Annotated in this window: 822 protein-coding genes, 11 tRNA genes and 3 rRNA genes (2 of these 836 running past the window's edge); 399 read left to right on the top strand and 437 right to left on the bottom strand. The window is 41.7% G+C overall.

Annotation, left to right across the window (positions count from 1 at the left end; all coding sequences use genetic code 11):
• Positions 1 to 1,274: the 5' portion of a PAS domain-containing sensor histidine kinase gene (locus CLV57_RS07975; protein WP_100340779.1), read on the bottom strand. The gene continues 1,006 nt to the left of window position 1, outside the view; only the first 1,274 of its 2,280 coding nucleotides appear in the window; its start codon is at positions 1,272 to 1,274; the stop codon falls past the left edge of the window.
• Positions 1,275 to 1,451: 177 nt separating this feature from the next.
• Between CLV57_RS07975 and CLV57_RS07970 the strand changes: the two genes are divergently transcribed.
• The 11 genes from CLV57_RS07970 (at position 1,452) to CLV57_RS07915 (ending at position 17,880) form a co-directional block, all read left to right on the top strand.
• A complete protein-coding gene (locus tag CLV57_RS07970; RefSeq protein WP_100340778.1) occupies positions 1,452 to 1,811 on the top strand; it encodes a response regulator in 360 nt (119 codons plus the stop codon).
• Between the two features lie 123 nt (positions 1,812 to 1,934).
• On the top strand, positions 1,935 to 2,393 hold the full coding sequence (locus CLV57_RS07965; protein WP_100340777.1) for an RNA recognition motif domain-containing protein: 459 nt from the start codon (positions 1,935 to 1,937) through the stop codon (positions 2,391 to 2,393).
• 107 nt (positions 2,394 to 2,500) lie between these two features.
• Positions 2,501 to 5,434: a M16 family metallopeptidase gene (locus tag CLV57_RS07960; protein ID WP_100340776.1), complete on the top strand. Its 2,934-nt coding sequence runs from the start codon at positions 2,501 to 2,503 to the stop codon at positions 5,432 to 5,434.
• Between the two features lie 196 nt (positions 5,435 to 5,630).
• Entirely contained in the window at positions 5,631 to 5,993 is a 363-nt protein-coding gene (locus CLV57_RS07955) for a response regulator transcription factor (protein WP_100340775.1), read from the top strand.
• Between the two features lie 363 nt (positions 5,994 to 6,356).
• The gene (locus tag CLV57_RS07950) at positions 6,357 to 9,428 is read left to right on the top strand and encodes a tetratricopeptide repeat protein (protein ID WP_100340774.1); all 3,072 of its coding nucleotides are present in this window, start codon (positions 6,357 to 6,359) and stop codon (positions 9,426 to 9,428) included.
• A 31-nt stretch (positions 9,429 to 9,459) separates the two neighbouring features.
• Positions 9,460 to 11,262, top strand: a complete 1,803-nt coding sequence (locus tag CLV57_RS07945) for a porin family protein (protein WP_100340773.1) — start codon at positions 9,460 to 9,462, stop codon at positions 11,260 to 11,262.
• 58 nt (positions 11,263 to 11,320) lie between these two features.
• Positions 11,321 to 12,427, top strand: coding sequence for an HU domain-containing protein (locus CLV57_RS07940; RefSeq protein WP_100340772.1), 1,107 nt, complete (start codon positions 11,321 to 11,323; stop codon positions 12,425 to 12,427).
• A gap of 26 nt (positions 12,428 to 12,453) precedes the next feature.
• Positions 12,454 to 13,155 (top strand): MotA/TolQ/ExbB proton channel family protein, encoded by a 702-nt coding sequence (locus CLV57_RS07935; RefSeq protein ID WP_100340771.1) that lies wholly within the window; start codon positions 12,454 to 12,456, stop codon positions 13,153 to 13,155.
• Positions 13,152 to 13,550 (top strand): ExbD/TolR family protein, encoded by a 399-nt coding sequence (locus CLV57_RS07930; protein ID WP_100340770.1) that lies wholly within the window; start codon positions 13,152 to 13,154, stop codon positions 13,548 to 13,550. The genes CLV57_RS07935 and CLV57_RS07930 overlap by 4 nt, the downstream gene beginning before the upstream one ends.
• Positions 13,551 to 13,641: 91 nt before the next feature.
• Entirely contained in the window at positions 13,642 to 14,481 is an 840-nt protein-coding gene (locus tag CLV57_RS07925; protein ID WP_245856899.1) for an energy transducer TonB, read from the top strand.
• A 411-nt stretch (positions 14,482 to 14,892) separates the two neighbouring features.
• Positions 14,893 to 17,880, top strand: a complete 2,988-nt coding sequence (locus CLV57_RS07915; protein ID WP_100341344.1) for a glycosyl hydrolase 115 family protein — start codon at positions 14,893 to 14,895, stop codon at positions 17,878 to 17,880.
• A gap of 261 nt (positions 17,881 to 18,141) precedes the next feature.
• Here the strand turns inward: CLV57_RS07915 and CLV57_RS07910 are convergent, their stop codons facing one another.
• Complete coding sequence (locus CLV57_RS07910; RefSeq protein ID WP_100340768.1) at positions 18,142 to 18,627, bottom strand: hypothetical protein; 486 nt, start codon at positions 18,625 to 18,627, stop codon at positions 18,142 to 18,144.
• Between the two features lie 119 nt (positions 18,628 to 18,746).
• Here CLV57_RS07910 and CLV57_RS07905 point away from each other — a divergent pair, with 119 nt between their 5' ends.
• Genes CLV57_RS07905 through CLV57_RS07895 form a run of 3 tightly spaced genes read left to right on the top strand, consistent with a single transcriptional unit; the run spans position 18,747 to position 21,626 of the window.
• Complete coding sequence (locus tag CLV57_RS07905) at positions 18,747 to 20,036, top strand: bifunctional folylpolyglutamate synthase/dihydrofolate synthase (protein ID WP_100340767.1); 1,290 nt, start codon at positions 18,747 to 18,749, stop codon at positions 20,034 to 20,036.
• 19 nt (positions 20,037 to 20,055) lie between these two features.
• The gene (locus CLV57_RS07900) at positions 20,056 to 21,042 is read left to right on the top strand and encodes a Gfo/Idh/MocA family protein (RefSeq protein WP_100340766.1); all 987 of its coding nucleotides are present in this window, start codon (positions 20,056 to 20,058) and stop codon (positions 21,040 to 21,042) included.
• A 59-nt stretch (positions 21,043 to 21,101) separates the two neighbouring features.
• Positions 21,102 to 21,626 carry a hypothetical protein gene (locus CLV57_RS07895; protein ID WP_157799099.1) on the top strand — a complete coding sequence of 175 codons (525 nt, stop codon included), beginning with the start codon at positions 21,102 to 21,104 and terminating at the stop codon, positions 21,624 to 21,626.
• A 25-nt stretch (positions 21,627 to 21,651) separates the two neighbouring features.
• Here CLV57_RS07895 and CLV57_RS18500 read toward each other — a convergent pair whose 3' ends face one another.
• Positions 21,652 to 21,828: a DUF6496 domain-containing protein gene (locus tag CLV57_RS18500; RefSeq protein ID WP_169927067.1), complete on the bottom strand. Its 177-nt coding sequence runs from the start codon at positions 21,826 to 21,828 to the stop codon at positions 21,652 to 21,654.
• Positions 21,829 to 21,973: 145 nt separating this feature from the next.
• On the opposite strand from CLV57_RS18500, the gene CLV57_RS07890 reads away from it, so the two are divergent.
• From CLV57_RS07890 to CLV57_RS07875, 4 genes are all read left to right on the top strand, one after another.
• Positions 21,974 to 23,068, top strand: coding sequence for an AI-2E family transporter (locus CLV57_RS07890; protein WP_100340764.1), 1,095 nt, complete (start codon positions 21,974 to 21,976; stop codon positions 23,066 to 23,068).
• Positions 23,069 to 23,168: 100 nt separating this feature from the next.
• Positions 23,169 to 24,221, top strand: coding sequence for a tetraacyldisaccharide 4'-kinase (gene lpxK, locus CLV57_RS07885; RefSeq protein ID WP_100340763.1), 1,053 nt, complete (start codon positions 23,169 to 23,171; stop codon positions 24,219 to 24,221).
• Entirely contained in the window at positions 24,193 to 25,014 is an 822-nt protein-coding gene (locus tag CLV57_RS07880; RefSeq protein WP_100340762.1) for a purine-nucleoside phosphorylase, read from the top strand. Before lpxK ends, CLV57_RS07880 begins: the two co-directional genes overlap by 29 nt.
• A 61-nt stretch (positions 25,015 to 25,075) precedes the next feature.
• Entirely contained in the window at positions 25,076 to 27,160 is a 2,085-nt protein-coding gene (locus CLV57_RS07875) for a putative porin (protein WP_157799098.1), read from the top strand.
• A gap of 99 nt (positions 27,161 to 27,259) precedes the next feature.
• On the opposite strand, the gene CLV57_RS07870 is transcribed toward CLV57_RS07875, so the two are convergent.
• Both CLV57_RS07870 and CLV57_RS07865 read right to left on the bottom strand, forming a co-directional pair.
• Entirely contained in the window at positions 27,260 to 28,522 is a 1,263-nt protein-coding gene (locus tag CLV57_RS07870; protein WP_100340760.1) for an asparagine synthetase B, read from the bottom strand.
• An 81-nt stretch (positions 28,523 to 28,603) separates the two neighbouring features.
• The gene (locus CLV57_RS07865) at positions 28,604 to 30,421 is read right to left on the bottom strand and encodes a MutS-related protein (RefSeq protein WP_100340759.1); all 1,818 of its coding nucleotides are present in this window, start codon (positions 30,419 to 30,421) and stop codon (positions 28,604 to 28,606) included.
• Positions 30,422 to 30,464: 43 nt separating this feature from the next.
• Between CLV57_RS07865 and rlmH the strand changes: the two genes are divergently transcribed.
• Positions 30,465 to 30,935 (top strand): 23S rRNA (pseudouridine(1915)-N(3))-methyltransferase RlmH, encoded by a 471-nt coding sequence (gene rlmH / locus CLV57_RS07860; protein WP_100340758.1) that lies wholly within the window; start codon positions 30,465 to 30,467, stop codon positions 30,933 to 30,935.
• Positions 30,936 to 30,939: 4 nt separating this feature from the next.
• Here rlmH and obgE read toward each other — a convergent pair whose 3' ends face one another.
• From obgE to CLV57_RS07845, 3 genes are all read right to left on the bottom strand, one after another.
• Positions 30,940 to 31,941, bottom strand: coding sequence for a GTPase ObgE (obgE, locus tag CLV57_RS07855; RefSeq protein WP_100340757.1), 1,002 nt, complete (start codon positions 31,939 to 31,941; stop codon positions 30,940 to 30,942).
• 128 nt (positions 31,942 to 32,069) lie between these two features.
• On the bottom strand, positions 32,070 to 32,642 hold the full coding sequence (locus CLV57_RS07850; RefSeq protein WP_100340756.1) for an adenylate kinase: 573 nt from the start codon (positions 32,640 to 32,642) through the stop codon (positions 32,070 to 32,072).
• 56 nt (positions 32,643 to 32,698) lie between these two features.
• Positions 32,699 to 32,772 (bottom strand) — tRNA-Arg (locus CLV57_RS07845).
• Between the two features lie 196 nt (positions 32,773 to 32,968).
• Between CLV57_RS07845 and CLV57_RS07840 the strand changes: the two genes are divergently transcribed.
• From CLV57_RS07840 to CLV57_RS07830, 3 genes are read left to right on the top strand one after another with little or no spacing between them, the layout of a single operon-like run.
• Entirely contained in the window at positions 32,969 to 33,370 is a 402-nt protein-coding gene (locus CLV57_RS07840; protein ID WP_100340755.1) for a ribosomal maturation YjgA family protein, read from the top strand.
• Positions 33,342 to 33,827: a hypothetical protein gene (locus CLV57_RS07835; protein WP_100340754.1), complete on the top strand. Its 486-nt coding sequence runs from the start codon at positions 33,342 to 33,344 to the stop codon at positions 33,825 to 33,827. Before CLV57_RS07840 ends, CLV57_RS07835 begins: the two co-directional genes overlap by 29 nt.
• Positions 33,824 to 34,624, top strand: a complete 801-nt coding sequence (locus CLV57_RS07830) for an oxygenase MpaB family protein (protein WP_100341343.1) — start codon at positions 33,824 to 33,826, stop codon at positions 34,622 to 34,624. The genes CLV57_RS07835 and CLV57_RS07830 overlap by 4 nt, the downstream gene beginning before the upstream one ends.
• On the opposite strand, the gene CLV57_RS07825 is transcribed toward CLV57_RS07830, so the two are convergent.
• From CLV57_RS07825 to CLV57_RS07805, 5 genes are all read right to left on the bottom strand, one after another.
• Positions 34,584 to 34,802, bottom strand: a complete 219-nt coding sequence (locus tag CLV57_RS07825; protein ID WP_211290035.1) for a helix-turn-helix domain-containing protein — start codon at positions 34,800 to 34,802, stop codon at positions 34,584 to 34,586. The genes CLV57_RS07830 and CLV57_RS07825 overlap by 41 nt on opposite strands.
• A 158-nt stretch (positions 34,803 to 34,960) precedes the next feature.
• Positions 34,961 to 37,255: a DUF7133 domain-containing protein gene (locus CLV57_RS07820; protein ID WP_100340752.1), complete on the bottom strand. Its 2,295-nt coding sequence runs from the start codon at positions 37,253 to 37,255 to the stop codon at positions 34,961 to 34,963.
• A 48-nt stretch (positions 37,256 to 37,303) separates the two neighbouring features.
• Positions 37,304 to 38,119 (bottom strand): ThuA domain-containing protein, encoded by an 816-nt coding sequence (locus CLV57_RS07815; RefSeq protein WP_100340751.1) that lies wholly within the window; start codon positions 38,117 to 38,119, stop codon positions 37,304 to 37,306.
• A gap of 106 nt (positions 38,120 to 38,225) precedes the next feature.
• Positions 38,226 to 38,627: a c-type cytochrome gene (locus CLV57_RS07810; RefSeq protein ID WP_100340750.1), complete on the bottom strand. Its 402-nt coding sequence runs from the start codon at positions 38,625 to 38,627 to the stop codon at positions 38,226 to 38,228.
• A gap of 342 nt (positions 38,628 to 38,969) precedes the next feature.
• Positions 38,970 to 40,334, bottom strand: coding sequence for an exonuclease domain-containing protein (locus CLV57_RS07805; RefSeq protein WP_100340749.1), 1,365 nt, complete (start codon positions 40,332 to 40,334; stop codon positions 38,970 to 38,972).
• A 131-nt stretch (positions 40,335 to 40,465) separates the two neighbouring features.
• Here CLV57_RS07805 and CLV57_RS07800 point away from each other — a divergent pair, with 131 nt between their 5' ends.
• Together CLV57_RS07800 and CLV57_RS07795 are read left to right on the top strand one after the other, a co-directional pair.
• Complete coding sequence (locus CLV57_RS07800; protein WP_211290034.1) at positions 40,466 to 40,963, top strand: hypothetical protein; 498 nt, start codon at positions 40,466 to 40,468, stop codon at positions 40,961 to 40,963.
• Between the two features lie 128 nt (positions 40,964 to 41,091).
• Positions 41,092 to 41,784, top strand: coding sequence for an OmpW/AlkL family protein (locus tag CLV57_RS07795; RefSeq protein WP_100340748.1), 693 nt, complete (start codon positions 41,092 to 41,094; stop codon positions 41,782 to 41,784).
• A 63-nt stretch (positions 41,785 to 41,847) separates the two neighbouring features.
• On the opposite strand, the gene CLV57_RS07790 is transcribed toward CLV57_RS07795, so the two are convergent.
• Positions 41,848 to 42,657: a PI-PLC domain-containing protein gene (locus tag CLV57_RS07790; protein WP_157799097.1), complete on the bottom strand. Its 810-nt coding sequence runs from the start codon at positions 42,655 to 42,657 to the stop codon at positions 41,848 to 41,850.
• Positions 42,658 to 42,809: 152 nt separating this feature from the next.
• Entirely contained in the window at positions 42,810 to 45,419 is a 2,610-nt protein-coding gene (gene clpB / locus CLV57_RS07785) for an ATP-dependent chaperone ClpB (RefSeq protein ID WP_100340746.1), read from the bottom strand.
• 227 nt (positions 45,420 to 45,646) lie between these two features.
• On the opposite strand from clpB, the gene CLV57_RS07780 reads away from it, so the two are divergent.
• On the top strand, positions 45,647 to 46,978 hold the full coding sequence (locus tag CLV57_RS07780) for a sensor histidine kinase (protein WP_100340745.1): 1,332 nt from the start codon (positions 45,647 to 45,649) through the stop codon (positions 46,976 to 46,978).
• A gap of 19 nt (positions 46,979 to 46,997) precedes the next feature.
• Here CLV57_RS07780 and CLV57_RS07775 read toward each other — a convergent pair whose 3' ends face one another.
• The 3 genes from CLV57_RS07775 to CLV57_RS07765 all read right to left on the bottom strand — a co-directional run bounded on the left by CLV57_RS07775 (position 46,998) and on the right by CLV57_RS07765 (position 54,229).
• Complete coding sequence (locus CLV57_RS07775) at positions 46,998 to 49,763, bottom strand: carboxypeptidase-like regulatory domain-containing protein (protein WP_157799096.1); 2,766 nt, start codon at positions 49,761 to 49,763, stop codon at positions 46,998 to 47,000.
• A 64-nt stretch (positions 49,764 to 49,827) separates the two neighbouring features.
• Positions 49,828 to 52,584 carry a Plug and carboxypeptidase regulatory-like domain-containing protein gene (locus CLV57_RS07770; protein WP_100340743.1) on the bottom strand — a complete coding sequence of 919 codons (2,757 nt, stop codon included), beginning with the start codon at positions 52,582 to 52,584 and terminating at the stop codon, positions 49,828 to 49,830.
• A gap of 220 nt (positions 52,585 to 52,804) precedes the next feature.
• On the bottom strand, positions 52,805 to 54,229 hold the full coding sequence (locus CLV57_RS07765) for an ATP-dependent DNA helicase (RefSeq protein ID WP_100340742.1): 1,425 nt from the start codon (positions 54,227 to 54,229) through the stop codon (positions 52,805 to 52,807).
• 64 nt (positions 54,230 to 54,293) lie between these two features.
• Here CLV57_RS07765 and CLV57_RS07760 point away from each other — a divergent pair, with 64 nt between their 5' ends.
• The 3 genes from CLV57_RS07760 to coaD are packed head-to-tail and all read left to right on the top strand — an operon-like array spanning position 54,294 to position 56,113.
• On the top strand, positions 54,294 to 55,106 hold the full coding sequence (locus CLV57_RS07760) for a DUF3822 family protein (protein WP_100340741.1): 813 nt from the start codon (positions 54,294 to 54,296) through the stop codon (positions 55,104 to 55,106).
• Positions 55,082 to 55,618: a 16S rRNA (guanine(966)-N(2))-methyltransferase RsmD gene (gene rsmD / locus CLV57_RS07755; protein ID WP_100340740.1), complete on the top strand. Its 537-nt coding sequence runs from the start codon at positions 55,082 to 55,084 to the stop codon at positions 55,616 to 55,618. The genes CLV57_RS07760 and rsmD overlap by 25 nt, the downstream gene beginning before the upstream one ends.
• 33 nt (positions 55,619 to 55,651) lie before the next feature.
• Positions 55,652 to 56,113: a pantetheine-phosphate adenylyltransferase gene (gene coaD / locus CLV57_RS07750; RefSeq protein ID WP_100340739.1), complete on the top strand. Its 462-nt coding sequence runs from the start codon at positions 55,652 to 55,654 to the stop codon at positions 56,111 to 56,113.
• Here coaD and CLV57_RS07745 read toward each other — a convergent pair.
• A complete protein-coding gene (locus CLV57_RS07745) occupies positions 56,088 to 56,720 on the bottom strand; it encodes an NUDIX hydrolase (protein ID WP_100340738.1) in 633 nt (210 codons plus the stop codon). The genes coaD and CLV57_RS07745 overlap by 26 nt on opposite strands.
• Between CLV57_RS07745 and pyrE the strand changes: the two genes are divergently transcribed.
• From pyrE to CLV57_RS07715, 6 genes are all read left to right on the top strand, one after another.
• Positions 56,719 to 57,366: an orotate phosphoribosyltransferase gene (pyrE, locus tag CLV57_RS07740; RefSeq protein ID WP_100340737.1), complete on the top strand. Its 648-nt coding sequence runs from the start codon at positions 56,719 to 56,721 to the stop codon at positions 57,364 to 57,366. The genes CLV57_RS07745 and pyrE overlap by 2 nt on opposite strands.
• Before the next feature lie 6 nt (positions 57,367 to 57,372).
• Complete coding sequence (locus CLV57_RS07735) at positions 57,373 to 57,768, top strand: SRPBCC family protein (RefSeq protein WP_100340736.1); 396 nt, start codon at positions 57,373 to 57,375, stop codon at positions 57,766 to 57,768.
• A gap of 351 nt (positions 57,769 to 58,119) precedes the next feature.
• Positions 58,120 to 59,748: an ABC-F family ATP-binding cassette domain-containing protein gene (locus CLV57_RS07730; RefSeq protein WP_100340735.1), complete on the top strand. Its 1,629-nt coding sequence runs from the start codon at positions 58,120 to 58,122 to the stop codon at positions 59,746 to 59,748.
• A gap of 5 nt (positions 59,749 to 59,753) precedes the next feature.
• Positions 59,754 to 60,572 (top strand): carboxypeptidase-like regulatory domain-containing protein, encoded by an 819-nt coding sequence (locus tag CLV57_RS07725; RefSeq protein WP_100340734.1) that lies wholly within the window; start codon positions 59,754 to 59,756, stop codon positions 60,570 to 60,572.
• Positions 60,573 to 60,639: 67 nt separating this feature from the next.
• Entirely contained in the window at positions 60,640 to 61,215 is a 576-nt protein-coding gene (locus CLV57_RS07720) for a C40 family peptidase (RefSeq protein ID WP_100340733.1), read from the top strand.
• 55 nt (positions 61,216 to 61,270) lie between these two features.
• The gene (locus CLV57_RS07715) at positions 61,271 to 61,909 is read left to right on the top strand and encodes a bifunctional 4-hydroxy-2-oxoglutarate aldolase/2-dehydro-3-deoxy-phosphogluconate aldolase (RefSeq protein ID WP_100340732.1); all 639 of its coding nucleotides are present in this window, start codon (positions 61,271 to 61,273) and stop codon (positions 61,907 to 61,909) included.
• A gap of 8 nt (positions 61,910 to 61,917) precedes the next feature.
• Here CLV57_RS07715 and CLV57_RS07710 read toward each other — a convergent pair whose 3' ends face one another.
• On the bottom strand, positions 61,918 to 63,165 hold the full coding sequence (locus CLV57_RS07710; RefSeq protein WP_100340731.1) for an ABC transporter permease: 1,248 nt from the start codon (positions 63,163 to 63,165) through the stop codon (positions 61,918 to 61,920).
• Positions 63,166 to 63,422: 257 nt separating this feature from the next.
• Between CLV57_RS07710 and queA the strand changes: the two genes are divergently transcribed.
• Together queA and CLV57_RS07700 are read left to right on the top strand one after the other, a co-directional pair.
• Positions 63,423 to 64,472 carry a tRNA preQ1(34) S-adenosylmethionine ribosyltransferase-isomerase QueA gene (gene queA, locus CLV57_RS07705; protein ID WP_100340730.1) on the top strand — a complete coding sequence of 350 codons (1,050 nt, stop codon included), beginning with the start codon at positions 63,423 to 63,425 and terminating at the stop codon, positions 64,470 to 64,472.
• Between the two features lie 101 nt (positions 64,473 to 64,573).
• Positions 64,574 to 65,263, top strand: coding sequence for a 2-C-methyl-D-erythritol 4-phosphate cytidylyltransferase (locus tag CLV57_RS07700; RefSeq protein ID WP_100340729.1), 690 nt, complete (start codon positions 64,574 to 64,576; stop codon positions 65,261 to 65,263).
• On the opposite strand, the gene CLV57_RS07695 is transcribed toward CLV57_RS07700, so the two are convergent.
• The 9 genes from CLV57_RS07695 to sppA all read right to left on the bottom strand — a co-directional run bounded on the left by CLV57_RS07695 (position 65,260) and on the right by sppA (position 73,679).
• Complete coding sequence (locus CLV57_RS07695; protein WP_100340728.1) at positions 65,260 to 65,739, bottom strand: SixA phosphatase family protein; 480 nt, start codon at positions 65,737 to 65,739, stop codon at positions 65,260 to 65,262. The two genes, CLV57_RS07700 and CLV57_RS07695, sit on opposite strands and share 4 nt — an antisense overlap.
• Before the next feature lie 8 nt (positions 65,740 to 65,747).
• The gene (locus tag CLV57_RS07690; RefSeq protein ID WP_100340727.1) at positions 65,748 to 66,380 is read right to left on the bottom strand and encodes a porin family protein; all 633 of its coding nucleotides are present in this window, start codon (positions 66,378 to 66,380) and stop codon (positions 65,748 to 65,750) included.
• Entirely contained in the window at positions 66,380 to 67,408 is a 1,029-nt protein-coding gene (locus CLV57_RS07685) for a glycosyltransferase family 9 protein (protein ID WP_100340726.1), read from the bottom strand. Before CLV57_RS07685 ends, CLV57_RS07690 begins: the two co-directional genes overlap by 1 nt.
• Positions 67,409 to 67,411: 3 nt before the next feature.
• Positions 67,412 to 68,029: a DUF4254 domain-containing protein gene (locus CLV57_RS07680; RefSeq protein WP_317044574.1), complete on the bottom strand. Its 618-nt coding sequence runs from the start codon at positions 68,027 to 68,029 to the stop codon at positions 67,412 to 67,414.
• 26 nt (positions 68,030 to 68,055) lie between these two features.
• Positions 68,056 to 68,559: a D-glycero-beta-D-manno-heptose 1-phosphate adenylyltransferase gene (gene rfaE2 / locus CLV57_RS07675; protein WP_100340725.1), complete on the bottom strand. Its 504-nt coding sequence runs from the start codon at positions 68,557 to 68,559 to the stop codon at positions 68,056 to 68,058.
• A gap of 14 nt (positions 68,560 to 68,573) precedes the next feature.
• Positions 68,574 to 69,128 carry a D-sedoheptulose 7-phosphate isomerase gene (locus CLV57_RS07670; protein ID WP_100340724.1) on the bottom strand — a complete coding sequence of 185 codons (555 nt, stop codon included), beginning with the start codon at positions 69,126 to 69,128 and terminating at the stop codon, positions 68,574 to 68,576.
• A 15-nt stretch (positions 69,129 to 69,143) separates the two neighbouring features.
• A complete protein-coding gene (gene rfaE1, locus CLV57_RS07665) occupies positions 69,144 to 70,121 on the bottom strand; it encodes a D-glycero-beta-D-manno-heptose-7-phosphate kinase (protein ID WP_100340723.1) in 978 nt (325 codons plus the stop codon).
• Positions 70,114 to 71,808 carry a DNA polymerase/3'-5' exonuclease PolX gene (locus tag CLV57_RS07660; RefSeq protein WP_100340722.1) on the bottom strand — a complete coding sequence of 565 codons (1,695 nt, stop codon included), beginning with the start codon at positions 71,806 to 71,808 and terminating at the stop codon, positions 70,114 to 70,116. Before CLV57_RS07660 ends, rfaE1 begins: the two co-directional genes overlap by 8 nt.
• A gap of 104 nt (positions 71,809 to 71,912) precedes the next feature.
• A complete protein-coding gene (gene sppA / locus CLV57_RS07655; protein ID WP_100340721.1) occupies positions 71,913 to 73,679 on the bottom strand; it encodes a signal peptide peptidase SppA in 1,767 nt (588 codons plus the stop codon).
• 90 nt (positions 73,680 to 73,769) lie between these two features.
• Here sppA and folK point away from each other — a divergent pair, with 90 nt between their 5' ends.
• Positions 73,770 to 74,249, top strand: coding sequence for a 2-amino-4-hydroxy-6-hydroxymethyldihydropteridine diphosphokinase (gene folK, locus CLV57_RS07650; RefSeq protein ID WP_100340720.1), 480 nt, complete (start codon positions 73,770 to 73,772; stop codon positions 74,247 to 74,249).
• Positions 74,250 to 74,271: 22 nt separating this feature from the next.
• Positions 74,272 to 74,643, top strand: a complete 372-nt coding sequence (locus CLV57_RS07645) for an Hpt domain-containing protein (protein ID WP_100340719.1) — start codon at positions 74,272 to 74,274, stop codon at positions 74,641 to 74,643.
• Here CLV57_RS07645 and purS read toward each other — a convergent pair.
• The 3 genes from purS to rho all read right to left on the bottom strand — a co-directional run bounded on the left by purS (position 74,640) and on the right by rho (position 77,429).
• Positions 74,640 to 74,894, bottom strand: coding sequence for a phosphoribosylformylglycinamidine synthase subunit PurS (gene purS, locus CLV57_RS07640; RefSeq protein ID WP_100340718.1), 255 nt, complete (start codon positions 74,892 to 74,894; stop codon positions 74,640 to 74,642). The two genes, CLV57_RS07645 and purS, sit on opposite strands and share 4 nt — an antisense overlap.
• A gap of 44 nt (positions 74,895 to 74,938) precedes the next feature.
• A complete protein-coding gene (pssA, locus tag CLV57_RS07635; RefSeq protein ID WP_100340717.1) occupies positions 74,939 to 75,670 on the bottom strand; it encodes a CDP-diacylglycerol--serine O-phosphatidyltransferase in 732 nt (243 codons plus the stop codon).
• A gap of 145 nt (positions 75,671 to 75,815) precedes the next feature.
• Complete coding sequence (gene rho, locus CLV57_RS07630; protein WP_100340716.1) at positions 75,816 to 77,429, bottom strand: transcription termination factor Rho; 1,614 nt, start codon at positions 77,427 to 77,429, stop codon at positions 75,816 to 75,818.
• Positions 77,430 to 77,806: 377 nt separating this feature from the next.
• Here rho and pyrF point away from each other — a divergent pair, with 377 nt between their 5' ends.
• The 3 genes from pyrF to CLV57_RS07615 all read left to right on the top strand — a co-directional run bounded on the left by pyrF (position 77,807) and on the right by CLV57_RS07615 (position 81,714).
• Positions 77,807 to 78,637, top strand: a complete 831-nt coding sequence (gene pyrF, locus CLV57_RS07625) for an orotidine-5'-phosphate decarboxylase (protein WP_169927080.1) — start codon at positions 77,807 to 77,809, stop codon at positions 78,635 to 78,637.
• Between the two features lie 373 nt (positions 78,638 to 79,010).
• Complete coding sequence (locus tag CLV57_RS07620) at positions 79,011 to 80,078, top strand: AAA family ATPase (RefSeq protein WP_211290033.1); 1,068 nt, start codon at positions 79,011 to 79,013, stop codon at positions 80,076 to 80,078.
• A gap of 709 nt (positions 80,079 to 80,787) precedes the next feature.
• Positions 80,788 to 81,714: a DUF6371 domain-containing protein gene (locus CLV57_RS07615; RefSeq protein WP_157799095.1), complete on the top strand. Its 927-nt coding sequence runs from the start codon at positions 80,788 to 80,790 to the stop codon at positions 81,712 to 81,714.
• A gap of 280 nt (positions 81,715 to 81,994) precedes the next feature.
• Here the strand turns inward: CLV57_RS07615 and CLV57_RS07605 are convergent, their stop codons facing one another.
• From CLV57_RS07605 to CLV57_RS07585, 5 genes are all read right to left on the bottom strand, one after another.
• Complete coding sequence (locus tag CLV57_RS07605) at positions 81,995 to 82,528, bottom strand: pyridoxamine 5'-phosphate oxidase family protein (protein ID WP_100340712.1); 534 nt, start codon at positions 82,526 to 82,528, stop codon at positions 81,995 to 81,997.
• A 94-nt stretch (positions 82,529 to 82,622) separates the two neighbouring features.
• Positions 82,623 to 84,029: a glucuronate isomerase gene (gene uxaC / locus CLV57_RS07600; protein ID WP_100341340.1), complete on the bottom strand. Its 1,407-nt coding sequence runs from the start codon at positions 84,027 to 84,029 to the stop codon at positions 82,623 to 82,625.
• A 146-nt stretch (positions 84,030 to 84,175) separates the two neighbouring features.
• Positions 84,176 to 85,549, bottom strand: a complete 1,374-nt coding sequence (locus CLV57_RS07595) for an aspartate kinase (protein WP_100340711.1) — start codon at positions 85,547 to 85,549, stop codon at positions 84,176 to 84,178.
• A 105-nt stretch (positions 85,550 to 85,654) separates the two neighbouring features.
• Entirely contained in the window at positions 85,655 to 86,191 is a 537-nt protein-coding gene (locus CLV57_RS07590; protein WP_100340710.1) for a lipocalin family protein, read from the bottom strand.
• Between the two features lie 11 nt (positions 86,192 to 86,202).
• On the bottom strand, positions 86,203 to 86,385 hold the full coding sequence (locus tag CLV57_RS07585; RefSeq protein WP_100340709.1) for a hypothetical protein: 183 nt from the start codon (positions 86,383 to 86,385) through the stop codon (positions 86,203 to 86,205).
• 280 nt (positions 86,386 to 86,665) lie between these two features.
• Between CLV57_RS07585 and CLV57_RS07580 the strand changes: the two genes are divergently transcribed.
• The 12 genes from CLV57_RS07580 (at position 86,666) to CLV57_RS07525 (ending at position 105,333) form a co-directional block, all read left to right on the top strand.
• Positions 86,666 to 87,049 carry a hypothetical protein gene (locus CLV57_RS07580; protein WP_100340708.1) on the top strand — a complete coding sequence of 128 codons (384 nt, stop codon included), beginning with the start codon at positions 86,666 to 86,668 and terminating at the stop codon, positions 87,047 to 87,049.
• A gap of 127 nt (positions 87,050 to 87,176) precedes the next feature.
• Positions 87,177 to 88,256 carry an efflux RND transporter periplasmic adaptor subunit gene (locus tag CLV57_RS07575; RefSeq protein WP_100340707.1) on the top strand — a complete coding sequence of 360 codons (1,080 nt, stop codon included), beginning with the start codon at positions 87,177 to 87,179 and terminating at the stop codon, positions 88,254 to 88,256.
• A 24-nt stretch (positions 88,257 to 88,280) separates the two neighbouring features.
• Positions 88,281 to 91,448 (top strand): efflux RND transporter permease subunit, encoded by a 3,168-nt coding sequence (locus CLV57_RS07570; protein WP_100340706.1) that lies wholly within the window; start codon positions 88,281 to 88,283, stop codon positions 91,446 to 91,448.
• Positions 91,441 to 92,871: a TolC family protein gene (locus tag CLV57_RS07565; RefSeq protein WP_100340705.1), complete on the top strand. Its 1,431-nt coding sequence runs from the start codon at positions 91,441 to 91,443 to the stop codon at positions 92,869 to 92,871. Before CLV57_RS07570 ends, CLV57_RS07565 begins: the two co-directional genes overlap by 8 nt.
• Positions 92,872 to 93,271: 400 nt before the next feature.
• Positions 93,272 to 95,419 (top strand): glycogen debranching protein GlgX, encoded by a 2,148-nt coding sequence (gene glgX, locus CLV57_RS07560; RefSeq protein WP_100340704.1) that lies wholly within the window; start codon positions 93,272 to 93,274, stop codon positions 95,417 to 95,419.
• Positions 95,400 to 97,217 carry a malto-oligosyltrehalose trehalohydrolase gene (treZ, locus tag CLV57_RS07555; protein ID WP_100340703.1) on the top strand — a complete coding sequence of 606 codons (1,818 nt, stop codon included), beginning with the start codon at positions 95,400 to 95,402 and terminating at the stop codon, positions 97,215 to 97,217. Before glgX ends, treZ begins: the two co-directional genes overlap by 20 nt.
• A 1-nt stretch (position 97,218) precedes the next feature.
• Positions 97,219 to 101,250 carry a malto-oligosyltrehalose synthase gene (gene treY / locus CLV57_RS07550; RefSeq protein WP_100340702.1) on the top strand — a complete coding sequence of 1,344 codons (4,032 nt, stop codon included), beginning with the start codon at positions 97,219 to 97,221 and terminating at the stop codon, positions 101,248 to 101,250.
• 2 nt (positions 101,251 to 101,252) lie between these two features.
• On the top strand, positions 101,253 to 101,600 hold the full coding sequence (locus CLV57_RS07545) for a nuclear transport factor 2 family protein (RefSeq protein WP_245856897.1): 348 nt from the start codon (positions 101,253 to 101,255) through the stop codon (positions 101,598 to 101,600).
• Between the two features lie 135 nt (positions 101,601 to 101,735).
• A complete protein-coding gene (locus CLV57_RS07540; RefSeq protein ID WP_100340701.1) occupies positions 101,736 to 102,422 on the top strand; it encodes a response regulator transcription factor in 687 nt (228 codons plus the stop codon).
• Between the two features lies 1 nt (position 102,423).
• Positions 102,424 to 103,791: a sensor histidine kinase gene (locus CLV57_RS07535; protein WP_100340700.1), complete on the top strand. Its 1,368-nt coding sequence runs from the start codon at positions 102,424 to 102,426 to the stop codon at positions 103,789 to 103,791.
• 84 nt (positions 103,792 to 103,875) lie between these two features.
• Complete coding sequence (locus CLV57_RS07530) at positions 103,876 to 104,388, top strand: hypothetical protein (protein ID WP_100340699.1); 513 nt, start codon at positions 103,876 to 103,878, stop codon at positions 104,386 to 104,388.
• 18 nt (positions 104,389 to 104,406) lie between these two features.
• A complete protein-coding gene (locus tag CLV57_RS07525; protein WP_100340698.1) occupies positions 104,407 to 105,333 on the top strand; it encodes a bestrophin family protein in 927 nt (308 codons plus the stop codon).
• A 92-nt stretch (positions 105,334 to 105,425) separates the two neighbouring features.
• Here the strand turns inward: CLV57_RS07525 and CLV57_RS07520 are convergent, their stop codons facing one another.
• Positions 105,426 to 105,872, bottom strand: coding sequence for an SRPBCC family protein (locus tag CLV57_RS07520; protein WP_100340697.1), 447 nt, complete (start codon positions 105,870 to 105,872; stop codon positions 105,426 to 105,428).
• Positions 105,873 to 105,892: 20 nt separating this feature from the next.
• Complete coding sequence (locus CLV57_RS07515; protein WP_100340696.1) at positions 105,893 to 106,420, bottom strand: DinB family protein; 528 nt, start codon at positions 106,418 to 106,420, stop codon at positions 105,893 to 105,895.
• Between the two features lie 117 nt (positions 106,421 to 106,537).
• On the opposite strand from CLV57_RS07515, the gene CLV57_RS07510 reads away from it, so the two are divergent.
• From CLV57_RS07510 to CLV57_RS07485, 6 genes are all read left to right on the top strand, one after another.
• The gene (locus CLV57_RS07510; RefSeq protein WP_100340695.1) at positions 106,538 to 107,533 is read left to right on the top strand and encodes a GlxA family transcriptional regulator; all 996 of its coding nucleotides are present in this window, start codon (positions 106,538 to 106,540) and stop codon (positions 107,531 to 107,533) included.
• A 62-nt stretch (positions 107,534 to 107,595) separates the two neighbouring features.
• On the top strand, positions 107,596 to 107,922 hold the full coding sequence (locus CLV57_RS07505) for an ArsR/SmtB family transcription factor (protein WP_100340694.1): 327 nt from the start codon (positions 107,596 to 107,598) through the stop codon (positions 107,920 to 107,922).
• A gap of 7 nt (positions 107,923 to 107,929) precedes the next feature.
• Positions 107,930 to 108,394 (top strand): SRPBCC family protein, encoded by a 465-nt coding sequence (locus tag CLV57_RS07500; protein WP_100340693.1) that lies wholly within the window; start codon positions 107,930 to 107,932, stop codon positions 108,392 to 108,394.
• A 6-nt stretch (positions 108,395 to 108,400) separates the two neighbouring features.
• Positions 108,401 to 108,793, top strand: a complete 393-nt coding sequence (locus CLV57_RS07495; RefSeq protein ID WP_100340692.1) for a DoxX family protein — start codon at positions 108,401 to 108,403, stop codon at positions 108,791 to 108,793.
• Positions 108,794 to 108,843: 50 nt separating this feature from the next.
• A complete protein-coding gene (locus CLV57_RS07490; RefSeq protein WP_100340691.1) occupies positions 108,844 to 110,505 on the top strand; it encodes a S8 family serine peptidase in 1,662 nt (553 codons plus the stop codon).
• Between the two features lie 6 nt (positions 110,506 to 110,511).
• Positions 110,512 to 111,075, top strand: a complete 564-nt coding sequence (locus CLV57_RS07485; RefSeq protein ID WP_100340690.1) for a DUF4256 domain-containing protein — start codon at positions 110,512 to 110,514, stop codon at positions 111,073 to 111,075.
• Between the two features lie 43 nt (positions 111,076 to 111,118).
• On the opposite strand, the gene katG is transcribed toward CLV57_RS07485, so the two are convergent.
• Positions 111,119 to 113,386 (bottom strand): catalase/peroxidase HPI, encoded by a 2,268-nt coding sequence (gene katG, locus CLV57_RS07480; RefSeq protein ID WP_100340689.1) that lies wholly within the window; start codon positions 113,384 to 113,386, stop codon positions 111,119 to 111,121.
• Between the two features lie 204 nt (positions 113,387 to 113,590).
• Between katG and CLV57_RS07475 the strand changes: the two genes are divergently transcribed.
• The 4 genes from CLV57_RS07475 (at position 113,591) to CLV57_RS07460 (ending at position 118,603) form a co-directional block, all read left to right on the top strand.
• A complete protein-coding gene (locus CLV57_RS07475) occupies positions 113,591 to 114,292 on the top strand; it encodes a hypothetical protein (protein ID WP_100340688.1) in 702 nt (233 codons plus the stop codon).
• 217 nt (positions 114,293 to 114,509) lie between these two features.
• Positions 114,510 to 115,334 (top strand): acetylxylan esterase, encoded by an 825-nt coding sequence (locus CLV57_RS18340; protein ID WP_157799094.1) that lies wholly within the window; start codon positions 114,510 to 114,512, stop codon positions 115,332 to 115,334.
• Positions 115,335 to 115,382: 48 nt separating this feature from the next.
• Complete coding sequence (locus CLV57_RS07465) at positions 115,383 to 116,840, top strand: family 43 glycosylhydrolase (protein WP_100340686.1); 1,458 nt, start codon at positions 115,383 to 115,385, stop codon at positions 116,838 to 116,840.
• Positions 116,841 to 117,169: 329 nt separating this feature from the next.
• Positions 117,170 to 118,603 (top strand): carboxylesterase/lipase family protein, encoded by a 1,434-nt coding sequence (locus CLV57_RS07460; RefSeq protein ID WP_100340685.1) that lies wholly within the window; start codon positions 117,170 to 117,172, stop codon positions 118,601 to 118,603.
• A gap of 592 nt (positions 118,604 to 119,195) precedes the next feature.
• Here the strand turns inward: CLV57_RS07460 and CLV57_RS07455 are convergent.
• Complete coding sequence (locus tag CLV57_RS07455; RefSeq protein ID WP_100340684.1) at positions 119,196 to 119,378, bottom strand: hypothetical protein; 183 nt, start codon at positions 119,376 to 119,378, stop codon at positions 119,196 to 119,198.
• A 107-nt stretch (positions 119,379 to 119,485) separates the two neighbouring features.
• Positions 119,486 to 121,009 carry a 2,3-bisphosphoglycerate-independent phosphoglycerate mutase gene (gpmI, locus tag CLV57_RS07450; protein WP_100340683.1) on the bottom strand — a complete coding sequence of 508 codons (1,524 nt, stop codon included), beginning with the start codon at positions 121,007 to 121,009 and terminating at the stop codon, positions 119,486 to 119,488.
• An 85-nt stretch (positions 121,010 to 121,094) separates the two neighbouring features.
• Between gpmI and CLV57_RS07445 the strand changes: the two genes are divergently transcribed.
• The 7 genes from CLV57_RS07445 to CLV57_RS07415 all read left to right on the top strand — a co-directional run bounded on the left by CLV57_RS07445 (position 121,095) and on the right by CLV57_RS07415 (position 126,761).
• Positions 121,095 to 121,484, top strand: coding sequence for a DUF4783 domain-containing protein (locus CLV57_RS07445; RefSeq protein WP_100340682.1), 390 nt, complete (start codon positions 121,095 to 121,097; stop codon positions 121,482 to 121,484).
• Positions 121,485 to 121,569: 85 nt separating this feature from the next.
• Entirely contained in the window at positions 121,570 to 122,256 is a 687-nt protein-coding gene (locus CLV57_RS07440) for a DUF4397 domain-containing protein (protein WP_100340681.1), read from the top strand.
• Positions 122,257 to 122,308: 52 nt separating this feature from the next.
• A complete protein-coding gene (locus CLV57_RS07435) occupies positions 122,309 to 122,881 on the top strand; it encodes an RNA polymerase sigma factor (RefSeq protein WP_157799093.1) in 573 nt (190 codons plus the stop codon).
• Entirely contained in the window at positions 122,878 to 124,197 is a 1,320-nt protein-coding gene (locus tag CLV57_RS07430; protein ID WP_100340679.1) for a hypothetical protein, read from the top strand. The genes CLV57_RS07435 and CLV57_RS07430 overlap by 4 nt, the downstream gene beginning before the upstream one ends.
• 83 nt (positions 124,198 to 124,280) lie before the next feature.
• On the top strand, positions 124,281 to 125,126 hold the full coding sequence (nadC, locus tag CLV57_RS07425) for a carboxylating nicotinate-nucleotide diphosphorylase (protein ID WP_100340678.1): 846 nt from the start codon (positions 124,281 to 124,283) through the stop codon (positions 125,124 to 125,126).
• Positions 125,127 to 125,243: 117 nt separating this feature from the next.
• A complete protein-coding gene (gene plsY / locus CLV57_RS07420) occupies positions 125,244 to 125,891 on the top strand; it encodes a glycerol-3-phosphate 1-O-acyltransferase PlsY (RefSeq protein ID WP_100340677.1) in 648 nt (215 codons plus the stop codon).
• Between the two features lie 75 nt (positions 125,892 to 125,966).
• Positions 125,967 to 126,761, top strand: a complete 795-nt coding sequence (locus CLV57_RS07415) for a M48 family metallopeptidase (RefSeq protein ID WP_100340676.1) — start codon at positions 125,967 to 125,969, stop codon at positions 126,759 to 126,761.
• An 88-nt stretch (positions 126,762 to 126,849) separates the two neighbouring features.
• Here CLV57_RS07415 and CLV57_RS07410 read toward each other — a convergent pair whose 3' ends face one another.
• The 25 genes from CLV57_RS07410 to CLV57_RS07290 form a co-directional block, all read right to left on the bottom strand.
• Positions 126,850 to 128,748 (bottom strand): amidophosphoribosyltransferase, encoded by a 1,899-nt coding sequence (locus CLV57_RS07410; protein WP_100340675.1) that lies wholly within the window; start codon positions 128,746 to 128,748, stop codon positions 126,850 to 126,852.
• Positions 128,749 to 129,008: 260 nt separating this feature from the next.
• Positions 129,009 to 130,316 (bottom strand): ammonium transporter, encoded by a 1,308-nt coding sequence (locus CLV57_RS07405; protein ID WP_100340674.1) that lies wholly within the window; start codon positions 130,314 to 130,316, stop codon positions 129,009 to 129,011.
• A gap of 110 nt (positions 130,317 to 130,426) precedes the next feature.
• Positions 130,427 to 131,920 (bottom strand): NADH-quinone oxidoreductase subunit N, encoded by a 1,494-nt coding sequence (locus CLV57_RS07400; RefSeq protein ID WP_100340673.1) that lies wholly within the window; start codon positions 131,918 to 131,920, stop codon positions 130,427 to 130,429.
• Between the two features lie 4 nt (positions 131,921 to 131,924).
• Entirely contained in the window at positions 131,925 to 133,529 is a 1,605-nt protein-coding gene (locus CLV57_RS07395) for a complex I subunit 4 family protein (protein WP_100340672.1), read from the bottom strand.
• Positions 133,530 to 133,682: 153 nt separating this feature from the next.
• A complete protein-coding gene (locus CLV57_RS07390; protein ID WP_245856895.1) occupies positions 133,683 to 135,749 on the bottom strand; it encodes an NADH-quinone oxidoreductase subunit 5 family protein in 2,067 nt (688 codons plus the stop codon).
• On the bottom strand, positions 135,746 to 136,285 hold the full coding sequence (locus CLV57_RS07385; protein ID WP_100340671.1) for a hypothetical protein: 540 nt from the start codon (positions 136,283 to 136,285) through the stop codon (positions 135,746 to 135,748). Before CLV57_RS07385 ends, CLV57_RS07390 begins: the two co-directional genes overlap by 4 nt.
• Before the next feature lies 1 nt (position 136,286).
• Positions 136,287 to 136,592, bottom strand: a complete 306-nt coding sequence (gene nuoK, locus CLV57_RS07380; protein ID WP_100340670.1) for an NADH-quinone oxidoreductase subunit NuoK — start codon at positions 136,590 to 136,592, stop codon at positions 136,287 to 136,289.
• Positions 136,589 to 137,137 (bottom strand): NADH-quinone oxidoreductase subunit J family protein, encoded by a 549-nt coding sequence (locus tag CLV57_RS07375; protein ID WP_100340669.1) that lies wholly within the window; start codon positions 137,135 to 137,137, stop codon positions 136,589 to 136,591. Before CLV57_RS07375 ends, nuoK begins: the two co-directional genes overlap by 4 nt.
• Complete coding sequence (locus CLV57_RS07370; RefSeq protein WP_100340668.1) at positions 137,134 to 137,721, bottom strand: 4Fe-4S dicluster domain-containing protein; 588 nt, start codon at positions 137,719 to 137,721, stop codon at positions 137,134 to 137,136. The genes CLV57_RS07375 and CLV57_RS07370 overlap by 4 nt, the downstream gene beginning before the upstream one ends.
• A gap of 120 nt (positions 137,722 to 137,841) precedes the next feature.
• On the bottom strand, positions 137,842 to 138,912 hold the full coding sequence (gene nuoH, locus CLV57_RS07365; RefSeq protein WP_100340667.1) for an NADH-quinone oxidoreductase subunit NuoH: 1,071 nt from the start codon (positions 138,910 to 138,912) through the stop codon (positions 137,842 to 137,844).
• 101 nt (positions 138,913 to 139,013) lie between these two features.
• Positions 139,014 to 139,844 carry a glutamate racemase gene (gene murI, locus CLV57_RS07360; protein WP_100340666.1) on the bottom strand — a complete coding sequence of 277 codons (831 nt, stop codon included), beginning with the start codon at positions 139,842 to 139,844 and terminating at the stop codon, positions 139,014 to 139,016.
• Positions 139,845 to 139,955: 111 nt separating this feature from the next.
• Positions 139,956 to 140,474 (bottom strand): OmpH family outer membrane protein, encoded by a 519-nt coding sequence (locus CLV57_RS07355; protein ID WP_100340665.1) that lies wholly within the window; start codon positions 140,472 to 140,474, stop codon positions 139,956 to 139,958.
• 51 nt (positions 140,475 to 140,525) lie between these two features.
• Complete coding sequence (locus CLV57_RS07350; protein ID WP_100340664.1) at positions 140,526 to 141,059, bottom strand: OmpH family outer membrane protein; 534 nt, start codon at positions 141,057 to 141,059, stop codon at positions 140,526 to 140,528.
• Between the two features lie 11 nt (positions 141,060 to 141,070).
• Positions 141,071 to 143,623 (bottom strand): outer membrane protein assembly factor BamA, encoded by a 2,553-nt coding sequence (gene bamA, locus CLV57_RS07345; protein WP_100340663.1) that lies wholly within the window; start codon positions 143,621 to 143,623, stop codon positions 141,071 to 141,073.
• 63 nt (positions 143,624 to 143,686) lie between these two features.
• Positions 143,687 to 144,427 carry an isoprenyl transferase gene (locus CLV57_RS07340; protein WP_100340662.1) on the bottom strand — a complete coding sequence of 247 codons (741 nt, stop codon included), beginning with the start codon at positions 144,425 to 144,427 and terminating at the stop codon, positions 143,687 to 143,689.
• Positions 144,428 to 144,610: 183 nt separating this feature from the next.
• Entirely contained in the window at positions 144,611 to 145,396 is a 786-nt protein-coding gene (gene porG / locus CLV57_RS07335) for a type IX secretion system protein PorG (protein ID WP_100340661.1), read from the bottom strand.
• 9 nt (positions 145,397 to 145,405) lie between these two features.
• Positions 145,406 to 146,287 carry an NAD kinase gene (locus CLV57_RS07330; RefSeq protein ID WP_100340660.1) on the bottom strand — a complete coding sequence of 294 codons (882 nt, stop codon included), beginning with the start codon at positions 146,285 to 146,287 and terminating at the stop codon, positions 145,406 to 145,408.
• A gap of 82 nt (positions 146,288 to 146,369) precedes the next feature.
• The gene (locus CLV57_RS07325) at positions 146,370 to 147,032 is read right to left on the bottom strand and encodes a CBS domain-containing protein (RefSeq protein WP_100340659.1); all 663 of its coding nucleotides are present in this window, start codon (positions 147,030 to 147,032) and stop codon (positions 146,370 to 146,372) included.
• Positions 147,033 to 147,042: 10 nt separating this feature from the next.
• A complete protein-coding gene (locus CLV57_RS07320) occupies positions 147,043 to 147,804 on the bottom strand; it encodes an alpha/beta fold hydrolase (RefSeq protein ID WP_100340658.1) in 762 nt (253 codons plus the stop codon).
• Between the two features lie 126 nt (positions 147,805 to 147,930).
• On the bottom strand, positions 147,931 to 148,380 hold the full coding sequence (locus tag CLV57_RS07315; protein WP_100340657.1) for a GatB/YqeY domain-containing protein: 450 nt from the start codon (positions 148,378 to 148,380) through the stop codon (positions 147,931 to 147,933).
• A gap of 83 nt (positions 148,381 to 148,463) precedes the next feature.
• On the bottom strand, positions 148,464 to 149,222 hold the full coding sequence (locus CLV57_RS07310; protein ID WP_100340656.1) for an SDR family oxidoreductase: 759 nt from the start codon (positions 149,220 to 149,222) through the stop codon (positions 148,464 to 148,466).
• A gap of 78 nt (positions 149,223 to 149,300) precedes the next feature.
• Positions 149,301 to 150,032, bottom strand: coding sequence for a type IX secretion/gliding motility protein PorT/SprT (gene porT / locus CLV57_RS07305; RefSeq protein WP_100340655.1), 732 nt, complete (start codon positions 150,030 to 150,032; stop codon positions 149,301 to 149,303).
• Positions 150,029 to 150,760 (bottom strand): bifunctional demethylmenaquinone methyltransferase/2-methoxy-6-polyprenyl-1,4-benzoquinol methylase UbiE, encoded by a 732-nt coding sequence (gene ubiE, locus CLV57_RS07300; protein ID WP_100340654.1) that lies wholly within the window; start codon positions 150,758 to 150,760, stop codon positions 150,029 to 150,031. Before ubiE ends, porT begins: the two co-directional genes overlap by 4 nt.
• A 90-nt stretch (positions 150,761 to 150,850) precedes the next feature.
• Positions 150,851 to 151,342: a GNAT family N-acetyltransferase gene (locus tag CLV57_RS07295; RefSeq protein ID WP_100340653.1), complete on the bottom strand. Its 492-nt coding sequence runs from the start codon at positions 151,340 to 151,342 to the stop codon at positions 150,851 to 150,853.
• An 18-nt stretch (positions 151,343 to 151,360) separates the two neighbouring features.
• On the bottom strand, positions 151,361 to 151,849 hold the full coding sequence (locus CLV57_RS07290) for a VOC family protein (RefSeq protein ID WP_100340652.1): 489 nt from the start codon (positions 151,847 to 151,849) through the stop codon (positions 151,361 to 151,363).
• A 161-nt stretch (positions 151,850 to 152,010) separates the two neighbouring features.
• On the opposite strand from CLV57_RS07290, the gene yihA reads away from it, so the two are divergent.
• From yihA to CLV57_RS07275, 3 genes are all read left to right on the top strand, one after another.
• Complete coding sequence (gene yihA / locus CLV57_RS07285; RefSeq protein ID WP_100340651.1) at positions 152,011 to 152,616, top strand: ribosome biogenesis GTP-binding protein YihA/YsxC; 606 nt, start codon at positions 152,011 to 152,013, stop codon at positions 152,614 to 152,616.
• An 82-nt stretch (positions 152,617 to 152,698) separates the two neighbouring features.
• Positions 152,699 to 152,890, top strand: a complete 192-nt coding sequence (locus tag CLV57_RS07280; RefSeq protein WP_100340650.1) for a cold-shock protein — start codon at positions 152,699 to 152,701, stop codon at positions 152,888 to 152,890.
• Between the two features lie 214 nt (positions 152,891 to 153,104).
• A complete protein-coding gene (locus CLV57_RS07275; protein ID WP_100340649.1) occupies positions 153,105 to 153,446 on the top strand; it encodes a YtxH domain-containing protein in 342 nt (113 codons plus the stop codon).
• A 118-nt stretch (positions 153,447 to 153,564) separates the two neighbouring features.
• Here the strand turns inward: CLV57_RS07275 and gap are convergent, their stop codons facing one another.
• From gap to pfkA, 3 genes are read right to left on the bottom strand one after another with little or no spacing between them, the layout of a single operon-like run.
• Entirely contained in the window at positions 153,565 to 154,560 is a 996-nt protein-coding gene (gap, locus tag CLV57_RS07270; RefSeq protein ID WP_100340648.1) for a type I glyceraldehyde-3-phosphate dehydrogenase, read from the bottom strand.
• A gap of 4 nt (positions 154,561 to 154,564) precedes the next feature.
• Positions 154,565 to 155,413 (bottom strand): hypothetical protein, encoded by an 849-nt coding sequence (locus CLV57_RS07265; protein WP_100340647.1) that lies wholly within the window; start codon positions 155,411 to 155,413, stop codon positions 154,565 to 154,567.
• Entirely contained in the window at positions 155,414 to 156,400 is a 987-nt protein-coding gene (pfkA, locus tag CLV57_RS07260; RefSeq protein WP_100340646.1) for a 6-phosphofructokinase, read from the bottom strand.
• A gap of 126 nt (positions 156,401 to 156,526) precedes the next feature.
• Between pfkA and CLV57_RS07255 the strand changes: the two genes are divergently transcribed.
• Positions 156,527 to 157,225 carry an NUDIX hydrolase gene (locus tag CLV57_RS07255; RefSeq protein ID WP_100340645.1) on the top strand — a complete coding sequence of 233 codons (699 nt, stop codon included), beginning with the start codon at positions 156,527 to 156,529 and terminating at the stop codon, positions 157,223 to 157,225.
• A 67-nt stretch (positions 157,226 to 157,292) separates the two neighbouring features.
• Here CLV57_RS07255 and CLV57_RS07250 read toward each other — a convergent pair whose 3' ends face one another.
• Positions 157,293 to 158,144 (bottom strand): N-acetylglucosamine kinase, encoded by an 852-nt coding sequence (locus tag CLV57_RS07250; protein WP_100340644.1) that lies wholly within the window; start codon positions 158,142 to 158,144, stop codon positions 157,293 to 157,295.
• 147 nt (positions 158,145 to 158,291) lie between these two features.
• Between CLV57_RS07250 and ggt the strand changes: the two genes are divergently transcribed.
• Positions 158,292 to 159,977, top strand: a complete 1,686-nt coding sequence (gene ggt / locus CLV57_RS07245; RefSeq protein ID WP_100340643.1) for a gamma-glutamyltransferase — start codon at positions 158,292 to 158,294, stop codon at positions 159,975 to 159,977.
• Positions 159,978 to 160,069: 92 nt separating this feature from the next.
• On the opposite strand, the gene CLV57_RS07240 is transcribed toward ggt, so the two are convergent.
• From CLV57_RS07240 to CLV57_RS07225, 4 genes are all read right to left on the bottom strand, one after another.
• Positions 160,070 to 160,143, bottom strand: a tRNA-Arg gene (locus tag CLV57_RS07240).
• 116 nt (positions 160,144 to 160,259) lie between these two features.
• Positions 160,260 to 160,472, bottom strand: a complete 213-nt coding sequence (locus tag CLV57_RS07235) for a hypothetical protein (protein ID WP_100340642.1) — start codon at positions 160,470 to 160,472, stop codon at positions 160,260 to 160,262.
• A 10-nt stretch (positions 160,473 to 160,482) separates the two neighbouring features.
• On the bottom strand, positions 160,483 to 161,070 hold the full coding sequence (locus tag CLV57_RS07230; RefSeq protein ID WP_100340641.1) for a hypothetical protein: 588 nt from the start codon (positions 161,068 to 161,070) through the stop codon (positions 160,483 to 160,485).
• Positions 161,054 to 161,533: an RNA polymerase sigma factor gene (locus CLV57_RS07225; RefSeq protein ID WP_100340640.1), complete on the bottom strand. Its 480-nt coding sequence runs from the start codon at positions 161,531 to 161,533 to the stop codon at positions 161,054 to 161,056. Before CLV57_RS07225 ends, CLV57_RS07230 begins: the two co-directional genes overlap by 17 nt.
• A gap of 197 nt (positions 161,534 to 161,730) precedes the next feature.
• On the opposite strand from CLV57_RS07225, the gene CLV57_RS07220 reads away from it, so the two are divergent.
• Positions 161,731 to 162,552, top strand: coding sequence for a helix-turn-helix domain-containing protein (locus CLV57_RS07220; RefSeq protein ID WP_100340639.1), 822 nt, complete (start codon positions 161,731 to 161,733; stop codon positions 162,550 to 162,552).
• Positions 162,553 to 162,587: 35 nt separating this feature from the next.
• Positions 162,588 to 163,709, top strand: a complete 1,122-nt coding sequence (locus tag CLV57_RS07215) for an FAD-dependent monooxygenase (RefSeq protein WP_100340638.1) — start codon at positions 162,588 to 162,590, stop codon at positions 163,707 to 163,709.
• 41 nt (positions 163,710 to 163,750) lie between these two features.
• On the opposite strand, the gene CLV57_RS07210 is transcribed toward CLV57_RS07215, so the two are convergent.
• The 14 genes from CLV57_RS07210 to CLV57_RS07150 all read right to left on the bottom strand — a co-directional run bounded on the left by CLV57_RS07210 (position 163,751) and on the right by CLV57_RS07150 (position 176,967).
• On the bottom strand, positions 163,751 to 164,827 hold the full coding sequence (locus tag CLV57_RS07210) for a galactosyltransferase-related protein (protein WP_169927065.1): 1,077 nt from the start codon (positions 164,825 to 164,827) through the stop codon (positions 163,751 to 163,753).
• A gap of 50 nt (positions 164,828 to 164,877) precedes the next feature.
• Positions 164,878 to 165,660 carry an HlyD family efflux transporter periplasmic adaptor subunit gene (locus tag CLV57_RS07205; protein ID WP_100340636.1) on the bottom strand — a complete coding sequence of 261 codons (783 nt, stop codon included), beginning with the start codon at positions 165,658 to 165,660 and terminating at the stop codon, positions 164,878 to 164,880.
• A gap of 31 nt (positions 165,661 to 165,691) precedes the next feature.
• Positions 165,692 to 166,525 carry a hypothetical protein gene (locus CLV57_RS07200; RefSeq protein WP_100340635.1) on the bottom strand — a complete coding sequence of 278 codons (834 nt, stop codon included), beginning with the start codon at positions 166,523 to 166,525 and terminating at the stop codon, positions 165,692 to 165,694.
• Complete coding sequence (locus tag CLV57_RS07195) at positions 166,522 to 168,699, bottom strand: peptidase domain-containing ABC transporter (protein ID WP_100340634.1); 2,178 nt, start codon at positions 168,697 to 168,699, stop codon at positions 166,522 to 166,524. The genes CLV57_RS07200 and CLV57_RS07195 overlap by 4 nt, the downstream gene beginning before the upstream one ends.
• Before the next feature lie 268 nt (positions 168,700 to 168,967).
• Positions 168,968 to 169,777: a hypothetical protein gene (locus tag CLV57_RS07190; RefSeq protein ID WP_100340633.1), complete on the bottom strand. Its 810-nt coding sequence runs from the start codon at positions 169,775 to 169,777 to the stop codon at positions 168,968 to 168,970.
• 69 nt (positions 169,778 to 169,846) lie between these two features.
• Positions 169,847 to 170,062: a hypothetical protein gene (locus CLV57_RS18335; protein WP_157799092.1), complete on the bottom strand. Its 216-nt coding sequence runs from the start codon at positions 170,060 to 170,062 to the stop codon at positions 169,847 to 169,849.
• Between the two features lie 106 nt (positions 170,063 to 170,168).
• Positions 170,169 to 171,746 (bottom strand): vitamin K epoxide reductase family protein, encoded by a 1,578-nt coding sequence (locus CLV57_RS07185; RefSeq protein ID WP_100340632.1) that lies wholly within the window; start codon positions 171,744 to 171,746, stop codon positions 170,169 to 170,171.
• A gap of 796 nt (positions 171,747 to 172,542) precedes the next feature.
• Positions 172,543 to 173,058, bottom strand: coding sequence for a hypothetical protein (locus CLV57_RS07180; protein WP_157799091.1), 516 nt, complete (start codon positions 173,056 to 173,058; stop codon positions 172,543 to 172,545).
• A 57-nt stretch (positions 173,059 to 173,115) separates the two neighbouring features.
• Positions 173,116 to 173,544 carry a hypothetical protein gene (locus CLV57_RS07175; RefSeq protein WP_100340630.1) on the bottom strand — a complete coding sequence of 143 codons (429 nt, stop codon included), beginning with the start codon at positions 173,542 to 173,544 and terminating at the stop codon, positions 173,116 to 173,118.
• A gap of 3 nt (positions 173,545 to 173,547) precedes the next feature.
• Positions 173,548 to 173,793 carry a hypothetical protein gene (locus tag CLV57_RS07170; protein WP_100340629.1) on the bottom strand — a complete coding sequence of 82 codons (246 nt, stop codon included), beginning with the start codon at positions 173,791 to 173,793 and terminating at the stop codon, positions 173,548 to 173,550.
• Positions 173,794 to 174,019: 226 nt separating this feature from the next.
• Entirely contained in the window at positions 174,020 to 174,652 is a 633-nt protein-coding gene (locus tag CLV57_RS07165; protein WP_100340628.1) for a TetR/AcrR family transcriptional regulator, read from the bottom strand.
• Positions 174,621 to 175,088 (bottom strand): hypothetical protein, encoded by a 468-nt coding sequence (locus CLV57_RS07160; protein ID WP_100340627.1) that lies wholly within the window; start codon positions 175,086 to 175,088, stop codon positions 174,621 to 174,623. The genes CLV57_RS07165 and CLV57_RS07160 overlap by 32 nt, the downstream gene beginning before the upstream one ends.
• Before the next feature lie 39 nt (positions 175,089 to 175,127).
• On the bottom strand, positions 175,128 to 175,856 hold the full coding sequence (locus CLV57_RS07155; RefSeq protein WP_100340626.1) for a hypothetical protein: 729 nt from the start codon (positions 175,854 to 175,856) through the stop codon (positions 175,128 to 175,130).
• Between the two features lie 13 nt (positions 175,857 to 175,869).
• Complete coding sequence (locus CLV57_RS07150) at positions 175,870 to 176,967, bottom strand: hypothetical protein (RefSeq protein ID WP_100340625.1); 1,098 nt, start codon at positions 176,965 to 176,967, stop codon at positions 175,870 to 175,872.
• 245 nt (positions 176,968 to 177,212) lie between these two features.
• Here CLV57_RS07150 and CLV57_RS07145 point away from each other — a divergent pair, with 245 nt between their 5' ends.
• From CLV57_RS07145 to CLV57_RS07110, 7 genes are all read left to right on the top strand, one after another.
• The gene (locus CLV57_RS07145) at positions 177,213 to 177,839 is read left to right on the top strand and encodes a hypothetical protein (protein WP_157799090.1); all 627 of its coding nucleotides are present in this window, start codon (positions 177,213 to 177,215) and stop codon (positions 177,837 to 177,839) included.
• A gap of 27 nt (positions 177,840 to 177,866) precedes the next feature.
• Complete coding sequence (locus CLV57_RS07140; RefSeq protein WP_100340623.1) at positions 177,867 to 178,712, top strand: XAC2610-related protein; 846 nt, start codon at positions 177,867 to 177,869, stop codon at positions 178,710 to 178,712.
• Positions 178,713 to 178,719: 7 nt separating this feature from the next.
• A complete protein-coding gene (locus CLV57_RS07135) occupies positions 178,720 to 179,640 on the top strand; it encodes a hypothetical protein (RefSeq protein WP_100340622.1) in 921 nt (306 codons plus the stop codon).
• Positions 179,641 to 179,744: 104 nt separating this feature from the next.
• On the top strand, positions 179,745 to 180,320 hold the full coding sequence (locus tag CLV57_RS07130; RefSeq protein ID WP_100340621.1) for a hypothetical protein: 576 nt from the start codon (positions 179,745 to 179,747) through the stop codon (positions 180,318 to 180,320).
• A 201-nt stretch (positions 180,321 to 180,521) separates the two neighbouring features.
• Positions 180,522 to 181,328, top strand: coding sequence for a hypothetical protein (locus CLV57_RS07125; RefSeq protein WP_169927064.1), 807 nt, complete (start codon positions 180,522 to 180,524; stop codon positions 181,326 to 181,328).
• 69 nt (positions 181,329 to 181,397) lie between these two features.
• A complete protein-coding gene (locus CLV57_RS07120; RefSeq protein ID WP_100340619.1) occupies positions 181,398 to 182,006 on the top strand; it encodes a hypothetical protein in 609 nt (202 codons plus the stop codon).
• Positions 182,007 to 182,583: 577 nt separating this feature from the next.
• Positions 182,584 to 183,192 carry a hypothetical protein gene (locus tag CLV57_RS07110; RefSeq protein WP_157799089.1) on the top strand — a complete coding sequence of 203 codons (609 nt, stop codon included), beginning with the start codon at positions 182,584 to 182,586 and terminating at the stop codon, positions 183,190 to 183,192.
• Positions 183,193 to 183,468: 276 nt separating this feature from the next.
• On the opposite strand, the gene CLV57_RS07105 is transcribed toward CLV57_RS07110, so the two are convergent.
• Positions 183,469 to 183,542, bottom strand: a tRNA-Ile gene (locus tag CLV57_RS07105).
• Positions 183,543 to 183,702: 160 nt separating this feature from the next.
• On the opposite strand from CLV57_RS07105, the gene CLV57_RS07100 reads away from it, so the two are divergent.
• Both CLV57_RS07100 and CLV57_RS07095 read left to right on the top strand, forming a co-directional pair.
• Positions 183,703 to 184,344 (top strand): HAD family hydrolase, encoded by a 642-nt coding sequence (locus CLV57_RS07100; protein ID WP_100340616.1) that lies wholly within the window; start codon positions 183,703 to 183,705, stop codon positions 184,342 to 184,344.
• A 65-nt stretch (positions 184,345 to 184,409) separates the two neighbouring features.
• Positions 184,410 to 184,817 (top strand): hypothetical protein, encoded by a 408-nt coding sequence (locus CLV57_RS07095; protein ID WP_100340615.1) that lies wholly within the window; start codon positions 184,410 to 184,412, stop codon positions 184,815 to 184,817.
• Here the strand turns inward: CLV57_RS07095 and CLV57_RS07090 are convergent, their stop codons facing one another.
• Positions 184,818 to 185,996, bottom strand: a complete 1,179-nt coding sequence (locus CLV57_RS07090) for a proline dehydrogenase family protein (RefSeq protein ID WP_100340614.1) — start codon at positions 185,994 to 185,996, stop codon at positions 184,818 to 184,820.
• Between the two features lie 122 nt (positions 185,997 to 186,118).
• Between CLV57_RS07090 and CLV57_RS07085 the strand changes: the two genes are divergently transcribed.
• The 3 genes from CLV57_RS07085 (at position 186,119) to CLV57_RS07075 (ending at position 188,630) form a co-directional block, all read left to right on the top strand.
• Complete coding sequence (locus tag CLV57_RS07085) at positions 186,119 to 186,325, top strand: RNA-binding S4 domain-containing protein (protein WP_100340613.1); 207 nt, start codon at positions 186,119 to 186,121, stop codon at positions 186,323 to 186,325.
• Between the two features lie 4 nt (positions 186,326 to 186,329).
• Positions 186,330 to 187,430, top strand: coding sequence for a 3-dehydroquinate synthase (gene aroB, locus CLV57_RS07080; RefSeq protein WP_245856893.1), 1,101 nt, complete (start codon positions 186,330 to 186,332; stop codon positions 187,428 to 187,430).
• A gap of 318 nt (positions 187,431 to 187,748) precedes the next feature.
• Positions 187,749 to 188,630, top strand: a complete 882-nt coding sequence (locus tag CLV57_RS07075; RefSeq protein ID WP_100340612.1) for a hypothetical protein — start codon at positions 187,749 to 187,751, stop codon at positions 188,628 to 188,630.
• A gap of 57 nt (positions 188,631 to 188,687) precedes the next feature.
• On the opposite strand, the gene CLV57_RS07070 is transcribed toward CLV57_RS07075, so the two are convergent.
• Entirely contained in the window at positions 188,688 to 189,635 is a 948-nt protein-coding gene (locus CLV57_RS07070) for an SMP-30/gluconolactonase/LRE family protein (RefSeq protein WP_100341336.1), read from the bottom strand.
• Between the two features lie 160 nt (positions 189,636 to 189,795).
• On the opposite strand from CLV57_RS07070, the gene CLV57_RS07065 reads away from it, so the two are divergent.
• A complete protein-coding gene (locus tag CLV57_RS07065; protein WP_100341335.1) occupies positions 189,796 to 190,998 on the top strand; it encodes a DUF763 domain-containing protein in 1,203 nt (400 codons plus the stop codon).
• On the opposite strand, the gene CLV57_RS07060 is transcribed toward CLV57_RS07065, so the two are convergent.
• Both CLV57_RS07060 and CLV57_RS07055 read right to left on the bottom strand, forming a co-directional pair.
• On the bottom strand, positions 190,990 to 191,514 hold the full coding sequence (locus CLV57_RS07060; protein WP_100340611.1) for a DUF4142 domain-containing protein: 525 nt from the start codon (positions 191,512 to 191,514) through the stop codon (positions 190,990 to 190,992). The genes CLV57_RS07065 and CLV57_RS07060 overlap by 9 nt on opposite strands.
• Before the next feature lie 83 nt (positions 191,515 to 191,597).
• Positions 191,598 to 194,180 (bottom strand): phosphoenolpyruvate carboxylase, encoded by a 2,583-nt coding sequence (locus CLV57_RS07055; protein WP_100340610.1) that lies wholly within the window; start codon positions 194,178 to 194,180, stop codon positions 191,598 to 191,600.
• 200 nt (positions 194,181 to 194,380) lie between these two features.
• Here CLV57_RS07055 and CLV57_RS07050 point away from each other — a divergent pair, with 200 nt between their 5' ends.
• Positions 194,381 to 196,525: an FUSC family protein gene (locus CLV57_RS07050; protein ID WP_100340609.1), complete on the top strand. Its 2,145-nt coding sequence runs from the start codon at positions 194,381 to 194,383 to the stop codon at positions 196,523 to 196,525.
• Between the two features lie 110 nt (positions 196,526 to 196,635).
• Here the strand turns inward: CLV57_RS07050 and CLV57_RS07045 are convergent, their stop codons facing one another.
• The 5 genes from CLV57_RS07045 to CLV57_RS07025 all read right to left on the bottom strand — a co-directional run bounded on the left by CLV57_RS07045 (position 196,636) and on the right by CLV57_RS07025 (position 202,249).
• A complete protein-coding gene (locus CLV57_RS07045; protein ID WP_157799088.1) occupies positions 196,636 to 196,920 on the bottom strand; it encodes a LapA family protein in 285 nt (94 codons plus the stop codon).
• Between the two features lie 819 nt (positions 196,921 to 197,739).
• Positions 197,740 to 198,645 (bottom strand): DMT family transporter, encoded by a 906-nt coding sequence (locus CLV57_RS07040; RefSeq protein WP_100340607.1) that lies wholly within the window; start codon positions 198,643 to 198,645, stop codon positions 197,740 to 197,742.
• Complete coding sequence (locus CLV57_RS07035) at positions 198,645 to 199,742, bottom strand: LptF/LptG family permease (RefSeq protein WP_100340606.1); 1,098 nt, start codon at positions 199,740 to 199,742, stop codon at positions 198,645 to 198,647. Before CLV57_RS07035 ends, CLV57_RS07040 begins: the two co-directional genes overlap by 1 nt.
• Positions 199,743 to 200,873, bottom strand: coding sequence for a tRNA guanosine(34) transglycosylase Tgt (gene tgt, locus CLV57_RS07030; RefSeq protein WP_100340605.1), 1,131 nt, complete (start codon positions 200,871 to 200,873; stop codon positions 199,743 to 199,745). It abuts the gene before it with no gap.
• A 191-nt stretch (positions 200,874 to 201,064) separates the two neighbouring features.
• Complete coding sequence (locus CLV57_RS07025; RefSeq protein WP_100340604.1) at positions 201,065 to 202,249, bottom strand: TlpA family protein disulfide reductase; 1,185 nt, start codon at positions 202,247 to 202,249, stop codon at positions 201,065 to 201,067.
• A 191-nt stretch (positions 202,250 to 202,440) separates the two neighbouring features.
• Here CLV57_RS07025 and CLV57_RS07020 point away from each other — a divergent pair, with 191 nt between their 5' ends.
• The 3 genes from CLV57_RS07020 to rsmG are packed head-to-tail and all read left to right on the top strand — an operon-like array spanning position 202,441 to position 204,774.
• Entirely contained in the window at positions 202,441 to 203,562 is a 1,122-nt protein-coding gene (locus CLV57_RS07020; protein ID WP_100340603.1) for a glycosyltransferase, read from the top strand.
• Entirely contained in the window at positions 203,553 to 204,158 is a 606-nt protein-coding gene (locus CLV57_RS07015) for an RNA polymerase sigma factor (protein ID WP_100340602.1), read from the top strand. Before CLV57_RS07020 ends, CLV57_RS07015 begins: the two co-directional genes overlap by 10 nt.
• Entirely contained in the window at positions 204,148 to 204,774 is a 627-nt protein-coding gene (rsmG, locus tag CLV57_RS07010; RefSeq protein WP_100340601.1) for a 16S rRNA (guanine(527)-N(7))-methyltransferase RsmG, read from the top strand. Before CLV57_RS07015 ends, rsmG begins: the two co-directional genes overlap by 11 nt.
• A gap of 106 nt (positions 204,775 to 204,880) precedes the next feature.
• Here rsmG and CLV57_RS18330 read toward each other — a convergent pair whose 3' ends face one another.
• The 3 genes from CLV57_RS18330 to CLV57_RS06995 form a co-directional block, all read right to left on the bottom strand.
• A complete protein-coding gene (locus CLV57_RS18330; RefSeq protein WP_157799087.1) occupies positions 204,881 to 205,063 on the bottom strand; it encodes a hypothetical protein in 183 nt (60 codons plus the stop codon).
• Between the two features lie 379 nt (positions 205,064 to 205,442).
• The gene (locus tag CLV57_RS07000; RefSeq protein WP_100340599.1) at positions 205,443 to 205,940 is read right to left on the bottom strand and encodes an FKBP-type peptidyl-prolyl cis-trans isomerase; all 498 of its coding nucleotides are present in this window, start codon (positions 205,938 to 205,940) and stop codon (positions 205,443 to 205,445) included.
• A gap of 97 nt (positions 205,941 to 206,037) precedes the next feature.
• Entirely contained in the window at positions 206,038 to 208,047 is a 2,010-nt protein-coding gene (locus CLV57_RS06995) for a thioredoxin domain-containing protein (RefSeq protein ID WP_100340598.1), read from the bottom strand.
• A gap of 188 nt (positions 208,048 to 208,235) precedes the next feature.
• Here CLV57_RS06995 and CLV57_RS06990 point away from each other — a divergent pair, with 188 nt between their 5' ends.
• Both CLV57_RS06990 and CLV57_RS06985 read left to right on the top strand, forming a co-directional pair.
• Complete coding sequence (locus tag CLV57_RS06990) at positions 208,236 to 208,484, top strand: hypothetical protein (protein ID WP_100340597.1); 249 nt, start codon at positions 208,236 to 208,238, stop codon at positions 208,482 to 208,484.
• Between the two features lie 133 nt (positions 208,485 to 208,617).
• On the top strand, positions 208,618 to 209,268 hold the full coding sequence (locus CLV57_RS06985) for a hypothetical protein (RefSeq protein ID WP_100340596.1): 651 nt from the start codon (positions 208,618 to 208,620) through the stop codon (positions 209,266 to 209,268).
• A 61-nt stretch (positions 209,269 to 209,329) separates the two neighbouring features.
• Here the strand turns inward: CLV57_RS06985 and CLV57_RS06980 are convergent, their stop codons facing one another.
• The 4 genes from CLV57_RS06980 to CLV57_RS06965 all read right to left on the bottom strand — a co-directional run bounded on the left by CLV57_RS06980 (position 209,330) and on the right by CLV57_RS06965 (position 214,714).
• Complete coding sequence (locus CLV57_RS06980) at positions 209,330 to 210,145, bottom strand: hypothetical protein (protein WP_100340595.1); 816 nt, start codon at positions 210,143 to 210,145, stop codon at positions 209,330 to 209,332.
• A gap of 10 nt (positions 210,146 to 210,155) precedes the next feature.
• Complete coding sequence (locus CLV57_RS06975; protein ID WP_100340594.1) at positions 210,156 to 210,968, bottom strand: hypothetical protein; 813 nt, start codon at positions 210,966 to 210,968, stop codon at positions 210,156 to 210,158.
• Positions 210,969 to 210,994: 26 nt separating this feature from the next.
• The gene (locus CLV57_RS06970; RefSeq protein ID WP_100340593.1) at positions 210,995 to 213,796 is read right to left on the bottom strand and encodes a TonB-dependent receptor; all 2,802 of its coding nucleotides are present in this window, start codon (positions 213,794 to 213,796) and stop codon (positions 210,995 to 210,997) included.
• Positions 213,797 to 213,910: 114 nt separating this feature from the next.
• Positions 213,911 to 214,714 carry a hypothetical protein gene (locus CLV57_RS06965; RefSeq protein ID WP_100340592.1) on the bottom strand — a complete coding sequence of 268 codons (804 nt, stop codon included), beginning with the start codon at positions 214,712 to 214,714 and terminating at the stop codon, positions 213,911 to 213,913.
• 261 nt (positions 214,715 to 214,975) lie between these two features.
• On the opposite strand from CLV57_RS06965, the gene mnmD reads away from it, so the two are divergent.
• Both mnmD and mazG read left to right on the top strand, forming a co-directional pair.
• Positions 214,976 to 215,656, top strand: a complete 681-nt coding sequence (mnmD, locus tag CLV57_RS06960) for a tRNA (5-methylaminomethyl-2-thiouridine)(34)-methyltransferase MnmD (RefSeq protein WP_100340591.1) — start codon at positions 214,976 to 214,978, stop codon at positions 215,654 to 215,656.
• Positions 215,657 to 215,770: 114 nt separating this feature from the next.
• Positions 215,771 to 216,574, top strand: coding sequence for a nucleoside triphosphate pyrophosphohydrolase (gene mazG, locus CLV57_RS06955; protein ID WP_100340590.1), 804 nt, complete (start codon positions 215,771 to 215,773; stop codon positions 216,572 to 216,574).
• Positions 216,575 to 216,580: 6 nt separating this feature from the next.
• On the opposite strand, the gene CLV57_RS06950 is transcribed toward mazG, so the two are convergent.
• Positions 216,581 to 217,798 carry an ABC transporter permease gene (locus tag CLV57_RS06950; RefSeq protein WP_100340589.1) on the bottom strand — a complete coding sequence of 406 codons (1,218 nt, stop codon included), beginning with the start codon at positions 217,796 to 217,798 and terminating at the stop codon, positions 216,581 to 216,583.
• 84 nt (positions 217,799 to 217,882) lie between these two features.
• On the opposite strand from CLV57_RS06950, the gene CLV57_RS06945 reads away from it, so the two are divergent.
• From CLV57_RS06945 to CLV57_RS06935, 3 genes are all read left to right on the top strand, one after another.
• Positions 217,883 to 219,115, top strand: a complete 1,233-nt coding sequence (locus CLV57_RS06945; protein WP_100340588.1) for an exo-beta-N-acetylmuramidase NamZ family protein — start codon at positions 217,883 to 217,885, stop codon at positions 219,113 to 219,115.
• 106 nt (positions 219,116 to 219,221) lie between these two features.
• Positions 219,222 to 220,142: a methionyl-tRNA formyltransferase gene (fmt, locus tag CLV57_RS06940; protein WP_100340587.1), complete on the top strand. Its 921-nt coding sequence runs from the start codon at positions 219,222 to 219,224 to the stop codon at positions 220,140 to 220,142.
• A gap of 109 nt (positions 220,143 to 220,251) precedes the next feature.
• Positions 220,252 to 221,040: a DUF3050 domain-containing protein gene (locus CLV57_RS06935; RefSeq protein WP_100340586.1), complete on the top strand. Its 789-nt coding sequence runs from the start codon at positions 220,252 to 220,254 to the stop codon at positions 221,038 to 221,040.
• On the opposite strand, the gene CLV57_RS06930 is transcribed toward CLV57_RS06935, so the two are convergent.
• Positions 221,035 to 221,865: an aminotransferase class IV gene (locus CLV57_RS06930; protein ID WP_100340585.1), complete on the bottom strand. Its 831-nt coding sequence runs from the start codon at positions 221,863 to 221,865 to the stop codon at positions 221,035 to 221,037. The two genes, CLV57_RS06935 and CLV57_RS06930, sit on opposite strands and share 6 nt — an antisense overlap.
• 101 nt (positions 221,866 to 221,966) lie before the next feature.
• Positions 221,967 to 223,007, bottom strand: coding sequence for an RluA family pseudouridine synthase (locus CLV57_RS06925; protein ID WP_100340584.1), 1,041 nt, complete (start codon positions 223,005 to 223,007; stop codon positions 221,967 to 221,969).
• Positions 223,008 to 223,139: 132 nt separating this feature from the next.
• Here CLV57_RS06925 and CLV57_RS06920 point away from each other — a divergent pair, with 132 nt between their 5' ends.
• The 4 genes from CLV57_RS06920 (at position 223,140) to CLV57_RS06905 (ending at position 227,193) form a co-directional block, all read left to right on the top strand.
• Positions 223,140 to 224,195: a DUF6588 family protein gene (locus CLV57_RS06920; RefSeq protein WP_100340583.1), complete on the top strand. Its 1,056-nt coding sequence runs from the start codon at positions 223,140 to 223,142 to the stop codon at positions 224,193 to 224,195.
• Positions 224,196 to 224,204: 9 nt separating this feature from the next.
• Positions 224,205 to 225,098: a 1-aminocyclopropane-1-carboxylate deaminase/D-cysteine desulfhydrase gene (locus tag CLV57_RS06915; RefSeq protein ID WP_100340582.1), complete on the top strand. Its 894-nt coding sequence runs from the start codon at positions 224,205 to 224,207 to the stop codon at positions 225,096 to 225,098.
• A 143-nt stretch (positions 225,099 to 225,241) separates the two neighbouring features.
• Complete coding sequence (gene lat, locus CLV57_RS06910) at positions 225,242 to 226,573, top strand: L-lysine 6-transaminase (RefSeq protein WP_100340581.1); 1,332 nt, start codon at positions 225,242 to 225,244, stop codon at positions 226,571 to 226,573.
• A 188-nt stretch (positions 226,574 to 226,761) separates the two neighbouring features.
• The gene (locus CLV57_RS06905; protein WP_100340580.1) at positions 226,762 to 227,193 is read left to right on the top strand and encodes a hypothetical protein; all 432 of its coding nucleotides are present in this window, start codon (positions 226,762 to 226,764) and stop codon (positions 227,191 to 227,193) included.
• A gap of 3 nt (positions 227,194 to 227,196) precedes the next feature.
• On the opposite strand, the gene bshB1 is transcribed toward CLV57_RS06905, so the two are convergent.
• From bshB1 to CLV57_RS06890, 3 genes are read right to left on the bottom strand one after another with little or no spacing between them, the layout of a single operon-like run.
• On the bottom strand, positions 227,197 to 227,916 hold the full coding sequence (gene bshB1 / locus CLV57_RS06900; RefSeq protein WP_100340579.1) for a bacillithiol biosynthesis deacetylase BshB1: 720 nt from the start codon (positions 227,914 to 227,916) through the stop codon (positions 227,197 to 227,199).
• Between the two features lie 12 nt (positions 227,917 to 227,928).
• Positions 227,929 to 228,426: a glutathione peroxidase gene (locus tag CLV57_RS06895; RefSeq protein WP_100340578.1), complete on the bottom strand. Its 498-nt coding sequence runs from the start codon at positions 228,424 to 228,426 to the stop codon at positions 227,929 to 227,931.
• Positions 228,427 to 228,429: 3 nt separating this feature from the next.
• On the bottom strand, positions 228,430 to 229,044 hold the full coding sequence (locus tag CLV57_RS06890; RefSeq protein WP_100340577.1) for a DUF4294 domain-containing protein: 615 nt from the start codon (positions 229,042 to 229,044) through the stop codon (positions 228,430 to 228,432).
• Between the two features lie 107 nt (positions 229,045 to 229,151).
• Between CLV57_RS06890 and CLV57_RS06885 the strand changes: the two genes are divergently transcribed.
• The 4 genes from CLV57_RS06885 to CLV57_RS06870 all read left to right on the top strand — a co-directional run bounded on the left by CLV57_RS06885 (position 229,152) and on the right by CLV57_RS06870 (position 234,590).
• A complete protein-coding gene (locus CLV57_RS06885) occupies positions 229,152 to 231,374 on the top strand; it encodes a RelA/SpoT family protein (protein ID WP_100340576.1) in 2,223 nt (740 codons plus the stop codon).
• A gap of 131 nt (positions 231,375 to 231,505) precedes the next feature.
• Positions 231,506 to 231,973: a Fur family transcriptional regulator gene (locus CLV57_RS06880; protein WP_100340575.1), complete on the top strand. Its 468-nt coding sequence runs from the start codon at positions 231,506 to 231,508 to the stop codon at positions 231,971 to 231,973.
• 35 nt (positions 231,974 to 232,008) lie between these two features.
• Positions 232,009 to 233,286 carry an adenylosuccinate synthase gene (locus CLV57_RS06875; protein ID WP_100340574.1) on the top strand — a complete coding sequence of 426 codons (1,278 nt, stop codon included), beginning with the start codon at positions 232,009 to 232,011 and terminating at the stop codon, positions 233,284 to 233,286.
• 41 nt (positions 233,287 to 233,327) lie between these two features.
• Positions 233,328 to 234,590: an anthranilate synthase component I family protein gene (locus CLV57_RS06870; RefSeq protein WP_245856891.1), complete on the top strand. Its 1,263-nt coding sequence runs from the start codon at positions 233,328 to 233,330 to the stop codon at positions 234,588 to 234,590.
• Between the two features lie 6 nt (positions 234,591 to 234,596).
• Here the strand turns inward: CLV57_RS06870 and CLV57_RS06865 are convergent, their stop codons facing one another.
• Together CLV57_RS06865 and CLV57_RS06860 are read right to left on the bottom strand one after the other, a co-directional pair.
• Positions 234,597 to 235,322: a YqjF family protein gene (locus tag CLV57_RS06865; RefSeq protein WP_100340573.1), complete on the bottom strand. Its 726-nt coding sequence runs from the start codon at positions 235,320 to 235,322 to the stop codon at positions 234,597 to 234,599.
• A 34-nt stretch (positions 235,323 to 235,356) separates the two neighbouring features.
• Positions 235,357 to 236,064, bottom strand: a complete 708-nt coding sequence (locus tag CLV57_RS06860) for a LysE family translocator (RefSeq protein WP_100340572.1) — start codon at positions 236,062 to 236,064, stop codon at positions 235,357 to 235,359.
• Positions 236,065 to 236,241: 177 nt separating this feature from the next.
• Here CLV57_RS06860 and CLV57_RS06855 point away from each other — a divergent pair, with 177 nt between their 5' ends.
• On the top strand, positions 236,242 to 237,876 hold the full coding sequence (locus CLV57_RS06855) for an MFS transporter (protein WP_100340571.1): 1,635 nt from the start codon (positions 236,242 to 236,244) through the stop codon (positions 237,874 to 237,876).
• Between the two features lie 24 nt (positions 237,877 to 237,900).
• Positions 237,901 to 238,374: a deoxycytidylate deaminase gene (locus CLV57_RS06850; protein WP_100340570.1), complete on the top strand. Its 474-nt coding sequence runs from the start codon at positions 237,901 to 237,903 to the stop codon at positions 238,372 to 238,374.
• A gap of 94 nt (positions 238,375 to 238,468) precedes the next feature.
• Here CLV57_RS06850 and alaS read toward each other — a convergent pair whose 3' ends face one another.
• Positions 238,469 to 241,162, bottom strand: a complete 2,694-nt coding sequence (gene alaS / locus CLV57_RS06845) for an alanine--tRNA ligase (protein WP_100340569.1) — start codon at positions 241,160 to 241,162, stop codon at positions 238,469 to 238,471.
• Positions 241,163 to 242,403: 1,241 nt separating this feature from the next.
• Between alaS and CLV57_RS06840 the strand changes: the two genes are divergently transcribed.
• The 10 genes from CLV57_RS06840 to CLV57_RS06795 all read left to right on the top strand — a co-directional run bounded on the left by CLV57_RS06840 (position 242,404) and on the right by CLV57_RS06795 (position 252,905).
• Positions 242,404 to 243,402: an NAD(P)H-quinone oxidoreductase gene (locus CLV57_RS06840; protein WP_245856889.1), complete on the top strand. Its 999-nt coding sequence runs from the start codon at positions 242,404 to 242,406 to the stop codon at positions 243,400 to 243,402.
• 165 nt (positions 243,403 to 243,567) lie between these two features.
• The gene (locus tag CLV57_RS06835; protein ID WP_100340567.1) at positions 243,568 to 244,377 is read left to right on the top strand and encodes an MlaE family ABC transporter permease; all 810 of its coding nucleotides are present in this window, start codon (positions 243,568 to 243,570) and stop codon (positions 244,375 to 244,377) included.
• 3 nt (positions 244,378 to 244,380) lie between these two features.
• On the top strand, positions 244,381 to 245,154 hold the full coding sequence (locus CLV57_RS06830) for an ABC transporter ATP-binding protein (protein ID WP_100340566.1): 774 nt from the start codon (positions 244,381 to 244,383) through the stop codon (positions 245,152 to 245,154).
• A gap of 18 nt (positions 245,155 to 245,172) precedes the next feature.
• Complete coding sequence (locus CLV57_RS06825) at positions 245,173 to 246,171, top strand: MlaD family protein (protein ID WP_100340565.1); 999 nt, start codon at positions 245,173 to 245,175, stop codon at positions 246,169 to 246,171.
• A 136-nt stretch (positions 246,172 to 246,307) separates the two neighbouring features.
• A complete protein-coding gene (gene fabG, locus CLV57_RS06820; RefSeq protein WP_100340564.1) occupies positions 246,308 to 247,051 on the top strand; it encodes a 3-oxoacyl-[acyl-carrier-protein] reductase in 744 nt (247 codons plus the stop codon).
• A 235-nt stretch (positions 247,052 to 247,286) separates the two neighbouring features.
• Positions 247,287 to 249,374 (top strand): vWA domain-containing protein, encoded by a 2,088-nt coding sequence (locus CLV57_RS06815; protein WP_100340563.1) that lies wholly within the window; start codon positions 247,287 to 247,289, stop codon positions 249,372 to 249,374.
• Between the two features lie 162 nt (positions 249,375 to 249,536).
• Positions 249,537 to 251,039, top strand: coding sequence for a F0F1 ATP synthase subunit beta (gene atpD, locus CLV57_RS06810; protein ID WP_100340562.1), 1,503 nt, complete (start codon positions 249,537 to 249,539; stop codon positions 251,037 to 251,039).
• Positions 251,040 to 251,128: 89 nt separating this feature from the next.
• Complete coding sequence (atpC, locus tag CLV57_RS06805; protein ID WP_100340561.1) at positions 251,129 to 251,380, top strand: ATP synthase F1 subunit epsilon; 252 nt, start codon at positions 251,129 to 251,131, stop codon at positions 251,378 to 251,380.
• 208 nt (positions 251,381 to 251,588) lie between these two features.
• Entirely contained in the window at positions 251,589 to 252,278 is a 690-nt protein-coding gene (locus CLV57_RS06800) for a peptidase associated/transthyretin-like domain-containing protein (protein ID WP_100340560.1), read from the top strand.
• A gap of 183 nt (positions 252,279 to 252,461) precedes the next feature.
• A complete protein-coding gene (locus CLV57_RS06795) occupies positions 252,462 to 252,905 on the top strand; it encodes an Hsp20/alpha crystallin family protein (RefSeq protein ID WP_100340559.1) in 444 nt (147 codons plus the stop codon).
• Between the two features lie 83 nt (positions 252,906 to 252,988).
• Here CLV57_RS06795 and CLV57_RS06790 read toward each other — a convergent pair whose 3' ends face one another.
• The 6 genes from CLV57_RS06790 to CLV57_RS06760 all read right to left on the bottom strand — a co-directional run bounded on the left by CLV57_RS06790 (position 252,989) and on the right by CLV57_RS06760 (position 261,804).
• A complete protein-coding gene (locus CLV57_RS06790; protein ID WP_100340558.1) occupies positions 252,989 to 253,285 on the bottom strand; it encodes a hypothetical protein in 297 nt (98 codons plus the stop codon).
• A gap of 106 nt (positions 253,286 to 253,391) precedes the next feature.
• Complete coding sequence (trxA, locus tag CLV57_RS06785) at positions 253,392 to 253,688, bottom strand: thioredoxin (RefSeq protein WP_100340557.1); 297 nt, start codon at positions 253,686 to 253,688, stop codon at positions 253,392 to 253,394.
• 98 nt (positions 253,689 to 253,786) lie between these two features.
• A complete protein-coding gene (locus CLV57_RS06780; protein WP_100340556.1) occupies positions 253,787 to 254,932 on the bottom strand; it encodes a Gfo/Idh/MocA family protein in 1,146 nt (381 codons plus the stop codon).
• A gap of 345 nt (positions 254,933 to 255,277) precedes the next feature.
• Complete coding sequence (locus CLV57_RS06770) at positions 255,278 to 255,643, bottom strand: response regulator transcription factor (RefSeq protein ID WP_100340554.1); 366 nt, start codon at positions 255,641 to 255,643, stop codon at positions 255,278 to 255,280.
• 11 nt (positions 255,644 to 255,654) lie between these two features.
• On the bottom strand, positions 255,655 to 258,657 hold the full coding sequence (locus CLV57_RS06765; protein ID WP_100340553.1) for a PAS domain S-box protein: 3,003 nt from the start codon (positions 258,655 to 258,657) through the stop codon (positions 255,655 to 255,657).
• A gap of 123 nt (positions 258,658 to 258,780) precedes the next feature.
• Entirely contained in the window at positions 258,781 to 261,804 is a 3,024-nt protein-coding gene (locus tag CLV57_RS06760) for a glycosyltransferase family 117 protein (RefSeq protein WP_100340552.1), read from the bottom strand.
• A 157-nt stretch (positions 261,805 to 261,961) separates the two neighbouring features.
• Between CLV57_RS06760 and CLV57_RS06755 the strand changes: the two genes are divergently transcribed.
• The 5 genes from CLV57_RS06755 to CLV57_RS06735 all read left to right on the top strand — a co-directional run bounded on the left by CLV57_RS06755 (position 261,962) and on the right by CLV57_RS06735 (position 268,397).
• Complete coding sequence (locus tag CLV57_RS06755) at positions 261,962 to 263,149, top strand: endo-1,4-beta-xylanase (RefSeq protein ID WP_100340551.1); 1,188 nt, start codon at positions 261,962 to 261,964, stop codon at positions 263,147 to 263,149.
• A 210-nt stretch (positions 263,150 to 263,359) separates the two neighbouring features.
• Complete coding sequence (locus CLV57_RS06750) at positions 263,360 to 264,520, top strand: esterase (RefSeq protein ID WP_100340550.1); 1,161 nt, start codon at positions 263,360 to 263,362, stop codon at positions 264,518 to 264,520.
• 19 nt (positions 264,521 to 264,539) lie between these two features.
• Positions 264,540 to 265,619 (top strand): esterase, encoded by a 1,080-nt coding sequence (locus CLV57_RS06745; RefSeq protein WP_100340549.1) that lies wholly within the window; start codon positions 264,540 to 264,542, stop codon positions 265,617 to 265,619.
• A gap of 27 nt (positions 265,620 to 265,646) precedes the next feature.
• Positions 265,647 to 266,582 (top strand): poly(ethylene terephthalate) hydrolase family protein, encoded by a 936-nt coding sequence (locus CLV57_RS06740; RefSeq protein ID WP_211290032.1) that lies wholly within the window; start codon positions 265,647 to 265,649, stop codon positions 266,580 to 266,582.
• Between the two features lie 291 nt (positions 266,583 to 266,873).
• Complete coding sequence (locus CLV57_RS06735) at positions 266,874 to 268,397, top strand: glycoside hydrolase (RefSeq protein WP_100340548.1); 1,524 nt, start codon at positions 266,874 to 266,876, stop codon at positions 268,395 to 268,397.
• A gap of 230 nt (positions 268,398 to 268,627) precedes the next feature.
• Here CLV57_RS06735 and CLV57_RS06730 read toward each other — a convergent pair whose 3' ends face one another.
• The 3 genes from CLV57_RS06730 to CLV57_RS06720 all read right to left on the bottom strand — a co-directional run bounded on the left by CLV57_RS06730 (position 268,628) and on the right by CLV57_RS06720 (position 271,487).
• Complete coding sequence (locus tag CLV57_RS06730) at positions 268,628 to 268,969, bottom strand: hypothetical protein (protein ID WP_157799086.1); 342 nt, start codon at positions 268,967 to 268,969, stop codon at positions 268,628 to 268,630.
• A 263-nt stretch (positions 268,970 to 269,232) separates the two neighbouring features.
• Positions 269,233 to 270,423 (bottom strand): NHL repeat-containing protein, encoded by a 1,191-nt coding sequence (locus CLV57_RS06725; protein WP_100340546.1) that lies wholly within the window; start codon positions 270,421 to 270,423, stop codon positions 269,233 to 269,235.
• Between the two features lie 29 nt (positions 270,424 to 270,452).
• Positions 270,453 to 271,487, bottom strand: coding sequence for a LacI family DNA-binding transcriptional regulator (locus tag CLV57_RS06720; protein ID WP_100340545.1), 1,035 nt, complete (start codon positions 271,485 to 271,487; stop codon positions 270,453 to 270,455).
• 133 nt (positions 271,488 to 271,620) lie between these two features.
• Between CLV57_RS06720 and CLV57_RS06715 the strand changes: the two genes are divergently transcribed.
• Together CLV57_RS06715 and xylA are read left to right on the top strand one after the other, a co-directional pair.
• Complete coding sequence (locus tag CLV57_RS06715; protein WP_100340544.1) at positions 271,621 to 273,126, top strand: xylulokinase; 1,506 nt, start codon at positions 271,621 to 271,623, stop codon at positions 273,124 to 273,126.
• Positions 273,127 to 273,166: 40 nt separating this feature from the next.
• The gene (gene xylA, locus CLV57_RS06710; protein ID WP_100340543.1) at positions 273,167 to 274,498 is read left to right on the top strand and encodes a xylose isomerase; all 1,332 of its coding nucleotides are present in this window, start codon (positions 273,167 to 273,169) and stop codon (positions 274,496 to 274,498) included.
• A gap of 103 nt (positions 274,499 to 274,601) precedes the next feature.
• On the opposite strand, the gene CLV57_RS06705 is transcribed toward xylA, so the two are convergent.
• Positions 274,602 to 275,159 (bottom strand): hypothetical protein, encoded by a 558-nt coding sequence (locus CLV57_RS06705; protein ID WP_100340542.1) that lies wholly within the window; start codon positions 275,157 to 275,159, stop codon positions 274,602 to 274,604.
• 138 nt (positions 275,160 to 275,297) lie between these two features.
• On the opposite strand from CLV57_RS06705, the gene CLV57_RS06700 reads away from it, so the two are divergent.
• The 4 genes from CLV57_RS06700 (at position 275,298) to CLV57_RS06685 (ending at position 279,605) form a co-directional block, all read left to right on the top strand.
• Positions 275,298 to 276,014: a hypothetical protein gene (locus CLV57_RS06700; protein WP_100340541.1), complete on the top strand. Its 717-nt coding sequence runs from the start codon at positions 275,298 to 275,300 to the stop codon at positions 276,012 to 276,014.
• Between the two features lie 237 nt (positions 276,015 to 276,251).
• The gene (locus CLV57_RS06695; protein ID WP_100340540.1) at positions 276,252 to 277,928 is read left to right on the top strand and encodes a sodium:solute symporter family transporter; all 1,677 of its coding nucleotides are present in this window, start codon (positions 276,252 to 276,254) and stop codon (positions 277,926 to 277,928) included.
• A gap of 118 nt (positions 277,929 to 278,046) precedes the next feature.
• Entirely contained in the window at positions 278,047 to 279,108 is a 1,062-nt protein-coding gene (locus tag CLV57_RS06690) for a type III polyketide synthase (protein WP_100340539.1), read from the top strand.
• A gap of 2 nt (positions 279,109 to 279,110) precedes the next feature.
• Positions 279,111 to 279,605 carry an isoprenylcysteine carboxyl methyltransferase family protein gene (locus CLV57_RS06685; RefSeq protein WP_100340538.1) on the top strand — a complete coding sequence of 165 codons (495 nt, stop codon included), beginning with the start codon at positions 279,111 to 279,113 and terminating at the stop codon, positions 279,603 to 279,605.
• A gap of 32 nt (positions 279,606 to 279,637) precedes the next feature.
• Here the strand turns inward: CLV57_RS06685 and CLV57_RS06680 are convergent, their stop codons facing one another.
• Positions 279,638 to 280,756 (bottom strand): WD40/YVTN/BNR-like repeat-containing protein, encoded by a 1,119-nt coding sequence (locus CLV57_RS06680; RefSeq protein ID WP_100340537.1) that lies wholly within the window; start codon positions 280,754 to 280,756, stop codon positions 279,638 to 279,640.
• A 104-nt stretch (positions 280,757 to 280,860) separates the two neighbouring features.
• Between CLV57_RS06680 and CLV57_RS06675 the strand changes: the two genes are divergently transcribed.
• Complete coding sequence (locus CLV57_RS06675; RefSeq protein ID WP_100340536.1) at positions 280,861 to 281,751, top strand: winged helix-turn-helix domain-containing protein; 891 nt, start codon at positions 280,861 to 280,863, stop codon at positions 281,749 to 281,751.
• 128 nt (positions 281,752 to 281,879) lie between these two features.
• Here CLV57_RS06675 and CLV57_RS06670 read toward each other — a convergent pair whose 3' ends face one another.
• From CLV57_RS06670 to fbaA, 3 genes are all read right to left on the bottom strand, one after another.
• Positions 281,880 to 282,317: a GNAT family N-acetyltransferase gene (locus CLV57_RS06670; protein ID WP_100340535.1), complete on the bottom strand. Its 438-nt coding sequence runs from the start codon at positions 282,315 to 282,317 to the stop codon at positions 281,880 to 281,882.
• Positions 282,277 to 282,783, bottom strand: coding sequence for a low affinity iron permease family protein (locus CLV57_RS06665; RefSeq protein WP_100340534.1), 507 nt, complete (start codon positions 282,781 to 282,783; stop codon positions 282,277 to 282,279). Before CLV57_RS06665 ends, CLV57_RS06670 begins: the two co-directional genes overlap by 41 nt.
• Before the next feature lie 92 nt (positions 282,784 to 282,875).
• On the bottom strand, positions 282,876 to 283,955 hold the full coding sequence (gene fbaA / locus CLV57_RS06660; protein WP_100340533.1) for a class II fructose-bisphosphate aldolase: 1,080 nt from the start codon (positions 283,953 to 283,955) through the stop codon (positions 282,876 to 282,878).
• 168 nt (positions 283,956 to 284,123) lie between these two features.
• Between fbaA and accD the strand changes: the two genes are divergently transcribed.
• Positions 284,124 to 284,969 (top strand): acetyl-CoA carboxylase, carboxyltransferase subunit beta, encoded by an 846-nt coding sequence (gene accD / locus CLV57_RS06655; protein WP_100340532.1) that lies wholly within the window; start codon positions 284,124 to 284,126, stop codon positions 284,967 to 284,969.
• A 59-nt stretch (positions 284,970 to 285,028) separates the two neighbouring features.
• Here accD and CLV57_RS18325 read toward each other — a convergent pair whose 3' ends face one another.
• The 4 genes from CLV57_RS18325 to glmM form a co-directional block, all read right to left on the bottom strand.
• Entirely contained in the window at positions 285,029 to 285,397 is a 369-nt protein-coding gene (locus tag CLV57_RS18325; RefSeq protein WP_157799085.1) for a hypothetical protein, read from the bottom strand.
• A gap of 33 nt (positions 285,398 to 285,430) precedes the next feature.
• A complete protein-coding gene (locus CLV57_RS06650; protein WP_100340531.1) occupies positions 285,431 to 285,712 on the bottom strand; it encodes a hypothetical protein in 282 nt (93 codons plus the stop codon).
• Positions 285,713 to 285,794: 82 nt separating this feature from the next.
• Positions 285,795 to 286,922, bottom strand: coding sequence for a cysteine desulfurase family protein (locus CLV57_RS06645; RefSeq protein WP_100340530.1), 1,128 nt, complete (start codon positions 286,920 to 286,922; stop codon positions 285,795 to 285,797).
• Positions 286,923 to 287,080: 158 nt separating this feature from the next.
• Positions 287,081 to 288,463: a phosphoglucosamine mutase gene (glmM, locus tag CLV57_RS06640; RefSeq protein ID WP_100340529.1), complete on the bottom strand. Its 1,383-nt coding sequence runs from the start codon at positions 288,461 to 288,463 to the stop codon at positions 287,081 to 287,083.
• Positions 288,464 to 288,633: 170 nt separating this feature from the next.
• Between glmM and CLV57_RS06635 the strand changes: the two genes are divergently transcribed.
• The 11 genes from CLV57_RS06635 (at position 288,634) to CLV57_RS06585 (ending at position 297,666) form a co-directional block, all read left to right on the top strand.
• Positions 288,634 to 289,203, top strand: coding sequence for a phosphatase PAP2 family protein (locus CLV57_RS06635; protein WP_100340528.1), 570 nt, complete (start codon positions 288,634 to 288,636; stop codon positions 289,201 to 289,203).
• A 90-nt stretch (positions 289,204 to 289,293) separates the two neighbouring features.
• On the top strand, positions 289,294 to 290,379 hold the full coding sequence (locus CLV57_RS06630; RefSeq protein ID WP_100340527.1) for a Glu/Leu/Phe/Val family dehydrogenase: 1,086 nt from the start codon (positions 289,294 to 289,296) through the stop codon (positions 290,377 to 290,379).
• Between the two features lie 46 nt (positions 290,380 to 290,425).
• Positions 290,426 to 291,373: a transcription antitermination factor NusB gene (gene nusB / locus CLV57_RS06625; protein ID WP_100340526.1), complete on the top strand. Its 948-nt coding sequence runs from the start codon at positions 290,426 to 290,428 to the stop codon at positions 291,371 to 291,373.
• A 1-nt stretch (position 291,374) separates the two neighbouring features.
• Positions 291,375 to 291,806 (top strand): DUF1573 domain-containing protein, encoded by a 432-nt coding sequence (locus tag CLV57_RS06620; RefSeq protein ID WP_100340525.1) that lies wholly within the window; start codon positions 291,375 to 291,377, stop codon positions 291,804 to 291,806.
• A gap of 10 nt (positions 291,807 to 291,816) precedes the next feature.
• The gene (yajC, locus tag CLV57_RS06615) at positions 291,817 to 292,128 is read left to right on the top strand and encodes a preprotein translocase subunit YajC (RefSeq protein ID WP_100340524.1); all 312 of its coding nucleotides are present in this window, start codon (positions 291,817 to 291,819) and stop codon (positions 292,126 to 292,128) included.
• Positions 292,129 to 292,249: 121 nt separating this feature from the next.
• Entirely contained in the window at positions 292,250 to 293,191 is a 942-nt protein-coding gene (locus CLV57_RS06610; RefSeq protein WP_100340523.1) for a YbbR-like domain-containing protein, read from the top strand.
• Complete coding sequence (gene coaE / locus CLV57_RS06605) at positions 293,191 to 293,787, top strand: dephospho-CoA kinase (RefSeq protein WP_100340522.1); 597 nt, start codon at positions 293,191 to 293,193, stop codon at positions 293,785 to 293,787. The genes CLV57_RS06610 and coaE overlap by 1 nt, the downstream gene beginning before the upstream one ends.
• A gap of 8 nt (positions 293,788 to 293,795) precedes the next feature.
• Positions 293,796 to 294,734 (top strand): MBL fold metallo-hydrolase, encoded by a 939-nt coding sequence (locus CLV57_RS06600; protein WP_100340521.1) that lies wholly within the window; start codon positions 293,796 to 293,798, stop codon positions 294,732 to 294,734.
• A gap of 110 nt (positions 294,735 to 294,844) precedes the next feature.
• On the top strand, positions 294,845 to 295,294 hold the full coding sequence (locus CLV57_RS06595) for a MarR family winged helix-turn-helix transcriptional regulator (RefSeq protein ID WP_100340520.1): 450 nt from the start codon (positions 294,845 to 294,847) through the stop codon (positions 295,292 to 295,294).
• A 119-nt stretch (positions 295,295 to 295,413) separates the two neighbouring features.
• Positions 295,414 to 297,210, top strand: coding sequence for an ABC transporter ATP-binding protein (locus CLV57_RS06590; RefSeq protein ID WP_100340519.1), 1,797 nt, complete (start codon positions 295,414 to 295,416; stop codon positions 297,208 to 297,210).
• 123 nt (positions 297,211 to 297,333) lie between these two features.
• Positions 297,334 to 297,666: a DUF3276 family protein gene (locus CLV57_RS06585; protein WP_100341333.1), complete on the top strand. Its 333-nt coding sequence runs from the start codon at positions 297,334 to 297,336 to the stop codon at positions 297,664 to 297,666.
• 102 nt (positions 297,667 to 297,768) lie between these two features.
• On the opposite strand, the gene mgtE is transcribed toward CLV57_RS06585, so the two are convergent.
• A complete protein-coding gene (gene mgtE, locus CLV57_RS06580; protein WP_100340518.1) occupies positions 297,769 to 299,145 on the bottom strand; it encodes a magnesium transporter in 1,377 nt (458 codons plus the stop codon).
• Between the two features lie 315 nt (positions 299,146 to 299,460).
• Between mgtE and ychF the strand changes: the two genes are divergently transcribed.
• On the top strand, positions 299,461 to 300,564 hold the full coding sequence (gene ychF, locus CLV57_RS06575; protein ID WP_100340517.1) for a redox-regulated ATPase YchF: 1,104 nt from the start codon (positions 299,461 to 299,463) through the stop codon (positions 300,562 to 300,564).
• Between the two features lie 107 nt (positions 300,565 to 300,671).
• On the opposite strand, the gene CLV57_RS06570 is transcribed toward ychF, so the two are convergent.
• Entirely contained in the window at positions 300,672 to 301,388 is a 717-nt protein-coding gene (locus tag CLV57_RS06570; RefSeq protein WP_100340516.1) for a carboxypeptidase-like regulatory domain-containing protein, read from the bottom strand.
• A gap of 119 nt (positions 301,389 to 301,507) precedes the next feature.
• Entirely contained in the window at positions 301,508 to 304,075 is a 2,568-nt protein-coding gene (locus tag CLV57_RS06565; RefSeq protein ID WP_100340515.1) for a glycosyl hydrolase 115 family protein, read from the bottom strand.
• A 407-nt stretch (positions 304,076 to 304,482) separates the two neighbouring features.
• Between CLV57_RS06565 and CLV57_RS06560 the strand changes: the two genes are divergently transcribed.
• Complete coding sequence (locus tag CLV57_RS06560; RefSeq protein ID WP_157799084.1) at positions 304,483 to 308,613, top strand: two-component regulator propeller domain-containing protein; 4,131 nt, start codon at positions 304,483 to 304,485, stop codon at positions 308,611 to 308,613.
• A 61-nt stretch (positions 308,614 to 308,674) separates the two neighbouring features.
• Here the strand turns inward: CLV57_RS06560 and araA are convergent, their stop codons facing one another.
• The 14 genes from araA to CLV57_RS06490 form a co-directional block, all read right to left on the bottom strand.
• Positions 308,675 to 310,165, bottom strand: coding sequence for an L-arabinose isomerase (gene araA / locus CLV57_RS06555; protein WP_100340513.1), 1,491 nt, complete (start codon positions 310,163 to 310,165; stop codon positions 308,675 to 308,677).
• A gap of 33 nt (positions 310,166 to 310,198) precedes the next feature.
• The gene (locus CLV57_RS06550; RefSeq protein WP_100340512.1) at positions 310,199 to 310,900 is read right to left on the bottom strand and encodes an L-ribulose-5-phosphate 4-epimerase; all 702 of its coding nucleotides are present in this window, start codon (positions 310,898 to 310,900) and stop codon (positions 310,199 to 310,201) included.
• The gene (locus tag CLV57_RS06545; protein ID WP_100340511.1) at positions 310,897 to 312,597 is read right to left on the bottom strand and encodes a ribulokinase; all 1,701 of its coding nucleotides are present in this window, start codon (positions 312,595 to 312,597) and stop codon (positions 310,897 to 310,899) included. Before CLV57_RS06545 ends, CLV57_RS06550 begins: the two co-directional genes overlap by 4 nt.
• Positions 312,598 to 312,677: 80 nt before the next feature.
• Positions 312,678 to 313,385, bottom strand: a complete 708-nt coding sequence (locus CLV57_RS06540) for an NUDIX hydrolase (protein WP_100340510.1) — start codon at positions 313,383 to 313,385, stop codon at positions 312,678 to 312,680.
• 139 nt (positions 313,386 to 313,524) lie between these two features.
• Positions 313,525 to 315,543 (bottom strand): RagB/SusD family nutrient uptake outer membrane protein, encoded by a 2,019-nt coding sequence (locus tag CLV57_RS06535; RefSeq protein WP_100340509.1) that lies wholly within the window; start codon positions 315,541 to 315,543, stop codon positions 313,525 to 313,527.
• 17 nt (positions 315,544 to 315,560) lie between these two features.
• Positions 315,561 to 318,707: a SusC/RagA family TonB-linked outer membrane protein gene (locus CLV57_RS06530; protein ID WP_157799083.1), complete on the bottom strand. Its 3,147-nt coding sequence runs from the start codon at positions 318,705 to 318,707 to the stop codon at positions 315,561 to 315,563.
• 527 nt (positions 318,708 to 319,234) lie between these two features.
• Positions 319,235 to 319,849 (bottom strand): HAD family hydrolase, encoded by a 615-nt coding sequence (locus tag CLV57_RS06525; protein ID WP_100340507.1) that lies wholly within the window; start codon positions 319,847 to 319,849, stop codon positions 319,235 to 319,237.
• A 100-nt stretch (positions 319,850 to 319,949) separates the two neighbouring features.
• Positions 319,950 to 321,134 (bottom strand): aldose epimerase family protein, encoded by a 1,185-nt coding sequence (locus CLV57_RS06520; protein ID WP_245856887.1) that lies wholly within the window; start codon positions 321,132 to 321,134, stop codon positions 319,950 to 319,952.
• Between the two features lie 20 nt (positions 321,135 to 321,154).
• Positions 321,155 to 322,705 (bottom strand): alpha-N-arabinofuranosidase, encoded by a 1,551-nt coding sequence (locus CLV57_RS06515; protein ID WP_100340505.1) that lies wholly within the window; start codon positions 322,703 to 322,705, stop codon positions 321,155 to 321,157.
• An 18-nt stretch (positions 322,706 to 322,723) separates the two neighbouring features.
• On the bottom strand, positions 322,724 to 324,445 hold the full coding sequence (locus CLV57_RS06510; RefSeq protein ID WP_100340504.1) for a family 43 glycosylhydrolase: 1,722 nt from the start codon (positions 324,443 to 324,445) through the stop codon (positions 322,724 to 322,726).
• Between the two features lie 242 nt (positions 324,446 to 324,687).
• A complete protein-coding gene (locus CLV57_RS06505; RefSeq protein WP_100340503.1) occupies positions 324,688 to 326,304 on the bottom strand; it encodes a SusD/RagB family nutrient-binding outer membrane lipoprotein in 1,617 nt (538 codons plus the stop codon).
• Positions 326,305 to 326,312: 8 nt separating this feature from the next.
• Positions 326,313 to 329,648 carry a SusC/RagA family TonB-linked outer membrane protein gene (locus CLV57_RS06500; RefSeq protein ID WP_100340502.1) on the bottom strand — a complete coding sequence of 1,112 codons (3,336 nt, stop codon included), beginning with the start codon at positions 329,646 to 329,648 and terminating at the stop codon, positions 326,313 to 326,315.
• Positions 329,649 to 330,287: 639 nt separating this feature from the next.
• Complete coding sequence (locus tag CLV57_RS06495; protein ID WP_100340501.1) at positions 330,288 to 331,808, bottom strand: gluconokinase; 1,521 nt, start codon at positions 331,806 to 331,808, stop codon at positions 330,288 to 330,290.
• Between the two features lies 1 nt (position 331,809).
• Positions 331,810 to 332,697 carry an AraC family transcriptional regulator gene (locus CLV57_RS06490; protein ID WP_100340500.1) on the bottom strand — a complete coding sequence of 296 codons (888 nt, stop codon included), beginning with the start codon at positions 332,695 to 332,697 and terminating at the stop codon, positions 331,810 to 331,812.
• A 279-nt stretch (positions 332,698 to 332,976) separates the two neighbouring features.
• On the opposite strand from CLV57_RS06490, the gene CLV57_RS06485 reads away from it, so the two are divergent.
• From CLV57_RS06485 to CLV57_RS06470, 4 genes are all read left to right on the top strand, one after another.
• Positions 332,977 to 333,981: an RraA family protein gene (locus CLV57_RS06485; RefSeq protein ID WP_100340499.1), complete on the top strand. Its 1,005-nt coding sequence runs from the start codon at positions 332,977 to 332,979 to the stop codon at positions 333,979 to 333,981.
• A 48-nt stretch (positions 333,982 to 334,029) separates the two neighbouring features.
• Positions 334,030 to 335,316, top strand: a complete 1,287-nt coding sequence (locus CLV57_RS06480; RefSeq protein ID WP_100340498.1) for a mandelate racemase/muconate lactonizing enzyme family protein — start codon at positions 334,030 to 334,032, stop codon at positions 335,314 to 335,316.
• Between the two features lie 155 nt (positions 335,317 to 335,471).
• Positions 335,472 to 336,602, top strand: coding sequence for a Gfo/Idh/MocA family protein (locus CLV57_RS06475; RefSeq protein WP_100340497.1), 1,131 nt, complete (start codon positions 335,472 to 335,474; stop codon positions 336,600 to 336,602).
• A gap of 84 nt (positions 336,603 to 336,686) precedes the next feature.
• Entirely contained in the window at positions 336,687 to 337,592 is a 906-nt protein-coding gene (locus tag CLV57_RS06470; protein ID WP_100340496.1) for a hypothetical protein, read from the top strand.
• 117 nt (positions 337,593 to 337,709) lie between these two features.
• On the opposite strand, the gene CLV57_RS06465 is transcribed toward CLV57_RS06470, so the two are convergent.
• The gene (locus CLV57_RS06465; RefSeq protein ID WP_100340495.1) at positions 337,710 to 338,759 is read right to left on the bottom strand and encodes a fatty acid desaturase; all 1,050 of its coding nucleotides are present in this window, start codon (positions 338,757 to 338,759) and stop codon (positions 337,710 to 337,712) included.
• Between the two features lie 374 nt (positions 338,760 to 339,133).
• Between CLV57_RS06465 and CLV57_RS06460 the strand changes: the two genes are divergently transcribed.
• Entirely contained in the window at positions 339,134 to 339,328 is a 195-nt protein-coding gene (locus tag CLV57_RS06460) for a cold-shock protein (RefSeq protein ID WP_100340494.1), read from the top strand.
• Between the two features lie 83 nt (positions 339,329 to 339,411).
• Positions 339,412 to 339,855, top strand: coding sequence for a cold shock domain-containing protein (locus tag CLV57_RS06455; RefSeq protein ID WP_100340493.1), 444 nt, complete (start codon positions 339,412 to 339,414; stop codon positions 339,853 to 339,855).
• Between the two features lie 230 nt (positions 339,856 to 340,085).
• Here the strand turns inward: CLV57_RS06455 and CLV57_RS06450 are convergent, their stop codons facing one another.
• The gene (locus CLV57_RS06450; protein ID WP_100340492.1) at positions 340,086 to 340,667 is read right to left on the bottom strand and encodes a Crp/Fnr family transcriptional regulator; all 582 of its coding nucleotides are present in this window, start codon (positions 340,665 to 340,667) and stop codon (positions 340,086 to 340,088) included.
• Between the two features lie 91 nt (positions 340,668 to 340,758).
• On the opposite strand from CLV57_RS06450, the gene CLV57_RS06445 reads away from it, so the two are divergent.
• Both CLV57_RS06445 and CLV57_RS06440 read left to right on the top strand, forming a co-directional pair.
• On the top strand, positions 340,759 to 341,490 hold the full coding sequence (locus CLV57_RS06445) for a helix-turn-helix transcriptional regulator (RefSeq protein ID WP_157799082.1): 732 nt from the start codon (positions 340,759 to 340,761) through the stop codon (positions 341,488 to 341,490).
• 95 nt (positions 341,491 to 341,585) lie between these two features.
• Positions 341,586 to 341,975: a DUF1398 domain-containing protein gene (locus tag CLV57_RS06440; protein ID WP_100340490.1), complete on the top strand. Its 390-nt coding sequence runs from the start codon at positions 341,586 to 341,588 to the stop codon at positions 341,973 to 341,975.
• 60 nt (positions 341,976 to 342,035) lie between these two features.
• On the opposite strand, the gene CLV57_RS06435 is transcribed toward CLV57_RS06440, so the two are convergent.
• Positions 342,036 to 343,601, bottom strand: coding sequence for a trypsin-like peptidase domain-containing protein (locus CLV57_RS06435; RefSeq protein ID WP_100340489.1), 1,566 nt, complete (start codon positions 343,599 to 343,601; stop codon positions 342,036 to 342,038).
• A 175-nt stretch (positions 343,602 to 343,776) separates the two neighbouring features.
• Here CLV57_RS06435 and dapF point away from each other — a divergent pair, with 175 nt between their 5' ends.
• The 6 genes from dapF (at position 343,777) to CLV57_RS06405 (ending at position 352,099) form a co-directional block, all read left to right on the top strand.
• Entirely contained in the window at positions 343,777 to 344,565 is a 789-nt protein-coding gene (gene dapF, locus CLV57_RS06430; protein WP_100340488.1) for a diaminopimelate epimerase, read from the top strand.
• A gap of 182 nt (positions 344,566 to 344,747) precedes the next feature.
• Positions 344,748 to 347,642 carry a DEAD/DEAH box helicase gene (locus CLV57_RS06425; RefSeq protein WP_100340487.1) on the top strand — a complete coding sequence of 965 codons (2,895 nt, stop codon included), beginning with the start codon at positions 344,748 to 344,750 and terminating at the stop codon, positions 347,640 to 347,642.
• A gap of 304 nt (positions 347,643 to 347,946) precedes the next feature.
• Complete coding sequence (locus CLV57_RS06420; RefSeq protein ID WP_100340486.1) at positions 347,947 to 348,276, top strand: hypothetical protein; 330 nt, start codon at positions 347,947 to 347,949, stop codon at positions 348,274 to 348,276.
• Positions 348,277 to 348,320: 44 nt separating this feature from the next.
• A complete protein-coding gene (locus CLV57_RS06415) occupies positions 348,321 to 349,769 on the top strand; it encodes an SDR family oxidoreductase (RefSeq protein WP_100340485.1) in 1,449 nt (482 codons plus the stop codon).
• Positions 349,766 to 350,674, top strand: coding sequence for a TIGR01777 family oxidoreductase (locus CLV57_RS06410; RefSeq protein WP_100340484.1), 909 nt, complete (start codon positions 349,766 to 349,768; stop codon positions 350,672 to 350,674). The genes CLV57_RS06415 and CLV57_RS06410 overlap by 4 nt, the downstream gene beginning before the upstream one ends.
• Positions 350,675 to 350,788: 114 nt before the next feature.
• On the top strand, positions 350,789 to 352,099 hold the full coding sequence (locus CLV57_RS06405) for a cryptochrome/photolyase family protein (RefSeq protein ID WP_100340483.1): 1,311 nt from the start codon (positions 350,789 to 350,791) through the stop codon (positions 352,097 to 352,099).
• Between the two features lie 2 nt (positions 352,100 to 352,101).
• On the opposite strand, the gene CLV57_RS06400 is transcribed toward CLV57_RS06405, so the two are convergent.
• From CLV57_RS06400 to CLV57_RS06390, 3 genes are all read right to left on the bottom strand, one after another.
• Entirely contained in the window at positions 352,102 to 353,031 is a 930-nt protein-coding gene (locus CLV57_RS06400; RefSeq protein ID WP_100340482.1) for an FKBP-type peptidyl-prolyl cis-trans isomerase, read from the bottom strand.
• Positions 353,032 to 353,086: 55 nt separating this feature from the next.
• Positions 353,087 to 353,602 (bottom strand): FKBP-type peptidyl-prolyl cis-trans isomerase, encoded by a 516-nt coding sequence (locus tag CLV57_RS06395; RefSeq protein ID WP_100340481.1) that lies wholly within the window; start codon positions 353,600 to 353,602, stop codon positions 353,087 to 353,089.
• A gap of 107 nt (positions 353,603 to 353,709) precedes the next feature.
• Complete coding sequence (locus CLV57_RS06390; RefSeq protein ID WP_100340480.1) at positions 353,710 to 354,165, bottom strand: MarR family winged helix-turn-helix transcriptional regulator; 456 nt, start codon at positions 354,163 to 354,165, stop codon at positions 353,710 to 353,712.
• Between the two features lie 151 nt (positions 354,166 to 354,316).
• On the opposite strand from CLV57_RS06390, the gene CLV57_RS06385 reads away from it, so the two are divergent.
• Positions 354,317 to 354,814, top strand: coding sequence for a hypothetical protein (locus CLV57_RS06385; RefSeq protein ID WP_100340479.1), 498 nt, complete (start codon positions 354,317 to 354,319; stop codon positions 354,812 to 354,814).
• 9 nt (positions 354,815 to 354,823) lie between these two features.
• Here CLV57_RS06385 and CLV57_RS06380 read toward each other — a convergent pair whose 3' ends face one another.
• Positions 354,824 to 358,561 (bottom strand): S8 family serine peptidase, encoded by a 3,738-nt coding sequence (locus CLV57_RS06380; protein WP_100340478.1) that lies wholly within the window; start codon positions 358,559 to 358,561, stop codon positions 354,824 to 354,826.
• Between the two features lie 357 nt (positions 358,562 to 358,918).
• Here CLV57_RS06380 and CLV57_RS06375 point away from each other — a divergent pair, with 357 nt between their 5' ends.
• Together CLV57_RS06375 and CLV57_RS06370 are read left to right on the top strand one after the other, a co-directional pair.
• Positions 358,919 to 362,611 (top strand): T9SS type A sorting domain-containing protein, encoded by a 3,693-nt coding sequence (locus CLV57_RS06375; RefSeq protein ID WP_157799081.1) that lies wholly within the window; start codon positions 358,919 to 358,921, stop codon positions 362,609 to 362,611.
• An 8-nt stretch (positions 362,612 to 362,619) separates the two neighbouring features.
• Positions 362,620 to 362,847: a hypothetical protein gene (locus tag CLV57_RS06370; RefSeq protein ID WP_100340476.1), complete on the top strand. Its 228-nt coding sequence runs from the start codon at positions 362,620 to 362,622 to the stop codon at positions 362,845 to 362,847.
• A gap of 13 nt (positions 362,848 to 362,860) precedes the next feature.
• Here the strand turns inward: CLV57_RS06370 and CLV57_RS06365 are convergent, their stop codons facing one another.
• The gene (locus tag CLV57_RS06365; RefSeq protein WP_100340475.1) at positions 362,861 to 363,541 is read right to left on the bottom strand and encodes a DUF4136 domain-containing protein; all 681 of its coding nucleotides are present in this window, start codon (positions 363,539 to 363,541) and stop codon (positions 362,861 to 362,863) included.
• 142 nt (positions 363,542 to 363,683) lie between these two features.
• Here CLV57_RS06365 and CLV57_RS06360 point away from each other — a divergent pair, with 142 nt between their 5' ends.
• Entirely contained in the window at positions 363,684 to 364,973 is a 1,290-nt protein-coding gene (locus tag CLV57_RS06360) for an HAD-IB family phosphatase (protein WP_100340474.1), read from the top strand.
• A 13-nt stretch (positions 364,974 to 364,986) separates the two neighbouring features.
• On the opposite strand, the gene CLV57_RS06355 is transcribed toward CLV57_RS06360, so the two are convergent.
• The 3 genes from CLV57_RS06355 to CLV57_RS06345 all read right to left on the bottom strand — a co-directional run bounded on the left by CLV57_RS06355 (position 364,987) and on the right by CLV57_RS06345 (position 367,142).
• Positions 364,987 to 365,466 carry a universal stress protein gene (locus CLV57_RS06355; RefSeq protein WP_100340473.1) on the bottom strand — a complete coding sequence of 160 codons (480 nt, stop codon included), beginning with the start codon at positions 365,464 to 365,466 and terminating at the stop codon, positions 364,987 to 364,989.
• A gap of 89 nt (positions 365,467 to 365,555) precedes the next feature.
• Positions 365,556 to 366,645, bottom strand: a protein-coding gene (gene prfB, locus CLV57_RS06350; RefSeq protein WP_157799080.1) for a peptide chain release factor 2 whose coding sequence is annotated in 2 segments (ribosomal slippage) — positions 365,556 to 366,584 and positions 366,586 to 366,645 — 1,089 coding nt in all. Because the reading frame shifts where the segments join, the coding sequence is not laid out codon by codon here.
• A 65-nt stretch (positions 366,646 to 366,710) separates the two neighbouring features.
• On the bottom strand, positions 366,711 to 367,142 hold the full coding sequence (locus CLV57_RS06345; RefSeq protein ID WP_100340471.1) for a hypothetical protein: 432 nt from the start codon (positions 367,140 to 367,142) through the stop codon (positions 366,711 to 366,713).
• A 257-nt stretch (positions 367,143 to 367,399) separates the two neighbouring features.
• Between CLV57_RS06345 and pgi the strand changes: the two genes are divergently transcribed.
• On the top strand, positions 367,400 to 369,046 hold the full coding sequence (gene pgi, locus CLV57_RS06340; protein ID WP_100340470.1) for a glucose-6-phosphate isomerase: 1,647 nt from the start codon (positions 367,400 to 367,402) through the stop codon (positions 369,044 to 369,046).
• 94 nt (positions 369,047 to 369,140) lie between these two features.
• Here pgi and CLV57_RS06335 read toward each other — a convergent pair whose 3' ends face one another.
• From CLV57_RS06335 to CLV57_RS06320, 4 genes are all read right to left on the bottom strand, one after another.
• The gene (locus tag CLV57_RS06335; RefSeq protein WP_100341332.1) at positions 369,141 to 370,217 is read right to left on the bottom strand and encodes a glutaminyl-peptide cyclotransferase; all 1,077 of its coding nucleotides are present in this window, start codon (positions 370,215 to 370,217) and stop codon (positions 369,141 to 369,143) included.
• 4 nt (positions 370,218 to 370,221) lie between these two features.
• Positions 370,222 to 370,590 (bottom strand): YraN family protein, encoded by a 369-nt coding sequence (locus CLV57_RS06330; protein WP_100340469.1) that lies wholly within the window; start codon positions 370,588 to 370,590, stop codon positions 370,222 to 370,224.
• Positions 370,590 to 372,518 carry a DNA primase gene (gene dnaG, locus CLV57_RS06325; protein WP_100340468.1) on the bottom strand — a complete coding sequence of 643 codons (1,929 nt, stop codon included), beginning with the start codon at positions 372,516 to 372,518 and terminating at the stop codon, positions 370,590 to 370,592. The genes CLV57_RS06330 and dnaG overlap by 1 nt, the downstream gene beginning before the upstream one ends.
• A 67-nt stretch (positions 372,519 to 372,585) precedes the next feature.
• Positions 372,586 to 373,440 (bottom strand): DMT family transporter, encoded by an 855-nt coding sequence (locus CLV57_RS06320; RefSeq protein WP_100340467.1) that lies wholly within the window; start codon positions 373,438 to 373,440, stop codon positions 372,586 to 372,588.
• A gap of 255 nt (positions 373,441 to 373,695) precedes the next feature.
• Between CLV57_RS06320 and asnS the strand changes: the two genes are divergently transcribed.
• The 3 genes from asnS to CLV57_RS18600 all read left to right on the top strand — a co-directional run bounded on the left by asnS (position 373,696) and on the right by CLV57_RS18600 (position 375,715).
• Positions 373,696 to 375,132 (top strand): asparagine--tRNA ligase, encoded by a 1,437-nt coding sequence (asnS, locus tag CLV57_RS06315; RefSeq protein WP_100340466.1) that lies wholly within the window; start codon positions 373,696 to 373,698, stop codon positions 375,130 to 375,132.
• 149 nt (positions 375,133 to 375,281) lie between these two features.
• Positions 375,282 to 375,509: an SRPBCC family protein gene (locus tag CLV57_RS18605; RefSeq protein WP_245856885.1), complete on the top strand. Its 228-nt coding sequence runs from the start codon at positions 375,282 to 375,284 to the stop codon at positions 375,507 to 375,509.
• The gene (locus tag CLV57_RS18600; protein ID WP_245856884.1) at positions 375,506 to 375,715 is read left to right on the top strand and encodes an SRPBCC family protein; all 210 of its coding nucleotides are present in this window, start codon (positions 375,506 to 375,508) and stop codon (positions 375,713 to 375,715) included. Before CLV57_RS18605 ends, CLV57_RS18600 begins: the two co-directional genes overlap by 4 nt.
• Positions 375,716 to 375,839: 124 nt before the next feature.
• Here CLV57_RS18600 and CLV57_RS06305 read toward each other — a convergent pair whose 3' ends face one another.
• Complete coding sequence (locus tag CLV57_RS06305) at positions 375,840 to 376,925, bottom strand: DNA topoisomerase IB (RefSeq protein WP_100340465.1); 1,086 nt, start codon at positions 376,923 to 376,925, stop codon at positions 375,840 to 375,842.
• Positions 376,926 to 377,035: 110 nt separating this feature from the next.
• On the opposite strand from CLV57_RS06305, the gene CLV57_RS06300 reads away from it, so the two are divergent.
• Positions 377,036 to 378,061: an aldo/keto reductase gene (locus CLV57_RS06300; RefSeq protein ID WP_100340464.1), complete on the top strand. Its 1,026-nt coding sequence runs from the start codon at positions 377,036 to 377,038 to the stop codon at positions 378,059 to 378,061.
• 122 nt (positions 378,062 to 378,183) lie between these two features.
• Here CLV57_RS06300 and CLV57_RS18685 read toward each other — a convergent pair whose 3' ends face one another.
• Positions 378,184 to 378,309 carry a hypothetical protein gene (locus CLV57_RS18685; protein ID WP_262497416.1) on the bottom strand — a complete coding sequence of 42 codons (126 nt, stop codon included), beginning with the start codon at positions 378,307 to 378,309 and terminating at the stop codon, positions 378,184 to 378,186.
• 189 nt (positions 378,310 to 378,498) lie between these two features.
• Between CLV57_RS18685 and CLV57_RS06295 the strand changes: the two genes are divergently transcribed.
• The 3 genes from CLV57_RS06295 (at position 378,499) to CLV57_RS06285 (ending at position 379,680) form a co-directional block, all read left to right on the top strand.
• Complete coding sequence (locus tag CLV57_RS06295) at positions 378,499 to 378,816, top strand: DUF6686 family protein (protein WP_169927063.1); 318 nt, start codon at positions 378,499 to 378,501, stop codon at positions 378,814 to 378,816.
• A gap of 266 nt (positions 378,817 to 379,082) precedes the next feature.
• Positions 379,083 to 379,466, top strand: a complete 384-nt coding sequence (locus CLV57_RS06290) for a VOC family protein (protein WP_100340462.1) — start codon at positions 379,083 to 379,085, stop codon at positions 379,464 to 379,466.
• Positions 379,467 to 379,479: 13 nt separating this feature from the next.
• Positions 379,480 to 379,680: a hypothetical protein gene (locus CLV57_RS06285; protein ID WP_100340461.1), complete on the top strand. Its 201-nt coding sequence runs from the start codon at positions 379,480 to 379,482 to the stop codon at positions 379,678 to 379,680.
• Between the two features lie 142 nt (positions 379,681 to 379,822).
• On the opposite strand, the gene CLV57_RS06280 is transcribed toward CLV57_RS06285, so the two are convergent.
• Positions 379,823 to 380,836, bottom strand: coding sequence for a threonine aldolase family protein (locus CLV57_RS06280; RefSeq protein WP_100340460.1), 1,014 nt, complete (start codon positions 380,834 to 380,836; stop codon positions 379,823 to 379,825).
• 44 nt (positions 380,837 to 380,880) lie between these two features.
• Here CLV57_RS06280 and CLV57_RS06275 point away from each other — a divergent pair, with 44 nt between their 5' ends.
• The gene (locus CLV57_RS06275) at positions 380,881 to 381,570 is read left to right on the top strand and encodes a hypothetical protein (protein ID WP_100340459.1); all 690 of its coding nucleotides are present in this window, start codon (positions 380,881 to 380,883) and stop codon (positions 381,568 to 381,570) included.
• On the opposite strand, the gene CLV57_RS06270 is transcribed toward CLV57_RS06275, so the two are convergent.
• Positions 381,567 to 382,781 carry a BaiN/RdsA family NAD(P)/FAD-dependent oxidoreductase gene (locus CLV57_RS06270; RefSeq protein WP_100340458.1) on the bottom strand — a complete coding sequence of 405 codons (1,215 nt, stop codon included), beginning with the start codon at positions 382,779 to 382,781 and terminating at the stop codon, positions 381,567 to 381,569. The two genes, CLV57_RS06275 and CLV57_RS06270, sit on opposite strands and share 4 nt — an antisense overlap.
• Between CLV57_RS06270 and CLV57_RS06265 the strand changes: the two genes are divergently transcribed.
• From CLV57_RS06265 to purE, 7 genes are read left to right on the top strand one after another with little or no spacing between them, the layout of a single operon-like run.
• A complete protein-coding gene (locus CLV57_RS06265) occupies positions 382,780 to 383,388 on the top strand; it encodes an NADH-quinone oxidoreductase subunit A (protein WP_100340457.1) in 609 nt (202 codons plus the stop codon). The two genes, CLV57_RS06270 and CLV57_RS06265, sit on opposite strands and share 2 nt — an antisense overlap.
• Position 383,389: 1 nt before the next feature.
• Positions 383,390 to 383,869, top strand: a complete 480-nt coding sequence (locus CLV57_RS06260; protein WP_100340456.1) for an NADH-quinone oxidoreductase subunit B — start codon at positions 383,390 to 383,392, stop codon at positions 383,867 to 383,869.
• Positions 383,869 to 384,342, top strand: a complete 474-nt coding sequence (locus CLV57_RS06255) for a hypothetical protein (protein WP_100340455.1) — start codon at positions 383,869 to 383,871, stop codon at positions 384,340 to 384,342. The genes CLV57_RS06260 and CLV57_RS06255 overlap by 1 nt, the downstream gene beginning before the upstream one ends.
• A 49-nt stretch (positions 384,343 to 384,391) precedes the next feature.
• Positions 384,392 to 385,531, top strand: coding sequence for a 5-(carboxyamino)imidazole ribonucleotide synthase (locus CLV57_RS06250; RefSeq protein WP_100340454.1), 1,140 nt, complete (start codon positions 384,392 to 384,394; stop codon positions 385,529 to 385,531).
• 21 nt (positions 385,532 to 385,552) lie between these two features.
• Positions 385,553 to 386,215 (top strand): hypothetical protein, encoded by a 663-nt coding sequence (locus CLV57_RS06245; RefSeq protein WP_100340453.1) that lies wholly within the window; start codon positions 385,553 to 385,555, stop codon positions 386,213 to 386,215.
• An 8-nt stretch (positions 386,216 to 386,223) separates the two neighbouring features.
• A complete protein-coding gene (locus CLV57_RS18320; RefSeq protein ID WP_157799079.1) occupies positions 386,224 to 386,763 on the top strand; it encodes an STM3941 family protein in 540 nt (179 codons plus the stop codon).
• Entirely contained in the window at positions 386,760 to 387,251 is a 492-nt protein-coding gene (gene purE / locus CLV57_RS06235) for a 5-(carboxyamino)imidazole ribonucleotide mutase (protein ID WP_100340451.1), read from the top strand. The genes CLV57_RS18320 and purE overlap by 4 nt, the downstream gene beginning before the upstream one ends.
• A gap of 3 nt (positions 387,252 to 387,254) precedes the next feature.
• On the opposite strand, the gene CLV57_RS06230 is transcribed toward purE, so the two are convergent.
• Together CLV57_RS06230 and CLV57_RS06225 are read right to left on the bottom strand one after the other, a co-directional pair.
• Positions 387,255 to 387,671: a hypothetical protein gene (locus CLV57_RS06230; RefSeq protein ID WP_100340450.1), complete on the bottom strand. Its 417-nt coding sequence runs from the start codon at positions 387,669 to 387,671 to the stop codon at positions 387,255 to 387,257.
• A gap of 88 nt (positions 387,672 to 387,759) precedes the next feature.
• Positions 387,760 to 388,323 (bottom strand): YqgE/AlgH family protein, encoded by a 564-nt coding sequence (locus tag CLV57_RS06225; RefSeq protein WP_100340449.1) that lies wholly within the window; start codon positions 388,321 to 388,323, stop codon positions 387,760 to 387,762.
• Between the two features lie 118 nt (positions 388,324 to 388,441).
• Between CLV57_RS06225 and pdxH the strand changes: the two genes are divergently transcribed.
• Genes pdxH through CLV57_RS06210 form a run of 3 tightly spaced genes read left to right on the top strand, consistent with a single transcriptional unit; the run spans position 388,442 to position 390,843 of the window.
• Positions 388,442 to 389,089, top strand: coding sequence for a pyridoxamine 5'-phosphate oxidase (gene pdxH / locus CLV57_RS06220; protein WP_100340448.1), 648 nt, complete (start codon positions 388,442 to 388,444; stop codon positions 389,087 to 389,089).
• On the top strand, positions 389,086 to 389,583 hold the full coding sequence (locus CLV57_RS06215; RefSeq protein WP_100340447.1) for an NADH-quinone oxidoreductase subunit C: 498 nt from the start codon (positions 389,086 to 389,088) through the stop codon (positions 389,581 to 389,583). Before pdxH ends, CLV57_RS06215 begins: the two co-directional genes overlap by 4 nt.
• Before the next feature lie 33 nt (positions 389,584 to 389,616).
• A complete protein-coding gene (locus tag CLV57_RS06210; protein ID WP_100340446.1) occupies positions 389,617 to 390,843 on the top strand; it encodes an NADH-quinone oxidoreductase subunit D in 1,227 nt (408 codons plus the stop codon).
• A gap of 54 nt (positions 390,844 to 390,897) precedes the next feature.
• Here the strand turns inward: CLV57_RS06210 and CLV57_RS06205 are convergent, their stop codons facing one another.
• Positions 390,898 to 391,992, bottom strand: coding sequence for a S1 family peptidase (locus CLV57_RS06205; RefSeq protein ID WP_100340445.1), 1,095 nt, complete (start codon positions 391,990 to 391,992; stop codon positions 390,898 to 390,900).
• Between the two features lie 15 nt (positions 391,993 to 392,007).
• Entirely contained in the window at positions 392,008 to 392,580 is a 573-nt protein-coding gene (locus tag CLV57_RS06200) for an RNA polymerase sigma factor (protein WP_100340444.1), read from the bottom strand.
• 205 nt (positions 392,581 to 392,785) lie between these two features.
• Between CLV57_RS06200 and CLV57_RS06195 the strand changes: the two genes are divergently transcribed.
• Complete coding sequence (locus tag CLV57_RS06195; RefSeq protein ID WP_100340443.1) at positions 392,786 to 392,974, top strand: hypothetical protein; 189 nt, start codon at positions 392,786 to 392,788, stop codon at positions 392,972 to 392,974.
• 131 nt (positions 392,975 to 393,105) lie between these two features.
• The gene (locus tag CLV57_RS06190) at positions 393,106 to 393,291 is read left to right on the top strand and encodes a hypothetical protein (protein WP_100340442.1); all 186 of its coding nucleotides are present in this window, start codon (positions 393,106 to 393,108) and stop codon (positions 393,289 to 393,291) included.
• Between the two features lie 66 nt (positions 393,292 to 393,357).
• Here the strand turns inward: CLV57_RS06190 and CLV57_RS06185 are convergent, their stop codons facing one another.
• Complete coding sequence (locus CLV57_RS06185) at positions 393,358 to 393,813, bottom strand: PA2169 family four-helix-bundle protein (protein WP_100340441.1); 456 nt, start codon at positions 393,811 to 393,813, stop codon at positions 393,358 to 393,360.
• A 78-nt stretch (positions 393,814 to 393,891) separates the two neighbouring features.
• Entirely contained in the window at positions 393,892 to 394,056 is a 165-nt protein-coding gene (locus CLV57_RS18495) for a hypothetical protein (RefSeq protein WP_169927062.1), read from the bottom strand.
• A gap of 146 nt (positions 394,057 to 394,202) precedes the next feature.
• Between CLV57_RS18495 and CLV57_RS06180 the strand changes: the two genes are divergently transcribed.
• Entirely contained in the window at positions 394,203 to 395,705 is a 1,503-nt protein-coding gene (locus CLV57_RS06180; protein ID WP_100340440.1) for an ATP-binding cassette domain-containing protein, read from the top strand.
• A gap of 150 nt (positions 395,706 to 395,855) precedes the next feature.
• On the top strand, positions 395,856 to 396,980 hold the full coding sequence (gene mqnC, locus CLV57_RS06175; protein ID WP_100340439.1) for a cyclic dehypoxanthinyl futalosine synthase: 1,125 nt from the start codon (positions 395,856 to 395,858) through the stop codon (positions 396,978 to 396,980).
• 57 nt (positions 396,981 to 397,037) lie between these two features.
• On the opposite strand, the gene CLV57_RS06170 is transcribed toward mqnC, so the two are convergent.
• Entirely contained in the window at positions 397,038 to 397,883 is an 846-nt protein-coding gene (locus CLV57_RS06170) for a ferritin-like domain-containing protein (RefSeq protein ID WP_100340438.1), read from the bottom strand.
• 13 nt (positions 397,884 to 397,896) lie between these two features.
• Positions 397,897 to 398,601, bottom strand: coding sequence for a ferritin-like domain-containing protein (locus CLV57_RS06165; RefSeq protein WP_100340437.1), 705 nt, complete (start codon positions 398,599 to 398,601; stop codon positions 397,897 to 397,899).
• A 223-nt stretch (positions 398,602 to 398,824) separates the two neighbouring features.
• On the opposite strand from CLV57_RS06165, the gene scpB reads away from it, so the two are divergent.
• The 3 genes from scpB (at position 398,825) to CLV57_RS06150 (ending at position 400,891) form a co-directional block, all read left to right on the top strand.
• The gene (scpB, locus tag CLV57_RS06160; protein WP_100340436.1) at positions 398,825 to 399,385 is read left to right on the top strand and encodes an SMC-Scp complex subunit ScpB; all 561 of its coding nucleotides are present in this window, start codon (positions 398,825 to 398,827) and stop codon (positions 399,383 to 399,385) included.
• Positions 399,386 to 399,494: 109 nt separating this feature from the next.
• Entirely contained in the window at positions 399,495 to 399,680 is a 186-nt protein-coding gene (locus CLV57_RS06155; RefSeq protein ID WP_100340435.1) for a hypothetical protein, read from the top strand.
• Positions 399,681 to 399,769: 89 nt separating this feature from the next.
• The gene (locus CLV57_RS06150) at positions 399,770 to 400,891 is read left to right on the top strand and encodes an N-acetyltransferase (protein ID WP_100340434.1); all 1,122 of its coding nucleotides are present in this window, start codon (positions 399,770 to 399,772) and stop codon (positions 400,889 to 400,891) included.
• Positions 400,892 to 400,913: 22 nt separating this feature from the next.
• On the opposite strand, the gene CLV57_RS06145 is transcribed toward CLV57_RS06150, so the two are convergent.
• The 11 genes from CLV57_RS06145 to mce form a co-directional block, all read right to left on the bottom strand.
• Entirely contained in the window at positions 400,914 to 401,255 is a 342-nt protein-coding gene (locus CLV57_RS06145) for a helix-turn-helix domain-containing protein (protein WP_100340433.1), read from the bottom strand.
• Positions 401,256 to 401,327: 72 nt separating this feature from the next.
• On the bottom strand, positions 401,328 to 402,680 hold the full coding sequence (locus tag CLV57_RS06140) for a UDP-N-acetylmuramate--L-alanine ligase (protein ID WP_100340432.1): 1,353 nt from the start codon (positions 402,678 to 402,680) through the stop codon (positions 401,328 to 401,330).
• 80 nt (positions 402,681 to 402,760) lie between these two features.
• On the bottom strand, positions 402,761 to 403,609 hold the full coding sequence (locus tag CLV57_RS06135) for a universal stress protein (RefSeq protein ID WP_100340431.1): 849 nt from the start codon (positions 403,607 to 403,609) through the stop codon (positions 402,761 to 402,763).
• A 49-nt stretch (positions 403,610 to 403,658) separates the two neighbouring features.
• Complete coding sequence (gene prmA / locus CLV57_RS06130) at positions 403,659 to 404,495, bottom strand: 50S ribosomal protein L11 methyltransferase (RefSeq protein ID WP_100340430.1); 837 nt, start codon at positions 404,493 to 404,495, stop codon at positions 403,659 to 403,661.
• A complete protein-coding gene (locus CLV57_RS06125; protein WP_100340429.1) occupies positions 404,492 to 404,950 on the bottom strand; it encodes a hypothetical protein in 459 nt (152 codons plus the stop codon). Before CLV57_RS06125 ends, prmA begins: the two co-directional genes overlap by 4 nt.
• 88 nt (positions 404,951 to 405,038) lie before the next feature.
• On the bottom strand, positions 405,039 to 405,803 hold the full coding sequence (tpiA, locus tag CLV57_RS06120) for a triose-phosphate isomerase (RefSeq protein WP_100340428.1): 765 nt from the start codon (positions 405,801 to 405,803) through the stop codon (positions 405,039 to 405,041).
• 93 nt (positions 405,804 to 405,896) lie between these two features.
• The gene (locus CLV57_RS06115; RefSeq protein ID WP_100340427.1) at positions 405,897 to 407,066 is read right to left on the bottom strand and encodes a GlmU family protein; all 1,170 of its coding nucleotides are present in this window, start codon (positions 407,064 to 407,066) and stop codon (positions 405,897 to 405,899) included.
• Positions 407,067 to 407,130: 64 nt separating this feature from the next.
• Positions 407,131 to 407,379 (bottom strand): type B 50S ribosomal protein L31, encoded by a 249-nt coding sequence (locus CLV57_RS06110; protein WP_100340426.1) that lies wholly within the window; start codon positions 407,377 to 407,379, stop codon positions 407,131 to 407,133.
• 95 nt (positions 407,380 to 407,474) lie between these two features.
• Positions 407,475 to 407,846, bottom strand: coding sequence for a type II toxin-antitoxin system VapC family toxin (locus CLV57_RS06105; protein ID WP_100340425.1), 372 nt, complete (start codon positions 407,844 to 407,846; stop codon positions 407,475 to 407,477).
• 6 nt (positions 407,847 to 407,852) lie between these two features.
• The gene (locus tag CLV57_RS06100) at positions 407,853 to 408,074 is read right to left on the bottom strand and encodes a hypothetical protein (RefSeq protein ID WP_157799078.1); all 222 of its coding nucleotides are present in this window, start codon (positions 408,072 to 408,074) and stop codon (positions 407,853 to 407,855) included.
• Between the two features lie 163 nt (positions 408,075 to 408,237).
• A complete protein-coding gene (mce, locus tag CLV57_RS06095; protein ID WP_245856882.1) occupies positions 408,238 to 408,678 on the bottom strand; it encodes a methylmalonyl-CoA epimerase in 441 nt (146 codons plus the stop codon).
• Positions 408,679 to 408,738: 60 nt separating this feature from the next.
• Between mce and CLV57_RS06090 the strand changes: the two genes are divergently transcribed.
• The 3 genes from CLV57_RS06090 to CLV57_RS06080 all read left to right on the top strand — a co-directional run bounded on the left by CLV57_RS06090 (position 408,739) and on the right by CLV57_RS06080 (position 410,957).
• Positions 408,739 to 409,950: an IscS subfamily cysteine desulfurase gene (locus tag CLV57_RS06090; RefSeq protein WP_100340423.1), complete on the top strand. Its 1,212-nt coding sequence runs from the start codon at positions 408,739 to 408,741 to the stop codon at positions 409,948 to 409,950.
• A 141-nt stretch (positions 409,951 to 410,091) separates the two neighbouring features.
• Positions 410,092 to 410,505 (top strand): Fe-S cluster assembly scaffold IscU, encoded by a 414-nt coding sequence (gene iscU / locus CLV57_RS06085; protein WP_100340422.1) that lies wholly within the window; start codon positions 410,092 to 410,094, stop codon positions 410,503 to 410,505.
• A 125-nt stretch (positions 410,506 to 410,630) separates the two neighbouring features.
• On the top strand, positions 410,631 to 410,957 hold the full coding sequence (locus CLV57_RS06080; RefSeq protein WP_100340421.1) for a HesB/IscA family protein: 327 nt from the start codon (positions 410,631 to 410,633) through the stop codon (positions 410,955 to 410,957).
• An 80-nt stretch (positions 410,958 to 411,037) separates the two neighbouring features.
• Here the strand turns inward: CLV57_RS06080 and CLV57_RS06075 are convergent, their stop codons facing one another.
• Complete coding sequence (locus tag CLV57_RS06075) at positions 411,038 to 411,658, bottom strand: nuclear transport factor 2 family protein (protein ID WP_100340420.1); 621 nt, start codon at positions 411,656 to 411,658, stop codon at positions 411,038 to 411,040.
• A 241-nt stretch (positions 411,659 to 411,899) separates the two neighbouring features.
• On the opposite strand from CLV57_RS06075, the gene CLV57_RS06070 reads away from it, so the two are divergent.
• On the top strand, positions 411,900 to 413,810 hold the full coding sequence (locus tag CLV57_RS06070; protein ID WP_100340419.1) for an AMP-dependent synthetase/ligase: 1,911 nt from the start codon (positions 411,900 to 411,902) through the stop codon (positions 413,808 to 413,810).
• 234 nt (positions 413,811 to 414,044) lie between these two features.
• On the opposite strand, the gene CLV57_RS06065 is transcribed toward CLV57_RS06070, so the two are convergent.
• From CLV57_RS06065 to CLV57_RS06055, 3 genes are all read right to left on the bottom strand, one after another.
• Positions 414,045 to 414,728 carry an HAD family hydrolase gene (locus CLV57_RS06065; protein ID WP_100340418.1) on the bottom strand — a complete coding sequence of 228 codons (684 nt, stop codon included), beginning with the start codon at positions 414,726 to 414,728 and terminating at the stop codon, positions 414,045 to 414,047.
• Positions 414,729 to 414,835: 107 nt separating this feature from the next.
• The gene (locus CLV57_RS06060; protein ID WP_100340417.1) at positions 414,836 to 415,561 is read right to left on the bottom strand and encodes an SDR family oxidoreductase; all 726 of its coding nucleotides are present in this window, start codon (positions 415,559 to 415,561) and stop codon (positions 414,836 to 414,838) included.
• 70 nt (positions 415,562 to 415,631) lie between these two features.
• Positions 415,632 to 416,525 (bottom strand): helix-turn-helix domain-containing protein, encoded by an 894-nt coding sequence (locus tag CLV57_RS06055; protein WP_100340416.1) that lies wholly within the window; start codon positions 416,523 to 416,525, stop codon positions 415,632 to 415,634.
• A gap of 245 nt (positions 416,526 to 416,770) precedes the next feature.
• Here CLV57_RS06055 and lysS point away from each other — a divergent pair, with 245 nt between their 5' ends.
• From lysS to CLV57_RS06040, 3 genes are all read left to right on the top strand, one after another.
• A complete protein-coding gene (gene lysS, locus CLV57_RS06050; protein ID WP_100340415.1) occupies positions 416,771 to 418,492 on the top strand; it encodes a lysine--tRNA ligase in 1,722 nt (573 codons plus the stop codon).
• Between the two features lie 12 nt (positions 418,493 to 418,504).
• A complete protein-coding gene (locus CLV57_RS06045) occupies positions 418,505 to 418,825 on the top strand; it encodes a hypothetical protein (protein WP_211290031.1) in 321 nt (106 codons plus the stop codon).
• A 165-nt stretch (positions 418,826 to 418,990) separates the two neighbouring features.
• Positions 418,991 to 419,200, top strand: coding sequence for a hypothetical protein (locus CLV57_RS06040; RefSeq protein ID WP_100340414.1), 210 nt, complete (start codon positions 418,991 to 418,993; stop codon positions 419,198 to 419,200).
• A gap of 53 nt (positions 419,201 to 419,253) precedes the next feature.
• On the opposite strand, the gene CLV57_RS06035 is transcribed toward CLV57_RS06040, so the two are convergent.
• A complete protein-coding gene (locus CLV57_RS06035) occupies positions 419,254 to 419,802 on the bottom strand; it encodes a tetratricopeptide repeat protein (protein WP_100340413.1) in 549 nt (182 codons plus the stop codon).
• 81 nt (positions 419,803 to 419,883) lie between these two features.
• Here CLV57_RS06035 and ung point away from each other — a divergent pair, with 81 nt between their 5' ends.
• Positions 419,884 to 420,555 carry a uracil-DNA glycosylase gene (gene ung / locus CLV57_RS06030; protein WP_100340412.1) on the top strand — a complete coding sequence of 224 codons (672 nt, stop codon included), beginning with the start codon at positions 419,884 to 419,886 and terminating at the stop codon, positions 420,553 to 420,555.
• A gap of 118 nt (positions 420,556 to 420,673) precedes the next feature.
• Here ung and CLV57_RS06025 read toward each other — a convergent pair whose 3' ends face one another.
• Positions 420,674 to 421,144: an Lrp/AsnC family transcriptional regulator gene (locus CLV57_RS06025; protein ID WP_100341329.1), complete on the bottom strand. Its 471-nt coding sequence runs from the start codon at positions 421,142 to 421,144 to the stop codon at positions 420,674 to 420,676.
• Positions 421,145 to 421,256: 112 nt separating this feature from the next.
• On the opposite strand from CLV57_RS06025, the gene CLV57_RS06020 reads away from it, so the two are divergent.
• The 3 genes from CLV57_RS06020 (at position 421,257) to smpB (ending at position 424,346) form a co-directional block, all read left to right on the top strand.
• Positions 421,257 to 421,907 (top strand): metal-dependent transcriptional regulator, encoded by a 651-nt coding sequence (locus CLV57_RS06020; protein ID WP_100340411.1) that lies wholly within the window; start codon positions 421,257 to 421,259, stop codon positions 421,905 to 421,907.
• Positions 421,904 to 423,781 (top strand): Nramp family divalent metal transporter, encoded by a 1,878-nt coding sequence (locus tag CLV57_RS06015; protein WP_100340410.1) that lies wholly within the window; start codon positions 421,904 to 421,906, stop codon positions 423,779 to 423,781. Before CLV57_RS06020 ends, CLV57_RS06015 begins: the two co-directional genes overlap by 4 nt.
• A 112-nt stretch (positions 423,782 to 423,893) precedes the next feature.
• Positions 423,894 to 424,346 (top strand): SsrA-binding protein SmpB, encoded by a 453-nt coding sequence (smpB, locus tag CLV57_RS06010; RefSeq protein WP_100340409.1) that lies wholly within the window; start codon positions 423,894 to 423,896, stop codon positions 424,344 to 424,346.
• A gap of 84 nt (positions 424,347 to 424,430) precedes the next feature.
• Here the strand turns inward: smpB and CLV57_RS06005 are convergent, their stop codons facing one another.
• Entirely contained in the window at positions 424,431 to 425,087 is a 657-nt protein-coding gene (locus CLV57_RS06005) for a protein-L-isoaspartate(D-aspartate) O-methyltransferase (RefSeq protein WP_100340408.1), read from the bottom strand.
• 254 nt (positions 425,088 to 425,341) lie between these two features.
• The gene (locus tag CLV57_RS06000) at positions 425,342 to 425,908 is read right to left on the bottom strand and encodes an NADPH-dependent FMN reductase (RefSeq protein ID WP_100340407.1); all 567 of its coding nucleotides are present in this window, start codon (positions 425,906 to 425,908) and stop codon (positions 425,342 to 425,344) included.
• 172 nt (positions 425,909 to 426,080) lie between these two features.
• On the opposite strand from CLV57_RS06000, the gene CLV57_RS05995 reads away from it, so the two are divergent.
• The 9 genes from CLV57_RS05995 (at position 426,081) to CLV57_RS05955 (ending at position 435,983) form a co-directional block, all read left to right on the top strand.
• Positions 426,081 to 427,220 carry a putative sensor domain DACNV-containing protein gene (locus CLV57_RS05995; RefSeq protein WP_100340406.1) on the top strand — a complete coding sequence of 380 codons (1,140 nt, stop codon included), beginning with the start codon at positions 426,081 to 426,083 and terminating at the stop codon, positions 427,218 to 427,220.
• A 188-nt stretch (positions 427,221 to 427,408) separates the two neighbouring features.
• On the top strand, positions 427,409 to 427,951 hold the full coding sequence (locus CLV57_RS05990; RefSeq protein WP_100341328.1) for an RNA polymerase sigma factor: 543 nt from the start codon (positions 427,409 to 427,411) through the stop codon (positions 427,949 to 427,951).
• Positions 427,941 to 428,753, top strand: a complete 813-nt coding sequence (locus CLV57_RS05985; RefSeq protein WP_100340405.1) for a HEAT repeat domain-containing protein — start codon at positions 427,941 to 427,943, stop codon at positions 428,751 to 428,753. The genes CLV57_RS05990 and CLV57_RS05985 overlap by 11 nt, the downstream gene beginning before the upstream one ends.
• A gap of 13 nt (positions 428,754 to 428,766) precedes the next feature.
• Positions 428,767 to 429,627: a DUF4097 family beta strand repeat-containing protein gene (locus CLV57_RS05980; protein ID WP_100340404.1), complete on the top strand. Its 861-nt coding sequence runs from the start codon at positions 428,767 to 428,769 to the stop codon at positions 429,625 to 429,627.
• A 36-nt stretch (positions 429,628 to 429,663) separates the two neighbouring features.
• Positions 429,664 to 430,482, top strand: coding sequence for a DUF4097 family beta strand repeat-containing protein (locus CLV57_RS05975; protein ID WP_100340403.1), 819 nt, complete (start codon positions 429,664 to 429,666; stop codon positions 430,480 to 430,482).
• A gap of 20 nt (positions 430,483 to 430,502) precedes the next feature.
• Complete coding sequence (locus tag CLV57_RS05970) at positions 430,503 to 432,959, top strand: outer membrane beta-barrel family protein (RefSeq protein WP_100340402.1); 2,457 nt, start codon at positions 430,503 to 430,505, stop codon at positions 432,957 to 432,959.
• Between the two features lie 159 nt (positions 432,960 to 433,118).
• Positions 433,119 to 433,847: a tRNA pseudouridine(55) synthase TruB gene (gene truB / locus CLV57_RS05965; protein ID WP_100340401.1), complete on the top strand. Its 729-nt coding sequence runs from the start codon at positions 433,119 to 433,121 to the stop codon at positions 433,845 to 433,847.
• Positions 433,848 to 433,892: 45 nt separating this feature from the next.
• Positions 433,893 to 434,825, top strand: coding sequence for a bifunctional riboflavin kinase/FAD synthetase (locus tag CLV57_RS05960; RefSeq protein ID WP_100340400.1), 933 nt, complete (start codon positions 433,893 to 433,895; stop codon positions 434,823 to 434,825).
• Between the two features lie 111 nt (positions 434,826 to 434,936).
• Positions 434,937 to 435,983: a DUF2157 domain-containing protein gene (locus tag CLV57_RS05955; RefSeq protein WP_100340399.1), complete on the top strand. Its 1,047-nt coding sequence runs from the start codon at positions 434,937 to 434,939 to the stop codon at positions 435,981 to 435,983.
• Here the strand turns inward: CLV57_RS05955 and CLV57_RS05950 are convergent.
• The gene (locus CLV57_RS05950; protein ID WP_100340398.1) at positions 435,980 to 436,633 is read right to left on the bottom strand and encodes a LysE family translocator; all 654 of its coding nucleotides are present in this window, start codon (positions 436,631 to 436,633) and stop codon (positions 435,980 to 435,982) included. The genes CLV57_RS05955 and CLV57_RS05950 overlap by 4 nt on opposite strands.
• A gap of 131 nt (positions 436,634 to 436,764) precedes the next feature.
• On the opposite strand from CLV57_RS05950, the gene CLV57_RS05945 reads away from it, so the two are divergent.
• The gene (locus CLV57_RS05945) at positions 436,765 to 437,238 is read left to right on the top strand and encodes an ABC transporter substrate-binding protein (RefSeq protein ID WP_100340397.1); all 474 of its coding nucleotides are present in this window, start codon (positions 436,765 to 436,767) and stop codon (positions 437,236 to 437,238) included.
• A gap of 56 nt (positions 437,239 to 437,294) precedes the next feature.
• Here CLV57_RS05945 and CLV57_RS05940 read toward each other — a convergent pair whose 3' ends face one another.
• From CLV57_RS05940 to CLV57_RS05925, 4 genes are all read right to left on the bottom strand, one after another.
• Positions 437,295 to 439,370 (bottom strand): TonB-dependent receptor, encoded by a 2,076-nt coding sequence (locus CLV57_RS05940; protein WP_100340396.1) that lies wholly within the window; start codon positions 439,368 to 439,370, stop codon positions 437,295 to 437,297.
• 113 nt (positions 439,371 to 439,483) lie between these two features.
• Complete coding sequence (locus CLV57_RS05935; RefSeq protein WP_100340395.1) at positions 439,484 to 440,800, bottom strand: PQQ-dependent sugar dehydrogenase; 1,317 nt, start codon at positions 440,798 to 440,800, stop codon at positions 439,484 to 439,486.
• 73 nt (positions 440,801 to 440,873) lie between these two features.
• Positions 440,874 to 442,178 carry a porin family protein gene (locus tag CLV57_RS05930; RefSeq protein WP_100340394.1) on the bottom strand — a complete coding sequence of 435 codons (1,305 nt, stop codon included), beginning with the start codon at positions 442,176 to 442,178 and terminating at the stop codon, positions 440,874 to 440,876.
• 52 nt (positions 442,179 to 442,230) lie between these two features.
• Positions 442,231 to 442,752, bottom strand: a complete 522-nt coding sequence (locus tag CLV57_RS05925; protein ID WP_100340393.1) for an NADPH-dependent FMN reductase — start codon at positions 442,750 to 442,752, stop codon at positions 442,231 to 442,233.
• A gap of 243 nt (positions 442,753 to 442,995) precedes the next feature.
• Here CLV57_RS05925 and CLV57_RS05920 point away from each other — a divergent pair, with 243 nt between their 5' ends.
• Genes CLV57_RS05920 through lepB form a run of 5 tightly spaced genes read left to right on the top strand, consistent with a single transcriptional unit; the run spans position 442,996 to position 447,385 of the window.
• Positions 442,996 to 443,805 carry a ParA family protein gene (locus tag CLV57_RS05920; protein ID WP_100340392.1) on the top strand — a complete coding sequence of 270 codons (810 nt, stop codon included), beginning with the start codon at positions 442,996 to 442,998 and terminating at the stop codon, positions 443,803 to 443,805.
• Positions 443,806 to 444,735 carry a ParB/RepB/Spo0J family partition protein gene (locus CLV57_RS05915; protein WP_100340391.1) on the top strand — a complete coding sequence of 310 codons (930 nt, stop codon included), beginning with the start codon at positions 443,806 to 443,808 and terminating at the stop codon, positions 444,733 to 444,735.
• Position 444,736: 1 nt separating this feature from the next.
• Entirely contained in the window at positions 444,737 to 445,420 is a 684-nt protein-coding gene (locus CLV57_RS05910; protein ID WP_100340390.1) for a DUF5683 domain-containing protein, read from the top strand.
• Between the two features lie 51 nt (positions 445,421 to 445,471).
• Entirely contained in the window at positions 445,472 to 446,230 is a 759-nt protein-coding gene (gene dapB / locus CLV57_RS05905) for a 4-hydroxy-tetrahydrodipicolinate reductase (protein ID WP_100340389.1), read from the top strand.
• A 21-nt stretch (positions 446,231 to 446,251) separates the two neighbouring features.
• Positions 446,252 to 447,385, top strand: coding sequence for a signal peptidase I (lepB, locus tag CLV57_RS05900; RefSeq protein ID WP_100340388.1), 1,134 nt, complete (start codon positions 446,252 to 446,254; stop codon positions 447,383 to 447,385).
• Positions 447,386 to 447,527: 142 nt separating this feature from the next.
• Here the strand turns inward: lepB and CLV57_RS05895 are convergent, their stop codons facing one another.
• Together CLV57_RS05895 and CLV57_RS05890 are read right to left on the bottom strand one after the other, a co-directional pair.
• On the bottom strand, positions 447,528 to 448,061 hold the full coding sequence (locus CLV57_RS05895) for a DUF4199 family protein (RefSeq protein ID WP_100340387.1): 534 nt from the start codon (positions 448,059 to 448,061) through the stop codon (positions 447,528 to 447,530).
• A 194-nt stretch (positions 448,062 to 448,255) separates the two neighbouring features.
• Entirely contained in the window at positions 448,256 to 449,335 is a 1,080-nt protein-coding gene (locus CLV57_RS05890; RefSeq protein WP_100340386.1) for an Ldh family oxidoreductase, read from the bottom strand.
• 150 nt (positions 449,336 to 449,485) lie between these two features.
• Here CLV57_RS05890 and CLV57_RS05885 point away from each other — a divergent pair, with 150 nt between their 5' ends.
• Positions 449,486 to 449,974 carry a cytidine deaminase gene (locus tag CLV57_RS05885; RefSeq protein ID WP_100340385.1) on the top strand — a complete coding sequence of 163 codons (489 nt, stop codon included), beginning with the start codon at positions 449,486 to 449,488 and terminating at the stop codon, positions 449,972 to 449,974.
• Between the two features lie 56 nt (positions 449,975 to 450,030).
• On the opposite strand, the gene CLV57_RS05880 is transcribed toward CLV57_RS05885, so the two are convergent.
• Positions 450,031 to 451,986, bottom strand: a complete 1,956-nt coding sequence (locus tag CLV57_RS05880; RefSeq protein ID WP_100340384.1) for a KUP/HAK/KT family potassium transporter — start codon at positions 451,984 to 451,986, stop codon at positions 450,031 to 450,033.
• Between the two features lie 200 nt (positions 451,987 to 452,186).
• Between CLV57_RS05880 and CLV57_RS05875 the strand changes: the two genes are divergently transcribed.
• From CLV57_RS05875 to CLV57_RS05830, 10 genes are all read left to right on the top strand, one after another.
• Positions 452,187 to 452,675, top strand: coding sequence for a T9SS type A sorting domain-containing protein (locus tag CLV57_RS05875; RefSeq protein ID WP_100340383.1), 489 nt, complete (start codon positions 452,187 to 452,189; stop codon positions 452,673 to 452,675).
• Positions 452,676 to 452,790: 115 nt separating this feature from the next.
• On the top strand, positions 452,791 to 453,402 hold the full coding sequence (locus CLV57_RS05870) for a fumarylacetoacetate hydrolase family protein (RefSeq protein WP_100340382.1): 612 nt from the start codon (positions 452,791 to 452,793) through the stop codon (positions 453,400 to 453,402).
• 86 nt (positions 453,403 to 453,488) lie between these two features.
• Complete coding sequence (locus CLV57_RS05865; protein WP_100341327.1) at positions 453,489 to 455,195, top strand: M23 family metallopeptidase; 1,707 nt, start codon at positions 453,489 to 453,491, stop codon at positions 455,193 to 455,195.
• A complete protein-coding gene (gene bcp / locus CLV57_RS05860) occupies positions 455,195 to 455,659 on the top strand; it encodes a thioredoxin-dependent thiol peroxidase (RefSeq protein ID WP_100340381.1) in 465 nt (154 codons plus the stop codon). Before CLV57_RS05865 ends, bcp begins: the two co-directional genes overlap by 1 nt.
• A gap of 145 nt (positions 455,660 to 455,804) precedes the next feature.
• A complete protein-coding gene (locus CLV57_RS05855; protein ID WP_100340380.1) occupies positions 455,805 to 456,359 on the top strand; it encodes an RNA polymerase sigma factor in 555 nt (184 codons plus the stop codon).
• A 50-nt stretch (positions 456,360 to 456,409) separates the two neighbouring features.
• Entirely contained in the window at positions 456,410 to 457,234 is an 825-nt protein-coding gene (locus tag CLV57_RS05850) for a hypothetical protein (protein WP_100340379.1), read from the top strand.
• A 9-nt stretch (positions 457,235 to 457,243) separates the two neighbouring features.
• Positions 457,244 to 457,726 carry a hypothetical protein gene (locus tag CLV57_RS05845; RefSeq protein WP_100340378.1) on the top strand — a complete coding sequence of 161 codons (483 nt, stop codon included), beginning with the start codon at positions 457,244 to 457,246 and terminating at the stop codon, positions 457,724 to 457,726.
• Between the two features lie 62 nt (positions 457,727 to 457,788).
• A complete protein-coding gene (locus tag CLV57_RS05840) occupies positions 457,789 to 458,976 on the top strand; it encodes an aspartate aminotransferase family protein (protein WP_100340377.1) in 1,188 nt (395 codons plus the stop codon).
• A gap of 253 nt (positions 458,977 to 459,229) precedes the next feature.
• Positions 459,230 to 461,512, top strand: coding sequence for a glycosyltransferase family 4 protein (locus tag CLV57_RS05835; protein WP_100341326.1), 2,283 nt, complete (start codon positions 459,230 to 459,232; stop codon positions 461,510 to 461,512).
• Positions 461,509 to 462,513, top strand: a complete 1,005-nt coding sequence (locus CLV57_RS05830) for a glycosyltransferase family 4 protein (protein WP_100340376.1) — start codon at positions 461,509 to 461,511, stop codon at positions 462,511 to 462,513. The genes CLV57_RS05835 and CLV57_RS05830 overlap by 4 nt, the downstream gene beginning before the upstream one ends.
• 101 nt (positions 462,514 to 462,614) lie before the next feature.
• Here the strand turns inward: CLV57_RS05830 and CLV57_RS05825 are convergent, their stop codons facing one another.
• Positions 462,615 to 464,084: a glycoside hydrolase family 130 protein gene (locus tag CLV57_RS05825; RefSeq protein WP_100340375.1), complete on the bottom strand. Its 1,470-nt coding sequence runs from the start codon at positions 464,082 to 464,084 to the stop codon at positions 462,615 to 462,617.
• 334 nt (positions 464,085 to 464,418) lie between these two features.
• Between CLV57_RS05825 and CLV57_RS05820 the strand changes: the two genes are divergently transcribed.
• On the top strand, positions 464,419 to 465,459 hold the full coding sequence (locus CLV57_RS05820; RefSeq protein ID WP_100340374.1) for an SMP-30/gluconolactonase/LRE family protein: 1,041 nt from the start codon (positions 464,419 to 464,421) through the stop codon (positions 465,457 to 465,459).
• A gap of 74 nt (positions 465,460 to 465,533) precedes the next feature.
• On the opposite strand, the gene rpoN is transcribed toward CLV57_RS05820, so the two are convergent.
• The gene (gene rpoN / locus CLV57_RS05815) at positions 465,534 to 467,009 is read right to left on the bottom strand and encodes an RNA polymerase factor sigma-54 (RefSeq protein ID WP_100340373.1); all 1,476 of its coding nucleotides are present in this window, start codon (positions 467,007 to 467,009) and stop codon (positions 465,534 to 465,536) included.
• A gap of 153 nt (positions 467,010 to 467,162) precedes the next feature.
• Here rpoN and mscL point away from each other — a divergent pair, with 153 nt between their 5' ends.
• Both mscL and CLV57_RS18315 read left to right on the top strand, forming a co-directional pair.
• Positions 467,163 to 467,552 carry a large-conductance mechanosensitive channel protein MscL gene (gene mscL, locus CLV57_RS05810; protein WP_100340372.1) on the top strand — a complete coding sequence of 130 codons (390 nt, stop codon included), beginning with the start codon at positions 467,163 to 467,165 and terminating at the stop codon, positions 467,550 to 467,552.
• A 27-nt stretch (positions 467,553 to 467,579) separates the two neighbouring features.
• Positions 467,580 to 468,077 (top strand): hypothetical protein, encoded by a 498-nt coding sequence (locus CLV57_RS18315; protein ID WP_157799076.1) that lies wholly within the window; start codon positions 467,580 to 467,582, stop codon positions 468,075 to 468,077.
• Positions 468,078 to 468,102: 25 nt separating this feature from the next.
• On the opposite strand, the gene CLV57_RS05800 is transcribed toward CLV57_RS18315, so the two are convergent.
• A complete protein-coding gene (locus CLV57_RS05800; protein ID WP_100340370.1) occupies positions 468,103 to 468,963 on the bottom strand; it encodes a ChaN family lipoprotein in 861 nt (286 codons plus the stop codon).
• 127 nt (positions 468,964 to 469,090) lie between these two features.
• On the opposite strand from CLV57_RS05800, the gene rpmH reads away from it, so the two are divergent.
• The 4 genes from rpmH (at position 469,091) to tsaB (ending at position 470,710) form a co-directional block, all read left to right on the top strand.
• Positions 469,091 to 469,249, top strand: coding sequence for a 50S ribosomal protein L34 (gene rpmH / locus CLV57_RS05795; protein WP_100340369.1), 159 nt, complete (start codon positions 469,091 to 469,093; stop codon positions 469,247 to 469,249).
• 75 nt (positions 469,250 to 469,324) lie between these two features.
• Positions 469,325 to 469,708: a ribonuclease P protein component gene (gene rnpA, locus CLV57_RS05790; RefSeq protein WP_100340368.1), complete on the top strand. Its 384-nt coding sequence runs from the start codon at positions 469,325 to 469,327 to the stop codon at positions 469,706 to 469,708.
• Complete coding sequence (gene yidD / locus CLV57_RS05785; RefSeq protein ID WP_100340367.1) at positions 469,705 to 469,947, top strand: membrane protein insertion efficiency factor YidD; 243 nt, start codon at positions 469,705 to 469,707, stop codon at positions 469,945 to 469,947. Before rnpA ends, yidD begins: the two co-directional genes overlap by 4 nt.
• A gap of 76 nt (positions 469,948 to 470,023) precedes the next feature.
• On the top strand, positions 470,024 to 470,710 hold the full coding sequence (tsaB, locus tag CLV57_RS05780; protein WP_211290029.1) for a tRNA (adenosine(37)-N6)-threonylcarbamoyltransferase complex dimerization subunit type 1 TsaB: 687 nt from the start codon (positions 470,024 to 470,026) through the stop codon (positions 470,708 to 470,710).
• Here the strand turns inward: tsaB and CLV57_RS05775 are convergent.
• Entirely contained in the window at positions 470,707 to 472,143 is a 1,437-nt protein-coding gene (locus tag CLV57_RS05775; RefSeq protein WP_100340366.1) for a DUF5723 family protein, read from the bottom strand. The two genes, tsaB and CLV57_RS05775, sit on opposite strands and share 4 nt — an antisense overlap.
• Before the next feature lie 40 nt (positions 472,144 to 472,183).
• Positions 472,184 to 473,773, bottom strand: a complete 1,590-nt coding sequence (locus tag CLV57_RS05770; protein WP_100340365.1) for a hypothetical protein — start codon at positions 473,771 to 473,773, stop codon at positions 472,184 to 472,186.
• Positions 473,774 to 473,862: 89 nt separating this feature from the next.
• On the opposite strand from CLV57_RS05770, the gene CLV57_RS05765 reads away from it, so the two are divergent.
• Together CLV57_RS05765 and priA are read left to right on the top strand one after the other, a co-directional pair.
• Positions 473,863 to 474,249 (top strand): DUF423 domain-containing protein, encoded by a 387-nt coding sequence (locus CLV57_RS05765; protein ID WP_100340364.1) that lies wholly within the window; start codon positions 473,863 to 473,865, stop codon positions 474,247 to 474,249.
• A gap of 1 nt (position 474,250) precedes the next feature.
• Positions 474,251 to 476,737, top strand: coding sequence for a replication restart helicase PriA (priA, locus tag CLV57_RS05760; RefSeq protein ID WP_100340363.1), 2,487 nt, complete (start codon positions 474,251 to 474,253; stop codon positions 476,735 to 476,737).
• 2 nt (positions 476,738 to 476,739) lie between these two features.
• On the opposite strand, the gene CLV57_RS05755 is transcribed toward priA, so the two are convergent.
• Positions 476,740 to 477,054: a hypothetical protein gene (locus CLV57_RS05755; RefSeq protein ID WP_100340362.1), complete on the bottom strand. Its 315-nt coding sequence runs from the start codon at positions 477,052 to 477,054 to the stop codon at positions 476,740 to 476,742.
• A 64-nt stretch (positions 477,055 to 477,118) separates the two neighbouring features.
• Positions 477,119 to 477,463, bottom strand: a complete 345-nt coding sequence (locus tag CLV57_RS05750) for a hypothetical protein (protein ID WP_100340361.1) — start codon at positions 477,461 to 477,463, stop codon at positions 477,119 to 477,121.
• A 121-nt stretch (positions 477,464 to 477,584) separates the two neighbouring features.
• Here CLV57_RS05750 and CLV57_RS05745 point away from each other — a divergent pair, with 121 nt between their 5' ends.
• Both CLV57_RS05745 and CLV57_RS05740 read left to right on the top strand, forming a co-directional pair.
• Positions 477,585 to 478,508, top strand: a complete 924-nt coding sequence (locus tag CLV57_RS05745; protein WP_100340360.1) for a metallophosphoesterase family protein — start codon at positions 477,585 to 477,587, stop codon at positions 478,506 to 478,508.
• Positions 478,509 to 478,582: 74 nt separating this feature from the next.
• Positions 478,583 to 479,758, top strand: coding sequence for a PepSY-associated TM helix domain-containing protein (locus CLV57_RS05740; RefSeq protein WP_100340359.1), 1,176 nt, complete (start codon positions 478,583 to 478,585; stop codon positions 479,756 to 479,758).
• Positions 479,759 to 480,421: 663 nt separating this feature from the next.
• Here CLV57_RS05740 and rrf read toward each other — a convergent pair.
• The 5 genes from rrf to CLV57_RS05715 all read right to left on the bottom strand — a co-directional run bounded on the left by rrf (position 480,422) and on the right by CLV57_RS05715 (position 485,799).
• Positions 480,422 to 480,533 (bottom strand): 5S ribosomal RNA (gene rrf, locus CLV57_RS05735).
• 243 nt (positions 480,534 to 480,776) lie between these two features.
• Positions 480,777 to 483,653 (bottom strand): 23S ribosomal RNA (locus tag CLV57_RS05730).
• Positions 483,654 to 483,875: 222 nt separating this feature from the next.
• Positions 483,876 to 483,952, bottom strand: a tRNA-Ala gene (locus CLV57_RS05725).
• A gap of 36 nt (positions 483,953 to 483,988) precedes the next feature.
• Positions 483,989 to 484,063, bottom strand: a tRNA-Ile gene (locus tag CLV57_RS05720).
• 214 nt (positions 484,064 to 484,277) lie between these two features.
• Positions 484,278 to 485,799, bottom strand: a 16S ribosomal RNA gene (locus tag CLV57_RS05715).
• Together the 16S, 23S and 5S rRNA genes with 2 tRNA genes alongside form the textbook arrangement of a ribosomal RNA operon.
• A gap of 743 nt (positions 485,800 to 486,542) precedes the next feature.
• On the opposite strand from CLV57_RS05715, the gene CLV57_RS05710 reads away from it, so the two are divergent.
• Together CLV57_RS05710 and CLV57_RS05705 are read left to right on the top strand one after the other, a co-directional pair.
• On the top strand, positions 486,543 to 487,925 hold the full coding sequence (locus CLV57_RS05710) for a methyltransferase RsmF C-terminal domain-like protein (protein WP_100340358.1): 1,383 nt from the start codon (positions 486,543 to 486,545) through the stop codon (positions 487,923 to 487,925).
• 156 nt (positions 487,926 to 488,081) lie between these two features.
• Positions 488,082 to 489,131 (top strand): glycoside hydrolase family 130 protein, encoded by a 1,050-nt coding sequence (locus CLV57_RS05705; protein ID WP_100340357.1) that lies wholly within the window; start codon positions 488,082 to 488,084, stop codon positions 489,129 to 489,131.
• 209 nt (positions 489,132 to 489,340) lie between these two features.
• Here CLV57_RS05705 and CLV57_RS05700 read toward each other — a convergent pair whose 3' ends face one another.
• Complete coding sequence (locus tag CLV57_RS05700) at positions 489,341 to 490,588, bottom strand: PepSY-associated TM helix domain-containing protein (protein WP_100340356.1); 1,248 nt, start codon at positions 490,586 to 490,588, stop codon at positions 489,341 to 489,343.
• Positions 490,589 to 490,648: 60 nt separating this feature from the next.
• The gene (locus CLV57_RS05695; RefSeq protein WP_100340355.1) at positions 490,649 to 493,036 is read right to left on the bottom strand and encodes a TonB-dependent receptor; all 2,388 of its coding nucleotides are present in this window, start codon (positions 493,034 to 493,036) and stop codon (positions 490,649 to 490,651) included.
• A 319-nt stretch (positions 493,037 to 493,355) separates the two neighbouring features.
• On the opposite strand from CLV57_RS05695, the gene CLV57_RS05690 reads away from it, so the two are divergent.
• From CLV57_RS05690 to CLV57_RS05680, 3 genes are all read left to right on the top strand, one after another.
• The gene (locus CLV57_RS05690) at positions 493,356 to 494,465 is read left to right on the top strand and encodes an SPFH domain-containing protein (protein ID WP_100340354.1); all 1,110 of its coding nucleotides are present in this window, start codon (positions 493,356 to 493,358) and stop codon (positions 494,463 to 494,465) included.
• A gap of 39 nt (positions 494,466 to 494,504) precedes the next feature.
• The gene (locus CLV57_RS05685) at positions 494,505 to 495,620 is read left to right on the top strand and encodes a hypothetical protein (protein WP_100340353.1); all 1,116 of its coding nucleotides are present in this window, start codon (positions 494,505 to 494,507) and stop codon (positions 495,618 to 495,620) included.
• Between the two features lie 573 nt (positions 495,621 to 496,193).
• Positions 496,194 to 498,665 carry a TonB-dependent receptor gene (locus CLV57_RS05680; protein ID WP_100340352.1) on the top strand — a complete coding sequence of 824 codons (2,472 nt, stop codon included), beginning with the start codon at positions 496,194 to 496,196 and terminating at the stop codon, positions 498,663 to 498,665.
• A 256-nt stretch (positions 498,666 to 498,921) separates the two neighbouring features.
• On the opposite strand, the gene CLV57_RS05675 is transcribed toward CLV57_RS05680, so the two are convergent.
• A complete protein-coding gene (locus tag CLV57_RS05675) occupies positions 498,922 to 503,169 on the bottom strand; it encodes a hybrid sensor histidine kinase/response regulator (RefSeq protein ID WP_100340351.1) in 4,248 nt (1,415 codons plus the stop codon).
• Positions 503,170 to 503,376: 207 nt separating this feature from the next.
• Positions 503,377 to 503,742, bottom strand: a complete 366-nt coding sequence (locus tag CLV57_RS05670; protein WP_100341324.1) for a CoA-binding protein — start codon at positions 503,740 to 503,742, stop codon at positions 503,377 to 503,379.
• A gap of 124 nt (positions 503,743 to 503,866) precedes the next feature.
• Between CLV57_RS05670 and CLV57_RS05665 the strand changes: the two genes are divergently transcribed.
• From CLV57_RS05665 to CLV57_RS05655, 3 genes are all read left to right on the top strand, one after another.
• Entirely contained in the window at positions 503,867 to 504,439 is a 573-nt protein-coding gene (locus tag CLV57_RS05665; protein WP_245856880.1) for an RNA polymerase sigma factor, read from the top strand.
• 4 nt (positions 504,440 to 504,443) lie between these two features.
• Complete coding sequence (locus tag CLV57_RS05660; protein ID WP_211290028.1) at positions 504,444 to 504,833, top strand: hypothetical protein; 390 nt, start codon at positions 504,444 to 504,446, stop codon at positions 504,831 to 504,833.
• Positions 504,834 to 504,959: 126 nt separating this feature from the next.
• Entirely contained in the window at positions 504,960 to 505,178 is a 219-nt protein-coding gene (locus CLV57_RS05655) for a hypothetical protein (RefSeq protein WP_100340349.1), read from the top strand.
• 14 nt (positions 505,179 to 505,192) lie between these two features.
• On the opposite strand, the gene CLV57_RS05650 is transcribed toward CLV57_RS05655, so the two are convergent.
• Together CLV57_RS05650 and CLV57_RS05645 are read right to left on the bottom strand one after the other, a co-directional pair.
• On the bottom strand, positions 505,193 to 505,669 hold the full coding sequence (locus tag CLV57_RS05650) for a DinB family protein (RefSeq protein WP_100340348.1): 477 nt from the start codon (positions 505,667 to 505,669) through the stop codon (positions 505,193 to 505,195).
• Positions 505,670 to 505,791: 122 nt separating this feature from the next.
• Positions 505,792 to 507,339, bottom strand: a complete 1,548-nt coding sequence (locus CLV57_RS05645; RefSeq protein ID WP_100340347.1) for an NAD(P)/FAD-dependent oxidoreductase — start codon at positions 507,337 to 507,339, stop codon at positions 505,792 to 505,794.
• 131 nt (positions 507,340 to 507,470) lie between these two features.
• Here CLV57_RS05645 and CLV57_RS05640 point away from each other — a divergent pair, with 131 nt between their 5' ends.
• From CLV57_RS05640 to CLV57_RS05630, 3 genes are read left to right on the top strand one after another with little or no spacing between them, the layout of a single operon-like run.
• On the top strand, positions 507,471 to 508,337 hold the full coding sequence (locus CLV57_RS05640) for an alpha/beta hydrolase (protein WP_100340346.1): 867 nt from the start codon (positions 507,471 to 507,473) through the stop codon (positions 508,335 to 508,337).
• Positions 508,334 to 509,422: a glycosyltransferase gene (locus tag CLV57_RS05635; protein WP_100340345.1), complete on the top strand. Its 1,089-nt coding sequence runs from the start codon at positions 508,334 to 508,336 to the stop codon at positions 509,420 to 509,422. Before CLV57_RS05640 ends, CLV57_RS05635 begins: the two co-directional genes overlap by 4 nt.
• A gap of 38 nt (positions 509,423 to 509,460) precedes the next feature.
• Positions 509,461 to 510,312, top strand: coding sequence for a 4-hydroxy-3-methylbut-2-enyl diphosphate reductase (locus CLV57_RS05630; protein ID WP_100340344.1), 852 nt, complete (start codon positions 509,461 to 509,463; stop codon positions 510,310 to 510,312).
• Between the two features lie 129 nt (positions 510,313 to 510,441).
• Here the strand turns inward: CLV57_RS05630 and CLV57_RS05625 are convergent, their stop codons facing one another.
• Positions 510,442 to 510,789 (bottom strand): HesB/IscA family protein, encoded by a 348-nt coding sequence (locus CLV57_RS05625; protein ID WP_100340343.1) that lies wholly within the window; start codon positions 510,787 to 510,789, stop codon positions 510,442 to 510,444.
• A gap of 94 nt (positions 510,790 to 510,883) precedes the next feature.
• Between CLV57_RS05625 and CLV57_RS05620 the strand changes: the two genes are divergently transcribed.
• From CLV57_RS05620 to CLV57_RS05605, 4 genes are all read left to right on the top strand, one after another.
• Positions 510,884 to 511,414 (top strand): DUF7935 family protein, encoded by a 531-nt coding sequence (locus CLV57_RS05620; protein WP_100340342.1) that lies wholly within the window; start codon positions 510,884 to 510,886, stop codon positions 511,412 to 511,414.
• A 401-nt stretch (positions 511,415 to 511,815) separates the two neighbouring features.
• Positions 511,816 to 513,243, top strand: a complete 1,428-nt coding sequence (dnaA, locus tag CLV57_RS05615; protein WP_100340341.1) for a chromosomal replication initiator protein DnaA — start codon at positions 511,816 to 511,818, stop codon at positions 513,241 to 513,243.
• A 239-nt stretch (positions 513,244 to 513,482) separates the two neighbouring features.
• Positions 513,483 to 514,058, top strand: coding sequence for a PAS domain-containing protein (locus CLV57_RS05610; protein WP_157799075.1), 576 nt, complete (start codon positions 513,483 to 513,485; stop codon positions 514,056 to 514,058).
• Positions 514,055 to 516,115, top strand: coding sequence for a PAS domain S-box protein (locus tag CLV57_RS05605; protein ID WP_262497425.1), 2,061 nt, complete (start codon positions 514,055 to 514,057; stop codon positions 516,113 to 516,115). The genes CLV57_RS05610 and CLV57_RS05605 overlap by 4 nt, the downstream gene beginning before the upstream one ends.
• Positions 516,116 to 516,119: 4 nt before the next feature.
• On the opposite strand, the gene CLV57_RS05600 is transcribed toward CLV57_RS05605, so the two are convergent.
• From CLV57_RS05600 to CLV57_RS05570, 7 genes are all read right to left on the bottom strand, one after another.
• On the bottom strand, positions 516,120 to 516,521 hold the full coding sequence (locus CLV57_RS05600) for a hypothetical protein (protein WP_157799074.1): 402 nt from the start codon (positions 516,519 to 516,521) through the stop codon (positions 516,120 to 516,122).
• An 8-nt stretch (positions 516,522 to 516,529) separates the two neighbouring features.
• Positions 516,530 to 517,327 carry a hypothetical protein gene (locus tag CLV57_RS05595; protein ID WP_100340337.1) on the bottom strand — a complete coding sequence of 266 codons (798 nt, stop codon included), beginning with the start codon at positions 517,325 to 517,327 and terminating at the stop codon, positions 516,530 to 516,532.
• A 16-nt stretch (positions 517,328 to 517,343) separates the two neighbouring features.
• A complete protein-coding gene (locus tag CLV57_RS05590; RefSeq protein ID WP_100340336.1) occupies positions 517,344 to 517,550 on the bottom strand; it encodes a cysteine-rich CWC family protein in 207 nt (68 codons plus the stop codon).
• 29 nt (positions 517,551 to 517,579) lie between these two features.
• Positions 517,580 to 518,329 carry a hypothetical protein gene (locus CLV57_RS05585; RefSeq protein ID WP_100340335.1) on the bottom strand — a complete coding sequence of 250 codons (750 nt, stop codon included), beginning with the start codon at positions 518,327 to 518,329 and terminating at the stop codon, positions 517,580 to 517,582.
• 158 nt (positions 518,330 to 518,487) lie between these two features.
• On the bottom strand, positions 518,488 to 520,866 hold the full coding sequence (locus tag CLV57_RS05580; RefSeq protein WP_100340334.1) for a ribonucleoside-diphosphate reductase subunit alpha: 2,379 nt from the start codon (positions 520,864 to 520,866) through the stop codon (positions 518,488 to 518,490).
• 80 nt (positions 520,867 to 520,946) lie between these two features.
• Positions 520,947 to 521,921 carry a ribonucleoside-diphosphate reductase small subunit gene (locus CLV57_RS05575; protein ID WP_100340333.1) on the bottom strand — a complete coding sequence of 325 codons (975 nt, stop codon included), beginning with the start codon at positions 521,919 to 521,921 and terminating at the stop codon, positions 520,947 to 520,949.
• A 396-nt stretch (positions 521,922 to 522,317) separates the two neighbouring features.
• Entirely contained in the window at positions 522,318 to 522,680 is a 363-nt protein-coding gene (locus CLV57_RS05570) for a methionine-R-sulfoxide reductase (RefSeq protein ID WP_100340332.1), read from the bottom strand.
• Positions 522,681 to 522,865: 185 nt separating this feature from the next.
• On the opposite strand from CLV57_RS05570, the gene CLV57_RS05565 reads away from it, so the two are divergent.
• Together CLV57_RS05565 and CLV57_RS05560 are read left to right on the top strand one after the other, a co-directional pair.
• On the top strand, positions 522,866 to 523,405 hold the full coding sequence (locus tag CLV57_RS05565) for a hypothetical protein (RefSeq protein ID WP_100340331.1): 540 nt from the start codon (positions 522,866 to 522,868) through the stop codon (positions 523,403 to 523,405).
• Between the two features lie 17 nt (positions 523,406 to 523,422).
• Positions 523,423 to 523,992, top strand: coding sequence for a GNAT family N-acetyltransferase (locus tag CLV57_RS05560; protein WP_100340330.1), 570 nt, complete (start codon positions 523,423 to 523,425; stop codon positions 523,990 to 523,992).
• Here CLV57_RS05560 and CLV57_RS05555 read toward each other — a convergent pair.
• Positions 523,989 to 525,743 carry a lysophospholipid acyltransferase family protein gene (locus CLV57_RS05555; protein WP_100340329.1) on the bottom strand — a complete coding sequence of 585 codons (1,755 nt, stop codon included), beginning with the start codon at positions 525,741 to 525,743 and terminating at the stop codon, positions 523,989 to 523,991. The genes CLV57_RS05560 and CLV57_RS05555 overlap by 4 nt on opposite strands.
• Before the next feature lie 38 nt (positions 525,744 to 525,781).
• Here CLV57_RS05555 and CLV57_RS05550 point away from each other — a divergent pair, with 38 nt between their 5' ends.
• The 3 genes from CLV57_RS05550 to CLV57_RS05540 are packed head-to-tail and all read left to right on the top strand — an operon-like array spanning position 525,782 to position 527,407.
• Entirely contained in the window at positions 525,782 to 526,441 is a 660-nt protein-coding gene (locus tag CLV57_RS05550) for a ComEA family DNA-binding protein (protein WP_100340328.1), read from the top strand.
• On the top strand, positions 526,438 to 526,965 hold the full coding sequence (locus tag CLV57_RS05545) for an adenine phosphoribosyltransferase (protein WP_100340327.1): 528 nt from the start codon (positions 526,438 to 526,440) through the stop codon (positions 526,963 to 526,965). Before CLV57_RS05550 ends, CLV57_RS05545 begins: the two co-directional genes overlap by 4 nt.
• 58 nt (positions 526,966 to 527,023) lie before the next feature.
• Positions 527,024 to 527,407: a hypothetical protein gene (locus CLV57_RS05540; RefSeq protein ID WP_100340326.1), complete on the top strand. Its 384-nt coding sequence runs from the start codon at positions 527,024 to 527,026 to the stop codon at positions 527,405 to 527,407.
• A 572-nt stretch (positions 527,408 to 527,979) separates the two neighbouring features.
• Here CLV57_RS05540 and CLV57_RS05535 read toward each other — a convergent pair.
• The 6 genes from CLV57_RS05535 to CLV57_RS05510 all read right to left on the bottom strand — a co-directional run bounded on the left by CLV57_RS05535 (position 527,980) and on the right by CLV57_RS05510 (position 532,753).
• Positions 527,980 to 529,428 carry a family 43 glycosylhydrolase gene (locus CLV57_RS05535; protein ID WP_100340325.1) on the bottom strand — a complete coding sequence of 483 codons (1,449 nt, stop codon included), beginning with the start codon at positions 529,426 to 529,428 and terminating at the stop codon, positions 527,980 to 527,982.
• A gap of 28 nt (positions 529,429 to 529,456) precedes the next feature.
• Complete coding sequence (locus CLV57_RS05530; protein ID WP_100340324.1) at positions 529,457 to 530,245, bottom strand: acetylxylan esterase; 789 nt, start codon at positions 530,243 to 530,245, stop codon at positions 529,457 to 529,459.
• Positions 530,246 to 530,386: 141 nt separating this feature from the next.
• Positions 530,387 to 530,740: a ribosome hibernation-promoting factor, HPF/YfiA family gene (gene hpf, locus CLV57_RS05525; protein ID WP_100340323.1), complete on the bottom strand. Its 354-nt coding sequence runs from the start codon at positions 530,738 to 530,740 to the stop codon at positions 530,387 to 530,389.
• A 12-nt stretch (positions 530,741 to 530,752) separates the two neighbouring features.
• Complete coding sequence (locus tag CLV57_RS05520) at positions 530,753 to 531,697, bottom strand: tyrosine-type recombinase/integrase (protein WP_317044569.1); 945 nt, start codon at positions 531,695 to 531,697, stop codon at positions 530,753 to 530,755.
• An 83-nt stretch (positions 531,698 to 531,780) separates the two neighbouring features.
• On the bottom strand, positions 531,781 to 531,975 hold the full coding sequence (gene rpsU / locus CLV57_RS05515; RefSeq protein WP_100340321.1) for a 30S ribosomal protein S21: 195 nt from the start codon (positions 531,973 to 531,975) through the stop codon (positions 531,781 to 531,783).
• A gap of 94 nt (positions 531,976 to 532,069) precedes the next feature.
• On the bottom strand, positions 532,070 to 532,753 hold the full coding sequence (locus CLV57_RS05510; protein WP_100340320.1) for a hypothetical protein: 684 nt from the start codon (positions 532,751 to 532,753) through the stop codon (positions 532,070 to 532,072).
• A 151-nt stretch (positions 532,754 to 532,904) separates the two neighbouring features.
• Between CLV57_RS05510 and CLV57_RS05505 the strand changes: the two genes are divergently transcribed.
• Both CLV57_RS05505 and CLV57_RS05500 read left to right on the top strand, forming a co-directional pair.
• Entirely contained in the window at positions 532,905 to 534,491 is a 1,587-nt protein-coding gene (locus tag CLV57_RS05505) for a sensor histidine kinase (RefSeq protein ID WP_100340319.1), read from the top strand.
• Between the two features lie 36 nt (positions 534,492 to 534,527).
• Entirely contained in the window at positions 534,528 to 535,148 is a 621-nt protein-coding gene (locus tag CLV57_RS05500; RefSeq protein WP_245856878.1) for an alpha-ketoglutarate-dependent dioxygenase AlkB family protein, read from the top strand.
• Between the two features lie 99 nt (positions 535,149 to 535,247).
• On the opposite strand, the gene CLV57_RS05495 is transcribed toward CLV57_RS05500, so the two are convergent.
• On the bottom strand, positions 535,248 to 535,667 hold the full coding sequence (locus tag CLV57_RS05495) for a hypothetical protein (RefSeq protein WP_100340318.1): 420 nt from the start codon (positions 535,665 to 535,667) through the stop codon (positions 535,248 to 535,250).
• A 218-nt stretch (positions 535,668 to 535,885) separates the two neighbouring features.
• Between CLV57_RS05495 and sucD the strand changes: the two genes are divergently transcribed.
• Both sucD and CLV57_RS05485 read left to right on the top strand, forming a co-directional pair.
• Entirely contained in the window at positions 535,886 to 536,764 is an 879-nt protein-coding gene (sucD, locus tag CLV57_RS05490) for a succinate--CoA ligase subunit alpha (protein WP_100340317.1), read from the top strand.
• Positions 536,765 to 536,914: 150 nt separating this feature from the next.
• Positions 536,915 to 538,774, top strand: coding sequence for a glycoside hydrolase family 2 protein (locus CLV57_RS05485; protein ID WP_100340316.1), 1,860 nt, complete (start codon positions 536,915 to 536,917; stop codon positions 538,772 to 538,774).
• Positions 538,775 to 539,231: 457 nt separating this feature from the next.
• On the opposite strand, the gene gltX is transcribed toward CLV57_RS05485, so the two are convergent.
• Positions 539,232 to 540,734 (bottom strand): glutamate--tRNA ligase, encoded by a 1,503-nt coding sequence (gene gltX, locus CLV57_RS05475; protein WP_100340314.1) that lies wholly within the window; start codon positions 540,732 to 540,734, stop codon positions 539,232 to 539,234.
• A 209-nt stretch (positions 540,735 to 540,943) separates the two neighbouring features.
• On the opposite strand from gltX, the gene CLV57_RS05470 reads away from it, so the two are divergent.
• Both CLV57_RS05470 and CLV57_RS05465 read left to right on the top strand, forming a co-directional pair.
• Complete coding sequence (locus CLV57_RS05470) at positions 540,944 to 542,185, top strand: sensor histidine kinase (RefSeq protein WP_100341321.1); 1,242 nt, start codon at positions 540,944 to 540,946, stop codon at positions 542,183 to 542,185.
• A complete protein-coding gene (locus CLV57_RS05465; RefSeq protein WP_100340313.1) occupies positions 542,166 to 542,681 on the top strand; it encodes a DinB family protein in 516 nt (171 codons plus the stop codon). The genes CLV57_RS05470 and CLV57_RS05465 overlap by 20 nt, the downstream gene beginning before the upstream one ends.
• Positions 542,682 to 542,899: 218 nt before the next feature.
• Here CLV57_RS05465 and CLV57_RS05455 read toward each other — a convergent pair whose 3' ends face one another.
• Complete coding sequence (locus CLV57_RS05455) at positions 542,900 to 543,241, bottom strand: DUF6249 domain-containing protein (RefSeq protein ID WP_100340312.1); 342 nt, start codon at positions 543,239 to 543,241, stop codon at positions 542,900 to 542,902.
• Positions 543,242 to 543,442: 201 nt separating this feature from the next.
• On the opposite strand from CLV57_RS05455, the gene CLV57_RS05450 reads away from it, so the two are divergent.
• Together CLV57_RS05450 and CLV57_RS05445 are read left to right on the top strand one after the other, a co-directional pair.
• Positions 543,443 to 544,024 carry an RNA polymerase sigma factor gene (locus tag CLV57_RS05450; protein ID WP_100340311.1) on the top strand — a complete coding sequence of 194 codons (582 nt, stop codon included), beginning with the start codon at positions 543,443 to 543,445 and terminating at the stop codon, positions 544,022 to 544,024.
• Positions 544,025 to 544,029: 5 nt separating this feature from the next.
• Positions 544,030 to 544,521 carry a hypothetical protein gene (locus CLV57_RS05445; RefSeq protein WP_169927061.1) on the top strand — a complete coding sequence of 164 codons (492 nt, stop codon included), beginning with the start codon at positions 544,030 to 544,032 and terminating at the stop codon, positions 544,519 to 544,521.
• 215 nt (positions 544,522 to 544,736) lie between these two features.
• Here the strand turns inward: CLV57_RS05445 and CLV57_RS05440 are convergent, their stop codons facing one another.
• The 8 genes from CLV57_RS05440 to CLV57_RS05405 form a co-directional block, all read right to left on the bottom strand.
• The gene (locus CLV57_RS05440) at positions 544,737 to 546,428 is read right to left on the bottom strand and encodes a sodium:solute symporter (RefSeq protein ID WP_100340309.1); all 1,692 of its coding nucleotides are present in this window, start codon (positions 546,426 to 546,428) and stop codon (positions 544,737 to 544,739) included.
• A 108-nt stretch (positions 546,429 to 546,536) separates the two neighbouring features.
• Positions 546,537 to 546,719, bottom strand: coding sequence for a hypothetical protein (locus CLV57_RS05435; RefSeq protein ID WP_100340308.1), 183 nt, complete (start codon positions 546,717 to 546,719; stop codon positions 546,537 to 546,539).
• 336 nt (positions 546,720 to 547,055) lie between these two features.
• Entirely contained in the window at positions 547,056 to 547,610 is a 555-nt protein-coding gene (locus CLV57_RS05430) for an AAA family ATPase (RefSeq protein WP_100340307.1), read from the bottom strand.
• Between the two features lie 111 nt (positions 547,611 to 547,721).
• Positions 547,722 to 548,312 carry a nicotinamide riboside transporter PnuC gene (gene pnuC / locus CLV57_RS05425; RefSeq protein WP_100340306.1) on the bottom strand — a complete coding sequence of 197 codons (591 nt, stop codon included), beginning with the start codon at positions 548,310 to 548,312 and terminating at the stop codon, positions 547,722 to 547,724.
• A gap of 293 nt (positions 548,313 to 548,605) precedes the next feature.
• The gene (locus tag CLV57_RS05420; protein WP_100340305.1) at positions 548,606 to 550,150 is read right to left on the bottom strand and encodes a DHA2 family efflux MFS transporter permease subunit; all 1,545 of its coding nucleotides are present in this window, start codon (positions 550,148 to 550,150) and stop codon (positions 548,606 to 548,608) included.
• 6 nt (positions 550,151 to 550,156) lie between these two features.
• Positions 550,157 to 551,221 carry an HlyD family secretion protein gene (locus CLV57_RS05415; protein WP_100340304.1) on the bottom strand — a complete coding sequence of 355 codons (1,065 nt, stop codon included), beginning with the start codon at positions 551,219 to 551,221 and terminating at the stop codon, positions 550,157 to 550,159.
• A gap of 11 nt (positions 551,222 to 551,232) precedes the next feature.
• A complete protein-coding gene (locus CLV57_RS05410; protein ID WP_100340303.1) occupies positions 551,233 to 552,591 on the bottom strand; it encodes a TolC family protein in 1,359 nt (452 codons plus the stop codon).
• Positions 552,588 to 553,223, bottom strand: coding sequence for a TetR/AcrR family transcriptional regulator (locus CLV57_RS05405; protein WP_100340302.1), 636 nt, complete (start codon positions 553,221 to 553,223; stop codon positions 552,588 to 552,590). The genes CLV57_RS05410 and CLV57_RS05405 overlap by 4 nt, the downstream gene beginning before the upstream one ends.
• A gap of 409 nt (positions 553,224 to 553,632) precedes the next feature.
• Between CLV57_RS05405 and CLV57_RS05400 the strand changes: the two genes are divergently transcribed.
• Entirely contained in the window at positions 553,633 to 556,146 is a 2,514-nt protein-coding gene (locus tag CLV57_RS05400; RefSeq protein WP_100340301.1) for a PIG-L family deacetylase, read from the top strand.
• 333 nt (positions 556,147 to 556,479) lie between these two features.
• Here CLV57_RS05400 and CLV57_RS05395 read toward each other — a convergent pair whose 3' ends face one another.
• Positions 556,480 to 557,664, bottom strand: a complete 1,185-nt coding sequence (locus CLV57_RS05395; RefSeq protein ID WP_100340300.1) for a class I SAM-dependent rRNA methyltransferase — start codon at positions 557,662 to 557,664, stop codon at positions 556,480 to 556,482.
• A 138-nt stretch (positions 557,665 to 557,802) separates the two neighbouring features.
• On the opposite strand from CLV57_RS05395, the gene CLV57_RS05390 reads away from it, so the two are divergent.
• The 3 genes from CLV57_RS05390 (at position 557,803) to miaA (ending at position 560,908) form a co-directional block, all read left to right on the top strand.
• Positions 557,803 to 559,221: a CCA tRNA nucleotidyltransferase gene (locus tag CLV57_RS05390; protein WP_100340299.1), complete on the top strand. Its 1,419-nt coding sequence runs from the start codon at positions 557,803 to 557,805 to the stop codon at positions 559,219 to 559,221.
• Between the two features lie 40 nt (positions 559,222 to 559,261).
• Positions 559,262 to 559,906, top strand: a complete 645-nt coding sequence (locus CLV57_RS05385; protein ID WP_100340298.1) for an IS1096 element passenger TnpR family protein — start codon at positions 559,262 to 559,264, stop codon at positions 559,904 to 559,906.
• Positions 559,907 to 559,996: 90 nt separating this feature from the next.
• Positions 559,997 to 560,908, top strand: a complete 912-nt coding sequence (gene miaA, locus CLV57_RS05380; protein ID WP_100340297.1) for a tRNA (adenosine(37)-N6)-dimethylallyltransferase MiaA — start codon at positions 559,997 to 559,999, stop codon at positions 560,906 to 560,908.
• A 75-nt stretch (positions 560,909 to 560,983) separates the two neighbouring features.
• Here miaA and rfbA read toward each other — a convergent pair whose 3' ends face one another.
• From rfbA to CLV57_RS05365, 3 genes are read right to left on the bottom strand one after another with little or no spacing between them, the layout of a single operon-like run.
• Positions 560,984 to 561,841, bottom strand: coding sequence for a glucose-1-phosphate thymidylyltransferase RfbA (gene rfbA, locus CLV57_RS05375; RefSeq protein WP_100340296.1), 858 nt, complete (start codon positions 561,839 to 561,841; stop codon positions 560,984 to 560,986).
• Positions 561,842 to 561,848: 7 nt separating this feature from the next.
• Entirely contained in the window at positions 561,849 to 562,697 is an 849-nt protein-coding gene (rfbD, locus tag CLV57_RS05370) for a dTDP-4-dehydrorhamnose reductase (protein ID WP_100340295.1), read from the bottom strand.
• Positions 562,694 to 563,524 (bottom strand): 2OG-Fe(II) oxygenase, encoded by an 831-nt coding sequence (locus CLV57_RS05365; RefSeq protein WP_211290027.1) that lies wholly within the window; start codon positions 563,522 to 563,524, stop codon positions 562,694 to 562,696. Before CLV57_RS05365 ends, rfbD begins: the two co-directional genes overlap by 4 nt.
• A gap of 178 nt (positions 563,525 to 563,702) precedes the next feature.
• Here CLV57_RS05365 and CLV57_RS05360 point away from each other — a divergent pair, with 178 nt between their 5' ends.
• From CLV57_RS05360 to CLV57_RS05335, 6 genes are read left to right on the top strand one after another with little or no spacing between them, the layout of a single operon-like run.
• Entirely contained in the window at positions 563,703 to 564,665 is a 963-nt protein-coding gene (locus CLV57_RS05360) for a class I SAM-dependent methyltransferase (RefSeq protein WP_100340294.1), read from the top strand.
• Positions 564,666 to 564,670: 5 nt separating this feature from the next.
• Positions 564,671 to 565,930, top strand: coding sequence for an oligosaccharide flippase family protein (locus CLV57_RS05355; protein ID WP_100340293.1), 1,260 nt, complete (start codon positions 564,671 to 564,673; stop codon positions 565,928 to 565,930).
• Complete coding sequence (locus CLV57_RS05350) at positions 565,923 to 566,843, top strand: glycosyltransferase family 2 protein (protein ID WP_100340292.1); 921 nt, start codon at positions 565,923 to 565,925, stop codon at positions 566,841 to 566,843. The genes CLV57_RS05355 and CLV57_RS05350 overlap by 8 nt, the downstream gene beginning before the upstream one ends.
• 12 nt (positions 566,844 to 566,855) lie before the next feature.
• The gene (locus CLV57_RS05345) at positions 566,856 to 568,250 is read left to right on the top strand and encodes an O-antigen ligase family protein (RefSeq protein WP_100340291.1); all 1,395 of its coding nucleotides are present in this window, start codon (positions 566,856 to 566,858) and stop codon (positions 568,248 to 568,250) included.
• Positions 568,247 to 568,942 (top strand): acyltransferase, encoded by a 696-nt coding sequence (locus CLV57_RS05340; protein WP_100340290.1) that lies wholly within the window; start codon positions 568,247 to 568,249, stop codon positions 568,940 to 568,942. The genes CLV57_RS05345 and CLV57_RS05340 overlap by 4 nt, the downstream gene beginning before the upstream one ends.
• Positions 568,943 to 568,945: 3 nt before the next feature.
• Complete coding sequence (locus CLV57_RS05335) at positions 568,946 to 570,076, top strand: glycosyltransferase family 4 protein (protein WP_100340289.1); 1,131 nt, start codon at positions 568,946 to 568,948, stop codon at positions 570,074 to 570,076.
• On the opposite strand, the gene CLV57_RS05330 is transcribed toward CLV57_RS05335, so the two are convergent.
• Both CLV57_RS05330 and CLV57_RS05325 read right to left on the bottom strand, forming a co-directional pair.
• Positions 570,063 to 571,166 (bottom strand): glycosyltransferase, encoded by a 1,104-nt coding sequence (locus tag CLV57_RS05330; RefSeq protein WP_100340288.1) that lies wholly within the window; start codon positions 571,164 to 571,166, stop codon positions 570,063 to 570,065. The genes CLV57_RS05335 and CLV57_RS05330 overlap by 14 nt on opposite strands.
• A 19-nt stretch (positions 571,167 to 571,185) precedes the next feature.
• On the bottom strand, positions 571,186 to 572,130 hold the full coding sequence (locus CLV57_RS05325) for an SDR family oxidoreductase (protein ID WP_100340287.1): 945 nt from the start codon (positions 572,128 to 572,130) through the stop codon (positions 571,186 to 571,188).
• Between the two features lie 547 nt (positions 572,131 to 572,677).
• On the opposite strand from CLV57_RS05325, the gene CLV57_RS05320 reads away from it, so the two are divergent.
• The 3 genes from CLV57_RS05320 (at position 572,678) to CLV57_RS05310 (ending at position 577,239) form a co-directional block, all read left to right on the top strand.
• Positions 572,678 to 573,751 (top strand): glycosyltransferase family 4 protein, encoded by a 1,074-nt coding sequence (locus CLV57_RS05320; protein ID WP_157799073.1) that lies wholly within the window; start codon positions 572,678 to 572,680, stop codon positions 573,749 to 573,751.
• A 69-nt stretch (positions 573,752 to 573,820) separates the two neighbouring features.
• Entirely contained in the window at positions 573,821 to 576,157 is a 2,337-nt protein-coding gene (locus tag CLV57_RS05315) for an SLBB domain-containing protein (RefSeq protein WP_100340285.1), read from the top strand.
• A 2-nt stretch (positions 576,158 to 576,159) separates the two neighbouring features.
• Positions 576,160 to 577,239, top strand: a complete 1,080-nt coding sequence (locus tag CLV57_RS05310) for a Wzz/FepE/Etk N-terminal domain-containing protein (protein WP_100340284.1) — start codon at positions 576,160 to 576,162, stop codon at positions 577,237 to 577,239.
• Between the two features lie 51 nt (positions 577,240 to 577,290).
• Here CLV57_RS05310 and CLV57_RS05305 read toward each other — a convergent pair whose 3' ends face one another.
• The 5 genes from CLV57_RS05305 to CLV57_RS05285 all read right to left on the bottom strand — a co-directional run bounded on the left by CLV57_RS05305 (position 577,291) and on the right by CLV57_RS05285 (position 583,148).
• Complete coding sequence (locus CLV57_RS05305) at positions 577,291 to 577,935, bottom strand: hypothetical protein (RefSeq protein WP_100340283.1); 645 nt, start codon at positions 577,933 to 577,935, stop codon at positions 577,291 to 577,293.
• Between the two features lie 140 nt (positions 577,936 to 578,075).
• Complete coding sequence (locus CLV57_RS05300; RefSeq protein ID WP_100340282.1) at positions 578,076 to 579,410, bottom strand: nucleotide sugar dehydrogenase; 1,335 nt, start codon at positions 579,408 to 579,410, stop codon at positions 578,076 to 578,078.
• Positions 579,411 to 579,569: 159 nt separating this feature from the next.
• On the bottom strand, positions 579,570 to 580,970 hold the full coding sequence (locus CLV57_RS05295) for an undecaprenyl-phosphate glucose phosphotransferase (RefSeq protein WP_100340281.1): 1,401 nt from the start codon (positions 580,968 to 580,970) through the stop codon (positions 579,570 to 579,572).
• A gap of 116 nt (positions 580,971 to 581,086) precedes the next feature.
• A complete protein-coding gene (locus CLV57_RS05290; RefSeq protein WP_100340280.1) occupies positions 581,087 to 582,487 on the bottom strand; it encodes a UDP-glucose 6-dehydrogenase in 1,401 nt (466 codons plus the stop codon).
• 232 nt (positions 582,488 to 582,719) lie between these two features.
• Positions 582,720 to 583,148, bottom strand: a complete 429-nt coding sequence (locus tag CLV57_RS05285) for an RrF2 family transcriptional regulator (RefSeq protein WP_100340279.1) — start codon at positions 583,146 to 583,148, stop codon at positions 582,720 to 582,722.
• Between the two features lie 168 nt (positions 583,149 to 583,316).
• On the opposite strand from CLV57_RS05285, the gene CLV57_RS05280 reads away from it, so the two are divergent.
• Complete coding sequence (locus CLV57_RS05280; RefSeq protein ID WP_100340278.1) at positions 583,317 to 584,630, top strand: cation:proton antiporter; 1,314 nt, start codon at positions 583,317 to 583,319, stop codon at positions 584,628 to 584,630.
• A gap of 43 nt (positions 584,631 to 584,673) precedes the next feature.
• On the opposite strand, the gene cysN is transcribed toward CLV57_RS05280, so the two are convergent.
• The 37 genes from cysN to CLV57_RS05095 all read right to left on the bottom strand — a co-directional run bounded on the left by cysN (position 584,674) and on the right by CLV57_RS05095 (position 626,830).
• On the bottom strand, positions 584,674 to 585,924 hold the full coding sequence (gene cysN, locus CLV57_RS05275; RefSeq protein WP_100341318.1) for a sulfate adenylyltransferase subunit CysN: 1,251 nt from the start codon (positions 585,922 to 585,924) through the stop codon (positions 584,674 to 584,676).
• A 58-nt stretch (positions 585,925 to 585,982) separates the two neighbouring features.
• On the bottom strand, positions 585,983 to 586,888 hold the full coding sequence (gene cysD / locus CLV57_RS05270; RefSeq protein WP_100340277.1) for a sulfate adenylyltransferase subunit CysD: 906 nt from the start codon (positions 586,886 to 586,888) through the stop codon (positions 585,983 to 585,985).
• 2 nt (positions 586,889 to 586,890) lie between these two features.
• A complete protein-coding gene (gene cysC / locus CLV57_RS05265) occupies positions 586,891 to 587,490 on the bottom strand; it encodes an adenylyl-sulfate kinase (RefSeq protein WP_100340276.1) in 600 nt (199 codons plus the stop codon).
• A gap of 142 nt (positions 587,491 to 587,632) precedes the next feature.
• On the bottom strand, positions 587,633 to 589,327 hold the full coding sequence (locus CLV57_RS05260; protein WP_100340275.1) for a capsule assembly Wzi family protein: 1,695 nt from the start codon (positions 589,325 to 589,327) through the stop codon (positions 587,633 to 587,635).
• Between the two features lie 9 nt (positions 589,328 to 589,336).
• On the bottom strand, positions 589,337 to 591,028 hold the full coding sequence (locus CLV57_RS05255; RefSeq protein ID WP_100340274.1) for a capsule assembly Wzi family protein: 1,692 nt from the start codon (positions 591,026 to 591,028) through the stop codon (positions 589,337 to 589,339).
• Positions 591,029 to 591,198: 170 nt separating this feature from the next.
• Positions 591,199 to 592,143 carry a GDP-L-fucose synthase family protein gene (locus CLV57_RS05250; protein WP_100340273.1) on the bottom strand — a complete coding sequence of 315 codons (945 nt, stop codon included), beginning with the start codon at positions 592,141 to 592,143 and terminating at the stop codon, positions 591,199 to 591,201.
• A 45-nt stretch (positions 592,144 to 592,188) separates the two neighbouring features.
• On the bottom strand, positions 592,189 to 593,301 hold the full coding sequence (gmd, locus tag CLV57_RS05245; protein WP_100340272.1) for a GDP-mannose 4,6-dehydratase: 1,113 nt from the start codon (positions 593,299 to 593,301) through the stop codon (positions 592,189 to 592,191).
• Positions 593,302 to 593,314: 13 nt separating this feature from the next.
• Entirely contained in the window at positions 593,315 to 594,067 is a 753-nt protein-coding gene (locus CLV57_RS05240) for a WecB/TagA/CpsF family glycosyltransferase (RefSeq protein WP_100340271.1), read from the bottom strand.
• Between the two features lie 208 nt (positions 594,068 to 594,275).
• Complete coding sequence (locus CLV57_RS05235) at positions 594,276 to 594,899, bottom strand: HAD family hydrolase (RefSeq protein ID WP_100340270.1); 624 nt, start codon at positions 594,897 to 594,899, stop codon at positions 594,276 to 594,278.
• Positions 594,900 to 594,903: 4 nt separating this feature from the next.
• Complete coding sequence (locus CLV57_RS05230) at positions 594,904 to 595,590, bottom strand: acylneuraminate cytidylyltransferase family protein (RefSeq protein WP_100340269.1); 687 nt, start codon at positions 595,588 to 595,590, stop codon at positions 594,904 to 594,906.
• A 2-nt stretch (positions 595,591 to 595,592) separates the two neighbouring features.
• Positions 595,593 to 597,143 (bottom strand): aldolase catalytic domain-containing protein, encoded by a 1,551-nt coding sequence (locus tag CLV57_RS05225; protein ID WP_100340268.1) that lies wholly within the window; start codon positions 597,141 to 597,143, stop codon positions 595,593 to 595,595.
• 414 nt (positions 597,144 to 597,557) lie between these two features.
• Positions 597,558 to 599,414 carry an exo-alpha-sialidase gene (locus CLV57_RS05220; RefSeq protein ID WP_100340267.1) on the bottom strand — a complete coding sequence of 619 codons (1,857 nt, stop codon included), beginning with the start codon at positions 599,412 to 599,414 and terminating at the stop codon, positions 597,558 to 597,560.
• A 614-nt stretch (positions 599,415 to 600,028) separates the two neighbouring features.
• Positions 600,029 to 601,108, bottom strand: a complete 1,080-nt coding sequence (locus CLV57_RS05215; protein WP_100340266.1) for a glycosyltransferase family 4 protein — start codon at positions 601,106 to 601,108, stop codon at positions 600,029 to 600,031.
• Between the two features lie 96 nt (positions 601,109 to 601,204).
• Complete coding sequence (locus tag CLV57_RS05210; RefSeq protein ID WP_100340265.1) at positions 601,205 to 602,134, bottom strand: glycosyltransferase family 2 protein; 930 nt, start codon at positions 602,132 to 602,134, stop codon at positions 601,205 to 601,207.
• Between the two features lie 123 nt (positions 602,135 to 602,257).
• Positions 602,258 to 603,019 carry a glycosyltransferase family 32 protein gene (locus CLV57_RS05205; RefSeq protein ID WP_100340264.1) on the bottom strand — a complete coding sequence of 254 codons (762 nt, stop codon included), beginning with the start codon at positions 603,017 to 603,019 and terminating at the stop codon, positions 602,258 to 602,260.
• Positions 602,979 to 603,806 (bottom strand): hypothetical protein, encoded by an 828-nt coding sequence (locus CLV57_RS05200; RefSeq protein ID WP_157799072.1) that lies wholly within the window; start codon positions 603,804 to 603,806, stop codon positions 602,979 to 602,981. The genes CLV57_RS05205 and CLV57_RS05200 overlap by 41 nt, the downstream gene beginning before the upstream one ends.
• Before the next feature lie 388 nt (positions 603,807 to 604,194).
• Positions 604,195 to 605,169, bottom strand: a complete 975-nt coding sequence (locus tag CLV57_RS05195; protein ID WP_100340262.1) for a glycosyltransferase family 2 protein — start codon at positions 605,167 to 605,169, stop codon at positions 604,195 to 604,197.
• A 1-nt stretch (position 605,170) separates the two neighbouring features.
• Positions 605,171 to 605,899 (bottom strand): glycosyltransferase family 29 protein, encoded by a 729-nt coding sequence (locus CLV57_RS05190; RefSeq protein ID WP_169927060.1) that lies wholly within the window; start codon positions 605,897 to 605,899, stop codon positions 605,171 to 605,173.
• Between the two features lie 40 nt (positions 605,900 to 605,939).
• Positions 605,940 to 607,397: an MATE family efflux transporter gene (locus CLV57_RS05185; protein WP_211290026.1), complete on the bottom strand. Its 1,458-nt coding sequence runs from the start codon at positions 607,395 to 607,397 to the stop codon at positions 605,940 to 605,942.
• Between the two features lie 62 nt (positions 607,398 to 607,459).
• Positions 607,460 to 609,304 carry an acyltransferase family protein gene (locus CLV57_RS05180; protein ID WP_100340259.1) on the bottom strand — a complete coding sequence of 615 codons (1,845 nt, stop codon included), beginning with the start codon at positions 609,302 to 609,304 and terminating at the stop codon, positions 607,460 to 607,462.
• Between the two features lie 292 nt (positions 609,305 to 609,596).
• Positions 609,597 to 612,029: a GumC family protein gene (locus CLV57_RS05175; RefSeq protein WP_100340258.1), complete on the bottom strand. Its 2,433-nt coding sequence runs from the start codon at positions 612,027 to 612,029 to the stop codon at positions 609,597 to 609,599.
• Positions 612,030 to 612,038: 9 nt separating this feature from the next.
• Positions 612,039 to 612,863 carry a polysaccharide biosynthesis/export family protein gene (locus tag CLV57_RS05170; protein WP_100340257.1) on the bottom strand — a complete coding sequence of 275 codons (825 nt, stop codon included), beginning with the start codon at positions 612,861 to 612,863 and terminating at the stop codon, positions 612,039 to 612,041.
• A 108-nt stretch (positions 612,864 to 612,971) separates the two neighbouring features.
• A complete protein-coding gene (locus CLV57_RS05165) occupies positions 612,972 to 613,283 on the bottom strand; it encodes a DUF3467 domain-containing protein (RefSeq protein WP_100340256.1) in 312 nt (103 codons plus the stop codon).
• Positions 613,284 to 613,350: 67 nt separating this feature from the next.
• Complete coding sequence (gene rpoC / locus CLV57_RS05160) at positions 613,351 to 617,637, bottom strand: DNA-directed RNA polymerase subunit beta' (protein ID WP_100340255.1); 4,287 nt, start codon at positions 617,635 to 617,637, stop codon at positions 613,351 to 613,353.
• 109 nt (positions 617,638 to 617,746) lie between these two features.
• Positions 617,747 to 621,550: a DNA-directed RNA polymerase subunit beta gene (rpoB, locus tag CLV57_RS05155; protein ID WP_100340254.1), complete on the bottom strand. Its 3,804-nt coding sequence runs from the start codon at positions 621,548 to 621,550 to the stop codon at positions 617,747 to 617,749.
• A gap of 181 nt (positions 621,551 to 621,731) precedes the next feature.
• Positions 621,732 to 622,115, bottom strand: coding sequence for a 50S ribosomal protein L7/L12 (gene rplL, locus CLV57_RS05150; protein WP_100340253.1), 384 nt, complete (start codon positions 622,113 to 622,115; stop codon positions 621,732 to 621,734).
• Between the two features lie 60 nt (positions 622,116 to 622,175).
• The gene (gene rplJ / locus CLV57_RS05145) at positions 622,176 to 622,697 is read right to left on the bottom strand and encodes a 50S ribosomal protein L10 (RefSeq protein ID WP_100340252.1); all 522 of its coding nucleotides are present in this window, start codon (positions 622,695 to 622,697) and stop codon (positions 622,176 to 622,178) included.
• Between the two features lie 4 nt (positions 622,698 to 622,701).
• A complete protein-coding gene (gene rplA, locus CLV57_RS05140) occupies positions 622,702 to 623,400 on the bottom strand; it encodes a 50S ribosomal protein L1 (protein ID WP_100340251.1) in 699 nt (232 codons plus the stop codon).
• 22 nt (positions 623,401 to 623,422) lie between these two features.
• Positions 623,423 to 623,869, bottom strand: a complete 447-nt coding sequence (gene rplK, locus CLV57_RS05135) for a 50S ribosomal protein L11 (RefSeq protein ID WP_100340250.1) — start codon at positions 623,867 to 623,869, stop codon at positions 623,423 to 623,425.
• Positions 623,870 to 624,057: 188 nt separating this feature from the next.
• Positions 624,058 to 624,600, bottom strand: a complete 543-nt coding sequence (gene nusG, locus CLV57_RS05130) for a transcription termination/antitermination protein NusG (RefSeq protein ID WP_100340249.1) — start codon at positions 624,598 to 624,600, stop codon at positions 624,058 to 624,060.
• A 15-nt stretch (positions 624,601 to 624,615) separates the two neighbouring features.
• Positions 624,616 to 624,810 (bottom strand): preprotein translocase subunit SecE, encoded by a 195-nt coding sequence (gene secE / locus CLV57_RS05125; RefSeq protein ID WP_100340248.1) that lies wholly within the window; start codon positions 624,808 to 624,810, stop codon positions 624,616 to 624,618.
• A 20-nt stretch (positions 624,811 to 624,830) separates the two neighbouring features.
• A tRNA-Trp gene (locus CLV57_RS05120) sits at positions 624,831 to 624,901 on the bottom strand.
• A 141-nt stretch (positions 624,902 to 625,042) separates the two neighbouring features.
• Positions 625,043 to 626,230, bottom strand: coding sequence for an elongation factor Tu (gene tuf / locus CLV57_RS05115; protein WP_100340247.1), 1,188 nt, complete (start codon positions 626,228 to 626,230; stop codon positions 625,043 to 625,045).
• 63 nt (positions 626,231 to 626,293) lie between these two features.
• Positions 626,294 to 626,365 (bottom strand) — tRNA-Thr (locus tag CLV57_RS05110).
• Positions 626,366 to 626,447: 82 nt separating this feature from the next.
• Positions 626,448 to 626,520: transfer RNA gene (locus CLV57_RS05105), tRNA-Gly, on the bottom strand.
• Positions 626,521 to 626,598: 78 nt separating this feature from the next.
• Positions 626,599 to 626,679, bottom strand: a tRNA-Tyr gene (locus CLV57_RS05100).
• A 78-nt stretch (positions 626,680 to 626,757) separates the two neighbouring features.
• Positions 626,758 to 626,830, bottom strand: a tRNA-Thr gene (locus tag CLV57_RS05095).
• Between the two features lie 597 nt (positions 626,831 to 627,427).
• Here CLV57_RS05095 and CLV57_RS05090 point away from each other — a divergent pair.
• On the top strand, positions 627,428 to 628,774 hold the full coding sequence (locus tag CLV57_RS05090; RefSeq protein ID WP_100340246.1) for an OmpA family protein: 1,347 nt from the start codon (positions 627,428 to 627,430) through the stop codon (positions 628,772 to 628,774).
• Positions 628,775 to 628,795: 21 nt separating this feature from the next.
• Positions 628,796 to 629,371 carry a hypothetical protein gene (locus CLV57_RS05085; protein WP_100340245.1) on the top strand — a complete coding sequence of 192 codons (576 nt, stop codon included), beginning with the start codon at positions 628,796 to 628,798 and terminating at the stop codon, positions 629,369 to 629,371.
• A gap of 107 nt (positions 629,372 to 629,478) precedes the next feature.
• Here the strand turns inward: CLV57_RS05085 and CLV57_RS05080 are convergent, their stop codons facing one another.
• Positions 629,479 to 629,706 carry a hypothetical protein gene (locus CLV57_RS05080; protein ID WP_100340244.1) on the bottom strand — a complete coding sequence of 76 codons (228 nt, stop codon included), beginning with the start codon at positions 629,704 to 629,706 and terminating at the stop codon, positions 629,479 to 629,481.
• Positions 629,707 to 630,123: 417 nt separating this feature from the next.
• The gene (locus CLV57_RS05075) at positions 630,124 to 630,324 is read right to left on the bottom strand and encodes a hypothetical protein (RefSeq protein ID WP_157799071.1); all 201 of its coding nucleotides are present in this window, start codon (positions 630,322 to 630,324) and stop codon (positions 630,124 to 630,126) included.
• 313 nt (positions 630,325 to 630,637) lie between these two features.
• Between CLV57_RS05075 and CLV57_RS05070 the strand changes: the two genes are divergently transcribed.
• Positions 630,638 to 632,059, top strand: coding sequence for an MAC/perforin domain-containing protein (locus CLV57_RS05070; protein WP_100340242.1), 1,422 nt, complete (start codon positions 630,638 to 630,640; stop codon positions 632,057 to 632,059).
• A gap of 110 nt (positions 632,060 to 632,169) precedes the next feature.
• Here CLV57_RS05070 and CLV57_RS05065 read toward each other — a convergent pair whose 3' ends face one another.
• Complete coding sequence (locus CLV57_RS05065; protein ID WP_100340241.1) at positions 632,170 to 632,511, bottom strand: winged helix-turn-helix transcriptional regulator; 342 nt, start codon at positions 632,509 to 632,511, stop codon at positions 632,170 to 632,172.
• Positions 632,512 to 632,620: 109 nt separating this feature from the next.
• Here CLV57_RS05065 and CLV57_RS05060 point away from each other — a divergent pair, with 109 nt between their 5' ends.
• Entirely contained in the window at positions 632,621 to 633,364 is a 744-nt protein-coding gene (locus CLV57_RS05060) for an SDR family oxidoreductase (RefSeq protein ID WP_100340240.1), read from the top strand.
• 54 nt (positions 633,365 to 633,418) lie between these two features.
• On the opposite strand, the gene CLV57_RS05055 is transcribed toward CLV57_RS05060, so the two are convergent.
• From CLV57_RS05055 to CLV57_RS05045, 3 genes are all read right to left on the bottom strand, one after another.
• The gene (locus CLV57_RS05055) at positions 633,419 to 633,988 is read right to left on the bottom strand and encodes an NUDIX hydrolase (protein ID WP_100340239.1); all 570 of its coding nucleotides are present in this window, start codon (positions 633,986 to 633,988) and stop codon (positions 633,419 to 633,421) included.
• Positions 633,989 to 634,240: 252 nt separating this feature from the next.
• Positions 634,241 to 634,801 (bottom strand): PPC domain-containing DNA-binding protein, encoded by a 561-nt coding sequence (locus CLV57_RS05050; protein WP_100340238.1) that lies wholly within the window; start codon positions 634,799 to 634,801, stop codon positions 634,241 to 634,243.
• Positions 634,802 to 634,814: 13 nt separating this feature from the next.
• Complete coding sequence (locus tag CLV57_RS05045; RefSeq protein WP_100341317.1) at positions 634,815 to 636,062, bottom strand: dicarboxylate/amino acid:cation symporter; 1,248 nt, start codon at positions 636,060 to 636,062, stop codon at positions 634,815 to 634,817.
• A 40-nt stretch (positions 636,063 to 636,102) separates the two neighbouring features.
• On the opposite strand from CLV57_RS05045, the gene ligA reads away from it, so the two are divergent.
• Complete coding sequence (gene ligA / locus CLV57_RS05040) at positions 636,103 to 638,115, top strand: NAD-dependent DNA ligase LigA (RefSeq protein ID WP_100340237.1); 2,013 nt, start codon at positions 636,103 to 636,105, stop codon at positions 638,113 to 638,115.
• 151 nt (positions 638,116 to 638,266) lie between these two features.
• Here the strand turns inward: ligA and CLV57_RS05035 are convergent, their stop codons facing one another.
• Positions 638,267 to 641,437 (bottom strand): ATP-dependent DNA helicase, encoded by a 3,171-nt coding sequence (locus tag CLV57_RS05035; protein ID WP_100340236.1) that lies wholly within the window; start codon positions 641,435 to 641,437, stop codon positions 638,267 to 638,269.
• 159 nt (positions 641,438 to 641,596) lie between these two features.
• A complete protein-coding gene (locus CLV57_RS05030; RefSeq protein WP_100340235.1) occupies positions 641,597 to 643,324 on the bottom strand; it encodes a glycoside hydrolase family 3 protein in 1,728 nt (575 codons plus the stop codon).
• A 134-nt stretch (positions 643,325 to 643,458) separates the two neighbouring features.
• Here CLV57_RS05030 and CLV57_RS05025 point away from each other — a divergent pair, with 134 nt between their 5' ends.
• The 3 genes from CLV57_RS05025 (at position 643,459) to CLV57_RS05015 (ending at position 647,313) form a co-directional block, all read left to right on the top strand.
• On the top strand, positions 643,459 to 644,094 hold the full coding sequence (locus CLV57_RS05025) for a porin family protein (RefSeq protein ID WP_100340234.1): 636 nt from the start codon (positions 643,459 to 643,461) through the stop codon (positions 644,092 to 644,094).
• A 159-nt stretch (positions 644,095 to 644,253) separates the two neighbouring features.
• Entirely contained in the window at positions 644,254 to 645,408 is a 1,155-nt protein-coding gene (locus tag CLV57_RS05020; protein WP_100340233.1) for a glycosyltransferase family 9 protein, read from the top strand.
• 66 nt (positions 645,409 to 645,474) lie between these two features.
• Complete coding sequence (locus CLV57_RS05015; RefSeq protein WP_100340232.1) at positions 645,475 to 647,313, top strand: ABC transporter ATP-binding protein; 1,839 nt, start codon at positions 645,475 to 645,477, stop codon at positions 647,311 to 647,313.
• Between the two features lie 6 nt (positions 647,314 to 647,319).
• Here the strand turns inward: CLV57_RS05015 and CLV57_RS05010 are convergent, their stop codons facing one another.
• From CLV57_RS05010 to CLV57_RS04980, 7 genes are all read right to left on the bottom strand, one after another.
• Complete coding sequence (locus CLV57_RS05010; protein WP_100340231.1) at positions 647,320 to 647,871, bottom strand: NUDIX hydrolase; 552 nt, start codon at positions 647,869 to 647,871, stop codon at positions 647,320 to 647,322.
• Positions 647,864 to 648,256: a hypothetical protein gene (locus CLV57_RS05005; protein WP_157799070.1), complete on the bottom strand. Its 393-nt coding sequence runs from the start codon at positions 648,254 to 648,256 to the stop codon at positions 647,864 to 647,866. The genes CLV57_RS05010 and CLV57_RS05005 overlap by 8 nt, the downstream gene beginning before the upstream one ends.
• Before the next feature lie 148 nt (positions 648,257 to 648,404).
• Entirely contained in the window at positions 648,405 to 649,202 is a 798-nt protein-coding gene (locus CLV57_RS05000) for a TPM domain-containing protein (RefSeq protein ID WP_100341316.1), read from the bottom strand.
• Positions 649,203 to 649,212: 10 nt separating this feature from the next.
• Complete coding sequence (locus tag CLV57_RS04995; protein ID WP_100340229.1) at positions 649,213 to 649,647, bottom strand: TPM domain-containing protein; 435 nt, start codon at positions 649,645 to 649,647, stop codon at positions 649,213 to 649,215.
• An 89-nt stretch (positions 649,648 to 649,736) separates the two neighbouring features.
• Positions 649,737 to 650,315, bottom strand: a complete 579-nt coding sequence (locus CLV57_RS04990; RefSeq protein ID WP_100340228.1) for a LemA family protein — start codon at positions 650,313 to 650,315, stop codon at positions 649,737 to 649,739.
• A 369-nt stretch (positions 650,316 to 650,684) separates the two neighbouring features.
• Complete coding sequence (locus tag CLV57_RS04985) at positions 650,685 to 652,454, bottom strand: cytochrome-c peroxidase (protein ID WP_100340227.1); 1,770 nt, start codon at positions 652,452 to 652,454, stop codon at positions 650,685 to 650,687.
• Positions 652,455 to 652,519: 65 nt separating this feature from the next.
• Positions 652,520 to 654,001, bottom strand: coding sequence for a PhoX family protein (locus tag CLV57_RS04980; RefSeq protein WP_100340226.1), 1,482 nt, complete (start codon positions 653,999 to 654,001; stop codon positions 652,520 to 652,522).
• A gap of 231 nt (positions 654,002 to 654,232) precedes the next feature.
• On the opposite strand from CLV57_RS04980, the gene CLV57_RS04975 reads away from it, so the two are divergent.
• Positions 654,233 to 656,509, top strand: a complete 2,277-nt coding sequence (locus CLV57_RS04975; protein WP_100340225.1) for a GH92 family glycosyl hydrolase — start codon at positions 654,233 to 654,235, stop codon at positions 656,507 to 656,509.
• Here the strand turns inward: CLV57_RS04975 and CLV57_RS04970 are convergent, their stop codons facing one another.
• The gene (locus tag CLV57_RS04970; RefSeq protein ID WP_245856875.1) at positions 656,510 to 657,082 is read right to left on the bottom strand and encodes an RNA polymerase sigma factor; all 573 of its coding nucleotides are present in this window, start codon (positions 657,080 to 657,082) and stop codon (positions 656,510 to 656,512) included.
• 172 nt (positions 657,083 to 657,254) lie between these two features.
• Entirely contained in the window at positions 657,255 to 658,484 is a 1,230-nt protein-coding gene (locus CLV57_RS04965; protein ID WP_100340224.1) for a 3-deoxy-D-manno-octulosonic acid transferase, read from the bottom strand.
• Positions 658,485 to 658,685: 201 nt separating this feature from the next.
• Between CLV57_RS04965 and CLV57_RS04960 the strand changes: the two genes are divergently transcribed.
• Genes CLV57_RS04960 through CLV57_RS04945 form a run of 4 tightly spaced genes read left to right on the top strand, consistent with a single transcriptional unit; the run spans position 658,686 to position 662,520 of the window.
• Complete coding sequence (locus tag CLV57_RS04960; RefSeq protein ID WP_100340223.1) at positions 658,686 to 659,675, top strand: UDP-glucuronic acid decarboxylase family protein; 990 nt, start codon at positions 658,686 to 658,688, stop codon at positions 659,673 to 659,675.
• 1 nt (position 659,676) lies between these two features.
• Positions 659,677 to 660,702: a UDP-glucose 4-epimerase GalE gene (gene galE / locus CLV57_RS04955; protein WP_100340222.1), complete on the top strand. Its 1,026-nt coding sequence runs from the start codon at positions 659,677 to 659,679 to the stop codon at positions 660,700 to 660,702.
• 16 nt (positions 660,703 to 660,718) lie between these two features.
• Positions 660,719 to 661,771 (top strand): dTDP-glucose 4,6-dehydratase, encoded by a 1,053-nt coding sequence (rfbB, locus tag CLV57_RS04950; RefSeq protein ID WP_100340221.1) that lies wholly within the window; start codon positions 660,719 to 660,721, stop codon positions 661,769 to 661,771.
• A complete protein-coding gene (locus CLV57_RS04945) occupies positions 661,771 to 662,520 on the top strand; it encodes a tyrosine-protein phosphatase (RefSeq protein ID WP_100340220.1) in 750 nt (249 codons plus the stop codon). The genes rfbB and CLV57_RS04945 overlap by 1 nt, the downstream gene beginning before the upstream one ends.
• A 111-nt stretch (positions 662,521 to 662,631) precedes the next feature.
• Here CLV57_RS04945 and CLV57_RS04940 read toward each other — a convergent pair whose 3' ends face one another.
• Positions 662,632 to 663,870, bottom strand: a complete 1,239-nt coding sequence (locus tag CLV57_RS04940; RefSeq protein ID WP_100340219.1) for an ABC transporter permease — start codon at positions 663,868 to 663,870, stop codon at positions 662,632 to 662,634.
• 149 nt (positions 663,871 to 664,019) lie between these two features.
• Between CLV57_RS04940 and hemH the strand changes: the two genes are divergently transcribed.
• Positions 664,020 to 665,036: a ferrochelatase gene (gene hemH / locus CLV57_RS04935; protein WP_100341314.1), complete on the top strand. Its 1,017-nt coding sequence runs from the start codon at positions 664,020 to 664,022 to the stop codon at positions 665,034 to 665,036.
• A gap of 95 nt (positions 665,037 to 665,131) precedes the next feature.
• Here the strand turns inward: hemH and CLV57_RS04930 are convergent, their stop codons facing one another.
• The 3 genes from CLV57_RS04930 to ftcD all read right to left on the bottom strand — a co-directional run bounded on the left by CLV57_RS04930 (position 665,132) and on the right by ftcD (position 668,907).
• The gene (locus CLV57_RS04930; RefSeq protein WP_100340218.1) at positions 665,132 to 667,021 is read right to left on the bottom strand and encodes a DNA topoisomerase IV subunit B; all 1,890 of its coding nucleotides are present in this window, start codon (positions 667,019 to 667,021) and stop codon (positions 665,132 to 665,134) included.
• A 94-nt stretch (positions 667,022 to 667,115) separates the two neighbouring features.
• Positions 667,116 to 667,709, bottom strand: a complete 594-nt coding sequence (locus tag CLV57_RS04925; RefSeq protein ID WP_157799069.1) for a hypothetical protein — start codon at positions 667,707 to 667,709, stop codon at positions 667,116 to 667,118.
• A gap of 175 nt (positions 667,710 to 667,884) precedes the next feature.
• Positions 667,885 to 668,907 (bottom strand): glutamate formimidoyltransferase, encoded by a 1,023-nt coding sequence (ftcD, locus tag CLV57_RS04920; RefSeq protein WP_100340216.1) that lies wholly within the window; start codon positions 668,905 to 668,907, stop codon positions 667,885 to 667,887.
• Between the two features lie 243 nt (positions 668,908 to 669,150).
• Here ftcD and CLV57_RS04915 point away from each other — a divergent pair, with 243 nt between their 5' ends.
• From CLV57_RS04915 to CLV57_RS04905, 3 genes are all read left to right on the top strand, one after another.
• Entirely contained in the window at positions 669,151 to 671,298 is a 2,148-nt protein-coding gene (locus tag CLV57_RS04915) for a carboxy terminal-processing peptidase (RefSeq protein ID WP_100340215.1), read from the top strand.
• Between the two features lie 163 nt (positions 671,299 to 671,461).
• Positions 671,462 to 672,517: a ligase-associated DNA damage response exonuclease gene (locus tag CLV57_RS04910; protein WP_100340214.1), complete on the top strand. Its 1,056-nt coding sequence runs from the start codon at positions 671,462 to 671,464 to the stop codon at positions 672,515 to 672,517.
• Positions 672,514 to 674,133 (top strand): ATP-dependent DNA ligase, encoded by a 1,620-nt coding sequence (locus CLV57_RS04905; RefSeq protein ID WP_100340213.1) that lies wholly within the window; start codon positions 672,514 to 672,516, stop codon positions 674,131 to 674,133. The genes CLV57_RS04910 and CLV57_RS04905 overlap by 4 nt, the downstream gene beginning before the upstream one ends.
• A gap of 56 nt (positions 674,134 to 674,189) precedes the next feature.
• On the opposite strand, the gene CLV57_RS04900 is transcribed toward CLV57_RS04905, so the two are convergent.
• On the bottom strand, positions 674,190 to 674,600 hold the full coding sequence (locus tag CLV57_RS04900; protein ID WP_211290025.1) for a hypothetical protein: 411 nt from the start codon (positions 674,598 to 674,600) through the stop codon (positions 674,190 to 674,192).
• Between the two features lie 202 nt (positions 674,601 to 674,802).
• Here CLV57_RS04900 and CLV57_RS18310 point away from each other — a divergent pair, with 202 nt between their 5' ends.
• The 4 genes from CLV57_RS18310 (at position 674,803) to CLV57_RS04885 (ending at position 678,345) form a co-directional block, all read left to right on the top strand.
• Complete coding sequence (locus CLV57_RS18310; protein ID WP_157799068.1) at positions 674,803 to 675,015, top strand: hypothetical protein; 213 nt, start codon at positions 674,803 to 674,805, stop codon at positions 675,013 to 675,015.
• Positions 675,016 to 675,197: 182 nt separating this feature from the next.
• Positions 675,198 to 676,430: a cystathionine gamma-synthase family protein gene (locus tag CLV57_RS04895; protein ID WP_100340212.1), complete on the top strand. Its 1,233-nt coding sequence runs from the start codon at positions 675,198 to 675,200 to the stop codon at positions 676,428 to 676,430.
• Between the two features lie 51 nt (positions 676,431 to 676,481).
• Complete coding sequence (locus CLV57_RS04890) at positions 676,482 to 677,834, top strand: sigma-54-dependent transcriptional regulator (protein ID WP_100341313.1); 1,353 nt, start codon at positions 676,482 to 676,484, stop codon at positions 677,832 to 677,834.
• Between the two features lie 55 nt (positions 677,835 to 677,889).
• On the top strand, positions 677,890 to 678,345 hold the full coding sequence (locus CLV57_RS04885; RefSeq protein ID WP_100340211.1) for a DUF1569 domain-containing protein: 456 nt from the start codon (positions 677,890 to 677,892) through the stop codon (positions 678,343 to 678,345).
• Between the two features lie 14 nt (positions 678,346 to 678,359).
• Here CLV57_RS04885 and CLV57_RS04880 read toward each other — a convergent pair whose 3' ends face one another.
• On the bottom strand, positions 678,360 to 679,112 hold the full coding sequence (locus CLV57_RS04880; protein WP_100340210.1) for a segregation and condensation protein A: 753 nt from the start codon (positions 679,110 to 679,112) through the stop codon (positions 678,360 to 678,362).
• 132 nt (positions 679,113 to 679,244) lie between these two features.
• Here CLV57_RS04880 and dxs point away from each other — a divergent pair, with 132 nt between their 5' ends.
• From dxs to CLV57_RS04865, 3 genes are all read left to right on the top strand, one after another.
• Positions 679,245 to 681,173 carry a 1-deoxy-D-xylulose-5-phosphate synthase gene (gene dxs / locus CLV57_RS04875; protein WP_100340209.1) on the top strand — a complete coding sequence of 643 codons (1,929 nt, stop codon included), beginning with the start codon at positions 679,245 to 679,247 and terminating at the stop codon, positions 681,171 to 681,173.
• Positions 681,174 to 681,237: 64 nt separating this feature from the next.
• Positions 681,238 to 681,837 (top strand): tRNA-(ms[2]io[6]A)-hydroxylase, encoded by a 600-nt coding sequence (miaE, locus tag CLV57_RS04870; RefSeq protein ID WP_100340208.1) that lies wholly within the window; start codon positions 681,238 to 681,240, stop codon positions 681,835 to 681,837.
• Positions 681,809 to 682,528, top strand: coding sequence for a YjjG family noncanonical pyrimidine nucleotidase (locus CLV57_RS04865; protein ID WP_245856873.1), 720 nt, complete (start codon positions 681,809 to 681,811; stop codon positions 682,526 to 682,528). Before miaE ends, CLV57_RS04865 begins: the two co-directional genes overlap by 29 nt.
• 7 nt (positions 682,529 to 682,535) lie before the next feature.
• Here the strand turns inward: CLV57_RS04865 and CLV57_RS04860 are convergent, their stop codons facing one another.
• The 3 genes from CLV57_RS04860 to CLV57_RS04850 all read right to left on the bottom strand — a co-directional run bounded on the left by CLV57_RS04860 (position 682,536) and on the right by CLV57_RS04850 (position 686,149).
• Entirely contained in the window at positions 682,536 to 683,828 is a 1,293-nt protein-coding gene (locus tag CLV57_RS04860) for a BamA/TamA family outer membrane protein (protein WP_100340207.1), read from the bottom strand.
• A 414-nt stretch (positions 683,829 to 684,242) separates the two neighbouring features.
• Positions 684,243 to 685,676, bottom strand: a complete 1,434-nt coding sequence (gene pyk, locus CLV57_RS04855) for a pyruvate kinase (RefSeq protein ID WP_100340206.1) — start codon at positions 685,674 to 685,676, stop codon at positions 684,243 to 684,245.
• A gap of 50 nt (positions 685,677 to 685,726) precedes the next feature.
• Positions 685,727 to 686,149 (bottom strand): IPExxxVDY family protein, encoded by a 423-nt coding sequence (locus tag CLV57_RS04850; protein ID WP_100340205.1) that lies wholly within the window; start codon positions 686,147 to 686,149, stop codon positions 685,727 to 685,729.
• 151 nt (positions 686,150 to 686,300) lie between these two features.
• Here CLV57_RS04850 and CLV57_RS04845 point away from each other — a divergent pair, with 151 nt between their 5' ends.
• Genes CLV57_RS04845 through rnc form a run of 3 tightly spaced genes read left to right on the top strand, consistent with a single transcriptional unit; the run spans position 686,301 to position 688,553 of the window.
• On the top strand, positions 686,301 to 686,537 hold the full coding sequence (locus CLV57_RS04845; protein WP_008508386.1) for an acyl carrier protein: 237 nt from the start codon (positions 686,301 to 686,303) through the stop codon (positions 686,535 to 686,537).
• A 25-nt stretch (positions 686,538 to 686,562) separates the two neighbouring features.
• On the top strand, positions 686,563 to 687,816 hold the full coding sequence (gene fabF / locus CLV57_RS04840) for a beta-ketoacyl-ACP synthase II (protein WP_100340204.1): 1,254 nt from the start codon (positions 686,563 to 686,565) through the stop codon (positions 687,814 to 687,816).
• 11 nt (positions 687,817 to 687,827) lie between these two features.
• The gene (rnc, locus tag CLV57_RS04835) at positions 687,828 to 688,553 is read left to right on the top strand and encodes a ribonuclease III (RefSeq protein WP_100340203.1); all 726 of its coding nucleotides are present in this window, start codon (positions 687,828 to 687,830) and stop codon (positions 688,551 to 688,553) included.
• Here the strand turns inward: rnc and CLV57_RS04830 are convergent.
• Positions 688,550 to 689,266 carry a hypothetical protein gene (locus tag CLV57_RS04830; protein WP_169927059.1) on the bottom strand — a complete coding sequence of 239 codons (717 nt, stop codon included), beginning with the start codon at positions 689,264 to 689,266 and terminating at the stop codon, positions 688,550 to 688,552. The two genes, rnc and CLV57_RS04830, sit on opposite strands and share 4 nt — an antisense overlap.
• Positions 689,267 to 689,422: 156 nt before the next feature.
• Between CLV57_RS04830 and CLV57_RS04825 the strand changes: the two genes are divergently transcribed.
• The 3 genes from CLV57_RS04825 to nadD all read left to right on the top strand — a co-directional run bounded on the left by CLV57_RS04825 (position 689,423) and on the right by nadD (position 691,585).
• A complete protein-coding gene (locus tag CLV57_RS04825; RefSeq protein ID WP_245856870.1) occupies positions 689,423 to 690,298 on the top strand; it encodes a YicC/YloC family endoribonuclease in 876 nt (291 codons plus the stop codon).
• Between the two features lie 81 nt (positions 690,299 to 690,379).
• Complete coding sequence (gene gmk / locus CLV57_RS04820) at positions 690,380 to 690,961, top strand: guanylate kinase (RefSeq protein WP_100340200.1); 582 nt, start codon at positions 690,380 to 690,382, stop codon at positions 690,959 to 690,961.
• Between the two features lie 48 nt (positions 690,962 to 691,009).
• Positions 691,010 to 691,585 carry a nicotinate (nicotinamide) nucleotide adenylyltransferase gene (nadD, locus tag CLV57_RS04815; RefSeq protein WP_100340199.1) on the top strand — a complete coding sequence of 192 codons (576 nt, stop codon included), beginning with the start codon at positions 691,010 to 691,012 and terminating at the stop codon, positions 691,583 to 691,585.
• 57 nt (positions 691,586 to 691,642) lie between these two features.
• Here the strand turns inward: nadD and CLV57_RS04810 are convergent, their stop codons facing one another.
• The 15 genes from CLV57_RS04810 to CLV57_RS04740 all read right to left on the bottom strand — a co-directional run bounded on the left by CLV57_RS04810 (position 691,643) and on the right by CLV57_RS04740 (position 706,240).
• The gene (locus CLV57_RS04810; protein WP_100340198.1) at positions 691,643 to 693,265 is read right to left on the bottom strand and encodes a gliding motility protein RemB; all 1,623 of its coding nucleotides are present in this window, start codon (positions 693,263 to 693,265) and stop codon (positions 691,643 to 691,645) included.
• A 21-nt stretch (positions 693,266 to 693,286) separates the two neighbouring features.
• Positions 693,287 to 694,423, bottom strand: a complete 1,137-nt coding sequence (gene gmd / locus CLV57_RS04805) for a GDP-mannose 4,6-dehydratase (protein ID WP_100340197.1) — start codon at positions 694,421 to 694,423, stop codon at positions 693,287 to 693,289.
• A 130-nt stretch (positions 694,424 to 694,553) separates the two neighbouring features.
• A complete protein-coding gene (locus CLV57_RS04800) occupies positions 694,554 to 695,132 on the bottom strand; it encodes a DUF3109 family protein (protein WP_100340196.1) in 579 nt (192 codons plus the stop codon).
• A gap of 7 nt (positions 695,133 to 695,139) precedes the next feature.
• Positions 695,140 to 695,919: a DUF3108 domain-containing protein gene (locus tag CLV57_RS04795; RefSeq protein WP_100340195.1), complete on the bottom strand. Its 780-nt coding sequence runs from the start codon at positions 695,917 to 695,919 to the stop codon at positions 695,140 to 695,142.
• 97 nt (positions 695,920 to 696,016) lie between these two features.
• Positions 696,017 to 696,532, bottom strand: a complete 516-nt coding sequence (locus tag CLV57_RS04790; RefSeq protein ID WP_100340194.1) for a DUF2480 family protein — start codon at positions 696,530 to 696,532, stop codon at positions 696,017 to 696,019.
• A 68-nt stretch (positions 696,533 to 696,600) separates the two neighbouring features.
• Entirely contained in the window at positions 696,601 to 698,697 is a 2,097-nt protein-coding gene (locus CLV57_RS04785; protein ID WP_100340193.1) for a peptidylprolyl isomerase, read from the bottom strand.
• A 102-nt stretch (positions 698,698 to 698,799) separates the two neighbouring features.
• A complete protein-coding gene (gene lptC / locus CLV57_RS04780) occupies positions 698,800 to 699,381 on the bottom strand; it encodes an LPS export ABC transporter periplasmic protein LptC (RefSeq protein ID WP_100340192.1) in 582 nt (193 codons plus the stop codon).
• 5 nt (positions 699,382 to 699,386) lie between these two features.
• A complete protein-coding gene (locus CLV57_RS04775; protein WP_100340191.1) occupies positions 699,387 to 700,736 on the bottom strand; it encodes a hypothetical protein in 1,350 nt (449 codons plus the stop codon).
• Positions 700,729 to 701,469, bottom strand: a complete 741-nt coding sequence (locus tag CLV57_RS04770) for a type III pantothenate kinase (RefSeq protein ID WP_100340190.1) — start codon at positions 701,467 to 701,469, stop codon at positions 700,729 to 700,731. The genes CLV57_RS04775 and CLV57_RS04770 overlap by 8 nt, the downstream gene beginning before the upstream one ends.
• Positions 701,469 to 702,161, bottom strand: coding sequence for a phosphoribosylformylglycinamidine synthase subunit PurQ (purQ, locus tag CLV57_RS04765; RefSeq protein WP_100340189.1), 693 nt, complete (start codon positions 702,159 to 702,161; stop codon positions 701,469 to 701,471). Before purQ ends, CLV57_RS04770 begins: the two co-directional genes overlap by 1 nt.
• Positions 702,162 to 702,206: 45 nt before the next feature.
• A complete protein-coding gene (locus CLV57_RS04760) occupies positions 702,207 to 703,193 on the bottom strand; it encodes a DUF6427 family protein (RefSeq protein WP_100340188.1) in 987 nt (328 codons plus the stop codon).
• A gap of 70 nt (positions 703,194 to 703,263) precedes the next feature.
• Complete coding sequence (locus CLV57_RS04755; protein ID WP_100340187.1) at positions 703,264 to 704,253, bottom strand: glycosyltransferase family protein; 990 nt, start codon at positions 704,251 to 704,253, stop codon at positions 703,264 to 703,266.
• Positions 704,254 to 704,352: 99 nt separating this feature from the next.
• Positions 704,353 to 705,207, bottom strand: coding sequence for a UDP-2,3-diacylglucosamine diphosphatase (locus tag CLV57_RS04750; protein WP_100340186.1), 855 nt, complete (start codon positions 705,205 to 705,207; stop codon positions 704,353 to 704,355).
• 420 nt (positions 705,208 to 705,627) lie between these two features.
• The gene (locus CLV57_RS04745) at positions 705,628 to 706,035 is read right to left on the bottom strand and encodes an SPW repeat domain-containing protein (RefSeq protein ID WP_100340185.1); all 408 of its coding nucleotides are present in this window, start codon (positions 706,033 to 706,035) and stop codon (positions 705,628 to 705,630) included.
• 131 nt (positions 706,036 to 706,166) lie between these two features.
• Positions 706,167 to 706,240 (bottom strand) — tRNA-Met (locus tag CLV57_RS04740).
• A gap of 121 nt (positions 706,241 to 706,361) precedes the next feature.
• Here CLV57_RS04740 and CLV57_RS04735 point away from each other — a divergent pair.
• The 4 genes from CLV57_RS04735 (at position 706,362) to CLV57_RS04720 (ending at position 711,228) form a co-directional block, all read left to right on the top strand.
• Positions 706,362 to 706,742, top strand: a complete 381-nt coding sequence (locus CLV57_RS04735; protein ID WP_100340184.1) for an START-like domain-containing protein — start codon at positions 706,362 to 706,364, stop codon at positions 706,740 to 706,742.
• A 26-nt stretch (positions 706,743 to 706,768) separates the two neighbouring features.
• Positions 706,769 to 708,223 carry an LptF/LptG family permease gene (locus tag CLV57_RS04730; RefSeq protein WP_100340183.1) on the top strand — a complete coding sequence of 485 codons (1,455 nt, stop codon included), beginning with the start codon at positions 706,769 to 706,771 and terminating at the stop codon, positions 708,221 to 708,223.
• 14 nt (positions 708,224 to 708,237) lie between these two features.
• Positions 708,238 to 709,929: an ArnT family glycosyltransferase gene (locus CLV57_RS04725; RefSeq protein WP_100340182.1), complete on the top strand. Its 1,692-nt coding sequence runs from the start codon at positions 708,238 to 708,240 to the stop codon at positions 709,927 to 709,929.
• Between the two features lie 96 nt (positions 709,930 to 710,025).
• Positions 710,026 to 711,228 (top strand): bifunctional 3,4-dihydroxy-2-butanone-4-phosphate synthase/GTP cyclohydrolase II, encoded by a 1,203-nt coding sequence (locus CLV57_RS04720; protein WP_100340181.1) that lies wholly within the window; start codon positions 710,026 to 710,028, stop codon positions 711,226 to 711,228.
• 3 nt (positions 711,229 to 711,231) lie between these two features.
• On the opposite strand, the gene CLV57_RS04715 is transcribed toward CLV57_RS04720, so the two are convergent.
• Positions 711,232 to 715,704 (bottom strand): translocation/assembly module TamB domain-containing protein, encoded by a 4,473-nt coding sequence (locus CLV57_RS04715; protein WP_100340180.1) that lies wholly within the window; start codon positions 715,702 to 715,704, stop codon positions 711,232 to 711,234.
• 182 nt (positions 715,705 to 715,886) lie between these two features.
• On the opposite strand from CLV57_RS04715, the gene tsaD reads away from it, so the two are divergent.
• The 4 genes from tsaD (at position 715,887) to CLV57_RS04705 (ending at position 717,932) form a co-directional block, all read left to right on the top strand.
• Complete coding sequence (tsaD, locus tag CLV57_RS04710) at positions 715,887 to 716,888, top strand: tRNA (adenosine(37)-N6)-threonylcarbamoyltransferase complex transferase subunit TsaD (protein WP_100340179.1); 1,002 nt, start codon at positions 715,887 to 715,889, stop codon at positions 716,886 to 716,888.
• A 92-nt stretch (positions 716,889 to 716,980) separates the two neighbouring features.
• Positions 716,981 to 717,154, top strand: a complete 174-nt coding sequence (locus CLV57_RS18305; RefSeq protein WP_157799067.1) for a hypothetical protein — start codon at positions 716,981 to 716,983, stop codon at positions 717,152 to 717,154.
• Positions 717,151 to 717,324: a hypothetical protein gene (locus CLV57_RS18595; RefSeq protein ID WP_245856943.1), complete on the top strand. Its 174-nt coding sequence runs from the start codon at positions 717,151 to 717,153 to the stop codon at positions 717,322 to 717,324. Before CLV57_RS18305 ends, CLV57_RS18595 begins: the two co-directional genes overlap by 4 nt.
• Positions 717,246 to 717,932, top strand: a complete 687-nt coding sequence (locus tag CLV57_RS04705) for a fatty acid desaturase (RefSeq protein ID WP_245856868.1) — start codon at positions 717,246 to 717,248, stop codon at positions 717,930 to 717,932. The genes CLV57_RS18595 and CLV57_RS04705 overlap by 79 nt, the downstream gene beginning before the upstream one ends.
• Positions 717,933 to 717,936: 4 nt before the next feature.
• On the opposite strand, the gene CLV57_RS04700 is transcribed toward CLV57_RS04705, so the two are convergent.
• The gene (locus CLV57_RS04700; RefSeq protein WP_100340178.1) at positions 717,937 to 718,557 is read right to left on the bottom strand and encodes a polysaccharide deacetylase family protein; all 621 of its coding nucleotides are present in this window, start codon (positions 718,555 to 718,557) and stop codon (positions 717,937 to 717,939) included.
• A 125-nt stretch (positions 718,558 to 718,682) separates the two neighbouring features.
• Here CLV57_RS04700 and CLV57_RS04695 point away from each other — a divergent pair, with 125 nt between their 5' ends.
• Both CLV57_RS04695 and CLV57_RS04690 read left to right on the top strand, forming a co-directional pair.
• Positions 718,683 to 720,128: a TolC family protein gene (locus tag CLV57_RS04695; protein ID WP_100340177.1), complete on the top strand. Its 1,446-nt coding sequence runs from the start codon at positions 718,683 to 718,685 to the stop codon at positions 720,126 to 720,128.
• Between the two features lie 23 nt (positions 720,129 to 720,151).
• Positions 720,152 to 721,492, top strand: a complete 1,341-nt coding sequence (locus CLV57_RS04690) for an efflux RND transporter periplasmic adaptor subunit (RefSeq protein WP_100340176.1) — start codon at positions 720,152 to 720,154, stop codon at positions 721,490 to 721,492.
• Between the two features lie 432 nt (positions 721,493 to 721,924).
• Here CLV57_RS04690 and CLV57_RS04685 read toward each other — a convergent pair whose 3' ends face one another.
• The 3 genes from CLV57_RS04685 to CLV57_RS04675 form a co-directional block, all read right to left on the bottom strand.
• Complete coding sequence (locus CLV57_RS04685; protein ID WP_100340175.1) at positions 721,925 to 722,728, bottom strand: undecaprenyl-diphosphate phosphatase; 804 nt, start codon at positions 722,726 to 722,728, stop codon at positions 721,925 to 721,927.
• Between the two features lie 48 nt (positions 722,729 to 722,776).
• A complete protein-coding gene (locus CLV57_RS04680; RefSeq protein WP_100341311.1) occupies positions 722,777 to 723,013 on the bottom strand; it encodes a DUF3098 domain-containing protein in 237 nt (78 codons plus the stop codon).
• Between the two features lie 78 nt (positions 723,014 to 723,091).
• Positions 723,092 to 723,970, bottom strand: a complete 879-nt coding sequence (locus CLV57_RS04675; protein WP_100340174.1) for a cell division protein FtsX — start codon at positions 723,968 to 723,970, stop codon at positions 723,092 to 723,094.
• A gap of 223 nt (positions 723,971 to 724,193) precedes the next feature.
• Between CLV57_RS04675 and CLV57_RS04670 the strand changes: the two genes are divergently transcribed.
• Positions 724,194 to 724,400 (top strand): hypothetical protein, encoded by a 207-nt coding sequence (locus CLV57_RS04670; RefSeq protein ID WP_100340173.1) that lies wholly within the window; start codon positions 724,194 to 724,196, stop codon positions 724,398 to 724,400.
• Between the two features lie 7 nt (positions 724,401 to 724,407).
• Here the strand turns inward: CLV57_RS04670 and CLV57_RS04665 are convergent, their stop codons facing one another.
• Positions 724,408 to 726,672, bottom strand: a complete 2,265-nt coding sequence (locus tag CLV57_RS04665; RefSeq protein ID WP_100340172.1) for a Tex family protein — start codon at positions 726,670 to 726,672, stop codon at positions 724,408 to 724,410.
• A gap of 361 nt (positions 726,673 to 727,033) precedes the next feature.
• Between CLV57_RS04665 and mutL the strand changes: the two genes are divergently transcribed.
• The 12 genes from mutL to CLV57_RS04605 all read left to right on the top strand — a co-directional run bounded on the left by mutL (position 727,034) and on the right by CLV57_RS04605 (position 741,515).
• A complete protein-coding gene (gene mutL, locus CLV57_RS04660) occupies positions 727,034 to 728,890 on the top strand; it encodes a DNA mismatch repair endonuclease MutL (protein WP_100340171.1) in 1,857 nt (618 codons plus the stop codon).
• Between the two features lie 15 nt (positions 728,891 to 728,905).
• Positions 728,906 to 729,607, top strand: a complete 702-nt coding sequence (locus CLV57_RS04655; protein WP_317044567.1) for a rhomboid family intramembrane serine protease — start codon at positions 728,906 to 728,908, stop codon at positions 729,605 to 729,607.
• 9 nt (positions 729,608 to 729,616) lie between these two features.
• Entirely contained in the window at positions 729,617 to 730,432 is an 816-nt protein-coding gene (locus tag CLV57_RS04650; RefSeq protein ID WP_100340170.1) for a rhomboid family protein, read from the top strand.
• Complete coding sequence (locus CLV57_RS04645) at positions 730,419 to 731,531, top strand: endonuclease/exonuclease/phosphatase family protein (protein ID WP_100340169.1); 1,113 nt, start codon at positions 730,419 to 730,421, stop codon at positions 731,529 to 731,531. The genes CLV57_RS04650 and CLV57_RS04645 overlap by 14 nt, the downstream gene beginning before the upstream one ends.
• 83 nt (positions 731,532 to 731,614) lie before the next feature.
• Positions 731,615 to 733,078: a cysteine--tRNA ligase gene (gene cysS, locus CLV57_RS04640; RefSeq protein ID WP_100340168.1), complete on the top strand. Its 1,464-nt coding sequence runs from the start codon at positions 731,615 to 731,617 to the stop codon at positions 733,076 to 733,078.
• 90 nt (positions 733,079 to 733,168) lie between these two features.
• A complete protein-coding gene (locus tag CLV57_RS04635) occupies positions 733,169 to 734,026 on the top strand; it encodes a DUF4440 domain-containing protein (RefSeq protein WP_100340167.1) in 858 nt (285 codons plus the stop codon).
• 120 nt (positions 734,027 to 734,146) lie between these two features.
• On the top strand, positions 734,147 to 734,509 hold the full coding sequence (locus tag CLV57_RS04630) for an iron chaperone (RefSeq protein ID WP_100340166.1): 363 nt from the start codon (positions 734,147 to 734,149) through the stop codon (positions 734,507 to 734,509).
• A 133-nt stretch (positions 734,510 to 734,642) separates the two neighbouring features.
• Positions 734,643 to 736,274, top strand: coding sequence for an amidohydrolase (locus CLV57_RS04625; RefSeq protein ID WP_100340165.1), 1,632 nt, complete (start codon positions 734,643 to 734,645; stop codon positions 736,272 to 736,274).
• Complete coding sequence (locus tag CLV57_RS04620; protein ID WP_100340164.1) at positions 736,261 to 738,072, top strand: serine hydrolase domain-containing protein; 1,812 nt, start codon at positions 736,261 to 736,263, stop codon at positions 738,070 to 738,072. Before CLV57_RS04625 ends, CLV57_RS04620 begins: the two co-directional genes overlap by 14 nt.
• 98 nt (positions 738,073 to 738,170) lie before the next feature.
• Entirely contained in the window at positions 738,171 to 739,313 is a 1,143-nt protein-coding gene (gene bshA / locus CLV57_RS04615; RefSeq protein ID WP_100340163.1) for an N-acetyl-alpha-D-glucosaminyl L-malate synthase BshA, read from the top strand.
• 14 nt (positions 739,314 to 739,327) lie between these two features.
• Entirely contained in the window at positions 739,328 to 739,966 is a 639-nt protein-coding gene (locus CLV57_RS04610) for a DNA-3-methyladenine glycosylase family protein (protein WP_100340162.1), read from the top strand.
• 61 nt (positions 739,967 to 740,027) lie between these two features.
• Positions 740,028 to 741,515: a PAS domain-containing protein gene (locus tag CLV57_RS04605; RefSeq protein WP_100340161.1), complete on the top strand. Its 1,488-nt coding sequence runs from the start codon at positions 740,028 to 740,030 to the stop codon at positions 741,513 to 741,515.
• Between the two features lie 6 nt (positions 741,516 to 741,521).
• On the opposite strand, the gene CLV57_RS04600 is transcribed toward CLV57_RS04605, so the two are convergent.
• Both CLV57_RS04600 and CLV57_RS04595 read right to left on the bottom strand, forming a co-directional pair.
• Positions 741,522 to 741,914, bottom strand: coding sequence for a hypothetical protein (locus CLV57_RS04600; RefSeq protein ID WP_100340160.1), 393 nt, complete (start codon positions 741,912 to 741,914; stop codon positions 741,522 to 741,524).
• 55 nt (positions 741,915 to 741,969) lie between these two features.
• Positions 741,970 to 743,052: a DUF922 domain-containing protein gene (locus CLV57_RS04595; RefSeq protein WP_100340159.1), complete on the bottom strand. Its 1,083-nt coding sequence runs from the start codon at positions 743,050 to 743,052 to the stop codon at positions 741,970 to 741,972.
• A 139-nt stretch (positions 743,053 to 743,191) separates the two neighbouring features.
• Here CLV57_RS04595 and CLV57_RS04590 point away from each other — a divergent pair, with 139 nt between their 5' ends.
• A complete protein-coding gene (locus CLV57_RS04590; protein ID WP_245856865.1) occupies positions 743,192 to 743,770 on the top strand; it encodes a CDP-alcohol phosphatidyltransferase family protein in 579 nt (192 codons plus the stop codon).
• Between the two features lie 3 nt (positions 743,771 to 743,773).
• Here the strand turns inward: CLV57_RS04590 and CLV57_RS04585 are convergent, their stop codons facing one another.
• Positions 743,774 to 746,371 (bottom strand): PAS domain S-box protein, encoded by a 2,598-nt coding sequence (locus CLV57_RS04585; protein ID WP_100340158.1) that lies wholly within the window; start codon positions 746,369 to 746,371, stop codon positions 743,774 to 743,776.
• A 200-nt stretch (positions 746,372 to 746,571) separates the two neighbouring features.
• Between CLV57_RS04585 and CLV57_RS04580 the strand changes: the two genes are divergently transcribed.
• Complete coding sequence (locus CLV57_RS04580) at positions 746,572 to 746,961, top strand: acyl-CoA thioesterase (RefSeq protein WP_100340157.1); 390 nt, start codon at positions 746,572 to 746,574, stop codon at positions 746,959 to 746,961.
• Between the two features lie 53 nt (positions 746,962 to 747,014).
• Here the strand turns inward: CLV57_RS04580 and CLV57_RS04575 are convergent, their stop codons facing one another.
• Positions 747,015 to 748,274, bottom strand: coding sequence for a prephenate dehydrogenase (locus tag CLV57_RS04575; protein WP_100340156.1), 1,260 nt, complete (start codon positions 748,272 to 748,274; stop codon positions 747,015 to 747,017).
• Positions 748,275 to 748,393: 119 nt separating this feature from the next.
• On the opposite strand from CLV57_RS04575, the gene CLV57_RS04570 reads away from it, so the two are divergent.
• From CLV57_RS04570 to CLV57_RS04555, 5 genes are all read left to right on the top strand, one after another.
• Complete coding sequence (locus CLV57_RS04570; RefSeq protein ID WP_157799066.1) at positions 748,394 to 749,179, top strand: hypothetical protein; 786 nt, start codon at positions 748,394 to 748,396, stop codon at positions 749,177 to 749,179.
• Positions 749,176 to 749,427, top strand: a complete 252-nt coding sequence (locus CLV57_RS04565; RefSeq protein WP_100340154.1) for a hypothetical protein — start codon at positions 749,176 to 749,178, stop codon at positions 749,425 to 749,427. Before CLV57_RS04570 ends, CLV57_RS04565 begins: the two co-directional genes overlap by 4 nt.
• A 17-nt stretch (positions 749,428 to 749,444) precedes the next feature.
• Complete coding sequence (locus CLV57_RS18490; protein ID WP_169927058.1) at positions 749,445 to 749,621, top strand: hypothetical protein; 177 nt, start codon at positions 749,445 to 749,447, stop codon at positions 749,619 to 749,621.
• 19 nt (positions 749,622 to 749,640) lie between these two features.
• Positions 749,641 to 750,348, top strand: coding sequence for a DUF92 domain-containing protein (locus CLV57_RS04560; protein ID WP_100340153.1), 708 nt, complete (start codon positions 749,641 to 749,643; stop codon positions 750,346 to 750,348).
• A gap of 80 nt (positions 750,349 to 750,428) precedes the next feature.
• The gene (locus CLV57_RS04555; protein WP_100340152.1) at positions 750,429 to 750,719 is read left to right on the top strand and encodes a hypothetical protein; all 291 of its coding nucleotides are present in this window, start codon (positions 750,429 to 750,431) and stop codon (positions 750,717 to 750,719) included.
• Positions 750,720 to 750,790: 71 nt separating this feature from the next.
• Here CLV57_RS04555 and rpsJ read toward each other — a convergent pair whose 3' ends face one another.
• From rpsJ to rpsL, 4 genes are all read right to left on the bottom strand, one after another.
• Positions 750,791 to 751,096, bottom strand: a complete 306-nt coding sequence (gene rpsJ, locus CLV57_RS04550; protein ID WP_022830652.1) for a 30S ribosomal protein S10 — start codon at positions 751,094 to 751,096, stop codon at positions 750,791 to 750,793.
• Positions 751,097 to 751,206: 110 nt separating this feature from the next.
• Positions 751,207 to 753,318, bottom strand: coding sequence for an elongation factor G (gene fusA / locus CLV57_RS04545; protein WP_100340151.1), 2,112 nt, complete (start codon positions 753,316 to 753,318; stop codon positions 751,207 to 751,209).
• Positions 753,319 to 753,420: 102 nt separating this feature from the next.
• On the bottom strand, positions 753,421 to 753,888 hold the full coding sequence (rpsG, locus tag CLV57_RS04540; protein ID WP_100340150.1) for a 30S ribosomal protein S7: 468 nt from the start codon (positions 753,886 to 753,888) through the stop codon (positions 753,421 to 753,423).
• A 19-nt stretch (positions 753,889 to 753,907) separates the two neighbouring features.
• Complete coding sequence (rpsL, locus tag CLV57_RS04535) at positions 753,908 to 754,321, bottom strand: 30S ribosomal protein S12 (RefSeq protein ID WP_100340149.1); 414 nt, start codon at positions 754,319 to 754,321, stop codon at positions 753,908 to 753,910.
• Between the two features lie 151 nt (positions 754,322 to 754,472).
• Here rpsL and CLV57_RS04530 point away from each other — a divergent pair, with 151 nt between their 5' ends.
• Complete coding sequence (locus CLV57_RS04530; RefSeq protein ID WP_100340148.1) at positions 754,473 to 754,913, top strand: hypothetical protein; 441 nt, start codon at positions 754,473 to 754,475, stop codon at positions 754,911 to 754,913.
• Positions 754,914 to 755,154: 241 nt separating this feature from the next.
• On the opposite strand, the gene CLV57_RS18680 is transcribed toward CLV57_RS04530, so the two are convergent.
• The 23 genes from CLV57_RS18680 to CLV57_RS04420 form a co-directional block, all read right to left on the bottom strand.
• Positions 755,155 to 755,283 (bottom strand): hypothetical protein, encoded by a 129-nt coding sequence (locus CLV57_RS18680; RefSeq protein WP_262497414.1) that lies wholly within the window; start codon positions 755,281 to 755,283, stop codon positions 755,155 to 755,157.
• A gap of 241 nt (positions 755,284 to 755,524) precedes the next feature.
• Complete coding sequence (locus CLV57_RS04525; RefSeq protein ID WP_100340147.1) at positions 755,525 to 755,863, bottom strand: type II toxin-antitoxin system RelE/ParE family toxin; 339 nt, start codon at positions 755,861 to 755,863, stop codon at positions 755,525 to 755,527.
• Positions 755,853 to 756,074 (bottom strand): hypothetical protein, encoded by a 222-nt coding sequence (locus CLV57_RS04520; protein WP_100340146.1) that lies wholly within the window; start codon positions 756,072 to 756,074, stop codon positions 755,853 to 755,855. Before CLV57_RS04520 ends, CLV57_RS04525 begins: the two co-directional genes overlap by 11 nt.
• Before the next feature lie 43 nt (positions 756,075 to 756,117).
• Complete coding sequence (locus tag CLV57_RS04515) at positions 756,118 to 757,119, bottom strand: ABC transporter ATP-binding protein (protein ID WP_100340145.1); 1,002 nt, start codon at positions 757,117 to 757,119, stop codon at positions 756,118 to 756,120.
• A gap of 129 nt (positions 757,120 to 757,248) precedes the next feature.
• Positions 757,249 to 758,070, bottom strand: a complete 822-nt coding sequence (locus CLV57_RS04510; protein WP_100340144.1) for an outer membrane beta-barrel protein — start codon at positions 758,068 to 758,070, stop codon at positions 757,249 to 757,251.
• A 30-nt stretch (positions 758,071 to 758,100) separates the two neighbouring features.
• A complete protein-coding gene (locus tag CLV57_RS04505; protein WP_100340143.1) occupies positions 758,101 to 758,880 on the bottom strand; it encodes a hypothetical protein in 780 nt (259 codons plus the stop codon).
• Positions 758,864 to 759,436 (bottom strand): RNA polymerase sigma factor, encoded by a 573-nt coding sequence (locus CLV57_RS04500; RefSeq protein WP_100340142.1) that lies wholly within the window; start codon positions 759,434 to 759,436, stop codon positions 758,864 to 758,866. Before CLV57_RS04500 ends, CLV57_RS04505 begins: the two co-directional genes overlap by 17 nt.
• Positions 759,437 to 759,571: 135 nt before the next feature.
• Complete coding sequence (locus CLV57_RS04495) at positions 759,572 to 760,147, bottom strand: DUF420 domain-containing protein (RefSeq protein WP_100340141.1); 576 nt, start codon at positions 760,145 to 760,147, stop codon at positions 759,572 to 759,574.
• 87 nt (positions 760,148 to 760,234) lie between these two features.
• A complete protein-coding gene (locus CLV57_RS04490) occupies positions 760,235 to 760,930 on the bottom strand; it encodes an SCO family protein (protein WP_100340140.1) in 696 nt (231 codons plus the stop codon).
• Positions 760,930 to 761,283 carry a cytochrome C oxidase subunit IV family protein gene (locus CLV57_RS04485; protein WP_100340139.1) on the bottom strand — a complete coding sequence of 118 codons (354 nt, stop codon included), beginning with the start codon at positions 761,281 to 761,283 and terminating at the stop codon, positions 760,930 to 760,932. Before CLV57_RS04485 ends, CLV57_RS04490 begins: the two co-directional genes overlap by 1 nt.
• Before the next feature lie 26 nt (positions 761,284 to 761,309).
• Complete coding sequence (locus CLV57_RS04480) at positions 761,310 to 762,041, bottom strand: cytochrome c oxidase subunit 3 (RefSeq protein WP_100340138.1); 732 nt, start codon at positions 762,039 to 762,041, stop codon at positions 761,310 to 761,312.
• A gap of 25 nt (positions 762,042 to 762,066) precedes the next feature.
• Positions 762,067 to 762,648, bottom strand: a complete 582-nt coding sequence (locus CLV57_RS04475) for a cytochrome c oxidase subunit 3 (protein WP_245856863.1) — start codon at positions 762,646 to 762,648, stop codon at positions 762,067 to 762,069.
• Between the two features lies 1 nt (position 762,649).
• Positions 762,650 to 763,540, bottom strand: a complete 891-nt coding sequence (gene cyoE / locus CLV57_RS04470; RefSeq protein ID WP_100340137.1) for a heme o synthase — start codon at positions 763,538 to 763,540, stop codon at positions 762,650 to 762,652.
• Positions 763,537 to 764,598, bottom strand: a complete 1,062-nt coding sequence (locus CLV57_RS04465; RefSeq protein WP_100340136.1) for a COX15/CtaA family protein — start codon at positions 764,596 to 764,598, stop codon at positions 763,537 to 763,539. Before CLV57_RS04465 ends, cyoE begins: the two co-directional genes overlap by 4 nt.
• An 80-nt stretch (positions 764,599 to 764,678) precedes the next feature.
• Positions 764,679 to 766,568: a cytochrome c oxidase subunit I gene (locus CLV57_RS04460; RefSeq protein WP_100340135.1), complete on the bottom strand. Its 1,890-nt coding sequence runs from the start codon at positions 766,566 to 766,568 to the stop codon at positions 764,679 to 764,681.
• A 9-nt stretch (positions 766,569 to 766,577) separates the two neighbouring features.
• Positions 766,578 to 767,759, bottom strand: a complete 1,182-nt coding sequence (locus tag CLV57_RS04455) for a cytochrome c oxidase subunit II transmembrane domain-containing protein (RefSeq protein ID WP_100340134.1) — start codon at positions 767,757 to 767,759, stop codon at positions 766,578 to 766,580.
• Between the two features lie 51 nt (positions 767,760 to 767,810).
• Positions 767,811 to 769,079, bottom strand: a complete 1,269-nt coding sequence (locus CLV57_RS04450) for a quinol:cytochrome C oxidoreductase (protein WP_100340133.1) — start codon at positions 769,077 to 769,079, stop codon at positions 767,811 to 767,813.
• Positions 769,080 to 769,092: 13 nt separating this feature from the next.
• The gene (locus CLV57_RS04445) at positions 769,093 to 769,668 is read right to left on the bottom strand and encodes a c-type cytochrome (RefSeq protein WP_317044566.1); all 576 of its coding nucleotides are present in this window, start codon (positions 769,666 to 769,668) and stop codon (positions 769,093 to 769,095) included.
• Entirely contained in the window at positions 769,661 to 770,197 is a 537-nt protein-coding gene (locus tag CLV57_RS04440; protein ID WP_100340131.1) for a DUF3341 domain-containing protein, read from the bottom strand. The genes CLV57_RS04445 and CLV57_RS04440 overlap by 8 nt, the downstream gene beginning before the upstream one ends.
• Positions 770,198 to 770,204: 7 nt before the next feature.
• Positions 770,205 to 771,674: an NrfD/PsrC family molybdoenzyme membrane anchor subunit gene (nrfD, locus tag CLV57_RS04435; RefSeq protein WP_100340130.1), complete on the bottom strand. Its 1,470-nt coding sequence runs from the start codon at positions 771,672 to 771,674 to the stop codon at positions 770,205 to 770,207.
• Between the two features lie 21 nt (positions 771,675 to 771,695).
• On the bottom strand, positions 771,696 to 774,737 hold the full coding sequence (locus CLV57_RS04430) for a TAT-variant-translocated molybdopterin oxidoreductase (RefSeq protein ID WP_100340129.1): 3,042 nt from the start codon (positions 774,735 to 774,737) through the stop codon (positions 771,696 to 771,698).
• 43 nt (positions 774,738 to 774,780) lie between these two features.
• Positions 774,781 to 776,043, bottom strand: coding sequence for a c-type cytochrome (locus CLV57_RS04425; protein WP_100340128.1), 1,263 nt, complete (start codon positions 776,041 to 776,043; stop codon positions 774,781 to 774,783).
• Between the two features lie 224 nt (positions 776,044 to 776,267).
• Positions 776,268 to 777,248 (bottom strand): deoxyhypusine synthase family protein, encoded by a 981-nt coding sequence (locus CLV57_RS04420; RefSeq protein WP_100340127.1) that lies wholly within the window; start codon positions 777,246 to 777,248, stop codon positions 776,268 to 776,270.
• Positions 777,249 to 777,512: 264 nt separating this feature from the next.
• Here CLV57_RS04420 and CLV57_RS04415 point away from each other — a divergent pair, with 264 nt between their 5' ends.
• Positions 777,513 to 778,655, top strand: a complete 1,143-nt coding sequence (locus CLV57_RS04415) for a BamA/TamA family outer membrane protein (protein ID WP_100340126.1) — start codon at positions 777,513 to 777,515, stop codon at positions 778,653 to 778,655.
• 119 nt (positions 778,656 to 778,774) lie between these two features.
• Here the strand turns inward: CLV57_RS04415 and CLV57_RS04410 are convergent, their stop codons facing one another.
• A complete protein-coding gene (locus CLV57_RS04410) occupies positions 778,775 to 779,560 on the bottom strand; it encodes an O-methyltransferase (RefSeq protein ID WP_100340125.1) in 786 nt (261 codons plus the stop codon).
• Positions 779,561 to 779,599: 39 nt separating this feature from the next.
• Between CLV57_RS04410 and CLV57_RS04405 the strand changes: the two genes are divergently transcribed.
• Both CLV57_RS04405 and CLV57_RS04400 read left to right on the top strand, forming a co-directional pair.
• Positions 779,600 to 780,457 (top strand): transglutaminase-like domain-containing protein, encoded by an 858-nt coding sequence (locus tag CLV57_RS04405; protein ID WP_100340124.1) that lies wholly within the window; start codon positions 779,600 to 779,602, stop codon positions 780,455 to 780,457.
• Positions 780,458 to 780,460: 3 nt separating this feature from the next.
• Complete coding sequence (locus CLV57_RS04400; RefSeq protein ID WP_100340123.1) at positions 780,461 to 780,985, top strand: hypothetical protein; 525 nt, start codon at positions 780,461 to 780,463, stop codon at positions 780,983 to 780,985.
• 42 nt (positions 780,986 to 781,027) lie between these two features.
• Here CLV57_RS04400 and sov read toward each other — a convergent pair whose 3' ends face one another.
• From sov to CLV57_RS04320, 16 genes are all read right to left on the bottom strand, one after another.
• Positions 781,028 to 788,092: a T9SS outer membrane translocon Sov/SprA gene (sov, locus tag CLV57_RS04395; RefSeq protein WP_245856859.1), complete on the bottom strand. Its 7,065-nt coding sequence runs from the start codon at positions 788,090 to 788,092 to the stop codon at positions 781,028 to 781,030.
• 24 nt (positions 788,093 to 788,116) lie between these two features.
• A complete protein-coding gene (gene ruvA, locus CLV57_RS04390; RefSeq protein WP_100340122.1) occupies positions 788,117 to 788,701 on the bottom strand; it encodes a Holliday junction branch migration protein RuvA in 585 nt (194 codons plus the stop codon).
• A gap of 69 nt (positions 788,702 to 788,770) precedes the next feature.
• On the bottom strand, positions 788,771 to 790,477 hold the full coding sequence (locus CLV57_RS04385) for a PAS domain-containing sensor histidine kinase (protein ID WP_100340121.1): 1,707 nt from the start codon (positions 790,475 to 790,477) through the stop codon (positions 788,771 to 788,773).
• 27 nt (positions 790,478 to 790,504) lie between these two features.
• A complete protein-coding gene (locus CLV57_RS04380; RefSeq protein WP_100340120.1) occupies positions 790,505 to 792,067 on the bottom strand; it encodes a hybrid sensor histidine kinase/response regulator in 1,563 nt (520 codons plus the stop codon).
• A 178-nt stretch (positions 792,068 to 792,245) separates the two neighbouring features.
• Positions 792,246 to 794,522: an NADP-dependent malic enzyme gene (locus CLV57_RS04375; protein ID WP_100340119.1), complete on the bottom strand. Its 2,277-nt coding sequence runs from the start codon at positions 794,520 to 794,522 to the stop codon at positions 792,246 to 792,248.
• Positions 794,523 to 794,632: 110 nt separating this feature from the next.
• The gene (locus tag CLV57_RS04370; RefSeq protein ID WP_157799064.1) at positions 794,633 to 795,955 is read right to left on the bottom strand and encodes a lytic transglycosylase domain-containing protein; all 1,323 of its coding nucleotides are present in this window, start codon (positions 795,953 to 795,955) and stop codon (positions 794,633 to 794,635) included.
• A gap of 68 nt (positions 795,956 to 796,023) precedes the next feature.
• The gene (gene gatA, locus CLV57_RS04365) at positions 796,024 to 797,451 is read right to left on the bottom strand and encodes an Asp-tRNA(Asn)/Glu-tRNA(Gln) amidotransferase subunit GatA (protein WP_211290024.1); all 1,428 of its coding nucleotides are present in this window, start codon (positions 797,449 to 797,451) and stop codon (positions 796,024 to 796,026) included.
• A gap of 98 nt (positions 797,452 to 797,549) precedes the next feature.
• Entirely contained in the window at positions 797,550 to 797,717 is a 168-nt protein-coding gene (locus tag CLV57_RS04360) for a Sec-independent protein translocase subunit TatA/TatB (RefSeq protein WP_211290023.1), read from the bottom strand.
• A 24-nt stretch (positions 797,718 to 797,741) separates the two neighbouring features.
• A complete protein-coding gene (locus CLV57_RS04355; protein ID WP_245856854.1) occupies positions 797,742 to 798,251 on the bottom strand; it encodes a Sec-independent protein translocase subunit TatA/TatB in 510 nt (169 codons plus the stop codon).
• A gap of 3 nt (positions 798,252 to 798,254) precedes the next feature.
• Positions 798,255 to 799,541: a murein hydrolase activator EnvC family protein gene (locus tag CLV57_RS04350; RefSeq protein WP_100340117.1), complete on the bottom strand. Its 1,287-nt coding sequence runs from the start codon at positions 799,539 to 799,541 to the stop codon at positions 798,255 to 798,257.
• Positions 799,542 to 799,560: 19 nt separating this feature from the next.
• Complete coding sequence (locus CLV57_RS04345) at positions 799,561 to 800,358, bottom strand: DUF4292 domain-containing protein (protein ID WP_100340116.1); 798 nt, start codon at positions 800,356 to 800,358, stop codon at positions 799,561 to 799,563.
• Positions 800,336 to 802,123 (bottom strand): tetratricopeptide repeat protein, encoded by a 1,788-nt coding sequence (locus tag CLV57_RS04340; protein WP_100340115.1) that lies wholly within the window; start codon positions 802,121 to 802,123, stop codon positions 800,336 to 800,338. Before CLV57_RS04340 ends, CLV57_RS04345 begins: the two co-directional genes overlap by 23 nt.
• The gene (gene dut, locus CLV57_RS04335) at positions 802,104 to 802,535 is read right to left on the bottom strand and encodes a dUTP diphosphatase (RefSeq protein ID WP_100340114.1); all 432 of its coding nucleotides are present in this window, start codon (positions 802,533 to 802,535) and stop codon (positions 802,104 to 802,106) included. Before dut ends, CLV57_RS04340 begins: the two co-directional genes overlap by 20 nt.
• Positions 802,532 to 804,022, bottom strand: a complete 1,491-nt coding sequence (locus CLV57_RS04330) for an MATE family efflux transporter (RefSeq protein ID WP_100340113.1) — start codon at positions 804,020 to 804,022, stop codon at positions 802,532 to 802,534. Before CLV57_RS04330 ends, dut begins: the two co-directional genes overlap by 4 nt.
• A gap of 113 nt (positions 804,023 to 804,135) precedes the next feature.
• Complete coding sequence (locus CLV57_RS04325; RefSeq protein ID WP_100340112.1) at positions 804,136 to 804,420, bottom strand: acylphosphatase; 285 nt, start codon at positions 804,418 to 804,420, stop codon at positions 804,136 to 804,138.
• Positions 804,421 to 804,513: 93 nt separating this feature from the next.
• Positions 804,514 to 805,686: an amidohydrolase family protein gene (locus CLV57_RS04320; protein WP_100340111.1), complete on the bottom strand. Its 1,173-nt coding sequence runs from the start codon at positions 805,684 to 805,686 to the stop codon at positions 804,514 to 804,516.
• Positions 805,687 to 805,813: 127 nt separating this feature from the next.
• On the opposite strand from CLV57_RS04320, the gene rlmN reads away from it, so the two are divergent.
• Both rlmN and CLV57_RS04310 read left to right on the top strand, forming a co-directional pair.
• Positions 805,814 to 806,866: a 23S rRNA (adenine(2503)-C(2))-methyltransferase RlmN gene (gene rlmN, locus CLV57_RS04315; RefSeq protein ID WP_100340110.1), complete on the top strand. Its 1,053-nt coding sequence runs from the start codon at positions 805,814 to 805,816 to the stop codon at positions 806,864 to 806,866.
• Positions 806,867 to 807,072: 206 nt separating this feature from the next.
• Entirely contained in the window at positions 807,073 to 807,771 is a 699-nt protein-coding gene (locus tag CLV57_RS04310) for a ComF family protein (protein WP_100340109.1), read from the top strand.
• 110 nt (positions 807,772 to 807,881) lie between these two features.
• Here CLV57_RS04310 and CLV57_RS04305 read toward each other — a convergent pair whose 3' ends face one another.
• The 3 genes from CLV57_RS04305 to CLV57_RS04295 all read right to left on the bottom strand — a co-directional run bounded on the left by CLV57_RS04305 (position 807,882) and on the right by CLV57_RS04295 (position 813,214).
• Positions 807,882 to 808,643: a DUF4382 domain-containing protein gene (locus CLV57_RS04305; protein ID WP_157799063.1), complete on the bottom strand. Its 762-nt coding sequence runs from the start codon at positions 808,641 to 808,643 to the stop codon at positions 807,882 to 807,884.
• Positions 808,644 to 808,801: 158 nt separating this feature from the next.
• Positions 808,802 to 811,927 carry a PAS domain-containing protein gene (locus tag CLV57_RS04300; RefSeq protein WP_100340107.1) on the bottom strand — a complete coding sequence of 1,042 codons (3,126 nt, stop codon included), beginning with the start codon at positions 811,925 to 811,927 and terminating at the stop codon, positions 808,802 to 808,804.
• Positions 811,928 to 813,214, bottom strand: coding sequence for a serine hydroxymethyltransferase (locus CLV57_RS04295; protein WP_100340106.1), 1,287 nt, complete (start codon positions 813,212 to 813,214; stop codon positions 811,928 to 811,930).
• A 201-nt stretch (positions 813,215 to 813,415) separates the two neighbouring features.
• Here CLV57_RS04295 and CLV57_RS04290 point away from each other — a divergent pair, with 201 nt between their 5' ends.
• On the top strand, positions 813,416 to 814,438 hold the full coding sequence (locus CLV57_RS04290) for a hypothetical protein (RefSeq protein WP_100340105.1): 1,023 nt from the start codon (positions 813,416 to 813,418) through the stop codon (positions 814,436 to 814,438).
• 5 nt (positions 814,439 to 814,443) lie between these two features.
• On the opposite strand, the gene rsgA is transcribed toward CLV57_RS04290, so the two are convergent.
• Positions 814,444 to 815,364 (bottom strand): ribosome small subunit-dependent GTPase A, encoded by a 921-nt coding sequence (gene rsgA, locus CLV57_RS04285; protein ID WP_100341304.1) that lies wholly within the window; start codon positions 815,362 to 815,364, stop codon positions 814,444 to 814,446.
• A gap of 61 nt (positions 815,365 to 815,425) precedes the next feature.
• Between rsgA and CLV57_RS04280 the strand changes: the two genes are divergently transcribed.
• From CLV57_RS04280 to thrC, 4 genes are all read left to right on the top strand, one after another.
• On the top strand, positions 815,426 to 816,232 hold the full coding sequence (locus CLV57_RS04280) for a carbon-nitrogen hydrolase family protein (protein WP_100340104.1): 807 nt from the start codon (positions 815,426 to 815,428) through the stop codon (positions 816,230 to 816,232).
• 223 nt (positions 816,233 to 816,455) lie between these two features.
• Positions 816,456 to 818,909, top strand: a complete 2,454-nt coding sequence (thrA, locus tag CLV57_RS04275; RefSeq protein ID WP_100340103.1) for a bifunctional aspartate kinase/homoserine dehydrogenase I — start codon at positions 816,456 to 816,458, stop codon at positions 818,907 to 818,909.
• A 108-nt stretch (positions 818,910 to 819,017) separates the two neighbouring features.
• The gene (locus CLV57_RS04270; RefSeq protein ID WP_100340102.1) at positions 819,018 to 819,995 is read left to right on the top strand and encodes a homoserine kinase; all 978 of its coding nucleotides are present in this window, start codon (positions 819,018 to 819,020) and stop codon (positions 819,993 to 819,995) included.
• A gap of 182 nt (positions 819,996 to 820,177) precedes the next feature.
• On the top strand, positions 820,178 to 821,482 hold the full coding sequence (gene thrC / locus CLV57_RS04265; RefSeq protein ID WP_100340101.1) for a threonine synthase: 1,305 nt from the start codon (positions 820,178 to 820,180) through the stop codon (positions 821,480 to 821,482).
• Between the two features lie 39 nt (positions 821,483 to 821,521).
• Here the strand turns inward: thrC and CLV57_RS04260 are convergent, their stop codons facing one another.
• The gene (locus tag CLV57_RS04260; RefSeq protein WP_100340100.1) at positions 821,522 to 822,274 is read right to left on the bottom strand and encodes a DUF72 domain-containing protein; all 753 of its coding nucleotides are present in this window, start codon (positions 822,272 to 822,274) and stop codon (positions 821,522 to 821,524) included.
• Between the two features lie 126 nt (positions 822,275 to 822,400).
• Here CLV57_RS04260 and CLV57_RS04255 point away from each other — a divergent pair, with 126 nt between their 5' ends.
• The 6 genes from CLV57_RS04255 (at position 822,401) to CLV57_RS04235 (ending at position 828,513) form a co-directional block, all read left to right on the top strand.
• Entirely contained in the window at positions 822,401 to 824,809 is a 2,409-nt protein-coding gene (locus CLV57_RS04255) for a PAS domain-containing sensor histidine kinase (RefSeq protein ID WP_100340099.1), read from the top strand.
• 220 nt (positions 824,810 to 825,029) lie between these two features.
• The gene (locus tag CLV57_RS04250; protein ID WP_100340098.1) at positions 825,030 to 826,193 is read left to right on the top strand and encodes a zinc-dependent alcohol dehydrogenase; all 1,164 of its coding nucleotides are present in this window, start codon (positions 825,030 to 825,032) and stop codon (positions 826,191 to 826,193) included.
• Between the two features lie 33 nt (positions 826,194 to 826,226).
• Complete coding sequence (locus CLV57_RS04245; RefSeq protein ID WP_100340097.1) at positions 826,227 to 827,021, top strand: SDR family NAD(P)-dependent oxidoreductase; 795 nt, start codon at positions 826,227 to 826,229, stop codon at positions 827,019 to 827,021.
• 10 nt (positions 827,022 to 827,031) lie between these two features.
• On the top strand, positions 827,032 to 828,039 hold the full coding sequence (locus CLV57_RS04240) for an SDR family oxidoreductase (protein ID WP_100340096.1): 1,008 nt from the start codon (positions 827,032 to 827,034) through the stop codon (positions 828,037 to 828,039).
• A 64-nt stretch (positions 828,040 to 828,103) separates the two neighbouring features.
• Entirely contained in the window at positions 828,104 to 828,277 is a 174-nt protein-coding gene (locus tag CLV57_RS18485; RefSeq protein ID WP_169927057.1) for a DUF2188 domain-containing protein, read from the top strand.
• On the top strand, positions 828,277 to 828,513 hold the full coding sequence (locus tag CLV57_RS04235; protein ID WP_100340095.1) for a KTSC domain-containing protein: 237 nt from the start codon (positions 828,277 to 828,279) through the stop codon (positions 828,511 to 828,513). The genes CLV57_RS18485 and CLV57_RS04235 overlap by 1 nt, the downstream gene beginning before the upstream one ends.
• Before the next feature lie 20 nt (positions 828,514 to 828,533).
• On the opposite strand, the gene CLV57_RS04230 is transcribed toward CLV57_RS04235, so the two are convergent.
• The 6 genes from CLV57_RS04230 to CLV57_RS04205 form a co-directional block, all read right to left on the bottom strand.
• Positions 828,534 to 831,662: an efflux RND transporter permease subunit gene (locus CLV57_RS04230; RefSeq protein ID WP_100340094.1), complete on the bottom strand. Its 3,129-nt coding sequence runs from the start codon at positions 831,660 to 831,662 to the stop codon at positions 828,534 to 828,536.
• Positions 831,662 to 832,000, bottom strand: a complete 339-nt coding sequence (locus CLV57_RS04225) for a DUF190 domain-containing protein (RefSeq protein WP_100340093.1) — start codon at positions 831,998 to 832,000, stop codon at positions 831,662 to 831,664. The genes CLV57_RS04230 and CLV57_RS04225 overlap by 1 nt, the downstream gene beginning before the upstream one ends.
• 1 nt (position 832,001) lies before the next feature.
• The gene (locus CLV57_RS04220; protein ID WP_211290022.1) at positions 832,002 to 833,087 is read right to left on the bottom strand and encodes an efflux RND transporter periplasmic adaptor subunit; all 1,086 of its coding nucleotides are present in this window, start codon (positions 833,085 to 833,087) and stop codon (positions 832,002 to 832,004) included.
• Entirely contained in the window at positions 833,087 to 834,349 is a 1,263-nt protein-coding gene (locus CLV57_RS04215) for a TolC family protein (RefSeq protein ID WP_100340092.1), read from the bottom strand. Before CLV57_RS04215 ends, CLV57_RS04220 begins: the two co-directional genes overlap by 1 nt.
• Before the next feature lie 96 nt (positions 834,350 to 834,445).
• On the bottom strand, positions 834,446 to 835,813 hold the full coding sequence (locus CLV57_RS04210; protein WP_100340091.1) for a sensor histidine kinase: 1,368 nt from the start codon (positions 835,811 to 835,813) through the stop codon (positions 834,446 to 834,448).
• Positions 835,813 to 836,496, bottom strand: coding sequence for a response regulator transcription factor (locus CLV57_RS04205; RefSeq protein ID WP_100340090.1), 684 nt, complete (start codon positions 836,494 to 836,496; stop codon positions 835,813 to 835,815). Before CLV57_RS04205 ends, CLV57_RS04210 begins: the two co-directional genes overlap by 1 nt.
• Positions 836,497 to 836,655: 159 nt before the next feature.
• Here CLV57_RS04205 and CLV57_RS04200 point away from each other — a divergent pair, with 159 nt between their 5' ends.
• Entirely contained in the window at positions 836,656 to 836,895 is a 240-nt protein-coding gene (locus CLV57_RS04200; RefSeq protein WP_100340089.1) for a hypothetical protein, read from the top strand.
• A gap of 131 nt (positions 836,896 to 837,026) precedes the next feature.
• Positions 837,027 to 837,653: a CatA-like O-acetyltransferase gene (locus tag CLV57_RS04195; protein ID WP_100340088.1), complete on the top strand. Its 627-nt coding sequence runs from the start codon at positions 837,027 to 837,029 to the stop codon at positions 837,651 to 837,653.
• A gap of 51 nt (positions 837,654 to 837,704) precedes the next feature.
• Here CLV57_RS04195 and CLV57_RS04190 read toward each other — a convergent pair whose 3' ends face one another.
• From CLV57_RS04190 to CLV57_RS04180, 3 genes are all read right to left on the bottom strand, one after another.
• A complete protein-coding gene (locus tag CLV57_RS04190; protein WP_100340087.1) occupies positions 837,705 to 839,753 on the bottom strand; it encodes a M3 family metallopeptidase in 2,049 nt (682 codons plus the stop codon).
• A gap of 162 nt (positions 839,754 to 839,915) precedes the next feature.
• Positions 839,916 to 842,180 carry an aconitate hydratase gene (locus tag CLV57_RS04185; RefSeq protein ID WP_100340086.1) on the bottom strand — a complete coding sequence of 755 codons (2,265 nt, stop codon included), beginning with the start codon at positions 842,178 to 842,180 and terminating at the stop codon, positions 839,916 to 839,918.
• Between the two features lie 227 nt (positions 842,181 to 842,407).
• Positions 842,408 to 843,235 (bottom strand): hypothetical protein, encoded by an 828-nt coding sequence (locus CLV57_RS04180; protein WP_100340085.1) that lies wholly within the window; start codon positions 843,233 to 843,235, stop codon positions 842,408 to 842,410.
• A gap of 296 nt (positions 843,236 to 843,531) precedes the next feature.
• On the opposite strand from CLV57_RS04180, the gene CLV57_RS04175 reads away from it, so the two are divergent.
• The 3 genes from CLV57_RS04175 (at position 843,532) to CLV57_RS04165 (ending at position 846,058) form a co-directional block, all read left to right on the top strand.
• Positions 843,532 to 844,599 (top strand): branched-chain amino acid aminotransferase, encoded by a 1,068-nt coding sequence (locus tag CLV57_RS04175; protein ID WP_100340084.1) that lies wholly within the window; start codon positions 843,532 to 843,534, stop codon positions 844,597 to 844,599.
• Between the two features lie 150 nt (positions 844,600 to 844,749).
• Positions 844,750 to 845,469, top strand: a complete 720-nt coding sequence (locus CLV57_RS04170; RefSeq protein WP_100341302.1) for a DUF3667 domain-containing protein — start codon at positions 844,750 to 844,752, stop codon at positions 845,467 to 845,469.
• A 31-nt stretch (positions 845,470 to 845,500) separates the two neighbouring features.
• Positions 845,501 to 846,058 carry an imm11 family protein gene (locus tag CLV57_RS04165; protein WP_100340083.1) on the top strand — a complete coding sequence of 186 codons (558 nt, stop codon included), beginning with the start codon at positions 845,501 to 845,503 and terminating at the stop codon, positions 846,056 to 846,058.
• A gap of 9 nt (positions 846,059 to 846,067) precedes the next feature.
• Here the strand turns inward: CLV57_RS04165 and CLV57_RS04160 are convergent, their stop codons facing one another.
• Positions 846,068 to 846,349 carry an ATP-dependent Clp protease adaptor ClpS gene (locus CLV57_RS04160; protein WP_100340082.1) on the bottom strand — a complete coding sequence of 94 codons (282 nt, stop codon included), beginning with the start codon at positions 846,347 to 846,349 and terminating at the stop codon, positions 846,068 to 846,070.
• Between the two features lie 40 nt (positions 846,350 to 846,389).
• Positions 846,390 to 846,926 (bottom strand): dCTP deaminase, encoded by a 537-nt coding sequence (gene dcd / locus CLV57_RS04155; protein ID WP_100341301.1) that lies wholly within the window; start codon positions 846,924 to 846,926, stop codon positions 846,390 to 846,392.
• Between the two features lie 76 nt (positions 846,927 to 847,002).
• Here dcd and CLV57_RS04150 point away from each other — a divergent pair, with 76 nt between their 5' ends.
• The gene (locus CLV57_RS04150; RefSeq protein ID WP_100340081.1) at positions 847,003 to 847,641 is read left to right on the top strand and encodes a 4'-phosphopantetheinyl transferase family protein; all 639 of its coding nucleotides are present in this window, start codon (positions 847,003 to 847,005) and stop codon (positions 847,639 to 847,641) included.
• Between the two features lie 3 nt (positions 847,642 to 847,644).
• Positions 847,645 to 848,367, top strand: a complete 723-nt coding sequence (lipB, locus tag CLV57_RS04145) for a lipoyl(octanoyl) transferase LipB (protein ID WP_100340080.1) — start codon at positions 847,645 to 847,647, stop codon at positions 848,365 to 848,367.
• Positions 848,368 to 848,424: 57 nt separating this feature from the next.
• Here lipB and CLV57_RS04140 read toward each other — a convergent pair whose 3' ends face one another.
• Positions 848,425 to 850,539 (bottom strand): LruC domain-containing protein, encoded by a 2,115-nt coding sequence (locus CLV57_RS04140; RefSeq protein ID WP_100340079.1) that lies wholly within the window; start codon positions 850,537 to 850,539, stop codon positions 848,425 to 848,427.
• A gap of 147 nt (positions 850,540 to 850,686) precedes the next feature.
• Positions 850,687 to 852,114, bottom strand: coding sequence for an L-serine ammonia-lyase (locus CLV57_RS04135; RefSeq protein ID WP_100340078.1), 1,428 nt, complete (start codon positions 852,112 to 852,114; stop codon positions 850,687 to 850,689).
• Between the two features lie 130 nt (positions 852,115 to 852,244).
• Here CLV57_RS04135 and CLV57_RS04130 point away from each other — a divergent pair, with 130 nt between their 5' ends.
• Positions 852,245 to 852,697 carry a DUF5684 domain-containing protein gene (locus CLV57_RS04130; protein WP_100340077.1) on the top strand — a complete coding sequence of 151 codons (453 nt, stop codon included), beginning with the start codon at positions 852,245 to 852,247 and terminating at the stop codon, positions 852,695 to 852,697.
• Between the two features lies 1 nt (position 852,698).
• Positions 852,699 to 853,076, top strand: coding sequence for a DUF2752 domain-containing protein (locus CLV57_RS04125; protein ID WP_157799062.1), 378 nt, complete (start codon positions 852,699 to 852,701; stop codon positions 853,074 to 853,076).
• Here the strand turns inward: CLV57_RS04125 and CLV57_RS04120 are convergent.
• Entirely contained in the window at positions 853,037 to 853,780 is a 744-nt protein-coding gene (locus CLV57_RS04120; protein ID WP_100340075.1) for an RDD family protein, read from the bottom strand. The genes CLV57_RS04125 and CLV57_RS04120 overlap by 40 nt on opposite strands.
• 83 nt (positions 853,781 to 853,863) lie before the next feature.
• On the opposite strand from CLV57_RS04120, the gene CLV57_RS04115 reads away from it, so the two are divergent.
• From CLV57_RS04115 to CLV57_RS04090, 6 genes are read left to right on the top strand one after another with little or no spacing between them, the layout of a single operon-like run.
• Positions 853,864 to 854,826 carry a stage II sporulation protein M gene (locus CLV57_RS04115; RefSeq protein WP_100340074.1) on the top strand — a complete coding sequence of 321 codons (963 nt, stop codon included), beginning with the start codon at positions 853,864 to 853,866 and terminating at the stop codon, positions 854,824 to 854,826.
• Complete coding sequence (locus CLV57_RS04110) at positions 854,816 to 855,703, top strand: hypothetical protein (protein WP_100340073.1); 888 nt, start codon at positions 854,816 to 854,818, stop codon at positions 855,701 to 855,703. Before CLV57_RS04115 ends, CLV57_RS04110 begins: the two co-directional genes overlap by 11 nt.
• Positions 855,703 to 856,437 carry a hypothetical protein gene (locus CLV57_RS04105; RefSeq protein ID WP_100340072.1) on the top strand — a complete coding sequence of 245 codons (735 nt, stop codon included), beginning with the start codon at positions 855,703 to 855,705 and terminating at the stop codon, positions 856,435 to 856,437. The genes CLV57_RS04110 and CLV57_RS04105 overlap by 1 nt, the downstream gene beginning before the upstream one ends.
• A complete protein-coding gene (locus CLV57_RS04100; RefSeq protein WP_100340071.1) occupies positions 856,424 to 857,590 on the top strand; it encodes a DUF4350 domain-containing protein in 1,167 nt (388 codons plus the stop codon). The genes CLV57_RS04105 and CLV57_RS04100 overlap by 14 nt, the downstream gene beginning before the upstream one ends.
• A 2-nt stretch (positions 857,591 to 857,592) precedes the next feature.
• Positions 857,593 to 858,570, top strand: coding sequence for an AAA family ATPase (locus CLV57_RS04095; protein WP_100340070.1), 978 nt, complete (start codon positions 857,593 to 857,595; stop codon positions 858,568 to 858,570).
• A 3-nt stretch (positions 858,571 to 858,573) separates the two neighbouring features.
• Complete coding sequence (locus CLV57_RS04090; protein WP_100340069.1) at positions 858,574 to 859,920, top strand: DUF58 domain-containing protein; 1,347 nt, start codon at positions 858,574 to 858,576, stop codon at positions 859,918 to 859,920.
• A 4-nt stretch (positions 859,921 to 859,924) separates the two neighbouring features.
• Here CLV57_RS04090 and CLV57_RS04085 read toward each other — a convergent pair whose 3' ends face one another.
• The 8 genes from CLV57_RS04085 to miaB form a co-directional block, all read right to left on the bottom strand.
• Positions 859,925 to 860,725: a mechanosensitive ion channel family protein gene (locus CLV57_RS04085; RefSeq protein ID WP_100340068.1), complete on the bottom strand. Its 801-nt coding sequence runs from the start codon at positions 860,723 to 860,725 to the stop codon at positions 859,925 to 859,927.
• Between the two features lie 359 nt (positions 860,726 to 861,084).
• A complete protein-coding gene (groL, locus tag CLV57_RS04080) occupies positions 861,085 to 862,716 on the bottom strand; it encodes a chaperonin GroEL (RefSeq protein WP_100340067.1) in 1,632 nt (543 codons plus the stop codon).
• A 124-nt stretch (positions 862,717 to 862,840) separates the two neighbouring features.
• Positions 862,841 to 863,134 carry a co-chaperone GroES gene (locus tag CLV57_RS04075; RefSeq protein ID WP_100340066.1) on the bottom strand — a complete coding sequence of 98 codons (294 nt, stop codon included), beginning with the start codon at positions 863,132 to 863,134 and terminating at the stop codon, positions 862,841 to 862,843.
• 242 nt (positions 863,135 to 863,376) lie between these two features.
• Positions 863,377 to 863,751 carry a preprotein translocase subunit SecG gene (gene secG / locus CLV57_RS04070; RefSeq protein ID WP_100340065.1) on the bottom strand — a complete coding sequence of 125 codons (375 nt, stop codon included), beginning with the start codon at positions 863,749 to 863,751 and terminating at the stop codon, positions 863,377 to 863,379.
• An 8-nt stretch (positions 863,752 to 863,759) separates the two neighbouring features.
• The gene (locus CLV57_RS04065) at positions 863,760 to 865,253 is read right to left on the bottom strand and encodes a hypothetical protein (RefSeq protein ID WP_100340064.1); all 1,494 of its coding nucleotides are present in this window, start codon (positions 865,251 to 865,253) and stop codon (positions 863,760 to 863,762) included.
• Between the two features lie 21 nt (positions 865,254 to 865,274).
• The gene (gene lptE, locus CLV57_RS04060) at positions 865,275 to 865,796 is read right to left on the bottom strand and encodes an LPS assembly lipoprotein LptE (RefSeq protein WP_100340063.1); all 522 of its coding nucleotides are present in this window, start codon (positions 865,794 to 865,796) and stop codon (positions 865,275 to 865,277) included.
• A gap of 3 nt (positions 865,797 to 865,799) precedes the next feature.
• Positions 865,800 to 867,062, bottom strand: coding sequence for a sigma-54 interaction domain-containing protein (locus CLV57_RS04055; protein WP_100340062.1), 1,263 nt, complete (start codon positions 867,060 to 867,062; stop codon positions 865,800 to 865,802).
• Between the two features lie 105 nt (positions 867,063 to 867,167).
• The gene (miaB, locus tag CLV57_RS04050; protein WP_100340061.1) at positions 867,168 to 868,598 is read right to left on the bottom strand and encodes a tRNA (N6-isopentenyl adenosine(37)-C2)-methylthiotransferase MiaB; all 1,431 of its coding nucleotides are present in this window, start codon (positions 868,596 to 868,598) and stop codon (positions 867,168 to 867,170) included.
• A gap of 115 nt (positions 868,599 to 868,713) precedes the next feature.
• Here miaB and CLV57_RS04045 point away from each other — a divergent pair, with 115 nt between their 5' ends.
• From CLV57_RS04045 to CLV57_RS04025, 5 genes are all read left to right on the top strand, one after another.
• Positions 868,714 to 870,588 (top strand): hypothetical protein, encoded by a 1,875-nt coding sequence (locus tag CLV57_RS04045; RefSeq protein WP_100340060.1) that lies wholly within the window; start codon positions 868,714 to 868,716, stop codon positions 870,586 to 870,588.
• Between the two features lie 14 nt (positions 870,589 to 870,602).
• Positions 870,603 to 872,390: a hypothetical protein gene (locus CLV57_RS04040; protein ID WP_100340059.1), complete on the top strand. Its 1,788-nt coding sequence runs from the start codon at positions 870,603 to 870,605 to the stop codon at positions 872,388 to 872,390.
• A gap of 100 nt (positions 872,391 to 872,490) precedes the next feature.
• Positions 872,491 to 874,014: a sensor histidine kinase gene (locus tag CLV57_RS18535; RefSeq protein WP_211290021.1), complete on the top strand. Its 1,524-nt coding sequence runs from the start codon at positions 872,491 to 872,493 to the stop codon at positions 874,012 to 874,014.
• An 88-nt stretch (positions 874,015 to 874,102) separates the two neighbouring features.
• Positions 874,103 to 874,507 carry a hypothetical protein gene (locus tag CLV57_RS04030; protein WP_100340058.1) on the top strand — a complete coding sequence of 135 codons (405 nt, stop codon included), beginning with the start codon at positions 874,103 to 874,105 and terminating at the stop codon, positions 874,505 to 874,507.
• Positions 874,508 to 874,568: 61 nt separating this feature from the next.
• On the top strand, positions 874,569 to 875,255 hold the full coding sequence (locus tag CLV57_RS04025) for a LytR/AlgR family response regulator transcription factor (RefSeq protein ID WP_100340057.1): 687 nt from the start codon (positions 874,569 to 874,571) through the stop codon (positions 875,253 to 875,255).
• 31 nt (positions 875,256 to 875,286) lie between these two features.
• Here the strand turns inward: CLV57_RS04025 and CLV57_RS04020 are convergent, their stop codons facing one another.
• Both CLV57_RS04020 and CLV57_RS04015 read right to left on the bottom strand, forming a co-directional pair.
• On the bottom strand, positions 875,287 to 876,552 hold the full coding sequence (locus CLV57_RS04020; protein WP_100340056.1) for an asparagine synthetase B: 1,266 nt from the start codon (positions 876,550 to 876,552) through the stop codon (positions 875,287 to 875,289).
• Between the two features lie 94 nt (positions 876,553 to 876,646).
• Positions 876,647 to 877,249, bottom strand: coding sequence for a porin family protein (locus CLV57_RS04015; protein WP_100340055.1), 603 nt, complete (start codon positions 877,247 to 877,249; stop codon positions 876,647 to 876,649).
• A gap of 206 nt (positions 877,250 to 877,455) precedes the next feature.
• On the opposite strand from CLV57_RS04015, the gene leuS reads away from it, so the two are divergent.
• Both leuS and CLV57_RS04005 read left to right on the top strand, forming a co-directional pair.
• A complete protein-coding gene (gene leuS / locus CLV57_RS04010; RefSeq protein ID WP_100340054.1) occupies positions 877,456 to 880,239 on the top strand; it encodes a leucine--tRNA ligase in 2,784 nt (927 codons plus the stop codon).
• Between the two features lie 205 nt (positions 880,240 to 880,444).
• A complete protein-coding gene (locus tag CLV57_RS04005; protein WP_100340053.1) occupies positions 880,445 to 881,500 on the top strand; it encodes an alpha/beta hydrolase family protein in 1,056 nt (351 codons plus the stop codon).
• 65 nt (positions 881,501 to 881,565) lie between these two features.
• On the opposite strand, the gene CLV57_RS18300 is transcribed toward CLV57_RS04005, so the two are convergent.
• Complete coding sequence (locus CLV57_RS18300; RefSeq protein WP_157799061.1) at positions 881,566 to 882,093, bottom strand: hypothetical protein; 528 nt, start codon at positions 882,091 to 882,093, stop codon at positions 881,566 to 881,568.
• Positions 882,094 to 882,284: 191 nt separating this feature from the next.
• Between CLV57_RS18300 and CLV57_RS03985 the strand changes: the two genes are divergently transcribed.
• Entirely contained in the window at positions 882,285 to 883,802 is a 1,518-nt protein-coding gene (locus CLV57_RS03985; RefSeq protein WP_100340050.1) for a choice-of-anchor I family protein, read from the top strand.
• A gap of 79 nt (positions 883,803 to 883,881) precedes the next feature.
• Here CLV57_RS03985 and CLV57_RS03980 read toward each other — a convergent pair whose 3' ends face one another.
• The 3 genes from CLV57_RS03980 to CLV57_RS03970 all read right to left on the bottom strand — a co-directional run bounded on the left by CLV57_RS03980 (position 883,882) and on the right by CLV57_RS03970 (position 888,383).
• Positions 883,882 to 884,658, bottom strand: coding sequence for a GLPGLI family protein (locus CLV57_RS03980; protein ID WP_157799060.1), 777 nt, complete (start codon positions 884,656 to 884,658; stop codon positions 883,882 to 883,884).
• A 4-nt stretch (positions 884,659 to 884,662) separates the two neighbouring features.
• Complete coding sequence (locus tag CLV57_RS03975; RefSeq protein ID WP_100340048.1) at positions 884,663 to 887,482, bottom strand: TonB-dependent receptor; 2,820 nt, start codon at positions 887,480 to 887,482, stop codon at positions 884,663 to 884,665.
• A 184-nt stretch (positions 887,483 to 887,666) separates the two neighbouring features.
• Complete coding sequence (locus CLV57_RS03970) at positions 887,667 to 888,383, bottom strand: hypothetical protein (RefSeq protein WP_100340047.1); 717 nt, start codon at positions 888,381 to 888,383, stop codon at positions 887,667 to 887,669.
• Between the two features lie 53 nt (positions 888,384 to 888,436).
• On the opposite strand from CLV57_RS03970, the gene CLV57_RS03965 reads away from it, so the two are divergent.
• Complete coding sequence (locus tag CLV57_RS03965; RefSeq protein ID WP_100340046.1) at positions 888,437 to 889,147, top strand: SAM-dependent methyltransferase; 711 nt, start codon at positions 888,437 to 888,439, stop codon at positions 889,145 to 889,147.
• Positions 889,148 to 890,758 (top strand): FAD-dependent monooxygenase, encoded by a 1,611-nt coding sequence (locus tag CLV57_RS03960; RefSeq protein WP_100340045.1) that lies wholly within the window; start codon positions 889,148 to 889,150, stop codon positions 890,756 to 890,758.
• Here CLV57_RS03960 and CLV57_RS03955 read toward each other — a convergent pair.
• Positions 890,750 to 892,237, bottom strand: a complete 1,488-nt coding sequence (locus CLV57_RS03955; protein WP_157799059.1) for a gliding motility-associated C-terminal domain-containing protein — start codon at positions 892,235 to 892,237, stop codon at positions 890,750 to 890,752. The genes CLV57_RS03960 and CLV57_RS03955 overlap by 9 nt on opposite strands.
• Positions 892,238 to 892,321: 84 nt before the next feature.
• Positions 892,322 to 892,594, bottom strand: coding sequence for a 4a-hydroxytetrahydrobiopterin dehydratase (locus CLV57_RS03950; RefSeq protein ID WP_100340043.1), 273 nt, complete (start codon positions 892,592 to 892,594; stop codon positions 892,322 to 892,324).
• A 48-nt stretch (positions 892,595 to 892,642) separates the two neighbouring features.
• On the opposite strand from CLV57_RS03950, the gene CLV57_RS03945 reads away from it, so the two are divergent.
• From CLV57_RS03945 to CLV57_RS03935, 3 genes are all read left to right on the top strand, one after another.
• Positions 892,643 to 894,049, top strand: coding sequence for a DUF1593 domain-containing protein (locus CLV57_RS03945; RefSeq protein ID WP_100341299.1), 1,407 nt, complete (start codon positions 892,643 to 892,645; stop codon positions 894,047 to 894,049).
• A gap of 6 nt (positions 894,050 to 894,055) precedes the next feature.
• Positions 894,056 to 894,655, top strand: a complete 600-nt coding sequence (locus tag CLV57_RS03940) for a Crp/Fnr family transcriptional regulator (RefSeq protein WP_100340042.1) — start codon at positions 894,056 to 894,058, stop codon at positions 894,653 to 894,655.
• A gap of 65 nt (positions 894,656 to 894,720) precedes the next feature.
• On the top strand, positions 894,721 to 895,281 hold the full coding sequence (locus CLV57_RS03935) for a DinB family protein (RefSeq protein WP_100340041.1): 561 nt from the start codon (positions 894,721 to 894,723) through the stop codon (positions 895,279 to 895,281).
• Positions 895,282 to 895,284: 3 nt separating this feature from the next.
• Here the strand turns inward: CLV57_RS03935 and CLV57_RS03930 are convergent, their stop codons facing one another.
• Positions 895,285 to 895,878 carry a DsbA family oxidoreductase gene (locus CLV57_RS03930; RefSeq protein WP_262497413.1) on the bottom strand — a complete coding sequence of 198 codons (594 nt, stop codon included), beginning with the start codon at positions 895,876 to 895,878 and terminating at the stop codon, positions 895,285 to 895,287.
• A complete protein-coding gene (locus CLV57_RS18675) occupies positions 895,830 to 895,988 on the bottom strand; it encodes a DsbA family protein (RefSeq protein ID WP_262497412.1) in 159 nt (52 codons plus the stop codon). The genes CLV57_RS03930 and CLV57_RS18675 overlap by 49 nt, the downstream gene beginning before the upstream one ends.
• 220 nt (positions 895,989 to 896,208) lie before the next feature.
• Between CLV57_RS18675 and CLV57_RS18715 the strand changes: the two genes are divergently transcribed.
• Entirely contained in the window at positions 896,209 to 896,727 is a 519-nt protein-coding gene (locus CLV57_RS18715; protein WP_317044565.1) for a GIY-YIG nuclease family protein, read from the top strand.
• Between the two features lie 359 nt (positions 896,728 to 897,086).
• Here CLV57_RS18715 and CLV57_RS03920 read toward each other — a convergent pair whose 3' ends face one another.
• The 6 genes from CLV57_RS03920 to nirB all read right to left on the bottom strand — a co-directional run bounded on the left by CLV57_RS03920 (position 897,087) and on the right by nirB (position 908,072).
• Positions 897,087 to 898,526 carry a rubredoxin gene (locus tag CLV57_RS03920; RefSeq protein WP_100340040.1) on the bottom strand — a complete coding sequence of 480 codons (1,440 nt, stop codon included), beginning with the start codon at positions 898,524 to 898,526 and terminating at the stop codon, positions 897,087 to 897,089.
• Between the two features lies 1 nt (position 898,527).
• A complete protein-coding gene (locus CLV57_RS03915; RefSeq protein WP_100340039.1) occupies positions 898,528 to 902,046 on the bottom strand; it encodes a nitrate reductase in 3,519 nt (1,172 codons plus the stop codon).
• Between the two features lie 18 nt (positions 902,047 to 902,064).
• Complete coding sequence (locus CLV57_RS03910; RefSeq protein WP_100341298.1) at positions 902,065 to 903,357, bottom strand: MFS transporter; 1,293 nt, start codon at positions 903,355 to 903,357, stop codon at positions 902,065 to 902,067.
• 33 nt (positions 903,358 to 903,390) lie between these two features.
• Positions 903,391 to 904,926 carry an alginate export family protein gene (locus tag CLV57_RS03905; RefSeq protein WP_100340038.1) on the bottom strand — a complete coding sequence of 512 codons (1,536 nt, stop codon included), beginning with the start codon at positions 904,924 to 904,926 and terminating at the stop codon, positions 903,391 to 903,393.
• Between the two features lie 93 nt (positions 904,927 to 905,019).
• Positions 905,020 to 905,376, bottom strand: coding sequence for a nitrite reductase small subunit NirD (gene nirD / locus CLV57_RS03900; protein WP_100340037.1), 357 nt, complete (start codon positions 905,374 to 905,376; stop codon positions 905,020 to 905,022).
• Positions 905,377 to 905,579: 203 nt separating this feature from the next.
• Complete coding sequence (nirB, locus tag CLV57_RS03895; RefSeq protein WP_100340036.1) at positions 905,580 to 908,072, bottom strand: nitrite reductase large subunit NirB; 2,493 nt, start codon at positions 908,070 to 908,072, stop codon at positions 905,580 to 905,582.
• Between the two features lie 390 nt (positions 908,073 to 908,462).
• Here nirB and CLV57_RS03890 point away from each other — a divergent pair, with 390 nt between their 5' ends.
• On the top strand, positions 908,463 to 908,816 hold the full coding sequence (locus tag CLV57_RS03890; RefSeq protein WP_100340035.1) for a DUF7009 family protein: 354 nt from the start codon (positions 908,463 to 908,465) through the stop codon (positions 908,814 to 908,816).
• Positions 908,817 to 908,864: 48 nt separating this feature from the next.
• Here the strand turns inward: CLV57_RS03890 and CLV57_RS03885 are convergent, their stop codons facing one another.
• Complete coding sequence (locus CLV57_RS03885) at positions 908,865 to 909,095, bottom strand: hypothetical protein (RefSeq protein WP_100340034.1); 231 nt, start codon at positions 909,093 to 909,095, stop codon at positions 908,865 to 908,867.
• A 140-nt stretch (positions 909,096 to 909,235) separates the two neighbouring features.
• Here CLV57_RS03885 and CLV57_RS03880 point away from each other — a divergent pair, with 140 nt between their 5' ends.
• Both CLV57_RS03880 and CLV57_RS03875 read left to right on the top strand, forming a co-directional pair.
• Entirely contained in the window at positions 909,236 to 910,789 is a 1,554-nt protein-coding gene (locus CLV57_RS03880) for a PAS domain-containing sensor histidine kinase (protein WP_100340033.1), read from the top strand.
• Positions 910,782 to 911,147, top strand: a complete 366-nt coding sequence (locus tag CLV57_RS03875; protein ID WP_100340032.1) for a response regulator — start codon at positions 910,782 to 910,784, stop codon at positions 911,145 to 911,147. Before CLV57_RS03880 ends, CLV57_RS03875 begins: the two co-directional genes overlap by 8 nt.
• A gap of 38 nt (positions 911,148 to 911,185) precedes the next feature.
• On the opposite strand, the gene CLV57_RS03870 is transcribed toward CLV57_RS03875, so the two are convergent.
• Positions 911,186 to 912,067: an AraC family transcriptional regulator gene (locus CLV57_RS03870; RefSeq protein ID WP_100340031.1), complete on the bottom strand. Its 882-nt coding sequence runs from the start codon at positions 912,065 to 912,067 to the stop codon at positions 911,186 to 911,188.
• Between the two features lie 314 nt (positions 912,068 to 912,381).
• Here CLV57_RS03870 and CLV57_RS03865 point away from each other — a divergent pair, with 314 nt between their 5' ends.
• The 9 genes from CLV57_RS03865 to CLV57_RS03825 form a co-directional block, all read left to right on the top strand.
• Entirely contained in the window at positions 912,382 to 912,825 is a 444-nt protein-coding gene (locus tag CLV57_RS03865; protein ID WP_100340030.1) for a DMT family transporter, read from the top strand.
• A 17-nt stretch (positions 912,826 to 912,842) separates the two neighbouring features.
• Positions 912,843 to 913,787 (top strand): sugar phosphate isomerase/epimerase family protein, encoded by a 945-nt coding sequence (locus CLV57_RS03860; protein ID WP_100340029.1) that lies wholly within the window; start codon positions 912,843 to 912,845, stop codon positions 913,785 to 913,787.
• A gap of 80 nt (positions 913,788 to 913,867) precedes the next feature.
• Positions 913,868 to 915,340, top strand: a complete 1,473-nt coding sequence (locus CLV57_RS03855; protein ID WP_100340028.1) for a CoA-acylating methylmalonate-semialdehyde dehydrogenase — start codon at positions 913,868 to 913,870, stop codon at positions 915,338 to 915,340.
• Between the two features lie 169 nt (positions 915,341 to 915,509).
• Positions 915,510 to 916,298 (top strand): cyclase family protein, encoded by a 789-nt coding sequence (locus CLV57_RS03850; RefSeq protein WP_100340027.1) that lies wholly within the window; start codon positions 915,510 to 915,512, stop codon positions 916,296 to 916,298.
• Positions 916,298 to 917,371, top strand: coding sequence for a zinc-dependent alcohol dehydrogenase (locus CLV57_RS03845; RefSeq protein WP_100340026.1), 1,074 nt, complete (start codon positions 916,298 to 916,300; stop codon positions 917,369 to 917,371). The genes CLV57_RS03850 and CLV57_RS03845 overlap by 1 nt, the downstream gene beginning before the upstream one ends.
• A gap of 37 nt (positions 917,372 to 917,408) precedes the next feature.
• Positions 917,409 to 918,164 carry an SDR family NAD(P)-dependent oxidoreductase gene (locus CLV57_RS03840; RefSeq protein ID WP_100340025.1) on the top strand — a complete coding sequence of 252 codons (756 nt, stop codon included), beginning with the start codon at positions 917,409 to 917,411 and terminating at the stop codon, positions 918,162 to 918,164.
• A gap of 30 nt (positions 918,165 to 918,194) precedes the next feature.
• The gene (locus tag CLV57_RS03835; RefSeq protein ID WP_211290020.1) at positions 918,195 to 920,270 is read left to right on the top strand and encodes a transketolase C-terminal domain-containing protein; all 2,076 of its coding nucleotides are present in this window, start codon (positions 918,195 to 918,197) and stop codon (positions 920,268 to 920,270) included.
• A gap of 13 nt (positions 920,271 to 920,283) precedes the next feature.
• Positions 920,284 to 920,664, top strand: a complete 381-nt coding sequence (locus CLV57_RS03830) for a cupin domain-containing protein (RefSeq protein WP_100340024.1) — start codon at positions 920,284 to 920,286, stop codon at positions 920,662 to 920,664.
• Between the two features lie 138 nt (positions 920,665 to 920,802).
• Positions 920,803 to 922,746, top strand: the 5' portion of a protein-coding gene (locus tag CLV57_RS03825; protein ID WP_100340023.1) for a TonB-dependent receptor. 846 nt of this gene lie beyond the right edge of the window; 1,944 of the gene's 2,790 nt are visible here — the first part of the coding sequence; the start codon lies at positions 920,803 to 920,805; the stop codon falls past the right edge of the window.

Here is a 922,746-nt window from a genome sequence, read left to right as displayed (position 1 = left end):
TCAAACGTACCTAACTCTGCGGCTTCGGTGGCCAGTCGCAGGTTCTCTTCGCTGGCCTTTAACTCATTAATAATGCTGCGTTGAGCGGTAACATCATTAATAGTACCCAGCATTCTTACAGGTTCATGCCTGTTATTATAAATAACCTTACCTATGGTGCGTATCCATCTTATTGTACCATCGCTCCAAACTATGCGCGCCTCATAAAAGTAACGTCCCGACTGTATGGCTGTTTCAAAAGCTTTACGCACCATTGCAATATCATCAGGATGAATACAGTCAAACATCTGGCGGTGGGTCAACTCTTGTTCGACTGAAAAACCAAATATCTCAGCTATCCAAGGCGAATAGATTATACGTTCGGTTCGCAGATCAAGGTCCCACGTGCCAAGCCCTGTTGCTTCGGTTGCCAAACGCAGGCGCTGTTCGGCATCCTCCAGTTTCAATCTGGCTTCCACCTTTTCGGTTACATCAACAGCAATGCAAATAATGCCTGATACAACATTTTCTCCATCGCGCAGCGGTTCAAATATCAGGTCAAAGTAACAGGTTTTTATCTCGCCATTCCTGCCCAACAAAACAGGCGCATCTGTAGCAGTAAAATGGTTGCCCGTTCTAACAACTTTTTCTAAAATAATACGCAATTCAGCAGCTTCAAGTACTACATCAAAAACCGGTTTGCCAACTACATCCTCGGACAAATACCGGTTCCACATTTCGCAAATAGCGCTGTTGGCGTATTCAATAATAAAGTTGTTGCTATTTAAAAAGGTTACACCAACAGGGGCTTTCATAAACAACTCGTTCATGCGTTCCTGCTGTATCTGCAAATTAAGCATGCGGGCAGCCTGCTCATGTTTCAGGTTGATCTGGTCTGTTATATTTACGGGAGTATGTATAATATAAGCCACCTCTCCGTTTTCATCAAGCAAAGGTACATTAGTGGCCGACCAATAGCTGACAGTTGAAGCTCCCATTAGTGAATTAACGGGATAAGCAGCTACCTGCGATCTGCTTTTTTCTGCAACAACCATATTAAAATTACTTTTTAATATGGTTATTGCTCCGTTATTATTATCTAAAAAAATATCAAAAAAATATTTCCCTTCTAAATCGGTAGGTTCAAAGCCGAATGTTTTTGCGAAAGAATTACTGGCAGCAACAATGGTGTATAACTTGCAGGCGTTTATTATGACAGAAGTACCCGCAAGTTGAAAAGTATGTAAAAACAATTTTTCGTTAAAGCCGGCAGATGTTGGAGGTAATTGTTGCACATGTTAAAATACGTAAATAATTACATTTAGTTGCAGACAGTTTTTTTTGTAAACATTTTCATAATAAAAAAAATAATTACTTTTGCAGTAAACATATTCCACAATACTTGTCAGAGGCGTTGCTCCGTGGAGCATTTACATTTGCAGATCTTTATACGGAATATTAAACATTTACAAATGTCAAAACGCATTCTTATTCTTGACGACAACGAAGACATTCTGGATATTGTTCATGAAACATTATCATATGAACGATTTGATGTAAAAAGTACGTCCGAAAGTACAGACGTTATACCCATGGTTGAGGAGTTTGATCCTAACCTGGTTATATTAGATTACCGCGTTTCGGGCACCAACGGCGGCGAACTTTGCCGACAGATCAAATCGCACCCCAACTTTAAGCACGTACCCGTAATTATTTTCTCTGCCTACGTAAATCACGCCGACGAATTATTTGCTTACGGATGTGATGCCATTATTAATAAACCCTTTGATTTGACCGAATTGGTTGAGAAAGTAAACCACCTGATAAAATAAGTTTCAAAGCATTTAACTTTTTAAAACAAATTATAGTTTGCTATGTAATTGTTTATAAATTTATTAGTGTATGTTTACACTATAAAATTGCTTTAGCTTTTTAATCAACACACTTATAGTTTAATGAAAATTTTTGTAGCCAGGCTGCCCTATCAATTTCAGGAAGCCCAAATTGCAGACCTGTTTGCCCCTTACGGAGAGGTAAAATCTGTTAACTTAATTATGGATCGCGAGACAGGCAGAAGCAAATGCTTTGCGTTTGTTGAAATGCCCGACAATGCAGAGGCCGCTAATGCCATTGCCGAACTTAACGAAAGACAAGTTATGGACAAAAACATTGCGGTTAGTGAAGCACGCGAAAAAGAACGCCCTGCAGGTGGCGGCGGCTTTGGCGGCGGCAACAGAAACTTTGGCGGCGGCGGTGGCGGCTATCGCGATAGAAATAGCGGCGGTGGCGGCGACAGACGCGGCGGCGGTGGCGGTGGCTACAACAGAGACAGAAACAGCGGAGGTGGCGGTGGCGACAGACGCGGCGGAAACAGCGGTTACCGTGGTCGTAGCAGCGAAGATTCAGATTATTAATATAATAGTTTAAAAAAATTAAATAATGAGCCGGCGTTACTTACGCCGGCTTTTTTTATGTGTAATTTTTTAGATACTTTTATTGCGATAACACCCCATTATACATCATGAAACATAAAATCCTACTTATTGCATTTTTGTTTGTGATAGCCCAACAGTTGAGCGCACAAACAACCAATGCCTGGAAACAAGCCACAGCCGGTGGTTATACCTACAAGTATGTACCTGGCGACCCCACCAACTCACGTTTTTACACGTTAAAAAACGGCTTAACGGTTATACTTAGCCCCACAAAAAAGCAGCCGCGTGTGCAAACTTACATTGCCGTAAAAGCCGGCAGTAAAACAGACCCGGCAAACCATACGGGTTTAGCGCACTACCTGGAACATATGCTGTTTAAAGGAACAGATGTTTACGGATCATTAAACTGGGCTAAAGAGAAACCTTTGCTTGCAAAAATTGACGCGCTTTATGAGCAGTATAACAATACTACTGATGAAGCTAAACGTAAAGAAATATATAAAGAGATAGACAAAGCATCTGGCGAGGCTGCAAAATATGCCATTGCTAACGAGTATGATAAAATGATGGCTGCCATGGGCGGACAAAACAGCAATGCCTTTACATCATTTGAGCAAACTGTTTATACCGAAGATATTCCTGCAAACGCTGTTGATAAATACCTGAAAGTGCAGGCAGAGCGTTTCCGCAACCCAATTATGCGGATATTTCATACAGAACTGGAAGCTGTTTATGAAGAGAAGAACCGCACGCTTGATGATGATGGCAGAAAAGTGAATGAGGCGATGTTTAAATTGCTGTTCCCTAACAACAATTATGGCAAGCAAACCACTATTGGTACTGTTGAGCACTTAAGAAACCCATCCTTAGTGGATATACGCCGTTACTACAATGATTACTATGTTCCCAATAACATGGGTGTGATCATGTCGGGAGATTTTAATCCGGACGTAGTGATCAAGAAAATTGATATGGCTTTCAAATACATGAAACCAAAAGCCATCCCTCCTTACAAGTTTGATCCGGAGCAGGCAATAACCAGTCCGGTTAAAGCCGATGTTTATGGCCCCAATGCAGAGAGCGTAACCATGGCTTTCCGTTTCCCGGGAGCCAATACCCGCGATGCACGCCTACTTGATTTGATGGGTTCAATTTTAACCAACGGTAAAGCAGGCTTATTTGACCTTGATCTGGTTAAAAAACAAAAATTATTAAGCGCTACCGCCGGTAGCTATGCACTAAAAGATTACGGTGTATTATTGTTGCGCGGTAATCCCGTTAAAGGTCAATCATTAGATGAAGTGCGTGACCTGATGCTGGGCGAGATAGCAAAACTAAGGAACGGAGAGTTTTCTGATGATCTGATCCAGTCTATCGTTAATAATGAAAAGAAACGCCTGCTGCAGCAAAATCAGGATTACTCATCACGTGCAGATGACCTGATGAGCGCATTTACATCAGGCGTTGACTGGAAAAATGTTGTTGGCCTTATCAAAGAGCTATCAGCCGTTACCAAACCGCAAATAGTGGCGTTTGCCAATAAATATTTAAATAACCAAAACTACGTTATTGTTTACAAGCACCAGGGCGAAGACAAAAACATAGTTAAAGTTGATAAACCGGCCATTACTCCTGTTGATGTAAATTCGGCCGCACAGTCGCCGTTTTTAAAACAGGTATCGGCTATGCCAACGGTTAACATCAAACCCGTGTGGTTAGATTATCAAAAAGATATACAGCGCGCCAAAGCAGGCAGCTTAGATGTTTTAGCAGTTAAAAACGTTGACAACAGTTTGTTCCGTTTATACTACCGTTACGAGATGGGCGGCTGGAACAACAAACTATTACCGTTAGCAGCTCAGTATTTGCAGTTTTTAGGAACCGGTAGCAAAACTTCTGAAGATTTTAGCAAAGCTTTTTATAAACTGGCATCGTCATACAGCTTGAGCGCCGGTAACGAAATTACTACTGTTAGTTTTAACGGATTGCAGGAAAATTTTGGAGCCACCATTAAGCTTTACGAAGACCTTTTATTAAATTGTAAAGCAGACGAAGAAGCGCTGGCCAGCCTTAAGGCAAGAATAAAACGCTCACGCGAAAATCAAAAAATAAACAAATCGGCCATTATGCAGGGTTTGATGAGTTACGCGCAATACGGACCTAAAAATCCTTACAACTACGGCTTAACAAACGAGGAGCTGGATGCTGTAACGTCTCAAGACCTGATCAAGGTATTGCATGAGTTAAATAACTACAGCCACATAATTTTATATTATGGCCCTAAAACTGCAGCAGAAGCGGGTGCAGAAGTTGCTGCGTTACACAAAGTTCCTGCATCATTTACAGCTTATCCGGTTGCTGCCAAATTTACCCGTGTAGATGCTACTGCAAACCAGGTACTTTTTGCCAATTACGATATGGTACAGGCTGAGATATATTGGATACGTAATGACACCCCTTTTGATCCGGCTAAAGAAGCAAGCGTTGAAGTGTTTAACAATTACTTTGGTACCGGCGGCTTCAGTTCAATAGTGTTGCAGGATCTGCGTGAGTCAAAAGCGCTGGCTTATTCTACCTTCGCGCAATATGTAACGCCAAGCAAAAAAGAAGACAGAGACTTTTTTGCTGCTTATATTGGTGCACAAGCCGATAAATTAAACGAAGCCGTAAAAGGCATGAATGACTTGCTTACCACCTTGCCCGAATCAAATGACGGCGTAGAACTGGCAAAAGACAATGTTCGTAAATCAATAGAGACAGAACGCATTACAGAAGACAACATAATTATGAGTTATTTGAGTGCAAAGCGCCTGGCTTTAGATTACGATCTGCGCAAAACTACATTTGAAAGCATACCAAAAATGACGTTTGCAGATCTGAAAGCCTTTCATGATGCACACTTAAAAAACAAGGCTTACACCTACTGTATAGTGGCATCAGAAAAAAGAGTGACCGACGATGATTTAAAAAAGTACGGCACCTTGGTAAAACCTGATCTGAAACAAATATTTGGTTTTTAAGTGTATAAATTAATTGTAGGTAAAAACAGTCAGTAGTTTTGTAATAAAAGTTCTGTAGCATGGCTCTAATACTTTTTTAAGAAATATTACGACCAAAATCAACTAAATAATAAGTTGAAAACTATATTGGTACAGCAATTGCTTGCTATGACGCAGTAATTGCTGTACCTTTTTATATTTATATATACTTAATACGATGAGACGGATTTTGGTGGTTGATGATGACAAGGACATTCTTGAGGTGATACAATATGTTTTAGAGGATTCCGGTTATACGGTTGAAACCTTAACCAATGGTCATACTTTATTTGATAAAATAAGAACATATAAACCCGACCTCATCATTTTAGACATCATGTTAGGCAACATGGATGGTCGCATTCTATGCAGCCAGATAAAATCTAATGTTGAAACTTATACCATACCCATTATAATGATATCTGCCAGTCATGCCCTTGCAGATATAAATTCCCCAAAAGGCAGGCCCGACGACTTTATATCAAAACCATTCGATATTGATTCTCTTGTGAATAGCGTTGAAAGGCAGATTGTTGCTTGATTGTCATTGGTCATTAGGCATTAGTTATCGGTCATTAGTCAATGGGCATTGGAGATTCGTTCATTAGTAGATGTGTAATGAGTTACCCACTTCCTTTTAAGGTTTTACGCGTCATCGTAATGGCTTACAGTTATCAGCCCATAATCTGAGTTATGTAATAGCTAATGCTCAAACACGAATGACCAATGACTAATGACCAATGCCCATTGACTAATGACTAATGACCCAACCCAAAGGAATTTTTCAACATTGATACCATTAATAGTTGCATTGCGTTAAACTTGTATTTTCAACAGGTGTTAATTACTTATGTTAATTAAAGCATGTTGATTATTTAAATTGCAGCACATTTGTCCGCGTTCTATGAAGAAATTAAAATACTGCCTGTTACCCGTATTCATAATCTCCGCGCCGGTATTCGCTCAAACCAACCCTTCTTCTCAAGTTTACAGCACTTATCAGGCTGCTAAAAATCTGTTAGATGAGGGTAAGTATGTGGCCGCCGCACAGCAATATCGTTTATTTCAAAACCTGGCTTTAAAAACTTCCAATCAATCAAAATTTGAATCGGAGTTATCATTGCTTGAAGAAGACTCACAATACTACGTGGCACTTTGCGCATTGGAGCTGGGTAATGATGATGCCGAAAGTTTGTTTCTGAAGTTTATTAAAGAGCATCCAGAGAACACGCTTACCAAAATGGCGTTTTACCAGATAGGCCGCTCCTACTCCAAACAAGGCAAGTACCAGGAGGCACTTAAATGGTTTGACAGAATAGACGCAAGCGAGTTGGGCGGTTCAGACAATACCGAGTATAAATTCAGAAAAGGTTATGCTTACTTCTCACTGAATGATTACAAAAACGCGCAGGAACTATTTAATGATGTAAAAAACAAGAGATCGCCATTTACGGATGATGCAACTTATTACTTTGCCTACATAGCGTATCTTAACAAAGACTATCACCTGGCGCTGGTAAATTTTGAAAAGCTAAAAAACTCAAAAAAATACGAGAGCAGCTATCCCTACTACATCACAGCGGTTTACTTTTTAGATAAACGTTACGATGATGTGATCAGTTACGCTGTGCCTATCCTTAACCGCACCCGTCAGCAAAATGAAACAGAGATGCTGCGTATTGTTGGGGCATCTTACTTTGCCAAAGGCGATTATGACAACGCGGTAAATTACTATACCAAATACCAGGACAAAGACCTGGGCAAAACACAAAACACGCAGGATAGCTACCAAATAGGTTACGCCTACTTTAAGGTTGGCAACTTTGCCAAAGCCGCTACCGAACTGGAAAAACTGGTTGGCAATAATGATGTTTACGCCCAAAACGGCAGCTACACATTGGGCCAGGTATTTTTAAAGATGAACAACAAAGAAAGCGCCCGCAATGCGTTTCTTGCTGCATCAAAATTAAATTTCGATAAGCAGTTACAGGAAGACGCGCTTTACGAGTACGCCAAACTATCATATGAGCTTGACTTTTACACCCAGGCGTTAGAAGCTACCCGCGCTTATTTAAAAAACTATCCTAACTCGGCCAGAACCACCGAGGTTAAGGTTTTATTGGGTGAAGCATTACTGAACTCACGTAATTACAAAGAAGCTGTTGAGATACTGGAGCCTATTCCAAATAAATCTGAAAGTGCTAAAATCGCCTATCAAAAAGTTACTTATTACCGTGGATTGGAGTTTTACAATGAACGTGCTTTCGAGAACGCGATAGGTATCTTCCTTCGCTCATTGCAAAACCCGGTTGATGCTAACATTAAAGCGCTTACTACCTACTGGATGGCGGAGTCGATGTATGAAGTGCGCAAGTATGGTGAATCTGTAGAGAACTTTGAAAAGTTTTTACTGATGCCCGAAGCTGCCAATACAAACGTAGCTAACTATGCCAATTATGCGCTGGCTTACGCGGCGTTTTATGATGAAAAATATGCTAAGGCCGCTCAGTTTTTTGAGCGCTTTTTACGCGGTGAAGAAAAAGATCAAAACAGTATAAATGATGCTGTTACCCGTATTGGCGATAGCTATTTTGTATTGAAAAGTTATGGCAAAGCGCTTGAATACTATAACCGTATTATAGCACAAGGCAGCAAGGGACAAGACTATGCCCTATTCCAACGCGGTATGATACAGGGTTTGCAAGGTAATCCGGATGGTAAAATAGCTACGCTGAAAGAGGTATTGAATAAATATCCAAATTCAGATTATGCTGATGATGCCGACTTTGAGATAGCCTACACTTACTTTGTTAAAAACGATGGCGCTACTGCTAAATCGGCTCTGCAAACCATGATACAGAAGTACCCGCGCAGCAGCTACATTCCGCGCGCTATTACTACTATTGGCTTGATCGACTATAACGGTGGTAATGATATGGCGGCTGTCGAATCATTTAAACAGGTAGTTAAAGATTATCCATCTGCTGACGAAGCTAAGCAGGCCCTTAAGCAGATTGAAAAGATCTATACGGATAATGGCGATGCACAAACCTTTATCAACTACGCGGTGACCACGCCAATTGGCAATTACACGGCTGCCGAGCAGGAAAACATTATGAAAGATGCTGCCAACAACCTCTACGCAAGGGGCGATTGGCAAGGAGCGGTAAACGCGGTGAACGCTTACTTTGATAAGTTCAATAACAAGCCGATATACGAAAAACAAGCCCGCTTTATCCGTGCGCAAAGCTTGGTTAACCTTACCCGTTACGACGAAGCGGTAATGGACTATAACGTGATATTGAACGACTGGACAAGCGCTTACACCGAGCAGTCGCTTATTAGCATGGCTAAATTGTATATGGCACAGAAAAAATGGAATGACGCGGTTGCCTTCCTTAAAAAGCTGGAGATCACATCAGAGTATAAAGCCGATTACACTTTCGCTGTAAATAACCTCATGCTTTGCTATTCGCAAATGAAAATGCCGGAGGACGCTATCAATTACGTTCACCTTGTTCGCGAGAATGAAAAAACATCGCAGGAAGATAAGTTCAAAACTGGTTTATATGCTGGCTTAGCTTATTTACAACTGGCAGATACCACATCGGCGGTAAAAGAATTTACCTACACGGCCGATAATACCAAAACTATTGCCGCGGCCGAGGCCCGTTACAATATAGCCAATGTGCAGTATTTAAAACGCCAATACAAAACATCACAAAAAACTTGTTTTGATCTGGTTAAGGACTTGCCTAACTATGACTACTGGGTTGCCAAAACTTACATTCTGTTAGCCGACAATTATGTTGGCTTGAAGGATACATTCCAGGCGAAAGAAACGCTGAAAAGTATTATTGACAACTATAAAGGGGACGATGATATTCTAACCACTGCGCGCCAGAAACTTGAAAGATTATCGCCGCAAAAGTCAACCGGAACCAGTGCACCAACAGACAGCACACGCAAACAATAACAAGGCAACAAGTAAATTTGACACACAAGCAATGAAATTAAGATACACATTTACCCTGCTTACCTTACAAACGGTGCTTTGCGTTGCTTTTTCGGCCAATGCACAAACAAGGCCGGCTAAAAAGCCCGCTACTCCCGCCAAAAAAGCCGATGCGCAAACAATTGGCGATGCGGCATCAAAAGTTACCCGTGATACTACAAAAAACGGCGGAGGCGCCAACAACAAACCTCAAAACGGGGGTAACTTAACAGAAGAAATAGTTATTACAACTACATACAAACCTGTTTTGGCAGATGCTGTTAAGCTGCGCCGCAATCCGGATATGGAAGATAAAGCGCCGTTTAAAGCGCCGCTTAGCTACACGCCTATTGACAAACGCTTAGAACGCAATACTGACATCAGGCAGCTTAATGCCATGCGCATGCCTGCCGAAGTTGATTCTATACCTACCAATAATTATGTTAAAGCAGGCTTAGGCAGTTTAAAAACCACTTTTGCCGAGGGCTATTTTGGCAATGGTAAAGACGAAGCTTTACAAGTGGCCGGCTATTTTAAACATTTGGGGCAGCGCGGTACAACTTTCAAAAATCAAAACACAATGAATAACCAGATAGGTGTATTTGGCAAAAGCATTGGGGCTACAAACTCATTGAGCGGACGCATTGATTTTAGCAACCGCAGCAATTATTTTTATGGGTATAACCAATACGACCCTCCTGCCGCCACTGTGTTAAACCCTACCCAGCAGGTTTTTAATACCATAAGTGCCGAGGGTGAGTTAGCAAAAAACTACCGCGATGTAGAGAATGATTTTACCTATGCGCTTAAATTGCAAGGCTACAGCTTTTCAGACAAGTATAAAGCACACGAGTCTAACCTCGCTATATCGGGCTTTTTAAATCAAACCATAAAACAATTTTATGCCGGTGCCAGCGCTTCGTTAGATCTTACAACGCAGAAAGATGCGGCTTACTCTATCAGCAATAGTATAGCTCGCGTTAACCCATACATCAAGTTTCAAGGCACTAACTACAAAATTGATGCGGGTATAACCATTGCTTCAGAGTTTGGCTTTTCATCAAGGTTCTTTATTTTCCCGGCTGCCAAAGCGGAGTTACAGGTTATTCCTAAATATGCCCGTTTGTTTGTTGAAGCCAAAGGCGATATCAATAAATCAACCTTCCGCAACTTTTACGCTATCAACCCTTTTTTGGGCCCAAATGTTGACATCCGCAACTCGGTTGACCAGTTAGATATAAGCGCAGGTTTAAAAGGCACGTTAGCGCCAGGCTTAAATTTCAAGGCCAGCATTTTCCGCAACAGCGTTAAAAATATGGCGCTAATGGTGAGCAATTTTGATTTTGCACAGGGCTACAATAAATTTAAAGTTATTTATGACGGTGGAGCCGCACGTGTAAGCGGGTTCACCGGCGAGATTGACTACAAGGCCTTGGATGGCCTGAGCATATTTGGTCGCGCGGAAGTTATGGATTACCAAATGGCTACCGAGAAACAAGCCTGGAACCTGCCTAAAGTTAAAATTACAGCGGGCACATCCATCCGTATTAACGACAAGGTTTTAATTAACGGATCGGTATTATTCCGGGGCGAAACGTATGATCCTTATGTAAGTCCGGCTATGGCAGCCAACGGCGCTACTAAAACTACCATTGATCCGTTTGCTGATCTGAGCGGCGGTGTTGAATATAAGGTAACCAAAAAGATCACCATTTTTGGGCAGGTTAATAACATTTTAAATGCCAACAGCCAAAACTGGCTATACTATCCTAATTACGGATTTAATATATTTGGCGGCGCAAGCTACAGCTTTTAAACATTTGTTTAAAGCTGGCTATTTTTGATGTTATACAATTAACCATTACTTTTAGTGCATGGATGTAGGTTTTTATTTGAGTGAACTGCTTATGCAGCGTGGCGAGGTTAAAGTGCCCGGTTTGGGCGTTTTTTCGCAGGCACGCATGAGCGCTTATTACGATGAAAACGCGCATCTGTTTTATCCGCCATACAATAAAGTTCAATTTGAGGCCAAGGCTGATACTGCCGACACAGAACTCGCAGAATACCTGGTAGATGAGAAAAATATATCGTTTGCATCTGCTAAATACTTTATTGAAAAGTATATTGTCAATTTAAGGCAACAGGCAATTGTAGCCGATGTTCCGTTGGCAAATTTGGGAGTGTTTAGCATAGAACATGGCGAGTTAAGCTTTAAAGCTAACAATGCGTTAGGCACCGATGCTGAATTATTTGGCTTGGCGCCTGTTCAGATATTTAAGGCTGATGCTATACCCGACGCTACCAAGACATTAACCGCGCAAGTAGTGTTATATCCGCCTGCACCAAATCAGGAGATCGAGGCACAGGCTCCGGTTGAAGAGCAAGAAGAGATTATTGAACATACCGACGAAGACAATAGCATTCAGCCCCCGCACGACGAATCCTATTCAGCTTTCCCTGATGACGAAGAAGAACAGGAAAGAAGCCGCGGACCATGGCGTGCTATATTGATCACCACGATAATTTTGGCAGTTTTAGCAGGCGGCCTGTTTGCGCTTTACCGCTACCAACCTGCAACTTTTGCGCAACTTCAGTTTTGGAAAAACAATACACCCGATACACCTGTTAAAGCCAGACCAAGCACCATAGTTATACCAGGCATTGATTCGTTACATACTGACAGCGTTAAAAAGGCGTTAGATACAACAGCAAAAGTAGCCGACACTATAAAGACAAAGCGATTTGAATTAATAAGCGGTAAAGGCTTTAAAAACTTGTGGGGCGCTGGCGAAGCTTTAAAAAAATACAGGGCCATGGGCTTTACAGATGCAAGGCTTTTAGAAGATTTTCAAGGACCACTTATCAAAATATCCATTGCCTCATTTAGTTCACTCAGTGAATGTGAGGAGATGAGGCTTAGATTAATAAAAGAAGGTAAACTAACAAGGGGAGCACGTACCATAGAAGCTCCAGAGGAATAACCAATATAAATATACTATAAAAAATAATGCAGGCAGTAACAGATACTCTTAGCCAAATTACAGATACGGCCAGCCGTGCCGCGCAACAATTAGCAACAGCTCCGCCCCCCGAACTACGTTTCGGCGACCTTTTATTAAAAGGTGGCTGGGTTATGCTCCCCCTTGGCATATTGGCAATTTTGGCTTTGGTAATATTTTTTGAACGTTATTTTACCATCCGCAAGGCGGCAAAAAACGAGTCGCAATTAATGCAGCAGGTACGCGGCAGTGTATTGTCGGGCAATCTGGATTCTGCCATCGCCATTTGTCGCAATAGTAACACTCCATTGGGCCGCATGCTGCAAAAAGGTTTGCTACGCATTGGTCGCCCAATAAAAGATATTGAAGGTGCTATTGAAAACATTGGTAAACTGGAAGTAGCCAAACTGGAAAAAAACATAGGCATATTAGGCATTGTAGCAGGTATTGCCCCCATGTTTGGCTTTTTGGGTACTATTGCCGGTGTAATTACCATCTTCTACAATATATCGTTAACTGATAACATCAGCATGGGTGCCATATCAGGCGGTTTATACCAAAAAATGATCACCTCGGCAGCGGGCTTGCTGGTTGGTATTATGGCTTATGTATTTTATCATGTGTTGAACATGATGGTTGACAAAGTGATATTAAAACTGGAAACAGACGCTATTGAGTTTATTGACCTGTTAGAGGAGCCAAGCAAATGAATTTAAGAAAGAGAAGAAGAGCCGGTGCAGAAATGCACACCTCGGCCATGAACGACATCATGTTCTTCCTGCTTTTGTTTTTCCTGATAGCGTCTACAGTAACCAACCCCAACGTTATTAAGCTGATGCTGCCTAAATCATCAACAGGGCAATCGGTGTCAAAAAAAACAATTACGGTTTCGGTAACAAAAGATCTGCAATACTTTGTTGACAAGAAGCCTATTCAGATAGCCGACCTGAGCAGCACGTTAGAAGCGTATAAAAAACTGGCTACCGAGCTAACCATTGTATTGTATGTTGACCGTACAGTGGCTATACAGGATGTTGTTGAGATAATGGATGTAGCCCAGAAACTGAATATAAAACTGGTTTTAGCTACAGAACCGAAGGGGTAGTGATTAGTTGATTAGGTTTTTAAGATTGGTGATTGAAGATTAAAGATTGGTAACGTTTGCTGGTTTGAATTTACCAAATGACGAATGACCAATGACTAATGATAAAAGAATGACGGGCATAGAGCACGAAGAAAATAATTACCCAAAAGCATTTTTAGCTACAGGCATTATTATGGCTGTGCTTATTGCTGCGTGTTATTTTATTGTGTTTGGTACCCCGCCTATCCCCGAAAATGGTACCGGTGGTATTTTGGTTAACTACGGCACCGTTGATGAAGGCATGGGGAGCGATTACATGAGTACTGATGAACCTTCGGTAGCGGAAAACGCTAACAACACCAAGCCTGATAAGGTGACTGATGCCACCCCTACTCCTGAGAAAAGTCAGACCGAAACGAGCGATAAAAGCGTAGTTACACAAGATAATGAGGATGCGCCCGAAGTTGCGGCCAATACTAAAAAGCCAAGCAATACGGTAGCTACAACTCAACCCGAAAAAACGCCGGCAAAACCCACCGTTAACCAGAACGCGCTATATAAAGGCCCAACCAATAACGGTGTTGGTCAGGGCGACGGCAATGGCAGTACCCCGGGCAACCAGGGCAAACCTACAGGCAGCACGCTTACCAACAATTATGATGGTACAGGCTCTGGCAATGGTGGCAGCTTAACAATGGCGCAGCGCAGCTTCTTGTCCAAGCCCACAGTAAGCTATAGCGGAAGACAAACCGGTCGTGTGGTGGTTGAATTGCGTGTTGACAAAAATGGTAAAGTGATATATGTACGTGCAGGTGCCCGTGGAACCACCATCACAGACCCTTCCCTGCTTGACAAATGCGAAGATGCAGTGCGCAACTCCAGCCTCAACGCGCTTGAAAACGCTCCCGACCAGCAATCTGGCACGGTTACGTTTATGTTTAAGGCGCAATAGCTAGTTTATAAAAATTGGTACATTTAGCATACAGTACCATGCCAACCAGTAGAAAAAGACCTTTACAACGCCTAAAGATCAATAAGCCTAAACGCAAAAAAGATCAGAAAGAAAAACCGGTTAGCTTGGCAAGTCGGATCGGAATAATACTTTTTATCTTACTAGCTCTTTATTTACTGGCTAAAACGGGTGGTAATAGCCAAGGGTGGTATCCAGGCAAACCTTTCGATCAGCGATAAGACCATTACCGTTATGTTCAACGCGCAATAATATATTCAAATTGTTATTTAACGCAGTATTTCATCTATCTATACACCACCCCTACAACGTTTTAGTAACTAAATTGCCTGAAATAAGCATAATTGGTTGTTTAAAAATATACCTTGGCCTTACCAATCAACCAATGTTTCTATGTTAAAAATTACCTTTCGCGCCTGGTCCTTTGCCTGTTTACTGTTTGCAAGTGCTATAACCCAGGCTCAAAACTTAACTAAAAACACTTTAAGCTTACTTCCACAATACATTCAAACTAATGCTGTTTCCGGTGCATTTAAAATATCAGCCAACGGTAACACATCTCCAATTTTAGTTGACGGCAACGACTGGAAAGGTGTAATACGGGCGGCAAACGACTTAGGCGACGATATTGGCAAAGTAACGACTGTTCCCGGCAAGGTAATACAACAATCGCAACCGGTTACCGGAGCCATAATAATTGGAACCATTGGAAAGAGCAAACTGATTGATAATTTGATAGCCGCTAAAAAAATTGACGTAAGCGCGGTGAAAGGTAAATGGGAGTCATTCATTGTTCAAACCTTAGGTAATAACCTGGTAATTGCCGGTAGTGATAAACGCGGAACCATTTACGGTATTTATGACGTTTCTGAAAAGATAGGCGTATCACCATGGTATTGGTGGGCCGATGCTCCCGTTAAAAAAAGCAATGCGTTATATGTAAAAACAGGCCGTTATATTCAGCCATCGCCCAAGGTAAAATACCGGGGCATTTTTATAAACGATGAAAGTCCGTCTTTTACAGGTTGGGCGCGCGCCAACTTTGGTGGCGTTAATTCAAAGGCTTACGTGCACATGTTTGAGTTACTGCTTCGTTTAAAAGCCAACTATCTGTGGCCCGCCATGTGGGGCAACACCTTTAATGAAGATGATCCTATGAGTCCGGTGTTGGCTGATGAGTATGGAATTGTTATGGGTACATCGCACCATGAACCTATGATGCGTGCTCAAAAAGAATACACCAACCGTAAAAACGAAGTTGGCCCGTGGGATTTTACCACTAATGCCAGTGGCCTGCAAAAGTTTTGGGCCGATGGGTTGGAACGCAATAAAAACTACGATAACCTGATAACAATGGGTATGCGCGGAGACGGAGACGTAGCAATGGGAAAAGGTGATGATAAAGAAAATATCCAGACGTTAAAGAACGTGGTAAGTGCGCAGCGCGATATTATAAAAAAAGTTTATGACAAAGATCCATCAGAAGTACCACAACTTTGGGCAATATTTACGGAAGTGCAGCGATACTATGATGCTGGCTTAAACGTACCGGATGATATTACCCTGTTGTTTTGCGACAATAACTGGGGCTACATTCGCAGAACGGGGCCGATAAACGAGCGTAAGCGTAAAGGAGGCCTGGGTATGTACTACCATATTGATATGAATGGCGGACCATGGAATGACCGTTGGGTAAACACCACTACTGTGCCTAAACTACGCGAGCAGTTTAACCTGGCCTATCAAACCGGTATCGATCGTATTTGGATTGTAAACGTTGGCGATCTAAAGCCAAAGGAAATGCCTATTGACTTTATTATGCGCTATGCATGGAATCCTGATGCTATCTCAGCAAATCAAACGGATGATTATATGACAGATTGGGCTGCCGGAATATTTGGGAAAACCTATGCTAAAGAGATTGCTGATATAGTATCTAAATACTCAAAATATAACCTTATGCGTAAAGCCGAGGTGCAAGACCCCAAAATTTTTAGCTATGTGAACTTCAATGAAGCCGAGCGTGTATTCAAATTGTGGAAAGACCTTACCGCAAGGGCTGAACAACTGGAAAAAAGGATACCTGCAGAAGCTAAAGATGCTTACTATCAGTTGGTGCTTTATCCTACTAAGGCATCGGCTGGCGTTGCAGAGATCTATTTAGCCGCCGGTCGCAATAATCTTTACGCAAAACAGGGGCGCGTAAGTGCAAATGATTTAGCGAAACGCGCGCAGGAATTGTTTGAACTTGATAAACAACTGAGTTTAAGATATAACGACTCTATTTCCAATAAAAAATGGAAAAATATGATGAGTGATGTACATATTGGATATAAACAATGGTCAATGCCCAAAGAAAACAGCTTGCCGGCGTTAAGTGAGGTTGCTCCTTTACCAAAACCTGCTTTAGGTGTGGCTGTAGAAGGAAGCACAGATGCGTGGCCCGGAACAGATACCAAAGCAGAGCTACCTCAATTTGACGCGTTAGACAAGCAAAGGTACTATATTGACATTTTTAACCGTGGTACGGGCGCGTTTAAATTTACCGCCAACGCCAACCAACCCTGGATCAAGATAAGCAAACTTAATAGCGGTGTTGTTGAGAAAGATGAGCGTTTATATGTTGAAATAGACTGGAAACTCGCACCAAAGGGCAAAGCATCCGGCCTGATTGAAATTACCGGCGGCGATGCGAAAGTGTTGGTACAGGTGAACACTTTAAACAGCGAAGCCCCTAAAACAAAACAGCCTTATTTTGGAGGCTTTTCCGGAGAATTTTCTATTCCGGCAGAAAAATATAATGCCAACATATCCGGCAAAAATGCCAGATGGACCTTTCTACCTAATTTGGGTCGTGCAGAAGGTAACATGGGGATTCAACCTGTTACTGCGCCAAGTGCAACCGCGGCAGATGCCCCACGGTTAGATTATAACATTTTTTTAGCAAAAGCCGGAACCACAAAAGTTTGCCTGGGTATTTTGCCTACGCAAGACGTTAACCCCGCAAGAGGTTTAAGAATAGCCGTAGCCATTGACAATGCTGAGCCTGTTATTATTGATGCGAGGAAGGGATATGTAGATACCTTTAATGAGTATACTAAAGAAAATCTGGCCAATTCGTTAGTTTTAAAACCATTGCCACCCTTAGGAACACCTTATGCGCTTTCTGGCCGCAGACAACAGCGCCGTAGTGAAATTTTTGACAATTTGCGCTGGCTTGATGTTGATATAGATGTTAAGGACACAGGCATGCATACCATAAAGGTATATATGGTTGACCCGGAGATTGTACTTGAACGAATTGTTGTAAACCCTAACGACAAATACCCGAGTTATATGGGTGCGCCGTCTATTCAACATAAAGCAACTTTAGGTAAATAGGCTATGCAATGTTGGCCACAGTTCATTTAATCCGAGATTTATAATACCGGATTAAATGAACTGTGAATTTTCAATTCGCTTAGTGTATTGAAACCTGTCCCATTTGGTGGACCAAAACAGAAATTATTTATTTAGAAATTTGTCCCATCTAAAACAGAAAATACAATTCGGTCTGACTAACAATATTTTAGGTCATAAGGAGCCGAAGATAAGCCGCTACTGACGCATATTTACGTGGGACACCTTAGTGTAGAGATTGCACTATTCAACCAACACTTGTTTCTGGCTAATCTCAACAACCGAGCGGCTGTCGTCAAGTTTGATGCGTACTGTCATTCGGTACAAAAAACTATCAAAGATGTAGATATTATCGTAAGCGTCGGCACCATGAAAAGACTGTTGAACATTGATGGATTTTGTCTGTGCCATTAAATTCATCACATCCTGCGGATTGGCACTGGTATAGGTAACCGTATGTAAAACACCACCACTGGCTAATTTATAGCCCTTTCCTACTACCACAGTTTCCAGCTTATTGCGCGGCGCAAGGGTTTGATAGGTTTCCACCAAAAAACCATCTATCTCCTCTCCAGACTGTAGTTTGAATTGTTTGCGTGCGGTTATATCGTCGGCTGCCTGCTTATTGCTTAAACTGGTTAAGTTGGTAAGGTTAAGTAAACTAATGCTCTGTGCACGGGCGGTTAAACCCAGTACCATAACAGCTACTACTAAAACAAAATTTCTCATTAGAGTGTAAGTATAATTAAATTGCTAAACATTTCAAAAAAAGCGTATTAAGCAGGCGTTTATCTACTCCAACATAAAACACCACGGTAATTGTGCTAAATTTACCACCACAATTACACATGAACTACCAGGAAACTATTAACTATCTATATACCCGCCTGCCCATGTTTTCGCGCACGGGTGCAGCTGCAATCACTAAAGATCTAACTAACACCATAACGCTATGCCAATTACTGGGCAATCCGGAGAACAAGTTTAAAAGCGTACATATTGCCGGCACCAACGGCAAAGGTTCAACGTCGCATATGCTGGCTGCTATTCTGCAAACTGCCGGTTACAAAACAGGGCTATACACTTCGCCGCATTTAAAAGATTTCAGGGAACGCGTTAGGGTAAACGGACAAATGATAAGCGAACAGGCTGTTACCGACTTTGTAGCACAATACAAAGAGGATTTTGAGCAGATAGGTCTATCCTTTTTTGAAATGACGGTAGGCTTGGCTTTTGAGTACTTTGCCAACCATCAGGTGGATATAGCCATTATTGAGACCGGCTTGGGCGGCAGGTTAGATTCAACCAATGTAATCACGCCGCTGCTTTCGGTAATTACCAATATAGGCTGGGACCACACCGATCTGTTGGGAAATACCCTTCCACTTATTGCAGCAGAGAAAGCAGGAATAATAAAGCCGAACATACCGGTTGTAATAGGCGAACGGCAGGAAGAAGTCGCGGAAGTTTTCATGAAGAAGGCTGAAGGGACAAAGTCGCCTATATACTTTGCAGCAGATGAATGGGAAGTGGTTGTTAAAGGTAGTTTAGGTGGCGAGCTTTTGAGTGTAGAACTTATAGACACAGGCAATCAATCACATTATGAACTTGAGCTTGACCTCACCGGCAGTTATCAGCTAAAGAATGTAAAAACGGTTTTAAGCGCTGTTATGCAATTACGTCAGCAAGGTTTTACCATAACGGATGAGCACCTGAAAGTTGCCCTCCAACAGGTAAAAACGCTTACCGGCCTGCATGGGCGCTGGGAGGTTTTGAGCCGCTCTCCTCTTACCATATGCGATACCGGCCACAATCCGGATGGCATAGAAGAAGTGCTGAAAAATATTGCCGCCACACCGCATAAACAGCTCCATTTTGTGATGGGTATGGTGAGTGATAAAGATAGCAGCAAGGTATTAGCGCTGTTGCCAAAACATGCTATCTATTATTTCTGCCGGCCGGATATTCCGAGAGGGTTAGATGCGGTTAGTCTAAAAGAAAAAGCGGCGGACTTCTGGCTTAACGGCGAAAGTTACCCGTCAGTCAAAGAAGCACTCACCGCGGCACAGAAAAACGCAAAAACCGATGACCTTGTGTTTGTGGGCGGAAGCACCTTTGTTGTAGCAGAAGTAATTTAAAGGTTAATAACTATTATTTATGGGAACAGTAAACTGGGGAATTATAGGCTGTGGCGACGTAACCGAAGTAAAAAGCGGTCCACCGTTATACAAGGTACCTAACAGCCGCCTTGCAGCGGTAATGCGCCGTGATGCTGTTAAAGCGGAAGATTACGCCCGCAGGCACGGCGTAGGTAAATGGTATAACAATGCCTACCAATTACTTGATGATAAGGAGATCAACGCGGTTTATATAGCTACTCCACCGTCGTCTCACATGGAATATGCTTTGGCGGCAATTGAACGTGGCTTAAACGTGTATATTGATAAACCCGTAACTTTAAACGCAGAACAGGCCCGACAAATAGCCAGCGCGCTCAAACATAGCAGCAGCAAGGTTTCCGTTGCACATTATCGCCGGGCGCTGCCCAGCTATCTTTATATAAAAGATCTGTTAGCCAGTGGTGCCATTGGCGATGTGCGCAGTGTACAAATACGTACCTGGAAAAATGCCAAACCCGAACAGCAGGAAAAGTCATCTGACAACTGGCGGACAAATCCGCATTTTTCGGGCGGTGGTTACTTTCATGATCTGTCACCTCATCAGTTAGACCTAATGTTGTTTTACTTTGGTGTTCCGGTAAAGTACAGCGGATTTTCTATTAACCAAGCCGGAGCCTACCATGCAGATGATCACACCAGTGGTAATATTATTTTCGGTAATGGTGTTGTAGTAAATGGTTCATGGTGCTTTAATGTGACTCCATCTGAATTTACTGATGAATGCGTTATGGTGGGAAGTAAAGGCAGTATCAGTTTTCCGTTTTTCAACGAGCCATATACTATCCGTTTGAAAACAGAACAAGGCGAAACGGCTAAAACCTTTGTACAACCCGAGCATATTGCCTATCCTATGATAGAAAAAGTGGTGAACTATTTCAATAACAACGGCGAAAATCCAAGCGACATAAATGACGCAATTGTTGTGATGGAAATAATAGACACCTTCGCTAAAAAGGCCTTATAATGAAGAGTTTGCCAATATTATAAAAAAACGTATTTTCGGTTAAAATAGCATTAAACCTTATGAGAGGTATCTCTTATCTTTTTATCATATTCTCTTTGACCATAAGCAGCGCTGCTTTCGCTCAAATGTCGCCGGTTCCAAATAGCTATTCGCTTAAAACACCCGATGATTATAAGAAATATGAGAGAGATGTGGTAAACGTCATTGATTGGCTGGAACGCACACCATGGGGACCCAAAAATACTGAACGACCATACGCTGATGCCTTCCTGATGGCCTGGCTATCCGGAAGCCCCACCGTTAACATTGAACTTGGCGATGACATTCTGCTCAAGATAATGGAAAAGAATAAAGATCTTTTAGTATCCTACATGGGCGGTTATACCAAATATGCGCTCCAAAACAGACAGGCTGATAACGCCTTGGATACTAACAAAGCTAAACTCGCCGGTTTTAAAGCCCTTATTGCCAAATACAATACTGAAAAAAGCCGCAACAAAGATAAAAATGTAGAAATGCTGGCGCAGCTTGACAGTGAAGGCAAACTGGAAGAATGGGTCAATACTGAACTTGCTAAAAAATAAAGGGCTGTTTAAAAAGCCCTTATTATTAATCTTTCTTCTTAGGCACTTTGGCCCCCTCTTTTCTTGCTTCCGAAAGGCCAATGGCTATTGCCTGCTTTTTACTGGTTACTTTTTTGCCTGTGCCTGTTTTAAGCTTGCCTTCTTTCATTTCGTGCATGGTTTCCTCAACCTTGTCACTCGCCTTTTCTGAATACTTTGCCATAACGTTTTTTAATTAGATAGATAACATTATGTTGCAAAATGCCTGCCATAACTTAACGTGGTAAACAGATTATGTTTAGAGATATTATTATATTCAAAACATAAATACGAAAGCCGCTGTTAGCGCAAAAGCAAATTACTACAGTATGATATCAAAACGAACAATTGCGCCTTTTTATGAACGCCTGGCATTAGTATTAATAGGGTTAGTAGTGCTGGGCTATTTAATAATTCAGGGTAAAGAATTACTTGACCCCTTATTATTCGGCTTCCTGTTCGCTATATTATTACTCCCCCTATCCAACTTTTTAGAACGTGTATTTAAAATGCCGCGATCCATGTCGTCATTTTTATCAGTGATACTGCTGGTAGGTGTAATTGCACTAATTCTATACATGGTTGGCAGACAAATATCTTTTCTTACAGCCGACTGGCCCATGCTTAAAAATCAGCTCTCGCAATCTGTAAATGATGTATCACACTGGATAGAAAGCCGGTATAACATCAACCTTGAAAGCCAAAAAACAATGGTAGATGATACTGCTAAAAAGCTCCTCAATTCAGGAACAGAGGTACTGGGTACTACCTTTGGCGCAGTATCTTCACTGATGCTATTTTATATATTCATCATGATCTTTACCTTTTTCATACTTTTTTACCGCAGACTGCTCCATCAGTTTGTTTTAAAAGCATTTGGAGGTGAACATGACCATGTTGTTAACGATATAACTGAAAACGTGCAAACCATTTTACGCCAGTACATTCTGGGCTTGCTGTTTGAAATGATAATTGTTGCAGCCATGGCCTGCGCTGCTTTCTGGATGATAGGTATCAAATACGCTGTATTGCTTGGTTTATTAGTGGGGATATTTAACATAATACCTTACCTGGGTATTTTTACCGCTTTGGTTTTAAGTGTATTGATAACTTTTGCTACCGGGCCTATTAGTAATGTGATAGCGGTAGCCGTGAGTATTATTGTAATACATGCCATAGACGCTAACCTTTTACTCCCTACTGTTGTTGGTTCAAAAGTGAGGCTAAACGCCCTTATAACCTTTTTAGGTATTATCTTAGGCGAAATGCTTTGGGGCTTATCCGGCATGTTTTTGTCTATACCAGTAACGGCTATCTTTAAAATAATATTTGACAGAATTGAAAGTACCAAACCATGGGGCTACCTGCTGGGCGGAGATTACGAAGTTAAACCAGCAGCTAAAAGAAGGATGAAAACACAGTAGTAGTTAATTAGTGATTAGAGACTTGTTGATTAGACTGTAGTTATATACTACTATTCACCAGTCAACTAATCTCTAATCAACTATTTGCTATCTTCGCTACATGAAATATCTGCGCCTGCTATTATTTCCTTTTTCGCTTATTTACGGTTTGGTAGTGTTGATGCGCAACTGGTGTTATGATGCCGGTTTGTTGGAGAGCAGATCCTTTAATCTGCCTGTAATATCAGTTGGTAATCTGGAAATTGGTGGTGCCGGTAAAAGCCCAATGACGGAGTACCTCATCAGGTTATTAAAGGACGACTATAAACTGAGCACGCTCAGCAGGGGTTATGGCCGTAAAACCAAAGGTTTTTTAATTGCCAATGACCAGGCAGATGCTACACTTATTGGTGATGAGCCTGCTCAATTCAAACATAAATTTCCGAAGATAACAGTAGCAGTTTGCGAAAAACGCGTTACGGGTATAGAGCATTTAAAAGCTGATCATAACCTTGTAATTTTAGATGATGCTTACCAGCACCGCGCTGTAAAACCAGGATTGAGCATTTTGCTGTTCGACTATCATCAAATAACACACCCTCAGTTTTTGTTGCCTGCCGGCAATTTACGCGAACCCCTTAGCGGGCGCTGGCGCGCGGATGTAATGGTTATCAGCAAATGTCCGGTTGATATAGATGAACAAGCACAGCAAAGCATAGCTGAGAAGCTTAGTCCGCTACCCTACCAAAGCTTGTTTTTTAGTACTATAAAATACCTGCCATCGCAAAATATGGCGGGACATATTTCTAAAGTAATTATAGACGCAGATACAACTATTTTTTTACTTACAGGTATTGCCAATCCTAATCCTTTGGTATTGCATATAAAAAAAACTACGTCGCACGTTATTCATCACAATTATCCCGACCATCACAGCTTTAGCTTAAAAAATATCACTAAACTTGCCAATGATTTCAACGCCTGTGCAACGCAAAAAAAACTGATCATCACAACAGAAAAGGATGCGCAGCGTTTAGCAAATGATGAGTTAAGGCCTTTGATTGACAAACTACCTATATTAGTACAGCCAATAGGCATCAGCTTTTTACAAGATCAGCAAGCGTTTGATCAAATAATTTTAAATTATGTTAGAGAATATACAGCACACCGTTAATTATATAAAACACCGCATTGGCGATTTTGAACCCGAAATAGGAATAATTTTAGGCACCGGCCTTGGAGGTTTGGTGAACGAAATTGAGGTGGAGAAGCAGCTGATGTATTCCAACATTCCCGCTTTCCCCATTTCAACGCTTGAGTTTCATTCGGGCAAATTGATATTTGGTAAATTAGCCGGACAAAAAGTAGTTGCCATGCAAGGGCGTTTGCACTACTATGAAGGCTACAGCATGCAGGAAATCACCTTCCCGGTAAGAGTAATGAAAATGCTGGGTATTAAAACGCTGTTTGTTTCGAACGCCAGCGGCTCCCTAAATCCCGATTTTAAAAAAGGCGATTTGATGGTGATTGAAGACCACATCAACCTTCAACCCGAAAACCCATTAGCAGGAAGGAATGATGAAGACTTCGGTCCGAGATTTCCTGACATGAGCCAGCCCTACCAACGTTCATTGATCAGCAAGGCGCTTGACATTGCTAAGCAAAACAATATCTCCTGCCACAAAGGCGTTTACGTGGCTGTGCCGGGTCCAAATTTAGAAACCCGGGCAGAATACCGTTATCTGCGCATAATTGGCGGCGACGCGGTTGGTATGAGTACAGTGCCCGAAGTTATTGTGGCTAAACATATGAGTTTGCCGGTATTTGCCATATCTGTACTTACTGATGAGGGTTTTGGCGAGGAATTGGAGCCTGTTTCGGTTGAAGAGATAATTGCTGTGGCGCAAGAAGCTGAGCCCAAAATGACGCTGATTTTAAAAGAACTGATTGCAAGTTTAAATGCCTGATAGAAAGCTCGTTTTATTTCTGTTTCTTTGTCTTTTTTGTACTGCTGCATTGGCTCAAAATATGCCACCTTACAACAACGGAGGCTATAACAACGGCGGTTACAATAACAACGGTAATTATAATAATGACCCGCGTTATCGTACTAACAATTTTAATGACACCAGCAGGACCAACAGCGGTAAACCATTAACCACCAGCCAAATGATTGATACGCTGCGCAAACGCGAAAAACAGCGTATGGATTCTGTAATTTTTAATACTCGCTTTATTAAAATAACTAACGAAGCGCTATTACGAGATAGCACTCAACTTTTTCCGTTAGATACCTCGTTAACAGATTTTGAAAACTACAACCCCTTATTTTACGCGCGTAATCCCAAAATAAGTTTAGATGGTACCATGGGCCGTATGGCGCGCCCTTTATTATTTGAACCAAGAAAAACCATTGGTTTTGATGTGGGCCAGTACGGGCTTGAACCGTGGCTATTTACAACTGACGATGTGTATTATTTCAATGCGCGGGTGCCTTATACCCTTTTAACCATGGTGGCAAGTGGTTCAAAAGAACAGTATTTTAAAGCATTTCACACCCAGAACGTAAAGCCTAATTGGAATGTAGGTTTCCATTTAAGTTTCATGGGGTCAAATGGCACATATGCCAACAACCGTATTCTGGGTCAAAATGTAAGTAACTTTACCGGAAACATTTTTAGCTGGTACGAATCAACCAACAAGCGGTACAATTTGTTAAGTACGGTTATATTTAATAACCTCAAATCGCCCGAGACCGGCTCCATACTAAACGAAACTTTATTTACCAGCAGCACCGGTTCATTTGATAAAGGTACCGAGCGCGTGCGCTTACCCAACTCATTTGCCAACTGGCGCCAAACACAGCTGCACATTAAGCAATTTTATTATGTTGGCCGTATTGATACCACTGTTGTAAAAAATAAAAGCGCGGCAAATATTTTACCGACCCAGAGACTATCGCACACCTTGAATATAAGCCAGAATAAATACATTTACCAGCAAGGCGACCAGGATGTTTATCACGTTTTTCCTGATTATTATTTCAGTTCCAACCGAACCAAAGATTCGCTTACGGTAAATCACATTCAAAACGAATTTTCTTACAGCTTTTACCTTAGGGGCAAATCAAACGAATTTGTAAAGAACGAGTTTAAACTGGATGTTGGCCTAACGCACGATCTTTATAACTATAATCAATTTGTAGTAGATACAGTGCTGAACCAGGAGGGAGTAAAAGTGGTGCTGCCTCAAAAACAGCAGCAGGCCAACTTTCAAAACATAACACTTAACGGCCGGGCCAGTTACCGTTTAAGTGATAAGATCAACCTGCAGGCATCAGTAAATCAAATTGTGGTTGGGCGAAATTTTGGCGACTTTCTGTACGATGCAAAACTGCTGCTATCGGGCAATCAAAAAACCGGCAGAATTATCTTAAATGCTTATCAGCAAAGTAGTTCGCCATCACTGGTAGCTACCAGTTGGATAACCAATCATTATATCTTTAATAACAAATTCGCCAATCAAAAAACCACGGCATTATCTTTCAACTATATAAATGATGCTTTAGCTTTTGATGTTAAGGCTGAATATTTTTTATTAAATGATTACATCTATTACGAAGCATCGCCGGGAGGTATTGATGCGCATCCGGTGCAGCTTACCAACCCTGCCAACCTGCTTAAAATAAGCGTAGGCAAAAATATTGAATTTGGTAACTGGCATTTTGATAATTTTGTTGTCTACCAAAAAACAGATTATCAAAAAACCTTACGTGTGCCCGAACTTTATACTTACAGTAGCTTATACCTCAACTCGTTCTTGTTTAAAGTACTAAGAACATCTACAGGGATAACCGTACGTTATAACACGCAATACACAGCGCCATCATACGCGGTTGGCTTAGGGCAGTTTTATAATGGCGCCGATGTTACTTTTGCATCTTACCCTTTCGCCACTGTATTTTTAAAGGCCAACATTAAGAACACCGATCTGCTGGTGATGTATGATTACGCCAACCAGGGCTTATTCAGCAAAGGATATTACACAGTAAACCGCTATCCGCAGTTAGATGCCATGCTGAAATTTGGTGTAAGATGGAATTTTTATCAATAGCGTTTAAGTTCGCAGTTTTGAGTTGGCAGTTGGCAGTAGCTAAGCATATAAACAATCACGACTTGTTCTTATTACCTCCAACTATAAACTGCCAACTGATCACGTTTTCTGCTTTTTCTTTTTAGCAGCCGGGAACAGTACATTATTTAATATAAGCCTGTAACCTGGAGAGTTGGGATGCAGTTTTAAATCCGTTTGTGGTGAACCCGGACTATGCTGATAATCTTCCGGATCATGACCACCGTAAAAAGTCCATTGTCCTTTGCCATACTCCCCGTGAATGTAGCGGGCCTCTCCTTCTGTTTTCAATTCGCCCATAATGGTAACGCCAGGCTTTAACAGCGACTTATCAAAAGCGGTAGCCAGCCCTATAAAACCCTTTATAACGCGTTCATGGTTCTGCGTAAGCATGCTTGGCACTATATCCCACTTAGCCGAAAAATCAAATAGCGTGAAAAAGTCGTTTTGCATGGGCACCCTATTCAGCGTACGCGTATCAATATTACTGAATTTGCGGGCACGCGGCCCTAATTGTAAAGTAAAGTTCTGGAAGGCTAAAGTTTGCGTAAAGTCTAACGCCGCTTGCGCGTTATCGGCAACGGGGTCGCCATCATATTGGTAATCTACTATATCGGTATTATGAGCTGCCAGCGCAATATCAAAGCTATCCGCACCCGAGCACATGGCAAATAAAAAGCCTCCGCCAGCAGTAAACTCTCTTATCCTTTCGGCTACAGCCAGCTTCATTTTTGATACTTTGGCGTAGCCAAACTTCTTGGCCACATCCTCCTGCATTTGCCGGTTGCGCATGTTCCACTCCATATTGCCGAAGCCATTGCCAAACTTGCTAAACTGCCCGGTAAAATCTTCGTGGTGAAGATGCAGCCAATCATATTTTGGCAGATTACCTTCTAAAATACCTTCGTCATAAATATAATCAAAAGGTATTTCGGCATATTTCAACACTAAATCAACAGCATCCTCTAAAGGCCCTTTATCTTTAGGAGAATACACAGCAATGCGGGGAGCTTTCTGCAACTTAACCACATCCATGTTTACTGACGCGTCATTAATAGTAGCCATAATAGCGCTTACGTCGCTGTCGCTTACCACCTCATAGGTAACACCACGTACTTTGCATTCATCCTCTAAACTTTTAGCGTATTTAACCAGAAAGCTACCACCACGATAGTTTAGCAACCAATCAACTTCAAGGTCGGCCTTTAAAACCCAGAAGGCAATACCGTAGGCTTTAAGATGTTCTTTCTGCGCCTCATCCATAGGCATCAATATAGAATTGGCCTTGCCAAGCAGGGGTAATAACAGCAAGGTTAAAACCAAAAACTTTTGGATGCGCCTCATATATATTCAGGTTAAATTGCAGCGAAGATGCTATAACAAATATAACAAACAATATATGAAGCTTTTAGAACAACAAAAGTTTTACAAACCGTCGGCAGTCGTATCAACGTCAATACCTATCTGTTTTAGCAGCAGGCTGGCGTTAAAGGTTTTGCACTCGCCGGGTTTCAGTTTGTAATCAAAAACCATTTGTCCATCGCTTATACGTATGTCGAAGTAGTAATTGCGCACATAGTGAGGGTATTTCTGTTCCAGTTGCGCAATTTGCAGATCGTGCGTTGCTACCATACCCACACCCCTTTTTTTAATTAACTGTTCAATTACGGCTTTTGAGCCAAGGTACTTATCAACCGAGTTGGTTCCGCGCAGCATCTCATCTATTAAAAAGAAAACATTTGGTTCATGCTCAACAGCGGCAAGCAACATCTGTAAGCGGTCAAGCTCAGCTTTGAAGGTTGATGTACTTTCGTTAAGCGAATCCTTGATACGCATATAGCTTACCAAGGTAATTACAGATACACGCATACTTTTGGCGCAAACCGGTGCACCGCTAAGTGCCAAAACGGCGTTGATACCTACCGTGCGTAAAAAAGTACTTTTGCCAGCCATGTTAGAGCCGGTAATGATATCTATTTTGTGCGTATCGTTAAGCTCATAATCGTTCTCTACCCTGCCCGACTTTTTAATGAGCGGGTGTGCCAAAGCTTTTCCCGTTACGGTGTAGCCCTCGCCTTCTGCAATTTCCGGAACTGTCCAGTCGGCGTAGTTGATGCGCAAACCTGCTAAACTATATAGCGCCTCAAATTCAGCTATCACATCAAACGCATCTTCAAGATCCTGGTAATTGTCGCGTTTCCATTTTTCAATGGCGATAACTTGTTTTAGGGCCCACAAAAAGAACACGTTTAATACCAAGTTCACCAACATCACCAGGTTATATCCCAGTTTATGTATAAGCTGCGAAAGCTGTGCTATGTGTTTTGAAGTTTGCTTACTTATAATGCGATTGGCTAATTCCGCCGTCAAGGTACAGCTCCAGTTCTCTTGTTCTATCTTTTCAAAAGCGACAGCATAAGCCGCTAAAGCCTCGCTTATTTTATCTGCAATAAACGATGATTTGACAATGTAACTGCCTTTTGATGATACAATAACCAGATTGGCGGCAGCCAGAAAAAGCGCCACCAATTTAGCAAGGGGACTAAAATAGCTGCCAATCAGCGCGGCGGTCAGTAATATTGGAGCCACCGTAATGTATTTCGACAGCATCCTTTCGCCCGGGATGTTTAACGGGGTTTTAAGATAGCTGAACAACTGCTGAAAACGATTTATATCAGTACCATTAGCAAACAGTAATAAAGTTTGCATTTCAGGCTTCCATTGGCCTTTGCGGGCAATTTCCTCGACAGCTTGCTGGCGCTTTATGATATTGGCTCTGTCTGAGGGGGCGCTTAGCCATGCTGCCAATTTATTATTGCCTAAAGATGTTGCCGCGCGGTTTACCAGGTTGAATAACGATGCAGGCCCAAATATGTCCAGATCAGAAGTATAAAAGTGCTTCTCATTGTTATAGGCAGCGCCATTACTGTAAATATTGGCGCTGTTTGATATGAAGTTGAGCTCGTTATTATAAACTCGCTCCAAATCAGTATAATACTTTCTTTTTTGCTCGTAACCACTTTGGCGTTGAACCAGCCAGGCAAAAACCAATAATAAGATGACAAAGCTAATAGCTATAACCGTAAAATCATTGGTAACTATACCGGCGTATACAGCAATAGCCATTAAAAAAAACACAACCAATCTTAACAATGAGTATTGATCTGACAGTTTTTTGTATCTGCCTGCTTCCTGAGCGGCTGCAGAGGCTTCTTTTTGGTATAGGTTAATTATATCTTCCATAAATAATGAGGCTAAGTAAGCACTTATATTTTAATTTAGCGGCATGAAGATAACAATCCTGGTTATTGGTAAAACAGAAGATGATTATTTAAAACAGGGTATTGATAAATACATTAAACGCCTTAAGCATTACACCAAACTGGAGGTGATTGAATTACCCGAGCTTAAAAACACTAAAGCCTTAAGTCAGGATCAGCAGAAAGCCAGAGAAGCAGAACTTCTGCTCAAAAAAATAAACGCTAATGACCATGTTATTTTATTAGACGAACGCGGTAGCGAGTTCTCGTCCAAACAGTTCGCCGGTTATATTGATAAACGCGGCCATGCCGCTGCCGATCTGGTTTTTATTGTAGGCGGCCCATACGGTTTTGATCAGGATGTTTATAATCGGGCCAACGATAAGCTTTCGCTATCGCGCATGACGTTCTCCCACCAAATGATCCGGCTGTTTTTTGTAGAGCAACTTTACAGGGCTTACACCATTTTAAAAGGCGAGCCCTATCATCACGAATAAGAGATTATTGCTTATTGATCTCGGTCCAGAGCAGATCCTTTAACTGATCTATATTTTTCTGTGCTACTGATGAAATGAATACTGAAGGAAGTTCGGTTGGAATTTCTTTCTTCATTTCCTCCATTAGCTCATCATCCAGCATATCGGCCTTGGTAATGGCCAGTACACGTGGTTTATGCATTAATTCGGGATTGTATTCGTTCAATTCTTTCAGCAATATATCATACTCTTCTTTGATGGTGCGGGCTGTGTCTGCAGGTACCATAAAAAGCAACACAGCGTTGCGTTCAATGTGTTTAAGAAAACGTATACCCAAGCCCTTACCTTTTGAAGCCCCCTCAATAATACCCGGAATATCGGCCATAACAAATGATCGGCCACCGCGGTAAGCCACAATTCCAAGGTTGGGCACCAACGTGGTAAACGCATAATCTGCGATCTCAGGCTTCGCAGCTGATACAACCGAAAGCAGCGTTGATTTACCAGCATTAGGGAAGCCAACTAAACCAACATCGGCAAGTAGTTTAAGTTCTAATACGTTCCACTCTTCTCTACCGGGCTCGCCAGGCTGTGCAAAACGTGGTGTTTGCTGCGTTGGCGATTTAAAATGCCAGTTGCCTAAGCCACCACGGCCGCCATTAGTTAATATGCGCGTTTCACCGTCTTCGTTTATCTCAAATAGAATTTCGCCTGTTTCAGCGTCGCGGGCTATGGTACCCAATGGTACTTCGAGTATCTCATCGCGGCCGGTTTTGCCGGTGCTTGTTGCGCTACCGCCGCTTTCGCCATCGCCGGCAATAACGTGCTTTCTGAATTTAAGATGCAGTAGTGTCCACAGCTGGGCATTACCTTTTACAATAACATGGCCTCCGCGGCCTCCATCGCCACCATCAGGTCCGCCCATAGAGGTATGTTTGTCGCGGTGTAAATGCGCAGAGCCGGCCCCACCCTTACCGGAGCGGCAGCATATTTTTACGTAGTCAACAAAATTTGAACCTTGAGACATTTTGATAGTTGTTAGTCCGGAAGTCGGAAAAGTCCGAAAGTCCGGCAAATCAGAAAGTATAAAATTAACAAGTCGGCAAATCCAAAGTTACAACAACTTTCGGACTTGCCGACTTACCGACTTTCGGACTAATATGCAGCTATTATAGCGTCAATAGCAGCAGCTATTTCTTCTATTGAGCCAATACCGTTAATACCGGTAAATTTATTCTGAGCTTTGTAGTATTCAGCAACCGGTGTGGTTTTATCATTATATTCTTTAATTCTTTTGCGGATGATCTCCGGGTTAGCATCATCCGGGCGACCTGAATCTTTACCTCTTAATAACAGGCGTTTTTCCAACTCGTCGTCGTTAACTTCAAGGGCTATCATACCGGTTATTGATGATTGTTTGCTATCCAATAACACATCCAAAGCTTCAGCCTGAGCGGTAGTGCGCGGGAAGCCGTCAAAAATGAATCCTTTGGCATCTCTGTTAGCATCAAGTTTATTACTGATCATACCAATAACCACCGAATCAGGAACTAAAAGCCCCTCATCCATTACTTTTTTAGCTTCCAATCCTAAACTTGTTCCTTGCGAGATCTCGCCGCGTAGCAGATCGCCTGTTGAAAGATGGATCAAGCCATATTTTTCAATAAGTTTTTGAGATTGGGTGCCTTTACCAGCCCCGGGAGGGCCAAACAATACTAAATTGAGCATGCTTTTAAAAAATTAAAAGCCTTTCTTAGGTTGATTCAGAAAGGCTTTGTTCTCAGTGCACTTGTAGGGATTCGAACCCCAAACCTTCTCATCCGTAGTGAGATGCTCTATCCAATTGAGCTACAAGTGCCAATATTTTATTTTTCCGATAAGAAAAGGTAAGTATTTCCCTTTTTTTACGGACTGCAAAGATAGAATATCTTTTTAATCTTCGATAAAAAAATTAAAAAAATACGCTCACCTTCCGCTAAACAGCTGATGTAAAGTCGAATTTATTTTGGAGATAAGATTGTTATTCATTTACTTTGCAAAAAAAAGTACTTTTTATGTATTTCAACATCCGCTATTTTCTTCTGTCCGTTATACTGTTTTTAACCGAAGCTTATATTGCCACTTATGTGCACGACGCTTTTATAAGGCCATTTTTTGGCGATTTATTGGTAGTCATACTCATTTATTGTGCAGTTAAAGCATTTATCAATATGCCTGTGGTTAAAGTTACACTACTGGTTCTGGCCTTTGCTTACTCAATTGAGCTTTCGCAGTATTTTCATATTGTACAAACACTCGGTTTAGAGCACTCTAAAATAGCAACCACAATCATCGGCAGTTATTTTTCTTTTATAGATATTCTTATGTATACCGCAGGGGCTGTAGCAATTATCGCTACAGAAAAAACAGCACAAAAACTTAAACGCCATGAAACAGTTACAGAACAACAGGCTTAACAAACGCATCAAATTGTGTATTTGGACAATAATAATCGGCCTGTTTTTAAGCGGAATAACAGCCTTCCCTATTGAAACACAATTAACGTGGTTTCTAAAACATCAGCCGGAGCTTAACCCAACTTTAAGCTTGTGGCTTAACAAAGTGTATACAGGGGTAAAAAACACCAACAACCAATACCCGTTTATAAGTTATGGAACAGACTGGCTGGCCTTTGCCCACGTTATGCTGGCCGTGTTATTTATAGGGCCGCTTATTAACCCTGTGCGTAATATCTGGGTAGTGCAATTCGGTATTATAGCTGCATTGGCTATCTTCCCGTTAGCTTTTATTGCAGGCAGTATAAGGAGCATACCTTTCTTTTGGCAATGTATTGACTGCTCTTTCGGCGTAGTAACTTTGGCGATATTATTGCCTTGCTATAAATGGATAAAACAACTGGAGGCAACAGCATGAAAACCTTTGTAGACGAAAACTCTATTGTGCGAAAAATATGGGGACGGGCAGATACCAGCTTGTTTATTTTTGCCGGTGCCGCTGCCGAGTTTGCTCTCAACAAAGCTGTTGACTGGCTTTATTTTACAGGGAGACTACCGGCAGATCCGCTGGGCAGGCTATTTTCAACAATTACCTATTCAAGAGTAATACTTTTTGCTGATGAAGTATCGGCACTAAAAGCAATTGATAAAATAACTGCTATTCACTCCGGAGTTGAGCAAAATCGTGGTGCCACCATACCCGATTGGGCTTACCGGGATGTTTTGTTTATGCTGATAGACCATAGCATACGGTCGTTCGAATTGCTTGAAAGGCCGCTGGCTACAGAGGAGAAAGAAGAAATTTTTGATGTTTTTAACCGCATGGCTGTTAGAATGCAAATTAGCGGTTTACCAAAAAATTTGAATGAGTGGGAAGGCATGCGCAGTGAGGCATTGCTATTAAACATGGCATATAGTAATTACACCGCTGATCTTTACCGACAATACAAAAAGCATTTAGGATGGTTCAGATACCTTATTGTATTGCAGATACAATATTTGCTAACGCCAAAGCATGTAAACAACTTACTCAATTTAAAGCAAAAATTTTGGATAAAACCAGCTATGGGCTTGTACAAACTGCTACGACGGCTGCACCTTGACAGCTTTTTGCGCGACGCGCTTTTGCCGTTAAACTATAAAGAACAAGTGCGCAGTTTAGACAAACCTCAAATTATGCAACAGCATTTACAACCCTCGGCTGCAATAAAGTAAATACATCAACATTGAGTATGCGTGCAATTTCAAAAAGCCGCTCAACCGTTATACGTGTATAGCCTAACTCTATTTTGCTGTACCCATTTTGACCTATGCCCAATTTCATGGCCATGTACTCCTGCGAGTACCCCAGGTGCTCACGTGTGGATCGGATATTATATATTAAGTGCTCCATTTCAAACTCCATTACAACCTTACATACGCAATTAAAGTTTGTATGATTTTACAAAATCATAATATTTTTTATTAACAATAATATATTGCTCGTAAATAATAAAGGCCCCGCTAAAAAAGCAGGGCCTTATATTATATTCCGTTTATTTAGTTAACAGACTATCTTGGCGGGCCACCGGGTCCAAATCTGCTACGCAGTACAGGTTTGATAGTATCCAGCTCAGCCATTGTGTAAATAGCTGTTCTGCTTGCTGTAGCTTTTCTAACAGTAGCAACATCTTCAGGCATAACTACAGAGCCTTTGTTACCAAAGTCGCTGCGGATGTAGCTCAATACAGATGCGATGTACTCATCATCGTTACCTCCTAAAGCAGGCATAGCATCCGGATAGGTAGTGCCGCGGATAGGGCCTGTTAAGCCATGTAGCAATACACGGATCAACTTTTCAGGACCGAAAGCGTTAACATCAGGGTTACCGGCTAATGCTGGCGCTGTAGAGGTTGTGCCACCTATAATAACACCTTTACCGTCGCTACCATGGCAGGTAAAGCAAAGTTGCTTATAAATAACCTGACCCTGACCTACTAATTTAGCAGACTGTGCATTAAGCGCTGCCTGACGGGCGGCTTGCTCAGCTTTTTGTCTTAGCTTGTCTTCATATGATGTTTGCGACAGCGCCAACATTGGATCATTTGGGTATTTTTTGATCAGGTCTGTAATGATCTGTTTTGATTTATCTGAATTTACAAAACGCATGGTCAATAACAATTGGTAACGCACGTCAGCATCCGGATCGTTCATCAGCGTAGCTAACTGGTCAATAGCTTTCGGATCAGTCTTCATCATGTCCTCACCTATCCAGGCAACAGTTTTACGTACACGGGCATCGTTATCTTTCATAGCGGCTGTCCATGTAGCGTTATCTAATGAGCCCATACCGTTCAGCGTCCATAAAGCGTGGATGCGGGTTAAGTGGTTAGCGCCAGGATCAAGCGCCATTTTTTGCAGCGTTGGAACAACTGATTTATCGTTACGGATAACCAGTAATTTTTGCGCTTCGTCTCTCCACCAGCCATTGCTCACGTTAGTTAAATGTTGCACTAACTGTGCGCTTGTTTCTTTGTATAAATTGAATTTCTTTTTGAAATCAGGTTTGTACTCGTCATGTACCAAACGGAAGATACGGCCACGGCCAATATTTTTTTGCAAGCCTTTGTCTTCAATTTTACCGCGAAGGAATGAACCTTTTCTTGTCCAATTACTTTCCTGAATAATACCATGGTACATATCAACAATGTAAAGGCTTCCATCAGGACCGGTAGCTGTATTAACCGGGCGGAAGTTGATATCTGTTGAAGCAATAAACTCTTGTTTATCATAAGCGTTGCGCAGGGTAATTTTACCATTGGTATTGGTAACCTTAGCACGACGGATGATACGACCAACCGGCTCAGGAATCAACAAATCTCCGTAAAGATCTTTAGGCAACATGTTGCCGCGGTAAATTGACTGGCCGGCAACAGCTGTAAAGTGATTCAAAGTACTATCGCCTGAACGTAAGCGGATTGGACCGCCCTGAACGTCGGGAGTAGTTACAATTGGCCATACCGCCTGAAAGTCTTCATCAAACTGATCTTTCGGATCTAATTGTCCGTAATGAACATTTTGCTGGAAAGCACGGGCAGGAACTTCTGCACCTGCGTTTGAGTAAAATAAACGACCATAATCATCGTGTGTTAAACCCCACTGTGGTGGAACACCTTCAGCAATTTCCTCGCCTATAACTTTCTCGCCTTGTAGCGTAAAACGAACCGGATCATAAGACACATACATGCGGTTATCAAGATTCCAGATCAAACCGCTTTTTTGGTGTTCAAGGTTGTTATTGTTACCAACTGTTGGGCTGGTGTAAACAACAGTTTTCTTGTCAGACACACCGTCGCCATCAGTATCCTGGAAACAAAATACATCGTTTGTCCAGGTTAAGTTAACTAAAAGGCGACCATTATCTAACGGTTGTAACGTTCTTGGCATTACAATGTTATCAACGTAAACGGTCATTTTGTCCATTACACCGTCGCCATTGGTATCTTCCAATAATTTAATTTTACATTTCTCGTCGCGTTGGCCTGTACCATCAGCGTCAAGCATGTAAGTGTTCATTTCTGCAACATACATTCTTCCGGCACCGTCCCACGCAATTGCAACAGGCTGGCTAACCATAGGCTCAGATGCTACCAGTTGCAAATGATATCCTTTTGGAAGATAAATATGTTTTATTTCTTCTTCCGGTGATTTTGGGGTTGGATCAGGGTGCATATTTACTTTGATCCGGCCTGCGGCATCGCGCTCAACAGGGTACTGCGTCACACTTTTTTGAGACGACTTACAGGTATAAAAAGCCACTGCAGATACGCAGGCTATACCTAAAAGCCACTTGTTGTTATTTTTCATTTATTACAGGTTATATTTAGTTTTTGATTTTAGTATTCGGGGTGAAAACTACATTTTTTTGCGGCCCATGGCATATTCAATACCGGCCAGCAGGTGCTGCAGGAACAATGGCTCCTGGAAAGAGGCATCAGTATGACCCAAAGCAGTGTAAAATGCACGGCCACCATCATAGTCATGCCACCATGCTAACGGGTGATCGGCACCCATTTTAGCCTGAGGACTTCTGCCATAAACTTCAGGCGCAGCTGAAGATTCATCTAACTTTAACAATACATGCACATCCTGGGGCATAGCTCTAAAAGCATACCACTCATCTTTACGTTCCCAACGAGCAGGCAACATTTTGGTAGCTGCAGAAGTACGGTCAACAACATCAATTGTAGCTGTAGGTGTACCCATTGGATGCGCCTTAAAGTAAGCGCCAACCATTTTACCATACCATTGCCAATCATACTCACCATCAGAAGCAGCATGAATACCTACGTAACCGCCGCCATGTTGAATAAAAGAAGTGAATGCTGCTTTTTGTGCATCATCAAAAATATGTGCACCGGTAGTACTTACCAATATAACGGCGGCGTATTGTTTTAGGTTTTCTGGTGTAAATTTTCCTGCATCGCTGGTAGTGTCGGCAACAAAGTTGTTCTCGGTACCCAGCTTCATAATAGCTATGGCTCCGGGAATACGTGAAGCGTGTGCATACGCTTTCCTTCCGTTGTTATCCACGCCTATTTTGGTGAATACCAATACTTTTTTTGATTTGGATGAGCCGGTGCGGCTGCTTGAGCATGACACTGCAAACGTTGTAGCAGCAACTAACGCAATGCCTATAAAAGCTTTTGAATACTTAGTAAAAATTCTCATGTAGGGTTGGTTTTATATTGGTTTTGTTTTTCTTTATAGCACAGCACAAGGCTCTCTATAAAACTAAAAAGCTCCACCTGTTTAAAGGTAGAGCTTTTTGGCTGATTTATTTAAGCGACAATATGTATTGTACCATCTTTTTTACATCGGCAGCTGCCAGTTGCGGGTGCGGAGACATTGGCACCTGGCCCCAGTTACCAGAACCACCGGCAATGATCTTTTTAACCAGCATATCTACGTTAGCATCTGTAGCCGGATATTTTGCTGCTACGTCTTTGTAAGCAGGGCCTACCAGTTTAGTATCTTCTTTATGGCAAGCTAAACAATCAGATTTTGACAAAGCCTGTTTACCAATTACCAGATCTGCAGCACTTGGTTTAGTAGCAGCAGCTTTGGTAACGGTGGTTGTTTTTTTAACCGTGGTTGTTTTTTTGGTGGTTTGACCAAACGAGTTATTAGCAACAAGTGTTGCAAGTATAAATCCTGTTAATAAGATAGTCCTCTTCATTTTCCTTTTAGATATGTATAATTTATTTATTGCTTATTTTATTTAACACCCAAAACCAACTTCACTTCAACTCAACAAATTTAACCAATGTAACCTCAAAAGCAAGATTGGGGCATAGTTCAGAAAGTTTCTAAATTTCTTGTTTTTTGACTTTAGAACGACCAAAAAGTTTAAAAAGTGTTAAATAAAATGCAATAAAACATGCTACTGCCTATTTTAACAGATACAATATTTAATACCACACCCTAAATTTATTTTTAGTGTAGTACAATTGTTACCAAAAGTGGGTTTTATGATGGATACAATCGATTGTTTGCGCACTGCAGCTACGCAATAAGCAGCTTAAAAAACTACCATTCTATCCGGAAATTTCTCACCATAATTAAGCACCATATTCCTGATGTAATCATTACCCGGATAAGGGGTGAGTTTTGTTTTGAGTTGTTGCAGATCTGTGGTGCTATAATCTGATGTTATGTAACCCATTCCGTAAAACTGTCCGCGTTCAACCAATATGCAGCTATGCTCGTCATAATTACGGCCTTCATCCCGTATGGCAAAGGTGGGCAGTGCTTTTTTCAGGCCCTCAATGGCGGTATTTACCCTGGTGTTATAATCTTCAACTTGCTGCACACCCTCGCAGGCACAGTGCCCGGTATGAACTCCGGTACATGTATTCGTATTGCGTTGTATGAAACACAGCTTAGGACAAAGTTCAAACTGATCTATCAAACTATGTATAATACTATAGCCCTCGTTGAGAGAATTACACGTATATACCGGCTGAATTGCCAGTTTACGGCGCTTATCAACCGCCAGGCGCATGTAACCATTCTGGTCTTCAAATACAAACAGCCCGTAGGCATGCTCAAAACGTTTTAATGAACGATTATACTTGGGCCAAAGCCGCTTAATTTCAACAGCTTCCAGCACAAAAGCTATCAACTCTGTTCCGCATTCCTGGAAGCTGATGCGATGGATGTTTCGCAAAAATTCCTGTCGCTGCGGCCCGGGGTTGTTACCGGTAAAGTGGCTGCACACCCGCTTTTTTATGTTACGTGCCTTGCCTACATAGATCACTTTGCCTTTATCATCATGAAAATAGTAAACGCCGGGCATCATAGGTAAAGCCTCAATATCGGCTTTAGGTAAATGCGGTGGTAGCAATTGCTCTTTTGAGCCTTGTTTAAGCGCCTTTTTAATATGCTCCTCCCGGTCGTTTCTCAGCATCAGGCTGAATAATTCGGCAGTAGCTTCGGCATCGCCCATAGCACGGTGACGTGCCTCATTATCAATACCTAAGGTGCGGCATAAACGGCCTAAACTGTACGATGCATGGCCCGGTAATATTTTACGCCCTAATCGAACAGTACACAACTTATTGCAGTTAAGTTCGTAGCCCGCCTGCGACAGATGGTAGCGAACAAAAGAATAATCAAAATTGACGTTATGTGCCACGAATATTTTTCCATGTAACAGGTGGTAAACGTCTGCGGCTACATCTTCAAAAGGTGGTGCCTGTTCCACCATATCATTGGTGATGCCGGTAAGCGCGCTGATGTAAATAGGTATCTCCCGCCGCGGATTAACCAATGTGGTATAACGCTGCGTTACTTTTTTGCCATCATGAAGGCAAATGGCTATCTCGGTAATACCATTTGCGCTGGCATGCCCTCCTGTTGTCTCAATATCTACTATGGCGTACACAAAGGTAAAGTTAAAAAGTTTTGCTAAATTATTTAGTTTAATGAAAGAAAATTTATCATCGCTTTAAAAAAAGCAAATGCTGTAACTGGCATTATATTGGATGTGAATACATTAGAAACAACATCTTCATTATGAAAACATTAAACAGCACCATAGGCGGCTTTGCAGGCGCAGCTGCGCTAAACATAGTACATCAAACTGTTAAGCATTTTTTAAACAGTGCTCCGCGAATTGATCTGGTTGGTGAACAGGCCCTTAACAAAAGTTTGAAACTTGCCGGTGCTAAACCTTTAAGAGGCGATACACTGTTTGCAACAACACTTGCTGCCGATGTGATTAGCAATGCGGCTTATTATAGCCTGATAGGTATTGGCAGTCGTAAAAATTTGCTCACCAAAGGAACAGCTTTGGGTTTGGCCGCAGGAATTGGCGCGTTGGCTTTGACCCGCCAGTTGGGGTTGAACGATACGCCCATCACCAAAAATGCCGAGACCAAATTACTTACCGTTGGCTATTATTTAGTTGGCGGGTTGGTTGCCGCACTTACTATAAAAGCATTAAGTAAGAAAAAACCGCTTAAAATACCGGCTCATGTTAACCAGGATATGCCGGTTATCGGCAACTCTTAAGCCGATATTCACACGTGTACAATAGGTTGAAATTGCAATGACTGAGATCAGCTACAAGGCTGCCCTCAGTCATTTTACCGCTACTCAAGCTCAGATACATTTGAGCCATAATTCAACCATTGTATATCATGAAAAACTTAAAACTCTACGCCCTGGCCTTCTTCATGATGGCTGGCATCTCTGCCTTTGCACAACAAAAAAATGAATGGAACATCCGCCTGAGAGGCATAGGCGTATTACCGCAGGAGAGCGCGACGATAGGTGTGATAGGCGGCGACATTAACATTAGTAACTCTTTTGTGCCTGAACTTGACTTCACTTATTTCTTCGCTGATAATTTCTCTGCCGAACTGATTTTAGGCACAACACGTCATACCGTAAAAACAAAGGGCTCCAACTTAACGGCCATAGGTGGCCCGGCCAGTGCCGATGTTGATCTGGGTAAAGTTTGGTTGCTGCCTCCTACCCTTACTTTGCAATACCACTTGCCTACCAAATGCGCCGTTAAACCTTATTTAGGCGCGGGCGCTAACTACACCATTTTTTATGGTGTGAATAAAGGCGGAACCGTACAAGGCGTTGACTATAAAAACAGTTTTTCGTTTGCGGCGCAGGCCGGTGTGGATATTAACATAAGCAAAACCATGTTTTTGAACGTTGATCTGAAAAAGCTGCTACTGTCAACCACGGCAACTGTTGATGCATCAAACCTTACACCGGCGGGAAGTCCGGGATTGGCTCCGGTGCTTAAAAGCATCAATGCTGATGTAAAAATCCGTCCGTGGGTTGTAGGGTTAGGGGTAGGCTATCGTATAAAATAGTTTACCACCCTATAAACAACAATAAGCCCTCGATTGCTGTCGAGGGCTTATTGTTGTGTAGTATTATCGCCGCTTTTCGTCAATTAAAAAATTATGTAAGGTGGTTAGTTTATCCGTTGCTATCATGTCTACACCGCAGGTAAGCAGTTGCTGCCAGGTAGTGTATTTATTAGGCGATGCCCACAAACGCACCCTAACACCGTACTTATGCGCGTCGTTAACATAGTTGCGCAGTCGCGCCTGGTAACGTGGTGATAAGCTACCATCTTTATTACAACGCACCAATTTGGAGAATTTACAGCTTGCCATGTTAAACAAATTACGGGTGGTATCTCTTCCAATTTTTCGCAGGTCTTCATCTATAAAAACAAGTCGGTCGGGGTCATTTCTTACCATATCAAAAGGTTTCTTACCAGATAAAACGATACGCACGGGTCCTGGTTGCCACTGCCCGTTGCTGTAACCACATAAATAAGATCGATATTTTTCTAAAATTGGTTTCAGCAAGCGATAAGTTTTAGCACCATCTGATTTTATATCGATCATGAGCGTAACCGGCGCCGCAAAACCGGTATAAACTTCCCCATTCCGTTCATTAATCAGATCTGCCAATGGTTCAAGATAAAGCGCCTCTAACGTACGCCTGTGATGTAGTATGGGCAGCACATGTGTAACTACCAGGCTGCCTTTGTAGGCATAAACATCGGCTTCGATGTTAGCGTAACCCTGCTTTATGGCTTCAAAAAGTGGTTTTTTGTGTTGATAATCATTGTGAGCGAAGGCGTTAGGGAGTACAACATCCTGGGCTAATACAGGCGTAGTTAATAAAAGCAGGGCGAAAAAACGCTGCAAAACAAAGCAGTATCTCATCATTGGTTTAATAATTAGATTAATTATAACGCAAATTATCAACCAACTAATGCAAGTAATTTAATTTTAATATGCCCAACAATTACTTAACATAAATAAACGACAAAGCCCCGCGAAAAATATCGCGGGGCTTTGATCAATTTAATATTATCTAATTAAGCTTCAGCTTTTTCAGCTGTATTCATAAACACAAATTGGTTATCAAACATATCCAGCTTGATCTTGCTGTCTTTATCTACCTTACCGGCCAGAATTTGTTTTGACAATTCATTCAATACACGTTTTTGAATTACACGTTTCAATGGCCTTGCACCAAATTGCGGGTCATAACCTAACTGAGCCAGCCAATCTAAAGCTTCTTCTGAGGCTTCCAGGCTAATGCCCATTTCGGTCAGGGTTTGCTGCACTTGTTTAAATTGCAGCTTAACAATGTCGCTTATTTCATCGCGATTAAGCGGCGTGAACATGATGATCTCATCAATACGGTTCAAAAATTCCGGTCGAATGGTCTTTCTCAACAATTCAAACAGATCATTCTTTGTTTTGGCGATGATGGCATCACGGTCGCCATCCTCTAAAAACTGGAAGTTTTCCTGTATAACATTTGAGCCTATGTTAGACGTCATGATAATGATGGTGTTTTTAAAGTTCACCAAACGGCCTTTATTATCAGTTAACCTGCCATCATCCAATACCTGCAGCAAAATGTTAAATACATCCGGATGCGCTTTCTCTATCTCGTCCAGCAATATAACGCTGTACGGTTTACGGCGAACGGCTTCGGTTAACTGCCCACCTTCATCATAACCTACATAGCCTGGAGGCGCTCCAATCAACCTTGATACGGCATGGCGCTCCTGATACTCGCTCATATCAATACGTACCATGGCACCTTCATCATTAAACAGATACTCTGCCAATGCTTTGGCTAATTCTGTTTTACCCACCCCGGTTGTACCCAGGAAGATAAACGATCCTATTGGTTTCCTCTTATCCTGTAACCCTGCACGGCTGCGGCGTATAGCATCACTAATGGCTTCAATGGCTTCTTCCTGCCCGGCAACGCGTTTGTGCAGTTCACCTTCCAGGTTAAGCAATTTCTCGCGTTCACTTTGCACCATTTTTGAAACCGGAATGCCTGTCCAGCGGGATACTACACCTGCTATATCATCAGCAGTTACTTCTTCTTTTAGCATTCGGCTCTCGCTTTGGTTAGCCTGCAAAGCTTCTTTCAGCTTTTCAACTTCCTCCTGCGCTTCGCGAATTTTGCCGTAGCGCAGTTCAGCCACTTTACCATAATCGCCTGCACGTTCGGCTTGTTCAGCTTCCAGTTTGTAGTTTTCTATCTGCTCAACTTTTAAGTTGATGCCATCAACCACATCTTTCTCGCCTTGCCATTTAGCTTTAAGCGAATCACGCTCAGCAGACAGGTTGGCTATTTCTTCGCTGAGTTCTGCTACTTTCTTATCGTCTTTTTCACGTTTTATTGCTTCGCGCTCAATTTCAAGCTGCATAATTCGGCGTTGTAATTCATCCACCACTTCCGGAACCGAATCCATTTCAATACGCAGTTTTGAAGCTGCTTCGTCCATCAGGTCTATAGCCTTATCAGGCAAAAACCTGTCAGATATATAGCGTTGCGACATTTCAACCGCGGCAATAATAGCCTCATCTTTAATACGCACTTTATGATGCGCTTCATAGCGCTCTTTTAAACCTCTTAAAATAGATATGGCATCGGCAGTATCCGGCTCATCCACCAGCACAATTTGGAAACGGCGTTCAAGAGCTTTATCCTTCTCAACATATTTTTGATACTCATTGAGCGTTGTAGCGCCAATGGCCCTTAGTTCGCCGCGTGCAAGGGCGGGCTTTAAAATATTGGCCGCGTCCATAGCGCCCTCGCCTCCTCCTGCACCAACCAGTGTATGTATCTCATCAATAAATAATATAAGCTCTCCGTCGGCCTGGGTAACTTCTTTGATAACGGCTTTCAGGCGTTCTTCAAACTCGCCTTTGTATTTGGCACCGGCAATAAGGGCACCCGTATCTAAAGAGTAAACCGTTTTACTTTTCAGGCTTTCGGGCACATCACCTTTGATGATCCTGAAAGCAATACCTTCGGCAATGGCGGTTTTACCTACGCCCGGCTCGCCAACCAGGATAGGGTTATTTTTAGTACGACGCGACAATATCTGTATAGTACGACGTATCTCCTCATCGCGCCCAATTACCGGATCAAGCTTGCCTGATTCGGCATACTCATTTAAATTACGGGCATATTTGTTCAATGCGTTAAACGTCGCTTCTGCATTCTGATCAGTTACCTTGTTGTCGCCACGCAGGCTAACAATGGCTTTTTTCAGGTCTTTTTCGTTAACGCCTGCATCTTTAAGAGCCGAGCTGGTTTTATCGCTTACTGATAGTATCCCTAATAACACATGCTCTACCGACACAAACTCATCTTTAAACTCTTTTAAATAAGATTGTGCTTTTTGTAAAGCAGAGTTAGCGTTTGACGACAGATACACATTGCTGCCGCTTACCTTAGGAAATGCGGCTATCTGCTCATCTAAAGTCGCGTTTAACCTGTTAAGGTTAACATTTAATTTTTTTAATAAATATGTGATAACGCTCTCATCAACCAGTAAAAGGCCTTTCAACAAATGCGCTGTTTCAATAGCCTGCTGCTGGTTGCCTACAGTTATCTCTGAAGCTTTTTGTATAGCTTCCTGAGCTTTTATGGTGAAGTTGTTAAAGTTCATAGTTAAATAATTTCAGTACACTTATCTCAAAATGTTTGCCACTGCCTATAGTCTGAAAAAATGGCATTAAAAAATTATTTTCCCCGCCGTTTTGTCAAACACATTCCTTTTAATTCAATTATTTGTAACCCTGAGTAAATAATTTGCACTTTAATGTAAAAAGCACCGCTTTATTTTTGTACAACGCTGCTGTTTTTTATTTTTGATAAACCCTATAAGCTAAAGTTTTGGACACCCATTATTTCAGAAGTTTACCCGGACGATACCGTGCGGCGTTCCGCAACTATTATACGCTGCAAAACCTGGTTTCGATACGCTACAGCAGCATTGTTTTTTTGCTGATCAATATTATACTGCGCGTTTTAATTTGGGTACTGCCTGTAAGTCTTACTAAAGCGCAAAACTTCCCTGAATTTAATGTTACCAACTGGCTGTATATTTTTGTAACTCCATTTTTTTGGGGAATAAATGAGCTTTTGCTAACTAACATTAAAAAAACTAAAAAGGCAAATGCGGGCATGCTGGTATTTGTGTTTCTGTTTGCCTTCTACCTCATTCTTTGCGGGATGTACTCGGCATTCATTGCAACGTCCGACCCACGAAACGCGCTTACCATATATTTAATAGCCCTGTCTGTAGTTAGTGTAATTTGCGTATTTGAATATGATGAGGTTATTGCCTTACTGGTATTATCTGAAATTGTATTTACGGGCTTGCTTTTTATGGCAAGGACCGATGCTACAACCATGCTTTACGATCAGTTAATGTCTATTATCCTGTTATCAGGCTTCTATCTTATATCCAGATATTTTTACTCTTATAAAGCAAGCTATTACTTGCAGATCATCGAGATCAGGAACAAGAACATGGAGATTGAAAAGGCTGCCGAATTTAAAAACCAGGTTTTAGGCATGGTAGCGCACGATCTGCGTAACCCAATAGCGGCGGTAGAATCATTAGCTATGATGATGGAATTGGATGAAGACCTTAGCGAGGATACACAGGACAGTGTGGGCATGATCAAAGCGTCGTGCATTAAGGCCCGAAGTATTATATCTGATCTGCTGGAAGCGGCCAGGAATGAAAACCTCACCAACCTTGAACTCCGTAAAACAGAAATGAACCAGTGGCTTAATGGCATTATCAATACCTGGAAGATACAGAATGACCATAAAAATAACATTGTATTGTTAAGTGGTGCCAACCCTATATACGCCGATATTAACAATGAAAAATTTCAGCGGGTATTAGATAACCTCATCAGCAATGCCATGAAGTTTTCTAAAGAGCGGGATAACATAGAGTTGCATTTAGAACAAAAAGGTAATAAGGTTTCTATTAAAGTAAAAGACCGCGGATTAGGTATACCTGCTAACCTTCTTCCACATATTTTTGACCGCTTTTCAAAGGCCGGGCGCACCGGTTTGAACGGCGAGCAATCAACAGGTTTGGGCCTGAGTATTGTAAAACAAATAGTGGAGAGCCATAATGGCGCTATAAGCGTTGAAAGCGAAGAAGGCAAAGGCACTACATTTAGTATTGAATTGCCAGTCACCTAACATTTCGGTAACAGCAGTATTAATCAGGGATCATGATCTTAATACCTGCGGATCCCAGCTTGCCAAACATATCGGCTCCCTGAATGGCAATATGAAGGTCATTGCGCTTGCCTGTGGTATAAAAAACAATTTCTGCATTCCCATTTTCATCAGTAACTACATCCGGATTCCAATAAATAGTTGGTCGTGCATCTATTCCCTGGCTGCTATTTTTAACATTATATTTAGGCACGTAAAACTCCTTTTTAGGCGCAAAAACTAAAGGACGGTAGGTATATGTACCAACTGTTGTGCGCGTGAACAACCCATTACCCGAATAAGTTGTAATTTCAACAAAAGTATAATCTTTGGCTTTAGCCATAGGATTATGACGCCTTATATATTTGTTTACATATGTATTTTGATTTGCATAGCTTGTTATAACTTCAATGCCCTTTATATCGTCAGCCTGTAAATAATGGAATATAGTGCGTATGTAATTTGCATAGTTAATACCCGCGCTCGTGGTTTCAAGTGTTGAAACTCCGTCAACAATAAAATAGGTAGGTACGTTACGCAGATTATATCCAGGCCCTTCAGTATCAAATACAGATGGAATATCAACCACCATAGATGTGCTCTGGTTCATGTTATATGAATTACGGTTTGCTGCCTTAGGTAAACCATATCTCAAACCAGGAACATGATCTAACAATATATCTCCTAATGATACCCTTCCCATTTTTTGGATATCTTCTGCAGTAAAAATAAGGTCGGCCTCACCAGGAGCCAACAAACCCTTTGATCCACTAACTACTTTTTTAGCTTTGACCTGCACCTCCTTTAATTGCTGTCCGGATACTTTTATGTTCTCTTCGGTTTGCAGCCGCCCTTCACGAATTGCAGACGAGCGCGCTGTATCAATATTAACATACCATGGAATTATGCGTTGCTGAGGTAACGTGAATACCGGCGGCACAAACTCATCAACTTCAAGCTTAACGTTAGACGATTTTCCCTTTAAATTTCGCGCCTGCAATTTAAAGGTCATGGTATCTACAGGATACAGATCGGTAAACATAAATTCGCCCTTATCATTACTTGTGGTATCAGTTACTATAATTGGTTTGGTAGACATGAGCACTATACCGGTATGAGGGATAGGCTTGTTGAACATGGTTTTAACCCGCCCTTTAACCGCAAACTCTGGTTCGGGCTCAAATTCAGGTTTCTTTAAGGGTTGAAAAACCACCTGCCAATTATAATTAGTCCAACCCTGGGTTAGCAACAGATTATCAAGCGCCATCGCTTTAAGGCGTTCATCTCCTGCGGAAAAATACCAGCCGGGGTTTTCTACATTACCCTGCAGGTCATCATTTAACAACAGCTTTACATTTAAATTGCTAATACCAGTTGAATCCTGCTCAACAAGGTTGTTACTTGTAATTGCAACAGAAAAATTTCCGCTTACCGGCCGGCCATCTTTATCACTCGCTTTAACTTTAATACTGACACTATCGCCCCAGGTGTGGTGACCGGCGGTTGGCGTAACGGAAAAATTAATAACATCATGATGATCGATAAAAAATGCACGGGTTGCCAAGGGCTGCATTGTGGTGTTGAAAAGTGTTAGTTTGGCTACCCCGGTTAGGAATATTTTCTTACTGATCTTTATTCTTACGGCACCGTTACCGCTGTTAACAACTGCGCCATAGCAGTTACCTCCACGCGATTGTCCGATAAGGTAATAGCTCTCACCCGTATGTTGTACATCCTGAGTAGGCGCTACATAAACCGTTAATGAATCAGCACTACGTATGTTATCAACCTGAAGCATTATACCCGAAGGCTTAACCGCCGGCAGTGTAAAATTAAGTTTAACACCCCGGTAAGTGATACGTGCAGTGTAAGTTTCGTTATTTAGTGCGTTTAAATAAAACGTTCCCATGCCTTTATGGGTTGAGCTCATTTGAGCCACAAGTTCATTATTGTTATTATAAACGCCACCCTCAATGTCAACACCATAGCCTTGTTCATTTAATACTTTAAAAGCCACTTTATTTACCAGACCCGCCAAAATATTACCTCCCTCGGGCATAAACTGTACAGAAAGTTTATCATCGCGGTTGGCTATAACAGGTATATTCAACGTTACATCAGCGCCTTTTTTATTCTTTTTCGTGAGATTTATACTGATTTCTTTCAGGTCTGCCTCTGGTGGTAGGTCAAAGGCAAAATTTGCTTCGCCATTTGGCGTGGGCGTAATTTTAGCACGGTAAAAATTACTTCCGGCCCAACTAACCCTGGTGTTTAATTCTTCACCTATTGGGCCAAGCCCGTCATTACGCAAAAAAGTAAGGTTGGCCATTAATTTATCTGAAGCAGCGTTTTTAACAATATCAAAACGCGAGTTAACGCGCCATACGGCATCTTCCAGGTCATTAATAAAAAACTGCCTGGTGAAAACGTATTTATCACCAAAATTTCTGTTCCAGTTAGTGTATGCTCTTAATATGTAAGTACCTCCCAAAAAACGATTATTAAGCGGGATATATCCGCTACCGCTTCCGTTTTTAACCGCCACCATGTTGCGTGTTATTATATGGTTCTCACCATCACTTATTTCAAGATACATCACCCCACTTTTTGTAGATGATGCCATTGTGGTTGCGTTCAAGATGTAAGATTTGAACCACAGCGTATCTTCCTTATTGTAATTCCATTTATCAGTATGGACAAATATTTTATCAGGAGTGTTGGCCTGGTTGTACGCTGAAATTGTTTCAACCGCTTGTTTTAAAGACAATGCAGACTGTGCCTTAGCTGTAACTGCTTGTACAGCAAATAACAACAGAACAAAAAAACAATTTTTATTTTTTCGGTACATCTTTAACATAAATCTTATCATTATAGCACCCTAACAGGCCCTCCATATCTGCTCCCTGCACATTAATTGTATACGTTGCTGATTTGTCGGCAGTATAAAAAGTAACATAACCTTTACCATGACTATCAGTAACAACATTTGGAGCCCATAATATGGTTGAACGGGTATCGGGTATTGTTACCGGACTTTTGTAGGTATAACGCGGTGAATAAAATTGTTTTTGGGCCGCGAAAATAGGCAATCGATAAATAAAAGCTCCCGGTACCTTTTTTGTAAACCCATGTCCGGAATAAGTGGTTATCTCAATAAATGTAAACTCCCAAAACTTAGCGTCAGGGCGCTCAAATGCCTGCGTATAGGGTATTTGATTTCTTCCGGTAGTCATCACCTCTATCCCTTTAACATCGTTAACATCCATGTATTCCAGGAGTTGCTTTGTCCCAAATCCGGGCCCCATAAATATGTCGGCCTTTATGCCATCAAGTATAAAAACTGCACCTACATTATTTATAGAGTAAACCTCGTTTGGCCCATTATATCGAACCTGAAATCCTGGAATGTTTTTCTTTAACATATCAACCAAAGTCGTATTTGGTAGCGCTTTGATCTCTTCGGTGTTCATTATAAAATCCGCTTCGCCCGGGTCAACAAGACTTTTTGAATCTTTGACTATCTTTTTTGCCCTGATCTCTACCTGGTTTAATTGCCGGCCTGTTATTTTAGCCTCTTCTTCGGCATAACGCTGCCGTGTGTTTATGGCTTTAAGGCGCGACGTATCAATATTTACATACAATGGTATAAGGCGTTGTTTAAGTGGGGAAAACTCAGGCGCTGTAAAATCATCCATCTCAATACCCACATTAAACATGCGCCCCCTTTTGTTGTGCGCCTGCAAGCTGAACGCCACCGTGTCTGGGGGATAAATGCCCTTAAAACTAAACTCGCCTTTAGCATTCGTCATTGTATCTAAAGTGAAAAACGGATTTAATGATAAAAGTAAGACATTGCTTTTTTCAATTGGTTTGTTAAATGCGTTAACAACCCGTCCTTTAACGGCAAACTCAGGTTCGGGCTGATAGATCAGCGGCTTTTGCTTTGCAGAAAATACATCTGCCCAATTATAGCTTACCCAACCCTGCGTGAGCATCAATACATCAAGCGACTGTGCTTTTTTAAGTGAATCGCCTTTTGTAAAATACCACCCCGGGTTTTCAACTTCGCCTTTTAGGTCATCAGCTAAAAGTAATTTGGAAAACATGTCGTTGTAACCGCTCGTGTCTTGTCTTACCTGCGCGTCGTCTGTAACGACTACAGAGAAACTACCCACAACCGGCGCTCCGTTTTTATCGGTAGCTACAATTTCAAGGTTAACGCTGTCACGCGGGGTATAACCCTGCTTTGACGGATTTACCTCAACATGCATACCATCGTTGTGATTTACATAAATAATTCTTTCCGTAACAGGTTGATTTAATGCAGAGATTACTGTAAAGCGAGCAACGCCGGTTGGAAATGCGGTATTATTAATGCTAAAGCGGGCATTGTTAGCTGCTTTTACCACTGCACCGAAGCAGATTACATTGCGAGATTGACCGATGAGATAATAGTTGCCGCCGGTTTGCTTTATATCAGCCGATATATTGACCGAAACAACGATAGAATCTTTATTTGTAGTATTATCTACCCTCATAACCACTCCCGAGGGTTTTGCCGTCGGTAAAGCAAAACTCAGATCTTTATCATGGTAAGTTATTTTTGCCGTATAGGTGCGGTTAAGTTGGGGCGTAAAGTCAAACCAGCCCATCCCTCTGTGTATAGATGTAAATGCGACCACTCTTTGTCCGGTATTATCATAAACGCCACCATTAACATCTACCCCCTTACCTTCTTCATTAATAGCCTTAAAACCGACCCGACTGGGCAGGCCATTAACCAGGCTTCCCCCTTCAGGCATAAATTGCAGATCTGTTTTCTCATCACGATTGATCACAACCGGCACATTGAAGGTTACGTCTTTGTCGCCTTTTGTCTTTTTAGTGAGTGCAATGTTTAGTTGCTGCGTTTTTATTTTATCGCGCAAATCAAAGTCAAAGTCAAGTACGCCATCAACCCCGGTTTTTAGACGGGTGTTGTAAAGCGTACGCGCACCCGCGTTAATGCGCACCCTTAACTCTTCGCCAAACATGCGGCTGCCGCTGGTTTTAACAAATGCCAGGTTAGTTTTTACGTTACTTAAGCCCTCTTTTTCGGTTAGCTCAAAGCGCGAGTTGATCATCCAGTCTTCCTCTAAAGTGCCGTCAATAGTAAATTGCCTTGTGTAAATACTTGTTTCACTAAAATTTCGCATCCAGTTGGTATAGGCCCTTATCGTATAAGTTCCTTCAAGATAGCGGGCAGAAGACAGCGTTATATTTCCCCAGCCAATACCATAAGCCAGTTTAACAAGGTTCCTGTTGATCACCCTGTTAGCGGCATCAGCTATTTCTATATACAATAAACCGCTTTTGCTTGTAGCTTTCAAATCAGCATCAAACACATAAGCCTTAAACCAAAGCGTATCTTCTTTAGTGTAACTCCACTTATCGGTATGGATAAATATCTTTTCGGGATTATGAGAAGTGTTGTATGCCGAAACGGTTGCCATTTTTTGGCGAAGTGATACCGCCTGGCCCACGCCATTCAGATAAGATACAACAAGTAAAAACGCAAATGAGAATATGATATAACCACGCTTCAACATGGAACGACCTTTAGGTTGAATGATTGTTATAAAGATAGTAACTAAGCACAACTAACAAATACTCTTACTACTAAATTTTTAGTACAAATCAGACATCAGCGAAAAAAATCGTTTCACCCGTTTCATTTTCGTTTCACTAAAAATCAACAATCAATTAATTATCAGAAACTTACAATAAAAATCGTCTCACATCGTCTCATATATCCAAATGAGACGCATATTAAAACTCTACCGGGGTACCGAAGAACTGCTGATTAAAATTAACCAGGAACAATTCCTTTGTAGCGCGGGTACAAGCGGTATAGAACCAACGGAGAAAATCGGTATTCACCATGTCATCAGTAAGGTAACCCTGGTCAACAAACACGGCGCCCCATTGCCCACCCTGTGCCTTGTGGCACGTAACGGCATAAGCAAACTTTATCTGCAAAGCGTTATAATATGGGTTGGTTTTCAGCTCATTATGCTTAGCGCGCCGGTTAGGTATATGGTCATAATCTTTCATGGCCTCCAGGTAGAACCGTTTCTGGTCGTCAGCTGTTAATGCCGGCAATTCGGTGTAGAGCGTATCCAACAGCACTTTGCAATCCAATATCGGGTCTTCGGCATAGTCAGTGAGTTCTATTTGCACATCGGCGAACCTAAAACCATACATATCCTCAATTTTGCGCACCTTGCGTATCTTGGCAATGTCGCCATTGGCAATAAAAGCGGTACTACCCTCCTCTTTGTCCTGCAGCCAGAAGTAGTTATTCTTTACTACCATGATCTGGTCTCCCCCGGTGAGTTCTTCCTCGCGCCATAGCAAGCGGTTGCGTATCTGCATGTTGTACATATTAGCGCTCTTGTTGCTGCGGCAAACTACCAGGGTATCTTCGTGGCCATACTTGTTGTAAGCATACTCCAACCCCTCCTGCAAACGCTCACCGGTCATCCTGAAAACATCCTTATAGCCCTTGGTAGTTATTTGGGGTATCAGTTCCTTCTGTTGCCTGATAATGTTACGAACGTTGGTGACATTGTACAGTATCCCTGAATCCTTTTGCTGGCGCAACACATCCGTCAGTTCAAAAGTGTAAACGTCTAAACCGAAAGCAGACTTAACATAAGCGGCATCCAGCGCAGGGCTCTCTTCCGATCCTACCGGCGGCAGCTGGGCGGTATCGCCCACTAACATCAGTTTGCAGTTTTTCGTATTATAAACATAATTCACCAGATCATACAGCAATGAATTTCGATTACTGCCGCTTGCCTCATTGGATATCATAGACGCTTCATCAACTATAAAGAGCGTATTGTTGCCCATGTTCTCGCTCAGCATGAAGCGGTCGTCAACATCCAATGCTGTTTTTTTTCGGTAGATACGCTTATGAATAGTAAATGCCTTACGCCCGGAATAAGCCGATATTACCTTAGCAGCCCTACCGGTAGGTGCCAGCAGTACCGATTTGAAATTATAACTACGTAACGCCTTCACCAGCGCGCTCACTATGGTAGTTTTACCGGTACCGGCATAGCCGCGCAATATAAAACACTCGTCGCCCTCGTCCTTGTTTAAAAAGTCGTCAAGCATACCAAACAGTTGTAACTGTTGGTCTGTGGGCTGGTGCGGGAAGGCTTTACGGATATGCTCGGTAGTTGACACGCTACAAAAATGCTGATAAGTAGCCTAATTAAGTAATACAAAAAATATTACTTTTGTTGATAGCATGAGCGATATCAACTACAGTTTTCAGCATATTGACTTTAGCCTCTTTCAGGCGTATTACTACACGCTGGTGTTACAGGTTAGCAGCAAAAGCTTTACTTATGCCGTTTTTTATGAAGACAGGCTGATGGCGCTTGCTCCGAATTGTAACCTTAAAGAACTGGCTGAGCCAAAAGACATGGCGGATGAGCTATCTGCCAGCTTCAAAGATATTGTTGTTGGCATTGATGCTGATGCGTTTACTTTGGTACCGGTTGAACTCTATCAGCAGGAACGCGTAACCGAGTATGCCCGCTTTTTAGATGTAAAAACTGATGAGCGCGTTTTTGCGCAGCAACTGGATGCCGAGAACTTTATTGTTTATAAAACTTCTGATTACGTAGCCGCAGCAATTGAAAAGTTTGATTTTAACCGCTCCGTTTACGGTGGAAAAGGTTGGATCAATGCAATAGCTGATAAGCTTGCTTCGGATAAGGCTATATATGTAAACATTGAAGATAATGAGGCAGAGATGATGCACTTCAATGATGGAAAGATAAGGTTATATAACAAATTTAACTTCAACACTGCCGACGACCTGGTTTATAGCGTTTCGTTGGTTTTCCGGGAGACCGGCCTTGATCAAAAAGATGTGCAACTAAGTTTAAGCGGCACATCAGCTCAAATGGAAGAATACAGATCGAGGCTTACCGACTTTTTCTCACATACAGAAACCAACACACTCAAAATAGCAGAACTACCCACCGAACTTAACTCGGATAAAATACTTAAACTCTCTGCCCTGTTACTATGCGTATCATCGGAGGCACGTTAAAAGGACTGCGTTTAAATCCGCCTAAAAACTTACCGGTACGTCCCACTACCGACCTGGCAAAGGAGGCGCTTTTCAACATCCTGCAAAACCAAACTGAGTTTGACAACATTAAAGTGCTTGACCTTTTTAGCGGTACCGGCAATATTGCTTTTGAATTTGCTTCGCGCGGCGCTGAGCAGGTGACATCGGTTGATCGCAGCGTACATTGCATTCACTATATTAAAGATACCGCCAGGCAACATCAGCTCAACAATATTAAAACCTTTAAGGCTGATGTTTTTAAATACCTGCAACTAGAAACCGACAAATACAACCTGATATTTGCCGACCCGCCATACGACCTAAACAGAATTCCCGAGATTGCTAAAATAGTGTTTGAAAAAGACCTGTTATTGCCTGAAGGGCTGCTCATCATCGAACATCAATCCATGCAAAAACTAAGCGATCATCCGGCTTTTGTTGAGCAGCGCAAATACGGGCATTCATCGTTTTCTTTTTTCAGGCATCAATAAAATTCTAACTTTACCCAAAAACTTAGCTGGCACATGAAAATAGCCCTTTTTCCGGGATCATTTGACCCTGTTACCAAAGCACACGTAGACATTGTAAAACGTTCTGTTGGATTGTTTGATAAGGTTTATATTGGCATAGGCGACAACAGCTCAAAAAAAGGCTTACTATCCATAGAAAAACGCGAGCAGATGCTACGCGCCGTATTTGAAACTGAACCTAAAATTCATATTGTAGCTTACGACGGGCTAACTGTTGACTTCTGCAAAAGCATCGGTGCAACCTTTATGATCAGAGGTATACGTACCGTATCAGACTTTGAGTACGAGAAAGCAATAGCGCAAATGAACCACTCACTCGCGCCGGATATAGAGAGTATTTTTATAGTTAGCAAGCCTGGGTATTCATCCATCAGCTCAACTATTGTACGGGAAATTTTACGCTATCACGGAGATGTGAGCCAATTTATTCCTAAAGAGGCCATACCTTATCTTTAAGCAGTTCAGCCTTTTCTAAAACATCCATTATAGATGGGAAGGTATTAGCCAGTATTGGGTCAATATCATCACGTTTGAACCAGCGCACATCGGTGATCCCTTCTTCGCGCTGAGGTTTTAATTTGTTCTGACCTTTGCATTTCATGTTGTACCAGTAAGTTTTTTTCAGCACAACCTCGCCCTTGCTTACATAAACATGATAAGTTTTACAAAGCTTTTTGCCCAGTTTGTTAACCTTTATACTGCACTCCTCTTCCACCTCGCGCACCGCGGCTTCCTTAACAGTTTCGTCTTTTTCTATCTTACCTTTAGGCAGGTCCCATTTATCGTTTCTATAGATAAACAAAAAGGCCTTTTTCTCGTTTTTCACAAGTCCGCCGGCGGCTTCAATAAGTGTAACGCTTTGCCTTACACGCTTTAAAAAAGCTTTAGCGTCGGCGCATAACACAAAAAACTTATTGCTCTTATGCGCCAATATCCAGGTATAAATAATTTTCAGATCAAAGGTCTGGTTGTCAATTTGTTGGTAGCTATCCACAGCCTCAGGCAGTGATTCTGTTAGTAAGATAACTTTTTCGTTAATATAAATTCTGTATTTTTGAGCCATGTTGAATACCGGTGAAACTGAACAGCAAGTAGCAGAGTTCCTGCTGCAAATTAAAGCAATTAAATTACAACCTACTAATCCTTTTACATGGGCTTCGGGATGGAAATCGCCAATTTATTGCGATAACCGTGTTACACTTTCTCATCCAACGGTACGTACTTACATCCGTCAGCAACTATCAAAGGCTATACAGGAAAAATTTGGTTCTGTTGGCTGTATAGCAGGTGTTGCAACTGCAGGCATCCCTCAGGGTGCGTTAGTTGCCCAGGAGCTGGGCTTGCCATTTATTTACGTTCGCGCCAAACCTAAAGAGCATGGCCGCGGTAACATGATTGAGGGTGACGACAGCATGACCGGCAAACGTGTTGTAGTAATTGAAGACTTAATTTCAACCGGGCAAAGCAGCTTACAGGCCGTGCAAGCACTGCGTGATGCTGGTTATGAGGTAGCAGGACTTGCAGCCATATTTACCTACGGGTTTGATGTAGCTGCCGAAAACTTTAAAAACGCAAATTGCCCTTATATAACGCTTTCTAATTACAACGCGCTTATAAACTACGCCGAAGAACATCAATACGTTACCCGTAAGGATGTAGATATGCTTAGATCATGGAGAGACAATCCGTCTGCCTGGGGCGTTGAATAAGTAGATATGAGCACTTTTACCAGCACAGTAACATTGACGCAACCAGCCGAAAAGGTTTTTAACTTTTTGGCAGATTTTAACAATCATAAAGGTTTAATACCTGAGAATGTTACCAATTGGTCGTCAAGCTATAACGAGGCGTACTTTGAAGTGCAAAATATGTTAAAGCTTCGTTTAAAGATTTCTGAACGCCATCCGGATACCTTTATTGAAATAATTCCTGTAGAGCAACCTCCTTTTGAGATTAAACTTACATGGGAAATAAAAAGCGGTAATGATATAAGTGAAGTTACTTTTACCATTACCGCTGAATTGAATATGATGATGAAAATGATGGCGTCAGGACCGTTACAAAAATTGGCCGAACATCAAACACAAGCTTTGTCAAGCTTGCTGAAGTAACCACTATATTCTTGATTTCGATTCGCTTACCTTGCCTGCAAGTACCAATACATTGATAATTACAAGGCCTACAATTACAGCTTCCATGGTTATCATAATTTAAGTTTTAGTATTCTGTGGTTTATCGTAAGACAAATTGCGTGCCTTTAAAACAAAAACTGTTAAATAGCTGTTTTCAGTATACGTTAACAGGTTTTTTACTTTAAAGAAACATTTTGGCTGGGCAATTGCTTCCTCAAAACCCAAAATTGGTTTATAAATTGGTGTAATATTATCTACTTATACGTAATTTAAATTCAATTGGTTTAACGTTTTTTTAACTGTATTTTTGCGCCAAACATAAGGTGCAGCATGATAACGGTATCCAATTTATCTTTACGCTACGGCAAGCGTACATTATTTGAAGATGTTAACTTAAAATTTACACCCGGCAATTGTTACGGCATTATTGGCGCTAACGGGGCTGGCAAGTCAACGTTTTTAAAAATACTTTCGGGCGATATTGATCCAACAAGCGGATCTGTAAGCTTTACGCCGGGTGAGCGTATGGCCGTTTTAAGCCAGAATCACTATGCTTTTGATGATTTTACCGTATTGGAGACCGTTATGATGGGTCACAAAGAAATGTACGCGGTAATGAAAGAGAAAGACGCCATTTATTTAAAAGAAGATTTTAGTGATGCCGATGGTGAGCGCGCGGGTGAGTTAGAGAACCTTTTTGCCGAAATGGACGGATGGAATGCTGAAAGTAACGCAGCTACCCTGTTAAGCAACCTCGGTATTAAAGAAGATTTTCACTACAGCCTTGTTAAAGACCTTGATAATACACAAAAGGTACGCGTGTTATTAGCGCAGGCTTTATTTGGCAAACCAGACATACTTTTACTGGATGAGCCTACCAACGACCTTGATATACATACTGTAAGCTGGTTAGAAGATTTTTTAGCCGGGTATGAAGCCATTGTACTGGTGGTGTCGCACGATAGGCACTTCCTTGATACGGTTTGTACACACGTTGTTGACATTGACTTTGGTAAGATGACCATTTATACCGGTAACTATACGTTCTGGTATGAGTCAAGCCAGTTAGCACTTAAACAACGCGCCGATCAGAATAAAAAAGCTGAAGAGAAGGTTAAAGAGTTACAGGAATTCATCCGCCGCTTTAGCGCTAACGCATCAAAGTCAAAACAGGCAACCAGCCGTAAAAAAGCTTTGGACAAAATTAACCTGGACGAGATACAGCCATCTAACCGTAAATATCCGGGAATTATATTTAATAACCTTGGACGCGAAGCCGGAGATCAGATACTACAGGTGGAGAACCTGAGCAAATCGCTTAACGGAGAGCCGCTGTTCGCCAACATTAGCTTTATGGTTAATAAAGGCGATAAAATAGCTATCCTGTCGCAAAATAGTTTGGCAACAACTGCAATGTATAACGTTTTAACCGGTCGCGATAAAGATTTTAAAGGCGAATATAAATGGGGAGTTACCATTAACATTGCAGATATCCCGATGGATAATACTGAATACTTTGCCGGGAAAGACGACAACCTAATCGACTGGCTGCGCGAATACTCACCTGGTGAAAAAGACGATCAGTTTATCCGCGGCTTCCTGGGCCGTATGTTATTTTCGGGCGAAGAGGTGATGAAAAAAGCCACAGTACTATCAGGTGGTGAAAAAATGCGTTGCATGTTTAGCCGCATGATGCTTCAGGGGGCTAACTTGTTAATGTTTGACGAGCCTACTAACCACCTTGATCTGGAATCAATTACTGCACTGAATAATGGTATGAAAGATTTTAGGGGTACTGTATTATTTACTTCTCGAGATCATGAGTTGGTGCAAACGGTTGCTAACAGAATAATTGAAATAACTCCGGGCGGTGTTATAGACAAGCTGATGAGCTATGATGAATACATCACCAGCGATGTGGTACAAAAACAAAGAGAAGAACTTTACGCATTGGCTTAATACATATGAAAACAAGCTTTTTAGCCTTCTTAATTACCTTACTATTTTTAAATTTTGCACAGGGCCAAACCATTACCGGCCAAGTGAAAGATGCCAAAACAGGCGAAGGGCTGCCCTTTGTTAACATAGGTATTATAGGGCGTGCGGTTGGTACTGTAAGTAGTGATGCAGGTAGTTACCGCATCAACTTGAGTAACCATGTTGCAGATAGCCTAAAGTTTTCAATGATTGGATACCGCTCGCAGGTGTTTGCAGTGAAAGAACTGGTTAACCAGCAGGGTGCTTTAAACATTTCGCTGGCACCCGAAATTAAACAACTGAACGAGGTAAAAGTTACTAACCGTAAGTGGAAGACCGCTATTTTAGGTAATACCACAAAATCACAGGGAACAACTGCTGGTTTTGATAACAATGCGCTGGGCCACGAAATTGGTGCTATTATTAAAATAAAACGCTCACCCACGTGGCTTAAACAGTTCAATGCCAGCATCGTAGAGAATGTAATAACTGACTCGGTAAAGATGCGTTTGAACATTTATAGTGTGAAAGACGGCATGCCTGATCAAAACATCCTTAATCAAAATATTTTTGTGACCGTTCACAAAGGCGACAAAGCCATTAACATTAACCTTGAACCTTATAATGTAATGGTTGAGGACAAATTTTTCATCAGCCTGGAATGGATTCAAAGTGCACGCGGCCATGGCATTATGTTTTCGGCCAGCTTATTAAGCAGTGCTATAATAGCCCGCGAAACCAGTCAGGCTGCCTGGGAAAAAGTGGGCATTGCAGGTGTTGGTTTCAATGTTTTGGCAGAGTATTAAATACACAACCTAGCCTGTATTTAATTGATCGTAAAAACATTACCTCGCTTTTTATGTAATAACGCATATGAAGCTGTTCCGTTATCTTTTTGTTGCTTTAATTGCTTTTAATTCGTGCGTTGGTGATGACAAACCCGATTTTGTTTATACTAAACCTATTACACCCGACTCTACAGATGTCGCACCATTATTGCCGCAATCCGGCGACTCAACGGTAACCATACAAACAGGGGCGTTAACACCTGTAGCACTTATAAGTTATGCTGAAACCTTGAAAGGCATACCATACCTCTACGGTTCAATCGATCCAAAAAAAGGTTTTGATTGTTCGGGCTTTATTACTTACGTATTCAATCATTTTAAAGTGGCAGTACCGCGTCAGTCGATTGGATTTGCTTCCGTTAAAAGGCGAATCAACCTAAAAGACGCGAAAAGCGGCGATCTCATATTATTTACCGGAACCGACAGCACAAAAAAAGTAGTTGGGCACATGGGTATTTTAAAGGTTGACCAAGGGAAAGAAATTACCTTTTTACACTCCACATCGGGTAAAGATGATGGAGTTACAGAAACTCCGCTTAATACCTATTACCTGGGCAGGTATATGCATACCATCAGAATATTTCCGCAAAACGACAAGTAGACCTTCTATCTGAAATTGAACCTTATATATTTGCGCTGACCATCATCTCAACACAATGAAACAGCAGAGTTTTTCGGAAGAGTTATTTTTAAAAGTACCTATCATCGGCATAGTTAGAGGTATGCCGTTCAACACCATTAAAAACATTCTTTCTGTTTATGCGGATGCCGGATTAACAACCATAGAAATAACCATGAATACCAATGGCGCGACTGAAATGATAAAATTTATAGCTGAAAATTTTGGCGATAAATTAAATGTAGGTGCCGGAACCGTTTGCAACATAAACGAATTGAACGCCGCCCTGAATGCTGGCGCTCAATTTATAGTCACTCCTGTTGTTAATCAAAACGTAATTGAGAGCTGTGTTAAAAAAGATGTACCTATCTTTCCGGGTGCCTTTACCCCTACCGAAATTTATAATGCCTGGGAAATGGGCGCATACATGGTAAAAGTGTTCCCTGCTACAATGATGGGCCCGGCATACATTAAAGAAGTAAAAGCTCCGCTTAATAAAATAAAATTAGCGCCCACAGGTGGCATCACGCTTAAAAATATTGACGATTACAAAAAAGCCGGAGCTGATGGCTACGGAATGGCCGGTGCTTTGTTTGACAAAAATCTGATCGAACAGGAAAACTGGTCGGGTTTAAAAGCTCATCTGCAGCAATTTGCAGATAAGTTTAAACGGTAAAATTACGCTTAGTTTGTTCTGATGGCTTCCACCGGGTCAAGCTTGGCTGCAAACCAGGCAGGTATAATGCCGGCTAAAATGCCAATTCCAAGCGATGAGAATATACCTATCAAGATATTTTTCAGATAAAGCTTTACTGTTATATCTGCAGCAGCGGTTACGAGCAACGTTCCTCCGTACACAAACAGCAATCCCAATACTCCACCCATAAGGCAAAGTACAACAGCCTCAATTAAGAACTGTAGCATAATGAAGTAGTTCTTAGCACCTAATGATTTTTGAATACCAATGATGTTGGTACGTTCCTTAACAGAAACGAACATGATATTGGCTATACCAAAACCACCTACCAAAATAGAGAACAAACCAATAATGAAACCCACTTTCTTTATGATAGTAAACACAATGTCTAACTGTGCCGTTAGCATGGTGCTTTCATTTAAAGCAAAGTTATCGTCTTGTCCGGGTTTCAAGCTACGTATAGAGCGCATTAAACCATGTAACTCTCCTAACACCTCTTCCATTGGAATGCCGGCTTTACCCTTCACAACTACAGACGGGCCGTATTTCTCATTCTGAACATCTATTACATTTCTCGCAAAATTAAGCGGGATCAACACCTGCTTATCGCTTGATATGCCTAACATATCCTCACCCTCTTTTTTGAAAACACCAATAATGGTTACATAACGGCCCATTACTTTTATTTTCTTGCCAATGCCATTACCGCCCGGGAAAAGATTGTCGGCAATATCATGACCAATAATTGCAACCGGCGATCCTGTCCGCGATTCCATGTCGGTAAAATAGCGGCCATCCTCAAAATCAAAGTTCCAGGTTTTATTATGATCATGTGAGGTAGCATAGATCTGCGCTCCTTCAACAGAATTACTGTTATACTTAATGGTGCGGTTATCAATACTCACTTCATAAGAGATAGCTTCGGCTGTTTGGCTGCGGCGTTGTAACTCGGTAAAATCTTTAATTTTTGCTACTGGTCGCTGCATATATTTCCACCATGGAAATTGTCCGTCAGACACCCATGGCCACTTTTCAACATATACACTATTACTGCCCAACTTATCAACGCTACTTTGCAGGTTATCACGTAGGGTATCAACAGCAGAGAACACCGCTATGATAGTAAATATACCAATGGTAACCCCAAGTAATGATAACATGGTGCGCAAACGGTTTTGCCTTAATGCATCAAACGCGAACAAAAAGCTTTCCCTGAAAAGTTTTAAAAATAGCATATGTAATTACTGGACTACCTTACTCTGAATATGTTTGACAGTTTTTTAAACCGAATTTAAAAATTGCTGTTATATATTAGATGTGTTTACCGCATTGAAGTTACACCAATTAATTAAATAAACTTAAACATTTAAATCATGAATGTGTAAGTATATGTAATTAACTATGGTATAAGCTTAAACATCAAAATATAATCATTATTATCAGTAAATATATTTGTACATTTGCGCCCTGAAAATTCATATTTATATAAACAATGAAGTTATCTCAATTTAAATTCAATCTACCCGAATCACTTATAGCCCACACACCATCTGATCAGCGTGATGAGGCCCGTTTAATGGTTTTACACCGCGATTCAGGGAAAATTGAGCATAAGGTTTTTAAAGACGTGCTTGACTATTTTGATGATCAGGACGTAATGATCCTTAACAATACAAAGGTATTTCCGGCCCGTATGTACGGTAACAAAGAGAAAACCGGAGCCACTATTGAGGTTTTTCTTTTAAGAGAGTTAAACAAAGAATTACGCCTTTGGGACGTATTGGTTGATCCGGCTCGTAAAATACGCGTTGGTAATAAATTATATTTTGGCGATGACGACCTTTTAATTGCTGAGGTTGTTGATAACACCACTTCACGCGGCCGCACCATCCGCTTTTTGTTTGACGGTACCGACGAAGAGTTCCGTCGTAACGTTGAAATATTAGGCGAAACACCACTGCCAAAATACATCAAACGTAAAGCCACATCCGAAGACAAAGAGCGTTACCAAACCATTTATGCCAAGCACGAGGGTGCAGTTGCCGCCCCTACCGCTGGTTTACACTTTAGCCGCGAGTTAATGAAACGCCTTGAGCTGAAAGGTGTTGAATTTGCAGAAGTTACGCTTCACGTTGGTTTAGGCACTTTCCGCCCGGTTGAGGTAGAGGATTTGACCAAACACAAAATGGATTCGGAGCAGATCATTATTGAAGAAAAACAAGCCAATATAGTTAACCGTGCCATTGAGCGTAAAAAACGCGTTTGCGCTGTAGGCACAACCAGTATGCGTGCTATCGAGTCTGCGGTTTCTGCAAGCAAGAGTTTAAAACCAATCAACGACTGGACGAGCAAGTTTATCTTCCCTCCTTACGATTTCAGCATTGCTAACTGCATGATCACTAACTTCCACACACCTGAATCAACATTATTGATGATGATTGCAGCATTTGGCGGTTATGAAAACGTAATGAATGCTTACGAGATAGCCATAAAAGAAAAATATCGCTTTTACAGCTATGGCGATGCGATGTTAATCATATAAACAGATTCAAGATTATAGATGTAAGATTTAAGACCTTTAAATCTTACATCTATATTTTAAGTGGTGGGTGCTGTAGTCTTGACTCTTAATTCCTGAATCTCATGTCTCAAAACTACGCTATTATTGTTGCCGGTGGCTCAGGCACCCGGATGGGTACAACAGTGCCAAAGCAGTTTCTTTCGGTAAACGGTTTACCTGTTTTGATGCACACCTTGCTGGCGTTTTATAACAGCGCTTCAAAACCACATTTAATTTTAGCGTTGCCAAAGGGATTTCACGACTATTGGAAACAGTTGTGTAATACACATAATTTTAATATTGACTACATCTTGGCAACAGGCGGCGAAACCCGCTTCCAGTCTGTAAAGGCAGCTTTTGAGCTTATCTCCGATCATAATAGCTTGATAGCAGTTCATGACGCAGTTAGACCACTAATTAACAGCCAACTAATAGATGCTGCTTACCAACAGGCGGCTGAAACAGGAAACGCTATTGTAGCCGTTAAAAGTCGTGATTCCATACGTCAACTAAAAAACGGTTTATCAGCAAGTTTGAAACGCGATGAGATCTACCTGGTGCAAACACCTCAAATATTTCAATACAAACAGTTAAAGCGGGCCTATTTGCAAACCTACAGCGATGTGTTTACTGATGATGCAAGCGTAGTTGAAGCTGCAGGTTTTAAAATACACCTTATTGAGGGCGACAATCAAAACATCAAAATCACCTTCCCGGAAGACATCGCTATTGCGGAGCTGATTTTAAAAGGTCGCGAAGATGCAGGCAGTTAAATATTTTTAGGATAATCGTAATAAACAAGCTGGCCACTGTTGGCTGTTACGGCCTCCCAAATGTTGGTATCAAATTCAATAACAGCCACGGCACAGGTAGGTACATCATGCGCGGCACCGCTAAAATAATACAACAACTGACCTAAAGCCGGGTTATGCCCCACCAGTCCTATACAATCAACTTCATCAGGCAATTGCGTTACTACTTCATACAGATCGTCAACATCAGCCTCATAAATAGCTTTTATTTCTCCTGCCGCGGACAGGTCAAGATGCTGTGAAAAGATATGGGCGGTACTAATAGTTCTTAAAGCAGGGCTTGATACCAGCATCTGTGGCACGTGCTCCGTCTCTTTTAAACGCCCGGCAACCACAGCGGCATCATGTAAACCTCTTTGGGTTAGCGGTCGCTCAAAATCTTCATAACCTGTTTCATGTGTAGCTTTAGCATGCCTTATAATTATAAGTTTTTTCATAGCGATATTTATTTAATTATATATCCTAAACCTACGGTAAATATCCTGTTTTTTACGGTACTTGTGCCGGTGGCTTGTTGAGGCTCTGAAGCAATATTATTTAAGCCTAAAGAATATCCAACATTAAAAACCAGCTTATTTCTTAGCTCAAAGCCGGTAGAAAAAGAAAGTCCTGTATCAAAACGCTTCGCATCGTTGTCTTTACCATACCGCACAACATCGAATGTATTACTTCCGGGCGTTTCAAAATCAAGCCGTCCTTTCAATCCCATAGCTGCATACCCACCTGCCCCTATAAAAAACCAACCGGTGTTAGGTATATTAAACTTTTTAAGCACGCTAACTGGCAACTCAATATAAGTTAAACGGGTGGTAGTAGTAAGGGCATCATCATATACAATTGAGCCCTTATTGGTTATTCCTAAAGATGCACTTAACCAAAAATCATTGTTTAGCGGAGCTTGAGCAAAACCATAAATGTTAAACGTTTTAACACTACCGCCTGTTACTCTAACTGAAGTACTTTTAACCTGCTGGTAAGCAAAACCACCGGCAACCCTCACACCATACAATATCTGGGCGTTTAAGGTTGTACAGCCTAATAATATGAAAAATGCTAAAAACGATAAGCGCTTTGCCATTATACAAATTTGAGCAATTTATTTACAATTACATCGGGCATTATGTTATGCATGCAGGCGTAATCTTTACGAAAACAAGGTTTATTACCATATATAGAGCATGGGCGACATTCTAAATCATCAGCAACAATATTCTCTTCGGACTGGCCATAGCCTAAAAAACCGGCAAAGTGATGGGTTGCTCCCCAAACAGACACTGCAGGCACCCCGCATAAAGAGGCTAAATGCATACCTGCAGAATCCATACTCAGCATAACGTTTAAATTACTTATCAACTGCAACTCCAGTTGCATATTTAAACGGTTTACCGTTGATATTACATTAGTAAAATCTTTTTCCCACTGCTCACAGATCTCTTTTTCGCGCGGCGATCCACCGAACAGAAACACTTTAACCTGACATTGCTGCAACAGTCGCAGCACCGTTTCCATTTTTTCGGGAGGATATATTTTGCCAACATGTTGGGCAAAGGGCGCAACGCCTATCCAGGCCATTTGTTTCTCTCCGAATAACTCTTTTACTGCTGTAGGTAATGACTGTTCTGACCTGATAAGCTGATTGTCTAAAACAACGGGGAAGCCCAGTTCAGTAAACACATCCGCGTAACGCTGAACGGTTCGCTTTAAGGGTTTTAAAACCTTATCAGGAAAACGGGTAAGTAATTTCTTCTCGTTTCGGCCTTTATCAACCTGCTTTACGCGTACACCCGAAAATTTAAACAAAAAGCCCAGGATATTTGACCGAAGGTTGTTATGTAAATCGGCAACGGCGGCATATTTACCTTGGGCTTTTAGTTGTTTGCTTAATTTTAAGATTCCCGGAAAATCCTTATGCTCGCCATTCAAATCAACAGCGAAGTAATTAAGCCTTGGAATATCAGCAAAAAACTGCCTGAAGCCGGCACGTGAAACAAATGTTACAACGACATCCGGATGCTGGTTTAATAAAGCCTTAATAACAGGCACGGTCATGGCAACGTCGCCCATTGCCGAAAAACGCATCACCAGTATGTGCCTGGGGGTACTCATTTATTATTTTTTGTAAAGCACGGGGTTGAGATCAGGGTCATTGTACATCTTCATTTGCCTGTACACCTTCATATACTTATCCCCTTTTTCTATATCCTCCAACAACTCATCAATAGCTAACGAAAGGTCTTCGCGCTGTTGCAACAAAATGTCAAGCTTAGTGGTATTCTTTTCACGTTGTTCTTCGCTAATATCCGTACGCTCGGCTTGCTCGCGCATGTGGTATATTTTAAGTTGTAATATTGAAAGACGGTCTATTGCTCCGGCCGGGCTTTCGGTATTGAACCTGGCAGACTCTTTAGGTTGGATGTTTTGATATTTGGTGTAAAAATAGTCATCTATAACCTCTACAATATCGGTACGATCCTGGTTTGATTTATCTATGCGTCGTTTCCATTGAACGGCGGCCCCTGGTTCAATTGACGGATTGCGTATTTCATCCTCCATATGCCATTGCGCTGTATCTATCCAGCATTTGTCATACAAAAGGTTTTCTAAAGTACCTGTTTGGAAAGGATTTTGAGGGACCAGGTCAATATCATTAAACTGATGATAGTCTGTAATAACCTGTTCAAATATTTTGTTGCAGTTTTGGCTAACCATAATTAATAGCAAAGCCAAAGATAAACATTTAAGTTAACTGCGCTTTAGCTTAAGTTACCTTTGATTTTTTGTATGATAGATGTAGAAGAAAATCCATCAACAAAATCAATAGTTTTCACCTCACCGCCGTTAGCTAAAACCTCTTTTGCGCCAACAATTTTGTCAATGGTATAGTCGGCGCCTTTAACTAAAATATCGGGTTGTAACTCTGTTATGAGGTTGAGGGGCGTGTCATCATCAAACAACACAATAGCATCTACAAAAAACAGGGCAGCCAGTAGTAGTGCACGACTATTCTGATCATTAACTGGCCGTTCAGGACCCTTTAGGCGCTTTACAGAACTATCGGTATTCAAACCAATTATCAATCTTTCACCTAACTCAGCAGCCTTTGTGAGGTAAGTAATATGGCCGGTATGTAGCAGGTCAAACACACCGTTACTAAAAACAACCTTCTCACCCTGAAATTTCCACATGGCTATCTTCCGTTTTAAGGAAGCTATATCAGTTATTTTATTAAGTAGAGTATGTTCTAACTGAGTTCTCATAGATAGATATAATATTAAAAAAGATCGTCAACCGACTTGCAAAGAATATGACCAATGGTAATGTGCATTTCCTGAATACGTGCTGTAACGTCAGATGGGATAACAATATTCAGATCACATAGTTCATTCATTTTTCCACCATCTCGACCGGATAAACCCAATGTAGCACAACCTACTTCCTGAGCGGATTTGAATGCATTCAAAATACCCTCGCTGTTACCACTGGTTGATATACCTATAAAAAGATCTTCGGGACGAGCCAAAGCCTCTACCTGACGGGAAAAAACATAGGCATATCCATAATCATTAGCAATTGAAGTAAGTGCAGATGTATCTGTTGTTAATGCAATGCCCGGCAGCGCTTTTCTTTCCTTTAAAAACCTGCCGCTTAACTCCGCCGCAATATGTTGCGCATCTGCCGCGCTGCCACCATTGCCCGCAATGAGCACTTTACCACCGTTTGAAATGGTATTATTAACCATATTACAGGCCTTCTCAATATCAGGCACTAAACTATCAATAACTTTTTCAAGGGTTTGCAAATGCTCCCAAAGTTGCGCTGTTATCATATTCAAAACCAAAGGCTATTCAGCCATATCATTTAATATTTCGTCAATTGTTGTTGAGGCACTTCCAACACGCCTTATCACAATAGCGGCGGCATGGTTAGCTAACTCGCAAGCCTCTTCAACATCAAAGCCCAAAGCTAAGAAATATGCAATTACGGCAAGTACTGTATCACCAGCTCCGGTAACATCAAAAACTTCGGTAGCTTTAACGGGCAATAATTTATAAGCAAGCTCGCTCAATATTACCATACCCTCTTCTGATAAGGTTATAACCAGGTAATCTGTTTGCGTTTGATCAAAAATAATTTTAGCCGCTTGTTGCAGGTCATCAATTCCTTTTATTTTTTCAAACTTGGCGGCCTCGGTCAACTCTTTTCGGTTGGGCTTGATAAGGTAAGCGCCATTGTACTTAGCATAATTCAAACCTTTAGGATCAACCACTACCCTTTTACCTTTAGCTTTTGCAACGTCAAGTAATTTTTGCGTAAGTGTATGCGAAAACAAGCCTTTGTTGTAATCCGAGAAGATCACTATATCTGCTTTTTCTATGCTTCCGCTTAATTTATTAACCAGCTCATTTTCCAGGTCAGCATCAACAGCATCGGTAATTTCCCTGTCAACCCTAACCAACTGATGGCTCCCTGCCATTACGCGGGTTTTAACCGTGGTAGGTCGTTTACTATCCGTAACAATACAATCCGTCAGTATGCTTTCTGCGTTTAATATATCCTTTAACTGAGCGCCCGAGACATCGTCTCCAACAATACCTGCTAATTCAACCTTTGCACCCAATGATATTAAGTTCTGTGCTACGTTTGCTGCACCACCCAACGTAACAGTTTCATTTTTTACATTTACCACAGGCACAGGTGCCTCCGGAGAAAGCCTGGTTGCACTGCCAAATATATAATGATCAACCATCAGGTCGCCTATTACCAAAATGGTAGGTACCTGCTTAGTATTGCGTACCTTAAGTACTTTTTCTTTAAGCATTTATTGCGGATTCGGTTAATATTTTAGTTTTAAAGAATTGCGTTATTTCAGGCAAAGAAAGTGCATTCAAACACCTTTCTTTATATAACCCGCCTTTACGGGCAGCCAATACCCCGTAATGCATGTCGTTGAAACCCTCATTACGGTGAGCATCAGGATTAATAGACAACCAAACGCCTTTATCAAGGGCATACTGGTGCCAGCGCCAGTCAAGATCAAGACGCAACGGGTTGGAGTTTACTTCAATAACCACGTTGTTGGCTGCACAAGCATCAATAACTTTTTTGTAGTTGATGGGATATCCGCCACGTGCCAACAAAAGCCGCCCGGTTGGATGCCCCAATATGGTTGTATACGGATTTTCAATTGCCTTGATTAAACGGGCAGTAGCTTTTTCTTCATCCATTTTCATATTTGAGTGGATGGATGCCACAATAAAATCAAAACGTTTTAATATATCTTCCGGATAATCTAACGATCCATCGCTCAGAATATCCGATTCAATGCCTTTAAATATTTGGAACCCCGTTTGTGTTTTATTAAAATGTTCTATCTCCTCGTGCTGCTGCAATACGCGCTCGATGCTTAGGCCCTTAGCATACACCGCAGTCTTGCTGTGATCTGATATCCCTAAATACTCCAGCTTTAAGGTATCACGACAATAAGCAGCCATTTCCTGTAGCGTGTTTACGCCATCGCTCCAGTTACTGTGGTTATGCAATGAACCTTTCAGGTCAGCAAAAGTAATTAACGTTGGCAACTTGTCAGCAGCGGCCTTTTCAATAAAGGTTTTGCCTTCCCGCAACTCCGGCTGAATGTAGGTTAAGCCTGATTTTTGGTAGATCAGTAGTTCGCTTTCCGGTTGGTCTGATTCTTCTACCTCCAGCTCTGTTACTGCTTTAACATGCTCATCGTCTCCGGTTTTAATGAAGAGCGTTGTGTAAAAATAGCGCCTCTCCACCACGTATATCTTAACTTTAAGACCGGAGGCCGTTACAGCGTTAATGCAATCGCCCTCACGCTCAATATTGCTAAGTAAAGATAAAGTTAATAAAGTACCGGCTGCTACCTCCACATCACGTGTGCCTACAACAATTACCAATTCGTTGATGATCTCGCATTTGCGCCTGTATTCTCCGGCAAATTCGATAAGGTTATTAGCAAAAATACTTTTTAGTTCATCCATCAGCATTTTAGCTTCTGGCTCAACTTGCGCGTACAGGAATTTGCCATGGCTGGCCATAACAAACTCAATCACCTTTAATATATCTTGTTGGGTTTTTAAACCGAAACCTTTTGCTTCTATCAGGCGGTTCTCATTGCAGGCGTAAAATAGCTCACCAACCGTTTCAATACCCATATTGCGCCATATAGCTGCAACTTTTTTTGGACCGATGCCTTTTATACCCATCATTTCAACTACTCCCGGTGGAGTGTTATTGATCAGGGTATCCATTTCGGCTATGGTGCCTGTCTGTAATAACTCGGCTATCTTTCCGGCTAAGCTTTTGCCTATGCCATCAATTTTTTCCACTTCAGTTGGATCTTTCTCAGCCAGTTTAAAAGGCAGCTTATCCACTTTAAAGGCGGCGTTAGCAACCGATTTTATTTTGAAAGGATTTTCATCGTGCAGTTCCATCAACTGCGAAAGCAATCGAAGTTTACGTGCTATGGCTTTGTTTTCCATAATTTAGCTGAGAGCGGTAAAAGTACAAAAGCTGCCGCTTACTTCATAGTACTAACAAGCAGGGCAATTGTTTGTTGCAACACTTGTTAAAAAACTAACGTAAGCTACTTTATTTCAACGCTATAAAGCATACGGGCCTGCGGAACACGCATCATTTGCGTAACGCCCTTTATTTGTTTGTAGATACTGTATTGCTCGCCTAACTCTGCTTTAACAGCGTTTTCGCGCACACTTGCACTCAGGCTGGAGCTAAGACTACTTAGTACGTTTTTTTGTTCAGGATAATCAACCACCCGGTATTTTTTCAACTTAGCCATTTTTGCGGCAGATTTTACTGCATCATTAATACTACCCAAACGGTCAACCAAACCTATTTTCAAAGCCTGGCTTCCGGTCCACACCCTGCCCTGGCCAATGCTGTCAATATACGCGCGCGTTTTATGGCGGCCGTCGGCTACGGCTTTGGTAAAATCATAGTACCCCCTGTTAACCTGTGCCTGTAAAATTGCCCTTTCGTCAGCAGTAAGCGGACGATCAACCGAGCCCATATCTGCGTACTTTCCTGTTTTTACATTATCAAAAGTTACTCCCAATTTATCATTAAACAGCTTTTGCATATTAGGCAATACGGCAAATATGCCAATTGAGCCCGTTACAGTATTAGGTTGCGCGTAAATAGAATCGGCTGCACAGGCAATATAATAGCCGCCTGACGCTGCCATATCACCCATTGAAACAATAACAGGTTTTACTTTGCGTGTTAACATTACCTCACGCCAGATAACATCTGATGCCAGGGAACTGCCACCGGGAGAATTAACCCTCAACACAACAGCTTTAACCTTATCATCCAAACGGACTTTGCGCAAGGCCTTCGACAAGGTTTCTGAACCAATGGTATTGTCATTACCCTCACCACCGGAAATTTCCCCTGAAGCATAAACCATCGCTATACGGTTGGTAGAAGTTTCGGTGTCTTTATCGGTTTCTGCCGCGTTGGTATAATCGCCCAGATCAACTGAGCTTAAATCTGATTTATCACCGGTGCCTGTACGTTTTTTAAGTTCTGCTATTATTTCGTCTTTGTATTTAAGGCCATCAACCAAACGATATTTAACAACATCTTCCGGCTCTCTGATTGTAAGGTTATCAGCATACTTAAATAGTGAGTCTTTATTGATGCCACGGCTTTTAGCTATACCTGATAGATAATGATCATATAAAGAGCCAACGTATGATGTAACCTGCAGGCGGTTGGCATCACTCATTTTAGTTAAAACATAAGGCTCAACAGCGCTTTTAAATGTACCTACTTTTATTACCTGAACTTCAATACCCAACTTATCCAATGCTCCTTTCAGAAAAGTAACATCAGAATTAAAGCCATCAAATTCAACCATACCTTTAGGGTTAAGGTAAACTTTGTCGGCTACCGATGCCAGGTAGTAAAATCCTTTGGTATAAACCTCGCTATATGCAATGATAAATTTACCCGATTTTTTGAAGTCGATAAGCGCATTGCGTATTTCCTCGGTGGTGGCCTGCCCCGAACTCATATAGCTTTCATCAAGGAAAATTCCTTTTATGTTATCATCCGTTTTAGCTTTTTTAATATTGGCCAGTATATCCTTTAAACCTATAGCCTTGTCGCTGCCCAAGCCTAAAAAATCCAGTCCGCCTAATGGATTATCAGGGGTGCGTTCTTCTATTGTTTTTTGAAGTGATATGTAAAGTATTGAGTTAGCGTCAACAGTAACTGTTTTCTCTCCACCTGCTGAAGCAATGATGCCTACCAAAATAAAGAACAGGATGACGAAAGAAATTACTATACCGAAAATTGTTGCTAATACAAACTTGAAAAATTGCTTCATTTAATATTATTAATATATCTATGCAAACTTAATAAAAGGCAAGTTACTAAATCATTATTAAGAGCGGAGCCAACTATATTTGTTACAACAATGAATAACGTTTTTTTATTACTGGGAAGCAACCTTGGCCAAAGGGAACTGCTGCTGCAACAGGCCATTACTCAAATAGCTTTGCAGGTTGGTGAGGTTACGCAACAGTCATCTGTATACGAAACTCAATCATGGGGGCGTGAAAATGAACCCGACTACCTCAATCAGGTAATTACCGCAAAAACCAAAATGCCTGCAAATACCGTACTTAACCAAATATTGGAGATAGAGCTGCAATTAGGGCGCAAACGTTTTGAAAAATGGGGATCAAGATTGATTGATATAGATATATTGTTTTTTAATAATGATATTATTGAACAGGATAACCTTACCATCCCCCACCCACAGCTACAAAAACGTAGGTTCACGTTAGAACCACTTGCCGAAATAGCGCCCAACTTTATGCATCCGGTACTTAACAAAACTATAGTGGCGTTGAAAAACGAGCTCAACGACGATTTGGTAGTAAAAAAATTATAATTTTGCTCAGTTAAACTTTATTATGCCAGAAATTCAACCCGGACCAGACCTTGATCTTTCATTACTAAACGAAATTGCTGACGGTAGCACCGAGTTTATAGTTGATTCTATTGATATGTTTTTGCAACAAACACCAGAGTCAATTCAACAGGTTGATGATGCCATGAACGCTAAAGACTGGGCTACGGCTGGTTCTGCTGCTCATAAAATGAAATCAACATTAGGATTTTTTGGCATGTTAGAAAGCCAGGCACTGGTGCAACAAGTTGAGTTAAGCTGCAAAAAAGGCGCGCCTGATGAAGCCGAGGTTAGGGGAACATTTAATCAGGTTAAGGACAACATAGCCCAAAACATAGAAAAACTATTAAAATTTAAAGAAGAAGCAGGTGTTTAAACCTGCTCTATTTTGAAGCTGTAGCTTTCCATAATTAAGTTGGCCAGCAAGTTTTTACATGCCTGTTCAACTTTCTCGCTTGCTACCTGCTCGCTCTCGGCTTCAATTTGTAAAGAGATGTGTTTGCCAATGCGTATATTCTGAATTTCTGATAAACCTAAGTTTTTCATACTTCCGGTTACAGCTTTACCTTGTGGGTCAAGAATTTCTTTTTTTGGCATTACATCTATTTCAGCCTGGAACGTTTTCATTGATTTATGTGTTTTAAATGGTAATGAGGTATTATAAGCTATAATTATTTTTTTGAGCTTACAATACGATCATTTGCAAATTTGAATTGAATTATTGACAAAGTGATGTAAAAAAATATCACCACCGGAACAGCCACAAATTTAAAAAATAGTATCAATATTGCCGAAAACAGCAGCAATAAATAACGGTAAATATTCCTTTGAAAATCGCGATTCTTAAATTTTAGCGACATTAGCGGCATTTCCGCTACGAGCAAACCACTCATCACCACCACAAAAACCGCTAAGCCATAAGGGTTTAAAATATACCTTGACAGCGTAGGATATTGGTCAATTATAAGCGGGAAGGATGCTATTAAAATGGCGTTAGCCGGTGTTGGTAAGCCTATAAATATTTCGGCCTGGCGGGTATCAGTATTAAATTTGGCTAACCTTAAAGCCGAAAAAACGGGTATTAAAAAGGCCGAGAAGTTTAAAAAGGTACTCACTTTATCAATTTGCGGTGCCTGTAAAAACAGCTGATAAAGTATGATGGAAGGCAGCACGCCAAAGCTAACCATATCGGCCAGCGAATCAAGGTCTTTACCTATGGTAGAGAAGGATTTTAACACCCGGGAGGCAAAGCCATCAAAAAAATCAAATATGGCTGCAAGGAATATGGCATAAGCAGCCCCTAACAAGTTCTCCTGAAAAGCAAACACTATCCCCACACAACCACTAAACAAATTGGCACAGGTGATAAAATTAGGAATGTGTTTTCTTACTCTTCTCCTCATTGCTGGCGCTAAGCTACGGCTAATACCTTAATTCTGTGTTAAATTATTGATAGTTGATTAGAGATTGGTTGATTAGTTTCTTCTTTATGTATTTCACTAATCTCCAGTCTAATCTCTAATCAACTAATCTCTAACCCCAAAACTATTAAGAATTCATCGAAATAAGGAACTCTTCATTAGATTTTGTGCCCCTTATCTGACTTTGTAAAAATTCCATAGCCTCTAACGAGTTCATATCGGCCAGGTGATTACGCAAAATCCAGATGCGTTGCAGGGTATCGCGGTCTAATAACAGATCGTCTCTACGTGTGCTTGATGCGGTAATATCTATAGCAGGGAAAATACGTTTGTTTGAAAGTTTTCTATCCAGTTGCAGCTCCATGTTACCGGTACCTTTAAACTCTTCAAAAATAACCTCATCCATTTTTGAGCCTGTTTCGGTAAGGGCCGTTGCTATAATGGTTAATGAACCGCCATCCTCAATGTTACGGGCCGCACCAAAAAAGCGTTTAGGCTTGTGTAACGCGTTGGCATCAACACCACCCGACAATATTTTACCAGATGCCGGGGCAACTGTATTGTATGCACGGGCCAAACGGGTAATGGAGTCTAACAGTATAACCACATCATGACCGCACTCAACCATACGTTTAGCTTTTTCTAAAACTATATTGGCTATTTTTACGTGACGCTCGGCAGGCTCATCAAATGTTGATGATACAACCTCGGCACGTACGCTGCGAGCCATATCGGTAACCTCCTCAGGACGCTCGTCAATCAGTAATATAATTAAATATACTTCCGGATGGTTTTTGGCTATGGCGTTGGCCACATCCTTTAACAACATGGTTTTACCTGTTTTAGGCTGCGCCACAATTAAACCACGCTGACCTTTACCTATTGGTGAGAACAGGTCCATTATACGGGTTGAATAATTACCACCGTCAGTAAATAAATTTAAACGCTCTGACGGGAACAACGGAGTTAAGTGGTCAAACGGAACCCTATCGCGCACCTCGGCTGGTATACGGCCGTTAATGGCTTCTACCCTAACTAACGGGAAGTATTTCTCGCCCTCTTTTGGCGGACGGATGCTACCGCGTACGGTATCGCCTGTTTTTAGGCCAAATAGTTTTATTTGCGACTGTGATACGTAAATATCATCAGGAGAGGTTAAGTAGTTATAGTCTGACGAGCGAAGGAAACCATAACCATCAGGCATAATTTCTAATACCCCCTCGTTAACAATAACGTTGTCAAAATCAAGGTTAATGGCCGGCTCTTGCTGCTGTTGTTGCTTAGGCTGGTTGTTAGGCCTGCGCTCACGCTCAAACTTTTGCGGGCGGCTCTCTGTGTTTGCTCCGGCTGCAACAGGGGCCGGTGTTTCCTCTTCGCTAACAACCGGTGCTGCTTCTGTTGCTGTTTCTTCATCATCATGAGCAGCCGGTTCTTCTTCAACGTCAAACAAACTGGCATCATCTAAAGGAACTTCAACTTTAGGTTTTGTTGCACCTTTTACCACGCGGTTACGTTTGCGTGGTTTATCGCCTGCTTCATCGGCAGGGGCATTTATGGGTTTGTAGTTATCTTCTACTATTGCTTGCTGTTGGCGGGCTGCTTCAATAAGCTGCTCCATTTCAACAATGCCAGATATTAATTGCGGTTTACGTAGTTCGTCAGCATCGGGAATGCCTAAACTCTTTGCAATTTCGCGTAGCTCAGACACGAGCTTATCGTTCAATTCGGTTTTATCAAACATATATGAATTACTTCAAAAGGGGATTCTTGTTGTGTGTGTGTTGTATGTGTAAGCGTTATGTATACGCATTTTTTGGCTATAAGAGCTTATTTTTGCTTAAATCTCCCGTTAACCGAAGGTTAGCGGAATAGTCAATTACTTAAGAAATTTAATCTGCAGCTTGTTTTTCAACATTTAAACCCGGACAAATTATTAACTATAAAACGTGGGATTTAAAATTTGTTTCTTTAGTGCAAGAAAAATTCAGGAAAACAGTGCAATTGTAATTAATAATTTTTATAAAACAAACTTTTTGAAAAAAAATGTACAATGCAATAACACTTAGCCTATTTTTTAGTTTTTTTGGCCTTCAATAATTTAAATTTCCTGTTGATATGATATCGCGCCAGCAACTAATTGACCAAATAAAACAAAAACGCTCTTTTTTATGCGTAGGCCTTGATACCGATATTAACAAAATACCCCAATTTTTATTAGACTACCCCGACCCTGTTTTTGAGTTCAATAAACGCATTATTGATGCTACAAAAGACCTCTGCGTTGCTTACAAACCCAACTCTGCTTTTTATGAGTGCATGGGCGTTAAAGGGTTGCAAAGCCTGGTAGCTACGTGGGAGTATCTGCCCAAAGATATTTTAAGTATTATTGACGCTAAGCGTGGCGATATTGGCAATACCAGCGATAAATACGCGCAAGCTTTTTTAGATGAAAAATCATCAGGCATGAGCTTTGATGCTATTACTGTTACACCCTATATGGGGAATGACAGCATTACGCCTTATTTAAAATACGATGGTAAGTGGATCATTATACTGGCACTTACCTCATCCATCGGCAGTAAAGATTTTCAATACCTGGAGACTAACGAGGGCCTGCTCTACGAAACCGTAATTAAAAAAGCCAACACATGGGCCGGTGCCGATAGGCTGATGTATGTGGTTGGCGCTACCAAAAGCACCGAGTTTACCGCCATACGCCAATACGCGCCCGATAACTTTTTGCTGGTGCCGGGCGTTGGTGCGCAAGGCGGCAGCTTAGCCGATGTTTGTAAATACGGCATCACTAAAGATTGCGGCCTGATTGTTAACGCGTCGCGCTCCATCATCTACGCCTCCAACGGCCCCGACTTTGCCGAAGCCGCCCGCGCCGAAGCCCTTTCCATTCAGCAGCAAATGGAAGCGGAGTTAGAGAAGGCAGGGATTTTATAAGAGAGACAAGAATTAAGAAGCAGGAGTTAAGAGCTTTCTCAGAGCGTCATTGCGAGGTACGAAGCAATCTCTGAAGCGATAGGCTGTCCAACAGATTAACAGCGGACCACCTGTCTATAGGCGATTGCTTCGTATCTCGCAATGACGGTGTGGGTGATCAATTGCGTCTTAATTCTTGGTTCTTAACTCTTACTTCTTAACTCCTGCGTCTTAACTCCTACTTCTAAAAAATAATCTACTGACACACTTGTGTCACCACTTTATTAAAATAAGCACTGTAACTTTGGGGCCATAGGGCCGCAAACTCATCTTATAAGGCATAACTCTTTGCCTGTTTGGCCCTGCTGCAAGCCACATATTTTAATTTTTATACATGTTAAATTCTAACCAACCACACCCGCAGCCCGCAACGGGCATCACCAAAGCGCAAATTCTGGCGTATGCGGAAGAACAGGCACTTCTGTTAATGAATGAAAAAAACCAACCTCAAAACGCCGGCTTATTTGTGCTGCGCAGTGCTGACGACTGGATGGACGATGCCCTTACCGAACCCGAAAGCCGTATGCTTTTTGGCGAGTTTTGGCACGAGGGCGAACTCTGCATCCTGTTTGCTGATACCAATTTGGGCAAATCAATACTTGCCGTTCAAATTGGCAATAGTATTAGTCATGGCAAAAGCATTGCGCCGCTTACCTTACAAACGCCTGCGCAAGCAGTTGTTTATTTTGATTTTGAGCTGAGTAAAAAACAGTTTCAGCACCGCTACCAAAACACAGAGGGTTTACGCCACCAATGGTCGCCTTTGTTTGTAAGGGCCGAAATTGACCACGACAACGCATCGCCAACAGGCAACTTAAGTTTTGAAGATTACCTTTACCTATCACTACAAAAAGCAGTAGAAGACACTCAGGCGCATATACTTATAATTGATAATATTACTTATTTAAGTAACGAGACCGAAAAGGCCAAAGATGCTTTACCGCTGATGAAGCACTTAAAGCAAATGAAAAGCAAGTATAATTTAAGTATACTGGTATTGGCCCATACGCCTAAACGAGACCCCTCACGCCCCATAACACGTAATGATTTGCAAGGCAGTAAAATGCTGATGAACTTTTGCGATAGCGCCTTTAGCATTGGCGAGAGCCAGAAAGACCGCAGCCTGCGCTACCTTAAACAAATAAAACAACGCAATACCGAAGAAATTTATGGCGAGGATAATGTATGCCTTTTCCAAATTACCAAACCCCAATGTTTTTTACAGTTTGATTTTGTTGGCTACAGCCGTGAGTGGGAACATTTGAAGGAACGATCGCCGGAAGATAAAGAGTACCTAAAAACCAAAGTTAATGAGTTGCATGAGCAAGGCAAGTCTATTCGCGAAATTGCGGCATTGTTGGAAATATCTCGAGGTAAAGTAGAGCGTACACTAAAAGCCTGATTACTGTCTCGGCTGTCTCGAACTGTCTTTACTTGCAAAACCGAGACACTTCGAGACACGCTCCCCAACGTTACTGTAAGGCACCAGGCAATCTTTGAAGCGATAAGCAAAACACTAATACACTAACTTTTTATAATTACACTTAGCAATAAAACTTGTAGCATAAGCCTTGTTTTGTGTTCCGCTACGCTTAATAGTATTTAAATGTAACACCCATATATATAACGGTGTGCATTTTTATTAATGGTGATGTAAATACACCCATCTCTTATCATATCAAAATATAAATAAAGTAATATATAGTTATTGTCTGTGCCAGGTCAATCGCTTTTAACTTTTTGATAATTTGGCTAAAGCCACGTGTCTGTTTTCGATAGTCCGCCCCCTAAAGGGGACGGCAATGAACTTAAAAAGCCGCTTTTAGTTGCCGTTGGCTTTAGCCAACGGAGAAATTGAAATAAAAAAAGGCTTTAGCACAAAACTGCGAAGGCCAAAATTTTTATAAGCGATTTCCCTGTTGCCTGTGCGCTTTTCAGAAATATAAACATCGCCACTGTCTCGGTTTGTCTCGAAGTGTCTCGGTTTTAAAAAGTGAGACAAGCCGAGACAGACGAGACACTTCTCCTACCACTTTCATTGCGGTAAAACCTCCAATGCCTAATGACCAATGCCTAATGCCAATGACCAATGCCTAATGACCAATAACCACATGACAACCAACATACACCGTTACCAATTACAACCCTATAAAACACCTGCAAGCAGGTACGCTTGCCCGCAATGCAGCACGCCACGCAGCTTTACGCGTTATATTGATACGCAAAGCGGGCAACAACTGGCACACATGGTAGGGCGTTGCAGCCGCGAAAACAACTGCGGCTACCACTACACGCCAAAACAGTACTTTACCAACCACCCCGAAGCGGGCGTTTGCAATGAGCATCATCCGGTTGACCCATTGGTTACTCTGCCTAACATCAACCCATCAACCATAGCCACGCAGGATGTTTTGGCCACCCTTAACAACTATGGGCAAAACAACCTTGTGCAATGGCTCAATAGTTTTTTTAATGCTGATGATGTGGCAGATGTATTGAAAGCCTACCGCGTTGGCACCACCAACCATTGGCCCGGTGCAACCGTTTTTTGGCAGATAGATGAGCAGCAACGTGCTCGAACTGGTAAAATAATGCTCTACAATGCCCAAACCGGCAAGCGCGTTAAACAGCCCTACAATCACATACATTGGATGCATAAAAAACTGTATGCAGGCTATTACTTAAGTCAGTGCCTGTTTGGTTTGCATTTGATAGATCAACACCCCAATAAGCCCATAGCCATTGTTGAGAGCGAAAAAACAGCGCTATTAGCTGCCCTGCATTTACCGCAATACCTGTGGCTGGCTACTGGTGGGTTGCATAACCTCAATGCTGCACAATGCCAACTATTAAAAGGCCGCAGGGTAATGCTCTATCCTGATGTAAAGGCTTATGATGTATGGCAGCAAAAAGCCCATAACCTCCAGCTGCTTTTACCCGGTACTATTTTTAAGGTTGATGATATGTTGGAGCGAAACGCCACCCCGCAACAGCATGATGAAGGTTGGGACTTGGGAGATTGGCTGGTGGGGGCTTAGGCGATAGTCCATTGTCAATAGTCAATGGTCGATGGTTATTAGTCATTGGTCATTGGGCATTGGGCATTGGGCATTGGGCATTATTCCAGTTCCTCCAACAAAACAGACAGACAAAAAAAACCGTCATTGCGAGGTACGATGCAATCTCTGAAGGATAGGCTGTCCAACAGATTAACAGCGGGCTACCTGTCTATAGGGGATTGCATCGTACCTCGCAATGACGGTGGAGGGTGATCAATTGCGTCTTAATTCTTGGCTCTTAACTCCTGCTTCTAAAAACCTACACCTCCACTTTTCCCTCTACCGAGTCATCCAGTGTTTTGCCAATGGCTGCACCTACTACCATTTTAACAAAGGCAACGGCGTTACCGTGTTTGTTATCCCAATAGTAACCTTCGCTTGGTTCAACTTTTAGTACGGCAATGCGTGGGTCGTCTTTACCTTCGGTGAACCATGTTTTCATCAGCGGGTCCCATAATTCGTCAATTTTGGCTTCATCACGACTGGCTTCGGCAATGCCGTAAATGTTCAGGAAGTCTGAATGTTCAGAACCTTTAAACAGCATGTGTACAAATGGATCGGCCTGTATTTCCTGGTAAGTATGGCTATCATTAGCAAACAGGAAGTAAAAGTTACCCTGCTCATCTATCTGCTGCACCTGCATAGGGCGGGTAGAAAAAGGAATGCCCGTTTTAATATTGCTGCAAAAAAAGCAGGTACTCTTGTCGGCCAGCTCTTTTATCTTACTTACGGCTTCAGGGCCGTTTAGGTCTTTGTGGTTGTCTTCGGGTTGTTGTTGATTAATGCTATTCATAACAGTAAATGGTTTAGCATAACTATAACAAATAGCCCGCCAAAGCATTTACAAGGGGTAATTTTCTTTATGAGTATGTATAATTACGCCTCAACTACTCGTAAAACCCGAAGTACTCACGAGCATTATTGTAGCATATATCCTCCACTATTTTACCGGTCCAGGCAATGTCATTAGGCAATTCGCCATTTTCAATATCATTACCTAACAGGTTGCATAATATTCTGCGGAAGTACTCGTGCCTTGGGAAAGACATAAAGCTGCGCGAATCCGTTAGCATACCTACCAGGCGGCTCAGCAAACCAATGTTGGATAATGAGTTGAGCTGGTTGATCATGCCTTCCTTTTGATCCATAAACCACCATGCCGAACCAAACTGTACTTTACCGGCTACAGAACCATCATTAAAGTTACCGGCCATAGAGGCAAACACATCATTATTTACGGGATTGTTGTTGTAAAGAATGGTTTTAGCCAAACGGTTATCGGTATCTAATTTATCCAGAAACCTGGAAAGGCTTTTACCGTGGGTAAAATCGCCAATAGAATCCCAACCGGTATCGGGCCCTAAAGTAGCCAGCGCACGGGTATTGTTATTGCGCAAAGCACCTACGTGGTACTGTTGTACCCAGTTTTTTTCATGATCCCAAAGGGCAAACTCATACAACAGAGCCGATTTAAACTTGAGGTTTTCTTCGGCAGTAATTTCGCTTCTGTTTCTTATTTTTTTGAAGATGTTGGTTATCTCAGCTTCCGTATAATCGGCAGCATAAACGTAATCCAAACCATGGTCAGACAGTTTACCCCCATTAGCCGCAAAATAATCATGACGACCTTTTAAAGCCGACAAGTACTCATCCAGATTGGTTATGGTAACATTAGCCACCTGCTCCAACTTATCAATGTATTCATTCAGCACGGCAACATTATCAGCATTCATAGCCTTATCCGGACGGAAAGACGGCAATACCTTTACATCAAAGCCATCCTGTTTTATTTTAATATGGTCGGCCAGGTTATCCAACGGATCATCAGTAGTACCCACTACTTCCACCTTGCATTTTTTAAGCAGACTACGCACACTATATTCAGGCGATTGCAGCTTTTCAGTACACTCATCATATATCCTCCCCGCAGTAGCCGGTGAAAGAATATCTTTTATTCCGAAGTAACGTTGTAATTCAAGATGGGTCCAGTGGTAAAGCGGGTTACGCAGGGCGTAGGGCACAGTAGCGGCCCATGCTTCAAACTTTTCCCTATCGCTTTTATTTCCGGTTATATAGGCTTCGTTAACGCCATTGGCACGCATGGCACGCCATTTATAATGGTCGCCTTTCAGCCATATCTGGGTTAGGTTAGCAAACTGCTTATCGACAGCAATTTCATCAGGAGGTAAATGACAATGATAATCTATAATGGGTTTATCTGCAGCATACTCGTGGTAAAGTTTTTGCGCCGTTTTGGTGCTTAACAGAAAATCATCGTCCAAAAAATTCTTCATCAACTTAAGTGTATTATCGGTCGGCAATAATACCATTTATCCCCAATTAGTTAACTTAAGTTAATGAAAAAAACACCCATAAAATACTATTTCGTTTTCGGTTTTCAGGTTAGAAAAGCTTACTTACAACGGCAAACAAACAGGTTTTATCCAACCTCGCGGTTAAGTGCAATAATGGCCGGTTTAAACTGTTCTTTAGCTACCACAAACTGTATGTTAACCTTGCCCTTTGCAACTCCCGCGCTTAATATGTTAATATCGGCCTTAGCCAATGCAGCGGCACTCTTGGCCAACAAACCCGGCTGATCCATATTGCTGCCAATTAAACATACCATAGCAACAGGCTCAGTAGTTACGCGCTCAAAGTTAGCTTGCAGTTCGTCTATCAATTCCTGTTTAAGGTCGGCCTCCCAAATAATAATGCTGATGCTGTTAGCGCTGGTAACTTTATAAGTATAGCTAATGCCATGGTTATAAAAGGCCTTCATTATTTTAAGGTCGCTACCTACGTTGCCGGTCATTAATGGGTCGTAAATATCAACAAGTAATTGTTTATCAGTACCGGTTATCACCTCTACCCTTTTTATGTTAGATACATAATCTTTAGTGATCAAGGTACCTGGGTGTTCCGGCTCAAAAGTGTTTTTTATGCGGAGGTGTATACCCGCCATCTCCAAAGGTTTAGCAGCCTTAGGGTGAATGGCTTCCATACCTACGTCGGCAAGCTGGTCGGCAATATCATAATTGGTATGGCCAACAGGACGCACATTTTCAAGGCCTACCAAACCCGGGTCGGCGGTTGAAAGGTGGTATTCTTTATGGATGATAGCCTCCTGAGGCAACAATATCTCCGCAATTTTACTGAAGGTAACTTCAGAGTAGCCACGGTCAAATTCACGCATAATACCCTCTGTACCTTTTGCGTAGCCGGTAGCAATAACCAGGCAAGTACTCAGATCTATTTTTGAAAAGGCATCTTTAATACGCTCGCTAATGGTTAAGGCACGCGCATCTGTCAAGCCGGCCAGATCAAGCAACACAGCGTTTATTCCTTTTTGTTGAAGGATGGCAGATAGCACATAAGCCGAATGGCTCTCGCCTATAGAAGCCAATATCTCTCTTGAAGCCAGCAAAATACCTTCATTCAAATATCCCGAAGCCAGCATGGTAACGGCGCCTTCCAGGTAAGTAAGGGCGGTTTGTATTTGGCGGTCAACCTCTGCATCAGCAGCAGCAAGGTCTAAGCCCAGCGACTCATATTGTTTGTTAAGCTCTTTAAGCTGAGCGGCAACAGCGGTAAGTTCGGTTTTATAATCTTCTCCGTTGGCCAGTTTTTGATAAACACCGGGAGCCTTGGTTTTTTTGTTCTCCAACAAAACGTTAGTAACACCCGAAAAAGCCGATACCACAAACACACGGTTAAATAGTTCGTTGCCGGTTCTGTTAAATAATATGATGTTATTTATAACTGTTTCAAGGGCACTCATAGAGGTGCCGCCAATTTTCTCTACCGTTAGCATATGTTTATAAAAAGGGCCTAAAACTAACTAAATTATTTTTTACGGCTTATAAATATCTCATATTCCTTGGGCCGGTAAAAAGTAAGCAGTGTTATGCCTTTCTTATTAACTCATCCATTGCAACTTGTCAATATTAAATCCAAGTTTGGCGGCTTTTTCTAAAAAGGCAGACTTAATATTGTCAGGCAGTTGGCCATCACGCGAAAGTATCCATAGGTAATCCAAACTATTACCTGCAATAAGGGCGTATTTATAATCTTCGTCTATGCCTATTACATTATAATCTAAATAAATAGGCAGCATGTAGGCAACTTCCAGGCGCGCAACCTTTTGTGAGCCTTTGAATTTCATTTTACCTGTAGCTTCAACAGGCTTGTTCTTTTCAATGTGGTAAGCGCGGGTTGTTACCTGAATTGAGCCATCCTTATTGAGTTTGTACTCCTCGTTAACATCCTTTAAGTTTTTTTGGATCACATTAGGCAAACGGGCCACTTCGTTCCACAGGCCGATATATTTATTTTTATCAAACGGGTAAACTACCGCGTCTTTAGGTATTTTATTTTTTGGCCACAGCGCGTAGGCTAAACCGGCAGCACCTACTCCGGCAGCCAGTCCAAGTATCCATTTATTTTCATTCTTCATGGTGTATAAATTTAAATTACACCCGGCTCCTCCTTTGGCAACTCGGGAGGCGGAAGCTCGTCCGGAACTCGTTGCGGATCTTCCTGAGGTATTTCAGGCATTTTCGGATCGGCAGGTTCTGTTATCTCCGGGCGTTCTTCCGGAACAGGCATTTCTGGCTGCTCTTCCGGAAACGTATCATGTTTCTTTCCCATATCGGCTTAATGTTATAGGTTATTTATAATTAAGTAACCTTGCATCGCAGCTCTTTGTTTGTATTTAAAATACTGGTTTATGCAGGTGAAAATAGGTAAAAAAGCAATTACACAGCAAGTCGTTAATGTGTCAGGTTGTTATTTTTTTTGAAAAGACCAAAAATAAAAACGTACAATTGCACGTTTTTGCAGTAAAAGCGTAAAAATATTGATATAAAAACACTCTTTTTATTGATAACTTTTCTTTAAAAAAGGTTTTTTTATATAAATTTGAGAACAAATGAAGTGGCTTTTTAAATTCTTCTTATTTATAGGGATTCTGTTCGCCACAGGAACCAGCCGCTCCGCTTCGTCTTTTCATACCTATAGTTCCGTAAACTTTATCACACTTGATGAAGCCTTACATTATCAAAACGATTTAAAATTTACCCCTGTTCAGCCTGTAAGAGATTCGCGCGTTTTTCAGATCGTGGAGGATGAAGAGGATACCACAACCTCGCGTGTAAAACGCAACACGGCTTTGGCTGTATTGGCCTGTGCCATTGTTTATGGCATTACCGCTATTTTTCAAACACAAAGCAAGCTTAAGGTTCAATACCAGCCCGCTTATCTTTCTTTAAATTCCCTTCCCCGCTATATCCAACTTCGTAGCATAAGAGTTTGATTGTAACGGGCTACGCCCGGTTAAATACTTACAACCGCTATGGTTGTATGGCTTTGGTTTGATCTAACCATGCCTCCTACTTATTTAATTTTTACAAATCAAAATATTGGTTTCAACGTAAACCGCTATGAAGAGATATCTTATCCCAATGGGTATTTGTGCCCTTTTAAGCTATACAAGCTGCAAACAAAAAGAAGAACAAAAAGAAGAAAACGTTAAACTACTGGTTACCAGTCCTATTGAAATGGACACAACCATAGTTAAAGAATATGTTGGTCAGGTTCGTTCCATCCGTCACATTGAATTACGTGCGCAGGAACGTGGCTACTTACAAAACGTTTATGTTGACGAAGGTCAGTTTGTACACAAAGGCCAACCCCTATTCCAGATAATGCCTAACATTTACCAGGCTGAAGCCCAAAAAGCTGCTGCCGAGGTAAACTTTGCCAACATTGAATATCAAAACACCAAACGCCTGGCCGACAGCAACGTTGTAGCCCCTAATGAACTGGCCATGGCCAAAGCTAAACTTGCACGCGCCAAAGCAGACCTGGCTTTGAACAATGTGCATTTACAGTTCACCAAAATAAACGCGCCGTTTGACGGCATTATTGACAAGTTTGCCGCTCGTCCGGGTAGCTTACTTGACGAAGGCGATCTGCTTTCAACCCTTGCCGACAACAGCCAGATGTGGGTATATTTTAACGTACCCGAGGCTGAATACTTAGATTATAAAGCTAAAGCCGAAACAGGTAAACCAACAGTTAGCCTGTTAATGGCCAACCAGCAGGTGTTTGATCATCCCGGCGTGGTTGAAACGGTTGAGGCCGATTTTGATAATGAAACCGGTAACATCCCGTTCAGGGCTACCTTCCCTAACCCTAAAGGCCTACTTCGCCATGGCGAAACGGGTAATATACGCATGGTGGTGCCGCTTAAAAATGCCATCATTATCCCGCAGAAAGCAACTTTTGAAGTGTTGGACAAACGCTACGTGTATGTTGTTGATAAAGACAACAAAGTAAGATCTCGCCAGATAACGGTTGGTGCCGAAATGGAAGATCTGTATGCAGTTACCGAAGGCCTTAAACCAAGCGATAAAATTTTGCTTGAAGGCCTGAAAAAGGTTAAAGAAGGCGACAAGATCAGCTATGATTTTGAAAAGCCCGAAAGTGTGATACACAAGCTGAAATTACCGACTGAATAGTCTCACTCACCAAAAGATTTAAACATGTTTAACATATTTATGAAAAGGCCGGTGTTCGCTATCGTCTTATCGATATCGATCGTCCTGATGGGAATACTGGCCATCACATCACTGCCCGTTTCGCAGTTCCCTTCCATAGCGCCGCCTATGGTTGTGGTGAACGTTGCGTATCCGGGTGCAAGCGCCAATGTACTGGTTGAGTCGGTTTTAATACCGATGGAAAAAGCCATCAACGGTGCCCCCGGAATGAAATATATGACCTCTGACGCTACCAGCGCCGGTGAGGCCACCATACAAGTAGTTTTTGACTTAGGTGTTGACCCCAACGCCGCGGTTGTAAACGTAAAAAACCGTATTGAACAGGTAACCAGCAGGCTCCCGCCGCTTGTACAGCGCGAGGGTTTGGTTATCAGCTATACCTCGCCTAACATGCTTATGTATGTTAACCTTTACAGCGAGGACAAAAATGCTAATGAGAACTTCCTTTACAACTTTGCCAACGTTAACATTATACCGGAACTAAGCAGGTTGAAAGGTGTAGGTAGCGCTAAGATATTGGGTAGCCGTCAGTACGCTATGCGTATTTGGCTTAAACCCGACAGGATGCGCGCCTATAACGTATCAACAGACGAGGTAATGGAAGCGCTGGCCCAGCAAAGCATCATCGGTTCGCCGGGAAGGCTGGGGCAAAGTACAGGTAAAAAATCACAATCGCTGGAGTATGTATTAACTTACGAAGGCCGTTACAATAAGCCCGAACAATATCAGAATGTTATTATCAGGGCCAAGCCTGATGGAGAGATCCTCCACCTGAAAGATGTTGCTGACGTGGAGTTTGGCAGCGAGTTTTATGACATCTACTCCAACCTTGACGGTCACCCGTCTGCGGCTATCACCCTTAAACAAACCTACGGCAGTAATGCCAGCGATGTAATTAAAGAGGTAAAGGCAAAACTGGATGAAATTCAAAAAGAATCTTTCCCTGCCGGGATGAAATACCAGATCAGTTATGACGTATCCAACTTCCTTGATGCATCTATTGAGAAGGTAATCCACACGCTTGCCGAAGCCTTTATACTGGTGGCTATTGTGGTATTTATCTTCCTTGGCGACTGGCGCTCCACGCTGATCCCAACCCTTGCGGTACCGGTTTCATTGATAGGTACTTTCATTTTCATGCAGCTTTTCGGGCTTACCATTAACCTGATAACGCTGTTTGCATTGGTGCTGGCTATTGGTATTGTGGTAGATAATGCCATCGTAGTTGTCGAGGCGGTACACACCAAAATGGCCGAGAAGCATTTGAGTCCGTATTTGGCTACTAAAGAGGTACTGCACGAGATAGCCGGAGCTATTATAGCCATTACGTTGTTAATGACGGCAGTGTTCGTGCCGGTGGCGTTCATGTCGGGTCCGGTAGGTATCTTTTACAGGCAGTTCTCTATTACCATGGCAACGTCCATTGTAATATCGGGCTTTGTGGCTTTAACGCTTACACCGGTGCTTTGCGCCATGATATTAAAAAACACCCATGGCCAGCCAAAAAGCAAAAACCCGATAAACAGATTAATAGACGGATTTAACAACTGGTTTGAACGCGTTACCGGTACCTATACCAAGTTTCTGGTTAAAATAGTTGACCGTAAAATGGTTACCTGGGGTATTTTAATAGCATTTTGCGCGGGTATATGGTTAACATCGCAAACCTTACCAACAGGCTTTATCCCAAGTGAGGATCAGGGACAGATCTATGCCATTATTCAAACGCCTCCGGGTTCAACACTTGAGCGTACCAATGATATTGCACGCCAGCTTCAGGAAATAGCCGAACATGTGGAAGGTATACAATCTGTATCTGCACTGGCAGGTTATGAAATTTTGACGGAAGGGCGTGGTTCAAACGCCGGTACGTGTTTGATCAACCTGAAAGCATGGAATGACAGGAAACTAACCGCTGTTCAGATCATTGAAGAACTGGAAGAAAAAGCTAAAGAAATTCCGGGAGCTACTATTGAGTTTTTCCAACCACCGGCAGTACCGGGTTACGGTGCAGCAGGCGGTTTCTCCTTACGTTTGTTAGATAAAACCAACACCGGTAACTATAAAGAGTTAGGCAAGGTGAATGACGACTTTATGGCTGCCCTGCGCAAGCGTAAAGAGCTTACCGGTTTGTTTACCTTCTTTGCGTCCAACTATCCTCAATATGAGTTAATTGTTGACAATAAGGCAGCCATGCAGAAGGGTGTATCAATTGAAAAAGCAATGGATAACCTCTCTATTTTAATAGGTAGTACCTATGAATTAGGCTTTATTCGTTTTGGTACCTTCTTTAAAGTTTACGTACAGGCATCACCGGAGTACAGACAGCTGCCTGATGATGTATTGAAGCTGTATGTAAAAAACAACCGTGATGAGATGGTGCCCTACTCATCCTTTATGAAGATAAAGAAAACGCAGGGACTTAACGAGATAACCCGCTTTAACATGTACCCTTCATCAGCTATAAACGGTGCGCCTGCAGCGGGTTATAGTAGCGGTGAGGCCATAGCAGCCATACAGGAAGTTGCAGAAAAAACACTTCCGCGTGGTTACGGTATTGACTGGATAGGCTTATCAAAAGATGAGGCCACCCGTGGTAACGAAGCGCTGTACATCTTCCTGATTGTATTGGTGTTTGTTTACCTGGTACTTGCCGCACAGTACGAAAGCTTCCTGTTACCATTCGCGGTAGTACTATCTCTGCCTGTAGGTATTTTTGGTGCGTTTATCCTCATTAAAATGATGGGACTTTCTAACGACATCTACGCGCAGGTGGGTTTAGTAATGTTGGTGGGCCTGTTAGGTAAAAACGCGGTACTGATTGTAGAGTTTGCCGTACAGCGTCGTCAGCATGGCGCAACGCTTGTTGACGCGGCTATTGAGGGCGCCAAAACCCGTTTCCGCCCAATCCTCATGACGTCGTTCGCATTTATTGCCGGTTTGATACCGCTGTTGTTCTCAACCGGTCCGGGTGCTATAGGTAACCGTACCATTGGTTCTTCATCAGCCGGGGGTATGCTTTTGGGTACCGTGTTCGGGGTAATAATCATTCCGGGCCTGTTTTACATTTTCGCTAAACTGGCCGATGGCAAGAAGATGATCAATGACGAAGACGAAGTTCCATTAACCGAAGAAATAGATCACAATGTATAATATCAAAAAAGAATATATAGCGGTCGCGTTTTTGCTATCAGCGTTTACGGCATGTAAAGTGCCGACGCTGGTAAGCAAAACAGAAAACAAGGCGGTACCTGCGGGCTATCTTACAGCATCGCAGGACACCACCAACACAGGTAAGATGAATTGGCGGCAATACTTTACCGACCCTTACCTTAAAGACCTGATTGATACCGCCATTAAAAACAATCAGGAATTAAATATAACGCTACAGGAGATAGAGATTGCCCGCAATGAGGTAAGAGCCCGCAAGGGTGAATATTTGCCATTTGTTGGTGTGCGCGCCGGTGCAGGTTTTGACAAGCCCGGCCGCTACACTAATATGGGCGCTTTAGAAGCTAATACCGAGATAAGACCAGGAGAAGAGCGCCCTGAACCCCTACCCGACTACCTGTTAGCTATACAGGCCAATTGGGAAGTGGACATTTGGAAAAAGCTGCATACTGCTAAAAAGGCGGCGTTAAACAGATACCTGTCATCTATTGAAGGACGTAATTTTGTTATTACTAACCTGGTGGCTGAAGTGGCTAACTCTTATTATGAGTTGCTTGCTTTAGATAACCAACTGCTGATAGTTAACCAGAACATTGAGCTGCAAACCAATGCGCTTAAAGTGGTTAAGCTGCAAATGGAAGCAACCAGGGTAACCATGCTGGCAGTACGTAAGTTTGAGGCAGAGGTGCTGAATACGCAAAGTTTGCAATACGGCATAAAACAACGCATACGCGAGACAGAGAACCGCATTAACTTCTTGCTGGCGCGATATCCTCAACCTATACAGCGTGACGACCAAACTTTCAATACCATTGTACCGCAAAGTATTATGGCGGGTATACCATCACAATTACTCATTAACCGTCCGGATGTGCGCCAGGCCGAGTTAGATCTTGCTGCATCTAAGCTGGATATCACAGTTGCTAAGGCCAACTTCTATCCAAGGTTAGATATAAACGCTGCGGTAGGTTATAACGCATTTAATCCAAAGTTCTTGTTCAATCCTTCGTCAATATTGTACTCTTTGGCGGGCGATCTGATGGCTCCGGTGGTTAACAGAAATGCAATAAAAGCCAACTATGCCACAGCTAATGCTAAGCAGATACAGGCCGTTTATACCTATGAGCGTACGGTTCTGAATGCTTATATAGAGGTGGTTAATCAGCTTTCAAACATTGATAACCTGGGCAAGGCTTATGATACCAAATCGAAGGAAGTGCAAAAGCTTACCGAGTCGATCAATATCTCTAACAACCTGTTCCGCTCGGCAAGGGCAGATTATATGGAGGTGTTGTTAACTCAACGTGATGCACTCGAATCAAAATTTGATCTGATTGAAACCAAAATGAAACAAATGAACGCAGTCATCGGCATTTACCATGCCCTGGGGGGTGGCTGGAATTGATAAGTGTTTTAGGCTGACTGACCCCTGTCGGCAAAGGGCGGACTGCTTAGGCACTCGCCCTTTTTTTATTGGAAAGTGTTTCACAAAAGGTAGCAAAACTGGCACTTTTTCAAAAATTTGATAATCATAATTTTATGGCCCATTTAAAGCTAAAAAAACTTACTTAAAAGTTGTTGCGTCGTGTTACACGTCGAAAAATTAACCAATTCATTTTTAATACATTAACACATAAACCTATTACAGGCGTTACAATTGTTATCTCGATATCTGTGTAACACCGCAGTGCTATGTTGTTTATACGTTAAATAAAATAAAAACCGAAAGCGGCTAAACTATCACCACAGGTTGTATGTTATGAGGGTGCCCGGAACAAACCTGGCCTACATCTGCAAAAACAACTATGAAACAACCTGTATACCCCGGCGGCCCATTTCCGCTTGGTGCAACCTGGGACGGCAAAGGCGTAAACTTTGCTCTCTATTCTGAACATGCCACGCTTGTTGAACTATGCCTATTTCAACATATTGAAGATGAGCTTGAATACCTTAAAATACCTGTAACCGAACACGACAACCTGATATGGCACGTGTACCTGCCCGGCATAAAACCTGGTCAGTTATACGGATACCGCGTACATGGCCCCTATGAGCCTGAGAACGGTCACCGCTTTAACCCGAACAAGCTACTGGTTGATCCTTATGCAAAAGCGCTATCAGGTCAGGTTGAGTGGAACGATGCCCTGTTTGGTTATGAGATAGGCCATCCAGATGGCGATCTGACCTTTAGCACTTCAGACAGCGCGCCGTATGTACCAAAATCGGTAGTTATAGATCCGCATTTTGATTGGGGAGATGACAGACCACCACGAGTAGCCTACTACAACACCATAATTTACGAAACGCATGTAAAAGGCTTCACCAAACGCCATCCGGATATTCCCGAAAATCTGCGCGGTACATATGCGGGCCTGGCGCATCCGGCAAGTATAGAATATCTTAAAAAACTGGGCATTACCGCGGTTGAATTGATGCCTGTTCACTACTTTTTAAGCGATAGGTATTTGCGTGACGGTGGCAGGTCCAACTACTGGGGATACAACACTGTTAACTTCTTTGCACCCGAGCCCAGCTATGCCGCCGGCGACAGGATAAATGACCAGGTGAAGGAATTCAAAAATATGGTGAAGGAACTGCACAAAGCAGGCATGGAGGTGATACTGGATGTGGTTTATAACCATACCGGAGAGGGCAACCGCATGGGACCTACCCTATCTTTCAGAGGGATTGATAACCTGTCATACTACCGCATGGTTGAAGATAACCAAAGATACTATAATGACTACACAGGCACCGGTAATACCCTTAACGCCAACCTGCCAAGCGTATTACGTTTGATGATGGACAGCCTGCGCTACTGGATCACCGAAATGCATGTGGATGGTTTCAGATTTGACCTGGCCGCTACGTTGGCGCGCGAACTGCATGAGGTTAACCGCCTCAGCGCCTTTTTTGATATTATTCACCAGGACCCGGTTATTTCTCAGGTTAAGCTGATAGCCGAGCCATGGGATATCGGCGAGGGTGGCTATCAGGTGGGTAAGTTTCCACCGGGATGGGCCGAGTGGAACGGCAAATACCGCGATGATATACGCGACTACTGGAACGGAACCGAAAATATGCTAAGTGACTTTGCCGGCCGTATAACCGGTAGCGCCGATTTGTATGAGGACTACCGCCGCCCTACTGCCAGCATAAACTTCATTACTGCGCATGATGGCTTCACACTGCACGACTTGGTATCGTACAACGAAAAGCACAACGAAGCTAACGGTGAAGACAACAATGATGGTGAAAGCCACAACCGATCTTGGAACTGCGGCGCCGAAGGCCCTACTGATGATGCCGCAATTAACGAGCTACGGTCGAGGCAGAAACGTAATTTTCTAACTACACTATTCTTATCGCAAGGGGTACCAATGCTGGTGGCCGGAGATGAGATGGGCCGCACACAACAAGGTAACAACAACGCTTATTGCCAGGACAATGAGATCTCATGGTTGGATTGGGAAAATCAAGATACGGAGCTGCAGGAGTTTACTCGTCAGCTCATTCATCTACGCCGCGAACATGCCGCTTTCTCCAGAAAGAGTTGGTTTAAAGGCGAACCGGTAAAAGCAGACGGCATTGAGGATATAGCATGGTTTTTACCCGACGGCAATAACATGGACGATGAGCACTGGCAGGAAGGTTACGCCAAATCTGTAGCCGTGTTTTTAAATGGGCAGGGTTTACACGCAGTTAATTCCGAAGGCAATAAGGTAATTGATGATAATTTCTACATCATCTTCAACGCATACCATGACACATTAGATTACAAGCTACCTGAGTCAAAATACTCAGCAGACTGGAACGTATTGATAGACACCAGCAAGCCCACATTCAAACCGACAGATAAAGTTTACCAGGCCGGAGAAGTAATACAGGTAGAGGGCCGGTCGGTAATTTTATTACAACACGAGTTAATACAAAATGGAAATAAACGTTTATAAGCGCACCATTGGCGTTAACTTCAACAAGGATCATTTAGCTAGAATTGAGCTGTGGGCACCTTTTGCTAAAGAAGTTGAGGTGAGCTTTGATAATAAAACATTTGCCTTGAATAAGGCCGACAGGGGTTATTGGGAGCTAACCACCGCCAAACTTAAACCCGGAATGCGGTACGGCTTTGCTATTGATGGCAAAGCCCCCCTGCCTGACCCTGCATCATTATTTCAACCGGACAGCGTGCATGGGCAGTCGGCAGCAACGCCTTTACATAATTTTAAGTGGACGGACCAAAGCTGGCGTAACCCAGACCTGGGCAACTACATAATATATGAGCTACACACGGGCACATTTACTCCCGAAGGTAATTTCACTGCCATTGAGGAAAAATTGGACTACTTGGTTGAACTGGGTGTAATCGCCATTGAAATAATGCCGGTGGCTCAGTTTGCCGGAGAGCGCAACTGGGGTTACGACGGTGTGTTTCCATTTGCGGTACAAAACAGTTATGGCGGCCCCGATGGCCTGCAAAAGTTGGTTGATGCCTGCCATGCTAAAGGCTTGGCAGTAATACTGGATGTAGTTTACAACCACATGGGACCCGAAGGTAATTATCTTGGGCAATACGGGCCATACTTTACTGAAAAATACAATACACCATGGGGAGGCGCAATCAATTTTGATGATGCCTGGTGCGATGGCGTGCGCAAATACTTTATCGAGAACGTATTGATGTGGTTCAGGGATTTTCATATTGATGCACTGAGGATGGATGCGGTACATGCTATCAAAGACTTTAGTCCGAAGCATATTCTGCAGGAAATGAAAGAGTATGTGGAGCAGCTAAAACAGGTAACAGGCCGCGAGCATTACCTCATTATTGAGTGCGACTTAAATGATACCCGCTATATCAAAACAACTGCCGAGGGTGGCTTTGGTATGGACGCGCAATGGACGGACGAATTTCACCATGCGTTGCGTGTTGCAGCCGGCCAAAAACGCGATGGCTATTATGCCGACTTCAATGGACTTGAAGATATGGCTAAGGCTTATGCAGACGCTTATGTTTACGATGGGCAATATTCTGAAGAAAGACATAAAACCTTTGGTGTAAAGGCAACAGGGCTTGATGGAAAACAGTTTGTTGTATTCTCTCAAAATCATGATCACATAGGCAACCGCATGTTAGGCGAACGTACCAGTACGCTGCTGAGTTTTGAAATGCAAAAACTTTTGGTGGCTGCGGTAATGGTTAGTCCGTATTTGCCGCTGTTGTTTATGGGTGAAGAATACGGTGAGCCAAATCCGTTTCAATACTTTGTAAGCCACACCGACCCTGAATTGGTTGAAGCCGTTAGAAAAGGACGCAGAGAAGAATTCAAAAACTTCCAAAGCGAGGGGGAAGCACCCGACCCACAAGCTATCGACACTTTCGAGCGTTCAAAATTGCAATGGGAGTTGTTAAAAGAGCAACACCATCAAGTGCTGTTCAGTTATTACAAAGCATTGATCCATCTTCGTAAGACGCATGCGGTATTGAAAACCACAACGCGCGACACACTTCAAACCACGCTAAAAGCTGAACAGCATGTTTTGATAGTAAAACGCTGGACCGCTGAGCAGGAAGTAGTTTGCCTGCTAAATTTTTCAGAACAGCGACAAAGCGTTGACGTTAGCGGCAACTGGACTAAGATATTTGATTCGGCATCAACACAATGGGGTGGCCCGGCAGATGCCCCGCAAGTAGTTAACAGCAACAGTATAACCTTACAGCCACAATCGGCAACCATTTATGCGCAATAATATGTTTGATCCTGTTTCTACCTACCGCATACAATTTCACAAGGATTTTACCTTCAAACAGCTAAATGAAATTGTTCCTTACTTACAAGGACTGGGCATTAAAACTTTATATGCCTCACCCATATTCGAGGCCACGCCCGGCAGCACGCACGGATACGATGTGACTGATCCATTGAACATCAACCCTGAAATTGGCACGCTTGACGAGTTACGCGAAATCAGCACACAGTTAAAGCAATCAGGCATCAGTTGGCTGCAGGACATTGTGCCTAACCACATGGCCTATCATCCCAACAACAAGTGGCTGATGGACGTGCTGGAAAATGGCAAAGACTCTAAATATGCTTCCTACTTTGACATTGGCTGGGACAGCGATGTCTATAGTGGACGCATTATGGTGCCTTTTTTGGGTATTCCGTTTGAAGAGGCTATTAAACAGAAACAGATCCAGCTGATTAAAAAAGACGGTCGCTTTTGGTTTGATTATTACGGCCAACAATATCCGGTACAGGTGGATGAGGCAGAAAAAACCACTTCCGCAGAAATCGAAGCAATCAACAACAATCCTGAGCAACTTAAAAAACTGTCAGACAAACAAGCTTACCAGCTTTGCCACTGGCAGGAAACCGATAAGCAGATCAATTTCCGCAGGTTTTTTACGGTCAATGGGCTGATTTGTTTAAACATACAAAACCAAGAAGTTTTTGATCACTACCATCAATTGATAAAGCAATTATTAAATGAGGGAGTATTCCAGGGCTTACGGGTTGACCATATTGATGGATTGTATGACCCTGAGGGTTATCTGCAACAATTAAGAGAATTGGCCGGCGCCGAAACTTACATCACCGTTGAGAAAATATTGGAAGCCGGTGAGCCTTTTCCAAAAATTTGGCCGGTACAGGGCAATACAGGTTATGATTTCTTAGCCATTGTAAATAACGTTTTTACTAATGCACAAAACGAGCAGGCATTTACCGACTATTACCAAAAACTGACAGGCACTAAAACAGACATAGAACAGAGCACGCTGGAAAAGAAGGCTTTTATATTACAACAGCACATGGCCGGCGAACTGGAAAACTTGTTTCAGCTTTATAAAAGTTTAGAACTACCAATCGATCCAAAAGTTAGCGATGAACAGTTGAAAGAAGCCATTGCGCAACTACTTATCCATTGCCCCGTGTATCGTTATTATGGAAATGCCATGCCTTTGAGCGATGATGAATCTTCGGCTATTTCTGACCTGATAACATCAGCAGCTCAAGCTCATCCGGAATTAGGCGGCGCCTTCAACTTATTACGAACTGCCATGCTTGACCGTACCAACAAAGGTGATGCTGATTATAATGGTCGCGCGTTGCGCTTTTACCAACGCTGTATGCAATTTACCGGCCCTATAATGGCTAAGGGCGTTGAAGATACGTTGATGTACAATTACAACCGGTTTATCGGTCATAACGAAGTGGGCGATTCACCAGCAGCTTTCGGACTGTCAAGCGAAGAGTTTCATCAACTGATGCTGGAAAGGCAGCATTATTGGTCATTATCATTAAACGGTACTTCAACACACGACACCAAACGTGGAGAAGACGTAAGAGCGCGATTGAACGCATTGACCGATATGCCTGAGGAGTGGCTAAAACTGGTTAAGCAGTGGCGAAAAGAATCAGCTAAGCTAAAAACCAATAACGCGCCCGATGGCAATGATGAATACTTTATCTATCAAACCATATTAGGTGCGCACCCCATGCCGCAAAGTGGTGATGATAACTTCGCGCAACGTTTGCAGGACTATCTGATCAAAGCGCTTCGGGAAGGCAAGCAGAACTCAGATTGGGCTACACCGAATGAGGCGTATGAGGATGCTGTTAAAAGTTTCATTGCAAAACTTCTTAATAAAAAAAGCAGCTTCACAAAGAGCTTTAAAAACTTCCATCAGCGTGTTGCTGATTATGGCATTATCAACTCCCTTGCGCAGGTTTTGTTAAAGTTTACCTGCCCTGGCATACCTGATATTTATCAAGGTTGTGAATTATGGGATTTGAGCATGGTTGACCCCGATAACCGCCGACAGGTTGATTATCAGCTTCGTGATCAATATTTGGCAAAAATTGATGATACCGGTAATAACTGGAAACAGTTATGGCAAAACCGATATAATGGTGAAATAAAAATCACTTTAACCAGGCAGCTACTTAATATCCGCAATGAGGGCTCAAAAGTATTTACAGATGGCAACTACCTGCCTTTAGCTACTACAGGGAGGTATAAAGACAATATTTTGGCCTTTGCCCGGCAATTGGGTAAAAGCTGGTATGTTACTATTGTGCCTTTGCACCTTGCTGCAATTGGCGCAGACGGTACCGATCCTTGCGCAATAGACTGGCGCGATACCGCTGTAACACTGCCTAACGCTGCTCCCGGTACGTGGACCAACATATTAACAGGAGATCACGGCTACACATCAGAGAATTTAAGCGTTTCAAAGCTTTTATGCGCCTTACCTGTAGCACTGCTCAAGTTAGAAAAACCAACTGACCGGGGCGCAGGCTTATTACTGCATGTTACTTCTCTCCCATCCGCTTTTGGTGTAGGCGATATAGGGCCGCAGGCTCATCAGTTTATAGATTTTCTGTACAATAGTGGTCAGCAGTACTGGCAAATGCTGCCTGTTAATCCGGTTGATAAAGGAGCTGGTTACTCACCATACAGTGCCACTTCAAGCATTGCAGGTAATACATTATTAATAAGTCCGGAACTAATGGTTACAGACGGCTGGTTGGGTAAAAGTGATATTGAAGGGATCAACCTGCCTTCTACATCACGCGCTGATCTATACAGCGCTATGGAAATCAAAACTGCACTATTTGACAAGGCCTGGCGAAAATTTATTGAAGCGGCCCCATCTAAAAAAAAAGACTTTGAAGCATTTAAATTAAAAGAAGACTGGTGGCTGGATGATTTTGCATTGTACCAAGTATCAAAGCAAAACAATAAAGATAAACCCTGGTACGAGTGGCCTAAACCAATCCGTAACAGGGAAGTTTCAGCGCTTGAAAAGACTAAAAAACAAAATGCAACTGCTATTGAAAAGGAGAAATGGTTGCAATACCTGTTCAGTCAACAATGGCAGTCACTTAAAAATTACGCTGATAAAAAAGGTGTAGTTTTATTTGGTGATATGCCGTTTTACATCAGTTATGACTCAGTTGATGTATGGTCAAATCCCGAACTTTTTAAACTGGATAAAGAGGGCAGAATTCAGGGCGTGGCTGGCGTTCCTCCCGATTACTTTTCTGCTGAAGGGCAGTTATGGGGTATGCCTGTTTACCATTGGGACATTTTAAAAGAGCAAAAATATAAGTGGTGGCTGCAACGCATCCGCAAAAATCTGGAGTATTTTGACCTGATACGGTTGGACCATTTCAGGGCTTTCTCTGATTATTGGGAGGTTCCCGGTGGTGAAACAACAGCCATAACCGGAAAGTGGCAACCAGGCCCCGGCGTTGATTTTTTTAAGGTGATAAAAAATGAACTGGGCGATCTGCCCTTTGTGGCTGAGGATCTGGGCGAAATTGATGAGCCGGTTTATCAACTTCGTGATGAATTTGGACTGCCTGGAATGCGTGTGCTTCAGTTTGCCTTCGGTGGCGAAACACCGGTATCAGACCATATCCCGCATAATTTCACCCAAAATAGTTTCGCTTACACCGGAACGCACGACAATAATACCTTAAAAGGATGGTTTATGCAGGATGCTGACGCTGTTGCTAAAACTGCCATACGGGAATACACCGGTCAAAAAATTACCGAGAAAAACATATGCGATGTATTGATCCGCCAGTGCTTTGCTTCGGTGGCTAAAGTGGCAATTTTACCGGTTCAGGATGTTTTGGAACTGGATGGCGCAAGCCGTATGAATGTACCTTCGTCAGCAAGCGGCAACTGGGGCTGGCAGTTAAACGGGGATGAGTTAAACAAAACGGTGTCTACAAGGTTGCTTAAGCTGACCAAAAATTTTAATCGTTAATAATGATGCATACAGACAATAAATCTATACTGGAAAAAGCAAATGCAGCGGTATCTGCAGGCGACAATGAAGGCTATCTGGCATACTGCACAGAGGATACATTGTGGAACTTTATGGGCGATCAAATTTTAGAGGGCAAAGAAGCTGTGAGAGCTTACATGAAGCAAACATATATTGAGCCGAAATTCTCAACCGAATGTATGATAGCTGAAGGCGACTTTGTTACCGCCATTGGGCATATCAGTTTAAAAGATGCAGAAGGCCACATGACAGATTACGCTTACTGTGATGTTTGGCGCTTTAAAGACGGCAAAATGGCCGAATTAAAAGCTTATGTAGTAAAGATTTAATTCAATTGGTGGCCATCATAGAATTTTAAAGCAGCAATATTTTATTACTTTTAGCCTCTTTGCAGCCAATATTGCTTATTTGCATTTGCAGGTTTGATGTTGGTGAAGTGTTTAAACTAACTATCTATTAGTTGCATGTCAGTATTGTTAGTAGAAGATGAACCGGCTTTGGTATCGGTATTAAAGCGGGGTTTGGCCGAATATGGTTTTAACAACATAAGTGTGGCTAATGACGGGCTTACGGGTTTGCAAATGGCTACAGGCTATCCGTTTGACCTTATTATACTGGATGTAATGCTACCCAATATGGATGGTATACAAGTATGTAAACGCATACGTACTGCCGACCAGAAGACACCCATTTTAATGCTTACCGCACTTGATTCAACAGAAAATATTGTAGTGGGCTTAGAAAGCGGTGCGGACGATTATTTGGTAAAACCTTTTAAAATAGCCGAACTGGCGGCCCGTCTTAAAACGCTTTTAAGAAGGCGCGGCAACGACACCAAAGTTGAAAACACCACTTTTAGCTGGAGCGACCTGGAGTTAGACACTGATGCAAAAGTTTTAACGCGCGGTGGCAAACAGCTTAACCTGTCTCCTACCGAATACCGGCTGATAGAGTATTTTATGAAGAACCCAAGGAAGGTTTTATCGCGGATACAAATACTGGAAGCAGTTTGGGATATAAACTTTAACCTGGGCACCAACGTGGTTGACGTTTACATCAATTATCTGCGTAAAAAATTAGATAAAGAGGATCTTACGCATTACATTCAAACCGTTTTTGGTATGGGCTACATGCTGAAGGAGGCAGAGTAAATTGAAAATAACCAGCAAAATAACCCTGCTGTTCCTTGGCCTGTCAACGGGTATCTTGCTGCTCCTTAATGCTTTTATTCTTTACTTTGAATACCAGTTCAATTACCGCGACTTTTTTAAGCGGTTGGAAGCCCGCACCAATATTACCGCTGAAATAAACTTACTTCCGGGCGGAAACAAAACTGCATATGCTGAAGTGCGGAACCGCTACCTGGAAAGGCTTGACGGTGAAACGGAATATATTGTTAAGGCGGACAAACAAGGCAACTATAAAAACCCGGGCGTGCCTGAAGCATTTTTTAGAGATATCATCAACCTAAAAAGCTCTACCTACCGTAAAGGCAACAAGTTTTTTGCCGGCAAAATATTTGAAATTGGAGCAGACCGCTACATTGTTATAGCCACTGCCCTCAACGCATACGGTTTAAACGAAATAAACGAGCTTCAGAAAATATTGCTGATAGGCTTTTTTGGCGCGCTGATCATTGTGTTTTTTGTTGGGAGGGCTTTTTCCAACTATACCTTCGCTCCTGTGCGTAAGATCATTCATAGCGTCAACAATATAACATCCGACAACCTGCACTTACGGCTTGATGAGCCCGACGGCAAAGACGAAATAGGCGAACTGGCCCACACTTTCAATAACATGCTTAACCGGCTGGAAACAGCTTTTGAAACCCAGAACAACTTTGTAAGCAATGCATCGCACGAGCTACGTACGCCGCTCACCGTAATTAACAGCGAACTGGAGCTGGCGCTTAACAATAGCACAAGCAACGACAAACATCATGAAGCATTAACGGTAATTCACGACGAGACAACCAAACTGATACAGATGCTGAACAGTTTGTTATCGCTTGCGCAAACGGGTTTTGACGGCAAAAAGCAAAACTGGCAACGGATACGTATGGATGAGTTAGTGCTAACAGCTGTTGAGTCGGTGAAAAAAATAATGCCCGAAAGTAATATCCAGATCGATTTTTCTGCGCTTCCTGCTGATGCTGACAGCTTGCATGTATTGGGCAATGTTAATCTGCTTCATTTGGCTGCCAGTAATATCATCAGCAACGGCTGTAAATACTCGAAAAATGCCTTAGTTAACGTTAAACTGTTTCTTCAAAATAACAGCATAGTTTTTTCTGTTACCGATCAGGGTATCGGCATACCTGCAACAGAAGTACAACATATATTTGAACCCTTTTTCCGGGCCTCAAATACGCATCAATACAATGGGCATGGTGTTGGCTTGCCATTAACCTTAAACATTATCCGCTTGCATAATGGCACCATTGGCATACGCAGCGAGATAAACACAGGTACAGAGATAATGGTATCTCTTCCCTTGGAGCAAGCCGATAACTCTAATTAGATTTTAACAAGTCTCTTAACACTTCCTAATGAGTGTGTAGTACCATTGTAAATAGCAATAGTGCTTACATAAAACTCATTAATAATGAAAACAGTACTAATTCCTACAGATTATCGCATTCAGTCGCTTGAATATATACCTCATCTGTTAGACAAATTCCATCCTGAAGCAGTAGAGGTGGTAATGGTACACATGATGAGCATTACCGACTGCGAGCGTGAATTGATGATGCTATCGCGCCGATCGGCCGAGTACAGACACATACCTGAAGAATTTTATCAGACTTGCCTTGATCTAAGAAATGAACATGATGGTCAGCTAAAAAATATACGGCTTGAATTCTTCTATGGTAACACTTCTGTTGTATTCCTTAACTTCTTAGAAGCTAACAACATTGATGCTGTTTTACAGATACCGGGTTACCATTACAAAAAGCTGAACAAAGCCAGTGTTGATCCAGACAGTATGATTAAACGCTGTGCAGGTAAAATAACCAGAATTAACGCGTTGCAATTAGAAAAACCACAGGCGGCTTCACAGCAACATACACAAACAGAAGATGTTCAGGAGCAAAATCTCACTGAACAATATGCTTAACAAGTAAAATAAAACGCTATGCTATTAAAGAGAAATATTCCGTTTAGCTACGTTATGGGAAAAATTAAAATGGAGATGGCATTACTGGCTGCTTATTCAAGCCTTGTATATATTGCACACACTGCATATAATTTCCCAGGCGTATCAATACCTATTGCCATACCGGCAATTTTGGGTACCATTATATCATTATTACTTGCCTTTCGCTCCAACCAGGCCTATGACCGTTGGTGGGAAGCACGCACCATATGGGGAGCCATTGTAAACGACTCTCGCTCGCTGGCAAGGCAGATATTAACATTTGTAGATAACGACACTTATCAGAACGAAGACAGATCACCTCTGCGTGAACGCATTATAAAACGCCAGATTGCCTGGTGTTATGCGCTCACTAACCATTTACGTGGCCAAAATACTTGTGAACCGCTTAATGGACTGATAGCTGAAGAAGAAAAACGGGCAGTTATGACTTTAGATAATACACCTATGGCCTTGCTTGAACAACATGGTAACGACATAAGGTTGCTTTTAAAGCTTGGCTGGATCAATCAATATCAGCAGGTAGCGCTTGATGAAACGCTCACCAGATTTTCCAATACCATGGGTGCTTGCGAAAGGATAAAAAACACCGTGTTCCCGGTTACGTATAGTCTGTATATACACGTATTGGTAATTATGTTTGCTTTGATGATGCCTTTCAGTTTGATAGAGCACGTTGGTATATTTCAAATACCATTAGTAGTTGCTATTTCAGCATCATTCTTTTTAATTGAGAAAATGGCCATACACCTGCAAGACCCATTCGAGAATAAACCTACCGATACACCCATGACAGCTATCAGCAAGAAGATTGACCGCGACCTGCACCAATTGATGCACGATGAATATGAAAAAAGCAACGAGCAGAATGTACAACAAGCCAATGTAATGTTTTACATTTTGTAGTTACTCAAATAACCCCGATCAGCAAGGTTGCCGATACAATTTGTACGGCAACCTTTTACATTTAATGATATATGGGTAAGGTGTATTTTGTATTAAGCTAATTCCGGCTTCTCCGTTTTTCCGGTAGTGATAAAACCATAAAGGCTCTGTTGAATTAACTGACTCCAGGCGTTTGAACAGGCATCGTAACATTCAACTGCCGGGCTTATACCATAGTGTGTGAATTTAAGCTGTGTTTTATCGCCCACGTGGCTTATTTCAAACACTATTTTAGAGCCTGTCCATTCATGCTTATCTTCTAAAAAACTAAGATTACTGTCTGTAACCTGCCAAACCACTTTTTTATTAGGCATAAACTCAGTTACGCATTGTTTGGAATAGTGCATATCTTTATAACGATAGGTAAACTCATCATTAAGCTGTTTAGTACTGCCCTCAAATTGGCCCGACCACCATTGTTGTGGTGAAATAACCGCATCAAAAACCTGTTCAGGACTTTGGTCGACTGTTATAGCGGTTGTAAAATCGTTTGTGTCCATAGTTGGTATTGTAAATTAGTTTAAAAAAGTTTCTCCTGCGGAGGAGTTACGCCTGCTAATCTCAAATACACCGTTGTCTGACCGCGATGATGGGCCTGGTGTTCCAAAGTTTTAGCCAGTCCCGTACGTTTATCCATGTCAAAGCTGCCAATCATTTTTACAGGTTCATTTAACTGGGCATCCGTCATTTTATTAATGCTTGATATAATGTAATCATAACTATTCATCACCAGCCGGATTACGTTCGATTTCGATTTATCGGTACTTTTCTCCAATGATCCTAACTCCACCGGGCTCTTAACATTCAGAGCTGAAGAAGCCAAACCATAATTAGCATCAGCAATGTGCAACATTTGCTCGGCAAATGAACGCATTTGAGAAGTGGGCTTTAAACTGTAACCGGTTTCGGGCATAGCGTCTAAATACTCTTTTGTATAAGCTTTTGATCGCTCCCACTCTTTTACAATCTCTGTTACTTTAACCTGAGCTTTGGCTAACTGGCCACCAAATAGCATGCACAGTGCTATTGCAATAATTTTAAATTTCATATGAATGTTGGTTTTATCACAAATTTAACGTCGTAAGCAACCCGCAGGATAGGTCAAAATAGACATTATTATGGGTTGATTTGGACACTTTCATTTTATTATATTTGTAATAAAGCAATGAAACACATCACTATACTCGCTCCATCATGCGCTACTACCCTTGGTACTGTTGCCTGCATAGCCGGTGCATACGAAATTTTAACCAGGGCTAACACTTATTGTAAGCAAAGCCAAGGCAGGCAGCTGTTTAACATTGAAATAGCTGGCACTACCCCACGGACCGCCTTGGCAAATGGCCTGTTTACTGTAAAAACCCATTCCTTTGTCACAGATCTGAGCAAAACCAACCTGATCATTATACCATCTTTACCATCTTCATTTGATAGGTCAGCTCCGGAAAACGTGGCGCTGTTGCAATGGATAGAAAAACAATATAAAAACGGAGCCGAAATAGCCAGCATGTGCAGCGCAGCCTTTATGCTGGCCTCAACAGGACTGCTTGATGGGCGTAATTGTTCAACCCATTGGAATTTCGCTAACAAGTTCAGAACTCAGTTCCCAAATGTAAACCTGCAAACTGATGAATTGATAACAGATGAACATGGTATTTACACCAATGGCGGGGCTTACTCTTTTTTGAATCTGGTGTTATACATTGTAGAAAAATATTTTGACCGCCATACGGCTATCTACTGCTCAAAGATCTTTCAGATAGAGATTGACCGTCATAGGCAATCGGGCTTTATTATTTTTGAGGGGCAAAAGCAACACAGTGACGAAATGGTACGCGAAGCGCAGGCTTATATTGAGAGTCAGCTGAGCGAAAAAATATCTGTGGAAACCCTTTCAGCCAAATTTGCCATTGGCCGCAGAAACTTTGATCGTCGGTTTATAAAGGCAACCGGTAACACCCCTATTGAGTACGCCCAGCGTGTTAAAGTTGAATCGGCAAAAAAGGCTTTTGAAACCACACGTAAATCTATCAACGAAGTGATGTACGAAGTTGGCTATTCTGATCTGAAAGCTTTCCGAGAAGTGTTCAGACGATTCACGGGGGTGTCCCCATTGGTTTATCGCAGTAAATACAATAAGGATAGCGCCCAACTTCAATAGCATTCAAATAAATTTTCGTAGTTAAATAACTACATATATATTTGTAGCCAAATAGCTACACAATGAATTTACGACGTGATGTATTCCAGGCCATAGCCGACCCTACCCGCAGGGCCATACTCTTATTGTTGGCATCGCAAAGTATGACGGCAGGCGCGATAGCTGCTAACTTTGATACAGCCCGGCCAACCATTTCCAAACATTTACAGATACTTACCGAATGCGAATTACTTGCCCAAACGCAAAGCGGGCGGGAGGTACATTACCACATCAATGCTAAAAAAATGAAAGACGTGGCAGACTTTATTGAGCCTTTCCGCCAGATATGGGATGACCGTTTCAACAAACTGGAAGCTATTATGAAAACCTATCAGCAAAACAAAAAATAAACCTTATATGGAACTCAAAACAAAAATTAATGCAGAAAATGGCCGAAACGACCTCAGCATTACGCGCGAGTTTGACCTGCCCGTTGAATTGCTGTTCAGGGCTTATACCGATGCTGAAATTTTAGAGCAATGGATGGGCACCAAAGTTTTAAAGCTGGATAATGAAAAACATGGAGGCTTCCAATTTGAAACCACCGACCCAAAAGGCAACAAGTATCGCTTTAATGGTTCCATACATGAGTTTATAGCCGGCACCAAAATAACGCGCACATTTGAATTTGAAAATATGCCATTTGATGTACAATTGGAGTTTTTGGATTTTGAAAAATTAACAGACGATACCTCTAAACTTACCATTCACACCATCTACCGATCAAATGAACACCGCGACCGCATGTTGCAGATGCCGTTTAAACAAGGCCTTAATATGGCGCATAACCGTTTGGAGGAAATTGTAATGCAACTTAAGTAAGGCATTATGAACAAAAGAAACAAAATTATTTATTGGGTAGTCACATTATGGCTTGCACTCGGTATGACCTCAACAGCTATAGTGCAATTGCTGGAAACCAAAGATGAAACCGCTATGATGGCGCATCTGGGCTACCCCCGTTATCTCTTAATTGTGTTAGGTGTTTGGAAAATTGCCGGCGTGATAACCGTGCTGTTACCGAAATTTACCTTGCTGAAAGAGTGGGCATATGCTAGTTTCTTTTTTGCCATGAGTGGTGCGGTAGTTTCGCATCTGGTAGTTGCCGACGGAGTTATAACCATGTTCGGTTCAACACTATTAATTGTTTTAACTATTATATCATGGTGCTCACGACCACCTGAAAGGAAATTAATTAACGCAAAATCGCTATCAATATAGGTGAATAAAAACAATAGGTGAATACAATATCTTTGCGAGCAATATCTATCATGAAACACAAATTTCTATTCTACCTTTTTTGCTCTGTGGCTTGCTTGTTTTTCGACGCTTGTAAAAAAGAGCCTCAAACTGTTCAAAAGCCTGTTTCTATAACAATTACGCCAACGGCTGTAACGCTTAAAAAAGACCAGGCATATTTAGGCAAGCGTTTAACTGTAAACATTGAAAATTTACCGGATGGCGAATCTTCTGAAATAACCTGGCTATCAGACAATCCTCGTATTGCTCGCGTAACCAACGAGGGGATTGTATGGGCGGAAGGTGCGGGCGAAACCTTTGTAACAGCTACCCTTGTTAACGGAAAAGGAAGTGCAAAATGCAAGGTTTTAGTTACTGACGCAAATGACTATAAATATCGGATAATATTAAAAGACAAGGGCACTACAAATCTATCACTCAATCAACCTGACGCCTTTTTATCTGCAAGGGCCATACAAAGGCGTGTTAAATATCATATTCCTATTGATGCAAGTGACCTGCCGATATCTACGGAATACATCAAAGCGATTGAACAAACAGGCGGAACTATTGTAGCTAAAAGCAAATGGCTTAATACTGTTGTGGTTAATTGCTCAGACGAGTTTTTGATAGATAAATACAAAGCGTTACCATTTGTTAAAGACGTAGTGTTAGTATGGGTGGGAAACAGAACATCGCCATCAAACACAAAATATTCAGATATTCCTCAAACTGGCACCAATGCTACAGGAACCAACAACATATCATACGGTGCATCTGAAAAAAATATCACTGTAAACAACGGTCAGGTACTTCATCAGAATGGTTTTAAAGGTGCGGGAATTGACATAGCGGTAATTGATGCAGGATTTGTTAATTTAAAAACTAATGCTGCATTTAGCAATGTTAATATAAAAGGGGCAAAATCATTTGTTTATGAAAATGACGACCCTTACGCTATTGATAGCCACGGCATTTGGGTAACATCATGCATGGCGGTAAATATGCCCGGCAAATATGTAGGCACTGCACCTGAAGCTAACTATTGGCTATTTAGAACGGAAGACGAGTCAACAGAATACCCTGTTGAAGAAGACTATTGGGTAAGTGCTGCCGAGTATGCTGATAGTGTGGGGGTTGATATTATTAACTCTTCATTGAGTTACACTGATGAGTATTCCCTGGTATCAGCAAGATACAAATCGGAAGATATGGACGGAAAAACGGCATTTGCTTCACGGGGTGCAAATGTGGCGGCTGCCAAGGGCATTTTAATTGTAAACTGCGCGGGCAATAACCGAAGATGGGTTGGCACACCGGCCGATTCACCAAATGTACTAACCGTTGGGTCGGTAAACGTTAAGCTAAATTTAGATGAATTTACAGCATGGGGAATGACTGCTGACGGAAGAATAAAACCAGACGTATTAGCTATGGGTGGAGGTGCAAGTGTAATTAACACAAGTGGCATTAGCGAGGCACGCAACGGAACATCATATTCAAGCCCTATTATTTGCGGCTTGGCTGCCTGCTTGTGGCAGGCCTATCCTAAACTTACTAACAAAGATATTATCGACGTAATTAGAAAGTCGGGAAGTATAGCTGATCAACCAGCTATACCTTTAGGCTATGGCATTGCCGACATGGCAAAAGCTATGCAACTGGCTAAAACACTTGCAGCATCTAAACAATAAAATACAATGGATAAGACAAAAACACTTACCCCGCCCCAAAGCGCAGAATTGATCAAAATATTGAGAGTGCGATTTGAAAAGCACAACGAACGTCATGACGGCATGAGTTGGCCTGAGGTTGAACAAAAGCTGCAAGCCAGTCCTGAAATGCTGTGGGTATTGAACGAAATGGAAGTAACAGGTGGCGAGCCGGATGTAGTAAAGTTTGATGAAGTATCTTCTGACTTAATTTTTGTTGATTGTGCTGCTGAAAGTCCAAAAGGACGCCGTAGTTTGTGCTATGACAGGGAGGCATTAAATTTCCGTAAAGAATACAAACCTGCCAGCAGCGCTGTTGATATGGCCAATGAAATTGGTATTGAATTATTAAATGAAGACCAGTATCGGCACCTGCAAACTTTAGGTAAATTCGATCTCAAAACATCCAGCTGGGTAAAAACCCCCGATAACATACGTAAATTAGGCGGTTCCATTTTTTGCGACCGCAGGTATGACACCGTGTTCACTTACCATAACGGCGCTGAATCTTACTATGCTGCCAGGGGTTTTAGAGGAATGTTAAAAGTTTAAAAAAATAGCGATGGGATTTAACACCCATCGCTATTGATCGAACTTACTTCTTTAAATCAAACCTGTCCAGATTCATTACCTTGTTCCAAGCGGCAACAAAGTCTTTTATAAACTTATCATGCGCATCGGAACTCGCATAAACTTCGGCAATGGCACGCAGTTCGGCATTTGAGCCAAATACCAGATCGGCACGGGTACCCGTCCATTTTGCCTGGCCGGTAGCGCGGTCTGTTCCTTCATATGTTTCTCTGTCTGGCGATGTAGCTTTCCACGCTGTGCCCATATCCAGTAAATTCACAAAGTAATCGTTAGTTAACAGACCTGGGCTATTGGTGAACACGCCATGTTTTGAACCATCGTAATTAGCGCCTAACACGCGCAGCCCTCCTATTAAAACAGTCAGTTCGGGAGCAGTTAAAGTTAGTAAATGCGCTTTATCAATCAGTAATTCTTCAGTTGAAACGGAAGTTTTTGATTTACGATAATTGCGGAAACCATCAGCAATTGGCTCCAAATAACCGAAAGATTCCACATCGGTTTTCTCCTGTGATGCATCCATCCTTCCGGGCGTAAACGGCACTTTCACATCTTTTCCTGCATCTTTAGCAGCCTTTTCAACAGCTGCGCATCCTGCCAGAACGATCAGATCTGCTAAAGAAACTTTTTTACCGCTGGCGTTGAAGTCGTTTTGTATCTGCGCCAACACGTCTAATACCTTTTGTAATTGCACCGGATTATTTACCTGCCAGTAACGCTGCGGTGCCAGGCGTATACGCGCTCCGTTAGCGCCTCCCCTTTTATCCGAACCACGGAAAGTTGAAGCCGATGCCCATGCGGTTGAGACCAGCTCAGCTACACTAAGGCCGGATGACAGTATCTTATCTTTTAAAGCAGCTACATCCGCATCGTTTATTAATTCATGGTCAACCGCTGGTATAGGGTCTTGCCAAAGCAGTTCTTCCTGTGGCACATCCGGACCTAAATAGCGTTCTTTCGGTCCCATATCGCGGTGCGTTAATTTAAACCATGCACGGGCAAAGGCGTCGGCAAACTGATCCGGATTTTCCAGAAAGCGGCGTGATATTTTCTCATATGCCGGATCAAATCGCAAAGCCAGATCTGTGGTTAACATGGTTGGCAAGTGTTTTTTTGAACTATCATAAGCATCCGGTATGATAGCCTCGGCATTTTTCGCCACCCATTGATGCGCGCCACCCGGACTTTTGCTCAGTTGCCATTCAAAACCCAAAAGGTTCTCAAAAAAGTTATTGCTCCATTGCGTTGGCGTTTTCGTCCAGGTAACTTCCAAACCACTGGTAATGGTATCGGGGCCTTTGCCACTGCCATAGGTATTGTGCCAGCCAAATCCTTGTAGTTCCAGATCCGCAGCTTCCGGTTCTTTACCTACATGGTCGGCTGTGGCAGCACCATGCGTTTTACCAAAGGTGTGTCCGCCCGCAATTAGCGCTACCGTTTCCTCGTCATTCATAGCCATTCTACCAAAAGTGTCGCGTATATCTTTTGCGGCCAAAACCGGGTCGGGGTTGCCATCAGGTCCTTCCGGATTAACATAGATCAAGCCCATTTGTACGGCAGCCAACGGATTTTCAAGGTTACGGGAGTGCACATCGCCATCCGCGTCATCGTCAGATACCAATACTCCTCTACCCTCAACACCGTCTGAACCATGCGCGTAACGTTTGTCGCCACCCAGCCATGTGGTCTCTGAACCCCAGTAAACATCCTGGTTAGGTTCCCAAACGTCCTCACGTCCGCCTGCAAAGCCAAAAGTTTTAAAACCCATTGACTCCAACGCCACGTTTCCTGTGAGGATCAACAGATCAGCCCATGAAATCTTTTTACCATATTTTTGTTTGATAGGCCAAAGTAATCTGCGGGCTTTATCTAAGCTAACATTGTCGGGCCAACTATTCAACGGTGCGAACCGCTGCTGCCCCTCGCCTGCTCCACCTCTACCATCTTGCACACGGTAAGTGCCTGCACTATGCCAGGCCATACGGATGAACAAACCACCGTAATGACCAAAATCTGCAGGCCACCAATCTTGCGAGTCGGTCATTAAGGCATGCAAGTCTTTTTTTAATGCTTCAAGGTCTAAACTATTAAATGCTTCAGCATAATTAAAATCCTTATCCATAGGATCTGAAAGAGAAGAATGCTGACGCAGGATATTAACTTTAAGTTGCTTAGGCCACCAATCATGATTTTTTGTTCCGCCGCCGGCAACATTTTGTTTCATGGTGCCGTTGTGAAAAGGGCATTTGCTGATGTCGTTTGAATTGTTTTCCATAAAATAAGTTTAACAGGTTTGCTCAGATACTATATAACGACCACGCCGCTATTTTTATAAAGTTAGATGGCTTCCGCCTCAAATCAAAATCAATTAATTCTATATCAGATAGGGAAAAGTTATACTAAATACTTGTTTAAAAAACTTAGCGCTTTGAAAATAACGGCTAAACTATTAGCTTAGTAGCACCAACACTAACCTTACATGAGATATTTAAGCCTGATGATAATTGCGCTGTTATTTTGCAGCTGCAAATCAAATAACATTGAAATTGAAGGTGTAGCATCCGGAGCAGATGGTGGCATTGTTACTATACAAGATGCCGTTGGAACATCATTACTTAACCAGGTTATTAAAGGCGGAAAGTTTACTGCAAAACAACTAATGCTACCGGCAAATGGTTATTACACATTGTCGGTACAGGAAGGAAACCATCCGCGCGATTTTGAAATTTATCTGGAACCGGGTAAATACAACATTGAGGTGCCAAAAGAAGAAGATCGCTATGTGAAAATACAAACCCAATCGATAATGCAGCAAGAACTGACCGCCTATTATAATATGGAGAATGAGATGGGCCAAAAAATAAGACGGGAGAACGCCATTTGGGTAGCTAAAATGAAAAACTCCAAAAGTGATCAGTTAACAGATAAAGAATTCAATTTTATACTGGAACGCGTTGAATCCGGACGACGACGCGAGTACGGGTTACATATAGCAGCTATGGATATGTTCATCAAAAAATATCCTGACAATATTATTATCCCTCACATTATCAGCAATATGGATTATAAACGCGACCCTATGCCCTACCTGATGTTGTACAACAAATTGGGGAGTGCCGCCAAAAACAGTTCGGAGGGTAGGCAAATTGGCTTAACCTTACAGGCTTTAGCAAAAAACTAATCACTATGGAATAGCATACATCCGGCTATTACATTTCCTTATCGCATTACATACCGCCCCATTGCGTTTTATTACCACCCCAGTAAATAACAAAGTTGTTACTTGTGTATATTAAGCGTAACAAACCCGAAGCAGAGGTCTTTTTTAGGGCCTCATTTTGTACGTTTGCTTAATCGATTTCGTGAATAAAACAACAACCTTTATACTAAAATCCATTATGAACAAAAAACACAAACACTTTTTGCCGGCTATAGCTTTTGTAGTTTTACTGGGATTGCAATTGAGTGCCGTGAATGCATTTGCCCAAGGCCCGGGTCAGGGTGGCCCTGGCGCTGGCGGTCCTGGTGCCGGAGGCCCCGGTGGACCAGGCGGACCGGGTGGCGCGCCACGCAGGTCAAACCTTCCTCCCATCCCTTTAGCGGAAGATACAACCCACAGCATTACCAAACACTTTACTCCATCTACTCCGGTTAAAAAAGCCCCTGACGCAAAAGGTTTTATTCAGCGCTGGCTGGTTTTAGATCCGGTAAAAAAGAATCTTCGTGGCAATAGTAGCATTACTGAAAGCTATCTTAAAACCACTTTTTCAACCGAGAACTTTTCGCAGGATTTTAACGCTGTTCCCAAAAACAATTCAACCGTAACTATAGCCGGGCAGGAATTACAGTGGCACGCGCTCGACAGCAAAGCTTTTAACTTCAATTTATATCACTTTAGCTATGCTACAAATAAACCTAAAGCCGGTGTGCTGTTTTGGTTAGTAACTGTAATTAACTGTACCGAGGATATTAAAAATGTTCGTTTGGCTGCAGGGGTTAACTCGGGTGGCGCGTTTTGGTTAAATGGTGAGCAGGTGTTGACCATTCCGGGCGATAAAGACATTATTGTTGACAACGTTGTATCTCCGCTTTTAACATTGAAAAAAGGCAAAAACATCGTTCGTGCTGCAATTTTGAACGGACAAGGCATGTGTAATTTTGTAGCGCGCTTTATTGATGAAAAAGGGCAGCCGGTTAAAAATTACACCCTTAGTTACGAATAAGAATTTGTTAATCCATTTAAGGTATCAAACTATCTGAACAGATTTATAATGAAAAAAAATAAAATAATAGGTCTTACTGCCATATTAGTAGCATCAATTACTCAAACGTTAACAGCACAAGTAGGCAGGCCCAACATACACGACCCATCAACCATAGTTGAAGATAAGGGCAAATACTACACCTTTGGCACAGGCGGCGGTGGCATCATGTCTGAAGATGGTTGGAAATGGACCGGCGGCGCGGTGCGCCCGGGTGGCGGTGCTGCGCCCGATGCCATGAAAATTGGCAACCGCTTTCTTATAGCTTACGGAGCAACCGGTGGTGGTGGCGACCATAAAGGTGCTATCTACACTATGTGGAACAATACCATGGACCCAAAATCGCCAGACTTTAAATACTCTGAACCGGTAGTGGTAGCTACTTCTGACGGTTACGAGGAAAATGACGCTATTGACCCGGGTTTATTTCTTGACCCAACTACCAACAGGTTATACCTGGTTTATGGCACCTATTTTGGCTACATCCGCCAGGTGGAGCTTGACCCTAAAACAGGCAAGCGCGTTGCAGGCAACAAGCCCATTAACGTAGCCATTGTTTGCGAAGCTGCCGATATGATCTACCACGATGGATGGTACTACCTTTTAGGCACACACGGTACCTGCTGTGCAGGCCCTAACTCAACTTACAACATTGTTATTGGTCGCTCAAAAAGCGTTAGCGGTCCGTTTATTGACAATGTGGGCAGAAGCATGCTGGAAGGCGGTGGTAAAGTAGTTGCTGCAACCACTAACGAGACTCTAATTGCTCCGGGTCACTTCGGTCGTATGGTTTTGGAGAATGGGGTTGAAAAAATGTCGTTTCACTGGGAGGCTGACCTTAACCAGGGTGGTGCAAGCGTTTTAGGCATTTTACCAATAGTTTGGAAAAACGGCTGGCCTACAGCAGGCGAGAATGTTAAAGCAGGTAACTACCTTATACAATCTGAACGCAGAGGTTACGGCCTGGAACTGGCTGTTGACCCTGTTGATATGCCACGCGGTGGCGGTATGGGCTTTGGCGGTAACCGTAATGCTGCTACAGGCCCGGTAAAACCGGTTCCGGTGCAGCAGGTTGCTGACGTGAACAAAAACTGGCCCGAAGGCGATATCAAAATCAGGATAAGCGATTATATGGGTCGCCCGCATCAAAAATGGAGCATTAGCCCCGCACCTGATTCAAGCGGTTACATTGGCGGACCCTACTATAAAATTGTAATTGCCGGAACAGACAGAGCATTGGCCGCAACCGCTAACCTTGATGTAGTAAGCGTACCCAAGTTTACCGGCGCGCCTGAGCAGTTATGGCGCATTGACCAGTTAACCGATGGCACCTATCGTATCATGCCTAAAGAAGTGCCTAACAGCAAAGAAAAACTTGCACTGGTATCGGTTGGTGACGGTACACCGGCTTTGGCTAAATTTGATTTCAACAGTGATAATTCTAAGTGGAACTTTAAGCTGCAATAGTTTTAGATCTATATTATGAAAAGGGCTTTCCGGTTTCGGGAAGCCCTTTTTTTGTTGTATGTGAATTTTATATTAAGGAGTTCCATCGTCTCACAGTGTATGTGAGACGATGCGAGACGATTATTGGCTCAAGACGCTGATCTTCAAAAGAATAACATTTTAGAGTGAAACGAAAATGAGACGGGTGAAACGATTTTTTAATGCTAACAACTGGTAGGTTTATATCCCTTACAACAACTTGCTTAATGAGTTTTTCTGATTAAATTGCATTTTATTTCTTTATAAATCAAACCACTTTTAACTAACCATCCAAAAAACCAATTACTTGTATGAAGAAATTATTTATCCCGTTTCTGTTCCTAGCTCTTGCAGGTTTTTTTGCCTCCTGGAGTGGAAAAGACACCAATCCGGTACTTACCGTTGAGGGAGGACAAATTAAAGGAGTTGCAACCCCCACTAAAGGAATTATTGCCTACAAAGGAATTCCATTTGCAGCTCCGCCTGTAGGCAACCTGCGTTGGAGAGAACCTCAGCCTGTATTGCCCTGGAAAGGCGTAAAAACAGCTGACAAATACGGAGCAGCAGCTATGCAGGTTGCCTGGGATCCGAACAGTTTTTATGGTAAAGAATGGCGTGCCAGCGGCAGTGCTCCGTTTAAGGAAGATTGCCTTTATCTGAATGTATGGACACCGGCAGCTGGCGAAAAAACTAAAAAACTTCCGGTTGCTGTGTGGATTCACGGTGGCGGCTACCGCGAAGGATTTGCTTTCGAACCTGAAATGGACGGAGGTGAAGATTGGGCTTCTCGCGGCGTAATTCTGGTATCTGTTACTTACCGTCTTGGAGTGATGGGCTTTTTCTCTCACCCGCTTTTGTCGGCTGAAAGCCCGAACAAAGTATCAGGCAATTATGGCTTGATGGATCAGGCAGCAGCCGTGAAATGGGTGTATAAAAACATTGAACAATTTGGTGGTGATCCTAAAAATATCACCATTTTCGGACAGAGCGCCGGTGCCGGTAGCGTACAATCTTTATGTGCTTCTCCTGTGTCTAAAAGCATGATAAGTAAAGCCATTAGCATGAGCGGTGGCGGACTTAATACAAATGGCAGGCCAGGACTTTCTTTAGACACTGCGCAACTACAAAACAAAAGAATGATGGATTACTTCGGTAAAAAAACGCTAACCGAAATGAGATCCCTATCTTTTGACGAACTGCTCCAAATGTCTCAAAAATACACTGAAGCTACCAAAATGCGTTTGACCTGGAGCCCGATTATCGACAACTACTTCTTAAAGAAAACTTTTTCGGAAGCTGCAATGGCCAGAGAGATACCAGATATCCCATATATGATTGGTTATACAGCTAATGACCTAAGTGACATGACCAAGCCAATTAGCGATTTTGCTGCATTGCGTGCAAGCCAGAGCACAAAGCCAACATATGCTTATCTATTTCAGCGTCAGCTTCCGGGCGATGCAAGTGGCGCTTTCCACTCTGCCGACCTCTGGTACATTTTCCATTCGCTACGCCACAGCTGGCGCCCCAATACAGCCGGCGACGAAGATTTAAGTAAGAAAATGGTTGACTTCTGGACAAATTTTGCTAAGTCAGGCAACCCTAATGGTAAACTGGAAAGTACCTGGAAACCTTATACCGCTCAAAATCCGCAATTTTTGTTGTTGGATGCAGATAAGGACAAGGCAGTACTTAGCATGACCGCAACTCCACAGTATAAGGGCAACGGCCTAAATAGAAAATAAAATATGCCGCTAACACAGTAGAAACAATCTCTTTTAAGACTTAGTTTATTAATAGAAATCGACAATTGCATCTCCCATTAGTTGATTGGAGATTAGTAAATAGAGATTAGTTTTGTCGCTACCAAACTAATCTCTATTCACCAATCCACTAATCACCAACAAAGTGTTCGGTTGTTGCAAAACTGTTGCACTCCTGTTGCGAACGAACACCTGTAGCTTTCCTTCGATAAGCTCAGGATGATAGTCCGACGTGGGAAGAAGAAGCAAATAAAAGCGGGTAAAGGCCTGTCAGGATGCGCGGCCGGGAGTATGGCCTGTGAAGTGGAAGCGGTCAGCCTGACTTGACTTTTTGGTTACTTTTGTGTCAAGACAAAAGTAACAGCCTCCGCGGCAATTGAGCGGTAATGAAGCGATAAGCCGAGCGATATAACGCCGTGCTACCTGTAGTTTCAATACCTATCGCTTCGGGATTGCTTCGTACCTCGCAAAGACGGTAGGGTAAATAAAAACAAAGCGGGTAAAGGCTTGTCGAAAAACCGAGCCACGGGTAAAGGCCTTGAGCGGGGAAGGTTTTTTTCGACTTGATGTTTGGTTACTTTGCATCTAAGGTAAAGTAACAGCCTCCGCGGCAATTGAGCGATAAGCCGAAGCGATAAGCCGAAGCGATATAACCGCCCCTGCTACCTGTAGTTTCATAACCTGTCTCTTCGGGATTGCTTCGTACCTCGTAAAGACAGTATAGAACAAGGTGTTCGGTTGTTTCAAACTGTTGCATTTCTGTCGCGAACGAACACCTGTACTTCGACAATCTCAAGATGACAAGTGGAATAAACAACAAAGCCGCACTTTTCAGCGCGGCTTTGCAAATAATATTAAAAAGGCTTACACCAAAACATTGCCGGTCATTTCGGCGGGGATGGTAATGCCTAACAGTTTTAATACGGTTGGCGCAACATCGCCCAGTTTACCGTCTTTTACGTGGGTAACGTCCTTGTCAATAACGATGCATGGCACCAGGTTAGTGGTGTGCGCTGTGTTTGGCGTACCGTCATCGTTTATCATGTAATCGGCGTTGCCGTGGTCGGCCAGAATAATGAAAGAGTAACCATTAGCTATACCTGTTTCAACCACCGCCTGTGTGCAAGCGTCGGCAGTTTCGGCCGCTTTAACTACCGCGCCGAATACACCTGTGTGGCCCACCATATCAGTATTGGCAAAGTTTAGTACTATAAAATCGGCCCAACGGCTTTCCAGTTCAGGGATGATAGCATCGCGGATACCTTCAGCACTCATTTCGGGCTGTAAATCGTAAGTAGCTACTTTAGGTGATGGGATCAATAAACGTTTTTCGTTATTAAATTCCTTCTCGCGTCCGCCTGAAAAGAAGAAAGTAACGTGCGGATATTTTTCGGTTTCAGCAATACGGATCTGGTTCTTGCCGGCATCCTGCAAAATCTCGCCTAAAGTTTTGGTCAGATCGTCTTTGGTAAATACCACGCTAACCCCCTGGAAAGTTTCATCATAGGTGGTCATGGTGATATAATGCAACTTAAGCGGTTGCAGGTTATACTCAGGAAAATCTTTTTGGGTAAGCGCAAGGGTTATTTCCCTGCCACGATCTGTACGGAAGTTAAAGCAGATCACCACATCGCCATCCTGAATAACGGCAAGGGGCTGCCCTGCTCCGTTGGTTTTTACCAAAGGCGGCATAAACTCGTCGGTAACATCCTGCTGATACTGGTTTTGAATAGCCTCGGTAAAGCTGTTAACGGCATGGCCAATGCCATGCACCATAACATCATAAGCCTGTTTAACGCGCTCCCAACGGTTATCGCGGTCCATTGCATAGTAACGACCTATAGCAGATGCCAGTTGCACTTTGGTGCCTGCAATATGCTGCTCCAATTCGGTTATAAAACCAACGCCCGATTTTGGGTCGGTATCACGGCCATCTAAAAAGGCGTGGATGTAAACTTTTTCCAGATCAAACTGACCAGCTGCATCGCAAAGGCCCATCAGGTGTTTAATGTGCGAGTGCACACCACCGTCAGACACCAGTCCGATAAAATGAACCGCTTTGCCGTTCTGCTTAGCATAATTGAAAGCATCCTGCAAAACCGGGTTTGACACCAGTTCGTTATCATTAACAGCTTTATTAATGCGGCCCAGTTCCTGGTAAACCACACGGCCGGCCCCCAAATTCATGTGTCCCACTTCTGAGTTACCCATCTGTCCGTCGGGCAAACCAACCGCCATGCCCGATGCTTCGAGTTTGGAGTTAGGATAAGTAGCTATCAAATGATTGAAAAAGGGCGTTTTAGCCGCTAATATGGCATTAGACTGATCTTTACGACCATATCCCCATCCATCTAATATAATTAATGCGAGTTTTTTTGTATTTTCCACATTGCAAATATAAAAGTAGCTTTGTATACATTATAATTTATAGCCACCCTATTTGCGCAAACGTTGTTACCTTAAGTAATTAGCTATGAAATTATTTTACCTTACTTTATTCGCTTTTTTGTTTTTACGCCCCTCGCCAACAGGCGCTGTTGATATTGTTGCCCAGCTTTTAGGCAAAGGCAACGTTACCGAACTCAGCAAACTCTTTGCTGCCGAAGTAGAAATTGGCGTTCCCGGCACCGACGAAGACACCTATAATAAAACCGCCGCTGCCGATATAATTACTAAATTCTTTGCACAAAACAAGCCGACCGGCAGCAAGGTGCTTCATAAAATAGCTACGGGCAACTTACAGTATGGCGTAGTAATTTTAAGCACCTCAAAAGGGCAGTACCGCGCATCCTTCAATGTAAAAGAAGAAAATGGTGTTACCCACTTACTTAAATTGCTAATAGAGGCTGATAAGGTTAAATAGATTTATTTAAAAAAAAAATTAAGATGGCTGTAGCGGTTTGTTAAGAGCTTACGTTTTACCACGGAGTTAACAAATATTTACTATTATGAAACACTTTAGATCATTAAAAAATTGGGCATTGTTAGGTGTTGTGGCTTTATTTGCAGTAAGCTGTTCTAAAAGCACAAACAACGAACCACTGCCGCCAATTGCCAATCTGGCTATTTACCAGGTGTCGCCGGATGCGCCTAAACTGGGTTTTAGATTAAACAACAGCGTTTTAAATAGCGATTCTGTACCATATGGCACTTACGGCTATTACTTTAACGCCATTGCCGGCAGCAGAGAACTTACCGCTTACCAACAAGGAACAAAAAAAGTAACCTCTACAATCGACCTTAAAGAAGGTGCTATTTATTCTGCATGGTTAACCGGCAGATGGGCAACGCCTGAGTTTGTGTTGATAGAAGATAAACTGGTGAATCCGTCATCAGGTAAAGCGCTTATCAGATTTGTTAATATGAGCATTGAGTCGCCTGCGCTTGACCTGGTAACCAACACAGGTACTGCTGTAGTGAGTGGCAAAACTTATAAAACAGCAAGCGAATTTGTTGAAATTGCGGGTGGGCAAAACTATAATTTTGTTATACGCGAAAATGGCAACACTACCGATAAAGTTGTACTTCCATCTGTAAGCATACAAAGCGGGCGTATTTATACCATTGCTGCAAGAGGCATTTATAACAGTACCGGCGCTACCGCTCTTGCAGGCGATGTGCTGATCAACTACTAAGCATAGCTGCTTTTTAATGCACTAAACTTAGGCGATGTTATGATATTTGCTTGTGCGAAATAAAGAGCTGACATTAGAAAAACTGATTGAGGGATGTATAAAAAAGGATTTCAGGAGTGAAGAACTTTTGTACAAAACTTATTTTGGTTATTTATCTGGTGTTGCCTACAGGTATACCAAAGAACGTAATGAGTCTGTTGAACTGATCAACGACTCATTCGTTCGTATTTTCAAAAAGCTGGACAGCTTCGCATTTAACGGTCCGCCCGAAGAGAAACAAAAAGCTTTTAAAGGATGGATAGGCCGTATTACCGCCAACATTGCAATTGACAGGATACGGGCCAAGCGAACGCTCATTTACCTGGAAGATATGGGCAACGATGTAAAGGCCGACGTTGCTTTTGAAACACCTGACACATTGAGCTACAAAGACATAACAACGCTAATTAGCAGCCTGCCCCAAATACAGCAGCTTATTTTTAACATGCACGAAATTGAAGGGTTTTCGCACGAGGAAATAGCCGTTAAACTAAATATTCCAGCCAGTACAAGCAGGGTATATTTAACCCGCGCCAAGGCAAAATTAGCAACACTTTACAACGCCGTAATGAGTACGTATCAATGAAAAACGAGCAGGAATTTTTTGGTGAGATAGAGAACGTGCTGCATGCTCACGAGGATGCTTACCTGCCCGGTGCGTGGGAAGAGTTTGTAAAAACCAAAAAACGCAGGCGCGGTTTAGTTTACCTGCGCGTTGCCGCCGCAGCTGCGGTGTTGTTGATGGCAGGTTACGCTGCATGGCTGTTTATGCCTGCTAAACCGGTTGCCAATAACAACCAAACCCAAATAAAGAATACCCCAAAAACACCCTATATCTATCCTAAAAATGGGCCGGGAACCGATAGCCTGACAACAGATCGGGCTATCGCCTCTCGGAAAACCCTGCAAGAACAGTTATCTGAAAACCCTGCTCCTGCTTTAAAGCAAAAAGTAACCGCGAGAAACTTTACAAACGATGTTTTTGTTGAAATACCGAAACAAGTGAACAAACGGGAAGAAATAACCGGCAGCAATAACAGTCAGGATATTGCTGCAACTGAACTTCCTGTTAAAACTGAAAATGCTACCACTGTTACACAACAACCCGATGCAACAAGTAACCAGACATCACCAGTTTTAGCTGCCGACCCACGCCGCTATGAAAGAGGTTCGCAACGCCTTAGTTATGATAGTTTGGCTAACCTTAATAAGCCCAAACTTGTTGCTTCAGAAAATAAAAAGAGTAATGCTTTAAGCTATTCGGTAATGGTTTCTCCATCAGTAGGAAATCAAAAAATGAATTTTGGTACCGGTGTTGAAGTGGCTTACAACATCAATAAAAACTTTGCCCTCAGCAGCGGTATAGCCTATGCTTATATGAATGCTGGCTCCAACAGAAGCGGCACGCCTACAGATGGTGTACAGGCGGATCTTAGGGGTTATAATTCAAATTATGCATCCTCATCGTTGGCATCGTCATTCAATACTTCTTCCTCCTCGCGTACAGTGCAAAGCGTGCAAATGGCCTTATCAGGGCTTGAACTACCTATCAGCTTTCAATATAAAACCAATAGCGGTTTTTATGTAAGTGCAGGTGTGTCTGCCATGTCGGTTATTCGCAATAATATATCATATGATTACCTGGATAGCCGCACAGTAAGCACTTCATCGGGCAAAGGCTTGGCTCCTACCATCAGCGTTATAACCGAGAAAACAACCCAGCAAAGCACCGAAACCGTTGGCGGATTTATTGGCTTCTATACCTTCTCGGCAGGTAGAAAAGTAAGCTTTGGTAAGGGCAAACTCAACATAGCCCCGTTTATTAAAGTGCCGTTTAACCGTGTTTCGTCAGAAAACCTCCAGTTGATGCATGGCGGTGTTCAATTAGGATTCGGGTTTTAACCGTCCCGTTTCATCTTCCTTTTTTACAAGTTGCTCACATCCAAAAAATGTTTTTACTTTTGCGCTTTAAAACAAGGTAAAATTTGGATACTGAACTTTTACAACAGTTTATACAAAATGCCCTTGCCGAAGATGTTGGCGATGGCGACCACACCTCTTTAGCTACTATTCCGCAAGGAACAAAAGGCAAAGCCAAACTTTTAGTTAAAGAAGAAGGCGTTATAGCGGGCGTAGAGCTGGCATTACTGATATTTAAAGAGGTTGACCCATCATTGGTTGTTGACGTTCTGATCAAGGATGGAGAAAAGGTAAAAGTTAAGGATATTGTGTTATGGGTGGAAGGTGATGCCCAAAACATTTTAAAAGCAGAGCGCCTTGTGCTTAACTGCATGCAGCGCATGAGCGGCATTGCTACCAAAACGCGTCACATTGTTGACCTCCTTAGCGGAACCAATACCAAAGTTTTAGATACCCGTAAAACAACACCCGGCATGCGCTACCTTGAAAAATGGGCTGTGCGCATTGGAGGTGGCGTTAATCATCGTTTTGGTTTGTATGACATGATACTGATCAAAGACAACCATGTTGATTACTCCGGTGGTATCAAAAACGCTATACAGAACACGCATCAGTATCTGGCCGACCACAACAAAAAACTGGCTGTTGAAATTGAAGTGCGTAATCTTGACGAGTTGGAACAGGTTATTGCAACCGGCGGCGTTGACAGAATTTTGTTAGACAATTTCAATTTTGAAAATCTGAAACAAGCTGTAAACATTATAGAAGGGCGCTACATAACTGAAGCCTCGGGCGGAATTACTATCGATACAGTGCGGGATTTTGCCAATTGTGGTGTTGATTACGTTTCGTTAGGCGAACTTACTCATTCTGTTAAAAGTCTGGACCTTAGTTTAAAAGCCGCTTACTAAAGCTATTTAGTTCAACAACGGGGATATTATACAGATTTTTTAAAAAATATTACCGAGGCCCCTTAAATATTATTAAACTTGTTAGGTGTACTGATCACCTGTAATGTTGTTTTTTGAATGATAAATATCTATTCAGTTTCCGTACTTATTTTGGCCTATTTATTTGGCTCGATCCCTACGGCTGTGTGGATAGGACAAGCTTTTTTTAACATAGATGTAAGGGAATACGGCAGTGGCAATGCAGGCGCTACCAATACTTTCAGGGTATTAGGAAAAAAAGCCGGTATTCCGGTGATGCTGCTGGATATTTTAAAAGGCTGGACAGCTACCAATCTGGCCTACATGATAGGCATTTCTACAACAGGGCCGTACGGCTCAATATCCTTCACAAATTTTCAGCTCGCTTTAGGTATTGCAGCAGTTATGGGGCACCTGTTCCCTGTGTTTGCCGGTTTTAGAGGAGGCAAAGGCATTGCTACACTTTTTGGCATGATACTCGCCATTAACCTGCCGTCTGCATTGCTTTGTGTATCAGTATTCATTGTTGTTTTACTCATTACCAGATATGTATCATTGGGATCTATAATGGCGGGCTTTACCTATCCCATAGGAGTAACATTCATCTTCCCCACTTACATCAAATCTGTAATTATTTACGGCATGTGCATGTGCGTTTTAATATTGGTAACCCACCAAAAAAATATTGAGCGCTTAATAAGAGGCAAAGAGTCAAGAGTTAACTTTTTCAAGAAAAAGCAACTTTAATTTTCTAAACAAACATTATTATTAATATTGAGTTGTATAGAAAAAATATCTATCTGTGGTGACATTTAAAATATTATGAAACTAACAAAACTTATCCCGGCGCTTCTATCAGTCACTTTTATTTATTCCTGCTCAACAGTGCCTTTAACCGGCCGTAAGCAGTTAAGTTTAGTTGACGATTCGCAAATCAATCAGGCTGCTGCCTCAAGTTATCAGCAGTTGCTTTCCAGTCCCGAAACTAAAGTTATTGCCAGCGGTACCGACGCGCAACGTGTTAAGCGTATTGGTCAGCAGTTGGCTGTAGCCATTGAGCGGTACCTGCAACAAAACGGTTATGCCGATCAATACAAATTCTCTTGGGAATTTAACCTGATACAAAGCAAAGAAGTTAACGCCTGGTGTATGCCGGGTGGTAAAGTGGCTGTTTACAGCGGAATTTTGCCTATTACACAAAATGATGCCGGTTTAGCGGTGGTTATGGGCCACGAAATTGCCCACGCTATTGCACGTCACTCTGCAGAACGCATGTCGCAGGAGATGGCTGCGCAGGCAGGTGGCAGCATTGTTGGTGCAGCAACTAATAATAAATCATCGGCAAATATTATTAATGCATTATACGGTGTTGGTGGCCAGTTAGCGCTGTTAAAATATGGCCGCGACCAGGAAACAGAAGCTGACCGTTTAGGTTTAACCTTTATGGCTATGGCCGGCTATAACCCTAATGAAGCAGTTACTTTTTGGCAACGTATGGCAGCACAAAAAAACGGTGCCTCTCAGCCTGAATTTTTGAGCACCCACCCTGCCGATGAAACACGTATTGCCAACATCAAAAAGGCAATTCCGGAAGCAATGAAGTATTATAAAAAATAATAACTTCAACAGTTATTATATAAAAAGAGCGATGAGTATAATACTCATCGCTCTTTTTTATTTTGCACTTTGCCTTTAGGCTTAAATATTACATATAAGCACGTTGGTTCTTTCCTTCCATCCAGTTAACAAAAGCGCGGTTAACCACTTTATTGCCACCCGGGGTTGGGAAGTTACCAGAGAAATACCAGTCGCCTGTATGATCAGGACATGCTTTGTGCAGGTTATCTAATGTTTGGTAAATTACGTGCACTTCGCAATTGATCTCTTTTGGTGTAATGATCTTCGCTATCCTGTCAGATATTTCCTGATCAGTAAACGGCTCGTAGATAGCCTTTACATAGTTCTGCGCCTGCTCTTTAGGCAATTTAGCGCTATCCTTACATTTCTGATAAGTTTCAAGAATAATATTCTCTTTGCCTTGCTCTTTTAACAGACTGATGGCTGCCTCAAAAGCTACGAACTCACCCATTCTTGACATGTCAATACCATAGCAATCAGGGTAACGGATTTGCGGCGCTGATGATACCACAATGATCTTTTTAGGACCTAAACGATCAAGTATCTTTAAAATACTTTGCTTTAACGTAGTACCACGCACTATCGAGTCATCTAAAATAACCAATGTATCGGTGCCGTCTTTGATAAGCCCGTAGGTACTGTCGTACACGTGAGCAACCATTTCACTACGGTCGGCATCCTGTGTAATAAAAGTACGCAACTTAACGTCTTTAATAGCGATTTTCTCTACCCGAGGCGCCATACTCAGCACTTCTGATAACTCTTCCTCGCTGATCTTATCTTCGCGGTTTAAAAGCCTTTCGCGTTGGTATTGTTTGATATATTTATGTACGCCTTCCACCATGCCATAAAAAGCCACTTCGGCAGTGTTTGGTATGTATGAGAAAACCGTATTTTTTATATCATTATTAACAGCACTTAATATTTGCGGGCAAAGTAAACGGCCCAGTTGTTTACGCTCACGGTAAATAGCAGCGTCGCTACCCCTTGAAAAATAGATGCGCTCAAATGAGCAGGCTTTTCTTTCCTGAGGCTCGCTGAACATAGCCTCGGTTATCTTACCGTCTTGCTTAACTATAAGTGCGTGGCCCGGCTTTATCTCCTTAATATCTCCAATTGGTATATTAAACGCCGTTTGCAATGCAGGACGTTCTGAAGCAGCCACTACTATTTCGTCATTATAATAATAATAAGCCGGACGAATACCTGAAGGATCGCGCATAACAAATGCATCGCCATGACCAAATATACCGGCTATGGTATAACCACCATCCCAGTTACGGGCAGATTTGGTGAGGATTTTGGCAACGTCCATGTCGCGTGCAATCAGTTTGCTTATTTCCCTGTTATCATCTAAACCTTCGCGTTTGTATTGGTCAAACAAACCCTGGTTTTCAGTATCTAAAAAATGGCCTATCTTTTCCAACACAGTAACTGTGTCTGCCTTTTCTTTAGGATGCTGACCAAGATCATACAACTGCTGTAACAACTCGTCAACATTGGTCATGTTGAAGTTACCGGCAATTACGAGGTTACGGGTCATCCAGTTGTTTTGGCGCAGAAAAGGGTGACAGCTCTCAATACTGTTCTTTCCGTGCGTGCCGTAGCGCAGGTGACCTAATAACACCTCGCCGGTAAAACTAACGTGCTCTTTTAGCCAGTCGCCATCAGCAAGCTTTTCAGGAGATAAATCAGCAAAACGTTTTTGAATGTATTCAAAAATGTCGGCCACTGCATTGGATGCCATTGACCTATGGCGACTGATGTATCGCTTGCCCGGCTCAACATCCAGCTTAATAGTAGCAACCCCCGCACCATCCTGGCCGCGGTTATGTTGTTTTTCCATTAAGAGGTACAGTTTGTTTAGCCCGTACAGCGCAGTGCCGTATTTTTGCTGATAATAAGAGAGTGGCTTTAGTAAGCGGATAAATGCCACACCGCATTCATGTTTAATCTGATCGCTCATGATTTGTAATGAGCACGCAAAGTTATAACTTTATTATAAACTTGCGTTAAAGTGTTTGTCATTAAATAGTATTAATATGTTTGAACAATGATTAGTAGTCTATTACATTCATTGTATCTGCGCAATCGATTTTCACAGGTTATTTAAACAAAAAAACCGGCGCGAGGCCGGTTTCTATTTGTCTGAACCATGATTTGTAAGATTAAAGGATCTGCTTGATCGCAATACCAACTACAAATCATTAAATCCTATAATCAAGATTATAGCTTCTCGCCGTGCTGGCTTAAGTCCAAACCAATATTTTCGTCTTCGGCAGAAACGCGCAATGGAGAGATCATGTCGGTAATTTTAAGCAAAAGCATTGATCCGAAGAACGCGAACAATGATGTAATAACCAAAGCAAACAACTGAACAAGGAACAAATGAGTTTCACCAAAAAATAAGCCGTTACCTGTAGTATTAGCTCCGTTCACATTAGTATGTGCAAAAACACCGGTTAACAACATACCTACCATACCGCCTACACCATGGCAAGGAAATACGTCAAGCGTATCATCAATTGAAGTACGTGTGCGCCATACCACAACCAGGTTACTTATAACTGATGATATGATACCGATAGCTAAAGAGTGTGGTACTGATACAAAACCTGCTGCAGGCGTAATAGCTACCAAACCCACAACCGCGCCAATACAAGTACCCATTGCTGATGGTTTACGACCGCGCAACATATCAAAAAATATCCAGGCTACACCACCAGCCGCTGAAGCGGTTGTACTGGTGGCCAAAGCTGTTACTGCTAAATGGTTAGCCCCAAAAGCCGAACCGGCATTGAAACCAAACCAACCAAACCATAATAAACTGGTACCAATTATTACGTAAGTTATACGTGCAGGAGAATGGCTTTGCTCGTTACGTTTCTTTAAAAATAAAGCCGAGGCCAACGCCGCCCAACCTGCAGACATGTGCACAACCGTACCACCGGCAAAGTCAAGCACGCCCATTTTATACAACAGCCCGCTTGGGTGCCATGTGGCGTGCGCCAAAGGCGAGAATATAAATATGCTGAAAAGGCATAAAAACAAAATGTAGGAGTTAAAGCGGATACGCTCTGCAAATGCTCCTGTAATAAGTGCCGGCGTAATAATTGCGAACTTTAACTGATACATAGCAAATAACAATAACGGAATAGTTGGAGCACTTGGCCAGGTGTTGTTGCTCAACATCCCCTTCATCATAAAAAATGTTGATGGGTTGCCTATGATGCCTCCTATGCTATCGCCAAAAGCTAAACTGAAGCCGAATATTCCCCACATAACAGTAATGATTACCATACACACCACGCTTTGAAGCATAGTTGAGATAACGTTCTTTTTGTTAACCATACCACCGTAAAAGAATGCCAAACCCGGGGTCATGATCAAAACCAGTGCGGTTGACATCAGCATCCAGGCGGTATCTCCTGTGTCGTAAGTAGACTTGGCCGTGGTGTCAACATCAACTGATGGAAAAATAAATGTTAATACCAGCGCAATCAGTATTAAAATAAAGGGAACGTAACGCTTCATTTAAATAAATAGTTATAAAATTGAAAAATTGGCTGAAATTATGATTTAAATCACATATAAGTGAAATTAAATTCAATTTTATTGATAAATGTTAATAAAAACTAACGTTTTTATAATAAATTTATAATAACTGAAGGAAAAATACCGAAAAACACCAAAGCAGCGCTTGCTATAATAACCAACACTAACAAATTGAACGGAGCAACAGGTGAGTCAATTAATGGTGAGCGTCTCAAAAACAAATGAAGCGGAATTTTTATGTAGTAAAAAAGTGATACAACCGTAGTAATTGCACCCGTTGTAGTTAAAAGAAGCAGAAATATGTCGTGATTTTGTTGATAAACGCCATAAACTGATGAAAACACCAATAATTTAGCGTTGAAACCTGCCGTTACCGGCAATCCGGTTAAAGAAATTAGTATTATAACGAAGCAAATGGAGGCAGCCGGATATTTGTAACCTAAACCTTCATAAGTCTTAATATCATCTGAATTAGTGATATAAGTAAAATAACTTACCAATGCCAGTGCAGCTATATTGGCTACAGCATAAACGGCTAAATAAAACACCAAGGTTTTAATACCTTCATCACTAAAGGTAACAATGGCCATTAATGCAAAGCCGGTATGCCCTACGCTTGAGTAGGCCAGCATACGTTTGGCATTAGTTTGCATTACAGCCGCAAAGTTACCGGCAATCATGGTAGCTATACCAATTACAGACAACGCCAGTTTAAAATCAAATGATCTCCACGCTGGCGAGAAAATAAAAGGTGTTAAAAAGTTGATCAGTAAGCCAAATGCCGCAATTTTAGGAACAGTAGATAACCATGCGGTGATTGGTGTTAGTGCTCCCTGGTAAACATCCGGTACCCAAAAGTGAGCCGGCACGAAAGAAAGTTTAAAGGCTATCCCTACTAAAACCAGTACCATAGCAAAGGAAACTGCCACAGCATTAGCTTTGCTTAAACCATTCACAAATGCCGGATCAAACAAACTTAGAGAACCACCAGCGCCGTACAGCAAGGAGATGCCATATAACATTATGGCCGAAGCTGCGGCTCCAAACAAAACATATTTAAGACCAGCCTCTGCACTAAAAGCATTTTCTGAACGGTAGGCTACTAACAAATATGAAGCGATAGAAACCATCTCTACGGCCAGATAAACTGACAGCAGGTTGGAGGCCATGGTCATTAAATGCAAACCAAATATTGATGCTATTGTAATTGAGTAAAGGTCGCCGAGGCCTTTTGCATGGAGTTTTAGTTTTTTATCCCAATTGAAGTGTAAGATCAGCGCAAAAGCTGACAGATCAATTATCAATCTGAACAGTAACGATGTGCGGCTTTGAAGCAGCATATCACCAAACATAAAAAAGCTGTCCTTTATCTCAACTAACTGACCTAAAACCTGTATTGCAACAGCAGCAATCCCCATCAAAGCAAGCGCTTTGCAAACTGTAGGATAGATTTTGCCAATGAACAAATCAGCAAGCAGTACTACCACAAACACCGCAGCAAGGTAGATCTCCGGAACGAAATATTTCAGATCGCTCAGTATGCCTTGTAGTTGTGTTGGTATGTTAGGTAAAAGCTCGTACATTTAATTATTTTCCTATCTGTAAAAACTGCACCAGCGCCAATACCGAATCATTCAATTTATCAAACACCAGCGAGGGCATTACACCTAAAATCAAAGTAGCAGCAGCTAACGGTATCAAGGCAAATAATTCGCGCCGGTTAAGATCAACCAAAGCCGCTTTCCAAACGTCGCCCCCTTTTAAAGACAGCGAGCCGAAGAAAATCCGCTGCAAGGTCCATAAAAAGTAACATGCGCTGAACAATATACCAATGGCACCACATACGGCCAGCCAGTAAGGCAACAACCCGTTAACCGATGGCGATTTAAATGCTCCTGCCAGTGAGAAAGCCTCTGCAATAAAAGCTGAAAAGCCTGGTAAACCTAATGATGCGAAAAAAGCAATCATGATGAATACGGTAAACTTTGGCATTAAGCTGGCTAACCCTCTGAAGTTATAAATATCTCTATCGTGTACCCTGTTGTATACCACTCCTACCAGGTAAAATAACATGGCCGATAAGAAACCGTGGCTCACCATCTGTATTACCGCACCACTTAAGCCTTCCGCAGTCTGCGAAGCAAGGCCTAATAACACAAAACCCATTTGCGATACTGATGAATAGGCGACAACTTTTTTCAGATCGCGCTGTGCCAAGGCATTGAACGCTCCATATAATATGGAGATAACGCCGAGTAATCCCAACCAAAAAGCGCCTGATATGGCAACATCCGGAAAAATACCCATACAAATACGGATAATTCCATACCCTCCTATTTTTAGCAGGATTGCCGCCAGAATGATGGAAACGGGTGTTGGCGCCTCTACGTGCGCATCGGGTAGCCAAGTATGTAATGGAACAACCGGCACTTTAATGGCAAACGCAACAAACAGCACTATGAAACCAATTACACGGGCAGGTACGCCAAAGAAGGTATGCTGCGCTATTACAGAAAATATTGAATCGGGACTGTAGTTAGCCGGATTCATCATCTGCACTATATTGAATGTATGATTGCCTGTTGAAGGATCGGTAACTGAAAGGTACAAACCTATCATTACCAACAACATAAACACCGAGCCAAATAGCGTATATAAAAAGAACTTAATAGCTGCATATTCCCTTCGCACACCTCCCCACATCCCTATCAGGAAGTAAAGCGGAAGCAGCATCAACTCGTAAAAGATATAAAACAGGAAGAAATCCAACGCGCAAAAAACACCTATTACGGCCATATCCAGCACCAGGAATAAGATGAAATACCCCTTCAGATTGCTTTTTATTTCCCATGATGATATGGCTGCTATCACCATTACCAGCGATGCCATAACTAATAGTGGTAAAGAAACCCCGTCAATCCCTACAAAATAATCGATCTGCATAGTGCCCAGCGTACCCAGGTTAAGATTGATCCACGGTACCTTCTGTACAAACTGATACTGTGCCTCGTTGGTCACGCCGGCAAATTCATGGCCGGTTTTAAAATTGAGATAAATGAAAATGCTGATTCCCAACTGAACCAAAGTAGCCAGTAAGGTAATATACCTGAAGGTGCGGCGCCAGTCTGACGGGATCAGGGCTATAACAACACCGAACAGTAAAGGAATAAATATCAGCAGCGTGAGAATCATTTTAGAGTTAAGCTTTTAGAATTAAGATTTAAGATTCTCAATGATTGAAATATACAAACTAAGATACGCGCTGCAGCATAAAAAAGATCTGAATCATTCTTTTCATCTTTTTTCAAACGCGATTTAAAAATCTTAATTCTCATATCTAATGTCTTAAATCTTAACAATTAAGTAAATAAACAACAGTAGCACTATGGCTACCATGCTAAACAGGTAGTATTGTATTTTACCGCTTTGAAAATAGCGGATAAAATTACCTATTACCTGGACTATAAATGTTGCCAGTCTTGACACGCCGTCTATTACATAATAGTCAAACCAGGCGGCAACTTTTGAAAGCGCTATGGCTGTGTTGGATAATAAATGTACAAAACCATCAATTATATTACGGTCAAACCATGATAAAGCACGACTGGCAGCCAATACTCCTCCAACAATAATCTTATTGTAAAAGGCATCAATATACCACTGGTTGTAGCTCAGTTTAAACAAGAAGCTATGTTGCGGGGCCGACCATGAATTGCGCTTTACGTAAACCGCATAAGCAAAATAAATTACAAAAACGCTTACTATGTTAACCCCAAGCGGGACAATGGTGTGGTAAATATTAGCCCTGTCTAAAGCTGTCTCTACCGAAAAGCCGCGGAATACCCAGGCATTTTCGTATGAAACAGGATTAAGCGAAAATATTGGGAACAAACTACAGGCCGCTAAAAATAACAGAGGCGCTTTATATTGCCAGCTACCATCGCTGATGTGAAAATGTAGATTGGGATGTACCTTCTCCAGTTTAAACTCGCCAAAGAACACCTTAACAATTAAGCGCGATACATAAAAAGCGGTTAATCCTGTTGTAAGTATGGCCCCTACAGGCAACAGCATGTACCAGAAACCGCGTTGCTCGGCCCAGTCAAATGATTGAATAAGGATACCATCTTTTGACAGATAACCCGACGTAAGCGGCAATCCTATCAAAGCGGCTGCACCAATCAGCGCTGTCATAAACGTGAACGGCAGTTTTTTACGCAGTCCGCCCATGTTCAGTATGTTCTGCGGATCTATGTCTAACTTGTTGTCATCCTTTATATGGGCCATTTCATGGATAACAATACCTGCTACCAGAAACAGTAAACACTTAAAGAAGGCATGCGTGATTAAATGGAATAGCGACGATGCATAAGCGCCTATGCCCATAGCCATTACCATAAAACCTAATTGCGATATGGTTGAATAAGCCAAAATGCGTTTTAAGTCGTTTTGTGTTAAGGCGATGGTAGCAGCCATAAAAGCTGTAAAGCAACCTATAGCAGCCAAAATATCTAACTCTGTAGGCGTAAACAAAGGATATAACCTGCCCAAAAGAAAAACGCCGGCTGCAACCATAGTTGCAGCGTGAATAAGCGCTGATACAGACGTTGGGCCTTCCATGGCATCCGGCAACCATGTGTGCAACGGAAACTGAGCCGTTTTAGCTGCTACAGCTAAAAATATACCACCACAGGCTACATATTGCCAAAACACCGGCAATGTTGTACTGGCGCCTATCCAAAGACCATTCTCGGTTTGTGCTTGCGCTATTAAGCCATAGCTGCCAAACAACTGGTTGAGATCAAAGCTGCCTGATTGTACAAAAATGATTAGCAGGGCAATGAGTAAACCAACATCACCAATGCGGTTCATGATAAAGGCTTTTTTATTGGCCAGTACAGCTTTCTCTTTAGTGAACCAAAAACCAATTAGCAGGTAAGACGAGAAACCAACCAACTCCCAGAACACGTAGAACAGTATCATACTATCGGCCACAACCAAGGCCAGCATACTGAAACAGAATAAGCTTAAGTAGGTAAAATAACGTTTGTAGCGCTCATCATACTTCATGTAAGCGGTGGAGTAAATATGCACCGGTAAAGCAATGGCTGGCACAAGCAAAAGCATTATTACAGAGTGATTATTTAACCACAAGCCCGCATATAAATTAGTAGTGCCAATAGTGAACCATTTAACCTGCCAGTGCAACTGTGGTTGGTTCCACAAATTGATGAACACGATTATAGCGCAAACCAGGCTGCTTAAAATAGCGAAGGTTGATACCCAACCCGCTGCTTTATTGGTTTTTCGCGGCAAACAAACATTAACAAAAAACGCCAGCAAAGGCATAAGTACTGCTACCAATGCCAGGCACAGCGTTAAAGCTTGTTGATATGGTTGAAAGGTGTTCAATTAAGCAAACCTGTTATGTTATTTATTTTTTGAGTGGTACTTATTAATACCGCGCCATTGTGTGCCGATGCTCCAAATCTACTTACAGCATCATTAGCTTGTAAAATGTCTACGTTTTGAATAGCGTAAGGGCTTATCGCCTCCAAATTTCCTTTATACGTAACATGATTGATTACCACTAAAGGCTTCTTTGTTTTGACGAATTCTGCAATGGATTTAAACCGTTCGGTAGACATCTTAAGTCTATCCTCATTTATCATAGCAAATAGCACAGCCCCATTTTTACCTTCTTCACCAAACACACTTACTGCGTCTTCCGCTTTCATAACGCTAAAATGGTCTATGCCAAATACATCTATATCTTCAAGCCTACCACTATAACTTTTTCCATCTAACATAATTAGCGACCTGTCTGATTGCTTAGGTGCGCTTTTAAGTACGAGTTTATTTTGTTTGTTTATGTACACGGAATCTTTTACCTGCGCCGAAGCATCTACGTAATAAATTAAAGAAAATAACAGTATAAGTATTCTCATATCAATCTTTCAAACTATTCACCTTACCCGGGTCAATAGTTTTATATTTTTTATATACAGTTAAAATAATAGCCAAGGCCACAGCCGTTGTAGCAGCGGCAAGCACAATCGCAAACAGCGCGAATATTTGTCCGCTGTTATTAACGCGGTCAAACTTACCAAATGCTACCAGGTTTAAAATGGCAGCGTTTAGCATAAGTTCAATACCAATCAATAATTGTATAGCATTCCGCTTGGTAAGCAGCATGTAAAGGCCAATGCAAAATAAGGCAGCCCCAACAATCAGAAAATCATTTAATGATATCATGCGTCTTGCTCCTTTCTGGCAATGTGTGCCGCGCCTACCAGAGCCATCATGAGTAATATGGATATAGCCTCAAACGGCAACAAATAAGTGGTCATTAAATTAATGCCGATGTTATGAATGCCGTTATCAGTGGGTTTGATTACGTTGCCTGAGGCTACAGACTGCTTTATCCAACCTAAATCATCAGCGTTCAATTTCAACAACACAGTTACCATTACAGCAAAAAATAAAAGGCTAAGAACTAGACCGGGTATTTTTCCGCTGTTTACAAACTTATCTTTTTGGCGGCCTAAACTATCCAATGTTTCCTTACCTGAAAGCATGAATGCAAACAGGATCAATACCAAAATACCCCCTACGTAAATTACGATCTGGCTAACGGCTACAAAATCGGCCAGCGCCAAAACATATAATCCCGCCAGGGCAAACAGCGTGACAAAAAACATAAAAATGCCACGTACCAGATTTTTACTCGATGCTACATACAGCGCTGATGCAATAGCGATAAACGCCATAGCATAAAAAAGAATTTGCGCTAAGCTCATGCGCCTCCCTCCTTTTTATTCATTGCAGCCAGTTTAGCGGCCTGCTTTTGCGCTAATTGATTTTCAAGCAAGGCCTTCTTCTCTTCAACTTCTTCAGGTGTCATGTTAGAGAACTCGTATGTGAGGTCCGTCAGTTCAAACACACTACGGTCGTATTTATCGGTCATTACGATGCACTCGGTTGGGCACACAATTGTGCATAAGCCGCAATACATGCACTTAGCCATGTCAATATCAAACTGGGCGGGGTAAATACGCTTAGGTGAACCGTCTGATGTATAACCGATCAGTTCAGTTGCCTTAACCTGTTCAATGGTAATGCAATCAACCGGGCAAATTTTGGCACAGAGGTCGCACACAATGCAATCATCTATCTCCACATCCAACTGGTACCTTCCAACCTCCGGACTCGGCAAAGCCTGTTTAGGATATTGGATGGTGTTGGTGCCTTCCATCCTTTTAAAATAATTATTGTCACTAACGTGCATTACCTCCCGCTTCCTGTTGGAAGCAAAAAGATGGCTTAGGGTAAGGCTCAAGCCTTTCCATGCCGTTGTAAATCCATTTAGTGCTTTATTAATCATTTATATAATTTGTCATATTGAGCGTTACGAAACATCTTTTATAAGATTCTTCGCTACGCTCAGAATGACAGTCCTTTTTTACAAATTCCGACATCGAAAATCCGATATCCTAAATCAAAATCACATTAACCACAACCGCCATATGCCTGATATCAACACGCAGGCAAAGGCTAGTGGTGTTAATACTTTCCAGCATAGGTTCATTAGCTGATCTACCCGCAAACGCGGTAATGTCCAGCGTATCCACATTTGTACGCCTACCAGCGCCAGTGTTTTTACAGCTATCCAAAATATACCCCAAACTATCCCAGTTGTCCAATCGGCCAAATGTGCCGGTCCAATATTAGGTAACGGCGTATTCCATGCTCCTAAAAACAGCACTACGCCAATCATGGATACCAGGAACATCATGGAATATTCTGCCAGGAAAACCAATCCGAAACGCAAACCGGTATATTCGGTATGGAACCCTGATACCAGCTCAGACTCTGCCTCGGGTATATCAAAAGGCGCGCGGTTACTCTCCGCCAATGATGCGATAAAATAAATAACAAAGGCAATAATGAGATGCGGCGCCCTAAATATGTTCCAGGCAAATAAGCCTCCTATTTTGGAAACATCCCAAAAACCTAAAAACTTAACCCCTTCTGTTGATAAGGTTCCCTGCTGCATGGCAACTTCTTGCAGGTTAAGGGTTTGTGCTATCATAATAACTGCTATAATGGCAAACCCGGCAGGTATCTCGTAAGAGATGATCTGCGCTGCCGAACGCATAGCACCCAGTATAGAATACTTGTTGTTTGAACCCCAGCCCGCCATTAAAATGCCCAAGGTCTCAACTGAAATAATAGCGAAAACATAGTATAACCCTAAGTTGATACCCGATGGTATTACACCCGGTGCCCATGGCAATGCAGCAAAGCCAAGATAAACGGCTATGAATATTACGGCGGGAGCAGCTACAAACAGCACCTTGTCAGCCGCCGTTGGCACTATCATTTCTTTTTGAAGGAGCTTTAAAATATCAGCTACTGTTTGGAGTAAGCCGTATTTACCAACTTCTGTAGGACCAAGCCTGTCTTGTATAAAAGCTGAAACCTTACGCTCGGCATATACCGCAAACAGCGCAAATGCTGCCGAGAATGCAAACAAGCCCGCCGCAACCAGTATATATGTGAGGTAAAAATTCAACCTTTTTTAACTTTGGTTGCAAACTTACTAAATGCTAAATAAAATAAGGCAGTATGCCCAAATAAAGTTGACTAACTTGGTAGTGTTTATTTAACAGCGGTTTAACATGACAGCTGAGTGACCGATACATGAGCAGACTTTACCGACGACGCAAAAAAACGCGAGGCATGATGGTCAAACTCAATGGTATCATCAGTGGTGAAAAAGTGTTTGCTTTGACTCCTGCTTAGCTTCTGTTCCAGCTCGTTGTGCCGTCGCAGGTAATCAACCAAACTTGAGGCAACAATATCACCTTGGGCTACCACTTTCACCGTTTTAGGCAGATAGGCTTCAATTTTATCCTGTATAAGCGGATAATGAGTGCATGCCAACAAAAGCGTGTCTATGTTTTGTGATTGAGCCATTATGCCATCCAGATATTCTTTAACAAAATAGTCGGCGCCGGGCTTTTCGTATTCACCGCTTTCAATAAGCGGCACCCATAACGGGCAGGCTTGCTGATATACTTTAAGCTGAGGAAAAAACTTTTCAATCTCTAACAGATAAGATTCCGACTGCACCGTTCCATTGGTTCCTAAAACACCTATTTCTCCGGTAAGGGAATAATTACCAATTACCTCTGCTGTTGGCCTTATAACCCCTAACACGCGTTTGTAAGCATCAATCCCGCGCATATCTTTTTGCTGAATGGTACGCAAAGCTTTTGCAGATGCTGTATTGCACGCCAATATAATTAGGGGGCAACCTTGCGCAAAAAGCCATTGCACGCACTCCCAGGTATATTGATGAATAGTATTGAATGAACGGTTACCATAAGGCGCACGACTGTTATCGCCCAGATAGATATAATCATACTGCGGTAACGCTTCGGCAATAGACCTAAACACGGTCAGTCCGCCTAAACCGGAATCAAATATGCCTATGGGACTCATTTTAGTAAATGGTTGATTGGTGTAGCCATTAAAGCTCGTAAAGTAAGATGCTTAAAAATAAAAAAAGCGTTTCGATATATCGAAACGCTTTTTTTAATCTATACCAGATAATTATTTTAAACCTAATTTAAGTTTAACGGCAGCTAACATGTTATCTGCATCGGGTGCAACAAGTAATAACTGATCAGTAACGCTGGTGTTAATTACGTAAGTGTAACCTTTTTCTTTAGCAACTGCAGTTACAGCATCTCTAACTTTTTTGATTAACGGAGCCATGTACTCGTTGCTTTTTGTATCAACTTCAGTACGTGCTTTATCGTTAGTCTCTTGCATTCTTTTTTGCATGTCTTGTATTTCGCTAACTTTTGCGGCTTTTGCAGCATCAGTCATTGTTTTTTCAGCTTTTTGATATTCCTCAACAGATTTTTGGTACATCTCCTGCATGCTTTGTAATTGATCTGTCCAGGTTTTTGAATAAGTCTGCATTTGAGTTTGAACAGTTTTCAACTCCGGCAACAGGCCTATCACTTCATCCTGAGCTACATATCCAATTTTAGTCTGTGCTTTGGCAAAGTTGCCCGCCAACATTATGCAAACTGCAACTAAAGCAACTTTAAATACTTTCTTCATTTCTTTGTTTTGGTGTGTTTAATTTAATGTGCGATTATATATATAATAATTTTATTTAGCAAGAACTCCGGGCTTTAAACCTAAGCGTGTAATAACATCAGCACTCTTATCATAACGTGGATTTGCATATAACATTATTACCTCACTGTTTTTATCAAAAACCATATCCAGATTCTCGCTTTCGGCAAGTGCCTGCACCGCTTTTGCAACCCTATCCTGTATTGGTTTTATAATCGAATTGCTGCGCTGAGCCAGATCGCCTTCCGGTCCAAAAATCTTTCGCTGAAAATCTTTTGCTTCTTTTTCCTTACTCACAATCTCCTCCTCACGTCTCTTTTTAACTTCAGCGGTCATCAATGGCTGATCGGCCTGGTAGGCCTTAAATAAGCGGTCAATTTCCTGAAAACGATTATCAACCTCTTTTTGCCATTGATCTGAAAGAGATCCTATTTGTTTCTGTGCCGATATATAATCAGGAATATGTTTCAATATATATTCTGAATCAACATAAGCAAAACGTTGTGCCAGAGCTGCTGTTACAGACAGAAACGTAAATGCGGCTACTAAAATTATCTTTCTTTTCATCCTTTTTTTAATTAGTTAAATCCTCCGCTTAAGCTTTGTGAGATAGAGAAGGCAAACTGACCCTTGTTAGCAGATGGCTGACCCGGAATGGCATCAAAACCATAACCGTAATCAAGACCCAACAAACCAAAAATAGGTAAAAATATCCTTGTACCAATACCAGCTGAACGACGGATATTAAACGGATTATATTGAGAAAAATTATTCCATGTGTTACCACCTTCAACAAATGCTAACAAGAATATAGTTGCAGATTGACTGGCGATAACCGGATGGCGAAGTTCCATTGTAAACTTGTTATAAATAGTACTACCCGGATTTGAATTTGCGGTATAATTACTACCTAAAGGAACAATAGAGAAGTTGGTGTAACCACGCATACCTATGATCTCGCTACCTTGTAAAAACTGGAAGTTCTGCATACCGTCACCTCCTAATTTAAAGCGCTCAAACGGCGAAGGCCCAACTTTGGAATTATACATACCCAGGAAACCGGTACGTATTTGTGACATCAATACCAATTTGCCTGTTAGCTTGGTGAACCACTGGGCATCAAACTTAAACTTATAGTACTCAACAAATTTGTAACGCTCTGCAGGTGTTGCAACGCTGTAATTGGTATTGTTAAACAATGAGTATGGCGGCGTAGCCTGTATGGTGAACTTAATATTTGAACCGCTGGTTGGATAAATAGGCGCATCTAACGAGTTGCGAGATAAATCTTGCGTAAGCTTAATGTTGTAAGCTGTACCATTAGAGAATAAGAAACCGCTGTAATTATCCAGGAAGTAATGGTCAAAGTTTAATGAATAGTTTAACTGGAAACGATTGTCAGGCCATTTTAAACGTTTACCCAATGTAATACCAACGCCGTTAATACGAAGAAAGTTATAGTTAGGATTATCCTTAGCATAATACTGCCCTGTTGAACTTAACTGAGTATAGCCTGTTAAAGCAAAGTAAATTGGCTTTTTACCACCTAACCATGGTTCAGAGAAGGTGAATGAGAAGTTTTGATAAATTCTACCGCTTGACTGACCTCTAATGCTCAATTTTTGTCCATCGCCTTTTGGAAGTGGTTTGTAAGCTTTAAGATTAAACAGGTTACGTAAGGCAAAATTGTTAAACGTTAAACCCAATGTACCTACTAACTGCCCCGCACCAAAACCACCTGATAACTCTACCTGGTCTGAAGGTTTTTCAACCACGTTGTAAAGTATATCTACCGTTCCATCGGTAGGGTTAATATTTTCCGGACGAGGTTCCGTTTTAGTGTCGTCAAAGTTTCCTAACTGTCCAATAATACGTGTGCTTTCAATCAATAACTGCTTATTGAATTTTTGGCCCGGTATAGTTTGTAACTCCCGGCGTATAACTTTATCATTAGTTACATCGTTACCTCTTACAGTAATACGGTTAATGGTGTATTGAGGTCCTTCAAAAATACGGATGTCAAGATCAATAGTATCGTTATATAACCTTGTTTGAACCGGATCAGAGTTAAAGGTAAGGTAACCGTCGTTAAGATATAATGACGACAGGTCATCGCCGCTTGGGCCGCCACCACTTAACCTTTTATTCAATACTTCTTCACTAAATACATCACCTTTCTCAATACGAAGCACACGCGATAACACTTCATCAGAGTAACGCGCGTTACCTGACCATGTGATGTTACCAAAATAATATTTAGGCCCTTCGTAGAGCTTTATCTTCACGTCAACGGTATTGTCGCTATGTTTAGTTACAGTGTCGCTTAATATAGTCGCGTCGCGGTAACCTTTTTCCTGCATTTTGGCTATCAGGTTTTCTTTATCTTCTTTATATTTTGCGTCTTTAAATTTCTTTGAGCCAAATATGTTGTAGAACTTACGTTCGCGCGTTTTACTTAAAAACTTTTTTAGCTTGCCTTTTGAAAAATCTTTATTGCCCTCAAAGGTAACCTTGTGTATCAATACCTTTTTCTTCTTATCAATGTTTACATCCAATATCACGCTATTAGTATCACTTGGATCCGGGCGTTGTTTAATCAACACCTCGGTATTCAAATAACCTTTTTCCTGATAGTGCCTTTTGATTATAGTTGTAGTTGTATTCAGCAGGTTTTCATTAACAATTTTACCGGTTTTGTCATTCAATTTCTTCTGAATGTCTTCTGCCTGCCCTTTCTTTATGCCTAATAAACGCAGTCTGGAAAGGCGTGGGTGCTCACTTACCTGAATTTCAAGAAAAACGGTATCTAAACTTATCCTGGTTACGTTTAACTGTACATCATCAAATAGCTGCTGCGCGTACAGGTCTTTTATAACATTTGAGTTGGCTTCGCCGGGTAATACAATCCTGTCGCCTTTATTTAATTTTGATATCTGAATCAAAATGTCTTTATCTAAATGCGTTGTGCCGGTAACGGTTATTCCGCCAATTATATACTCCTTTGGATTATTATAATTTAATATAACGGTATCGGAAGTGGATGACGGGGTATAAGTAGGTCGGCTGGGGACCTGGGCCATGGCAGCAACACTTATAATAGAGAAAAGAATAGCAAACAGAAATTTGTTCATTCGAATATTTTAGTGGGCTAAAAATAATTTATACAGTTGTTAAAATTTGTTAAACGGAAAAATTTAGTTGATCTGCTCACTGGTTAAGCCAAAACGGCGTTCGCGTTTTTGGTAATCAAGTATAGCCTCAAATAGATCTTCCCTCCTGAAATCGGGCCATAATTTAGGTGTAAAGTATAGCTCTGCATAAGCTATCTGCCAAAGCAGGTAATTACTTATGCGATGCTCGCCGCTGGTGCGTATCATTAGTTCAGGCTCGGGCATGTTATGCGTGTAAAGATTATCAGAAAAAAGCTGCTCATCAATATTATCAGCATCAATAAGCCCATCTTTTACCTTCAAAGCAATACTCCTCACCGCATTTAATATTTCGTGCCTTGAACTATAGCTTAATGCCAAAGTAAGTACCAGACCTGTATTGCCTGAAGTTGTTTTCATGGCATTTGTTAATTCGCGGTAGCACTTAGACGGAAGTTTTTCCAGGTCGCCAATAGCATTGAGCTTGATGTTATTACTCATAAAGGTTTTAATCTCCTTATGAATTGTATTTACCATCAACTCCATTATTGCGGCAACTTCCAATTTAGGGCGGTTCCAGTTCTCGGCAGAGAACGTATATAGCGTTAGATATTTAACGCCAACTTCAACCGCTCCCTCAACCACATCACGCACCGAAACTACGCCATTGTGATGCCCAAACACCCGTAATTTGCCTTTTTCTTTAGCCCAGCGCCCATTGCCATCCATTATAACAGCAATGTGTTTTGGCACTCTCAACAAATCAATCTGGTCTTTATAAGTCATCTTCGTCGGGTCGTCGGTTCACTTTATCGCGGTGACACTTTATTTTTTTTCAGGTGACAAAGGTAAAACTTCCTTTGTACTTTTTTAGTATACCGCTCTAAAAGAAAAGTTTATTGCCTGAAAGCCCGCAAATACTGCAAGTTCTAAGGTGATTTAAGACAAATAGTGCATCAACTTTAAACGCTAATAATAGCATTTTGAGGTAATAAAAGTGTATGAAATAGAAAGGCCAATAAAAAAGTAGGTATCAAAACGGCGTTGATCGCCGCGTTGGGTACCGGATGCACCTACGTAGTTACCACTATTTTCGCCCGAACGATCTGAAAAAGCCCTGGCCACCGGATCTGTAAAAAGTGCTTTGTTAGCGTAATTACCGCTCACATCGTCCAAATAATCTGTACGCGTGTACCGGTAACCAATGTCGGCAATTAAATTCAGTCTGCCCGAAAAATTATACTTAAAACCTGCGCCGTACGGAACCACCCAGGCGTTAGTTGCATAAGGGCTTACCTGCCCTTCCGTTTTCAAAGGCTGAAGATCATATCTTAAATTTTGATAAACAGCGGTAGGTTTATACCTAACGTTAGCCACACCCGTGAAAATGAAAGGCGTGAACACATTTTTACTCACAGACGGTACGTAATCAAAAAAGTTAAACTCACCTGTCAGACTAATTTCATTAAGATTAGTTGAAAAACTGAGGTTACGCTCGCGGAACTGCGCATTTGACGATAAGCTATCAGCTGCTGATATATTGCCCCATGTGTAGCCAATTTTTGCAGAGAGATATGGGTTGAAATTATACTTTACAAACGCACCGGCAGATACGTCTGACAATTTAAGCGGGTTATTGGTATTAAGATCGCCCATGTAACCGGCGCCACCCAATTTTCCACCTACTTCCCAGCTCTGCGCCACAGCGCTATAGCTTAAAAAGGCAAAAAATATGATACTTAAAACCCGGGGCATTCAACAAATTTAATAATTGCGGGTATCTAAACCCCACAATAACTTGTTTCTTAACGTTGATAAGTAACTTTCATTACTTAAACGGATAAGGTTAAGCTGAAAATCAGCTTTTCTAACTTCAAATTCCATTACGCTGTCAATCACGGTAGTACGCGAATCGCACGAAAGCAGGTAGTTGGAGCTACGGCACTCAACCTTGAAAGATAAAACACTTGTATCCGGCAATACAATCGGCCTTACATTTAAGTTATGAGGTGATACAGGAGTAACAATTACCGTATTTGATGCAGGGAACATAACCGGCCCTCCGCAGCTTAAAGAATAGGCTGTTGATCCGGTTGGCGTTGCTATAATGATACCATCACCCCAATACGAGTTTAAAAATTCACCGTCTAAAAACATATGCGTAGTGATCATAGCCGAGTCATCACGCTTATGTATGGTAACATCATTAAGTGCTATGTTGCCATCGCCAAATATGTGCTGTTCTGAATCAATTCTTAACAATGTGCGACTATCCAAGGTAAATTGCTTATTTACAACAGCATGAATTGCGGCAGCCACATCATTTTTATTAACACTGGCCAAAAAACCAAGCCTACCGAAATTAATGCCAATTACCGGAACACCTGAATTACCTATCAGGTTAACCATATCAAGCAGCGTACCATCGCCACCCAAGGTTAAAAAAGCATCAATAAAACCCGCTATCTGATCGTGTTCATTAAGAACGCTATAACCAATTGTGCTTATGTTGCCTTCTAAATTTTTATTAAGCTGATGATGTACATAGATATCAACATCATGTTGCAACAATGCGTCAAACACCTGTTGAATGTAGGGGAATACTGCTGAGTCATTGAACTGACGGCCGTATATGGCTATTCTCATAGTCTTTTTGGTCAATGGACCATAGTCCATGGTCCATAGTTATATATTAGTTACATGGTCTATGGTCCATAGACTATTGACCTTATAGATTAAGATAATTCATCAATGCATCGTAACGATCCATTGAACTATCACGATTCTCGGCATGATTAAATGTTGCCTTTATTTCATAACCGTACCTTAAAAAGGTAGCTAAAATGCCGGAAATATCCTGTTTATTTACTTTTAAAGTTACTTCTATCCGTGTTGAATCAGGAAAAGTACGCACGTATGAACTAAGCACCTGCGCGTTGTCTGATTCTACTATCTGAGACATGTGCGCAAGCGAATTGTTTCTGTTGCTTATCTCTAAAACAATTATACCACCGGGCTCGGCAACAGATGTAAGCTTGGCAAACCAGCCATTCATAGCGTTAATAGAGATGCAGCCGAGGTAGTTCATTTTTACATCAAGTACCGGCACTAATGTTAACTGCTGTTCATAAAACAGGCGGATAACATCATAGATATGCTGATCTTCGCGAACGTATGGGTTTACCAAAGATAAAGCTACCGCGCCAATAGCAGTTTGCGTATCCGGTTCGGTAATAATGTCTGCTTCGCTAACTAAGCCTAAAAACTGCTCTTCGTTAACTACAGGCAGATGCCTTACATGAAACTCCGTCATACGTTCCAACCCACGCTGAACAGAATCAGATGTATGAAGCGGATTGATGTCGTAGTTAATTAGTTCGGCAGCAAGCATATTTTAAGTTTTAAATATTCCGCGTGTCCAGAAAATCTTTCAACAGGCGGTTAAATTCATGTGGATGCTCCATCATAGGTGCATGACCACAGTTGTCAATCCATTTCAGTTCCGAATCCGGCAGCAGTTGATGAAACTCCTCAGCAACTTCCGGAGGAGTTATTTTATCATTACGCCCCCAAATCAATGATACCGGTATACGTATTTTATGCAGATCGGCTTTCATATTATGCCTGATGGCAGATTTTGCCATGGCTAATAACCTAATTACGGCATTACGGTCGTTTACGGTTTTATAAACTTCGGCAATTAATTCGGGCGTAGCAACAGCCGGATCATAAAATGTATATTCAACTTTCTCTTTTACAAAGTCATAGCTCTCGCGGCGCGGAAATGAACCGCCAAAAGCGTTTTCATATAAGCCCGAACTGCCTGTCAAAACCATTGCCTTCAATTTATCAGGATGCGCCAAAGAATAAACAAGGCCAACATGTCCACCCAATGAGTTACCTAACAACACTACATCTTCCAGTTTTTTAAACTTGATGAATTTGTGTACAAACTTTGAAAGCGTTTTTACGCCGGTTGTTAATACCGGAAATTCATAAATTGGCAGAATAGGTAATATAACCCTGTATTTTTTCTTAAACTCCTCAATCACAATTTCCCAGTTGCTTAAACCGCCCATTAAACCGTGCAGTAACAACAGCGTCTGGCCTTCGCCCTCTTCAACGTAAGTAAAACCGTGTCCTTCCTTAAGCGCGAATTTCATATAGATATTTTGTGACCGTTAATATACCGAAAACTGTTCCAACATTGAACGCAGCAAGTATAAGCAATTATTTATACTGGTATATTACGGGTTTCACCTTTTAAAATTAAAATAATATTTACCGGTTTAACCCAATAATTGTTTTACTACCTCTGAAACGGTTTTACCATCTGCCTGACCGGCCAGCTCTTTATTGGCCAACCCCATCACCTTACCCATGTCCTGCATAGACGTTGCTCCTACTCTCCCAATCAGTTCCTGAATGTAGCCTTCTATTTCAAAGCGGCTCATTTGCTGCGGCAGGTATTCTTCAATAACCTTTAACTCGCCCATTTCAATCTGGTACAGGTCATCGCGGCTTTGGGTTTTGTAGATCTCTGCCGATTCCTTACGCTGTTTAGCCAGTTTCTGCAGCACTTTTATCTCTCCTTCCGGAGTTATCTCTTCGGCAGCTCCTTTTTCTGTTTTAGCTAATAATAAAGCTGATTTAACCGCTCTTAAAGCTGTTAAACGCTCTGGTTGTTTGGCCAGCATGGCCAATTTTATATCCTGATCAATTTTTGTTGTTAGTGACATGTTTATTTCGGATTTCGAATGTTCAATTTCGGATTCTTTTTATCATCGGCACATCTGCATATTCGCACATCTGCACATTTTTATTAATGCCTAAAAATATTGGTAGCGCTGGCCTGCGCGGTAGGCATTACTACAATATCATTTATATTTACATTTTTTGGCCTTGATGCAATAAACCAAATAGTTTCCGCTATATCCATGGCATTAAGTGGCTCAAAGCCTTCGTAGGTTTTCTTAGCCCGTTCCTTATCGCCTTTAAAGCGCACCTCGGAGAACTCTGTTTCTACAGCACCCGGATCAACTGACGATACTTTTATACCATGGGGCAGCAGATCAATGCGCATGCCTCTGCTTAAAGCATCAACAGCAAATTTTGATGCACAGTAAACGTTTCCGTTAGGGTAAACCTCTTTACCGGCTATAGAACCTAAATTAATGATATGCCCTGAGCCGTTTTTTATCATCCAGTTAGATACTACTTTAGTTACGTACAACAGACCTTTAACGTTGGTGTCTATCATCCTATCCCAATCATCAAGGTCGCCGTTCTGTACAGGGTCAAGACCTTGGCTAAGTCCGGCATTGTTAATCAACACGCTAACTTTTTTCCATTTGGCCGGCAACGCTTCCAGATCAGTTATTACCTGTTCGCGGTCGCGCACATCAAAGTTACCTATGGCAACTTCAACATTGTGTTTTTTATGCAGTTTGGCAGCCAGTTTCTCCAGGCGGTCTAATCTTCTGCCTGTTAAGATGAGATTATAACCTTCACGGGCAAACAGTTGCGCGCAAGCTTCGCCAATTCCGGCAGTAGCACCTGTAATCAATACAATTTTTGCCATGTTTCCGTTAGTATATGCGCTACGAAATTAGAGTTTTTAGATAAAAATAAATACTTGATAATGCTATTTGAGGCAATTTTACTCAAAATGCAGACTAAACATTACAGTATGTAAACTTAAGCTATTGATAGGCGCTGCAAAGGCGTTGTTCTCGCGCAGCAGCAGGTTGCCAAATGAGTTAGCTATTTTTATCTCAGGCGAGAGCTTAAAAAACTCAAAGTAAATGTCGCAACCCACGCCCACTTCATAGCTGCCATAACCATTTATGGTTTTTAGCAGTTTAGCTGTTGGCGCTTGGTTATCGTCTGCGTTTTCCTTGTTTCCGAGTGCACGCGAGTATTTTAGTCCGGCAATCAAGTAAGCTCTGTAATCACCCAATCGGTTTGATTTAAGTTTAAACTGTACCGGCAAGTCAACCAGTGTTGCACGCACTTCCTTAACTTGATCTTGTGACGGGTCTGCGTATTTGTAGCTTACAGATCTGTCCGCAAAAATAAGGGCAGGCATCAAACGCGCCTCCAGGTGTTCATTGATTCTGTAACGGCCTAAAAATCCAACCGCAAAACCCGGTGAATTATCTGAGCTTATACTGTTTAAAGCGTCGGTGATTTTAGCACCGTTCTCGTCAAAGTAAGGCTGCCGCCACTCGGGCTTCCTGTCTATTTTGTAATAACTGCTAACGTAGCTAAAGCTAAAGCCTCCGCTAAAGTCTTTTAAATCAGCTCCTCCACCCCACGCTGGTACTTTTTGCGCCAATAAAGTTTGGCTGCAAAACAATACAACAAGCAGGATGACGTACCTTTTTATCATTTAACACCCGTATAAATGGAACAGATACCAAACGCCAGCGGACGGATTTTGGTATTTTTAAAGCCGGCTGCCTTCATTACGTTTATAAAAGCCTCTCCGTCAGGAAAAGCCGCTACTGATTCGGGCAGATAAGTGTAAGCTCTTGAGTCTTTAGAAAAAAGCTTGCCTATGCCAGGGGTGATGTAATTAAAGTAAAAGCTATACAACTGTTTAATTGGAAAACCTTTTGGTTTTGAAAACTCCAGAACAACGGCCTTTCCGCCTGGTTTTAATACCCGGTTTATATCGGTCAATCCTTTTTGCAGATCTTCAAAGTTACGTACACCATATGCTACAGTAACCGCGTCAAATTCATCATCGCTGAATGGCAGTTTTTCCGAATCGCCTAATTTAACTTCAAACCTGTCTCCCAAGCCGCGTTTCTCAATTTTTTGTTCGGCAATGTTTAACATACCCTGAGAAATATCAACGCCAATTATTTTACGCGGCTTTAAAATTTTTAAAGCTTCAAAAGCGAAATCTCCGGTGCCGGTAGCAACGTCCAATATTAATTGGGGTTTATCAATTTTTAGCTCATTAATTGCTTTTTTCCGCCAGATGATGTCGATACCCAACGACATAAAATGGTTCAAAAAATCGTACGTTTTTGATATGTTGTTGAACATGTCGGCTACCTGTTCTTTTTTGGTAACCTGTTCGTTTTGATACGGAGTAACAGTTTTGCTCATTTGTTGGCAAAGATAGGGATTGGTTATTGAAGATTAGTGAGTAAAGGTTGAAGATTAGTGTATGTATCAGCAACCACCAATCTTTAATCTTTAATAACTAATCTTTAAAGCGTAAAACATCGTATCAACCGCCATTTTTGGAAAGTACGACGGAAAATGCGCTACAGGCGTCAGCACAAATCCATTACGCTCGTAAAAGCGATGCGCGGCTTTTAAAACTGCCGATGTACCGAGATATAATTGTGTAATATTTTTTTGGCGGGAATAAGCTACCAGCGTATCCAATAATTGCTGCGCTAATCCGGTTCCTCTATGTCCATCCTTAATAAACATTTTGCGGATGGTACCCGCATTGTGGCCAATATCAATCAATGCAATTGTGCCCACCAGTTCTTCACCTTCAAAAGCGCCCCAAAAATTGCCGCCTCCGGCATGGTAATTAGCTTCAATGTCGAGCAGATCAGGCTGGTCTTTAACAGTTATCGGGATATTAAATTCATGCTGTTGTATAGTGATTATCAAATCAATTACCTCTTCGGTATATTGATTGTAGATGGGGCGAATTGTATATGTGTTAGTCATTAAATTAATTGTGCAAAATTATTGAGCCAGCGCCAATAAGCCGTTCATATCTAAATGGCGGGTATACATATCCAGTTCACCGTCTTCATTGCGCGGCCACTCGGTTTTGGGCTTGTCCCAGTATAGTTCAATCCCATTCATGTCAGGATCGTCAAGATAAATAGCTTCAGATACGCCATGGTCTGCAGCGCCTGTTAAATGGTATCCGGCATCAATTAGGCGTTTCACTATTTGCGCCAGATCTTTCCTTTCGGGATATAAAATTGCTGTATGGAACAACCCGGGAGCTTGTGTTGGCGCCGGTCCGGAGCCCTTACTTTGCCAGGTATTCAAACCAATATGGTGATGATAGCCACCTGCAGAAATAAATGCGGCATCGTTACCATACATCTGCATCAGCTCAAAACCCAGTAACCCGCAGTAAAAATCAAGCGAACGTTGCAGATCGCTAACCTTAAGGTGCACATGGCCTATACGTGTTTGGGCGGGTATTTTGTAATTGTCCATATTCTTGTTGTAATGTTGAAAAGTTTGAACGTTGCAAAGTTAATACTGCTACTGAATTTTGTTGCACTGCTAAAATCTTAAAACCTCATAACATTATAACACCAAAACCTTGCAACATTCAAACTTTCCAACCTTCCAACTCAAAACCCTATCTTTGCAGCATGACCATAAAATCTGCCGAATTTATTTGCAGTAACACGCAGATATCAAAACTACCGCCACCTGTAAAGGCCGAATATGCTTTTATAGGGCGTTCAAACGTAGGCAAATCATCGCTTATTAATATGCTTACGGGCAAGCGCGGCATGGCTAAAACATCGCAAACGCCAGGTAAAACGCAGCTCATTAATCATTTTTTGATCAACGATGAATGGTATATTGTTGACCTTCCGGGTTATGGTTATGCCCGTGTTTCAAAAAACAAAAAGGCCGACTGGGATAAATTTATCCGTACTTATTTAGATAAACGCGAAAGCCTGCAATGCGTTATGGTTTTGATTGACAGCCGCCTTGAACCACAAAAAATAGATCTGGAGTTTTGCAATTGGTTAGGCGAGAAAGGACTTTCGTTTGTATTGATCTTTACTAAAGCGGATAAGCAGTCATCCGTAAAAACCGATCAAAATGTAGCTAAATTTAAAAAAGCACTCATGGCCACTTTTGAGGAAGCGCCGCAGTACTTTGTAACATCATCAGAAACACAACATGGCAGAGATGAGGTTTTAAATTTTATTGATAGCGTAAACAATCACTTTACCGCGCAGTAAATACCTATTACTGTAAAATAAAGTACCAATAGTTGCTTTTATCAATTTAATTGTACTACCTTGCGCGCTTTAAATATTTTTTATGCAACAAGGAACAGTAAAATTTTTTAATGAAGAAAAAGGTTTCGGCTTTATAGTGCCTTCAAACGGTAGCCAGGACGTATTTGTTCATTCAACAGGCCTTATTGACAAGATCCGCGAGAACGACCAAGTTGAGTTCGACGTAGAGAATGGCAGAAAAGGCTTAAATGCGGTAAATGTAAAAGTTATATAATTATAATATTACCATTAAACGTATCACATCCGCTCCCAAAAAGGGCGGATGTTTTTTTTGCTTAAATTTCTGCAATAACTGTCTGTTTTTACTACAACAATTAAAAACTGTAGTTTTTTTATACACATTACAGCCATTCATGCATTAAATCAAGCCTTTGTGGCGCTTGGCATTGTTGTTGTATTTACCTTTTAAACTACAAACAGAAAACATTATGAAAGATCAATCAAAAGTTATAGCAGCACTATTAATTGGAGCAGCGGCTGGTGCAGTATTAGGATTATTATTTGCACCTGACAGTGGAGAAGGTACAAGAGGAACAATTTCTGACTACGCTAATGATCTGGCCGGAAAAGCCCGTGATAAAGCAAACGAACTGAAAGATTATAGCAACAACGCGGTTAACAGCGTAAAATCCAAATTTAATAACGCTGCAGATGATCTGTATAATTATAGAGATGGCGTTGAGCAAAACGTACGCGACCATGTAGATAACGCGAAATCAAGAGTTAAAGCTACTGCCGATAACGTAAACGACTCTATACAACAAGCGTAAGCCCCCTCCGCCCCTAATAAAGGGGGACTTAGGAGAAAATATACGAAAATGGCCCCATTCAAATTGAACGGGGCCATTTTTGTATATTTTCCTATTTCCCATTTCTGGGAAAGTGAAATTATAATTTACCTATTTCCTGAACAAGATCAATCAGTTTGTTTGAGTAACCCCACTCGTTATCATACCATGATACTACTTTAACGAAGTTGTTGTTTAAAGCAATACCTGCCTTTGCATCAAAAATTGAAGTGCGTGCATCACCTTTGAAATCTTCTGATACTACTTCGTCTTCCGTATAACCTAAAATTCCTTTAAGTTCGCCTTCTGAAGCTTCCTTCATAGCAGCTTTAATATCTTCGTAGGTAGCAGGTGTTTTTAAACGTGCAGTTAAGTCAACTACTGATACGTCTGCAACCGGAACGCGGAATGACATACCGGTTAATTTACCTTTTAACTCAGGTAATACCAAACCTACAGCTTTAGCAGCACCGGTTGATGAAGGGATGATATTCTGGTAAGCACCACGGCCACCTCTCCAGTCTTTAGCAGACGGGCCATCAACAGTTTTCTGAGTTGCAGTAACCGCGTGAATAGTGCTCATTAAACCTTCTTCAATACCAAATTTATCATTCAATACTTTAGCAATAGGCGCTAAACAGTTAGTAGTGCATGAAGCGTTTGAAACAATGTTTTGATCAGCCTTTAACAGCTTGTGATTTACACCCATAACGAAAGTTGGGGTATCATCTTTAGCCGGAGCGCTCATTACAACTTTTTTAGCACCTGCATCAATATGTTTTTGAGCTGTATCCTGAGTTAGGAACAAGCCGGTAGATTCGATAATAACCTCAGCACCTACTTCATTCCATTTAAGGTTAGCAGGGTCTTTTTCGGCAGTTACACGTATAGTTTTACCGTTTACAACCAAATGGCCGCCTTCAACAGCAATAGTGCCTTTAAACTGACCATGGGTTGAATCGTATTTTAACATGTAAGCCATGTAATCAGGCTCAACAAGGTCATTGATGCCTACAACTTCAACATCAGGTCTTTCAATAGCAGCTCTGAAAGCCAGGCGTCCTATCCGGCCGAAACCGTTAATTCCTATTTTCATGATTTTAATTTTTATTTGAATAATATATTAGCAAATTATTTATTGGCTCGTTAACAATAGTTGTTATCTGTAACCCTGCCAACGCAGCCTCCTCACGTAACTGATCTTCAAAAGCCCACGCAACCGACCCCACAAAATGTAAGGGCACCTGCGGATGCTGCTTATGCAAAGGTAACAAGTATGCGTTTATTAGTTTATTAAAACCGGTTTTTATTACATTTTTAAGATATTGATCATGTTTATTGTCTATATAAAACTCAGCAAACGAGTTTAAATACAACACAGGTTGTTTTGATCTATATACTTTCTCTAATAAGGCGTTCCTATCGGTATCATACTTCGCTGCAAACTTCCGCCGCAGGTTTTCTGGTAGCGTCTCGGTCATAAATGCCTTGATCAACTGCCTGCCCAACCAATTGCCAGATCCTTCGTCTGCCAGTATATATCCCAAACCAAAATTATTTGGCTTAACCTTTTTACCGTCAAACCAGGCAGCATTTGAGCCACTTCCGCAAATACCAATTATGCCAGGCGAATTACGGCAGCAAGCTATAGCTGCACCGTCAACGTCATGGGCAACCTGTACTTTACTATATTTAAAGAACGATGTAAAAGCTGCACTTACCCGAGCTTTAAGCTCATCGGAATAAGCACCAGCTCCAAAAAAATAAACACGCTTAACTTCTTCGGCGTGATGTATAAGGCTGATATTCTTGTTTAACAGATTTAAAATCTGTTTTTCATCCATAAAATAAGGGTTGATACCGCTGGTTTTGAAAGACGCTTTTGTACGTCCTTTCTCTGCCAACCGCCAATGGGCATAATTTGAACCACTGTATACAACCGCAACCATTTAAATAGATAAAACGTCAACCATTTGCAGCAAATCGTCTTCCAGTTTAAACTTATGGCCGGTTAAGGCCTCTTCAATTGGCGTTGTTTTTATTACGTTTGCTTCAAGCCCAACCATCTCTTGCGTATGTCCGCTCATTAAAGCATTAACCGCGGCATAGCCTAAACGGCTGCCCAAAATACGGTCAAAGCTGCTTGGCGCTCCACCTCTTTGCAGGTGACCTAATACAGTAACCTTAATATCGTAGTTGCTTATTTGCTGTTTTACTTTCTTGGCCAGGTCGTAAATATTGCCGCTTTTATCGCCTTCGGCAACGATTACTATACTTGACGATTTTTTATTGAATTCGCCCTTTTTAAGCAACTCTATCAATTCGTCAATAGCGGTGGCTTTCTCGGGCAACAAAATACCTTCGGCACCACAAGCTATACCGGCCCTTAAGGCAATAGCGCCCGAATCGCGGCCCATTACCTCAATAAAGAAAAGGCGGTCGTGCGAATCAGCTGTATCACGGATCTTATCAATAGCGTCAATTACAGTGTTGGTTGCTGTGTCAAAGCCTAATGTATACGTAGAGCCGTACAGGTCGTTATCAATTGTACCGGGTATACCCATCACCCTTACGTCAGGAAACTGCTGCGAAAATTTGAGTGCGCCTGTAAATGTGCCATCACCGCCAATTACAACCAACGCGTCAATATCATGATCTTTTAAGTTTTTATATGCTTTTTCTCTGCCCTCAACCGTATGAAACTCCATGCAGCGTGCAGTTTTCAATATAGTACCTCCAAGGTTTAGAATATTACTAACCGAGCGGGTACCCATCTCAAACATATCATTCTCTATCAGGCCTTTATAACCCTGTCTTATGCCTACAACACTGATGCCGTTGTAAATAGCTGTGCGTACTACAGCCCTTATGCAGGGGTTCATGCCGGGAGCATCGCCGCCGGATGTAAGCACGCCAAGTTTTGAAATTTTTTGCATCTTTTTACCTCAGGTATAATTTGCACGAATATAAGGTGTGATTGTTACACCATTAAAATTTATTTTTATTTATTTTTGGTTCCGCTAATAATAGCGGTAGCATTATAAACTTAATTTACTAACGGTTTGGAAGAGAAAACGCCGACATTTAACTCCATATTTTCTATAGATTGTCTTGTATTTGGTTACGAGGCAGGCGAACTGAAGATATTACTGATCGAGAGAAACGAAGAGCCATTTAAGGACTGGTATGCCCTACCCGGCTATATAGTAAAGCAGGAGGAAAGTTTGGATGACGCAGCCGAGCGTATTATATATGAGTTAACGGGCTTGCGCGAGCTACCAATGAAACAGTTCCACACTTTTGGCGATGTTGACAGGCACCCTAAAGGACGCGTTATTACCGTTGGCTATTATGCGCTCATCCGTATAAATGGACAGAAAGAGCTGCGCTCAATCAGTTCAATGGCGCGCAAAGCGTTTTGGCATCCGGTTAAAACCTTACCAAAACTGGCATTTGATCACAGCGATATATTCAACACCGGCTTTGCAAAGATTCGCCGCCGCTTAACGCATCAACCCATAGCATTTGATCTGCTTCCTGAAAAATTTACACTTACCCAGTTACAGGGTTTGTATGAGGCTATACTGGATAAAAAGCTGGATAAACGTAACTTCCGTAAAAAAATGCTAAGTTATGGTTATTTAAAAGAGTTGGTTGAGAAGCAGCGCGGAGTTTCGTATCGCGCAGCAAAACTCTACAAATTTGACCGCCGCAAATACGCCAAGATCTTCCAGAACGAAATGGGACCAACTGCCAGTTAGAAGTTGGAATTAAGAAACAAGAGTCAAGAAAGATATCAAATCCCTCTTAACGCTTGTTTCTTACATCTTAACTCTTATTTAAATGGAACTTCACCAGATTATCTATAGGTGAACGGATGATGTTGCCTAACTGCATACCGTTTTCTGCAACCACTTCTTCTAATATACTTCTGAAATTATAAGCTACCGAGCCAATACAGTTAAATGATTGCTGCTGATAGTTAGGATAACGCGTAACCAGGTTGGTAAAGAAATCGTCGAATGATGTTTTTACTAAACCATGCGCATAGCCTAAGTTAACATTCATGTTATCATAAACAAATTTGCTAAAGCCTGCGCAAAACCTGTTAGCCAAAGGCTTGGTATAAACCTGCTCATTCACATCATCGCGGGTAAGTTTGTAGGTATCCCAAAAGTTTTCTTCAATGGCTTTTGGCATATACCCGCGCAGGTAGTCTATCAGCAGTTTTTTTCCTATGTAACACCCACTGCCCTCATCGCCTAAAATGTAAGCGCCCGAATCAATATTCTGGGTAATTTTTTCGCCATCATATAAACAGCTATTGGTACCGGTACCCAAAATGGCAGCAAACCCGGCTTGGCGACCAAGCACTGCGCGCGCAGCGGCCATTAGGTCGTGGTCAATGTTTATCTGTGAGTGCGTGAATACAACACTCATAGCAGTTTTTACATGAGCTTTCTTTTCATCGGTTGAGCAGCCTGCCCCATAGTAATTAACCTCTGTAATTTTATCAAACGGAAGATCAGACGGCAAATTATGCTGCAAAGAATTGGTGATATATTCTATACTGGCAAAATATGGATTATAGCCTTCAGTATTAAAATTGATCTTGGTGCCCTCGTCATTGATCAAACACCAGTTTGTTTTTGTTGAGCCGCCGTCTGCAATAATTATCATCTCTTATCTTTAAAAAGTGTGCGTGCTAAAAATATAGTTTTTTTAGTTCAAATTAAGGTTATAAATCCAAAATTGGTAAAACGCCGGTTAGCAACATTTGTTTAAACCTGCTTTTTGTTATATTGCTTAACATTAACTGTATTTTACATGAAAAAGCTATTTCCCCCAAAAACAGCCTTCAAAATCGTCCTGATTTTTTTCACCTGTAACACTTTCGCTCAAAGCCCACAACGGTATTACAAAAACGGAATGGTGGTTAGCGCCTACCCCGATGCTTCACAAGTAGGTGTAGAGATTTTAAAAAAAGGTGGCAACGCCGTAGATGCAGCGGTGGCTGTTCAGTTTGCGCTGGCAGTAACCTATCCCGAAGCCGGCAATATCGGCGGCGGTGGCTTTATGGTATTCCGCTCAGCTAAGGGCGAAACCAACACGCTTGACTTCCGGGAGAAAGCCCCCCTATCTGCAAGTACAAATATGTTTTTAGATGACAAAGGCAACGTGGTGCAGGGACTAAGCACCTCATCTCACAAAGCGTCGGGCGTACCTGGTTCGGTTGATGGTATGGTTGAGGCACATAAAAAATACGGCAAATTGAAATGGTCGCAACTGGTACAACCAGCTATTGAACTGGCCCGTAACGGTTTTAAAATTAGCAAACGTCTCGCTTCCAGCTTAAACAGCCCCTCATTTAAAAAAATGAATCCGGGCAAAAGTTATTTTATAAAAGACACCGAATGGCTGGAAGGCGATATTTTAAAGCAGGAAGACCTTGCCAAAACGCTTGAGCTGATACGTGACAAAGGTAGAGCTGGCTTTTACGACGGCCTTGTAGCCCGGCAAATAGCCGCCGAAATGAAAACCGGCGGCGGACTGATAACGGAAACTGATCTGAAACAATATCATTCCGTTTGGCGCAAGGCCATTACGGGCTATTATAAAAAAGAATATACCATAATTACTATGCCGCCCCCGTCAAGCGGCGGTATTGCGCTGCTGCAACTACTCCACTCGGTTGAAAATTATCCGTTGAACAGATGGGGACACAATGCCGATTCGACAGTACAGTTAATGGTAGAAGCCGAGCGTAGGGTTTATGCAGACCGCTCTAAATATCTGGGCGACCCGGATTTTTACAAAGTTCCTGTAGATAGCTTATTACGCCCTGCTTACATAAACAACCGGATGAGCAATTTTACCTGGACCGCAGCTACGCCAAGCAGCAAAATACAGCCAGGCAGTTTTGTTGGCTATGAAAGCGACCAAACCACGCATTTCTCTGTAGTAGACAAGGAAGGAAACGCGGTTGCCATAACCACCACATTGAATGGCTCATTCGGCTCCCGGATATTTGTTGGCGGAGCAGGTTTTTTGCTTAACAACGAAATGGACGATTTTAGTTCAAAAGCGGGTACACCCAACATGTACGGACTGGTTGGCGGCGTTGCTAACAGCATACAGCCGGGTAAACGTATGCTATCGTCTATGACGCCTAGCATCATCGAGAAAAATGGTAAATTGTTTATGGTTGTTGGCACTCCTGGCGGATCAACCATTATAACATCGGTTTTTCAAACAGTGTTAAACGTGGTAGATTTTAATATGGATATGCAGGCTGCTGTGGCGGCAAAGCGCTTTCACCATCAATGGTTGCCAGACAACGTAACTTTTGAGCAAAATGCGCTAAGTCCAGCGGTGAGTGAAAAATTAAAAAACAAGGGTTACGAACTTACGGGCCCAAGGGCGATAGGCCGCGTAGATGCCATATTAGTTACACCAGTTGGTTATGAGGGTGGCGCAGATCCGCGAGGCGATGATACAAAAGTTGGCTGGTAAGCATCGGCACCTGTGGTTTTGACAATATAAGATGTCGTCTCCGACGATATGCCATAAAAAAGAAGCTTCTCAAAATGAGAAGCTTCTTTTTGTGATCCCATCAGGATTCGAACCTGAGACCGACAGATTAGAAATCTGTTGCTCTATCCAGCTGAGCTATGGGACCATCGCTACAATTTTTCTTGCAGCGGTGCAAAGATGAAAAAAAAACTCTTATCTGCCAATTTTCTTTATCAATAACCGCATAGAAAGCTAATCTTTTATTCAACCACCAGGTAGCTATTACCTTTTCAAAATACCGCAAGCATTTTGTTTCTTGATCTGCTGCATTTTTATCAGCGCGATACATTCTATCATCAATCCAATACCGGTCAAAAAACCGGTAAATGCGTCTGCTAGGTGAAAATACCGATTAACGATAGGTGTTAATGACACTATTAGCAAGCCAATAACAAGAATAATTACAGTTGTTTTTTGTTCTTTTAGATTTTTCATGTTTTTGTTTTTATGAGTTAAGTTGACGTGCGATGTGTTTTAACCGCTCTGTTGTGGCTTTCAATTTTTCTGACTGCTTTTTAAATGCTCTTGGCCTAACTAAAAACCATATCACGATTAGATAAATTACACTTAGCGAATAAATAATGATAAGCAATACGGTGCTACGCATTGCAGCTTCATATAGATACATAAGCAAACCTGCAGAAGAAAATAGCATGATGATGACTTGTGTTTTTTTGTAGTAATACAACTGATTTTGTCGGGTTTGCTCAAGAAAAGCCAAAAAGTTGAGATTACTACAGTCTTCAAGCCTGTAAAAGCGTTTGAGCGACAGAAGATTGGTGGCAGCCAGCAAAATGCATGACGCCAAAATCAGGTAACCACCAATGTACGTTACGCTTAGTTTAAAGGGGGTGAAAATTAACACTGCTATCATTAAACAGGCAAGTAAACATGAGGCCACTATAACCAACCATTTGTTGCGCAATCTTTGATATCGAAATTTCTTTACCGTTACTAACATCTGCTCTGCATTAGGCAGTCGGTCAGTTTTGGCGGAATGCCATATTGCTTCCAAATTATTCAAATTGTCCATATGCCTTAAATTTCTTGGTTAGTTTGTCTTTTATGCGGTGAATTTTCACCCTAACATTTCCACTGTTCAATCCTACTATATCCGCAATCTCTGCCTGCGGCAACCCTTCGAGTTCCAGCGAGATGATAATGCGCTCCGTTTCCTTCAATTCGGCAATGCACCTGTATAACAACTCCAGTTTACCTTCCTGCGATTCTTCAACTGTTTCGGTCAAGTTGAAGGGCAGTTCAGCAGACGGCATACGTTTAGCTTTCTCGAGCGCCCGCAGGCAATTATTGGTAGCAATTCTGAATATCCACGTGCTTATTAACGACTCATTTCGAAAACTCTCCAGATTTTGCCATACAGATATAAAGGTTTCCTGCAAAAGATCTTTTGCCTGTTCTGCATCATTTGTATAACCAAGGCACACCCTGAATATTTGCGGCGAGTAGCGGTTATATATGTCCTCAAAATCTGTCATAAAGGGAAACCATCGTAATATCTCATCTTTAAATTACTGCGTTAGATACAGCTTTGGTTAAATGTTACAATTGAATTAATATAGAAATATTAGGTTGAGTCGTTTACATTATAGTTTCGTAAAATTTGATTAGGTTTTAGTTTAATTGCTCTCCGGTTCCAATCACAATAGATCATTCAATTATCTTACCTTTAAGTATGCATCATCAGGAATTTACGGTTATCGGCCAATTACATAATCACGTACAGGGTTTTTGGTACCGGGAGATGGAATTTAGCAATTACCCTGCAACTTTTGATGTACTGCCTGATAGCCATGCCGAGATTATATTTTACTTTGGAGGCGGCTGCAGTGTATTAACCGGCGGCACGATAGAACCATTGTCATCACCTTTCCTGGTAGGCTTACTCGGTAAAACAACGTATTTTCAAGTAGAGCATAATATTAAACTCATCGGCATCAAATGTTTTCCCTGGGCTGTTTATGACCTATTGAAATTACCTGCTGTTAAAGGTGGCGTTCAACGCCTTACGCACCCACTTGCCGGCTTGCACCCTGCACTGAATGTACTGGTTAGCGAGGCGAAGGTTGAAGGGGCTATTACCCTCTTAAGCAATTGGTTAGTTAACGAAAGCAATATAAAAAACAACGCCCAATTAAATCAGGCGGGGCGAGCTATGCTGGGTGCAAATGGTGCCTTACCTGTGCGTTTGGTAGCAAGCGCTGCGCATATAACTGTACGCACCCTGGAACGAAAATTCAAGACATCTTCGGGCAACGGCGTTAAAAACATATCAAACCTGATCCGTTTCGAACAGGCACGAGACCGTTTGTGGTGTTATCCTAACACATCCATCTCCGCTTTAGCTTATGAGTTGGGTTATGCCGATCAATCTCACCTAAACCGAGAGTTCAAACGGTACAGCGGCTTAACCGCAGCTGCTTTTGCCAAACAAACCCAACTGCGAAAAAAAGAATCCTATAGTGATTTTGTCGCAATTGTTCTATCCTCAGAATAGCGCGGTACAGATTTTTGTATGAAAATAAAACACATATGAAGATCAGTAAAGCAAATAAAGTTTTAGTTTCCGGCGCAAGCATTGCCGGCCTTTCTACCGCTTGGTGGCTCAACCATATAGGCTATCAGGTTACCGTAGTTGAATTAGCCGCTGCACCCAGAATCAGCGGCGCTGCAGTTGACCTGAACGAACCCAGCGTTGCTATTGCCAAACAAATGGGACTGTATGAGAAATTCAGATCCTATCAGTTAGGTGTAGACCGCATCGAATATAAAAACAGCGACGACATTACTGAAGGGGTTATTGTCATTCCAAGAAATGAAGAAAATTCTGCTAAAGAAATTGAGATCGAACGCGATAAATTTGTGAAAGTTTTGCTGGACGAATTAATAGGGCAAGTTGAGTTTTTATTCAGCGACCGTATTATTGCCCTTGAAGAAAATGAAACCGGCATTGACGTCCGTTTCAACAATGGCGGGCAACACAAATACGATTTAATATTTGGTTGTGACGGTTCGCATTCAGGCACACGCAATATCTGGTTCGGTCCGGAAGAAAATTACGCGCATCATTTAGGCGCATATTTCTCTATCAGTATTATTCCGAAACTATTGGTACCACAGCGCACCATGCAAACTTTCAGTGTACCTTCCAAATCTGTAATGCTGAATGCCTATAATGGTAAAACAGATGTTATTTTCATTTTTATGACCGAAGAAGAATTGCCCTACAACTATCGCGACCTTACTGAGCAACGTCAGATCATCCGGGAGCAGTTCAAAAATGAAGGCTGGCGCACGTCTGAACTTCTGGACGAAATAAGCAAATCTGACAGCTTTTATTTTGACAAATTTAACCAGATCAAAATGCCTGAATGGCATAAGGGACGCGTTGTATTAGTTGGTGATGCAGCCTACTGCCCTTCGCCTGCTTCGGGTCAGGGCGGATCTTTAGCCATGCAAGGTGCAGCGGCCGTTGCTGGCGCCTTGCACAAATACAATGGCGACTACAAACCTGCGTTTGAAGCCTACGAACGTGAATTGCGGCCATTTATTGAAGAAGTTCAACTTATGGCTGAACAAAATATGAAAACAAATTTCGTTTTAAAGACTGAAGATGAAATCCGTGAGCGCAATACAACAGCAAAGTTATTTTAACAACTAACCGAAATATACCAAATCCTCTATTTTAAAGCATATTAGTTGACGTAAATTATATCCGAAGAAAAATTTTTGTATACAGTTGCCTTACCAAATTTTCCTTTGTTCACAACAACAGCTGTATTCTTCAGGTTGTCCTCCATAATCAATTGGGTGTAAAGAAAGTGTTTAAATGTTAATATTCCTTTAATGATATCATTACTAATTATGTGGTAAAAGTTATCGGTAAAATCGCTGGTTGTGAGGTAAATACTATTTTCATTTTTTTTTATATCCATTTCAAAGGCTCCCATGGTAGATGATATTATAATTTTATCATCGTGTCTTTTCCAGGTTCCTGCTATCCATACATTATCTTTTAAAGTATACTCCAAACTATTTCTTATAGCTGCATAATTTAAATAACTGTCTGAATTAATTGTGTAATTATCAATTAACACCCCCTGCTCAAAATGATTATCGTCATATAATAACAAAACTTCTGATTCAGATGGAGTAATATACCTAATATACATTTCGTTAAAATCCGTTGGAAGAATGTGCCTTTCTTCGTCACCATGGCTGATATAATTCAAATAAGTGAAATCTTCAATCAATTTCCTCTCAATGCCAATCATTTCCAAACGGTTTATGAAATCATAATCCTCAAAACCATGCCTATCCATACGCTCATCAAAGCCCTCAACCTTGATGAAATCACTTTTTTTTACGCATACTTTTCCTAAAACATCGCCTGCCGGTTTATAATTCTTTTTTGTATTATAAAAGTCAATTGGGGTTAGAACTATGTTATCAAAATCCTGGAAAGTCTTATTTACGTAATTAGCAAATCCTTTCCCGGTGTAATAATCGGCCCAAATACTACATAAAACATCTCCTGTTGCTAATTTAAAGGCAACATTTTTTGAATGACTTGGGCTCCAGGAGCTGGGATCATTCGTTTTGTAATACACGAGCCGACCATTATCAATATAGTGTGAGAAATTTTTCTGCACCCATTCTTCCATCCCATCTTCTGAATTGTAGTCAAGTATGATAAATTCAAGCTCCTCATAATCTTCATTATCCGTAATGTTCTGTGGCAACGTAATTTTTAATTGGTGTAAGCGGTTCATGCAAATTACACAAAATGATATTTTCAAATTATTTTTGGCCATTTGTCACCTTATTTTAATTCCTTAACCATAAGATTGTAAAAGCGGCGTAATAAAGTGATATCCTTCGTGATTATCTCCGCGCTGCCAGTCATCCACGTCTTAAGCTTACGTGGATCTTTCAAGTTTCCACGTTCTTCAAAAGCTACCTGTACGGCAAAAAAACCTTCATTAGAAGGCTCATCTGCCACATAACTTATTTTGCCTTTAAAAACTCCATATTCCTCAAAAGGATAATTATTTAATTTCATCACTACGTCCTGCCCTATTTTAACTTTATTGATCTGGTCTCCAGACACTTTAACAACACCGAACAAAAACTCATTATTAGGCATTATTCTAAAAACTTCCTGATTAGCTTTTAAGAAATATCCTTTTTGTATAATTGCCACTGAGGCTACTCTACCACTATAAGGAGCAAGTAAAAATTTGTGTTTACCGGAAGTCTCGCTATATATTTCAGCCAAGACCTGTCCTTTTGAAATTATTTGTTCTGTGGTTATAAAAACTCTTGAAATGTACCCAGCCTCGCCGGCAATAACAGATTTCACCGTATTAGCTGCTTCTATTTTTAATTTAACCTTAACGGTATCCGGGTAGCGTACTATAACGGAAATAGATATTGCTACTAGTACGATGATAAACAACAAGGTTATACCCCATCTTATAATCCAATTCGGAACTTTGGTTATAATCTCTTGTATCTCTTCACTATGCTTGTCTGAATTTATCTTGGAAAAGTCAGGCTTTCTTACCACATTTAAATCCTTGGAGCTACTTTCAATTATTATCATGTTTCTATTATTTGGACAAACAATGGCCTTCTCAGAAATTATCAGGATGGTTATGTACTAAATATTTGCGTAAGGCTTTTTGAATACCATTATTCAACAAAAATCTGGAATTGTCATTTAAACCCAAGCAATTAGAAATAATGCTGACCTTATTGTTGTAAAAATATTCTATAGATCTATTAAGGCCAGTTATTTTTTTTAGCTCAAGTTCGTTGAAATCTATCCAGTTATTTAGCCAATCTAATTCTATATCAAATCTTTCAGTTTGCATTATATCTAACGCTATCTCGTCCAATAATGCCACATCGAGAACAATCTCTTCTTGAATTTCTGTTTCATTGTTCTCCATGCGGTTAGTAATAAACATCAAGTCTACCGCGGCTTTAACATGCTTTATCAGAATTTTAATTAAACTTACCTGCAAGTAAAAAGCAAACGTGATTATTGTCTCGTCGTCAATGGTACATTCTTTTAAAGCCCTGATCAGAATTTTCGAGAAATTGGTTAGATTAGTAACATCATCTAACGTTTTAGGTGTGCCATGATATAACCCATATTGAATACTATTCATTGGCATAGGCTTGAATACGCCGTCAATAGGAAAGCGTATTTTTTTTACTGTAAAATTTGCCAACGAGAAGTAATTCTTAAAAAAATCGTCAGCTCCTTTAGCTACATCAAGTGCATCTTCTCTGGTTGCCTGAAGTGATAACCTAATATTTTCGCCACTTAGAAAATTAAAAGATATGGCGTAGTTATTTATTGCCTTCTGATCTTTAATAAAGACTTCTATACCCTCTTCTAACAATTTATTCCAATTGTTTTTTGCGCAAAAGAGCGAAAGAGAAAGCCAAACAAAACTCATACTCCTAATTCTAACTGATTTTTAACCAGACCATAATACTCACCTTTCAAAGCGGCTAATTGCTGATGCGTGCCCTGCTCAATAATCTTTCCTTTATCCATAACTATAATGTTATCCGCATTGCTAACTGTACTTAGTCTGTGCGCTACAATTACAACCGTGCGTCCAAAAAAGAAGTCATTAAAATTGTCCATAATCACCCGCTCATTATTAGCGTCAAGTGCATTAGTAGCTTCGTCAAAAAATAAATAATCCGGATTTTTATACACGGCTCTGGCTATCAATAAACGCTGTTTCTGCCCTTGGCTAAGTCCGCTCGCACCTGACCCTATTTTAGTATGCAAACCAAAGGGCAGCTCAGAAATATAATCATCCAGATTAGCAGTCTTAATGGCCATCGCCAATTTTTCTTTATCTGGCATTTCATCACCAACAGCTATATTGTTTTCAATGGTGTCAGAAAAAATAAATCCATCCTGCATTACTGTGCCGCATGCGTTACGCCAAGTCTTAAAACTAATTTGGTTAAGATGAGTTTCATTCACTTTAATATCACCTTTTTCCGGCTCGTAGAAACGTAGCAATAATTTTAGCAATGTAGTTTTTCCACTACCACTCATTCCTACAATAGCTGTAGTTTTCCCATGTGGAATTATTAAATTTATGTTTTCTAACACTAAATCGTTTCCTGCGCCCGGGTATCTGAAATCCAGATTTTTAATTGCGATAGTTTTAATTTCAGGAAGATTATATATCCATTCTTTATCTACAGATTCTTCATCCTCCAACTCATGCACATCGTTTAGCCTTTCCAAACTAATCTTTGCATCCTGGTATGATTGAACAAATCCGAGAAGTTGGTCAATAGGATTACTTACCTGCCCAACAATGTATTGAATAGCCATCATTCCTCCCAACGTTATCTCACCATTTACAACTGCTTTAACACTAAGAAAAGTAATAATTATATTTTTTGCCTGGTTTATAAACAAAGTACCCCCTTGCTGATATTGGTTGAGTGCCAGATTTTGCACCTTGTATTTAAATAACTTAGCCTGAATATGTTCCCATCCCCAGCGCTTTTGTTGTTCGCAGTTATTGAGTTTAATTTCCTGAATACCACTTACCAATTCAACAATATTATTTTGATTACTTGAAGAGTTATCGAACTGCTTATAATTCAGGTCGCGTCGACGATTTAAAAACAAAGCAATCCAGCCAACATAAACCACTGTGCTTATTAGCGATACTGTAAAAATTACTGCATCGTAGTAAACAAGTATCACAGTAAAAACAAACAGATTTATCAGAGAGAACAAAGTGCTTAGCGTTGTGCCGGTTAAAAATGTTTCAATTCGCTGTTGATCGTTCATGCGTTGCATAATATCACCAGTTGTTTTACTCTCAAAATAACTAATCGGAAGTTTCATCAATTTAATCAGAAAATCTGTAAGTATTGAGATATTGACACGAGTGCTTATGTGAAGCAGTATCCAGGAACGTATAAAATTCACGCTGGTACTACCTATAAAGAGCATTACCTGTGCAATTAGTATTAAATACACAAAATTGATATTGCGTGTGTTTACACCGATATCTACTATTGCTTGTGTTAAAAAAGGGGTAACGAGCGAAAGCAAGGTACCAATACCCAAACCAATGAGTAACTGTATAACCAAACGCTTGTAATCATAGAAATATCGAAAAATAGAAAACCAAGATAATCTGACTTTGTCATCTTCTTGTTGATAAAACTGTGGTGAGGGACTTATTAATAAAGCCACTCCGTTCTGAAAATCCCTGTGGCTAAACCAATTTTTCGTGAAAGCTTCTTCGTCTGATACAATGAGTCCTTGTACAGGGTCAGATATGTAAAACTTATCTCCCTTAATCTTGTAAAGTACAACATAGTGGTTTTGCCGCCAATGAAGTATGCAAGGCAGTTCTGCTTCTTTAAGCAGGTTAAGTGTAATTTTTACACCTTGAGTTCTGAAACCTATCTTTTCTGCCGCTTCACTTATAGCCAATAAATTAACACCGCGCTTATTAACAAAGCATAATGCTCTAAGTCTTTGGATAGATAACGCACGTCCGTAGTGTTTGCCTATAATACGCAAACATGTAGGGCCGCAGTCCATTTGATCTTGTTGTTTATAATGCGGGAAGGTTAACATTTATACGTTATTATTTAAATTTCTGCAGAATGTATAAGCAAAATGTGTCCTTAATGAGGTTGATGTCATAACTAACTTTAGATTTTGTTTAACGAGATGGGGGCATTTACTTTCAGCTATTATAGTATCACTATGGCATTCAATATTTTTGATAAGTTAACGTGCCTGCCCTGACAGTTACGTTTTATATAAGCGATAAACCCGTTATTTATTATCCGGATTCAATTTAATTTCTTCTTTTATGAAAATAATACAGCTAAAGGGCTTGCTATTTCGTCGCTAAAACATATTCTCCCCTAAAATCTGAGCCACCAAACTTTTTGGCTAATAGAACGTTAAGTTGAGCCAATTGATCAGGCGTAGCTTGGTTACCGCTACTTGTAATAATCTTTGAATTTTCAGAAACTGCGTATCCAGGTATTGGATTAACTTTTATTTGGTACGAAATTTTTTTATCGTTTTTTGTTGAAACCCCAAGTAGTTTAAGATCTATCAACATTTCTAAAGTATATGCTTTATTCACGTCGAATAATTCTGCAACCTGAATACCTTTCTCGTTATAAATAGATATCAACGAATCAACACCCCGAATACCTTCTACCTTTATAAACCTGTGCTTTTCTCTAAGTAGTTTATTATTTTGGGCTATGTCCGCATCTGTAGCTTTGTTACTCGGATTATTCATATCCCCCTTTAAATCTAAAGAAAGTAGTCTTCTGGTATCATTGATATAATAAGGAAAGGTAAAACTACTGTTATTGCCGCTACTACCATTTTTAGTAGAAAATGTAACGCCTTTCTCAATTATCTTATTAAAAACATTACGATCAGTGGCTCTAATAATTATATACAATCTTTCATCGTTATTAGCAATTGTGTAGTAAAAATCTGTGCTATTATTGTACGCTTCAAATTTGTTAGTCCACTCATCAGATTTTCCGTCAATTTTTAAATTTGCAGGCATATAAAGCCCTTTAGCTTGTAAATTAGGCATTTTTGATTGTGCCGACGTTGGGTAATACAAACCTAAAAAACAAGCAGCAAGTACCACCAATTTTTCGCTTTTTAAAAAATTCATATATATTATAATTTTATAGTACTGAATAAAAACTGACAGTAGTTACCTACTGTCAGTTTAGTGCTTTTGTTAACAAGTAAAGCTTGAATAATCACAACAGCTATCGTTATGACATGTTGCCCCCGCCCAGCTGTAACAATCCGTCTCACTATTCCAGTCGCAGAGGAAAATGTAGTTTCCACCGGTGCAGCGATTTGTTGCTATACAAGCATACATACCGCCATTAATTTTTTTCATTTCATCTTTAGTAAGCTCAGTCTTACCGCTCAATTTTAGTTTTTTCATCTAAGTTTTTTGGTTAAATTGCCCCAATATTCGGTTGTGGCTTTCCCGATCCTGATTTATCGAAGTTCAGGCTTCTTCATTGTGGCCAACAATATTTTGCTTGTATTTATATAAAATACTTAATGTCTTCTGGTAAATAGTTTTGGGGGAGTTTGCGACCGTTTAAAAATAACGTAGGGGTACTGGTTACATTGGTTAAATTGCACCACTCGCGTTGTTTAACAATGCTATCAAGCCCAAAGGCATCTCCTTTCTGAGGATGCACTTTTGCCCACTCGTCATAATTTTTTTGCTTCTGTTCATACCAGTCATCAATAGCATTTTTTACAGCTATGCTTTCTTTGCTCTTTTTTATAGCCATCAAATGCAAGGCAACTTTCGCATTTCTATCATTTTCATTCTGACTTATAAAAATTATCTGGAGTTTAACATCGTCTCGACTCTCTATCCACTCCAAAGCCTTATGCGCTCTTGAGCAAGGCTCGCAAAATGGATTTGATACCATTGTAATCACTTTTTCGGCTTCGGGATTTCCGAGAATTATAGAATTGCAATTATCCAACAGTGCATACTGAGCCTCATCGTTCAGCATTCTATTGAAATGATCCCTATTATATTTGTACTCTCTAAGCTGCTTTTTTAATGGTGAAATTTGTTGGGAAAGAAGTAAATAGGGTTTAATAAATATCCAACTTAAAACAGGTACTGCCATAGTGGTAATTAACCGAACCCATTCACTATACGCAAACGTTTGAGAAGTTGTTGACAGGGACGGAAAGAATGCAAAAAATTCAAACCAAAGCAATAACTGAACCGCGCAGCACAATCTACACCACTGTTTAGAAACCCGCCATTGGTGATAAATTGAATAGAAGGTATATGGAAGGCTAAGCAGGTTAAAAAGTGAAAGCAAATGAATAATTGATGGATTATCACTATTGAACAGTAAAACCAGCCATGTACCCGAGAAGTAAAAAAAGCCTACTTCACTCCAATTTAGGTACTCATTTACTTTCGCTGCCTTTGATGACAATATTGCATTGCAGTTTTTATCACTATCACTTCCACATATTCTATGAATTAAGGGATTATTGGCATCAAAACCCTGAACCAACAATAGTGTAGTTATGGCAAGTCCGGCGGTTTTAAACAAAGTTAATAGTGCAACCTGCAAATTTAAGGATCCGAAATAAGGAGAAACTATTAGCCAGATCAAGAGCAATGAAGTAGCGCTTGCGATAACAAAAGGTAACCTTATGTCGTTAATTATATCCTTAAAACGCTTTGCAGCATAGTCGGATTCGCCAGATGTATCGTTCTTTTCAGCGATCAATATAGCGCCTGAATAAATATTTTTAAACTCATCGATGCTGATGCGGTGTTTAGTCCATCGTTCATTAGAAACTATCGCATACTTTTCAGTTAAGTTATTTACAGTAAGGAATTCTTTTTTTGAAACAAAAGCAATAAAGGGCACATTTATCTCTTCTGCTATCAATTCATCAAAAGTCAAATTATAAGCAGCATTTGGGATATTCCAAAGGTTCATCACATCGCTCATGGCAAGTAAGCTACTATAATCGGGGTGTTTTTGAAGATCCTCGTCAAGTGTATGACGCGATAAAGGTATCGCCAAAGCGGCAATAAAATGGCTCAACGCCATTGTGAAATTATCTCTCTGCATAAGGTTGGTTCACTTAAAATTAAGTGTAATCGGTTTAATGTATGGTTAGGTTAGTGCAGAGGGGTACGCTAAAGCTACCACTAAGCTAAATAATTATTTTTTTATTATCCTAATATTTATTTGAAAAAAATACCAGGTTTTGCGTCAATGCGCTTTTCAATGATTATTATCTTGTTAAAGTTCTTTAAAATAATCTGTTAATTGTTCGCAAGAAAAAAACAATTTAAAACCAAGTTGAATTGTTGTGTCCCGATACTCTTATGGCTTTTTTCAAGCTTTTCAAAAAGAAATTTGACCTTGATATTGAGTGTGCTGTCCAGCCGTTTCTCCGATAAAACACGTCACAGTGCTGGTACTGCGTATATAGGTAATACTGCGTGCGGAACAATCAAGCCGCTTTATGATGCAGAAAACAGCTTGATTGAAGTGCGCCCACCTGGGCTACTATGATCTTATCGTTATTCTTTGATTATCAATCACTTGCAAGAGTCACTGGCGATATTGGTCGCCGCTTTGGTCGCTGACCGCTCAAGCATTGTAAAAGTACTAAAATGTACCGAAATATACCAAAAATTTGGCTGATTTTTTAGCGGGTTCCTGGTTCGAGCCCAACCAAGCGCATGATTTGTTTTCTGATCGGATATTTTATAATTCGTCTGTCTTTAAAGCACTTTCACTTTCAAGTTTTAAAAAATAGCTCCTATTTAATAGAGTAATTATGCGCTTTGCTTATTGCTTAGTGCTCAAGATCTTCTCATCAACATTTCCTTTTCTTTCAGAAAAGGAAATCATCACATCAAACCGGAATATTGACCGGTACGATCTTTCTTTCTAAATCAGGCCACAAGGTCTTGCCAATTATTTCCCGACGGTGATAAAATATCCTTCCATGATACTTTCCAGGTCCTATTCCCATGCCATAGCTTTCGCTTTCCTTCAGGAATTTTTGCAATTTGTTCATAAATGCTTTTATTCGCTTATCAGGTTCCTTCGCAACTATCCTTAACCCAAGCTTTTCCAATTCAGTGTTAGTTGATCTACCTCCTTTTACTTCGATCACGTGCATGAAAAAGTTATCGTCATAAAAACCTCTGTATTTAACTTCATCAAAAGGTTCAGATGTAATAAATATATCCAACCAGCCGCTGCCCACTTGAGGTAATCCTTCTTTAGTCCAATCAGCAAAGGGTAAAATAGTGCGGAGGGCACCTTTACTTTTAGTGTAAACAAATAGATCAGCAGATTTGATCAAAGCTTCAGTCTCTTTGAGAAAGAGTTCCATTGACATAAAGATGTTTACAAGGCTGGCCATATCTTTTAATTGATCATTGGTGAAGTTGATGTATAGTAGTGTTTGCGATCAGTACCGTTAATTATTTGCATCGAGAAAGACGTCCGCTATTGAAAAATCCTCTTCTACCAAGCAACAAATATCCATATCAGGATATTCTGTTTCGGATCCGAAGATGAGTGAGGTCTCCGCATCTATATAAAAGCAGATCGTCTTCAGTTGAAGCGATTGCTCCAGACCCGTGTAGTCACTACTTACGGGTTGATAAGCAGAGCCGGTATATGCTGCATCCGTTAGTTCCGCAGCTATTGCCGTTTTTAGGTCCTGAAGGATCTTTTTATTAAAACTTTCCAACCATGATTCTGCGTGCGCCATTAGTGCATTAAGATCATCTATTCCCTTATGGTCTTCCAGATCGAACTCAACTTGAATGTCCCCGATATCAGGCAGGGTAAGAATTCCTGTAAGCCGGTCTTCAAAGTGATCAAAGCCTTTAAATCTATCCATACGTCAACGATTTAATAGTTCTTCTGCAAACTTCCTGAATGATCTTTGCGCATTGGGCATTAATGTTTTTAGCACATTATCGTTCTTTCCTTGCATATGCACCTGTTCTATTTGCTTTGATGAGTTATAAGAAAACTCGTATACCTCATTATAGGTATCCGTTAGCTCTTCGTCTACAAACATCTCTACCTTAAATTGAACGATCAAAACAGGAAGCTTTCCCGTTATGCTCTCCGGCGTGTAGGTCATAGCACATCCGGACCCGCAACTCAATACAAAGGATGATAATTTTGTGTCTTCAGTGGTTTTTACTTGTTTAGTGAGAACGCTCGTTTGGAGTTTTTTATGGTTATTGGAATTAGTCCCTCTATTTCCACTATCACAACCAAACGCGACCATCACAACAGAAAAAAGCATCAGGACGATACAATTGCTTTTATAGCTACGCTTCATACGATTCTTTTTAGTTTAAGGATCATTTATAGATCAGATCAAGTAACTGTCTAATTGTCTTCTTGATCTCGTCTTGTCCGGCCGGTTGCTGGATATCAATTCCGCAAAAGGTGTTTTCCTGCATTTTGGCATGTAAGGTGAGATAATAAACACCACCCATGAGTAAGGCGTATACGGCCCGGAAGTTCACTTTGCTATCGGCGAATCGCTTATCGAAAACCTCACTCAATACCATCTCCCCCACATTTTCACGCTTCAGATCAAGTTCCTTTAACATGGCCGACTTTTCGCTTAGTCCCCACGTAATAATGCGGCGCATTTCCTCATTGCCGATCAAGCTGTCCAACTGATCTTGCAGTACACCATACGCAAGCGCTTTACCGGCGTCTTCCCTGGCTGCCCGGACAATACTTTCAACATCCTCGGGTTCCATCTTCCAATAATCTTTGTTGTTCAGGTATTCCTTTACCAGTCCCTCCAAATCACCAAAGTAATCATAGATAAGCCGCCTGTCCACCTTAGCTTCTCCGGCCACACTGCTCGCGCTTAAACCCGCAAAGCCCTTCTTTTTTAATATCTTTCCGAGCGCATTTATCAATGTCGCCTTAGTCCGTTCCTTATTTCTAACGGGGCCGTTGGTGATCTTTCTTGTCATTTACTTGAGCTTTGGTTTTAAGGAGGTATCCTCTTCTGAATTCCAGAAAGGACCAGGTTGTGATCAATGGATATGCTATGGCAGCGATCGTAGCTTTTGTCATAATGCCGCTATGGTAACTATCCGCTATTGTAATGATCAACATTACTGCTATCAGTACCGGCGCTCCGGAAAAAGTAAGCCATGATACAAAGTAATTATCTCTTATCTTTTTGAAACGGTTCAAAAAGATGGCAAAAGAACCGAGTACCATTGCTGCAAGGTAAAACAACGAGAAACCAAGGTTCAACAAAATTTCCAGGACGTTTAAAATAAATGATACGCCTTCGCCAGTGTCTGATGTATTTACAATGGCAATTCTGTAAGCTAAGTAAACCATGACAGCTAACATTACGTTGAGTAACCAATATTTAAATACAAGACCGTTAACATCCATGATCAATATTTTTAGCTTAATCTGTTTGCTTTAAGTGTTTCATTTAAGCGCGACCAATTTGTCCGCTGGCAGATTATACTCGTACAGTTTATCAGATTCTTCATCAACGTACAACCATTGAACGATACTAGCTCCGTTTGGTCCTACCGGGGCAATGCCGATCACCTTGTAACCGTGATCGTCCCTTGTTTTTGATTCAATGGAATAAGTCACTTCGTCTTTATTTTTAATAGCGAGTTGCAATAGAGGATTTTTGGTTTGGGTTAAATAATACTCCACTATCAAGTAAACTTTATCCAGATAGGATGAAGTAAATTCTTCATTGGTAGCCCATGTATATTTCAGCTTCCTGCCATAGGTTTTTCTAAACCGAGAAACTGGTCCGTCGGCTGCTTTTTTCAGGTCAAGTAATATATCCGCCGGCATTTTGGACTCATTATCGCCGGGAACAGTGATGGAGTCTCTTTTCCATTTTACCTGTACCAGATCTCCCCGGTTTATATTTCTGTTGTCATCTATGTCGTTAATGAAACTGAATATACTATCTCCCTTTCTCGCCAGGATCTGAAAATAATCGCCATCATCGAGATACTCAACAAAGGTCATTTGGTCTATGTGCGTATGTTGTTCGCTCCTGGTCTTAGGAGTGTGGCTTTGTTTTACAATTGTATCTGATCTGGTTAATTTTTTTTGCTCGCTTGTTTTTAGATCACATGCTGAAAGCATGCAACAGTTCAATATGATGAGCTTAATTAACGTTCTATTCATCGTTTAATATGAGTTATTTGATCAAATAAAGCTTCTTATCATTGTTTGTAAATAGAGCATAGTCTATTTGCGGGTTGGTATAATACATATAGGCATCAATATCATGCGGAGGCTGCTTTTTATTCTTCATAAGCGTACCTATATTCTTTCCATCTATTTCAATGCTGCTCTGATGCCATTTCTGATCCAGGTACATAAACTCCTTTAATTTTAATGTGTCCGTTTTGTATATCACATCTGTGAAAAGGTTTCCGTGAAAAAGCATTACATCAAAAGGCGCCGCATTACCACCGCCTCCTGAAAAGCGGACTTTCTCTAATTTCAACTTTTGAAAGTAGCGGTACTTTATCTCAGGTGCTTTTATGATCTCTTTATTACCACTTACTTTGGTGTTGATACGTTTAAAAAGATCGTTTAAAAGCAATTTTTCTGTATACGAATAAGGAAAATCCTTGTCTGTATCCAATGTCGTAAAAAAACGGAAGCAATCATCATTGACAAAATACGTCAGGACGGTATAGGTTTCCATGGTTGGTACAGCCTGGATCTCACCATCAGCCGCTGGTTTAATAGGCTCCGGGGTCTTAGTTTCATAATCGACATACACAGCTGTAGATTTTTCCTTAACAACCTTAAGTTGCTCCTGTTGCTTTTTCAGATCCCAATCAAGTCGTTCGTTTTGCAGGGGGATATTAACAGCTTCTTTATTTCCGTCAAAGCCCCATTTATAATATTGATGGTACTTTCTATCAATAACATATCCTTTGACAAAGGCAATATCTGTCTGTCTGCATTTTAGCGTTAAAGAGTCAATTAAAACTCCGTCCCTGCTGATCTTATAAAACGAGTTGGTCTTTTTTTCCGGAACCGTATAGACGATCACCTCGTTGTTTGGCGTTAAAAAGGTCTTTATATCCTCCGTGCTTTCCAGCAACAGTGTCATTGACACTTTTCCGGCTTTGATAACACTTGAACTATCAATTGATGTGTAATGCGAAAATTCTGTTGGCAGATCGTCGGATATGGTCTGCTGGTTTTTGAAAAACTGGACACCGACGAAGGTCAACAGGGCAATAATGGCAACCGTACAAAATCCATATAACATCTTCATGATCCTTTCTTATTTAAGCAAATATTTAGCAGCTTAGTCAATTCCTTGCCTATTAGTATAAACTTTTTAGCAGGCAGAATGTTCATAATATATCACAATGCAGTGATATAAATAACGAAGAGATAACTACAGGCGGTATGCACATAGTTAGGTTTTTTGCGAAAGAAAGTACCGGATCTCAACGGAGGCCCATCTTGGCAGCTTTTTGTGAATTACCAGGCATATATTTAACCTTTCTGTCTTGCTTGTTCATAGTATCCTGCAGTGGTGATCCTGCTGATACATCAACAAAAACTAAACAGACACCAGACAGCTCAATACAGGTTCAGCAAGAGATATCACGATCCCTACAGGATCGTCAAAAAGTTCAGAACCGCAACACTGCCATAGAAGTTATGGCTGAAAAAGATATCCTCTTTAACGGCAAACTAAAACGTTATTTCACTTTAAATGAGTTTACGTCGGTACTCGGTAAACCGGACAGTTCGAAACTACTAAGCGACATAGAACCCTGCACAAATATTTTTCAGGAAGCCGACGGTTCAGTTGATCCTGAGGCGAAGTATCTATATAAAAATGGTTCGAGGTTTGAAGGTTCGCAGCGTAAAGTTGCTATTGACGAGATAAGGTTTGGAAAAGGCGATTTTTTAGTTTTTAAGAACCACACACTTAATAAAAATACAACAATGGCCGATCTGCGTAGGATATTTCCTAACGCTGCTAAACATATCGGCATAATGGATGTAGCCGGTGAGGGCAAACTGCAGGTGTTGCAGTTGAGAGAAGATGATGACAACGTGTCTGACGGGCACATTAACCTTTTCATTAAGAACGGAAAACTATATTTTATGCATTGGTGGTTTCCGTGTTAGACTTAAAACACTATTTGATTGCTCACCATGTTTGGAAAATTTTTTAGTGCTGTAGTTTATTTTGTTGCGCTTACAGCCATCGCTAATGCCAAGTCGTTTGATTTAACATCCGCTGATCAGCGTAAACCATTCAGCTTGCGGATTTATTGTACGGATGAAGGAAAAGCAGCCCTGGTCCAGTATAAGGGCAAAACTTCCTATTTAGCTTTAAGGCTTAAAAAATTCACAACAAGCGTACTTACCAACCCTAACAAGCAGCCTGAAGGCTATTATTATGAGTGGGATGAATTGGTGAACGGAAAGATCACGGGCAGCTATGGGTTGGTTGAACAATCGGGCAGGATAACAGAGGCCTGGTACATGCGTAATAAAGATGGCAGGCGGTTTAAATTGACAGGAAATGCTAAAAATGACTCACACGACGAAACTCAAAAATATCTTTTACACGACGTACTCATAACTTTTGCCTGGACGAGTGCAGATAATCAATTCATGTTTACTTATCCGGATGGCAAGGTCATCACACCCAACTTCCTTTCGATGGATGCACCCGATGCAGGAAGGTCATGTTATATCAAAGACTACAATTTTGACGGTTACGATGACGTTGCCTTTTCGCTTCCGGATGCCGGCATGGGCGTTTATCAAACCTTTAACATCTGGCTGTATGATCCCTCATCAAAACGCTTCCAAGCATTGCAGGAAAGCGAGGATGCCCGCGCAAAATGTTCCTGCCTTTGCGATGTAACGCTCAATCCCAAAGAAAAGCTTTTGTACACCGCCTGCCGTGGCGGCGCTCGTTGGTGGCAGGATGTTTACCGCATAAGTAAAAACAATCACCTGATCTGGCTACGCTCGTCAGAGAAAAGATAATAAACTTATGAACAGACTTGCGAAACCCTTCTCCGACACCTTGTATATTTTAACAACTTGCTTAATTTTAATTAGTTCATGCGGAAAGCGGGAATACAAAGGCTACGTTTATGACAAAGAAAAGCGTATTCCATTAAAGGATGTTATCGTGAAATATCACGGCCAACAAGTTAAGTCTGACAAAAACGGATACTTTGTTTTTGAGGATAATGGTGAGGTTTCTGATGATATCACCTTTTCCAAGAACGGATACAGACCTGACACCGCGAGAACGATTGTCATTCATTCGGGTGAAACGATGAGCGAACGATTCGGAAGCGGTCGTGACACTGTTTTCCTTTCGCCTGAAACAGCAATAAAAGAAAAAAGCAGGTACGATGACAAATCGAAGTCATTAGGCATTAAATGGCCAATCACGTCTCGACAATTTCAAAAATTCTATAAGAAAAATCCGCAAACCAGGGAATACACTTTGTTAGTTCCTTCGGGATATGAACTCAAAACTTGTACTGATACCGGAATACATTTTAAGGAGAGTCCTTTTGGATATGAGATAAAGCCGGGCAACCGGTATCTAACAGCAGATAAATTTCAACTTTCCGGGACGGATTGCGAAATTATCGTTTACAATGTAATCGGCGAGAACGACAGCCCTGTTTTAAATATTCAACTGAACAGCTACAATAAGGAAGGTCAATTACAAGATGCGTTACTTTTAGACAGTCGGTTCATTTTTGAAGTTGAATACTATCGGGATTTTAGGATCGAAGAAACAGGAATTATCAAACTAAAATTACATCATATTGAACACTACACCTACAATGAGCAGGGCGACATAACAGGATATATAAAAGATCCGCAAGTGGAAAGTTCATCGGTAACTTACCAATTACAAGCCGATAGAAAATTTCGGAAAGTTAATCGTTAATTGACCAACATTCAACTTTCTCCCGAAAAGCCAGTAGCTATTGCAGAATAGATTTTAAAAATTACGGAAATTTTAATTAGTGTAACTAAGACTATATCAATTTAATGAATAATTCAGAGCTTATTAAAGATCAGACTTTCGATGATCAATTTTCATTTTTAACAACATGCTTGGGAAGAACACGGCATCTATACACACTTTTCGAAATGGAAATTGCAAATGATGATTTCAGTTACGCCTTAAGATTTAAAAATGCATCAAGGGTGATCAATAAGCTTTATGAAGAGTGCGTAGATATCATATTTTCAGCCCGGAATAATTTTAGCGTAGACTTAAGCTCGCTCTACAAGTTGGCACCTTCTTATGAAGAATATACTACAGCATATGCTACTATTGCAACTCAAATCGCCTTAATGTGTACTTCTATTGCTGAGTTTTGTGAAAGCAGAGATGCCGGCCTGATCAATGAGGTTCTGATGAATCTCGAAGAAATAATCAATATCATAAGATCTGAGAATTTTTATAGGCAGAATCTACCAGGAGACACCTGGGAATATGTAACGACTTTCTTGGAAAAGGAATACGCTGATCAACGGGAAATAATAAAACAAATTAGTGATCAAGATTTATCTAAGGAACTATTTCAGGAATTAATAAATAGTTATGAAGTTAAGATATGAAGTTTTAGCGGGGAGCTTTATCGGAATACCTGCAACTATGTTGGCTGCGTGAAATCTGCAAACGCATCCTTATTTTGATAAAAAGTAATACTTTGGAATATGCGTAACATGTGTTTTTCTTTACTTATTACAGTATTAGTTTTAGGTGCCTGTCAACAAAGAACGCCGCAGAATAAGAAGGTTGATGACACGGCAACGGCTATGAATAAATCTTTTAGTTCAAAATCATTTACTGCACCTGAAAGCTGGCGTTGGCGATCTGAAAATCAGCGCCAGGAATTTACGATCAAAATACTAAAGTTGACCGAAGACTCTTTGTTAGCACAGTACTGCGCCGTTTATAATAATGGACAAAAACTGGACTGTGATTTTAATGAGAACGCAAATATTAAAGCAGCATTTGACCCCGGCAGGAAAATATACACCGGAAAATTCAAAAGCTTCTTTAATTCAGGCTACGGGATTTGCAGTATTAAATTAACAGATAACAGTTTGGTTTGGGAAATTGTAAAAATTCCTACCGGTACTTACTATGCCCCCGAAAAATGCATCCTGAATAGGTTGCAAAATTCCCGGCAATTGAATAAAGCCCAACAAACCGATTCGATCATGAATGCGTCAGATATTTTACCATTAAATTATGACAACTTCAGTAAAAAGGTTAAAATGTCCACCTCCACGGAAGAGTATATAAAAAACAATTTTAACGAACATTATCAACTAAGCGTAGATGCAAGTGCTAAACTTCCATCAAATGGAGATTTTCAGCTTTATCTGATCAATAACGTCAGCGGCGATAGTGACCTATTATATCTGGTAACATTTAAAGGAACAAGATTTATTGATGGGTTAGAAATTGCAAACAGCAATGGAGCAGAAACCGAACAAACAGTTTTTTCAATGGATAGATCATATAAAATATCACTGTTTACTCAGGATGAAAACACAAAAATATTGACAGCTACTTATCAATTAAACAACACAGGAAAGTTCGTAAGAAAAAATTAGTAGCTTTTGAGCAAAGCTTAGTAAGGCATGTAAATTATTGAAGCTTAATTACACGATTAAGGGATTGATATGATAAAAAAAATAAGAGTAAAAGAGTCCGCTTTTAAATATGATCCTGCACTGAATCAGATTTCTTTATTTACAGACTTAAGATTTGTATATCAGTCATCATCATTTAAATTAGATCTTAATCAGCAGGGAGAGGAGGACTTGATCCCGATTAAGAACGCCCAAAGAGAAAAAAATAAACTCGTGTTTTCGGCCGAATATAAAGGGGAGGAAATTGACATTGAACTAATCGGCTCGACAGCATTAGAAAATCTTTTTTTCGACATCATTACTGATTTTCATCAACCGATACGTCAATCTTCAAGCGACCTTGACACTATAGAGTTGATCTTTAAAAATGGAATTATTAAAGCCTTCTACATTTACAAAAACATCCTGCAGAAAAATAAATATCAACTCATTGATTCTCTACGTTTAGTAAACGAGCCGGATGGCCTTTTCCTGATCAAGCAGAAACCTTTTAGAAAGATCAGACTCGCAAAAGTGCATTTAGAAATTCAAACCATAGTGTGTGAAAGTACTGAATTTGATCGATATCATTTTACGCTCGATGTAAATGAAACCGTCTTAGAGATTATATCAAATATTTTTTCCGTTATTTCAGTGTGATCTATATCAATCAGTTTTGTGATATACACATGAAAATTATCTGCCCAAACCCGATACTGACAGAAACAATAAGTATGTGGGAAAGTTTACAGTTAAATGGAAACACCGATGATCAATATAAGATCTATTATAATTAAATACTGGAAGATAAACATATTGTTATGTATTGCAATTTACATTGCCTACCGGATCGCCATTTTAGATATAACTCACAAAGGGGAAGGCCTATCGGCAACTATACTGAACTGGCTGGATATACTCCTAAACCTCGGATTTTCTTTGTTGTTTCTGGTGGCGACTATGCTTTGCACGACATCCATACTCTTGAATCTGACAGAAAGTGTAAGAAGTCACCTGGTTCTTTCCTGGCTTAGTTTTTCAGGACTTCCCCTCATTTTCCTGGTTATTATGATCATAGACAGGTTAGCAAATGGACACCACACCGACGTTATGACAAAGGCTTTTTATGTTGCAATAGCGTACCATGTATTACAACATTATTGTTTTTCAGGTTCAGAGCAGTTTATCTTTCACGTTACAATTGATATAATTTTACTTGCAGCTACTAATAAAAAAAATGACAAACCTTCTGATTTGTGCTATGTGTATCTTTCATACCTATGCCTGTCAATCTCACAACCCGGAAAACCCTCAAACCTTGGGAGGGAAAAATTTTCGGTTGGACAAGCTTACATTTAAGGAGAACCCAACTCTTCTGTTGGGTAAGAACCGTTTTTACAAGACCTCTATCAAAGACAACAACGACAGGATCATCGCATTTAATTGCGTTATAAGTAAAAAAGAAAATGCTGCCATTAAAGTTTCATTAGGCGATATAGATGTAAGTAAATACAAATGCGACTTTAAAGTTAGTACAAACAATAAGCTTATTGGTGTGTCCGTATTTTTTACATCTCCAAAAGATCAAAAGGACATGATATTAAAAAACATCAATGCACTGTACAAAGATTACCAGATATCCATCAATCAGGCAAATACCAGCCCTTCTGTCTATCATTGGGAAGCCCCTGATAAGATTATTCATTTTACATATGCCGCGTTTGAAGGAGATTATGTATATCAAATTTCAATTATCAACAGTAAAGTTAACTGCAGCAACTTTCCTTTGGAAAAAGTATTCGTTGGTGAAGACATCTGTTTGAAAGAATATACCAGAAAACGTTAATGAGCATGCCTCACTAAATACAAATTGTATGGTTTAAGTAAAAGTAGCCAGCTTAAAACAAACAGCGCAATTATGTTGTGGGTTTACTGACAAGCAATAGCTTCCCGGAATCACAAAGTCAACTTTGCCTAAATGCATCAGACAAAAAATCACATCAGGTTCTCAGTTAGGTGTTCAGAAGTTTGGCCTTCTTTCGGGTTATTGAGAGGATAGTTAATTAAAAACCCTCTAAATAGATATTTAGAGGGTTTTTGTTGTCTCCGATATTGGAGTTTGTGCGCCCACCTGGGCTCGAACCAGGGACCAAAAGATTATGAGTCTTCTACTCTAACCGACTGAGCTATAGGCGCAGTGAAATTGTAAAAATTTCAGGCTGCAATGTTACAACATTGCAGCCATATTACAAAGCGTATTTTGCTAAAAATCCATTTTTTTTAAACCACCATGCTAATGCTCACTTAATGAAATAATTATATTTTTGCCGGCGCACAGCAGCGTATAATTTTAGTTATGACCAACGTTAAGAACATCATTTTTGATTACGGAAACGTAATTTTCCATATAGATTTCAATAAGGTGGCACAAGCCTGGAAGCAACTTGGTATTACAAACGCTGATGAATTTTATGGGCATCGCCAACAGGATGATGTTTTTAATGCTTTAGAACGCGGACAAATAACTCCAGCAGCTTTCAGAGACAGAATAAGGGAACTGACCAATAAACCAGAACTTACTGACGAACAGATTAATGGCGCATGGAACGCCATTTTTGTGGGCATTCCTAAAGGGAACCATGAGTTATTGCTGCAGCTAAAAGAGAAGTACCGTACATTTCTGCTGAGTAACATCAACGCCATCCATCACGATTACGTTCATAACTATTTAAAAACAGAGTTTGGACTGGAAAGCAACGATGAACTTTTTGAAAAAGTTTATTACTCGCATTTGATGGGTAAACGCAAGCCCGACGCTGAAATATTTGAACAGGTGCTGGAAGAAAATGGATTAAACGCTGCCGAAACGCTATTTATAGATGATAGTCCGCAGCATTTGGAAACAGCAAAAAAACTGGGTATGCAAACTTACTTAATGACAACCCCAGATAATATACAGGAGTATTTCAAGGTAAACGGATTGCTAAATGCTAAATAAAACCGGGTTTAAGTAAATCAATTTTTTAAAAAAAATTGTATATTGCTATATAAACCTTAACTAAAATGAAAAGATCACTTATAGCAACTGCCGTTTTACTGCTTTTCGTTGCATCTTCATGCACTTCGCCGGACGAAAACAAGATATTTGCTAACTACGCACCATCAGCGCCGGAATATAAGCGTGAACTTATCCGCATATTTTTAACTGACGGCACCAAAAACTTCCAGTTCAATTTTAAAGAACTGGTTAACTTTAATAGTCAGACTTACATGAAATTGAATATTACAGGTGCCGGTACAAATGCCGAGGCGCTGGTAGCAGTAACAAACTGGACTAAATTAGAAGACATCCAACGTACTAAAGGACTCGGTTACGCCGGTGCCGAATTAAAAAACCTACAGCTTGATATTGCCAAATCTGAAGCTGAACCTATATTATCTTATCGTACGCTTGACAGGATAATTGACTAATTAAAGCCCCCTCCGCCTCATCTCCTTTACTATTAAACTCAACTCTCGGCTCATTTGTCCTGAAATAGCAGTATTTTCCTGAGCCCTTCGGAACAAATATGGCATAACCGCCTTAACAGGTCCGTAAGGCACATATTTAGCTACGTTATAACCAGCATCGGCGAGGTTAAAGCTTAAGTTGTCGCTCATGCCTAATAGCTGAGCAAAATAAATGTGCTTATGGTCTGCATTTAAGGTTTTGCGTTTTATTAGCTCGGTTAGATATAAACAGCTGGCCTCGTTATGCGTTCCTGCAACAAAGGCTACAGTGTTTATATTATCTGTACAAAATTCAAGGGCCAAGTTAAAATCCCAATCGGTGGCTACCTTGTCGGGTTGTATTGGCGATGGATAGCCCAGTTCCTCTGCCCTGTTACGTTCCTTTTCCATGTAAGCGCCACGCACCAGTTTTGCACCTAAAATAAAACCTTCATTTTTTGCTGTTTCTGCATCCTGCTTCAATGAGGCCAGCTTGTCTGCACGGTAAAGTTGGTAGGTATTGTAAACAATCGCTTTTTCTTTGTTGAAGCGGCGCATCATATTTAATGCCAACAGATCAATAGTATCCTGTATCCAGCTTTCCTCGGCATCAATCATAACAGGTATACCTACTTCGTGAGCTTTTTCGCATATAGCCATTACTCTATCTGCTACACGCTGCCATTCTTCGGTTTCGGTATCGGTTAAAGGCAGGCGTTCATCCATTTTTTGCAACAATGCAAAGCGGCCAACACCGGTAACTTTAAATACAGTAATAGGTATTGACGGATCTTTAGCTGCTCTTCTGATGGTTTTTAGTATCTCATCGCGGGTTTCGTCAAAAACCTGCTCGCTGTCCTCCCCTTCTACCGAGTAATCTAAGATGGTTCCTACTCCGCCTTTGGCCAGCGTTTGTATGGTATGTTCGCATTCGCGGATATCTTCACCACCGCAAAACTGTTTAAATATAGTTTGCTTTATGGCGCTTTTTATGGGCAAACCTATCTTAAGTGCCAGGTTAGTAACAGGCGGACCGATCTTTACCAGGAAATTACTGTTGATCAACTTAAACAACCAGTACGCACGGCGTAAGTCGGCATTTGAGGCGTGGCGGAATGCAACCTCCGTATTTTCGAACGATAATAAATGCTCTTTCTGCATAGATAATAAGTATGGCCCTGCATTGCTTGCGCAATACACCGCCGATCAGTTAATGTTCCGCTAAATTATAAAATGTATATTAGATAACTCATTATTCTGCGAATAGTTTATTTTTGCGCCTCATGATCGAATTCAAAGTAAACGGCGATTTTATCCCTATGATTCAGCTATTAAAGGCCACTAACCTTGTGCAAACAGGTGGCGAGGCACAAATAGTTGTTGATGAGGGCGAGGTAAAATACAACGGACAGGTTGACTACCGCAAGCGACTAAAAGTTAAGGCCGGCGATATAGTTGAATTCAACGGAGAGACGATCAAAGTGATTTAGTACCATGACCGAAGCTTATAACGATACCCCGACTGCTGATACAATGGAAACCTTACAAAGCAACAGCTACAATATCTATTTTAATGATGCCCTGGCAGAAGTTGTACGCTTTGTTGAAAACGGCCACTACTCCCGTTTCTTTGTACTAACGGATGAGAACACTGCCAAACATTGTTTACCCTTACTTCGCGAGAAACTGGGCGATAATGATAACTACGACCTCATCGAGATCAATGCAGGCGAAGAAAGCAAAGACATTGATTTTTGCATTGGTGTTTGGAAAATGCTGATAGACTTTGGCGCCGACCGTAAAAGTTTATTGATCAACTTAGGCGGTGGTGTGGTGAGTGATCTGGGTGGTTTTGCAGCCTCTACCTTTAAACGCGGTATTGACTTTGTACATGTACCTACTACCCTGCTTTCGCAGGTAGATGCCTCTGTTGGCGGCAAAACAGGTATTGACATTGATAGCATCAAAAACATCATTGGCACCTTTACCCAGCCTAAAGCTGTTTTTATTGAATACGACTTTTTAAAGACCCTACCCGCACGCCAGATATTATCAGGCACGGCAGAGATGCTAAAACACGGTTTGATCTGCGATGCCGACTACTGGAACCTTTTAAAAGAAAGCGACCTGAGCCAGCCTACTGCCGAAATGGTTTACCGCTCTGTAGCTATTAAGAACCAGGTGGTGTTGGAAGATCCGCACGAAAAGAATATACGCAAGTCGCTTAATTTTGGCCACACTATTGGTCATGCGGTTGAGACCTATTCTTTGGTGCATGATGAAGACTCTTTATCGCACGGTGAGGCTATCGCTATTGGCATGATATGCGAGGCTTACCTGGCCTACAAAAAAACAGGTTTAAGTTTGGATGAGCTGAATGAAATCACGGATGTGTTGACCAGCCTCTACCCTTTCTACCAGCTGCGCGAGGAGATGAACGACGAACTGTTGGAGATCATGAAAAAGGATAAAAAGAACCAGAACGGCAATATTAACTGTACCCTGCTAAATAAAATTGGTGAGTTTAACATTGATAACATTTGCACTACCGAAGAGCTGATAGAGAGCCTGCAATACTACGCGAGTTTGAATTAATACACGAAGGTGTCCTACATACATATGCGTGTTGACTTTAAATCAGCACGCATATTTTTTTTAACAATCCATCAAATCAACAACTTACATTTTAGCGTTATTTGATGGGACACATTTTTAGTAAAAATTTAAGTTTTCAGGAATTTTTGGTCCACCAAATGGGACAGGGTTGGGAACACTAAGGGTGGTGAAAAGTGAATCGTAAGACGTGAGTTTATAAATCCGGACTAACTGATAAGTTCAATATCGACAATATTCGTAATTTTGAGAAGGTGATAGCAACCTTGCAATTGCTCGAATGTGAATTAGTAACCTACCATGACTGCCCTTATTTCTAAAATACAACATGACACTTTTGAAAAGGGTGAATTTATTGATGAAAAATTTAGAGATCTTTCCGAAACGCTTGAAATAATAAAGGCTTTTCCATGGGATTTAGAAAGAACCTTAACTGATGTAAAATTAACTGGTCCATCAGTTACAATTCAAAACCAGCAAGGAGATTTTCTAAAAGCAGCAATTTTTTTTAATAACAAATTTTGCATTTATTATTTGCATAATAACGCCGTTTATGAATATCCTGTGAGCGACCTACAAAGCGTTTATACTGAAGTAGAAAACTTTTTTAACAACGTTTTAGATCTTGAGAAATATCACAGGAACCTTTTTCAAATTGATGCCCGCGGCCACTTTGAAACCGACAGTTTTGAATATTGGGTGAAAATTTGGAGAGTACTGAAGCTCAATATATTTACGCTAACATTTTCCGGACTATTTTTAATAGCTAATATAGCAATTATTAGAGATCTTGTACAATTTCCACCAGTTATCCTTCTCTCTTTATTAAGTTGCTTTATATACATTTTAACAGGGCGAATATTTTACGCTGCATACATAAACCGCAATAACTACCTTAAAATATCAAAAGGAAACAACACTTTTTTATTTGGATATCATTCAAGCGATATTCGCTCGTATAATAAAACAGAGGTCACCAAAATTGTCACCTATGAAGCTAAAGGAAATAGAAACCCTGTTTTAGTTGAGATATATGAAATATATTTTAAAGACGGCACTGTAATTAAAATTTCTAATATGCTAATATCATGGTTTGACCTTTTTGACAAATTTTCAGACAAAATGGAAAACTTAGATGTACCTATAATAAGCGGTAAAAGGTCATTATATAAAATGCTGTAAACAAAAAGAGCGATAAGTTTCCTCATCGCTCCTTTCATATCTGTTAATTAAAACCGCTTATTCAACGCCTTTAACTTTCATTTGCATGGTATAAACAGCTTTAGGGCTGGTTATAAATAATATATCGCGATTTTTACCACCAAAGCATACGTTGGTTGTTGAGGGCTGCGGTACGCTTATCTGTGCTATGCGTTTGCCATCCTTATTGTAAACCTGTACACCACGACCGGTTAAATAAACGTTACCTTTATTATCTAAAGTAATACCGTCTGAACCAATTTCGGCAAAAGGAGTTTTGTTGCTCAAAGTACCGTCTTTCTCAATGGTGTACTTAAAGGTTTTACGGCCACCATAATCGGCAACGTAAAGGTATTTGCCATCAGGGGTACCCACAACACCGTTTGGTACACGCATATCGGTAATCACCGGTACGGCTTCTTTACTGCCTTTGCGCACTAAATAAACTTTCTGACCATCCAGTTGCATGCCCGGAGCACCACGGTGTTTCCAGAAAGCGCGTTGGAAATAAGGATCAGAAAAATACATGTCGCCTTTGTCGGTTACAAACACATCATTAGGACCGTTCATAAATTTGCCGCCAATGTCACCAATTATGGTAGTAATTTTTTTGTCGGGCGATATGCTGATCAACTGGTTAAGCAGTTCCGCGCAAGTGATGAGGTTGCCTTTTTTATCGAAGTAAGTACCATTGGCACGATGAGAACTATCCATCCATACGGTTAACTTACCATCAATACCGTACATCCATATCTTATCATTGTTTTGATCGGTAAAGTAGATGTTACCTTTTTTATCTGGCGACGGACCTTCTGTAAAACCAAACTGGTCTGATACCAGGGTAGGCACGGTGCCATCAGCAAAAAGTTCGCTGGTTGAATCGGCCAGGGCGGTTAATTGCTTATTAACAACCGGCGTGGTCTTCATCGCCGTTAACGCTCCAACAGACAATGCCGAAGCCAAAAATATTTTCTGGGTTAATTTCATATATGTATATAAATGGTAGCCAATTATAGCCATTTAAACAGTTATTATCAAGCAAGAGCCGCTTTAAACGGCTTTCATCATCAATAATTTACAAAGGCTTTGGCGTATGATGAGATATTTAACAAATGGTTTAATTTTATTTTTGCTAATTTTGTTAGCAATGAAACAGTCCGGAAACGCTGATCTGCCTTTGCATTATGGCTATGTACCGCAATGGCTGGCCGAACACATGGCCAAACTGGGCCTTGCCGTTACAGAAGCTATTGTGATGGATTACGGTAGCAGCGAGTATTTGCGCCGCATGAGCGATCCGTTCTGGTTTCAGAGCCTTGGCGCGGTGATGGGTATGGACTGGCATTCATCGGGTATTACCACATCAGTTATGGGCGCTTTAAAGCGGGCAGTCAATCCGCACAGCAAGGAGTTAGGTATTTATATATGCGGAGGTAAGGGAAAGCAATCTACCCAAACGCCTAATGAACTGATAAAAGTGGGCAACCAAACCGGCCTCGATGGTAATCAACTGGCGCAATGCAGTAAATTAAGCGCTAAGGTAGATAATACCGCCGTACAGGACGGCTTTCAACTTTACACTCATAATTTTATAGTAAGCAACACCGGTCAATGGAGCGTTGTGCAGCAGGGCATGAACAGCAACACCCGCATGGCCCGCCGTTATCACTGGCATTCCGGTCAGCTCAACTCATTTGTTGAAGAACCACACAGTGCCATTTGTGGTGAGAATATGGGCGCTATTTTAAACCTTACCGATAAACAGGCTGCTGCATCTAAGGACGGAATTATGCGCATTGCGCAGGATAATCCGGAAAGGATGATGGCGGAGGTTAAAAAACTGGTTATGCCCTCTCACCATGATGTACGCGCCAAAGATGTAGACTTGAAAAGATTGGGCTCAGTATTATGGCTGGCACATGAGAAACAGCCTAAAGATTTTGAAGAGCTATTGTTGTTGCAAGGATTAGGGCCGCGCACATTACAATCATTAACCCTGGTTAGCGAAGTGATCCATGGCACGCCATCAAGGTTTAAAGACCCTGCCCGCTTCGCCTTCGCCCATGGTGGTAAAGACGGTCATCCTTTCCCTGTGCCTGTTAAGGTTTATGATGAAACCATTGGCGTGCTGCAAAACGCTATTCATAAAGCCAAGCTGAGTAATGGTGAGAAAAATGAAGCGATAAAACGCTTAACGCAAATTGCGCAAAAAGCCGAAGAGGGTTTTACGCCTAATGCCGATTTTGATAAAGTGATAGAGCAGGAAAGAGCCAATTCCTATAAATATGGCGGCCGCACTGTATTTGGCAGCGCGAAACCGCCACAGACACCACAATTAAAATTATTTTAACCCGGCCTGCAGATCTTTAGCGGCCTGTAAGTGTTTTTTAAGCTTTGGCAAAGCATCCTCAGCTACCTTTTGCACGGCCGCTGTTTGATTATGCGTTTCGTTTTCAAACATTTTAACGGTTTTATCATGATCCATAACCATCATATCTGCATAAGCCGCGTCAAACCCAGGGCCCTTTTTAGCTTTAAGTTGATTGATCATTTCCTGCTGCTCAGCACTTAAAGTGTTGTTTACAACAACGTCTTTATCCTTGGCTAGCTGTTTTAATTCCTTTCCGATGCTATCATGATCGGTTATGATCATATCGGCAAAGGCAATAACCTTGGGGTTGTCAGAGCTGTTTTTGGCCAGTTGGGCAGCGGTAATTTCGGCCAAACCGCCTTTAATACCGTTCTCAACAAACAGCATCCCGCTTTTGTCAACATCGGTTTCGGTGCTTTGAACGTTCTCTCGTGGGGTATCCTCGCAGGCCGATAATAATGCTGCGAAGGCTAAGCAATACAATAGTTTCTTCATAACGATAAGTTTTATACTACAACAAGGAAATATTCCCGTTGGTTTTAAAACTTATCGCTATAAATAAAAATATTAATCAAAAATTAAACAAGATTTCTACCTGCGTTTACCACACCATAAACCGTGCGGATAACCAGCTTATCATAAGCCTCTTTTAATTCGGCATCTTTGGTATTATTCAACAACTGCAAAGCGTAGTGCTGTGTAATTACCAGCGGCAATACAATGCGTTCACGAATGGCAATAGAGCGCCTGTCGACAGGCGAGTCCTGCATCAACGCTTCCGTGCCGGTTAGTTCCAATAGCAATTCTTTGGTGAGGTCGTACTCAGTTTTTATCTGTTTCCAGAACGCGCCAAACTTTTTGTCTTTTTCCAGATAGGCGGTAACGCGGAAATCGGATTTAGACATAGACATCATACAATTATCCAGCATGGTGCGGAAAAAGCCCGACGTATTGTAAAGTTCGCTCACCTTTTCCCAATTACCGCTATCCTTCATTTTTTGCAAAGCGGTACCCACACCATAAAATCCCGGAACGTTTTGTTTCAACTGGCTCCACGAGGTTACAAAGCTAATGGCACGCAGATCTTCCAGCTTCAACGGCGCATCGGCGTTACGCTTGGTTGGGCGACTGCTGATATTAATACGAGACAATAATTTAAGCGGACTGAATTTTTCAAGGTACTCTACAAACAATGGGTCTGTACGCAGGGCCATGAACAAATCATAACTCTGGGTAGCCATGGTAGAGATAAGATCTTTCTCCTCGTCTTTTAAAACATCGCTGTTTTTTGGCTTTAAGGCCGATTGTACACCGGCATTAACCATTTGCTCAATGTTAAAGCGCGCACGCTCAACCGAGCCGTATTGTGAACTGATGGTTTGCCCCTGCACAGTTAGTTGTATATGCTCATTGGCTATCTCGCCACCCATTGATGCATAGAAACGGTGCGTTTTGCCACCGCCGCGTGCAGGCGGGCCTCCCCTGCCGTCAAAAAAGCCTAATTCAATGTTATACTTACGCGCCATAGCGGTTAGCTCCACCTTGGCGTTGTAAATACTCCAGTTGGCCATAATGTAGCCACCATCCTTGGTACTATCTGAGAAGCCCAACATAATGGTTTGGCAGTTGCCACGGCGTTTTAAATGTTCCCGGTAAAACGGATGGGTATATAAACGCTCCATTACCTCGGCAGCCACTTTAAGGTCGTTCACGGTTTCAAACAACGGCATAAAATCAACCGTCAATTCTTCGGCTTTCCAGCCACTCCACAAAAACAGGTCTATCAGTTGCAAAATGTCTGATGCCTGCTGGCAGTTACTGATGATAAACCGCTGACAAGCCTTTTGCCCGTTAGCGTATTGTATCTTTTTCATCAGCCTGATGGTGTTCAGCGTATCTTTTATCAGGTCGTCGGCATCATCGGGGCAGACAAAATAGCGCTCATTAAAAGTAAGTGTTGCCAGCTTTTGCTTTTCGTCCAGATCAAAATAGCCTTTAGTTAACCCGGTATCTACATTCTCGGTAACGTAAGCAGCTACCTTGCGCAGTATGCGGCTATCCTGCCTTATATCCAGCGTAGCAAAGAAACAGCCAAACAGGCGTATCTTACGCGTAAGGTCGTCAACAATATCCACAAATAAACTATCGTGAGCTTCCACCAAAGTACTGCGGATGGAGCCTAACAGATTCAACATCTCGCCCTGCAGGTCGCGGGCATCTTCCTTAGGTTTGTTAAAGGCGTTCTCATACAGCAGCGTTTCCAGTGTTGCGATGGTTTGCTCAATGCCGCGGAAAGTGATGCGGCGTTTCAGCACCCTGAAATCGCGATAATAACAACGGAAAATTATCTGGCGTAACAGGTTGGCCACCTCGCGGGTGGTTTCGGTATTTACATTGGGGTTACCGTCCCTGTCGCCGCCCGGCCAAAAGCCCAGTTCCAATAACTGGCTTTTGCGGATCTCGTCCACCTCAAACTCATCTTCCAGTTTTGCCTGTATGCCAGATATAGCATGGTAAAAAGTGTTCTCTAAAAACCAAACCAGGCTCACGGCCTCGTCAACCGGTGTAGGCGACGTTTTATTAAAGAATGGCGTTTTACCCAATTGCTGCAGCAAAACGTTTATGCTGTTAATGTCATTGGTTTTAAGCGCTTCAATCAGGTCGTTCATTATACCCAGTACCGAGCCCGGATAAAACTGCGTAGGGTGCGCGGTAAGCACCATGCGTAACGAAAAATTCTTTAGTTTATCGCTGATGCGGTCGCGTTGCTTGTCGCTGTCGGCTGCTTGCTGCAACAAACCTTTCAGTGTACCGGTATCGTCATTGCGCCCTACCTTTCCAAATGCCGAGTCTTCAATGGCATCAAAAAGCACTACCTGCCGCTCAATGTATTGAATGAACCTGAACAAACGGTTCAGCTGCTCCTTGTGGTCAATATCCGGAACGTACTTTTTAAAAAACGATTCGATGATCTCTGTCGGCGATTCCAGTTTTGCCGCACCCTTTTCGCAATGCGAACTAAAGAAGGGAAGAAGTATACCTATCTCCTTTACCTGGTAAAACGGCAGGGTTTGAAAAAGGCTGTTGTATAACTCAAAGCGCGTAACTACCTCACTGTTAAAGGTTGCTTCTTTGTGACTGAGCTGCAGGGTTGACGACATATTTATTTATTTTTTAGAAAAGGAAAAAAACAGGCGACTATAAAATATCGCCAAATTGATGTGAATTTAAATATTTCACGTAAAAATTTGAATACTTTTCAAAAAAAACTATCACATTTTAAAAATTCGTCTTCAAAAAGATAACGCCAATGTGATTATCACAAATTTGGTAATAAGGCATTTTTATCGAAATTTACCCAATGCTATCAACCGAAAAAGAGGTAAAAAGTTTCTTCTTCAGCCAGTACTTCTCTGATGGGCTGCGCATGTCATTAGGTATTTTGATACCCGCGCTTACCCTGCTGCAGTTTGACAGATTTGATCAGGGTATAGCTTTATCGCTCGGTGCGGTTTGCCTTTGCGTGGTTGATAACCCCGGCCCGGTATTGCACAAACGCAACGCTATGCTGATAGGCAATGCCTGTATGTTTGTTGTGGCTATGATAACCGGTTTTGCACGGTTCAATGTTTTTGCATTGGGGCTGGAGGTTACGCTGTTTACCTTTCTGTTCTCTATGTTCACGGTTTATGGCAACAGGGCAGCTTCGGTAGGTACTGCAGCTTTGTTGATCATGATCTTTATGATAGACCGGGATGTTGAGCCTGATGAAGTGCTGAAATACAGCGGTAACATTTTGGCGGGCGGCATCTGGTATATGGTGTTCAGTCTGGTATTTTTTGGCGTACGCCCCTACCGTGCGGCGCAACAGGCTTTAGGCGAGAACATTGACGATATTGTTAAATTCCTACGCCTGAAAGCCGACTTCTACCTGCACGAAACTGATATTGAGGAAAATTACCGCAAAGTTATTGCCCAGCAAATAAAAGTGAGTGAACACCAGGACCTGGTGCGTGAACTGCTATTCAAAAGCAGGGTGATGGTGCGCGAGTCAACCAATGCCAGCCGGATATTGGTACTTACCTTTGTTGACCTGGTGGATATGTTTGACCACATCATGGCAACCCACTATGACTATCAATCCATCCGGGAAAAATTTCAGCACACCGGCGTACTGCCTGATATATCAGACCTGATACAACAAATGGCTAACGAACTGGAACAGGTGGGCTACATGGTGCTGAGCAATAATCGTTACAAAAATCTGCGCAACTTTATGCCGGAGCTGGAGCAGCTCAAACAAAAAATTGACACCATAGGCAATGAGAAAGATACGAGCACCCTGGTACTGAAAAAAATACTGATCAACCTGCGCGACCTGAACAAGGAGATTGAGAACATCTGGACGTATTACCACGCCAGCGCCTCGAAAGTTTTGATTGAGCGCCAAAGCCGCCCTGATCCTGAATATTCAAAGTTTGTAAGTCACCAGGATTACGACTGGCACATATTTTTTGACAACTTTAACTTACAGTCGGGGGCTTTTAAACACGCCTTGCGGGTATCATTGGTTTGTTTGGTTGGTTTTACTGCGGCCAAGCTTTTACCACTGGGCCACCACAGCTATTGGATCTTGCTAACCATCATCGTTATCCTGAAGCCCGGTTTTAGCCTCTCTAAGCAACGCAATTACCAAAGGCTATTCGGCACTATTGCTGGCGGCATAATTGGCATACTGATACTCATGTACATCCCAAACAGCAATGTACAGTTCGCGTTGATGGTAGTGCTCATGATAGGCACCTACAGTTTTATCCGCCTGTATTATGTGGTGAGCGTGATCTGTATGACGCCCTATGTACTTATACTTTTCAAGTTTTTGGGCGTGGGAGGTTTCAATATTTTAGAGGAGCGCATTCTTGACACCGCTATTGGCTCAGGAATTGCCATTATAGCGAGTTATTTAATATTTCCGACCTGGGAGTTCCAACAGATCAGAAAAACGCTTGCAGAGGCTGTAATTGCGAATACGCGCTATCTGGTTAAAGCAACAGAGAGCCTTTCGGGAAATCCTGCACCATTAACGGAATACAAACTGGCCAGGAAAGATGTCTACATTAAATCGGCCAATTTATCTGCAGCCTTCCAGCGCATGACGTCGGAGCCTAAGAGCAAGCAACGCAACATCCGCGACGTGCACAAGTTTGTTGTGTTGAATCATATCCTCTCTTCCTACATCGCAACTGTGGCTGCCGAAGTAGGCATTAAACCCGATTACCGCGCAAGACCGGAAGCCATGAAAAGCATCCGCAAAAGTCTGGCGCTGCTTAACGAGGCCATCAAAAAATTAGGCGGTGAAAAAGTGGAATTTTATGAGGATAAAACCACGCTGCTTCTGGAGGACAAACCAGGCAACGTAAGCGATGCATTGCTCAAAGAACAAGTTGAATTTATCAACAAGATCAGCGTTGATATTACCAAAGTTACGGAGGCGGTGGTTAAATAAAAACGACCGTCATTGCGAGGTACGAAGCAATCCCAAACTATGCATGAGCGACTACCTGTCAGCGTGAGATTGCTTCGTACCTCGCAATGACGATTGACTTTTTTGCCGCCTTAATCGTTACTAATATACCTTCTGTCTTCCTCACTTAGTGTATCAGGACCATCATCTTCGTTATCGTACTCGCGATAGTCGGGAGCAATCTGTCGGGCGCGTTTTGGGCGGCCAACCATATAGCCTAAAATAAAACCAACAACGCCGGTTGCGGCCATGGCCGTGAGCTTTGACATGCGCACATCAGTAAATAAAATAGTGAATCGTACGGGGTCGGTGTTTTGCATTAACACTACCGTGAGCAAAATGGTAATAACGATGATAAGTATTGTTGTGATACGCATGCTGGCTTGTTGTTGATTGTTTAAGACAATATCTGATTTTTCTCGTGCTAAATGAAATTCAATTTAGCTGATTATGCCAGTGCAAAAATCGCGCACAAATTTTTTCACCCAGATCCGCGCCGTACATTCAGCCTCAATTTTCCAGATGGCATTGTTATTGCAAAGTGAAATAAAGACGAGAGGCCATTTGCGTTTTTTAACGCGCTTAGAAAACGCAGGTGAACTCTCAGGCTTCAATGGGCGAAGAACTCAAAAACAGCTTTAAAAACTCACCAGCGCAACACACCTAAATTTTCACAGTTTTCATAAAATCCACTTTGGATACACTAAGGCTCACCCAAATAGCCTTAAACCAATCGTCAAATAAAAACTTCATTTAAAAAACTATTTATATCTGATTATCAAATTTATAAACCAATTTAAAATACACAATTTTAACAATACTAATTTTTTTAGTTTTTCACAAATTAACTTAGATAACATATCCTCAATTAACACTTACATTAATTTTTATAATCATTATGATTATTAGAACTATATAAAAATATAAAAAGTCGAAATTTAAAAACAATTAACAGAAAAATAAGCGCTAATTAACCTATTTAGCTAGTTTTCAATACAACCGGAAAATACGTGATTTCAATACACAAACAGATTGTTGAAATTCGCGCTGTAAACGCTTATCTTTTCGAAAATGTATACAGATAGGACTGCGCAGGAAAGTGGCTCAGAGGGCTTAAAATTGAGTTATAGAGAAGCTACAGATTATCCCCCACCCTGCTTTAGGCATATAGTAGTTGCGAAATAAGGGATAAAAAATTAACGGGTTCTGCGGGCTGCCAGGTGCCTTTGAGCTACCGGAAAAAGAAAAATAGTGGACAGAACAATGAACGCTCCTGCCCAAAAACCGGTTGTCATTTTATTGCTATCGCCAAAAAAAAGAAAGGACATAACAATGCCGTAAACAGGCTCAAGGTTGGTAATAAGCGCCACCCTGAAGGCCGAAAGTTCGCGCATTACTGACACACCGGCAACGTAGGCCAAGGAGGTACACACCGTACCCAACAGCAATAAATAGCCCAGATCGGCACGACTTAAAGCCATGCTTTTATCAAACCCGGACGTAAAAACAAGGAAGATTGTGATCCAAAAAAAGGCGCCAACCAACTCATAAAAAGCAATGACAGGAGCCTGAAATTTTTTAACCTGGATGGAGTTTGCTATGGAAAAAAGCGATGCGCAAAGCGCGCTGCTAAGCCCTGCCAATATACCCTTAGTGTACCGGGTTTCAAATTTAAAAATAACAACGATGCCTATAATAATGAGAAACCCGGCCACTATCTCAAGCTTTGAAATTTGCTTTTTATTGATGAGTGGTTCAAGTACTGCGGTGAACAAAGTGATGGAAGAAAGGCACACCAAAGCCACCGGAACATTGGCCAGTTTGATGGACGCGAAGAACAAGATCCAGTGCCCGCCAACTACTGCTCCTATCATAGCCAGTTGCAAAAAACTACGTCTTGAAACGGCAAAAGCCGTCTTGTTAAAACGGAAATAAAGGAACAGGGAAACCATGGCAATAAGCACCCGGTACCATACCAACTGCACCGCCGATATGCTGATGAGCGCGCCTAAAATACCGGTGAATCCCCAGATAAAAACTGTGAAATGCAGGATCAATAAGTTGTTGTTTACTGCGGAATTTAAGGCCGGCGAACGCTTCATTATTTGGGTGCTTTATAAAGCAAATAAAGGCCAATAACACCAAACAATGCGTTGGGTATCATGGTGGCTATAATGGGCGATAAGCCGCCTTTAATAGCGAATACAAGAGAAAATTTATCAACTACAATGTAGGCAAAACACAAAGCCAGACCTATACCCAGGGGCAAACCTACCCCTCCACGCACCTTGCGCGACGATATAGACACCCCAATTATGGTTAGTACATAGGCGGCAAAAGGGTAGAAAAACCGGCGATACTTTTCAAATACCATATCTTTCAGATCGCCCGAACCTCGTATTTTTTCCTGGTCAATGCGCCTGTTGAGCTCCTTTAATGACATGGCCGAATAGGTATTGGCCACTATCTCAAAGTCTGACGGCTGCATGTTTAACACTGTATCTTTATTGAGGTGCTCTACCAATTTCTCGTTCAAACCGTTTACATAACGCACCGAATAATCATGCAGAGACCACACGCGCTTAACCGAATCATAAGAGATAGAGTTAGATACAATACGCTTTTTCAGATCATCGCCATTAAACTTCTCCAGTACAAACTGGTAGCCGGTTTTGGAGTATTTATCAAATGATTGTACGTACACATAGGTGTCTTTATCCAACTGCAGATGCACCTCGTTCTTAACGTTGTATTCGCCGTTAAACCCGTTCTCGTTCTCAAATTTCACCTTAATTTGATTGGTGACAGGGATAATGTACAGCTTCCCGATAAGTGATATAAAAAAAATGAGCGTTGCGCTAAGAAAATAAGGCCTTAAAAAGCGGTTAAAGCTAGCCCTGCTGCTCAAAATAGGTACTATCTCCGTTTGATTAGCCATTTTGGCGGTGAAAAATATCACAGCTAAAAAGGTAATGAGCGGCGATAGCATATCCATAAAAAACGGGATAAAGCCGGTGTAGTACCACATGATCTCCCATATGGAGCGGTGGTGTGTTAAGAAGTTATCCAGGTGTTCGGAAACGTCAAACACAACCGATATGCTGATAACAATGAGTAGCGTAAAAAAGAAGGTGCCCAGATACTTGCCTATAAGGTACCTGTCAATTATGGTTAAATATCTGTTTATAAATCCCTTCATTTAAAGCCTTTGGCCCAAGCGGTTAACCATTGTATTCTTCCATGATGAAAATTCGCCCGATATGATCTTCGCCCTGGCTTCTGCTACCAGCCACAAGTAAAAATGCAGGTTGTGCAGTGTAGCTATCTGCGCGCCCAGCATCTCGCCGGAGTGTATCAAATGGCGCAGATAAGCCTTTGTATATTGCTTATCGGCAAACAAAGTACTATCCTCTTCAATTGGCGAAAAATCATCTTTCCACTTTTCGTTTTTGATATTGATAACACCATTTTTTGTAAAAAGCATACCATTGCGCGCGTTACGGGTTGGCATAACACAGTCAAACATATCAATCCCCAAAGCAATATTCTCTAAAAGGTTGATGGGTGTGCCCACGCCCATTAAATAACGTGGTTTTTGCTGCGGTAATATATTGCACACAATTTCTGTCATGGCGTACATTTCTTCGGCAGGTTCACCTACAGAAAGACCGCCAATGGCATTGCCTTCGCGCTCAAAAGAAGCAATAACCTCTGCCGAACGCACGCGCAGATCTTTATAAACAGAGCCCTGTACAATTGGAAACAACGTTTGGCTGTAACCGTATTTAGGCCCGGTGCTGTCAAACCTGTCGCAGCAGCGTTTTAACCAGCGGTGCGTCATTTCTATAGAGCGTTTGGCATAGTTATAATCGCATGGGTAGGGCGTACATTCATCAAACGCCATAATAATATCAGCGCCTATTACACGCTGTATATCCATTACATTTTCGGGTGTGAACAGGTGTTTTGAGCCATCAATATGCGAGCGGAAGGTTACTCCCTCCTCTTTAATTTTACGTACTTCGCTTAAAGAATAAACTTGGTAACCGCCACTATCTGTAAGTATAGGCCCCTCCCATCCGTTAAATTTGTGTAGACCGCCGGCTCGTTCCAAAACGTCTAAGCCTGGGCGGAGGTACAAATGGTAGGTGTTACCTAAAATTATTTTGGCTTCTATATCGTCTTTTAGCTCACGCTGATGAACGGCTTTAACCGTACCCGCGGTACCTACAGGCATAAATATGGGTGTAGGAATAGTGCCGTGATCGGTAGTTATCTCGCCCGCGCGCGCTTTTGATAAAGGATCTTGTGCTGTTAAATTAAATTTCATTTTGCAGGGGGCAAAGATAGTGAATAGTGGTTAGAGATTAGTTGAGTTAAATTGCAACTCAAACTAAAAAACAGCCGGCTCAAGTTAGCACTACCTGAACATAATAGATTTGACAGACCATTAGCCTTAATAAATACAGCCCAAATTTGGTGTTATAGCCAAACTATGTAGGCCCCCTTTTTTATTGATATTTAATTGAGCAGGTGCTTTTCTTCTAAGGCTTTTAATACTTCAGGCAATGCCTTCTCGTCTGGAGTTTTAAGATCACTTTTATAAATAAGTTTGCCATCAGGATCAATTAATACCAATACGGGTATAGCTCCAACTTCATAGAGATCAGTCATATAATCGTGTTTGTCATAAAATTGAGGCCAACTCATGCCTGTTGTTTTTGCCCCGCGCAATAAGTTTTTCATATCACTATCCTTATTGATGCCGATTATCGCCAGCTTATCTGAAGCATATTTAGTGCGGATACCCTTTACAAACGGAACCGCGGCCATGCAGGGGCCACACCATGTTGCCCAAAAGTCAAACAATACATATTTGCCTTTTAAAGTATTTGAAGAAACATTTTTTCCATCAGTGGTAATAAGCTTAAAAACAGGCGCCGGCTCATTTATTTTTAAGGGATAAATGCGCTTCTCAAACTTACTGATAAGCGTTCTACCCTCTACGCTGTTAATGTATTTTGACGGAAATGTTGATCTGTAAAATGCTAATTGCTCTTTTAAAAACGCGATATCATCCCATAACATACCATTAGGTTGCGCTATTTGATAAGTAAAGTGCCAAAATGAAAAATAGTTATCGGGATGCTCTTTGAAATACAGCATTGCCCTGTTCAGATAGGGTTTGTACAGTTCACCCAAACGGTGACGGGAATCCTGTGTTAAGGGTTGATTGTGTTCTAAAAAATCATAAAACGCTTTATTACTGGCCTCAACACTTTCATCATTCACAAAACGATGTAAAGATGCCCAGTCTTTATTCGCAACTGTATCAAAAATAGCCGTTGCGTTCTTTACAGATGTAACCGGTAAAATTTCGTTATCATTCTGCTCGTACCGAAGACTTACAAACGCAGGTTTTTCCGTTAAAAAATAATTGTTGCTATAATTTTTATTTGAGTCATCTATATACGTAATATTTAAGGCCACAAGTGGTGTATAATATTTCCCTTTTAAAACAAGCACTTTTTTATTACCAAAACTATCGGGCATAGAAATTAAACGCTTGCCATTGTGGTACTGAAAACTGATTTTATCAGCGTTAAACTTATTATCAATTTTAACAGTGATGTTAAAGTTTTTTTGTGCAGCTGCGTTATCTAAACAACATAAGGTAATTAAGGTAAAGAGGAATGTTTTAAACATGATTGAAAGTTAAAGGTTATGCAAGTATATAACTTATGAGACTAAGCCGTTGCTCTTTTAACATACATTAACAAATGTAAGCCGTGGTAATTATCTAATTACAAACGCGTTCACGATTAAAGCGGCATAAGAATTTACCGCTGTCTAATTCCACAAAAATTTAACACCTTTGCTCACATTTTAACACAGTTTTGGAATTATATATACGCCTTGCTTTACTGGGTCTGTTTTTGCTGACATTTATTGTTCAATTATATTATTTAGTAACGCAGCACAGATCATTATCCACCTATCAGCCCACTGCCGAATTGCCTGAGCCCTCTGTGCCCGTTTCGGTTATTATCAGCGCACGTAACGAAGAAAAAAACCTGAGTGAAAATCTCCCTGCTATACTGGAGCAGGATTACCCTGATTTTGAAGTAATAGTGGTTAATGACTGCTCTACAGACGACTCAGAAACTATACTTACCGCATTTAAACAGCAGTATCCTCACCTTAAAATTGTTACCAAAACCGAGCATGTGCGTTTTAAAACCGGTAAAAAATTTGCGCTAACTTTAGGTATTAAAGCCGCCGCAAACGAGTATTTGTTATTTACTGATGCTGATTGTATACCGGCCTCAAAAAACTGGATAACTTACATGGCAGCGCAATTTACCCACCCCAAAACGCAGATTGTGCTGGGTTATTCGCCTTATTTTGAAACAAAAAATTTCCTGAATTCACTTATCCGTTTTGAAACTTTAAAAACGGCAATAAGTTACCTTTCGGCCGCATTGAATAATAATGCTTATATGGGCATAGGCCGTAACCTGGCTTACACTAAAACCTTGTTTTTTGCAAGCAAAGGGTTTGCGTCGCATATGCACGTTATATCCGGCGACGACGACCTGTTTATTAATCAAAACGCCACAGCAAGCAATACAGCTATTGAGATCAATCCGGATGCATTTGTTTATACAAGCGCTAAAACAACGTTTGGCGGGCTTTTCCGTCAGAAAAAAAGGCACATGGGCGTTGGTAAGCTGTATAAAGGAAAACACCGCCGCATGTTAAGCTTTGACGCGCTGAGCGGATTGCTGTTTTACCCGTTATTTATAGCATGCATTGTTTTTAATGTAGAACCTTTATGGGTTTTAGGTGTATTTATAATGAGGCTGATAACACAAGTTGTTGTCTATAAAAACATATTTAAAAAATTAGCAGCCGCCGCGCAGCTTTGGTACTTGCCCTTAATTGATTTTGTTTATTACATTTATATAAGTGTTTTTGGCCTTATCGGAACACTGATCAAAACCAAGCAATGGAAATAAACTCCAATTTTACCGAGAATGCAAAAAACGACTTTCACCTGGTTGTGAAAGCGCGTGAGGGTAATCAGAAAGCTTATGCAGACCTTATGCAGCGTTATAAGGACTCCATTTATTTTATGGTGCTCAAAATGGTGAATAACAAAGAGGATGCTATGGACCTCACCGTAGAAACATTTGCCAAAGCTTTTGAAAAGTTGGATAAGTATCAACCCGATTATGCTTTTAGCACCTGGTTATTCAGGGTGGCTACCAATAATTGTATTGATTTTATCCGTAAAAAGAAACTCAATACCATGTCAATACATGGCATGATGGACGAAGACGGTGAGGAAAAGCAATTACAGATAAAGGCGGATAGCCTCAACCCTGAAGAAACATCCATAAAAAAACAGCAAACTGCCGAACTGAAATTGCTTATACAAAGTTTGCCGTTACGCTACCGTAATTTAATTACGCTCCGTTATTTTGACGAGCTATCATACGAAGAAATAGCCCAGCAGCTTGATCTGCCTTTAGGTACGGTTAAAGCACAATTATTTAGAGCACGTTACTTGCTGGGCAACATTATCAACCGTTTCAACAGGGATGACATCTGAGCAATTATTTTCATATTTTCCGCAGCTTAGCGATACACAGAAAGAGCAATTTGAACGTTTACCACAATTATATGAACTGTGGAACAACCAAATCAATGTAATATCGCGCAAGGATATTGACCAGTTGTTTGAGCGCCATGTACTGCACTCATTGGGTATTGCCAAGGTAATGCCCTTTTTACCAGGCGAAAAGGTGCTTGATGTAGGTACCGGAGGCGGCTTTCCGGGTATACCACTGGCTATTATGTTTCCGGAGACTGATTTTTTCCTGGTAGATTCTATCGGCAAAAAAATAAAAGTAGTACAGGAAGTAGCCAGTGCTTTGGGCTTGGAAAACCTGCGCGCTGCACACAGCCGTGCCGAGCAGGTGAATGAGAAATTTAATTTTGTTGTTTCAAGAGCTGTAACACGGTTAAAAGAATTCCATCCCTGGATAAAGAATAAATACACTAAGCAATCAAAGAACACTTTACCTAACGGACTGCTATACTTAAAAGGTGGCGACCTGAGCGAAGAAATAGCTGAATCGGGCTTAAAGGTTAAACAATATTATTTGAAAGACTTTTTTAAGGAGGAGTTTTTTGATACCAAGCAGGTTATTTACGTTAAAGGCTAATTAAGCAAGCCAACCCGGAAAAGTGAAGCCGTGACCCAAACAGCTGCCAGCATTCCCGGAGTTGGTTGCTACCCCTTATTTTATAGCATTTGCCATTTTTTAACATTTATGCCGCTTTAGCGTCTGGATGGTGTTCACGGAACAATACATAAACATCCTTATCGCATCTGTCGCAGAAATAAACCCTGAAGGGTAAAAAATAAAGTACATATTTCATGAACCAACTTCGTTTGGTACGATGATGGAACGCCTGGTGGCATGCCGGGCAGGTTAATGTTTCTCTTTTCATAGGTTTTATTAAGGTTATGTAATGTTAAATGGTTCGCTATACGCTATGGTATTTCTTTTCCTGCTCATTTGTTATAATACGATATCGTGTTGCAAGGCAGCGTGCGCAGAAATAAGCTTTTATAGGTAAAAAGAACAGCGCATATTTTACAAACCAATTTACCGGCATCTTATAATGATACGGTGCCGAACATTTTCTGCATTTTAAGTAGGGCTTTTTATTATCTTCAGTATCACTCACGTCATTTAGGTTTTTGAATGATGCTAAAGTAGGATGCCGGGCGGCGGCCTGAAATACCAACTGCTGGGTATTTTTACAACTAAAAAGGCTACCTCAAAATTGAAGTAGCCTTTATCTATTTAATCAAATATTTTGATTATTAATGACCTTGATGACCATCTGCGCCATGCGCGTGGCCATGCGATAATTCCTCTGGTGTTGCCGGGCGAACGTTGATAATGTTGCCTTTAAAATGCAGTTCCTGACCAGCCATTGGGTGGTTCAGGTCAACTACTACAGCATCTTCAGCTACTGATACAACCTGGCCTTGAAAACGGTTGCCATTGTTATCCTGTAATGGAAGGATAGAACCAATTTCTGGAATATCTGTACCGTTGAACATTTCTTTAGGCAAGTTAGCTACAGCTTCTTCATCATATTCGCCGTAGGCATCCTGCGCGCTTAATTTAAAATCGTAGCTATCGCCGGTTGAAAGTGTGCTTAAGTTTTCTTCAAACTTTGGCAGCATCTGGCCAACGCCGAATAAGAAGGTAAGTGGTTGCTCCTGCGTTGCGCTTTCAACCAGATTTTCGGTTCCGTCCTGGTCTACATACAGATCATATGTTAATGACACTACGTGTTGTGATTCAATTTTCATTATTGTTGTTTTTATAATTTATAAAGTACCCTCTTTATATTGACAAGAAGATGCCGTTTAATTGCTAAATTACAGACATAGCATATAAATAAATGCTTTAACTGTTAATTTGTTTTAGCGCGCCTTCAACATCATTGGCAGGCAAACCGCAGGTTTTGTCTTTGCAAACATAAATTTGTGTAGTTTGCCCAAACTTACCTTCCAACAAAGGTAAACTTCCTTTTGTACCGCCCAACATTATTTTATTTGGAACATAATTTTTTTCCAGTTCCGCACGCAAATCTTCAGCATTGTTGCCGGTTACTGCCACCTCATTCACGCCGAAAACTTCATCTAATAACAGCATGAACCAGTTGGAATAGGATGGCGGATATTTGGCTATATAAGAGAATGTATTACGCAGCAACTGAGACGAAACCTCTAAAAACTCCTCATTATAATAGAACAATCCAAGCTTTTTTAAAGTACGCGCCATTGTTGAGTTTGATGAAGGTATCACGCTATCCATAATCTCACATTTGCGGGCTATTAACTGCTCGTCGTCGTCAGCGGTGTAAAAGAACATACCGTCCTCGTCATCATAGTAATTTAGCAGTGTACGATTGGCTAACAGTTTAGCGTAGCCTAACCATTCTTCGTTAAATGTTACCTCGTACAAAGCAATAAACGCGTCTATTACATTGGCGTAATCATCCAGGAAAGCTACATCCGGCGCGGTGCTGCCTTCCTTTTTGTAGATGCGGTTTAACCTACCGTTCTCGTCAATCAAATTATTTACAATGAAAGTGGCGTTTTTAATAGCTATATCAAGGTATTGTGGTTCATTAAAAGCCTTGTAGGCATCGCACAAACCTTTGAGCATTAAGCCGTTCCATGAGGCCAGTATCTTATCGTCTAAGCCGGGTCTTATACGCGTGCTCCGCGCATCAAAAACCCTTTGTTTAGCAGCAGATACCCTGCTCAGCAACTCGTCAACAGTTATGCCGATGGCTTCTGCCAATTCCTGATCATTTCCACGCTTAAATAAAACATTGGTATGTTCTTCGGGCCAGTTGCCCTCGTCGGTTATATGATAATACTTACAGAATATACCCGCGTCATCACCAAGTATCTCATCAACTTCCTCTTTGGTGAACGTATAGAACTTACCCTCCACCCCTTGACTATCAGCATCCAGAGCTGAATAAAAGCCACCTTCGGGAGAGGTTAATTCCCGCTGCGTAAAGGCTATCACCTCGGCAACTACATCTTTATAAAGCTCGTTTGGCCGCCAGGTGTAAGCTTCGGCGTACAGGCTCACTAACTGCCCGTTATCATAGAGCATCTTTTCAAAGTGCGGTACATGCCATAGCCCATCAACCGAGTAACGGGCAAAGCCGCCGCCCACGTGGTCATAAATACCACCCTCGGCCATTTTTTGAAGCGTTAACTGTACCTGCTTAGCTGCTTCATCATCGCCGGTTAAGTGGGCGTAACGCATTAAACTTATCCAGTTATTAGGCATCGGGAATTTAGGCGCATTGCCTAAGCCACCTTCTATACGGTCAAAATATTGTTTCCAGTTAGCAACCACCTGTTCCAAATCGGCTTTTGCGTACTCAGGTTGTTCCAGTATCCTATCAAGCGTTTCGTATCGCTGTATACCTTCCGTTAGGCGTTTAGCATAGTCCTCAGCTTCTTCTGGCTTATTTTTATACAGATCAGCCAAATTAAAAAGAATACTTGTCCAGTCGTTTTTACGGTAGTAGGTACCGCCGTAAACAGGGCGCTGATCGGGTAAACAAATACAATTAAGTGGCCATCCTCCCCTGCCGCTCATTAGCTGAACAGCACTCATATAGATCTGGTCAACATCAGGGCGTTCTTCGCGGTCAACCTTTATACACACAAAGTATTCGTTCATAACCGCGGCCACCTGCTCATCTTCAAAGCTCTCATGCTCCATTACATGGCACCAGTGACAGGCCGAATAGCCAATGCTTACTATAATGAGTTTGTTCTCGTCTTTAGCTTTTTGCAAGGCTCCTGCTCCCCATGGGTACCAGTTAACCGGATTGTTAGCATGTTGCAGCAAATAAGGAGAGGTAGAATTGGCCAGTTTATTCATAGCGGTAAATATTAACAAAGATGGCAAAAAGCTGTACCAAAACCTCGCCAAAAAACATCCAAAAGTATTATGAAAGCTACATTCAGGGGTGGCTCAGCGCACTGTGAGCCTGTGTGAGCCACCGCGAGCCGACCCTGCTTTTCGCCTTAATTAAAGATTGGCAACATTATTGTATTAGACATAACACTATGAAAAACATCACTTTTGAAAACATAACCGACGCCTACCAGTTGGTAATTGGCGCGAAAATAAAAGGTAAAAACTACGACGAGATATTTGAACTGGGCGCCTATGATGCCAACAAACGCGGTTACATTTTATACGCGTTTGAGAACGGTATCCGCTTTGATGATTTCAATGTAGTGATATCAGAGAAAGAGTTAAAAAACAATTACCTGATTGAAAACCTGAAAGCCGCGCAGAAAATGGCTGCGTAATTTGCTTAGAGATATACCTGTGTTAATGGTTTAACCGCCGAAAATTTATTTAAAATATAGCCTGTTTTGCTGTAAATGGTTTAAACCCGGCGCACTCTTCATCGTCAATAATGCAAATAAAACGATGAAGAATATGAAAAAGTTAGCCATAATATCAGCATTAGCCCTTAGCGGTTTAATATATAATAACGCCAATGCGCAAGTGCGTGTGAGCGTTGGATTTAATTTGGGTGGCCCCGTTGTATTGCAACGCCCTGTAGTGGTTGAAAGACCGGTGGTTGTTGATTACGCCGATGATTACTACTACATGCCCGAAGTTGATGCCTACTATAGCCGCGGCGAAAATCTTTACTACTATAATAATGGTTACAGCTGGGTATCCGGTGCTTATTTGCCGGGAGCTTACCGCAACTACAGCTGGCGTAATGTAACACGTTATGAAGTGCATGCTTACCGCCCTTACATGAACCATAATGTGTACCGCACGAGGTACCATGGAAATTCATTTGACTGGAGACGATTTGATAACCGCAACGACCGCCGTGATTGGGACAGAGGTAATAACCGCCCCGACTGGAACAGGGGCAACAATCGCCCGGATTGGAATGACAGGGGCGATAACCGTGGTAATGACCGGAACGACAACCGTGGAAACTGGAACAACAAAGGCAACAACGGCAGGTTTGAGCGCCCGTCACAAAATGACAACCGCGGACGTGGTGGTTATAATGGCCGTTCCAACTTTGCAGCCAATACTCCTGCAAGGAGAGGTTTAGAAAGATAAGCGCAATTTTCCCCTATCATATATTATACCTTAAAAGGCTCCGGTGACGACCGGAGCCTTTTTATTTAGCTAAAGTATAATCTCCCCAAAAATCGGTTGTTGCTATAACCGCGGGCATATCTTTATTCTGAATGGTGACTGCCCCCGGGGCCATCGAAATAGCCATATTTCCATCCGGCTGTTTGGTCATTTTAAGACCCGAATCAATATCTACACTCATTCCTTTTAAAATAATGTGATAGGCAAATTTTGCATCAGATCCCCTTAGGTTCAGATACTTCAGCGGTATTGCTAACTCATAATTATAAAGCTCCCATTTTTCAAAACCTTGCCGCGCCACAATATCTTTTTCATTATATACAGATAATAGCGTATCAACATCGCTCATTCCGCTTGTGCGTATATATTTATCATTGGCTTTGATCTTTTTATTAGCCATGGCACGCATAGAATCAGGATTAGCTAACATTTCACGGCGTTGGTCAGCAGTTAAGCCACTGGCATTGCTAAACCTTATGTACGGTTTGTTTTTGTACTGCAGCTCAAATACAGGATACTGAACACTTACCACATTGCTGGCGTTCTTTTTTCCTGACGGATCAATTTCGAGTACTATGCCACGCTGCGTTATCTTGCTTAAAACATTAGCGTCTTTAGCCTGAATAGCCAGGTACAAATTGTCGTTATCATTAGCTATTGTGTAATATATACCCGTGGCATAATTATATGCGGCAAAGCTATTCCACTCGTTAGTTTTACCATCAACTTTTACATTATCCGGAGCACGCAAACTTTTTTGCTGTACGTTAGGTAATTTTTGAGCATGGGCGGTTACAAAGGCTATTATTGCAAATAACGAGGCTATTAATTTTTTCATGATGATAAGGTTATTTGGCTAATGTGTATTCACCCCAGAAATCGGTGGTGGCGTATATAAGGTTGTTTTTGTTTTGAAACGATATGTTAGCAGCCGCTACCTGTGCTTCGTTCATTTTGCTGCCGTCAGCATTTGTGCCGCTTACAATAGGACCCATTATTGTTGGGAAGGACATTTTATTAGGATCAGCATTTATAGTTATGTTATAAGAAAATTGCCTGGCATCAGCCAATAGCCCTAACGCAGCCAGGTCTATTGCCATCTCGCAAGTATATGCTCGGGTTTGATCAAAGGCACCTGCCGCCTGTATACCTTTATTATTATATATAGATATAGTACTGTCTGTATCTGCCACCCCTTTTGTATATATCAATTTTACATTGCTTGCAATCTTTTGGTTGTAAACTTTCATTATCGAGTCGCCTTCAGCGGGTGTGTTTACTTCGCCAACTTTTTTTACCGGGTAAACTATCAGTTTGTTCTTTTCAAAAAACGGGTATTTTATCAGCACGGCACCCTGCGGGCTTTTTGAGCCATTGGTTTGCACCATTAGCCTAATACCGCCAACAGCAGCCCTGTTTACAACCGTTCCCGCCGGTACGTATAATATGAGATAAAGTTTTTTATCGTCGTTGGCTATGGTGTAGAAAACATCTGTAGCTGTATTGTAAGCTTGAAATTTATTGCCCCAATCGTCTGCTTTACCATCAACTTTAACGTTGGCAGGTGCGCGCAGGCTTACCTGCTGCACGTTAGGTAATTTCTGAGCATAGGCGCTTACAAAGATTAAAACTGCAAATAACGAAGCTATTATTTTTTTCATGATGATAAGGTTATTGATTAAGGTAGTTAATAAATAAAACTTCCGTCGCCTTTGCGTTTCAGGTCTTTACCGTTACGCTGAGGCTTGCCTCCCCATTTTTGGAAGTTAGCCCTTAAGCCTATCATAAAATACCTGCTCAGCGCATTTGACAAGGTATTGGTTACCCCCTGCGGTGTTACCGTTTGCTGCACAAAGTTGTTCTGTTTTAAAATATCAAATACGTCAAAAGTCAGGTACAAATTATTCTTTTTAGCCAACTGCCTTTCAACGCCTGCGTTTATAACCAGCGGATTGGTATTAAGCGAACCTAAACCGGTAACAAAGTTCTTTGAGGCGTTGTACCTTAAACGCCAGTTGCCCAGATAAAACATACCATCAAGCGCTATTGAGGTAGTTTGCCTGATGGACGGGTTGGCGCCGGTTGATGTAAACGTACGTTGTACATCATACGCCACATAGGGGTTGATCTCTATGTTATCATTAGGATTTATTTTTGGCCCAAAGCGCTGGTTAACCCGCCATACTGTTGTATGATAGGGTACATTGTTACTCATGGCTACATTATAATTATAGCTAACTGAACCGTTTAGGGAAAGGTTATACCGCCTGTCTGCCAGTTGCTTACCAAGGGTATAGTTAACATTCAAGCCATTTGAACCATCCATATTTACATACGTAGTTTCATAAATGGTGCGATATTTATCGGGCGCGGTAATGAGCTCAGACCGCTGTATTACGTTGCTAACTACCCTGCTTTTAAACTGCGATGCGATAACGGTAAAGTTGATGGTGAACTTGGAATTGGCTATGTAATTATTGTAACTGGCATTAATGGTGTTTGTAAACGATGGTTTAAGGTTGGGGTTACCCGTAGTGATGTAAATAGGATCAGACCTGTCTGTAAATGGTTGTATCTGCGTAAAATCGGGCAGGGTATTAACGCCGGTATAGGTAATGTTTAACCGTTGCGATGTTGACCATATATAACTAAACCTAAATACCGGTATCACCCTGAAATTGCTGATAGCTGCCGAAACCGTTTGGTTATTATTGTTATTAACACGTGTACCTGTCAATGTTGATGGCAGTAAAGTTCCGCCTACCGAGAAATTGAATTTGCTTGTGGTATAGGTATAATTAAGTTGCGCACGTGTTTCAGTAAAGGCATAGTTGAAAATGTTACTCAAGCGGGCGAGTTCCTTTAGTTGCCCGTTAGCTAAAACCGTGTCCTGTTTGGCCACATTATCAATAACCTGGCGGTTAACCCTACCGGTTAGTTCCAGTTGTGATTTTGCACCAAGCGGTTCAAGGTAGGTTAAGGAGGCATTATAAGTAGTGTTTTTATTGGTGCGGCGTGTTTGCAGGTTGGCAACCGAATCGGGCTTTAGGCGGTTATTTTTCGTTTGGTCTGCAAAGAAACTGTAGGTGGTAAACTTACGCCCATCAGCTGTTGCATCGGAATTAATGATACCCACCTGCATCGAAAAATTACGACGGGGCTTTTTAAAAAAGTGTTGATACAAAGCGTTTACACCCAAAGACGTATTGGTATTATTATCGGAGCTGGTGCCATTCATTAACAAATGCTCAAACCCGGTAACAAAGTTATTGATACGGTCGTCCATTGATGTATTGTTAACCTTTCCGCTGGTGTAATTGAAGGTAGGTTCGATGAAAAATGAATTGCTTTTATCCAGATCGAAGTTAAACCGTGCTGTGCCGCGATGCCCTTCATTTACGTTTTTTACGGTGTTGTCTCGTGTAAAATAGCTGGTTTGTATTTTGTTATCTAAAGGCGATTGGGAGTAGATCTCGCCGAAGCTTTTATTAATGGAGTTATTATCGGTAAAGCTGTAGTTATAGCTCGAAGTGAGCTTGAACTTTCCCCATTGATCACTCCAGCTTACTGTTGGGTAAGCCGAAAAAGTGGTACCCGCGCCACCGCCACCGTTTACGCCGTTAGATACTCCGGTCTGGGTGTTATTTACGCGACCGGTTAAACCTATCTGCCTGTTGGCATTAACGTGCGTTAGCGTTAGGTTAGTATTGTATCTGTCATTGTTTCCGCCCTGAGCCTGCACATTTACATAAGTACCAATAGATTTGTCGGGTTTTGTAGTTACGTTAAGCGTTTTGGTTGGCTCAGTGTTTTTTATGCCGGTACGCGCGGCTTGCTCGCCATAATCATCAATTACCTGTGCTTTTTCAATGATCTCTGCGGGTAAATTTTGTATCACCTGCGCCACATTTCCGCCTAAAAAATCCTTACCGTTTAGTCGTGCCTTTTTAACTTCCTGACCCTGATATATCAGAGAACCATCCCGCCCTACTTCAAAGCCCTCCATTTTTTTGAGTAGCTGATCAAGCGTATCTCCATCGCGCACTTTGTAATCACTCGCCCGGTACTCTACGGTATCCTGCTTATAAATTATAGTAGGCGCTCCGTTTACAGTTACTTCTTTTAGTTCGATGGGCTTGGGCGGTTTCAACTCAAAGGGATCAAGCACTATTTGTTTGGCTACATCGCTGTTTCGGTATAGTTTAGTGGTGGTGGGTATACCTTGTCCGCTAACCGTTATATAAAAGCCGGCCCTTTTAACCTGTTTGAAAATAAAAACACCGTTAGCGTTAGTAGTAGTATAAACCGAATCAAGCGGCGATTTGAGATGCACCACCGCACCGGGCACAGGATTATCTTTTTCATCCTTTACTATGCCGCTCACATCTCTGAAAGGCAATGCCTCGGGTTGCTTTGCAGGAGTAGTTTGGGCTAACACTTTACCTATAAAAGTAAGCAGCAGCAAAAAAAATACAAGATAGCCCTTCATGTAGAAACTGCGGTGGTTTAGTGCTTGGTTAATTGGTTAAGCCAACTTACAAACTATTAAAATAGTTTACAAGTGTTTTAACATTTATTTAACTAATTAAATAAAAACGTTACGTTATTTGGTTACCGTGTACTCGCCCCAAAAATCGGTAGTGGCAGCATTGATCTCAACCAACCTGTTCAATTGTTTACTAAACTCCTCATTTGCGGTACCATCATCATTAGTAACAGGACCAAAAGAAATTCCCATGGAATATTTATTAGCTCCGCCGTTTATAGTTATATGATAGGCAAACTTTTTAACATCAGCTATATCGAGTCCTAATTTCTTCAAACTTATGGCTATTTCGGCCGTGTAAACTTTTTCAACATCAAAAGCATGTGCTACACGTATGCCTTGATCGTTATATATGGACAATACGCTATCTACACCCGGTATACCTGTAACATAAATATACTTTACCTTTTCCTTCAATTTGCGGTTGTTGGCCTGCATTACAGAATCAAGCATTTGATTTTGCTCATCTTTTGACTTGCCCGTTAGGTCCAAACGTTGCAAGAACGACACCCTCGCTCCTTTTTCCATATAAGGAAATTGTATGGATGGAGAGCCGGCATCAGTTTTAGATCCATTTTTCTGAATGTTTAACTTAATACCGCCATTTACTATTTTATTGATGTTGTACTTATCTGCAGCCTGTATAATCAGGTAAAGGGTTTCATTGTCATTCGCTATAGTATAAGAAACATCTGTAGCAGTGTTGTAAGCCTGTAATTTATTGCCCCACTCAACGGCTTTACCGTCAATTTTAACATTTGCCGGCGCCCGCAGGCTTACTTGCTGAACGTTGGGAAGTTTTTGGCTCCACACTTTAGCACAAAAGCACATTAACAATAACGTAGTGGCAGTTATCTTCATAAAATAAATTCATTAACGCAAGATACAACTAAATTCTTAGTAGAAATAAATTATTCGGACTTTTTAACTGTGGTCTGGTTTTAAAAAGTGTTTCACACTCAAGTGTAAACTTATCAATTTTATAAAAAATTGATTAACAGAATAATGGTGATATTATGAAGCAAAAAAATCTGACCTGAAGTTGTTAATCTTTTACACGCGTTTCATCTGCTACATCTATTTTTGTGTAACACTACCCAAGCTATATTTATATTTGCGGCCATGACACCCGAACTTAAAATAGTTACAACTGCCGATGGCTCCAATACTATCTATAACCCACAAGTGGGCGAGAATTACCACTCGCGCCATGGGGCACTGCAGGAGAGCAGGCACGTTTTCCTTGGAGCGGGTTTAGAATATTTTCTTAATCAAAACGAGGTAAAAGAAGTATCTGTATTAGAGGTAGGGTTCGGCACAGGTCTTAATTTCCTTCTTACTGCAGAGTATTGCACTTCTAACCAAATAAAACTGAATTACAAAGGCATTGAGGCTTACCCACTAACAAAGGAGATGATCAGCCAAACGGCTTATGAGCAATATGTACCTACAAGTTTATGGGACGCTTTTATGGCCGGCTATGAAAAATCATTAAAAGAGCCAGTGCAACTCACCCCACACTGCCAACTGCAAATCGCTCATTGCCAGCTATTAGATTTTAAATCAGACACGCAGTACAACGTTATTTATTTCGATGCCTTCGCTGCCATCCATCAACCCGAAATGTGGAGCGAAGAAGCTATTAGCCATACCGTAAAGTTCCTGAAGCCTGGCGGTGTGTTTGTTACCTATGCCATTACAGGTAATCTCAAACGCATGCTGAAAGCCATGGGGCTACAGGTACAAAAAGTACCGGGCGCACCCGGTAAAAGAGAAATGCTGAGGGCGGTGAAAAGTCGATAGACAATAGTCTATAGTCAATGGTTCATTGAGTATAGCGATCTGTTTTATGACTATTGACTATTGTCTATGGACCATCGACTATGGACTAACCAAAACTATAGCTACCTTTGCCACATGCCACTAACACCTCCCGATACCGCCGCCACGCCTGCAACCGCCTTTGAACGACTGCTTACCATTATGGACGACCTAAGGCTCAACTGCCCATGGGATCGCAAGCAAACTTTGGAGAGCCTGCGCCACCTTACCATTGAGGAGGTGTATGAGCTATCGGATTCTATACTGGCCGGCGATATGCCCGAGATAAAGAAGGAACTGGGTGATATTATGCTGCACCTGGTGTTCTACGCCAAAATAGGTTCGGAAGGCAACCACTTTGACATTACCGGCGTGCTCAACGGTATTTGCGATAAACTCATTAACCGTCACCCCCACATTTACGGCGATGTGGACGTAAATGATGAGAACGACGTAAAACGCAACTGGGAGCAGATCAAGCTAAAGGAAGGTAATAAATCTGTTTTGGGGGGCGTACCTACATCGCTGCCCGCTTTGGTAAAGGCATCGCGTATACAGGAAAAGGCACGTGGTGTTGGATTTGACTGGGAGGAGAAAAGTCAGGTTTGGGCCAAGGTGGAAGAAGAACTGCAGGAGTTTAAAAACGAGTTCAATGCCGAAGACTCTACTACCATTGATCAGGAAAAAGCAGAAAGCGAATTTGGCGACCTGCTGTTCTCGCTCATCAACTATGCCCGCTTCATCAACATCAACCCGGAGAACGCGTTGGAAAAAACCAACCGCAAATTCATCAAACGCTTTCAGTACCTGGAAAGTAAAGCCGCCGAAAGCGGCCGTAAGCTACAGGATATGAGCCTTGCCGAAATGGATGTATTTTGGGAAGAAGCTAAAAAGCAGTAAGCAATACTACTTAAACCGAATAGCCTTAACCGGCGTAATACGTGCTATCAGCATAGATGGTATAATTAACACCACCAGGCAAACCACCATGGTGCCTATGTTAAGCAATACCACATCAATAAAGTCTATCTCCACCGGAATGAATGTCATGTAGTACGAGTTAGGGTCGAGTTTAAAGAAATGTGTGGCATCCTGAAACCATCCCAAACCCACACCAAAAATATTACCCAGCAACAAACCAATGCCTATGAGGTAGGTTGCGTTATATAAAAATATACGCTGTATGGTCCAGTTAGAACTGCCCATAGCTTTGAGCATACCAATCATTGAAGTGCGCTCCAGTATCATAATAAGCAGTGCAGATATCATATTAATAACCGCCACCAACAACATCAATATCAACATCACCTGTGCGTTTACATCCAGTATACCCAACCAGTCGAATATGTTGGCGTAGCTTTGAACAATGGTAGTTAGTTTAAGCTTGATGGGTAAAGCACTGTTGATCTGCCCGGCAGCGGTATCCAACATAGCAAAAACCTTTATCCTTACCTCATATCCGCCTATTTCGCCGGCAGTTTGCTCATTTAGTTTTTGAATGATGGAGAGGTCGCCAATCACATAAGTTTTATCAACTTCCTGTATACTGGTATCAAAAATGCCTTTAACCCTGAACGACCTTATACGTGGTGGATCCTGCACAAAGTACATCAGCACCTTATCACCCACCCTCAACCGTAAACGGTTAGCCGTGGTTTGTGAGATCATTAACTGGTAAGGACTAACACTATCCGGAAACGAAATAACATCGCCCGCCACCAGGCAGCTTTTCAGAAAGGTCCAGTCGTAGGTTTTATCAACACCTTTAAGCACTACTCCTTCAATATCCCCAGAGGCTTTGATGATGCCCGGCTTGGTGGCATAAGGCGCCATGTACTCAACGGATTTATCTTTTTTCAGCTTCCACTCTAATAAGGTGTCTCGTGTAATAGGCGAATTTTCAAATGAGGTATTGAGATCATATTTAATGATCCGCATGTCGCCGTTAAAGCCCCGCACCTTCTCCCGTATCTCCCGCTTAAAACCCTTAACAACGGCCAGCGATAAGATCATCACGCCAAGGCCCAGCATAATGCCAATAATGGCAATCCGCACAATCAATTTTGAGAATGTACGTTTTGATTTAAATGTTATACGCCCGGCTATGAATGATGCAAAACTCAATGAAAAGTATTTTTTTGTAACTTCGCAAATATGCGGTTTTACCGCTTAAAATGGTACTTTTAAATGGCGAGGACTCTTATTTTTATGAAAAGCGTAAAATCACTTTTATATATAACAATTACCGCCGCCCTACTGCTTTTTACCGTAACGCTGCAAAGCAATTGTACCTATGCCGGCGAGAAAAATCTGCCTGCCGATACCGTTAAAAAAATTAGTACCGGGGCCGACCGCATAGCAACATATTTTGACTATATTAAGGCAAAAAATATAGGCATGGTTGTTAATCAAACATCAGTTATTGGCACACACCAAACAACTACGGTTGACAGCCTGCTTGCCCGAGGCATTCAGATCAAAAAGATCTTCGGTCCAGAACATGGTTTTCGTGGCAATGCCAGCAACGGCGCCGTGGTTAACGACGAAGTTGATGCCAAAACCGGCTTGCCTGTTGTATCACTTTACGGTAAACACTACAAACCAACAGCCGCCGACCTGAAAGGTTTGGACCTGCTGATTTTTGATATTCAGGATGTAGGCGCAAGGTTTTACACCTACATATCTACCCTGCATTATGTAATGGAAGCCTGCGCTGAAAACAACATTGAACTGATGGTGCTGGACAGGCCAAACCCTAACGGACTAACCATTGACGGGCCGATACTGGACACAGCCTATAAATCGTTTGTTGGAATGCACCCTATACCTATTACTCATGGCATGACCATTGCCGAGTACGCGCAAATGATAAATGGCGAGGGTTGGTTAGCTAAAGGCGTGAAATGCAGATTGAAAATTATTAAGATGCACAACTACACGCACGCTATGCCTTACAAGCTACCTGTAAACCCATCGCCTAATTTGAATACGTATCAATCAATTTTGCTTTACCCAAGTGTTTGTTTGTTCGAGGGAACCACGTTAAGTTTAGGCCGCGGCACAATGGAGCCGTTTCAAATAATAGGGCATCCGGCTTTAAAAGGTAAATACAACTATTCGTTTAAACCCGTAAGTATTCCGGGCATGAGCGAAGACCCACCTCAAAAAAATATGATCTGCTACGGCATCGATTTAAAAAAATACAATGCGGATAGCTTGAGAAGGTCGGGCAAAATTAACCTTAGCTGGTTAATAAAAACCTATCAGGATTTTCCTGATAAAGCTAAGTTTTTCAATGCCTACTTTACCAAACTGGCAGGAACAGAACAGTTGCGAAAACAAATTGAGCAAGGCTTATCTGAACAGCAAATCAGAGACAGTTGGCAGGCGGGTTTGAACAAGTTTAAAACAATCAGAAAAAAGTATTTATTATATCAGTAAAAGGTAATATTTAAATTAAAAAACCTGTTGCTGTAAACAATATTAGCGGTATTTAATTTACAAGGTTAATTTTACAAACTCACATCACATCATTGCTATTATCACTATGAAAATTGTATTTATGGGCACCCCCCAATTCGCTGTTCCTTCATTAGAGGAATTACTGCAATCAGGCTCTAACATTGTTGGGGTTGTAACCGCTCCGGATAAGCCTGCAGGCAGGGGGCAAAAATTGAGCGAATCGCCCGTAAAGAAATTTGCCGTAGCTAATGGCTTAAAGGTGTTACAACCAAGCAATTTGAAAGACCCGCAGTTTCTTGAAGAGTTAAAAGCCTTACACGCCGATTTGCAGGTGGTTGTTGCATTCCGGATGTTACCTGAAGAGGTTTGGAACATGCCATCAAAAGGCACAATTAATTTACATGCTTCATTACTGCCGCAATACCGCGGCGCGGCTCCTATTAATTGGGTGCTTATAAATGGTGAGAAGGAAAGCGGTGTTACCACTTTCTTTTTAAAACATGAAATTGATACCGGCAATATATTGTTCACCGAGAAGGTTACGCTTACCGGCCACGAAACCGCAGGCGAACTGCACGACAGGTTAATGAACAAAGGACCATTGCTGTTGGTTAAAACGGTAAAAGCCATTGAGAGCGGCAGATATAACCAACACCCGCAGTCGGGCTTTTTAACTGATGAGGTTGAACTGAAAACAGCGCCTAAATTAAGCAAGAAAGATTGCCTGATTGACTGGAACCAAACATCGGAAGCGATCTATAACCGCATACGCGGCTTGAGCCCTTCTCCGGGTGCCTACACTACATTGAATGATAAAAATTTCAGAATATTTCGTGCCGAAACCCAGCCATCTACACCAGGCATACAACCCGGCGGCTTTTTAACTGATAACAAAACTTACCTCAAATTTGCGGCCCAAGATGGCTTTGTTTTAGTTACCGATGTACAGATGGAGGGTAAAAAGCGTATGGGTATTGAAGAGTTTTTAAGAGGAATGAAACTGTAACGTCGGCGGCAACTCATAGTTTCACATTTAAGGTTTTGAAACCTTATAAATAAATGACATTGGCTACACTTTGCACTATTAACTTTGCGGCTTTTACGCAACAGTTAATATGCAACACCAGATTGATACGCTTAAAGCCGAGATAGCGCCATTACGTCAGCAACTCATAGATCATAAAGTATACAGTAGCATTACCAAATCCGAGCATTTACAGGTGTTTATGGAGCATCATGTGTTTGCTGTTTGGGATTTCATGTCGCTTTTAAAATCGTTGCAGCAAAAACTTACCTGTGTAAAAGTGCCATGGGTTCCTGTGCAAAACAGCAACACCTGCTACCTTATCAATGAAATTGTTGCCGGCGAAGAGAGCGATGTTGACAGGCATGGCAATCGCATAAGCCATTTTCAGCTTTATTTACAAGCCATGCAACAGGCCGGTTGCGATACATCTCCTATCAATGGCTTGATTGAACAACTCTCTAATGGGAAAAGCGTTAGTGAAGCGCTAACCGGAGCGGACGTACCGCAAGCTGCATCAACATTTGTTCAACAAACATTTGATGTAATAAAAACCGGTAAAGATTACCTGGAAGCCGCTGTATTCACCTTTGGGCGCGAAGACCTTATCCCCGGAATGTTTATCAGCATGGTGCAGGAGCAGAATAAACAGGCTACCGGAAAAATGGATATATTGCTATATTACTTAGAGCGTCATATTGAAGTTGACGGCGACCACCACTCCCACCTGGCCTATGAAATGACAGCACAACTTTGCGGAAACGACGAGCAAAAATGGCGGGAAGCTACCGATGCAGTTAAAGAGGCATTGACCGCACGTATTGCACTTTGGGATGGAATTTTAGAACAAATAAATAAACTACAGCCGGCGGCTTTATAACTTGTTCAATTCGTCAACAAACACCTTACTCATTTTATTAAAGTAACGGCGTATACCATAGCCCATTACGCTTTGTATACCTTTAACCGCGTTGGTTAAAAATACTTCGTCGGCAGCATATAAAATCTCAGGGTTAATTTGTGCTTCAGTAAGCGGTATATCATTTTGCTGGGCTATATTGATTACAGCCTGCCGCATTACACCCTCTACACAGCCTTCGCTGAGCGCGGGTGTGTATAAATGATTTTGATAGTAAACAAACACGTTTGAGCTACTGGCTTCGCATAAAAAGCCGTTTTGATTGAGCAGCAAAACATCATCCAGGTTATTCTGGCTTTTATGAATACCTGCCAACACATAAACCAGCGAATTACAGGTTTTAATATTAGATAAAAAGTTGGTCGGCTTGGTCAGTTCTGTAAAAACATCAACTATCAATCCTTTACTGTTTAAAAAATAGCGAGGCTCATCTGCCGGCTGTATCTCTAAAATGTAACCTGTTTTATTTTGTGTTGGTGTATATAGTCCTTCCGAGTCACGGTATACGGTAAGCCGTAAACGCCCGTGTTTGATTTTATTTACCGAAGCAAGCTGCTCTGCCTTTTCTTTCAAAAACCAGGTATCTAACTGCGAGTATCCATCCATTTTAAGCGCTTTCATGCCCTTGTGGAGCCTATCGGCGTGTTGCTCGGCAAACTTTAACTGCCCTTTAAGCATGCGCATGCTTTCAAACAAACCGTCGCCATATTTAAAGGCACGATTGGCAACGCTTAACACTTTAGCATCTGCAGGTAATATCTCTCCGTTAAAATTTATAAAAAGCATCGGCCCTCCCAGTTCAATCCGCCTACAGCGTCAGGAACTTTTTAAATAGCATTTTGATACAGATAGTTTTGGTAATGTTACAAAATATTCAATTATGGGCATTAGCTTTCGGTGGGCGTTGCACTGGTATATTTTCGCCATTTGGCCAATACCCCCTCAAAATCAGCCGGTAACGGCGCTTCAAAGTGTATGTATTTTTTTGTTGATGGATGGACAAATCCTAACGTTTGGGCATGCAGCGCCTGTCGAGGCATAATTTCAAAACAGTTCTCTACAAACTGGCGGTACTTACTGAACACTGTTCCCTTCAATATTTTATCACCACCATAGGTAGCATCGCTAAACAAGGGGTGACCAATGTGTCGCATGTGCGCGCGTATTTGATGTGTGCGGCCTGTCTCCAACTGGCATTCAATCAAGGTAACATAATTTAAGCGCTCAAGCACTTTATAGTGGGTAACAGACCATTTGCCTTTTTCCTCATCATCATAAATAGACATCACCCTTCTGTCGGCCACACTTCTGCCTATGTAGCCTGTAACCGTGCCATCCTGTTCTATATCGCCCCAAACCAACGCCAAATATTTACGTGTGATGGTGTGATCAAAAAACTGCTTAGCCAGGTAATTCATGGAGCGCTCATTCTTACTGATAAGAAGCAGACCAGAAGTATCTTTATCTATCCTATGCACCAAACCCGGGCGACCATCATTACCCGGTAATGTAGGCAACTGCTGAAAATGATAAACCAGTGCGTTAACCAATGTACCTGTGTAATTATTATAACCCGGATGTACCACCATGCCTGCGTCTTTATTTACAACCAGCACATCGTCATCCTCATAAACAATATTGATTTGTATATTTTCCGGATAAACCTCTGTATCGCGCGGTGGATGAGGTAATACTACAGATATTACATCCAGCGGCTTAACCTTGTAGCTGGGTTTAACAGCCTTTTCATTCACCAAAACGTTCTCGGCATCAATAGCGGTTTGAATACGGTTACGCGATGCGTTCTCAACGCGGTGCATTAAAAACTTGTCAATACGCAACAACGACTGGCCCTTATCAACCACAATACGCAGGTGCTCATAAAGGTCTTGTTCTTCCTGATCGTATGCTTCAACATCCTGATTCATGGCTGCAAAAGTAGTGGTTTTTCAACACAACTGTTTTGTGTGTTATTCTTAAAAATACCAATTTACCCTTATTTAAATAATAATAAATATGTACTACTTTTATGCGCTGAAAATCAATTATAAATCACAATTATGAAAAAACTCTACGCTCTTGTTTTAGTAGCGGCTTTATCAACTGTTGCTTTAAGATCAAACGCACAGGATGGGTTTAACGACCTCTTAAAATCGAACGCTGCCGATGCAACCTTATTATTTAAAAATTATGCAAACCCGTTGTTTAAAGGTTTTGGTACTGGTTTAAACAGCGGCTGGAACAATACCGCCGACACAAAAAAGCTATTACACTTTGATCTTCGAATCACTGCAAATGCAGCGTTTGTTCCTACAGTTGACAAAAGTTTTGATGTTACTAAAATTGGCTTATCTAACCGGGTTAGAGTAGATGGTTCTTCAACCACCAATATCGCACCAACTTTTGGTGGCAAGAAAGATGTAAATACACCTGTTATGGCGTTGTATGATAACAACAATAATAAACTTGGAACTTTTCAAATGCCCGATGCAGTTCTTAGCGTTATTCCTGCTCCAAACATTCAGCTAACCGTTGGTTTGATAAAAAACACCGACCTATCTCTACGTATTACACCCGACATTAAGTTAAGTGATGATGCGGGTACCGTAGGAATGTTTGGCTTTGGTTTCAAACACAACATCATCAAAGACTTTACTAAAGTGAGCCCGTTTGATTTGGCAGTTGCTGTAAATTATAGCCGTATAAATTACTCAAAAGGCTTAGATGTAGCTAATGAAGACGGAACTTCAAATGCTAACAACAATCAGCGCATTGATGCGAAATTTAGCGGCGTTAATGTTCAGGCTATCATCTCAAAGAAATTATTATTCTTTACACCTTTCCTGTCAGTAGGTTACCAAACAGCTAAAACAGATTTTGGCGTATTAGGTAAATATGTTGTAAGATCAGGCGGAGTTCCAAGTGGTAATCCTTCCACTCCTATCACCTATACTTATACTACTCTCACCGACCCTGTACATATTAACGAAAACAGCATCAGCGGCTTGCGTACCGATATAGGTTTCCAAATGAATTTAGCTGTGTTTCGCATTTATGCATCAGGCAGTTTAGGTCAGTATAAATCAGTTAATGGTGGTATAGGCTTTGGCTTCTAACAGCTATTAATGGATATCAACTTAGCTATATACAGCCCCGTTCATCAGATAAAAGACCAACTTTTTGATGAGCGGGGCTTATCTGTTTTTATAAAGCGCGATGACCTGATCCACCCCATTATATCAGGAAACAAATGGCGCAAACTCAAATACCTGCTCAAAAAAGCGCAGGCCGAAAGCAAAACCCACCTTGTTACCTTTGGCGGTGCGTTCTCCAATCATTTGTTGGCAACAGCGGGTGCAGCAGCGCTTTTTGGCTTTAAAGCCACCGGCTTTGTGCGTGGCGACGAGGTAGATAACGACATGCTTTTTATGTGCCGTCTGCACGGTATGGAACTTATTTTTACCGACAGGGACAGCTACCGCAATAAGCAAGCCTTATTCGACCAATATTTTAGCAACGATAAGGAAGCTTTCTTTATTGACGAAGGCGGCGCCTCGCCCCAGGCGGCGCAGGGATGCAGCGAATTAGTTAGCGAGCTGAATGATATATATGATCATCTTTTTTGCGCCTGCGGCACCGGCACCATGGCGGCCGGTATTATTAATGGCGTAAAAACAGCAAATCTGCACACGCATGTTAACGGCATTCCGGCACTAAAAGGTGGCAGTTTTTTGAAGTCTGATATAGACAACCTATTACACCAACCCACTGATTATACGCTGCATACTGACTATCATTTTGGCGGGTATGGCAAAACTACGCCCGAACTGATCAACTTCATTAAAAAGTTTATTGCCAACACCGGAATTCTCATTGATCCGGTTTACACCGGCAAAATGCTATATGCTATTTATGATCTTGCCCAAAAAGATTATTTCGCTCCGGGCAGCAAAATCTTAGCCATTCACAGCGGCGGAATTTGGGGTTTGCTGGGCATGAAAAATAAGTTTTCAGAATAACCTTTTCCTGTACCAAATTCGGCTTCGGAACAAAAACAAGCTTTAAATTGTTTAAACTGTGTTTTTCCGCTCACAGTTCAAAAACCGCCTAAATTATGCTGTTTGAGGGTTTTTTGTACATTTGGTTATAAACTTTGCTACTTATGTATAATCTTTCAGTTGCTCCGGAAAATGTTATCAATTCATTAAGAAAACATGTTTTAGCCGATGGCTATGACCTTACTTTTGATATGGAAAAAAGTGAGGGTGTGCATATATATGATTCAAAGAATAAGCGCACTTTGCTTGACTTTTTTACCTGTTTCGCTTCGGTGCCTTTAGGTTATAATCACCCTAAAATGCTGAACGACGAGGCATTTAAAAAGAGTCTTATGCTGGCTGCACTAACTAACCCATCTAACTCTGATATTTATACAACCGAATACGCTCAGTTTGTTGAAACGTTTGAACGCGTAGGTATTCCTGATTATTTGCCGCATGCCTTTTTTATTGCTGGCGGCGGTTTGGCTATTGAGAACGCGCTTAAAACAGCAATGGACTGGAAAGTACAGAAAAACTTCGCTAAAGGCCATACTACCGAAAAAGGCTTTAAAGTATTGCATTTTGAACACGCTTTTCATGGCAGAACCGGTTATACACTTAGCTTAACTAACACGCTACCTGTAAAAACAAAATGGTTTGCCAAGTTTGACTGGCCGCGCGTGCCCTTCCCGGCAGTAAAGTTTCCACTTACGGATGAGCATCTTACCGACGTAGTGAAACGCGAGAAGGAAAGTATTGAACTGATCAAAAAAGCCTTCGCCGATAATAAGGATGATATATGCGCCATTATTGTTGAACCTGTACAAGCCGAAGGTGGCGATAATCATGCCCGAAAAGAATTTATGGAACAATTGCGTATCCTGGCGGATGAGAATGAAGCTTTGCTGATCTATGACGAAGTGCAAACCGGAGTTGGTTTAAGTGGCAGGTTTTGGTGCCATGAGCATTTCGGCAAAAATGCTCGTCCGGATATTATTGCGTTTGGTAAGAAAATGCAGGTATGCGGTATTTTGGCAGGTAACCGTGTTGATGAGGTGGAGAATAATGTATTTAAAGTACCATCGCGGATTAACTCAACCTGGGGTGGCAGTTTGGTTGACATGGTGCGCTCTACCAAAATATTAGAAATTATTGAAGGTGATGACCTCTGCAATAAAGCGGCTCAAACAGGTGCTTACCTGCAGGCACAGTTGAACACTATTGCAACACGTAATAACAAAATAAGCAACGTACGTGGAAAGGGCCTGTTAACAGCATTTGATTTTGATAATAAAGAGACGCGCGACAAATTTGTAAGTGAAGGCATGAAAAGAAACGTGATGTTTTTGGGATGCGGCCCACATACCATCCGTTTCAGGCCGGCACTTATTATTGAAAAAAATAATATCGACGAAGGACTTAATATCCTCGAAGATATTTTGCATAAGCTATAATAATGTAATTTTATTGCTACAACAACGTATTTTTTAGGCGTATTATAGGCATAACTTTTGTTTTAAGGGCCTATAGTGTATGTTTGCAGATATCACTCTACCGGTGAATCTCTTTAATTGGCAGGTACGCTTCCCCTAATAAGCCTGCTGAGCACAGGAATATTATAACCTGCAAAATGTTATAGTTTATGAGCAAGCCTATTGAAAAACTAAAAAAGCAATTGATAGAAATATCTGAAGTTGTTAATGCATTCCGATCCGAAGCAGTACAGGTAAAAATAGTTGATAAGCTGTTAGACGCCATGATTGAATTTGAAAAGCAGGACGGAGACAACAGCGAAATATTAGCCGTTAAACGAATTGCAGGCGACAACGATACCAAAACCGGTTCCCGTAAAAAACCGGGAGCAACCAAAGTGCTTAATCAACTGTTAAGTACCGACTTTTTCAAAACGCCGCAATCCATCTCAAGCATTGCCGAATACTGCAAAGCGCATTTTGATTCTGATTTTAAAACTTCAGAACTATCAGGGATACTTTTAAAGCTATCTAACGAACACAAGCTGAAACGACAACGTAACGACGAAAATAACCGGTTTGAGTATGTAAGCGTTGATTAACGCTTACCTCAAATCAAATAAACTGTTAACGCCTAATATTCTTCGCGTGGTAAAACCCTCTGCGTAGGTTACGCCAATAATTTTACCAAACTCGCGCGCCCTGCCTTCAATACCCTCAATAAAGCCAGGCGATGAAATATAGGTTTGCGGTTCTTCTTCCCACTCGGGGTTGAAAAATTGCGACCCAAATGCTTTTATGCTCTCTACTTTTTTATCCCAGTGATCTGTAACATCTACTATTATATCGGGTTTGATGTACTCATCCTGTATAAAGCTGAGAAGAATATTTGCGCGCCATGGTTCCTGCAGCACGCCGTTATCATAGGTTTCTATCTTACGCAACCCTGATAAAAAAGCGGCAGTATCTATCAATTGATGGGCACGGCCATGATCAGGATGCCTGTCGTGCTTTGCATTTCCAATTATTATTTCGGGTTGATACTTACGTATGGCTTGTATAACTTTTAACTGATACTCCTGTGTATTAGTGAAGAAACCATCAGGTATGGCCAGATTATCTCTAACCGAAAGGCCTAATATCTCAGCAGACTTTGCAGCTTCTGCATCGCGTATCTCAGCAGAACCACGGGTGCCTAATTCGCCTCGGGTAAGGTCAACAATCCCTGCTTTTTTGCCTTCGGCTATGTGTTTAAGTAAAGTACCTGCACAGCCCAGTTCTGCATCATCCGGGTGCACCGATAGTACCAGTATATCTAATTTCATGGTAGATGTATGTTAAATTTCGTTGAGTAGACGGCTTATCCGTTTTTTAATTTTTGATGAAGTTGGTTTGGTGAACGGGTAAAAAAAGTCAACCACATAACCATGCCTGTCTATTAAGAACTTATGAAAATTCCACCGGGGCTTGGATGATAGCTTGCCGTTTTGCTTTTTATCTGCCAGAAATTGGTAGAGCGGATGCGCATACGGCCCTCTTACCCTGATCTTATCAAACGTATGAAAGTTGGCACCGTAATTCTCACAAAACTGAATGATGCCCTCACCTTCTAACGGCTCTTGTCCGCCGAAATCATTTGAAGGGAAAGCCAGAATTTCAAAATCCAAGCCCTCAAATTCTTTCTTTAATTCAACAAGGTCTTCCATTTGTGGCGTTAAACCACATTGCGAAGCAGTATTTACTATTAAAAGTACTTTATTTTGGTAAGCGCTGAGGCTTTTTTCCAGTCCGTTTAACAAGGGTACGTTAAACCGGTAAATGGTATTGTCAGTCATTATTTAGTATCTGTACGAATCGTATCCTGCCTGCTGCAGTATATACTCTATATCGCGTTCCTCGTCTCTGTCGTATTCTTTCTTCAGGTTGTGCCCAAAAATACGGGCGGCTGATTGTAGTAAAAAGGCATTGAACCCACCCTTTAGCTCCTTAACCAGGTCAAATGTTGTATTATTTGTTTCTCGGTCAATCAATTTGATCAGTATCTCACCTTGAGTAACGGTCAAATTTTCAATTTCGCGTTTAAACATGTCTTTTATTTGCGTCTCACATGCTTTAACCAGGGCTTTCTGCTTTTTCTTGTCACCGGTCATCGCTAAATCGCGTTCCAGTTGTCTGTAACGCTCACCTGCAAAATGTGCGTAAGGTATTACTTTGTAAACATTGTATTTCAAACGGCGGTAAGCATCTCTGTCGGCCTGCGTTCTAAAAATACGCATGTCAACAATATCAACTTCAGGAGCAACTATCCACGGAATGCGTTCACCCTCATACTCAATTGAGTAGGTCTTGATAGTGTCATTTTTACCAACGGCAGGAGATGGAACAGTCTTATTCTGCGCTAAAACAGCACAACTGAGGCAGCAGCAAAGTAGTATAAGACCAATAAATTTCATATTTTTACCTATAAACAAAATTAAAGCATTTTTTTTGTCTATTGTATAAAGTAAGGCAAATAAATTATTTGTTACAAGGCCATTATAATAAAATCAATACCCGGAATATGAAAGAGTTAGTGATAGATATTGAAGCAGAGAAAACCGAGATATTGAAAAGATATCGCGCATTGCTGCGCGCCAGTAAGTCTACCTTGCAAAAAGGCGATAAACGCATGATACGCAAGGCTTTTGATATGGCGCTTGAAAGCCATAAAGATATGCGCCGCAAAAGCGGCGAGCCTTATATATATCACCCTATTGCAGTTGCCCAGATAGCCGCTGAAGAGATTGGCCTTGGCACAACATCAATTGTATGCGCTTTATTGCATGATGTTGTTGAGGATACAGATATTACGCTTGATGAGATTGAAAACGAGTTTGGTAAAAAGGTAGCCAAAATTATTGACGGCCTCACCAAAATATCGGGCGTTTTTGATACCAATAGCAGCCTGCAGGCGGAGAACTTCCGTAAGATGCTGCTTACGCTGGCAGATGATGTGCGGGTGATCCTTATTAAACTGGCCGACAGGTTGCACAATATGCGTACCATGGAGTTTATGCCGCGGGATAAGCAGCTAAAACTATCATCAGAGACCATTTATCTGTATGCTCCGCTGGCACACCGTTTGGGTTTATATGCTATAAAATCTGAACTGGAAGACCTTTCCATGAAATACATGGAGCGCGAAACCTATCAGTTTATTAAAAACAAGCTTAACGAAAAAAAGGCCGAACGCGAAAAATTTATTAAGGACTTTATTGAGCCGGTAAATAAGATGCTGGAAAGTCAGGGCCTGCATGGTGATGTTTTTGGCAGACCAAAGTCTATCCATTCTATATGGAATAAGATGAAGAAAAAGGCGGTTCCATTTGAAGAAGTGTATGACCTTTTTGCCATCAGGATCATCTTAGACAGTGCGCCCGAACATGAAAAAGCCGACTGCTGGAAGGCGTATTCCATTATAACAGACTTGTACAGGCCGAATCCCGACAGGTTACGCGATTGGATATCATCGCCTAAGGCAAATGGTTATGAATCATTACACACTACTGTAATGGGCCCACGCGGACAGTGGGTGGAGGTTCAAATACGCACTAAGCGCATGAATGAAATTGCCGAGAAAGGCTTTGCTGCGCATTGGAAATACAAAGAAGCTTCAACAGACAGCGGGCTTGACCAATGGGTGAGCAAAGTGCGCGAGATGCTTAAGAATCCGGATGCTAATGCGCTGGAATTTTTGGACGACTTTAAAATGAACCTTTTCTCTGATGAAATATTCATTTTTACGCCCAAAGGCGCCTTAATTCAGCTTCCATTAAATGCTACCGCTCTTGATTTTGCTTTTGAGATACATACCGATGTAGGGGCCAGTTGTATAGGCGCCAAAGTGAATCATAAGCTGGTTCCATTAAGCTATAAGTTGCAAAACGGCGACCAGGTAGAGATTATCACTTCCAACAAACAGGTACCGAAGGAAGATTGGCTGAACTTTGTAGTTACTGCTAAAGCGAAGTCGAAAATCAAATCGGCGTTAAAAGAAGAAAAACGTAAAGTTGCAGAAGATGGCAAAGAGATTTTAGAGCGAAAAATGAAAACGCTCAAAATAACTTACAACTCTGAGAACCTGCATAAACTGAGTTTTTACTTTAAATTGTTATCAACGCAGGATCTGTTTTTCAATGTAGCAAAAGGCCTGATCGACATCAAAGACCTGCGCGAATATCAGCAATCTGAAAAAGTAGTTGAGAACAAACCGCAGGAAAAAATAGATACTGAACAAGTACATAACTTACTTAAAAACATAAAAGCCAAAGACAGTGACATGCTGCTTATTGGCGAGGATATGCAGAAGATAGACTACAAGTTAGCTGCCTGCTGCAATCCTATTCCCGGCGATGACGTTTTTGGCTTTATAACGGTAAGCGATGGCATAAAAATACACCGAACCAACTGCCCTAACGCGGCTAAGCTAATGGCAAACTATGGCTACCGCATTGTAAAAGCACGTTGGACCAATCAACAGGAACTGGCATTCTTAACCGGCTTGCGTATAACCGGCATTGATGATGTGGGTTTGATCAACAAGATCACCACCGTTATATCAAACGACTTTAAAGTGAATATGCGCTCCATAACCGTTGACAGTGATAACGGAATTTTTGAAGGTTCTATAATGGTTTATGTTAATGATACTGAACATTTGGACAACCTCATAAAAAGGCTAAAACTGGTTAGCGGTGTTACTACGGTTAGTAGGTTCGATACCGCCATTGAGAAAGCATCTTGAGAAAGAAACAAGAGTTAAGAAACAAGAATTAGGATTGTTGTAGGCTATAAATGCAATCGCATCCTCTTAATTCTTGCTTCTTAACTCTTGTATCTAATAAAAATAATAACTTTGCCTTTTAATAAAACACTATGCCCCAACAGGAAACCATAGCAATGGTGAAAAAAATTTTTGAGGCTTACCTTGAAAATAAAAGTTTGCGTAAAACGCCTGAGCGCTTTGCTATTTTAGAAGAGATATACTCGCGTAATGATCACTTTGATGTGGAATCGCTGTATATCCATATGAAAAATAAGAAGTATCGCGTTAGCCGCGCTACTGTATACAATACGTTAGAGTTATTGGTGTCATGCGACTTGGTTACCAAACATCAGTTCGGTAAAAACATGGCGCAGTTTGAAAAATCATACGGCTACCGCCAGCACGATCACATAATTTGTATAGATTGTGGAAAAGTGGTTGAATTTTGCGATCCGCGCATTCAGCAAATACAAAGTATGATGGGCGACCTGCTTAAATTTGAGATCAAACACCACTCTTTAAATCTTTATGGAAATTGTGTGAAATTAAGAGAAGGTTTCTGTGACAGAAAAAATTAACTTTGCGACCTTTAATATAACACTATAATTTCATAATGGCTGTTGACGTATTATTAGGCCTCCAGTGGGGCGACGAAGGAAAAGGAAAAATTGTTGACGTTTTAAGCGCCGGTTACGATTTGATTGCCCGTTTTCAGGGTGGCCCAAATGCCGGACATACTTTAGAATTTGACGGCAAAAAGTTTGTACTGAATACCATTCCTTCAGGTATATTTTTTGAAAACACACTTAACCTTATTGGTAACGGTGTTGTAATAGATCCTATCACCCTAAAAAGGGAATTAGATAAATTAAAAGATGCAGGCCACGACCTGTTAGCTAAAAAGAATTTGGTTATCGCTAAAAAAGCGCATCTTATATTACCAACTCACCAATTGCTTGATGCCGCTAACGAAAAGCGTATGGGCGATGGCAAAATTGGTTCAACATTAAAAGGCATAGGTCCTACTTATATGGACAAGACCGGCCGTAATGGTTTACGTATTGGTGATATTACGTTACCTGATTTTAAAGAGCGTTACCAAAAGCTGGTTGACAAGCATACATCTATGCTGCAATCATTATATGGCGAAGTTGCTGATTTCAGTGAGCGTGAACAAGCTTTCTTTGAAGCAGTTGAATTGATCAAACAATTCCCGCTTGTTGACTCAGAGCATTTAGTTAACGGATACATCAAAGAAGGCAAAAAAGTATTGGCAGAGGGGGCACAAGGCGCTATGTTGGATATTGATTTTGGTTCGTACCCATTTGTAACCTCGTCAAACACTACTGCTGCCGGTGCCTGTACCGGTTTAGGTATCGCACCGTCAACTATTGGCGATGTGATTGGTATTTTTAAAGCTTATTGCACCCGCGTTGGTGGAGGCCCTTTCCCTACTGAATTGAATGACGAAACAGGCGAAGAACTTCGCCGGATTGGTCATGAATTTGGAGCAACAACCGGCAGGCCACGCCGTACCGGCTGGATAGACCTGCCTGCGTTGAAATATGCTATTATGTTGAATGGTGTTACCCAAATGGTAATGACCAAGGCAGATGTACTGAGTGGTTTTGACAAGATCTACGCATGCACTCACTACAATTACCTGGGCGAGAAAATTGATTACATGCCTTATGATATTTGTTCTGTTGATGCAGAGCCTGTGTTACAGGAAATTGATGGCTGGAACGAAGATTTGACCGGCATTACCGAATTATCAGAAATTCCTGAAAAGCTGCAATCATACATCAACTACCTGGAAGAACAGTTAGGTGTTCCAATTAAATACTTATCTGTAGGACCGGACAGGAAGCAGACGCTAACATTACAATAATAAAAAGCCTCCTTTTCGGGAGGCTTTCTTATTTTTACACAGTGGTAAAGCTGTTAACCGATACCGTAACTTTTAAACATAAAGCGCTACAATGGGCCGCAACTTTTGATGTAGCCTGCTACCTCGACTCCAATAATTTTAAAGACGCTTACAGTAAATTCGATTTGTTAATAGCCGCGGGCGCTAAAGATCAGTTAACCGCCAATGCAGGGTCGGCTTTTGAACAGTTGGCAACGTTCCGTGAAGCTCACCCGGGCTGGATCACAGGCTTTTTTAGTTACGATCTTAAAAATGAAGTGGAGGATGTATTTTCTGCTAATCCCGACCAGATTGAATTACCTGATCTGCACTTCTTTGCTCCTTTGCATTTGATAATGGTTAGAGGCAATGAGGTTGAAATATTATCAGATAATGCTGACCATATATTGATTGCCATTGAGCAGCAAATTGAGATAAAGCCGCCTGCTGGACAGATAAGCCTTAACCAGCGTTTTAGTAAACAACAGTATATTGATACTGCCAACAAAATAAAAGAACATATTACCCGCGGCGACATTTATGTAACCAATTTTTGCCAGGAATTTTACGCTGAGGAAGTTAAGATTGACCCGGCAGCTGTATTTGCTGAACTTAACAGAACATCGCCAAAACCATTTGCTGCATTTTACAAGTGGCATAACACCTATGCTTTATGCGCATCGCCGGAGCGTTTTTTAGCGAAACGTGACAACAAACTCATCTCTCAACCCATCAAGGGTACAGCGCCAAGAGGCAAGAACGCAGAAGAAGATGAAGCTTTAAAGCATACTTTACGCAACCACACCAAAGAACAGCAGGAAAATGTAATGATTGTTGACCTGGTGCGAAATGATCTTACCAGATCGGCCAAGCAGGGCACTGTAAAAACGAAAGAACTGTTTGGCATTTACAGCTTCCAACAGGTGCATCAAATGATATCAACGGTGGTTTGCGAACTTGACCCTGCGGTATCTGCGGTTGAGGCTGTACGTAACACCTTCCCAATGGGTAGCATGACCGGTGCACCTAAAATACGCGCCATGCAGTTGATGGAGCAATACGAACGCACCGAACGAGGATTGTACTCGGGCGCTATAGGCTATTTTAGTCCGGATAATGATTTTGACTTTAATGTAGTGATACGCACGTTGCTTTACAATGCCGATTCGGGCTATTTATCTTTTCAAGCAGGCAGCGCTATTACTTATCATGCGGATGCAAAACAGGAATATCAGGAATGTTTATTAAAAGCTAAAGCTGTTTTAGAGGTTTTGGGGAATGACTAAAGTGCATCATACCCTTATCTTCTCACCCATTCTCACCCCAATAGCAGAGCCATTGGCAAAAAACGCAGAATAAGGCTGAACGGTTAAATAAGGCACAAAAGCGTCACCATACAAAGCGGCTACATCGGCATCAAAAACCTGGTCAATAACCTGGCGGGTTTGCCAGCTAACATGCTCCACCTGATACTGCATGGTAGTTTTCTCATCCCAGATGTTGTAGCCCCAATAATGTTCCAAAATGAATTCCTCGGCACTACCCGATTCAATATCGTTTACTTCATTTGCTATCGTAGCTCCGAGTTTATTCCACCGTCCGTTCAACTTCCACTCGTATAAATATTGGGCAGAATTATTAACCGTTGGTGTAATGGAATGGCGCATAGGTAAGGCGCGGTAGTGTTCGCGATATAAATTATTGGCTATTATGGCAATGGCAGGTTTAGGAACTATTTCGCTAATAAAAACTGCACCCCGCTTCCAAACATTTCCGTCAAAATAGCGCACATAAAAGCGAAGATTAACTTCTTCAAAATTGGTATGCATTGGCCAACGTACGCCCAGCACACGGGTGTCATGGAATAAAAAACCCACCATGCTTACCAAAGCTTTGCCCTGCCACAAGTCGAGCTCTGTTCCGGCAGGGATATAGGGCTTTAAAACTTCGGCATCAACCTCATAATTCAGCATGAGTAAGTTGAGCCAGTTGGCTGTAAGGAACGTTTTTGCAGGCATGTAAAATAAAAATAGAACTGTTGAATCTAAGGACTTAAAGCCTGATCAGATTGGCCATAGTGCTTTTTGTAGCAGGCTTTCCCTCCACCTTAGCGGTAGGTTCCGCAAAGAAATAATGTGTAACCAGTTTATCCATCAACACCAGCGAAGCGATGATCAGCGCAACACCTGCCACCTGGTTTAAACGGTGTACCAGCTTAGCAGATACTTTAGCCCTTAATTTATTAGCATAGAATGCCTTGGTAGTGTCTAAACCAAATTGCACAATTAAAACCGTTAAAAACATTACCGCTATTTTAACTGTACGGTTAGTATCGTCAGCTCGGTAAATGGTGCTTGCTGTACCTATAACGGTTATCCAATGGAACAACAGCGTAGGGTTAAAAATGCACATCAGGAAGCCTTTTAAAAAGTATCCGTAGCGCTTAATACCTGTGGGCTGGTCGTTATTATAGTTGAGTTTTACCTTTTTAATGATGTAGCGCACACCTACCACAAATAATATAATACTGCCTACTACACCGGCAATAGTTTTGGTTTGAGTGGAGACATCGAATAATTGTGAGCCGAACAAAATGGCTCCTACAAACACAATATCACTGCATACCACACCCAGAGCCATGTATATGCCTGCGTGAAAACCACGCTCAATACTGGTTTTAATCAATGCAAAAAAAACCGGGCCGGTTAAAAACGTCAACACAATTCCAATCCCAATCCCCGAAATAACAGCCTCTATCATTTAAAAGTAGCCTTAGGTTCTATTTTGAAGTATGCGAATATCATGGTTATATCATAAACAACCAAACTTAAATAACACTTGTGCGCCAACTAATATCTGTAATATTAAAAATGGTACTGTTATTTAACAAAAATGGCTTATGTTAGTGTTTAAAACCCTTGATAATTATTAAGCAATATGGAGCAAAACGGGTCAAGAAATTACAGATCGGCGTTGTTTACGGTGATAACCGTATACTTTTTTTGGGGGTTTCTGGCAGCCTCAAACGGCATATTTATTCCATTTTGCAAAGAGCATTTCAGCTTAACACAGTTTCAATCGCAATTAATTGACTTTACTTTTTATGGTGGATATTTTATAGGATCGCTAATTTTATACTTTGCATCGCAGGCCAGCAAGGTTGATATTTTAAATAAACTGGGTTACAAAAATGGTATTATCGTGGGCTTGCTCATTTCAGCTGTTGGTGCGTTGGCCATGGTGCCATCGGTTAACACGGGGTCATTTGGGCTCATCCTTTTATCGTTCTTTATCATCGCACTTGGATTTTCCTTACAACAAACAGCTGCAAATCCATTCGTAATTGCATTAGGGCCGCCATCAACCGGTGCCACACGCTTAAACTTGGCCGGCAGCCTGAATAATATTGGCGGTATCACAGGTCCATTAACAGTTAAGCTTTTACTATTCGGAACAGCGGTTTCAGCCATAGCTGCGGCGGATGTAAAGATCTCGTCCATAAACACGCTATATTATATACTCGCAGCTTTATTTATAGGTGTGGCTATCTTTTTTAAGGTTTCCGACCTGCCCGTTGTAACAAGCGACCAGAAAATTGAGCCGAGTAATAGGGTAAATTTACCCTTGCTGATATTACTGGTTGCCTTTTTGATGATATTGGCAGCTGATCCGCTCAGCAACGCGTTAGGCTTACCGAGCGAATACCCGGTGTATGCATCGTTGTTAATTATTTTAGGCACGCTTATCAGAGCTATTTCTGCATCGGCGAAAGATAAAACCGGTTGGGGTGCCATGCAATATCCGCAGCTCATATTAGGAATGATAGGCATATTTACCTACGTGGGTACTGAAGTTACCATTCAAAGTAATTTAGGTTCGTTGCTTCATACGCCCGAATTTGGCGGCTTTACCGAATCGCAGGTGGCAACATTTATCTCCCTGTATTGGGGCAGCTTGATGATAGGCAGGTTCACCGGAGCAATAGATAGCTTTGATCTGTCAAAACAAACTAAAAATATATTAACTGCTATTGTGCCTTTTATGGCTTTTGCCCTTGTACTTGTAGTAAATGGCAGTTTAGGCGAAGACGTAAGCAACCTGTACATATACGCCATAAGTGTGGCTATATTGGTTGTAGCATTTTACATTGGTCAGCAAAAGCCAACGCGTACCTGTATGGTGATGGGTTTGTTAGGCGTGGCTTTTATGTTGGCAGGCTTGTTAACAACCGGTACCTTTGCCACGTTTGCTTTCATTAGTGGGGGCTTATGCTGCTCTATTATGTGGCCGTCCATCTTCTCGCTGGCACTTACGGGCTTGGGTAAATATACCAGTCAGGGTTCTGCGTTTTTGATCATGATGATTTTGGGCGGTGCCATTATTCCTCCGCTCCAAGGCAAAATAGCCGACAGCAGCAACAACGTTATCCCCGGCATGAGTGGCCTGCACTTCTCCTACATTGTTCCAGCTTTAGGTTTTGCTTACATTGCATTCTATGCCTGGAAGGTTGGTATTGAATTAAGAAAGCAAGGCATAGACCTCGACAACATGGAAGTTAAAGGTGGTCATTAAAAATTGATAACTTTACATGCAACTATGAAACCAAGTTTTGACCACATATTTATGAAACTGGCTACAGATCTGGCCCTGCGTTCGCATTGCGTAAAGGCACAGGTTGGGGCGGTTTTGGCACGCGATACCCGTATTATTTCCATAGGTTATAACGGACCACCGGCTGGTACCCATAACTGCGACGAAGAATGGCCGGTTGATGGTTGCCCGCGCGACTCAAAAGGCAGTTGCTCACTTGCTTTACATGCGGAACAGAACGCTATTTTATATGCGGTGAAGAATGGCGCCAAATTAGAGGGAGCCACATTGTATACAACCCTGTCGCCATGTATAGCGTGCGCCAGATTGATTTTCTCAGCCGGAATAAAACAAGTTTATTTCAGTAAATCATACGCGCAATACAAAGGTTTGGCCAGCGATGAGGGAGTTGACTTTTTAAACCGTTTTGGTGTGCCGACCATGAAGCTGGAAGAAGAAGAAATACTACCATCTATATAAAAGAACAAAGCAATCACTGAAGAAAAGCATAGTTGCTTATTGCTTCAGAGATTGCTTCGTACCTCGCAATGACGGTGGGTTGATGTTTTTGTTCTTAGCTTACAATAGCTTTAGCTTTCTCCAACACCCTGTCCAGTCCGCTGGTATCTTTACCACCTGCTGTTGCAAAGAACGGCTGACCGCCACCTCCGCCCTGAATTTCTTTAGCCAGGTCGCGTACTATCTTGCCTGCATCCAGTCCTTTTTCTTTAACCAGATTCTCAGCTATCATAACGGTGATGCCGGGTTTACCGTCGGTATTGGTTACCAATACCAGGAACAAGTCTGACACGATATCTTTTAACTGGTAAGCCAGATTTTTGACCGCATCGGCTCCGGGTAGATCTACCTTTTGAGCGATGAAGTTGATACCGTTGATGTTCTCTGCTTTTTGAGCCAGTTCATCTTTCAAGCCCGCTGATTTCTCCAATATGCTTTTTTCAATTTCCTTTTTAAGGCGATTGTTCTCTTCTAACAAACTCTCAACGCTTTTGCTGATGTCTTTAGGGTTTTTCAACAACTCTTTCAAGTCATTCAATAACTTGCTTTGGTTGATGATAAACTGCTCGGCAGCTATACCGGTAATGGCCTCAATACGGCGTACGCCTGCTGCAACAGCGCTTTCTGATATAATTTTAAAGTAACCAATTGCACCGGTAGCCTGTACGTGCGTACCGCCGCAAAGCTCTTTACTAAAGGTCTCGTCGAATGTGATCACACGTACATGATCACCATATTTTTCACCGAACAGGGCGGTTACGCCGCTGCTGATGGCGATATCATAAGGCACATTGCGCTCTTCTTTAAGCGCTATGTTCTCGCGTATTTTTTGATTAACAATGGCTTCTATTTGTGCCAGCTCCTCATCGGTTACCTTAGCAAAATGCGAAAAGTCAAAACGCAGGTACTCGGCATTCACCAATGAACCTTTTTGGTTTACGTGCGTGCCTAAAACCTGTTTCATGGCGGCATGCAGCAAGTGTGTAGCCGAGTGGTTGTTCATGATGCTGGTGCGCAGTCCTTTTTCAACAATAGCGGTAAGCGCATCGTCAATATCTTCGGGCAGTTTATCTACGTAGTGAACTATTAAGCCGTTCTCTTTTTTGGTATCGGTTACGTACACTACCTCACCATCAGGGAAAACCAGCTCGCCTTTATCTCCTACCTGACCACCGCTTTCAGCGTAAAAAGGTGTTTTATCCAGTACTATCTGGTATTGATCTTTACCCTTTGCGGTTACCTTGCGGTACTTTACAATATGGGCAATGGTTTCGGTTTCATCATAGCCGGTAAACTCAACGGAATCATCTTCCTTTAAAACAACCCAATCACCGGTGTCAACAGCTGAAGCTGCGCGCGAGCGGGCTTTTTGTTGTTGAAGAGCAGCATTGAATCCTTCAATGTCAACAGTCCAACCAATTTCACGAGCCATTAACTCAGTTAAATCAATAGGAAATCCGTACGTATCTGATAACTCAAAAGCAAAACTTCCCTTAAGCTCGTTTCTTAATGTTTGAAAAACGTCAGCATCGTGATATACTACGGCAGAGTTCTGCCCCCTGCTGTATGAGGTAAACTCTACAAATTTCTTAATCCCTTGTTCTAAGGTTCTCAAGAAAGCATTTTCCTCTTCCAAAACCACCTTCTGCACAAAATCTTTCTGGTTCCATAACTCATCAAACACACCTTTAAACTGCTCGGCCAGCAAAGGCACCAATTGATTAATGAAAGGCTCTTTAAAGCCTAAGTTCTGGTATGAATACCTTACCGCCCTACGTAATATTCTGCGGATAACATAGCCTGCTTTGTTGTTGGATGGCAACTGACCATCGGCAATGGCAAAGCTAACGGCACGTATATGGTCGGCCAGTACGCGCATGGCTACGGCTGTGCCCCAATCGGCATCACCCGGCTCAGCAGCGGCATTATATTTTATTCCCGATTTTTGGGCAATGAATTCAATTATCGGTGTAAATACATCAGTATCATAGTTTGAGCTTTTGCCTTGCAGCACACGCACCAAACGCTCAAAGCCCATACCTGTATCTACGTGCTGAGCTGGTAACTCCTGCAATGAACCATCTTTTAAACGGTTAAACTGCATAAATACGTTGTTCCATATCTCAATAACCTGCGGATCATCGGCATTAACTAATGTGGCACCGTCAACCTTTGCGCGCTCTTCGTCGTTGCGATTATCGTAATGTATTTCAGAGCACGGACCACACGGACCGGTCTCGCCCATTTCCCAAAAGTTATCCTTTTTATTACCTAATAGAATATGGCTTTCGGGTACACCCTGCGCTTTCCAAAAATCGAATGCTTCCTGGTCTTTAGGCAGGTTTTGCTTGTCGTCGCCTTCAAAAATGGTAACGTACAGGCGGTCTTTATCTATGCCGTAAACCTCGGTCAGCAATTCCCAGCTCCACTCAATGGCTTCCTTTTTAAAGTAGTCGCCAAAGCTCCAGTTGCCCAGCATTTCAAACATGGTATGGTGGTAGGTATCAATACCCACTTCCTCCAGGTCGTTATGCTTGCCCGATACACGTAAACAACGCTGCGTATCAGCCACGCGCGGCGATTTGGCGGGTGCCTCGCCTAAAAATATGTCCTTAAACTGGTTCATACCGGCATTGGTGAACATCAGCGTAGGGTCGTTTTTAACAACTATAGGGGCAGATGGAACAATGGTGTGCCCTTTTGAGGCAAAAAAATCAAGAAAAGCCTTGCGTATCTCGTTAGCGGTCATTACAAATTCTATTATAGTTTTGTACTATACAATGGATGCAAAAGTGTGAAAATTTGACGTTATTTTACACCCTTTTTATAAGTAATATCGAACACCGGATATCGAATTTTGAATAATGAAGTATTAATATCTTAGCTGTTTTAGCTATTAACGGCAGGTGTCTCGCTTGTGTCTCGCTTGTCTCACTTGTCTCGCAACAAGACAGACAGGACAGCAAGACAGCAATGCTCCATCAAATTATAAAGTGTCTTGCTGTGTCTCGCTTGTCTCGCAACAAGACAGACAGGACAGCAAGACAGCAATGCTCCGTCAAATTATAAAGTGTCTTGCTGTGTCTCGCTTGTCTCGCAACAAGACAGGCAAGACAGACAGGACAGCAATGCTCCATCAAATTATAAAGTGTCTTGTTGTGTCTCGCTTGTCTCATTTGTCTCGCAACAAGACAGGCAAGACAGACAGGACAGCAATGCTCCACAAATACGGCACTGAGCAGATATTGGTACTATCAAATGTGTTAATTTTAAAGAATGATACAGTGACAATAATATGAGACAAAGAGAAATAAAATACTATAAGTAATTATTTATCAATATATTAATTAATAATATATTCATTACATTAATTTCATGATATAAGAATTTACACTACCTGATACCACTAAATGTTCAATATTGATACAATAACTGTCTGTCTTGTTGTCTGATGACAAGACAGACAAGACACAACAAGACAAGCAACCGATATTGAACTAAACTGTCGGCCTACTTATACTGTCTTGTAGTGTCCGCACTGTCTTGCTTGTCCTTATCCACAACAAGACAGACAAGACAGCAATGCTCCATCAAAATTATAAAGTGTTTTGTTGTGTCTCGCTTGTCTCGCAACAAGACAGGCAAGACAGCAATGTTCCGTCAAATTATAAAGTGTCTTGTTGTGTCTCGCTTGTCTCACTTGTCTCGGAACAAGACAGGCAAGACAGACAGGACAGCAATGCTCCATCAAATTATAAAGTGTCTTGTTGTGTCTCGCTTGTCTCGCAACAAGACAGGCAAGACAGACAAAGTGGAGAGGGGCTGGGGGGAGTCGACTGGTATTTTACTCACCCGACCTCGCTGCGCTGGTCTGCCCTCTCTTCACCTGCGGTGGAAAGAGGGCGGTTTTGAACCCCAACATTTTAACTCTCCCCTCTTTGCGAAGCAGAGAGGGGCCGGGGGGGGTGAGCAAACAGCGGTTAATAATTTATGCCGATATTTACCGCTATGCAAGCCATCATTATAACCCAACCCGGTGCACCCGAAGTTTTACAGGTTGCTGAGCGACCAATACCTGTTTATGCTGATACCGAAGTACTGGTAAAGGTTGCCGCGGCGGGCATAAACCGTCCGGATGTATTTCAGCGGAAAGGCAACTATCCACCTCCTGCGGGTGCACCTGCGGATATACCCGGACTGGAAATTGCGGGCACCATTACAGCCGTTGGCAGCGCAGTTACCCGCTGGAAGGTAGGCGATGAGGTTTGCGCTTTAATTGCAGGCGGTGGTTATGCCGAATACTGCAACGTACCCCAAGGGCAATGCCTGCCTGTACCCAACGGCATGAGCATGATTGAAGCGGCCTCATTACCCGAAACCTTTTTTACCGTGTGGGCCAATGTTTTTTATGCGGATGTATTAAAGGCCGGCGATAGCTTGTTGGTGCATGGCGGTGCAGGGGGTATTGGCAGCGCGGCCATTCAGATAGCCAATGGGTTGGGATTAACCGTTTATACCACGGCATGTTCGGCAGATAAATGTGCTTTTTGTGAGCAATTCGGTGCGGACAAGGCCATCAATTATAAAACCGAAAACTTTGCAGAGGTTATAAAACAACTCACCAACGGCAAGGGTGTAAATTGGATATTAGACAGTATTGGCGGCGATTATACATTACCCAACTTACAATCGCTTGCTGAAGATGGGCGATTAGCCATTATCAATGCGGTAAATGGAAAAAATGCCGGGGTTGATCTATCCTTAATTATGCGCAAGCGTTTGGTTATAACAGGCTCTACCTTGCGCCCACGATCTGTTGAATTTAAAGCTGAAATTGCCCGCCAGTTAGAAGAAAAGGTATGGCCACATTTAGCATCTGGTAAAATAAAACCGGTTATTTTTAAAACGTTTCCTGCCGCGCAAGCTGCCCAGGCGCATCAACTAATGGAAGATAGCGTGCATATGGGCAAGATAGTGTTGGTGTTTTGAAGACGTTATTTTCCGTCTTAAACTTCTTCCAATTTTTACTTTCCACTAACATTTGCAAATGTACCTTTGCCGTATTAATCATTTGATTAATTTTGCAATCGCAACAAACAACATTGCTTATGTGTTTGTTGATTATTACACATAATAATACCTTTGCCGCCGTTAATGGATATACAAAGTAGTCAAGCCCCAGCAGTAAAAAAACCGCAAAGTAAGTTCCGTAAAAGGTTATTTGACTTTTTTGCCTCGCTGTATGATATCCATAAATTTATCATTCGCTTCTTTAAAGAGGCCTTTGTACCCCCTTTTGAATTTAAAGAAATAGTACGCCAATGCTACGAGGTGGGTGTGCGGTCATTTACGCTAATATCGCTTACCGGCTTTATTGTAGGTTTGATCTTCACCAAACAATCTCGTCCGTCTTTAGAAGTATTTGGAGCGAGTTCATGGTTACCTTCACTGGTATCTATCGCCATAATGCGTGCTTTGGCCCCTTTGGTAACCGCGCTTATTGCTGCCGGTAAAGTAGGCTCAAGTATTGGCGCCGAGTTAGGTTCTATGCGCGTAACCGAGCAGATTGATGCCATGGAGGTATCGGGTACCAATCCGTTTAAATTTTTGGTATGCACACGCGTAATAGCAACTACCCTTACCATACCCATTTTAGCCACCTATACCGGACTAATAGCCATGCTGGGCGGTTATATTAACGTAGCCGTAAACGAGGGTACCAGCTTTACCACCTTTATACAAGAGTTTTTTGATCCGTTAAGCTTTATTGACTTTAACTCATCGCTTATTAAATCAATTGTATTTGGTTTTACCATTGGTATTGTTGGCAGCTACCAGGGCTACAACTCTAATAAAGGTACAGAGGGTGTAGGTAAAGCGGCTAACGGCGCGGTTGTTACCGCCATGTTTTTAGTTTTTATTGAAGAAATTGTTATTGTACAGATGACCAGTTGGTTCCGTTAAGATATGAACAAGGCAAACGTACCTATTGATAAAAGCAACGCGGTTATTCGCATAAAAGGGTTAAAAAAATCTTTTGGCGATTACCACGTTTTGCGCGGTATTGATCTTGATCTTTATCAGGGAGAGAATCTGGTGGTGCTGGGCCGCTCGGGTACAGGTAAATCAGTATTGATAAAAATTATATCGGGACTGCTTAAGTTAGATGAAGGGCAAGTTGATGTATTGGGTCATGACATTAATAACATTACCGAACGTGAGCTACGCGAGCTACGTGTACGAATAGGTTTCTCTTTTCAAAATAGCGCCTTGTATGATAGTATGACGGTGCGCAAAAACCTCGAGTTCCCGTTAGTACGCAACAAGCGCAACCTTACCAAGGGCGAAGTAAATACTGCGGTTGAAACGGTGTTAGATGCGGTGGGCTTATCGCAAACCATTAATCAGATGCCATCAGAGCTTTCGGGCGGTCAGCGTAAACGTATAGGCATTGCCCGTACGCTAATACTTAACCCGGAAATAATGTTATATGATGAGCCAACAGCAGGCCTCGACCCTATTACTTGTATCGAGATCAATGAGTTGATCAACGAGGTTCAGGAGCGCTATAACACGTCATCCATCATCATAACGCACGATTTAACCTGCGCCAAACAAACCGGCGACCGTATTGCCATGTTGTTAGACGGGCAGTTTCAGCGCCAGGGTACTTTTGATGAGGTTTTTGACACAAACGACGAACGGGTTAAACCGTTTTTTGATTACAATTTTATAAAGTAGATTTAAATAAGAAATTATATGGAAGCATCAGAAAATAAACGTTCAATTATAGTGGGCATATTCCTGGCCGTAGGGTTGGTAGTGTTCATGCTGGGCGTTTTTGTACTGGGTAGCCAATCAAAAAGTTTTTCAAAAAGCGTACACATCAGCGCTGTTTTTGAAGACGTAGCCGGATTGAAAAAAGGCAATAGTGTTTGGTTTTCGGGCGTTAAGGTGGGCAGCATCAGTAAAATAGAGTTTATTGGGGCCGGTCAGGTTGATGTTGCCATGAACATTGACGAGGCCAGTCAGCCCTACATTCACCGTAACGCTGGTGTTCACATTGGCTCTGACGGTTTAATTGGTAACAAAATTATTGTTATCGACGGCGGTACGCCCCAGGCACCAGTTATTCAGGAAGGCGACGTTTTACAAGCTGAAAAAATGACCTCTACTGATGAGATCATGAAAACGCTGCAACAAAACAACCAAAACCTGTTATCTATAACAGGCGATTTTAAATTACTAAGCCGCAAAATATTACAGGGTAAAGGAACGGTAGGCACCCTAATGGCTGATAGCATGATGGCTATTCAGCTACGTAATGCCATGCGTAATCTTGAATCGGCTACTGGTAGTGCTGCACGTATGGCTGTTCAGTTAGACAGGTTCAGCAAAACCATGAACACCAAAGGCGGTTTGGCAGACAAGTTATTTACGGATACCGCCACATTTAACCAGCTAAGCTCATCGGTTGCGCAGCTACAACAAACCGCTAAAAACGCAGCTACCATTACTGATAACCTGAACAAGGCTACCAATAAGTTTAACAGCACAGACAACGTTATTGGCGTTTTACTAAACGACCCTAAAGCAGCTACTAAAGTGCAAAGTTCGATAGATTATCTACAGCAAAGCACCGTGAAACTAAATGATGACCTTGAAGCTGCGCAACACAACTTTTTACTACGTGGCTTTTTTAAAAAACGCGAGAAAGCAAAGCAGGATAGCATTAAAGCTGCGCAGAAGGGAAAATAGTCTGAAAGTAGGAGAAGTCTGAAAGATATTTGATAGCGATGGGGAAACCTGTCGCTATTTGTGTTTATAACAAGCCTTTCTGCAATTCGCTCTAAATGTTTATCTTCACCGCCCGAAACGGAAGTTGAAAAAGTTTATGAAATTATTAGAAGGAAAAACGGCGCTAATTACCGGTGCTTCAAAAGGAATAGGTCGCAAAATTGCTGAGAAATTTGCCGAGCATGGCGCTAATGTAGCTTTCACCTATTTATCATCAGTTGAAAAAGGACAAGCGCTTGAACAGGAGCTGCAAAGTTTTGGTACACAGGTTAAAGGCTACCGTTCCGACGCTTCAAAATTTGACGAGGCAGATAAACTCATAAACGATATTGTTGCTGATTTTGGCACCCTTCACATTGTGGTGAACAACGCTGGTATAACCAAAGATGGTTTACTAATGCGCATGACTGAAGAACAATGGGATGAGGTTATACAAGTTAACCTGAAATCAATATTTAACGTTACCAAAGCGGCATCAAAAATAATGATGAAAAACCGCAACGGCGTTTTCATTAACATGAGCTCTGTAGTGGGTGTTGACGGCAATGCTGGTCAGGCTAACTACGCGGCATCAAAAGCAGGCATTATCGGTTTCTCTAAATCAATGGCTAAAGAGCTTGGCTCACGTAACATACGCACCAACGTTATTGCGCCGGGCTTTATCCGCACTGAAATGACAGACGTGTTAGACCCTAAAGTAGTTCAGGGCTGGGAAGCAGGCATCCCGCTTAAACGTGCCGGCGAAACTGAAGATGTTGCTAACGCCTGTGTCTTTCTTGCATCTGATATGGCTACCTACATCACCGGGCAGGTTATTCCGGTTGATGGGGGAATGTTGTAGGTTAGTTGATTAGAGACTGGTGATTAGAGATTAGTTGCCGTAAAATATTTAAAAGAGCATATTTGTATAGCAAGTATGCTCTTTTTGTTTGAAGTCACAAAATTAAAGTGCTAAGGACTAAAATATTTTTTGCAACCTCTCCCCCCTCTGTAACAAAAACATTTCAAGCAGTTAATAATTATTTTTTGCATTTTGCGATTACGTAAACGTACTGCGTAAAACGTAAACCTATAAAATGCTGCTATTTTCAATTACCTGGGGCACAGTTTCCGGTTGGTGGACACCTGTTTGCCTGCTGTTAGCGCTTGCTTATGCCTGGCTCATGTATCGCCAGCCCGTGAGCCTGCCCGAAAATTTCAGGAAAGGCTTATTTGCTGTAAGGGCTATTGCTGTATTTATTATAGCCATGCTGTTGGTATCACCGCTGTTGCAATCTGTAAGTTATCAACCTCAAAAACCTTTGATATTAGTAGCGCAGGATAATTCCCAATCTGTATCGCAATTTAAACCCGCTAACTTTAATCCGGCTGGCTTTGTAACCGAATTAAGTAAGTTAAAAGACAAATTAGGTGATGACTACGATGTACGCGAATTCAATTTTGGTGCCGACCTTGGCAATGGCCTGAGCAATAAGTTCAATGCCCGTAAAACAGATATTTCCTCAGCGTTGCGCCAACTGAACGACCGCTATGCCAACCAAAACATTGGTGCCATAGTATTGGCTACCGATGGTATGTATAACCAGGGCGCAGATCCGCAATACGATGCCCGCAATATCAAAACCAGCATTTACACCCTCGCGCTTGGCGATACAGTTGCCCGGCGAGACCTCTTAATAGGCAATATCAATTACAACAAAACAGCCTATCTGGGTAATAAATTTGAAATAGAGGTTTTAGCGGAAGCCTGGCAGAGTAAAGGGGAAACCATGCGCCTCACCGTTACAGAAGGGGGCAGGGTTTTACACAGTGAGAATATTCAGGTAGGTACTGATGCTTTTAAAAAGATCACCACCTTTCAGTTAGAGGCTGATAAAAAGGGTATTCACCGATACAACATTAACATAGCGCCGGTTAAAAACGAACTGTCGGTACAAAACAACTCTGAAACTATTTATGTGGAGGTTTTAGATGTTCAGCAAAAAATATTGCTGCTATATGATGGCCCTCACCCCGATGTTACGGTTATAAAACAGGCTATCGAAAGCAATAAAAACTTTGAGCTGAAAACAAGTTTGGTTACAGACATGGGCGACGTAAAGTGGAGTGATTACAGCTTGCTCATGCTTTACCAGCCATCGGCTTCTACCCTATCACTGCTTAAGCCTGTTTTAGCTAAAAGCCGTGTACCTGTTTGGTACTTATTAGGCGCGCAGGCAGATATACGCGGCTTTAATACGCAGCAAAAGCTGGCGGCTATCAGCAGTAGCCGCTTAGACATGCAGGAGGTTTTTGCGTTGCCGGTAAATGAGTTTGCGTCATTCACACTCAGCGACTCCACCATTCAGAAAATAAACAAGTTCCCGCCGCTAATGGCTCCATATGCCAATTACAGCGTAACCATACCCAATGGTGTTTTGTTAAGGCAGCGCATTGGGGCGGTACCAACTACCTATCCATTATTAATGTTTGGTGATGATGGAGGTCGCCGCACTGGTGTTTTTCTGGGCGAGGGGATCTGGCGCTGGAACTTATCAGAATTTCAAACCTTTGGCAACCACCATGCGGTTGAAGAATTGTTTAGCCAGGCGGTACAATATTTAACTGCCAATACAGACAGGCAACGTTTCAGGGCCTATCCTTCAAAAAACGTTTTTGACGAAGGCGATAATGTTTTGCTCAATGCCGAATTGTATGATGACGCACTTGAATTAACCAATACACCCGACGTTAAAATAGCTATTAAAAGCACCGACGGCAAAAACTACAACTTTTTGTTTACCCGCATGGGTCAAACTTACCAGTTAGATGCCGGCACATTGCCAATTGGAGAATATACTTACAGTGCTGCTGTAGTGTTAGGAAACAAGTCTTTTAGCGCAAACGGCCAGTTTACGGTAAAACCGCTTAACCTGGAAATAAGGCAAAGTGTAGCCAACCGCCAGTTGTTGAATAGCATAGCTACGCAAAGCGGCGGTAAAATGTTGTATCCGCAACAGATGGATCAGTTAGTTGATTTGATAAAAAAGAATGAGAATATAAAAACCATAGCATTTGAAGACAAGCATTATAGCGATATAATTGATGTGAAATGGATATTTGCTTTGATATTTATTTTGTTGGGCACTGAATGGTTTTTACGCAAACGCGAAGGGGAAGTATAGGTGCAAAATTGCAGGCTACAGCGGAGGCTTAAGCAGGGCAAAAAAAATCTGCAATTATCTATGTTAAATCTTGTTATAAATCTTAACTTTGCGCCCTGAAATAGCGGGTACTTTGCACCCTCTGTTTTAACAAAGAGTTATTTAAAAATCACCAGGTAATATATGCCAAACATTGGAAAAATATCACGGATCATTGGTCCGGTAGTCGATGTTAGCTTCGCTGACGCGCAGCTTCCCAAAATTTATAACGCATTAGAAATCACCAAAGCAAGCGGCCAAAAGATAGTTCTTGAGGTTCAACAACACTTAGGTGAAGATCGTGTACGCGCTATCGCGATGGATTCTACCGACGGTTTATTACGCGGTATGGATGTTATCGACTTAGGATCTGCTATCAAAATGCCAATTGGCGATGATATTAAAGGCCGTGTATTTAACGTGGTTGGTGATGCTATTGACGGTATTGCTGATCTGGATAAATCAAATGGTCGTCCAATTCACAATAACCCACCTAAGTTTGATGACCTATCAACTGAGGCCGAGGTATTGTTTACCGGTATTAAAGTAATTGACCTTTTAGAGCCTTATTCAAAAGGTGGTAAAATTGGTTTGTTTGGTGGTGCGGGTGTAGGTAAAACCGTATTGATCCAGGAGCTGATCAATAACATTGCGAAAGCTTATGACGGCTTATCAGTATTTGCAGGTGTAGGTGAGCGTACACGTGAAGGAAATGACCTTTTACGTGAGATGTTGGAATCAGGCATTATCAAATACGGAGATGCCTTTATGCACTCAATGGAAGAAGGTGGCTGGGACCTGTCAAAGGTTGATGCTACTGCGCTTAAAGAATCAAAAGCAACATTCGTATTCGGTCAAATGAACGAGCCTCCAGGTGCACGTGCACGTGTGGCGCTTTCAGGTTTAACTATTGCTGAATATTTCCGTGATGGTGATACCGAAGGTAAAGGCCGTGATATATTATTCTTTATTGATAACATTTTCCGCTTTACACAAGCAGGTTCTGAAGTATCAGCGTTATTGGGTCGTATGCCATCAGCGGTAGGTTACCAACCAACATTGGCTACCGAGATGGGTGTGATGCAGGAGCGTATTACTTCAACCAAACGCGGATCTATCACTTCAGTACAAGCGGTATACGTACCTGCGGATGACTTGACCGACCCTGCGCCGGCTACAACCTTCGCTCACTTGGATGCTACTACTGTACTTTCACGTAAGATTGCCGAGTTAGGTATTTACCCTGCGGTGGATCCTCTGGATTCAACCTCTCGTATCCTTAGCCCTGCTGTATTAGGTGATGAGCACTACAATACTGCTCAACGCGTAAAAGAGATTTTACAACGTTACAAAGAGCTTCAGGACATTATTGCCATCCTGGGTATGGACGAGCTTTCTGAAGAGGATAAACTGGTTGTATCACGCGCTCGTCGTGTTCAGCGTTTCCTTTCTCAGCCGTTCCACGTTGCTGAGCAATTTACAGGCTTGAAAGGTGTATTGGTTGACATTAAAGAAACTATCCGTGGCTTTAACATGATCATGGACGGTGAAGTTGATGAGTATCCTGAATCAGCATTCAACCTTGTAGGCAGCATTGAAGATGCTATTGAAAAAGGTAAAAAATTGTTAGCAGAAGCTAATTCATAAGACATGAGTATTGAGATTTGAGATTTGAGATAATGCAGGAGGAAGCTTCTCACATCTCATATCTCAAGTCTCACATCTAAATAAACACAATGACATTAGAAATTCTTACTCCGGATAAAAAAGTATTTGAAGGCGAAGCTACTTCGGTAACCTTGCCGGGTGCTGTTGGCTCATTTGAAATATTAAATAACCACGCGCCTATTATATCTACTTTGCTGGATGGTAAATTGATTATTCGCGGAGCGGGTAAACAAGAAGATGTGTTTTTTATTAAAGGCGGTGTTGTTGAAGCATCAAATAACAAAGTAGTTGTTTTAGCCGAAGGTATAGAGCATAAATAAGCCCACTTTAGTTCAAGATATCAAAGCCTTTCCTTTTATGAGGAAAGGCTTTTTTATTATGTGCACATGTTTCTTATCCCGCTGCCTTAATGAAATAAATCACTACTATAACCGGTTACAAATTTGGCACCCCCTTTGTTAATTTTTTTTTACAGATGGCGAGCCATCAAATTATTAACTAACTTGAGCGCATAATTATACCTACTCTATGAAACCGCACTTTTTAATAGCCGCTTTATTGTTTTTATTTATTGCGCAGGTTACCAATGCGCAAAATTACCTGGAAGGAAAAGTAATTGATGTAGCCAATAACAAAACATTGAGCGATGTTTTTATAAAAAATATTACCGCTAATAAAATTACGGTTACTGATGAAGACGGTGAGTTTGAAATCCAGGGTTCGGTGGGTAATTTGCTTGTATTCAGTACGCCGGGCTATGTGCCGGACACGATGGTGGTAGTTGATTTGTACAAACTTACAGTTAAACTAAAGCAAACTACTTCCTTGTTAAATGAGGTAAACGTACGGTCGCAAAGAGAAACTTTCGACCCTCATACCGAATATCCTGAAGTTTATTCAAAAAGCAAGGTATGGATACTTTCACCAAGTAGCTTGTTTGGAAAAGAAGCTAAAAACGCCCGCCGTTTAAAAAAATATTTTGAGCAGGAAGAAAAAGAACGTGCAATTGACCAGGCTTTCAGCATTGCTTACGTAAGTAGTTTAGTTCCGCTCAGAGGTGTGGAATTACAAACATTTATGGCTATGTATCGCCCAAGCTTTGAATTTGTGCAAAGCAACAGCGGCCCTTCGCTGGCATCATACATAAGCGACTCTTACAAGAAATACAAAGAGCTCCCACCTGAAAAAAGGCAGCAAAGCAGTTTACAGGGTCAATAGTACCTATTCAGCAATACAATCCATTAAGTAGATCTGTCATTTTTAGCTGAAAAAATTTCATTCACCCTGAAATTTTTTCAGCTAAAAATGCATTATATGCTACTGGCACAGTGCTTGTTAAAGGTGTATTAGTTTAATTAATTATAAGTTTTATTCTATTATTAAATTAAGGAGGACAGACCTATGACATTGGTTAAATTTAATCCAGAAAAACGTAACAACGGTGCTTTAATGCCTAACTTCACAGACGTTTTTGATTCTATTTTCAACGACAGTTTTTTTAATGACCGTATGACCGTACGTGTGCCGGCAGCTAACATCAGTGAAACAGAAGATCATTATCATGTTGAACTGGCTGCGCCGGGCTTGCGTAAAGAGGATTTCAAACTGAATTTAGAGCGCAATGTGCTCAGCATCTCAGTTGAAAATCAGAAAGAACAAACCAATTCTCAAATAAGCTATAACAAAAGGGAATTTGCTTACAATTCGTGGGTACGTTCATTTACGTTGCCTGAAAGCGCCAACCCTGACTATATTGAAGCAACATATACTGATGGAGTTTTAAAAATTGATATTGCAAAGCGTGAAGAGGCAAAAGCAGTACGCAGGCAAATTGAAATAAAGTAAAACCAACTCATCATTAACAAAAACGGCTCCCGCCTATGCGTGGAGCCGTTTTTGTGTTTATAAGTTAAGCCTCTTAGGAAGTATCAAATAAATAACCCCTTAAATTGCTTATAATAATCGGCAATGTGTTGCTCCAATTGCTTAACAATATTCTTGTTGAGATTACCGCTACGTCGTACACACTTATATTCGGACGTAAGATCAACCTCCCCTAACAAATGCCCATGTTCAATTACCTTGAAATGTTTGTTGTGATGCGGCATTATTGTCAAATTTAACTCCTGGCCGGGCAGGTTGATCAATACGTGAAATTGTCTTTGAGGTAGAAAACCTAATTGCTGTAACATAACACCTCCGTTTTTAAATGTGTTAATAAGCATGCAGATGCTTTAAATTAGAACACAATAAGAGCCATAATATTGTGCGTGATGGATTAATTAATTCACTAATACTTAATAGGAAACCAGGTAAGTTACATCTTTTAAATTACAGGTATTGTGTTATTACCTGTTGTAATTGCGCCGCTTGTATAACACCGCTCTGTCTCCATTTTGTCTCACCATTTTTAAATACCATTAGGGTTGGCACGCTTTGTATGCGGTAAGCATTAGCAACAGACGGGTTTTTGTCTATATCAATTTTGATGATGGTAACTTTATCGCCCATGTTTGTTTTGAGCTGTTGTAAAATAGGCGGCATCATTTGGCAAGGGCCACACCACTCAGCCGAAAAATCAACTAATACAGGTTTATCTGAAGCTATTATTTCGTTAAAGTTTGCCATAATAGATTATAACTTTTTTAAATAGAAAAGGTTTTAATAGGAACATTGAACACAGAAGAACCAATGCAAGGAGTTAGTTCCGTATTCAATATTCTTATTTATAACTTCAAATCCACTCTCTTAGCTTTAGCCTGCGCCTGTAACGCCAACTCTGTAGCTAAAAAACAATGAGCCTGCGGCATAGCGGTTTCCGTGCGGTTAATTACATCGTTTACAAACTGCTCGCCAAAAGGCAGCACCTGGTTACTACAGTCAATGTACTGTATACCTTTCTTGTCAGCTAAAAACAAATGACTACCACCCGGCCTTCCGGCAATGTCAATATATTTGCGCACTTCAATATAACCGTCCGTACCTAAAATAGTTAAACGCCCATCGCCAAAAACGCTCACACCATCGGGTGTAAACCAATCTAACCGTACATAACCCATGCCGCCGTTGCCGTGTACCATAGCATCGCCGAAATCTTCAAATTTAGGATACTGTGGATTGTGCACATTAGCAACCTGCGATGCCGTGATCTCTGCTTTTGTAGTGCCTGTATAAAATAAATACTGGTCAAACTGGTGCGAGCCAATGTCGGTAATTATTCCGCCATAATATTGGGGATCAAAAAACCAGTCGGGCCTTGTTTTAGGCGACATTTTGTGCGGCGCAATGTTAATGGTTTGAATTACTTTACCAATTGCACCTGCCTGCACCAATTCGCCAGCTTTGATGCTACCTTTATTCTCCAACCGTTCACTGTACATAATTGAATAAATGCGCTTAGTCTGCTGCTGCACCTTGCGCACTTCTGCCAGTTGAGCCAATGTGATAACACCCGGCTTATCAACCAGGTAATCCTTACCGTGCTGCATCACTTTAATCCCTAACGGAGCACGGTCAACAGGTATTCCTGAACTCAGTATAAGTTGTATGGATGGATCTTCCAATATCTCGGTATCTGTGGCTGCCTTTTTAACATTTGGATACCTGCGCATAAAGCCTGTCATCAGTTCAGGTTCTTTAGCGTAAACTGCAACAAGCTGCCCGCCCCCGCCTGTTACAGCATCAACCATGGCGTAAATGTGGCTATGATTTATACCGATAACGGAAAAACGTATCTTAGCATCAGCAGGCTTAACAGGTGGCGGAGGAGGAGGCGCGGCGAAAACAATTGCAGGGGGTAATAAAATACTTCCGCCTGCCGCGAGTGCAGTTCGCTTTAAAAAATCTCTTCGGGTATTCTCTTTATTATTCATTGGCTTTTAATTGGATAAATAAATTTAGTTATATCCATTTAAAAGGCCCTGAACAAAATGCGCAATCGTTAAAGTTGCTTTATTATTGGTTAGTTACTACGTACCTGCCTTTTTTACACTTGGCACAAAAAAGCTTCTTCACCGGTAAAAAAAACAAAAAATTCCTTACAAACCAGCTTCTACGCTGTTTGAAATGATAAGGCTGACCGCATTTGGGGCAACTATGATCTGAGGCTTTCACTGATTTATTTTTCAACTACTACAAATATTACTCAATTAACGGCTAAAATATAATTGATAAATTAAGATAAAATACAATTTATAAAAAAGTAAGTAACAAGCACTTTACTTTATTTGGGCTTTAACTTTTTCCAACAATTCGTTCATTTCAAACGGCTTGGCTACAAAGTCGTCTGCCCCGGCATCCATTGCAGATTGTTTAATATCGCGGCTTGCAGATATCATAATAACCGGCATATGGCGGGTAAATTCACTTTCCTTTAGCTTTTTGCAAATGTCTCTCCCATCTTCTCCAGACATCCAGATATCCAACAACAAAACATCCGGAAGGTCTGTCATTAGCAATACATCCGAACCATTTACTGTTGAGCGCACATGATATCCTTCAAACTCAAGCAGCATTTCAATTGCATCTACAATGCCTGGATCATCATCTGCTATCATTATGGTTTTAAGCTGCGGCTCTGTCATGTAGTATATGGCTAATAAATAATTGAATTGTGATCAACGGGTAAAGCAAAACAAAAATCAGACCCCTCCCCCTCTATACTATTCACCCAGATGCGTCCGCCTTCGCGCTTAATTATTTCTGATGAAATATAAAGGCCCAGGCCTAAGCCCGGAAAAGTATGTTGCTTATCTCCGCTAACCCTGTAAAATTGCTCAAAAACGCGGTTTCGCTTATCGGGTGCAATACCAATACCGAAGTCTCTTACGGATACTGTCACCTCATTTTCCCGCTTTTCGGAAGTGACAATAATCCGTTCGCTATTGGGCGAATATTTTATAGCATTAGTAATTAAATTGGTTATAACCTGGCTAATGCGGTCCCTATCGGCAAATATTTCCCCAACTTCTGTAAAGTTCGTTATCAGTTGGTGTTTTTGAGTTATGTGTTGCAAGTCTTCTACTGCTTCCTTTAAAGCATCTGTAAAATTAAACCGAGTACGATTAAACTGTAACTTACCTGAGTTTATTTTGGTAACGTCAAGCAAGTCGCCAATAAGTGCAGTAAGGCGGTTTATTTGAGCATCCATACGGGCTACCATAGCGGCTTTTTTTTGTTCTCCTTCTGCTTTCAGCATGGCACCGAGCACCTGTGTGTATGCTTTTATACTTGTTACCGGCGTTTTTAACTCATGACTGGCTATACCTAAAAAGTCATCTTTCTGGCGCTCTAAACGCTTTTGCTCATCAATATCAGTATTTGTGCCAAACCATTTTACAATTTTACCTTCGCTTGTATAAGGCAGCGCTCTTGCCAGGTGCCATTTGTAATTGCCGTATCTATCCTTCAGCCTGAACTCGCATTGATAGGCATCGCCTGTAATGAGGGACCTTGTAAAGGCTGCACTACACATTTCACGGTCATCCGGATGAATCGTTAAAATCCATTTTGGCCCGATGATCTCATCCAAATCAACACCGAAATAGTCTAACGCGCGGTCGTTAGCATAATCCAGGTCTCCATCAGGGGTGGTTATCCATAATTGAACCGGCATAAATCCGGTAACAAATTCAAACTGCTTTATCTGCTCGTTCAGCTCTTCATTTTTAAGAAAAAGTTGCTGTTCCGCAAGGTTCTTTTCAGTTACATCTGTACAGGCACTTATATAACCGGCAAAACTACCATCGCTACGGTATTGTGGGTTTCCACTTGCAAAGCACCAACGCTGGTTGCCGTTAGTATTTATTACCTTGAAAGTTGCCTCAAATGGGCGCCGTTCAGTCAAATCAGCAATGAACTTGTTATACGTTTTGTCGCGGTCATCCGGCGCCAGTGCATCCAGCCAGCTTATGCCGCAACTTTGGTTAAATGTATGCCCCGTCCAATCCAGCCATGTTTGATTTACATAGTTGATATTGCCTTGCTCGTCGCTCATCCATAAGGCTATTGGTGCTGCTCTGGTTATGTTTTGCAACAAGTGTTCACTTTCAACAAGAGCTTTTTTGTCTTCAATTTCCCTGCGAAGATCTCGCGCTACACCCCCACGACCAATAGGTTTGCCGGTAACCGGATCATTAATATTAACACTGGTTACAAATGCAGGAATAGGCTCCCCGGTTTTAAAATGACGATAAGTAAGCTGAGCAGTCCATTTTCCATCTTTTCGCACCTTAGCATAAATATCATCACCAACACGATCCTGCTCATTTGGCATTAAAAAATCGGTATTCTTCCTGTAAACAGGTTCATCAGGATCTAAGCCTACCATCTCTTTGCCGGCACGGTTAACATAAGTAACCATGTTGGTATCAATATCGGTAAGCGCTATAAAATCTGAACTGTTCTCAATAAGTGCTATTAATTTGTTCTGTTCATTACGCGCTTCCATTTCAGGCCGCAGGTCGCGCGCCACAGATGCCATAGCTATTGGCTTGCCAGTATAATGACCATCAATTCTGAACGCCTTTAAATAAATAGGAATGACCTCTCCGGTTTTAAAATTACGATAGTAGCGTTCGCCTTCCCATTTACCGGTAGTAAGTATTGCTTCTGCTGCGGCTCTGGTATCTTCGGGCAGGTTGGCGAAAAAATCAGCTGCGGGTCGGTGTATGTCTTCCGTTTTTTCCAATCCAAGTATTTCGTAACCGGCTTTGTTAAGATAGGTAACATTGCCTTCCAGATCAGTGATACCAATCGCTTCATCGGTATTTTCAACTAAAGAGAGTAACTTTTGCTGCTCTTTATTAACTTCCATTTCCCTGGTAATATCCTGAATAGTGCCCGCGAAACGTATGCAAATGCCTTTATCATCAAAATATGCGCGCCCTATTGATCGTACCCAATGCAATAACTCGGCGTTAGGTCCTACTACTCTGAACCTGACATCATAAAGTTGGTTTAAAACCGGGTCAATTGAGGCACTAACTGCCTTTTTAACGCGCTCCACATCATCCGGATGCACACAGGCTAATACATCTGCGTATGCTATTGCATTTTTTCTGAAACCGAACAAAAACTGACAGCGCTTGTCCCACACTACAGTTTGATTTGCCGGATCAAGGTTCCATGTGCCCAACTCTGCCGCATCAAGAGCAAATTGTGTCCGTTCTTCTGATTCGGCGAGCTGTTGCCGGGTTAAGGTTAGTTCAGTAATATCATTACCGGTATTCAAAATGCCCCACACTTTTCCCTCAGCATCTTTTAAGGGTTTAAATGCAAAGTTGAAATAAAAAACGCTCAACTTACCATCTACCACCAAATCAACACGTTCTTCAGTAGTTTCGTAAACAATGCCGGTATTGTAAACGTCTAACAAAGTTTGATACACTTTTTGCGTACGCAACTCCGGCAGTACATCAAAGTATGGCTTATCAAGTACATCATTACCCTTTCCGTATATTTTCAGGATAGCCTTATTGGCTATTTTAATGATAAACTCCTGCCCCACATACAAAGCCACAGCAGTGGCCGATTCTTCAACCAGCGTACGAAAAATATTTTCGTTCTGTTGAAAATGCAGATCAGGATGGTTTACCATTGGTGAATTTGAGAATAATGTATAAATATAGAGAAATCAATGCAACTTAACGGATGGAACATTTGGAGAGAACCCACATTATGTTTTTACAATACATAAAAACAAGGCCACTGCTTATTTGTTTTAATCGGCTTTGGCTAAAACTTTTTCAAATGCGCTGTTGTAACCTTTAACCTTATTTTCTAATGTTTTAGCTAAGGGTAAGTTATCATGCTCTTTATTTAATCGAGATAATTCTGTAAGTATTTTTATCCCTTCTTCCACGTTATAACTGTTAACTGTTCCTCCGTGCAATTGACGGGCGTTATAATCTAAAATATCGGTAACGTAGGTAATTATACCATTGGCCATACTTTGGGCGATACTATTTTGTTGTAACTGATAAGCCAGCCGCGCTACATTTAAACGGGTATCTGCCGAGCGCATGTCAGCAAATATAGCAGGCATTTCGCTATCATATTTGCGGATAACCTTTACGGCTAAATCAGATCTGCCTTCCTTTATCAATTCTTCGGCCAGCAAGGTAAACGCTGCCGTGGTAACAGCATAGAACATGGTTCGGCTCTCATCATCCAGATACCGCGCGTGCTTATAATTACCAAACCTGAATTTGTTCATCAGGTTATTATACATTACCTGCGTATTTACTTTATGAGTCTGGTCGGCAAGTGAAGTATCCGGCTTTAATGGTAATAATCTGTAGGTAAAACCCTCTCTATACAGGTAATTTTGTAAACCTACAAGGTTACCATTCCCTATCGTAACAGTAAAACAAACCGGGCGTTTCCAGTTGTTATGGGCAAGTATATCCAGTATAGCCAGATCATCCTTCATTACAAAATCAGCATTATATTGCCACACTAAGCTATCTGCTAACAACGGAGTTTGCCCCGCACTCAAAACATTATTTTCAATGACAGCATTTTTCTCAAGGGTTATTTTCAGGTTTTTTGTTGGGAGGATGTTAAACATAGCACCGCTTTGACCTTTCATTGCTGTACTGTCCGAAGTGATGTACTTAAATATGTCACTTAGTTCAGCGCTTCCTTCCTCGCCGTTATCCCTGTAAAAAACCACATCGCGCACTCCGGTTTTATATTTGTTGAAAGGCATGGTGATAGGCAACGGAGCCGATTCGTTCATTTTTCCCTGCATCTGCCGTATGTACCAATCTGCCGATAGCAGGCTGATATTAACCACCCTTACATCCGGGCGTATATTTTCCACTTCCTGGGCATACCACAGCGGGTAGGTGTCGTTATCGCCATAGGTAAATAAAATAGCGTTAGGCGGGCATGATATAAGGTAATTATAAGCCATATCGCGCGCCACTGTTTTCGTTGACCTGTCGTGTCCGCGCCATTCGGTACAAGCCATTAAAACCGGCACCAGCAAAAAAGTTGCGGCAATTGAACCAATAATGGCCCTATTTTCATTAAGCCATTTTTTTAAATAGGTAGCCAATGCTATCACACCTAACCCTACCCAAATGGCAAATGCGTAAAACGAGCACACGTAAGAGTAATCGCGTTCGCGGGGCTGCACAGCAGGCTGGTTAACATACAGCACAATAGCCATCCCGGTAAAAAACCACAGCAAAACAACCACCAGTGCATCGCGCTTACTGTTACGAAAATGAAACCACATCCCCAGCAACCCAATTGCCAAAGGCAAACCGTATAATGGCATATAATTAGTACCGCTTGTAACCGATTTGGGAAGCTGTTTAAAGCCATCCAAAATCCCGGTAGTCCAATCGCCGTTAACATATCCTTTTAGGCCCCCCATGCGCTGCTGACCGTCCATTTCATTTACCCTGCCGGCAAAATTCCACATAAAGTAGCGCACATACATTTGATAGGTTTGCCAGCTTAAAAAGAAGCCTATGTTGTCAATAAAATTAGGTGCCCTATCCTCCGGTATGCGTTGCCACTGCCTGTAAAACTGCGGATCATCACCATCGCGACTGTATATTCTCGGAAAAAAGGTATTATGATCAAAAACATACTTGGGTCGCACGCCCGATTCTTCGTAGCGCTTCTCCCCTTTTATATACATCTTTCCGGCATCCTTGCGCTCAACAATTTCGGCATCAAAATACGGCCCATACAACAACGGCATTTGCCCGTATTGATCACGGTTCAAATAGCTGTTCAGCGTAAAAGCATTATCCGGATTTGAATTATTGAGATTTGTGTTAGCAGTGGCTCTTATAGGGATGTAAACAAACGAGCCGTAACCAAAGTAAATAAAAGCCACGCACAACAAAGCCAGGTTAAGCCCAGGTTTTTGTTTTTTTATACTGTAGATGATGCCGGCAGCTAAAGTCATCACCAGCAATACAAAAAACAATATTGCCCCGATGTTAAAGCCAAAACCGAGGGAGTTTACAAAATACAGATCAACATAAGCGGCCGCCTTAATAGTATACTGCCTTATGCCAAATTGTACCAACGCAAGTATAACAACGCTAACGGCAAATGCTATGAGTACTTTTTTTATACTCATTACCTTATTGCGACGGTTAAAATAAACCAACGTAATGGCAGGTATGGTAAGCAAATTAAGCAGGTGTATGCCTATGGATAAGCCTATAATGTAAGCAATAAATATGAGCCATTTATCGGCATCAGGTTCGTCAGCTTGCCCATCCCACTTCATAATAGCCCAAAACACAACCGAGGTACAAAGCGCCGATAAAGCAAAAACGATAGTCTCAACGGCAGAGAACCAAAACGTATCAGAAAAAGCAAAGCATAGGGCGCCTGTTAGGCCTGCGCCCATTATCAACATGGTTTGCTGTTGCCCGTTCCATTGCGTCGCGGTTTTTGAAAGAAGTTTTTTGGCAAGGGCAGTTATTGTCCAGAACAAAAACATAACAGTAGCCGCGCTGGCCATAGCCGAACCCATATTGGTAAAGTAAGCCACTTTAGTTCGGTCGCCGAATGATAACAACGAAAACACCTTGCCCAGCATGGCAAACAGCGGGTAACCCGGCTGGTGCGATACCTGTAAGCGATACGCACATGAAATAAATTCGCCGCAGTCCCAAAAACTTACGGAAGGCTCCAATGTGAGCGTGTAGGTTACAGCGGCAATGGCAAAACACAGCCAGCCTAAAATGTTATTAAGTTTTTTATACTGCATGGGGCATTTGGGCTGTAAATATACAAATAGCCACCGGGGTTTAATCGTGGCATTATAGCGGTTACTAACCGGCAACTAACTGATATGTTACAATAAGCATTTTTTTGGGTATATATAAATCCCTTTCTTTACGGCTTAGTCTCTATTTAAGCCGACCATGAATAAATTGAAGAAACTTTTAACAGTATGTATTGCCGCCTGCTGTTTGGCAGATACCGCTCCTGTTATGGCCCAGGCGCTGAAAGATGTTTATAAAGATGCTTTTGTAGTTGGAGCTGCTATTACTCCATTTATTACGCAGCCACGCAGTAAGCAAATGCTTGATACTTTGCTTAAACACTTTAATGCGGTAACCATTGAAAACGACATGAAACCTGAGCGTATTAACCCACGCCCGGGTGAGTATAACTGGACCGGCGCTGACCAGTATGTTGAGTTTGGCGAGAAAAACAAAATGTTTATTGTAGCGCATACTTTGGTTTGGCACAATCAAACACCCGACTTCTTTTTCACTAACGCCGAAGGCAAGCCCAATACTAAAGCGCAACAATTAGAGCGCATGCGCAGCCACATTGAAGCTGTTGCGGGGCGTTACAAAGGGCGCGTACATGCCTGGGATGTGGTTAACGAAATTATTGGCGAAGACGGCAATTACCGCCCAACCAACTGGAACAATATAGTTGGCAGCGGCGACACGGTTGTTAAATACGCGTTTAAGTATGCACAACAGTACGCACCAAACACCGAACTTTATTATAATGACTTTAACATGTGGCGCCCCGAAAAACGAGACGCTGTGGTGCGCATGGTTAAAATGCTGCAGAAAGAAGGTATACGAATTGATGGCGTAGGCATGCAGGGGCACTGGGGCCTGAACTATCCGGAAAATAAATACATTGAAGACGCTATAAACGCTTACTCAGCTTTAGGCGTTAAAGTAATGATAACCGAGCTGGACATTGATGTGTTACCTGTTACAAAAGAGGCGCAGGTAACTGGTAAGCTTTTTGAAGACAAGCAATTTCAGTTGCCTGAGTTTAAAAAGTTTCTTGACCCCTACCGGGATGGTTTACCTGATGACGTTCAGGCGCAGCTAACTAAACGGTACGAAGAGTTGTTTGACATTTTTTACCGCCACCGCGACCAGATTGCGCGTGTAACGTTCTGGGGTATGCAAGATGGCCAAAACTGGAAGAATAACTATCCGGTTCCGCGCCGCATCAACTACCCGTTAATTTGGGACAGGCAATGGAATCAAAAACCTGCTTTAAAAGCCATACTTAAGATACCTAAAAAAGTGGGCTCTGCAAAAGCCACTCCTCCAACGGGTTCAAAGAAATTTTAAATTACTTCAAAGCAAAACGCTATCCTGATCGGGATAGCGTTTTTTATGTGATGACCATATGTTATTACGAGTTATTAACCATGTTGGGAAATAAATTTTATCTTTTTTGTTACTAAGTCAATTTCGATTGTATTTTTGACACTTAATATACAATAAAACTAAACCTGCTATTTGGCCCAACCTTATGGCATTGTAAACCAATAACTTAAAATGAAACAAAACAAAGCTTTGAGAACGCTGCTTGTTTGTCTGCTCTGTTTACCAATACTGGTAAAAGGGCAACCGCCACGTGGCCCATTGGCTCCTCCACCAAAAATCAATGCCGACAAAACCGTAACCTTTACTTACATAGCGCCAAACGCAAAGGATGTGAAGCTGAGCGGTCAGTTTTTAACGGGTGGCCCTTCAGCCATGACCAAAAATGCGCAAGGTTTTTGGACAGTGACTGTTGGCCCTGTAAAGCCTGATATTTATCCTTACAATTTTGTGGTAGATGGCATCAACGTGATGGACCCTGCCAACGAATATTTCTTCCCTAACGAACGCTTTAAAGGCAGCTTGCTGGATGTTCCGGCTGATGAGCCTTTGGTACATGCATTGAAAGACGTTCCGCATGGCTCTGTTACTTATGAGTACTACCCGGGCGTACAAAATACAACCGGTTCGTTAGTAGTATATACTCCACCGGGTTATGACAAAAATAAAAACACTAAATACCCAGTCTTTTACCTGATCAGCGGCACAACCGATACTGAGGAGGCTTTCTTTAAAGTAGGCAAAGTAAACCTGATTTTAGATAACTTAATTGCCGAGGGCAAAGCAAAGCCAATGATCATAGTAATGCCTAACGGTAACATTGAGGCCCGCGTAGCCGACCAAAAAGGTGGCTTAAAGCCTGCTGATCCCGCCGGACGCGAAAGCGAAGAAGCGGTTACCCGTGCAAAAAACTTTGCCGGCGATCTTGTTGGAAACGTTATCCCTTACATTGAGAAGAACTATCGTACACTAACCGGTGCTAATAACAGGGCTATTGGTGGTTTCTCACGTGGTGGAGGCGAAACTCTACGCACAGCTCTGGGCAACATGGATAAATTTGCTTATGTATGTACTTACAGCGCCTACCTATCGCCTGCAGAAATGGAGAAAGAATACAAAGACGTAGCAGGTAAACCACAGGTTACCAACCAAAAATTCAAGCTGTTTTGGGTAAGCGTAGGTACAGAGGATTTCCTGTATAAATCAACGGTTGAGTTTTTAGATTATTTAAAAGCACACAACGTAAATTACAAAAGCCTCATCACCGGCGGTGGCCATACCTGGATGAATGTTAAAACTTACGTTGCCGCCACAACACCATTGCTATTTAAATAAACTATCAAAGAAACCAAAAATGAAAAAGATATTCAACCTGCTTATTTTGGTGGTTTTTGCCAGTTTTACGGCAATGCCACAGGCACGTGCTCCATACCCAATATCGCCTGAAGTTAAGGCTGATAACAGCACTACCTTCAGGTTCTTGGCTCCAAATGCAAAAGAAGTTTTGCTTACAGGCGAGTTTTTAAAGGAAAAACAGGCCATGACCAAAGATGACAAAGGCGTTTGGTCAATTACGGTTCCCAACATTAAACCTGATATTTACCCATATGCCTTCGTAGTAGACGGTATTCAGGTGGCTGACCCTAACAATACCGATATATTTGCTAATGAGCGTTTTAAATTTAGTCTGGTTGATGTTAAGGGCAGTACACCGCTCATACACGCGCTAAAGAATGTGCCACATGGCAAAGTTACCTACCGTTTATACAAATCAAATGCAACCGGCACAACCCGCCAGCTATTGGTTTATACGCCTCCCGGTTTTGATCCGGCGGGTTCAAAAAAATATCCGGTATTGTATTTAGTTCATGGGGGATCTGATACGGAAGAGACCTGGACCAAAGTGGGCAAAGCTAACCTGATAGCAGATAACCTGATAGCAGAAAAGAAAGCGGTACCCATGATCATTGTGATGCCTTATGCCAATGTGCGCCCGGCACCAATGGGGAAATTCGCTGATGATGTGGTAGATAATATTATTCCGTTTATTCAGTCTAACTACCCTGTGTTGACAGATCAGCCTAATCGTGCTATTGCCGGCTTCTCGGTAGGCGGTGGCCAAACTATGGAAATCGGCATCATGAACCCGGATAAGTTTGCTTATGTAAGCGCTTATGCTCCATACCCTGAAACACAGGAGTTCAGGCAGGTTTTTGGCGACTGGAAACCAGATGCTGCCAAATTGAATAAGCAGTTTAAGCTGTTTAGTTTTAGCGTTGGCACCGAAGACTTCCTGTACGAAAGCACTTTAAAAAACATGGCGATGTTTAAAGAGAAGGGGGTGAAATATGAATCGCTTGTGGTACCAGGCGGCCATACCTGGATGAACTGTAAATTGTATCTTACCAACACGCTTCCACGCCTATTTAAATAGTATATAACAATCATTATATAGAACATCATGAACAAGAAATTTTCGTTTTTAGTTGGTGTAGCCCTGGCTGGTTTGGCTTTGGTCAACTCAGCATCGGCGCAAGCCCCAACTCAGGCTCCGGCAACGGCATCAGCTACCCGTACTACTTCAAGGGTTATTGAAGATGGCGGCACCGGCCCTTACAAAGCTATCGCTTTACAAGAGGCTTCATTGCCTACGCATACCGTGTTCCGCCCGCAGGATCTGAGCGCTTTCGGTAACAGCCGTAAGCTGCCAATTATAGCCTGGGGTAACGGCGCATGTGCTAACTCACCATGGGAGCATGTAAACTTCCTGTCGGAAGTTGCATCGCATGGCTTTTTAGTAGTGGCTATAGGTCCGCTGCCTTTGGCTGGAGAAAAAGCAAGCGGCCCCATGTCAAAATCAACACAGTTAACTGATGCTATTGACTGGGCCATCGCACAAAACAGTAATAAACAGAGTCCGCTTTACGGCAAAATTGATATTAGTAAAATTGCGGTTAGCGGCATGTCATGCGGTGGTTTGCAAACTCTTGAAATGGCACCTGATAAACGCGTAACTACAGCGGTTATTTACAACAGCGGTTTGTTTGTGGTGCGTAACAGCGGCGTTGGCGGCATGCCCGATCTGCCTAAAGAACACCTTAAAAAACTACATACTCCTACCCTTTATGTTTTAGGCGGCGAAAAAGATATTGCCTATGCTAACGGTATGGATGATTTTAAAAACATTAACCATGTGCCTGTTTTTGTTGCCAATATGGACGTTGGCCACGGCGGCACCTACGGACAGCCTCACGGCGGCGAGTTTGCTAAAGTTGCTACCGCGTGGTACAAATGGCAATTAAAAGGCGATAAAGAAGCGGGTAAATGGTTTACCGGCAACCCTCCGGGCCTTGCAGCTGATAAAAACTGGAAAGTTGATAAAAAGAATTTGCCGTAAACATCGGCGTCAAGAACTTTAGTTTTTGATTTGGGTGCTCCGGGCGCAAGGCTTGGGGCATTTTTTATGCCTTAACTTTTAAAGGGGGGGCTCAGAGCCAATGACAGGATCTTGTCAGCGCGTTGGGCAGCCGGCGTACCATCGTCTCACTGTGTATGTGAGACGATTTGAAACGATATTTTTCACAAATAGCTAACTAACAGCTATTTAATAAATATAAGTGAAACGAAAATGAAACGGGTGAAACGATTTTCCGGTTGCTTTTTATAGCTTAGCTATAAATTCATCTTCATGAAAACATTTACAATCAGGCTTTTAAGCGGTTGGGCAGGTGCATTAATTGGCGCAGTGTTATTGAGCTCCAACGCATTTGCGCAGGTTAAAAAGTTAACGGTACGCATTAACACAGCAAAAACCTATCAAATCATTGAAAACTTTGGCGCGTCGGATGCCTGGGCGGGTCAATTCATCGGGCAATGGCCGGAAAACAAGAAGAATGAAATAGCTGATCTGTTATTTAGCAATGCTACCCGTAAGGATGGCTCACCTGTAGGAATTGGCTTGTCTATGTGGCGGTTTAACATTGGTGCCGGCACCACCGAACAGGGCACAGCCAGCGGTATAAAAGACGACTGGAAACGCACCGAATCGTTTTTAACTGCCGACGGGAGTTATGATTGGACAAAGCAAAGTGGCCAGATCTGGTTTTTAAATGCTGCTAAAAAGCGTGGCGTAAAGCAATTTCTGGGCTTCTCTAATTCGCCGCCTGTAAACTATACGCTTAATGGTAAAGGTTACTCAAGTGATGGAAAGGCAAACATTGCAAAGGAGCGATATGATGACTTTGCCGGATATCTTTCAACCACTGTTAAAGGTATCAGCCAATTAACCAATATCAATCTTGACTATATAAGCCCTGTAAATGAGCCGCAATGGGATTGGAAAGACGGCAAACAGGAAGGCAGCCCTTTTACCAATGAAGAAATTTACGGCGTAGTAAAAGCTATAGACCAATCGTTCATTCAGAATAATATAAAGTCGAAAATAATTATAGGGGAAGCCGGCAAGATAGACTATTTGTACAGCAGGGCTGATAAAGGCAGCAGAGGTATGCAAATAGCAGAATTTTTCAAACCACAGTCGCCAAGATACATTGGTAACTTGAAAACGGTTGCACAAACCATCACCGCGCATAGTTATTTTACCACATCGCCAAAGCAAACATTAATAAAAGGCAGAACTACATTAGCCGATAGTGTTGCTAAAATACCAGGGCTAAGCTTCTGGCAGTCTGAATATTGCATTTTGGGCGATAATGATGGTGAAATAAAAGGTAACGGGCGCGATTTAGGCATGGATGCGGCGCTTTATGTAGCTAAGGTGATCCATACTGATATAACCGTGGCCAACGCAACAGCCTGGCAGTGGTGGCTGGCCATATCTCCTTATGACTATAAAGACGGACTTATTTACATTGACAAAAACAAAACCGACGGAAATTATTACGCCAGCAAAATGTTGTGGGTATTGGGTAACTACAGCAGGTTTATAAAACCAGGTTACGTACGTTTTGATGTGAAGCCAACAACCGAATTGCCGGAGAAGGTAATGCTATCTGCCTACAAGCATAACAAACAGTTAACTGTGGTTATAATAAATGCCGATAGCGAAGATTATGAGTTAGAGATTGAAAAGATGAAAGTTGATGCTGCTTATGAAACTTCTGAGCAAAATGAATTAAAAATAAGCAAACCCGTAAAGAAAGTAAAGGTTAAAGCGCGGTCCGTTTTAACTTTAACCGGTAGTGCGCGTTAATTCTTTATTCAGATTTCCGCTGTTCCCTTTTCTGGTTGAAGTTTATCAACTTCGACCTAAAATGTATTAAGCTTTCAGCTTAACGTTATAACAGTCCAAAAATAGTTAAGTCAAACTATGTTACGCAAGCAGAATACTTGCCTTATTTGGGGACGAAGTTATAAACTTCGACCAGTTTGGGGGGGAGTTCATAAACTTTAACCAGTTGGGAAATTTATAAGATTATAAAGCTATTTATCAAACAATCCAGGTAACACTTCATAATAATCTTTCTTGTAATCTTTTTCTTTAACAGAAACCAGACTTACTGAATACTCAAAAAGTTTAAAGTTAAACCGAAAAGGAATCTCTGAATCAAAAAACGTCCTGTGCTTTTTGTAAAGGGGTTTGTTTATAGAATAAGCGCCGGATATATTGTCAAATAAAAACCTTTCGTTTAAAATTTCTTCCGAAAATATTTTTTCCCACACTGCATAATCAATATGTGAAACGTTTATAAATCCAAAAGGATACTTATCATTTTTCAAGACGACTTCGAGCAATGCTTGGTAATACTCCTTTTCTCTTTCCATATCGAAACAATATCAGTGTAATGTATATGTAGTAATGATACTTTTCTGGCCGAAGTTTACAAACTTCGTACTAAAATGTGTTAAGCTTTCAGCTTAACATTATAACAGTTGCAAATAGTAAGTCAATTATGTTACGCAAGCAGAATGCTTGCCTTATTTTGGGACGAAGTTTAACTTCGACCAACTTGGTGGACCGACAGAGACGCTTGAAAAGGGTATATCAGCAAAGGATGTTTTACGATTAGATTTACTTTCTATGCTCACTATTTCCTTTTGAAGACAACTATTCTATTAGCATACATATCCGTAACAATCAAATCTCCTTTAGTACTTATTGCAATACCGGGACTTACGCTTGTCAGGTCTCCAATTCCAATTTTTTCAATCACTTCTCCGTTAACATCCGTTTTAATTACATAAGCTGATGATCCGATAAATAAGCTTTCTCCATCGGTTTTAACACAGTATCCGGGAGCTCCAACGTTGATTGACTTTATATATGAGCCCGATATAGAATAAACATTTACAAAAGAAGTTGTTGAACTTGACACGTAAATTTTGTCTTTTAAATAACAAATTCCCCATGGGTGATCTAATGAAGACGCGCCGCTATTGCCAAATTTCAATAAAAAATTTCCGTCTTTGTTAAATTTTTGTACACTGTTACGAAGTTGATCAACAACATAAATATTACTTTCATTATCTGAGCATATTTGTCGGGTATTACCAAATTTGCCGTCACCATCCCCTTGCCCCAAAGGACCAAATGATTTAATAACTTTCCGATCCGGACTCAGAATACTTATATTATTTGAACTTTCATTAATGTGCGTAACTACAATGTTGCCATTGGGTAAAAAACACATTCCTCGGGTGCCTGAGCCAGATGCGTTAAAAAAGTTTTCTATGTAATTACCCTCCGGGTCAAATTTCTGGATGCGTGGTATGTTTTCGTCACTTACATATATATTACCAAAATTGTCCGTTTCTACATTTGTCGCAAATTGAAACTGCTTTATAGCATAGCCTTCAGAACCAAAAGACGTGTATTTATTATATGTTTTTCCTGACGTATAACCATAATCAATGTCACTGAAATCACTAAACTCTGTAGTACTGTTATAAACTTTGACCTTGTAAAAATATTTAACCAAGGCATTACCAACCAAGTCATCAACGGTAGTTTCCTGCGTTTCTTTAAACAATATATATTGTTTAGCAGCATCATCATATTTAAATACTTGATACTTTTTTGCCAAAGGGATTGCTACCCAAGAGATAACAACTTTTGTTCCCCAAACACCTTTTGTTGCGCTTACAGAGATAGGTCTGTCTATTTTAGTAATGGGTACTTCTGCCGGTTTGTTACCGGTATTATTATTGGAAGCTTCTTTTTTACAACCGTAGGCAGTAAATAGAATGATAACGATGATTAGTTTTAAATTTTTTAGCATAGTGATAAGCGTTGATTCAAAGGTAAATCTTATTTAGCATTCCTCAACGTAGAAGACCTAATAATCAATTCCGGCTTTAAACTGATCACTTTAGGCTGTCGGATGGTTTCCGTATTCTTTGCTTCCTCAAAATACAAATTGGCAATGGTGCGGCCCATATGTATACTGAACTGATCTATAGTGGTGATAGAAGGGTTGGTTAACTCGGTAAAAGCCTCATTGGCGTAACCGCAGATGCCTAATTGCTCAGGCACGCTGATGTTCATATCATGCGCTACATCCAATACGCCTAAGGCAGAGAAATCTGACGTTGAGGCGAAAATGGCATCGGGCGGATTGGGCAGACTTAACAGCTTGCGCGTTGCTTCGGCACCCAACTCCTTTGTCCAGGCATTCTTCATTACCAGTTCTTCGTCAATTTCAATATTATGTTTTTGGAGGGCACGTAAATAGCCGTTGCGGCGTTGTTTAAAAATATCCAGATTTTGAGGCCCCTCTAATAAAGCTATACGCCGGTAACCTTGCTGTATCAAATGCTCAACGGCCTCCATAGAGGCTTGCTCGTTGTCGTTGATCACTTTCAGCGTTTCCAGTTCGGTAGCTACACGGTCAAACTGAATAAGTTGTATACCGTGGCTTATTACGTTTCTAAGATGGCTTATATCGTCAGTCTCAACCGACATGGAGATAATTATACAATCAACATGCTGATCAACCAGCGCGTTAACACACTTGATCTCTTTAGCTACCGACTCGTTAGACTGGCAGATAATGAGGTTATAATTTTGTTGATTGGTAACCTCCTCCAAACCGGCAATAACATTAGAGAAAATGTTTTGATTGATACGCGGCACCACAACCCCTATTGTATGGCTTTTGCCCATACGCAGGTTAGATGCCAGTATGTTCCGTTTGTAATTAAGCTCGGCTGCAGTTTTAAGTACCAGCTTTTTGGTTTCTTCGTTTACGTGGCTGCTGTTGTTTAACGCCCGAGATACCGACGATGCCGTAATGTTCAGCTTTTCGGCAATATCATAAATGGTAACTCGCTTTTTAGGTTTCATTGAAATTATTACAAATATGATAAAAATAATTGCCTGCAATCGATTGCATATTAAAAAAAAGATTTAATTTCGTAGCACGGACCAGCATAAGCACAACCGTTACGAATAAATTTACAATTAACTTATATATAGCATGTTACTTCTCGGAATAGATATAGGCACATCATCAGTAAAAGCATCTGTTGTTGATTCTGCAACGCAAAAAACCATTGCGTCTGCAACTTACCCTGATACCGAGTCGCCTATAACGTCGCTGCAATTAGGCTGGGCAGAGCAATCTCCGGAGATGTGGTGGCAGCAGGCGCAACAAGCTATTGGCTTGTGTAACAGCACTCAAAAATACGATCCGACAGATATTGCCGCTATTGGTATTGCTTACCAGATGCACGGCCTTGTATTGGTTGATAAAGAACAAAAATTATTACGCGACAGTATTATCTGGTGCGATAGCCGCGCTGTAGAAATTGGCGACGAAGCTTTTGATGCTATTGGTCATGAAGTTTGTTTATCGCATTTATTAAACTCTCCGGGCAACTTTACCGCGTCAAAACTGGCCTGGGTAAAAAAGAATGAGCCGGAAATATACAATCAGATAGATAAAATTATGCTGCCCGGCGATTACATCGCCATGAAGCTAACAGGTAGCATAACCACTTCCATATCTGCCCTTTCAGAAGGCGTGTTCTTTGATTTTAAGAACAACAGCATCTCTAAAGAAATAATTGATTATTACGGATTTGAAGAAAGCTTCTTCCCGGAGATCAAACCGGTATTCTCTAACCATGGCGAAGTTAACAATACTATTGCCGACAAATTGGGCCTTAAACCAGGCATCCCGGTATCCTACAAAGCAGGAGACCAGCCTAACAACGCCCTTTCATTAAATGTATTGAACGCAGGCGAAGTTGCTGCTACAGCTGGTACTTCAGGCGTTATATACGGTGTGAGTGATGATCTGACTTATGATCCGCAATCTCGCGTTAACACCTTTGCACACGTTAATTATACCGAAGAAGAGAAACGTACCGGCGTATTGCTTTGTATAAATGGTACAGGAAGTATGTATCGCTGGACCAAAAACCTGTTCGGCTCTGCAGTTAGCTATCAGCAAATGAACGAGATAGCCAACCACGCTCCTATTGGTTGCGATGGCTTGCGCATTTTGCCTTTTGGTAACGGTGCCGAACGCATGCTGAACAACGAGTTGGTTGGTGTACACTTCCACCATATTGATCTGAACCTGCATACCCAGGCACACATTTTCCGTGCGGTACAGGAAGGTATTGCCTGCGCGTTCCGTTACGGTGTTGACATTATGCGCGAGAATGGCATGAGTCCACGAGTTATTCGCGCGGGTAAAGCCAACCTTTTCCTGAGCGACCTTTTCGCGCAAACTTTTGTTAACGCTACCGGCATCCCGGTTGAGTTATATAAAAACGATGGCAGCGTTGGCGCGGCATTAGGCGCCGGTATTGGCGCTAATATTTTCAGCAGCCCGGCCGAAGCATTCAGCAACATGAAACCGGTACAACTGATAGAGCCTACATCAAAAATGTTTGAGCCGGTTTACCAAGAATGGAAAGGCTTGCTTACACAGCAATTGAATATATTACAGCAAAAACAAAGCATACAAGCATAATTAACAACCATAAAATTTTAAGTAATTAACAAATAATCTAATGGGAAAAATAGTAACAGGCGAGAAAGAATTCTTTAAAGGAATTAGCCAGATCAAATTTGAAGGATTGGAGTCAGACAATCCGTTGGCGTTTCGCTGGTATGATGAAAACAGAGTTGTAGCCGGTAAAACAATGAAAGAGCACTTCAAATTTGCGGGTGCTTACTGGCATTCATTTGTTGGTAATGGCGCTGATCCTTTTGGTGGCCCTACTCACAACTTTGAATGGGACCAAAAAGCTGATGCTGTTGAGCGCGCTAAAGACAAAATGGACGCTGCATTTGAGTTCCTTACAAAATTAAACCTGCCTTACTACTGCTTCCATGATGTGGACGTGGTTGATTACACTAACGACATTAAAGAAAATGATCGTCGTTTACAGGCACTAGTTGAGTATGCTAAGCAAAAACAAGCTGAAAGCGGTGTTAAATTGCTTTGGGGTACTGCTAACCTGTTCTCACACGCCCGTTACATGAACGGCGCTTCTACCAACCCTGATTTTCATGTGTTAACACATGGCGCTGCTCAGGTTAAAGCTGCTTTAGATGCTACTATTGCTTTAGGTGGCGAAAACTACGTATTCTGGGGTGGTCGTGAAGGTTACATGAGCCTTTTGAACACTAACATGAAACGTGAGCAAGAGCACTTAGCTAAATTTTTACATACAGCGAAAGATTACGCTCGTAAACAAGGCTTTAAAGGTAACTTCTTTATTGAGCCAAAACCTTGTGAGCCTACTAAACACCAGTACGATTATGACAGTGCTACCGTGTTTGGTTTCTTACAGAAATACGATCTGTTAAACGATTTTAAGATCAACATAGAAGTTAACCACGCTACTTTGGCTGGTCACACTTTCCAACACGAGTTGCAAGTTGCTGCTGACGCAGGCTTGTTAGGTTCAATTGATGCTAACCGTGGTGATATTCAAAACGGATGGGATACTGACCAGTTCCCTAACGACATTAACGAATTAACAGAATCAATGTTGATCATTCTTGAAGCCGGTGGTTTACAAGGTGGTGGCGTTAACTTTGACGCTAAGATCCGCAGAAACTCAACAGATCCTGCTGATCTGTTCTACGCTCACATTGGTGGTATGGACATTTTTGCCCGTGCATTGGTAACTGCCGACGCTATCCTGCAAAAATCAGAATACAAAAAGATCCGTGCCGACCGTTACGCATCTTACGATAGCGGTAAAGGTAAAGAGTTTGAAGAAGGCAAATTGTCTTTAGAAGACCTGCGCGAATACGCTATTCAAAACGGTGAGCCTGCTGTAACAAGCGGCCGTCAGGAATACTTAGAAAACCTGATCAACCGTTACATCTAATCAAATTAGATATTGACCATATCAAAGCCGTTTCTGAAAAGGAACGGCTTTTGTATTTTTATTCTCACCCTTGTTAAGTGAGCATTGTCAGGAAATGAATAGATTAAAAATTCTCAAAAATTTCATCAATCATATCTTCACTATCTAAATTAAGTATAGCATTGCCAAGCTTTATTTGGCCTTTTCCAACAGCAATTGCTGCAAGTGCGACTGATATTATGGATAATTCCAATTCGTTGTTTAGGAATTCTTGCGCAAGGCCCACCAAATCTTTTAATGCGCTTTCATAGGATAAAACAAGAGCTTTAGGCAATGCTGGATTGTTATTTCTGTGTCGTTCAATCTCAATTACAGAAACTAACCCGAGAACATTTTCGTCAACACTTTTCTTCTCCTTTGTTATCCTGACTAAATGCGGAACGGCATAATAAGATGCCAATCCAACATCTCCCTGATGGTGTAACTCATTCCAAAGTTCCTGATAAACATGGTCAGCCTCATGCTTAGTAGTTGCCGTTTCCAAACGTAATAATGCCCCGGAAGGGTTATAAAAGCTGCCTTTATACCCACCTTCTAACGCATTCCAAAGTGGGCTTGCTAAATCAAGCAATGGTTCATTAAATGGCTTTTTCTGAAAGATATTACTAAGGTTGAAGGTCATATTCGATTTTTATTAAAGATACTATTATTCCACATTGATGACTGTACCAATCAATGTTAGTTCTTTCACATCCATCTACAAAAATAATTTTCATGATGGCAATAAAGTTTTAACTTTGCAAAACAAAGTACTTTTATAATGAACTATATCGGCAAATTAGATAGCTTGCATCTAACGGTTAGGCAAAACAAATGGTTCAATTACTTCACAGTATTTAACCGCATTGCGTTGGCAGCAGGTTTTTTACCTGCCGGATATGTAAAAATTATTGGTGAACGCTTTACCGATCTGCATAATAATCAACCCATGGGGCACTATTTGGAGGCGCTGCATCATACCGGTTACTACTATACTTTTATAGGTATTTTACAAATGCTGGCCGGGGCGCTTTTGCTTATTCCCCGCACAGCATTATTGGGTGTACTCATTTACTTTCCTATCATACTAAACATTTGCATTCTGTCGCTGGCGGTACGTTTTGAGGGTTCATTGCTGACCGCGCCTTTAATGGTAACATCATGCATTTATTTGCTTTGCTGGGATTACCACAGATTGAAGTTTATCCTGTTCCCAAATGCACAGTTTACCCCTACACCAAAAACTATTGATAAGAAAATTCCTTTTAAATTTTTTGCAGGTGTGTTCGCTTTCCTGGTGTTATTTGTTTTCACCATAACGCATATGTTCGACCTGATGCCGCGCAACACGGTTGCCGACTGCAAAACGCAATGCGATGACGCCAAAAATCCGGGGGCTTGCAACGTGTTTTGTGAATGCATTCATAACGACGGGATGCCTTTTGATAAAGCGCTGGATAATTATCATGAAGCGGCAGATAAGGCGGAGAAGAAATAGACGTGTGGCGTTAACTGACGGTAAAAAGTAAACGTATTAATTTTTAATTACAAATTAGAAAACGTTCAAGCCAGGTTATAACCAGAAAGTTAAATTCAGTCTCCGTTTTGAATATAAAAACAACGAAAACCATTTCGTGTAAAAAATACAAGTAATGCAATAATATTTGCCTGGTGCTGTTGCTAATGCGTAACATAAAGGTTATAATTGCTACAAAAAAAAACCAATTATATTAACATGAAAGAATTAGCTATTGGCGATTGGGTAGTATTCCTAATTTACTTCGTTATCGTCGCTGCCTACGGTTTATGGGTGTACAACCGTAAAAAAGTCGTGGGTGTATCTTCATCAAAAGATTACTTTTTAGCCGAGGGTTCGCTTACCTGGTGGGCTATCGGTGCATCACTTATCGCATCAAACATTTCTGCCGAACAATTTGTGGCCATGAGCGGCAACGGCTTTACCATGGGTCTGGCCATATCTACTTACGAGTGGATGGCGGCATTAACCCTGGTTATTGTGGCCGTTTTCTTTATTCCGGTTTACCTGAAGAATAAGATCTTTACCATGCCTCAGTTTTTGCATCAGCGTTATAACAGCACTGTAGCAATGATCATGGCTGTTTTCTGGCTTTTACTTTATGTTATAGTTAACTTAACTTCCATACTTTACCTTGGAGCTATTGCTATACACGGAATATCGGGCATTAACTTTGGCGTTTGTATAGGTTTGTTAGCGGTGGTTTCTATCATCATCACCTTAGGTGGTATGAAGGTAATTGGTTTTACAGACGTTATACAGGTGTTTTTCCTGATATTAGGTGGTTTGGTTACTACTTACATTGCTGTAAATCAGGTTGCCGAGCATTATGGTCAAAGCGGTTTAATGAGCGGCTTAAAATTAATGCACGACAATTATAACGACCACTTCCACATGATTTTAGATCGCGACAACAAAAGCTATGGCGATTTACCAGGCTTAACCGTGTTGTTAGGTGGTATGTGGATTGTAAACCTTAACTACTGGGGTTGTAATCAATACATCACGCAGCGTGCTTTGGGCGCTGACTTAAAAACTGCACGTGGCGGTATCTTATTCGCAGCATTCCTTAAATTATTAATGCCGGTAATTGTGGTATTACCCGGTATTGCTGCTTACGTGTTGTTTAAGGAGCAGGTATTTGATCCGCAAAGCGCTGCAAGCGTTGGCGAAAATGCCGATAACGCTTACCCCGTGTTATTGAACTTGTTACCTTCAGGTATTAAAGGGTTAGCTTTTGCAGCCTTAACAGCTGCGGTAGTTGCTTCATTAGCAGGTAAAGCCAATAGTATTGCAACCATTTTTACGCTTGACATCTACAAAAAGAAAATTAACCCTGAAGCCAGCGAGAAAAACCTGGTTACTGTAGGTAAAGCCACTGTAGTTATTGCTATGGCATTAGGTGTTATTATTTCACCTTTCCTGGGTATTGATAAAAAAGGTGGTTTCCAGTTTATTCAGGAGTACACAGGCTTCGTATCTCCGGGTATTTTCGCCATGTTCTTCTTAGGCTTCTTCTGGAAAAAAGCATCATCAAACGCAGCTTTATTTGCTACTATAGGTGGTTTTGGCATCTCGGTATTCTTTAAGTTCTTACCTAAGTTTGCTGATCTTTCAGGCTTATACAACATTGGTTTTGCTTACAAAAATGCGCAAAGCGGTTTGTGGGAAATTCCTTTCCTTGACCGTATGGGTATCACCTTTGTTCTTTGTATGATAGCCATGATCGTTATCAGCTTAATTGATGCAAGCCGTGGCAAGAAAACCAACGGTTTGGAAGTTGATTCTTCTATGTTTAAAACAACCGGTGGCTTTGCTGCAGGCGCGTTGATCATTATTGGTATTTTAGTGGCGCTTTACACTGTGTTCTATTAATCAATTTTAAATCCATATACAAAAAAGCTGCCCGCATGGGCAGCTTTTTTTATTTACAAACAAAAGGGGTGTAGTAGCGCTTTTATAATAACTTACATAACATTCGCACTATAAATTTATGCCTCATATAGCAGCAACCGCTACGGTTACCTTTCCATTTAAAACACAACAGCAAGCGGTTAAACAGCAGGCCCATGCTATGTTTTCGGCCAATTTCCCGCAAACTGATAGACTGATCTTTGCTTTCGATAATACTGAAATCATTACCCGCAACTTTTGCAAACCATTAGAGTGGTACGGCCAGCCCACAACGTTTGAAGAACGCAACGCCGATTTTCAGAAAATTGCGTTAGAATATTCTGTTAAAGCCGTTGAAGATTGTATTGCAAGGGCAGGCATTAACAAAGATGAAATAACCGATATATTATTTGTGACTACCACCGGTTTGGCTACACCGAGCATGGATGCTTTAATAGTAAACGCCATGCGCTTAAACCCCAACATTAACCGTACACCTATATGGGGTTTGGGTTGTGGTGGTGGTGTTTCGGGTATGGCTAAAGCGGGTACGGTAGCTATTGCTAATCCGGATGCTGTGGTGTTGCTGGTAGCGGTAGAACTATGTTCGCTTACGCTGATGAAAAATGATTACAGCAAGAGCAATTTCATCGGCTCCAGCCTGTTTTCTGACGGCGTGGCGGCTTGCATTGTTAAAGGCGACAATCACCCTCACCCCGCAGCTAAAGTTGATTACATAGCCGCCAGCAGTAAACTGTACTATGATTCATTAGATGTAATGGGCTGGGAATTTAAGGACACTGGCTTTAAGGTTTTATTCTCTAAAGATATCCCTACCTTTATTAATGAGAATGTAAAACAGGATATTGGTGAGTTTCTGCAAAAACACAATTTGCAATTGAGCGACATCAACAACTTTATATTTCATCCCGGAGGAAAAAAGGTGTTAGATGCCTACACCAAGGCCTTGCAGGTAGAGGGCGATTTTTTGAAACATACCCGCGAGGTGATGAATGATAACGGCAACATGTCAAGCGCTACGGTTTTATACGTACTTGATAAGTTTATTAACGACGGCTTTGAAGATGGCTATGGTTTAATGATGGCTATGGGCCCGGGTTTTTCAAGCGAGATGGCTTTGCTTAAACTATCAAACAACTAATAATGTACTTCTATATATTTTTGGCTTTTCTGATCACTCAACGCTTGTCGGAACTATACATAGCGCGCCGGAATGAAAAGTGGTTGCTAAGTCAGGGCGCTATACAATACGGACAGGATCACTACCCTTTCATGGTGGGTATGCATACCTTATTTGTTATTTCATTAATAGTGGAGTACAATTTACGGGATGATACACCTTTCAATTATTACCTGTTACTGGCATTTATAGCCGTACTATCTTTCAAATTTTGGGCGCTATCATCATTAGGCAAATACTGGAATACTAAAATATACCGCGTACCCGGCGTATACCCTGTAAAAAAAGGACCCTATAAAATATTCAAGCATCCTAACTATATGGAGGTGGTGTTGGAAATAGCTATCATTCCTTTAGTGTTTAATCTTTACTACACCGCCATTATATTCTCTATCCTCAATGCGGCAATGCTTTATGTGCGCATAAGTGTAGAAAATAAGGTTTGGGCTGATAAGTAGCTTGCGCAAACCTTATTTATTGTAAATATGCTTCAACAACCTTTGTTTGGCATGATATAAAGTGTACTGCCGCCCACAGTTAAATTGAAGCCTTTGTTCTGTGCATCAGGAAGCGCCAATTTCGTCCATGTTTTGCCCATGTCTGATGACCGGTATATGCCATCTGAGCGGCCACATACCAAGTATTTACCCATCTGTTTAATAGCAAAAATATTGGGTGAAGATTTTATCAATCCTATTCTTTTCATAAATAAACTATTCCAGGAAGGCTGAAGCTCGGCTCCTATTTCATTCCATGTTTTCCCGTTATCCTGCGAAATGTGTATCGTATTGGTCTTTGTTACAACATTCTCAACTATAGTGGCAAATCCGCCGGTTAAAGGTTCTACAGCAATACCAAGGCCACCTTCGCTCAATACATTCTCCCAGCTTTCACCGTTATCGGTTGATCTTAATACTCCGTCTTTTCCTGTTGATAGCAATACTCCATCTTGCTCTACCAATTTCATTCTGCCGTCGCCAACATGCACATGTTTCCAGGTTTTTCCGCCATTAGTTGATCGGAACAAACCGTTATTAGATGAGATAAAAACTGTACCATCCGCGGTTTCAAATACAGAGCGGACTTCTCTTTCTTTATACGTCGTATACATCCAGTCTACCATCTTGTCTAATTGCACAGCTTGTTCTTGAAAATTGGTATACACAGGCACCCATTTATTTGCTCCGTTGATTTTCTTAAGAAATTGGCCGCGAATATTGTAAGCAAGTATGCCGCTATTGGTAGGGACAATGTTACGCTGATTGCCGGGTAAAACGTCTTTTGTCCAGGAAGAAGTTGTTGAATTTGATTCGTTGCGATAAACTCCGTTTCCGGCGCGTACATATATTGCGTGGTCATTAGTGTATAACCCGTCTTGCCACAGGCCTTCCCGCTGCATTCTTTCGGGAAGTCCTTTGCTGATGTCCTGCCATGTTTGGCCGCCATCTGCAGACTTATAGATGATATTGGTAACCGCAGATGTTTTTTCTTCATTTACCGGTTTCTTCTCCTCTTCTTTTTCTTTTAGTGCAAAGGAATTTAACAGGGCTGCAACCAGCAACAAAGCCGGAACAACCGCGAATAATCTTTTAATGTTTTTACTTTTCATGTAGTGTAAAATTTGATTCAGCAAAACTACTTTGACATTTTCCGGGCTAACGAATATGGATTGTAAATAAAATTGTAAACCTTTGTAAATAAAATACTGACAATATGTTAGATAGGTTTAACTCCCTTTTGGGCAAAAGCAAATACATGGCTGCTTTAGTACTTATGCCCTTAATGGCTTTGATATGTATTGCTTTTAGCCTAACTAACACCAGCGATTTTGATTTAGCCAAAAGAGAAATTTTGCTTCGTAAAATTGGTCACGAATTGTTATTGCAATCGCATGATAGTACATCAAGAGTTTTACCTGTAGAAAAGAAAAGTGAGAACGAATTTGAGATAAGGTTTGAGAAAGAACTCATGTTTAAGCCGGAGTCGCTGGTAAAAATAACCCAGAAGATCTTAAATAAAGACGCCTTTGCAAGCGATTACATAGTGAATGTAATTAAATGCGGAACAGAAACGGTAACTTATGGCTACGCCATTTCTGAAAACAAAAAAGATGATATTATAACGTGTAAGGGCCGGGAACAGCCTAAAGCGTGTTATGTAATTAACATTCAATTTAAGCCAAAAAAAGTTGCCTTTACTAAAAATGCCGCTTTGTTAGGAGGCTTGCCGGTTTTGGCATTTGTTGGCTTATTACTTCTAAGATCAGGCAAATCGCGAAAAACTTTGCCCGGCGTTGTGCAGAACGATGTATTTAATATTGGCGAAGTAATATTTAATGCTCCGCTAAAGCAACTTATCATAAACAACAACACTACAGATTTAACCGGAACTGAAACACGCTTATTGCTCATATTCGCATCTTCACCTAATCAAATTATTGAGAGAAGCCGCTTGCAAAAAGAGATTTGGGAAGATGAAGGCGTTATCGTAGGGCGCAGCCTGGATATGTTTATATCTAAACTCCGTAAAAAATTGGAGCCTGCCGGCAATGTGAATATTGTTGTAGTACGGGGTAAGGGGTATAAATTGGAAGTAACTGGATAGATTATTGCTGCCATTCTAAAAGCAGCGAAGAATCGGGTAAACCAAGCTGGTTCAATCGCTTAGATAGCAAATCGTCATCGATCAGAATGACAAATTAAAATCCGAAATCGAACATCCGGATTCCGAAATCAAACTCGCTTTTTCACCATCTTAAAGTGCTGTATCCCTGCCTCTTCAAACTGCTCACCTACCTTTTCAAAACCCGATTTTGCGTATAGTGGCATAGCGTCAATCTGTGCATTAAGGTAAATATAATCTGCATCCGAAGGTAGATCCCTCAAAGCGGTTGATACCATCATGTGGGCCACGCCCTTTCCTCTATGCTGTTTTAATACAGCAAAACGTTCTAATTTATAGCCTAAGTCGGTTTTACGCCAGCGGCAGGCACCGGCAGGCTCTCCATCAACCAACGCCAAAAAATGATGCGAATCTTCTTCGTGCTCCCACTCCAGTTCGGGTGGGCATTTTTGTTCTACTACAAACACCTCCTTACGTATGGCGAAAACGGTTTGCAGCGTTTCAGGATTATTTACTTTGTTTACTTTTATTTCTACTGGCTTTGGCATCTAAATAATGTTGTTTGGTTTTATGTCCGGTTAATTTTAACTGGTGATTCTCTTCAGCAGCATCAATAGAGTGTGTACACAAAATGTCATCTTCCTCCTCGGCCAGGTCTGACAGTTGCTCATAAAACCGATGTAAGCGATCTAATTCCTCCTCGGTCAGGTCTTCAATATCAACCATACGGTTACTGGCTCCCTGATGCGAGGCCAGCAGTTCATTCAGCTTTAAATGAATAGCTTTTGAATCTTTGTTTTGCGTTTTCTGTATCAGGAACACCATTAAAAATGTAACAATGGTTGTACCTGTATTAATAATAAGCTGCCAGGTGTCTGAATACTTAAAAATTGGACCTGTTACCAGCCAAACAATTATAATCCCGATTGCCAATACAAAAGCAGTTGAACTACCCGTTGCATTTGTTGCCCAATTGGCAAACCGTTCAAACAAGTTTTTTTTCTTCTTAGCCATAAACCTCTTACTATATTTTTGCTAAGCTTAAAACTAAAAAAAAGCGCCGATGTTTTTCACATCGGCGCTTTATATAACTTATGTCTTTTAGCTTACAGTTTATCCGTAGCGTTTACACAGTTCAGATCTTCAAAAGCATGCGCTAAACGTTTACCAAAGGTTTCTTCTGCTTTGCGTAACCAAACACGTGGATCATAGTATTTTTTGTTTGGAGAATCTTCACCTTCAGGGTTACCGATCTGGCTTTGAAGGTAACCTTCTTTACCTTTGTAGTAATCTTTAATGCCTTCCCAAAATGCCCATTGCAAATCGGTATCAATGTTCATTTTAATGGCGCCGTAGCTAATAGCTTCGCGAATTTCTTCCTGGCTTGAGCCCGAACCGCCGTGGAACACAAAATTAATAGGTTTATCTTCAGTTAAACCAAATTTGTTTTTAACATACTCCTGAGAGTTATGCAAAATAACGGGCTGTAATTTAACATTGCCTGGTTTATAAACGCCATGCACGTTACCAAAAGCAGCTGCAACCGTAAAACGGTGACTAACTTTTGAAAGGTGTTCGTATGAGTAAGAAACTTCTTCAGGCTGGGTGTATAAACGTGAGCTGTCAACGTCAGAGTTATCTACGCCATCTTCTTCACCACCGGTAACACCTAATTCAATCTCCAGCGTCATGCCCATTTTGGCCATACGCTCCAGGTATTTAGATGATATTTCAATGTTTTCTTCGATAGGCTCTTCAGAAAGGTCAAGCATGTGCGAAGAAAACAGTGGTTTGCCTGTTTCAGCAAAAAACTTCTCGCCGTGCTCTAACAAGCCGTCAATCCATGGTAATAATTTTTTTGCAGCGTGGTCTGTGTGAAGTATAACTGCAACACCGTAATGCTCAGCCAACAAATGCACGTGTTTAGCGGCAGATACACCACCTAAAATACAAGCTTGCAGCTTTGAATTATCTAATGATTTACCTGCATAAAACTGGGCGCCACCATGTGATAATTGTATAATAACCGGTGAGTTAACCGCTTTTGCAGTTTCCATAACCGCGTTAATGGTGTTGGTACCTGTAACATTTACAGCAGGTAAAGCAAACTGGTGTTTCTTTGCCGCTTCAAACAGCTCCTGCACCTGATCGCCATGCAGTACGCCTTTATAATTTTTTAAATCCATAATCAAAGTTTGTAGTGCCGAAGTTAAAATTTAGATGCGAAATATGAGACATGAGACGCGAGTTTTTTCTGAATAAATGTGGTTTACATCTCAAATCTGTTATCTCAAATCTCATATCTACAAAATAATTCGTTTCTTTGCATCAATTTGAAAGAGTTAGAAACAGGTATGAGTTGGTTTAAACGCGAATCAAAAGGGATAATTACTACTACTGAGCAAAAAAAAGAGGCACCTGATGGTATCTGGAACAAATGCCCGCAATGTAAAAAACCCCTCCACTATTCCGAACAAGTTGAAAACCAATACGTTTGCCATTATTGTGGCTATCACCTACGTATAGGTTCAAAAGAGTATTTTTCGGTACTTTTTGATAATAATGAGTTCACGGAGCTCTTCCCTGATATGACATCAGGCGATCCTCTGGAGTTTACAGATTCTAAAAAATATAGCGACAGGTTAACAGAAACCCAGTTTAAAACCGGATTGAAAGATGCTATACGTGCAGGCGTAGGCAAAGTAAACGGACAAGATCTGGTTATTGCCTGTATGGACTTTGGTTTTATCGGTGGTTCAATGGGATCTGTAGTAGGCGAAAAAATTGCCCGCTCTATCGATTACAGCATTGAGCATAAAGTTCCCTTCCTGATGATATCAAAATCAGGCGGTGCACGCATGATGGAGGCAGCTTTTTCGTTAATGCAAATGGCTAAAACTTCTGCAAAACTGGCGCTGTTAGGTCAGGCTAAAATACCTTTCATATCACTACTTACCGATCCTACAACAGGTGGTGTAACCGCATCATATGCTATGCTGGGCGACATTAACATTGCCGAGCCGGGTGCATTAATTGGCTTTGCAGGTCCACGTGTTATTAAAGAAACTATAAAAAAAGATTTACCAAAAGGTTTCCAGACTGCAGAATTTGTACAGGAACACGGATTTTTAGATTTTATAGTTGACCGCCGCGAAATGAAGGAAGAACTAAGCGCTTTCCTTAAAATGATGAAAAATTAAAAGACTTTATAAAATAAAAATGGCTCCATTTGGGAGCCATTTTTATTTATATGCTATTTTTAACGTGCATCTATATAAGGCATGTCCTTAATATAAACGGGTTTTCTGCCTTCTTCGCTAAATGCTTCCGGATTGCCTGACGGATAATCAGTCACATCATCATTGATAGGATCATCTTCAAATACATCAGTATCATCATCTGCTACTTCGTTGTCTAAATCATCCAGGTCATCGTCGTCTTCTTCAACGTCAACAAACTCATCGTCTTCGTCATCCTGAGCAAAGTCATCATCCTCTTCTTCAAATTCCTCTGCGCTGTCTCTTGACAGGTCATCAGCATTATAAGCGTTATCGCTATTCACATAATCTGATGGTTCATCATCATAGTTATCCGGGTTGTATCCAAATTTATTCTGTTCTAAAATCATGGCGTTTGTTTTTAAGGTAGATGCTTGTGTTGGTTATATGCTTTCGGTGCCGGGTTCATGGCCTACCATTCTGCCGGTACTCCGGCTATGGTGTTGAGGTTGAAAGTCCGCACGAGAGGGTCCTTCAGAAGGGAACTCATGTTCGTTTGGCGGCGTAACGTCATTTTGCTCACTAAATGAGGCGTCGTTACCTGAATCCTGTTGTTGTTGCTCCCTTTGCGGGCTATATCCTGAACCTTCTTGCTCTGATTGTCTTCTTTCAGGTCTTTCTTCTGGGCGGTTACCGTTTCCGGAATTTTGATTTTCGTAGTTCATAGGTTTATTATTTTAATTACAAATTAATAAACCATAACCGTGCCAATAAATTGGAGGTTAATTCTGTTGAACTAAAAATGAGCTAAGAAAATAATTCGCGCAGCTTTGTTACAACAAAGTCTATTTCTTCCCGGGTGTTGTACTTAGAGAAAGAGAACCTTACAGAAGGCCGTGTAGTACTTGCGCCTATAGCGGTAAGTACGTGAGAACCAATGTCTGTACCTGAACTACAAGCACTTCCACCAGATACAGAGATTCCGGCTATATCAAGCTTGAACAGCAACATATCGGCTATGTCTGTTTCAGGGAACGAAACGTTCAGTACGGTATACAAACTTTTATCAGCATCCGTTTCACCATTGAACTGAACTCCAGGGATGCAGGCTTTCAGTTGCGCTATCATGTATGCTTTTAAATCTTGTATGTATTGCTGCTTCAACTCCATATCGGCATAAGCCAGTTCAAGCGCTTTAGCAAGGCCTGCAATACCATACACATTTTCGGTACCACCGCGCATATTGCGCTCCTGTGCACCGCCATATATAAGCGGCTTTATTTTTATTTTATGACTGATGTATAAAAACCCCACGCCTTTAGGTCCGTGAAATTTATGTGCAGCACAAGTAATGAAATGCACTTTGAGCTTACCCAGATCATGCGGATAGTGGGCCATAGTCTGTACCGTATCACAGTGAAAAATGGCATTGTATTGCTCACAAAGCTCGCCAACCTTTTCAATGTCTGTAAGTGTACCTAATTCATTATTGGCTTGCATTAATGATACAAAGCTGCGCTCGTTAGTTTTAAGCAAATCTTCTAAGTGCGCATAGTCAACGTTGCCTTTATCATCAATATCAACAAAGCTTAGTTTAATAGTGCCGGCTTTTTCTAAAGCTTCCAGGGTGTGTATTACGGCATGGTGCTCAATGCGGGTAGTTATAGCGTGTGTTATGTTATTATCAATAATACCACAACGAATAGCCATGTTATCGGCCTCGGTACCACTGCCGGTAAAGAAAATCTCAGCAGGAGACGTATGCAGCAAACCGGCAACAGTTTTACGCGCCCTTTCAACCAGTGTGCGCCCCTCGCGCCCATGCGCGTGTATGGATGACGGATTACCAAAATGGCTCCCCATTACCTCGCTCATCACTTTAATAACCTCGGGATCAAGCGGTGTAGTAGCCGCATTATCTAAATAAACACGCATGCTTTAATGAGTGAATGAGTGAGTTAGTGAATGAGCGAATTTACACGCTCACCAAATCAAGCATCCTTTTTATCAGTTAATGGATTAAAATTCTGTTTTTAACCAACCAGCTACTAAATTAAAACCAATCATAATTCAATAGCTCAGTAATTCAATAATTAGCTAAGTATTTCCTTTATATCAGCAATGATCTTATTAGCTAAACTGCTGGCTACTGCTTCAGAATCAGCCTCAGAATATATGCGGATAATAGGTTCGGTGTTTGAGCGGCGCAGGTGTACCCATTGTTTATCGAACTCAATTTTCAAACCGTCAATAGTGCTGTATGGTTGATTTTTATATTTCTCTTCTACCTTTAAAAGCAACGCATCAATATCCATATCAGGCGTTAGCGTTATTTTATTTTTAGAGATAAAATAGTTTGGATATGAGCTACGCAAAACCGAAACAGGTTTACCATATTTAGCTAAATGTGTTAAAAACAAAGCGATACCAGCTAAAGCGTCCCGACCGTAGTGCAGTTCGGGATAAATTACACCACCATTGCCTTCGCCTCCTATAACGGCATTTACTTCTTTCATTTTGTTCACCACGTTCACCTCGCCTACCGCTGCAGCATGGTATTCTCCGCCGGCCTGTTCGGTAACATCGCGCAGGGCGCGGGTTGACGAGAGGTTAGAAACCGTATTGCCTTTTGTATTTTTCAATACATAATCAGCTACGGCAACCAAGGTATATTCTTCGCCAAACATGTTGCCATCTTCACAAACAAAGCAGAGGCGGTCAACGTCAGGGTCAACAGCAATACCCAGATCGGCATTTTTGCTTGTCACCTCTTTTGATAGGTCTGTCAAATTCTCGGGCAGTGGTTCCGGGTTGTGCGGAAATTGTCCATCAGGTTCACAAAATAGTTTATGTACCGTTTTAACACCAAGCGCTTCCAACAAGGCCGGAACAAAAATACCGCCTGTTGAGTTAACGCAATCAATTACTACTTTAAAGTTGGCTTTGGCAATAGCATCCACATCAACCAATGGCAGGGCCAGTATCTGTTCAATATGCTTTTGCATAAAGCTGTCGTCGTAAATAACCTTGCCTAACGTATTTACATCAGCGTAATTAAAGTCGCTGCTTTCGGCAATTTCCAGCAATTCCTTACCATCAGCATCGTTTATAAACTCGCCTTTGGCATTTAATAGTTTTAAGGCGTTCCATTGCTTTGGGTTGTGGCTGGCTGTAAGGATAATACCGCCACCCGCTTGCTCCAACGGAACAGCCACCTCAACAGTTGGAGTTGTTGAAAGGCCAATATCCACCACGTCTATACCCAGGCCCATTAACGTGCCTGTTACCAGGTTGTTAACCATAGCTCCCGATATGCGCGCGTCTCTGCCAACAATAACTTTTTTAGCCGCACCGGTTCTGATAAGCCATGCACCGTATGCAGATGTAAATTTTACTATATCAAGGGGTGTTAAACCATCGCCAGCCGCGCCGCCTATCGTACCCCGTATACCCGAAATTGATTTTATAAGTGTCAAAATTTCAAAAATAGATTGCTGCAAAAATAAGATTAATTATTGGCTTGACTAAGATTAGTAGTACTAATCAGATTTTAAGATTTTTGATAGTAATATTTCATCTTAGGTAAAGCAGTCATAAAATCCTGAAATCAGCATCATCCAGCAAATCTTAGTTTATATTTGCCCCAATGCCTGATTTTCTGCTCAACATTGACCAACAACTGTTTCATTTCATTAACCATGATATGAGCAATTGGTTTTTTGATTGGCTGATGCCGGTTTTACGTAACCGACTGGTTTGGATACCGTTGTACGTTTTTATCTTTGTTTTCTGCCTTTGGCGATATAAAAAACAGGGTGTAATAATTTTAGCGCTGCTGCTGCTCACCTTCGGATTGGCCGACTTTGGCAGTGCCAGCATTATAAAGCCCTATTTCAACCGCTTGCGCCCATGCAATACGCCTGAGTTAGATACTACTATTATTGAACGCGTTGACTGCGGAACCGGTTACAGCTTCCCCTCCAGCCATGCCAGCGATCATTTTGCCATTGCCGTTTTTTTGAGTATAGTATTTTATAAACGCCACAAATGGGTTTTACCTGTAAGTTTATTTTGGGCAGCCTCTATAAGTTTTGCACAGGTTTATGTTGGTGTGCATTACCCGGTAGATGTAACCGCAGGGGCAATTTATGGCATATTGGCGGGCTTGTTGTTCGGGTGGATATTTTGGAAATGGCAACGGCACTTATTTAATTAATATTATACTATCCCATTTGCAGACGGGCATTTAAAAAACCTTTGGCTCATTAAAAAAAACACCTACTTTTGTTGCGCCTAAAAACAGTAAATGTCAACAAAGCAAGTCACCGAATCTCTGTTCAGTAAAATTGAGGCATACGCACACAAAAAAGTAGTGTTCTGCAGCGACCCGGATACCGGGCTTAAAGCTATAATTGCAGTTCACGATACTACTTTGGGTCCGGCGTTGGGTGGTACACGTATGTGGGCTTACAAAAGCGAAGACGATGCGTTAAATGACGTACTGCGTCTCTCAAAAAACATGACATATAAAGCCGCCATATCAGGATTAAACCTTGGCGGTGGCAGTGCGGTTATTATAGGCGATTCCCGGCGCGACAAATCAGAAGCTTTACTGCGCAAATTCGGCAGGTTTATAAAAAATCTTAATGGTGAGTTTATTACAGCCGAAGATGTTGGCACTAATCCGCGCGACATGGCTTACATCCGCATGGAAACACAGCATGTTACGGGCTTACCTGAAACCATGGGCGGCAGCGGAGACCCTACTCCTATTGCAGCTATGGGGGTATACATGGGCATTAAAGCTTCGGTTAAAGAACTTTTTGGCACAGATAGTTTAACAGGTAAATCGGTTATAGTACAGGGTATTGGCCAAGTTGGCGAAAACCTGGTGAAACTACTGCGCGATGAAAATGTTAAGGTATACGTGAGCGACATCAACGAGGAACGTGCTGGTTTTGTATCAAAAAAATATGGCGCGCAGGCGGTTTCCAACAATAGTATTTTTGATATAGATGCTGATATTTATTCGCCTTGTGCATTAGGTGCTACCGTAAATACGCAAACTATTAATAAGTTAAAATGTGCCATTATAGCCGGATCAGCTAACAATCAACTTGAAGACGAGGATATGCACGGGCAAATGCTGTTGGAAAAAGGCATCTTATTTGCGCCCGACTACGTAATAAGTGCCGGCGGTGTTATTAATTGCTACTCGGAACTGATGGGTTTTAGCAAAAAGCACTCATTGCAACTTACTGAGAATATTTATGAGGCTACGCGTAACGTACTAAAGTTATCAAAGTCTGAAAACATACCTACCATTCAGGCAGCTAATAAAATTGTTAATAAACGTATAGCAGACATCAATAAAGTAAAATCATCATATTAATTTATAAATAATAATAAGGAGTTCGCTCCAAAATCGTTCTTACATTATGCTAAATAGAAGGCACCTACGGGTAAAAGTACTACAAGCGGTATATGCATACCACCAAACCGGAGCAGGCAGTGTTTCCCAACACGAAAAAAACCTGCTGCAAAACATTGATAAGGTATACGAAATGTATATCTGGATGTTGTCGCTAATATCAGAAGTGGTTGAATATGCGGAGAAAGATGCTGAGGAGCGCGCTCATAAACACCTACCTACGGCAGCCGATTTAAATGCCAACCTGAAAATAATGACCAACCGGTTTTACACCTCACTCAGAAATAACAAAGAGTATTTAGCCGGTGTAAAAAAATACAAAATTGAGTGGAATTTTGATCCCGAACTGGTTAAAGGTTTGTTCAGAGCATTAAAATACTCGCCAGAGTATGAAGAGTATCTGCAAAAAACAGACGACACTATCCAAACCGATAAAGACATCATTAAGTTCATCTTCAAAAAAGTTATATTAAAATCAACTTTGGCCGAACAGGTTTTTGAAGAAAAATTTATTTTCTGGCCGGTTGATAAAGATGTTTTACAAGCCCTAATAGCCAAAACATTTAAAAACTTTTCTTTTGAAGATCCGGCCAAAAACAAACTGGCAGAAACAACAGGTAACTGGGCAGAAGATAAAGAATTTATAATTGACCTATTCCAGGCAACTATTAAATACGATAAAGACTACCAGGAAATGATAGGCCTTAAAACGCAGAACTGGGAGCCGGAACGTATTGCAATGATGGACACCTTGCTGATGAAGATGGCAATTGCCGAATTTATCAACTTTAACTCCATACCCGTTAAAGTTACTATAAACGAATACCTTGAAATTTCGAAAGAGTTTAGCACGCCAAAAAGTAATTCGTTTATAAATGGTATTTTAGACAAAATTTTGATCGAATTAAAAGAAGAGAAAAAAATACGTAAAACCGGCAGGGGTTTAATTGAATAATATGAAAAAGCTTTTTGTAATACTTTTAACAGCGGCTACATTATCGGCCTGTAACAACAGCGAGAAAGCAGCAGATACAACTTCAGCAGATTCGGCAGGCGTTACCAAAGCAGATCCGGCTATTATTAAATTTAATGAGGAGAGCTTTGACTTTGGTAAAATAACCGAGGGCGAAAAAACAACGCACGTTTTCAAATTTTACAATGGCAGCACACAACCTTTGATCATCACCAATGCTGTGGCGTCATGCGGTTGCACAACACCTACATGGCCAAAAGACCCTGTTCTTCCCGGCAAAGAGGGCGAAATTTCTGTTACCTTTAACAGCGCAGGCAAAGTTGGCTTACAAGACAAATTAATTACCGTTACAGCTAATACTGATCCGGCACAAACGGTAGTGCACTTGATTGGTGAAGTGTTGGCAAAAAAATAAACTATTAAAGATGACTACTACTATTTTATTACAGGCTGGCGGACTTAGCATACAAAACTTAATACCGCTTGGACTTATTGTTTTGGTGATGTATTTCTTCATGATCCGTCCGCAGATGAAGAAGCAAAAAGACCAGAAAAAATTTGCCGACGAATTGAAAAAAGGCGACAAAGTTATTACCACAGCCGGCTTGCACGGACGCATTGCGGAAGTAAATGAAACAACTGTTGTTATTGATACAGAACTGGGCAGTAAACTACGCTTTGACAAAACAGCTATATCGCTTGACGCGTCAAAACCTTTAAATACACCGGCTAAGTAAGGTAAAAGCTGAAAGGTAAAAGGTTTGCTTACACAGCTAATAATTTTAAATTTGTAATAGTAAAGGCGAAAGAAAAGGAACACAACCTTTTACCTTTCGCCTTTTACCTTTCAGCTACATCATGATAAAACTATCAGCAACAGAACGCAGAAGGATATCGGTTTTTTTAACCTGCTTAACCTTTGCTGTTTGCGCCTGGCTGGTAGTGGCATTTTCAAGCACCTACAACTACACCACTAAAATGTACGTGCGGTACAAAAACGTACCGCTTAAACGTTCTTTTCATTCTTTGCAGTCGGATACTATTGAGGCTGTTGTTAAAGGCACCGGCTGGCAAATGATATTTGCGCGGGTTAATGAAAAAAGCAGTGCCGTAACAGTTGATCTGCGTTCGTTGGATAACAGGCCCTACGTTGTATTAAGCGCGCAGTTGCAACGCATTAATACAGAAATGCCGCGCAACAACCCTGTAATTGGCTTTAATCCGGATACTTTATATTTTGATTTTTCTAACCGTAGCATCAAACGCATTCCCGTTAAGTTATTAAGTGCCATACGTTACAGCAAACAATATGCGCAGTCTGACAATGTGAAGCTTGAGCCATCCTACGTTACTGTTAGCGGCCCGAGTGCTGAGATAGACGCGATGACCACCTGGCCTACTGACTCATTAAAGGTCAATGATGTAAATGAAAACATTGTAACTACAGTAGGACTGAAAACACCCTCCGCAGGAAACATCAACATTTATCCAAAAGCGGTTAAGGTTATAGTACCTGTTAATGAATTTACTGAGAAAACCATTAAAATACCTTTAAGGATAATCAATAACGCTAATTACTACAATGTTAAGCTGATCCCGCAACGCGTTACCGTTACATTTACAACATCGCTTGATAAATATGCCGACATTGATGCAGACTTATTTGAGGCGCAGGTTGATATGGAGTACTGGCAAAAATACGGTTACAGCACGCTTCCTGTTAAAATTATACGTGTTCCTGATTTTTGCAAAGTGGTGCGCATTGAACCACGCAACATTGATTTTATTGTAAAGAAGTGATGCTGAAAATTGGAATAACCGGCAATATAGGCAGCGGAAAAAGTACGGTGGCACGCGTATTTGAACTATTGGGTGTTAAAGTTTTTTACGCCGATGATGCAGGTAAAAATGTAATGACCACTGATGCTGTATTGATTGAAGGCGTTAAAAAAGCTTTTGGAGACGAAAGCTACTTTGAAGATGGCACACTTAACCGTAAACACCTGGCATCCATAGTCTTTAATAATGAAGCTGAGTTAAAAAAACTAAACGCTCTTGTTCACCCCGCTGTTTTCAGAGCGTTTGATGAATGGGCCAAAACTTACCTCAACGAGCCTTACATAATAAAGGAAGCCGCAGTATTGTTTGAAAGCGGTTCATACAAAGACTGCGATGAAACTATTTTAGTTGCCGCCCCCTTAGAAACAAGGATTAAAAGGGTAATGAACCGTGATCAAATAAGCCGTGCGGAAGTTGAAGCACGCGAAGCCCGGCAATTTTCTCAAGAAAAAAAGATAGACATGGCAAACCATATGCTATTAAATGACGACAGCCAACTCCTAATACCACAAATAATACAATTGCACCAGCATTTTTTAAAGCTCTCCGGCGCCTGATATCAGCCATGATCATTGACGATTTTGTTTTTATTAATGATAACGGACTGTACTGCAAATACGGCGATTTTTACCTCGACCCTATCCTGCCGGTAAAAACAGCGATTATATCTCACGCCCATGCAGACCATGCCGTGAGTGGCAATGGTTCTGTATACTGCACTGCATCAACGCGTGCCTTAATGGAACTGCGTTATAGCCGATATGCGGCAAGAACCTTTCAGGTAGTTAGATACGATGAATCTTTTGTAATAAACGGTATAAAAATCACCTTTATTCCCGCAGGCCACATGCTGGGTTCGGCTATGGTTTTAATGGAGTATAAAGACTCTACCTATCTATATACCGGCGATTATAAGATCCAACCCGATGATACATGCGAGCCTATTGCCTGGGTTAAGGCTGATGTATTGATCACCGAAAGTACCTTTGCCGATCCTAAAATCATTCACCCTAACCCGGTTGACGAGATAAAAAAGCTTAATGGCATACAAAGTAACATTCTCTTAGGCGCTTATGCTACAGGTAAAAGTCAGAGGTTGATCAGGATGATAACAGACCACGCGCCGCGCAAAAAAATACTGGTGCACCACCGCATAATGGCCATTAATAAAATATATGAAAACGCGGGATTCAAATTAGGCAATTATCAATTATATGGTCGTAAACTAATGAAAGCGCAAGACGAGTTTGTGTACATTGTACCACCGTTTACATTTGATAGTTATATAAGAGCCAGTGGTGTAAAACGCCTTTTTGCATCCGGCTGGAACAAATTACAGGTAAACAAAGAGGATACACTTTTTATATCAGACCACGTAGACTGGAACGATATACTTGAAGCGGTGCGGCAGGTTGCTCCTACTCAAATATGGACACTCCATGGCAATGGCCGGCACTTACAAGCCTACTATGGCGACAGCATTAAAGTTAAACTGCTTAACTAAATAAAGTTGTAGTTAATAACTGGACCATTAATTAGTCGTATTGCACTATTACCCATTATTTTAATTAAAAAAAATAAACATATTTGCATTGCCGAAAGTTAAAACAGCCCATGCGAATAGACGACGAAATACAAAGTTCAAACTTCGAAGATAACTACCATAAGGTAGTTGTAAATATTGCCTATACGGAAGGGTGGTTAAGTAACACCTTGCGACTACATTTTGAAAAATTTAATTTAACCCGTCAGCAGTTTAATATTTTACGTATTCTGCGTGGGCAATACCCAAAACCGGCCACTATCAACATTTTAAAAGAACGTATGATAGATAAAATGAGCGATGCCTCGCGCATTGTTGACCGCCTCATTCAAAAAGAATTGATAACACGTTGCACAAATAGCAAAGACAGGCGCGCGGTTGACATCCAAATAAGCGAAAAAGGGCTTGACACCCTGGCTAAGATGGATGCGGAGTTTAAAACCAAAGATTTTCTTCAAAATAACCTTACCCCGGAGGAAGCCGCTCAACTGAGCGACTTGTTGGATAAACTGCGCGGTTAATCAGAACTTTAAATTGGATGCTGCACAGTAACTGAAATGGTTACTTGAATAATCAACAGTATTAGTCTACTTTTGACTTTCGGACGTCCGGACTTCGGACTTTCGGACTTTTCATCAGCATGAAAGATCTGGCCTACTTAAATAAATTCTTTTACAAATACCGCTGGCGCCTTATTCCCGGTGTACTGTTTGTTGTTATATCCAACATTTTTGGAATTTTACCGGCCCAGGTAATAAGAGTAGCATTTGATCTGGTTGAAGAAAACATAAGCGTATATCATTTATTTACGGGCTTCAACAGACAGGGGCTTATTTATGACATATTCGGCTCAAGCCTGTTATTATTTGGCATACTGGTTTTGTTGCTGGCCATTTTAAGAGGATTGTTCCTGTTTTTTATGCGACAAACCATTATACTCATGTCGCGTCATATTGAGTATGATCTTAAAAATGAGATATATGAGCATTATCAGGCGCTATCATTAGCGTTTTACCGCCGCCACAATACAGGCGATCTAATGAACCGTGTTACAGAAGATGTGAGCCGCGTGCGTATGTACCTTGGACCGGGCATTATGTACACCATCAACACGGTAGTGCTTTTCGTTTTAGCCATTTATTGCATGCTTACGGTGAATGTGCGGTTGGCGGTGTTTTCAGTATTGCCGCTCCCGTTACTGGCCGTAATTATTTACTACGTTAACAACATCATCAATTTCCGCAGCGAGAAAATACAGGAGCGTCTCTCTTCACTTTCAAGTTTTGTACAAGAGAACTTTTCGGGCATCCGCATCATGAAGTCGTACGTGCGCGAGGCATCAGTACGCAAAAAATTTGAAGCCGAGAGCAACGATTATAAGTTGCACTCCATGTCTTTGGCACGTGTGCAGGCGCTCTTCTACCCTATGATGCTGTTACTGGTGGGTATCAGTAACGTTATTATAATTTATGTAGGCGGCGTTGAGGTGATGAAAGGCAATATTACCCCGGGCAACATTGCCGAATTTATTGTTTACCTGAGTCAGCTTACCTTCCCGGTAATGTCATTAGGATGGGTTACCTCATTGATACAAAGAGCAGCGGCATCACAAAAACGCATCAACCAATTTTTGAGCCAGCAACCTGAAATTATTTCACCAACAGATGCTCCTCAGAAAGTAGAAGGCGCTATCGCCTTTAAAAACGTATCGTTCATTTACCCTGATACAGGCATTCAGGCACTTAAAAATGTTTCGTTTACAGCTTTGCCTGGTGAAATGGTGGCCATTATTGGCCGCACCGGATCAGGCAAGTCAACCATTGCCAATTTAATACTGCGCATGTATGATACTACGCAGGGCGAAGTTTTGGTAGACGGCAGCAACATTAAATCTGTTAATCTGGTTGATTACCGCCACCAGGTGGGTTATGTTCCGCAGGAAGTTTTCCTTTTCTCTGACACCATTGCTAATAACATAGCCTTTAGTGCCGATGTAAAAGACATGCCTGCCATTGAGCAAGCCGCACGCGACTCAGCAGTTTATAATAACATTATTAAACTGGAAAATGGGTTTGAAACGCTTATCGGGGAAAGAGGCATTACACTTTCGGGCGGGCAAAAACAGCGGGTATCCATTGCCCGCGCCATTGCCAAGCATCCACAGATACTGATATTTGACGATTGTTTGTCGGCAGTTGACACGCGAACCGAGGAGGAAATATTAAACAACCTTGGCCGGATAATGCACGGTAAAACAAATATTATAATTGCGCACCGTATATCCACGATTAAAAATGCTGATAAAATTTTGGTGATGGACAATGGTGAAATAATTGAACAAGGCACCCATACCGACCTTTTAAATTTGCAAGGCACTTATTTTGAACTGTACGAGAAACAGTTATTAGAAGAAGAGGAACCTCAAAAATTAGATTGATACCATTTTAACCTTTCTGTTTACATTTTTTTCTAAAAACCCCAATATTATTTGAATTAATACTTGCAGATTGAAAAATTATTTATATTTATGCCAATCAAACTAAATTACAATACTATTAACATGGGAGATTACGATAACAGAGAGAGAGAAGAGGTTTTTTCAAAGAAGGTAAGAGCGGGGAAAAGGACTTATTTTTTTGATGTAAAAGCAACGCGTTCAAATGATTATTATATAACCATTACTGAAAGCAAAAAAAGACTGGAAGACGGAGTTTTTATTAAGCACAAAATATTTTTGTACAAAGAAGATTTTGAAAAGTTTATTGAAGGTCTGAACGGTACTATGGAGTACATAAAAGATCATCAGGAAGTTGTTGAAAAACGCTATGAGTTTAGCGATTCCCCCGAAACCGCAAAAGCCTCTGCAGACGAAGATTTCTCATTCGATATATAAGAAGATTACATTAACCAGTTATAAACCAAACGAAAAGCCTGTTGCAATGCAACGGGCTTTTTTGTGTTTAAACCGTATGGATCGTTAAGCATAATTACTGCGCTAACTCCCCAACATACTCTGCATAGTAAGCACAGCTATGCTGAAATAGATCACCAAGCCGGTAACGTCAGCAAGTGTAGCCACGAAGGGTGCAGACGAAGTAGCCGGGTCAGCACCCAGTCTTTTCAACAACAGCGGAAGCATGGAGCCTGATAATGAACCCCACAGAACAACAAATACAAGCGATACGCCAACCGTAATTGCTACAGATAGCCAATGCGGCCCGTAAACATCACTAAAACTGCTGCGTAATGCCACCTGTAAAAAGCCTATAATACCCAGCGTTAAACCCAGCATAAGGCCTGACACTATTTCACGGCGCATAACGCGCCACCAGTCGGCAATGGTTACCTCACCTAAAGCCATAGCCTGTATAATAAGTGTTGATGCCTGCGAACCACTGTTACCTCCACTGGAAATAATTAACGGTATGAATAGCGCCAGTACAACTGCCTTCTCAATTTCTTTTTGAAAATAGCCCATAGCCGCAGCGGTAAGCATCTCCCCCAAAAACAGGATAATAAGCCAACCTACACGCTTTTTTACCAGTGTTAGCAATGATATATCAAGGTAAGGTTCATCCAATGCTTCGGTACCACCTATTTTCTGAATATCTTCAGTATACTCTTCATTAGCTATCCATAAAATATCGTCAACGGTAACTATGCCCAACAATACGTCGTCTTTATCGGTAACCGGCAAAGCTACCCGGTTATTCATCCTGAATATGTTAATGGCTTCTTCTTGCGGGTCGGACGCTTTCAAAGCTATCAAGCGCCCGTCCATTAATTGGCTTACTTTTGTATTCGGATCGGCCAATAAGATCTCACGTATACGAATATCATCCAGTAACACACCTTTGTCGCCGATAACATATAATACGTCAAGCGTTTCTGAAGCCTTGCCATATTGCCGTACGTGTTCCAATACACGCGCTACGGTCCAGCTTTTTTTAACGGTGATATAATCGGGCGTCATTAAACGGCCAACGCTATACTCATCGTAACCTAAAAGTGATAGCGCTTCTTTGCGGTCTTCGGGCGATAAATGAAGAATGAGTTTTTTAACTGCGTCGCCGTGTAATTCGGAGAAAAAAGCCGTACGGTCATCGGGTGGCAGTTCGTTTACAATTTCTGCCACGCGGTTTCCCGAAAGTTTTTTGAAAATACGCTCCTGTGTAGGGAAGTCAAGTATTCTGAAAACGTTTACCGCGCGGTTAATGGTAAGCGTCTCAATAAATTTAGGGCCATAGTCAGGAAGTTCATCTATCAGTTCTTCAACATCAGATATATTGAGGTTGTTGAGGTAAGTACGCAGTTGTTCATCGTTATTTTCCTCCAGCAATAATTCAATTTGCTCAACCATTTCTTCCATCATACGCCTGTTTTTACATGGGTTTTACTGCCTTGATCAATATGCTGCAAAAGTCGTTTATTTTTTCAAAAAACAAGGCGGTATTTTGTGTTTTTGAAGAGAAGCTAGAATTAAGAAGCAAGAAACAGGAATCTTAACTATTGCTTCTTATTCTCAACAAAAGGTAAACAAAAATCTTGATTCCTACTTCTTAACTCTTGTTTCTAAACAGCAGGTATTTGTGTTATCTTTGCGCTTTTTAAAAGAGACAGGAATTAGAGAAACAAGAGCATAGATTTCTTGATTCTTGCCTCTTAACTCTTGATTCTAAATAAAACTATGGGATTACAATGTGGTATAGTGGGTTTGCCAAATGTGGGTAAGTCAACACTTTTTAACTGTTTATCAAACGCTAAGGCACAGGCGGCTAACTTTCCGTTTTGTACCATTGAGCCTAACGTTGGCGTAATAACCGTGCCTGATGAGCGCCTGACTAAACTTACTGAAATAGTAAACCCCAAAAACGTAGTACCCAACACCATTGAGATTGTTGATATTGCCGGCTTAGTAAAAGGTGCCAGCAAAGGCGAAGGTTTGGGTAACCAATTTTTGGGCAATATACGCGCAACCAATGCTATACTGCACGTTTTACGTTGTTTTGATAACGATAATGTGATACACGTTGACGGAAGCGTTGATCCAATCCGCGACAAAGAGATAATTGACACCGAGTTGCAGTTAAAAGACCTTGAATCTATTGAAAAAAAGATCCAGAAGGTGGAGAAAATGGCTAAAACCGGTGGCGATAAAGAAGCTAAAAAAACCTTTGAAGTACTTACCGTATACCGTGAGCATTTGTTAGCCGGTAAATCTGCGCGTACCGCTCCGGTTGCTGAAGAAGATAAAGAATACATAGGCGACCTTTGGTTACTTACTGCCAAACCGGTATTATATGTATGCAACGTTGACGAAAGCGCTGTGAAAACTGGTAACGCTTACGTTGAAAAAGTTAAAGAGGCTGTTAAAGATGAGAACGCCGGTGTACTGGTTATTTCTGCACAAATTGAAGCGGAGATATCAGAGCTGGAATCATTTGAAGAGCGCCAGATGTTTTTGGATGATCTGGGACTGGAAGAATCGGGCGTTAACAAACTGATCAAAGCAGCGTACAAGCTACTTGATCTGGCTACCTATTTTACAGCGGGTGTGCAGGAAGTTCGGGCATGGACTATTACGCAAGGCTTTACTGCGCCACAAGCTGCGGGTGTTATACATACCGACTTTGAAAAGGGTTTTATACGCGCGGAAGTAATTAAATACGACGACTTTGTGAAGTACAACGGCTCAGAAGCGGCCATCAAAGAAGCCGGTAAACTTAGCATTGAAGGTAAAACCTACATTGTTGAAGATGGTGATATTATGCACTTCAGGTTCAATGTGTAAATTTTTTATTTCGGATATCGGATTTTCGATATCGGATTTGTTAAACTTCAATAAAAAGAAACCGCCTCATAATTGCTTACGAGGCGGTTTCTTTTTATTGAAGTTATTTACTTAAGCGCGACCAATTCTTTCGACTTGCGTTTATCTGCAGGTATTTCCATAAATTTTTGATAACAGGTATTGAGGTAGTCAGTCATCTTAAAGTTTGGATTATAGAAAGTTTCAGCTGATGGTTTGTATAAAATTACAAAATTGATCAATTCCTGACCGTTAAATGGCAGGTACGGACCAAGTGTTACCACATTGAACATTCTGCTTATTTCTGCATCGCGTTCATAACGCTCAATTTTCTGTTCTGATGTTTTTTTGCTGCCGAAAAGCGCCGAAGGACTCAACTTGATCCCTCCAATCGGGTTACCGTTCCTATCAGTTTGATAACGCACAACCTTACTTCCTAAAGGCCCCATCATCGGCTTTAAAGCGAATGCGCCCGGCGGAAATTCCAACTCCTTAACTTTCACCTCGTTCAGCATATTTTGCTCAGGTGTAAGATAAACAGTGATTATATCCATTGAGGTTAATAAAACGGTATCGGCTTTGTAACCCATACTTGAAAATTTAAGCATATCGCCTGTTTTGGCGACAATGGAAAAAGCCCCTGAGGCATCCGTAGCCATGGTAGCTTTGTTGCTTAAATTTTGTACGGTAACACCCGGCACGCCTAAGTAAGTTTTATCTTCTAACACCTTACCGCGTATCCTGCCCTGCGAGAAAACAGTTCCGCAGCAAAATATAAAAAGCAATAACAGTAAAAATTGTCTCACAACACTAAAGTAATCAGTTGAATGATAATAAAACGCGGCTTAACAAAATTTAACAAAAATACCCCAACCGGCAATTAACGCTAATTGGGGTATTTAAGTGTATTGATCAAGCTAAGCCCTTATTCTTTTGGGCCGAGGTAACTTGGCTTTAAACCACCAGTGTCAACTATAACACGTTCTAAAACAACAGCGGGGTCAACAAACCAATATTTGATAGTATGCTTACCTGCGGATGCAACTTTGTGTTTGGTAGTTAGCTTTCTAACATTACCTAACACCATCTGGCTCCAGTCACGCCCATCAACTTTTGATGCGATATCCACTTTTTGGGGAGCTTCATCATCAATTGAAATAGCATAGAACAAGCCATCGCCGCCATTCCTGAAATCAAGTGTTGGTGTAATGTAGGCTGTTATTGAAACATCACCGGCACTTTTCAGGTCCACATCATATTCCAGATGAGCGGTAGATCCACCTGGTGTAGCTAATCGTGGCACTGCTACCGGCCATGGTGTTACACCTGAAAGAACATTGCCATGATCAGGTATGGTAACCCAATTAATGCTTTTGTCTTTAACCGCCCGGGTATAATGCTCGGCCTCAATAGCTATGTGCCCGTATTTGTCATTGAACAAACCGTTTACCTTAGGCGTGCTGCCATCTTGCTCAACAGGTAACAATGCTGTATTTTTTGCACTATCAGGTTTGAGTATAGTAAGCTTAGGCATAATGTTAGCATTTGGCTGCTGCCAGCTGGTGTAACCAATATGCTGTTGGTCGGCCATGTGGTTCCATTTGCCATCGGCAAGTACCATATTATAATATTTGCTTATATCAGCATCTTTAGCGTACAGTTCTTTAACCTTATCAGCAGCTTTGTTAGCCTCAACGGCATTTTTTTGCTGCGCATAGTACCTGTTTTTAGCAACTTCAAAGTACATTTCGTTCAATGTAGCGCAGGCTTGTATAGGGTAAAGTACTAACTCATAAAACGAATCCTTATGCTGAGCAGGCATTATAGCTGCCAGTTTTTCTGCTTCGTCTTTCAGCGCATTGTAATCGGCCACCACCCTTGCAAACTCATTGTAATTGATAAGATTGTAGGTATCCTGGTTTAATGATTCAGGTTTGCGCCGCTGATTATAACGTGTATAGCGCGTAAGCATACTTGCAATCTGCGTGGCATGCTCACTTCCAAACTGCTGCGAGGCCCATTCAGTAGCATATTGCGGCAACTTATTGGCTGGCCAGCGCTTAGGGTTCCATGCAAAATCAAGGAAAAAGCTAATAGGATATTCCATAGGTTTTAAGTCTCCTACGTTAACTATCCATATCTGTCTCGCGTTATACTCATAAGCCAGATTCATTTGCTCCCATGTTTTAGCAATAGTGCTTGTATTTAACCACTTGTAATTACGCGGACCACCCACATAATCAAAGTGATAATAAATACCATAACCTCCCTTACGCGGCTTATCTGTCAAAGAAGGCAATTTACGTATGTTGCCCCAGTTATCATCGCACAATAACAGTGTAACGTCGTCGGGCACACGCATACCTTTATCGTAGTAATCTTGTACCTCTTTGTATAAAGCCCACATTTGTGGCACTTCTTCAGGCTTCTTTTTCAGCACATCACTGATGATCTGGCGCTGATCTTTCACAATATTTTCCAGCAACTCAATATTACTGCCTTTGGTCATTGGCTCATCTCCGTCGCCACGCATACCTATGGTAACAATAGTTTCCTTGTTACCCATATTTTCAATGCCTTTGCGCCAAAAGTCCTGTAAACCCTGTTTGTTTTCTTCGTAGTTCCATTTGCCTTTACCGTAACGCTTCCATTCCTGTTGCGCGCGATCCATCGGCTCGTGGTGAGATGTACCCATTACTACACCATACTCATCAGCCAAAACAGGATTTAGTTTATCATCATCATTAAAGGCATTGCCCCACATTGCGGGCCACAAATAGTTGCCTTTTAAGCGTAATATCAGCTCAAACATGTGCTCATAAAGCTGGTGGTTAACACCTCCAAACTTCGCCTTGGCCCATCCGGAAAAAGCCGGCGCCTCATCATTGATAAAAATACCACGATACTTTACAGCGGGAGTTCCATCAGTATGGCGCCCCGGAGCTACGTAAAGTGCTTTTTTTGTTTTAGGCGCAACGTCGGCATACCAATACCATGGCGACACCCCTATCTGCGCCGATAGATCGTACACACCGTAAATAGTTCCGCGCTTATCACTGCCCGCAATAACCAAAGCGCTTGTAACACCCGGAAATGGGTTAGCAACCGGCTGTACAAGGTAAGTTTCCCATTTACCAGCAATGCCGGTAACATTTAATTTCTTTTGTTTGACCAGCTGGTCAATCCACTGGTTTTTCCCTAAAGTACCAACTATTATAAGTTGTTTAGCTTTAGTTGTAGTTGCTAACCCGGGTTTAGCACCTGTTACAGCATTAACATCTGTAACGAAACTGTTTACAGCCCGCTTAACGCCGGGCCATTCCTGCTCACTCACCAATATGGGCGAGGCAGTTCCGTTAGCTACTAATTTAAAGTAGCCTTTGCCACCTTTCTCGGTAACGTAACTGGCATGGCCGGGGCCTTGCGCCAATGCCGTAACCGCAAGCAGGTTAAAAGCAAAAAGCAATTTTGATTTTATAAAGTCTATCTTCATCTTCCTATTTAAGTTCACGCATCATTGCGCGCGCAGGTTGTTAATCGGGTATAAATTGGTGACCTGTGTTTTATATATCATTGTTTATTTGGGCCGAACAGGTCAATCGAGCTAAAATTAATAGTCAACTACATCGATAGAGTTGGCCTTATTTTTTTTAGCTGATCCTTAGGTTTACAGTCAAAATCTTTAACGTTTTAAAAAACGGATTTTGCATGAATGGAAGTTCTAAAATAAGCTTTGTAAATAATTCAGTCAATGGCAGGCAGTAACTTTTTTGATACTAATAATAACAACCGCAGCTTTTAAGTTAATTAGCAAGTGTCGTCTATTTTATATATTTGTTTAAAGCGGTGAAGCCAATACCTTACCAAACAATTCGCTTACCAGCCATTAAAATATTCATTATGTTAAAAACGCGGGCGAGCCATTTAATTTTATGGCTGGGTTTGCTTATTGGGTTTAAAGTTGCGCATGCGCAAACCGATATAAACTTTATTGCGCTTACTGCCAAAGAAGGGCTGCCATCTAACACGGTCAACGCCATTATAAAAGACAGGCATGGCCTGATGTGGTTCGGTACAAGTAACGGGTTAAGCAAATTTGACGGAAGTAACTTTACAGTTTACCGGCATGAAGTTGGCAATGAAAACAGCCTTTCAACCAATGAGGTTGTAGCCTTGTACGAAGACAAGCAAGGCAGATTATGGGTGGGCAGCAGTGGCGGAGGAATAAGTTATTACGATAGGAAAACAGATAGGTTTGTTACCCTTAAGCCAAGCCACCCTTCTCAAAAGGTTCAAAACATTTCTGCACGATCTTTTTACGAAGATGATAAGGGCAATTTGTGGATAGGCACGTACGGCAACCTGTTTATTGTTAATCTTAAAACATTTCAAATAAGCAGCAAAAGGATCAGAAATAAAAAAGTTGATGAACCGGGATCATTTGTTGTGCTGGCAATTTTTGAAGATAGTCTGCATCGCCTTTGGCTAGGCACCAACCAGGGTTTATTTTTGTACAACAGGAATGCAGACAAATTTGAAGTGTTTTTACATAACAATGCTGATGCCTATAGCATTAGCGATAACGCCATAAAAACCATTACAGAAGACACCAACGGAAACTTATGGTTCGGTACACAAAACGGATTAAACAAATGGTTATCCTACGGAAAATTTAAGGTATACAGCGCAGAAGGCAATAGCAACCGAAGTATCCGCAATAATGTAATTTTTGCAGTTTGCTCTGATAGCTACGGAAAACTTTGGGTGGGAACCGAAAATGGCGTAGATATTTATAATCCGGCTACCGATGTTTTTGAGCATTACGTGAACGATCCGCGGGATAAATTTAGCATGCTCAGCAATTCAACACGTGCTATCTATATTGATCCGGCAGGCATTTATTGGGTAGGTACTTACAGGGGTGGTGTTGTAAAGTATGATAAAATTTTAGCACTGTTTGATCATAAACTAAGCAATCCATTTGATCCGCAAGGATTGAACGCGCCAATTGTTAACAGCTTCGCAGAATATAAAGATGGCAAGGTATTCATTGGTACCGACGGTGGCGGGCTTTCACTGTTTGATAAAAAAACGCGGCTGTTCAAGCGTTTTATTTTGCAAAGTAAGGTTACAGGCAAACCCGCAAACGTTGTGTTGTGCTTACATATGGACCATCTGGGTAAGTTATGGGTCGGTACATATACCGACGGACTTTTTCAATTGGATCCGGCAACAGGAAGTTACAGGCAGTTTATAGCTGATGGCACTGCCAATTCTATTTCCAGCAATGATGTATCAACCGTTATGCAAGACGGAAAAGGTAAAATATGGATAGGCACTATTGGAGCGGGTGTAAGTATTTATGATCCGGCGACAAATAAATTTAACCAATTTAACAAAAATGGGCCAACTGCTTTTTCTCCCGTATCGCCTTTAAATGACTTTATCAATACCATAGCCAAGGGGCCTAACGGCGATATCTGGATAGCATCAAACGGTACTGGTATTGCAGTATATCATCCTGCTGACAGGTCAGTAATTATATATGACAAGCTAAAGAACAACCTTTCTGACGACATTGTACAAAGTGTTTTAATAGCCAAAGACCATACTGCCTGGGTAGGCACCAACCAAGGGCTAAGCTACTTAGATAATAAAACAAGAAAGTTCATCACCTACACTGAAAAAAACGGTTTGGCCAACGCGAGTATTAAAGCCATAGTTGAAGACGACCGCGGAATTTTGTGGCTTAGCACGGATCAAGGCATTAGTTCTTTTGACCGAAAGCAAAAAAAATTCAGAAATTTCAATAGCGAGAACGGTGTTCAACAAGCTTCTTTTTTGCGCAGTTCCGGCTTAAGAACTTCACATGGCGATATATATTTTGGTGGAGAAGAAGGGTTCAATTTTTTTAATCCCGCCCAACTACCCGATGTTGTACTTCCCAATCGCGTGTTATTAACCGACCTTAAAGTAAACAACGTAACCATTGTACCGGGAGAAAAATCACCTTTAAAGGAACAAATTGCTACCAGTAAAGAGATTCGCCTTAAATACGGTCAAAATTTTTCTATAGGTTATGTAGCGCTTGATTACACTGCGCCAATGCAGAACCAATACGCATATAAGTTAGAAGGTTTTGATGATGATTGGAACCTTGTTAACAGAAACAGGGTGGCCAACTATACCAACATTGATCCAGGTACCTATCTGTTTAAAGTTAAAACGAATAATACAAACAAGGATGAAGACGCGGCGGTAACAACAATAGAAATAATTGTATCGCCACCATTTTGGCGCAGTACTTTTGCCTATATTCTTTACGCGGCATCCATTGCAGGCGGTCTTTTTTACATTCGCAGACGTGGTATCCGAAAGCTCAAACTACAATTTGCGCGCGAACAGGAAGAGTTGAGGGTTGAACAGCTCATAGAATCGGAAAGAAGGGAAGCTGCACGTGTACATGAATTAGACAGAGAAAAAATACAGTTCCTTACTAATTTAAGTCATGAGTTTAGAACACCTATATCGCTTATAGCTGCTCCGGTTGAAAAACTGATAGGGCAAAAGTTAAGTAATGACATTAATGAAGATCTGGGTGTTATAAATCGCAATATAAGGCGTTTGCTTAACCTTGTAAATCAGCTGCTTGATTTCAGAAAAATGGAGGAGCACCAGCTAAAACTTGACCTGAAGGCTGATGATGTTGTAGCGTTCATTCATGATACCGCCGATTCGTTCAGGGATATTGCTGCAAGGAAAAATATTTCCTTAGAAATCAAGAGTTCAAGGCCCAACTGGCATGCGTTTTTTGATCACGACAAGTTAGAACGCATAATTTTTAATCTTCTGTCCAACGCGTTTAAATTTACGCTTTCCGGAGGCTCTGTAAGCATTATTACCGACGTTAATGAGAATGCTATTACACCTTACATTACTATAACCGTTGCGGATACCGGCGTAGGCGTTCCTGAAGCTGACCTGGATAACATTTTTAATCGTTTTTATCAGTCCCAACAGCCTTCGTACATCCTAAATCAGGGTACAGGAATTGGTTTATCTATTATTAAGGAGTTTGTTGAATTACAGGATGGTACAATTACCGCCAAATTGTTGCCTGAAAGAGGAATGCAATTTATAGTGGAGCTACCTTTGGAGCCTATACAGGAAGTAACTGAACAGATAACTACAGTATACCAGGAAATGGTAGAAGCAGATCCTTTTGATGAGCCGGTTGACGACACAGCAATCAATACCGACCAAACTACAAAAGTGTTATTGGTGGAGGACAATGATGAATTCAGGCAATACCTGGCGGGGCATTTAAGCAAATACTACCAGATAATTGAAGCCGCTAACGGAAAGGAAGGTTGGCAAAAGGCGCTCTCTACGCATCCGCAATTGGTAGTAAGTGATATTAGCATGCCTGAAATGAATGGCGTTGAGCTCAGCAAGAAACTTAAAGGTGATAAACGTACGCGCCACATTCCTGTTATTTTGCTTACAGCTATAATTGGTGAAGAGGAACAGTTAAAGGGGCTTAATGCAGGTGCTAACGATTACCTTACCAAGCCTTTTAACTTCCAGATATTACATGCACGTATAAGCAACTTACTGGAACTGAATAAGAGTTTAAAGGATACTTACTCCAAACAGATACACATGGTTGCTGAGCAGCCTGCCGAAACAGAATCTGCAGATGTAAAATTACTTAACTCGTTGATGGCATTTATGGAGTCGCGGATGAGTGATTCCAATCTTTCTGTTGAAGATTTAAGCAAGCATGCCGGTATGAGCCGGGGCTCGCTTTACTATAAGCTGATAGAATTGACGGGGCTCACCCCAATTGAATATATGCGATCTGTTAAGTTGGAAAAGGCAGCAGCGCTACTAACAAGCAGTGATTACAATGTAGCGCAAATAGCATACATGACCGGCTTTGGCACCCCAAGCTACTTTTCACGCATGTTTAAAGGCAAATATGGTGTATTGCCATCGGAATATTTGAATGACAAGCGAGGAAAGCAATAAAACGCAGAAAAGCCGCTCCTTTTGGAACGGCCTTTCTATTGTTGTGTGTTTCTGTAGATCCTTATTTATAGAACCTGTCGTTCCATTTTAGTTCGTTACGTAACTGATCAATGCGAGTATCTTTACCAATACGGATAAACTCAACACCTGCAATTGAAGCAAAATCATACAAATGTTCAGCAGTTAAGTTCTGGCTGTAAGCAGTATGGTGTGCACCACCTGCATAGATCCATGCAGCGCAACCTGTTTTCATATCAGGAAGTGGTTTCCATAATACGCGCGCTACCGGTAAGTTAGGCAGATCATTAGTTGGCTCAACAGCTTCCACCTCATTAATTAGTAAACGGAAACGGTTACCCATATCAATTAATGACGCGTTAAGCGCAGGGCCACCCGCTACGTTAAATACTAAACGTGCAGGATCAGCTTTGCCGCCAATACCTAAAGGATGAACCTCTAAAGTAGCTTTACCGCTGGCTAATGATGAGTCAACTTCCAGCATGTGCGAGCCTAATACCAAAGCGTTGTTTGGATCAAAATGGTAAGTGTAATCTTCCATAAAGGCGTTACCACCCGGCAGGCCGCTACCCATTACTTTACAAGCACGAACTAATGCAGCTGTTTTCCAGTCGCCTTCACCGGCAAAACCGTAACCTGCTTCCATTAAACGCTGAGCAGCAATACCTGGTAACTGGATCATGCCATGCAGATCTTCAAAAGTATCGCTGAAACCTTTGTAATTTCCGGCCTCTAAGAATTTGCGTAAGCCTAATTCAATTTTAGCAGCATCATAAACCGACTGGTGTTTCTCTCCGCCTTTGCGCAATGAAGCATCCATGTTGTAAGTTGCTTCGTATTCGTCTAATAAGGTGCTAATTTCAGCTTCAGTAACCTCATTAATAACAGCTACCAGATCACCAATACCATATGTGTTTACAGAGAAACCAAACTGTAATTCGGCTTCAACTTTATCACCATCGGTAACAGCAACATAACGCATGTTATCGCCAAAACGAACAAATTTAGCGCCTTGCCAATCGTGCCATGCAGCAGCAGCGCGAGACCAAGCACCAATTTGCTCAGCAACTTCAGTTTCTTGCCAGTGGCCAACAACCACTTTACGCTCTAAACGCATACGCGATACCATGAAACCAAACTCACGGTCGCCGTGGGCACTTTGGTTCAGGTTCATGAAATCCATATCAATAGAGTTCCATGGAATATCGCGGTTAAACTGGGTGTGCAGGTGCAATAACGGTTTTTTCAGGATGCTTAAACCACGTATCCACATTTTAGCAGGCGAAAAAGTGTGCATCCAGGTAACTATACCAATACAGTTTTCAGCATTGTTAGCTTCAGCAATGGTATCGTATATTTCTTCGGTGCTTTTAACAATAGGTTTGTAAACAACAGTTACCGGTATCTGGCCGGCATTGTTTAAACCTGCAGCAATTTCTTGCGAGTGTACCGCAACCTGACGAAGCGTTTCTTCGCCGTAAAGGTGCTGGCTTCCGGTGATGAACCAGATCTCTGATTTTTTTAAGTCGATCATTTTTATGTTATAATTTTATCAGTCAATTGGTGATTAGCTTTGGCCGTAGTATGAATCCGGACCATGTTTACGCTGAAAGTGTTTGTTGATCAACGTATCTTTTAAACGTGGTGCCTGGGGATTGATCTGCTCAGTTAAGTAAGCCATTTGCGCAACGCATTCTAAAACGGCACTGTTGTAAACGGCTTTGGCAGCTGTTTTACCCCAGGTAAATGGCGCATGGTTACCTACCAGTATCATTTCTACCTCTTTATAATCCAAATTGAATTTGTTAAAGTGGTTCATGATCTGAAAACCGGTTTCATACTCATAGTTACCTTTTATCATGGCATCGTCCATTGGCGGCGCGCACGGAATATCGGTAGTCAGGTGGTCGGCATGTGTGGTACCAAAAATTGGTATATCACGCTGTGCCTGTGCCCATGAGGTACCATAGGTTGAGTGCGTATGTACTACTCCACCAATGCTATCCCAATGCTTGTATAGTACAGCATGTGTTTTGGTATCAGATGACGGACGTAAGTTACCTTCAACAGTATTGGCATCAAAGTCAACAATCACCATACTGTCTGGTGTCAGATCTTCGTACGGCACACCGCTTGGTTTGATAGCAAATACGCCTAAGCTTCTGTCAACCGCGCTTACGTTACCAAACGTAAATAACACCAAACCCAATTTTGGAAGCTGCATGTTAGCTGCGTAAGCCTCGTCTTTTATATGCTGATACTTACTCATGCGTTAACAGATTTTTCCAGTTGCCTGGTACGGAAGGTAATAAATTCGCCAAGGCCTTTATATTGCTCATAGCGTTTAGCATAAACTGCGCTAAGTTCGGGGTTTGGTTCGTAAACCACATCAAAACCACCGCCCATAGCCGCCATTGCTTCTTCTACATTGTTGTGCAGTTCTGCAACTACCGATGCAAACATAGCTGCACCTAAAGCACAGGTATGTACGTGCTGATGTATCTTAATAGGCATACCTATAATGTCGGCCATCATTTGCATAATAAATGATGATTTTTTAGCTACCCCACCAATACCTATCAAACCTTTAACCGGTACACCCTCATCAATCATACGCTCAACAATGCTTTTTGCACCGAAGCAGGTAGCCTCAGCAATGGCACGGAAGAAACGTGGCGCATCTGTACCTAAATTTAAGCCGATAACCGCACCTTTAAGTGATTGATCAGCATCAGGCGTACGGCGACCATTAAACCAGTCGATAGCCAGTTCATTCGTCTCTTCTATCGGAAGCATAGCAGCCTGACGACTTAGCTCGGGGATTATCTCTTCAAAAATTTCGTTCTTTAAAGCTTCAGCAGTGCCCTCATCAATAACCTTTGATTTGGTCAACAAATTGTTTATTGGCCAAGACAATACGTTTTTGAACCAGGCATAAGTATCGCCAAAAGCAGACTGGCCTGCCTCTAAACCAGCCATGCCCGGAATAACAGAACCATCAACCTGTCCGCAAATACCTGCAACAAGTTTGTCTTTCATTTCGGCATTTGGAGCTACTAAAATATCGCAGGTTGATGTACCCATTACCTTGCTCAGGTAGTAAGGCTCAATCTGACCGCCAACGGCGCCCATGTGTGCATCGAAAGCGCCAACGCCAATTTTCACATCTGCCGGTAAGCCTAATTTTGCAGCCCATTCAGCGCCAATGGTGCCTGCGGCAATATCAGAAGTATAAGTGTCTCTGAACAAACGCGAAGCAAAACCAGCAAGCAACGGATCTAAAGTTGAGAAGAACTCATCAGGAGGTAAACCGCCAAACTCTTCGGCCCAAAGTGCTTTATGGCCTGCAGCGCATCTGCTTCTTTTTATTTGAGATGCGTCATTACCACCTGTTAACACGAATGGGATCCAATCACAATGCTCTACCCAAGAATATGTTGCCTTGCGCACTTTCTCGTCAACACGAATGATGTGCAGTAACTTGGCCCAAAACCACTCAGACGAGTAGATACCGCCAACATATTTTAAGTAATTAACATCAAATTTGGTTGCATGCTCATTTATCTCAGCCGCTTCTTTAATAGCTGTATGGTCTTTCCATAAAATAAACATCGCGTTAGGGTTGTTTTCAAACTCAGGCTTTAAGGCCAACGGAGTACCCTTTTCATCAACGGCTATTGGAGTTGATCCGGTTGTATCAACAGATATACCGCGCACATTATCGGCAATGGCTTTACCCCCTGCTTTGTTAATGGCGTCTTTAATGGTTATCTCTAATCCTTCCAGATAATCAAGCGGATGCTGCCTGAAAACGTTGTTAGGCGCATCGCAAAACATAGCCTTTTGCCAGCGTTGGTAATAATGTACCGACGATGCCATTTCTTTTCCGTTAGCGGCATTAACAATAATAGCGCGTACAGAATCGGTGCCATAATCAACACCAATTACATATTTATCCAATTCCATATAGGTTTAAAAATTGGTGTCAAAATAACACTTATTTATTAAGATTATAAAATTTATTTCCAAACATTACCAGCCTGTGTTTAAGCCATCAGGTTATCCGGATTAGGTATAAAATTCATGAAAGCCTGAAACTTGGCGTAGTAGTTTTGCATGTTAAGTTTATAGTAATATGCTCCCCTTTTTGAGCTGGATTTATCTTTATCATTAAGCTTTATCAAAAGCTTAGTGGCTAAAACCCGTTTACTGAAGTTGCGCTTATCAATAGTTGTATCGTAAACGCTTTCATATAAATTTTGGAGTTGCGGTATGGTAAACTTCTCAGGCAATAACTCAAACAATATCGGATGAAGCGCGGCTTTATAGCGAATACGTTTCTGAGCCATCTCAACCATGGCCGGCTGATCAAATATTAACTCAGGTACTTTCTTTAGCGGAAACCAATCTGCATGATAATCATGGCTAATCTGTTTTTCATACTTAGAAACATCAACCAGCGCGAAGTAGGCTACAGATGCGACACGCTCTTTTGGATCACGATTGGGTTCGCCAAAGGTGTACAATTGTTCCAGATAAACACCATCAAGTCCGGTAAGCTGCTTTAATATACGGTTGGCTGCCTGGTCTAAACTTTCCTCAGGTTGAACAAATCCGCCCATCAAGCTCCAGTTACCTTTTTCGGGTTCAAAGCCTCTTTGTATAAGTAATAGTTTAAGCTCTTCACCATCAAATCCAAATATGATGCAGTCAACTGCTAACAGTAATCGTGTTTGATGAAAGTATTTCTGCATGAGGCTTAATTGTCAGCTAAGGTTCAAATATAAGCAATAAGCTCACTTTAATGTGAGGACATCTACTAGGAGATTGCAAAATAAAAAAACCGCCCCATAATTTGGGGCGGTTCTAGCATTACTAATTAAGTTATTAGTATTAATAACCGTTGTTTTGAGGATATTTAGGTCCTGTTAAAACAGCGTCGATCAAACTTTGTGGGATAGGTCTGCGCATATGGAAATCCTGCACGGCGTCTACACTACTCGGCGCTGTTGCTCCTTTGTACATTTTAACACGACGTACAAGGTAGCGGGTTCTAACCAGATCATACCATCTGCGTTGATCACCAAACAACTCACGGCTGTATTCGTCCAATATAAGATCCAAGCCATTCAATGCTGTACCTGGAGTTTTATTATAAGCAACAGCTAATTGAGCAAGTTCTGAAGCGCTTAACTGGTTTGCGGCAATGTTAGCGGCATTGGCTGCTGCCATATTAGCTGCAGTTACCCTAAATGCATGTTTAGGAATACGGTCGCCATCTGAAGGATTGCGATAAGCAGCACGTGTTCTAAGAACATTTAATGAATTAGCAGCTTCAGTTGTTTTTCCTAACATGTAGTTAGCCTCCGCATTAATTAAATAAAGCTCAGAGAAACGCAACATAATTATAGGACGAGCTGATTTATCGTTCAAACGAGTACGACGAGTATCATCAAACTTTTTAACAGTTGGCCACCTTAAATTGTTGATTTGATTAGGTTCAACAATTAAGCCTTTAAAGGCATCCCGCCTCGCCATGGTAACATCGCGATCTGTAATCAACACTGCTGTATCACCGTCAACAGGAATGTTGTATGCCGTTTCTGAGAAATTTGAAGTAGGTATTAATGCACCTTTAGAGCCCGCCCCGGTTTTTCCGGCAGCAACCTCAGCACTTGTTAAACCAGGAGCTACACTTCCTGCAGCAGGGTAAAGTGGTTTATTATAAATCCAAAACGTTTGGAAGGTAGCATCAAAGCGGCTATCCTTAATTTGACCAGCCGGCCATAATGTTCCGTACAAGTAGGGGCCATTTGGAGCAACACGTGCGTATGGACGACCGTTATAGTTATCGCGGCGCATTGGCTGTTTAGATGTGCTAACTGTTTGAGGAACGGCGTCTATGTTATTGTTATTATCAATACCAGCATTTGCGATATAATCCCAACGCCAAACTACATAAAGAAAGTTTATACCCCAACCACCATCACCTTGTTGTTGATAACGGGTATAGTTTTCGTCAGAACCACCTAAGCCGTAGTCAATATTAAACATATTTTCTTTACCGTAATCGTTCTCGATTTTATAGGCATCGGCATAACTTTGCCATAAATCAAGACCATACACACCTTTGTTAGCAATTACTTCTGCCGAAAGGTCAGCTGCCTTTTGAAAATCGGCAGGTTGCGCTATTTCGGTTAGATAACCACGGGTAAGATAAGCTTTTGCTAAATAGGTTTTAGCAACTGCGGCAGTGGCGGTTTTTCCTGCTCCTGCTCCTGAGAAAGGATTATCAGAGGTAATTGTATTTGGCAATCCCGATATAGACTCGGTAAAATCCTTGATTATTTGATTATAAATATCTGCTAATGGTGCAGGCGCTTCGCTACTCCTTGGGGCCTCAATAAATTCAATATTAAGAGGTATACCACTTTTTTCAGTTGCTGTAGTTCCACCGTAGGTTTGTACCAATTGGAAATATAGCCATGCTCTCAAAAATTTGGCTTGAGCTATATATGTTGCTTTTTGCGAATCAGTTATATCATTTGCTAAAGGAGCAAATTTTAATACACCATTGAGCGTATTAATATCAGCCCACCTACCGTCAAATCCAGGTGTGTTTGAGCTGTTAATGCCATTGTAATTGTCAAACAACTGTGCTGTTGAACTTCCCGAAGACCCTTGACGTCCTTCGTCAGTACCCACCCAATAAAGAGTAGATTCACCACCCGAGTAATCACGTATATCGGCGTAAACACCAATTATACCTGCTATAATGCCACCACCTGTTTTAAAGTAATCAGGCAATAATTGTGTGCGTGGCTGCTCTACCAGAAGCTTTTTACAACTGGATACTGTTCCTATCGCTGCTAACGCAGCCAGAACAATGGCCGTTTTTTTAAATATTTTCATTTCTTATTTCCTTAAAATTAAAACCTTGCTTGTATACCGAAATAAAACTCACGTCTTTGCGTACCTGCATTCAAACCTACGGCTCTATTGCCTCCGCCAATGTTTCCACTTGTGCTTGAAGGTACTGGCGTTACAGGAACTGATTCGGGATCAGTAACAGAGAAACTGAAATTGCTTACCGGCGAATAGATAACAAACGGATTTGTAATGTTTGCATACACTCTTAGTGATGACAGACCGATACGTTTTACTGCGTTAGCGGGAATATTGTAGCCTAGGTTAACAGCTTTAGCACGAATAAATGAGCCATCATAATACTGTAAGGTAGAATAATACTGGCTAAAGAACTGGTTGTTTGGCATTGGGAAAGCGTTGGTTGGATTACGCGGAGTCCAGTAATCAATAACAGGTTGGTTATGACGGCCTAAGTTAAGAAACTGCCAGCCCTCTGTACCTGAGTTATTAGACGATACGTAAGGCACAAGTGTGGTAAAGCCCATACGAGCAGTGATAACTAAACTTGCGTCAAATCCTTTATAAGCAAACCTATTGGTAAATCCAAAAGTATAATTAGGATTAAAGTGACCTATGATCTGGTTATCATCAGCATCGATCTTACCATTGCCGTCAACATCCTGAACTCTTATTTGACCCGGATATTGCAATGGTGAAGTTTGACCTCTAACAGGAGCATAAACAGGAACACCGTTTACTGTACTTGTTGGACCAGGCGAATCAGAAACTTGCCAAATTCCAAGCTTTCTAACGTCATAAATCACTGAAAGTGGCTGACCAACAAACAAACCTGAACCTATATTTCTTTGAGCGCCATTAGGTAACGAAACAATTTTTTCACGGATAAAACCAATGTTAAAATCAGATGACCAGCTGAAACCGCCTAAATCCTGGATATTAACAGTGCTTAATGTTACCTCAATACCTTTGTTTTCGGTCACACCAAGGTTAGTTGGCATTGAACTTACTCCAATTGTTGAAGGCAATATATTGTTTAGAATAATACCTGTTGTTTTTTGATAAAACGCCTCAACCGTACCGGTTATACGATTTTTCAATACAGCGAAATCTAAAGCAACGTTAGCCTCATGTGTACGTTGCCAGGTAAGGGTTGGGTTAGTTAAGTTAGTTACCCTTACACCTTGTTTGTTACCCGCTGTTACACCACCGAACTGGAAAGGTGCCAGATCAAGCGGGCCTAAAGTGTTGTAAGCACCACCGCTTATAGTCGAATTCTCGCCGTAGCCAGCACGTAATTTTAAATTATCAACGAAGGTATACTTTTTCATAAAATCCTCGTTGGTAAGGGTCCACCCTAAACCAAATGCAGGATATGAAGTCCATTGGTTACCTTGTGCAAGCGTTGAATTACCGTCGGCACGCATGCTTGCAGTAAAGTTATACCTATTGTTGAATGTATAATTTAAACGACCTACATAAGATAACAAACCTGTTTCTGTCCAGTTACCATTAAAGCCAGTGAACGTGCCTAAATTTAGGTTGGCGTTTTTATTGGTAAACTGGGGTATATTTTGAGCGCTCATGCTTGAGCCTTCATTGTGTTGTCTTTCAGCAGTAAATACACCGGTCAAGTTAATACTGTGTTTACCGAATGTATTATTATAGTTCAACAAGTGCTCCTGTGCGACACGGAAGGAAGTGCTATTGTTTGTACTTGCTGTAGTTTGACCAACGTTAACAATATTAACACCGTTAATACCATTGTAAACGTTTCCTGTTGATTGAGAGTAGTTATAGTTAACTGTATATTTATAAGTTAAGTGGTCAATAGGCTTCAACTCAGCGTAAACTATGTTATCACTTACCCAACCCCTGGTATAATTATAATACATATCAGGAATTGTACCGCGTAATAACGGATTAGCAGTTGATTCGTCAAGTTGGCCGGTAAGAGGCCTTAAGTTGATAGACCCGTCTGCATTATAAGGTGTTGCCAACGGACTCATCCACTGTGCAGTTCCTAACTGATCGCCACCTGAGGCATCATTAGTGTTTAATGTGTTACGCGTTTGCGCACCAAACTTAATTACTTTGGTAAGTTGATGATCAACATTGATATTCATGGTAACACGCTGACCAGTGTTGTTTGGCTGTAAGTTGCCATTTGTTGTTCTACGATAACCTAAAGCAGCATTGAACTGAGTTTTTTCGGTTCCGCTTGAAACACGCAGGTTTTGATCCCACACTAATTGTTGCTTTATCAAAAGCTTTACCCAGTCGGTATTAACACCGGCTGCTTGGTTAGCAAGTTCAGAAGCTGTTAAAGGATAGGCTTGGGCATTATTATTTTTTTGTAACAAGGCGCCTTCATAAGCGTCAGCTTTCAATTGCGCATAACCAGTTGCGTCAAGCGTTTTAAGCGAACCCTGAAGTTTTGAGATACCGATGAATGAATCATAAGAGGTTTCTGTTCTACCAACTCGGCCTCTGTTGGTTGTAATTAATATTACACCACCAGAACCACGAGAACCGTAAATAGCCGTAGAAGAAGCTCCTTTTAATACGTCAACGCTCTTGATATCGTTGGGGTTGATATTTGAAATATCGTTGTAGTACGGAACACCGTCAACTACTATTAATGGCCTGTCAGCACCTTGATTACCAATAGTACGGTAACCTCTGATAGTCATTTGTCCGTTAACGATGTCTAAACCTGCAACGCGGCCCTGTAATTGAGTAACCACGTTAGCCGCAGGTATTTCCTGTAAAACTTTAGCGCTTACGGTTGCAACCGTACCTGTAACTTCCGTTCTTTTAACAGTACCGTAACCAACTACCACGACCTCGTTCAAATCGCGTGAATTAGCTGCCATTGTTATGTTTCCCAGATTTGGATTACCGGCAACTGCTTTAACTACATCTACATAACCAAGAAAGGTTATAGTAACACTTGGAGTATTACTTGGCACGCTAAGTGAAAAGTTACCGCTTGCGTCAGCGGTAACGGCATTGTTAGTACCGGTAGCTTTAATGGTGGCACCTACCAAAGGTTCACCTTTATCGTCTAACACCCGGCCTTTAACCGTTATATTTTGTGCGAAGGCTACTGTTGAAACAAAACTGATCATCGCGATCAGACATAATGTTTTCCACAACCTTACATTTTTAAAAAGTTGAAGTTTGCTCATAAAATTGGATTTTCTTATTAAGATTGATATCATTTAAAATGGCCGCATATCCTTGACACGCGACTAAGCAAGCGGTTACAATGTCTCTTCTTTATTCATTTACCTTTGTAAACTGGTTTGATTAATATTTGGGTTACTAATAATTTGATTGGACCTGGCGATATCTAATTTTCCGTTCGAAACAAGGTTGCATGATGGTAAAATAGGTTTACCTCAAAACAACACAGGTTGCAAATCAATTAGAAAAATAAAGTATCACAAAGTGAATTGTTGGCTTATAATACTATTGAAAAAAACTACTCAATAATGCTTGCGAAAATGCGTTGAACGCTCCGTATCGACTATCACATTTCACCAAAATTATGTTACAAATGTTCAACGCACATTGCGAAATGGTATAAAAATTTACGAAAACGAAATAGAAGTTTTACGCAAACGAAATAGCCATAGCGTCAAAAATGATAAATTTTTACGCAAACGAAATAGCAGGAGTTTTAAGATTTTTGACCCGAGAAATCAGGCAAAGATTATTCTATTTTGTCAGTACGGATTGATCGCATTCCGGCGCGCCGTGCTGATTCCACTCCGGCATCTCCATCTTCAAAAACCAGGCAATGTTCGGGGGCTACATTTAAAACTTTGGCTGCTGCCAAAAATGGGTCCGGATATGGCTTTCCATGTTCAGTCTCCCCTGCACAAATCATTACTTCAACAAGGTGTATCACGCCTATAATTTGTAACGTTCGTTCAACTGCTTCCCTTCCACTACCCGATACAACACCAATCCTGACTTTACCAGCATGCGCCTTTAAATGTTCGGTTACAAATTCAATGGGCTTGGTAAGGTCTATATAGTCGTTAAGAAAAAGCTTGTACTTGAGTTCCTTGAATTCAGCAGGATCAAAATCTGTGGCAAAGCGCTTATTGATCTCCCCTACTACATCAATAACAGGCCAGCCGGCCAGTTCATCAACAATGTCTCCGGTTATGGTATGGCCTTGGTTTAATTCTACTTTTATGTAAGTTTCTTTATGAGCGGCCATATTATCAGCCAAGGTACCATCGCAATCATACAAAAAAGCTTTATAGCCTTTACTTAATTCGGTTAACTTAGTGAGTTTGCTGATTGTATCCGGAGCCATGTTTTAACTATTAATTGTAGCGAAGATAGATAACCAATAAGCACAAAAAAAGCAGACCGCTAAAAAACGGTCTGCCTTTCAATAATATTAAGTCTTATAATTATTTAGCTACGCTGAACTTGTATATTGTTGTAGTTTTATAAGTTTTACCCGGATTTAAGGTAGTTGACGGGAACTCCGGCTTGTTTGGTGAATCAGGATAATGTTGAGTTTCTAAACAAAGTGCAGAACGTAATGGGTAAGCTACGCCACCTTTACCGTCTTTTGAGCGGCCATCTAAAAAGTTACCACTGTAAAACTGAATGGCGGGCTCCTCGGTGTAAACATCCATTACAATACCTGTTACAGGGCTTTTTACTGTAGCAATAGCGTCTTTCAATGTATGTTTGTTTAACACAAAGTTATGGTCATAACCTTTACCAAATTTCAACTGCTCATCGTCGGCGTTGCCAATTTCTTTACCAATTGCTTTAAATGATGTAAAATCAAAAGCAGTACCTTTAACAGGAGTGATTTTTCCTGTTGGAATGAGCGTGTTGTCAACAGGAGTAATGTTATCAGCAGCTATTCGCAATTCGTTATTTAATATGGTTGAATCGCCTGCACCATTCAGGTTAAAGTAAGCGTGATTGGTTAAGTTAACCGGAGTGGCCTGATCTGTTGTTGCTGAATAATCAATTTTAACTTCGTCATTATCTGTTAAAGTGTAAACAACTTTAACGTTTAAATTACCGGGGTAACCTGCTTCACCATCTTTTGACAAGTAAGTAAGTTCAAGCGTGGTTTTGTTGATCAGCTTAGCATCCCAAACTTGCATCCAATAACCATGCGCACCACCGTGTAAGCTGTTTGCACCGTCATTTTTCTCTAAATTATATTCCTTACCATTCAGGCTGAATTTAGCTTTACCAATACGGTTGCCATAACGGCCAATTAAAGCGCCAAAATAAGGCTCTCCACGTTTTTGGTAAGTTTTAACGTTATCATAACCTAAAACCACATCTTTAAACGCGCCGGTTTTGTCTTTAACCAATAAACTCACAATACGGCCGCCATAGTTGGTAATGGCTACCTGCATTCCGTTTTTGTTTACTAACGTAAACAGGTGCGTGGCTTTTCCATTCACTTCACCTGAAAAATTACTGCTATCTGGTATTGCAGTACTGGTTTGTTCCATAGTATTTTCTTCTGTTGATTTATTTTCGGCAGGCGGTGTGCAGGCAAAATTGCCTATAGCAGCAGCCGCTATAAGCGCCGACATGAATAGTTTTGACTTTGTTCTCATTATTTTGGTTGGTTATTGGTTTACTTTAATTCAAGCGATACTACTGAGTGGGCAGGCAATTTAACTGAAACACTACTACCATCTTTTTTTGCATCATTAAATGCAACAAGCCTGATATTTGTAGGATTAGTAAATGTATTAATGTTAGTTACGTTGGTACCAGTTAATATCTGGCCCGTAACAGTGTTCCACGCAACATTGCCTAAATCTGCTTTAAAATCAACTGATTTATGATTATCAATATTAACGATGGTAAGATGAATTTTACCACTTGCATCCTTTGAAGCTGATACGTTTACGGCAGGAATTTTATTTCCGTTAAATTCGTATTCAGGCACGTCAATTTTAACCGGCAGTAATTTAGCATCCTGATGCACTTTGTACATATCAAAAATATGATAGGTTGGTGTGAATACCAGTTTTTCTTTATTGGTTAGAATAAGTGCCTGTAAAACGTTAATGGCTTGCGCCAGGTTAGCCATCTTAACACGCTCAGCATGGTTGTTAAATATATTTAAGGTTGATGCCGCAACTAATGCATCGCGCAAACTGTTTTGCTGATATAGGAATCCAGGATTGGTGCCAGGTTCAGAGTCTGTCCAAACACCCCACTCATCAACTACCAACGCAATATTTTTTTGCGGATCATACTTGTCCATAATGGCGGAGTGTTTAGTAACATACTCTTCCATTTTAAGGGCATTTCTCATGGTGTTGAAGTAAGCATCCTCGTTAAAATTGGTGGCAGATCCCTTGCTGCCTGTCCAGCTGCCGGTAGGCAGAGTGTAGTAATGTAGCGCTATACCCCATATGTCTTTTTTAACGTTTTTCATTACAACTTCAGTCCAGTTGTAATTGTCGCCGGCAGGACCGGTAGCAATTTTTTTCAACTTGGCATTGTTATAGTCTTTAGCGAAGATGGCGTATCTTTTGTACTCGTCTGAATAATATTCAGGCGTCATGTTACCGCCACAACCCCAGCTTTCGTTACCTACACCCCAAAAACTCACATTGTAAGGTTTTCCATGGCCATTTTTAGCACGAAGATCAGTTAGCGGGCTTTTACCGTCAAAGTTAAGGTACTCTACCCAGTTTGACATTTCCTGTACAGTACCACTACCTACATTACCGCTAATGTAAGGCTCGCAACCCAGTAAACGGCAAAGCTCCAAAAATTCGTGAGTACCGAAGCTGTTGTCTTCTGTTACTCCGCCCCAGTTGGTATTAACCATTTTAGGCCGACTGGTGCGCACACCAATACCGTCGCGCCAGTGGTATTCATCAGCAAAACAGCCACCCGGCCAGCGCAGGTTAGGAATCTTTATTTTTTTTAGAGCTTCAACAATATCTAATCTGTATCTGTCTTGCTTTTTTACCGGCATTTTAGGATCAACCCAAAAACCATCATAAATACCACGACCCAGGTGCTCGGCAAACTGGCCGTAAATATGTTTGCTTATTACCAAATTTGATTCGGCACCTATTGTAGCCTTAGCACTTTGTGCAAACACCGCTGAATTGCCAAGCGTTAACAATGCAAAGGCGGCGGCAGAAAATAATGTTTTCTTCATATTTATATATAGTACTTATTATTCAACGTTACTTACCGGATTGCCGGTTTTAATTCCACTTTCGTTGAAAGCATCAACGGTAAAGTAGTAGCTTTCGTTTTTGTTCAGGCTTCTTATGGTTACATGCTCGGTACCTAATACCTGGTAAGTATGATATAATTTATCTGGTGCTGTACCATACCTAACATTATAACCAACCGCGTTAGGTGTTTTGATCCATGAAATATCAGCAACACATGGGTCGGTTTTTGAGCGACTAACAAAAATATCGTTTTTGGTAGTCATAACCCCGTCTGTACCTTTTCCAAACACGCGCAGATCAGCAATGGCGAAAGTGCCTGACGGTACTTTATAGTTGGTTAGTCTGATATAACGTGCTTTAATTGGCGCGCTGAGTTCCAGGTAATCATGCGGAACATCTATTTTGTTATTGCGTTTGTCGGCAAGTGTTTTCCAGGCTTTACCGTCTGTTGAATACTCTAATAAATATTGGTAGTAATCATTATCGCTACGACCAAATGAGTTAGCCTGGTTTTCGGCATAGTTTATTTGTACAGCATTAACGGTTGATATCTTTTTAAGATCCATTGTCAACCATTCGCCTTTGTTGCCTGTGGCAGCACTCCAATAAGTACGCACTTCTTCGTCAGACGCGTTTTCTTTTGGATGGTTAGGCTGTGCAGACGATACTTCTACAGGCTTTTTGTAAGACAACAACATCCATTTAGGTTTTAATTCCGCCGGGCTGGCTATTTTCTTTTTAGGCAGCGTTAGCGGGAAATCGCCAAAATCCGTATAAGTGTGGAAGATACCATCTTTATCAAAAAATAGTGGGTATAAACCTAAACGGCGTTCAAACATGTGTTTTACTGAAATTACAATGGTCGACACGCGCCAGTAATTTCCATAGTTATCTTTAAAAGTTCCACTGTGTCCAGCACCTGCTATAAATCCTTCGGGACGCATTGAGCCGGGATTGTTAGGCATTAGTGTGAACGGCCCCATTGGTTTATCAGACACATACACGCCATCATTATAGCTTTTAAATTCTGTACCTGGTGCTGAATATTGCCAATAATATTTACCATTATGTTTGGTTACCCAACTTCCCTCTATCCACGGGCGACCAGCTACAGTTTGATAATCGCCTCTGCGTTCCCAGCCATGGCTTTCCTTGTCACTGTTAAAAAACACGGTTGGTTTGCCTAAAGGTAACATAGTTTTAGGGTCTAACTCAACAGCGTATAGCGGGTTAACGTTTGAACATCCATAGTAAAAATATACTCTGTCATCATCATCAGCAAACAAAAACGGATCTATCATAGTGATGGGGAATTTATCCTGCACCACTGTCCATTTACCTGTTTTTGGATCTGCTGTTTTATAAATTTTTACCGGGTTATTTCCTGATGCCATAAAGTAAACCTCGCCTTTATAAACCATAGCTGTTGGCGCATAGTCTTCAAGAGGCAAGTCGCTGGTTTTTACCAGATCCCAATTGAGCATGTCTTTAGAGTGGAAATAGCCGCCTGATTTTGATGCGAACAAGTAGTATTCACCTTTGAAATTAATCATCGCCGGGTCGGCAGCTTCGCGGCGCGAAGGCGTATCCAACATAAACCTGTAGCTTAAATTGACAGGATTAATAATTGTGGTTTGCTTGCCTTTTGGCAGCACCAACTGGGCTTTAGCAAACGTACCTACTATTACAAGGCTACATGCCAAAATAAGTTTTCTCATATTATTGTTGTGTACTGATGGTTTTGTTAGTCAACAAAAAACGAAATACCAATGGTTTATAAATGTCCCCTGATATATAGCATAACTAAGCAGGGGTTATTTTTTGCTAATGTATGAAACCCTTTTTAATTGTTATAAATACACTTGAAATAAATTGAATGATTTATTGAAAACCAACGCCCACTAATAACAAAAAAGCCCGGGCTAATGCCACGGGCTTTAAATTTACATGCTAGATATTTTTATTGTTTATCCCAGAATAAACGTTGAGTAACATCATCACCACCCATGCTGGCAACAGCTGCCTGGTAGCTTGCCTGATTAACCGAACGCTCAATAAGCGGATAAGGTACACGACGTGCAAAACCACCGGTTGAAGCAGGTAGCGGTGTACCCATTGGGTTTGGCGTTAATGCAGGGTAACCGCTTCTTCTGAAGTTTGCGAATGCCTCTGCCTGATTGCCTAAAGATGCTAACCAATATTGAGTATTGATTTTTTGAAGCTCATTACCACCAGTAAAGGCAACAGATGGCTGTGCAATATATGCGTTATAAGCATTTGCAGGTATAGCGGCAGCGTTAGGATAAAGCGGATACTCATCCATAGAAGCCCTTATACCATTGTTATAAAAGGTTTCAGCAGAACCGGTAACCCAGCCTCTGAATGCAGCTTCAGCCAATAATAATTGAGTTTGCGAATAAGTACAAACAAATATCGGCGCTGTATTGCTGCCAAAAACAAAGTAGTTTAACTGGCTGTATCTAAAACCTGCACCTTTTTGAGCATTTCCCTTAAAATCAGATTTGGTAAGTATTGTAGAGTTATTGTAACCAACAGGGAAACCAAACTGATTTGCCAACACTGTATCCTGAGGAATACCATTAATAACGTTGGGTTCATTGTAATAAGCCGCAATGTATTTACCCCTTGGATCATTTGTGCTTTTTAGCTGATTTACAAACGGCTCATACAAGTAATAGTAGTATGGATTTGTACCTCTTGGTCCACCATTTAGCGGGTTATTATCTGTGCTGTTAAATGGTACCATAACATTGTCAGCATTAGATGCAATTACACCGGCACCTGATAAAGCGTCTGCTATTATAGTTTGCGCTTTGTTAGCGTCTATTTTAGAATAACGCATGCCCATACGTAACAGTAAACTTCCAGCAAAGCGTTGCCATTTAGGTATTTGTACAGAGGCCTGTGTTGTAAGGTAACCGGTTCCAAAAAATATGTCAAATGGCACAGCATTAGTTGAATTAGTAGCAGTTGTACCAACTACTAAAGCGGCTCTTGCTTCTTTCAGTTCTTTATACAAATCTGTATAAATATCAGCTGCCTTATCATATTTAGGCGTAGTATTATTAGTTGCTGAATAAGCTTTATTAGCTTCGCTGTAAGGCACATCACCATAAGTGTCAACTAATATCATGTAATTCATTGCACGCAATATTCTGATCATTTGAATCAGATTATTCCTTTGTATTGGTTCCGCTTTAGCCAGGTCAAGTGCACGGTCTAACATCCTGATCGTACCCACCTGGCCCCCGCCGCTAAACATTTGGTTCCATCTTAAAACGTTGTAAGTATCAGCACCTCCTATTAAGTTGAACTGAAAACCTGAAGTTACACCGCCGTCAAAAACGTTAACAAATTGTTGCACAATGGTTGATTCAACTTCCCAGCTTCCGGTACTAACGTTACGCTGGGCTGTACTTAACAATATTGCCGGATCAATACTGGTTTGTTGATACGGACTCTGATTTTTTTCAACAAAACCCTTATCGCAACTACCAAACGCTAAAACCGCGGTAGCTGCAAATAAAAATTTTATACTATTCAATTTTTTCATCATGTTCAATTTTAGAATTTAACATTTAAGTTAAGGCCAAATGTGCGGGTTGTGGGTATGGTACTTTGCTCATAACCCAACCTTGAATCGCCTGTAGAGGCCATTGCCTCAGGATCAATATCCGGAACGTCTTTATGAAGTATTGCAACGTTACGTACAAACGCAGATACGCTTATTCCTTTTATGTATTTAACATTTTTAAGCATGTCACTAAAGTCATAGCTCACTGTAATATTTCTCAGCTTAACAAAATCACTTTTAAATACAAATGGGTCGGCAATCTGTAATGTACGGTAGTCTGCATAGAATGTTGAAGGAACAACACCAACAGCCCTGTCGGCATTGTTTGTGCCATTTGTTGGGCCGGGTGTGCCACCTGGACCACCAGTTGGATCATAAATTATACCAGGGAATTTCACACCACCTTCACGACCAACTAATGAGGCCTGAGTTAAACCTTGTCTTAAACCGTTAAGTGCCGTTGATGAAAACATTTTACCACCAAATTTATAATCGATATGCACCAACAAGCTTAATCGCTTGTAGCGGAATGTGTTATTCCAACCACCGGTCCATTTAGGGTCCGCCTGTCCAAAATTAACATCATATTTAGTTGCTAATAACGCACCGTCTTTTGTAACCAATATTTGTCCGGCAGCATTTCTCAGATAAGTAGGCGACTGTAATTGGTTCATAGCCATACCAACTACATAACTTAATTTACCTAAAAACTCGTTACCATTAGCATTGAAAGCGTTTACTACCTGAGTGGTTTGCCCATCGGCTAATTTTAAAACAAGGCTCTCGTTATAAGCCGCGTTCATTGATGTATTCCAGGTAAAATTGGCGGTTTTAATTGGTGTACCGTCAATTAACACCTCAATACCTTTATTACGCAAGTTACCAATGTTAACTGGCCTTGTGGTAAAGCCTGAAGCAGCAGAAAGAGGTGTGTTTAATATTTGATTTTGAGAGCTTTTATGATATACGGCAACGTCAAAATTTAAACGACTGTTTAAGGTTTTAACTTCTAAACCAATCTCTTTTTCAATTACGTCAAATGGCGTAACAAAAGGGTTTGGATAATTGGCGTTAAAGTTCCCCAAGGTGTAGCTATATCCGTTTGCAGTGAAAGGGTTAGCATTTAAGCTGTAACCAAGCTGACTCGAAAAATTGTTTATACCTCCGGCACTACCAGTACGTGCATAACTCGCTCTTAATTTACCGTAATTTAACCATTTTACATTTGGTAATAATTCCGAGAACACAAAGCTACCGCTTACTGATGGATAGTTAACTGAGTTTTTTGGGTTAGAAATTATGAATGATGGGGGCGTTAAAACAGAGAACCAGTCAACACGATCTGTAATGGTTAAGTATAAGAAGCTTTTATAACCAAAGTCTGCCACACCATAAAGTGAGTTTACCTGTTGTCTGTTAAAGTCGTAGTTTACGTTCTTTTGAACACCATTTTCAATTGAGTAAAGGTCTTTCACAATTAAACCGTTAGCAGTTGAAGCTCTAACACCACTACCACGATCGTCACGAATATTACCACCTAAAGTTAACTCAGCTGAAAAATCACCAAATCTTTGGTTATTGGTTCCCAACAAGAAATCGTAGTTCATGTTACGCTGCCAGTTGGTATTAACGTTATAGCTACCGCTGTAAGCAGGACCTGTACCATTCTGCAACAAGTTTGAGGCACCAACACCATGTGGCGTGTTGCCCTCATTTAAAGCACTGTTATAATCAAACGCTACCCTGCCTTGTAAGTATAAGAATTTAAAGAAATCATATCTTGCAGTAGTTGTTGATAGAAAACGATCTGCTTTCCTTACCAAAAACTGGCGAGGGTTTGAGTAGTACGGGTTAAGTAAAGTTGTTTGAAAACCTGATGTTTGAGCTTCGCTTAAAGTTGCAGGGTTAACCGCGCTGTCTCTAAACAACCTTAACGGAATTGCCGGGCTCATACGGTATAAGAAGTTAGGAGCACCTGCACCCTGAAAACCCACCTGAGGTGGATTATTATTTACCTCGTTAGTATAGTTAAGGTTAAAAGTAAGTGTTAATTTTTCAGTGATCTTACTGTTCAAACCAAGGTTAGCAATTTTCTTGTGGTAATCGTTGACAGGAGAGATTCCCTTTGCATCTTGATTTGAATAAGACAATCTGAAACTGGTGCTTGCGTTACCACCCGAAAGTGCTAAAGCATTGTTGAATGATGTACCCGTTCTGTAATATTCAGTAATACGATTTGGATTTGGAGAATATGTTCCGGTGCTGCCATCAAAGTAGGTAACCGGTGAACCATCATATTTAGCACCCCATGTTTGGGCACCGTATGTAACAGACTCGCCCTGACTGGCTGGCTTTCTTCCACTTAATTTTGTTGCATCCCAAACACCATTACCATAAATCATTTGATAACGGTTGTAATCCAATACCTGATCTGCAGCAAAATTTGAAGTAAACTCTACGCCAAATTTGGTATTCTTTGCTCCGCTTTTTGTAGTAATGATAATTGCTCCGTTAGCCGCTCTTGAACCATATAACGCAGCTGCAGTTGAACCTTTCAATACGGTGAATGATTCAATATCATCCTGGTTAATTTGTTGAAGCGCGTCACCGCGGTCTGTTGTATTATTTGGACCAACACTTTGTTCGCCCTGATCCATAGGCAAACCGTTTACTACAATCAACGGAGAGTTAGTTGCACCGTTAAATGCAGCCTGACCACGTAAGCGGATACGGGTACTTGAACCCGGACCAGCAGCTGGCGGAGAAATGTTCAAACCCGCAACTTTACCCTCTAAAGATGACATTACGTTAGTGGTACGGTTTTGTTGAATCTCTTCAACATTAGCTGTTGTTGCAGCATAACCCAGCTTCTTTGATTCGCGTTTTATACCTAAGGCTGTTACCACAACCTCTTCAAGGTTACTGCTTTTGTTTTGTAGCGTTACGTTAATTACCGTGCGCGCTCCTACAGTTTGGCTCTGTGTTTCGTAGCCTATATAAGTAAATACTAAAATTGAATTATTTCCTTCAACAGATATGCTGTAATTACCATCGGCATCGGTAACAACACCTTTGGTTGTTCCTTGTTCAGCTATGCTTACGCCTATCAGCGCCTCGCCTTTACTATCAACAACTTTACCGGTAACTGTCTTTGCCGGCACGGGTTTTACTAAAACGTTTGCGGCAGCAAGCTTGGCTAAAGGTCCAAGAGCCGCTGCATTACTGTTCGTGTTATTTTCTGCCTGCGCAGAAGACGCACATAAAAGTACTGCGAAAACACCGGTAACAATACTATTGTATGAAGGTGTTCCTCTTCTTTTTTTCATAATTTTGGATTAAAATCAATGACTATAATTTTTGATTGGTGCCTTTATCAAAATCTGACCATTTTGGTAGAGGCCTTTTTAGGTTTTGCGAGATCTCGCTACCATGATAGTTAACGTATTTCTTTATTCATATTTAATTGTTTTGGTTACTAATAATTGTTTATAACTAAATTTTAACTGAGCCAAACTTTACTACCACACCTAACCTGCGCAACAACAATAAATAACATTGCTGATACGAACTGATGCATAACCCCTATGCAACCAAAACCACCTAATTGCAGGTCCTTTGCCAATAAAATGAAAAAAAATAAGCGGTTTATAATTTTTAAATCTAACATTAAATCGTCCAATCAAAAAACAGCATCACAATTGTTACTATTTCCAACGGCGTTCTAGCAAATTAAAAAACCGGTTTATCGTTTATAATAGTTTTGTTACAAATAATGCCAATTTTGATAATTAAGTCTACTAAATAAACCCAGCGGTGAATTTTACACAAAAAAACACTAGCTATTTCGTTTTAGTTAACCATAGGATAAAAAATCGAATTATTTTATATTTATTTTTACTGTTTTATTATTGTTTTTTTTACAACAAGAGATGTAAAAAATTAGCAATATGGAAATTTCAAACACTTTATTTCAAATTTTGTAAATTGGAAATAGCATCAAATTCTCCTCCGATTTTTTCAATCAGGCTTTCAAACACTGTAAAATACTGCCTGTAAATGGCATGATCGTTAGCATTTGGCAAAAAGATCTGATGCATTTTTATTGTATTTGAAGCCTCGCGCAGATTTTTATACATTCCCATTTCGGTAGCGCTTAGTAAAAACGCCCCCGCACCAATGGTGTCGCCATGACTCACCGTACTCACCGGCTTATTAAAAATATCTGCGATAATCTGCGTACAAAATGGTATAGATGCGAAGCTTCCATTAACCGAAAGACTATCAATTGCTCTGTGGTTCTCGAGCGTTTTTCCAATGCTGTACATTTCATATAAAATACCTTCAATAGTGGCTCTGATAAAGTGCTTACGCTCATGCCTTATATTTATACCGAAATAACAGCCCTTTGCGTTAGCATTCCAGATTGGCGCACGTTCTCCTAATAAATACGGTAAAAACAACAACCCATCTGACCCAACCGTCACTTCTGCTGCCTCCCTTATAAGGTTACCCATGGAGTGGTCAATATCAAACGCCTTTTTAAAATCGCCAAAACGCTTGGTAAACCATTCAAAAATAACGCCGCCGCTATTAGTAGGCCCACCGCTTACAATATGCTCTTTGGTGAGCAGATAGTTAAATATCTGTTTATTATGATCTTTAATTATTTTATCTCCAATTACCCTAAATGCACCGCTATCTTCAATTGTTATGGTAGCCTTACCCTCTTCCCAAACACCCGCGCCTAATGTGGCAAGGCAGCCGTCGCTTGAGCCTATAATTATCTTTACATCCGGCTGTAGCCGCAATGCTTTTTGATACTCTTTTTTAAGTTTGGCTTCTGAGTAAAATACAGGCACCAGTTGTGGCAGCTTACCAGCGCTTATACCGGCAAACTCAAGCGCGGTATCATCCCATGTTAAGCTATGAATATTCATTAGCCCTGTTGCCGAGGCTATACTATAGTCTATTATGCACGAACCTGTGAGTTGTTGCAGAATGTAACTTTTAACCGGCAAATATTTGCTTGTTTTTTTAAAACGATCAGGATCATTGTTTCTAAGCCAGGCAATTTTTACCATTGACGACATTGGGTGTATTGGGGTACCTGTAGCTTCGTATATGGTACGGCCTAATTCTGACTCTTTTAATTCTACAGCTGTTTCCTTCCCACGGTTATCAGCCCATGTTATCACATTACCCAAGGGAACGCCATCCTTATCAACCGTAAGCAAGCTGTGCATCGATCCGCTAAAACAAATACAACCTACCACACACTTCTGCGGGTAAAGCGTATCATTCAGCAAATTCTTCAGTACATAAAGCATGGTAATAAACACCTGCTCGGGATCTTGCTCACTATTATCCGGCCCCTCATGAAACGTTGGATAATGTCCTTTTGCAAAACCAATAATATTGCCCATCAGATCAAACGCGAATATGCGCACCGCGTTGGTTCCTAATTCAATGGCTACTATACTGTTCATTTTATTGCTGCTGATTAAAGGTGAGGTTATTTTTTCTGAACTCGCTTGGGGTGTATCCTGTAAGCTTTTTAAACGTAGTTGAAAAGTGCTGCGATGAGTAGAAGCCAATAGCTAATGCTATATCAGTAACATTCACCTCCCCACGCTTTAAAAGCTTTATAGCTTCTGTAATACGCAGGTTTATAAGGTAGTTTAACGGCGAGAAACCGGAGTAGTTTTTTACCTTCTCGGTAAATGCAGTAGTGCCCATGCCAGCAAAAGCTGCCATTTCTTCCACCGTCCATTGGCGGGCCAGGTTTTGACGCAATGTTTGTTCAAGCCGTAAAAAAGTGGTTGGAAAATCCCTGCGAGAGTGGTTTTGCCTGATGAGTTGGCGGCATATTATAATAAATAAATGATCAAGCAATTGTGCAACACGGGTGCTAAAGCCAACTTCGGCATGCTGAAGCTCGTGTTTCAACTCAAAAAACAAGGGTTGCGCTTCTTTAATATTAAGTACAAGTAAATCTTTGTTTACTGATAAGATCTGCTCAAGCGAATGACGTTCCTTTTTAGTCAACTGGCTCCAGTCTCCTATTAATTGTTTGCGGCTATGCACATCAAGCCTAACCCACATTAATGAGCCAATGTTAAGAATGTTGTTTTTACCACCGAAGTTTTCACCGGGCAGTATCACTGCAATATCACCCGGATATAAAGTATGCTCGGTAGACCCAATTACCCAATTATGCTTGCCTTCTAAAACATAATAAATACCAATGCCATCCATTAACCCAACATTGAATGAGTTGAGTTGAATGGTTGTATTTTTTTTGTAGGCAAACTCTTTAATATGCGGAAAGTCAGCCAGTTCTTTTGATGTTTCCTGTTGTAGCAACAACTGATTCATTTAAGATCAAATATTTAAGCTTGATTAATTGGTTTATTGTAACAGGCTTGGCGGTAAATAATGCAAATTATGCAACGCCGAAGTTAGTGTTTTTGTGCAAAAATCAACACTGTTTACAAATGGTAGTTTATTTTTCTCTTACACTTATTGTCTATACGATCGTTTTGAGGGCAATTTATGATATTTCTTTTATCCTAAAATTTTTACGTTAACTATAAAAGCAGGTGTTAATTTATTATGTAGTTTAGAGGCCATAATTATTTAACCAATTATTAAATCATGAAGAAGACAAACCTTACAATAGTTGCGCTTGCGCTTTTGCTTAGTGCATCTGTTAAAGTTTCTGCCCAAACTGCGGCGCAGGCTCCTGCACAACCGCAAGTTAATCAGGCTGATAGAGATGAGTTAATTTTCCTTACCCCTGAGTGGAAAGGCGAACGCTTTCCTGACGGCCGTCCAAAAGTACCGGAGGATATCATTCAGCGTATGAAGTCGGTAAGTATTGAAGAAGCATGGGCTACGATGGGTGGTTCACGTTTCAACTACCAATTGGCTGAAGATTGGAATATTAAAATAAACCCAGATAGCGTATTGTGTGGCCGTGCACTTACCGTTACTTTCATGCCTTATCGCCCTGATATGTGGAAAGCAATTGATGAGCGTGGTAAAAAAGAAGGTCGCCGTGCACAAAACGTATGGGGCGTTGAACAATTGCAAAAAGGAGACGTTTATGTAGCCGACCAGTTTGGCTTGCACAAAAACGGACCAACCATTGGCGACCGTGTAGCAGCTGACATTTATAAAAGAACCGGTACTGGTATTGTTTACAATGGCGCAATCAGAGACCTTGAAGGGTTAAAAGAATTAGGTGGCTTTACATCATACGTTGACAGCTATTCACCAAGCTACCATAATCCGGGCAGTGACCAAAATACCATGATTATGGGTGTTAATAAACCAACCCGTATCCGTCAGGTAACTGTTATGCCAGGCGACGTTGTATTAGGTAAACAAGGTGTTGTTATTTTTATACCTCCACACTTAGCAGAGAAAGTAGTTAAAGCATCAGAAAGAACACGTTTAGAGGATATGTTCGCTCACATCCGTACGGCTGAAGGCAAATATACCGCCGGACAGATGGATGCCAACTGGCCTGCTCCTATCAGAGAAGACTATCTTGCATGGTTAAAAGCTGCTGTTAAAGACAAAAAAATAAAACTACCGGTAGCGAAAGCTCAAGTGGAAGAAATTATTGCTGCGGCCGATGTAGCTAACGTACACTAAACCATTAAACTAAAATATAAATCAATTAAAATCAAAAACTCAATAACCATGTCAACACAACAAAACAGGCGTTCATTTTTAACTAAAGCAGGAGTAAGTGCCGCGGCTTTAGCTTCAACGCCGTTGATAAAAACTTTCGGAAACGGTTTAGAAGATGCGAAAGAAAGAACCTCAATGATGTCGGCTCCTGCTGATTTAAGAGTAACTGCTGTTAAATGTGCTTATAACAGGTTTGGCGGAATGTTTGTTAAATTAGAAACAAATCAGGGCATAACAGGCTGGGGCGAATCAGTAGACGCCAGTGTCGGCAGCTACTATTTGTTAAAGCGTATGGCTGGCAGCGTAATGAGAGGAAACCCGCTAAAACCTAACGTAATTTTTGAGCAAGTACGTAAAGGCGGCGTTTTTGGCGGTGCACAGTCTGGTGCATTTGTTGCAACGTTAACAGCATTAGAATGCGCGCTGTGGGATTTAACCGGTAAAGCACTTGGCTTACCTATCCACCAGTTACTGGGTGGCAAATTCCGCGACAAAGTGCGTGTATATTGCGACACCGAGTTTTATTCGGGTGGTGGTAAAACCCCTGAAAACTTTGCTAAAGCTGCTCAAGACGTGCTTAACCGTGGTTATACAGCTTGTAAGTTTGACCTTGACGAGGCTAACGACCCAAACAAATTTGACCGTACTAACTGGACTGCCGGCTTAGGTGAAGTTGAAAGAATGGTTTCCTGCGTTGAAGCAGCCAGAAAACAAGTTGGCAATAAAATGGACATTGCTTGCGATATGCACGGTCGTTATGACGCCCCTACCGCTCGCCGTGTTGCTAAGGCATTAGAGCCTTATAACCTGATGTGGTTAGAAGAACCGATCCCTGCTGACAACGCTGAGGTTTACAAATCAATCAGTGCCGAAACTTCAACTCCAATTTGCTGTGGCGAGAACGTGTACTTAACTTACGGCTTTACCCGCTTACTGTCTGAGCATATGGTTGACATCATTATGCCCGATCTGCAAAAGTGTGGTGGTTTAGGCGAAGGGCAGCGCATTGCTTCTATGGCTAACGCGTACTACACGCCATTCTCTCCGCACATGGTAGGTACCATGGTTGGTGCTATGGCAACTGCACACGTTTGTGCCGCTGTGCCTAACTTCCAGATCATGGAGTGGCAAACAAAATCAGATACTGACGCTGCGTGGAAAGAGATGGTTATTTTTGACAAACCATTTGTTGAAAAAGGCTTCATGACCGTTTTAGACAAACCAGGTATTGGTGTTGACGTTAACGTTGAAGGTATGAAGAAATATGCTACCCCAGGCGTTCCTTTCTTTGAATAACAGATAATTAATTTAGCGTAAGCTGATAATTGCAGAGGCTAACCCATTTAAACCGGGTTAGCCTTTTTTATTTACTCATGCTAACAATTAAGATAGGTTTTCCGTTTTTAAAGCATAATGCGTAATATTGGTAAACCCAATTAACCTATAAATCAATGAATTCTCGCAGAAATTTTTTACAAAAGCTGGGCCTATCTGCTTTGGCTGTACAATTTAGCCCCGTAACAGGCTGGGCAAAAAACCAGGCACAGGTGAGTGACCAACCGTATGATGGCCCCGTTTTACGCGTTGCTATAATGGGCATTGGCACGTATGGCAACATTGTTGCCCGTGCGCTGCAAGCCAGTACAAAAGCTAAACTGGTGGGTGTTATAAGCGGATCGCCCGAGAAAGTGAAGGATTGGCAAAGCAAATATGGCATTCCGGACAAAAATGTATATAACTACAGCAATTTTGAGAACATAAAAAACAACCCGGATATAGATGCTATATACGTTATAGTACCTAACTTTTTGCATAAGCCTTATGCTTTACGCGCTGCTACAACCGGTAAGCATGTTATTTGCGAGAAGCCACTTGGCCGCAATGCAAAAGAGAGTCAGGATATAGTTGATGGCTGCAAAAAAGCAGGTGTTAAACTGCTGGTGGGCTACCGCATGCACTTTGAACCGAAAAACCTGGAGATCATATCCATGCGTAATGCCGGCGATTTTGGCAAAATAAAGTACTTTACAGGTAATGGTGGCTTCCGCATTGGCGACCCAACCCAATGGCGCCTTGACCGCGAAAAAGCAGGAGGTGGCTCGATGATGGATATTGGCATTTACGCTGTGAACGGTGCACGTTACATGGTTGGCGAGGACCCGATATGGGTTACCGCACAAGAGTTACCTAAAAGTGATACTACCAAGTTCAAAGAAGGCGTTGACGAAACCATTACCTTCCAGATGGGTTTCCCGAGTGGCGCGGTTGCGCAGTGCCTTTCAACCTACGGAATGAACTATGTTGACCGCTTTTTATTAATTGGCGAACGGGGATGGGCTGAACTTAACCCGGCCAATGGTTATGGGCCATTAAAGGGCCGCACAAATAAAGGCGAATTGAAAGCAGTATCGCCGCCTATGCAGCAAACCGTACAAATGGATGAGATGGCAGGCATATTATTGGAAGGCAAAACACCTGTTGTAGCAGTAGATGGTGAGGAAGCCATAAAAGACTCAAAAATTATTGACGCTGTTTACGAAGCTGTAAAAACGGGTAAGAAAGTGCTGTTAAAATTGAGCTAATAGAAATATTTTTGTTAAACAGCGATGGGTTAAAACCTGTCGCTGTTTATGTTACTACGCTACAACTACCTATAACCATTACACATGTTAATCAAATCAATAAAAATAACTCCTGCTATTTTATTTTCCTTTTCGCTTTTATTCAGCTATGGCTCGTTGAAAGCGCAAAAGCTGCCTAACAAACAAACTGTTGGAATAAAAACGCCTGCCAATATTAAAGTTGACGGCAAAGCAACGGAATGGAGTGACCAATATCAGGCCTATAATAATGCTACTGAGGTTTATTACACTATAGCTAATACTGACAGTGTAATTACCCTTGTGGTACATGCCACAAAACCGCAGGTGATTCAAAAAGTACTTGAAAACGGAATAACCTTCAGCATCCTTAAAAACAAAACGACTGAAAATTCTAATAACGTTAAAATACTGTTTCCGTCAATAAGATTTGACGACTGTTGGAAAATAATGAACGGCGTAGGCTTACCCATATCCGGCTTTAGAAAAATGCCCGGAGCTCCAACACATGCTGCGTTCAGTCCTGATTCAATATTGGCATCGCAAAAAGAATATTCACTTGAAGGCGCTAACAAACAGTTAACATCAATTTTAAAAGATATAAGATTTATAGGCATCGAAACCATTAAAGATACCGTAGCAGGCATAACCCCTAAATCACCTTACTACCGTAACTTTGCTTTGCGCTATGAAGGATATAAATACATATCCATATATAATGAGGATAATATACAGGCAGCAATACAGTTTGACGATAAAAAAGAGTTGACCTATGAGTTGTCTTTCCCTACAAGGTACATTAAAAACAACATTGCCAATGCAGCTTTCAATTATGATATTACCGTAAATGCGCGTGATGGAAGCCGGCCGGGGGTTGTGGTATTCTATGAGCCGCCACCCAACCGAGGAATGGCGTTCCCGGAGCTGTTTAATGCAACAAATCTTGAAGGCGAATATACGTTGGCTAAATAATACGCACCGTTTATCACCATGTGGTAAATGTTATAGTTATTAATTAACGAATAAGCGATGGTTGTTTGTCACCTCCATCGCTTCTTTGCCTTCAATCAGGTTCTATTCAAACCAGGTTTATTTGTTTGCTACAGCGGCAGCAACAGTAACCGGAGTAAGTTTTAAGTATTTAGCCTTAAACGCTGCCTTATCATCCCGATAGCTTACCACAGCCCCTAAACGATACATAAAAGATATATAAAGCCACGCCATATCAAGCTGATACGACTTAAAACCACTTCTGGCACTTTTAGGATAAAGGTGATGGTTATTGTGCCATTCTCCTGCTACCAAACCTGGCCATAACTGATTAATAGACTTATCCTTTTTGTTATAATCCACACCGTCTCGTTGTTTATCTTCTCCATGCCCGTGCCCGTCATAGTTAAATGTACGTACACCAACGCCCCATATGCCGGCTGCGGCAAAAAGCGAACAGGCCAAGCCATGGCCACCTATTAAATAAAATGCGCAATACCAGAATGCCCAGTTTATAATCCAACTCAATACCGCGTTAAATGGTTTTACGTATGAGCCCCAATATTGATACTGTTTAAAACTATTGCCTTTTACGCCGGTATGGGCCATCAGGCGTTCAACTCGCTTATAGTCCATTTCGGCTAAATCTTTAGCAATAGGCTGGTGATTAACATCCGCTAAAAAACAATACCAAAAGCCACCTTCGGCATTATAAGGATCGCCGGGCTGATCAGATTTTGCATGATGAACATGATGCGATATCACATAAATTTCTTCAGGAATGATATTAAGCGTTAAATTTTGCGTTATAAAGCGCCAAAATCTGTTACGAAAACGGTAAGCGCCATGTGTACAATATCTATGGTGCCAAATAGTGCCGTGCGTGCCCATAACAATCATTCCATAAACAAAAACAGCGGCAACGTTGCCTATACTTAAAAACTTAAATGCAAAAAGCAGCACAAAGGGCACAAGGCAAAGTATTTTAAGCCAGCTAAAAAACGGCAGCCAGTTCTTTCGGTTATTAAATACGTTAAGTCGGGTAAAAAATTCAGTCAATATAGCCTTAAAACCAGGACGTACAAATTTGCCGTCCATGTCTTTCCAGCCGTATGCAGGCGGCTGCAAAACCTTATCTAAAAATGCCATAATTATTCAGTAACAAGTTTAGATGGACACGTAATAAGGAACTTTTTTGTAAAACCACTTTCAGCGGCTTCATTTTTAAGGTCAAAGAGAAAAAGGTCAATCTGCCTGATCTCTAATTTTGTTTTCGCCGTTCGGTCGGTGGATTGCTTATTAGTCATTATTTATAAAAGCTGATTCGGTTATAGTTAATTATCTTAAAAATTACCTGAATCAGTATATGGTAAAATTTAAACGCAATAAAATTTCCAGGCAGCTTTACGCAATGTACAAATTTTACACAAATTTTACAATTAAATTAGTTTTAAATTTTTTTACTTAAAGTAAAAATATATGGATATTTATTGTTAACTTGCAACTCATTTAAAAATAAGATAATGCAAAAAGAAGGAACAGTGAAATTTTTTAACGAAACCAAAGGTTTTGGATTTATTTCACAAAATGATACAAGAACTGACGTTTTTGTACATTCAACAGGCCTTATTGACCAGATCCGTGAAAACGACCAAGTTCGTTTTGATGTTGAAAATGGCAAAAAAGGGCTTAACGCAGTAAACGTACAAGTAATTTAATTATCACTATACTTACTCCAAACACCTGTTCTATTGGGACAGGTGTTTTTGTTTTTAAAATATACGTCCACCAAATACAATTTATGGCCAGATCCAACGAAACATTCAGTAAAAAAGAAAAAGAGAAAAAGAAAGCAAAGAAGCAATTAGACAAGAAAGAAAAGGCTGCCGAACGAAAAGCCAATGCTGTAAAAGGCGGCGACTTAAGTGACATGATGGCTTATGTTGACCAGGATGGTAACATTACCTCAACTCCGCAAACGCTGCAAAAAAGCGTTGTATCTGCAGATGAGATACGAATAGCGACACCTAAACAGGTAAACATACCTGGCGAACAACCGACCGGAGTTATAAGTTTCTATAATACAGATAAAGGCTACGGTTTTATTCGCGATAACCAAACACGCGAAAATATATTCTTCCACGTTAATAACCTTCAATTCCAGGCTAAAGAAAATGATAAAGTGAAATACTTTACAGAAAAAGGCCCTAAAGGTTTAAGTGCCACTAAAATTGAAAAAGCTTAAAGTGTGCTCCTCTCATCCGTTATAGAGAGTCCTCGAATTATACGAGTGCCTGATGGTAAGGATATCTTGAGGAGACATGACTATCAAAATAGCATTAAACAAAAATAGCGATGGGGTAAGCCATCGCTATTTTTGTTTATGTACTTAATAATAAGTGGTTTTTATATTTCATCAAATATCAGAACATGTAGTGGATGAGAAAAATGACATAAAATTGGGCTTAATAATCATTATCCTCTCAACATTTTCCCCATCATCCTGCTAAAAAACTCAGGCGTAACGCCTATGTAAGATGCAATATCTTTTTTTGGAACTGAGTTAATAAGAGAGGGATAGCGCTTGCAAAAATTAGTATAACGCTCTTCGGCGGGTAAACTTAGATTATCAATTAATCTTTGCTGGTGGGCAACCAACGAATTTTCGGTAATGATCCTGAAGAAGCGTTCAAATTTAGGCACTTCCTGAAATAACAATTCCTGTTTAACTTTTGATAACAGCAAAACTTCGGCAGGTTCTGGCGCTTCAATATACAGCGTGCCGGGGCGTTGACTTATCAGGCTATACATATCTGCTATCCACCAGCCAACAGGCGCAAAGTTCATTACATGCTCCTGCCCGTTTTCGTCTATGGTATACCCACGCAGACAACCGCTGATAACAAAAGCAGAATACTTACAAATTTCGCCTTCCTTTAATAAAAATTGCTTCCTGTTAAGTTGTTTAGGGTGTAGCAAACTAATAAAGTACGCTGTTTCATCATCAGTTAAATGGATGTGTTTGCCTATACTTTTTAAAATAATATCTGTTAACATGTTAGGCCAATATAGTAAAATACAGCATACCAGGTTTAAGGTACACCACTTCAATTATACCTTTATTTACATTTTTGCTATTTTTAATCTTGTGAGATTTGACGTATTCTTTCCCTCTCCTCAATTAATGCCTTACGTAAAGCACATTATCATATCAGAGAATGAGCAAGCATCGCAATACAGGGTATTACCCGATACAGCCTTGGTTATCGGTTTCCAGTATCGCGGAGCGTTGTCTTACACAGATGGCACGTTGCAACATAAACTGTCCGACGCAGGCATTACAGGTCTAAGGGACAGCTCCCGCACTTTTCTAAATACCCCCAATATAGGCACAGTGCTTGTTGTGTTACGAGAGAATGGTGCAGCGCGTTTGCTTAAACAAAATTTGCACGAGCTTTTTGGAGAAAGTGTATCAGTAGAACACTTTTTTAGCAACAGCGAGTTTAATCAATTTAAAGAACAATTGGTTGATGCTAAAGATGATGCTACCAGGATCTCTCTAACCGAGACATTCCTCATTAGTCAGCTATCACATAAACCGGCAGATCAGATGGTTAATGCTGCGCTTCAGCACATCCACCAAACGGGCGGCACCATACGCATTAGTGAGCTTGCAAAGTTGCTAAATACCAGTGCGAGCCCGCTGGAAAAACGCTTCCGGCAAGAGGTTGGCGCATCACCCAAAAAGTTTGCTACTATTGTTAGAGCGCGCAACGTACTAACCGCTATGGAACATGGCAACGAGCGCTATGCGGAATACCTATCTGCTTTTTACGACCAGGCGCACTTTATTAAAGCTTTCAAAAATTTACCGATGTAACACCCGAGCAATATTTAAAAAGTCTTAAATAAACGGATTTTTACAATTGCCTAAACTACTCCTGCACGAACTTTGAACTATAAATAACTAAGATTATGTTTACAGTTGAACAAATTAAAGCGGCACATGCTAAGGTTAAAAGCGGTGCAGATTTCCCGGCCTATATCAAAGAAATTAAAGGTTTAGGTTTAATAAGGTATGAGTTTATGGTTGCCGATGGAACAATTGACTACTACGGCGCAGGCAACTATAAAGTAAGTGCTCCTGCAATTTACCCGGCAAGACCAATATCCAACAACGCCCAGCCAATGTTGCTTAAAAAAAATATAGAAGAGCATCAACAAGGTCAATCAGATTTTTTAACTTTTTGCCAACTGGCAGCTGATGCAGGTGTACAAAAATGGGTAGTTGATACGCAAACGATGCTCTGCATTTACTATAATTTAGACGGCAACGAAATGATTGCTGAACCTATCCCACAGTAAAACAAAAAGGCTGCTCCCTTTAGGTTGAGCAGCCTTTTGCTTGTATTTAATCAATAATTATTATCTAACCTGAAATCTGTTATTGAACATAAAACCTTCAGGATCAATGCCGGATATAACAATATATCCGTTTTTAAGGTTGGTTATTGCTTTATCAATGTCAGCCACACTGTTGATTGGCTGTTGGTTAATTTTGGTGATAACAGAACCTGTGGCAATATCGGTTTGTTCAAACAATCCGCCCCTGCGTACCTGGGTTACAACTACGCCATGGTCTACACGGAATTTAGCTTTTTGCTCGGCAGTTACCGGTACAAAGCTTGCACCTAATTTGTTATACAGCTCAGTTGCTGAGGCTGCAACATCTGTTTTAGGTTTCTCGGTTGATTCCGGTTTCAGCGTTACAGTGTAATCTTTTTCTTTACCATCGCGGGTTACAGTGATCTTGATCTTATCACCAGGCGCTAAGCGGGCAACACGTTCTTGCAAGTCTGATGATTCGTAAACAGTATTACCTTCAACTTTGCTAATGATGTCGCCTTTTTGTAAGCCGGCGGCTTCTGCACCACTACCAGGTAGTACCTGCTCAACATATAAACCTACACTTTTATCAGCCTTAAGTGTTTGTGCATTATCTGCATTCAACTCGGTAAAGCTTACACCAACGTAACCACGTTTTACAGCACCAAATTTTTGAATATCACCTAATATCTTTTTTGCCATGTTGATCGGGATGGCAAAGCCATAACCTTCGTATGAACCAGTATGTGATGCGATAGCTGAGTTAATACCAATCAACTCACCTTTGGTGTTAACCAAAGCACCACCGCTGTTACCAGGGTTAATGGCAGCATCAGTTTGAATGAATGACTCAATACCTTTGCTCACCTTAGGTCCCTGATTTTGGCGCTGCATACGCATGCCAAACGGGTTACCGCTATCTTCGTCGTCATCATTATCTTGTCCGTTAAGTATACCTATACCGCGGCCTTTGGCGCTCACAATACCTGCAGTTACGGTTGACGTAAGGTTAAAAGGGTTACCAACAGCTAACACCCACTCGCCTACACGCACATCGTCCGAGTTACCAAATTTTACAATTGGCAGGTTAGTACCTTCAATTTTAATAAGGGCCAGATCGGTATTTGGATCTGTACCTATAACTTTTGCTTTAAATTGACGGTGGTCGTTTAAAGTGATATCAATTTTATCAGCCTTAGCTACTACGTGGTTGTTGGTAACAATGTAACCATCAGGCGAAATTATTACGCCTGAGCCTGATGCCATACGCGGCTGGTTTTGACGTGGCTGCATACGCTGACCGAACATATCGCCAAACATACGCTCCATCATATCCTGCTGACCATCGTTACCACTGCTGCTTGCCGAATAAGTAGTACGGATATACACAACTGCCGGAGTAACGGCAGCCGCCGCCTGTGTAAAATCAGCCTCCCCTGCTGACGAAGTGATACCGGCAAGCGCTTTATTGTTTGCGAAGTAAACATTCTGCTTGTCCTCCAAACTCATGTTATCGGCATACTTATTCTCAAACACCTTGTAGGTGCCTAAGGCCATTGCACCACCCACAAAGGCGGTCAATAATGTTAAACCTATCTTTTTCATAATCTATTTACTCTCTTTTATTTTTTAGCTTTGCGTAATTTTACGATTTCAAATTTAATACCATATAGACTGCAAATGCAACCTTAAGTTAAGGCTATATGTGTTAAAAAATGTTAAATAACTCATAAAAACGGCAGGTTAATTGCAATCTGTTATTCTGTAAATATACAATTCAGTGAAAATACATTTCTACAAATATCAAGGCGCAGGTAACGATTTTATTTTGGTTGATAATCGCCAAAAAACTATTGATCACACTGATCCACAGCTAATTTCAAAGCTTTGCGACAGGCATTTTGGTATTGGCGGCGATGGCATGATGTTTCTGCAAAGCATTGATGGATACGACTTTGAAATGGTTTATTACAATGCCGACGGACAACCCAGCAGCATGTGCGGCAACGGCGGACGCTGCATTGTAGCCTTCGCCAAATTTTTGAGCGTGATAGACACCGAAACCGATTTTTTGGCAGTTGACGGCCCACACCATGCCAAAATTTCAGCCGAAGGCGATTGGGTGAGCCTGCAAATGATTGATGTTGACACTGTAAACCGAGACGGTGAAGCCTATGTGCTTAATACGGGTTCGCCGCATTATGTAACCCTGACTAATGGCTTAAAAGATAAAGATGTTTATCACGAGGGCAGCGCCATACGTAACAACAACACATACAAAGCCAAAGGCATCAACGTTAACTTTGTTGAGCCTGCCGATAAAGGATTTTTTGTACGCACCTTTGAGCGAGGCGTCGAAGATGAAACCTACGCCTGCGGTACAGGTGTTACCGCTGTTGCTTTAGCCATGGCTCAGCACAACAACCAAACCGGCACCATTGAAACACCGGTGAAAGTTTTAGGCGGCGATCTGAACATCCGTTTCAACTACGATGGTAAAGCATTTACCAACATATTTTTAGAAGGGCCTGCTAAGTTGGTTTTTGAAGGGGATGTGGAGGTAGTTTGAGGTAAAAGGAGAAAGGTTAAAGGCGAAAGGTTTTGCTGATGATAACCTTTTCCCTTTCAGCTTTAACCTTTTACCTCACCGTTAACAATTAATTAACGCCAAACGCTTTTAATTGATCCAAATTCTGAGTACGTTTGAATTTTTTGTTGATGTAGCTTCTAAATATTTTTGTTTAGAAACCTATGTTACGTGTTGACAGCTCAAAGCCATGCCAGATAATTTATGCTGTAGCCAAGCATGAATACCTGGGATATGTTATTGAGCCACATATAGTTCAGCTCAACCCTAACGGCGAATTTTCATTAACCCATCAACGCCTATTCTCTAATACAGCTACCGAGTTTGCCAATTGCCTGGCCGATACGGACCTTAAGCTCATTAAGCTTTTGGAGGAGATGGAGCAGGGACACGTTATTAAGCGTTACTATAAAAAGGTGATACGCCCATCAGAGTTTTTCGCTAAGATATTTACGGATCAGCTTTTTGAAACCATCCGCCCAAAAATAGAAAAACGACTGGCCGAAGCCTTTAACCTGATGCAGGATAAAGAAATTTACCTGATGAGCAAAGAGGGCTACCCCGCCGAGCGGAAATTACAAATAGCCGAAGAATCTGCATCGGTATTATTTCATTTTCGCAGAAATGAGGAGGAAATACGCTATTTCCCCACCATAAAGTACAAGGGTATGCGTATTGAATTCATGTTCAAAAACGCAGAGATCATATGCAACCACCCGGCCTGGATGCTGATGGATGATACGCTTTATTATTTTGATAAAGAGATTGAAGGCAAAAAGCTCCAGCCCTTTTTAAACAAGCGCTACATTGCTATTCCAAAATCCTCCGAACAATCTTACTTTGAAAAGTTTGTAGCCCCCCTGATAGAAAAGCACAATGTTTACGCCGAAGGCTTTACCATCAACACAGAAAAGTATGATGCACGACCTGTGCTAAAACCTATTTACGTTGAAGGCGGCACTTCTCAACTGCAACTATTTTTTAAATATGCGGGTTATACCTTCCCATACGGTGACGGCAGACATGTATCGGTACGTATGGAAAAACAAGGTGATGATTATACCTTCCACCGTATAAAACGTTCCGTAAGTTGGGAGAAGGGAAAATTGCAATTATTGGAAGATCTGGGTTTAAAAACCGCTTCATCATTATTTCAAAATTTGGAGGTGGCTTTACCAGGCGAAGATGACGATTATTCTTTCTCGGTGTTTGAATGGCTAAATCAACACCACGATCAGCTTGTTGATGCAGGCTTTGAAATTGAGCAACCCGAAGGGCAAAAGCGTTATGTTTTCGGCTCTACCAAAATTGATCTGCAGGTGCAGGAAAACAACGATTGGTTTGATATTCATGCCGTTGTTTATTTCGGCCCTTATCAAATACCTTTTATACAACTGCGTAATCACATCCTCAATCATAAAAAAGAATTTACGTTACCATCTGGTGAGATAGCGGTTATACCCGAAAAGTGGTTCTCGCAATACGGCAATCTGCTGCATTTTAGCGAGGGTAAGGACGGGCTTAAGCTACGCCGGCATCACATTGGCTTGGTAAACTCTTTGGCCGAAGGCGACATGGCCGAAGTCACCATGAACCGCAAGCTCCAAAAGCTAAGCGATTTTGAGCAGTTTGACGATGTACCTATGCCAAAAAACTTTAACGGCTTATTGCGTCACTATCAGCAAGCGGGATACAACTGGTTTCACTTTTTAAAGGATTATAATTTTGGCGGATGCCTGGCCGACGACATGGGTTTGGGTAAAACCATACAGACCCTTGCCCTGCTGCAAAAGCACAAGGAAGATACCGAAGCAACGGGCGGAAAAAGCACTTCGTTGGTAATTATGCCTACCTCGCTTATTTACAACTGGTTGAACGAAGCACGCAAATTTGCTCCGCAATTACGATTAATGGTACACACCGGTACCCTGCGTTATAAAAGCGCCGAGGTGTTTGCCAATTATGATGTAGTGATTACAACTTATGGCATTACCCGTATAGATATCTCTTTGCTTAATGATTACTTCTTTGAATATGTTATTCTCGACGAAAGTCAGAATATTAAAAATGCTTCATCAAAAGCATTCCAGGCAGTAAAGCAGCTAAAATCCCACTATAAATTGATATTGAGTGGTACGCCTGTTGAAAACTCGGTAAATGACTTGTGGACGCAGCTTTCCTTTATTAATCCAGGCTTGCTTGGTTCACAGCAGTATTTTCAAAATGAGTTTGTTACGCCTATTGAAAAGAAAAAGGACGAAGACAAAGCCCGCAAGCTACAGGCGCTGATCAAACCTTTTGTAATGCGTCGCACCAAGGAGCAGGTTGCTACCGAGCTGCCGCCTAAAACAGAGAACCTCTTCTACTGCCAGATGAGCGAAGAGCAGGCATCGGTTTATGAAAAGGTAAAATCTGAATACCGCAACGAGTTATTGAAGAGCCTGGATGATGGCACTTTTGCCAAAACGCAGATACAGGTATTACAAGGCTTAACCCAATTGCGTCAAATTGCCAACCACCCTGCCATGATAGATCAGGAATATGAAGGCGATTCGGGTAAGTTTGAAAACGTTACGCACACGCTGTCGACAGTGTTAGATGGCGGGCACAAGGTATTGATCTTCTCGCAGTTTGTAAAACAATTGAGCATTTACCGCAGATACATGGAGGAGCAGAAAATACCTTATGTATATCTGGACGGGGCTACCCAAAACCGTGGTGATGTGGTAAAACAGTTTCAGGAAGATAAAAATACCCGTGTGTTTCTGATCTCTATAAAAGCAGGCGGCGTAGGCCTGAATTTAACAGAAGCCGATTACGTTTTCATCCTCGACCCATGGTGGAACCCGGCCGTTGAACAGCAAGCCATTGACCGTACGCATCGTATAGGTCAAACCAAAAATGTATTCATTTACAAGTTCATCACCAAAGATACTGTTGAGGAGAAGATACTGGCCCTGCAACAACGCAAACTCAGCGTGGCCCGCTCTCTGATTACCACTGAGGAAAGCTTTATTAAATCGCTTACTGCGGAGGACATTAAGGAGATATTGGGGTAGACTCACCCCAACGACGCTACGCTGGTCGACCCTCTCTTTCGCAAGCGAAAAAGAGGGTTCGAAGGATTTCATATTAATCTCTTATTTGCCCTCTTTGCGCCAAAGGCGGAGAGAGGGTAAACCAGCGTAGCGTCCTCGGGTTGAGTAAAATATGGCAGGCTGATCTATCGAAAATTAGTATATTTATTCGCTAAACCTAGACAATGGGCATATTTTCCATCATACTAATAGCACTTTGGGTATTTCCAAAACAATTATTTTGATGGATACCATAACGCGCGATACAATTAATTTGAAATAAAGTATGAGTAGAAAAATTCGTCCGGTGTTAACGGTGCTGTTAATGTCTCCGCTTATTACTTATGCGCATGGCGAGGAGGTGTTGATCATACCATTTATCACTATTGTTTCAGTACTTGTATTTTCCACTTTCATGCTTACTGTTGGAAGACGAATAGCAAGAAAAGCACCATTAGTTTTCACTTATATTTTAGCAACTGTTATCACCTATTTAATAGTCAATTTCATACCCTTCCGTACTTATGAAAATGCTATTTTGTTATCTGTAGCGCTGGTTCCGGTATTAGCCGTATTTGCCGCATATGCCTTTTCAAAAAAACGCAACAACAATTAGGATTAAACGCAAACACCGTCAATTGTTTACTGTTAACCTAATGCATGAAAATATTACTTGCAGGCGCTAACGGCTATATAGGAACAAGGCTCATCCCCGTTTTACTGGAGGAAGACCACCATTTGGTATGCCTGGTGCGCGATAAACGCCGTTTCCATGAGCAAAGCGAATTTAGCGACAAGGTAGAACTCATAAAAGGCGATCTGCTTAAAGAGGATGTGGAACCTTTCCCGAAGGATATTGAGGTAGCGTACTACCTGGTTCACTCCATGTCACAAGATAAAAATTTTGCCGAGCTGGAAGCTAAATCTGCCGGAAATTTTGTGAAGCAATTGGACAAAACAGATTGCAAGCAGGTTATTTTTTTAAGCGGTATTACCAACGACGAAAACCTATCAGAACATCTTAAATCGCGCCGGCACGTTGAGGATGTGCTGCGTGAAGCTAAAGCCAGTCTCACGGTTTTAAGGGCGGCTATTATTATCGGATCGGGTAGTTCATCATTTGAAATAATACGTGATCTTACCGAAAAGCTCCCCGTAATGACGGTACCCAAGTGGGTAGAAACAAAATGCCAGCCCATTGCTATAAGAGACGTATTGGGCTATTTAAGTGGGGTTAAGCTCAACAAAAAGGCACTTGACAAAACCTTTGATATTGGCGGACCCGACGTCCTCTCATTTAGGCAAATGATGCTTACTTATGCAGACGTGAGGCATCTAAAAAGGAAAATGATAACCATTCCTTTCCTTTCACCCAAACTATCGTCTTACTGGTTATATTTTGTTACTTCCGTAAGTTATTCATTGGCCCAAAGCCTGGTAGATAGCATGAAGAACGAAACCATTATGAAGGATCACGCTATTGATGATGTGGTAAAACGGGATTGTTTGACCTACCGCGAAGCATTGGAACTGGCATTTGAAAAAATTGAACAAAACTCTATTGTTTCCAGCTGGCGCGACGCCTTGAATAATGGCTATCTCACGTCAGATTTCATGGATCAAATCAAAGTGCCGCAAAACGGAACACTCAGATATGAAGTAAACCTGCCTTTTAAGCGCGATCCGGTTGAAGTTTTAAATAATATTATGGCCATAGGCGGAAGCCGTGGCTGGTATTATTGGGACTGGATATGGGGTTTCCGTGGGTTTATTGACCGTATGGTTGGCGGCGTGGGTTTGCGCCGTGGCCGTACCAGTAATGTTACGGTATCGCCCGGAGACGTGATAGATTTTTGGCGGGTGCTGCTGGTTGATAAGAATGCCAGCAGACTATTGCTTTATGCTGAAATGAAACTACCCGGGGAAGCCTGGCTGGAGTTTAAAATAGTGGAGCGCGACGGTAAACGCAACCTGTGCCAGGTAGCTACCTTCAGACCTAACGGACTTTGGGGGCGCATGTACTGGTATGCCATGTTTCCGTTTCATTTGTTTATTTTTAGAGGCATGGCTAATCAAATTGTTAATTATAAAGTAGCACCTGTTAAATGAGCAAACATGTTTTAATCACCGGCGGTACGGGCCTCATCGGCAAGAAATTAACCAAACGTTTGCTGGAAGATGGCTATACGGTAAGTCATTTAAGTCGCAGCCCCGGTACCGACCCGCGGGTGGCTACTTACCTTTGGGACCTTAACAAAGGGCAGATAGATGAGTACTGCGTTGAGGGTGTTGATACCATTATACACCTGGCTGGCACAGGCATTGCCGATAGCCGTTGGACGAAAAAACGCAAACAGGATATAATTGATAGCCGTGTAAAATCAATAGCATTGGTTTATGAGCTGCTGAAAAAAAAGCAACACACAATTAAAGCGGTTATCTCAGCATCGGGTGTTGGTTATTACAGCGACCGTGGCGATGACATCATGACCGAGACCTGCGCTCCTGCTCATGATTTTATGGGCAAGTGCTGCGTTGAATGGGAAAATGCCGTAGGCGAAGGCGAAAGCTTAGGGCTACGTGTAGTAAAGTTCCGTACAGGTGTGGTGCTGAGTACTAAAGGAGGCGCTTTGCCAAAGTTGTCAGCCCCTGTAAAATTGGGTTTAGGCGCCGCTTTGGGCAGCGGCAAACAATGGATGCCCTGGATACATGAACGCGATGTTATTGATATGTACATATTTGCACTAAAGCATGAGGAGCTAAGCGGGGTTTACAACATGGCTGCTCCAGAACCTGTTACCAACAAGCAACTCACCAATGCCATTGCCGATGTATTGAAACGCCCTTATTGGCTGCCAAACGTACCTGCATTTGCACTTAAGTTGGCTATGGGCGAGATGGCTACCGTAGTGTTGGGAAGTACTAAAACATCAGCAAAAAAAATAAAGGCAGAAGGGTTTAGTTTTAGCTACCCGGAAGTTACCGCCGCATTGAAAGATCTATATAAAGTTTAACAGGTGGTGGCTCTGAGCCGGGTGAGCCACCGGGAGCCGGGTGAGCCACCAAGAGCCACCAAGAGCCACCAAGAGCCGGGGTGAGCCACCTTGGCCACCCCCATTAAAAAAAGAATGAAAAGAGATACTGTTAATATTTTCTGGTTCCGCCGCGACCTGCGTTTAGATGATAACGCCGGTTTGTATCATGCCCTTAAAAGTGACCAACCCGTACTGTGCCTGTTTATATTCGACAGCGAAATACTTGATAAACTTAACGACAAGAAAGATGCGCGGGTAGGCTTTATTTATGACAGTATAAGTAATGTGCGCGATGAACTGCAAAAGCATGGCAGCAGTTTATTGGTTCTGCATAACTCGCCCGATAAAGCATGGGAAAAGGTTTTAAAAGATTATGATGTAAAAGAGGTTTACACTAATCATGATTACGAACCTTACGCTAAACAACGCGATGAAGCCATTGCCAAACTATTGGCTAAACATAATGCATCGCTTAAAACCTTTAAAGACCAGGTAATATTTGAAAAGGGGGAAGTAGTTAAAAATGATGGAAAACCCTATACGGTTTTCACACCTTACAGCCGTAAATGGAAAGACAAACTGAATGACTTTTACCTGAGTTCCTATCCGGTAAAAAAGTATTTTAAAAATTTATACAAAACAGAAGCGCTGCCTCTTCCGTCGTTAAAGTCAATAGGATTTGAACAGAGCGGGCAGGAAATACCCGATAAAAAGTATACCGACGTGATTGATAACTATGCTGAAACGAGAGATTTCCCGGCGTTACAAGGCACATCCCGCATAGGGCTACATCTGCGTTTTGGTACGGTGAGTATACGTAAAGTGGCTACTGATGCCAATGAGGCGCGCGAAAAAACATGGTTAAATGAATTGATATGGCGGGAGTTTTATATGATGGTGATGCATCACTTCCCGCAAACTGCCAACCATGCCTTTAAACCGGAATATGACCGTATAAAATGGATAAATGATGAGGAGCAATTTAAGGCCTGGTGCGAAGGGAAAACCGGCTATCCTATAGTAGATGCCGGAATGCGCCAGCTAAACGCCACGGGGTATATGCACAACAGGGTGCGTATGATAACGGCCAGCTTTTTATCAAAAGATCTGCTGATTGACTGGCGCTGGGGTGAACGTTATTTTGCAGAAAAACTGCTGGACTATGAAATGGCCAGCAACGTAGGCGGATGGCAATGGGCGGCCGGTTCGGGTACAGATGCTGCACCTTATTTCAGAATATTTAACCCGGAAGCGCAAACCAAAAAATTTGATCCTGAATTAAAATATATAAAAAAATGGGTTCCGGAGTATGCTGACTTTAGCAAGTATCCAAAACCCATTGTTGACCACGCATTTGCGCGCGAACGATGTCTTAAAGCTTTTAAAGAGGCGCTTTCAAGTTAAATTTATGGAGTAACATTCAGCACCTGTACATCAAAACGTACACAGCTGTTTGCGGGTACATTATTTGTGCTTAGCGCAGTTCTGCCGTATGCTAATGATGAAGGCATTACAATCGTCATTTTTGTACCGGTAGTAGCTAAACTTTTAAATGCCTCCCTTAGGCCATCTACAAGCTCAGGCACTTCTAACGGCGCACCAGAACCTGCTGTATTATACTCATTAAATATGTACCCGTTCAATAATCTAAACGTATAAGTACAATAAACTGTAGAATTATCAGTAATAGGCGTAGTTCCTACCCCCTGACGTGTTATTAAATAGTACAAGCCAGACGGTGTTTTTTGAAACCCGGTAAGCGCATTAGCTGTCAAATAATTTCTGATCACCAGGTCATCATAGGTATTTTGATTATCGCCCGGTAATCTATTCATTACGTTTACATAATAATCAAGACATTGATTACCATAAATGCGTGTATTATTGGTAGTACTGCTACCCTGCCCAACACCGCTCGCGCCATATCCTAAATGTGATGGTATAAGTAACCTGATCTTTCCGCCATGCTTTTTTACCAGGTTATAAATAGATGTTTGCAATGCAAGCGGATAGCCTGTCTTTTGAATATGGCCTAAGAACCCGCCGTAATGGTTGGCAAAAGTATCTACCGATGCGTATCTGCCATCAAAAGTACTTAATGTAAAAACAAGGTTAATACTATCAGCATATTGCAGTGCAGCTCCGGTACCTTCTTTTAAAACTTTGTAATAAACCCCGGATGTATCACGCTGCATACCGGTAATACCGTTGGTTTTTATATAATTTTGTATCTGTTCTTCATCATATTGCTTAATGTCAGGATCAACATCCCCCTTACGACAAGAAGCAAGTGCTACTACAGCTAAAGCTAAAACCGAGAATAGTATTTTTTTCATTTGTTATTATTAGCGGTTCTTTATGTTTTGAAAGCACCGTTTTATTTATGTGTTATTAGTTTACCGCGTCGTACAGGCTGATATCAAAATCAAGCACTAAATTTCCGGGCAACCCATCCTTTAAGCCATACGTTACCCCCAACTGAGGCTGCGCATATGGCCCATAAGCATATCTTGAAGGCAGCAGTAATCTTACTTTCCCACCTTTTTTAATTTGCGGTATACCTATACGCCAACCTCTTATAGCACTACCAAGCGTAAAACTCGGATTAAACGTACCCGATTCGGCAAAAACCTGACCTGTAGTTAATACGCGTCCGGTGTAGCCCACTGTAACATAAGTTGATGTAGTAAAAATTGTATTTACTGTACCCGGGTCTACTACAATGTAATAAACGCCTGTGGTATCAACTCTTTTAGCATTCAAACCCGGATTAGCTGCCAGGTAATCAGCAATTATCTTATCATCAATTATCGCCTGAGCCTTTTCAGCTGCCGATCCAACATCAGTTTTACGGCATGCAGTAAAGCAAAAAAACAAAGCTAATACTGTTACAGCTATCCTGTTCATCTCAATAATACGCGTGCAAATTTATTCTTTTATAATTCAAAAAAGGCAGGTTAACACTTTTTAACATTTTGCCCGCTTATATCAACGTTAAATAACAGGGTTTAATATTACAAAGGATCTTCGGGCTTATAATTTATTGTAAGGCGATTGATCTTTTTCAGCAGGTTCATTAAATACTCCCTATCGCCCTCGCTAATATGTTTATTTAAATAAGCGTTAAACTGTTTTACAACTACCCTGGCCTGTTTTCGTTTTTCTATACCAAGCGGAGTTAAATATATCTTTACCGAACGGCGGTCGCCTTTGTTAAGCTCCCTGTAAATTAGCCCGTTTTGCTCAAGCTGATTTAACATACGCGATAAACTGGTTGACTTTAGCCCGAGTAAAGCGGCAGCCTGTGAAACTGTTGTACCCTCTTTCTCATCAATATTGATAAGCAAGTAGCCAATGGCTTGCGTTATACCAAAATCAGCCACGATGAGATTATATTTATTGGCCATTGTTTGCCAAACAATCTTTAAATAATAATCAATAGTTTCCTGGTGTCTGATGTTACCGGCCATGGTAAATTACGCTGTTTGCTTATTGCAATGGTAAGTATTTTTATCCAAAATGTACTGCTAAATGGTATTGAGTAGCGCCCAATCAATGCCCGCTTTTTATATTTTTTAACTAAAGTAAGCATAAAACGTACTAAGCGCCGTTATTATACACATGAAAAACACAACTTACATCTTAATTATCTGTCTGGGATTTTTATTACTATCAACACGCAGTAACGCCCAGGATTACAAATGGGCGGCAGGTTTAAAATTTGGCGGTTACGAGAATGGCGTTTCAGGCAAATATTTTATGCAGAGCAATGTTGCCCTCGAAGGTATTTTAGGCTTTAGGAACCATGGCGCAGTTGTTACAGGTTTATATGAGATACATCAGCCGGCCTTTAACGTTGATAAACTAAAGTTTTACTATGGCTTTGGCACGCACATCGGTTCGGTTGGCTCGGGGGCTTACAGGCGCTTTAACGGTGATGACAGAATATACAACGACCCAAGGCTGTTATTAGGCGCCGATGGTGTTTTAGGTTTAGAATACATTATACCTAATTCTCCTATAGCAGTTAGCCTTGATCTCAACCCGCGTGTTGAACTGGCTACAGGGCCGTTTTTTGATATAGCACCCGGCTTAGGCATAAAATATACCTTTCAGTAACCACGGTTATCAGCGTGATATAATAACCTTTTTAGAGTAATCGGCCTGGCCAAGTACCACTCTTACAACATATGTTCCCGGAGGATACTGAGAAACATCAAGCAGGGTACTAAATGGACCTGCTGCAACATCCTTGGTGTACCTGAAAACAGTTTTGCCTGCGCTGTTGATCAGATCAATGGTTAGTTTTTGCGCCGTTTTAGTTTCCATCAAAATATTTAGCACCCTGTTAGCAGGTACAGGGAACATGGCCAAGCCAATTTCGGTGTTTTTATCAGGGTTAATTGCTTTTAAAGCAAAGGCAAAAGTGTCTGACATTACGTTACATCCGGTAGCGCTTAAAACGCTAACGGTGTAATTACCACTTTGAACTGCGTTGTACGTTTGTGCTGTTGCACCTTCAATTAAATTACCATCAAGATACCATTGGTTTCCGGCAGTGAAATTTGATTGTAATGTTGTTGGTGATATTTGTGTAACAACCGGTGTTGTCAGCGTAACAGCCTTGCGTTGCGACGACGCACATCCCAGGCTCCTGACACGCATGTTATAGAAGTAATAGTAAAAGTTTTTGTAATACTCTGCGTCTGTGGCAGCGGTGGCGTCATTACCCGATATGCTAAAGACATCACCGGCTTTATACGGGTATCCAAATACCCCCCCGTTGCTTCTGTACAGGGTAGCATTGCCTTCATAAACAACGCTAATTGTGTACTTTCCTGCCGCAGGCAAGGTAAGGTTTAGATTATAAATTCTGCCCGCATCTGTTGGGTCATCACTCAAGGGACCGGGCGCAGGGTTTCTGCGTGTTGCTGTAGCAAAAATTGTTGTAGTAGAAACAACCTGACCATTGGCATCCTGAACATTAAAAGTTATGGCGCCCGAATTTCCGATGTACAAACGCGCACTTTGAATCACAAGCGGTACCGCAGTTGTAACAAAAACAGAAGATGTAAATTGATTATACCCACCTGCCGAAAAAACGTTTTTGGTGGCGGGGCCAACCAAGGCTCTGAAATCATTCAAACCGGCATAAAAAGTATTGTTTACCGGTGCTGTTGAAGTAAAGGCGTTCTGACCATAAGCTATAGGCAGCGCATCATTAGCGTTTTGGTACCAAAATAACTGTCCATCCCCCTGGCCATTTAGTATATAACGTTTCGTGTCAGTGCAATATAAGGCAGAAAGTGATGCCGGCGGCGGGGTACTCAAAACCTGTGTGGTTTCGGTAGCAGAATCATTGACAGTTATACCATCATCTGCTAAGCGTGTTACTGCGGTAATAGTATAAGTAACGCCTGCAACAGCATTAAATGTGCTATTTAACGTGAAGTTGTCTTCCTCAAGCGGGCCCAGGGTTCCTATGTAGTTTTCGGTTATGGTTGTTATTAAATTATTACCAGACTTTATAGTCACAGTAACCGGAAAATTGTTAACAACAGCGCTGCCATAATTTTTCACTTTAACCGTAACCGGCGTTACACCGCTGCACGTTCCGGAAGCCTGTGGGTCTATAATTTCTTTTACGCCAACATCGGTAGCGGTTTGTATAAAGCGTACCCGGTAATCCTGCGTTTCGCCTTTGGCATAACTGCCGCAAGCTTGTATGGTTGCAACATCGTTGGTTTCAACTAAGACCACGCGCATCAAACTATAATTATCAGGCACAACAGTACCGGGCACAATAATATTGGTATTAAATATAGCTGTTCCATTCACCACCGTACTTGTGGCTGCCAGTTCATTCGCTTCAAATGTGCCGTTACTATTCCAGTCTATAAAAATTTTTGCTGCCTTATTGAAATTATTTCCGCAAGTGCCTAAGGTTAAATTTAGCGGGTAAGTTTTGCCACGCTCTAACTGAACGGTTAGACCGGTATTGTCTGTATATGATGTACAACCCGTTTGTGCTAAGTAATTAATATTTGAAAATGTTAGCTGGTTAATACGTGAGTCGGCCGCCGAAGTTGGCGATGATGCACAATATCCGCTACCACCAATTCCGGTAATAATAACAGAATAAGCTTGTGATCCGCCCTGTAATGTTCCCTTGTTAGAAATAGTTACTATATAGTTTTTGCCCGGCACAGCTCCCGGTATGTATATCTGCTCAATGTTGTCAAGAATATTATCGCCCTGTATGGCTGGCTGCGACGGTTGAGATGGGTCTAATACCCAGGGACGAAAAGTATTAACGCCATCGCTTATCCTGATATCCAGGTCATTGATCAATTTAGGCACACGGCTGTTTATGGTTCCTTCGGTGGTTGGCGCCCCTTCAACATCCGTCCATGAAATTGTTGCGATTAAAGGACCGTTACCAGATGCAGTAACTGTGAATGTTTGCAATTGCCCCTGCGTAAGCACACGCTCGCTGATCACGCTCTTGTCGCCATTCTCTGTGATTGCCTGTGCTGCCTTAGGCATGTTTAGCAAGCCCCAGCCATAAATATAATCAGGACCAGGCCGGCCGGCATCCAGGGCTGTATGGCAGGCAAGCCCCTTTAAGGTGGCAGCACGCATAAAGTTACTGCCGTTTTTTTGAGCGTAATATTCCTGCAACAAAAGCAATGACCCGGTAACTGTTGGCGCAGAAAATGATGTACCCGAAAGCATACTGTAAGATTGAACACCATTGCTGCTTGTTGAAAGCATATTCACACCATCAGCAACCAGATCGGGTTTTATCCTTCCGTCATCAGTTGGCCCCCAGCTGCTAAAGCTGGCAATTGAAATATCGCTGCCTATTGACGGACCAAAGGGAAGCGGATTAATGGCGCCAACTGTTAATATATTCTTTGCATTTCCGGTAACAGTAATAATATCATAGCCGTCGTTATTACTGATATCTGCCGGGCGCGGACCTTTGTTTACAAAACTTTGATTAGCAGCGCTTGCGTACCCATAGTAAGGCTGACCAACTGCCGGGCCGTTGCTATTACGGTTATTACCGGCCGACTCAACTATCAAATAATATGGCGCGTTATGCGCTATCCGGTCAAAATCACGGGTGCGCTGGCCATAAAAACCAAATTTGTAATCAACATTATCTCCGGGCAATCCAGACCATTCCCATCTAAGGTCGCTGCTATTATAATTCCATCCACCTACTTCACCGTATGAGTGATTAGATAGCAGCAGGTTAGAAGCCGCCGCACTCATTTCGGCAATATCATTATTAAAATCAAAAGTAGACAGCGTGTTTGCGCCAAATGCCATCCCTTTAGCGGGAGCATATACGCCTTTAGCGGTTAGTGTACCGGCTACGTGCGTAGCATGATCTATTGCACTGCTATTATCACCAAGCGTTATTGTTTTTCCATTAAATTCCTGATGTGTAACAAGTATGTTCCCGCCATCCCACATGGCAAACTTACCATTCAGAAATGCGCTTGATCCCGAAAGATTGAGTCCGGCAGAACCGCCCGGCTGTAGTTGGTTGGTTCCGCTTGTAGCTGCGGCTGTTGTATTGTTATGCGTAACAAGGTAAACCGGAAAACCTAATGAATCTATCCCCTGAAGAGAAATAATCCCACCGTTTATGGTTAGCCGCTCAACTGCCCATCCTTTGCCCGGCGCATCAGCAATGGCACGTTGCTTTAAAATAGAAAATCTGTTAGCTGCATCTGTTGCAATACTATTCAGTTGCTGTCGGGCGGTTTCTGTAACTAGCTGACGCTGCGCCGTTGCAGATTGAGCAAAAACGATTAAGAAAAAACAGTAAACGGCAAGATAATTTTTGGTCATACAGAATGTAACTCATTAAACGAGGTTACACTAAACAAGTTTCTGAATTTTTGAGCGAATTATAAAATAAAAAATACGGGCAATATAAGCCCCAAAACGTAGAAATTTAACCCCGTTTTAACACAGTTAAAGTGCCACTTTTTATAATTAAAACCGCTTTTATTTAATCGAAAGACTACCTGAGTGTGAGTTTATTAACAAAACCACAACGAATAGTTATTTTTTCTGCTAAAAAATTATGCCCGCATAATTTTTGATTGAGTGCGTGGTGATACCTTATGCCCTATGCAAAAAAAAATATTCTGTAACTTACTTGCTTGTACTTTAACAATAGGTTTTACATTTTGTTTTACAAAGTTGTTAGCGCAATCTTATGATCAAACTAACACGCCCAGAGAATATTATTTCAATCCGTTCACATCTGCTACGCCGGGTACACCCAGTACCTATTTTCCTGGTTGTGGTTCCGTAATACCATCAAATGCTACCATTGGCATGGTTACAAGTGGCGGTATATCTGGCAATACCTTATCGTCATTGGCGCTTAACCAGGTTGGTTACCTGCAGTGGAGCTTTATGAGCAACACAGGTGCTGGTGGAATTAGTTTAGGAAACAGGGTTTGGGAGTGGGAATTTGATTACAGAAATGTTGGAGGCACTACAGCTCCAGGCGATGCAACGAATAATATTACTGCCAGTACATCAACGGCAACAGATTCATGGAGATACTGGCTCATTGCCAGCTCATATGTTAGCACAAATAACACATTAGGTTTATATGTTACAGTTAGCGGTACTTCATTAAAGTTAATGATGAAATATAATGCCGCTAATACTGCAAAAGATAACGGCATCAGCATTCCTTTACCGCTTAGTACAGATACTTATCAAATTCGCATTGTAAAAAATGCTACGGGCGCTTATTATATTTTTGTATTAAATAAAACCACCAATACGCTTTCAAGTTACACTAATGGCGGCGGCGGTTATAACATTGGTAACTATGACAGTATTGACCTCAACACCTATAATTATTCATTTTTAGAATGTTCAACTACTACCGCTAACAGATTTCAATGGGATAATTTCAATTTTTATCAACAAAAGCTTGAATACATACCCATAACAGGAGCTGATAAAGGTATAACAACAGCCATCTATCCAGGCATTGTTGACGCTATCCCATATGGCGTAAATGTCAATATACGGGGCGATATTTTTATAGGTAGATTTGTTTGCAAAGCTACCGGCGATTCGCAGGCACTGTTTGAAAGCGGCGCACTGTGGAAAACAACAAGCGCGGTGCTTTCAACCGCTTCTCCTGCATCTAAAATAACTGATCTAAGCGTTTATAACAATGGTACATCTCAAGTGAACCTGCCATCTTCTGAAAAATACTATAGCACGGGTAACAGCGATGGGACTACTACTAATGTTATAAACTATTTTTTGGTATTAAAGGGGCGTAATCCTTTTTACAGCAGCTTTCCTTCATCTATTTCATGGTCGGTAAGTTCTACTGCTGATGATAATTATGCTCAGCAGTACACAAATAGTGTTACACCTATTAACCCAACTACGGCGGGCACAACAGCACCGGCCAGCCCGAGCGGCAATGTTTATGATTGGATAGGGAGCGATGCATCATGGACAACTGCCGGGACATGGAAAAAAAACCTGAATACTTCAACAGATGTACCATCAAGTAATTCTGACATTGTGCGCATTGGCGTAGTGGCTTATACTGGATCTAATCAACCCAACACTGGAGGCAGCAGGACCATGAATAAGTTATTTTTTGGTAGCTACAATACCCCTGTTTTAACATTAGCCAACAACTCTGCCTTAACGGTTTCAAACGGTATTGAAGTCCAAACCAATGCTAATGCCACCATAACGGATGGTAACAATGGCAACAACAACACCACCATTACCATATCAGGGGGTACATCAAGTGTAGCTTCGGGCGCTACGTTAACGTTAACCAACGGCGGCACATTTTCTAATTCCAGCGCATTTACATCGCAGGGAACAATTAACACCACTAACGACTTTACTAATACCAGTACAGGCTCTTTTACAGCCACTGCCGGCACAGTTAGGTTCAACCGTAACGGAGATCAAACAATTACTAATTCAAATACCACTAAACCGGTTGTGTTTTATAATTTATCATTAGGCAGCACTTCCGGCAATCGTACTAAAACACTTTCGGGCAACCAATTTGCTGTTGCTGCGGGCGGTATAATAACTATGTCTGGCACAACTACATTTGCAACAAGTAATTTGTTAACCTTAAACTCAGACGTTACAGGCACAGCAGGAGTGGCAGCGATACCATCAGGCGCAAGTGTAACCGGCATTGTTACCGTTCAACGTTATTTTTCAGGCGGAAATATAAGTAAACGCGGCTGGAGGTTATTAAGCACACCTGTTAACAACTCATCAAGTATTCCCGTAACATCATCTGCAACAGCTAACTTCAACAGTTTAAAAACTAATTTGCCAATAACCGGAACAGGCGGCAGCGCCAACGGCTGGGATCAGCCAACTGGTTATACCGCGAATGGTGCCACAATTTTGGTTTATAATAATGCCGGCAGGGGCACCTTTACATCTCCTACCTCACTTGCTACAGGTACTGTCAAAGTAGGCCAGGGCTTCTATTTTTATTTTAGAGGTAACAATTCAAATATATTAGGAAAGCTGATAAAAACCGGCGGAAGCTTTTCTGCTCCAGAGGCCGATGTGGTTGGTTTGCAATCTGGCACCTTAAACCAGCAGAACTTTACCTACACGTTACAAAAAGGAGGCACAGGGTTTAATTTAGTCGGAAATCCGTACCCATCTTCTATAACTATTGTAGATTCTGCTTTAACAGGCACTACAGGCTTCGTATATACTTACACACCAGGAGGTAATAGCGTTACTACCAACACTTTACCAGTAACAATAGCCAGCGGGCAGGGTTTCTTTGTAAAAGCTAACAAAGATGTAAGCTCAATAGCTTTTTCAGAATCATTAAAGTCTAATGGTCAGCCATTAACACTATTAATGGGTGCGCCTGTTAAAGAGGCGTTAGCCGGAAATATCAGGCTGCAAATGGTGCAAGACAGCTCAAACTATGACTTTGCCCAATTACGTTTTTCAAAAGATTACATTGAAAATTATTTAGACACTGAAGATGCCGATGATTTAAATGGTAGTGGTCAAAATGTGTTCTTTGGCGCCACTACTGCCGATAAGTATCAGGTAGCCATAGCATCGCAACCGCTGAATGAAAAAAAGACTTCTGTGTTTTTAAGTGTAAATAGTAATGCCAGTGGCAATTTTACTATAAACAAGCTGGATGTATCAAATATACCTGATAAATATGATGTATGGTTAATGGATCATTTTAAAACGGACTCGATTAACCTTCGCGTTAACTCCGCTTATAACTTCAGTGTTGATAAAACCAACCCTTTAACTTTTGGCGATACCCGCTTTGAGGTAGTTATCACTTTAAAGAAACTACCGCCCTACCAACTTGCGTCGTTTACAGGTAACAGAAGTAAAGGACAGAATATTTTACATTGGAAAACCCAAAACGAATATACTTACACCTATTTTGAACTGGAAAGAAGCTTAGACAACAAAACTTTTGAGGGGGTAAACAATTCAATGTCTACTGCTAAAGGCGACTACGGTTTTGTAGATAAAACCGCATCGAACTCGTTAGTTTACTATAGGCTTAAACAAACAGACATTTACGGCACTACTTACACTTCAATTGTTATAATAAAACCTGAGGATAATAAAGATCAGGTGTTCAGCTTATATCCTAATCCGGTAAGCAATTTCCTTATGTTTGATGTAAAAGAAGATGTTAAGGGCTCAATAAGTATGGCTATTTACAATTCAGTAGGTTTAAGAGTGCTATCATCGTTACACAACTCGAAAACAGGCCAGGAAAATTTAACATCATTACTGCCCGGAAATTATACCGTTGAGTTAATTGACAACACCAGCAAAAAACGATTAGCTTCAACTAAATTTGTTAAACTTTAAACAATAGCATGCAAAAAATTAGAAAAATTTTAGTTCTGTTAGTTTCATTGTTGCTTACAAGCGGGGCTACTTTTGCAGACTGTGAAGTACCTGCCAGTGGAGATCCTGATGATCCAACCGGATATGACCCAAATTGCCTACCGCTTGACAACTGGCTGATAGTTTTATTTATAGCAGGGTTGGCGTTTGCAACCTGGTATTTACATAATAAACAAAAAAAGGAAGCTATAGCTTAGCTTCCTTTTTAATTTATCTTGAAGAACTTGTTCTGTAGCCTCTTCCGCTTCCACCTGCCGGAGGCGCTGATGATGGTGCCAAACTCAGCTGTTCAAATATCCCCGATACTACTTTAGGCAGATCTTCTATATCCTTTTGCTGGTTATTACGCACTTCGCCTACGCCGTAACCACGCCAAACCAATTGCTTTGAGCGATTGTCAATTAAATCAATAACCAAAGTACCTTCTTTGAAATGCTCTCGTTGTACAGTTGTACCTGCATAGTATGACGGGCCATAAAAATAAGGGTTGTACCATCCGCCGTAGCCAAAACCGCCCCAACCAAAGCCTCCCCAACCTAAACCACCCCAACCCCAGCCAAAGCCAGGATAAAAGCCACCGCCAACGTACATTGGATAATAATTAGTACGGCTGCCTCTGCCTTCAACTTTTGAGTAGCTCACTAACAGATCAGGATTTTGCTGCTGCATGGTCAAACCTTTTTGGGTTAAGGCTTGCGCTGCTGCATCCTTTATTTTAGCATCGGTAACTGAAATGGATGGCTGAGCTGCACCACCCGGGGGCTGCATCCACGAAAACGTTCGGTATGCGCTTAAGTTTGTACGGTTAAGTGCTGCCACGTAATAATTATAACGTGTTGAGCAGGATGATAAAGTTACTACCGATAAAACAAAAACAATCAACTTTTTCATGGCTTATTTATTCATTACAATAACAAATTATTAGACAAAACATTGTGCAAAGGTTTAACCGATAAACAAGTTTTATGTAAGATTACCGCTATCTTTTACAAAACCTCGCGCAAAAATTGCACCTTTGCATATACAAAACAGAATGAGCCAGTATTTTATTATAGATTTTGACAGCACATTTACACAAGTTGAAGCGCTGGACGAACTTGCCCGAATATCTCTTAAAAACCACCCCGACAGAGAGAAAATTTACCAACAGATAGAAGACCTTACCAATGCCTCTATGGAGGGAAGGTTGTCATTTAGTCAGAGTCTTGAAAACCGTGTTAAGCTATTACAGGCCAACCGCGAGCATTTAAAACTGCTGATAAGTCATCTGAAGAAAAAAGTATCAACTTCTTTTTCACGCAACACCATTTTTTTTAAAAACCATCAGGATGAGGTTTTGATCGTATCGGGCGGATTTAAAGAGTTTATCACACCTGTTGTTACCGAGTATCATATTAAAAAAGAAAATATATACGCCAATACTTTTGTTTTTGATGACGAAGGCAACATTGTAGGGTATGACCGCGAGAACCCGCTATCTCAGGAAGGCGGCAAGGTTAAATTGCTGGAAGAACTTAAACTGGAAGGCGACATCTATGGTATTGGCGATGGTTACTCAGATTTCCAGTTGAAGGAGTCGGGCATGATCAAAAAGTTCTTTGCCTTTACCGAGAATATTGAGCGGAAATCAGTAGCAGAAAAAGCCGATCACATTACTCCGAGCTTTGATGAGTTTTTGTACATCAACAAGCTGCCGCGTGCCATCTCCTACCCCAAAAACCGTATAAAGTGTTTAGTTATTGGCGATATTGAAGAAGATGTACTGGCACAAATGCGCAAAGAAGGTTACAACCTGCGTCAGCGCGAAAAGATAGAAGAAAAATACCTGGAAGAAGCGGGCGTTTTACTTTGCGATGAAGCTAACCAGCCAACATCAGAACAAGTAGCTAAAGCCGGAAGATTGAAGGTTATTGGCTGCTTTGGCAAAGTGGGCCGAAGACTGTCTGAAGCAGCATGCGAGAACGGCATCATTATTTTTGATGACCCAAAACACAACCCCCGCAGCGACGACTTTTTGCCTAAGCGTGTAATTGCTTTTATGAACGAGGGTAAGACGCACACCAGCTGTAACTTTCCGGATCTGCAACCGCCAAGGGTAAGCAACTCACACCGACTCATACACATTCATAAAAATGTACCGGGTATTCTGGCTAAGATAAATGATGTATTTGCGCGCCATAATATTAACATAGTAGGTGAGTTTCTGGTTACCAACCCACAAATTGGCTACGTTATTACCGATGTTAATACAGGTTATGATACCCAGGTATTAAACGAATTAAAAGCCATTGAGCATACTATAAAATTCAGGCTGTTGTATTAACAGCCTGAATTACTTACTCTTCATGATGAGGTAAAGGCACCACAAATACCGGAACCATAGCATGGCGCACCACGTGCTCAGCAACACTACCCATCAGTAATCTATCCAAGCCACTACGGCTGTGTGTACCCACAACAATTACATCAGCATTAAACTCTGCGCAAGCTTGTAAAATCCCATCGGCTGTATCGCCAAATTCAGTGAAATGCGTTACAGATAATCCTGCGCCGAATTCATCAGCAATACGGTCTACCAGTTTTTTTGAGCTCTGATTTTGGATATCCATCAGTTCGGCATCAACCGAAGTCATTTCCGGTAGAGAAGTACCTCCCATCGGGTCAATACTGCCCCCCATTGGCGCTACAATGGGCTCAACCACGTTAACCAATCCAACTTCTGCTTTAAAAGCTACAGCTAATTCAAAACCATATTGAGCAGCATGTTCAGCAATATTGCTGTTATCAATACCTATTAGAACTTTTTTGATTTTCATGGATATAAAGTTTAGTTAACGTTTTGATTTAAACCGGGGTTACCTTGTTATGTTTTGCCTGCGTTATTAGCTAACGCAGGCTTAGCATTTTATTTATTTCCCCCAAACTCCATTAAGTAGGCTTTTAAAAAGTCGTTAAGGTCGCCATCTAATACAGCCTGGGCATTTGATGTTTCGTGGTCTGTACGCAGATCTTTTACCAACTTGTACGGATGCAATACATAGTTACGTATCTGCGAGCCCCACTCTATCTTCTTTTTATTACCCTCAATTTTATTGGTTGCCTCCTGGCGCTTGCGCATCTCAATTTCATACAACTGCGATTTTAGCAAGCGTATAGCATTGTCTTTATTTTGAAGTTGTGAGCGCGACTCCTGGTTTTTGATGATAATGCCCGATGGTTTGTGATATAAACGCACAGCAGTTTCCACTTTGTTTACGTTTTGTCCGCCTGCACCGCCTGCCCTAAAAGTTTCAAACTCAATATCGCCAGGGTTAACTTCAATTTCTATCGTATCATCAACCAGCGGATATACATATACAGATGCAAAAGATGTATGGCGCTTGGCATTGGAGTCAAACGGAGAGATACGAACTAAACGATGCACACCGTTCTCGCCCTTTAAATAACCGTAGGCAAATTCGCCTTCTAACTGTAAGGTTACCGTTTTAACCCCAGCCGACTCCCCTTCCTGAAAATCCTGCTCGGTTACTTTATAGCCGTTCTTTTCGCCCCACATAATGTACATACGCATCAACATTCCGGCCCAGTCACAGCTCTCGGTACCACCGGCACCGGCAGTGATCTGCAGTACAGCGTTTAGTTGGTCCTCTTCGGCTGATAGCATGTTTTTAAATTCCAGTTCTTCAACCACCTTAACGGCAAGGTCATACTGTTCTTTAAATTCCGCTTCCGTGGCGTCTCCGCTTTTAAAAAAATCTAACATAACGGCTGCATCATCAATTACCGATGCTACGTGTTGATACTCGTCTGTCCAGATCTTCTTCGCTTTTATGGATGCTAATACCTTTTCGGCTTCTTTTGGGTGGTCCCAAAAATTAGGGCCTAATGTTATTTCCTGCTCTTCTTTTAGTGCATCAAGTTTAGTATCGATGTCAAAGATGCCTCCTCAGGGAAACTAATCTATCCCTTAAATCCTGGATCTGTTCTTTAGTCATGTAGCAAATATAAAAAAAACCTGCTCGTAGTGAGCAGGCTCTCTTTTCATAGGTATAAAAATATGTTAGGCTACAGCCAGTTGTTTAGCGGCAGCATTGTTGTTTCCAATTATCAGATCTAATAAATGGGTTAGGGAAAACTCGCCTTCAATTTTATTTTGCGATTGTTTGATCAATTGCTGCATAACCTGCGGAATTAATGCTTTAGCGGTATCCATCGCATCTTGCGGATCTAAACCGTAGTAGTTATTTAATCTGTTTGCAAATTTGTTTACAGTAGTTCCAATTAACGGGTTCCCGTTGTAGATACCCGCAAACTGAAAATACTTTACCAATTCCTTCAATCTTCCGGTTTCGATATTGCCTTTTAAAACATCAATAATAGAACTCGACGCCTCGTTTATAATAGCTTCATGATTTTTAACAGGAATTAGAGGGTTGTTAATAACAGCCGTCCCGGCGTTACTTTTAACAAGCGTGAATAATTTTTCAAACATAACGCTGATGTATTTTAAAAGTTAATTATCAATTTGATGAAAAAATTTAATTTTTATTATTAAATACACAAATATCTGCAACTAAGATTTAAGAAACGGAACTAAAAAGACTAATAAAATATCATTTTATTAATTTCATTATAACATTATTGCAATTTTTGCAAACGTGTTCGTATTAATTGGCGTTATAAACTTAAAATTTACTATTGTGCTAAATTTTAAATTCTAATTTTGCTACAGTTAACCTTTAAACAACTATGCTGCCAAACATTAACTTCACTACCACCGACGCTTACAAATACCTGAGCGACCATTATATAGATATGGCGGGGGCTACAATGAAAGACCTATTCGCATCTGACAATGAGCGATTTAAAAAATTCTCAATAAAATTTGAGGATATACTGCTTGATTACTCAAAAAACCGCATCAATGACGAAACATTAGCACTTTTGCTACAGTTAGCCAAAGAATGTAGTTTAAATGAGGCAATTGCCGCTATGTTTAACGGCGAAGCAATTAACGCTACCGAAGGAAGACAGGTGTTACACACTGCTTTACGCAACCAAAGCAACACACCGGTTTATGTAGATGGTAAAGATGTGATGCCTGATGTGAACAGCGTTTTGGCACATATGAAGGAGTTTAGCGATGCTGTAATATCTGGTAGCTGGAAAGGCTACACAGGGAAAGCTATTACTGATGTTGTAAATATTGGTATTGGTGGCTCTGATCTTGGACCGGTAATGGTTACAGAGGCTCTAAAAGCTTACAAAAATCATTTAAACCTGCATTTTGTATCAAACGTTGATGGTACCCATATAGCCGAAACGCTTAAAGGCTTAAATGCTGAAACAACCTTGTTTCTGATAGCATCAAAAACATTTACTACGCAGGAAACCATGGCTAACGCCCACAGCGCACGCGAATGGTTTATTACCAGTGGTGGTAACGACGATGATGTTGCCAAGCACTTTGCGGCACTTTCAACTAATGCTGATGGCGTGAGCAAGTTTGGCATTGATACCAAAAACATGTTTGAGTTTTGGGATTGGGTTGGCGGTCGTTATTCATTATGGAGCGCTATTGGTTTGTCAATATCATTAGGTGTTGGCTTTGATAACTTTACCGAGTTATTAGCCGGTGCCCACGCCATGGATAACCACTTTAAAACTGCCGAAGCGCACGAAAACCTGCCTGTTATTGTTGCTTTATTAGGCATTTGGTACAACAACTTTTTTGGTGCAGAGACACAAGCCATTTTACCATACGACCAATACATGCACCGTTTTGCAGCTTACTTCCAGCAAGGCGATATGGAAAGTAATGGTAAATATGTTGATCGTAACGGCGAGCCTGTTGATTACTCAACCGGACCAATTATTTGGGGAGAGCCCGGCACCAATGGTCAGCATGCTTTTTACCAATTAATACATCAAGGAACCAAATTAATTCCTTGTGATTTCATTGCTCCTGCACAATCGCACAATCCGTTGGGCGAGCACCATAACATGCTTTTATCTAACTTCTTTGCGCAAACAGAAGCATTGATGAATGGTAAAACCGAAGATGAGGTAGTTGCTGAGTTAAAAGCAGCTGGAAAATCAGAAGAAGAAATTGCGAAACTGGCGCAGTTTAAAGTATTTGAAGGTAACCGGCCAACCAACTCAATTTTGGTTAAAAAGATCACCCCACGCTCATTAGGTTCATTATTGGCTATGTATGAGCATAAAATATTTGTGCAAGGCATTATCTGGAACATTTACAGCTTTGACCAATGGGGTGTTGAGCTGGGCAAACAATTAGCCGGCAAAATATTACCTGAGTTGAAAAATAACGATGAGGTATCATCGCACGATTCATCAACCAATGGTTTGATTAATCAGTATAAGGCCTGGAGATAGGCCCCTACCCCCTGAAAGGGGGAACATAAACGCAAAAAGCCGTTCTATAAAATGCAAGAACGGCTTTTTGCGTTTTAAGCTAATAGCTCCCCCTTTAGGGGGCGGGGGGGGCTAATTTTACCTGAAACAACTTATCCCAAAACTTACCGGTAACAAACATGCGCTTGCCTTTAGCATCCCAGGCAATACCATTAAATACATCCGCTTTATTATTGCGTTTTGGATACAAACTTTTAAAGTCTATTTTCTGCAACACAGCACCTGTTTTGGGGTCAATTACAATAATGTCATCCGTTTGAAATACATTGGCGTAAATTTTACCGTCTATGTATTCCAACTCATTTATGGAGTTTACAGGGCCTTTATCGTCGTAAACATCCACATATCCAACTTGCTGGTAGGTTTCTTTGTCTAAAAACCATAAACGATTGGTACTGTCGTCCATGTATATTTTGTTGCCATCAAAAGTCATTCCCCAACCTTCTATACCCACGTTGTTATTGAATGTTTTTAAAAGCTTAAAAGTGCTTTTGTCATAAACATATCCAATCTTCTCTCTATAGGTTAGCTGAACAATTTTATCACCAATAACTGTTATCCCTTCGGCAAAAACCTTCGGATCATTTTGTACCGATTGCAATACCTTGCCTGTAATTAGGTCGACTTTACGCAAGCTTGAGGGACCGATCTTCTCATCGCCGGGAGGCGGATCTAAGTAGCCGCCATCACTTTCGTATAAATAACCATCATGGTATTCTAAACCCTCTGTGTAAGACGTAACATCATGCGGATACACTTTTTCCACCTTAAAGCTCAGCTTTTCGGGTGCGCGGGCAGCCAGCACAACAATGTTGGTAGCCTTATCATACTGCTTGCCTTGCTGGAAAAACCTGGCTGTTATAGATTTTGGGCCTAATGGCATCGAATCTGTTTTCAGCACTACCGGAGAAGCATCTTTCTTTGCTTCCAAACGGGTAGAATCCAACAGGTAAACTATCGAATCTGGCTTTATCTCTTCAGGGTACGAAACTTTAATAGTAACGCTTTCACCCGCTTTAACAGTAACGCCCGCATCCGGACTAATGGTTATCTTCTTATAAATATCTTCTTCTTTACAACCGGCGGCCGCCAGCGTAATGGCTGCTATATACAATAATGATCTTTTCTTCATGCGTTTAAGTTGCAGATGGCCAAAAGGCATCTTCAATATGGTTTAGTTTATAGTTATGCTCGTTTTTAAATAATATAGCCACAATATCAAAACGCACCTCACCCTGATGGTTCATCAGGTAAATGTATTCGTCGGCTGCTTGTGCCATTATACGTTGTTTGCGCGCGTCAACAAAATCCTCTGGTTCACCAAAATAGTTGCCGCTGCGCGTTTTTACTTCGGTAAATATAATCACTTTGTCTTTATAGGCAATCAGGTCAATTTCGGCCTTGCCGTGGCACCAGTTTTCATCTAATATCTCGTAACCCTGTTGCTCCAGGTGTTGTTTGGCCATCAGCTCGCCTTTTTTACCTAAGTCGAGGTGCTTTGCCATTACTTTAATATCACCGATCCCAAATAATCTGATATAGATTTCTCTACCTTTTTCATCCGCATATACTGGCTCATCAAGATATCCTGCTCCTCCGGCGATTGTGCCGTTTGAAGCTCTTTGCGCAAATTGGCTAACAATTTGCCTACCTTATGCATCTTTAAATGAAAAATAGCGCTCAGAATAGTGGCTTTCATATTGGCCGTTTCATCAGGCACGGTTATGCGGTGCATCTCGTACCAGTTATCGCTTAACGTGTATTTGGTAGTAATTAGTGTAATGGAGAGATCAACAATTTCCTTATCGGCATAATGAATAAAATACTGCTCTTCGGGCAATACGCCATTCTCTACTTCGCGACTGTATATTTCTACAAACTTTTTACAGGCAGAATTTTCAAAGTCAACATCATTCAACTCCGCTATCATAAACGGACCAATATAGGTATTGGCAATGCCGTCCCAGTCAATCACCTTATTGCCGTATAACAAAAGTAAACGCACTATCTCCTTTTCCTGACTGGCATCCTCTTCCCGAGTTTGAGGCTCGGGGTCAAAAAACAGATCTTCAGGAGGCTCATCGTTTCTTGGTGTTGATTGCTGTTGCCGCTCGCCATCCTTTTTGGCTTTAGCCTGCCGCATTTTATTCAGCTCAGAAAGCAGTGCGCGCTCATCTATCTGTAATATATGGCTGCATTCCTTAACAAATACCGAGGCTTTAATAGAATCAGGTATTTTGGCAATGCTTTCAACAATATCTCTTATTACTTCGGCTTTACGGATAGGATCGTTACCTGCCTCTTTTAACAGGAGGTTAGTTTTGTAAAGGATGAAGTCTTTTTTACTCTCCTCAATGTGTTTTTTAAAGGCGGATGTACCCACCAGCCGCACATACGAGTCAGGGTCATGACCGTCAGGGAAAAGTACAACTTTAACGTTCAGCCCTTCCTCCAGGATCATATCAAGGCCACGCAAAGATGCCTTGATACCCGCCGCATCGCCATCATATAAAATGGTGATATTTTTAGTTAACCTGCTAATGAGCCTGATCTGCTCAACGGTTAACGAAGTACCCGATGAAGCCACTACGTTTTCAATACCCGCCTGATGTACGGATATAACATCGGCATAACCTTCTACCAGGTAGCAGTTATCTTCCTCGCGGATAGATTTTTTAGCATGGTAAAGCCCGTATAAAACGTTTGATTTGTGGTAGATTTCCGACTCGGGTGAGTTAACGTATTTGGGTACGTTTTTATCGGTCTTCAATGTACGGCCACCAAAGGCAATTACCCGGCCGGTAAAACTATGGATAGGGAAAATTACCCTACCGCGATAACGGTCATATAAAGAGCCATTTTCACGCTTAACAGATAGGCCGCTTTCAATTAAAAACTCCGGCTGATAACCCTCTTTAACCGCTTGCGATGAGAAAGCCTCCCACTGATCGGGCGAGTAGCCTAACTCAAATTTATTGATTATTTCGGTGGTGAAACCGCGCTCTTTGAAATAGCTCAGACCTATATTCCGGCCTTCATCTGTCTCCAATAAACTTTCATGGAAAAACTTAGCTGCAAAGCCCGATACGATCATCAAACTTTCGCGGCGGTTCTCGGCTTCCCTATCCTCGGGCGCTTCCTGGGTTTCTTCCACCTCAATGCCGTACTTTTTGGCCAGCCATTTTAACGCTTCCGGATAAGTAAACTTTTCCAGCTCCATTAAAAAAGTAACCGCGCTGCCCCCTTTACCCGATGAGAAATCTTTAAAAATACCCTTAGCCGGCGATACCGTGAATGACGGTGTACGCTCATTGACAAACGGCGAAAGGCCAACATAATTGGCGCCCCGCTTTTTTAACTGCACAAAATCCCCTATCACCTCCACAATGTCGGTGGCTTCCATAATACGGTCGATAGTGGATTTTAATATCATGCGTTAAGGGTACAAAGGTAGGGCAAATCAGTTATCGCCTTAAACTTTACCGAAAGTAAAATAGTAATTATTTAACAGTCTGCGGTTTTAAAAATGTAATTGCAATTCCGGCCAGTACAACAGCGCTGCCTATTATTTGATGCAAACCTAAACGTTCGTTCAAAATAAACGCAGCCAACACACCTGCTACTACCGTTTGGCTTAACAGCGTAATAGATATTTTGGTTGACTCAATAAACCGAATAGAATAATTGATAGCCAGCCAACCCAGCAACTGGCAAACAAGCCCCATCCCTGCAAAATAAAACCAGTTGACGGGAGAATAATCAAACAACACCTCATTATTGATCAGGCAAATGACCAGCAGAAATAACATGGCTGCCAGCATATTATAAAACATAAACGTAATGGTGCTAATACGCTGCAAAATATTTTTGGTGATGAGTATATAAATAGCGTAAAGCATGCTGGCCGCCACGGCAAAAGTAAAGCCCAGGCCGAATTGCAAGTGGACTACCTGCTGCAAGCCAACCAATATCAGCATACCCAAAATAGCCAGCCCTGTACCTATCCAGAATAACTTACCTGCTGCTTTTCGGAATAAAAAATAACTGATGAGCCCCACCCACACCGGCGCCAGGTTAGCCAACAAGGTTGATACCGTAGCGCTGATCATTTTAAGCGATGAGTTCCACAAAGAAATATCTGCCGCGAAAACCAGTCCGCCGGTGGCGGCAAGCGCCATATCTTTTAAGCCGATCTTTAAATTGTGCTTAAAAAGGCAAACGGGCAGCAACACTATCCAGCCAAAAAATATGCGGTAAAAAGCGCACACCACGGGCGATGCATCTGCCAGTTTCACAAAAATGGGCGAGAAGGAAATGCACAATATGCCAATGGCCAGCGTTAATTTGGAATTCATAGGACGGCAAAGCTACATAATCTCAGTTGTCATTTCGAAAGAGTAGAAGGGAGAGGATTGAGAGGTGGGACGAAAGAGAAATAATTTCGAAGCGATAATCCACCGAGTAAAAAGTTTGAAAAATTTCTCTTTCGCCCCATCCCGCTGCCACTCCCAAGCTATTTCAAAATGACCATCGGTGTAATAAATAGCACCACAATTAAGCGTTTAAATCAAATAATTGTAATTTAGCCGCTCTTAAATTTTATATACAAAATGAGTCAACGCACTAAGATCAAGGAATTATTGGCGAGCACGCAAACAGGTATGGATGTTACGGTAAAGGGTTGGGTACGCACCTTTCGTAATAATCAGTTCATTGCTTTGAATGATGGCTCTACTAATAACAACATTCAAATAGTAGTTGATTTTGAAAATACCGATGTTGCCTTATTAAAACGCATTACCACCGGCGCTGCCATCAGCGTGGTGGGCGAACTGGTTGCCTCATTAGGTAAAGGCCAAAGCGTTGAGGTAAAGGCTAAAGAGATTGAAATTTTAGGCGATAGCGATCCTGAGAAATATCCGTTGCAGCCCAAAAAACATAGTCTGGAGTTTTTACGTGAGATTGCGCATCTGCGTTTCCGCACCAATACTTTTGGCGCGATATTCCGTGTACGTAACAGCTTGGCATTTGCGGTACACCAATTTTTCCAGGAGAAAGGCTTTGTTTACCTGCATACCCCTATTATCACCGCAAGTGATGCTGAAGGAGCAGGCGAAACTTTCCACGTTACCAACTTTGACATAGCTAACCCGCCAAAAACGGAGACCGGCGAGATAGATTACAAGCAAGACTTTTTCGGTCGCGCTACTAACCTTACCGTATCTGGTCAGTTAGAGGGTGAACTGGGCGCTATGGCTTTAAGCGATATTTACACTTTCGGTCCTACTTTCCGTGCTGAAAACTCTAATACTACCCGTCACCTGGCTGAGTTTTGGATGATTGAGCCCGAAATGGCTTTTTATGATATTGTTGACAACATGGACCTTGCCGAAGCCATGCTGAAATACGTGATCAAATACGCTTTGGATAATAACAAAGATGATATTGAATTTTTAACCCAGCGTTTAACAGAAGAGGAAAAACAAAAACCGCAGAACGAACGCAGCGAAATGACTTTGTTAGAAAAATTGCAGTTCTGCTTAGCTAACGATTTTGAGCGTTTAACTTATACCGAGGCAATTGAAATTCTGAGAGAATCAACGCCGAATAAAAAGAAGAAATTTCAATACCCGGTTGAAGGTTGGGGAACCGACCTGCAATCAGAACATGAGCGTTATTTGGTAGAAAAACACTTCAAAAAGCCGGTTATATTAACCGACTACCCTAAAGAGATCAAATCATTCTATATGCGCCAGAACGACGACGGCAAGACCGTTGCTGCCATGGATATTTTGTTCCCGGGCATTGGCGAAATTATAGGCGGTTCGCAACGTGAGGAGCGTTTAGATAAGCTGGAACAACGCATGGATGAGATAGGCATACCTAAAGATGAGCTTTGGTGGTATTTAGATACCCGCAGGTTCGGCGCTTGTCCGCATGCCGGTTTTGGTTTAGGCTTTGAGCGTTTGGTGCTGTTTGTTACAGGTATGGGTAATATTCGCGATGTTATTCCTTTCCCAAGGTTCCCTAAGAACGCTGAGTTTTAAAGATAACCCTTCTGATACTGTCATTCTGAGTGATAGCGAGAATCTTATAAAATTGCCTAACTAAGCGCTTGGTCAGTAAAGCGCATAAGATTCTTCACTCCGTTCAGAATGACAACATTTTTTTCTTTATGCCAACCATCCAACTCCATATGCACATAAACGCACCTATTAAAAAGTGCTTCGATTTTGCCCGGAGTATTGATCTGCATATTGAATCAACCAAACAGACAGGCGAAAAGGCCATAGCCGGCAAAACCAGCGGACTCATCGGCTTGGGCGAAACCGTTACCTGGCGGGCACAGCACTTTGGTGTGTGGCAAAATCTAACTACCAAAATAACCGATTTAACGCACCACAGTTCTTTGCTGATGAAATGATAAGCGGAGCCTTTAAAAGCTTCAGGCATGAGCATTATTTTACTACTGATGGTGATGGAACCTTGATGCGGGATGTGTTTGTATTTGAATCGCCTTTGGGAGCAGTAGGCAGAGTATTTAACGCATTGGTTTTAACGAAATACATGACCAACCTTCTTGTGCAACGTAATAAGGTAATCAAGCAGTTTGCTGAGTTTGATAGCTAATAGTAATTGTCATTCTGAGCAATAGCGAAGAATCTTATATACTTTGCTGACCGAGCGCTTAGTTAGGCAATTTTATAAGATTCTTCGCTACCGCTCAGAATGACAGTTTAATCAAACCATTTTACTAACTCGCTACTGCCAGTTTCTCCTTCTCTAATAAAGCTAAAAGCGCTTTTTCGGCTACGTTAAGTTCGGCTGCTTTAATGTCTTTATCTTCGTCCAATTCCTTAATGTAATTAAACAGCGTGCCTTCCTCGTAGCTTTTTATTACCGTTGGGTGCACGTAGTATTTTTTACATACGGTGCGGGTATTACCCAGGTTAATAGCTACCTCGTCCAACACACTCACTATTTTCTTTTTACATTCACTCATAGTTGAGAATTCACCGGCTGCTTTGAATGCATATAAAGCGCTTACGCTGCCTGCCCAGGTGCGGAAATCTTTCGCGGTAAAATCCTCACCTGTTATGTGCTTGAGGTAATTGTTTACATCTCCCGATCCAATGGTACAGCGCTGCCCATCATCATTATAAAACTGGAAAAGTTCTTTACCCGGAATATCGCGGCATTGTTTAACCAACCGTGCCAGTTTGCGGCTTTGCAAAGCAATTTTGTGCATTACGCCTTTCTTGCCCTTAAACTCAAAGTTAAGCTGGGTACCGTTTATTTTAACGTGCCTGTCTTGCAGTGTTGTTAAACCAAATGAACCATACAATTTTTTGTACGATTCGTTCCCTACCCTTATACTGGTGAGTTCCATTAAGCGCACCACTAAAGCCACCACCTTATCGTGATCAAGGTTAGGGCGCGACAGGTCCTTATCCAACTGCTGCCTTATGGCAGGAAGGTGCGACGCGAATGTTTGCAAACGATGATACTTGGATTGGTTGCGAATACTGTTCCATGCCGAATGGTAACGGTACTGTTTACGGCCCGCCGCGTCAACTCCGGTAAATTGTAAATGGCTGTTCTCATATGGCGATATCCATACCTTGGTATAGGCAGGCGGTATCACCATGGCATTAAATCGCTTTATCAGTTCTTTATCTTTTACCAAACCACCCTCGGGGTTATAATAACTCCAGCCCTTACCTGCCTTTTTGCGGGTATAGCCAGGTGTGGCATCGCTTACATAACGCAAGCCAACAGCCTTCGCGGTTATTTTTGGGTCGCGGCCAATTTTTTCCAGTTTCTTTTGCAAACGATTCATCGTTAGCATATAACATCGGCAATACTTTTAAGTTTTACGTTGCGCTAACCATTTTATTAGAGAATTTTTAGAATTTTAGTTTTTTATATTCACCTACCAAATTATCTAACATGAAATACAATCTTTTAGGAAACACAGGCATTTACGTGTCTGAAATTTGCTTCGGCACCATGACCTTTGGTGGAAGCAACGGCGGTATATGGACCAACATTGGCCAGGTGCAGCAGCAGGAAGTTAACAGCTTAATGAAAACTGTTGTTGACGCGGGCATTAATTTTATTGATACCGCTAACATCTACTCGTTTGGCGAATCGGAAACTTTATTGGGGCAGTCTATTATTGACCTTGGGCTTAACCGTAACGACCTGGTGATAGCCACTAAAGTACGCGGCCGCATGAGCAAGGGCGTTAATGATGTTGGGCTTACCCGCCTTAATATTTTTCAATCTGTTGATGCCAGTTTAAAGCGCATGCAACTGGACTATATTGACGTGCTATACGTGCACGGCACCGATTTAAAAACACCTATTGAGGAAACCGTAAGGGCTTTAAACGATATTGTTTTAACCGGCAAAGTGCGCTACATAGCCATTTGTAACTGGCCGGCCTGGATGGTGATGAAAGCGCAGGGCATTGCCGACAAATACGGTTGGAACAAATTTGTGGGCCTGCAGTACTACTATTCGTTGGCCAGCCGTGATATTGAGCGCGAGATTGTTCCGTTGGCTGCCGATCAAAACCTGGCCATTATGCCATGGAGTCCGTTGGCAGGTGGCTTCCTTTCCGGCAAATACACCCGCGATGGTGGTGCGGCAGGAGCACGCAGAGATAACTTTGATTTCCCGCCTATCAACAAAGAAAAAACGTATGATATAATTGAGGTGCTGGGCGAAATTGCCGGGCAACACGGCGTATCGGTTGCGCAGGTAGCATTGGCTTGGGTACGTTTGCAAAAAGGCGTTACCAGCACCATCATAGGCGCTAAAAACATTGATCAGTTGAACGATAACCTTAAATCAACGGAGGTTGTACTTTCTGCCGATGAATTGAAAAGCATTGATGAGATCAGCTCCCTGCCACGCGAATATCCCGGCTGGATGGTTGAAAGACAATCTGCCGACAGAGAACCACAATAGTCATTGGTCATTGGTCATTGGTCATTGGTCATTGGTCATTGGTCATTGGTCATTGGTCATTGGTCATTGGTCATTGGTCATTGGTCATTGGTCATTGGTCATTGGTCATTGGTCATTGGTCATTAAAGAATTTTCTTAATAGCGATGGGTTTTACATCCGTCGCTTTTTTTTGCAATAATTCTTCCACATCGTCATCGCGATGAGCATGGCATGAGCGTTGACTCGTGCGGCGAAGTGGCGATCTCACGCCAATGCTTTAGAATAGCTTACATAACTAAAAGAATATTATTTTTATTTGGATTTATTCTAAATAAGATTTTACTTTGTTGTGAGGCTGCTCACGGTAGCAGCCCATCTATCTTAAAATATTCAAGTCCTGCCTGTGCGTTGCTGCTTGTCAGTATACACGCATATGGCAGGCACTAATTTTACTGTTATGTGCGAGAACATCATTTTAAGCAAGACCGGCGCGGCCACCATCAGTCAGTGTATGGAATGTAAAGTACTTACCTTATGGATGCGTACGTTGTTGCTTAATTTTTCGCCCGAGCAGTTTAAGAGCTTTAAAAATTTCACTTCAAAGCTGGAGGTGGATCAAAGCCTCTTCCCTTTTCCGGATGGCGAAGAACGCCTGGTATTACGAACGCCGCATAACGATATATGCATGGCCTTTAGCATAGACGACTGGGAGCAGTTTCAGGGTGCTATGGACGAAGCGGAGTACATGATGCAGGTGTATGACATGATGAGTTAAAACCCTGATTAAAATGTGTTATTATGCCGGCGGACTAACCCCTCTCTGCCTTCGCACGCATTCCCGCCGCACCCCTCCCCAGGGAGGGAAACTTGAAAAATGTATTGGATTGAAAAAACAATATATGTAAGCGATCCCTCCTCGGGGAGGGCGGGGAGGGGTTGATCCGGCCACAGTAGTAGAAAATCGCTCCGCGTTTAATTTTGATTCTTACCTAAAGATCCAATATCAAAATCATAACTTGCACTTAACCAAACTTTGCGGCTATGTATAAACCCGAAAACTACAATTCCCTCTCGTCATATTTAATTGTTGACAACGCACAGCAACTGGCTGATATGTTAGTAACAATTTTTAACGGCAAAGAGTTAAGAAAATATAACCGACCCAACGGATCAGTTATGCACATGGAAGTTCAATTAGACGATAGCATATTAATGCTTAGCGATGCCACTGCCGACTATCCTGCGCAAAAAGCCATGTTACACATGTACGTGCCCGATGTTATGGCAACTTATAACAAAGCTATTGAAACAGGTTGTACCGCAATAGAAGAACCCGTTAACAAACCCAGCGACCCGGATAAACGCGGCGCGTTTTTAGATTCGGCAGGCAATTATTGGGCAGTGAGCACGCAAATGGGTAATTAACTATATTAGCGCAGTGAAACAACTCATTCAAATACTCCGCGCCATATTTATTGTGTTTTTGTGTGTGAACCTTTTTACCTGGTTTACTACGCATTCTTCCGGAAGGGCTGTGCCGGGCAAAACGGATCTTTTCTTTGGAATTAACGGAGTAGTGTTGCTGGCGTTAGTTATTTTGTTTAACTATTTATACAACCGTAACAAGGCTGAAGGGTAAAGGCTATTCAGGACGGATCAGCCTAAAAATCGTTTCACCCGTTTCATTTTCGTTTCGCTCCAAAACAGCAATCAATTAACTAACAGCAACTTACGTAAATAATCGTCTCACATCGTTTCATACACACAGTGAGACGATACGGTTATTTGATCTGCTTTAATGTGCTGATGGTATATTCTACCTGATCTGGGTGTACATCCAGATGCAGTACAAATCGTATACGGTTAGGACTGGTAGCCATACATTGAATACCGTTTTCGGCCAGTTGCTCAACCACCCTTTCAGCAGGCTGAACAGTATCAAACAAAACGATATTAGTTTCCACCGGCATTACGCTGCTTACCCATGGGCAGGCGGCCAACGCTTCAGACATAAGCCGCGCATGAGCATGATCTATCTTAAGCCGATCAACGTGATGATCCAGAGCATAAATACCCGCCGCTGCCAGAAAACCTGCCTGTCGCCAGCCACCACCCAACACTTTACGTATGCGGCGGGCCTGTTTAATAGTTTCCTTATCAGCCAGCAACACCGAGCCTACGGGCGCCCCCAAACCTTTGGATAAGCATACTGATATACCGTCAAAGTATTTACCATAATCTGCAGCCAAATCACCTGTGTGTGTTAAGGCATTGAATATGCGTGCACCATCCAAGTGTAGTTTAAGTCCGCGGGTCTGGCATAGCTCAGCAATAGGTTTGATCTGTTCCAAAGTGTAGCAACTCCCGCCGCCCCGGTTACTGGTATTCTCCAACACCACCAAACTGGTACGTGGGTAGTGAATGTTGTCTGCATTGATCTCCGGTTCAATCATATCAGCAGTAACCAGACCTCTATATCCATTCAATAACCTTGTTGATACCGCCGAATTGAAAGCAATACCCCCACCCTCATAACGGTAAACGTGAGCTGTTTGGTCGGCTATCAGTTCGTCCATGGGTTGGGTAAAGCACTTAATAGCTATCTGGTTGGTCATGGTTCCTGATGGGCAAAACAAACCCGCCTCCATACCGAATAAGGCAGCTACCTTTTCTTCCAGTTGGTTAACGGTTTCGTCTTCGCCAAAAACATCATCGCCCACTTTGGCGCTAAACATGGCCTGCAACATTCCGGGCGTTGGCCGGGTAATGGTATCGCTCCTTAAATCAACTGTCATGGTATATAAAATGTGCCTAAAATTACGTTATTTGTGTTTTAGTTATGATACGCCATATTACATTCATTATTGCACTCACTTTAGTAAGCATCAGCGCTGTTGCACAAAAATGGCAGCCCGGGTATTTTTATGATAAGCGAGGTGTAAAGAATAGCGGCTTCATCAACCAAACGCCATCAGGCAAAGGCCCTATCAAAAATGAAGCGTTCATTGAGTACAAAGAGTACGAGAAAGACAAGCCCATGAAGCTCAGTGCCAGCGACATGAAATCATACGTAGTAGCCCGCGACAGCTTTGTGGTGGCAGCGTCATTAACAGATGATTGGGCCGGCGAGCAGTTGGACTTTGTGAGGGTTGCCGTAAACGCCCCTATCAAATTATACATGGCCAAAGTAGGCGATGTAAGCGCCCGACAAAAACCTGTTGCTATAAACCCCGCCTTGAGCACAGGTTATGGCAGCGGAGGCATGGGTGGCGGCTTAGGCGGCGGCATAGCCATTAACCTTGGCGGCCGGGGCCGCGGCAGTACGCGCATTGCTTATCTGTATGGCGAAAGCACTAATGGCATGAAGCTACTGACTGAGGAAAATTTTGAGGATGTGATGATAGAGATAATGGGCGATGAACCCGCAGCCGTTGACGTAATAAAAAATAAAAAAACAAACCTGCGCGATATTGAAAAGCTAATAGCCTACTATCACCAGCTGCAGGATGAGCGTAACCGTCGCCGTTAAATATTTTGCGCTATAACGAAACCACTTGCCCAGGCCCACTGAAAGTTATAACCGCCCAACCATCCGGTAACGTCTACACATTCACCACCAAAGTACAATCCGGGTACCTTTTTAGCTTCCAGCGTTTTTGAATACAATTCGTCGGTTGATACGCCGCCACGCATAACCTCGGCTTTATCGTAGCCTTTATCGCCTGCCGGCTTTACTTTAAAATTGTGAATGAGCTCCTGAATGGCTTCCAGGTCAGCCTTGCTTAATGAAGCCAGATTCTTATCAACGGGCAACCTGCTGCTTAATGCTTCGGCAAACTTACGGGTGTAAAACTGGGTCAGGAAGTTGAGCAGCATTCTCTTGCCGTTGAGTTGACGTTCCTGCTGAATGAGTTCGGCAATATCTTTATCAGGCAACAGATCTATAAAAATAAACTCACCAGGTCTCCAGTAAGATGAGATCTGCAATATAGCCGGGCCGCTCAAGCCCCAATGTGTAAATAGTATATTCTCATCAAAACTGGCCCTGTCATTCCATACACGGCAAAAAATGCTATTGCCTGATAGCTGCTCATACCAGGGCTGGTCTTTACCGGTAATGGTGAGTGGTACCAGCGCAGGCGCTGTGTTAATTATCTTCAAACCAAACTGACGCGCAACACGCAAACCAAAATCAGTAGCGCCCATTTTCTGAATGGGCAGTCCGCCTGCGGCTATTACTACTTTGGGCGTTTTTAGTTCGATGGTTTGGCCCTCATTTTCAAAGGTCACTTTAAAACCACTGTCAGTTTGCTCAACCTGTTTAACATCCGCACTCAGCTGCATTTGCTGCTCAAGATCATGACATAGTTCTGTAAAAACTTTCACTACATCGCGAGCCTTGTCGCTGGTTGGGAACAGCTGCCCCAATGTTTTCTCTTTGCCTGCTATGCCATACGTTTCAAAAAAACTAATGGTATCATCAACAGTCCACTGCGCAAAAGCCGACTTTACAAAATGCTCATTTTCAGAAATAAACTGTTGGGCTGAGGCATACAGGTTGGTGTAATTACAACGGCCACCGCCGCTTATCAATATCTTGGCGCCTACCTTATCGTTCTTCTCTAAAATAAGTGTACGCTTGCCTAAAAAGCCCGCCTGCACGGCGCACATTAATCCGCAGGCGCCGCCCCCTATAATTATAGCGTCGAAATGGCTTTGATTTATTAGCTTTGCATACATGAGTGAAGTTTCGCAAATATCAGAATTTGGCAAGATACTTATCTTTTTAATTGCGGGAATAATAATGGTGAGCTTTGGTTTCCTGGCCAACCGCATTCTATCTCCTAATAACCCAACTGCCGAAAAGCAGCTATCATACGAGTGTGGTGAAGAACCAACCGGCAATGCATGGCTGCCGTTCAATCCGCGGTTTTATGTTATAGCCCTGGTTTTCTTATTGTTTGAGGTAGAAATGGTATTTGTATTTCCATGGGCAACGGTATTTGGCAATCATGATATCATAGCAGCGGTACCAACATGGGGCTGGTTTGCACTGGCAGAGATGTTTATCTTCTTAGGTATTTTGATATTGGGTTTGGTTTATATTTGGGTGAAAGGTGATCTGGAATGGATAAAACCTAACCCTATTGTACCGAGCACGAATGTAAGCATACCGGCTTCGTTATACGAAAGGGTTAATGCCGAGCAAAGCACCTACACCGTTAAAAAATTTGAGTTGACTGCCGCATCTGTAGCAACCTCCTCTGCAACAGCCGAACCGGCATCTGCATCAACAGAAGGTGCGGTGCGAAAACCTCTGTTTAAACCATCCTTTAAAAAACCATAAAATGAGTGATATAAATAGCGAAGGCAGCGGATTTGTGGTTACAAAACTAAACGACCTGTTAAACTGGTCGAGGTTATCATCGGTATGGCCATTGCAGTTTGGCATTGCCTGCTGTGCTATTGAAATGATGGGCAGTTACTCTGCTACTTATGATCTGGAACGCTTCGGTGTGTTCCCGCGGGCTTCGGCACGTCAGGCTGATGTTATCATTATAGCAGGTACCGTTACCTTCAAAATGGCCGAACGTATAAAACGTTTATATGAGCAAATGCCCGACCCTAAATATGTTATTTCAATGGGATCGTGTTCTAACTGCGGCGGGCCTTACTGGCAGCATGGCTACCACGTGGTAAAAGGCGTTGACCGTGTTATCCCGGTTGATGTTTATGTACAGGGGTGTCCTCCGCGTCCCGAGGCGTTGATCGGCGGCATTCTTGAACTGCAAAAAAAGATAGCGGACGAAAACCTGATCACTGTTTAATGGCCGACTTGCAATTGTATAAAGCCAAAGCATTAAAAAACATATTGTGGCTGGGCTTACTTGTTGGTACCCTTGACGGGTTGGCGGCATTGTTACTTAATTACAATGCCAGTCCGGGATTGATATTCAGGTTCATTGCCAGCGCCATATTTGGCCCTGATGCCTACAAAGGCGGCGCAGAAATGATTGTTGCCGGTGTTATTTTTCATTATCTGATTGCCTACTTGTTTACTACTGCCTTCTACCTTCTTTATCCTTTTGCCTTTTCTATGTTAAAGAACAAGTATGTGGTAGCTAATATATACGGCGCTATTACATGGCTCATCATGAATATGGTTGTGGTTCCATTAAGCAAGATAGGCATGCACGCCATTAAACCGTTGAATGCCGTTGTTGGGTTGCTCGCGCTTATTATATGTGTTGGGTTACCGATAGCTGTAGTGGCGGATAAACGCTTTAAATCAACCCGATAGCATATTTCTTAGGCTTTTTAACCTATTTTGGGTAAACTTGCAGTTGCAAATGAAAACATTTTACGGAGACCTTAAACTCGGAATTTTAGGCGGCGGACAATTGGGCCGCATGCTGATACAGCAGGCTATTAATTACAACGTAACGGTTAAAGTACTTGACCCCGACAGAGAAGCGCCTTGCAGAAAACTTTGTGATGAATTTGTGGTTGGAGCCCTTAACCACTATAACACCGTTTACAACTTTGGTAAAAAGGTTGACCTGCTAACCATCGAAATAGAAAAAGTAAACGTTGATGCGTTGGAGCAACTGGAGAAAGAGGGTGTTATGGTTTATCCACAGGCCAGGGTTATCCGCTTAATACAGGATAAAGGTTTGCAAAAACAATTTTTTAAGCAGAACGATATTCCTACCGCTCCTTTCCAAATTATATCCAACAAAACAGAGTTGGAGCAAACCACCATGCCTTTCCCTTACATTCAAAAGTTAAGGAGAGATGGGTATGATGGCAGAGGCGTTTACAAAGTGATCGATGAATCGTATCTGGACAAAGCCTTTACAGAGCCGAGTTTGATAGAGCAATGGATTGACTTTGAAAAAGAGATAGCGGTTATTGTTGCCCGTAATGAAAGTGGCGACATTAGTGCCTTCCCAATGGTGGAAATGGAATTTAACCCGGATGTTAACCTCGTTGAGTTTCTGATATCCCCTTCTACCCTACCATTTGAGGTTCAGCAGGAAGCTGAGCGTATAGCGAAAAAGATAGCAGACGACCTACGAATTGTGGGCTTACTGGCTGTTGAAATGTTTTTAACTAAAGATGGGCAGATACTGGTAAACGAATTGGCTCCGCGACCGCACAACAGCGGGCACCAAAGCATTGAGGGTAATGTTGTATCGCAATTTGAGCAGCATTTACGTGCTATTTTCAATCAGCCTATGGGTGATACTGCCTGTTTGAACAACGCCATTATGGTAAACGTTTTAGGCGAGGAAGGGCATGAAGGACCAGCGGTTTACCAAGGCATTGAAAAAATATTGAAATGCCCGGGCGTATACGTGCACCTGTATGGTAAAGCGCTTACCAAGCCTTTCCGTAAGATGGGACACGTAACCATTGTTGATGCCGACAGGGAGAAAGCCATCGAGAAGGCACGGTTTGTACAGAAAATGCTGAAAGTAGTATCTTAGCAATACCAACGGCTAAGCACCATGAACCTCAAAGCAATTATTGCTGCCCTTTGCTTGTTACTATCCAACGCGGCATTTAGTCAGATTCAATATAAGTACTCACAAAAATTAGGTACACTTGCGACTGTAGCACTACCGGATACTCCCAAAATTTATCAGGAAGAAGGCATAAAAAGTTTTGTTTCCAACTATTCAGAAACAACTTATTATGCTGCCTCCGGTTCTGCTACCGATAGATTAAAAGACATTCTGAACTCATACTCCAATGACTCTTTTTACAACCAATATGTAAATGGTTTTTTAAAAAGCTTAAAAGGCAAGCTTCTTTATAAAGACAAAATTGATATAAATGGACACCCGGCTATACAATTCAGTTTTAGAGGGATAGCTAATGACCGAACCATTTACGGTCACTATCGGGTTGTACGTTTGGCAGACTCAGTTGTAACTTGTGGCGTTTTGTCTACATATTTGGTTCCGAAACAAAATAAAAATTTAACAGACTTTTTTAGCAAGTTCAAAGTAATAAGTTCCGAGGAATTGGATGGTATAGAAGCTAAAAGCACTGCCACTAAAATTGGCGAGGTGATTGGCGTGCTAACAGTAATTGGCTTGTTTGCCGCTATAGGTTTTGGAATTGTTTTTATATTATATAAGATTGTATATAGAAAAAGCAAGGCTTAAACTAAAAAATGAATCCTCCATTGAAAGAGCTATATTTTTATAAATCGCCCCTCCAAGCCTTAAAGTTACTTTTGTTAAGTGCTCCGTTTATTGTTGTAAGTCTTATAGACATAACAGGGTACTCAGATATAATGCCCAAAGGCCTGGCCTGGCTTGGTTTATGCTTTTTCGGGCTTTCAATACCATTAGCACTATACATAGTGCTTGACCGTCGACCTCAAATTATTATAAGTGAGATCGGTATATTTGACAGAATGGCCTATAAAGAAATGGTTAACTGGGAGCTTGTTAATGATGCTTACCGAGTAGATGTGCATGGGCAACGAATTATTTGCATTGTGTTAGATGAGCGGGCAATACCACTGTTAAAAGGCAATAAAAATCTTAAAAACATATCTAAAGCGATGGGGTTTCAGGAAGTAAATTTATCTTTGGGGCATTTAAAAAACAGAGACCAAGATAAGGTAGAATGGCTGATTGGAAGACTGATGCATGCCAATCCATCGGAAAGAAAAACATTAATGATTGATAGCACTGCTAAAACATGAGTTCACCAAAAGTTGGAATAATAATGGGCAGCAAATCGGATCTTCCGGTTATGCAGGATGCCGCAGATGTGTTAAAAGCATTAGGGGTTGATTACGAAATAACTGTAGTATCAGCCCACCGCACGCCTGATAGAATGTTTACCTACGCACGCGAAGCTGCCGGCAGAGGCATCAAAGTTATTATTGCCGGTGCAGGTGGCGCGGCGCATTTGCCGGGTATGGTGGCTTCATTAACACACCTACCTGTTATAGGCGTTCCGGTAAAGTCAAGCAACTCAATTGATGGCTGGGATTCTATCCTTTCTATTTTGCAGATGCCTAACGGTATTCCTGTTGCTACTGTTGCATTAAACGCAGCTAAAAACGCGGGGATTCTGGCTGCACAGATCATCTCAACCAGTGATGAAGTTGTTACTCAAAACCTGATAGCGTTCAAGGACGAACTTCGGAAAAAGGTAGAAGAGTCTGCTGCCGAAATGGAGAAATAAAGTTTAATTAAACGTAACTACCTCCGGTCCGGAGACGCGATTAACGTGGCAATTACATCCGCCTGAAATTTTATAGTTGGTAACCTTGGTTTGGCCGGTGCTTGGGTGTGTTGCCGAAACAGTAATTTCATCGCCTTCACTTGAAAGTTTGCGGAGCAGACCATCATCAACAATAGTATAAAAACCAGCTTCGTTAATACCTTTTTGATTAGCAGGTACCATGCTTTCCTTTGTGCGTTTATTAATTGCGGAGTAGTTTTTCACTTCTAAAACACCGCCACTTTTATCTTTAAACTGAACGGTAATACTCCTGAACTCCATTGTACAAGGTTGGGCAGGGCAATCAATAACCTCACTATGTTTTTTGGTGCAACCTAAACTCAGGGCTATTAAGAGTACAATAAAGATTTTGCTTTTCATGGCTTGTAGAATAGTTGTGTGATGTTTACCCTGAAACGAGTAATATCCCCCAAGCGCTACATCCCGGCATTAAAATCTTTTACTGCAATCAGTTTAATTGCGGGTTTTCCGGAAAGTTAGCAATATGAGCAAAGCGTTGTCCCATGCTAATGATCACCTGTTTCCACATTTGCTGATCGTTACTGTTAAACAGCATTTCGGTGCTGAATTTATTGGTAACCAACCAACTGTTATCCCTCACCTCATCTGCCAGTTGCTCTTGCGTCCAGCCGGAGTAACCCATAAAAAATTTGATCTCGGTTTCATTTAACTGATAACTGCTTACTAATTCTTTAACCTGCTCAAAATCCCCTCCCCAGTAAATACCTTCAGCCAATTCTATTCCTCCCTCAATTTTTTCGGGGGCACGATGAATGAAATGCAGCGTGTTAGCAGCGACTGGGCCGCCTGTAAAAACCGGAATTTCTGAGTAAGAAACGTCTGGTAAAACATCACCCAACAAATAGTCACTTTGATGATTTAATATAAAGCCCATTACACCAACATCAGCATATTCCGCAAGTAATATTACAGACCGTTTAAAGTTAGGGTCCATCATAAAGGGCTCAGATAGTAACAAGCCTCCTGCTGCCGGTGTAATTGAATTTAGCATAGCTTAACGTTTTTTTAATATAGACGCAATTAACAAGCCAAAGTAAAATATAGAGCGCAACTATTATTTGGTATACAATATTAATTATTAGGCTTTAATAATTTGTAAGTTTGCAGCAATGGACCGAGAAGAACTACAAAATTTAAGGCAGGATTACACAGCGGCATCATTATCTGAAAAAGATAGTAGTGCCGATCCTATTCAACAGTTTGATAGCTGGTTTAACCAGGCAGTTGAGGCTAAAGTGCTTGAACCTAATGCCATGACGTTGTCTACTGCAACACACGATGGTCGTCCGTCAGGTCGTATTGTATTGTTGAAAGGTTATGACAAAGAAGGGTTTTCATTTTACACTAATTATCTAAGTCGCAAAGGGAAAGAAATAGCTAAAAATCCACTTGGTGCACTTACATTTTTTTGGGGTGAACTGGAGCGCCAGGTACGCATTGAAGGCACTATTGAAAAGCTAAGCAAAGAGCAGTCTGAGGCATATTTCCATTCTCGCCCTAAAAGCAGCCAGATCGGCGCTGTAGTATCACCACAAAGCCAGGAAGTTGGTAGTCGTGGTGAATTGGATGGCCGAATGGTAAAGATGGAAAACGAATATAAAGACAAGGAGATACCCAAACCCGCGCATTGGGGTGGCTATGTTTTAAAGCCCCGTGTTATTGAGTTTTGGCAGGGAAGACCAAGCCGTTTGCATGACCGCATTGTGTATAAAAAAGTTGACAATAAAACCTGGAAGAAAGTACGCCTGGCACCATGAGTTTTGATGATATTAAGCAATTACTGATTGATAAATTTGGCGCTGGGGTTATTGTTGGCGAAGAAACAGGCGGACTACAGTCTGCTTTACAAATAACGCCCGACCTTATTGCCGATGTTTGTTTGGAGCTACGCAATAATCCGCTTACTTACTTTGATTATCTGGCCTGCTTAAGCGGGGTTGACCAAGGCGCAAGTGATGGCCGCTTTGAGGTAGTTTACCATCTTACCTCTATCCCCTATCGCTTAAATCTGGTATTGAAGGTAAGTAAACAACATGACCGTAATACAGATGAATTGCCTTCATTTAAAAGTGTATCAGCAGTTTATCGCACTGCCGACTGGCACGAGCGGGAAGCGTACGATCTGGTAGGGATATTTTTTGAGAACCATCCTGATCTGCGCCGTATTTTATTACCTGATGATTGGGAGGGTTATCCGTTAAGAAAAGATTATACAAACGCTGAGTATTATAAAGGAATAAAGATAGATTAAGCCCCCCAACCCCCTAAAGGGGAGTTTTATGCAATGGATTATACACAAGGGTTAAAAAATTACAACGATAAAATTGCCGCTGCGAGCGTGGAGGACATGGTGCTTAACATGGGGCCGCAGCATCCTTCAACACATGGGGTTTTGCGCCTTGAGTTAATTACCGATGGCGAAATTGTGAAGGAATGTATTCCGCATATGGGCTACCTACATCGCTGTTTTGAAAAACATGGTGAGCGGCTTACTTACCAGCAAACCATCCCGTTTACCGACAGGATGGATTACCTGGCATCTATGAACAACAGTCATGCCTGGGTAATGGGTGTTGAACGCATGCTGGGTATTGATAAAGACATTCCTAAGCGAATTGAATATATCCGCGTATTAATGTGTGAGCTTAACCGTATTGCCTCGCATCTGATTGCAGTAGGCACTTACGGCATTGACATTGGAGCATTTACCCCTTTTCTATGGTGTTTCCGCGATAGGGAACACATCATGGGTATGATGGAATGGGCATCGGGTTCGCGCTTGTTGTACAACTATATTTGGGTGGGCGGTTTATTTTACGACTTACCCGTTGGCTTTGAAGAACGCTGCCGGGAGTTTGTTGAATACTTTAAACCCAAGATGGTTGAGCTAAATGAACTGCTCACCAATAACCAGATATTTATTAGCCGTACGGCAAATGTTGGGGTCTTACCTTTAGACGTAGCCATTAATTATGGTTGCTCAGGACCTATAGTGAGAGGCTCAGGATTAAAATGGGATCTGCGCCGCATTGATGGCTACTCAGTTTACCCCGAATTAGAGTTTGATATACCTGTTGGAAAGGGCGAGATGGGCAAATTAGGTGATTGCTGGGACCGCTACAAAGTACGTGTTGATGAAATAGATGAATCATTAAAAATTGTGGAGCAATGCCTTGATCGCCTGCAAAAAGAATTGAAGCGCACGCCGGATTTTGACCCCCGTGCCAAGCTCCCTCGCAAACTGGTTCCAAAACCGCAGGATTATTATGTGCGTTGCGAAGGGCCAAGAGGCGAACTTGGTTTTTACTTCATACACAAACAAAACAAAGAGCAAGCTAAAGACGGCTCAACCAGGATGATGGATACCGAAGTACCATTCCGTGTTAAAGCGCGCGGACCGGGTTTTAATAATTTATCTGTATTGCCTGAGCTATCAAAAGGTGTTATGATTGCTGATCTGGTGGCTATTGTAGGGTCGTTAGACTTTGTGTTAGGAGAAGTAGACAGATAGCTAAAAAACAAAAAGAGGCGCTTTAGGCGCCTCTTTTTGTTTATGGACAGTATATTACTGTCCGTATATCTTCACCATAAAAGTAAACTTCTTTACCTTTTCAATTTTATCAACATCACTTAAACCGGTTAAAGAACTCTTTTTGTTGATAGAGATCTTTCTTGTTAATGAATCTTCCGGAATGTTATCAATAGCATCAAGCAGATATTTTGATTTGATAGCATAGTGAGCGCCTTCAAACTGCGCTTGTTTGGCATCAGTAATACCAATCAAGTTTCCTTTGCTGTCCAAAAGCGGGCTGCCGCTATTGCCCGGATGAATAGGAATATCAATTTGATAATGTACGCTATCGCCACGGAAACCTGTTTTAGCAGCCAGATAACCATTACGGTAAACCGCTGTTCCTTCAGGGTAACCGTAAGTAAACAGTTTTTCGGCCAAGGAGCTTTCAGAGCGTTTAAATGAATATGGTATTGCACCTAAATTGGAGAAAGAATCGTCGGCTATTTTAAGTATGGCAATATCATGTTGCGGCTCGGTATAAACTACCTTAGCCTTAAATGATTTACCATCATAATTTTGCAGATAAACAGAGTCGGCATCGCGCACAACGTGGTAGTTGGTAGCAACTAACCCGTCGGAAGTGATGGCGAAACCTGTGCCTGTACTGCTGTAACGGTCGGCAGGTTTTGCGTTTTCTGATTTAATAGCCCTAATAGATCTGCTCAGCGTAGCATTTGAACGGTCAAGCTGATCTACCTTATTTTTTAATGCCTCTATATTGTTGCGATCGTCAAACTTACCGGAGGCCCACATAACGCTTAAAAACGCGAAAATAGCAACGGACGCCGCTACAGATATTTTAGAGTGATGATTACGCCACATACGTACCACCCATGAAGGATGCGCCATCAGGCTTTCTTTCAAATCATGAACATCAATTTCCTGATGAATAGCGTTGAGGCGGTTTTCCAGTTCAACGCGCTCGCTGTATTGTTTAAGCAAACCGGCAAATAGCTGGTGCTCGTTTACCCTGGCATCAAAAGTTGCATCAGCTTTACGCATGGCCTCAAACGCCGCGCGTTCTTCGGCATTCATTTCGCCATTGTAATACCGTTCAATTTTTTCTAAAAGTTGACTCTCGCTCATCTTATAACCCTCTTTTTATTGCTGCTGAAAAAACAACTTTTTCAGCCTTTGCAGGCATTTATACTTTTGTGTTTTGGCATTATCTGCGTTGGTATAGCCAAATCGCTCACAGATCTCCTGCATTGATCTGTTATGTATATAAAAATCTTCCATAATGGTTTTGCAGGGTTCGCCAAGTAATTGCAATGCACTTTCCATTTTTTTGAATTGTACATCGCGGGCCTCGTGCTTTTCAAAATCCTCTTCCTCTACGGGTAAAAAATCCTGAAAATCCTTTATATCTCCCCCGTAACGGTTAATGTGGCTAAGTCTTTTCAACCACAAGCGCCGGCAAACCGAGTAGATATAAGTTTTGAGCTTACTGCTCAGCTCAAAATCTCCTGCCTTGACCTTATTATAAAGAACTATTATAGCTTCCTGATAAATATCCTTTGCGTCGTCTTCGTCGCCGCTGTTATTTACAATCAGCTGTAAAACCATCGGAAAATAGGCAACATATAACTTTTTTAGCGCTGCCTCCGAGTTGTTAAGTATACCTAAAATTACTTCGCTGTCTGTTGGCGTTGAATCTCTTAGCTCCTTGTTCACTACTACTTAATACTTTTTAAATGAAATTGTAACCCAACATGGGACAAAAAATAAAAGTATAAATATTATTACAATGTGGAACAGCCATAAAAAGCCGTACCTGTTACCTGGATAACGAAATATTTAATTTTTTTTTCACAAAACGGGGTTACCTATTTTAATTATTTGTATTAATGATTAAACATAACTTAAAAACGTTTCTATTATGAAGAATTTCTTTAAAATGGCTTTTGTAGCTCTTGCTGTAGCTACTACTGTTTCTGCTTGCGAAGGTAAAGGTGATAAAGGTGCTGATACTACTGTTGTAGATTCAACTGTTAAAGTTGACTCAACTGTTAAAGTTGATTCAGTTGTAACTGATACTGTTGCAAAAGACACTACTGCAAAAATGTAATTTGCAATTTTAATAGCTGACTATTAGCTATTTTGTAAAGGGTAACCGGTTTTTTTTTAAAACATGGGTTACCTTTTTCTTTTTAATGTATTAATGCTAAAACTATATAGTCACTTTTAAAATTAAAAAAAATGAAAAACTTAAAAATCGCTTTCGTAGCATTAGCTATCGCTACTTCATTCGCAGCTTGCAAAGGTTCAGAAGAAACTACTGCTACTGACACTCCTGCAACTGATTCAGTTACTGCTGTTGATACTGCTGCTGCTGACACTGCTGCTGCTGATACTGCTGCTAAAGACACTGCTGCTAAAATGTAATCCATTTTCAGCTAAAACAAAAAAGGCCTTCGAGTTTGTCGAAGGCCTTTTTTGTTTGTTAATAATTTACTGCACGGTGCTATCGCGCAAAGCTTTGATCTCATCATGAGATGCCTGTAACACAGTTACCTGGTCGTTTAAAATATCACGCAGGTAGGCAGGTAGATGCTCATCAGCAATGGCGCTTTTGTATGCTTTCAATATAGCATCTTCGCCAAACTCGCAGTCTTCCAGTATAGAGTGCTCATCATGACCTGTAAATTTAGCTTTCATGTCTAACCAGGTACGGTGAATTGTACCACTAACACTTGTTCCGGTTTCTGCTTCGCCGCCTAAAACTTCTACTTCTTTGGCTAACTGCATTTTTAAATGATGGCTCTCGCCAATCTTTTCAGTGAAAGTTGCTCTTAATTCAGCATCGCCTTCCACATCGTTTAAAGCTTTCTCAAATCCTTTTACACGATCATTGTTGATCTCTATGAGATCATTCAGTATCGATATTGCTTCTTTTGTATTTTCCATGGTTGTATAATGTTTTATAGTAGAACCAGCTTAAAAAGAAACTGTTTTAATTTAAAAAATATTTATTTTCTAATAAATTTATCTTGATCTGAATTTAGATAAAAGCCACAAGATCAAAATTATCACCACAACTACGGCTATTACACCTGTAATGGCACCGGCTTTAAATATTCCGACGATAGCGTCGCAGCTACTTAATGTGGCTACTAATAAAAACAGTACGGGTATGCTTAACTTTTTCATAGGTTTAAATATTTACTAAGCCTACTCAATAATTGAGCCTTTCTCAATCTGGCTTCAACAATTGCTGAGCGTGCCTAAAAATGTAGTATTATGAGTACACTTTAGCATGCCTGTCGTATTAAGTTATATAACTATTTTTACCGCGCATGCAATTACTATTTTCTATCAAAAACGCCACGGTAAAAATGTTGGGCAATACCATTTTTACTGATCTTAATTTCAACATTGGTAAAGGGCAACATTGGGCCATTGTTGGCGAAAGCGGCTCAGGCAAGAGTGCGTTATTGCAAACCATTGCAGGTAACCTCAATGCAACAGGCGGCATTATCAGCTACCCTTTTTTTGACGAGTACCTGATTGAACATCCCGAACAGCGCGGTTACATTACACATCATAAATTAATTGCCCTGGTTGAGCCGCGCCATCATTTCCGGAATTTATCAAACACAACCGAATTCTATTATCAGCAACGTTACAACTCGTCCGACTCGGAAGACGCGCTAACCGTTGAGCAATATCTTGATACCATTAAACCTTTAACGGGAAGCAACAGCTACTGGACCCGCGAAAAGATAATATCGGTTTTGAAGTTGGAAAACCTGATGCACAAACAACTCATCAAACTTTCAAACGGTGAGGGCAAACGTTTACGCATGGCCGCGGCCTTGATGAAAAACCCGGTGTTACTGCTACTGGATAGCCCGCTTACCGGCCTGGATGTTGATACGCGAAACCATTTTAATGAAATTATTAGTGAAATTGCAGCATCGGGCATTACCATAATAATGGCTACATCACCTTATGAAATGCCTGACGTTATAACTAATGTGGCCGTATTGAAAAATGGCAGCATCAGTTCACAAATGAAAAAAAGTGAGTTTAATGCAGAGCGTTCAGCAATAGTTAAAAATACAACCATCGCCAACAATGAAATACAAGCGCTGTTGAATTTACGTTCAATTGAACCTTATCAGCAAATAGTGAGCATGAAGCAGGTTGCCATTAAATATGGCGAAAACGTAGTGCTGAACAACGTGAACTGGGAGGTAAAACAGGGTGAACGCTGGGCATTATTAGGGCATAATGGTGCGGGTAAATCAACTTTATTAAGTCTGATCAATGGTGATAATCCGCAGGCCTACGCTAATCACATTATACTATTTGACAGAAAGCGTGGCAGCGGCGAGAGCATTTGGGATATAAAAAAGAAAACAGGCTTTGTATCGCCCGAACTGCATCAATATTTTCCTACCGATAATAGTTGTTTACAGGTAATTGAATCGGGCTATTATGACACGCTTGGATTATTCAGACCCAGCAATCCAAAGCAAGCAGATAACGCGCTGCGATGGATGAAAGCATTGGAAATTGATCAATATGCCCGTGTGCTGCTTAAAAACATACCGGCCAGTGCGCAGCGCCTTTGTTTGTTGGCCCGGGCCTTAATAAAGAATCCGCCCCTGCTTATTTTTGACGAACCCTGTCAGGGTATGGATGAACACCAGATTTCTCATTTCAAAAAACTGGTTGATACCATTTGCAGCTTAAGCAATGTAACACTCATTTATGTAACCCACTATCAGCATGAAATACCGGATAGTGTTACTAAAGTATTGAAATTGGAGAAAGGCGAGGTGGTTGGTTATTAGTCATTGGTCATTAATCATTGGTCATTGACTTAATATATTGAGCTGGCTTAAAGCCTTGTGAACCTGCATGCCCCCCTGCTATTGTCACCGTACTAACACCTTTTACCTTTAGCTTTTTACCTTTCACCTCTAACAATCGTATATTTGTGCATGAATACAGCCGATCTGTTACTGCGCGCCTTAGCATTTGATTTTTTGAGTTTGGAAGAAGGCGTTTACCTTTATCATAACGCCCCTACCGCCGAGTTGGCTTATGTAGCTAATGAGCTTCGTAAAAAGCAGGTGCCACATGGTAAAGTTACCTGGCAGATAGACAGGAACGTTAACACAACCAACGTTTGTATCGCTAATTGCAAGTTCTGTAACTTTTTCCGCAGGCCCGGTCACCCAGATAGCTACATAACGGATATTGAAACATATAAACAAAAAATAGAAGAAACTTTCCGCTATGGCGGTGATCAGTTACTTTTACAAGGCGGCCACCACCCTGATCTGGGTTTACAGTTTTATACTGATCTGTTTAAACAATTAAAAGAACTCTACCCTACTTTAAAGCTTCACTCATTAGGTCCACCGGAAATTGCGCACGTGTCCAAACTGGAAAACATGAGCCACTACGATGTGCTTAGCGCCATGAAAGATGCAGGATTAGATTCTTTACCTGGCGCAGGTGCCGAAATTTTGAATGATCGTGTACGTCGCCTCATATCAAAAGGTAAATGCGGCGGACAAGAATGGCTGGATGTTATGCGTGCTGCCCATAAACTAAATTTGCCGACTTCAGCTACCATGATGTTCGGCCATGTTGAAACCATTGAAGAACGCTTTGAACACCTGGTTTGGATACGTCAGGTACAGTCAGAAAAACCCGAAGGACATTACGGTTTTACAGCATTTATACCATGGCCTTTCCAAGACGATGGTACCTTATTACGTAAGGTGCGTGGCATAACCAATAATGTATCAGGCGATGAATATATCCGCATGATAGCGCTCAGCCGCATTATGCTGCCTAACGTTAAAAATATTCAGGCATCGTGGCTAACCGTTGGTAAACAGGTTGCTCAGTTATGTTTACATGCCGGCGCTAATGATTTCGGTTCTATTATGATAGAGGAAAACGTGGTATCGGCAGCCGGAGCGCCCCACCGTTTCACAGCGAAAGGTATTCAGGATTCCATAAAAGACGCAGGTTTTGAACCGCAGTTACGTAACCAGAAATATGAGTGGCGGGATACACCGGCCCAATTGGAAGAGCAGGTTATTAACTACTAAATACAAAAGGTCGCCTCCATAACGGAAGCGACCTTTTTATCAACTCAAAAAACCAAATTACTTTACGCCGAAAGGAGTAACCAATGCTACAACTTGTGCCATAGTTAGTGGCTCGTCAAAACTTTCTGTTGCCGCACTAACCGATATTTTGGCGCCAACTCCATCTAAGGAAGTAATGGTTACCGGTCCCTGTGTAACATTATCCTCTCCAGAATAATTGCCGTTAACAGCTGTTATACCTGTATCATTTGCACCGGTTATCCAAGGTTTGGTGCTTGCACCCGCACCTCCGCGCATTCTGCGGATCTGGCGAACAGCAGCAGCATGGCGCGCTTCTACTGAGTGAATGTTCAATGCAGCCGTTAGCGCATTTGCATCTTTTTGAAGATTAGCCGCCTGGCCTTTGTAAGCACGCACGCCTGTATCTTCTAAAGCCTGTGCCACAGCAAAAAATGTATCAACGCTGGTAAATACAGTAGGGAAAGTACCTCCCGCTGTAAAATCATAAACGCCATTTACACCTTGAGTTGATTGGGCTACAGCAGCGTTACCCAAAGCATTTTTCAAAAACGTAACGTGCGCGTTTTCGTGGCCTCTGATGGTTGCTACGTAGGCCTGCTCTGTACTTGAAAATGCCAGAGAAGATGTAGCACCCTGATTGTAAAACGCAGCTTCAAGATATTCTAATTTTAGCGCATAATTTAATACATCAGCAACAGAAACAGGCGCGGTTTGGCCGTATGCTTTTTTAAATAATGTTGTAAATGCAAACGGCAAAGCTGCAACTGCTACTTTAGTGCCAAAGCTGGTAATGTTTCTGATTGCAGCGCGGCGTGGGCTTATCCTGTCATTAAATTCCGGATCAACCTTTTCAATTTCTTCTATTATGTTCAGTAAGTTCATGATCGTTTTTTAATTAAGCGGTGTAACCATATTCGCGTGCACTGATCTTTGTTTTCAAAAAGCCGTTGGCAATTTTTAATACTCCGGCAATTGTATTGGTTTTATCCATACCAAAGCCGTCAAGAATGGTTCCGTCAGCAAAACTGCCCGGATTGGCCAGATTGCGGATATAAGCTGCGTGGCGAGCCTCAACAGATACAATTTTACCTGCGATAAGTAAATAATCAGCACTTTTGATCAAATACCCTGCACCGTTGTAAGCGGATACGCCCAAGTCTTCAAACGCTTGTGCAGTTGCTACTACACTGGCTTTGCTGGTAAAGTTCACAGCACCAAAGTCGGGCGTTAATGATTCCATGGCGTTAGCGCCTAACGCTAATTTAAAAAACTCACGGTGGGCTATTTCGTGGTCACGTATATCTTTGAACATCGCAATTTCATCAGCAGATGCGCCTGTGTACATGTTAGCCACTACCTGTGTGTAAAATGCTGCCTCTAATTGCTCTAACGCGTAAGCATAATTTAAAATGGCAAAGTCTCCAACCGGACCTATATCGTAGGGTTGTCTTTTACCTAGGTTGTCATAGTATGGGTCTCCTTTGGTACACGCTCCGGCTGCCAAAACACCTGCTCCGGCCATACCCGCTGCCGCGTAGCGTAAAAAAGACCGCCTGCCTAAATTGGCGTCGGCCTTGTCAAGTAGTGATTCTGTTTTCATAAAGTAATGTTTATTAAAGTAGTAAGTGGTTATTTTAGTGTAAATACTAAAAGGCTGATACAATAGTTTTTAAGCCAACCCTCTTTCTCACTTCTTTATGGAGTAAAAAATTAAACTCAGGTATAAATTATTCCCATAGTGTTTAAATTAATTTTCCTATCAGTAAATTTTAAAGACCAACAGCAAAATTTGACAAGCAGCTAAAGTTTAGTATTTTAGAAGGATGGAGCAGCCGGAACTTTATATAGAGGCATTGATCTTTGCATCAGAACAAAGCATACGCATTGAGGAGATAATTTACTGTTTGCAAATGGTTTTCGGGCGTGATTATGCTATTGAAGAGGTAAAGATGTACGTTTACAGCATACAGCGACGATACAACGAGAATAATACCGTTATTGAACTGGTGAATATTAATAACGGATATCAGTTTCTAACCAAAAAAACTTACCACCCGATAATAAACTTACTACAGCAACAACGTAGTAAAAAGAAGCTGAGCCAGGCAGCTTTAGAAACGCTTGCGGTAGTGGCTTATAAGCAGCCGGTAACTAAAACAGAGATAGAACAGATACGTGGTGTTAATTGCGATTACTCTATACAAAAGCTGCTGGAGAAGGAGCTGATCAACATTTCGGGCAAATCAGACAGTATTGGAAAACCCTTGCTTTACAGCACCAGTAGCCAGTTTATGGATTACTTCGGCATTAATAACATAAATGAATTACCTAACATAAAGGAACTTACAAACGACTCATCAACCATTGGCGAGCAGGCGGAATAATTTTTAATTGTTTTTCTTTAAAAATGATTTTTAGTTATTTTTACTATTAAATAACGGGCTGCGTTATTGCTAAGAGACTAAACTAAAAAACTAAACAAATTCACCGCACATGGGAGCGCCAAAAAAAAATGCAAACAGAAACATTCCTAAGAGCACAGAGGAAGATGATGACGATGATTCGTTTGAAACAACAGGCACTAAAAAGAAGGCAGTTGACGAAGATGACGACTTTGACGGTCCATTAGATGACCTTGCCTTTGAAGATTACGGTGATGACGACGACGACGATTTTTAATTAGTATTTTTATAAAAATTAAAGAAAGCATTCGTAAGGTTTAATGCCTGCGGATGCTTTTTATATTTAGGCGGTTTTTAACAGGATAAATGACGGTTATAGAAGTAACAGATAGCAAAACAAAAAAGGCTTTTTTAGATGTAGCCCGCGTGATCTATAAAAATGACGACAATTGGGTTTGCCCCCTCGACAACGATGTTGAAGCGGTATTTGATCCTAAAAAAAACAATTTCCACCAGTTTGGTATAATCAACAGGTGGATAATGAAAGATGCATCAGGTAACCTAATTGGGCGAATTGCTGCCTTTGTTAACAACAAAAAAGCTTACAATTATGAGCAGCCTACTGGTGGAACCGGATTTTTTGAATGCATTAACAACCAGGAAGCCGCCAATTTGTTATTTGATACCGCTAAAAACTGGCTAAGCCAACAAGGCATGAAAGCCATGGATGGCCCTATTAACTTTGGCGAAAATGATACGTTTTGGGGTTTGCTGGCCGAAGGCTTCAACCAGCCATCGTATGGCATGAACTACCACCTCCCTTATTACAAAAACCTGTTTGAAACCTACGGTTTTACAACGCTTTACGAGCAAATCACCAATCATTTATACACATCGGTTCCATTCCCTGAGCGTTTTGAGAAGATAGCTCGCTGGGTTGCCCAAAAACCCGGGTATGAATTTAAGCACCTAAAGGTTGCTGAAATAGAAAAATTTGCTGCCGATTTTATTGAAATTTACAACGATGGCTGGCAGGATTTTGAAAACTTTGTGCCTATCAACTATGATACGGTGTTGGAAAGTTTCAATAAAATGAAAGCCATTATGGATGAAAAGCTGATCTGGTTTGCCTACGTAAACGGAGAACCGGCATCTTTTAACATCGTATTGCCTGACGCCAACGAAATGATCAAACCACTAAAAGGCAAACTTGACCTGATAGGCAAACTTATTTTTGTTTACCGCAGATGGCGTGGTGTTAAACGCATGCGTGCCATTGTTATGGGCACAAAAAAGAAGTTCCAGAACCATGGACTGGAATCGGCATTATTTATTCAATTGCGCGATTATGTACTCTCATTGAGCCAATACGATGTACTGGAACTATCATGGGTGGGCGATTTTAATGAAAAAATGGTGGCCTTACACCATTCAATGGGGGCAACTTTTGCTAATAAACACTTAACTATGCGTTATATTTTCAATTAACCCATAGTTAAGTGAAAATATTTTAAGCGGTAGCTTTGTTTAAACGCAGTTCTTCAAAAAGCTCAATAACCTTTTTCTGAAGATCTATTATCTCAATTTCTCTGTCAGTTAGCTTTTTGTTGACAATTTCCAGTTCGTTAACAAACTTTTGTTCCTGCTCGTGATCGTTAAACGTAAGCAACTGAACAACGCTCATTTCAAATAATGCTGAAATTTGCTCAAGGCGAGACAAGTTAATATCTGTGATTCCGGTTTCGATTTTAGAAAAAGCAGGTATAGAAATGTCTAATCTTTTAGCAACATCTTCCTGGCTCCATCCCTTTTGATGGCGTAATAACCTGATTTTTTTTCCTAATGATTTCATCTTAGCTTAAACAAGAGTAAGGGTTTCTCAATAGTTAATAAAGTTACTACTTTTTTTTAAATACAAATAATATTACAATAATTTATTTTTTAGATTGACCAGATCAATGCCACCAAAATTACCGGAACTCATCATTAGCAGGTTGGCTTTTAACAACTTATAGTTTTGAAGATAACTATTAAGCAATTGCGGTTCATTAAAAAATTTAACGTTTCGTGCAAAAGCAGCCTCCACCGTCTCCGCCGGATAGGGCTCCATCTTTTTTTGCTCAAACGTTTTTTTATCAATAAATACAATAGCCTCATCTGCCTCGTCCATTGTGCCGGCATATTCTGCCAAAAACTCTTTATTCAGGCTACTGAACGTATGCAGTTCAATACAGGCAATTAGTTTCCTGTCTGGAAATTGGGTTTTAACAGCGTGTATGGTAGCCTCCAGCTTTGAAGGCGAGTGAGCAAAGTCTTTAAATACAGCGGCAGTGTCACTTTTACCTACCAGTTCTAACCTTCGTGCCGCGCCTTTAAAAGTAGTTATGTAACTGTAAAATTCAGATGCACTAATTCCCTGACTTTCACAAGCCAGGCGGGCAGCCTGCATGTTAAGCAGGTTGTGTTCGCCGAAAACCTGTAAGGGATATTCTTTACCCTCATGTATAATGGTGGTTACGCCATCTGCAATTTTATATTCAGGCAAAGTGTAAGGCAGTTTGTCAACCGTGCTGGCATCTTCCTCTACGACCTTATTCAAAACCTCATCAGTTTGGCTGTAGATCAATCTGCCGCCTGGCTGTATGGTATCAATAAATATTTTAAACTGGTCAATATAGCTTTGAAAGGTTGGAAAAACGTTAATATGATCCCACGCTATGCCGCTAATTATGCCGACATTGGCTTTATACAAGTGAAACTTGGGCCTGCGGTCAATCGGCGAAGCCAGATATTCATCACCTTCAATAACAATAACCGGCGCTTCGGGCGTTAGCTTCACCATGGTATCAAAGCCCTCTAATTGGGCGCCAACTAAATAGTCAAAATCTTTACCGGCTGCCTGCAACGCATGTAATATCATGGAAGTAATGGTAGTTTTGCCGTGACTACCGCCTATAACAATACGTTGTTTATCTTTTGATTGCTGGTAAACGTATTCGGGATAAGAGTACACTTTTAATCCTAACTCTTGCGCCTTTAACAGTTCGGGATTGTCAATACGGGCATGCATGCCTAAAATAACAGCGTCCAGGTTGGCAGTGACCTTTTCAGGATACCAGCCATTAGCCTCTGGTAAAATACCATGTTTTTTCAAACGCGAAACCGATGGTTCAAACAACACGTCATCCGATCCTGAAACCGTAAAACCTTTTTTATGTAGTGCGATGGCCAGATTGTGCATAGCTGCGCCACCAATTGCTATAAAGTGTACCCTCATATATGTTCAGGCCTTATCTACCTGTGTTAGGCAAATAAACACAAAAGCGTGTTTAATGTATAATTAATTTATCAAGCGGGTTATTTCATTAATAACACCGGCACTAAGGCATTTTCGGCAAGCTTTTGAGAAATACTGTTATGCATCAGCGATTGGAAAAAGCTGTATTTACGCGGAAGTGCTATTACCAAACGGGCATCGTGCTGTGTAGCAAACTCCAAAATACCGTTCATTACATCGGGGCTATTAATATAATAATATTTAGGATGGTGCTCTTTAAGCATACTATAAAGCTCGGTTTCTTTTGCCATGTTTTCGGCATCGGCACCTTCCAGTTGCGCATCTTTACCAACGTTTACAGCTAATAATTCGCTGCCGGTACGTTCCAATAATTGCTTCAAGCCTTCTACAGGCGCGGTTTCTTTAACTTTTTTAAAATCGCACGCTACAACTACCTTCTGTATACCATCAAACTTATATCCGGGAGGAACCACCACCACAGGCACCGGGCAAGCTTTGGCTATTTTAACCACATGGCTGCCAATGTCTGAATTGGTATCACTACTGTTACCGTGACTGCCCAATATTACCAGATCAACATCCATTTTCGCCACGGTCTCAACAACTCCCCTTAATAGATGCGAACGGCTTAACCTAACAGATATCTCTACACCATCTCTAACCTTTTTCAGCAGATCAGCCTTTATTTTTTGCAGCTTTGCTATCCTGTCAGCTGCCTCATCCTCAATATCCTGTTCGCGGAGCAAAACCATATCAGGGTTAGGCAGTAAGGTTTCGTACTCAGAAACATAGTAAGCGTTAAGCAAAATGATATGCTCAACCTTGGTTTGATGACTCAACGCAGCAGCAAACTCAGCGGTGTTAATGGCTACATCCGAAAAATCTATGGGTACAAGATAGGTCTTCATAACGGGGTGTATTGGTCTACCTAAAATTAAGATTTTACAGCAAGAAAACCTATTTTATAAATTTGGCGGCCACCCAATCCTTATCCTTTTTATGAGCAATATATTTCAGCCCATATTGGCCGGCAGCTTTTGTTATGATTTCCAGATCAGGCGTTTCATAAAACCCACTGAAGTAGATCTCGCCACCAGGTTTTAAAACCTCAGCGTAGCGCTCCATCTGGTCAAGCAGAATATTGCGGTTAATGTTAGCCAGGATGGTGTCATACTGCTCATCAGGAATAACCTCTTTTGAGCCGCATAATGCGGTAATATTATTTACCGCGTTAAGTGCTGCATTTTCTAAAGTGCTTTCATAACATATCGGGTCGTAATCTATGGCGGTTACATGTTTAGCGTTTAGCTTTGCAGCCATGATGGCTAAAATGCCTGTGCCGCAGCCCATGTCCAACACATTCTTCCCGGCAAAATCATTCTCCAGTATAAACTGCAGCACCATAGCTGTAGTTTGATGATGCCCTGTGCCGAAGGCCATTTTAGGGTCAATAACGATCTCGTATTTAAACTCCGGGCGCGGCTGGTGGAACGTAGCCCGCACGTAGATCTCATCGCCAATGGAGATGGGTTCAAAATTGCTTTCCCATACCTCGTTCCAGTTTTGTTGTTCAATTAATTTAACTGTATAGCTCAATGGGAATTCGTCATAAAACGGATTTAATATGGCTATTAATTGTTCCTCATTAAAATTATCAACGGGTATGTAAGCGTTAAAACCATTTTCTGTTTCTTCAAAGGTGTCAAAGCCCATATCGCCTAACGCGTTTATTAACAGATCGCGGCGGTAGCCATCTTCATCTTCAACAGCGAATGATAATTCGTAGTAATTCATGTTTGTTCTTGTGGTTTGTTTGTTTTGAGGTAGATTAGATCAATGGTAAACAGTATTAAAATATTAACTACCCAGTATAGTGTCTGAACGACAAACAGCGTTTTAACAGAATCGTACAAACTGTCCGCTCCTAATGTTCTATCCCATATTACGTAGCTTACGCCTGCCGATAGCAACAGGCTTGGTATTAAAACCCAGAGTAGTGTAAACGCAGTTGCCCGTAACGGACCGCCGCTAATGCTGTTCCATATTGGCAGTATGACAACGTATTGTGTTAAAAACAGGATTATGTATAAATAAGGTGATGAGTACCTGAAGTAAAACATTAAACTGGTTAACGAGATCTCTGTAAGCTGTTCTGAAATTTGCTTATGCGACTCATCCAGTGCGGTATACCTCGCGAAGATCAAATATGGAATAAGTGTAGGCAGCAGCAGCTTTAACAGAGTTTTCATGGAGATGGAAAGATTGAAGAATAAAGATTAAAGATTGGTTTTGTTTGAGATACACCAATCTTTAATCTTCAATACCTAATCTTTAAGGTTAGTTAAAAGCCTTAACGATATCTGTAAAGTCGCGTGATTTTAGGGATGCGCCACCAATCAGCCCACCGTCAATATCTGTTTGCGCGAAAAGTTCGGCAGCATTTTTTGGGTTGCAGCTGCCGCCGTATAAAATTGTAGTAGCATCAGCCAATTCCTGGCTGTATTTAGCGGCAATTTCAGCACGGATAAAAGCGTGGATCTCCTGCGCCTGTGCCGAAGTAGCGGTAACGCCGGTACCAATGGCCCAAACGGGCTCATAGGCGATAACCACCTTACCAAACGCTGTTTCATCTAAGTGAAACAAGCCCTCAGCTAATTGGGTCTTAATAACATCAAAGTGGGTATTAGCTTCACGTTCCTGTAAAGTTTCGCCTATACAGAAAATAGGTTTTAGATCATTTGCCAATGCAGTATCGGTTTTTTTAGCTAACAGCTCATTTGTCTCACCAAAATACTGGCGACGCTCTGAGTGGCCTAAAATCACATAAACTGCTCCCACTGATTTGATCATTTTAGCTGATATTTCGCCGGTAAAGGCACCCGACTCATTTTGATGCGCGTTTTGTGCGCCAATGGCAATATTTGCATAACCTTTACCCAATTGTGCCAGGCTGTGTAAATGAATAAACGGACTGCAAACTACAACCTGCTGACTGCCGGTTGCCTCGTCTTTTACCATATTGATAACTTCTGAGAACAACGCTAATCCTTCGTTGTAATCCATATTCATTTTCCAGTTACCGGCTACTATTTTTTTTCTCATTGCTTTGTTGGTTAGTCCATGGTCGATAGTCCATGGTGGTTTATATTCTATTACACATAACCATGGACTTTTGACCATGGTCTATGGGCTTAGTTAAAAAATCTCTCTATAATCTTTAGTCTGCTCAAAAACCTGCTCCAGTATGCGTTTTTCTACATCGTCGAAAACACGGTCACGGCGTGGGTAAACCAGTTCGGCAGTATCAAACATTTTTTTCAACGAGTACGTTTCAAACTCGCTGCCGCCACCCCAGCCAAAATCAGGTATAAAGTTGAGTGGCATAGTTGAACCAAATACATTTGCGCTTACCCCTACTACGGTACCCGTATTGAACATAGTATTGATGCCGCATTTGGAATGATCGCCCATTATGAGGCCGCAAAACTGCAACCCTGTTTTACGGAAGCGCTTTGAAGGGTAATCCCACAGCTTCACTTCCTGATAGTTATTCTTTAGGTTAGAGTTATTGCTATCAGCACCTATATTGCACCACTCCCCCATTACCGAATTCCCCAAAAAGCCATCATGGCCCTTTGAAGAAAAACCCCATATAACGGCATTACTGATCTCTCCTCCCACTCTGCTATAAGGCCCAACGGTTGTGGCACCGTAAATTTTGGCCCCCATTTTAACTTGCGAATGGTCGCATAATGCAAAGCTGCCACGGATATTAGTGCCTTCCCAAACTTCTGAATGCTTGCCTAGATAAATAGGGCCATTAGTAGTGTTAAAGGTTGAACACTCGGCAGTTACACCATCTTCAGCAAAAAGATCATTCCCTATTATTGTATTGGTTGAGGTTAATGAAGCGCTGGTGCGGCCTTTGGTTATCAATGCAAAGTCTTTACGCAACTCAACGTTGTTCTTGTTAAATATATCTTCTGGGTATTTTATGGCGATGAATGACTGGCCGTATTCAACTTCCCGCTCAAAAGCGGTGTCTGAGGTTAACCCATCAACTTTTGCAGCAATGAGCAAGCCCTGATGTTTTAGCGCCTCGCCTTGCTTTAAACCATCAATAGCTTCCAGCAAACACTCATCCGGACAAACAGATCCGTTTATATAAACGGCATTACTGCTTTTTGTAAGCGGGAATTTTTCCTGCAAATACGGCTGTGTTAAAAAGGAATGCGTGGTATTGAGGTATTGCGACCACTTTTCGGCAATGGTTAGTATACCGATACGCAGATCGGCAACCGGGCGGGTAAAAGTTAACGGACGTAGGGTTTGATGCGCGTTATCGTCAAACAGGATAATTGCCATGGGTCAAAAATAAAAAAAGTCCCGAAGCCTAAGCCCGGGACTTTCAAATATTTTGTAAACGCTATTATTTTTTAGCGTAACGTGAACGGAATTTATCAATACGACCTGCGGTATCAACCAATTTCATCTTACCGGTATAGAACGGGTGAGATGTGTGAGAAATCTCAAGTTTCACTAATGGGTAATCGTTACCGTCTTCCCATTTAATGGTTTCGCGTGTATCGATGCATGATTTAGTTATGAAAGAATAGTCGTTAGACATATCTTTAAAAACAACTAATCTATAATTTGATGGGTGAAGATCTTTTTTCATTGCTTTACTTCTTATAAAAGAGGTGCAAATGTAGTAATTTTTTTGAGATTGTAAAATTGATTTTTATTTTTTTGGAAGAATGGTTGAGCATAATGCTATTGAACTAACCTTATATCAGGTATAAAGTTAAAATCTTTAATGTTATACGTAAAAAGGGGGATTTGATAAATAACTGCTGTAGCGGCAATAATAGCATCAGGTATTTGTAAGCCGTGGCTTAACTTAAAGTTTTCTATCAATGTAGTTGCCAGTTTAGAGATTTCGGTGTCTATTTCAATTACATCGTAATACTTTATTTTTCGTTTCATTTGGGCAAGCTCAGCCTTATTGCTCATGCCCTGATAAAGTTCCATCACCGTTATTACCGAAAGGGTCACCTGGTGTAAGCCGATCTCATGCAGTTTGTCAATAGTATTCTGCCTACCGTTAAACGCATGTATAAGAATATTGGTATCACATAAAACCATTACCTGTTATTGATTTCTTTTCCAGGCGTACTCGCGGATATCCTCCAATGATCTCGGATTTTTTTCCCAAATGTTAAATAGAGCCGTGGGGTCAAGCTTTTTATTGCCTCTAACTATTGGAATTTTAGGTTCATCCGCCGATATAACCTTAACCGTGTTAAATGTTTTAAACAAGGCAGACAGTTTTTCCAACTCGCTTTTACTCTCTATTTCAATAACCATTCTCATAATAAGCGCCCTTTGGTAGTAATTAATAAACAAAGCTACCATTTATAGCTGAACTTAAAAATAGTGTTCTTTTAGGCTGTTAATAAATCGAATATCAAAGCTCACTTAACAATTTACTAATAATAAACCACAGACACATACAAAAAACTGCAAACTGCCACTGCTAACTGTTTTCCTGCACCAACTCCACCAGCACCCCACCCGCACTCTTTGGATGCACAAAGCAAACCAGCTTATTATCAGCACCCGGTTTTGGCTCATCGCTTAACAAAACAAAGCCTTCATTTTTAAGTCGTTGCATCTCAGCCACAATATTATCAACCTCAAAAGCAATGTGATGTATACCCTCGCCTTTTTTATTTAAAAAATGAGCAATCGCGCTATCATCTGACAAGGCCTCCAACAGTTCAATTTTATTAGGCCCTGTTTGCAAAAAGGCGGTATTTACCTGTTCACGCTCTACAGTTTCTATTTTGTAAACGCTTGTACCGAGGAGCTTTTCGTACAGCATTATGGATGAGGCCATATCTTTAACCGCTATGCCTATGTGCTCAATTTTGTTCATGTCCAAATATTGTAAATTATTAGTTCCGTACAATTCCATAGAATGATTTTAAATAAAAGTTTACTTATCTTTGTGTTATAATTACATTAAGCATAACATATGGAATTGCCAATATACCTTGATAATAACGCTACAACCCCAATGGACCCAAGGGTGCTTGAAGCTATGCTGCCTTACTTTACCAATAAATTTGGTAACGCAGCAAGCCGTAACCACCATTTTGGATGGGTTGCCGAGGAGGCTGTTGATTACGCCCGCGAGCAGGTAGCCAAATTAATAGGTGCAAGCGAGAAAGAGATCATTTTCACTTCGGGCGCTACCGAGTCAGACAACCTGGCTATTAAAGGCGTTTTCGAGATGTATAAAGAAAAAGGTAACCACATAATAACCACGGTTACCGAGCATAAAGCGGTTTTAGACGCTTGCAAACACGTTGAAAAATTAGGCGGCAAAGTTACTTATCTGCCAGTTAAAGAAGACGGTCTGGTTGACCTTGAGCAACTGGAAGCTGCTATCACTCCTGAAACCATTTTGGTATCAGTAATGTATGGCAACAACGAGATCGGTGTTATTCAGCCTATCAAACAAATATCAGACATCGCGCACAAACATGGCGCTTTGTTCATGACCGATGCTGTACAGGCTGTAGGTAAAATTTCAGTTGATGTAAACAGAGACGGCATTGACCTTTTGGCATTGTCTGCACATAAAATGTACGGCCCTAAAGGCGTTGGCGCGTTATACGTTCGCCGTAAAGGACCACGTGTTAAAGTTACCGCTCAAATGGACGGTGGCGGCCATGAACGTGGTATGCGTTCAGGTACGTTGAACGTTCCGGGCATTGTTGGTTTAGGTAAGGCTTGTGAGCTTTGCATGCAGGAAATGGAAAGCGAAGCGGCACGTTTATCAGCCTTGCGCGATAAACTGCAATCAGCTTTAACAGAATTAGAAGAAAGCTATGTTAACGGTAATATTGAACACCGTTTGCCACATGTGGCTAACATCAGCTTTAAATATGTTGAGGGAGAAGGTTTGATGATGGCAATGAAAGACCTGGCAGTATCATCTGGCTCGGCTTGTACATCAGCATCATTAGAGCCATCATACGTATTGAAAAGCTTAGGCTTGTCGGATGATCTGGCACACTCTTCTATACGCTTTGGTTTAGGCAGATTCACCACCGAAGAAGAAGTTGATTACGCTATTGAAGTAACCAAAAAAGCGGTTACCCACCTGCGCGATCTTTCACCACTTTGGGAAATGTTTAAAGAGGGAATTGACCTTGACTCAATTGAGTGGGCAGAACACTAAGATTAGAAGTGAGACGTGAGATATGAGAATTGAGACTCTTATTTTGCTGCTCATAAAATAAATACAAATAAATCACCCGATTTGGGAAGGGAGTTGAGAATATCTCATATCTCACGTCTCAAATCTCATATCTAAAATAAAATGGCATATTCAGATAAAGTTATTGATCATTACACCAACCCACGTAACGTTGGTACTTTAGACAAAGCAAGTCATAAAGTAGGTACCGGTCTTGTTGGTGCACCTGAGTGCGGCGACGTAATGCGCCTGCAAATTGAAGTTGGCGAAGACAACGTTATAACCGACGCTAAGTTTAAAACATTTGGCTGCGGTTCGGCTATCGCGTCATCATCATTAGCTACTGAGTGGTTAAAAGGCAAAACCATTGACGATGCTATGAAAATTGACAACATGGACATTGTTGAAGAGTTGGCTCTTCCACCGGTAAAAATTCACTGCTCGGTATTAGCAGAAGATGCTATTAAAGCTGCCATTAACGATTACCGCGTTAAAAACGGTATGGAAGCTTTAGAGCTTGAAAAATCACACCACTAACTTAGATGTGAGATATTAGATATAAGACGTGAGACTTGTATCTGATTATTTTTTTAATACCTGATTTGATTGGGCCTTGAGACTATTTGTCTCAAATCTTAAATCTCAAATCTCAAATCTCAAACATGGTAACTATAACTGATAAAGCAAAGGAAAAAATAGACCACCTGATGCAGGATTCGGGGCTTGATGCTTCGTATTTTCTGAGGGTGTCTGTTCAGGGTGGAGGATGCTCAGGGTTATCGTACAACCTTGATTTTGATAACGAAGAAAAAAAAGGCGACCAGTTTTTTGAAGATCGTGGCATCCGTATGGCTTTGGACATGAAATCATTCTTGTACCTGGCCGGAACTGAACTTGATTTTAGCGACGGACTGAACGGCAAAGGTTTTGCCTTTAATAACCCAAATGCCAGCCGTACATGCGGTTGCGGCGAAAGTTTCTCAGTATAATCCGGGATTACACTGATTTTTTTGATTACACCGATATTTAAAAAGCGCCCCATTTGGGGCGCTTTTGTTTTTACAGGCGTTTAGAACATACCGTTACTGTGCGGCATCATCTCCGGAACAGGCTGCTTAACATGCCAATGTCCAATCAACTTATCAGCCTTAAACTGATAAATATCAAACAGTGCAATTGAATTAGCACCATCTTTTGCTTGTGCATGTATAGCCATGAGTTCACCCTCCTTTATAATTCGGTGAATAACAATATCCTGTTGCTTATATACACCTTCCAGAAAATCTAACGGGCTGCTTACTCGGCTGTTAAGAGCCAATTTAATGAAAGGCTGAGTAGCATCTGTTAGCTCCTCGGTTACCTCCCAGTGTTCCGCTGCTTTGCCATCTTCTACCCTGAATAATTCAATTACCTTTATGTGCTTACCCATAAAATGAATATCCAGATGGGCTGCCACCAAATCATCCTGCCCGATGAGATGCACTATTGGCGTAGGTTCGTTTTCTGGAACAGGAGGTAATTTCTTTAGAAATTCTACCATTTGAACAAGCCCTTGCCTCCCGTCTTTACCCATAGGGCTGTGTTGAACATAATTTTCCTGAACGTATTGAGGTATGAGTTCGCTTCTTCTCTCGCGTACTATTTCACGGTAAAAACCGGTTATAATTGTTTTATCTGATGTTGGTTCCATCACATATAATTTGATGCAGACTATCTGCTTAATAAAAATTTAATTGTTTAAAAAAGGCAATAGAAATGAGTTGCCAATGCTGGCATTACCCTGAAGGGTTGGAGCGATTGCTCCCTGCTTAGTATGTGATGACATTAATTATAAGGTAAAGTTAAGAAATGCCGTGTAGAGACGCAATAATTTACGTGTGTGCAAATTCAATTTCTTAGCTTTGTTATTCCAATAACCAATTAAACCAATAATGAGCACCCTTAACGAGCGCCCTACCATACCCAGCCTTATCCGATATCTGGTAAAAAATATTCATCCGGATACACATCCGTTCTTGTCGCACAAAGTTGGCAATGAGTGGGTAGATATTACCTACGGGGAGGCGTTAGAGAAGATCGATGCTATATCGGCCTGGTTTTTAAGCATCGGTATAAAGAAGGGCGACAGACTGGCGCTCATTATGGAGAATGGCCCTGATTATATTTACTACGATCAGGCCCTGCAGCAAATAGGCGCGGTAAATACTTCTATCTATCCAACGCTGTCTGAAGCAGAAGTAGAATATATCCTCAATGACTCCGGTGCTAAAACCATATTGGTAGGCACGCCTTTTTTATTTAGGAAAGTAATAAATATTGCTGACAACTGCCCGGAGTTGATCCGCATTATAGCATGCGACCGGGCCGAAAACCGTAAAGATAAATTTACGCTTAAGGCGGGAGTTACCGGCTTGAACGCCGTAATTGAAGAAGGTCGCAAAATCATCAACGAATACCGCCCAACCATCAACAGCGCGCGCGAAGCCATTTTGCCATCAGATCTTTCCTGTTTAATTTATACATCAGGCACCACCGGCACGCCTAAAGGCGTAATGCTAACGCATTATAATTTGGTAGAGAATGTGCGTACAAGCTTAATTCAGATACCTGTGGTTGAGAAAACAGATCTGTTCTTGTCTTTCCTTCCTTTGTCGCATGTATTTGAGCGCACGGCGACTTATCACATTTGCCTTTACGCAGGTTGTAAAATAGCTTTTGCACAGAGCCTGGACCTGCTGGCCCGCAATATGGGCGAAGTTAAACCCACCATAATGAACTGTGTGCCCCGCCTGTTGGAGCGCATACACGACAAAGCCATGAAAAGCGGCACCGAAGCCGGCGGCATGAAGGCTAAGATATTTTTGTGGGCACTAAAAATCGGCCGCGAATACAGAGTGAGTAAAGAAGCCGGTAAATCGCCGGGCATGATATTGAGCGCGCAATATGCGCTGGCTGAAAAACTGGTGTTCAGTAAAATAAAAGAGAAAACCGGCGGTCGCTTAAAGTTCATGATATCTGGCGGAGGCGCATTGCCTAAAAATATCGGCGAGTTCTTTGGCGATCTGGGTATAAAAATACTGGAGGGTTTCGGGCTTACCGAAACATCGCCGGTTATGGCGGTTACCGAGTATCACCGCCAGGTTTATGGTACCGTTGGTCGCATTATTCCGGGTATTGAGGTGGGGATACAAAACGTAGATACCAAACACATTTATACCGTACAAACGCACGATACTTTTAAGGAAGATTTTGAGTCGGAAGAGGGCGAGATCATTGTTCGCGGGCATTGCGTTATGAAGGGTTACCTTAACAAGCCTGAAGAAACCGCAAACGCCATTGACCAGCACGGCTGGTTCCACACGGGAGATATTGGCCGCTTTTTTAAAGGCAACCTGCAAATAACCGATCGACTTAAAAATATGCTTGTTAATGCTTATGGCAAAAACATCTACCCTACTCCTGTAGAAAACGCCTACCTCAAAAGCGCTAAAATTGAAGGGGTATTTTTAATAGGCGATAAACGCGAGCATATAACAGCCATCATCATCCCGGCAAAAGAAACTTTGCAGGAAACCTTCAACCTGAACGAAGCTTATTTTGAGCAACCTGACCTGTTCATTGAAGACAAAGAGATAAAAGACTGGATAGGCAAAGACATCCGTAGTCTGTCAAATGAGTTGGCCAAATTTGAGCGTATCAAAAACTTCAAGGTTAAACGCAAGCCGTTCAGTATGGAGGAGGGCGAGATCACCCCGACTATGAAGCCTAAGCGCAAGGTTATTGAGAAGAAATATGCTGAGGCGATTGAGGAGTTGTATAGCGAGGGAGTGGAGGGAGATTAATACATCGCTACAACTTCAACACTAAGCTGTCCCAGTCGCATTAGCGTTTGATAAAATTTGAGTGATTATTTTATTTATAATTCATTGACCTACAATAGGTTAAATTTAATTATTTTGTCCCAAAATCACCTTATTAGGCTAATCGCTAAATTAATTGAATTTTTGGTCCACCAAACGGGACAGCTTTCAATACACTAAGCTCATTAATTAATTACAAGACTGAGAGGTGTTGTTCTATAACATGCTCAGCACCTCCCTTATCCCCTCTATATTTCTAAAACGCTCGTTATCTACGCTGTGTTCTATCTGCTCATGTGCCCAGGTAATATGGAAGGGTACATGTATGGCATGGCTGCCGATGTTCAGTACCGGTAATACATCGCTTTTTAATGAGTTACCTATCATCAAAAACTCTTCGGGTTGTATATCCAAATGTTTTAATAACTTGAGGTAGTTAGGTTCATCTTTTTCAGACATTACTTCCACATGGTGAAAATAGTCCGTCAAGCCCGATTTTTTGAGTTTACGCTCCTGATCGAGCAAGTCGCCTTTAGTTGCAACCACTAAACGGTATTTGGGCTTAAGCGCTTCCAGTACATCTTTAACACCATCTAAAAGCTCAATAGGTTGGTTAAGCATTTGCCTGCCTAGGCTTAGTATTTCCTGCACACAAGCCGCGTTAATAGTTCCGCCGCTTATGTGCAGCGCTGCCTCCATCATGGAAAGGATGAAGCCTTTTATACCGTAACCATATAAACCTAAATTGGCTATTTCAACTTTAAGCAACTCCCGCTCCAGGTCGCGCTCAGATGCATACTCCGCCATCAACGCGCAAAACTTTTCTTCAGATGCACGGAAATAAGGTTCGTTTACCCACAAGGTATCATCAGCATCAAAAGCTATTACTTTGATATTCATGGCGTAAAAATAGAGATTAGTGATTGGAGATTAGTGATTAGTTTTGGTTTAAAGAAAACTAGTCACAATACCAGTCAACTAATCACTAATCTCCAATCAACTAGCTCCTACCACGGGCTTTCTTCGCTGTCTCCGTCCATATCCTTACTAAAAAATTTACCGGTAGGGCCGTCATTACCAATGGTTGCATACTTAACTACAATTGCAGCGGCATCTTCTACTTTACCGGGACCATTATGATGATTAAAATCTGTTTGCGTATAACCGGGATCAACCGCGTTTATTTTAAAATTAGTGTCCTTCAACTCATAAGCTAATACAATGGTGTAAGCATTTAAAGCTGATTTGGACGGACCATATGCGGCGTTCTTTACCTGGTAATACTTCCAGTTGGGGTCTGAGTGCAGTGTTAAAGAACCAAGGCCTGATGTTACGTTAACAATACGCGGCTCATCCGATTTTTTCAGTGCATCTAAAAAAGTCTGCGCTACGTTGATGGCCCCGAAAAAGTTAGTATTGAAAACCTCTTTTATAACATCAAGACTTGCGGTTTGCGCAGACTGCTCCCAGCCGCCTAATATGCCGGCATTGTTGATCAAAACGTCAAGCTCTGTTATTTTTTTACCCGCCTCTGCAACGGATGATGGGTCGCTTACATCTATCTGCAATAGTTCAACGTTATCAAATCCTTCGCTTTTCAGCTGGGCCACCGCCTCGTTACCCTTAGTTATATCTCTGGCGCCCAGATAAACATAGTATTCTTTTTGCAGCAACTGCCTTGCCGTTTCAAAGCCAATGCTTTTATTGGCCCCTGTAATTAATGCTTTTTTCATTTGTATCTGCTTTGTAATCTGATACAAAGTTAACGCAGCATTGTTAGCGGCAACAGCACTCTTAGAGGTTTTAATGGTACATTTCGCGGATGCGGGTACGATAGGCTACAGGTGTATCATTAACCAGCCTTTTAAAAAAACGGTTAAAGTAGGATGCATCTTCAAACCCCAGCATAAAGGCTATTTCTTTAATGGATTGATCCGTATGAAAAAGTAAACGTTTAGCCTCCAACACAAGGCGTTTGTGTATATGCACAATTGCAGGCTCTCCGCTTTGCTGTTTTACCACCTCGCTTAAATGCCCGGCAGAGATATTTAACATATCTGCATAGCTCACCACATCATGCAGTTGAGTAAAAGACGACTCAATTTTTTGCAGATACTTTTGCAGAAGGATGCGTTCATTACCTTGTGCCGCGTTATTAAACTGCGCGGTGTAAAGCCGACTTAGGTAGATGAGTAAAATTTGCATAAACCCCATCAGCATGCTCTGTTGCCAGTTTTGTTTTGTATGGTACTCATAATATATCTTGTTCAATATATCTTCTACAAAAACTAAATCACCTGCGTTCAGATCAAGTTGATGCCCGTTGTGAGGATTTAAAATGATGGGAAGGTTTCTAACCATGTCATTTTCATGCATCGCCAAAAACTCTTCTGTAAAAGCAATGCTCAAGCCGGTAAAAGGTTTAGGTTCCTCTTTTAAATTTATTTGTTGTGGCGTGCTAAAATACAGCGTATCAGGCTTAATGGTATATGGCTTCATATCTATCCAATGCCTGCTGCTACCCTGCTTTACAAATACCAGGAAATAATAATCTTTACGGTGAGGAACTAAAAAGTCGGCGCGGTTATAGTTTACCGAGCAATTAGCTGTGTTAACAGATAACATGGTATTACCAGTTGCCTCATTAGCAGCCAACGGGTACTTAGGAATTACAACTTCGGTATCAACAGCATACATTGCCCAAATGTTAAGCAATTAGCAGAGTATAACATAAGCATCAAAAGCTATTACTTTGTTGTTAATGGGGCGAATTAGTTATTGAAGATTAAAGATTGGTGATTAAAGATTAGCGGCCTCGCATCTTAATCGCACTTATAAGCGACATTGAATACTAATCTTTAATCTTCAATCACCAATCTCTTACTACCAATCAACTAAAAATCCTATTTTTGCAGCCTTATTTATATAGCGTTACATACATTATGAGTATTGCATTATCCGAACAGGAAATTATTCGCCGCGAATCATTACAACAGCTTCGCGCCTTAGGTATTGATCCCTATCCTGCCGAAGAGTATAAGGTTACCGCCTTCGCACAGGAAATTGCCGATAATTTTAAATCTGACGAGGATAAGTATAAACAGGTAACGCTGGCCGGCCGTATTATGAGCCGCCGTATTATGGGCAGCGCATCATTTGCCGAACTGCAGGATTCAACCGGACGTATACAGGTTTATGTAAAGCGCGATGATATTTGCCCCGGCGAAGACAAAACGCTTTACAACGAAGTATTTAAAAAGAAACTGGATATTGGCGATTACATAGGCGTTAAAGGCTATGTGTTTTTGACTCAAACCGGCGAGATATCTGTACACGTGCAGGAGTTGACCCTGTTGGCTAAATCATTAAAACCGCTGCCGGTGGTAAAGCGCGATGAGGATGGCAACATTCACGATGGTTTTACCGACCCGGAAATGCGTTACCGTCAGCGTTATGTTGATTTAACGGTTAACCCCGATTTTAAACAGATCTTCATCAAACGCTCAAAAGTAATTAGCGCCATGCGCGAGTTCTTTACCGCTCAGGGTTGGATGGAGGTGGAAACCCCCATATTGCAGGCAGTACACGGAGGTGCGGCAGCGCGTCCGTTCAATACGCACCACAACACGTTGGATATGCCTTTGTATCTTCGTATCGCCAATGAGTTGTATTTAAAACGTTTGATAGTAGCAGGTTTTGATGGCGTGTTTGAGTTTGGTAAAATGTTCCGTAACGAGGGCATGGACCGCACCCATAACCCGGAGTTTACCGCTATGGAGATCTACGTAGCTTATAAAGATTATGTATGGATGATGGACATGGTGGAGCGTTGCCTGGAGCATGTAACCCGTGCCGTACATGGTATTGCCGCGGTGCAGGTGGGCGCCAACGAAATTAACTTTGCAGGCCCGTACGTACGTTTAACCATGTATGAGTCTATCCAGAAATATACAGGCATTGATGTATCGGCCATGGACGAAGCCGGTTTACGCCAAACCTGTGCCGAATTGGGCATTGAGGTAGACGGCACCATGGGTAAAGGGAAACTGATAGACGAGATATTCAGCGCTAAAGTGGAGGCTCATTTAATACAGCCAACATTCATAACCGACTATCCAATTGAAATGACCCCGCTGGCTAAAAAGCACCGCAGCAAAGAAGGCTTGGTAGAGCGTTTTGAGTTATTTGTTAACGGTAAAGAAATAGGCAACGCCTACTCTGAGTTGAACGACCCGATTGATCAGCGCGAACGTTTTGAAGAGCAACTGGTATTAGCAGGCAGAGGTGATGATGAAGCCATGGCAATGGATGATGACTTTTTACGCGCCCTTGAATATGGTATGCCGCCAACATCTGGCCTGGGTATTGGTATTGACCGTTTGGTAATGCTGATGACCAATCAAACTACCATACAGGAAGTACTGTTCTTCCCGCAAATGCGCCCTGAGAAGAAAGCTAAAGTAGCTACCGTTGAAGATTTTACCAACATTGGCGTACCTGCCGAGTGGGTGCCTGTATTAAATAAAATGGGCTTTAATACTGTTGAAGAGTTGAAAGCTGGTAACCCTAACAAGGTATTTAATGATTTGGGCGGTATGCGCAAAAAACTGAAACTGGATATTACCATGCCCGCTAAAGACGTGGTAATGGCCTGGTTTGAGTAAAGCAATATTAAAATGAAAAGCCGCATAATGTACATTGAACGAAAAGCCGGAAGTATTACAGGCGAAGCGCGAATTGGTCGTGTTGAATTTTCAAAAACCGGCCGCTCAATGTATTACAAAGGCCAGGAATTCATAAAAACGAAAAGCGGCTATAAACATAACTGCATTGAAACCTCGAGTAACGAAGAGTATTGGATATCTGGTTGTAAAAAGGATGGTAGTGATGCGTTATACTCCAAACAGGCTACACCAATAGATGACGATATAAGAGAGGAATATTGGACAATGATAAGAAACAGACCTGAACTGAAGAATAATAAGGTATCAAATTAATTTCTTCATGCTGTGTTTAGTTATATATGTCCGCACTTAATTAAGTTAAGTAACTAATAACTAACATCAGTTGTTAACAATTCTTTAATAGAATAATAAAATTGGCAAAACTTTGGCATTGAATGTGTTGATTATTTTTACATACATACATTTAATACAAAGATTATGACTAATTCTATTTTAGAAATAACAGAAAACGAATACCTGATAAAACTGAACAGACAAAACTTTAATCTGTCGTTTATCAGAAGTTTGTTGAAAATTGTTGAAGTTGCTGATCCGGCTGCTGAGGCTGAGCTTACCGAGCGCTATTCATCAAGAGCAGACTTTAACAGAATTGAACCCAGCTATTTCGGTTCTATCGAAGACAAATAGGCCTTAAACCGTTGGGGTTTAAAGCCTATTTTATTTTTTGCCTTTCCTATCTTTTAATACTGCGGGCGGAAGCCTTTTACTATTTGCTTATCCATTTGCGCCAGTTGCCCTTTCATCATTTTTATCTGGTCGGCCAGCAGTTTATTTTTATCATCCTTAGTAGCTTCTGATAAATACATTTGCGCCTCGCGCTTGTTGCGCTTTGCCATGGCTATACCTGCCAAACTTATTTTGGCCAGGGCTGTGTTGTGCGACATGGTCATACCCAGCGTCAAAGCTTTTTTAAAGTACTTTTCAGACTTCATAGGCTGCTTACGAGATTCGATCAAACCTATCAGCAGGTTATAATAACCGTGCTGCTGTTTATGCAATTGTTTCTCGTAATCAGTTATTTTATTCAGCCACTCTTCGGCCTTATCTAAATTTTCTTTACGTAAAAAGTACTGTGCAACCAGCATGTTCTCGTTAAAAAAGAAGGTAACCAGCACTAAAACACCTATTAAAAACACAGGTATGCCCCATCCCCATAAACCAAAAACACAAAGTGCTATAGCACCACCTAAAATGGTGCAGGCTATTATCAGCCTTGTAATATTCGACATAATTTTCTTTTAATCCTGTTAAAAATCAGAGTGCAAATATCCGTTTATTTGCACTGTAAATCAACAGTTGCATAAACATTTATGGCGGTAGAATTAGAAGCCTCGTGGCTTAAGGTTTTGGGTAATGAGTTTGAGAAAGATTACATGCTTAAACTGCGCGAATTTTTAAAACAGGAGAAACTGGCGGGCAAAACCATTTATCCTAAAAACAGCGATATTTTTAACGCTTTTTTGAAAACCCCTTTTGATGAAGTAAAGGTGGTAATTATTGGGCAGGACCCTTATCACGGCCCCAATCAGGCGCATGGGCTGTCATTCTCCGTTCAAAAAGGTGTGGCTACTCCCCCATCGCTGCAAAATATTTACAAAGAATTAGCTACGGACATACCGGGCTTTACCATACCCCGCAGCGGTGACTTAACCCATTGGGCCGAGCAAGGCGTATTATTGTTAAACGCCACGCTAACTGTACGAGCAGGCGAGGCAGGCTCACATCAAAAGAAAGGTTGGGAGCAGTTTACTGATACCGTTATCAAAACCATATCTGATCAAAAAACAGGTGTTGTGTTTATATTGTGGGGAGCCTACGCCCAGTCAAAAGCAGTGCTGATAGATGAAAGCAAGCACCTCATCATCAAATCAAGCCACCCATCGCCCATGGCGGTTATAAAAGGTAATTTCTTCGGATCAAAGCCTTTTTCTAAAACGAATGCCTATTTGGAGAAGGTGGGGAAGGAGCCGATCAAGTGGTAACCCCCCTCTGCCCCCTAAAGGGGGAACTTTTGAAACCACTAAAGCAAAAGAAGCGGCTTGTCATATTGCATGACAGGCCGCTTCTTTTTGGTGTTCCCCCTTTAGGGGGTTAGGGGGCTTAATACTCCAGCGGCACTATCGGTTCCTTTTTACTGGTGCTCATAATCATCATGGTTTGGAAAGTTTTAACCACGCTGATGCGGCTGATCTTTTCCATAATGAGTTGCTCGTATGATTTAATGTCGCGTACATAAACTTTCAGCAGAAAATCGCACTGGCCGGTTACGTGATGGCATTCGGTAACTTCTTTAATGTGCTTTATCTCGTCAATAAAAGTTTGAATGGTATTCTTCTGATGGAAGTCTAACGATATCTGAATGAAGGTTTTTATACCTAAACCCAGTTTCTCCTCATCAACCAAAGCATGGTAACTTTTTATGTAACCGGCATTCTCCAATTTACGCACACGCTCCAAAGTAGGCGCCGGCGACAAACCAATTTCGTTAGATAACTGCAGATTGGTTATGCGTCCGTTTTCCTGTAAAATCTTAAGTATCTGGAGGTCAATTTTATCTAATTCAGCTGCCATGTTTGCAATTTTTGTACAATGTACAAAATTAAATTTTTCGTAACATTTAATAAAAGAATTAAATTTTATGCATTTTTTAGGCAAGTCTAAATTTTTAATTAGATTTGTTTAAATGAATACATTAGCCGAAGAAAATTATTTAAAAGCGATATACCATTTATCATTAAATGATGCTAACGTGAGCACTAATCAAATTGCCGCGGCCTTAAATACCAAAGCAGCATCAGTAACGGATATGCTTAAAAAACTGGCCGATAAACTGCTCATTAATTACGCTAAATACCAAGGGGTAAGCCTAACCCCTGCCGGGGAGAAAATAGCGGTAAACATTATTAGAAGGCATCGTTTGTGGGAGTATTTTTTGGTGGAGAAACTTAACTTTAAATGGGATGAAGTGCATGATATGGCCGAGGAAATGGAGCACATATCATCAGTTGAATTGATTGACCGCCTGGATAAATTTATGGGCTACCCCGGCCACGACCCGCATGGAGACCCTATACCCGACCGCCATGGCAAATTCAAAACCAACCATTTAAAATGCATTGCGGAATTGGAAGTAGATGACTGCGGCACTGTATCAGGCGTACGTGATCACTCCCCTGCTTTTTTGCAGTACCTGGAACGGCTTCAGCTCACCATCGGCAGAAAAATATTTGTAAAAGAGATCGTCAATTACGACCGCTCTGTTGTTTTAACGGTAGAAGGTACAAGCATAAACATAAGCCGTGAGGTGGCAGATAATTTATTAATAGCGATATGAACACGGGTAAAGAATCATTAGCCGATGTACACGGCTCGGTGAATACAGAAAATAAAACCGGCTGGCGTAAAATATTGGCCTTTTTGGGACCGGCTTACCTGGTGAGCGTAGGTTACATGGACCCCGGCAACTGGGCTACCGATATTGCCGGTGGCAGCGCGTTTGGCTATAAGCTGATATGGGTTCTGCTGGCATCCAACCTTATAGCGTTGCTGTTGCAATCGTTAAGCGCGCGTTTGGGTATAGTAAGGGGATTGGATCTGGCGCAGGCTTCCAAAAATGCCTATCCGCGGGTGGTAAATCTATTTCTGTATATACTGGCCCAGTTAGCAATTATAGCCTGCGATCTGGCCGAGATCATCGGGATGGCCATTGGCTTGAACTTATTATTTGATCTGCCGCTCATCTGGGGTGTATTGCTCACAATAACCGATACCGTGCTGATGCTCTTCCTGATGAACAAAGGTATGCGTAAACTGGAGGTGTTTATTATATCACTGATATCGGTTGTTGGGTTATCGTTTTTGGTGGAGATGTTCATTGTACAGCCTGATGTGGTGGAAGTGGCAAAAGGTTTTATCCCCACTAACCTATCCGGCAGTTCATTGTACATTGCTATTGGTATTATTGGAGCTACGGTGATGCCGCATAATTTATACCTTCATTCATCCCTGGTACAAACACGGCAAATAGTGCGTACCGACGAAGGCATCAAAACCGCAATCCGCTTCAACTTTTTTGATACGGTGATAGCGCTCAACCTGGCATTTTTGGTAAACGCTGCCATACTAATACTGGCTGCAAGCGCCTTCTATCGCAACGGTTATTTTGAGGTTGCCGAGATACAGGATGCTTATAAACTACTCGAAAATATTTTTGGTAAAACAGCGCCGGTACTGTTCGCTATTGCGCTGATAGCTGCGGGGCAAAGTTCTACCATTACCGGCACACTTGCAGGGCAAATTATTATGGAGGGACATGTTAACCTGCGTATGGAGCCCTGGCTACGCCGTTTATTGACAAGAGCTTTGGCTATTGTACCTGCAGTCTTCACTATATTATATTTTGGCGAAGACGGACTGGGCAATCTGCTGATATTAAGTCAGGTGGTGCTGAGTTTGCAACTAGGTTTTGCCATTATCCCGCTTATCCATTTTACCAGCGATCGCCAAAAGATGGGCAGTTTTTCTATCGGCAAATGGACCAAATTAGGTGCGTGGGCCAGCGCTTTAATTATTGTAGGCTTAAATGCTAAATTGGTTTATGAGGAAATATCAGGCTGGATAAATGAATCGTCAGGCGCTTCGCTTGTTTGGATATATGCTTTGGTAATTCCGATTGCGTTTGGGATTGGTGCATTGCTGCTTTACGTATTTTTTCGTCCGTTGCTGTTTAAACACCGGGATGACCCTATATTTATTCCCCATGGCATTGCATCTGTAATTAAAGACTTGGATGCTATACAATACAACCATATTGGCATTACTATTGATTTCTCAAAAAATGACACCAACACCATCAGGCATGGTATTATGCAGGGCGGCAAAAAAGCATTGTATACGCTTATACACGTGGTAGAAACTGCCGGTGCCCAATATTATGGCGGTGAGGTAATGGACCATGAAACACAAAGCGATTTTGATAATATTGAACAGTATGTAGTGGCCATGCAAAAACTGGGTTATAATGCCCAGGCCAAAGTTGGCTTTGGTACGCCGGCCAAGTCCATTACAAAAATTGTGGAAGGTGAAAAAATTGAATTCGTAGTAATGGGTTCGCACGGGCATAAAGCTATAAAGGACCTTATTTTCGGTACAACCGTTAATAAAGTACGGCATATGGTTGATGTGCCGGTGTTGGTAGTGAAGAGTTAATATTAGTTGATTAGTGACTGGTTGATCAGAGATTAGTGGTACGCAAGCTTAACTAATCTCTAGTCACTAATCTCCAATCAACTAATCACCAAAAACAGTAAGTTTGCAGGCTATGAGTCAGGATAAAGTCTACATAAAAAATAAGAAAGCCTATTTTGAGTACCATATACTGGACAAGTATGTAGCAGGCATAAAACTGTTGGGTACCGAGATCAAATCTATACGGGATGGCAAGGCTAATATTAACGATGCCTTTTGCACTTTTATAGGTGGTGAACTTTATGTGCGCAACCTGCATATCTCAGAATATTCTTTCGGCTCATTTTATAACCACGAGGCAAAACGCGACCGTGTACTCCTACTCAATAAAAAGGAACTTAAAAAGTTGCTTACCCGCGGAGAAGAAAAAGGCTTAACCATTGTGCCGTTAGCCCTCTTTATCAGCGATCGTGGCTTTGCCAAACTGGAAATAGCACTGGCTCAAGGCAAGAAAACCTTTGACAAGCGAGAAACCCTTAAAGAGCGTGATACCAAGGTGGAGATGGACAGGGCAATGAAACGTTAGCCCCCTAACCCCCTAAAGGGGGAACACCAAAAACATGAAAGCTTTAAGCGTTTCAAAAGTTCCCCCTTTAGGGGGCGGAGGGGGCTACCAGGCTCTCTCCCCTACCAGCGGCACAAACCTGAAAGTATCCAGCACATGCTTTTCGTAATCATGCTCTCCGGTTTTTAGTATGGTAACCATTTTTTGCGATTCAGAATCTCCCACAGGAATTACCAATGTACCGCCAATGGTTAATTGACCAAGCAATATATCAGGCACCGTTGGTGCACCTGCCGTAACTATAATTTTGTTGTAAGGAGCATGTGTGGCAATACCTTTTGAGCCATCGCCGCAAAAAAAGCGGGCTTTATAGCCGATGTGCGGTAATACCAGTTTGGTGCGCTCATATAATTTTTCCTGCCTCTCAATGGTATATACTTTGGCGCCCATTTCAAGTAGTATACAAGTTTGATAGCCCGAACCGGTGCCTATCTCCAACACCTTGTCGCCTTTATTAATGTGCAGTAACTGCGTTTGGTAAGCCACGGTGTAGGGTTGCGATATGGTTTGCCCTTCGCCTATCGGGAAGGCAATGTCCTTATACGCCTGGTTCCAGAAGGTTTCGTCGAAAAAGTAATGGCGGGGTACTTTAGCAATAGCTTCCAATACCTGGCGGTCTTCAATACCCTTTTTTTTCAGTTCGTCAACCAGCTTTTTGCGTGCACCCTGCTCGCGGTAATTATCAATGTATTTATATGCCATTACACAGCAAAGTTAACAGCATTTGGCATATTTAACACCTGTTAAAAACCTGTTTTACACTATATGGCTGATTGTCTTTCGGTTGATTTTAATGTTTAGTACAATGCTTCACTTATAGCGCTACAGTCAGTTGTAAACCGCAAACTTAAAAATCAGCAAATCCTCGGCATCAAAAAAAACTGATCAACAATGCCTTTACAACGAACGGATCAACTGCAACTACTTGATAACATCAAATAGCTATATTCCAAATGTTACTTCACCCGCATAGGTTTTAGCGTCAAGCTCCATTTGTGTATTTCATTCAGCATTACATGCGCTGACTTAACTACGCTTTCATCCGGAACAAATTCTTCCTCATCATTAATAAATTTTGTAAAGAAAGGCACCGAAACGCTCTCCAGCACTGGCACCATATTAAGCGCGTTCAGCACCGGCTTAAGCGCCTGGAATGAACGCAGGCCTGCAGACAGTCCACCGTAACTTACAACACCCACCGGTTTGTGGTTCCACTCTTTATACAGGTGATCAAGGGCGTTTTTTATCGGAGCCGGAAAACTGTGATTATACTCTGCCAAGACAATGATAAAGGCATCGGCACCGTTAATAATAGCGCTCCATTTTTTTGTCGATTCGTTTTGATATTGCTGCATGCGCGGATGATTGGGCTCGTCCATCAGCGGCAGATCAAAATCAGCAAGGCTGATCAGTTCGACGTTAAAACGTTCGTCTTGCTTAGCCAGTTGCGTTATCCAGTTGGCAATAGCAATACCTTTGTTGCCCTGGCGGGTGGTAGAGGTAATTATTTTGAGGTTTTCCATACCGTAAAGGTAAAACTGAGCAGGTATTATTTCGCACAAAAACCAATATAACTTTAACCCCTAAACATTATCAATCTTTAACATTCAATGACCGATCATTAAAACAAATTGAGCTACTTTTGATGGTAACATTAAAATCACTACCTTAAAGGCTTCGCAGCAAAAAACAGCAATGTTATCAGAACCTACGTATATACCGGCCCGCGTTGTGGCACAAACTATTGAAGAACATTTCGCTACACACCTGGCGGAGGCACGTGCCGACGGCGCTATCAATTTGGGCTTTGACCCATCTGCCAGTGTTATTGAAGCTGTTATAGATGTATGTTTTTGGGCCAGTTTACGTAAGGAAGAAGGCAAATCGCCTAAAATATCGTTAGCCTTGCTACCGCCCGATCAGGCCATACACCCCCTGGTTTTTGGCAATCGTTTGCGCTTAACGCCGCATAATTTAACCAAACTGGCACCGGCGGTTGAAAGTCCGGGTATACATTTGGGCGTATGGTATGATGGGGAGGAATTATATGTTTGGGGAACTACTTTAGCCATACCGGGCATTTGTATGGTTTTAGAAGTTGTTGAGCCGGGCATGCTGGTAGTAAAACATAGCCGTATTGATGGCTTTGGCAAATTTGTAAACATAGCTGTACTTAAAGGCGACGAGATAAAGGTTATTGACGAACAGAATACCGGTTTACTGCATTGTCCGGGCCTCATTACTTCATTGGCCAACATGCCATCTTTCCTGCTGGAAGAATCTGTTAATATCATAGTGGAGCTGGCTGCAGCCATGAGGTCACACAAACGCGGTGGCCTGGTTTTGATCGTATCTGCTTACACCGAAGATTGGATGAAGTCTATTGTTCAACCCATGGCCTACCCTGTAACACCACCTTTTACCGGCGTTACGGCGTTAATGCACACCAATGCCACCGAAAGACAACGCGAGGGCTGGCGGGAAGCACTTCACCGGGCTATTGATACCGTTGGCGGCTTTACGGCAGTTGACGGAGCAACCATCATAAACCGCGATTATGAGGTACTGGCTTTTGGTGCCAAAGTTGCCCGCTCTGAATCGGGTTCGCCTGTAGAAGAGATCATTACTACCGAACCGGTTATTGATTCGGTACCGCGTTATGTGCAGCCAAGCAAGAGTGGCGGCACAAGACACCTGGCAGCTGCCCAGTTTGTGCACGATCAGCGCGACGCCATTGCGCTGGTAGCATCGCAAGACGGGCATTTTACCGTTTTTGCCTGGGCGCCGGATATGAACATGGTGCATGCACACAGGATAGATACGTTGTTGTTGTAGATCTTCTAAATTGCTCTCACCGGGCGTTAATAATTTTAACATTCTTCAATCTGAATAGTATTAGTTCAGGCAACCATTTACCATGCACAGAAAAATTTTCTATTTTTCTGTAACCAATTTTTTTTGCCGGAGTTTACATGGATAATAACGCACATTAATACTTGAACACGATCACTGATAACGCTATAATGCTGAGAGTAAAGGCCGGCAACCTTGACCTGATGGGACTGTTATTTAAACGCCATCATAAAATGTTGTTCAACTTTCTGTATCACATGACGTATCAGCGCGATGTTGCCGAAGACATGACGCAACAGGTATTTTACCGCATGCTAAAATACCGCGACAGCTTTACCGGCAGCGGTGAGTTTACGCACTGGATGTACACCATAGCGCGTAATATCATCAAGGATCAGGGGCGCAAACGCAAGCTGCCAATGGCCGGCGAGCATATTGATGACATGGTTGACCAGGTTCCCGGTCACTCGCATGTGGAGGAAGCTTTTGAGAAAAAGCAGGCAGCAGAGCAATTGCGCAACGCCATGAATACGCTGAGCGAAGGTGAGCGTGAAATACTATCGCTTAGCAAATTTCAGGAGCTGAAGAACCAGGAGGTGGCAGAAATACTGGGGATAAGCGAGGGCGCGGTTAAAGTGCGGTTGCACAGAGCCATGCATCAGCTTAAACAAATTTATTTAACAACATTAAACAAAGAGCGATATGAAATGTGAGCACTACGAAGAATTGTTTATGGGCAAACTGCAAAACAGCCTTACCGGGGCGCAGTTGGCGGAGTTGGACCAGCATTTAAAAGCCTGCCCGGCCTGCCGCACGGAACTGGCTGCATTAACAACGGTTTGGCAGCATATGGCAGTGATTGAAGCACCCGAACCGCCAGCAAACATGGAGGCCGACTTTAATGCCATGCTGAATAACTTTAAACAAAAAGAAGCAGTCAAAAACGCATCGGCTGGGTTGTTTGATCGTTTAAAGCAGCTTTGGAACAAACCAACTGCATGGCCGGTTAGCTACCAGTTTGCGCTGATACTGATAAGTTTTTTTTGTGGATACCTGGTGTTTTGGCAAGGCAAAGGCGGTGAGCAGGATAAACAACTATCGCAATTAGCTACCGAAGTAAATGAGTTGAAACAAACCATGATGCTGGCCATGCTGGAAAACCCATCGGCATCTGAGCGGATAAAAGCTGTGAGCTATACCGAAGAATTAAAAACCGCCGATCAGCAGGTAATTGCCGCGCTACTCACCACCCTGAATAACGATCCCAATGTGAATGTGCGTTTAACCACATTGGAAGCACTGGCCAAACTCGCTAACCATCCGGAGGTTAGAGAAGGTTTAATCAGATCGGTATCGCAGCAGGAGTCGCCACTGATGCAATCTGCCATTGCTGACGTGATGCTCAAGCTCCAGGAAAAACGAGCGGTAAAACCACTGAAAAAACTACTTAAAGACCCGGAGTTGAACGAAGGCGTACGCGAGAAAGTAACAGAAACTATTAACAGTTTAATCTAACCCCTAAAACTTCATGAAAAAGATATTATGGATACTGCTTTTAGCAGTATGTGGCAACGCTTTTGCCCAAAAAAAGGGAGAATTTACGGCATCAAGCCACATCAGTAAGCAGTTTACGCTGAAAGCAACAGCCGCAAAAACAAAATTTGCGGTGTACAATACCTTCGGAAGCATTACTATTGAAGGCTATAATGGCAATGAGGTGATCATTGAAGCAGAACAAACCATCCGCGCCAATACAACCGAAGATCTGGAAAAAGGCAAGATCGAATTTAAGGCCGATTTTATTCAAACTGCTGATAGTATAATTGCTTACAACGCCAAACCAGAAAACAACCGGCCGGAGTTCAGGGCCGAGCGTGCAAGGATGCAGGAACGGCCAAGATATTATGTTCAATTGAACTATACGGTTAAAGTGCCTAATAATATCAATCTTCGCGCTGTTACCATAAACAACGGCAACATCAGCATAAATAATGTTTACGGCGTTTTAAACATTGATAATGTAAATGGCAGCATTAACATTACCAACGCAAAAGGCGCTACTGATGCCACAACCGTTAATGGCCAACTAACGGCCACCTTTTTAGCTGTACCTGCCGATGCCAGCCATTACAAAACCATTAACGGAAAAATAGAGGTAACCTACCCTATCACCTTTGCCGGCGATGTGCAATACAAAAGTTTTAACGGACAGTTCTACACCAATTTTGAAAACACCCAAAGTGTGGTTACCGATGCAACTAAACAAAAAAACAACTCGGGCGAGACGGTTTATAAATTAAACAAGAACAACCGGTTGCGTATTGGCAACGGGGGCAAGCTATCCACCTTTGAAACGCTGAACGGAAATATCTACCTCAAAAAAATATAAGCTTAAAAAATTTCAATACTTTTAATACTTACTAAAATGAAGACTTTAAAAACCCTTATACTACTCTTTACCTGCATTGCGGTTTACCGGCCGGCAATGGCTCAAACCGAACAAAAAGCACAGCTCACCATTGCGCTTAGCGACCCGGGCAAGCCTTACCGTATCAACGTAAGCTTGTTAAAAGGCTCTATTAACGTTGCAGGCTATGACGGCAAAGATATTATTGTGGAAATATTGCCTGACGCTTCAAAATCTAAAGCTCAAACCAGTGAAGCTGGTGGCATGAGAGTAATAGGCGGCAGCAGCAATTCTGTTGTGGCTAATGAAAAAAGTAACAGAGTAAACATATCGGGCAGCGTTAACGGCAAAAGCAGCGATCTAAAAATAAGAATCCCCCGCAACGCAAGCAGCATCAAACTTGCCACTGTAAACGGAGGTTCTATTACTGCCAATGATGTTGGCGGCGATATCGAAGTAAATAATGTTAATGGCGGTATAAAATTAACCAATGTATCCGGCTCAGTAGTTGCCAATACTACTAACGGCAATTTAATGGTTGCATTTAAATCCGCTGATCCTAATGCGGCAATGGCATTCAGCACATTTAACGGTGTTGTTGATGTTACTTTACCCGCCACTCTCAAAGCTAACGTAAAATTACACACAGATCATGGAGATGTTTTAAGCGACTTTGACGTAGCGGTAGCTCCAAGCACGCCCTCTGTAACCAAAAGTAAAGATGGCACATTCAGGTATAGCGACCAGGAATGGCTTACCGGCAAAATTGGCGGCGGTGGCCCCGAACTAATGATGAAAACCTACAACGGTAATATTTACATCCGCAAGGCTAAGTAAGCAGCCTAATCCATTTACTTATGAGCTCAAAAATTATCGCTTTTTTAAGCGCCTGGCTTTGCTTTGCTCTCAATTTTGCCGCAGCCCAAACTACTCCCGGCAAAATAGCAGGCCGGGTAAATGAGCCTACCGGCGAACCGGCAATAGCTGCAACAGTTAAACTGCTCAAACAACAAGGGTCAACGGCTGCAGCCAGCATGCAAACAGATATTAACGGCAGGTTTGTTTTTAACGATGTTAAGCCCGGCGATTTTGTAGTTGAAGTTACAGCCGTTGGTTACGCAACCTACCGCAGCGCTCTGATCAGAATAACCACCTCGTCGGGCGTTGCGAACCTGCCTGTTATCACACTGCAAAAATCTGATGTGAAACTGGATGAAGTTAACATAACCGCCGAGCGGGATGTGATAGAGCAGAAAGTTGACCGCACGGTGGTAAACATTGGTTCGTCTATAAGCTCAACCGGTGCCAGCGCCTTAGAGGTTTTGGAGAAAATGCCCGGCGTGTTAATAGACCAGAGCGGCAACATCACTTTTAAAGGCAAAACAGGTATTATGGTGATGATAGATGATAAGCCGACCTATCTATCAGGCGATAACCTGGCTAACTACCTGCGCTCTATCCCGGCGTCGCAATTGGCTCAGATAGAACTGATGCCCAACCCACCTGCCCGGTATGATGCCGCGGGCAATGCAGGTATTATCAATATCAAAACCAAAAAATCTAACAAAGTTGGTTTTAACGGCACCATCAATGCTTCGGCGGGTAAGGCTGCTTACCCGTTCACCAATGAGAGTTTATCATTGAACTATAGAAAGGGTAAATTCAACTTTTTCGCTAACGCGGCATTCAATCTGCAAAACTATTACCGCCGGCTTGACCTTAACCGGAGATACTTTGATAATGCAGGCGCTCAAACAGGCAGTTATACAGAGGAAGCATACTTTCGCTCAAAATCCAAAAACGGCAATGTTAAGTTAGGACTTGATTATGACCTGTCTGCTAAAACTACTTTAGGTATAGTATTATCCGGAAACCTTACAATTGGCCGCACGCCAAACCCGGTTACAAGTATATTAAGAAACGCTGCAGGCAATGTAGACTCAACTATTATAGCGGATAACAACACGTGGAATAACAATAAGAACGGCGGCATTAATTTCAACGTGCTGCACCGGTTTGACAGCCTGGGCCGGTCGTTAAGTATTGACCTTAATTACCTTGGATATAATAACCGCAGCCGACAAATTTTTCAAAATACGTCTTTTGACAAATTTGGAGTGCCATCGGCAGGGCAGCATATTATTGACACCTTGCCCACCCGAATCAACATTTATACAGCAAAGGTAGATTATTCTCATCCCCTAAAAAATAAAGCTATTTTTTCTGCCGGTGTTAAAACCAGCTATGTAAACACAGATAATGCTGCGCGCTACTATAATATCAGCAATAGCGGTGCGCAAACTGTTGATATTGGCCGTACCAATCAGTTTTTGTACAAGGAGGCTATACAGGCCGCGTACCTTAATTTTAACAAAGAGTGGAGCAGGCTATCATTTCAAACCGGCTTGCGAATGGAATACACTGATGCGCGCGGGCATCAGCTGGCCAAAACTAAAGGGGCCGACTCATCCTTTGTAAACAAGTATTTGAGCCTGTTTCCAACAGTATACCTGCAATATAAATTAGATACCACCGGAAAACATGCCATTAATGCCTCGTTTGGCAGGCGCATTGACCGCCCGGGTTATCAGGATCTGAACCCGTTTGTTGTGGTGTTAGACAAATACAGCGCGTTTGTGGGTAATCCGTTTCTGCGCCCGCAATACTCCAACAATTACGCGCTTAATTATACTTACAAAAAACTACTTACAGTGGGCCTATTATATGCAATCACCAGTAACTTCCAGGTAGAGCATGATTATCAGGACGGTGATATTTTTTATGCCAGTTCTATTAACCTGGGTAAAACCATCTCAAAAGGCATAAACGCCAATCTTACCTGGTCGCCTGCCAAATGGTGGAATTTTAGTTTGTACGCCCAACTTTATCGTAACAGCTATGAGGGGCAGCTTAAAAACTCCTACCTTACATCGGCACGCACATTTTTTTACAGCACTACCACCAGTCAGTTTACCTTTGGCAAAGGCTGGAGCGGCGAGTTGACCGCGTTTTATCAAACACGTAATGTTTGGGGACAGTTTGCCAGTCTGGAGCGCAAACAGGTTAACATTGGTTTGCAAAAAAAGATATTAAATAACAAAGGCGCTATAAAGCTAAGCGCGAGGGATATCTTCAGAAGCAACTTTTCAGCCGGCGAAATCACCAACTTGGGCAACATGAAAGCTACCTATCGTAACGATAATGCCAACCGTAATGTGGTGATAGGTTTTAGCTACAATTTCGGCTCCAAACCAGCAACGCAAAGAACACGGGAAACCGGGGCGGAAACAGAAGCCGGCAGAGCGAAAAATTAGTGTTCTGAACATTGATCTATAAGATTTGAGGATTTGCTTGATCAACCACCTGCGGATTTTGCACATAGACGCTTAAGCAACAAGGTGAATAATCATGTAAATCCTTTAATCTTGTAAATCAAGGTCAGATAATTACCTTTGCACATTATTTAAAATAGTGTGAACGAGACCGAGATCAAGGAAAAAGTATTTGATTTTGCTGCCGGCGAATTATTGCTGGTTAACAAACCTTACAAATGGACCAGCTTTGATGTGGTTGGCAAAATACGTAACTCCTTTAAACCTCTTAAATTAAAGGTGGGCCATGCCGGCACGCTTGACCCATTGGCCACCGGCCTGCTTATTATCTGCACCGGCAAAATGACCAAGCAGATCGATTCCTTTCAGGCGGAGGAAAAAGAATATACCGGCACCATGGTATTGGGTGCCACTACCCCATCATACGATATGGAGACGGAAGTGGACCAAACATTTAACATTGACGCATTAACTGAAGAACAGATCCACGCTGCCTGTGCTCAGTTTATGGGCGACATTCAGCAATACCCACCGGCACATTCCGCAGTAAAAATTGATGGCGAGCGCTTATACGAAAAAGCCCGCAGAGGCGAAGATGTTGAGTTGCGCCTGCGTAACGTCACCATAACCGAGTTTGAAATAACCCGCGTTGAACTGCCCGAGGTTGACTTCAGGGTGGTTTGCAGCAAAGGCACCTATATCCGGTCGTTAGTGAATGATTTTGGTAAGGCACTTAATAATGGCGCTTACCTGTCAAGGTTAAGACGCACCCGCAGCGGCAATTTCAAGGTTGATAACGCATGGGAAGTGATGGAACTGGTGAACATGATAAGAGCGCAAAAAAGTGATACCGAATTATTGACTAAGTGATGTACAATTCGCCTTTTACCTTTCAGCTTTAACCTTTTACCTCAAATGAAAGTCTACCACCATATAAACGATTTTACGCCGGTTAAAAACGCGGTTGTTACCATTGGCACCTTCGATGGTGTACACGTTGGTCACCGTAAAATAATTGCGCAGATAAAAGAACTGGCAGATGCAGTAGGCGGCGAAACGGTTATACTGACTTTCTTCCCTCACCCACGGATGATCTTGAATCCGGAGGATGAAAGCCTTAAACTCATCACTACCATCAATGAAAAGGCCAAACTGCTGGAGCAACTGGGCGTTGACCATTTGATCATTACCCCTTTCTCGCGCGACTTCTCTAACCAAAGCGCAGAAGATTACATACGTGATGTACTGGTTAAGAAAATTGGCACCAGTAAAATTGTTATAGGTTACGACCACCGCTTTGGCAAAGACAGACAAGGCGGCTTAACCGATCTGCTTAAACTGGCACCCGTTTATGGTTTTGAGGTAATAGAAATTACAGAGCAGGATATTAATGATGTTGCGGTTAGTTCTACCCGCATCCGCGAAGCTTTGGCAGCAGGTAATTTTGAACTGGCTAATGCCTGCCTGGGGTACCCATTTTTTATCACCGGCAAAGTAATGCGTGGCGACAGGATAGGTACGCAAATAGGCTTCCCTACTGCCAATATTGCTATTGAGGAACAATATAAACTCATACCCGGCGATGGTATTTTTGCGGTAAAGGTTTTAGTTAAAGGTGAAACTTTTACCGGAATGGCTTACATAGGTTCGCGCCCAACAGTTAACGGGCATACACGTAATATTGAGGTTAATCTGTTTGATTTTAACCAGGATATTTACGGCGAGACCATCCGCATGGAATTTTACCACTACGTGCGCGGCGATATGAAGCTGAACGGTTTAGATGAACTTAAAGCTCGTATTGCCATGGATAAGGAAGATATTTTGGCCTACTTCAACAAACATTAGCGAGCATCGCTACTCCCTAAAAAGCGTTCGAAGGGCTTGATAATGAATTTCATCTTTGCTTCATCAAAACCTTTTACTTTGTGCTTAAGTTGAATTTATTAACAGCTACCAATGACCAAATTAAAAATAGACAGGCAGGAAAGCGAATTTTTAAACGAAGCTATTTCGCGTTGGGAAAAAGACGGTTTGCTTGATGCCGATAAAGCCGCGGAGCTGCGTAATTCTTATGAAGTGAAAGGCTTCGACTGGATGCGTTTGGCTAAATATTCTTTTTGGATAGCGCTGATATGCGGCGGGGTATCATTCACCTTTCTGATAGTTAATGACGCAGTGGTGAACTGGCTGAAAAACCTTTACTACACACCCGATATTGTAATAAGTATAATCTCCGGCGCAGCGGCGGCATTTCTATTTTACTGGGGCCGTCGTCGTGAAAAACTATATCCCGAAAAGGTTTTCAGTAACGAAGCGGTTGTATTTACCGGTGTATTATTTACCGCCTGTTGCATTGCCTACCTCGGCAAAACCTTTGATAACGGCTCGAGGCATTACTCCGTTCTATTCCTGCTATCGGTTTTTGTGTATGGTTTTCTGGCCTGGCGCATGCAATCTAAACTTATCTGGCTGTTCGCGCTGGTATCGTTAGGAAGTTGGTTCGGCACCGAAACAGGCTACCAAACCCGCTGGAGCGATTACTTTTTGGGAATGAACTATCCGCTGCGCTTTGTGGTATTCGGGTTAATTTTAGTGGCGGCTTGCCAGCTATTGCGTAACAAAAAGTGGTTTGCCTGCTTTTGGGAGCATACTTATGTGGTTGGCTTGCTTTATCTGTTCCTTTCCCTTTGGATGCTCAGCATATTCGGCAACTATGGCAACCTTGACGCATGGTATAACATCAAACAGATAACGGTCCTTTATTGGGGAGTTATATCGGTTTTATTTTCGGGTGGGTTCCTGCTTTACGGGTTGAAACGAAGTGATAATATAGCGAGGGAATTTGGCATTACATTCCTCATCATATTCATCTATACCAAATACTTTGAATACTTCTGGGACAATATCAACAAGGCTGTATTCTTCGCCATCTTAGCCGCATCGTTTTGGCTGATAGGCAGAAAAGCTGAGAAAATATGGAATTTGAAAAGTAAGGCTGCTTAGTTGCTGTGAGCGGTTTGTTGTGTTGCCGGTTTTGGTTTAACAGCCAGATAAACCCTTTTACCCAAATGATACGCTGCAAAGCTAAAAAATAGTACGGCAACCGCCGTATTGATCAATCGGGTACTCAACGCGAATTTATTCTGAATATAGCGCGCAAATTCCGCATATAAAAACAGGCACAAAAATGAACCGAATGCGGAACCCAAACTAAAAACTATCAGTTCCACGGTACCATCCAAAATCCACTCATGTGTAATCAAGTAAGTGCCGCAGATCATCCAAAAAGGCACCTGCATTGGGTTAATTAGCCCAAGCAACAAACCATATTTTATACTGGCATGGTTGGAGTATTTGGTTTTAGGCGGCTTGTTACGACTTAACCAGGTTATTATGCCAAGGGTTAGAAACAAGGCAAACATCACCCAGTCTATCAACACATCCAGATGCACCTGTTCAGACAGCCATTTAGCTGCGTGCATAATGCAAAATGTGAAGAAAAACTCAACTATAGAGAAAGCCGTGATGAAACGCAGCGCTTCTTTAAAGCCGCGGTTAATGGTGATGCGTACTAATGTAAGGTTAATATTTCCCGGTGGTACATAGCCAATAAAATTGGCTATCAAACCCAGGAAAAATGTAAGTACGATCATGGTGTAAAAATCGGATGCGGTTTAAATAATTAGGTAATGCACAAATGTGCACAACATGTTTTTAAGTTAAAATTATCAATGTATAAATTTATAATTATCTGCACCTTTGCCCTGCAAAATACAATAAATACATGGCTGAGCTAACCGAGTACGAACGCGAGAGATTAGAATTAATTGAGCATAAATTAAAGTTTATCAGCGAAAAACCGCTTGTGGCCTGCATAAACGGAAAGTTTGATGTTCAGCATGCCGATTTTCAGGTTAATCAGCTAATTGAACTGGCGGGTGGTAAAGCATTATTGTTTGCCGAAGGGCAGCAGGCTCATGATGCTGTAGTTGAACAGAACGCTGATCTACTGATCATTTTACCCGAAGGTGGGTCCGCCTTGAGTGCGATGGCATTGGTACCCGATTTTTTGAGCCAACCCGGATTTAGTGACATAAATGCCATTAAAGGCAACCGCGTTTACATTATTGATGCCGATATTTTTAATGATGAAGACATGCACAAGGTTGATAAAGTTGAACTGTTGGCAGAGATCATCTATCCTAAACAATTCATCTTTGGTTATGAAGGCCGGGGATGGATCAAGTTTGGTTTATAAATATTATTAAACAGCAAGAGCCCCGCAATTGCGGGGCTCTTGCTGTTTAAGGGCAATTAAAATATCACATTCATTCCGCCATAATAGTTACGTGGCGGCGATGGATTGAAGTAACGGTTTCCAACCGGGTTAATGTCATTGCCTAAACCGTAAGCTTTATTTAAAATATTATCTGCTCCGGCAAAAAGCTCTAACCTGGCTTTGCCGGATATTTTATATTGCCAACCTAAGCGCGCCTGCAGCAAATCATAAGGCGCTGAATAAACCGTATTAGCATCATTTAACGGGATATAGCTGGTACGGTTATATTGTATAAAAGCGTAAAGCGATGCCGGGAACCTTACCTGCGCGCTTGGTACCAGTACATGCTGAGGTACGCCTGTTAACCAGTTGCCGGTATAATCGGCGGCGCCGGTGCTGTAGTTACCAAATTTAAAGCGACTGCGGGTATATGACAGGTTCAACTGCAAACCACGTATAAAATCATAATCTTTTTGTTTGATCACCCACCAGGTTGCATACGCTTCAATGCCCAACTGCTTGGTTTCGCCGCCATTAAAAAATGTAGCTGTCTCGCCGGGGTTGTTGCGCAATACAATTGCATTCTGCAAATGATAGTAATAGATAGATGCATCTATCAGCAAGCTTTCATCTTTAGTGCGGAACCTGAAACCCGACTCGTAGTTCCAGCCCTGTTGCGGTTGCAAGGCAGTGTTAACCACATTGTCTGTAGAGCGGATCTCGGCAGTAGTAGGTGTTGAATACCCTTTGCTGACAGAAGCTCTCCACACAAAATCATTGGTAATGTTGTAGGATAGCGCTACCCGCGGCATAAACTGCTCATTAAATGTGCGTTTAGTGAATGCCGCTTGATTGGCAGGGAACATATTGCGGAAGTTGTAGCTATAAAAGTTCAAACTTGCCGCAGCCTCTGCATGCAACTTACCAAAAAAGGTAGCTTCATAACGTGCGAAGAAGAAATGCTGATCAGTGTTTACCTTATCTAAAGCTTGCGGGTTTCCTCTTACGCTTTTATTATTATCGTAGTTATTAATATCTGATTTGGTTAACTGCCACTCTAAACCCAAATCGGCCTTCCATTCAAAATTTGGCTTTTTATTACCGGTAAGTTCAAAGTACGACCGCATACCATAAGTTCCCTCATAACGCTGCTCCCAATTGGTAATGAATGGGTTAGAAAAGTCTACATAGCTACCGTAAACGGATAGTACATTGCGCAGATTATCTGTAATATGATACTCGTTAACTGCTCCCCCAAAAAGCATTTTTGTTGAAACGCGGATATCCTGCGTTACAGCACTTGGCAAAGTTGGTGTGGCGGGTCTTGATGCGCGTGGGTTTGCAGCCAGTTGTGCAGCTGTTAAGCCGCCAGGCGTTTGGTAATTCAGATCAGAATAGAGTCCCAATATTTTGATGCTGTTGTTACGACCATAACCAATTTTATCGCTCGCCTGAACAAAAAAGCGCGACATGTTGCTATGATCGCGGTAGCCGCCATATTTTTGGTAAGCCTGGCTTATATTGAACTGGTTGCGGCCTTTGGTTTGCTGCGTTGAAAAGTTTTGCTGAAACAACCCATACGAACCAAAGTTAACACCTGCTTTAACAAAGTTCTGGGTTGCGTTACGATTAACAGGGCTTATTAACACCACACCGCCCGAGTTGGCACCAAACAAACTGCCGTCAGGACCTTTTAAAATTTCAACCCCTTGTACAGCGTTAAAATCTAAAGCGTTAAGGTAAGTGTTACCGCCCGCGTCGGTAAGCGGTATCTCATCATAATAGATCTTAACATCGCGCACACCAAATGGCGAGCGCAGCAAGCTTCCACGTACAGATAAACGGTAACTGCCGGGTGAACGTTCTTCCATGCGGATACCGGGAACGGTGTTCATAGCAGGTACAAGTGTTGACGGCATTTGCATTTGCAACTGTGTAGGTGTAATTACCCCAACCGAAGCAGGTGTAGTTAGCATGGGCCTTTCAGAAAGGTAACCGCGAACAGTTAGCTCTTTAATGGTATCACTCTTGGCAACATCGGCATTGGTTTGCGCGTTGGCGGTCAAGCCAAACACCATGCCCGAAAACATAAATAGGTAGCGTTTTTTCACAATGTATAGATTTCTATTGGGAAGGGCAAAAATATACCTTTTGCCCGCCAATAGAAATCATAATACAGTAAGATATTGGATACATTGCCCATTAGGGCCTGTAAAACCACTAATTATTTAGGAAGCACACGCCAGATGCAATTGCCTACATCATCGGCAACCAGCAAGCTGCCGTCTTTTGCAACAGTTACACCAACAGGCCTGCCATGCACATCTTTTTTACCTTGCTGAACAATAAAGCCGGTTAAAAAATCTTCGGGTATACCGGGTTTTCCATTAGTGAAGGGCACAAAAACCACTTTATATCCTGATAACTGTGAGCGATTCCATGAACCATGCTGACCAACAAAAGCTCCGTTCTGGTATTTCGCAGGAAATTTTTTGCCTGTGTAAAAAGTCAGTCCGAGCGAGGCGGTATGTGCACCCAAAGCAACATCGGGTACTATTGCACGATCAACTAACCCTTTATCTACAGGGCCTTTGTAAGATGGATCGGCATGCGGACCATAATAAGCCAGCGGCCAGCCATAAAAGCCACCTTCCTTAACGCTGGTCAAATAATCTGGCACCAATTCGTCGCCCAGTTCATCGCGTTCATTAACGGCTGTCCACAAAGTGCCGGTTCCGGGTTGGAAAGACATGCCTACCGGGTTACGCAAACCACCTGCATAAACACGCTTACCGCTGCCATCCGGGTTGATCTCTAAAATGGCCGCGCGATTAACCTCTTCCTGCAAACCGTGCTCGGCAACATTACTTGCAGACCCTACCGAAATGTAGATCTTGGTGCCATTTGCGTTGGCTATAAGGTTACGTGTCCAGTGGTTATTATATCCCCCCGCGGGTAAATCTGTTATTTTTGTTCCCTTACCTGTAATTTTGGTATCGCCGGTTTTATAAGGGAAACGCCACAAGCCATCTGTATTAGCTACATAGAACCAGTTGTTTAAAATTAGCATACCAAATGGCTTATTAAGTCCGGTTAAGAAAACTATTCTTGTATCGGCGTTGCCATCTCCGTTTTCATCCCTTAACAATATTATGCGATTGGCGCTTTCGGTTAATTTCTGTGATTTACTTTTCCCGATCAGATCGGCACCAATTTTCTTCAAGCCGCTAACTTCGGTATTGGCTTCTGCAACAAAAACATCGCCATTGGGGCCAATATAAATGTTGCGGGGGTTATCAAGTGCGCCTGCAAACTTTTCTACTTTAAAACCTGAAGGTGCAACAGGAGTTACGTTTTTGGGCCAGCCAACCACATTGCTGTTTAATGTGGTAGACTTTGTTTGATATGGCGCTGGCAAGTTAATTTTTTGTCCGCTGCGCGTGCTTACGGTAACCGCTTTGGAGGGGTCTGGTTTTTTATTCTGCCCTATGCATGCTGATGTGGCAAAAACAGCGCAGAGTATAAGTGCTTTACTTTTCATAGATAGTTAGATGTTTATTAGCTAACTATGAAAAAGTAATGATTGTTTTAATTCTGCTTGTTAGCCGCTGTATTTACTTACCGCCGAAAAAGTAATTAACTCCTAAACGGTAAAAAGAAATATCGAAGCCATAATTTGGATAGTTAGTTATTAAAACAGGCACGTGATAACCAAAATATACACTGAATTTATTATCCAATTCAATGCCGGTACTCGCGGTTACTGCTGTGGTCATGGTTCTGTATAGCAGCGCCCTGTTTGTTCCACCATCAGATACATTGTTCGAATAATTTCTGGAGGAGTATTTATTGTTGTTGTATGACCAAAAGCCAAGCTCAGCGCCGCCAGAAACGAAAAATTTAAAGCTCTTTTTATTAAAGATGTTATAAACAAGCTGTGGGTTTAAACCTACGGTAACCTGGTTAATGGTCATTTCATCCTCAAAACGAATTTCATTAATGTATTGGAGATAGGTTGAGGTTGATGATGCACTTACTTTGCTTACAGTTAAACTCGCTTCGGCTCTAAGCAGGAGCTTACCCACATTTTTATTGAGGTAAAAATCAACACCGCCGGCAATAGTTGGCGCAACAGACTGACTTTTGGACCCCTTATCAAACAAGTTCTCAATATAAGAAGTTCGCTGATTGCCAAAAAATGATGCCCTCACCATGTTAGCGGCCGCGCCAATGTAGAACCTATGTCCGCCAAGGCTTTCGGCAGAAATTTTATAGCCGGTAACACCGCCATTTAATTTTGAAACTATATCCTCAATATCCTTTGATTTATAGGCCGTCCTGTTTATTCTATCCTCAAGTGAGGCATCACCGGACTGAAATTTAATTGCGTACGAGAGGAGTTGTTGTATGTAGTAATTATATTCTCTTATTTTATCGGTTTGTTTAATATCCAGATACACATATTGTTTCAACTCAACAGGTGCCAGGTTTTTTTCGGCAATAAAATATCTGAGTTTTATTTTGTCGAGATAGCTATACAGGCTTACATTTTTACCGCTTGTAATCAGCCTTAAAAATACATTGTCTGTTAAATTGGTTGAATCTATACCCACGCTTAGGTCGGCCAGATCTACCGCACCCTTTGTAATAGGGCCGCTGTAACTGCGGTAATGATCAAGCATATCCGCGCCAAAAGCTTTTATATCTACAGCAGTAAATTGTTTGGCTGCCTCTTCGGCACTTGCTTTAAAGCTTACACGCTGAGGGTTTTCACGCCATTCTCGGTAGTCAATAAGTCCACGGGTGGTATCTCCGTTAAGGCTAACAATATAGCCGGGCTTGAAGTTGCTTTGAGCATTTACGTTGGTAACTAAAAAAAGCGTAACAATTGTTACCAATGCCGAAGTGAGGTATTTCATATTAATTGCGATCTGCGTTTAAGCCGAGCAAAAATAAAAAAATACCTTAACTTTAAAACTGCACAAACTTGTGTATCTGCTCGTTGGTAAATTTCACGGTATCTTCCTTAAACAGATCGCCGTTTTGATCAAACTCAGTTCTGATATTGGGTATATGCAGTTTCAACGGCATTACATGCAGGTGCATGTAGTGGCAAACCCCGGTGAAGTGGTCTATGCCGCGTATATTGCCGTACTTGCCCGATGAGTGGCCCACCAATGCTGCCTTTTTATCATAAAAGCTTTGCGGGAAAGCGCACATATCTATAAAAAACTTCAAAATGCCCGGGAAACTGCCGTTGTATTCAGGTATAATGAATATAAACTTTTGCGTAGCCGAAACGCGTTCCTGTATATTAGCGAAAGCCTCATTTGGCTTACCATACAAACTGGTTTCGATCAAATTACCCGGTAACTGTGCCATTGAAAGTATATCAGCTTCAACACCTTTTTCGCGAAGTTTTTTTTGGTAGTAAACAGCCAGCTTTTGTGTTGAACTGCCCGGGCGATTGGTAGAAGATATAATGGTGATCATTTTTTTAATTATTGAATTACTGAATTATCGAATTTAGAATGATTTAAAATTTGTTCAATCAATAACTCAGTAAATCAATAATTCAAGCCTGTAAATGTTTGTAAATTGCCAAAACCTGTGGATTTTGCGTTGCTTTAAATCCGTATCTTAGCGCCTGCTTAAAAAAGTTTTATCGAAGGTAGAAATTTATATCTCTATTTGTCGTTGTTATAACCACTGTTTACACAAATTTGAATATCTGTAATGAGTAAAATAATTGCTTTAGCCAACCAGAAGGGCGGTGTGGGTAAAACTACATCATCAATTAACCTGGCGGCAAGCCTTGCTGTATTAGAGTATAAAACCTTACTGGTTGATGCCGACCCCCAAGCTAACTCAACATCGGGTATAGGGTTTGACCCCCGCAATGTTAAAAACAGCATTTACGAATGTATAATTAACCAGGTTGATCCGCATGAGGCTATTATTAAAACCGAAACGCCTAATCTTGACCTGCTGCCTGCTCACATAGACCTTGTTGGTGCAGAAATTGAGATGATCAACATGGATAACCGCGAGTATCAGATGCGCGAGGTTTTTGCAAAGGTTAAAGATGAATATGATTTTATTATTATTGATTGTTCGCCATCATTAGGTTTGATCACCGTTAACGCCTTAACCGCTGCCGATTCTGTTATTATACCTGTACAGTGCGAGTACTTTGCGTTAGAGGGTTTGGGCAAATTGTTAAACACGGTTAAAATTGTTCAAAACCGTCTTAATACCAATTTAAAAATTGAAGGCATTTTATTAACCATGTATGATGTTAGGCTGCGCCTTTCAAACCAGGTGGTTGAAGAGGTACGCACCCACTTTGAAGACATGGTGTTTGAAACCATTATACAGCGTAATACCCGGTTAAGCGAGGCGCCAAGCTTTGGTTTATCAGTAATTATGCATGATGCCAACTCAAAGGGCGCCATAAATTACTTGAACCTTGCGCGTGAAATACTGCGTAAAAACGGATTAATAGGAGAACCTGTTCAACAAAATACAACCGAAACCGCCCGATAGATGAGTGCTGAGAAAAGAAGAGCTTTAGGAAAAGGGTTAAGCGCACTGCTTAATGACAGCGACGATGTACTACCCTACAAAAGAAATAATGATACCAATACTGTTGCGCCTGCTGCCTCAACAAACGGTACCGGCAACAGCGCCGGCTCGGTAAACGAGATCAGGATTGATGAAATTGAGGTTAACCCTTTTCAGCCGCGTACAGATTTTGACGAAATAGCCTTAGGCGAACTGGCAGACTCCATTAAACTGCAGGGCCTTATACAACCTATTACACTTAGAAAAGTAAGTGCGCACAACTACCAGTTGATTTCGGGCGAGCGCAGGTTACGTGCTTCAAAAATTGCAGGCTTAACAACAATACCGGCTTATGTACGCACCGCTAATGACCAGCAGATGCTGGAGATGGCGCTTATTGAGAACATTCAGCGCGAAAACCTGAATGCTATTGAGGTAGCACTGAGTTTTCAGCGCATGCTGGATGAGTTAAACCTTAAACAGGAAGAACTTGGCGATCGCGTCAGCAAAAACAGGTCAACCGTTAATAACTACCTGCGTTTACTGAAGCTGCCTCCTGCTATACAGGTTGCCATAAGAGACGGAGCATTAAGCATGGGCCACGCGCGTGCATTAATTACCATTGATGACCCGGCACAGCAACTGTATATTTTTAAACAGATCATTCAGCAAGGTTTGTCTGTACGTAAGGTAGAGGAGATAGTTAGAGAACTGCAACGTACCAAACCAAGAAAAGAAGGCAAACAACCTGAACCAATATCTTTCCAGGTGCAAAAAATACAGGATGACCTTGCATCCAAATTCAGTTCAAAGGTAAGGTTAAAAGTTAATGCTCAGGGCAATGGAACAATTGAAATTCCGTTTCTTTCTGAAGAAGACCTTAACCGCATTTTAGAAATGCTTGACTGGTAACATGCTCAAACAATTTGTATTTTTTTTAGTATTTATTGGCCTTTCAAGTGCAGGAATGGCGCAAAGGCCTGATTTTAGCCCGCCTAAAACCAAGGCCGACAGCGTAAAAATGCGCCGCGACTCGCTACGTTCAAAAGCGTTTGCGCCAAGCGTGGTTGACGAAAAAATTTACCATCCTGATAGCACACACAGTCCGCGTAAAGCAGTGATGCACTCGCTTATGATACCCGGCTGGGGGCAAGTGTATAATAAAAAATGGTGGAAAGTGCCTATTGTTTACGGCGGCCTGGGATTGATTGGCTGGATGTATGCTTTTAATCAAAGTTATTATACTGAGAATTTAACCATAGCGCGGTACCGACGTGAAGGGAAGGTACCAAAAGCAGGCGACCCATATTACGAAACCTATCAAAAATATGCCACGTATGGTTTTTCAGACCAGGCTATAAATGATGCGGTAAGAGGTTACAGGCGTTACAGGGATTTGAGCGTGTTGCTTTTTGCCGGCATGTGGGGCCTGCAAATTATTGACGCTTATATTGATGCCAAGTTTATCCACTCCTACACAATGGATAATAACCTGTCATTTAAAATCAGTCCGCAGTTATTGACGGTGCCAATGTATGCTTATGATGTACAAAGCGCTTATTCTCCCGGTTTAAAAGTTACCTTTACATTCAGATAAATATCACCAATTAAAAATCGCCTTTTGTTCACAGAAGGTTAAATAACACACATGAAGATTGCATTATTAGGCTACGGCAAAATGGGTAAAATAATTGAAAAAATTGCCATTGACCGTAAGCACGAAATTGTTTTAAAAATAGATCAGGATAACTTAAGCGAGCTAACTAAAGAGAATCTGCAAAGGGCTGATGTAGCCATTGAGTTCAGCACACCTCATACCGCGCTTTCAAATATAAACAACTGCCTTGACGCGGGCGTACCTATTGTGGTAGGCACAACCGGCTGGTTGAATGATATACCGGTTATTAAGCAACGTTGCGAAGATGAAGGCCTGGCTTTTATTTACGGCACCAACTTTAGCGTAGGGGTAAACATTTTCTTCCATGTAAATAAAATGCTGGCCAAAATTATGAACGGCTACAATTACTACGACGTACAGGTTGAAGAGATCCATCACACGCAAAAGCTTGATTCGCCAAGCGGCACGGCCATTACCATTGCAGAAGGTATAATCAACAACCTTGATGCCAAGCAAGAGTGGGTGAATGTTTTAACTGCCGAAGGACTGGAAGCTACCGATAATGTAAAAGCTGATGAACTGTTGATAGAATCATACCGCATTGACAGCGTTCCCGGAACGCATACCGTAATTTATGATTCGGAAGTTGATTCTATAGAATTTAAGCATACAGCACATAACCGCAACGGCTTTGCCTTAGGCGCGGTAATGGCTGCCGAGTGGATACAAAACCGTAAAGGTTTTTACTCGGTAGAAGATATGTTTGATTTTACCCTAAATAATAAATAACATTGAAGATATTTTAGAACAATGAACTGGAAATTCTGGAACAGAAACAAAACCCAATCTGCTGATACAAAAAAGAAAAAGAAAAGCGCTACCCGTGAGTGGACCGACGCTATCATTTTTGCAGTAGTTGCCGCAACTATTATACGTACCTTTTTTATTGAGGCTTATACCATACCTACACCCTCCATGGAACGCTCCTTATTAGTGGGCGATTTTTTGTTTGTAAGTAAGCTTAATTACGGTCCGCGTACGCCAATTACGCCTATCGCGTTTCCATTTGCGCACCATACCATGCCCATTATCAACACCAAAGCTTATTGGGATGGATGGCAGCTGGGTTATCACCGTTTACCCGGCTTAAGCGAAGTTAAGCGCCAGGATGTAGTGGTTTTTAATTACCCAATGGAGGCCGATTCGCCCTACCTTCGTCCGGTTGATAAACGTGAGAACTACATTAAACGTTGTATAGGTATTGCAGGCGATACGGTTAAATTGATAGATGCCCAGGTTTATATTAACGGCAAAGCTGTTGAAGATAAGCCGGGACAACAAATAGATTACGAAGTAACCACCAGCGGTCAGGATATTAACCCTGAAGTACTGCGCGATCTGCATGTAAGCAACTACGAGGGCAGCCCTTTCTATACCATGACCAAGGAAGCGGCCAATACCATTAAAGGTTATTCAAATGTAACATCCATCAAACCGCGTATACAGCCTGCTAACGGTGGTGATATGAGTGTTTTCCCGGTATTCCCAACCGGCCTTGTTACACCCGGCGACCATAAATATACCTGGAACGTTGACAACTTTGGCCCTGTTATCATCCCTAAAAAAGGATGGACCGTTAAACTGGATAGCTTAACGCTGCCGCTATATCGCCGTGCAATTACTGTTTACGAAGGCAATACTTTAAAACAGGTTGGCAACGACATTTTGATAAACGGACAAAAAACCGACAGCTATACCTTCAAAATGAACTATTACTGGATGATGGGCGATAACCGTCATGATTCGCTCGACTCGCGTTTCTGGGGTTTTGTACCAGAGGACCATATAGTTGGTAAAGCATTGTTCATTTGGATGAGCTGGGATAGCGATGCATCATTCTTTAGCAAAATACGCTGGAACAGGATATTTAAGGGGATAAATTAAGCCCCTCCGCCCCTGAAGGAGAACTAAAATTTACAGCCCTGCGAATTCGCGGGGCTTTTTCGTGTTAAGCTGAAGCCTAATGTATTTTAGGTCGAAGCACTCTGCTTGCACAAAGCAATAGTCCGGAAAGATTGGCAGTGTTTTATTGATGTAATGTTACTTTACTGTTTCGAACAAAAGCGTAAGAGAGCAGGGTAATTAGCAACGGAAGTATAATTACTGATGGTATAATTGCTGACAACCTGAACAGATCCGCTTGTGCCACACCGGAGGTACGCATTTGTTGCAATGTGCGGGCAATCTCGGGTGCGGGGGTGTTAGCAGCCTTTAGTTCGGTTTCTTTTAAAGTTAAAACCGCATTATACCACTCGGGGTTGATATGGTGGTGATAAACGTACAAAAATGGTTCATATATAACGAACGATATAGCTGCTACAACTAAAGCAACAACCACCCTTTTTAAAAAAGTGATATGTCCCCCAACCTGTTCCTGCTTTATTGCGCGTACGATCATTACAACAGGGAGTAATACAATGAGCATATCAAAGTACTGACCAATATAAAGGTAAGTACTGTCAAGCCCGGTCAACCACATGAGTGTGGTATAAAGGCAAAAGCCTATGCCCATAATTAAACCGTTGATGTAAGTTGTTTTTGATAAGGAAAAGTTGGCCATAAAAGAGGGTGCTGTCTATGACGTATGACTGGCATTGGTACAAATTGTTACAATCGGTTCACCCGTTTCATTTTCGTCTCACTAATTTTTAATAAAAAACTAAAAATCAATGCTTTATAAAAAATATCGTCTCACTTCGTCTCACATATTCAATGAAACGATGAGACGATAAAACACTATGCCTGCTGCAGTTATCAGGTGGTTAACGGGCTTACATTCAACTTCCCGGCAACCTCGTTCAGGTCGGCTACAACAGCATCAACTAACGGTATACCGTTTTGGCGACGATCAATTTCAGCCTCATACTCAGGCTCTCCGGGTATAACAACCCCTTGCTGCTCATCAATGCGCGAGGCCGATTTGAAACGGGTTATCCAGTTATCCATATGGCTCTTAAAATCATCAGCCGGACGGAAGCCGTCAATGCGCATGGCACCCACAAAATGTCCTATCCCCTCACCCACCGGATTAGCAGACGGCTCCAGAAAAGCCACAAAAGGTGGTACCCAAGGCCCGTAATTAGCCCCGGACAGCACCCCCGACAAAATATCAACCACCGAAGCAAGTCCGAAACCTTTGTGGCTGCCATGGTCGCGGTCGCTGCCCAGGGGCAATAGTGCGCCTCCACTTTTTAAGGCGAATGGGTCGGTGGTATAACCGCCGTCTTTGTCCTGTATCCAGCCTTCGGGCACGGCGTTGCCGGCGCGTTGGGCTATCTCCAGTTTTCCGTTAGCTGCTGCCGAGGTCGCCATATCAATAACCACAGGCGGGTATTGCCCTGCCGGGAAACCGTAACAGATAGGATTGGTACCTAACATGCGCTCATTAGAGAAAGTAGGCACCACCAGCGGACTTGCATTGGTTACGGCGAAGCCTATCATATCCTGTTCAACGGCCATCAAAGCGTGATAACCGGCAATACCAAAATGGTTGGAGTTGCGAACAGCTACCCACCCCGAGCCAAACTGCTTAGCTTTCTCAATAGCCAGCTGCATAGCAAAAGGGGCAGTAACCAACCCTAAGCCTGCATCGCCGTCAACAGTGGCGGTGGTAGCAGTTTGATGTACTACCTGTATATTGGGTTGGGCGTTAATGCGTTTCTTCTCCCATAGTCGCACATAGCCTGTAAGCCGTGCCACCCCATGCGAATCAATACCACGGAGGTCTGCTTTAAGCAGTACATCGGCAGCAAGTTGTGCATGGGCCGCGTTGCAGCCCATAGCCAGAAAAACATCAGTTGTAAATTTACGTAACGAAACTTCGGTAATAACCATGTGCAAATATATCGCTTTACAACCATCGGCGCCATTATTAACAACCAGGGAAAAATAAGCTCTATGCAAACAATATAAATAATAATTGCTTACCTTGTTTCCCCCCGCGCCAACAGGCCTATCTGTTTACCTAAAGCGGAAAGAAAAAACATGACAGAACACGAAATAAAAGTATCATTCAAAGAATACAACACCATAACAGAACTTGACCCGGCCGACGAAAAATTGTGCGAACAGGCAGTGATCGCCATGAAAAACTCGCACTCGCCGTACTCTAAATTCAGGGTGGGCGCTGCCTTGCGGTTAAAAAGCGGCAAAATAATTTTAGGCAGCAACCAGGAGAACGCCGCTTACCCATCCGGCCTGTGTGCCGAACGGGTTGCGCTTTTTCATTGGGGTGCCAATCACCCGGATGATCCCATTGAAGCCATGGCTGTAACCGCCTTTACAGAAGAGTTTCCCATTTTGAAACCAGTCACCTCCTGCGGCAGCTGCCTGCAGGTTCTGGCTGAGTACGAAAGAAAACAAGGCACACCCGTAAAAACCATATTGTACTGCCTTGACGGACCAACGTGGGTGATCAACGGCATTGAAACGTTTTTACCTTTCCTGTTTTTTGAGGAACGCCTCAATGGTTAAGCGTAAAACGCGAAGAGCCCCGGCATGCCGGGGCTCTTCGCATTATTATTAAAAAGTTAATTGCCGAGAGGATAAATTCGCTCTACGTCTACCGCATCAGGCGCGGCCAGCATTAACGGTACTTTTTCTATGGTAACGAAGCTGAGATCTAAACCAAAGCCACGCTCTTCAGATAAGCTCAGGTTTTTCAGGTAGCCATAATACATCATGATGAACTTCTCGTAAAACGACAGGTTATGGGAGCGCGACAATACCTTCTCTATCACCACAAAACGGAAGTCGCCTACTATTTTGTGTTTGTTGAGCGATGTGTAAGTACTTGTAATATCCACCTCACCATTCTTCACCAGATCTTCCACCACACGACGGAACAGTAAATTGATCTGTTGCTCAACCCTGAAACCCAGTTTAAAATCTATCCTGATCACCTTACCTGGCACCAAAAAGTCAACCTCGTACTGACTTGTGTAAGGTTCATCAACCACATCAACGTGTACCAGCCAGTAAACATCGGCGCGCTTGGGCTGCTTCTGTAATATGGAATAAATAATTTTTGATTCAATCTCAGAGTTAAAATTTGCACTGGTAAGATAAACCAATTGCGACGCGTATTTCGGTACGCTTTCGTCCTCGCTTAACTCTTTTAAAATGCCGTAATAGTCTTCAATCTCAATGAATTTAACGTAGCGGTTGCGTATGCGCCGTGCATTGTGCCAGGTCCACATTACCGAGAACAATACAAACCCTATTGACAGTGTAAACCAACCACCCTCGGTAAATTTACCCAGGTTGCCTAACAAGAAGGTGCCTTCAATAATTAGGTACAAGGTTAAAAACAGTCCCACAATGTAATTTGGAACTTTTTTACGTGCCAGAAACTTAGATACCAATATGGTGGTCATTAACATGGCTACAGTAATACTTAAACCGTAAGCGGCCTCCATCTTTGACGATTCCTTAAACAACAGCACCACACCAATGCAACCGGCGCACAAAATCCAGTTAATGCTCGGCACATACAATTGACCTTTCTGTTCGCTTGGGTAATTGATCTTCACTTTTGGCCACAGGTTCAATCTCACAGCTTCCGCTATCAGTGTAAATGAACCTGATATTAACGCCTGACTGGCAATTACCGCAGCGGCGGTTGCAATGCAAACACCAAATATTTTAAACTCGCCCGGCATTATCTGGTAAAACGGATTAAAGATATCCAGCTTCATCACCTCGCCGTTATGTTGCAGTAACCAAACACCTTGGCCCAAATAGTTTAAAACAAGGCAAGCCTTAACGTAAACCCAGCTGGCCTGAATGTTCTTTCTGCCGCAATGGCCGAGGTCTGAATATAAGGCCTCTGCCCCGGTTGTACAAAGAAAAACCGCACCCAAAATAGCAAAGGCGCTCGGATTAGTACTTAAAAGCTCAAACGCATAATGCGGACTTAGCGCCTTTAAGACACCGGGATGCTGCCAGATCATCATCACGCCAAGTACCCCCATCATGGTGAACCAGAGGAACATGATAGGTCCGAAAGCCTTACCTACCAGCGACGTACCGAATTGCTGTATGATAAACAAAACTGCTATAATAATTATAACTATCGTCTCGGTGTAAAGATTTGGATAATAGGTTTGTAAACCCTCTATTGCCGACGAAATAGTGATGGGAGGCGTAATTATACCGTCGGCCAGTAAAGCACAACCACCTACTACAGCGGGTACAATAAGCCATTTGGCTTTACGCCTTACTAATGAGAAAAGTGAGAAAATACCACCTTCGCCCTTGTTATCTGCGCGCAACGTTATAACCACATATTTTAAAGTGGTTTGTAGCGTTAGCGTCCAGAAAATACATGATATTCCGCCGTATACCAATACCTCCGATATACGTTGCGAACCTACAATGGCTTTGAATACATAGAGCGGCGACGTACCAATATCACCGTAAATTATTCCCAAACTGATCAGGAGCCCGGCGGCTGACAGTTTTGACAGATCTTTATGTTGAGACACTATTCAGATTTAAAAAGCCCAAAATTAAAAAAAATATAAATACAACTCAGTTTTATATACTTACAACCAATTTTTATCAAAATCGTATAATTTGATAACGTAATTAAACCCTGATTGTTAAAAAATGTTAAAATGATAAACAATATTGCCTGTTTAATAACATATGCAGGGTTTATTTATACTTTTGTGTGGGGAATAATATGAGGAAACTTTTTACCTACCTGTATTTGTGCTTACTTTTTACCGCCATGGCGGTACCGGTAAATATTGCGCAATCTTTTGCGGCTCCTCAACAACCTCGCGATACTTCGTTTAATCTATTCCCTAAAAAGAAACTTAAAAAAAGCACTTTGCAATTTACCCTGCCGCCTGTCAAGGCCGGCGAAACATCAAGTGTTAAATTAAATGTATCACGCCCTACCGACAAGGTGATCAGCAGTGTAGAAGTTTACCCTAATCCGGTTACAGATCAGATCAACCTGCGTTACTATGTATCAAGAAACACTACACTAACCATTAAAATAGTGGATGTGTTGGGTAATGATATACAAACCCTTTTCTCTAATCGTGTTGAACCGGGTGAGCAAACTCGCTCATTCCCGGTAGCTAATAAATTGAACAAGGGCTTCTACTTCATCCGCGTTTTAGCCGGCACAGAATCTGTTATTAAGCGCATCTCAATTTTATAAGTTTGAATTATTGAGTTAGCGAATTATTGATTGGCTTTTGTTAATCTGATTCAATTATTAATTTGCCACCTCAATCAATAATTCAGTAATTCAATAAATCATTAATAACATCGCTATGAAAATCATCGCCATTGGTCGCAATTACATTGAGCATGCTAAGGAACTAAATAACCCGGTGCCTGCATCGCCTGTTATTTTTATGAAGCCTGATACAGCTTTGCTTAAAGATAACAAGCCATTCTATCACCCTGATTTCTCAGAAGATATTCATCATGAAATTGAGGTGGTTTTGAAAGTAAGCAAAGAAGGCAAACACATCAGCGAAAAATTTGCTGCTAACTACTTTGAAGAAATTGGCTTAGGCATTGACTTTACCGCTCGCGATATACAGCAGCGCCACAAAGAAAAAGGACTGCCATGGGAGCTGGCTAAAGCCTTCGATAATTCGGCCCCTATCAGCAACTTTTTGCCTAAAGCACAATTTGCTGATCTGTACCAGTTAAACTTCAATCTGGATGTGAATGGCGAACGCAGACAAACAGGTAACACCAAAGATCTTATCTTCAGTTTTGACTACATTATAGCGTTCGTTTCCAGATACATCACGCTTAAAAAAGGCGACCTTATTTACACCGGTACGCCACAGGGCGTTGGCAAAGTAAACATAGGCGACAGGCTTGAAGGATACCTGGAAGGACAAAAGCTACTTGATTTTTACATAAAGTAACTAAACAAATAGCCATTTTGGGCGTATGTTATTTGTACAATATAATCCGTTCAAATAAACCGGCATTTGCCGCGCCTTTTCTGCAAATGAATAAACTATTTATTACCTTTCTCTTTATAGCTTCGGCTGCTTTAACACGGGCTCAAAGCATACAAAGCAGGCAGTATCCGCAAAACTTTTTTAAATACCCTATAGATCTTCCGCCAAGCACGGCTGGCTCTTTTGGTGAATTAAGGCCCAATCATTTTCATTCGGGGCTTGATTTTAAAACTAATCAGCGCACAGGCTACCCGGTTCACGCTACGGCCATGGGTTACATTTCGCGCCTCAGGGTGCAGTTCGGCGGCTTTGGCAATGCGGTTTACATTACACACCCAAACGGTTTTACCAGTGTTTACGGGCACTTGCAAAGCTTTAATCCGCAAATAGCCAAAGCCATTCGCGATGAGCAATACGCCCAGCAAAGATATGATGTGGATTTCCAGGTACCGCCATTGCTTATGCCGGTTAATGAACTACAGGTCATTGGTATATCTGGCAACACAGGTGCATCTGCGGGGCCCCATTTACATTTTGAGCTGCGCGATGCCGTTACCGAGCAAACCATTAATCCACAGCTATTCGGCTTAACCATACCCGACAAAATTGCTCCGGCTATAACCGCTGCTGCAGTTTACAACCTTGGCGACAAGCCATTCAGCGAAAATACACCTCATCGTTTCTTCGCGGTTACGGGCAGTGGCCCAAATCATCGTCTTACAAAACCGCAGGTAATAGAGGTAAGCGGTAATACCGGCTTTGGCATAAGCGCTACAGATGTTAACAGCGCATCGCCCAATAAAAATGGCGTGTACTCAATTGAGTTGAAAGTTGACGGCAAAACAGTTTATACGTTTGCTGTTGAACGTTTTGGCTTTGACCAAACACGGGCCATTAACGGGTATATTGATTACCCTACTTATTTAATGCAGGGCAGGTATATTCAAAAATGCTTCATTCCCCCGGGCAGTAGCATTACACTTTATCCGCAATCAGCCAATGGCGGGATCGTAACCTTCAATGATGCCGCATTGCATAATGTAGAATATGTGGTTAAAGACCTGGCGGGCAACACATCATCCCTTAAATTACAGGTGCGCTCGGTTATTAAACCGTCTGCAGCAGATGCTCCTTTAAAAGGCACACTTTTTAAACACGATAAAAAAAACGAGTACGCTACAGACAAAGTGAAGGTTACCGTAACACCAGGCAACTTGTATGATGATGTTGACTTTGTTTATTCACTCCTGCCTAAACGCCCCGGCGCTTTTTCGGCAACGCACCGTATTCATAACCGACTTACCCCCATACATGATAGCTTTGAACTTTGGATAAAACCTGAGGTTGAACTGGGTACTTTAGCTGCTAAAGCTGTTATTGCAAATACAGCCGGTTATTGCGATACCAGCCGAGTAGATGGTGGGTTTGTGAAAGCAACACCACGCGCTTTTGGCGATTATTACGTTACTGTTGATACAGTGGCTCCGTATGCCACCCCTATCAATATTCAAAACGGAAGTAATTTGTCTGCAGCGAAGAAAATATCACTCAAAATTGGTGATAACCTGTCGGGCATTAAAAGCTATAAAGGCTACATTGATGGTAAGTGGGTTTTAATGGAGTGGGATTATAAAACACGCGTACTAAATTATACCTTTGATAACAGTGTTGCCCAGGGCAAGCATTTATTTGAGCTGACTCTTAGCGATTACAAGAATAATATTAAACAATTTAAAGCCGAATTCTACAGATAATGTCACATTTAAAAGCAGGCGATAAAGCCCCTGAATTCACAGCGAACGACCAAAACGGACAAGCAGTTTCTTTAGCTGATTTTAAAGGAAAAATCGTAATTCTATATTTTTATCCTAAAGATGATACCCCCGGCTGCACCGCTGAGGCTTGCGATTTCAGAGATAACTACCAGTCGTTACAGGCACAAGGTTACCAGGTAATTGGCGTTAGTACTGATGACGAAAAATCGCACAAGAAATTTGTAACCAAGCACAGTCTGCCTTTCCCGCTGATAGCAGATACCGACCAATCAATTGTTCAGGCTTATGGTGTTTGGGGAGAGAAAAACATGTACGGCAAAAAATACATGGGCACTATGCGCACAACCTTTATTATTGATGCTGATGGTGTTATCAGTCACGTAATTTCGAAAGTGGATACAAAAGCGTCATCGCAGCAGGTGCTTGACCTGATTAAGGGGTGATTTGAATATCGAATATTGAACATCGAATTTTGAATGATGAATTGCTTTCAACTTCATCATTCAAAATTCTATATTCGGTGTTCAATATTAAGCGAACCAAACAAATCTCCGTAAAAACCATTTAATACCTAAATTAATTAAACGTATGCCAACACAGGTAGAAGATGCAGAGATATTAAGTAAATTTCAGGATGAGCGCACCCGCAACGAGGCGTTTAATCTGTTATTGAAAAAATATCAGCAAAAAATTTACTGGCACATTCGCCGCATGGTGATTGATCATGATGATGCTGACGACCTGGTGCAGGATGTGTTTATAAAGGTTTGGAAAAACCTGGCCAATTTCCGGGCAGACTCACAACTTTATACGTGGATGTACCGAATTGCCAGCAATGAGTGCATTACTTTTTTAAATAAGAAAAAGCAAAAGAACAACATTTCATTAGATGAGGTAGATTACTCACTGGCCGATAACCTCACCGCCGCCAGCTATTTTAATGGCGATAAAGCGCAACGCAAACTACAGCAGGCCATACTTACCCTGCCTGAAAAACAACGCCTTGTGTTCAACATGAAGTATTTTGAAGATATGAAATACGAGGAAATGTCGGACGTATTGGGTACCAGCGTAGGTGCGCTAAAAGCATCATACCATCTTGCAGTAAAAAAGATAGAAGCTATTTTATTAGCCGAAGAATAATTTATTTTTGCTGTTAAACCTTTTCATCTAAATTTCATCTATACGGTATCATGACAGTTGATATAGAAAATAAAGAATGGCCGGAAGACGGAAAACTACCGGAATTGGCAGGTAAAGCCAATCCGTTTGTAGTGCCCGAGGGTTATTTTGATGGGTTGGATGAGCGCATTATGGCTGCAATTACGATAGACGAGCTTAAAAATAGTATGCCTGAGGAAGGTTTTTTAGTACCTGAAGGATACTTTAATGAACTTGCTTCAAATATACAGTCGCGTATTGCGGTTGAAGAACTGATTGATCACGAAGAGGCGGGCTTTGAGCTTCCTGCCGGCTATTTTGATGAACTAAACGCTAATATACAAAGCCGCATTGCTGTTGAAGAAGCAATGGAGGCAGGCGAAGCTTTTGAAGTGCCTGCAGGTTATTTTGAGACATTAACCAGCCAGATAGAAAGCCGCGTATTTGTTGAAGAGGCTTTATCTACTGACGAGGTATTTACCGTTCCGGATGGATATTTTGAACAGCTTAATGCTAAAATTTTAAACAAAACAGTTACACAGGAAACTGTACAACGCAAGGGCGGTATTATTAGGCTAATGCGCTCTACAGCGTTCAAATATGCCACAGCTGCATGTTTTGTATTGGTTGCAGGCGCAGGCTTTATGTTTTGGCCTTCAACAAACAATGTTGAACCTATAAATGCGTCAGATTACCTGCACAAGGAACTGTCAACTGTACCGGTTGACGACTTGCAGAAATATATTCAGGCAAGTATGGAAGGTGTGGATGTTCAACACACGGTGGCAATTGAGGACCTTCCGGTTAGCGAAGCTGCCTTTACTAATGCTTTACAGGAATATGCTGAGATGCAATAAATAATGATGATGAAACCGTTTACCAGACACATTTTTATTACTTTATTACTATTAGCCACCGGCTATGGCGCATGGGCGCAGATACCCCGCAATAGTTTCCGTCCGGGTAATGCAAACGGTGCACAACGGTTCAACCAGGCGCCTAATGCTGCCAGTATGCAAAAGGTTGAGTCAATAAAAGAGAGCTTTTTAGAGCAAAAAATGCAGCTTTCTGCTGATGAAGCTGCTCGCTTTTGGCCTGTATACAGAAGATATCAGGATGAACTGAGAGAGGTATTGCGTTTAAAAAGAATCAACAACTCTGATGCCCAGGCCGATGGACGCGAGCAGATCAGGAAAAACATGGAGTATGACAGCCGCATGGTTAGAATACGTGAGCGTTACTCTGATGAGTTTTTGAAAATATTACCGCCCGAAAAACTAAGCAAGCTTTATAAAAGTGAACGCGAGTTTAACGACGAACTGATAAGAAGAGTTGGCGAACATCAGTAATAAAAAAGTATTTAAGCCAAAGGTCCGTTATTATAATGACGGGCCTTTTGTATTTTTGCCCCATGCCAACACTTCGCCAGTTATTTTTAGCCAACAATGCGCAAACTACCAACTTCCCCCTGTTGCTTGAATTTGAGCGGGCTCAGGGCGTGCATTTATATAACAGCGAAGGCAAAGCTTATATTGATCTGATATCGGGCATTGGCGTGAGCAGTTTAGGGCATGGCAACCCAAAAGTTATTGAGGCTGTAAAACAACAGGTAGAAAAATATATGCACCTGATGGTTTATGGTGAATATGTACAAACACCACAGGTACGCTTTGCAGAGAAACTGGTATCAGTACTACCGGATAATTTGCAATCGGTTTATTTTGTTAGCTCCGGCGCCGAAGCTGTTGAGGGCGCCCTTAAGTTGGCTAAGCGTTTTACCGGCAGGCAGCAGGTTGTGGCATACTACAACTCTTACCACGGCAGCACCCATGGCGCATTAAGCGTGATGGGCAATGAGGAATACAAACAGGCATATCGTCCGCTTTTGCCAGGTGTTACATTCATTAACTTTAACCTCCTGCCCGACCTCAACCTCATAACCACCGAAACCGCTTGCGTAATTATTGAAACCATACAAGGTGAAGCTGGTATACAAGTGCCTGATTTTGCTTACATGCAAGCCTTGCGCAAGCGTTGTACTGAAACCGGCGCCTTATTGATACTGGACGAGATACAGGCAGCCTTCGGCCGCACAGGTAAGCTTTTTGCCTTTGAGCATTTTGATATAGTTCCCGATATCTTGTTGTTGGCCAAAGCGCTTGGCGGAGGCATGCCTATTGGCGCTTTCGTTTCATCAAATGAAATTATGGGTGCGCTAAAAGAGAACCCCATTCTTGGACACATCACCACATTTGGCGGGCACCCGGTTTGCTGTGCAGCGGGATTAGCCGCGTTGGAGGTTTTACTGGAAGAAGAACTTGTTGCAGGTGTTGCCGAAAAGGAAGCTTTAATACGCAGCTTATTAGTACACCCAGCCATTAGGCAAATTCGCGGCAAAGGATTGATGCTGGCTGTTGAACTGGAGAACTTTGACCTCAACAAAAAAATAATTGACCGCTGCATTGACAACGGTGTAATAACCGACTGGTTTTTGCATTGCAGCAATGCTATGCGTTTAGCGCCCCCCCTTATTATAACAGCCACTCAAATTGAAGAAGCTTGTAACATTATTATAGAAGCTATCAACTTTCATTCCTGACATTCTCGTCAGTTTTAAAACGCAATACAAACACCTCCAATTACTTAACTTAAAATTACTTAAGCAAACTCGTTGGCAAGGTAATATTGCGGCTATTAACGTACGCTTTTGGTATAGTTTGTGCATTTATTAGGGTATTAATGCAAAAAGCCGATTTATAGGTTTTAAAGCATCATTTTTAAGCCGAAACTGAATAGTTTTTAAGTCAGTTAACTATACAGACATGACCCCAGTAAGCCATCTACAAAAAAATATGAAAATAGCGTACATTTCAACCTATCCTCCGCGCGAATGCGGTATTGCAACCTTTAATCAAAACCTTATGCGCGCTATTGGCGCTAATTTTCCTGAAAGGAAAAATATATTAGGTAACGACTTTGTTGTAGCGTTAAATGATTCAGAAAATTTAGATGAGTATGAATATCCTGAAGAGGTTAAATATGTTGTAAGGCAAAATCATCAGAAAGACTACATCAGAGCAGCCAACTTTATTAACACCAGTACAGCCGATGTTTGTATAATTGAGCACGAGTTTGGTATTTATGGTGGTGAAAGTGGTATTTATATTCTCCCGCTTATTAATCGCTTAGAGAAGCCGCTTATTTCTATTTTACACACGGTTTTAAAAGATCCAAGCTATGTGCAGCGCATCATCATCAGAGAAATGGCTGAGCAATCTGCCAAAATAATTGTGATGAGCCAGCGTGCTGTGGAGTTTTTAACTACTATTTATGATATCCCTACCGAAAAGATACAGATAATTGAACATGGTGTGCCTGATGTGGAAGCACCTGAAAATAACCCGATAAAAAATCTTACGCCATTTAAAAACCGCAAGGCACTGTTAACATTCGGTTTAATAAGCCGTAACAAGGGACTGGAAACGGTGGTAAGAGCCTTACCTAAAATAGTGGAAAAACATCCGGATGTTAACTATGTGGTGTTAGGCAACACGCATCCGGGCGTTATAAAAAATTCAGGCGAAGAGTATCGCGATCATTTAAAGACATTGGCCAGCCAGCTTGGCGTATCTCAAAATCTGCACTTCATTAATAAATTTGTAGCCGAGGAAGAACTGATACAATATTTAACGGCTGCTGAAATTTATGTTACGCCTTATCTTAATGAAGCGCAAATAACAAGTGGCACGTTATCGTACGCGGTTGGGTCGGGTGCTGCGGTGGTTTCAACCCCATACTGGCACGCTACCGAATTACTGGCACATAACCGTGGCAGGCTGTTTGATTTTAAGAACGCCGAAGCGCTGGCCGATACTGTAATTGAGCTGCTTGACAACCAGGCTATGCTTAACCAAATGCGCAATAACGCATACGAATACGGTTTACATCTACGCTGGCCTGTGGTGGGATCGGAGTTTATCAAAGTAGCCCAGGAAGCCTGCTTTAATCATGATTTTAGGGACAAGATATTAAAGAACAGTATAGTTGACCCTGAGATCATGCCTAAGTTTAGTCTTGGACACGTTATCCGCCTTACTGATGATACAGGTATTGTTCAACACGCTAAATATGGCATACCTAACCTAAAAGAAGGGTATTGCCTTGATGATAACTCACGCGCGCTGATCATGGCGCTAATGGCCCATAAGCGCAACAACAGCAAGGAGGCGTTTGACCTGTTGCCTATCTACCTGAGTTACATTCACTACATGCAGACTGATGATGGTAACTTCCGCAACTTTTTGAGCTTTAACCGTTCATATCTGGATGAAGTAGGTTCAGAAGATTCATTCGGCCGTACCATTTGGTCTTTGGGTTATTTGATCGCTACGGCATCAAGCAACTCTTACCGGGAGTTTGCCACCGAGTTGTTCCAAAAATCGTTCGGTCATTTCAGAGCGCTTAAACATTTGCGCGGAATGGCAAATACCATTATTGGAATAGCTTACTATTTAAAGGTTCACCCTACTGATGACGGCATGGTTGCCGAAATGGCCCGTTTAACGCAACCATTGATTGACGCGTATGATAAAACCCGTGCAGATGATTGGGAGTGGTTTGAAGAAGGTATGACCTATGATAATGCCATTTTGCCTCTTGCCTTGCTACACTCCTGCGAGATAACCGGTAATGAACGCGCTAAAGAAGTTGCCTTAAAAACCATGGAGTTTTTAGATAAGTTAACGTTATCAAACGGTTACTTAAGCCCGGTGGGTAATGATGGCTGGTATTACCGTGGTGGCACCTTCCCTACTTTTGACCAACAGGCTATTGAAACTATGGCAATGGTGTTACTGCACTTCCAGGCTTACCATATATTTAGAAAACCTGAGCATATTGAAAAAATGTTCCTGAGCTATAAATGGTTCCTGGGCGAAAACACCTTACGCGCACCATTATATGACCACGAAACCAAGGGCTGCTGCGATGGCTTACTGCCAACCGGTATTAACCGTAACCAGGGTGCCGAGAGTACTTTAGCTTACTTAATATCGCACTTAACAGTTCTGGAGGCTTTTGAGTTAGAGTACGAGTACAACAAATTATCTCAAAAAAAACTGGTAGGCGCTAAATGAAGGTAGCCGTTTTGTCGCCTGTGGCCTGGCGCACACCGCCCAGACATTACGGGCCATGGGAGCAGGTAGCATCAAATATTGCGGAAGGAATTATAAAGCTGGGGGCAGAGGTTACACTCTTTGCCACCGGCGATTCTGTTACCGTAGGTACGTTGGATGCCATTTGCGAAACTGGTTACGAGGAGGACCGCTCACAAGATGCCAAAGTATTGGAGTGCCTTCACATCAGTAATTTGATGGAGAAGGCTCATCAGTTTGATGTGATCCACAATAACTTTGATTTTTTACCCCTCACCTATTCTGGACTTATAAAAACCCCGGTTATTACTACTATACATGGATTTTCCTCTCCGCGCATAATCCCGGTTTATAAAAAATATAGCCAAACAAGCCATTACGTATCTATAAGCGACTCGGACAGGAGTCCGGAGTTAGACTACCTGGCTACAGTATATAATGGTTTAGATGCCGGGAAATTCGTTTTTAATGCACAGCCAAAAGATTATTTACTATCCTTTAGTCGTATTCATCCTGACAAGGGCATTACTGAAGCCATCGCGATAGCGAAGAAAAGTAAATACCAGCTTATTATAGCGGGTATAATACAGGATGAACGCTATTTTAAAGAGGAAGTTGAGCCACATTTAAATGAGCAAATAAAGTACATAGGCAGCGCAGGGCCGGAAGAGCGCAATGAATTATTGGGCAATGCTGTCGCGCTTCTACATCCTATCAACTTTAACGAACCATTTGGTTTAAGCGTTGCCGAAGCCATGCTTTGCGGAACGCCTGTTATTGCATTCAATCGCGGCTCAATGCCTGAATTGATTCAACATGAGCAGACAGGGTATCTGGTAAAAAACGTAGACCAAGCTGTTGAAGCTGTAAATGGACTTAAACAGATCAACCGCGCTTACTGCCGCCAATGGGCAGAAAGTAAATTCTCGAGTGAGAAAATGGCGAGTGATTATTTTGAGTTGTACAAGCGGATATTACGTTAATCAGTCAATATTGTCATTGCGAGAAACGAAGCAATCGCGGACTATGCATGCCAGCGACCTGTCTGCGTGCGATTGCTTCGTTCCTCGCAATGATAAAGTAATCAATCATCTATTCCGTCTTCCTTAAATTTAGCTATTAAAGCGTCCAGATCAACTTCAGCAAATGATGTTGAGTAATCTGACAAGCCGTAAGGAATGATCAATTTATTGTTGTTTATGATCGATCCGCAAGAATAAATAACGTTAGGTACATAACCCTCACGTTCATCGCTGTTAGGTATTAGTAAAGGCTCTTTTAATCTGCCTATTTCTACCTGAGGGTCATCTAACTTTAGCAAGCTTGCACCCAGCACATAGCGGCGCATTGGGCCTACACCGTGTGTTATTACAATCCAGCCATGCTCTGTTTCTATTGGCGATCCGCAGTTACCTATCTGTACAAACTCCCATGCAAATTTCGGGCGCTGCAACAACATTGGTTTTTCCCATATGTTGATCTTGTCTGAATACATGATGTAATTATTCCAGCCATCAATACGCGATATCATGGCGTACTTGCCGTTAATTTTACGAGGAAACAATGCCAGGTTTTTATTCTGCGCGCCATCACCATACAAAGGCATTATTTTGAAGTTATAAAAATCATTTGTCTGGAGCAGTTTAGGCATAATTAAAGAGCCATCATAAGCTGTATAAGTAGCGTAATAAACTGACGAACCATCTTCGTTTTTAAACTCTACAAAACGGGCATCCTCAATACCTTTACGCTCATATTCAGATATCGGGAAAATTACCCTGTCGGATATATCTGTATCTAAAGAAAAAATTATCTCATAGTATGAATCAGCAAGCCAAAGTACTTTATCATACTCCAGCTTTTTCATATCGCTTTCCTGAAGGCGCTGCGAGTCTGATATGATGCGGCGCAGATTAGCATATTCAAAATGATGATCAAGCTTTGATTCCAATTCGTGCAATACGTTGATGTCAATCTGCGTAATTGCGGCTCTGTCAAAAAACAATTTCTTGTTATATACCGCGTTCCTCACAATTTCTGCCTCATCAATATAATTACCTGCCGGCAGTACCGTGATGTTGTTATTTTTATCAATAAGCGCGCGGCGGAATGTAATAGACGAAATATGCCCCTCACCTACTGCTCTGAAACTCATAATTACCCGACGTTCACCTTCGGTAAGCTCTGACTGATCAGGATCATTTACGATAGACGGGTTAAAAAATGCAGCCGACTCAATTGAGTATTCATGCGTGAAATAAGAACCGATAAGCAACTTACGATATACTGTTAAAGCGTCAAAATCAATACCCAACTCTTCAAACAGAGGCTTTAATTTGCTGGCGTGTCTGTTTAATACCCGCGTTATATTTCTGTGACGTTTTGAATACTCTTGTAATAGCGGAGATAATATACCGAAAGCGGTTTCTTCGTCTACTTTTATTACGCGCTCAATTACTTCTTTGGCTCTCTCGTTACCGTTAAAAAAGAATCTGGCAATAACACGTTTCGAATCGGGATTAACCCTTACAGGTTTACGTTCAATAGCTAGCATATTGTATTATAAAGCATGAGTTTTATAGTTAACACCAAGTTATACAAATTGATTTCGATAATTTCAGAAAGTGGCAATATCTATCAATCATTAACTTATCACTGCAATTCATAACGCTGCTATGTATAAATTGATATGTAAATATTATAATATTGCGCTGTACAATATTCTCCATTGTTAATTATTATACTTTTTTAATTAAAACCACCGCTATCTTTAGTTAACCCTCTATTAAACCAATCTACCTAAAGTAAGCTATTTTTTTAAGCGATACTGCGCATCAAGATTATGCGCTTAATTACCTGTGCCAATTATTTAACCTAATATTATTTTTATGAGAAAGAGAACTTTACTATTTATTGGTATGGCAGGCCTTGTTGCCTTTAATTCCTGCAAAAAAGACAATAACACCAACCAGGAAGGGGAAGAGCAATATGTTACAAGCGATATTGTTGACCCAGGCAGGTTGGTAGCCGCTGCGGCAAAAGGTAAATTAGATACCCTTGCATCCGACTTTGGTTTTTCTGAAGGACCTGCGGTTGATAAACAAGGTAATATTTATTTTACCGATCAACCATTTGATAAGATTTTTCGTTGGGACGCAGGCACTAAAACACTGTCGCTTTTCAAGCAAGGTGCGGGCCGCTCAAACGGTATGGCGTTTGACAAAAACGGATATCTTATTGCTTGCGCTGATATGTATGGCGAGTTATGGAAAATTGCTCCCAATGGTAATCAAACGGTGCTTATCAATAATTACAATGGTAAGCTGTTAAACGGTCCTAATGATGTTTGGATCAACCCGATTACGGGCGGCTTGTACATTACAGATCCTATTTTTCCTCGCGATTACTGGACGCTTACCGATCCTCGCCGACAAGGCTGGGAGCCTACACATTCTGAGCAGGCAGCAACCGGCAAAGGCGGACATGTTTATTACCTGGCGCCAGGCGCCAAGGCTTTGGTCAGAGTTACATCTGAAGCAGCAGGCTGGGATGCCAACTCGTGGCCAAACGGCGTGGTTGGAACCCCTGACGGCAAGAAACTTTACGTTAACAAATGGGCAGGCAACAATATGGGCGGCACATGGGTTTTTGATGTTAATGCCGATGGTACGCTTACCAATATGAAGAAGTTCAATGATATGGGCGGCGACGGCATGTCAATGGATGAAAAAGGAAACGTTTACATCAGCAATGGTTTAGGTATAACAGCATTTGATCCAACCGGTGCCAAAGTACTGAGTATACCAATTAAAGGTGGTGCAACCAACAATGTTTTTGGAGGTGCGGATAATAAAACTTTGTTTATAACCGGGCCGTCTACCAAATTAACTTCAATTAAAATGAACGTAAAGGGTGTAGAGAAGTTTTAAGCTTAAACGAAATCACATAAAAAAAGCGATGGGTTTCAAAACTCATCGCTTTTAATTTTTTATAGATAAAATACTTACACCTCTTTCCTCAACCTTGCTACCGGAATATTCATTTGCTCGCGGTATTTGGCTACGGTGCGGCGGGCTATATTGTAGCCGGCATCTTTGAGTATCTCGGTTAGCTTTTCGTCGGCTAATGGGTGGCGTTTATCTTCCTTGCCAATATGCTCTTCCAATATCTTCTTAACCTCTTTATTGGAAACCTCTTCCCCGCTTTCGGTTTGGATGGCTTCTGAGAAGAATGATTTGAGCAAATAGGTACCATGCTCTGTTTGAACGTATTTAGAGTTAGCTACACGCGATACAGTAGATATATCCATGCCAATACGATCAGCAATATCTTTCAATATCATAGGTTTGAGGTTCTTATCGTCTCCGGTTAAGAAAAACTCGTACTGATACTGCATAATGGCATTCATGGTTTTAAGCAAGGTTTGCTGACGCTGCTTAATAGCATCAATAAACCATTTAGCCGAATCCAGCTTCTGCTTAACAAACTGCACCGCCTCTTTTAGTTTTTTATCCTTTTGCGATGCCTTGTCATAATGCTGGAACATTTCCTGATAGGAACGGCTCACACGCAGTTCAGGGGCGTTTTTAGCGTTAAGGGTAAGTATAAGGGTACCGTCGCTATTTTTGATGTGGAAATCAGGAATAACCTGTAGTTGTTTAGTGTTTACTTCATTGGTATCACCCGGTTTAGGGTTAAGCTTTAATATCTCGCTTACAACGGCACGTAACTCCTCCGAGTTCATATTCAGTGAACGCTCCAGCTTGTCGTAATGCTTACGGGTAAACTCGTCCAGATATTCCTCAACAACCAACATAGCCTTTTTGATGATAGGGTCGGTTTGGTCTTTTTTACGCAATTGTATCAACAAACACTCCTGTAAACTGCGCGCACCTACACCTGCGGGATCAAAACCCTGAATGATCCTTAACATGTCTTCTACCTCCTCATCCTCGGCCATCACATTTTGCGAAAACGCGAGATCATCTGTTAGTGACATTATTGGGCGACGCAAATAACCGTCATCATCCAAGCTTCCTATTATTTGCTTGCCAATAACAAAGTCTTTGTCAGATAGCGGCAGCATATCCAACTGCGCCTGTAAACTTTCAAAAAATGAGCTTTGAATAGCCAGCGGCATTTCCTTACGGTCTTCTTCGTCATCGCCGTTCTGGTCATAACGAGATCCGTACTCATTCACGTTGTCTTCCTGAAGATAGTCGTCTATATTGAACTCGTCCATTTCGCCATGCTCCTCGTCGTTGCTATAGTTGTCATCGTCGGGATCACGATCCGGATATTGTTCTTCGGGCTCGTTAAGGTTGGTTAGGCTCATATCCTCCAACGCCGGATTCTCTTCCAGTTCCTCTTTTATACGCGTATCTAATGATACGGTGGGTACCTGCAGCAATTTGATGAATTGAATTTGCTGAGGAGAAAGTTTTTGTAATAGCTTTTGTTGAAGGTTCTGTTTTAACATAAATTAGAGTAGAGGCAAATCTACATCAATTACCAATAATTTGAAAACTTGATTAGTATGGTTACATTTATGCTATAAATGCCAAAATGGGGTATTTGTTTTTACATATTGATTAATTTTATTAGCTGATTATTTAACCCTAAATTTTGAAACATGTCTATAGTAAAAGAATTTAAAGCTTTTGCCATGCGCGGCAATGTGGTTGACCTCGCCGTTGCGGTGGTAATTGGTGGCGCGTTTGGTAAAATAGTAAGCTCACTGGTTGATGATATTATTACACCCGCCATTTTAACACCTGCGCTAAAAGCCGCAAAACTTACTGACCTGGAAAAACTGGTTATACCCGGAACAGCTATAAAATATGGTAATTTCCTTTCGCAGATCATCTCCTTTATTATAGTTGCCTTCGCCTTATTTATCATTGTAAAAGCCATCAACGCAACAAAAAAGAAAGACGAAGAAGCCCCTTCGGCACCACCGGCACCTACCAAAGAGGAAGTTTTGCTTACTGAGATAAGGGATTTGTTGGCGAGGAAGGGTTAAAGTCAATAACGTAACAAACCTTACTTATTGAAAGCATCAAGAATCTATATAGCCGTTTGTTCAGCATTAGCATTCATATTTAATGCGTGTAATAATCGTCCGATTCTGCAAAAAGTAGATGTCGACGAAGGAATATCTCATTATGTTATGTCAGCAGGGGGCGATAAATCAAGATTAGTTGGCCAATTCTGCAATTTACTGTCAGTTGTTCCTTGGAATGAGATGGTAGTTTTAGCGCCTTATACCACTCAGCAAACCATAAATACCTTAGAAATTGACAATTTACAAACAGTGAAAGACGCTTTAGCGAAAGTAAATCTTGATGATGAAGGAAAATGTACTTTAATCTTCTTGCAAGGAAAAAAGCCGATCGCCTATAGTGTTATTAGCAGACGACCCGTAGATATGGTCAGACCTGGTGCTGGTTACTATAAATTAGATTATCACGAGTGTAGTTCTTTAATGTTTGAAGTATTAAACGACGGAAACCTTAAACTAACTTCGATAAAACCGATTAATTTGTAAATCGCTGTAAATATTATTTTAAACGCTATTTACCTCCCGTTAAAATAACATAGTCAGCTTTACCGGATAGCTCTTTCCAATCGGGAACAGAGCCTGCATAGGCATTGATGGTTATTACTCTTGCTTTAGGCGCATAGTTTTTTAACTGTGCTACAATGCCCATCTTCTCTTCGCTGTGGAACCCGCCGTTAACCTGCATAATTTTGAAGCCTTTATTGGCTTTATAGAAGCGCGCAATTGACCAGGCCATGGTAGCATCCCACAAATTTTGAGATTGATAAATATGCATGTTACCCATACCGTGCTGACCGCCCATTTCGGCAATAAATTTCTCGTAATAAGCACCGGTTGCTGTATCAATTGGTAAAGGCGGCAAATAGCTTTTGGCTTGTTTGCTAAGTACATTTAAGTGTCCAAGTCCGCCGGTAGTAACCATATTGGTATAGCGGGCAGGAGCATTAGCTGCCACAACAGGTATGTTATTATTTTTGGCAAATTCAACCAATGGCTTATAATCAGTTTTGTAATGGGGCCATGCGCGGCTATCTGTAATAAAATTCTTCTCGCGGATATAGCCATATAGGTATTCATTTAGCACAGGCTGCACATCGGTTTCAAACATCTCCATTGATAAGGCCACTTTGCCGGGATATTGTGTTGATAAGGCCTTCAGCAGATCAAGCTCGGCAATGTGGCCCACGCTGTCATCGTGAATCTCGCCATAAAAAACTATATCAGCATTAGTCATAGCCTGAATAACATCCTGTACAGGAACTTTACTTTTGGTGGTTGTATTGTAAACAGTGTAAGCTGCCTGCGTGTTATTTTGAGCTGATGCTTTTGCAATAATCAAAAATAGCAGCATAACAATGTAAAGTCTTTTCATAACAGCAGTTAATGGTTGAGTATTAGTTTAAATATACAATTATAAAAATGTAAAATTGTATTTGAGAAGTGCGAAAATAACACTACATTTGCGCTCTTGTTTTTTTAAACAAATAGAATAAACAGTCATGAAAAGAACATTCCAGCCTTCTCAAAGAAAAAGAAGAAATAAACACGGTTTCCGTGAGCGTATGGCATCTGCTAACGGTAGAAGAATATTAGCAGCAAGAAGAGCAAAAGGCAGAAAAAGACTAACAGTATCTGACGAGCGTCGTCATAAAGCATAATTCCTCCGGTTGCTTCTTATCAGCATAGGGGCCTGAACCGGTTATTTATTTAAATTTCGGTTCAGTATAAGCAAAATGCAAACCTTTAAAAAGGAAGAACGGTTATGTAACAAAAGGCTTATTGATGGTCTTTATCATAACGGTTCTTCCTTTTTATGTTATCCTTTTAAGGTATCGTGGTTAGTTATTGAACAGCCACAGCCCGCACCTGCGCAAGTAGTTTTTACTGTTGCAAAAAAACGGTATAAGCACGCGGTTGACCGCAACCTGCTTAAACGCCGCATGCGCGAAGCCTACCGCCTGCATAAACAAGAACAGCTTTACAACTTTTTGGAGCAGACGGGTAAAACCATCATTCTTTCTGTAAGTTACATTGGTAAAGAGATAAGTGAGTATGCATTTATTGATAAAAAAATGCAAAAGCTTTTCACTCAGCTTTGCGAGGGGCTTGCTAAATGAAGGCTATAGCAAATATAATAAAGACGGGCCTGGGCGCCGTATTTATTGCACTGATCAGGTTCTACCAATATTTTCTTTCTCCCCTTTTAGGTGCATCATGCCGGTATACGCCTACCTGCTCTCAATATGGTTTAGAAGCCGTAAAAAAATATGGCCCTTTTAAAGGTGGATGGTTAACTTTGAAACGTATTGCCCGCTGCAACCCCTGGGGCGGCCACGGGCATGATCCTGTACCGTGATGGTCATTAGTCACTGGTCATTAGTCATTAGTAAAAAGCTTATGACCAATGACTAATGACCAATGACCGATGACCAATGACTAAAATGATTTTACAAATAGAAACAGCCACAACCGTTTGTTCGGTAGCTTTAGCTAACCGGGGAGAGTTAATTGCCGTTAAGGAAGTTAATGAGCGTAATGTACATGCCGAGGTTATAACTGTTTTTATTGATGAGTTGCTCAATAAGGCTGGCATTAAGTACGGTGAGTTAGATGCCATTGCCGTTAGCAGTGGCCCCGGGTCATATACAGGGTTACGTATTGGCGTTTCAACTGCGAAAGGTTTATGCTACGCTTTAAGCAAACCACTAATAGCCGTAGAAACGCTTGAGGCTATGGCAAGTGGCTTTGCAGCCGAGGGTAACTATACTGATGCCCTTATGTGCCCAATGATTGATGCCCGCCGGATGGAAGTTTACACCGCCTTGTTTGACGCGGCAGGAAATACCATAAAACCAACTGCTGCCGAAATTATTGATGAACATAGTTTTACGACTGAACTCCAACAAAACAAAATCGTATTTTTTGGTGATGGCGCTGCAAAATGCCGTAGAATTTTAAGCCAAAGCAGCAACGCCGTTATTGTAGAAGATTTTTATAATTCAGCTGCGCACCTTACTCAAAAAGCCTATCAAAAATATCAGGCGGGTCAGTTTGAAGACGTTGCTTATTTTGAACCATTTTATCTTAAAGATTTTTTGGTTACTACTAAAAAGGCTTAATAGGTTCCTTGTTTCCCTTTAAATACTTTATGCCATATCCGGCTGAAGAAACCACCATCTTCACCATTAGGTATCCAACTGGCATTCATTGGGTGTTCAATTACGTTTCCAAATTTAAAAGAAATGCCAAAAAATACATCTGCTCCGCTGTAGGCACCAGTGTTGCGCACAACCTGCTCCTGTTGAGCACCATTGTTTCTTAGCGCTGTTCTTACAGCTTTTGCGCTCTGGTACAAACGCTCTGTTCCTGCAAAAAGCTCAAAATTGGGAGTTTTATACATAAGCTGGCCGCCCCAATTAAACAACCCCAGGGTATTGTAAGATGCGGTACCGGTAACAGTAATATTGTTATAACTGAACGGAACTACTGCCGCAGCTGTTACATGGTCATAAAACAACTCCTTTGAGGCGATAAGCGTTGGCGCTATTCTGAATTTTTTGTCGTAATCCAGCCAATAAGTCCTGTTTATGCTTGTCTCAAAAATAGCATTGGTGTGGCTGTAAAAAGGGCCTGGAGTTTTGTTGCCTGATGTTATGGACGAAACTGCATTGATAATATTTTGTTCGCGCTCTTTCTTACTGAAATTGTTAATGGTATCACCACTTACAAAATTTGCAATGTATGAGTCGCCTCCCCACCTGATGATACCCAGATCTTTTAAGTTGAATTGCAACCGGTAGCCATCTCTGGTTGTTAAGCCTGTTCCAATGGTAATAGCAGCTCCCGGGTTTTTAAAGGTAAACTTTTTGATCTGCTCGCTTATTTTACCGGTACCACTCAATGCAATAATAGCGGCATCATTAGGTTGATCCAATGTTAATTGCGACTGATTGATCCTTACATCACTGTAAGCTAAACCCAAAAGCGCGCTCAATTTTATACCTAATGCAAAACGCGGATTGATCTGCTCGCGGTAACTAAAAGAGAACTGATGATATACCTGATAAGAGTAATTGTCATTAAGTACATTAGCGTAGAAAGACTTATTAAAATCATTAGGCCCAGCAAATAAAGCTAATGATTCATCTGTAACGTAACCCATAGCTTCGGCCCTGCTACTTATGGAGAAGCCTATTTCCTGGTTGCCGTTAAGACTGGTAAATATTTTAAGCATTGCCAGGTAAGCGTTTGAACTGCTGCGTATGTTGCTGTATTTACCCTGCCCAATCTGTAAAGCCTTCGTATTATAGTAACCCGAGAAGAACCGGTCTATAACAGCATCTTGAGCATTACCCGTTACATAAAAATTACCCGTTAAATTAGGAATGAAAAAATTGGAGGCTATGAACCTGCTTGAATCGGGAATAAAAGACCGCTGGGATGGGTTTTCAAACGAATCGTACAGCGTTCCGGTATTGTATTGAGAAAATTGCTGAGCAAATAGTTTAACAGTCAATAATAGGAAACAACTTACAAGTACTACTTTCTTCATCCCGGCTATATTGTGTTGTACGGCTTTAAATGTTTATTAGTTATTTGCTTACACCAGAGGTATCGGGCTGGTTAACATTCAAACAAAAAACACTATAAAAGTTTTTATCGGCTGCTGATAATTGATACGAGGCAGCGTAAAAATTCTTCCATCCGGGTTCGTTCTCATTGAATGCCTTATAAAAATTATCATTTAGATCCCGTTTTAAAACAGACTGACTATTCTTAAAATTCATATACCAAGACACGTTACTACGCTGGGTGGTTAACTTAGTGAACTCGTTGTATGACGACAATTTGCTTTGAAACTTATTATTGAAATAAGTATCGCGATAACTTACTAACTCGTTTTTTGTATTGGCAAGTACCAGATAATTGTCAACTATCATAAACCAGGGATGGTTGAACACGCTAAATGCATCGCCCAATAAAAAAAACGGAACTTTATTGTATTTGAACTGCCCCATTTCCTCGCCATCCATATTACTGATGTTATACATTGCCGGCCTCAGTTCAGAGCCATCGTTAAGCGCTATAATGGCCAGCTTTTCCATGTACCTTGTAGTAACCACGCCAAATTCATTACTTAACGATTTGTTGAATTCTGTTACCAGTTTTATGCCTGTTTCAGTACTTATTTTTTTAAATAACGAGTCTTTCTCATGTTTTAATCCTGCCTTGCTTTGCCAATCGGCCAGATCCGTTTCAAACTTTTTCACATCAGAAGCAGCAAAGTTTACGCTATAGGCAGTTGTTGCAGGAAAAATATTGACCAATTCATTCACAACCGGCTGCTGAGATAGAAACAGGCTCACAAAACTCGACGACTTATTCATCTCGGTTTCAGTAAATCCGCTAAACATCAAGGCATCGCTCTTAAAATTAAGGTCAAGCACGCCAAGCGCCGGCAGCATGCGGTAACATTTAAAAATATCGCTATACTTATTCTTTAATAATTTATCGAATAACGGGTTGAGCTGCGCGTAATTAACATACAAATTGGCCAGCGAATTAGCCGTTTGCTGCTGAGGAAGCTGTATAAAATTATCTTTATCCTTATGGGGAGTATATGCTATAAAAGCATCTATTACTTCTTTAGAAAAGCTACCTGCATAAATTCCTTTCTCTTTACTTACCAGGTAAAAGTGCTTATTTAACCTGGCCGAGAAGATATCATAGCCTTTTTGATTATTATAGTTAGCCGCCTTGATCTGAAGCGGGCCCTTTTGAGCAATCATTTTATCAAAAGCTTTGCTGTCAAAATTTTTAGCTGCCGACGTACTTAACAGCATCCCTATCCCGTTATCCTTTTCAGGATGGAACGATAGAAATATGTCTTGTCCATCAAAGAACGACCTCAGGGCGTTATCATTTAAAAATTCTTTTCGTAAACTATCCAGTGCATTCAGGTTTTTTTCACCAATAACGGCAGCAAATAGTTTGTTACCATTATATATTTCGTAAAAGCTTTCTTCGTTATTAAATCTGAAAACTAAAGCAGCGTTATCAGGAATAGCGCGTAACACATTGGTGGTGCGTGAACCCGGTGTACTTAAGTTATTAAAGTATAGAACAGCCAAAAGTATAATAGCCGCAAACAGAAATACCGATAAAATAATGGGTCGCCTCATGCTTTTGTTGGTTAGCGCAAGTTATGATTTTTAGCCGATAGCATTCAAGTAATACTTTCAATTGGTTAATTTAGCCTTTTATTAAAAGCATGGATAAGCAAATAGTTATAACCGCATCAATATTTGGCATGGTGGCCGTTATGGCCGGGGCCTTTGGTGCACACGCCTTAAAAGCCATATTAGCTGCAGAGCAATTACAAACGTGGCAAACTGCTGTACAATATCAGTTTTATCACGTTTTCGCGTTATTATTTCTGGCTGTATTAGGGCAGCAAAATAATGGCTACGCGTCGGCTGCATTCTATTTGTTTACATTTGGTATTATATTCTTCTCCGGGTCATTATACGTACTTTCTTTGCGCTACGCGCTCAACTGGAACTGGGCCAAAGTATTAGGTCCTATTACTCCAATAGGCGGATTGTTATTTATAGCCGGATGGGTAATGCTGTTAATGGCCGCTTTAAAGCAAAAATAATATGCTTGAATTTGCCGAAGCTGCACACCATGGCCGTAAAACCTTTTTTGTTGAGGTAATACTACCTTTGGCTATTGCCAAAAATTACACCTACCGTGTGCCGTTTGAAATGAACGGAGCGGTTGAGGTAGGTAAGCGTGTTGTAGTACAGTTTGGTAAAAGCAAGTTATACACGGCTATTATTGATAAAATAACCGAAACCCCTCCCGAAAAATACGAAGCCAAATACATACTTGAAGTTTTAGATGACCGGCCGGTTGTTACCCAAACCCAGCTTCAGTTTTGGAAATGGATGGCAGAGTATTACATGTGTAATGATGGCGAAGTAATGAATGCGGCGCTTCCCACAGCACTAAAGCTGGCCAGCGAAACCAAAATAACACTTAACCGCGAATTCCTGGCTGATAAGTCGGGGTTAAACGACAGGGAGTTTTTAATAGTTGAGGCGCTCGATCTGCAACCCGAGCTTACTGTTAGCGACATTGCTAAACTACTGGGGCAAAAAACGGTAATGCCGATATTGAAATTACTGTTTGAAAAAAGCATCATCAATATATCTGAAGAGGTAAGCGAGCGTTATAAGCCACGCATGCGCACTTTTTTAACGCTCAATCCCGTATATCAAAATCAGGATCAGTTAAAAGAATTGTTTGGCTTACTGGAAAAGCGGGCACCTAAACAGGCTGATGCGGTGTTGGCCTACATGAAACTTTCCCGCCATCAAAAAGCTGTTTCAAAAAACGAACTGATTGAAGAGAGTGGTGCAGGTTCGTCCAGTATTAATTCATTAATTGAAAAGGAAGTTTTTATTGCTAAGGAGAAAAATGTAAGCAGGCTACATATTGAAGACGAAGGCCTGTTTGACATTTTTGAATTAAGTGCGCAACAGCAGGAAGCGCTTAACAGCATCAGGCAACAATTTGAACAAAAGGATGTAGTGTTACTGCACGGTGTTACCTCCTCCGGCAAAACGCAGGTTTACATCCGCTTAATGGAAGAAGCGTTAGCCGCAGGTAAGCAGGTGCTATACCTGTTGCCCGAAATTGCTTTAACCACACACGTTATTGAGCGGCTTCGTCAGTACTTTGGCACAAGCATAGGTGTATACCACTCGCGCTTTAATGACAATGAACGGGTTGAAGTTTGGCAAAAAGTTCTCAATGGAGAATATCGCGTGGTTTTAGGGGCGAGATCAGCAGTCTTCCTGCCTTTTCAGGAGTTAGGCCTTATCATAATTGATGAGGAGCATGAAGTATCTTATAAGCAGTTTGATCCGGCACCACGCTATAATGCCCGGGATGCCGCCATTTTTTTGGCTAACAAACATAACGGCAAGGTTTTATTAGGGTCTGCCACCCCTGCATTCGAGACTTATTATAATGCGCGTTCGCATAAGTATGGTCTCGCAGAAATGACAGAACGGTTTGGCGGTACTGAGCTGCCGTTAATTGAAGTGATAAGCATTGCTGAAGAAACCAAAAAGAAAACCATACAATCGCATTTCACCAGTGTTTTAATGCTGGACGTTCAGCAAGCCCTGGCCAATAAAGAGCAGGTGATACTATTTCAAAACAGGCGTGGATATGCCCCGCTGTTGCTTTGTAAGGTTTGCGCCTATACCCCAAAATGCATTAATTGCGATGTAAGCCTTACGTTCCATAAACATAGTGGCAAACTGCATTGCCATTACTGCGGGTACAAAGAAGATAGTCCGACAATTTGCCCGGCATGCGGTTCAACACATTTGGAATATAAAGGCTTTGGCACCGAAAAGATAGAGGATGAATTATCCCTGCTCCTGCCATCTGCGCGCATTGCACGGATGGACCTGGATACTACGCGTTCGCGTAACTCACTGCAAACCATACTTAATGATCTGGAAGAAAAAAAGATAGATGTTTTGGTGGGTACCCAAATGGTGGCTAAGGGGCTGGATTTTGCAGATGTTACCGTTATTGGCATTATCAATGCCGACAGCATGCTCAAATTCCCTGATTATCGCGCTAATGAACGAAGCTTTCAACTATTGGCGCAGGTAAGCGGCAGGGCCGGCCGCAGGGGCAAACAGGGAAAGGTGGTTATTCAAACCTATGATGTAAACCATCGCGTTATAAAACAGGTAATAGAAAATAACTATCGTGATCTTTATTTCACCGAAATGGAGGAGAGAAAAAATTTCAGTTACCCGCCTTTTTTTAGGGTGATTAACCTCGACATTAAACATAAAGACCCCGAGATACTTTACAACCAGGCCGCCTACTTAGCAGCAGAATTGCGTAAGCACTTTGGTGAACGCGTGATAGGCCCTGAAACGCCTTTAGTAAGTCGTATACGCAATTACTACATCAAATCTATTATGCTGAAGTTTGAAAAGGATGGTGTTTCAGTTAATAAAGTAAAAACCACAATTCGCGATGTTATAACGCAATTTCAAACCACCAAGCTCAGTAAAGGCAGTATCATTCAGCCCGATGTAGATCCGTATTAGATCTATTTCCTGCGAATGCTCACTATTTCTATTTCATCTATCTTATTACCCCAGCCGCATACAAATTTTGAAGATAACACCCTGTAGGTCAAAATAACCGTAAGCTCGGTTTCCTTATACTTATTGTCCAGATTGGTAGGACTGTAATTTACATCACCAACCCTTATCAGCCATCCACAACCATCAGCTGCTACCGGCCCGCTGTCTATAATTTTTGCCTCGTTTGCTATTAATCCACTATCCTTTTTACACGCGGTAAAGGTCACAACCAAAGTAAATAGCGGCAACAGAAAAAGTTTAACGGTTAAGTTTTTCATGATAATGTTTTAGCTATTAAACGCAGGCAAAACATAAACCGCTACAACAAAATAAACTTGTTTGTCAATCCAGGTGGCTTAAATTCAGGATGCTTATTTGTGTGTAGCCGGCATCTGATCCGCATTTGACCACAGGCATATCCGGAATGGTGTAAGTTATCTTGACCTGCATGCTATCATTCTGAAATTGAGGATCGAGGTTTACCGGCTTAAGGCTATTATGAGGGCTTGTTTCAGTGTCGTGATCAGTTACTTGTATAACCCAACCGCAGGTATTAACGGCTGCATTACTCCCACTCAAAATTATGGCGTTATGCGCATGCACTTTTTCACTCTTTTTACAACCGGCGGTTTCGGCAATAATTAAAACGGACGCCATAAGCATCCAAACAGGTAAATACTTTTTCATAGGGGTAACAATGTTTTAAACAACAGTTAACAATACTTTTTGTTTATGCTGATAAAAAAGTAGTTTATTAGCTTCCGGATGAGTGTTTGCAATTAATGTTTTTATTACACGTTTAACTTTTATGATTAAAAAAAGTGTCTGTTTAGGTTTAATATATTTACTGACAGTTTGTTGCTACTTTAAAGGATTTTCACAGCAAAAAACTCCTGTCTTAGCATTTGCAAGCGATACTCAGGAGCCGCAATGGGTTGAAAAATTATTCCTTAAAGCCGATCATAATCTGGAGGCTACGCAGGCGCTGTTTAAAGATGTTAGCGAACGTAAGCCCTCGGCCTTATTTATTATGGGAGACGTGGTTTCATCTGGTAAGAAAGAAAAAGCCTGGAAAAACATGGATAAGTACATTGGTCAGTCTGTTAAAGATTCGATACCTGTATATGCTACGTTGGGTAACCATGATGTTATGTTCAACGCTAAACAAGGGATGCTCAAGTTTAAAAAAAGGTTTCCCGACTATGAGCCAACCGGGTTTTCTGTGGTTATTGATTCGGTTGCGGTATTGCTACTCAACTCAAATTTTAGCGCCATGAGTAGCGCCGATACAGCTAAACAAAACGAGTGGTACAAAGCCAAACTGAAAAAATTAGATACCGACCCATCTATAAAAATGATAATTGTGGGGTGCCATCATTCACCGTATACCAATAGTAGGGTTGTGAAGCCATCGCTGTCTGTTCAACAAAATTTTGTAGCGCCATTTATAACATCCCGTAAATGCATCCTGTTTATATCCGGACATTCCCATAATTACGAGCAATTTAAGATGCAGGGAAAAAACTTTGTGGTAATTGGCGGCGGAGGCGGACTTCATCAAGGTGTGAAAGAAAACAACGATGTAATGAACGATGTAGCCGCTGGGTATAAACCGCTATTTCACTATCTGGAGGTTAGGCGTGACGGAACTCAACTAAATGTGCTTTCAAGACAGATGACTAAAGATTTTTCAGCATTTACAGATGGAACGACGTTCCGGGTTAAATTGTAAAGTTAAGTTCGGCGGAAGCTTATTAAGAAAGATTCTTAATAGTCCAACTATTATTTGCATCTTTACTTCTACGGATGGCAAAGAAGCGAAATTTTAAATATTGGGTTGGACGTTTACATTTATGGTTCGGTTTGGCAAGCGGACTTATTGTTTGCTTTTTAGGGATAACCGGCTGTATTTTAGCTTTCGAGCGTGAGATCAGCGATGCAACCCAACCTTACCGCTTTGTTCAGGTGGAAAATAAGGCGTTGCTTCCACCATCCGTATTAAAGAATGTTGCTAATAAAGCGCTCCCTAACAAACACAACCCTCACAGTATATCCTACCAACCTGGAAAAGCTACACAAGCTGTTTATTATAATGCCGATCCGGAATACTACTGGATTGTATATTTAAACCCCTATAGCGGTGAGGTTTTAAAAGTGAAGGACATGGATGCCGACTTTTTTAGAATTGTAACCATGGGCCATTACTACCTGTGGCTACCTCCAGCAATTGGTCAGCCAATTGTAGCGTCCGCAACTCTTGTTTTTGTACTGATGCTGGTAAGCGGGCTTATTTTGTGGTGGCCACGCAGTAAAGCAGCAGCTAAGCAACGCTTCACCTTAAAACTAAACGCTAAATGGCGCCGGGTAAATTACGATTTGCATAACGTACTCGGTTTTTATATGGCTTGGGTTATCATCTTTATTGCCTTTACCGGACTGGTATGGGGTTTTCAATGGTTTGCTCAATCTGTATATTGGGTGAGCTCAGGAGGCAAGCAACAAGTCGCGTTTTATGAACCTAAATCAGATACAACCAAAATAACCAAACATAATAATGTAGATAAAATATGGTACAAAATGCGGGCGCAATTGCCGGGCTTTATCGGCAGCATAGATGTTCATATACCTGAGAATAGCAAAGCATCTATTGAGGTGGCTATAAACCCTGACACTTATACTTATTGGAAAACTGATTATCTTTATTTTGACCAATATACTTTAACGGAAATACCTGTCAAACACATCTATGGTAAATTAAACAAAGCCGGCGCAGCCGATAAGTTGACGCGTATGAATTATGATATACATGTTGGTGCCATTGCAGGCCTGCCAGGAAAGGTAATTGCATTTTTTGCCAGTTTATTAGCTGCAAGTATGCCAGTAACCGGTTTCGTTATATGGTGGGGAAGAGGGAAGAAAAAGCACGATAAAGCTACCCGTACACCTTCAACCGATACTAAAAGGATGGTATTAGCAAACTAAGCAGATTGCTCAGCACTTTAATTACTTCAGTGTTTATATCGCACTGCAATTCATAAGTATTCGGAAGACTGAATTTGGTTAAGACGCTACTCTATATCTGTCAATCAGTCCCGTAATTGAACGATTATATGGCATATATTAATGAAATAGTTGTAATTGCTCTTGGTTTCCACCAACGGAATTTTGGCAAAAGGCTAGGGCTTTAACCAAATTACAACAAAGGGTTTGTTCCAAACACTCGTATAAAGGTTTGAAATTTTTAATGGATTATACGCCGCCGCTTAAGCGTTTAATTCAAATAGTCTAATTACATAGTATTGAAATACAGATGGTCATACTTCGCTTAGACTTTAATTGCAAGTAGACTAACTGCCGTTACGAATACGAGCTGCTCAATAAGTGCCATTCCAGTACATACCAGCCTTTAGGGGTAAATTCAACAACTATCACGTTCAAAAATTGCTTTAATCGACGGATGAGGGCATGAAATCAAAGATTTAAGGTTCTCAGTAAGACTAGTAGGATTGGCATGATAACTAACGCTTGTTATGGCAGGACTTTAAATTGTATAGGGGTAATATGCCCACCAATTGAGGTTATAGAAGGGAAGGTTATAAAAACAGAAAACCCCTTCATGGTTAGATGAAAGGGTTTCTGAGTAAAATTTGGCACCGACCTACTCTCCCACGTTTTACCGCAGTACCATCGGCTCTGGCGGGCTTAACTTCTCTGTTCGGAATGGGAAGAGGTGGACACCGCCGATATAGGCACCTGAAGGTTTTCAGATCTGAGTATTGAGATATAAGATTTGAGACTCATTTCAATAACAAATCAATATTTTATAGATGTAAGAAGAGATTGTGCGATACAGACTAACGTCTCATATCTCATATCTCACGTCTCATATCTAAGACAATGATTGAAAGAAGTGATTGAATTGTAGAGAAAACAACAGTATTAATTTACTATCTGTGTTGTGTTGTCAGGGTGCAGATTGCTCTGCACCCCTATATTCCAACCGAAGAAAGCTTCGGGCGATTAGTATTACTCGGCTATGATGTCACCACCTTTAGACCTGTAACCTATCAACGTAGTAGTCTACTACGACCCTCAATGGAAGTCTCATCTCGTGGCTAGTTTCGCACTTAGATGCTTTCAGCGCTTATCTATTCCCAACGTAGCTACTCTGCAGTACACCTGGCGGCATAACAGATTCACCAGAGGTTAGTCCAACCCGGTCCTCTCGTACTAAGGTCAGCCCCACTCAAACTTCCAACGCCCACAACAGATAGGGACCGAACTGTCTCGCGACGTTCTGAACCCAGCTCGCGTGCCACTTTAATGAGCGAACAGCTCAACCCTTGGGACCTTCTCCAGCCCCAGGATGTGACGAGCCGACATCGAGGTGCCAAACCTCCCCGTCGATATGAGCTCTTGGGGGAGATCAGCCTGTTATCCCCAGCGTACCTTTTATCCTTTGAGCGATGGCCCTTCCATGCAGAACCACCGGATCACTATATCCGTCTTTCGACCCAGCTCGACTTGTCTGTCTCACTGTCAAGCAAGCTTATGCTATTGCACTCCGCGTACGGTTACCAAGCGTACTGAGCTTACCTTTGAAAGCCTCCGTTACCTTTTTGGAGGCGACCACCCCAGTCAAACTACCCGCCAAACAATGTCCTCGACTGTGTCGAGTTAGACACCAAATACAGAAAGGGTGGTATTTCAACGTTGGCTAACCTACTCCTAGCGAAGCAGGATCACAGCCTCCCACCTATCCTACACATCCTGTATCCGATATCAATGTTAAGTTGTAGTGAAGGTGCATGGGGTCTTTCCGTCCCGTTGCGGGTAACCGGCGTCTTCACCGATACCACAATTTCACCGAGCTCATGGCTGAGACAGCGCCCAGATCGTTACACCATTCGTGCAGGTCGGAACTTACCCGACAAGGAATTTCGCTACCTTAGGACCGTTATAGTTACGGCCGCCGTTTACTGGGGCTTCGATTCAATGCTTCGCCTTGCGACTAACATCCCCTCTTAACCTTCCAGCACCGGGCAGGTGTCAGGCCTTATACGTCATCTTTCGATTTTGCAAAGCCATGTGTTTTTGTTAAACAGTCGCCTGGGCCTTTTCACTGCGGCTGATATTGCTACCAGCGCCCCTTCTCCCGAAGTTACAGGGCCATTTTGCCGAGTTCCTTAGCCATGATTCACTCGAGCACCTTAGGATTCTCTCCTCGACTACCTGTGTCGGTTTACGGTACGGGGTTTTATAACCTGAAGCTTAGCAGGTTTTCTTGGAAGTCTGATTACCTGAACTATTCCCTTACCCGAAGGCTCGAGATACTATCAGCTTTCAGCAAAAAAGGCGTACTTAACTACCTCTCCTATACCTACGGCCTTTAACGAACTATTCCGTCAGTTCGCGTCAGTTTCACTACTCCGTCACTGCATCGCAGTTATAAAACGTACTGGAATATTAACCAGTTATCCATCGGCTACGCCCTTCGGCTTCACCTTAGGCCCCGACTAACCCTGATCCGATTAGCGTTGATCAGGAAACCTTAGTCTTTCGGTGGGCAGGTTTCTCTCCTGCCTTATCGTTACTTATGCCTACATTTGCTTTTCTATTCCCTCCACAGTCAGTTACCTTCCTGCTTCACCGCAAATAGAATGCTCCCCTACCAGTGCATTTACATGCAATCCATAGCTTCGGTATACCGCTTAATGCCCGTTTATTATCCATGCCCGATCGCTCGACTAGTGAGCTGTTACGCACTCTTTAAATGAATGGCTGCTTCCAAGCCAACATCCTAGCTGTCTGTGCAATCGGACCTCGTTAGTTCAACTTAGCGGTAATTTGGGGACCTTAGCTGATGGTCTGGGTTCTTTCCCTCTCGGCCATGGACCTTAGCACCCATAGCCTCACTGCCGTGTATATTATAAAGCATTCGGAGTTTGTCTGGATTTGGTAGGATTTGACTCCCCCGCACCCAATCAGTAGCTCTACCTCTTTATAACTCTACCACGACGCTGTTCCTAAAAACATTTCGGGGAGTACGAGCTATTTCCCAGTTTGATTAGCCTTTCACCCCTACCCACAAGTCATCCGGAAACTTTTCAACGTTTATCGGTTCGGTCCTCCAGTACCTGTTACGGCACCTTCAACCTGCTCATGGGTAGATCACAAGGTTTCGCGTCTACCTCCACTGACTATGCGCCCTATTCAGACTCGCTTTCGCTTCGGATCCGTGTCTTAAACACTTAACCTTGCCAATGAAGAGTAACTCGTAGGCTCATTATGCAAAAGGCACGCCGTCACGGTGTTAACCGCTCCGACCGCTTGTAAGTACACGGTTTCAGGTTCTATTTCACTCCCCTGTTCGGGGTTCTTTTCACCTTTCCCTCACGGTACTGGTTCACTATCGGTCTCTCAGGAGTATTTAGCCTTACCGGATGGTGCCGGCAGATTCCCACAAGGCGTCTCCGACCTCGCGGTACTCAGGATACCACTATCTTTATATTACTTACCCGTACGCAGCTCTCATGCTCTATGGCCGGGTTTCCCACCCCGTTCCGGTTCATTTTATAAGTCATGTTGTGGTCCTACAACCCCTATATTGCCGTAACAATATAGGTTTGGGCTTCTTCCATTTCGCTCGCCACTACTCTGGAAATCATTGTTATTTTCTCTTCCTCTGCTTACTTAGATGTTTCAGTTCAGCAGGTTTGCGCTATTGCAACTAGTCTTCAACTAGTTAGGTTTCCCCATTCAGAAATTTACGGATCAAATCTTATTTGCAAATCCCCGTAACTTATCGCAGCTTATCACGTCTTTCATCGCCTCTGAGAGCCAAGGCATCCCCCGTGTACCCTTTCTTACTTTCTTCTACTATACCGCCTTTTGCGCCGGTATGTATGCTTTTATTAGTTAGTCAGTCATTAAGTCATTGGTCATTCGTCACTAGTCATTATTGCTAATAACTGTTGACTATTGACTAACTTCTTAACAACGTCCCTACTGTTGTTTTCTCGTTTTTCAATTACTTCTTCCAATATGTCAAAGAACGTTCGTAAACCTAATCATATATATAATATACTTTCGCTATACTTGGTGGAGAATAACGGATTCGAACCGTTGACCCCCTGCGTGCAAGGCAGGTGCTCTAGCCAGCTGAGCTAATCCCCCAATTAATGAATCTGTGATATGTTTCACTCACCTTCGTAGTCCCGAGCAGATTTGAACTGCTGACCCCTACATTATCAGTGTAGTGCTCTAACCAAGCTGAGCTACAGGACTTCTTGTTTTAGGATGTCGGACTCACGATTTCGGATTTTCGTAATCGCAAATCGTAATCTCTTACAATCCTGCCTCTCAGATGTTACCGCCACTGATGGCTTCATCTTTTGGGTTTTCTTTTTGTTTTATTATTTAAAAGATAATCATGTATCGAGCACTCCTGCTCTTTATTGATGCTGTTAGTAGAACAGATCGAGGGTGGGTATTGCTCCAGAAAGGAGGTATTCCAGCCACACCTTCCGGTACGGCTACCTTGTTACGACTTAGCCCCAGTTACCGACTTTACCCTAGGCGGCTCCTTGCGGTTACCGACTTCAGGTACTTCCAGCTTCCATGGCTTGACGGGCGGTGTGTACAAGGCCCGGGAACGTATTCACCGCGTCATTGCTGATACGCGATTACTAGCGAATCCAACTTCACGGGGTCGAGTTGCAGACCCCGATCCGAACTGTGATCAGCTTTGTGAGATTGGCATCCTGTTGCCAGGTAGCTGCCCTCTGTACTGACCATTGTAGCACGTGTGTAGCCCCGGACGTAAGGGCCATGATGACTTGACGTCGTCCCCTCCTTCCTCTCTATTTGCATAGGCAGTCTGTTTAGAGTCCCCATCATTACATGCTGGCAACTAAACATAGGGGTTGCGCTCGTTGCGGGACTTAACCCAACACCTCACGGCACGAGCTGACGACAGCCATGCAGCACCTAGTTTCGTGTCCCGAAGGACTAGAGCGTCTCTGCTCTATTCACTAACTTTCAAGCCCGGGTAAGGTTCCTCGCGTATCATCGAATTAAACCACATGCTCCTCCGCTTGTGCGGGCCCCCGTCAATTCCTTTGAGTTTCACCCTTGCGGGCGTACTCCCCAGGTGGAATACTTAACGCTTTCGCTTAGACGCTGACCGTATATCGCCAACATCGAGTATTCATCGTTTAGGGCGTGGACTACCAGGGTATCTAATCCTGTTTGATCCCCACGCTTTCGTGCCTCAGTGTCAATTAAACCATAGTAAGCTGCCTTCGCAATTGGTGTTCTGTGACATATCTATGCATTTCACCGCTACTTGTCACATTCCGCCTACCTCTAGTTCATTCAAGTTCATCAGTATCAAAGGCACTGCGACAGTTAAGCTGCCGTCTTTCACCCCTGACTTAATAAACCACCTACGCACCCTTTAAACCCAATAAATCCGGATAACGCTTGGATCCTCCGTATTACCGCGGCTGCTGGCACGGAGTTAGCCGATCCTTATTCTCAGAGTACATTCAGCTTCGTATACATACGAAGGTTTATTCCCCTGCAAAAGCAGTTTACAACCCGTAGGGCCGTCTTCCTGCACGCGGCATGGCTGGTTCAGACTTGCGTCCATTGACCAATATTCCTTACTGCTGCCTCCCGTAGGAGTCTGGTCCGTGTCTCAGTACCAGTGTGGGGGGTCATCCTCTCAGATCCCCTAAACATCGTAGCCTTGGTATGCCGTTACCACACCAACTAGCTAATGTTCCGCATGCCCATCTTAATCCTATAAATATTTGATTATTAAATAATGCTATTCAATAATGTTATGCGGTGTTAATCTCTCTTTCGAGAGGCTATCCCCCAGATTAAGGTAGGTTACATACGTGTTACGCACCCGTGCGCCACTCTCAAGGAAAGCAAGCTCTCCTATCCCGTCCGACTTGCATGTATTAGGCCTGCCGCTAGCGTTCATCCTGAGCCAGGATCAAACTCTCCATTGTAAATGTTTTGAGTTCGAACTTTTCCTGACTCTACTTATTAATTCTTTGGAATTGTCTAAATAGAATCTTAGTTCTGTTTGTTATATATCTTTATACAACACCCTTCCCTGTTTCAATCTATTCTTATTACTAACTTCTTCAATATTGAACAGCTCAACCTGATGGTTTAACTGCTCGCTACATGATTGCATCTTTTAAAAGAACTTTTCTCTTCCCCGTCTCGGTTCCGATATATTTTATCCGCAATTGCTGCGGCTAAATCTCTGTTTGTTGATCAGGTGATTCGCTCACCGTCTTTCGCTTTTCAGCTCCCATCGTTTTGGGATTGCAAAGGTAGAAATCTTTTTTCTTTTTCCAAATTTTATTTTAAAATAATTTCTGGCCTCTCTTCCCTTTCCTGTTAGCTCGTTTTCCGTTCCGCTTTCGCTTCCCATTCATCACTCGCTAACCCCTCTCAATGTACAACCGCATTCCTTCGTTTGCGGGCTGCAAAGGTAGGAAAGTTTTTCAATTTGTAAAGTATTTTTTTACTTTTTTTTAAAACTCTTCGCTACTCTTTAGCTTTCAAATAACAACCTGCCTTCTTACTGGCCGGGTTACAAATGTAAGCAGAAAAGGCATTTTGGCAAAAACAATTTTCACTTTTTTAAATAGCATTGTAACTCACTGTTTTACAGTTCAAACTATAGCATAAACCGCACATTGCAATACTTACTTTAGGTAATTTGATATATTTGAAACGTATGAAAAACGCGCATTTCCCTGTAAATTTCCTTGAATCGCTGCAAAATGAGCCGGGTTTTAACCCAACAAATTTTGTTGAAGCACATCAAAATATAGCTGCACCAACCAGTATAAGGCTTAATCCTTTTAAAAAAACAGGGGTGAAACTTGATGAAAGGGTGCCCTGGTGCGCCGAAGGGTACTATTTAAATGAGCGGCCATCCTTTACATTCGATCCGCTTTTTCATGCCGGAGCTTATTATGTACAGGAGGCATCATCTATGTTTATTGATACTATATATAGGTATATAAAACAACCGGAGCCGGTAAAGGTGCTTGACCTTTGCGCGGCACCCGGTGGTAAAAGCACTTTACTAAGCTCGGTACTCGCCACCAACGACTTGCTTGTAGCCAATGAAATTATCAAGACACGTGTGCCTATCCTTGCAGATAACCTTACCCGCTGGGGTACATCCAACACTATAGTTACCAATAACGACCCGAAAGACTTTGAACGCCTGCCCGGTTTTTTCGATATAATATTGGTTGATGCACCCTGCTCGGGCTCGGGTATGTTCAGGAAAGACCCGGATGCCATGACCGAATGGAGCGAAGCCAATGTAAACCTTTGTCATCAACGGCAGGAACGCATATTGGCCGATGTTTACCCCGCCCTAAAAGAAGATGGCTACCTTATATATAGTACCTGTTCCTACTCGCACCAGGAAAATGAGGATATACTCGACTGGCTGTGTACGCAATTTAATATGGAAAGCATCCGCATACCTATTAATAAGGAGTGGGTTGTGGTTGAAACCCAATCTGCAGCTAAGCAGGCCTGGGGTTATCGCTTCTATCCGGGACAGGTGCAGGGCGAAGGTTTGTTTGCGGCCTGTCTGCGTAAAAAGGAAAGTGCCGAAGATCCGGCATCCTTTAAAAACAACAATAACCAAAAGGTGGATAAACACGAGCTGGAACTGGTTCGTAACTATATAACGGAACCTGAGAACTTTTACTTTTTTAAAGTTAGCGATGACTGGCTGGCTATTAATAATAGCCACAAGGAAAGCTTGAGCCTGATATCGCATCGTTTATACATCAAAAAATCGGGCGTACGCATTGGTAAGGTAGCCGGGCGAGATGTGATACCCGACCACGAGCTGGCCCTAAGCACTATTATTAATAAAGAGGCTGTGTTGCAAACCGAACTGGAAAAAGACCAAGCTATACAATACCTGCGCCGCGACAACATCAGCATTAACACTAATAATAAGGGGTGGAGTTTAATGACATTTGACGGTTTACCGTTGGGTTGGGCCAAACTGCTGCCTAACCGCGTCAATAATTATTATCCGAAAGAGTTGAGGATATTGGCCGCTGCTCCGCAAACTAAAATTGTCTGAACTAAGATTTGTAAGATTTTTTTGGTTATAGGATTGTTGTATATATATTATATGTAGGCAAGGAAATCCAACAATCTTCATCATCCTAAAAATCTTAGTTCAGACAATCAAACCATATACTACTATATACTGTTACTATATATATACTATATAGCTATGACAGATATTGCCCGCCGCTTTCCGCAAAACCCTTTGTTAAAACCTGCCGACCTGCCGCCAAGCGAGGAGGGCCTGCATATTATATGCCTGCTTAACCCGGGAGTGTTTAGGTTTGAGGGCAAGACATGGCTAATTGTTCGCGTGGCCGAGAACGCGGTGCAAAAGGAAGGCTCTATCTTTTTCCCTGTTTTGAATGAAATGGGTAAGACTGAAATTATTGAACTCCCTGCTGAGCATCCCGAACTCATCACTACCGACCCGCGCGTGATCCGTTACATGGGGTTGGATTATCTCACTACCCTATCGCACCTGCGTTTGCTGTGCAGCGATGATGGCATTAACTTTTACGAACCTAAAGGACCTAACGCTCTTTTCGGCATTGGTAAGCTGGAGGCATTTGGTATTGAGGATTGCCGCGTTAGCAAAATTGACGATACATTTTACCTCACCTTCACCTCCGTATCCGGCAATGGTGTGGGTGTGGGTATGCGCACCACCAAAAACTGGCGCATATTTGAACGCCATGGCATGATACTGCCACCCCATAATAAAGATTGCGCCATTTTTGAAGAACGCATAAACGGCAAGTATTACTGCCTGCACCGGCCAAGCAGCGTTGATATTGGCGGCAATTTTATATGGATTGCCGAATCGCCGGATGGTGTGCACTGGGGTAACCACCAATGTATTATTAAAACCCGCAAAGACAGTTGGGACAGCACCCGCGTAGGTGCCGGTGCCGCTCCTATCAAAACTGATAAGGGCTGGCTGGAAATTTACCACGGTGCCAACAAGCAGCACCAGTATTGCTTAGGCGCGTTTTTGTTGGACCTCAATGATCCCACTAAAGTTATAGCCCATGCCAAAGATCCTATTATGATACCTACCGAACCGTACGAGTTGAGCGGATTTTTCGGTAATGTGGTATTTACCAACGGTCACGTGGTTGATGGCGACACTATTACTATATACTATGGCGCATCTGACGAGTTTGTGTGCGGGGCCACTTTTTCTATACAGGAGATTTTGGCTAAGCTGGGGGTTTGATCGTGTCATTGGTCATTGGCCATTGGTCACCGCTCACTGGTCGAAGCTTGTAGCTTCGTCCTACAATGTTGCAAGCATCCTGCTTGCGTTAAGCTTTAATGTTAGCGTATTTTAGGTGGAAGCTAAAAGCTTCACCCAATAAAGCGTAACAGACTAAAAAATCCCCGCAGCACAACTCCGCGGGGACTAATTTGATAAGGCAGGAAATGTTAAACAGTTTGTAAGTTGGGTTTGGCCAACCGCTTTTTACGTTTGGCGGTTTTCTTTTTCCCCCATTTGCGGTTGTACCAAATAATAAAACCTGTTATGGGTAAGCTGGCACCTATTATACAAGCAAAAAAAGCAATGATCTTGGTGGGCAGGCCAAGTATCTGGCCTGTATGTATATCAAAATTCATGCGGAACAGCTTCTCTCCTGCTGAAGCCTGCGCATAAGGCGTAAGTATCGGATTGGTTGGGGGTAAAGATTTCAAAGTGTACTGATCGTAATACCTCACATCGCGGTCATAAATAATAGTACCATCGCCCGAGAAAACTGTTGCCTGATAAGGTTGTTCTTTTTTTCCGGGCATAACCAGCTGAATACGGCCAAAGTTGGGGTGCTCTGCTACCAGTTGGTTAATTATCTTATCCTCTACCTTAACAAACTTTCTGCTTTGCGTAGCCAATGTGGTATCAGAAAATGGGTTGGCTTGCTTCGTTTCGGGCAGACCTCTGAACGTCAAACTGCGGTATAAGCCATTCTCGAACCAATCAAATGTAAAAACAACTCCGGATATGGTTAGCGTCATAATAAACAGCAGGGCATAAAAGCCAACTACGTTGTGGAGATCAATGTTGACGCGTTTCCAGTTGGCGTTCCATTTAATCTTAAAGCTTTTATCACGTGTCTTCTTCGTCCATTTTAAAGGGAACCACCATATTAGTCCGGTTAGTAGCGTTATAATAAATATTATACACGCCGAACCCACCACCGGACTACCAATTTTTTGCGGCAGCCAAAAGAAGCGGTGCCCGGCCCTCACAAAAATAAAGAAGGCCTCGGCGGGTGATGCCTCGCGTTTGTCGTGCAGGATCTGGCCGGTGTATGGGTTAAGGTAAATGTAAGCGTGGCTCTCCCCGCCCAGATCAAAAATGCAAAATGCCGATTTACCCGCTTTACCTAAGGTAAGGGAAGCAAGCGTATCGGGGTTTTCACCTTTTGAGGCCAAATACCTGCGCGAGCGTTCCACCAGTTCTGAAGGTTGCAGATAGTTTTTTTGTTGCACTTCAACACGCTGATAGGGCTCGGTAAAATGCCAAACCTCATACCTGAACACCCAGATGCCTCCTGTTAGGCAAACCACAAATACAATAATACCCGAAAAAAGGCCCAGCCAAAGATGCAGCCACTCGGACATCTTCCGAAATACCGACTTTTTACTACCTGATGATGCGCGCGGAGTTGTACTTAACATATTGTTTCAGCAAAAAATAGTCTGCCGGGCATTACACCCGACAGACCAAGGGTTCAAGGTTTAGAATTTAAAAGTTAGAGTGCCTAACACCTGGCGCAAAGATTCTTGTATGCCCCAGTTGCTCCAGTATTGCTGGTTGCCAAGGTTATTTCCTTTTATGCCGAAGCGCCATTTAGACTGATCATAAAACACTGCCGTGTTAACCAGCGTGTATGAAGGAATAACTACCGTATTGCCCGCGTCAAAAAAGCAATCAGACACGTAGCTGCCGCCCACGCCAAAGCCTAAACCTTTAAGCGTAGTACTCATAAATTTATAGCTGGCCCAAAAGTTGGCATACTTGGTAGGCACCTGTGCCTGGTAAAGGCCTTCCATTGCAGGTGTGCTGGCCTTTGTTATTTTGTAGTTATTAGTGGCGTATCCCGCGGTGATGTTCAAGCCTTCAACCGGGTTGGCAATTACGTTAACTTCAAAACCCTTGCTGCGCGAGTTACCATCCTGAACAGTAATTTGGTTCTGCACGCGGGTGTCATTATTCAGTTTAATATCGTAATAGCTTATGGTGGCGTTCAATTTATTATTAAAGGCCTCCACCTTTATACCGCCCTCTAACTGGTTTGCCTGACGGGGTTTAAAAATGTCAACGGTTCCGTTGGGTTGCGTAACCGGAGCCACGTTTTGAAAACCATTCATATAATTACCAAAAACCGAAACCTGGTTTTTTACCAGTTGGTAGGTTAAACCCAGTTTAGGCGAGAGGGCCGTTTGATTATAATTGCCGGTTGTTGCAACTACGCCATTATTAATAGGCGCTTCGTTCATAAAACGATCAACACGCAGGCTCATCATGGCAGCTAACCTGTCGGTAATGTTCAATACATTTGATGCGTAGGCGCTATAGGAGCTTTGGTTGTTTTCGGTGTTGGTTTGCGTTACGGTTGCGCCTATAGCGTTCACCCGCTCCAGGTTGATTGCAGGTATGCTCTGCGAGGTGGAAAGGTCAATCTTATCATACAAACCGGTTGGCGTAAATCTTAAAAAGCTACGGAAAGAGTAGTAGTTCACCCCAACCAACAAACGGTTACGCAGACTGCCAATTTTAAAGTCGCCGTTAAAGTTTTGCTGCGCGTTCCACGAGGTAAAAATACGCGGACCATAGCTGGATATGGTACGGTCAAATTTGTTATCGGCTGTCCACTGCGGATAGATCTGGTGACTGTGCTCAATGTTGTTCTCGCCAAAAGCAATGCTGGTGGTTGAGGTCCAGTTGTCAGACATTTTGTACTTAGCCTCGGCATAGTAATTAACCGCTGTTAACTCGGCGCCAAGGTTAGCGCCCCCTAAAGAGGTACGGAAAGGAATGGGGATATCTTTAAAATTTTTGTAAGTGGTTTTATTGAAGTTCTGGAAGTAGGCCACCGTTGAGCGATCGGTTTTATTAAACTCTGCTTCCAGTAAGAAGGTAAGTTTATCGCTGGCCTTATATAAAAAGCTTGGAGCGAAAGTGTTCATGCGTTTATGCCCAAAGTTCTGGAACGAGTTTTCTTTATGAGATGCCGCGTTCACCCGCAACAGCGCTGTTTTATCTGCATTAAGTGGCGTATTAACGTCAGCGGTAATGCGGCTCAGCTCATAACTGCCCAACGTAAGGCCAACTTCGCCTTTAAAGGTTTCGAAAGGTTTTTTTGTGACTTGGTTGATCAAACCACCAAAACCAACAATACTTGAACCAAACAACGTGGCCGACGGCCCCATTATCACCTCTACACGCTCAATATTGATTGGATCTGACTGATACGACTGTACGGCCAAACCATTTCTAACTGTTGTGGTAGCTGTAAAACCCCTGATTGTTCCACCGGTACCACCTGCTGGATTATTATTGGGCACAACGCCGGGCGCGTTGCGCAGCATTTCTTTAAAGTCAACTATTTGCTGCTCGGCAATTAACTCTTTAGGGATGCTAGTGTATACCTGCGGATTTTCCAGATTGTCCAGGGGCATACGTGCCACCTGGTCGGTTTTTTTGGAGGCGAATTTGTTAGCCCTTTCTGATGATATGTTTACTTCCTGCAACTGCTGCGAGGTTTGCGACAGCGTAAGGTTGACTGAATTTTTACGCCCAGCCGTTACTGATATCTCCACTTGATGCGGAGCAAGGCTGAGGTAACGTGCTTCAATTATATAGATACCTGCCGGTATACGGTTAAGGGTAAACTCGCCATACTCGTTGGTGGCAGTACTGAGTTTTAGTGAGGGAATGGTAACGGTAGCCATTTCAACCGGGCTGCCGTCGGTGGTTTTTACAACGCCGTTAACACTGCTGTTTTGCTGTGCGTTTGCAGTAGTAAAGCTAAGCGTTAATAACAGTAAAGTAATTAGGTTAAGTAATTTTTGAGATAGGTGAGATGGGGTAAAACTATTACTGCATAGTAATAAAGAATTCATAGCTTTGAACTGAAATGATTAATGGATTGAACTGATCTGTTAACATGGGCCGGTGTGATGTTTGGCGACGGATCACCGGCTTTTCTTTTTTTGATTTACGTAGGGGCAATTATTTTCACGTGACAAAGAAATAATTTATTTAGATTAAATCCAAATAAGAATAGGATTAATACTTCTAAGATGTTTTTGCTTGTTACGTTGGTTTAAGCCTGTGTAACATTAAACTGCTCAGTACATCTAATTCAAAAACAAACAAGCAGGTGTAATTGCACAGCCGCAGTTTTTTGTACATATTTATCCCTGATACAACCTTACTAATATGAGCCTTTTTAGCAGACTATTAAACGAATTTATAGATGTAATTGAGTGGGTTGATACCACGCAAGACACGCTGGTTTGGAAATTTCCGCGACAGGATAACGCCATTAAAATGGGCGCCAAATTAATTGTGCGCGAATCTCAGGTGGCCGTGTTTTTCAACGAGGGCCAGATAGCCGATGTGTTTACCGCCGGTACCCACACGCTCACTACACAAAACATGCCTGTACTTACCACTTTAATGAGCTGGAAGTATACGTTTGAAAGTCCGTTTAAAGTGGATGTATATTTTGTGAGCACACGCACGTTTATTGATCAGAAGTGGGGTACTAAAAACCCGGTAATGATACGCGATGCCGAATTTGGCCCCGTGCGTTTGCGCGCCTTTGGCTCATTCAACTTCAACGTGCATGATGCTAAACAGTTCATCACCCGGATCTCGGCCACCAACCCGCAATTTATTGTAGGCGATGTTAAGGAACAACTGCGCAACATAGTAAGTGCACGCGGTATGGATGCCGTTGCCGAATCAAAAATTGCCGTATTAGACCTCGCCGCTAATTATAATGAAGTAGGACAACTTATTGCTACCAGCATTCAGCCCGATTTTACAGAGATGGGGCTTAACCTGTCTAAGCTGCTGGTTGAAAATATTTCGTTACCACCAGAGGTAGAAACCGCTTTAGATAAACGCAGCCAAATGGGTATTTTAGGCAATTTGGGTGCGTACGCGCAATACCAGGCGGCAAACGCCATTGAAAAATCTGCCGAAAACAGCATTGGCGGAAATTTAGGCGCCGCCGGGATGGGTTTGGGAGTTGGCGCCGCCATGATGGGTCAGGTAGGCAATATTTTTAAACCTACGCAGGTAGGGTCGGATAGTAATGGTGAGCTTCCGCCGCCTGTACCATCGGCTGTGCAATATCACATCGCAATTAATGGCAAAGCCGATGGGCCGCATAGTCTGCAGGATGTTGCCACCATGGTTAGCAACAGGCAAGTTGATAAAACCACCATGGTTTGGAAAAAAGGGATGGCTAACTGGGCGGCGGCAAATACCCTGCCCGAAGTTGCCGAACTGTTAGCTGCTGTACCTCCGCCAATCGCTTAAATAAAATTTTGGATCACCTTATTATAATTGACCGCTAAAATGGCCGATGTTAAAACCGTACAGGTAAACGAGTCGCTTAAATGCGGCGGTTGTGGTGCTATGCTTTTTTTCAAGCCCGGCACCTTATCTATGCAATGTGACCATTGCGGGCAAACCAGTAATATTGAACAAGAACAAAATGAGAAAATTATCTCGGTTGATCTGGATGAGTTTATATCAGGCATTGCTGCGCTGCCGCCCAATAACGAGGTTAAGATGGTGGTATGTACCAATTGCGGCTCGCAAACGGTGATGGATGCATTTTTATCAGCAGATAAATGTGCCTTTTGTACGTCACCCCTGGTTGTTAAAGCTGATAGCGGCAGGCAATATGTACCGCCGCACTATGTTTTGCCTTTTGATATTGGCAAAGAGCAAGGTATTGATTTTTTTAACAAATGGTTGAAGGGTCTTTGGTGGGCGCCTAACGATCTGGCGAAGAAGGTTAACGGCAGCGCATCGGCGTTAACTGGCGTGTATTTGCCCTACTTTACTTATGATACCGACACTACCACTCATTATACCGGTGAGCGCGGCCAATACTATTATACGGACGAAACCTACACCGAAACGGTAAACGGCCAAACGCAAACCAAAACACGCAGGGTGCGGCACACCAGTTGGAGTTACGCCAGCGGCACGGTTAATTGTGAGTTTAAAAACCTTGAGGTACCTGCCAGCCATTCGTTACCGGCAAAAACGCTGCAAAAGTTAGGTCCTTGGAACTTTGGTAAACTCAAAAAATTCAATGAACAATATTTAAGCGGTTTCCGATCAGAAACCTACCAGGTAAGTCCGGAAAGTGGTTTTGAACAAGCACAGGCACAAACCGTAAATACCATTCATGATACCATACGGGATGATATAGGCGGCGACGAGCAACGTATTAACGACACGGATACCGATTACAATAACAATGCTGTAAAATATTTACTGCTGCCAGCATGGGTAAGCGCCTATACTTACAACAATAAACTGTACCAATTTACCATCAACGCCAGCACCGGCGAGGTTATTGGCGAACGACCGTTAAGCGCTATAAAAATAGTCATGGCAATTTTGTTGGCAATAGCTTTAATAGCAGCTGGGGTTTTGTTGCTCAATAATGCGCAGTAAGGTGTTGGAAATGCGAAGTTGTTGAGCGGTTGAATACCATCCGATTTATAGACAAGACAAAAGTAACAGCCTCCGCGGCAATTGAGCGGTAATGAAGCGATAAGCCAAAGCGACATTAACGCTGTGCTACTCATAGCTTTATCACCTATCATTTCGGGATTGCTTCGTACCTCGCAAAGAGGTGGCGGGTGAAGTTCGCCTCTGGAGGGGAAGTGCTCAGTTGCTTCAAACTGTTCAGCAACTATGGCGAACTCATCGCCCCACTGGTCGAAGCTTTCAGCTTCGTCCTACAATGTTGCAAGCATTCTGCTTGCATTAAGCTAAAAGATTAACAGTAATAAGTTCCGTAGCTATCTAACTCCTGCCAAACCAACGAAGTTGAGAGCATTGCGATGACCAAAATCTGACGTTTTATTCACACGCTTGCCATCCTCTAATCAATTTTTAATATCTCCAAAAGTCCGCTTCAGCTTGATATTTAATTATTTATACTAATTCTAAATAAGACTTGACAGGATTAGATTTGAACCTATCTTTGCTGCAATTAGAATCAGTCTAAATAAAAACAACATAATGAATAAGAAACTTTACACAATTTTTGTTGCCTTGCTTTTCATCAGTCGCCTTGTTTTGGCCGATGATGAAACGGAGAAAAACGGCAGCATTCGCGGTCACGTAAAAACAAGCGATGGCAAAGCAGCTGCTTACGTTAGCGTAGGCATTATTAACACCAATAAAGGAACAACAACTGATGATGGCGGCAACTACCGCTTAACCGGTATTAAACCGGGCAGCTATACAGTACGCGTATCATTTGTAGGTATGCAAACGCAGGAACAGCAGGTAACTGTTGAACCGGGTAAAGAAAGCAACCTTAACTTTACGCTCACCGAAAACTCATCGCAGTTGAACGAGGTAGTTATAGCAGGTTCCAATCACCTTAACAAACCGGTTAACGTTGGCAAATCGGGGCTGCGTGTTTTAGATGTGCCTCAGAGCATTCAGGTTATAGACAGCATCCTTATATCCGACCAGCAAATGAACCGCCTGGCCGACGTAATGAAAAACGTGAACGGCGTAGCCCTGGGTGAAAACCGCGGCTCAACCGGCGATTCGTTCTTCGCTCGTGGTTATAGCCTTGGCGCTAACAATATATTCAAAAACGGCGCGCGATCATCCATCGGCGGTTCGCCGGAGGCCAGTACGCTGGAATCAGTTGAAGTATTAAAAGGTAGCGCCGCGTTGCTTTACGGTGGTGTTACAGGTGGCGCGGTGGTGAACCTGGTTACCAAAAAGCCCAAATTTAACTGGGGTGGCGAGGTAAGCATGCGCGTGGGCAGTTACAATATGTATAAACCTATAGTTGACCTGTACGGCCCTATCAGCAAAAGCATAGCTTTTAGAGTAATTGCTACAAAGGAAAACGCCAACAGCTTTAGAGATGTGGTTAAAACCGATCGCTTTTATGTTAATCCATCTTTGCTATTTAAAATAAGCGATAAAACCGAGTTGATTGTTCAGGGCGATTATTTGAAAAGCAACTACACCCCCGATTTTGGAATAGGAACCGTTTTGGGCAAAATACCTGATCTGCCGAGAAGCGCTTTTGTAAACATGGCATGGGCGTACAACAATACCAACACAGTTACAACACAAGCTAACTTAACACACCGTTTTAACAGCAACTGGAAGCTAAATGTTATAACTGCTTTCCAATCATACGGTCGTAATTATTTTGGAGCAGAAAGACCACAGGCCAATGGCAGCGACGCAAGTAAGCCGTTAGGATATGCTCCGCGGACGCTAACGAGGTCAAATACGCAGGAGTATACCTACAACGAGCAGATCAATTTAACCGGAAGCGCTTATACTGGTTCTGTTAAACATACTTTGTTATTTGGTGCTGATGCTGACCAATCTCGCACAACAACCGGTGCCTTTAAATACGCAAACGGATCAACAACGTCACCAAGTTATGATTTCAATTTGCTCGACCCATCAACTTTTGCAACCAGTAAAGACATACCTTTTACAAGGCTTTATCAAAATACAGTTGCCCCTATTTACCGTATGGGAGCATTTGCTCAGGATCTGATCGAGCTAACTCAAAAGTTTAAAGTATTGGCAGGCGTACGCTATACGCTGCAAAGAACGCCAAGAACATCAATTTATAACTTAGAAACAGGTGCTACCACCCTGGGAGGCAGTACAGGCATTACCGGTATTAAAGTAGACAAAGCTTTCTCTCCAAAACTGGGCTTGATCTATCAGCCAATTAAAACTACTTCGCTGTATTTAAGCTACGCCAATAACTTTACATCTAACTCAGGTGTTGATTTAAATGGATCTCCTATGGGGCCATCTATTATTGACCAATATGAGGCCGGCGTAAAAAATGAATTTTTGAACGGAAGATTAACAGTAAATGTAACGGCTTACAGGATATTGAATAATCGTTTTGCTCAAACTGCACTAACCAAGGCAGACGGTACGCCAAACGCCGACACCAACATCAAAGAATTTGCAGGCAAAACCGCCAGCGATGGTGTTGAAGTTGACATTACCGGTAAATTATCAAACAACTGGTATTTTATAGCGGGTTACTCTTATAACTATTTCCGTTATACAAAAACGGCGCCTATAGTTGTTACTAACCCTAATACTAATCCGCCAACCACTACAGCCGGAATTACAGAGGGCGAACGCGTTATCGGCACTATCCCCCACACGGCTAACGGAACCTTGTTTTACACATTTGACCAGGGCACTTTAAAGGGGTTGAAACTTGGCTTTTCCGGCTATTACACCGGCAAACGCAACAGTGGTTTCAACACGCTTAAAAATGGCCTGCAACGCGGTGCAGTAATCAATTTAACAGATTACGCTACGTTTGATTTTTCGGCAGGTTATACTTATAAAAAGTTATCACTGCTGGGCAAGTTATCTAACATTACCAACGAGATCAATTACCTGGTACACGAGAATTACAGCATTAACCCTATACCTCCACGCATGTTTCAAACCACGCTGTCTTACAAATTTTAAGTAAGGCCCACCAAAGCAAAGGCCGATAGTTAAACGCTATTGGCCTTTGCTTTTTACCAGGCATGAGCTTAGTGTATTGAACCCTGTCCCATTTGGTGGACCAAAATTGAAAAACTTTAGCATTGCCGACCTAAAGTTTGTCCCAAAGCTGCAATCAATATTTGTTAATACACTTAATTACAATACACTATAAATTAACAATGCATTGCAAAATTACAGTTAACGCATATGTTGTTGGGACACCTTAGTGTGATCTTTATTTATTGCCTTGCTTTATATACCCTTCGCGTAAAACACTCACCAGCAGATCAAGCTTAACAGGTTTCGAAATATAGTTATCCATGCCGGCAGCAAAACAATCATCACGGTCTTCGGGCATGGCGTTAGCCGTCATGGCAACTATGTAAGGTTGTGTTATGGCCGACATTTTACGTATCAACCTTGTAGCTTCAAGTCCGTCAATTTCTGGCATTTGTACATCCATCAGTATCATATCCGGCACCTGCTTGCCAATTTCTTCCAAAACTTCCCTTCCGTTGTTGGCTAACCTTGCCTCGTACCCTAATTTTTCTAAAATTCGTAATATGAGCTTCTGATTGATGGGATTATCTTCGGCTACCAATATGTTAACAGGATTCTCTGTAGCAAAGCCAATTGATAAAACCGAATTGCTTTTGGCCTCGTTAACCGCCATGTACTGCTTATGCTTAAACTCGTTTTGTATGGCCATGCTGAGGTGATGCTGTTTAACCGGCTTGGTTAATGTGGCTGCAAACAGGTTAGGGTAGTTTTTCTGCGACTCGTTACCAACAGAACTTAACAATAGCACCGGTATTTGCGGATATACCTTTTTAACTATCCGGGTGAATGCCAGGCCATCCATTTCAGGCATCTGCATATCTGTAATGATCATGTCGAAATGCTTCCCGCTATCTAACAGATCAAGCGCGGCAGCTGCAGAGTGCACGGAGGTGGCATTCAATTTCCAAACCTCCAACTGGGCTTTTAGCACTTTAAGGTTAGTAGCGTTGTCGTCAACTATGAGTATATTTTTGTTTTCGATATCCGGCAAGGCCGATGCCTCCAGCCGGTCATGCTGCAAAGCGTTACATTTTATGGTGAACCTGAATTTTGTACCCTCGTGTTCTTTGCTATCAACGGTAATATCGCCACCCATTAATTGGATGAGGCGCTTACTAATGGCTAAGCCCAAGCCGGTACCGCCATATCTGCGCGTAATTGACGAATCCACCTGGGTAAACGCCTCAAACAGATAAGGTATTTTTTCTGTAGGGATACCTATGCCGGTATCGCTCACCTCAAAAGCCACTTCAAACTCGCTACCGGTTTGCTTAACCAAAGTAACATTTAAAAACACCTCGCCCTGATGGGTAAATTTAATGGCGTTGCTTACCAGGTTAATCAATATCTGCCGCAGGCGCGTACCATCAGCAATTAATAAAGACGGCAAGCGGTGGTCTATCTGGTAAATAAGGTCAATATTGCTTTCGGCAGTTTTCTTAGCGAACAGGTCAAACACCTCCTCAATACAAACCCTCAGCTCAAACTCATGCGGATCAAGGTCCATCTTACCTGATTCGATCTTTGAAAAATCAAGCACACCATTTATCACGTTCAGTAAAGCCTCACCGCTATGAATGATGGTTTCGGCATACTCGTGCTGTTCCTCGGTAAGCTTGGTTTCGCCCAATAAAGCCGCCATACCTATTACGCCATTCATAGGGGTCCGTATCTCATGGCTCATGGTGGCTAAAAATATACTTTTGGCTTTATTGGCCTGTTCTGCATCTGAGCGGGCTTGTTCAGCATCGGCCCTGGCTTTTTCTTCCTGCATCCGCTGTTCATACAATTCCTCATTAAGGGTTTGCAATTCTTCCGTTTGCTCAATCAAATTATTATTGAGTTGTTTAAGGTCTTCGGCTTGTTGGCGCACTTCCGCTGTACGTTGAGATACCTGCCGCTCCAACACTAACTTTTGAGCTTTGATGGTTCTTATTCTATAGTTATAGAGATATATGAGTATGACCACACCACACAGCAGCACCAAAGTTTTAAACCACCATGTTAGCCAAAAAGGCGGCAGTATGGTTATCTCGACAGCTATCCCCTTCTCATTCCAAACACCATCATTGTTGGCGGCCTTAACTCTAAATGTATAAGTACCCGGATTCAGGTTGGTGTACGTTGCCCGGTGCCTGTTACCTATATAGTTCCAGTCGGTTTCAAGGCCCTCTAACATGTAGGCATAATCATTCTCTTCGGGCACTGTGTAATCCAGCGCTACAAACTCAAAAGTGAATATGGATTGTTTGTAGTTAAGTGTAATGCTGCGGGTATCGCTTATAGCCTGCTTAAGCGGCGAGCCGGGCATACCTACATATTGCGGTTTATTGAACAGCTCAAAACCGCTGATCACTATTTCAGGAATATTCTGATTTCCGGTTATGTACTTAGGGTTAATACGGTTAAACCCATTAACACCGCCAAAATATAGCTCGCCTGTTTTAGACAGTAAGCCGGCGTTATGCTTAAACTCATGGTCTTGTAAACCATTTCTTAAATTAAAGTTTTTGAAACTGTTACGCTTTATATCAAAACGCGTTAAGCCATTGTTGGTACTTAGCCATAAGTACGCTCCGTTGGGCACAATTGTATAAATGTTGTTGTTGGCAAGTCCGTTTTGGGTTGTATAGGTTACAAATTGTTTTTTGGCGGCATCATACCTGTTAAGGCCCCCACCGGTAGCCACCCAAATGTTACCATATATATCTCGCTCAATTGCGAAAATTATATTATTGGAGAGCTTGCTGTTAGCTTTGTTAAGCCTGGTTACGCTCCCTGTTTTTGTATTATAAATGCTGATTCCGGCGTTGTAGGTACCTATCCAGATATCTCCATCCACATCCTCATAAAAACAGCGGATAACATCATTGCTGATGGTCTTTTCATCATTGAAATTGCTGCGGAGTACAGTAACTTTTTTTTGTGACGCATCTAAAATGTTAACTCCGCCGCCATTGGTGCCTATCCATAAATTATTCTTACTATCCTCCATTAAGGCAAATACACGGTCATCAGAAAGCTGCGCCGGGCCAGTTCCCTTTTTAAAGTTGATAAAGGTATTTTTGCTAATGACAAACAGGTCAACGCCGCCTGTATAGGAACCGATCCACAAGCGGTTGCCAGTTTTGCTTTTACAAAGCGCAAGTATATTATTGGCCGATAAGGAATTTCTCATCCCGTCGCGATGCATGTAGTAGCTAAAGGTGTTGGTTTGGGTATTAAATAAATTAAGTCCGCCCCCGTCTGTTGCTACCCATATATTACCATTATCAGCATCGGCAAATGCGGTAACCTCTCTTCCTGATAATCCTCTTTTGTCGCCATACAGATACTTGTATACTTTAAACAGCGATAAGCTTTTATCGTATTTGCTAATACCGGCCGAACTTGCCGCTGCCCACAGCGTACCCATATCATCAACCAATACAGCCCTTACTGAAGAACCTGCCAGGCTTGTGACATCTGCAGGCGAGTTGATATAGGTAGTGAACTTACCATTGCGAGTGACGTAAAAGTCGAGTCCTTTTTCAGTACCTATCCAAAAATTGCCTGCGCTTGTTCGACCTATGGCGTGTACGTTATTATCGCTAATGCTTGAGGTATCACCTTTATTTGATGTGTGGTGTTTAAATACTCCGCTCTTGGTGTCAAAAACATCTAAACCTGCATCATTGGTGCCTATCATCAGCCTTCCGTTTCCCACATCAGCCAGCACCTTGACGTAGTTGCTTGCCAATGAGTTTTCGTCCTTCGCATCATGATAGTAGGCTTTGAATTTACCATTGGCCGGGTTGTACAGGTTTAATCCATCATTAGTTCCCACCCATAACCTGCGCTGGCTATCTTTAAGAATGTATGTTACCCTGGTATTGCTTAAACTGCCGGGTTTTCCGTCAGCCAGCAAGTATTCAATTTTGTTATTACGCGGGTTTAAGATGTTAAGGTTCATTAATGTACCTACCCATATGTTACCATCATTATCCTCGCATATACTATTTATACTGGAATTTGTTAACCCACCCGGCTTTGCAGTGTAATTAACAAAGTTGTTATTAGTGCGATTATATCTGCTGAGCCCCTCTTTGGTACCTATCCATATGTTACCCGTTTTATCTTCGTAAAGGGTGGTGATACTGTTGCCTGCAATGGCGTTTTTATCATTTAAATTGTTGCGGTAAATAATAAAACGATAACCATCATAACGGTTCAAACCATCTTCGGTACCAAACCACATAAAGCCATATCTATCTTTTAAAATGCAGGTTACCGTACTTTGAGATAAGCCATCGGCAGTGGTAATATGCGTAAACTTAACATTTTGCTTCCCCGATAGTTGTTGCGCATATACAGGCAGGCAATAAAAAGCGACAGCTAAAATTACAAGCACGAGGCTATGCCATCTTATCAAACGTTCACGCATTCTTTACAGGTTATAATAGGGCCACATTGCTGTGGATATTGCAGAATTGGTGTAATTTAATCTTTCTCCGCAACTTACAGTATTGATTTTTACGAAAATACAAAGGAATTTGTTTTATAAAAACGCCCAACCACTGTATAACAAAAAAGGCGTACCCAATAGGGTCGCCCTTACTTCTCACCTTACTAACCGGTCAGCACAAATACTTTAATATTCTCCAATAGAAAGCATTACCAGCGTACAGGCATAAACTGTTTCAATACCACGTTGGTTAGCCATCTCCTGTAGTTCACGATTTTCTGTACCGGGGTTAAAAATTATTCTTTTCGGATGTGTGCTTAATATATAATCATATAGCGGTTCCTGATTTCTTGTGCCTACATATAAGGTAATGGTATCAATATCACTGTGTATAGTTTCAGGCTTCTCAATAGGTACACCTGCCACCTCGCCTGTTTTTTGACCAACATTAACTATAGTATGTCCATGTCCTTTCAAGCGGTTAGCTGCCAAATAAGCATAACGCGATGCGTCTGGAGTTGCGCCTAATATCAATGTTTTTTTATCTGCCATAATATTCATTAAATGTTCAAATACTGCGCCAAATGTGGGTCAACAGCAGGTCAAAAAAATATTTTAAAATAATTTGAAATGTTTTTAAAGCACAGTCGTCTATACCTTTAAAGCAATTAAGATTTTGATCACCACCGCAATGCCCGACGATAAGAACAGCCACATCCTCAATACAATAAAGGAATATGGCAAAAGTTTAATGGGCTTTATCCGTAAGCGGGTGAAGAGCGATGCCGATGCCGAAGATATACTGCAGGATGTATGGTATCAGTTTAGCTCGGTGGTGAACGCTCAACCTATTGAACAGACAGGCGCCTGGCTGTACAAAGTAGCGAGGAACAAGATTACTGATAAGCATAAAAAACGCTCGGAGAGTTTACTGGACGATTTGTTTATTACAGATAACGATGAAGACGATACCAGCGACCTGCAGGCTATTTTAATGACCGACGATGTTACGCCCGAAACTGCCTATTTGCGCAATCTGGTTTGGGAAGAACTGTTCAGCGCTTTGGATGAACTGCCCGAAGAGCAGCGCCAGGTTTTTATGTGGCAGGAAATGGACGACATGACTTTTCAGGAAATTGCCGAATTAACCGGAGTGAATGTTAACACGCTGGTATCGCGTAAGCGCTATGCCGTGCTGCATCTCCGTACACGTTTACAACAATTGTATTTAGATATAACAAGATATTAAGAAAATGAAAAGAGCATTTTATAAAGGCCGTTTCATATTTATGCCCCTGGCGTGCGCAACATTTTTGTCGCTCATTAGCTATGCGGTTATGCTATTATGGAACTGGCTTATACCCGGCATATTTGGGTATAGCATTATAACCTTTTGGCAGGCAATGGGCCTGTTTATTTTAAGCAAACTACTGTTTGGCTTTGGCAGGGGCGGTGGCCGCTGCGGGCCATTCGGCGGCGGGGGTGCGCCCTGGATGAAACGCAAAATGGAAGAAAAACTGCGCAACATGACACCGGAAGAGCGGGAACGTTTTAAACAGAAAATGCAGGAACGCTGCGGTAATCATCCGTTTGCACAGAAGTGGAAGAATTGGACTGAAGAAGCTAAAACACCCGAACACTAAAATTCAGTAGTTGCTTGTTAGTAGGCCGGATGTTTGCGCCGAAGGCTTTCTTGACCTGTAATGATCACTATAAAAGGCAGAAGGGTTAATTTTTAACCCTTCTGTTAAAACTTAAACAATAACAACATGAACGTACTGGTATTTGCAACAAGTGTTACGGCACCGCATCAGGTTGATAGCGTTAAACCGCTTTTAAGCGGTAAAAAAGAAATTGAAGAATGGAACTTTGATCTGGAAGACTGCGATCATATTCTTCGTGTAGTTTCTGACGATGAGGTATCGCCAAGGCAAATTGAGTTGTTATTAAACGAGGCCGGATTTACCTGCGAGGAACTGCCATATTAACCTCCATACAATTTCTAAGCAAGCAACCTAACCAACAACCCTATTTGCCCCTGATGGTAAATGTGATGTTGAATTAATCCGTTAACCAATTCGGCATAGCTTACCACAGGCTCTTCGTTACGCTCATCAATAATAGGCTGGTGCCATTTCTCTTCAGGAAAACTGTCTATAGCTTTAAGGAGATTGTCGTTAACCAACTTTAGATCGTCAATATACAGGTTCCATTTAAGCTCATCAGCTTGCTCTGGCTCGGGCCAGTTGCCACCAAGCGGCATACCGGCAGGCTTCTCGTTCATCCGGTCAATTACCTCTTCAGTCCAGCTTATCATGTGCAGAACAATTTCAGCTATGGTGTGGGCTCCTCCCGGCGGGCGTTTGTAAGCATTTTCAAATGTTACACCAGCAAGTGTAACATAAACTGAATTACCATACCATGGCTGTCCCCACAATACTTTTTTAAGTTCGGTGTGTAGTTGGGCTGATGTACTCATTTGTCTGAACTAAGATTTCTATGATATATAGGATTGTAAGATCATTAGCAGATTTTATGCCAAGGATTTAAATACATATATATGGTGCATCCAATAATAATATAAATCCAACTAATCTTAGTTCAGACAACTTTACCCGCAGCTATCGCGCAATTTATGCCATCAATTGCAGCCGAGATAATTCCGCCTGCATAACCCGCTCCTTCACCACACGGAAACAAGCCCTTTATTTGCGGATGCTGTAGTGTTTCTTTGTCGCGTGGTATTTTAATGGGCGATGATGTGCGCGACTCTACTCCTACCAATATGGCGTCGTTAGTATAATATCCTTTCATTTTTTTTCCAAAAACAGGCAGTGCATTACGCAAGCGATCATGCACTTTAGCCGGTAAAACCTCTTTAAGCTGCACACTTTTGGTACCCGGCAAGTAAGAGTTTTTAGGCAGATCTTTAGACAACCTCCCTTCAACAAAATCAATCATGCGTTGCGCCGGTGCCACCAAACTACCGCCCCCTGCACTAAACGCCGCTACTTCAACTTCATGCTGAAAATTGAGCATTTTAAACGGATCAGCATTATCTCCCGCAACATCTTCTAAATTTATCTGCACAACAGTACCCGAGTTGGCATAAGGATTATTACGTTTGGATGGGCTCCATCCGTTTACAACAATCTCTCCGGGCTCGGTGGCACATGGCGCAATAATACCTCCCGGGCACATACAGAAGGAAAATACGCCTCTACCATCCACCTGTTCAACCAAACTGTAATAGCTTGGCGGCAAATAATCTCCCCTAACATCGCAATGATATTGCGCGCGGTCAATTATTTCCTGCGGATGCTCAATGCGCACACCTAATGCGAAGGGCTTGGCTTCCATCAAAATATCTTGCCGGCGCAGCATTTCAAAAATATCACGCGCGGAGTGACCTGTTGCCAGTATTACCGCATCAGCGTTTATCTCATCGCCCGATGACAGTTTAACTCCCCGTATGCAGTCAAAACTTACTATCAGCTCTGTAACCTTGGCATCAAACCTTACCTCGCCACCCGCATTTTGGATGCTCTCGCGCATGGCGGTTATAATGTGTGGTAATTTGTTAGTACCAATATGCGGGCGGGCATCCACCAAAATATCTTCGGATGCACCATGCGCCACAAAGGTTTTTAATACCCCGTTTACATCGCCGCGCTTGGTTGAGCGGGTATATAGTTTACCGTCAGAGTAAGTGCCTGCACCACCCTCACCGAAGCAATAATTAGATTCGGGATTAACCAGCCCCTGCTTGTTGATGTTGGCCAGATCGCGCCTGCGTTGTTTAACATCTTTGCCGCGTTCCAATACAACAGGTCTCAAACCCATTTCAATACATTGCAAAGCGGCAAACAGTCCTGCCGGCCCTGCACCTACTATAATTACCGGCTTAGCGCTTTTTACGTCAGGGTAATTAACTGCAAAAACATCCGGAGCTTTTTGCTCACCCATAAACACCTGCACCTGCATGCGGTATACCACCTTGCGGCCGCGGGCATCAATGGATCTTTTTAAAATTTTTATATCGGTAACTTCCTTTGCGGGAACTTTAAGCGCGGTTGCTGCTATACTTTTTAAAGCAGTTATATCTTCATGCTGCTCAGGCGAGCATACAATTTCCGTTTCTTTGATCATAAAACTGCCGGGTTTTTATCCCGGATGCTGCAAAGGTAATGAATTAGCTATAAATCGTGTTTCGTTAACATTTGCCAATCATTCACAAATCCGCTATAACTTATTTATGCTTATTTGTTAATATTGCCATAATGGGCTTTTTACAAATACCCGGACTGGGTACAGTACATTTTCATGAGTACGGAACAGGCAGCAAACCCTTACTGGCCTTTCATGGTTATGGAATGACGGGCAGACAATTCCATGTATTGGAGCGTTCTATAATAAAAGAGTACAACGTATACGGCTTCGACCATTTTTTTCACCACGAAAGCCGCTTAGATAACTGGACCGAAAAACAAATTTTACAGGGCATGCCGCGCGCCATGGTGAGGCAATATGTTGAGGAATGGTTTAAGCTTTATGGCAGACAGCGATTCTCGGTAATGGCCTACTCCATTGGCGCCAACATAGGGCTTATATTGGTAGAAGAGTTTCCCGACCTGATAGATGAAGTTATCCTGATGGCTCCCGATGGCCTCTCCGTATTTAAAGGCTTTTACTTTTTACAGCACCAGCCGTTTGGCAGATGGTTGTTTAACAGACTTACCAAAAGCAAGTGGATGGCGGTGGCCTTACTTAAAAACCTTTTGCGCGTTGGTTTTATTGATAAGCCGCTTTTTGATATTGCTTATAGCGAGATAGATACACCTAAAAAACGCCTGGATGTGTACTACACGCTAAATTTGATACGCACGCTGGTGCCCGATACCGAAAAAGTAACAGCATTGATAAACCAATACAAAATAAAATGCGTTTTAATATTTGGTGAGGATGATAATTTGTTCACCTACAAAAGCGCGGAACCTTTTATAAACAAATTGGAGAATCCAATAATACATAAAGTTAAACTGGGACACTGGTTAGTAATACCTGCACTTGACGATTATTTGGTTAAATTTGAACAACAGCGTTCCTTAGAAAAAGGCGCTAATAAAAATCAGGCTCAAACACAGTGATCTACATAATAGCGGCAACTTTATTGTTCATTATACTGCGCTTTACAGTTACACTGTTCAATTTTATATCAGACCCTAAACTGCGAAGGGTTAACCGCCGCTATACTGATCTTGTTTCTATCCTAATACCTGTTCGTAACGAATCCCGGCAGATACTTACCTTACTTGAATCAATTTACCGGCAGGACTACAGCAATTATGAGGTAATTATACTGGATGATGATTCGGACGACGACACCTTTAACCTCTGCAAAACCTTTTGCGATACCCATACCAACTTCCGCCTCATCAAGGGTAAAAAACTGGAAGCGGGCTGGACCGGTAAAAACTTTGCCTGTCACCAATTGGCTTTGGCTGCACGCGGAGATTTCCTGTTATTTTTAGATGCAGATGAGCAAGTTAATAATGGTTTAATTAATACAGCAATTTACCGCATGTACCAATACAAGCTGGGTTTACTCAGCGTATTTGCCAATGCCAGCATGCTCAGCACAGGCGAACTTGCAGTTGTGCCTTTGCAGCATTACCTATTGTTAGGATTATTACCGCTACGTCTGGTATACCTCATCAAAAACCACTCAATTGCTACTGCCAGCGGGCAATTTATGCTATTCGACGCACAAAGTTACCGCGAGCACAAATGGCACCAAAAGGTTAAGGAAAAGGTTGTAGAAGATACCGAAATTATGCGCATGGTAAAAGCAGCCGGATACCGCGGTGAAACCTTATTAGCCAATGGAATGTTGAGCAGCCGAATGTATACCGGTTTTTCAGAGGCAATTGGCGGGTTCAGCAAAAATGTGCTATCCGTATTTAATTATAACATCATTTGGTTTTTGATCTATATACTGTTAACCATTACAGGCCCTATGGTAGTATTCATATCGCTTAATATTCCTATCATCCTTTTTATGGTGGCTTTGATCATTCTCAGCCGCATCATGAGTTCATTTTCGGCAGGTCAAAACCCGGTTTGGAATGTAGTTTTACATCCGGTTCAAATGCTAAGCTTAACGGCTATATCATTTATCGCCATTCAAAAATACTTAACCCACACCCTCACCTGGAAAGGCAGAAGGGTGTAAAACAAAATGCATTAAATATTGCTTAAATTTGCAACATCATGGGAGCATATAATTTACAGGTTAGTATAGATAAAGATTCGGGCTTTTGCTTTGGCGTAATTTACGCTATTGATATGGCCGAAGATATTTTAGAACAAGACGGCTACCTGTATTGCCTGGGCGATATTGTGCATAACGATGAGGAGGTGACCCGCTTAAAAGAGAAAGGCCTTCGCATTATTGAGCACTCGGCTTTGAAAGATCTGCATAATGAAAAGGTATTGATCCGCGCACATGGTGAGGCTCCCGAAACTTACCGCACCGCGCTTGAAAATAACATTACCTTAATAGATGCTTCTTGCCCGGTGGTATTGAAGCTGCAAAACCGTATTAAAACATCATTTGACGCAAAAGAGAAGATCCTGATTTTCGGCAAACATGGTCATGCGGAGGTAATAGGTCTGCAAGGGCAAACTAATAACGAGGCTTTGGTTTTTCAGGATATTGAAGAGCTGGATAATGTGGAACTTCCGCAGAAAATTACCCTGTATAGCCAAACCACTAAAAGCACAGATAAGTTTTACAAAATAAAGGATGAATTGTTGAGCCGCGGCTATGAGTTGAATGCGAATGATACCATTTGCAGGCAGGTTTCCAACCGCGACAAAGATTTGCCTGAGTTTGCTAAGAAATATAATAAGATAGTTTTTGTATCGGGGGTTAAATCATCAAACGGCAAGGTGTTGTTTGAAGTTTGCCGCAAGCATAACCCCGACACTTATTTTATATCATCTGTAGCAGAACTCAATCCGTCAATGTTTAAGCCCGGCGATACCATTGGTATTGCGGGTGCTACTTCAACACCTATGTGGCTGATGGAATTGGTAAAGGCTGAGCTGGAATCATATTAAGAATATCGAACATCGAATGCAGAATATTGAATGATGATTGACTATTCACCTTACATCATTTTCTGCAAACAAAAAGCGGCTCTGAAAAACTCAAAGCCGCTTTTTTTATCTAAAAGGATATAATATCTGTTATACGGAGAATGAAGTACCGCAACCACAGGTACTTGCGGCATTAGGGTTACTGAAAGTAAAGCCACGTGCGTTCAAACCATTCTGAAAATCTATTTGCATACCTGCAAGGTACATCCCATGCGCTTTGTGCATAAATACACGTATACCATCAATAAAGTACTCTTTATCGCCATCTTTCATTTGGTCAAAGCCTAAAACGTAATTCATACCGGCACAACCACCTCCCTCTACGCCAACACGTAAGCCAAAATCTTCGCCAACTTCCTGTTGATCTCTTAACTTATGTAATTCTTTAACTGCACCTTCTGTAAAACTTACCGGTGCTGCTTCTACGGCTATACTCATGTTATTTTCAATTAGCTACACAAATATAAGGCAAAATGCGGATTTTTGCCCCGCCGGCATTTTTTTATGACCTGAGCTTAACATTATATTATATATGGAGCTTTACTCTTTTTTATTAGATATATTAAAATATACAGTAGCCGGTATAGGCGTGGTATGGGTAGCTGTTTATTTGATCAAACCCTATTTTGATAAGCAAGAGCAATTACAACTGTTGGAGTTCAAAAAAAGTATAAGCAATCAAACCCTGCCATTAAAGTTGCAGGCTTATGAACGCATGGTACTTTTTATTGAGCGTATCAATCCGGCTAACATGCTTATTCGCCTTAAAGCGGGAGATTACACGGCCGCAGAACTACACGCGTTAGTGGTTAGTGAGGTTAGAAACGAATACCAGCACAACATTACCCAACAGATCTACGTAAGCGCGCGTACATGGGGAATTGTGAGACAATTAAAAAATGATACCATAGCTATAATAAGTAATGCCGCTAAAGCCCTGCCCGAAAACGCAAGTGGTATGGAACTGGGCAAAGTTGTATTAGCACACTTGAGTCAATTAGAAGCCGACCCATACGACACTGGCCTGAATATTATAAGGAACGACCTCGAAGCTGTTATATAATTTACTTCGCAAAAAAATTTAATTAAACCGCCAACCTTCTTTCTGGAAGATTGTATTAGGTAGAGCGATTGCATTCGGCACCTGCGCATAGCGTTCCAACGCTTAACCAAATAAAATTTGTTGATAATTTTTTATGTTGTGCAGGTTCAAAAAGCGCCTAATTGTTCTGGAAACGAATTATAATGTGTTAAAACACACAATGTAACGAATTTTAAGCCAAAAGTATACTAATTTTATTGCGTAAAGCAATACACAAACGGGTTGATTTTTTAAAATTTATTCACAGAAAAAGTGAGAATTATATTTTTTAATTCGCTTTTTTTCCGAATATTCGATGTTCCGTAGCAGGCCCAAAGAATGCATCGCTGAGGGTTGTAATTCAATATTTTACTAAAATTTATATGGAAAAAACTTGTACTAACGTCTGGAATAGTTGCCTTCAAATCATAAAAGATAACATACCGGCGCAAAGCTTTAAAACCTGGTTCGAACCAATTAAAGCTTTACGCATGGAAGGCAGTGTTCTTACAATACAAGTTCCGAGCCTGTTCTTTTATGAGTGGTTAGAAGAGCACTATGTTGGCCTACTTCGCAAAACAATTAAAAAACAATTAGGCGAAGAAGGACGTTTGGAATACAACATTGTTGTTGAACAATCATCGGCGAGTAAACCGTATACCACCAATATGCCATCAAACGGTAACGGTGCCGAAGCAAAAAAACAGTCTATGCCCATCCCCATTTCAATTAATAAGGATATAAAAAACCCATTTGTTATACCGGGGCTTAAAAAGCTGAACGTTGATCCGCAACTTAACCGTAATTATACGTTTGAGAATTTTGTGGAAGGCGATTGCAACCGTTTGGCCCGCTCTGCAGGTTATGCTGTAGCTGCTAAACCCGGTGGCACATCATTTAACCCGTTAATGATATATGGTGGCGTTGGCTTGGGTAAAACCCACCTGGCGCAAGCTATCGGCAACGAAATAAAACGCACCCTGCCTGATAAGCTGGTACTATATGTATCATGCGAGAAATTTACCCAGCAGTTTGTTGATGCCCTAAAGCACAATAACATTAACGATTTTGTGAACTTTTATCAGGCTATTGATGTACTCATTATGGATGATGTTCACAACTTTGCCGGAAAAGAAAAAACACAGGATTTCTTCTTTCACATATTCAACCACTTGCATCAATCGGGTAAGCAATTGATCATCACATCTGATAAAGCGCCTAAAGATCTGGCGGGTTTAGAAGAGCGTTTATTGTCAAGATTCAAGTGGGGCCTGTCTGCAGATCTGCAGATACCTGATCTGGAAACCCGCATGGCTATTCTTAAAAACAAAACCTATCAGGACGGTATTGACCTGGGTGATGATGTAATAGAATACGTTGCCCATAACATTGACAACAACGTGCGTGAGCTCGAAGGCGCAATGGTTTCATTACTGGCCCAATCAACGCTTAACCGTAAGGAGATAGATCTGAACCTGGCTAAGCAAATGCTGAAAAACTTTGTAAAAAATTCATCAAAAGAAATTTCGATGGAGTACATACAAAGCCTGGTTTGCGAGTACTTTGAAGTGCCGGTTGAGATGGTAAAATCACAGACACGTAAGCGCGAAATTGTACAGGCAAGGCAAATTTCTATGTACCTGGCTAAAGCTCATACTAAAAGTTCGCTTAAATCAATAGGTAACTTCTTTGGTGGCCGCGATCACTCTACAGTAATTTATGCCTGCCAAACTGTTGAAGACCTGATAGATACTGACAAGAAATTTAAAGGATACGTAGCCGACATTCAGAAAAAGCTCAAGATGAGCTAATAATACTTCGGATATCAGATTGTTCGATTTCGAATTTTTTAAGCGCTGCGGGTAACCGGAGCGCTTTTTTTATGTTGTTTTTAACGAGAGTGAACAATTGGTTAATTTAATTTTAACAAAACACCTTTAACACTAATGCGTTATAACAAATGTGTTAACATTCAGCCTAACCAAAGTTGCGCGCTTAAAATGCCGTTGTTTTGAAAGTAATGGCTATATTTAAGTTATTTGCCCCTGCAATGAATAAAACCAAACTGCTTAGCTGCGAAGAGTTGCTTGATATTTTTTCCACCTCGCACATTGCCACAGCCATATATACTACTGATGATCTTGTTATAGAAGCCGCCACACAAGCTATGCTTTCTTTTTGGGGCCGAAGCCGTGATATTGTAGGCTTACCTCTTGAAGTTGCAGTACCTGAGTTGAAAGGACAACCTTTTGCTCAGCAAATGAAAAGCGCTTTAGCAACAGGTATAACTTTTAGCGCCAAAGGCGTAGCAGCGCAACTAATGCATAATGGTAAACTAAACACATTTTACTATGACTATGAATATCGCCCGGTAAAAAATGCAGACGGCGATATTATTTGTTTACTGCACCATGCTACTGATGTTACCGAGCGGGTTTTAGGCGAGATGGCATTAGCCAACGAGGAGCAGCAAAGACAAATTTTAGAAAGAGAGCTGGCACTTAACGAAGAATTGTCTGCAGCTAACGAAGAGTTAGCCGCTATAAATGAAGAACTCCATCAAACCCAAACGGAGCTAAATACACTTAACGACGAACTGGAAGAACGCATACAAGTCGTACCATAGCGCTTGAACGAAGCGAGGGCCGTTTGCGCTATATGATTGATGATGCGCCTGTCGCAATTGCCGTACTTACCGGCAGAAGTATGACGATAGAAGCCGCCAACCAATATATGCTGCGCATATGGGGCAAACCTGCTACAGTGGTTGGGCTAAATCTTATAGACGCGTTGCCTGAGCTTAGAGAACAGGTTTTTATGTCATTACTGGAAAACGTTTTTGACACCGGAGAATCATTTACCGGTAATGAAGCGCGGGTGTTTTTAGAATATGAAGGCAATTTAGCAGAACGTTTTGTAAACTTTGTATACAAAGCCATGGTGAATGAATCGGGTGATGTTTACAGCATTATGGTGGTTGCCAACGATGTTACCGAACAAGTATTGGCGCGAAAATCTGTTGAAGCCGCCAGGCACCGTTTGGAAGCCATGGTAACAACTACCCCTATTGCCATGACCATTTTGAAAGGCCGCGATTTGATCATTGAACAGGCTAACGCAGCTATGTATCAGATATGGCAGCGTAATTCAACTCAAACAATGGGTAAAAAACTTATAGATGTTTTCCCGGAGTTAATTGGACAACCTTTCCCTGACCTGTTGGCGAATGTTTTTGAAACGGGAGAGAAAGTAGCTTTTCCTGAAATGCCAGTTAACATTGCTTTTCCTGATGGAAGTTCTAAAGACATTTTTGTTAACTTCTCGTACGACCCATTATTTGACCTGGATGGCAAGGTTGAGGCTATATTGGCTTCGGTAAGTGATATAACTGAACAGGTAGAAGCCCGGCTTAAACTGGAAAAGAGCGAACAGGACCTTCAGATAGCTACGGAAGAATTGGCAGCAGCCAATGAGGAACTTACCGCCATTAATGAAGAAATGATGGCATCTAACGAAGAATTGGCCTCTACTAATGAGGAGTTGATAAGCACACAAGACCATCTGCATAACACCATTGAACAGTTGAATGAAAGTAAAGAGCGATTCAGTTTTTTACTGAATTCCATTCCGCAACAAATATGGACAGCGAAGCCTGATGGCGCCCTTGACTACGTAAACGACGTGGTTTGTGATGACTTTGGATATGATAAAGATGAGGTAGTTGGGCATGGCTGGCAAAAATTCATTCATCCGGATGATCTTCCAAAAGCGCTTGATAAATGGATGCATGCTTTAGAAAATGGTAATGAATATCTGATCGAATTCAGGTTACTGTTTGCTGACGGGATTTACCGCTGGCACCTTGGCAGAGCATTACCTTTAATTGAGAATGGGGAGATACAGTTATGGTTGGGCTCAAATACCAACATAGACCTGCAAAAAACTAATGAACAAAAAAAGGATGAGTTTTTATCAATTGCAAGTCATGAGTTAAAAACACCGCTTACCAGCATAAAAGCGTTTAATCAAATGTTGAAACGCGGGGCAATGCCGGATACTTTGAAAGGTTTTGTACAAAAATCTGCCGACAATATACAACGTTTGGAAAAACTCATAGCCGATCTGCTTGATGTAACCAAAATGAACAGTGGTAAACTGGAGTATGATATGCAGCCTTTCAGCTTTAACAAGCTATTGGTAGAAAGCGCTGAGAATACGCGTTATTTATCTTCATCGCATGAGGTTGTTTTGAAAAATGCTGCCGACGTTCAAATTCTTGGCGACAACGTACGTTTGGAACAAGTGTTGAATAACTTTTTAAGTAACGCGGTTAAATATTCGCCAAAAGGCAAACAGATAATTATTGACAGTTGGATAGAAGGCCAGCAGGTAATTGTTTCTGTACAGGATTTTGGCATAGGCATCGCTCCATCGCACATTGATAAGTTGTTTGACCGCTACTACCGCGTTGACAATACTGCTATGCGTTTTGAAGGGCTTGGCCTTGGTTTGTTCATCTCATCAGAGATTTTAAAACGGCATGGTGGCAAGGTTTGGATAGAAAGCGAGCAGGACAAAGGCTCAACCTTTTATTTTAGTTTACCATTAGCTCCCGAACAGGTTGAACACCGCGTAAAAGGCATACCCGTAAATGTGCCTTCAGCTGAAACCGATCTGGCGTAATTAATTAATACTTTAACGCCAGCGGTCCATCTTTGCTAACCAGCACAGACCAGCCCGGCTTATCGCCAATAGCTACCGACGCGACGAATTTATCGCGGATATAGATAGCCGCTTCAATTAGTCCTGTATCTTTTGATTCGGTCCATTCGCAGCGCAACTGGTTTTGATTTGTTATGGGCGCGATATTCGCACTATCGTTAAGGTATTCCTTCGGGTTCAAAAAAGGCATATCCTCCGGTAACCAAAAAGAAGTTTGCGGTGGTTGTTGTTGATTATACAGCCAAACGTCGCCAACAATGTCTTCCGCTTCATAAAGGTAGGCGTAAGCAACTCGGCCGTCATCTTTTACCTTCAACGCGTAATGGCTGTCAAACTCACAAAAAATGTGTAAGGAGATTGTTAACATACTGTACGCTATGACACGTTTAACAGTTTTGCAGTTTCATTAATATAGGTATTAGCATAATACTCTCCCTGTCTGATTTCTCTGTGTTTTTCAAAATCAATATAATTAGCAAGGCAATGCGGACACTTAAAAGAGTTAAAGTATTTAAATTTACCATCGTAAGAATTAGGCAACTTGCTTTCAATTGATTCTAATTCCTCTATATTAATATTGTTTTGAGCGAGAACTTTTGGCATAGCACTGTAGGGTAACATTAATGTCTCTTTGCTATTAGCAGAATAAAAATAGTGCATTTCAGAAAAACCAGCGTGTATATGTTGAATGGTAAAGGTTTCATTACAACTATCGCACAAGCAAACGCATCTTACGCCACGTGGTGTAATTGTTCCTGAAAAATGTAATCCTCTTTGAAAGAGTCCCTTTCCGACTAATTTATTGTTGTATTCATTTTTGTCAGAAAGATAAAATGGTTGAAGTCTTATTGCTTCATAATTGTCGTCGGTCCATTTAGCATGGACTACATCATTGTCCGAAATGACTCCGTCAATCACTACCGCGCTATTCGATTGAATTCTAATTGAGCTATGAAAAAACTGCCCGTTAAGAACTGGGTTTGATTTCAAAGCGTCAATCTTAAATTTCCGTATCAACCTATCATTTTCAAATACTTTAATTTCAGGATTGTGATTAAGTTCAAAGACGTGGTGCACTTCGCAACCTTTGGCAAAACTTCCTCTTTTGTCGTTTATGAAAACAGCATCATCTTGTATTCTTATTCTTTCTTGCTTTGAAAATAATTCGAACATGTGATTTTAATATTTATCAAGCTATCCCCAAAGTCTCTCTATACTCAATCTGCAAAGCCCGCAAACAATCAGCACACATGCAGCCATCATAATTCTCGCTAATGTATTGCACTTCGTTGAGTGTTAGCTGCACATTGTTGCAATCGCACTTGGTGTAAGAATTAGCCTTGCATTCCATACGTTTTCCGCAGCGTTCGCAGGCAATTATTTCGTGTTTGATCATTTACGGCAATCCGGAATTACCGTGCAAAGTTAAAAACTATAGGTTAGAAACAGGTTGCCGGCTACAGATTTAAAACCTTGCGTATCTGGCGTGCCATCAATTGAGGTAAAATTCAATTTGCCTAAACCTAATGCGTATTTAGCTTCAACACCTAAACTAATTTTGTTACCCAAGGCAAAGTTTAAACCCAGTTTGGGTCCCACGTATGGTGTTGTAGATTTTGTAGGTTCCTCTGTAGTTTCAGCCTCTGCTGTACCACTGTATGTGCCGTTATAGTCTGTACGTATGGCTCCCAGGTTAACACCCGCATAAAAACTGGCGCCCGGCGTTATCATAAACTCATATGCAGCACCTAAATACACGCCCAAGCCTGTAAAATTTGTTAAAGTTATTTCTCCGTCCGCAACTAACTGTCCGTTAATTTTAATTTCAAGCGGAAGTACGCGATTTTTAGGCACAAAGCTGCGATAATCAACCGTACCGGATAATATAAGGTGATTCCAACGGTTTATAACGTTTAACCCGAAAGATGGTCCTCCTTTGTATATTTCGGTTATTGAACCAATAGGGTTTTCATACCCTCCATGAACTGATAATCCCCAGCCACTGGTAGGTAAATAACCGCCGCCGCTTCCGGCTCTGCTGCCACTAAGCAAATTACCTTCGGCATTCATACCTACAGATCTGTGTTGGGCGTAGCCGCTAAAACCAAATTTTAATAGAATAACAAAAATGACTGTTACAACGAATAAAGCTTTTTTAGGGCGGGAAAAATACATATTGCAGATAAGAAATAGTTTGACCGCCACTAAGTTAACACATTTTTTTAACCCAAATTAAAAAAATTTCCTTTGTGTATGTTTAACACTCAATACGAATAAAAATGCCCATGATCCTTAAAACGGAGCATGGGCTTAAATTTAATCAACAGAATGTTTTATGCAGAACAGGTTACGCAGCCTTCTTCCATAGAACAGGTTGGGCCTGCAGGTATTTCATCTTCCACTTGTTGTACCACAGATGGTATAACCGGATCCATGTTTTTGCCACCCTGGTTCTCAACAGTAAATTTAACCGCTTGCGATGCCGCCTGAGTACGCAGGTAGTACATACCTGTTTTAAGGCCTTTCTTCCATGCATAGAAGTGCATTGAAGTAAGTTTTGACGCGTTTGGCGAGTTAATGAACAGGTTAAGTGATTGCGACTGGCAAATGTAAGCGCCACGGTCTGCAGCCATGTCAATAATGTTACGCATCTTGATCTCCCATACAGTTTTGTACAGGTCTTTTAAATCCTGAGGAATTTCAGCTATATCCTGAACAGAACCATTTGCAGTAATGATCTTGTTCTTCATGGTATTGTCCCAAAGGCCACGGTTAACTAAATCGCGCAGCAGGTGTTTGTTAACAATGATGAACTCACCGCTTAAGACCCTGCGGGTATAAATGTTTGATGTGTATGGTTCGAAACACTCGTTATTACCCAATATTTGCGATGTTGACGCGGTAGGCATTGGCGCTACCAATAAAGAGTTACGTACACCATGGTTCATAACATCTAAGCGCAGGTTTTCCCAATCCCAACGGCCGCTTTCGGGCTTAACATTCCAAAGGTCAAACTGAAACTGGCCTTTTGATAATGGAGAGCCTTTAAACGTTTCGTAAGGACCATCTTTAATAGCTAGGTCTTTTGAAGCCGTCATGGCAGCAAAATAAATGGTTTCAAAGATCTCTTTATTCAGTTGTTTAGCTTCTTCGCTTTCAAACGGCATACGCAGCAGAATGAATGCATCAGCCAAACCTTGTACACCTAATCCAATTGGACGGTGACGCAGGTTGGAAGTGCGCGCCTCTTCAACAGGATAGTAGTTGTTATCAATTATCTTATTAAGGTTAACAGCGGCCTGGTAAGTTACTTCGTAAAGTTTCTCGTGGTCAAACTTACCATCGCGCACATAACGTGGCAATGCCAGCGAAGCCAGGTTACAAACCGCTATTTCGTCAGCAGAAGTGTACTCTAATATCTCGGTACACAGGTTTGAGCTTTTTATAGTACCTAAGTTTTGTTGGTTTGACTTAGCGTTAGCAGCGTCTTTGTATAACAAATAAGGCGTGCCTGTTTCTACCTGGGCGTCTAACACGGCAAACCAAAGTTCCTGTGCTTTTACTGTTTTACGCGCGCGGCCTTCGCTTTCGTATCTTGTGTATAATTCTTCAAACTCTTTACCATGGCAATCAGCAAGGCCCGGCGCTTCGTGCGGACAGAATAAGCTCCAGTCCTCATTAGCTTCAACACGTTGCATAAACAAATCGCTCACCCAAAGTGCGTAGAATAAATCGCGGGCGCGCATTTCTTCTTTACCGTGATTTTTACGCAGATCTAAAAATTCAAATATATCTGCATGCCAAGGCTCCAGGTAAATAGCAAAAGCACCTTTACGTTTGCCACCACCCTGATCTACATAGCGGGCAGTGTCATTAAACACGCGTAACATTGGTATTATACCGTTGCTGGTACCGTTAGTACCGCTGATGTATGAACCTGTTGCACGTACATTGTGTATGCTTAAACCAATACCGCCTGCGCTTTGCGAGATTTTAGCGGTTTGCTTTAACGTATCATAAATACCTTCAATGCTATCATCTTTCATGGTTAGCAAAAAGCACGATGACATTTGTGGTTTTGGTGTACCTGAATTAAATAAGGTTGGGGTGGCATGTGTAAACCAACGCTCGCTCATCAGGTTATACGTTTTAATAGCGCTTTCAATATCCTCTTTGTGTATACCTACTGATACACGCATGAACAGGTGTTGCGGGCGCTCGGCTATTTTACCATCAAGTTTTAAAAGGTATGATTTTTCAAGCGTTTTAAACCCGAAGTAATCAAAGCCAAAATCGCGGTCGTAAATAATGCTGCTATCCAGTTCTTCGGCATTTTTCTGAATGATCTCGTACACATCGTCAGCTAACAAAGCGGCATTTTTGCCTGTTTTGGGATCAACATACTCATAAAGCGATTTCATGGTTTCGGAGAACGACTTAATGGTATTTTTATGCAGGTTTGATACCGCAATGCGCGATGCCAATAAAGCATAATCCGGGTGTTTTGTAGTAAGCGATGCTGCTGTCTCTGCTGCAAGGTTATCCAGTTCAGACGTGGTTACCCCGTCAAACAAACCTTCAATTACTTTTTTTGCTACATCTATTGGGTCAACAAGCGAAGCGTTTAAGCCATAGCATAGCTTTTCAATACGCGCGGTGATCTTGTCAAATTTTACCGGTTCTTTTTTACCGTCTCTTTTTACTACAAACATGCCAGTGAATAGTTAATGGTGAATAGTGAAAATGTTTTAAAAGTCTTTTTTCTATATATGATTGTGATTGGTGGTCACTCTTAAAAATCCTCATCTAATGAGAAGGATTTGCTTTCCTGCGTATTGCCCAGTACGCCGCTTTTTTGGTAATCGCCTACGCGCTTTTCAAAGAAGTTGGTTTTGCCCTGCAACGATATCATCTCCATAAAATCAAACGGATTAGTAGCGTTATATACTTTGTCATAGCCAAGCTCGGTTAACCATCTGTCGGCCACAAACTCAATGTATTGGCTCATTAATTTGGCATTCATGCCAATTAAACTAACCGGTAAGGCATCGGTTATAAATTCTTTTTCAATTTCAACAGCGTCGGTTATAATAGCCGTTGCAGCCTCTTTGGTTAGTTTGTTCTCTAACATTTTGTAAAGCAAACAAGCAAACTCGCAGTGCATACCTTCGTCGCGAGATATTAACTCATTACTAAAAGTTAGACCCGGCATCAAGCCACGTTTCTTCAACCAGAATATAGAGCAGAAACTACCTGAAAAGAAAATACCTTCAACAGCAGCAAAAGCTACCAAACGCTCTGCAAAACTTCCGTTCTCTATCCAACGTAAAGCCCACTCCGCTTTTTTACCCACGCAAGGCACGGTATCAATAGCATGGAACAGACGGTCTTTCTCAACAGGGTCTTTAATGTAAGTATCTATCAGCAACGCATACGTTTCTGAGTGAATGTTTTCCATCATGATCTGGAAACCGTAGAAACAACGCGCCTCGGGTAACTGTACTTCTTTCATAAAGTTAACGGCTAGGTTTTCGTTAACAATGCCATCGCTGGCAGCAAAGAATGCCAACACATGCGATATGAAATGACGTTCGCCGTCGTTCATGTTTTCCCAGTGTTTTAAGTCGTCAGAAAGATCTATTTCTTCTGCCGTCCAAAAGCTGGCTTCGCACTTTTTGTACATCTCCCAAATGGCGGGATATTTTATAGGGAGAATAACAAATCTGTCTTTATTCTCTCTTAATAATACTTCGTTTTCCTGACTCATTCCCTATCTTTTTTTACCTGTTTAACCTATTGTTAAAAGCCGACACAGCTTCGGCCGCTCTTTGTTTTATTAAAAAGCGGATAACTTTTCTTTCTTAAAAGTTCTGTGTATAATCCCTTCAGCTTTATTTTTTGTTAACCTGTGATTTACATCACTTTAACGTTCTAAGTAGCTATATGTTAATATTGCCGTTGGACTGAAACAAATGTAATAGCGTTATTGATAAAATGCACGTCGAAGTTTTTAACAATAGGCCGAGTTATAAACAATTTTCCGTCCTTTTTCTTCACATCAAATGGTGCAAAACTTTTGCAAAAAATTACAAACAATTTGATAAAACGCCCCTACAGTGTTTCCTGCCAGTTAATACACCTTTTAAGAATATCGATGTAAACTTTATTGTAGCGGAACGAATTTCATTGACAAAGAATTAACACAATGGCGCACATTTTTTGGCGTCAAATATTCGCCTTCAAAAACGTGACCGAGGTGACCGCCGCAATTGGCGCAAACTATTTCTACCCTTCGTCCATCAGCATCCGGAACGCGTTTTACTGCTCCAGGTATTTCATCGTCAAAACTTGGCCAACCGCAGTGCGATTCAAATTTTGATTCGGATGTATACAGCGGTGCATCACAACGTTTGCAGGCATATACGCCCTGTGCTTTATTATTTAAAAGCGCGCCGGTAAAAGGGCGCTCGGTACCTTTGTGTAATATTACCCACTCTTCGTCGGGTGTTAATTTGTTGTATTCCATATTTTACTTATTGAATTATTGATTGAGTGAATGAGCGATTGTTTTATCATCCTCGTTACATACAATATACGCAAATAAACTCAACTGATTTTGGTAGATTGGTTTGTTGACGCGGGAGTGACGGTTTTAAATATATTTATGGAATACACTAAATACCTGCATCTTTATAAATAAATCGATAGCTTATGAAATACCTTATTATCTTGTTTTTTCTGATGCTAAGTTTTCAACGCGAGAAAATAGAAACTCAAAATCAAGTTTTTAATTCTGGAGCTATTGACACGTCCAAGTATGCGGTAATAAAATACAATAAAGGTGAACATTTTTTATTTTTTGGTAGAGAAGAGTTAACACCTGCTTTAATAACCCCTAAAGAGCTTACATTAATTGATAGTATCTTAAAAAAGAAAGCACAGAAATACAACAATCAGCAAAAAAAATGGGTAAAAGGTCAAGCACTTCCGAATGATGAACACCCTTACCCTTTGAAAAATTATTTCAGTTTGATTGGACCATTGTCTAAATATTATAAACAAGTAATTCCAATCATAAACTCAAAAAATGAAAAGGAAGTCTGGGTAAATTGTTTTTGTAGTAAGCCTTATAACAATAGCTGGAAAAGCAACATCATGTACACACTTGATGGCGGGGCATGCTTTTTCAATATGAAAATTAATTTAACCACTCTTAAGATTTCAGACCTTAATGTAAATGGAATAGCTTAACCCCCTAAACTAACCATATGTTAATTAGAAAAGCAAAGCCCGAAGAATCTGATATCATTGCACCATACCTTTTGCTGGCCATGGGCGATATCGCATTTAAATTTATAGGCGAAAACTCAACAGAGAAAGCTACTAACTGGTTAAGCGGTTTAATAAGCAAAACCGGCAATCAATATTCCTTCGAAAACTGCTTTGTAGCAGAAGAAGAAGGTGAAATTGTTGCGATTGCATTGGTGTATGATGGCGGCTGTTTGAAACAGTTACGTCAGCCGGTAGCGCAAAGCCTAAAGCTGATGTTTAACAAAGATTTTGATCTGGAAGACGAAACAGAAGCGGGTGAGTATTATATAGATTGCGTAGCAGTAAGCCCTTCCCTCCAGGGCCAAGGCATTGGCAGCAAATTGTTTCAGTTTTTGATAGATGAATATGTTTACAAGCACGGGAAAACGCTGGGCCTGCTGGTTGACAAACAAAATCCTGGAGCTAAAAAACTATACCTTAAATTGGGCTTCAAGTTTGTGAAAGACAAGATGTTCGCGGGCAAACAAATGGAGCATCTTCAATTTTCCAACAACACTATAATTTAAAAATTCTTACCCAACTTTTCCAACATATCCTGAGGTATGTTTTCCAGATCCAATACCAGGAAACCATCCAGAGAATCAGAGAATTTAGGGTCAATATTAAAGCAGATAATTTTGGCGTTCAGGCCAATGTATTGACGCAGCAGAACAGGCACCTTCATGCTGCGGGTTTCCACTTCTGATATCAGGCTGTCCAGGCTTTTAAAGCTTTCCTCGCCGCTGCGCAATATATTGGCATCAACTTTTGAAAAATCAACCTTAAACTTTTTACGTGGCCTAACAAAGGCGGCCATCTCCTCATCAAAATGATTGCGGGTGATGTAATCAACTATAAGTGATTTGGAGAATTTAGAAAACGAATTGCTGATGCTTACCGGCCCTATCAAATACCTGTAGCGTGGGTTATCCATCAGGTATTTTAATATACCCTTCCACAACAGGAACAGCGGCAATGGTTTAAGCTGATATTCTTTGCGGATGAAAGACCGGCCCAGCTCCAGACTTCGTTTCAGCACCGGAGAGAACTCCGACTTGATCTTAAACAGCTCATTAATATAAAAACCTTTTTTGCCAAAGCTGTAGTAAATCTCATCACCCAGACCAATGCGGTAAGCACCCACTATCATGCGGGCCTCTCTATCCCATATAAACAGGTGGTGATAGTAAATATCGTATTCGTCTAAGTCGGTTGATTTATTGGTACCCTCTCCTACCTCTCTAAATGTGATCTCGCGCAACCGGCCAATTTCCCTGATAACATTAGGAATAGCTGATGTTGGGGTAATGAACACTTCATAGTTTTTCTCCGTCCATACCAGGTAATCTTCACGCAGCGGAGTTATCTCGCGATCTAAAACGTCGGGGTTAAGCGCCTCAACTATCTCCTGTTGCTTTTTTTTTATTTTGAACAGGTTGCGTGGTTTAAACAAACGGCGCTCACCTTCTAAGCCCGTGCCCAACGCATAGGTTTTGGCACGCAAAAAGTTGAGCAACTTGCCGGTATTATTATAATCCGGAATATCCTGTACATAAATAGGCTTACCTATACGCAGCCTGATAGTGTGTCCCTGCTTATTAAACAATTCCGACGGCAATTTAGCCGTACGCAGCGTTGGGTGTATTAAACTTAGCACGTTAAACAGCACTCCGTTATTTCCGTGGAAATAAACCGGCACAACCGGCACCTTTGATTTGGCAATGATCTTACCTACTACCGGGTGCCATATCCTATCAGTAACCTGCTGCTTTTCAATTTTAAAAGTCGACACCTCGCCTGCCGGGAAAATACCGATGGGCGTGTCTTCCGCCAATAATTGCAATGTATTTTTTATACCGCTGATGCTTGATGCATGCTCTACATTTTCAAACGGATTTACGGCAATAAAGTAATCGCTCAGGTTAGGTATCTTTTTCAGGATGAAGTTTGCCATCAGTTTAGCATCAGGCCTAACCATTAACAGCATCTTTAATAGTACAAGTCCCTCAATGCCGCCATACGGGTGATTGGCTATGGCAATAAAACTACCATTACGCGGAATGTTGCGAAGATCTTTCTCATCAAACTCAACTTCAACACCACAACCTTTTAAAATGGCATCAATAAACTCAATGCCTTGTTTATCCTGCGCGCCGGCAAACAAGCTGTTTACCTGGTTAATCTTCATTACTTCCATCAGGAACGAGGCCAGTCCGGGCATATGCAGTTTATCTAATCCGGTTGCTTTGGCAAATTCCTCGGTGGTTATTATTTTCATTTCTTAACTTAGTACTTTAACGGCAGCTTACCTAAGCCATGAGGCAACGCTTGATCCAATATTTTTCCATCACCAAAAAAGAATGGAACGGCACTATAATATTACTCATTGTTATATTAATAGTGTTGGCGCTGCCCTATGCTTATCAACATTTTCACAAAGATAAATTAATAAACTTTAAAGATTTTGATAAAGCGGTAGCCGCGTTAGAAAACAAAGACAACAAAGCGTTTAAAAAATCCGGAAACGCTAATAACGCATCGCTCTATCCTTATACTTCAAACAAACTAAAGCCCGGCGAAACGATTGACATTAATAAAGCCGATTCCGCCACGTTCACACGCGTTCATGGCGTAGGGCCATCATTCGCGAGACGTATTGTATTGTACCGAAAAAGACTGGGTGGTTTTGTTAACATGGAACAGCTAAAAGAAGTTTACGGCTTAGACGCTGATAAGTATAAGGAGATAAGCGATGAGCTGCGCCTTGATCCCTACAAGCCGAAACCAATACCCATTAATAAAGTTGAGTTTGATGAATTGCGGCACTTTCCGTACCTCAGCTATAAGCAGGCCAATGCAGTTATTCAATACCGGGCGCAGCATGGCAATTATAACTCTGTGGATGACATGCGCGATATAGTACTGCTGAACGACGAAATTTTGCGTAAAATTGCACCTTACATCTCTTTTAAATGATTGAACAACAAATAAAAGCGGCCATACGCGATATTCCCGACTTCCCTAAACCGGGTATAGTATTTAAAGATATCACTACCATTTTAAAGGACCATGCTTTGTGCGAAAGTATTGTTAATGCTTTTATTGAGCGATTGGGCAATAAGCAAATTGACGCCGTTGCGGGCATTGAGAGTCGCGGGTTTTTATTCGGACTTACATTGGCTAATCAGTTAGGCGTACCGTTTGTGCCGATACGCAAGGCGGGCAAGCTGCCCTACTCTGTTAAGCAAAAAAAGTACGACCTGGAATACGGCAGCGCGGTTATTGAAATGCACACCGATGCCTTTGAACCCGGCGCGCACATTTTATTGCACGACGACCTGCTGGCAACCGGCGGCACCGTAATGGCAGCCAGCGAACTGATACACGACATGGGTGGCCATGTATGCGGCTTTACCTTTATTGTTGAACTGGGCTTTTTAGGCGGAAGAGAAAAGATAGTTCCGGTGAGTGACGAGGTGATTGCGTTGGCAGTGTATTGATAATTTACCTTTTGAACTTTTAATTAGGACAGAACATCAAGATTGAAAAAGAAATGTTATGAAAAAGATGCTTGGGTTAGTTATTGCCTTTTGTATATCAATATTCTCTGTCTCTGGTCAATCATCACTTGGAAATTCAGATATTGAATTTGTTTCTCTTGGGTTCTACGCAATACCAAACAGCAGTTTTTGCAATCAGTTGCTTTTTAGAATTCATAATAACACAAATGACACACTATATATTCCTGTAAAAGATATAAAAGTAGAAGTATCGAAAGATAACAAAATGTTAAAGCAGGATTCCATACAATTACACAATCTTATTCCAGCATCTTTAGATGATGAGTTTTTGTTTTTTATGAAGCCTATAGCCCCCCTCAAATCTGTTAAAATAATAAGAAAGAGAAAACTTATTGTTGACAAGTTAAAGCGCACCTACTAGCAGAAGTTTTATTATAAAAACTTTAGAAATACTGCAATGACTAAAGATTTTTTTTTGACAGTTTCTTAGAATGTATAGTTCTGCTGCCTGGGGAACAAATTAATTATTCCGAATTCTTTTTCAGTAAAAGTTTAAATCAAACATATAAAATCGAAGCATTCTATAAAAAAAGTAATGTTTTTACAATATATGATGATATGCATGGAAATCAGATTGAAGTAAAATATTGAAGCACATCTTCCCCATGCTGTTAGTAGCCTCCATCTAAGAACCCCACTGTTCGTAGACTCCTGTCTACGAACCACTATGCCGATAGTCTCCGACTACCGGAGCAAATATTTACTTAGTGTACCCAACCCTGTCCCATCCCGTGGACCAAAAACTCGCAAAAGCGACCAATCTTTCTTTATGCTGAAAATGAAAAATATTAAATATCTGTCTTTCAATCTTTTTTTGTCCTAATGACAGAAAAAATCAAATCAACCCGCACATCAACGCGGGACACCATAGTGTTAAAAAAAAAAGACTTTCTATTTTTCAGAAAGTCTTTTCATTCAGTGAAATCACTAAACCTACTGCGCCTTAAAATTCCATTTAAAATTATCGCTATCAAAATTAAATTTAGCCAAAACTGGTGTACTGTCTCCGCTTGACATTAAGGCCAGTTTATCGGTTGAGTTAGGTACCTGTTTAGGCATAATACGATAGGTGCCGTCTGTTAACTGGTCAAGCATCCACAACTGCTCCGGCGCCCCGGTGTATTTAGGAACGGTAATCACCCGGCCATCTGCCGTCGCGGTTAAAGCTCTGTCTGTACCGGCTATCACAATTTTATAATAGGGTGCACCCAAATATCCGCTTGAATCGGGCGCAGGTACAATGCTCCACTTTTGATGCGGACGAGACATGTACTCGTTCAGGCGCGTATTGATATCGCCTGTTGGCCAGTTATTAATTACATCACTCAGCTTTTGCGCAGGTACTGGTTTCTCAGGACCAGCATTAGCAGGCGCGCCACCAAAGCCGCGTGAGGCGGTTTGAATGTTTACCAGGTCAACGGTCAACTCCAGTCCAAAACCTCTTCTTTCTGATTGGATCTCATAGGTGCCTGTCTTAACATTTTGCCCTGCGCTTGGCCATCCGTTCTTCCAAACTATTGGTAAAACACCCAAAACGCTTGCACCGCCCTGCGCCAGATCAGCCTCCCAGTGGAACGACATTTTCTGCACGCCTTTCTCTCCCTTGATAGCGCCAAAGTGACCGGGGCCAAAAAGGTCTCCATCGGTAATAGCCACCATTCTGCCACCTCCCTGAAGCATGCTTCTGCCTACATTATCCATAAACGGACCTGTAACGCTTTTTGAACGGCCAACAACAATGTTGTAAGTAGAGTTGGGGCCGGCACAGCAGGTGGCATGGGTCCCCAAAAGGTAATACCAGCCTTCATGATACATCATAGCCGATGCCTCGCAGGTAATGGCAACATTAACCGGCTTATTACCTGCAACACGCTTGCCTGTTTTTGGGTCAAGCTCAACTAAACGGATAAAACCATAGTAAGTTCCGTAGGTTAGCCAAAGGCGACCGGTAGTGGGATCGAGCATCAGGCTGGGATCAATAGCGTCGTTATCTTCGTAGCCATCGGATGTCGCAACTATCACAGGGTCAGAATACTTAAAGTCCGGCGATTTTGGGTCGAGTGTTTTGTTCCACATCGCATAAATAACCCCCTTGTGGTTACCGCCACCTCCGGTTGCTCCGTATACCACCAGGAAACGGTCGCCAATTTTCATGGCATCAGGCGCAGCGCCACCACCGGGGCGAACACCGCCGCCATACCATTTCCAGCCATCGTCTGAAATAATACCGCCGCCGCCTGTGCCAAAAGAGTAGTATTTACCCTTATCTTCCACCACGGTTGATGGGTCATGAATATTGGGGCGGCCTATTTGCGCTGTTAAACTTTGTGTTACAGATGCCACCATAACAGCGGTAGCACCTATCAATTTTATACTTTTCATTTTTTTGAATGAGATTTAAGTTGACAGATCACTCAACGCTGAGTGTATAGTTTTTTACCGGCTTTCCGTTTTCATCCAAAAAACGCACGCAAAAGTTTACCATACCCTGCCCGTTCATAATGGCCACCCGAACAACATTTTTGCCTTTTTTAAGTGTAAAAAGCGGTGAAGTTGCCAGGTCGGCTATAACGTCCTTATCTCCGGGTACAACCAGCACTTCTTTGCCGTTCACCCAAAAACCACCTGCAGAGTTTGGCCCCGCAGCTAAGCGAACGTTCTTAATGTCTTGCGCGCAGTTCACTACCGTAACCAACCAAAACAGCACACCGTTACGGGTAGTATTGGTGGCATAGCTAAAATGGTGTAAATTAAAGTTGAATGATTTACTGTCCAGCGCATACCACTTCAATTCCTGATTGCCGATTTTTACCTTCTCACCACTTTTTGGTACCACGTTATAGTCCGTTGAGAAATTATTGGCAGAGGCAAAGGTCTCTCTCAAATAACCCTCGGTAAGCTGGCTATTAGTGCGGTCGTTCTTTTTTATGGGTTCCAGTACCAGCCAGCGTTGAATAAAGCCGTCGGCATCGGGCGCTTTTTTGATATTAGTAGCCTGCGTAAAGCTTTTGGTTAATGTATGTGTAGTATCCTCAGCCAGTGGTATAGGTGGCAGGGCTGGTCCCCGTCTGGGGCCGCCCGCACCTGGCCCACTGGCACCGCCCGGGACTTGCGCGAAAGCGCTAATTGCAACCACTTGCAGCGATAGATAAACTACAAATGTAACAGCAAAAAAAAAGTAATTGCGCTTTTTATTCATATTGGTATGGCTTGTAATTAGGTTGGTTGAATTTACGCAAACGTTTTAGGAAATGTGAAAATTATAAGTAAAAAGTCAGAGACATATAATAAAAAAGGCCCTCACGTTAATGAAGGCCCTCGTTGTAATATATTTATTTAATTAAAAATCGTCTTCTTCGTCTGTCGAAGTCAGAACAGCTTTTCTAACTTCCTGCGCTGCTATTTCTTTTTTGGTTTTGTGTTTAGCTATTTGCTTGCGCAAGCTCTCAATAGCCAGGTCGGTTGCTTCTTCAAAAGTTTTGCACTGCTCTTTGGCAAACATGGTGTTACCCGGCAGGTGCAATTTGATCTCAGCTATTTTATTAGCTTCGTCTTCTACATTTTCTAATTTTAAATAAACCTCTCCGTTTATAATATTGTCAAAAAAGGTATCAAGTTTATCGGCTTTCTTTTGGATAAATGCCAATAAGTTTTTGTCTGCACTAAAATGAATTGATTGAACGGTAATTTTCATGATTCCTCCTTTTTATGCCTTTGGATGGGCGAGTTTATAAATAGATTTTAATCTTTCAACAGAATTATGCGTATAGATCTGTGTAGCACTAAGATTAGCGTGGCCCAACAGCTCTTTAATAGCATTAAGGTCGGCTCCTTTATTGAGCAGGCTGGTAGCAAATGTGTGCCGTAACACATGCGGACTACGTTTGCTTTGGGTTGATATGTGAGATAAATACTTTTGCACTATCAGATAAATAAGCTTCGGATATACATCCGTTCCTTTATTTGTAACGATCAATGTTAATGAATTGTTACTAAAATTTTCACTTTTCTTTAACAACAAATAGCGCTCCAATAAAAGCTTCAATTCATTATTAAGCGGAATAATGCGTTGTTTGTTGCGCTTGCCTAAAACCTTTACTGTGCCTTCGTATTTATCAATATCGGTTTCTTTGAGGCCAACCAACTCTGCCAAACGCATACCTGTACCAAACAGCATTTCTACTACCAACTTATCACGTGTTCCTGCAAAATCTTCATTGAATATGGGAGTGCCACTACCATTCAATGCCCCATCTAACATTTGCGTAAGCTTGGCATCCTCAACCACTACAGGTAAATTTTTCGGCACCTTGGGTGTGTTTATTTTAGAAGCAGGATTTACAATGATTATTCCATCAGCTAATAAAAACTTAAAGTATTTGCGCAGTGTAGCTATTTTTCTGCTAACAGACCGCGAAGCAATTTCATTGCCCATCATATCCACCATCCAGTTACGTATGTGGTGATGTGTTATTTGGTCGGGATGGGTAATGGTAAGTTCGGGCGGAGGCTCAATGCCTTCGGGATTATTTAAAAAGGCAATGAACTGGCCAAGATCTGACTGGTATGCCGAAACGGTGTGAGGAGAGTACCGTTTTTCAAATTGTATATATTGTATAAAACGCTCTAAAAACATAAAAACTACCTGCACATTCGTGTAAATTGAATGTACAAATAGTTTTTTATATGTTTTAAGAAAAAACTGAAAAAATGTTTTTCAGAATGAAAAAGCAATTAAACAGCTGATTCCAGATTTAAGCCTTGTTTGTAAATGGCATGTTTAACCACGTGACGACGGGTTACTGATTTTTTCTCAAATGCCTGACGGCTGCGAAGCTCGCGTAATACGCCGGTTTTTTCGAATTTCTTTTTGAAGCGTTTTAATGCTTTGTCTAATGATTCGCCTTCTTTAACGTTGATAATGATCATACTTTCTAAAATACCTCCTCTCGTGGGATGACAAAGGTACACACAATGTTTTGATTTTCAAATAGGTTTTTAAAAGAGAAAACACATATTTAAACTAACTTACCCAGGTAATTATATCGCCCCAAAAGGTCCATTTGCCGTTTTCTTTTTTGTAAATGGCTAACTTGCCGGAACCGCAGCGATAACCACAAGTATTATCCGAGTAAAAAATGCAGTACTTATCATCGCGTATAAAAACGGGAGGGCCAAAGGTATGTATTGAAGGCACACCTTTGTTATGCATTTTCTCCCATCCCCAAATGCGGTCTTTAAACACAGCATTTATGGTATCAGTATTTATTTGGCGCGCACCCGGTATCAAATCTTCGTTCCATTTGCGTTTACTTTCTTTCTCAAATTGCGACAGGATATGTGTTATTTCTTGCTCCGATAAGATGATGGTATCTCTTATAATGGGAAGTATTCGACCGTTGCTCACACCGGGCCTTTCATTCGCCTCCATGCGCGCCATAGCTTTAGATCTTATCATTCGTGTTTCACGTCCTGCACTGTCAATGTAGATAAGGCTATCAGCATCACGCTTTGAAAATATAAGTTCCCTTGCATATTTTAAGTGATATTGAAGATACTCGGATGACGCTCGACTCAGACTATCCTGATAAACAATATTCTTTTTAATAATTACCTGATTGATAAAGTTTTTCTCCCTAAGATAATCTTGACCATAAGTGGATTTAATTAGCAAAACCAGACAAAGCGTTGCAATATAGTACTTCATGTGTTTAAGGCTTAATAACACAATATAGGCGAAAATTTCAGTTTAGCTACAACTGCAATAAAACATTTACGGTCATTGCAATAAACTTTTTTATCCCTAAGCTGTTTAATCCACTATATTTATCCCACCTTAATCAGCACCATTTATTGAAATGCCCTTACAAAATATGCAAACAACATCTTACGCACATTACCTGGAGGGCGGCGGCGAAATGGGCCAACTTATACGTGATTTTGATTGGAACGCAACTGTTTTAGGAACGCCCGATCAATGGTCAACCAGCTTACTTACCACCGTTAGCATCATGCTTAACTCCCGCTTTCCTATGTTTTTATGGTGGGGGCCGGAACTGATACAGTTTTATAATGATGCCTACAGACCAAGTTTAGGCAAAGATGGCAAACACCCTACTGCCTTAGGCCAGCGTGGGGTAGATTGCTGGCCCGAAGCATGGGATGTAATCAAACCAATGATTGACGGCGTTTTAAGTACCGGAGAGGCTACCTGGAGCGAAGACCAGCTTATACCTATCTATAGGAACAATCAGCTTGAAAACGTATATTGGACCTTTAGCCACAGCCGCGTTATTGACGAAACCGGCCAACCTGCCGGAGTGCTGGTGATCTGCTCAGAAACTACCGAAAAGGTAAACGCTTATAATACCATTAAAAGCGCCAAGCAAGACCTTGAGTTTGCTATTGAAGCAGCAGAACTGGGCACCTGGGACCTTAATCCGCTTACGGGTTATTTTGTAGGCAATGAACGACTGAAAGAATGGTTTGGCCTCCCACCACAAGAAAACATAGATCTTGATTTAGCTATATCGGCAATTATTGAGGAAGACCGACAGCGGGTAAGAGATGCCATTGCTAAAGCAGTAGCGCCCGGTTCGGATGGCAATTACACCATAGTTTACACGGTTACCAGTCTCACAACCGGCGTTAAAAGTGTATTGGAAGTAAAAGGCAAAGCTTTATTTAATGAAGAAGACGAGGCTTATCGTTTTAGCGGTATTGCGCAAGAGGTTACCGAAGCCTACAAATTGCAACAGCGCAAAGATGAGTTTATTAGTGTAGCCAGCCATGAGTTGAAAACGCCTATCACTTCCATCAGCGCTTCTATGCAGATATTGCAAAAACTGGTAAAAAATGACCCGTCGTCGGAGAAGATACCGGTGTTTATCAATAAGGCTAATAACAATTTAAGTAAACTTACCAACCTGTTAGATGATCTGCTTAATGTAACCAAGATACAACAGGGTCAACTGGCATTAAACATAACCAGGTTTGACATTGTTGACCTTATTCGCGACTGCTGCGATTACATCAACTATAATAGCGAGCACGAGTTTAAACTGATGGGCGAAGAAGAGGTAATGATATTTGCCGATTACCGCCGGATTTACCAGGTAATGATCAACCTGATAGGTAACGCTGTTAAATACTCACCACAATCTAACCGGGTGGAGATCACCATTTACCATGATGAAGAGAACGTTACCGTATCGGTACGCGACTTCGGCATTGGTATTAACCCTGAGAAACTGCCTCACCTTTTTGACAGGTATTACCGGGTGGATGCCTTCGGCCACCAGTTTTCGGGATTGGGGTTGGGCCTGTATATTACGGCCGAGATCATACAGCGGCATAACGGAAAAATTGGGGTAGACAGTAACCTTGGAGCCGGCAGCAATTTTTGGTTTACCCTGCCTATGGATGATAGGATGGTTGAGCAATAAGTGTTAAACGAAAATATAGGTAACAACTGTAACACTTTGACAATCGTCTTACCATTTGCATTTGCAGAAACAACTAATATACTGCCATATGATGGCGAAGTGATCTACTTTGGCAAAGTAATGGAAGCTGCTTTTGCAGATCGTTTTTTCCGTACGCTATTAAATACTATTAACTGGAAAAATGATGAGGTAGTAATATTTGGCAAGCGCCTAACTACCAAACGGGAAGTTGCCTGGTATGCCGATGCCGGTTACAACTATACTTACTCCAACATCACCAAAGAAGCTTTACCGTGGACACCCGAATTACTTGCGCTAAAGCAACTTGCAGAGGACTTGAGCGGCCATACCTATAACTCCTGCCTGCTCAATTTATATCATGACGGTGACGAGGGCATGGGCTGGCACAGCGATGATGAAAAAACTTTAGAAAAAGATGCCGCTATTGCTTCATTAAGTTTTGGTGCCGAACGTAAATTCGCGTTAAAGCATCACGAAAGCAAGCAAAAAGTGGAGGTGATGTTACAACACGGCAGTTTGCTGCTGATGAAAGGTGTTACGCAAACTCATTGGCTGCATGCATTGCCTAGATCTAAAAAGATTAAAAGCCCGAGGATCAATCTAACGTTCAGAATGATGGCTGAGGTTGGTCATTAGTCATTGGTTGCAATAATCCCAACCCATTGGTTACCGGCAACTACTACTTTTAATAACAATTTACTAATGACTAATGACCAGTGACTAATGACTAATTACCTACTTCCTATCCGCCCAGGGCTGATAGAACTCGGCTTTGCCAGAACGGAACTGCATAGTGTAATTAAATTTAGCAGAGGGGCCGCGTGTGGTAATAAAATTATAAGTATAGGTGCGGTAAAGCACTCCAGGGTTACCATCTTTAAGCTGTATAACCAAAACGTATTCGCCGGGTAAAACCTGTGTACTGTAATCAGTAACGCCAATCTTCGTGTTTTGCTGAATGGTAGCAAAATACCTGTCGAGTGCGCCATCATTTGAGAAAACACCTGTTTCTGTAGGAGTAAGTATAGCGAAGTTTGCAATTGCTTTAGCATCATCGACATAAGCCGACGCATTTATTGTTACCAATTCTACACGCTTATCATTACAGCCTGCAAATACCAAAACAACAAATAACAATGCTAAAATTTTCTTCATTTTATGCAGATGAGCTTATGGTACAAATGTATTCATTAAATTGTTTTACCGCCACTTTGTACTATGAATTTGCATGCATTAATTGATGGCTGATGCAGATTTAATAAAATCAATCATAATTATTACACTTTTTTGCAAAGTAAACTCTTAATACACCCAAAATTAGTTTGACAATATGCCCAATAAACTTAGATTTGCCGTACAAAAAACAAAAGCCAATGAGTGTACTCGTAAATAAGGATTCTAAAGTTATTGTTCAGGGTTTTACCGGTAACGAAGGTTCATACCATGCATCGCAAATGATTGCCTATGGCACTCAGTTAGTTGGCGGTGTAACTCCGGGCAAAGGTGGTCAAACACACCTTGACAGACCTGTGTTTAATACTGTTGCCGATGCTGTAAAAGAGACCGGTGCTGATGTATCTATCATTTTCGTTCCGCCTGCATTTGCTGCCGACGCGATAATGGAAGCTGCCGAAGCGGGTATTAAAGTGATTGTTTGTATCACCGAAGGTATCCCAACCAAAGACATGATACAGGTAAAAGAATACCTGAAAGATAAGAGCTCACGCTTAATTGGCCCTAACTGTCCTGGTATTATCACTGCTGATGAAAGCAAAATTGGTATTATGCCGGGCTTCATCTTCAAAAAAGGCAACGTTGGTGTAGTTTCAAAATCAGGAACTTTAACTTACGAAGCTGTTGACCAAGTGGTTAAAGCCGGTTTAGGTATAACTACTGCTATTGGAATTGGTGGCGACCCGATTATTGGTACCCCAACCAAAGAAGCGGTTGAATTATTAATGAACGATCCTGAAACCCACGGCATCATCATGATAGGTGAAATTGGCGGTGGCATGGAAGCTGAAGCTGCCCGTTGGATCAAAGAGAACGGCACTAAACCTGTTGTAGGTTTTATTGCTGGTCAAACTGCGCCTCCGGGACGCCGTATGGGTCACGCAGGTGCGATTGTTGGTGGCGCTGATGACACTGCTGCTGCTAAAATGAAAATTATGGCTGAATGTGGTATCCGCGTAGTAGAATCGCCTGCCGAAATTGGCGCTGCTATGGCAGAAGAACTGGCTAAATTAGCTTAGTCGTTTAAGCTATCGATATAAAGAAACCCGAAGCGAATGCTTCGGGTTTCTTTGTTTATACGAATGTATCATTCTGCACATAAGTAATTCCCTTAATAATATCTGCCAATGGTTTATTATGTTTGTAATAACCCAATTAACCATCTGCACATGTTCAATCGTTCTATCTTATCGGCATTATTGCTTTTTACAAGTTTGTGCGCCTACGCGCAACAAGGCCTGATATCTAACATTAACGCCCGTAAAGCCGTCAGCTTAAATGGCACCTGGCAATATGTTGTTGACCCTTATGAGACCGGCTTTTACGATTACCGCTTTAGAGAGCGGGGTCAAAATGATGTTGACGCATATTGGAACAATGATATACCTGCTAATAAAACAGCCAAAAAGGAATATGGCTATATTGATAAATATAGCTTACAGGTACCCGGCGACTGGAATCATCAAAAGGCTGAGTTTCTATATTATGAAGGTACAGTATGGTATAAAAAATCTTTTGATCACCTCGCTCCTACTGCAGGCAGCCGTTATTTTTTATACTTTGGCGCGGTAAATTATAAAGCTGATGTATACCTGAACGGGAAAAAATTAGGGGTACACAAAGGCGGCTTCACCCCTTTTAACTTTGAAGTGCCAACATCGCTTTTAAAAGAAAAAAATAACTTTTTGGTGGTTAAGGTAGATAACAAGCGTTATGCAGATGAAGTGCCAACTTTAAATACCGATTGGTGGAACTACGGCGGCATAACCCGCGATGTTAAACTGGTTGAAGTGCCGCAAAACTTTATTCAGGATTATGTGATCCAATTAAAACCAATACCCGGCAAAGCGCCTGCTGCAACACCGCTGGCGGAAGGTTGGATAAAATTGAACAAGGCAGAGCCTGGTGCTATTATTACCATAGAAATACCAGAGCTAAAGTTTAAAAAGCAGATCACCGCCACAGACAGTATGGCCAAATTTAACTTTGCGCTGCCTAAGTTGCAATTGTGGGATACAGAACATCCTAAGCTGTATAATGTGGTGGTATCCACAGCTAACAACCGCGTTGAAGACAAAATTGGATTCAGAACTATTGAGGCTTCAGGCCGGCAGGTGTTGCTGAACGGCAAACCGTTATTTATGCGCGGCATATGTGTGCACGGCGAAATAGCTAAAGAGCAACGCCGTGCGGTTGGTAATGCCGATGCTAAAATATTGCTGAACCAGGCTATTGAATTAAATTGTAATATGGTTAGGCTGGCTCACTATCCGCATGATGAAGGCATGGTGCGAATGGCCGATTCATTAGGCATTTTAGTATGGTCGGAAATACCGGTTTACTGGACCATCAATTTCGGCAGTAAAGAAATTTTGGAAAAAGCCAAAGCACAGCTGAACGAAATGATAACGCGCGACCATAACCGAGCCTCGGTGATCATCTGGTCGGTTGGTAATGAAACGCCGGTTAGCCCTTTACGCACAGAGTTTATGCGCAACTTAATTACCGAGGCGCGCAGGTTAGATGGTACACGTATGATATCGGCAGCGCTTGAAGTAAATTATACCGCGTTAAAAGATGTTAATGTAGTTGATGACCCGCTTGGAGAGTTTGTTGACTTGGTTGCATTTAATGAATATTTAGGATGGTACGGCGGATTACCGGATAAGTGCCGCACCACCAACTGGAGTACACCTTACAATAAACCATTGTTTATAAGCGAAGTTGGCGGCGAGGCCAAAGGAGGTTTTAGCGCCGACTCATTAACACGTTTCAGCGAAGAATACCTGGAATGGTTTTACAAAGAACAAACTGATATGCTTAAGCGCATGCCTGATAATTATGTAGGCATATCGCCGTGGATCTTGGTTGATTTTAAATCGCCAAAACGAAATCACCCCGTTTACCAGGAAGGCTGGAACCGCAAGGGCTTATATGACGAGTTTGGCAACAAGAAAAAAGCCTTTTTTGTGCTGCAGGATTACTACAAGCGAATGGAAAAGGAGCGTAAAAATGATACAAAGAAGTGACAGCTAATGAACTTATTATAGGTATAAAAACCATTAAACCATCAGAAAGATCGTTCCTTGTTCTAATGTTTCTTTCAGTTTGCTTGAAGCATATATTTTATGTGCAAGAAACAATTGACATTATTATTTTCGCAATAGTTCTCGGTAGTTTTTATTTTCCTTTAGGCTTTTACTTCCTTAAAGAGCATGAGCACCGCAATTTTGAGTTTGCAGTTTTAACGGGCTTGTTTTACGCAATATGTATATCAATAATTCTTTACAGCACTACTCTCGCATCTACAATTTATCCTTTCATTTTAAATGCAATTCTGTTATTAGTTGCATCTATTTTATTACGAAACAAATTGAATATTTTTCAGCATAGACGTGCCTATATTGTTGGCCATTTTGTAAGAATAGCTATCATTACAGCAATGAATTTGATGACCATTTTGTAATTGATTACAATAGAAACGCGCTAACGGATAAACGCTTCTACCCCTGCTGCAATTCGATTAACTGTTTCTTCTTTACCCAACAAAGCGGCAATATCAAACACATGCGGACCAAACTTGCCGCCTACGAGCATAATACGGAAAGGCAGCATTACATCGCCCGGTTTTAATGATTGCTGGCTTGCCAGCGCTTTAAACTGCTCTTCAAATTCGGCAGCATTAATAGTGTCCGTTTGATTCAGCAAGCCTATCACATCATTAAAGAAAGCGGTTTTCTCAGCTGTCCATTTAGGCTTAACTGCGTTGAGGTCATATTCTTGAGGTGATTCAAAAAAGTATTTAGACTGATCATAGAAATCCGTTAACAAAGTGCAGCGATCTTTTATCAGGTTGATAACAGTAAGCAGTTGTGCTTCATCGGCAACAGTGATGCCTTTTTCAGCAAGCACTTCGGCAACCTGCGCTTTAAGGCTCTCAGCGCTTGAGCGTTTTATCCACTCCGCATTGAACCATTTGGCTTTTTCAAAATCAAATTTAGCGCCTGCTTTACTAATACGTTCCAGTGAGAATTTGCTAACCAGTTCGTCCAAACTGAAAAGCTCTTGTCCGCTGCCGTCGTTCCAACCCAGCATAGCCAGCATGTTTACAAAAGCTTCAGGCAAAAAGCCCATGCCATCATAACCTTTATCGCCTTGCCAATCTAAAGCAAATACAGGGAAACCCAGGCGGGCACCATCGCGTTTGCTTAGCTTGCCATGACCATCTGGTTTTAATATTAAAGGCAGGTGTGCCCATTTAGGCATCTCATCCTTCCAACCCAGATACTTCCACAATAACAAGTGTACAGGAGCAGATGGCAACCACTCTTCCCCACGGAAAGCATGTGTTATCTTCATCAGGTAATCGTCAACCACCACAGCTAAGTGGTAAGTAGGCATGCCATCGGCCTTCAATAAAACCTTATCATCAACCTGGTTGGTATCAAAAGTAACACGTCCACGTATCATGTCTTCAAAACTTACAGTTTCGTCAGCAGGTATTTTTATACGGATAACGTGAGGTGTGTGCGCATCCAGCAAAGCATCAACCTCGTGCTGAGGCAATGATAACGAGTTGCGTAAACCATCGCGATACACCTGTCCGTATTGAAAGTTAGGTATCTCTTTACGGTTTTTGTCAAGCTCTTCGGCGGTGTCAAAAGCATAGTAGGCATGGCCCTGCATAACCAGTTGCTCTGCATACTGGCGGTACAAACTTTTGCGTTCACTTTGACGGTAGGGAGCATATTGGCCGGGCTTAACCGGACTTTCATCAGCGTCAATGCCACACCATTTTAAACAATCAAGAATATATTCTTCCGCACCGGCAACAAAACGGGTTTGGTCGGTATCTTCAATCCTCAAAATAAAGTCGCCATTGTTTTTTTTGGCGAATAGATAATTAAACAGGGCAGTACGCACCCCTCCTAAATGTAACCCGCCGGTTGGGCTGGGCGCAAATCTAACTCTGACTTTCTTATCTGACATATGGGCGCAAAGATAGTTATTAGTCCGAAAGTCGGGTAAGTCAGAAAGTCCGGAAGATGTAATATTAGTTGAACAGTCAGGAAAGTCGGTAAGTCCGGAAGATTGTTTTGTACGCTTATTAGTTAAGAACACATGACTATTCTTTCGGACTTACAGCCTTTCCGACTTCCGGACTACAATAAAATTTACGTTATTTGATAAACGATATGATCAACGCATACCAAAACAGGCGACTCTGGAATTACATTTTACTGTTCTTTGCTACTATAATAGCCAGCGGCTCATTAATGTACACCCGCTACCTGGTTAAAAACATAGCGCGCTCTGAGCGGTCGCGGGCACAGATATGGGCGTTGAGCATGAAGGAAACCATAACCGCTGATAATAACTCTACTCTATCGTACGTATTTACTGTGCGCGATAGCTCAACCGTTCCGGCTATTGTAACTAATGAGCATGGTGAGATATTATTTTCAAAAGGCCTGGACACCACCAAAACTTTTATTGACCTGCCTAAAGATGAGGTAATAGATAAAAAGGCGGCCAAGTATGATCCGGAATACTTTAAGGCTCAGTTAGAGACCATGAAAGCTCAGCACGATCCGTTCAGGATAGATCTGCCGGGAAGAGCGGGCACCTTAAATGGCTATTGGCTTATTTATTATAAAGATTCTGACTTGCTTACGCAATTGCGGTTGTTCCCTTACGTGCAGTTATCCGTTATCGCTATTTTTCTGTTATTGGCCTATACGGCATTCAACACCTCTCGCAAATCTGAACAGAACCAGGTTTGGGTAGGTTTAGCTAAAGAAACTGCGCACCAGTTGGGTACGCCAATTTCATCATTAATGGCCTGGCTGGAATTATTGAAAGATAAGTTCAATGCGGAGGAAGACCCGCTAATGAACGAAATGGGCAATGATATTAAGCGCCTCGAAATTGTAGCCGACCGTTTTTCAAAAATAGGTTCGGTGCCCAAATTGGAACCGCTTGTAGTTTTTGATGTTGTGAAGGATTTTGTCGATTACTTTAAAATACGCGTTAGCCACAACATAAGCTTTGAAATGAGTGGAGACAACACCTTGAAGGCCGGATTAAATGTGCCCCTATTTGACTGGGTAATTGAAAACCTGCTTAAAAACGCGGTGAATGCTATTGATGGCAAAGGCAGCATAAGAGTGGAGGTAATAGCAAGTAAAACCCGGGATCTGGTTTATATAGACATTATTGACTCGGGTAAAGGCATACCACGCAGCAAGTTTAATACCGTTTTTCAGCCGGGCTATACTACCCGCAAACGCGGCTGGGGATTGGGCTTATCGCTAACCAAACGTATTGTAGAAAACTATCACAACGGCCACATAGTTGTGCGCGACTCAGAGCTGGGCAAGGGCACAACTTTCCGCATTAGTTTGAAAACCATTAAAACATATGAAACCACCGAAGCCTGAAGAACACGCCCCGTTTATGGGCAACTACATCAATTTGATAATTAATACCCCTGATGTTATAGCTTTACTTGAGCAACAAACCAATGCGGTGTTTGATCTGTTCAGCAAACTAAGTGAAGAAAAAGCAATGCACGCTTACGGCCCCGATAAGTGGACGCTTAAACAAGTACTTGGCCACATAATTGATACCGAACGCACCTTTGCCTACCGGGCGTTTGCCTTTTCGCGCGGACAGGCGGAATTGCCGGGCTTTGATGAGAATACCTATGTTGAGCTGGCTGATTTCAACAAGCGTAATATAGCTGACCTTGCGGCGGAATTTAAAGCTGTAAGAGCAGCAGATGTGTTTTTGATCCGTAATTTAAGAGATGACCAACTGGAAATGTCGGCTATATCAAATGGCATTTTAACCTCGGTACGGGCATTGGTTTATGCTATGGCGGGCCACATACAACATCATTTGAATATTGTGAGGGAGAGGTATCTTAGTGAGTAGTTGATTGGTTGATCAGAGATTAGTGATCAGGTAGCAAACTACTACTCACTGATCAACTAATCTCTAATCAAACGGTCAGCGATTAATAAATAGTTAACAAAGCAACTAATTACTAATCATCCAATCTCTAATCAACCGATCTCCAATCAATTGGTCAGCGATTAATGAATAGTCATCAAAAACAACTAATCACTAATCAACCAATCTCTGATCAACTATCACTGCTTCGTAGACGCTTTTTTATCGATCAAATAAGCGCCAAGCAAGCCAAGACCTCCGAAGAATGCTATACAACCGAAATAGATAGCTTCGGGATCATTGAATTTTAACGACCACTCTATCATATTAGCTATAAATAGCCCCAGGCCACTTCCTATCATTAACATACCGGTTGTTAATACATAATTGCGTGGGCCTGTATTCTCAATTTGAAGGCGCGGGTCCATGCCTCGTTCTATCATAGCCATACGCTCCCTGTTGCGGAGATAAACAATGCCGAAAACTAATGCAAAAAATGATAAGGGTACAAAAATGGGGACCAATAAAGCTACGTTATCCATGATATTAAGTTTTTAATGTTTTTAATGATGCGGTGTTTTACCGTGTTATTTGCAGCTATGACTACGCTTTTTTTTAGCAGGTTACGGGTTCCCTTAAAATTATTTGCAGGAAGTTAGCAAGCGTTCTTACACTCATTATTTATATATTTATAATACAGGGTGTAACCTGATGCTAAAAGCCGTAGTCATATCAGGCATTACATGCAAAGCAAGCTTACCGACATTGAACTGATACAACGAACGCTTAAAGGCGATCAGCAGGCTTATGCGTTGCTGGTTAAGCGCTATGAGCGGTACACGTTTACACTGGCGCTTCGTTTTACCAAAAGCCGGGAAGATGCAGAGGAGGTGGCGCAGGATAGCTTTATTAAAGTTTACCGCGCCTTAAGCTCCTTCAAACAGGAATCAAAATTCAGCACCTGGCTGTATACGGTTGTATATACTACCGCAATGACCAGCCTGCGTAAAAAAACGAATAATACGGTGGCGCTTGATGATGATGCTACTTATATACAAATAGAAAGTACAATGTCAGGGTTTGATGTTAATACGGCCGAGAGTAGGTCAAGGTCATATTATCTTAATGAGGCCATAGGCCAATTACCCGCTGACGACGCTACCGTTTTAACGCTGTTTTATCACGCAGAGCAGTCATTAGAAGAAATAGCACAGATAATGAGTATTGAAACTAATGGCGTTAAAGTAAAACTATTCAGGGCGCGCAAGCGACTGAAAGAGAAATTGGAACAAAATTTAAAACACGAGGTGAAAGAACTGATATGAGCAACGTGGAAGAAAAACTGTGGGAATATATTGACGGTACCTGCAACGAACAAGATAAAGCAACTATCGCCGGCTTGATAGAAAGTGATGAACAATGGCGAAACGCGTTTAATAGCATGCTGGAGATGGAAAGTGAGCTATCGGCCGTCACTTTAGAGGAGCCGACAATGGCTTTCAGCTATAATGTTATGGAAGCCATTCGTAACGAACAGGCGGCAAAACCGCTTAAAACCAAAATCAACAAATACATTATTACGTCAATAGCTGGTGTACTGTTGCTAACATTAGGTATTTTATCATTTCTGTTGTTTGAAGGAGCAATGCGAAGTATCGGAAATCACTCGCTGGACATCCATATTCAGCAAATTAATTCAAGTGCATTGATAAACTCCACAGCCTGGAAAGCCTTTATTTACTTTGATATAATGCTGTTGCTGTTTTTTGCTGACAGGCTGATCAGACGAAGAAGTAATGACGATGTTGTTAAAAGTGTATAAAATTGTAAACACATGGTTGAATTTTTTATACACTTTTTCGGTCAACTGATTACTGCTACACTAAAAGATTTAAATTTCGAACTGGGAAAGGCATAGAAAAATTTGGTACAGTGTTTGTATCAAGTGATACGAACCGGCACTTGCCGGTTTAATTGTGATAAGGTTTAGGTTGAATGCCCCTAAGAAGCAAGTTCGAAGGGGCATTTATTTTGCCCCTAATTTTCCTTATCCTCAAAAAACAAATTCGCCAGTAAAGCCAGGGCTATCACCAGAATACAACCTATAGCATTCAGCCATAGGTAAGCCACAACTTCATAGTATCCGCAAATACAGATAATGATCTCAGACAACACTGCAGCGATAAACACCGACGATCCTTTCACACGCTTAATGTAAAAAGCAGTGACAAATACCCCTAATATAGTTCCATAGATATAAGAGCCAAGCTGATTTACCGCCTCCAGTAAATTACCCAGTTTGCTGGCATAAAGCGCCATAATGATACACACCACTCCCCAGAATACCGTAGCCGCACGAGATACATTCACATAATTTCTGTCGGATGCTGATTTATTGATATTGCGTTTATAAATATCAATTACCGTTGTTGAGGCCAACGAGTTTAACGCGCTTGCTGTTGAACCCATAGACGCCATAAAAACAATGGCAATAAGCAAACCTATCAATCCCTTGGGCAGGTAGTTGGTAACAAAGTTCAGGAAAACGTAATTGGTATCGTTTGTATCAGCCTTGTTGTTATTCTTTTTCATCAAGGCAATACCTTGCGCTCTCACCTCAGCAACTTCTGTATCGGCAGTTTTTAGTTTAAGTTGCGCCTGTTCAACCGCTTGTTCGTTTTTACTGTCGATTGCGTTGACGAGGCCATCGGCGGCAGCTTTTCTATGCTCAAATGCTTCGGTATGTTGTGCATTCAACGCTGTATATTCCGCAGCGTACCGGCTCTCTTCTACCTGTTTAACCTCGTATTGGTTAAAAAACAATGGTGGCTTGTTAAACTGATAAAAAGCGAATACCAATATGCCTATCAGCAAAATACAAAACTGCATAGGTATTTTGATCAATCCATTCATGATCAAACCCATCCTGCTTTGTCCCACCGAACTACCGGTTAAATACCGCCCAACCTGGCTCTGATCTGTTCCGAAATAAGACAGCTGCAAAAAGAAACCGCCAACAATACCGCTCCAGATATTATAGCGGCTATCCGGATCAAACTTCCAGTCTATCACATTCATTTTACCGAGCTTTCCGGCCAACTTTAGTGCGTGACCAAAGCCAACATTGTCGGGCAACATAGCCACTACCATTGCCCCTGCCGCAAACATCCCCAAAAAAATAATGCTCATTTGCAGCAGCTGGGTGTATGATACCGCCTTTGTTCCGCCATACACGGTATAAAATATTACCAAACTACCAATAAACAGCGTAGTGTAGGTTGTATCAATGTTTAAGATGGTGGAAAGGATGATAGATGGCGCGTAGATAGTGATACCTGTTGACAAGCCGCGCTGCACCAAAAACAGGAAAGCCACCAGTGAGCGGGTTTTCAGGTCAAAACGCTGTTCCAAATATTCGTAAGCGGTGTAAACTTTGAGTTTATGAAATATGGGCACAAAGGTGATGCACAGCACGATCATGGCCAGGGGCAAACCAAAGTAAAACTGAACAAAGCGCATCCCGTCTGAATAAGCCTGACCGGGAGCTGAGAGGAAGGTAATGGCGCTTGCTTGCGTTGCCATTACCGAAAGACCTATGTGGTACCAAGGGAGCGAACGCCCGCCTACCAGATATTGATCAATATTTTTATTGGAGCCGCTTTTCCAGATACCATAGGTTACTATAGATAAAAGCGTTACAGCAAGAACTATCCAATCAATTACGCTCATCTAAAATATAAAGTGATGAGCCAGAATACGACGATAAGAAAAACCAGCCAAACAACAACTACCCAATAAAATTGGTTCCAGCTGCGTATAAATGGCGGTAACTCTGTATCAGACGTTTTTTTCATGTCCTTTAACGAACACGCGCAGGAAGAAACCGGCAAACAATAAACCGGTAACACCCAGGCCAATTATATAGCCAGGACCACTGTGTGTAGCCACGCCGGTGAAAAGGCCTGCTAACAAACCAACAAGATAATAAACTGAATAATAGTTGTTGTCTTCGTGTTTCATTGTATGAATATGTAGTAGGGCAAAAGTAATTGATTATGGTGTGTATAACAAGCTAAATTTTTATTGTCTATCAATTGCGGGTGGTGGCTCTGGCCGGGGTGAACCACCGGGAGCCCTGAGAGCCACCAAAGGCTCCCAAAAACCGGCAAGAGCCGCTAAGAGCCGGGGGTGAGCCACGTGGACCACACCTCCTATAACCAAGTAAAACTGTCATCCTGAGCGATAGCGAAGGATCTTATAAACCACGCTTTACGAAGCGCTCGGTTAGCAGAGCGTATAAGACCCTTCGCTATCGCCGACGGATAAAGGCTGAAGGAGAACGGCTTCAGCCAAATTTCAAGCAAAAAAACATTTATCAATCGCCTCTACCGCCCTGTCATAACGTCGCTGCCCGGTGCCTGATATCACCACATAATTAGCATTCAATGCTTCAAGTTCACGATGCCAGATATCCATAAAGTGTTCGCGCAGGTTGGGGAAGTCGCGCAGTGGGTCATCCTGCCAGGGCATATCAATATCTAAAAGCAGGTACAGATCATATTTATGCAGAGGCAACGCATCAGTCACCTCTTTTGGCGAATTACCAAAAATATGGTCGCTCCATATTTTTACAGTTATAAAAGTAGTATCACATATCAAAATACCGTTTCCTGCCATAGGAATTAGTTCCTGTTCAAGCGCCACTTGTCCGTAAAACATATTGATCTCATCCTGCCAGGTAGGAGGTGCAGTTAATTTTTCACAATAACCGCGTGCATATTCAGGCACCCATATCGTCCCGTAATGCTCCGCCAACCATGCCGACATGGTAGACTTGCCGGTTGACTCAGGTCCAACAATTGCAATTTTTTTTATGTCGGATTTCAGATGTTCGATTTCGGATTCCTGCATATTATATCGAAACAGTAAAAGTAACTAAATCAGAATTTTCAAACAGGTTAAATTGACTAAACCCGAATCGAAAATTCGATATGCGAAATAAGACAAATCCGAATTCCGATATCATTTGACTTCTTTTTTCCAATCTAAATAGCCCGAAATAACTATCGGGATATAAATTGCATACATTAAAGCAGTAATATGCAGGTCTTTGAAAATATAAATTCCAACGTAAATAATATTTACAAAAGTCCAGATCAGCCAGTTCTCTAAAACTTTGCGTGCTAGTAATACCTGTGCAACTACGCTACATGCCGCGCAAAAGCTATCCAGATAGGGGTATGATGCTGAAGTGTACCGCAACACTGATCCTAAAAATACGGTGACCGCCGCAATGCTAAATATAGCTACCCATGTTTGCCGGCCATTGATCTTAACCACCGGCGCAAGGTTGTCCGTCGGTGATTTTTTACTCCAGTGATACCAACCGTAAACATTCATTATCAGCAGATAGATCTGAAGGCCGGCATCGGCAAACAAGTGTTTCTCAAAAAATATATAAGCATAAAAGCACACACTAATTATAGCAAGTGGCCAGTTCCAGATAATATTTTTTGCGGCTAAATACACGCAAAGCAGGCCCGTAGTAAAACCTGTAAGCTCTTGCCAGGTTTGTTGCTGCCACCATGTTTGTAAAGCTTGAGCTATTTGCATGCGTTAAATTGAAAACGAAGCGTTTTGATGCTAAATATAGGCTTGTTTTTTACTTTGATGTAATAAAAGGTGTACAGATTTGTGTACGAGTAAAAATATTTCGTTAAATGAATAAGAAAATATACTTTGATTTATTAAAAAAAATATAATTTTATCGGTAAGATTTAAGCAAACGTTTCCGGAAGATACTTTTTGTGAGAGGAAAGCGGTTTACCCGGAGACAAATAAAATTTAATTGTTAATTTTTTTGGAAAAAAGCCGTTCCCTTGTAAAAGGAAACGGCTTTTGTTCTTTTAGTGTGCGTCAGCAACCGGTTTCAGTTTCTTCCTGAAAGGTTGTAAGTAGAGTAACGGTATTGAAAATAACATTACCATTCCTGATAGCCAGTAGGCATCATCGTAAGTAAGTAATAGCGTTTGACGGGTTATTTGTCCTTCTAAGGCTTTATAGGCCATAGTTGTAGCATCAAGCATTGATTTGCCGCTGCCCATAAACCGGGCTATGAGTCCGCTTAACCTTTCATTAAGCGCTGGGTTCAACACGTTCACGTTCTCCAGCAAATTGGTGCGGTGGAAATATTGTCTGGTATGTATAAGGGTGGTTAACACCGCAATACCAAATGAGCCGCCTAATTGACGCATCATGTTGTTCAATCCGGAGCCTTGCCCTAATTCGGGCCCTTTCAGATCGGCCATCGCTAAAGTGGTTAAAGGCACAAATAATAAGGCCATACCTACACCGCGTATAAGCAACGGTATCAGTACATCAGTTTCGCCGGTCGCCAGGGTTGATTTACTCAGCATATTGGTAAATACGAAGAATAAAAACATACCTCCTGTGGCCATAAATTGTGCAGGAATACCCTTATTAAGCATTTTTCCAATAAAAGGCATCATTACAATGGTACATAAACCACCGGGAAACAACAGCTCACCGGTTTGTTGCGCGTTAAAGCCCAATAATGTTTGACAAAATACCGGGAACACAAACACCGACCCATACAAGCCAAAGCCCAACACAAACGAAGTAAACATACCTACTGAGAAACTCCGGTGCCGTAAGATGCTGAAGTTAACTACCGGGTGGTCTGTACTTAACTCCCGCCAGATAAACAGGAACGTCCCCAAAACAGCTGCAACAGTTAAAACAACTATATAACCTGTAGCAAACCAGTCTTCACTTTCACCTTTCTCTAATACAGTTTGCAAGCTGCCTACCGCAATAGCCAGTAACGCAATTCCCCACCAGTCGACCGGCCGTTTTTCCTCTTTAGGCGTTTCCCGCACAAACGTATAGGTAAAGAAGGCTGCCAACGCGCCAACAGGAATATTTACGTAAAATATCCACGGCCATGCGTACTGTTCAACAATCCAGCCGCCAATGGTTGGGCCTACAGTAGGGCCCACCACCGCGCCTAAACCAAACAAAGCGGTTGCTGTACCAATTTGTTCGCGTGGCCAGGTTTCAAGCAATATGGCCTGTGCGGTTGATATTAAACCGCCACCTGCTAAACCCTGCAGTATCCTGAACACGATCAGTTCGTTCATGTTCTCGGCGTTTCCGCATAAAAAGGAAACAATAGTAAACACTATAATAGAGGCCAGGAAGTAATTTTTACGACCAAAACGGCCGCCCAGCCAACCCGACATAGGTAAAATTATTACGTTGGCAACTGCATAACCGGTAACTACCCAAGCCACGTCTTCAAGCGTTGCGCCCAGGTTACCCTGTATGTGGGGCAGCGCCACGTTCACAATGGTGGTATCAATCAGCTCCAAAAGCGAAGCTGTGATCACCGTGATTGTGATGATCCATTTTTTAAAACCAGTTTCGGCCATGATAAATTATTCTTTTACTAAAACTGATACGTTTACACTCATACCTGCACGTAGTTTGGCAAGGTCTTCGGGTTTACCGCTCAGTTTTATTTTTACAGGTACACGTTGTACCACTTTAACATAGTTACCGGTAGCATTATCCGGAGGTAACAAAGAGAATTTTGCGCCTGTGGCCGGTGAAAAGTTATATACGGTGCCGGTTATGTCCATATCAGGATAGGCATCAACTTCTACATGTACTTTTTGACCGTTGCGTATTTCCTCTAACTGTGTTTCTTTAAAGTTAGCGGTGATGAACAGGCTGTTATCATTTACAATGTTAAACAGTGTTTGACCTGCCTGAACCAACTGACCTAACTGCACGTTCTTTTTAGATGCTGTGCCGCTGGCCGGCGCCACTATTTTGGTGTAGCTCAATTGCAGGTTAGCATAGTCAATATCGGCTTCGCGCTGGCTAACACCGGTGTTGGTTACCTTAAGTTCGCTGCGGGTGGTGTTTACCTGTTGTTGTGCTGCGCGATATTGATCTTGCGATGCACGGTAAGTTGCCTGTGCCACTTCCAGGTCTGATTTAGCCTGATCAAACTGTTGTTGGGTGATAGAACCGTCTTTGATAAGGTTAGCATAACGTTGATAATCTTTTTCAACTTTATCTAAACGAGCTTTGGCTGATTCCATTTGCGCACGTGCAGCAGCTGAATTGGCAGATGTAGTATAGATCTGAGATTCGCCTACATTAACGTTGGCCGATGCACCGCTTTGTGCAGCCTTAGCTTGCTCTAATTTTACTTTATAATCGCGGTCGTCAATTTTAACCAGTATCTGACCTTTGTTTACATGCGTGTTCTCTTCAAAAAATATGCTGTCAACATATCCGCCTACGCGAGATACAACCGGACTTATGTCCGCGTCGATCTGCGCATCGTCTGTATCTACGTGTTTGCTGTAGTATAAATATTCTTTCACTCCGAAAATGATACCGCCAATTAGTATAATGCCCAATATAATGGGTAGTACCCTATTAGGTTTTTTTGCAGGTGCATCGTCGTGAGGTGTTTGTTCCTTTGCCATTGTTACAAGTATTATTTATTAAGTTTTCCGGTTGATTTTATTAAGGTGTAGTATGCCAGATCGGCATCTGCTTTAGCTAAAGCCAGATTGATCTGTGCCTGGTAGAGTAGGGTCTCAGCGTCGGCCCTGTCTGTTGCCGATGCTATATTGCTTTTGTATTTTGATGCTAAGATGTTGTTGTTTTCGCCTGCCTGTTCAATAGCTGTTTGCAGCAATTGAATCTTGTCCATAGCGGTAATATAGTTCTGATAATTTTGATTGACTTCGTTACGCAGCTGGTCGCTAACAATGCCTTTGTTAATGTCTACTTCAGTCTCCTGTATTTTAGCCTGTGCTATTTTGTTTTTGTTGGTCCACAGAGTGCCAAAGTTCCATGAGGCGGTAAGGCCAACAGTAACAGGTGTAATGAAATTGCCCGAACGCGGTATTGGATTGGCAGATACGTCAACATAATAAGCGCCTACCGATGCGGCAAGGGTAGGAGTAGTGTTAGCCTTGATGCTTTTAATGTTGGTCTCGGCAATCTGTTTGCGTATATCCAGCTGTGCCAGTTCCTTGCGGTTAGTTAAGGCCGAATCAACATAATCATTCAGCGTACCTATTGCGCGTTTTGCCATTGGTATCTCGTCAATAACCAAACGGGTGCTTTCCGGTAATCCCAGTAAAATGTTCAGGTTATGGTTAATGATCTTGCGGTTGCTTTCCAGGTCAACGCCATTCATTTGAATGTTTGAACGTTGCAGTTGGAACCTTAAAACATCATTTTTGGTAACCAAACCCTGCTCAAAGAAGCGTTGCGACTGGTGGATCTGATCATCAATAGTTTCAAGGTTCTGGTTAACTACCTTAATGCTTTGTTGCACTTTGTACAGGTTGTAGTAAGCATTAATAATGTCGTAAGTGATCTGGTCCTTGTCTTTTACGGCATCCAGGCGTGCAATGTCTGTCAGCATATTGGTTGACTCCTGCGCGTACTTTAACCGATGGCCTGCAAAGATGGTTTGATTAACAGATGCTATACCTAAAAAGGCATTAGCGCTTTTTGGCAATGATATAGATTGTTCGCCAAGGCTTAACCTGTTGTACGGTATCTGCGCGCGGTTGTAAGCTAAACTAACCGATCCTTCGGGTAGCGCGCGGTCTTTCTCCTGGTTGTACTGCGATACGGCCTCATCTATTTTAGACTGCGACAGTTTCAAAACCTTGCTGTTTTGCAAGCCCAATTCAATGGCCTCTTGCAGACGCAGCGTTCTGTCTTGCGCGTTAGCCCGTGTATTAACAAGGCTCATCAGCAGCAGGGCCAGCAATACCGCTATCAGCGGTATTTTAATTAAGTGAAAGTGGTGAGATGTGTTAAATTGAATTTTCATTGTTGTTTAAGTAGGTAGCATTTTAGTAGATTTTTCATGAAGCTTTTTATCTGAGGTTTAAGCTTCTTCTCGATCATTTCATCGTCGCGAATGTCATAACCCAACAGGGGCGATGCCATCAACGGCGTATTAATGATGTAGTTTTTTGTTCCATAGAGTGCGGCTATCACCATCGGGATATCAACGTCGGCATTGAACTCACCGGAGGCGATACCTTCTTTTAATATTCTTTCCAGTTCGCCAACGTTCTTCATCAGCATTTCGCGCAGCTTATCAGATAACTCATTACCGCGGTTCATCACCATCTCTTTATAAAGTAGTTGCTGAAAGCAGTTATTGTTAACTATTTTGTCGCCGTATAGCTCAACGTAGGTTTCCATCTTTTCCCAGGTGCTTATGTTTTCCTTGTTACCCAGGTTTTGAAGAATATTTTGAAAGTGTGATATTTTACGCTCAATAATGGCCAGAAATAAACCTTCCTTTGAACCAAAGTAGTAGTTAAGCATAGCCATATTTACACCGGCCTCACCTGATATTAATCGGGTAGATGCGCCGTCGAACCCTTTTTCTGCAAAGACGCGCTCAGCTACGTCCAGAATGTGGTCCTTTTTGTCTATTTTCTCTTTCTCCATAATTTTAACACCACAAAATTAATCAAACGATTGATTAATGTAAAATGTTTTTTGTTTATTATTTTTAAGTACCTGATTTTCAGCAACAAAAAATTAATCGTTTGATTAGTTTTGATGTTTTGCAGCTTTGGAGCCCGAAAGTCGGTAAGTCCGCAAGTCCGCAAGTCCGAAAGTTTTTTTGCAGGCGAGCGTTAGACACCCAGCCATTCCTCTGTTTTCTGTCAAATACCATACATCTTCAGACCCAAAATCATCTTACGGACTTTCCCGACTTGCGGACTTACCGACTCCAATCACATCTTCCGGACTTTCCGACTTCTGCAGACTTCGGACTAAAGAATGTAACATCTTTCGGACTTACTGACCTCCGACTTTCGGACTAAAAAAACTTAATCATATATTTATTGCCATGAAGCACCTTAAATTACTTGCCGCAATTTTACTGGTAACCAGCGTTGTACAGGCTCAAACAGCGCCACCTTCTGATGCGATAACTATTCAACAAGAATTGAAAAAGTTAGATGTGTTGGGCAGCGTACTGTATGTAGCTGCGCATCCTGATGATGAGAATACGCGTTTGCTGGCTTACCTGGCTTTAGAGAAACATTACCGCACCGGCTATCTGGCTTTAACCCGGGGCGATGGCGGGCAGAATTTAATTGGGAATGAGCAAAGCGAACTGTTAGGTTTGATACGTACCCAGGAGCTTTTAGCGGCGCGCAGGGTAGACGGTGCTGAACAGTTTTTTAGTCGCGCTAACGATTTTGGTTTTTCAAAAGGACCCGAAGAAACGCTAAAAATATGGGATCATGAGAAAGTTTTAGGAGATGCGGTTTGGGTGATAAGAAATTTCAGACCGGATATTATAATCTGTAGGTTTACCACTACCGGGGAGGGCGGCCACGGACATCATACCTCATCGGCCATTATTGCACAGGAAGCTTTTGCGGCGGCGGCCGACCCTAAACGTTTCCCCGAACAGTTAAAATATACCCAGGTGTGGCAAGCTAAACGCTTGCTGGTTAACGGCGCTAATTTTGGCGGAGCCAATACCGAAGGGCCTTTTAAAATAAGCACCGGTGCATACAATGCGGTATTAGGTAAAGGTTATGGCGAAGTTTCAGCCGATAGTCGTTCCAACCATAAAACACAGGGATTTGGCAGCGCCAAACAACGTGGCGATGCTACCGAGACATTTAGGATAATTTTAGGTGATGCGCCAAAAACTGATCTGATGGATGGCGTTAACACCACATGGAGCCGTGTTAAGGGTGGCGAAGGTATCTCAGCCGAGATAGCTACTATCCGTAAGAATCTGGATATAGACCATCCCGAAAAATCTGTACCGGCTTTAGTTGCGTTGCTGACTAAAGTTGAAGCGATAAGCGACCCCTATTGGAAAGAGCAAAAAACAAAAGGATTGAAAGATCTGATAGCTGCTTGCGCGGGATTATGGTTTGAGGCTTATGCGCCGCAGGCCACTTATGCGGTAGGAGAAGAAATATCTGTAAGAACACAAGTCGTACTACGATCTGATATTGATGTTAAGATATTTACAATTGGTTACAATAGGGACTTATCTCCATTTACAATGTTTCCAACTGAACCAATAAAAAACGCTAACTCCGATTTTTCAGTAGAGGCACCCATTTTGGCAAATACACCTAAGGATTTCAACGATAAAATTAAAGCAGATGAAGTGACGCAGCCATATTGGCTTAAATACCCGCACGGGGTAGGTTTGTATGAGACAGGTTATTTGGACAAGAACGATAAAGATGGAGATGTGGGTCAAAAAACGTTACCTGAAAATATTCCTTACTCTGCATGGATAACTTTTAAAATATTGGGTAAGAATATACAGTTCGAAAGGCCTATTCAATATAAATATGTTGATCCAGCAAAAGGAGAAATTTATCAACCCCTCGTTATAGCTCCACCTGTTACCGCCAACATCGTCAATAAAGACTACGTATTCAACACCCAACAGACGCAAACTGTACAAATAAAAATGCAGGCATTTACCAAAGCTGCGGGCAGCATTAGCTTGAAACCTGTTGCGGGCTGGAAAATATCGCCGGAGAAAATAGATTTTGATCAGGCTAAGGGTGCAGAATGGTTAGCATCGTTTATCATTACACCTGCTGATAGTAAACAAAAAGTAAGTACGCTGCAGGCCGTGGTTAAAACAGGTGGCAAAGAATGGAACTTAGGCATACAACGGATATTGTATGATCATGTTCCTGCTATCACCCTGTTTCCGCCTGCAGAAACAAAACTTATCAATATTGACCTGAAAACGGCTGGTAAAAAGATTGGCTATGTTGCAGGTGCCGGCGATTTAGTGCCCGAAGCGTTGATGCAGGTGGGCTACGAGGTTCACCAATTAACCGAAGCCGACATTATGAATGCCGACCTTTCTGTTTATGATGCCATTGTTACGGGCGTGCGTGCTTACAATGTAAACCCACGTTTGGCGGTAATGCAACCACGATTGTTGGATTATGTAAATAAAGGTGGTAACCTGGTGGTGCAGTACAATAATAATAATGGTATAGTGGTCAATCCGGGTCCGTATCCATTCCGTCCGGTTAACCAACGTGTAACAGATGAGAACGCTGCGGTAACTTTCCTTGATCCAACCAACCCGGTATTAAATTACCCTAACAAAATAACGCAGGCCGATTTTGAAGGCTGGATACAGGAGCGCGGTTTATACTTTGTGAGTAATATTGATCCTAAATATAAAACCATCCTGCAAATGAATGATCCGGGTGAGCAGCCTAACCCCGGCTCATTAATAGTGGGCGATTATGGTAAAGGCCGTTTTATTTACACATCATTGGCTTTCTTCAGAGAACTGCCTGCCGGTGTGCCGGGTGCGTACAGATTGTTTGTTAATTTATTGAGTAAACCGAGGTAATTCTCCCAACTGTAATCCTGGTGAAACCGACGACAATTAAGTATAATTGTTTTAATGAATTGTTGGCTACATTAATGGCCGTTAAACATGAAATTGCCGTTGGCTTTTAGTCAACGGTCAGTTAAAATTTACCTTATTGGCTTTAGCCAAACCGCACTTGTATATTACCACGCTACTAATTGCTAACTATTTCATCCAAGCATGAAGTTTGATTAAATTGTCATAGAGGAGCTACTATATTATTGCATTCAATACACAGTTATTGCACTCAATACATATCTTATCTCCTGCTTCTTACATCTTATCTCCTGCTTCTTAAATCTTGCTTCTATCTCACCACACTCTGCACAACAATCCCTTCAAATACTCCCCTTCAGGAAATGAGGCCCGTACCGGATGGCACTCCGGCTGGCAAAACTGGTAAATAAACTGCACTTGCTTACCTGCATCTAAAGCAGCCCAGGCTAAAACCTGCTTAAATTGTTCCATGTCCATTGCTCCCGAGCAGGAGAATGTTGCCAGCAAGCCCCCGCTGTTAAGCAAGCTCATGCCAATGCGGTTAAGATCTTTATAGGCACGCGCTGCGCGGTCTAAAGCAGAGCGCGACGGCGCATATTTTGGTGGGTCAAGCACTATCACATCAAACTTGTCGCCAGCTTCTTTAAAAGCGCGCAATTGCTTATTTACATCTGATTGTATAGCGGTATGCTTCTCGGCGTCAAATTTATTTAAGCTGATGTTTTGTTTAAGCGTTTCAATGGCTAAGGCAGAGCTGTCAACACTGGTTACAGACGCAGCGCCGTTGTGTAAAGCATTCAGCGTAAAGCCACCGGTATAGCTAAAGCAATCTAACACTTTTTTGCCCTTGGTGTGCGCTGCCAAAATTCGGCGGTTATCGCGCTGATCGCAGTAAAAGCCCGACTTTTGGCCTTCGGCAATATTGATGCTATAGATAATACCGTTCTCTTTAACTTCTACAGATGAAGGCGGCTCATCGCCCCATAAAACGGTATTATCTGTTTCCAAACCCTCATGCTGGCGCGATGACGCATCGCTTTTATCAAAAATGCTCAGGGGGTTAAGCAATTGCCTTAACTCATCCATTATAACCGGCATCATCTTTTCAATGCCGGAGGTTAGGATCTGCACGGCCAAGTGGTCGGCATATTTGTCAACTATCAAACCCGGCAGGTAATCAGCTTCGCTGAAAATCAAGCGGCAGGTGTTGGTCTGTTCATTTAAAATATCAGCGCGGGCGTTAACGGCCGTAGCAACTTTGGCTCTGAACCAGGCTTCGTTAACTTCTGTTTCCTCGTTCCATTCTAACAAACGCAACGCTACGCGCGACTGATCATTATAAAAACCATAGGCCATAAACTCGCCTTTGTGGTTCAGCAAACGCACAATATCACCATTAGTCGGCTTGCCTTTAACACGCTCAATGGCGCCCGAAAATACCCAAGGGTGTCTTTGAAAAACTGCCTTCTCTTTGTCTCGCTTTAATACAACATCAGTCATAGCTGCAAAAGTATTAATATTTTGGTGGATAGCGCTGTTAGGCTGTTATAGTTGCAACTACATGCTTAGCGTGTATATTTAGAGGGGCCTCCCGATTATTTTCCTTAATTTCGCAGTCCCTTTGCACGGAAAGCGTACATGAAACAGCACCTCCAACATCCGGTTTTTAAAATACTGAGCGAAATTGCGGGCAAACAGCAATTGCAGGTATTTGCCATAGGTGGCTTTGTGCGCGATATTTTTCTAAACCGTCCATCAAAAGATATTGACATAGTAGTTATAGGCAACGGTATTGCTTTTGCCGAAGCTGTGGCTGCGCGTTTAAAGGTAAAACTTGCCGTTTATAAAAACTTCGGTACGGCATCCTTACGCTACAAGGACCTTGAGATTGAATTTGTTGGAGCACGTAAAGAAAGCTACCGCAGTAACTCGCGCAAACCTATTGTTGAAGATGGAACTTTAGAGGACGACCAGCAGCGCCGCGACTTTACTATTAACGCATTGGCTATTTCACTCCATCCCGATACTTATGGCGAATTGGTAGATCCGTTTAACGGTATTGCCGACCTGGAGAACAAACTCATTCGCACACCGCTTAACCCGGTGGAAACCTTTAGCGATGACCCATTGCGTATGATGCGTGCCATAAGGTTTGCTACACAGCTTAATTTTGATATTGACGAGGTGGCCATTACCGCCATCAAAAACAATGTAAACCGTATCAGCATCGTATCGCAGGAACGTACTACCGATGAGTTGAACAAGATCATTCTATCGCCTGTTCCATCTATCGGTTTTAAGCATTTATTTAACACAGGTTTACTCCATAAAATATTTCCGCAGATGGTGGCGCTATATGGAGTAGAGTACGTTAACGGCAAAGGACATAAAGACAACTTTTACCATACACTTGAGGTATTAGATAATATTTGCCAAACTACTAACGACCTTTGGTTACGTTGGGCAGCTATACTGCATGACATTGCAAAACCTGCTACTAAGCGCTTTGAACCGGGCCATGGTTTTACTTTCCATGGGCATGAGGATAAAGGCGCGCGCATGGTGCCTAAAATTTTCGCGCAGTTGAAACTGCCACTCAACGAAAAAATGAAACAGGTGCAAAAGCTGGTACAGCTACATTTGCGGCCCATAGTTTTGTCGCAATCAATTGTTACTGATTCGGCGGTGAGGCGTTTACTTTTTGAGGCAGGCGATGATATTGAAGGCCTGATGCTGTTGTGTAAAGCAGACGTTACCACTAAAAACGACTACAAAAAGAAAAAATACCGCGACAATTTTGAGCTGGTTCAACAAAAATTAAAAGATGTTGAAGAGCGCGATAAAATACGTAACTGGCAGCCGCCTGTTACAGGTAATGATATTATGCAACTATTTGGGCTAAAAGAGGGCCGGGAAGTAGGCATAATTAAAAATCAGATACGTGAAGCTATACTGGAAGGCGAAATTCCAAACTCGCGTGATGAGGCAATTGCCTTCACAATTAAAAAAGGCGAAGAAATTGGCTTAAAAGTTGTGGCAGGGTCAAACACAAACTAAAAACACTATTTTTGCACACCAAAAACTACTATCTTATACAATGGCACTATACAGGTTCAGCGTAACTTTTGAGGATTATGACGATGTATCGCGGGTTATCGATGTTAAATCGAACCAAACATTTGCAGATCTTCATCATGCTATACACAAGTCAACCAAGTACAACCCGGAGTTTTCTTCGTCTTTCTACATCAGCAATGATCAATGGATAAAAGGTGAGGAAATTACCTATTTGCCTAACCAACGCAAAATTGACCGCGGTGTAGCCCTTATGGACAAAGTAAAGCTGAGCAGCCGTATTGATGATCCGCACCAAAAATTTTATTATACATTCAACTTTGACCGTCCTTTTGATTTTCACATTGAACTGATGAAGATTATTTTAGAAGAGGATCCGAAGGTTACCTATCCTGCTGTTATTAAATCAGTTGGCGAAGCGCCTCGCCAGTTTGTAACCGGTCCGGATGCTGCTATGGCAGCTGCTGCTGCAACTGATGCAGACGACTTTGACTTTTTCAATGAAGTAGGCATGAATCCTGAAGATGCAGACGACTTTACCGAAGTTGATGAAACAGGCGAAGAAGTACCTGCAAGCGACGAGGAGGAAGAGGATGAATTCGGCAGTGAATTTGCTGATGACGACAACTACGAGGAAGAGCGCGGCGGCAAGGATGATGATTATTAATTTTTAGTTGATAGACCATAGTCAATGGACCATAGCGACCTGCCAAATGGCCCATTGACTATTGATAAATAAAACTATGGACTATTGACCATGGACCATGGACCAACGAAAACCCTCCTTGTAATAGCCGGACCTACGGCATCGGGTAAAACCGCTGCAGCAATTAGGTTGGCTCAACATTTTAATACGGCTATTCTTTCTGCCGATTCCAGACAGTTTTATCGTGAAATGTCGATAGGCACGGCCAAGCCTGATGCCAAAGAATTGGAGGCTGCCCAACATTACTTTATTGATTCGCATAGTATTAATGAGCTGTTTTCTGTAGGCGATTTTGAAAAACAGGGGTTAGCACTGTTAGAAGAATTGTTTAAAGTGCATGATGTGGTGATTTTAGCTGGCGGTTCCGGCTTGTATATTAAAGCTTTGTGCGAAGGTTTTGACAGCATACCACAAGCTAATGAAGGCATACGGGAACAACTCAACCAGGAACTGACCGAAAAAGGTTTACCGCCATTGCAGGAAGAACTTAAAACTGTTGATCCAGCTTATTATGCAGAGGTTGATATCAATAATCCGCAAAGGGTGATACGTGCTTTAGAGGTGTACAGAACAACCGGACAGCCATTCTCATCTTACCGCAAAGCAGCGAGCAATCCACGACCGTTCAAATGCGTAAAAATAGCACTTGATCTGCCTCGTGAAGTTTTATATGATCGCATTAACAAACGCGTTGATGTAATGGTGGAGCAAGGTTTAGTGGACGAGGTGCGATCCCTTATACCCTACCGGCATTTAAATGCACTTAATACCGTCGGATACAGCGAGTTGTTTGATCATTTTGAGGGCAAAACAGATTTGAAAACGGCACTTGAGCTGATCAAACAAAATACCCGCCGCTTTGCCAAGCGCCAGCTAACCTGGTTCAGAAAAGATAAGGAGATACATTGGCTTACCCCGGATGAGGTAACAGGGCAATCCGTTGAAGCTTTAATGAAAGAATAGTATATAAAAAAGGAACACTATACAGACAGCACTCCTTTTAACTAATCTCTGATCACAAGTCAACCAATCTCTAAATCAAACCAACCTTTGCAAATATTGCCCGTAGCCGCTTTTAATGTACTTTTTGGCAATATCATTTAGTTGCTCTTTGGTGATGAAACCCATTCTGTAAGCCACTTCCTCAATACAACCTATTTTAGTATCCTGACGTTTTTCTATAACACGTACAAATTCGCTTGCATCACTTAAAGAGTCAAAGGTACCGGTATCCAGCCAAGCCGTACCACGGTCCATCACACCAACATGCAACTCTCCTTTTTCAAGGTAATGCTTGTTAACATCAGTGATTTCATACTCACCCCGCGGTGACGGCTGCAAATTTTTTGCTATCTCAATTACCTTGTTATCATAAAAATATAAGCCAGGCACCGCGTAGTTTGATTTAGGCCGAACAGGTTTCTCTTCAATTGATAACGCTTTAAAATCTTTATCAAAATCAACCACGCCATAGCGCTCAGGGTCAGCCACCGGGTAAGCAAAAATTGCCGCACCATCAACGTCATTAAAGCTCTGGATTAATGTGCTGAAACCGCTGCCGTAAAATATATTATCGCCCAAAATAAGGGCCGCTTTATCATCGCCAATAAATTTCTCGCCAATAACAAAAGCCTGTGCTAAGCCATTCGGAACAGCCTGTACAGCGTATTCAAAGTTGCAGCCTAACTCTTTACCATCACCTAAAAGACGTTTGAAGCTTTCGTTATCTTCAGGAGTAGTAATGATCAATATCTCGCGGATGCCTGCAAGCATTAATACAGATAGCGGATAGTAGATCATTGGCTTATCATAAATAGGCATTAACTGCTTGCTGATAGCCCTTGTTATTGGATAGAGCCTGGTGCCCGACCCGCCTGCTAAAATTATTCCCTTCATGTAAAATTTATTGCTGTAGTTTGGTGATGCACTTAATTAAACTATCCCTCCAATACGGAATCTCTATTGAAAATGTTTCTTTAACCTTGCTTTTATCCATTACTGAATATAATGGTCGGGTTGCCTTGGTGGGATACTGATCAGTTCGGATAGGAATAGCCTTAACCTGTGTTTCCGAAATATCAAAAACAGCCCGGGCAAAATCAAACCACGATGTTACCCCTTCATTACTGTAGTGATAAACACCATAAGCCTGGCTATCGCGATTTATGATCTCTAAAATAAAAGCAGCCAGGTCAATAGCATACGTTGGTGTACCTACTTGATCTGCTATGATGCGTACCTCATCCCGTTCTGCACCCAACCTGAGCATGGTTTTAACAAAGTTGTTGCCATGCTCTGAGTACAACCATCCGGTGCGAATAACAAAATGCTTTTCAATGGCGGCGGCGGCTTTCTCTCCGTCCAGTTTGGTTTGGCCGTAAACGCTTATTGGTTCAGCTTTATCAGCTTCGGTAAGCGGCCGGGCAACATCGCCTTTGAAAACAAAGTCTGTAGAGACATGAATAAGAACAGCCCCGTGTTGCCCGCATTGTTCAGCTAAGTTTTTTACGCCGATAACGTTTACACGCTCCGCCAATTCTACCTCATCCTCGGCTTTATCAACAGCAGTGTACGCCGCGCAGTTAATAACATATGAAGGTTGTTGCTCAGCAAAAACCTTGGTAAGCACCTCTACATCTAAAATATTAGCTTCAGCTTCGTGCGGGAAATAGATAAGGTTATTATCGCCATTCAGCATTTTAATGCAGGTACCCAACTGTCCGTTGGCTCCAAAAACTACTACCTTGCTCATTTTTTACCCATTAGTTTTTTTGCTGCCTTAAATATAACAGGCGGAACAACTTCTCGTACAACATCCTTCAAAGTTATTGGCTCGCGCTCAACATCTCCCTCCTTACCTGCGCGGGCTACAAACAATGTTGAATGCGGTTTATCGCTAACCTCGCTTTTTGGTCTTCCGTTAGAGTAATAATATAAAGCTATTGATTTTCTACTCCTATCCGGCGGACAAGTAAGCGGATCTGGGTGACCATGGTAAGAAAAATCTGTAGTTGAAAATATGGCTATCCTGTTAAATATAGGCAACACTTTTTTGTATGAGCGGGTCATGTCTTTATCCCAAAGTTCAAAGTGCCCGCCGTAGCTGTCATCCCAATCTTTGTTTAGGTAAACCAGCAGGTTGATTCTGCGATCCAACCATGTCATGTGGTGTTTATTAAAATCGGCATGTACTTTTAATAAACCGCCCGGTTTAATTTCATGATAGCCCCCTCCTATAAGATAAGGATCTGGCAGCAGCGTTTCCTTTATGCCAGTTAGCTCCTGTAAAAACTCAAGTACCGGCTGCGAATTTAAAAAATGCACAAAGCCCTTGGTTACATCGCTGAAGTGCTTCTCCCCTTTGGCTTCTAACTTATTCTTTTCGTTGTGAGCATTGTAATTTATAACGCCGTCCTTTTTTGAAAGATCCGGAAAATCAGCCAGTACCTGATTGAGTATTTCTTCATTAAAAAAGTTGTCAATAACAATATTCGGAAAAGGTTCAGCGCTTAAATATTCTTCTTTTTTATCAATACCTAATTGCTTAAGATCGGTTATTGCGGGGTTAAGATAGTTCATGTTATAACAAAAGTTAATATGGCAGGTGTAATTGCGAAGATAACCAATTTATCAAAAAGATGTTTGAACCAATTGCCACATCCATTGTTATGCGTTCGGGTTAAGCGGCCGAACGCTTATTCACAAATAAACAATTACATTTGCAGGAACCCTCCTTTTTAAAAGGTAACTATCAAACATGATAAAACAGTCTGTTAAATTTATTCTGAAAATTATTCTGGCTATTGGTTTTCCTATCACATTTTTGGCGGCATTGTGGCTAAAACTGTTACGGGTAATTGGCATGAATACACTTGATGAGAAAATATTTATGAAAGTGGGCATGTTGCCTATAGTTGACCACTATTACCAGCCGCTTATAAATCCTGCAAAACATTTGACCCAATCTTTAAGAAAAGACCGCAACTTACCCGGCATTGACTTTAACGTTAACGAGCAGCTTGAGCTATTAAACAGTTTCAACTTTGTTGATGAGTTAAAAGGTTTTCCTATTAATAAAGCCGACGAATTAACTTATTACTATAACAATGGCTTTTATGAATCTGGCGATGCAGAGTATTTGTATAACATGATACGCCATTTTAAGCCGCGCAAACTGGTTGAAATTGGCAGTGGCTACTCCACCCTTATGGCTCAAAATGCGTTCAGGAAAAATCAGCAAGAAGACACTTCGTTGAGCTACACGCATATTTGCATTGAGCCATATGAACAACCCTGGCTTGAAAAAACAGGAGTTGAAGTGATCAGGAAACGCGTAGAAACAATTGAGCAAAAGTTTTTTGAAGAACTTGCCGCAGGCGACATTTTGTTTATTGACTCTACCCACATGATCAGGCCCCAGGGAGATGTGCTGTTTGAATACCTGGAGGTATTACCTATACTTAAACCCGGCGTTGTAGTACACATACACGATATATTTTTGCCTAAAGACTATCCCGACCAATGGATATTGAAAGAGCACAGGCTATGGAATGAGCAGTATTTGCTGGAGGCATTTCTAACATTTAATAATAACTACAAAATATTGGGTGCGGTAAACTTCTTGTCGCACAATTACAATAGTGAGTTTTCTGTAAAACATCCAATATACAGCCAACAACCGGGCAGAGAGCCGGGAGCATTCTGGATGGTTAGAACTTAACAGATATGAAGCGGCTTAGCGCTATTTACAAAAATGTAAAGCAAAATAATGTTGCAACCAACTTTCTCAATCTGGGCAGTATTCAGGTGAGTAACATGCTGTTGGCTATTTTGGCAATGTTTGTTGTTACGCGCACGGTTGGGCTGGTGGCATTTGGTTTAGTTACCTCAAGTTACCGGTTTGCTTTATTAGCAGGCTCGGGTATAAATTTTGGAACCGGGCAATCAGGCGTGCGCGATGCCACTTTATCTCGAGACGATCCGCAAAAATTGAGTGCAGTGGTTGCTGCCACGCTTTCTATACGCTTATTGGCTTTTTTAATTTTTCTGGGTTGCCTCTTAGTGCTTCGGTTTACAGGTTTGTTTTATAGTCGTTTTGTATTTTTCTCAATTCCTGTTGTATTGGCCGAGGTGGTTAACCCGCTGTGCTTTTACATCGGCGTGGAAAAACTGAAAACGTTTAACGTGTATAATCTGGTGGCAAATGCTGCAACCCTTATTGCCATAATCTTAGTTGTTCACGGCGCGGAAGATGCCTTGTTTGTTAATTTTATTTTAGGCACTGCAAATGTGGTGGTATACATTACCTTGCTGGTACGTTTTGCCTCGCATTTTAAACTAACATTGAAGCTACCCGCTTTAAACGAATTAAAACAACTGGCAAAAGACAATTTCTACCTTACCATCAACAATGCTTCAGCTAACCTGCAGCAAAGCGTAATTATATTTGCACTATCCGAATGGAGTACGCCGGTTGTATTGGGAGCCTATTCTATATGCGATCGCTTTGTTGGGCAGATACGTAATCTACTTAATATTGTAGCTAATTCAATATATCCCAAAGCTGTAATACTATATAAAGCGCATGCAGAGCAATGGGTGATTTACAGAAGAAAAGTAAAACGCATTTTTATAGCGATTTTTTTTGCAGGAGGGATAATTACTTTTATTGGTGCAGATTTTATTATCTACGTCCTGTCAAAACAGCATGATGCAACGGCTGTACTCTTTTTAAGAACGATGGCTTTTGTGCCTGTTATTTCAGTATTAAATACCATTAACACATTAGATCAGTTGATAAAAAAGCACAATGTATTCATCTTCCGTATAGCAGCATTGTTATTGTTAGTGTCAACAATAACAGCCATAATTTTAGCTAACTCAACCAATTTTGCAATCATAGGCACTTTTACAGTAATAGTTGAGCTATCGGCTTGTGTAATGTATGAGTATATTATAACTAAACCTGCAATTGCGCATGAGTAAACCTGTTGCTGTTATATTACTTAACTGGAATACGCCCGATTACACAGCGGCTTGCATTACCTCCATTAAAAAATACTGTAAGGAGGAGCTGTTTGATATTATACTGGCTGATAATGGATCTACCGACAATTCGCTTAGCATCCTTCACCAGCAATTTGATGATGTAATTTTTATAGACAACAAAGAAAATCTGGGTTTTGCCGGGGGGAATAATCGCGCGCTTGAATACAGCATTGAAAATCGCTATACATATTCGCTGCTCATTAATACCGACACGCTGGTTGATGAAGACATTGTAGCTAAATTATACGCGCACTTAAACCAATACCCTAACGCGGCTGCTGTACAACCTGCCGTACGTTGGATGCATGAACCGGAAAAACTCTGGAACGGGGAAGGGAAATTTAACCCTGTTTTAGGAAAGATATGGTCAGACAACAAGCTTACTGCCACCCATCCTATTTATAAAAATGCTAAATGGGCAACTGGGTGTTGCATGCTTTTGCGCAATAGTGCCTTGGTCAGGTGCGGCCTCCTCAATGAGCTTTTCTTTTTATATTATGAGGATGTTGAACTTACCTACCGCTTACGCGACAATGGACACGAGGTTCATTATCTTCCATCATGCAAAATGTATCATGAAGCAGGGGCATCAGCCAAAGCGCGGGCACCTAAAAAAGAAGGTTTTTTAAATCCATCCATACATTATTATGTTAGCCGAAACCACATTTGGTTTTTACGCAAATACGGCAATCCGCTGTTTTATCCGATAAACCTGTTGTTTTATGGCTTTTATTACGCAGCCGTGTGGTTATATTTTAAGGTACGCAGGCGTAAACAAAAGGCTGATTTTTTAATTAAAGGTCTGCGAGACGGACTTTTCACCCCAAAAAGCATAATTTGGCCTAAATAGTGACACAGTAATATGTTATTAATATTCCCCTTAATTTATTTGTTGGCCTTTATCGCTTCGCTACGCGAAGTTTACCGGGGCCATCATGCCGGAATATTAATCTTTATCATCTTCGGCGTATCCATGTACTTAACAGCTATGCCTGTTATGTTCACTAACGGGCTACCATTTTTAATACCCCCTTTTCAGTTTTTTAAAGAAATATTGGTACTGCTGGTATTAGTGCTTAATATATTTGCTTTAAAAAATCGGCCACGGTTCCACTTAATAGATTATTTGCTGTTTTTTTATCTGGCTTGCAATATCATGTACGCTGTTTTGCCAATTGGAGAGCAAGGATTTACGGACCGATTGATCGCCTTAAAAAGCACATCTTTTTATATAGTGGTTTATTTTGCAGGCCGGTTACTTGATCCTCAAAAAGTTTACATAAGCAAATACCTAAGCTATATTATAGTACTCACCATAGCTGCCGGTGTTGTACTGGCCAAAGAAGTAGCTACCAATCAGCACCTGCAATCTACAACAGGTTACGCCGAGTACAGCTACTACTTTTTTAACATTAAACCCAGCGGATCTTATGATCTGAGTACAACATTTGAGTCGGAAGGTGGATATAAAAGATTTGCGAGTTTTTTTGCTAACCCTCTTGAACATGCAGCTGCTACATTGCTGGCCATCTCGGCCATATTAGCAATGTATACTACAGATAGGAACAATTTCCAATTTAAAAAGGTAAGTGTTGCCGCATTGGCAGCCAGTGCTTTGTCTATCATATTTGCTCTATCGCGCGCGCCATTGGCGGCGTACTTTTTGGTTATTTATGTGTATGCACTGGTTACCCGGCATAAATTAATTGTACGTGCTTTTCATGCGGCAGCAATATGCGGAATGTTGTACGTTGCATATTTATTCAGTGATTTTAATGATAAACGCGACGGCCTGATTGAGGTGCTGATGAACACCATTGACTTCAGTAACCCATCCAGTGTGGGCCATATTATAGAGTGGGTAACTGCTGTAAATTCAATTATTGACCGTCCGTTGGGTTTAGGGTTGGGCTCCTCAGGTCGTGTTGGTGCAACATTAGGCGAGAATGTCGGGGGCGAAAATCAGTTTCTTATTATAGGTGTACAAACGGGTGTAATAGCCATGTTTGTTTATATGTATGTTTATTTCTTGTTTATTAGATATGGATTAAAAGGCCTCAAATATCTTAAAGGGAAAGAACACCAGCTGTGTTTATTGATCTTGCTGATGAAAGTTGGGTTGTTAATTCCTTCGCTTACCTCCGAAGTGGAATCATCTTCTTATATTTCATACATGGAATGGTTTCTCTCGGGCCTGTTTGTGAGTGTTTTGATGCGCCCAAGAGATACGCACGAAATTGAATTGGTTGAAGCATGATTGAAAAACTGATTAGAAAGTTAAAAAATGATCCCAATTATAAATGGGAAAATACATACAGTAGCCGCGACCTGTTTACCGTATCATGGGTACGTGGTTGTCAGGCTATGCGTGGCTTGTTCATCAAACCTTTCTTAAAAAGTTCATCTGGATTGGTATTTATGGGTATAGGCGTTAAAGTGCGACATGCTTACCAACTTTCGGCAGGCAAAAACCTAATCTTAGACGACAATGTTAGCATTAATGCCTTATCAGCAAAGGGAATAAAATTAGGCGATCATGTATCCATAGCCCGTGATTCGATACTGTTTTGTACCGGAGTAATTGCACAACAGGGCTCAGGTATAACCATAGGTAATCGCACAGGTATAGGTGCGCGTGCTTTTATTGGTGGCCAGGGCGGTGTAATCATTGGCGATGATGTAATTACCGGTCCCAACATCCAGATATTTTCTGAGAACCATAACTTTCAAGACGCTTCAATCTCAATTAAGGACCAGGGCGTTACCAGGGAAGCCACGGTTATTGGCAACAACTGTTGGTTAGGCGGAGGTATAACCATTTTAGCGGGGGTAAATATTGGCGATGGATGTGTTATAGCAGCAGGAAGCGTGGTAACAAAATCAGTTCCTCCAAATTCTGTTGTGGCAGGGGTACCTGCAAAGGTTATTAAAACGCGCGGGGGTGTTTAGCATATGGCGAAACCACTTACAATTGGGGTTGATGTACGCGATATAAAAGTAGCTAAAACCGGTACGCGCACCTATTTGATTGAAATTTGCCGCGAGTTCAAAAAACTGGAAAGTGAAACGGTTAAATTTAAATTTTTAGATACATCGCTCCCTATTTACGGGGGAGGAAATAAACTACTTAAATGGGTAGGCCATTTTCAATATCAATTTTGGAAACAAATCTCCCTGCCACTTAAAGCTTGGACCAACAAATGCGACGTAGTTTTTTGCACCGATAATTTTGTTCCGATAATACATCTGGGCTATACAACTGTACCTGTATTTCATGATGCTTTCTTTTTTGAGAACCCGGAAAATTACGGTCGGTTATGGCTATGGCTGTATATGAAAACCGCCCTACCCGCGGCCAAACGCTCGCCGGTTATTGTTACGCCCACAGCTTATTCAAAACAACGCATACATCACTTTACCGGTATAGCAGCAAATAAATTAGTTGTTGTTACTGAAGGTGCACCTGTGAGTATTGGCAACCAAAACAATGACCTTAAGCTATTGAACTTACCTGTAGAAAGCAGGCAATACATTTTACACGCCGGTTCTTTTTTTAAACGGAAAAATCTTCCGGCACTTATTGCGGCTTTTGCAAAGTTAAAAGCTGATGGATTTGGAGATCTGAAGCTAGTATTGGCTGGTCCTACACCGGTTAATAAAGCTGAAAACGATTATCATGAAGTTATCAATGCAATTAATGACTACCAGCTTGGTGACGCAGTAATTTTAACAGGGTATTTACCAGACGAGCATTTACAGATACTGTATAAACATGCGCTACTCTACGCATTCCCTTCCATAAATGAAGGTTTTGGTTTACCGGTGTTAGAAGCTTTCCGTAACGGGGTTCCGGTTGTAGTCGCCAATAATACCTGCTTGCCAGAAGTTGGCGGAGATGCTGTTTTAACTTTTGATCCTTTTAACATTGAAGCGATAGCCGCGGCAATGAAAGAGGTTTTGCTTGATGATATTCTGAAAAAGGAAATGATTACTAAAGGGCATCAACAATTGAAGAAGTTCACTTGGGCAGGCGCAGCGGAGCAGTTAGTAGAAATATTTAAAAACGCAGCTAATTGTTCTTAAAAACCTCAATGTGCTCGTCGGCAACCTTCTCCCAATTAAATTGGGTAAGGGCACGGGTCTGTGCCTTTTCAGCAAGCCTGAGCATATCCGGATAATTTTGCTCACAATAGTTTATTTCTTCGGCGAGTGATTCTATATTACCTTTTTTAAACATTTTGGCAGTATCTCTCACAGCATATTGGTTTTCTTCAATATCACTTACAATCAGCGGAACATTCAGCCCCATAACGGTAAGAACTACCGGAGACAAGCCTTCAACATCCGACGGCTGGATATAGCAATAAGCGTTTACCATTAAAGCGTTTACCTCGTCGCCATAAACAAAGCCGGGGAAGATGACCCTGTCATCGGCCATTCCCAGTATCTTGGTTTCATAGTCTGAAGGATTGGGTGAGCCGCCAATTAAGATGAGCTTTTTATTTGAAACGGATTTTTTAAAAGCGGGTATGAGGTAATGCAATCCCTTATCCGGAATGAAACGACCTACAAACAAATAATATTCGCCCTTTAATAAACCGTATTTCTGCAATACAGCCTCACTGTTTTGCGGATAAGCAACTTCGCTTCCAAACGGAATAAAGGTGTACTGCTTTTTAAATTTCTCTTCAAAAAGGCGTTTCGCTATTACATTATCAAAAATTACCTGGTTAGGAAAGTGAGCTGTAATAAATGATGAAAATTTGAGATAGAGCTTGGCATACCACACCCATTTGTCGCGCTTCCAGTCTACGCCATCCTGGCTTATAAAAACCTTCTTACCAAAAAGTCTTAACGGGAGCGCCCATATACTATTGCCACCATTTTGTATATGAACAATATCGGCAGTGTTATTAATTATAATATCAAAAGCGCATTTGCAGGAATGAAGCAGCGTATCAAAACCTGCCTTTTTTATAGTTTTAAAGGTTCTTATAGTAACACCTTTATACTCTTTAACATCCACAAAACTATCGTGATACCTGCGGTTATATGCAACAACTTTGTGGCCACGCGCAACAAGCCTCGGGAATAATTCAAGTGCGAATTTATCAGCCCCTGCCGCACCTTTTTCGGGCGGCAACGAGCGAAAGCCAAAAGCTGCTATTCTCATTAATGAAAGTTGCTAATATCTAAGCAGTAATAGTACTATCTTTTACCCTATAAATATTATTTTCCTTCAAATAATCTAAATAATAATCGTTGATATACTCTTTAAGCGCAATTCGCCAATCGCGCATAATATTGATATTACGCAGCTCCAGTTTTTTATTAACCAGCCTTTCCGAAGTTGGCCGCGGCGCAAAATAAGTATCTTCAAAATAGCTCGACGGAACATCATGTAACGTTACTTCGTCTTGCAAGCCAAGTATATTGATCAATTCATTGGCAACTTCAAATCTGCTTGTTTCGCCACCGCAAACCATATTGTACAAGCCCCAGTATTCGCGCTCAAGCAATAATTTAACGTTTCTGGCAAAATCAACCGTGAAAGTTGGCGTACCATCTTTATCATTAACAACATGCAGGTTACGGTTGCCGTTCACCAGTTGTTTGATAATCTTATTAATAAATTTTTTGTCTTTTTCGGGCCCTCCTCCCATCATCCAACCTGCCCGGCAAATAATATATCTTTTGGCGTTTTCACGCACATAGCGTTCGCCCATATATTTTGAACGGGCATAATGACCAAGCGGATTAGGCTCGTCCCAATCATCATAAAAATCCTTAGCGCCATCAAATATTCCTGCGGTGCTTATATATAGCAGTGGTATATTTAGGTCGTTAGCTATAAAAACAGCGTTTTCAACCGAAGTAGTATTGGTAAGATAGGCATCATGCTGGTTGCGCTCACAGTACTCCAGATCGGTGTGAGCACCTAAATGAAACAAATAGTCAGGAGAGAATGCTTTAACTTCTTTACGATAAGCCTCGAAATTACGAAAGTCCAGAAATTCAAGCCACTGCTCATTTACATCTTTATCTGTGCATTTAACTGTGTATTCATCTTTAAAAATGCGGTAAAACGCTTCTCCAAGCATTCCACCTGCACCGGCTATGTAAATCTTTTTTTTCATAATAAACGTTTAACCATATTTGGCTACATCCGGCAGATGTTTAAAAAGTACGACAGAGTAATTCCCGGCTGTCCAAATTTACTCATTTTTTCACACCCTACCATTATGTGCTTCTAAAAAAATATAATATTTTAAACAAAAAGCCCATTTGTTTAAAAAAATACCATTCAATTAACTAATAAAATAAAAAATAGCACATTAAAAAGTACTTTTGCCGATAACGAATATTTTTCCATCCCGAAGTTACAACGCTTGTATGGTTAAAAAACTTCGAAGCAATATTACCAAGTATAATGCGCATAGTAAATACAATGAAATTGGTATATTGTTTACAATTAATAAATATGACAGCGCATATAATTATCTGCACAAATAAGTTGAGTTACAAAACAACTTAAAAACAATATTGGTTTTATTTAGTTAACATCCGTAGTTATTAAACTCCACACCTATTACAAGTGTGCGTTACAGCCAACAGGCTAAAAATATCCTTAAAGCGTGTAATTTTGAACCACACTTAAAGAAGGTGCTCATCCAAGAAATGACAATGAAAGTAGCATTTGTTACCCGGTTAAATATTTACAAAATTTCGGGTGGCGATACTGTTCAGATTGAACAAACTGCAAAGCAGTTAAGAAATTTAGGCGTTGAAGTGGAAATGATCAGGTCTGTTGACGCTATTGATTACGATAAATACGATCTGCTGCATTTTTTTGGTATTCCGCGTCCCGGCGATATAGCCTACCACAGCAAGAAATCAAAAAAGCCGTTCGTTGTTTCAACTATACATTGCACCTACGGTGATTACTATAAATTTAACAGGCAAGGGTTGGGTGCTGTTTTTGCTTACATGTCATCAGATACTATGGAGTATTTTAAAACCATAGCGCGATGGTTAGTAGGTAAAGATCATCGTCCGTCTATAAGTTATTTCTTAAACGGCCAGCGAAAGACTATTATTAATGTATTAGAAACGGCTAATTTTATATTGCCTAATTCCGACTCGGAAGGCAACAGGCTCAAAAAGCTGTACACCCCTTCGGTAAGGTCAATATCCATAATAAACGGTATAAACCCCGAGAAATTTGAATATGATGCTGAAATAGCCAAAGATGACCTACTGGTAATTTGCGTTGGAAGAATTGAAAATAGAAAAAACCAACTCAACTTGATCAAGGCATTAAACAACACACAATATAAGCTTGTATTAATAGGCGAACCCTCTGCCAACCAAATGGACTATTATAACCGTTGCAAAGCGGCTGCAGCACCAAACGTTACTTTTTTAAACCGCATACCGCATGATGAACTGGTTAGTTATTATCAGCGTGCCAAAGTGCATGTTTTAGCAAGCTGGTTTGAAACAACAGGTTTGAGTTCGTTGGAAGCAGCAGCCATGCGTTGCAATATTGTAATAACTGAAATGGGAGACACAAGGGCCTATTTTGGCGACGATGCTTTTTACTGTTTACCGCAAGATCCTCAAACCATACGAACTGCTGTTGACGAGGCAAGCAAAGCACCACTTAACGAGCAGTTAGCATTAAAAATAATAGCTAACTGCACTTGGCGAAAAGCAGCTGAGCAAACATTGGCTGCCTACAAGTTAGCAATAGCATAACTAAGCGTAACTGCCTGATTTATTTTAGACGGATAATAATTTATATTTGTAAAACTCCACGAACATAGAATGCGTAACATCTACCTATTTTTAATTATATTATTTACTTTTTCATTTTTATCAACGGATACGTTTGCTCAGATCTCGTCTGATAAAATTAAAAATGCAAAAGTAAGCCAGGCCAGTGATGAACAAATTACAGCGCTATGGAATCAAGCCAAAGACAGAGGTTTGTCTGAAAGTCAAATTTATGCTTTCCTTATTCAGCAAGGCATGCCTGAAGGTGAGGTTGAGGAATTAAAAAACCGCGTTACATTGCTTGGTTTAAATAGCAAACCTAAAACCACTTCAACTTCTGCTCCTGCAAAAGTTGAAAATAAGGATAAGGTTGGTGCAGAGAATAAAACGGCTTCGAATCCTCCTCCGGTAAAAAAAATAACGCCAAAAGAAGTTATAAAAGAGGTGAAAACACTACCCATTTACGGTTTAGATCTGTTTAAGCAAACCAGCCTCACGTTTGAGCCAAACGCCTCGGCACCAACACCAAAAAATTATATACTCGGCCCTGGTGATGTGGTGATTGTTTTATTGACAGGCTTAAATGAAAAGCTTACACAGTCGACAATTACGCCAGAAGGTAAGTTACTGATTGAACATGTTGGTTCAGTTCAGCTAAGTGGTTTCACCATTGAACAAGCTACAAGTGTGATAAAGAATGCCATGGCTAAAACTTACCCTGCAATTGCTGCAGGCAGAACCAAGCTTACTGTAAATTTAGGTACCACAAGACGCATAAAGGTTATGGTAACCGGAGAGGTGAACACCCCGGGAAGCTATACCATATCAGCTTTATCTACGCTGTTTAATGTACTCTATTCTGCTGGTGGGCCCAACCAAAACGGATCTTTGAGGTACATACGCCTTATCAGGAATAACAAGGTTATTAAAACGGCAGACTTTTATGACTTTTTGCAAAACGGACTTGCCACAGATAACGTGCGAATTGAAGATCAAGACGTTATTAGCATACCGGTTTATAAAAAACGTGTTGGCATAAGCGGGGCGGTTAAGCGCGAAGCATTGTTTGAGTTAAAAGATAATGAAACGCTGGCAGACCTGATAAAATATGCCGGAGGCTTTACGCCTAATGCTTACCAGGGTATGGCCCGACTTACACAAGTGAGTGATCTGCAAAAAGATGTTAAGGATGTAACAGCAAATACATTTGCCAACTACATTCCGCGTAATGGCGATATGGTTGCGATTGACGTAGTAGCCGACCGTTACAGCAACAGAATTGTATTAGAAGGAGCAGTTTATCAGCCGGGCCCATATGAGTTAACAGCTGGCCTTACACTATCGCAATTATTAAAAAAAGCTCAGGGTTTAAAGCCTGAAGCATATATGGAAAGGGGCTACATAAAAAGAACAATGCCCGACCTTCAAAAAACCGCCATATCTTTTGACCCGCGACAAATTATTGAAGGGAAAAATGATTTCCCGCTGATGCGAGAAGATTCGGTGGTGATATTGGGTCAAAACTTGTTCGTCTCCAACCAAAAAATAACTGTTAACGGCTATGTTAGAAACCCGACCGAGATAGAATACAGGAAAGGTTTGAAATTGGTTGACGCGATTGCTATTGCCGGCGGATTTGATGACCAGGCAGCATCGCACCACGTAGAGGTATCGCGTGTTATAAAAAATAACGCCGACAGTGTTGCAACGCAGGTTGTAACAACCTATATGGTTAACATGGACGACCCGACTGATCCGAACCGTGAAATAGCTTTAGAACCCAGAGACGTTATTAGTGTACGCGGGCTGGTTAATTACCGTGAATTAGGTAGTGTAAAAATACGAGGCGAAGTTGCGTTCCCTGGAGATTACCCTATCAGAGAGCGCAACGAGGTAGCCCAGGAATTTTTAACACGTGCAGGTGGGTTAACGCCATATGGATCATTAGAGAACGTGCAGATCTATAGAAACGGTGTAAGGGTAAACGTAAACCTGCTTTCAACTAAAACAAAGAATGTCCTGTTGCCTGGAGATAGCGTTTTTGTTCCGCGTGTTATTTCATATGTTGAAGTGGCTGGCGCTGTAAACAATCCGCAATTTATAGCCTACAAAGGCCGCAATTTTAAATACTATATTAATTCAGCTGCAGGCGCTACAGAGAACGCTCGTTTGAAAGGCGCCTATATAAAATATCCTGACGGATTGAACAAACCTGTACGTCATGTTTTATTTTTCAGGTCATACCCTCCTGTAAAACCCGGAAGTAAAATTGTTGTACCCGAGAAAAATCCGGAGATCAAATTTAAATTAGGAGCAGGAGAAATTGGTGGCGTAGCTGCTATATTGTCGGCACTTGTAAGTATGGTTGCAGTTTTATCAAGAAAATAAGCATGGGCCAGCATAACAATCCACCGGTTTTTGAGAAAGATTTCTCTTTAAAACAAATGGTAATTAGTGGTTTTAAAGACATTAAATACCTATGGCAATTTAAAACACATATAGCAGTTGTTATTGTAGTTGGAGCATTGATAGGCGCGCTTGCTGCTTATTTCAAAAAACCAACCTATACGGCGCGGCTAACCTTTGTGGTTGACGATTCAAAGTCATCAAACTCACTTGGCGGTTTATCATCACTTGCCGGGCAGTTTGGTTTAAATGTTGACGGAGTAGGCGGCGGAAGCGGTGTTTTACAAGGCGATAACATACAGGAACTGGTAAAAAGCCATAACCTTATAAAGAATACCCTAACCACTGCATATGATAGCACCTCAACCCTGGCAGACAAGTATGCAGCAATTTATCATCTTGATGAAGACTGGGTGGAGCACAGCCCTGATGGTAAAGTTGTTAAGTTTCCGTTAAACGGAAACAACAATACTTATTTGCAGGATAGCTTGTTACATGAAATGATTGAACGCATTTTAGATAATGGGCAGTTCAAAATATCAAAACCTGATAAAAAGCTTGGCTTTTTTGAATTAAATACAACTTTCAAAGACGAAAAGCTGTCGCTGTTATTTTGCCAACGCATTATGCAGCAATCAATAGACTTTTACATAAGTACAACAACCAAAAGGTTAAAGAATAACATTGACAGGCTGCAAAAGAGATCTGATAGCCTTGAGCGTGTTTTGAATAACAAAACCTATTCAGTATCGGCCACCGAGCGTACAGCGCTTGACCTTAACCCTGCGTATACCGAAGAAGGGGCAAGAGTTGAGGTTCAACGCAGGGACAAAGTTGTTTTGAATACAGTTTATTCTGAGACATTGAAAAATCTCGAAGCAAGCAAAACAATGTTGGTTCAGGAAACGCCTACTGTACAACTTGTTGATCAGCCGGAACTGCCTTTGAAGAAAAATAAATGGAAATACTGGATAGCTATTACCGCTGGTATTTTGGTTGGGCTTATTATTTTCTCAACCGTTAAACTCTCCATGCGTCCGGAAGAGGAAAACAATAATCAATAAATTACGCGATTAAAAGGGCGGCGGCTACAATGCTGAATCAGGCGTAATATGCTACAGCTTTATTGACTTAACTTTAATATTATCTACAGACCAACTCTCATCGCACTTTTGGTCGGGCTCATTATACTGCCTTAGTTTATCCATACATTTTACAACCAGGCTACCATCTGTGTGTGAGAAAGTTTTTGTTATGCGGTACATACTGGTTCCGTTTGGCGCGGTGGCTTTACAAGCAGGTGGTAGATCAATCATAGCTGCACCCGTTTTAGGGTTATTATAATTATTTGGATATGTATTGGGATAAGACTGCGGATCACAGAAATAACCCGGCTGACATGTTGTGTTAGAAAATGTTGTTGAAATGTACTTTTCGTCATCGCCAAACATTTCCCAAATATCCGGCCCGTCTGGATTAACCTTGTTACCATCCCAGCTATCATGAATATACAGATCAAACGATACGGTTATCATATCGTGTTTTGGCAACCCCGTAAGATTTAAAGAAAATCCCCCGTTATTATATCTGCCCAGTACCTTGGAGCCGTTATAGGTTTCAATAGCGCCTCCGGTTATATTATTCAAATTATTTGTTTCAAAATCATTACTGTAAACCTCGCTGGTACTGGCTATTTTATCTTTGCAGGAACCGAGTAAAGAAATAACGAAAATTGCGGGGAGTAGTGATTTTCTGTTCATTTAGAGAGTGTTGGAAATCAGACCTAACTCTTCAAAAATAACGTTTTAACACCTCAATTCATAGACATTTTATATATAAATGCGAGACATTATAAGGGCAAAAACTATTGAAGATGATGCCTGTTTGCTTCTATGAAAATCTATAACCGGCCATCCACCAATTGCTTGTCAAGCAAGCCTTTAATATCATACAATACCGATTTAGGCGACTTTTTAAGGGCATCGAAATCAACGTTCAAAAATTCATTATGCGGAACAGCAAGTATAATGGCATCAAACTTCCCTTTTAAGTTATCAAAGCTTTTTTCTGTTTTAATATTGTACTCACCCATCACCTCATCAGGATCGGCCCAGGGATCAAGCACCTGGTAATTGGCTTCAAAGTCAGCAAACTGTTTTATGATGTCAATAACACGCGTATTGCGCACGTCAGGGCAGTTCTCTTTAAAAGTAAAGCCAAGCACCAAAACGTCAGCGCCTTTAACAGGGAGCTCCTTCTTTACCATCAGCTTTATTACTTCAAGCGCAACGTGAGTGCCCATTCCGTCATTTAACCTGCGCCCGGCCAATATAATTTCCGGATGGTAGCCGGCTTCCTGCGCCCGCTGGGCCAGGTAATAGGGATCAACACCGGTACAATGCCCTCCTACCAGGCCTGGTTTAAATGGTAAAAAATTCCACTTAGTCCCGGCTGCTTGTAAAACTGCCTGCGTATCAATTTCTAAAAGAGCAAATATTTTCGCCAGCTCATTTACAAACGCTATGTTAATGTCTCGCTGAGAATTTTCAATAACCTTAGCCGCTTCTGCAACCTTTATTGAAGGTGCTTTGTGTGTACCAGCAACTACAATGCTTCGGTAGAGTTCATCTATAAAATCAGCAGCCTCTGGCGTTGATCCTGAAGTGATCTTTAAGATGTTAACAAGCGTATGGATTTTATCACCGGGATTAATACGCTCCGGAGAATACCCCACAAAAAATTGCTTATTGAAAATTAATTTAGCGGTTGATTCAAGTATTGGGATACAAACTTCCTCGGTAGCGCCCGGAAAAACTGTTGACTCATAAATAACTACATCGCCTGTTTTTAATATGCTTCCCACCAGTTTACTGGCATCTTTCAGCAAACCCAAATCAGGCCTGTTATGCTTATCAGTAGGAGTTGGTACGCAAATAATATAAACGTTGCAGCTTTTTATATCATTCTCATTTGCGGAGAAGATAAGTCCGGAAAAGGTTTCTGCTGAAGAAATTACACTGGCAAGGCTCTCTTGCTCAACTTCTAAAGTGCGGTCAAAACCTTGCTTCAGTTCAGTAATCCTGTCATCTTTTTTATCAAAGCCAACAACCTGATATTTTTTGCTGAACTCAACTGCCAATGGCAAGCCTACATAACCTAAACCAATAACGGCAATACGCACATTATCAGGCTGTTTAAATAAATTAGTGTTTTGCGCTGTTTGCTTACCAAGCATCGTATATTATTTCATAGTTAAATAAGATTGCAATATAAGATTTAGTATTAAATGATAAGTAAGCACCATTTAAATAAAGCCAACAACACTACCCAAATTGATATACTGATATCAAATATTAGCAGACTTTAGGATATGAAAACTTATAGCGATATATATCTAAAACGCGTTTTCTTCCCCTCTGATACTGTTCCAAACAGTAAGGAAAATGATCTTCATGTCAAGTAAGAAAGACCAGTTCTCTAAATACCATACGTCTGCTTCAACCCTGTGAAGCATAGCGTCGGTTGTTTTGGTTTCGCCGCGGAGGCCTTTAACCTGAGCCCAACCTGTAATGCCTGGTTTTAAGAAATGACGGATCATGAAGCTGTCAATCAACTCGGCATACTGCTCTGTGTGGCTGATCATGTGCGGGCGTGGACCAACTACAGACATGTTGCCGATGATAACATTGAAGAATTGCGGTAACTCATCTATGCTGGTACGGCGCATAAATGCACCAATTTTGGTTATCCTATCATCGTCGCGGGTAGCCTGGCGTTTGTCTGAGTCTGCATTCACTTTCATACTTCGAAACTTATAACACATGAAAGGCTTGTTGTCTCGTCCTGAGCGAAGCTGCGTAAAAAACACAGGGCCTTTTGATTGCGATTTTATAATAATTGCCAGGATTGGGAAAAGCCAGCTGAATAAAAACGTAATAACAAGTATGGAAAAAACAATGTCAAATAAGCGTTTGATAAACCTGTTCAACATGTTTTCAAGCGGTTCGGGCCTAACCGATATTACGGGTATATTGCCAAAACTCTGTATCAGTACGGGCTTAATACCGTAATCATAATATTCGGGCACAAACCTAAACCTTATCAGGTTTCTGTCGGCATCGCTCATCAACTGCTCAATTTTGCTTTTTTCTGATACAGGTAATGCGCAAAATATCTCATCAATCTTGTTGTTCAACACGTAGTTTATAGAATCGCCCGTGCTGCCCAGGTACATGTTTTTATCTTCAATGCCCTGCGGGTTATCATCAAAAAAACCAACCAAATTATAGCCCAGGCCAGAGTTTTTTCTGAAATATTGCTGCAGATCATTTCCAACCCGTCCGGAGCCAATAATTACCACATTGCGCAAATCGTATAATCGCGTTCGGTCACTCTTCCTGATGGTTAAGAAAACTAATTTCCATACTACCAGCAAAACACCAAACAAAACTGCCGAATAAGCCAGATACCCCCGCGTTATGAAATATTGCTTGGTACCTATAACTATCACAATAAAACATATTATGCTGATAAAGAAAAAATAAGTCCTTATAACGTTCCTGTATGTTTTGATGGAGTCTTTGTTAAGCACCTGCTCATACAAGCCTGTTAAGTTGGCAGAAAGCAGCCACGTAAAGTTAAATACCAGTACAATAGGTAAATAATTTACATTATTCATCCAAAACACATATTCTTTCCCCTCTAAATAATAAGCCAAAACCATTGCAACATTTAAGCTTATGTAATCAAAGGTTAAGTTAATTGCCTTAATAAATGTGAGGTATCTGTGGTTCATAAATAAATGATGGGAAAAAATTAAATTGAGGGTCTAAAAAATATCATTATAATATAAACCTATTCATGTCTTAATGTCAATATGGGTGCTTGGTCTAAACAAAGTGAAGTTCTATATTAATTTGTCACTCCAATAGACCTAACCTGGAAGCCAATGGCTTTCAGTTCGGCTGCATTTAAAATGTTTCGCCCGTCAAATATTTTTGCCGGCTTAAGCATATTATCATAAATGCGCTGCCAATCATACGTTTTAAACTCATCCCATTCCGTTAAAACAGCAATGGCGTGCGTATCCTTACATGCCTCATAAGGATCCTCATAACACGCGACTCCATTAGCGTTAGCTGCCGGCTGGCGTGTTTCCAAATAATCCAGATCTGCATAAACCTGTTTAGGCTCAACCTTTGGGTCATACACCTTCACAACAGCCTGCTCATTCAGCAGCAAATCTGCCACATAAATAGCTGCAGACTCTCTGGTATCGTTTGTATCTTTTTTAAAGGCCCAACCTAAGAATGCTATTTTCTTTCCGGAAACGGTATTGTACAAATTACGAACAATATTTAATGCGAACCGTCTTTTTTGATGATCATTCATAATGATCACCTGCTCCCAGTAATCAGCGACTTCTTTTAACCCAAAAGAACGCGATATGTAAACAAGGTTTAATATATCCTTTTGGAAGCAAGATCCGCCAAAACCAACTGACGCTTTCAAAAACTTTGATCCAATTCTGCTATCGGTACCTATTGCCCTGGCCACTTCATTAATATCAGCTTCTGTTTTTTCACAAAGTTCTGATATCGCATTTATCGATGATATACGCTGTGCCAAGAATGCATTTGCTACCAGCTTGGAAAGTTCAGACGACCATACATTAGTTGTCAAAATTCTTTCCCTTGGTATCCAATTAGCATAAACTTCAACTAACGACTCGATGGCCTTTAACCCTTCATCTGTATAATCCCCCCCTATCAATACCCTGTCAGGGCTGAAAAGATCTTCAACTGCTGTACCCTCTGCCAAAAACTCAGGGTTAGACAATATTTGAAATTTAACACCGTTGCCTACGTTTTGAAGAATATCTCTTAAAACCTCTGCCGTACGAACAGGTAAAGTAGATTTTTCAACTATAATTTTATCAGTTGTTGAAACGCGCGCTATTTGCCTTGCACACAATTCAATATATTTCAAGTCTGCGCCCATGCCTTTTCCGCTACCGTATGTTTTGGTTGGCGTATTAACAGATATGAATATCATTTCGGCATCGCGTATGGCATCATCAACTTCCGTTGAAAAAAACAAGTTTCTACCGCGTGCTTCAGCTACCACATCACTTAATCCAGGCTCATACACAGGTATATTTTCGGTATCAGGATCATTCCAGGCAGCAATCCGGGCTTCGTTCATGTCAACAACCGTTACTTTGATATGAGGGCATTTTTTTGCTATAACAGCCATTGTAGGGCCACCTACATAACCAGCGCCTATACAGCAGATACTTTTAACAGACGTCATTTTGTTTAAGTTAATTTAGAAGAAAGACGAGCCTCTTTTTGAATTATACCAATGAAACAAATATAAAAAAACTCGATGTTTTTTATCAAATATTTAAAATAAAAAGCCATTTATAAAAAATAACTAAATTTCGCTTTTACAAATCCTTGATTTTCTTTTTGAAGAAATTTTTTTTTCAGTATAACTTAAAGTTGCTCCTCAAATTTTAATTTTTATTTAATAACATTATTATTTAATCCTCTGTTTCAGATCGTCTCACAATTTCTGCCAAGGTAGCATTCTTCAACGTATTTACAGTTTGAGCACGTAATTCAGCAAACACTTTGCGTATACCACAGGTTGCCTCATCCTTACACTCATCGCACCTGCGGTAGTACTTATACGTAACACAAGGTAATAAAGCTATAGGCCCGTCAAACAAACGCATAATGTCTGCCACATTGATCTCCTCGGTGCTTTTAGCTAAGAAATATCCGCCATCCTTTCCTTTCTTACTGTTCACCATTCCGCCCCGCCTAAGCTCCAATAATATCGCTTCCAGAAATTTCCGAGAAATGTTTTCGCTCTCTGCAATTAACGGAATAGGTATTGGTGTATCCTTGGGCTTGCTGGCTAAAAAAACAAGTGCATTTAAAGCATACTTTGTCCGCTTAGATATCATAAATGATTTGCTAAAAATTAAAGCAAGTAAAGTTAACAAAAGCAAGTTATTTGCAGCATCCTAATGCTTTTGTTAACATACATATAATGCTGAATTGGTTAAAATCATTAAAAATCAGTTTAAAAAGATATTAAGCATATATTTGTCTACAAAAGTTATAGATTTAATATGGTATCAAAACTCAACACGGCGGAGACATTACACTTCTTGTTAATACTTACTGTAATGCTTGTTGCTGCACGTGTGTTTGGTGAAATATGCCGGAAACTAAAACAGCCATCTATTGCCGGGGAAATTCTGGCCGGGATCTTACTCGGCCCATCTGTTTTAGGCGGGTTGTTCCCAGGTCTTTTTAATGGCCTTTTCCTCGCAGAACCGAGAGCTTATGGCGCTTTTGACGGCATTGCTAACGTTGGAATTATATTACTGATGTTTATTGCCGGATTTGAAGTTGACTTAAAACAGATACGCGCCAACGGCAAGCAGGCGGCCAGTATTAGCCTGATGGGTATTTTATTCCCTTTTGCCGTTGGGTTTGCAGCCGTTTGGTTATTTTACGATAGAGTATTTGTTACTGAAAACGGCAATCAATTATTAACCGCGTTATTTTTTGGAACGGCACTATCCATAACTGCATTATCTGTTATTACCAAAATACTAATTGACCTTAACTTGCTAAAAACCAAGATTGGCAACCTTGTAGTTACGTCTGCCATGATTGACGACTTTTTGGGCTGGATACTGTTTTCGTTTATTATCGGAATGATGCATACCGGAAAAGAAGAAGGTTCATTCAGCTCCACGCTTATAGTGCTCGGCTTTATAATTTTCATGATCACTGCCGGCCGTTGGTTGGTCAATAAATTACTGTCGGCTGCACAAAAACATCTAAAAATTGGTCGCGTTATTACACTTGCTATCTGTTTGTGTTTTTTAAGTGGTATAGTAACAGAGTATCTGGGCATAAGGGCTGTTTTCGGCTCCTTTTTAATGGGCATTGCTATTGGCGACTCGGTTTTCTTTACCGAACGCCATAAGCTCATACTGCACCAGTTCACCGTAAACATTATAGCTCCCTTATTTTTCTGTTCCATTGGCTTAAGGTTAAACTTTGTTAATGATTTTAACCTTGAAGTGGTTGCAATAATACTGGCAGTTGCATTTATTGCCAAGCTAATTGGCGCCGGCTTAGGGAGCAAAATGAGTGGGATGACCAATAATGAATCGCTTGCGGTAGCATTTGGCATGAATGCGCGCGGCGCTCAGGAAATTGTATTGGGTATGTTAGGCGTGCAGGCAAAACTGATAAGCGAACAGGTATTTGTTGGGCTGGTGGTAATGACTGTTTTATCAGTTGTGATATCTGGTCCGGCAATGCGTTATTTCTTTGTTAAAGAACAACAACGGCTTGCGGGAGACAGGGATAATTTAATTGCTTCTGCGTCTTCATCAACAACATCTCAAAGCAAAATGGGCGTTTAAAAACGCCCATTTGTTATTCCTTAATATTAATTTTTATTAGCAGTTATTGCAAACCGTATATGGTTCCGGCGGCAACAGTTTCGTTAGTTGCTTCATCAATTAATATTAATGAACCGGTTATGCGGTTTATACGGTATTCATCAACCATTAATGGCTGGGTGGTTCTTATTCTTACCCTTGCCATATCATTCATCTTAATATTGGCATCGCCCTCAATTTTTTCCATAGTGTTGATATCAAGCTTATAAGTCACCTCCTTGATCATAGCCATCACCTCACGAGAGGTATGCTTGAGGTAGTACTTAGCACCTGGTCTTGGCCCCGCAGCGCGCATCCAGCACAGCATAACGTCCAGATCCTGGGTTGCCACTGGTAGACTATCAGATTTTACAATCATATCTCCTCGACTAACGTCAACATCATCCTCCAATGTTATCGATACAGACATCGGCACAAAAGCTTCCTCTACAGGGCCATCAAACGTATCAATTGATTTAACTTTCGATGTTAAGCCTGAAGGTAAAACAGTCACCTCATCACCCGTTTTAAGTACACCTGCAGCCATTCGGCCTGCGTATCCCCTGTAATCATGATACTCTGTAGCGTGCGGCCTTATAACCGTTTGAACCGGAAAACGCACATCCATATGATTATAATCGCTGCTGATGTGGATGGTTTCTAACGTATCTAACAAACTTGAACCCTGATACCAAGGCATATTTTCAGAACGGTTGACCACATTGTCGCCATTAAGGGCGCTCATGGGTATGTAACGGATGTCGTTAATGTCCAGTTTGCTTGCAAACTCATGGTATTGTTCAACCACTTTATTGAAAACGTCTTCTGAGTAATCAACCAGATCCATTTTGTTGACGCAAACCACCACATGTGGTAATTGCAGCAACGAAGCAATGTAGGAGTGTCTGCAGGTTTGTTCAATTACACCATGACGCGCATCCACCAAAATCAAAGCCAGGTTAGCTGTTGATGCACCGGTAACCATGTTACGCGTATATTGAATATGGCCCGGGGTGTCGGCAATAATGAATTTACGTTTCGGCGTAGCAAAATAACGATAAGCTACATCAATAGTAATCCCTTGCTCACGTTCTGAACGAAGTCCGTCTGTTAATAAGCTTAGATCTACGTGTTGTAGTCCCTTGCGCTCACTTGATTTTTTAACGGCTTCAAACTGATCTTCAAAAATTGATTTCGAATCGTATAACAAACGACCGATCAAGGTGCTTTTTCCGTCGTCAACACTGCCTGCGGTAGTAAAGCGTAATAGTTCCATAATATTTGTATAGGGCGTGGCACGCATGCCTTACGCCAATTTCATTAATTGCTTATAATTAAAAATATCCCTGGCGTTTTCTGTCTTCCATTGAGGTGTCAGATCGCTTATCATCGCTACGGTTACCGCGTTCGGTACTACGGGTACCAGCTACCTCCATAACAATCTTCTCAAGCGTGTCTGCTTCAGATTCAATTCCGCCTGTTATAGTAATATCACCCAAGGTGCGGAAACGCATTAACTTATTCTCCACCTTTTCACCTTCCCGCAGTGTAATAAATTCCGAAACCGGCAACCATGCACCATCTCTATAGATTACGTCGCGATTATGGGCAAAGTAAAGAGAAGGGATTGCGATATTCTCCTGTAAAATATAATTCCACACGTCCATTTCGGTCCAGTTACTTATGGGGAATACCCTGAAGTGTTCGCCCATACGTTTGTGCCCGTTAAAGATGTTCCAAAGCTCCGGACGCTGGTTTTTAGGGTCCCACTGGCCAAAATCATCTCTGTGCGAAAAAAATCGTTCTTTAGCACGGGCTTTTTCCTCATCACGGCGGGCGCCGCCAATTGCTGCATCAATTTTATTACGCTCAATGGCGTCTAAAAGTGTTACAATCTGCAATTCGTTTCTGCTGGCATTCATGCCGGTCTCTTCAACAGCCCTGCCATTGTTAATAGCCTCCTGAACGGAGCCAACAATTAATTGTACGCCTATATCTTCAACCAGTTTATCTCTGAATTCCATTGTTTCAGGGAAATTATGTCCGGTATCAATATGAATTAATGGCATAGGTACACGGGCCGGCCAAAAAGCCTTACGCGCCAAATGAGTAACCACTATTGAATCTTTACCTCCCGAAAATAAAATAGCAGGCCTGTCAAACTGCGCCACTACCTCCCTTATCACATAAATGGCTTCTGCTTCTAATTCCTGGAGATGATTAAGATAATATTTTTGCATTTTTAGCTTAATAATAATTTTGGAAGCACAGCCTCCAAAATGGTATTTACCAACTGATCTATTGTTTGATTAACTGTATTAACTTGTAAGTCTGGATTTTGAGGTTGCTCAAAAGGAGAGTTGATACCTGTAAAGTTGCTTATCTCACCACGGCGCGCTTTTTGGTATAAGCCTTTAACATCACGCTGTTCGCAAACTTCTAATGGTGTATTCACAAATACTTCAAAAAAATTACTTCCTAACAGATTTCTGATCAACTGCCTGTCTTTTTTAAACGGTGATACAAAGGCCGCTGTTACAACCAATCCTGCCTCACACATTAATTTAGCTACCTCTCCTATTCGCCTCAAATTCTCAATCCTGTCTGATTCTGAAAAGCCCAGATCACTACTCAACCCACATCGTATGTTGTCTCCGTCCAGGCTAAAAGTTTTAATGTTTTCGGTGTGTAATCTACGTTCAAGCGCATTAGCCAAGGTTGTTTTTCCGGCTCCGGATAATCCGGTAAACCAAATGCAAAGCGCCTTATGCCCATTCATCTTTTCACGATCAGGCTTGCTTATATCATAAGCTTGATTTATGAGATGAATCCTCTCTTTCATGAAAACATTGATAAAATATATCCGGTTTAACCTTCATGGCACCGAAAATCAAACATTTATCGGGCTTTTATCACAAATCAGATAAGCTGCAAATATATTCTTTTTTGTGGTTATTGTTGAGTACAATACCATAAAAGGAATACTAAAACCTATATGTTACACCAAGTTGGGCATGCAGGTTGTAAACCGTGTTGTTAGGAATGTAATAGTTATCGGGTGTGTAGTTTTTGAGTATCCACTGATAGTTGAATGATCTGATGGTTTTAAGCCTGGCGTTAAAAATCAAATTTTTATAATTCCACTCTCCTTGTAAAGAAAATGCCAGATCAACCCACTTACGACTGTTTCCATTAATGTCTGCAAAAGTTTCGCGATAGTAATCAACGTCGTGCTCATAACGCTCTATGCCAAAACCTAAACGCTTTAACCCTTTCATCCAGCTAACACTCATAGATTGTATGTTACCACTTGGCCCGGTACCTGCTCCTAATACCTGGCCAAAATTGGTATGCCCTTGCTTTACGTCAAAGTTATAATACCAGTAAGAAACCTCCCTTATAGCAGCTTCAGCGCTTTGTAAAGATGTTTGCGTTATTTCAGTATCAAACATTATGTACTCGCCATTATGCCCGTTGATAGGGAAGAGTTTCCGTAAACCTAAAATGTACGCTCTTGAGTGTTCCGGCGATCCCACAAAATCACGTATATTATAAAGATTATCCTCCCAACCATATTCAAAATAAATCTCAGCATTTACTTTGTTGAAAAGCCATCTGACATATAATGATGTTATCTGATCGCGCGGAAAAGCGTCGCCGGCGCCGTTGTTGGCGTCTCTCTTTTGAAATGGAACCAAGAAAGGAATAAAATCTCCTACTCGCTTATTATCACTATAATATGAACTGAAAGTACGCGTCATACCCAGCGTAAGCCCGGGCACCCATTTAGGGTGGTAATTTATATTATAGCCGGTAAAATATCGTTTTTCATCCTTCTGGCCAGGTTTAGATGTTACCCATGACGGCTGGGGAGGTGTAGACAAAGCTGTCAGGCCGGAGTTTTGCAGAATGCCTGCCATAATTTCACCCTCAAAATAACCGATGCCTGTTCTGATTGGTCTTACTGTATTAACCGAGATATGTTGAAAGCCGGGCGCATTATTAGTAAGTACCAATGCATTAGAAATGCCTGGTCCCCACCATAAATTTTCGTTTGAAACCCCTATAGAAATTGGATCAAATGTTAAACGAATACTGCTGGCACCCAATGTTGCTTTTTTATAAGCTGTGTTTCCAAAGCGTTCAGGGTAATCAATTACTGAGTGTAAACGATAATAACGCGCTATGTCCTGAATATCATGTCCCGATTCAAAACCGTCAAACGGGGGATTAGCCGCGTAAACAAAATCAGGCCGCAACTGGATGGACAACGGTCCGTATTTGAAATATATACCACCGCTAATTTGTGTTTGGTAACCTTTGGCCGGTATCATGGTGCCATCATTCCAGCCATATGGGTGATGGCTATTAAATTGCTGCAGTATTGTAAAGGGTAAAACCCTGAATAAACCTTTACCTTGCGCAAAGGTGGCTACATCGGGTTTGTTCCAGTTTGTTTTTAAATTACCTTCCGGATCAAATATATCATTTACCTTAAGTGCCTCGGCAAACAACGGCCTTACCGAAAAAGATAAATTAGAATCAACCTTGCCAACTAACTGCATTCTGCGGTAATAATCCTCTATAGCCGGCGTTCCAACGGGTACAGTTTGCGAAAACAGTTTTGCTGAAATTAGTGAAGAAACAAAAAGAGCTGTTAAGAAAATTGCGTTTTTCATAATTCCTTGCTAAAATCTGTAAATAGCACCTAACTGCATATGAAAATTAAAAGCATTTACGCCATTATTGAATAGTATATCATTAGGAACCTTGGTATACCATTGATAATTTAACGAATTTATAGCCTGTAGTTTTCCGCTGAAAATAAAGTTCTTATAGTTCCACTCACCGCTAACCGCGGCGCTCAGATCAACCCAATGCCTGCTATAATCTCCACTATCATAAAATATATAATAGTAAACATCATTATCATGCACATATCTTTCTAACTGTATCCCTAACCTTTTTAAACCTTTAACCCAGCTTACATTCAAAGATTGTATGTTACCTCCAGGCCCTATACCTGCACCAAGCACCTGCCCATAGTTGGTATAGCCCTGCCTGATTGATTTGCTTACATACCATTCATTTCCCGCCCGCACTTTAGCAACCGAGTTTTCCTGCAGTTGCGTTACCTCCACGCCTATCAAAATATTCTCGTCAGTTGCCTTGCCAAATGGTATCATTTTTCGCAATCCAAATGTGTAAGCTCTTGATGTATTAGGAGATAAAAAGCTTTGCGTTAAATTTTTGGAGTTGTTGTAGTGCCCAAATTCAAAGTATACCTCTGCATGTTCTTTGGTCCACAACCAACGCATAAAACCAGATGTTATCTGGTCTTTCTTTCTTAAGGCCTCGTCAGGAGCTGAATTTGAACTGAACGGAAGGAAAAGCGGAAGGTAATCTGTTATCCCGCTAACATTATTACCATACATTTGCTGCACCTGGCTAACACCTAAAAATAAACCGGGCACCCACTTAGGTTGCCATGTAACAATTGCGCCCGTTATAAAACGCCAATTATCCGGTTTAGGCACATATAGGTTGTTGCCAAAATAGTATTTATCTGGTGTTAAAGGAGCATAATTTGAATTACTTAGTTTACCGCTTATGAGCTGACCTTCAAACGATCCAATAGATGTTTTAACCGGGCGTGAAGTGTTTAAGGTTAAATGCGGAAAACCCGGCGCATTATTACTCATCAATAATGAATTTCTGATGCCCGGCCCCCACCAAAGGTTTTCAGTGGATATGCCTGCTGATAGCGCTTTAAAGTTTAGCCTGATACTGCTCTGTCCCCAGTATATCTTGCCATAAAGGTCGTTACCAAAACGCATAGGCAGATCTATGTTATTATAAACATCATAATAACGGGCAAAAATAATTTCAGACTGTTTATTGTTAAGGTTGTCAAAAGGTGAGTTAACGGCAGCGATGATCTCTGGTTTAAACTGAACTGTTACAATGCCTTGCTTAGCAAATATACCGCCACTTATTACCGTTTGAAATCCTTTGGCCGGAATCATGGGTCCATCATTCCAACCGTATGGATGATGACTGTTAATTTGCGTGTTAATGCTGATTGGTAAGGCGTCAATAGTTAGCTTTCCGCCGGCACTCTTCCAATGCCCGTCTGTTGATGGTTCCCTTACCTCATTCGGATCAGGAAAAAATGTATCCAGCGGTTGAGTTTCGCTTAACTTTGGAAATATAGGCCTTACAGTGAATGAAACATTGGTATCCGCTTTTCCTAACAGTTGTGCCCGTCTGTAATAATCTTCGGTAACAGCTCCAACCTGTAAAGATTGCGCCAGCAAGTTAGATTGGTTTGATAGTATTATTACTACAATAGCTACAATGAACCTGATGTTTTTATTCATGATTACCTGCTAAATCTATAAGATTGTTATCTGACAAGAAAGGCATTAATTGATATCCTGTTGAAAATAAGCAACTACCCTACCCCACAAATATTGGTATAATCAGGTTACCCTGAAAGAAATAAATTACATCATAAAGTGTTAAACTACTTTATGATGTAATTACTTATCTATCGTTCTGCAACAAGCGCACCCTTACTTAAAAAGTCCTGGTAAGCTAATTTAATACCTTCGGCCAGCTCAATTTTATGCCGCCAACCAGCGTTGTGTAGCTTAGTTACATCCATCAGTTTACGAGGTGTACCGTCAGGTTTGGTATGATCAAAATCAATCTCTCCTTTGTAGCCGGTGATCTCTTTAACAAGCAAAGCTAAATCTTTTATAGAAATGTCTTCTCCTGTTCCAATATTCACCAACCCCGGCTCATTGTAATTTTGCATCAGGTAAAAACAAGCTTCTGCTAAGTCATCAGCAAATAAAAACTCACGTTTAGGTGAGCCGGATCCCCAAATGGTTACCGTAGGTAGGTTTTGCTCAGCCGCCTCATGGAAACGTCTGATCAAAGCAGGTAACACATGCGAATTTTGCGGGTGGTAATTATCGTTAAAACCATACAAGTTAGTAGGCATTACTGATATATAATTACAACCAAACTGTGCCCTGTAAGCATCGCACATTTTTATACCGGCAATTTTGGCAATTGCATAAGGCTCGTTAGTTTCTTCAAGCGGACCTGTTAACAGGTAATCCTCTTTTAATGGCTGTGGTGCCATTTTCGGATAGATACAACTTGAACCTAAAAACATCAGCTTTTTTACGCCGTTTAAGTGCGAACTATGGATGATATTGTTTTGTATCTGCAGGTTTTCATATAGAAAATCTGCACGATAGGTGTTATTGGCAATTATACCTCCAACCTTTGCAGCAGCTAAAAATACATAGTCGGGCTTCTCTGTTTCAAAAAACTCGCTAACAACAGCCTGGTTTCTTAAATCAAGCTCTGCAGAAGTTTTAACCACTAAATTAGTATAGCCATTTTTTTCAAGCGTTCGCTGAATGGCAGACCCAACCATTCCTCTGTGCCCTGCAATGTATATCTTAGATGATTTATCCATCAGTATGGTTTGTAATAATGATTAAATGTTGGGTGCTTAATAAGCTTATTCAAATTGGTTTTTAATAACGTAACCAGATTCTTTAAGCAATTTTTCTCTTCTGAAAAGGTTAACATCGGCTTCAACCATCTCTTTTACCAAGCCTTGTAAATCGTATTTAGGTTCCCAACCTAACTGTTTTTTAGATTTAGACGGATCACCAATTAACAGATCTACTTCTGTTGGTCTGAAATATGCTTTATCAACGGCAACAACTTCTTTACCAATCTCTATCTGAAAATCAGGGTTGCTGCAGCTTACAACATAACCTTTCTCATCAACACCTTCGCCTTTAAACTCTACGGCAATGCCAACTTCGGCAAAGGCTAACCTAACAAACTCTCTAACACGGGTTGTTACACCTGTAGCAATAACATAATCTTCAGCCACATCTTGCTGTAGTATTAAATACATCGCTTCAACGTAATCTTTAGCGTGGCCCCAGTCGCGCTGAGCATCTAAGTTACCCAGGTATAATTTGTCCTGCAGTCCCATTGCAATTTTAGCAGTTGCCCTGGTAATTTTACGGGTTACGAATGTTTCTCCACGAAGCGGACTTTCGTGATTGAATAAAATACCGTTACAAGCGTAAATTCCATAGGCCTCACGGTAGTTTACAGTGATCCAGTATGCATACATTTTAGCGACAGCATAAGGTGAGCGTGGGTAAAATGGAGTGGTTTCAGATTGTGGAACCGCCTGCACTAAACCATACAACTCTGATGTTGATGCCTGGTATATTCTGGTTTTTTTCTCTAATCCTAAAATTCTGATAGCCTCTAATAAACGTAAGGTACCTATACCATCAGCGTTAGCAGTATATTCGGGTGTATCAAAGCTCACCTTTACGTGAGACATAGCACCTAAATTATAAATTTCATCAGGCTGAACCTGTTGTATGATCCTTATCAGGTTGGTACTGTCACTTAAATCGCCGTAGTGAAGTATTAATTTTTTGTTATCGTCATGTGGATCCTGGTATAAATGATCTATACGATCCGTATTGAACAACGAACTACGACGTTTAATACCATGAACCTCGTAACCTTTAGAGATTAATAGTTCGGTTAAATAGGCACCGTCCTGACCAGTAACCCCAGTTAATAAGGCTTTTTTCATAAATTTTATTTTTTTATCGTTTGAAAAGTATCCGTAAATGTTCCAAAAACATCAATCTCATAAAAGTAGCATTTGTTATGGCATATCTCTTATATAATCTTTTAGGCTCTTGAATTAACCTGTATAACCACTCCAGGCTTGCGTCTTGCATCCATTTTGGAGCTCGCTTTTGCATACCTAACATAACCGGTAAAGCTCCGCCTATTCCCACCATTACGCCCCTGTTTATTTTAGTATGCATTTGTGCCATCCAATTCTCTTGTTTTGGACAACCCAAGCTTATAAACAATATATCGGCAGATACACTGTTTATTTCACTGATTATTTGCTCGTTCTCCTTAGGTGACAGCGGTCTGAATGGCGGACAAATTACTGTAAGTTTTATATCACTATGGCGTTCGGCTGCGTACTCTTTCAATTTCTCCACTACGTCTTCTGAGCCTCCGTAGAATAAAACTGAAAGCTTTTCGTCGTTCGCTTCCCTAAGGAGGTCAGGCAATAAATCCATGCCCGCAACCCTATCCTGATTGATCTTGTATATAGATTTTATGCCTTTAGCCAAAGGCATACCATCCGGAGTTACAATAGCTGCGCTGTTAACTTTATCAGCAAAAGTTGGATCGTTATAGGCCTCAACCAACATATGTACATTAGCAACGCAAACATATGATGCTTTTGGAGCCTTAGCTAAAGTTAGTATTTCTGTAAGAAATTCTTTGTAAGGGCCAATTGAGATATCTAAAGATATTAACCTTCTTTTTTGCATCAACTAATACACGTCTAAAATTATTGTAAAAATAAAAATATTAAGCGTTTAAACGAATTTTAATATTATTCTTTTGATTTTATTGCAAATTTGATATTAATGCAAGCAAAAATGCTTAAGCTAATGCTTTTACTTGCCTCTATGATTCACTTAGTGACGCAGAGCGTATTGGTTTCTATCAATATCAACATCCGATGAAAAGCCAATCTTAAACCCCGAATTTACTTATGTAGCCTACTCCTAAGTGTGATAAAGCCGGATTGTTATAACCTATAAACGAAATATTGTTAGCAACACAGGCATCATAGTCATTAATGGAATCGCCTACTAAACATGTTTCAGCGGGATTGTATCCGTTTTCAGCAATGATATTTTTAACGTTCTCAATTTTAGTTACAGGTGAACCATAAACCGTTTTAAAATATGATGACAGCCCAAGTTCCTGCAACAAAAATCTAAGCTCATTTTGCTCAGAACCCGAAGCTATATGAAACTGATATTTATCATAGTTATTTTTGATAAACTCAACGCTATCCGAAATCAACAAAGATTTATCAGTCAATGCTTTACGCATAACATCTGAAAACCTCCCCGCATAGGCGTAAACTTCTTCTTCAGTTATTTCTTTGCCTAATATGGTATTATAAAAATACTTTATTTTGTTAAACCTTGATAAACCACCATTAGCATGGTGGTAGGCCAGCAACTCATCAACCTGGTGAGGAGGGTATTGATCAAAGATCATTGAGAACCCGCGCTCGCGAGTCGGCATTGAATCTTGAATTACACCATCGTAATCCCAAATAACGTTTTTATAACCGGTTAACAACATGGTATTAAAGAACAAATTTTTGATATAGAACTTCTGTTATTTCAAAATCTTCCACCCAATCAACATCAAATGACTTGATCTTTCCTAACTCAAATTTATATGGCTTGGCGCCTAACCTGTCTTTAAACTCGACGTAGTTAGCGCGGCTGTTAATAAACATGGCGCTGTTTAGCTCATAAAACACCTTCAGATCCTGCGTGCGCGGCCATTTTAGCTTTTTACTATCATGGCTAATGTATTCCATGCGCTCTTCATCCCACAAAAATTGCTGTATTTTACTTACGCTAACTAAGCTGTCGTAACCATTTTGCAATTGTTCCTTATAAACATCAACTGCTTGTTCATAGTCTGAAGCCAATACTAAAGGCGATGTAACATGCACCCAAAATATATGTTCTGCATCGGTTACTTCCGGCACGTAGTTGATTAAATCCTGCAGGTTAGTTGATGACAGACAAAGGTGTTCGGGGCGTTGAACGATCCTTACTTTGCTTGAGTTAATAGCCTCGGCGACTTTGATGCTTTCCGGATCATTTGTTGACAGAATTATTTCATCAACGTTTTTAACGTCAATAAGTTGCTTGAGCTTTACCTCAAGCAACCCACCTTCAATGCCGGCAAAGGGTTTAGTGTTTTTATTTACAACCCGTTCGCTTCCTTTACGCGTAGGAAGGAAAAAAACTATCCCCATAACTATTCTTCGATAAGTGAATAAATAGACACCTGATCTAATGAATATAAAGTTGGGGTTAGCGAATATACCTTTTTGCCTGATTCGGCAAATTTTGCAAAGCTGTACTCGTTTTCATTGAACAACGCCTGTTCGTTTGATGTAATGCTCACTTTAGCATAACCATCGTAACCTGCTATGTAAATGTTCTCGACGCCCATATCTATCACCGCTTGTAAAGCCAAAGCAGTGTGAGAATCCTGATTACGATTAGTAAAGCTTACTGTTGGCAACTCAAAAGAATGCTCAATTACAGCATCAGGAATGTAGGTTCCCATTTTACGTGGGAATGGTGGCAATACGCACACAGCGCTAACCTTATCAAGGTCTTTAAAGGTTTTTTCTAACCTGTGACCTTCATTACCTACCAAGCAGAAAAACTGTGGATGTGTAATATCTGCATATGCCCAGCTATTTTTTGAGCTGGCATGAATAACACAAATATCTTCCTGCTGACGAATAAATCTGATCAATCCTTCTGAATGCTCAATTGCTCCGGCACCGCCGCCAATGATAACAGCATTTTTATATTTGAATTTGCTACCATCAAATTTAGGCAGCTCAAGGTTATCTTTTTGTCCTTTTGATTGGTTACTTAGGCCTCTTATTATACTGTTAATAGAATAAGAACGTTTTGAAACCCAATCCATAACGTCTTTTTGAGGCAATGAATTTGCACCTGATACCATGTAAGGCAAGTTAGTGCCCCATCCGTATTGAGCTTGCAACTCTTCAAAATCCGTTACAACGTTAGCCAAGCTGTTAAAATCAACGTCAACTTTGTCTTTAGTAGCCTGGTGAGTAAGTATCAATTCGGTTTTTAAGTTGCCGGCACCACGGCCCATACCTGTTACTGTAGCATCAACCATATCACATCCAGCCTCAATTGCAGCAAGTGAGTTAGCAAAAACAAGTTCGATATTGTTATGACCATGAAAACCAATAGGCATGCTCAGCAAAGCTTTACATTTCTTAACCAGGCGTGATACATCTGCCGGGTAAACACCACCGTAAGAGTCTACCAAACTAAAATAATCAACAATCCCTTCCATAGCCGGCAATTGCTCAAATATAGCATCAGCCTTATCATCAAGCAGACTGCTCATGTACATCATGTTTACAGCAGCTTCAAAACCTTCGGCCTTTATCGCTTTAGATAATTCAATAGCATTTGGGATACGCGTAGGCGCTACGGCCATACGCACAATATCTACCAAGCCTTTACATGGCTCTAACAGTCTTGCAACTTCCTCCGGTTTAACGTCTTTCTCGTTAAACATAACGGCAATTTTCTTACTCGGAACGAGACTTCTTATCTTCTCTAATATAAATTTAGGGCAATAAAAATATTTTCCCTCATAGCCATACCTTCCGTTATTTCTATATCCCACCTCTATATATGAAACAGGCAAAGCTTCCATTGCCTTTAAATATGTTTCAACTAACTTGTCATCAAAGTCCCATCCGTTGTAATAACCTCCGTCCCTTAGCGTACAATCGAGTATTTTATACATATATTTTTTTTGTTTTATGGCGTGGTAGTGTAAAAACTTACTTAAAAGCTATTTTATGATGTTAAAGTAATGATAACGGCACATTAAACGTATGTACGCTTAGGGGTAACCAAAGGTAGTGTTTAATTACAACCAACGGTTGTTTGCTATCAACAAGGTCAAATATAATACTTTTTTATAAAGATGAATAAAAAAACTAGCCAATTATTAAAAATTTCATAATTAAAAAAACCTTTAATTACGAAACTCGCTACGTATTTAAATTACACCATTTATATTACAGGCTGAATTTTCAATTGGAGTTAGCCAAAGCAGCGTTTTACTTATTTTTTAAAAATTGCTCTAAATAAGAAAAGCTGATCGGTTAAAACCAATCAGCTCCTAAATATTTTGTAAGATATAAACTAAGGAATATTACTTTGCCGCTAAGTAGTTTGAAACCAATTCTGAGGTGCGTAAAGCCCTGCCATAAATTTTAAAACTGCTTATTTCGCCATCTAAAGAACTGCCAAACACAAGCTGATTATCTGTATTTACATTACTTACAGCACCGAAACGCACCCATCCGAATGCTTTTTTGGAGCCGCCATCACATAGCTTGCCATCAATCATTGCAGTAATGATATTTGAAGCACCATCTACAGTAAAGGCAATATGATGAGTTGTGTTGGTGGTTAAAAGATTGGGATCTGTTTCAAGCGTGCTTGAATTTGAACCGTCGTTTATGCTGATCAACAGGGTTTTGTTGGCTGTTGTAGTTATTGAAACACCTTTGCCATTTGAATCTTTGTTTGAAAATATTTGATTAGCCGTACCTAACGTATTGAACTTAAGCATAAAATCAAGTGTAAAACCACCCTTAAAATTTAGTGAGGTGAATAAATTGTTATTAGCATCGTTTGTTTTCGAACCTTTCACATCATAGTCTAATACAATACCAGAAGTTATTGTTGCTTTACGTTTAAGTTGATACCAGAGGCCCGTTAACAAGTTCGGATTAACTTCATGCAGCATAGCAGCTGTTTTTGAAGATTCTGCAAAGAAATACCTGCCTTGCTGTTCTATCAGATCAGGATAACTGAAGCGGTTTGCTACGGCGCTGCTATATAAAACAACTTCGGGTTCAGACCACCAAATTGTACCATTCACTTCAACGCCACCACTCATCCATACCGGGTTACGGTTCTCATATCCGGTTGTACCGTTGTTGTGATACCATAATAAGTAGTTGCCATTTTTGCATTTAAATATTCTGGCGCACGCTAACGGGTTTTTTATAATCCTGTCAGCAGCGCTACCACTTCCATATTTCATTGCAGTAGGTATTGTCCAGGTGCTTCCAAAATCATTACTGGTTGAAAAAGCAGGATAACCTTGTTGGGTACGGTTCACACAGTATAAACTACCATTGCTTAATTGTACTATATTATGTTCTTCCTGAATATTCCAGGCAGGATTCTTAATACCTACATCGCCATCTGGTAATGTTATCCAATCTAAATTATCAGCATTTTTTTCCGTTTCAATGTTTGGGCAATTCATTAACCAGCCCTCGCCAAGGCCGGAAACAAACTGACCCATTTTAGTGAATGAGAATAATAAACCTCTGTTGGTGTGCAAAGGTTTACATATAGACCACAGCATTTGTGCCGCACCCTTAAATGTATTATTTCGGTCAACAGCGGTCATTTTGATTGGCATACGATAGCGCTTAGACCATGTTTGGCCCATATCGTCAGAATATTTATAACAATACCATCCAAGCAGATTACTATTGATCAGCGAAACACCATTATACTGTGTAAAATTATCTCCATTATAAACGTAAAAAACATATAACCTTCCATAACCTGTTAAATATGGCATGGCCCACCCAGACGAAATACCCGTAACGGGTTCTATATCACTTGGCTTGCTCCACGTTGCGCCCATATCTGAACTCCGTGTTAAAACAACATGTTGTCCATTAGTACCCTCACTGCCTGATGAGGTTGTAAACACGCAAGCCCAACTACCATTGCTTAATTGTACCATGCCCGGTTGATCAACATAGTTCGCTCTGTAAATAGTGCTTCCCTGTTCTATTGATCTTAAATCAGTTACATACTCTGTGTTAATATCAGGTATTGTTATTAACGAATCGGCGTGTGTAACCAACGGTGGTGTTGTTTCTTGTTGGGTGGATGGTGTAACAGAAGCCTGCTTAGAACAACTGCTCAATGATGCAGTTGCTAAAAAAGCAATTAAAGAGCTTTTTAGAAAGAGACGCATAGTTATAATGGTTATAATTTAAATGGGGTATTTCAAAACTTATGCCTGTGTAAATAATTATTACGGTTACATTTAGCTAACACTTAATATATATGCCTAAAAAATGTAAATAATATTCAACCAAAGTATATTTTAGGCCGAACATATATTTTTTTCTTTGCATATACCAAAAATTACCGGTGCCCAAAATAAGGACATTTTACAATTACGCCTTCTGCTATCCTCGCTATCTACTTAATCGAAAAATTTCATTTTAGCTTGATTAGTCGCTTATAAACAGCTACTTAGCCAATATAAACATCAATTGTTTAATTTTGTGATAACATTTTAATAATATTTTTTACTCCTTTTGGGTCTGACAACCAGCTTTCTTTTAGTTTATAGAAAACGTATTTATATAAAAGTTAAAATATAGAAAAATATGTAATGTTTTCAGTTAAAAATGCAGCTGATAATTGGGTAAACAAGCAAGGCATTTAAATAATAGGAAAATGATTACCCAAATTCGGGATACATATCCACGCCAATGTATGAGCAATAAATACGTTTAAACCAAGCGGCTTTTTATGATCAATGCAATAAAATCAACACGCTGAAGTGAACGCTATGCAGACTTACACATTGCCTGCTATATCTGCATAAAGTTTATTAAGCTCAACTATGTATGCAGAAATATCATAACGCTCTATTGCGGTTCTTTCCACGTTTGAAGACAGTTGCGCCCTCAAGGCATCGTCATGAATTATATTCTTAATTTTTTGGGCAATATCATCGGGGTCGGATTTATTTACACGAATCCCATTTTCCATATCCTGAATAACAAATTTCATTGAAGCATCATCAGTAACTATGGGTACAACGCCTGCGGCCATACACTCTAAAAGCGCCATTGGTAAGCCCTCGCCATATCGGGATGGTAACAGAAAAAAGTCTGCTCCTTTAATTGCATCATCCTTTTGCTTCCCGGATACAATGCCTTTAAATTCAAATTTATCACCTAGCAAAGCTTTAAATTTAGGCACCATTACACTTTCAAGCGGTCCTGTACCACAAAGAATGAATTTGAAATTTACACTATCGTTTATCTTTTCAAACGTATGGTAAATATCTTCTATTCCCTTACTTTCATGTATCCGGCCTAAAAATAAAAATTTAGGATTACCGGCGTCATAGCGTCGGTTTTCTGTTTTTAGCGCTTTGGTATTGATGCTGTTATATAAAACGTTGGCGTTATAGTAGTTATACAAGCTCCCAAGCGTTTCTTTTTCCAGGTCGCTTAATACAACAACCTTCCTGCTGTGCTTAAAAACATAATTTGCAAATTTTAGGTAAAGCGGACTTTTTATTTTATCCATTAAAAACACACCACCGTGCACATGCAATAGTACTGGCACCCCCATTAATTTGCACCAGCGGTTAATGAAATATTCGCGGGTTAATCCTTTTGGGTCAAAGGGTAGATTTTGATGTACTATATCAATTTTGTTTTTGCGGATAAACAACGGAAAGGCAACTAACTGTCTGACCAGTTCAAACGCCCAAGCTGGTTTGCTCAACCTTTTATCAGGGCTACCTAACAGATAATGGAAATATTTTTGCTGTGGATTGTTGTTAATTATTGTATTTACTACAGTAGCAACTCCGCTAACATTTTTTGTAGTATCCAGACTGGGGGCCGTGATGAGGATATTCATTGTGTTTATCTGTTAATTAGTAGCATCTCTACTTAGCAATGGTAGTAGTGTATTTTGAAGGCAATAACAGCCCCGGTCTTTATTTTTAAGCGTTAGTTAACTTTTTAAAAAACTGTCTGCTATCATTTTAAGCTTAGCTGCCATTAAAACGAAAAACGCAGGCACTGACCTCAATGACACAAACTTTAACGCGGATGCTAACTTTAAACGTAAGTGTTTAAATATAATGTTGCTTGAATCTGTTATTAAGTTTTGTGAGCAATACAACTTTCTTTTAGTTAATGCGGCCTTATATCGCGCAAACGCCGGATTACTATCAATGAATTCCTCAACAACCGAGGTGGCATAAATTTGATCCAGTGTTGATTTGATTCCTGAGTTGCGGGTTAAACTCGTATCAGTTGGTATATAGTTATAATGATACCCGAAAAGATTAAGCGTAGCTATCTTATTTGTTGCCAACAGCAGCTTAACACAAACTATATAATCCTCGCCATGATTAATGCCTGATGGAAAAGAAATGCCATTTTCGCTAAACAGGTTCCTTCTCATAAAATGTTTCCACACTACCCCCCACTCGTTAGATATTACCGCTTCTCTAAACTTATCTGGAGTTGGGTATTGGCAAATAATATTTTTATTTTTACTGCCCAGATCCATAACAAAATTGCTCCCAATAACGTCAAGATCATTTTTGGCTGCGTAGCCGTAAAGTTCGGCTAAAGTATTTGCTTCAATCCAGTCATCACTATCTACAAACTGTATATAGTCGCCTGTAGCATTGTCTATAGCGAATTGCCTGGTATAACTTATTCCCTTATTGCTTTGATGAAATACTCTTATCCTTTTATCCCTTCCTGCAAATTCATCGCACATTTGTCCGCTGCTATCAGCACTCCCATCATTTATCAATATAACTTCTAAATCATCAAAAGATTGATTGATAACGCTGTTTACACATTTCTCAAGGTGGCGTTGTGCATTATATACAGGAATTATTACTGAAACTTTAGGATTATTGCCCATTGCTTTTAAATTTCAAATGTTTTTTGAGCGTATTATTGATTAGATGTCAGCCTTACTTCTTTAATATATCTTTTAAGCTGCCTACATCCATCATCGTGTTATCAACTATTTAGCGCACACGGCTTATGGATTGTCTATCCTAAACTGCTTATTGTCTTTACTCAGATATGATGTTATTTTAAATACGAAGAGCAATGCTGGTTTAGGTAAATATTTTTTAAGTAAACGTTTAACTACCTGCTCATCTTTAATATTAACCCATGAGCCGGCAAACATATGCGAACAATAGCTGGCTGGCTTCTGTACGATCTCCAATTGATTTCGCGAGTTGAAGAAATGATAATTGAAAATATTCAATACATCATCTTTAAAAACAAAGTCAGAAATAGCGTTTATCTTATTAAATTTCATTTTACCCTTTAAGGAGATGTAGAATATCCCAGGCAAAGGCAACATATCAAAAGAGCCATCTGCTTTAATAAAGCTTCGGTCAATATAGTAATCAAGACAGTGTTTTACCCAAACGCTTCCTTTCTCAGCACCCATCACTGCAGGTTCAAAGTAATGCGTATAGTCCTCCCCGATGAAATAAGGCAGGTGCAACAAAGGGTTAAAAGATTTATATACAAAAATATCCGAGTCTAAATAGATACCACCATAATTATACAACGCATATAGCCTGATAAAATCAGCTGCAAAAGCATACTTTTTGGCGTTATAAGCTTGCGTAACCCAGGTTGAATTTAGTTGCTCTAAATCTTTATTAGTCCAAACCCTTATTTCATAATCAGGCAAATGTTCATGCCATGTTGATATACATTTCTTTATATCATCAGGATAAGCATCACCGGAGAGCCAGCAGAGGTGTATTATTTTGGGAATCATATTTTACAAGCATAACTATAATTACAACGTATGATAATATAGTAGAACCACCCGCTACAGATATATTAGAAAGTAGAGAAATAATTGTGGGGGTGAATATTATATATTTTTGGTGTTTAGTTAACCCCTTAGTTATCTTAGAGAAAAACGTTACATATGATACAATTAAAACAGTTGTCATGATCACGCCAACCTGAAAAATATAAACCAGCAATGGATTTTCAATGATCACATCATCTAACTGGGCATGCTTCATTTGCTTGGTAAGAAAAAACGTATCAGCGCCCCAAAGTATATCACTAAAACGTAAATAGCCAAACAGATTAAATACAGCAAATCTTACGTTTGAACTATCATCTTGAAATATTTCAAGCGCCCTTGTTCCAATGCCTAATTCGCTTATACTATAGTAAACAAAGAAGCCAAAAGCAAACATGAATATTACGCCGGCAACCAGCCTTGGCACGGTAACTTTAGAAAAATAGAAAATTGAAAAAGTAAGCATTACAGCAAAAGTTGATGCCCTTGCATTGAAACACAACATACTTACCAGAACAAACAGGGTGATATATATTTTTTTTGATTGCGATATAGATTTCATAGCCATTAGCGAGGCGTACACCAATAGCACAAACTGCGAGCTACCTAAAGGCCCCCCCATTAAACTGTTACTCCTGAAGTCTTCTTCAAAAACATCCTCACTTATCAACACGTCGTTTTGGATCATGAAAAGTTTAAACTGAAATACCCGTTCAATGTAACTTACGCCAATGGTTGCTATAAACATAACCAGGACTATATTTAATATAGTCTTATACGTTTTATAACCCGTCCCATTATTCATTGCTATATAAACAACAGGAGGTAATATGATAGCATTTATGTAACCCAGAAAATAAAGATCTCTACTATAAAAACTTGCGTATAAAAAAAGAAGAAGTATCCCAAAAATAACCTTTACATCAGTTTTAAATATTTTTAGCTTGCCTAATATAGTTGCCAGGTACGCAATCAAAATAAACAAGGATATGTGGGGATATTGCCAAGGCGGAAGCTTGAGGGCTTGCCATATAACCCCCGTCATAAATAGTAATGCAACACCAATTATTAAAATTAATCTCATCCCAGTTGCTGAATACCCCTATTGTTTCTTTATATATGGAAACTTTAACTAATTAATTAACAGTATTTTTACTGTGTCCTTCGCCTACCTTAAGTATAAAATGGAAAAAGCCAGGTGTATATCTTTTCAATAACAACTTAACTTTAGTTTTAGCTGACAGATCATCCTTTATGATATTACCAAAATTTTCAACATCCTTAAGCGGCGAATCTGCTATAATAAAAAAGCTGTCCCAAAGCGCAAATTTCTGTTTTTCGTTTAACGCCGTGTGCTTTATCCCCTTTTTTCTGAAATAAGCTTTTCTATCTTCAAAAGCATAATACTTATCTAAAAGCTGTTTAGCTGTGCGTTTTACAAACATTATACTGTCTTTCCGCTGCCTGTAAAAATACAAAGCACTATCAATATAAGTAATCTTTTCGCAAAGGTCTAAAATATGGTGTATAACAAACTCATCTTCATGTATTCTTCCTTTAGGGAAACGTAATACATCCCATATTTTTTTTGTATACAATTTATTCCAGGAAACAATATGTTCATAAACAGATCTGCGTTCAAACAGCAATTCATCAAACATTTGGGTTTGATCAAATAAAACCATATTTACGTTTGCAGAACTATTGGTTATTTTATCATCAACATTATCATCATCATAAAACTTGCTTACGCCACAAAAAGCCATATCGGCGTTATTTTTTGTAAGACCATTATATAATAACTCAATAAACTGGTGATGCACCAAATCATCAGAATCTACAAAGGCAATCAACTCACCTTTGCAAACATCTAACCCTGCATTTCTCGCGTCTGACAAACCACCATTTGGTTTGTGAATAACTACAATGCGTTTATCTTTCTCTGCATATGCATCACATAGCTTTCCACAATTATCAGGCGATCCATCATCAACTAAAATAACCTCCAAATTTTGGTAAGTTTGAGCTAAAACAGAATCTACACACGGTTGTAAATAATTCTCAACCTTGTAAATAGGGATAATAACGGAAATAAGAGGAGATTGATTCATGTTAGTTTGTTTCAAAAATTGTCTTAAGCGTTTTATCCGGATGGATTACAGATGAATGTTGTTGATATAACTTTTTCACAAATTGATATTCGAGTTCAGCGCTATGATCTTTCTCTACGTTAAAAACGCGGGTTAGATCATCCTCGTTAAAATCTCTGTAGGCATTGTTGTGCGGTGTCTTGAAAAAAGTAATACCGGTTAAGTACATCTCTTTTGGCGCACAATTAAAAATTGTATTAATTGCTGTAAAGCCTGTGGTAGGGCTTGCCGGAGCGAGAGTCTTCTTATTCATTTTGCATTGCTGCTCAGTAATCTGACTGAACTTTATTTTCCCGGTGTTTATTTTTAGAAAATGCCTGAAGCTGTTTAATTCATATGATCCGGTATTGAAGTTCCGGGCAAATAGTATCAAACCAACATTATGCTGTTTCCAAAGGTCTAATGTTATGGGGCTACTGCCCTTATCGCCCGGTCTGTTAAAAAACGAATGAAATAAAATATCTGTTCTTTCCCCGGAAAACTCTTTTTGAGTTTGAATAATATCAACCCCTTTATTTATTCTTACAACAACATCAAATCCGTCAATATAAGCTCCCAGGGGCTCTTTCAAAACAGAATCTGCACCGCCTACAATTGCAACACGTTTTCCTTTGAACCAGTTCTCATCAAAATCAATCAAAACGTTGCGCGAGTTATACTTGGCAAGCTGCCGCAGAGCGTAAAACTGCATGGCGTTTTTTACATTTCTTAATTTAGATACCAACATCTTTTCAGCTCCTTTTTAATTTTTTATTTAAAAAGTCTTTTATTAATATTCGTTCGCTACTCTCCAAACCAATTATTAAAATAACAGCACTTAACACCAATTCAATTATTATTGCTCCTATAAACATCTCCAGGAACGACGAATTGCCCTTGTTTCCAAAAACCATCAGCAATATCAACAAAGAAAATATTCCAATTACCCTTAGCAGGTACCCTGCAAATTCCTTTTTATCAAATTTGACGTACTTATTTATAAAGTAATACCTGAATAATTGCAACACAATTGAAATTGCCAGCTTGCCCGCAAAAACGTAAACAGGGCTGTATCCCATTTTCAATAGCACATATGCTAAAGGGAGTGTGAGTAAATTGATACAAGTGAGTGTGATGTTGTATTCTTTTACACTACCTATTGCCTGAGCAGATACCCAAAACGGTCCTGCTAATGCATCAATAAATGAGCACAGCGCAATAACCTGTACAAAACTGTCAACATAGGCAGGCTGCCCATCGCCAAGCCAAAGCGTTAAAATGCTTTTTGTATAAAAAAGTACGGGGGCGGACAGAATAGCCATTAAAAAAAACGAGTATTTAGATGTAGCCAATATCAGCTTCTTATTCCTGTCATATTCTTTAAGAGCATAGCTCTGTATAATTTGCGGATTAAAAGCTACCTGAAAATTGCTCACAAACGAATACATTGCTACGTTCACCTGAGTGGCAATGCCTAAGGCTGCATTTACCACAACACCATTAAAAATATTCAAGATCATGTTAAGACCTTGTGTAGCACCCATCACGGCAAGTTGCCCAAACAACATCCAGCCCGAAAATGACAAGAGTTCTTTTAACTTCGCTGGATCTTTGTAGCGTTTGAAAGATGTTTCTTCTTTAAAGTTCTTTTTACAATAGAACAGGTAAATAATGTTTGTTATCAAATTGATCAGCATCCACAAAACGCTATATAAAAGCAATTTGTCAACCCCGGGAAAAACAACCAACAAGTAAATAGCTACAAGTTTGGCAACGGTTTCGAATATCCCCAGGAAAGCATAAAATGACATTCTTTCGTATGCAATTATCATTGCATTAAATGGCACACGCATCACATCTATTACCGTTGTTAAAATGGACAACTGGAAAACAAAATTTGCAGCGGACATTCTATCGGGCGGGATATTCAATTTGTAATTTAGAAACCATAAGCCGGCCGTTTCAGCCAACAGCAGTATAAGTATTGAAATTATAACATGTACCGATAAACTTATATTGAAAATTTTATTAACCCTATCAGCAAATCCCGATGCCTTCTCAACATTGATAAAACGTTGCGTTGCTGAAGTCATTGGTGCGTTTAAGAATGTGAACATAACAACAACACCACCTACAAGATTATAAACGCCAAAATCCTGAACTCCAAGCGTATGCAATATAACGCGCGATGAATATAAAGATACACCCATATTGAAGAGCATCCTTATATAGAGGAAAAGAGTGTTTTTAGCGATTGACTTATTTCCCGACATTATTTTGCTTGGATTTGCTTAAAAAAGCGTGAAAAATCATCTTTAAGGTCTTTAGCCAAGGCAATTTGACCGTAATAATTTATATGGCCCCCGTCATAATATGTAACGGTATCATTATAATAGGGTCCATTGTTAAAAATCTTACTTTTTGAGATGTCGTAGATAAACACATTACTATGCTTAACAGGAAGTTCCTGTATTGCATTAGGGAGCTTGTACGAATACAGTTTCAATTCCTTAGCAGAACTCTTTACTATTCCCTTGTTAACCTTAATTGGATTTATATCACCCTCAACTTTTGGAAAAGACTTGATAATGATCAACTTTTTGTCTTTACCTAAATTGTTGGCCATTTGCTTAATTCCTTCAACTTCCGAAGCTATTCTATCGTACCTTGCCGCTACTATAATAATAATCTTGCTTTCGTTTACGTACTTCTTTAAAAACTCTGCACTCAATAATGCTTTATCTAAAGCTGCGTTTTGATTAGGATTAATTAAATCGTCTTTAGTGTCTGATTTTTTTAGCCCAAAAATCGGCGGGTAAGTATGGGTGTTCATTGTTAAAAAACTAAACCCGTCATGTTTACCCATATAATCAAGAAAGGCCTTTAAAGCCCCACCGTTAGAGTCGCCTATAAACAAAACCTTATCATCTTTAGTCGGATCACCCAACTTTTCTACAGCAGGTGCTTTTTCTAAAGTTATGTTTGATTTATCTCCAAAAAATGAATAGTTAACAAATGCGTCGGGCAGTTTTTTGAAAGCTGACGCTTTAGGTAATAAAAAAGAAAAGACCAGAACTAACATTGCTACAGGTGCAAAGTATTTTGCAAACCCTGTTTTCTTCTCCTTGAAAAAATTCTCTACAAAATTGAACGATAACCAACTTAATAAAGCGGTTAAAAACGTCACCATTATAACTTCTGTTGCAGAGAAATTATAACTGTCGTTATTATATCTAAGCAATGCCATTACTGGCCAGTGCCATAAATACAAAGAATATGACAACTCACCGATGTAAAAAGACACCTTGTTTGAGAAAATTTTTGTTAGAGGATTTTCAGCAGAAACCAGTAATAATCCGGCACCTAAACAAGGCACTAAAGCTAAAACACCGGGAAAGGGTGATGATTCACTCACAAAAACGGCACTTAATACTATCAGTATAATACCCGTTAAGCTGCCCGCAAAGCTCAGCTTTCCTAAACTTTTGTTTCTAAAATAGATGCTAAATATACTGCCTATCAAAAACTCCGGAATACGGGTAAACAAAGAGAAGTAAGCTTCCTGCTGCTTTTCGGCTATAAATATCTCGTAGCAACCGTATGCGGTAAACATTACAATAAGCGCAATAACAACGCTTTTTAAATATTTTTCCTTTACATAGACCAAAAGCAGCGGCAGCAAAAAATAAAATTGCATCTCAATAGATAAAGACCACGTATGCAATACCGGATTTTGCGTTGCTTTGGCTCCAAAGTAGTTATCGCTGGTAGCGAAAATAATATTAGAGAAGTAAAGTGCCGAGCTTAGCAACCATCTTCGCAAACTCCCCATATCTGCGTACAGGTAAATGTTAAAACTGGCCAACGCGACTATCAGCAACATTATATATTGTGCAGGCACAATTCTTTTGGCGCGTTTGGTGTAAAAAGATGAAAAGCTAAATGTTCCTTTTGATCTTTGGTGTAGGATAATTGACGTAATTAAATAGCCTGAGATCACAAAAAAAACATCAACGCCAATAAAGCCGCCTGGCAACCATGCCGAATTCAGGTGAAAAATAAATACAGATAAAAATGCTAAAGCTCTAAGTCCTTGTATGTCCTTTCTAAAATCCATTGCTATTTTGCAAAGTTATCCATATGCCAAAACATAGTTTTTACATTATTATCGTTAGCAATAAGGTCAAAACCTCATTGCATAGCATGCCTTAAAACCTGCTGTTGCTTTTTTTGCCTTTTATGCTTAAAGCGTAGTAGTTCTAATCTTCAAAGCAGTTAACCGCATATTTTATATCACTATGAAATAAACGCGAACAAATTAAGCGAGGCCCTGGATTGATAACTCAAATCACTATCACAGCCATTCACAGCTTAGCTTCGGGTGTTAGCTTTTAGAAAACCCGGTAAAACTACTTCTTAAACCAAGGGAATTTCTTTTTCTTCTTGGTCTCTTCAACGTAGCCACCATAGTTACCATAGCCGTAACCATAGCCGTAACCATAGCCGTAGCCGTAACCATAGCCGTAGCCATAACCATAACCACCTTTTTCAGATTTTATATCGTTCACTACTACATATACGTTTTTAGCCTTTTTATTAACCTTCAGGTCATTAATAATGCTCAGTTGTGATTTGAAGGTGTAATCCTGCCTTACGATGTAGAATGTCATGTCGGCATATTTTTCCAACAGCATAGCATCTGTTACCAAGCCTACCGGAGCACAGTCAATAATAATGAAATCAAAGGTTTTCTTTAATTCATTGATCATATCTTCAAGTTTTTTGCTGATCAGCAACTCTGAAGGATTCGGCGGAATAGGTCCTGACGATATCAGATAACAATTTTCATCAAATGATGTCTGCTTAAGTATTGAGCTTAGATCTGTTGATGAAGAAACTACATAATTTGTGAAACCATTATTGTGGTCTGTATCCATATTCTCAGACAACTTTGGCTTACGAAGGTCAAGCTCCAGGAACACAACCTTTTTACCGGTAAGGGCTATTGCACTACCAAGGTTGAGGGTTAAAAAGCTTTTTCCCTCGCCACTCATACTTGATGTAAACAACAGCACATTTGGTTTAGACGAGTCTAAAGCATACTGAAGGTTGGTTCTTAAACTTCTGAATTGTTCTGAGATTATAGTTCTTGAATTCTTCGTTACAACCAGGTTCTTCTGTTCATCATTGTGGCTTATCTCGCCAATAACGGTCGCAGTAGTACCTTTTTCAATATCCGCCCTGGTGTTTATCCTTACATTAAGCAAATTCTTGATGTATAAATATGCTCCGGGTAAAAGTAAACCTAACAGCAATCCCCCCAAATAAATTATATTCTTTCTTGGCTTGAAAGGAAAAGACTCACTTTTTGCAGGGTCAATTATACGCGAACTTGATATGGTTGAAGTTTTTGATATAGCTGTTTCTTCTTTCTTTTGAAGCAAGTAAACATAAAGCTCTTGCTTAACCTGTTGTTGGCGCTGATAATCAAGATAAAGCCTCTGTTTTGCAGGCACTTGCTTTAACTGACCAAGAAAGCTGCTGTTTTGCTTTTTTAACTGCTCTTGTGTAGCAACCAGTCCTTTGCGATAAGAATCTAAAGATTTTAAAATATTATCGCGCACGTTGGCAAGCTGGCTATTGTAATTTATTATGGTAGGACTTGTATCCGTTAAAGATAAACTTGCCTGATCTCTTGCAATCAACAAATCGTTGTAAACGCTTATCAATTGCGTGAATGATGGATCTCCGGTGGTACCACTAACAACCAAGCCCGATGGTAACAACTGCTTGTTTCCCGGATTATCAAGCATCTTTTTCATATCGTTGATAACGGTCAACTGTATGGTGCTTTGGCTTAATTTGTCGTAATAATCGCTGGCATTTTTTACCAATGTACCAGATTGAGCGTCAAGGTCGGCAATGTTAGCTTGCTCTCTGAATTCCTGAAATTCTTTCTCTACGCCGGTTAACTGAGATCCAACCAGTTTTATCTCGTTATTAATGAACGCAATTGTACTATCTGCAACCTCAACTTTATTTTGAAGATTGGATTTTATGTACTGCTTGATTAATTCATTTAAAATGGCCTCACCTTTTTTAGGATTGGGATATTTAAAGCCCAAATCAATGGTGGTTGATTTCTTATCAGAAAGATCAGCGGCAAAAACAGAAGAGAAAAGCTCAATGGCCGAATCTTCAGACTGTACAGCTATAATAAAATCGCCACTGTTTGCAGAGTATGGCTTTTTTTCAAGCGTTAAATTATATTGCTTTAATGCTACCGGTTTACCAAATTGTGCCTTAATGTCAACTTCATCTTTACTGTTTTGGATGCGATAGTGCCCCGCATCTAAAATAGTAATATCATATTCACGTGCTTTTAGCGTATCTGAATTGTAGTTGATCTTTACGCTAAACGGCGACTCTTCATAAATTTCTGTAGTTCTTATGCGGCTTTTCATCAAGGTGCGGATGTTAAGTTGCATTGTTCTTACAACTTTTTCCATTAAGCTCCTTGATTTCAATATTTGCACTTCGTTATCAGCGCTGCTTTTGATACCGAACAAAGCGCTAAAGTCTGCCGGCATTCCGCCTGCCATACCACCCGACGCGCCACTTTTTGGATCTTCTACCAATAGCTTAGCTGCAACATTCCATTCAGGCGATGAATACCGTCCGTATAGAAATGCTAAAGACAAACAAATTGCGCAGCTTAACACCATTAAGGGCCAGTTATGAACAATTTGAGAAATAATAGCCTTTATATCAATGCTATCTTCCTCCGGTGCATTTATAACCCGGGTATCGGTATCATTATTTTTATCCACAAACTGTGACATTATCTAAATTTATTTTTTTGCTATGATCACCACCAGCACTGATATCACAAACGATATAACGGTAGTTGTAATTGATATACCTCTGCTTAATATAGCATCAGATGCTACTGCCTTTGTTCTTATCGGCTCTACGTAAATATAGTCGTTCTGACGAAGGTAATAATAGGGAGAATGCAGGATGTCGCTTTTGTTTAAGTTAATACGTACAAACTCACGGGTACCGTCAGGATTTTGCCTTTGCAACAACACGTTATCACGTCGGCCATAAATCGTTAAATCGCCTGCTAAACCCAACGCATCAATAATAGTTACCTTCTCGTTAGACATAGAGAAAGTACCCGGTTTGTTAACTTCACCATACACTGTAATTCTAAAGTTAGCATAACGAAGGTTAACAGTAACATCTTTAAAACCTGCTGCAGCAGCTTTACTTCTAAGCAACTCACGGGCTTGCTCGCTGGTTAAGCCACCGACATGAACACTACCTAATATAGGTATTTCAATATTGCCGCTTCTGTCAACCAGGTAACCTGAGATCATTGAACCAGGAGAATTTACTGCCGAACTATTAGCAACTGCTGAACTTTGGAGCGCACCTTTTGATAATATCTCTGTATATTTTGGATCTAAACTTTGAATACTTATAGTAAGAATGTCATCAGTTTGAATTACCGGCTCAATAAAAGGCACCTGCGTGGTTTTTATTACCTTTCCCGAATCGGGTATATCAGCAAAGTATTTTACGCTTTTTATTGATGAGCAGGAGCATAGGCCTAAAAAAATTGTTGTGATCAACAATAACAAGGCATGATTTACTAGATTTCTGTGTTTCATTTAGCAGGTTAAAGATACATAAACATTCAATATTAACAAAAAAGTGAGGGTTATTTTGAAATAAATTCATCAAACCAACCAAAATGTTAACAAATAGTTTTTAAAAAGTTACGCCTGACCCATTGTACCTCCAAAATTAATTGGAAATCCTTCGGGTTCCGATTGCGTTTTTATACGGCCATTTAAAGCCTCATACTTTGCAATATTGTCTTCAAGCGCCATTAATAAACGCTTGGCATGCTCAGGTGTTACAATTATTCTGGATTTAACTTTCGCCTTAGGTATTCCTGGCATAACCCGTATAAAATCCATTACAAACTCAGCATTTGAGTGCGTTACAATGGCAAGATTTGAGTATACGCCTTCAGCAATTTCTTCTGAAAGTTCTATGTTAAGTTGATTATCAAATTGTTCTTCCATAACGCTAAAATAACAAAGCCTTCCGCAATTGGGAAGGCTTTGTGTATTATTATTATTTGCTTGTAAATTAAGCTTCTACTTCTTCGGCTTTTGATGCTATTAAACGATCAAATTCTTCCTGAGAACCTACGCGTATATTTTCGTATTCGCGTAAACCTGTACCTGAAGGAATTAAGTGACCAACGATCACGTTCTCTTTCAAGCCAAGCATCATGTCTCGTTTGCCGGCAATTGCAGCCTCGTTCAGTACTTTTGTAGTTTCCTGGAACGATGCAGCCGAGATGAATGACTTGGTACCTAACGAAGCTCTGGTGATACCTTGCAGAATAGGGCTTGAAGTTGCAGCGATTGCATCACGCACCTCAACAAGTTTAAGATCTTTACGTTTTAATTGAGAGTTCTCATCACGTAATCTTCTTAATGATACTATCTGACCAGCTTTAAGTGTATTTGAATCACCCGGATCAACTACTACCTTTTTGTCAAATATCTCGTCATTTTCGTGCATGAAATCCCAGCTATCAACAGCTTCTTTCTCTAAGAAACGGGTATCACCCGCATCTTCGATCATAACTTTCTGCATCATCTGGTGAACGATAACCTCAAAGTGCTTATCATTGATCTTCACACCCTGCAAGCGATAAACTTCCTGAATACCATTTACAAGATATTCCTGTACGGCAGCAGGGCCTTTAATAGCAAGGATGTCTGATGGAGATATTGAACCGTCAGACAATGGCATACCGGCTTTAACAAAGTCATTATCCTGTACAAGGATGTGTTTTGAAAGCGGTACCAGGTATTTTTTAATCTGGCCATCACGAGATTCGATAGTGATCTCGCGGTTACCACGTTTCACACCACCTAATGTTACCACACCATCAATTTCGGTTACTACCGCAGGGTTTGACGGGTTACGTGCTTCAAACAACTCGGTTACACGTGGTAAACCACCTGTAATATCTCGGGTTTTACCGGTTGAACGAGGTATTTTAGCAATGATCTGTCCGGTTTGTAGTTTTTCACCTTCGTCAACAGCTATGTGCGCGCCTACCGGAATGTTATAACCTTTAACCAAACCGCCTTTGTTATCAACAACCTGGATAGACGGGTTCTTGGTTTTATCGCGTGTATCAATAATAACTTTTTCACGGTGACCTGTTTGCTCGTCAGACTCCTCACGGAAAGTTACACCTTCAATAACAGCTTCAAACTGCGCCTTACCCGCAAATTCAGAGATAATAACCGCATTGTACGGATCCCATGAACAGATACGGTCGCCACGTTTTACTTTGCTGCCATCTTTTACGTACAGGTATGAACCGTATGGAATGTTGTTGGTAACAATTACTTTGTTACTTCCTTCTTCAACAATCCGGAACTCGCCTGAGCGGCCTAATACTACATCAACAGCACCTTCTTCACCTACGTACTCCACGGTACGAACGTTTTCAAACTCAATGATACCATCAAATTTAGCGTTCAACTGAGACTCAGCAGCAATGTTTGAGGCGGTACCACCCACGTGGAAGGTACGAAGTGTTAACTGTGTACCCGGCTCACCAATTGACTGTGCAGCAATTACACCAACAGCCTCGCCTTTTTGAACGCGTTTACCGCTTGCAAGGTTACGGCCGTAGCACAATGCACACACTCCACGCTTGCTTTCGCAGGTTAATACTGAGCGTATTTCGATGCCTTCAAGCGGAGAGTTTTCTATTTTCTTGCCAATCTCTTCAGTAATATCCTGACCTGCAGAAACTAATAATTCATTAGTAATAGGGTCATGAACATCATGTAAAGATGTACGGCCTAAAATACGATCGTATAGTGGCTCAACAATATCCTCGTTGTCTTTCAACGCGGTAGTGAATATACCTCTTAATGTACCGCAATCAACCATACCTACAATCATGTCTTGAGCAACGTCATGTAAACGACGGGTTAAGTAACCCGCATCGGCCGTTTTCAACGCCGTATCCGCCAAACCTTTACGCGCACCGTGAGTAGAGATAAAGTACTCTAATACTGATAGGCCTTCTTTAAAGTTAGAAAGGATAGGGTTTTCAATGATCTCGCCACCTGAACCTGATTTTTGAGGCTTAGCCATCAAACCACGCATACCTGCAAGCTGACGAATCTGCTCTTTAGAACCACGTGCACCTGAGTCAAGCATCATATAAACAGAGTTAAAGCCCTGGTTATCATTACTCAAAATATCCATCACATTCGCGGTTAAGCGATTGTTGATACGTGTCCAGATATCAATGATTTGGTTGTAACGTTCGTTGTTGGTAATGAAACCCATGTTATAGTTATTCATTACCTCTTCTACTTGCTTAGAAGCAGTATCGATCAAGGTTACCTTCTCAGCAGGGATATTGATGTCTTTAAGGTTAAATGACAAACCACCCTGAAAAGCCATCTTAAATCCTAATTCCTTAATATCATCAAGGAATTGGGCAGCGCGCGCCATACCGGTGTTTTTTACTACATCACCAATAATATCACGAAGTGATTTTTTGGTCAACAGCTCATTTATATAACCAACTTCGGCAGGTACATGTTGGTTAAACAACACACGGCCTACAGTAGTATCAATCAATTTGTTTACAATGCTTCCATCGCGTTCTTTAACATTGGCTTTAACTTTTATAAAAGCGTGCAAGTCAATTTTTTTCTCGTTATAAGCGATGATAACTTCTTCTGCAGAGTAGAAAGCTAAACCTTCGCCTTTTACAACGCGGGTAGCATCTGTTTTACGGCCTTTAGTAATGTAGTAAAGACCCAAAACCATGTCCTGAGAAGGTACTGTAATTGGCGTACCATTAGCAGGGTTCAAAATATTGTGTGATGCAAGCATCAACACCTGTGCTTCCAAAATTGCGGCGTTACCAAGCGGCACGTGAACGGCCATCTGGTCACCGTCAAAGTCGGCGTTGAATGCGGTACAGGTTAACGGGTGCAACTGGATAGCTTTGCCTTCAACCAATTTAGGCTGGAATGCCTGTATACCCAAACGGTGTAGCGTAGGTGCACGGTTTAATAATACCGGGTGTCCTTTAAGTACGTTCTCCAATATATCCCAAACCAGTGGGTCTTTACGGTCAACAATCTTCTTAGCAGATTTTACCGTTTTAACCACACCACGCTCAATCATTTTACGAATGATAAACGGTTTGAACAGCTCGGCAGCCATATCCTTCGGTAAACCACACTCATGCAGTTTAAGATTAGGCCCTACAACAATTACTGAACGTGCAGAGTAGTCAACACGTTTACCCAATAAGTTTTGACGGAAACGGCCTTGTTTACCTTTCAGTATGTCTGAAAGTGACTTCAAAGCACGGTTACCTTCAGTTTTTACCGCGTTAACTTTACGTGAGTTATCAAATAACGAGTCAACAGCTTCCTGCAACATACGTTTCTCATTACGTAAAATTACCTCTGGAGCTTTGATCTCGATCAAACGTTTTAAACGGTTGTTACGGATGATAACACGACGGTAAAGGTCGTTCAAATCCGAGGTAGCAAAACGGCCACCTTCCAGTGGTACTAACGGACGCAGTTCAGGAGGTATAACCGGAACGATCTTAACGATCATCCACTCAGGGTTATTTTCAATGCGTGTTTTTGAACCCCGGAAAGCTTCAACAACCTGAAGACGTTTTAACGCTTCGTTTTTACGTTGCTGAGAAGTTTCGGTAGCAGCCTGGTGACGTAATTTGAATGAAAGATCATCCAGGTCAATACGTTTCAATAATTCCTCTAAAGCCTCTGCGCCCATTTTGGCCACAAATTTTTGAGGGTCTTTATCATCAAGATACTGGTTCTCTTTTGGTAAGGTATCCAATATATCCAGGTATTCTTCCTCAGTAAGGAAGTCCATTGCAGATATACCGTCGCCCTCTTTAATACCCGGCTGAATTACTACATAACGTTCGTAGTAAATAATCAGGTCAAGCTTTTTGGTTGGTAAACCCAGCAGGTAACCAATTTTATTAGGTAACGAGCGGAAATACCAGATGTGCGCAACAGGAACCACCAAATTGATGTGGCCCATACGCTCACGACGTACTTTTTTCTCGGTAACTTCAACACCGCAACGGTCGCACACGATACCTTTGTAACGTATACGTTTGTATTTACCGCAATGGCATTCATAGTCTTTTACCGGACCAAAAATACGCTCGCAAAATAAACCATCACGCTCAGGCTTATAGGTCCTGTAGTTAATGGTTTCTGGTTTTAAAACCTCACCACTAGAACGCTCCAAAATAGCCTCAGGCGATGCCAGGCTAATGGTGATGGTGGTAAAGTTACTTTTGATTTTATTATCCTTTTTGTAAGACATAGTCTCCTTGTTTTTAATTATTGAAGGATGAATTATTGAATTATTGAATTGGTTTTATCTAACAAGGATTGAATTAAATCAATAATTCAATCCTTCAATAATTCAATAATTAATCAAGCGTGATATCTAAACCTAAACCTCTCAACTCATGAACCAATACGTTGAATGATTCCGGAACTGATGGGGTTGGCAGGTTCTCGCCTTTAACAATAGCCTCGTAAGTTTTGGCACGGCCAACAACGTCGTCAGACTTAACTGTCAATATTTCCTGAAGGATGTTTGCTGCACCGAATGCCTCCAATGCCCAAACCTCCATCTCACCAAAACGCTGACCACCAAACTGGGCTTTACCACCCAAAGGTTGTTGTGTAATTAATGAGTATGGTCCTATTGAACGTGCGTGCATCTTGTCGTCAACCATGTGGCCCAGTTTCAGCATGTAGATAATACCCACAGTTGTTTGCTGGTCAAAACGATCGCCGGTTAAGCCGTTGTATAAGTAAGTACGGCCAGATTCAGGTATACCTGCTTTTTTAACCCACTCTTCTACCTCATCATGGCTTGCACCATCAAAAATAGGAGTAGCGAATTTAACACCCAGCTCTTTACCTGCCCAACCTAATACGGTCTCGTAGATCTGGCCCAAGTTCATACGTGAAGGTACACCCAGTGGGTTCAACACAATATCAACCGGAGTTCCGTCTTCAAGGAATGGCATATCCTCATCACGAACAATACGGGCAACAATACCCTTGTTACCGTGACGGCCCGCCATTTTATCACCTACTTTAAGCTTACGTTTCTTAGCGATGTAAACCTTAGCCATTTGAACAATACCTGATGGAAGTTCATCACCTACGCTGATAGCAAATTTATCACGACGGTAAGCGCCCAATTCTTCGTTCAACTTGATGTTGAAGTTGTGAAGAAGCATTTTGATCTGCTCGTTCTTATCCTCATCAGTTGTCCATTTAGTTGGATTAATGTTCTCATAGTTCAGCTCAGTTAAAATTTTCTGAGTAAACTTAACACCTTTAGCAATCAGCAACTCTTTGTAAACGTTTTGTACACCTTGTGATGTTTTACCGTTTACTATCTCAAAAAGCTTCTCAACCAAAGCACTTCTTAAGTCGCGTACGGCTTTTTCGTGCTTGGTATCCAACTTATCTATTTGTGCTTTCTCTTCAGCTTTAGTAGTCTTTTTAGCGCGAGAGAATAATTTGGTATCAATAACCACACCTGCAATTGAAGGCGGAGTTTTCAAAGAAGCGTCTTTAACGTCGCCTGCTTTATCACCAAATATCGCACGTAAAAGTTTCTCTTCCGGTGAAGGATCAGACTCACCTTTAGGGGTGATCTTACCAATTAGGATATCGCCTTCTTTAACCTCAGCGCCTACACGGATGATACCGTCTTCGTCAAGGTCTTTAGTAGCTTCTTCTGATACGTTAGGGATGTCGGCAGTTAACTCCTCTTCCCCACGTTTGGTATCACGCACCTCCAGTTCAAACTCTTCAACGTGAAGCGATGTAAAGATATCCTGAGATACAACGCGCTCAGAAATTACAATCGCATCCTCAAAGTTATAACCCTGCCAAGGCATGAACGCCACTTTAAGGTTACGACCCAAGGCTAACTCGCCATCTTGCGTAGCGTAGCCTTCGCAAAGCACCTGTCCTTTTTCAACGCGCTGGCCTTTTTTAACAATTGGCTTAAGGTTGATGGTAGTACTTTGGTTGGTTTTTTTGAACTTGGTTAAAATATAGCTTTTTGAATCGCCATCGAAAGAAACCAAACGGTCATCTTCGTTACGATCATATTTAATTACTATCTGGTTAGCATCAACATACTCAACCACACCATTGCCTTCAGCATTGATAAGGGTACGAGAGTCTTTTGCTACACGGCCTTCCAAACCGGTACCCACAATTGGCGCCTCAGGGCGCAATAGTGGTACGGCCTGGCGTTGCATGTTTGAACCCATCAACGCACGGTTAGCATCATCATGCTCCAGGAACGGAATTAATGAAGCTGCAATTGATGTGATCTGGTTCGGCGCAACGTCCATCAAATCCAAACGCTCAGGCTCAATAATAGGGAAGTCACCTTCAAAACGAGCTTTTACCCTTGGCGTAGCAAACTCGCCTTTATCATCATATACTGCGTTAGCCTGACCGATAGTTTTACCATCTTCGTCTTCAGCTGATAAGTAAATTACCGGTTCCTGAACCTGTACTTTACCATCAATAACGCGTTTGTATGGTGTTTCAATGAAACCTAAGTTGTTGATCTTAGCGTGAACACACAATGAAGAGATCAAACCAATGTTTGGACCCTCCGGTGTTTCAATAGTACACAACCTACCGTAGTGGGTATAGTGAACGTCACGAACCTCGAAACCTGCACGCTCACGAGAAAGACCACCGGGACCTAAGGCTGACAGACGACGCTTGTGCGTGATCTCTGCCAGTGGATTGGTTTGGTCCATGAACTGTGATAACTGGTTGGTTCCGAAGAACGAGTTGATCACAGATGATAGTGTACGTGCGTTGATCAGGTCGGTTGGTGTAAATACCTCATTGTCGCGGATGTTCATACGCTCGCGGATGGTACGGGCCATACGGGCCAAACCAACGCCAAACTGAGCATATAACTGCTCACCTACTGTACGAACACGACGGTTTGACAAGTGATCAATATCATCCACCTCAGCTTTTGAGTTGATCAACTTGATAAGGTACTTAACAATCGCAATAATGTCCTGCTTGGTTAAAACTTTGATCTCTTCTGAAGTATCCAGTTTCAACTTGCGGTTAATGCGGTAGCGGCCCACATCACCCAGGTCATAACGTTTGTCAGAGAAGAACAACCTGTCAATAATACCGCGTGCGGTTTCTTCATCAGGTGGTTCAGCATTACGCAATTGACGGTAAATGTGCTCAACCGCCTCTTTCTCTGAGTTTGAAGTATCTTTTTGTAATGTATTATATATAATGGTGTAATCACCGCTTGATGCGCTATCCTCCTTGTTAAGGATAATGGTTTTAACGCCCGCGTCAATGATCATATCAATGTGATCATCTTCTAACACGGTTTCACGCTCAAGAATGATTTCGTTACGGTCAATAGAAACTACTTCACCGGTATCCTCATCCACAAAATCTTCCACCCATTTTTTCAGCACCCTTGCAGCAAGCTTACGGCCAATAAATTTCTTCAGGCCAGATTTGCTCACTTTAACTTCGTCGGCCAGTTCAAATAACTCTAATATATCTTTATCAGAATCGTAACCAATGGCACGTAGTAAGGTAGTAACCGGGAATTTTTTCTTACGGTCAATATAAGCGTACATTACGTTGTTAACGTCGGTAGCAAACTCAATCCATGAACCTTTGAAAGGAATAACACGGGCAGAGTATAATTTGGTACCGTTAGTGTGGCGGCTTTGACCAAAGAATACACCAGGCGAACGGTGTAACTGCGATACAATAACACGCTCGGCACCGTTGATAACGAAAGTACCTTTAGGGGTCATGTAAGGGATGGTACCCAGATACACGTCCTGAACTATGGTTTCGAAATCTTCGTGCTCGGCATCGTTACATGACAGGCGCAGCTTTGCCTTTAAAGGCACGCTGTAAGTTAAGCCGCGCTCAATACACTCGCGTATATCATAACGTGGCGGGTCAATAAAGTAATCCAAAAATTCAAGAACGAATATGTTCCTTGAATCGGAAATCGGAAAATTTTCAGCAAATACTTTAAACAAACCTTCTTTGTGGCGGTTGTCTGAAGTAGTTTCTAATTGAAAAAATTCCTGGAAAGATTGCAACTGAACATCCAGAAAATCGGGGTATTCAAGTACCTTCCGGCTGGTTGCAAAGTTAACTCTTTGATTAATTTGGTTTGCCAAGGTATTATAAATTTAGTTAACTGTTAGATGTGAGATTTGAGATGTGAGATATGAGATTAGCAAATTTTAGGCCAAATTGGCTAAAATCTCAAATCTCACGTCTCCTATCTAAAGTATATAAACAGCAATAGACCCCGACCAAAACAGGTCGGAGTCTCTGTGCTTTTTTGTATGGGTTAAATTACTTAACCTCAACTACCGCTCCGGCTTCTTCTAATTGAGCTTTCAAAGTTTGAGCTTCTTCTTTAGATACACCAGTTTTTAATTCTTTAGGTGCACCGTCAACAAGATCTTTAGCTTCTTTCAAGCCAAGGCCGGTAAGGTCTTTTACTAATTTAACTACAGCTAATTTTTGGCCACCTGCTTCTTTCAGGATAACGTCAAATGCTGTTTGCTCAGCAGCAGCTGCAGGAGCGTCATCGCCACCAGCAGGAGCAGCAGCAACTGCAACAGCAGCAGCAGCAGGCTCAATGCCATACTCATCTTTCAATATCTGAGCTAATTCGTTTACTTCTTTTACTGTTAAGTTTACCAACTGTTCAGCAAACGCTTTTAAATCCGCCATTTTATTTTGTGTTTTATTGTAATGCTTTGTTTTTAATTACCAAACTTATAGGTGTTTGGATTAACCTTCTCTTTCTTGTAATGTTTTTACTAATCCTGCCAATGTGTTTCCGCCTGATTGTAGAGCAGATACAACATTTTTTGCTGGTGATTGCAGTAATCCAATGATCTCGCCAATCAGTTGTTCTTTTGATTTCAGCTTGATCAAAGTATCCAGCTGGTTATCGCCAATAAATACTGATGAATCAATATATGCTGCTTTTAAAACCGGTTTGTCGCCAGCTTTTCTCAATTGTTTGATCAACTTTGCCGGAGCAGTTGCTGATTTTGAGAAAAGAATAGATGATGAACCTTTTAATACATCATATATATCGCCAAAGTCTCCGCCGGCAGCTTCCATAGCTTTTTTGATCAAGCTGTTTTTGGTAACCTGCATTTTGATGTCGGCATCAAAACATTTTCTGCGTATATCGTTTACTTTTGCAACCGTTAAGTCTGAAGTATCAGTAATATAAAAATTACCGTATTCCTTCATTGTTTCAGTCAGGGCAAGAACCAAGTCGTATTTTTCTTCTTTAGTCATGATTTTATATCCCCGTTACTGTTTTTGTTTCAATTTCTATCCCCGGAGACATAGTTGAAGAGAGGTGTATGCTCTTGAAATATGTTCCTTTAGCTGCTGATGGTTTCAATTTTGAGATGGTTTGCAATACTTCTAATGCATTCTCATAAATTTTTTCAGCAGGGAAAGATGATTTACCTATTGAGGTGTGAATGATACCGGTTTTATCAACCTTGAAATCTATCTTACCGCCTTTTACATCAGTTACAGCTTTACCAACCTCGGTAGTTACTGTTCCTGATTTAGGGTTTGGCATTAAGTTACGCGGACCTAAAATACGGCCCAAACGTCCAACTTTCGCCATAACACTTGGCATTGTAATGATAATATCTACATCAGTCCATCCGCCTTCAATTTTGGCAATAAACTCGTCCAAACCTACAAAATCTGCACCTGCGTCTTTAGCTTCTTGTTCCTTGTCAGGAGTAACTAAAGCCAGTACACGTACAGTTTTACCGGTTCCATGAGGTAAGGTTGCTATACCACGCACCATTTGATTGGCTTTACGTGGGTCAACACCTAAACGTACATCAATATCAACTGACGAATCAAACTTGGTTAAAGTAAGTTCTTTTACCAAAGCAGATGCATCCTGTAAAGAATACGCTTTGTTAGCCTCAATTTTGGAGAGTGCCACTTTTTGATTTTTTGTTAATCTAGCCACTGTCTTTAACTGATTTTAATAATTAATTGTTGTTCCAGGGAGCTGTACCGCTAACGGTTATCCCCATGCTGCGTGCAGTACCTGCTACCATTTTCATGGCTGACTCTACTGTGAACGCGTTCAAATCGGTCATTTTATCTTTGGCAATGGTCTCAACCTGCTCCCAGTTTACACTGGCAACTTTTTTACGGTTAGGTTCTGCCGACCCGCTTTTTAAACCTGTTGCTTCCATTAACTGGATAGCTACCGGTGGGGTTTTAATGATAAAATCAAATGACTTGTCAACGTAAACAGTAATCACTACAGGTAACACTTTACCAGGACGATCCTGGGTACGTGCATTGAACTGCTTGCAAAACTCCATAATGTTCACACCTTTTGCACCCAATGCAGGGCCAATTGGAGGAGATGGGTTTGCAGCGCCGCCCTTTACTTGCAGCTTTACCATCGCACCGACTTCTTTTGCCATCTTTTGCTTTTTTTAATTAGTAGTACTCAATGTTATAAGTGGAAGCATGTAACATTTAAGATTTTTAGATTTGAGATATTAGATTTGAGATTTGAGACTCTTACCGTATATCTTAATCTATATATTTCATTATTCAATTCGATTTATTTGATTTTGATGTCTCACATCTAAAATCTCATATCTCAAATCTATTCTTTCTCTACCTGCATGTAATTCAATTCAAGCGGCGTACGGCGCCCAAATATCTTTACCATTACTTTCAGTTTCTTTTTCTCTTCGTTCACCTCTTCTATCACACCGCTGAAACCGTTGAAAGGGCCATCCATTACTTTAACGTTCTCACCTACGTAGTAAGGTACGTTCATGGTTTCGCCCTGTGCGGTCATCTCATCAACCTTACCTAAAATACGGTTAACTTCGGCCTGGCGTAAAGGGATAGCATTACCTGCCTTATCACCCAAAAAGCCAATTACACTGTTTATATTTTTAATGATGTGTTCTAACTCACCATCCAGAGCAGCTTCCATCAACACATATCCCGGGAAGTAATTACGCTCTTTGGCAATCTTCTTGCCATCGCGCATCTGATAATATTTTTCGGTTGGAATTAAAACCTGTGGTACAAGGTGCGATATACCTAAACGGTTTATCTCGGCATCAATATATTGCTTTACCTTTTTTTCTTTACCACTAATGGCCCTAACTACATACCACTTTAACTGATCACTCATTCTTATTATATATTATTAAGCAAGTGAACTATAAAACTTATTAAGCAGGGTACCAATAATCTGGTCCATACCAAAAATCAGCAATGCAATAATAACCGCTGCAATAAGCACTAATATAGCGCTGCTTTGAAGTTCTTTCCAGGTTGGCCAGGTAACTTTCTGGGTCAACTCAATGTACGACTCTTTAATATATTCTGATACGCCAGCCATTTATTCTACTTGCTAATGTGCACGGGAACAAGGATTCGAACCCTGATCAAAGGTTTTGGAGACCTCTATTCTACCGTTGAACTATTCCCGTGTATTAACCCCCTACCCCCTTGAAGGGGGAACAAAAGGGTAACTTTTGTTTTTTATGTAACAAAGTACTTAGCTCTTTTAAAGCTAAGTACTTTGAATAAATTAACCCATTCCTTATTCCCTTTGCAGGGCTTAGGGGGTCTTAATTTAATATTTCAGTTACCTGACCGGCACCTACTGTTCTACCACCCTCACGGATAGCGAAACGTAAGCCTTTTTCCATCGCGATAGCGTTGATCAACTTTACAGTGATGGTAACGTTATCACCAGGCATAACCATTTCTACTCCTGGCTCCAATGAGATCTCACCGGTTACGTCAGTAGTACGGAAATAGAATTGCGGACGGTATTTGTTGAAGAATGGAGTGTGACGGCCACCTTCTGCTTTTGATAATACGTAAACTTCTGCTTTGAAATCAGTGTGAGGAGTTACTGAACCTGGTTTGCAGATAACCATACCACGACGGATATCAGTTTTCTCAATACCACGTAACAATAAACCTACGTTGTCACCAGCTTCACCACGGTCAAGGATCTTGCGGAACATCTCAACACCAGTTACGGTTGATTTTAAGTTCTCAGCACCCATACCTAAGATGTCAACTTGCTCACCTGAGTTAATAACACCACGCTCAATACGACCTGTAGCAACAGTACCACGACCAGTAATTGAGAATACGTCTTCAACAGGCATCAAGAATGGAAGATCTGTCAAACGTGGAGGGATTGGGATGTAGCTATCTACAGCATCCATTAGCTCCATAATTTTACCAACCCATTTTGGATCGCCGTTCAAGCCACCCAAAGCAGAACCTTGGATAACAGGGATATCGTCGCCAGGGAATTCGTAGAATGATAATAATTCACGAACTTCCATCTCAACAAGTTCTAACAATTCCGGATCATCAACCATGTCAACTTTGTTCATGAAAACAACAAGTGCAGGTACACCTACCTGACGAGCTAACAGGATGTGCTCACGAGTTTGTGGCATCGGACCATCAGTAGCAGCAACAACAATGATTGCACCGTCCATCTGAGCAGCACCGGTAACCATGTTTTTAACGTAGTCAGCGTGACCTGGACAGTCTACGTGAGCGTAGTGACGGTTAGCAGTTGAATACTCAACGTGTGCAGTGTTGATAGTGATACCGCGTTCTTTTTCTTCAGGAGCAGAGTCAATTGAATCAAATGAACGAGCTTCTGATAAACCTGCATCAGCTAATACTTTAGTGATAGCTGCAGTTAAGGTAGTTTTGCCGTGGTCAACGTGACCGATAGTGCCGATGTTTAAGTGCGGCTTACTGCGGTCAAACTTTTCTTTTGCCATGATTTATTTTTGTTTGTAGGTTAATTTATATTTTAAAACTATTACTTATTAATATATAAGCTGAGCCAACAATGGGATTTGAACCCATGACCTCTTCCTTACCAAGGAAGTGCTCTACCCCTGAGCTACGTCGGCTTATTTGTTCAGTCAGCAGTATTCAGTTTACAGTTAGCAGTATAACTGCCTACTGCTAACGGCCCATTGCCAACTGCAACTGAGCGGAAGACGAGGTTCGAACTCGCGACCTATAGCTTGGAAGGCTATCGCTCTACCAACTGAGCTACTTCCGCTTAAACAAGTTTGCAGTTCACAGTTTCCAGGTAGCAGTTAAACTGCCAGCTGCCTACTGCAAACTGCTTACTCACATGTGGGGGGAGAAGGATTCGAACCTTCGTAGCCGAAGCAACGGATTTACAGTCCGTCCCATTTGACCGCTCTGGTATCCCCCCAAAGCTGATTTCGGATTTTAGATTTACGATTCCGGATTTATACTCCGAAATTGAAAACCGATATCCGATATCAAACTGAGCCTCCTATCGGGATCGAACCAATGACCTACTGATTACAAGTCAGTTGCTCTACCAGCTGAGCTAAGGAGGCTTATTTACCTTTTATTTGTTTTGCCTGAGCAAACTATCGGGAGTTACCACGAAAACCTTTCGGTCAATTTATACAGGTATATTTTTTATTTTAAAGAACCTTCCCTTATTATCCGAAGTGGTGATTAATACCTCTCCGAAAGGGATTGCAAATTTACACATTTTTACTCCCGTTCAAAATTTTTTATTAAAAAAAATATTAGCGGTTTCGAGCCGCAATGTTAGGGAATTTTTATTGCCTTTTTTGCCTTGAAAGCACATTTTTATAAAAAAAACCAAATGCTTACTTAACATGCTGATGATGTTGAAGTTAAACTACAACTTTTTAAAAAAAGCTGATCTATCCCTGCGTTTTATCAAATTTGTTGAAATACTACACTAATCGATTAATATGACCTTGGCAATATATTATGTGACCTAATTTGAATACATCCATATTTAGGTATTAAATGTGGCAACACCTATTAGCGGTAAACAATTTTTATATTGAAAAACAGTGTTTTAACACGTTTAAGTTTAAGTGAACCCAAAAGGGGCTTACTTATTGACTACTCCGATGCAACGAACATATGTTCAGAAATAAAAATTTTCTATTATTATGAAACTCAATTTTACAAAATCGTTGATGGTGCTTGCCGCATTAAGCTCATCAACAGCAGTATTTGCACAAACGTATTCAGACACTACCAGCCGTTTCGACAAAAAGAACTTCCGTACATGGTCTATCGGTTTACACGGAGGCATGTTAACACACTTTACCCCTTTTAATAGCCAAAACAATGGCGACTTTTTAACGCCACAGGAAACATGGGGCTACGGTGGTTACATCAAAAAGCAAATTCTACCGGGCTTTGGTATCCAGGCAGATTTCCTTGCGGGTACCGTACAAGGTTCAAGAGCTAACATTTTGCCAGCTGGTTCAAACGCGCAGGATGTGAGCAGCTTTAAAAGCACCATACAATGGTCTGGAGCTTTAAGCATGAACATTACTTTGGCTAACCTTAGCTTAAATCAAAAAAGAAGCGTATTGCAGCCTTATTTTACTGCAGGTGCTGGTGTAATGTCATCAAGCGCTAACGTGCGTAATGTACCGGGTAGCGGAAACACTACTTATGACGAATCGATCTTCATTCCGGTAGGTGCTGGTTTTAAATTAGGTTTATCAAGAGGCATTAACCTTGATTTAGGTTACAATGTAAACTTTGTTAAGTCAAACCGTTTTGACGGTGTTGCAGGCGCCATGAGCGATCGTTTCTCATACGCTCACGCAGGTATTGAGATTGCCTTGGGTAAAAAATCATCTCCGCAATTGCAAAACTACAGCGCTGCTGCTGCACTACGTGAAGCTGCTGCTGCCGAAAGTGCTTACTTAAGAGGCCGTTTAGCTGAAGCTGAACAAAAACGTATGGCTGATGAGCAGGCACGTATTGCTTTAGAGCAACAATATGCTAAAGACATGGCTGATGATGATGCCGATGGTGTAGCGAACAAATTTGACAAATGCGCAGGTACAGCTGCAGGTACACAAGTTGATGGTGCCGGTTGCCCGTTAAAAACTCCTGCTCCGGTTGTTAGAGAACGTGTTATTGTAACAGAATCTGACCGCCGTGTAGTTGGTGAGGCTATTAAAAACCTTGAGTTTGAATTAGGTAAAGCTACTATCAAAGAAAAGTCATACCCAACACTTAACCGTGTTGCTGATCTGTTAAAAGAGAAAAGCTTTAGCTTGAAACTTGCCGGTCATACAGATAATACAGGTTCAATGGCTACTAACATGGCTTTATCAAAAGCACGTGCCGAAGCGGTTAAATCATACTTGGTAGCTCAAGGTGCAAATGCGTCATTAATTGAAGCTACAGGTTACGGACCAAACCAACCAATTGCAACAAATAAAACTGCAGCTGGTCGTCAGCAAAACCGTAGGGTTGAATTTTCGTTAAACTAATAACATCAATCCAAAAAAATCATGAAAAAAGTTTTAATCGCAGCAGCTTTAGCCTTCACCGGCTTTGCAGCACAAGCACAAATTCAACGCGGTAACGTGTTAATGGGCGGTAACATTGCTAACCTGAGCCTTGGCTTAGATAACAGTAAACAGTTTAGCTTTGACCTTACACCAACCGCAGCCTGGTTTATTGAAGACAACCTGGCATTGGGTGGTTACATCGACTTTGGTGTAACAACTGCAAAAAACTCTCCTACTATTACTCGTTATGGTGTAGGCGCATTAGGCCGCTACTATGCCGGTAATGATGTAGAGATTTTACGTCACGGACGTTTCTTCGGTGAAGTAAATGCTGGTTTTGGCGGAATTAACACAAGCAACGGCACGGGCAATACAAACGGCCTTGCCTTAGGATTCGGCCCTGGTTTTGCCTACTTTATTACGCCAAACGTTGGTTTAGAAACTTTGTTGAAATACAAAGGCGTTGCCGGTTTTGGCAATGCAGCATACCAAAGCACGCTTACACTGTCATTAGGTTTACAGGTTTACCTGCCGGGCCGTAGTACTGCCAACAAGGTTAAAAGCGACATGAGATAATTTGCTTTAAGCTGTTAAAATTAAAGCGATGGGCCGCATAGCCCATCGCTTTTTTTGTTTGCGTTATTTAGTAAATACTTGTAATCCGTCAACAAATTGCACTACTATTATTTACGCATATCTCTATCCTTAAACTGCTTATAATACCTTTTACCGTCCTTTGCACCGTCCCAAACATCGGTAACAGCTTCTATCTTAACAGGTGCATCATTATGCTTTGCGGTTTTAAGCTTAGCTATCCTTCTAAAAGTTCTGTTCCATCGCCTTTTGTCTTGCTTTTCAGATGAGGCTGTAGTTATCCCGAAAAAAGGTGTTTTACGTTGGGAGCGTGACATGCATTTATAAGTAACGATATCAATAAAGCTAATCTATTTCAATTAAGTGATAACAACCGCTTTTCTATTTCTTTTAATATATCTGCCTCCGCCTATGGCTGCAACAACGGTACCCAGCGCTAATGATATAAAGTAACTACCCATTAACGCTTTTATATAAGCGGGTATAAGGAATACGGCAATGGCAAAAGCCAGACAAATAATGCCAGTTATAAAAATGGTTCCACCAACATAATTGGCTAAGCCATTTTTATCCTTACAAGTATTTTCATCATAACCGGCAATAAAACTAACTTGTTTTTAAACTTAATTGCCCATGCAATCAGCATTAGCAGCAGCGCAAAAATGAGTAAGCTGCTCATAATAAAAAGGTCACTTGATGTGAATGGGTCATCATATTAAATAGTGGAGTTATGCTTATAGTTTACGCCTAAGTACCCGAGTAACATACAAACCTACGTAAGAAAGTGCGCTGAACAGTACAATAACTCCAATTAAAGCAATAACTGCTGATACCCACATACTGAATATAAACATTGAGCCAAGCCACAGCAGCAATGATCCTACTACTATATATCCCAGTATTGCGGATGGAGTGATGTTGGCTTTTTTCTTCATTTTTCTTAAGCCAAAATTACATTTAGTAATGTTATGCAATGGCATCAAGAGTAAAAAATACTCTTGATTATAAAGCAGTTAGCACAAATAAAATTAACCATTGATTAAAAATTTCATTAGGAGAAAATTAATGCTATTTTTGTTCAACCTCTACCTAATCTTATCCAATGAAAAGCTACCAGTTAATCTGTGTTACTCTAACGTTAAAAAAATTCAAATTTTATTCTGACGGATTTTACTGATACCGCATCCGCGCAAGCATTATAATACCCTCTACTTTAACCTAAAACTTTATTAACATATAACAATATTTATGAAAAAACTATTTATTCCTTTCTTATTACTGTTTACAATTTTTGCGAGCTGCAAAAAAACATCTATTGAAAACTCACCTACACCTAAGCTTGACAGTGCTTCTAAGCCACCAAAACTCGCTACCATGTCATCAGGCGACGGAGTGCACGACTTACTGGGTTATGGTTACGATGTAACAGGCGTTTATGCCAATCCAATATCGTCTAAATTCTCTGTTATTGATGTAGCCAGATTAAAGGCAGACTTTCCAACCCGGGTTGAATCTCAAGCATCAACGTTGCAAGATTTGAGACTGGTAGCAGGAGAAAACGCGCAATCATACCTGAAAAATCTTGCCACCAATGTATCAAGCTCACTCACACTTGGTATATTCAAAGGAAGCATCTCCGGCTCTTTTAGTGACAACGAGTCTTTCTCGTCAAAATATGTGTACAGCAGTTTCAATCTGATCATTCATCAGAAAATACTCAGATTAAATGCGAGTTATAGCATATTAAAGCAATACCTTCAGCCAACCTTTGAATATGATATACAACATAATACGCCTGAAGCTATAGTTGCCAGTTATGGCACACACGTTTTATCAGACTTTGTACTGGGTGCAAAATTAGAGGCGTTATATAGATCTGAAACTAAAAAATTTGATCGTACCACGGCTGCAAAAGCAGGAGTTGATGTTGGTATAAAAGCCATATTCAGTATCAATACCGGCTATAATTACAGCGCCAATGATACGTATGACAATTATTCTCAGACCTTAAACTATAAAACTTATGGTGGAGACCCTACAAAAAGTTTGGTAGGTAGCATAACAATTGGACAACCTGTATCCGGCATAAACATAGCTGACTGGCAGGGTAGTGCTACACCACAAAATTCACAGTTGGTTGATATAAACCAGGGGGGATTAATTCCAATTTATGAATTAATTGATGACCCGGCAAAAAAAGCCGCTGTAATGACCTACGTTAATCAGTATTTAGCAGCTAACCAGGTTAATGTTACGCCGGTACCTATCCATATGTTCTTTCAAACCTCGCAGGTAAATCATGTTTACACAGCTAACTACAATGACTACCCTTACACACAAAACGGATTTGTTTACTTAGGTGAGGCATTCAAAGCATATGCTTCGCAAATTGATGGTACGCAGCCGGTGCATGTATTTTTTCACCCAACGCAAAAAAATCACTTATACACCATTAACAGGTTTGATTATCCGTATGAGCAAAATGGATTTACCTATATGGGGGTAAACTTTTATGCTTATCCAACCCAGGTGGCCGGCTCTGTAGCCGTACACTGCTATTTTAGCAATAGTCAGAAAAACCACGTGTACACTATAAACAAGTATGATTATCCATATGAAGCTAATGGATATGCTTACTTAGGAATTGCCTTTTACGCGAAGCCGAATTAGGAATTTAATTAACAAAAAAGCGATGGGCAAAACCCATCGCTTTTTTGTTATGATCTGTTTATTCGTAGCCAATGGTACGACTCTGTGTATGATTCCAGCATCCCGCATTATTATCCTTTCCCTGTTATTACTTTCCTGTGCTCTGCTCCCCATCTTGCCAGATCATCAATAATTACCTGTAAAGATTTTCCGTATTGGGTAAGATTATATTCAACCGTTACCGGCTGCGTATTCATTACGGTACGCGTGATCAGCTTATTCATTTCCAGCTCTTTTAGCTCTTTACTCAGCATTTTGTTAGATATGCCCTTCAGGTCGTTAAGTATATCAGAGAAACGCCTTTTGTTATAATAGCAAATGGAAGAGATGATAGAAATTTTCCACTTTCCGTTCAGCACGTCCATTGCATCATGAATGGCCATTATCTCAGCTTTATGACATATACTTTCCATAATAAGTTACCTGGTTACTCAAATGTTACTGTTACTTTTAGTTACAAAGTTACCAAAATAAATAACACAGCAGTAACTTTGCAGGGTAAACATATAAACAAATATAAAAATGAACTTCACAGGTAAAAACGTAGTTATAACAGGTGGCACTACCGGCATTGGGCTGGCCACTGCCAAAGCTTTTATTAATGCAGGTGCTCAAGTATGGATAACCGGCAGAAAAGCTGATAACCTCAAAGCGGCAAGCGAAGAAATTAACAGTGATAAACTAAAAACCGTTCTGTCTGATACGTCAAAACTAACAGACATTGAAGTATTGCAGAACGAGTTTGCAAAAAGCGGCCAAAAACTGGATGTGCTTTTTCTAAACGCAGGGATAGCAACCTTTGCGCCCATTGAGCATGCTACTGAAGCTGATTTTGATGCACAGTTCAACACTAACGTAAAAGGGCCTTATTTTACGTTGCAAAAATTCATCCCCTACCTGGCGGACGGAGCGTCGGTAATTTTCACGTCGTCAATAGTGGCGACCGCATCAAACGCCGGAACGAGTGTTTACTCATCAACCAAAAGCGCGTTAAACAAAGTAGCGAAAATTGCCGCGAATGAACTGGCAGAAAGAAAGATCCGGGTTAATATTGTTAGTCCCGGTCCTATCCTCACCCCTGGTTTTGAAGGCGTAGTTCCGGCTGAAGCAAGACCCAACTTTGCTGCGCTAACCGCGCTGAACAGGTTAGGCCATGCAGACGAAATTGCTAAAACAGTATTGTTCCTTGCTTCCGACGCGGCAAGTTACATCACCGGTACTGAGATAGTTGCCGATGGCGGATATCTTACTTATGCGATGAAATAAATGATTATCTTTTAAATACAGGCGGGCACATTTGTCGGCCTGTATTTTTACTACCTACCTCCCAAACACCCCCGGATACAACATGGCAGCCTTCAAAATAAAGTTAAGTGAGTCGGTTACCCATATTTCGCCATTCAAGGCCATTTGCAAAACCTGCGGTGCGGGTATTAGCACCACTTCGATATCTTCGGTGGCATCCAGCTTTTGTTCGGCAGTACTTTCTGCATCAAAAACAATAAAGCCATAGGTTTCCTGCTTGAGTTTGGTAGGATTAATAGCTATTTTTCCTAATGATATTAATTGATGCTCGGTAGCTTTTATGCCGGTTTCTTCTTCCAGTTCGTTCAGGGCCGATTGAATGATGGTTTTGTTGGTTTGCTGTAACCCACCGGGAATTTCTAAAGTAATCTGGCCGAGCCCATGCTTATACTGCCGCACCAAAACCACCTCATTTTGCTTGGTAATGGCCAGTACCTGCACCACATCGCCCAGGCGCGAAAAGTAATAATCGTAAACATTATTATTACGTAGTCGCACCTGTTGTTTTGTTAGCGGGAACCACGGACTTGGCGATATATCCTCTTCTTCTAAAACCGTCCAGGGTTGTATTTCTTTTTTTATCATCAGTTATGCTTAGTGTATTGAAAGGTGTCCCATGTGGTGGACCAAAATCACGTAACTTTATTAAAATATTCAACACATTGAATATCAATTTTTTATTTAAATATTAAAGCTAGTACTGCTTACTTAAAAGTTGTCCAACAGCATTACAAGCGTTTACTTAAGTCGCTTTTAATCAATTATTTAAATTTTTTAAACCAATAGAAAAAACACGCAAGTCGCACATTTAGATGGACCGGCTTAGTGTTTAAAAAACTATTGCATCAGTTCGGGGTCAGTTAGCACAAAACCGGTTTCGTCTTCTTTCTTTTTATAAACGCCTTCCGGATAAGCTGTAACCATCAGTTCTAACGTTGGCCAAACAATGCCATGGAACAAGTGACCGCCGCGCATAGTGCCATCGCTTTGGCTTACGCTCATGTGTACATGCACAACCGGCTTGCCATTATAGGTAGCTATATTACCAATAAAAGAAACGATCTCGGCTTGTTGCTTAACAGGGAAGATGTGGTACATCTGCTTATCCCTGTCATAGCTACCCAACCTGCCCGAACTTATAGCACCCACCGCGTTAAACTGCGCGAACTTGATACCCTCCTTCTCCGCGAACTCTGTCACCCCGGAAAGAATATCATCACCACGGAATAGAGCAACGATATAGGTTTTGACTTTACCATTGGTATTAACCAGCCTGTATTTCATAGCGGGGGCTTTGCCCTTTTCAATAACTTGTCCGGGTTTTACGTATTCGTCATCCTGCGCGAAGGCAAAATTGGCAGTTAACATCAGGAGTAGAACGGGTAGTAGTTTGTTCATAGTATGTGATATATTAGTTTGTTGCTATTGCCGCGCGATACTTCTCCTCGTCAAACTCCTTCTCGCTTTTGGCAATTACCACGGTTGCCATTCCGTTGCCTATCATGTTGGTAATAGCCCGCGCTTCAGACATAAAGCGATCTACCCCCAATAATATAGCCACGCCTTCTACAGGAATCACCTTAATAGCGGTCAAGGTAGAAGCCAGCACAATAAAGCCGCTGCCCGTCACACCTGCGGCACCCTTTGAGGTAACCATGAGTATGCCGATAATGGTAAGCTGCTGCTCCCAACTCAACGGTATATTAAATACCTGCCCCAAAAATATAACCGACATAGACAGGTAGATAGTGGTTCCATCCAGATTAAATGAATAGCCCGCAGGTATAACCAAACCCACCACCGAGCGCGAACAGCCAAAGCGTTCCATCTTCTCCATCATAGCGGGTAGAACAGGTTCGGAGGATGAGGTGCCGAGTACAATTAATATCTCCTGCCTGATGAATTTGAGATATTGCCACAAACTGAATTTGTAGATATAACAAATTACATTCAGCACAACAAATATGAACAGGAACATGGTTAAGTATACCGAGCCCATCAACTTCAACAGCGGCTGTAAAGTTTCAATACCATAAGTACCCACTGTATACGCCATGCCGCCAAAAGCGCCAATGGGCGCTACCTTCATTACCATGTGCATCATAATAAACAATGCTTTTGATATTCTTTCGAATAGGTTAATTACAGCATGTCCGCTTTCCCCCATCCTACTCAATGCGATGCCAAACAGCACAGCGAAAAAAAGCACTTGAAGAATCTCCCCTTTGGCAAGAGCGTCAAAGAAATTATTTGGAACAATATTCGCCAGAAAATCGCCCCAATGCATCTCGGAAGCGGCCTTTTCATATTGGGCAATGTTCCCGGTGTTAACCTTTACGTGACTTACAAAGCCGGCACCCGGCTTAAGTACGTTACAAACCACAACGCCTATTAGCAGCGCGAAGGTGGTTACTATCTCAAAATAAAGCAATGCCTTGCCTCCTACCCTGCCCACCTTTTTCATATCTTGCATACCAGCTATACCCAACACTATGGTTAAAAATATAACCGGGGCTATCAGCATATTTATTAATTTAATAAAGATTTTGCCGATGAGCTGCGCCGTTTTGGCAAATTGAGGAAAGTATAAACCAACCACCACACCTAAGGCGATGGCTACCAAAACCTGGAAGGTAAGGTTGCTGTATAATCGTTTCATGCGCTTCACAATAATACGATAAAAAACTATCTTCGTTGGCATGTCACCTTCAGAAGCTAAACAACAAATAGACGCATTATCGGCAGAGCTTAAACAGCACACCTACAATTACTATGTGCTGGCTATGCCCACCATATCTGATTTTGATTTTGATAAAAAACTGGAGCAGCTTGCCGCACTGGAGAAGCAGTTCCCCGAGTTTCTGGACCCCGATTCGCCTACACAAAGGGTGGGCGGCTTCGTTACCAAGGAGTTCACCACCGTGCGCCACCGCTGGCCTATGCTCTCATTAGGTAACACCTATAATGAGCAGGAATTGTTAGACTTTGACCAACGCATCCGTAAAGCCATTGGTGATAATTTTGAATATGTATGCGAGTTGAAGTTTGATGGTTTATCTATGAGTCTTACTTACCAGGATGGTAAATTGTTAAGAGCGGTTACCCGTGGCGATGGTTCGCAAGGCGACGATGTTACCACCAACGTAAAAACCATACACACCATACCTAAACGTCTGCATGGCGTTGGCTATCCCGACACGTTTGAGATCCGCGGCGAAGTATTTATGCACCGCAAGGCATTTGAACGACTAAACCAGGAGCGTATAGACAACGGAGAGCAACCTTATGCTAACCCCCGCAACTTTGCTTCGGGTACCATCAAACTCCAAGATTCGAGCGAGGTAGCTAAGCGTCCGCTGGATTGCTTTTTGTATGGTTTGTATACAGAAAAGACCTTATTTAAAACCCATTGGGAAAGTTTGCAGGGTGTTAAAGACTGGGGCTTTCATGTTAACAACGAAAGTCGACTTTGCAATAATATTGAAGAAGTGCTTGCTTTTATTACCGAGTGGGATAAACGCCGCTTTGAACTAAGCTATGATATTGACGGAATTGTTATTAAAGTGAACAGCTACGGTCAGCAACAGGAATTGGGCTTCACCGCCAAATCGCCACGCTGGGCCATATCTTATAAATACAAAGCTGAGCAGGTACAAACCCAGCTATTGGAGGTTACTTACCAGGTAGGGCGCACCGGGGCTGTTACTCCGGTGGCCAACCTGAAACCAGTTTTACTGGCAGGCACCACAGTAAAACGTGCTACCCTGCACAATGCCAACGAGATTTTACGCCTCGATCTGCACAAAGGCGATTGGGTGTTTGTGGAAAAAGGCGGCGAGATTATCCCGAAGATCATCAGCGTGAATCTGGATAAACGCGACGCTTCTGCGGAAGCAATACAATACGTTACACATTGCCCTGAATGCGGCACGCAGCTAAAACGGCAGGAAGGCGAGGCTGCCTTTTACTGCCCTAATGATGAAGGCTGTCGCCCACAGATCACCGGGAAAATGCAGCACTATGTTGGCCGAAAAGCCATGAATATTGACGGCTTGGGTGATGAAACCATTGAGACCTTATTCGCCCGAGGTTTTATCAGGCATATCAGTGATATATATGCATTAAACAACCAGCAGGATAACCTTAAAACAATGGAGCGCTTTGGTGAAAAGTCTATCACCAACATGCTGGAGGGTATTGAAAAATCAAAACAGATGCCGTTTGAAAAAGTGCTGTTTGGTTTAGGCATCCGCTTTATTGGTGAAACCGTAGCTAAAAAGCTGGCGGCTTATTTTAAAAATATTGACGCGCTGATGGCGGCCTCATTTGATGAATTAATTGCTGTTGATGAGATAGGCGACCGCATAGCCCACAGCCTGATTGAATATTTCAGTACAGACAAGCACCGCGAGGAAATAGAGAAACTACGAGCCGCAGGTTTGCAATTTGAGGTTGAAGAAAAAGAAGTAACCTTTGCCAGCGACAAGTTTGCAGGTAAAAGCTTCATCATATCCGGCGTGTTTGAAAAATACTCGCGCGATGAGCTGAAAGACATTATTGAGCAAAACGGCGGCAAAATTCTCAGCAGCATTTCTGCCAAACTGAACTACCTGGTTGCCGGCGATAACATGGGACCATCAAAATTAGAGAAAGCAACCAAGCTTAATATTCCTATTATAAGTGATGAGGAGTTGCTGGCGATGTTGCAGTAGCAATCGTTGGTTTAACCTTGTTTATAAGATTCTTCGCTGCGCTCAGAATGACAAAACAATTTTTAATATATCAACTCAAAGAACTGTCATTCTGAGCGCAGCGAAGAATCTTATAAGCATATTACCGTTATGCTTTTTAAAGAATTAACACTTACTCCTCATCCAACTCCTCACCTACTATACTTAAAATATCATCGGCCTGGGCGAAGTTGCTGCGTACAAAGTGGCACCAATCGCATTCTTTTTTACCGCAGCCGGTGTTAAAATCATGCGCCAGTATTTTTGAATAAACGTCAGTGATCTGATCGGTAACTATCTTAATATCGTCATCGCTGATCACCACCTTTTCTTTGCGATAGTCATCCCCATCAGGTTCAACAAAGTCAAAAATAGTGGTAGTTACGTCCCAGTCGTTACTGCGATCGTTATCAATCAATATCTTATAAAAAACAGCCTGCCGCCAATAATCACCGCCGTTAGGCAAGTCGTCATCGGGACCTTTCAACTTTTTGAAGGCATTTTTAACCTTGCCGGTTTTGTAATCAACAATGGTAGCGTGTTTGCTAACAAACTCAATTTTATCAAGGTTACCTTTTATGGGCACACCTTTAACCTCAATATTTTTAATTGGGCGCTCGGTTACGGCAACTTTGTTCCAGGTTGGTATGTTCTGCTCATAATAAGATGGTAATATTTTCTCACCATAATCATTGCGCAGCTTGAATTCTTCTTTGGTAAACGAGTCGCGGTTGCGGTACATATACCACCTGAACTCTTTCATAAACTGCTCGGTAGACGGGAAATTATCCTCATCATCTTTCAACCACCTGAAAGCTTTATTCAACGCCCAATGCACCGCCTGCCCAAACGTAGCCGAAGGACTTTTACCCGATGGCACCCTTATTAAACACTGAAAATAAAAACGAAGCGGGCAATCCAGGTAATTGTTTAAATGCGTTACAGACAGCGTGTAGTTTTGCAGCAGTTGGTTGATATAGTTGGTATCAAGCAATTCAACCTTGGGTTTTTCAGCTTCGCTAAACTGTGTGGCATAAAACTCCATCATGTCAACATCGCTCACCTGCGGATGCTCTATCAGCATATTGGTTTCGGCAACTATCTCGCCTACAAATTGCGAGGCCTCCTGCGGTTTCTCATTCCTGTCGGCACCGGCGTATGAAATAGATAAGTGTTGCTTAGCGCGGGTAAGTGCTACATAAAACAACCTGCGCGATTCTTCTTTTTGTGATGAATCATCAGCAACGGCTTGCGTTAAGGTATCAGGATAGCTAAAGCCACGGTTACGTCCTTTGCTGTCCCATGTTTTTTTATCGCATCCTATTAAAAACACATGCTCAAACTCCAGTCCTTTTGAACCGTGCGCGGTTAGGAAGTTTACACCGTTATCTGAATATATTACCCGGTTGAGCGCTAAACGGATACCATTCTTCTTCATCAGGTCAATGGTCTCCAATAGTTGAGATAGTTTTATCTCAGGCGACTTGCGGCTTTCGTCTTTCAGGAAATCAAAAAAGTTGGTAAGCATCTGCATGTACGAGCCCTTGTCCGGCTGGTGCATAATGAACTTTAAAATACCCATTTTAGAAATAACACTCTGAAACAATTGTTGCAGTGTAGTGCTTACCGCTTCTTTTAACAGGTATTCAATATTATTGATGAGGTATTTCATCTCATCCTGCTGCACCGTATCAAACAAGCCACGCTGCGCGGGCGCCCGCAGTTCGGTAATATACCTGCGTAGCGAGGTTTTAGACTGGTTATTGGCTGCCGTACTAAAATTCTCCTTAGATACCGCTATGCTGGCCTTGGCTATCTCAATAGGCGGAATGTTAAAGAAATCATAATGCAGTATCTCAAAGAGCAAGTTGTCTCCGCTATAAGGCGAATCCAGTTCCATAGCCAGATAGCGTAGTATTGTAATGATCTTCTCGCCAAAAGGTACAGCCAGAATATCAATTTTACGACGGGTGTTTACGGCTATGTTTTTAACGTCGAGGAAATGTATCAGATCTTCCACCTGATTATGGTTGCGGTAGATCACCGCAATTTCTCCCGGCGGAGTGCCATCAGCAATTAATTTTTCAATACTCAACGCCACATCAACCAGCTCCTTGTTAGGATTTTCATACTCGCGTATAACCGGATGGATAGCATTTTTCTCAAAACGGTTGTGCGCCGCGCGGATATCTTTATCTAATGATAGCTGCCGCGTTAGTCGCTCATTGTTATTAGCTATTAAGGCTTTTGAAATATCCAGAATATGCTGATTAGAACGGTAGTTGTGCTTTAAAACAACAGTGGATAGCGTAGATACGTAATCATTTGCAAAATCAAGGATGTTTTTCATGTTAGCGCCCTGGAATTTGAATATCGACTGGTCATCATCTCCCACCACAAAAACATTGGGCGTTTCCCAATAGTTAAGCAAAAATTTCAAAAGTTCGTTTTGCGATCCGCTGGTATCCTGAAACTCATCTACTAAAATGTAATGGTAGCGCTCCTGGTAACGGCGCAGAATCTCCGGGTTCTCGCGGAAAGCCTTAAGCACCCAGATGATCATGTCGTCATAATCGTAACGACCGCGATCCTTCATTTTAGCACTGTATTTTTGATACTCACCAACGGCGGCCAGCAGCTTTTTCATGGTTTCGCGGGCGGCATCAATATCTTTTTGCTTCGGGTCGCCTATTTTAATGCCTTTTGCCGCATTAGCACGTTTATAAATAAACTCATCGCGGTTAGGCAGGTCGTCTATGTATTCGTCAATGGCCTTTTTAATGAATGCCTCATCCCAGTTTTCCCGCTTCATGGTAGAGAAGAGGTCCTTCAGTCGCGTTACATCATAGTAAACGTCGCCGGTGAAGCGCTTTAAATCATGATCGTTCGGGAACTCATCCACCAGTTCCCTAAACAGCATGGCTGATTCCAGATCAGACAAAGGTTCCAGATTCAACTTACCAAAATACTCCAGGTTCTCCTGAATTACCTCATTACAAAAAGCGTGAAACGTGTAGATGTTAATACGATAAGCATCAGGACCAATAAACTCAAACAGCCTTTTGCGCATGGCAACAGCGCCGGCATCGGTATAGGTTAAACACAATATCTCGCTTGGCAGGGCATCGGTATCCGTTAAAATCTTACCAATGCGGGCAGCTAATATCTGCGTTTTGCCTGTGCCCGGACCGGCAATAACCAGCACAGGGCCATCCATTTTATTAACGGCCGCTAACTGCTCGGGGTTAAGCCCGGCCAGCGCTTCCTGAAATTTGATGTTGTATTTATTGGGATTGGATTGCATAGGAAGATAAAGATAAGGATAAGAGATAGACAATCATTAACAAAATTGTCATTCTGAACGAAGTGAAGAATCTTATAAGCCGTACTAACCGAGCGATTAGTTAATAAAGCGCATAAGATTCTTCACTCCGTTCAGAATGACAAAAAGATTGGGTACACCCTACAACCCTACCTGCCCGCTTCCGGTAGGGAAAAACACATTGATGCCCACAGGTAAACGGCCACGCGGTTTTATTTGTTGGGTGATAGCTCTAACGGCAGCTTGCTGCATGTCCTCGCTGTTTTGGTAGCAAGCTAATAAAGCCTGAGCGCGTTCAATCCCCGGTATGCCCGACATGGCGTATGGGTTGGTGAAACAGCTAATTACCGTATTAGGGTGCGCTGTTAACGCCGCAATAAACTGCTTTACACCACTGCTGTAATCCAATTTGCTCTGCGGGCGCAGGCGGGTATCATGCACACCTACAAAAACCTGGCTGTATTGCTCCAGATTTTTGATAATTCTATTCAACTCGTCAACCGGTGTACTTTTATTTACTAAAAACAAAGTGCTGTTTGGGTACCATTGCCTAAGCTCGGTTTGATAAGCCGTTGGATTGGTAATGCCTACACCAATTATTGCCGTGCGTAACGTTGGATTCATCTGCAGGTCGCGCGGGCCACCGCGTAATTGAGTTACAGCTTCATTACTTAATTGCTGTATCAGCTCCTTAGTTTCAGGTCGGTTTAAATCTGCCAGAACATTATTCATGTTTACAGGCTGCGGCTTGCTCAACCCGGCCCAGTATTTGGCTGCCAATACCTTTTTCACCTTAGCTTCAAACTCCTCTATGGGTAACTGGTGGTGGCGCATGGCCTTTAATATTTTATGGATGGATTCCTTTGAATCCATTGAAAGCTCAATAATATCATTACCCGCCATAAAAGCGCGCAATTCAGCCTCGCCGTGCGGAAAGTATTTAACTACGCCCTGCATCTCCATGGCATCGCAAACTACCAATCCTTTGAAACCAAGGCTGTCTTTTAGCAGGTTGGTCACAATTTTTCGTGACAGCGTTGATGGTAAATTCTTTGTATTATCTAAAGCGGGAATTGCCATATGCGCGATCATCACGCCACTCACACCCTGATCAATGGCTTGTTTAAATGGATAAAGCTCCAATGAATCTAAACGCTGGCGGGTAAATGGCAACAGCGGTAAATCATAATGCGAATCAACATTGGTATCGCCATGGCCGGGGAAGTGTTTGGTTGTAGTAAGCAAACCTGCATCCTGCATACCTTTAAAATAAGCTATACCTTTACGGGCAACATTATATTTGTTATCACCAAATGACCGGTAATTAATAACCGGATTATCAGGGTTATTATTAACGTCCATATCCGGAGCAAAATTCATGTGCATGCCCAGGCGCTTAAAGTCATAGGCAATTTGCTGACCCATTTTATAGATCAACTGTTCGTTCTGCACAGCCCCTAAAGTCATTTGGTAAGGGTATGATTGTGTAGAATCCAGTCGCATGCCTACCCCCCATTCGCCATCCTGCGCTATCAGCAGCGGCACGCGGCTTTCACGCTGATACCTGTTGATCAAAGCCGCTTGCCGGCCCGGTCCGCCCTGAAAGAAAACCAAACCACCCACATGCTGATTATGAACAACTTTAGCTACCGAATCTTCATAACGTTTGCCTTTATTGGTATGGGCACGCACAAAGAACAACTGTGCAATGCGCTCCTTTTTGGTTAATTTATTATATACCGAATCGACCCATTTATTTTGCTGACCAAGCGACTGAATAAAGCTTTGCTGTTGAGCAAACGTATTATTCGCCGAAAGTAAAATAGCAGCTAAGACCAGTAAGCCGCGGTTTTTTATAGTTAATATCATATATGCCTCAAAAATAATTTAAAAAATTTCACAACGCTGTAACTATTTAAAACAAGCGTCGTATACAACCTTACTTTCTGCGCAGAGAGAATTTTTAAAACCTATAGTTAACATACCTAAAAAGTTATTGTGCTATGAAAAAAATTCTCCCTATTATTATTGGATTATTGATTACATCAAGCGCCAACGCGCAACAATTTTTTGGCGCCCGTCAGGATTATGACGATGCATTCCGTCCACGTTTTGGCTTTACCATGGGTGCGGCACTTTCAAACGCGGTACCCGCAGTTAAAAGTAATTACGCAACCGGTGGCTTGGCTGGTTTTAGTTTTGGCTTTACTTATAATTATCCTGTCACTTATCAATTATCTGTTGGAGCCGAAGCATTATATTCTCAAAAAGGATACGAAGCAACTACGCAGTCGGGCCGTTTTAGCCAGCGTTCGCAATTTTTAGACATACCCGTTTTCGCAAAATTTAAAACGGGACACAGAGTGAGTTTGTTTGCAGGACCACAATTTTCTTACATGCTAACTGCCAACAACTCATATAACGAAGGGTTTAACGAGGGCGCAAGGCAATACTACCAATACAATGGCGTAAGGGCTTTTTTTGCCGGAGTAGTTGGTGCAGGCTTTGATGTTAACTCAACTGTAAATGTAAATGTGCGTTACGCCATAGACTTTAAAGGCACCAATGCAAACGGAAATGTTTACGTACCCGAATACCGCAACCAGGCTTTACAACTGGCCTTTGGTTTTAAATTTTAATTTTCCTTCTTATTAACTGATTCAATAATTACTACTGCCACCTCTGACCGGGTGGCTTTTTCTGTTAATAAAGGACGGTTAACGCGTTAAACTATAATTGCTATTTTAGCGTTTTTTAAGCACCGCTGTAGTTTATTTAAATCTACTTTAAGAAGGCCGATGGTAATAAAAAAGAGAAATTCGTTCAGGTTAACACGGTTTATATTGTTGAAACTGCCCTACTTGCTGCGGCTTATCAACAAACTTTTCAAACCCAGAAAGCGCCTGCTTATTATAAAAATAGATGCCATTGGTGATTATGTACTTTTCCGCAATTATCTGGAAGTTGTGCGCACATCGCAAAAGTTTAAAGATTATGAAATAGACCTGATAGGCAATATTGCCTGGAAAGATATAGCGCTATGGTATGATAAGCCTTTTATTTCAAGGTTCAGGTTTATAAAGCCCGATGAGTTATATGAAAGCCCGCGAAAGGTTTTGGGGCTGGCGCTATCGCTGTTCAATTCACGTTATGAAATAGTGCTCCAACCTGCTTATACACGCACATTTATTGGTGATGGCCTGGCTGCTTTAACGGGAGCAACAAATATTATTGGCTTTGAGAGCGACACTGAAGGTATTGCGCCGAGGTATAAAATTAAAACCGATAAATATTACAGCGAACTACTTAAGTTGCCTAAAGTGCTGTATTTTGAGTTTGACCGCAGCCGCTTTTTCTTTGAACAGGTTTTAAAACAAAGCATAGACCTAACAGGGCCGCATTTTCCTTCAAAAGATGCCGGTAAGCAAGGCGTAACTGTGTTTTTAGGAGCGGGCAACCCCAAACGTGGCTGGCGTACCGAGAACTTCTCGCAATTGATGGAACTGATAATGGCTGAAACAGCTCGCCCCGTCAACCTGGTTGGCGGCCCCGAAATGGAAGAAACCGCCCAACAAATAGAAGCCTTGCTTCCGCCCGAAAGCGTGATCAATATGGTTGGGAAAACATCATTGCCCAAGGTGATAGACCATATAATGCGTACATCGCTGGTTATCTGTAACGAAACAAGCGCGGTGCATATGGCTGCTGCCTGCGGCACAAAAGCCGTATGTATTTTAGGCGGCGGGCATTTTGAGCGGTTCGCCCCCTACCCTGAGCACGTTTACAACCGCACTATTTTTGTTTACGAAAAAATGCCCTGCTATAACTGCAACTGGCTTTGCATTTATGATACCGCACCCGGGCAACCTTTCCCATGTATTGATAAGGTAACGCTGGCCGATGCCTGGCGCGCCACCCGGAAACAACTGGGTATATTACCCATGCCGGCATAATACGGTTAAGTGGCTTTTAGCGTTATTGGTAAATAAAGTTAACTTTGCACACTTTATATACTTTTAATGAAGACTTATTTCCGGCTACTCTCATTTGCCAAACCAATTGAAAAATTTGCCATCCCCTACATAATATATACACTTTTATATGTTGTTTTAAGTTCGCTGGTTTTTGCTTTGCTAACACCGCTGTTAAACACACTTTTCTCGGCGGATGAATGTAATACTGTTGCGGCAACAGCTAAGGCGGCCAAAAACACAGGTTTTTTTAACCTGAGTGCAATGTATAACCATTACATGCAATACTTCATTACCAATCACGGTGCTGTAGGCGCATTAAAGTTTGTTTGCGGTACTATCATTATTACTATTTTTTTGGGTAACTTATTCAGGTACCTTTCTGCCAGGGTAATGGAAAATTTGCGTTTGCATACCCTGCTTAACCTTCGTAGAGCAGTTTTTAATAATGTGATGGATCTGCACATGGGCTATTTTAACAATGAGCGCAAAGGCGATATCATATCAAAAATAGCTTCCGACGTTCAGGTGGTACAATACTCGGTTACCGGCACTTTACAGGTAATTTTTAAAGAGCCATTGCAGATCATCGTATTCCTGATCATGCTTTTCTCTTACTCGGTTGAACTTACTTTGTTCTCTTTATTGGTAGTGCCGGTTTCGGGCTTTATCATATCGCGAATTGTTAAGCGCCTTAAACACCAGGCGGTTGAAGCTCAACAAAGCTACGGACGCATGATCAGCTACCTGGACGAATCATTACAGGGCATCAAAATAATTAAGGCATTTAATGCTTCGTGGTTTATAAAAGAGCGGTTTGACGACGAGAACAAAAAATATTCGAAAATAATGCGCAGCATGTCAAGAAAACAGCAGTCAGCCTCTCCTGTTTCTGAAACACTTGGCGTTACCATGATCGCGTTTATTGTGTTATATGGAGGCACGCTGATATTAGAACACAGATCCACGCTGGATGGTGGTCAATTTATTTCTTACATCGCTATTTTTTCGCAGTTAATGCGCCCCATCAAATCTATTACAGACTCATTCAGCAATATCCACGCGGGTATTGCGGCAGGCGGACGCGTTTTGGAGCTGATTGATGAAAAACCACTGGTAGTTGATGCGCCAAATGCTGTAGCGTTGCCGGGCTTTGAAGAGCATATCGCTTTTAAAGATGTATCATTTGCTTATGGTGATAAAACGGTACTGTCGGGCATCAACTTAAATATCCCTAAGGGCAAAACAGTAGCGTTGGTAGGTCCGTCGGGCGGTGGAAAGTCTACTTTAATGGATCTGATCCCTCGTTTTATGGATCCGCAAAGCGGCAGCATCGCTGTGGATGGTATTAACATTAAGGAAGCGAGCACAACCTCATTGAGAGCACTAATGGGCATTGTTAACCAGGAATCTATTTTGTTTAACGATACCATTTTTAATAACATAGCTTTTGGTAAACCCGATGCCAGACCCGAGCAGGTGGAAGAAGCCGCGCGCATTGCCAATGCCCACAATTTTATTACGGAAACCGAGAACGGCTATCAAACCAATATTGGCGACAGGGGCTCTAAACTATCCGGCGGTCAGCGTCAACGTATTTGTATAGCAAGAGCAGTATTGAATAATCCGCCTATTATGTTGCTGGATGAAGCTACTTCGGCATTAGATACCGAATCAGAAAAACTGGTACAGGATGCGTTGAATAACCTGATGAAGAACCGCACCTCGCTTATTATAGCACACAGGTTAAGCACCATTCAAAATGCGGATGAAATAGTGGTGTTGGAAAACGGAAAAATAATTGAACAAGGCAATCATCAGCAACTTATGGCGCACAATGGCGTTTACCGTAAGCTGATCGATATGCAAACCTTTGCGGAAGATTAGTAAGCATTAAAGCTTATTCAACTTACTTAAAGCGTAAAACAGCCCGGTGCAATGTAAAGCCTGGGCTATTTTATTATCAGCCAATAGCTGCTTTACTTCCTCAATAGTATATTGCTCTACCACTACTTCTTCGTGCTCATCAAGCGCCTGCTCCTGTACCTTAACGCCGCCTGTGGCCAGGTAACAAAAGGTTTTGTTATTTGCAGTTGACGGATTTGCATACACGGTAGACAGCAACTCTATTTTATCAAACTGATAACCTGTTTCTTCCAATAATTCACGGCGCATGGCATCTTCGGGTTTTTCATCACCATCAATTACCCCACCCGGAATCTCCAGCGAAACAATTCCTGCAGCGTGTCGATATTGGCGTACCATAAGGACTTTTCCTTCATTAGTAAAAGCTACGCCATTTACCCAGTTGGGATATTCTAACACATAGTACTCGTCAACAATCCGGCCATCAGGCATTTCACACTTGTCGGTACGTAAAGTGGCCCATGGGCCTTTATGTATATAGGATGAGCTAAGCAGCTTCCACTTTAAATTTTCACTCATGGTTATTTTCGAAATACCTGTAAATGGCATTTCGTTTACTAATGTTATCGAAAGATTGAAAGCGATGTTTTTGTTCTAAAACATCAAAAATGATCATCACCTTTTTTAACAGCAGTTTCGTATCCGCGTCATTGTAAAAAGGTTCAGCAAAAACATATAAAAGCTGACTTAAAGCGTTTAATTTTTCTGCATTATACCGGCCCGAATTAACAAGGCTTTTAAACTCATCTTCATTTAAATTGATGAGCGCTTCCAGTTCAGCCTCGTATTCTTCTTTAAGGACTTTTTCGAACTCATCAGCGAATTCCTGCTTGGTACCCTGCTCTTTAATGCCCATTAGTTTGGCGATGATAAGCGCTATTTTACGCGTCTCATCTATGATCATATCGCGATACATCTTGCCGATTGTTGAATTACTGAATTATTGATTTATTGAATAAAGTGGCCGTATAGGTAGAACTAAAGAATATTGAACTATTTATTCTGACAGACAAATCAACAATTCAATAACTCCGCAAATCAGTAATTAAGCCCTACCAGCTACCGCCCGACCCGCCGCCGCCGAAGCTGCCACCGCCAAAGCCGCCAAAACCACCGCCGCCGCCTGAACTGCCACCGCCGCCCCAGCCGCTACCACCGCCACCGCGATTACCGCTGTTCATTAGTGAGCCTGCCAGCATCCACCAGAACGGGCTTGCGCTACCACGCCTGCCAATAACCTGTCCGCCGCCGCCACCACCGCCTCTGCGGAAGATCATGATGAGAATAAACACAACAATGATAACCACAAAGCCAATAGAACCGCCGCCGTCACGTTTTTCACTGCGTTTAACTTCTCGCGCATCTGCCTTGTATTCGCCCTTATTGTATTTTATTATGGCATCTGTACCGGCATCAAGTCCGCCATAAAAATCATCCGCCTTAAAGCGAGGGTTTATTTCATTAACACGAATCTGCTGAGTAATAACATCGGGTAGTTGGCCCTCCATACCGTAACCGGTTTGGATAGATAGTTTGCGATCATCCTTAGCAACCAGTATAACTATACCCGTGTTTTTATCCTTATACCCTACGCCCCAGCGCCTGCCCAATTCGGTAGCATACTCGTTCACATCGTAATCACCGATGGAGCGCATCATAACCACCGCTATTTGTATGCCGGTAGAGTCATCAAAGGCAACCAGTTTGTCTTCCAAACGCTGCTTTTCTTCGGCCGAAAGCGTGTTGGTATAATCAGTTACCAGGGTGTTTGATTTTGCCGGGAAATCCTGAGCGAATGAGAACAGGCCCAGCAAAAGCAGACTGGAAAATATCAATAGTTTTTTAAACATGTTTATGCGTTTAATCGCCATCCATAAATGCAACATCATTTGATATTTCATTTACATCATCAGGCTGGCCAGGGAAAAACGTGCCCAGCTTTTCGCCGGCGCGGGTTATACCTGCAATAATTCCTTCAACTAAATTGCCGTGCTTAAATTGCTCCAGCATCTCATCTTTTGTGCAATCCCAAAAGTCTGCAGGCACCACTTTGTTAATACCGGCATCGCCAATTATGGCAAACTTACGGTCAACAGTTGCCAGGTAGATCAAAACCCCATTGCGGAGCTTTGTTTTTTCCATACTCAACTGGTAAAAATATTTAGCAGCGCGGTCAAGCACTTCTTCCTTACAGTTCTTCTCCACACAAATACGTATCTCGCCCGAAGTGTTTTTCTCGGCTTTGGCTATCGCATCCGTGATCTGCTGCTGTTCAGCGTCGTTGAAGAGGGTCATAGTTAGTTGATTAGTGATTAGTGTGATCAGAGATTAGTAACAAGAGCGTAAAAAAACTAATCTCTGATCACTAATCTCTATTCTCTAACTTAGAACTGTACTTTAGGAGCTTTGTCTGTTCCGGCTTCGGCCTGGAAATATCCTTTTTCGCTAAAGCCAAACATTTTTGCAGTGATGTTGGCCGGGAAGCTGCGTACCTTGGTATTAAACTCCTGCACGGCATCATTAAAATCTTTACGGGCAACAGTTATACGGTTTTCTGTACCTTCCAATTGTGCCTGCAAACCCATAAATGCTTCGTTAGCTTTTAACTGCGGATAGTTTTCTGACACAGCCAGTAACCTGCCCAAAGCAGAACTTAACTGCCCTTGCGCTGCCTGGAACTGCTGAATAGCCTCGGGCGTTAATTTAGTTGGATCAACCTGTACAGAAGTAGCTTTGGCACGTGCTTCAATTACCGCTGTTAAAGTATTTTGTTCAAAATTAGCGGCGCCTTTTACGGTAGCAACCAGGTTAGGTATTAAGTCGGCACGGCGCTGATACTGGGTTTGTACAGCCCCCCATTTGCCTTTAACGTTCTCATCTAATTTTACCATGCTGTTGTAGCTGCATGAGCTTAATGACATGGCACCTACTATAAACAATATTGCTGCGAATAATTTTTTCATTTTTATTTAGCTTAAGTTTTTGGGTTTTAGATAGCAAACTACATACCGTTGTTACAAATAGTGTTTAACACTGTCAGTTCGGCATGTTTGGTAAATATAACAAGTTTAAGGTTGATAGGTTGTGATAAGGGTTATTTTTAATGGTGATGGGCTACACCTGCATTAGAAAAAATGAAAACGTAAACTAATAACAGCATCAACAAACAAAATTGTAAACCTTTTCAGGACGAGTCAAGCAAAAAATCGTTTCACCCGTTTCATTTTCGTTTCACTCAAAAACGATAATAAATTAACAATCAATATCTTACAAAAAATATCGTTTCACATCGTCTCACATATTCAGTGAGACGATGAAACGACCTACATTAGCTACTCGTCGGTCAGAGCCTTTAAAAATGCAATGATATCTTTCTTCTCTTGTTCAGTCAGGTTTAGCTTGTCGGTAGCCAGGGTTTGGTTGTCCAGTTTTATACCAATGCCTGCGCCGCCGCCTTTCTCGTAAAAATCCATCACTTCTTCTAACGTTTTAAAAGCGCCGTTGTGCATATAAGGAGCGGTTAAAGCTATGTTACGAAGCGTTGGCGTTTTAAAGGCATATTTGATCTCCTCAATTTTGCTGTGGAATGAGCGGCCCTCGTCCGGATCAACCACCGGGTGCTTGGCACGCGGATCGGCAGGCACCCCTAAAACTTCTGCCTCGGTATTGGCAAAAGTGGGCGGCGCGGTGCCGTTAAACAGCGGTGTAAAATGGCAGGTGCCACATTTGGCCTTGCCCATAAAAAGGTTAAAGCCATTAACCTCGTTAGCAGTAAGCTTGCTTTTATTACCACGCATGTATTGGTCAAACCGCGAGTTGAAGGGCGCCAGCGAGCGTACATAACTGGCCAGCGCTATCATTACATAACGTGGGCGTATGGTATTGTCCATGGTAGAAAAAGCTGCCTTGAACTGTTTAAAGTATTGTGAGTTGCCTTCCAGCCTGCGTGCCGCCTCTTCAACCGAAGCGTGCATCTCATCCTTATTAGCAATAACGTCGGTAGCTTGTCCCTCTAAGGTCTTGGCGCGCATATCATAAAACTGTGCATCCTGCAAACCGGCATACATCAGCGTTGGTGAGTTGCGCTTAACAAACCGCCCTTCGGCCAATGCTGCGCTTTTTGCCATGCCATCTGTAAAGGCTAGTTGCGGCTGGTGGCAATGTGAACAGCTGCGCGTAGCGCCAGATATAACCGGGTCAAAAAACAATGCTTTACCCAACGCTATCTTTTTAGCATCGGGCATAGCTTCGGCAGTATTTACAAAGTGATTGATATTGAAAGCGTCTTTATCAAACAGCGTGGCGGCCTTATTCCTTAAAGCCATTTCGGTGTTGAGTGGTTGAATACCTAACTGATTTTGCCATGCCAGTATGCCTTCACTTATGGGATCGGCATATTGGGTAATAAATTCAGCACGGTTAAATCTGTCAAAGTCCGGCGACTTGCCTATATACTTTATAGCCGCGTTGATCTGCTCCTGCAATTGCTCGTTCTCGCCAAATAGCTTTAAAACATTTGCAACAGCGGCTAAAGCTACTGCCGACTCTTCAATACCGGTTTTACTCAGCGGTGTGTCAAAGCCGGATATGCCTAATCCGATGACACGGAACACCTCCAATTTACAGGCATCCAGTATGTGGGCCTCCGTAAATTCGGTATCGTTCAATATCATCCGCAAACGTTTCAAACTTGAGCGGAAAGAAGCTATCTCTCTTAAAAGGTCAGCCTTGGTAGCAGGATTGTATGGGTAAACATACTCCTCAATAACCTGCAGGCCTGATGGTTCAAAAACTTTGGTCTCTTCTATTTCTATCTCGGGCAAGGGCGCCCCGTTCAACTCTTTGGAGGTGGTTGGCGCGTAATATTCGCTAAACCACTCCAGCTTTTTATAAGCCACGCGCGTGCTTAAAAAAGCGTTACGCAACTCTGCTTCGCCTTTGTTGGCACTGTTTAGTAAATGAGCGGCTTGCTGGTCAAGGGTGTCTACACTTTTTTGCAGGTGCTCCTTAACAGACGTTTTTACATCAGCCTTTCGAAGCGTGCAATAGGAAAGAACCAGAACAAACGAGAATAGTAGAAAGGGAATTGTTTTTTTGAACATCGCTATAAAAAAAATAGAGGCCCCACAGTTAAGTGGGACCTGCTAAAGAGGGATTGTGATTATAATTATTTTTCTAAACCGGTAAGGATAACTACCTGACCGCCTTCTTTGTTGGTAGTTAAACCACCGCCATCAGCATTCAAGAATTTGTTATCTGTCCAGGTGTGTGGGTGTATATTTACCGCAAATGTATTAGGGCGACCTGTTAAGTCAGAGATGTCATACATAGCGCCATATTCCCAGGTGCTTAAACGGGTATCGTTTGCAGGGTTGTATTTCGCGTTAAAAGTAGCATCTGTACGGCGGTGATTCATTTCCAGCATTGGCTTAAGCACTTTTGTAGCAATGTTATACTGCCAGATGCGGCCATCATGTTTGTTATTGGTATAGAACGAGTCGCCGTCTTCCTGTATGTAAACAAAGTTCTTGGTTACACAAATGTTATCTGGATTTACAAGGCTGTTGCCCGGATCAACTACACCATCAATAAGCGGTGTTAATTTACCTTTAAGCGGATCAGCAGCATCTAATTCCAGTTTGTAAACTCTACCCCACATAGTTAAGCCCGGAGCCGCATTCACCTTGTCAGGACTAACACCTGTTGCAGTAAAGTAAAGGGTTCTGCTGGCATTGCCACCACCTTTACCGTGGTCAAGGTCTTCAACACGTGCAAACTGGATTGCACTCTTAGTTACAGTTTGAGCCGCAAGCTGCGCGCCTGTGCTGGTTTTAACATTTTCGTACTCAACAAACTCAACATCATAAGCGGAGTTTACTGCCATATCAGTTTCAACAACGTCCAGGTCTTTACGACGCAGCATGTATAACTTACCGTTATTCAAATCGCCGGTTGAGCTTAGGTATAAGTTAACCTGGCCTAAACCCTGACGGCTGCTTTCGTCCTCGCCAATAAAAATGGCCGTTTTGCCTGCGTAAGCGTCTTTAGGTAGTGGCACTGCATTCTCTGCGCTACATTTACCTAAAGCGGTAAGGGTTCTGTTAGCTTTTTTATTGTAAACAGGGCCAAGCGGGTCAATAGCGTGGATCATTGATTCGCCGTCAGTTTCGCCTGCAGTTAAGAAAACCGGACCGAAACCGTAAGTAGCCGGGTCAACCAAAGTAGCAGAGCATAAACGCATTCTACCGCCTTCTGAATCAACAATGTATTCGCCTTTTACAGGTTTCAAGTTCTTATCAAGATACACCCTTGATACTGAAAACAATATCTCATGGTTATTGATCATAATGTAACCATCACTGTTAGGATCCTTCATCATGCCGGCGCCATCAGGCTGCGCGCCAAAAACAAAATCAGGAGAGCCTGATAATTTGTCGTCGCTGCTGATCAAGGTAGTTACCTTTACATTTTCAAAACCTGCAAGAGTTTTTACCAATGATGGGGTAACAGAGTAGTCTTTAATTTCGGTTAAGGTTGGGTTCTCGGTCTGCTCCCCGTTGTTGTTTTTTTTACAAGCAACAAAAGTAACAGAAGCTATGGCCGAAATGGTTAAAGCCATGTTGAGCTTTGCGCGTAAATTTTCTTTCATAAGTTGAATTTTAGTTAGCGCAAAGCTATCCGAGGCAAGTAAACGCGGTGTAAACGTGGTTTTAACTTTACATTACAAAAAATTTAAATCTGTTAACATCTTCTTTATAGTATGAACTGTAATTTGTCTTTTGACGATGAATGGATATTAACTATTCGCAGGTTACATTCTCCCATATTATCCTCCAAATCTTAGTTTATATTTACAGCACATTAACTGATACTACATCCTATGAAGAAACTATTCATTGGTTTGCTAAGCATTGCCTTTTTTTCCGCAAAGGCGCAAAACCTTATTCAATATGTTAAGCCTATTGTTGGAACACAACGCATGGGGCATACCTACCCTGGAGCTACGGTACCTTTTGGTATGGTGCAGCTAAGCCCCGAAACAGATACCATAAGTTATGAGCAAAACGGCAAATACAATGCTGACGTATATAAATACTGTGCAGGCTATCAGTATGATGATAAAACCATAGTTGGCTTTAGTCATACTCATTTTAGCGGCACCGGGCATTCAGACCTTGGCGACATTTTGATAATGCCTACTGTTGGCAAATTAAAACTTAATCCGGGCCGTGCCGACCAGCCCCACAGCGGGTACCGTTCGCCTTTCAGCCATCAAAACGAAAAAAGCGAGGCCAACTATTATAAAGTAAAACTGGACGAGTATAATATACTGGCCGAAATGACCACCAGCACCCGGGTTGGCTTCCATCAATATACCTTCCCTAAAACTGATAGCGCGCATGTGGTATTAGATATGGTTGCCGGTATTTACAACTATCCCGATAAAAATGTATGGACCTACTTAAGGGTAGTTAATGACACTACTGTTATTGGTTTCAGGCAAACCAGCGGATGGGCGCGTACACGCACACAGTACTTTGCCATTAGCTTTTCAAAACCCTTTATTGCCCATGGCTTTGCTAACTACTCGTCGCGTGTGCCCTATGGAGGTTTTTGGGGAAGGTTTGACCAACGCCGTAACTTCCCCGAAATAGCGGGCAAACAGATCAAGGCTTACTTCGACTTTAAAACATACGATGGAGAGAAAATCAAACTAAAGGTAGCGCTGTCACCGGTAAGCATGGAGGGCGCGTTGAATAATATGTGTGCCGAGATCTCCGGCTGGGATTTCAACAAGGTAAAAGCCGATGGGCAACAACAGTGGGAAAAAGAGTTGCACAAAATTGAGATACAGGGATCAAACGAAACCAAAGAAAATTTCTACACGGCTTTATATCACACGCTCATCAACCCTACTGTTTATATGGATGTAGACGGTCAGTATAAAGGCCTTGACCACAACGTGCACCACGCCGATGGCTTTACCAATTACACTACTTTTAGCCTGTGGGACACCTACCGGGCCTTGCATCCGCTGTTCAATATAATAGAACCAGAGCGAAATGCCGATATGGTGCGTTCTATGCTAGCCCATTATCAGCAGAGTCCTGAACATTTCTTGCCTGTATGGTCAAACTCGGCTAACGAGAACTGGTGCATGAGTGGTTATCACAGCGTATCGGTTATTGCCGATGCTGTTGTAAAAGGCAACGCTCCTTTTGACGTTAACGCTGCTTTAGAAGCATGCGTTACCACCGCACGCGGAAGGCAATACATGAACATTGGCTTATACATGGATAAGGGTTATATACCTGATGAACGCGATGGCAATTCTGTATCATCAACGCTTGAGTATGCCTTTGATGACTGGTGCATTGCGCAAATGGCTAAAAAATTAGGCAACACTGCCATTTATGATGAGTTTAGTAAACGGGCATTGAACTATAAAAACGTTTATAACCCTGCTACCGGCTTTATGCACCCGCGACTTGCAGATGGCTCATTCCGCAAAAAATTTGATGCGCTTACCACTATCGGTCAAGGGTTTATTGAGGGCAACGCCTGGAACTATACGCTATTTGCACCTCAGGATGCGGCAGGATTAATTAAATTAATGGGTGGTAATAAACGTTTTGTGAGATACCTGGATTCGCTGTTTACTATGCACCTGCCTGATAAATTTTTTGAAGAGACAGAGGACATTACGCGCGATGGTATTATTGGTAACTATGTGCATGGTAACGAGCCATCTCATCATGTGGCTTATTTATACAACTGGACCGATAAGCCCTGGAAAACACAGGAACGCATAAGAATGATATTACCTAAAATGTATAAACCAACGCCCGATGGTTTAGGAGGTAATGATGATACCGGACAAATGAGCGCATGGTATATTTTTAGTTCGTTAGGCTTTTATCCCGTAGCACCTGGGTCAGATCAATATGCAATTGGCAGCCCGGCAGTTGATGGAGCGGTTATAAACCTTGGCAAAGACAAGAAGCTCTCCATCAGGGTAAATAACCAAAGCGAAAAGAACGTCTACGTACAAAAACTTTTGCTGAATGGAAAACCTATAAACGCTCTGTTTTTAAGCCATGCTGATTTAATAAATGGCGGAGATCTCACATTTTTTATGGGACCAAAGCACAAGTGATCAACCTGCCATGCTATAACGATTAATATTGTTTAAAGTATTCAGTTTGTTTTTAAGGATACTGCGGGCGCGGCTTAAGTTTGTGCGAGATAAAAGCTCCGAAATATTCAGTTTATCACTTATCTCGCGATGCGAGTAACCCTCTAAAGCATGCATGCTAAAAACGTAACGGTAATTTTCAGGTAACTGGTCTATCAAATTATTCAGTTCTGTAGTTTCCAGCTTATTGGCGTTATGGCTTGTGCCGATAGCTAAGCCGGTTTCAGCAAAGTCTTCTATCAGAACAGTTTTTTTTGCCTTGCGGTAATACGATATAGCACTGTGCACCATTATGCTGCGCACCCAACCCTCTAAACTTCCTTCGCCACGATAGTTGTTGGCATTTTTAAAAATTTTCACAAAACCATCCTGCAAAATATCCTGAGCGGTATCCCTGTCTTTTGCATAACGCATACATAATGCAAGCATTTTAGGAGCGAGCATTTTGTAAAATACTTCCTGATCTTTGCGGTTGTTCTGAAGGCAGCCTTTCCATAACTGTTCTAAACGGCTGTTGGTATTTGAGGTGGTCATGATTACGTACATTTTCAATTGTTCGTAACCACCTATGCCAAAACAGAACCCATTTTACAAAATATTGATTATCAAATAGATAAATTTTAAATCAGTTTTAAAACTGTTCGATACCGAACACTTATTGAATGCTGCCGAACATTTGAATAAATAGTAGCTGGCGGTGGGCAGGCTAAACTGAGAGGTGTTGTTGGATATGCGCCACTATTTTTGGCGTAGCGCCTACATTTTGTTGTACGTAAGTTTGCGCTTTTTGAGCGGCAGCAGCCAGGTCTTGGGCATTATTCATCAACTTGCCTGCAATTCCTGTAAGTTCTGCTTCGTTGGCAATGCTGAAGCCTGCTCCTTCAGCTACCAGATCCCTTGCTTCTTTAAAACGTTTATATTCCGGGCCAAATATTACGGGCAAGCCAAAGGCCGCTGCTTCAAGCGTGTTATGAATGCCTACGCCAAAACCACCGCCAATGTAAGCAATATCAGCATACTGGTATAAAGCCGATAACATACCTATATTGTCTATTACCAGCACTCGTTGAGCCACCGGTTGCACGCGTTGAGCGATGAGTTGTGAATATCTGATGGCAGTGTTTTGGGGGAAAAGCTTTAATAAACCATTGATCTTGTCTTCACTGATCTCATGAGGAGCAAAAATAAACCTCCATTCCGGATATTGTCTAAATAAAACTGCAAGCAAAGCCTCATCAACCGGCCATGTACTGCCGCCAATAAACAACTGTTGTCCGTTTTTAAATTCTTCAATATATGGAATAGCCTTCGGCTGTTGCGCATTGGCCCAAACACGGTCAAAACGGGTATCGCCACTAATGGTGGTGTGGTTCACACTAATATCGTTCAGCAATTGCACAGAGCGTTCATCCTGCACAAAAAAGTAAGTAACAAAGCTTAATATTTTACGGTGAAGCGCGCCATACCATTTAAAAAAAATCTGATTGGGCCTGAATATCCCGGAGATGATATACAGGGGCACTTCTCTCTTTTTCAGTTCACTAAAAAAGTAATACCAATATTCATACTTAGTAAAAACAGCTACTAAGGGATCAATGCGTTCAATGAAATGCTGCGCATTAGCCGACGTATCCAGCGGCAAATAATACACCGCTTCGGCAAAAGGAGTATTCTTGCGTACCTCGTAGCCTGATGGTGAAAAGAAAGTTATAATTACCGGATGATAAGGATATTGCTTTTTCAGTTCTTCCAGCACAGGCCGCCCCTGCTCAAACTCACCGAGTGATGCAAAATGAAACCAAAGGCTATTTTTTTGAGGTTTAACTACTTGTTCCCGTCGTCCTGATATCCATAATGCCGCCTTTTTATTAAAAAAAGAGACTATATAAACAAGGGCGTAATAAAAACGCACGCCTATACTGTAAATGAGTAGCATCACGGCAAAATTACTATCTTAGTTGCAATAGTAATCTAAATAATTAATAAGTCACTTTTTTATAGAACCATCTCTTTTCAATAACGTATAAATTATAAACTAAACAATTATTTAACATTAACTCTTTAAGCCAAATCAAGTATATTAGCAGCTGTACCCTGTACATTAAAGCGGTTAAAAAAAGCACTTTTAAATAAGCATATGCCCAGAAAACGTATATTGATTACCGGTGCCGCCGGTTTTTTAGGTTCGCACCTCTGCGACAGATTCATAAAGGAAGATTACCATGTAATTGGCATGGATAACCTCATTACCGGCGACCTGCGTAATATTGAACATCTGTTCAAACTGGATAACTTTGAGTTTTACCATCATGACGTATCCAACTTTGTACACGTGCCGGGCGAACTGCACTACATACTTCACTTTGCATCACCGGCCAGCCCTATTGACTATCTAAAAATACCTATTCAAACCCTAAAGGTTGGCTCATTAGGTACACATAACCTGCTTGGCCTGGCACTGGCAAAGGGAGCGCGCATGCTTATTGCATCAACTTCAGAAGTATACGGCGACCCAAGCGTTAACCCTCAGCCCGAAGAGTATTGGGGTAACGTAAACCCTGTTGGGCCACGCGGCGTTTACGATGAAGCTAAACGTTTTCAGGAAGCCATGACCATGGCTTACCATACCTACCATGGGCTTGAAACACGCATTGTGCGCATATTTAATACTTATGGCCCGCGTATGCGTTTAAATGACGGACGTGTTTTACCTGCGTTTATAGGTCAGGCCCTGCGCGGCGAATCATTAACCATGTTTGGTGACGGATCGCAAACACGTTCATTCTGTTATGTTGACGATTTGATTGAAGGTATATACCGTTTACTTTTCAGTGATTACCCTCACCCGGTTAATATTGGTAATCCTGATGAGATCACCATCCGGCAGTTTGGTGAAGAGATAATTAAGCTCACCGGTACAGACCAGCAAATGATAAGCCTGCCTTTACCAACCGATGACCCCAAACAACGCCGCCCTGATATTACCAAGGCAAAAGCCTTATTAGGATGGGAACCCAAGGTATCGCGCAGCGAAGGTTTGAAAATAACTTACGAGTATTTCAAATCGCTGCCACAAGACCTGGTTGAAAAGGTTGAACATAAAGACTTTAAGCATTATACACGATAATATGAAGAAAATACTGGTAACAGGAGGTTTAGGATTCATCGGGTCGCACACGGTTGTTGAACTGGTAAATGCAGGTTATGAACCTATTATAGTTGACGACCTGTCTAACTCGCACCCTAAAATGTTGGACCAACTGGCTAAAATTATAGGCCATGTACCCCAATTTTACAAATTAGACCTTTGCGACGAACATGCTGTTAAACAACTGGCTGCTGATGAGCCCGAAATAGCCGGTATTATCCATTTTGCAGCATTTAAAGCTGTGGGCGAATCGGTAAATTTTCCGATGAAATATTATCGGAACAACTTTTACTCGCTTATCAATATTCTGACCGCTTACTGGGAAAAACCGCTCAACTTTGTTTTTTCTTCAAGCTGTACAGTTTATGGACAACCCGAGCAACTTCCGGTTACAGAGAATGCGCCTGTAAAAGCAGCCGAATCTCCTTACGGCAACACCAAGCAAATAGCCGAAGAAATTTTAAAAGATATGATAGCTTCCGGCGGAAGCAAGTACAAGGTTATTTCATTAAGATATTTTAATCCTGTAGGCGCGCATCCATCCGCTTTAATTGGCGAGCTGCCAATTGGCGTGCCTCAAAACCTGGTGCCATTTATAACCCAAACAGCTATTGGCAAACGCGAAAAGATCACAGTATTTGGCAACGACTATAATACATCAGACGGCAGTTGCGTACGCGATTATATTCACGTTGTAGATTTGGCTAAAGCACACGTTGCAGCGTTACAGCTGATGGAAAAAGAAAGCTTCTCCGGATACGATGTTTACAATCTGGGCACAGGCAAAGGCAGCACCGTACTTGAAGTGATCAAAGCTTTTGAAGAGTCGACCGGCGTTAAACTTAACTATCAAATTGGGCCACGCCGTGGCGGAGACGTTGAACAGGTTTGGGGTGATGTTACCAAATCAAAAAACGGCCTGCAATGGCAAACAGAATTAGGCCTTGATGTAATGATGAAGTCGGCATGGGATTGGGAAAAGTATATTGCCGAAAATCCATTATAGACATAATGCTAAATTGATGAAAAAAATAATCATTACCGGCGGTGCCGGCTTTATAGGATCGCACGTAGTGCGCAGGTTTGTAAAAAACTATCCGCAATACAGCATTATCAATCTTGATAAATTAACGTATGCCGGTAACCTGGCCAACCTTAAAGATATTGAGAATGAACCCAACTATAAATTTGTTAAGGGCGACATTGTAGATATTGCCTTTATAAATGAGCTTTTTGAAACCGAAAAGCCGGATGCAGTTATACATTTAGCTGCCGAATCGCACGTTGACCGCTCGATTGCTAATCCGGCAGAATTTGTAATGACCAACGTGGTGGGTACAGTTAACCTGCTTACGGCTGCCCGCGAAACCTGGAAAGGTAACTATGATAAAACAAGGTTCTACCACGTATCAACAGACGAGGTTTATGGTTCGTTAGGTGAAGATGGTATGTTTACCGAAGAAACAGCTTATGATCCGCATTCGCCTTATTCGGCGTCAAAAGCAGGCTCTGACCACTTTGTTCGTGCTTACCATGATACTTATGGCATTGATACTGTAATATCTAACTGCTCTAACAATTATGGTTCTTATCATTTCCCTGAGAAACTGATCCCGCTGGCTATTAATAATATTAAGAACAGTAAACCCGTACCTGTTTACGGTAAAGGCGAGAACATACGCGACTGGCTATGGGTTGAAGATCATGCACGCGCCATTGATGTTATTTTCCATAACGCAAAACCAGGCACCACCTACAACGTTGGCGGGCACAACGAATGGAAAAACATTGATCTGATAAAGCTGCTTTGCAGCATAATGGATAAAAAATTAGGCAGAGAGCCGGGAACATCAGCAAAATTGATCACTTTTGTAACAGACAGGGCCGGCCACGATCTTAGATATGCCATTGATGCCACCAAACTTAAAAACGAGTTAGGTTGGGTACCGGGCATAACGTTTGAAGAAGGCCTGGAAAAAACCGTTGACTGGTACCTTGAAAATGAGGGATGGTTGAACGATATTACATCAGGCCACTACCAGCAATATTACGCCGATCAATATAATAACAGATAATGTTCAGTTTTTTTAAGAAGAAAGAGAAACCTCAAAATAAAGAAATTACGTTTAACTACGAATCAATAGCTGTAGACATGCATTCGCATGTACTACCAGGCATTGATGATGGTGCGCAAAATGTGGAGGAATCTGTTTTTTTAGTAAAACGCATGGTGGAGCTTGGCATAAAAAAAATTATTGCCACGCCCCACATCATGATAGATTTTTATCGCAACACGCCCGAAACCATTAACGGCGCGTTGGAACTGTTAAGAGCGGAGCTTAAAAATCAAGGAATTGAAGTACAGGTTGAAGCCGGTGCCGAACATTACTTTGATGAAACATTTGAACCTCGTATAGACGAAGGCAAACTGGTATCATTTGGTGATCAATATGTGTTATATGAATATCCATTCATCAGTCAGCCAAACAACTGGTTTTCGGCTATGCAAAAAATGTTAAGCGCGGGTTATAAACCTATATTGGCGCACCCGGAAAGATATCCCTATTTAACTACCGACACCATGACGATGATGCGTGGCTGGGGATGTAATATGCAATTAAACACCATATCATTAACCGGTTACTACGGCCGTGAAACCAAAAAGCGCGCCGAAGAAATGATAGATCTTAAACTGATCGACTTCATTTCAAGCGATATGCACCACCCCAAACACGCCGCAGCTTTCGGCGATTCACTGAGAACAACCTATATCGAAAAGGTGATGTTTAATGATTATCCGCTGAAGAATATTACGCTCTTGTAGTCCGCAAGTCGGAAAGTCCGGAAGATTTCCTTTTCGTTATTCGCTAAAGAATATTAGTTGATTCTGTTAGTCCTCGGACTTATGGAAGTCCCGACTTTCGGATCACCTAACCTACTCGTACCTCAACGCTTCAACCGGATCAAGGTTAGAAGCTTTTTTGGCTGGGTAAAACCCTGATGCTAAGCCGATAAAGGTACATAACGCAAAAGCAGAGAATAACCACAACCACGGAATAACAAACTTTCCGCTGATGCTTACTGCTATCAGATTGCCTATGGCCATACCCAATATCATACCGCCAATGCCGCCTATTATACAGATAACAACAGCTTCGATCAAGAACTGCTTGCGTATCACACCCGGTGTAGCGCCAATGGCTTTTCTTACGCCTATCTCGCGCGTGCGCTCGGTAACAGACACCAGCATAATATTCATTAAACCAATAGCAGCGCCAAGCAGTGTAATTATTCCTATACCAAAGCCTGCAATGGTCATACCGGTTATTTGCCCGGATAATTGTTGTTGAATAGAATCACTTCGTACAATTTCAAAATTGTCTGGTGCTGCTACGTTTAAGCTGCGTATGTTCCTAAACAAAGAGGTTGCCTCGCCGGTGGTTAAATCTAAACTGCCCGGCCCATTCACCATAACCGCTATGGAGAAAGAAGGATTGGCAACCGTTGTTATTTGTTTTGCTTTCAAAATTGGGATAAGGCATAAACGGTCGCCGCCAAAGCCAGCGCTTGAACCCTTTGGCGCAAAAACACCTATCACCCTGAATTTATTGCTACCTACAAAGATTGATTTGTTAATAGGATCTTCTTTTTTGAAAAGTTTATCTTTTACTTCTTCGCCAATAATAACCACGTTAGCACCATGTTCTAATTCGGCATCAGAGAAATTACGGCCAAGTGCAATTTTGTAACCATTTGTTTGCACATAGTTCTCATTAGAACCTGTTATGCTAACATTAGGATTGGTTTTGTTACTGGCGTATTTGGCCACGGCCTGGCTGGATACATTCAGGTTAATGGCTATTGTTGAAGGCAGTTTAAACTTATCTCTGAAACGCGCCGCCTGATCATACCTGATAGCAGGGTAAACCTTACGCCGACCACCACCAAAACGTATACCCGAACCACGATTCTGTATAGTGAACGAGTTAGCACCCAAGCTGGAAAACGCATCGGTAGTATATTGCTTTATACCTTCAACCGCGGTTAATATACCAACCAACGCCATTATACCAATAGCTATAATTAAAGCAGTGAGCGATGTACGCAAACGGTTACCGGCAATGGATTGCAGGGCAATAGAAACATTTTCTCGGAAAGTGGTTTTTACCGGCATGGTATAAATATAGAAAAACTAACGGTAAGACTATGGGCCTTAAATATTGTTACACAAATTTGTAATTGCAGCTGCTTTTAGTTTTTAATTATTGTGTAATAAAACCAGGGCTTTACAAGGAAGGGCCTTTTTTTACTATTTTTGCGCCCATGGCAAAAAAAGGCATATTACTGGTTAATCTTGGCACACCCGACAGTCCCTCAACTGCCGATGTACGCAAATATTTAGATGAATTTTTGATGGATGGACGGGTGATAGACGTTAATCCTGTTCTGCGCAATATTTTGGTTAGGGGTATCATTGTTCCTTTCCGCGCGCCAAAATCTGCCAAATTGTATAAAGAGATCTGGGACAAAGAAACAGGCTCTCCTTTGTTGCACTACAGCATTTTGCAGCACAAAGCTTTGTCTGAGCGTTTGGGAGATGAATACCAGGTTGAACTGGCTATGCGTTACCAAAGCCCGTCAATTGATTCGGCATTAGAAAAATTCAAGAAGAATTTGGTGTCGGACATTAAGGTTATTCCATTATTCCCGCAATATGCCTCTGCAAGTACGGGGTCTGTACATGATAAGGTAATGAAAATAGTAAGCGAATGGCAAACTATCCCGAACATCAGCTTTATCAACTCGTTTCATGATGATGACCTGATGATCTCTGTTTTTGCTCAAAATGCCTTAAAATATCAGCCCGAAACGTATGATCATATATTATTCAGCTTTCACGGCCTTCCGCAGCGCCAGTTAATGAAATGCGACCATACCGGCAGCTATTGCCTAAAGGTTGATGGTTGCTGCAACACGCTAAATGATACTAATAAGTTTTGCTATTCGGCTCAAAGCTATGATACTGCAAGGCTAATAGCCGCGCAAATGAATTTAGCAAGAGAGAATTATACAGTTTGTTTTCAATCGCGCCTGGGTAACGATCCATGGGTACAGCCTTACACCAGCCAGGTAATTGAACATTTGGCTAAAGAGGGCAAAAAACGTCTGTTAGTGCTTTGCCCTGCCTTTGTGGCCGATTGCCTTGAAACAGTTTATGAAGTAACTGAAGAATACGGTGCTGAATTTAAAGCCCTTGGCGGCGAGCATGTGCAATTGGTAGAAAGCCTTAACGATTCGCCCGTGTTCATTGACGCTTTGGAGCGTATGGCGAGAGGGTAAGAATATCGAACACCGAATTTCGAACATCGAATGATGAAGGGTTAGTTTTACTACTTCTATATTCGGTGTTCGAAATCCGATATTCATTATTCCCTTTATACCGCTATCGGTAATTCCTCTTCTTTAGCAGCGACTAACGGGTTAACCGTTTCATCATCTTTCTCAACCCTTAAGTTTCCAATAATGTGTTGTTGACGGGCCGGTGTATTTTTGCCCATAAAGTATTCCAGCAAGCCTTTTATATTGGCATCTTTCAGAATAACCGGGTCAAGACGCATATCCTTGCCTATAAAAAGACCAAACTCTTCAGGAGATATCTCTCCCAAACCCTTAAAGCGGGTTATCTCCGGCTTGTTACCCAATTTGGCAATGGCGTTGCGGCGCTCTTCATCGCTGTAGCAATAAATAGTTTCCTTTTTATTACGCACACGGAACAATGGTGTTTGCAAGATAGATACGTGTCCGGCCTTCACCAGGTCAGGAAAGAACTGCAAAAAAAAGGTCATTAAAAGTAGCCTGATGTGCATACCGTCTACATCGGCATCAGTAGCTATTACAATGTTATTGTAGCGCAAATTATCAACGCCGTCTTCAATATTGAGGGCGTGTTGCAGCAGGTTAAACTCTTCATTCTCATAAACCACTTTTTTGGTTAAACCAAAGCAGTTAAGTGGCTTACCTTTTAAGCTAAATACCGCCTGCGTCATTACATCGCGCGATTTGGTGATAGAGCCGGATGCAGAATCACCCTCGGTGATGAATAAAGTGGTATCCTGCTTGCGTTCATGGGTATCGTCAAAATGCACCTTGCAGTCGCGCAGTTTACGGTTATGTAATGATGCTTTTTTGGCGCGCTCGTTAGCCAGTTTTTTAATACCGGCTATATCCTTACGCTCGCGTTCAGATTGTAAAATACGGGCCTTTAAGGCATCTGCCGTAGCGGGGTTTCTGTGCAGGTAGTTATCAAGTTCCTTCTTAACAAAGTCGCCCACAAATGTGCGTACAGACGGGCCTTCGGGACCAACATTCTGTGAGCCCAGCTTGGTTTTTGTTTGCGATTCAAACACAGGCTCCTGCACCTTAACGGCTATTGCAGCTACAATTGACGCGCGTATATCGGCTGCATCATAATCTTTATCATAAAACTCGCGTATGGTTTTTACTACCGCCTCGCGGAAGGCGGCCTGATGCGTGCCACCCTGCGTAGTGTGTTGCCCGTTAACAAACGAATAGTATTCTTCTCCGTACTGCTGCCCGTGCGTCATGGCTATTTCAATATCATCTCCTTTAAGATGAATAACAGGATAGCGCAAGGTCTCGGAGTTGTTGGTTTTTTTGGTTAAAAGGTCAAATAACCCTCGTTCTGAAAAATATTTTTGGTTATTAAAGTTGATGGTCAGACCAGAGTTAAGGTAAACATAGTTCCATATCATGTTCTCAATAAACTCCGGTATAAAACGGTAATGCCTGAAGATGGAATCGTCTGGATAAAAGTTTATAGCGGTGCCGTTACGCTGGGAAGTTTCCTTTTCTGCTTCATCACGCACCAATTCGCCTTTAGCAAACTCAGCAATTTTTGTGCGGCCATCACGATAGGATTGAACAGTGAACGAGGTTGACAAAGCATTTACCGCCTTGGTACCCACACCGTTTAACCCTACTGATTTTTGAAAGGCCTTGCTATCATATTTACCACCTGTGTTAATTTTCGATACGCAATCAATTACCTTACCCAGTGGTATACCTCTGCCGTAGTCTCGCACGGCAACTTTATGGTCGCTTATGGTAATATCTATCGTTTTACCCGCTCCCATTACAAACTCATCTATTGAGTTGTCAACTATTTCCTTCAGCAATACATAAATACCATCGTCGTAAGCAGAGCCGTCGCCCAGTTTACCAATGTACATGCCCGGTCGCAGGCGAATGTGCTCTTTCCAATCAAGCGACCGTATACTATCTTCACTATAATTAACCTCAGCCATATGCAGATATAAAAATAAAGGCACGCAATGCGCGCAAAGCAAAAATAAAATTTAGAGGATGAACGCGGGCGTTAAAAAAGCTAACTTTTCAACATTATTTTTCAGCCTTTTCCTGAGCTTTGAATTTCATGCAGTCACTGGCTTCAAACATGTTTTTAAAAAACTCAGGGCCTCTATCGTTACTTAAACAAACCGCTAAAATGCTACCGGCATTAAATTTTGCCATGGTTATTAACAAAGCGTATTTGTAATGTTTGGTTACCGGCGAGTCACTCAGGTTAACCAGATAGGTTTTTCCAACATTGGCGTTGTAACGGTTCAACAGCGTTTCGGGTATTTGGCGGGTGAGCCATTCATTATCATTAGTGAAAACACCAGCCTGCTGTTTTATAATATAGGCATAAGCCGAATCAGGATTTACACGCAAGCGGTTCTCATTCAAAAGCTGCTTGTTGTCTTTAACGGAGTTTACCCTGAACCATATCTCAAAGTCCTTGCCTGGCAATTCCATTGCATAATTGAACTTTAGATTTCGGGTGTTAACCGCCTTTATCTCTTTAAAACCTTCCGGAAAAATAAATGAAATGCCAACCTTGTTAAGTGTTTTTTGAAAAGCTTTATACTGATTACCATTATCTAAACTGGTTCCTTGTGCAAAAACGCAGGCGGCGGTGCACGTTAATGCCATCAAAATAATAAAACTTATAGTTTTAAACAGGGTTTTGTTCATCGGTTACACCGCAAAAGTATCAGGTTGTGCGGATATTCCATTAATTATTAAATGTAATATTTAGTATAAATATAAAAATTAAATAATACGAATAATTTTAAACTAAAATGATAGTCGGATTGATATAAAATTGTTACTTATTCAATTCTGAAAGCAGATAATCCAATATACGCTTTTGGGGTTCAAAACGTTTTAAAGCGGCTAAACCAAGGCCGTCAACCGCCGCATCAACCAGCTGATCTTCATTCATTATGGTGAGACCACCTTTATCGGCATAATATCTTCCGGCAGCTAACACTGCGCTAAGCGGGATCAGTCCAATCAATTCGCTACCTGTAACTTTAATTCCATGTGCTTCCGCACATTTCACTACAGTTTCAAAAACCTTGTGTATGGGTGCAAGTTCCATATCTGTAATATTAGTTGATACCTGGGCGCAACTGTATTCCTTCATGTACCAGCCAATTGCCTTAACGCCTTTCAACAAACCCGGAACACGTTGCTTTGCGCCATTGCCATCCAAAACTAACCGTCCCGACTCTCTCACATCTGCAGCTATTTCTGCCGCTACGTCAACTGAAACGGTGCTCAGGTTAACGTTATACGCTATTAAAAAATTGCGTGCGCCTATTACAGTAGCCCCTCTTTTGGCATCCATTTGCAGCGGACCGTAATCGGGCTGCCAGCCGGCTTGCTTTATTTTTTCAAAAAAACCCTCATACTCTCCCGAGCGGATAATTGATAAATTACTTCGCTTTTTATCCGCCTGCGAATGTTCATACAGATAAACAGGTATACCTAACTCCTGGCCCACCCTTGCAGCAAGTTGTTTAGCATACGCATCTACTTCAGTTAAAGTAATATTACTAACCGGTATAAGCGGGCAAACATCTGTTGCCCCCATTCGCGGGTGCTCCCCCTTTTGTGAACGCATATCTATCACCTCTCCCGCTATTTTTATAGCGTTAAAGGCAGCTTCAACAACGGCGTGCGGTTCGCCGGCAAAAGTTATAACCGTTCTGTTGGCATCATGGCCAGGGTCAATATTTAATAGTTTAACACCAAATACTTCAGTGATCCCTGCAGCTATCCTATCTATTTTATCCTGATCTATGCCCTCGCTAAAATTTGGCACACATTCTATTATCTGTTTCATTACAGCGTGCAATTTAACGGTTTAGTGTAACATGTGTTGTGTGTTTTAGCTCTATATAACCATAAAGTAAAAAACATGTTGTTATGCTGAAATAGTAAAACATTATTGTAATATTGTTATTTCTCAAAAAGAGACAGGGCAATATCTACTGTCTCTTTTTGTTTATAAATTAATAGCCCATTATACGGCATAAGTATTGTATTGATGTTTCGTTTAGTTCCTGATTTTAAGACTACAAAGGATATGTTTAAGAGATTTTATTTTGTTTTGGTACTGGGCGCCGCGCTGGCTTGTAACGCTGCTCCTTCAAAACCTGTTAAGGTAGATGGTTCGCTCAACCTGGAGCCTACCGAGCAACAAAGCACGGCAGTTAAAGCAGTGGCATCACTCATATCCGGATATAATTATAAAAAAGTGCCTTTAAATGATTCGCTGTCGGCTATTATATATGATAGATTTTTAAAGAGCCTTGACGATAACCGTAATTATTTACTGGCTTCGGATATTGCCGACTTTAACAAGTTTAAAACCAAATTGGATGATGATATAAAAAGCGGCAATCTTGCCAGTGTATTTTACATGTTCAATGTATATCAAAAAAGATATAATGAGCGCATGGATTATTCAATAGCACAACTAAGCAAAGACTTTGATTTTAACAAAGACGACTCTTTTGCTTATGACCGTGAGAAACTGCCATGGGCTTCGCAAGCCGAATTAGACACCTATTGGAGCAAACGCGTTAAGTATGACTTGGTTAACCTGCAATTAGCTAAGGCTGATGTAGCTAAAAACAAAGAAACCTTAAAGAAACGGTATGAAACACAACTGGCTCAAAATAAGAAGTTAGAAAGCGACGATGTTTTCCAACTTTTTATGGATGATTTTACCGAAGCTATTGACCCACACACCAATTACTTTAACCCATTCAACAAGGCGCAGTTCAAAATGGAAATGTCGCGGTCATTAGAGGGTATAGGTGCTACGCTTGAATCTAAAAACGAATACATCAGCATAGCCAGCCTGGTTCCCGGCGGCCCTGCAGATAAAAGTCGCCAGGTTAATGTGGGCGATCGTATTGTGGCAGTGGCACAAGGCAAAACAGGCGAGTTTCAGGACATTGTAGGCTGGCGTACAGATAACGCTATCAAATTGATTAGAGGCGATAAAGGCACACTTGTTCGCTTAAAGTTATTGCCTCAGGGGAAAGCAGCTTCTGATCCGACAAAAATTGTGGAGATCATCAGGGAGAAGATCGTTCTGAAAGACCAGTTGGCTAAAAGTGAAGTACGCACCTATCAACAAAACGGCAAAAGCTATAAAATTGGCATCATAAATATTCCTGCTTTTTATGTTGATTTTGACGCGGCAAAAGCAGGTGCTACCAATTACCAAAGCACTACCCGCGATGTGAAAAAGATATTAGACTCATTACAAACCCAAAAAGTTGATGGTGTGGTGATTGATCTTCGCCAAAACGGTGGTGGCTCATTAACCGAAGCTATTTCACTTACGGGCTTGTTTATTAAAACCGGTCCGGTTGTGCAGGTACGCGATACCGAGAATAAAATAGAAGTTGATAAAGATGAAGATCCAGATATTACCTATGCTGGACCGTTAGCCGTTATGGTTGACCGCTTCAGCGCTTCAGCATCTGAGATCTTTGCCGGAGCTATTCAGGATTATGGCCGCGGTGTAATAGTAGGCACGCAAACGTTTGGTAAAGGTACTGTACAAACTCAAATTGATCTTGACAGGTATATAGCCTCATCATTAGGCAGTCGCATTGCTTCTATGGCACGTTCTGTAACGGGTAAGGCAGGTACCACAGGTAACGAAGGTGGTTACGGTCAGCTCAATCTTACCATAGCTAAGTTTTACCGTATAAGCGGTAGCTCAACCCAGCACCGTGGCGTTTTGCCTGATATTACTTTTCCTTCAATTATTCCGCTTGACAAATATGGCGAAGACACCGACCCTTCAGCGTTACCATTCGATGTAATTGCTAAAAGCCAGTACAACAAGGTAAGTGATGTTAGCACTGTGGTTCCTCAGTTAAAACAAATGCATGATGCACGCATGAAAAACAGCGCTGTGTATAAAAACATATTAGCTGACATTGCTGATTACAAAAAAGCCGATGCAGAAAAAACGGTAGTTTTGAACCTGCAAAAGTTAAAAGCACAACGCGATGAGCAGGAGCAGCAATCATTAGACAGGACCAATGCCCTGCGTGTTGCTATGGGTTACCCGGCGTTGAAAAAAGGCGATGCCAAACCAAAGAAAGAAGATCTGGATGCGTTGAAAGTTGAAGCAGGTCAAATTTTGGTTGATTATATTGGTGTTGCTGATAAAGTTGCCAGGGTTAACAAAACATCATCATCTTTTTAAAAACAAATAATAATGATATTAAGCCTTTCCTTAACCGGGAAAGGCTTTTTTTTTGAAAAACGATAGCTGATCAGTAACACTTTAGGGGGATTGGCGCCTATATCAATTTTACCACTCCCCGCTCTCATTTGAAACCAATTGCTTAAAACATGGTTGTTTTATTATGAGTAAAAAACCGTTGATAGAATTTACTGATAACGGCATTTATTGCCCCCAAGGTAAGTTTTACATTGACCCCTGGAAACCCGTTGATGATGCCGTAATAACCCACGCCCACAGCGACCACGCGCGTTGGGGGAGCAAGCGTTATCTGGCTCATCACCTGTCAAAAGAGGTATTGCTCTACCGCCTTGGCGACATTAGTTTACAAACCATTGAGTATGGCGAGAAGGTGTTAATGAACGGTGTGGAAATAAGCATGTATCCCGCAGGGCATGTTATTGGCTCCGCACAAATTAGGGTTGAATATAAAGGAGAAGTTTGGGTAATATCCGGCGACTACAAAACTGAAGACGACGGCGTTTGCGCGCCCTTCGAGCCGGTAAAGTGCCATCACTTTATATCTGAATGTACCTTTGGCATGCCGGTTTTTCAATGGAAGCCCCAGCAACAACTGTTTGAGGATGTGAATAACTGGTGGAGGCACAACGCCGCAAATAATTTAGCTACAGTAATAGTAGGCTACTCGTTAGGGAAAGCCCAACGCATTCTGCAAAACCTTGACCTTTCTATTGGTAAGGTGTATACACACGGCGTTATAGAAAACACCAATGAGGCGCTGCGTCGAAACGGTATCATACTAAATGAGACCCACCGCATCACACCCGAAACACCAAAGGAAGACGCCCGCAAAGGAATAATATTAGCGCCCCCATCAGCAGTTGGCACGCCTTGGATGCGAAAGTTCGGGCCCTACAGTTTTGGCTATTGCTCGGGCTGGATGGCATTGCGTGGTGCGAAGCGCCGCCGCGCTGCCGATCGCGGTTTTATATTATCAGACCATGCCGACTGGAACGGCCTTGTGAGCGCTATTGATGCAACGGGCTGTGAAAAAGTTTACCTCACCCACGGCTATACAGCCTCCTTCGCCAGGTATTTATCAGAAATTGGTTTTGACGCGCATGAAGTGCATACATTATTTGGCGATGATGAAGCTGTTGCGCCTTCCGACAATAGCGAAGATGCCATAGGTATAAATCCACAGGAGGCCAACATATGAAGGCATTTGCGCAACTCTTTCTCTCCTTAGATGAGACCAACAAAACCAACCAAAAGGTGCAGGTTTTGAAAGATTACCTTAACTGCGTGCCCGACTCTGACAAGATGCACATGCTGGCATTGTTCACCGGGCGTAAGCCAAAGCGCGTTATCAACGCCACACAGATACGTACCTGGGCTAATGCTGTTACCGGAATACCTGTTTGGTTGTTTGAAGAAAGTTACCATATAGTAGGCGACCTTGCCGAAACGATGGCGCTTTTGCTACCTCAGGACACCGTGAGCAGCACTGATAAAACCCTAACCGACTGGATGGCGGAACTAAACAGCTTAGCCAGTAAAACCGAGGAAGAACGCAAACTATGGCTAACCGACTCGTGGGCAATATTAGATACGCAGGAGCGCTTTGTTTTTAACAAGTTGCTTACCGGAAGCTTCCGGGTGGGTGTATCGCAAAACCTGGTAATTAAGGCGTTGGCAGATATTTCTGGTTTGGACGCGGCCACGCTTACCCACCGCATAATGGGCAACTGGATGCCCGAGACCTACTCTTACGAACAGCTAACGCAAAAAGAGGGGGCATCGGATGACATATCGCGCCCCTACCCTTTCTTTCTGGCTTACCCCATACAGGAAACGTCAGATAAACAACGCTCGGCTGATGAGTTAAAAGTAACCTTAGGCAATGCTGCAGAGTGGCAGGCCGAATGGAAGTGGGATGGTATACGCGCGCAGCTAATTAAGCGCGACGGCCAGATATTTATATGGAGTCGTGGAGAAGAACTGGCGACAGAGAAATTCCCGGAGTTGCATCCCTTTTTGAATGACTTGCCTGACGGCACTGTGTTGGATGGTGAGATACTCAGTTTCCGTGAGGGGCTGCCGTTGCCATTCAATGTACTTCAAACGCGCATCGGCAGAAAAAATCTGAGTAAGAAAATACTGGAGGAAAGTCCGGTGGCTTTGATAGCTTATGATTGCCTGGAGTATAACGGAGAAGACATCCGGTATAAAACACAAAGTGAGCGGCGTGTTTTATTAGAAGGATTACAGCGGTATACCGATCACCCGGAGATATTCCGGATCTCCGCGTTAATTGATTTCAATAGTTGGGACGAGCTGGCTAAAATAAGAGAGCAATCGCGCGCTAAAATTGCTGAAGGTATTATGCTGAAGCGCAAAAGCGCCACCTACCAGGTAGGCCGGCGAAGAGGCGACTGGTGGAAGTGGAAAATAGATCCGCTATCTGTTGATGCGGTAATGATTTACGCGCAAAAGGGGCACGGCCGCAGGGCCGACCTGTATACCGATTATACTTTTGCTGTTTGGGATGGCGACAAATTAGTGCCATTCGCTAAAGCGTATTCCGGACTGACAGACGCTGAAATAAACAAGGTTGATTACTTTGTAAAACGCAACACGCTCGAAAAATTTGGCCCTGTACGCACAGTAAAACCCGAGTTGGTATTCGAGATAGGCTTTGAGGGTATCAATCGTTCTACGCGTCACAAATCAGGCATAGCGTTGAGATTTCCGCGCATTCTGCGCTGGCGGCATGACAAGCCTAAGGAAGAAGCCGACACCCTTGAAAACCTGAAGGCTCTTTTAGGTGACTAACACATAAATGAATTATGAACACCGAGTTAAACTTCATAAACCGGTTCATAATCGATTTATTTTTCTTCTTCAATTACTAACGGCGGATTGGTTATAGCTATCTCATTAACCACATCGTAAACTTCAACTTCATCCGGGTGTTTTGGCTTCCATAGTGCATAATAATAGGCCAGACTAAACACACCTAACAAAAATGGGATCAGTGTTAAATGTCTGAAAGTTATATCGCCAAAAACCTTATTGCCATCAACTTCTAAAAACTCGGTCAACATCCAGTATGAGTTGGCAAATATCCAAAAGGTAATGGCCAGGTTATGGGTCAGTTCGGCCATCATATGCCGGGTACGCCAGGCAATAACTATAGCTACAATGAGTGTTGGAAAGATCATCACTATGCCTAAGGGCTTCCAAAGAAGACACCAACCTATATCCTTCAACAGCCAAAAAACGATGTGAAGGTTTTCCATTTTGCGGTACTTGAGTGGTATTGTATAGACAGACATGGGTACTAAAATACGCAAAATTTTGAACTGAATTTGATCTGTAATTCATACTTAATTAACCCAAATTTCAAGCTGTTTACATTGTATTTACAATATTTTAAAACCAAAACAATAACTATTGGTTTATTCCTTCACTACTATTAACCTATGAGAATTTATATTAGCTATGAAAACAATTATTCTATTTACAATGTACTGCATTCCGGTAGCTTGTATCATCATGTCTTATTTCTTTTCAGTTCAAAATCGCAAATTGCAAGGGTCGGGTAAAATACCCAACATCATTAGTACTGAAAATAAAAAACAGTTCTTCCTGTTTTTATCCGTTGTATTCGCATTGGGATTATTCTTTTACCAAGGCATCCAATACACGTCTTAAAATTAAAAAAACGCCTGCCATAAAATTTACCTCTACTTTAAATTTTATGGCGGGCTTTTTTCTTAACCCATCACAGTAATCAATATTTTTCGGTGGTTAAAGCCTAATCCTCCTATCCGTTAAAATTTGCCTTAAAAAATTGGTAAGTTCGCAGTTCTCATACCGTGATAACGAATAAGATAATGACAACGAAAAGAGGCTTCACTACTACCCTACTCCATTCAGACCGTTTACAAAAACCAGAGCATGGTGCTTTGCATAAACCTATACATACATCAGTAACTTTTGGTTACGATGATGTTCAGGATCTGGTTGATGTATTTCAAAACAAAACAAGCGGTTACGCTTACTCCCGGCAGGGCAGCCCAACTGTTAACGCCCTTGAGTATAAGGTAACACAAATGGAAAAAGGCTTTGCTTCCGTCTGTTTTGCAACCGGCATGGCAGGTATAGCATCAACAATATTAGCTTTAATAAAACAAGGCGATCATATTGTGGCCAGTTCATACCTGTTTGGCAATACGCGCAGCGTTTTCCAATCGTACATGGATATGGGCCTGGATGTAACTTTTGTTGACGCTACAGATGTTGCCAATGTTGAAAGCGCTTTAAAACCAAATACCCGCATGGTGTTTGTTGAAACCATTGCCAACCCCGCCACTCAAATAGCAGATTTGGAAGCCATTGGTAAACTTTGCGAGCAAAAGCGTATATTATATATGGTAGACAACACCATGACCACCCCTTACCTGTTTAATCCTGCTGATGTTAAAGCGAGCCTGGTAGCCAACTCGTTGACCAAAAATATAGGAGGCCATGGCAATGCTTTGGGTGGTTGTATAACCGATACAGGCTTATTTGACTGGGGCAGCTATCCTAATATTTACGACGTTTATAAGAAAGGCGATGTTAAGAAATGGGGCATCACCCAGATCAGGAAAAAAGGCTTGCGGGATGCGGGCGGCACTATGGCTCCTGAGGCTGCGCATTATATATCAATAGGTGCCGAGACGCTGGCTCTGCGTATGGACCGTTCAACGGCTAATGCTATGGCACTGGCAACTTACTTTGAAGCGCATCCTAACATTAAAAAGGTATTTTATCCGGGATTGGAAAACCATTCGCAGCATAATAGAGCTAAAAAGCTTTTTAAAGGTTTTGGAACTTTACTGAGTATTGAACTGGTGGAAAGTATGGATTGCTTCGCGTTTTTAAACGCGCTGCAGCTTGTTGTAAAATCAAGTAACCTTGGTGATACGCGCACGCTTTCTATACCTGTTGCACACACCATATTTAATGAGTTAGGTAAAGAGAAAAGGGCCGAAATGGGTATATCAGATAATATGATCCGCCTTTCAATTGGAATTGAAGATAAAGACGATCTGATTGCCGATTTTGCTGCTGCACTGGGATAACCGATGCATTAAAAGCCGGCTGTTATTCCAAAATTGTTATTGATAGAAAAAGTGGGAACCAAAACACCGCCTTCGGCGTCAATTTTAGTTATTGATGACGAGAAAAAGCTAAATGATCTTTTGTCACGCATCTTGAGTCTGGAAGGCTACAAGGTTGTGCAAGCTTATACTGCAAAAGAAGGCTTGAGGATACTCCATCAGGAACAAGTGGTTTTGGTGATAAGCGATGTGAAGTTACCGGATGCTAACGGCGTTGAACTGGTAAAAGCTATTAAACAAATAAAGCCCTTTGTTGAAGTAATTAATTTGACAGCTTACGGCACCATTGCCGACGGTGTGCAGGCTATACAAAACGGCGCGTTCAACTACATTACCAAGGGCGATGATAATGACAGGATCATCCCGTTGGTAAGTCAGGCTTTTAATAAAGCCATGCACCAATTGGAAGCTGAAAGTCTAAAAAATAAAAGCAATACAATAGTTGGGTTTGACAACATTATTGGCACATCGCCATCAATAACTAATGCCTTAACACTGGCTAAAAAAGTTGCGAGTACAGATACCACAGTACTGTTATTAGGAGAAACCGGAACAGGCAAAGAGGTTTTTGCATCAGCCATACACCAGGCAGGCGGGCGTTCCGGCAAACCTTTCGTGGCTATTAATTGCAGCAGCTTTACTGGCGACCTGTTGGAAAGCGAACTATTTGGTTACAAAGCCGGAGCCTTTACCGGGGCTTTGAAAGATAAAAAAGGCTTGGTTGAAGAAGCTAACGGTGGTACACTGTTTTTAGATGAAGTAGGCGAAATTATGCCCGATATGCAGGCCAGATTATTGCGTTTGCTCGAAAATCAAAGTTTTATTAAAATTGGCAGTACCGAGACAACTAAGGTGAACGTAAGGATCATAGCTGCTACCAACCGTGATCTGCAAAAAGCAGCAGAAACAGGTACATTCAGAATGGACCTTTATTATCGGCTTTCGGTATTTAACATACAACTACCTCCGTTGCGTGAACGAAAACCGGATATACGTTCATTAGCTGATCATTATTTAGCCATGTTTTCGGCCAAAATGGGCGTGCAAAAAATGCAGATGGATAAAGGTTTTATTGAAGCCCTTGAACAGCACCCATGGAAAGGCAACATACGCGAACTTAAAAACCTGATGGAGCGGGTGGTGATACTTGCAGATTCCGCATCACTTTCAAACTCACTTCTTCCGCCTGAATTTAATACTGATATAACAGATAGCAACCCAATTGATCTGGCTACTGTTGAAAAGCAGCACATCAAAAAAATACTGGCATACACAGGCGGTAATAAAACCGAGACTGCGCGTTTACTGGGAATAGGTTTAACAACTTTATACCGCAAACTTGATGAGTATACGCTCAATCAATAAACCAAATGTAGTTGTTTATCTGCGTAAACAGTATTTTTGAGCAAACCTCTCCATCATGATTAAAAGTGTTTTCACCCCGTCGGATGTTGCCGAACTTAAAGAGCGTATTAGTAAGTTAACTCCGCAGTCAACCCCTTTGTGGGGCAAAATGAATGTTGGCCAAATGCTCGCTCATGCTAACGTAAGTTATGAAATGGCTTATACCAATAAGCACCCCAGGCCTAACGCTTTTTTGCGTTTAATGCTGAAAATGTTTGCTAAGGACATGGTAGTTGGCCCCCAACCATATAAACGGAGTTTACCAACCGCAAAGGCATTTTTAATGAGTGAACAAAAGGATTTTGAAACAGAAAAAAAGCGTTTGTTAGATTTTATTGACTATACTTTGCAATTGGGCAAACAGCATTTTGAGGGGAAGGAATCTCTGTCATTCGGCAAACTGACAAGTGAGGAATGGAATGTAATGTTTTACAAGCACCTGGATCATCATTTACAGCAGTTTGGAGTATAGGCTTAAACCGAACCTTAGCCGGCTGTCTGCCTGGGTGAAACCCAGAAATTATTATACCCCAACCCTACTTGTATATCCAGCAGCTCTTGCTGCAGCATCTCTAAAACAGCCAAAAAATTGTAAACAAAATGCACTTTGTTATCCGAGTTGCCTGCAATGGTTTTAAAATCCAGGCGACTGTTTATGCGCAGTAAGTTGTCAATAGCTTTTTTTTGCGCCTCAATGGTATATGGGTATTGTACCACGGTGTGTTTCACTTCCTGCGCGCGGCTCTGGTAGTTCCGCATCAGGCGGCTGTAAACCATCATCAATTTATATAAACTCAGGTCGGCCAGTTCTTCACCTGGCACTTTTACCGCTTCGGTTTGGTCAATATCGAATTTAATGTTGCCACGCCGTTCCTGTTTAAAGCGTTCGTCTTCCATGGGCCGCAGTTCTTCACAAACTTGCTTAAACTTTTTATATTCAATGAGCCTCCTAACCAGTTCCTCTTTTTGGTCAATCTCCGTTCCTCCCTCTCCAGTATCGTAGCGTGGCAGCAACATCTTGGCTTTAATGCGCATCAGGGTGGCTGCAACAAAAATAAACTCACTGGCCAGTTCTATATTGAGGCTACTCATGTGGTGAATGTAGTCCAGGAAATCGTTAGCTATGCGGGTGATGGAAATCTCATGTATATCCAGTTCATCGCGTTCAATAAAGAACAGCAACAAATCAAATGGCCCCTCAAACTGCGGCAGCTTTATTTCGAAGTTTTCTTCGGTCATGGCTACTCAAATATACCAATCTATCATTATCAACATTAAATATAATGGTGAGCGCTGCAAACTATTTTTTTGATTATAAGTTGTGGTATTTATTAGCTTAATTTGTAAGTTAGTATATCCATAAAATTACAAATGCAGGTACCCGCTGGTGAACTACTGAAGCGTATCAACTCGCCTTCTGATCTAAAACAACTTTCTGAAGACCAATTAGAGCAGGTTTGCCAGGAGCTGCGACAGTATATTATTGATGAAGTTTCGGTTAATGGCGGACACTTTGCCGCAAGTTTGGGCGTTGTGGAACTGACGGTTGCACTACACTATATTCTTAATACACCATATGATCAGTTGGTATGGGATGTAGGTCACCAGGCTTATGGTCACAAAATATTAACCGGCCGCCGGGATGATTTTCATACCAATCGTGTATATGGCGGCTTGAGCGGTTTTCCCAAACGGTCAGAAAGCGAATATGATACTTTTGGCGTCGGCCACTCATCAACTTCAATTTCTGCTGCCTTAGGCATGGCCGTTGCATCTAAGTATAAGGGAGAGAACGACCGCCAGCATGTCGCCGTAATTGGTGATGGCTCGATGACGGCCGGTATGGCTTTTGAGGCACTTAACCATGCAGGTATTGCGAATGCCAACATATTGGTAATTTTAAACGACAACAACATGTCGATAGATCCAAATGTAGGCGCATTGAAAGAATATTTAACCAGCATTACCACCTCTAAACCTTACAACCGTTTTAGAGATGACATTGCGGGTGTGTTGGCTAAAATATCATCAATAGGCCCTGATGCGTATAACTTAGCGCTTAAAATTGAAAAAAGCATAAAAGGCACTTTGTTAAAACGCAGCAACTTTTTTGAGGCGCTAAAATTCAGATATTTCGGTCCGGTTGATGGGCACGATGTTAAAAACCTGGCTAAAGTATTACGCGATCTGAGCGAGATACCGGGACCTAAGTTATTACATTGCATCACCGTAAAAGGAAAAGGCTACGCACTCGCTGAAAAGGATCAAACCAAGTGGCACGCTCCCGGCTTGTTCGACAAGATAACAGGCGAGATCAAAAAAGCTAAATATGATAAACCACAGCCTCCAAAATATCAGGATGTTTTTGGTCATAGTATAATTGAACTGGCTGAGCAAAACCCTAAAATAATGGGTATAACGCCGGCAATGCCATCAGGTTGCTCATTAAACCTGATGATGAAAGCTATGCCTGATCGCGCGTTTGACGTAGGTATTGCGGAACAGCATGCTGTAACATTCTCAGCCGGATTGGCAACACAGGGCTTGGTACCATTCTGTAATATTTACTCCAGTTTTATGCAGCGCGCGTACGACCAGGTGGTGCATGACGTAGCAATACAAAACCTTAACGTGGTATTTTGCTTAGACAGGGCAGGCATTGCCGGTGCTGATGGCGCTACCCATCATGGTGCTTATGACCTGGCTTTTATGCGCTGTATACCTAACATGGCCGTTTCATCACCAATGAACGAGGAAGAACTGCGCAACCTGATGTATACTGCACAGCAGGAAAACATGGGACCGTTTGTAATACGCTATCCGCGTGGAAACGGTGTTATGGTAGATTGGCAGCGCCCTTTCAAAGCTATCCCGGTAGGCAAAGGCCGCATAATTTGTGAGGGTGAAGAAGTGGTTATTTTAACCATTGGTGCTATAGGTAATGAGGCAGTTAAAGCTATTAATGTGTTAAATACAGAAGGCTATTTCCCTGCGCATTATGATATGCGCTTCGCTAAGCCTATTGACGAAGCTTTGTTGCATGAGGTATTTAAGAAATTCGATAAAGTAGTTACTGTTGAAGATGGCTGTATTGAAGGCGGTATGGGTTCGGCGGTATTAGAATTTATGGCCGATAACAATTACAAAGCACAGGTAGTGCGTTTAGGCATCCCCGATAAATTTATTGAGCACGGTGAACAACCCGAACTTTGGGCCGAATGCGGTTACGATGCAGCGAGCATAGTAATTAGTGTTAAAACGCTTTCTACTATAATAAAAGCGCATACAATTGCCAGTTAGTGACTGGTTAATTGAAGATTAGTGATTAGTTGCCTTGAGCATTTTTTAGCATTATCTTTGCCTCGTGAGCGAGAAAACTATTCTAAAACTACACTTACCTACCGATCCGGTGTGGGTAAAGAATGTGGTGGAAAGTAACATTGAGGAACTACTTACCGACCATGCTTTTTGCGAGCAAAAAGCTGCCAGCAATGCCATAACACTTATTGTACAAAACCCGAACCTGGGCGACCTGGTACAGCAAATGGCTGATCTGGTGCGCGAAGAAATGGATCATTTTAAAAGGGTACATCAAATTATCATTAGCAGAGGCTTTACTTTAGGTAAAGAACGCAAGGATAATTACGTTAACGAACTACGCAAATTTATTATAATTGGCGGTGGCCGAGAAGCCCAGTTAATTGACCGTCTGCTGTTTTCCGCTATGATAGAAGCCCGGAGCTGCGAGCGGTTCAAGGTATTGTATGAAAACATTAACGACAAGCAGCTATCAGAATTCTATTATGAACTCATGATTAGCGAGGCTACGCACTACACCATGTTTATAAGTCTTGCGCGTAAATATGCAGATAAGATAGATGTTGATAAGCGTTGGAATGAATTTTTAGCTTACGAAGCGCAGGTGATACAAAACTATGGGAAGCACGAAACCATTCATGGGTAAGCAATACAAGCACATCTACTTTGACCTTGACCACACTATTTGGGATTTTGACAAGAATGCCGAAGAGACGTTGCATGAACTTTTCGTTTTGCATAAACTTGCCGATCTCGGTCTATCTTCCGCAGATGTTTTTATTGAAACCTATACAGTAAATAATCACCGACTTTGGCGAGATTATCACCTTGGAGTAATCACTAAAGAACAATTGCGCCAGGCTCGCTTTAACCAAACTTTTTTAGATCTGGGCTTACATCCTGATGTTATTCCCATTGGGTTTGAGGATGCGTATGTACAGCTTTGTCCAACCAAAACCAACTTATTTCCTCACGCTCACGAAACACTGGCCTACCTGCAAAACAAATACACGCTGCATCTCATCTCGAATGGATTTAAAGAGTCGCAAGATATTAAGATAAGTAATACCGGCATTGGCCGATACTTTCAGCACATTGTAGTATCAGAATTAATTGGCGTAAACAAACCAGATCAAGCCATTTTTCAACACGCACTTGACCTTGCCTGCGCGCAAAAGCACGAAAGCATCATGATAGGCGATAGTTTGGAAGCTGATGTTTATGGTGCGCTTAATTTCGGTATGGATGCTATCTACTTTAATCCGTTCAATGCTGAAAAACCTAATGATGTACCTGTGCAGATCAATCATTTGAAAGAGCTAACTGTATTGCTGTAGATACAACTTAAAACACTTCATTCAAGCCTACAAATATACCTTTTGCTCCGTAAGTACCTATCCCATAGTCTATACACAAGTTTGAACGGGTATACTTATTGAACAATATACGCAGACCTACACCACCTCCAGGCTCTACAAACTCGCCGAGGTTAATATCGCTGATACGTCTTTGTGCACTTCCGGTTTGAGCGTTTGCAAAAACTACCCCACTAAAAAGTTTGTTGGTAGTAATAGGGAAGCGGTATTCCAGTTCACTATACATAAACGATTGCCCCTTAAAACGGCCTATTGTGTAGCCCCTGCCCAAGCGGCTGGTTTGATCACTGCCGGTACCGGGTAATTCCAGATAAGGCAGATCGCCCTTGAGCAGAAAACTGCTCCAAAACCAGTAAGCCAAAATATGCTCTCGGTTTACTTTTGACAGGCCCCAGTATTTGCGCAGTTCTGCACGCAATTGAGTGGCGGGCTTGTTACTACCCATCCAGGTTGCATTGGTGCGTAATATAAGGTCAATAAACATCCCCTCATAAGGGCGATTAATATGATCTCTTGAATTATACTCTAAATTGAGTAAAAGGCCATTGTTGGTATATTCTGATGTTGGAAAGCCATGATTGATACTATATCTATGATTGTGAGCATCAGGTTTAGGTCCTTTCTTTTTTTCGTCATCAATATCATTGTAGATATTAAAAATCACCCCGGCACCAAACAACAAATTTTTAGCAATGCGACGATACACCCTTTGCGAAATTTTTATATAGGAATAATTTAAAGGCATTACCTCACTGTTGCTTCGTAAAGGCAAACCGTCAAAAGTAAAACCTTGTTCGCCATGTGCGCGACTGCCTGTACCTACACCATAATCTAAGGCAACGGTTTTACCAATCTGCACATTGCCTTGAATGTTGTACAGGTCATCATTAGTAAAAATATTATTCTTTGTTTCAAACTGAATAAGGCCCTTGGTTGAAATGTATGCGTTAGCATTCAGAACAGACATAGTGGTAATTTTCGGATCGCCAAAAACCAAACCGGCTGTTGACGTTACACCTACAGAAAAGCCAACACTTGGGTTAAAGCCGGCAGACGGTAACGTTGATACAAGTGAAGGTTTTTTTTTTGTGGTATCGCTACTGTCTTTTTTCTTGCCAAACAAACTACCTATTACTTCTTTTCCATCAGTTTGTTTTTCCAGTACCTCAGGTGGATCCTGTTTCTCCTGTGCAAAAGCATTCCCAGTTACAGTAAATAAAACGCCAACCAACAATGTTAGCCGCCACACTATTCTTCTCATTATTTTAGGAGGTTATTAATAGCTGCAATATAGTCACACAACTGTAAAATATTAAAATTTTTAATTTATTATTTACAACTGAGGGTAATACTTAAGCCTAAAATTCGTTCAAATCGAATTTTGTTCGAAAATCAAAATTTTCAAGACGACAGAGGTTTTTTGTTGGAACGTTATTTGTTTATTACACAATGAAATTCATGTTGGCTTTAAACCAACCAATAATAAATGCATCAAACAAAACGGAGGTAATTGATATGGGAATGATTAGAGTGTGCTGGGACTATTGCTTTACAAAAACTGATAAGCTTTTAAATAAAGTATGTTCAGCTCAGATTTTTTAACTGCGGATAATTTACCGCAAAGCAAAAGAGCCTGACGAATTCGCCAGGCTCTTTTTTATTATGGTATAAGTTATTAGTCAATAACCGACACCTTAACCGTATTGGTACGGCCTTGGCGAGATATTGGCGCAGATACTGTATTAACAATAACATCACCACTTTCCAATAACTTCTCAGCAATTAACAGATCGTTACAATCTTTAATAGTTTGATCAGTGCTTTCAACTTTATCATAATAGAAAGTGCGTACCCCCCACACTAAACTCAGTGCGGTTAACAAGTTTTTGTTAGCGGTAAAAGTAAATGTTGGTGCTTCAGGGCGGTAGCTGGCAATCTCATAAGCAGTAAAACCCGATGAGGTCATGGCCACAATACCTTTAGCATTGGTGTGCTCTGCTAAGTAAACTGCTGAGCCGCAAATAGCATCGGCCAGGTAAGTTGCGTCAGCTTTATCAACGTCAGCTTTACCTGTGTTAAACGGATAACCGGTCTCTTCAACGTTACGGATGATCTTTGACATGGTTTCGATAACGATCAACGGAAACTCACCAACTGATGTTTCCCCGCTCAGCATCACCGCATCTGCACCATCAAGCACAGAGTTAGCTACGTCATTCACCTCAGCACGGGTTGGGCGTGGCGTAGTGATCATTGATTCTAACATTTGCGTAGCAACTATAACCGGTTTTGATGCGGCACGGCATTTACGGGCTATCATTTTTTGTAACAGAGGCACTTCTTCCAAAGGCATCTCAACACCAAGGTCGCCACGCGCAACCATTACTCCATCTGTAACCTCAATTATAGCATCGATATTATCAATGGCTTCCGGTTTCTCAACCTTGGCAATAACGCCGGCAGCTTTACCTCTTTCAGCTATGATCTTTTTCAGTTCAACTATATCCTGCGCATTACGTACGAACGAAAGACCTATCCAGTCAACATCACAATCCAATACAAAGTGCAGGTGTTCCAGGTCATCTTCGGTTAAGCTCGGGATAGAAACTTTTGTATTAGGCAGGTTAACGCCCTTGCGCGAGGTAAGTATACCGCCATGCACAACCTCGCAAACAACGGTATCAACTTTATTAGTTTCTAAAACGCGCATTTGTAACTTACCATCGTCAAGCAAAATTATTTCGTTTGCCTGTACGTCCTGAGGAAACTCCGGGTAAGTAATATAGATCTGGTTATCGTCTCCAATGCACTCTTTGGTAGTTATATTAATGTGTGTACCATTAATAAGGTTTATACCGCCATCTTTTACAAGACCGATGCGAATTTTAGGGCCTTGCAAATCGGCCAGTATGGCAACATTGGTTTTATATTCATCATTTATCTCTCTAATGGTATCAATCACCTTTTTGTGGTCGGATATTTTTCCATGCGAGAAGTTAAGACGGCAAACATTTACGCCGGCTTTGATCATAGACAACAAAACATCTTTAGGGGAAGATGCCGGCCCCATGGTGGCAACTATCTTGGTGCGGTTATACGGTAATTTCATGATTTATCAGTATCCTGGTTTGTGTAATTGTAACACGATATAAATTTGCGCTAAAATAGAAGATTTTCACGTGATTTTATCTTTTTTGGGTCGATCTTTAATGCGGTAACAATTTCGGGTATTTTATTTAGCGCCGAAATCATGTTGTCAAGATCAGCGTCATCAATATAATTTTTGATCAACACAAAAAAATCAACCTTGCGCATCTCGGGTACGAGGTAACCCTCGTTACCTCTGTTAGCTATAAAATAAAAGTCGGTCTCACTTGCTTCCCAACAACAGGTAAATAACGAAAAATACGCACGTGTATTGCCGCCATTTAAATTATCAACAACGAGGTCATCAACCCGAACAAAATTAAAATTCAGGTGTTTATTGATGAGATAGCACGCTCGGTAGTCTTTTAATGAGGCAGTTACGGCTATCAAAACAAAATCCAGATCTAACTCGAACTTTAAAAATTTCCTGTTCAATTATACTATCTTTAGCCCTGCAAAGATAATTAAAAGCGCAAGGCTGAGGCTAAATTTGATTAAACAGAAACTAAAAAGTTTTAGATTTGATATTTAACAGAATTTATTTTTCTTTGCACAGAATTTTATTTAATCATTAAACTAAAAAACTATGTCTGATATCGCTTCAAGAGTAAAGGCTATTATCGTTGAAAAATTGGGTGTTGACGAAAGTGAAGTAACACCTGAGGCTAGCTTCACCAATGATCTTGGTGCTGACTCTTTAGACACCGTTGAACTCATCATGGAGTTTGAAAAAGAATTTAATGTGGCTATTCCTGATGATCAGGCAGAAACTATTGGTACTGTAGGTCAGGCCATTGCTTACCTTGAAAAAAACGTTAAATAAGCTCTCCTTATTTTAATCAAATTAAATGGGGTTTAAAAGAGTAGTTGTAACCGGGCTTGGGGCACTCACTCCAATTGGCAATAGTGTTCCAGATTATTGGAACGCTTTGATCAATGGAGTGAGTGGCGCTGCTATGATCAAAAGTTTTGATACCGAAAAGTTCAAAACCAAGTTTGCATGTGAGGTAAAAAACTTTGATGCCGATGGTTTTTTAGGCAGAAAAGATGCTCGCAAGCTTGATCCGTTTGTACAGTACGCGCTTTACTCAACAGAAGAAGCTGTTAAAGATGCCGGAGTAGACTTTGAAAAATTAGATACCAACCGTATTGGTGTTATTTGGGGATCGGGTATTGGTGGTTTAAAAACCTTTTTAGATGAGGTTGTTGCCTTTGCAAAAGGTGATGGAACACCAAGGTTTAATCCTTTCTTTATCCCTAAAATGATAGCGGATATTGCTCCCGGCCATATCTCTATTAAATACGGATTACGTGGGCCAAACTTCACAACAGTATCGGCTTGCGCTTCTTCAAACAACTCGTTAATTGATTCATTCAATTACATTCGCCTTGGCCGCGCCAATATGTTTATTACCGGCGGGTCTGAGGCTATTATAAACGAGGCAGGTATAGGTGGTTTTAATGCTATGCATGCCCTGTCTGTACGTAACGATGATCCGGCTACGGCTTCTCGTCCGTTTGACCTTGACCGCGACGGCTTTGTTGCCGGCGAAGGTGCAGGTACCATTATTCTGGAAGAACTGGAGCATGCAAAAGCCCGCGGTGCGAAAATTTATGCCGAAATGGTTGGTGGTGGCATGAGTGCCGACGCGTACCACATGACAGCTCCGCATCCGGAAGGCGCCGGTGCTGCATTGGTTATGAAGGCCGCTTTAAACGATGCCGGATTAACACCTGCAGATATTGATTACGTAAACGTGCACGGAACGTCAACTCCAATTGGCGACCCGCAGGAAATAAAAGCTATTACTGATGTTTTCGGTGAAGATATTTACCGTATAAACATCAGCTCAACCAAATCAATGACAGGTCACCTTTTGGGTGCTGCCGGTGCGGTTGAAGCCATAGCTTCTATTTTAGCGCTAAACCATGGCATGATACCGCCAACTATCAACCACTTTACAGATGACCCATCATTTGATCCTAAAATAAACTTTACTTTTAATCAGGCCCAAAAGCGTGATGTGAAGATAGTTCAGAGCAACGGCTTTGGCTTTGGTGGTCACAATGCATCTGTGATATTTAAAAAATATGAAGGTTAATAGTAACGTTAATGCCCGTTAGCCGTTTATATAAGCTCTATTTATCGCCTCATAAAAAATATGTTAAAGTTTTAAGAAATTTGCTCGGCTTTGTGCCGGGCAATTTGCTGTTATACAGGTTAGCTTTCAGGCACAAATCTGTTGCCCAAAACGTAAAAAAGGGGGTTAAAAACAGCAATGAGCGGCTTGAGTTTTTAGGTGACGCTGTTTTAGGCAGCGTGGTGGCCGAAGTGCTATTTAAACTTTACCCTTATGAAGACGAAGGCTTTTTAACAGAGCTTCGTTCAAAAATAGTAAACCGTCAAAATTTGAACCAGCTGGCCCGTAAACTGGGCTTTGAGCAACTGATAGAATATGATTCACGAATGCTTGGCCCCTCCCGCCAGGGTTCATTATTGGGTGATGCCTTTGAGGCACTGGTAGGTGCCATTTACCTTGACAAAGGCTATAACTTTACGCGCGATTTTTTGGTTAACCACATCATCAAAACGCATATTGATATACATACGCTTGAGCAAACCGAAACCAACTTTAAAAGTAAGTTAATTGAGTGGTGCCAGAGGCACGGTAAGGATATATCATTTGATCTGGTTGAAAATCAGGTTGGCGAAAGCTTGAAACTGTTTACTGTACAGGCAAGTATAGACGGGCAAATATTAGGGCTCGGCAAAGAATTCAGTAAAAAGAACGCCGAAAAGCTTGCAGCGGAAAAAGCTTGTGAAGCTCTGGGTATTTAATATAACTTTTGCGGTTTCAGGCTTTCTTTGTTTTTGGAATAGTAATCGTATGATGTTTGTACGTACTTAATAATATCATAATGAGCCCACACCTTTACCTGGTCGTATGATGGCTTGAATAATACCATAAACGCGTCCAGGTCTTCATTGGATATAGCTGGTATGATCTCCTTAATAATATCACGGTTGTATTTCTTCTCTATCTCTATATCTTCAAGCTCACGTTTTGAAAAGGCTTCAAACCTTCGTGCCCTTGCAGGTCCTTTACCTAACAATGAATATATACCGGTAACCGGAGATAAGATAGACCCTAACACTCCCGGACGCGAGTATTGCCCCGTGCGTTTATAGTTTAACATGGTTGCATCAAGCTCCTGCCTGGTGCTCATATCATTAATGGTTACTTCATCAAGCGTAACAATAGGCTGCATATAAATAGATAGCATATTGTCATTCAACACAATGAGGGTTTGGCTTGTATACTGCGTTTTACTGAAAATAAGTGTATCACCAACTGCAGCTTCTATTCTAAAAACACCAAATTCATCGCTGATTGAGATTGTACGCTTATTAAAGTTGCCAACAGTTACACCCGATACACGCTGCTGTGACGCTCCCTGAAAGGTAACACCAGTTACAGATAATAACTTCTGCGCGTTAGCGCTTCCGCAGAAAAAAACAAATAACAGCGCGAAAAAAAATCCGGCACGCAATAAAAAAGGCTTTAACAACACAATGCTAAATTAATTAAACTTTAAATTATTTAACGTTAAATTTTGTTAAAGCGTGTAAGTCAGCAATGGGGAACCGTGGCTTAACAGATTATTACCATACCGCAATGGTTTTTAGCAAAAACACTATCTTTGCGCATGATAAAATCAATGACCGGGTATGGCATTGCCAGTTTTGACACAGGCAACACAAAATATACCGTCGAAATTAAGTCGCTTAACAGTAAGTTTCTTGAACTGAGTCTGCGCTTACCCAAAGTGTTTTCTGAAAAAGAGTTTCAGTTACGTAACGATTGCAGCAAGCAAATTGAACGCGGCAAAGTAAATCTTTCTATAACAACAGAACAAGCCAGCGCTACAGTTAAAGCAGCAGGTATCAATTCTGTTCTTCTTAAACATTATTTAACACAATTGCAGGAAGTTAGTGCCGAATTAGGGCAGCCTGCTAATAATCTTTTACAGTTAGCACTGGGCTTGCCGGAGGTTGTAAAGTACGACGAGGAAACTGTTTCGGAAGAAGAATGGAAAATTGTTGAAAATACTTTTAAACAGGCTATGGCTGAATTTCAGCAATTCCGTAAGGATGAAGGCGACACCCTGGAAAAAGATGTTAAATATCGTATAGGTATCATATTAGATAATCTGAAACAGGTTGAAATAGAAGAGCCCAAACGTATACCTATTATTCGCGAACGTTTAAATCAATTTTTAGGTGAGGCTGTTGGCCGTGAAGCTGTAGATCAAAATCGCTTTGAGCAGGAGTTGATCTACTACATTGACAAATTGGATATCACTGAGGAAAAACTTCGTTTAAAAACGCACTGCGATTACTTCATAGAAACATTGCAGAATGCGGATGCCAATGGCAAGAAACTGGGTTTTATTTCTCAGGAAATAGGCAGGGAAATAAACACACTCGGCTCAAAAGCTAATGATGCCAATATTCAAAAACTGGTAGTAGGCATGAAAGAGGAGCTGGAAAAAATAAAAGAACAATTACTTAATGTTTTATAGTCATTAGTTATTGGTCATTAGTCATTAGTGAAAAGCAAAATGACCAATGACTAATGACCAATGACGAGTGATCAATGACCAATGACCAAAGAAGGTAAACTCATTATATTTTCAGCTCCATCGGGTGCAGGTAAAACAACCATCGTACACCATCTTTTAAAAAAGATACCCAACCTTGAATTTTCTATTTCTGCTACTACGCGCCAGCGTCGTGGAGATGAGGTAGACAAAAAAGACTATTACTTTATTAGCAAAGAAGAGTTTTTACACCGCATTGCAAAAAAACAGTTTGTAGAGTTTGAAGAGGTATACACAGGAACATTTTACGGTACGCTCAGAGAAGAGATTGAACGGATCTGGGATTCCGGCAAAACCGTGATCTTTGATATTGATGTTGAAGGCGGATTGCACCTTAAACGTAAATATGCCGAACAGGCGCTTGCCATTTTTGTGCAGCCGCCATCATTAGAGGTTTTAAAACAACGTTTGACCGGAAGAGGTACAGATAGTGCAGAAAAACTACAAGAACGCTTTGTAAAGGCGGAAAAGGAGTTGAATTATGCTCCTAAATTTGATATTATACTCAAAAATTACGATCTTAATACGGCTTGTGCCGAGGCAGAAAAGCTGGTAACTGATTTTATTAACCCCCTAACCCCCTGAAGGGGGAATATAAGGCTCAAGTTAGGGTGTCGGAGCTATCTTAAGAGAATGAAAATAGGCTTGCTATTTGGTTCGTTTAATCCTATTCACATCGGGCATTTAATTATTGCTAATTATTTAGCCAACCATACCAATTTAGATAAAGTTTGGCTGGTGGTGTCTCCGCAAAATCCGCTAAAAAAATATGGCGACCTCATCAGCACTTACGACAGGCTGGAGATGGCACGTTTAGCCACGGATAACGCGGAGAATATTGAGGTAAGCGACGTGGAGTTAAAGCTTCCGCAGCCCTCCTATACCATTGATACACTCACTCATCTTAAGGAGAAATATCCACAACATGAATTTGCGCTGATTATGGGATCAGACAATCTGATATCGTTGCCCAAATGGAAAAATTATAAGCTTATACTTCGCGATCATCAAATATATGTGTACCCGCGTCCCGGATATGAAAATGCAGAACTGGCCTCTCACCCATCTGTAACTATCACCATGACCCCGCAAATGGAGCTGTCTGCTACATTTATACGTAAGTCCATAGCAGAGAAAAAGAACGTCCAATTTTTTGTTCCGGATGCGGTGTTGAAATTTATCGAGAGCAAAAGCTTGTATCGTAGATAAGCATATACGAGTAATAAAAAAGCTGCAAATTTTCATTTGCAGCTTTTTTATTATTTATCAATAAGCTCTGTATCGCGATATGTCTTCATATAAATGGCGGAAAGAGCTACGCAGTGCAAACACCACCATTGTAGTTTTATCATTGAACAGCGTATTCTTTTCACTTCTAAAAGTAAGCCCTGCCTCTAAGCGTAGGTTATACTTAGGGTTTAGTATATAGGCTACTCTGCCATTCAGATAGATCATATCAGTAGCTAAACCCTGACCGATGAAATTACCATTAGCTTTAGCAGGATATACATAGCTTTTAAATATGTCTTTACCATAATTAGTAGCATCTACATCAAGTCCGTATCGGGCATAATTTACCTGGCCACTAAAGTCAAATCGTTTATAGCTGTAGTTTAAAAGCCCTACTGTTTCCCGGTAATTGGCTCCAAACGGATGCGCTAAAGATTCGCCTTGCTGGCTGTAATTGGTAAGTGATGTTTGTTCAGAATAAGTATATGGTCGTGCAGAATTATATTCAACCAGATAGTTCAGGTTCTTTACTTTGAAAAGATTAGCGCCTCGTACGCCTATTTGAAATGCATACTTGTTACGCGAACTTCCGGGATTGGAAAAAAAGCTTTTACTTTCAAATTCGTCTAATATAAATTGCCCGTAAGCTGCTATACCGTCTGTTAATTTATATTTACCTGTAAAACCGATCAAAGCATTATCAGGCGAACCAATAGATGCCTCTGCAGGGCGCAGGAAAATAATAGGATTAGCGTAGTTAAAATCAAAACCTCTGTAATTGCCATCACCATCGCGTTCAGCCCATATAATAGATTCAAAAAATCCTAAGGATAAGCGATTGGTCACGCTCCAATCCAGGTAGTGAAACGCACCCCACTTTTTACGGTAGCCATTCACATATGATACCTGTGGCGAAGCCGGATCGGTCATATAAGCCCACATGGTCATGTACTTAACATTACCCAAACTTCCCGTAAGCTTCAAAAAAGGATAAGGAGAAGCGTTATCTGACAACAATTGCGAACGATAGCCATCACCAATAAAGTTTCTGTCATGACCCAGCGTAACATTCAAAAATTTTGCCGGCGTGTATGATACTAATGCTATTACGTTAGACCAATCTTTCTCATCTTTCTCTGAAAACGAACGATCAAATGCCTGGCCTGGAACTACGCCAACCTGGTCAATATACTGACGATAGTAATCAGGAAATACAGCCTGGTTTTCATAACCGGCAGAGTAGAAATAAAAGTTTTTACCTATAGTCCCGCCTAACTGAAAGCCGCGTGTATTACGCCAAACGCTCTTTTTGCCGGATATGTCTCTGCCGGCAGTAATATCAGTAAGGTAATCTGCAAAAAAAGTGTACTCCTTATCGTTTACTTCTATTAAATGCTCATTAAAAATTTTTCTGTGCACCCAACTATGTTTAACCGTTGTATCTTTCCCGTAGTTGATCAACTCCTGATACCTGCGCTGTAAAACGCTATCATCTATTAAAAAGGGCTTTAACGAAGTATGAAAACGCGTTTTTGTAGAATAAGCATCTGCGTTAAATTTTTGATAGAACTGGTAAGAATAAGGCTGGTATTGCACCTGCGCTTTAGTTACGGTTACTATTAAGGTCAGTAAAATTATGCTCAGGTAAATTCTTTTCATGCAGGTTGATGTTGTTATATGCTATTCAAAATAATTTAAAGTTTTAAAACCACCTTTTTGCAGGTAATCGTCTTTTTCGACTAAGTGTAGGTCAGATATTACCATATCCTTCACCAATGCAGGCAGATCATATTTAGGTGTCCAACCTAACTTTTGTTTGGCTTTAGTGGCATCGCCAATTAACAGATCAACGTCTGTTGGCCTGAAATACCTTGGATCAACTTTAACGATAGTTTGCCCCATTGGCAACGCCTCCTGGTTAAGGCCGAGTTCTGCGGCCCTGTCTCTGTCCACATCAATAATAACGCCTCGTTCATACTCGTCCTTGCCGCTAAATTCTACTTCTACACCCAACTCAGCAAAACTCATTTTTATAAAATCTCTTACTGTTGTGGTAATACCGGTTGCTACTACGAAGTCTTCTGCCTTTTCCTGTTGTAACATCAGCCACATGGCTTCAACGTAATCTTTAGCATGCCCCCAATCACGCTGTGCTGACAGGTTACCCACATAAAGACAGTTTTGAAGGCCCAAGGCAATTTTAGCGGCAGCTCTGGTAATTTTACGGGTGACGAATGTTTCGCCTCTGATGGGGCTTTCATGGTTAAATAATATGCCATTGCAGGCATACATATTATATGCTTCGCGATAGTTGACTATTATCCAATAGCCATACATTTTAGCAACAGCATAGGGAGAGCGTGGATAAAATGGAGTGGTTTCACTTTGTGGTACAGCCTGTACCAAACCATATAACTCAGACGTTGACGCCTGATAAATGCGTGTTTTTTTTGTTAAGCCGAGCAAACGCACTGCTTCAAGAATACGCAAAGTGCCAATTCCGTCTGCATTGGCTGTATATTCAGGTGTATCAAAACTAACCTTAACATGGCTTTGCGCAGCCAGGTTATAGATCTCGTCGGGTTGAGTTTCCTGTATTATTCGAATGAGATTAGTTGAGTCGGTAAGATCGCCGTAATGCAGCTTGAATTTTGCACCTAATTCATGCTGATCATGGTATAAGTGATCTATACGATCAGTATTAAACAATGAAGACCTTCTTTTAACCCCGTGGACAAAATATCCTTTTTTTAAAAGAAATTCAGCCAGATAAGCACCGTCTTGACCGGTGATACCCGTGATTAAAGCTATTTTCATTGTTGTGAAGTAATAAATGCAATATTATTCAATTTAATTGTAAAAGCGTTGTGCCGCCGTTGTTAAATTGAGTGTAACCACACGCACCTATAACAAGAAATAGCTATTTGAGTTTGAGTTAAAAATTAAACTATAATCCCGAAGATTTTAAATACTCAGCGGCTTCGTCCAATTCAGTGTACCATTCTTCACCGTACTTTCTAATAAGCGGACCTTTTAAAAATTGATGAACACTTACTTTGAGTTCGTCGCCAAAACTACATGCGGGGCTGCAAATACTCCAGCGGTCATAGTTCAGCACATCAAATTCAGGGTATTTAGTTATACGAATAGGATATAAATGACATGATATAGGCTTCTTCCAATCAACTGCACCTTCTTCGTAAGCCTTTTCAATAGCGCACTTGGTAATACCATTTTCCCATGTTACATAAGCACACTCTTTATTGGTATCAACACAAGGTGTAGTATAATCACCCTCAAAATCTGTAACATGTGTACCTTCGCGCTCAATAGTATTAATGCCTTTCGCCGTCATATAAGGCTTTACTTTAGGATATATTTCTTTTAAAATATCCAATTCAGAAGCTTCCAGCGGAGCACCGGAGTCTCCTTCAAGGCAGCAAGCACCTTTACATTTATTTAAGTTGCAAACAAAGTTTTGTTTAACAACATCTTCGTGCACCAGCACGCTGCCTACTTCAATCATTTAAAATTTATTTTTGTACAGGATTTAACGGATACTTAAGTCCATTAGCTGCCGTAAGATCCATTGTTACGCTACCCACAACCAAACCCACATGGGCTTTCACAGGTATGCGGTTTCCATCATCAGTTATCCACAAATAAAGCTTGCTATCTTTTTTAAAGATGCGTCCCGGTATTATGGTGGGGTTAAATTTAAGACAATTGAAAGTACCCATGGCACACTTAACCTGTTCTTTACCCATGTAGGTAATTGTTAATGTATGTATGCCATCTTCCAAAAAGTAGGGCATGTCTAATTTATCACCAACCTTTAATTGAGATACGTCAAGGTTACGGGCAAAATAGTAAGCAGATACAAAATCAAATATCTTTCCTTTAAAAGGAAAGGTGCCTTTATCAGCTGTTACTTTCCCTTCAGGATGATTAAACGTAACATTATCTGTGTGTCTGTATCCGCCTTCGCGTCTGTTCTCTGTATAGTAATAAGGCAGCAGCGTATTCTTATCTATGTAAGTATCATACTGGTTACGCACTTTATAAAAAACGTCAAACGTACCGGCAGTTTTACCGCTCGCGCTGATATGATAACTTGGGTGACCGTCAATTTTCTTACCACCGTCTTCTACCCTTAACGTTGCTTCAGCACCGGTGAAAATACCGTATTTCAATTTATAACGAAGCTCCTCCCCCGGTTTAAAAACAGGCTCGCTTGTAGCTTTAAGTTCCTGCGCTAAGGCAAGCGTATAACAGCTTGCAAAAAGTATTATGGTAATAATGTATCTTTTCATCATTGATGTTTTTCAAACCAGGCGTTTAATTGCCGTTTGTTATTAAGACCATAAATACGCTTAATAGTTTAATATTTTGAGTTCAGAGCCCACCCAATCAGTCTTTTCGCTTATAAATAGGCACCGTTGAACAAGGCTCGCCAAACATAAGGCTTTTAACTACAGGTGTTAGCTTTTTGCCTAATTCTACGTAAGCTGAAACAGGGATATCAACATCACCACAACCTTTTATAACCAACCGTTGATCCCGATATTTTTCGGGGTCAAGGCTTTGTATAGCTTTTACAAATAAAACCGTTTCTAAAACCTCTGCGTCGCCAAATACTACATCTTTGGCATAAGGTGCCATACGGTTGGCCAAAAGCAGATAAGCCCATGCCGGTACAATAGCATCGGCGGTACAGGTTATAGCTACGTTTTTATCCTGGTATTGGCTCCAATCGTGTCCCTTAACAAAATCTCTAAAGTCCTTCTCACGCAATATAAGCCCGTGAAAAAGATTATCTTTTATATCATATACCACACGTTCGCCTGGAGTATAAAAGTCGGCCGGATCCAAGGTAGCCAGCCCGCTTTGAGCAACTTTATTTACAATATTTTCCTGTATATCCATTTCTCTTTAAACAAAAAATCCGGAAACGCATAAAACGTTCCCGGATGCAAAATTACTTTAAAATAATACTATAACAGGCGTGCTCTGTAATCTTTTACATTGGCCTTATTTTTCAGCGCTTCAAGGGCTTCACCTTGCGAACGTTGAACCAAGCCTTGCAACAACTGTTGTTTTTGTGTTATGTTATTTGCTAAAGCAGCAGGATTAACAAAACTGTTAACAGAGAAAATAAATACACCCTGCTGACCTTGAACAGGTTTTGACAGTTTATTAACCTGCGAACCGAAGATGGTTCCGATCAACTTGTACTCCGGACCTGCACCTACACCTGGAATAACCGGGTTAGCCAGAACTATATTTTGAACAGCATTTACGGTTGCACCAGCTTTTTGAGCTGCTTGTTCTATAGTAGCAGCACCGCTTAAAGCACCGTTAAATTTGTCGGTAAGCATTTTAGCTTTAACCTGAACTCTTACCATCGGCTCAATTTGTTTTTTAACTGCGTCAAGCGGTAATATGCCTTGAGGTTTTATAGCGGTTAACCGTGCAACCACATATTGATCGCCAGATGTATAAACCTGATCGTAAACATCGCCTTTTTCAGCATTGAATGCCCAACGTACCAGTTCGCGCGCACTTTCCAAGCCAGGAAGAGAAGCAGCAGAGCCGGTAACATCATCAGCATTTTTAACTTCTAAGCCTGCCTTTTTAGCCTGCGCATTAAAATCGCCGTCATTAACATTGATCAGGAATTGTTGCGCTTTGCTGTAAGCAGCAGATTGGGTCTCGCTGCTTGCATTTAATGGTTTGTCAACCACCGCAACCTTAACAACTTTTGACGAGCCCTTTTGAGCAACAATATAAATTAAATGAACACCAAATTGTGAGGTCACTATTTTATAATCGCCGGGTTTGCCATTAAATGCCGCGTCTTCAAAAGCCGGTACCATTGCACCACGTGCAAATGTTCCAACATCTCCGCCTTTAGCTGCAGAGCCTTGATCCATAGAGTACATCTTTGCCATTTCTGCAAATGATTTACCTCCCTGAATTAACGCCTTTAATGAATCTGCCTTTTTAATTCCGTCGCCTGGTGCTAAAAGTATGTGCTTAGCAGTTACAGAATCCGGACCAACTCTTGAGTCAATCAATTTTGCCAAAGCGTAATGACCATTTTCAGTATACGGACCATAAACAAAGCCTGGTGCCGCGTTGAACATTACCGAGTCAAGGCCGCTACCCAGTTCGCCTTTCTTTCTGTAAGCAAATGGTTGCTTGGTTTCAGAATTGATCTGAACGAAAAGAGAATCGTTAGTTGAAGCACTGAACTCAGGCTTTAATTTCTCAATTGAAGCTTTAACTGCAGCAGAGTCAGCTTTAGATGGAGCACCATTAAAAGTTACAAACTCAATGCCGCGTGTTTCCTGCTGGTTTTTAAACTCGTTTTTATGCTCTTCATAATAGCTGCTGTAATCGGCATCAGTTAAAGTAACCTTACTATCCTGAACACTTTGGTAATCTAAAACAGCGTATTTAAAGTTAGCTAATTTGTTTTTTGCCTCATAATCATCTTTTGCCTCTAAAGAGTTTACGTATAAACCGTTAGTAATACCGGTCATGTATTTTTCGGCAAGTTTGTTCTCTACCAGTTCCTGCACAAACTTTTTCCATCTTTGTTTTTGAGGATCAACATCAGGAGTAACACGCAATTTACTGATTGTTGAAGTTAAGCTGGCGCGATCAAACTGTCCGGTTTGAGGGTTGGTGAAAGCACGAACAATCTCAGGGCTTGGATTGCTACCGCTGATCATGGCTTGCGACTCATCGCCTGTTACCTGTAAACCAACAGCATCAGCCTCATGGCTTATCATAGCTTTGCTTAGCATCTGGTTCCAGGTGTTTTCCTGTATGTATGCAGTTATTTGCGGAGAAAGCGCACCACCCGATTGCTCTTTAAACTGATTGCTGTTTTGCTCAACAGTTTCATTAAATTCCTGGTAAGGTATTTTCTCACCGTATACTTCACCTATTGTACTGTTATCGTCTCTAAAAAAAGAGCCGCCCGATTGTACTACTTCGGTTATAACAAACGCTATCAGTGATATACCTATTACACCTGCTACTATTTTGCCCATCCGCTCGCGCAGATAACCCATTATACCCATATTGATCTATAATATTTTTTTTAACTTACTTCTATAAAAAGAGGGCGCAAGATACAATTTTTGGTAAAATTATATAATACATTTTTTCATCTCAAAATAAGGCTATTGCATCGGATTTTCTGATACATATCCTGCACCTGTACCAGACTGTATTTCGGGGTTCTCCAACTTATCGTCGCTTTTAAAACTAACGCCGTTAAATACGTTACCATCGGCAGTATGTATCTCAACAGGTTTATTGGAGTAAATTATCTTTTTGGGCTGATCCCATATCAACTCGTCAGATTTAAATGTGTCGCCTTTAACAGTTGTTGCCACAACATTTTTGTAAAACTTGGTAATGCTTTCATTCTCTAACTGAACAGCCGAATCCGCTACAATTGTACCTTCTTCCTTGCCATTCTTATCAAAAAAAATCACCTTAACACCATCAGGCATTATATCGTAAGGTTTTTCTACAGAGTATTTTATCAGTAAGGGGGTTTGCAATCTACCTTTTACTATTGCAGAGTCGCTGTAAATAACATCTACCCCACGTGTAGTATCAATAGCCAAACCAGAGTTCATGTTGGCTATTTTTTTGATTACATCCAGGTCATTCTCGCAGGCAGCAATACTTAGCACACCCAAAGTCAATACAGGCAAAAACCTACGCCATAAAGATTTTGGGAAATGAGATTGCATAACAATTAGTCAAATTTATAACGTTGGAACCACCTGTCGTTAAGTGTAAAGCCAATACGTATTTTGAAATAATTTTCCTGTACCAGTCCGTTTGTAAGGGTACCGCGACGGCCAATTTCGGCAGCCAGATTTATTTTGTAGAAACTTGTTCCGTTAACAGCGCGCAAAGGCAAACCAAAGCCAAAGGTGGCAGCGTAAGATTTTATATTAGTTTGTCCGCCACCGGTTACATTATTTACGTTAAAGTAGGTTTGATCAAGTATTAATCCCGCACGATAGTCTACAGTAGCCCAATAACTGTTAATAGAGTTAGCATTAGGCGTTATCTGTCCGCCTAAATTAAGCGTTTTGCTGTTTGACATACCTGCATTAGCACCATCTATGGTCAATGCAGACCAGTTACCCATGGTGTAATCAACACCAACCAAAAACTTCTGGTCACGCTGATAAGATATGCCAAAATGATGAACATTTGGTAACTGCAATTTAGTTTTAGCGCCCTGTATATTTATGATCGAATCGGTTGGCAAACTTTCGTTGCCTGATCCGTCGGTTCTGTAGTGGCTAACAATATGGCTTTTTTGAGAATTAAGAGCAGATTGAGCCTGAGCCGAGTAGCCAAAAATTATGCGGCGGGTAAGTGAAAGGTTCCACTGATATTGCGCGCCATAATCATAGTTAACTCCACCAACAGAATAACTTTTCTCGTCCCGGGAATTTAAAACGCCGTACAGGTTAGGAAACTCTGTTATATTAAGTTGCTTTAAATTACCAAAGATGTATGATATGTTAGCACCCAGCTTTAAATTACGGGCAATGGTAAAACCGTAACCTAAAAATGCTTTAGACAGGCCTCCTTCACCACGGTAACTTAAATTGGTTAAATTGGTATCTGCAGGAGACGCCGGTGTTGAATTAAAACCGCGGTTAAGCGTTCTGGTATAGTTATATCCAACCTCACTGTAAGGCATTAAACCAAAAGCTAATGCCGAGCCACGCGATATTGGAATACCAAAAGCTAAATGACTTAAACGGAAGTTAGCATCTCGCTGTGAGGTTTGCCCGGTTTGATTAAGGGAAAATATGCTTGCGTATAAACCAACATCAATTGTGGTTAAACCTATTGCCGAATACGATGCCGGGTTGAGCGGGTTTACCTGGCTATAGCCATTAATGCGATCAATTGCTGTTGCAATACCGCCCATAGCCATGTTTTGTGGTAACACACCGGGGTTTAAATCGCCAATGCCATAACGTGAGTACGGCGAACTGGTGGTAGCTGTTGACTGTGCACTTGCATCAAGCATTATACCCGCAAGTAAAAACAGTAATAAAAATTTTATGTATTTAGTCATTATGCTCAATGGCTGCGTTTAAACCTTTTAAAACCAGGTTAGGTTCTTTTTTTATATAGGGGGCAAAGATGCTATTTTTCAATAGCGTATCAAAAAAAACATTATCGCCGCCTGTTAGTATAATATTCATTTTTTGGTCTGGCTTAGAATAACTGTCTATAAAGCCAACCAGTTCATACTTTATTCCGTTTTGTACGCCAGATGTTATTGCAGTTGCAGTATCGTCGCCATAACTACTGTTGAATTCTTTATTTTCGTTAAGCAAAGGCAAAGCTCCGGTGTAATGGTTCAGCGCTTTATAACGCATATTTAAGCCCGGCGATATGCTGCCTCCGAAATAATTCCCTCCGGCATCAACCCAATCATATGTTATACAAGTACCACCGTCAATAATCAGGTTATCAGTTTTGGGGTATAAGTTATGTGCTCCAACCACCGCTGCCAATCTATCTGCACCTAATGTTTGCGGTGTACGATAATGATTGTGAATACTTTTTACAAAGTCGGAATCAAAGCTATACACCTTTACCTGGCCCTTTAAATCATTTTCCCAGTCTTGCGGCCCTCTTTTTACAGAGGAAACAATGGCCTTATCTATGCGGTACTTTTTTAAAACAGTAGAAATTGCGTTAGTGTCAATGTATTGGTAACGCTGGCTATCGATCATTTCATTATGGCTGAACACAGCAAGTTTAGTTTGTGTATTGCCAATATCAATAACCAGGTTGGCCATTAGGCACGTGCTATTGACACGATAGATTCAAATATGGCTAACCCATCTTCGTTAGCCAGTAAGCTATCGGCTGCACGCTCAGGGTGAGGCATAAAGCCAAACACGTTACGCTCAGAGTTACAAACACCTGCAATATTTTCAACTGAACCATTAGGATTAGCATCGGTAGTTATATTACCTGCTTCATCACAATACCTGAACAATACCTGATCATTATCATTCAGTTTTTTAAGTAAATCCGCATCGGCAAAATAATTCCCTTCACCATGCGCTATAGGTATTTTAAGTGCTCGTTGCTGATCAATTTGCGCAGTAACCAACGCATTGGCAGTTTGAGGTTTTATATAAGTATTGCGGCAAATAAACTTACGGTGCTCATTATGAAGCAAAGCGCCAGGTAATAACCCTGCTTCGGTCAAAATTTGGAAACCGTTGCAAATTCCCATTACCCTGCCACCTTTAGCAGCAAATTGAATAACTTCTTGCATAATTGGTGAAAAACGGGCTATAGCACCTGAGCGCAGGTAATCACCAAATGAAAAGCCTCCCGGCAAAATAATAAAATCAGAACCTTGAAGATCATGATCTTTATGCCACAGGCGAACCACCTGCTGACCCATTATTTTTTCTAACACATGGATGATATCTTCATCGCAATTGGAACCGGGGAATATAACTACGCCAAACTTCATGCTACAAAACTAATATAACCGCTCAAATTTGAACGCATATAAAAGTTAAAAAGTGTTAAACTGGAAATAAATGATGCTTGCAACCAGTAAAACAAATAAACTTTCGTAAAACCAGCGCTTGGATGCATATAAAAAGTAATAGGAGAAAAAAATCGCCAAAGGCAGGGCGCACAATAAAAAATGTTCCAGATGAAACTCTTTTTTGATATAAAATGATAACCCTGCAACAATGGTAAGCACCAGCAAAAGTTGAAAGGATTTTCGGGTTTGCACATAGCTCCTAAAAAACAACTGACTAACCTTTAAAAAGCAGAGCAGCAATATTACAGCTACCGGCACTAACACCAGGTAGTTGTATGAACTTATGTGAATAGTGGTTGGGAAAGCAGATGCGAGCGGAAGCCATATTTTTACAAATAATGGTAGCCTATCTGTAAGATAATAAATAACCGCTAAAAAAAAGAATATAGTGGCAAAGCCTATAACGGCTGCTGCCCACTCACGCCAATTAAACGGGCGGAAAACCACCAAACCTGCCCATATTATAATAAACATAAAAATAAATGGCAGGTAAATTAATGCACCAAGCGCTACAATCATTCCCAGATCATAAGCAACAGATTTCGCGTCGGGAATTTTGTAAGTGGCAAATAGCTTCTGAAGCATTGCTAATATCAGGAAATTACAAATAAGCGGTGCGCTTAATGTTAAAAAAGGAACAAACAAAGCGCTAAGTACAACATACATCAAAGCAGGTAAAAAGGTGGGTTTGCCAAGAAGATTAAAGCTGTTAACCATTGAATTGAACCATAGCGCCTGTAGAAAAACAAGCACTCCTGCCAGCGATATATTCATCATTGGCGATAGCGCAAACTCATAATCAGCGGGGATAAGTAGCCGTGCAAAGGGCTCTACAAATATAAACTGGATCTGATCAGGGGCATCAATAATATAGCCCAGGCGTAAAATGATCAATAAAACCGCCAGCCATATTGCATTAAGCGGGTTATATGTTCTGAACAGATTGATCATGCCGCAATATTAGCGCATTTTTTAGAGATTTCTATTTGATGATTAGAGTTTGGTACGAACGGTGCGAATATTACCGTCTGCTGTAACGCTTTACCATACCATCAACTATCTGGGCAGTCTCGTCAGGAAAGTTTACAAATACACGCTCATCTTGATGCACCCATTTTGCTACGTGTTCCGCAAATTTATTCCCTATTGCAGGAACTACTGGGACACCGAGGCGTGATGCAGCTAATGCGTTACATTTTTGCTCATACTGGCCTTGCATTGGTATCATCATTACCTTCTTCTGAAGAAAAAGCGCTTCGGCCGGGCCTTCAAATCCACCGCCCGTTAACAATCCTTCGCACGATGCCAAACTGGCATTGAACGCTTCGTTGCTTACCGGAAAAATATTAACGTTATCTAACTGATAAGGCGTTTTTTGCCGCTTTGAAAAAATATGCCACTGGGTATTCTTTACCTTGCATAGATGCTGTGCCAGCTTCTTATCATCATAAGCGGGCAAATAAACTGTGTAGTGGCCTTGGTTGCTTGTTGCCATGCTGCGGATGCCACTACGTATAACAGGCGTATGTATAAAATTATCATACCGCTCAAAGTGAAAACCTATGTGATGGGTAGTTGGTGAGTAATGCTTGAACAACCATTCTCCGTAATGCCATTTACGAGGGCGAGGTGTGTTTTTTGAGACAAAAGCGCATTGATGGCTTAATGAAACAGATGGTATGCCCCGCATTTTGCAAGCCCAAGCACTCACCGGTTCAAAATCATTAACTATCAGGTCATATTGTTCAAGCGGCAGGTTACGCATGTCTCGCCAAAGTTGTGGCAGATCCATAATTTTGAAGGTAGCCCACTTATCAACGCCACCATTGGTACCAAAAACGAAACTAAAACCGTGATAACGGTACTTAAGTGGTTGCGAAAGGGAAACTTCTGCCTCGGTACCGCTTACCAAAAGGTCAAGTTCACCGTATTGCTGTAACAGCGGTACAATTTCGCGGGCGCGACTGATGTGCCCGTTACCTGTGCCCTGTATAGCAAATAATATTTTCATTACGTTACCTGTTTTTGAGTTGACGCGTGTCCGCTCCGTGGCCCTAAAAGTAGAAAATGTTTAGGGTAACCTGAAAAATATGATAAACCTTGTAAATAATTAATGAGCTTCTTTTCTGAAACGCTCCAACAATAGGTTAACATCCATTTTAGCATCAAGATCTTCCGTATCAGAAACATCAGAAAAGTCATTATCATCTTCAAAATCTGTGGGCGTATACGTGAATATGTTCCACTTACCATTATGATATTCTAATGAGGTTAGATTCTCCACCCAATCGCCACTATTAAGGTAAAGCACTTTGCCGGGATTATCTGTCGCGCTTATTTCCCTGATCTCGGCCTGGTGTATGTGTCCACAAATAACGTATTGATATTCTTTGCTAACCGCAAGATCTGCAGCAGTTTGTTCAAACTGATTGATGAACTTAACGGCGTCTTTAAACTTAGCTTTGATCTTCTTTGAGAAACTCATTTTCTCCCGCCCCATGGCTGTAAGTAACCAATTGGTAAAACTATTTAACAGTATAAGCGAATCATAACCTATAGCGCCCAACTTAGCCAGCCATTTCGAGTGCTGCATGGTAACGTCAAAAACATCCCCATGAAAGATCCAGGCCTTTTTGCCATCAATGTTTAAAAGAAGTTTATTTAATAATTGAAAGGAGCCGAGGTTCATATCTGCAAATTTCCGTAACATCTCGTCGTGGTTACCGGTTAAGTAATACACCGGAATACCATCGGTAACAAACTTCAGTATGCGCCTAACCACTTTCATGTGGGTTTCGGGCCAATACGATTTACTAAATTGCCATATATCAATTATATCGCCGTTCAGAATAAGCATTTTAGGCTTAATGCTTTTTAAATACTTGAGTAACTCCTTAGCATGACAGCCGTAGGTGCCCAAATGCACATCAGATATAATTACAATATCTACTTCACGCTTTGCCATTAGGTAAAAAAGAAAGGAATGCAATGCAGGTAAAGATTACCCGAGCCGAGAAAGTAATAAGTATGGCGCGACGATTATTCGTCGTCTTCGTCTTCATTAACTTTAAGCTCATACGGACTTAAATAGAATACGCCCACCAACACAAGCAACGCTACAACAACAAGGTATGATGTATATTCAAAAGGCATGTTAAAAGGTTTTTACAAAGGTCTGATAATCATTTAATTTTAGTGTTAAGACTCTGTTAAATGTAAAAGGTTTCAAACTGCGGAAAATATATTTTTATGAACATTTCAACAGCTTATGGAAGATGATTATGCTTTGCTATGATACTATCAAGATTGTTTAAAGACAAAGTATAAAACAAAAAAGGCCATCTCTTAATGAGACAGCCCTTGTATATTTTGTTTGAAAGTTATCTTAGTGGTTATCCCAACCAACTACTTCCTGATGTGCTTCTTCGTTTACAAATGGAGAGCCATGTGTAAATACCCCTGCTATTAAGAAAGTTAATCCGATTAATAAATGTGGTAAAAACACGCCGTTCTCAATAAAAGCAAAGCCATATAAAAATGGAGACACAGCTAAAATAAAGCCCGAAAAAGCATCAAGCACATTATGTGTAGGCATTGGGAATATTTTGATAAACCCGTGGCTGTTGTTACTAAATATAGCCATTATTAATTGCACCCATCCAATTGTTATAGGCAAAAACAATGATGCGCCACCTACATGCGCAAATCCAAATAACCATGGAGACGCCATTGAAATTAAGGCGGTAACATAGTTAATAACTCCGTAAAAGCTTCTTGAAATAAATGGGTTCATGTTTTAAATTTTGCTTAACGCTTCAAAAGTAATAATTACACGCGAAAAACTGCGCGCAACGCTGTAAAATTTTTGATTAATTGAGTTAAAAATAAAAGCCCTCGGAAAATATCCGAAGGCTCATCTTCAAGTAGCGGGGAGCAGGATCGAACTGCCGACCTTAGGGTTATGAATCCTACGCTCTAACCATCTGAGCTACCCCGCCAATTATTGGCGCCGATGTGTGACGCTCAAAAAAGGTTTGCAAATATAGTAGAAATTCGTTTCCTTTAGAAAAAATGTTAACATTGTGGCGAACAAAACCGGGCCATCAATTATAAACCCCTATGTCTGAAAAGAAAAAATTTACTATTGAGTACGAAATAAAGTCGTCGCCACGCATATTATATACCTTTTTACTGGAGCCAAATGGCTTAGCACAATGGTTTGCTGATGATGTAAACATCCGCGAACAGGTGTACACTTTTACCTGGGATGGCGAACAGCAAAAAGCAAAACTGGTTAACGCCCGCGAAAACAAACTGGTTAGATTCAAATTTATTGATGACGAGCCCCAATGTTATTTTGAAATGGAAATTGTTCAGGATGAATTGACCAATGACGTAGCACTCGCTGTTACTGACTTTGCCACTGAAGATGCCATGGCCGAGAGAAAATTAATATGGGATAATCAGATTCAGTACCTTATAAGCGTTTTAGGTGCATAAAGAGTAATTTTCTCTAATTTTGCACTGTGAAAAAAATCCACCTCTTACTGCTCAAATCATTTATACGGCCCTTTCTAAGCACGTTTTTGATTGTGATGTTTTTGTTGTTGATGTTATTTCTATGGAAATACATTGATGATCTGATTGGTAAGGGCTTTCAATGGTACATCATCCTTGAGTTAATGGCTTATGCGTCTGCCACTAACGTTGCCATGGCGCTACCGCTGTCTGTTTTGCTTTCTTCCATCATGACCTATGGGAGCCTGGGAGAAAATTATGAATTAGTGGCTATAAAATCGGCCGGCATATCGCTCACACGCGCTATGTATCCTATTTTTATCGTGGTCTGTATCCTCAGCGTAAGCGCTTTTCTCTTTTCAGATTATATGCTGCCCATCGCCAATTTAAAGTACTATTCTTTACTATACGATGCCCGCGAGCAAAAATCAGCTAACTTTCTGCCCGAGGGAGTTTTCAGCAATAGTTTTTCTAATAACACCATACGTGTACAACGCAAAGACCCTGATGGCCAAACACTTTACGGGTTAACTATTTATTCAAAAGATCCTGCCAAGAACACCTCTTTTATGGTAATAGCCAAACAGGGTAAGATGTACCGCTCTTTTGATGATAAATTTTTAGTCATTGAACTAAAGGATGGTATCAGATACGAAGAAAATTCGGGTTCCGGCAGTGGCGTATATATGCCCCGCCGGGTATTTATCCGCCAAAGGTTCACCTCAACTGCGCAGAAGCTTGATCTCAGCGGCATAACGTCAATAAAACGTACCGACGAAAGTGCCTTTAAAAGCGCTTTTCAGATGATGAACATTCGCTTGTTAAAAGACACCATCAAAATACTTGATCGTAAGCTTGATAGCATCAAGGTGACTAATTATACGATGATGACGCCTTACATCAAATACTTAAGTTTACCTAAAAAGCCAACAACGGATAGCGTAAAAGCAATAGCATATCAATCAGACTGGTTTAAGAAACAACCATTAAATGAACAACTCCAGGCAATAACCAACGCTCAAAACGAAGCACGCTCTATAACTGATATGTTAAAAATGCGGGTCGCAGCTATTGACGCGCCGGTTAAAGATCAACGCAGCGCATTTGCGCAATACCAGGTAAAGTTTACACTCTCTGCATCGTGCCTGGCACTTTTCCTCATAGGCGCGCCTATGGGAGCTATAATACGCAAAGGCGGTTTAGGCTTACCCGTGGTGATATCCGTAGCATTTTTCTTGCTGTTCTACATAATTAAAACAATTGGCGAAAAAGCTGCACACGAAGGAAACATGTCTGGCATTGTTGGAGCCTGGATAGCCATTTTTCTGATCACTCCTATCGGTATGTTTTTATCTTATAAGGCAGCAACTGATTCGCCAATATTTGATATGGAAAACTACAGGCGCTTTTTTGATCAGGCAGCATCTTTTGTTAAAAAAACGATTGGCAGGAAATTCAACTAATTGCAAACAGTACCATGTCTGTTTTACCCGGATCAAATATATTCTCGAAATCTACAGACAAAGGCGTACAGCTGTTTGTAGTTATTTTAATTGTAAATTTAATTCAGTCCTTCTCGTCATTATTGTTAAATGATGAGCCCTATTATTGGATGTATTCCCAACATTTAGCCTGGGGCTATTTTGACCACCCTCCGGCAATTGCTTTCCTGATAAAATTAGGCAGTTCCCTATTTGCTGGCGAAATAGGTGTGAGACTTATAACCACAATGTTAGGAAGTCTTACATTTTACCTTATCTACAAAATTATTGAAGAAGAATCCAATGAGGCAGTCAACTTTAAGCTGTCAATTCTGCTCCTTACATCGTCAATATTTTTAAATCTTTATTCGTTTTTAGCTATACCGGATACACCTATGCTGTTTTTTGCAGCGCTGTTTTTTTATACCTACCGTAATTATCTTAAAGAAGATAACGTGGTTAACGCGGTAGTTTTGGGCTTAGTAACGGCATTACTACTTTATTCAAAATACCACGGTATACTGATCGTATTTTTCACACTGCTTTCCAACTTCCAACTTTTTTTGAAACGCAGTTTTTATATTGTTTTTATTACCGCCCTACTGTTATATCTGCCACACATCAACTGGCAAATAATTAACGACTACCCCACCCTAAAGTTTCAGTTTTCGGGCAGGGCAACAGCTTTTAGTATACAGCATGTGTTAAGCTATGTTGGAGAACAGGCCGCAGTTACGGGTCCCGTTGTTTTACTTCTGTTCACAATATTATATAAGCCTAAAAATCAATTTCAAAAAAGCTTAAAGTATAGTGTAGTGGGCGTGTTTGTTTTTTTCCTCATCTCTTCCTTTAAGGATATGGTAAATGTACACTGGACAGCAATTGCATGGCCCGGAATGATTTCCATCTCCTACTTATACATTAAAGATCTTAAAAAACACAAAAAGGTTGTTTATGGCTTGCTTGTTTTTAATTTGGTATTGGTTATAATTTTGAGGGTAAACCTGGTTGCAAACTTTTTTTCCATACCTAATTTTAACGACAAAAACCCTGAAGTAATGGCCTCAACTTTGCAAAAAGAAGCCATGGGTTTACCGCTGGTTTTTGCAGACACCTATATTGAGCCGGCTTATTATAGCTTTTATCAACAAAAGCCTGCATTTGCCGTAAATAGCGTATGGTATAAAAAAACGCAATACAACTTTATGCCTTGGCTTGAAAAGCAATTTCAGGGCAAAAAAGTAGCCTATATATCAGAAGGAGGAATTAATAAGTCGAGCCGTAGGATTGAAATATCCCGTGGAAAAACGTATTACATCACAACCATGGATAACTTTGCATCATTTACTGGTGCTAATGTAAATGTTGTAACCGAGCAACCGCTCAAAGCTGCCCAGAAAGCTGTTTTTAAGTTAGCGTTCGATGGCAAACAATTAACTCCTTTTCAACATAAAGAGTTAAAAACCAGCAAAGCTTTTATCATGCTTACATTTATCAACAATGAAACCAATGAGGCATTTTGCTACAAATGTCTGTTGCCGGCAGATACAAATAACGCTTCGCCGTTTGAATTTACCTTCACCGCGCCTAAAAAGCCGGGGAAGTACAGATATGTGTTGTCAGTTGCTCCGCAAAACAGTTTCAGCCTGGGTTTGAATAGCCCGGTTTATCATTGCACCATAAGGTAGTAGCTTTAACATATTACACACCGCAGACCTGAATATTTTTATTATACATTAACTTTGTTATAAGCTTTGTAACTATACAAGGTTTTTATATAAACGATGCTTAACACCATTCCAGAAGCAATTGAGGCTATTAAAGCCGGTAAAATGATCATTGTTGTTGATGATGAGGATAGAGAAAATGAGGGTGATTTTTTAACCGCAGCCCGAAACGCTACACCCGAAACGGTGAACTTTATGATCAAATATGGTCGTGGGCTTGTTTGTGCTCCTATAACACAACAGCGTGCTACCGAGTTGGAACTGGAGCCAATGGTAAGTCACAACACCACTTCATACGAGACCAACTTTACGGTTTCGGTTGATCTGCTCGAAGGCTGCACTACAGGCATTTCTGCAAGCGACAGATCAAAAACTATACTTGCGCTTATTAATAACGATACAAAACCTGCTGATCTTGGCAGACCAGGGCATATATTTCCTTTGATAGCTAAAAACGGTGGAGTTCTTCGCAGGTCAGGCCACACTGAGGCAGCTATTGATCTGGCTGTGATGGCAGGATTTGAACCTGCCGGCGTTATATGCGAAATAATGAAAGAAGACGGGGAAATGGCACGTTTACCTGAACTTAAAGAATTAGCTAAAGAGTTTGATCTGAAAATAATTTCAATCAAAGATCTGATAGCTTACCGTCTGGACGCAGAAACATTGATAAAAAAGGAAGTCTCTGTAAAATTACCTACTGAATGGGGCGAGTTTGAAATGACGGCATATACTCAGCTTAATACAGGCGATAACCATATAGCGCTAACAAAAGGTACCTGGGAACCGGGCGAGCCTATTTTAGTACGTGTACACAGTTCGTGCGTTACCGGGGATATTTTTGGATCATGTCGTTGTGATTGCGGACCACAGTTACATGCTGCTATGCAAATGATTGAGAAAGAAGGCAAAGGTGTTATTGTTTATATGAACCAGGAAGGACGCGGAATTGGCTTGGTAAACAAGTTAAAAGCTTATAACCTGCAGGAAAATGGTTTTGATACTGTAGAAGCTAATATAAAACTTGGCTTTAAAATGGATCAGCGGGATTATGGTGTAGGTGCACAAATATTACGTAGCCTGGGCATATCAAAAATGCGTTTAATGAGTAACAATCCTAAAAAACGTGCCGGCTTAATTGGCTACGGATTGGAAGTTGTTGAGAACGTTCCTATTGAAATTGCGCCTAACCCCCATAACGAAGCTTATTTACGTACCAAGCGCGATAAGATGGACCACGCTATTTTACGTAACCATTAAATATTAATCATCCTCTTCATTTGACGGACCGCCGCCGGTTGAGGGCGTAGTATCTGCTTTGGGCAACGTACCTGGCGTTGGAACTACCGGAACGCTTTGATCAAGTGGAATAAGCTTGCGGTTGCGCCTGTTGGTGCCTCTGGAAAAGATATTTTTAATAAACTCGCCAAACGTATCAAAGTCGCGCTGGTAAACCAAACCAATACCATTTACATATTGCACAGTAAGTTGGTCGGCAGCATTCAATGTATTTGTGTTAAGTACCCTGTATGAATATCTGCCTGTAAGGTTGCCATCAGGGCGTATACGATATAATGCCTCAAAATCCTTTGTTAGTTTGTTAAAATCAGAATTTAGCAAACTGGTGTTATTGTTAAACAGGTTACTACTTCCGCTGTTATTGAATAAACTGCCGTTAAATACTAATCGTTCATTAAAGAATTTTACAGACGCGCTGGCATCATTAAATGACCGAATTGTAAGATCAAATCCTTTAACATTTGATTGAGATATTAAACTGTTTAGCTTATTAAAGGCAAACTCGCTAAGCGCGCTACCCGCAGTACCTAATACCTGGTTACCAAAGTTGCTGCCTGTGCCTGGCGCAAACGCCCTTCGCACAATAATGCTTAAAGCCTGCTGACTACGGTTATTATTATCGGCCAGGTAAGTGTTCACATCTTCCTTTATCTGCGGATCTGTAGGGAAATTAAAATCGAAATCAATAGTTGGCTGTAATAACGATTTTGTTATGATAAGGTTGGCTTGTACCAGCACCTGTTGGTTACCTCTTGGCGATTGTAAGCCGGCGGCAGTATATAATGGTGAAATATCTGTACGCACCTCGTAAACAGCTTTCAGGTTAATTTCCGCTGCCGCAGGATTCCCTGTCCAGCGTATGTTACCGCCCTGATTCACCACAAAATTTTTGCTTATGAAATTTTTAGCTGTAAACTCAAACTTACCCGAGATGATGTTAAAATCGCCAAACATTTCAAAATCACCCAGGCTGTTTATTTTTAAGCTCAAATTACGCGATGTACCGTTACCTTGAAGCACGCCATAATCTGTGGTGATAATAACAGTACTCTTTTCATCAACATTTAAAGCCAGGTTAAGCGTAACACCATTAAAACTTTTCTTTTTATCTATAGCAACATTAGTTGTGTCTTTGTGGCTTTCAAATCGTATAAAATCATATTCGCTCACCGTTGATGATGCATTTAGCGGCAAATTAAATACGGTGCCCTCTTGCGTACTTGCATCAATATCAATGTTCATATTATCAACCGGGCCTTTAAAGCTGAAAGTACCCCTTGCAAAGGCTTTACCAAAATACAGGTGATTCTCTTTAAACGTAGTGTTCAAAGCCATTAAACTACCGTTATTAACATTAAGGGTTACATCCATTACCGGGTTTGACGGATTGGCCAGATCTACCGTTCCCTTTATTTTACCCTGCCCTCCTAAGGTATCTTTTAAAGTAAGGTCCTTGATGCTGATAATACTATTCTCAACCGTAACCCTGTCATTTAAAACATAAGGTGTACCCAGATAATTAACTTTCAGTCCGGTATCATTAAATTCTAAGTCGCCATTAAGTTTAGGGCGCGATGGCGTCCCCGTAAGTTTTAGATCTGTAGAAACAGTGCCTTTCAAGTTAGATACCAGATCCTTTACAAACGGTTCAAAAATAATGGCTTTGGTTTTGTCCATTACCACCTCAAAATCCAATTCATCATCCTCCCCTGCTTTAATAATATACTTGCCATCTACGTCAAACGTTTTTATGCCGTTTGATGTGATCTCCATATTTACATCTGCCTGCTGCTTCTCATTATCAAGCTTTGACAGAATTTTCACATCACCTATTTGGGTGGTATTCATGGCCAGCGAATCAATTTTCAGATCGGCAGCAATACCCGGCGATTTTAAGATTGATGAAAGCTCAACATTACCATTCATCAGTCCGTGCAACGTAATGTCAGACGTCCGGGTTAGCTGATTAAGCGTAGCCATGCCAAATTGTTCAAAAACAATGTTCAGTTTGTCTTGAGTTGATTTTGAAATATAACCATCAATCTTAACTTTTTGCGTGCCGTTTGAAAGCTCAAAACCCGAAACCTGTGTTTTGTTGTCTAACAATTTTATACGTACAGCCTCTTCTATGTGCCATTTTTGGTTTTCGAGGATAACGTCTGATGGTAGTATCTGAAGCTTGGCGGTGGTGTCTCGCCCAAATGCTACCAAACCGTAAAGGTCCAACTGGTTGGTGGCATTTTTATCGGCCAACTTAACGTTGAATTTCAGGCTGTCATTATTTAGGAAATTGGTTATGTCAATATCCTTTAAATAAAGTTTTTCCGTAAGGTCCACCCGACTTAGCGAAACGTTAAGACTTAAAAACTGATCAAGTGTTGATTCATCCAGAATAAAATCATGAAAAACCATATCGCCGTATTTAATGGTTTTAATAAAACCATTAAGCGTAGCCGTTTTCTCTTCAGAATTAAACCTCCCTATAAAGGTGCCGCGTTCAGGTATTTTTAAGTCTGGGAGAAATATGGCTGTAAGTGGGTCAAGGTTTTTAATAGCCAGATTAAACTCAAAATTTTGCGGCTTGGGTTGAACAATTGTGGTTTGTAATGATGGTATGTATTTTTTAACAATGGTTTTGAAATACGATGGCAGCGTCGCCAGGTCATACTTGCCCTTTATACTACCGTCAAGCGCATCTGAACGGAAGGCAATTGACCTAACATCTCCCGTATCCCTCGCCACAACATAAATAGAATCAAGCAAATAATTATTACGCGGATCAACTACACGGATAGGCGAAAAAAGCGCTTCTCCCTGCATATTTTTAAGGCTGTTACCGGTTATTCGGGTTTTGATCTGCGTGCTGATCGTAACGGTGTCGTTCAGCAATTTTAATTTATTCAGGTTAGCATCATCAATCAAGGCTGTAAAGTCATAGGTAGGTAACTTCGGCTTTAAATCAACGCTTCCGTTGGCATCCAGCTTCACATTAACATCGTTTATGGTAAGCTGTCCGCTGGCTTTTTGGTCAATAAAGCTGCCATTTACCGTAACATTATGGTAGTTATAACCTTTAAAGCTAATGCGGGCTATTTTAGCCGTAACCTTTTCGTTTAAGGTTTCCAACTCATCGCCCCTGCCTTTTATGTTAGCGTTGAAAGTTGCCCTACCCAATTGGGGTTCATCAATCAGGTTACCCAGGTCAAAATCATACACATTGAATTTACCTGTGTAACTTGGCGTGCCATTCTTATCAATCTTCAAGTTTATATCGGGATCAAACCGTCCCAATTTAGTTTTAAAAGAGCCATAGGCTACAAAATTATTTTGCAAGCCTGTAAACCTACCCTTAAAATTGATATTGCCAAACTTGTTCAGTATATCAGGAGCTTTGGTTGATCCGCCTGTAAAACCGCCAATTACCTTGTCCAAATCACGTTTGTTGGTAGCTATCTGGTCAAAGTCAAGCTCCATAAAGGTGTTTTCAAAGTCGGGTAGCCCCTTTAAACTGAAATCTCCTTTTATGTACGTAGCCTGACCGGTTGTAACAGTTAAGCCCTTGGCTTTTAAATCTTTTACCTTTCCCTGTATTTTGCCATCAACCCCCAGTTCAAACTTCATTTTTTCCAGGTCAGCAAAATAGGCTATGTCTTTTGACGATATGTGCGATGTTTTGAAAAACCCATCCATTCGCACCTTATTCTCAAAATCGCTCATGTCGTCAAACGTTTTAAAACGCATGCGCAGATAATCCTTTACAGTTGAGTTTGGTGTTTTGATAAGGAGTTTTTCTACCAGTATCTGGTTGGTATCAACTGTGGCATTGCCTGTAAAATTCTGGATATCAAAGCCGCTTTTTTCCTTCAAAGTAAGGTTGCGTACTTCGCCTTTAAACAAATGGTTATACACATCCATGTTGTTAACAACAACGCTGAAGTTACGTACATCAATATCGTCAAAGTTCATTCCTTTAACGGGTTCACGCTTAAGCTGGTTTTTGTACCTGAAGCGGAAATTATTTACAGCAATTTTTCCGAAGACAAGCGTCCATGGCTTGCCTGGCGTTGAAGTGGTATCTTTTGAAGCCAGGCTATCTACTATAAACTTAAAGTTGGTTTTATTGCCTTCCAGATTTTTAAGATAGAAGGAGCCATTGTCTAATTGGATAAGGCTAAGATCTAATTTTCTCTCAGGTATGCTTGAAAATAAAGAAAAGCCGCTCAGCTCAACCGTAAGTTTTGGTGTACGGATAAGGGTATCCTTCTGCTTATCTAATACATAAAAGTCTTCCAGCACTACGGAAGTAAACGGTTTTATGTAAAGGCTCTTGATATCAACCTTGGTACCGAGTTTTTTTGACAGATATTTGGTGGCCTTTTTTGCGGCCCATGTTTGCACTGGTTCGTACTGAAATACCAATAGCAAAATGCTCAGCATTAAAAACACAAGCAGAACAATGCCAAGGGCTATTTTGAGTACTTTTTTAATAACTTTGCGCTTTATATAATGAGCGAATTAGTGATTTAGCAAATGACTGAATGTTAAACACTATTTATTAAATAAGGTTTACATTTAAAAAATCACTCATTCACTCAATCGATCCTTCAAAATTAAACATAGTGCCTGTAATATTAGCCATAGAATCTTCCTGCGATGATACCTCGGCAGCCGTGTGTGTTGACGGTGCTGTTTTAAGCAATGTTATTGCCAATCAGGCTATACACGAGGCTTACGGTGGCGTTGTGCCCGAGTTAGCCTCAAGGGTTCATCAGCAGAATATTGTTCCGGCTGTTCAACAAGCATTATTAAACGCAAAAGTAAACAAAAATGATATTGATGCCGTAGCTTTTACACGCGGACCCGGTTTATTGGGTTCTTTGCTTGTCGGCGTATCATTTGCCAAGGGTTTTGCGCTGGCAAACAGCCTTCCGCTTATTGAAGTTAACCATATGCAAGCTCATGTGTTAGCCCACTTTATTGGTGAGAAAAAACCATCTTTCCCTTTTTTGTGCCTTACCGTATCGGGCGGGCATACGCAGATAGTTTTGGTCAAAGACTATTTTGATATGGAAGTGATTGGTCAAACGCTTGATGATGCCGCAGGTGAGGCTATGGATAAAACCAGCAAAATACTGGGCCTACCCTATCCCGGCGGGCCGCTTATTGACAAGTACGCACGTTTAGGTAACCCTGACCGTTTTAAATTTCCGGAGCCGCAGATACCCGGCTTTGATTATAGCTTTAGCGGATTGAAAACTTCTATACTTTATTTTATAAGAGATAATGTAGCAGCTAACCCGAATTTTATACAGGATAATATAAACGATATATGCGCATCTGTTGAAAAGCGTATCGTTACTATATTGCTAAACAAATTTGAACGCGCGGCCCGTGAATACGGTATTAAGGATGTGGCCATGGCAGGTGGTGTATCAGCCAACACAGGCTTAAGACAAGGCCTGCAACAAATGGCGGAGAAAAATGGCTGGAACTATTTCATTCCGGCCATGCAATATTGTACCGATAATGCGGGCATGATAGCCATTGCCGGTTATCACAAATATTTAAAAGGTGAATTTACCGGGCAAAATGTTGCGCCACTGGCGAGGATGCCGTTTTAGTTCATGGTTATTGGTTCATAGTTCATAGAAACAAATCAAACTGTCAACCAACCAAACCATGAACAATTAACTAAGAACTATTAACTAATTATATGTCTGCTGCTTCTTTAATTTTCTGGACAATATTTGTAGTGCCATTAATTGGCTTTTTAATTTGGGTGCTGCGTCAGGACAAGCGCAAGGGCTGGATTGGTTTAACAGCTTTAGCTATTACCGTTGTTGCGGCCATTTTGTGGATGTACAAGAATAACTTCTTTTCTATATGACGCATCAGGAAATTCTTAAAAAGGTGGAATGGAAAGATTTAAAAAGTCTTTCAGTACAGGAGATGTTAATTGAGAATAATCTCACTATCCCTTGGTTTATAATTTCTATTACCCTTGCCTATTTTGGTTATTATATAGCCGCTCTGCCTTTTTCTGCGTTTTTTTCCTAACAGGATTAAGGCAGGTTCATAACGGTTTTCATAATTCGTTGGGGACAAATAAATTCCTAACCTGGCTGTCACTTTACATTAACAGTGTCTTAATGTTGGTTTCAATACATGCCGTAAAATTTAATCACATCAGGCATCATAAGTATTGTTTAACCAACGACGATTACGAAGGCAAATCAGCCGGAATGACATGGTATGGTGCAATATTATACGGCCCTGTTCATATGTTTCTTATTCATAAAATCACTTTACAATTGGGAAACAGCAACTATAGAAAGAATGTGTTGTTAGAACTACTTTCTATTATCATTTTTGTAAGTATTGTATTTTATTTTAACATTCATTTTCTCATATATCATATTGTAATTATGATTATTGGCGAATTTTTAATGGCTTTTTTTGCAGTTTGGACAGTTCATCATGATACACATGATAGCCCTGAATTTGCAAGAACACAAAGAGGAGGCTGGAAAAATAAAATCACTTTTAGTATGTTTTACCATTTAGAGCACCATCTCTTTCCGGCAGTTCCGACCATTAAATTGCCTGAGCTGGCCCGAAGAATAGATCTGGCATTACCCGAGATTGAGAAAAAGAGTACTTTTTAACTTATTAAACTAAGCAGCCAAAAGCATATCCATTTTTGCTCCATTCCTCCATTGCCCGTGGCAAAACATACTGCAATCGGTCAAAGGCCTTTAGGCTATCATGAAAGACAACAATGGAACCAGCCTCGGTATGTTTCAAAACGTTTTGCAGGCATTTTTCAGGACTAAGTTGCGTATCAAAATCGCCGCTCAAAACGTCCCACATAATGATTTTTATATTGGGACGGTATTGTTTTAAAAGCTTAATTTGCGAGCGTTTTATGCGGCCGTACGGTGGCCGGAAAAGTTGAGTATTAAGTAATTCATCTGCTTTTATAAAGTTTTGAAAATACTGGTCGTCGGGCGTGTCCCAGCCTCTTAAATGGTTAAAGGTATGGTTACCGATGGTATGTCCGGCCGATTTTAAATTATCGAAAATATCCGTATGTTTAGTAACGTTATCGCCAATGCAAAAAAAAGTGGCTTTTGCCTTGTATTGCGCTAAAATATTTAAAACAAAAGGTGTAACAATTGGTATAGGCCCGTCGTCAAACGTCAGATAAATAGTACGACTGCGTTTATCACCGTCCCAAATAAGTTGCGGATAGATTTTTTTTAGCAGCCAAGGTGTTTTAACCAGATACATAATTCGAACAAAGAGATCGCCTTTATACAGGAGACGAGTGAAATGCTTAATTAGTGCAATTACTAATGTAAAGCAAATCCGGCTATCTCCGGTAAAACATCTCAATTTTTGTACATAATAACTATATGAAGCAAAATACATCAGTATTAAAACGTGCAGGTATAATGGCCGCTTTGCTGGTTACCGCAGGTTTTACTGTTAAAGCGCAGGAAAGAATAACCCTGCAGCAAGCGGTTGACCGCATGTTAGCCAACAACCTTAACATCAAGCAGGCACAGGTTACAGAAGCAATTGGTTATGCCGATCTGCAACAATCAAAAAACAACCTGTTGCCAAGCCTTAACGGAAGCTCAAATGGTGGCTACAACTTTGGCCGAAGCCAGGTTGCAGGTACCTTCGCCTTCTCTAACCAGGCCTCATTTAACGTTAACGCAAATGCCCAAATGAACGTCACCTTGTTTCAGGGCGGCCAGTTGCGCAACCAGATCATTCAAAACAGGTTAACCGTTGATGTTAATCAAAGCAATACGGCTAAAATTAAAAATGATCTGATACTAAATGTTGTAACCACTTATCTGCAAATTTTAGTTAACCAAGATCTGGTAACAGCAGCTAAACAACAGATAGACATTGCCAATCAAAACCAACAAAGGGTACAAATAAGTTTTGATGCCGGTAAAAACACACTTGCCGACTTGTCGCAGGCTAAAGCACAATCAGCTACGGCTAATCTTAATTTAACCAATGCTGAAAACCAGCTTAATATATCTGTACTTACGTTGAAGCAGTTGATGGAAATGAATCCATATACTGAAATAACAGTAGAGCGTCCGGATATTAGCAGATTGACCAATGTACAAACAGCATATGATGCCAATGAAGTTGCCAACACTGCATTAGGCATTAACCCGGATATTAAGCTTGCTGAAGCGAGAGAGCGCACGTTTGCACAATCTATCAAAATTGCCAAAGGTGCTTACTACCCAACATTAAGCATGTATGGTAACCTTGCTTCCAGTTATTCTAACAGATTTACACAAATTTTAGGTTACACACCTCCTACTTTCCCTGTTATAGGAAAGGTTGAAGGTTCAAATACCAGTGTTATTTCTGTAACACCGTCAGTAAGCCCAATACAAGGCCCATATCCTTTTCTTGATCAATTTAGAAACAACTTTAACCAAGGCGTAGGTTTAAGTTTACAAATACCCATATTTAACAGATTTTTAGCGCATACTAACGTTAAAAAGGCACAACTTAATTATCAAAACGCACAGCTTAATACGCAGTTGTCAAAAAACAACCTTACCAAAATAATTATGCAGGCTGTACTTGATCTGAATGCAGCTACCAAGCAATATCAATCTGCTACTCAAACTTTTGAGGCTAACAGAGATGCGTTAAATGTTACGCAACAACGTTATGACGTGGGTTTGGTCAACTCGTTAGATTATAATACAGCGGTTACCAACTTTAACAGATCGCAAAACGATATGATCCAGGCACAATACGCTGTCATTTTCAGAAGTAAAATAATTGACTATTATTTAGGTAAAACTATCACTCTTTAATAAATAAAAAAATCCTGCATATCATGGGAAAAACTACTAAATATATTCTAATTGGTTTAGGCATCGTTGTGGTGCTGCTTATTATTGGTAAGGCAACGGGCGTTATCGGTAAAGAACAAAAAACAAAGGTTGCTACCGAAAAAGCCGCCAACCGCGAGATCAACGAAACGGTTTCTGCCAGCGGAAAAATCATGCCGCACGTAGAAGTTAAGATCAGTCCTGAGGTATCCGGCGAGGTAGTTGAACTGCCTATTAAAGAAGGTGATGTGGTAAAAAAAGGTCAGTTATTGATCAAAATACGTCCGGACATTTTGCAATCGGGATATAACCGCGCAGTTGCTTCGCTCAACTCACAAAAAGCAAACGTGGCTAACTCAAGCCAAATGCAAAAACAAGCCGAAGCTACTTACAACAACCAGGCTGCCAACTACAAACGCAGTAAGGAATTATTTGAAAAGAAGGTGCTTACTGCTGCCGAGTTTGACCAGGCCAAAGCAAGCTATGAAAGTGCCGTTGCCGGTTTAGAAGCTTCTAAACAAAGCGTTATAGCAGCAAAATTTGGCATGCAGCAATCTGAAGCTACTGTAAAAGAAGCGAATGACAACCTGATGAAAACAACTATTTACGCTCCGGTTGATGGTGTTGTATCGAAATTATCTGTTGAAATTGGCGAACGTGTTTTGGGAACCCAACAATTTGCAGGTACCGAGATCATGACCATTTCAAACCTTAATGACATGGATGTTAACGTAGACGTTAACGAGAACGACATTAACCGCATAAGCCTTGGTGATGAGTCGCTTATTCAGGTTGACGCTTTTTCAGGAAAAAAATTCAAAGGCAGGGTTACTGAGATTGGCAGTTCTGCTAACGTGGTTGGAACTACTGCCGACCAGGTGACCAACTTTACCGTTAAAGTGCGTATTGATGCTGCATCATACGCGGATATACTGAACAGTAAATCTAACAATCCATCGCCGTTCCGTCCGGGGCTTACCGCTACGGTTGATATTATGACCAATCATACCAAAGCGTTATCGGTCCCTATCCAGTCTGTTACCACCCGCGAGGAGAAGAAAGACGAGTCGGCTCCTAAGAAAGATGACAGCGACACCAAAACTACTGCCAGTGCCGCACCTGCTAAAGAATACGTTTTTGTGTATGAAGCTTCAGGTAAAGTTAAACAGGTACAGGTTACTACAGGTATCCAGGATGATACCTATGTGCAAATCTTATCAGGCCTGAAAGATGGAGACGAAGTGGTATCAGCACCATATCCTGCTATTTCAAAAACGCTGAAAGACGGCGCACTGGTTGAGAAGGTTGACAAAGCCAAGCTATTCACCAGCACAGAAGAGAAATAACAACCTACAAATTATAACAATTTATAAGGCCGGTTCGCAAGGACCGGCCTTTTTGTTTTGCGTCTGAATATCGAACAACGAACGTTGAATTTCGAATGATGAAGCACCAAACAAACTTCGATATACATTATTCGATATTGGGCGTTCATTATTCATTTTAAGGCTGTTACATAACCAAAACAAGAAGAGCTCCTGATGGGCAGGAGCTCTTTCTAAACCAATTATAAACCAATTATATGAAGAGAAGTGCCTTTCGGCACATTACGTTAATTCAGTTATTTAAAACTGAGTTACAACATACAAACGGCATACCAGAAATTAAATTGTACATATTTTAATTGTTACTTTAATGTTACATGTGCTAATTTCTATACACACAAAAAAGCCCCTGCAACAGTATGCAAGGGCTTTTATACTTATAAAATAACAGTATTAAATAGTATTCAGAGCGTTGCCTGTATAGTACAATATAATAATGATGATACCTGCTATAATGCGATACCAGCCAAATACTTTGAAGCCCTTACGTTCCAAAAAGGTAATAAAGGATTTGATAGCTAACAATGCTACAATAAAAGCTATTAGGCTACCCACTAATAAGAATTTGATATCCTGATACAGATCTGCCTGACTAATACCGCCATCTTTATAAAAGTCATAAACATCTTTTAAGGTTGCACCAAACATTGTGGGAACAGCCAGAAAGAAAGAAAACTCTGCAGCCGCCATTCTGCTTAGCTTTTGTGACATACCGCCAATAATAGATGATGCCGAACGCGATACGCCTGGTATCATGGCCAAACATTGAAAGAAACCTATTTTAAGCGCTGTAAGGTAGCTAATATCCTCTTCCTTGGTTATTGTAGGCTTCTTAAACCAGTCGTCAACAAAAAGCAGTACTACGCCACCAACAACCAATGCTGCGCCAACCACCAACGGATTCTCCAGCAACATTTGTATCTTGCTCTTAAAAAGAACACCGAATATAACTGCCGGTATTACACCAACAACTAATTTAATGTAGAACTTAAATGAGCGAAAAAAACGCTTGAAATAAAGCACCACTACCGAAAGAATAGCGCCTAACTGGATCACAATTTCAAAAAGTTTCACAAACTCATCTTTGCCTATGCCCATTAAAGAACTGGCTACGACCATGTGCCCTGTTGACGAAACAGGCAAAAACTCAGTAAGGCCTTCAATAATGGCCAAAACTATAACATGAAAAATATTCATTTTGCGACAACTTTAATGCGGGGGAAGAAAAGGCCTGTTAAGGCTCGATTATTTTTTGAGGATAGCATAAAAACCAATGCCGAAACCTGCCAATACAACAACTGGCGCAACTACAATTTTTGTAGTGCTATAAATATCTGTAGTGCCGGCCATTAAGAAAAAGCCAACAGTAACAACAGCTATGCTGATGATGAACCACATGTAGTTAGTTCTCTCAAAAATAAATTTAACAGGTGCGCCTGTGGGCTCCTTTTGCGTTTTTATAGTTTGCGCGCTCTTTGCCATATTTTTAATTAATGAATTATTGAATGAGTGATGTAGCGAATGGTGCGAACCTTTTACCATTCACATTTTAGCTTTTACCTACCTGTAAAGGTCGTAGATTTTTAAACGTAAAAATTTATTGACCGCTAACCAGGTACTTACGCCCGAAATGAATACACCTAAACCTAACACCAGCAAAAACACAATTCCAAACTCAACATTGCTTTGCAGTATGATCAGATCGGGTATTTGAAGGTTGGCGAGGTATAACGTGCCAATCAGAATAATAATAGCGATCAATCCGCCCAGTATACCATGCCATATACCATATAATATAAACGGCTTGCGGATAAAGTTTTTGGTAGCGCCTACCAACTGCATTGATTTAATTAAAAACCTTTGAGAGTAAATAGCCAACCGGATAGTATTGTTGATCAATGCTACCGAAACCACCACAAATATGGATGCGAAGGCTAATATAACCAGGCTAATCGCGGTTAAATTCTGGTTCATTTGGTCAACTAATGATTGCTGATATTTAACCTCCTTAACTAATGGATTTTTAAGTAATTGCTCTTTAAGTTTAGTTATTTGCGCATTGTTAGCATAATCAGCATTCAGATAAACATCAAGCGATTGCGATAGCGGGTTGTAACCCAAAAACTTAACAAAATCTTCGCCCAGATCTTTTTGAAGATTACGTGCTGCCAACTCTTTGCTTACGTAGATAGCTTGTTTTACAGCCGGATTGGCATCCAGTTGCGTTTGCAATTGCCTTACATCAGCTTCGCGGGCGGCTTCATCAACAAATATGTTAAGCACAATATTCTCTTTTACGTAACGCGACAGGTGATTGGCGTGCACAAGCAACAAACCTAACAAGCCCACCATCAGCAATACCATTGATATGCCGAATACTGTAGATATATAGATGGTCTTGGTTTTCTTTGCTGATTCGCTTACTTCAAATTCTTCCATACGTAATATTTGTGTCGCTAAATTAAGAATACGCGCTTAAAGGTAAAACTTTATAATTTAATTAAACCGATAACCGCCGATATTAACATTATTTAACGCAATTAAACAATATGCGTGGGTAGGTGTTTTGGGAAAGGTGAGTTGAAGATTAAAGATTGACATCACACTAATCATCCAACCTTTAATTCACTCAATCAGTAATTCACTAATTCAACAATTAATTATGACCAAGCCCGCAAATTCAACAGATAAACCATCACCAGCTGATACGCCAACCGACAGACCAAATGATAACGGCGGTGAAAGCAAGGTGAGAAAAGAAGATAAAGTATATGATGCAGACCAGCCACACGGTGGCGATGTAGCCGCTAAACGCGAAAAAGAGGAGCAACCGGTTAACCCGGTTAAAACTCCTCCTAAAAACGTTTAACTGCTAACTATCTGAACTTGCTTTTTAATGCTGCAAGTTTCATGGCCATATCTGTTTCCGGCTCTGCCTGTTTCTTTTTAGGTTGTTGGAAATTGCCCGGTTTGTTTTGGGCATGCTGCGGTATTGCGCTACGCTCGCGTTGCTGCTCATCAGTTTTCATAGATAGCGATATACGTTTGCGGTTTACGTCAACTTCCGTAACCGTAACTTCAACCTGCTGATGCACCTTAAGCACTTCGTTGGCATCCTTAACAAAGCGGTTGGCTATCTGGCTCAAGTGCACCAAACCGTCCTGGTGTACCCCAATATCTACAAAAGCTCCAAAGTTGGTAATATTGGTTACAATACCCGGCAGTTTCATGCCTGGTTTTAAGTCATTGATGCTGTTAACCCCTTCGGTAAAACTAAAAGCCTCAAACTGCTCGCGTGGGTCACGACCGGGTTTGGCCAACTCGGCCATAATATCATTCAGGGTGGGTAAGCCAACTGTTTCAGTAGCGTATTTTTGTAGCGGGATGCTTTTACGCAGCTTTTCATCTCGCATTAGTTCACTAACTGTACAGCCTTTGTCTTTAGCCATTTGCGCAACAAGCGTATAACGTTCAGGGTGTACGGCGCTTGCATCCAATGGATTCTCTGCATTATGTATGCGCAGGAAACCTGCAGCCTGTTCAAAGGCTTTATCGCCAAGACGTGGAACTTTTTTGAGCTGATCTCGACGGGTGAACGCGCCGTTAACATCACGATAAGCAACAATATTTTGAGCGAGTTGCGGACCAAGGCCCGATACATAAGATAGTATTTGTTTAGATGCTGTATTCAACTCCACCCCAACCGCATTTACGCAGCTAATTACCGTATCATCCAACGATGCCTGCAATTTATTCTGATCAACATCGTGCTGGTACTGCCCCACCCCTATCGACTTAGGATCAATTTTAACCAACTCCGCCAGTGGGTCCATTAGTCGGCGGCCTATTGATACCGCGCCGCGTACCGTAACATCTTTATCAGGAAATTCCTCTCTCGCTACTTCTGATGCGGAGTAGATAGATGCTCCGCTTTCGTTCACCATTACTACAACTGCGTTTGGCAAGTTTAACTGGCGCACAAACAACTCTGTTTCCCGGCCGGCAGTGCCGTTGCCAATAGCTATAGCTTCTATGTTGTAGTGTTCAAACAGATGCTTTACCGTCTTTTCTGCCTCCTTAGCTTGCCCGGCGCCGGTATGCGGAAATATGGCTGTATACTCTAATAACTTGCCCTGTTCATCCAGGCACACCACTTTACAACCTGTACGGAAACCCGGGTCAATAGCCATCATGCGTTTTTGACCGAGCGGGGCGGCTAATAATAATTGCCTTGCGTTCTCTGCAAAAACTCGTATCGCTTCTTCGTCGGCGCGCTTTTTGGTTAGCAGGCGAACCTCGGTTTCCATTGAGGGGCGAAGTAATCTTTTATATCCATCATATATAGCTAAACGCACTTGCTCAGCTGCATTGTTATGGCCTGTGATAAAAGCATTTTCCAATAAGGCGATGGCTTCCTCTTCGGGCGGTAAGGTATCCAGGAATAATATTTCCTCCTTTTCGCCGCGACGCATGGCCAATATGCGGTGAGATGGCGCCGATTTAACCGGCTCTTCCCAATCAAAGTAATCTTTATATTTAATACCCGCCTCTTCTTTACCCGGTGCAACGCGACTTTTAAATGTGCCTTTCTCTACAAACAACTCCCGCAGCTTCGCCCGCACCTCCGCATTTTCGCTGATAAACTCAGCAATAATATCACGCGCCCCGGCTAATGCTTCTTCAATACTGTCTACTCCCTTTTCTTCAGAAATATACTTTTCAGCTTCGGTTTCAACATCAAATTTATTTTGAGCCAATAAAGCATCGGCCAGTGGTTGCAAACCTTTTTCGCGCGCGGTTGTGGCGCGTGTTTTACGCTTAGGGCGATAAGGCAAATAAATATCTTCCAGCAACACCATTGTTTCGGCTGCTTTTATCTGTTCTTCCAGTTCGGGCGTGAGCTTGCCCATCTCGGTAAGCGAATTCAGTATAGCTTCGCGGCGTTTGTCCAGTTCGCGCAGTTGCTGTATACGGTCGCGTATACCTGCCACCTGCACCTCATCTAAACTGCCAGTGAGCTCTTTACGATAACGCGAAATAAATGGTACCGTGGCACCTTCGTCAAGCAATTGCACGGTGGCATTTACCTGTCTTTCGGCAATGGAAAACTCCGTCGCTATTTTTTTATAATGATCTGTCATAAGTCAATCAGTCGGATTGCGAAAATCGGTTTATCCAAATGAATTGCAAAGCAATGTGGGAAACTTTGAGTTTAGTTAAACCATGGGTTGTTATGGGGTGGTGGCTCTGGTCCGGGTGAACCACTGAGAGCCCTGAGAGCCACTAAGGGCTCCTAAGAACCGCCAAGAGCCACTAAGAGCCGCCAAGAGCCGGGGTGAGCCACTGAGAGCCACCCTAACTTATCATCGCGAAGGGAAATTTTACTGTGCAAGCATTGACTTGACAGTCGGCTACACCAGCGTTGGGTAAATCTAAAAACCGTAATATCCGCCCAATTAATTAATTTAGCATCGAAATAGAAACAGAGGGGAAAATTCATTCATGTCAGACATTATTCAGCTTTTACCAGATTCAGTTGCCAACCAAATAGCCGCCGGCGAGGTGGTGCAAAGGCCTGCATCTGCTGTAAAAGAAATGATTGAAAATGCTATAGATGCAGGCGCCGATAAAATACAACTTATTATTAAAGATGCCGGTAAATCGTTAATACAGGTAATTGATAATGGCTGCGGCATGAGCGGTACTGATGCCCGCATGAGCTTTGAGCGCCATGCTACCTCTAAAATAAAAAAAGCCGAAGACCTTTTTGCCATACGAACCATGGGTTTCAGAGGCGAAGCATTGGCATCTATTGCGGCGATAGCCCAGGTAGAACTCAGAACCCGCCGCCATGAAGATGAATTAGGCACACAGCTTTTTATAGAAGGATCGGAAGTGTTAAAGCAGGAGGCCTGCTCCGCTCCTGCCGGAACATCCATAGCGGTAAAAAATCTATTCTATAATATCCCAGCCCGCCGTAATTTCCTCAAAAGTAACCCGGTTGAAATGCGCCACATCATTGACGAGTTTCAACGTGTGGCCTTGGCTCATCCGGAAGTGTTTTTTACCCTGCATCATGATGGACAGGAAGTTTACCACTTACCGGCAGCATCATTAAAACAACGTATTGTACACCTACTGGGCAATAATTACAACCAGCGCTTAGTACCGGTTGAGGAAGATACCACCATTATTAAGCTGAACGGCTTTGTTGGCAAGCCCGAGTTCGCCCGTAAAACACGCGGAGAGCAGTTCTTTTTTGTAAACAACCGTTTTATAAAAGATGCTTATTTGAACCATGCGGTTTTAACGGCTTTTGAAGAACTGTTGCCTGATGAATCTTTCCCGCTGTACGTGTTATTCATTGAGATAGATCCGTCAAAAATTGACATCAACGTACATCCAACAAAAACAGAAATAAAATACCAGGATGAAAAGTCTATTTACGCCATCATCCGTTCGGCTGTGAAGCGTTCTTTAGGCCGTTATAATATTACACCGAGCCTGGATTTTGATCAGGAGAACAGCATTGAGCATTTAATAACGCCCAAGCCTTTTGAACAGATTGTAGCACCGTCTATTTCTTTCAATCCTAACTTCAATCCGTTTACCGAGAAAAGTAACGAAAGGCCATCGCCATCTTATCCGCGCGATAGCTCTTATAGCCGACCATCAATCCTTCATAACTGGGATACGCTATACGAGATAGGCAAACGCGATGAACCTGCCGTACAGCACGAGATACATATTGAAAAAACCATAGCGGTTGATGAGCAGGAGGTAAGCAAAACCAGCGAACGCCAGTTTTTCCAGATACACAACCGTTTTATTATTTCGCCAATTAAATCGGGCTTTATGCTGATAGACCAACAAGCCGCGCATGAGCGCATTTTGTATGAGCGCTTTTTACAGCAGCTACAAAATCATTCGGGTGTTAGTCAGCAAAGCTTATTTCCGCAATCGCTCACACTAAACGGTGCCGATTTTGAGTTATTGAAGGAGCTTTTTAATGATATACGCGCACTGGGCTTTGACATACGCGAGTTTGGTAAAAATACCGTTGTGGTGGAAGGCGTGCCTGCCGACCTTAACAATGCCGATGGGCACCAATTGCTGGAGCATTTATTGGAAGGTTTTAAAAACAACCTGAGCATTTTAAAGTTGGATAAACGGGATAACCTGGCACGTTCATTAGCTCGCAATGCTGCCATTAAAGCCGGCACGAAACTATCATTAGAGGAAATGAATTTAATAACCGACCAGCTTTTTGCCTGCCAAATGCCCAACATAGCGCTTAATGGTAAACCTGTAATTAGTACATTTACCTTAACAGAACTTTTAGAGCGGTTTGAAAAATAACCCTGTTTTTTAATTATGATGCAATCTCCTTTCGCCAATATATCGCCGGTTGTTAAAAACCTGCTTATAATAAATGTTATATGCTTTTTACCTTTCCTGATCTTCCAACAGGGTATGGTTGACAACATTTACAATCAGGTTGCGACCCACTATTTTGATTCGCCTTTGTTTAAACCATGGCAGCCTATAACTTACATGTTCTTTCATGGCGGATGGGCACACATTATCTTTAACATGTTTGCGCTTTTTTCTTTCGGCAGCGTATTAGAGTATAATATGGGGTCAAAAAGATTTTTGACCTTCTATTTTATATGCGGTTTAGGAGGCATTTTTCTTCAGATGATTGTTCAAGGCATTCAGGTTTACCAGCTAACAGGAGGTTTTACTGTGCCTGATACCTTTAGAGCGAGTTCAGAAGTTATCCAAAAATTACAGGGAATATATTATTCTTCAATGGTTGGGGCTTCGGGTGCTATTTTTGGTTTGTTAGTAGCTTTCGGAATGCTTTATCCAAATGCCGAACTAATGATCATGTTTATCCCCGTTCCGGTAAAGGCAAAATACATTATGCCGGTTTATATTGTTATTGAACTAATGCTTGGCCTGGGCCAGTTTAGTGGTGATAACGTTGCGCACTTCGCACATTTGGGTGGTGCAGTATTAGGTTTTATATTAGTAAAAATGTGGCGCCTACAAGGGCCACGGGGTTATTATTGATCTATATAGATGAGCTTTCTTGAAAATACACGCTTGCGAACAACTAAACCGGATAGCAAATTATTTTTGCTGATCGGTGTTAATGTTGTTGTGTTTTTGTTGGCCATTACACCGGCTAAACAAATAATAGCAAGTTATTTTGCTGTTCCGGGTGGTTTTTCAGCCTTGGCTATCAGGCCATGGACACCAATAACCTACATGTTCACGCATCTTAATTTTTTTCACCTACTCTACAATATGTTGTGGTTGTATTGGATGGGGCAAATTTTTGAAGAATTTTTAGGCTATAAAAGAACTGTAGGATTATACCTGATGGGAGGATTAACCGGAGCTATATTTTACATCCTTTTATTTACACTGCTTCCGTCATTTACCGGCCGCATAATGGTGGGTGCCTCAGCGAGTGTTATGGCAATAATTGTAGCCGCCGCTACGCTGGTACCTAATTATAAAATAAGTGTGATTATTTTAGGTGAGTTAAGCATTAAATGGGTAGCCATTCTATTTATAGTATTGAGCTTTTTGGGGCTTAAAGGAGCTAATGCCGGTGGAGAAATTGCCCACCTTGGCGGGGCACTCATCGGCTTTATTTATATAAAACAGTTACAACGCGGCAACGATTGGATTGAAAGTTTAAGCAATATTTTTAAACCAAAACGTAAACTTAAGGTTGTGTCAACTAATAATAACAGAAGCGTGTCGACAAAACCGCGCCAGGATGAAGTTGATGAGATATTAGATAAAATATCGCGCACAGGGTACGATAGCCTCAATAAACACGAGAAAGAAGTACTTTTCCGCGCAAGCAAACATGAAGAAAACTAAAGCCAAACTTTCTTTTCTTACTAAATTTATGCTGTTTTTAAACAGCATTGCCGTGTTGGCTATGTTACTGGCCTATCTTGCTCCGGTTACAGATCCACGTACTTTGTGGCCCATCGCTTTTTTCGGTTTAGCCTATCCACCCGTTCTGGTACTCAACATTCTGTTTGTTGTTTACTGGTTCATTGTACGCGTTAAATTCGCGATCATTTCTTTGTTGACTATTCTGGTTGGATATAACATATTGTTCAAAAACATCGGCTTTCACTTTGGCAACAAAAATCTTTCTGAGCGATCTGCTAACCAGCTACGCATTTTAACCTATAATGTGCACAATTTTAAAAAAGAAGGCCTCAATGAAAATGACACAACCCGGCATGGCATATTACAGGTGATAAAAAACGTTAATCCTGATATAGTTGGAATGCAGGAATTTTTTACGCGCAAACGCGGCCGTTACGCCATGAGCGACTCCATTGCCGATCTGCTCCAAACAAAATATCTGCACTTTGAACCCAACATGCAAACAGATATTGAAAAAATGGGAATGTGCATTTTTTCACGCTATCCCATCGTGGCTAAAGGCTCTGTTGCAATTTCTCCACCCGGCATGGGCAACCAATGTATTTATGTTGACGTTAAAACCAACAACCAGATAATTCGCTTTTATTCTGTCCATCTTCAATCTATACGCTTTGAAGCTGAGGATTACCGGTATATTGACACCATTACAAAAAAAGGAAAAGCAGATATAGCGTCTACGCGAAGGTTAGGTGGTAAACTTAAACGCGCGTTTATTAAACGTGCCGAGCAAGTATTACTGGTTAAAGAACATGCAGCGCAATGCCCATACCCTTACATTATATCCGGCGACTTTAATGATACCCCAACATCATTCGCGGTAAATCAGATGGGTAAAGGCATTAAAAATACATTCAGAGAGAAAGGATTGGGTTTGGGCCGAACTTATAACGGCGATTTTCCTAACTACCAGATAGACTACATAATGGCGAATAACAGCTTTGATGTATTGAATTATAAGATCATTCAACAAAAGCTGTCGGACCATTACCCTGTATATGCCGATCTGGCTCTACAATAGATATATTGTAAAATTTGAGCACCCCTGTTAAACGGGTTGTTCCCGGCTACATAACTCAAACCAAAAAATTGTAAGTTTGCCTTATGGAGCAAAACCTGTTTGTTTACAATACCCTAACACGTAAAAAAGAAGTATTTACCCCTTTAGCAGCCCCTCATGTTGGCATGTATGTTTGCGGCCCTACCGTTTACAGCGATGCGCACATGGGCAATTGCCGCACTTATATATCTTTTGATCTTATATTCAGGTACCTTACCCACCTGGGTTACAAAGTACGCTATGTACGCAATATTACCGATGCCGGCCACCTGGAAGGCGACGCAGGCGATGAAGGTGAAGACAAAATATCTAAAAAAGCAAAACTGGCTCAGTTAGAGCCCATGGAAATAGTACAGAAATACAGCGTAGGTTTCCATGAGGTTATGCAGATATTGAACACCCTGCCCCCAAGTATTGAACCTACAGCCACGGGCCACATTATTGAGCAGATTGAACTGGTTAAAGAAATAATGGCCAAAGGTTACGCTTATGAGGTAAATGGTTCTATTTATTTTGATGTAGAGAAGTACAATCAAACGCAGGATTACGGCATATTGAACGGCCGTAAACTGGAAGATCTGCTTACCAACACCCGCGATCTGGGCGGTCAGGATGAAAAACGCGGCAAGCTTGACTTTGCCTTATGGATAAAAGCGAAACCAGAGCATTTAATGCAATGGCCCTCGCCTTGGGGCAATGGCTTCCCGGGATGGCACCTGGAATGTTCTGCTATGAGTAATAAATACTTGGGCGAGCAGTTTGATATACATGGCGGGGGTATGGACCTTGCCCCTACGCATCATACCAATGAAATTGCACAGAACGTAGCCAGTTGCGGTAAAAACCCTGCCAAGTATTGGGTGCATACCAACATGCTTACAGTTAATGGCCAAAAAATGTCAAAATCATTAGGTAACAGCTTTTTGCCTCATGAGCTTTTTTCGGGTAACAATAACATACTGAGCAAGGGCTACAGCCCCATGATGGTGCGCTTTTTTATGATGCAGGCGCATTACCGCAGCACGCTTGACTTTGGTAACGAAGCCATGGAAGCGTCAGAAAAAGGCTTTAAACGCCTGATGACCGCGGTATCGTTGTTACATTCACTGAAATCTTCGGCCACATCTGATGTTGATATAGCGCCAATTATAGAACGTTGCTATGCAGCCATGAACGATGATTTTAATAGTCCGGTACTTATTGCCGAATTGTTTGAAGGCGCACGCATTATCAATTCGGTTAAAGATGGCAAGATGAAGATCGACGCTAACAATCTGGACCTGTTGAAAAACATGATGAACACCTTTGTATTTGAGATATTGGGACTTAAAGATGAACAAGCGGATAATGATGATCTGCCTAAAATCCTTGATCTCATTGTATCGCTGCGTAACGAAGCCAAGCAAAACAAAGATTACGCAACATCAGACAAAATACGCGACGGTTTGCAAAAAATTGGCTTTCAGTTAAAAGATAGTAAAGAAGGCACTAACTGGAGTAAAATTTAATTCAATTTTTAACGTTAACAAACAAAAACAACGCAACAAAACGCACACAATTGTGTTTCAACCTTCAATAAAATCACCAAAACAAACAACATGAAAAAAATATTTCTCGCTACCCTTCTGTTCGGCTGGTCTGCAATAGCATTTGCGCAAAAGGCTGCAGAGGTTAGCAAAGTTGTAGCTGCCGAAGCCGATTTCAGTAAAACTATAGCAAGTAAAGGCATTAAGGCCGGATTTTTATCGGTAGCAGACCCGGAGGGTTTTATATTTAAGCCACAGGCAATAAAAATAACCGATTTCTATAAATCAATTGATAAGCAACCAGGCACCTTAAAACGCGAAGCAAAAATTGCCCGCATCTCTGCCAGTGGCGATCTGGCTTTTACTGCAGGACCGTATACCTTCCAGAACGGAAAATCAGAAGATGATAAAATTTACGGCGACTACGTTTCGCTTTGGCGCGTTGACCCGGAAGGCAAATTGAAACTGTTAATAGATTTGGGTATACAACATCCTGAGCCGGTTGAGCAACAGTTAAAGGATTTTAAAGACAGCAATGCTAAACCCGTTAAAGAATCAAAAGATCCTTTTAACGGCAAAAACATTATAGTTGACACTGACAAAACTTTTAACTTCTCGCTAACAAAGTCAGACTTAGCTGCATATAAAGAGTTTTTGAGTGAAGAGGGCAGATATTACTTTCCCGGCTTTGAGCCAATGATGGGTACAGACAAAATTCTGCAATTTATAAACAACCAGGCCATAAGCATAGCGGCCGAAACTACCGGCGCAGGCCGGGCTTTGAGCGGTGACCTTGCCTATAGCTTTGGTAAGGCTACCATTAAAAAAGCTAATATTGTTGGGCACTTTCACTACGTTAGAATATGGGAAGTAGACGCTAAACATAAATGGAACATTCTGCTGGAAATTTTCTCCCCTGTTGAGAACTAATAGTATTTAAAAAAAACTCGAATTACAAGATCAGGAGGATAAACGCCCCCTGATCTTGTCGTTTTTAGCCACTGCTAAATTTGTTTTTCGGGGATAGATTTGATTATCAAATCTAAAAAAATGAAAACCTACCAGGATATCGACCAATACATCAGCACGTTTCCTCAAAACGTGCAGGCGCTATTACAGCAAATAAGGCATACCATTAAACACGCGGCACCCAATGCTGAAGAGGCCATAAAGTATGGCATTCCAACCTTTGTTTTACACGGGAACCTTGTGCACTTTGGTGGCTACAAAAATCACATTGGTTTTTATCCCGCTCCTATGGGTATAGCAGCATTTAAAGAAGAAACAACACAATACGAAGCCGGCAAAGGAACATTACAATTTAAACTGGATAAGCCGCTGCCCCTTGATCTGATCAAACGAATTGTTGAATTCAGAGTGGAGACCAATCTGCAAAAGCAAAAGCGCAAATGATATTAGCTTCTACTAAATAAGCATACGCAGAAGTGAATAAGCTACGTTTGATAAATTTGTACGCAACTTTATTTATCAAGTATTGTATATACTATTACGTTGAATATATTTACCAAATACGTAGCCCATCAGCATGAAAAAATTATGGCCCATACTACTGCTATTGGCAGCTGCCTGTAAACAAAAAGAATTCAATGCCGATCTGCTGGTTAAAAATGCAATAGTTTATACTGTTGACAGCGCCTTTACAACTGCTTATGCTTTTGTAGTAAAAGATGGTAAAATTGTAGCTGTGGGCAAAGAAGAAGATCTGGAGGAAGACTACCTACCCCGCGAGGTTATTGATGCCGAAGGCAAGGCCGTATATCCCGGGTTTATTGATGCACATAGTCATTTTTATGAGTACGGCCTGGGTTTACAGCAGGTTAATTTAAGAGACCTGAACAGCTGGCATACCGTTACCGACTCGGTGCAGCACTTTGCCCAGAGCAATCCGGAAGGTTGGTTATTGGGCAGCGGTTGGGACCAAAACCTTTGGGAGGGTAAAAAGTTCCCGGATAAGGCTCGCCTGGATTCACTTTTCCCTATGCGGCCTGTTTTGCTGTCTCGTATTGACGGGCATGCAGCTATAGCTAACCAGGCGGCACTGGACATTGCAGGAATAAAACCCGGCCAAAAAATTATTGGTGGCGACATTGAGGTGATTGATGGTAAACTAACCGGCATCTTATTAGATAATGCTGTTGGGATAGTTACCCGTAAAATACCCACTCCCGATGACCAGGCCATACAACGCGCCTTATTAAGCGCCCAGCAGAATTGTTTTCAAGTAGGCTTAACCACAGTTGACGATGCCGGCTTGCCGACCACCATGGTGGGGGTGATCAATCAGCTGCAGAAAAAGGGCGATCTAAAAATGCGCATGTATGTAATGCTGGCAGACAGGCCGGAAAGCTATGATTACTTTGCTAAGAACGGCATACTCAAAACGCCGCAACTAAGTGTGCGCGCTATTAAAATGTACGCTGATGGCGCATTGGGATCACGGGGGGCTTGTTTACTGCAGCCTTACACCGATAAACCAGACACTAAAGGCTTTTTGTTGAGTACGGAGCAGCATTTTCAAGAGGTTGCAGCTAAATTGGCTAACACCAACGTGCAGTTGAATACTCATGCTATTGGCGATTCCGCCAATAGGGTAATGCTGAAAATTTATGCCGATGCTTTAAAAGGCAAAAATGATAAGCGCTGGCGCATTGAACATGCGCAGGTGGTATCGCCGGATGATCTGCACTATTTTGGCGACTACAACATTATTCCATCTGTTCAGCCTACGCATACTACTTCTGACATGTTTTGGGCAGAAAAGCGTTTAGGTGCCGACAGAATAAAAACAGCCTATGCCTACAAAAATCTTTTAAAGCAAAATGGCTGGATTGCTTTAGGGACAGATTTCCCGGTGGAAAATATCAATCCGCTTTACACGTTTTATGCGGCAGTGGTACGTAAGGACCACACCGGACAGCCTGCAAAGGGTTTTCAAATGGAAAATGCCATAAGCAGAACCGACGCTTTAAAAGGGATGACCATTTGGGCGGCAAAGGCAAATTTCGAGGAAACAGAAAAAGGAAGCATTGAACCCGGCAAGTACGCCGACTTTGTAATTTTGGATACTGATATAATGAAAGCGCAGCCAAATCAGCTACTAAAAGCAAAAGTTTTAAAGAGCTTTATCAACGGAGAAAAAGTGTATGAGAAAAAATAAGCCGAATGGCTTTACCCTGATTATTTCGCTATTCATTTTATTTAATTCTGCCTGCGCCCAAACCCCAACCGGCGAGGCATACGTGGCAGAAGAAACGAAAGTACAATCGTCAACTTATCTGTTCAACAATCAAAAGGAACTCATTCCGCTAAAAAAGCTTGCTGAGAAAAAAATAGCAAGTATTCATTTTTCGCATGCTTACGCGGCAGGATTTGACAGCTTGTTAAATAACTATGCCAAAGTTGAAGCCTTTAACGGTGCTGATTACCTTGGGTCAAAAAGCACGGAAGAATTATCGCGTGATGTAAAAATGTTTAACACGCTTATTCTTCAGCTTACAGAAAACGACCTCGCTAACACACGCATTACAGATTTTATTAAGGCCAACCAAAAACTTAAAGACATCGTAATTGCTTATTTCGGCAAAGCATCACAACTCACTTCCTTAAAAGACTTTAAAGGTGCGCTTGTTTATACGCAACAGGCATCAACCGTCGCATCATTTTTTGTGGCGCAGGCTATATTTGGTGGCGTAGCCATTACGCAAAAGCCAACTACCTCGTTAACCCCTCAATTAACGCCAGGCTTAGCCTCGGTTACGCAGCAAACACGCTTACAGTATACTGTTCCGGAAGAAGTTGGCATCCGCGCAGAAAACCTCGCCGACATTGATAAGATTGCCCGCGACGCCATAGCCCAGCGCGCTACTCCTGGCTGTGTTGTTTTAGCGGTAAAAGATGGTAAGGTGATATTTAATAAAGCATACGGTTTTCATACCTACGATGCAACGGTACAGGATAAAGTGACAGACATATTTGACCTAGCATCCATGACCAAAATATCTGCTACCACAATTGCCGCCATGAAACTGGTTGATGAGGGCAAACTGGATATTAACGCCACCGTTGCAGATTATTTACCGGAAGCGAAGAACACCCCGGTAAAAGATGTAAAGGTTTGGGAGATACTAACCCACCAGGCGGGTTTTATAGCAGATATACCTACGCTTGAAGTTGTAAAACCTCAGGACAGAAGCACCGATTCATCAGCGGCTTATCCTACTAAGGTAAATAACAGGTTTTACCTGGTTAAAGACTATTTTAAGAATGTAATGTGGCCAAAAATGCTGCGCGGCCCATTGAAAACCCGTGGACAATATGTTTACAGCGATGTGGGCATGTGTGTATTGCAACAGATAATAGAAAACATAACTTCTACTAACGAAGCGATATACACCCAGCAACAATTTTATACCCCGCTGGGTATGCAAACCACCGGCTATTTGCCCCTTTACCGTTTTAATAAAGAAAGGATACCGCCTACCGAAGTTGATCCAAAATATCGCAGGGATACCTTGCAGGGTTATGTACATGACCCCACTGCGGCATTAATGGGCGGTATAGCGGGGCACGCAGGTTTGTTTGGCAATGCTATTGATATGGCTACATTATACCAAATGCTGCTGTATGGCGGAACATACGGTGGCGAAGAATACCTAAAACCTGCAACTGTAAAACAGTTTACCGCACGTTATTCCGGTAACAGTCGCAGGGGATTAGGCTTTGACAGATGGGACCCTGCAAAAGATAAAAAGTATCCGTCAGAATTAGCATCCGATCAAACTTACGGTCACACCGGCTTTACAGGCACCTGTGTATGGGTTGATCCGAAATATAACCTGGTGTATGTGTTCCTGTCAAACCGGGTTTACCCTGATGTGAGCAGCAAACTTAACAGCTTGAGCATCAGAGGCCGGATTCAGGATGTGATCTATAGGGCTATTCAAAAAGGTATGTAACCTTCTAATTATATGGTTAGCAACAATATTACATCTGATTAACACTAATGTTGGAAATTGCTGTTAAACTTGCAGCGTAATTCAACTCAGATCCATCAATGAAAATCGGAATTGTTTGCTATCCAACCTTTGGCGGTAGCGGCGTGGTGGCCACCGAACTTGGCAAAGCTTTGGCCGATAACGGTCATCAGGTACATTTCATCACCTATAATCAGCCCGCCCGACTTGATTTTTTTTCCGAAAATCTTTTCTACCACGAGGTGGCAGTAGCTAACTATCCGCTTTTTGATTACGCTCCCTACGAAGTTGCGTTAGCCAGCAGGTTAGTTGATGTGGTGCGTTTTGAAAAGTTAGACGTATTACACGTTCACTATGCTATTCCGCACGCTTCGGCTGCGTTTATGGCTAAACAGATACTGCAAACCTACGGCATTTACATTCCTGTGGTTACCACCCTGCATGGCACTGATATTACGTTAGTAGGGAAAGACCGTACCTACAAGCCTGTTGTTACTTTCTCTATCAATAAATCCGACGGTGTAACAGCTGTATCAGAAAACCTTAGAAAAGACACCTTTGAGTTTTTTGAAATTGAGAATGATATAAGGGTGATACCTAACTTTATTGATCTTACACGTTTCAGTTTAAAACCTAAGGACCACTTTAAAAAAGCTATCGCGCCGAATGGCGAAAAAATACTTGTCCATACCTCAAACTTCCGTAAGGTAAAACGTACCGAAGATGTGGTAAAAATATTTGCCAAGATCCGCAAAAAAATACCGTCAAAACTATTGATGGTAGGCGACGGCGGCGAGCGTTCATCATGCGAGCAACTTTGCCGTGACCTTGGTGTTGCCGAAGACACCCGCTTTTTAGGCAAACAGGATGCCATTGAAGAGATACTTTCAGTATCTGACCTGTTCCTGATGCCATCACAATCAGAAAGTTTTGGCTTAGCCGCTTTAGAAGCTATGGCTTGTAAAGTACCGGTTATTAGCTCAAATACCGGTGGTTTACCCGAATTGAACGTAGATGGTGTTACCGGCTTTTTAAGTGATGTTGGCGATGTGGATGACATGGCCGATAAATCTATCTATATCTTAGAGGACGACGAGCGCCTGGCTACTTTTAAAGAGAACGCATTGGCGAGGGCTAAAGAATTTGAACTTTCAAAAATTTTACCACTTTACGAAAACTACTATGCGGAAGTGATAGAGAAGAGCTTATCTGCCAAGGCGTAAATAACGCGCACGTTATGGGTGTTGCTATAAACCAATTTAACGCGGACAACTTTCACATCATTTGCGATGAATTAGCAAATAACGACGCTCAGCTCGGCACCATCATAAAAACATACGGCTATCCACCCATGTGGAGCAGGCCGAATACTTTTGAATCATTAGTACATATTATTTTAGAGCAGCAGGTTTCGCTGGCTTCTGCACTATCGGCATTAAATAAAATACGTGAGCACTTGCAGGAAATAACGCCTGCGCGTGTTTTGCTGCTAACAGATGATGAATTCAGGGCCTGTTATTGTAGCCGTCAAAAAACAGCTTACATTAAGTATTTAGCCGAAGCCATAGTTAGCGGACAAATTAACCTTGTCGCATTGGAAGAAATGCCTGATGATGAAGTAAGGTTGAGACTAACCGCATTAAAGGGCATTGGCAACTGGACGGTTGATGTTTACCTCATGTTTGTTCTTCAGCGTGCCGATGCATTTCCAGTTGGTGATCTGGCCGCTATTAATGCGTTAAAACAAATAAAAAAACTACCCGCAAGCACATCAAAAGAGCAATTACTGGCAATAGCTGAAGCGTGGCGGCCTTACCGAACTATTGCTACAATGATGCTTTGGCATCACTATCTTTCACTACGCGTTAAACTATAATACTTATTTTGATTTTGTGTTGATATTGTAGTAAATTTAATTACCGATATCCTGAACATCAATGATCATAGAAAACGATGCAACTCAGCTTTACTCGCTGCTGCAATCCATTAACGCCATAGTATGGAAAGCGGATAGCGATATGAGCAGATTTTTGTTTATTGATGAGCATATTAAAACAGTTTTAGGCTTCCCGCATAATTCATGGTTGCAAACACCCAACTTTTGGGCGGGGCAAATACACCCTGATGATATCTCGGTTATTGAAAGGTACAGGGCATTAAAAAATGATGATAACCCTGTACATGTTTTTGAATACCGCATGTTAACCAACACAGGTGCAGTAGTGTGGATAAAAGATACGGTATCTTTAGCTTACAGCAATGATGAAAAACCGCGGCTATGCGGCGTGATGCTTGATGTTACGCTAACCAAGAGGTTGCAAGCCGTTGAAAAACTGGAACGCGATATCTTACAGATCAACTCAGATCTAAGCACACCTGTTAATGAAGTTTTGTTAACCTATTTAAGGGGCCTCGAACAGCTTTTCCCGCAAATGCACTGTTCCATACACCGGGTAGTTAACGGAAAATTGATGAATGGCCTGGCAGTTACCTTACCGAAAGATTATATGGATTCGCTAATAGGTCATCCAATAGGAGAAAACGAAGGATCTTGCGGGTCGGCGGCGGCACTGAAACAAAGGGTTATTGTAAGTGACCTCTCTAAAGATCATAGATGGGAGAAATTTCTTTCTGTGGTAAGCAAATATAACCTGGCTGCCTGCTGGGCAAATCCGGTAATTAATGCTGAAGGCGAAGTTATTGCAGTATTAGGCATGTATTACAACACGCCCAAAACACCCGGAAAAGAGGAACTGGAGGTAATGGAAAAAACGACAAGCCTTTTACGCATTATTTTAGAGGACCGGCAACACACTGAAACTGTACGCGAGGCCAACCTGCTTATGCTGCAAAGCCAGGACCTGGCGCATTTTGGCAACTGGCGTTGGGACATAGTTAATGATGTGGTAAGCTGGTCGCCGGCTTTGTATAATATATATGGCCTTGATCAATACAACTTCAAAGCAACATTTGAAGGTTACATGGAACGGCTGCATCCTGATGATAAAGAAAGCATATTTAACACCATAATGCAGGTATTAAATACGGGTGTTGATGCCGAATTTGAAGAACGTGTATTTCGCCCTGACGGAAGCATGCGGTATTTACGCTCATGGGCTAAATTAAAAAAAGACGAGAACGGGAAACCGCTTGAAATGATTGGCGCCTGTTTAGATAACACGCAAAAAGTTTTATACGCCAATGCTATTGAACAACAGAGCCGCCAGCTGTTAGATATTGCCTGGCTGCAATCGCACGCCATACGCTCTCCGCTGGTAAGGATATTAGGAATAACCGAGCTATTACAGAATGCAGACAATTCCGAAGAAGAAAGAAAGAAGTTACTTATCTATTTAAGCACTTCTGCCCATGAACTGGATGAGCAGATAAAACTCATTTCTCAAAAAACAGAGGTTATAGTATAATTAGCTTTACTTAAATTTTTTATTTTTCTCTATAACTTCTTTTTTAGTAACTACCGAATCGTTTGAGAAATAAAGCACCAGGTCTTTTCTGTAAACAGGATTCTTTTTAGGGTTGTAATCAACACCATCATTCACTATCTGATAACTATATCTGAACTTCACTGTGTCTTTATCCTGTGGAGTGCCTAACAATTGCATTACCTTGTAATGGTTCAAACCCACTAATTTGTGTTTTTCTAACAGGTCGTCTAAAATAACCTCACGATTAGGGTACACTAACCCATCGCCGAAGCTCCACGCTTCTCTGGTAAATTCCCGCTTACGTTTACCGCAACCGGCTACTATGGCCACCACTAAAGCAACTATTGCAAATAAATAAATTGGTCTTTTTGGCATCATCAGTGCAAATCTACTAAATGCTTAGTAAAACATCTATTACGCTAAAAATATAAATCTATTCGGTTAATAGCTTATCTATTTTTTTATTCCATTCAGTTTGAGTGTATACATCCAGGCCATGCCGGGTTTCTTTATCATACGCCCGCTGCATGGCATTCATTTCACGATAAGAATCAAGGTATTGCATATTAATAAAAGCCTGATAAGTATCGGGCGTTAAGTCGGCATTTATTATTTTCTGCTGATAATAACTCGTTATAATGCGGGCAATATCAAAATGCCGTTGCTCATGGTTAAGCGCATAAGCGTTACGTGTACCGCCAACCCAACAATCGGTTTTAGCAACATATGTTTTTAGGGCGATGCTTACATTGATGACACCATCTTTTACATCTTCCTTCAGGTCATAACCAAAGCCAGGCATAACCGTTGCCTCAAACGGGCCATCTGGTCGTATTTTTGACTGAAAATCTTTCCAGGTAAGCGGTCGCGCAGTCGAATAATAAATGGTATCGCCTTCAATTTTGTCAGCGTAGTTAGTAAAATTGAATTTTACAGACTTAGCCAACCTGGGGTTAACCGGCAGGTTGATCTGCATCCAGTTATTGAAATACATCAATCCCGCTTTTATAGCGTTACGCAGCTGCGCCTCAATAACCTTATCATTATTTACAGATCGTATATAATGTACACCGCCACTGTAATTCAACAATTCCATCGTACCATAATTTTTTGTTTGGCTGAACGACAAACTAAGCGTAACTTTTCCATCTATACTGCCATTGGGTAAAATGCTCTCCGTAAGCTTTATATTTTTAATGGCCATACTCACAGGCAGGGCATTAACGTCCTTTTCTAAATTGCGTGCAACAAACCGGGAAACTGCTAACGCGGTACCACCCTGCAGACCGGCTTCCTTTAAAACAGGCCTTGCATTTTTATCCCTTACTGCTACAATAGCTATGTTTTCTTTTTCAGGTAGTCCATTGGTGACGTTGCTAATGTAAAACCCATGTGGTTTAAATGGAAATGGCTCATCAACCAAAATAATGTCATCATGAATAATGAATGAAGCGCAACAAACAGCAATCACCACCGTAAAAAATGTTAAATAAAACCTGCTTAATAGATCGTTCATTCTGTTTATAACGAAGTGATTAACCACAAATTATCTTCTACAAACGTAGGTGCTGCAGCAAAAATTAAAACTTAAAATACGATGACAGTGCAAGTATTACAACAAAAAACAAACAGATTACTATAAGCGTTAGCTTTTTATGAGTAAGCCCATAAGTTATTACATGGTGAATGGCATTAGCCTGTACCGCATGGTAGCGGTGCCGCTGCTTATATGGCTGGCTTTGAGTAACCAGTTTTACCTTTTTAAATGGCTGATAACTTTAGGCTTTTTTACCGATGCTGTTGATGGTTATCTGGCCCGCCGCTTCGGTGTTAACAGTCGCTTAGGTGCTATGCTTGACTCAATTGCCGATGACCTTAACATGGGTGCCGCTATTGTTGGCTTGTACATATTCAATCCTGACTTTTTTATGAATGAGCGTGTTACACTCCTGATTTTAGCAGGACTTTACCTGGCTCAGAATGCGCTGGCACTTATTAAATACAAGCAGCTAACCAGTTTCCATACTTATATGGCCAAAACGGCCGCGGTGCTTCAGGGCCTGTTTGTTATAGGCTTTTTCTTTATGGGCGAGCCGATATACTGGTTATTTTATATTGCCGCGGCAGTCACAGCCACCGGGTTGATAGAAGAGATCATCCTCATTTTACGCCTTGAGCATTCGCAAAATGATATTAAAGGCCTGTTTTGGTTACGCAAAACGCAGGCTAAATAATCGTTATACATTTAATAACGGCAAGCTGAAATAAAAGGTTGATCCTTTTCCCGGTTCGCTGTCTAACCATATGCGGCCATTATGGTGTTGAATGATCTCGGCGCTTAAATAAAGCCCAATACCAAAACCCGAAATATGTTTTGTATCAAGGGTTTCTACTCGATAATAGCGGTCAAATATCCTTTCTGCATCTGCCGGTTTTATACCTATACCCTGGTCTTTTATACCCACAACCGCTTCATTATTAAACATCGCGCAACTAACTTGTACCTCCGAGCCAATAGGAGAATACTTAATCGCATTACTGATAAGGTTAGATATAACAGATTGTATTTTATCCTCATCTGCGTTAACTTCAATTTCTTGGCAATCTTTAATAATAATTGTATGGGTTGTTGCTGTAACCTTCACTTCATCCACCACACCGGCTATAAGCTTTGCCAGATCGAATGCCTGTTTTTGAATCAATATTTTACCCGACTCCAGCCGAGAAATGTTTAAAAAGCCGTTGATCATAGCCGTCATGCGTTTAACCTGCAGGTTAGCCTTTTGCATAGCCCCGGCTAAAAATGCGTCATCGCTGTTGTTCAACTTGGCTTTAGTTACTTGCAATATGGCACTTAAAGATGTTAACGGCGTTTTGAGTTCATGGCTTACCATGCCTATAAAATCATTTTTACGAATTTCATCCAGCTTTCTCTCAGTAATATCCCTTGCAATTTTGGAAAGGCCAATTATGTTTCCCTGTTTATCGCGAATGGGAGATACGGTTACCGATACATCAATTAAGCGGCCGTCTTTTGTTAACCTTTTGGTCTCAAAATGCTGCACCCTCTTTCCTTCTCTAACGCTGGAAAGGATAAGCGGTTCTTCGTGATGCCTGTCTGCGGGTATCAATTTATATAAGCTCTCTCCGAGCATTTCGTCAGCGGTGTAGCCGAATATACGTTCGGCAGAAGTATTCCAACTGGTTATTATGCTATCGAAATTTTTGCTGATGATGGCATCGTCTGACGAGGCTATGATGGCTGCCAGTTTAGCGGTTTGTTCTTCAGCCAGCTTCATTTCAGTAATGTCAAAAGCAGTTCCTATAAATCTGACCGGCTGCTCATTCTCAAAATAAACAGAACCCTGCACCTTTATCCAGCGGATTTCGTTATTATCAAAGCGTGTTATTCTATAATTAAGATCATACCGCCCCCCTGTAGCAGGACTCATTGCACTGGCAATATGCTGGTGTACCCATACATAATCGTCGGGATGGATATGTGCGTCAAAGCCTTCCATTGTGGCAGGTTCGCTGGCTGACATGCCATATATTTCCCGCAACTCAGTCGACCAAAATAGCTCTCCCGTGGTAGGAATGTACTCCCATGTGCCTAAGCCGGTAGACTCAATAGCCATGCGCAACCGAGACATGCTTGCAGCCAGCTCTTCGTTGGCAGCCTCCAGTTGTTGCCTGCTTTCATTGAGCTCTTCGTTGGTACTGGCTAACTCCTCATTAACAGACTGCAATTCTTCGTTTACCGATTGCATCTCCTCATTAGAAGCAGCGAGTTCTTCGTTCAATGCGGCTAATTCATCAGATGCTTCTTCAACACGTTGTCTTGCTACAACAGCATCGGTAACGTCGGCAGCTGTGTTCATTACACCGTAAATTTTACCTTCCTGGTCTCGTAGCGCATTAAAGCTATAATTGAAATACGAAGTGGTAGACAATCCGTTAACCACCAGATCAAGCTGTTGGTTGCGGGCATGAAAGGTTTTCCCGGTGCGATAAACCGCATCCAACTGTTCAAAAACCGCCTGATTGACCAATTCGGGCAGTATCTCTTTGTAAGGTTTTCCTATTACATTTGGTCCCTTACCCCAAACATCAATTATAGCCTGGTTAGCCAGAGATACACGCAGGTCGGCTCCAAGATAAACGCCTATTGGAAAAGGCGCGTTATCAATAATCGAACGTATGCGATGTTCGCTTTCGGCTAACTCATAAACTATCCTACGCAGGTTTTGCTGACTGCCGGATAGTTGTTCATTATCGGTGACCAGCTCGCGGTTTGAGCGGGATATTTCTTTATTGCTTTGCTGAGCGTCTTTCAGATCGCTTAAACTGGCAGTGGTTTCAAAACATATCATCAATACACCGTGAACATTCATGTATTCATCGGTAATGGGCGTACATGAAAAATCAAGATAAACCTCTTCTATGGAGCCGTTGTTATTTAAACCTAATTTAAAATCGGGATAAGCAAAAGCCTCTCCCTGCAATACTTTTTTAATGATTGGTTGAAGCACATCCTGAGCCTCGGCATAAGTTTGGAAAAATGGTTTGCCTAAGGCTGCGGGATGCTTGATCTGCCCGAACAGTTGCATAAAAGCGTCGTTATACAGCTGCGTTAGCTCAGCACCCCAACATATCAACATAGGAGAAAGCGAGTTGAGCAAAATACCGGTCTGCTGTTTTAATTGAACCGGCCAGTTTAACGGCTCACCAACAGGAGTTGTTTCCCAATTATATCGTCTGATGAGTTCTCCCATGGAGCCACCACCTTGCAGAAATGGTAGTACGGTATTTTCGCTATTATAATTTTCAGGCATCTAAATACTAAAGTATAGCTATTTTAATAATCGGGCCAATTGGCTTGGTAAAATGTAAAGCACTATAAATACGTTCCTTTGTCTGCAAGTATGTTTGTTTTAATGTAGATTACACTATTAACCATTAAAACTATCTTATTGGCTTAACTTATAAAAGGTATTACACTGCAAATTGTTTTAGTTTTATAAATTTATAGCCAATGAATTTCTACACACGTAAATGGGTAAAGCCCGAGGATTTGAACGCGCACGGAACCTTATTTGGCGGCAGACTGCTGGCCTGGATAGATGAGGAAGCAGCAATATATACCATAGTTCAATTGGGCACTAACCGCTGCGTGACTAAATATATGTCTGAGATCAATTTTATTAATTCCGCCAAACAGGGTGATATTGTTGAATTGGGCATCAAGGCTATCCGGTTTGGCACCACTTCGCTAACACTTCAGTGCGAAGTGCGAAATAAGATCACTCAAAAAACCATACTGACTATTGATAAGATTGTTTTTGTAGCGGTAGATGCAGATGGACAGCCATTAGCGCATGGACGCACGGAGATAAGATATACCGATGAGCGTTTGCGTGAGTAGCTTGATTGATTTTCTCAGGTTCAAGGTAATCCTTTAATCAGGCAAATCAAGGTCTACTCCATCATCAACCTGCGTATCAATTCAGCGCTTTGCTGTTTCCCATCTTCCAGTCTGTGTTGAAAGAAGTTCTGTACCTTATTGAAATGCTTTTTATAGCCTTCCATATCGCCGTAACCTATAATTGACGACCACTCGCGCACGGCCGAATGGAATTCCAGGTCATCACCACGGATAGATTTATCATATAATGCCGCTTGTATTGACTCTTCCAACAACTCATCATTTTTAAACAAATACTCGGCAATACCTAAGCGTAAACGGAAAGGCGGTGTTTGGCAGATCAGGTTATCATAGGGGTTTACGCCTAAATGGTACCAGGCATCAACCATACTCAAAATACTAAGGTGCGAGTTAGGCTTTTGCAACTCGTGGTTTTGCGAGAGGGAAAACTCCTGCATCACCTTATCATTCAGCATTATGGGTTTACGGCTTTCGTGAAAAACAAAATCGCGGGCACGGTAAAGACGTTTTCTAAAAGCGTCTTCCTCTTCCTGTATCATCAGCTTAAACAGTTCTGATTCAGACACCGCGTATTGCCTTACCTGCTGTTTGGCATATGGGTTCATGATAGCCAGGCCGGCATATACGTGCGCCTTGTAACTGAATATGCGCAGTGTGGTCAATATTTTAACATTGTCAATACCGCCTATATAGGAAGCATTTTCCCATGGAAAAAATCCTGCCGACATCCATGCAGTACCCATGCTTTCAAAACCTACGTGGGTAACAGCTTGCGTATCGGCAACAATTTTATCATGCTCATGGTAATCGGCCAGCTCAACAATTTTTGAGCCGATGGCTGTGAACAGGTCCAGCATTCGTTGGCGGGCATCTTCATCTGCCCTGTGTGGTATAAGTATAAGCGTTTGGCCTTTAGGATCAAAAGCAGGGCCGTGCATACCATGGAAGGTTACTATTTGAGCATTAGCAGGTAGGTGCTTTTCAAAAGCGGCTATTTCAGGTGTTTTTACAGAGGTTTGCCCGGCAACTATGGCGCCTGGTTTGGTATACTGCGCATATTGCGCCACTACTCCGTCCAGCCTTTCGGCTTCAACAGAATAAATAAGCAGATCTGCGTTTTGAGCAACTTCTTTCCCGTTTTCCAATACATCAATATGGTGCGGAGCAAGTTCCTGCTCCAACCTCAAACGATTGGCGGGCAGGTCGCAACCGAACACGGTGTTGCCAACTTTTGCGAAAGCTTTGGCATACAAACGCCCCATATCACCCAAACCAATAATACCTATGTTCATGCTGCTAATATAGCTATGGTTAGGCAAATGTGGCCCAATATTGCCTTGTAAGAACAAAAAAGCGGCAATAAAACCAATTTTTGATTGTTTTAATGGTAGCGTTGTTTAATTTTATGAGCATGAAGCCTACTTTCCTTTTAAAAATTAACATTTTACTTGCATCGATATTTTTAGTCGCCTTATCAGCACAGGCGCAAGACACTGTTAAACGTGCGGTTGTTAAACCCGCAGCAAAGCCGGTTACAACAACTACTGCTAAACCGGTTACCAGCGGCATACCTATAAACCCCAAAACCGGAAGACCTTACAGCAAGTGGAATTATGGCACCAAAGCAAAACCTGATACAAGCAAAAAGACGATAGCAACAACCCCTGTAGCCGCTGCTCCGACCGCTCCGGCAGCACCTGTGATAACTGACAAAAGCCTGAATGGGCAATACCAATACCTGCTTACTAAAGTGTATAACTATCAACAGCCTTTTATAGCAGCATTTTGGAAAAACGTACGCGACTCGCTCAGTCAAAATAAACAGGCCCTTAAAGCCGCTAACGAGAAACTGGCTACCAGCAGCCAATCAATTACTGAATTACAAAATACAGCTAACAGCAAAGAGGAAGAATTATCTAAAGCTGAATCAGTCGACTTTTTGGGTATCTCGTTTTCAAAGAACGGTTATAGTACAATGGTGTGGTCAATTATTGCAGTATTGGCTGCATTAGCAGCAATTGTTATTTTCCGCTCAGGAAGCGCGAGGTCTGAGGCTACCTACCGTACCAAACTGTACAACGAGTTGGAGGAAGAATATAAAAACTACAAAGCCAAAGCCAACGAAAGGGAAAAGAAACTGGCCCGCGAACTACAAACCGAACGCAATAAGGTTGATGAGTTGATGGGCAGAGGATGAGCGCCTTTTTGTTTGGTTGGAATCCTGCTAAGTTTGAATGGGCAGATATTGATGAAGATGTAGCTCGCGTTCAGGCAGGCGAAACTGTGGAGGACAACTGGAGCGCTGCGAGCCACAAAAGCATACAACCCGGCGACAGGGCGTTTATAGTGCGGGTTGGCGTGGAGCCGAAAGGCATATTTGCATCGGGCATTATAACTCTGACCCATATCCTGCCTATCGCAATGGCCGACATTATTACCGCGTAAATATCCAATTTGATACGTTGCTTAATCCGGATAAAGAACCCATCCTCACGCTTGATATTTTAAAGACAGGCAATTTAGTTAAACAAACATGGACGCCTCAGGCATCAGGAATCTCAATAAAACCTGAACTTGTTGACGAACTGGAAGGCGTTTGGCAAGACTTTTTGGAAAACAGCAAAGAACAGCCTGAATAAAGACATCACAACTTACGCCATGCCCATTACCGACTCCATTGTATACCTCACGCTGCTATTGGCCGGTGTTTGGAGTTATTCCTCGGGTAAGCTTACCATGGCTGGCAGCATAACGGGGGCCGTTACTGGTCTGGTAATTTTTAAGGGAGCAGGATTGTCTTGCTTCCTGATGCTTACTTCATTTTTTGTCCTTGGTTCAGCAGCTACAAAATGGAAGCGTGATAAAAAAGCTGTAATGAACGCAACGGATGCGCACCAAGGCCGCCGTACCGCCGCACAGGTGGTGGCCAACAGCGGTGTAGCTGTATTGTTATCGTTATATGCCTTATGGAAGCCGGACGAACTTATCATTATCCAACTCATGATTGCCGGCAGCTTTGCAGCTGCTACAGCAGATACACTCTCATCTGAACTGGGTACAGTTTATGGCAAACGCTTTTATAACGTTATCAGCTTCAATAAAGAAACAGCCGGATTAGATGGAGTGGTGAGTTTGGAAGGAACGTTAATTGGCATTGTGGGTGCATTTATAATAACCGCTGTTAATAGCTTCTTTAGCGGTTGGAGCAATTTACTTTGCATAGTTATTGGCGGATTTACAGGCAACCTTGTTGATTCGATACTTGGAGCAACTTTAGAGCGAAACGGATTAATGGGAAATAATGTGGTTAATTTTTTGAATACGGTTGTTGGAGCAGTGGTGTGTTGGGCTTGTAACTATATTTAAAGTTTAAGTGTTGTCACAACGAAATTATATCCAAACATGTTACACCTTAAGTTGTCTTTATAATAACTAAACTAAAAAGTATGGTTGTTTTAAAGATCAATGCAGATACCCCGCAAGAGCGAGAAGTGAAAATTGTTAGTGATGATGGCACCTGGAAAAGTGGCAGCTATCATATATATAAGGCGCAGTCGATGGATGATATTGAGCCTGGAGAACCAACTGACATTAACATTGCCGATTATTTGGCCAAGCTAATAGTTGATAAAGAAAAGCTTACTTCGCAATTTGAGAATAGTAATTTAACCAGCGAGGAACAGGAGCAAATAGAAGCTTTTGTAATGGACTACACCGCTCCGGATGGGGTTTATTAAATAGTAATAAATTCAAAAGCCATTACTTTTAAGGTAATGGCTTTTTATATGCTTCGGATCTTCCGGTCCTATCACACTTTGATCTCAACTTCAACACCGCTTGGCAATTCAAGCTTCATTAAAGCGTCAACAGTTTTTGAGTTAGAGCTGTAAATGTCTAACAAGCGTTTGTAAGAGCATAGTTGGAACTGCTCGCGTGCTTTTTTGTTAACGTGCGGTGAACGCAATACTGTAAAGATCTTCTTTTCAGTTGGTAACGGAAGCGGTCCGCTCACTACAGCGCCAGTAGGCTTTACTGTTTTTACGATCTTCTCTGCTGATTTGTCAACCAGGTTGTAATCGTAAGATTTTAATTTGATTCTGATTCTTTGGCTCATTTTGTTTTTGTTTTGGTATGATATAAGAGCTATTTATTATATCAACCGGTTTACTATTATTTGATAGTTGATTGGCAAAAATTTCTAATCACCAATCAACTAATCTCTAACTACTCAACAGATACTTGTCTTTTGCCTTTGTTTTTAGCAACAACCTCGTCCTGTACGTTACGAGGAGCCGGCTCATAGTGATCAAACTCCATGGTTGAAGTTGCACGACCTGAAGTGATAGTACGCAATTGTGTTACGTAACCAAACATTTCAGAAAGTGGTACCATAGCTTTAATTACCTGAGAACCTGCACGGCTATCCATACCTTGAAGCTGACCACGACGACGGTTCATGTCACCAATAACGTCACCCATGTTCTCTTCCGGAGTAAGGATCTCAATTTTCATGATAGGCTCCAACAATACCGGTTTACATTTTGGCAATGCTTCGCGGTAAGCAGAACGACCAGCGATCTCGAATGATAACGCATCCGAATCGACAGCGTGGAATGAACCATCTATCAAACGTACTTTTAAGTTAGTAAGCGGGTAACCAGCCAATACACCATTGTCCATAGCAGCTTTGAAGCCCTTCTCTACAGATGGGATGAACTCGCGAGGGATAGCACCACCAACAATCTCGTTTACAAACTCAAGGCCTTCTTTACCTTCTTCTCCCGGAGAAATTATTACCTGGATATCAGCAAATTTACCACGACCACCGGTTTGTTTCTTGTAAGTTTCGCGGTGTTGTGTTGAGCCGGTAATAGCCTCTTTGTAAGCAACCTGTGGAGCGCCCTGGTTAACCTCAACTTTGAATTCGCGTTTTAAACGGTCCATCAAAATATCAAGGTGTAACTCACCCATACCAGAGATTACAGTTTGACCTGTGTCCTGATCTGTTTGTACGCGGAAGGTTGGATCCTCTTCGGCCAGTTTACCTAAAGCAATACCTAATTTATCAACGTCGGCCTGAGTTTTAGGCTCAATAGCCAAACCAATAACCGGATCTGGGAACACCATTGATTCAAGAACCAACTTGTGTTTCTCGTCGCAAAGGGTATCACCAGTTTTAATATCTTTAAAGCCTACTACCGCAGCAATATCACCCGCACCTACGTTAGGTATAGGGTTTTGCTTGTTAGCGTGCATTTGGAATATGCGGCTGATACGCTCTTTGTTGTCTGAACGCATGTTGTATACGTATGAACCAGCATCCAGATTACCTGAGTAAACGCGGATAAAGCACAAACGACCTACGAATGGATCGGTAGCAATTTTAAATGCTAAAGCTGCAAACGGCTCTTTAACATCCGGTTTAACTAATATTTCAGCACCTGTATCAGGGTCAGTACCAACAACACCTTTTGAATCTAAAGGTGAAGGCATTAACTCCATTACATAGTCAAGCATGGTTTGTACACCTTTGTTCTTGAATGAAGATCCGCAGGTCATAGGTACAATTTTACCAGCTAAAGTAGCCTGACGCAACGCGTCTAACACTTCACGCTCAGTAATAGTTGTTGGATCGTCAAAGAATTTCTCCATTAACGAATCATCAAAATCAGCTACCGCTTCAAGCAATTTCTCTCTCCACTCGTTAGCTTCTTCCAACATATCGTCAGGAATTGGCACTTCGGTAAAGGTCATACCTTTATCATGCTCGTTCCAAACAATACCGCGGAAGTTGATCAGATCAACCACACCTTTAAACTGGTCTTCTGCACCAATAGGTAACTGCAATGGGATAGCTGTGCTACCTAACATTTCTTTAACCTGTTTTACCACGTTAAGGAAATCGGCACCGCTACGGTCCATTTTATTAACGAAACCAATACGTGGTACGTTATAGTTGTTAGCTAAGCGCCAGTTGGTTTCTGATTGAGGCTCAACACCGTCAACCGCGCTGAATAAAAACACCAAACCATCCAATACACGCAGCGAGCGGTTTACCTCTACGGTAAAATCCACGTGGCCCGGTGTATCAATAATGTTCATGTGGTAGTTATCGCCACGGTATTTCCAGTTAACGGTAGTAGCTGCTGATGTAATGGTAATACCACGCTCCTGCTCTTGTGCCATCCAGTCCATAGTAGCTGCACCTTCGTGCACCTCGCCTATTTTGTGGCTCACACCAGCGTAATATAATATACGCTCAGTAGTGGTGGTTTTACCTGCATCAATGTGAGCAGCAATACCAATGTTTCTTGTATATTTTAAATCTCTTGACATGTCTTTTTTATTTTGATTTCACTGATTATTTTTTGAATTACACCGATTTGCAATCATAGCAATATCGGTGTAATCATATCATTAAATCGGTGTAATCTAATCTTAGAAACGGAAGTGTGAGAACGCTTTGTTAGCCTCGGCCATTTTGTGCGTATCTTCTTTCTTCTTAACTGCTGCACCTTCACCTTTAGCTGCCGAGATGATCTCGCCTGCTAATTTCTCCATCATGGTTTTTTCGCCACGTTTACGTGCGTAGCTAATTAACCATTTCATGCCTAAAGCAATTTTACGCTCTGCACGAACCTCTGTAGGTACCTGGAAGTTAGCACCACCTACACGGCGGCTTTTAACTTCAACAGCAGGCATTACGTTGTTCAAAGCTTTTTTCCAGGTTTCTAAACCACTTTCGTTGGTTTTTTTCTCAACAATATCAACAGCGTTGTAGAATATGCCGTATGCGGTAGATTTTTTACCATCATACATCATATTGTTTACAAACCTTGTTACTAAAGTATCGTTGAACCTTGGATCAGGAAGGATAATTCTCTTTTTTGGTTTTGACTTTCTCATTGTTACTATCCTCCTTTAATTATTTCTTTTTACCTTTTGTTGGAGCAGCAGCTGCTTGTCCTGGTTTAGGGCGTTTAGTACCGTATTTAGAACGGCGCTGGTTACGACCTGCAACACCAGAAGTATCTAAAGCACCACGAATGATGTGGTAACGCACACCAGGTAAGTCTTTTACACGACCACCACGGATCAACACAATTGAGTGCTCTTGTAAGTTGTGACCTTCACCAGGGATGTAAGCGTTTACTTCTTTACCATTGGTTAAACGTACACGCGCAACTTTACGCATTGCTGAGTTTGGTTTTTTAGGGGTAGTGGTGTATACACGGGTACACACGCCTCTTCGCTGTGGACAGCTGTCCAACGCTGGTGACTTACTCTTGTCAACCAGAGCTACTCTACCTTTTCTAACTAATTGCTGAATAGTAGGCATTCTTTCCTTTTTTGTCTATTTGTTTTTATCCCGGTTTTCGGGACTGCAAAAGTAGGAGTTATTTTTTGATTTTCAAGTGGTTGGAGAAAAAAGTTTTAAGATTTACCAAATGTGTAATGCGTTGTATTGCAATAAGAAGTATATTAGATGAATGGCCAGGACCTTCTACAAACAATTTGTAATTATATCTTCAGGTATTGCGCTGATATTAACGCTATTATATTTTATTGTTGATTTCATTTTTAATGATTACAAGAGCGAGTTTATCACCAAAGATTTTATTTATCCGTTTACCTTTATCTTAGTAATCGGAAACGCATTAACCGTTGCTGTTTCAGCATTACCTATACTTTTAAACCAATACGAAGAAGTTAAAAACAACGCTGTGATTAGTTTATTATCGTGGTTCTTACTTCCAACAATATGGCTTACAGTAATATTATTCAAGATTAATTTTGATCTAATGGATTTTTCTGAAGGATTAGATAGCGAAGCAATACTTAACATTATAAATACACTACCCTATATTAACGTATTGGTAGTTTTATATTTCAAGTTTCGTAAAACGGTATCAATAACAATTGCTACCTAATTAACCTTCAATGGCGTTCCCTGCGGGCCGGGCTTTCCGCTCATATGCCCGCAGGCCAATGTCTGAACTAAGATTTATAAGATTAAAGGATTGTAGGATTATTTTGCCTGAATCATTATCAGTAGGATGAAAGCATTTTATGCTCTTCGCGTCAATCTTAAAATCAATACATCTTACTGATCTTAGTTCAAACAAACAAAAAACCTTCTCAGCCTTGGACTAAGAGGGTTTCGGTTGGAGCCTATCTCGGCGGAGCCGGTGCACCCGGCGGACGCGGTGGCGCGCCACGTTTTGGTAACGAGCCGCATCCGGTACTGATAGAAGCTGCAATAGCTGCCAGCAATACTATGCTTATTAATTTCCTTTTCATGTTGTAAGTGTTTTATAGCTAAATAAAACTACGGCCAAATTGTTTTAACGGTTTTACAACCTGCAGTTTACCCTTGCGGAGCACCAGGTGGCGCAGGTGGTGGTGAAACCCTTCGCTGCGAACCGCAGCCGGCAGCAACAGAGGCACATAAAGCCCCGAGGAACAGCATAGTAATCAATCTATTTTTCATGGGTGATGTTTAATGATATAATGCTGTAAGGCTTGGATTTGTTTGGGGAATTTATAAGCCTTCTGATAAAAGAATAGTTTTTATATCGTCCTTATCAATAGACGCTTCTTCGGATTTATCAAATATGGTTATTAGATAAATATCAATTGATTCTTCTTTTTCTTCAATTACGTAAGTAATTACACGGAAGCCTCCGCTTTTACCCTTACCTTTAGAATTATCCGCTAATCTTATTTTATAAATATTGGCACCATAACTCACCCCTAATTTAGCATTTACTTTCAGGTCGCTTTCAAGTTTAGCTAAACTCTCTTGTAGCGTACGATATTTTTTGAGGAGTCGTTTCGCCTTCTTTAAGAAAAAAGAAGTAAGGCGTACATTATTCGCCATTTAAAAGATCATTCATTGAGTATGATGCAGCTTTTCCCTCACGGATGGCCTTCACTTCACTTAAGCCTTGTTGTATCTCATTCAACAACTTCGATTTTTTTGAAGCTTGCTTGTCTGAAGAAACAGATATTATTTCACCTCCCAGCTCTTTTACAAAAGCAGACAATTTGCCTCTCGCTTTACCCGGAACTTGTATAGTGATCGTAGTCATACTCAAATATAGTTAATTGGCTTATTTAGTACAACTGTTATGTCTAAAACTCCAAATACCTATCCACCTTAACATGTACCTTATCTCCTTCTTTCAACTTATCTGGCTGGTCATTGAGCAGGCGTAATAACACGCCGCCTTTTTCAACCACCAAACCTTCATGGCTACCCTTAAAAAGCACTTGTTTTATGGTCCAGTCTTTATGCGTCCAGCTACCGGTTGGGCGGGCCCATTCAGGGTAGATCACTACGTACTCTTTATTGGTGGCTATATTACATAATGCAGCTTCTTCGCGGGCAAGTACGTTGCAGTTGGTGAGCAGGCGTGCGGTGTATAAATTTTGCGGATGCTGATATAAGGTTTTAGGGCTGCCTGTTTCCAGTATTTCGCCATCTTTAATTACAATGAGTTCATCGGCCATACTTAGCACCTCGGCAGGGTCATGCGATACCATGATCACCGTCAGGCCGGTTTCTTTTACTACCTGGCGTATATCCTGCTGTAAACCCTCGCGAAAAGAAGTATCTACCTGGTTAAAGGGTTCATCCAATAACAAAACCTCGGGTTGGGTAACCAGCGCTCGGGCAATGGCTACACGCTGTTTTTCTCCACCGCTTAAATATACCGCCTGTTTGTCTGCAATGCGGGTAATGTTGAGTTGCTGCAAAACACGACGTGTTTTTTCTTCTTTATCTGCAACATTAGTATTGGGCAGTAAAATGGAAATGTTATCCTGTACCTTGGCAAAGAGGTTTAACCCGTCGGTATCCTGGGTAACCATTTTCATGGCATCGTGGCCGGGAATGAGCTTTTCTTCTGGTCCCCAAACGCGTTCGCCTTTAAACTTTATTTGCCCTGCATCGGGCGAAAGCAAGCCATACAACATTTTCAGCAGTGTGCTTTTACCGCTACCGCTTTCTCCTATTATAGCTGTTATTTTGCCTTGTGCAATATTTAAAGTTGTAGTTTTTAAGCCTGCGGATGTTTGCCCGCCGTAACTTTTACTGATAGCTACGGCTTCTAAAAAGGGAGATTGTTCTGCCATGGATGGCAAAGATAGCCACTAAAAACGTCATGCCGAATTTATTTCAGCATCCCACCATTAACGCGTGATTAGTTGGAGGGATGCTGAAACAAGTTCAGCATGACTTTATTATTTTATTAACTACTTGGCTTAAAACCCAAACGTAAATCCGAAAGAAAAGTTCTTTAAACCGGCCTGTGCAGGGCTGTTCTCAAACATATCAGTAAAGTAATATTTGGCATAGATACCCGCGCCGCCGTATCCTACACGGGCAACAGCGCCTAATCGTAAACGGGTGAAGTGGTAATCGTCTTCTATTTTCTGCTTGCCGCGCTCCTCGCTGATCTGTTTTACTTTGCCACCCATCAGGAAGCTGGCCTCCGGACCGGTTACAAATCTGAAGCGTTTACCATTTGAGTTCTCGCTGCTGCGGAACTCAAATGAAAGCGGAACGCGTATATAGGTAGATGAAAAACGGTTTTTGCTAAACTCAACATTATCCTGAATATAGGTTAGCGATGAGCCACCTTTTTGTATGGTGATGTTTTCGCGCAGGCGGATGTGGGTCCAGTCAAAACCACCTGATATGTACATTTTGAAATTGTTGTTAAAACGGTAACCAAACTGCACCAGGTCAAAACCAAAGTTGCTGGTTTTCCATGAACGGTAACGTAAAAAATCATTCTGAGGCGATAAGGTGAAACTGCCGTTATCAACAAGCGTAGCTAAACCAATATCTACCCTTGAAAAAGTGACACCAAAGTTAAAGCCCGGTTTACCGGCTCTGGCTTTCCGCACGCTGTCAACCTTAGCTTTTCTGTCGCCAAAGCTAAATTTGATGCGTTGTTTTTTTTCAATGGTGGTTACAGTTGTTGTATCGCCATTTTTAATAGTTTTTACTATGGTCGTATCTTGAGCAAGAGCGGTCCCTGCAACCATCGCAATAGCGGCGGCCAATATAAAGCGTTTCATAATGTATAAAGGTGTAATTGGTATTTTGGATTATTGTTTTTTAATTTTAAAAATGCCCAGGTTTACCGCAGTGATCTTAGTACCCTCATCGTTATCTGCGTCTGTAAATTCTATGAGTTTATCTTCGCGCTTATCAACCGCTGCAACAATAGTGTTGATTAGGCCACCTAAACCGCGGGCGCGTTTTTTAATCACCGGCTTATTACTATCAGGCGCATTGGCACTAACTACAGGATGTTTTTCACTGATCGGTTGCACACCGTTGACAGCCAATAACGAAGTGCTTAAGGGTATATCATTTGTAGGAACCACCGGCTTCAAAACAGGAGAGGTAGCTGTTTCAACATTTGCAGCTGCTAAAAGTGGCTCAGATTTCTCCACTTCTGTTACATCTGTAGCAGATACTTCCTCGTTTACCTTCTTTGTAACCTTAGGTTTGATAAATTGAGGTTTACTTTCTGTTAATACAACTGCCATTTGTTTTAAGCTGTTATCGTCCTCAACCGCCCGGTTAACCGGGGCGCTGTCAGAATTAACAACTGATGATTTAACCGGCTTGGTCTCTTTCACCAATTTCAACGGCTTATCATCATCCTTTTTAACATCGCGATTAAAAAACAGTACCGATGCCGCAGCTAATATAATAACACTGGCCGCTATGCTTAAATAAGGCATTAGTGAGCGTTTGGGTTCTTTTTTACCGTCAAGCTCTTCAACAATATTTTTCCAAACCATTGGCGATGGCTCTATTTCAAAGTCGTTTAGCTTTGAATTGAATAACTGGTCAAACTCCTTATCCTGCATTTCCATATCTTTTATCCTCCATTTTGATAACCATTTCTCTTAAAATAGCGCGGGCCCTTGATAACTGCGATTTAGACGCCCCTTCCGTTATACCCACCATTTCGCTTATTTCTTTATGCGAATAACCTTCAATGGCATATAGGTTAAATACCATTTTGTAATTGTACGGCAGTTCTTGTATAAAACCCATCAGGTCCTTAGCGCTGAGGGTAGCTATAGCAGCCGCATTTACAGATGGCTCATAACCTGAATCGGTAACTTCCATTAATTGTACCGAGCGGTGGTATTTGCGATGATATTCAATTGCACTGTGTACCATTATCCGCCTTACCCAACCTTCAAATGCTCCCTCACTTCTGTAGTCGGCCAGTTTTCTAAATACATTTACAAATCCGTTTTGTAACATATCTTCCGCTTCAGCCTTGTCAGCAGCGTACCGCATGCAAACACCCAGCATCTTAGAAGCCAACAGCTTGTACAATACCTCCTGCGCCTTGCGTTCACCCTCTTTGCATCGGGCAACTAATTCATCAATTGTGTAAGTTGGTTTCAAAAGCTTCATTTACATTAAGATGAAAGATACCGTTAATTGGTTGCAGCAGAAATGAAATATTTTTTCGTTCAGTATACAATACCTAAACAAAAGGCCTCCTGCACAAGTACAGAAGGCCTTTAATTGTATGTTGATCAGCTGTTATTAAAAATGATAATATGGAGATACTAAAATATAAACAATCACTCCGGTAACAGTAACATATAACCAGATAGGATAAGTCCAGCGCACCAGCTTTTTATGTTTCTCTACCTGCATTTGCAGCCCGCGATAAAAGCTCAATAAAATAAGCGGCAACACCCCGGCAGCTAAAATAATGTGCGAGACAAGTATAACAAGATAAATAGAACGCACTTTACCAACAGCGCCAAGCTCCATATCTGATAAGATACCATCGCCGTCCAGATCGCCAAAAACCGTTTCGTTCTTCATTAAATAATGAAAAGCGATGTAAGAAACCAGGAACAATGAGGAGAGACAAAAAGCTAATATATTGATGCGTTTGTGCATTACTACATTGCCTTTCATAATAAAGTATAAAGACAACAACAACAATACGCTGCAAGTGCCATTTATAATAGCATTTAGTTTTGGTAAGTACATGGTAAAGGCCGGAGTAACATCAGGCGTTGGCAATACCTTGCGGTTAAGTATAATAACAACCGCCAACACAAATATTGATATAGCGGCAACGAAGCGGAATATAAATTTATCGGTCATTTCTTTTTGATGAAAGAGTTAAGATTCAAGATTTAAGACACGATGCTTGGCTCCTTACTCTCGATTCTTCACTCTTGTTTCTTGATTCTAATAAAGCGGTTCGTCCATTTCACGCAATTCTTCGGCAATTAAAACTTTTATTTCGTCATTAAGGCGGGTGATCTCACTAACCGAGGTGCCCGAATAATAGCCGCGAATACGTTTCTTTCTATCAATCAATATCAGCTTATCGCTGTAAATAAAGTCTCCGTTGCCCAGGCTTACGGCGTTAACCAAAAAACCCTTCCGGGCCAGTGGATAGATCTGCGTGGTATCACCTGTTAAAAACATCCACTTTACACCTGCGGGATTATACTGCTTTGCGTATTGTTTCAGCACTCCTACCGAATCGCAATGCGGGTCAACGGATATTGATACAAACGAAACCAATTTGTTTTGCTTATAGGTATCCAATAAACTCTTAACATTATTGTTAGTAGTTTGGCAAACACCGGTACAATTGGTATAAAAAAAGTTAGCTACAAAAATACTGCTGTCTAAGCTGTGCGAGGTAACCGTTTTACCGTCCTGATCTGTCAGTTTAAAATCCGGCAGCTGATGGTAAATTGTATCGGCCACATATTTGCCTCTAACTTTATGGCCGGTTTTGGCTACTTGTTTAGGGCCGTATACCGGCAGGGGCTTATACCTGTTTTTACCTTTAGCGGTAAGTAAATAATATAAAAATCCCGGTAATGCCAGTAGCACTACCAGGATCAATACTTTTTTAAAGCTGATTTTCATTAATATCGCAATGATATCCAGTGATGGCTTTCGTTAGTAAGCACCAGTATCAAACCGATAATGAATAAAATAGGAACTGCTATTGAATAGATAAGACCAACTTTTTCAAACTTTAAGTGCATAAAGTAAGCCACTATATAAAATGCCTTTGCAAGTGTTAATAGAATATAGATAGGGTTAGCAATACTGCGATCCATATATCCTTTCTCAACAAAGTAAAGCGCTATAATAAACTCAATTACAGTTATACCTAACAGGACGAAAAATACCTGCCATATTTTTTTGGCGGTCATTCCTTCACCATGTTCATGGTCATGATCGTGGTGTGCAACTTCTGGTGTATGTGATGACATAATAAATCTATGTTATAAAATAAAGATCAAACTAAATAGAAGAAGGTAAATACGAATACCCAAACAAGGTCTACAAAGTGCCAGTATAAACCAACTTTTTCAACCATCAGGTAGCTTCCTCTGCGCTCGTAAGTGCCGGCCAATACATTAATGGTGATGATGATATTGATGATAACACCACTAAATACGTGGAAACCGTGAAAACCTGTAATAGTAAAGAACAAGTTGGCAAAGTTTTGAGCGGCTGTTTCCTGTGCTGCTAAAGTAACTCCCGGCACATGGTGAAAGAACTCTTTTAAAGTTTCCTCATTTTTCGGGATACTTGCCCACCAGAAACCTTCATGGTGTAAGTGGGTCCACTCTAAAGCCTGACAGCCTAAGAACATAAAACCACCAATAACGGTGAAGATCATCCACATTACTACCTCTTTTTTTGAGTTACGGTGACCGGCCTCAACAGCCAATACCATTGTAACAGAGCTCATAATAAGAATAAAAGTCATAATACCTACGAATACCAGAGGAGCACCGCTATCCAATAAACCCGGTACCGACTGGAAAACCTTGTCAGCACTTGGCCATGTAGGCATGCTGAAACGAAGAGCGCCGTAAGCTATAAGTAACGAAGAAAATGTAAAAGCATCTGATAAAAGGAAAAACCACATCATCAGTTTGCCGTACTCGGCCTTGAACGGAGAATGTCCGCCCGCCCACGGGGTTGTTTTTAATTCATCAATTTTTGATACTGCTGCGCTCATTTGTCGTTTAGCTATGAAATTGTTATTAATGTTGGTTCAAAAGTAAAAAAACATACAGATAAATCCATATAATATCCACAAAATGCCAAAAAATAGATGACATCTGTATGTAGTATAAGTTCTTCACCTGCGGCTTATTGCTGTAGCTTGCATAAAGCGAATAACCCAGTAATGCAAGGCCCGCAATAATGTGTAACAGGTGCGTTCCGGTGAATATGTATATAAATGAAACAGACGCATTATTGTTCACCAAAAATGCTTCGGCCTTAACCAATTGCGCCCATCCTAAAATCTGTATCACTAAAAAGGCAACGCCCAATAAAATGGTAAGCCACAAAAACAGACGCTGTTTAGCAAACTGTAATCGTTTAGCTGCTGTTGATGCCATAAAAATGGTAAGGCTGCTTAGCAAAATCGCTGCTGTGCTATATATAAATGCGCTTGGCATTTCCATATCAAGCCCTTTGCCACCACGGCCGCCTACGTACACTATAAACCCACTTGTTAAGGCCGCAAAAAACATAAACGACGTGAATATGAATATCCACATGTTGAATTTCTTGGCACCGAGGTTTAATTTATCTTCCTGTTGTAGCTGAGCCATCATTTCACTTTCCTATAAAATCAAACAAAAACATTAATTGTACAATCGGCAACCAAAAAAAGGAGCCGAACATCAATTTGCGTGCCTCGGGTATTTGGCGGGTACGCAACAGCATTATTGCCTGGTATAAAAATATCAGACTACAAATTAATGATACGCCTCCCACATAGTAACCGCCATATCCTAAAATAGTTGGCAGCAAACTAACCGGCACTAAAATCACGGCAAATATAACAGTAATTACCGCACTGCCCATATCACGCGAACCGGTTGGCAATAAACGGAAACCTGCCAGCTTATAATCATCGTCTAAAACCCACGCAATGGCCCAAAAATGTACAAACTGCCAAACAAATTGTATTGAGAATAATACCAGTGCTATCTCATCAATACGCCCGTTAGGTTGCCCTGCAACATAACCTATCAACGCAGGAAATGCGCCTGGGAATGCACCCACGAATACAGAGACCGGCGACTTGCGCTTTAAAGGCGTGTAAGCAAATGCATACAATAAAATTGAAAATACAGATAGTAACCCTGTAAGTATGTTCAACGTACCTAATATGTAAGTTCCTGCCATGCCCATACCCAACCCTAAAACCAAACCCTGGCCGGTGGTCATTCGTCCTGCAGGCATTGGGCGGTCTTTGGTACGTTTCATCAGTTTATCAAGGTCAACTTCAATTACCTCGTTAAAACTGTTAGCCGCGCCTGTAACTAAAAATCCGCCTATTACAAGTTTTATCCAGTTAAACCACATGGTTGTACTATATAGCGAGCCCCAAGTGTCGCCACCGTTGGCTTTAACCGCTATGATAAATGATATTGATGCCGAAAACACCACCAAAAAGGTGAGCCGGAATTTTATCAGTTTTGAAAAATCAGCAAACTTCATGCTGTTCCTCCGTGTAAACTTGCCGAGCGGTATAAATTAAGCAACAAGTAAAACTGCGCTCCAAATAATAAACTCGCCAAAAATATATGGCTGGCCTGTGCTACCGGAGGCAACGCCAGGTAAGCCAATACAACACCGGTAACCATTTGCAATACAACCATTAAAAACGAAAAGCTCATTATTTGCTGTTGTATGGAATGCCTGTTAAATCCGCGGCGTATCAATAAATAAAGTACAAGGTTAATTACCAGAACCAACATAGCCAGTTCGCGGTGATCTGTAAAGATCTTGCCCGCGTTTGTGATCCAGGTTGAGCGGTAACCATCCTGAAGTCTGGTTGCAACGGCATCAATTCTCTCTCTTACTTCGGTACCAATTGTAATTTGCACTACAGATAGTATCAACGCTACAACAGTAACTATGTACGTTAACGCGTTAACACGTAATACAGGCCGGCCACTGGCACGTGCCAAATGGTAAGTAGTTATGCATATTGCAACTATAGCGAGGGCAAGCAGCATATGCACAGTAACTATCCACGCAACCAAATTTGTTGATACAACAATTGAACCCAACCACGCCTGAAAGAAAATAAGCAGTAAATTGAAAACACTCAAAAAAGGAATGAGCTTACTCTTATCGCGATAACTGAAAGAGTAAACTGCGGTTAACAATAAGAAAATACCAGAAGCTGCGCCTACCAAGCGGTTAACGTATTCCGTCCATGTACGACCGGCATTAAACTCCTCAGGAACCAAGATAGATTTGTCATCACGTATGCGTTGAGCCAGATCTGCATAACCAAAAACGTCAAGTGTTTTTGCAAACTTTTGATTTTTTGCCATGCGGCCCTCAACATACTTGTCTTTATAGTCGGCAGGTAATTGATCAACACTGGTTGGCGGAATATACTGGCCAAAACATTTGGGCCAGTCAGGGCACCCCATCCCCGAACCAGAACTACGTACTACACCACCGGCAAGAATTACAGCAAATAGTGCTATTATGCTGTATAAATTCAAACGTTGGAAACGTTGTTTGGCTGTAGTTTTCTGCATTTGTCGCCTTAAAAAATTAGGGTACCTGTCTTTGGATTTTACTCCTGTACAGATACCCTAAAAATTCAATTCAGTAAATATTATTTTACTTCTTCGTTAGATTTTTGTGTATTTGTCCATTTGCTCAGTTCTTCCAAACCTGCCGCATTGTCTTCAAAATCATGCGGTACGTTTGAGCTCATTGTTTGAGACAAAGGTGTAGTTTGCATAATGAAATCCTCCTCTGCACCTGGCTTGCTGTAGTCATATGGCCAACGGTAAACAGATGGTATTTCACCAGGCCAGTTACCGTGTAAGTGTTCAACCGGAGCTGTCCACTCAAGCGTATTAGCCTCCCAAGGATTTTGTGTAGCTTTCTTACCCCAGAAAATAGAGTGTATAAAGTTGTACAAGAAAGCGAACTGTGCTAACGCAGAGATAATAGCTGCCCAGGTTATAAATGTGTTAACTGATAACCACTGCTGCATAGAAACAAACTCGGTGAAAGCATAATAACGACGTGGTACACCATCCAGACCCATAAAGTGCATTGGGAAGAATACCAGGTACGCACCTATGAATGTTAACCAGAAATGTAGGTAACCTAATTTCTCGTCCATCATACGACCAAACATTTTAGGGAACCAGTGGTAAACACCTGCAAGCATACCAAATATAGCTGCCGAACCCATTACCAAGTGGAAGTGAGCTACCACGAAGTAAGTATCGTGTAAGTTGATATCTAATGCTGCGTTACCTAAGAATATACCGGTGATACCACCAGAGATGAAGAATGATACCAAACCAATAGCGAACAACATAGCAGGTGTAAACCTGATGTTACCGCGCCATAATGTAGCCAGCCAGTTAAATGTTTTTACCGCTGATGGTACGGCGATGATCAAAGTAGTGATCATGAACACACCACCCAGGAACGGATTCATACCCGTTACAAACATGTGGTGACCCCACACAATAAATGACAATACAGTAATACCGATCAACGAGTAAACCATCGCGTGGTAACCAAAAATTGGTTTACGTGAGTTTACTGACATGATCTCGGAAGAGATACCCATTGCCGGCATAATTACGATGTACACCTCAGGGTGACCCAGGAACCAGAACAAGTGCTGGAACAAGATTGGGCTACCACCTTCCATAGGCATGATCTGACCGTTAACTACGATGTCTGATAAGTAAAAGCTGGTACCGAAGCTACGGTCAAATATCAATAGCACAACACCCGCAACCAGTACAGGGAATGATAAGATGCCTAATATAGCTGTTAAGAAGAATGCCCAGATTGTTAAAGGCATTTTCCAAAGGTCCATACCTTTAGTACGCATGTTCAAAATTGTACTAACATAGTTAATACCACCCATTAATGATGAAGCGATAAAGAACACCATACTGATCAACCACAAAGTCATACCCATGCCCGAACCTTTCATTGCTGTAGGCAAGGCTGATAACGGCGGATAAATTGTCCATCCCGGACCCGCAGGACCTTTTTGGATGAAGAATGATGACAACATGATAGCACATGCTGTAAAGAAGAACCAGTATGATAACATGTTCATGAAAGGCGAAGCCATATCACGCGCACCAACCTGCAATGGAATTAACAAGTTACTGAAAGTACCGCTCAAACCTGCAGTTAATACAAAGAATACCATGATAGTACCGTGTATGGTTACTAATGACAGGTAGAACTCCGGGTCAAGACGACCTTCGGGAGCGAAACGGCCCAACAATGTTTCCATTAAAGGGAACGCTTTATCAGGGTAAGCCAGCTGGATCCTGAACAATATTGACAAGATCATAGCGATGAATGCCATAGCAATACCTGTAACAAGGAACTGCTTGCCAATCATTTTGTGATCCTGGCTGAAAATGTATTTGGTTAAAAAAGTTTCTTTATGGTGATGCCCGTGACCATCTTCGTGGTGATGTCCTACTCCGTGATCGTGCACTGCTAATGTTGACATATTCGCTAATTAATTGTTTAACGCTAATCTTTTTGTGGAATTATTATTGTTGCTAACCTCGGCTAATTTTAACTCGGTTCTTAAAGCCGGTGTTAAATATGGCTGCTGTTTCGCCAACCATTGTGCATATTCAGCCTCAGAAACCACACGCACAACTTTCTGCATGTTGTAATGGCTGGCTCCGCATATTTTGTTGCAATATACCAGGTACTCAAACTCAGGGTTTTCCAGTTTATTACGCATTTGTTCGGTAGTGACGGTTGGGGTAAACTTAAAGAAAGTTGGCAAACCAGGTACCGCGTTCAACTGAACTCTGAAGTGAGGCATGTAAACGCTATGGATAATATCCTTTGAAGATATATTCAACCTAACTGATTTGTTAACCGGGATCACCATAGTATCTGCTTTCAAATCGTCAAGGCTGTTCTTGTCGTTAAAGTCAATACCTAACTTGTTGGCACCGCTAATTAATTTATAGTTCTTTTTACCTAACAGGCCGTCTGGGCCTGGATAACGCAAGTTCCATGCGAACTGCTCGCCGGTGATATCAACGTTAATTGAAGCAGGCTCGCCTTTAGCATCAGCGCTGTTAGTTACTTCCTGCCATGTAAAGAAACCGAAGATAACCAATACAGTTAACACGATAGCCGGAGCAATGGTCCAAACTTTTTCAATGGTATTGTTATGAGGTAAGAAGTATGCTCTGCGTTTTGGAGAGTATTTGTAGATAAATACAAAAGTAAACAACAGTATCTGGGTAAGTACAAACACAACCATCGTAATGCTCGTAGTTGTCCAAAACATCGCGTCTATTTTAACACCATGCAACGATGCTGCGCCAGGTAATATCATGTTTCCATGAACAGTGAAAGACCAGTAAACGCCAGCCAAACCAGCTAAAAGGAAACCTATAAACAACACGGCCATTACGGTGTTCCAGTTAATACCTGCTTTGCCTTGTATCTTCTGGCTCAGATCATACACGCGCAAAATTTTACCTACAACTGCAACCGCTATACAGGCCAGCACGAAAAGCAAAATATAATAACTTACACTTAACCAGTCAACACCCGGCTTTTCTTCGGTAGCTGTCGCTGCAGCTTGCGCCATCACCATATTTGTGCCCGTAAGCATCAAAACAGCAAGCAGCGAAAGCATTTTCTTAGAATCTATTAGTTGTTTGAATCCCATTGTTATTGGTAGTTTGGTATTCTTTATTTGTTGCAAATTTAATAATATAACCTATATGTGGTGGTGTAAGCTTTCCTGTAAGAACGGGTGATTCTTTGGCGCCAACGCTTTGAATTTTGTTAAAGCATTTAAAACCAGGAAGGCAAACATACCGGCGAAACCAATAAATGTTCCTACTTCTATCCATAATACGGCTGAATACCACTCATGATAATGTTCAACGGTACCCGGCATGATCATTTGGAAATAATCAAACCAGTGACCGCAAATAATAATGATACAAGCAGTTTTCAATATAGCAGTTGAACGTTTAAAGTCGCGGGCCATTAACACCAATAACGGAGTTAAGAAGTTGATAACAATGCTGAACCAGAACCAGGGTTTAAATTCAGGCTCCCATCTTTTATAGAAATAAGCTGTTTCTTCAGGGATGTTAGCATACCAGGTTAACAGGAACTGAGCAAACCATAAGTAAGTCCAGAATACTGAAAAGCCAAACATCAACTGACCTAAATTGTGCAGGTGATCTTGAGTTACCCATGATAAGTAACCCTGGCTACGCAGATAAATAATGATCAGTGTCATGGTAGCTAATCCTGTTACCCAAAGAGCAGCAAAGTTGTACCAACCAAACATGGTTGAGAACCAGTGTGCTTCTAATGACATGATTACGTCGAAAGCAAAAACAGGGATAGTAAAACCAAATATTACAAGGAATACACAAGCCAATTTAAAGCTCTTGTCGTAGTTTGACATACCTGCCAGTTCATCCTCGTTAGTTGAGTATTTCACAAATAGGCGGCTTAATAAAATGTAAGCTGCTAAAAAGCCAACCACTCGTGCCAGGAAGAAACCAATGTTAAGAAAACCAGATTTACCTGCAATAAGCGCGTCGAAATGCTCGCTGCCTTCTTTAGTAACATCATGGGCACCCCAGATCTTATATAAATAAGGAGCTACAACTTCTTGTCCTTCGTGGTTAGTAATAGTATGCGTCATAGTTAAGCCTGCAACTACAACCACTATTAATATAATAGCCGGAATAGGAAGTATACGTATGAACGCATGCGGTACACGCAAAATAGCAGCAGACCAACCAGACTGTGTTACATACTGAACAGCACAAAAGAAAGCACCGGCTAATGACACACAAGTAGTATAATAAGCCATTAAAAGTAAGTTAGCAAACGTACGCTCAACGTTTCCGGTAAGGAAGCCTAACGCAATTGCTACAACACCTATAACAATGGCAACAAGGCTCCAGGTTCTTGCTTTGCCCCCAAACTCAAATTGTTCGTCAAAATTATTATGAGTCTTCATTAATTTCTATTTCTTATAAGTTTTGTAACTGGTGAACGTACATTACAATTTTCCAACGCTCTTCAGGAGCTACCTGAGATGCATAAGAACCCATTGAGTTAACACCGTAAGTAATGGTATGGTAGATCTTACCATCAGTAAGGTCTTTCATAGCGCCACCACGAGATGATTGTCCGGTTGAGTAACTTGGCGGAGCAGGATAACCATGTGTGGTTACTGTACCATCGCCCATGCCTTTAACACCATGGCAAGGTGAGCAAAAAGTGGTGAACAACTTTTTACCATCTTCCAGATTCTTGGCGTTAGCAACCAACGGGTTTACCACAGCGGCCGAAGCAGCTTCATATCCCTCTTTTGTACCTGGAAAATCAAAACGCGTAAACCCTATAGGTGTGGTATTTGCAGGTGGAACCTGCGCAGTTTTACCATCCTTAAACTGTTCGTTTTTCTGATCTGCGTCATAAGCGATCTTCTCATACATATTGGGCGCGTACTGCCATCCGGTACTGCGCTTATCATTGCAAGAGGTGGTAACCACCGATGCAACAACAGCAACAATAGCTGTTCCCAATATCTTATATTTATTCATAGCTAACATATTTTCTGGTGTTATGCTTAACTTCTACTGCTCCTGCTTCTTTTAAAATATTTGTTATGTCTTCGTGAGGCACGTTTGTTTTTGCATCAATTGCAATTACAAAACGGTCATCGGTAGCTCTCAGGTCCATTACCCTTGGCGCACGGCCGGGGAACAGGTGAGTAGCATAGAAGAAGGTAAATGACATACCAAAAGCGGTAAATAATACTGTCCATTCAAATGTAGCAGGTACAAAGTCGGGGATAGCAAAGTAGGGTTTACCACCAATGTTCATAGGCCAGTCATGTACCAAAAAGTAGTAAATAATACTAAAGATAACGGTACCGCCTAAACAGCCGAACATGAATGCCGCATAACCCAGGCGCGACTCTCTTACGCCCAACTTGGCATCAATACCGTGGATAGGCATCGGGGTGTATACATCATAAATAGAGATACTATTTTTCTGTAACTTGTCAATCCCGTGCATCATTACATCCGGATCGTCAAAAAGTCCTAATATATATTTAGTGCTGCTCATTGTATGATTATGCGTTTTCGTACTCTTTTAAATCTACTGTATCGTAAGCTATCAATGAATCCTTGTAGTATTGAACTTGTTCAGGATCCAGATGACCTTCTTCAATTTGTTTCTTCTTAGCCTGCTCTGATGATGATTTCAGCAACAGTTTCACTTCGGCCATTGCAATTGATGGCAATACACGAAGGAACAAAAGGAATAAGGTAAAGAACAAACCAATTGAACCCACAAATATGCTCACATCAACCCAGGTTGGAGTAAACATGCTCCAGCTTGATGGTAAAAAGTCGCGGTGAAGAGACGTTACGATGATAACGAAACGCTCAAACCACATACCTATGTTCACAATGATTGACAGTACCCATGCCATAGCAATATTGGTACGAATCTTTTTGAACCACATTACCTGCGTCATCAGGATATTACAGCCGTACATCATACAGCCAGCCCACCAAAACGGACCCGTGAAACGGTTAAGGAAAGTGTACTGCTCATACTCACCACCTGAATAGTAAGCGATGAAGAACTCGGTTAAATAAGCCACACCTACAATTGAACCGGTTACAAGGATAATCTTGTTCATTGATTCAATGTGGAACATGGTGATGTAGTTTTCCAGACCTAATACTTTACGGGTTACCAATAACAGTGTTTGCACCATGGCGAAACCTGAGAAGATAGCTCCCGCAACGAAGTAAGGAGGGAAAATAGTTGTGTGCCAACCCGGCTCTAACGAGGTAGCAAAGTCCATTGATACAATGGTGTGTACCGAAAGTACCAGAGGAGTTGATATACCTGCCAATATCAATGATACAGTTTCAAAACGCTGCCATGTTTTAACTGAACCTGTCCAGCCGAAAGAAGCGATTGAATAGATTCTGCGACGTAAGCCTGAAGCGCGGTCGCGGATGGTAGCGATATCCGGTAATAAACCGATGTACCAAAACACTAATGATACAGAGAAGTAAGTTGAGATAGCGAATACGTCCCATACCAGTGGTGAGTTAAAGTTAACTCCTAAAACAAACTGGTTTGGAAGTGGTAAAGGCCAGTAAGCTAACCAAGGGCGGCCCATGTGCGATACTACGTAAGTAGCCGCGCAAATTACGGCGAAGATCGTCATCGCCTCGGCAGAACGGTTAATAGAGTTACGCCAGTTTTGACGGAACAGTAGTAAGATTGCCGAGATCAAAGTACCGGCGTGACCGATACCTACCCACCACACGAAACCGGTGATGTCCCATGCCCAACCTACTGTTTTGTTCAAACCCCATGAGCCGATACCGAACCAGAATGTCCAGCTAACTGATACCACCCAAAGGCCCGCGCCTATAACAGATACGATGAAACCTATCCACCAGGCTTTGTTAGGTGCGTTTTCAACAGGTGCAAGAACGTCATTAGTTACTTTTGCGTAGGTAATGTCTTTACCGGTAACTAAGGGTTCCCTTATAATTGATTCTTTATGAGATGCCATACTTTATATAAATATTATAGCTTAAGCTTCTAATTCAAATGTGTTTCTAACTTTTGCCTGGTAACCAATGCCTGCTTCAACGTTAAATTCTTCAAGCACATAGTAAGTTCTTTCGCTCTTTAACGCTTTTGAAACAGCAGAGTTAGGATCATTACGGTTACCAAATATGATGGCACCTGCAGAACATGTTTGCTCGCAAGCCATTTTGATCTCGCCATCACGTACAGGGCGTTTTTCAATTTTAGCTTTAAGCTTACCTGCCTGTATTCTTTGGATACACATTGAGCATTTCTCCATAACACCACGTGAACGGGTAGTTACATCCGGATTTAATACTAATTGTGTATGAGGATTATTCAGGTAGTTATCAAAACGAGAATCGTTCCAGTAGTTGAACCAGTTAAAGCGACGCACTTTGAACGGACAGTTGTTAGCGCAGTAACGTGTACCTACGCAACGGTTGTAAGCCATGTGGTTCAAACCCTCTGATGAGTGAACGGTAGCTAATACCGGGCAAACTGTTTCGCAAGGAGCGTGATCACAGTGCTGGCAAAGCATTGGCTGGTGTACAACCGATACGTTGCTGATGTCATCAAGATGAGCTATTTCAGTTTCTTCCGTTACACCTTCGCCTTTTTCGTTGAAAGTATAGTAGCGGTCAATACGGATCCAATGCATCTCACGACGACGGCGAACCTCGTCTCTACCTACAATTGGAACGTTATTTTCAGCGCTACAAGCTACAACGCAGGCACCGCAACCGGTACAGGCGTTAAGGTCAATAGCCATAACCCAATCATAGTTAGGGCGCTCATGCTCGTCCCACAAACCGTAGTCTTTGTGGCCTTCGTGTTTACCAACCGCGTGTGCAGGGTTTTTAACAAACTCAGCAAGGCTGGTTTCGCGTATAATATTACGCCCCTCATAAGAGTGGTGCGTTTGTGTTTGCGCTAATTGAATATTGTCGCCTGTTGCAGAAAGTTTTGCTACGCTGGTAGTTTGGAAAGTACCGTTGCGCAGGCTGTAAAAAGGATAAGCATTTTTACCTATACCATTTTCAATGATGATACCGCCGCTTGTTCTGCCGTAACCAACTGCTACCGATACAGTACCAACAGCCTGACCCGGCTGTAATAAAGCAGGTAAAGCAATTGAGTAGCCGTTAGCCTCAATAGTTACAACATCACCTTCAACAAGGCCCATTGCTTTCATGTCATTTTGCGACATGGCAATAAAGTTATCCCAGGTAACTTTAGATACCGGATCTGGCAACTCCTGTAACCATGGGTTATTAGCATGTTTACCGTCACGAATAGCAGAGTTTTGGTAAACTTGTAACTCAAAAGCACCGCTGCCGGCAGCTACCTGAGCACTTTGTGCTAACACTTTTTGTGCAACACCATTAAGGTCAAGTGCAAATGTGTAAGCACCTGCAGCTTTTGGAGCAGCTTTTATAAAACCTGTTTGTAATACAGTTTCCCAACCAGCCTGGCCTGAAAGACCTGCCAAAGGAAGAATTCTGGTATCCCAAACGTTTCTTACGTAGGTATAATAGTTGTTAATCGCGTTTGCACTCCATAACAGTAAGCTTTGCTCAGCCTGACGGGTTTCATAAACAGGATTAATAGTTGGCTGCTTAACAGTATAGTAACCTTCAATAGCGCTGTCATCACCCCACGACTCCAGGTAGTGGTGGTTAGGAGCAACTACGTTACATACTGATGTAGTTTCGTCTTTAGTATCGGCAAATGAAACGCGCAATGCAACTTTCTCAAGTGCTTTAGCTAATTCAGCGCCTTTGTAGTAATCATAAACCGGGTTAGCATTCAGGAACATTACAGCGCCAACTTTACCGGCTTTAACTTCGCTAACAAAGTTTTCCATTTCGGCATCGTTACCGGCATATTGTCTCGAATTGTTATCCAGATCGATAGTAGTACCGTAGCTGCCTAATATAGAGTTGATGGCATTAACTAAAGTTTGTGTAGCAACGTCATTTGAACCTGCAACAACCAAAGCACGGCCTTTAGCCTGTACCAGTTCTTTAGCTACTACAGCAATAGCATTGCTTGCTGCTTTGTTGCTTAAAGGTTTGCTGCCCGGTAAAGTAGTGCCAGAGATAGCGTTGTATAGGTTTACTAAAGCAACACCTTCTTCTGACGGTTTCAAAGCGATGCGAACATCAGCATTGGTACCGGTTAAGCTCATGCCCGTTTCAAACTGGATGTGGCGAGACATTTTTTTCTCTTCCAGTGCTTTGGCAGCGCGTTTTGAAACATATTGACGGGTGAATTCCTCGCCTGAGATCCAGGTACCTAAGAAATCAGCACCGAAGCTTACGATAACGTCGGCTTTGTCAAAATTATAGTGAGGTACTACCGCTTTACCAAAACTGTTTTGGTTAGCCTGTATAATACCTGTATATGATACTGCATCATAAGTTACATGCTTAGCATTAGGGTAAGCAGCAATAAAATCAGCAATTACACTTAAAGTAGAAGGGCTTGAGATAGTTGAAGAAACAATACGGATACCTGTACCCGCATCAAGTGTTTTAGCTAACTCTAAAATTACATGATCATCAACACTGCTCCAGCTAATTCCGCTGCCATCTTTCATGGCGCCTTTGGTGCGGTTAACGTCATAAAGTTCAAGTACCGAAGCCTGAGCCTGCGCGCTCAAACCACCGCCGCCTAATAAGTCGTTAGGGTTACCTTCAACTTTAATAGGTCTGCCTTCGCGGGTTTTAACCATTATGGCCGATCCTTCGTAAGTTGACACATAATAGTTGGCAACACCCGGAGTAACCTCTTCTGGCTTAATAAGGTATGGAATAGATTTGTGTACAGGCACACGCTGGCAAGCAGCCAAAGTAACCGCACCTACACCAAAACCTACCGCTTTTAAGAAATCGCGGCGAGGAGTTTTACCCGACAAACCGTCGCCGGACAGAACATCTTCAATTGGAATAGGCTCCGCAAATTCGTTTTTGTTTTTCTCAACAAATTCCGGGGTACGGTTTAGCTCTTCTACACCTTTCCAGTATTTTTTATTGCTATTCATTTAAGCTGTAATATAAAACTGTAATGCTCTAAATTCTTTTCTATTAATAATGGCATTTGCCGCACTCAATACCACCCATCATTGCAACGGTTGGTTTTTTACCTTTCTTGATCTCGTCATGTGCAGCTAAAACCTGGTCGTAGTAAGCGCTTCCTTTAGCGTTAACCTCAGTGCGTTTGTGGCACTGAATACACCATTTCATAGTAAGCGGGCTGTATTGTTTAACCTCAGCCATAGTTTCAATAGGGCCGTGGCAGGTTTGACATTTAATACCACCTACAGTAGTGTGTTGTGAGTGGTTAAAGTAAGCCAGATCAGGCAGGTTGTGTATACGCACCCACTGAATAGGATGTGCTTTGCTTGCATCGTAGCTTCTTGTCTCAGGATCATAACCCAAAGCAGCGTAGATTTTCTGTATCTCCGGAGATTCTGTTTTAACCGCGTTGTGGCAGTTCATACAAACGTTCAATGAAGGTATTGAAGCATTTTTTGATTTGAATGCACCACTGTGGCAATACTGACATTCAATTTTCATGATGCCCGCGTGTAATTCGTGCGAATATTTAATTGGCTGTACAGGTTGGTAACCAGTGTGAACGTCAGTGTTCCACAAAATATTCCACTGCCATGCCGAGCCGCCTATAACAGCACACAACAACACAAAGAAAACAAGCTTCTTGTTTTTTGCCATTTTTTTCAAACCAGCAAAACGGTCAACCTGCTCAGCTTCAACAAGCTCCGGCTCAAGTACTACACCTTTTTTAGCAACAATATTTTCAAGCGTACCAATAACCCTGTTCAACACCAGGATAATGATGAAGGCTAAAATTATTACACCGATCAAGCCATAAACAACTAAGTCGCTTGGGCCTTTATCGGCAGCTCCGGCAACTACTGGAGTTTTTGCTTTTTCCTCTTCGATCTTTTTGTAACCATCACGCACATATGCGATAATGTCTGCCGCATCAGCATCAGTAATGCCAGGGAAGGTTGGCATACCAGCCTGACCAAACTCATTGTAAATTTTAAGCGCTTTAGGGTCTTTCGCTGCGATTAAAGCCTGGTTGTTCTGAATCCATTTGGTTAACCACTTGTCGTCGGTATCCTCTTTCATGATCGGACCCAACGCAGGACCAGCCATACGCTTATCCAAGGCGTGACAACCGCTACAGGCATTTGATTTAAACAAACCCTCTCCTTTGGCCGGGTCTCCTTGTGCTTTAGCAGAAAATCCCAAAACGGCCAAACAAAGTGCAAGTAGAACCGGTTTAGTAAATTGTTTAAAAATCAATGAGATGCTTCTCATAAAGTCGTATTGTGTAAATAGTTTATTTATGTGTTAAAATTGTTAAAAGAACCCACTTTTAGCCAATTTTTCAGCCACAAAAGTATAATTTATTAAATAATCGCTGACAAATTAATGACAGTAATAACTAATTTATAACCTTTCTAAATAAATAGATTTTTTATAAAATTCATATTCAAATGTTATAATAATTGCCATTATAACATTTGAACTCTGCTTAGCGTTTATTGACCTAATATCCACGCAAATATGAGTGGAGCTACAATGGTAGCGTCAGACTCCACTATAAATTTAGGTGTGTGGATGTCTAATTTACCCCAGGTAATTTTCTCGTTAGGTACCGCTCCGGAGTAGGAACCGTAAGACGTTGTTGAGTCTGATATTTGGCAGAAATAGCTCCAGAAAGGTATCTCTTCCATCTCCATATCCTGATAAAGCATAGGCACAACGCATATTGGGAAATCGCCCGCTATGCCGCCACCAATCTGGAAGAAACCAATGCCTTTTCCTGATGAATTTTTAACGTACCAATCAGCCAGCCAGGCCATGTATTCAATACCACTTTTCATGGTAGAAGCTTTGATCTCGCCTTTTATTACGTAGGATGCAAAGATGTTACCCATGGTTGAATCTTCCCATCCCGGAACAACAATAGGCAGGTTCTTTTCAGCAGCTGCCAACATCCATGAATTTTTTGGATCTATCTCATAGTACTGCTCCAACTCACCGCTTAGTAATATTTTGTACATATACTCATGCGGAAAATAGCGCTCGCCGCTATCGTCTGCATCTTTCCATATTTTGTGGATATGTTTTTGCAGGCGACGGAAAGCCTCTTCTTCCGGAATACAGGTATCAGTTACACGGTTGTAGTGGTTCTCTAAAAGATCCCACTCATCCTGCGGACTCAGATCGCGGTAATTAGGTACGCGTTTGTAGTGTGAGTGCGCTACCAGGTTCATAATATCTTCTTCAAGGTTGGCACCTGTACAAGAAATTATATCAATTTTATCCTGACGGATCATCTCAGCCAGCGAAATGCCCAGCTCAGCCGTACTCATGGCACCTGCAAGGGTAACCATCATTTTGCCGCCCTCAAGTAGGTGGGTTTCATAACCTTTGGCCGCGTCAACTAAAGCGGCAGCATTAAAATGCAGGTAGTTTTTCTCAATAAACTGAGAAATGGGTCCTTTGGTAGTGCTCATCATCATTCAATTTTGATTGGCGCAAAAGTAGGTATTTTGGCGGAAAACCAACCCGCTATTTTACACGCCTAATGCAAGGGTGGCTCTCAGTGGCTCACCCCGGCTCAGGTGGCCAAGGTGGCTCAGGTGTGGACCACGGTGGCTCTCAGGGCTCACGGTGGCTCACCCCGGGCAGAGCCACCACCTACATCTTTTCAAAACAATCATTAAGACTTTTACTTTATGAGCTGTTAAAACGCTATATTTAGCCAAGCCCCGTACGCCATGAAAAAAATCACAAGTTTTTGTGTTATTTCCATTCTTGTTATTAATTTTCAATCTGTTAACGCACAAAGTATCATTCCAAAGTTCATCCGCAAAATGTATTTTGAAACCGATAGCAGCAAGCGTCCAAGCTTTGTATTGATACCGGTACTCTCCACCGCTCCCGAAACCGGTGTAGAAGTGGGTGGCGGCGCTTTGTATTCTTTTTATACCGACACTTTAGCACCCGGCACAAGGGTTTCTAACTATTATGGCTATGCTACCATCACTACTAAAGGCCAGAACCGCTTGCAGTTAAGTACCGACAGGTGGTCGCCGGGAAATAAATATCATTATACGGTGGCGCTTAACTTTGTAAATTTCCCTAACAACTTTTACGGCATAGGTAATAACACACGCAAAGCAGATGCTGACCTGTTGGATGAAAAAAGATTCAGGTTTGACGCAACTGCCGAAAAGCAGGTGAAACACAATTTATACATTGGCTTTTTGGCCGGAGCCTATTACTACAGATATAATAACAAAACTGTAGGCGGCATATATGATACTGCAACCAATATTGAGGATAAAGATGGCGGACCAATAGCCTTTGTTGGCCCAACGCTAACTTTTGATTCGCGAGACAATGTTACCTATACCACCAAAGGCATACGCTTTGCAGCGCAATTGAGGGCGATTAAAGGGGTGTTCAGTAACAATGACTACGTTGGCGGCTTGTTACAAGTTGACGTTGCTGAATTTATCAAGCTGAGCAACAGGTTTGTACTTGGGCTTAATGCGCAAACCAAAAATCTATTGGGCGGCGCATCGCCATTTTATCTGCTGCCGCAGATGGGTAATGATGAGTTGATGAGGGGCTACTATGGTGGACGGTTTCGCGACCGTAATTTGTTAGCTGGTCAGGCGGAACTGCGTTATAGAATAAGCAACCGGTTTGGCTTAGTAGGTTTTGGTGGCGCCGGACAAGTGTTTAAAGACGATCTAACGCTATCAGCATTTAAACCCAACTTGGGCGGCGGTTTACGCTATTTCTTTGACGTTGAAAAAGGACTGGCACTACGCCTTGACTACGGCATAGGTCAGCGTCCGCTTGGCGAACAAAGGCTGAGTGGGTTTTATGTAGCGTTGGGGCAGGCGTTTTAGGTAGTCGATAGTTGATAGTCCATAGACCATAGTAAGGCGTTTTAGATGGTCGATAGTCAATAGACCATAGTAACTTCTATGCACTATCGACTATTGACCATGGACTATCGACTATGGACTCAATACCTTATTACAAAATCTTCCTTCACCTGCCCTTTTCTGAAATAAACCAGCCCTATCCAAAACAGGTCAACGGTTACTGTTACCTGCGGGTGCGCTTTGATCTCTGCCCAGGCGTCCTTCATCTCCTCGCTCCAGTAAATATCGTCAAAAATGAGCAACGTATCTTCATGCACTTTTGGCAAGCACCATTCAAAATATTCAAGCGTGGCATCTTTACGGTGGTTGCCATCAACAAACATAAAATCAAGTTTGTCTAATTTGTTTATCACTCCTTGCAGGGTGTCATCAAAATTGCCTACCACTAAATTAATGTCGCGCACGCCTGCTTTATAAAAAGTTTGTTTAGCTACGCCGGCAGTTTGGGGGCAACCTTCCATAGTAAAAACCTTGGCGGAGGGCGCCGCTTTTTTTAGGTAAACAGATGTTGTACCCAAACAAGTGCCCAATTCAATAATGTTGTCAGGCTGCGCGTCGGCTGCAAGGCGATAAAGCAGCTGGGCCAGTTTGGGTGGTTTTAAAGCGTTTTTGGCTATGTCTCCAATGCGCTTTTGTTTATTATTATTTACGTGCGATCCGGCGCCCAGGTCTGTCACAGTTATCATGCGGTTGTCTGACAGCAATTGCCCGCGTATGCCTTCAACCTCGTTGTATACTTTTTTGGCACTAAAATCGTATATCACTTTATCAACCAACCGATACACGAAGGGCGAATGCAGGCCATGCCTGGTTTTGGCTTTTAAACGGTACAGCAGGTAGTCAAACCCGAACCTTATATTGAACATATTGCAAAATTAGGGAAACCTTATTATTTTAGCGTATAGATGATAAATCAAACAGAAGTAAAGTCGCTGATACGACTGCTTGACGACCCTGATCAGGGAATATATAACCACGTTCACGACAAATTGTTGTCGTACGGTACTGAGGCTATTGGCTTTTTAGAGAGCGCTTTTGAACAGGCCTTCGATCCCATACTACAGGAGCGTATTGCCAACCTGGTGCACGAAATACAATTCGGTATTTTAAAAACCGACCTAAAGCTGTGGCATCAAAGCGGCGCGTTTGACCTGCTACAAGGGATCATCATAATTAATCGCTACCAATATCCGGATCTGGATGAGCAAAAGCTGATCAATCAGATTGAAGATATTAAACGCGATGTTTGGATCCAGATGATGAATGAGGCCAGCCCTGTAGAACAGATCAAGCTGATCAATCATGTTTTCTACCATTTGCATGGCTTCAGCGGCAATATCACTAATCATCAGGACCCTCAAAACAGCTATCTGAGTCAGGTGCTTGAAACCAAAAAAGGCAACCAGATATTATTGGCCAGTATTTATTCCATTATAGCGCAAAAGCTGGATATTCCTGTTTATGGTGTAAACCTGCCCCAGCATTTTATATTGGCCTATATGGATGAAAGCCAGCAAAGCGAATTTGAAAACGGTGTAATGTTCTACATAAACGCCTTTAATAAAGGCTTCATTTTTGGAAGACGCGATGTAGATATGTTCCTGAAACAACTTAACCTTGACTTTGACAAGCAGTTTTACGAGCCCTGCTCTAACACGGATATTATAAGGCGCATTTTGCGTAACCTGATCAGTTCTTATGAGCATTTGGGTTCGCCGGATAAGGTTGCTGAATTGAATGAATTGCTGAATTTATTGGATTAAACATTGACATTAAAAAATACGTTAGCCACAATATTTCTTGTTCTGACAATTGGATCTAACTCTTGCACGAACTCTGAAAAAAAGAAAACAAATGTTAGTCCATTTAAAAAAAGCCTGATTGAGCGAAAGGTAGATGGCACTAATTATCTCATAGCGTTACCAAAAGGCTATCAAATCAAGGAAAGCCGCGGAATGGATTTTTCAGTATATTATTTTTTGCCGTCAGACACATCTGTGAAAGCACCTTTTAAAGGAGGCTTTTATTTAGGTAATCATGGTGCAGGTTTCGGCCCTGATAGTATAACTTGCAAATTGAAAGACTTAACCAGCCCGCTTTTAAATGTTGAGCAATCCTGGTCATTATATAATTGCAATGGGAAATATCAAGTAGAAACATTTGCTGATAGCAAAAGCGGTTACAACTGGGGCAAAATGCTTCATGTCTTTGGCAGAGCAGACTCTGATGCAGATTTAAAAAAACTGTTGGATATCTACAGTACGCTCAAGGTGAGTAATCAGACTAAATAAACTTTCAATCGATGTCAGGCATTAGTAAAAATGCCTTTACCCTTACTGCAACAACAACTTCATATTCACCCCAAAATTGGTGAACGAAGTATTGAACGACTGCGAAGTGTACGGCCGTATGAGATTAGAATCATAAAACAAGGTCATGTTAAAACGCTGACTGATGGTATAATCAATTGACGGGCGGTAGGTAATGTTCTGCGCTCCTGCCGATATCTGTGCCGCTTCTATGTCTGCCCGGTAGATCAAAGTTTTGTTATCACGCAGTGCAAAATCAAGTTTAAAATTCAGATCGTTCTTCAAAATTGTGTTTCTGAACAACCCAAACGGAAACCTGAAATTGCGGGTTTTATAACCCATCCCAAAAACTATTACTTTTTCATTCTGCTGTGTAAGCTGGCTGTTGGCCATGCTTAAGCTCAGGATTCGGCTCTGGCGATATTCAAAATTAGCGGTGACATTATTTTTAAAGCGAACATCGGCACCTAACAATGGCACAAACTGCTCATAAATGGTGATCTGAGAGAATTGCAAACGCGGTAAAAAGTCACTGTTAATATCACGTGATATAGCATGACCTCCAGCCTCATTGTACTGCAACAAACTCGTGTAGCCACTAACTGTGTAGGTTGATTGGTAACCGTGTCTCAGATCAAACGAGTCAAACATTTCCTGAAACAGAGGCATCCCGCTTAAGCCACCATAAGTTACCTGCCAATTGGGAATAGGGATTGCCGGGAACTGGCTAAGATCGGCACCCGATGCATCTTTACCGGTGATGGCCGCCAAAAATGCAGGCACCAAAACATTCTGCGCATTAGGTCCGTAGCCATCGGCAAACCCCGCTGCATTTGTTCCTGATGAGTTAGGGTTTTCGGCACCGAGGCGTTTAGATATAGTGGCCCTGTTCTGTAAAAACTTATTAAAGGGTATTGAAACATTGTCAATACCCGATGGGGTGGAGAACGCCGTGGCCAGAGAGAAAAATGATATACTATAATCGCCGGTGGTAATTGCGGCCATATTCTCAAAAGCACCGCTTGCATCAGAAAACCTGAAATTTGTTTGATAGTTGCGGTTCTGTGTTTTGAATGCCTGTAGTTGAATGCGCAGATCGCGTATAGGTTCAATCATGCCCTTAAGGCGCAGATCTTCATTAAAAGTTTTGTTATAAAGCTGGTTTTGCAAGGTATTCGCAGATAGCCACCCGTTTGCTACTGCCCTCTCCCGTATATCTGCCTGGCTACCTAATAAAAATCCTATGCCGGGTGCATCATAAGTAAAATCCTGACCGAAAATATTGCTTTGCGGCATATAGCCCGGTAAAAAAGTACCCTCTTTACGCGTGTAGGTGCCGCTTACATTTTTAATGCTGAATAAAGCACCCATCAGGAAATTACCTATTGTATTGCCTTCATAATCCGGCTTTTGCCTGTTGCGGTAAATAGCAAACTTGTTGTAAAACCTGGAAAAATCAAGCGTTGGGTTAACTTGAATGGTACGCGAATTTAAAATGCTGTTACCAACGTCCAGTTGAGGATTTTTAATGCCGAACAAGGGTTGTGCCTGCCAGTTAAAGTAGGTTTGATAGCTCACTATCATAGCGGTCCAGTCCAAATAAGGAATTTTGTTAACAGGAGTAGTATAATTAAGGTTAAGAGTGTGGTTATAGTTAGTTGTACGCCCCAACTTTTTAATATTCTCCCATAAAGTATCGCGCTTCAACCCTGTTATACGGCCATAAGGTTCATCAACTACAGAAAGGTTGGTGGCATCCAGATCCATGGTTAATGATTTGGTTAGGTTCCAGCCAATGCCATATATTCGGGTTATGTTAAAGTTTTTATTAAAGTTGGTGGGGATGGGCGTAGGGTTATCCCTGTCTGTATTTCGCAATGAGTTTTCGGCATAAAAACGGTTAAAGTTCATGCTGAAATTTAACCTTGATGGCGCCAGGCTAAAGTTAATATCGCGCAGTAAAGCCAGTGTGTTACTTTTAATGATCTTACTCAGCGGACTTATGTATTTGGGCTGATTGGCATAATTGTAAGCAAAAGCACCTGCGTAAGTTCGCTCCACATTGTTCTCGGTAATGAAATCGCGGTGCAGATATTCTGTAAAAGCATAGCTGATATTAAAATTCTCAATGTCCCAAAAGCGTACGGGCGCGTTGGCATTGGTACGCTCCTTGTGCACGTTGGTGAAGTTGATGCTGCGCCTTTTGGTGTAATCTTCGGTTGTGGTTTTTATTGAGTCGCGCTGCTGTTCGGTTTGGGCAGCGGCCAGCGATTGTTTCAGCAAGATATCCGGCTGGCCGGGATCATACATCGGGGTACTCACCTGCGATGAAACATTTACATATGTTGGTATTTTAATGCCGGACTTCTCAGGGAAGAACTTACCAATATCCATGCTCGTAGAGATATCATAAGCCTGGTTATCATTCAAGGGCCGCTCCTGTAGCTTTGAATCTAAAGCCCCAAACCCGGCAGTTGATTTGCTTCCTGCTACCGTTATATCAGCAAAGTCAGCCAGTTTAATGTCTGCACGGGCCATAGCTGCCCAGCCTTTTTTATTTTTAAAGTCGGTGAGGCGGAGTTCATCAAACCAAACAATACCCGCCTTAGGCAAACCATCATCCACGCCCGTTGGTGAATTGTTACGGTAAGGGTTGCGTACCCCCAACATAATAGTGCGCAGGCGGCTCAGATCTGGCACTCCCATAATAGTAATGCGGTTGCGCCCGTTTGAATAAGTGAACGGCCTGTTCACCGGCCAGGGCATACCCAGGTATTTAGCGTTGTTACGCGCCAGCTTGGCATCGGTTAAAATGGTAAGGTCAATATCCAGTTCATTCTCTGCCGGCCATATGCTACTTGCATTGGTTGAACCGGGTGGCGTAACTACAAGTGGTATCTCATATTCGTAAAAGTTATTTTGATAGTCGGTACCCAGTCTGATGAAAGCGCTTAATTCCCCATCTCTCAAGGTGTTTTGCGGGACTGCCTCCGCGTGGATGAACATTTGCAGGTGGTTATACCTCCGCAGATCGTTATAAAAGGTTTTGAAGGCAGCCCGTGAGTAGCCATCGGTTAAATTAGTTACCGTTTGTGATAGCGACTGCTCGTTCAACTGTGTATTAACCTGTAAGTTATTAAAATCACGCTGGCGTTGTATACCGGGCGGCACTACATATGGTATAGGTACGCGCTTACCATTTTCTTCAATATTAACTGTTTGAACGGTGAATGTTGAATTATCCAGCGGTGGGTTATTCAATGCAATATCAGCAATAACATTAGCCTGATTATTTTCGGTATTAAATGCACGCCAGTCGCCCCTTACCAGTTCCATCGTCGCAAAACGCAAAACGGCTGTATCAGCAAAGTTGGTCATGAACATACGCATGTAGCGAATGGCTTTAAAATCCTGTATACCGCCAACGGTTGATTGGTAAGACGTAACAGGTATACGGAACTGGTACCAGTTCACAGACTGGGTTGTGCCATCAGCCAGTTTTACTTGCGAAGTCAATTTATCATTGACAAAATTTTGACCTACCACCAAATCACCCGGGCGCATGGATACCTTGTATTGGAAGTACTGGTCGTCCTGGCTCATGTTATTGTCGCGATCAATATCCTCACCATCAGGCAAAGCGGTTGATGCTGATGTGGGCAGTCCTAATTCGGCCTGTGATTGCTCGGCAGTACGCGAGTTGCTCTGGTTGCCGTTAAATCTGCTGTAACGCTCCAAAATGCCAGCCCGCGCCTGATCCTGGTCGCTTCCAAGATAATATTGAAAATCGTCTGATGATGGATCATTAGCGAAGGCTGCTGCTGCCGTAGCGCTTACCTGCCCTTGCAGTTGTTGTATTGAGTTAGCAAAGTTAATGCGCTCATCGGCATTGTTCAATCCATCTAAACCAATATCCTGCAAAGCCCGTGAGGTGGGGTTACTGTCAAATGCGTTTACCACGGGTTGCGTGCGGATAACTCGACCCCAAACGGTATTATCTACAGTGCTGTAGTCGCCGTTAACAGGCAAGCCGTTTTCTAAGCTTTTTCTTCCGTCTTTTAAAACATCTTCGGATATGCTTCCGAGGTTAAAATACAGATCACCGCCCTGCGATTGTGGTTTATAAATGAAGGGGTCCATCATCCAAAACTCAATATATTGAACATTGAGCGACTGAAAATCTGTTATAGGAATATTGCGATACATACCACCCCAGCGTGAGCGTGGATTTTGTAGTGTGCCGTCTGCATTAAGCCCGGTTGTTGCGTAATTATAGGGCCCACGTATAGTTGGGTAAAAAGCCAGATCAAGCGTTGCCACTGATAAAGGCTGCCCGGTAACCGACTGCTTATATGGGAACACCTCATTTTGGAATACCTGCCGTACGTAATGATTAGACAACTGCGCCCGTGTTAAAGGAATTGAACCCGATGTATAAAATATGGGGTCGATATTATAAAATGCTAATCGTGCACGGTTGTACCCATAGGCCAGATTATTGAACAAACCCGACTCAGGAAATAAACGGGGCGTAGCCGATAACTGCCAGGCATTGGCTGCCTTAACGTCAATAATGGATTGGCTATTTTCAAAATCATCCAGATAAGAGGTACCATTTCTGGCACCGGCATAACTTAAAACGCTTGGACTACCGGGTAAGAGTTGGGCAAACTCTCCACTAAAGTTGAATGAAGATGGCGCTTTGGTTTGCAGGAATGGCAATTTATCAACCATCCGTGTTAAAAAGCGAGATTCAGAACTGTAGTTGATATCCAAACCCCAAATGGTATTAGAAAGCGACTCCTGCCCAATGGCCTCATTTTGCGAGATAGGCTGCTCATTGAGGTGCATGATGGTTCCGCCCAGCAACAGTTTGTTGTTTACCTTGTAGTCAAACCTTGCACCGTACAACGACCTTTGCTGAATGCCAAAAAGCTCATTGTTTTCCAGGTTAACTGTTATGGGCTGGCCCGATTGTAGCAAGGCTCCATTGATGATATTAAGCCGACCAGAATTGTAATCAATGGTATAATCTGTACCCTCTACTAATTTAGTTGCCCCAGCCGACACTATAACAGAACCCTGCGGAATATTGGTAGCGTTCAACTGGTACGACCCTCCGCCTCCTTGTGATGAGTAGGTACCTTTTATGGCATAACGGTTAAGTTGCGGAAAGAACTGCTGTGCCACCACTTTAGTGGAGTCATACAATTGCTGGTAAACATACCTTCGCCTAAGGTCTGTTTCCGAAGCATCAAAACGCGCAGCAAGATCAGAACCGAACGGCTCTAAAACCGGAAAAACAATCCGTCCGTTTTGCGAGTCAATAGTAATTCCTTCCAAAAAGTCAAAATAGCCATCGGGCCGTTTCTCGTTTTGCTGGCTTAGGTTGTCCAGTCCGGTTAGTTGCAACCATAGCTTACCTTTGGTGTTCTGCCCCTCTTCCATTACCGGTTTTTCAACGCTGGTTTTATCGTCTAAACGCGCAACGCGCAGCTTAAAATTTTGCGGGTTCACCTGGTAAGCGTTAAGCGAATAGATGTTCTTCATCATCAGCTTCCAGGTTGGCAGGTTGGTTTTTAACAGCGTATTCTTTAGCAACTTCAAGTATAAAACTTTAGGCTGCGTAGGGTCAACCGGTGCATCTGTAGAGAACTCTCCAACCTGGTACTGTACGCCGTTGTAGGTATATTGAAAAGCAACGGCAAGCACCTCATCATTATTCAAAGGATAATTAACTGATATGTAACCTAATTGCGATTGCAGGGTAAACTCTTTAGGTGTTAGCTTACGTGCATAAGTTAGCTTGGCATAGTTGTCGGTACCACCCGTGGAAGCAAAGTAATTAGCTAACGAGTTAGCCGGATCATTAGTCAAACGGGCACCAGCCGGCAAGTTTTGCAACAAGGAGTTAGATTGCTGTGCGGCTATCGGTCCGGAAAAGCCAGATGGCAAAGGCGAAAAACCTGCCCCCCCCTGAACCTGAGTGGTGTTATAAGGCCGGTTTTCACCAAGGTCAAGCAAACCCAACACATCCCGCGAGTCGGTAGTAGTATTGGTGCGGTTGGTTACCCACACCTCCACACGTGTAATGTTGATACCCGAGCTGATGAGGGGTATATTAGCTAATGACCGGTTATAGTTATCTCTGAAATACTGCGCCAGAAAGTAGTGCCTGTTAGCCTCATAGTCCGATGCCACCATGTTGATCTCCCCCTGCTGTGAGCCGTTAGTGATGGTTAGCGTACGCGACTGAGAACGTTGCTGCGAGAATACACCTGTAACGCCCAGCTTACCAAATTTCATTTTGGTGCGGATACCAAACAACGCCTGCTTACCTGTAATGAGCGTAGTGGGCAAGGGCATACTTACCGTACCTGCCTGTATCTCCTGAATAATGTCGTCGGCATGGCCTTTGTATTCCAGCTTAAACTGGTTATCAAACTGAAACTGGGCATCGGTATTGTAATTGGTTGCTATTTTAAGTTTATCGCCAATGTTACCGGTTACATTAAGCTGTATACGCTGATCAAAATTGAAGTTAAATTGCTTGCGCTGACGGGTATTGAACAGCGGGTTCTGGTTACTGTTGATCTGCCCTGAAAGTATAGCCTCTGCCGAACCCTGCGGCCGTATATCAATAGTATTACTGCCGAATATTTTAGCAAACGTTTGGCTACGCACTTTTATTTGCGGAATAAATCCGGGTTGTTGCGACTGGTAGGCGTAGTTGTCTGTAAGCTTTTTAAAATAATTCCGCTTTTCTTCCTGCTGCTTTAAGGTTAGGTACTCTGAAAAGGTTAAGTAAACCGGTGGCCTGTACAACAAATTACCAACCCGTTCATACATTACGTAACGGTTAGCAGCTACATCATACTCAATGGTGCGGGTAAGGCCGGGTGGGTCGGGTTCAAATACCCCTTTCCGGGACAGGCTGTTATTGGTGGGTTTATAGTTATACGGAACTTTAATGATTACCGAATCGGCACGCTTTAATGCGGGTTGTTGGGCAAAAGCATTCCTTATGCCGCAAAACGCGGAGATTATAAACAATGCAATTACAATCCTACCGGTAAAAATCCCGCTCAAAGGCTAAAGTTTAATTAGCAGTAATTATAAACTTTTTAATGCAATTTTAATAAGGTGTTCAACGGTAATTGAGCTGTCCATTTTATTCATTTGCTGGTCTAATACCTTTTCAGCCGCATTGCGGGCGAAGCCTAACATTACCAATGCGGCCAACGCTTCATCTTTAACTGAAGGAGCAACTATTGCAACGCTAAGCGTTTCCGGACCTTCTTTCTTCAATTTATCCTGAAGCTCCAATATTACACGTTGTGCTGATTTTGGACCAATACCTTTGATACGCTGTATAAGCGATACATTGCCGCTTACAATAGCCGTATGTATCTCGGTTGGTGTAATGGACGAGAGCATCATCCGGGCCGTATTAGGGCCAATTCCGGAAATAGAGATCAAATGAAGGAATAGCCTCCGCTCGCCTTCATCAACAAAGCCATAAAGCGTATGTGCATCCTCCTTAACATGCAGCCATACATAAAGCTTTTGCCGCTCGGTAGCACTTAATAAGGAATAGGTGTGTAATGAAATATTTATTTGATAACCAACGCCTCCCGCATCTATCACCACGTAAGCCGGGCTTTTAAAGGCTAATTTACCGTCAATATAATTATACATAATTTTGCTGACGATAAATTTATAGATTTAAACCATAGCTAACAATTTCTAAGTTGACGAAAGCTGATATTAAAAGTTATAAGCAGCTCCGGCAGCAGCAGCTTCTCTGCTCTCCAGTTGGTCTGCTTCAAAAACAATAGCTACTTCGGCGCCCTTAGTTAAGCCGCCGCTTGAAATATTAAACTGACCGGCATGGCTTTCAATAATTGAACGGCAGTTGTAAAGTCCTAAGCCGGTACCATTACTTTTTGTGGTGTAACCTCGTTCAAATAAATGTTGACCAGTTTCTTCATTAAAACCTTTACCATTGTCTTTAATGGAAAGCGTTATTGCACCGGCTTTATTATGTAAGTTGATGCTGATCTGTTTTTGCCTTGCTTCCAAATCAATTGCCTCAACACTGTTTTTCAAAACATTTAATATAACCTGCATTAATTTGGTGTGATCACCTTTTATCACATAGTTTCCGGGTTCAATGCTGGTGGTTAACTGTATACCTTTTTTATCCATTGAGGCCATGAGCATAGAACGGCAATCGTTAATGATATTGATAAGATTAACCGGTTTACGCTGATGAATGCCGCTATGCCCACCAACAAACTGTCGCTGAATGTTTAATATCTCCTGGATATGTGTTGTGATATTAAGCAGTTCGTTTACCGAATTAGTTAATTCAGCATCGCTTTCTGTTTGGGTTTTGGCCATGGTTTCGGTAAGCGATACCAATGCATTTGCTTTATCAACGCCAATTGCCTGCGCTATTACACTTTGTTGGGTGCTGATAAATAAAGCCAAATTTTTAAGTGCTTTGAGGTTACCTCGTTCCAGCAAACGGTTAATACGATTAAGATAAGCGCCGAAGCCCACCAATGCATTACCAATATCATGCAATATCTCTGATGCTATTTCAAACTTACCCTGCGCTATCGCTTTCTCGGTTTCCTGCTCTTTTTGCAAGGTAAGCTGCTCGTTTAACGCGCGCAGTTCTTCGGCCTGCTCAGAGAGTTCCTCATTTAGTAATTTAAGTGACTCCTCGTTTTGCTTACGATGGGTAATGTTGTGGCCTATTCCCAAAATGTGACTGGTTTTTCCGCTTGATTTTTTAACAGGTACTTTTGTGGTTAATAGCCACTGTTTGTTACCGTCGGCATCGAAAAAAAACTCCTCCATGTTAACAATAGGTTCTCCGGTATCAATAATGTGCATATCATCATGATAACACCGCTCACCAACATCACCTTTCAACAATTCAATATCTGTTTTGCCTACCACCTCTTCTTCACTTGTTAGCCCCAGGGAGGCTACATCAGCGTGATTAGCTATTATCTTACGTCCTTTATCATCCTTTACATAAATAACATCAGGCAAACTATCAATTAATGTGCGCAGTAATTTACTTTCTACACGGCTTTGCTCAATCTCCTTTTTGAAAAAACTGATATCCGTGATGGTTCCTGCTATATTCCCGGTAACATATCGCATGGCTTTACTCCATAACCATATCCATTTGCCACTGCTATGCTTAAAACGGTAGGTCTGCTCGTAACGTTGTTGCGCCTCATCTTCTGTAAAAGTTTTAAACGTAGCAACCGCATTTGCCCTATCACCCGGATGCAGATTATCCAACCAGAATGCATATCCGTTTTTATTCACATACCCGCTATCTTGTGATAAACCAACAAGACTCAAAGTCTCTTGATCAAACTGCAAACTTTTTGTAGTCACATCATAATGCCACGACCCCAAACCGGCAATATCCTTTATAATATTGTTCATGTGTGGTTAATTGATTAAGCGAATAAATTATAATGGAAGTACTATTGTAAATAATGCCCCACCATTGTTCTCTACAGCAATACTACCTCCATGCGCGGTTATATATTGTTTCACTATGGCTAAGCCTAAACCGGTTCCATGTTGTTTCTTTTTGGTAACAAACGGCTCAAAAAGCGTTCGCTGTATTTCTGATGGAATACCCGGGCCATTATCCTGCACGTTTATTTCAATTTCAGTTTCTTTTACATGCGTATTGATTGTGATGTGTGGCTCACTAACATTGTTGTCCAGCAAAGCATCAACCGCATTGGTGATGAGGTTACTGAATACCCGGCGCAGTTTGCTTTCATCACCCGGCACCTTAACATCCTTGTCAATATTTACAGTTATTGTAACCTGTTCAGCGCCTGCACGTGTCTCTGTAACTTGCAGGGCATTAGTTATTATTTTGTGCAGGCAAACAGGCGTTTTTACAACAGGCGTATTTCTGATGAAATCCAAAAAGTCGTCAAATATCTCCGAAGCCTGGGCCGCACATTGATCAATAAAATCTACCCATTGATTCTCAACCCCATCCTTGCGCATTAATTCGGTTAAAACAGTTATATTTTTTATCGGCGAACGCAGATCATGCATTACCATACCTATTACCTGGCCAACGGCAGATAGCTTTTCGTTCTGTATCAGCTTTTCATTTAACTCAGCATTACGGATGGCCTGCGCCGCATTCTGAATAAATAACTTGAGTAGATACATCTTTTCCACCTTCAGTTTTTCCTGCTTTTTTAAAACCGCAAAAACCGTGTAGTTATCAATGTGAGCCAAAAAAAGCTCATCTATCTGTATAACTTCGTCGCGCTTTACATTTTTGGCTTTTATTCTTGATATGAGTTCATCTATGTTAACCTGGTCATCAAGCGTGCCTATTGAAAGTATTTTTTCGTAGCTATCGTCATCATGCAGTTTTCCAATCAAAGCCAGATCCGTATCTACAAAACCTGCCAGTTGGTCCAATATATTTTTTAGCAGTGAATTAAGCTGGTGTTTATTTAAGCCAATAGTTGATATAGATTCTATCAGCTTCTCAAGGTTGCGCAGTTTATTGTAATCTGTAACAGCCTTTGTAGCAATTTGTATGATCTCTTCCGGAGCGTAAGGCTTGCAATGATAGCCTACATTCTGCCCTGCCTGTTCCACTATCTCATCAATAGAGCGATCGCTGTATGCAGTGATGAATATGATCTCAACTTTTACATCATGCTTTCTGATCTCAATGGCGGTTTCCAGTCCGCTCATTCCCGGCATGCGCATATCCAAAAATATTACGGCGAAGGGATTCCCTTGTTCAATTGCTTCTTTAACTTTTTTAACACCCTCCATACCGTTGGCGGCCTTTTGCACTGAAAAAACAGGAATGTTGGGTGTACGCGTAGTTAATAAAGGTTTAGGTGCCTCAAACAGTACGTTAAGGGCATCGTTCATGCTATCAAAATCTTCAAATGATGATTGCGGCATTAAAATGTCGGCGATATTATCGCGCACCATTTCCTCATCATCTATAATGAGTATAGAAGTATTTACTTCGTTCATAATCAGGGAAAAAATACAGATTGGCTATTTTAACGGCTTTTTGCCATTTTGGGTTACGCTTATTCAGCACACCAAGTTAACAAAATTAACTATAACACCACTACACTAATTTATTAGATATATAAATACAAAAAGCCACCTAATTGGCGGCTTTTTGCATTTATATTCCTTTTATATTTTAATGTTCAGTTTCTTTTGCCTGGGCGTCAACAACGGCAATTGTAACCATGTTAACGATCTCGCGTACCGAACTATCCAACTGTAAAATATGTACCGATTTTTTAAGCCCAAGCAATATTGGTCCTACAGCCTCGGCTCCACCTAATTCCTGCAATAATTTGTAAGCAATGTTACCCGATTCAAGGTTAGGAAAGATCAACGTGTTTGCCGCTCTGCCTTTTAAAGTTGAGAACGGGAAGTTGTCAGCCAACAGATCAGCATTCAAAGCAAAGTTGGCCTGCATATCACCATCAACAACCATATCCGGATACTGCTTGTGCAGGCGTTTTACTACCTCGCGGGTACCTTCCGGTATAGCGCCTTCATTTGATCCAAAGTTAGAGTAGGACAACACAGCAACACGCGGACTGATGTTAAATTGTCTTACCGATCTTTCGATAAGCACCGTAATATCTACCAGTTCCTCAACAGTCGGATCAACGTTCACGGTAGTATCACCAAAAAACACAGGTCCTTTTTTGGTGATCATCAGATACATACCAGCAACACGGCTAACATCTTCCTGAACACCTATAATTTGCAAAGCAGGTTTTATTGTGGTGGCATAGTTTTTACTTAAACCCGATATCAATGCATCGGCCTCACCAAACTCCACCATGCATGCGCCGTAGTAGTTATAATCTGATAAAAGTTTGCGTGCCTCAAACAGGGTAATACCGCGGCGCTGGCGCTTCTCAAACAAAAAGTTAGCGTACTTTTCGGTGTTCTCGGCACCTAAATGCGGATCAATGATCTTTACATCACCCAGATCCATATCATGGTCTTTTATTATCTGTCTGATGCGCGGCTCGTCGCCCAAAAGTATCGGTGTAGCAATTTTCTCATCCTTAACTATCTGCGCTGCACGCAATATCTTATAGTTATCAGCGTCAGAAAAAACTACACGCTTAGGATTGCTTTTAGCCAGGTTGGTGATATTACGCATCAGCTTATCATCCGGACCAATACGTAAACGTAATTGCTCTTTATAAGCCTCCCAATCGGTAATGGTTTTGCGTGCTACCCCTGAATCGATTGCCGCTTTAGCCACAGCTGCCGATACTTCAGTGATCAAACGCTGATCCATTGGTTTAGGAATGATATAATCCCTGCCGAATTTTAGATTTTTAGCGTTGTAAGCGAGGTTTACTGCCTCTGGTACCGACTTCTTTGCCATATCGGCAATTGCACGCACCGCAGCCAGTTTCATTTCTTCATTGATAGCACTTGCGCGCACATCAAGTGCTCCTCTAAATATATAAGGGAAGCCTAAAACATTATTAACCTGGTTAGGATAATCTGAACGACCGGTAGCAATTATAATGTCTTCACGTGCACCTATAGCCAGATCATATGATATCTCGGGCACCGGGTTAGCCATTGCAAAAACAATTGGATTTGGTGCCATGCCCTTCAGCATTTCGGGGGTTACCACATTACCGGCAGATAAACCGATAAATACATCAGCCCCCATCATGGCTTCTGTTAGATTATTGATGTCTTTACGCTCAGTTGCGAAGAACATACGCATTTCATCCAGATCATTGCGTTCAGGAGTAATCAAACCGTTAATGTCAAACATTACCAGGTTTTCTTTTTTAACCCCTAAAGAAAGGTATATTTTTGAGCATGATACGGCTGCCGCACCGGCACCGTTCACTACCAGTTTTATATCTTCCAGCTTTTTACCCTGGATCTCGCAAGCATTGATCAGCGCAGCGCCCGAAATAATAGCTGTTCCATGCTGGTCATCGTGCATTACAGGTATTTTCATTTCAGCTTTCAGCCTGCGTTCAATTTCAAAGCACGAAGGGGCGCCAATATCCTCTAAGTTGATACCGCCAAAGGTTGGTTCAAGCGCTTTAACAATGTTTACAAACTCGTCAACCGTTGTAGCATTTATTTCCAGATCAAATACATCTATATCGGCATAAATTTTAAACAGCAGGCCTTTACCTTCCATAACAGGTTTACTGGCCTCCGGGCCAATATTACCCAAACCCAAAACCGCGGTACCATTGCTTATTACGCCTACCAGGTTGCCTTTAGCGGTGTATTTATAAACGTCTTCAACATTTTCTGCAATTCTTAAACATGGTTCGGCAACGCCAGGCGAGTAAGCCATTGTAAGGTCGCGTTGCGAATTAGTGGGTTTGGTGGGTATAACCTGTATTTTACCAGGACGGCCTTTTGAGTGGTAATTTAAGGCTTCCTGCTTTCGGTTCGGAGTATCCATAGCTATTGTTTGTTGGGCGCAAAATTAGCTGTTTTGCGCCACATATATAAAAAAGCCCGGTAACATACGGGCTACAAATTCAATTCAAATACAGGTGTTACGGTTGCAGTTTAAATATCTTTACCGGCATTAGCACTAACCGGCGTTTCAACTACAGCATCTGCTGTAAGTTTAATTTTTCTGCCCGGCGTTAAGCTATAACCGCGAAGATGGTTCCATTTTTTCAGGTCTTCAATATCTAGACCATAGGTTGAAGCTACAAAAACCAGATCCTCACCACGCTGAACAACATGTATATTGTTATTTACCGAAGCTGAAGGAGCAGACGTTTGAATAACTACGGGGTTAACTGTTCGGGCCAAATTTGGCGAAATCGTTGTCGGATTTGGGACAACAACAGGGATAACCCTTCTTGGCTGGGCCGGTATTACAGCATTAGGATCATTCAAAGCTGTGTATAATACAGTGTAATTTATATCAAATGATTTAGGTACGATCAGCCTCTTAGGACGTTCGGTACTGCCATTAACAACTTGCCTTTTGTAATGCGGGTTAAGCAATGCTATCTCCTTAAGCTCCATCCCCAACGCCTTGGCTATGTTGCTTAGTGAAATATTTTTGTCTACCATCAGCGTATCTGTGGTGCCTAATATTGATGCCTGCCTCACAACAATGTCATGCTCATGCGCGTAGTTCATTACGTATGACATGGCGATAAAAGCAGGAACATAATTTCTGGTCTCGGAAGGCAAATATTGTCTTATGGCCCAAAAATCTAACGCGCCCGATTTTTCAACAGCACGCTCAACATTACTTTTACCACAATTGTAAGATGCAATAGCCAGCAACCAATCGCCAAACTCAATGTAAGCGTCTTTTAAATAAGCAGCGGCAGCATAGCAAGCCCTTATGGGGTCGCGGCGTTCGTCCACGTAGTTATCCATAACTAACCCGTATGTTTTAGCTGTTGCCGGCATAAACTGCCACGGACCAGTTGCGCCTACACGAGATACCGCGAATGGGTCAAGCTTAGATTCAACTATTGATAAATATTTAATTTCTTCGGGAATACCTGCCTCGCGGAATATCTTCTCGTAAATAGGAAAATAATATTGCGAAAGACCTAAAACATGGCTCATTTCGTCTTTGTGGCGGGTGTAAACGTCTATGTAGCTCTGTACATATTCGTTATAATCCAGCGGAACCTCCTTTTGAATAGCGTTAAGCTTTTCGGCAAATGGAGAAATTGACTTTGAAACGTTAGCAACAGGAAACAATTCCGCCGCTACTATACCTATAGCTGAATTAGCCGGAGGAGGAGTTGCATTAGCAGTTGCTTTGTTTTTAATAGTGCTGTCGGCCGGTAAGGCGTTGGCTTTAATAATCTGGTGTGATAAAAGGCATAAAGCGGTAATAACAAATACTCTCTTCATTCTTTCTCATTAGGGTTAAAAAAAGGCCTGTACGCCGAACGTACTAAGATTGCTAATCTATTAAATATTTATAGTTCAACGAAATATTTAGAAAAATTTAATAATTCCTGTTCATTGAAATGGCTGGTTAACAGTTGCAAACCTAACGGTAAACCTCTGAGATTGTTTCCGGCAGGCAAAGAAATTGCAGGTACCCCTGCTAACGATGCCTGTACGGTAAATATATCGGCCATGTAACTTTTCAACGGATCATCGCTGATGTGACCTATCTCAAACGCAGGCTCTGGCGCTGTTGGTATCAGTATAAAATCAAATTCTTTTAAAATGCTGTCTGTACGTTCTTTTATCAATCTGCGTACCTTTTGGGCTTTAGCATAGTAGGCATCATAATAACCGGCGCTTAAAACAAACGTACCCAGCATTATACGGCGCTTAACTTCTTTACCAAAACCTTCCGTACGTGAAAGTTTGTAGGTCGACATTAAATCGGTAGCACCTTTACTTCGATAACCGTAGTGAACACCATCAAATCTGGCCAGGTTTGAAGACGCTTCTGCCATGGTCAAAATATAGTATGTAGGTACAATATATTCCAGGTAATCAAACTCAACCGGCTCGACCTCGTGGCCATCGGCACGAAGTTTATCAATAGCATCATTTAAAACTTTCTTTACCTCTTCATCAACCCCATCACTTGTTAAAGCCTCACGCAAATAAGCTATTTTTTTCTTACCTGATGACTTTTTCAGTTCGGCACCATAAGCATCAACAGGCAATTGCGAGGTGGTACTATCGTACTCATCAGCACCAGCCATTATCTCCAATAGCAGCGCAGCATCTTCAACTGAACGTGTAAGCGGACCAGCCTGATCAAACGATGATCCATAAGCAATTAAACCGTAGCGTGAAACACGGCCATAAGTAGGTTTAAGTCCAACCAGTCCGCAAAAGGCAGCCGGCTGACGGATTGAACCTCCCGTATCAGTACCGATAGCGGCATGGCACATATCTGCCTGTACCGCCACTGCCGAACCGCCTGAAGATCCACCCGGGACGCAGTTATTGTCGGCATGGTTCTTCACCAAACCAAAGTAAGATGATTCATTAGATGCTCCCATGGCAAACTCATCGCAATTGCAACGACCAATAATGATAGCATCTTCGTTAAGCAAGCGCTCAACAACAGTTGATGAGTATATAGATTTGAAGCCCTCTAAAATTTTTGAAGACGCGGTAACCTCATGGCCCTGGTAGCAAATGTTGTCTTTTATGGCAATAACCATTCCGGCTAACCTACCTGCGGTACCCTGCTTTAACTTTTCGTCAACAAGCACAGCATTCTGCAGGGCCTCCTCTTCAAACACCTCGTTAAAAGCGTTAAGGTGGGCGTATTGATGTATATTACCCAGATAATGCTCAACCAACGCTTTCGTAGTGATGGTTCCGCTTTTTAATCCACTTTGTATTTCAGATAAAGAGGAGTAAGATTTAATCATAGGGGCCTAAAATAAAAAACTTATCCGTTGAAATGCACAAAAATTTCAACAGATAAGTTATTTCAATTAAATATCGTAAATAAAGACTTTAGCTAAACTTAAGCTTTAGGCTTCTCTTCTGCGGTTTCGCCTGTACCGTTTTGCGCGTCTTTGAATTCTTTTACGCCTTTACCTAAACCTTTCATTAGTTCAGGTATTTTCTTACCGCCAAACAGCAGTAATACTATTAAAAGAATTACAATGATTTCCTGCATTCCAAATCCCATGATTTCTCTGTTTTAATATAATGGTTAAAATATTGTTTTTTCGTTAGCCTGAGCCTTAACAACTTTTACAGGTTGCTGTTCTTCGCTCTCATTTACTGTGTCCTGTTCTGGATGTTGTTCAAATTCTACCTGATCGCCGGTGGCAACATAATCTTGACTAACAGGCTTACTGTGCGCCATGTAATCATTTTCTGATGATTTCTCCTCTATAAAACGATTTGTATCATTTTCGATAGGCAGCTCTTCTGCAACTTGTTTGGCGCGCTCTTCTTCTCTTTTCTTAACTTCAAAGTTATCTATCTGGTTATTGATCTCGCGTTTTACACCCTCTGAAGCATCTTTAAAATCGCGGATACCTTTACCCAGTCCCTTTGCTAATTCAGGTAATTTATCGCCGCCAAACAGCACCAATGCAACTACCAGTAACAATAACAATTCTTGCCCGCCGATATCAAATAATAAAAACACACCGCTCAGCATCTTCTCTTTAAATTTAAGGTTACAAATATATGCAATTAATATTTTATAAAACACCAACTATCTGTTGGCTAACCATATCTCGGGGTTTACAGAGGTCTGTCCTTTATAAACTTTGAAGCTTACAAGCGTTTCTCCCGTAGCTGCATCAGTAGCCGCAGAGCCAATTATTTGCTTTGTGCTTACCTTTTGCCCTTTTGATACGTTTGTTGATTTTAAGTTGCTGTAAGCTGTAAAATACTCACCATGCCTAATAATTACAAGGTAAGAACCTAAAATATCAGAAACAGAACTAACCTCCCCCTCAAACACGGCCCTAACAGTTGCCCCCGCAGATGTTCTGATGTCAATACCGTCGTTATCAACTTTTATACCTTCAACAGTATTAGTGCCAAACCCCTGGATAATCTGTCCCGAAGTAACCGGCCATGGTAGACGCCCTCGATTACCCAAAAAATTACTTGACAAAGCCGCGGCTTCAGGCGTAGAGTTTAACACCTCGCTGGTGGTTTTACGCGCAACAGGCGCTGCGGGAGCCGGAGCTTCTTTATTAGCTGCCTTAGCCGCTGCTGCTGCAGCAGCAGCCCTGGCCTTTGCTGCTTCTTCTTCCCTGCGGCGAGCCTCTGCAATTTCGCGCGATATAGCTGCCCTAATGGCCCTGTCTGTAGCAACTATTTTACGTTGAATATCTTTCTGGGCAGTTTTTAGTTGCCCCTCTTGTTTTGAAAGATCCTTCACCACCAGTTGCTGGTCGCTTCTTTGTTTCCCTAAATTTTCCTTCTCTTTTTCCTGATCCAGTAAAAGATGGTTCTTTTCGTCTTTGGTTCTGTCTAACCTAACTATGTAAACGTGTAATTCCTTTTGTTTCTCTTCAATATATTGTGCCTGCCTTTTACGGTAGGAAGCAAACTCCTGTAAGTATTTTAAACGCTTATAAGCCTGGTTAAAGTCTTTGGCAGCGAAAATAAACATCAGTTTGTTGTATCCGCTTTTGTTGCGGTAAGCAAAAAGCACCATTGCCTCATATTCCTTACGCAACTGATCCAACTGCTGCTGTAAACTGTGTACTGTATTTGTATTCTCGGCTATCTGGCTGCTCAGGTTGCGTACTTCGGCGTTGATGTTAGTGATTTTTTTCTCGCGCAGATTAATCTGTGCTTTAAGAATATTTAGCTGCTTAATGGTTGCTTTTTTATTATTAAGCGTTGCATTATACTCGCGGGTAAGCGCCTCTAATTCCTGGTTATATTTATCGCGCTGACGTTTTAACTGCTCACTTGATTGGGCGCAAACGGTTAATGTTGCTGTAACACATAGCAAAAAGAAGAGTACCTTGAAAAATTTCATCCCTTCAAAAGTATAAATTTTAATTGGCAGGTGTATAGCTTTCAGGGATATTGAAAGGAGTTTCCAACGCACGGTCAAGCTCAACTTTTGAATACTCCAGATTGATATTTATTTTTTTCCCTTTAACATTAGAGTTAATGGCAATCTGTGACGGCAGTGTGCGACTATCAACCAACACAAAACTGTTGTTAGTAACCTGTAACGATTGCTGCTGGGCGCTATTAGAAAGATCCAACTGTCTTACTTTTAAATCGGGGTTGAACACTAACGTATAAAGTAACTCCTGCATACTGCCTGAAAGCGAAACGTTGCCGTTTGCCTGTTTCAGATCGGCATTAGTTGACAAAAATTCCGGTATTGCATTACCTGTCAGCAACGCCTCCACTGTAGCAAAATTAACCTGCTTACCTGCATAATTATGCACATAGCTAAACGGCTTTTTAATATAAACGCCTTGCAGCTTATTAACAATCTTAATACTATCCGGGGTAATTACTGCGCGGGCCACCTCAAATGTTGCCAATACCGTAACAGAGATGGAAACCCATATTTGTTTGCCATGATCAATACGAATGTTCATGTTAACATTCTTATTATCATTGTCAATGTTGAGCTGAGCGTTTGCCTTACCGGAAAATGTTTTGAAATTGAGCTGCCTGTCTTTTATGGCCGCTATGGTATTTGCTTTTGAGTTATCAACCACAACAGGCGTTGTAGCAGCCGGTGCTGCAGTCAGGGCTTTTTTTGTTTTACACCCGGTAACTACTAAAACTACCAAAAAAGCAACCGCTATTTTATTCGCTATATTTTTTCTCATTTATTTTACGCTCTAACACTGCCGACTTTCCGCCATATTCTTTAGCTTTCAACCAGTTCTGTAAGGCTGCATCGGCATTTCCCATATTAAACAAAATATCGCCGTAATGTTCTGCCTGGGTAGCACTTTTATCCTTATTGTGCTGCATGGCTTTTTCCATCCATGTTTTAGCCTCGGTATACTTTTTTTGTTTGAATAGCACCCATGCATAAGTGTCTTCAAATGATGCATTATCGGGCTTTAGCTCTACGGCGCGTTTAGCCATGGTTGCCGCTTTTACCAGGTTTTCGCCACGTATAGCTAAATAGTAGGCATAGTTATTTAACGTGTAAATATTGTCGGCATTATGCTGGAGAGATTTATCGTAACTTTCATCAGAACTTTTATTGTTCTGCAATTCATGATAACAATCGCCCAATGCGGAGTATGATTGAGACAGTATCTCCTTATCTTCCAGTTCAAGCGAAGTTGCATTCTTTAAATAGCCTAATGCTTTTTTAGCGTCTTTTTTTTGCAGAAATGCCAACCCAACAAAATAATTCATGCTGGCCTGGTTGGGGAAAAAAGCCAAAGCATCTTCACCTTCTTTGATGACCGTTGCCAAATCGTTTTCGCTTAAAGCTATGCGCACCAATTGCTCGCGTACCTCATAAGTTTGATTGTTGATAGCCAACGATTTTTGATAAGCGGCTTTAGCTTCAGCTACCTTATCATTCTGCAACAATATATCGCCATATAATGAGTAAGATCTTGCGTCCTCAGGATGACTTGCAACCAGTAACTTGGCTAACGCTAATGCACTCGCTTTTGCGTTAGGGTCAGGAAACTGTGGTATGTAGCCGGCAATGATGCGTATTTTTTGCTCAATGTTAAGTTCGGGTACGGAGAAAGCTTTCTCCAATTCGCTAAAACTTCCTTCAATATTCTTTTTATCCCGATAGATATCTGCCAGCGCCAGGCGTATCAGTCCATTTTCGGGATCAATCTTTTTGGCACGTTCTAATACCTGCACTGTTTTATCGCGCTGGTTAATGGAATTGTACAGATCGGCCAACATAAGGTAATACCGCGTGTTGGTAGGATTAGCGCTGATCAAAGTTTCTAAGGATGCAGCTGCCTTATCCGGATTCCCTTGCTTCAGATACACTTTCTGCCGGTTAATGGTCAAATCATCGCTTGGGCCTGTTATTTTCTCAATATCATTGTACACCTTTAAAGCATCATCATACTTGCCTTGTAAAAACAATGCATTGGCTTTATCAAAATAAATATCAACCTTATCCGGATTCAGCCTGATCAACTGGGTGAAAACATTTTCGAGTTTACTAAACTCATTACTTTTTTCATAAACATCAGCAAGGGACAGCCAGTACCACGTATTATCGGGCTTTAACGTAACGGCCTTTTCCAACAATGGCGTAGCTGCGGGATAGTTATTCTGTAGCTTTTTGATGTTAGCCAATTCATATAACGACGCATCATTAGATGGCTCTATCTCCAGTATTTTGGCAAAGAGGGTTGCCGCACCTGCGTTATCGTCAATTGTTTTTTTTGTAAGCGCGGCGTAAAACAGCTGCTCAACGCTTTGCGCTTCAGCTTGCGCTCCGCGTCGACCCTGCGCCTGCAGGTTTTGTACAGACACAACGAGGCAGACAACCATCAATAAATACTTGCCCCGTTTTCTGTTCATTATATCAATTGTATTCAACGCCACTATTGCCAATGCTGTAATCTCCTTAATTATTTTATTTGCCGGTATGTCCATACCCGCCTGCGCCGCGGCCGGTTTCGCTCAATTCTTCAACTTGCTGCCATTCCACTTTTTCATGTCGGGCAACTACCATTTGCGCTATGCGCTCACCGGGATTAACATCGAAAACCTGGTCAGACAAGTTAACCAGCAATACGCCTATCTCGCCGCGGTAGTCGGCGTCAATTGTTCCCGGCGCATTTACTATGCTTATGCCATGTTTATAAGCCAGGCCGCTGCGCGGGCGTATTTGCGCCTCGAATCCCTCGGGCAATTCAATATAAAGCCCGGTTGGAATAAGTTTACGCTCTAACGGTTTTAACAATACAGGCGCCTCAAGGTTAGCACGAAGGTCCATGCCGGCAGCGTGTAAAGTTTCGTAAGCAGGTAAACTGTTGTTAGATTTATTGATAACGCGAATGGTCATGACTTAATAAAAATAGATTTTAAACTTTTCCACTCAAAATATAAAGCTACAGATGCAAACGCAATTAAAAGGCCATTGCCTATAAAAATGTTACGATTGAAAACATAGAAAGATATATAAACGAGAAAAGCAGCTGAGAGGATATAAGCGAGACTCTTTTTTATATTGTAAGGAATGGGATAATTTTTTTGTCCCCAAAAATAGGATAACAACATCATGACAGTATACGCAGAGAACGATATCCATGCAGAAGCCATGTAGCTGTATTTAGGTATAAATATATAATTGAGTACAATGGTGAATATTGCCCCCACTCCTGATATATACAACCCATACTTAGTTTGATCAGAAAGTTTGTACCACACTGACAGATTCATATAAATACCTAAACTTACGTAGCCAAATAGTAAAGGAGGGATTACAGGCAAACCCACCCAGTACCTTTGTTTTGGAATAAAATATTTAAGTATTTCTATGTTGGCCGTTAGCCCAACAAATATCATGCATATGGCAATTACAAAGTAGTCCATAATGCGTGCGTAGGTTTGGCCAGCATTTTTGTTTTTAGCATGGCTAAAGAAGAATGGTTCGGCCCCCAGCCTAAACGCCTGAACAAAAATGCTTAAAAAGATAGCGATCTTTGCACACCCGCCATATATGGCCACCTCGCTTTCACTAATATCATTAGGCAGCAAATTGCCTAACAAAAGTTTATCAAAGTTCTCGTTTACAATAAAAGACAAATTGGCTACTAACACAGGCCAACTGTAAACCAGCATGTCCTTAAAAACAGCTTTATCTATGTTGGGCCTAACGTTCTTAATTTCAGGCAGCAGCAGTAGCAATGTAACTGCGCTTGCGGTTAGGTTAGATATAAAAATGTACTCAACCTTATTGCGTAGCACAAGGCCTTGCAAAGATTCCCAACCTGAGTATTGGTGTGATATCCAGAAAGGGAGCACCACCAGCAATAGCAGATTAACCCCAACAAAAACCATTACGTTAGCCAGTTTTATACCCCCGAAACGCCCCGGGCGCCCCTCTGCCCTTAGCTTGGCAAAAGGAATAACGCACCAAGCGTCTAATACTAAAATAGCAACCAGATAACGTATAAATCTGGCAAAATCAGCTTCGCTGGTTTTGCCAAATTGTATAATTGATGCAACCGTATTGCTGAACGGCATTGTAAGCAACAAAAACACCGTTGATATAATGATGATTGCTCCAAACGTATTATTGTAAACCTGTTGCTTGTTTATCTCTTCTTTGTTAAGGTATCTGAAGTAGGTAGTTTCCATACCAAATGAGAGAATGGCATTTAAAACTGACGCATAAGAAAACATGTAGGTAAACACCCCATACCCGCCCATTGCCATGGGCAAAACTCTTACATAAAGTGGCGTTAAAAAAAAGGTAAGTGTTCTGGACACTATGGTACTCAAACCATAGATAGCCGTTTGGCCCGCAAATTTTTTAGCAGTTGACAATGAAATGTTATATTAAGTGTATGTCATGCTAAAAGTGTTCAGCATCCCATCAATACCCGATACCTGACCGGGCGTTTGAGATGCGGGAATAAATTCGGCATGACGGAGTAGTGCTATTTGAACAAACCCCGCTTTACTACTTCAAAATTACGATAGTTTTTTAATTCGCCCTCATTAGTTTCAACAGCGGTAACTTCTGCGTTTTCGGGGCCTTCTTTGCACCAGTCTAAAAACAGGTCCAACAAAGCTGGGTCGCCTTCTGCTTCAATGACAACGTTGCCATCGGGCTCATTTTTAACCGTGCCGCGTATACCTAACTGGTCGGCTACAGCTTTGGTAGACGCGCGATAAAACACACCCTGCACTTTGCCTTTAACCGTTATATCAAGATGTTTCATTTTGTTGTTGTAAGGTTGCAAAGTTACAATGTTGAAAGTTTAGCGAATAAATAAAACAAGCCAACTGTACAACATTTCAACCTTAGAACAATCTTACACTAACCGTCTCACTTTCGTTTCCGATGTTAGTGTTAGATCATTTAAACCTGTTATCAAATTAATACCAGGGGTTTTACCTGGCTCAAGCGACCCCATATTATTATCAACGCCCAAAAATTTAGCGCCATTTAGGGTACCCCATTCTAACAACCGTGCTAATGATAACGTTGGAAAATGCTTTTGCAGGGTAGCCATTTCGCTTAAAATACATAGTTTGTAATTAGATGCCAGGCTATCGGTACCAAGAGTTATGTTAAAGCCCTGATCAATAAACAAATCTATTTTTGGCAGCGTACCCTCAATGTAAATATTGGCATTAGGGCAAAAGCACCAATGTATTTTATGGTCAAATCGCTTTAAAAAGTAAATATCTTTTAAGTTAGTGCAGGTATTATGCACCAGCAAAATATCTCTCTTACTGGAAAGCAGCGGCAATACAGATTGCAAAGAATTACGAGCCTGCGGCTTAAAGAAACTTATATCCATGCCAAAATGAGCATATAAGTCGTTAAACCGGCCTAACTTATACCTGAAAAATTTGTTTTCATCTTCGCACTCCTGGTTGTGCATGCTCATAAGGTTTCTGTTGTTGTCGGCGTAGCGCTTAATGAGTTTAAAAAGATCTTTCGAAACAGAATAAGGCGCATGAGGCGTTACAGAACAAGGCTGAGGATTAAACTCGCTTACCAGCTTTAATGACTTTTCAAAAACTTCTTCGGCCCTTTGCGGCAAAAAACCGAAAGCCTCAACAAAAGTGTGGTAGTACAGTTTACTCTTTGCTTTTAAAGCAACCGTGACATTGCTATTTGAAATATCACCAACGGCAACTATACCATTTTTATACATGGCTTCATCAGCGGCTAAGGCTGCTGCTTCAATCTCTGGTTGTGTGGCGTTTCTATGTAATTGAACATTCTGAATAAATGTTACCAGGCCTTCGCCATCAGTAATTTTATCTTTAAGATGCGAAAGTTCAACATGACAATGGGCATTGATAAACCCCGGACATAAAATACCACTAAATTCTTCTATTGTAATGTGTGCATAGTCGGGAGGGATGTCTTCAGCAACGGAGATGATCTTACCATCGTCGGCTGTAACAACGGCCCCGTTTTTAATTGGTTCGGCATTAATAGGAAAAACGTAATCGGCTCTAAAAATTTTCATGCATCTATATAGTTTTACTCAATCCGTTAACGAACCTTCAATAAAGTTAAAAAACAATAATTAAAAGTTAATTGTTTTTGACATTACGATTTAAAAATACACTTCTTAATTTTCGTATTTTTGTGGCGTGAACAGCGTTACAGAAAAGATCGACATCCGCAGCTTAAGCCTGGAAAATTTGCAGAAACATTTTTCGGAAATGAACGAAAAGGGTTTCCGCGCTAAACAGGTATACGAATGGCTATGGAAAAAATCATGCTTTTCTTTTGACGAGATGAGCAATATTTCAAAAGAACTTCGCACTAAACTGGAGGATAAATTTGTAATTAATAATGTAAAAATTAATAACTCCCAATTTAGTGCTGATAAAACTATAAAAAATTCTTTCATTTTACACGATAGCCACCTAATTGAGGGCGTTTTAATTCCTACACCCGAGCGCATGACGGCCTGTGTATCCTCACAAGTAGGCTGTAGTTTAACGTGTAAATTTTGTGCTACGGGCTATATGGAACGTAAACGCAACCTAAATGCTGATGAAATTTACGACCAGGTTGTGTTGATTGATAAGCAGGCACGCGAAAATTATGGCATTCCCTTAAGCAACATTGTTTATATGGGTATGGGCGAACCTTTACTCAATTACAAAAACGTTTTAGAGTCGATTCACAAGCTTACTTCTGAAGATGGTTTGAATATGGCAGCCAAGCGTATCACCGTATCAACCGCCGGCATTGCCAAAATGATCAAAAAGCTGGGCGATGATAATGTAAAGTTTAACCTGGCTTTATCGCTGCATGCTGCGAATGATGAAAAACGCAACACCATTATGCCCATTAATGAGCAAAACTCATTGAAAGCATTGGCCGAAGCATTGAAGTACTACTACGCCAAAACCAAAAATCCGGTAACTTACGAGTACATTATTTTTGATGGTGTGAATGACACCTTACAGGACGCTGCTGAACTGGCCCGTTTCTGTAAGCATTTGCCATGCAAAGTAAATATCATCGAATATAACCCCATTGCGTTTGCCGACTACTTAAATGCCGGCGAAGACCGCGTTGAAGCATTTGCCGAATTTCTGCGCAAACAAGGCGTAAATACCCACATACGCCGCAGCCGTGGTAAGGACATTGACGCGGCCTGCGGACAATTGGCTATTAAAGACGGCAAGTAACCTATCTTACTGATAAAGTTAAATTGGGTTGATTTTGAGTATAAAAATTCTAACTTAAAAGTTATTACCTGACGTTACCGGCGATAGGTGTAAATTTTTAATAATCAATTACATTACAAACCTACTGCGTCGCTACCTGTGTTGTGGTTTAACAATTTTTTACCCTGAGTGCATAAACTTAAACTGATATCACGTAATTTAACAGTATGAACCTGCTCACGCGCTATTGGTCAGATTTTACTGCGCTATTGTTTCCTCACCTGTGCCCGGCATGTGGCGAGGCGTTGGTTGCCAACGAGCATGTTATATGTACAGATTGCCGCTATAGTTTACCTTTTACCAACTTTCATTTACAGCCTGAAAATGTAGTAGCGCAGCAATTTTGGGGCAAATTGAATATTGAAGCGGCGTATGCTATGTATTACTTTTCGAAAGGCGGAAAGGTGCAAAACCTGCTACATCATTTAAAATATAAAAACATGCCGCAAATAGGTAATGTGTTAGGCGTTATGGCAGGCGATCAATTAACAAAAAACGACCGCTTTAAACATATCGACCTGATTATACCTGTGCCGTTACATAAACGCCGCATGCGCGAACGCGGTTATAATCAGAGTGCTCAATTTGCCCAAGGTTTGGCAGAAAGACTTAACGTTTCTGTTTTAGAAAACAACCTCATCAGAACAATAAACACAGCAACACAAACTCATAAGTCCCGCTTTGCCCGGTTTGAGAATATGAAAGAGGTTTTTAGCGTTAGCAAGCCCGGTGAATTAACAGGCAAGCATATTTTGCTGGTGGATGACACTGTTACTACAGGTTCCACATTAGAGGCCTGCGGTATTGAACTACTTAAAATTGAGGGAGCGAAATTAAGCATAGCTACAATTGCATATGCGGAGTAAGTTAATGTTGAATTATTAACTTTTAATTAACGATTTAAACATTGAATTACTGAATTATCTTTTTCGAGCAAAAGCTCAAACCAATAATTCAGTAAATCAAAAAATAATAATTAATTCATAGGTACAACGCCCATATCCTTAACTTGTCCGGTGGATACTGTGACACCGGTAACAGTCTTAACCTGATACGGAGAAAGCGGCTCAAACCTTACAGAATAAGTTCCGGCTGCAAGGCCCTGAAAGTAAAATCTTCCATCAGCATCAGCCATGGTGCCCACGGTATCCGTACCTGCAATTGCATAAACCTTAGGCATTGATGTAGCAGGTGACACTGTACCTGTAAGTACGCCGGAGGTTGCATCGGCAATTGCGCGAATAACCGGTTTTAAAATATACTTTCCGTTACCGGTAAGCACAATTGATTTAGTCACGTCAAAATCAAGCTTAATAGTGTAAGCAACGCCGGGGGTAAGGGTTTGCTGAAGATTTAACTTCACTCCAGATGTTTGGCCACTCGGCGTAGTAAGGTCTTGCGACGTGCCATTTACAACTACCCGGTTACCATTCTCATTCAACACTAAACGTATTTGTTGTATGTTGCCGGCAGGCACATCTCCCCCTGCTATAACGGTGTCTCGGCCGTTACGATATCGTAAAATATTAACCAGCCCTGCATTAACCGGAAAACTTTGCTGACCTTGATCGGTAATAATAATAACTTCCTTAACGTTTAGCATTACGGCGCTAAAAGCACCCGGGGCATCGGTGAGTTTTACCGTAACATTTGCTCTGTCTCTTTTGGGATCTCTGTCTTTTTTACACGAAAAAAAACCTACGCTTAAAATAGCGGCAAAAAATAATAATCGTTTCATAAGTAACATCAATTAATGTTACCCTGAATTCAAAAATCGCACCTACAACTAAAAGTTTTAAAAGAAAAATTACTATAAGCTCAATAGTATTGTCAAAAACATACAATTGCACCCAAAACTATACAGTTTTGTGCTACAGCATAGCCAATACAACACTGCTAAGATTTTTGGTAGCGGCTTAACTTTTCAAAAAGCGCTTTTGGTTCAAAGGGCTTCAAAATATAATCATTCATCCCGGCATCGCCTATCTGGCTCATCTGGTTGGTAAGCATTGATGCTGTCAATGCTATAATAGGGAGTTGTTTAAAGTAGGCATCAGGTTTTGAGCGGATAACCTGCGTGGCTTCCAGTCCGCCCATTTCAGGCATGTGTATGTCCATAAGCACAACATCATAGTTATTGTTGGTTTCAACCTTATTTACCGCCTGTAAGCCATTTTCGGCAAAATCAACAGTAGCTCCCCATTTGGTAAGTATTTTATTGATCAGTAAGCGGTTAATCTGGTTATCGTCAACCACCAGCACATTAATATTTAAACCTGATTCCACGTTGATGTTATTATTTTCTGCTCCGTTTGCCTTTTTAAATGTTACCGTAAACCAAAAGTTTGACCCCTTGCCTAATGTACTCTCCACGTTAATACGCGAATCGTGCAGCTCTATCAGCCTTTTGCTTATGGCCAATCCTAAACCTGTACCACCATATTTGCGTGTGGTATCGGCCTCGGCCTGTTTAAACGACTCAAATATCGTATTTAATTTGTTATTTGCTATACCAATGCCTGTATCAGCCACGGCAAAACGTATGCGCACATCGTTATTGTTTTGCTCAATTACCTTTAGCTCAACTGTAATGCTGCCAGCATCTGTAAACTTAACCGCGTTGCTTACCAGGTTAAGTAATATTTGCGCCAACCGTGTTCTGTCGCCAATAATATTCCCAGGTATCTGCTCATCTATTTTTTGTATAAGCTGAATGCTTTTTTCCTGCGTTTTAAAGTGCATAGAACCCGTAATGCCCTGAACCAGATCCCTTAGGTCAACACTGGCTTTTTCCAGCTGAATATTGCCGGTTTCTATTTTGGTAAAATCCAACACATCATTGATAAGCAGCATCAAATTTTCTGCAGAAAATTTGAGTATGTCCAGGTTTTCCTTTTGTGCGGGATCGGGATTGGCTTCCTGCAGCAAATGAGACATTCCTATAACCGCGTTAAGCGGGGTACGGATCTCATGCGTCATTACAGATATGAACATATCTTTAGCCCTGCTTAACTGCAGCGCTTCTTCCTTAGCTGTGATCAGCTCCAGTTCAACCTTCTTTTTGGCGCTTATATCAATTATAACTTCAATGTACTTTTCAACTTCGCCGCTCTTATTCAAAATCACCGAATTGATCACAGAGATCCACATCGGTTTTCTATCTTTACGGTAAGCCAGCAGGTCAACTTCGAACGATTTTTTATTTTTTGAGAGTTCACGGGCATTTTGAATAATAAAGGTATCCGTTAATTCACCCTGAATTACATCCCCCAAATGTTTTTTTGTTACATCCTTAAAACTGTAGCCTGTAATTTTCTCAAATGCCGGGTTAACCCACTCAATTTCACCTTTGCTGTTGTTAATTACCACGCCACTATTAATGCTGCTTGCCACCAGCGAAAGGAGCTTTAATTCATTTTCTGCGTGTTTCCGCTCAGTAATATCAATTACAGCCCCTACCTGCCGTTCAATTACTCCTTTGTCATTTTTAAGCGGATTGTTGGATAGGTTTACCCAACGTGGTGCACCGTCTTTTCTGTATATCAATATTTCAATATCATATGGGCGGCCTTGATTAAATGCTTCAAAAGCACCTTGAAATACGCTCATATCAGTATCAGGCCCAAGCAATGTAGTACCAAACTTTTTGCCTTTCATTTCTGAAAGCGTATATCCGGTTATTTTTTCTACCGCTTCATTCATCCATAAAACGTGACCTTCGGCATCACGCGTAAGCATACCCGCTGGAGATTTGTGTGCTGCAAACGACAATATCTCAAGGTCATGTTGTGTTGTTTTGCGCGATGTTATATCTGATATTATTCTAATGTAACGATCTACATCACCATTATTGTTATAAGTAACGGATGTAATTACAGAAAGCCAAACTTGCTCACCATTCTTACGGGTGGCATATACATGTGCAGAATATGCCTTTTTTGATTCGATCTTCTCATTATACTGCCTGGTGCTTTCGGTATCGTTAACATCTGGCACTAAAACATCTTTAAGGCGCCTACCTTGTACATCATTAAAATCATAACCGGTAATGTTGCTGAACGCATTGTTGGTCCATATAACATTGTCGTTGGCATCGCTAATGCTGCAACCATTTACCATGCTGCTTGCAACTAACGATAGTTGCTCCAGCTCCTGTGTAACTTGCTTTTGATAGGTAATATCCCTACCGCTGGCGTACCATTTACCTGCTTTATGAACGGCACACCAGGAAATCCATTTAGGTTCGCCACCGGAAGAAATAGTTTGCGTTTCCAGTTCAAAGGGAAGACCTGTTTTTACCGCCATTTCAATAAGTGGTAAAAACTGCTCACGGTTTTTACTCACCACAAACTCCCATAACGATCTGCCAATGGCCTGTTGAGGAGTGTAGCCTAATATACCTGTTACAGCATCATTAATAAACTCTATGGATGAATCTGCACCGGCTATGTAGTGTATTTCCGGAGAGATATTAAAAAGCGTGGAAAATTGCTTGTGTATCTCCAGTGATCTTTCCAACTCGCGTTTTTGCTTTCGCAATACCAGATGCGACATCACTTCACTTGCTAAAGTGCGCAAGGCATCACGCTGTTGTTCATTCAAACTGCGCGGCACGGTGTCAATAACGCATAATGAACCTAAACGATGCCCTTCGGGATCAATTAGAGGGGCTCCGGCGTAAAACCGCACATGGGCGCTGCCTGTAACAAAAGGATTGTTCTTAAATAGCTCGTCTTCCTCTGCGTTATCTATTTCTAAAATTTCGTCGCTAAGTATAGTTTGGTTGCAGAATGCGTCCTGGCGAGAGGTCTGGTCAATATCAATACCTATTGATGACTTGAACCACTGTCTTTCCTCATCAATAAGGGTAATTAGTGCAATAGGCGCCTGGCAAATGTAAGATGCCAGGCGCGTAATTGCGTCGTATTCTTTTTCGGGCAAAGTATCCAAAACATTGTAGGAGTTAAGGGCTTCAAGCCGCTTAGCTTCTGTGTCTGTTTGGTTATCCTGCCTTTGTATCATTTATTCTTTATCTTTCTCAGCATATAACGGAAACTGCTCCGTTAACTTATGCACCTTTTTACGTACTTTATTTAGAGAAAGTTCGTTTTCCGGATCTTTTATTACCTCGTCAACCAAGGCAACAATAGCTTCCATCTGTTTCTCTTTCATACCGCGGGTAGTAACCGCAGCAGTACCGATACGGATACCTGAAGTGATGAAAGGCGACTTATCATCAAACGGAACCATGTTTTTGTTGATAGTGATATCAGCTTTCACCAAAGCATTCTCAGCAGCTTTACCGGTTACCCCTTTGTTACGCAGGTCAATTAACACCAAATGGTTATCTGTACCGCCCGATACAATTTCGTATCCAAGTTCAATAAATGCCTTAGCCAAAGCCGCGCCATTCTTTTTAACCTGTACTATGTATTTCAAATAACTGTCAGACAAAGCCTCTGCAAAAGCAACAGCTTTAGCGGCAATAATGTGCTCCAACGGGCCACCTTGAGTACCGGGAAAAACAGCCATATCCAACAAGTTTGACATCATCCTGATCTCGCCTTTAGGTGTTTTTAAGCCCCATGGGTTTTCAAAGTCTTTACCCATCATGATCAAACCACCACGTGGGCCACGAAGGGTTTTGTGGGTAGTAGTGCTAACAATATGGCAATGCGGAAGCGGATCTGTCAATAAACCGCGTGCAATTAAACCTGCCGGGTGAGATATATCTGCCAGTACAATTGCACCAATTTGATCAGCAACCTCACGAATGAAAGCGTAATCCCAATCGCGTGAGTAAGCCGATGCACCGCAGATGATCATCTTCGGTTTTTCACGCAGGGCAACCTCTTTCAACTGATCGTAATCAACATAACCGGTTTCTTTTTTAACGCCATAAAAGTGCGGCTCGTAAAGTTTACCCGAAAAGTTAACACCCGAACCATGCGTTAAGTGACCACCATGAGAAAGGTCAAAACCTAATATTTTGTCGCCGGGCTGTAAGCAAGCCAGCATTACAGCGGCGTTAGCCTGCGCGCCTGAGTGCGGCTGCACGTTAACCCACTCGGCGTTAAACAGTTGTTTAGCGCGGTCAATAGCGATGGTTTCAATCTCATCAACTATTTGGCAGCCACCATAATAACGCTTACCCGGAAGGCCTTCGGCATATTTGTTGGTAGCAACAGAACCTGCTGCTTCCATCACCTGTAAGCTAACAAAGTTTTCTGATGCAATAAGTTCCAAACCTTCTTCCTGGCGCTGCTGCTCTTCGTCTAACAGCTTAAATATTAGTTTATCTCTTTTCATTGTTATTGTTAAAAAACGTTAGCAAAGTTATTAATATTAGCATTATATGGCTAAAATTTAGCCAATTAGTTTGCTTTTGTGAGTAAATTTTGAGTTTTTAACAAAAAACAATGCTAACAACGGCATAACAAATACAATGGCGCTATTTTATGTGGTTTTAGGGGATAAAACTTATATTTACAATCAAAATAGCCTCACCTTATGCGTAGATATTTAGTCATTTTTATTTCAATTTTACTTACTTCTGGCTTTACTTCCTGCAAAAAATCCGGCAATAAGCCGGATGAAAAAAAAGAAGTTGATGTGTATATCGCTGGCTATACAACGGTTAGTAATAAACATGTAGCTACCATCTGGAAAAACGGAGTAGCACAAATACTCAGTTCCCTTTCAGAAGCCACATCTATTGCAGTTAAAGGAAGAGACGTACATGTTGTTGGACGTTCTTTAACAGCTACCGGCAAAGGAGTTATTACTTATTGGAAAAACGGCATCGCCGCGAAACTTGCTGATAGTGTAGATTACAGCGGTGCAACTGGCATTGCATTATCTGGTAACGATGTTTATATAATTGGGAACATAAATCAAACAGGAGGTGGACGGTACCCTATCCTTTGGAAAAACGGAATTGGGCAAACACTTCCTTATTCCGGTAATATCGCAGTTGCAGAGGGTATTACCATTAATGGTAGCGACGTATATATTGTTGGTTATGTAACGAATAGTATTAACTCAACAACAAAAGCTGTTTATTGGAAAAACGGAATTGAAACAATACTGCCGGGCGGCGCTTCAGTGGCTAATGACGTTACTTCAAACAATGGTGAAGTTTTTATAGTAGGAGGCAAGTCATTAGCTGCTGAAAACGTAAACACCGCTATTTTTTGGAAAAATGGGGTCCCATCTGTACTGCCAGATGAAACTGTAATACCTGTAGCATATGCAATTGCTGCTCATGATAATGATATATATCTGGCAGGATATTCGCACTACTCTCCCTATTCTTATGCAGTAGTTACCTACTGGAAAAACGGCGTAGCGGTAAGGCTTTCTGATGCAAATTCCGCCTCTGACGTGTATTCAATTGCTGTAAATTCTGATGATGTTTATGTCGGAGGAGAAACCCCTGTGGGTACAGCGGTGTTTTGGAAAAATGGCACTTTGAATATGCTTAGCAACACCGATTCGAGAGTGTATAAAATAATTGTTGTGCCGCGTAGTTAGACTATTCACGCCCTCGTATCATTCCCATTATAAATGCTCAAATAGCTTTCATAACGGGATAGTTCAATTTCACCTTCCTCTAATGCTTCCAGCACTGCGCAGCCGGGCTCGTTTATGTGGCGGCAATTGTTAAAACGGCAATCGTTCATGCGTTGGCGCATTTCGGGGAAAAACTGGCCCAGTTCCGGTTTTTCAATATCAATAATGCCTAATTCGCGTATGCCGGGGGTGTCAATAATAAAACCTCCCTGCGGCAGCTCAAACATTTCGGCAAAGGTAGTAGTGTGCATACCTTTATCACTCCAGTCAGATAGCTGATTGGTGCGCAGGCCCAGGTCGGGCAATAAAGCGTTGATCAAACTTGATTTACCTACGCCCGAGTGGCCTGATAGCAGCGTTACCTTATCTTTTAGCAGCTGTTGCACCTGATCAACATTTGTGCCTTGCAAAGCTGATACCTCAAAGCAAGGGTAACCTATGTGCTGATAAACAGATTTATAATCTGCCAATACTTCCAACCCTTCCTCGCTAAACATATCCAGTTTGTTGAACACCAATACCGCAGGAATGTCATAAGCCTCAGCAGTAACCAAAAAACGATCAATAAATCCCAATGATGTTCGTGGCGATGCCAACGTTACTATAAGTAATGCCTGGTCAAGGTTAGCAGCGAGGATATGCCCCTGTTTAGAGAGATTGACCGATTTACGGATAATGTAATTTTTTCGGGGATGCAGATGTGCTATAACGCCGGTTTCCTGGTCAGGTTCTATTTCAAAGTCTACCACATCGCCAACGGCTATTGGGTTGGTTGTTTTGATCCCTTTTATCCTGAAAACGCCTTTTATTCGACAATTATATCGCTCCCCATCAGGTGTTTGCACCTGATACCAACTTCCGGTAGACTTGGTAACTAATCCCTGCATGTGGCTGTAAAGGTATAAATTTAAAACCTGTTGCGTATCTTTAAGCATTAACACCGCTAATATGAAAATTGCTTTAGCATCTCCCACTTTTCCAACCTCTGTAAATGATGGACTGCATCAGCTTAAACAAATGGCGCAAGAAGCCTCGGCTCAGGGGGCTAAGATCATTTGCTTCCCGGAATCTTTTCTTCCCGGCTATCCTTATGAGGAATTTGAAATAGAAAAACGCACGCCTCAACAACTGGAGCAGGCCCTTAAAGAAGCACAGACCGTTGCCTCAGAGAACAATCTGGCCATTATACTACCAATGGATTGGTATGATAACGGTAAATACCTGAATGTTGCCCAGGTAATATCATCAACCGGCGAGTGGATGGGCTATCAGGGAAAAGTGCAGTTGGACCCCAGTGAAGACAATATTTGGGAAGCCGGCACAGAGCGACGCCTTTTTGAAGTTAATGGCTTAAAATTTGGCATTAGTATTTGCCATGAAGGTTTTCGTTATCCCGAAACTGTAAGATGGGCGGCACGCAAAGGCGCGCAGATTGTTTTTCATCCGCACGCGGCAGGCAGCAATAAAAGCGGTACTGTTCCCAAAGAGTGGGGAGATAAAAACAGTCCTTATTACGAAAAGGCCATGATGATGCGCTCTATTGAGAACAGCATTTATTTTGCCAGCGTTAATTATGCATTTAACTACCCCGAATCGGCCAGTACCGTTATAGCGCCTGATGGCAGTTATGTGGCACATCAGCCTTACACCGTACCTGGCGTTTTGGTGGTTGACATTGACCTTGATTTAGCCACTGGCTTTCTGGCAAAACGTTATAAAACAGCACTACACAAGCAACCTATACAAAGTCTGTAGACTTTATAAAAAATAACAAGTTAATTTTTGCTATTTAGAAAAATAACCGTTTAATTTGCCACACAATAAAAATGATTACAATTAACACCATAACAACAACCATTACTACCACCGGCATCAACATCGGAGGAAGGTAAGCGTATGGTGTAACCCAAATAAAGAAAACCACATGAGCGCCTTCCTCCGGATACCGGGGAAGGCGTTTTTGTTTATAGCTGTTATAATGAAGATTTTAAAATTTGGCGGTACATCCGTAGGTTCTGTTCAGAGCATAAGTACTTTAATAGATATTTTGAAGCGCGAGGTAGCTACCTCAGGCGAAAAACCTATAGTGGTACTATCTGCCATGAGCGGAGTTACCAACATGTTGATCGATATGGCCGAGCAAGCTGCGGCAGGACTTGATTTTACTGCTGCTTTAGCTGAACTGGAACGCCGTCATTTTGATGCGGTTAAGGAATTACTGGAGATACAAAACCAAAACCCGGCACTTACCCGCCTAAAAATCAACTTCAATCATTTAGAGGAACTTCTGCAAGGCATTTTAACCCTGCGCGAACTTACCCCTAAAACCCGCGACCTGGTACTAAGCTTTGGCGAACGTTGCTCAACTTTAATGGTGAGCAAAATTGCCGCTCAATATTTTCCTGAAGCCATTTATGTTGATGCATCAGAATTAATTAAAACCGACAGCAGTTTTGGAAATGCCCGTGTACAAACCGAAATGACCGAGCAGGTTATACGAGGTTTTTACAATGGCAATAAAGAAAAAATGTTATTTGTAACAGGCTTTATTGCAGGCAATGAGCAGGGACAAATTACCACATTGGGTCGTGGCGGCAGCGATTACACCGCAGCTATTTTTGGCGCAGCTTTAAATGCCAAAGAAATTGAAATATGGACCGACGTGAACGGCATGATGACCGCCGACCCACGCATGGTTAAAAAAGCATTCAGCTTACCGGAGTTGACGTATACCGAGGCCATGGAGCTGTCGTATTTTGGTGCAAAGGTAATTTATCCGCCTACCATGATCCCGGCGTTCATGAAGAAGATACCTATTGTTATCCGCAACACGTTTGAGCCGGACTTTAAAGGAACCTTCATTCGTCATGATTGCAAGGCATCTAACCTGCCAATAAAAGGCATATCATCCATCAATAATATCAGCATTTTAAACGTTGAAGGCAGCGGCATGGTGGGTAAATCAGGCTTCAGTGGCCGATTATTTTCATTACTGGCCCGCGAGCAGATCAACGTGATACTGATCACCCAATCATCATCAGAACATAGCATTACTTTTGCTGTATCTCCTGCAGATACAGAAAGGGCACTCCATGTAATCGAACAAGAGTTTGAGCTGGAGTTAATGGCTAAAAAACTCGAAAACATCGCCATAGAGAAAGACCTTGCCATATTAGCCGTCGTTGGCGAGAACATGAAGGAAACCCCGGGTGTATCAGGCAAGTTGTTTTATTCACTCGGTCGTAATGGTGTCAACGTTAGGGCTATTGCACAGGGTTCGTCAGAATACAATATCTCGGTAATCATATCTGCGGCCGATTTAGCTAAAGCACTAAATGCCGTGCATGATGCCTTCTTTGTTGAACTGACCAAAACCTTGCATGCATTCTGCCTGGGTACAGGTAACATTGGCAAAACGTTATTCAATCAGTTAAATGCTCACGCAGCCTTTTTGCAAGAGAACAACGGTGTACAGGTTAAAATTGCAGGCATAAGCAATACCCGCAAAATGGCCTTTAACAGTGATGGAATTGATCTGGATGAGTGGGAAGACGCACTGGAAAGATCACACGAGGCGGCAGACCTTGCCGGCTTCATTGCTAAAATGCAGAGCATGAATTTGCCTAACTGTGTTTTCATTGATAACACAGCGAGCCAGAAGCCAATTGCTTTTTATGAAGATGTATTAAAATCAACCATATCTATTGTTACCTGCAATAAAATTGGCAACTCTGGTCCTTACGCGCAGTACAAAACCTTCCGCGATACAGCCCGCCAGCACGGTGTTGATTTCTTCTATGAAACCAATGTTGGTGCAGGCCTGCCTATCATCCGTACATTAAAAGATCTGATGAACAGCGGCGACAGGGTGCAGCGTATTGAAGCAATCCTATCAGGCACCATATCCTTCATTTTTAACAACTTTAAAGGTGAGGTTAGCTTCCACGATGTGGTTAAACTGGCACAGGAAAAAGGTTATACCGAACCTGATCCGAGGGACGACTTGCGCGGAACCGACTTTATGCGCAAGATGTTGATTCTGGCCCGCGATGCCGGTTACACTTTAGAAGCAGCTGATGTTAAAATTGGCAGCATACTACCGCAAGCTTGTTTAGATGCCGCATCGGTTGATGATTTCTATGCTGCCTTAAAAGCAGAAGATGCTTACTTTGCAGACCTGAAAGCACAAGCCGAAAGCCAGGGCAAAGTTTTAAGATACATAGGCATATTGGAGGACGGACAAGCGGCCATTACACTGGAAATGGTTGACGAAAATCACCCTTTCTTTATCCTATCGGGCAGTGATAATATTATATCGTTCACTACTGACAGGTACAAAGAGCGACCGTTGGTTGTTAAAGGCCCTGGTGCCGGTGCGGAAGTTACCGCGGCCGGCGTATTTGCTGATTTGATAAATGTAGGTACAAATTGATGTGCGGATTTGCAAATGATAGATTAAACAAATTTGTCATCCTGAGCGATAGCGAAGGATCTTATTGAAGCGAGTAACCCGCTGATATAGAAAACAACACATATTAAAATGGAAGAACTAATAATGTCGGATAAAATGCCAGCATTTAATATAACAGAAAAAGAGGTTCGCGTTTTTGCCCCTGCTACCGTTGCTAACGTGGTATGTGGTTTTGACGTGCTGGGCTTTGCCGTTAACGAACCTGGTGATGAAGTCATAATGCGGATTACTGATAAACCCGGCATCACCATCAGCAAAATTACCGGTGACGATGGCCGCTTGCCGCTTAATCCTGATAAAAACACGGTAAGCGTTAGTGTAAAGCATTATCTGCAAAGCATTGGTCGCGCGGATATTGGTTTGGACATTGAGTTGCATAAAAAAATGCCCATTGGCAGCGGATTAGGTTCGAGTTCAGCCAGTACAGTTGGCGGTCTTTTCGCTATAAAAACTTTATTAGGCGATACCAGCGACCCTATCAACCTGCTACCTTTTGCCATGAAAGGTGAAGAAATGGCTTGCGGTCATGGCCACGCTGACAACGTAGCCCCTGCCCTATTTGGCGGCTTTGTGTTGGTACGAAGCTATGAACCATTAGACGTTGTAAGATTACCGCACCCAAAAGAATTGTATTGTGCGATAGTATTCCCTGATGTGGATGTGCCTACCCGCGAGGCAAGACAGATCATCCGCAATAAAATACAAATGAAAGATGCTGTTACACAGTGGGGGAACATTGCCGGACTGGTAAGCGGTTTGTTTATGGGTGATATTGACCTGATCGGTCGCAGCATGAAAGATGTACTGGTTGAACCGGTACGCTCTATGCTGATACCTGATTTTTACAAAATGCGAGAGATTGCTATGGAAACGGGAGCAGTGAGCTTTGGCATTTCAGGCTCAGGACCATCAGTTTTTGCGTTCACAAAAGACGAAGAAACAGCACGTATTATTACCCAAAAACTGCAAAAGCATTTAACGGGCATAAAAATTGGTTCACAAGCTTATGTATCGCCAATTAATGATGCGGGACCGAAGGTAATATAATTAATGAATGAGTGATTGAGTGAATATTTGTCATCCTGAGCGATAGCGAAGGATCTTATAGAACCGACAGTTACGCCTTGCGAGCCGCCGGTTAGCAAAATGGACAAGATTCTTCGCTACTGCTCAGAATGACAATCAACAATAAATAAATACGAAATCGAAAATTCGATATCCGAAATAAAATGAAATTATACAGCACCAATAACCCGGATTCAAGAGTAAGCTTCAAAGAAGCTGTTTTTAACAGCATGCCGCAAGATAAAGGTTTGTACATGCCCGAATCTATTCCGCGTTTGAGCGATACTTTTCTGAATAACATTGACAGTTACACACTACCCGAAATTGCCTATCATGTAGCGCAAAATTTATTGGGAGATGATATTCCGGCTGATGATCTGAAAGCTATTATTTACGATGCCATAAACTTTTATGCGCCTATTATAAAGCTGGAAGATAGGGTGTATGTATTAGAGCTTTTTCACGGACCATCATTAGCATTTAAAGATTTTGGCGCGCGCTTTATGAGCCGCGTAATGAGCTATTTTTTACAGGAAGGCGAAAAACAACTGGATGTATTGGTGGCAACTTCGGGCGATACCGGCGGTGCTGTGGCTTTAGGCTTTTTAGGCGTTCCTAACACCCGCGTAACCATCCTTTACCCTAAAGGAAAGGTAAGCGACATTCAAGAATTGCAGCTAACCACTAACGGGCAAAATATTCGCGCTTTAGAAATTGACGGCACATTTGATGATTGCCAGGCACTGGTTAAACAAGCTTTTACTGATGCTGAACTGAATGCGAAATACCGTTTAACGTCAGCCAACTCAATTAATATTGCCCGCTTAATTCCGCAAAGCTTTTATTACTTCAATGCTTATGCGCAAGCGCTTAAGCAAGGAAAAAGTAAAGTTGTATTTTCTGTGCCGAGCGGCAACTTCGGCAATTTAGGCGCTGGTTTGTTAGCCTGGAAAATGGGCCTGCCTGTTGAGCGCTTTATTGCAGCTACCAACGCTAATGATACCGTTCCGCAGTTTTTAAAAACCGGTGTTTATGAACCTAAGCCATCTGTTGCGACATTATCAAACGCGATGGACGTGGGCAACCCAAGCAACTGGGTGCGTATAGCCGATCTATTTAAAGATGATGCAGATCAGTTAAAATCTCTGGTACACGGCTACAGGTATACTGATGAAGAAACCACCGCTGCTATACAAAGCATTTATGATACCTACAAGTATGTTGCTTGTCCGCATACTGCCATAGCCTGGAGAGCATTGAAAGACTACCAGGAAAAAGGCGGAGATGATAACGGCATCTTCCTTTCAACTGCGCATCCATGTAAATTCCCAGACGTTTATACCGACGAAATTGCCGCGCATGTAGAAATACCTGAGCAGGTAAAAGACTTGCAGGCTAAGGAAAAACAATCAGTTGAGTTGAGTAAAGACTTTGCAGGATTTAAAGATTATTTGCTAAAAAACGCATAAATATTAAATGGGTCGGACTTGGCATTCAGTCCGACCCATTTAAACTTCTCCCTTAACTATCCTGTTCAACATTTCAAGATTCCGTACAGCATCACCCATAGTGTTGTTAAAATACACATAAACAGTTTTGCCTTCTTCCCGCCACTCATTAACATAGCTGGCGTATTCATATAGTACATCATCGTCATAACTTCCGCGATATTTACCTCCCGGTCCGTGAAAGCGTAGGTAAATCGTTTCACTTATAACATTAAAATCTAAAGGCGTAGCTGATGCCGGAATGTCATGCAACACCACACTGAGGTTGTGTTGTTCTGCAAATTCAAACAGATTGTCTGTATACCAGGAGTTGTGCCTAAACTCTAAAGCTATTTTCCAGGTACAATCTATATCGGTATCAAACAATGTATTTAATAAGTGTTGCAGTTGAGGCATTAAATTAACTTTTGCTGACGGCGGAAACTGTACCAACAAACAACCTTTTTTTGTTCCCGCTGCATCAATGGCTTTCATAAACCGACTAACGTCATCCTCGTTAAATATTAGCCCTTTTTCGTGCGTTATACCGTGCCATAACTTAAAAGTGAATTTAAAATCGTCGGGAACATCGGCAGTCCACTTGGCGATGGTTTTAGCCTGCGGAATTTTGTAAAAAGATGAGTTCACCTCAATGCTGCTAAACAAAGAGGCATAATAGCACAACCTGCTCTTCTCCTTAAATTCGGAAGGGTAATGAGTTTTGTTGGGTACCGGCAGAACCAGTCCGCTTGTTCCTGAGTAATAATTAGTCATAAACGTTTTTCTACTATACAACCGCATGTTGTAACTAAGGTTTTGTTTAAGTAAACGGTTCTCGTTCTAAACAAAACCCTTGTTTTTTAGTTAATTTGATAGCATTTAAACCGAATCAGCCTTGCTATGTTGTTTGCCGACGAAGAAAGCCTCTATACAACCATCTCATCAGCGCCTGTTGGCATTTGTATACTCAATGCAGATACTTTAGTTGCCGAACTGGTAAATGATAAATTTATAGCGGTGGCAGGGAAATCTTCCGAGGCAATTATTGGAAATTTTTATTGGGACATCTTTCCTGAAGCAAGAGGCAGGTACGAAGACGCCATGCAAGGTGTGGTAAAAAACGGGGAACCTTTTCATGCTAATGAAGTAGAGCGTGCCATAGAGAGAAATGGCAGTAAGCAAAAAATTTATATCAATCTGGTTTATTCTCCTATAAAAAATAAAGATGGGCGGGTTATTAAACTTGCCATATGGGCTTTGGAAAAAACAGAAGATGTTATAGAGCGCAAAAAAGAAGAGGCATCTAAACTAAATTTTCAGCAGGAGCGCGACGGTTTAAAAAGTGTGTTCATGCAAGCGTTGGCAGGCATATGCATTTTGCAGGGACCGCAGCTAATTTATGAAATGGTTAACCCCGCCTATCAGGAAATACTGCCGGGCCGTAACTTAGCAGGTCGCTCTATTTTTGAAGCCTTGCCTGAATTGGTAGGAACGCCTGTTCAGACCGCACTACTAAGTGTCTATAAAACCGGAGAAACTTTCAAAATGAATGAAATGCTGATTCCGGTAGCTGAATATGAAGGCGGCCCTACCCGCGAAAGGTATTTTAATTTCAGCTTTCAGGCCCGGCGTGATCACGACGGAAATATTGACGGCATAGTCAATTTTGTTTTTGACGTAACAGAACTGATAAAAGCACAACACAAACTGCGTGAAGCAACCGAACAAGCTGATCGCCAGAAAAGGATCTATGAAACGATAACTGCGGGTACGCCCGACCTTATGTACGTTTGGGACCTGGATTACAAATTTACCTATGTTAACCATGCCTTGTTAAAAATGTGGGGAAAAACATGGGAGCAGGCAATAGGCAGAGGTTTCCGCGATCATGGTTACGAGGAATGGCATGCCACCATGCACGAGCGCGAAACTGATAGAATAGTTGCTACAAAACAGCCTTTACGTGGTGAAGTTGCATTTCCGCACGCCGAATTTGGTAAACGCATTTACGACTATATACTTATACCTGTACTAAATGAGCATGGCGAGGTTGAAGCCATTGCCGGCACCACTCGTGATGTAACCGAACGCAAAATAATGGAGGATGAGTTGGCTAAAAGTTCGGAGGAATTGCAGGCTATTAATGAAGAAATGGTTGCTACTAATGAAGAGCAGGCCGCTTCAAACGAAGAATTACTTGCAGCTAATAACCAGTTGGCACTGGTTAATAAGGAACTTTTAGATGCCCGTAAAAAAATTGAAGAAAGTGAAGTTGCCCTGCGGTTAGCCATTGAAGCCGCAGATTCAGGCACCTATTCCATCAATATAAGAACCATGGAGTTTTACGCTTCGCCGCGTTTAAAAGAACTTTATGGCTTTAAAAGCGACGAAGAGCCGTCTCTACAGGCCTTGATAAATCAGATCAGGGAGGAATACCGGCAAATGGCTAATGACATGGTTGAAGCTGCCATAATAAGGGGCAAACGCTTTGATCTTACCTTCCCGGTTACCGGTTTCCATGATGGCAAACAGCGTTGGCTACGTTCTATAGGCACGTATCAGCAAGCCGGAGAAAATTCGGAAGCATATTTTGCAGGTATAACTAATGATGTTACTGAGCAAAAGGAAGACGAACAACGTAAAAACGATTTCATTGGCATGGTGAGCCATGAGTTGAAAACACCACTCACCTCGCTCACGGCTATTGTTCAGGTGGCCAACACCAAGTTAAAAAATAGTGAAGACCCGTTTTTGGCAGGCGCTATGGGTAAAGCTAATCAGCAGGTGAAAAGAATGGCAACTATGATCAACGGCTTTTTAAATGTATCAAGGCTTGAATCGGCAAAACTTTTAATAGATAAAAAAGAATTTGACCTGCATGACCTTGTAGAAGAAGTTGTAAAAGAGATAGCTTTTACAGCGTCAACCCATACCATAAAATATAATCTGTGCGATCATATTATGATCAATGCAGATGCCGATAAAATAGGTTCAGTGCTTACTAACCTCATCAGCAATGCCATTAAATACTCGCCAAAGGGCAAAGATGTAGAAATTAAATGTGGCATCGAAAATAACAAAGCAGTGGTAAGCGTAACAGATGAAGGTATAGGCTTATCACCCGAAGACCAGGCAAAAGTTTTTGACCGCTATTTCAGGGTGGAGAGTAACAACACCCGTCATATTTCCGGCTTTGGCATTGGTTTGTATCTAAGTGCCGAGATCATTCGCCGCCACGATGGCGAAATTGGGGTGAAGAGCGAAAGCGGGCATGGCTCAACATTCTACTTCAGCCTACCACTGGTTTAACACACCGTTTTTTCATTTTTTTCCCGTTCAATACTTTCTGAACATACGGTCAAGTATTAATACCTGCGCCCGGTGCGCGTTTTACGTGCTTTTCGCCTGTGTATGAATCAAATCTCCTCAAAAAGGTAAATTTTCATTTTTATTAAAAAACAAATCATTTCTGTTTTGTTGAATTACTATAAAGAAAATTTATTAATCTAAAATTATTAAGATACTAACTATGAAAGCAGCCGTATTTCACAAACCAGGCGATATCCGTTATGATACCATGCCCGACCCACGCATTGAACTGGCAACCGATGTAATATTGAAGGTAACATCAACTGCCATTTGCGGATCTGACCTGCACATTCTAAGCGGTGGTGTACCACAGCCCGAACCCATGATAATGGGCCATGAGTTTATGGGCATTGTAGAAGAAGTTGGCGCAGAAGTGAAGAACCTTAAAAAAGGCGACCGTGTAGTTGTACCCTTCCCTATTGCCTGTGGCAGCTGCTTTTTTTGTACCCATGGCGCATCACCAGCATGCGAACATTCCAACTACGAGCATTATGGCCCTAACGGTGATCTGACCGATCAGAAAGGTGCGGCATTATTTGGTTATACCGATCTGTACGGTGGCTACTCAGGCGGACAGGCTGAATATGTGAGAGTGCCCTACGCAGATATTAGTCCGCGGATAGTGCCGGACAATATGAGCGATGAGCAGGTACTTTTTCTTACCGATATATTTCCTACTGGCTGGTCGGCTATTGATTGGGCACAGCTAAAGGGAGGTGAAGTAGTGGCTATTTTTGGTTCGGGCCCGGTTGGTTTAATGGCTCAAAAAGCGGCATGGCTCAATGGAGCAAGCCGTGTAATAGCTATTGATCCATTGGAATACAGATTGGAGAAAGCCAAAGCCGTAAACAAGGTAGATACCTTGAATCCTGATAAAGTTGATGTAGTTGAAGCCATCCGTGCAATGACCAATGGCCGCGGTGCCGACGTTTGTGTGGATGCCGTTGGCTTTGAACCTAAACGCGGGGTTTTCGATAAAATAAAGTCTGCTGTAAACTTTGAAGTGGGCAGCATGAAGGTTCTTGACCTCTGCTTTAAAGCGGTACGCCGTATGGGTACAGTATCAATAGTAGGGGTTTATGGCTCACCTTATGACAACTTCCCATTGCACAGGCTATTTGACAAAGGCATCACACTTAAAATGGGACAGGCACCTGTATTGAATTACATCGATCATTTAATTGATCTGGTAAAAGAGGATAAGGTGGTTTTAGATGATATCATTACGCATAGTTTACCACTTAGCCAGGTAGCCCACGGCTACAAAATATTTGATGAAAAAGAAGAGGACTGTGTAAAAGTGGTGCTCAAACCCGGAGAATAAATCAAATTAAAACTACTAAAACTACTATCTACCATGGAAAATCAAGGAAAAACAGCGCTAATTACCGGTGGAACCAGCGGTATAGGCAAAGAATTAGCAAAGTTATTTGCGCAGGATGGGTATAATCTCATCATTGTTGCACGTAATCAACAGGAATTAGACAGCACATCAGCAGAGCTTAGTGCAATGGGCGTTAAAGTATCTACCATTGCCAAAGACCTTTCAATTATGGACGAGGCCAAAGCTTTATGTACCGAAATAACACAACAAGTTGATGTATTAGTGAACGATGCCGCGCAAGGTTTGTACGGCCTGTTTAAAGACAATGACCTTGAGCGTGAATTGGACATGATTCACCTCAACATTTGCTCTACAGTAATATTAACCAAGCACTTTGTTAACCAGATGCTTACACGCGGCGAAGGTAAAGTGCTTAACCTGGCGTCCATAGCTAGTAAGGTGCCCGGGCCATGGCAAGCAGTTTATCATGGCACTAAGGCTTTTGTATATTCTTTCACCTTAGCTGTACGCGAGGAAATGAAAGACAGTGGCATAACATTCACAGCCTTATTGCCGGGCGCTACGGATACCGATTTCTTTAATAAAGCCGGCATGAACGAAAGCAGGATAGTACAGGACAAAGATTCGCTATCAGACCCTGTTGATGTTGCTAAAGATGGTTACGAAGCCTTAATGGCGGGAGAAGACTACGTAATATCAGGCTTTAAAAATAAAGCGATGATCACCGGAGCCAACCTGATGCCGGATAGTGCAGTGGCCCATATGATGAATGAACAACAAAAACCAGTAGAACAGGATCAACATTAAAAGCAGCACTATGAGCGAAGAAAATAAATTAAGCCGGCGACAAATGGTTGCCGGCTTAGGCACAACGCTGGCCGCCGCGGCTATTGCTCCTGTGCTATCGGCGCAGGCAGGTACAGGCGCAACTGTTAATAACGTAATGCCATTAGACGACCCAACTTCTAAATATCCTAAGCCTCCTTTTCAGGAACAAACCCAGCCCTGGCCGGGTTTGGCCAGCAAAATGAATCCGAGACCGGACCATGGTGAAAAAACTTATAAAGGCTCAGGAAGGTTGGCAGGACGTAAAGCATTAATAACCGGCGGCGACTCAGGAATGGGGAGGGCTGCAGCAATTGCATACGCCCGGGAAGGTGCTGATGTGGCAATAAATTATTACCCTACCGAAGAACCTGATGCGCAGGAAGTGCTGCAATTGATAAAAGCGGCAGGACGTAAAGCGGTTGCTATTCCAGGCGATCTGCGTGATGAAGCGTTCTGTAAACGATTGGTTGACGAGGCAGCCAAGCAATTAGGCGGGCTGGATATAGTTGTGAATAATGCAGCAAGGCAACAAACTCATGAGTCAATAATGGACATTTCGAGTGAGCAGTTTGACTGGACCATGAAAACCAACGTTTACGCCCCTTTCTGGATAATAAAAGCCGCCATGCCTTATTTGCAGCCGGGCTCAACCATTATTGGTACTGCATCAGAGCAAGCTTATGACCCATCTGCTAATTTATATGACTATGCACAAACTAAAGCTACTACGGTAAATTACATTAAATCGTTGGCTAAGCAGTTAGGACCAAAAGGTATCCGCGTTAATGGCGTAGCACCCGGTCCTATCTGGACACCGCTGCAAGTTAGCGGTGGCGCAACCATGGAAAAACTTAAACAATTTGGTGGTGATACGCCAATGGGCAGACCCGGACAGCCAGCTGAATTAGCATCCATTTATGTGCAATTAGCAGCTGCGGATGCCAGCTACGCTAACGGACAAATTTACGGTGCAGCAGGAGGTGGCGGTCAGCCATAAAATGTTAATGTTATACAAGCGCTGTGGTACAGCGTTTGTATAACATATTTAAAAAGGAGGAATTATGCCATGGTATAACGGGGATTACCCGCCATCCTACAAAAATCAGCCTAAAAAGATCAGAGAAAAGGCAACCGAAATAGCCAATGAGATATTGAAAGACAGTGGCGACGAGGGCATAGCTATTGCCACCGGTTTGAAAAAGGCTCGTGAATTTTACAAAAAGGAGAAGCACTGATGCCGTCAGCGGTTATAGCGGCTTATCATTATTATGCGGCTAGTGAAACTTTGGAAATAAGGTATCATTCCGGCAAAGTATATCAATACCTTAATGTACCCGAAAAAGTGTTTAAGCAAATGCGCTCAACCATGGTAAAGGGAATTTGGTTTAACCGGCATATCAAACGGAAGTATCCGTTTAAAGAAATTACTCCGGGCGTAAATCAAAATGATTTGTTTACGCCCGGAGTTTAACTATTCAGCTTCTCCGGCAGCTATCTGTTGTTTTTAGCGCGTTGCTGCACCCAGTAATACAAAGGCGGAATAATGACAGGTGCGAAAAGCAGAGTACAGGTTAAGCCCCCTATAATAACGGTAGCTAATGGCCTTTGAACATCTGAGCCAATTCCGGAAGAAGTTGCAGCAGGCACCAAACCAATAATAGCCACTATTAAAATACTCATCAAAGCACGTAACTGCTCTTTTGATGTATGTAGTACCGTATCTTTCATATCTGCTCCATCAGCCATTCGTTCTTTCTCCCGGTTTAAGGCGGAAACCAGCAATACGCCCGACATGGCTGATATACCGAATATACTCACAAAGCCTACACCTGCAGATACGTTGAAGTAGTAGCCCCGGATCAACAGTGCGAAAATACCACCTGCCAATGCAAACAATATACAGCTCATGGTAATGAACGTGCTCGACATTTTGCGGTAAAGTATAAATAAGAACAGGAACACAATGACAATAGTAAGCGGTATGGTGAACATTAGCTGCTTACCGGCGCGCTCTAAATTTTCATACTGACCACCGTAAATTATGCTGTAGCCTTTAGGTACGCTTATCTGCTTATCAATTTTAGCCTGTAATTCTTTCACAAAGCCCCCCTGATCACGACCGCGAATATTAGTACGCACGGTTATCATGCGTTTGTTGTTATAACGATAGATGTTAGTTTGACCTTCTATGTAGTTGATCTGCGCTAACTGGCTTAATGGAATCAAAGCGCCTGCGGCAGACGGCACCTGTAGGTCCTTTATCTCATCCATGCTGCTCCGGTTCTCCGGCAGGTAGCGCACCACAATATCATAGCGTTTGGTACCATCATATAAAACAGATATGGCTTTACCGGCAATGGCGGCCTCTATCATATTATCAATATCGGCCACGTTGATACCGAAACGGGCCGCTGCTTCCCGGTTAATATTAATAGCAAGCTGCTCCTGCGGACCTTCCTGTTCAATGTTAACGTTGTCAGCCCCCTTGGTACCATTAACAATCTTCGCTATTTTTTCCGCACGTTGACGCATCATTTTCAGGTCGTCACCAACTACAGATATGGCCAGATCGGCGGCACTACCGGTAACAATTTCCATTACCTGGTCAATAATAGGCTGACCGGATGAGAACTGTACAGACGGCAACTGCTCTTGCAGATCGGTTTTAATGCGTTGCAACAGGTCCTTTTTGGAAATAGTATCGCTCCAAAGGCTGTAATCTTTCAAACCAACTAATATCTCATTTCTATTAGCCGGGAACGGATCGGTACCATCATCATTACGGCCGGTTTGAGTAATTACGAAGGCTATTGGCGGATATTTAGCGATGATCTGCCTGATCTTAGGCGCATATGATGCGTTCTCCTGAATAGTGATACCGGCAGGGAAGTTACCTCTTAAAAAGATAGAACCTTCATCCAGGGCCGGCAAAAATTCAGTACCTAATTTAATACCGAACAAAATAATAACGGTGATAAGACCAAAACCAATCAATACGGTACGCTTTGCATGTTTAAGTAAACCCGACAAGTACTTACCGTACACATTCTCCAGCCAATCCAACACCACATTTTTGTGCTGCTTCATGGGCTTGTTAATGTCATCAATATTTTTCCGGTACAGGAAGGATATAATTACAGGAATGAAGGTAAGCGCTGCCAGCATGGAACCAATTACCGCAAACGCAAGGGTTAGCGCCATGGGCGAGAATAACTTACCTTCAACCCTGGTCATTAATAATATAGGTGTATAAGCAAGGATGATGATGGTTACGGAGAAGAATATCTCGCGTCCAACCTCCTGTGCTGCCGCAAGCGTTATACCAACAATACCGGCTTTTCGTTCTTCGGGCGTAACATTCCGATACCTACGTATAAGGTGTTCGGCCATAACGCAGGCCCCGTCTACAATTATGCCAAAGTCTATAGCGCCTAATGATAACAGGTTAGCAGGTATTCCTGTCAACCGCATTAAAATAAAGGCGAATAGTAATGAGAACGGAATGGTAAGCGTGACCACCAGTGCACTACGCACGCTGCCCAAAAACAGCACCAACAGTATAATTACAATTGACACACCCTCCATTAGGGTATGAGCAACCGTCTCTAATGAATGATCGATAAGAAAACTGCGGTCATACAACGTTTTTAACCGAACGCCTTCCGGCAGCGATGTTTCCTGTATCTCGGCCATCTTGTCTTTCACTAGTTTCAACACATCGCTTGGGTTCTCGTAACGCCTTAAAAGAATAATACCTTCTACACCGCTGTTTACATTTACCTTATCAGCGTTTACGGTATAACCTAACACACCACTTGGCGGCGGTGGGGTAATTTCAACAGATGCAACATCGCGGATGAACACCGGCGCGCCACCGTCAGACTTGATAACGATATTTAAAATGTCCTGCTCATTTTTAATGGCACCTAAGCCACGCACGGCAAAGCCTTGCCCACCGCGTGCTATAATACCGCCTCCTGTATTTTGGTTATTGGCATTAACGGCATCAATAATAGTTTGGATATTCAGCCCGTACTTGCGCAAACGTTCAGGTGAAGTAAGGATATGAAATTGCTTTAACGGACCGCCAAACGTGGTGACATCGGCAATACCCGGCACCTGCAAAAGCGCTGGCTTAATTACCCAGTCCTGTAAATCACGCAGCTGCGTTGGGCTGTAGGTTGGCGGTGCCTCTACTACATAACGCAATATCTCGCCTACCGCGGTAGTCATAGGTGCCAGTTCAGGCTCAACTCCCGGCGGCAATTCGGCACCGTTAATACGTTCCATAACCTGCTGACGCGCAAAATAATCGTCAGTACCATCTTTAAAAGTAAGCTGCACTACAGATAGCCCGAAAATAGTACGGCTGCGTCTGTCTAAAACATTGGGCGTATTTTGCAAAGCCCGCTCAATAGGCACGGTTACCTGTTGCTCAACCTCCTCAGCCGCACGGCCGGGGTACTGCGCAACAATTATTACGTTGGTATCGGCAATATCAGGATACGCCTCAATTTTTAACTGCGTAAAACACCAGAAACCCACGCCCATCAGTAACAAACTGGCTGCAATTACCACCCAGCGGTTACGTAGCGAAAAGACAAGAAGATTGCGTATCATTATAAGTAAGAATTGTGGGCGGCGGTATCGTCGTCGTCAATAAAAAGTTCAACCGCGTTGGTTGTGATCAGGCCGCCTTTCCACACTTTTCTAAGTGCTTTAAGAGCTTTTTTGACTTTAGGTTCGGTGTCAATAAAAACCACTATCATAGGGGTTTCGTCAAAGCTAAACAATGCGTTTGGCTTGTTGATGCGTTGATTGATTCCGTAACCAACCGTCCCTTCAAACGCAGTAGCGCCGTTAATTTCCTGCCTGATGAGTAATTGCATAATGAACTCATAGAGCAATTGCGTACCTATGAGCTCATGCTTATCAATAAAAATTTGTGCCTGTAGCATATTAGTAGCCAAAGCTTAAGCCTTTTAACTGCATTACGCCGGCGGTGGCAATAGCATCGCCGTTATGTAAGCCGTTATAAACTATTATCCTGTCGCCGGTTTGCGGACCAACATTTATTTCTCTGCGAGCAAATACAGTTGGCGACTGTTTCACAAACACGTAGTTTTTGCCCTGAACAGTTACCAAAGCATTTTTGCTGATATTAAGCTTATCACCTTCGCTTACACCAAACATCACATTAGCATACATACCTGCTTTAAACTTTTTGCTGTCGTTATCAATGGCTATACGCAGTTTTACCGTTCTGCTTGAAGCGTCAACCATATCTGCGATATCTTCTATCCTACCAGTTACCTTTTGATCAGGATAAGCTGTAAATTGTATGACGCATTGTTGCCCCTCTTTGATCTTGCTGATCTGGCTCTCAGGGATATCGCATATAACATAGGCCGACCCTGCCTTAGCACGACGTAATGACAAAGGATCAAAACCACCGGTTTTTAATCTTGCCTCATTTTCAGCTATTGCGGTTTCTTCATTCAATATCTCATTTTGAGTTGTTGAAGCATCGGTTTGCGCACCTATCAAACCTACTTGCGCATCGGCTACGTCTTTACCTGTACCTACACCGTGCGATTGCAGGTCAGAAAAGCGATCAACTTCGATCTTTTTCTTTTCAATGATATTACGCTTTTGCGACAGCACCGATTTCTTTTGCTGAATGTTCACCAGGTTTTGTAACAGCGATGTGTAAGACGATGCCAGATCCGGATTGTCAAATAATACAATGTTCTGCGCTGCGCCTTCATTTGATGGCACAATAGTAGCCGCCACCTTTGCCGGTGCGCTTATCTCGGCGTTTAACTTATTGCTATCTATTTTTTCTGTAACAAAAAAACTGGTGTACTCACTATCCGGAAATAATATTTTGGCGCCATTATCTTTTACAATCGGCGTGGTTTCCGGCTTTTTTGCTGTTTCGGTAGCCTTGGCTTTGCAACCTGCAATAGCGGCTGCTATACATGCCATTAGTGCTAAATTTTTTACCTGTTGCATATTATATCTTGAAATTAATTTCGTTTTCATTATCTGGCTAATTGATTAATGGTTCCGGTGGCATAAAGCAACTTAATGCTATTTTCTCTATACAGCTCCAGAGATTGGTAATACTGCTGTTCGGTATCCAACCAGTTGCGTTGTGCCTCCAAAAAGTCTATTATGGTGGTGCCCCCGCGTAGGTAGGCATATTTTACATTAGCTAATATCTGCCGTGCCTGATCGCGCAGCTGAACAAACCTTTGCATTTGCTGGCGTTGTAGCTGATAGCTGTTATAGGCAGTCTGCACTTCAGTACTCACACGTTGTTGCAAAGCCTGATAGCTTTGATCGGCCTGCTCTTTCAGCACAAGTGACTTTTGACGTTCGCCTTGATTACGACTAAAAAAAGGCAGCTCAATAGTTGCGAAGATACCCGCATACGGAACACTGTTTTGCGGGTTATAGATAAAGCCCAGTTCGGGAGTTGGCTTTGCTAAGGCACTTTGCAAACGGATATTAGCATCAGCCACGGCGATATTTGAACGTGCTGTAACAAGGTCGCTACGGTTTTGTAAGGCTTGCTCACGTATTGCGGTAAGCAGCGTATCAAAGGTCATAACAAAATTCTCCGTTGTGTCTACGCTTATGTTGTTAGCATCGCCTGTAAGGTATTTAAGGTTACTTACCTCATTAATATAAGTCTGCCTTGCTGTTTGCAACTGCAGTTCGTACTGACTGGCCAACAGTTGCGTACGCATCACCTCGGTTTGCGTAGTAATCTGGTTACGCAGCCTGATAACATTGGCGCTTACCAAAGTATCAATATTAGACTTAGCAGTTGCTATTAAACCCACCTGTTTACCGGCTATCCAAACATCCAGCCATTTTAGCGCTACGTCTCTGAACAGATTGCGTTCAGTTTCATCATATACGCTCTCGGTAAGCTTTACATTAAGTTTAGCGTTCTCGATTTTATATTTCCGTTGACCCGATAGCTGGAAAGGCTTGGTGAGCTGCCACCACACCTGCTGGTTACGATTGCTGTTCCATCCGGTACCGGCGGCGAAAGACGAACTCTGCAACAATTGCAGGGTTTGGTTATTCAATACGGGGTTAGGGCGCAATCCGGCGGTAACAACGTCGGCTTGTACAACGTTAATATCATAGCGGGCCGACTTGAGATCGGGGTTGTTAGACCGTGCGGCTTGTAAAGCTTGCTTTAAATTGTATATCTGCTGCGCATTCAAAGCAAGGGGCAGAAGTAAACAGTATAAAAGCGAATAAATAAATGATCTTCGCAATACTTTCATAGCATTAATAAGGGTTACAAATTTATGCTGCTATTGCGAGTACCCGGTTTACAGGACTGTTAGAATATTATTAGAAAAACATTAGGAACAGGAAAGTTAGAGGTGAGGAAGGGTAACGGTAAACGTAGTCCCCTTATTCGGAATTGAATTTAAGGCTATATTTCCCTTGTGCAACTCAACAATTTTTTGGCACAGCGACAGGCCTATACCGTACCCTTCGGCATATTGGCTGTTGCTGCCGCGATAAAACGGTGTGAAAATGTTTTCTAACTCTTCTTTAGGTATGCCAATTCCTTCGTCAACAAAGTTGATAATAGTTTTTTCTTTTGAGTAGCTTATACCCACTTTACATTGTTTCTTCGACGAAAATTTACAGCCATTTTCCATCAAATTAACAAAAGCGGTAGTAAGCAGATATTCGTTGCCTCTGATGGTGATGTACTGGTCGTCTTCTATCTCCTGATCAAACGAGAGCGGCACCGTAAATGTGTTGTTCTTGTCCATTACCTGCCGGCTGGCATCCAGTAAAATCTCATCTAAACGGAGCTCTTTGAAACTCACCTCACTTTGATCATAGCTGGCCTTAGCCAGATCAAGCATACCATTAATAAGGCGGTTTATTCTTTTTGCATCGGTTAAAGATAAGCCGATCACCTTTTTATAATCTTCAATGCTGCGGTCTTTTGATAGAGCGAGGTCCAATTCGCCTATCATAGCGGCCAGCGGCGTGCGTAGTTCATGCGATATGTTATATACAAACAGCTTTTGAGCGCCAAAAGAATACTCCAAACGCTTTAACATCTTGTTGAAGGTAACAGCCAGTTCGGCCAGTTCATCCTTTCCGTTGCCCTCATCAACTGTTTGATGGAGGTTGGATGCAGTTATGGCATTAACATTATCAACTAATTTGGACACAGGTTGCAGGGCCTTACTTGACAAAAATCTGCCCACTACTGTTATGATGATGATTGACGCTACAAAGGCGAAGAACAGTGTTGAACGCAGCCCGCGCAACATTCTTTCGCCTGTATGGTCTTTGGCAGCGGCGGTAACGATGAATTGTTTACCATCGTTTTGGTAAAGAAAACCTATCTCCTGCAAACTACCCTGGTTAAAACGTATCTCCTTTTTACGTATCACCTCATCTATCATCTGCCGGGTTTCTTTTACTTTGTCAACATTGATATCATCGTGATACAGCAGATTGAAACCCGTATCATAAATAGCCACCTCTTCCGGGAAAAATGCATCCGACGAATTTTTGTAGATAAGCTGCAAAACATCAGCTTTAATGCCCGCCTTAAGCAGCAAATTAGCCTTAATAGCTGACCGTACTTTGAGTTGGCGATAATACTCATCCTGCCGGCTCTTAGCATAAGAAAAATAAACCGCCACCGCGAAAGCCAGCAACAATGCCGATGTCATGACGGCAAAAAGCAGTGTAAGTTTGTTTTTTAAACGCATTAGCTAACTTGCTGTAAAATAAAACCCATGCCCGATTTGGTGTGTATCAATTTGGTAGAAAAATTTTTATCAACCTTATTTCTCAGGTAGTTTATATACACATCAATAAAGTTGGTGCCGGTATCAAATGTAGTTTCCCAAACCTTTTCGGCTATTTCTACGCGCGTTAACACCCTGCCTGTATTTTGCATCATATACTCCAGCAGTTTAAACTCCTTTGGTGTAAGATTGATCTCCACCTGATCCCGAAAAACGCGTTTGGTGTTCAGGTTCATTTCAAGATCTGCCACTCTCAAAATAAAACCTGCGTTAGTTGGTTGACTTGTACTGCGTTTTAACAGTTCACGTATACGTACGTGCAATTCGCGCAGGTCAAATGGTTTTACCATATAGTCGTTAGCACCGGCATCAAAACCTTCTACCTTATCGTCGGTAGTGCCTAATGCGGTTAGCATAATAATAGGTATAGCAGGCAATGCGCTTCGTATTTGCCTGCACAGATCAATCCCATTAATTTTGGGTAAGTTAATATCGGTTATGATCAGATCATACTGATTGTTTAGAACAAGTTTTTTCGCTATTTCGCCATCAAACGCCACGGTTGCTGCATAGCCATATTCTTCCAATCCCCGTTTTATCAGATCGGCTACCCTTACTTCGTCTTCGGCAATGAGTATGTGCATTATTGGCGTTAGTTTGTTAATTAGCAAAGTTAATATTTAGGTGCTAAAAATTGTTGATACGCATTAATGTGTTAATCAGCTTTCAATTATCATGAACAATATGTTATTGAGCTTGTTATTTAAACAGTAACATTAGGATAACACTTAATTTAACATGCCATGAAAAATCCATTCAAGAAAAAAGATAACACAGCTATTATTGCAGCTGTAGCAGTAGCCAGCTTAGCGGCAGGTGCTGTTGCCTATTTGTTTTTAACCGATAACGGAAGCGATCTGCGTTCGGGTTGGAAAAAGAAAATAAAAGATATTGCTAAAGACGCAGCCGTTGATGCCATTAACAAACATACGCGTATACCTAAAAAGATAGCGCGTGCCGCAACTGAACATGTTGCCAACTAATAAAAGATATTTTAACTTACAACAATAACAGCCCTGCAATGCGGGGCTGTTTGCGTTACTATCAACTCAATTTGAATTGGTGTTTTTATTTTCGAGATTTGGCAGCTGAATAAGTTTGAGGATAAATAAGCATGTACAAGGAAATTGACCTGCAAAGCTGGAGCCGCTTTGATACCTATAAACACTTCTCTGCCTTTGAGTTGCCTTTCTTTAACCTGTGTTTTAATATTGATATAAGTCTGCTTTATCAAAAATGCAAGATCAACGGCTATTCAATAAACCAGGCCTTGCACTATTGCTGCCTGCAGGCCGCTAATCAAATTGACGAGTTCAAGTTGCGTATTATAGATGGTAAGGTAATTCAATATGATGTGATACACGCCGGCGCCATTGTTTTACTTCCCGACAATAACATCAGATTTTGCTTATATGAACATACCGTTGATTTTGCCGATTATGTAAATAAAGCGAATGCTGTGCGTGACAAAATTTTAAAAACGCAACAAACCGATCCGCGCAGCCAGGAGCAGGATGTTATTCATTTTTCGGTTGTACCCTGGGTTTCCTTTACCTCTATTTCTCACCCCCGCGGGTCAGGAAAAATAGAGAGTATTCCGAAAATAACGATGGGCAAGTTTTTTAAAAGTGAAGGACGTACTATGCTTCCTATCTCAGTTGAAGTGAATCACAGCTTAATGGATGGCTACCACCTGGGGCTGTTCAATCAGCATTTTGAAAAAGCAATTACAGAATTCTGATCTTTAGCAAAATGCAAAACGCCTCTTTTGAGGCGCTTTGCATTTATATTATTATAATCCCATCCACCTAAAGAAAGCATCTGAGTTAGGCTTTCTTCCAAGGAAGTTTTCCAACATGGTGGCTTCATCAATGGTTGCACCTTTTTCTAATACTTCTTTCCTGTATCTGGCTCCGGTTACCGGACTAAGCACTCCGTTTTTCTCAAATACCGAGAATATATCCTGCGCATAAACCTTTGACCACAGGTAACCATAGTAATTAGCTCCATAACTATTTAAATGATCAAAAGCGCAAATAAAGTGAGTACCTGCAGGAAAAGGCATCTGCGTCATGCTGTAAAGATCTGTTGATATTTGGTTGATACCTTTTTGTTTGGTCAAAGGGTACTTGTCTTCATAAGTAAAATCAAGCATGCTTAAATACACCTGGTACATTTGCGCATTGCTGATACCAACAAGTCTTGCTTTATTTAGTTTATCAAACAGCTCCTTAGGCATTACCTCACCTGTTTTGTAATGTTTGGCAAAGAGTTTAAGGCAATCATAATTCCAGGTAAAGTTTTCCAGAAACTGTGACGGCGCTTCAACAAAGTCGCCTTTTGTATTAAATGCACTTTGCGATGAAAGAGCCGGATGACTTAACATGAAATGGATAAGGTGGCCAAATTCATGAAACAGTGTAACTACATCGCCATGGTTTAATAATGAGGGCTCCCCTACTGCACCTTCAGGAAAATTACAGATCAACGCGCCTGAAGGCAAAGTTTCTTTACCATCTTTTAAATGATACATAGAAATATTAAAGCAGGCAAAGTGCGTGTATTTATTAGGGCGTGGGTACAGGTCAAGGTAAAAGCTACCCATCTTTTTACCGTCTTTATAAAGCGCATAAGTTTTTACTTTACTGTACCACACAGGTACTCCCTTAACCTCTCTTATGGTGAAACCAAATAGCTTCTCATATAAGCCGAACATACCTTTTATGGTATTATTCATTTCAAAGTAAGGTTTCAACTCATCCGTATTCAACTGGTATTTAGCATCCAGCATTTTCTTTCCATAATAAGAATTGTCCCAGGCGTAAAGCGTATCATCCAATTCGGGATGTAATTGTTTTTTCAACGCTTTTAATTCACCTAATGCTTCAGGTACATGTGGCGTTAATTTATCGCGCAGGTCCTCTAAAAAGCTCCACACATTAGACGGCTTAGCTGCCATTTTTTGCACCAATGCATATTCAGCATAAGTTTTGAATCCTAATTGCTCAGCAAGTTGCTGGCGATAATAAAACATACTATCCAATACAGCTATGTTAGCCGGATAAGCTCTGTTATAATATTTGGTCAACATCATGCGCCGGGTGTTTTCATCATTGGCATATTTCATAATGTTGTTATTGTTAGGTCCGTTAACAATTACCATATATGAGCCATCAGCACGTTTCCATGCTTTACTTAAATTTTCAGGCACGCCTTTAACCTCGTCGGCAGTCAGTTTCAAGCTGTCTTTATGTTCGGCTATATTACGACTGAACCTGCTGCCCAGTGCAATTAGTTTTTCATTGGTTCTCTTTAATGCCGCACGGCCGGCAGCATCCAGTTTAGTACCATTAATTTCAAACGATATTAAACTTTCCTTAAGCAGCTTCTTTTGATCCGGCCGCATGGCTTTAGCGGCGGGTGTGGCCGCAAAACGCTTTAATGCATTATACAGGTCAACATTTAAAGTTATGTCAGAATTATATGCCGATAGTTTCTCGCTTTGTTCGGTAGCCGCGTTACGTGTTTTATCATCAACATACGTAGCTTCTATAACGCTTATCTTTCCACCCAGATCACTTAAACCGTAGTTCAGCTCATCTAAAGCTATCAACGTGTTGGCAACGGTTTGCTTACCTGCCGGAACGCTGGTAATAGCCTTAATACGCGCATCACTTTCCTTAATTACTTTAGCAACGGCATCAGCAATAATAACTGGGGTAACCTTATCAAACTGTGTAGGAACATTTGACCGGGTAAGCAGTAGATTAGTGGCAGGTTTAGTTTGCGCACACAACCCCACCGGCGATAGCATCGCCATAACAAGTATCTTTTTGAGCATAGTAAAATCAGTTTATCCAAATATACCTTTTTAAGGTGAAAGGTGAAAGGTGAAAGGTGAATATTTAAAAGTAAAGCCGCCCCGTTATCACGGGGCGGCTTTACTTTTAAATATTATGAAGCGTAAAAACCTTTTACCTTTAGCCTTTACCTTCAAGCTTAATTAAACCATTTGCTTTCTGATGATATTTAAAGCACCACCTGCCTTAAACCACTCAATTTGCTGAGCGTTGTAAGTATGGTTAACGGCAAACTCATCAGTTGTACCATCCTGGTGATGCAACACAACAGTTAACTGCTTATCAGGCGCAAACTCAGTTAAGCCCAGGATATCAATTTTATCATCCTCCTGTATCTTGTCGTAGTCAGCAGTATCAGCAAACGTAATACCCAACATACCTTGTTTTTTAAGGTTGGTTTCGTGAATACGGGCAAATGATTTTACCAATATAGCACGAACACCTAAATGACGTGGTTCCATAGCCGCATGCTCACGAGACGAGCCTTCGCCATAGTTTTCGTCACCTACCACAACTGAGCCAATGCTGTGAGCTTTGTAATCACGCTGTGTAGCTGGAACCGGACCGTACTCGCCGGTTAATTGGTTCTTAACGCTGTCGGCAGAGTTGTTAAAATAGTTAATTGCACCGATCAGCATGTTGTTGCTGATGTTGTCCAGGTGACCACGGAATTTTAACCATGGGCCAGCCATAGAAATATGGTCGGTAGTACATTTGCCTTTTGCTTTGATCAACAAACGTAAACCTTTCCAATCAGTACCTTCCCACGGTTTGAACGGATCAAGCAATTGTAAACGTGACGAAGCAGGGTCAACAATAACATTTACTTTGCTGCCATCCTCAGCCGGAGCCTGGTAACCAGCATCTTCAACTGCGTAGCCTTTAATCGGCATTTCAAGACCTTGTGGCTCGTCTAACTTTACCTGTTCGCCTTTTTCATTAGTTAGGTAATCAGTAAGCGGGTTGAAGGTTAAGTCTCCGGCAATAGCCATAGCGGTTACTACCTCTGGCGACGCAACGAATGCATGTGTATTTGGGTTACCATCTTGTCTTTTAGCAAAGTTACGGTTGAATGAAGTAATGATCGAGTTTTTACGGGTAGGATCGTCAGTATGACGTGCCCACTGACCAATACATGGGCCGCAAGCGTTAGCTAAAACAACACCACCCATTTGGTCAAACGTATCTAAATAACCATCGCGGTCAACAGTATAGCGTACCAATTCAGAACCAGGGGTAATAGTGAATTCAGCCTTAGCTTTTAAGCCTTTATCAATAGCCTGTTTCGCCAATGAAGCCGAACGTGTAATATCCTCATAAGACGAGTTAGTACATGAACCTATTAAACCAACTTCCAGTTTTGCAGGCCAGCCGTTCTCTTTAACAGCAGTAGCAAATTTAGAAATAGGCCATGCCAGATCCGGAGTAAACGGACCGTTAATGTGCGGCTCCAATTCGCTCAGGTTAATTTCAATAACCTGGTCAAAATAAGCAGCAGGGTTAGCGTAAACTTCAGGGTCGCCGGTTAAATGCTCTTTAATTGCATTTGCTGCATCGGCAATCTCAGCGCGTTTTGTACCACGCAGATATGTTTCAGCTTTTTCATCATACCCGAAAATAGACGTAGTTGCACCAATCTCGGCACCCATGTTACAGATAGTACCTTTACCTGTAGCACTTAATGATTCTGCACCTTCTCCAAAATATTCAACAATAGCACCTGTACCACCTTTTACCGTTAAAATACCTGCTACTTTCAAAATAACGTCTTTTGCAGATGTCCAGCCAGAAAGTTTACCATTTAATTTCACACCAATTAGTTTAGGGAATTTAAGCTCCCACGGCAAACCAGCCATTACGTCGCAGGCATCAGCACCACCAACACCAATAGCTATCATACCCAAACCACCCGCGTTAGGGGTGTGTGAATCGGTACCGATCATCATACCACCTGGGAAAGCATAGTTCTCTAAAACTACCTGGTGAATTATACCTGCACCCGGTTTCCAGAAACCAATACCATATTTATCTGATACTGATGCCAGGAAGTCGTAAACCTCTTTGTTAATATCTTTAGCAGTGCTTAAATCGGCATCAGCGCCCACTTTAGCTTGTATAAGGTGATCGCAATGTACTGTTGAGGGCACAGCCACCTGCGGGCGACCAGCTTGCATAAATTGCAACAACGCCATCTGTGCAGTTGCATCCTGCATGGCAACGCGATCTGGTGCGAAATCAACGTAATCAACACCACGTCCGTATGCTTGAGCAGCATCGCCGGCACTCAGGTGAGCATATAATATCTTTTCAGTTAAAGTTAGTGGTTTACCGGTTGCAGTACGAGCTGCCGCAATGCGGGTAGCGTATCTGTCGTAAACCTTCTTTATCATGTCTAAATCAAAAGCCATGGTGTATTTGCTATTAAAATATCAAAAAATAAAATTGTGTAATTATCGGGCTTCCTATTCTTTAGTGCGTTAATTGTGTAAAAATAACACTCAGAAAACAGAAAGGCAAAACTACAAATTTATAACGGTTAAAGCCACAAGGGGGTTTTGTTAATTTTATTTAGAAATATTCTGAATAAAAAAGCCCCGCCTTTAGGGCGGGGCAATATATTTTGCGCTTTATATTGTTAATTTACGTAGTCTACAGGGAATGGATAGCTGTTAACCGGGCCTGTCATTTGTCCGGTAGCAAAATCAAGTATATAGCGCGTATAACCACCTTGAACCTCAGTATTTCTGAAATAAATTCTGGCCGTGTTATTTACATAAAATATAAAGCCACTATATCCTCCAAACATACCAGTGGGATTAGCAGGACTAAGATCAACTGTTTGAGTAGAGAAATCAATGCGCCCCAGAAGGAACTTATTGCCCTCTGCAAACGGATTAACTACCAAACTATTAAAGGTGTATTGAGTAGCTAAATCATGAAACTCGTTGGTAACACCTTCACTGGTAACTTTACCTAAGTGATGACCATAACCTATGGTTCCAACAATTGGTACACCACCAGACATAGGGCCTTTTACATAGTAATACTGTGTGTTGGTGTAGTTATTTGCAAATCCCGGACCTGTTTCAGTAGTTCTTAAAGTATCATATAGCGTGTAAGAATCAACTGTCCATTCATCCTTGCTGCACAACGTGGTGTAAGTAGAATTACCGGTAAACTTTCTGGTGGTATCTCCGCTAATAACTGTTTTGTTGGTAGGCGTTATAGTTGGCAAACCACAACCGGGGTTAGCATTCACTTTTAACCCGTTAGTAGCTTTTGTGTTTGAATTGAACTGCGCGGAGAATGACTTGTACAAACTGGTGGCCATTTGGCGGGCAGTAGTTGCCTGATCTGCCTGTGTTGATACTTTCTGTTTTGCGGTATATGCATCTTTTTTACATGATGAATAAACGCCCGCTATAAACAAAGCGGCAATTAGCAAGGTATATTTTTGTTTCATATATAAAGTTTAGGTATGTAACCCCTATTTTCCTTGCGCTCCTGAAGGCAAATTGCAAGCCATAAATTTTAAAGGAGAAGCAAAAATCAATTGCGCATTAATTACACAACATGGGGATTTTGCGGGCAAAATATTCCACAAATCATCACAATAATTTCAAAGTTGCGCATTTCTTATTTAAAGAAAACATAACGCTAAACTTGCGTTTATACATATTAAGTAAATTTGCAACAGCTAACTTTTTAAAACCAAGTGTTTTTAAGTAAATTGCAAACCCAAATAAAATTGTAAGAGCCATGACTGAGACGTTGGAAATCAAGATCACCAAAACAAGCAATTCCCGTTTAGCACAAACGGATTTTGAAAACCTGCCCTTCGGACAAATTTTTACCGACCACATGTTTGTGGCCGATTATGCCGATGGCGAATGGAAAAACTTAGAAATTATTCCTTACGGTGATATTCTGGTCAGCCCGGCCATCTCTTCTTTGCATTACGGACAATCATTTTTTGAGGGTTTAAAAGCTTATCGTCATGCCGATGGTAAGATCTCTATATTCCGCCCTGATAAAAACGCGGCGCGCTTCAATAAATCTGCTGATCGCTTATGCATGCCTGCTTTACCGGAAGAAACTTTTATACAAAGCATTGCTGCATTGGTTGATATTGACCGCGACTGGATACCTTCAAAACCAGGTTATTCATTATACCTGCGCCCATACATGTTCGCTACTGACCGCTACCTGGGTGTAGCGCCGTCAAAAAGCTACAAATACATGGTGTTGGCGTGCCCGGTAGGCGCCTACTTTTCAAAAACACTACGTGTAAAAATTGAAGACCATTACACCCGCGCTGCCGAAGGCGGTATGGGTTATGCCAAATCATCAGGCAACTATGGCGTTTCTATGTATCCTGCACGCAAAGCTGCCGAGGAAGGTTTTGATCAGTTGATCTGGACAGATGCCAAAGAGCACAAATACATTGAGGAGATGGGTGCAGCTAACGCTATGTTTGTGTTAGATGGTAAACTGATCACTCCGATAGCAGGCGATACGATACTGGATGGTGTAACTCGTAATACTGTAATTACACTGGCCAAAGAGTGGGGCTATCCTGTTGAAGAAAGAAAGGTATCTGTTGAAGAAATTATGGAGGGTGCTAAAAACGGCAAGTTAACTGATGCTTTTGGAGCAGGCACAGCCGCAACTATAGCTTCTGTAGGTTCTATCAGCCATAACGGCGAAGAGTATACTTTGATTGACCCTAAGGACCGTGAATTTTCACAACGTGTTTTAAAAACCATTGATGCCATCCGTTACGGCAATGCACCTGACACACACGGATGGAATTATATTGTAGGATAGTTTTAATCGAAGAGTCAGAAAGAGGGAAAGATTATTATTTTATAAAAATAGCGATGGGTTAACCCATCGCTATTTTATTTTAAGCCAGATTTAAAGTTAACTTTTGTATCTTGAGGGCTCGTATTGATGAATCAACCCCCGAATGCAAAAATGACTACCTGTACTAATTGCAATTACGAAGTTGCTTTAAATTACTGTCCTAACTGTGGGCAGCCCGCCAAAGTAAAACGAATTGATGCACATTACATTACGCACGAAATTGAACACGTTCTGCATTTTGAACGCGGCATTCTTTATACGATTCGTGAGCTTTTGATCCGCCCGGGAGATAACGTTAGAAATTTTATTGCAGGACACCGCAGCAGGCTGGTAAAGCCAATAATCTTTATCATTATCACCTCTTTGATCTACAGCATAATCACACATTTGTTCCATATTGAGAGCGGTTACGTACAGTATAGAGGCGATAAAGAAAACGGCATTTCGCACATTTTTGAATGGGTAGAGGGCCATTACGGGTATTCAAACATCATAATGGGTGTTTTTATAGCATTATGGGCAAAATTGTTTTTCCGCAAATACAACTATAACTTTTTCGAGATATTGATTTTACTTTGCTTTGTGATGGGCATAGGCATGCTCTTCTTTGCATTTTTTACACTACTGCAAGGCATCACTCATATAGAGCTAACAAGTGTTGCAGGAATTATTTTTATTTTTTACTGTAGCTGGGCAATGGGCCACTTTTTTGATAAGAAAAAAACAGGTAACTATTTTAAAGCATTAGGCGCTTATATTTTAGGCATGTTAACTTTCGCTATAGTGGCTATATTATTAGGTGTTGGGATTGATGCAGTGATAAAGCATTGATTTTTATTACGCAGTAACAACACCAATCAATATGAATTACTACAGACTATCAGACGAACTTTATAAACCGAAAAAAAGATGGTTTTTGGGAAGTATAAATTTTGATGGCGAGTGGGATTTTTGGAAGTATGTTAGGGCCGGCAGGGTAATTCCGCCTCAAAAAGAATTGTTTGTAAGCGTAAGAAAAGGTGGCCTGCCTCTCGATTTTACAATGGCTGACTTTGAGTTACTGATAGTTAATGAAAAGGTAAAAGACTTAATTAGTGAAAGCGAAGTCCAATTAATTCCGGTTAAAGTAGCAGATTTAGATTTGAATCTGTCTTTAATGGTGGTTAACAACGAATTTGATTGCGTTGATGAGGGCCGCTCTATTTTTGATAAATGGCAAATGGATGATCCTATACGACCGGATAGAGCAGGCAAGTATAAATCTTTTGCTAAAATGATAATTAATGATGCCTTGGTACCCGATGGTAGTCATATATTTCGAATAAAAAACTATTCTATTACTGTCGTGGTGAGTGAAGTATTGAAGAACGAGATGGAAGCCCAAAAAGTGAGCGGTGTAAAATTTGAAAAACTCAGCTAAGTTGAGCAACTACTCCACACTCACAGTCAACCCCTCTTGCTGCAATATCTTTCTATAGATCTCCATCTCAGTAAACGAACCTTCCAGCACCGCGCATTTACCTTCATTATGTACCTTCCAGGCTATTTTGCCGGCCTGCGCCTCGGTATAATCAAGATATTTCATCATGCAGTGTATTACATGATCAAAAGTGTTAAAATCATCGTTCCACAATATTAAACGATGCATTTCTTTCAATCCCGCCAGCAGTTCTTCCAGCGTAAAGGTTTCTTCTTTGGTTTGCGTAGACATTAGGGTAGCAAATTTACTCAAAATCAGCGAAGAATGCACATTAAAAGGTATTCTTCCACATCATACTCTCTACAGGGCGAGTTGAGCGATTGGTGTACTTCGCGTTGCTTTTCTGAGTATAGCTACTTTCTACCTCGCCATCAATTACAAAGTAAATAAGCTGACCAATAGGCATGCCGGCATAAACACGTACAGGCTGCATGCACGATATCTCCAGCGTCCACGTATTACAAAAGCCAACATCGCCCTTTCCGGCTGTTGCATGTATATCAATTCCTAAGCGGCCGGTACTTGATTTTCCCTCCAGAAACGGAATATGCTTATGGGTTTCAGTGTACTCCATGGTTACACCCAGATAAAGCGTATTGGGTTGCAGTACAAATCCTTCTTTAGGTATCTCAAAAGCATCAACTTCATTATGTACCCTGGCATCTAACACACGGTTGCGGTATGTTGCAATGTGTTTACCCAGATGTACATCGTATGAGTTAGACCCGAGGCATTCCCGCTTAAAAGGTTCAATTACAATGCTTCCATTATCAATTTCTTCAAGGATGCGCTTATCAGATAAAATCATATGTTGAGGCTGATTTGCCTGTCTAAAATTAGAATTAATTAACATAAGTTTGCCCTGCTTTTTGCAATTTTACTTTATGGCCATAGCATACCGGCAACAAATTGATGATGATACTGAGTTTGCGCTCTGGAAGATTGAGGAACAAACCGACGACCTATATCGCCAGTTACAACTTAACTCTGACGAGAAAGCTTTTGTTGAAGGCATAAGTAATGGCAAGCGCCATTTGCATTGGTTGGGAACGCGCGTTTTGCTGCGTAAAATGCTTAACACGGAAGAATATATTGATTGCCGCGTTGATGAACATGGCAAGCCTTATTTGTTCACCCTGCCCTACCACATTTCACTAAGTCACTCGTTTGATTATGCCGCGGTTATGGTAAGCAAAAAAAGCCCGGTAGGTATTGATATTGAGCAGATCAAACAAAAAGTAGAACGCATAGCCCACAAATTTATGCGCCCCGAAGAACTGGCATTTATTGAACCCGAGCACCGCATAGAACAGCTTTATGTGTGCTGGTGCGCAAAAGAGGCCATCTATAAATGCTACGGACAAAAGGAAGTTTCGTTTTTAGACCATATTATTTTGGAACCGTTCAAATTTAATGAGCGTGGCGAGGTGCAGGCTCGTTTAAACAATGGCGAGGTTGATCTGCCATACACCGTTGGTTTTATGCAATACGAAGATTATATGTTAGGGTTCGTAAAAGGATAAGTGATGAAGAATAAAAACGTTGAAGTACAGGATTGGGGTTTAATTGACTATAAAGCTGCCTGGGATAAACAGGAAGCTATTTTTGCCAATACCATTGCCATTAAAACCGAAATACGTAACAGGCAAACTCAACCTGTTTCTGCAGATGACACCGCAGATCTGACTCCTAATTACCTTATTTTTTGCGAGCATCCGCATGTTTATACATTAGGCAAAAGTGGCAAACCGGAAAATCTACTTCTTGATGAGCTTGGCTTGCAAAGAAAACATGCTACTTTCTATCCTATTAACCGCGGCGGCGACATTACCTATCATGGCCCCGGGCAATTAGTTTCCTATCCTATCCTGGATCTGGATAACTTTTTTACCGATATACATTTGTACTTACGCCAATTGGAGGAAGCTGTTATTTTAACACTTGCCGATTATGGACTGAACGCCGGCCGGTACGAAGGCTATACCGGTGTTTGGTTTGATGCCGATAACGAGCACGCGCGTAAAATATGCGCTATGGGAGTACGTTGCAGCCGTTGGGTAACAATGCATGGCTTAGCTTTGAATGTTAATACCAACCTTGATTATTTCGGCAACATTGTTCCGTGTGGGATAGACGATAAAGCGGTAACCTCCCTAAAAAAAGAACTTGGCCGAGAGGTTGATATGAAAGAGGTACAGCAAAAACTACAGCTGCATATTGCTGGTTTATTCAACATGGACATTCATTAAAATAACAAAGCCGCTTCTGTTTAGAAGCGGCCTTTCTTGTTATTATAAGATCAGTTGTTATTTACTGTAAATATTGCCTGAGGCGCGGTAACCCGCGTTAGTATTTGTATACCAGTCTGTATAACTTGTACCTCCTGATAGTGCCCAGTCATTAAAATGCAGATAGCTTGCACTAATGTTAGCACCTTCTATAGGATAGCTAAACCCTTCGCTAAAGCTGATGCCCCATGGTAGGTTCTCTTTGGTTACATAATACCTGTTTTGACCAGGCCTGGAGTCGTCATCCGCCTGACCAAAGAATTGTATATTAGCTTTATCAGTTGGCGCATAGCCAGGCAAGTGCGCCTCGTAGCCACGCCGCCCGTTACTGATCAAAAACGGATTAAATGCCGTTGCAGTTAGCACTGATGATGCAACAGGGGAACCAAACTTTACCACAACCGTGGCCGTAGCTCCATTACTAACCTTTTCTTTATCCGGACGGGTGTTAACGAAGAAAGAATTATCCGGGTTTTTGATCAACAAGTCGGGATTATCAAAGGGGATAATAACTGCCTTGCTTTGTCCTGCTTCAACACCGTTGGCAGCGTAGGTAACATAGGGCGCAGCCGATTTCAACTGCCCGTCTACCGAAGTTACAGCATTTGCTGCTACCGGCAACTGCACACCAAAACCATTTTTAAATGATGCACCTGCTGCTGCTACCTGATATTCGCCCTTTAGTTCAACTACCTGATTAGAGGCATTGCTGGTAAAGGAATAACGGTAATTCACCACAAGATCGTTAAGATCATAGTCGCCCTTGGTTGGCCAGTTATCTTCAAAAGCCAGCGTAGCCATTTTACTTGCCGATGGGTAATAGCTAACGTATGCCCTTGTGCCATCATCAGGGAAAGCATCCAGTTCATCCAAAACACCATCTCCGTCACGGTCTCCACCATCGTCAATAACTGCAACCCCTGCATTTGAAATAGCTGTTATAGGATTAGATGTAGCATAAAAAACAAGGTCGTTAAAATCATTATCAGAGCCACCGGTTTGTCTGTTCAGATCCTCAAAACCCATTAAATAAACTTTGTTAAGATTGTCATACAACATAACCGAGTGTTTACGTAAAGCACTTGTGTTTTCGGGGTTAAATTCATCCTGCGTAAAAAACTTTGTAGCTGATGTATTAACACCACTTCCCGTCCAGGCATTTTGAAGCAATACAAAACCAATTGTTGTACCTGCATCAAAGGTGCCCAGTTTAACTTTATCGCCCGATTTCAAACCACCACCCGATCCATAAGCAGACGCATTAGGGAATATGTAAGTGATTTTATCTATTCCGCCGAACAATGTTCCACCTCCAGATGCACTTGGCGGAGATCCGGTTTTATAGGTATAAAAGCCTAAAACATTTTGGTAGCCGGCCCCTTCTGAAACGAATGTTATCCATACATCTGCCCTGGCGGTAACGTTAACAACACGCGTTGCATTATTACTCAAATATTCCGGGTGAAGGTTGGGTACGGTTTGACCTTCGGGCAATGACGAATTGACAAATGATAGCAAAGACTGCGGAATGATATCCGGCGTAGTTTCAAGGTAAACAGGTTTACCCTGGTTAGTTGGCGCAGAGAATGCGTTAGAAGCCGTATAGCCTGTTGGGTATACGTATTCAGTTGCTAACAAGCCATTTATTTGCCTGCCACCGCTTGAAGTTGTTGTCACAGGCGAATCATTTATGGCATCAGGTACAATGTCGCCACTATAACCTGCCTTGCCGCCAATTACAGCTGTTACAGATGATCCGTTCAAGCTAACGGTAACATTGCGCATTAAACCTACATACGCCGGATCAATAATAAGCCTTGTATAGTAAGCAGGCACAGCAACTGTTGCAGTAATTTTTCCTGATGCATCTGTTACGCCCTTAAAAATAGCGGCGCCCGGGCTTGTGTTATCGGTGGGGTAGATACTTAATACTATGCCTTTTAGTGGACCGTCATTGTTATCACGAAGTGTGATGCTGACATTAACATTTTTTGAGCTTGAAAAATTGAAACCATCAGGTGCGGCTTTAACCACATTGCCGCCCGGGTCTGGTGGCTGATTGCTGCTTTTTCGGCACGAAGCTGTGGCGGCTATTATTCCAACTGCCAAGCACAGGTGTAAAAGTTTTTTCATAATTTTTTAATTATCAAGAAACTTTTATACCTAAACAAACAATTTAAAGTTTCAATCCATTTTGTTCACATTTAAAGCCATTGGGGAATTACAACTTTTAGGAATACAAAACTGACTGATAAGTAAGTAGTTGTGCAAACACATAAATTAACACTCAGGCAGGCTGATAGGAATATTGATAGCAAGTCCGCCATCAGCAGTTTCTTTATACTTAACATTCATATCCTGCGCGGTTTGCCACATGGTTTTCACTACGGCATCTAAACTAACTTTGGCTTTATCAGGATTGCTTTGCAAAGCCAATTGTGATGCTGTTATCGCCTTTATAGCTCCCATTGTGTTGCGCTCAATACATGGCACTTGTACAAGCCCACCAATTGGGTCGCATGTTAGGCCAAGGTGATGTTCCATGGCAATTTCTGCAGCCATTAGCACCTGCCTTTGCGAACCGCCCAAACGCTCAGTAAGCGCTGCGGCAGCCATTGCAGATGACACACCTATTTCGGCCTGACAACCGCCCATAGCGGCAGATATGGTAGCCCCTTTTTTAAATATACTGCCAATTTCCGATGCGGTATAAATAAACTTAATGATGTTATCGTTATTAAAACCGTTGCAAAAAACAATATAGTATTGCAATACGGCTGGTATTACACCTGCCGCGCCATTAGTAGGTGCTGTTACCACACGCCCAAAAGAAGCATTCTCTTCATTAACAGCTAATGCGAAGCAACTCACCCAATCCAATATATTTTGAAAACCTTCGCCTGTTTTCCTGATAGCATGTACCCATTCATTGTAATTGCTGTAGGTATTGCCGCCTATCAGGCGCTTGTTTAGTTCAGCAGCACGGCGGGCAACATTAAGGCCACCGGGTAATTGACCATCAGCATGGCAGCCCCTGTACATGCACTCGGCCATTACGTTAAAGATATCCAGCACACCTTTGCGCGTTTCTGCTTCATTACGCCAGGCCAGTTCGTTTTCCAATACCACATCTGATATTTTGAGCCCTGTTTTTATGCACCAATGCAGCAAATTAGCAGCGGTATCAATTGGGAAAGGCAGGTCTACCTCGGCACGCGCGTTACCTTCACTTCCTTCGGTAACTACAAAACCACCACCAATGGAGTAATAGGTTTGCGACATTGCCTTGCCACCCTCCAACAATGCCTGGAAAGTAACCGCATTTGGATGAAACGGCAGACTTTCGTTGAAAAGAAATAACAGATCATCGGTAATGGTAAAACTTATATGCTTTTCACCACCTAATGTTAACACCTGTCGCGAACCAATATTGGCTATTTCGCTGTTAATTTGATCAACAGGAAAAGTAACCGGATCATGACCACTTAAGCCCAGCAAAACGGCAATATCAGTACCATGCCCGCGCCCTGTCTTTGCCAACGAGCCGTACAGTAAAATTCTTACACCACTCACCTGCTCAAAAACATGTTGTGTTTTCAATAATACCACAAACTGTTGCGCAGCGCGCCATGGCCCCAATGTATGTGAACTTGACGGGCCAATACCCACCTTAAACATGTCAAAAACCGAGATCTGTTCGCGCTGCATGGTCAAATTTAGCTATAAAAATGCAGGGTATTAATTTTTAGTAGCATAATACTGCATTTACATTTTATTTTTAAATTGCAACAACAAACAAAATCCTTAATCATATTTAAATCCTTTTTCTCTTATTATTATGAACGAGTACGATTACGCTTCGGGGGCTGACAATGGCGGCCTTATTGCTGTTTTATTTGGAGTAATGCTCATCCCGGCATTAATTATTGGCATACTAACCATCATAGGGCTATGGCGAACCTTCCAAAAAGCAGGCAAACCAGGTTGGGCGGCCATTATTCCCATTTACAATTACATTGTGATGCTCGAAATTGTTGGAAAACCAATCTGGTGGATCATATTACTGCTCATCCCTTGCGTTAATATCGTAATAGCTATCTGGGTACTTAATTTAATAGCAAAGAGCTTCGGCAAAAGCGAAGGCTTCACCATTGGATTGGTTTTATTTCCGATGATATTTTTCCCGATACTCGGTTTTGGCAGTGCAACTTATTTAGGCCCATCGGCTGCTGAAGCCAAGGGCATGGGTATGCCAGGTAATAACCCGTTCAATAACCCACCGCAAGTATAGGTTGCTTTTATATATTGCACATATATCCCGCAGTGAGCCGCTTTTGCTAAGCTGGCTGCGGGATCATTTATTTCCTTGTCCGTTTAAATATCTGACCGGGTTAGACTGCCCGGGCTGTGGTTTTCAACGTGCTGTGTTAGCACTTTTACAAGGCAACGTTAGCCATAGCTTTCAAATTTATCCGGCCGCGATACCGCTTATCTTATTTTTCAGCTACAGCATTACCGATCGTTTTTACAAACTTGATAACCAGCAAGGTCACATTAAAAAGACTTTATTTATGTTGGTTGGAGCCATGGTGCTTATTAGCTATGCCGTTAAGCTTTGGCATATTTACAGCTACGCCAATTCATCGGCATTGGCAGTTGCCACTATATAGTTATAGTCTTTAATAAGCGTTTGCAGAAAACGCATGTCGTCCATCTGAGTTTGTATGCCCAATACCTGTTTCAGTTTAACAGCAGTGTTATATAAAATAACGCTGTTGCCAGATTGTATATAGTTAGTCAATACCTCATGTATCAAAGCAATATCCTTATCTTTTAATTGCGATGCTTCTGTAAACGCCGGAGTATAGGCCTCTTCTACCGGGGGCGTAAAAGCAATGGCTTCCATTTTTGCGCTTGGTTCTGTACGTACTAAAACAGTACCAGCAACCATATCACCTACGCGTTGATTTTTTTCGCTGACTGCCGCGCAAATAAGCGCGCATACACCACCGGTCATGGTAAAATCAACTATCCTGAAAAGCCAGCGTAACAGATACTGGCCCAATGTTGGCCGCCCGCCATCAGCACTTATCACCTTTATCTTCATTACACGTTTACCAATGCTTTGTCCGTTCATAAAAATCTCGCAAAGCAGATCATAAAAAACGAAAAGAGAAAAGAAAGCAATCACAACTATTGCAATCCCTATTTCTCCAAGTTTTACGGATGTTATACTCGGAAATAAAACAAAGAATATAATCACCAAACCAAACAATAGGCCGTCCAGTATGCGGGCTAAAATACGCGGACCGAGGCCTGCTATTTCATATTCAATATCGATATTTTGGGAGGTAGTGATCCGGACGGTCTGCATTTAAAAAATTCTTAGCTCAATATTCAACAATTAGTTGAATGTTACAAATTTTGTTTTAATTTAAGCCTGTAATTAAACCTTATATGCGCGAGCCGCTCTTTGTTAAACAAAACGCTACAAAGTGGAAAAGCTTTGAAATCGAAGCTACCAACGACCCGGATGAGCTTGCGGACAGGTTTATTCAAATTACTGATGATCTGGCCTTCGCCAAAACATTCTATCCCGACTCAAAAACAACCAGTTATCTTAATGGTTTAGCGGCCAGACTTCACCAATCTATTTATAAAAACAAGACAGAAAAAAGTAACCGCTTTATTAGTTTTTGGAAATACGAGTTACCTATTTTGTTTTACACTTATCGCCGTCAGCTCCTGTATTCTTTCCTTTTCTTTTTTGTTTTTTGCATGATGGGCGCTTTCTCGGCTAAATATGATGACGGTTTTGTGCGTCTTATTTTAGGTGATGCCTATGTTGACATGACAGAGGCCAACATCGCTAAAAATGATCCTTTCGCGGTTTATAAACAAGAGGGTGAATTCCTGATGTTTTTGATGATAGGAGGCAATAATATTTACGTTGCGTTAAAGGCTTTTGTTGCCGGCATTTTTTTCTCGGTTGGTACAGTATACGCTCTTTTTTACAACGGACTAATGCTGGGCTCGTTCCAATACTTCTTTTTCAGCAAAAACCTGGGCATCGCATCTGTATTAGTGATCTGGATACACGGTACGCTGGAAATATCATCTATCGTAATTGCAGGCGCAGCAGGGTTGGTGCTGGGTAATTCCATATTATTTCCCAAAACTTTCTCGAGGTTAACCTCACTTAAACGCGGCGCCAAACACGGCATGCAAATAGCAATTGGTCTGGTGCCTATATTTATAATAGCAGCTTTTTTTGAAGGATTTGTAACCCGGCACACCGAAATGCCGGTTTGGTTAAGCAGTTCAATTTTAGGCCTGTCGTTATTATTTATAATATGGTATGTTATTATATATCCTAAAAAATTAAGCATTAAACTCAATACCGAAACTAATGAACAATGATTTTGAACTTGCCCGCACACGCGACTTCAGCGCGCTAATCAACGACTCGTTCCAGTTTATCAAATTAAACTTTAAACCTCTTTTACGAGGTTTCTTTACCTTCTGCGGCTTTTTTGTATTAGCGTCCGCAGCAACCACCGCTGTATACCTATTGCAGATAAATGACTGGATGCAGAGTGCTCAGGAAGGGCAATACGGCAACTCACTTGACATGATCACCAAAATGAAACAATTTGGCCTTGTTGCGGTGGTGATGTTTTTATTTAATGTTCTCACCTACTCGGCTGTAACGGTTTACGTTTTGGTTTATATTATCCTTTATAAAGAGAAAGGCAAAGTACCGCCCAGTAATGAAGAGATATGGGGATATTTTAAGTATTATTTTTTTAAGGTATTTGGGGCTGTTTTGTTAAATGGGCTGTTGTGCGGTATAGCATCAATATTTTGTTTAGTACCGGGTATTTGGCTTTTCCCTATTTTAGCGTTGACGTTTCCTGTTATGATAATGGAAAACGCCAGATATGGTTACGCCTTTAACCAAGGCTTTAACCTTATAAAAGGCAACTGGTGGACCACTTTTGGCGCCCTGTTTATTATGATGCTTATTGCCGGCATAAGTGCCGGAGTTATTTCATTACCAGGAACGCTGTGGAATCAATTTGCCTTGCTATTACATTGGCCTGGAGGTAACATTGCCGCCATCCTTTCAGCCTTATTAAGCCATTTAGCTTTGGTACTTTATATATTGCCATTAGTAACTTTAGCGCTTTGTTATTTTAGTTTAAACGAGGCAAAAGAAGGTACGGGCCTTATGGAACGCATTAACAAACTGGGCGAAGAGAATAACGACAATAACCTACCTGCCGAAGAATATTAATGTTTCGCTACGTTACGCTCATACTACTATTTTTTTCACTTATTACGGGTTGGGCTTTTTGTGCTGTAGTACCAACGCAGCAAAAAAAACCGCTTATTGTACAGTATGATACTGTTAAGGTTGAGAAGAGAAACCTTGACAAACACGCATTACAGGAATACCTGAAGCAGGATGATTTTAAATACGACGACACTTACAACGGCGTATCATTATGGGATCGCTTTTGGCATTGGTTCTGGAGCCTGTTTGATGCTAAATATACGTCGTTGGCGGGGCGTGTAATAACCTACACTTTATTTGCGTTAGGCGTGGCCGGTGTGGTATTTTTAATTATGAAACTGGCAGGCGTAAATCCGTTTTGGGTGATAAGAGGCAAATCAGCCAATGCCAATGTGCCCTATAGCGAACATCTTGAGAATATACACGAACTTAACATTGATGAAGAAATTGGCAAGGCTGTTTCGGTGGGCAACTATCGTCTTGCTGTGCGCATGCTTTATTTAAAAAGCTTGAAGCAGCTTAATGAAGCCGGATCAATTCAATGGGATATTAATAAAACTAACAGCCAATACAGCAACGAAATAAATAATGCCGAGCAACGCCTGCATTTTAACCTGCTTACACGCCAATTTGAATACATATGGTACGGCGAATTTAATATTGATGCCAAAGCGTTTGCACAGGTAAGCGCCATGTTTAACGATTTAAAGTTAAAACAGCATGAAAGACTTTAAGATCTATCTGGGCATAGCAAGTGCATTGTTAGTTGTTTACCTGATTATTCAATACAATAGGCCGAAACCCATAAATTGGCAACCAACACTTTCAAGCACTGATAAAATACCTTTCGGCACTTTTATTTTACGCCAAAGGTTAGGAGACATTTTTCCAGCCTCTGTAATTAACAACAGCGACAAATCAGCTTATTCATTTTTCAAAGCACAAAAAAAGCCAGGCAATTATATTATCATAGCCAAATCTATCAAGATCACTAAAGATGATTTTGAGGAGATGACCCGTTACATTCACGCCGGAAGTAACGTTTTTATAACGGGTTTTGATTGGAACGGCGTAATTGCAGACACCTTGAAATTTAATACCGGTTTCGAAATTCAAGAGAAAAACACCACGCTAAATTTTACCAACAAAGACTTAAAACGGCGTACCCCCTATAAATTTTCAAAAGACATAAGCGCGCAGTACTTTGCTGACTTTGACACAACAAGAGCCACCGTTTTAAGTACTAACAAAGCAGGGAACGCTACCTATCTGCGTTATAAATTCGGTAAGGGCAACCTGTTTGTTTGCGCCAATCCACAACTTTTTACTAATTACAGTTTGCTTACCACCGATGGCGCGGCATATGCAAGTATTGCCTTATCGTATCTTCCACAGCAGAAAAACATATTTTGGGATGTATTCCAAAATCATGAGGTAGAAGTGGACCGGTCTCCACTTAGGGTATTCTTTAGCAACCCCAGCTTACAGTGGGCCTACTATTTAAGTTTATTTGGGTTAGTGATATTTGTTTTATTTGAAATTAAACGCAGGCAACGCGTTATACCCATTATTGAACCTTTAAAAAACACAACGGTTGATTTTGTTAACGTTGTTGGGCAGGTATATTACGAAAAGCGCGACAACGCTAACATTGCCCATAAAAAAATACTCTACCTTTTAAGCCACTTACGAGAAAACTACCAGATAAGAACTAACAAAATTGACAGTGAACTAATCGACACCATAAGCGGCAAAACCGGTGTTGACGGGGCTTTGGCAAAACAATTAATTGATTACATCAGCTATATTGCCGCTCATCAACGGGTTACCGACAGAGAACTTATTGAACTTAACCACCTTATTGAAAAATTTTACAAAGCCATATAACAATGGAAGAAGAAATATTTGAACAAAGAACTGATTTATCCAAACTAAGTAACGCTGTTGAACAAATGAAAGCTGCTATTGGCCAGGTAATAGTAGGTCAGCAGGACACCATTGAGCTCATAATAGCGGGCATTTTAGCTAACGGCCACCTGCTTATTGAAGGTGTACCTGGCGTGGCCAAAACCCTCACCGCTAAACTGGTAGCTAAAGCTATTGATGCAGCATACTCGCGCATACAATTTACACCCGACCTGATGCCATCGGATGTTTTAGGTACATCCATTTTTAGCCCTAAAACCAGCGCGTTTGAATTTAAGCGTGGCCCTATCTTCGGCAACATCATCTTAATTGATGAGATAAACCGCTCACCTGCCAAAACGCAGGCCGCTTTATTTGAGGTAATGGAAGAACGGCAGATAACCATTGACGGGCAAACCTACAAAATGCAGGAGCCCTTTATTGTGTTAGCCACACAAAACCCTATTGAACAGGAAGGAACTTACAGATTGCCGGAGGCTCAGCTGGACAGGTTTCTGTTTAAAATAGAAGTTAAATACCCATCACTGGAAGATGAGATAACCATACTTACGCAACAACACCAGCAATCACCTGCAGAGCAGCTGGATCAAATTAAGCCGGTGCTATCCATAACGGACATTATTGCCCTGCGCCAACAAGTAAAAAATCTGCATGTTGAGCCTAAACTGCTGGAGTTTGTTGCCAAAATAATTCACGAAACACGCAACAATAAGTCGCTGTACCTGGGCGGATCGCCAAGGGCATCGTTAGCTATTGTTAATTCTGCTAAAGCACTTGCGGCTATAAAAGGACGCGATTTTATTACGCCGGACGATATTATTGCTACGGCTTTACCTGTATTAAGACACCGAATAATGCTAACACCCGAAAAAGAAATGGAAGGCCTTACGCCTGATGATGTAATACAACAATTGATCAAAAAAATTGAGGTACCCAGATAAATAGTGAAGAAGCTATTCAGCAGGTTTTATTCTGATCTGTTTTTAACCCGCAGATTTTTTACCTCCATAGTTATTGCTGTGGTGCTGTTCATGCTGTCGTTCTTTTTCCCGTGGTTAGGTGTAGTTCCTCATGTATTCTTCGGGGCCTTTCTCGTTGTGGTAGCAACGGAAATCGCAATGCTCTATCTAAAATCAAACGGAATTTTCGCGCGCAGGCATGCACCCGAGCGTTTAAGCAATAATGATGATAACCAATTAGGCATTTACGTTGAAAACAGGTACGCGTTCACCGTAAAGATGGGCGTTATTGATGAGATACCCTTTCAATTTCAAAAACGCGATGTGTGGTTCAAAACCACTTTGCAGCCTGGTCAGAATAAGCTGCTCAACTATACATTAAAACCGCTTAAGCGCGGTGAGTACAGCTTCGGCAATGTTATAGTTTATGTGGGTTCATCATTGGGACTAATTAACAGACGCTATACTGTACAACAAGCGCAAAACCTGCCGGTATATCCGTCATTTCTACAAATGCGCAAGTACGAATTGATGGCTATATCCAACCGGATTACTGAGTTCGGCATTAAAAAAATACGGCGTATAGGGCACAGCATGGAATTTGAGCAGGTTAAAAACTATGTTCCGGGTGATGACTACCGCGCCATTAACTGGAAGGCCACTGCCCGGCAAGGCAGCCTCATGACCAACTCATATACTGATGAGCGCTCACAGCATGTGTATTGCGTAATAGATAAATCTCGCGTAATGAAAATGCCTTTTGAAGGATTAAGCCTGCTGGATTACGCTATCAATGCCAGCTTAATACTGTTAAATGTGGCCATGCTGAAGGAAGACAAAGCAGGCCTTATTACCATAGCCGAAAAGAAAGGCACCGTTGTACCTGCCGACAAGCGCCCTACTCAGCTTAATAAAATTATGGAGGCCTTGTATAAGGAAAAAACCCGTTACCTGGAAACTGATATGGGGCTGCTTTATACAACTATACGCGGCACGTTAAGACAACGCAGTCTGGTAATATTTTTTACTAACTTTGAAAGCATGTCGGGCCTTAACCGGCAATTACCTTATTTAAAGCGCATAGCCAAGTTTCATTTACTGTTAGTTGTATTTTTTGAGAATACAGAATTGAAACGCTTAAGCGAAGAACCTGCGAAGGATGTGGAAGAAATATACATTAAAACCATAGCTGAGAAAATGGCATTCGACAAAAAGTTGATCGTAAAAGAGCTGACCAAGCACGGCATACAAACCATTTTAAGCGCACCGCAAAACCTTAACGTAAATACCATTAACGCTTACCTGGAAATAAAAGCTAAGCAGAAGATATAATGTTTTAAGTACCCAGCAACTTCACTCCGGCTGCTTTCAGATTTTTAATAATGTTTTCCTGAAGTTCCATTTTGGTTGTCAAAAAATCAGCAGGTTTGACCCATACATTTACTAAAAACCTGATGGAGTCAACCTCTAACGAAATAATACCTACTCTTATAGCCGGATTGCTTAAAACGGATTTAGCATTATTAACCGTATTGATTATTATCGTTTTAACCTGATCAATATCTACCACGTAGCCTACCTTTACTTCAAAGTCAAGTCTGCGTTTGCCCTCGCGGGTAACGTTAACAATAACCTCGTTAAAAAGCTTACCATTAGGAATAATTACCGTTTTGTTATCTGCCGTGAGTAATACAGTATAGAATATTTGTATGGAGGTTACTTTTCCATCCTGCCCTTGCGCTATAATGCTATCATCCAGTTCAAATGGCTTTAACAGTAAGATAAGCACACCACCGGCAAAATTTTGAAAAGTACCTGATAACGCTAAACCTACGGCAACAGTAGCACCCCCTAATATGGTACTCACGTTAATAATATCGATCTGATTAATAGCGAGAACCGAGACTATAAGAAGGATATATAACGCCGTTAATGATACACTCAGAAAAAATGGCTGTAGAGACGAATGCACCATTTGTCTACTCATTCGGCCGCGCAAACGGTTGCCTATAAATTTTATCAGCCTAAGCCCAATAAATAAAAGGATGAGAGATAGTACGAACTTGGTGCCGTGAATAAACAGCCATCGGTACGCTTCCCGGTAAAAACCGTGCAGATCAAAATCTTGTAACTTCATACGTTATGAAGCCCAAAGTTACAAAACTTTATCTACCGTAAATAGTTACAAACAACTCGGGCACTTTAAATAGTACCAGGTCAACCAGCGTTGCGTGTACTTGCTTTGTTGTTGCTGCTAATCGTTTCATGTTTAGATATATTCAATTGCTGTGCCTTTTTTGTGGCTTTGAATTGTTGATACAAAAATACATGCGTTTATGGCGATTTTTGTCAAAAATTAATCATTTGATTAACAAATGACCATGCGTTTACCTTTGCATGACTTTACCTTACCATACAAAACACAAAACCCTTGTATGTAAAAACATACAAGGGTTTGCTGTGTTATATGAACCCTTTTTCAAGGGTTGGGAGGAATTACATCATGCCGCCCATGCCACCGCCACCCATTGGAGGACCAGCAGGTGCATCTTCCGGATCGTCAGCTAAAACGCATTCAGTTGTTAACAACATTGAAGCAATCGAAGCTGCGTTCTCTAAAGCTACACGGCTTACTTTAGTTGGGTCAATTACACCGGCACCAATTAAGTTTTCAAACTTGTCGGTACGAGCGTTGTAACCAAAATCAGCAGAACCTTCTTTAACTTTCTGAACAATGATTGAACCTTCAATACCCGCATTCTCGCAGATCTGACGCAATGGCTCTTCAATAGCACGACGGATGATCTGGATACCAGTGTTTTCATCTTCGTTGTCACCTTTAAGGTTAGCCAAAGCAGCAACCGCACGGATGAAAGCTACACCACCACCTGCTACTATACCTTCTTCAACAGCAGCGCGAGTTGCGTGTAAAGCATCGTCAACACGGTCTTTTTTCTCTTTCATTTCAACTTCGGTAGCTGCACCAACATATAATACAGCAACACCACCTGATAACTTAGCTAAACGCTCCTGCAGTTTTTCTTTATCATAATCAGAAGTAGTAGCTTCCATTGATACAGAGATCTCGTTTACACGGCCTTTGATTGCATCAGGGTTACCTTTACCATTAATAATGGTTGAGTAATCTTTATCAATAGTGATTTTTTCGGCCTGACCTAAGTCGCTTAACTCAGTTGTTTCTAATTTCAAGCCTTTTTCTTCAGAGATAACTTGACCACCGGTTAGGATAGCGATATCTTCTAAGATAGCTTTACGGCGATCGCCAAAGCCAGGTGCTTTAACCGCAGCAACTTTCAGTGAACCACGAATTTTATTAACTACTAAAGTTGATAAAGCTTCGCCTTCCAGATCTTCAGCAATAATTAAAAGTGGTTTGCCTGTTTGTACTTGTTTTTCAAGGATAGGAAGAATTTCTTTCATTGAAGATATCTTCTTGTCGCAGATAAGGATGTATGGGTTCTCTAACTCAACTTCCATTTTATCAGTATTGGTAACGAAGTAGGCCGATAAATAACCACGGTCAAACTGCATACCTTCTACCGTTTTAACTTCGGTTTCTGTACCTTTTGCTTCTTCAACAGTGATAACACCTGCTGTACCAACTTTCTCCATAGCGTTAGCTATCATTTCACCAATAACTTCATCGTTATTAGCTGAAATAGCAGCTACTTGTTTGATCTTGCTAAAATCGCTGCCAACGTCTTGTTTTTGGTTTTTCAAATCGGCAACCACAGCTTTAACAGCTTTGTCAATACCGCGTTTCAAATCCATTGGATTTGCACCGGCAGCAACGTTTTTAATACCTGCAGTTACAATAGCTTGTGCTAAAACGGTTGCAGTAGTGGTACCGTCACCAGCAATATCAGCAGTTTTTGAAGCTACTTCTTTAACCATTTGAGCACCCATGTTCTCGATAGCATCTTTTAGCTCAATTTCTTTAGCTACTGTTACACCGTCTTTAGTAACCGCTGGTGAACCAAATTTTTTATCGATAATTACGTTACGGCCTTTAGGACCCAAAGTAACTTTTACTGCATTAGCCAGAATGTCTACACCTCTTTTCAGCGCATCTCTTGCTTCAACGTTATATTTAACTTGCTTTGACATGTTATTTTATTGTTTGAATGTTTGAATGTTTTCTTTTTGTTGGAATGTTGCAAGGTTTGAAAGTTGTAATGCTCAATTTAAGTTAACTTTTCAAACTTATAACCTTTCAACAATTTTCCAATAATTATACAGTAGCGTAAATATCAGATTCTCTCATGATCAGGTAGCTTTTACCATCAATGGTAATTTCCTGACCTGCAAATTTACCATAAAGCACTTTGTCGCCTTCTTTAACTGACAATGGTATTAAGTTACCTGTTTGTTCTGCGTATTTGCCTGGGCCTGCAGCAACGATAGTGCCGTGCTGTGGTTTCTCCTGTGCAGTTTCAGGGATATAAAGACCTGATGCTGTTTTGGTTTCGGCCGGAGCAGCTTCCACTACAATCCTGTCTCCGAGAGGTTTGATGTTTATTGACATAACTATACTATTTTTTAGTTTATATAAAGTTTTACTTAGTGCTTGCTTTTACACATCAATTATGCCAACTGCACAAAAAGTTAAAAATTGGCACTTTAGCTGTTTTATTGTCAGGTTTGCGTAAGCGGGTTATAACACGCTTAACCATGTTTTAACATAGAATGCCATCATGACAGTTAGCGAAACAAAAAAAGGCCTTGGGAAAAACCAAAGCCTTTTATCAAGAGGAGATTTAAAAACCCTTATTTTTTTAAAGAGTCTGTTGCAGCAGGTGCAGCAGCAGGAGTTGTTGCACCCGGGAATGCAGGCGCTGCAGAAGGCGTAGCAGTAGCAGGCGCTGCATTAAGCGACTTGTTGATCTGCTCTTGGTATTTGCTTGTTGGAGCAGCTGTACCGTCTTTTACTACCACGTTTATACCTAAAGCAAGTACCATTAACGTAATGGCTAATACCCATGTCCCTTTTTCTAAAAAGTCGCCGGTTTTTTGTACACCCATCAATTGCGATGAGGCTGAAAAGTTAGATGACAAACCACCACCTTTAGGGTTTTGTATCAACACAATAAGACCCAGCAAAGCGCATACTAACACCACCAGGATCACCAATACTATTAACATATCTTAGTTTAATTAATTTTTTTTTCTAATTGCTCAATTTGGCCTGCAAAGTAAAGGCTTTTTTCCGGGAATTTCAACATCAATTTTTTGTATGTCAAAATAGCCTTATGATACAGCATTTGTTCAGTATATATCTTAGCTAAAGTTTCCGTAACCAGTTCATCAATGTCTTCTGAACTTTTCTTAGCCTTGTTCTCATTATTCAGCTTAGCGCTTGCCGGATGCTTGATCTGGGGCTCCTCCTGTATAAAGCGTTCTATAATTTTATCAACCTTACTATCGGCAGGTGGCGGGGCATCAACTTTTGGAGGCACCAGGCTTAATTCGTTTACTACAGTAGTTACCGTTAGTATATTTTCCATGTACTGCTGTTGCAGATGATCGGCAGGCGGCTGAGGCTTTTGTATAGTGGCAGCTGCCTCTACAGGCTTTTGACCCTCAACAAACGGCTGATAAACTGCAGCATGTTCTTTACGGGTTTTGTCTAACCACCACATAAAGCTGTATGGCATCTTTTCATCGTTATACCTCGCCATCCGGTCGCCGGTTTTTCTGCCGCCGGGATGTGCCGCTATATTGGCGGCTTTCTGCTCTTCATCCTGAGGTAAGACAGGTTCAAAAACCTCGTAACTACTTTCAATGTTAGCGTCGTGTTTCGCTTCAGATTTTTCATCTTCTTCTTCACCTTCATGCTCTTCAGCAACCTTATCCATAATAGCCAGCTGCTCAAGGCCAATATCCTCGATGCTAACTATTTCTTCAAAAACATCGTCCTCGATTTCCTGGTGCGGATATACAGGTTTTTCGCCGATATCATTCAAAGAATTAGAGATATCATCAGTACGAGACATATATTCATCGAACTCATTTGCCGAAATCGGCTCAGACTCGTCACTGATTTCCGGTTCGGCGGTTTCTGATGCGTTTTGTTCAGTTTCAGTAAACGGCTCAGCTTCTGTTAACTCAGCAGTTTCTTCTTCCACAACTTCACCATCAATCACTTCATCCTGCGCAACTTCATCCTGAGTGATCTCTTGTTCGGCTATTTCGCTTTCTTGGTCCTCTTTGGCTGTTAGACCATTATCACCAACCTCTTCCGTCTCCTCATCTTCAAAGTAAGTCAGCTCACTATCTATCGGAACATGAAAATAGTTCGACTCATCAATAGCCAGTTGAGGTGGGGTAACAGTACTTGTAATATCGCGCAGTCTCTCTGTAGCGTTAGGCTGCTCAGAAAAAACTACTTGCTCATCAGCAACCGAACGAAGGGAGTTAACATCAGTGGCTATTTTATACAGCAATTGAGGGTCAACGTAAGCACTCGCGCTATTTATGCTTTGCTCATCGCGTGTTACAGCGAACATTGAGCGTAACAAACTGCTTTGCGGATACTTATTGATCAATAGCTGTAAGTTAGATGTATTGGAATGCGAAAGACCAGCCGGATTATCCAGCAGATCATAAAAAAAATCGTTACCGCTATTTGCTGTATTCTCGTTCACGCCGTTGAAGCTAAAAAATTGTTACCAATTATTAAAGGCTTTATTAAAAATATCGTCGATGATCTGATTGCTGAGCGTTTGCAACAACTGCTCTTGCTGCGATGCCAGGTTACCCGAATAGTTGATGCTCTTGCTGAAGTTCTGGTCAAACGAAAGGGTTTTCGTCTTATCGGCCGGAAAGTCAAACTTAACCCGAACAGTTAAAGTTAGCGCCTGTGCACCAGCTATTGGAGGAGCATTAGTATTGCCCGGTGCTTGAATAGATACCGGGGCACTCCGGTAATCGGTTATCGCACCCGTCATGCTGGCATCGCCTTCTCCGTTAACTACACTGAGGCGCGTGGTTGTACGTACCCGTGCTTTTAAAGCTTCTGTAAAAGTCGAGCTTAAAGTACTCACTACCAACGGCGCGTTATTTTCAAAAAAACCTATATAAATGGTTCTTAACTCATCCGGTATAGATTGGCTTTTAAGCGAATAGCAGCCTGGGGTTATCAGGCACAAGCTAAGCAGCAAAGGCGTTATCAACAGTAATCTCTTCATCACCTACAGGTTCAATTCTTTAATTTTTCTATACAAGGTACGTTCTGATATACCCAACTCATTGGCAGCAAGCTTACGTTTGCCTTTATGCTTTTTAAGCGCCTTGCGTATCAGGTCTGATTCCTTTTCTACCAACGATAACGATTCTTCTACCTCTTCGGTATGTTGCGTTATGCTAAAATCGTCATCATTTGCAGCAATAGGCCCGGGTGTTATATTGTTAATGGCATTAACGGGCTGCTGTATGGTAAACTGTGGCTCGGTGGCAACAGGCAATTCAATATCCCGGTACAACTGCGTAAGCGTTTGCGAGTGGTTAGCATAGTTAGGCACAGCACCGCCGTGCTCTATCATATCAACAACCAGCTTTTTAAGCTCTACCATATCGCGTTTCATATCAAACAACACTTTGTATAATATGTCGCGTTCAGAAAAATCTTCTTTAGGCTGATTGTCTAACCGCATGGGCAGGTTACGGTTATTACCGTCAGACGGAATATAGGTTAGCAGTGTTTGCCCGGTTATCATGTGATTTCGCTCTAAAACCGCTAACTGTTCGGCCATATTTTTTAACTGCCTTACATTACCCGGCCAACCATAGTTGCTCAGTATCTGCTGTGCTTCCTCATCTAACTGAATAGGCGGAGTACGGTATTTATCAGTAAAGTCTGATGTAAATTTGCGGAACAGCAGATAAATATCTTCCTTTCTTTCACGTAACGACGGGATGCGTAAAGGAACCGTATTTAAACGATAGTACAGGTCCTCACGAAACTTTCCATTTTTTACTGCATCATAAACATCAACATTGGTAGCTGCTATAACACGTACGTTGGTTTTCTCTACCTTTGATGACCCTACGCGTATATACTGGCCGGATTCTAAAACCCGCAGTAAACGCGCCTGCGTACCCAAAGGCATTTCGGCAATCTCATCCAAAAATATGGTGCCACCGTTAACGGTTTCAAAATAGCCTTTACGCTCGCCAACTGCGCCCGTGTATGCACCTTTTTCGTGACCGAACAGCTCCGAATCAATAGTTCCCTCGGGTATGGCGCCACAGTTAACTGCTATAAACGGCCCATGTTTACGCTGACTGATGTTGTGTATAATGTGCGAGAACACCTCTTTACCACTACCGCTTTCGCCGGTAATAAGTACCGAAATATCGGTAGGTGCCACTTGTCTTGCTATATCTATTGCCCTGTTCAACAACGGCGAATTACCGATGATGCCAAAGCGTTGTTTTATTTCTTGTATCTCCATACCCCCTGGCCCCCTAAAGGGGGAATATAAGCCACCAATGCATGTGAGAATTGGTGGAGTGTTATTACTATATTAATAAGCTTTACCTCAATCCATAACTCCCCTTCAGGGGGTTTGGGGGATTATTCTTCCCATCAACGTAGCCGTAGTGCATCTTTCCGCCATCACATTAACATATTGGCCAGGTTTATATCTTTCATCAACTGGAAATACCATCATGGCATTTTGATCTGTACGGCCCGCATAATCGTTCTTTGATTTTTTTGAAAACCCTTCAATCAACACCCTTTGAACCTTGCCAATTTGCGCCTGCAGGCGCTGATGCGAATGTTGCTGCTGCAAAGCAACAATCTCAGTTAAGCGTGCTGCCTTTACAGGCTCAGGTATATCATCAGCGTAACGCTTGGCTGCCAGCGTTCCCGGTCTTTCAGAATACATAAACATGTAAGCAAAATCATATTTTACATACTCCATCATGCTCACTGTCTCTTTATGTTCTTCATCGGTTTCGCTGCAAAAGCCGGTTATTACGTCGGTTGAGATAGCGCACTCCGGCATAATCCTGCGAATAGCGTCAATACGGTTAATGTACCATTCACGGTCGTAAGTTCGGTTCATCAACTCCAACACGCGGCTATTGCCTGATTGTACCGGCAAATGAATGTATTTGCAGATATTATCATGCTTTGCCATGGTATACAGCACTTCGTCAGTAATATCTTTGGGATGCGAGGTAGAGAAACGCACACGCAGATCAGGATTGATCAACGCCACCATCTCTAACAAATTGGCGAAGTTCACCTTTTCAGTTTCATCTTCGCTAGCCCATTTGTAGGAATCAACATTCTGTCCCAGCAAAGTAACCTCACGATAGCCCGCGTTAAACAAATCAGTAGATTCTTTTACTATTGAGAACGGATCGCGGCTACGCTCGCGGCCGCGGGTAAACGGCACTACGCAGAACGAACACATGTTGTCGCACCCGCGCATAATTGATACAAAAGCGTTTATACCGTTACTGTTAAGTCTTACCGGATTAATATCAGCATAAGTTTCCTCGCGAGAGAGCAATACGTTTACTGCCTTTTGACCACTATCAACCTGGTCTATCAGATTAGGAAGATCGCGATATGCATCAGGCCCTACCACTACGTCAACCAGTTTTTCTTCTTCTAAAAATTTTGCTTTCAAACGTTCGGCCATGCAACCCAGCACACCTACCACCATTCCCGGATTTTTAGACTTGGCAGTCTTAAATTCTTTCAGGCGGTTGCGCACACGTGTTTCGGCATTTTCGCGGATAGAACAGGTATTGATAAATACCACATCGGCACTGTTGAAATCGCCGGTGGTTTCAAAACCTTGTTCTGATAAAATAGAAGCTACAATCTCGCTGTCAGAAAAATTCATGGCGCAGCCATAGCTTTCTATATATAGTTTGCGCCCGGCATTTTTTCCATCAACAGGCTCTAATAACAAAGCCTCACCCTGCCTGCTCTCATCATGTGTTTTATCCGGAAGAACCAAATCTATCATTGCTTATAAAAATTGAGCTGCAAAAATACACAAAATTTATATACCGAGTGACAGATTGGCAGAATTAACAATTCTCCGCTTTTGTTGTTATAGTGTTTCATGCTCAACAATTTAAATGGATAAAACTACTTCACCTCAGAAAAAAAAGTTCCCCCGCTGGCCTTTCATTGTGTTAGGTTTTGTATTAATTATTGGTGCCGCAGCCTGGTATGCTTACAACCATTATTTTGCCGATAACAGGTGGAAACCCATTTTGCAAGCCAAGTTAAAAGAGATGGTGCAACAATCAAGCGATAGTTTGTATCGAATAGAATATTCTGATTTTGATGTGAGCCTGGCTTCGGGCGATGTGACACTATCAGATTTTAAACTGGTGCCCGATACCGCAGTTTACAACAAACTGGTAAGTAATAAAAAAGCTCCCGACAACCTGTTTATGCTGAGTGTAAATAAACTCACCATAAAAAACATTGGCGCGAAAAAGGCTTATCAGGATAAAATACTTGCCGTTAACAGCATCACTATTGATAAACCTGATCTGACAGTGATCAACAAGCGTTATGCTTTTAACGACACAGTTAAAGTAGGCAAGCCACAAACGCCGTATGAAATAATAAAAAAAGCCTTTAAGGAGCTCCGTATTGATTCAATATCCCTTAAGGATATCAGCCTGAATTACATTAATAAAAATGAACCGGTAACTAAGCAAACGGCGATTAAAAATCTGAACATCAATATATCAGGGCTATTGGTTGATTCGCTATCAGCGCAAGACAGCAGCAGATTTTACTACACCAAAGGCATTGAATTTATTATCAATAATTACAAGGTTAAAACGCCCGACAGCTTATACACCTCAGAAATTGACCGGATATATTTTTCGACCGCAAAGCGCATGATACAACTGGACAAGGTTAATTTAAAACCGCGTTACAGTCGCGCCGAATTTTATGAAAAAAAAGGCGAGGGTGGTGACATCTTCACACTTAAATTTAAAAAGATAGCCATTACTGACATTGACCTGCAGCGTTTTCTGCGCGACCAAAAACTATATGCCGGCGTGATGGATATTGAAGATGCAGATGTAAACATTTACGCCAACGGTATTTATAAAGGCAAAAAAACCAGCAAAATAGGTAAAGACCCGCATCAGGCTTTGCAAAAGGTGGCTTTAGATATGAAACTGAGCCGCCTGAATATTAAAAAAACTGATATCACTTATGCCGAAACAGATGCCACCACTCGTCAAACAGGTGTTATTACGTTTAAAAACACTAATGGGCACTTTTTAAATGTTACCAATGACCCTGATGTTAAGCGTAAAAATCATTTCATGACCGCCAGTATTAACACCTATTTTATGGATGCCGCGCCGCTTAACGTAAATTTCAAATTTGACCTCGCCGCTAAAAACGGTGCGTTTAATTACTCAGGCCATTTAGGTGGTTTTGACGGAGGAGTTCTTAACCGTTTGGTTAAACCATTGGCTATGGTACAAGTACGCTCAGCAAAAGTTAAGCGCCTGGATTTTAATATTGATGCTACTAATTACGGCGGAAAAGGCATTGTCAAATTCTACTATAAAGATCTTAATGTTCAACTGTTAAAAAAGGCCGCAAACGGAAAAGGCTTTGAAAACCAGGGCTTACTTTCAACTGTAGCCAATTCCCTTATTATTGAGAATGACAACCCGGATAGTAAAGGTGTTTTCAGACCCGGTCCTGTAAACATGGGGCGCGAACCGACGGTTTCCTTTTTTAGCTTTTTATACAAGGGTTTGTTAGAGGGAATAAAACCAAGCATTGGTTTAGACAAGAAAACTGAGGGCAGCATACAAAAGGTAGCAGAAAAAGTGAGTTCTGTGCTTGACCAGTTCAAAAAATTCAAAGAAAACCGTAAATTGAGGCGGGAAGAACGCAGGCGCAAAAAGGAACAGGAAAAAGCGCTTGAGGAAAAGGAAAAGGCGAAGAAAGAAGCTGAGCAGAAGTAGGCGGGAAACTAATTATGGCTATTAAATTTTTGAGGACCAAACGCAGCCGGATAATTGCCGCGGCCATTACTATACCCGTTGTGCTATTGCTTATAGCAGCATTGGTTATTAACAGGTATTGGTCGCCTATATTGGCGGGTAAACTCAGAGATGCTGTAATTAAAGGGAGTGATAGCCTTTACCGTGCTGATTTTTCGGATGCGCAGCTACACATTTTACAGGGCAAAATAATGCTCTACAACGTTTCGCTAACACCTGATACTGACGTTTACAGGCGCCGCATCAAACGCGGAACTGCCCCCAATAATTTGGTAAAGTTCAATGCCCGCCGCATCATTGTGTCAGAGATCCATCCCTTTAAACTATACTTTAGCAAGGTGATAGATGTTGGCCGCATTGCCATCAACTCTCCTCATATACAAGTCAGCTATCAGCTTAACCATACTAAAGATACCACCGACAAAGATCACCGCACAGCCTGGCAAAAGCTATCTAAGAATTTTAAGTCGGCACATGTTGGCAATATATTTTTAGATAATATTTCTTTTAAATACGATGACTATTCGGGTAACAAGGTGGAGGTTTCTGAGATCAAACAAATGAGCTTGCATGCAAACGATCTGCTCATTGATTCAACTACGCAAACAGATCGTTCCAGACTGTTATACTGCAAAAATATAATAGCTGACATAAAAAATTATGCCGGCCGTTCAGCCGACGGGCTTTACAGGTATAGTTTTAAAAGATTAAAGCTTTCCACCGCAATATCGCAATTGCACGTTACTGGCTTTAAACTGGACCCGGTTGATGTTGATGCCTTTTTTGCTAAAAGCAATAAAGACAGGATGACCGTTGAGTTAGATTCCATACAACTTAACAACTTTGATTTTCTTTCCTACCAGAAATATCGCAGCCTTACAGCCAGTAGTTTAATGATAAAGGGAGGCATGTTTGATGTGTTTAATGCTCCTAATAAACTGCCAACTAAAAAAGACAAGTTGGAAAACTTTCCGCATGTGGCTTTGCGCAAATTAAAAACCGACCTGATAATTGATACTGTACAGATAAAGCACCTGGACGTTACCTACAATGAAATAGGCAAAAAATCAAAAAAGACCGGCACGCTTTCGTTTAATAACACCAACGCTACTTTTCTAAACCTTACCACTAATCCTAACGCCCTAAAAAAAGACAGCATTGCTACCGCTGAAGTTAACAGCATGTTTATGGGTCAGGGTAAGCTTAATATTTCGTTTAGGTTTAATTTGCAGGCGCGTAACGCGCCGTATAGTTATAAAGGGCATTTAGGTGCTATGCCCTTAGAAGCAATGAACAAAGCAACGATGGCTTTTGCTATGGTGAAAATTACCGACGGCACCCTAAAAAGCTATGACTTTAATGTGTATGGCGATGCAACCCGCGCACATGGCAATATTGCTCTTTTATACAACGATGTAAAGGTGCGCTTGCTGCGTGTGGGTGATAGCCAGATGTACTCGCGTAAACTGATACCTACTTTATTTGCCAACCTGTTTATTTTAAAACATAACAATCCGGATAAGCCGGGCGAAGCCCCACGTGTATTCAAGGTTGCCTTTAAACGACCAAAGGACTTTTCCTTCTTTAAAACGCAGTGGCGTGTAATGCTTTCGGGCCTTAAGCCTACCATAGGTTTGGATGCTAAAACCGAGCAGGCTGTAACAAAACGAATGGCCGATATGAAGCAGAAAAAAGATGATAGGGCCAAAAAGAAAAAAGACCAAGCACTAAAAAAGAAACATAAATACCCCTACGGAGCATAGTACGCTATACATTTCATCACTTGCTTTAGCAATTTCATCACAAAAGCTTAGTCTGAGCCAGGTTGCTGCTTACCTTGCAGCATATTTAAACCACGTTACAATGGAATACGGCTTAGCTATTGAAAAATATAACAAAAAAGAGTTTTGGGTTGTTACCGCGTGCTTTTTGCTGCTTGTATTAAATCTGTTAAAGGTTACTATCGAAAACGGTTATTGGTCGTCGCCGGCAATTAATTCAATAGACTCATATAGTACAAATGCTTTCCTCCCACGGTTTTTCAATTTTTTTGTACTTTATATCGCCTATATATATATTCACTTTATATTAGTTAAAAGGTTTCTTGTTGCCAACAATGATGCAATTGCAACAAATATCCTGTTAGCGTTAGTACCATTTGCCACAGTAGTTTTGTTTTGGACATTGTCAGACATATGGAAAAGTTACTCGTTCTACTACTTTTTTGAGGATATCCGGTTTAACATTGCCACGGGCATAAAATTAGCTATACGCAACCTCTTAAAGCTATGCTTTATTGCGGGTGTTTACATCATTTATTCGTACGTTAAATATGAGGGATTTTTATTCAAAGCAGTAGAAAATTTATCCGCTCATGCAAAAAGAGTATTACTTGAGTCGTTTTGGGCAGTAGTAGTATGGTTTGTTGTATTTAGGTTACTGGTAACTGCTGATGTTCGCGATAACCTTATCTTACTATGGATATGGGCAATATTGCCTGCAATACCGGTATATCTGTATACGTCATTAGCGTTAATTCCTCAGATCAAAAATCAGGGTAAAGACTTTTGGATCTATTGGGCCAGGATGGCGCTTATTGGTTTGGTTATACTTTTACTGGTTTTTGTTTTCTTTTTGGCTTTGAATGGTTTGAGGCGAAACCAAACCATGTTATTTGTCATTGCTTTTTTATACGTATTGTTTCAGATCGCCGTAACCGTGCCTTTAAGTTGGGCCGTTTACCATCATCGTTTAAACCTTTTTAAAGAAATTTCGGGCTTAAAAACTGCACTCGGTCAATCATCAGCCAATCTTGATTTTCTACGATCACAGATCAATCCGCACTTTTTATTCAATGCCTTAAACACCCTTTACGGCACTGCTATACAGGAACACGCGGACCTTACAGGCGAAGGCATTCAAAAACTGGGCGATATGATGCGTTTTATGCTGCATGAGAATACGCAGGAAAAAATATCGTTGTTGCGAGAGGTTGATTACCTGAAAAATTACATCGACCTGCAAAAACTACGGACGCATACATCACCGGATATTGTTATTCAAACAGAGATTGAGGAAACAATAAACGGACTACAGATTGCCCCTATGTTATTGATACCTTTTGTTGAGAATGCCTTTAAGCACGGCATTAGTCTGCGTGAGGCATCGTACATCAAAATATCGCTGCATACAGAAGATAACAAGTTATTTTTTGACATCTACAACAGCGTACATCAAAAAACCGGAACGGACCCTGAAAAAAACAATAACGGTATTGGTTTAGAAAATGTAAAGCAACGCCTGCAGCTATTATATCCAGACAGGCACGAACTGATGATACGGCAAAGCGGTAAAGAGTACTTCGCGCATTTAACAGTGCAACTTTAACAAGTTTCATCACAAAACAATCAGGTTACATCACAATTAATTGGGCAGGTATGTCTTAGCGGCTACTCTTGTATTAAAATTAAGCGGCATGAAAAAACTATTCCTTACCTTATCCATACTGGCCTGTGCAACAATAAGCATAGGCCAGTTACAACGCGCTGTTGTGGGCAAAAGTTCGGTTAATGCAAAATCCTGTGCAGAAAACAAGTGGTTAAAAAGTGGCTTCAACGCCGCAACTGATGGGTTAAATAATCACAAAACATGGTCGGCGGAATCATTGATCAACATATTTATCCCGCAGCTTGAAAGTGTTGAAAAAACTGATTTACAGCAGGTGATGAGCTTAAGTATATCTGTAAAAACCGAAAGCCTGCTACGAGCCGAATTAAATTATCATTATAGCGATAAGCTGATAAAGTTTTGCAGAAACATAAAACGAAAAATTTTAAGACGCCCTCACCTGCATAACAACAGACGGCTAATTATTATTTAACTGTACAACCTTGATATTAACAAGTAATTTTAAAGATTTAAACATTGAACTATATTAAACCATGCTTACCGCAATAGCCATTGATGATGAACCTTTAGCGTTGGAAGTAGTAAGATCTCACGCTGACAAGGTGCCTTTTGTTGACCTTAAGGCCAGCTTTACCGACGCATTTAAAGCTATGGCGTATTTGCAACAGGAACATATAGACCTACTTTTTATGGATATAAAAATGCCTGATATAAGCGGAATAGAGTTAATGCGCTGCCTGAACAAGAAGCCAATGGTAATATTCACCACGGCCTATAGCGAACACGCTGTTGAAAGTTTTGAGCTGGATGCAATTGATTACCTGCTAAAACCTTTTTCGCTGGCTCGTTTTACTAAAGCATGCAATAAAGCTAACGAGTTGTTTTTGCTGCGCGAAAATGTGAACGATAAAAAGAACTACATTTTCTTGAAAACCGGGTATGATCAGGTTAAGGTTAATTTTGACGATATATGCTTTGTGGAAGCTACGGGCAATTACGTCAACTTTGCCTTAAGCAATAGCACCGTGCTTACCCGCATGACCATTACTGAGGCGGAAAGCATCCTACCTGTGGATCAATTTATTCGTATACACAGATCTTTTATAGCAGCTAAAAATAGAATTGAAAAGATAGAGCGGCACCAGATCAATTTGAACGGGGCAATTTTACCCGTGGGCAGCACTTATCTGCAAAACCTTGATGATATTGGAAAACGTTAGGTGAACTAGCGCTACTAAAAATTAGTATTGATCAGGTTTTTTGCTTCTTTTTCTTAGCGGCAGGGAATAACACATTATTCAGTATCAACCTGTAACCTGCCGAGGCCGGGTGGAGGTTCAAGTCAGTAGGCGGATCGCTTACCTGGTGCTGGTAATCTTCCGGGTCGTGCCCGCCGTAAAAGGTCCATTGCCCTTTGCCGTACTCGCCATGTATGTAGCGCACTTCGTTACCTGTTTTCATTTCGCCCATAATAACAACACCCGGCTTAATTACGCTTTTATTAAAGGCTGTTGTTAACCCTTTAAACCCTTTTATCACTTTATCATGATCTTGCGTTAGCATGCTGGGCACAACATCCCATTTAGCCGAAAAATCAAAAAGCGTAAAAAAGTCTTCCGTGCGATCAACTGTACGACTGGTATTTACATCTATGTTGCTGAATGTATGCGAGTAGGGGTCCATATCCAGTCTGAAATTCTGAAACGCGAAGGTCTGGCTAAAATCAAGTTTGGCTTGCGCGTTCGGATCGGCGCGGTCACCATCAAACATCGCTTCGCAAATATCAGTATTGGCGGCAGAAAGGGCTATATCAAAAGTTTCGGCACCAGCGCACATGGCAAACAAAAACCCTCCACCCGAACAAAAGTCGCGTATATGCTCGGCAACGGCCAGCTTCATTTGCGATACCTTTTTAAAGCCAAGCTTTTTGGCCATAGCTTCCTGCACACGCTGGTCATCGCGGTACCAGGCCGCATTGCTGTAGGTAGCGTAAAATTTGCTGTATTGCCCGGTAAAATCTTCATGGTGCATGTGCAGCCAGTCGTATTTAGGCAGTTCACCGCCTATCACCTCTTCATCATACACAACATCAAAGGGTATTTCGGCGTACTTGAGCACCAGGGTAACGGCGTCATCCCAGGGCATTTTATTTTTAGGAGAGTACACAGCCATTTTAGGCGCTTTTTCCAATTTAACAACATCCATGTTAACTGACGGATCGCTAACTTCGGTTATGATGGTACTGGCATCGGCATCGCTTATCACTTCATAGCTAACACCGCGTATTTTACATTCTGTTTCAATGGTACTGCTTTGTTGCGCCATAAAGCTGCCACCACGGTAATTAAGCAGCCAATTGATCTCGCCGCCATTTTTTAGCACCCAAAAGGCTATACCATATGACTTAAGGTGATTTTTCTGCGCCTCATCCATTGGTATCAATATAGAAGTGGCCCTGCTTGTCAACGACAAAAAAAAGCAGGCAACCAACAGTATATATCTCCAACCTAACCTCATGCTCAAATTAACGAATAAAATTTGAGGCTATTGTAAGGTGTGGCTGTAATAAATACCGCTGTTGCCTGCTGTTATCAGTAATTAGCCCTTAAGCTTAGAAGTTAAAGCCAATGTTAAATGCACCTCTAACGCTGCGTATAGCATAGGGTGATGCTCCTTCAGCGAAAAGATCAGTAACGCCATTCTGACCATCAAATTCAATAAAAAACTTAGTTTTATCAGCAACAGGCAGCTTTACACCAATGCCGTAGGCCAAACCGCCATCTGCAGAGTTAAAAAACTGTTTTAAAGAACCGTTGAATTGTGAAGCGTCCGCACTTAACAAGAAACCTACATAAGGACCAAAGTTTAAATACCAGTTTCTGGTTTTACCAAAATGCCAGTTGGCCATAACCGGAACTGTTAAATAGTTTAAAGAAAAGTCAATCCCTTTTGCTTCTCCTAAATATCCTTCAGCCCAGCCTTTTTGGTCATAAATGGCCTTTGCTTTAAGACTCCACCTGTCAGAAAAATAATTATCTACTGAAATAGCCGCGTTAAAGCCTGATTTTGACTTGGTGGAGTGATTATTGTCATTGCTAACAGACGCACCGTTATAACCAATGCCAATACCTAATTCAACGCCTTTTGATTGTTGTGCGTGTGCAAGCGTAAAAAAGCCCAACACCGCAAATAGAGTGGTAAAAAGTTTTTTCATAATTGTGATAAAAGAATTGTTAACGCAAAAGTAAGCTTTTGCTTTAAACCCACTGTTTAATTGCTGTTACAAAAAACTAACCATTTAGTAGCAAGCAATTAAATAGAACGTGGTTATGCAAACGTGTTCCCAGTAAAACCAATTAAACTACTATACTAATAGAGTTTTTACTAATTTCGCGATTTATCATTCTGGAGAAACCACCAATGGATTATCAATTTAAGGATATAGAGCAAAAATGGCAACAGTTTTGGGCCGATAACGGAACCTTTAAAGCTGAAAATAACAGAGCGAAACCCAAGTATTATGTACTTGATATGTTTCCTTACCCATCAGGAGCAGGACTGCATGTTGGTCATCCACTGGGCTATATAGCTTCTGATATTTTTTCCAGATACAAACGCCTGCGTGGTTTTAACGTTTTGCACCCAATGGGTTATGATTCATTTGGTTTACCGGCCGAGCAGTACGCCATACAAACCGGTCAGCACCCCGCGGTAACTACCGAAGCCAACATAGCCACCTACCGCCGCCAGTTAGACCAGGTTGGTTTTTCATTCGACTGGAGTCGCGAAGTGCGTACCAGTTCGCCCGGGTACTATAAGTGGACACAGTGGATATTTATGCAGTTGTTCAACTCATGGTATAACAAAACTGCAGATAAAGCTGAATCTATTGACCAATTGATAGCACATTTTGAAGCCAATGGTTCTGGCGGTGTTAACGCCGTGTGTGATGAAGATACGCTAACTTTTACTTCGGATGAGTGGAACGCGTTTGACAGCAAAAAGCAGCAGGGAGAGTTGTTAAAATATCGCTTAACCTACCTGCGCGAAAGCACCGTTAACTGGTGCGCAGCACTAGGTACTGTATTAGCTAATGATGAAGTAAAAGATGGCTTTAGCGAGCGCGGTGGTTACCCGGTTGAGCAAAAGAAAATGATGCAATGGAGCATGCGCATCACCGCTTATGCCGACCGCCTGTTGCAAGGCCTGGATACCATTGACTGGCCCGAGCCACTTAAAGAAATGCAGCGCAACTGGATAGGCAAAAGCGTAGGTGCTTCGGTTAAATTCCAGATTGAGCAAAGCGTTCACGCTATAGAAGTTTTCACCACCCGTGTTGATACTATTTTTGGGGTTACTTTCATTGTACTTGCTCCCGAACATGAATTGGTAGCAGAACTTACCACTTCGGCACAAAAGGAGGAAATTGATGCCTACATCACCCAAACAAAAAAGAAATCAGAATTGGACCGTATGGCTGATGCCAAAACAGTATCAGGCGCGTTTACGGGCAGTTATGTGCTTAACCCGCTTAACGGTGAGCGTGTACCTATTTATATTGCCGATTATGTATTGGCAGGCTATGGTACCGGCGCGGTAATGGCTGTTCCAAGCGGAGATCAACGCGACTTTTTGTTTGCCAAACATTTCAGCCTGCCCATCATCCCGATACTTGATACACAAAACATTGTTGACGAGGCCGACCCTACCAAAGAAGGTAAATACATCAACTCTGATTTTATAAACGGATTGAACTACAAAGAAGCTACCGCTGCAACTGTTGCCAAGCTGGAAGAAATAGGTGCCGGCAAAGCCAAGATAAACTTCAGAATGCGCGATGCCATATTTGGCCGACAGCGTTACTGGGGTGAGCCTGTTCCGGTTTATTTTAAAGATGGTTTGCCGCAACTGATAGACGAAAGCGAATTACCTTTAATACTACCGGAAATTGATAAATACCTGCCAACCGAAACCGGCGAACCACCACTGGGCCGTGCTGAAGATTGGAAATACCATAACGAATATCAATACGAACTTTCAACCATGCCGGGCTGGGCAGGCAGCAGCTGGTACTGGTACCGCTACATGGATGCACATAATGATACTGCATTTGCATCGCCGGAAGCTATTGAATACTGGAAAGACGTTGACCTTTACATAGGCGGCAGCGAACACGCAACAGGGCACTTGTTGTATAGCCGTTTCTGGAACAAGTTTTTAAAAGATATTGGTAAAGCACCTGAAGAAGAACCTTTTAAAAAGTTGATCAACCAGGGGATGATACAGGGGCGAAGCAACTTTGTGTATCGTTTGATAGATGAGCAAGGCCGCGGCACCAACACCTTTGTATCACATGGCTTGATAAAAGATCACAATACGTCACCTATCCATGTCGACGTAAACATTGTGGAGAATGATGTGCTGAACTTAGAGAAGTTTAAGTCTTGGAGGCCTGAATTTGCTGACGCAGAATTTATATTAGACGGCGGCAAGTATGTTTGTGGGGTAGAGATTGAGAAAATGTCAAAACGCTACTATAACGTAGTTAACCCTGATGATCTTTGCCAACGCTACGGTGCCGATACCCTCCGCATGTACGAGATGTTTTTAGGTCCGCTTGAGCAAAGCAAGCCATGGAATACTAACGGCATTGAAGGCGTGTTTAAATTCCTGCGTAAATTCTGGCGCTTGTTCCATAATGATGCATGGGAGTTTACCGTGACTGACGCGGAGCCAACCAAAGCTGAGTTAAAATCATTGCACAAGATCATCCGTAAAGTGGAAGAAGATATTGAGCGTTTCTCATTCAACACGTCGGTATCCAGCTTCATGATAGCAGTTAACGAATTGACCGATCAGAAATGTAACAAGCGCGCTGTGTTGCAGGATCTGGTTATTATCCTGTCGCCCTATGCTCCGCATATTTGCGAGGAGCTATGGTCACTATTAGGCAATGAAGCAGGAACGTTATCATACGCTGCATATCCTAAATTTAATCCTGCTTATTTGGTTGAGGATGAGTTTGCTTACCCTATCTCAATCAATGGCAAAACAAAAATGAATCTGAATATTCCGTTAACCATGGAACCCAAGGATGTTGAAGCCTTTGTTTTAGCTAACGCCGATGTACAAAAATATTTGGACGGCAAGCAACCAAAGAAAGTGATTGTAGTGAAGGGCAGGATTGTGAACATGGTAGTATAACTAACTGAACCATGATTTATAAAATTAAAGGATGACAGGATTACTGTCATCCTTTTTTATTAAGGACAAAATTGACAGCCAATTATTTTGTGAGTAAGGTTTTGGTGCTGCATGTTTAAAATTAGTGATAACTTTAATTAATTATCTACTAAATTGAAAAGGTAATCCTATAATGCACAAAATCCTACTAATCTTAGTTCAGACAATGAGCAGATTAATATTTCTATTTCTCCTACAAACTACATTATCTTTCGCCCAAATCCCGCCCTACCCACCTGCCGATCAGGTAGCCCGAGATTTTAAAGCCCTGTTGCAACGCCCTGTTACAAACCCACGTCCATCGTTCACCGTTACCTATACCGACAGTATGAACATTGAGCGGGGCACCATTTACACCGAAGCCACCGAGAAGATGCCGGTTGTAATTTACAAGCCAATTACAAAAGGTCAAACCCGATTCCCCACTGTTGTATTTCTGCACGGAACAGGCGGCAATAAAGAAATTGGCGAAGTACGCGCTGTATTACTACCACTGGTAAAGGCGGGCTTCATGGCTGTTGCTATAGATGCTCGTTACCACGGCGAACGTGTACCCGGTGGTGCGCTTGGGAGTAAAGAATATGTTGAAGCCGCTTATCAGGCTTTTAAAAATAACAACGCGCAACAACACCAATATCCGTTTTTGTATGATACCGCTTATGATCTGACCCGACTGGTAGATTACCTTGCTACCCGCGCTGATGTTGACAGCACACGCATAGGTATGGGTGGTATATCAATGGGTGGCATTGAAACTTACATGGCAGCTGCCATTGAACCCCGCATAAAGGTTGTTGTGGTAGGTATTGCCGCGCAAAGCTTTAAGTGGATATTAGATAACAACCAATGGCAGGGCCGAACAGGTACCATCGCCGATGCGCATAAAAAAGCTTCTGTTGACATAGGCGATAAAGATATAAACACAAAAAATGTGAAAGCAGTTTGGGAGAAGATCATCCCAGGTGTTACGGACGAGTTTGATTGCCCTTCGCTGTTAAGACTTATAGCACCAAGACCGTTGTTGATCCTGAGTAAGGATAAAGACCCTAACAATCCGTACGGCGGTGCACAGATAGCTTTCGCATCTGCTACCAATGCTTATAAAACGCAGAAAGCCCTTAACAACCTCAGCATTTTGGTTCAACCTAACTTAGGTCACGTTTTTAACGCTACCGATACATGGCTTAGCGTTGAATGGTTTAGGAGGTGGTTATTCAAATAATGCCTGCAAAACAAATAAAGCCATTCAAAAACGAATGGCTTTATTTATAATATTGATGTCTGTTATTACATTCCACCTGCACCACCCGCTCCGGCAGCACCTGAACCAGAACCAGCGCCAGTACCAGGACTTACGCTACCCGGTGTAGACATTCCCGGCGTGGTACCTACGCCCGGGGTTGTTGGTCGTGCTCCCGGTGTTGTTGTACCCGGAGTAGTTGGTCTTACACCCGGAGTAGCCGGTGTTGGTGTTACCGGCGTTACGCCCGGCATTGGTGTTGGTGTTACGCCGGGAGTTACCGGAGTTGTTCCAGGCATTGGTGTTGGTGTTACGCCCGGTGTAACGTTATTAGGCGTTGTAGTTGGTAACGGACTTGGAGTTGTATTTGGGTTGGGAATAGGATTAGGAGTTACCTGCGGAGGTAATGTTCCTGGCTGATTTGATTTTGGTCTGGCAACCTGGCCGGGAACTGTATCTGTTTTAGCAATAAAATTTTGCTTGCCCGTATTTATTTGATGCGGGGCGGCTACCGCTCCTACTCCCAGTATGGCCGCTACGGCCACAGCTGCTGTCAATGCACTCATCTTTTTCATAGGTTTCATTCAATTTAAATATTTTAACTAAACCTTTACACATATCATACCAAAGCCGTACCAACATCAAAATTTCTAACTTATAAGTAGGTTTTAAATTCGCTTTCCCTTAACAAATACTTAATTACAGCGCTAAATTCTCTTAATACGGCTCCAATAGTTTTGTGCTTTTAATTAAAGCGAAAATTATTATGAAGAGAACTTTACTTATGTTGGTTGTGGCTGTTGGGTTATTTAGTTGTAAAAAAAACAGCGTTGAACCTACGCCCGAACCTGAATTTTTTGTAAACGAAGATCCCTCAACCTTTGCCGAAATTGGCACGATTGACATTGGCGAAGTAGGTGCCGCCGAAATTTCAGCTTATGATCCATTAACCAAACGCCTTTTTGTAGTTAATAATGGTACCGTTAATAAAGTTGATGTAATTGATTTTAGCAACCCTGCTGCCATGAAGGTTATCCAATCTATCCCGATGGCTCCCTATGGTGGCGCAGTTAACAGCGTAGCTGTTTCAAACGGAAAAGTGGCTGCAGCTATTGAATCAACAGATAAACAGGCTAATGGCAAAGTTGTAGTTTTCAAAACCGACGACTATAGCGTAGTTGCACAAGTAACGGTTGGTGCCCTGCCTGATATGGTGACTTACAGCAACGATGGTAAATTGATACTAACCGCTAACGAAGGAGAACCTAATGATACGTACACTAACGACCCGGTTGGCAGCGTATCAATCATCTCCGTAAACGATAATTATGCTGTAACTACACTTGATTTTTCAGGCTTTGAAGGACAGAAAGCCGCGTTGGTGGCAAAGGGCTTCCGCATTTTCGGTTTGGGTTTAAACTTTGCAAAAGATATTGAGCCCGAGTACATCACTGTATCAGAGGATTCAAAAACAGCTTGGGTAACATTGCAGGAAAATAACGCCATTGCAAAGATCAACCTTACTACAAAAACCATTACAGACATCTTACCATTAGGATTTAAAGATTATAATGTTGATGGCAATGAAATTGACCCGAGCGACAAAAACACAGGAACGCCACTTGCAAAATGGCCGGTTAAAGGTATTTACATGCCTGATGGCATTGCTGTAAGCGAATTAAACGGCACACCGTATTTATTCACAGCTAACGAAGGAGATGCGCGCGAATATTCTGCCTTTGCAGAGGTTTCACGCGTTAAAGATATCACTTTAGATCCAACAGTTTTCCCTAACAGAGCCGATCTGCGCAAGGATGACCAGTTGGGCCGTTTGAACATTACCAAAACATTGGGAGATGCTAATGGCGATGGCTTGTATGAAGGAATATATTCATTAGGTGCTCGCTCATTCAGCGTATGGAACGGCAACACAGGCGCGCAGATATTTGACAGCAAAAACGAACTGGACGTTAAAACAATTGCAGCCAACGTGTATGACGATGGCCGCAGCGACGATAAATCTGTTGAACCGGAAGGCATAACCATTGGCAAAATAGGCAACAAACAAGTAGCATTTGTAGGCATGGAACGTGCAGATGCCGTTGCTGTTTATAACATTACCGATCCAACCAAGCCAACATTTTTACAACTGATTAAATGTGGCGACGCACCCGAAGGTGTTTTGATCATTCCTGCTAAAAACAGTCCTACTAAAAAGAGCCTTTTAGTGGTAAGCAGCGAAAATGATGGTTTTGTAAAAGTTTACACGCCTCAAACCTTATAATAAAAACCAGTTAATAAACGAAAAGCGCTGCCGGTCCGGCAGCGCTTTTCGTTTTTATGGTTTAGGTTGGATGCAGGGTTTACAATAAATAGGCTTTATAATACAACTGTAGTATAGTTACATCGCCCTGGCCCTTTAACAATTTATCAAGCAACACTCTAAAATCTTTACTGGTAGTTGCCTTGCCTTTTTTAGGCGGCACAAGTGTTGCAGTGGGTACAGATGCTTCGGTAACTTTGGTTGCCAGCCAGCTAATATTCTCGTGCGGCAGGGCAACCTGTAGTATCATTCCCGGCAAGCCATTAAATGATTCGGGGCCGCCGGATACAGGTATCTTTTCTGCATAAAAAGCCACCACATAAATGGAGTCCATAATTATTGCGTTGGCGCGGCGGCAGGTATAGCCCAAAATATCCCGGGTCTCATCAGTAATTTTCCAATTAATTTGGCGTGTACTGTCAGTGAGTAACAGCATATCGCCATACACTTCTTTCTGCGTAATGGCTTTGCTTGCAGTAAAATCTGTATATACCGTATTAAACTGCTCCATAATTGGCAAACCTAAACTTGGCGGTCTTCCTTCGGGAGCAATAGGGGTGTACAAGGTTTTATTATCGCCAAATACCATAGTACTTTTTAAAGTTCTAAACTGCGGCTCTTTGGCTTTTAACTGCTCAAATGCGGGCCTGTAAAATGCCTCATTGCTCTTGGTGAACATACGCGGGATGATAGCATGCGTATTCGAACTTTTTTGATACTCTATAGTACCGGTTGTTGTAAACCTGGCATTTTGGGCTTGCGCCACACTGCAAACTGCAGTTAAAATAAGTGTTAGGCTTTTTATGATAGTTTTCATTGTATTATTGTTTAGGAGTTCCTGCGCCCATTTTATTAAAATCCCAGCTAACTGATAGCATAAAATATCTTTTGATGGTAGTAAAGGTATTTTGGTTGATCTGGTTGCCATTAACTGACCGGTTAAAGCCGTTATTCTGATTTAACAAGTCGTTGGCTGATGCTGTAACTTTTAAAGCGTTGCTTTTAAAGAACATTTTAGATAAGGAGGCGGTCACAATGGTTCTTGAAAAGCCATCTAAACCGTTTGCCGCGCCGGTATAGGTATAAGTAGCTTCTGATATGATCTGGAATTTAGCAGGCAGATAATATCCGAAGTATGCATTCCCTCTAAAATCTTTACTATTTACGTTTGTAATTTGCCCTTGTTGTGTCAGCTTTCTGATGCTGTACTGAGGACCGCCGGATAGGTACAGATCATACTTGTTAGCTGCATATTTTGATAATGAAAAGTTTAAAGCGTAGCTACCGTTTTCAGATCTGTTTAACGCAGTTGTATTTTTTGATGCATCTGTATACTGCCTGGTAACCTGATTGAATGATACGTTATTACTTGTACTTGCAGTTAAAGCAGCCTGCACTCCGCCCCATATGTTACGACCGTAGTTAATACTTAGGTTGTAATTATAAGGGTTTTTCTCAGAAGTGTTAACCGTTTGCGATATGGTTTTACCCTGATCAACACCATCCAAAATATTGGTAGTATTACTTACAAACGCATTAGTTGTAAAAGCATAGCCACCACTTACATAGAAGCGCTGCCCGCTTAAAGGCTTATAATTGGTGTAATACAAGTTGAATCGGTTTGAAAATGATGGTTTCAGGTTTTCGTTACCAATATTTTGGAAATAAGGATTGGTATTATCCAATACAGGTTGCAACTGGCTTATGCTCGGCTGTTGGGTGCTACCATTGTAATTAAAGTTAAAAACCGATTGCTGGCCAAAACGGTACTGATACGTTGCCTGTGGCATCCAGTTAATAAAGTGCCGCTCATAGATCATTCCTTTCAACTCATTGTCTTGTTTAAATTGAACATCAGTAACACGGGTACCAAAATTTAAGGTGGTTTTACCTTTAAGATAATTTAAGATGGCACCACCCTGATGAGCAATTTGATTCAGCTTAAAGCTGTTGCTAACTAATGGGTCAAGATCATCATACTGGCCATTGACCTTATTGTAAGCCAACCTTTCAGAAGTTGCGTTATTGGTATTTATACCATAGTTCACAACCAATGATAAGGCCTGCGTAAGCGGTTCAGTGTAAGTCAGGTTAGAGTTAAACGCGGTACTTTTACTTGAACCCGGTTTTTTCTGGTCAACTATTCTGGATGATTTAACAGTACCTGTAAGCAGATCATAATTATCAGCAGTAGTATAAAGCGATTCTTCTCTCTCGGCATTATCAATAGTAGTCCCCAATAATAATGAAAGGGTACGGCCTTTCTTTTTCAGCTTCCGGGTGTAAAAAGCGCTCGCGTTCATCACACGCTGGTCTGTTTTTACAGAGTTAACACTGGTTGAGTAGTTTTGTAGTTTGTCATTATTGTAAATGGTCTCATCACGATCAGTATTCTGCGTGGAGTTTCTTAATGAACCGTCAATTGTGATCTTTACGTTGCTTACTGAGTCAATCGTTAAAATAGATGCGGCATCCAGCTTTTGTCTTAAGCCCGAATTGCTGAATCTTTGATTAGAAATTGTTGTGTTTACCTGTGTACCCAAGTTGTTTTGGTTGATGTTATTTACATCTCCAACCACTTCTAACTGACCCAGTTTATAATTGGTGTTGATGGTATACTTATCTTTTGCACCCCATTTATTATCATAGTGAACACCGCCCGAGCGTGATATTGGGAAGCCTCTGCCATCATAATACAGATCATTCCCGCTGGTAGTTATCATGATACCGCCGCCGTCCATAACGGTAACGTTACCGGCATCGCCATATTTTTGTTCATCCTGAAAGCTAAGTCCGGTTCGGCCGTTGTTAGAGAGTGTGGCATTAAAGGCAAATTTCTCTTTGTTTTGAAATTTGTTCATCATAACCTGCCCCGAATAAAAGGCCTGAGTGGCAACCCCCGCATCAACTTTGCCAAAGTAGCCGCTTTTCTTATCGTCTTTTAATACCACGTTCATGGTCAACGTTTTTTTGCCGTCATCAATACCTGTAAAGGCTGCCTGGTCACTTTTCTTTTCAAACATCTGCACTTCCTTCACCATATCTGCCCGTATGTTTTTAGTAACCAATGTGGGGTCATCGCCAAAAAACTCTTCACCACCTAAAAGCACTTTCTCAACGGTTTTACCATTGGCACTTATCTTGCCGTCTTTATCTACCGTAACACCGGGGAACTGCTTCATCAGATCCTCCACCTTCGCGTTAGGCTGCACTACAAAAGCAGCTGCGTTAAAAACGGTGGTATCGCCTTTAATTTTTATGGCCGTGGCCTTGCCTTTAATTACAATGTCCTGCAATAATTTGGCTTTAAGCACCATGCCTATACGGCCAAAATCTTTTGCGGGTGCTGTCGCATCCAGCGAAAAGCTTTCTGTATAGTCTGCATATTCCGGATAAGTAACCAGTAACAGGTACTTGCCGCCTGGAATATTGCTTATAGCGAAGTTGCCATCCTGGCTTACCCGGGTAAACTTTACCATAACGGAGTCTTTGGCGCGCAGCACCAGTACAGATGCGTTGTGTAATTTAGCTGCTGCGGTGGTATCAACCACGGCGCCTTTAACCGAAAAAGCATTTTGCGCTTTTGAAGAAAAAGATAGCAGCAAGAGTAGTGAAACAATTGTGTAGGTTAGAAATTTCATAAAAGGTTATTGGTTGTGCGAATATATAACTAAGGTTTTAGGATTTTAGTATTTAAAAATTCTTTTTAACAATAATTAACACATTTATTACACTTAATGTAATACAATGCGCAACTAAGTTACCGTGTTAAGACGCAGCAGGAAACCAAATGTTACGAAAGTATCGTAGAAAGGGGTGAAATTATTATGCGGCGTTAGAAATGAACTTTACCAGGCAACGTTTGGCTATTGGCAACAGCGTTTGCTCCAGTGGAAAAGTAACATCTGTATGCAAATAATATACCGCGGGATTAGGCAGATGTTTATGTTTGCGGATCAGATCAAGTTTAACGGCCTCGGGGGTGTTGGCTAAACTTTGCTCGTAGGTGTCTATCAATTTTATATTGATGCCCCGGTATTTATCATTCCTATCTTCAAAAATGGTAAAATGATATTCATAAACCCTGTGTGTACGCTCGCTGCCGTTGCGTAAGGAAAAGTATCCGCTGTAAGGTATAAGTGGCATAATGCCAACCGGCGTAATGTTAAGGCGGCTCTCCACATATTCAAATATTTCCTGACTTGTTTTTATGGCCGGATTCATTTTATACATGGCATAAGCAATGATCTGCTCAATTTCCAGCATAGTGCTATCGTCTTCCACTATTTTCTCGTAAGTGAGCTTTACCGCGGCAATGTCGGCTTCGGTAAGGCGTTGCGGAAATGAGTTTTGCAGTGTTGTTTTGTTCTGCTTAAAATGCACCAGATTGTTGTAGTGGAACACTAGATCGCTTAAAGTTGGGTATAAGCGGGTATCATCAAAGTGTTTTTGAATTTGTTGCAGATAGTCAAGCAATATGTATTTTTTGTATTCAAAATCTATAGTGCCCTCAATAAACCAGTTAATACCTAATGATTTCATTGTAACCTCCTTGTAACACCCTTAAATTATATAAAAAACTGCATTTTTGCAAAATGCCATACGGAACTTTGTTTTTAATACCTGTGCCGCTTGCTGATAATTCGGCTGCTAAAACATTCACGCCTTTTTTAACGGAAACAATTAACGGGATAAAAGAGTACATTGTTGAGAATGAAAAAACAGCCCGCAAATTTTTAAAAGAGGCCGGATTAAAAACGCCTCAAAGCGATCTCGCTATTCATGATTATGGCAAACACAAACGCGAGCATATTAAAGATTTTTTTAAGGGTCTGCTTAGTGGCAAAGATGTTGGACTGATGAGCGAAGCCGGCTGCCCCGGCGTAGCCGACCCAGGTTCAGATATTGTTGCCGAAGCACACCAACGCGGCATAAAGGTAGTTCCGCTGGTGGGGCCAAGTTCTATATTACTGGCGCTAATGGCATCGGGTTTTAATGGCCAAAGTTTCGCTTTTCAGGGTTACTTACCTATTGATAAGGTACAGCGGGCAAAAAAAATCAAGGATCTGGAAAGCTTTGCCGTCCGCTTTGATCAAACGCAGCTTTTTATAGAAACACCTTTTAGAAACAACTCACTTTTAGATGATATTTTGAAAACAGCGCAGCCCAAAACACGTCTTTGCATAGCCTGCAACTTAACGGCCGAGGACGAACTGGTGCAAACTAAAACTATAGCCGCATGGCAAAGCAAAAAGCCCGATCTGCATAAAAAACCAACCATTTTCATTATAGCCCGTTCTGTTTAAATGCCGGTTATAGAACAACATACACAGGTGCTGATAGTTGGCGCAGGGCCATCAGGCTTGATGATGGCGGCGCAGCTGCTGCGTTATGGTGTTCAACCTGTTATTATTGACAGCAAGCAGGGCCCTACAGATCAATCAAAAGCGTTGGCGGTGCAGGCGCGGTCGTTAGAGATCTACCGGCAAATGGGGATTATTGACAAGGTGCTACCTGGCGGCAAACAGGCAGGCGGTGTGGCTTACACCCTTAACGGCCAAACCCTTATTGACCTTTCCTTTGCCGACATCGGAAGTTCACAGACACATTTCCCTTATGTGTTTTTGTATCAGCAAAACAAAACCGAACGCTTACTGCTTGATGTGCTTACCCAAAATTGCTGTCCGGTTTATTGGGATACTGCTTTGAAAAGCATAACCCAAACAAGTAGCGGCGTAACCGCTATCCTCACCAATAGCGACGGCACCGAAACTATCCTAAACAGTAAGTGGGTTATAGGTGCAGACGGCGCACACAGCATTCTGCGCAAGCAACTACAAATACCTTTTAATGGCGACGTATATGCCAACGAGTTTTATTTAGCCGACATAGAGATTGAAAACCACAACCTTGATGCCGACAAAGTTTCGCTGTACCTCACTAAAAACAACATGGCCGGCTTTTTTCCCATGCCTGAGGCTAAGCGTTACAGGGTGATAGGCAATATTACGCCCGAAATGAACTTTACCGGAGAGATAACTCTTACCGATGTTTTGCCTAATTTAAAAAGCACAGCCAATGCTCAATTCGAGATATCAAAAACACACTGGTTCACTACTTATCGCTTGCATCACCGCATGGCGGAACGTTTCAGGCAGGAACGCTGCTTTTTGATAGGCGATGCCGCGCACATTCACTCACCAGTTGGGGGGCAGGGCATGAACACAGGTTTGCAGGATGCTTATAACCTTGGCTGGAAACTGGCCGGCGTTATAACCGGGCAGTTTAATGAGGCCATACTCAACAGCTATGCAGATGAGCGCATGCCCGTTGCTAAAACATTACTTAACACAACAGATAAGCTTTTTAAACTTATTATATCAGGCAACTGGTTTACGGCTACCCTGCGCAAATGGATACTGCCACGCATGGTCAACTTCGCCTGGCAAAAACCCAACTTCCGCGAATGGTTCTTCAAACGATTAGCACAATTAGACATTTCCTATCGCGACAGCCAGATCAATCTCAATTTAAGTACAGCAAGAAACATTAAAGCCGGCGACAGGCTACCCTATCTTAAACTTTTTGACGAAAAAAAGAAAGAGCAAACCGATCTGCATCAATGGTGCGCCAAGCCGGGTTTTACGTTAATGGTGTTTGGTAAACTGCAGGAACTTGACCTGTTTACACTGGCTAAATGGATAACCCAAAATTATCCCGGGCTTAATTTATATTATCTGCCACCATCAGCAAAAAATGTGGACGTATTTAAAGCATTTGAAATATCCGAAGGGAGAAAAAAAGCCATTATTGTGCGTCCGGATATGCACATTGGCTTTATAAATGATGTAGTGGATATTGATATGATGAGCAATTACCTCAGCAATATTTTAGGCATGAAAAGCGCCTTATCTTAATACAGTTAGCGGTCCGGATAATTTCATTCCTGCTAAATTAAGGTCAATTATATAATAATAAACGCCCGCAGGTACATTTTTGCCTTTATAAGTACCATCCCATGGGTGAGATCCGCCTACGCTTCGGTACATTAACTGCCCGCTCCTGGTGTACACCCTTACAACCGGGCTTGGGTAACTGTCCAGACCCTCAATTATCCATTTATCATTAATACCATCGCCGTTCGGCGTAAACGTATTTTTGGGCTCAACTTTATCAGCCACTAACACAGTAACAAAATCAACCTGCTCGGGGCCACAAGTATTACTATCATCAGACCGGGCTGTCAATTTGTAAGTTGTAGTTTGATTAGGCGAGGCAAATGTGGATGCCGTGGTGGTACTGCTTAACGTACTTACATCGTCTCCTGAAATTGAGGTCCACACCACATCGTTGCTGTTACTCGCACCGTCTAATCTTACAGGCGGCAGGGTACGATAGAATAACTTATCAGCTCCTGCAGTTACGTAAACTTCTGGTTTTACGCGTATTGATATCTCGTTTGACACCACATTGCACGAAAACTTATCAACCTGCCCCGGCGGACCCGAAGCAGCGCGGTAACTGTAAATGCCAGGTGTAGTAGACGACATTCTACTTAAGGTGGTGCTGTTAGCGCCTGCAATTGGCTCCCACAGACCGTTATTAACCTTCTCTTGCCATTGAATAACATTGCCGTTAACAGGAGTAGTTGCTGAGGCTTCAATGCTTTCAGACGTTGCAGCGCAGGTTTCTCTTAATACCTGATTTCCTGGCCCGGTAAACACTGCATCTATTTTTTGTCCGATGGCATTTATAGCAATATCATCTATAGCAAAATCATCCAAATTAGGGCCACCGGTTGTATTACATACTATATAAATACGTACATTATCTATTCCCGGCGATGCTGTAAACTGCAGTGTGATCTTTGACCACAACGTATCCGGGTTTACACTATATTTAGGCAGCGTATAGTTTGTGCGATAGGTAGTACCGGGTGATCCGTTACTCAATACCTCTACAACGCGTAAACTTATGTCGGGCGATGTGCCCCCCACTACTTTACTAACGTTCATCAAATAAGCGCTTAACTCATAGCTGGTACCCGAACAAAGGCCGTTTACGCCATCATCAAACAACACTTCATCACCAATGCCATTACGCGGCTTGCCTATCATCATATAACCGCTGTCGCCGTCATTTTTGGTATGATCCTTAACAGGCCACCAGTTATTAGCGTTAATATTAGTGTTGTTAATTACAGTATAAGCACCAAAATTAGGTACGCCGGCAGTATACACAAGGTTATTAAGACCAAATACCGGTGAGCCAAACGTTTGTCCGCCTGCACCAAAGTTGTAATATTTAAGAGGATCGCTGTAACCCGGGGGCGGCGTTTGAGCAAACGCTACAGTTTTTACAAATAATAAAAAAAAGAGTAAGTACCTTTTACGCATCAGGGGCATTAACAAAATACGGGCCTAAAATACGCATAAAGGTGTAATATTGAGCTAAAGAAGGCAACATCCTACACAACAAAATCAGGCATTTATCTCACCGGCAGGTTCATCGCCCTGCATTTTAAGCAAAACCGCATCAATAGCCGCAGCCAGCTCATTATCTTTATCAGTAACCATATTGCCTGCACTATGAGTGCTTAACCAGATCTCTACCTTATTATAGGTATTGGTCCAGGTGGGGTGATGATTATGGTGTTCGGCCAATTCAGCCACTTCGCTCATAAAAACAAATGCCTGTTTAAAGTCTTTAAAAGTAAAACTTCTGTATAGCTGGTTATTTTGTTGCTGCCACATAATAATATAGCTTTGTTAGTAATGTTGCCCATTATAAATAATAAGCTCATGCGTAAATACTTTGTGTTATTGGCTTTATTATGTGCTATGTTTAAAATCAGCATAGCGCAAAAAGCTAAACCTTTAAATACTAACCTAAAGCCTCGCGTTATTGTTTTAACAGATATTGCGCCGATAGACATTGAGCCTGATGATATGGAATCGTTGATCAGGCTTTTATCCCACGCCGACCTGTTTGAAATTGAAGGCCTGGTATCAACAACGGGCTGGAGCGATTATGGCGATAAAGAGCATCCGGAGATCATTCATGATGTGATCAACGCTTATGAAAAAGACCTGCCTAACCTGCAAAAACGCTCAGCGCAAATATCGTTTTCGAAAGATGAGTCGCGGCAGCAATTGGGTTATTGGCCAAGTCCGGCCTACCTCCGCTCCCGGACTGTGCTTGGCAGCACAAAAATGGGGGTTGCTGCTTTGGGAGAAACCAATAACTCAGCAGGCAGCGATCTTATCATTAAAATGGCTGATGAGCAGGATGAACGGCCTTTATGGATATTGGTTTGGGGTGGAGGCAATACCGTTGCGCAGGCTATATGGAAGGTACAGAAGGAACGCCCGGCAGCCGACCTTAAAAAGTTTTTACACAAGCTGCGTGTTTACACCATAACAGATCAGGACCATGTGCAGTTTCGCTACAAGCACAACGCCAGTTCGCATTACTGGATGCGTAAGGAGTTTGCTGATGATCTGTTTTTTGTATGGGATGAATCGGCATGGCTATATCAAAATAATACCGGTAAGAGCCGTTGGGATGAGTACGCCCGCGACATACAGAACCATGGCGCTTTAGGCGCTATTTACCCTAAATTTAAGTGGGGCGTTGAGGGCGATACGCCATCATTTTTATACGTTTGGCCCAATGGCTTGAATGATCCTGAAAACCCATCGGCAGGTGGTTGGGGTGGATATTTTCAACGTGGCATTAGCGCCGATAGCGTAACCACTGCCTACATTAACCAAAAGAACACACCCGCCAATGCCATCTCCAAAAAGTATCAGGAGAAATTCTATCAGGCTTTGTTCAATAGCTTTGCCGCACGCATGGATTGGGCTAAAGATGGCAAAGGTAACCGCAATCCAACAGTTATAGTTAACGGCGATAAAACCATCAACCTTATAAGGGTCAATTTAAAGCCGGGCACTACCTTTACTTTAGATGCAGCTGCAACTACCGATGCTGAAGGCGATCAACTCCATTTCAATTGGTGGATATTGACGGAGGCCGGCACCTATCAGCAGCCCATAGCAATAGACGGCTCTACCTCCCCTAAAATTAAACTGAAGGTGCCGGCTGACGCTGCCGGAAAAACGTTCCACGTTATTTGCGAAGTCACTGATAATGGCACACCTGCTTTAACATCCTACCGTCGAATAATTGTTAGCGCATTGAAGTAACTGGTTATGCCCGCTGCCCATCCTACCACTGAAGAGCTTAGCGCTTTGAAGGCATTTTTCAATAAAGTACCTGTTTTGCCGGACAAATTATTTGATGAGCTCTTACCTAAATGGAAAGCACGAAATTATAAACGCAAAACCGTAATAACCACCGAAGGTGAGGTTGAGCGCTACCTGTATTTTATTTGCGAAGGTGTTCAACGTTGTTTCAGCACGCATAATAATAAAGAGTTTACTACCGTATTTACTTACCCCTTCTCGTTTGGTGGAGTGGTTGACAGCTTTTTGCTACAGCAACCCGCTAAGCTTACTTACGAAAGCCTTACCACCACCAGGCTACTCTACATCAGCTATCACGACTTGTTTGAAGTAGTAGATAAACACGCCGAATTGGAGAAATGGATGCGCATCATGTTATCGCACACCCTATCGGGTGTATTGGTGCGGAATCAGGAGTTGAGCATGTTTACAGCAGTCGAAAAACTTAGCGCCCTGTTTGCCCGCAGTCCGCATTTGTTTAACCTGATACCCGACAAATACATAGCATCCTACATTGGCGTTGAAAAAACCACTTTGAGCAAAATGATGAATAACATTAAGCTGTAAATGTTGGTCTGCGCCAACTTTTAAACAACAGCCTATACCGTTATTTGCAGCATACTATTTGAACCATGCAGATTAATACCGGCCAGCTTATTCAACAATTAATAAACGAAGTGATGACGCAGATAATGCAGGCTGAACACCTGCTCTCCTTAAGCGACAGCCTGTTAAACAAAAAGCCTGATGAGCATAGTTGGAGCATTGCCCAGGTTGCCGAGCACCTGAATACCTACAGCACCTATTACCTGCCTCGCATTAGCATGGCGCTGGCATCAGCCTCAAAAACAACTGTAACAGACTTTAAACCGGGTTGGCTGGGTAATTATTTTGTTGGGATGATGCAACCTGATAACGGCATCATCAAAAAGAAGTACAAAGCAGCTGCCCGGCATCGCCCTGGTGTCCAGCTAAACAGCCATGAGGTACTCACAACCTACATTACACATCAAAAACAGCTGATAACCTTACTTGAACAGGCGCGCAGCTACGATATTAACAAGCTGCATATACCCATAAGCATTGCCCCTTTTATAAAACTCAAACTGGGCGATGTGTTCCGCTTTATTGTGGCGCATCAGCAAAGGCATACCCTACAAATGCACAACATATTGGCTACGGTTAATAGCTAAGCCTTAGCAATCGCCGCCTACTTCACAGCTATCGCCATCAATTACATCCAGACTGGCAGGACCGTTGGCTGCCGACCATTCGGTGTGGGCTTTTTGGAGGGTTTGTAAAAACACCGCTACCTCCTGCGCGCCCGATACGGCGTATTTATTGTCAACTACAAAGAACGGCACACCGCTTATACCGTACCGCTGCGCCTGCTGAATATCGGCATGCACATCGGCGGCGTATTGGTCGGTAGCCAGCGTTTGTTCAACAAGGGTTTTGTCTAAACCTATGGATTCGCCTAAGGAGGCGAGGGTGGTATGGTCCGCTATGTTTTGGCCGTTGGTGAAGTAGGCGTTGAACAGGGCTTCTTCGGCTTCGTCGCCTTTGCCGTGTTGTTTGGCCAGGTGTGCAAAGCGGTGCGCGTCGAAGCTGTTGGCTACAACGGCTTTGTCAAAATCATAGCTCAGGCCCTCTGCGGCAGCCATTTGGGTAACATGGTTGTTCATTTGGCGGGCGTGGTCAATGGTCCAGCCCTTAATATCAGCCAGGTATTGGGTAACGTTTATGATGGGTCTGTTTTTAAATGCGGGTTCAGCTGAAAACTCTTCCACTCCACTTCAATATCCTTGCTGTTTTCAAACCAATCTAATGCCTTTTCAAACCGGCGTTTGCCAATGTAGCAGAACGGGCACATTACGTCGCTCCATATTTGTACTTTCATACTGCAATTTACAGCAATCCTATTTACCTGCGGTAAGCGGAAAGTAAAAATTGAGGCGTACCGTCTCGCCGTGGATATGAAACGATGTGAGACGATTTATTTTGCAATAAACTGGTTATTAATTAAATAACGATTTTTAGTGAAACGAAAATGAGACGAGTGAAACGGGTTATTTGAAATTCTTTTGTAGAAGTGGCACAAGAATTCCTTTCGCTGTCTAATGCTGTATTCTTGCGGCAGTACGGTTATTGCATTGTCAGTTGTCCTGCTGAGCTTGTCGAAGCACAGACAACAGTACACGATTACCTTTCTATGGGTTTATGCTACATACCTGCATCGCGGTCCTTATCATGGTTCGACGGAGCTCACCATGACATCGGTTATTGCTTTGTCAGTTGTCATGCTGAGCTTGTCGAAGCACCGACAACGGCACGTGATGATTGTCTATGGGTTTATGCTACACACCTGCATTGGGGTCCGTATCATGGTTCGACACGCTCACCATGACATTTCCCTTTATTTTCACACTGAGCTTGTTCAAACACATAAATTGTATATTAGCTATTACATGAAAACCTACTTTGTCTACATTTTGCTTTGCAGTGACGAGTCATATTATACCGGAGTGACGAATAACATTGATATACGCTTTTCACAACATGCTGAAGGAATAAATCCTACGTGTTATACTTATAAAAAGGCGACCGCTGAAACTGGTGTTTTGCGAAACGTTTACTGATATTAATCAGGCAATAGCTTTCGAAAAGCAGGTTAAAGGCTGGCGACGAGCGAAAAAAGAAGCCATAATAAACAATAACTGGCACCTGCTCCCGGAGTTATCCAAAACAGCGAAGAACCGTACATCTGGTGGATCTGATGGTTCTACGAGTTCACCATGACAATAATACGGTTTGTCACACTGAGCTTGTCGAAGCACCGACAACGGCACGCGATGTTTGTCTATGGATTTATGCTACACACCTGCATCTCGGTCCGGATCATGGTTCGACGGAGCTCACCATGACATAAGGCAGTATTATTGTATCATGCTTCGACAAGCTCATCATGACATTGGGTGCATTGTTATGCCATGCCTGTTTAAACATCCACCCCATCACTCACCAACCTGAAATCAGACTTGGGCGCGTCGCATACGGGGCAGTTGTAGGTGGCTAATTGTTCAAAGTCGGTGCCGGGGGCAATGTCATTGAGCGGGTCGCCGTAGGTTTTGTCGTAACGGGTGAGGCAACAGCTGCATTCGTAAATTAATTCCTTTTCTTCGGTTCGTGCAGCGGGTTCAGCAAGCGGAGTTTCGGGTACAATGGCGTTGCACTGCATATCCTGAAAGCTATGGCACAGGGCTATTAAATGCGTGCTGAGCTGCTGCTGCTCCACCCCATCGGCATAAACCACCTCCTCGCGCGAGTTGGGGTTGAAGTCGCGCGTGTGCGATATGCTGTATAGCTCATCTTTTTCCTTCTTGATACTGATAGCACCCTGCAGACCGGTTTTAGGCTGGGTTTTAATGGCAAAACTCAGCTGATAGGTGCGCAGGTCTGCCTCCTCAAACTGTCGTACCAATTGCAGTTTAAGATCAAGGCCTTCCCTGCAAACGTCTTCCACCTGCCAGTTCAGCTCATTGGCCGCATGGCGTATATTGAGGTGATACTTGCTGAGTATCAGGCCCCACTGGTTACGATCGGCAGGGTCTATACCTTTTATAATGAGCGATTTCCATGGCGTGGTGTAGATCTGCCCGATACGGCTTTTCAAACACAGCAAACAAACATCCTTTAAAAAGCCAATAGAAAACAGCTCATTACGGCGGTACACGCCTAGCCAATACTTATTGCTGTATTTGTTAAATCCCTCGTAGTAAGGCAGGAAAAAGTCGGGCAGTTTAAGCGATTCGGTAACCGGCTGAAAAACTACGCTAACCTGCTTTTGCAGGAGGGTGTAAAAGCGTTCGGTATCAACATCAGTGCGGTTGTAAAACAGCTCGGGCTTGTTGAGGATGGTGTGTTCTATGGATTTAGCAAGCACGGGTATATCCTCAGAGTAAACCAGCGTAGGCAGGCAATATAATATATCCGTTTTGGGGAAGCGCACATAGGTGTACCAGTAGTTGCTGGTACCCGAGGCGATGAAGTTAATGTGACCGCTAAAGAATGGTACAAAGCTTTGGTAGTTATCCACCAGGTTCACCTTGAGCTGTGGCTGATAGTCAAAGGCATCAAAAATGTCTTTATAAACGCCCTCGCGCAGCCAGCCGTCAAATTGGGTAAAGATGGTGTCGGTTACGTAGGAGCTGATGATGTTTGGGTATTGGTCCGCATCCACCTCATAGCTGATCTCTGATTTTAACATGTCCAGTTCAAGGTCCTCCAACCGCTCCTCAGCTATGGTAAAGTACAATTGCTGCCTGTTACCAAAGCGGATGCTGGCGGCACCCGCGCTTTCGGCAATCTCCAGTATCTCGTACAGATCGCCGGCAGATATGAAACCGCCGGGCAGGTTGATCTTGATCAAATGCTCCATTTTATCCTGCTTTAGCCATTACTGTATTTTGCAGGGCGGCATCTAACAGGCGCTTTACCTCCGGCCTGCACGAGCCGCAGCCCATGCCCGCGCCCGTGGCAGAGCATAGCTGTTTTAGGTCAACATAGCCGCCGTCAATTTTATTCTGAATGTTACCCGCACCCACATTGTTGCAACTGCAAACCACCTTACCAATAACAGGTTCGGCTTTGTTGCCGCTGCGAAGCAGTTGCAGGCGTTTCTCGCTCAACTCGGTTTTATTGGCGATGAGTTCACGGAATTCAATAAATTCGCTCTTATCGCCTATCAGTATAGCGCCCACCAGCCTGTCCTGGTGAATGATGCATTTTTTGTAGTAGCGCTTGGCTTTGTCAATGAATACCACTTCTTCGTACTCGGTATCATTAGGGCATTCTGATAAGCCGATGCTGCACAGATCAAAGCCATGTATTTTGATGATGTTCATAAACAGACTGCCCTTGTAATAGCTGGCTATATCACCGTTCATGTAAGCTGCTACCACGGCTGCCTGCTGTTCGGCGGCGGCGGAGATACCGTACAGTGTACCGTCAAACTCGGCAATCTCACCAATGGCGTAAATATCAGGATCGCTGGTTTGCATGCGCTCGTTTACCACTACCCCACGGCGGCATTCTAAACCGCTCTCGCGGGCCAGCTCCATGTTGGGGTTAGTACCTATGGCGAGGATAATGGCATCGCAATTGAGTTTGCGCCCACTCTTTAAACCTACGCCTGTAAGTTTTGAGCGACCGTAAAACAACTGTATCTCATCGTCATAATAAATATCGCAACCCTGGTCGGCCATTTCCTCGTGCAACAACTGACTGCCCAAGGCATCCAGCTGGCGGTTTAAAAACCTTGAAGTACGCTGAATGATGGTTACCCTTATACCTATCTCGCGCAGCGATGCTGCCATTTCCAAACCCAACAAACCACCGCCAACGATCACCACGTGACCATCAGCCGGCACATGCTTTTTAAAGTTGTCGGCATCATTGCGGTTGCGCATGGTGAAAATGCCCGGCAATGTGGGCACGTTTTTAGGCACGGCAGCACGACTGCCGGTTGCCATCAGCAAAATATCATAAGGGGTTTTACCGCCTCTTGAATCGGTTACTACTTTGTTAACACGATCTATCTTTTCTACACTTACACCGCGCTGTAAGTTGATATTATATTCAGGTTCTTCCTCGTCGGTCATTTTCACCAACTGCTCCCATTTTTGCTCGCCGCTGATGTAGTCGGGCAGCATAATGCGGTTGTAGAAGGGATGATTCTCTTTACTGAAAACAGTGATCTGATCATCCTTATTCAGTTCACGGTATGATTTCACAAAACCGTAGGAGCCCGCGCCTGCACCTATCACCACAATACGTTGAAATGGCTTTTTAAACTTCTCCACCTTTACGGCACAGAATTTAAAGTCGGGTTCTTTTGATACCGGGTCGAGTTGATCGGAAGTAACATTGTTAGCGCGATTAAGGTCGTTACCTAATATCTTGCTCCAGTGCATGGGCAAAAACACAACGCCTTGTTTTATTTGAGTGGATATTTTGGCTTTAACCTGCACATCACCCCGGCGAGACGTGATCACCGTAACATCACCCTCGCTAATGTTTAACGCCTCTGCGTCAACCGGGTTCAGCTCCACAAAAGCCTGCGGATAATGCTGATTGAGCTTATTAACCTTACCGGTTTTGCTCATGGTGTGCCACTGGTCGCGAACGCGTCCGGTGGTTAATATAAATGGGAAATCCTCGTTGGGCATTTCGCTGGTCAGGGCGTCGGGCACGGCGTGGATGATGGCTTTTTTTGAAGGGGTGTAGAATTTCTTATCGGTAAATAATCTTGATGTACCTTTCAATGCGCCTTTCTTTTTATAGGGCCACTGCACGGTTTTCATTTCCTTTAACACATCATAACTCAATCCGCTTATGTCGATGTTGGTTTTGGCGGTGAGTTTGACGTGCTCCGCGTAAATAGTGGCAGCGTCTTTAAAATCGAAGCCGTGATAACCCATTTTTTGCGCAAAGCGGCAAATGATTTCGGCATCCGGCAGAGCCTCTCCCGGTGGGTCAAGCACTTTATTCAGGTAACTTATGCGACGCTCGGAGTTGGTCATGGTGCCTTCTTTCTCGGCCCAGGCAGCGGCGGGCAGTATCACGTCGGCATAAGGCAGGCATTCTGATTTGTTGCTTACCTCCTGCACCACCACAAATTTGGCTTTCTTCAATGCCTCTTCAGCTAAGCGCACATTGGGCAAGCTGGTAAGCGGATTGGTACACAATATCCATATCGCTTTTAGCCTGCCGTTATTCAAGGCCTCGAACATTTCGGTGGCCGTTAAGCCAGGCGTAGGCTGAATAGGCTTGCCTCCCCAAAATTTTTCTACTTCTTCGCGATGAGCGGCATTTGCCAGATCGCGGTGTGCCGGTAGCAGGTTGGATAGGCCGCCTACTTCCCTGCCGCCCATGGCATTAGGCTGCCCGGTTAATGACAGCGGACCAGAGCCCGGCTTACCTATTTGCCCGGTTATCAGGTTGAGATTGATCAGACTTAAATTTTTGTTTACACCGATGGCACTTTGGTTAAGGCCCATCGTCCACATGGTGATAAAGCCGTTGGCGTTGCCAATGTATTTTGCAGCTAAACGGATGTCTGTTTCGCTCACACCACAGATCACTGCCGACTCATGCACTGTCCTATCAAAAACCAGTTTGCTGTAGGCATCAAAACCCTCGGCATGGTTGGTAACAAAATCAAGGTCAATATCGCCATTCTCAATCAGCACACGGCCAATGGCATGGTTAAGCGTGATATCGGTCCCAGGATTGATCTGTAAATGCAGATCGGCTATGCCCGCGCTGTCGGTAACACGTGGGTCAACCACTATAATTTTGATGTGAGGATTAGCCGCTTTATGCGCCTCCACCCTTCTCCATAAAATAGGATGGCACCAGGCCGGATTGGCACCGGTTACGTAGAAGCAGTCGGACAGTTCAATATCATCATAGCAAACTGGCACACTGTCTTCTCCTAAAGCTTTTTTGTAACCCACCACCGCGCTGCTCATGCACAGGCGCGAGTTGGTGTCAATATTATTACTGCCGATGAAGCCTTTCATCAGCTTATTCAACACATAATATTCTTCTGTTAAACACTGGCCCGATGCGTAAAATGCCACCGAGTCGGGTCCGTATTTATCTATAAATGTTTTAAAAACGGCAGCAGCACGATCCAAGGCATCATCCCAGCTTACGCGTTGCATGGGCATGTTTTTATTATAGCGCATTTGCGGGTAAAGCAGCCTGTCGCTCTTGTCATTAACCGTGTAGTGCAGGTTAAGGCCCTTACTGCATAGCATGCCTTTGTTTACCGGGTGGTTTTTGTCACCCTGAACAGTAATGCTGCCGCTCTTTTCTTTATTAACGAGCACACCGCAGCCTACCCCGCAGTAGCAGCAGGTTGAAGTAAAACTTTGGGTGTTCTTTTTAGTCATAGGTAGATGTCTAAAATATTAGATGGCGCTTCCGGCAATTTCTTTTAAGTCTGCATCAACGGCTACTGCTTGCTTTTGAAATCGGGTGATGAGTATCACCACTGAAACCGCTATAACAATATAACCGATGTAGGTAAATGCCTCAACATAAGTAATAGTATCTGATTTGAACAGGAAGCCGAACAGCATACCGCCCAGGTTGCCACCGGCACCCACAATACCACTCACCAAACCCACATTTTTTGTATTTACAAAAGGTACGATGCCATAGGTGGCGCCGTTTGACATCTTTAAGAAAAGGGCGAAAGTAAGCATAGAGCCAATTGCCATAAACAATGAGCCTGCCTGTGCAAAAAGTATCAATCCGCAGCCTTCCAGTAACAACATAGCGGCCAGCAGCAAACCTTTACCGCGCATACCAAACTTGTTACCAACCTTATCTGAAGCGATACCGCCCAATGCACGGGCAAAAATGTTCATGAAACCAAACACACCGGCCCAAAAACCTGCTGAGCTTTGGTTAAGGTGGAAGGTATCAACAAAGTGCAGGGCTGCAACGTTATCAAATGTAAGCTCCATGCCAAAGCACATGGCGTAGGCCAACATCAGGGCCCATATTCTCCAGTCAGATAATACGCTCCAATCTGTTTTCGTATCCTGTTGTTTATGACCTATCTCATCGTAGTTGCCGTTAGGTGTATCTTTAGTGTAACGGTGGTATAAAAAAGCCATAATTAACATCATTACTCCCGGAACGATCATAGCATATCTCCAGGCCTCTGCCGGGGTATAGCCAAAGCCAACTATCGCGGCAAATATCAAAGGCATAACCATGTTGGTAACGCCACCACCTAGGTTGCCCCAGCCACCGGTAACTGCATTAGCTGTACCTTTTATGTTAGGTGCAAACATCATTGACGTGTGGAATTGGGTAATAACAAATGATGCACCTATTACGCCAATAGCCAACCTGAACAATAAAAATGTTATGTAGCTGTGCGCCAATCCAACCAAAAAAACGGGAATGGCACCAACCAGCAACAGCCTTACGGCAGTTTTACGCGGCCCCCATGTATCGCACAATTTACCTATGATAAGGCGGGCAATAATGGTAGCCGTAACAGATGCAATGATGATATTACCAACCTGACCCTTGGTTAAGCCCATCTCGGCACGAACGGTTGGCATTAATGGCGCCAAACCAAACCATCCGAAGAAACAAACAAAGAACATTAACCAGGTGATGTGAAAGGTGCGCATTTGTACGCCTTTGCCTGAGAATATATTGAGTTTAGTAAGTTGCTTTTCCATTTTTTGTTGCATTTATAGTGATTGACGGATAGATTATTTATTCAAAAAGTCTGGTTTGATATTGATCTGCAGGTAGGCCCAAACCGGACTAAGATTTGTGCTGCCCGGAGTCAAATTCTTGGCGTATTCCATGCTTCTTGTTGCAGCCATGTAGGATAAACCCAGATCAACTGTGGTTAAGCTATTTAATTTATAGGCCGCAGTAAAATCAAGCTCGGTGCTCAGGTGTTTGTTCAAGGCTTGTCCGCTTACATCTTTTTGATCGGCGCCTAACATAAAATAATGCCCTGCCAGTTCTGCCGAAAAACGATTAGCTGTCAATTTTACTTTCAGGTACGGATCTGATAAGCCACCGTTTGGCGCGCCGCTAACCGCGTAGAAATAATCCATATAGCCCCAAAACTTATGCGGCGTACCGTATAGCGGATCAAAACGGTGATTGGTTTTTGAAGTTGAAAAGGCGTTGTTACCTGAAAGGTAATCCCAACCGGCTGTATAGCTCATCTTTCCGGCTTTGTAGGCTACAGATGCCGTAAGCATGTATGCGTTTAGGGCTAAACTATCTTTGTCTCTGCCGCCTTGATAATAATAACCTGCAGTAGCCGCCCATTGGTTATTCTTACCAAATACAGGGTTAACCAATATTCCGGTTGTAATACGGGTATTAACACCGCTTTGATTAAAGCGCCTGCCATAAATATAACCTACATTACCGTTCGCAACGTTTCTTGCCGAATCTAATTTGTACTTACCAAACTGGTCAGCAAAGAACAAACCTGAAAATTTGGTTTTTCCTACTTTTTTAGCGGCATATAAATATTGAAAGGCTTTATAGTTTTGTGTTAAAGCGTTTGTGCCCGGAGAGTTCACAAATACCGGGCTCCCCTTCTTATCGCTGTTACCCGCGGCATTCACCAATGGCAAAAAACCTGCTGGTGTATTGGCCAGGTTGCCGTTATTGTCTTTAACGGTAGCCGGGATATTTGCCGGTGTGTAATAGGTGCCGTTGTAGTTAATAGCATCGGTATGTTGGTTAAAGGCGGCACCCAGATCAACCTGCCAGCCGCTTTGCTGCAATTTAAAAACTATGGCATCATGCCGGCGGGCCTGCATGGTCCAGTCTAAAGCGCCTAACAGGCGTTCATCATCATAAGCTATTTCCTGCCTACCCAGCTTTATGGCGAAATAATCAAATGGCGACGATTTGAAAGCAGCATCTTTTTTGTTGGATAATATGATTTCGGCCCAGGCTTCGTGTACACCCAGTTTGTTGCCGTCGGCGGCGCTAATGGTGGATGCATCCTGTCCCCAAAGTCTTACATCCTGAATGGATGTTTGAAAAATAAGTTTACTTGATTTGTAATTAAATGTCAGCCTGGTGCGCTGCGCTGTAAAAAATGATGCGCTGTTACCTGTTGGTTGTAGGGTACCATAGCCGCTACGCAGTTCGCTCCGGGTTTTGAGTTGCCCGGTCAAAGATACCTGTGCGTTGACATTGTTACACAACATAGTGGCGGGAATTACAATTATTGTAAAATACCTGCATAGTTTGAGTACATTTTTATACATTTGATAAGTTTTTAGTTGTTAAAGCGAAAACTACAATAGCTCTGTTCGGGACTGCGACCTCCCTGCAGGGCTTTTTTTATGTTGGGGTGTGAGTTACTCTAATGCTATTCCTACGTAAACCTTACCGTCTTCTACCTTTACCGGGTAGGTTTTGATCTGGTAATCATCTCCGTTCAAACATTCACCTGTTAAAAGCGAGAATGTTTTTTTGTGGAACGGACAAGCTACCTTAGGTTCGCAAGTATCGCCTGCGCTGCCTATCATTCCCCTTGAAAGCGCCATTTGCTGCTTATGCGGACAAAGGTTTTGGGTGGCATACCATTCGTTACGGCGAGAGAAGTTGTAAATTGCGATCTGCTCATCGCCATGTCTCATACATACCCCGCCATTCTCCGGAACATCATCAATGTAGCAGGCAGGTATCCATTCAATTGCTGTTAGTGTTTCCATGTTGTATTGTTTTAGTCCGGAAGTCGGATAGACCGGATATCCGGAAGAGTTGCTTTGTTAGTCCGGAAGTCGGAGGTCCGAAAGTCCGGAAGAATATTTTCTTTTACTGTCATCCCAAACTTGTTTCGGGACCCCACGAATAAGCATGCTGCTTTGCAAGTGGGGTGCTGAAACAAGTTCAGCATGACGTTATTATTAATTTATTACCAATTCGCTTTAACCTGTCCGCGCATTTCTTCAAATTTCACGTTAGGGTCCTTTTGCTCGGGAGCATTCACAAAGTGCGAGAACTTTTTGCGTAGCTCAGGGTTTTCAATTACCTCTTTCCACTCGCAGTGGTAGGTGTTTACCAATTGCTGCATTTCTTCTTCCAACTGTGCGCAAATGCCCAGGCTATCATTAATGATCACATTTTTAAGATAGCTCATGCCACCTTCCATTTTATTGAGCCAGGTAGCGGTACGGGCAAGCGGATCGGCAGTTTTGATGTAGAACATCAGGAACCTGTCCAGGTATTTCACCAGCGTTTCTTTATCAATATCAGTAGCTAAAAGCTGAGCGTGCTGCGGTTTTGAACCACCGTTACCGCATACATACAGGTTCCAGCCTTTTTCTGTAGCGATGATACCGAAGTCTTTTGATTGCGCCTCGGCACACTCGCGGATACAACCGCTAACGCCACCTTTAATTTTATGCGGCGCACGGATGCCTTTATAACGGTCTTCTACCTCAATAGCGAATGATACGCTATCATGCAAACCGAAGCGGCACCAGGTGCTGCCTACGCAGCTTTTTACGGTACGCAGGGCTTTGCCGTAGGCATGGCCGCTTTCAAAGCCGGCATCTATCAGTTCTTCCCATATCAGCGGCAGGTCGCTTACGTGCGCGCCAAAAAGGTCAATTCGCTGACCACCGGTTATTTTGGTGTAGAGATTATATTTTTTTGCAACCTGACCGATCACTATCAACTTATCGGGTGTGATCTCGCCACCCGGTATCCGCGGAACAACCGAATAAGTACCACCTTTTTGTATGTTAGCCAGGTAACGGTCGTTACTATCTTGTATGGTTGATTGTTTTACAATTACCTCGTTCCAAAGGCTGGACAGGATGCTTGCTACCAGTGGTTTACAGGTTTCACAACCATCGCCTTTACCGAAATGATCAAGCACCAGGTCATAATTTTTTAGCTGGTTCATTTTAACCAGGTCATACAACTCCTGGCGCGAATAGTCAAAATGTTCGCAAATGTTATTTTTAACGTAAGCGCCGTTAGCTTTCAAGGTGCCGTTAACCAGGTCTTTAACCATTGGCATACAACCGCCACAACCTGTGCCTGCCTTGGTGCATTTTTTAATGCCATCAACAGAGGTAATACCCAGATCAGTTACCGATGAGCAGATAGCGCCCTTTGTTACTGCCTCGCATGAGCAGATCAACGCGTCATCGGGTAAGCTCATTACACCGGCGCCTTCGCTTTCTGCCCCACCGCGTGATCCTAATATCAGATCTTCGGGATTAGGAGGTAGCACCAGTTTATTATTTACCGTTTGCAACAGCATGTTGTAGGCATCGGCATCGCCTATCAAAATACCACCCAGTAAATACTTACCATCAGTAGTAATGTTAATACGTTTGTATATGCCTTTGTGGGTATCTTCAAAAACAATGGTGCGGCAGTCCGGCTCGGTAATAAACGCGTCGCCAAAGCTGGCCACATCAACACCTATCAGCTTAAGCTTGGTGCTCATGTCATAACTATAAAACAGCTTGCTGCCGCCGGTTAGTTGCGATACTACAATATCAGCCATTTCATAACCCGGTGCAACCAGGCCGTATATCATACCTTCATACAAAGCGCACTCGCCTATGGCAAAAATACTCTCATCGCTGGTTTGCATTTTGGCATCAACCAAAATACCACCGCGAGTACCAACCTCCAGTCCGCATAGTTTAGCCAGCTCGTCGCGCGGACGAATACCTGCTGATATTACAAGCATATCTATAGGCAACTCGCTCCCATCATTAAAATTCAATGATTCGGCACGGTGCTCACCGCCTATATATGCAGTGCTTTTATTCAAATGCACACTTAAGCCCAGCTCTTTCAGTTTAGCCTGCAACATACCGCTGCCTGCCGAATCTATCTGCCTTGGCATCAACCTTGGCGCAAACTCTATAACGTGGGTGCTTTCAATTCCCAGATCTATCAATGCCTTGGCTGCCTCCAAACCTAAAAGACCGCCACCCATTACGGCGCCGGTCTTTGCGGTGGTAGCATACGCTTTAATTAATTCAAGATCTTCAATAGTACGATATACAAATACGCCATCTTTTTCAACGCCCGGAATATCAGGCACAAAAGCAGATGAACCTGTAGCTAAAACCAGGTAATCATATTTCAAGGTAAGGCCTGATAATGAATGTATGGTTTTCTCTGCGCGGTTGATCTCTTTTACCGGGTCGCTAAGGTGAAGATCAATTCCGCTTTCTGCATACCAGGATGCAGTTGAAAGAGAAAGATCATCGGCAGATTTGCCATTGAAATACTCGCTAAGGTGAACACGGTCGTAAGCATGACGCGGCTCTTCGCCAAATACTACAATTTTGAAGTTGGATGATTTGGTTACAAGTTTTTCGCAGAACTTGTAACCCACCATTCCGTTTCCAATCACTATGACTGTTGATTTTTCCATGTTGTTAAAGCTTTTTATGATAAATACAATAAAAAAGCGACCTATTATTGTGTTTATATAGCAATTTTATATAAAAAAAATCACACTCACAAGTTTTTACATTATTTTTGTAATAAAAACAACGATTATTTTGTTTCAAAACCACCATTTAACCAATTAAAAATCATATAACATTAATTAAAATGATAACAAAATTGATAATTGTTAAAAATTAACTCAAAACAACCACAAAAGATACACCTGTTTTTGGAATTTTGATAAAAATCATGAAATACAATGAGAAATCTAATCGATAATCAGCAATAATTGATTTTAAGAAATAAAAAAGCGTTAATAAACCATTATTAACAGAAAATAAAACGCATAAAAGCACAACCAGATAAAAAAAATATGAAAATAAGGATAAAAGGCAACTCAATTAGATACAGATTGAGCAAAACAGAGGTAGAGCGATTTACAGAATGCGGTTACGTGGAAGAAAGCATAGAATTTCCGACTTTAAACTTAAAATATGCGTTACAGCGTAGCAAAACAGTTGAAAATTTAAGTGCAACGCTAATAGACAACACTATTATTATATATATGCCAGTAAAAATGGCTCACGAGTGGCAAAAAGAAGATCAAATTGGATTTAGCGGAACCAACAATAAATTATCGCTATTAGTAGAGAAAGATTTTCAATGCCTGGACAATACTTTAGAAGATCAAAGCGATAATTATCCTAATCCTTCCCTAAAGTGTTAGCGCGTTATAAATAGAAAGGGGCAACGATCAACTCGTTACCCCTTTTGCTTAATCATTAGGTCCGATAATTCCACCGTCATCGCTCGACTCCGGCTCTATATCAAGTCCGTTGTTATTAGTTACGGCTTGTGCCTGAGACTGACTTCCGTGTTGGGGATAATTTTCCTGCGTATCAGGCTCGTTGGCATGCCCGCCAAAATCTTCTGTTTCTTTCGGACTTTTTATAAAATCGGGCGTTTTATCTTCCTGCTGCGGTTTATTTTGGTCTGTAGTATTCATATTTTCTCTTTTACATTTAACAACTGTAGAACCCGTTCAATGTTTTATTTTAGAACCCAACAATAAAACCATGTGGAAATTACCCACGTATTTAAACAAATTTGTTTTATAGGCGTTTACACACTCAAATACTTACAACATTGGATAGTTTAAATAACGGCGAATTTACCTTTTCAGACAACACAGCAAAGCAGGACCTGCAATTACTCACGCAGGCACTTGACGCGTCTATATCAGGGGTGATCATTACCGACAACCAGCAGCCCGACAACCCCATTATTTATTGCAATAAGGCTTTTGAAGAAATATCAGGATACAGCAGAAACGAGATAATTGGTCATAATTGCCGCTTTTTGCAAAAGGAGGACAGGCAGCAGCCGCAACGCGCCGCTTTGGCCGAAGCAGTAAAAAAAGGCGAAAACGTTACGGTAGAGATAAGAAACTATCGCAAAGACGGCACTTTGTTCTGGAACGAATTATATATGTCGGCCATAAAAGATGAGCATGGCAAAACATGTTATTTTATAGGTGTACAAAACGATGTTACCCGCCGTAAAAAAGCCGAGCTTGACCTTCAGCATCAAAAAGACAAAATGGAAAAGCAGGTTGAGGAGCGTACCCGCAGCCTAAGAGAAAATGAAGAATATCTGGCCAGTATAGTCCAAACTGTACGTGAAAGCTTGGTTGTACTTAACCCCGACCTAAAGGTTTTAAGTGTGAACGACCATTTTGTAAAAACCTTTAAAGTGACCCGCGAAGAAACTGAAGGTAAATTAATGTATGAGTTAGGTAATGGCCAATGGAATATACCGCGTCTTAAAGAGCTGTTGGAAAATATTTTGCCTACTAATAATCCAGTATTGGAGTTTGAGGTAGAGCATGATTTCCCGCACATTGGTAAAAAACTAATGCTGCTCAACGCGCACAGGATAGAATTGGAGGGCCAATTCCGTGACCGGATTTTGATTGCCATTGAAGATATTACCGATAGACGCGAGATAGAACGCCGCAAAGATGATTTCCTTTCAATAGCCAGCCATGAACTGAAAACACCGCTTACCACCATCAAGGGTTATGTGCAGGTTATGCAAAAGCTGATGCCTGCTGATGTGAGTGACAAATTGAAGGAGATACTGCGTAAAACCAGCATTTATGTTGAACGACTAAATACGCTTATTGCTGAATTATTGGATGTTTCGCGCATACAAACAGGCAATATTGAGCTACATCGCGAACCGTTCAACTTTGACAAAATGGTTTATGAAACGGTAGACCACCTACAGGCCGCGCAGGAAAGCCATCAAATAAAATTAAGTGGCAAAGCAACAGATAATTACAATGGCGATGAATCGCATATTGTACAGGTGGTAAACAACCTGATATCAAATGCTATTAAATATTCGCCGGACGCCAGCTTAGTGGAAGTACACCTGTCGCGTGTGTCTAACTACATTAAAGTCGCTGTTAAAGATCACGGTATGGGCATCAGTCCGGAATATCATAAAAGAATTTTTGAACGCTTTTACCGCGTAGGCGAAATACAGCAACGCTTCCCGGGAATGGGTATAGGTTTATATATATGCGACCAGATCATTAAAAATCATGGTGGCACGCTTTGGGTGGAAAGTGAGTTGGGTAAAGGTTCTACATTCAGTTTTACGTTGCCAATGCAGGAAAGGACTATTAATGACTAATAAGAAAATATTGATCTGCGACGACGACGAAGGAATACTGGATATGCTGGAAATGATATTGGAAGAAAGTGGTTATAATATCACTCCTGTGAAAAACAGTCTCCATATTTATGACGAGATAAAAAAAGTTAAACCCGACCTGATATTACTGGATCTTTGGATGCCCGTACTATCCGGCGACCAGATATTACGCACCTTGCGCAAAAGCCCCGAAACCAATAGCTTACCTGTTATTGCCATTTCGGCCAGCCGCGAAGGTCAACGCATAGCTACCGAAGCGGGCGCCAGCGATTTCCTGGCCAAGCCGTTTGATCTGGATTTGCTGGTAAGCAAGGTTAAGGAAGCTATAGCGGCATAAAAATTAAGCCTTGCGATACATCTTGTATTGCAAGGCTTCTATCCTACCTCCCTCAAAATCCGATGTTCCTTTTTAAACTCCAGCGGGGTTTTGTTCATCAGTTTTTTAAAGTAGCGGTTAAAATTGCTCAGGTTGTTAAAGCCGCTGTCATAGCACACCTCGTAAATGGTCATGTCTTTTTCCAATATCAGGTTGCAGGCGTGAGCGATTTTTACCTCCAACAAAAAATCCTGAAATGTTTTACGGGTTTTGGTTTTAAAGTACCGGCAAAAGGCTTTAGCGCTCAGGTTAGCTACCGATGCAATTTCTTCCAGCGATATCTTTTTTTGAAAGTTCTCTGATATGTAATGGAATACCTTATTTAAGCGATCGGCTTCCTGCGGCTCAATTTTGTTAGGTTGATAAATGGTATTGATATATTCCCGGTCTTTTGAAACGGCAATTTTTTCAAGTATGCTCAGCAATAGCATTACGCGTTCCAATCCGGTAGTTTCCTGCAACTTCTTTATCATGGGTTTAAGCTCAGCCTTTGTTTTACCCATGATCTTAATACCCAGCTTGGCTTTTTCTAACAGTAACTCAATATTCTTCAGTTCCGGCGTACTGAAAAACCGCTCGCCTAAAAAATCATGGTGAAAATAAATTACGGTCACCTCAGCTTTTAACTTTGAGTCTTCTACAAAATATTCCGGGTCGCAGCGCCACATGTGTGCCAGGTTAGCGCCAAATAAACAAAGCTCATCCGGTTCAAAGCGGTGCACATCATTACCTATAAAGCGCGTACCCCTGCCCTTATGAATATAGATAAGCTCAATTTCAGGATGGAAGTGCCACTGGTTATAAAAATTCTGCCCGGTGTTTTGATGTACTGAAAAAGATGATTCGGGCTTATGCGGAACTTTCAACAGGTGTGGCTTCATGGCGTTAAGATATAAAATCTACAATATTGGCTTTCATTTACTCAAATATATGTTACTATAGTATCACTTTTTGCGAATTGGTTGGAAATTATTTTTAACAGAAAGGGAGAGATTTGAAAATACAAGGCCGGGTTAGTTAACCACACCAACCACGGACCGATTGATAAACCAAATATTTGCGATTTTTTTTGAGGGATTAAGGCGGGAAAGACAAAGTACTTTATGGCGCATGTAGGCGTTAATGGTATGTTGTCAATTTTAAGTTAAAAGCCAATTAACCAATAAATTAATAAACCAATTTAAAATTTGAGAACATGAAAGTTTATTTGATCGGACTGATGCTTGTCATCGGGTTTGTACTGACACTGCACCTGGCTATGAACGGGCAGGTTGGGGCTATGCTAAAAAACCCGCGCATGGGTAACGCTATATTTTGGAGCATAGGTGCATGTACCGCCATTATTATTGGCCTTACCGCCTGGGACCCGGCAGTATTTACCCGCTTAAAAGAAGTGCCTTTGTGGTTACTTACGGCAGGCATAATGGGTGGCGCACTTGTTTTTGGCATTGCTTACGCCTTCCCGCAAATTGGAGCAGGCAGAGGCACAGTGCTCATGATTACCGGACAAGTGATAACCGGACTGATATTTTCGCATTACGGATGGTTGGGTTCGCCTGTTGAACCTATCTCCATAACAAAAATAGGCGGCGCGCTGCTGTTACTGGCAGGAACCGCTATGGTGACTTTTGGGAAGTAAGTATTAACAACAATACCATGGAAAATACAAATTCATTGAACCGAAGAGACTTTATGCGACTGGCTGGTTTGGCCGGAGCCGCTACATTAGCAGCACCCGGTTTTGCTTTTGCCGAGGCCAAAAAACGCAAGTTTGAAATAGGTGCAACGTTTATACTCTGGGGTTATGGCGCTAATAACCTGGAGCCATCTCTACAGGATATTTCCGCATTGGGTTATCATGCCTTTGAAACCTTTGGTAACGTTATTGAAGATTATGAGAAAAACCGCGGCGGCTTTTTGCCTGTGGTTCAAAAATATGGTGTTCCACTGGTATCTACCTTTTGCCAAACCGACATTGTAGACCCGTCAAAAAAAGCAGGAGATATGGAGAAGCTGGTGCGTTGGGCAAAAATGACCAAGGCAGCGGGTGGTAAAGTAATTGAGTATTGCGCGTCGGGCGTTAACCGTAAAGGGTTTGACTACAAACAGCATAAAGATTACATGGTATCGTCAATGAATGATTATGCCAAAGCCGTAACCGACGAGGGTTTGGTTTGTGCGCTGCATCCGCACACCGGTACCGCTATTGAAACCGAGGAAGAGATCTACTATGTAATGGAGAACGTTGATACCCGCTATATGAAGTTTGGCCCTGATGTTGGCCAGATACAAAAAGGCGGCGGCGACCCGGTTAAGATTTGTAAAGACTTTGTATCGCTGATTGAGCACGTTCATCTGAAAGATTTTGCAGGTGGCGACAATGGCTGGTTAGGTTATTCGCCTTTAGGTCAGGGTAAAGTTCAGTTGGCTACAATTTTGGATATGCTGGAAAAGAAGAAAAAGAAAATGGCCGGCATGATCATGTTTGAGCTGGATTACGATAATAAAGTTAAACCTGCTTACACACCATTGGAAGCCGCCAAAATATCGCGCGATTTCCTGGCCAGCCTGGATTACAAATTCGAGAAGAAAACCATCTAAGTCTATAATCAAAAACTAAATAAATAACGATGCCATGGGCAATCAGCTAACTGAAAGCCCGTGGCATCAAAAAACACATCATGGAAATTTTAAGCAATTACATTAGTAATAAATGGGTATCGAGCAAGGAATCTAACACAACTGATGTAATCAACCCTGCAACACAAGAGGTACTGGCTAAAGTTCCGTACGGAAGCGGTACAGCAACTGATGTTGACACTGCCGTAACCGCAGCGCACGAAGCCTATAAGCAATGGAGCCAGGTGCCTGTAATGAAAAGGGTACAACCGCTATATAAGCTAAAGCAACTTTTAGAAGAAAACGCTGAAGACCTTGCCCGCACCATTACCATGGAATGCGGTAAATCTCTGGCTGAATCAAGAGGTGAATTGCAGCGCGCCATTGAGAATGTGGAAGTGGCCTGCGGCACGCCTATGCTGATGCAGAGCGAGTTTTCCGAGAACATTGCAGGAGGGGTGGATGAGTTTATGATAAGGCAATCGCTTGGTGTTTGCGCCTGTATTGCGCCGTTCAACTTCCCGGGTATGATACCTTTTTGGTTTTTACCTTATGCTATTGCATGCGGTAATGCTTTCATCCTGAAACCATCAGAAAAAGTGCCGCTCACTATGATGAAGGTTTTTAAACTGATTGAACAGATAGACCTGCCATCTGGTATAATCAGCCTGGTGCATGGCGGCAAAGAAACAGTTGATGCTCTGTTGGACCACCCGAAAATCAAGGCTATCAGCTTTGTTGGCTCATCAAAAATTGCACAATACGTATACGGACGTGGCGCTGCCAATGGCAAACGCGTACAGGCACAAGGGGGAGCAAAAAACCCGGTAGTTATTTTACCGGATGCAGATATTGATATGTCTGTACAGATAGTAACTGACAGTGTATATGGCTGTGCAGGTCAGCGCTGTTTGGCCGCATCTAACATCATCACCGTTGGCGATAACGGCAGCATCAAAGAAGCTTTATACGAAGCCGCTAAAAAACGAACTACCGGCTACGGACTGGATGAAAGCATGGAAATGGGCCCGGTTATCAGCCAGGAAAGTAAATCTCGCGTTGAATACCTGATAGGCAAGGCCGAGGCAGAAGGCGCAAAGGTTTTACTGGATGGTCGTAAAGCATCTATCAGCGGTTTTGAGAACGGCAACTTTATTCGCCCTACTATATTAGAAGGTTTGCCTTTAGGCGGCGAAGTGATCAAAACAGAAATTTTTGGGCCGGTAATGAGCCTCATCCAGCTGGACACGGTTGATGCCGCGTTGGATTTTATCAACAGCAACAATTATGGTAACATGGCTTGCCTGTTCACCAGCAGCGGTGCAAATGCCCGCAAGTTCCGCAGCCAGGCTAACGCGGGTAACATAGGTATTAATATAGGTGTGGCTGCGCCAATGGCACAGTTCCCTTTTAGTGGTTGGAACGATAGTTTTTTTGGCGACCTGCACGGACAGGGCCGCCATGCCATTGAGTTCTTTACCCAAACCAAAGTAGTGGTAGAAAGATGGCCAAAAGAGTGGTCAAGGAAATTCTAAAATTAAATTAAACTAACGTCGCCACGCTATGAGCGAAGCAATCCCTAACATGCAGCATGCGTTGTTTATCTTGGGGGAGATGAACAAATGTTTTGTTAGCTGTTTTGGGTTGCTTCATTCATCGCGGGCGATGTTAACCGAGATATTAAAACATAAATACTGATCATATATGTTTAAGAAAGCCTTTTGTCCTCCTTTTCAGTTGCAGACAAAAATGAACTTTATGGGTATTGATTGCGTGGTGACCGACCTGAGTCATACCATTGCAACTACCGACCCTACATTTATCGGCCATCAGCGCACACTGATATGGGATCACCTGTCGCATGAGGAAACCCAGAAAATGGGCCTTACAAAACCACCTTACTCTTACAAAGTGGTCGGCTTTACACTATGCGATCACTCTAACACCCACGTTGATGCCATTAACCACGTGGTGAACGAGCCGGATGCCCGCGCTGTTAACGAACTGCCATTGGAGTGGTTTATGGCGCCCGGCGTTTGGTTTGATTTCTCGCATAAAGAGCCTAACAGCTACATTACCAAAGCTGATGTGGAAGAGGCTATTGCTAAAACAGGCGTAACCATCAAGCCACAGTCGGTTGTATTGTACTACACGGGTTGGTACAAAAAATGGAGCGACAATTTCGGCTACATCCGCAACTATCCGGGTGTTGACAGAAGCGCTATCGAATACCTGAATGATCTGGGCGCTATCAGCATTGGCGCCGATGCACCGAGCATAGATAGCTACAACGAGGTAGCTGTAGTTAGAGAACAACCTGCACACATTGTATGCCGTGAGCGCGAGATATTAAATATTGAAAATTTAGCACAGGTAGATATGATACCGGCACACGAGTTTTGGTTTGTGGGTTTACCGTTGAAAATTAAAGGCGGCTCCGGCTCTCCGTTCCGTGGGGTGGCTATAGTGCCCGAAAGTAATATCAAAAAATAATGAGTTTACCTAATGAGATGGATGCCCTTGTATTAAAAGGCGTTCGCGAATTTGAGATACAAACAGCACCTGTTCCGCAGCCCGATTCGGACGAGGTGATCTGCAAGGTTGATACCACATTTATTTGCGGTACCGACCCGCATATCATCAATGGTGATTTCCCGGGCTTCTGGCCTATGGGCTACCCGTTTATACCGGGCCATGAATGGTCGGGAACGGTAGTAACAGCCGGTCCGCGTGCTTTAAGCCTGGGCTGGAAAGAAGGCGACCGTGTTTGTGGCATTTCCCATTGTGGTTGTGGCTACTGTGCTAATTGCATGAAGGGCCGCTTTAATAATTGCTTAAACTATGGGCATGAGGAGCGCGGCCACCGTCAATACGGTCATTATACGCCCGGCGCTTATGCGCAGTATATGCGCACATCCGTAAAAAGTATTTACAAGGTGCCAGATTCGATGGATCTGGAGTACGCCGCCTGTGTTGATCCGTTGAGTATAGCCTTATATACGGTTAAGCGTTCACGCATGCAGCCTGGCGATGATGTTTTGATATTAGGTACCGGTCCGCAAGGTTTGATGGCCATACTTTGCGCCAAAGCATTGGGTGCGGGCAGAATTTTAGCAGTAGGCAGCGGTGAACGTTTGGAAAAGGCTAAAGAATTAGGCGCTATAGGCATCAGTTATAAGGAAGGTGATGTGTTAGCGCAAATAAAGGCATTGACCAATGGCTTAGGCGTTCCGGCAGTATTGGAGTGTGCAGGCACGGCTGAGTCTATCCAGTTAGCTTGTTTGGCAGCATCAAAAGGCGGTGTGGTTTCCATGATAGGCATTCCTCACTCAGACCCATCACTTCCTGTAAAAAGAATTGTATTAGATGAGATTGAGTTGGTAGGCAACCGCGCTAATCCTAATACAGCACAGGAAGCGATTGACCTGTTGGTAAATGGCCGCGTTGATTTGACACCGTTAATGACGCATCGCTTCGCGCTGAAAGATTTTTCAATTGCGCTTGATGTTTTTGAGGGACGCAAAGACGGAGCTATTAAGGTGGCTACAAAGCCAAACGGAATGTAATCTATATCATCTACCATAAAATATAAATAAAATCTATATGAGCAATAAAGTAATGATAGTGAGCGGCGGAGCATCAGGATTGGGCCTTGCTGCTGCTGAAAAATTTGCCAAAAACGGATATGATATTGTCATCATCGACATTAATGATGAAAAGGGAGCTATCGCTGTTGAAAAAATAAAAGCTTTAGGGCAGGATGCCGTTTATTGCCACTGCGATATATCTAACAAAGAAGAAGTACAAAAAGCTGCGCAAACTACTAAAGAACGTTTTGGCCGCGCCGATGTACTGATTAATAACGCGGGTTTAGAAATTCGTGGTAGTATTTTGCAATGCGACGAGGACGAGTGGGTTAAACTATACAACATCAACCTTAAAGGCATTTATTACATGAGCAATGCTTTCGTGCCCATGATGGTGGAGCAAGGTAAAGGCGCGGTGGTAAATACAGGTTCTATTTTAGGCTATCGTACGGTGCCTGAACGTGCGGCCTATTCTTCATCAAAAGGAGCTATTGATACGCTAACCCGCACCATGGCGTTTGATCTGGCGCAACACAACATCCGCGTAAACTGCGTGGTACCCGGCGCTATTGATACGCCATTATTGCGCGGCTCGATCAATGATTCGCCTGATCCCGCTGAGACTGAAAAAATATTAGGCTCAAAAAGTGTATTTGGCCGGATGGGTACCTCAGAAGAAGTGGCCAATGTAATGTACTTCCTGGCATCAGACGATGCATCGTTTGTTACCGGCGCTGCCTACTTCGTTGATGGCGGCTGGTCTATTATGTAACATATCATTCAAGATTTAAAACGCACTGTTTTGATTTATTTAGAAGATAAAAAATCGCTCATCAACAAAGGCATTACCCATTTGCTGCACGTAAAGGATTCGGACATCCGTTTACTTAACCTGTACCAGTGCCGTCACGCGGTGGATAGCTCCATACATATTGGAGGCGCATCATCAGCAACCATACCTATGGTAAGCCTGTTTTACGGCGGCATTATTGATGTGAATGTTGAGCAGCCTACCGCACCTGGCCAGGACATGTTTGTGCTGAGCAAGGGGCACGCTGTTGCTACGTTAGCGTCTATCTACGCCGATCTGGGTTATTTTGATAAAGCGGTATTGAAAAACTCCCGTTCGGTTAAAAGTATTCTGAATGGTCACCCTGGTCCCGTTTTACCGGGCGTGCATGTGGCAACCGGACCAATGGGTCAGGGAATTGGTGTGGCGCAGGGTTTTGCAATTGCCGGTCAACGCTCACCTCAATTTGATGTTTACACCGTAACCGGCGATGGTGAATTACAGGAAGGCCCTGTTTGGGAAACCGTGATGTTTGCAGGAGCTAAACGGTTAGAGAATCTTTGCGTATTGGTTGATAACAATGGCGGTCAGCTGGACATTACCAGTACTTTGCACTTTCCTCATAACAACCTCGCGGGTACCTTTGCCGGCTTTGGCTGGAAGGTGGTTGAGGTTGACGCTACTAAATATCATACGGTATACGCCGCGCTCCAGGAGTTTAAGTACGGAGAACGTGATGGCAGACCAACAGCCATCATCTGCAAAACCACCAAAGGGCATGGCGGGCTTTCAGATTACATGAATACCCATAAGGCCACCATTACTACTGATATTCTGGACCAGGAAGATGCTTTGCAAATTGCACAACGCGCAGCACGCGAGCAGGATTTCTTTAAATTTTTTAACCAGTTAAGCGGTGATGAATTTGCTGACGTTAAAAACACCATCCTTAAACACGCAGAAAATATCGGACTGAAAATTGGTTCCGACAAAATAGAAAGTACAGATACCCCTGTTAAAACGCAAAAGGCTCCCGTTAGGGACAAAAAAATAAAATACAACGCCGAGCAATTACCTAAACTGGAGAAAGGTAAACCTTACGCGGCCAATAAAGTTATTGAGCTGTCTATGAAAGCCTTTGCGCAGGATGAGCGCGTTTTCTCAGTGGATTCTGACCTTGCATCTACCAGTGGTTTGCAAGCGGGTGTTGGCTTTGTTGACAAATACCGCGCGTTGAATGCCGGTGTTGCCGAGTCAAACATGATGCTTTTGGGCGAGGCTTTTGCTATACTGGGCGCCAATGCCTGGGTAAGTACGTTTTGCCCGTTCTTTGATTGGAAAGTGATGCGCCGCATAGCCGTTGGTCATCAGGAGCGTTTGGAGGTTATTGCCGAACCGGATGGATGGTTGAGTGAGGGTCATGGTTTGGATTATACCATGGTAGCCACCGCCGCCGACCTGGAAACACAATCAAACGGCGCTACCCACATGGGTAATGATGATGTAATGTTGTTTAACGAGGTGGCGCAGTTGAAGATCATCAACGCCTCTTGTCCGCAGCAGGTTTTGGGCATTTTAAAATGGATAATGGAAGGCAACAAAGGCATGATCTATCTGCGTTTGTTACGTGCCCCATCTAACGCAATTTATGATGCTGATTTTGAATTTGAGTTTGGCAAAGCGTATAACGTGAAGCAAACCGGCAATGCTGACGCTACCATTGTAAGCTCTGGTCGTGGTGTATATGAAGCTTTAGATGCCGCCCAAAAACTGGAAGCAGAAGGTATCAACATTAATGTGGTTGATATGCCAAGCATAGATGAAATGGCAATAGTTGAATTGTACCGTTCAGGCAAACCGCTATTTATTGCTGAACAGAATAATGGCTACCTGTGGCATCATTTCCGCAGGGTATTGTTTGAGCAGGAAAGCAGCATCAATACACAGCAACTGATTGCTATTAACACTACAACTAAAGGTGGTATGCACTACATCCATTCGGGTACTTATACCGAGTTGGCGGCGCATTACAACCTGAATGCCGAAGCATTGAGCCAGACCATTTTAAACACTTTGAAAACAGCTTAAAACAGATATTGATATGACCATTATAAACGAAGCAGACGTACCCGAAGTAGAGCACCCGGGGCGATATATGCGCTGGCTGGCCAGCGAAGATTCGCTTAAGGCCAATCATTTATCATGCTGTGTTATACGGGTATTACCCGGCCAAGCGGTGCGCCCGGCTCACTCGCATCCGCAAAGCGAGGAACTGATCTACATCATTAGGGGCAACGGTAAGGTAATGATAGGGGGCGAAGTTGGCGAAGTGCGCGAAGGCTCTGCCATTCTATTTGAACAAGGCAAGGTACATATGCTCAAAAACACCGGCGATGTGGAGATGAAGGTAATTTGCTTTTTTGCACCGGCCACTAATATTGACAACTATAAAATGTTTGAGGACGTTGAGTTCCCCGAATAAATAAGATCTTTCCCGATCAACCAAGTGAGAGCCCTTCCGATCTTTTTCGGGGGGCTTTTTTTGTTTGTTGTTTCCGTCCCAAAAATTTGCAGCCTAATATTTTAGTTTTATCTTGGCGGCTCAATAGACCTAAATTTAATGAAGATCACAATTGCCTCAATCATCCTGTTTTTTGGCTTAATTCTTTCGTGTGCAGCTCAAACCACTTTTAACGTTAAAGGTGTTGCTGTTGACACAACGGACAATAACAAAGTACGTGCAACTGTTACCGTTATCAACGCTAAAGATTCCATCCTTATCAAATTTACACGCGGTAATGCCGATGGCTCATTTATGCTCGACGGCCTGACTGCAGGGAAATTCTCGCTATGGGTTACCCATCCCGACTATGCCGATTATACCGAAAAATTTACGCTTGACGCTGCTAATCCAACGCATGATTTCAAACAAATAAAACTGTTATTGAAAGAACGCATTTTGCAGGAGGTTAAAATCAAGGGAGCTCCTATCGAACTTAAAATAAAAGGCGATACCAGCGAATTCAATGCGCGGGCTTACGTAATTCAACCTAATGATAAAGTGGAAGATCTGTTAAAGCAGGTACAGGGCATGACCGTTGATAAAGACGGCAAAATAACTTTCAAAGGCGAGCAGATCAAAAAAATTCTGGTTGATGGCGAGGAGTTTTTTGGCGATGATCCGTTGCTGGTGACCAAAAACCTGCGGGCCGACATGGTTGATAAGTTGCAGGTGTATGATAAGAAAAGCGATCAGGCCACTCTTACCGGCATTGATGATGGTAGCAGGGTTAAAACCCTGAATGTTAAACTCCGTGAAGACAAGAAGAACGGCTTATTCGGCAAGGTAAGTGCCGGTGTTGGCAATAGCGGTTTTTATAATGGACAGGCTATGGTGAATAAATTTAAAGGCGATTACAAATTCTCTGCTTACGGAACTACCGCTAATAATGGTATTAATGGATTGGGTTATGACGATGCTTCACGGTTAGGCACAAATTCTTCAACGCTTGTGGTATTTGACGACGGAAGTTCCGGTTATATGTCAAACCGGGATGAAATAGACAACTCTTACTATGGAGGGAACGGCTTTCCCTCAGCCAGAACGGGAGGTTTTCATTATGATACTAAGTGGAATGAGAAAAAGCAATCCATAAACACCAACTACAAAATAGGTGTATTGGCGCTTACCAACAATATAAATAGCATCTCGCAGCAAATTTTGCCTACCACAAATACCGATCCGGCAGATAATGTGATCAATCGGTCTTCTGACAGGAACTCTTATAATCACACCTTCAGGCAACGCGGCGATGTAACTTTTCAAAGTAACCCAAACGCGTCAACATCATTAAAACTGGCTGTTGACGGCACATTTAAGGACATTGAAAATTACAGCAGCAGTGTTTCAACCGTAGCAAACGGAGCCGGTAAATTATTAACACGCGAAACGCAAACCCAAAGCGAGAACGGCAAACAAAAGGCATTTAACGCCAGCTTTCTGTACTCGAAAAAATTTACCAACCCTAACCGCGTATTTTCGTGGAATGTAAGTGAGAGTTATAATGAAAGCAACGCTACAATACAGTTTTATTCAAACATTTTTTCTCCTGCTAAAACCCCGGCAGATAGCGTGATCGATCAAAGCAAACCAACCCGGCTATCTTCATCTGTGTTAAACAGTAATATCACCTATAATGAACCCTTGACCAAAACCCTGTCATTGGGCTTAAACTACGGACTCGGTCTGAACAATAGTTTGTCAGATAGAGCATCTTTTAACAAGTCGGGTACCGGCGAGTATGATATTTTAGATACCAAATTCAGTAACAACTACAAATTCAATCAAACCCTCAACCAGTTAGGCGCTATATTCAACTACAAAAGTACCGATACCAAAACCACACTAAGCTTTGGCACACGTGCTTCAAGTGTAAACTTTAAACAGATAGACCAGTATACAAATAACATTTATAAACGCAGTTTTATTAACTGGTCGCCGCAAGCAAGGTTCCAGCATAAAATGGCACCATCAGAGTATGTTACTGTTCAGTACAATGGCAGT

This window comes from Mucilaginibacter auburnensis (assembly GCF_002797815.1).
Lineage (GTDB): Bacteria > Bacteroidota > Bacteroidia > Sphingobacteriales > Sphingobacteriaceae > Mucilaginibacter > Mucilaginibacter auburnensis.
The sequence above is the reverse complement of the archived record's forward strand: the minus strand, read 5'-3'. Positions and strand labels throughout refer to the sequence as shown.

What these genes read in the sequence shown, in the direction of transcription:
- CLV57_RS06545 (WP_100340511.1), bottom strand. Translation starts at nt 312,597, where the DNA reads ATGGAATTGGATAAATATGTAATTGGTGTTGATTATGGCACCGATTCT.
- CLV57_RS06395 (WP_100340481.1), bottom strand. Translation starts at nt 353,602, where the DNA reads ATGAACAGGATAGCTGTAACAGTATTAGCTTTGTTTTTTTGCTTTACT.
- CLV57_RS04250 (WP_100340098.1), top strand. Translation starts at nt 825,030, where the DNA reads ATGAAAGCAGCCGTATTTCACAAACCAGGCGATATCCGTTATGATACC.
- CLV57_RS06145 (WP_100340433.1), bottom strand. Translation starts at nt 401,255, where the DNA reads ATGAAATCATTAGGAAAAAAAATCAGGTTATTACGCCATCAAAAGGGA.
- rplL (WP_100340253.1), bottom strand. Translation starts at nt 622,115, where the DNA reads ATGGCGGATTTAAAAGCGTTTGCTGAACAGTTGGTAAACTTAACAGTA.
- CLV57_RS04775 (WP_100340191.1), bottom strand. Translation starts at nt 700,736, where the DNA reads ATGACTAAATACATAAAATTTTTATTACTGTTTTTACTTGCGGGTATA.
- CLV57_RS07440 (WP_100340681.1), top strand. Translation starts at nt 121,570, where the DNA reads ATGAAACACTTTAGATCATTAAAAAATTGGGCATTGTTAGGTGTTGTG.
- CLV57_RS06205 (WP_100340445.1), bottom strand. Translation starts at nt 391,992, where the DNA reads ATGAGCGAGAGTCAACTTTTAGAAAAAATTGAACGGTATTACAATGGC.
- CLV57_RS07620 (WP_211290033.1), top strand. Translation starts at nt 79,011, where the DNA reads ATGTTAAATTCTAACCAACCACACCCGCAGCCCGCAACGGGCATCACC.
- atpC (WP_100340561.1), top strand. Translation starts at nt 251,129, where the DNA reads ATGACATTAGAAATTCTTACTCCGGATAAAAAAGTATTTGAAGGCGAA.
- CLV57_RS06365 (WP_100340475.1), bottom strand. Translation starts at nt 363,541, where the DNA reads ATGAAAAAGTTGATTGTTTTTGTTTTATCGGTAGTAACTTTATCATCC.
- CLV57_RS05835 (WP_100341326.1), top strand. Translation starts at nt 459,230, where the DNA reads ATGAAAATAGCGTACATTTCAACCTATCCTCCGCGCGAATGCGGTATT.
- CLV57_RS07160 (WP_100340627.1), bottom strand. Translation starts at nt 175,088, where the DNA reads ATGGATGTTAACGGTCTTGTATTTAAATATTGGTTACTCAACGTAATG.
- CLV57_RS07715 (WP_100340732.1), top strand. Translation starts at nt 61,271, where the DNA reads ATGAAACAGCAGAGTTTTTCGGAAGAGTTATTTTTAAAAGTACCTATC.
- CLV57_RS07790 (WP_157799097.1), bottom strand. Translation starts at nt 42,657, where the DNA reads ATGATGAGATACTGCTTTGTTTTGCAGCGTTTTTTCGCCCTGCTTTTA.
- CLV57_RS07385 (WP_100340671.1), bottom strand. Translation starts at nt 136,285, where the DNA reads ATGAGAATACTTATACTGTTATTTTCTTTAATTTATTACGTAGATGCT.
- CLV57_RS04770 (WP_100340190.1), bottom strand. Translation starts at nt 701,469, where the DNA reads ATGGCCAACCTGGTTATTGATATTGGCAATACACAAACTAAACTTGCT.
- CLV57_RS06705 (WP_100340542.1), bottom strand. Translation starts at nt 275,159, where the DNA reads ATGACCTTCAACCTTAGTAATATCTTTCAGAAAAAGCCATTTAATGAA.
- CLV57_RS05770 (WP_100340365.1), bottom strand. Translation starts at nt 473,773, where the DNA reads ATGAGGCGACCCATTATTTTATCGGTATTTCTGTTTGCGGCTATTATA.
- CLV57_RS07970 (WP_100340778.1), top strand. Translation starts at nt 1,452, where the DNA reads ATGTCAAAACGCATTCTTATTCTTGACGACAACGAAGACATTCTGGAT.
- CLV57_RS06405 (WP_100340483.1), top strand. Translation starts at nt 350,789, where the DNA reads ATGAAAAGAGATACTGTTAATATTTTCTGGTTCCGCCGCGACCTGCGT.
- CLV57_RS04230 (WP_100340094.1), bottom strand. Translation starts at nt 831,662, where the DNA reads ATGATACGCAATCTTCTTGTCTTTTCGCTACGTAACCGCTGGGTGGTA.
- CLV57_RS04075 (WP_100340066.1), bottom strand. Translation starts at nt 863,134, where the DNA reads ATGTCAATAAACATCAAACCTCTCGGAGACAGGATTGTAGTGGAAGCT.
- mce (WP_245856882.1), bottom strand. Translation starts at nt 408,678, where the DNA reads ATGGAATTGTACGGAACTAATAATTTACAATATTTGGACATGAACAAA.
- CLV57_RS04825 (WP_245856870.1), top strand. Translation starts at nt 689,423, where the DNA reads ATGATAAAATCAATGACCGGGTATGGCATTGCCAGTTTTGACACAGGC.
- CLV57_RS03865 (WP_100340030.1), top strand. Translation starts at nt 912,382, where the DNA reads ATGAAAGTTTATTTGATCGGACTGATGCTTGTCATCGGGTTTGTACTG.
- CLV57_RS07375 (WP_100340669.1), bottom strand. Translation starts at nt 137,137, where the DNA reads ATGAGCTTAGCGCAAATTCTTTTTTATGCTATGGCGTTTATCGCTATT.
- CLV57_RS04100 (WP_100340071.1), top strand. Translation starts at nt 856,424, where the DNA reads ATGAAAGACTTTAAGATCTATCTGGGCATAGCAAGTGCATTGTTAGTT.
- CLV57_RS05035 (WP_100340236.1), bottom strand. Translation starts at nt 641,437, where the DNA reads ATGCAATCCAATCCCAATAAATACAACATCAAATTTCAGGAAGCGCTG.
- CLV57_RS04150 (WP_100340081.1), top strand. Translation starts at nt 847,003, where the DNA reads ATGGCCATAGCATACCGGCAACAAATTGATGATGATACTGAGTTTGCG.
- CLV57_RS07795 (WP_100340748.1), top strand. Translation starts at nt 41,092, where the DNA reads ATGAAAAACTTAAAACTCTACGCCCTGGCCTTCTTCATGATGGCTGGC.
- CLV57_RS07320 (WP_100340658.1), bottom strand. Translation starts at nt 147,804, where the DNA reads ATGAAATTCGCGCTTAAGGAAGGACACGGTTTTACTTACGTTGAAGAG.
- CLV57_RS06970 (WP_100340593.1), bottom strand. Translation starts at nt 213,796, where the DNA reads ATGAAGGGCTATCTTGTATTTTTTTTGCTGCTGCTTACTTTTATAGGT.
- CLV57_RS06540 (WP_100340510.1), bottom strand. Translation starts at nt 313,385, where the DNA reads ATGCAGAAATACTTTCATCAAACACGATTACTGTTAGCAGTTGACTGC.
- CLV57_RS05580 (WP_100340334.1), bottom strand. Translation starts at nt 520,866, where the DNA reads ATGTTTGTAGTAAAAAGAGACGGTAAAAAAGAACCGGTAAAATTTGAC.
- CLV57_RS06795 (WP_100340559.1), top strand. Translation starts at nt 252,462, where the DNA reads ATGACATTGGTTAAATTTAATCCAGAAAAACGTAACAACGGTGCTTTA.
- CLV57_RS05545 (WP_100340327.1), top strand. Translation starts at nt 526,438, where the DNA reads ATGATTGAACAACAAATAAAAGCGGCCATACGCGATATTCCCGACTTC.
- ychF (WP_100340517.1), top strand. Translation starts at nt 299,461, where the DNA reads ATGGGATTACAATGTGGTATAGTGGGTTTGCCAAATGTGGGTAAGTCA.
- miaA (WP_100340297.1), top strand. Translation starts at nt 559,997, where the DNA reads ATGGACCATGGACCAACGAAAACCCTCCTTGTAATAGCCGGACCTACG.
- CLV57_RS05170 (WP_100340257.1), bottom strand. Translation starts at nt 612,863, where the DNA reads ATGAAACACAGAAATCTAGTAAATCATGCCTTGTTATTGTTGATCACA.
- CLV57_RS03915 (WP_100340039.1), bottom strand. Translation starts at nt 902,046, where the DNA reads ATGACTAAAAAGAACACCCAAAGTTTTACTTCAACCTGCTGCTACTGC.
- CLV57_RS04140 (WP_100340079.1), bottom strand. Translation starts at nt 850,539, where the DNA reads ATGAAAAAACTTTTACACCTGTGCTTGGCAGTTGGAATAATAGCCGCC.
- CLV57_RS07350 (WP_100340664.1), bottom strand. Translation starts at nt 141,059, where the DNA reads ATGAAAAGAAAGATAATTTTAGTAGCCGCATTTACGTTTCTGTCTGTA.
- CLV57_RS05345 (WP_100340291.1), top strand. Translation starts at nt 566,856, where the DNA reads ATGTTATTAATATTCCCCTTAATTTATTTGTTGGCCTTTATCGCTTCG.
- CLV57_RS18335 (WP_157799092.1), bottom strand. Translation starts at nt 170,062, where the DNA reads ATGAAAAAACTAAAATTGAGCGGTAAGACTGAGCTTACTAAAGATGAA.
- CLV57_RS06460 (WP_100340494.1), top strand. Translation starts at nt 339,134, where the DNA reads ATGCAAAAAGAAGGAACAGTGAAATTTTTTAACGAAACCAAAGGTTTT.
- CLV57_RS05845 (WP_100340378.1), top strand. Translation starts at nt 457,244, where the DNA reads ATGAAACCGTTTACCAGACACATTTTTATTACTTTATTACTATTAGCC.
- CLV57_RS04200 (WP_100340089.1), top strand. Translation starts at nt 836,656, where the DNA reads ATGAAAAATCCATTCAAGAAAAAAGATAACACAGCTATTATTGCAGCT.
- nrfD (WP_100340130.1), bottom strand. Translation starts at nt 771,674, where the DNA reads ATGGCATCTCATAAAGAATCAATTATAAGGGAACCCTTAGTTACCGGT.
- CLV57_RS04220 (WP_211290022.1), bottom strand. Translation starts at nt 833,087, where the DNA reads ATGAAAACGAAATTAATTTCAAGATATAATATGCAACAGGTAAAAAAT.
- CLV57_RS05220 (WP_100340267.1), bottom strand. Translation starts at nt 599,414, where the DNA reads ATGCGTCTCTTTCTAAAAAGCTCTTTAATTGCTTTTTTAGCAACTGCA.
- CLV57_RS07430 (WP_100340679.1), top strand. Translation starts at nt 122,878, where the DNA reads ATGAAAAACGAGCAGGAATTTTTTGGTGAGATAGAGAACGTGCTGCAT.
- CLV57_RS06995 (WP_100340598.1), bottom strand. Translation starts at nt 208,047, where the DNA reads ATGAATAAACTGGCCAATTCTACCTCTCCTTATTTGCTGCAACATGCT.
- CLV57_RS06690 (WP_100340539.1), top strand. Translation starts at nt 278,047, where the DNA reads ATGCCTCATATAGCAGCAACCGCTACGGTTACCTTTCCATTTAAAACA.
- CLV57_RS04505 (WP_100340143.1), bottom strand. Translation starts at nt 758,880, where the DNA reads ATGGAAATGCAGGATAAGGAGTTTGACCAGTTATTCAATTCAAAGCTA.
- CLV57_RS07510 (WP_100340695.1), top strand. Translation starts at nt 106,538, where the DNA reads ATGAAACACATCACTATACTCGCTCCATCATGCGCTACTACCCTTGGT.
- rpsJ (WP_022830652.1), bottom strand. Translation starts at nt 751,096, where the DNA reads ATGAGCCAAAGAATCAGAATCAAATTAAAATCTTACGATTACAACCTG.
- CLV57_RS18675 (WP_262497412.1), bottom strand. Translation starts at nt 895,988, where the DNA reads ATGAAAGTACAAATATGGAGCGACGTAATGTGCCCGTTCTGCTACATT.
- CLV57_RS06875 (WP_100340574.1), top strand. Translation starts at nt 232,009, where the DNA reads ATGGCTGTTGACGTATTATTAGGCCTCCAGTGGGGCGACGAAGGAAAA.
- CLV57_RS06070 (WP_100340419.1), top strand. Translation starts at nt 411,900, where the DNA reads ATGAGCACCCTTAACGAGCGCCCTACCATACCCAGCCTTATCCGATAT.
- sucD (WP_100340317.1), top strand. Translation starts at nt 535,886, where the DNA reads ATGAGTGTACTCGTAAATAAGGATTCTAAAGTTATTGTTCAGGGTTTT.
- CLV57_RS04490 (WP_100340140.1), bottom strand. Translation starts at nt 760,930, where the DNA reads ATGAAAATCAGCTTTAAAAAAGTATTGATCCTGGTAGTGCTACTGGCA.
- CLV57_RS07800 (WP_211290034.1), top strand. Translation starts at nt 40,466, where the DNA reads ATGAAAACATTAAACAGCACCATAGGCGGCTTTGCAGGCGCAGCTGCG.
- CLV57_RS04240 (WP_100340096.1), top strand. Translation starts at nt 827,032, where the DNA reads ATGAGCGAAGAAAATAAATTAAGCCGGCGACAAATGGTTGCCGGCTTA.
- purQ (WP_100340189.1), bottom strand. Translation starts at nt 702,161, where the DNA reads ATGAAGTTTGGCGTAGTTATATTCCCCGGTTCCAATTGCGATGAAGAT.
- CLV57_RS05065 (WP_100340241.1), bottom strand. Translation starts at nt 632,511, where the DNA reads ATGGAAAGTATATGTCATAAAGCTGAGATAATGGCCATTCATGATGCA.
- CLV57_RS04045 (WP_100340060.1), top strand. Translation starts at nt 868,714, where the DNA reads ATGGATAAAACTACTTCACCTCAGAAAAAAAAGTTCCCCCGCTGGCCT.
- CLV57_RS06835 (WP_100340567.1), top strand. Translation starts at nt 243,568, where the DNA reads ATGGATATACAAAGTAGTCAAGCCCCAGCAGTAAAAAAACCGCAAAGT.
- trxA (WP_100340557.1), bottom strand. Translation starts at nt 253,688, where the DNA reads ATGGCAAACTTTAACGAAATAATAGCTTCAGATAAACCTGTATTAGTT.
- CLV57_RS07515 (WP_100340696.1), bottom strand. Translation starts at nt 106,420, where the DNA reads ATGAAATTTAAAATTATTGCAATAGCACTGTGCATGCTATTTGGTGGC.
- CLV57_RS05045 (WP_100341317.1), bottom strand. Translation starts at nt 636,062, where the DNA reads ATGAAACGATTATACAGCAACCTTACCTTCCAGGTTTTGGTAGCCATC.
- CLV57_RS06880 (WP_100340575.1), top strand. Translation starts at nt 231,506, where the DNA reads ATGCCCCAACAGGAAACCATAGCAATGGTGAAAAAAATTTTTGAGGCT.
- CLV57_RS04675 (WP_100340174.1), bottom strand. Translation starts at nt 723,970, where the DNA reads ATGGAAGAATTTGAAGTAAGCGAATCAGCAAAGAAAACCAAGACCATC.
- CLV57_RS04570 (WP_157799066.1), top strand. Translation starts at nt 748,394, where the DNA reads ATGAAGCCTACTTTCCTTTTAAAAATTAACATTTTACTTGCATCGATA.
- CLV57_RS04510 (WP_100340144.1), bottom strand. Translation starts at nt 758,070, where the DNA reads ATGAAACGCTTTATATTGGCCGCCGCTATTGCGATGGTTGCAGGGACC.
- CLV57_RS05740 (WP_100340359.1), top strand. Translation starts at nt 478,583, where the DNA reads ATGGCAAAGAAGCGAAATTTTAAATATTGGGTTGGACGTTTACATTTA.
- CLV57_RS05775 (WP_100340366.1), bottom strand. Translation starts at nt 472,143, where the DNA reads ATGAAGAAAGTAGTACTTGTAAGTTGTTTCCTATTATTGACTGTTAAA.
- CLV57_RS04225 (WP_100340093.1), bottom strand. Translation starts at nt 832,000, where the DNA reads ATGCTACAGGCACAAATTTTTATTGATAAGCATGAGCTCATAGGTACG.
- CLV57_RS05355 (WP_100340293.1), top strand. Translation starts at nt 564,671, where the DNA reads ATGAAGCGGCTTAGCGCTATTTACAAAAATGTAAAGCAAAATAATGTT.
- CLV57_RS18605 (WP_245856885.1), top strand. Translation starts at nt 375,282, where the DNA reads ATGCACATAAACGCACCTATTAAAAAGTGCTTCGATTTTGCCCGGAGT.
- CLV57_RS07865 (WP_100340759.1), bottom strand. Translation starts at nt 30,421, where the DNA reads ATGGAAGATATAATTAACCTATACCAAAAAGAAGCCTCTGCAGCCGCT.
- CLV57_RS04665 (WP_100340172.1), bottom strand. Translation starts at nt 726,672, where the DNA reads ATGACAGATCATTATAAAAAAATAGCGACGGAGTTTTCCATTGCCGAA.
- CLV57_RS07445 (WP_100340682.1), top strand. Translation starts at nt 121,095, where the DNA reads ATGAAATTATTTTACCTTACTTTATTCGCTTTTTTGTTTTTACGCCCC.
- rplJ (WP_100340252.1), bottom strand. Translation starts at nt 622,697, where the DNA reads ATGACTAAAGAAGAAAAATACGACTTGGTTCTTGCCCTGACTGAAACA.
- CLV57_RS07045 (WP_157799088.1), bottom strand. Translation starts at nt 196,920, where the DNA reads ATGCGTATCACAACAATACTTATCATCGTTATTACCATTTTGCTCACG.
- CLV57_RS06675 (WP_100340536.1), top strand. Translation starts at nt 280,861, where the DNA reads ATGTTAGATAGGTTTAACTCCCTTTTGGGCAAAAGCAAATACATGGCT.
- CLV57_RS04115 (WP_100340074.1), top strand. Translation starts at nt 853,864, where the DNA reads ATGCGCGAGCCGCTCTTTGTTAAACAAAACGCTACAAAGTGGAAAAGC.
- CLV57_RS05595 (WP_100340337.1), bottom strand. Translation starts at nt 517,327, where the DNA reads ATGTTCGAATTATTTTCAAAGCAAGAAAGAATAAGAATACAAGATGAT.
- CLV57_RS06770 (WP_100340554.1), bottom strand. Translation starts at nt 255,643, where the DNA reads ATGACAGAGCCGCAGCTTAAAACCATAATGATAGCAGATGATGATCCA.
- CLV57_RS04425 (WP_100340128.1), bottom strand. Translation starts at nt 776,043, where the DNA reads ATGAGAAGCATCTCATTGATTTTTAAACAATTTACTAAACCGGTTCTA.
- CLV57_RS06830 (WP_100340566.1), top strand. Translation starts at nt 244,381, where the DNA reads ATGAACAAGGCAAACGTACCTATTGATAAAAGCAACGCGGTTATTCGC.
- CLV57_RS06415 (WP_100340485.1), top strand. Translation starts at nt 348,321, where the DNA reads ATGAAAATATTACTTGCAGGCGCTAACGGCTATATAGGAACAAGGCTC.
- CLV57_RS07570 (WP_100340706.1), top strand. Translation starts at nt 88,281, where the DNA reads ATGTTTAACATATTTATGAAAAGGCCGGTGTTCGCTATCGTCTTATCG.
- CLV57_RS05335 (WP_100340289.1), top strand. Translation starts at nt 568,946, where the DNA reads ATGGCGAAACCACTTACAATTGGGGTTGATGTACGCGATATAAAAGTA.
- CLV57_RS05195 (WP_100340262.1), bottom strand. Translation starts at nt 605,169, where the DNA reads ATGAATCAATCTCCTCTTATTTCCGTTATTATCCCTATTTACAAGGTT.
- CLV57_RS04725 (WP_100340182.1), top strand. Translation starts at nt 708,238, where the DNA reads ATGTCTGTTTTACCCGGATCAAATATATTCTCGAAATCTACAGACAAA.
- CLV57_RS18300 (WP_157799061.1), bottom strand. Translation starts at nt 882,093, where the DNA reads ATGAAAAAGATGAGTGCATTGACAGCAGCTGTGGCCGTAGCGGCCATA.
- CLV57_RS04520 (WP_100340146.1), bottom strand. Translation starts at nt 756,074, where the DNA reads ATGACTACGATCACTATACAAGTTCCGGGTAAAGCGAGAGGCAAATTG.
- CLV57_RS03950 (WP_100340043.1), bottom strand. Translation starts at nt 892,594, where the DNA reads ATGTGGCAGCAACAAAATAACCAGCTATACAGAAGTTTTACTTTTAAA.
- CLV57_RS06345 (WP_100340471.1), bottom strand. Translation starts at nt 367,142, where the DNA reads ATGTTTGAAAAATTATTCACGCTTGTTAAAAGTAACGCCGGGACGGCT.
- CLV57_RS07880 (WP_100340762.1), top strand. Translation starts at nt 24,193, where the DNA reads ATGTTAGAGAATATACAGCACACCGTTAATTATATAAAACACCGCATT.
- CLV57_RS18595 (WP_245856943.1), top strand. Translation starts at nt 717,151, where the DNA reads ATGACGCATCAGGAAATTCTTAAAAAGGTGGAATGGAAAGATTTAAAA.
- CLV57_RS04405 (WP_100340124.1), top strand. Translation starts at nt 779,600, where the DNA reads ATGATAAATCAAACAGAAGTAAAGTCGCTGATACGACTGCTTGACGAC.
- CLV57_RS06195 (WP_100340443.1), top strand. Translation starts at nt 392,786, where the DNA reads ATGAAGAATTTCTTTAAAATGGCTTTTGTAGCTCTTGCTGTAGCTACT.
- CLV57_RS06505 (WP_100340503.1), bottom strand. Translation starts at nt 326,304, where the DNA reads ATGATGAAAAAATTGAATAGTATAAAATTTTTATTTGCAGCTACCGCG.
- CLV57_RS04560 (WP_100340153.1), top strand. Translation starts at nt 749,641, where the DNA reads ATGCCCATTACCGACTCCATTGTATACCTCACGCTGCTATTGGCCGGT.
- CLV57_RS05955 (WP_100340399.1), top strand. Translation starts at nt 434,937, where the DNA reads ATGACCAAATTAAAAATAGACAGGCAGGAAAGCGAATTTTTAAACGAA.
- CLV57_RS07575 (WP_100340707.1), top strand. Translation starts at nt 87,177, where the DNA reads ATGAAGAGATATCTTATCCCAATGGGTATTTGTGCCCTTTTAAGCTAT.
- CLV57_RS04375 (WP_100340119.1), bottom strand. Translation starts at nt 794,522, where the DNA reads ATGGATACTCCGAACCGAAAGCAGGAAGCCTTAAATTACCACTCAAAA.
- CLV57_RS06685 (WP_100340538.1), top strand. Translation starts at nt 279,111, where the DNA reads ATGTACTTCTATATATTTTTGGCTTTTCTGATCACTCAACGCTTGTCG.
- CLV57_RS06680 (WP_100340537.1), bottom strand. Translation starts at nt 280,756, where the DNA reads ATGAAAAGTAAAAACATTAAAAGATTATTCGCGGTTGTTCCGGCTTTG.
- CLV57_RS06715 (WP_100340544.1), top strand. Translation starts at nt 271,621, where the DNA reads ATGTTACTTCTCGGAATAGATATAGGCACATCATCAGTAAAAGCATCT.
- CLV57_RS07960 (WP_100340776.1), top strand. Translation starts at nt 2,501, where the DNA reads ATGAAACATAAAATCCTACTTATTGCATTTTTGTTTGTGATAGCCCAA.
- CLV57_RS04160 (WP_100340082.1), bottom strand. Translation starts at nt 846,349, where the DNA reads ATGTCTACGCAAACCAAAGAAGAAACCTTTACGCTGGAAGAACTGCTG.
- CLV57_RS04295 (WP_100340106.1), bottom strand. Translation starts at nt 813,214, where the DNA reads ATGAAAAGAGATAAACTAATATTTAAGCTGTTAGACGAAGAGCAGCAG.
- CLV57_RS06265 (WP_100340457.1), top strand. Translation starts at nt 382,780, where the DNA reads ATGAGTGAAGTTTCGCAAATATCAGAATTTGGCAAGATACTTATCTTT.
- CLV57_RS18495 (WP_169927062.1), bottom strand. Translation starts at nt 394,056, where the DNA reads ATGAAAAAGTTAAGCATACCCGTACTGTTTTTATTAGTAGCCACATTA.
- atpD (WP_100340562.1), top strand. Translation starts at nt 249,537, where the DNA reads ATGCCAAACATTGGAAAAATATCACGGATCATTGGTCCGGTAGTCGAT.
- CLV57_RS06260 (WP_100340456.1), top strand. Translation starts at nt 383,390, where the DNA reads ATGAGTGATATAAATAGCGAAGGCAGCGGATTTGTGGTTACAAAACTA.
- CLV57_RS05870 (WP_100340382.1), top strand. Translation starts at nt 452,791, where the DNA reads ATGAAAATCATCGCCATTGGTCGCAATTACATTGAGCATGCTAAGGAA.
- CLV57_RS04300 (WP_100340107.1), bottom strand. Translation starts at nt 811,927, where the DNA reads ATGATACAAAGGCAGGATAACCAAACAGACACAGAAGCTAAGCGGCTT.
- CLV57_RS04130 (WP_100340077.1), top strand. Translation starts at nt 852,245, where the DNA reads ATGAACGAGTACGATTACGCTTCGGGGGCTGACAATGGCGGCCTTATT.
- CLV57_RS04785 (WP_100340193.1), bottom strand. Translation starts at nt 698,697, where the DNA reads ATGGGTATAATGGGTTATCTGCGCGAGCGGATGGGCAAAATAGTAGCA.
- CLV57_RS04630 (WP_100340166.1), top strand. Translation starts at nt 734,147, where the DNA reads ATGAAAACCTACCAGGATATCGACCAATACATCAGCACGTTTCCTCAA.
- CLV57_RS04020 (WP_100340056.1), bottom strand. Translation starts at nt 876,552, where the DNA reads ATGAGGTTAGGTTGGAGATATATACTGTTGGTTGCCTGCTTTTTTTTG.
- tuf (WP_100340247.1), bottom strand. Translation starts at nt 626,230, where the DNA reads ATGGCAAAAGAAAAGTTTGACCGCAGTAAGCCGCACTTAAACATCGGC.
- CLV57_RS07915 (WP_100341344.1), top strand. Translation starts at nt 14,893, where the DNA reads ATGTTAAAAATTACCTTTCGCGCCTGGTCCTTTGCCTGTTTACTGTTT.
- CLV57_RS07670 (WP_100340724.1), bottom strand. Translation starts at nt 69,128, where the DNA reads ATGATAACAGCGCAACTTTGGGAGCATTTGCAAACCCTTGAAAAAGTT.
- CLV57_RS07205 (WP_100340636.1), bottom strand. Translation starts at nt 165,660, where the DNA reads ATGATAATAATTGAAAGTAGCTCCAAGGATTTAAATGTGGTAAGAAAG.
- CLV57_RS18320 (WP_157799079.1), top strand. Translation starts at nt 386,224, where the DNA reads ATGAATCCTCCATTGAAAGAGCTATATTTTTATAAATCGCCCCTCCAA.
- CLV57_RS07645 (WP_100340719.1), top strand. Translation starts at nt 74,272, where the DNA reads ATGCCAGAAATTCAACCCGGACCAGACCTTGATCTTTCATTACTAAAC.
- CLV57_RS06280 (WP_100340460.1), bottom strand. Translation starts at nt 380,836, where the DNA reads ATGACAGTTGATTTAAGGAGCGATACCATTACCCGGCCAACGCCCGGA.
- CLV57_RS06390 (WP_100340480.1), bottom strand. Translation starts at nt 354,165, where the DNA reads ATGGCCGGTAACATCAGACACCAGGAAACTATTGATTATTATTTAAAG.
- CLV57_RS04025 (WP_100340057.1), top strand. Translation starts at nt 874,569, where the DNA reads ATGCTTACCGCAATAGCCATTGATGATGAACCTTTAGCGTTGGAAGTA.
- CLV57_RS04450 (WP_100340133.1), bottom strand. Translation starts at nt 769,079, where the DNA reads ATGAAGACTCATAATAATTTTGACGAACAATTTGAGTTTGGGGGCAAA.
- CLV57_RS05240 (WP_100340271.1), bottom strand. Translation starts at nt 594,067, where the DNA reads ATGCAAAAAAGAAGGTTAATATCTTTAGATATCTCAATTGGCCCTTAC.
- CLV57_RS07945 (WP_100340773.1), top strand. Translation starts at nt 9,460, where the DNA reads ATGAAATTAAGATACACATTTACCCTGCTTACCTTACAAACGGTGCTT.
- CLV57_RS05935 (WP_100340395.1), bottom strand. Translation starts at nt 440,800, where the DNA reads ATGAAAAGTAAAGCACTTATACTCTGCGCTGTTTTTGCCACATCAGCA.
- CLV57_RS06210 (WP_100340446.1), top strand. Translation starts at nt 389,617, where the DNA reads ATGGATTATACACAAGGGTTAAAAAATTACAACGATAAAATTGCCGCT.
- CLV57_RS04635 (WP_100340167.1), top strand. Translation starts at nt 733,169, where the DNA reads ATGAAAAAAATATTTCTCGCTACCCTTCTGTTCGGCTGGTCTGCAATA.
- CLV57_RS06140 (WP_100340432.1), bottom strand. Translation starts at nt 402,680, where the DNA reads ATGAGGGTACACTTTATAGCAATTGGTGGCGCAGCTATGCACAATCTG.
- CLV57_RS05200 (WP_157799072.1), bottom strand. Translation starts at nt 603,806, where the DNA reads ATGTTTATAGCAACCATTGGCGTAAGTTACATTGAACGGGTATTTCAG.
- CLV57_RS04120 (WP_100340075.1), bottom strand. Translation starts at nt 853,780, where the DNA reads ATGCAGACCGTCCGGATCACTACCTCCCAAAATATCGATATTGAATAT.
- CLV57_RS07475 (WP_100340688.1), top strand. Translation starts at nt 113,591, where the DNA reads ATGAGATATTTAAGCCTGATGATAATTGCGCTGTTATTTTGCAGCTGC.
- ung (WP_100340412.1), top strand. Translation starts at nt 419,884, where the DNA reads ATGGCGGTAGAATTAGAAGCCTCGTGGCTTAAGGTTTTGGGTAATGAG.
- rplK (WP_100340250.1), bottom strand. Translation starts at nt 623,869, where the DNA reads ATGGCAAAAGAAGTCGGTGCGATGGTAAAGCTGCAAGTAAAGGGCGGC.
- CLV57_RS04605 (WP_100340161.1), top strand. Translation starts at nt 740,028, where the DNA reads ATGATCATAGAAAACGATGCAACTCAGCTTTACTCGCTGCTGCAATCC.
- rpoN (WP_100340373.1), bottom strand. Translation starts at nt 467,009, where the DNA reads ATGTTAAAACAGAACCTTCAACAAAAGCTATTACAAAAACTTTCTCCT.
- CLV57_RS05600 (WP_157799074.1), bottom strand. Translation starts at nt 516,521, where the DNA reads ATGTTAACAATCTCCTTACACATTTTTTGTGAGTTTGACAGCCATTAC.
- CLV57_RS07100 (WP_100340616.1), top strand. Translation starts at nt 183,703, where the DNA reads ATGACCAACGTTAAGAACATCATTTTTGATTACGGAAACGTAATTTTC.
- CLV57_RS07330 (WP_100340660.1), bottom strand. Translation starts at nt 146,287, where the DNA reads ATGAGAATAGCCATATACGGCCGTCAGTTCAATGACTCAGCAGTATTC.
- CLV57_RS05655 (WP_100340349.1), top strand. Translation starts at nt 504,960, where the DNA reads ATGAACGTACTGGTATTTGCAACAAGTGTTACGGCACCGCATCAGGTT.
- CLV57_RS06125 (WP_100340429.1), bottom strand. Translation starts at nt 404,950, where the DNA reads ATGAAAACTCTGTTAAAGCTGCTGCTGCCTACACTTATTCCATATTTG.
- CLV57_RS06115 (WP_100340427.1), bottom strand. Translation starts at nt 407,066, where the DNA reads ATGGCAATTATCCTGTTTGACGATAACGCGCATCAAACCCTACGTCCG.
- cysS (WP_100340168.1), top strand. Translation starts at nt 731,615, where the DNA reads ATGGAGCAAAACCTGTTTGTTTACAATACCCTAACACGTAAAAAAGAA.
- CLV57_RS05190 (WP_169927060.1), bottom strand. Translation starts at nt 605,899, where the DNA reads ATGCAGTTTTACGCTCTGCGGCAGCTTGCCAAGTATAACTCGCGCAAC.
- CLV57_RS07235 (WP_100340642.1), bottom strand. Translation starts at nt 160,472, where the DNA reads ATGAAAAATCTAAAAGAACAAAAAACAACTGTAATTATTCTTGTTATT.
- CLV57_RS07725 (WP_100340734.1), top strand. Translation starts at nt 59,754, where the DNA reads ATGAAAACAAGCTTTTTAGCCTTCTTAATTACCTTACTATTTTTAAAT.
- CLV57_RS04700 (WP_100340178.1), bottom strand. Translation starts at nt 718,557, where the DNA reads ATGTATCTGGTTAAAACACCTTGGCTGCTAAAAAAAATCTATCCGCAA.
- CLV57_RS05570 (WP_100340332.1), bottom strand. Translation starts at nt 522,680, where the DNA reads ATGGAATACAACAAATTAACACCCGACGAAGAGTGGGTAATATTACAC.
- CLV57_RS07150 (WP_100340625.1), bottom strand. Translation starts at nt 176,967, where the DNA reads ATGAAGATGTTATATGGATTTTGTACGGTTGCCATTATTGCCCTGTTG.
- CLV57_RS07215 (WP_100340638.1), top strand. Translation starts at nt 162,588, where the DNA reads ATGAAGATCAGTAAAGCAAATAAAGTTTTAGTTTCCGGCGCAAGCATT.
- CLV57_RS06410 (WP_100340484.1), top strand. Translation starts at nt 349,766, where the DNA reads ATGAGCAAACATGTTTTAATCACCGGCGGTACGGGCCTCATCGGCAAG.
- CLV57_RS06530 (WP_157799083.1), bottom strand. Translation starts at nt 318,707, where the DNA reads ATGAGCAAACTTCAACTTTTTAAAAATGTAAGGTTGTGGAAAACATTA.
- CLV57_RS07745 (WP_100340738.1), bottom strand. Translation starts at nt 56,720, where the DNA reads ATGGCTCAAAAATACAGAATTTATATTAACGAAAAAGTTATCTTACTA.
- CLV57_RS05700 (WP_100340356.1), bottom strand. Translation starts at nt 490,588, where the DNA reads ATGTTAAGTACAACTCCGCGCGCATCATCAGGTAGTAAAAAGTCGGTA.
- CLV57_RS05985 (WP_100340405.1), top strand. Translation starts at nt 427,941, where the DNA reads ATGAAATGTGAGCACTACGAAGAATTGTTTATGGGCAAACTGCAAAAC.
- CLV57_RS04565 (WP_100340154.1), top strand. Translation starts at nt 749,176, where the DNA reads ATGAGCGCCTTTTTGTTTGGTTGGAATCCTGCTAAGTTTGAATGGGCA.
- CLV57_RS06855 (WP_100340571.1), top strand. Translation starts at nt 236,242, where the DNA reads ATGGAGCAAAACGGGTCAAGAAATTACAGATCGGCGTTGTTTACGGTG.
- mqnC (WP_100340439.1), top strand. Translation starts at nt 395,856, where the DNA reads ATGAATACAGCCGATCTGTTACTGCGCGCCTTAGCATTTGATTTTTTG.
- CLV57_RS05510 (WP_100340320.1), bottom strand. Translation starts at nt 532,753, where the DNA reads ATGAAGTACTATATTGCAACGCTTTGTCTGGTTTTGCTAATTAAATCC.
- CLV57_RS04345 (WP_100340116.1), bottom strand. Translation starts at nt 800,358, where the DNA reads ATGAGAAAAAATATAGCGAATAAAATAGCGGTTGCTTTTTTGGTAGTT.
- CLV57_RS07250 (WP_100340644.1), bottom strand. Translation starts at nt 158,144, where the DNA reads ATGATAATTATTGCAGACGGCGGCTCAACAAAAACAAACTGGTGTTTG.
- CLV57_RS05430 (WP_100340307.1), bottom strand. Translation starts at nt 547,610, where the DNA reads ATGCAGGAATCCGAAATCGAACATCTGAAATCCGACATAAAAAAAATT.
- pgi (WP_100340470.1), top strand. Translation starts at nt 367,400, where the DNA reads ATGCTGCCAAACATTAACTTCACTACCACCGACGCTTACAAATACCTG.
- CLV57_RS05755 (WP_100340362.1), bottom strand. Translation starts at nt 477,054, where the DNA reads ATGAAAAACTTAACCGTTAAACTTTTTCTGTTGCCGCTATTTACTTTG.
- CLV57_RS03855 (WP_100340028.1), top strand. Translation starts at nt 913,868, where the DNA reads ATGGAAATTTTAAGCAATTACATTAGTAATAAATGGGTATCGAGCAAG.
- CLV57_RS04500 (WP_100340142.1), bottom strand. Translation starts at nt 759,436, where the DNA reads ATGAAGCTTTTGAAACCAACTTACACAATTGATGAATTAGTTGCCCGA.
- CLV57_RS07225 (WP_100340640.1), bottom strand. Translation starts at nt 161,533, where the DNA reads ATGACAGATTTTGAGGACATATATAACCGCTACTCGCCGCAAATATTC.
- CLV57_RS04880 (WP_100340210.1), bottom strand. Translation starts at nt 679,112, where the DNA reads ATGACCGAAGAAAACTTCGAAATAAAGCTGCCGCAGTTTGAGGGGCCA.
- CLV57_RS05310 (WP_100340284.1), top strand. Translation starts at nt 576,160, where the DNA reads ATGGGCCAGCATAACAATCCACCGGTTTTTGAGAAAGATTTCTCTTTA.
- CLV57_RS07110 (WP_157799089.1), top strand. Translation starts at nt 182,584, where the DNA reads ATGACAAACCTTCTGATTTGTGCTATGTGTATCTTTCATACCTATGCC.
- CLV57_RS05565 (WP_100340331.1), top strand. Translation starts at nt 522,866, where the DNA reads ATGAAATACCTTATTATCTTGTTTTTTCTGATGCTAAGTTTTCAACGC.
- CLV57_RS07950 (WP_100340774.1), top strand. Translation starts at nt 6,357, where the DNA reads ATGAAGAAATTAAAATACTGCCTGTTACCCGTATTCATAATCTCCGCG.
- CLV57_RS07210 (WP_169927065.1), bottom strand. Translation starts at nt 164,827, where the DNA reads ATGAACCGCTTACACCAATTAAAAATTACGTTGCCACAGAACATTACG.
- CLV57_RS18600 (WP_245856884.1), top strand. Translation starts at nt 375,506, where the DNA reads ATGATAAGCGGAGCCTTTAAAAGCTTCAGGCATGAGCATTATTTTACT.
- CLV57_RS05280 (WP_100340278.1), top strand. Translation starts at nt 583,317, where the DNA reads ATGGTATCAAAACTCAACACGGCGGAGACATTACACTTCTTGTTAATA.
- CLV57_RS06495 (WP_100340501.1), bottom strand. Translation starts at nt 331,808, where the DNA reads ATGAACAGTATAGTAGCCATTGAATTAGGAACCAACGCGGTGCGCATA.
- nuoK (WP_100340670.1), bottom strand. Translation starts at nt 136,592, where the DNA reads ATGATATCATTAAATGATTTTCTGATTGTTGGGGCTGCCTTATTTTGC.
- CLV57_RS04485 (WP_100340139.1), bottom strand. Translation starts at nt 761,283, where the DNA reads ATGTCATCACATACACCAGAAGTTGCACACCACGATCATGACCATGAA.
- dnaG (WP_100340468.1), bottom strand. Translation starts at nt 372,518, where the DNA reads ATGATATTAAAATCCACTATCGACCGTATTATGGAAGCCACCGACATT.
- CLV57_RS06000 (WP_100340407.1), bottom strand. Translation starts at nt 425,908, where the DNA reads ATGGAAAACCTCAAAATAATTACCTCTACCACCCGCCAGGGCAACAAA.
- CLV57_RS06665 (WP_100340534.1), bottom strand. Translation starts at nt 282,783, where the DNA reads ATGGCTAAGAAGAAAAAAAACTTGTTTGAACGGTTTGCCAATTGGGCA.
- aroB (WP_245856893.1), top strand. Translation starts at nt 186,330, where the DNA reads ATGACCGAAGCTTATAACGATACCCCGACTGCTGATACAATGGAAACC.
- CLV57_RS06725 (WP_100340546.1), bottom strand. Translation starts at nt 270,423, where the DNA reads ATGCTAAAAAATTTAAAACTAATCATCGTTATCATTCTATTTACTGCC.
- CLV57_RS05015 (WP_100340232.1), top strand. Translation starts at nt 645,475, where the DNA reads ATGAAGACTTATTTCCGGCTACTCTCATTTGCCAAACCAATTGAAAAA.
- CLV57_RS06745 (WP_100340549.1), top strand. Translation starts at nt 264,540, where the DNA reads ATGAAAAAGATATTCAACCTGCTTATTTTGGTGGTTTTTGCCAGTTTT.
- CLV57_RS06850 (WP_100340570.1), top strand. Translation starts at nt 237,901, where the DNA reads ATGAAACCAAGTTTTGACCACATATTTATGAAACTGGCTACAGATCTG.
- gmd (WP_100340197.1), bottom strand. Translation starts at nt 694,423, where the DNA reads ATGAAAATAGCTTTAATCACGGGTATCACCGGTCAAGACGGTGCTTAT.
- CLV57_RS06470 (WP_100340496.1), top strand. Translation starts at nt 336,687, where the DNA reads ATGTTAATCAAATCAATAAAAATAACTCCTGCTATTTTATTTTCCTTT.
- CLV57_RS05920 (WP_100340392.1), top strand. Translation starts at nt 442,996, where the DNA reads ATGAGTAAAATAATTGCTTTAGCCAACCAGAAGGGCGGTGTGGGTAAA.
- CLV57_RS04360 (WP_211290023.1), bottom strand. Translation starts at nt 797,717, where the DNA reads ATGGGATTTGGAATGCAGGAAATCATTGTAATTCTTTTAATAGTATTA.
- murI (WP_100340666.1), bottom strand. Translation starts at nt 139,844, where the DNA reads ATGAGTCCCATAGGCATATTTGATTCCGGTTTAGGCGGACTGACCGTG.
- cyoE (WP_100340137.1), bottom strand. Translation starts at nt 763,540, where the DNA reads ATGAAGTTTGCTGATTTTTCAAAACTGATAAAATTCCGGCTCACCTTT.
- CLV57_RS04960 (WP_100340223.1), top strand. Translation starts at nt 658,686, where the DNA reads ATGCCCAGAAAACGTATATTGATTACCGGTGCCGCCGGTTTTTTAGGT.
- mazG (WP_100340590.1), top strand. Translation starts at nt 215,771, where the DNA reads ATGCCACTAACACCTCCCGATACCGCCGCCACGCCTGCAACCGCCTTT.
- CLV57_RS06750 (WP_100340550.1), top strand. Translation starts at nt 263,360, where the DNA reads ATGAAACAAAACAAAGCTTTGAGAACGCTGCTTGTTTGTCTGCTCTGT.
- clpB (WP_100340746.1), bottom strand. Translation starts at nt 45,419, where the DNA reads ATGAACTTTAACAACTTCACCATAAAAGCTCAGGAAGCTATACAAAAA.
- CLV57_RS06040 (WP_100340414.1), top strand. Translation starts at nt 418,991, where the DNA reads ATGACTAATTCTATTTTAGAAATAACAGAAAACGAATACCTGATAAAA.
- CLV57_RS03975 (WP_100340048.1), bottom strand. Translation starts at nt 887,482, where the DNA reads ATGAAATTTCTAACCTACACAATTGTTTCACTACTCTTGCTGCTATCT.
- CLV57_RS03920 (WP_100340040.1), bottom strand. Translation starts at nt 898,526, where the DNA reads ATGGAGCATTTGATCAAGATCAACCTGCCCGGCGGTTTCATATCTGCC.
- alaS (WP_100340569.1), bottom strand. Translation starts at nt 241,162, where the DNA reads ATGACCGCTAACGAGATACGCAAGGCTTTTCTTGATTTTTTTGCCTCA.
- CLV57_RS07810 (WP_100340750.1), bottom strand. Translation starts at nt 38,627, where the DNA reads ATGAAGAGGACTATCTTATTAACAGGATTTATACTTGCAACACTTGTT.
- CLV57_RS05060 (WP_100340240.1), top strand. Translation starts at nt 632,621, where the DNA reads ATGAACTTCACAGGTAAAAACGTAGTTATAACAGGTGGCACTACCGGC.
- CLV57_RS07955 (WP_100340775.1), top strand. Translation starts at nt 5,631, where the DNA reads ATGAGACGGATTTTGGTGGTTGATGATGACAAGGACATTCTTGAGGTG.
- CLV57_RS07580 (WP_100340708.1), top strand. Translation starts at nt 86,666, where the DNA reads ATGAAGTGGCTTTTTAAATTCTTCTTATTTATAGGGATTCTGTTCGCC.
- CLV57_RS05970 (WP_100340402.1), top strand. Translation starts at nt 430,503, where the DNA reads ATGAGCTCAAAAATTATCGCTTTTTTAAGCGCCTGGCTTTGCTTTGCT.
- CLV57_RS04925 (WP_157799069.1), bottom strand. Translation starts at nt 667,709, where the DNA reads ATGGCATTAACGTGCACCGCCGCCTGCGTTTTTGCACAAGGAACCAGT.
- CLV57_RS04990 (WP_100340228.1), bottom strand. Translation starts at nt 650,315, where the DNA reads ATGAAAAAATTATTCGCAGCAATATTGTTTATAGTAGGTGCCATGTCA.
- CLV57_RS06435 (WP_100340489.1), bottom strand. Translation starts at nt 343,601, where the DNA reads ATGAAAAAGATAGGTTTAACATTATTGACCGCCTTTGTGGGTGGTGCA.
- CLV57_RS05290 (WP_100340280.1), bottom strand. Translation starts at nt 582,487, where the DNA reads ATGACGTCTGTTAAAAGTATCTGCTGTATAGGCGCTGGTTATGTAGGT.
- CLV57_RS05300 (WP_100340282.1), bottom strand. Translation starts at nt 579,410, where the DNA reads ATGCTTGGTAAGCAAACAGCGCAAAACACTAATTTATTTAAACAGCCT.
- CLV57_RS04580 (WP_100340157.1), top strand. Translation starts at nt 746,572, where the DNA reads ATGAATTTCTACACACGTAAATGGGTAAAGCCCGAGGATTTGAACGCG.
- CLV57_RS06020 (WP_100340411.1), top strand. Translation starts at nt 421,257, where the DNA reads ATGAATACATTAGCCGAAGAAAATTATTTAAAAGCGATATACCATTTA.
- CLV57_RS04005 (WP_100340053.1), top strand. Translation starts at nt 880,445, where the DNA reads ATGAGCAGATTAATATTTCTATTTCTCCTACAAACTACATTATCTTTC.
- CLV57_RS05055 (WP_100340239.1), bottom strand. Translation starts at nt 633,988, where the DNA reads ATGATAAAAAAAGAAATACAACCCTGGACGGTTTTAGAAGAAGAGGAT.
- dnaA (WP_100340341.1), top strand. Translation starts at nt 511,816, where the DNA reads ATGGAAAAAACTTGTACTAACGTCTGGAATAGTTGCCTTCAAATCATA.
- CLV57_RS04165 (WP_100340083.1), top strand. Translation starts at nt 845,501, where the DNA reads ATGAATTACTACAGACTATCAGACGAACTTTATAAACCGAAAAAAAGA.
- CLV57_RS18340 (WP_157799094.1), top strand. Translation starts at nt 114,510, where the DNA reads ATGAACAAAAAACACAAACACTTTTTGCCGGCTATAGCTTTTGTAGTT.
- CLV57_RS05865 (WP_100341327.1), top strand. Translation starts at nt 453,489, where the DNA reads ATGAATAAACTATTTATTACCTTTCTCTTTATAGCTTCGGCTGCTTTA.
- CLV57_RS06035 (WP_100340413.1), bottom strand. Translation starts at nt 419,802, where the DNA reads ATGTCGAATATTACAAGGCTGATAATAGCCTGCACCATTTTAGGTGGT.
- CLV57_RS04895 (WP_100340212.1), top strand. Translation starts at nt 675,198, where the DNA reads ATGACAACGAAAAGAGGCTTCACTACTACCCTACTCCATTCAGACCGT.
- CLV57_RS06635 (WP_100340528.1), top strand. Translation starts at nt 288,634, where the DNA reads ATGCCTGATTTTCTGCTCAACATTGACCAACAACTGTTTCATTTCATT.
- CLV57_RS06185 (WP_100340441.1), bottom strand. Translation starts at nt 393,813, where the DNA reads ATGGAAAATACAAAAGAAGCAATATCGATACTGAATGATCTCATAGAG.
- CLV57_RS05530 (WP_100340324.1), bottom strand. Translation starts at nt 530,245, where the DNA reads ATGAATAAAAAGCGCAATTACTTTTTTTTTGCTGTTACATTTGTAGTT.
- CLV57_RS06045 (WP_211290031.1), top strand. Translation starts at nt 418,505, where the DNA reads ATGAAAAGCCGCATAATGTACATTGAACGAAAAGCCGGAAGTATTACA.
- gmk (WP_100340200.1), top strand. Translation starts at nt 690,380, where the DNA reads ATGACCAAAGAAGGTAAACTCATTATATTTTCAGCTCCATCGGGTGCA.
- CLV57_RS03955 (WP_157799059.1), bottom strand. Translation starts at nt 892,237, where the DNA reads ATGCGTAAAAGGTACTTACTCTTTTTTTTATTATTTGTAAAAACTGTA.
- CLV57_RS06245 (WP_100340453.1), top strand. Translation starts at nt 385,553, where the DNA reads ATGAACCTCAAAGCAATTATTGCTGCCCTTTGCTTGTTACTATCCAAC.
- CLV57_RS07900 (WP_100340766.1), top strand. Translation starts at nt 20,056, where the DNA reads ATGGGAACAGTAAACTGGGGAATTATAGGCTGTGGCGACGTAACCGAA.
- nirD (WP_100340037.1), bottom strand. Translation starts at nt 905,376, where the DNA reads ATGGAAACACTAACAGCAATTGAATGGATACCTGCCTGCTACATTGAT.
- CLV57_RS05995 (WP_100340406.1), top strand. Translation starts at nt 426,081, where the DNA reads ATGTTATCAGAACCTACGTATATACCGGCCCGCGTTGTGGCACAAACT.
- pyk (WP_100340206.1), bottom strand. Translation starts at nt 685,676, where the DNA reads ATGAAATTACCGTATAACCGCACCAAGATAGTTGCCACCATGGGGCCG.
- CLV57_RS06765 (WP_100340553.1), bottom strand. Translation starts at nt 258,657, where the DNA reads ATGGTAAACCATCCTGATCTGCATTTTCAACAGAACGAAAATATTTTT.
- CLV57_RS05950 (WP_100340398.1), bottom strand. Translation starts at nt 436,633, where the DNA reads ATGATCGTACTTACATTTTTCCTGGGTTTGATAGCCAATTTTATTGGC.
- CLV57_RS06225 (WP_100340449.1), bottom strand. Translation starts at nt 388,323, where the DNA reads ATGCTAAATTCAATTACACCGGCAGCAGGAGGCTTGTTACTATCTGAG.
- CLV57_RS06455 (WP_100340493.1), top strand. Translation starts at nt 339,412, where the DNA reads ATGGCCAGATCCAACGAAACATTCAGTAAAAAAGAAAAAGAGAAAAAG.
- CLV57_RS07175 (WP_100340630.1), bottom strand. Translation starts at nt 173,544, where the DNA reads ATGGATAGATTTAAAGGCTTTGATCACTTTGAAGACCGGCTTACAGGA.
- CLV57_RS06980 (WP_100340595.1), bottom strand. Translation starts at nt 210,145, where the DNA reads ATGAAAAAATTAATAGCCTCGTTATTTGCAATAATAGCCTTTGTAACC.
- CLV57_RS07040 (WP_100340607.1), bottom strand. Translation starts at nt 198,645, where the DNA reads ATGAAGCGTTCGCCGGCCTTAAATTCCGCAGTAAACAACAACTTATTG.
- CLV57_RS06485 (WP_100340499.1), top strand. Translation starts at nt 332,977, where the DNA reads ATGAAGAAGACAAACCTTACAATAGTTGCGCTTGCGCTTTTGCTTAGT.
- CLV57_RS05640 (WP_100340346.1), top strand. Translation starts at nt 507,471, where the DNA reads ATGGGCTTTTTACAAATACCCGGACTGGGTACAGTACATTTTCATGAG.
- CLV57_RS07155 (WP_100340626.1), bottom strand. Translation starts at nt 175,856, where the DNA reads ATGAATAGAACGTTAATTAAGCTCATCATATTGAACTGTTGCATGCTT.
- CLV57_RS04445 (WP_317044566.1), bottom strand. Translation starts at nt 769,668, where the DNA reads ATGAATAAATATAAGATATTGGGAACAGCTATTGTTGCTGTTGTTGCA.
- CLV57_RS07840 (WP_100340755.1), top strand. Translation starts at nt 32,969, where the DNA reads ATGTATTTCAACATCCGCTATTTTCTTCTGTCCGTTATACTGTTTTTA.
- CLV57_RS06165 (WP_100340437.1), bottom strand. Translation starts at nt 398,601, where the DNA reads ATGAAAACAGAATCACTACTTGACAAGGCCGACGCCAATTTAGGCAGG.
- CLV57_RS05250 (WP_100340273.1), bottom strand. Translation starts at nt 592,143, where the DNA reads ATGGATAAATCATCTAAGATATACATTGCAGGGCACAGAGGAATGGTT.
- tsaB (WP_211290029.1), top strand. Translation starts at nt 470,024, where the DNA reads ATGACTAAAATGATTTTACAAATAGAAACAGCCACAACCGTTTGTTCG.
- CLV57_RS05915 (WP_100340391.1), top strand. Translation starts at nt 443,806, where the DNA reads ATGAGTGCTGAGAAAAGAAGAGCTTTAGGAAAAGGGTTAAGCGCACTG.
- CLV57_RS07000 (WP_100340599.1), bottom strand. Translation starts at nt 205,940, where the DNA reads ATGAAAATTGAATCACAACACGTAGTGTCATTAACATATGATCTGTAT.
- CLV57_RS05175 (WP_100340258.1), bottom strand. Translation starts at nt 612,029, where the DNA reads ATGTCACAGTTTGTGGATAAAAATAATGATACCGATACCCGGGTTATA.
- CLV57_RS07315 (WP_100340657.1), bottom strand. Translation starts at nt 148,380, where the DNA reads ATGTCACTAACAACAAAAATTGATCAGGATATAAAATTGGCCATGCTG.
- CLV57_RS07025 (WP_100340604.1), bottom strand. Translation starts at nt 202,249, where the DNA reads ATGTTTAAAACATTCCTCTTTACCTTAATTACCTTATGTTGTTTAGAT.
- CLV57_RS05450 (WP_100340311.1), top strand. Translation starts at nt 543,443, where the DNA reads ATGCAAAGCAAGCTTACCGACATTGAACTGATACAACGAACGCTTAAA.
- dut (WP_100340114.1), bottom strand. Translation starts at nt 802,535, where the DNA reads ATGACCATTCGCGTTATCAATAAATCTAACAACAGTTTACCTGCTTAC.
- CLV57_RS07295 (WP_100340653.1), bottom strand. Translation starts at nt 151,342, where the DNA reads ATGACTAACACATATACAATTCGCCCCATCTACAATCAATATACCGAA.
- CLV57_RS05910 (WP_100340390.1), top strand. Translation starts at nt 444,737, where the DNA reads ATGCTCAAACAATTTGTATTTTTTTTAGTATTTATTGGCCTTTCAAGT.
- CLV57_RS06330 (WP_100340469.1), bottom strand. Translation starts at nt 370,590, where the DNA reads ATGGCAAAGCACCTCGACTTAGGTAAAAAAGGCGAGCTGATGGCCAAA.
- CLV57_RS04455 (WP_100340134.1), bottom strand. Translation starts at nt 767,759, where the DNA reads ATGGGATTCAAACAACTAATAGATTCTAAGAAAATGCTTTCGCTGCTT.
- CLV57_RS06335 (WP_100341332.1), bottom strand. Translation starts at nt 370,217, where the DNA reads ATGAAGAAAAGATCATTATTGTATATAGCAGCCATTACGCTGGCGGCC.
- CLV57_RS05575 (WP_100340333.1), bottom strand. Translation starts at nt 521,921, where the DNA reads ATGAGTCAGGAAAACGAAGTATTATTAAGAGAGAATAAAGACAGATTT.
- CLV57_RS04385 (WP_100340121.1), bottom strand. Translation starts at nt 790,477, where the DNA reads ATGAACAATATTATAAAGGATATTGCCGGTTTGGGGTCGTGGCATTAT.
- CLV57_RS04975 (WP_100340225.1), top strand. Translation starts at nt 654,233, where the DNA reads ATGAAGAAACTATTCATTGGTTTGCTAAGCATTGCCTTTTTTTCCGCA.
- CLV57_RS06565 (WP_100340515.1), bottom strand. Translation starts at nt 304,075, where the DNA reads ATGAAGATAGACTTTATAAAATCAAAATTGCTTTTTGCTTTTAACCTG.
- CLV57_RS06815 (WP_100340563.1), top strand. Translation starts at nt 247,287, where the DNA reads ATGCTGCTATTTTCAATTACCTGGGGCACAGTTTCCGGTTGGTGGACA.
- CLV57_RS06250 (WP_100340454.1), top strand. Translation starts at nt 384,392, where the DNA reads ATGAAAACATTTTACGGAGACCTTAAACTCGGAATTTTAGGCGGCGGA.
- CLV57_RS04105 (WP_100340072.1), top strand. Translation starts at nt 855,703, where the DNA reads ATGTTTCGCTACGTTACGCTCATACTACTATTTTTTTCACTTATTACG.
- CLV57_RS05365 (WP_211290027.1), bottom strand. Translation starts at nt 563,524, where the DNA reads ATGAACTATCTTAACCCCGCAATAACCGATCTTAAGCAATTAGGTATT.
- CLV57_RS07875 (WP_157799098.1), top strand. Translation starts at nt 25,076, where the DNA reads ATGCCACCTTACAACAACGGAGGCTATAACAACGGCGGTTACAATAAC.
- CLV57_RS18305 (WP_157799067.1), top strand. Translation starts at nt 716,981, where the DNA reads ATGTCTGCTGCTTCTTTAATTTTCTGGACAATATTTGTAGTGCCATTA.
- porG (WP_100340661.1), bottom strand. Translation starts at nt 145,396, where the DNA reads ATGCCCCGGGTTTTAAGTATCATATTTTTTGCCTTTTTAAGCTATAGC.
- CLV57_RS06925 (WP_100340584.1), bottom strand. Translation starts at nt 223,007, where the DNA reads ATGAATCAGGATGTTGAAGCATACGATCAGGAAGAACAAGACCTTTAT.
- scpB (WP_100340436.1), top strand. Translation starts at nt 398,825, where the DNA reads ATGGAGCAGCCGGAACTTTATATAGAGGCATTGATCTTTGCATCAGAA.
- CLV57_RS07890 (WP_100340764.1), top strand. Translation starts at nt 21,974, where the DNA reads ATGATATCAAAACGAACAATTGCGCCTTTTTATGAACGCCTGGCATTA.
- CLV57_RS06860 (WP_100340572.1), bottom strand. Translation starts at nt 236,064, where the DNA reads ATGATAGAGGCTGTTATTTCGGGGATTGGGATTGGAATTGTGTTGACG.
- CLV57_RS06965 (WP_100340592.1), bottom strand. Translation starts at nt 214,714, where the DNA reads ATGAAGATAACTGCCACTACGTTATTGTTAATGTGCTTTTGTGCTAAA.
- CLV57_RS06060 (WP_100340417.1), bottom strand. Translation starts at nt 415,561, where the DNA reads ATGAAAAAAGCATTAATTACAGGGGCCAATAAAAGCATTGGCTTTGAA.
- CLV57_RS07540 (WP_100340701.1), top strand. Translation starts at nt 101,736, where the DNA reads ATGTCAGTATTGTTAGTAGAAGATGAACCGGCTTTGGTATCGGTATTA.
- CLV57_RS07520 (WP_100340697.1), bottom strand. Translation starts at nt 105,872, where the DNA reads ATGGACACAAACGATTTTACAACCGCTATAACAGTCGACCAAAGTCCT.
- cysC (WP_100340276.1), bottom strand. Translation starts at nt 587,490, where the DNA reads ATGAAAGAGAGGATTCATCTCATAAATCAAGCTTATGATATAAGCAAG.
- CLV57_RS05070 (WP_100340242.1), top strand. Translation starts at nt 630,638, where the DNA reads ATGAAAAAACTATTTATTCCTTTCTTATTACTGTTTACAATTTTTGCG.
- rfaE2 (WP_100340725.1), bottom strand. Translation starts at nt 68,559, where the DNA reads ATGAGAACTCAGTTAGAACATACTCTACTTAATAAAATAACTGATATA.
- CLV57_RS03940 (WP_100340042.1), top strand. Translation starts at nt 894,056, where the DNA reads ATGCCCGCTGCCCATCCTACCACTGAAGAGCTTAGCGCTTTGAAGGCA.
- CLV57_RS04350 (WP_100340117.1), bottom strand. Translation starts at nt 799,541, where the DNA reads ATGAAATTTTTCAAGGTACTCTTCTTTTTGCTATGTGTTACAGCAACA.
- CLV57_RS07070 (WP_100341336.1), bottom strand. Translation starts at nt 189,635, where the DNA reads ATGAAATTAACCCAGAAAATATTTTTGGCTTCGGCATTGTCTGTTGGA.
- CLV57_RS05050 (WP_100340238.1), bottom strand. Translation starts at nt 634,801, where the DNA reads ATGAACAAACTACTACCCGTTCTACTCCTGATGTTAACTGCCAATTTT.
- CLV57_RS04750 (WP_100340186.1), bottom strand. Translation starts at nt 705,207, where the DNA reads ATGGCAAAGCGTGAAGTAGATATTGTAATTATATCTGATGTGCATTTG.
- CLV57_RS05360 (WP_100340294.1), top strand. Translation starts at nt 563,703, where the DNA reads ATGATAAAACAGTCTGTTAAATTTATTCTGAAAATTATTCTGGCTATT.
- CLV57_RS04625 (WP_100340165.1), top strand. Translation starts at nt 734,643, where the DNA reads ATGAAAAAATTATGGCCCATACTACTGCTATTGGCAGCTGCCTGTAAA.
- cysD (WP_100340277.1), bottom strand. Translation starts at nt 586,888, where the DNA reads ATGCAAAAATATTATCTTAATCATCTCCAGGAATTAGAAGCAGAAGCC.
- CLV57_RS18715 (WP_317044565.1), top strand. Translation starts at nt 896,209, where the DNA reads ATGCTGTATTCTTGCGGCAGTACGGTTATTGCATTGTCAGTTGTCCTG.
- hpf (WP_100340323.1), bottom strand. Translation starts at nt 530,740, where the DNA reads ATGAAAATTACCGTTCAATCAATTCATTTTAGTGCAGACAAAAACTTA.
- fabG (WP_100340564.1), top strand. Translation starts at nt 246,308, where the DNA reads ATGAAATTATTAGAAGGAAAAACGGCGCTAATTACCGGTGCTTCAAAA.
- CLV57_RS05205 (WP_100340264.1), bottom strand. Translation starts at nt 603,019, where the DNA reads ATGATTCCCAAAATAATACACCTCTGCTGGCTCTCCGGTGATGCTTAT.
- CLV57_RS06005 (WP_100340408.1), bottom strand. Translation starts at nt 425,087, where the DNA reads ATGGCATATAAATACATTGATAATTACCGCGAGCAGGGTGCACGCAAA.
- CLV57_RS07595 (WP_100340711.1), bottom strand. Translation starts at nt 85,549, where the DNA reads ATGCTAACGGTAGAGAAAATTGGCGGCACCTCTATGAGTGCCCTTGAA.
- coaE (WP_100340522.1), top strand. Translation starts at nt 293,191, where the DNA reads ATGCTGAAAATTGGAATAACCGGCAATATAGGCAGCGGAAAAAGTACG.
- lptE (WP_100340063.1), bottom strand. Translation starts at nt 865,796, where the DNA reads ATGAAGAGATTACTGTTGATAACGCCTTTGCTGCTTAGCTTGTGCCTG.
- CLV57_RS18535 (WP_211290021.1), top strand. Translation starts at nt 872,491, where the DNA reads ATGGAATACGGCTTAGCTATTGAAAAATATAACAAAAAAGAGTTTTGG.
- CLV57_RS07940 (WP_100340772.1), top strand. Translation starts at nt 11,321, where the DNA reads ATGGATGTAGGTTTTTATTTGAGTGAACTGCTTATGCAGCGTGGCGAG.
- CLV57_RS05210 (WP_100340265.1), bottom strand. Translation starts at nt 602,134, where the DNA reads ATGGGCAATAATCCTAAAGTTTCAGTAATAATTCCTGTATATAATGCA.
- rpsU (WP_100340321.1), bottom strand. Translation starts at nt 531,975, where the DNA reads ATGATCATTATCAACGTTAAAGAAGGCGAATCATTAGACAAAGCATTA.
- CLV57_RS05485 (WP_100340316.1), top strand. Translation starts at nt 536,915, where the DNA reads ATGTTCAATCGTTCTATCTTATCGGCATTATTGCTTTTTACAAGTTTG.
- CLV57_RS05320 (WP_157799073.1), top strand. Translation starts at nt 572,678, where the DNA reads ATGAAAGTAGCATTTGTTACCCGGTTAAATATTTACAAAATTTCGGGT.
- rfbD (WP_100340295.1), bottom strand. Translation starts at nt 562,697, where the DNA reads ATGAGCAAGGTAGTAGTTTTTGGAGCCAACGGACAGTTGGGTACCTGC.
- bcp (WP_100340381.1), top strand. Translation starts at nt 455,195, where the DNA reads ATGTCACATTTAAAAGCAGGCGATAAAGCCCCTGAATTCACAGCGAAC.
- CLV57_RS07910 (WP_100340768.1), bottom strand. Translation starts at nt 18,627, where the DNA reads ATGAGAAATTTTGTTTTAGTAGTAGCTGTTATGGTACTGGGTTTAACC.
- CLV57_RS06535 (WP_100340509.1), bottom strand. Translation starts at nt 315,543, where the DNA reads ATGAAAATATTTAAAAAAACGGCCATTGTTCTGGCTGCGTTAGCAGCG.
- CLV57_RS06425 (WP_100340487.1), top strand. Translation starts at nt 344,748, where the DNA reads ATGTTACGTGTTGACAGCTCAAAGCCATGCCAGATAATTTATGCTGTA.
- CLV57_RS07340 (WP_100340662.1), bottom strand. Translation starts at nt 144,427, where the DNA reads ATGACTTATAAAGACCAGATTGATTTGTTGAGAGTGCCAAAACACATT.
- CLV57_RS18680 (WP_262497414.1), bottom strand. Translation starts at nt 755,283, where the DNA reads ATGAAAAGGAAATTAATAAGCATAGTATTGCTGGCAGCTATTGCAGCT.
- CLV57_RS04590 (WP_245856865.1), top strand. Translation starts at nt 743,192, where the DNA reads ATGAGTAAGCCCATAAGTTATTACATGGTGAATGGCATTAGCCTGTAC.
- CLV57_RS04465 (WP_100340136.1), bottom strand. Translation starts at nt 764,598, where the DNA reads ATGCAGAAAACTACAGCCAAACAACGTTTCCAACGTTTGAATTTATAC.
- CLV57_RS04095 (WP_100340070.1), top strand. Translation starts at nt 857,593, where the DNA reads ATGGAAGAAGAAATATTTGAACAAAGAACTGATTTATCCAAACTAAGT.
- plsY (WP_100340677.1), top strand. Translation starts at nt 125,244, where the DNA reads ATGATAAATATCTATTCAGTTTCCGTACTTATTTTGGCCTATTTATTT.
- CLV57_RS03845 (WP_100340026.1), top strand. Translation starts at nt 916,298, where the DNA reads ATGAGTTTACCTAATGAGATGGATGCCCTTGTATTAAAAGGCGTTCGC.
- CLV57_RS04680 (WP_100341311.1), bottom strand. Translation starts at nt 723,013, where the DNA reads ATGGCAAAGAGCGCGCAAACTATAAAAACGCAAAAGGAGCCCACAGGC.
- CLV57_RS07695 (WP_100340728.1), bottom strand. Translation starts at nt 65,739, where the DNA reads ATGAAAAAACTTATAATTATAAGGCATGCTAAAGCTACACATGAAACA.
- CLV57_RS05000 (WP_100341316.1), bottom strand. Translation starts at nt 649,202, where the DNA reads ATGTTTAAAAAACTATTGATATTTTCCAGTCTGCTTTTGCTGGGCCTG.
- CLV57_RS04745 (WP_100340185.1), bottom strand. Translation starts at nt 706,035, where the DNA reads ATGAACCCATTTATTTCAAGAAGCTTTTACGGAGTTATTAACTATGTT.
- CLV57_RS05895 (WP_100340387.1), bottom strand. Translation starts at nt 448,061, where the DNA reads ATGGCCAACTTTTCCTTATCAAAAACAACTTACATCAACGGTTTAATT.
- CLV57_RS04440 (WP_100340131.1), bottom strand. Translation starts at nt 770,197, where the DNA reads ATGAGCAGCACTAAATATATATTAGGACTTTTTGACGATCCGGATGTA.
- secE (WP_100340248.1), bottom strand. Translation starts at nt 624,810, where the DNA reads ATGGCTGGCGTATCAGAATATATTAAAGAGTCGTACATTGAGTTGACC.
- CLV57_RS05405 (WP_100340302.1), bottom strand. Translation starts at nt 553,223, where the DNA reads ATGGAGAAAGAGAAAATAGACAAAAAGGACCACATTCTGGACGTAGCT.
- rsmD (WP_100340740.1), top strand. Translation starts at nt 55,082, where the DNA reads ATGCGTATCATCGGAGGCACGTTAAAAGGACTGCGTTTAAATCCGCCT.
- CLV57_RS07965 (WP_100340777.1), top strand. Translation starts at nt 1,935, where the DNA reads ATGAAAATTTTTGTAGCCAGGCTGCCCTATCAATTTCAGGAAGCCCAA.
- nusG (WP_100340249.1), bottom strand. Translation starts at nt 624,600, where the DNA reads ATGAGTGATCAGTTAAAGTGGTATGTAGTTAGGGCCATTAGTGGTAAA.
- CLV57_RS04790 (WP_100340194.1), bottom strand. Translation starts at nt 696,532, where the DNA reads ATGGATATACAGGAAAATATTGTAAATAAAGTTGCTCAAAGCGGGCTG.
- rsmG (WP_100340601.1), top strand. Translation starts at nt 204,148, where the DNA reads ATGACATCTGAGCAATTATTTTCATATTTTCCGCAGCTTAGCGATACA.
- CLV57_RS04600 (WP_100340160.1), bottom strand. Translation starts at nt 741,914, where the DNA reads ATGATGCCAAAAAGACCAATTTATTTATTTGCAATAGTTGCTTTAGTG.
- CLV57_RS06740 (WP_211290032.1), top strand. Translation starts at nt 265,647, where the DNA reads ATGAACAAGAAATTTTCGTTTTTAGTTGGTGTAGCCCTGGCTGGTTTG.
- coaD (WP_100340739.1), top strand. Translation starts at nt 55,652, where the DNA reads ATGAAAATAGCCCTTTTTCCGGGATCATTTGACCCTGTTACCAAAGCA.
- CLV57_RS05560 (WP_100340330.1), top strand. Translation starts at nt 523,423, where the DNA reads ATGTTAATTAGAAAAGCAAAGCCCGAAGAATCTGATATCATTGCACCA.
- CLV57_RS04515 (WP_100340145.1), bottom strand. Translation starts at nt 757,119, where the DNA reads ATGGCAGAACAATCTCCCTTTTTAGAAGCCGTAGCTATCAGTAAAAGT.
- folK (WP_100340720.1), top strand. Translation starts at nt 73,770, where the DNA reads ATGAATAACGTTTTTTTATTACTGGGAAGCAACCTTGGCCAAAGGGAA.
- CLV57_RS06080 (WP_100340421.1), top strand. Translation starts at nt 410,631, where the DNA reads ATGGTAACTATAACTGATAAAGCAAAGGAAAAAATAGACCACCTGATG.
- CLV57_RS07505 (WP_100340694.1), top strand. Translation starts at nt 107,596, where the DNA reads ATGAATTTACGACGTGATGTATTCCAGGCCATAGCCGACCCTACCCGC.
- CLV57_RS06645 (WP_100340530.1), bottom strand. Translation starts at nt 286,922, where the DNA reads ATGCGTGTTTATTTAGATAATGCGGCTACTACACCGCTTGATCCCGAG.
- CLV57_RS07485 (WP_100340690.1), top strand. Translation starts at nt 110,512, where the DNA reads ATGGATAAGACAAAAACACTTACCCCGCCCCAAAGCGCAGAATTGATC.
- CLV57_RS05695 (WP_100340355.1), bottom strand. Translation starts at nt 493,036, where the DNA reads ATGAATTCTTTATTACTATGCAGTAATAGTTTTACCCCATCTCACCTA.
- CLV57_RS07095 (WP_100340615.1), top strand. Translation starts at nt 184,410, where the DNA reads ATGAAAAGATCACTTATAGCAACTGCCGTTTTACTGCTTTTCGTTGCA.
- CLV57_RS06465 (WP_100340495.1), bottom strand. Translation starts at nt 338,759, where the DNA reads ATGGCATTTTTAGATAAGGTTTTGCAGCCGCCTGCATACGGCTGGAAA.
- CLV57_RS06400 (WP_100340482.1), bottom strand. Translation starts at nt 353,031, where the DNA reads ATGAAAAAAATACTATTCTCGGTTTTAGCTTTAGCTGTAGTAGCACTT.
- smpB (WP_100340409.1), top strand. Translation starts at nt 423,894, where the DNA reads ATGAGTCAGGATAAAGTCTACATAAAAAATAAGAAAGCCTATTTTGAG.
- CLV57_RS06385 (WP_100340479.1), top strand. Translation starts at nt 354,317, where the DNA reads ATGAAAAACACAACTTACATCTTAATTATCTGTCTGGGATTTTTATTA.
- rfbB (WP_100340221.1), top strand. Translation starts at nt 660,719, where the DNA reads ATGAAAAAAATAATCATTACCGGCGGTGCCGGCTTTATAGGATCGCAC.
- CLV57_RS07060 (WP_100340611.1), bottom strand. Translation starts at nt 191,514, where the DNA reads ATGAAGAAACTATTGTATTGCTTAGCCTTCGCAGCATTATTATCGGCC.
- CLV57_RS03885 (WP_100340034.1), bottom strand. Translation starts at nt 909,095, where the DNA reads ATGAATACTACAGACCAAAATAAACCGCAGCAGGAAGATAAAACGCCC.
- accD (WP_100340532.1), top strand. Translation starts at nt 284,124, where the DNA reads ATGAGTTGGTTTAAACGCGAATCAAAAGGGATAATTACTACTACTGAG.
- CLV57_RS05710 (WP_100340358.1), top strand. Translation starts at nt 486,543, where the DNA reads ATGAAAAACGCGCATTTCCCTGTAAATTTCCTTGAATCGCTGCAAAAT.
- CLV57_RS06780 (WP_100340556.1), bottom strand. Translation starts at nt 254,932, where the DNA reads ATGAATAATAAAGAGAATACCCGAAGAGATTTTTTAAAGCGAACTGCA.
- CLV57_RS04865 (WP_245856873.1), top strand. Translation starts at nt 681,809, where the DNA reads ATGGGAAGCACGAAACCATTCATGGGTAAGCAATACAAGCACATCTAC.
- CLV57_RS05305 (WP_100340283.1), bottom strand. Translation starts at nt 577,935, where the DNA reads ATGAACAGAAAATCACTACTCCCCGCAATTTTCGTTATTTCTTTACTC.
- CLV57_RS05650 (WP_100340348.1), bottom strand. Translation starts at nt 505,669, where the DNA reads ATGAGTACATCAGCCCAACTACACACCGAACTTAAAAAAGTATTGTGG.
- CLV57_RS04670 (WP_100340173.1), top strand. Translation starts at nt 724,194, where the DNA reads ATGACCAAGCCCGCAAATTCAACAGATAAACCATCACCAGCTGATACG.
- CLV57_RS07135 (WP_100340622.1), top strand. Translation starts at nt 178,720, where the DNA reads ATGAACAGACTTGCGAAACCCTTCTCCGACACCTTGTATATTTTAACA.
- CLV57_RS05670 (WP_100341324.1), bottom strand. Translation starts at nt 503,742, where the DNA reads ATGGCAGATAAAAAAACATTGATATTAGGCGCAACTCCAGACGCATCG.
- CLV57_RS06760 (WP_100340552.1), bottom strand. Translation starts at nt 261,804, where the DNA reads ATGCAGTATAAAAAACTTAATAACATTTTAGGCTGGCTGTGTTTTGCC.
- CLV57_RS07465 (WP_100340686.1), top strand. Translation starts at nt 115,383, where the DNA reads ATGAAAAAAAATAAAATAATAGGTCTTACTGCCATATTAGTAGCATCA.
- CLV57_RS04715 (WP_100340180.1), bottom strand. Translation starts at nt 715,704, where the DNA reads ATGCTGAGCATTTTGCTATTGGTATTTCAGTACGAACCAGTGCAAACA.
- CLV57_RS04255 (WP_100340099.1), top strand. Translation starts at nt 822,401, where the DNA reads ATGTTGTTTGCCGACGAAGAAAGCCTCTATACAACCATCTCATCAGCG.
- CLV57_RS07685 (WP_100340726.1), bottom strand. Translation starts at nt 67,408, where the DNA reads ATGAGTACCCCCAGGCACATACTGGTGATGCGTTTTTCGGCAATGGGC.
- CLV57_RS04980 (WP_100340226.1), bottom strand. Translation starts at nt 654,001, where the DNA reads ATGAAAGAAAATTTACGCGCAAAGCTCAACATGGCTTTAACCATTTCG.
- CLV57_RS05325 (WP_100340287.1), bottom strand. Translation starts at nt 572,130, where the DNA reads ATGAAAAAAAAGATTTACATAGCCGGTGCAGGTGGAATGCTTGGAGAA.
- CLV57_RS06025 (WP_100341329.1), bottom strand. Translation starts at nt 421,144, where the DNA reads ATGGCAGCTGAATTAGATAAAATTGACCTCCAGATACTTAAGATTTTA.
- CLV57_RS04900 (WP_211290025.1), bottom strand. Translation starts at nt 674,600, where the DNA reads ATGGAAAACCTTCACATCGTTTTTTGGCTGTTGAAGGATATAGGTTGG.
- CLV57_RS05410 (WP_100340303.1), bottom strand. Translation starts at nt 552,591, where the DNA reads ATGAAAATTCAATTTAACACATCTCACCACTTTCACTTAATTAAAATA.
- CLV57_RS07370 (WP_100340668.1), bottom strand. Translation starts at nt 137,721, where the DNA reads ATGATTAATAAAGCACTAAATGGATTTACAACGGCATGGAAAGGCTTG.
- CLV57_RS06610 (WP_100340523.1), top strand. Translation starts at nt 292,250, where the DNA reads ATGATAAAACTATCAGCAACAGAACGCAGAAGGATATCGGTTTTTTTA.
- CLV57_RS05765 (WP_100340364.1), top strand. Translation starts at nt 473,863, where the DNA reads ATGGATAAGCAAATAGTTATAACCGCATCAATATTTGGCATGGTGGCC.
- CLV57_RS03945 (WP_100341299.1), top strand. Translation starts at nt 892,643, where the DNA reads ATGCGTAAATACTTTGTGTTATTGGCTTTATTATGTGCTATGTTTAAA.
- CLV57_RS04210 (WP_100340091.1), bottom strand. Translation starts at nt 835,813, where the DNA reads ATGCGTTTAAAAAACAAACTTACACTGCTTTTTGCCGTCATGACATCG.
- CLV57_RS07525 (WP_100340698.1), top strand. Translation starts at nt 104,407, where the DNA reads ATGCTATTAAAGAGAAATATTCCGTTTAGCTACGTTATGGGAAAAATT.
- CLV57_RS06585 (WP_100341333.1), top strand. Translation starts at nt 297,334, where the DNA reads ATGGGAGATTACGATAACAGAGAGAGAGAAGAGGTTTTTTCAAAGAAG.
- CLV57_RS07055 (WP_100340610.1), bottom strand. Translation starts at nt 194,180, where the DNA reads ATGTCGTCAACCCTGCAGCTCAGTCACAAAGAAGCAACCTTTAACAGT.
- CLV57_RS06560 (WP_157799084.1), top strand. Translation starts at nt 304,483, where the DNA reads ATGTTAAAAACGCGGGCGAGCCATTTAATTTTATGGCTGGGTTTGCTT.
- leuS (WP_100340054.1), top strand. Translation starts at nt 877,456, where the DNA reads ATGGATTATCAATTTAAGGATATAGAGCAAAAATGGCAACAGTTTTGG.
- CLV57_RS05025 (WP_100340234.1), top strand. Translation starts at nt 643,459, where the DNA reads ATGAAAAAAATTCTCCCTATTATTATTGGATTATTGATTACATCAAGC.
- CLV57_RS18485 (WP_169927057.1), top strand. Translation starts at nt 828,104, where the DNA reads ATGCCATGGTATAACGGGGATTACCCGCCATCCTACAAAAATCAGCCT.
- hemH (WP_100341314.1), top strand. Translation starts at nt 664,020, where the DNA reads ATGGCAAAAAAAGGCATATTACTGGTTAATCTTGGCACACCCGACAGT.
- CLV57_RS05960 (WP_100340400.1), top strand. Translation starts at nt 433,893, where the DNA reads ATGAAAGTCTACCACCATATAAACGATTTTACGCCGGTTAAAAACGCG.
- CLV57_RS05850 (WP_100340379.1), top strand. Translation starts at nt 456,410, where the DNA reads ATGACAGTTGATATAGAAAATAAAGAATGGCCGGAAGACGGAAAACTA.
- CLV57_RS05350 (WP_100340292.1), top strand. Translation starts at nt 565,923, where the DNA reads ATGAGTAAACCTGTTGCTGTTATATTACTTAACTGGAATACGCCCGAT.
- ligA (WP_100340237.1), top strand. Translation starts at nt 636,103, where the DNA reads ATGTCACCTTCAGAAGCTAAACAACAAATAGACGCATTATCGGCAGAG.
- CLV57_RS05010 (WP_100340231.1), bottom strand. Translation starts at nt 647,871, where the DNA reads ATGAGTGAAAATTTAAAGTGGAAGCTGCTTAGCTCATCCTATATACAT.
- porT (WP_100340655.1), bottom strand. Translation starts at nt 150,032, where the DNA reads ATGATAAAAAGGTACGTCATCCTGCTTGTTGTATTGTTTTGCAGCCAA.
- CLV57_RS06075 (WP_100340420.1), bottom strand. Translation starts at nt 411,658, where the DNA reads ATGGAACCAACATCAGATAAAACAATTATAACCGGTTTTTACCGTGAA.
- CLV57_RS07815 (WP_100340751.1), bottom strand. Translation starts at nt 38,119, where the DNA reads ATGAGAATTTTTACTAAGTATTCAAAAGCTTTTATAGGCATTGCGTTA.
- CLV57_RS06475 (WP_100340497.1), top strand. Translation starts at nt 335,472, where the DNA reads ATGAATTCTCGCAGAAATTTTTTACAAAAGCTGGGCCTATCTGCTTTG.
- bshA (WP_100340163.1), top strand. Translation starts at nt 738,171, where the DNA reads ATGAAAATCGGAATTGTTTGCTATCCAACCTTTGGCGGTAGCGGCGTG.
- CLV57_RS05840 (WP_100340377.1), top strand. Translation starts at nt 457,789, where the DNA reads ATGCCAACACTTCGCCAGTTATTTTTAGCCAACAATGCGCAAACTACC.
- CLV57_RS05285 (WP_100340279.1), bottom strand. Translation starts at nt 583,148, where the DNA reads ATGATATCTAAGCGGACAAAGTATGCTTTAAATGCACTTGTTTTTTTA.
- CLV57_RS04370 (WP_157799064.1), bottom strand. Translation starts at nt 795,955, where the DNA reads ATGAAGAGAGTATTTGTTATTACCGCTTTATGCCTTTTATCACACCAG.
- queA (WP_100340730.1), top strand. Translation starts at nt 63,423, where the DNA reads ATGAAGTTATCTCAATTTAAATTCAATCTACCCGAATCACTTATAGCC.
- CLV57_RS04415 (WP_100340126.1), top strand. Translation starts at nt 777,513, where the DNA reads ATGAAAAAAATCACAAGTTTTTGTGTTATTTCCATTCTTGTTATTAAT.
- CLV57_RS18330 (WP_157799087.1), bottom strand. Translation starts at nt 205,063, where the DNA reads ATGAAAAGAGAAACATTAACCTGCCCGGCATGCCACCAGGCGTTCCAT.
- CLV57_RS03870 (WP_100340031.1), bottom strand. Translation starts at nt 912,067, where the DNA reads ATGAAGCCACACCTGTTGAAAGTTCCGCATAAGCCCGAATCATCTTTT.
- lpxK (WP_100340763.1), top strand. Translation starts at nt 23,169, where the DNA reads ATGAAATATCTGCGCCTGCTATTATTTCCTTTTTCGCTTATTTACGGT.
- CLV57_RS05225 (WP_100340268.1), bottom strand. Translation starts at nt 597,143, where the DNA reads ATGTATAAAATACTCGATTGTACGCTAAGGGACGGAGGTTATTACAAC.
- CLV57_RS06015 (WP_100340410.1), top strand. Translation starts at nt 421,904, where the DNA reads ATGAACACGGGTAAAGAATCATTAGCCGATGTACACGGCTCGGTGAAT.
- CLV57_RS05340 (WP_100340290.1), top strand. Translation starts at nt 568,247, where the DNA reads ATGATTGAAAAACTGATTAGAAAGTTAAAAAATGATCCCAATTATAAA.
- CLV57_RS04495 (WP_100340141.1), bottom strand. Translation starts at nt 760,147, where the DNA reads ATGACCGATAAATTTATATTCCGCTTCGTTGCCGCTATATCAATATTT.
- CLV57_RS06420 (WP_100340486.1), top strand. Translation starts at nt 347,947, where the DNA reads ATGAGTAGAAAAATTCGTCCGGTGTTAACGGTGCTGTTAATGTCTCCG.
- fmt (WP_100340587.1), top strand. Translation starts at nt 219,222, where the DNA reads ATGAAAATTGTATTTATGGGCACCCCCCAATTCGCTGTTCCTTCATTA.
- CLV57_RS04170 (WP_100341302.1), top strand. Translation starts at nt 844,750, where the DNA reads ATGACTACCTGTACTAATTGCAATTACGAAGTTGCTTTAAATTACTGT.
- CLV57_RS05230 (WP_100340269.1), bottom strand. Translation starts at nt 595,590, where the DNA reads ATGGGGATAGTTTTTTTCCTTCCTACGCGTAAAGGAAGCGAACGGGTT.
- CLV57_RS05555 (WP_100340329.1), bottom strand. Translation starts at nt 525,743, where the DNA reads ATGAAAATAATAACCACCGAGGAATTTGCCAAAGCAACCGGATTAGAT.
- CLV57_RS04735 (WP_100340184.1), top strand. Translation starts at nt 706,362, where the DNA reads ATGTCTGAAAAGAAAAAATTTACTATTGAGTACGAAATAAAGTCGTCG.
- fusA (WP_100340151.1), bottom strand. Translation starts at nt 753,318, where the DNA reads ATGTCAAGAGATTTAAAATATACAAGAAACATTGGTATTGCTGCTCAC.
- CLV57_RS04995 (WP_100340229.1), bottom strand. Translation starts at nt 649,647, where the DNA reads ATGACCCTCTTCAACGACGCTGAACAGCAGCAGATCACGGATGCGATA.
- purS (WP_100340718.1), bottom strand. Translation starts at nt 74,894, where the DNA reads ATGAAAACGTTCCAGGCTGAAATAGATGTAATGCCAAAAAAAGAAATT.
- CLV57_RS05330 (WP_100340288.1), bottom strand. Translation starts at nt 571,166, where the DNA reads ATGAGAATAGCAGCTTTTGGCTTTCGCTCGTTGCCGCCCGAAAAAGGT.
- CLV57_RS04885 (WP_100340211.1), top strand. Translation starts at nt 677,890, where the DNA reads ATGATTAAAAGTGTTTTCACCCCGTCGGATGTTGCCGAACTTAAAGAG.
- CLV57_RS05255 (WP_100340274.1), bottom strand. Translation starts at nt 591,028, where the DNA reads ATGAATAAAAACATCAGGTTCATTGTAGCTATTGTAGTAATAATACTA.
- CLV57_RS05930 (WP_100340394.1), bottom strand. Translation starts at nt 442,178, where the DNA reads ATGAAATACCTCACTTCGGCATTGGTAACAATTGTTACGCTTTTTTTA.
- CLV57_RS07230 (WP_100340641.1), bottom strand. Translation starts at nt 161,070, where the DNA reads ATGGACAATTTGAATAATTTGGAAGCAATATGGCATTCCGCCAAAACT.
- CLV57_RS04595 (WP_100340159.1), bottom strand. Translation starts at nt 743,052, where the DNA reads ATGAACGATCTATTAAGCAGGTTTTATTTAACATTTTTTACGGTGGTG.
- CLV57_RS04410 (WP_100340125.1), bottom strand. Translation starts at nt 779,560, where the DNA reads ATGTTCAATATAAGGTTCGGGTTTGACTACCTGCTGTACCGTTTAAAA.
- treZ (WP_100340703.1), top strand. Translation starts at nt 95,400, where the DNA reads ATGGAAATAAACGTTTATAAGCGCACCATTGGCGTTAACTTCAACAAG.
- CLV57_RS03860 (WP_100340029.1), top strand. Translation starts at nt 912,843, where the DNA reads ATGGAAAATACAAATTCATTGAACCGAAGAGACTTTATGCGACTGGCT.
- CLV57_RS07405 (WP_100340674.1), bottom strand. Translation starts at nt 130,316, where the DNA reads ATGAAGCGTTACGTTCCCTTTATTTTAATACTGATTGCGCTGGTATTA.
- CLV57_RS04280 (WP_100340104.1), top strand. Translation starts at nt 815,426, where the DNA reads ATGAAAATTGCTTTAGCATCTCCCACTTTTCCAACCTCTGTAAATGAT.
- CLV57_RS03905 (WP_100340038.1), bottom strand. Translation starts at nt 904,926, where the DNA reads ATGTATAAAAATGTACTCAAACTATGCAGGTATTTTACAATAATTGTA.
- CLV57_RS04475 (WP_245856863.1), bottom strand. Translation starts at nt 762,648, where the DNA reads ATGATGGCTCAGCTACAACAGGAAGATAAATTAAACCTCGGTGCCAAG.
- CLV57_RS04930 (WP_100340218.1), bottom strand. Translation starts at nt 667,021, where the DNA reads ATGGCTGAGGTTAATTATAGTGAAGATAGTATACGGTCGCTTGATTGG.
- CLV57_RS05315 (WP_100340285.1), top strand. Translation starts at nt 573,821, where the DNA reads ATGCGTAACATCTACCTATTTTTAATTATATTATTTACTTTTTCATTT.
- CLV57_RS06500 (WP_100340502.1), bottom strand. Translation starts at nt 329,648, where the DNA reads ATGAAAAAAAGAAGAGGAACACCTTCATACAATAGTATTGTTACCGGT.
- CLV57_RS05390 (WP_100340299.1), top strand. Translation starts at nt 557,803, where the DNA reads ATGAAACAGCACCTCCAACATCCGGTTTTTAAAATACTGAGCGAAATT.
- CLV57_RS06630 (WP_100340527.1), top strand. Translation starts at nt 289,294, where the DNA reads ATGTCAACAAAGCAAGTCACCGAATCTCTGTTCAGTAAAATTGAGGCA.
- CLV57_RS06975 (WP_100340594.1), bottom strand. Translation starts at nt 210,968, where the DNA reads ATGAAAAAAATAATAGCTTCGTTATTTGCAGTTTTAATCTTTGTAAGC.
- CLV57_RS03960 (WP_100340045.1), top strand. Translation starts at nt 889,148, where the DNA reads ATGCCGGTTATAGAACAACATACACAGGTGCTGATAGTTGGCGCAGGG.
- CLV57_RS04845 (WP_008508386.1), top strand. Translation starts at nt 686,301, where the DNA reads ATGTCTGATATCGCTTCAAGAGTAAAGGCTATTATCGTTGAAAAATTG.
- CLV57_RS04755 (WP_100340187.1), bottom strand. Translation starts at nt 704,253, where the DNA reads ATGAAAATATTATTTGCTATACAGGGCACAGGTAACGGGCACATCAGT.
- CLV57_RS05890 (WP_100340386.1), bottom strand. Translation starts at nt 449,335, where the DNA reads ATGGTTATTACCGAAGTTTCGTTACGTAAATTTACAACTGATGTTTTT.
- CLV57_RS04915 (WP_100340215.1), top strand. Translation starts at nt 669,151, where the DNA reads ATGTTTAAGAGATTTTATTTTGTTTTGGTACTGGGCGCCGCGCTGGCT.
- rfaE1 (WP_100340723.1), bottom strand. Translation starts at nt 70,121, where the DNA reads ATGCTTAAAGAAAAAGTACTTAAGGTACGCAATACTAAGCAGGTACCT.
- CLV57_RS05825 (WP_100340375.1), bottom strand. Translation starts at nt 464,084, where the DNA reads ATGCTAGCTATTGAACGTAAACCTGTAAGGGTTAATCCCGATTCGAAA.
- CLV57_RS18325 (WP_157799085.1), bottom strand. Translation starts at nt 285,397, where the DNA reads ATGATTTTAGAACAGAATAAATTTGGATACAACCCGGATAACTATGAT.
- CLV57_RS04965 (WP_100340224.1), bottom strand. Translation starts at nt 658,484, where the DNA reads ATGCTACTCATTTACAGTATAGGCGTGCGTTTTTATTACGCCCTTGTT.
- CLV57_RS06305 (WP_100340465.1), bottom strand. Translation starts at nt 376,925, where the DNA reads ATGAATCGTTTGCAAAAGAAACTGGAAAAAATTGGCCGCGACCCAAAA.
- CLV57_RS07930 (WP_100340770.1), top strand. Translation starts at nt 13,152, where the DNA reads ATGAATTTAAGAAAGAGAAGAAGAGCCGGTGCAGAAATGCACACCTCG.
- CLV57_RS07935 (WP_100340771.1), top strand. Translation starts at nt 12,454, where the DNA reads ATGCAGGCAGTAACAGATACTCTTAGCCAAATTACAGATACGGCCAGC.
- CLV57_RS05260 (WP_100340275.1), bottom strand. Translation starts at nt 589,327, where the DNA reads ATGAAAAACGCAATTTTCTTAACAGCTCTTTTTGTTTCTTCACTAATT.
- CLV57_RS06100 (WP_157799078.1), bottom strand. Translation starts at nt 408,074, where the DNA reads ATGAGAATGGTTATTGAAATAGAGAGTAAAAGCGAGTTGGAAAAACTG.
- rsgA (WP_100341304.1), bottom strand. Translation starts at nt 815,364, where the DNA reads ATGCAGGGATTAGTTACCAAGTCTACCGGAAGTTGGTATCAGGTGCAA.
- CLV57_RS04810 (WP_100340198.1), bottom strand. Translation starts at nt 693,265, where the DNA reads ATGAAAAGAATTTACCTGAGCATAATTTTACTGACCTTAATAGTAACC.
- CLV57_RS05505 (WP_100340319.1), top strand. Translation starts at nt 532,905, where the DNA reads ATGCCCTTACAAAATATGCAAACAACATCTTACGCACATTACCTGGAG.
- CLV57_RS06915 (WP_100340582.1), top strand. Translation starts at nt 224,205, where the DNA reads ATGGATATCAACTTAGCTATATACAGCCCCGTTCATCAGATAAAAGAC.
- miaB (WP_100340061.1), bottom strand. Translation starts at nt 868,598, where the DNA reads ATGATAGATTTGGTTCTTCCGGATAAAACACATGATGAGAGCAGGCAG.
- tpiA (WP_100340428.1), bottom strand. Translation starts at nt 405,803, where the DNA reads ATGAGAAAAAAAATAGTAGCCGGTAACTGGAAAATGAATATGGATTAC.
- groL (WP_100340067.1), bottom strand. Translation starts at nt 862,716, where the DNA reads ATGTCAAAGCAAGTTAAATATAACGTTGAAGCAAGAGATGCGCTGAAA.
- gmd (WP_100340272.1), bottom strand. Translation starts at nt 593,301, where the DNA reads ATGAAAAAAGCCTTATTAACTGGGGTTACTGGTCAGGACGGTGCCTAT.
- CLV57_RS04945 (WP_100340220.1), top strand. Translation starts at nt 661,771, where the DNA reads ATGTTCAGTTTTTTTAAGAAGAAAGAGAAACCTCAAAATAAAGAAATT.
- CLV57_RS04905 (WP_100340213.1), top strand. Translation starts at nt 672,514, where the DNA reads ATGAAGGCATTTGCGCAACTCTTTCTCTCCTTAGATGAGACCAACAAA.
- CLV57_RS05990 (WP_100341328.1), top strand. Translation starts at nt 427,409, where the DNA reads ATGCTGAGAGTAAAGGCCGGCAACCTTGACCTGATGGGACTGTTATTT.
- CLV57_RS07850 (WP_100340756.1), bottom strand. Translation starts at nt 32,642, where the DNA reads ATGCTCAATTTAGTATTGTTTGGCCCTCCCGGGGCTGGTAAAGGCACC.
- CLV57_RS06190 (WP_100340442.1), top strand. Translation starts at nt 393,106, where the DNA reads ATGAAAAACTTAAAAATCGCTTTCGTAGCATTAGCTATCGCTACTTCA.
- CLV57_RS07730 (WP_100340735.1), top strand. Translation starts at nt 58,120, where the DNA reads ATGATAACGGTATCCAATTTATCTTTACGCTACGGCAAGCGTACATTA.
- CLV57_RS03875 (WP_100340032.1), top strand. Translation starts at nt 910,782, where the DNA reads ATGACTAATAAGAAAATATTGATCTGCGACGACGACGAAGGAATACTG.
- CLV57_RS05660 (WP_211290028.1), top strand. Translation starts at nt 504,444, where the DNA reads ATGAAAAGAGCATTTTATAAAGGCCGTTTCATATTTATGCCCCTGGCG.
- CLV57_RS07700 (WP_100340729.1), top strand. Translation starts at nt 64,574, where the DNA reads ATGTCTCAAAACTACGCTATTATTGTTGCCGGTGGCTCAGGCACCCGG.
- pyrE (WP_100340737.1), top strand. Translation starts at nt 56,719, where the DNA reads ATGTTGAATACCGGTGAAACTGAACAGCAAGTAGCAGAGTTCCTGCTG.
- pnuC (WP_100340306.1), bottom strand. Translation starts at nt 548,312, where the DNA reads ATGCAAATAGCTCAAGCTTTACAAACATGGTGGCAGCAACAAACCTGG.
- CLV57_RS06670 (WP_100340535.1), bottom strand. Translation starts at nt 282,317, where the DNA reads ATGCCAAAGCCAGTAGAAATAAAAGTAAACAAAGTAAATAATCCTGAA.
- CLV57_RS07710 (WP_100340731.1), bottom strand. Translation starts at nt 63,165, where the DNA reads ATGCTATTTTTAAAACTTTTCAGGGAAAGCTTTTTGTTCGCGTTTGAT.
- CLV57_RS04380 (WP_100340120.1), bottom strand. Translation starts at nt 792,067, where the DNA reads ATGAACGAAGTAAATACTTCTATACTCATTATAGATGATGAGGAAATG.
- CLV57_RS05180 (WP_100340259.1), bottom strand. Translation starts at nt 609,304, where the DNA reads ATGGATTTTAGAAAGGACATACAAGGACTTAGAGCTTTAGCATTTTTA.
- CLV57_RS06905 (WP_100340580.1), top strand. Translation starts at nt 226,762, where the DNA reads ATGAGCAAGCCTATTGAAAAACTAAAAAAGCAATTGATAGAAATATCT.
- CLV57_RS04180 (WP_100340085.1), bottom strand. Translation starts at nt 843,235, where the DNA reads ATGAAACAAAAATATACCTTGCTAATTGCCGCTTTGTTTATAGCGGGC.
- CLV57_RS06935 (WP_100340586.1), top strand. Translation starts at nt 220,252, where the DNA reads ATGCAACACCAGATTGATACGCTTAAAGCCGAGATAGCGCCATTACGT.
- CLV57_RS07460 (WP_100340685.1), top strand. Translation starts at nt 117,170, where the DNA reads ATGAAGAAATTATTTATCCCGTTTCTGTTCCTAGCTCTTGCAGGTTTT.
- CLV57_RS05295 (WP_100340281.1), bottom strand. Translation starts at nt 580,970, where the DNA reads ATGAACCACAGATACCTCACATTTATTAAGGCAATTAACTTAACCTTT.
- CLV57_RS07770 (WP_100340743.1), bottom strand. Translation starts at nt 52,584, where the DNA reads ATGTTGAAGCGTGGTTATATCATATTCTCATTTGCGTTTTTACTTGTT.
- tgt (WP_100340605.1), bottom strand. Translation starts at nt 200,873, where the DNA reads ATGAAATTTAATTTAACAGCACAAGATCCTTTATCAAAAGCGCGCGCG.
- CLV57_RS04695 (WP_100340177.1), top strand. Translation starts at nt 718,683, where the DNA reads ATGAAGCAAAATACATCAGTATTAAAACGTGCAGGTATAATGGCCGCT.
- CLV57_RS05185 (WP_211290026.1), bottom strand. Translation starts at nt 607,397, where the DNA reads ATGGGTGTATCTTTATATTCATCGCGCGTTATATTGCATACGCTTGGA.
- CLV57_RS05080 (WP_100340244.1), bottom strand. Translation starts at nt 629,706, where the DNA reads ATGTCACGCTCCCAACGTAAAACACCTTTTTTCGGGATAACTACAGCC.
- CLV57_RS05440 (WP_100340309.1), bottom strand. Translation starts at nt 546,428, where the DNA reads ATGAGCGTAATTGATTGGATAGTTCTTGCTGTAACGCTTTTATCTATA.
- priA (WP_100340363.1), top strand. Translation starts at nt 474,251, where the DNA reads ATGCTTGAATTTGCCGAAGCTGCACACCATGGCCGTAAAACCTTTTTT.
- mscL (WP_100340372.1), top strand. Translation starts at nt 467,163, where the DNA reads ATGTCTATAGTAAAAGAATTTAAAGCTTTTGCCATGCGCGGCAATGTG.
- CLV57_RS05030 (WP_100340235.1), bottom strand. Translation starts at nt 643,324, where the DNA reads ATGATATTAACTATAAAAAACCGCGGCTTACTGGTCTTAGCTGCTATT.
- CLV57_RS07760 (WP_100340741.1), top strand. Translation starts at nt 54,294, where the DNA reads ATGAGCGATATCAACTACAGTTTTCAGCATATTGACTTTAGCCTCTTT.
- CLV57_RS06490 (WP_100340500.1), bottom strand. Translation starts at nt 332,697, where the DNA reads ATGAATCAGTTGTTGCTACAACAGGAAACATCAAAAGAACTGGCTGAC.
- CLV57_RS04860 (WP_100340207.1), bottom strand. Translation starts at nt 683,828, where the DNA reads ATGAGAAGAATAGTGTGGCGGCTAACATTGTTGGTTGGCGTTTTATTT.
- CLV57_RS07130 (WP_100340621.1), top strand. Translation starts at nt 179,745, where the DNA reads ATGAATAATTCAGAGCTTATTAAAGATCAGACTTTCGATGATCAATTT.
- CLV57_RS05680 (WP_100340352.1), top strand. Translation starts at nt 496,194, where the DNA reads ATGAATAAGAAACTTTACACAATTTTTGTTGCCTTGCTTTTCATCAGT.
- nusB (WP_100340526.1), top strand. Translation starts at nt 290,426, where the DNA reads ATGCTAAATAGAAGGCACCTACGGGTAAAAGTACTACAAGCGGTATAT.
- CLV57_RS04800 (WP_100340196.1), bottom strand. Translation starts at nt 695,132, where the DNA reads ATGATTGAAGTAGGCAGCGTGCTGGTGCACGAAGATGTTGTTAAACAA.
- CLV57_RS05630 (WP_100340344.1), top strand. Translation starts at nt 509,461, where the DNA reads ATGGGAGCATATAATTTACAGGTTAGTATAGATAAAGATTCGGGCTTT.
- CLV57_RS04245 (WP_100340097.1), top strand. Translation starts at nt 826,227, where the DNA reads ATGGAAAATCAAGGAAAAACAGCGCTAATTACCGGTGGAACCAGCGGT.
- CLV57_RS06525 (WP_100340507.1), bottom strand. Translation starts at nt 319,849, where the DNA reads ATGGCTCCGGATACAATCAGCAAACTCACTAAGTTAACCGAATTAAGT.
- CLV57_RS06300 (WP_100340464.1), top strand. Translation starts at nt 377,036, where the DNA reads ATGAAATACAATCTTTTAGGAAACACAGGCATTTACGTGTCTGAAATT.
- CLV57_RS05945 (WP_100340397.1), top strand. Translation starts at nt 436,765, where the DNA reads ATGGCTGAGCTAACCGAGTACGAACGCGAGAGATTAGAATTAATTGAG.
- secG (WP_100340065.1), bottom strand. Translation starts at nt 863,751, where the DNA reads ATGTTAATAGTATTGGTGATCCTGGTGGTGTTAGTATGCGCTTTGCTG.
- CLV57_RS04620 (WP_100340164.1), top strand. Translation starts at nt 736,261, where the DNA reads ATGAGAAAAAATAAGCCGAATGGCTTTACCCTGATTATTTCGCTATTC.
- CLV57_RS07290 (WP_100340652.1), bottom strand. Translation starts at nt 151,849, where the DNA reads ATGGACAATTACAAAATACCCGCCCAAACACGTATAGGCCATGTGCAC.
- CLV57_RS04970 (WP_245856875.1), bottom strand. Translation starts at nt 657,082, where the DNA reads ATGACCACCTCAAATACCAACAGCCGTTTAGAACAGTTATGGAAAGGC.
- CLV57_RS07530 (WP_100340699.1), top strand. Translation starts at nt 103,876, where the DNA reads ATGAAAACAGTACTAATTCCTACAGATTATCGCATTCAGTCGCTTGAA.
- iscU (WP_100340422.1), top strand. Translation starts at nt 410,092, where the DNA reads ATGGCATATTCAGATAAAGTTATTGATCATTACACCAACCCACGTAAC.
- pdxH (WP_100340448.1), top strand. Translation starts at nt 388,442, where the DNA reads ATGGACCGAGAAGAACTACAAAATTTAAGGCAGGATTACACAGCGGCA.
- CLV57_RS07690 (WP_100340727.1), bottom strand. Translation starts at nt 66,380, where the DNA reads ATGGCAAAGCGCTTATCGTTTTTAGCATTTTTCATATTATTAGGCTGT.
- CLV57_RS06355 (WP_100340473.1), bottom strand. Translation starts at nt 365,466, where the DNA reads ATGAAAATCAAAAAAGTTCTAATAGGTATTGATAACAGCAATATTGCT.
- CLV57_RS05550 (WP_100340328.1), top strand. Translation starts at nt 525,782, where the DNA reads ATGAGGCAACGCTTGATCCAATATTTTTCCATCACCAAAAAAGAATGG.
- CLV57_RS05885 (WP_100340385.1), top strand. Translation starts at nt 449,486, where the DNA reads ATGACAGAACACGAAATAAAAGTATCATTCAAAGAATACAACACCATA.
- CLV57_RS07165 (WP_100340628.1), bottom strand. Translation starts at nt 174,652, where the DNA reads ATGACAAGAAAGATCACCAACGGCCCCGTTAGAAATAAGGAACGGACT.
- CLV57_RS07410 (WP_100340675.1), bottom strand. Translation starts at nt 128,748, where the DNA reads ATGAGCGATCAGATTAAACATGAATGCGGTGTGGCATTTATCCGCTTA.
- CLV57_RS03840 (WP_100340025.1), top strand. Translation starts at nt 917,409, where the DNA reads ATGAGCAATAAAGTAATGATAGTGAGCGGCGGAGCATCAGGATTGGGC.
- CLV57_RS06930 (WP_100340585.1), bottom strand. Translation starts at nt 221,865, where the DNA reads ATGCTTTTTATAAATTTTAACGGAGAGATATTACCTGCAGATGCTAAA.
- CLV57_RS03965 (WP_100340046.1), top strand. Translation starts at nt 888,437, where the DNA reads ATGCCATACGGAACTTTGTTTTTAATACCTGTGCCGCTTGCTGATAAT.
- CLV57_RS04110 (WP_100340073.1), top strand. Translation starts at nt 854,816, where the DNA reads ATGAACAATGATTTTGAACTTGCCCGCACACGCGACTTCAGCGCGCTA.
- CLV57_RS03985 (WP_100340050.1), top strand. Translation starts at nt 882,285, where the DNA reads ATGAAGAGAACTTTACTTATGTTGGTTGTGGCTGTTGGGTTATTTAGT.
- dxs (WP_100340209.1), top strand. Translation starts at nt 679,245, where the DNA reads ATGCAGGTACCCGCTGGTGAACTACTGAAGCGTATCAACTCGCCTTCT.
- CLV57_RS06985 (WP_100340596.1), top strand. Translation starts at nt 208,618, where the DNA reads ATGAAAAAGTTAGCCATAATATCAGCATTAGCCCTTAGCGGTTTAATA.
- mutL (WP_100340171.1), top strand. Translation starts at nt 727,034, where the DNA reads ATGTCAGACATTATTCAGCTTTTACCAGATTCAGTTGCCAACCAAATA.
- CLV57_RS06380 (WP_100340478.1), bottom strand. Translation starts at nt 358,561, where the DNA reads ATGACCAAAAATTATCTTGCCGTTTACTGTTTTTTCTTAATCGTTTTT.
- ggt (WP_100340643.1), top strand. Translation starts at nt 158,292, where the DNA reads ATGAAAAAGCTATTTCCCCCAAAAACAGCCTTCAAAATCGTCCTGATT.
- CLV57_RS04910 (WP_100340214.1), top strand. Translation starts at nt 671,462, where the DNA reads ATGAGTAAAAAACCGTTGATAGAATTTACTGATAACGGCATTTATTGC.
- CLV57_RS04650 (WP_100340170.1), top strand. Translation starts at nt 729,617, where the DNA reads ATGAGCTTTCTTGAAAATACACGCTTGCGAACAACTAAACCGGATAGC.
- CLV57_RS07065 (WP_100341335.1), top strand. Translation starts at nt 189,796, where the DNA reads ATGAAACAGTCCGGAAACGCTGATCTGCCTTTGCATTATGGCTATGTA.
- CLV57_RS05690 (WP_100340354.1), top strand. Translation starts at nt 493,356, where the DNA reads ATGAGCCTTTTTAGCAGACTATTAAACGAATTTATAGATGTAATTGAG.
- CLV57_RS07400 (WP_100340673.1), bottom strand. Translation starts at nt 131,920, where the DNA reads ATGTACGAGCTTTTACCTAACATACCAACACAACTACAAGGCATACTG.
- CLV57_RS07895 (WP_157799099.1), top strand. Translation starts at nt 21,102, where the DNA reads ATGAGAGGTATCTCTTATCTTTTTATCATATTCTCTTTGACCATAAGC.
- CLV57_RS05610 (WP_157799075.1), top strand. Translation starts at nt 513,483, where the DNA reads ATGAATAAAACCAAACTGCTTAGCTGCGAAGAGTTGCTTGATATTTTT.
- CLV57_RS03850 (WP_100340027.1), top strand. Translation starts at nt 915,510, where the DNA reads ATGTTTAAGAAAGCCTTTTGTCCTCCTTTTCAGTTGCAGACAAAAATG.
- CLV57_RS04795 (WP_100340195.1), bottom strand. Translation starts at nt 695,919, where the DNA reads ATGAAAAGATACATTATTACCATAATACTTTTTGCAAGCTGTTATACG.
- CLV57_RS07090 (WP_100340614.1), bottom strand. Translation starts at nt 185,996, where the DNA reads ATGCAGAAAGAGCATTTATTATCGTTCGAAAATACGGAGGTTGCATTC.
- CLV57_RS05420 (WP_100340305.1), bottom strand. Translation starts at nt 550,150, where the DNA reads ATGGCCGAAACTGGTTTTAAAAAATGGATCATCACAATCACGGTGATC.
- CLV57_RS07275 (WP_100340649.1), top strand. Translation starts at nt 153,105, where the DNA reads ATGAAAGATCAATCAAAAGTTATAGCAGCACTATTAATTGGAGCAGCG.
- CLV57_RS05745 (WP_100340360.1), top strand. Translation starts at nt 477,585, where the DNA reads ATGATTAAAAAAAGTGTCTGTTTAGGTTTAATATATTTACTGACAGTT.
- CLV57_RS07905 (WP_100340767.1), top strand. Translation starts at nt 18,747, where the DNA reads ATGAACTACCAGGAAACTATTAACTATCTATATACCCGCCTGCCCATG.
- CLV57_RS05830 (WP_100340376.1), top strand. Translation starts at nt 461,509, where the DNA reads ATGAAGGTAGCCGTTTTGTCGCCTGTGGCCTGGCGCACACCGCCCAGA.
- CLV57_RS04430 (WP_100340129.1), bottom strand. Translation starts at nt 774,737, where the DNA reads ATGAATAGCAATAAAAAATACTGGAAAGGTGTAGAAGAGCTAAACCGT.
- CLV57_RS04460 (WP_100340135.1), bottom strand. Translation starts at nt 766,568, where the DNA reads ATGTCAACATTAGCAGTGCACGATCACGGAGTAGGACATCACCACGAA.
- CLV57_RS04555 (WP_100340152.1), top strand. Translation starts at nt 750,429, where the DNA reads ATGGTTGTTTTAAAGATCAATGCAGATACCCCGCAAGAGCGAGAAGTG.
- gltX (WP_100340314.1), bottom strand. Translation starts at nt 540,734, where the DNA reads ATGTCAGATAAGAAAGTCAGAGTTAGATTTGCGCCCAGCCCAACCGGC.
- lptC (WP_100340192.1), bottom strand. Translation starts at nt 699,381, where the DNA reads ATGCAATCTCATTTCCCAAAATCTTTATGGCGTAGGTTTTTGCCTGTA.
- CLV57_RS04175 (WP_100340084.1), top strand. Translation starts at nt 843,532, where the DNA reads ATGACTGAGACGTTGGAAATCAAGATCACCAAAACAAGCAATTCCCGT.
- asnS (WP_100340466.1), top strand. Translation starts at nt 373,696, where the DNA reads ATGAGTCAACGCACTAAGATCAAGGAATTATTGGCGAGCACGCAAACA.
- CLV57_RS06945 (WP_100340588.1), top strand. Translation starts at nt 217,883, where the DNA reads ATGAAAAGCGTAAAATCACTTTTATATATAACAATTACCGCCGCCCTA.
- CLV57_RS07035 (WP_100340606.1), bottom strand. Translation starts at nt 199,742, where the DNA reads ATGAAGGGATTTATAAACAGATATTTAACCATAATTGACAGGTACCTT.
- CLV57_RS06105 (WP_100340425.1), bottom strand. Translation starts at nt 407,846, where the DNA reads ATGGTTTTATGTGATACCAATATTCTTATACATGCGTTTAACGGTAGG.
- CLV57_RS06730 (WP_157799086.1), bottom strand. Translation starts at nt 268,969, where the DNA reads ATGGAAAGAGAAAAGGAGTATTACCAAGCATTGCTCGAAGTCGTCTTG.
- dcd (WP_100341301.1), bottom strand. Translation starts at nt 846,926, where the DNA reads ATGATTTTATCTGATAAGCGCATCCTTGAAGAAATTGATAATGGAAGC.
- CLV57_RS07835 (WP_100340754.1), top strand. Translation starts at nt 33,342, where the DNA reads ATGAAACAGTTACAGAACAACAGGCTTAACAAACGCATCAAATTGTGT.
- CLV57_RS04055 (WP_100340062.1), bottom strand. Translation starts at nt 867,062, where the DNA reads ATGGAGATACAAGAAATAAAACAACGCTTTGGCATCATCGGTAATTCG.
- CLV57_RS07495 (WP_100340692.1), top strand. Translation starts at nt 108,401, where the DNA reads ATGAACAAAAGAAACAAAATTATTTATTGGGTAGTCACATTATGGCTT.
- CLV57_RS07870 (WP_100340760.1), bottom strand. Translation starts at nt 28,522, where the DNA reads ATGAGGCGCATCCAAAAGTTTTTGGTTTTAACCTTGCTGTTATTACCC.
- CLV57_RS06620 (WP_100340525.1), top strand. Translation starts at nt 291,375, where the DNA reads ATGAAAAAGCTTTTTGTAATACTTTTAACAGCGGCTACATTATCGGCC.
- CLV57_RS07120 (WP_100340619.1), top strand. Translation starts at nt 181,398, where the DNA reads ATGATAAAAAAAATAAGAGTAAAAGAGTCCGCTTTTAAATATGATCCT.
- CLV57_RS04270 (WP_100340102.1), top strand. Translation starts at nt 819,018, where the DNA reads ATGGAAGAACTAATAATGTCGGATAAAATGCCAGCATTTAATATAACA.
- CLV57_RS05620 (WP_100340342.1), top strand. Translation starts at nt 510,884, where the DNA reads ATGGAGCTTTACTCTTTTTTATTAGATATATTAAAATATACAGTAGCC.
- CLV57_RS06515 (WP_100340505.1), bottom strand. Translation starts at nt 322,705, where the DNA reads ATGAAGAAAACATTATTTTCTGCCGCCGCCTTTGCATTGTTAACGCTT.
- CLV57_RS05435 (WP_100340308.1), bottom strand. Translation starts at nt 546,719, where the DNA reads ATGAAACACGAAGACAACAACTATTATTCAGTTTATTATCTTGTTGGT.
- rpmH (WP_100340369.1), top strand. Translation starts at nt 469,091, where the DNA reads ATGAAAAGAACATTCCAGCCTTCTCAAAGAAAAAGAAGAAATAAACAC.
- CLV57_RS06090 (WP_100340423.1), top strand. Translation starts at nt 408,739, where the DNA reads ATGGAATTGCCAATATACCTTGATAATAACGCTACAACCCCAATGGAC.
- CLV57_RS04585 (WP_100340158.1), bottom strand. Translation starts at nt 746,371, where the DNA reads ATGCCTGAAAATTATAATAGCGAAAATACCGTACTACCATTTCTGCAA.
- CLV57_RS05800 (WP_100340370.1), bottom strand. Translation starts at nt 468,963, where the DNA reads ATGAAAAGACTTTACATTGTTATGCTGCTATTTTTGATTATTGCAAAA.
- CLV57_RS04985 (WP_100340227.1), bottom strand. Translation starts at nt 652,454, where the DNA reads ATGTTCAAAAAAACAATTCCCTTTCTACTATTCTCGTTTGTTCTGGTT.
- CLV57_RS07735 (WP_100340736.1), top strand. Translation starts at nt 57,373, where the DNA reads ATGAGCACTTTTACCAGCACAGTAACATTGACGCAACCAGCCGAAAAG.
- CLV57_RS06885 (WP_100340576.1), top strand. Translation starts at nt 229,152, where the DNA reads ATGAAAGAGTTAGTGATAGATATTGAAGCAGAGAAAACCGAGATATTG.
- CLV57_RS04610 (WP_100340162.1), top strand. Translation starts at nt 739,328, where the DNA reads ATGGGTGTTGCTATAAACCAATTTAACGCGGACAACTTTCACATCATT.
- CLV57_RS04940 (WP_100340219.1), bottom strand. Translation starts at nt 663,870, where the DNA reads ATGCCGGTAAAAACCACTTTCCGAGAAAATGTTTCTATTGCCCTGCAA.
- CLV57_RS06230 (WP_100340450.1), bottom strand. Translation starts at nt 387,671, where the DNA reads ATGAAAAGCAAAATCTTTATTGTACTCTTAATAGCCCTGAGTTTAGGT.
- CLV57_RS07830 (WP_100341343.1), top strand. Translation starts at nt 33,824, where the DNA reads ATGAAAACCTTTGTAGACGAAAACTCTATTGTGCGAAAAATATGGGGA.
- CLV57_RS05085 (WP_100340245.1), top strand. Translation starts at nt 628,796, where the DNA reads ATGAAAAAAGTTTTAATCGCAGCAGCTTTAGCCTTCACCGGCTTTGCA.
- CLV57_RS05540 (WP_100340326.1), top strand. Translation starts at nt 527,024, where the DNA reads ATGAAAAAGATGCTTGGGTTAGTTATTGCCTTTTGTATATCAATATTC.
- CLV57_RS06180 (WP_100340440.1), top strand. Translation starts at nt 394,203, where the DNA reads ATGCAATTACTATTTTCTATCAAAAACGCCACGGTAAAAATGTTGGGC.
- rpsG (WP_100340150.1), bottom strand. Translation starts at nt 753,888, where the DNA reads ATGAGAAAGTCAAAACCAAAAAAGAGAATTATCCTTCCTGATCCAAGG.
- CLV57_RS04645 (WP_100340169.1), top strand. Translation starts at nt 730,419, where the DNA reads ATGAAGAAAACTAAAGCCAAACTTTCTTTTCTTACTAAATTTATGCTG.
- CLV57_RS06790 (WP_100340558.1), bottom strand. Translation starts at nt 253,285, where the DNA reads ATGCTTATTAACACATTTAAAAACGGAGGTGTTATGTTACAGCAATTA.
- CLV57_RS06270 (WP_100340458.1), bottom strand. Translation starts at nt 382,781, where the DNA reads ATGTATGCAAAGCTAATAAATCAAAGCCATTTCGACGCTATAATTATA.
- CLV57_RS07170 (WP_100340629.1), bottom strand. Translation starts at nt 173,793, where the DNA reads ATGACCTACACGCCGGAGAGCATAACGGGAAAGCTTCCTGTTTTGATC.
- CLV57_RS04760 (WP_100340188.1), bottom strand. Translation starts at nt 703,193, where the DNA reads ATGATCAATCTGTTCAGAACATATAACCCGCTTAATGCAATATGGCTG.
- pssA (WP_100340717.1), bottom strand. Translation starts at nt 75,670, where the DNA reads ATGAGGAGAAGAGTAAGAAAACACATTCCTAATTTTATCACCTGTGCC.
- CLV57_RS06065 (WP_100340418.1), bottom strand. Translation starts at nt 414,728, where the DNA reads ATGAATATCAAAGTAATAGCTTTTGATGCTGATGATACCTTGTGGGTA.
- CLV57_RS05590 (WP_100340336.1), bottom strand. Translation starts at nt 517,550, where the DNA reads ATGATCAAACACGAAATAATTGCCTGCGAACGCTGCGGAAAACGTATG.
- CLV57_RS05875 (WP_100340383.1), top strand. Translation starts at nt 452,187, where the DNA reads ATGAGGAAACTTTTTACCTACCTGTATTTGTGCTTACTTTTTACCGCC.
- CLV57_RS07565 (WP_100340705.1), top strand. Translation starts at nt 91,441, where the DNA reads ATGTATAATATCAAAAAAGAATATATAGCGGTCGCGTTTTTGCTATCA.
- CLV57_RS06895 (WP_100340578.1), bottom strand. Translation starts at nt 228,426, where the DNA reads ATGACTGACAATACCATTTACCGGTTTAACGTACCCTTGTTAAACGGA.
- CLV57_RS04340 (WP_100340115.1), bottom strand. Translation starts at nt 802,123, where the DNA reads ATGGACATACCGGCAAATAAAATAATTAAGGAGATTACAGCATTGGCA.
- purE (WP_100340451.1), top strand. Translation starts at nt 386,760, where the DNA reads ATGAGTTCACCAAAAGTTGGAATAATAATGGGCAGCAAATCGGATCTT.
- CLV57_RS05020 (WP_100340233.1), top strand. Translation starts at nt 644,254, where the DNA reads ATGGTAATAAAAAAGAGAAATTCGTTCAGGTTAACACGGTTTATATTG.
- CLV57_RS04310 (WP_100340109.1), top strand. Translation starts at nt 807,073, where the DNA reads ATGAACCTGCTCACGCGCTATTGGTCAGATTTTACTGCGCTATTGTTT.
- CLV57_RS04030 (WP_100340058.1), top strand. Translation starts at nt 874,103, where the DNA reads ATGAAAAAACTATTCCTTACCTTATCCATACTGGCCTGTGCAACAATA.
- xylA (WP_100340543.1), top strand. Translation starts at nt 273,167, where the DNA reads ATGGGAAAAATAGTAACAGGCGAGAAAGAATTCTTTAAAGGAATTAGC.
- yajC (WP_100340524.1), top strand. Translation starts at nt 291,817, where the DNA reads ATGACTACTACTATTTTATTACAGGCTGGCGGACTTAGCATACAAAAC.
- CLV57_RS05585 (WP_100340335.1), bottom strand. Translation starts at nt 518,329, where the DNA reads ATGTATTTTTCCCGCCCTAAAAAAGCTTTATTCGTTGTAACAGTCATT.
- CLV57_RS07050 (WP_100340609.1), top strand. Translation starts at nt 194,381, where the DNA reads ATGCTATCAACCGAAAAAGAGGTAAAAAGTTTCTTCTTCAGCCAGTAC.
- fbaA (WP_100340533.1), bottom strand. Translation starts at nt 283,955, where the DNA reads ATGGATTTAAAAAATTATAAAGGCGTACTGCATGGCGATCAGGTGCAG.
- CLV57_RS07455 (WP_100340684.1), bottom strand. Translation starts at nt 119,378, where the DNA reads ATGCAACAGTTTGAAACAACCGAACACCTTGTTCTATACTGTCTTTAC.
- CLV57_RS07140 (WP_100340623.1), top strand. Translation starts at nt 177,867, where the DNA reads ATGTTTGGAAAATTTTTTAGTGCTGTAGTTTATTTTGTTGCGCTTACA.
- CLV57_RS06480 (WP_100340498.1), top strand. Translation starts at nt 334,030, where the DNA reads ATGTCAACACAACAAAACAGGCGTTCATTTTTAACTAAAGCAGGAGTA.
- nadD (WP_100340199.1), top strand. Translation starts at nt 691,010, where the DNA reads ATGAAAATAGGCTTGCTATTTGGTTCGTTTAATCCTATTCACATCGGG.
- CLV57_RS05455 (WP_100340312.1), bottom strand. Translation starts at nt 543,241, where the DNA reads ATGGATAACGTAGCTTTATTGGTCCCCATTTTTGTACCCTTATCATTT.
- CLV57_RS05625 (WP_100340343.1), bottom strand. Translation starts at nt 510,789, where the DNA reads ATGAGTATAGCCGTAGAAGCAGCACCGGTAAGTTTTACAGAAGGTGCA.
- CLV57_RS05005 (WP_157799070.1), bottom strand. Translation starts at nt 648,256, where the DNA reads ATGATCATAGATGAGACGCGTAAAATAGCGCTTATCATCGCCAAACTA.
- CLV57_RS06735 (WP_100340548.1), top strand. Translation starts at nt 266,874, where the DNA reads ATGAAAACATTTACAATCAGGCTTTTAAGCGGTTGGGCAGGTGCATTA.
- CLV57_RS04655 (WP_317044567.1), top strand. Translation starts at nt 728,906, where the DNA reads ATGATGCAATCTCCTTTCGCCAATATATCGCCGGTTGTTAAAAACCTG.
- CLV57_RS07280 (WP_100340650.1), top strand. Translation starts at nt 152,699, where the DNA reads ATGCAACAAGGAACAGTAAAATTTTTTAATGAAGAAAAAGGTTTCGGC.
- CLV57_RS04480 (WP_100340138.1), bottom strand. Translation starts at nt 762,041, where the DNA reads ATGAGCGCAGCAGTATCAAAAATTGATGAATTAAAAACAACCCCGTGG.
- CLV57_RS06170 (WP_100340438.1), bottom strand. Translation starts at nt 397,883, where the DNA reads ATGAACTTACTGAACATAATAGAAGAAATTGAAAAGGTTGATCCGGAA.
- rpsL (WP_100340149.1), bottom strand. Translation starts at nt 754,321, where the DNA reads ATGCCTACTATTCAGCAATTAGTTAGAAAAGGTAGAGTAGCTCTGGTT.
- ubiE (WP_100340654.1), bottom strand. Translation starts at nt 150,760, where the DNA reads ATGAGCAAAACTGTTACTCCGTATCAAAACGAACAGGTTACCAAAAAA.
- CLV57_RS06695 (WP_100340540.1), top strand. Translation starts at nt 276,252, where the DNA reads ATGAAAGAATTAGCTATTGGCGATTGGGTAGTATTCCTAATTTACTTC.
- fabF (WP_100340204.1), top strand. Translation starts at nt 686,563, where the DNA reads ATGGGGTTTAAAAGAGTAGTTGTAACCGGGCTTGGGGCACTCACTCCA.
- lat (WP_100340581.1), top strand. Translation starts at nt 225,242, where the DNA reads ATGTATAATCTTTCAGTTGCTCCGGAAAATGTTATCAATTCATTAAGA.
- CLV57_RS07310 (WP_100340656.1), bottom strand. Translation starts at nt 149,222, where the DNA reads ATGGCAAAAATTGTATTGATTACAGGTGCTACTGCCGGAATTGGCGAA.
- CLV57_RS06155 (WP_100340435.1), top strand. Translation starts at nt 399,495, where the DNA reads ATGGGAGCGCCAAAAAAAAATGCAAACAGAAACATTCCTAAGAGCACA.
- CLV57_RS05075 (WP_157799071.1), bottom strand. Translation starts at nt 630,324, where the DNA reads ATGAAGAAAAAAGCCAACATCACTCCATCCGCAATACTGGGATATATA.
- CLV57_RS04235 (WP_100340095.1), top strand. Translation starts at nt 828,277, where the DNA reads ATGCCGTCAGCGGTTATAGCGGCTTATCATTATTATGCGGCTAGTGAA.
- CLV57_RS04420 (WP_100340127.1), bottom strand. Translation starts at nt 777,248, where the DNA reads ATGAGCACTACCAAAGGACCCATTTCTCAGTTTATTGAGAAAAACTAC.
- rnc (WP_100340203.1), top strand. Translation starts at nt 687,828, where the DNA reads ATGCCCGTTAGCCGTTTATATAAGCTCTATTTATCGCCTCATAAAAAA.
- CLV57_RS06990 (WP_100340597.1), top strand. Translation starts at nt 208,236, where the DNA reads ATGAAAAACATCACTTTTGAAAACATAACCGACGCCTACCAGTTGGTA.
- CLV57_RS06440 (WP_100340490.1), top strand. Translation starts at nt 341,586, where the DNA reads ATGTTTACAGTTGAACAAATTAAAGCGGCACATGCTAAGGTTAAAAGC.
- CLV57_RS03890 (WP_100340035.1), top strand. Translation starts at nt 908,463, where the DNA reads ATGAAAATAAGGATAAAAGGCAACTCAATTAGATACAGATTGAGCAAA.
- CLV57_RS06290 (WP_100340462.1), top strand. Translation starts at nt 379,083, where the DNA reads ATGTATAAACCCGAAAACTACAATTCCCTCTCGTCATATTTAATTGTT.
- sppA (WP_100340721.1), bottom strand. Translation starts at nt 73,679, where the DNA reads ATGAAGCAATTTTTCAAGTTTGTATTAGCAACAATTTTCGGTATAGTA.
- CLV57_RS05400 (WP_100340301.1), top strand. Translation starts at nt 553,633, where the DNA reads ATGAAGCACCTTAAATTACTTGCCGCAATTTTACTGGTAACCAGCGTT.
- gatA (WP_211290024.1), bottom strand. Translation starts at nt 797,451, where the DNA reads ATGATTAAATCTTACTCCTCTTTATCTGAAATACAAAGTGGATTAAAA.
- ruvA (WP_100340122.1), bottom strand. Translation starts at nt 788,701, where the DNA reads ATGTATAATTATATTGACGGTAAATTAGCCTTTAAAAGCCCGGCTTAC.
- CLV57_RS03910 (WP_100341298.1), bottom strand. Translation starts at nt 903,357, where the DNA reads ATGGAAAAGCAACTTACTAAACTCAATATATTCTCAGGCAAAGGCGTA.
- pfkA (WP_100340646.1), bottom strand. Translation starts at nt 156,400, where the DNA reads ATGCAAAAAATTTCAAAACTTGGCGTGCTTACATCCGGCGGCGATGCT.
- CLV57_RS06800 (WP_100340560.1), top strand. Translation starts at nt 251,589, where the DNA reads ATGAAACCGCACTTTTTAATAGCCGCTTTATTGTTTTTATTTATTGCG.
- CLV57_RS05645 (WP_100340347.1), bottom strand. Translation starts at nt 507,339, where the DNA reads ATGATCAAAGAAACGGAAATTGTATGCTCGCCTGAGCAGCATGAAGAT.
- CLV57_RS07615 (WP_157799095.1), top strand. Translation starts at nt 80,788, where the DNA reads ATGACAACCAACATACACCGTTACCAATTACAACCCTATAAAACACCT.
- thrA (WP_100340103.1), top strand. Translation starts at nt 816,456, where the DNA reads ATGAAGATTTTAAAATTTGGCGGTACATCCGTAGGTTCTGTTCAGAGC.
- CLV57_RS06590 (WP_100340519.1), top strand. Translation starts at nt 295,414, where the DNA reads ATGAAAGATCTGGCCTACTTAAATAAATTCTTTTACAAATACCGCTGG.
- CLV57_RS06295 (WP_169927063.1), top strand. Translation starts at nt 378,499, where the DNA reads ATGTGCGAGAACATCATTTTAAGCAAGACCGGCGCGGCCACCATCAGT.
- CLV57_RS07590 (WP_100340710.1), bottom strand. Translation starts at nt 86,191, where the DNA reads ATGAAGAATGAAAATAAATGGATACTTGGACTGGCTGCCGGAGTAGGT.
- CLV57_RS07015 (WP_100340602.1), top strand. Translation starts at nt 203,553, where the DNA reads ATGGAAATAAACTCCAATTTTACCGAGAATGCAAAAAACGACTTTCAC.
- nirB (WP_100340036.1), bottom strand. Translation starts at nt 908,072, where the DNA reads ATGGAAAAATCAACAGTCATAGTGATTGGAAACGGAATGGTGGGTTAC.
- CLV57_RS18310 (WP_157799068.1), top strand. Translation starts at nt 674,803, where the DNA reads ATGAAAACAATTATTCTATTTACAATGTACTGCATTCCGGTAGCTTGT.
- galE (WP_100340222.1), top strand. Translation starts at nt 659,677, where the DNA reads ATGAAGAAAATACTGGTAACAGGAGGTTTAGGATTCATCGGGTCGCAC.
- lysS (WP_100340415.1), top strand. Translation starts at nt 416,771, where the DNA reads ATGAGTATTGCATTATCCGAACAGGAAATTATTCGCCGCGAATCATTA.
- CLV57_RS05465 (WP_100340313.1), top strand. Translation starts at nt 542,166, where the DNA reads ATGAAACCACCGAAGCCTGAAGAACACGCCCCGTTTATGGGCAACTAC.
- CLV57_RS06215 (WP_100340447.1), top strand. Translation starts at nt 389,086, where the DNA reads ATGAGTTTTGATGATATTAAGCAATTACTGATTGATAAATTTGGCGCT.
- CLV57_RS06450 (WP_100340492.1), bottom strand. Translation starts at nt 340,667, where the DNA reads ATGTTAACAGATATTATTTTAAAAAGTATAGGCAAACACATCCATTTA.
- CLV57_RS06840 (WP_245856889.1), top strand. Translation starts at nt 242,404, where the DNA reads ATGCCGATATTTACCGCTATGCAAGCCATCATTATAACCCAACCCGGT.
- CLV57_RS07605 (WP_100340712.1), bottom strand. Translation starts at nt 82,528, where the DNA reads ATGAATAGCATTAATCAACAACAACCCGAAGACAACCACAAAGACCTA.
- CLV57_RS06720 (WP_100340545.1), bottom strand. Translation starts at nt 271,487, where the DNA reads ATGAAACCTAAAAAGCGAGTTACCATTTATGATATTGCCGAAAAGCTG.
- CLV57_RS07720 (WP_100340733.1), top strand. Translation starts at nt 60,640, where the DNA reads ATGAAGCTGTTCCGTTATCTTTTTGTTGCTTTAATTGCTTTTAATTCG.
- CLV57_RS04720 (WP_100340181.1), top strand. Translation starts at nt 710,026, where the DNA reads ATGCTTAACACCATTCCAGAAGCAATTGAGGCTATTAAAGCCGGTAAA.
- CLV57_RS07355 (WP_100340665.1), bottom strand. Translation starts at nt 140,474, where the DNA reads ATGAAGAAAGTATTTAAAGTTGCTTTAGTTGCAGTTTGCATAATGTTG.
- katG (WP_100340689.1), bottom strand. Translation starts at nt 113,386, where the DNA reads ATGGAAAACAATTCAAACGACATCAGCAAATGCCCTTTTCACAACGGC.
- CLV57_RS04135 (WP_100340078.1), bottom strand. Translation starts at nt 852,114, where the DNA reads ATGCAGCGCGAACAGATCTCGGTTTTTGACATGTTTAAGGTGGGTATT.
- CLV57_RS07185 (WP_100340632.1), bottom strand. Translation starts at nt 171,746, where the DNA reads ATGCAGAGAGATAATTTCACAATGGCGTTGAGCCATTTTATTGCCGCT.
- thrC (WP_100340101.1), top strand. Translation starts at nt 820,178, where the DNA reads ATGAAATTATACAGCACCAATAACCCGGATTCAAGAGTAAGCTTCAAA.
- CLV57_RS07490 (WP_100340691.1), top strand. Translation starts at nt 108,844, where the DNA reads ATGAAACACAAATTTCTATTCTACCTTTTTTGCTCTGTGGCTTGCTTG.
- CLV57_RS07220 (WP_100340639.1), top strand. Translation starts at nt 161,731, where the DNA reads ATGCATCATCAGGAATTTACGGTTATCGGCCAATTACATAATCACGTA.
- CLV57_RS07265 (WP_100340647.1), bottom strand. Translation starts at nt 155,413, where the DNA reads ATGGTTGCGGTTGTATACAGTGGTTCAAATTATGCCCATTGGCGGTTG.
- CLV57_RS06255 (WP_100340455.1), top strand. Translation starts at nt 383,869, where the DNA reads ATGGCCGACTTGCAATTGTATAAAGCCAAAGCATTAAAAAACATATTG.
- CLV57_RS07825 (WP_211290035.1), bottom strand. Translation starts at nt 34,802, where the DNA reads ATGGAGCACTTAATATATAATATCCGATCCACACGTGAGCACCTGGGG.
- glgX (WP_100340704.1), top strand. Translation starts at nt 93,272, where the DNA reads ATGAAACAACCTGTATACCCCGGCGGCCCATTTCCGCTTGGTGCAACC.
- CLV57_RS04525 (WP_100340147.1), bottom strand. Translation starts at nt 755,863, where the DNA reads ATGGCGAATAATGTACGCCTTACTTCTTTTTTCTTAAAGAAGGCGAAA.
- CLV57_RS04195 (WP_100340088.1), top strand. Translation starts at nt 837,027, where the DNA reads ATGTACAAGGAAATTGACCTGCAAAGCTGGAGCCGCTTTGATACCTAT.
- CLV57_RS05820 (WP_100340374.1), top strand. Translation starts at nt 464,419, where the DNA reads ATGAGAAAGAGAACTTTACTATTTATTGGTATGGCAGGCCTTGTTGCC.
- CLV57_RS06865 (WP_100340573.1), bottom strand. Translation starts at nt 235,322, where the DNA reads ATGCCTGCAAAAACGTTCCTTACAGCCAACTGGCTCAACTTACTCATG.
- CLV57_RS04320 (WP_100340111.1), bottom strand. Translation starts at nt 805,686, where the DNA reads ATGAAAATTTTTAGAGCCGATTACGTTTTTCCTATTAATGCCGAACCA.
- CLV57_RS07190 (WP_100340633.1), bottom strand. Translation starts at nt 169,777, where the DNA reads ATGAATTTTTTAAAAAGCGAAAAATTGGTGGTACTTGCTGCTTGTTTT.
- CLV57_RS04685 (WP_100340175.1), bottom strand. Translation starts at nt 722,728, where the DNA reads ATGAATATTTTTCATGTTATAGTTTTGGCCATTATTGAAGGCCTTACT.
- CLV57_RS04325 (WP_100340112.1), bottom strand. Translation starts at nt 804,420, where the DNA reads ATGAAACATCTTGATATAACGGTTAAAGGCAAAGTGCAGGGTGTGTTT.
- prmA (WP_100340430.1), bottom strand. Translation starts at nt 404,495, where the DNA reads ATGAATTACTACGAATTATCATTCGCTGTTGAAGATGAAGATGGCTAC.
- CLV57_RS07415 (WP_100340676.1), top strand. Translation starts at nt 125,967, where the DNA reads ATGAAACTAACAAAACTTATCCCGGCGCTTCTATCAGTCACTTTTATT.
- CLV57_RS07585 (WP_100340709.1), bottom strand. Translation starts at nt 86,385, where the DNA reads ATGGGAAAGAAACATGATACGTTTCCGGAAGAGCAGCCAGAAATGCCT.
- CLV57_RS06370 (WP_100340476.1), top strand. Translation starts at nt 362,620, where the DNA reads ATGCAAAAAATTAGAAAAATTTTAGTTCTGTTAGTTTCATTGTTGCTT.
- obgE (WP_100340757.1), bottom strand. Translation starts at nt 31,941, where the DNA reads ATGTCTCAAGGTTCAAATTTTGTTGACTACGTAAAAATATGCTGCCGC.
- CLV57_RS05925 (WP_100340393.1), bottom strand. Translation starts at nt 442,752, where the DNA reads ATGATCACCATTATATCTTCTACCAATCGCCCGGGCAGTTCAACACAA.
- CLV57_RS07395 (WP_100340672.1), bottom strand. Translation starts at nt 133,529, where the DNA reads ATGATTCTCACGCTGCTGATATTTATTCCTTTACTGTTCGGTGTTGTT.
- rfbA (WP_100340296.1), bottom strand. Translation starts at nt 561,841, where the DNA reads ATGAAGGGAATAATTTTAGCAGGCGGGTCGGGCACCAGGCTCTATCCA.
- CLV57_RS06650 (WP_100340531.1), bottom strand. Translation starts at nt 285,712, where the DNA reads ATGAACTACGAAAATCAAAATTCCGGAAACGGTAACCGCCCAGAAGAA.
- CLV57_RS05495 (WP_100340318.1), bottom strand. Translation starts at nt 535,667, where the DNA reads ATGAAGAAAATTTTAGCATTGTTATTTGTTGTTTTGGTATTTGCAGGC.
- rpoC (WP_100340255.1), bottom strand. Translation starts at nt 617,637, where the DNA reads ATGTCTTACAAAAAGGATAATAAAATCAAAAGTAACTTTACCACCATC.
- dapB (WP_100340389.1), top strand. Translation starts at nt 445,472, where the DNA reads ATGAAGATTGCATTATTAGGCTACGGCAAAATGGGTAAAATAATTGAA.
- CLV57_RS05415 (WP_100340304.1), bottom strand. Translation starts at nt 551,221, where the DNA reads ATGGCAAAGGAACAAACACCTCACGACGATGCACCTGCAAAAAAACCT.
- CLV57_RS05090 (WP_100340246.1), top strand. Translation starts at nt 627,428, where the DNA reads ATGAAACTCAATTTTACAAAATCGTTGATGGTGCTTGCCGCATTAAGC.
- CLV57_RS04015 (WP_100340055.1), bottom strand. Translation starts at nt 877,249, where the DNA reads ATGAAAAAACTTTTTACCACTCTATTTGCGGTGTTGGGCTTTTTTACG.
- CLV57_RS05685 (WP_100340353.1), top strand. Translation starts at nt 494,505, where the DNA reads ATGGCCGATGTTAAAACCGTACAGGTAAACGAGTCGCTTAAATGCGGC.
- CLV57_RS06055 (WP_100340416.1), bottom strand. Translation starts at nt 416,525, where the DNA reads ATGTATGCTGTTGATACCGAAGTTGTAATTCCTAAGTACCCGTTGGCT.
- lipB (WP_100340080.1), top strand. Translation starts at nt 847,645, where the DNA reads ATGAAGAATAAAAACGTTGAAGTACAGGATTGGGGTTTAATTGACTAT.
- CLV57_RS04305 (WP_157799063.1), bottom strand. Translation starts at nt 808,643, where the DNA reads ATGAAACGATTATTATTTTTTGCCGCTATTTTAAGCGTAGGTTTTTTT.
- CLV57_RS07125 (WP_169927064.1), top strand. Translation starts at nt 180,522, where the DNA reads ATGAATAAATCTTTTAGTTCAAAATCATTTACTGCACCTGAAAGCTGG.
- CLV57_RS07545 (WP_245856897.1), top strand. Translation starts at nt 101,253, where the DNA reads ATGATGCATACAGACAATAAATCTATACTGGAAAAAGCAAATGCAGCG.
- rho (WP_100340716.1), bottom strand. Translation starts at nt 77,429, where the DNA reads ATGTTTGATAAAACCGAATTGAACGATAAGCTCGTGTCTGAGCTACGC.
- CLV57_RS06150 (WP_100340434.1), top strand. Translation starts at nt 399,770, where the DNA reads ATGACGGTTATAGAAGTAACAGATAGCAAAACAAAAAAGGCTTTTTTA.
- CLV57_RS05395 (WP_100340300.1), bottom strand. Translation starts at nt 557,664, where the DNA reads ATGACTGATGTTGTATTAAAGCGAGACAAAGAGAAGGCAGTTTTTCAA.
- CLV57_RS06320 (WP_100340467.1), bottom strand. Translation starts at nt 373,440, where the DNA reads ATGAATTCCAAATTAACGCTGGCCATTGGCATATTGTGCATTTCCTTC.
- CLV57_RS06700 (WP_100340541.1), top strand. Translation starts at nt 275,298, where the DNA reads ATGAACTATATCGGCAAATTAGATAGCTTGCATCTAACGGTTAGGCAA.
- CLV57_RS06595 (WP_100340520.1), top strand. Translation starts at nt 294,845, where the DNA reads ATGCGAATAGACGACGAAATACAAAGTTCAAACTTCGAAGATAACTAC.
- CLV57_RS05165 (WP_100340256.1), bottom strand. Translation starts at nt 613,283, where the DNA reads ATGGAAGAACAATTTGATAATCAACTTAACATAGAACTTTCAGAAGAA.
- CLV57_RS07925 (WP_245856899.1), top strand. Translation starts at nt 13,642, where the DNA reads ATGACTAATGATAAAAGAATGACGGGCATAGAGCACGAAGAAAATAAT.
- CLV57_RS04290 (WP_100340105.1), top strand. Translation starts at nt 813,416, where the DNA reads ATGCGTAGATATTTAGTCATTTTTATTTCAATTTTACTTACTTCTGGC.
- CLV57_RS04690 (WP_100340176.1), top strand. Translation starts at nt 720,152, where the DNA reads ATGGGAAAAACTACTAAATATATTCTAATTGGTTTAGGCATCGTTGTG.
- CLV57_RS04575 (WP_100340156.1), bottom strand. Translation starts at nt 748,274, where the DNA reads ATGAACATAGGTATTATTGGTTTGGGTGATATGGGGCGTTTGTATGCC.
- rnpA (WP_100340368.1), top strand. Translation starts at nt 469,325, where the DNA reads ATGCAAACCTTTAAAAAGGAAGAACGGTTATGTAACAAAAGGCTTATT.
- treY (WP_100340702.1), top strand. Translation starts at nt 97,219, where the DNA reads ATGTTTGATCCTGTTTCTACCTACCGCATACAATTTCACAAGGATTTT.
- cysN (WP_100341318.1), bottom strand. Translation starts at nt 585,924, where the DNA reads ATGGAACTATTACGCTTTACTACCGCAGGCAGTGTTGACGACGGAAAA.
- yidD (WP_100340367.1), top strand. Translation starts at nt 469,705, where the DNA reads ATGAAGGCTATAGCAAATATAATAAAGACGGGCCTGGGCGCCGTATTT.
- yihA (WP_100340651.1), top strand. Translation starts at nt 152,011, where the DNA reads ATGACCATAAAATCTGCCGAATTTATTTGCAGTAACACGCAGATATCA.
- CLV57_RS07180 (WP_157799091.1), bottom strand. Translation starts at nt 173,058, where the DNA reads ATGGCCAGCCTTGTAAACATCTTTATGTCAATGGAACTCTTTCTCAAA.
- ftcD (WP_100340216.1), bottom strand. Translation starts at nt 668,907, where the DNA reads ATGAAACAGATAATAGAATGTGTGCCAAATTTTAGCGAGGGCATAGAT.
- CLV57_RS06825 (WP_100340565.1), top strand. Translation starts at nt 245,173, where the DNA reads ATGGAAGCATCAGAAAATAAACGTTCAATTATAGTGGGCATATTCCTG.
- araA (WP_100340513.1), bottom strand. Translation starts at nt 310,165, where the DNA reads ATGATCGACTTAAAAAAATCAGAGATCTGGTTCATCACCGGAAGCCAG.
- CLV57_RS07325 (WP_100340659.1), bottom strand. Translation starts at nt 147,032, where the DNA reads ATGCTTGCTGCCGAACTAATTAACTACGACATCAATCCGCTTCATACA.
- mgtE (WP_100340518.1), bottom strand. Translation starts at nt 299,145, where the DNA reads ATGATGGAAGAAATGGTTGAGCAAATTGAATTATTGCTGGAGGAAAAT.
- mnmD (WP_100340591.1), top strand. Translation starts at nt 214,976, where the DNA reads ATGACACCCGAACTTAAAATAGTTACAACTGCCGATGGCTCCAATACT.
- CLV57_RS07085 (WP_100340613.1), top strand. Translation starts at nt 186,119, where the DNA reads ATGATCGAATTCAAAGTAAACGGCGATTTTATCCCTATGATTCAGCTA.
- CLV57_RS05235 (WP_100340270.1), bottom strand. Translation starts at nt 594,899, where the DNA reads ATGTTGTTAACCGGTTATAAAAACGTTATTTGGGATTACGATGGTGTA.
- CLV57_RS07200 (WP_100340635.1), bottom strand. Translation starts at nt 166,525, where the DNA reads ATGAGTTTTGTTTGGCTTTCTCTTTCGCTCTTTTGCGCAAAAAACAAT.
- CLV57_RS04185 (WP_100340086.1), bottom strand. Translation starts at nt 842,180, where the DNA reads ATGGCTTTTGATTTAGACATGATAAAGAAGGTTTACGACAGATACGCT.
- CLV57_RS03935 (WP_100340041.1), top strand. Translation starts at nt 894,721, where the DNA reads ATGCAGATTAATACCGGCCAGCTTATTCAACAATTAATAAACGAAGTG.
- CLV57_RS04530 (WP_100340148.1), top strand. Translation starts at nt 754,473, where the DNA reads ATGGCCAGGACCTTCTACAAACAATTTGTAATTATATCTTCAGGTATT.
- CLV57_RS03830 (WP_100340024.1), top strand. Translation starts at nt 920,284, where the DNA reads ATGACCATTATAAACGAAGCAGACGTACCCGAAGTAGAGCACCCGGGG.
- CLV57_RS03980 (WP_157799060.1), bottom strand. Translation starts at nt 884,658, where the DNA reads ATGAAAACTATCATAAAAAGCCTAACACTTATTTTAACTGCAGTTTGC.
- rlmH (WP_100340758.1), top strand. Translation starts at nt 30,465, where the DNA reads ATGAAGATAACAATCCTGGTTATTGGTAAAACAGAAGATGATTATTTA.
- CLV57_RS05385 (WP_100340298.1), top strand. Translation starts at nt 559,262, where the DNA reads ATGGCACTATACAGGTTCAGCGTAACTTTTGAGGATTATGACGATGTA.
- CLV57_RS07820 (WP_100340752.1), bottom strand. Translation starts at nt 37,255, where the DNA reads ATGAAAAATAACAACAAGTGGCTTTTAGGTATAGCCTGCGTATCTGCA.
- CLV57_RS04215 (WP_100340092.1), bottom strand. Translation starts at nt 834,349, where the DNA reads ATGAAAGTATTGCGAAGATCATTTATTTATTCGCTTTTATACTGTTTA.
- CLV57_RS05750 (WP_100340361.1), bottom strand. Translation starts at nt 477,463, where the DNA reads ATGAAAAAGTATTTACCTGTTTGGATGCTTATGGCGTCCGTTTTAATT.
- CLV57_RS05705 (WP_100340357.1), top strand. Translation starts at nt 488,082, where the DNA reads ATGACAGATATTGCCCGCCGCTTTCCGCAAAACCCTTTGTTAAAACCT.
- CLV57_RS06755 (WP_100340551.1), top strand. Translation starts at nt 261,962, where the DNA reads ATGAATAAATTGAAGAAACTTTTAACAGTATGTATTGCCGCCTGCTGT.
- CLV57_RS05215 (WP_100340266.1), bottom strand. Translation starts at nt 601,108, where the DNA reads ATGAATATCCTCATCACGGCCCCCAGTCTGGATACTACAAAAAATGTT.
- uxaC (WP_100341340.1), bottom strand. Translation starts at nt 84,029, where the DNA reads ATGAAGAATTTTTTGGACGATGATTTTCTGTTAAGCACCAAAACGGCG.
- CLV57_RS06510 (WP_100340504.1), bottom strand. Translation starts at nt 324,445, where the DNA reads ATGAGAAAACTTATTTTGGCATGTAGCCTTGTAATAGTAGGTACGTTT.
- CLV57_RS04190 (WP_100340087.1), bottom strand. Translation starts at nt 839,753, where the DNA reads ATGCTCAAAAAGATACTTGTTATGGCGATGCTATCGCCGGTGGGGTTG.
- CLV57_RS04040 (WP_100340059.1), top strand. Translation starts at nt 870,603, where the DNA reads ATGGCTATTAAATTTTTGAGGACCAAACGCAGCCGGATAATTGCCGCG.
- CLV57_RS04260 (WP_100340100.1), bottom strand. Translation starts at nt 822,274, where the DNA reads ATGACTAATTATTACTCAGGAACAAGCGGACTGGTTCTGCCGGTACCC.
- CLV57_RS07075 (WP_100340612.1), top strand. Translation starts at nt 187,749, where the DNA reads ATGACTGCCCTTATTTCTAAAATACAACATGACACTTTTGAAAAGGGT.
- CLV57_RS06110 (WP_100340426.1), bottom strand. Translation starts at nt 407,379, where the DNA reads ATGAAAAAAGATCTTCACCCATCAAATTATAGATTAGTTGTTTTTAAA.
- CLV57_RS05855 (WP_100340380.1), top strand. Translation starts at nt 455,805, where the DNA reads ATGCCAACACAGGTAGAAGATGCAGAGATATTAAGTAAATTTCAGGAT.
- CLV57_RS04205 (WP_100340090.1), bottom strand. Translation starts at nt 836,496, where the DNA reads ATGCACATACTCATTGCCGAAGACGAAGTAAGGGTAGCCGATCTGATA.
- CLV57_RS07195 (WP_100340634.1), bottom strand. Translation starts at nt 168,699, where the DNA reads ATGTTAACCTTCCCGCATTATAAACAACAAGATCAAATGGACTGCGGC.
- CLV57_RS07660 (WP_100340722.1), bottom strand. Translation starts at nt 71,808, where the DNA reads ATGGAAAACAAAGCCATAGCACGTAAACTTCGATTGCTTTCGCAGTTG.
- CLV57_RS06135 (WP_100340431.1), bottom strand. Translation starts at nt 403,609, where the DNA reads ATGAAGACCTATCTTGTACCCATAGATTTTTCGGATGTAGCCATTAAC.
- CLV57_RS06920 (WP_100340583.1), top strand. Translation starts at nt 223,140, where the DNA reads ATGAAAAAACTCTACGCTCTTGTTTTAGTAGCGGCTTTATCAACTGTT.
- CLV57_RS05980 (WP_100340404.1), top strand. Translation starts at nt 428,767, where the DNA reads ATGAAAAAGATATTATGGATACTGCTTTTAGCAGTATGTGGCAACGCT.
- CLV57_RS06600 (WP_100340521.1), top strand. Translation starts at nt 293,796, where the DNA reads ATGATCATTGACGATTTTGTTTTTATTAATGATAACGGACTGTACTGC.
- lepB (WP_100340388.1), top strand. Translation starts at nt 446,252, where the DNA reads ATGAACTGGAAATTCTGGAACAGAAACAAAACCCAATCTGCTGATACA.
- CLV57_RS03970 (WP_100340047.1), bottom strand. Translation starts at nt 888,383, where the DNA reads ATGAAATCATTAGGTATTAACTGGTTTATTGAGGGCACTATAGATTTT.
- CLV57_RS18500 (WP_169927067.1), bottom strand. Translation starts at nt 21,828, where the DNA reads ATGGCAAAGTATTCAGAAAAGGCGAGTGACAAGGTTGAGGAAACCATG.
- CLV57_RS05675 (WP_100340351.1), bottom strand. Translation starts at nt 503,169, where the DNA reads ATGCGTGAACGTTTGATAAGATGGCATAGCCTCGTGCTTGTAATTTTA.
- CLV57_RS06520 (WP_245856887.1), bottom strand. Translation starts at nt 321,134, where the DNA reads ATGAGAACAAAGTCAAAACTATTCATGTCGGCGCTTATAGCGGCTGCT.
- CLV57_RS04085 (WP_100340068.1), bottom strand. Translation starts at nt 860,725, where the DNA reads ATGAAGTTACAAGATTTTGATCTGCACGGTTTTTACCGGGAAGCGTAC.
- bamA (WP_100340663.1), bottom strand. Translation starts at nt 143,623, where the DNA reads ATGAACAAATTTCTGTTTGCTATTCTTTTCTCTATTATAAGTGTTGCT.
- CLV57_RS06360 (WP_100340474.1), top strand. Translation starts at nt 363,684, where the DNA reads ATGAGCCAGTATTTTATTATAGATTTTGACAGCACATTTACACAAGTT.
- CLV57_RS06890 (WP_100340577.1), bottom strand. Translation starts at nt 229,044, where the DNA reads ATGAAATTTATTGGTCTTATACTACTTTGCTGCTGCCTCAGTTGTGCT.
- CLV57_RS05975 (WP_100340403.1), top strand. Translation starts at nt 429,664, where the DNA reads ATGAAGACTTTAAAAACCCTTATACTACTCTTTACCTGCATTGCGGTT.
- CLV57_RS06550 (WP_100340512.1), bottom strand. Translation starts at nt 310,900, where the DNA reads ATGAGTAAGTATCAGCATATAAAAGACGAGGCTTACGCAGCTAACATG.
- CLV57_RS07500 (WP_100340693.1), top strand. Translation starts at nt 107,930, where the DNA reads ATGGAACTCAAAACAAAAATTAATGCAGAAAATGGCCGAAACGACCTC.
- CLV57_RS06275 (WP_100340459.1), top strand. Translation starts at nt 380,881, where the DNA reads ATGATACGCCATATTACATTCATTATTGCACTCACTTTAGTAAGCATC.
- CLV57_RS05535 (WP_100340325.1), bottom strand. Translation starts at nt 529,428, where the DNA reads ATGAAAAGTATAAAATTGATAGGTGCTACCGCTGTTATGGTGGCATCT.
- gap (WP_100340648.1), bottom strand. Translation starts at nt 154,560, where the DNA reads ATGAAAATAGGAATTAACGGTTTCGGCCGGATAGGACGCCTGGCTTTC.
- bshB1 (WP_100340579.1), bottom strand. Translation starts at nt 227,916, where the DNA reads ATGAAATTAGATATACTGGTACTATCGGTGCACCCGGATGATGCAGAA.